This window comes from Streptomyces coeruleorubidus, assembly GCF_008705135.1.
GTDB lineage: Bacteria > Actinomycetota > Actinomycetes > Streptomycetales > Streptomycetaceae > Streptomyces > Streptomyces coeruleofuscus.
In genome coordinates this window covers 5,695,146-6,609,981 of the sequence record NZ_CP023694.1, presented here as the reverse complement: position 1 = coordinate 6,609,981, position 914,836 = coordinate 5,695,146, and the positions used below count along the sequence as shown (strand labels likewise).

Here is a 914,836-nt window from a genome sequence, read left to right as displayed (position 1 = left end):
CTTGTCGATGTCGAGGGTGGGGGTGTTGTGGTCCTCGGTCGCGATGGTGAGGTCGAGGCGCCGGACCTTGCGGCCGCTCTTGCGCAGGCCGTCGAAGGCCTGCGGGCTGGTCACCTCGTGCAGCAGGTGCAGATCGATGAAGAGAAGGTCGGGCTCGCCCTCCGCGCGCCGGACGACATGGTCGTCCCAGACTTTCTCCGCGAGTGTCCTACCCATCGCTGTTCCCTCCGGTCGACGACGATCCGCCGACCCAACTAGAGATCTTGAAGAGGCGGGCCCGCGCCCCTGCGTTTCCGGGCAACCGCCGCCAGGCCTGTACGTCACGGGCCGCTGTGACTTCGTGTCTTCCAGAGTGGCGGGTTCCACGAGAATTTGAACTTGCGTTTCACAGAGTGAGACGCGAGTATCGTTTCATGGACAACAGTAGCGGCGTCGGCGTTCTGGACAAGGCGGCCCTCGTCCTGAGCGCTCTGGAGTCCGGTCCGGCCACCCTCGCGGGCCTGGTCGGCGCCACCGGACTGGCACGACCCACGGCCCACCGCCTGGCCGTGGCGCTGGAACACCACCGCATGGTGGCGCGCGACATGCAGGGCCGTTTCATTCTCGGCCCTCGCCTGGCAGAACTGGCCGCGGCCGCGGGTGAGGACCGTCTCCTCGCCACCGCGGGCCCGGTGCTCACCCACCTCCGTGACGTCACGGGCGAGAGCGCGCAGCTCTACCGTCGCCAGGGCGACATGCGCATCTGCGTCGCCGCGGCGGAGCGTCTGTCCGGCCTGCGGGACACGGTCCCGGTCGGCTCGACGCTCACGATGAAGGCCGGCTCGTCGGCGCAGATCCTGATGGCCTGGGAGGAGCCGGAGCGGCTGCACCGCGGCCTCCAGGGCGCGCGCTTCACAGCGACGGCCCTGTCGGGCGTACGTCGCCGGGGCTGGGCCCAGTCGATCGGCGAGCGCGAGCCGGGGGTCGCGTCGGTCTCCGCGCCGGTGCGGGGCCCTTCCAACCGTGTGGTCGCCGCGGTGTCGGTGTCCGGGCCCATCGAGCGGCTGACGCGGCACCCGGGCCGGATGCACGCGCAGGCTGTGATCGATGCGGCAGGGCGCCTCTCCGAGGCGTTGCGGCGCACCGGCTGAACATGTTCGGGGAGGGTCGGCCTCAACGCCGCGGCAGGCTTTCCCCGGCCGAGCGCCATGACAGGGACGGTTTCGTCGTCCCGTGCGGGCCGTCGGTGGTTGTTCGCAGTTCCCCGCGCCCGTGAGGGACGTACGAAAAAGGCCCCCCACCGAAGTGGAGGGCCTTCCCTGTGTGTACCCCCGACCGGATTCGAACCGGCGCTACCGCCTTGAGAGGGCGGCGTGCTAGGCCGCTACACAACGGGGGCCTGGACTCTGCGTTTCCGCAGGTCCGAGCTGGTCTACCTGGACTCGAACCAAGACTAACTGAACCAGAATCAGTCGTGCTGCCAATTACACCATAGACCAATGTGGTTTAGACCAGTCAGTACCCCCGACCGGATTCGAACCGGCGCTACCGCCTTGAGAGGGCGGCGTGCTAGGCCGCTACACAACGGGGGCCCTAGCAGTCCCGAAATGATCGTCGATCTTTCGGAACCAGTACCCCCGACCGGATTCGAACCGGCGCTACTGCCTTGAGAGGGCAGCGTGCTAGGCCGCTACACAACGGGGGCTTGCGGATCGGAATCCGCTGGTGCAGATGAGCTCTGCGAGCTGGCCTACCTGGACTCGAACCAAGACTAACTGAACCAGAATCAGTCGTGCTGCCAATTACACCATAGGCCACTGGAACGCAAGCCCTGGAGGGGATCTTGTTCTAGTAGTGCGCCTGGGGATCCTGCCTTCCGGCCCGCTCCCCGCGGCGCAGGAAGAACATTACCTGAAGGTGGACGGGGCTCCAAAACGACTATCCGAGCCGAGCAAAGACGGCAGTTCGGCGAGGGAGGCGATGCGGTGCGGCCCGACGGGCGGGTCGATCGTGGCATACGCGCCCCCGCGGTCGATCCACACCGACAGCAGCCCGGCGTCGGCGGCACCCCGTCCGTCGATCTCCGGGTGGTCGCCGACGTAGGCGACCTGGTGCGGCGACAGGTCGAGGGCGGCGCAGGCCGCCAGGAACGCCCCGGCCTCGGGTTTCGAGACGCCGAGCTCGGCCGCGCACAGGATGCTCTCGAAGCGGTCGTGGACGCCGAGGACGCGCAGCTTGCGGTCCTGGACGTGGATGCTGGAGTTGGACAGCACGGCGTGCCGGTGGCTGGCGGCGAGGGCGTCGAGGACGGGCAGGACGTCCGGGAAGAGGGCCCAGACCGCCTCGTAGTGGGCGCGGTACCGCCTGAACCACGCGTCGGCCTCGGCGTCGGTGAGGTCCTGGCCGAGGAACACCCGTACGCGGTCGCGCCGCTGGTCCTCGAAGGTGGCCTCACCGGCCGCGAAGCGCGCCCATTGCGCGTCGGTGATCTCCCGCCAGCGGGTGATGGCCTGCTCGACGGTGTCGTAGTCGTCGAGCAGGCCTTCGGCCGTCAGGTGGGTGCGCATGCCGAGGCGGTCGGCGGTGGTGTAGTCGAAGAGGGTGTCGTCGACGTCCCAGACCACGGCGCGAATACTCATGACCCGACGGTAACCGTGGCGCGCCGACGTGTCGCCTGACACAGAGCGTGACGAGGGTTACACGGCCGGTTCCGCAAGGTGAGCGCCGGTGCGGAGCTCCTGGAGGTCACTTCAGTTGTTCGATGAACGGTTGATCGCGGACTGGCCAACTTGTAGCCTGCACACGGAAGTTGACGTTCCGAAGGAGGTTCTGTGGAAGAGCAGAAGGCCGAAACGCAGGCCGAAATGTACGTTCCTCCGATGCTGGTCGAGGTCGGCGAGTTCAGCGAAGACACGCTCGGGTTCGGCGGCTGGCGGCTCGACTCGATCTTCGGCATCTACACCTGATCGACGATGCCGGCGTTTGTGATCCTGCCGGACACGACCGCCGCTGCGGTGATGCGGACGCGGATGTCGTTCGCATCACCGCAGGTGGTTTCACACGTATCGGGTCGACCATGGCTGGTGGGTTCCTGGTCGGACGACCGGATCACGGTGGCCACGGCGGGCCCGGTACGCGTAGCGGTGATCGGCGACTGCCCGATCAGCCAGGAGCGGCTCACCGAACTGACGGCGGCGGTCACGACCGTCGCGGACGTGGACAAACTGGCCTCAGCGCTCCCGGGCTCCGCCCATCTGATGGCGTCGGTGGATGGGCAGGTACGTGCGCAGGGCAGCATCAGCGGGCTGAGCCGGATCTTCTACACGCGTATCGACGGCGTACACGTGGCGTCCGACCGGGCCCATGTGCTTGCCGAGATGGTCGGCGCCGTGGTCGACGAGCAATCCCTGGCCGTGCGGCTGGCCAGCGGCCTTGCTCTGGCGCCTCCTCTGAGCGAGCGGTGTCTCTGGGCGGGAATCTCGTCACTGGCGCCCGAGCGGTGCCTGGTGTGGACCCGGGATCAGGCCGACGAGAAAGTGTGGTGGAACCCTCCTGCGCCGCATCTGTCGTTGCGCGACGGCGCAGCCGGGGTGCGAGAGGCGCTCACTGGAGCGGTACAGGATCGTGCCCCGGCCCAGGGGCGTGTCAGTGCTGATCTGTCCGGCGGTATGGATTCGACGTCGCTGTGTTTTCTGGCTGCCCGCCACACACCGGCCTTGTTGACGTTGCGCTGGGCCGAGGCCGATGCGGCCAACGATGACGCAGATTTCGCGGGCCAGGCCATACAGGCACTGGACCGTGCCGAACACCTCGTGGTCGCACAGCGCGAGCTTCCGTCGATCTTCGACACCGAGAGCATCCCGGTCGACGCCGAACAGCCCATGCTCACCATGCGCGCGGCGGCCCGCTTGCGCCACAACGCGCAACTGCTGGCCCAACGGGGCTCTCGTCGGCATCTGGCAGGCCACGGCGGCGATGAACTGTTCCAGCCCTCCCCGGGCTACCTGGCCCCGCTGTTGCGGCACCACCCCGTGCTCGCGCTCCGACGGCTGCGTCAGAACCGGGCGCTCAAGCGCTGGTCACTGCGTCCGGCGCTGACGGGGTTGCTGCGCCCGGGAACCGTGGCCGGGTGGTGGCATGACCAAGCGGACAACCTTCACACGGTCCGGCCGCAGCGGGCACCGGCCATGGGCTGGGGCCTGCACGCCGTACAGGCACAATCCTGGATGACCCCTGCGGGCGTCGACCTGATCCGCCAGGCGTTGAGGCTCACCGCCCATCAGGCCCAACCGCTCAGTGATGACCTCGGACAGCATCAGACCCTGCTTGCGGTGCGTACCACTGCAGCCCACTACCGGTTGATGGCGCGGATCTACGCCGACGTCGGCGTCAACCTGGACCTGCCCTACTACGACCAGCGCGTACTCGAAGCAGTTCTGCGGGTTCGGCCCCATGAGCACGCTGATCCACGGCGCTACAAACCACTGCTGGCCGAGGCGATGCGCGGCATCGTACCGCCGGCGATCCTGGGCCGGGCCACCAAGGGCGAGTTCGGTCTGGACCTGCGCCAGGGACTCGCCGACAACCTCCCCTCGATCCTGAACCTCTTCGCCGACTCCGCACTGGCCCAGCGCGGGCTCATCGACGCCGACACACTGCGCAACCGCCTCTTGGCTCCCCAACGCGACCTGAGCATGGTCTTCGCGTTGGAAGCCCTGCTCGGCTGCGAACTCTGGCTGCGCACTGCCGCGCGCCCCGCCCGACAGCCTAGGGAACACGATGCCCCTGCACCTGCACCCTGACGTAGTCACCACCGAAACCGACGACGGCACCGTCCTGTTGCAGCTGCACACCGGCCGCTACTGGCAACTCAACACCACCGGCACGAGCGTGCTGCGGCGGCTGCTCGACGGCTGCGCGCCCGACGACATCGCCGCCGAACTCGCCCGTCGTCACGAGATTCCGCCCGAGCAGGCAGAACAGGATGTGCAAGCCATCCTCGCCCGGTTGAGTTCGGCGGGCCTGGTGGTGGCCTCGTGAGCGTGCCTGTCACCCTGACCGAACAGCGACGGCTTCCCCCGCACCGACGTGCGCTACCGCTGCTGGCCGTCGCTCTTGCCCGCCCTCTGGCCGACATCCGGCCGGCACGGCTGCGCCGGGTCCTCGAGCTTGCCCGCCGCGGCGCCAAGCCTGCCACCGTCGGCCAGGCACTCGCCGCACGCGAAGCGGTGGTGTCGGTCAGCCTGCGCTGCGCCGGGCAGCACTGCCTGCAACGCTCCATCGCCACCGCCCTGCTCTGCCGGTTCCGCGGTGTGTGGCCGACCTGGTGCACAGGGGTGCGCACTCAGCCCTTCGCCGCCCATGCCTGGGTCGAAGCCGAAGATCAACTCATCGGTGAGAGTTACCCGAAAGGCCACTACAAACCGCTTCTGACCATCGGCCCAGCACCCCGCAAGCACCCCGACCACTGAGCACGGTGTTCAACGTCGCCGGTACCGTAGCCGCGCGATAAGGGGCGGCAGCCGCTACACGGCTGCCGCCCCTTGCCCATGTACGAGTCAGGCCGTCAGCCGCGCCAGCGCCGCGTCGATCCGGGCCAGGGTCTTCTCCTTGCCCAGGACCTCCAGCGACTCGAACAGCGGCAGGCCGACCGTACGGCCGGTGACGGCGACACGGACCGGGGCCTGGGCCTTGCCGAGCTTGAGGCCGTGGGCCTCGCCGGCGGCCAGGACGGCCTCCTTGAGCGACTCGGCGGAGGTCCAGTCGGCCGCCTCCAGCTTCTCCCGGGCGGTGCGCAGCAGGGCGTCAGAGCCTTCCTTCATGGCCTTCGTCCAGCTGGCCTCGTCCTCCACCGGCTCCGGCAGGAACAGGAAGTCGACGTTGTCGGTGATCTCGGAGAGCACCTTGAGGCGGGTCTGGGCGTGCGGGGCGACGGCCTGCCACTTGGCCTCGTCGAAGGCCTCCGGGGCCCAGGGGGCGAACGGCGCCTGGAGCCATGGGCGGCAGCGCTCCGTGAAGTCCTTCACGTCGAGCATGCGGATGTGGTCGCCGTTGATGGCCTCGCACTTCTTCAGGTCGAAGCGGGCCGGGTTGGGGTTGACGTCCGCGATGTCGAAGGCCGCGATCATCTCGTCGATCGTGAACACGTCCTGGTCGGCCGAGAGGGACCAGCCGAGCAGCGAGAGGTAGTTGAGCAGGCCCTCGGGGAGGAAGCCCCGCTCGCGGTAGAGGTTCAGGGACGACTGCGGGTCGCGCTTGGAGAGCTTCTTGTTGCCCTCGCCCATCACGTACGGCAGGTGCCCGAAGGACGGGATCTGCTGGGCGACGCCCAGCTCGATCAGCGCCTTGTACAGGGCGATCTGGCGCGGGGTGGAGGAGAGCAGGTCCTCGCCGCGCAGGACGTGGGTGATCTCCATCAGGGCGTCGTCGACCGGGTTGACCAGCGTGTAGAGCGGGGCGCCGTTGGCGCGGACGATGCCGTAGTCCGGGACGTTCTCCGGGGTGAAGGTCAGCTCGCCGCGGACCAGGTCCGTGAAGGTGATCGTCTCGTCGGGCATGCGGAAGCGGACGATCGGCTCCCGGCCCTGGGCCTTGAACTCGGCGACCTGGGCGTCGGTCAGCTCACGGCAGTGGCCGTCGTAGCCGGAGGGCTTGCCGGCGGCGCGGGCCGCCTCGCGGCGGGTGTCCAGCTCCTCCTGGGAGCAGTAGCAGCGGTAGGCGTGGCCGGCGTCCAGGAGCTTGGCCGCGACGTCCTTGTACAGGTCCATGCGCTGCGACTGGCGGTACGGCGCGTGCGGGCCGCCGACCTCGGGGCCCTCGTCCCAGTCGAAGCCCAGCCAGCGCATCGAGTCGAGGAGCTGGGTGTACGACTCCTCGGAGTCGCGGGCCGCGTCGGTGTCCTCGATGCGGAAGACCAGCGTGCCCTGGTGGTGCTTGGCGAACGCCCAGTTGAACAGGGCGGTGCGCACCAGGCCCACGTGGGGGTTACCGGTGGGCGACGGGCAGAAACGGACGCGTACGGGAGTGCCGGGTGCGCTAGCCACGCTTGACAACCTTGTTGGTGAGAGTGCCGATGCCTTCGATGGTGACGGCGACCTCGTCGCCGACGTTCAGGGGGCCGACCCCAGCCGGGGTGCCCGTGAGGATCACGTCGCCGGGGAGCAGCGTCATGGCCTCGGAGATGTTGACGATCAGGTCCTCGATGGAGTGGACCATCTCGCTGGTGCGGCCGAGCTGGCGCTGCTGGCCGTTGACCGTGAGCTGGATGGTCAGGTCGCCCGGGTCCAGGTCCGTCTCCACCCAGGGGCCGAGCGGGCAGGAGGTGTCGAAGCCCTTGGCCCGTGCCCACTGCTTCTCGCGCTTCTGGACGTCGCGGGCGGTGATGTCGTTGGCGCAGGTGTAGCCGAAGATCACGTCCTTGACGCGCTCGCGCGGGACCTCGCGGCACATCCGGCCGATGACCACGGCCAGCTCGGCCTCGTGGTGCACCTCCTCGGAGAAGGAGGGGTACTGGATCTCGTCGCCGGGACCGATCACCGAGGTGGACGGCTTGAAGAAGGCGAAGGGTGCCTGCGGGACCTCGTTGCCCAGTTCCTTCGCGTGCTCGGCGTAGTTGCGGCCGAAGGCCACGACCTTGTTGGGCAGCACCGGCGGCAGCAGCCTCACCTTGCCGACCGGCACCTTCGTGCCGGAGAGCTCGAAGTCCGCGAACGGGATGCCCTTGATGATGTCCAGGACGAGTTCGTCCTGCTTCTCGCCCTCGATGGCGCCGAAGGCGACGTTCCCGTCGATGGAGAATCTGGCGATGCGCACGGGATGCTTGGCCCCTTGACTGAAGCGGCTGGAGTCTGACGCTCCAGGCTAACGCGGGGAAGGGTCCGCGCCGCGCGCATCACGAAGGGGCGCTCCGTCGCCGGGACGCCCCTTCGATGCTTGTGTCCCGCCGCCGTGAGCATCCGGCGGCCGGTGTGCGTACTCCCTGGTGTCACTCCGCGGCAGCGGCGGCCGCGACGGGGACCTCGGTGAGGATGGTGCGCTTGGGGTTGGCAGTCTGGGTGGGGAGTTCGACGCGGTGCTCCGGCAGTTCCGGCGTCTGCAGTTCGTCGGCGTCGTCCAGGTGCGCCAGCGTCGTGCGTCGCGGGTTGGCGATCTTGTGGAACATCGTCGTCGTCTTCACTGTTTACTTGATCCTGTTCTGTGACAGGCGCCGGGAGAGCGCGAGGACCCTCGCACGGGCGCGGGTTGTCGGTTTTGCCATCTCTGTAAAGCGTCAGGCTAAACATGGGATTCCCGGCGTAATCGCGAGGACTTCATGATCAGCATGTGAGTTTTCTCACGAATCAGGGGGCAAATCGGTCAATCCGGGCTCGCGTCCGACCTCAACGAAACGGACATTGACCCCCTGAAGCCCTCATTCCGCTGCTGATCATGGCGACTGGGACACCCATGAGGCCTCGGCGACTCGCGGGCATACGCCCGAAATGGGCGAACTCACTCTCTACGTCCGGTGATTCGGCACTCACGTGGTGTCACCTATGTCACGGCCTGGCATACGAGCCTTGTTGGAGATCCTGTGCTGTGCTGGAATGCCACGGACCGCCGCAGGATCGAGCCGGCGCACAGGGGGCGCACAGACGCGCCGAGTGGCGGTGAGAAGGGGGAGCCAGCGCCGGTCACTCACGACCACCACGGGGGCGTACTCAGGGCGTCCCCAGAACGCCGACACCGTGCCCCACCGTTCACGCGATGGGGCGCCTGGTCCAGAGGTTGCGACGCTAGTGCAGGGACGTTTCAAGAGGGATGGCAGCGCTTCGGCGGAGCCGGAGCCGCACGGCGGGACCAACCGAGGTCCCTCGGCCCAGCACGCCCAGAACCAGGGCCCGGCGGGTGACGGCGGGGAACGCCCCGGGCGCCCCGGCGCGTCGGCCCCCACGGGGCCCGCGAGCCCGGCCCCGGCCCTGAAGCCGCCGACGGGCCCGGCCGGCCCCGGCCCGCGAATAGCTCTGCGCAACTGGCGCATCTCCACCCGTCTGGTCTCGCTGCTCGCCCTCCCGGTGGTCGCGGCCACCTCGCTCGGCGCGCTGCGCATCAACGACTCCATGGACAGCATTCAGCAGCTCGACAACATGAAGCTGCTGACGGACATGACCAAGCAGGCCACCGAGCTGTCCGCCGCCCTCCAGGAGGAGCGCGACCAGTCGGCCGGCCCGCTGGCGCACGGTGGCAAGTCGACTGACTTCACGGTCAAGGGCCTGCGCGAGAAGACCGACCGGGCGAGGAAGAACTTCCTCGACAGTTCGGAGCAGATCGACAGCGCCAGCAAGGACGGCAACCTCAAGGGCGTCCGCGAGTACCTCATCCAGCTCGCCGGCGAGCTGGGCGACCTGGAGCAGATCCGCAAGGGTGCCTACGCCTCCGAGGACAACTCCACGCAGACGATCGAGGCGTACCACCGTCTGATCGAGAACCTGATCGACCTCTCCCAAGACATGGCCGAGGCGACCAGCAACCCGGACATGATCCAGCGCACGCGTGCGCTCGCGGCGTTCTCCTCCGCCAAGGAGTACTCCTCGATCCAGCGTGCGGCCCTGGCGGCGGCACTGCCCGCGAGCAACACCACCACCGGCAAGCTCTCGCCGAACGACCGGCTCTACGCCGAGTCGGCCCTGGAGAGCCAGAATTCCGAGATCCGCAGCTTCAAGAGCATTTACGGCGAGGACGCCGCCGCCGAGCTGCTCAAGCCCATCGAGGACGGCGGCAACTCCACGATCAAGGCGACCGACACCTACGCGGGCCGGGCCCTGGTCTCCGCGAGCGGTCTCGCCCAGCAGGACAAGCGGTCCTACCGCGACTGGCTGGACGACAGCTCCACCAAGATCCAGCAGATGAAGAACATCGAGCACACCCTGCTCGAGGAGATGGAACAGAAGGCCCGCGAGCTGCGCAGCGCCACCGAGCGCGACGCGATCATCTCCGGTGCCCTGATCCTCATCGTGCTCGGTGTCTCGCTGGTCGGCGCCTTCGTCGTGGCCCGCTCCATGATCCGCTCGCTGCGCCGCCTGGAGGAGACCGCGACCAAGGTCGCCTCCGACCGGCTGCCCGAGCTGGTCAAGCAGCTCTCCGAGTCCGACCCGCAGGACGTCGACACGTCCGTGGAGTCGGTCGGTGTGCACTCCCGGGACGAGATCGGCCGGGTGGCCGCGGCCTTCGACGACGTGCACCGCGAGGCGGTCCGCCTCGCCGCCGAGCAGGCCCTGCTGCGGGGCAACGTCAACGCGATGTTCACCAACCTCTCGCGCCGCTCCCAGGGTCTGATCCAGCGCCAGCTTTCGCTGATCTCCGAACTGGAGTCCCGCGAGGCCGACCCGGACCAGCTGTCCTCGCTGTTCAAGCTCGACCACCTCGCCACGCGTATGCGCCGTAACGGTGAGAACCTGCTGGTTCTCGCGGGTGAGGAGCCCGGCCGCCGGTGGACCCGCCCGGTCCCGCTGGTCGACGTGCTGCGTGCCGCCGCCTCCGAGGTGGAGCAGTACGAGCGCATCGAGCTGGCCTCGGTGCCGACCACCGAGGTCGCCGGCCGCGTGGTCAACGACCTCGTGCACCTGCTCGCCGAGCTGCTGGAGAACGCGACTTCGTTCTCCTCGCCGCAGACCAAGGTCAAGGTCACCGGTCACGCCCTGCCCGACGGCCGCGTCCTGATCGAGATCCACGACACCGGTATCGGTCTGTCGCCGGAGGACCTGGCGGCGATCAACGAGCGGCTCGCCTCTCCCCCGACGGTGGACGTCTCCGTCTCCCGCCGCATGGGTCTGTTCGTGGTCGGCCGGCTGTCGCAGCGGCACGGCATCCGCATCCAGCTGCGCCCGTCCGACTCCGGTGGTACGACCGCGCTGGTCATGCTCCCCGTCGACGTCGCCCAGGGCGGCAGGAAGCCCCAGCCCAAGCAGGGCGGTCAGCCGCCGGTCGGCGGTAGCGGTCCGGCCGCCGCGCAGGCCGCGGCCGGTGCGGCCGCGGCCCGGCGTGCCGCCGGTGCCGGCGGCCAGGGCGGTGGCGCCCTCGGAGCCGGTGCTTCCGGTGGCGGCTTCGGTGGCGGTGCGTCGTCGGGCGGTGGCCGGCTCGCCGCCGGCCAGGGTCCGCGGGCCGCGCTGCCCGGGCGGGACGCGGACGGTGGCCGTCCGGGCGGTGGGCGCGGACCGCAGGGTCCCGACAAGTCCCCGTCGTTGTTCGAGCAGAGCGCTCCGCCCGCGCCGCCGCAGGGCCGTCCGGCACCTGCCGGTGCCGGGTACGGTCAGGCGCCGGGTGCTCCGCAGGGTCTGCAGGCCGCGGGTACGAACGGACCGCAGGACCAGGGCCAGGGCAGGGGCCGGCAGCGCCCGGGCAACGCCGAGCAGGGTCAGGGCCGTCGGCCGCAGCTGCCGCCGCGCGGCGGTCCGCGGGCCGAGCTGCCCGGCGGTGACCCGCAGCCCCGCGTGCCGAGCTGGAGCGACGAGAACGCCCAGCCGCCGGTGCCGCGTGCCTCGCTGGACACCCCGCGCGGGCACGAGGAGCCGGATGTCTCCCGTACCTCTCAGATGCCGCGGATCGACGACCGCCAGGGCCCGGGTTCGACGGCGGAGATCCCCGCCGTGCCGCGCGACGACGACCGGCAGGGCCCCGGCTCTCCGGCCGACTACGGCACGGGCGGCCCCCAGCACGCGGACCGTTTCGGCCTTCCCGGCACGGACGGTTCACAGGGTTCGGGCCAGTTCGTCCGCCCGGACGTCTACGGCGCCCCGGCCGGCCACCGCGACCCGTCGTCCACGACGGGCCAGTACCCGGCTCCGCAGTCCTACGACAACGGCTCCACGGGCCAGTACCCGGCGCCCCGGCAGGACAACGGCTCGACCGGTCAGTACCCCGCGCCGCGCCAGGACAACGGCTCCACGGGCCAGTACCCGTCTCCGCAGTCCTACGACAACGGCTCGACCGGTCAGTACCCCGCACCGCGCCAGGACAACGGCTCCGGCCGGCCCACCCTCCCCGGTCCGGCCACCCCGGCCGACCCGGCGGGCACGGGCCAGTTCGAGCGGCCGCAGGTCAACGGCGCCCGGGGCGGAGCCGACTTCGGTGCCCCGCGTCCGCCCGCCCCGCAGGCACGGCCCGCACGGCAGGAGCCCGAGGCCCTGCCGCCGGCGTCCGGTCCGGGCGACGGGCGTACGCCGCTGTACGACACGCTCGAGACCAACTGGTTCCACGGCCAGCAGGAGCAGCAGCAGAGCAACGGCTCGGCTCCCGCCCCGCAGCAGCCGCAGGGAGCCGGCGGTCCGCAGCGGTCCGCCCCCGCCGGCTGGCGCAGCTCGCCGAACGACGACCTCGTCCGCCAGGCCGAGCGCGTCCGCCAGCCCGCCGCCGGCGGTGTCACCACCTCCGGCCTGCCGCGCCGGGTGCCCCGGGCGAACCTCGTTCCGGGCACGGCTCAGCAGCAACCACAGCAGAGCGGTCCGCAGATCTCTCGTGCCCCCGATGACGTCCGCGGTCGGCTGACCAATCTCCGCCGCGGTATTGCACAGGGTCGTCAAGCCGGGTCCACCCAGACCGGCAGCTTCCCTCGGCCCTCTCACCAGCAGGAGCGTTAGTTGAGTCCGATGAGCCAGGCGGCACAGAACCTGAACTGGTTGATCACCAACTTCGTGGACAACACCCCCGGGGTGTCCCACACCGTCGTCGTGTCCGCCGACGGTCTCCTCCTGGCGCTGTCGGAGGGCTTCCCGCGCGACCGCGCGGACCAGCTCGCGGCTGTCGCCTCCGGCCTGACGTCCCTGACGGCGGGTGCCTCCCGGATCTTCGAGGGGGGCGATGTCGCGCAGACGGTCGTGGAGATGGAGCGGGGATTCATGTTCCTCATGTCCATCTCGGACGGCTCGTCGCTGGCGGTCCTCGCCCACCCCGACTGCGACATCGGCCTCGTCGGCTACGAGATGGCGCTCCTGGTCGACCGCGCGGGCGCGGTCCTCACCCCCGACCTGCGAGCTGAGCTCCAAGGCAGTCTGCTCCATTGATCGGCCCCGGCACCACCCGTCTCACCACATCACCGTCCGGCCGCCACACACCCCACACAGGCCTCGTCAGACGGCTCGACTGACCGACTTGCTGTCCCGCCCGGAGGACCCATGACCCCGCCCCCCGCCTCTCATGATCCGTACGCGGAGCCGTACGAGGACGAGGGCGACCAGCCGCTGGTCCGGCCATACGCCATGACGGGCGGCCGGACGCGGCCGCGTTACCAACTGGCCATCGAGGCACTGATCAGCACGACCGCCGATCCCGCGGCGCTCATGGGGTTGCTCCCGGAGCACCAGCGCATCTGCCACCTGTGCCGTGAGGTGAAGTCGGTCGCCGAGGTCTCGGCCCTGCTCAACATGCCGCTGGGTGTGGCGCGGATCCTGGTCGCGGACCTCGCGGAGGCCGGTCTCGTCGCGATCCACCAGCCGGGCGGCGACGATGCCACCGGCGCACCGGACGTGACACTGCTCGAAAGGGTGCTCAGTGGACTTCGCAAGCTCTGACGCGGGTCGTTCGACCACCTCCGCGAAGATCGTGGTGGCGGGCGGCTTCGGCGTGGGCAAGACCACGTTCGTCGGCGCCGTCTCGGAGATCAACCCGCTGCGCACGGAGGCCGTGATGACCTCCGCCAGCGCGGGCATCGACGACCTCACGCACACCGGGGACAAGACCACCACCACGGTGGCCATGGACTTCGGCCGTATCACCCTGGACCAGGACCTGATCCTGTACCTCTTCGGTACGCCGGGCCAGGACCGCTTCTGGTTCATGTGGGACGATCTGGTGCGCGGCGCGATCGGCGCCGTGGTGCTGGTGGACACCCGCCGTCTCGCCGACTGCTTCCCCGCGGTCGACTACTTCGAGAACAGCGGCCTGCCCTTCGTCATCGCCCTCAACGGCTTCGACGGCCAGCAGCCCTACACCCCCGATGAGGTGCGGGAAGCTCTCCAGATCGGTCCGGACGCCCCCATCATCACGACGGACGCCCGGCACCGGGCCGACGCGAAGAGTGCCCTGATCACGCTGGTCGAGCACGCTCTGATGGCACGACTGAGGTAGCACCCAATTCAGAAGCGCAATACGGCAGTTGTCGTAGATGCACCGGAGCCGACTGTGTCCTTTGACACGGTCGGCCAAGGTGTTCATAACGTTTCGGCAGAGGAATCTGGTGGTACGGCCACGCGTCGCGCACATCCGGTCTCGCTGCGCGCACAATCGCCCCGCCTTTTGGCGGGGCTCGTTCTTTATGACCGTTTTATCTGGGGCTTACATCCCTCGGAATCCCCACCTCGGACTGTTTGGAAGAGCGCAGGTCGTCGTGCTGGAATGCCTGAACTGCCCAATAGTCAATGACGTACACGTCAGTCGATGGCATCACCGGGCTCTGAGAAACTGCGGCACAACGTTGGTGCCGACCGCCGAGAGGTTGTTGGTCGAGTGAGGCGAAGCAAGAACAGTCCCGAGCCGTCGGCCCGGGGCAACTTCACCCCGCCGCCGCGCACAGCGGCGCCCGCCCCCGTGCCGGGTTCGGAACCATCGGCCGCGCCCGCCGAGAGCGGCGGCCGTCTCTCCCCGCGCAACTGGCGAGTGGCGACCAGGCTCAACGCCATCCTGCTCATACCCGTGCTGGTCGGCCTCGTCATGGGCGGCTTCCAGGTGAAGAGCTCGATCGACACCTGGCAGGAGGCCGAGGACGCGGAGAACACCGCGCGTCTGGTGCGGGCCTCCCTGCTGTACGCCAACGCCCTCTACAACGAGCGCGACACCTCCGCGGCACCCCTGCTGAAGGGCAGCGCCCAGACCTCCCAGGACAAGGCGACCGTCACCCAGGTCCGCAAGACCACCGACGAGGCGGCCGACGCCTTCGACGCCGCGGCCCAGAACATGCCGGCCAAGCCCGGCCTGGAGCGCCGTCTGGACCTGTTCCGCAAGGCGGAGCCCAAGCTGCAGACCCTGCGCCAGGTCGCGTACACCTCCAAGCTCAAGGGCGTACAGACCGAAGAGGGCTACGTCGAGATCGCCCACCCGCTGACGGAGTTCGCCAACGAGCTGGGCCTCGGCACCGGCAACATCACCAGCTACGGCCGGACCGTGTACGCCATCGAGCTCACCAAGGCGGCATCGTCGCTCCAGCGCTCCATCGGCATGCACATCCTGACCAAGCCGGGCCCGGACGACGGCAACCTGGCCAGCCAGCGCATCGCCCTGTCCTCGTACGCCTACCTCGAGCGCATCGCCGTGCAGGAGTACATCGGCGGCGGTACCGAGCAGGACGCGGCCAAGCTCAGGGCGGCAGAGGCCAAGCTCAAGACCGACGGGGCCGCGATGGCCCGGGAAGCCAAGGCCAAGGACCCGGACTACGTCCCCCCGCCCTCCAAGCCGGAGACGATGGTCGCGGCCATCGCGACGCTCCAGACCACGGACCCGAGCGCCCGCGCCGCTCTCGCCGAGCAGGGCATCACCGCCGACAACTGGTGGGCGGTCAACACGCTCAAGTTCAACGCGTACGAGAAGATCGAGACGGACCTGGCCGACAAGGCCGTGAGCGAAGCGTCCGACATCGCCGACGACGCCCAGCGCGACGCCTACATCACCGGTGCCGCCGTCGTGGTCGCCCTGCTCCTGGCCTTCATCCTGGCCGGCGCGGTGGCCCGCCAGATGAGCCGCTCGATGCGCCAGCTGCGCAACGCCGCCTTCGGCATCGCCGAGCAGCGCCTGCCGATGCTGGTCGACCAGCTCTCGCGCACCGACCCGGGCCGCGTCGACACCCGTGTCCAGGCCATCCCGATCACCACCACGGACGAGATCGGCGAGGTCGCCCGCGCCTTCGACCAGGTCCACCGCGAGGCCGTCCGGCTCGCCGCCGAGCAGGCCCTGCTGCGGGGCAACATCAACGCGATCTTCACCAACCTGTCGCGCCGCAACCAGTCGCTGATCGAGGGCCAGCTGACCCTGATCACCGACCTGGAGAACAACGAGGCCGACCCGGACCAGCTGGAGAACCTCTTCCGCCTGGACCACCTCGCGACCCGTATGCGCCGCAACGGCGAGAACCTCCTCGTCCTCGCCGGCGAGGAGCCCGGCCGCCGCTGGGACCAGCCGGTCCCGCTGGTCGACGTGCTGCGCGCCGCCTCCTCCGAGGTGGAGCAGTACGAGCGCATCGAGCTGTCCGGCGTCCCCGAGGCCGAGATCCACGGCCGGGCCGTGACCGACCTCGTGCACCTGCTCGCCGAGCTGCTGGAGAACGCCACGACGTTCTCCTCCCCGCAGACCAAGGTCCGCGTGACCGCGACCCGTCTCCCCGACGGCCGGGTCATGATCGAGATCCACGACAAGGGCATCGGCCTGACCGCCGAGGACTTCGCGGACATCAACCACAAGCTGGCCAACCCGCCGACCGTGGACGCCGCGATCTCGCAGCGCATGGGCCTGTTCGTGGTCGGCCGGCTGTCCGACCGGCACGGCATCCGCGTCCAGCTGCGCCCCTCGGGCGAGCAGGCCGGCACGACCTCGCTCGTCATGCTGCCCGACGCGATCACCCATGGTGGTGGCGGCGAGCAGCACGTGGACCGCGACGAGTTCACCGTCTCGCAGATCATCCCGGAGCAGAACTTCGGCGGCGAGAACTTCAACCAGCAGCCCATGCGCACGGCGGCGGAGCTCGGCTTCGACGACAGCCGTTACTCCGACGTCCCCGACGACATACGCGAGCTGGACCCCGTCGGCCGCTCCCTGATGCGCGAGGAGCGCCGGGCGGCCCTGGAGGCCCAGTCGACCCAGCACCCCGAGCTGCCCGGCCGCCAGAGCAACCAGGAGCCCACCGAGGCCCCTGGATACCCCGACGAGTACAACGGCCAGCAGGGCTACGACGCCGGCCAGGCCTACGACACGGGTCAGACCGGCTACCCGGAGCAGCAGCCGTCCGCGTACGACCGTCAGGCGCCGTACGAGGAGCAGCAGGCGTCGTACCAGGAGCAGCAGGCGTCGTACGAGCAGCAGCGGCAGACGGCCTACGAGGAGCCGCAGCGGGGCGCGTACGACGAGCAGTACTACGCGCCGAACGGCGGTCTGCCGCAGAACGACACCTTCTCGCCGAACGGCGGCTACCCGGACCCCTCCTATGCGGAGCCGGCCCAGGAGGAGCCCCCGGCGCAGGGTGCGGGCGCGCCCGGCAGCTTCGCCGCCTTCGAGCAGCGGCGCTACCAGGACGACTGGCCCCAGCAGGACGGTTACCAGAACGGCTACCCGAGCCAGTACCCTTCTGAGGCCCAGGAAACGGAATCTGCGCAGGCCGCTGACGCGAGTGAGCAGGACCGCGTAGGCTTCGACCGTCCGGGACAGGCCCAAGCCGCCGCACCCTCGCTGACCGACGCCGGGCTTCCCCGCCGCGGGTCCGCCGCGAGCGGTGCGAACGGCACGGGCGGCGCCCGGCACGCGAGCCAGGAGCCTCCGGCCTCCACCCCGGAGAGCAACGGCGACCGCGACTGGCGTTCGGCGAACGACGAGCGGTGGCAGCAGGCCTCGCAGCTCCGGAAGCCCAAGGCGGGCGGGGTCACCTCCTCCGGCCTGCCGAGGCGGGTGCCCAAGGCCAACCTGATCGAGGGTTCCGCCGAGAGCACTCCCCAGGGGGGCCCACAGGTCTCCCGCGCCCCGGAGGACGTCCGGGGCAGGCTGAGCAACCTGCGCCGCGGCGTACAGCGTGGACGCAGCGCAGGCAGTGAAACGAACGGCCAGGGCTTCGGTCCTGACAGCACCTACAACCAGGAGCGTTAGTGTGAGCCCGATGAGCCAGGCGGCACAGAACCTGAACTGGTTGATCACCAACTTCGTGGACAACACCCCGGGGGTGTCCCACACGGTGGTGGTCTCCGCCGACGGACTCCTTCTGGCGATGTCCGAAGGCTTCCCCCGCGACCGCGCCGACCAGCTCGCGGCCGTCGCCTCCGGTCTGACGTCTCTGACGGCAGGCGCATCCCGGATCTTCGAGGGTGGAAGCGTCAATCAGACGGTTGTGGAGATGGAGCGGGGATTCCTGTTCATCATGTCCATCTCCGACGGCTCGTCGCTCGCGGTTCTCGCACATCCGGAGGCGGACATCGGCCTCATCGGATACGAGATGGCGCTGCTCGTGGACCGAGCCGGTACGGTCCTGACACCGGACCTTCGTGCGGAGCTCCAGGGGAGCCTGCTCAACTAACAGACGGACGGTGCGTTTTGGCGTCCCGTGGCCGTAAGGTTTCGGGACGCGGCTCCACAGCGATGGGTGCCAGGCACAGTCGGAGGAGGAGAAAGTGGCAACACCCCCAGGCGGTTCGTCTTCGGGCAACTGGTCGTACGGCCCTGCCCAGGGTCAGGGCGACGGTGGGCAGAACCCGAACCGTTACAACTTCCCCTCCGCACCGAGCCACCGGCAGCCCTACGCGCCACAGGGCCCCGGCCCGTCGCCGTACGACCAGCCGCCGGCCCCGCGCATCCAGCCCGTGCAGCCGCAGCGCCGCACCCCGGAGCCGTCGCCCGGTGGGGCGTCGAACAATCACAACCCGTTGGTGCGTCCGTACGCCATGACCGGTGGCCGGACCCGCCCGCGGTACCAGCTCGCCATCGAGGCGCTGGTGCACACCACTGCGCAGCCGCACCAGATGCAGGGCCAGTTGCCCGAGCATCAGCGGATCTGCAACCTCTGCCGGGAAATCAAGTCGGTCGCCGAGATCTCGGCGCTCCTCACGATCCCTCTCGGCGTGGCCAGGATCCTCGTCGCCGACTTGGCGGAGGCGGGACTGGTCGCCATCCATCAGCCCGGCGGCGACGAGAACGCCGGCGGCCAGCCAGACGTGACACTGCTCGAAAGGGTGCTCAGTGGACTTCGCAAGCTCTAGCGGCGGTCCTTCCCGCTCCACCACCTCGGCGAAGATCGTGGTGGCGGGTGGCTTCGGCGTGGGCAAGACCACGTTCGTCGGGGCCGTCTCGGAGATCAACCCGCTGCGTACCGAGGCCGTCATGACGTCAGCTTCGGCCGGCATCGACGACCTCACCCACACCGGGGACAAGACGACCACGACGGTCGCCATGGACTTCGGCCGTATCACCCTGGACCAGGACCTGATCCTGTACCTCTTCGGTACGCCCGGTCAGGACCGGTTCTGGTTCATGTGGGACGACCTGGTGCGCGGCGCCATCGGCGCGATCGTGCTGGTGGACACCCGCCGTCTCGCCGACTGCTTCCCCGCGGTCGACTACTTCGAGAACAGCGGCCTGCCGTTCGTCATCGCACTGAACGGCTTCGACGGCCAGCAGCCGTACACGCCCGACGAGGTCCGGGAAGCCCTCCAGATCGGCCCCGACACCCCGATCATCACGACCGACGCCCGCCACCGCGCGGACGCGAAGTCGGCGCTGATCACGCTGGTCGAGCACGCGCTGATGGCACGCCTGCGGTAATCGGCACGTTCGCCTTGCGGCCCCCGTTCCTCCTGTGGGAGGAGTGGGGGCCGCAGGTGTTTCTCGGCAGGGGGCGCGATGAGCGCGGAGGCGGCGGCAGCAGGAGCGGCATCTGCCGCTGGCGGAGCTGGTGCGGGTACGGGTGCCCGGGCTGCGGTTGCAACGGAGTGTGGAGCGGCAGCTCGGGCAGACAGCCGACGCCGTGTTCGACCGGCTGGAGACCTACCTCTCAGGTATGCCCGGATCAGCTGGCTGAGCCTGTTCGGCGATGACCTCTGCATACCGCAAGGTATGCATGTCCTGTCTGCCCTGCCCCGGCTCACACATCTGAACCTCGGACCCTGACAGGGCTGACTACACGCCATGGCCCCGCCCTCCCAAGGAGAACGGGGCCACGAGGACGTGAAAAGGGTCAGCGCCAGCTGTGCGGGGCGCGGAAGCCCGGCTCGCGTTCCAGGCGGCGCCAGCCGGCCTTCACGCGGCCGCGGTGCGTCGGGGTCGGGTCCGTGGGGCGGGCGGCGGCGCGGGCCAGGAGGATCGCCGTGATGGCGGCGACTTCCTCGGGCTCGGCGTGGCCCTTCTCGACGCGGATGTCAGGGGTGTCCATGGGTGTCAGTCTCCGTGAGAGAGATGTCCGCCGTGTTACTGCGGAGGGTTGCCGTGTTTGCGGGAGGGCAGATCGGCGTGCTTGGTGTGGAGCATCGCGAGGGACTTGATCAGCACCTCGCGGGTTTCCGCGGGGTCGATGACGTCGTCGACCAGGCCGCGCTCGGCCGCGTAGTAGGGGTGCATCAGCTCGGACTTGTACTCCTTGACCATGCGGGTCCGCATGGCCTCCGGGTCCTCGGCCTCGGCGATCTGGCGGCGGAAGATGACGTTGGCCGCACCCTCCGCACCCATGACGGCGATCTCGTTGGTCGGCCAGGCGTAGGTGAGGTCGGCACCGATGGACTGGCTGTCCATGACGATGTACGCACCTCCGTAGGCCTTGCGCAGGATCAGCGAGATCCTCGGCACGGTCGCGTTGCAGTAGGCGTACAGGAGCTTCGCGCCGTGGCGGATGATGCCACCGTGCTCCTGGTCGACGCCCGGGAGGAAGCCGGGGACGTCCAGAAGAGTGACGATCGGGATGTTGAAGGCGTCGCACATCTGGACGAAGCGGGCCGCCTTCTCGGAGGCCTCGATGTCCAGGACACCGGCGAGCACCTGGGGCTGGTTGGCGACGATGCCGACGACCTGGCCGTCCATCCGGCCCAGCGCGCAGATGATGTTCCGCGCCCAGCGCTCGTGTACCTCGAGGTAGTCGCCGTCGTCGACGATCTCCTCGATGACCTTGGTCATGTCGTACGGCCGGTTGCCGTCCGCCGGGACCAGGTCCAGGAGGACGTCCGAGCGGCGGTCCACCGCGTCCTCGGACTCCGCGCGCGGCGGGTTCTCGCGGTTGTTCTGCGGCAGGAGGGACAGGAGGTAGCGGACCTCGGCGATGCAGGTCTCTTCGTCGTCGTAGGCGAAGTGGCAGACGCCGGACGTCTCGGCGTGCACGTCCGCGCCGCCCAGGCCGTTCTGTGTGATCTCCTCGCCGGTGACCGCCTTGACGACGTCCGGGCCGGTGATGAACATCTGCGAGGTGTCGCGGACCATGAAGACGAAGTCGGTGAGGGCCGGGCTGTAGGCCGCGCCGCCCGCGCACGGGCCGAGCATCACCGAGATCTGCGGGATGACCCCGCTCGCCCTGGTGTTGCGCTGGAAGATGCCGCCGTAGCCGGCGAGCGCCGAGACGCCCTCCTGGATGCGGGCGCCCGCGCCGTCGTTCAGCGACACCAGCGGGGCACCGGCCGCGATGGCCATGTCCATGATCTTGTGGATCTTCGTGGCGTGGGCCTCGCCCAGCGCGCCGCCGAAGATGCGGAAGTCATGGGCGTAGACGAAGACCGTCCGGCCCTCCACCGTGCCCCACCCGGTGATCACGCCGTCGGTGTACGGCTTCTTGGCCTCCAGGCCGAAGCCCGTGGCCCGGTGCCGGCGCAGTTGCTCGACCTCGCGGAAGGAATCGGGGTCGAGGAGAAGTTCGATGCGCTCCCGCGCGGTCAGCTTGCCCTTGGCGTGCTGCGCCTCGGTCGCCTTCTCGCTCGGTCCGGCCACCGCCTGCGCACGGATCTCGTGCAGTTCGGCCACGCGTCCGCGCGCGTCGGTCGGCTCACCCGGCGCCTCATCCAAAACGGTCATGTAGTGACCTTACGAAGCCGACCAAGGATTACGGGCCGTCGACTCCTCACAGTCTCCGGCGTGTTTTCCTGGTACCCCTGAACAGAACCATGGCGGGGTGCAGCCCTTCTGACTGCTCAGGGGGCGTGTGGCTTGTAGGGGTCGGACAAAGCCGTCAGCCGAGAGTCATCTCACAGACGTGGGTGGCGCATGCCTTCCCGGGGGTGACGCGCAGGCGCAGCCGGGGCCCCGTGGAGAGTACTTCGACCGTGTCGTCGGCGTGGCGGACCCGGCGGACGGGGCGGTTCCAGGTGATCTCCAGTGGTTCACCCGTGCGGGGTGGTTCGCTCAGGCAGAGGGTGGCGGTACGGCCCCGGCGGACGGTCAGCACGCTGGCGCCGGCGGAGGCGGTGAGGGGGCCCGCCGTGCCGGCCTGCCAGAAGTTCGCGGCCGTGAGGCCGAGGGAGGGCACGTCGACCGCCTGCCGGCCGGCGTCGTTGGCGAGGACCGACATCCAGTGGCGGTCGACGGCGCGGCGCGCGACCGCGCGGCGGGACGCGCCGGGCATGAGGACGTAGGCGTAGGTGGCGTCCTCGGGGTCGGTGCCGTGGTCGAGCCAGAGGGTCTGCCAGCGGCGGGTGCGCCGCTCGGGTGTGCTGCCGGTGTTGATGTCGGACCAGGCTCCGGTGCGGTCCTCGCGCAGCGCCTTGGGCTCCCGGCCGAGCAGTACCCAGCCGCCGTGGTCCTCCAGGTGGGCCCAGTTCGGGCCCTTGACGAAGCGTTGGGTGCCGGACGCGCCGAGGTTGCGGTTGTCGACGATCGTCTCGACCGGGACGCCGTCGGAGCAGCTGATCCCGGCGCCCAGGCAGATCACCGCGTCCGCGACGCAGAACCAGGACTTGCGGGCCTGGAGGGTGGAGCCGAGGCCCTTGAGGTGCTGGCCGATTGCCGCGTACTCGCCGTCGGTGGTGCCGCCGACCCAGCGCGCGTCCGGGCGGGCCGTGCCCCACTCGCCGCCTTCCCGGTCGGCGAGGCGCTTGGTGGAGACGGTGGTGCCGGGCAGGCGGTACCAGTCGACGGTCGGCCAGAACCAGTCCGTGTACTGGTCGCTCGCGCCTGCCCACCAGCTCACCATGCCGGCGCCGGTGTGCCAGCCGCGTGGGTTCTCGCCGTTGCCGCACTCGTAGTGGGCGATGCGGTCGCTGGCCATGGCGATGTTCACGGTGAAGCCGGGGCGGCGGTGGACGGCGCGGTCCATGGCGGCGAAGAGGCGGTGGCCGGTCGGCTCGGGTGCGGCCGGGAGGGGCGAGGCGGCGATGGCGTGCAGCCGGGCCAGGTCGGCGACGCCGAACTGGCGTGCCGTCAGGATCGGGCTGACCGTGTCCCGTTCGATCCAGCCCTTGATGCGGGCGTGCCAGCGGTCGCGTTCCGCCTGGCTCGCGCCGGCCGCGAGGAGCGCGATGGCCGCGATGAGCTGCCGGCCGTGGAAGTGGTCGCCGCGCATGACCTGGCGGTCGTCGGCGGTGAGCAGACCGCGGCTGATGGCCCGGCCGTTGACGCTGTCCATGACCAGACCGTCGTGGATGAGCGGTGCGTAGGCGTGCTCGACGCTGTCGAGGACGATCTGCCGGTTCGGGTCGGTGACCTCCCAGTCGGATCCGGCGAGCAGCGCGAAGAGGCGGCCGAGGCCGTCGAGCACGACCTGGCCGTACGTGCCCGAGTAGGCGACCCAGGTGTGCTGGACGAAGGAGCCGTCGGCGTAGAGGCCGTCGCCCCGGGTGACGTACGGGAAGACCGGGGAGAGCGCGTCGCGGGCGAGGGCGATCTTGTCCGGGGCGCGGCCGAGGATGCCGCGCAGGGCGACGGAGCGGCACAGGTCGACGCGGTTGGCGCCGGTGGACGTGCCGGAGTAGTCGCCGAGGGCCGAGGCGGGGACGAAGTGGTCGACGGCGGCGCAGGCGGCCCGGATCCGGTCGTCGCCCAGGTGTTCGTAGAGGGCGGTCGCGATGTCCATGAGCAGGCGCGGGCTGCCGATCTGCCATTCCCACCAGTTGCCGTAGCGGGTGGTGGCGGGGTTGTAGACGGTGGCGGAGAGGTGGTCGAGGCCGCGCAGGATGCCGGCGAGGAGGTCCGGGTCGGCGGTCGAGCCGGTGCCCTGCTGGACGTAGGCCTGGGTCATGGTCCACAGGCGTCTGTAGCTCATGGTGATGCCGGCCGGCGGGTCGAAGGGGTGGCCGGGCCAGAGGGAGTCCGCCGCCGGGGCCATGGTGGAGTGCAGGCCGCGGGCGAGTTCGCCGGTCTCCGCGAGGCGGGAGGCGTACGGCTGCGCCGCCGGGTCGTAGCCGGTGCCCAGGGCGATGCCGAGCCAGCGGCGGCGGAGGGTGTCGTACGGGTCGGTATCGGCGTCCCGAGCGTCGGCGTCGCGGGGCGTGGGCGTCGCGCCGCCGGTCGCCGCCAGGGCCGCGGCCGCGAGCAGCAGGGCGCGGCGGCCGGGGTGGGGCAGGGCGGCGGCCTTGGCCGTACGGCGGAAGAAGACGCGACGCTGGGGAGTCATGCCCATGCCCTACCACGGGGAGGCGGTCACCTGAACGGAGGATCCGGCCGGAGTGACCGGAACGGCGGAACGGACCCCGGGTGTGAGGCCGGGTCAGCCGAAGCGGTCGAGCAGGCGTCTGAACATCCTCGGGGCCAGGGCGCGGAGGCGGTCCGGGAGGGCCATCCAGGCGGGGATGTAGACCAGGTCGCGCTCCTCGCGTACGGCCTCCCAGATGGCCCCGGCGACGCAGCCGGGCGAGATCATCCGGGGGTGGGAGCGGTCGTAGGGCCTGCCGCGGCGGGCGTAGAAGGCCGTGTCGACGGGGCCGGCCACCACGAGGGTCACGCCCACGCCCGTGCCGCGCAGTTCCTGCCGCAGCGCCTCGGAGAAGGCGGCCAGGGCGGCCTTGGCCGCCGAGTACACGGCTTCCTCCCGTACGCCCACGCAGCCCGCGATCGAGCCGAGCAGCACCACCCGGCCCCGCCCGGCCGTGATCATGGAGGGCAGCACCTCGCGCACGAGGTGGAGCGTGGCGTTGAGGTCCAGGGCCAGCACCCGGTCGATGTCGGTGTGCGGCATGGCGGAGAACGGGCCCGCCCAGCCGATGCCCGCCGCGGCGACCAGGACGTCGACCCGGCCGGTCGTGTGCAGCGCGGACCGGGCCAGCAGGCGCGGACCGTCCGGGGCGGCGAGGTCGGCGGGCAGCACGACGGCCGAGGTGCCCGACGCCGTCTGCTCCAGGCGGTTCCGGTCGCGCCCGGTGAGGAGAAGCTGCCAGCCGTCCATGGCGAACCGCCGTGCCGTGGCCGCCCCGATGCCCGAGGAGGCCCCGGTGACGAGGGCCACGCGCCGGTCCAGGCGCCGCGGCGGCCCGTGCTCGCGCGCCGGGGAGGGGGCCGCAGGACGGCGTGGGGCGGGGCCCGCCGGTGGGTCGTAGGCCGAGCCGGAGCCGGTGAATGTCATCGGTCGGTCTCCCTGCGCTGTACGTCCGCCGTGGTCTCGGCTGTCTCGGTGCGGGTTCCCGGGAACGGAACCCCTTCTGTCTCCCTGCCGGTCCCTCCAAACGGAACCTCGTCTTCCAGGACACCGCCACCGCGGGGTCCCGCGCCAGCGCTGGGGCCGTTCCGGCGGGCCGGGCTCACCCGGTCCGGCGTGCGCCGTGCCGTGGGCGGTCTGCGGGCCGGCGCCCCGCGCCTGGGATGCGACAGGACCACCCCTGCGTGCCGCCGGGTGCCGCCAGGCGGCGGTATGGACGCCACACGGAACAGCCGCGCCGGGTTACGTAGGAGACACCCGTGTCCGGTACGGCTCTTCTGGGCGAGGTGACCATGCGTGTGCCGCTCGTCCGTCCCAGCGCCCTGATGTACTCGGAGATCGCCCGCGTGCTGTGGAAGTTCGACGCGCTGTACATCCACACGCAGGGCCCGCCGTCCCGGCGGACGACCGGCTGACTCCCGCGCCCGGCATGCCCATCGCGGTCCTGGCCTCCCTCGCCGCCGGTGTCTGCTTCGCCGTGGCCGGAGTGCTCCAGCAGTGGGCCGCGGGCGGGCGGCCGGACGCGGAGGCGCTGTCGCCGCGCCTGCTGGCCCATCTGGCGCGTGACCGGGTGTGGCTGGGCGGCATCGGACTGGCCGTGCTCGCCTACGGCTTCCAGTCGCTGGCCCTGGCGTACGGGCCGCTCAGTCTGGTGCAGCCGCTGATCGTCGCCGAACTGGTCTTCGCCGTACCGCTGTCGGCGCGGCTGCACCGGATGCGGCTGGGGTACCGCGAGTGGTCGGGCACGCTCGCGGTGGCGGCCGGACTGGTGCTGGCCCTGGCCTCGGCCCGGCCGCACGGCGGCCGCCCGGACGCGGCGGACCTGCTGTCCTGGCTGCTGGTGCTCGGCGCGACGGCCGCGCTGGTGTGCTGCGCGCTGGCGACGGCACGGCTGCTGTCCGGCCCCTGGCGGGCCTCGGCGACGGCCCTGGCGGCCGGGGCGGTGATGGGCACCCAGTCCGTCCTCCTCGCGGCGACGGTGGACCGCCTCCGCCACGGCCTGCTCCCGGCGCTCACGGCCTGGCAGACCTACGCCCTGATCCTCGCCAGCATCGGCGGCCTGCTCCTCATCCAGAGCGCCTTCCAGCAGGGCCCGCTCGCCGCGAGCATGACGGTCCTGGACGCGACGGAGCCGGTGGTCGCCGTGACGGTGGGCACGGCGGTCTTCGGCGAGACGATCCACGCGGGGTGGCCGGTGTCGCTCGTGACGGTGGCGGGGCTGGTGCTGGTGGGGGCGGGGATCGCGAGCCTGGACTCGTCACCGGTGATCGCGGCGTTGCGAGGGCGGGGGGCCGGGGAGGGGCGGTGAGGTGTGGCGGGGCGGGGCGGGCACAGCGGAACCCCGTTCTGCCGGGCTGCCGGACCCTCACGCCGCCACCGTGTTCTCCCTCTGCCGGGACCCTGCGCCTGGCAGCCAGGCGGGAAGGAGGTCCTCCCTCAGGACGCGGTCCCAGGTGGGGTGGGTGTCGCGGGCCGTGGTGACCGCGTGGTGGCGCAGCGCCGAGAGCAGGCGGGGGCGGTCGAGGAGCGTCCCGAGGGCGTCCGCCCACTCCCCCGGGTCGTCGTGCCGTACGACGATGCCGTCACGGCCCGGTGCGGTCAGCCACTGGGTGGTGCGCGCGCCCTCGGGCAGCACGACCGCCAGGCCGCTCGCCATCGCCTCGGCGACGACGTTGCCGCAGGTCTCCGTGCGAGAGGGGAACGCGAAGACGTCACAGCCGGCGTACACCCGGGCCAGCCGGTCCTGCGGGAGCGGGCCGAGGAGGCTGACGCCGGCGCCGAGGGCGCGCCGGACGGGCCCGGCCTCCGCGCCGGAGCCTGCCATGACGAGGTGCACGGCCCGGCCGCGCTCGCGCAGCAGCCGCACGCTCTCGGTCAGCAGCGGCACGCCCTTGGTCGCGTCCAGTCGTCCCGCGAACAGCACCAGCGGACGGTCGGCCGGAACGCCGTACTCGCGGCCGAGCCGGGCGCGAGCGCCGGGGTCGGGGCGGAAGCGCCGGTGGTCGATGCCGCGGCGCACCAGGGCGACCCGGTGCGGCCCCAGGACGCGGGCGAGTTCGGCCCGCTCGGCGGGGGTCGCCACCAGCACGCGTTCGCAGCCGTCGAGGAGCCGGTCCCGCCGCCGGCGTAGGCGGGTCTCGGCGAGGTCCGCGAGGAACTCCCCCGGCGCCGGGTGGTCGCCGGGCAGCCACCGGCCGGCCAGGTAGCGGGCGTAGACCGAGGCCAGCAGCGGGACGTCGGTGTGCACGGAGGCGAGCAGCCGGGGTGCCGGGCCGGCTCCGCGGGCGAGGCGGACGGCGGTGGTGGCGTAGGCGAAGCAGTGGGTGAGGTGCCAGACGTCGTGGCGCGGGAGCAGGGCCGCGAGCCGGGGGTGGTACGGGGCGAGATCGGTGACGTCCTCCGCGCCGTCGGCCGAGACCAGGGCGGCCGTGCCGAGCACCGGGCGGAGCGTGACGATGCGCACGCGCGGCGAGAGGACGTCGACCTGTTCACGCTCGCCGAGGAAGTAGACGGTCAGGTCGAGACCGGACCGGACGCCGCCGGGCAGTCGTTCCGGGAGGCGGGCGGCGCTCTCCGCGAAACGCTCCCAGCACTTCACATGGCCGCCCGACGTGCTGCTCCGCAGCAGCTCGACCAGGACCGCGACCGAGGTCATGATCGCCGGGTACCACTCGCGCCGCGGGCCCAATCGCGACCCGCCCGCCCATAATGTTGAACGTTGAACCGGAATAGGTCTACGGTGGGTCGCGTTACATAGTTCAACGTTCAACATTCACTGCAGGAGGCGTACCCCCATGAGCATCTTCAGCCGCAAGGACACCGAGACCGCCACCACCGACGCCGCGCAGCCGGACCTGGCCGCCCTGACCGGCGACTACACCATCGACCCCGCGCACTCGGCGCTCGGCTTCGTCGCCCGGCACGCCATGGTCACCAACGTCAAGGGCAGCTTCCAGGACTTCACGGGCACGCTGCACCTCGACGGCACCGACCCCTCCCTGTCCACGGCCTCCCTGGACGTCGTGATGGACAGCATCGAGACGGGCAACGCCGACCGCGACGGCCACCTCAAGAGCTCGGACTTCTTCAAGGCGGACGAGTTCCCGACCATGACCTTCCGCTCCACCGAGGCGGAGTCCCTCGGCGGCGACGACTACCGCATCACCGGCGACCTGACGATCCTCGGCACGACCCGCCCCCTGACCATCGACCTCGAGTTCAACGGCGCCGCGAAGGACCCCTTCGGCAACGAACGCGTCGGCTTCGAGGGCAAGGCGGAGATCCTGCGCTCCGAGTGGGGCCTGACCTGGAACGCCGCTCTCGAGACCGGCGGCGTCCTGGTCTCCGACAAGATCAAGCTCAACTTCGACATCTCGGCGATCAGGAACGCGTGAGTCCGCGCGGCCGGCCCGGCGGCGTACCGCCGGGCCGGACTGGCCGAATCGCACCCCTTGTGGAAGGACCGGCGGCGTTCTCATAATCCAGCAGCAGAATTTTGACCAGTCCATGCCAGCACATGGACGTTCTTTTTTGCCCAGCTGCTGTCATGCGCCCGTCAATTTGATGCTTCGGTTGCACCTCCCCAGTCAACCCCCCACGGAAGGCATCACGTTGAAGAGACTCCTCACGGCCCTCAAGAGATGCGCGGCCCTCGGCGCCGCCGCGCTCGCCATCGCCAGCCTTCAGCCCGTCTCCGCCGCGCAGGCCGCCCCGTCGCCCGTCGTCGGCGGGACGCGGGCCGCGCAGGGCGAGTTCCCGTTCATGGTCCGGCTCTCCATGGGCTGCGGCGGCGCGCTCTACACCCAGCAGATCGTGCTCACGGCCGCGCACTGCGTGGGCCGTTCCGGCAACAACACGAGCATCACCGCCACGGCGGGGGTCGTCGACCTCCAGTCGACCAGCGGCCGCGTCCAGGTCCGCTCCACCAAGGTGCTGCGCGCCCCCGGCTACAACGGCACCGGCAAGGACTGGGCGCTCATCAAGCTCGCCCAGCCCATCAACCTGCCGACCCTGAAGATCGCCACCACCGCGCAGTACAACACCGGTGACTTCACCGTCGCGGGCTGGGGCGCGAACCGTGAGGGCGGTTCCCAGCAGCGCTACCTGCTGAAGGCGACCGTGCCGTTCGTCGGCGACGCCGCCTGCAAGGCCTACGGCGGCCTGTACAGCGGCCTCGTCGCGAACGAGGAGATCTGCGCCGGCTTCGACGCGGGCGGGGTCGACACCTGCCAGGGCGACTCGGGCGGCCCGATGTTCCGCAAGGACGACTCCGGCAACTGGATCCAGGTCGGCATCGTCAGCTGGGGTGAGGGCTGCGCCCGGCCCGAGGCCCCCGGCGTCTACACGGAGGTCTCGACGTTCGCCTCCGCCATCGCCTCGGCGGCGTCGACACTCTGACCCAGCCCCCACAGCTTGCGGGCCCGGCACCGTGCGGTGCCGGGCCCTTCCCCTGCCCTATCGGGCCTCGCGGCCGGACTCCAGCTTCGCGACCGCCGCCGCCACCTGCGCCGCCCGGCTCCGCGGGGTCCGGGCGCGGAGCACGCCGAGCATCGCCAGGTACCTGTCGGTCCGCCCGAGCGCCTCGAAGGCCGCGGCGGCCCGAGGGCTCCGCCCCAGTGCCGCAGCGAGGTCCTCCGGGACCTGGGCCTCCTGCTGGGACGCGTACGCCGCCTCCCACCGCCCGTCCGCACGCGCGGCCGCCACCTCCGCGAGCCCGCCGGGCCGCATCCGCCCGGCGGCGGTCAGTTCAGCGATCCGCCGTACGTTGACCATGGACCAGAGGCTGCCCGGGCGCCGCGGGGTGATCTTCTGGAGGTAGTACGACTCGTCGAGTCCCTTGCGCTGCCCGGTGATCCACCCATGGCACAGCGCCACGTCGTTGACGTCGGCGGCGCTGACGGAAGCAATGCCCGAACCCTTCTTGGCGACCTTGACCCAGAGGCCGGGATGCGGGGCCGGGTGTGCGGTCAGCCAGGAGTCCAGGTCGGCGACGGTCGCGAAGGGGAGAGGGTCTCCGGAGGCGGTCATGTCACCACCGTAGAGACCGAGTAGGACAGATCGTGTCCGCTACGGGAGGAGCGCGCGTGCCTGTTCGCGGGCCTGGGCGACGGCGTCCGGGAAGATGCCCAGGCCGTGCGCGACGAGCGCCCCCTCGTGCAGCAGCATCAGCGCCCGGGCCAGGGCCTCGGCTCCCTCCGGGTCGATGTCCGAGGCGAGGCGGGTGAAGAGCGCGAGCATCCACTGCTTCTGCCCGGTGATGACCGGGTGGGCCGGGTGGGCGGGGTCGCTGATCTCCGCGTGGGCGTTGACCATGCTGCACCCCTTGGGGCTGAGCTCCGCCGCCCAGGCGCGCGAGGCGTCGAAGACCGCCAGGACGCGTTCCCCCGGCTCCGGCCCGGCCGCGTCGAGGCGTTCGGCGAGGAAGGCCCGCCAGCGCTCGTCGCGGTCCGCGAGGTACTCCACGACGATCTGCTCCTTGGAGCCGAAGCGGTCGTAGAGGGTCTTCTTCGTCACCCCGGCCTCGGCGGCGATGAGGTCGACTCCGACGGCGTGGATGCCGCGCTCGTAGAACAGCCGGGCGGCCGCCGCCACGACGCGACGGGCGGCGGGCGTCATCGTGATCCGGCGCGGATTCCCGGCGGTGGCGGCGGTGGTACCCATGGCACCCGAGTATACCGATCTGTATAGTGGGCGGGGAACGGGTATACCGATCTGTCTACTGGTTGTGGTGTCCGTGAACATCCTGCTCTCCGTCGCCTTCGTCCTCTGCTGGAGCTCCGGGTTCATCGGGGCCAAGCTCGGTGCGGGCAACGCGTCCGCGATCACGGTCCTGATGTGGCGGTTCCTGCCGCTGGCCGTCGTCCTCGTCGCCCTCGCCGTCGTCCTGCGCCCGGCCTGGCGAGGGCTCACCGCCCTGGACCTGACCCGGCAGGCCGTCATCGGCGTGCTGTCGCAGAGCGGCTATCTGCTCAGCGTCTACTACGCCATCCAGCTCGGCGTCTCCAGCGGCACGACGGCGCTGATCGACGGGGTCCAGCCCCTCGTCGCCGGGGCCCTCGCGGGGCCGCTGCTGGGGCAGTACGTCTCGGGCCGGCAGTGGATCGGCCTCGGTCTGGGGCTGAGCGGCGTCGCCGTGGTCACCCTGGCCGACGCCGCGGCCGGGACCGGCGTGGCCTGGTGGGCGTACGCCGTCCCGCTGCTCGGCATGCTGTCCCTGGTCGCGGCCACGTTCCTGGAGAGCCGGTCCCGCTCGCGGGTCGCTCCCTCGGTGTCGCTGACCGTCCACTGCGCCACCAGCGCCGTCCTCTTCTCCGCGCTGGCCCTGAGCACCGGGGTGGCCGCGCCGCCCGCCGAGGGCGGGTTCTGGGTGGCCGTCGCCTGGCTCGTGGGACTGTCCACGTTCGGCGGGTACGGGCTGTACTGGCTCATCCTGAAGCGCTCCGGGGTGACGAAGGTGAACACGCTGATGTTCCTCATGGCCCCGGTCACGGCCGTCTGGGGCGCGCTCGCGTTCGGTGAGCCGTTCGGCGTGCAGACCGCTCTCGGCCTGGCCGTCTGCCTGGTGGCCGTGGTCGTCGTCCACCGCGGTGGCGGCCGGAAGGACACGGCTGTGACCGCCGCGCGAGGCGAGCCGGGGGAAAACCGGTGGACCCGGGCCGCCGGGCCCGCCTAACGTCTCGCGCATGTCCAGCCCCGAGGCGTCCAGAGTGCGGCCACCGGCTCTCCGGTGGCTGCTCGTGATGCCGGGCCGCTGAAGCCCGTTCTCCCCGCTGCCGGAAGCCGTCCGACCTGTCGTGTCCGACGTCTGCTTCAGGGTGCGGAGTTTCTTCATGCCGTTCGCTCTTCTTCTGCTCGGCCTTGCCGTGTTCGCGCAGGGAACGTCCGAGTTCATGCTGTCCGGTCTCGTGCCGGACATCGCGCGGGATCTGGGGGTGTCCGTTCCCGCGGCGGGGGCGCTGACCTCCGCCTTCGCGGTGGGGATGGTCGCAGGAGCGCCGCTGGTGGCGGGGCTCGCCCGGCGCTGGCCGCGGCGGGGCGCGCTGCTGGCGTTCCTCGTCGTGTTTCTCGCCGTCCATGTCGCCGGTGCTCTCACCGGCAGTTTCGAGGTACTGCTCGCCACCCGGGTCGTGGGGGCGCTGGCCAACGCCGGGTTCCTCGCCGTCGCCCTGGTGACCGCCGTGGACATGGTCCCGGCGGACGCGAAAGGGCGGGCGACGTCCATGCTGCTGGGCGGCGTGACGCTGGCGTGCGTGGCCGGGGTTCCCGCCGGGGCCGTGCTGGGCGGGCTGTGGGGCTGGCGTGCGGCGTTCTGGGCCGTCGCGCTGCTGTCGCTGCCCGCGCTGGTGGCGGTGGCGAGGTCGGTGCCGGGCGGTACGGCCGGGGGTGCGCCGCCCGCGCTGCGCGGTGAACTCCGGTCGCTGCGCAGCCCTCGGCTGGTCGTCACGCTGCTGCTGGGCGCCCTCGTGAACGGCGCGACGTTCTGCACCTTCACCTATCTCGCTCCGCTGGTCACCGAGGTGACGGGGCTGGGCAGCGCCTGGATTCCCGGTGTGCTCGCGCTGTTCGGGGCCGGGTCGTTCGCGGGGGTGACCGCCGCGGGGCGGTTCGCCGACCGGCGGCCCGTGCCGGTCCTGGCCGGCGGGGGCATCGCCGTGTGCCTGGGCTGGTGCCTCCTGGCGCTCGGGGCCGGGCACCCGGTCCTGGCGCTCGGGCTGGTCTTCGCCCAGGGGGCGCTGTCCTTCGGCGTCGGCTCCACGCTGATCTCCCAGGTGCTGTACGCGGCGCCGGGCGCGCCCACGCTGGCCGGTGGCTTCGCCACGGCCGCGTTCAACGTGGGTGCCGCGCTGGGCCCGTGGGCCGGTGGCCTGGTGATCGGCGCGGGGTTCGGGTACCGGTCGCCGGTGTGGGTCAGCGCGGGGCTGGTCGCGCTGGCGGGCCTGGTGGCCGGGGTCGTGTGCCGGCAGCGGGAGCGGGCGCCGGGCCGGGAGGCGGCCGGGCACTGACCTGTGGCCGGGGTGCCGGGCCGGGAGGCGGCCGGGCACCGACCTGTGGCCGAGGTGCCGGGCCGGGAGGCGGCCAGGCACCGACCTGTCACCGGGGCACCGGGCCAGGAAGCCACCAGGCACCGACCTGTCACCGAGGCACCGGGCCGGGAGGCCGCCGGGCACCGACCTGTCACCGGGGCACCGGGCCGGGAGGCCGCCGGGCACCGACCTGTCACCGGGACACCGGGCCAGGAAGCCACCAGGCACCGACCTGTCACCGAGGCACCGGGCCAGGAAGCCACCAGGCACCGACCTGTCATCGAGGTGCCAGGTCGGTGCGCCGCCGGGCACTGACCTCCGGCACGGATGCCGGGGACTGTGCCGCTCCCGTCAGAACCCGCCCCCGAAGTCCCCTCCCCCGCCGAAGTCGCCGCCGCCGAAACCACCGTCGCCGAAGCCGCCCCCGAAGTCGCCGCTGTCGAAGTCCGCGCCGGAGACGTCGCCGCCCTCGTAGCCGCCGAAGTCGCCGTAGCCGGAGCCGTAGTCGGCCCCGTAGGCGGGGGCGGCCATCATGCTGCCGAGCATGGTGCCGATGAGGAGGCCGGGCAGGATGCCGCCGCCGAAGTAGCCGCCGGCCCAGGGGCCGTACGCCGGGCCGGCCTCCCAGTACGGGCGGCGGCCGTACTCGGTGTCGACCTCGCGGATCACCGGGTCGCGGCCCTCGGCGAGCCGGGTCCGGTCGGCCGCGCAGACGGGGACGTCGCGCGTGGCGCCGCCCGGCGGCGTCCAGCTCGCGTCGACGACCGAGGGGCCGTGGCGGGGGTCGAAGAAGCAGGGCGGGCGGCGCTCGGGCAGCTGGCCGCCCTCGCGGCGGGCCGCGAGTCGTGCCAGGGAGAACCGGCCGTCCTCCACGGCCTGCGTGACGGCCCGGACGTCCTCCGGTTTCGTCGCGGCGGCCATGAAGGACTTCGCCTGTTCGTAGGAGTCCAGGGCGCGTTCGTAGTCGGCGCGCATCGCGTCGTCGGCGCCTGGTTCGCCGGGGTGGAAGTCGAGGCGGTCGAGCTCCTCGCCGAAGGCGGTGATGTCCTCGTCGACCACCACGCGCAGCTTCTCCAGCGCGGCCCGCTGCTCCTCCTCGTGGCGGCGGCGGTTGCGGCGGGCGACCGCGTAGGCGCCCGCGCCGCCGGCCGCGACCAGTGCGCCGACCGTGATCAGGCCGCCGACCGGCACGTCGGTGCCCGAGCCGTCGCTCCAGCTGCTGGGCGCCGAGCCGCCCACGTTGCGCAGGGCGTCGTCGACGAAGTCGTTCAGCTGGGCCTTGACGTCGCCCGCGCCCTCTACGGCCGTGACCAGGTTCGACACCGCCTGGGGGCTCATCACCGAGCTGTCCGCACGGGCGTCGAACTCGTCGCCGACGCGGATGCCGTACAGGCCGGTGACACCGGTCTCGGTGCGGAGGTTGCGGAAGAGGTCCTGCGTGGGGAAGTCGGCCGGGAGGACGGCCACGAAGACGGGTTTGTCCGCGTCCTTGATCTTGTCGGCGAGCGCCTCGGCGTCCGACTCGGCCAGCTGGCCTGAGGCGGCCGGATCGACGTAGACCGGGCTCTCACGCAGTTCCTCGGCGACCTTCGAGAGGTCGGTGGCCGCGTGCGCACCGGGCGCACCGACCATGAGCGCCGCCAGTACGGCGACGACCGGCACGATCAGCAGACGTACGAGAGTACGCACCAGTGCGGCCTTCATATGTTCGAAGCTACCCGAATCGGCACAGAATCGACACAGGCGGACGCAATGGATCGGCTGAGGCGACGGCGCGGAAGGCGCCGTCGCCGCCCGCCTACTCGACCGGGGTCACTCCCGCCCGCAGGAGCCCGTACGTGTACGCGTCCTCCAGGGCCTGCCAGCTCGCCGCGATGACGTTGTCCGCCACGCCCACCGTCGACCACTCGCCCGTGCCGTCGGACGTGGAGATCAGCACGCGGGTCGTCGAGCTGGTGCCGTGCTTGCCCTCCAGGATGCGGACCTTGTAGTCGACCAGCTCCAGCTTGGCGAGCTGCGGGTAGATCTTCTCCAGGCCCACGCGCAGGGCCCGGTCCAGCGCGTTGACCGGGCCGTTGCCCTCGGCCGTGGCGACGATGCGCTCACCCTTGGCCCAGAGCTTGACCGTGGCCTCGTTGGCGTGGGAGCCGTCGGGCCGGTCCTCGACGATGGCACGCCAGGACTCGACCTCGAAGTAGCGCAGCGGCTTGCCCTGGACCTCGGTGCGCAGGAGGATCTCGAAGCTGGCGTCCGCCGCCTCGTACGTGTAGCCCTTGAGTTCGCGTTCCTTCACCCGCTCGACCACCCGGCCGACCAGCTCGCGGTCGTCGCCGAGGTCGATGCCGAGTTCCTTGCCCTTGAGCTCGATGGAGGCGCGGCCGGCCATGTCGGAGACCAGCATCCGCATGGTGTTGCCGACCTGCTCGGGGTCGATGTGCTGGTACAGGTCGGGGTCGACCTTGATGGCCGAGGCGTGCAGGCCGGCCTTGTGCGCGAAGGCCGAGAGGCCGACGTAGGGCTGGTGGGTGGAGGGCGTGAGGTTGACGACCTCGGCGATCGCGTGCGAGATGCGCGTCATCTCGCGCAGCCGGCCCTCGGGCAGGACCTGCTTGCCGTACTTGAGCTCGAGGGCCGCCACGACCGGGAAGAGGTTGGCGTTGCCGACGCGCTCGCCGTAGCCGTTGGCCGTGCACTGGACGTGCGTCGCGCCCGCGTCGACGGCGGCCAGCGTGTTCGCCACCGCGCAGCCCGTGTCGTCCTGGGCGTGGATGCCGAGCCGGGCGCCCGTGTCGGCCAGGACCGTGCCGACGACCGCCTGGATCTGCGCCGGGAGCATGCCGCCGTTGGTGTCGCAGAGGACCACCACGTCCGCGCCGGCCCCCGAGGCCGTACGGACGACCGACTTGGCGTACTCGGGGTTCGCGCGGTAGCCGTCGAAGAAGTGCTCGCAGTCGACGAAGACCCGGCGGCCCTGCTCCTTCAGGAACGACACCGTGTCGCGGACCATCGCCAGGTTCTCGTCCAGGGTCGTACGCAGGGCGAGCTCGACATGGCGGTCGTGCGACTTGGCGACCAGCGTGATCACCTGCGCGCCGGATTCCAGGAGCGCCCTGACCTGCGGGTCCTCGGCGGCGGTGGTGCCGGCGCGGCGGGTGGAGCCGAATGCGACGAGCTGGGCGTGCCGGAAGCCGATCTCCTGCTGGGCGCGGGCGAAGAACTCGGTGTCCCGGGGATTGGCGCCCGGCCAGCCGCCCTCGATGAAGCCCACGCCGAAGTCGTCCAGGTGCCGTGCGATGGCCAGCTTGTCGGCGACGGTGAGGTTGATGCCCTCCCGCTGGGCGCCGTCGCGCAGGGTGGTGTCGAAGACGTGGAAGGAATCGTCGAGCTCGCTGGGTGCGGTCATGGTGTCAAGGCTCCTGAGGATGGGATCTCGGTCGTACCGGAATGACCGGCTCCACCGCCCTCACATACTCCCTCGCGCTCTCGCCTCCGGCTGCGGGTGGGCCAGAAATGCGAAAAACCTCTCGCGGGTGCGAGAGGTCTGCGCGCGGGTCGAGGACGACGGTGTCCGCCCGTACCTGGTCGTACGTGGCGGTCACTGCGGACCGGCGCGCCTGCTGCCAATAATCATGGCGAACGAGAGCACGGGGGCAGTCTGGCACAACCCCCGCGCCTCGCTCACGGGTGTCTCAGTATGCGGTCGGTCACCTCATGTGACGGACGTAGACGTGCGAGGTGTCGTACGTGTCGCCGGGGACGAGGTCGGGCGAGGAGCTGCTGAAGGCGACCGTGCGGCCGTGCCGGTCGAGGACCGGGGCGGACACGCTCTGGTCGTTCGGGCCGCCCTCGGCGTCCGGGCTGGCCAGGACCGTGCGCCCGGTGCGCAGATCACGTACGTACGCGCGGGTCGTGCGGTCCGTGTCGCCCGGGTCGGACGAGACGAAGGCGAGGTGCCGGCTGTCGGCGCCGAGCCGCGGGTGGGCGGTGAAGGCGGCCGGGTCGGCGGCGTCGATCCGGCGCAGCCCGCCCGTCTTCAGGTCGCGGACGAAGACGTTGTGGCCCTTGTTCGTGTCGCCCGGGGTGAGCTGCGAGTCGAGGGAGTTGAAGACCGCGTACCGGCCGTCGGCGCTGACCTGCGGGACCTCGCTCTGCCCGTCGGACTTCAGACCGTCCGGTGCCCGGTCGGCGTGGAACAGCTCGCCGCTCGGCACGTCACGGACGTAGGCGTCGCTCCAGTCGCCCGAGGCGGGGTGCGGGACGAAGAACTGGTAGCCGACGCGCTTGCCGTCGGCGCTGATGGACGGGCGGGTGGCGGCGGTCTTCCGGTCCCCGGCGGCGGGCACCTGGCTGATGCGCACGGCCTCGCCGCTGGTGCGGTCGACGCGGTAGACGCGTCCCCAGCGGTCCTCGCCCTCCGTGGGTGCGGACTGCTGGGCGACGAAGGCGACGTAGCGGCCGTCGGCGCTGATGGCGGGCTGCCTGCCGGTGTCGTAGCCCGTGTCGACGGTGTCCTGGACGCGCTGGAGGGCGCCGGACTTCAGGTCCTTGACCCAGATGTGGCTGCGGCCGTCGCCGTCCGTGGCGCCGAAGGCCAGGTACCGGCCGTTGCCGCTGAGGGCGACGTCGTCGACCGAGCCGACGTCCGCCCCGGTACTGGCCGGCCGGGTCGTGCCGGTCTTCAGGTCGCGCACGAAGGCGTCGGCGGCGTTGTCGGTGTCGCCGGCGACGAGGTTGTCGGCGCTGGAGACGAAGGCCAGTCGGCGGCCGTCGGCGCTCAGGCTCGGCCCGCCGGAAGGGGCGTTGCCGTCGGTGCCGTCCGGGGCGATGCTCGCCTTCTCGGTCCGTGGCACCGCATCGGCGGCGGTCGCGGGCAGCGCGGCGACACCGCCGAGCGTGACGGCCAGGGCCACGCCGAGCGCGACGGACGTGGCCCTCCTGGTGCTGGTCATGTGCTGTTCCCCCTGTGTTCCCCGTTGACGCTTCTCCCCCGGCCCCGCGCCGAGGGCTCCCCCAGAGCCAACAGCACCACGGACCACAGGGTCAATCCGTCGTATCGAGTACAACCCGGGCAGGCGTTCAGGCGTCCGCGAGGAGGCTGTCGGCGAGGAACTCGTGCACGTGCCGGAGGACTTGGGCCCGGTCCGTGCCGCGCAGGCCGATCGCCACATGGATGGCGAAGCCGTCCAGCAGCGCCCGCAGGCGGGCGGCGAACCGGTCCGGGTCGACGCTTCGGAACTCGCCCCGCGAGATGCCCTCGGCGAGCAGGGCGACCAGGTCGCGGTGCCAGACGCCCTCGATGGCGGCCTGCCGGTCGCGGGCCTCCTCGTCGGCGTTCTGCGAGCGGTTGGCTGCTCGCGGCCGTGGCCGCCGGGCTGTCCGGCCCGATCGCCTTCATCACCCTCCTCGGCGACTACACCCGCTACATCTCCCCGGCCCGCCACTCCTCGCGCCGGGTGCTGCACGCGACCTGGCTGGGGCTGGTGCTGGGCCTGCTGGTGCCGCAGCTCTTCGGCACCTTCACGGCGTACGCGGCCGGAGCCGCCCTCGACTACGCAGGCCCGCTCGTCTCCGCCGCCCCCGCCTGGTACCTCGTCCCGCTGCTGCTCGCGGCCTCCGCGGGCTCGGTCGGCAACGCGGGTCTGATGCTGTACTCGATGGGCCTCGACCGGGACGCGATCCTGCCGCGCGCCTCACGGGCCAGGGCCACGTACACGGTCGCCGTGGTCGCCACGGCTTGTGTCTTCGCCGGGCACTACTACTCGACCGCGCAGAACGCGATGACGTCCTTCGTCCTGCTGCTGACGGCCATCGGCACGCCCTGGGCGGTCATCACCCTCATCGGCTTCGCCCGCTGCGGCGGGATGTACGACGCGGACGCCCTCCAGGTCTTCAACCGCCGCGCGCGGGGCGGCGTCTACTGGTACCGCGCCGGCTGGAACATCCCGGCGACCGTCTCCTGGGCGGCCGGGGCACTCGTCGGCGTCCTGGCGGTGTCCCTGCCGTCGTACGAGGGCCCGCTGCTGGCACTGACCGGCGGGGTGGACTGCAGCTTCCTGCTGTCGGGACTGGTCGGCGGGGTGGCGTATGCGGTGTCGGCCCCGGGGTCCGTGGAAACGGGACCCGGGGGCGATGAGGCGACCAGCGCTTCCAGTCCGACCGCTTCGGGCGGCGGATGGGCATAGGCCGGGGGTCCGGGGGCGGAGCCCCCGGCGAGTCCGGCACCGACGCCGAGTGCTGCTTATCCCAGCTGGTGCATCCAGCCGTGCTTGTCCTCCGCCGTACCGCGCTGGATGTCGAGCAGCGCCTGGCGGAGCCGGAGCGTGACCTCGCCCGGCTCTCCCCCGCTCTGCTGCCACTCGGCCCCGGCGCGCTTCACCGTACCGACCGGCGTGATCACCGCGGCCGTACCGCAGGCGAACACCTCCGTGAGCGATCCGTTCTCCGAGTCCCGCTGCCACTGGTCGACCGAGACCCGGCCCTCCTCGGCCTCGTACCCGAGGTCACGGGCGACAGCCAGCAACGAGTCGCGGGTGACACCCTCCAGGATCGAACCCGTGAGGGACGGCGTGACGATCTTGTTGTCGTACACGAAGTACAGGTTCATGCCGCCCAGCTCCTCGACCCACTTGTGCTCGACCGCGTCGAGGTAGCAGACCTGGTCGCAGCCCTTGGTCGCGGCCTCGGCCTGCGCCAGCAGGGACGCCGCGTAGTTGCCGCCGGTCTTGGCGTCGCCCATGCCGCCGGGCACGGCGCGGACGCGGTCCTCGGAGACCCAGATGGACACCGGCTTGACGCCGCCCGGGAAGTACGCGCCGGCCGGGGAGGCGATGACCAGGAACAGGTACTCGTTGGCCGGCTTCACACCCAGCCCGACCTCGGTCGCGATCATGAACGGGCGCAGGTAGAGGGACTCCTCCCCGCCGTGCGCCGGCACCCACGCCTTGTCCTGCTTCACCAGGGCGTCGCACGCCTCGATGAACGTCTCGACCGGCAGCTCGGGCATCGCCAGCCGGCGCGCGGAGCTCTGGAAGCGCTCGGCGTTCTTCTCCGGCCGGAACGTGGCGACCGAGCCGTCGGGGCGGCGGTAGGCCTTCAGCCCCTCGAAGATCTCCTGCGCGTAGTGCAGGACCGTGGTGGCGGGGTCCAGGGAGATCGGCGCGTACGGCACGAGCTGGCCGTCGTGCCAGCCGCGGCCCTCCGTCCACTTGATCGTCACCATGTGGTCGGTGAAGTGGCGGCCGAACCCGGGGTTGGCCAGGATCGCCTCCCGATCTGCGGCGGAGAGCGGGTTGGCGGACGGCTTGAGCTCGATCGTGGGCGTCGTCATGGGATGAAGTCCTTCACCGGTTGTAGTGACGGGCCGCGCTCGGTACAGCTCTGATGGTGACCAGTGCTAGGACGTCCGAGCATTCCCTCGTTCCGCGGCCTCGCGTTCGATTATCGCCCGGGGGCGACGGAGGACGGAACGGGGTGAATGCGGCCCGGTGGTCGATGGTGACACCCGGCGGGAACATGCGGAAGCCGCCGGGTGCGGATGCGACCCGGCGGCTTGGGTGAAGCAGGGCGGGTCAGCCGGCTACTCGTACGGCGAGCGCGTCGCCGATCTCCGAGGTGGAGCGGGCGGGCTTGCCGGTGCGCTCCGACAGGTCGGCGGAGACCGCCTCGTCGATCCGGGCGGCCTCGGCCTCGTAGCCGAGGTGGCGCAGGAGCAGGGCGACGGACAGCACGGTGGCGGTCGGGTCGGCCTTGCCCTGGCCGGCGATGTCCGGGGCCGAGCCGTGCACGGGCTCGAACATCGAGGGGAACTCTCCGGACGGGTTGATGTTGCCGGAGGCCGCCACGCCGATGCCGCCGGAGACGGCCGCGGCGAGGTCGGTGATGATGTCGCCGAAGAGGTTGTCGGTGACGATCACGTCGAAGCGCTCGGGCTGGGTGACCAGGTAGATCGTGGCCGCGTCGACGTGCATGTACTCGGTGGTGACCTCGGGGAACTCCTCGGCCACCTTGTTGAAGATGTTGGTCCACAGGTGGCCCGCGAAGGTCAGCACGTTGTTCTTGTGGATCAGCGCCAGCTTCTTGCGCGGGCGGGCCTGGGCACGCGCGAAGGCGTCGCGGACCACGCGCTCGACACCGAAGGCCGTGTTCACTGACACCTCGGTGGCGACCTCGTGCTCGGTGCCCTTGCGGATCGTGCCGCCGTTGCCGGTGTACGGGCCCTCGGTGCCCTCGCGGACCACGACGAAGTCGATCTGCGGCTCGCCGGCCAGCGGGGTGGCGACACCCGGCAGCAGCTTCGAGGGACGCAGGTTGACGTGGTGGTCGAAGGCGAAGCGGAGCTTCAGCAGGAAGCCGCGCTCCAGGACGCCGGACGGCACGCCCGGGTCGCCGATCGCGCCGAGCAGGATGGCGTCGTGCTTCTTCAGGGCGTCGAGGTCGGCGTCGGTGAGGGTCTCACCGGTGGCGTGGTAACGCTTGGCGCCGAAGTCGTACTCCTTGGTCTCCAGCTTCACATCCTGCGGAAGGACGGCGGAGAGGACCTTCAGGCCTTCGGCCACGACTTCCTGGCCGATGCCGTCACCGGGAATCACTGCGAGATTGATGCTGCGAGACATGCGGGCACCCTACTCCTCGTCCCAGGGGATGACACAGGCTGTCCGTCATGCGGACAGGGATGGCAGGGCAGGCGGCACGGCACCCCGCCCGGCGGAACGCACTCGGCCGACGGTTTCCGTTCACCCGTATGTGGGGCGGATGTTGGCGTTCGCTGGGAAGTTGATCCGACATGGAGATCCCCCACTTCGGCATCCCGCCCGAGCTCGCCCGCCGGATGAGCATGGCGGAACAGCACGAGTACCTGCGCACGCGGCTGTCGCGGCGCCGCACGCTGGTGACGGCGGGCGCGGTCGCGGGCGGTCTGCTGACCGGCTGTTCCGGCTCCGGGCCGACGAGCGGTACGGCGACCGGGAGCCCGTCGCCGAGCACGTCGAAGGCGCCGGGCTCCCACATCACTCCCTTCGGCCGCCACCTCGCCTTCGGCGCCGACCCGAAGACGCAGATGCGGATCTCCTGGCAGGTGCCGCTGGCGGTGCGCAGGCCGTACGTCCGGGTGGGCCTGCGCCCCGACGACCTCGGCCGCAAGGTCGAGGCGGAGCTGCGCGACCTGCACACCCCGGAGCTGAAGGGCGTACGGGCGGCGGTCGACCAGTACTACCTGCACGCGGCCCTGGACGGCCTGCGCCCGGACACGACCTACTACTACGGCGTCGGCCACGACGGCTTCGATCCGGCGTCCCCGCGGCACCGGCCGACCATCACCTCGTTCCGCACGGCGCCCGCGAGTCCGCCCGAGCGGTTCGTGTTCACCGCGTTCGGCGACCAGGGCGTCGGCGAGGAGGCGGCCCTCAACGACCGTCTGCTGCTGCGCCGCGGCCCGGCGTTCCACCTCCACGCCGGCGACATCTGCTACGCCGACCCGACCGGCAAGGGCAAGGAGTCGGACGTCTTCGACGCGAGCCAGTGGGACCGGTTCCTGAAGCAGACCGAGCCGGTGGCCAGGTCGGTGCCGTGGATGGTGACGACCGGCAACCACGACATGGAGGCCTGGTACTCGCCGGACGGCTACGGCGGCCAACTCGCCCGTTTCTCCCTGCCGGACAGCGGCTTCGACGCGCGGACGGCACCGGGGGTGTACGCCTTCACGTACGGCAACGTCGGCGTGGTCGCGCTGGACGCGAACGACGTGTCGTACGAGATCCCCGCCAACTTCGGCTACACGGAGGGGCGGCAGACGAAGTGGCTGGACAGCAAGCTCGGCGAGTTGAGGTCCTCGAAGGACGTGGACTTCATCGTCGTCTTCTTCCACCACTGCGCGTACTCGACGTCCACGCACGCCTCCGACGGCGGGGTGCGCGCCGAGTGGCTGCCGCTGTTCGCCAAGCACCAGGTGGACCTGGTGATCAACGGGCACAACCACGTCTACGAGCGCACCGACGCCATCCGCAACGGCGAGGTGGGCCGGCCGGTTCCGGTCGGCGGGACGACGGACCCGCGGCGGGACGGGATCGTGTACGTCACGGCCGGCGGTGGCGGCAAGGAGCTGTACGGCTTCCCCGACGGTGTGAAGGAGAACTACGAGGGGAACACCGCCGACCACGAGCCGGTCGGCACGTTCCGGTGGACGAAGTCCCGGGACACCAAGGCGGAGTCGGCGCAGTGGTCGCGGGTGCGCTACCGAGGGTTCTCGTTCCTCTCGGTGGAGGCCGTGAGCGGCGCCGCGCCGAGGCTGAAGGTGTCGGCGCTGGCGTCGAGCGGTGAGCGGATCGACCATTTCGAGGTGCGGCGCGGGGCGTGAGGCCCCGCACCGCGCCTCGTCGGGCGGCTCCCGGTCCTGGTGCGGCTCAGTGGCCGGTGGATCCGCCGTTGTCCCTGCGGTCGAGGGCGCGCTGGAGCGCGGCGGCGGCGTTCTTCCGTTCGGACTCGGTGGTACGGGAAACGTGACGGACTCGGCGGCGGACGGTCGTCTCGGCCATGGGAAATCGACTCCTTCGACAGCACGGAGTGCACAGGGAGGGTTACGAGACGCCGGATGGGGCGGGGAGCGGTGCCGCAGGGGTTGCCTGCACGGGGCCCGGCTCACGACCGCCATTCGCTTGGTCGAGCGAGACGTTCGGCTCCTACAAAACTAAGGGAGGCCGGAGCGTCTGTCTCCACAATTACTCGGACTTCCTACTATCTGAGACGGTGGACTACATCACACCGCGCTGACCTGCGGTGATCCCTAGAGCACGTCTCCGTCGCGCCAGTCGAAGAGCAGCTCGTGCGCGGGGTCGAGCGGGTCGGCGAGGGCGGGCCGGACGTAGGTGCTGTCCTCTTCCTCCGGCAGGCGGACGACGCCGTCCCGCGGGCTGAGGGCGTGCACCTGGCCGCGCCACAGCCGCCAGCCGCGGGAGGTGTAGAGCCGGGCGCCGTCGTCGCTGGCGGAGAGGGCGCCGAAGTCGTAGGCGCGGTCGATGACGCGCTCCAGCTCCGCCATGACCTGCCCGCCGAGGCCGGTGCGGCGGGCGTCGGCGCGTACGGCGACGTTCTCGACGTACCCGGCGCGCAGCCACCGGCCGCGGTGCCGCACCCGGCGCATCACGACCGCCCCGTGCGCGGCGAGCCCGGAGCCGTCGTGCACGAGGGCGTGCATGCCTCCGAGGCCGTGGTCCCAGTCCTCGTCGCCGAAGTCGCCGTCGAAGGCGGCGTCCAGCAGGGCCCGCACGGCGTCGAGGTCGGCGGGCGTGAGGTCGGCGGTGTGGGCGGTGCGCGCGCGGGTGGTCATCGGCCCAGTCTTCCCCGCGGACATGCCGACGGGCCAGGTCATTTCCGTGACCCGGCCCGTCGGTGCCGCGGGGCTCAGCCCATGTGCGGGTAGGTGTAGTCGGTCGGCGGGACCAGCGTCTCCTTGATGGCGCGGGTCAGGGTCCAGCGCATCAGGTTCTGCGGGGCGCCGGCCTTGTCGTTGGTGCCGGAGGCACGGCCGCCGCCGAAGGGCTGCTGGCCGACGACGGCGCCGGTCGACTTGTCGTTGATGTAGAAGTTGCCGGCCGCGTAGCGGAGCTTGTCGGCCGTGTAGGCCGCCGCCGCGCGGTCGTTCGCGATCACCGAGCCGGTCAGGGCGTAGTCGGAGACGGACTCCATCTGCGTCAGCATCTCGTCGTACTTGTCGTCCTCGTAGACGTGCACGGCGATGACCGGGCCGAAGTACTCGGTGCGGAACACCTCGTTCTCCGGGTCGCTGCACTCGATGACCGTCGGGCGGACGAACCAGCCCTCGGAGTCGTCGTAGGTGCCGCCCGCGACGATCGTGCAGGAGGGGTCCTCCTTGGCCCGGTCGATGGCGGCCTTGTTCTTGGCGAAGGCACGCTCGTCGATGACGGCGCCGATGAAGTTCGACAGGTCGGTGACGTCGCCCATCTGGATGCCGTCGACCTCGGCGGCCCACTCCTCCTTGAAGCCGGAGTTCCAGATCGAGGCGGGGACGTACGCCCGGGAGGTGGCGCTGCACTTCTGGCCCTGGTACTCGAAGGCACCGCGGGTGAGCGCCGTCTTCAGGATGGCCGGGTCCGCCGACGGGTGGGCGACGAGGAAGTCCTTGCCGCCGGTCTCGCCGACCAGACGCGGGTAGGTGCGGTACTTCTCGATGTTGTTGCCGACCGTCTTCCACAGGTACTGGAAGGTCCTGGTCGAGCCGGTGAAGTGGATGCCGGCGAGGTCGCGGTGCTCCAGGGCGACCTTGGAGACCTCGATGCCGTCACCGGTGACGAGGTTGATGACGCCCTTGGGCAGGCCCGCCTCCTCCAGGAGCTGCATGAGCAGCACGGCGGCGTGGGTCTGCGTCGGGGACGGCTTCCAGACGACGACGTTGCCCATCAGGGCCGGGGCCGTCGGCAGGTTGCCCGCGATCGCGGTGAAGTTGAAGGGCGTGATCGCGTAGACGAAGCCCTCCAGCGGGCGGTGGTCCAGACGGTTCCACACACCCGGGGAGTTGGCCGGCGGCTGCTCGGCCAGGAGCTTGCGGGCGTAGGAGACGTTGAACCGCCAGAAGTCGATCAGCTCGCAGGGGGTGTCGATCTCGGCCTGCTGGGCGGTCTTGGACTGGCCGAGCATGGTGGAGGCGGCGAGCGTCTCGCGCCAGGGGCCGGACAGCAACTCGGCGGCGCGCAGGATGATCGCCGCGCGGTCGTCGAAGGACATCGCACGCCAGGCGGGCGCGGCGGCCAGGGCCGCGTCGATGGCGTCCTGGGCGTCGTGCTGCGTGGCGTTGCGGTACGTGCCGAGCACGGCCCGGTGGTTGTGCGGCTGGACGACCTCGAAGGCCTCACCGCCGCCCATCCGCTTCTCGCCGCCGATGGTGCAGGGCAGGTCGACGGGATTGTCGGCCAGCTCCTTCAGCCTGGCCTCCAGCCGGGCCCGCTCGGGCGAGCCGGGGGCATAGCCGTGCACCGGCTCGTTGACGGGGGTGGGGACCTGGGTCACAGCGTCCATGTTTTCCGTAACTCCTTACTGAGCGGTGATGCGGTCTCAGCCCTTGACGAGCCTCAGTCCTCGGTGAGCCTCAGCCCTGGTCGGGCTTCAGCCCTTTGTCAGCATCGAGCGGGCGAAGAAGCGCAGGTTGGCCGGCTTCTCCGCGAGTCGGCGCATGAAATAGCCGTACCAGTCGGTGCCGTACGCCGTGTACACGCGCATCCGATGGCCCTCGGCGGCCAGCCGCAGGTGCTCCTCGGTGCGGATGCCGTAGAGCATCTGGAACTCGTACTCGTCGAGCTTTCGCCCGGCGCGGTGGGCGAGCTCCTGGCCGATCGCGATCAGGCGCGGGTCGTGGGACCCGATCATCGGGTACCCCTCCCCCTCCATCAACGTCCCGAGGATCCGAACGTATGCCCGATCGATCTCGTGTTTGTCCAGATACGCGACCGAGCCCGGCTCCTTGTACGCGCCCTTGACCAGGCGCACCCGGCTGCCGTTCGCGGCGAGGCGGCGGGCGTCGGACTCGGTGCGGAAGAGGTACGCCTGGATGACGCAGCCGGTCTGCGGGAAGTCCTTCCTCAGCTCCTCGTGGATGGCGAACATCGAGTCGAGGGTGGTGTGGTCCTCGGCGTCCAGGGTGACCGTCGTGCCGATCTCGGCGGCGGCCTCGACGACCGGGCGGACGTTGGCGAGGGCCAGTTCGTGGCCGCCGTCCAGCGCTTGCCCGAACATCGACAGCTTCACCGACATCTCGGCGCGGGTGCCGAGCTCCAGCGGCTTCAGGCGGTCGATCAGCTCCAGGTAGGCGTCCCGTGCGGCGGCGGCCTGAGCGGGGTTGGTGATGTCCTCGCCGACGACGTCCATCGTCAGCTCCAGGCCCTGCCCGGTGAGCTCCCGGATGACCGGCACGACGTCGTCGACGCCCTCGCCCGCGATGAATCGGTCGACGACCTGTTTGGTCACCGGGGCGGCCGAAACCAGGCGTCGCATCCGGTCGCTGCGCGACGCGGCGAGAATCACGGGACCCAGCACGGGGCACCTCCAGAGCACAACCAACGGATGGCCGGACGCCGGGCGGATGACGCTTCGGGTACGGCACGGAGAACCACCGTGAAACCTAAGGATCCCTCCGACTGTCGGCCATCGACAGCTGTCACGCATCCGTGCCGCAGATCTCAGACAGATGTATGAAGGGTCCCCTGGAGTGCGGGACAATGCCCGGATGACGTCGGAACACAGGGGTGACTACGAGGAGCTGGTCGACGAGATCTCCGAGCTGCTCGGGGCGCCCGCGACGCTGGAGAACCGGGACTTCGAGCTGATCGCCTTCGGCGCGTACGACAGTGAGGGCGATCTCGATCCGTCGGCCCTGGACCCGGTGCGCACCCGCTCGATCCTCACCCGCCGCTCGACGGCGGCCGTCCGGGCGTGGTTCGAGGGCTTCGGCATCACGCGTGCGACCGGCCCGGTCCGTATCCCGCCGACGCCGGAGGCCGGGGTGTACCGGGGCCGGATCTGCCTGCCCGTCCGCCACCGGGGCGTGGTCCACGGCTACGTCTGGCTGCTCGACGACGATCCCGGCCCGAGCGGACGCCAGCTGTCCGCCGCCATGCAGGTCACGACCCGGATCGGCGCGCTGCTCGCGGACGAGGCCCAGCACGGTGCCGACCTCAGCCGCGAACTGCGGGCCGTCCTCACCGCCGACCGCGACTGGCAGCGCGACATGGCCATCGCGGAACTCCGCACCGCCCTCGGCCCCCGCGCCGACGGCCTCCACACGGTGCTCTGCGTCGCCCCCTGGCCCACGGCCGACCCCGACGACGCCCCGTCGGTCCGCACGATGCCGGGCGCGACAGCCCTGTGCACCCTGCCGTGGGGGGCTTCGTCCCAGTGCGTGGCCGTCCTGATCCGCCTGCGCTCGGCGGACGTACTGACTCCGGCGACGACGGCGGCAGCCCGTCTGCTGGAGCGGGCGGCCGGGGGAAGCGGTCCGGCCGAGGGCACGGGGCGGGCGCCGACCGGCCCGGGCTCGCACGGAGCGACCACCTCACGCGGAACGACCGGCACATCAGGTAGACCGACAGACCTCACCTCCCCCGGCCCCACCGACACCACCTCTCGCGGAGCGACCGGTGGCGCCTCGCGCGGGGCGGGCGCCGGGGCCGGGTCCGCCGCCGCGGGTCTCTCAACGCCCCGCTCCGGCCTCGCCGAGCTGGGAACCGCCTGGTGGGAGGCGTCGGCGTCGGCGCGGGCCGCGTCGGCCGAGCCCCGGCTGGGTCCCGTCGCCCAGTGGGCGTCGATCGGGCCCTTCCGGATGCTCACCGCGCTGCCGCCGGAGGTGGCCCGCGACCCGGCGGTGCACGCCCTGCTCTTCCCCGTCCACCAGGAGCTCGCCCGTACCGCCGAGGTCTACCTCGACTGCGCCGGCCAGGCCGCCCGGGCCGCCGCCGAGCTGGGCATCCACCGCCAGACCCTGTACTACCGCCTGTCCCGGATCGAGAAGCTCACCGGCCTGGACCTGGACGACGGCGAGGACCGGCTGCTCCTGCACATGGCGTTGAAGGGAGCCCGGCTCGCCCGGAGTCAGGACATCGGGCCGTCCGGGTGAGTCCGTCGCCCGATCGGGCGGTTTCAGGACGGACCCGCGCTTCGGCGGTCGCGGAGCCCGGTCACGGTTCTCCTGGTGTGCCATCGGCTGGGAGGAGTTCACGTGCGGAACCGACGCGCCTGGTCTGCGACGCGAACGGTGGTGGCGGGGCTGGCCTGCGGTGTGCTCGCACTCGCGCTGCCGGGCGCCCCCGCGAGTGCCGGGGAGGACCATCCCGCGGGAGCGACGTCCGACGCGTCGGCCGTCATCGAGTGGATGCGCACGGCGGAGACCACCATCGCGGCCGAGGCCCGCCCGGGCCCGGCCGAGATCTTCATCTGGGAGGCGTACGTCTCCACCGCCGTCTACAACGCCGTCGTCGGCATCGAGGGCCGCTTCACCCCGTACAAGTGGGACGAGCGGGCACCTCGTACGGCCTCGTCCGTGGCGGCTGCCGCCTCGGCGGCCCACCAGGTGCTGCGCCACCACTTCCCCGGGGCCGCGCCCCGGCTGGACACCGCCCTGACCGGCACGCTCGCGCACATCCCCGACGGCGAGGCCGAGGACCAGGGCGTCGCGTTCGGGAAATTCGCCGCCGACCGCATCATCGACCTCCGCCGCGATGACGGCCGCGGCGCGTCCGTGCCGTTTCCCGCGCGCCCGGGCCCCGGCGTCTGGCGCCCCACCCCGCCCGGACACGAGCCCTTCGCCAGCGCCTGGATCGGCAGGGTCCGGCCGCTGCTGCTGGACTCCCCGCACCAGTTCCGCCCCGGCCCGCCGCCGGCGCTCCGCTCCGCCCGGTACGCGAGGGACCTCCACGAACTGGCGGCCTACGGAGGCCGGACCGGCTCGCACCGGACCCCCGAACAGACGGACACGGCACGGTATTTCACCAACCTGGACCTGCAAGGGGCCCTGGGCGACCACGCCACCCGGCACGGATTCGACATCGCCGAGACGGCACGCCTGTACGCGGCGGCCAACACGGCCCAGGCCGACGCCGTCATCGCCGCCTCGGACGCCAAACTCCACTACGGCACCTGGCGGCCCGTCAGCGCCATCCGGGAAGCGGACACCGACGGCAACCCGGCGACCCGGGCGGACCGGAACTGGGAGCCGCTGCTCGTCACCCCGGCGCATCCCGACTACCTCAGCGGCCACGCCACCATGGGCGGTGCGCTGATGCGCATGCTGACCGGGATCCTCGGCACCTCCCGCGTCGACCTGCACATCCGGTCGACCACCACCGGCGCCTCCCGCCACTACCGCTACGCCCACGAGTACGAGCAGGGCGTCGTCGACGCCCGGGTCTGGGGCGGCATCCACACCCGGACGGCCGACGAGGTGGGCAACGCCACCGGTCGCCGGCTCGCCGCCTGGGCGCTGCGGAAGTACTTCCGCCCCGTCCCCTGAAATCGGCCACTTCAAAATCGGCCACTTATGAAAACGATTGTCATCATGCTACGGTCATGGCGCGTTCAACCATTTACCAGGCCTTGACCGAGGTGTCCCCGTGCGCGTCCCCGCTCGACTCATCCCCCTGGCCGCCGTCACCGCGGCCTCCGCCCTGCTCACCGGCTGTTTCTCCGGTGGGCAGTCGGCCACGGACGACTCCGGGGCAGGGGGCAAGCGCGTACGCGTCGCGATGATGCAGCCACCCCGCTCGGGGCTGTCCCCGCTGTCGGACGACGCCTTCAAGCTGTCGCGCTGGTCCACGGCGGAGACCTTGGTGAAACTGGACGCGGACGGTGACGCCGAGCCGGCGCTGGCCACCGAGTGGGCCCAGTCCGGCCGGAACTGGACCTTCACCCTGCGCGAGGGCGTCACCTTCCACGACGGGACGAAGCTCACCGCCGAAGCCGTCGTCAACTCCCTCACCAAGGCCGCCGCAGCCTCCCCCAAGCCCCGCATCCTCGACGGCGTGGACCTGACCGTGAAGGCCGACGGCGACAAGGTCACCGTCACCACCGCCACCGAGGACCCCCTGGTCCCGCAGCGGCTCAGCTCCCCGCAGCTGTCGATCCTGGCCGCCAAGGCCTACCAGGGGAAGACCGTCAGCCCCGTCGGCGCGGGCACCGGTCCCTTCGAGCTGACGAAGGTCAACGGCACCTCTTCCGCCGCCCTCGACCGTTACGACGACTACTGGGGGAAGAAGGCCAAGGCCCCCGGCATCGACGTCCGGTTCGTGCCGGACGGCACAGCCCGTGCCGCGGCCCTGCGCAGCGGCGAGGCCGACATCGTCGAGGCGGTGCCGGTGTCGCAAGCCGCCGTCCTCGACCAGGACCTGATCACCGAGGTCCCGATGCCGCGCACCAACACCCTGTACCTCAACACCGGGAAGGGCCCCTTCAAGGACGCCGCGGTGCGGGCGGCGGCCCGTGAGGCGATCGACGCCGAGTCGATCGTGAAGGGCGTGTACGAGGGGCGCGCCGACGTCGCCGAGGGGCTGCTCGGGCCCGCCCTGCCGTGGGCGGCCGAGTTGCGCAAGCCGGTGCGGCGGGCCAAGGCCGGCGACCCGGCCGACAAGACGATCACCATCGGCACCTTCACCGACCGCGCCGAGCTGCCCGAGGTCGCCGCCGCGCTGCAACAGCAGCTCCAGAAGGCCGGGTTCAAGGTGAAGCTGGACGTCCGCGAGTACGCCAACATCGAGTCCGACGCGCTGGCGGGCCGGTTCGACGCGTTCATCCTCTCCCGCGCCACCGTCCTCGACTCCGGCGACCCGGCCGCATATCTCTACAGCGACTTCGCCTCCGACGGCTCCTTCAACATCGCCCAGCTCGCGGACCCGGCCGTGGACAAGGCCCTGAAGAAGGCCGGCGAGACGCCGACCGGCGATGCCCGGCGCAAGGCGGTCGTCGCCGCCGAGGCCGCCGTCCTCGGCACGGACGCGGCCGTGCCCATGCTGCACGAGCGTGTGATCCAGGGCGACGCCGTCGGCGTGACCGACGCCGCCCACGACCCGCGCGAGCGGGAGCTGGTCACGGCGGACACCTACGTCAAGTGAAGGTCCGCACAAGGCGGTTGGCGGACGCCGCCACGCTCACCCGTCTCCTCTGCCTCATCGCCGTCCTGGCCGCCGTCGGCCTGCTGCCCTGGCTCTCCGGCAGGGACCCGGCACTGGCCGTGCTGCGGGCCCGCTCCGCCGAGCAGGACCCGACCGAGGAAGCCCTGGACTCCGTACGACGGGACCTCGGTCTCGACGCCGGCCCCCTGTCCCTGCTGGGCGGCTGGGCCTCGGACCTGCTGCACGGCGACCTCGGCACGTCCTGGGTCTCGGGCACCGAGGTCCTGCCCTCCGTGGTCTCCGGGATCCAGGTGTCGCTGGCACTGATGGGCGCCTCGCTCGGCGTGGCCCTGCTGCTGGCGTGCGCGCTGGTGGCGCCGGTGCTGGTGCGGGGCCGGGCCTCGGCCGGGGCGTGGGCCGCGATGCTGGCCGCCGTGCCCGAGTTCCTGCTGGCCACGGTCGCGCTGCTGGCGTTCGGGGTGTGGCTGGGGTGGCTGCCGACGTCGGGCTGGGCGGGGCCGGAGAACATGGTCCTGCCCGCCGTGGCCCTCGCTGTCCCCGGCGGCGGGCTGCTCGGCCGGCTGGTCGCGGACGCGCTGCCCGCCGTGCTCGACGAGCGGTGGGTGGAGCTGTGGCGGGGCGCCGGGGTGAGCCGGGCGCGGATCGCCGGGGCGGCCCTGCGACGCGTCCTTCCGCCGCTGGTCCCGCAGTTCGGGATGGTCGCCGTGGGGCTCACCGGCGGCGCGGTCGCCGTGGAGACGGTTTTCGCCGTGCCCGGCATCGGCCGTACCGCGCTCGGCGCGGCCAAGTCGCAGGACCTGCCGCTGCTCCAGGGCTCGGTGCTCGCGCTGCTCGCGCTGGGCCTGGTCACGGGCGCGCTGGCGGCACTCGCCCGGCGGCGGCTGCTGGGCCCGGCCCTGCGTGACGCCTCGCTGTCGCTGCCTCCGGCACGGCCGGTGCGCGCACATCCCGCGATCCCGTTGTCGCTGTTCACCGTCCTCGCCGTGACCATCGGCTGGGGTCTGCTGCGCGACCCGTACGCCGTGAACACCATGGACCGGCTGGCCGCGCCCTCCTGGGCGCATCCGCTGGGCACCGACGGTCTCGGCCGTGACGTGCTCGCCCGGCTGGGCCATGGTGCCGCCTCCACGGTCGGCACGGCGGCGGCCGTCTGCCTGCTGAGCCTGCTGATCGCGCTCGCCCTGGGCTTCCTGCCCCGGATCGCGGAGGGCGCGGCGGACATCGCCAACGCCCTGCCCCCGGTGATCGTCGGCATCCTGGTCGCGGCGGCCGCCGGTCCCGGTACCGGCGGCGCGGCCCTCGCGGTCGCGCTGATCTCCTGGCCGGCCCTGTCGGCGCACGCGGCGGCGCTGGTGCAGGAGGTGCGCGCGTCGGCGTTCCTGACCGCCCAACGGGCCATCGGGGCGAGCCCGTTCTGGATCCTCACGCGGCACGTCCTGCCGTCCGTGGCCGCCCCGGTCGCCCGCCACGCCCTGCTGCGCCTGCCGGGCATCGCCCTGGCCCTGGCCTCGCTGGGCTTCCTGGGCCTGGGCGCCCAGCCGCCCGCCCCCGAGTGGGGTCTGCTGCTCGACGAGTCCCGCGCCTATGTGGAACGCGCCCCGTGGGCGGCCCTCGCCCCGGCGGTGGCGCTGGCCCTGCTGGCGGGACTGGCGGTGTCGGGCGCGGCACTCACGCAGGGCCGGAGGGTACGGCGGCGCGTCACCCCGGCTCCGGTCAAGAAGGAGGCCCCCGTTGGAGTCTGAGCCACTGCTGTCGGTGCGCGAGCTGCGGATCGCCTTCGACGGGATCGAAACCGTGCGCGGCCTGTCCTTCGACGTCCGTCCGCGCGAAGTGCTGGCGATCGTCGGCGAGTCGGGGGCGGGCAAGTCCCTCACGGCCCGCGCTCTCCTCGGCATGCTGCCGCGCGGCGCGACCACGAGCGGGACGATCCGCCCGGACCTCTCGGCCCACCGCGGCCGCCGCATCTCCCTGGTCCCGCAGGACGCCCTGTCGGCGCTGTCCCCCGTGCACCCGGTGGGCGACCAACTGGCCGCCGCCGTACGGTCGGTGGCCGGCGTCTCCCGCAAGGAGGCCCGGGCCCGGGCGGTCGCGGCCCTGGACCGGGTCGGCATCCCTGACGCGGCCCGCAGGGCGCGGGCGTATCCGCACGAGTACTCCGGCGGCATGCGGCAGCGCGCGGTGATCGCCATGGCCACGATCAACGAACCGGACATCGTGGTCGCCGACGAGCCCACCACCGCCCTCGACGAGGAGCGCCGCGACCAGGTGCTGCGGCTGCTGGCCGAGCAGCGGGAGGCGGTCGGCGCCGCGCTCGTCCTGGTCACGCACGACATGGACGTCGTGCGGGGCCACGCGGACCGGGTGCTGGTCATGTACGCCGGACGCCTCACCGAACTCGGCGCCGCCGACGAGGTGCTGGCCCGCCCCCGCGCCCCCTACACGGCCGGACTGCTGGCATCCCTCCCGCAGAACGCGCCCCCGGGCCGTCGCCTCCCCGCCCTGCGCGGCACCCCGCCCGCCCCGGGCGCCCTTCCGCCGGGCTGTGCCTTCGCCCCGCGCTGCCCGCTCGCGGCGGACTCCTGCCGCACGGCGGAACCGGAGCCCCAGCAGGTGCCCGGCCGCCTGGTCGCCTGCCACCGCTGGGAGGAACTCCCCCACCCGGCCGCCGAGTTGTTCCTGAAGGAGCGGCAGCCCGCATGAGCGCACCCCTGCTCGACGTCCGCGACCTGGTCGTCCGGTACGGCACGGTCACCGCCGTGGACGGCGTCTCCTTCTCCCTGGCGGCCGGCGAGACCCTCGCGCTGAACGGCCCGTCCGGCTGCGGCAAGTCCTCCACGGCCCTGGCGGTGCTCCAGCTTCGCCGCCCGACGAGCGGTGAAGTCCTCTTTGAGGGAGTGGAGTTGACGTCCCTCACCGAACGCGAGCTGCGCCCGCTGCGCCCCCGTATGCAGCCCGTGTTCCAGGACCCGTACGGCTCGCTGAGTCCCCGCCACCGCATCCGCGACGCCGTCGCCGAGCCCTTGAAGGTCCAGGGCCGCTGGGATCCCGCCGACGGCCCGGCCCGGGTCGCCGAACTCCTCGACCGGGTCGGCCTGGACCCCGCGTACGGCGACCGGCACCCGCACGAGCTCTCCGGCGGCCAGTGCCAGCGCGCAGGTATCGCCCGCGCCCTGGCGTCCGAACCACGGCTGCTGGTGCTCGACGAGCCGGTGTCGTCACTCGACCCGTCGGTACGCGCGGGCGTGCTGAACCTGCTCGCCGACCTCCAGGACGACCTGGGCCTCGGCTACCTGTTCATCTGCCACGACCGGGCGGTCGTACGGCACTTCGCGGACCGGGTCGTCGAGATGCGCGAAGGACGCGTCGGCGTCACTTCGGGCTAGCGGCCTCGATCACCTGGCGGAGCCCCTCGGCGAGCTGCCCGGCCTCGGGCGCGCTCTTCGGATCGAAGGTCCACTGCGCCATGACCCCCGTCATCAGGGTCAGATAGAAGTAGCCGAGGGTGTCGACCTTCTCCTCGGGGACGTCGTCCTCGTTACCGCCGTGGAAGAGCGTGACGATGCCGCGCGCCCCGCCCCGCTGGGCCTGCGCGAGATGCTCCCGCACCTCCGGCAGCTGGTCGCCCATCGCCACGATCTCCATGCTGAGCCGCCACATCGACCCGGGGTCCCGCATGGTCGCGATGATGTTCGACCACACTGCGGCGAACCGCTCCAGCGACCCGGGCTCGCCGCTCAGCTCGCCGCCGCCCTCGAAGGCGTCGGACATCCCCTCCACCATCTCGACGTACGCCCGCGCCAGCAGCGCGTCCTTCGAGCCGTAGTGGTAGCCGATCGAGGCCAGGTTGGTCCCCGACTCCTTGACGATGTCGCGCGCGGTCGTACGCACGAACCCCTTCGCCAGCAGGCAGCGCTTGGCGCCCTCGAGCAGATCCTCACGGTGTCCCATGGCATCTCACCCTACCCCCGCATCCATACATACGTCCCAGACGCACGTCTTAAACAGTCGTACTAGACAAGCGTATAAGGCGCTCGTACAGTCCTGCCCATGACGACGAACCCCAACTCCCCGGTCCGCGCCGGCCGCCGCGAATGGACCGCTCTCGGCGTGCTGATGCTGCCGCTGCTGCTGGTCTCGATGGACGTCTCGGTCCTCTACTTCGCGATCCCGCAGATCAGCGCCGACCTGGAGCCCACCGGCACCCAGCAGCTGTGGATCTTCGACATCTACGCCTTCGTCCTGGCCGGCCTGCTGATGACGATGGGCGCGCTGGGCGACCGGATCGGCCGCCGCAAGCTGCTGCTGATCGGCGCCGCCGCCTTCGGAGCCGCCTCGCTGGCCGCGGCGTACGCCGACAGCGCCGAGGCCCTGATCGCGGCCCGCGCCGTGCTGGGCATCGGCGGCGCCACCCTGATGCCGTCGACGCTGGCGCTGGTCCGCACGATGTTCACCGACCCCGCGCAGCGCGCGAAGGCGATCGCCCTGTGGTCCGGTGTGATGACGGGCGGCGTCGCGCTCGGCTCGGTGATGAGCGGCGTGCTCGTCGAGTACTTCTGGTGGGGCTCGGTCTTCCTGGTCAACCTGCCCGCGATGGCGCTGCTGCTGGTCCTCGGCCCGATCCTGCTCCCCGAGTCGAGGAACCCCGCCCCGGGCCGCTTCGACCGGCTGAGCGTGCCGCTGTCGATGGCGGCGGTGCTCCCGGTGATCTACGGCCTGAAGGAGATCACGTCGGACGGCTGGAACGTCCGGTACGTCGTCTCGATCACCGTCGGCCTGCTCTTCGCCGCCCTGTTCGTCCACCGCCAGCGCACGTCGGCCTCGCCCATGATCCCGCCCGCGCTGTTCCGCGGCCGGGGCTTCGGGCCCGCCGTCGTCCTGAACCTGCTCGCCCTGTTCGGGATGATGGGCTCGGCGTTCTTCACCACGCAGTACATCCAGTCGGTGCTCGGCAAGAGCGCGATGGAGGCAGCTCTGTGGGCCCTGCTGCCGTCGCTGCCGATCGGCATGGCGGCCCCGCTGGCGACTTGGCTGGTGCAGAAGGGCGTCGCCCGCGCCACCGTCGTCGCGGCGGGCTTCACGATCTCCGCGAGCGGTTACGGCCTGCTGGCCGTCGCCGGTACGGAGTCGATGTGGCTGGTACTGGCCGCGTGCGGGGTCCTGGCCTGCGGGGTCGTCATGGCGACGACCCAGATCATGGACCTCGCGATGGGCGCCGCCCCGGTGGACCGGGCCGCGACCGCCTCCTCCCTGATGGAGACCGGCGCGGAGTTCGGCGGGGCCCTCGGGATGGCGGTCCTGGGGTCGATCGGTACGGCGGTCTACCGCCACGAGATCCCCGCCTCGGCACCGGCTCCCGCCCACGAGACGCTGGGCGCCGCTCTGGCCGTGGCAGACCAGTTGCCGGGACGCGCGGGGGACGTCCTGGCAGCGGCGGCACGGGAGGCGTTCACCACCGGAATGCGAGGCGCCGCCCTGGCGGGGGCGGTGACGCTGCTGGCCGCGGCCGTGCTGGCGGTGGTCATGCTGCGGCGGGTGCCCGCGCACGACAACGCCGGACGAGCTGATCGACTCAGCCCGTCCGGCGTTTGAACGGCAACCTCAGACCAGGTTCACCGAACGAGCCGAGGTCGCACCGATCTCAGCCGCAACCTCGGCCAGCACACCGGAGGTCACCGTGTCGTCCACGGTCAGCACCGCCAGCGCCTCGCCGCCGGCCACGGCGCGCGACACCTGCATACCGGCGATGTTGATGCCCGCCTCACCGAGGATGCGGCCCACCGTGCCGACGACACCCGGCCGGTCCTCGTACTTCAGGACGACCATGTGCTCGGCGAGCGCGAGGTCGACGTCGTACTCGCCGACGGCGACGATCTTCTGGAGGTGCTTGGGGCCGGCGAGCGTGCCGGAGACCGACACCTCCTCGCCGTCGGCCAGGGTGCCGCGCACGGTGACGACGTTGCGGTGCTCGGTCGCCTCCGAGCTGGTGGTCAGCCGCACCTCGACGCCGCGCTCCTGGGCGAACAGCGGGGCGTTGACGTAGGACACCGTCTCGTCGACGACGTCCTCGAAGACGCCCTTGAGGGCGGACAGCTCCAGCACCTTCACGTCGTGCTGGGTGATCTCGCCGTACACCTCGACGTCGAGGCGGACCGCGACCTCGCCGGCGAGCGCGGTGAAGATCCGGCCCAGGCGCTCGGCGAGCGGCAGACCCGGCTTGACGTCCTCGGCGATGACGCCGCCCTGGACGTTCACCGCGTCCGGCACGAGCTCACCGGCGAGCGCGAGACGCACGGAGCGGGCGACGGCGATACCGGCCTTCTCCTGCGCCTCGTCGGTGGAGGCACCGAGGTGCGGGGTGCACACGACCTGGTCGAACTCGAAGAGCGGCGAGTCGGTGCACGGCTCCTTGGCGTACACGTCGAGACCGGCACCGGCGACCCGGCCCTCCTTGAGGGCGGAGTACAGCGCCTCCTCGTCGACGATCCCGCCGCGCGCGGCGTTGACGATGCGCACGCTCGGCTTGACCTTGCGCAGCGCCTCGTCGCCGATCAGGCCGAGGGTCTCGGGCGTCTTCGGCAGGTGGACGGTGATGAAGTCGGAGACCTCGAGCAGCTCGTCCAGCGACAGCACCTTGACGCCCATCTGCGCGGCGCGCGCGGGCTGCACGTAGGGGTCGTAGGCGACGACCTTCATGCCGAAGGCCGACATGCGCTGCGCGACGAGCGCACCGATGCGGCCGAGGCCGACGACGCCGAGGGTCTTCTCGGCCAGCTCCACGCCCGTGTACTTGCTGCGCTTCCACTCGCCGTTCTTCAGCGCGGCGTTGGCCTGCGGGATGTTGCGGGCCGTGGCGACCAGCAGACCGCAGGCCAGCTCGGCGGCGGTCACGATGTTCGAGGTGGGGGCGTTGACGACCATCACGCCGGCCTTGGTGGCGGCGGAGACGTCCACGTTGTCCAGGCCGACGCCGGCTCGCGCGACGACCTTGAGCTTCTTCGCGGCGGCGATCGCCTCGGCGTCGACCTTGGTGGCCGAGCGGACGAGGATCGCGTCCACATCGGCGATGGCCGGGAGCAGCTCGGCCCGGTCCGCGCCGTTGCAGTGCCGGATCTCGAAGTCCGGGCCCAGCGCGTCGACGGTGGCGGGCGACAGCTCTTCAGCGATGAGTACGACGGGTTTCGAGCTCACGTGAGTCCTCACAAGTCCAATGCTGCGGACGGCCGTCCCGACGGCCGCAGGCGGTGGAGGGGTGCATGCCGCGTGGAAGACGCACGACGCTGTGGGCCTGACGCGTATATATGCAGCAGTGTAGTGGTGCAACGGTGGGCGTCTCACGCCTGCGCGGAAGGATCACCCGGACGAGAAAGGGCCCGGCCGCGGCGTCGGTGCCGCGGCCGGGCCCGAGGGCTCACGCCTCTTCGTCGACCCAGCTCATGAGCTTGCGCAGCTCCTTGCCGGTGGTCTCCAGCAGGTGCTCGGAGTCCTGCGTCTTGTACTCGTTGTACTTCTTCAGACCGCCGTGGTACTCGTCCATCCAGGTCTGGGCGAAGGTGCCGTCCTGGATCTCGGCGAGCACCTTCTTCATCTCGGCCTTGGTGGCGTCCGTGATGATGCGCGGGCCGGTGACGTAGTCGCCCCACTCGGCGGTCTCGGAGATCGACCAGCGCATCTTCTCCAGGCCGCCCTCGTACATGAGGTCCACGATCAGCTTCAGCTCGTGCAGGCACTCGAAGTAGGCGATCTCCGGCTGGTAGCCGGCCTCCGTCAGCGTCTCGAAGCCCGCCTTGACCAGCGCGGCCGTACCACCGCAGAGGACGACCTGCTCACCGAAGAGGTCGGTCTCGGTCTCCTCGGTGAAGGTCGTCTTGATGACGCCGGCGCGGGTGCCGCCGATGCCCTTGGCGTACGACAGGGCCAGCGCGAAGGCGTTGCCCGTGGCGTCCTGCTCGACGGCGGCGATGCAGGGAACGCCGCGGCCCTCCTCGTACTGGCGGCGGACCAGGTGGCCCGGGCCCTTCGGGGCGACCATGCAGACGTCCACGCCGGCCGGGGGCTTGATGAAGCCGTAGCGGATGTTCAGGCCGTGGCCGAAGAACAGGGCGTCGCCGTCGTTCAGGTTCGGGGCGATGTGCTCCTCGTAGACCTGGGCCTGGATCGGGTCCGGGACGAGGATCATGATGACGTCGGCCTCGGCGGCGGCCTCCGACGGCGTCACCACGCGCAGGCCCTGCTCCTCGGCCTTGGCCTTGGACTTGGAGCCCTCGTGCAGACCGACGCGCACGTCGACACCCGAGTCACGGAGCGACAGCGCGTGGGCGTGGCCCTGGCTGCCGTAACCGATGACCGCGACCTTGCGGCCCTGGATGATGGACAGGTCGGCGTCGGCGTCGTAGAACAGCTCGGCCACTTTGGGTTCTCTCCTCGGGAGTGCAGGTGTTGCGTCCCACCGTATGACGGGGGGCGGAAGGGAAGCTTGAGGGTCTCGGAATACGGGCGGCCGACGGCGCGCCGACCGCCCGTTCTCCGTCTTACGCCGACCGGTCCAGGGCGCGCAGCGACCGGTCCGTGATGGAACGGGCACCGCGGCCGATGGCGATCGTGCCGGACTGCACGAGCTCCTTGATGCCGTACGGTTCCAGCATCTTGAGCATCGCGGACAGCTTCTCGCCGGAGCCGGTGGCCTCGATGGTCACGGCCTCCGGGGAGACGTCGACGGTCTTGGCGCGGAACAGCTGGACGATCTCGACGATCTGGGAGCGCGTCTCGTTGTCGGCGCGCACCTTCACCAGAACGAGTTCGCGCTGCACCGCCTGCGACGGCTCCAGTTCGACGATCTTGAGCACGTTGACGAGCTTGTTGAGCTGCTTGGTCACCTGCTCCAGCGGCAGGTCCTCCACCCCCACGACGATGGTGATCCGGGAGATGTCGGGGTGCTCGGTGACACCGACGGCGAGCGAGTCGATGTTGAAGCCGCGGCGGGAGAACAGCGCGGCGATCCGGGCGAGGATGCCGGGAGTGTTCTCCACCAGGACGGAGAGCGTGTGCTTGGACATGATCTCTTCGGTCTCTCTCGCTCAGTCGTCTTCGTTGTCGCCGAAGTCGGGGCGGACGTCCCGGGCGGCCATGATCTCGTCGTTGGAGGTGCCGGCGGCGACCATCGGCCAGACCATCGCGTCCTCGTGGACGATGAAGTCGACGACGACCGGACGGTCGTTGATCGAGTTCGCCTCCTCGATCACCTTGTCGAGGTCGTCCGGGGACTCGCAGCGGATGGCGTAGCAGCCCATGGCCTCCGACAGCTTCACGAAGTCGGGGACGCGGGTGCCGCGGGCCTGCGGGTTGACGTCGTCCGGGCCCGAGTGCAGCACGGTGTTGGAGTACCGCTGGTTGTAGAAGAGGGTCTGCCACTGGCGGACCATCCCGAGGGCGCCGTTGTTGATGACGGCGACCTTGATCGGGATGTTGTTCAGGGCGCAGGTGGTGAGCTCCTGGTTGGTCATCTGGAAGCAGCCGTCGCCGTCGATCGCCCAGACCGCCTTGTCCGGTGCGCCGGCCTTGGCGCCCATGGCGGCCGGGACGGCGTAGCCCATGGTTCCGGCGCCGCCGGAGTTCAGCCAGGTGCCCGGCTTGTCGTACTCGATGAAGTGGGCGGCCCACATCTGGTGCTGGCCGACGCCCGCCGTGAAGATCGTGCCCTCGGGGGCGAGCTGCCCGATGCGCTCGATGACCTGCTGCGGGGAGAGCGAGCCGTCGCCGGGCTGGTCGTAGCCGAGCGGGTAGGTCTCGCGCCAGCGGTTCAGGTCGTTCCACCACATGCTGTAGTCGCCCTGGTGGCCCTCGCTGTGCTCCTTCTGCACGGCCTGGATCAGGTCGGCGATGACCTCGCGGGCGTCACCGACGATCGGCACGTCGGCGGCGCGGTTCTTGCCGATCTCGGCCGGGTCGATGTCCGCGTGGACGATCTTGGCCAAGGGCGCGAAGCTGTCCAGCTTGCCGGTGACGCGGTCGTCGAACCGGGCGCCGAGGGCGACGATCAGGTCGGCCTTCTGCAGGGCGGTGACGGCGGCCACCGAGCCGTGCATGCCGGGCATGCCCAGGTGCTGCGGGTGCTTGTCGGGGAACGCGCCGAGCGCCATCAGGGTGGTGGTGACGGGCGCGCCGGTGAGCTCGGCGAGGACCTTCAGCTCGGCGGTGGCGCTCGCCTTGAGCACGCCGCCGCCGACGTACAGCACGGGCCGGCGGGCCTGGGTGATCAGCTTGGCGGCCTCGCGGATCTGCTTGGCGTGCGGCTTGGTCACCGGGCGGTAGCCGGGCAGGTCCATGGCGGGAGGCCAGGAGAAGGTGGTCTTCGCCTGGAGGATGTCCTTGGGGATGTCGACCAGGACCGGTCCCGGGCGGCCGGTGGAGGCGATGTGGAACGCCTGCGCGATCGCCCGGGGGATGTCCTCCGCCTTGGTGACCAGGAAGCTGTGCTTGGTGATCGGCATGGTGATGCCGACGATGTCCGCCTCCTGGAAGGCGTCCGTGCCGATCGCCTTGGACACGACCTGCCCGGTGATCGCGACCAGCGGCACGGAGTCCATGTGCGCGTCCGCGATCGGGGTGACCAGGTTGGTGGCACCCGGCCCGGACGTCGCCATGCACACCCCGACCTTGCCGGTGGCCTGGGCGTAACCGGTGGCCGCGTGGCCGGCGCCCTGCTCGTGGCGGACCAGCACGTGGCGCACCCGCGTGGAGTCCATCAGGGGGTCGTACGCCGGCAGGATCGTGCCCCCGGGAATGCCGAATACCGTGTCGGCGCCGACCTCCTCGAGGGAGCGGATGAGGGACTGCGCGCCCGTCACCTGCTCGGGGGCGGAGTGCTGTCCTCCGGATCGGGGCCGGGGCTGCGGGTGATGGGCCCCGGTGGCCTGCTCGGTCATCGGCATTCTCTTCTCAGATGCTGAGGGTTTTTGCGAAGTTTGTGCGATTTTCGGCTGTTGCAGGGAAGGTGCCCGTGCAACAAAAAACCCCTCGTGCCATAAGGCAAGCGAGGGGAGCGCGCCGGGTGGGGTCGCTGAGCGGTCGAGGCTCAGCGTCAGCCGACGCGCTTTCCAAGTACGAGAATTCGGGTGCGCATGGCACAGACCCTCTCCCCGGCACGCACTCACTGTCAAGTGGGTGGGACGGGAGTCTCATTATGTGAGCGGAGGGCCGTACCGCCTCCGATGACGGCGGACACACCCGAGCTGTACACCCGCGGGGCACCGCCCGCGAACGCCGGTTCGGCCGGTCCGTTCGGCACCGGATAGCGGCCGGAAGCGAGCGCCCGGCGCAGCCGGTACTCGTCGAGCGGCCCGGAGAACGCCATGCCCTGACCGTGCGTACAGCCCATCGCCCGCAGGGTGACGACCTGCTCGGGCAGATCCACCCCGTCGGCCACGGACTTCAGCCCGAGGTCGCCGGCGATGCGCAGCAGCCCACTGGTGATCTTGTGCAGACGGGCGGACTCGACGACGCCCTCGACCAGACTGCGGTCGAGCTTGAGGATGTCGACGGGCAGCCGCCTGAGGGCGGTGATCGCCCCGTAGCCGCTGCCGAACCCGTCGAGCGCGATCCGTACACCGGCCCGCCTGAGGGCACCGAGCCGCCGCTCCAGCTCGTCCAGGCCGGCCCTGGGGTCGGCGTCGGACAGCTCGACGACCAGCGACCCGGACGGCAGCCCGTGGCGCGTGACCAGCGCCTCGACCGTGCCGGGCGGCATCGACTTGTCCAGCAGCCGGCGGGCGCTCATCCGGACGACGACCGGCGCGGGCAGCCCGGTCGCGTGCCGCTCGGCGGCCTGCTCGACGGCCTTCTCGATCATCCACCGGCCCAGTTCCGCGGTCTTGTCGCTGTCCTCGGCCACCCGCAGGAACTCCGCGGGGGTGAACAGCACCCCCTGGGAGGAGCGCCAGCGCGCCTGCGCGGACACCGATGCGATCCGGCCGTCCTCCAGGGACACCACCGGCTGGTGCAGCAGGGTGAACTCGCCGTCGTGCAGCGCGGCCCGCAGGCGCGTGGCCAGCTCCGCCTTCCGTACGACGTCCTGCTGCATCTGCGGCTTGTACAGCTCGACGCGGCCCTTGCCGCCGGCCTTGGCCCGGTACATGGCCAGGTCGGCGTTGCGCAGCAGCTCGCCCGCGCCGAGGCCCGGCTCGGCGAAGGCCACGCCGATGGAGGCGTTGACACGGACATCGTTGCCGTCGATGACGTACGGCTGGGACAACGTCGTCCTGAGACGGTCGGCGAGCTCCAGTATGTGCCGCTGCCGGGCCTCGCGGTCGCGGGTGTTGTCCCCGACGATCAGGGCCGCGAACTCGTCCCCGCCCAGCCGGGAGGCGGTGTCGCCGTGCCGGACGGAGTCCTGGAGCCGGCGGGCGGCCTGGATGAGCAGCTCGTCCCCGGCCTGGTGCCCGATGGTGTCGTTGACGGCCTTGAAGCCGTCGAGATCGATGAACAGCACGGCCGTGTTCCGCAGGGCCACGCCTCGGTCGGAGGCACGGCGGCCCGAGAGGGCGTGCTGGACGCGCTTGGTGAACAGGGCGCGGTTGGGCAGGTCCGTGAGCGGGTCGTGCTCGGCGTTGTGCTGCAACTGGGCCTGGAGCCGGACCCTTTCGGTCACGTCCCTGCTGTTGAAGATGAGGCCGCCGTGATGGCGGTTGACGGTCGACTCGACGTTCAGCCAGCCTCCGTCACCGGACCGGAAGCGGCACTCGATGCGCGTAGTGGGTTCCTCGACCGGGTTGGCGGCGAGGAAACGCCGCACCTCGTGCACGACGCAGCCCAGATCCTCCGGGTGGATGAGACCGGCCAGTTCCGTACCCACCAGCTCCTCCGCCGGGCGGCCGTACACACCGGCGGCGGCCGGGGAGACGTACCTCAGGACACCGCTGGGTGCGGCGATCATGATGACGTCGCTGGAGCCCTGCACCAGGGAGCGGAAGTGGTTCTCCTTCTGCGCCAGTTCCTGGGTGAGGGTGATGTTGTCGAGCAGCATGATGCCCTGGCGCACCACGAGGGCGAGGACGACCGTGCCACCGGTGAGCAGGACCACGCGGTCGACACTGCGGCCGTTGAGGACGTTGTAGAGGATGCCCAGGGTGCACACGGCCGCCGCGAGATACGGCGTGAGGGCGGCGAGGGAGCCGGCGATGGGCCGGGCGGCCGGATACCGGCCGAGCTCGCCTCCGGGCAGCGGCGCATGATGGTGCGGGCCACTGCGCTGACCGGGCACGTGCTCGTGCACCACGCGCGTGTGCCCCGCCGTGCTCTGCCGGTCCGGGCCGTGCCGGTCCGGGCCGTGCCGGTCCGGGTCCGTCGTGCGGGGCGCGGCCCACGGGGCGTACGCCAAAAGCAGCGAGCCGGCGAACCAGCCCGCGTCGAGCAGATGGCCGGAGCGGTAGTCGTGGTGCATCAGCGGTGAGGTGAACAGGGCGTCGCACATCACGGTCAGCGCGAGGGCGCCGATGGCGGTGTTGACGGCGGAGCGGTTCACCGCGGATCGCCTGAAGTGCAGCGCGAGCACCATGCTGACCAGTGCGATGTCGAGCAGCGGGTAGGCCAGCGACAGCGCGATGTGCGCCACGCCCGGCCCCTCCGACTTCGCGGCCTGGGCGAGGGCGAGGCTCCAGGCCAGGGTGAGCAGCGAGCCGCCGATCAGCCAGGCGTCGAGGCCGAGGCAGACCCAGCCGGCCTTGGTCACCGGCCGCTTGGCGAGCACGAGCAGCCCGACGATCGCGGGCGGCGCGAAGCAGAGGAAGAAGAGGTCGGCGTAGCTGGGACTGGGCACGGGCTGTCCGAGGACGACCTCGTACCACCCCCAGACCAGGTTGCCCATGGACGCCATGGCCGAGGAGAGACCGAACAGCAGCCAGGCGGGCCGAAAGCGGGTGTGGCGGTTGCGGGCGCAGAGGAAGCACGACACGGCGGCGGTGGCCGCCGCGGCGCTCAGCCCGAAGTCGCCCATGATCAGGGCCAGTTCGTACGAACCCCAGCCGAACGCGGAACCGACGGCGTATCCCGCGCAGACCAGGGCGAGGACGAGTTGGAGGGCCAGGCCCGGCCGGGGGCCGGGGGCCGGCGTGCGGGGCAGCAGCGCCTCGGGGGACGGAGGCTGTGCCCTCAGCACTCCGTCGAGCGTGGGTGTGGGGGTCGGCGGCGCGCTCACCGGACCCTCCCGGTCCGTGCCGTTCCCGGGTCCCGCGGGCCCCGGTGCGCCGGCTGGGCAAGCCTTCCGCGGCTGCCGGCCCTGCGGTGGTGATGGCTGTGGTCGGTGTGGTGGTCGCTGTGGTGGGTGTGCTGCCCGCCGTGATCGGCGTGGTGACCGCGTCGTCTGCTCGCGGCCGTCCGCCAGGGTCGCCGCCGGCAGCCCCGCCCCGTCGGATCGCTCGTCCAAAGGCCGTGCATCGCCTGTCGCCCCCCTCACAGTCCTGAAGTGTCCGTCCCCGGCGCCGAACTGTCCCCGGCGCAGCCCCTGTCGGGACGATACACCAGTCTCGTCACTCAGGGACATAGGTTCTCTACGCTCCGTGACGATCACCAAATACATGAGTACCCACCGCGCCCGAAGGATTGCGGACAGTACCCGAAGTTCGGATCAGCCGGTTGGTGCACCCGTCGTAAGGATCACGTTGCGCAGCGGCTCCCGGTTCACATAACGGTTCAACTGGTCCGCCAGGAGCCGCTTGGCGCGCGGCAGGAACGCGGAGGTGGGTCCGCCGACGTGCGGGCTGATGAGTACCCCCGGCGCACGCCACAGGGGGTGTTCACGCGGCAGGGGCTCGGGGTCGGTGACGTCGAGGGCGGCGGTGATGCGGCCGCTCTCCAGTTCGGCGAGCAGCGCCTTGGTGTCGACGACGGGGCCGCGGGCGACGTTGACCAGGAGCGCGCCGTCCTTCATCCGGGACAGGAAGTCGGCCCCGGCCAGGCCACGGGTGGTTTCGGTGAGCGGCGTGGACAGGATGACGACGTCCGCTTCCGGGAGCAGCGCGGGGAGTTCGGTGAGCGGATGCACCGGCCCGCGCGCCGTGGTGCGCTCGGAGCGCGCGACGCGCGCCACCCGCGCCACCTCGAACGGAACGAGCCGGTCCTCGATGGCGGCGCCGATCGATCCGTACCCGACGATGAGGACGTTCTTGTCGGCGAGCGCGGGCCGGAATCCGGCGAGCCACTCTCCCCGGTCCTGCGCGCGGACGAAGCCGGGGACGCCGCGCAGCGAGGCCAGGATCAGCGTGAGCGTGAGCTCTCCGGTACTGGCCTCGTGCACCCCGCGCGCGTTGCAGAGCCGCACGCCCGCGGGCAGCTGCCGCAGCCCCGGCTCCACGTGGTCGATGCCGGCGGAGAGCGTCTGCACGACCTGGACCCGGCTCATCCCCGCCATGGGACGCACGCACAGCGGGCTGGGCTTCATGTAGGGGACGACGTAGAAGGCGCAGTCCGCCGGGTCCGCGGGGAAGTCCTCCTCTCCGTTCCAGAAGCGGTAGGCGGGGCCCTCGGGCAGTCCCTCGATCTCGTCCGGCGGGATGGGCAGCCACACGTCAGCAGTCATGCTCTGGAGGCTATGTCAGGAGGGTGCGACGGCAGAGGTTAGGTTGGGGTGGCCGGAACAGGGAGGGTCACGACCAGGTGGAGCGCAGGACGATCGGCGCGGCGGCGCTCGCGGTGGGGGCCGTCGGACTCGGGTGCATGCCGATGAGCTGGGCGTACAGCGCGTCGCGGCAGCGTGGCGACGAGTCGCTCAGGGCGGTGCACCGGGCTCTCGACCTGGGTTCGTCCCTCCTGGACACGGCCGACATGTACGGCCCCTTCACCAACGAGCTGCTGGTGGGGCGGGCGTTGAAGGAGCGGCGGTCGGACGCGTTCGTGTCGACGAAGGTCGGTCTGCTCGTGGGCGACCAGCACATCGTCGCCAACGGCCGCCCGGGCTATGTGAAACGGGCCTGCGACGCGTCGCTGCGGCGCCTCCAGACGGACGTCATAGACCTCTACCAGCTGCACCGGGCCGACCCGGAGGTCCCCGTCGAGGAGACCTGGGGCGCGATGGCGGAGCTCGTCCAGGCCGGGAAGGTGAGGGCGTTGGGCCTGTGCGCGGTGGGCGCGCGGGCCGGCCGCCGCTCCGGGGCCCGGCTCCACGACGCGACGATCCGGCAGCTGGAACGGGTGCAGCAGGTGTTCCCCGTGAGCGCGGTGGAGGCGGAGCTGTCGGTGTGGTCGCCGGAGGCTCTGGAGACGCTGCTGCCGTGGTGCCGGACGCGGGGCATCGGCTTCCTGGCGGCGATGCCGCTCGGCAACGGCTTCCTGACCGGCAGGCTGCGGCCCGGCGCGGGCTTCGAGGCGGACGACATCCGGGCCCGGCACCCCCGCTTCACGGCCGAGATGATGGCCGGGAACCAGCCGATCGTCGCGGGCCTGCGCCGGGTGGCCCGCCGCCACGGCGCGCACGTCACCCCCGCCCAGGTCGCCCTCGCCTGGGTCCTCGCCCAGGGCCCGCACGTGGTCCCGGTCCCCGGCACGAAGCAGGAGCGCTGGGTCACGGAGAACGCGGCGGCGGCGACCCTGCGCCTGACGACCGAGGACCTGCGAGAGGTGGCGGAACTGCCGCCCGCACAGGGGTCGTGGGACTGACCCGGACCGGGGCCACGGCCACCGGCGCCCTCCGCGCCGAGGGCAGCCCGGCTGCCGACGGACTCGCACCGCCGGTCCACGGCGATCCCGCGGGCGGGGCGGTGCCCGTCGCGCGGAGGGATCCGGGCAAAAGCCCTGAGGGTGCCCGTGTTCGCGGACAGGGTTGGGTGATCGGGAACTTCGGAGGCTCGGGAGGTGTATGACAGGTAGAACCCGCCGCCGCTCGAAGGGACCATGATCGTGCAACGTCGAGCCGTGCCGGCCGTGCTGGCCGCCGCCGCGCTCCTGCTGACGGCCGGCTGTTCCTCCGACGGCGGAGGATCGTCCGGCACGGACGGGAGCGCCTCCCCGAGCCGTGCGGCACCGGGGTCGTCCGCACCGGCGGGGCAGGCCGCCGAGGAGACACCACCCGCCAAGGGCTCGGTGAAGGTGGTACGCACCGTCGCAGAGGGCCTGGACTCCCCCTGGGGCCTCGCCCCGCTGCCCGGCGGTGGCCTGCTCGTCTCCTCCCGGGACGACGGGACGATCGTCCGGGTCGACGAGAAGACCGGAAAGAAGACCGAGCTGGGCGAGGTGCCGGGAGTATCGGCCGCCGGCGAGGGCGGCCTGCTCGGCATCGCCCTGTCCCCCGACTACGCCTCGGACCACATGGTCTACGCGTACTTCACCTCGGCCTCCGACAACCGCATCGTCCGCATGCTGTACGACGAGAAGAAGCCCTCCGGCGAACAGCTCGGCGCTCCCGACACGGTCTTCCGGGGCATCCCCAAGGGCTTCGTCCACAACGGCGGCCGGATCGAGTTCGGCCCGGACAAGATGCTGTACGTCGGCACGGGCGAGAGCGGTGACACGGGCCTGTCCCAGGACAAGGAGTCCCTGGGCGGCAAGATCCTGCGCCTGACACCGGAGGGCGAACCGGCCCCGGGCAACCCCTTCCCTGATTCCCCCGTGTACTCGTACGGCCACCGCAATGTGCAGGGCCTCGCCTGGGACGGCAAGCAGCGCCTGTTCGCCTCGGAATTCGGCCAGGACACCTGGGACGAGCTCAACGCGATCAAGCCGGGCGACAACTACGGCTGGCCGGAGGCGGAGGGCCGGTCAGGCGACTCCGGGTTCCACAACCCGATCGACCAGTGGACCACGGCCGAGGCCTCGCCCAGCGGCATCGCCTACGCCGAGGGTTCGGTCTGGATGGCAGGCCTGCGCGGCAAGCGGCTGTGGCGCATCCCGCTGAACGGCACGGAGGCATCGGCCGAGCCGCAGGCGTTCCTGGAGGAGGAGTACGGCCGACTGCGCACGGTGGTCCCGGCGGGCGGCGACCGGCTGTGGCTCGTGACCAGCAACACGGACGGCCGGGGCAATCCGGAGGACGGGGACGACCGGATCCTGGAACTGCGGGTGACGTAGCCCGGGCTCACTCCTCGGGGTCTTCGGCCTCCGGCTCCCGCGGCGGGTGTACGACGACCTTCCCGGACGACAGGTCTATCGGCCCGCGTCCGGGATCTCCGTCCCCGACGTCCTCGCGGGTCAGTTCCAGCCGGTTCTGCTCGTCGCGGGTGTGTTTGCGGCCGGGTGAGAACAGTTCCTCGAACATGTTGAACAACGGAGCCTCCCAGGGCCGCGTCTCCCCCGACGTCCTTTACAGCGTATACCTCAGCTGGCCGAGCCGGGCATGACGGATTCGGCCGTGAACAGCTCCAGCCGGTGCGCCACCGCCGCCGCCTCACCGCGCCCGGAGACGCCGAGCTTCGCCAGGATGTTGGAGACGTGGACGCTCGCGGTCTTCGGGGAGATGAACAGCTCCTCGGCTATCCGGCGGTTGGTGTGGCCGGCGGCGACCAGGCGCAGCACGTCCCGCTCCCGGCTGGTGAGGCCGAGGGCCTCGGCGGGGTCCGCAGGGGCGGGGACCGGTTCCGTGGCGGGCGTGAGCGGCAGGCGGGCCCGCTGGGCGAGCGCGGTGGCGGCGTCGGCGAGCGGCCGGGCACCGAGGTGACGGGCGACGGCACGGACGAGGCGGAGCAGTTCCGTGGCCCGGTCGCGCTCGTCGGCCTCGCCGCCGCCCGTCAGCAGTGACTCGGCCAGGCGGTACCGGACACGGGCGAGGTCGTAGGGCCGCTCCAGGGGTTCGAAGGCGGTGACCACCTCCGACCAGACGTCCGGGGTGCTCCGGCTCTCGGCGCGGTGGAGTTCGGCGCGGACCCACTTCTCGTGGGCGAGCCAGACGGGAGCGTTCGTGGTGAGGCATTTGACGGCCTCGAAGATGCTCCCCAGGACCTCCGCACGGCCGTCCCGTGCGGTCGGCACCGCCCGGGCATCGGCCTCGGCCGTGGCGGCTTCGAGCAGCAGCGGCCAGGCATAGCGCTGGGTGCCGGGCGGGAAGCCGGACTCCAGGGCGTGGGCCAGTTCGGCGCGCGCGTCGGGGAGGCGGCCCTCGGCGACGGCGACGGCGACGGTGAGGCAGGAGAGCGGGAGGTCGTGCTGCGGCATGGGGTCGTGCGGGCCGTAGGAGGTGCGGCCCTCGGCGAGATGACGGGCCGCCTCGGGCACCCGGCCGCGGGAGAGCGCGAGGAACGCCAGGCTGTTGGCGCCGGACCCGTACGGCGCGGCCGTCCGCCCACGCCGCTGGGCGTTGACGGCCGCCTCGGCCGCCTCGTCCCAGCGGCCCAGGGAGATGAGCGACTCGGCGAGGTTGCCCCAGATCCAGCCCTCGGAGTCCCGCAGGCCCATCCTGCCGGTGAGGCGCAGGCCCTCCTGAAGGACGTCCACGGCTTCCTCGGAGCGCCCGATGCCCTCCAGGGCGGAGGGCAGGTTCACATGGCTGCGGCCCACGACGCCCACGAGCCCTCGGGCCACGACCTCGTCCCTGACCTCGTGCATATGGGCCAGCCCGGCCTCGATCTGTCCGGCGTCGATCATGAGGGCGCCGAGGGTGAGCCGGGCGTTGGCCTCGATGTCCTCGGCGCCGACCATGCGCGCGTACTCCACCGCCCGCTCGGCGGCCGTCAGGGCCTGCGGGCCCGGCTGGCGGAGCATCGACCAATGGGCGACCGTGGCGAGCACCTCGGCGTGCACCTCGGACGGCGGCAGACCGCGGACCAGATCCTGCGCGGTGGCGATCTCCTTCCAGCCGTCACCGCGGGCGAGTCGCTGCACCAGCCGGGAGCGCTGGATCCAGAACCAGGCGGCGCACAGGGGATCGTCCTCCTCTTCCAGGAGGCGCAGCGCCCGCTTGGTGATCTTCAGGGCGCGTTCGCGCTCCCCGCAGAGCCGTCCGGCGACCGCCGCCTCGGCCAGCAGGTCGAGGTGGCGCAGGGCGCCGGCCTCCGGGTCGCCGCCGGTGGGGGTCCCCCCACGCCGTTCAGGCAGTGGGGAAAGGCAGGCCTCGGTGTAGTCGACGGGGCGCAGCGTCCGGCGTACGGCTTCGGGGGCGGTGTCCCATAGTTCCATCGCCCGTTCCAGCAGCCGGAGTTGCTCAGAGTAGGCATGGCGGTCGCGGGCCTCGACGGAGGCGTCGAGGACGGCGGGCAGGGCCTTGGCCGCGTCGTGGGCGTGGTACCAGTAGCTGGCCAGGCGCGTCGCGCGCTGGTCGGCGGGGACGAGGGCCGGGTCGGTCTCCAGGGCTTCGGCGTAGCGGCGGTTGAGGCGGGAGCGTTCGCCCGGGAGCAGGTCGTCGCTGACGGCCTCGCGGACCAGGGAGTGCCGGAAGCGGTAGCCGTCGCCGCCGGGCGCGGGGGTGAGGATGCCGGCGTTGACGGCGGCCCGCAGTGCCTCGATGAGGTCGTCCTCGGTGAGCCGGGCGACGGCGGCCAGCAGCCGGTACTCGACGGTGGAGCCGCCCTCGGCGACGATCCGGGCGACCTGCTGGGCGGTCTCCGGCAGCCCTTCCACCCGGACGAGCAGCAGGTCGCGCAGGGAGTCGGTCAGGCCCGTGCGGCAGCCCTCCTGGGCGGCGACGGCGAGTTCCTCGACGAAGAAGGCGTTGCCGTCGGAGCGTTCGAAGATCGCGTCGATCTGGTCCGGGTCGGGTTCCTGGGCGAGGATGCCGGCGACCTGGCGGCACACCTCCTCGCGGTTGAAGCGGGCGAGTTCGAGGCGGCGGATGGTGCGGAGCCGGTCGAGTTCGGCGAGCAGGGGCCTGAGCGGGTGGCGGCGGTGGATGTCGTCGGAGCGGTAGGTGGCGAGGACGACGAGGCGGCCGGTGCGTAGGGTGCGCAAGAGGTAGGTGAGCAGGTGCCGGGTGGAGGCGTCGGACCAGTGCAGGTCCTCCAGGGCGAGGACGACGGTGTGTTCGGCGGTGACGCGCTCCAGCAGGCGTGCAGTGAGTTCGAAGAGGCGGGCCATGCCGTCCTCGTCGTGCCGGGCCGCCTCGCGCGCGGCGGCCGTGCCGATCTCGGGGAGCAGCCGGGCCAGTTCCTCCTCCTGCCCGGCGGCCGCGGCGGCGAGCTGTCCGGGCAGCTCGCGGCGCAGGGCGCGCAGGGCGGTGGAGAACGGCGCGAACGGCAGCCCGTCGGCGCCGATCTCGACGCAGCCGCCGAGGGCGACGACCGCGCCCCGCCTGCGGGCCGCGCCGGCGAACTCCTCGACGAGGCGGGTCTTGCCGACTCCGGCCTCGCCGCCGATGAGCAACGCCTGCGGGTCGCCGGCGGCGGCACCGGCGAGCACCTCGTCGAGCATGCTCAACTCGGCGGCCCGGCCGACGAACACGGGGCTGACGGACCTGGTCTCCACGGACCCGAGCATCGCACGCGGGTCCGGCGGCACGGCACCGGTTTTGCCGCTGCGGGCCACGGGACCGGCGGCCGCTTCCGTACGGACGGCCGCCACGTCGACGGCCGCTTCCGTCCGGACGGCCGCCACATCGACGGCCCGGCCCGCCCCCGTGTTCACGCCGTCCGGGCGGACCGCGGCCTGCGCAAGCGGCGGCTATGGCTCTCGTGCTCGGCGGAGCTTTCGGCGGCTTCGCCACGGGCGGCGCGGCGGGCCCGGGCGGCCTCGCGGATCTGGCGCTCGTGGTCGGCGCGGCGGATGAGGTCGGTGGCGCGCAGCTGCTGGAACTCGTACTCGTACATGGCGTGTCCTTGGTGAGAGTCGGGTGGGAGGGCTTCGCTTTCTGCGATGCCTCCACCTTCGTCTGCCAGGCGGGGCTGCCACATCGGGAGAGTTCCGCATCTTCGGGGGCGGTCGGGGCCTTAGACACGGCTGAGGGGCCTCAGGGCCTCCGTAAGGTGCTCACGGATTCCCTAAGACCCCTCAGGACCTGCGGTGACTCAGCTCGCCGACGGCAGTCCGAGCAGGATGCCGGTGTACTTGAGGACGGCCAGGAACAGGCCGATCACACCGAGCGCGACACCTGCCCAGGCGACCGACTTGATCCAGGGGGCCTGGATCCTGCCGGGCGTGCCGAACGCCGGCCGGGCGAGCGTCACGACGCCGACGACCAGCGCGACCAGCGCGAAGAAGCCGCCCCACAGGGCCGTGGTCTGCCAGGCGTCGCCGTAGACCGCCTGGATCTGCTTGGCCACGTCCGCGTTCTGCGCCGTCTCCAGCTGACCGATGAGGTTCTGGCGTGCGGCGGCCACCGTGCCGAGCCAGCTGCCGGTGAGCGAGACGACGCCCAGTGCCGCGGAGACCACGGCGGCAGCGCCCTGGCCGACGCCGGAGGGTCCCTCCTCCTTGGTCTCGGCGGCCTCGGCCGGGACCTCGGTCTCGGTCACCTCGTCGGACTTGGTGGTGTCCACCGCCTTCTCGTCGGTCGTGGCCTCGGTGGCCTCGGTCTCGTCCACTGCGTTCGTTGCCATGTCTCGCACCGTAGGGTCGCTGTCTGAGAAGTCTCTTAATGATCGTCGTGAGCGGCCCGCGCGCGTGCCGCGCGCCACTCGGGTGCCAGCACCGACCAGACTTCGAGGTCGTGCCGTACGCCACCATAGGGGTGGGCCTCGCGCCGCACACCGTCGCGGGTCATGCCCAGGCGCCGGGCCACGTTCAGGCTCGGCTGGTTGCCCGAGGCGGCGACCCACTCGATCCGGTGGATGCCGCGCTCCTCGACCGCCCAGTCGATGAGGACGCGCATGGCCCGGGTGACCAGACCACGCCCGGTCCCGGCGGGCTCCAGCCAGCAGCCGACCTCGCAGTTTCCGCTAGCGGCGTCGAAGTTCAGGAACAGCACGCCGCCCACGAGCTTGCCGTTCAGCCACAGTCCGTGCAGCGAGCGGGTGTCGGCGGCGCGCATCTCGGCGTACCGCTGGAGCATGGCCCGCGCGGACTCCACGTCGGTCTCCTGCGACCCGAAGTTGATGAACCGCCCGATGAAGTCCCGGCCCCGCTCCAGGTGCGCGAAGAACTCCTCCGCGTGCCAGGGCTCCAGGGGCCGCAGTTCCGCGCCGTCGTCACCCAGGGATATCGCGTACATCCCGCTGCCGCTCCTCCTCCGCCAGCACGTCCGCCACCTCGGCGTCCGTCGCGGCGGCCAGCCTCTCATGGGCGGCCCGGGCCTCGGGCGGTTCGATGCTGATCCGCGGCAGGCGTTTGTCGAGCCAGCGGGGCAGCCACCAGTTGGCGCCGCCGAGCATGTGCATGAGCGCGGGGACGAGGAGCGTCCGCAGGACGAAGGCGTCCAGGGCGACGGCGGCGGCCAGGGCGATGCCGAACATGGCGATCACACGGTCGCCGCTGAGGACGAAGGCGAGGAAGACGGAGATCATGATCACTGCCGCCGAGTTGATCACCCGGCTGGTCTCGGCGAGGCCGACCCGGACGGCACGCCGGTTGTCGCCGGTCTCCAGCCACTCCTCGTACATCCGGCTCACCAGGAACACCTGGTAGTCCATGGACAGGCCGAAGAGCACCGACACCATGATCACGGGCAGGAAGGGTTCGATGGGCCCCGCGCTGCCGAGGCCGAGCAGTTCGCTGCCCCAGCCCCACTGGAACATCGCGACGACCACCCCGAAGGCGGAGGCCACGGCGGCGACGTTCATCGCGGCGGCCTTCAGCGGGATGCCGATCGACCGGAAGGCGAGCAGGAGAAGCAGACAGCCCAGGCCGATCACCACCCCGATGAAGACGGGCAGCTTGGAGACGATGACGTCGGCGAAGTCGTCGTAGCCGGCCGTCATGCCGCCGACCTGCGTGTCGAGCGAGGTGCCCGCCTCGGCGCGGGGCAGCACCTCGTCGCGCAGCCGGTCGACGAGGTCGCTGGTCTGCTTCGACTGCGGCGAGGACTCCGGTACGACGGTGAGGTACGCGGTGTGGCCGCCGGAGCCGAACGTCACCGGTGTCACCGAGGCGACGCCCTCGGTGGCCCGGAGCGTGCCGTCGAGGTTGTCCAGGGCGAGCTTGTCGTCGGCTCCGTCGACCTTCGTGACGAGGGTGAGCGGGCCGTTGACGCCGGGGCCGAAGCCGTCGGCGAGGAAGTCGTAGGCCTGGCGGGTGGTGGACGTCTTCGGGTCGTTGCCCTGGTCGGAGGTGCCCAGGTGCAGGGAGGACGTGGGCAGCGCGAGGACGGCCATGACCACCAGCGCCACCGCCCCGAGCACCTTGGGGTGGCGCTCCACGAACGCCGACCAGCGGGCGGCGAAGCCCGTGGGCAGCTCGGGTTCGGGCCCGTGCTCCGCCAGGCGGCGGCGCTCGCGGCGGCTGAGCGCCCGCATGCCGATGAGGGACAGCAGGGCGGGCAGCAGCGTCACGGAGGCCGCGACGGTGAGGATCACGGTCAGGCTGGCGGCGATGGCGACGCCGTTGAGGAAGCTCAGCCGCAGGATCAGCATGCCCAGCAGGGCGATGCAAACGGTGGCACCCGCGAAGACGACCGCCCGTCCCGTGGTCGCGACGGCGCTGGTGGCCGCCTCGGTGACGGACAGCCCGCGTTTCAGCCCGCGCCGGTGTCTCGTCACGATGAACAGCGCGTAGTCGATGCCGACGCCGAGCCCGATGAGCATGCCGAGCATGGGCGCGAAGTCGGCGACGGTCATCACATGCCCGAGCAGCACGATCCCGGCGTAGGCGGTGCCGACGCCGACCAGGGCGGTGGCGATGGGCAGCAGTGAGGCGGCGAGCGAGCCGAAGGCGAGGAACAGCACGACCGCGGCGACGACCACCCCGACGATCTCGGCGACGTGCCCGCCGGAGGACTCGGTGAGCGCGACGGCGCTGCCGCCCAGCTCCACCTGGAGCCCGTCGGTCTCCGCGCTCTTCGCGGTGTCGACGACGGCCTGCGCCTCGGACCGGCTGACGTCCTGCGCCTGGTCGTCGAAGGTGACCGTGGCGTACGCCGTACGGCCGTCCGGGCTGACGCGTCCCGCGCCCGGGCCGTCGTAGGGGCTGGTCACGGAGGCCACGCCGGGCAGGTTCTCGACGCGTTCCAGGGCGCGGGTCATCGTCTGCTCGACGTCGGCGGCGCGGACGCTGGCGGACGTGGTGTGCCAGACGACGGTGTCGCTGTCGCCGCCGAGCTGCGGGAAGCCCTCGTGCAGCAGCTGGATGGCGCGGCCCGACTCGGTGCCGGGGACCCGGTAGTCGTTCGAGTACGCGGATCCGGCGGCCGCGGCGCCCGCGGCCACCCCCGCGAAGGCGAGGAGCCAGAGCAGAACAGTGACCAGACGGCGTCGGACACACCAGCGTGCTAGGGCTGCCACGAAACGTGCTCCCAGGATGACTTTTTGTGGATCTTTGACCGGGAGCAGTCGTCCAAGAACTGAACAGCCCGCAAAGAACGCATGAGCAATGCGGAATCACTCTTACAGCCCTACGAGATCATTTGTCGGTTTCGTGGGCTTATTCACAGCGGGAGGGATCAGTCGAACTGGTCCCCCAGCGCCATCACCATCACGCCGACGATCAGCAGCCACAGCGCCCGCCGGGTGCGTCCCCGGGAGCCCAGCACGGCGGCACCCGCGCAGACGGCCGCTCCGCCGGCGTACGCCGCCGGGACGAGTGCGGGTGCGGAGCGGGTGAGGCGGAGCAGCGCCGCGGCCAGACCCGCCATGGCCAGAACGGTGCCGGTGCCGGCGGCCGTCCAGCGGGCCCGCCGCGCGCCTTCCGCCGCATCGTCGGCACCGTCGTCCGGCTCGTCGACGTCGTCCGGCTCATCGGTGTCGTCCGGCTCATCGGTGTCGTCCGGCTCGTCGGCGTCGATCGGCACGGCCTCCGGCTCGGTGTCCTGCGCGGCGGCTGCCCCCGGGTCCGTTATCTCAGGATCGGTGTCGGAATCAGCGCGTCCACTCATGGCCGAGACGGTAGCGCGTCGGGTGGGAAAACCGAGTGCGGGGCCGACGCACCGGCTGTTAGCGTCCGCTGGTCCGAGGTACGCCCGCGGCACCCCGCCGCCCGGCCGAAGCAGGTGCATTGTTTGACGGTCCGACCGAGCTCCGACGCATCCCCTTTCTTCCTCAAGGACTCAAGGAGCCCGTTCACCGATGTCGGACATCACTTCCCGGACCTCGAACGACCCCCTCACTGACCGCGTCAGCCACCCCCGTTACCCGCGCAGCAACCGGTACGACGCCCGCTGGACCATCGAGAACCAGATGGGCCCGCACGCGCTGTGGCTGCTGGAGTGGCTGGCCCCGGCCCTGGGGCTCGACACCCTGAGCCCCGGCTCCCGCGTGCTCGACCTGGGCTGCGGCCGCGCCATGACGTCGATCTTCCTCGCCAAGGAGTACGACGTTCAGGTCACCGCCGCCGACCTGTGGGTCAAGCCCGGTGAGAACGCGGCTCGTATCACCGAGGCCGGCGTCGCGGACCGCGTCCTGCCCGTGTACGCCGAGGCGCACGACCTGCCGTTCGGAGAGGGCGGCTTCGACGCGATCGTCTCCGTCGACGCGTACCAGTACTTCGGCACCGACGACCTGTATCTGCCCAGGCTGACCCGGCTGCTGAAGCTGGGCGGGCGGATCGGGGTCGTCGTACCGGCGCTGCGCGAGGAGATCGACGGCACCGAGCCGCCGGAGCACCTCAAGCCGTACTGGGAGCCGGATTTCTGGTGCTTCCACTCGGCCGCCTGGTGGCGTCGCCAGTGGACCCGCAGCGGGACCGTGGAGGTCGAGACGGCCGACTGGCTGGACGACGGCTGGCGCGACTGGCTGCGGTGGTGCGAGGTCGTGGCCGAGGAGCACACGGACGAGTGGCACGTCCGGATGGCCGGACAGTGCGCCGAGATGCTGCGCCTCGACCAGGGCCGCACGCTGGGCTTCGTCCGGGTCGTGGGGCGTCGCCCGTAGGTGACTGAGAGGGGGGATGCACCGGGTCCGGCGCATCCCCCCTCTGTCGGGTCCGCGGAAGGGCTCAGCCCTCGCTGACGCCCAGCTTCTGAAGGATCAGCTCCTTGACGCGGGCCGCGTCGGCCTGCCCCCGGGTCGCCTTCATGACCGCGCCGACCAGCGCGCCGGCCGCCGCCACCTTGCCGCCGCGGATCTTGTCCGCGATGGCCGGGTTGCCGGCGATGGCCTCGTCGACGGCGGCGGTGAGCGCGCCCTCGTCGGAGACCACCTTCAGACCCCGCTTGTCGACGACCTCGTCCGGGGTGCCTTCGCCCGCGAGAACGCCTTCGATGACCTGACGGGCCAGCTTGTCGTTCAGGTCACCCTTCGCCACCAGCTCGGTGACGCGGGCGACCTGCTGCGGCGTGATCGCCAGCTCGTCGAGCGTCTTGCCCGACTCGTTGGCGCTGCGGGCCAGCTCGCCCATCCACCACTTGCGGGCGGAGGCGGCGTCGGCCCCGGCCTCGATGGTGGCGACGATGGGCTCCAGCGCACCGGCGTTGAGGATCGCCTGCATGTCGGTGGCCGAGACGCCCCACTCCTCGCGGAGCCGGCTGCGGCGGACCAGCGGCAGCTCGGGCAGCGCGGCCCGCAGCTTCTCGACCCACTCGCGGGAGGGGGCCACCGGGACGAGGTCGGGCTCCGGGAAGTACCGGTAGTCCTCGGCCTCCTCCTTCACGCGGCCCGAGGTCGTCGACCCCGTGTCCTCGTGGAAGTGCCGGGTTTCCTGGACGATCGTCCCGCCGCCGCTGAGCACGGCCGCGTGCCGCTGGATCTCGAAGCGGGCCGCGCGCTCCACGGACCGCAGCGAGTTGACGTTCTTCGTCTCGGAACGCGTGCCGAACTTCTCGGTGCCGTTCGGGCGCAGCGACAGGTTCACGTCGCAGCGCATCTGGCCCATCTCCATGCGGGCCTCGGAGACGCCGAGCGCCCTGATGACCTCGCGCAGCTCACGGACGTACGCCTTCGCCACCTCGGGAGCACGCTCCCCCGCGCCCTCGATCGGCTTGGTGACGATCTCGATGAGCGGGATGCCGGCGCGGTTGTAGTCCAGGAGCGAGTGCGAGGCGCCGTGGATACGGCCCGTCGCACCGCCCACGTGCGTGGACTTGCCGGTGTCCTCCTCCATGTGGGCGCGCTCGATCTCCACGCGGAAGGTCTCGCCGTCCTCCAGCTGTACGTCGAGGTAGCCGTTGAAGGCGATCGGCTCGTCGTACTGGGAGGTCTGGAAGTTCTTCGGCATGTCCGGATAGAAGTAGTTCTTCCGGGCGAAGCGGCACCACTCGGCGATCTCGCAGTTCAGCGCGAGGCCGATCTTGATCGCGGACTCGACGCCGGTCGCGTTGACGACCGGGAGCGCGCCGGGCAGGCCGAGGCAGACGGGACAGGTCTGCGCGTTGGCGTCCTGCCCGAGGGCGGTCGAACAGCCGCAGAACATCTTGGTCTTGGTGCCGAGTTCGACATGGACCTCGAGGCCCATGACGGGGTCGTACGACGCGAGTGCTTCCTCGTACGACACCAGGTCTGTCGTGGTGGTCACGGTGAAACTTCCCTCTCAGCCCAGCAGGACGTCATCGTCGCCCAGCCGCTTCAGCTCGCGGTAGAGAATGGCCAGGTTGGTGACGACCGCGGCACCGGTCACGACGGCGTCGAGCAGCCGCAGCGTGTCGTTGTCTCCGCGGGCCTTCTTGATCTGCTTGTAGACGCCGACGGCGCCGAAGGCCGACGTGGCCATCGAGATGTACAGACCGGACTTGGAGCTCTTGAAGCCCTTGGCCTTGGACAGTGCGCTCACAGCGACGGAGCCTCCTCGATCAGCGGGTGGCCCCACTTTTCCACGAAGGCGGCCTCGACGGCGGCGCCGACCTTGTAGAGGCGGTCGTCCTTCATGACCGGGGCGATGATCTGCAGTCCGACCGGGAGGTTGTCCTCCGGGGCGAGGCCGCACGGCAGCGACATGGCCGCGTTGCCCGCCAGGTTGGTCGGGATGGTGCACAGGTCGGCGAGGTACATCGCCATCGGGTCGTCGGCGCGCTCGCCGATCGGGAAGGCAGTGGTCGGGGTCGTCGGGGAGACGATCACGTCGACCTGCTCGAACGCCTTGTCGAAGTCCTGCTTGATGAGCGTGCGGACCTTCTGGGCGCTGCCGTAGTACGCGTCGTAGTAGCCGGAGCTCAGCGCGTACGTGCCGAGCATGATGCGGCGCTTGACCTCGGGTCCGAAGCCGGCCTCGCGGGTCAGGGAGGTGACCTCCTCGGCGGAGTGCGAGCCGTCGTCGCCGGCGCGCAGGCCGTAGCGCAGGCCGTCGAAGCGGGCGAGGTTGGACGAGCACTCGGACGGCGCGATCAGGTAGTACGCCGACAGCGCCAGGTCGAAGGACGGGCAGTCCAGCTCGACGATCTCGGCGCCCAGTTCCTTCAGCATTGCGACGGACTCGTCGAACCGCTGGATGACACCGGCCTGGTAGCCCTCGCCGCGGAACTGCTTGACGACGCCGACGCGCATGCCCTCGACGCTGCCGTTGCGGGCGGCCTCGACGACCGGCGGGACCGGGGCGTCGATCGAGGTGGAGTCCAGCGGGTCGTGGCCGGCGATCACCTCGTGCAGCAGGGCCGCGTCCAGGACCGTGCGGGCGCAGGGGCCGCCCTGGTCGAGGGAGGAGGAGAAGGCGACCATGCCGTACCGCGACACCCCGCCGTACGTCGGCTTCACGCCGACCGTGCCGGTGACGGCGGCGGGCTGGCGGATGGAGCCGCCGGTGTCGGTGCCGATGGCGAGCGGGGCCTGGAAGGAGGCCAGCGCGGCGGACGAACCGCCGCCGGAGCCGCCGGGGATCTTGGTCAGGTCCCAGGGGTTGCCGGTCGGCCCGTAGGCGCTGTTCTCGGTGGAGGACCCCATGGCGAACTCGTCCATGTTGGTCTTGCCGAGGATCACCACGTCGGCGGCCTTGAGCCGCTTGGTGACGGTCGCGTCGTACGGCGGGATCCAGCCTTCGAGGATCTTCGAACCGACGGTGGTCGGGACACCCTCGGTGGTGAAGATGTCCTTGAGCGCCAGGGGAACGCCGGCCAGCGGACCGAGCTTCTCCCCCTTGGCCCGCTTCTCGTCGACGGCACGGGCCTGGGCGAGAGCGCCCTCGCGGTCCACGTGCAGGAAGGCGTGCACCTTCTCGTCGACGGCCTCGATCCGGGCCAGGTGGGCCTCGGTGACCTCGACGGCCGTGAGCTCGCCGGAGGCGATCTTCGCGGCGGTCTCGGCGGCCGTGAGCTTGATGATGGGGCTGTCCGTCATGGCGGGTTACTCCTCCCCCAGGATCTGCGGCACCTTGAAACGCTGCTGCTCCTGTGCCGGGGCTCCGGAGAGCGCCTGCTCGGGGGTGAGCGAGGGACGGACCTCGTCCGGGCGCATGACGTTCGTCAGCGGGAGCGGGTGCGAGGTCGGCGGTACGTCTTGGTCGGCGACCTCGCTGACGCGGGCTACCGCGCCGATGATGTCGTCCAGCTGTCCCGCGAAGTGGTCGAGCTCTTCGGGCTTCAGCTCCAGACGCGCCAGCCGGGCGAGGTGGGCGACCTCCTCGCGCGTGATGCCAGGCATGCAGCGATCCTCTGGGGTGAGTGAATGTGGTGTGGCCTAATCCTATGGGGCAGGGGGCCGTGCCCGTGAAACGGTTTGCCACGCCGGTCAGTGACGGCGGTTCCCCCAGACCTCGGGGGCACCTCACCGAGGGCGAACGACGTCTGCGAACCTCCGGCTGAGGCTGGGGCGCACTCAGACCGCGAAGAGCAGTCCGGCGCTGATCAGGACGACGACCGCGGTGGCGAAGTGGATCCCGAAGGCCACCGCCTTCGTACCGCCGTGGCGCAGCACGATCAGCGTGTCCCCGAGCGGGACGAGTGCCACGGCGAGCATGAACCAGGCCTCGGCCCGGGCCCCCGCGAAGGCGAGCAGCGCCAGACCGACGAGCCCGAAGGTGCCGTCCCGCAGGCCCTTGATCGTCAGATAGGGGCCGGCATCGCCCCCGGGGTCGGCCGGAACGCCGTACCCGGCGGCGGAAGAGGCGGGCTGGAACAGGAACCGGTAGCCGAGGAACAGGCAGAACAGGTTGAGCACGACGGCCAGGGTGTACGCGGTGACGGTCACGTCTCTCCTCGTTTTCTAGCGGCGCTAGGGATAGGAGCGAAGCTAGCAGAGCACCGACAGGAACGCTAGCGGTGCTAGAATTTCGCTATGACGATCCAGACGCGCCGGGAGCGCGAACGAGCGGAACGCGAGCGGCTGATCGTGACGGCCGCACGGGAACTGGCGGAGGCGGAAGGCTGGGACGCGGTGACCACGCGCCGGCTGGCCGAGGAGATCGAGTACAGCCAGCCGGTCCTCTACAGCCACTTCAAGGGCAAGGGCGCGATCATGGCCGCGGTGGCGGTACAGGGCTGCGCGGACTTGGCAGACGAGCTTCGGGCGGCGCGCACGGCGGCCGGGAGCGCCCGCGAGGCGCTGGCGGCGGTGGGCGGCGCGTACACCGCCTTCGCCCGGCGGCGGCCCGCGCTCTACGACGCGATCTTCACGCTCCCCGTGGACCTGCCGTTCGCCACACCCGAGGCGCCGGCGGCCTTGCAGGACGCCTTCGGCGAACTACTGCAGGCCGTCGAGCCGATCGCGGCCGAGGGCGAGGACACGGGGCTGCTGACGGAGACGTACTGGGCGGGGCTGCACGGGCTGGTGACCCTGATGCGCAGCGGCCGGCTGCCCGAGGAGGCGCACGAGCGCCGACTGGCGCTGCTGATCGGCCACTTCGTGCCTCAGGGCATGGACTGAGTGCTCCTGTGGGAGGAGTGGAGCGGCGGAGTACCGCGCGCCACGAACCGCTGCCGCCGTGCCGCGCCGCACGGACGGGAGGCCCGACCGCCGGGCGGCCACCGGCAAAAGAGGTTCACCCCTCGCCCGAACGGCGGGGCCGGGCGAGCGGGACGGAGAGGGGAAGGGTCACTCGTCGGCCGTCGCCGCGGGCAGCGCGGCGCGCGGCCGCTGCCACCCCCGGGGCCCTCGCGCCCGCAGCCACGCCGTGGTCTCCTCCGGGGGCATCGCCGCGGCGACAAGCCAGCCCTGGACGGCGTCGCAGCCGAGGTCGCGCAGGCGCTCCCAGGTCTCGTCGTCCTCGACGCCCTCGGCGACGACGAGCAGACCGAGGGAGTGCGCGAGGTCGACCGTGCAGCGCACGATCTCCGCGTCCTCGTTGTCGACGGCGAGCCGGGCGACGAAGGAGCGGTCGATCTTCAGTTCGCTGACCGGGAGCTTGCGCAGGTGCACCAGCGACGAGTAGCCCGTACCGAAGTCGTCCAGGGACATCTTCACGCCGTGCCCGGTCAGCGCGTTGAGCGTGTCGGCGGCGCGCCCCGGATCCTCCAGCAGGACGTGTTCCGTTATCTCCAGTTGGAGCGCTCCCGCGGGGACGCCGTGCCGGGCCAGCCGCGCGGCGACGGAGCCGGCGAAGCCGGGGGTGTGGACGTCACGCGGGGAGACGTTGACGGCGACCGGGACGAACAGTCCCTGGGCCCGCCACCGCGCGACCTGGGCGAGCGCGGTCTCCAGGACGTACTCGGTCAGATGGGGCATCAGGCCGGAGGACTCGGCGATCGCTATGAACTCGTCCGGCGGCACCTTGCCCCGCTCGGGGTGCACCCAGCGGACCAGGGCCTCCAGGCCCGCGACCTGTCCGTCGAAGCGGACCTTGGGCTGGTAGTGCAGCTCGACCTGGTGGGCGTCCAGCGCCCGGCGGAGGTCTCCGAGCAGACCGAGCCGGTCCGGGGTGTTCGAGTCGCGCTTGGACTCGTAGACCTCCACGCCCGTACGGTCCCGCTTCGCCTGGTACATCGCCACGTCCGCCCGCCGCAGCAGCCCTTCGGCGTCCAGGGCGTGGTCGGGAAAGACGGCGACCCCGGCGCTGGCCTCCAGGACGAGGGTGAGGCCGTCGAGGTCGAGAGGTGAGCTGAGCGCGGCGACCAGGTTGCGGGCGACCCTGGTCGCGGACGTCGTGGAGTCGGCGACCGGCAGTAAGACGGCGAACTCGTCCCCGCCGAGCCGCGCGGCCTCCGCCCCGCGCGGCAGCGCCACCCTCAGCCGGTCGGCGATCTGCAGGAGCAGCCGGTCACCGGCCAGATGACCGAGCGTGTCGTTGACCGACCGGAAACGGTCGAGGTCGATCAGCATCAGGGCGGCGCGCGCGTCGATCCGCTCGGCGTCGTCCAGCGCGGTCCAGATGCGCTCCAGCAGCCACTGGCGGTTGGGCAGTCCGGTCAGCGGGTCGCGCAGCTGCTCCTCGGCCCGGGCCCGGGCTATCCAGAGGGTGGAGTCCAGGGCGATGAGGGGGATGGAGAACAGCGGCAGCAGGATCGGCTTGGCCACGGCCACCACGCAGACCAGCGGCGCGATCCCCAGCAGTGCGATGGCGACCAAGCCCTGTCTGACCAGGGCGGTGCGGGCGACGGTGGGCAGGCCGGGGCGCGGGGCGTGCAGATACCAGAGCAGGACGCGGGTGACCGCCAGGTAGGAGACGGCGACCAGGACCACCTCGGGCGCGGTGTAGAGCGTCCAGCTGTCCGGATCCGAGGGGGACTCCACGGACGGTACGGATCCGAAGACGCCCAGCACCAGGGCGCCGGCACCGATGCCGAGGAGGTCGACCGCCCCGTGCAGGATGCCCTGGCGCCAGCGGTTGCGGCGGGCTACGCCGACCAGCACGACGACCGTGAGGCTGACCATGCCGGCCGGTACCCAGCCGTACAGCAGCAGCACGGCGAGCGTGAGGGCGGCGCCCGAGCCGGTGCCGCCCCACCAGCGGGAGCGGCCCAGCATGACGAGGTGGCCGACGATGATTCCGGTCAGCACGGCCAGCGCCCAGCCGGCCGTGCCGGAGGGGAAGAGCGCGTGGCCGCCGGTGAAGGCGCGGTAGAAGCCGGCGCCCAGGACGAACCCGGCCGCCGCGACGACCGCCGCGGGCAGCGCGGGCCAGGACAGGTGCCGTTCCGTGTCGGCGTCCTCGCCGGTGAGGCGGGCTGTGTGCTCGGTGACCGGCTGTGCGGCGCCGCGGCCGGCCGCGGCGCGCCCCCCGGAGGCGCGCCCGTCCGCGGTGTACTGTCCGACGGCGCGCACTTCCGCGCCCGGACGCCCCGCCGGCCGGCCCGTCCCACGGACTGCACGCCATACGACCGCCATGCGGCTCAGGCGCAGCCGTGAGCCCGGCACGGCGCTCTCGGTCGGTTCCATTCCCGTCCCTCTCACAGCCGGCGGTGCCCACGCCCCGCGGCCCGGTGCCCGACAACCGTCAACGGCCCGCGTTGGAAAACCCTTCCCCGTACTCCGCGAGCACGAAGATGCCCCGACCGCAGCTGGGCACGGCAGGCGCACATCTCAACAGTAGGCCGCAGAAGGCTTCCACGGGCGGCGGTCGCCGACGGTTGCCCGAATGCGCCCCGGCCACCCGTATGCATCTGGTATGCGCCGAACGGGTGGCCTTCAACCGCTACTCCTCGGCCGAAAGGGCGACTTCCGCCGCCGCGTCCGGTCCCTGCTCCAGCAGGACCCCGAAACCCTCCTCGTTCAGGACCGGGACCTTCAGCTGCATCGCCTTGTCGTATTTCGATCCAGGACTGTCACCCACAACGACGAATGACGTCTTTTTCGAAACCGAGCCGGTCACCTTCGCTCCGCGGCTCTGCAAGGCCTCCTTGGCGCCGTCGCGCGTGAAGTGTTCGAGGGTGCCCGTGACGACGACGGTGAGCCCTTCGAGCGGGCGGGGTCCCTCGTCCTCGCCGGTGCTCTCCTCCTCCATGCGGACGCCGGCGGCCTTCCACTTTCGGATGATCTCGCGGTGCCAGTCCTCGGCGAACCACTGCTTGAGAGAGGCGGCGATGGTCGGGCCGACGCCCTCGGTGACCGCCAGCTCCTCCTCCGTGGCCTGGTCGATGCGCTCGATCGAGCGGAACTCGCGGGCCAGTGCCTCGGCGGCGACCGGTCCGACGTGACGGATCGACAGGCTGGTGATGATCCGGGCGAGGGGACGCTGCTTGGCCGCAGCGATGTTCTCCAGCATGGCGAGCGCGTTCTTGCGGGGCTGGCCCTCCTGGTTGGCGAAGATCGTGGCGACCTTCTCCTCGCCGGTCTTCGGGTCGCGCTTGGGCAGACCGCTGTCGGCGTCGAGGACGTACGCCTTGATGGGCAGGAGCTGTTCGACGGTGAGGTCGAACAGGTCGCCCTCGTCCACCAGCGGCGGGTCCTCGGGCTCCAGCGGCTTGGTGAGCGCGGCGGCGGCGACGTAGCCGAAGTGCTCGATGTCCAGCGCCTTGCGGCCCGCGAGGTAGAACAGGCGCTCGCGCAACTGGGCCGGGCAGGTGCGGGCGTTCGGGCAGCGCAGGTCGACGTCGCCCTCCTTCATCGGCCTGAGAGCCGTACCGCACTCGGGGCACTCGGCCGGCATCACGAACTCGCGCTCGCTGCCGTCACGCAGGTCGGCGACCGGTCCGAGGATCTCCGGGATGACGTCACCGGCCTTGCGCAGCACCACCGTGTCACCGATGAGGACGCCCTTGGCCTTGACCACGTCCTGGTTGTGCAGCGTGGCGAACTCGACCTCGGAGCCCGCGACCGTGACCGGCTCGACCTGGGCGTACGGCGTGACCCTGCCCGTGCGGCCCACGCCCACGCGGATGTTGACGAGCTTGGTGTTGACCTCCTCCGGCGCGTACTTGTACGCGATCGCCCAGCGCGGGGCGCGCGAGGTGGAGCCGAGGCGGCCCTGGAGCGGGATCTCGTCGAGCTTGACGACCACGCCGTCGATCTCGTGCTCCACGGAGTGGCGGTTCTCGCCGAAGTACGCGATGAACTCCCGTACGCCGTCGAGGCCGTCGACCACCTTGTTGTGCCGGGAGGTGGGCAGACCCCAGGTTTTCAGCAGGTCGTAGGCCTGGGACAGGCGGGTCAGGCCGCTGAAGCCCTCCAGGGCGCCGATGCCGTGGACCACCATGTGCAGCGGGCGGGTGGCCGTGACCCGCGGGTCCTTCTGGCGCAGTGAACCGGCCGCCGCGTTGCGCGGGTTGGCGAACGGCTTGTCACCGGCCTCGACCAGACGGGCGTTCAGCTCCTGGAACTTCTCCATCGGGAAGTAGACCTCGCCGCGGATCTCCACGAGGTCGGGGACGGAGTCGCCCTTGAGGCGCTCGGGGATCTCCGCGATCGTCCGGACGTTCGGTGTGATGTCCTCGCCCGTGCGGCCGTCGCCGCGGGTCGCCGCGCGCGTGAGACGGCCGCGCTCGTAGGTGAGGTTCACGGCGAGGCCGTCGACCTTCAGCTCGCACAGGAAGTGGTAGTCCTGCTCGCCCAGTTCCCTGGCGATGCGCTCCGTCCAGGCGGCCATCTCCTCGTCGTTGAAGGTGTTGTCGAGGGAGAGCATGCGCTGGCGGTGCTCGACCGCCGTGAACTCCGTCTCGTACGAACCGGCGACCTTCTGGGTCGGCGAGTCCGGGGTACGCAGCTCCGGGAACTCCTCCTCCAGTGCCTCCAGGGAACGCAGCAGCTCGTCGAACTCCGCGTCGCTGACAACGGGAGCGTCCTTCACGTAGTAGCGGAAGCGGTGCTCTTCGATCTGCTCCGCGAGGCGCGCGTGCTTCTCCCGTGCCTCGGCGGGCACCGTCGTCGTCTCCGCTTGCTTGTCGCCGGCCACCGTGTCGTCCTCCCGTTACTCTGGGTTGTCCGCGAGGGATCTCGCCGCCCGGGCGCAGTGGGCGAGCGCCGCGCGCGCGTATCCCGGGGAAGCCCCCGCGAGTCCGCACGCCGGCGTGAGCGTGACCGCCTCCGCGAGAAGCCCCGGTGACAGCCCCAGCCTGCGCCACAACGTCCTGACACCCATGACGCTACCGGCAGGGTCTGACAATGGGCCCTCCGCGGACGGCACGACACCGGTGAAGAGCCGGGTGCCGCCCTCCACCGCCTCGCCGATCACCTCGTCGTCACGCTCGGTGAGCAGGGAGAAGTCGAAGGAGACGGCCGCCGCACCCGCCCGGCGCAGCAGGGCGAACGGGACGTCCGGTGCGCAGGAGTGGACGACGACGGGGCCACCCGCGTGCACTGCGACGAGGTCGCGGAGGGCGGCCTCGACGATCTGCCGGTCGGGGGCGCGGTGGGTGCGGTAGCCGCTGGCGGTCTTCACCTGGCCGCGCAGGACGGCGGTGAGGGACGGCTCGTCGAGCTGGAGGACGAGCTGCGCGCCGGGGACCCGCCGCTGGACCTCGGCGAGGTGCAGACGGAGTCCCTCGGCGAGGGAGGCGGCGAGGTCGCGGCAGGCTCCGGGGTCGGAGAGGGCGGCCTCGCCGTTGCGCAGCTCCAGGTTGGCGGCGAGGGTCCAGGGCCCCACGACCTGGACCTTCAGCTGCCCGGCGTACTCCTGCGTGAATTCCTCCAGCGCGTCGAGGTCCTGGCGGAGCCAGGAGCGGGCCCGTTTGGTGTCCCGTCCCGGGCGGTCGCCGAGCCGCCAGCCGCTGGGCTCCACGCGCGCGTACAGCTCGACGAGCATGCCGGCGGTCCGCCCGATCATGTCCGCGCCGGGCCCGCGGGCGGGCAGTTCGGGCAGGAAGGGGAAGTCCTCGAAGGTTCCGGTGGCCGTTTTGACGGCTTCCCGGGCGTCACCCCCGGGCATGGAGCCGACACCGGTGGCGGCACCGAACCTGAACTGGCTGTTTTCGCTCACCGCAGCAGCCTACGCAGCGGCCCGGCCGGTCAGTTCCCCGGCCGGACCGTCAGGTCGTTGACCTCGGCGTCCCTCGGCAGGTCCAGGGCCATCAGGATCGTCGTCGCGACCGACTCGGGGTCGATCCACTTCGACGCGTCGTACTCCTTGCCCTCCTGCTGGTGGACCTTGGCCTGCATGGGGCTGGCCGTGCGGCCGGGGTAGACGGAGGTGACGCGGACGCCGCCCGCGTGCTCCTCGTGGCGGAGGGAGTCGGCGAGGGCCTTCAGGCCGTGCTTGGAGGCGGCGTACGCGGACCAGCCGGCGTGGGCGTTCAGGCCGGCTCCGGAGTTGACGAAGACCACGTGGCCCCGGGCGGCGCGAAGCTGGGGCAGGAAGTGGCGGGTCAGCTCGGCCGGGGCGACGAGGTTGACGTTGAGCTGGTGGCGCCAGGTCTTCGGGGTGAGCTCGCCGACCGGGCCGAGGTCGACGACCCCGGCGATGTGCAGCAGCGAGTCCACGCGGTCGGGCAGCGACTGGTGGGAGAAGGCCCAGGAGAGCTTGTCGGGGTCGGCCAGGTCGCCGACCAGGGTCTTCGCCCCGGGGAACTCGGCCGCCAGCTCCTTCGCTCGGCCCGCGTCGCGCGCGTGCAGCACGAGGTCGTCCCCGCGCGCGTGCAGACGGCGGGCCACGGCGGCGCCGATGCCGGAGCCGGCTCCGGTGATCACATGAGTAGCCATGCCCGCCATGCTCGCATCAGGCCGGGGTCACGCAGGGCAGCAGCCCTCGTTCACGCCACGCCCCGGCTCTCCTCCAGGTACGCCAGCGCCCCCACCGGCTCCTCCGCGAAGAACACCAGGTCGGTGAGCGGGCGGGGCAGGAAGCCCTCGTCCTCCATGCGGCGGAACTGCTCCTTCAGGCCGTCGTAGAAGCCCGCGGTGTTGAGCAGGACCACGGGCTTGTCCGTGTGGCCGTGCTTCTTCAGTTCCAGGATCTCCGTCGCCTCGTCGAGCGTGCCGGTGCCGCCGACCATGATGACCACGGCGTCGGCCTTCTCCAGGAGCAGCTTCTTGCGCTCGGCGAGGTCGCGGGCGACGACCATCTCGTCGACGCCGGGCCGGACCTTGGCGGAGAGGAACCGCACGGAGACGCCGACCAGCCGGCCGCCCGCCTCCTGCACCCCGTCGGCGACCACCTTCATGAGGCCGACGTCGGAGCCGCCCCACACGAGGGTGTGGCCGCCCTTGGCCAGCAGCTCGGCGAACTCCCGCGCGGGACGGGTGTAGCGCTCGTCGAGGTCGGCGGCGGACAGGAAGACACAGATGTTCATGGGCCCACCGTACGGGCCCGGTCCGACGTCATGGTGACCCGCATTTTGGACTGCCGGTGCGGGAGTTGTTCCCAGTCGTCCATGAACCGGGCGTCCAGGCCGTACTCGGCGGCGAGTCCGGTCAGCGTCGCCGTCCGGTAGTAGAAGTCCTCGTGCAGCACCTGGTGCTCCTCGCCGTCGGTGCGGTCGAACGTGAAGTCGAAGAACCCGCCGGGCGCGAGGATCCGGCCGACGTGGGCGAAGCACTCCTCGATGACGTGCAGCGGCGAGTGCGAGAAGACGCTGTGCGCGTGGACGACGTCGAAGTGCGCGTCGGGCAGGAAGGCGAAGGTGAGATCGTCGGCGAGCGCCAGGTAGGGCAGCTTGGGCTGGAGTTTCCCGGCCACCAGGGTGTCCTGGGCGGCGAGCAGGATGTGCGGCGAGATGTCGATGCCGTAGTAGTGCCCGGCGTCGAGGTAGTCGATGAACAGGCGCCCGGCGCGCAGGTTGCCGCAGCCGATCTCCAGCATGCGGTGGTGCGGCTGGAGGCCGTGTCCCACGAGGTAGTCGAACTGCATGCGCCCGATCCGCTCCCACGCCTCGCGTGAGGGATTGTGCCCCACCGCCGCCTCCGCGCTGCGCGCCGCGTCGGAGGCCATCACGGCACGGTAGTACGCGATGTGGTCGCGGTACCGCAGCCGCAGCCAGGCGTCCCGCACCGCGCGCCGGGCGTGCGCGGGCACGCGATCCGGGTGGCGCAGGGCGTACCGGACCTGGTGGGCCAGGGCGCTGCGGCTTCTGGCCGGCTGTGTGGCTCGCATGGGTGGCCTCCTGCGGCGAGGGAAGACATCCGCTTCAGCGTGCGCTGTATCCGGGGAGTCGGCTACCCAAGGAGGGCGATCGTGACCACCGGGCATCGCATCACCATCGAGAAGAGTGACCGGCCCGTGCGCGTGGTGCACGCCGGGCAGGTCCTGGCGCAGAGCGACCGGCCGCTGGTCCTGCGCGAGACGGGCTGCCCCGAGCGCTACTACATCCCGCCCGAGGACGTACGCCTCGACCTGCTGACACCGTCCGGCACGCGCACGTACTGCCCGTTCAAGGGCACCGCGTCCTACTGGTCGCTGCCGGACGCCGCGGACCTCGTCTGGGCGTATCCGGAGCCCAAGCCGGGCGTGGCGGAGATCAAGGATCACCTGTGCTTCTACGACGTGGAAGTGATGTGATCGGCTGACGCGCGGCCCGCCTCATCGATGAACACCGTGCCGTGCGGCAGTCTGCACTGGCATGGACAAGAAGATCCTTTCGCGTGACGGCACCCGCATCGCCTACGAGAGCACCGGCCGGGGCCCCGCGGTCGTCCTGGTGAGCGGCGCGATGTCGACGGGCGGCACCCTGGCGCCGCTCGCCGTGTCGCTCTCGGAGCGTTTCCAGGCCGTCGTGTACGACCGCCGGGGCCGCGGTGCCAGCGGGGACACGGCGCCGTACGCCGTGGAGCGCGAGGTCGAGGACCTGGCGGCGGTGATCGAGGCGGTGGGCGGCGAGGCACTCCTGTACGGCATCTCCTCGGGCGGAGCACTGGCGCTGGAGGCGGCGGCGAGCGGCCTGCCGGTGCGGCGCGTCGCGGTGTACGAGACGCCTTTCGCGATGTCGGAGGAGGGTGCCGAGGAGCGCGCGGAGTACACCCGGCGGCTGACGGAGGCGCTCGGTGAGGGGCGGCGCGGGGACGCGGTCGAGCTGTTCCTGCGGCTGACCGGCCTGGCTGAAGGGGTGATCCAGGGCGCCCGCCAGTCCCCCATGTGGGCCGCCATGGAGGCGATCGCCCCGAGCCTCGCCTACGACGACGCCGTCATGCGCGACGGCCGCGTCCCGCGCGCCCGGCTGGCCTCGATCGGCGTCCCCGTCCTGGCGGTCGCGGGCGACGCGAGCCCGGCCTGGCTCCGCGAGGCGGCCCGGGCGATCGCGGACTCCGTGCCCGACGGGTCGTACCGCACGCTCCAGGGCCAGACGCACATGGTGGAGCCGAACGTACTGGCGCCGGTGCTGGTGGAGTTCTTCACGCGGGGCTGAGTACGCGGAGCTGGTCGCGCGGGGCCGGGAGTGACGGGGGCACGCGCGCGTGGAACGGGCCTGCCCCCGGACGCCCGCGGGGTCAGGCCACGCCCGCCGTCGCCCGCCTGGTCGACGCGATCGTCGCGGAGCCCACCACGCGTGTGCCGTCGTACAGGACGATCGCCTGGCCGGGGGCGACGCCGCGGACCGGCTCCGCGAACGACACCTCCAGCCGGCCGTCGACCAGCTCGGCGGTGACCTCGGTCTCGCCGCCGTGGGCGCGGAGCTGGGCCGTGTAGGTGCCCGGGCCGGTGGGGGCGACGCCGCACCAGCGCGGCTTGATCGCGGTCAGGGCGCTGACGTCCAGCGCGTCGGCCGGGCCGACCGTGACCGTGTTGGTGACCGGGGAGATGTCCAGGACGTAGCGCGGCTTGCCGTCGGGCGCCGGGGTGCCGATGCGCAGGCCCTTGCGCTGGCCGATGGTGAAGCCGTAGGCGCCCTCGTGCGTGCCGAGCCGGTTGCCGGACTCGTCGACGATGTCGCCCTCGGACCTGCCGAGCCGGTTCGCGAGGAAGCCCTGGGTGTCGCCGTCGGCGATGAAGCAGATGTCGTGCGAGTCGGGCTTCTTGGCCACCGCCAGGCCCCTGCGCTCGGCCTCCGCGCGGATCTCGTCCTTGGTGGTGACCGTGTCGCCGAGCGGGAACATCGCGTGGGCGAGCTGCTTGTCGTCCAGGACGCCGAGGACGTACGACTGGTCCTTGGCCATGTCGGAGGCGCGGTGCAGCTCGCGGGTGCCGTCGGGCAGGGTGACGACCTGCGCGTAGTGGCCCGTGCAGACCGCGTCGAAGCCCAGCGCCAGCGCCTTGTCCAGCAGCGCCGCGAACTTGATCTTCTCGTTGCAGCGCAGGCAGGGGTTGGGGGTGCGGCCGGCCTCGTACTCGGCGACGAAGTCCTCGACGACGTCCTCACGGAAGCGGTCGGCGAGGTCCCACACGTAGAACGGGATGCCGATGACGTCCGCGGCGCGGCGGGCGTCGCGCGAGTCCTCGATGGTGCAGCAGCCCCGCGCGCCCGTGCGGAAGGATTGGGGGTTGGCGGAGAGCGCGAGGTGGACGCCGGTCACGTCGTGGCCCGCCTCGGCCGCGCGGGCGGCGGCGACGGCGGAGTCGACTCCGCCGGACATGGCGGCCAGGACGCGGAGGGGACGGGAGCGCTGCGGGGTGTGAGTCATAACCCTTCCAGGGTAAGGGGGCGCGGGAACCAAGGCCGCCGGGTATCCGTTGGCGATCACATGGGACAGCGGAAGGCTTCGAAGGACGGCGACCGGAAGGTCGGCCGTCGCGCGCTGCTGATCGGTGGCACGGTGGCCGCGGCGGGCTCCGCCGTGCTGGCCAGGGACGAGCTGGCGCGTCTGTGGTGGCGCGTGCCCGGCGTCGAGAAGCCGCGCAAGGAGGGCGAGGTCGACTACGCGGGAGCGCGCTGGGTGGCCGCGTCGGACGCGAACTGGCGCCGCGCGGACCGGCCCGACGACTACGGCATAGACATGGTGATCGTCCATGTCACGCAGGGCAGCTTCGACAGCGCGGTGAAGGCCTTCCAGGACCCGGGGCACAAGGCGGCCGCGCACTACATCGTCCGCCAGGACGGGCACATCGCCCAGATGATCCGCGAACTGGACGTGGCGTACCACGCGGGCAACCGCGACTACAACGAGCGCAGTGTCGGCATCGAACACGAGGGCTTCGTGGACCGCCCGCAGGACCTCACGGACAAGATGTACGAGGCCTCGGCCCGCCTCACGGCCCGGATATGCGCGCGCTACGGCATACCCGTCGACCGCGAGCACATCATCGGCCACGTGGAGGTCCCGGGCACGGACCACACGGACCCGGGGCCGCACTGGGACTGGGACAAGTACATGCGGCTGGTGCGCGAGGCGCGTACGGCGCCGGCCTGACCGGTCGAGCAGGGCGGAGACGGCGGGGACTACGTCAGCCCCGCCGCCCTGGCCCGTTCCACCGCCGGGCCGATCGCCTTCGCCAGGGCCTCGACGTCCGCCTCCGTGGAGGTGTGGCCGAGGGAGAAGCGGAGGGTGCCGCGGGCCAGGTCGGGGTCGGTGCCGGTGGCGAGGAGGACGTGGCTGGGCTGGGCGACGCCGGCCGTGCAGGCGGAGCCCGTGGAGCACTCGATGCCCTGGGCGTCGAGCAGGAGCAGCAGGGAGTCGCCCTCGCAGCCGGGGAACGTGAAGTGCGCGTTGGCCGGGAGGCGTCCCTCCGGGTCCGGGTCGCCGCCGAGGATCGCGTCCGGTACCGCCGTACGGACCGCGGTGACGAGGGCGTCGCGCAGGGCGCCGATCTCGCGGACGAACCACTCGCGCTGCTCGGCGGCCAGCCGTCCGGCGACCGCGAAGGAGGCGATGGCGGGTACGTCGAGGGTGCCGGAGCGGACGTGACGTTCCTGGCCGCCGCCGTGCAGGACGGGTACGGGGGTGTGCTCGCGGCCGAGGATGAGCGCGCCGATGCCGTACGGCCCGCCGATCTTGTGGCCCGACACCGTCATCGCGGCGAGGCCGGAGGCGGCGAAGTCCACGGGGATCTGGCCGAAGGCCTGGACGGCGTCCGAGTGCAGGGGGACGCCGAACTCGGCGGCCGCGTCGGCGAGTTCGCGGATCGGCAGAATCGTCCCGATCTCGTTGTTCGCCCACATGACGGTGGCGAGGGCCACGTCGTCGGGGTTGCGGGCGATCGCCTCGCGCAGGGCGTCCGGGTGGACGCGGCCGTGGGCGTCGACCGGCAGGTACTCGATGGTGGCGCCCTCGTGTTCGCCGAGCCAGTGCACGGCGTCGAGGACGGCGTGGTGCTCGACGGGGCTGGCGAGGACGCGGGTGCGGGCCGGGTCGGCGTCACGGCGTGACCAGTAAAGGCCCTTGACGGCGAGGTTGTCGGCCTCCGTGCCGCCCGAGGTGAAGACGACCTCGCTGGGGCGGGCGCCGAGGGCTTCGGCGAGGGTCTCGCGGGCCTCCTCGACGGTGCGGCGGGCCTGCCGGCCGGATGCGTGGAGGGAGGACGCGTTGCCGGTGGCACCCAGGTGGGCGGTGAGCGCCTCTGCCGCCTCCGGGAGCATCGGGGTGGTCGCGGCGTGGTCGAGGTAAGCCATGGTGAGCCCGATTCTACGGCTCTCCCTCGACCGTCCTCAGATCACGGTCGGCCGAAGCAGGAAAGGGAGTGAACCGCTTTCCCCGCGCGGCTGCGACCCGTCGCCACCGGGCCGGCCGCGGCTTGCCGGCGGGCGACTGCCCGAGGACGGCTCAGAAGCTCCACGAGATCGTGCTGTCCGCCTGCATGAACGCCACCAGGACCACCAGGTCGGCGACGCCGAGGCCGAGGCCCAGGTACGCGCGGCCGCGGCGCTGGGTGCCGCGCCACAGGGCGAGGCTCGCCAGCACGATGGCGATCGGGCCGAGGAAGACGTTCAGGACGAGGAGGCCGAGCAGGCCCAGGACGAAGGACGCGACGGCCATGCCGTCGGTGTCGCGGATACCGGTGCGGCGCCTGGCCGGAGCGGTGAGCTGCATGGTGATCGACTCCCGGTGTCGGTTCGGTGGTGGTCGTCGGTTGAGCGCGTAACCGCGTCAGTGGGCCTGGGTGTGGCGCCGGCGGCCGTGGCGCTCGCGGAGCGCGAAGATGCCGAGCCAGACGGCGATGACGGCACCCGCCGCGACGGAGAAGCCGAGCGGCGCGTGGGCCACGGTGCCCAGCACGGCGCCCAGCAGCAGGAGTGCGGCGACGATGAACAGCACGGGAAACAACCCCCAGAGTTTCGGTGAACGCTTGTGGTTACACTTGTTCACTGACTTCCCAGTCTAGCGCGACCCATGACTTTCCAATTACAGAGAACAGTTGTTAACTGCATGGTATGAGTCACACCCTCGGCATCCGGCAGGCCCAGAAGCAGAAGACCCGGCAGGCGCTCCTGGACGCGGCCCTCGGGCTGCTGGAGGAGCAGAGTCTGAGCAGCCTGGGGCTGCGCGAGGTCACCCGCGCCGTCGGTGTCGCCCCGACGGCCTTCTACCGCCACTTCCGCTCCACGGCGGATCTGGGCGTGGCCCTGGTCGAGGAGGCGCTGGGCAGCCTGCACCCGATGATCCGGACGACGGTGTCCACGACGGGTGACAGCGAGGAACGCATCACGCGCACCATCGAGCTGATCGCCCGTCATGTGGACGGGTACCCCGCACATGTCCGGTTCATCGCCCGTGAGCGACATGGCGGAGTTCAGCCGGTACGGGAGGCCATACGGGAGCAACTGGCCCGGTTCGCCCAGGAGGTCAAGGACGAACTGGCCAAGGACCCGGTCTCCGCGGGCTGGACCGAGGACGACCTGCTGATGCTCGCGCATCTCTACGTCGACCAGATGCTGATCACCGCGTCGCTCTTCCTGGAGGCGCTGGAGGGGCCGGAGCGGGAGCGCGAGGAGCGGACCCGGCACGTCGCCCAGGTGGCGACCCGGCAGATGCGGCTGATCGGCCTGGGCCGCCATCACTGGCTGGACTGACCGACCGCACGGCACCCCGGGTCCGCACCGGAGCCCCGGTACAGCCCCGTGACGGAAGCGGCCGCCCGGGCCAGTTCCTCGCGCACCTGAGGGGGCGAGAGGACCTCCACCTGGTCGCCGAACATCAGCAGTTGGCGGGTCTCAGGGAGGAAGCCGTACGTCAGCCGCACGGTCGCCCAGTCCCTCTCACCGTCGTCGTCGAGGAGCTCCGCCGGCAGGAAGGCCGTCAGCCGCAGGAACATGTCGAGCCGTTCTCGCCGCACCCGGACGGTGACGTCCAAGCCGCCGGGCCGTTCCTCGACCTGGCGTCGCAGGGCCTGCCAGGCGTCGGCGAGTTCGACACCCGGGCGCCGCCGTACGGGATCGTCGAGGAGCCGGGCGGAGCGCACCCGGTCCGCCCGGAAGAGCCGGGGTTCGGCCCGCCGGTCGGCGACCAGGTACCAGACGCCCGCCTTGGCGACGAGACCGTACGGGTCGACGGTGTACGTGCGGACCTGGCGCTCTCCGCTGTGCCGGTAGCGCAGCCTCAGCCTGCGGTCGGCGAAGACCGCGTCCCTCAGCACCTCCAGGTCGACGGCCGGTCGCGGCCCGCCGCGCCAGCGGGTGGCGTCGACGAGGATGCGGCGGGAGGCCGTCTCGGCGGCCGGGCGGTGCGGAGCCGGCAGCGCGGCCATCACCTTGCGCAGCGCGGAGCCGAACGCCGCGTCCAGGCCGAGGGCGGCGTGCGCGCCCTGCGCGGCCAGGACGAACAGCGCGCGGGACTCGTCGGCGGTCAGACCCGTGACGTCCGTGCGGAAACCGGCGAGCAGTTCGATGCCGCCGTGCCGGCCGCGTTCGGCGTAGACCGGGACACCGGCGGCCGACAGGGACTCGACGTCGCGGTAGACGGTGCGGACCGACACCTCCAGGCGTTCGGCGAGTTCGCGTGCGGGGACCCGGCCGCGGGTCTGGAGGAGCAGCAGGATCGACAGCAGGCGGTCGGACTTCACGGCATCAGCATCGCGGCGGGCGAGGGCCCGGGCAAATGTTGACGGCGGCTGTCAGGTTTTCCGGCCATGCTCCTCCTGTCCACGCACTCAGGAGGAGTCTCATGACCAACGACCCCCGTCCGCTGTTCGGCCGTGCCGCGGAGCAGGCCGCCGAGTTCGTCCGGTCCGTCCGCGCGGAGCAGCTCGGCGGACCCACGCCGTGTACCGAGTTCGACGTGCGCACCCTGCTGAGCCATCTCACCGGTGCGACCCACCGGGTGGCCGTCGTCGCCGAGGGTGGTGACGCGAGCGCCGTACGGCCGTTCGTCGAGGGCGTGCCGGACGACGGCTGGACGGCCGCGTACGACGAGGCCAGGACCCGGGCCGTCAAGGCCTGGGCAGGCGACGACCTGCTGGACACGATGGTGCGCCTGCCGTTCGGCGAGATGCCCGGCCGGGCCGCCCTGTCGGCCTACGTCCTGGAGACGGTGACCCACACCTGGGACCTGTCCGAGGCCCTGGGGCGTCCGCGCGAACTGGACCCGGAGCTCGCCGAGTTCGCGCTGACCGTCGCCCAGCGCATGCTGCCGGACGAACAGCGGGACGAGAACACGCCGTTCGCCACGGCCCGGCCGGCCCCCGAGGGCGCCGACGCCTACGGCAGGCTGGCGGCCTGGCTGGGGCGCGAGCCGCTCAGCCGAGCCTGACCCGGGCGAGCTGACGGGACTGCGCCACCAGCCGGTCGGCGCTGTCCCACACCTCGGCGTCCTCCTCCAGGAAGCCGCCGGCGAGGTTGCGCGTGGTGATCGACACGCGCAGCGGGCCCGGCGCCGGGCGGCAGCGGACGTGCACGGTCAGCTCGACGGTGGGCACCCAGCCCTTCAGCCCGAGTTCGAAGGCGGTGGGCGGCAGGGCGTCCACCGCGAGCAGCAGGGAGAGCGGGTCGTGGTCGCGGCCGTCCGCGAGCCCGAACCAGGCCCGCATCTCGCCCTTTCCGGAGGGCTTGCCGAGGGCCCAGCCCAGGGTCGACGGGTCGAGCTTGAGCATCAGACGGTCGGCGATCGCCGAGCTGCCGTCGACGGGGGCGGGTCCGTCCTCCGGGCCGAAGCAGTGCTCCAGCGGCGGGATCGCGGGCGGCCGGGCCGTCGTACGGACGTCGTCGGGCAGGGCGTCCAGGTCGCCGTAGGAGGCGAGGACGCGGATGCGCTCCACCTCGCGGCCCTCGTCGTCGTACTGGAAGAGCGAGGCCTGGCCGGTCGACAGGGTCCGGCCGGTGCGGACGGTGTCCGTGCGGACGACCGCCGGGCCGGGCTGCGACGCGGTCAGGTAGTGCGCCGAGATGGTGAAGGGGTCGGCGTGCGGCAGGGCGTCCGCGAGCGCGCGGCCCAGGACGGCCAGCAGATAGCCGCCGTTGACGGCGCTGATGATCGTCCAGCCGGCGGAGAGGTCGATGTCGTAGACGCCGGGCGCGCGCCGGGTGAGCGCGGTGTCGCGGTCGAACTCGCTGTCGCCGATCGTGGCCCGGACGGCCGGTGCGGTGGCTGCTTCTGACATGGCTGAACAGTACAAGAACTAACTACTAAGCGGTAGCTTTGGTCGGTTCCGTCTTCGGTGAAGCGTAGGAAATTTCTCGGTAAGTGTCCGCACTCGTCCGTAAACCCGAAGGACCGTCCGCCCCTCTGACGAGACATGAGCCTCACCGGGACCCCGTTCCTCTACACGCTGATCGCGCTGTCGGTCATCGCGCCGGCGCTGCCGCTCGTCCTGTGGTCGCGCGTCCGCGGCCCCCGCGCCCTGCGTACCGCGACGCGCGCGCTGATGCTGCTGTTCGCCCAGGGAACCGCCGTGGCACTGGTCTTCACGCTGGTCAACAACGCCGACAACCTGTACGACAACTGGGCCGACCTGCTCGGCACCGGCGACCACGTGCAGCAGGCGGCCGACCTGGGCGCCGACGGCACCGGAGGCATCGCCCTGAAGCGGCTGCCGAAGGTGCGCCAGACCTTCCGGCCGGCCACCGGGCCCGGAATGCGCGCGGCAGGCGGGGTACGGGTCACCCAGCTCAAGGGCCGGGTGTCGGGTGTGAACGCCGAGGTCTACGTCTGGCTCCCGCCGCAGTACGACGAACCGGCCTACCGGCACCACGAGTTCCCGGTCGTGGAACTCCTGCCCGGCTACCCCGGCTCGGCGAAGGCCTGGTTCGGCTCGCTGCACGCGAACGAGCAGCTGAAGCCGCTGATGCGGGACGGGCAGATCGCCCCGTTCATCCTGGTGGCGCCGCGCACCAATCTGCTGGCCGGGGTGGACACCGGCTGCGCCAACATCCCGGGCACCGTCAACGCCGACACCTGGCTGAGCGTCGACGTGCCGATGATGGTCATGGACAACTTCCGCGCCGAGTCCGCCCCGCGGGGCTGGGCGGTGGCCGGCTACTCGGCCGGGGCGCACTGCGCGGCCAAGCTCGCCGTCGCCCACCCCGACCGCTACCGGGCCGCCGTGAGCCTGTCCGGCTACAACGACCCGATCGGCGAACGCGCCTCGCTCGCCGCGCAGAACCCCGCCCTCCGGGCCGAGAACAACCCCTGCCTGCTGCTGCGCGGGGCGCCCGTCCCGCCGCGCATCTCGCTCTACCTGTCCGGCCAGCCGCACGACGGCTACGAGGCGGCCGTCGCCCTGGAACAGACCGCGAAGGCGCCGACGACCGTGCACGTGGTGTACATCCCGAGGAGCGCGGGCGGTCACACCATGGCGCTGTGGCGGCCGCAGGTGGTCCCGGCTTTCCGCTGGCTGACGGAGGTGACCGGCCGCGGCCACGTCACGGCAGCACGGGCTGCTCCTCCTCGCTCACCGTCGACCGCCGGTGCCAGGCCCGCGGAGCTCGCCAGTGGAACCGCATCGCGAGCAGGCGCAGTACGAAGGCGGTGACCACCGCGAGGCTGCTGGTGAGCGGATTCAGGGCGTCGTAGCGGATGCACAGGGCGACCAGGGCGGCGCCGACGATCGCCGGGACCGCGTACAGGTCGCGGTCCCAGCGCAGCAGCGAGGGCACCTCGTTGGCGAGGACGTCCCGCAGCACACCGCCGCCCACCGCGGTGGTCAGCCCCAGGCCGGCGGAGGCGGTCAGGCCGAGCCCGTACTCGTACGCCTTGATGGTGCCGGCGACGCAGAACAGGCCGAGGCCGGCCGCGTCGAAGACGTTCACGGCGACCTGGATGCGCTCCACCTGCGGGTGCAGGAAGAAGACGAGGAGCGTGGCGAGTAGCGGGGTGAGGAAGTACCCCAGGTCCGTGAAGGCGGCGGGTGGCACGGCCCCGATGACCAGGTCACGGAAGAGCCCGCCGCCCAGCGCGGTGACCTCGGCGAGCACGGCGATGCCGAACACGTCGAAGTTCTTGCGCACGGCCAGCAGGGCGCCGGAGATCGCGAAGACGAAGATGCCGATCAGGTCGAGCGTGTGCTGGACGGACGGACTGAACAGTTGCTGGAGCACCCGAACATTCTTACCTGCCGGAGCGCCTCTGCCTTAAGTGTCAAGGCAGAGGCGCTCCGGCAGGGCTGGGTCACTTGTCCCCGGGCTCCTTGGACGTGTCCCCGGGCTCCTTGGAGGCGGAGTCTTCCGCTTCCTTCGCGGAGGCCTCCGCCGCCACCGCCGCCGACGTCTGTGCCGACTCGGCCAGCACCTCGTCGGCGACCAGTGCCGCCGCCTCCTTCGCGGCGGACAGCAGAACGGTGTCCTGCGGGGCCTGGTCCTCGAAGTTCTCCGGGTGGTGGCAGGCGACGCGCTGGCCGGGCCGCAGCTCGATCAGCGGCGGCTCGGTGCTCTTGCAGATCTGCGTGGCCTTCCAGCACCGGGTGTGGAAGCGGCACCCGCTCGGCGGGGCGATCGGCGAGGGTACGTCGCCCCTGAGCAGGATGCGCTCGCTCTTGGCCGCCCTGCGCCGCGGATCCGGGATCGGCACCGCCGACAGCAGGGCCTTGGTGTACGGGTGCATCGGACTGGCGTACAGCGAGTCGCGGTCGGCCAGTTCGACGATCTTGCCGAGGTACATCACCGCGATCCGGTCCGAGACGTGCCGGACGACCGACAGGTCGTGCGCGATGATCACGTACGTCAGGCCGAGCTCGTCCTGGAGGTCGTCCATCAGGTTCACGACCTGCGCCTGGATCGACACGTCGAGCGCGGAGACCGGCTCGTCGGCCACGACCATCCGCGGCTTCAGGGCCAGGGCCCGGGCGATACCGATGCGCTGCCGCTGGCCGCCGGAGAACTCGTGCGGGTAGCGGTTGTAGTGCTCGGGGCTCAGGCCCACCAGCTCCAGGAGGCGCTGGACCTCCTGCTTGACGCCGCCCTCGGGCTCCACGCCCTGGAGCCTGAACGGCGCCGAGACGATGGTGCCGATGGTGTGCCGGGGGTTCAGCGAACCGTACGGGTCCTGGAAGATCATCTGCACGTCACGGCGGAGCGGGCGCATGCCGCCCGTGCCGAGGTGCGTGATGTCCGTACCGTCGAACTCGATCTTCCCGCCGCTGGGTTCGAGCAGCCGGGTGATGAGACGGCCCATGGTCGACTTGCCGCAACCGGACTCGCCGACGACGCCGAGGGTCTCGCCGCGGCGCACCTCGAAGTCGATGCCGTCCACGGCCTTGACCGCCCCGACCTGCCGCTGCAGCAGACCCTTCTTGATGGGGAAGTGCTTGACCAGTCCCTCGACCTTGAGCAGCGGTTTGTCATCGTCGTCGGTCACGGCCGTCGTCCCTGCCCGGGTATCGGTCTCGCTCACAGCTTCGGCGCAATCTCTTCGTTCCAGATCCGGGTGCGGTCCTCCTGCGGCAGGTGGCAGGCGGTGAAGTGCCTGCCGCCCACCTCGCGCAGCTCGGGCCGCTCGGTGCGGGTGATCCCGCCCTTGGGGACGTCCGCATACGGACAGCGCGGGTTGAACGCGCACCCCGAGGGGACGTTGATGAGGCTGGGCGGCTGACCCTTGACCGGGATGAGCCGGTCGGTCTGCTCACGGTCGATCCGCGGCATCGAGCCGAGCAGGCCCCAGGTGTAGGGGTGCTGCGGCTCGTAGAAGATCGTGTCGACCGGACCGCGTTCCACGCAGCGCCCGCCGTACATCACGAGGATGTCGTCGGCGATCTCGGCGACCACGCCGAGGTCGTGCGTGATGATGATGACCGCGGAGCCGAACTCCTTCTGCAGGTCCCGGATCAGGTCGAGGATCTGCGCCTGCACGGTCACGTCGAGCGCGGTGGTCGGCTCGTCCGCGATCAGCAGCTCGGGGTTGTTGACCAGCGCCATGGCGATCATGGCGCGCTGGCGCATACCGCCGGAGAATTCGTGCGGGTAGCTGTTGACGCGCTTGTCGGGCTCGGGGATGCCGACCCGGTCGAGGAGTTCGACGGCGCGCCTGCGGGCGGTCTTCTTGTCGACGTCGTGGTGGACCCGGTACGCCTCGACGATCTGGTTGCCGACCGTGTAGTACGGGTGCATCGCGGACAGCGGGTCCTGGAAGATCATCGCCATGTCATGGCCGCGCAGCCGGCGCACCTCGTCGGGGCTCGCCGAGACGAGTTCCTTGCCGTCGAGCCAGATCTCGCCGGACATCCGCACGTTCTTGCCGCGGTTGCCGAGGCGGTGCAGGCCCATGATGGCCAGCGAGGTCACCGACTTGCCGGAGCCGGACTCGCCCACTATGCCGAGGGTCTGGCCCTTCTCCAGCTGGAAGGAGAGCCCGTCGACGGACTTGACCAGGCCGTCGTCGGTCGGGAAGTGCACCTTGAGGTCGCGCACGTCGAGGAACGCCCGGGGGACCTCCCCGCCGCTCGACGGCTCGCCCACGGCGGCCCCGGTCTTGGTCAGTTCGGTCACGAGAGCCTCACGCGCGGGTCGACGGTGGCGTACAGCACGTCCACCACCAGGTTGCAGAGCACGACGAAGAAGGCCGCCAGCAGGGTGACGCCCAGGATCGGCGGCAGGTCGTTGTCGGTGATGGCCTGAACGGCGTACTGGCCGATGCCGGGCAGGGAGAACACCGACTCGGTGATCACCGCGCCGCCGAGCAGCAGGCCGATGTCCATGCCGAAGACCGTCACGATCGGCGTGAGCGCCGCCCGCAGGCCGTGCTTGACGACGACCTTGCGCTCCTTCAGGCCCTTGGCCCGAGCGGTGCGGATGAAGTCCTCGTTCATGGTTTCGAGCATGCCGGACCGGGTGAGCCGTGCGTAGATGGCCGAGTACAGAAGGGCCAGCGAACACCACGGCAGGAACAGGGTGTTGGCCCACTGGGACGGGTTTTCGGTGAACGGCACATAGGTCCGCCCGAAGATGTCCAGCTGATAGCTGAAGACGAGCAGGGCGAGCTGGCCGGTGAAGAACATGGGGAGCGACACACCGGCGAGGGCCACGCCCATCGCGGCACGGTCGAAGAACGAGCCCGGCTTGAGCGCGGAGATCACACCGGCGGCGACACCCGACAGCAGCCACAGCACGGCGGCGCCCGCGGCCAGGGAGATGGTCACCGGAAGCCGGTCCACGAGCTGCGGCCAGACCTCGATGTGGTTCTTGAAGGAGTAGCCGAAACAGGGCATTTCACACTTGGCCGTGGTCGGGCCGAGGTTGTAGGTGGCGCCGGAGACGATCCCCTTGATGAACTCCCAGTACTGCTCGTAGACCGGCTTGTCGAGCCCGAGGTTCTGCTTGACCGCCAGGATGTCCTCGGGCGAAGGGTTCTTTCCGATGTACTGGGCGGCCAGCTGGTCGGGACTCTGCCCGGCCAGTCTCGGCAGCAGGAAGAAGATGCCGAAGGTGACCGCGGTGACGACCAGCAGCAGGATCACTGCCGCGATCGCCCGGCGGATGATGTACGAGATCACGGGGACCGGCGCCGGCGCCCGCGGGGGGTGAAACCCACGGGCGCCAATGCCTTCACCTGCCTTCCAGGGCTGCTCTTCGCGCTACTTCTTCGTCGTACCGAGGTTGAGGGCGTCGTACTGACCGCTCCAGGCGGCCGAGGAGACCACGTTGGTGGCGTTCGGCGAGCGGTACAGCAAGACCTTGAAGTAGGTCAGCGGCACGATGACGGCCTCGTCCATCGTCTTCTTGTCGACCTCGGCGTAGGCGGCGTTGCGCGCCGACTCCTCGGGGTTCTGGATGGCCTCGTCGAGCAGCTTGTTGACCTCGGCGTTGTCGAACGACGAGAGGTTCGTGTTGCCGGAGGTGCTGATGGCCTTGCCGTTGAGGATCTGGTTCAGGAAGCCGTAGCCGGTCGGCCAGTCGGCGCCCCACTGCATCATCATGATGCCGATCTTCTGCTTCTTGGCGAAGGCGGGGACACCGGCGTAGTCCGTGAAGTACTTGCCGGACGGGTACTGCTTCATCTCGGCGTTGATGCCGACCTTCTTCAGCGAGTCGATGATCGCCGTGGCGGCGTCGACCTCCTGCTGACGGTCGCTGCGCGCGGAGATGTAGGTCTTGAAGCCCTTCTCCTGGCCACAGGCCTTCAGGTGCCCCTTGGCCTTGGTGGCGTCACCCTTGTTGCCCTGGGTGGCGTAGGAGTCGAACTTCTGGTAGCCGATCACGTCCGGCGGCAGGACCGTGGAGGCGATGTCACCGCGGACCGGGCCGCCCTGTGCGGTCTGCACGGCCACCTTGTCGATGGCGTACTGCACGGCCTTGCGGCACTCGACGTTGTCGAACGGCTTGACCGTGGTGTTCAGCGCCGCGTAGACGAGACGGCCACCGTAGGTGTTGTCGGTGTTGGCCTTCTTGTCCTTGTTGTTGAGCAGCTGGGCCTGGGTCTGCGTGTCCACGCCGCGGCCCGCGAGGTCGACGGTGGTGGTGCCGGCCATCAGGTCCTTGTCGATCGTGGCCTGGTTGACCTTCAGGTTGACCACGATCTTGTCCGGGTACTGCTTGCGCAGCGGGTCGGTCTTGGCGTCCCACTCGGGGTTGCGCACCAGGGTGACCGACTTGCCCTCCTCGTAGCTCTGGAACTTGTACGAGCCGGAGGAGACGATCTTCTTGGTGTAGTCGACGCCGGTGTCCTTGGCCTTCGGCACCGGAGCCGTCTGCGGGGCCGTGACCAGGTAGTCGAAGTCCGTGAACGGCTGCTTGAGCTTGAAGGTGATCGTGTGCTTGTCCGGCGTCTCGATCGACGCCAGGCCCTTGTCGCTCTTGTCCTTGTACGGGCCCTTGTACTTGTCGCCGCCGTCCAGGAACTGGGCGAAGTAGTTCGGGCCGAGGGAGAGCACGTCACGGGCGAAGTTCGAGCGCTCCACCGCGTACTTGACGTCCGCCGAGGTGACCTCGGTGCCGTCCTCGTACTTCACGCCCTGACGGAGCTTGTACGTCCAGGTCTTGCCGCCGTCGGACGACTTGCCCTTGGACTCCGCGAGGTCCGGGACGATCTCGTTGCCCTTCTCACCGGGAGCCGGCTTGAAGGTGAGCAGCGGACGCGCGTAGAGACGGCTGAAGTTGTACATGTACGCGTAGTACGTGTTGCCCGGGTCGAACGAGTCCGGGACGTCGGACATCGCGTAGGTGACCGTGCCGCCCTTCTCCGTCGAGGTGTTCACGACCGACTTCGTGGCGGCGTCGGCGGTGGCCTTGCTGCCGCCGTCGTCGCCGTTGTCGTCGGCCTTGCTGCAGCCCGCCAGCACGAGGCTGGCACTGCTGATGGCCGCGGCGACGGCAATTGCTGACCTTCGCATGATGGTCGGATTCCCCTTCTGAAGTTGAACACTTGGGCTGGACGCGGCACCGGCCGCGACCGCAGACGTCAGCGGCTGCGGGGGTCGAGAGCGTCCCGGAGGCCGTCACCGAGGAGGTTGAAGGCCAGTACGGTGATGAAGATGGCGAGACCGGGGACGAGCATGTACTGCGGATCGACCTCGAAGAAGTCGACGGCCTGGTTGAGCATGCCGCCCCACGACGCCTGCGGCGGCTGGATGCCCACGCCGAGGAAGCTGAGGGACGCTTCGAAGAGGATGTTGGTCGGGATCAGCAGCGTCGAGTAGACGATGATCGGCGCGACCAGGTTCGGCAGCAGCTCCTTGAAGAGGATGTACGGCCCGGAAGCGCCCATCCCCCGGGAGGCGTCGACGAACTCCCGCTCGCGCAGCGCCAGCGTCTGGCCGCGGACGATGCGGCCCATGTAGGGCCAGTTGAAGAAGCCGATGACGAAGATCAGCACGAGGATGTGCAGCGGGAGGCCCTCGAGCCCGAAGGCGCCGCCCTGGAGCGTCGCCGAGATGGCGATGGCGAAGAGCAGCAGCGGGAAGGCCAGGAAGGTGTCCATGAGCCGGCTGATGACCGCGTCGACGCGCCCGCCGTAGTAGCCCGCGATCAGGCCGAGCACGGTGCCGATCACATTGGACAGCACCGTCGCTCCGAAGGCGACGACGAGGGAGACCCAGGAGCCCTCCAGGATGCGGGCGAGGATGTCGCGCCCGAACTTCGGCTCCACACCGAGCGGATGGTCCCAGCTCATGCCGCCGAAGCCGCCCTTGGGGAGCGTGGTGTTGGGGTCGATGAGGTCCTGGTGGAAGGCGTTGGGGTCGAGGCCCAGCAGCGACTGCAGCGGGCGGGACAGGGCGGCCGTCAGGATGAGCAGCACGACCACGACGCCGCCGGCCACCGCCACCTTGTCGCGCTTGAAGCGGGTCCAGGCGATCTGCCCGAGGGACCGGCCCTCGATGTTCTGGGACTTCACACCCGCCAGCACGGCCTCCGGCTGGGCCTCGGCCTGCGATCCGGTGGTCTCGATCGGTGCCGTCACAAGTGCCCTGCCCCTTCTCGCCGGTGGTCACCGGCCCCCTTGCCCACCGTTGTCGGCGGCTTGATCCACTTTGGCTATGGCGTGGCGTCCGCAGATGGTACGGCCACCGTCAGGCCGATCCTTCGCTTGGTATCGCTCACAGGATCGACGGCCTCGCGCCTGAGAGGCGAGTCTTCAACGCGCTCACGATCACACGCCAGGCCTGGTGGAGAAAGTATGCGCAACCGTGATGCCGACTGGGGGATTCCGTTATCCGGACACGCGGGCACGTGGTCCGGACGATATGGCGTTGAAACCTGCGCATTGCGGGCAAAGCACCTGACACCCGCGAGCCGGCCGACCGGCGCGGCAACGGCCGGTGCGGCGACGGCCGGCGCGGTCCGGGTCAGTACCTGCCCTGGGCCGGGGGGAAGCCGTAGCCGGAGGCCGGGGCCTGGACGGGGGCCGTGGCGTGGGCCTCACGGTCGTAGAAGGGGCGGGCGCTCGTGCGCAGCCACATGGCGACCGGGTCGTGTTCGTCGGACATGGCGACGGTGGAGACGGGCAGCCCGTCCGGTACGGCCCCGAGGGACTGCTGCATCATCGCGCGCACGGAATCCACGGCCGGCGGGGAGGTGTCGTACACATCCAGTCCGATGGCGAGATACGGCGCGCCCAGCGCGGGCTGCACCCAGGCCCGGCGCAGCGAACGGACGGCCGGCGTGCGGTGGGCGTTCTGCGCGAGCAGGGCGTAGAACTGCGGGATCTCGATGGCCGGTTCGGACAGCCGCAGCGGGCCGGCGGGCTGGCGGTCCAGGCCCGTGGCGATCCGGCGCAGGTCCAGCCAGGGGATGCCGACGCCGCCGCCGGGGGCGTGCGGGTTGAGCCAGAGGCCGTAGTGGTCGGGGTAGAGGGCGCGGGCGACGTCGACTCCGTCGACCACCTCGTACGAGCGGTTCCAGCCGCTGGCCGAGAGTTCCTGGGCGGAGGTCACACAGGGGGCGTAGCCGTAGCCGTCGACCTCCATGTTCCCGTACTGGGCGTCGGGGGAGCCCGCCTGGCCGTGCCAGAGGAGCATCCAGATCTGGCCGGAGTGCGGGGTCGCGAGCGCGCGCAGGAGTGCCTCGTAGGCGTCGTAACGCCCGGGCGTGACCTGGCGCAGCATGTGCTCGACCTGTCCGGCCGCGGCCGTGCCGCTCGCGCTCACCTTTACCGCCCCTTCGTACAACGCCTCGACCGTGACCTAGCTTAAGCCCGCCCGCCGACTCGGGACTTGCCTCGTCCTGCGGGTGCGGGTCCGGCCGGGGCCGGTGGCGTGGCTCACTCCTGTGAGCGTGTGCCGGTGAACCCTGTGAAAGATCTGCTAGTGAACCCTTTGGTAGAACGGTCGCACTCGCTCCCGCATCCACGCGCCCACCGGGTCCTCCGCCACGTCCAGGAGGACCAGGTTGACCGGCCACGGGGCCGGGGACCTGGTCACGGCCCGGGACAGGGCGTCCAAGGGGAGGGCCCGCAGGTCGCCTTCCCACTGGGAGAGTTCGACGCCCACGAACATCACCGGGTCTGCGGTCTCGATCGCGGCGAGGCAGCGGCGGGCGGTGACGACGACGCCGATCGCCTCGAACTCTGCGGAGGCGGCGGCGAGGAAGTCCACCGGGTCGTCCTGCCAGTCGGGCTCGAAGAGGCGGACCCGGCCGCCGCTCGCGGGGCCGTCCAGGGGCGTCCGGCCGGCCCGGCAGAGCTCGGCCACGGCGGGCGGCGGAAGCGGTATGCCGACCACGCCGCCCGGGTTGACGGCTATCCCGGCGTGCGGCGGCAGGCCGCGGGCGAACTCCACGGCGGGCGCGATGGTGTACGACATGTGGGAGCCGACGACCTGGCGGAACTGCTCCTCGGAGCTGAACACCGGTACGTACGCCTGGCCCTCGATCTCGATGCCGGGCAGGTCGAGGGGACCGCTCTGCGGTCCGCCGCCGCTCGGCAGGGGAACCCAGACGAAACTCCGGCCGAGCACCTCGACGATCCGCCCGCCGGCCGACGGTCCGGCGCCGAGGGAGGCCGAGAGCACCTCCTCCAGTTCGTTGCCTGGCCATCCGCCGTGCGGGTGGGTCTGCGTGTGCGCCGGGAAGTCCGCCGGGAAGTCCATCTGCCTACCGCCTGCCTGGAACCACTGCTGTGGCTCAAAAGGCTAGCGTCTCGCCGGCCGCCTGCGGTCAGCCCGTGAAGGCGATCCGGCGCAGGGTGTCCGCCGCGTCCCGGTCCAGGAGGATCGCCGAGCCGCAGCCCGCGGGCAGTTCGCCCCGCTCCACGGCGTGCAGCAGGCGGGTGGTCGCCGCGCGGTGGCGCAGGAACGCGTACCGCGAGACACCGCGGCCGCGGTCGCGCTGGCCGGCCAGGGCCTCCTCGGGGGTGACGTCGAGCGTGAGCAGATGCAGGGCGCCGCCCCGGTGGCGGGCCTCGCGGGCCAGCCAGCGGCGGACCCAGGCCTGGGTGCCGCAGTCGTGCACGACGACGCCCTCGCCGGTGCGCAGGGCGCGGCGCAGCCCGGCGTAGTGGGCGAGGCGGACGAGCGGGCGGTAGACCGCGTACGGCAGGAAGCGCGGCATGCGGCCGTCCCAGCGGTCGCGGGTGTCCTGCGAGTCGATGCGCCGGCCGGGCACGGTGCGCCGCATCAGCGTGGACTTGCCGCTGCCGGGCAGACCCGTGACCACGACGAGGTCGCGGGGGCCGAAGAGCAGCGCGTGCGGGCTGCGGCCGGCGCGCTCGCGCAGATCGCGGACGACCGGCACCGGCAGCGGGCCGCAGGCCGCCCGTGCCGGAGCGGCCGGCTGCTCGGGCAGCGCGACGCCCGATGTCGTGGCGTACGCGGTGGTCCTGTTCACCGTGATCGTCCTCCCCTGGGGCCAGGTATGGAGTCCCATCCCCGCTGAGTGTAAAGAGAAGGTAATGCCCGATGTCTCTGTTTTTAGTCCTCTTCCTGCAACAGGCCTGCTACAGGGTGGTGCCCCTGCCACCCCGCGACGATGCGTGCAATGATGTGCGCGCCAACTGCATACCGGCCGTTTGAATCCGCGCGGGAGAGTTCCCAGCACCGCTGACGCTGGGGCGCCGAAGGAGCAAGTCCCTCCCTTGAATCTCTCAGGCCCCGTTACCGCGCGGGCGAGGCACATCTGAAAAGCGGGCCGCCGTCCTCGGTGGTCCCACCCAAGGTGCAAGCCATGTCCTTCATGGCGAACCTCTCAGGTTCCGATGACAGATGGGGAGGAACGACCTCGCCCTCCCCCACGCTCGAACGAGCTCGCGCGGGAGGTACCCCCATTGCCCTGGGAGACGACCGACCGATGAGCAGTACAGGAGAACTCCGCCACACCGCGCTCGATGCCCTGCATCGTTCGCTCGGCGCGACGATGACCGACTTCGCCGGCTGGGACATGCCCCTGCGCTACGGCTCCGAGCGCGACGAGCACAACGCCGTGCGCACGAAGGCCGGGCTGTTCGACCTCTCCCACATGGGGGAGATCACCGTCACCGGTCCGCAGGCCGCCGCCCTCCTCGACTACGCCCTGGTGGGCAACATCGGGGGCGTGAAGCCGGGCCGCGCCCGCTACACCATGATCTGCCGGGCCGACGGCGGCATCCTCGACGACCTGATCGTCTACCGGCTGGGCGAGACCGAGTACATGGTCGTCGCCAACGCCTCCAACGCCCAGGTCGTGCTGGACGCCCTGGCGGAACGTTCCGCGGGCTTCGACGCCGAGGTGCGCGACGACCGGGACGCCTACGCGCTGATCGCCGTGCAGGGGCCTCAGTCCCCGGGGATCCTGAGGTCCCTCACCGACGCCGACCTGGACGGCCTGAAGTACTACGCCGGTCTGCCGGGCACGGTCGCGGGCGTCCCGGCCCTGATCGCCCGCACCGGCTACACCGGCGAGGACGGCTTCGAGCTGTTCGTGAAGCCGGAGCACGCGGTCGAGCTGTGGCAGGCCCTGACCAAGGCGGGCGAGGGCGCCGGACTGGTCCCCTGCGGGCTGTCCTGCCGCGACACGCTGCGCCTGGAGGCGGGCATGCCGCTGTACGGGCACGAGCTGAGCACCTCCCTGACGCCCTTCGACGCCGGTCTCGGCCGGGTCGTGAAGTTCGAGAAGGACGGCGAATTCGTGGGGCGCGAGGCCCTGCGGGAGGCCGCCGCCCGCGCCGAGCAGAACCCGCCGCGCGTGCTGGTCGGGCTCGTCGCCGAGGGCCGCCGGGTCCCGCGCGCCGGGTACGCGGTCGTGGCCGGCGGCGAGGTGATCGGCGAGGTCACCTCCGGCGCCCCCTCCCCCACCCTCGGCAAGCCGATCGCGATGGCGTACGTCGACGCCGCGCACGCCGCGCCCGGTACGCCCGGCGTGGGCGTGGACATCCGGGGCAGCCACGAGCCGTACGAGGTCGTGGCGCTGCCGTTCTACAAGCGGCAGAAGTAGACACTGGCCCGGGGCCGCGGCGAGCGTCCCCCGTGGTCCGTCGTTCCAGCTCACCAGCAGTCCCCCCGTCAACAGCACTCCCGCGCGTACAGGAGAATCCAGGCCATGAGCAACCCCCAGCAGCTTCGTTACAGCAAGGAGCACGAGTGGCTGTCGGCCGCCGAGGACGGCGTCGCGACGGTCGGCATCACGGAGCACGCGGCCAACGCGCTCGGCGACGTGGTCTTCGTCCAGCTCCCCGAGGTCGGTGACTCCGTGTCCGCGGGCGAGACCTGCGGCGAGCTGGAGTCGACCAAGTCGGTGTCCGACCTCTACTCCCCCGTCTCCGGTGAGGTCACCGAGGTCAACGAGGACGTCGTGAACGACCCGTCGCTGGTGAACTCGGCCCCCTTCGAGGGCGGCTGGCTGTTCAAGGTGCGGGTCACGGACGAGCCGGGCGACCTGCTCTCCGCCGACGAGTACACCGCGTTCTCCGCCGGCTGAGGAGTCGTAGCCGTATGTCCGTCCTGAACACACCCCTGCACGAGCTCGACCCGGCCGTGGCCGCCGCGGTCGACGCCGAGCTGCACCGCCAGCAGTCCACGCTCGAGATGATCGCCTCGGAGAACTTCGCGCCGGTCGCGGTCATGGAGGCGCAGGGCTCGGTCCTCACCAACAAGTACGCCGAGGGCTACCCGGGCCGCCGCTACTACGGCGGCTGCGAGCACGTCGACGTGGTCGAGCAGATCGCGATCGACCGGGTCAAGGAGCTGTTCGGCGCCGAGCACGCCAACGTGCAGCCGCACTCGGGCGCCCAGGCCAACGCCGCCGCGATGTTCGCGCTGCTCAAGCCGGGCGACACCATCATGGGTCTGAACCTCGCGCACGGCGGGCACCTGACCCACGGCATGAAGATCAACTTCTCCGGCAAGCTCTACGACGTCGTCGCCTACCACGTCGGCGACGACGGCCGGGTCGACATGGCCGAGGTAGAGCGGCTGGCCAAGGAGTCCAAGCCGAAGCTGATCGTCGCGGGCTGGTCGGCCTACCCGCGGCAGCTTGACTTCGCCGCCTTCCGCCGGATCGCGGACGAGGTCGGCGCGTACCTGATGGTCGACATGGCCCACTTCGCCGGGCTCGTCGCGGCCGGGCTGCACCCGAACCCGGTGCCGCACGCGCACGTGGTGACCACGACCACCCACAAGACGCTGGGCGGCCCGCGCGGCGGTGTGATCCTCTCCACGGCCGAACTGGCCAAGAAGATCAACTCCGCCGTCTTCCCCGGTCAGCAGGGCGGTCCGCTGGAGCATGTGATCGCGGCCAAGGCGGTCGCCTTCAAGGTCGCGGCCTCGGAGGACTTCAAGGAGCGCCAGCGCCGTACGCTGGAGGGTGCCCGCATCCTGGCCGAGCGTCTGGTGAAGGACGACGTCCGGGCCGTGGGCGTGGACGTCCTGTCCGGCGGCACGGACGTGCACCTGGTCCTGGTCGACCTGCGCCACTCGGAGCTGGACGGACAGCAGGCCGAGGACCGCCTCCACGAGGTGGGCATCACGGTCAACCGGAACGCGATCCCGAACGACCCGCGTCCGCCGATGGTGACGTCCGGTCTGCGGATCGGCACACCGGCCCTGGCCACGCGCGGGTTCCGGGCGGAGGACTTCGCGGAGGTCGCGGACGTCATCGCCGAGGCGCTGAAGCCGTCGTACGACGCGGAGGCCCTCAAGGCCCGGGTGAAGGCCCTGGCCGACAAGCACCCGCTGTACGCGGGTCTGAACACATAACGAAGAAACCTTTCGGGCGCCGTGCGGCCACAAGCGGCGCGGCGCCCACCCCCTCTGCACCACCCCCGTAGTCAGGAGTTCCCGTGGCCATCTCGGTCTTCGACCTGTTCTCGATCGGCATCGGCCCGTCCAGCTCCCACACCGTCGGCCCGATGCGGGCGGCCCGGATGTTCGCCCGGCGGCTGCGCAACGAGGAGCTGCTGGCCCCGGCCGCGAAGGTCCGCGCGGAGCTCTACGGCTCGCTCGGCGCCACCGGCCACGGCCACGGCACGCCCAAGGCGGTGCTGCTCGGCCTGGAGGGCGACTCGCCCCGCACGGTGGACGTGGAGACGGCCGACGCACGGGTGGAGGCGATCAGGACCGGTGGCCGGCTCAACCTGCTGGGCGAGCAGGAGATCGCGTTCTCCTACGACGACGACATGGTCCTGCACCGCCGCAAGGCCCTGCCGTACCACGCCAACGGCATGACCCTGTGGGCGTACGACGCCTCGGGCGCGGAGCTGCTGTCGAAGACGTACTACTCGGTGGGCGGCGGCTTCGTCGTCGACGAGGACGCGGTGGGCGCGGACCGCATTAAGCTCGACGACACCGTGCTGAAGTACCCCTTCCGCACGGGCGACGAGCTGCTGCGCATGGCCGGGGAGACGGGCCTGTCGATCTCCGCTCTGATGCTGGAGAACGAGCGGGCCTGGCGCACCGAGGAGGAGATCCGCGCCGGCCTGCTGGAGATCTGGCGGGTGATGGAGGCGTGCGTGGCGCGCGGCATGTCCCGCGAGGGCATCCTGCCGGGCGGTCTGAAGGTGCGCCGCCGGGCCGCGAACACCGCCCGCAAGCTGCGCTCCGAGGGCGACCCGAAGGCCCTCGCCATGGAGTGGATCACGCTCTACGCGATGGCGGTCAACGAGGAGAACGCCGCCGGGGGCCGGGTCGTCACCGCCCCCACCAACGGCGCGGCCGGCATCATCCCGGCGGTCCTGCACTACTACATGAACTTCGTGCCCGGCGCCGACGAGGACGGAGTCGTCCGCTTCCTCCTCGCCGCCGGGGCCATCGGCATGCTCTTCAAGGAGAACGCCTCCATCTCCGGCGCCGAGGTCGGCTGCCAGGGCGAGGTCGGCTCGGCCTGCTCGATGGCGGCGGGCGCGCTGGCCGAGGTGCTCGGCGGCTCCCCGGAGCAGGTCGAGAACGCCGCCGAGATCGGCATGGAACACAACCTCGGACTGACCTGCGACCCCGTGGGCGGCCTGGTGCAGATCCCGTGCATCGAACGCAACGGCATGGCCGCGGTGAAGGCCGTCACGGCCGCCCGCATGGCCATGCGCGGCGACGGTTCCCACAAGGTGTCCCTGGACAAGGTCATCAAGACGATGAAGGACACCGGCGCGGACATGTCGGTGAAGTACAAGGAGACGGCACGGGGCGGGCTGGCGGTCAACATCATCGAGTGCTGACGGCCCGCGTGGCGCCGGGCGGCGGCCGCCGTGGTCGCGGCGGTCCTGGCGGTCTGGGCGTCCCGGCGGAAGGCGCTGACGCGCCGCCCCTGCCGGTGAGGCGCGTCAGCTCGTCGAAGGCGGGGCGCAGGCGCGGGGCCTGCGGTCACCTGGCCGCCTCGCGGACCTCCGCGACGGCCGCGGGCAGGTCGGCCGGGTCCTCGGTGACGACGACCGCCACGACCGTGTCCGTGCCGGGCCAGTCCTCGGCGAGGACGACCCGCGGGCGGGCGAGCGCGGCCACCGCCACATCGCCCGCCGGGCGCCCGTCCTTGGGCAGCAGCACCATGGCCGCGCCACGGCTGGGCTCGGGGGTCTCGCCGGGCAGCTCCCCGTCGGTGAGCAGGGCGAGCAGCGCCTCGTACGGCCGGACGGCCCCCTGGTGCGCGTACGGGATGAGGTGGGAGTTGATCAGGTCGCCGCCGAGCCGTCCGCCGACCTCCAGGACGACGGGGCCCGCGGAGCCGAACCGCAGGTCGACGTGGAACCCTCCGGTCCCGAGGCCGACGGCGAGCACGGCCTGCTCGGCGGCCCGCATCAGGTCCTTGACCTGCGTGTCCGTCAGGGCGGAGGGGACCGCCGTGGCCCACGACGGGGACAAGGGCCCGTCGACGCTCTTGTCGGTGACACCGAGGATCCGCACCGTGCCGTCGGAGACGACACCCGAGACGGAGTGCTCGGAGCCGTCGACGTACTCCTCGACGAGGAAGTCGCCGGTCCTTGAGTAGTTGGCGGCCGTGAGCGCGAACACCTCGTCCAGGCCGGTGTCCTGGGTGATCAGCGCCATGCCGCGGCCGCCGGAGCAGTGGGCGGGCTTGAACACCAGGGGACGGCCCGTGGTGCCGAGCTCCGACGCGACGGCCCGCAGGTCGTCGAGCGTCCGGCCCGCCCGCCAGGGCGGGTTGAGCCCGTACGGCTCCATGGCCCGGCGCTGGGCGGCCTTGTCGGTGGTGACGGCCGCGGCGTCGGTACCGATGCCGCGCACCCCGAACCGCTCGGCGAGCAGCGCGGTGAGGCCGACGTACTTGTCGCCCCAGCAGACGACAGCGACGGGGGCCTGGTCCGGGGCTGCCTCGGCGGCCTGCTCCGCGAGCGAGGAGCCGCGGTCGAAGGAGCCGAGCCGGTGGCCGGGCAGCCCGGTGTGGGAGACGTCGGCGTCGGACGCGACGTGGACGCTCAGTCCCCGTGCTGCGGCGGCGCCGAGTTCGGCGCGCCATTCCAGGGGGGAGCGCCGCAGGCCGAGGTAGAGCACGGTGCCCCTCCCGGCCTCGCCGCCGTCGTCCGCTGCCGTCGGGGTCACCGCGGGGGTGTGTGCTGTCGTCATCTGGTCGGACACCGTTCTCGTTCGCCGTCGTGGCCCTTGCGCCTCCCTTGGAGGCCTCCGTGCCGCTGTCCGCCTAGTCTGGGCCATTCGAGCACCAGGGGGTGGGGCGAAATGGCGAGGCGGCCGGAAAGCACCGATGTCGTGGCGGCGGTGCGGCGGGTCTTCCGTGAGGGACTGCTGAGCGGGACGTCCGCGTTCGCGCGGGAGTTGCCGGCCTGGAGCGGGGCGACGGCCTCCGATCTGCGGGTCCGGTTCGTGGACCAGCCGGACGAGTCCTCGGACACCTTCCTGGTCAAGCTGCGGCGCCAGCTCGACGGCGCCCCGGACGCGACGGTGGTCCTCGCCGCCGAGTTGCTGTTCGTGAACATGGCACCGCTGGTGCCCGAGCAGATCGGGCTGGCCAAGAAGCGCCAGATCCTGGGCGAGGTGCTGTCCTGGGCCGATCGCCCGGTGGCCGTCCCGGCGGATCTGGAGCCGGGTCTGAAGGGCTTCCTGCACGGCGGCCAGGGCTTCCTGAACTACCGGTGGGCGCAGTTCCAGATCCTGGTCCTGCTGGTGGAGCGGCTCGCCGCGCTCCCCGAAGCCGAGCGGGAGGCGCTGCTGGACGACCCCTGGCGGTTCCGCGAGGAGTGCCTGGACGTCCAGCGGTCCGTCGGGCACAAGAAGGGCCGGGCGCAGATCCACGTCCTGCTGCACCTGCTCTTCCCGGAGACGTACCAGCCGATCGCCAGCGCCTACCACAAGCAGGAGATCGTCAAGGCCTTCGCGGACGAACTCCCCGAGCCCACCGGCGACGACGACCGCGATCTGCTGGAACTGTGCCGGACGCTGGAGGAACAGACCGGGCAAGCGGTCGACTTCTACGACGAGCCGTGGGTGGGCCGGTGGCGCAGGGGCGCCGTCGAACACGAGCAGCGCGGCTGGCTGGTGCGCGGGTACAACGTGGACGGGCGCAACTTCATCCCGGACTGGCTGCGGCGCGGCTACTGCTCGATGGCCTGGCGGGAGATCCCGGAGATCCCCGCCGGCTCCGCCAAGCAGGACGTGCAGCGGGCCGTCGCCGAGGCGATGCCGGAGTCGAGCGCCCAGTTGCGCGGGCAGGCCGCGTACCAGCTGCACGCCTTTCTCACCGTCATGCAGCCGGGCGACCTGGTCGTCACCGTCACTCCGGACGAGGTGCACGTCGGAACCGTCCAGGGCCCGGCCGCGTACGACGCCTCGGAGGGCCCGGACAACGCCCGGCGCCGACCGGTGCGCTGGGCCACCGCCGAGCGGCCGCTCGTCCGCGCGGAGCTGCCCGAGCGTGTGCAGGCCCGGCTGCCCCTGCCGCCGACGCTCTACGACATCAGCAGCGTCGCGGCCGAACTCGCCGAGCGGGCGGGGCTGGAGGACGTGGTCGCCGAGGAGCTCGTCGACGTCGACGTCACCAAGGCGCTGGAACTGCCGCCGGTCACCGAGGAGCTGGCCGCGCGGCTGCTGATGCCGCTGGAGTGGCTGCGCGAGACGGCCGAACAGCTCCAGGAGCAGGGGCAGCTCGTCTTCCACGGCCCGCCCGGCACCGGGAAGACCTACCTCGCCCGCGCCCTCGCCCGGCATCTCGCCGGCCCCGACCGGGTGGAGCTGGTGCAGTTCCACCCCTCGTACACCTACGAGGACTTCTTCGAGGGGTTCCGTCCCGTCCGGGGCGAGGGCGGCTCGGTGGTGTTCGACGTCGTGCCCGGGCCGTTCCGGCTGCTCGCCGAGCGTGCCGCGAAGGACCCGGCCAATCCGTACGTCCTGATCGTCGACGAGATCAACCGGGCCAACCTGGCGAAGGTCTTCGGCGAGCTGTACTTCCTGCTGGAGTACCGCGAGGAGCCCGTCACCACCCAGTACAGCCCGCACGCCCCGTTCACCCTGCCGGACAACCTGTTCCTCATCGGCACGATGAACACCGCCGACCGCTCGATCGCCCTCGTCGACGCGGCGATGCGCCGGCGCTTCGCCTTCCGCCGCCTCTCCCCCGAGAAGCCGCCGGTCCAGGGCCTGCTGGACCGCTGGCTGCGTGAGCGCGGACTGCCGGACACCGCGGCCCGGCTGCTGGACGAGCTCAACGCCCGGCTCGGCGACGCCGACCGGGCGATCGGGCCGTCGTACCTGATGAAGCCCGCCGCGGCCCGGGCGGAGGGACTCGACCTCGTCTGGCGCACCCAGATCCTGCCCCTGCTGGAGGACCAGCTCTACGGCACCGGTGTCGACGTGGAGGAGGAGTACGGCCTGCCCGCCCTGCGGGCGGCGCTCGGGCAGGACCCGGAGGAGGGGTGACCGTCCCCCGCCCCGCCGGCCCCGGCCCGACCGGCCTCGACGTCACCGTGCGGGAGACCGGCCCCGGCACCGTGCGGGAGCTGACCGGCGACCAGATCGCCGGTCTGCTCTCCGTGCCGGAGCTGGTCCGGCTCACCCCGGCGGCGGGCGGACGCTGGCGTCTGAGGGGGAACCAGAAGGTCGGCCTGGTGCGGCTGCGCACGCCGTCCGGCGGAGCCGTCGAGCTGCGCCTGCGTCCCAAACTCCCGGTCCGCGACCTGATGTTCCTGCTCTCCTACTCCCCCGGCGACCCCTGGCGGCCCGAGCCGGTCACCGCCGCCGAGTCGGACGAACTGCTGCCCGCCGTCGCCGACCTGCTCGCCCGCACCGCCCGCCGCACGCTCGACGCGGGAGTGCTGCACGGCTACCGCACGGTCGAGGAGGACCTGCCCCTGATCCGCGGCCGGATCCGCACGGCGGACCAGTTGCGCCGCGTCGGCCTGCCGCTGCCGGTCGCCGTGCGCTACGACGACCACACCCCGGACATCGCCGAGAACCGCGTCCTGCTCACGGCCCTGAACCTGGCCGCCCGGCTCCCCGGAGTCCCCCGGCGCACGGCCCTGACCCTGCGCCACCTCGCCGGCCACCTCACGGGCGTCCGCCCCCTCCACCCCGGCGCGCCCCTGCCCCGCTGGACGCCGAACCGCCTCAACTCCCGCTACACGCGGGTCCTGCGGCTGGCCGAACTGGTGCTGTCCGCCCGCTCCGTCCAGCCGGCCGGCGGGACACCCACCGCGGCGGACGGCTTCCTGCTCGACATGCCGGACGTCTTCGAACGGTTCCTCACCGTGGCGCTCGGCGACGTCCTCGCCCGCCAGGGGATCCGGTGCGCCGGCCAGGAGGGACACCACCGCCTGGACGAGGCCCGCAGGGTGCGTCTGCGTCCGGACATCGTGCTGTACCGGGCGGGCCGCCCCGTCTCCGTCGTCGACGCGAAGTACGTCTTCCTCGACAGGCCCGCCCCCTCCACCGACCACCTCGGCCAGCTGCTGGGCTACTGCACCGCGCTCGGCCTGCCGCACGGCCACCTCGTCTACGCCGCCACCTCCCAGGACGGCCCGGCCGACCACGTCATCCGCCGCTCCGGCATCACGGTCACGGCCCACGCCCTGGACCTCGCCCGCCCACCGGCCGAACTCCTCGCGTCCGTCGCCCAGCTGGCCGCCCGGATCACCGCCACGGCGGCCGGCATTCACCCCGCGCCCGACTTAAGTTGACATTTCCACGTCGGCCCGCAGCAGGCCGTGCCATGGTGGGTAGGCATCAACTCCCCTCCCCCACCAGCGCTTCAGGGAGCCCCCATGCTGCGCGGCATCGACGTGAGCGCCTACCAGTCCTCCTCCTACGACACCGACGGCCTCTCCTTCGTCTTCGTCAAGGCGACCGAGGGGCGTTCCTACGTCAACCCCAGACTCGCCGCCCAGACGAAGCGGGGCCGCGACGCCGGTCTGGTCGTCGGCTTCTACCACTTCCTGTGGCCCGGCAACCTCACCGCCCAGGCCGAGTACTTCGTCTCCAAGGCCCCGGACCGGCCGGGCGACATCCTCGCCGTCGACTGGGAGACGACCAGCGACGGGACGCACGCGAGCAACGCGCAGAAGGACCTGTTCATCCGGAAGCTGAAGGACCTCCGGCCGAACAACCAAGTCATTCTGTACGCGAACAGGCATTTTTGGCTGACCATCGACAAAACGTCCTACGCGGGCGACGGCCTGTGGATCGCCGACTACGTCAGTGCCGGGAAGCCGCGCATCAAGGCCAAATGGCGATTCCACCAGTACACCGACGATCCGCTGGACAAGAACGTGGCCGACTTCGAGAGCAGGGCGGCGCTGCGGAGGTGGGCCGAGGACGCCTGAGGGCCCGGTGTCCTAGGGCGTGTCCGTAAAGTCCCGTCGTCCGCCCGGAGGGCGGGCCCCGCGGCGTCCGGTGCGTGCTCTGGGGGTACCCCCGGCCGAAGGCTGGGGGAGTGCCGGGCGGACGCCCGCGCACTGGTTGTACGCGGGTGTTCGACCGGTGCGGCGAGAGTGCGTGCCGGGCGTCGCGGGGCAGGCGGGACTTTGCGGACACGCCCTAGCCGCTGAACTCCGGCTTGCGTTCGGGGGACGCCTCCGCCAGGGCCTTCGTGACCGCCTCCACGCCGCCGCGCAGGCCGTAGACCGGGGTGTCGGGCTGCTGGCGCCAGGAGTCGTCGATGCCGCCCGCGTCGACCGTGTCGAAGCCGAGTTCGTCGATCAGGTCCCGCACCTTGCGCTTGGCCGCCTCGTCGTCGCCGGCCACCGGGAGGGCGATGCGGCCGGGGTCGCCGGCCGGGAGCGGGCGGTCCAGGATGTCCTGGGCGTACGTGCCGTTGAAAGCCTTGATGACGGGGTGGCCGATGTGGCGTTCCGTCCAGCGGCTCTCGGTGAGGCCCTCGTCCTCGATCGCGGCGATCCTGCCGTCCCGCTGCCGGGGGTAGTAGTTGCCGGTGTCGATCACCGCGACGCCGTCCGCCGCCTCGTCGAACAGGCCGGACGGCAGGTCCGGGACCGCCTTCAGCGGGATGGTGACGACGACGATCTCGGCGCCCCGCGGTGCCTCCTCGACCGTCACGGGCGTAGCGCCGGTCTCCTCCGCCAGGGCCTTGAGCGTGTGCGGGCCCCGGGAGTTGGCGACGTACACCTGGTGACCGAGGGCGGTGAGCCGCCGGGTCAGATTGCCGCCGATGTTGCCCGCTCCGATGATGCCGATCTTCATGTCCTCGCTCGCCCTTCCGGGGGTCGGTGACGCCTGGGCCTCCTCGCGGGGCCTTCGTGATCGGGGTCAACCGCCGGGGCGGGTGGGCTATTCCGGTGGGTATGACGAGGGGCCCGGTCGTCCGCGGACGGACCGGACCCCACTCCTCGCAGCGCCGGAGCGCCGGCGTCACTTGTTCAGGTAGCCCCAGAACTCGTCGAAGCTCAGCTTCTTGTCGCCGTCGAGGTCGCGGGTCTTGATGACGACCTCGGCGACCGACTCGGTGACGTTCCAGTCGCCGGACCGGGCCAGGGCGGACTTGAACTCGGCAGCGGTGATGAAGCCGTCACCATCCGTGTCGATCTGTTCGAACTGCTTGCGTGCTTCCTCGATGTCCGCCACCGATCCGCCCCTACTCTCGTGTTCCGCGTCTTGCTGACGCAGGTCAGATTAACTGCCCGTATGCGCCTCCAGTGCGGCGACCACCCACGCGAACTCCTCGCGGTACGCCGCGTAGGGACCGGTTCCCTTCACGACGGCCAGCAACTCGCGGTAGCGGGCGACCCGGTTGGTGGCGTGCGAGCGCAGCCGCTCCAGCACGGTGGCGGGGTCGGCCTCACCCAGCAGCTCGCGCAGCACCTGAGCGGCCTCCGGGGAGTCGGGGGCGATGCCGCGCTCGCGGGCCCGGGCTCCCAGTTGTACGAGCCGCCGGGAGAACCACAGGGACGCCCCGGCGGGCGTGTCATGACCGTGGTCGGCCGCGTTGAACTCGGCGGCCTTGCGCATCTCGGCCCTGAAGTCCGGGTCCTGGAGCATCTCGGCCAGCTCCAGCCAGGCGTCCACCTGCTCGGGTGTCGGTTCCTCGGGCAGGTCGGCGGCGGTGTTCCGCATGCGTTCACGGATCACCGGGTCCGCCGTGTCCAGCCCGTGGAACACCTCGTCCACGAATTCCTCCACGATGCGCCGCCGTTCGGCTGCCGACAGCCGGGCCAGTCTGTTCATGAGTGTCGTCTCCTCCGCGCCGGAACCACGTTTCGCCACTGTCGACAGCACCGCGCGGGTCACCTTGAGCGACCGGATCCGCGCGTCCAGCGCGACCACGTGCGCGGCCGCGACCTGCGCGACCGTCGTCTCACCGGCCAGCACCCGGCGGACGTCCGCCAGCCCGAGGCCGAGTTCGCGCAGGGTCCGGATCAGCTCCAGGCGCGCCACGGACGCGGCGTCGTACAGCCGGTAACCGCCCGCGGACCGGGCCACCGGGGGCAGTGCGCCCTCGTCGGACCAGTACCGGATGGTGCGCACGGTCAGTCCGGTGGCCCGGGCCAGTTCGCCGATGGTGAGCAGTCCGGTGCCGTCGTCGATCATGTCTGGGAGTCTGGGCCTTCCAGTGGGTGGAGACTCAAGGAGGTTCGGTGGCGGAAACCCTGCGGGACGTTCTCGACGCGGCGGAGCGGGGCGTCTTCCCGCCCGCGGACGGCGGGACGACGATCGTGAACCAGCCCTCAGCCCGGGACGCCGGGGTCATCGCCTTCACGGCTCACTCGGTCGTCTTCACGGACGAGGATCCGGACTGGGTGCGCCGGACGCTGGCCGGGACCGACTGCGACCGGCTCGCGGCCACGATGAACGTCCGCTTCCTGGCGGCGCTGATGGACCGGACGGGCCGTGCGTCCGACACGGTCGACGTGCTGCTGACCGGTGCGGCGCTGCCCGGGGAGCCTCCGCTCGCGTTGACGGAGATCGACGATCCCGGCCATCCGCGGGTGGCGTCGGCACGCCGGCGGCGTGACGACGTGCGGGTGTGGGCGGCGGACGGCGGGGTGCTCGTGCTGGGCCGTGGCGTGGCCGGGCGGTGGGAGGCCGCGGTCGAGGTGGACGTGGGGGCACGGCACCGGGGACTCGGGCGGCGGCTGGCGGCGGCGGGGCGGCACCTGGCCGGAGGCGCGCCGGTGTGGGCTCAGGTTGCGGCGGGGAACGCCCGCAGTCTGCGGGCGTTCCAGGCGGCCGGCTACCGGCCCGTGGGCTCGGAGGTGCTGCTCAGTGCCACGGCCTGTAGTGCGGGTTGCTCTCGCACTCGCTCATGATCTCGGTCCTGGTCTGCTTGTCGACCGGGCAGACGCCGACGATGTACCGGCGGGCGATGCCGCCCGGGAAGGCGACCTCCTGCTGGTCGGCCCACTTGTGGGTGTCGCCGATGGTCTTGTTGACGTCGACCCCGCCGGGGGCGTCGACGTAGTAGTTGAAGGCGGACTTCCACTTCTTGAACAGGTCGTGGTCGTACGTGGTGGACACATACGGGGACGGCTGGTTGACCAGGACGTACTTCTCGAGGTCGTACTGGCCGTCGACCACGTCCCGGGGCCGGAAGCCCTCCTTGAAGATCACGGACGGACCGCGGCCGTCGGCCCGGTAGAGGGTGCCGCAGCTGGTGCGCCAGGACGGGTCGGGGGTGATGCGGTCGACCTGGACCCGGCGGTCGGCGGCGGCCTTGATCTTGTCGTCGAACTGGACGGGACAGGCGGCCGGTCCGGGGGTGGCGGGCTTGGCGGCCGCCGTCACGGAAGCCGCGGGGGCCTGGCCGGGCGTGGCGGCCGTGGTCGTGAGGACGGCCGCGAGGGAGAGGGCGGCGGCAGCGGTGCGCCGCCGCAGGCTGGTGGTGATCACGAGGAGCACGATCGCGGGTCCGCGGCGCCGGGCCGGGGACCCTCACCCGATCAGGGCGTGTCAACTGCCCCTCGGTGGACGGCCGATGGCTCTCACCGGAAGATGCCCGTGTGGCCGAGCGAGTAGCGGCCGGGCTGCGGGTAGACGGCGAGGCCGTGCGGGCCGCTGCCGACGGGGATGCGGGCGAGCTGGGTGCCGGTGCGGGTGTCGATGGCGTACACCTCGGCGTCGTAGCGGCCGGACAGCCACAGCACCTTGCCGTCGGCGGAGACACCGCCCATGTCGGGGCTGCCGCCGTCGGGCAGCTGCCACTTCTTGGTCAGCTTGCCCCGCGTGAAGTCGAAGACGGAGATCGTGCCCTCGCCGCGGTTGGACACGTACATCTCGCGGGAGTCCCGGCTGACGTAGAGGCCGTGGCAGCCCTTGCCGGTGGGCATCAGGGTGGGCTCGGTGAACTTGTCGCCGTCCAGGACCCACATGCCGTGGGCCATCATGTCGGCGATGTAGAACTTTTTGCCGTCGGGCGAGACCTTCACGTCCTGCGGCATGGCGCCCTCGAACGGCAGCCGCTGCTGTCCGACGACCTTCATCTTCTCGGTGTCGACCTTGAGCAGTTCGCCGCTGAACTCGCAGGAGACGATGAAGTAGCGGCCGTCGAGGGAGAAGTCGGCGTGGTTGACGCCGTAGCAGGAGACCGGGACCGTCTTCTTGATCTCCATGGTGTGCGGGTCGCGGAAGACCAGTTCGCGGTCGAGGGAGGCCATGACGACGGCGTACTTGCCGTGCGGCGTGAAGTAGAGGTTGTACGGGTCGTGGACCTCGACCTCCTTGCCCGCCTTGCCGGTCTTCGGGTCGATCGGGGTGAGCGTGTGGCCGCGGTTGTTGTTGACCCAGAGCGTCTTCAGGTCCCAGGAGGGGACGACGTGCTGGGGTTGCCGGCCCACGGGGATCGTCTCGATGATCTTGTACGTCTTCGGGTCGATGACGGAGACGGTGTCGGACTCGGTGTTGGGGACGTACACCCGGGACGGGAAGTCCTTGACCACGGGCGACAGTTTGTTCGGACGGTCGGCCGCGTACACGTCCTCGGGATCCAGGACGGGCGGCATCCCGGGCAGCCCCTTAACGGGCTTCTTCTCGCGCGGCGCGGGCACGGCGGCCTTGGTGCCGTGTGCCTCGGAGGTCCGTTCCCCGTCCTGCGTGCCGCAGGCGGCGAGGCAGGCGAGGGCGGCGCCCACGACGAGGGCGCTCTTGACAAGGTGGCGGTGCATTGCACCATTTAAGGTCCGCCTCGCGGGGAAACCGGTGATTCGCCCGATCGGCGGCCGGGCGAGCCGTCGCAGGTCACACCGCTCGTCGAGCCCGGTCGGCGGCGGTCCTCAGCGGTCGTTGACCCGCATCTCGAACCACGTGGTCTTCCCGCGGGGCAGCAGATCGACCCCCCAGCGGTCGGCCAGCTTGTCGACGAGGAACAGGCCCCGGCCGCTGATGTCCAGCTCCTGGACCGGCATCAGGCAGGGCAGCCCCCGGGACGGGTCACGGACCTCGACGCGGATCCAGCCGCGGCGCCGGTGCAGGCGCAGTCCGAAGACACGGGCGCCGGTGTGGCGTACGGCGTTGCCCACCAGTTCGGAGACGAGTAAGACCGCGTCCTCGGTGGTCTTGGGGGTGAGCCCCCAGTGGCGCAGGACGACGACCTGGGTCAGCCGTCTGGCGGTGGCCGCGGACTCGGGGCGGGACGGCAGCGGCACCTCCGCCTCCGTCGGGTTGCCGTACAACTCCAGCGCCTTCAGCGCGCGTTCGTCCTCGACGGTCGGCGACCAGCGCGCCGCGGCCGCATGTGCGTGTCCCCGCGGCTGTTCCATACCCTCCAGCCCCGCCATGCCCCCATCATGGCCGCCCGGAGCGCCCTCGGGGGCCGTTCCCGGGGAATACGCCCCCGGGAACGAGGTGCGGACCGGCGGGCCGACGGCATGTGCCAGCGACACTTCGAAATCGCCCGCAGCCTCTCCGGCCTGCGACGACGGCCCGTTCCGGGGCAACCGGCGGACTCCCCCGACCGGACACGCTCAAAGGTGCCTCGAGCTGCCGTGAACCGCCCCATCGAGGGACCCGGATCAGACACCGCGTCAAGGGCAAGCCCTCGGAGGAGTCCTTCAGAGGAACTTGGCCTTGCCCGGCCCTTCCTCCACGAAGCTGCGCATGCCGCGCTCGCGGTCCTCGGTGGCGAACAGGCCCGCGAACCAGTTCCGTTCGATCGCCAGGCCCGTGTCGAGGTCCGTCTCCAGGCCCGTGTCGATCGACTCCTTGGCGGCGCGCAGCGCGAGGGCCGGGCCCTGTGCCAGCTTCGCCGCCCAGGTGTGCGCCTGCGCGTACACCTCGTCGGCGGGCACGACCCGGTCCACCAGCCCGATCTCCTTCGCCTCGTCGGCCTTCACCATCCGGCCGGTGAAGATCAGGTCCTTGGCCTTGGAGGGGCCGACCAGGCGGGCCAGGCGCTGGGTGCCGCCCGCGCCGGGGATCAGGCCGAGCAGGATCTCCGGCTGGCCGAGCTTGGCGTTCTCGCCGGCGATGCGGAAGTCCGCGCACAGCGCGAGTTCGCAGCCGCCGCCGAGTGCGTAGCCGGTCACGGCCGCGACGACCGGCTTGGGGATCCGGGCCACCGCCGTGAACGAGTCCTGGAGGGCGCGGGCGCGCAGGACCATCGCGGTGTGGTCCATCGCCTGCATCTCCTTGATGTCCGCGCCGGCCGCGAACACCTTCTCGCCGCCGTAGATCACCACGGCCCGCACGTCCTCGCGGCGCCCGGCCTCCTCGGCGAGTTCCTTCAGCCGGTCCTGCGTGGCGATGTCCAGCGCGTTCATGGGCGGGCGGTCGAGACGGAGCGTGCCGACGCCTTCAGCGACTTCGAGAGAGACGGTCATGGGCAGCAGGTTAACGCCCACTAACGGCGAAGGCCCCGGTGCGGTCCGTCACACCGGGGCCCTCTTGTCAGCAGCGAAGAGTTACTTCTTCCACTTCTCCCACGACATGTTCCAGCCGTTGAGCCCGTTGTCCGGGTCGACGATGCGGTCCTCGGAGTTCTTGACGATCACGACGTCACCGACCATCGAGTGGTTGAAGAACCACGCGGCCGGCACCTTCTTGTCCCAGCCGCCGCGCACGTCGCGCAGGCCGATGCAGCCGTGGCTGGCGTTGTAGTTGCCGAAGGCGCCGCCCGCCCAGTAGTTGCCGTGCAGGAAGGTGCCGGAGGTGGTGAGGCGCACGGCGTGCGGGACGTCCTTGATGTCGTACTCGCCGCCGTAGCCGACCGTCTCGCCGTTCATCCGGGTCACCGTGAGCATCTCGCTGATGACCATCTGGCCGTTCCAGGTCTCCATGCCGGGCTTGCCGGTGGTGACCGGGATGGTCTTGAAGACCTTGCCGTCGCGCATGACCTTCATGGTGAGCTTCTTGGCGTCGACGACGGAGACCTGGTTGCGGCCGATGGTGAACTCGACCTTCTTGTCCTGCTCGCCGTAGACACCGGGGCGGCCCTCGACGCCGTCGAGGCCGAGGTCGACGGTCACCTTGGTGCCGGGCTTCCAGTACTTCTCGGGGCGGAAGTCGAGACGGTCGTTGCCGAACCAGTGGCCCTCGACGTCCACGGCCGGTTCCGTCTTGATGCGGATGGCCTTCTCGACGTCGTCCGGGTTGGTGATGCCCCGGCTGAAGCGGATGGAGAACGGCATGCCCACGCCGACCTTGGAGCCGTCCTCGGGGGTGAAGGTGCCGATGAAGGTGTTCTTCGGGGTCAGGGTCGTGAAGCCCGCGTCCTCCGCGGCCGTGCGGCCCTCGGAGTCCTTTGCGACCGCGTGGACCGTGTACTTGGTGGCGGCGGCCAGGTGGGTGGACGGCGTCCAGGTGGCGCCGTCCCCGGATATCTCGCCGTCGACCTTCTTGCCCTTGGCGTCCTTGACCTCGACCTCGGTCAGCTTGCCCTTGGCGGCGGTGACCTTCAGCGCCCCGCTGGTGTCGACGGACTTGGCGCCGTCCTCGGGGGTGATGCCGACGACGGCCTCGGACTGCTTGCTCTGCGCGGCGTCCGCGCCCTTGCCCTTGCCGGCGCCCGCACCGGAACCGGAGCCGGTCCCCCCGCCGCCGCACGCCGTGACGGCGAGCAGCAGCACGCCCATGATCAGCGCGAGCAGCCCGTGCCTGCCGCCAACCGACGCCCCCGATATCGGTCGCCCGTTCAAGTTGTTCTCCCCTCCCCGGGCCTGGTCAGGCCCGCACCCCTGCGCGTGTCCCCCGCGCACCGGCGAATAGTAACCACAGGTCGGACGGCCCGGCGGCCCCCGATTGTCACTGTTCGGTCCCAACGGAACGCCGGCCAACCCGCCCCCCTGTCCTGCTACTTCACCGCACTGCCCGCCTTCCATGCATTCCAGCCCATATTCCAGCCTCCGAGCCCGTTGTCGGGAGCGACCTTTTTGTCATTGCTGTGGACGACCTCGACGACGTCGCCGATGAGGCTGCGGTCGAAGAACCAGCCGGCCGGGGTGTCCGAGCCGCCGCCCTTCACATCGCGCAGTCCGACGCAGCCGTGGCTGACGTTGGTACGCCCGAAGACGGAGTGGTCCGCCCAGTAGTTGCCGTGCAGGAAGGTGCCGGAGTCGGTCAGGCGCATGGCGTGCGGGACGTCCGGGATGTCGTACTCGCCCTTGCCGTTGCGCTTCTTGAAGCCGACCGTGGCACCGTTCATCCGGGTGACCTCGAGCATCTCGGTCACCACCATCTTGCCGTTGTACGTGGTGGTCTTCGGGGCTCCGGCCGTGACGGGCACAGTGGCGAGCGACTCGCCGTCGCGCCACACCTCCATGGTGTGCCGGGCGGCGTCGACCACGGAGACCTGGCTGCGGCCGACGGTGAAGGAGAACGTCTTGTGCTGGAGGCCGTAGACGCCGGGCGCCCCCTCGACGTCCCGCAGGCGCAGGGCGACGGTGACCTGGGTGCCGGGTTTCCAGTAGTGCTCGGGGCGGAAGTCGAGGCGGGTCCGGCCGAACCAGTGGGGGCGGATCTCGACGGCCGGGCGGGCGGTGACCTCCACCGCGCGTTCGACGGCGGCGCGGTCGGCGATCTTCCGGTTGAACTCCAGCGAGACGATCATGCCGGTGCCGACCGTGGCCCGGTTCTCCGGGCTGACGTAGCCGATGAAGCGTTCCTCCGGGACGTACGTGGTGAAGGTGGTGTGCCGGGCGGAGCGGCGTCCGTCACCGTCCACGGCCACCGCGTCGATCGTGTACCTGGCGGCCAGCGCGAGCCGCTCGTCGTCGGGTTCCCAGGTCAGTCCGCCGTCGGAGAGGTGCCCGGGCACCGGGGACTCCTGCGCGTCCTGCGACCGGACCACCTTCACCGACTCCAGCCTGCCGTGGGGCACGTGCACCCGCAGCTTCTTCCCGGGGCGCACACCCCTGCTGCCGTCGTCGGGCGAGACCCGGATGAGGTCGTCGGGCGCCGGGGGCGCGCCGAACGCCCCGGCGATCCCGCCCACGTCGTCCGAGGTACAGCCGGTGGCCCCGGTCAGGAGCCCTGCCCATGTCACTACGGCGGCCAGCGCGGCCCTCGCGCGCCGCGCGCGCCCTTGTACGTGCCTCACGAGGTGCCCAACGACCGGCCGCGGCCCCGGGAAACGACCATGCCCGCCCCCGGGGAAACGTGAGTGCGACCCACGCTCTGGGCAGAACAGTGGGGAGGACGACGCGCAGGGGAGCCGCGACCCGGGCCGGAGCACAGGACCGCACCCCTCTGTCCCCCGTCGTTCCACGAGCCGCGGGAGGCTGACAGGTGTCCAGCGCAGCCGAGCAGGAGGCGGTGGCCGGCCATCAGGCCACCGAGAACGGGCGCCAGGCCGCCGCCGTGAACGGCGCACGGCGGGCCGCGCCGCCGCCCACGGTGGCCGCCCGGCCGGGCGCGCCGACGCCGCTCGGCGCCCGGTTCCGGGTCGGCCCGGACGGGGTGGCCGGGACCAACTTCGCCCTGTGGGCGGGCGGGGCCGAAGGGGTCGAGCTGTGCCTCTTCGACGAGGCGGGCAACCAGTCGCGGGTCCGGCTCGCCGAGCTGACCCACGAGATCTGGCACGGCTTCGTCCCGGGCGTGCTGCCCGGGCAGCGCTACGGCTACCGGGTGCACGGCCGCTGGGACCCGTGGACCGGCGCCCGCTGGAACCCGGCGAAGCTGCTCCTCGACCCGTACGCGCGGGCGGTCGACGCGGGTCCGGGAAACGACTACGGCATCCTGCCCCCGGAGGTGTACGGGCACGTCCGCGACTGGCCGCAGCAGCACGTCGCCGACACCGTGCGCGACGACCGCGACTCGGCGCCGTACGTCCCGAAGGGCGTGGTCGTCCACGATGACGACGACTGGGCGGACGACCGCCGCCCGAAGACGCCCTGGGCGGACTCGGTGATCTACGAGCTGCACGTCAAGGGCTTCACCCGGCTGCACCCGGACATCCCCGAGGAGCTGCGCGGCACCTACGCCGGCCTCGCGCACCCGGCGGCGATCGAGCACCTGGTGAAGCTGGGCGTGACGGCGGTGGAGCTGCTGCCGGTGCACCAGTTCGCGCACGAGGACCATCTGCTGCGCAGAGGCCTGCGGAACTACTGGGGCTACAACTCCATCGGCTACTTCGCCCCGCACGCGGCCTACGCGGCCTCCGGGACGACGGGCCAGCAGGTCGGCGAGTTCAAGCGCATGGTGCGCGCCCTGCACGCGGCCGGGATCGAGGTCATCCTCGACGTGGTCTACAACCACACGGCGGAGGCGGGCGAGCTGGGGCCGACGCTGTCGCTGAAGGGCATCGACAACCGCGGCTACTACCGTCTCCAGGACGACCCCCGCCGCTACGCCGACTACACCGGCTGCGGCAACACCTTGCACGTGGTCCAGCCGCACGTGCTGCGGCTCATCACCGACTCCCTGCGGTACTGGGTGACGGAGATGGGCGTGGACGGCTTCCGCTTCGACCTGGCGGCGGCGCTGGCCCGCTCCATGCACGACGTCGACATGCTCTCCCCGTTCCTGGCGGTCATCGCCCAGGACCCGGTGCTGCGCCGGGTGAAGCTGATAGCCGAGCCGTGGGACGTGGGGTCGGGCGGCTACCAGGTGGGGGCGTTCCCGCCGCTGTGGACGGAGTGGAACGACCGGTACCGCAACGCCGTACGGGACTTCTGGCGGCACGCGCTGCCGGACGTACGGGAGATGGGCTACCGCCTGTCCGGCTCCAGCGACCTGTACGCCTGGGGCGGGCGCAGGCCGTACGCGTCCGTCAACTTCATCACCGCGCACGACGGTTTCACCCTGCGCGACCTGGTGAGTTACGAGCGCAAGCACAACGAGGCCAACGGTGAGGGCAACCGGGACGGCACGGACGACAACCGGTCCTGGAACTGCGGCGCCGAGGGCGAGACGGACGACGAGGGCGTCACCGCGCTCAGGCGGCGTCAGCTCAGGAACCTGCTGACCACGCTGCTGCTGTCCACGGGTGTGCCGATGCTGCTCGCGGGCGACGAACTGGGCCGCACCCAGGGCGGCAACAACAACGCGTACTGCCAGGACAACGAGATCGGCTGGGTGGACTGGAGCCTGCTTCAGGACCCGGGCTGGAAGGCGCTGTCCGAGCTGACCTCGCGGCTGATCGAGCTGCGCCACCGGCACCCGGTGCTCCGGCGCCGGGCGTTCTTCTCGGGCCGGGCCCAGACCGCGGACGGCCTGCGCGACCTGGCCTGGTTCACGTCCCGGGGCACCGAGATGACGGAGCAGGACTGGTACGCGCCCGCCGCCGCCCTGGGCATGTACCTCTCCGGCCGGGACATCCCGGGCCGGGACGAGCGCGGCGACCAGATCCTCGACGACAGCTTCCTCGCGGTTCTGCACGCGGGCGAGGGGCCGGTGAGCTTCGTGCTGCCGGGGCCGCCCTGGGCGGAGCGGTACGAGGTCGTCGTCGACACGAGCCTGGAGGAGCAGGGGGAGGCGCCGGGGGTGGAGCACCGGGCGGGGACGGAGATCACGATGCCGGCGCGGGCGGTGCTGCTGCTGCGGGTCGCGGGCTGAGGCATCGTTTCGCCGGACCCCGGCGACAGCGGCCCGCCGACCTGACGGTCGGCGGGCCGGTCCGAGCCCTGGCCGGGTTCTACGCCTGCGACGCCGGTGCGAGCGGGGTCGCGGCGGGAGCCGGCGACGCCGGAGTGCCGCGCCCGTGCTGGGAGTACGACAGGACGCCCGTGAGGACGATCCTGAGGACCTCGCGCAGTTCGATGTGGAGCGGTACGCGCCCGCCCGGGTTCTGCGACCAGCGGTAGAGCAGGCCCAGGTACGAATCACGGAGGATGTTGCCGACCCGCATCGGATCGATGTCGAAGGCGACCTCCCCGCGCTGGCGCCCGGCTTCGATGATGTTCGCGAAGACCTGGCCCGCGTAGGGCTCTTCGAGGAGTGGCTGGCCGGCCTTCACCCAGGCCTGGAGCATGGCGGCGGTGATCTCCCGCTCGGACTCGTTGAACTCCGCCAGTGCCGCCATGCACCTCTCCAGGTGCACCGTCACATCGTCGTTCCGGGACTTCATCGACTCTTCCATGCACTGCTCCAGCCGCCGCTTCCGGGCCTCGGCCCAGGCGGTGACCAGGTCTTCCTTGCGCTGGAAGTAGTTGAAGAAGGTGCCCCGGGCCACGTCGGCGTGCTCGGCGATCTGGTCGATCGTGGTGCGGTCGTAACCCTGCTCCGCGAAGAGGGTCAGGGCAGAGGTGTAGATGCGGTCCCGAACCCGCTGCTTGCTGCGCTCTCTGCGCCCGAGGGGGCGGGCAGGTTCAGAGGCCATGTGCTTCCTCGCCTTCTCACGTCGTTGTGCGGGCTCCCCCGGCCATGAAAAAATTATACCACGGTACATCTATGAGTCATGGTCTTCGTTTTCCTGAGGTGATGTCAGGGCCGGGACGCCACGGAAGCGGCGATCACGCCTATGGGTTCGCGGCCCAGCAGCCGTGTGGCGGATATGTCGACACCCGCCGTGCGATGCAGGCGCACCCTGAGCTCGGTCGCCAGCAGGGAATCCAGCCCCAGGGTCCGCAGCGGCCTGCGCGGGTCGAGCCGGGTCGCCGAGAGGCCGAGCACGGTGGCGGCCTGCTTGAGCACGTCGTCGGGCGTGGGGGCGCGTCCGGCGGTCGTGGTCGCGGGAGCCGGCACCGGGCCTGCCGCGTCGAGCGTCGCGGGGACCGGCACCGGGCCTTCCGCGTCGAGCGGCTCGTGGGCGGGGCCCGCCGCTCGGCGACGCAGCCGTATGTCACGGAACTCCGCGATCACTTGGCCGTCCTCGGCCGTCAGCCACACGTCACAGCGCGCGTCGTCCGTACCGTCCGAGGGCGTGAAGCGGGTTACGCACCAGTGGTCCCGGCCGACTCCCGCCGCGTCCCGGACCAGGACGCGGCCGAAGGACACCGGCACATAGCCGTCCGGTCTTCCCCCTGCACCCGTGGAGCGCGGCCACGCGGCGAGCATCGTCAGAAGCCCGGCTTCGAGCCCGGCCGCCGTCCCCGCGCCGGGCGAGCGGCGCATGCGGGCCACCGATTCGCCTTCGGAGCACCACAGTTGCGCCACGGTGCGCAGCGCCGCGTCGATGGTGTAGCCGCGGCCCTGGGCACGGCGGTAGAACTCCGCCGCCGGCACGTACGCGGTGCACCGGGTCAGGCCGGCGTCCAGCAGCTCCCGGCCGTACGGCTCGGCCGTCACGCTGCGTCCGGCGGTGTCCTCGCCCGCGTCGGCGGCCGGGCCGGCCGTGCGGAACCTGCCGGTCATGCACAGCTCACCGTCCCGAATGCCGTCCGCGGTGCGCAGCGCGGTGACCGAGAAGACGAAACAGCCCTGCTCCGCGGCGGGCGTCAGGCACACGCGTACCGCGGCATCGCGCGCGTGTGCCAGCTCCCAGGGCCGGTTCCCGAACTCGACGTCCTCCAGCACCCCCTCACCGCGTTGCCCGATGCCGTCCGCCGCCCGCAGGACGGCCTCGACGTAGAGCACCGGCGGTACGACCGCCGCGCCGTCCCGGGTGCGGACGCTCTGTCCCAGGTCGTCCAGGCCCAACTCGCGCAGTTCGAGCTCCCGTACGTGCTCGGCCGGCGCGGCGGGCGCCGGAGCGGGGGCCGGCTCCTTCCTGAACTGTTCCTGGTCCCAGGCGTACGTCGGCAGCGGGACGCGGGGCGCGGTCCCCTGGAAGTAGCGGTTCCAGTCGATGCGTGCGCCGTGGGAGAAGAGCTGCCCGAGCGCCCGGGTGAGGTTCTCGCCGTCGTCCTGGTGGCGCTTGAGGGTGGCGACGGCGGCCGGTGCGGCGCCCTGCTCGTCGAGGACCGCCGTGACGGACTGGACGAGCAGCGGGTGCGGGCTGACCTCCAGGAACACCGTCTCCTCCTTGGCGGCTGTCCGCACGGCCTCCACGAAACGCACCCGCTCGCGCAGGTTGTCCACCCAGTAGGCGGCGTCCAGTTCGGGCCCGTCGACCGGCTCGCAGCGGGTGGTGGAGAGCATCGCCGTGCGGGCGGGCAGCGGCGTGAGGTGGGCGAGGGCGCCGGCCAGGTCGTCCCGCAGTTCCGCCATGTACGGGGAGTGGGACGCCACGTTGACCTTGACGTACCGGCAGGACACCCCTTCGGTCTGGAGGCGTTCGGCGATGAGGTGCAGAGCGCGCGCGTCCCCGGCGAGGACGGTGCTCCCCGGGGCGTTCTCCGCCGCGACGCACACCGCGTCGCCGTAGGGCGCCGCCGCGTCCGCCGCGTCCTGCGCGTCGAGTTCGACGGCGAGCATCGCGCCGCGCCCCGCCTGGCTCTGCATCAGCGAGCTGCGCCGGCAGATGACCGAGGCGGCGTCCTTCGGCGACAGCGCACCGCAGACCTGGGCGGCGGCCACCTCGCCCATGCTGTGCCCGACGCACAGGTCGGGTTCGACTCCCTTGGCGCGCAGGAGCGCGGCCAGTGACACCTGCATGGCCCACAGCAGGGGTTGCACCACCGCGACGTCGTCGGGGAGTTCCCGCGGCGGGGAGTCCTCGCCGTCGCCGGTCAGCAGGCCGATGACCGACCACCCCAGCTCTTCCCGGACGGCCGCGTCGCATTCCGTCAGGGTCCGGCGGAACACCGCTTCCGAGGCCAGCAGGCGGCGGCCCATGCCGAGCCATTGCGAGCCCTGCCCGGGAAAGACGAAAGCGGTCCGGCGGTCGCCGGTGAATCCGGCGTCGGCCGTCCCTCCGTCCGGGGTCTCCTCGCCCTCGGCCAGGGCGCGCAGGGCGGCGGCGAGTTCGTCGTGGGTGCGGCCGACGGCCCACAGGCGGTGGGGGTGGGCGTCACGTCGCGTGGCGGCGGTGTGGCAGATGTCGCGCAGGGTGAACGCGCGCCCCTCGTCGCCGTCCAGGAAGTCGGCGTAGCGCGCGGCGAGCCGGCTCAGGGCGGCCGGGGTGCGGGCACTGAGCAGCAGCAGCCGCGGCTCTTCGGGAGCGTCCGAAGTGCCCTGCGAGAGCTGCCCGGTGCGCGGCTCGGGCACGTACTCTCCGACGATCACGTGGGCGTTGGTGCCGGAGAGGCCGAAGGAACTGACACCCATGAGGGCGGCCCGGCCGCCGGGCACGAGCGGGGTGTTGCGCGTGACGCAGGCGAGGGTGGCGGTCTCCCCGGCCAGGGCGGGGTGCGGGGTGCGCAGGTGCAGGGACGCGGGGATGGTGCGGTGCCGGGCGATGAGCGCCGTCTTGATCAGGCCCGCGATCCCGGCGGCGGCTTCGGCGTGGCCGATGTTCGTCTTGACGGAACCGATGGGCAGCGGACGGGTCCGGGACCGTCCTTCGCCGCCCATGACCTCTGCCAGTGCGCGCAGTTCGACGTCGTCCCCGACGGGGGTTCCGGTGCCGTGTGCCTCCACGTAGTCGAGCTGGTCGGGGGTGATGCCGGCGCTGCGGCAGGCGGAGCGGATCATCTCGGTCTGTCCGGACACGGCGGGCTGGAGCAGGGTTCCGCTGCCCTGGCCGTCGTTGGTGACGGCGCTTCCCCGCAGTACGGCGAGGACCTCGTCGCCGTCGCGCAGGGCGTCGGGCAGCCGCTTGAGTAATACGGCCCCCACTCCCTCGCTGCGCACGAAGCCGTCGCCGGAGGCGTCGGCGAACTTGCAGCGTCCGTCGGGGGCGAGCATGCCGCCCTGGGAGTAGGTGATGGCGTCGGACGGCGAGAGCACGGCGTTGACTCCCGCGGCGACGGCCAGGTCGCTCTCCCCGGTCAGCAGACTCTGCCGGGCCAGGTGCACGGCCACCAGGGACGAGGAGCACGCGGTGTCGACCATCAGGCTGGGCCCTCGCAGGTCGAGGGCGAAGGAGAGGCGCCCGGCGGTCATCGTCCGCAGCCGGCCGCCCGCCATCCCGTGCACGTCCTGATGCCTGTCGGACTCGGCCAGGTCTCCGTACTCGGCGGTCGCCTGCCCCACGAAGACACCGGTGCGGCTGCCCGCCAGCGAGGACGGGAGGATGTGCGCGTCCTCCAGCGCTTCCCAGACGACCTGGAGGAGGACCCGCTGCTGAGGATCCATGGCCAGCGCCTCGCGCGGGGCGATTCCGAAGAAGGCGGCGTCGAAGCCGTACAGGTCGTCGATGAACCCGCCGTGCCGCGAGACGGTCGTGCCCGGTTCGCCCGGCCGCGCCGAGTGGTACCGCCGCACGTCGAACCGGTCCTCCGGCACGGGTGTGACGGCGTCGGTGTTGTGCTCGAGCAGGTGCCAGAACGCCCGCACTCCGCGCGCCCCCGGAAATCTGCATCCCATCCCGACGATCGCGATGTCAGGCATGCCGCCTTGCTGCACGAAGCCCCCTGGGTTGTGGTGTGAGGTCCAAAAGTAAACCAGAGACCAAGTTTGACTTCCAGTTGACTCGATGAACGGCAGAAGAAGAGTGCGTCACGGGCGAATTTCCCCCAGCTTCGCAAGGCCGACAACCTGCTGTTTCCTTGCATAGGGCGGTGCACCCGCGAACGACACCGGTCAAAACATGGGCTACAGTCCATTGATAAACCGCTACACAGGTTGCCTGAGCGAGGAGGACGGATGATCGCCAGAGTGCTGGGCCCCCTGCGCGTGACCATGAACGGCGTGTCGGTGGTCCCCACGGCGCTGAAGGCCAGAAAGCTCCTCGCCGTGCTCATCCTGAACCGGGGCCGCGTGGTGCAGCGGGCCGCCATCGAGCGCGAACTGTGGGGCCTCGACGTGCCCATGAGCGCCTCGACGGGCATCCAGAACTGCGTCATGCAGATCCGCAAGAGCATCGGCCGCGCCCTCGACGGCGGCCCCTCGGACCGTCTCCCCAAGGAGACGCTGATCACCGAGGCCACCGGTTACCGGCTCGAAGTCCCCGGCGAGCAGTTCGACATCGTCGGCTACCACCGGCTCGTGTCCGCGGCGGGAGAGGCGGAGGCCAGAGGGGACCTGTCACAGGCCTCGGCGGAGCTCGGCAACGCGCTGAAGCTGTGGCGTGACGCGCCCCTGGCCGATGTGCCGGCCGGCCCCGTGCTGCACCCGCACGTGCTGCGGCTGGAGGAGGACCGCAAGGCGGTGCTGAGCCAGCGCGTCGGCCTGGACCTGCGGCTGCGCCGGTACGCCGAGGTCATCGGCGAACTGCACGCCCTCGTGGCGCTCAATCCCTACGACGAGGTGCTGCACGAGTACCTGATGCTGGCGCTGTACCTCTCCGGGCGCCGCAACGACGCGCTGGCGGCCTACCAGGGCGTGCGCACCGCGTTGACCGACGGGATCGGCCTGGAACCCTCGCACCGCCTGCGTCGCCTCCAGCAGCAGATCCTGAACTGCGACGACGCGCTGGAGCACACGTTCCTGGACGACCGCGCCCCCCATCTCGTCGGGGCGTAGCGGGCGTCAAAGGGCGAGTGCCCCCACGTGAGCGGCGGGTGCCCCCGCTTGAGCGGCCGTCAGGGACGCGAGGAGCTCTTCGAGCAGGACACCCTGCCCCTGCGGGGTGAAGGGGAAGAAGTGCCCTCCCTGGGCGAGCCGGCAGCGGAACGGGCCGGACGTGAAGCGGGCCCACAGGGGCAGGGCGCCCGGCGGGACGAGCGGATCGTCCGTACCGGCCAGCGCGGTCACCGGCACGGTGAGCCGCAGCGGCTCCACGGCGTGCAGCGCTTCCCGCGCGAGCGCGAGGTCATGGGCCAGAATCCGCCGCGCGGGGCTCAGCGACAGGTCGCGCAGGGCGTCGGCGGGCAGGCGGTGGGAGGCGAGGATCTCGGCCAGTTCGGCGGCGGGGCCCGGGTGTCGCGGGCGTGGGCGGCTTCGCGCGCCCGGTTGCGAACAGCTCACGACCAGGCCGTCGCAGTGTCCGCCGGCGTCGGCGACGGCGAGCGCCAGCAGTCCTCCCAGGCTGTGGCCGTAGAAGACGGTGGGGGCGGGGTCGAGGGCGCTCAGCTCCCGGCGGATGCCCGGCACGGCGGCCGCCAGCGTCGTGCGTGGTGCGAGGCTCGCGCGCCGCTCCCGCCCGGGCAGTGTGACGCCCACGACCTCCACCGTCCCCGGCAGACCGGCCAGGACGCTCGCGTAGCGCTGCGCGCCGGCGCCCGCGTGGGGGAAGACGACGACGCGGCTGCCGCGCTGTGCGGAGGGCCGCAGCACGTGCGTCCAGTCCTCGGAGGGGGAAGCCATGCTCATTCCTTGGTGGGTCGGGGCCGTGGGAGCGCCGTACGAGACAAAGGGCGCGGGCAGGAAGCCGCGCCCGCGCCGGGCGGGGAGCGCGTGCTCCCCGCCCGGCGCGGACCTCGCGGCGTCGGACTCAGGCCGACGTGACGACGAGCGCGGCGTTGTGGCCGCCGAATCCCAGCGACGTGCTGACGGCGACGTCCACGGGGGTGGTGCGGGGTTCGCCGCTGACCACGTCCAGCTCGATGGCCGGGTCCGGGTTCTTCAGGTTCGCCGTCGGCGGCACCGTGCCGTGCTGCACGGCCAGCACCGTGTACGCCGCCTCGATGGCGCCCGCGGCGGCCAGCGCATGGCCGGTGACCCCCTTGGTCGACGTGACCAGAGGCGTGTCGCCCAGGACGCGGCGCAGCATCCGGCCCTCGACGAGGTCGTTCATCGCGGTGGCGGTGCCGTGCGCGTTGACGTGCCGGACGTCGGAGGGGCCGGCACCCGCGTCCGCCAGGGCGCCGCGCAGGGCCCGCTCGATGCCCTCACCCTCGGGGTGCGGGGCGGTGGCGTGGTGGGCGTCGGAGGAGGATCCGTAGCCGCTGACGACGGCGCGGATCCTCGCACCCCTGGCGCGGGCGTCCGCCTCCCGCTCCAGGACCAGCACGCCGGCCGCCTCGGCGGCCACGAAACCGTCCCGTTCCGCGTCGAACGGTTTGCCGGCGTGCTCGGGCGCCTCCCCCGACTTGGACAGGGCGCCCATCTTGCACAGCCCGGCCATCACCGTCGGGGTGAGCGCGGACTCGCTGGCGCCCGCCAGCACGATGTCGCAGGCGCCGGAGCGCAGCAGGTCCCGGGCGGTGCCGATGGCGGTCGCCCCGGAGGCGCACGCGGTGGCGGTGACCAGACTCGGCCCCCGGGCACCGACGTCGATCGCCACATAGCCGGCGAGCATGTTCGGCATGTACTTCGTCACCAACAAGGGCGAGACCTTGCCGGCGCCGCGCTCGCGCAGCGTGTCGTGCTGCTCCGCGAAGGTGGCGGCGCCGCCGAGCGAGTTGCCGAGCACCACCCCGACCCGGGTGCCGTCCCACGTCGTGGAGTCCCATCCGGCGTCGGCGACGGCCATCCGGGAGGCCACGACGGCGAGTTGGACGAAGCGCTCAAGCTGCCAGCCGGCGAAGCCGCCCAGCAGTTCACCGGCGTCGAAACCCGGTACCCGGCAGGAGAAGTCGACCGACAGCTCGGTGAGTGCGGGGTCGCGCGTGGCGCAGGAGCGTCCGGACAGCACCCGCTCCCAGTTGTCCGCCACGCCGATTCCGGCCGGGGTCACCAGGCCCAGGCCGGTGACGGCTGTGCCGTGTGCGGGACCGTCCGCCATCAGACCGCCGCTCCCTTGGCCGACAGGAGCTGGACCAGGTCGTCCAGGGTGTGCTCCTCGGTGAGCTCACCGTCCGCTATCTCGACCCCGAACTCCTTGTCCAGGACGAGGCCGAGCTCGATCAGGACCAGGGAGTCGAAGGACAGTTTGCCGAGCGTCACCTCGGACGCGATGATCTCCGGCTTGACCTTGAACTGGTCGGAGAGAAGGACCGAGACCCGCTCCGCGATCGCCTGCATGGTGTTTCTCCTTGTGATGCGGTGAGTGATGAGAGGTGAGGGTGGCTGTGGTGCGGTGGGGGCCGGCGTCAGACTGCCGGGATGTCGGGCCATACGAGCGCCACCGACCCCCAGGTGAGCCCCCCGCCGAACCCGCCGAGCACGACGCGCTGGCCGGGGAGCAGTTCGCCGTCGGCCGACGCGTCGGCCAGGGCCAGCGGGATCGAGGCCGCGACGGTGTTGCCGACGCGCTCGATGTTGGAGGGGAACCGTTCCGGCGGCAGGTCGATGCGCTCGGCGACCGCTGCCAGGATGCGCGCGTTGGCCTGGTGGAGGACGACCTTGTCGATGTCCTCGACCGCCCAGCCCGCGGCGTCGGCCGTCGCCGTCACGGAGGCCGCCATATGGCGCACGGCCTCCGCGAAGACCGGGCGGCCCTCCATGGTGAAGTAGCCGGCCTCCGTCGCGGCCGGCCGGCCGGTGGAGCGCTGCCGTGAACCGCCGGCCGCCACCTGGATGAGGTCGCTCTGGCCGCCGTCGCTGCCGAGGTGGAGCCCCTTCAGGGCGCCCGGCTCCGCCGCCGCCCCGGCGCGCAGGTACACCGCTCCGGCGCCGTCCCCGAAAATGGCGCGGGTCGTGCGGTCGGCCGGGTTGAGGATGGTGGAGAAGGTGTCCGCCCCGATGACCAGGACGGAGCGGGCGAAGCCCGCCTGGACAAAACCGGCCGCCGCCCCCAGCGCGTAGACGAAGCCCGTGCACACGGCGGCGATGTCGAACGCGCCGACCCCGCCGAGCCCCAGCCGGTCGGCGACCTCGGGCGCGGTGGCCGGGCAGGGGCGGTCCGGGGTGCTGGTGGCGACCACGACGACGTCGGCCCGCTCCTCGCCCGCGGACTTCAGGGCCCTGCGCCCGGCCTCGACGGCGAGGTCACCGGTCGATCCGCCCGGGTCGACGACGTGCCGCCGGCGGATCCCGGTCCGGCTGCTGATCCACTCGTCCGAGGTGTCCAGTTGCCGGGCGAGGTCGTCATTGGTGACCACCGTGGGCGGGACCCAGCTGCCCAGGCCGGCGACGACCGCCGCGCGGTCCGGCCCGGTCATCCGGCGTCTCCGTCACCGTGGGACGTCTTCGAGGTACTGCTGTCAGCCACAGCCCTTGTCGCTGTCGTAGCCGTCACTGCGTCGTTCCTCCTGGCTGCTGTCGTGGCGCACCGGTGTGCTGTGGCGCTCGTCGGAGTTCTCACCCTGGCAACGCGGGCTCCGCTTTCCCTCACGAGCGGCCCACGCAGGGGACATGTGCCGCTCACGTCGGACGTGAGAGGCACGTGAGTGGTGCGTAAGTACGCGCTGCCAGCCTGGAATGCGTCCGGCGGCGGCCCTTGCGCCGCGGTGCAGGCGAACGTGCTCCGGACACCCCTTCACACGACCCCGCTCACGACCGCGCACGAGGAGAACTGAGTGCAGCAACGCAGGATTGGCACGAACGGCCCGGTGGTCTCCGCCATCGGTCTCGGCTGCATGGGGATGTCGGAGTTCTACGGTCCGACCGACGAGGCCCAGAGCCTGGCGACCCTCCAGGCGGCCCTGGACAGCGGGGTCACGCTGCTCGACACCGCCGACATGTACGGCAAGGGCCACAACGAGCGCCTGGTGGGCCGGGCCATCGCGGGCCGCCGCGACCAGGTGGTCCTCGCGACCAAGTTCGGCATCCGGCGCGACGACAGCGACCCGCGGCAGGGCCGGAACATCGACTCCAGCCCGGAGCACTGCCGGCGGGCCGTCGACGCGTCGCTGAAGCGCCTGGGCGTCGACCACATCGACCTCTACTACCTGCACCGCAAGAGCCCCGACATCCCCGTCGAGGAGACGGTCGGAGTCATGGCGGAGCTCGTGCGGGCCGGCAAGGTCGGGCACCTGGGGCTCTCCGAGGTGACCGCGCAGACCCTGCGCAGGGCGCACGCCGTCCACCCCATCGCGGCCCTGCAGACCGAGTACTCGCTGTGGACCCGCGAGGTGGAGGCGGAAGTCCTGCCGGTGGCCCGGGAGCTGGGCACGTCGCTCGTGGCGTACTCGCCGATCGGGCGGGGTTTCCTGACCGGCGCGATCAGCCGGCCCGAGGACCTGGACCCCAGCGACTTCCGGCACTCGCACCCCCGCTTCCAGCAGGAGCACCTGGCGCGCAACATCCGGATGGTCGAGCGGCTGCGCGAACTCGCGGAGCTCTACGGGTGCAGCCCCGTACAGCTCGCCCTGGCCTGGCTGCTGGCCCAGGGCGACGACATCGTCCCCATCCCGGGCACGCGCCGCATCGGTTACCTGCGCGAGAACGTCGCCGCCGCGGAACTGCGGCTCACCGACGAGCAACTGGCCGCCGTGTCGGCCGCGGTGCCCCACGACGTCGTCTCCGGCGAGCGCTACGACCCGGCGGGCATGGCGACCGTCGGCCACTGACTCCCTGCGCTCGCCACTCCTTTCGCTCTTCACTCCCTTCGCTCTTCAGTCTCTTCACCAGCTACCGAGGAATCCCATGGCAGACAAGCTCAAGCAGCTCAAGCTGGCCGCCGTCAACATCGACGGCGTCCTGCTGAACGACACCTTCAGCCCGGTCATCCACAACTTCATCGTCAGTCGTGGCGGCGAGTACACCGCCGACGTCGAGCGCAGCATCTTCTCCCAGCCGCAGCTCGTCGGCGGCCAGGGCATGGCGAACGCGGCACGCGTTCCGTGGACCGCCCAGGAGGCGATCGACGTCTACTTCAAGGAGCGGGAGGAGTACACCCGCGACCACCCGGTCGAGCTGCTCGACGGCGCGATCGACCTGCTGCGCCGGCTGCGCGGGCTGGGACTGAAGACGGTCAGCTACGGCGGCCTCGACAAGTCGCACTTCGACCACTTCCTGGGCGAGCACGCCGACCTCTTCGACGAGCCCGGCTACGTCTGCACCAACGACTTCCGCCCCGGCCTGCGCGAGATCACCACCGAGGTCTTCGGCCTGAAGTACGACGAGGTGCTGTTCATCGACGACGTGGCCCGGGTGGCGGAGGTCGCCAAGGCCCTCGACATCCCCTTCATCGGTCACCCCAGCTCCTTCGAGCACAGCTTCCAGCCCCAGCTGATGCGGGAGAGCGGCGCCCGGCACATCGTCGACTCGCTGCACTCCATCGACGAGGAGCTGCTGCGCACCCTCGACACCGAGGCCGCCGCGCACTCCGTCTGGCGCGGCTGAGCACCCGCGCCACCCCGCGCGCCGGACCGGCCGCCCCCGGCCCGTCCGGCGCCACCGGCGCCCCTGCCCTTCCCCGCGCGGTCCCGGCCCTTCCTGCCGCGCCCCCCTCACCCACCCCAGGAGTTACGCCTTGGACCGCGCCGCTTCCCCGCAGACCCTGCTGCTGGACTTCGACGGAGTGCTGAGCCTGAACGCGTCGAGCCTGCTGCTGCTCGCCCTGCACGAAGGCATCAACCGCCACACGGAGTTGCCCATCGAGGCGACCGTCACGCAGTTCAAGGCCATCAGCACCTTTCCCCAACGGGAGAGCCTGCGCGTGCTGTTCGCGGGCCTCGGTATCGAGCAGCACCTGAACGCCGAGATCGACGCGCTCAGGTCGCTGACCGCCGTCCGGGGCACGCCGCTGGCCCTCGGCGAGGGCGTGGAGGCGTTCTGCGCCCAGCAGCGTGCGCGGGGCGTGCGGTTGCGGGTCTTCTCCACGATGGACCGCGCCACCGCGCGCCGCTCGCTGCTCGACGGGCTGTTCGGGCCCGAGGACTACGTGGCGCTCGACCACGCCTCCAAGGCCGATCCGGACACCTACGCGGCGCTGCTCGCGGCCGAGGGCGAGATGGACCCGGGGCAGTGGCTGCTGGTGGACGACTCCCCGCTCGCCCTGCGCGCGGCCAAGATCGCGGGGCTGCGTACGGTGCTGATGCGCGGCGCGGTCTTCTCGGACGACGACGTGTCGGCGTTCGGGTCCTTCATCGACGCGCAGGTGACCTCGTTCGCGGAGCTAGGCGCTCACCTCGCCGCCCAGGACGCCCCGCCCGCCGCGCGCCCGCCGGCCGGCCGGGCCCCGCTGCCGGCCTCCCGGCTCTGACCACGCACCCGACCCAGTTTGCCCCAGGATTGATAGGTTTCGATGTCCCAGTCACTTGCTGATTCCGAGCTGTCACCACCCAGGGCCGTCCCTGCGGAGACCGCCCCCAATCCCACGCGCGTGCTGGTGGCCATCGCTCTGGCCGCCGTGATGCTGCCCATCTCCGTCACGGGGCCGGGAGTCGCCCTCGCCGACATGTCGGGCGCGCTGAACGCCTCGGCCGCCTCCACCCAGTGGGTGCTGAACGCCTACAACGTGGCGTTCACCGCCTTCATGCTCGCGGCCGGTTCCGCGGCCGACCTCTTCGGGCGCCGCCGTCTGTTCAGGAGCGGCACGGCCGTCTTCGCGCTGGCCTCGCTCGTCGCGGGCACCGCGCCCACCATCCTGCTCGTGGACCTGGCGCGCTTCGTCCAGGGCATGGGCGCGGCGGCGGTGCTGACCAGTGGTTCCGCGCTGCTCGCCCACACGTTCAGCGGGGCCGCCCGGGCCAGGGCCTTCGGCATCTTCGGCGCCTCGATCGGGTTCGGCCTGGCGATGGGCCCGTTCGTGTCCGGCCTGCTGGTGGGCGTCGCGTCCTGGCACGCGGTGTTCCTGGTCAACGTCCTGCTCGGTGCGGTCGTGCTCGTCCTGGCCCGCACGCTGCCCGAGTCGAAGAATCCGGGTGCGCGGCGCATCGACCTGCCCGGCGTGGTCACCTTCACCCTGGCCCTCATGCTGCTCGCCCTCGGCTTCGTCGAGGGGCCCTCACAGGGATGGGGCGGCATCGTCACGCTCGGCTCCTTCGCCGGTGCGGCGCTGTTCCTCGCCCTGTTCGTCGTGGTCGAACTGCGCGTCGCCGAGCCGATGTTCGACCTGAGCCTGCTGCGGCGCCCCACGTTCGTCGCCATCATCTGGCAGCCGGTGAGCATCGTCTTCGCGTTCGCGGCCCTGCTCGTCTACCTGCCGCCCTACTTCCAGGGTGCGGGCGGCGCGGGCTCGACGATGTCCGGAGCGATGCTGCTGCCGCTGACGCTGCCGGTCTTCGTCCTGCCGCTGTTCACCGGCACGCTGGTGCGGTTGCTGTCCGTGCGGATGCTGCTGGCCGTCGGACCGGCGGTGCTGGCCGTCGCACTGTTGCTGATGACGTTCACCGACCCGGTGTCGTCCCGTACCGGGCTGTACGCGGCGCTGCTGCTGGCCGGTGTCGGTATCGGTCTGGCCTTCGGCGTCATGGACAACGCGGCGGTCAGCGTGGTGCCGGCCGAGCGCAGCGGTATGGCGTCGGGCATGTTCAACACCCTCCGGGTCGCGGGCGAGACGATCGGCGTGGCGTGTGTGGGCGGGCTGCTGCTCACCTCGACCCGTCAGCAACTGTCCGCGGACGACGGCGCGATGGCCGACGACGTGGTGCAGGGCCGGCTGGGTTCCGTGCGCGCGAGCGGCGGGGAGGACCTGGTGGACCGGGCGGTCCAGGGTCTCCAGCACGGCTGGGGCGTCGTCTACGTGGTGCTGGCCTGCGTGGCCCTCGCCGGGGCGGTCGCCATCTTCACCATGGTCCGTGACCGTGACCTGGACCAGTCCTCCACCGCCCAGGAGGGGTGACCCCTCCCCGCTGCCCTCCGGGCTGCCCCCCGCGGAACGAGAAGACCGTCCGGACCCCATCCCCTGGGGTCCGGACGGTCTTTCGTGGTCAGCGTCCCGCGCTGCCGCGTTCCAGCCTGAAGGCGGCCCTTGCGACACCGCGCCCGCCCTGTTCGAACGTCACGGGGACCGACACGGTCCCGGCGGCGTCGGCCGCCCCCTCGTGGCCGTCGCCGATCACCGTCAGGGGCTCGTCGAGTTCCGCGTAGGCGCCGAACGAGGCCTCCAGCCCGGTGAGTGACCAGGAGGCCGCCGGGGCCCCGAAGAGCTCCTCGGCGGTCAGCAGGGCCGTCTGCCGTCCCGCCTCCATCAGCACCATGCCGGGCACGTGGTCCTGGGCGTGGTCGAACAGGCTGGGGTGCCCGCCGGCCACCAGCAGCCGCGCCCGGACCTGCCGGCCCTCGGTGACCGGGTCGAGCAGCACCACGTTCTCCGGCCGCTCCCGGCCCACGCGCCCGGGGGACACCAGGCCCTCGGTGGCCGGCCGGCGGTACGACTCGGACGTCGGCGTGCTCCCGCCGTCGCGCCGGCCGCGGAGCATCCCGTACACGCTGTCGGCGACGTACTTCACCCGCATCGTCACCTCGCCCACCGGGCGCCCGGACACGGTGATCGCCATGCGGTACCGCAGACCGCGCAGCGACCCGCCGACCCACTGCGCGTCGTGCGTCGTGGCCGCGATCGTCACCTCGGCCGGCCCGTGGGTGCGCTCCAGGGCGGCCAGGCCCGGCAGTTCCATCGACCACTGCTGGAGAACGAACTTGGTGCCGTCCGGCGCCCCGAAGTGCGCGTGCACGGCGTGCGTCTCGGCCTGACGGCAGCACTCCAGCAGGAACAGCGGGTCGACCGCGGAGCGGGTCGTGTGGTCGGTGTAGTAGGCGTGGGACGGCGGCAGTTGCGCTCCGGCCACGAAGTGGTCGTCGTCGACCGCCGTGCTGTCGGTCAGGAACACCTCCGACAGCGCCCGCCGGTGTACGAGCCCTTTCGCCACGGTGTGCTCGAACGTGAGCGCACGCAGCGCGGCCTCCACACGGTCCGTCTCGGCCATCACGGTCACGCGAATCCCCTTTTCCCAGACTGTCCTTGACGACGGCCACGCTCCCAGCGACGGCTCACGCACACCTCACGCGCCCATCACGCCGAAGGGGACTAGGGACTAGCCGAGGATCCCGCGGTCGTACGCCACCGCCACCGCCGCCGCGCGGTCCTTGACGCCGAGCTTGGCGTAGAGGTGGGTGAGGTGGGTCTTCACGGTCGCCTCGCTGATGAACAGTTCACGGGCGATCTCGCGGTTGGACGTGCCCCTGGCGACCAGGGCCAGCACCTCGCGTTCGCGCGCGGAGAGCGGCTCGTTGCCGGGGGACCTGGGAGTCCGGACCGCGGAGACCAGGCGGGAGGCCACGGCCGGGGAGAGGACCGTACGGCCCTCGGCCGCCGCCCGTACGGCGGTGAACAGCTCCTCGCGGGGCGCGTCCTTCAGCAGGTAGCCGGTGGCGCCCGCCTCGATCGCGGGGAGGGTGTCGGAGTCGGTGTCGTAGGTGGTGAGGACGAGGACCTTGGCGCGGGCGCCGGTGCGGGTCAGTTCCCGGATGGCGTCCACTCCCCCGCCGCCGGGCATGCGCAGGTCCATCAGGATCACGTCCGGGTCCAGGCCGGTGGCGAGGGAGATCGCCTCGACGCCGTTCGACGCCTCCGCCAGGACCGTGAATCCCGGGGCGGACTCGAACATGCCGCGCAGGCCGTCCCGTACGACGGGGTGGTCGTCGACGACGAGCAGGGTGATCGCGGGGTCACCCGCCGGGGCGTCTTCAGTCATGGCGGACCAACGGTACGCGAGCGGAGACCGCCGTACCCTGGCCCGGCTCGGACTCGACGGTGAGGGAACCGGCGATGCGTTCGGCGCGGGCCCGCATGCCGTCGAGGCCGAAGCCGCCGGTGCTGGTGCGGGCGGGGACGGCGAGCGGGTCGAAGCCGCGGCCGTCGTCGCGGATGTCGAGGATGACCTCGTCGCCGAGGAAGGACAGCGTGACGCCGACGCGGCCGGCCGCCGCGTGCCGGGCGGTGTTGGACAGGGCCTCCTGGACGATCCGCAGGAGAGTGGCCGCGACCTCCTCGTGGAGCTGCTCGGCGGTGCCGGTGACCGTGAACTCGGCGCGCACCCCCGTCCGTTCGCCCCACTCCGCGACCGTCTTCTTCAGGGCCTCCGGCAGTCCGGCGTCGGCCAGGGCCACGGGGGCGAGGTTGTGCACCGAGCGTCGGGCCTCGCCGAGACTGTGCCGGGCCAGGTCCGAGGCGCGTTCGAGGTGCGTGCGGGCCACGGCCAGGTCGGGGGCGTTCGCGACGACCTGGAGCTGGGCGATGATGCCGGTCAGCCCCTGGGCGATGGTGTCGTGGATCTCGGCGGCCAGTCGCCGGCGCTCGTCGGCGACGCCCGCTTCCCGTGCCTGGACGAGGAGTTGGGCGTGCAAGGCGGCGTTCTCGTCGAGGGCCCGTTGCAGGGCGGCGTTGGTGCGTTCGAGTTCGGTGATGGTGACGGCCCGCTCGCGGGAACGCTGTTCCTCCTGCTGGGTGATGTGGCCGACCACCGTCAGCAGACCGTAGTTCGTGACCAGCAGCACGGCGAACAGCAGCCACTGGACGGGGCTGCGCAGCGGCATCCCGCCGGACTGCGAGCCCGCCACGACGACGACGGTGGCGAGGAGACCGAGCCACTGCCGGCGCTTTCCGGGGATCAGTTCGTCGCTGTCGAAGTAGCCGGTGGACGCGTAGAAGCCGAAGAACGGGTTCAGCCAGGTGAGGGCGAAGGCGATCGCCCAGCGCAGGACGTAGTAGACGGTCCCGCGCCTGGACGGGGTCCGGCGGCCGCGGCGGGGCCCGTGCCAGAGCTGGAGGAGCACCGCGGCGACGACCAGCGCCCCGCCCGCGTACCACTCGGCGGGGCTCGTCATCAGTTCGTGCGCGGCGACCGAGAGGAGGGCGGAGACGGCGAGCAGCCCGTAGACGCCCCAGGTGTGGAACTGGTTCTGACGGTGCTCGATTCTCTGGTCCGCCGCGGTCATCTCCCCAGTCTGCACGGCTGTTCGCCTACTCCCAGCGGAACCAGCGCGAGGCAGCGGCCGTCAGCAGCACCGTCCAGGCCACGAGCACTCCCAGGTGGCCCCAGCCCGGCCAGTCCCCCGCCGCGGCCTGGTTCAAGGCCTCGGCCGCCGCCCCGAACGGTGTGAAGCCGACGCACCGGGCGAGGACGTCCGGCATGGTCTGCACCGGCATCCACACGCCCGCGCAGAACATCGCCGGGAAGAACACCGCCGACCCGATGGCACCGGCGATCTTCGTCGACCGGGACAGCGCGGAGATCACCGCGCCCAGCGCGAGGGCGGCCAGGACGGCCAGGAGCAGGGCGAGGACGTATCCGAAGCCCTGCCGGGGCAGCCGTACGCCGAAGGCGAGCCGGCCGACCGCGAGGGCGAGCACCGCCGACACCAGGGCGGCCCCGCCGTACAGCAGCATCTGCGCGGAGAGCAGGGCGGCGGGCCGGACCGGCGTCGTGGACATCCGGCGCAGGATGCCCCGCTCGCGGTAGCCGGTCAGGGTCTGCGGCATCGCCTGGATCCCGCCCATGATCAGGCCGAGCAGCACGCTGACCGGCACGTAACCGTCGACCGGGCGCAGCCCGCCGAAGGACGGGTCGGCCTCGCGGAAGGACGGGATCGAGCCGAGGATCGCCAGCAGCAGGGTCGGGAACACCAGGATCCAGAAGAGGCTCCCGGGCTCCCGGCGGAACAGGCGGACCTCGCTCCTCAGTACGGCGGGGTGGACCAGGTGCGTGCTCATGCCGCTGCCTCCTTGGTGAGGTCGAGGAACGCGTCGTCCAGCGTGGCGTCGGTGACCCGGAGCTGGTGGGCCGTGACGCGGGTGCGGGCGAGGAGGGTGAGGACGGCGTTGACCGTCTCGTCGGTGCCGGACAGGGTGACGCGGCCCTCCTTGTACTCGACCGACGCGAGCGCGGGCAGCGCGTTCAGGTCACGGTCGTCCAGTGGGGCGGACGGCGTGAAGCTGATGACGGTGGCGCCCGCCGAGCGCCGGATCAGCCCGGCCGGGGTGTCCAGGGCGGCCACCCGGCCCTTGTCGATCACGGCGATGCGGTCGCACAGCCGCTGCGCCTCCTCCATGAAGTGGGTGACGAGGAGGACGGTCACGCCGTTCGCGCGGATGTCCTCGATCAGCTCCCAGGTGTCCCGGCGGGCGCGCGGGTCGAGGCCTGTCGTCAGCTCGTCCAGGACGACGGCCCGGGGGTTGCCCACCAGCGCGAGCGCGATGAACAGCCGCTGCTTCTGGCCGCCGGAGAGCTTGGCGAACCGGGTCGTCAACTTGGCCGCGAGGCCGAGGCGTTCGGCGAGGGGCCGCCAGTCGAGCGGGCTCGGATAGAAGGCGCTGTACAGCTCCAGTGCCTCTCGGACGGTGAGCTTGGCCTGCAACTCGCTCTCCTGGAGCTGCGCGCCGAGCACGCGGCGGGTGGCCTCGTGCTCGGTGACGGGGTCGAGGCCCGTGACGCGGACCCGGCCGGAGTCGGGCACGCGCAGGCCCTCCACGCACTCCACGGTGGTGGTCTTCCCGGCGCCGTTCGGCCCGAGGATCCCGAAGATCTCCCCCTCCTCCACGGCGAAGGAGACACCGTCGACGGCGGGACGTCCGGCGTAGCTCTTGCGCAAGTCGGTGACTTCGATGACAGGTGCGGTCGGCATGGGACGAGGGTCGCGGCACGGCGCGTACCGGCGCATCGGCCGTCGCGCTCGAACGGGCATCATCCGATCGGTTGATGCCACCGTACGACCCCTCGAACGTGCAGGTCGCAGGACCGGCGGCCGGCCCGGGTACGCGGAAACCCGGTGGGCAGTGTCAGTGGCGATCCGTAGGCTCGCTGCTGATGGCCACGACACCCGCCCCCGCCCAGGACCGTTCCGCCGTGCGTACGCTGCTGCGCCTGTGGCCGTACGTGCGGCCCGTGCGGGTGCGGCTGTTCACCGCCGCGTTCGTGGCGGTGCTCGCCTCCTGCGTGGCCCTGGTGATCCCGCTCGTCCTGAAGTGGATGGTGGACGGGCCCATCGCGGACCGGGACCCGGGCGGGGTCTGGCTCGGCGCGCTGTACCTGCTGCTGCTCGGCCTCGCCGAGGCCCTGCTGTTCGGGCTGCGGCGGTGGCTGGTGGCGCGTCCGCTCTCCCACGTCGAGGCGTCCATGCGGGCGGATCTGTACCGCCACCTCCAGCGGCTGCCGGTGGCCTTCCACGACCGGTGGGCCTCGGGGCAGTTGCTGTCCCGGGGGACGACGGACCTGATGCTGCTGCGCATGTTCCTCGCCTTCCCGCTGACCTTCCTGCTGGTCAACGGCGTGACGATCCTCGTCGGCGTGGTCATCATGCTGCTCCAGGACTGGACCCTGGGGCTGGTGATCCTCGGGCCCGCCGTGCCCGTGATGGTCACTTGCGTGATCTTCGAGAAGCGGTACGCCAAGGTGGCCCGGCTCGCCCAGGACCAGGTCGGCGACCTGACGACGGTCGTCGAGGAGAGCGTGCTCGGCATCCGCATCATCAAGGGCTTCGGCCGGCACCGGAGCCAGGCCCGTGCGTTCCGGGAGCTGTCGGGGACGCTGCGCGGCACGGAGCTGCGCAAGGCGCGGCTGCTGGCGACGATCTGGGGCGTCATCGTGACGCTGCCGGAGGTCGCGATCGGGGCGGCGCTGGTGGTGGGCGTGGTGCAGGTGGCCGACGGGGAGCTGTCGGCGGGGACGCTGGTGGCGTTCCTGTCCACGGCGCTGGCGCTGCGGTGGCCGGTGGAGTCGATCGGGTTCCTGCTGGCGATGAGCCAGGAGGCGGCGACGGCGACGGAGCGGTATTTCGAGGTGATGGACGAGGACGTCGAGGAGCGGGGGGTGCCCGGTGGCCAGGCGTCGCCGGCCGCGACGGGGTCCGGTCTCCGGTTCCACGACGTGACCTTCCGCTACCCGGACGCACCGCCCGGCTCCCCGCCCGTCCTGGACGAGGTCGACCTCCACATCCGCCCCGGCGAATCCATGGCCCTGGTCGGAGCGACAGGCAGCGGCAAGACCACCCTCACGGCGCTCATCCCCCGCTTCTACGAGGTGACCTCGGGCCGCATCACCCTCGACGGCGTCGACATCACGACCCTGTCCAGGCAGGCGCTGCGCGCCAAGGTCGCGGTCGCCTTCGAGGAGCCCACGCTGTTCTCGGCCGCGGTCGGCGACAACGTTCTCATGGGGGCCGACGACAGGGCCGGCCCGGCGGAGCTGGAGCGCGCCCTGGCGGTCGCCCAGGCCGACTTCGTGCACGCCCTGCCGCAGGGGACGGACACCCAGGTGGGCGAGCAGGGCCTCAGCCTCTCCGGCGGACAGCGGCAGCGCCTGGCCCTGGCCAGAGCCGTCGTCGGACAGCCGGAGTTCCTCGTCCTGGACGACCCGCTGTCGGCCCTGGACGTGCACACCGAGGCCGCCGTCGAGGCCGCCCTGCGACAGGTCCTCGCGGACACCACCGCCCTGATCGTGGCGCACCGCCCGTCCACCGTGCTGCTCGCCGACCGCGTCGCGCTGCTGTCCGGCGGCCGGATCGCCGCGGTCGGCACGCATCACGAACTGCTGCGCACGAACGCCGAGTACGCGCACTTGATGTCCGGCGAACAGTCAGGGGAACGGCCGGGCGAACAGTCCGGCGAGCAGTCCGGCGCACAGTCCGGCGAGAAGGAGGGCGCACGATGACGGCGGCCACCACCGCACCGGCCGACGGCCCACCCGACGACGAGAAGCCCGACGCCGGGAAGCCCGACGCTCGGACCCCCACCACCGGCGACCCCTTCGACCGGGACGTCCTGCCCACACCCCCGGGCGCCACCGCCGCCCTGCTGCGCTCCCTGCTCGCGCCCATGAAGGCCCGCGTCACGGTCACGTCGCTCCTGCTGCTGCTCCAGCAGGCGGTCGTGCAGGCGGGCCCGCTGCTCGTGGCGTACGCCATCGACCGTGCCGTGCCGGCGTTCCGGGCGCAGGACCACGGGCCGCTGATCGCGGTGGCCGTCGGCTATCTGGCGTGCGCGCTGGCCGCGGGCGGGCTCCAGTTCGCGTTCGTCGCCGCCGCGGCCCGCGTCAACCAGGACGTCCTGCTCGACCTGCGCGGCCGGATCTTCCGTCACGCGCAGACACTGAGCGTCGACTTCCACGAGCGCTACACCTCGGGCCGGCTCATCTCCCGCTCCACCACGGACGTGGAGTCGCTGCGCGAGCTGCTGGACGAGGGCCTTCAGGAACTCGTGACGGTCATCCTGTCCTTCGTCTACATCTCGGCGATGCTGCTCTGGCTCGACCTGGGCCTCGGGGGCGTGGCGGTGGCGTCCCTGGTGCCGCTCTACGCCCTGGTGCGGCTGTACCAGCGGCGCGCCGGGCGGGTGTACCGGGCGCGGTCGACCGCCATCGCCGCCGTCATCGTCAAGTTCGTCGAGACCATGAACGGCATCCGCCCGGTGCGTGCCTTCCGTCGCGAGGCGGCCAACGACGCGGACTTCGGCGCGCTCAACCAGCGGCACGAGCGGACCAACGGCGACGCGCTGCTGGAGATGGCCCGGTACGTCACCGGTTCACGGCTGGTCGCCAACACGGCGGTCGCCGCGATCGTGCTGTGGGGCGGCTACCGGGTCGCGGACGGCACCGTGGCCCTCGGTGTGCTGGCGGCGGCCGTGCTGTACCTGCGGCGGCTCTACGACCCGATCGACCGGCTCGGGATGTTCCTCAACTCCTACCATTCGGCGGCGGCCTCGTTGGAGAAGATCGCCGGGCTGCTCGCACAGACCCCGTCCGTGCCCGAGCCGTCGAGTCCCCGGCAGCTCCCCGCGCTGGAGAGCGAACAGCCGGGCCGCGAGGTCGTCTTCGACGGTGTCCGCTTCGGCTACCGCACCGGCGGGGAGGTGCTGCCCCGTTTCGACCTGACGATCCCGGCCGGGCAGACGGTCGCGGTCGTCGGCTCCACGGGCGCCGGCAAGTCGACCCTGGCCAAGCTGCTGGCCCGGTTCTACGACCCCTCCGACGGCCGGGTGCTGCTGGACGGCGTCGACCTGCGCGACCTCGCCGTGCCCGAACTGCGGCGCGGGGTGGTCATGGTGACGCAGGAGGCCTTCCTGTTCTCCGGCACGGTCGCCGACAACATCGCGATCGGCCGGCCCGACGCCTCGCGCGAGGAGATCGAGCGGGCGGCGAAGGAGATCGGCGCGCACGACTTCATCAGCGCCCTGCCCGACGGCTACGACACCGACGTACGCAAGCGGGGCGGCCGTATCTCGGCCGGTCAGCGGCAACTGGTCGCCTTCGCACGGGCGTTGCTGGCCGATCCGGCGGTGCTGATCCTCGACGAGGCGACCAGCTCGCTGGACATCCCGGGCGAGCGTGCGGTGCAGCGGGCGATGTTGACGGTGCTGAAGGGCCGTACGGCCGTGGTCATCGCGCACCGGCTGTCGACGGTCGAGATCGCGGACCGTGTCCTGGTGATGGAGCACGGAAAGATCGTCGAGGACGGCGAACCCGCCGAACTCGTCGCGGGCACGGGCAGGTTCGCGGATCTGCACCGGGCCTGGCGGGACAGTTTGGCGTAGGACGGCGGCGGAAGGGCGGCGGAGGCGGGCGGATGATCGACGCGTACGAGGACCCCGGCACACCCGACTCCCGCAGCGGCGGCCGCTACCTGTGGTGGCTGGTCGCCCGGCAGCCCCGGCGGTGTGCGGCCGGGGCGATGTTCGGCAGCGTCTGGATGGTGCTGCTGGCGGCGACGCCGTATCTGATGGCCCGGGCGATCGACGACGGTCTGGAGCCCGGCGACATGGGCGCGCTGGCGCTCTGGAGCGGCGCGCTGTTCACGGTCGGGGCGTTCAACTCCTGGCTGAGCATCATGCGCCACCGCACCATGACCCGCGTCCGCATGGACGCCAACTTCCGCACGGTCAAGGTCGTCGTCGGCCAGGCGGTGCGGCTCGGCGCCTGGCTGCCCCGGCAGATGGGAGCCGGGGAGGTCGTCACGATCGGCGTGGGCGACGTGCAGACGATCAGCCAGTCACTGACGGTGGTCGGCCCCGGCGTCGGCGCGGTGGTGGCCTACCTGGCGGTCGCCGTCCTGCTGGTGTCGGTCTCGCCGCTCATCGCCGCGGTCGTCCTGCTCGGCATCCCGGTGATCGTCCTGCTCGTCGGCCCGCTGCTCGGGCGGCTACAGGGTTCCGAGACGGAGTACCGCGAGCGGCAGGGCGTACTCACCGCGCGGATCGGCGACCTGGCGGGCGGCCTTCGGGTCCTCGCCGGGCTGGGCGGCAAGACACTGGTCGCGGACGCCTTCCGCCGCGACTCGCAGCGGCTGCGCGAGCAGGGGTACCGGGTCGGCGCGGTGACCAGCTGGGTACAGGCCCTCGGCATCGGCCTGCCCACCCTGTTCCTCGCGGTGGTGACCTGGCTGGCGGCCCGCCTGGCCGCCCAGGGGGACATCACCGTGGGCCAGTTGGTGTCGGTCTACGGCTACGTCGCGGTGCTGGTGGGCCCGGTGTCCTTCTGGGTGGAGTGCGGCTACCAGATCAGCCGCGGCCTGGTGTGCGCGCGTCGCGTCGTACGGTTCCTGCGCCTGGAGCCGATGCCGGACACCGGCACGCGCGACGCCCCGTCCGAACCGTCGGCCCTGTACGACCCCGAGTCCGGCGTACGCGTCCTCCCCGGCCGCCTGACGGCCCTGGTCGCGGAACACCCCGCAGACGCCACGACCATCCTGGACCGCCTCGCCCGCTACACCCCCTCGAACGCGACCTGGGGCGACACGCGACTGGACGAGATCGCCCTGAACCAGATCCGCCGACGCATCCTGCTGGCCGACCACGAGGCGGACCTGTTCGCAGGAACCCTCCAGGACATGATCAGGCCTGTTGGGGGCGCGGGGAACTGCGCGACCAGCCACGACAGGCCCGCAGCCGCCACACAACACAACACGGCACTTCAGACGGCGCTCCACACCGCCGCAGCCGAAGACATCGTCCAAGCCCTCCCCGACGGCCTGAACACCCACATGGCCGCCCAGGCCCGCAACCTCTCCGGCGGCCAACGCCAACGCATCCGCCTGGTCAGAGCCCTCCTCGCCGACCCGGAGATCCTCCTCACCGTCGAGCCCACCTCCGCCCTCGACGCCCACACCGAAGCCACCGTCGCCGACCGCCTCGGAGAGGCCCGGCACGGCCGCACCACGGTCGTGACCACCACCTCCCCCCTCGTCCTGGACTGCACGGACACCGTCCACTACCTGGTCGACGGCAAGGTCGCGGCCTCGGGCAGCCACCACGAACTGCTCGGCACCACCCCCGGCTACCGCGCCCTCGTGGCCAGGGACACCGAGGAGACCGTCCGATGAGCGGCGGACACCTGCCGGTTGCCGAACGGGCGGACGTCCGCAGGGCGTTGCTGGACCTCGTACGGGCCGACACCCGGGCCTTCACCACCGTCCTCGGCCTCAACGCCCTCGCCGCCCTGGCCGGTCTGGCAGGGCCCTGGCTGCTGGGCCGGATGATCGACGACGTCCGCGCCGGACACGGCGTGGCGGCCGTGGACCGGCTGGCCCTCGTGCTCCTGGCCTGCGCCCTCGCCCAGTTGTTCCTCGCCCGCTGGGCCCGCTACGTAGGCCACCGCTTCGGCGAACGCACCCTCGCACGCGTACGGGAACGGTTCGTGGACCGCGCCCTCGACCTGCCCGCCTCGGTCGTGGAACGCGCCGGCACCGGCGACCTGACGGCCCGCGGCACCTCGGACGTCACGACTGTGGGCAACACGCTGCGGGACGCCGGTCCGGAACTGCTCATCAACCTCGTGCAGTGCCTGTTCCTGGTCGGCGCGGTGTTCCTGCTGGACCCGCTGCTCGGTGCCGTCGGCGTGCTCGGCCTGACGCCGATCTGGCTGGCGTTGCGCTGGTACCTGCGGCGAGCCCGGGACGGGTATCTCGCCGAGGGCGCGGCCACCTCGGACGTCGCGGAGATCCTCGCGGCGACCGCGGCCGGAGCGCGCACGGTGGAGGCGTTCCGGCTCCGCGAGCAGCGCACCGCCGCGAGCCGGGACGCGCTGGAGACGTCCCGCCGTACGCGCTTCCACACGCTGTTCCTGCGCACGGTGTTCTTCCCGGCGGTGGAGGTGTCGTACGTCCTCCCGGTCGCCGGCGTGCTGGTGATCGGCGGGGCGCTGCACACCTCGGGCTCGATGAGCCTCGGGGCGGTCGTGGCGGCGGCCCTGTATCTGCACCAGTTGAGCGGGCCGCTGGACGAGATCCTGGTGCGGGTCGAGCAACTCCAGAGCAGCGGAGCCTCCTTCGCCCGCGTGGAGGGGCTGGCCCGGGCCCCGCGGGCCGCCGGGGAGGGCGACGGTCCCGACCCGGACGGCGACCGCGTCGACGTCACCGGCGTGCGTTACGCCTACGACGGGGGTGTGGAGGTGCTGCGGGGCGTCGACCTGACGGTGACGCCCGGGGAGCGGCTGGCCATGGTCGGGCCGTCGGGCGCCGGCAAGACCACGCTGAGCCGGCTGATGGCGGGCATCGACGCGCCGACCGCCGGCTCGGTGACGGTCGGCGGCGTGCCCGTCGTCGGGCTCGGACCGGAGCGGCTGCGCCGCCAGGTCGTCCTGGTCACCCAGGAGCACCACGTGTTCCTCGGCACGGTCCGCGACAATCTGCGGATCGCCGAACCGTCCGCCGAGGACGCGGAGTTGTGGGAGGCACTGTCGGTGGTCGGCGCCGACGCGTGGGTGCGCGAGCTGCCGGAGGGCCTGGACACCCGCCTGGGCCAGGGCGGTCACCGCACCGACGGCTCACAGGCCCAGCAACTCGCCCTGGCCCGCGTGGTGCTGGCGGACCCGCACACCCTGATCCTCGACGAGGCGACCGCGCTGCTCGACCCGGCGACCGCCCGGCACACCGAGCGCGCCCTGGCCGCAGTGCTGGAGGGGCGCACCGTCATCGCCGTCGCGCACCGGCTGCACACCGCGCACGACGCCGACCGGGTGGCGGTGATGGAGGACGGCCGGCTCACCGAACTCGGCACGCACGACGAGCTGGTGGCGGCCGGCGGGGCCTACGCGGCGCTGTGGCACTCCTGGCACGGGAACCTGCCCGACGCCCGTGAACCGTCCGCATAGCGAACATGAACTTCCGGTCAACGAACCGTTTCCGGCCATAGTGTTGACGCGCCCCTGACAGAAAGCGCGCTCCCCTGCCACGCTTCCCACGACTGCTCCACGGCAACCCCACGGCAACACCTCCACCTCCCCAGGCCGGGCGACCCCCGGTCCCGCAGAAGGAGCCAGTGTTGAGAAGCAGTTCCTCGCGAAGAAGCACCTCTCACAGACGCACTCCCCACACGCCCCGCCGCACCGCGGCCGTGGCCCTCGCCGGCGTCGCCGCGCTGATCGCCGCCGCCGTGCAGAGCGGCACCGCCACCGCAGCCCCGGAGAAGGCACCGTCGGCCGCGAGCAAGGCGAACCCCGGCTCGGAGTCGGTCCGGCTCTCCCCCGCCCAGCGCGCCGCCCTGATCCGCGAGGCCGACGCGGACAAGGCCGGGACGGCGAAGGACCTGGGCCTCGGCGCCAAGGAGAAGCTGGTCGTCCGCGACGTCCTCAAGGACCGCGACGGCACCCTGCACACGCGCTACGAGCGCACCTACGACGGCCTGCCGGTCCTCGGCGGCGACCTCGTCGTGGAGAGCACGAAGGCGGACGACACGGCCGCCGTCGTGAAGGCCGCCCGCGCCGCGATCAAGCCGGCCACGACGAAGACCGCGGTGTCCGCCGCGAAGGCCCGGCAGCAGGCCCTGGCCGCGGGCAAGGCCGAGGACGCCAGGAACCCGGCCGTCAACCGGGAGCCCCGCAAGGTGATCTGGGCCGCGAACGGCAAGCCGGTCGTGGCGTACGAGACGGTCGTCGGCGGCTTCCAGCACGACGGCACCCCGCAGGAACTGCACGTCGTCACCGACGCCACCACCGGCGAGAAGCTGTACGCGTGGGAGGCCATCGAGAACGGCACCGGCAACACGGTGTACTCCGGCACGGTCGACCTCACGACCACGCAGTCGGGTTCGGCGTACAACCTCACCGACGGCGCCCGCGGCAACCACAAGACGTACAACCTCAACCGCGGCACCTCCGGTACCGGCACCCTCTTCTCCGGCGCCGACGACGTCTGGGGCAACGGCAGCCCCTCCGACCTGGAGTCGGCCGCCGCCGACGCGCACTACGGCGCCGCGCTGACGTGGGACTACTACAAGAACGTGCACGGCCGCAGCGGCATCCGCGGCGACGGGGTGGGCGCGTACTCGCGGGTCCACTACGGCAACAACTACGTCAACGCGTTCTGGTCGGACAGCTGCTTCTGCATGACGTACGGCGACGGCTCGGGCAACGCGAACCCGCTGACGTCGATCGACGTGGCCGCGCACGAGATGACCCACGGGCTCACCTCGAACACCGCGGGCCTCAACTACAGCGGCGAGTCCGGCGGGCTGAACGAGGCGACCTCCGACATCTTCGGCGCGACCGTCGAGTTCTTCGCCAAGAACTCCTCCGACGTCGGTGACTACCTCATCGGCGAGGAGATCGACATCAACGGCGACGGCACGCCGCTGCGCTACATGGACAAGCCCAGCAAGGACGGCTCGTCCAAGGACGCCTGGTACTCGGGCATCGGCTCGATCGACGTGCACTACTCCTCGGGCCCGGCGAACCACTTCTTCTACCTGCTGAGCGAGGGCAGCGGCACCAAGACCATCAACGGTGTCACCTACGACTCGCCCACCTCGGACGGCCTTCCGGTCACCGGCATCGGCCGGGACAAGGCGGAGAAGATCTGGTTCCGCGCGCTGACCACCAAGTTCACCTCGACCACCAACTACGCGGGCGCCCGCACCGGCACCCTCGCGGCGACCGGTGAGCTCTACGGCACCGACAGCGCCGAGTACAAGGCGGTCCAGGACGCGTGGGCGGGCGTGAACGTCGGCGCCCGCTCCGGTGGCGGAGGCGGTGGCGGTACGTCCTTCGAGAACACCGCCGACGTGGCGATCCCGGACCGGGGCGCGGCGGTCACGTCGCCGGTCACCGTCTCCGGCCGGACGGGCAACGCGCCGTCCAACCTCCAGGTCGCCGTGGACATCGTCCACACCTACATCGGTGACCTCCAGGTGCAGCTCGTCGCCCCCGACGGCACGGCGTACACGCTGAAGGGCTACGGAACCGGCGGCAGCGCGGACAACATCGCCACCACCTACACGGTGAACGCCTCCTCCGAGGCCGCCAACGGCGTCTGGCAGCTGCGGGTCCAGGACAACGCGGCCCGCGACACCGGATACATCAACAGCTGGAAGCTCACCTTCCCGTAGGCCCCTTCGCGGTCTGCCCAGGGCAGGGCGCCGCCCCGGTGGGTTCGACTCCCCCGGGGCGGCGCCCGTTTCACGTCTCCGGTGCGACACGTCGCCGTCGTTTTCCGGCCAACATCACGTGGCGCTCCTGACATGTACGCGTCCCAGGTGCCACTCTTCCCCCACCCGCCGCACAGCACCGCAGCACTTCCCCCACATCTAGGAGCTCGTGTGACCTCCCCTCTCTACGCGCGTCACAAGCGCACCACGCTGGCCATCGCCACCGCCGTCGCGGCCGGCGCCCTGCTCACCACCGGTCTGACCTCCGGCAGCAGCGTCGCCGCCGACTCCGCGAGCAAGCCGACGCTCGCCGCCGCCCCCGTCCTCCTCACCGCGCCCGCCCGCGCCGCACTCATCAAGGAGCAGCAGGCCGACGCCACCGGGACCGCCGACGAGATAGGCCTCGGCGACCAGGAGAAGCTGGTCGTCAAGGACGTCGTGAAGGACGCCGACGGCACCGTCCACACCCGCTACGAGCGCACCTACGCGGGCCTGCCGGTCCTCGGCGGCGACCTCGTCGTGCACGAGTCGAAGTCGGGCGGGGCCTTGGGCGTCACCAGAGCGACGAAGGCCGCGCTCAAGGTCGCCTCGCTCAAGCCGGCGGTCCCCGCCGCCAAGGCCGAGAAGCAGGCCGTGACGCTCGCCAAGGCGGCCGGCTCGGAGAAGACCGAGGCGAACTCCACGCCCCGCAAGGTGATCTGGGCGGCCGACGGCAAGCCCGCCCTCGCCTACGAGACGGTCGTCGGCGGCCTCCAGGAGGACGGCACCCCGAACGAACTGCACGTCATCACGGACGCCGCCACCGGCAAGAAGCTCTACGAGTACCAGGGCATCGAGACCGGCACCGGCAACACCACCTACAGCGGCAAGGTCACCATCGGCACCACGAAGTCCGGGTCGTCCTACACCCTGACGGACGGCACGCGCGGCGGCCACAAGACGTACAACCTCAATCGCGGCACCTCCGGCACCGGCACCCTCTTCTCCGGCTCCGACGACGTCTGGGGCACCGGCAACCCCTCCAACCTGGAGACCGCCGCCGCCGACGCCCACTACGGCGCCCAGGTGACCTGGGACTTCTACAAGAACACCTTCGGCCGCAGCGGCATCCGCAACGACGGCAAGGCGGCCTACTCACGCGTCCACTACGGCAACAACTACGTGAACGCCTTCTGGTCGGACGGCTGCTTCTGCATGACCTACGGCGACGGCTCGGGCAACACCCACCCGCTGACCTCGCTCGACGTGGCCGCGCACGAGATGAGCCACGGCCTGACGTCGGCCACGGCCGGCCTCAACTACAGCGGCGAGTCCGGCGGTCTGAACGAGGCGACCTCCGACATCTTCGGCGCGGGCGCGGAGTTCTTCGCGGGCAACTCCTCCGACGCCGGTGACTACCTCATCGGCGAGGAGATCGACATCAACGGCGACGGCTCCCCGCTGCGCTACATGGACAAGCCCAGCAAGGACGGCGACTCCGCCGACGCCTGGTCGTCCAGCCTGGGCGGCCTGGACGTCCACTACTCCTCCGGTCCCGCCAACCACTTCTTCTACCTGCTGTCCGAGGGCAGCGGCACGAAGACCATCAACGGCGTGACCTACAACTCGCCGACGTCCAACGGCTCCACGGTCACCGGCATCGGCCGCACCAAGGCGCTCCAGATCTGGTACAAGGCGCTGACGACGTACATGACGTCGACGACCAAGTACGCGGGCGCCCGCACGGCGACCCTGAACGCGGCCTCGGCGCTGTACGGCGCCAGCAGCGCCGAGTACAAGGCGGTCGCGTCCGCCTGGTCCGCCGTCAACGTGGGCTGACCGAAGCGCGGCTGAGGGCGGTACCCGGAGCGAAGGCACATCCGGGTACCGCCCTAGTCTTGGTGACCATGTCTTCGGAAGACTTCACCTATGCCGACGTCGGCGCCACCCGTGACGAGGGCTTCTGCCCGCCGGGCTTCCACCCCATGAACGTGCGCACCCGCCTCGGGGAAGGCGAGGAGGTCTTCCGCCGGGCCTCGGAGGCGGTGCTCACCTGGGAGATGCACCGGGCCCTGGGCGTCGGCATCGACGCCGGCGCGGACCGGGCCGCCCCCGGCGTCGACGTCACCGTCACCCTCGCCGGCATGATCAAGGCCCCCTGCCGTGTGGTGTGGACGGTCGAGGAGCCCCGCCGCGCCGGCTGGGCCTACGGCACGTTGCCCGGCCACCCGGAAAGCGGCGAGGAGTCGTTCGTCGTCGACCGCACGGGAGACGGCACGGTCTGGCTGACGGTGAACGCCTTCAGCCGCGCCGCAAAGTGGTACGCAAGGGCCGGCGGCCCGGCAACCAGGGGCTTCCAGCACGCGTATGCGCGGCGGTGCGGCAATGTCCTACGGAACCTGGCAACGCAGGGTGGTGCGGAAGCCTGAAGGGGCGCGGGGAACTGCGCAACAAGCCCCCACGCACCCGCAGGCAACCCTCAACGCATCAACAACCCTGCAGCCTCCACCAACTCCTCAGACGGCCCGGCCACAAGCCCCAACTCGGCACTGGAAGCCAACAGCCGGTGAGCCGGCAGGATCCGCACCGTATACCCAAAAGGCCCGGTGCGATCCAGTGACAAGGGCCCCTCATAAACCCAGCGCCCGTCCTGGTCGGGAGACCCCACCGGCTTCAACGGAACGACCGCCGCGTCAGCGATGTGGTCCTCCTCGTCCACCCGCCCCGAAACGGCCTGCACCTCCACGTCTTCCGGCCCGAGCTCGCCGAGACCGACCCGCACGCGAAGCCCCAGCGTCGTACCCAGCTCCGCAAGCACCTCCGACGCCGACGTCTCCACATGGTCGACGGTGACCCCCGGCCAGGCCGCCCGCACCCTGGTCTTCCACTCGGCGAGATCGCGCGCCGCGTCCGGGCCCATGGACCGGTGGGAGAGCGCAGCGGGCGCGTAGAGCCGCTCCACGTACTCGCGGACCATCCGCCCGGCCAGCACCTTCGGCCCGAGCAGGCTCAGCGTCTGGCGGACCATCTCGATCCACCGGTCGGGCAGCCCGCTCCGTCCCCGCTCGTAGAAGCGGGGCGTCACCCGCTGCTCCAGCAGGTCGTACAGCGCCGCGGCCTCTATGTCGTCGCGGTGGTCCGGGTCGGTCCCCACACCGTCGGCCGTGGGAATGGCCCAGCCGAAGTCGGGCTGGAACCACTCGTCCCACCACCCGTCCAGGACGGACAGATTGAGACAGCCGTTGAGCGCCGCCTTCATCCCGGACGTGCCGCAGGCCTCCAGCGGCCTAAGAGGGTTGTTCAGCCAGATGTCGCACCCCGGGTACAGCTTCTGCGCCATCCCCATGCCGTAGTCCGGCAGGAACACGATCCGGTGCCGTACCCGCGGATCGTCCGCGAACCGCACCAGCTCCTGCACCAGCCGCTTCCCGCCGTCGTCCGCGGGGTGCGCCTTGCCCGCAACGACGATCTGGATCGGCCGCTCGGGATGCAGCAGCAGGTCCATCAGCCGGTCGCGATCGCGCAGCATCAGCGTCAGGCGCTTGTACGACGGGACGCGCCGCGCGAAGCCGATGGTGAGGACGTCCGGGTCGAGCACGCCGTCGATCCAGCCCAGCTCGGCCGTGTGGGCGCCGCGCTGCCGCCAGGAGGCCCGCAGCCGCTCCCGCACCTCCGTCACGAGCTGCTCGCGCAGCCCCCGCCGCAGCTCCCAGATCTCCTGGTCGGGGATGTCCGCCACCGCGTCCCAGCGGTCCGAGCCGCCGACGGTCAGCGCGTCCTCGGCGCGGTGGACGCCGATCTGCCGGGCGCCGAGCCGGAACACCTCCGGGGCGACCCAGGTGGGCGCGTGCACACCGTTCGTCACGGAGGTGATCGGCACCTCGTCGGTGTCGAACCCGGGCCACAGGCCGGAGAACATCTCGCGGCTGACGTTGCCGTGCAGCAGGGAGACGCCGTTGGCGCGCTGGGCGAGGCGCAGGCCCATCACGGCCATGTTGAACAGGTTGGGCTCCCCGCCGGGGTAGGTCTCCATGCCGAGCCTGAGGACGCGCTCGACGTCGATGCGGGGCAGTTCGGCGTCGGGGCCGAAGTGGCGGGCGACCAGCTCGCGGTCGAAGCGGTCGATGCCGGCCGGGACGGGCGTGTGGGTGGTGAAGACGGTCCCGGAGCGGACCGCCTCCAGCGCCGAGTCGAAGTCCAGGCCCTCGGCGCAGAGCTCGGCGATCCGCTCCAGACCGAGGAACCCGGCATGTCCCTCGTTCGTGTGGAACACCTCCGGCTCGGGGTGCCCGGTCAGCCGGCAGTACGTGCGCACCGCCCGGACCCCTCCTATGCCGAGCAGCATCTCCTGGAGCAGCCGGTGCTCGCTGCCGCCGCCGTAGAGCCGGTCGGTCACGCCGCGCTCGCCGAGGTCGTTCTCCTCGACGTCCGAGTCCAGCATCAGCAGCGGGACCCGGCCGACCTGCGCCAGCCAGATCCGGGCGTGGAGCTGCTTGCCGCCGGGCAGGGCGAGGGCGACCTGGGCGGGGGTGCCGTCGGCCTCCTCCAGGAGGACCACGGGCAGCTCGTTGGGGTCGAGGACGGGGTAGTGCTCCTGCTGCCAGCCGTCCCGGGACAGGGTCTGGCGGAAGTAGCCATGCCGGTAGAGCAGGCCGACACCGATCAGCGGGACGCCGAGGTCGCTGGCCGCCTTCAGGTGGTCGCCGGCCAGGATGCCGAGGCCGCCGGAGTACTGCGGCAGGGCGGCCGTGATGCCGAACTCGGGTGAGAAGTAGGCGATCGCGGCGGGGAGTTCGTCGGGCTGGGCCTGGTACCAGCGGTCGCCGGTCATGTAGTCGTTCAGATCGCCCGCGACCGCGGTGAGGCGGCGCAGGAAGCGGCCGTCTCCGGCCAGGTCCGCGAGCCGCGCGGGCGGCACGCTGCCCAGCAGCCGGACCGGGTCGCCGCCCGAGGCGGCCCAGCGCTCGGGGTCGACGGACTGGAACAGGTCACGGGTCTCCGCGTGCCACGACCAGCGCAGGTTGCGGGCCAGATCACTGAGCGGCCGGAGGGGTTCGGGGAGAACGGGTCGGACGGTGAATCGACGGATCGCCTTCACGGGTTCCACCTCGGCGCGTTCGCAGGATGACGCAGGGTTCTGACACAGGGCTTCATCGACGTCACCTACGACAGTACCGGCGTCGGTGCCGCCTCCGGTGAAGCTCCGCCACCCAATCCCCGATCGTCCGGAACCGCCCCATCCGCGGATATGGCCGATTCCGCCCCCATAGGCGTCCTTGTGGCGCTTCACACGCCACGAGAGGCTGCCCCTGGCGTACCGGCCCGCGCCTGCCGCACGCGGTGCTGCGCGGCAGCCGTACGCCGAATCGAGGAGGGGAACTCGGACCATGGCACGGACGCGCGCACGGCGTCTGCGCTGGACGGGGGGCCTGGCGGCGGCGATCTGTGCCGCGGCGTTTTCGGCCATCACCCTGCCCGCGCACGCCGTACCGGAGGGGCGGATACTCGGCGCCGGACAACCCGGCTCCGTGCACGGAAGTTACCTGGTGACACTGAAGGAGGGCACACGGGCTCCGTCGGCGGCCGGACGGGCCCTCGCCGAGAAGTACGGAGTGGACATCAGCCACATCTACGGCACCGTCCTGAACGGCTACGCGATCAGGACCGACGAGAGACGGGCCGGGCGGCTCGCCGCCGACCCCCGGGTCGCCTCGGTCGTCCAGGACACCCGCGTCCGGCTGGACCGCACCCGGCACGAGCCGCCCTCCTGGGGGCTGGACCGCGTCGACCAGCCGGGTCTGCCGCTGGACCGAAGCTACACCTGGCCGGAGTCGGCGGGCGCCGGGGTGACCGTGTACGTGATCGACACCGGCGTCCGGACCACGCACCGGGACTTCGGCGGCCGGGCGGGCCACGGCTGGGACTTCGTCGGGAACGACGAGATCGCCTCGGACGCCAACGGCCACGGCACGCACGTCGCCGGCACGGTCGCCGGGACGAACCACGGTGTCGCCAAGAAGGCCCGCGTCGTCTCCGTACGCGTCCTCGACGCCGCGGGGGCGGGCACCACGGCCCGGGTGATCGCCGGGATCGACTGGGTGACCCGGCACGCGAAGAAACCCGCCGTCGCCAACCTCAGCCTGGGCGGCCCGGGCAACGACCGGCTGGACGCCGCCGTCCGCGCCTCCATCGCCTCCGGCGTCACCTACACGGTCGCCGCGGGCAACGACGGCAGGCCGGCGGGTCTGTACTCGCCGGGGCGCGTCAAGCAGGCGATCACGGTCGGCGCGACCGACCGGAGGGATGCAAAACCGGCCTTCTCCAATCACGGTCCGGCCCTCGATCTCTTCGCTCCGGGTGTGCACATCACCTCCGCGTCCGCGGCGAGCGACACGGCGCGGGCCACGTTCTCGGGTACCTCGATGGCGGCGCCGCATGCCGCGGGAGCCGCCGCACTGTATCTGGCCGACCACCCGAGGGCGGCTCCGGCCCAGGTCGGGAAGGCCCTGGCCGACGGAGCGGCGACCGGGAAGATCTCCGGCCGGGGTCCCGGCTCGCCGGACAAGTTACTGCGGGTGCCGCACACCTAGGGCGAAGGAGCAGCCACGCGCAGGGGCCGGCCTCGTCCGCCGCGGACGAGGCCGGTCTTGTGTGTCGACATACGCGTGAGTAGTTAACAAAGTGCCGGATTGCCCACCCGAATAGGGTGGGAAGGCTCCTCCGGGTACCCCTCTCAGGAGCACCATGCAGGACCCACCTCCCCACAGACATCCGCCCACCCACGTTGACGCGGACAGGAGCGGTCATGCCCGCCAAGCACCATTCGTCACCATCCCCCACCCGCCGCACCGGGGCGCGCGCGCCCGGCGGCGAGTCACGTCCCGCGCGCCCGGCCGACGCCGGTCCGCACGTCCCGGAACCACCCCCCGTGGGCGAGGCGACCGCCGTCGGGCGCATACCCGTTCTCGATGTCCGCCCGGTCGTCCAGCGCGGGCGCCGCCCGGCCAAGGCCGTGACCGGTGAGACCTTCGAGATCTCGGCGACCGTGTTCCGGGAGGGGCACGACGCGGTCGCCGCCAATGTCGTCCTGAAGGATCCCGGGGGCCGCCCAGACCCGTGGACGCCGATGCGGGAGCTGGCCCCCGGGACGGACCGGTGGGGCGCCGAGGTCACGGCCGGCGAGCCCGGCCTGTGGACGTTCGCCGTGGAGGCGTGGGGCGATCCGGTCAGCACGTGGCGCCATCACGCGCAGATCAAGATCCCGGCGGGCATGGACACGGACACCGTCCTGGAGGAGGGCGCGCGCCTGTACGAGAGGGCGGCCGCCGGTGTGCCCGAGGAGGGGGGCCGACGTGCCGTGATCCTCGCGGCCGTCGAATCCCTGCGGGACGAGACCCGCCCGGCGGCGGCGCGGCTGGCGGCGGCGCTGACGCCTCAGGTGGACGAGGTGCTGGCCCGGCATCCGCTGCGGGACCTGGTCACCACCTCCGAGCCGCTGCCCCTGCTCGTCGAGCGGGAGCGGGCCCTGTACGGCTCCTGGTACGAGTTCTTCCCCCGCTCGGAGGGCACCCGGCAGCAACCGCACGGCACCTTCCGCACCGCCGCCCGACGGCTGCCGGCGATCGCGGCGATGGGCTTCGACGTGGTCTACCTGCCCCCCATCCACCCGATCGGCACCACCTTCCGCAAGGGCAGGAACAACACCCTCTCCCCCGGCCCCGACGACGTCGGCGTGCCCTGGGCGATCGGCTCGCCGGAGGGCGGCCACGACGCCGTCCACCCCGATCTGGGCACCCTGGACGACTTCACCTGGTTCGTGGCCCAGGCCCGGGAGCTGGGCATGGAGGTCGCGCTGGACTTCGCGCTGCAGTGCTCCCCGGACCACCCTGGGTGCAAAAACACCCCGAGTGGTTCCACCACCGCCCCGACGGCACCATCGCCTACGCGGAGAACCCGCCGAAGAAGTACCAGGACATCTACCCCATCGCCTTCGACGCCGACATGGACGGCCTGATCGCCGAGACCTGCCGGGTACTGCGGCACTGGATGGACTGCGGGGTGCGGATCTTCCGGGTGGACAACCCGCACACCAAGCCGGTCGTCTTCTGGGAGCGGGTCATCGCGGACATCAACCGCACCGACCCCGATGTGATCTTCCTGGCGGAGGCGTTCACCCGCCCGGCGATGATGCACACCCTGGCCCAGATCGGCTTCCAGCAGTCCTACACGTACTTCACCTGGCGCAACACCAAGGAAGAGCTGACCGAGTACCTCACGGAGCTGTCGGGCGAGGCCGCCTCGTACATGCGGCCGAACTTCTTCGCCAACACCCCCGACATCCTGCACGCCTACCTCCAGCACGGCGGCCGCCCCGCCTTCGAGGTCCGCGCCGTCCTCGCCGCCACGCTGTCGCCGGCCTGGGGCATCTACTCCGGCTACGAACTGTGCGAGAACACCCCGCTCAGGGAAGGCAGCGAGGAGTACCTCGACTCGGAGAAGTACCAGCTCAGGCACCGCGACTGGGAGACCGCCGAACGCGAGGGACGCACCATCACCCCGCTGCTCACCAGGCTCAACACCATCCGCCGGGAGAACCCGGCGCTCCAGCAGCTGCGCGACCTCCACTTCCACCACGCGGACCAGGAGGCGGTGATCGTCTACTCGAAGCGGCAGGGTTCGAACACGGTTCTGGTGGTCGCCAACCTCGACCCCCACCACACCCAGGAGGCCACGGTCTCGTTGGACATGCCGCAACTCGGCCTGGACTGGCACGAGTCGGTGCCGGTGCGCGACGAGCTCACCGGCGAGACCTATCACTGGGGCAGGGCCAACTACGTGCGCCTCGAACCGGGCCGTAGGCCCGCGCATGTCTTCTCGGTTCTGCGACCGTCCACCCCGCAGATCGGAGGGTCACCCACAACATGATCGTCAACGAACCCGTGCCGGACACCTTCGAGGACACTCCCGCCAGGGACCGGGACCCGGAGTGGTTCAAGCGCGCCGTCTTCTACGAGGTGCTCGTCCGCTCGTTCCAGGACAGCAACGGTGACGGCGTCGGTGACCTGAAGGGCCTGACCGCAAAGCTCGACTACCTCCAGTGGCTCGGCGTCGACTGCCTGTGGCTGCCGCCGTTCTTCAAATCGCCGCTCCGGGACGGCGGCTACGACGTCTCGGACTACACCGCCGTGCTGCCGGAATTCGGTGACCTGGCCGACTTCGTGGAGTTCGTCGACGCCGCCCACCAGCGCGGCATGCGTGTGATCATCGACTTCGTCATGAACCACACCAGCGACCAGCACCCGTGGTTCCAGGAGTCGAGGAAGGACCCCGACGGCCCCTACGGCGACTACTACGTGTGGGCGGACGACGACAAGCAGTTCCAGGACGCGCGGATCATCTTCGTCGACACCGAGGCCTCCAACTGGACCTACGACCCGGTCCGCAAGCAGTACTACTGGCATCGTTTCTTCTCGCACCAGCCGGACCTCAACTACGAGAACCCGGCCGTGCAGGAGGAGATGATCTCCGCGCTGAAGTTCTGGCTGGACCTGGGCATCGACGGCTTCCGGCTGGACGCGGTGCCGTACCTGTACCAGGAGGAGGGCACCAACTGCGAGAACCTCCCGGCCACCCACGACTTCCTGAAGCGGGTGCGCAAGGAGATCGACGCGCAGTACCCGGACACGGTGCTGCTGGCGGAGGCCAACCAGTGGCCCGAGGACGTCGTCGACTACTTCGGCGACTACGCGGCCGGCGGCGACGAGTGCCACATGGCCTTCCACTTCCCGGTCATGCCACGCATCTTCATGGCCGTGCGGCGCGAGTCCCGCTACCCCGTCTCCGAGATCCTCGCCAAGACCCCGGCCATCCCCTCGGGCTGCCAGTGGGGCATCTTCCTGCGCAACCACGACGAGCTGACGCTCGAGATGGTCACCGACGAAGAGCGCGACTACATGTGGGCCGAGTACGCCAAGGACCCGCGGATGCGCGCCAACATCGGCATCCGGCGCCGTCTCGCCCCGCTGCTGGACAACGACCGCAACCAGATCGAGCTGTTCACGGCCCTGCTGCTGTCGCTGCCGGGCTCGCCGATCCTGTACTACGGCGACGAGATCGGCATGGGCGACAACATCTGGCTCGGTGACCGGGACGCGGTGCGCACGCCGATGCAGTGGACGCCGGACCGCAACGCGGGGTTCTCCTCCTGCGATCCGGGACGGTTGTTCCTGCCCACGATCATGGACCCGGTCCACGGCTACCAGGTGACGAACGTCGAGGCGTCCATGGCCTCGCCGTCGTCGCTGCTGCACTGGACCCGCCGCATGATCGAGATCCGCAAGCAGAACCCGGCCTTCGGCCTCGGTTCGTACACCGAGCTGCCGTCGACGAACCCGGCGGTCCTGGCGTTCCTGCGGGAGTACGAGGACGATCTGGTGCTGTGCGTGAACAACTTCTCGCGTTTCGCGCAGCCCACGGAGCTCGATCTGAGCGCCTTCGAGGGGCGGCACCCGGTGGAGCTGTTCGGCGGGGTCCGTTTCCCGGCGATCGGCGAGCTGCCGTATCTGCTGACCCTGGCGGGTCACGGTTTCTACTGGTTCCGGCTGCGCAGGGACACCCTGTGAGGCCTGAGACGGCCTGACGAGGCCTGAATTGCGGGGCGGGACGCAAACCCCCGTGGCGGGGCGTTTCTCCCGCCCCGCCCGGGGCACGCATCAGTAACACCCCGCCCACCCGCGTGAGCCGGAGGGGCGCCGCCGGCACCTGCTGAAGGCCCCGGAGGCGCACCAATCATGGGTGAAAGGACGCGACGCCATGTCGGAAGCCGTCACACGCACCGTCACCACCCCGCCCGGCCTCCTTGCCTCCCTCGATCCGCTGCTGCGGGAGTGGCTGCCGCGGCAGCGCTGGTTCGCGGGCAAGGGGCGTCCGGTCACCGGGTTCACGCTGGTCGAGGCCACCGAGCTGCTCCCGGCCGCGGGCAAGCTCGGCCTGTACCACCTGCTCGTCCGCGCCCATCAGCCGCTCGTGCCGTCCCATGGCGCGCCCGGCCATCCCGGCGACTGTTACCAGCTGCTGATAGGCGTGCGCGAGGCGCTGCCGCCTCGGCTGGCGCCCGCGCTGATCGGACACCTGTCGACCGGGCCGCTGGCCGGCCGGACGGCCTACGACGCCCTGCACGACGCCAGGCCCGCCGAGCTGCTCCTGGAGGCGCTGCGCACCCAGGCCCGGATCGGCGGGCTCCGCTTCGAGCGGGACCTCGACCAGGACATCCGGTCCGGTCTGGTGCCGCGCGTGGTGACCGCGGAACAGTCCAACTCGTCGATCGTCTACGGAGATACGTTCATCCTCAAGCTGTTGCGCCGGATCGTCCCCGGGGTCAACCCGGACCTGGAACTGCCGCTGGCGCTGGCGCGCGAGGGCTGCCCCCGGGTGCCCGCGCCGACGGCCTGGATGGTCGCGGACGTCGACCCCACGGCGGACCCGGTGATCTCGCAAGGCCCGGCCGACCTGGCCGGCCAGCCGTATGTGCTGGGCGTGCTCCAGCCGTTCGTGCAGGGCGCCTCCGACGGCTGGGAGCTGGCGCTGCGCGAGCTGGCCAAGGGCGAGGACTTCGGCGCCGAGGCGCGGGCGCTGGGGCGGGCCACCGCCGAGGTGCACACCGCGCTGGCCCGGGCGCTGCCGACGGTCACGCTCGGTCACATGCAGCTCCAGCTCATGGTGGACGGCATGATCGAGCGGCTGGAGGCGGCCGTGCAGGCGGTGCCCTCGCTGCGGCCGTACGCCGGCGGGCTGCGGTCGGCGTTCACGGCGCTGGGCGATCTGGCCGCCGAGGGCCGCACCTGGACCGCGCAGCGCGTGCACGGCGATCTGCACCTCGGGCAGTGCCTGCGCTCGCCCGCCGGCGAGTGGAAGCTGATCGACTTCGAGGGCGAGCCGGCCCGGCCGCTGGCCGAGCGGCGCATGCCGCAGCCGGCGGTGCGGGACGTGGCCGGCATGCTGCGCTCCTTCGACTACGCGGCCCGCTCGGCCGATCCGCCGCAGCCGGACTGGGCCGAGACCTGCCGGTCCGCCTACTGCTCCGGGTACGCCGAGGCCTCCGGCCTCGATCCGCGCACCGACCCGGTACTGCTGCGTGCCTACGAGACGGACAAGGCGATCTACGAGGTGGTGTACGAGGCCCGGCACCGACCAGACTGGCTGCCGGTGCCCCTGGCCGCCATAGACCGGCTCGCCTCGTCCGGCCACCTGACCTGACCTGACATGACTGACCCACCTGCGTCCTGGAGGCTCCGCCCGTGACCCCCCGCCCTGAGTCCAGCGGTTCCCGCCCCAAGGGGACGGCCGGGGAGAAGATCCCCGAGCAGCCCACGGCCGCCCAGAAGAAGAGTGCCGCGAAGAAGACGGCGGTGCCGAAACAGGCGGCGGCCAGGAAGGCGACGGCCCCCGCGAAGAAGGCCGCCGTCAAGAAGACGGCCGTCACGCAGTCACCCGCGACGAAGGCGACGGCCAAGAAGACGGCCCCGGCGAAGACGACCGCGAAGAAGGCCGTCGCGAAGAAGGCGGCTCCTGAGAAGGCCACCGCGGCGAAGGCGACAGCCGAGAAGGTGGCCGCGACGAAGGCCACGGCCGAGAAGACGGCCGCGAAGAAGACGGCCGCGAAGAAGACGGCCGCCAAGAAGACGACCGCGAAGAAGGCCACAGCCAAGAAGGCCGCAGCCACCAAGGCGACGGCCACGAAGGCGGTTGCCAAGAAGACGACGACCAAGAAGGCGGTCGCCAAGAAGGCCACGACGGCGAAGGCGGCAGCCACCAAGGCCACCGCCACCAAAGCAACCGCCGCCAACCCTCCCGCCAAGAAGGCCCCCGCGAAGAAGGCCACGGCCAAGAAGGCCACCGCAGGGACGGCCACCGCGGGGAAGGCCACCGCCGCCTCCGCCCAGACCGTCCCGCCGGAGATGGAGCTCGCCGTTTCGCCCGCCCTCGGCGCGGCGGACCGGGACCGGCTGCTCAACGGCACGCATCACGACCCGCACTCCGTGCTCGGCGCACACCCCGTGCCCGGCGGGATCGCGTTCCGGGCGTTCCGGCCGTACGCCCTGTCGGTGACCGTCGTCGCGGGCGAGGTGCGGGCGGAGTTGCAGGACGACGGGGAGGGGTTCTTCTCCGGACTGCTGCCGCTGCGGGAGGTCCCGGAGTACCGGCTGCTCGTGGAGTACGAGGGGACGGTCCTCGACACCGAGGACGCCTACCGTTTCCTGCCCACGCTGGGCGACCTCGACCTGCACCTGATCGGCGAGGGCCGGCACGAGGAGCTGTGGACGGCGCTGGGCGCGCACCCGATGACCCACCAGGGCGTGACCGGCACCCGGTTCTCGGTGTGGGCGCCGAACGCGCTGGGCCTGCGCGTGGCCGGCACCTTCAACTTCTGGGACGGCACCGGGCACGTCATGCGGTCGCTGGGCTCGTCGGGCGTGTGGGAGCTGTTCCTGCCGGACATCGGCGAGGGCGAGCTGTACAAGTTCGAGATCACCCGCCCCGACGGTTCGAAGACGATGCGCGCCGACCCGATGGCCCGCCGCACGGAGGTGCCGCCCGCGACCTCGTCGGTCATCACGTCCTCGGGGTACGAGTGGGGCGACGCCGAGTGGCTGGACCGGCGCGCCGAGGCACCGGCGCACGAGGCGCCGTTCTCGGTGTACGAGGTGCACCTGCCGTCCTGGCGGCCGGGACTGACATACCGCCAACTCGCCGAGCAGCTCCCGGCGTACGTCAAGAACCTGGGCTTCACGCACGTGGAGCTGATGCCGGTCGCCGAGCATCCGTTCGGCGGCTCCTGGGGCTATCAGGTCACCGGCTTCTACGCGCCGACGGCCCGGCTGGGCACGCCCGACGACTTCCGGTACCTGGTCGACGCGCTCCACCGGGCCGGCATCGGCGTGCTGATGGACTGGGTGCCCGCGCACTTCCCGCGCGACGACTGGGCGCTGGCCGAGTTCGACGGCCGGCCCCTGTACGAGCACGCGGATCCGCTGCGGGCCGCGCACCCCGACTGGGGCACGCTGGAGTTCGACTTCGGACGCAACGAGGTGCGCAACTTCCTCGTCGCGAACGCCCTGTACTGGTGCGAGGAGTTCCACATCGACGGGCTGCGCGTGGACGCGGTGGCGTCGATGCTGTACCTCGACTACTCGCGTGAGCCGGGCCAGTGGACGCCCAACGAGCACGGCGGCCGGGAGAACCTGGACGCGGTGGCGTTCCTCCAGGAGATGAACGCGACGCTCTACCGACGGGTGCCCGGCGTGGTCACGATCGCCGAGGAGTCGACCGCCTGGGACGGCGTCACCCGGGCCACCCACCACAAGGGCCCGAGCGGCTTCGGCGGGCTCGGGTTCGGGCTGAAGTGGAACATGGGCTGGATGCACGACTCGCTCCAGTACATGAGCCACGAGCCGGTGTACCGCAAGCACCACCACCACGAGATGACGTTCTCGATGGTGTACGCGTACAGCGAGAACTACGTCCTGCCCATCTCCCACGACGAGGTCGTGCACGGCAAGCGCTCCCTGGTCTCGAAGATGCCGGACGACTGGTGGCAGCAGCGCGCCAACCACCGGGCGTACCTGGGCTTCATGTGGGCCCACCCCGGCAAGCAGCTGCTGTTCATGGGGCAGGAGTTCGCCCAGGGCGCCGAGTGGTCCGAGGCGCACGGTCCGGACTGGTGGCTCCTCGATCCGGGCTACGGGGCCGAGGCCGAGCACCGGGGCGTGCGCGACCTGGTCCGCGACCTCAACACCGTCTACCGCGCGACTGAGGCGCTGTGGCGGCTCGACACGGACCCGGCCGGTTTTGAATGGGTGGCCGGGGACGCCGCCGACGACAACGTCGTGGCGTTCCTGAGGCTGGACCCGGAGGGCAACCCGCTGCTGTCGGTGTCCAACTTCGCGCCGGTCGTCCGCCCCGACTACCGCCTGGGCGTGCCCGAGGACGTCCCCGCCTGGCACGAGGCCGTCAACACCGACGCCGCCGCCTACGGGGGCAGCGACGTCACCAATCCCGACCCGGTCAAGCCGGAGGCCCAGCCGTGGCACGGCCGCCCGGCGAGCATCCGGCTGACCCTGCCGCCGCTGTCGACGGTGTGGCTGCGCCCGGCGTAGGCGGCGGCCGGTGACACCGCTGTGACGGGAGGGACGGCCTTCCGTCACAGCCCGTCGCCCGGGCCCTGGTGGGGTGACGGCATGAGGCGTGCCACCCCACTCCCCGTGCCGCTCCCCGGGGTGGCACGACGAACAGCCGTCCCTACCCGAAGTGCTCGCCCAGAGCCTTCGGCAGCTCCCCGGTGTGCAGCACCCCCAGTCGCTGGGTGGCCCGCGTCAGGGCGACGTACAGGTCGCTGGTGCCGTAGCGGCCGGGCTCGACCACGAGGACGGAGTCGAACTCCAGGCCCTTGGCCTGGCGCGGGTCGAGGAGGACGACCGACCGGGTGAGGTCGGGTTCGGCGCCCGCCGTCACGCCGTCCAACCGGGCCGCGAGGCCGCGGTGGAGGTCGCGCGGGGCGATCACGGCGAGCCGTCCCTCGTCAGGGGTGAGCTCCCCGACCGCCTTGGCGACGGCGCCCGGGAGGTCGTCGGTGGCCCGCGCCCAGGGGCGTACGCCCGTGGAGCGGACCGAGCTCGGCGGCTCGAAGTCCGGCTGCTCGGCGCGTACCACGGCCGCGGCGACGTCCATGATCTCGGCCGGGGTGCGGTAGTTGACGCCCAGCCGGGTGTGCTCCCAGCGGTCCTCGACGTACGGGGCGAGGATGCCCGACCAGGAGCCGACACCGGCGGCCTCCGCGGTCTGCGCGGGGTCGCCGACGAGCGTCATCGAGCGGGTCGGGCTGCGCCGCATCAGCAGCCGCCACGCCATCGGCGACAGCTCCTGCGCCTCGTCCACGATGATGTGCCCGAACGCCCAGGTGCGGTCGGCGGCGGCGCGCTCGGCGGCGCTGCGGTGGTCGTCCTCCTCGTGCCGTTCGGCGAACCGCTCGGCGTCGATGATGTCGTGCGCGGACAGCACCTCGGAGGACTCGGGGTCGTCCTCCTCCTTGTCCTCGAACTCGTACGTCCGGGACGCGTACGACACGTCCAGCACGCCCTGCGCGTAGGCGATCTGCCGCTCCCGCTCACGCTGCGCGCGCTCCCGGGCCAGCCGGTCGTCCTCGCCGAGGAGTTCGGCGGCCTCGTCGAGCAGCGGCACGTCCGCGACGGTCCAGCGCCGGGTCACCGGGCGGCGTACGGCGGCGGCGTCCTCGGCGGGCAGGAACTCCTCGGGCGCGGCGAGGAAGTCGGCGACGAGCCGCTGCGGGGTCAGCAGCGGCCACAGCCGGTCGATGGCCGCCCAGACCTCGGGGTTCTCGGCGAGGTCGTCGCGGATCTGGGTGATGTCGCTGGGGTCGAGCAGGCTGGACCCGTCGAAGGGGTCGGTGCCGATCCGCTCGGCGTACAGCTCGGTGAGGGTGTTGAGGATGTGCCCCTCGAAGTGCTCGCGGGACGCGTTGTGCGGCAGCTTCGCGGCACGCGTGCGCTCGCGGGCGACGCCGACGAGGCCGTCGTCGAGCATGAGCACCTCGCGCTCGTGCTCGATCGTGATCACCGGGTCGGGCAGTGCCTGCCGGCTGCGCACGACCTCGGCGAGGACGTCGGCCATCTCCGCGCGGCCCTTCACGGCGGCGGCCTCCGGCGTGTCGGTGGCGGTCGCCTTCACCCCGGGGAACAGCTCGCCGACGGTCGCGAGGAGCACGCCGGTCTCGCCGAGGGAGGGCAGCACCTCGCCGATGTAGCCGAGGAACGCCGGGTTGGGGCCGACGATCAGCACCGCCCGCTTGGCGAGCAGTTCCCGGTGCTCATACAGCAGATACGCGGCGCGGTGCAGGGCGACGGCCGTCTTGCCGGTGCCCGGCCCGCCCTCCACCACGAGCACGCCGCGGTGCGGGGCGCGGATGATGCGGTCCTGGTCGGCCTGGATGGTCTGCACGATGTCGCTCATCCGGCCGGTGCGCGCGGAATTGAGCGCGGCGAGCAGCACGGCGTCGCCCGACGGGTCCTCGTGGCCGGTGCGGGTCTCGTCGCCGAGGTCGAGGATCTCGTCGTGCAGGTGGGTGACCCGGCGGCCGTCGGTGGCGATGTGCCGCCGGCGCCTCAGCCCCATCGGGGTGTGGCCGGTGGCCAGGTAGAAGGGGCGGGCGACGTCGGCACGCCAGTCGATCAGGACCGGTGTGCGGTCGGCGTCGTCCCTGCGCAGGCCGATGCGTCCGATGTGGTGGGTGACACCAGAGGTGAGGTCGATCCGGCCGAAGCACAGGGAGCCGTCCACCGCGTTCAGCGCGGCGAGCAGCCCGGAGCGCTCGGCCACGAGGATGTCCCGCTCGAGTCTGGCCTGCATGGGGGTGTTGCCCTGCGCGAGCGCGTCCGTGACGGAGGTCTCGGCGTCGCCGCGCAGCGCGTCCACGCGCGCGTACAACCCGTCGATGAATTCCTGCTCGTGCCGCAATTCATCGTCCGGAAATTCGGTGTTTGACAATTCCGCTCCCGCCCGGATATACTGTGCTCACTGAACTTAACTGTGGCTTCAATCGACTTGAAGTCACGAACAGACAAATATACGCAAGGAAATCCCCCGAGCGCAATTGCTCGGGGGATTTACTCGTTTCCGGGCGCGTCGCCTACAGCACGTCGGCCAGTTCCTCCAGCAGCCGCCGCTTGGCCCGCGCGCCCACCATCGACTTCACGGGCTCACCGCCGCGGAACACCATGAACGTCGGCATCGACAGCACCTTGTAGGCGTTCGTGGTCCCCGGGTTGGCGTCCACGTCGAGCTGCACCACCTTCAGCCGGTCGCCCTCCTCGGAGGCGAGGGCCTTCAGCACCGGCCCCATCTGCCGGCAGGGCGGACACCAGTCGGCGGTGAACTCCACCAGCACCGGCAGGTCCGCGCCGATCACCTCCGCCTCGAAGTCCGCGTCCGTCACTTCGATCACCACGTGTGCCTCCCCAGTTCGCACCGCGGCTCCGGGCCTCCCGGAGCCGCCGCCTCGGCGGCCAGCTCGGCCCGCGCCAGCTCCCGGGCGACCGTCTCCCGCACGGCCGTCAGCTGGCCGATCAGGGAGTCGAGTTCGTCCAGCTTGCGCCGGTAGACCGCGAGCGAGGCCGGACATGTGTCGCCCTCGGGGTGCCCGGCCCGCAGACACTCCACGAAGGGACGCGTCTCCTCCAGGTCGAACCCGAAGTCCTGCAACGTCCTGATCTGCTCCAGCAGCTTCAGGTCGCACTCGTCGTACGTGCGGTACCCGTTGCCCTCGCGCCGCGCGGGCAGCAGCCCCCGCGACTCGTAGTACCGCAGCGTCCGCGTCGTGGTCCCGGCCCGTGCGGCCAGCTCGCCGATTCGCATGCCGTCGAACGTAGTCCTTGACGCCGACGTCAAGGCAACAGCGGTTTCCGCTCCACCGGGGAGGTCAGCACGATCGACGTCGTGGTGCGGCCCAGCGCGGAGACCGCCTCCAGCACCTCCTCCAGGTGGACGGTGTCCCGGACGGCGGCCTTGAGGATCCAGCAGTCCTCCCCGACCACGTGGTGCACCTCGGTGATCTCGGGCCGCTCGATCAGCTCCAGGGTCCGCGGATGCTTGAGGTTGTAGCCGCCGTGCGGGTCGACCCGGATGAACGCCTGGATGCCGTAGCCGAGCCGGGCCGGCACGACATGGGCGCCGTAGCCGCTGATCACACCCGCCCCTTCCAGTCGTCGCACGCGTTCGGTGACCGCCGCCGGGCTGAGCCGGACCCGGCGGCCCAGCTCGCTGAGCTTGATCCGGCCGTCGGTCTGGAGGAGCTGGAGGATCTGCCGGTCCAGCGCGTCGAAGGCCACCGACGTTTCGTCGGCGGCGAGGCGTGGATGCCGTGGTTCTTTCGGCGTCGCGGCCTGAACTCCCATGGTTCCCCCTTCAAGGCGTGAGCGTGCGCCAGGAGAATTATGGTCATGGAAAAGGCCCTGGAAGTCCTGGTCATCGGCGGGAACCGTTACGTCGGAAAGCGTCTGCTCGCACGGCTGCTCGCCGAAGGGCACCGCGTCACGGTGCTGAACCGGGGGTCCTCTCCGCCGCCCGCCGGTGTGGAGCACGTGGTCGCCGACCGGGACGACGAGCGGTCCCTGACGGGTGCGCTCGGCTCGCGCGTCTTCGACGTCGTCGTCGACCAGGTCTGCTACACACCCCGCCAGGCGGCACTCACCCGCCGCGTCTTCTCCGGCCGCACCCGGCGCTATGTGATGACCTCCACGGTCGAGGTGTACGAGTACGAGGACTCCCCCGCCCTCGTGCGCGAGGAGGCCGTCGACCCGGCCACGGTCACCGTCGACCTCTCGCTGCCCTGGGACGACCCGGCGTTCCTGGAGGCGAACTACGGCGAGGGCAAGCGGCAGGCCGAGGCGGTCCTCGCGGCCGGCGGCCCGGCGTTCCCGTACGCGGCGGTGCGGGTGGCCCATGTGCTGGGCGGGGCCGACGACTTCACCGGGCGGCTGGCCCACTACGCCGAGCGGATGCGCACCGGCGAGCCGATCGCCGTGCCGGCGGTGAACCGGCCCGCCACCTACGTCCACGTCGAGGAGATCGGCCGGTTCCTCGCCTGGGCGGCGGGCGAGGGCTTCACCGGGCCGGTGAACGCCGCCTCCCACGGCACGCTGACCACCGAGGAGTTGTGCGAGGCGGTGGCCGCGCACGTCCCGGACGGCCGGACGGTGTTCCGGCCCGTCGAGGTCGGCGAGGTCTCCCCGTTCTCCTTCCGCCGGTCCTACGGCATGGACAACGCCCGGGCCGCCCGGCTCGGCTTCAGCTTCGGCGACGCCCGGCAGTGGCTGCCGCGTGCCGTCGCCGAGACGCTCGGGAAGGGCGACTGACATGCGGTACAGGACACTCGGCGGGCTGCGGGTGAGCGCGATCGGGCTCGGCGCGATGCCGCTGTCCATCGAGGGCCGCCCGGACGAGGAGCGCGCGCTGGCCACCGTGCACGCCGCGCTCGACGCGGGCGTGACCCTCCTCGACACGGCCGACTCGTACCATCTGCCGGGCGCGGAGCCCGGCCACAACGAGCGGCTGCTGGCCCGCGCGCTGGCCACGTACGGCGGTGACACCTCCGGCGTGCTGGTGGCGACGAAGGGCGGGCGTGGCCGCCCGGCCGGCGGCGACTGGACGGTGAACGGCTCCCCGCGCCACCTCAAGGCCGCCGCCGAGGCCTCCCGCAAGCGCCTCGGTGTGGAGGCGATCGGCCTCTACCAACTCCACAAGCCGGACCCCGACGTGCCCTTCGAGGAATCCGTCGGTGCCCTGCGCGAACTGCTCGACGCGGGCACGATCCGACTGGCCGGGCTGTCCAACACGGACGCGGATCAGATCCGCCGGGCGCGCGAGATCCTCGGCGAGAAGCTGGTGTCGGTGCAGAACCGGTACTCCCCCGCCGTCCGGGACAGCGAGCCGGAGCTGCGGCTGTGCGCGGAACTGGGGCTGGCGTTCCTGCCGTGGAGCCCGCTGGGCGGGCTGGCCCGCAGCTCTCTGGACGGGCCGTCGCGCACCGAGGGCAGGGCCCGCCTGGCCGCCTTCCACGAGGTCGCGGCGGACCGCGGGGTCAGCCCCCAGCAGGTCGGTCTGGCCTGGCTGCTGGCGCGCTCCCCCGCCGTCGTCCCCATCCCGGGGGCGAGCCGGCCGGAGACGGCCAGGGACTCGGCGGCCGCGGCGGACCTGCGGCTCGGCCCGGAGGAACGGGCACGCCTGGACTAGGGCGTGTCCGCAAAGTCCCGCCTGCCCCGCGACGCCCGGCACGCTCCCCCACTGCCTTAAGGGCGTGGGAGGTGCCCCCACTCGCCGCACCGTGCGAACACCCACGTACACAGTACGCGGGCGTCCGCCCGGCACTCCCCCAGCCTTCGGCCGGGGGGACCCCCAGAGCACGCACCGAACGCCGCGGGGCCCGCCCTCCAGGCGGACGACGGGACTTTACGGACACGCCCTAGGCCGCCGGGCCCTGAGGCCGGTCACTCGAAGGAGTCGTCCAGGCCTTGCTCCTCGTCCTCGGCGCCCCGCACCCCGAGCAGTCGCCGGGTCAGCCGGTCGTGGTCGGAGAGGAGTTCGCCGAGGGCGGCGCGGACGTCCCGTGCCTCGGTGCGGGGCGACTCGCGCTCGGCGGCGATGAGCACGGACCGGCGGACGAGCTCCTTGGTGAAGGACGCCGTCGTGCCCTCCGTGCGGGCCACCACCTCGTCGGTGATGTCCTGGTCCAGGCCGAGGCCGGAGCCGTACAGGCCGAGCAGACGGGCACGGCCGTCCGCGTCCGGCAGGGGGATCTCCACGGCGAGGTCGACGCGGCCGGGGCGCTGGGCGAGGGCCGGTTCCAGCAGGTCGGCGCGGTTGGTGGTGAGCAGGAAGGCGACGTCGGTGTCGTCGCCGAGGCCGTCCATCTCGTTCAGGATCTGGAAGAGCAGCGGCTGCTCGCCGCCGCCGTAGTCGCGGGCCTCGGCGATCAGGTCGCAGTCCTCCAGGACGACCAGCGCGGGCTGGAGCATCCGGGCCAGGGCGCAGGCCGGGCCGATGGCCTCGATGCCCGTCCCGGACAGGACGACGACCGTGAACTCGGGCAGGTGGGAGAGGAGGTAGCGGATGGTGTGGGTCTTGCCGGTGCCGGGCGGTCCGTACAGCAGCAGGCCGCGGCGCAGGTGCTGGCCGGCCGCGCGCAGTTGCTCCCGGCGCCGGGCCACGCCCACGACCTGCCGCTCCACCCGCTCCAGCAGCCCGTCGGGCAGCACGATGTCGTCCCGGGTGAGTCCGGGCCTGCGGTGGAAGCGGAACGGTCCGAGGCCGGTGCCGAACTCCGAGCCCTCGAAGGACAGGATCTGCCCCCGGAAGATGTTGAGCTCGCGCACGAGCACGTCGATCTCGGCGAGCAGCCGGTCGGCGAACTCCTTCTGACCGGCCAGCACCTCGATCTCCACCTTGTTGCGGCCGTACTCGTCCTGCGGCCCGCGCAGCAGCACGGCGAACCGCTCCTCGCCCTCGGCCCCGAGGTAGAAGCCGCAGGAGACGCAGGCGAGTTCGGCGTCGGGTGAGACCGGCAGCTGGGCGTAGTCGACGGCCCCGACGGTGAACCGGCCGTACCGGTCGGCCGCTTCGAGGATGTCGCCGAGCGTGAGGTCACCGTGGTGCTGCGCCCCGCGCATGCCGATGAGCTCGGACGACCGCCCCTCCCCCGCGAACCAGCGCTCCAGCGCGAGATGCACGTTGGGCAGGTCGTAGGGGGGATAGGCCACCTTGACCACGGGCCGCTCCCCGGCGCCGGCCCCCAGATGCTCCCGGAGCCGTCCGGACAGATCACGGGCACCGTCGCGGTCCTGCCGCCCGGGTCGGGCCACCGCCGTCAGGAACTCCTGGAACAGCTCACCGACCTGCTCCATGGACAACGGAGACGCCTCCCGCTCCGCTCCGTACCGGGCCCGGTACTCGTCCGAGCTCATGATCTCGACCTCGCCCGCTTCCCCCATGCGTCCCTCCGTACGTCAGGCCTCTTCTCGGGGGCGCGGAACTAACCGACGGACTCCAACTCCCTGTCCTCGGCGCCTTCGTCCACGGCCTTCCCCTTACGCGGCAGCAACACGGCCACGACCACCGTACCGACACCGAGGATCACGGCCCCGGCCAGACTGGTGTGCGCGACCGCGTCCGCGAAGGAGGATCCCACCGCGTCGGCCATCTGCCGTGCCCCGTCGGCCAGTTGCCCGGCCTGCGCCCGCAGTTTTTCCGCCTGCTGCGGGTCACTCGTGTGCGCGGCCTGCTCGGCCAGCTGCCGGGCCCGGTCCCCGATGCCCTGTGCCACGGCGTACCCGGCACCGACGGAGTCCTGGGCCGTCTCCAGGGAGGAGCCGGGGAGCCGGCTGCCGGCCGTCGCGTCCGAGAGGTGCCCCGAGTACGACGTCGCCAGCAGCGAGCCGAGGACGGCGATGCCGAGCGAGCCGCCGAGCTCCAGCGACGTGTCGTTCACCGCTCCGCCGACGCCCAGCTCGGACTCCGGGAACGCCCCCATGATCGCGTCCGTGCAGGGCGACAGCGCCAGCCCGATCGCGAGGCCGAGCACGATCAGCGGCGCGACGAAGTCGCCGTACGACGACCCGGAGTCGACCTGGGTGAGCAGCGCGAGGGCCGCCGTACCGCCGACCATGCCGGCCGTGACGGTCCACTTCATGCCGACCCGCGGGGTGAGGTAGCCGGTGAGGGCGGAGCCCACGAACACGGCACCGGCCAGCGGCAGCATGCGCAGGCCCGTATCCAGGGCGTCGTAGCCGAGGACGAACTGGAGGTGCTGGGTCAGGTAGTAGAAGGCACCGAAGACGGCCAGGAAGAACAGGGCGACGGCGAGGTTGGAACCCGCGAAGCCGCGGTCGGTGAAGCGGCGCACGTCGAGGACGGGACGCGGGTGGCGCAGCTCCCAGAGCACGAAGGCCACGAGCGCGACGCCCGCGACGACGGCCGCCGTGACCGCCTTGGCGCCCCAGCCGAAGTGCGGACCCTCGATGATCGTGTAGACGAGCGCGCCGATCCACACCACCGACAGCAGTCCGCCGCCGTAGTCGATGCGCCCGTGGTGACCGGCCTTGGACGGCGGTACGAGGACGAGCGCGCCGACGATGGCCAGGGCGGCGACGGGGACGTTGATGAGGAACGTCGACGACCAGCCGTGGTGCTCCAGCAGCGCCCCGGCGACCAGCGGACCGGCCGCGATGGCGAGTCCGGCCGTGGCGGTCCACAGGGTGATGGCCTTGGCGCGTTCGGCGCGCGGGAAGGTCGCCGCGAGCAGGGACAGCGTGGCAGGCATGATCATCGCGGCGCCGGCACCCATCACGGCACGCGCCGCGATCACCCCGGTGGCGCTGCCGGCGAGGTAGCCGGAGACTGCACCGCCGGCGAACACGACCAGCCCGAGGACGAGCGCACCCCGGCGGCTGTACTTGTCGCCTATCGCGCCGAGCAGCAGCATCAGCGCGGCGTACGGGACGGTGTAGCCGTCGATGACCCACTGGAGGTCGGCGCTGGACAGGCCGAGGTCCTCGGTCATGTCGGGCGCGGCGACGGTGAGGGCGGTGTTCGCCATCACGATGATCAGCAGGCTCAGGCAGAGCACGAGGAGCGCCCACCAGCGCCGGGCGTAGGGGCGGTCCGTCCTCTCGGCCGGTTCGGTCATGACGAGTCGCATGGCAGAGGTCGCCTTCCTCACTGACTTGCACAGAGCTGTGCAATTGCACAACACTGTGCAATGTACGTCGTTGCACAGTGCTGTGCAAATCAATGAGAGAAGGGGCACAATGGCGTCCATGACCACGGGCACCACCAGCCGCGCCGACGCCAACCGGCGCCGCATCCTCGACGTCGCCCTCGGCGAGCTGCTGCGCGACCCCGACGCCTCCATGGACCAGATCGCACGCGCCGCGGGCGTCGTACGGCGGACGGTGTACGGGCACTTCCCGAGCCGCGAGGCGCTGATCAGCACGCTCGTCGACGAAGCGGTTCAGGCCCTGTCGGCCGCGCACGCGGCGGGCCGCGAGGGCGTGCAGGACCCGGCGGAGTCCGTGGCCCGCTCGGTGCTGGCGGTGTGGGAGCTCGCCGACCGCTACCGGCTGCTGATCGCGCTCGCCCAGCGCACGGTCACCATGCAGGGCATCAGGGAGCGGCTCACCCCGGTCCGGGAGGCCGCCACCGGGGTGCTCCGGCGCGGCCTCGACGAGGGCGTCTTCAGCTCACCGCTGCCCGCGCCGGCCCTGGCCTACGTGCACGAGCAGATGCTGGTCGCGCTGATGGAGGCGGTGAACGACGGACTCGTGGCAGCGCGAGAGGCGGGCCGCTGCGCCGCGGTCACGGTGCTGACCGCGGCGGGCGTGCCCGCCTCTGAGGCCACCGAGCTGGTGGCGAAGCTGAACGATTGATCTTGTCTGCGTACGGCTGATCGTACGGATGGTCTTTCTCCGCACACGGACCGGGCGGCTGAGCGACGGGGGGACACTCAGCCGCCCGGAGTCTCGCGGGGCGCGGGGCCGTCAGGCCTTCGCCAGCTCCTTCTCGCCGCCCTGCTCGGGCACCTCGGCGTGGTCCTCGGCCGGACCGCCGTGGCCGTCGTCCAGCAGCGTCTTCTCGTCGAAGGGGATCTGACCGGCGAGGACCTGGTTCACGCGGTCCTTGTCGATCTCCTTCGTCCAGGTGCCGATCAGCACGGTGGCCACGGCGTTGCCGGCGAAGTTGGTCAGGGCACGGGCCTCGCTCATGAAGCGGTCGATGCCGACGATGAGGCCGATGCCGTCCACCAGGGCCGGCTTGTGCGACTGGAGACCACCGGCCAGCGTCGCGAGGCCGGCGCCGGTGACACCGGCGGCGCCCTTGGAGGCGACCAGCAGGAAGAGCAGCAGCGGGATCTGCTCGCCGATCGACATCGGCGTGCCCATCGCGTCGGCGATGAACAGGGACGCCATGGTCATGTAGATCATGGTGCCGTCGAGGTTGAAGGAGTAGCCGGTCGGGACCGTGATGCCGACCACCGGCTTGCTGACGCCCAGGTGCTCCATCTTCGCGATGAGCCGCGGCAGCGCGGACTCGGACGAGGACGTCGACAGGATCAGCAGGAACTCACGGCCCAGGTACTTGAACAGCGTGAGGATGTTCAGGCCGGAGATCACGCGCAGCAGGATGCCGAGCACGATGAAGACGAAGAGGAAGCAGGTGACGTAGAAGCCGAGCATCAGCACGGCGAGGCTCTTGAGCGCGTCCAGGCCGGCGGAGCCGGTGACGGCGGCGATGGCACCGAAGGCACCGATCGGGGCGGCCCACATCACCATGGCGAGGATGCGGAAGACGAGCCGCTGGATGTGCTCGATACCGCGCAGGATCGGCTCGCCGGCCGAGCCCATGCCCTGGAGCGCGAAGCCGGCGAGCAGGGCGATCAGCAGGGTCTGCAGGACCGACTCGTTGGTGAACGCGGAGACGATCGTGGTCGGGATGATGCCCAGCAGGAAGTCGGCGGTGTTCGTGGTGGCCTCGGGGTCGACCTGTGCGTGACCGGCCTCCTTGACCGCGTCGGTCATCGCGAGGCTCGAGCCCGGGTCCAGGATGTTGCCGACGACCAGGCCGATGCTCAGCGCGACCAGCGACATCACCATGAAGTAGCCGAGGGCGATACCGCCGACGGCACCGACCTTGGTGGCCTTACGTACCGAGCCGATGCCCAGCACGATGGTGCAGAAGATGATCGGCGAGATCATCATCTTGATCAGGTTCACGAAGCCGGTCCCGATCGGCTTCAGCTCGACAGCGAAGTCGGGTGCGGCCAGACCCACCGCGATACCGGCGGCGACCGCGATGATCACCGCGATGTAGAGATAGTGCGTGCGGTCCCGCTTGGCTTTTGGTGCGGCAGGTGCCGTATCGGCTGCGCTGGTCACGGCGGCCCTCCTTGACGACGTCGTCGGCATCACCGGCGTGCGGCTCACGTCCGGGGAAAAGGGAGCGGGGCTCCCGGAGATGCGTTATGGGGAATGCCGTGACTATGTCCTGCTGTGTGAGCGCGGTCACCCTTCCGTTCATATAGTTCACAATCAGCCACGAGGCAGACTGACGACATGCGCTTCTCCGTCCCCGGTCCCCGCAGCCTGGCGGGCCAGCTCTTCGCCATGCAGGCCGTCCTGATAGCGGTCGTCGTGGCCGGATACGCGCTGTTCACTTACGCCAGTGACCGCAGTCAGGCCGAAGAGGCGGCGACGCGCCAGGCCAGGGCGGTGGCGCGATCCGTCGCCGACTCCCCTTCGGTGCTTCAGGCGGCCCGCACCTCCGACCCGACCGCCGAGCTCCAGCCGTACGCGCTGAAGGTCATGCGGGACACCGAGGTCGACTTCATAACGATCATGGATCCGCGGGGGATCCGCTGGACGCATCCCGACCCGGACCAGATCGGCCAGCCCTTCCGGGGCCATACCGCGAAGGCCCTGAAGGGCGAGACCTTCGACGAGACCTACACCGGCACGCTCGGCCCCTCGGTCCGCGCTGTCACCCCGATCCAGGACGGCACGGAGATCGTGGGCCTGGTCAGCGCGGGCATCCGGGTCGAGGAGATCACCCAGCGGGTGCAGGACCAGCTCACGGCCCTGCTCGGCGTCGCGGCCGGCGCGCTTGTCCTGGGCGCCGTCGGCACCTACGTCATCAACGCCCGGCTGCGCCGCCACACCCACGGCATGAACGCGGCCCAGCTCAGCCGGATGCACGACTACCACCAGGCCGCCCTGCACGCCGTACGCGAGGGGCTGCTGATGCTGGACGGGCAGTACCGTGTGGCGCTGATCAACGACGGAGGGCGCGAGTTGCTCGGCGTGGCCGGGGACGTGGTGGGCAGGTCGGTGGCGGAGCTGGGGCTGCCGGCCCCGCTGACGGGCGCGCTGCTGGCCTCGGAGCCGCGGGTGGACGAGGTGCATCTGACGGCGTCGCGGGTACTGGTGATCAACACCTCGCCGGTGTCGGGCGGTGAGCGGCGCGGTACGGTCGTCACCCTGCGCGACGTCACCGAACTCCAGTCCCTGATGGGCGAGTTGGACTCCGAGCGGGGCTTCACGCAGGCGCTGCGCTCACAGGCGCACGAGGCGGCGAACCGACTGCACACGGTCGTCTCGCTGATCGAGCTGGGCCGGGCGGAGGAGGCGGTGGAGTTCGCGACGGCCGAGCTGGAGCTGGCGCAGGCGTTGACCGACCAGGTCGTGGCGGCGGTGAGCGAGCCGGTGCTGGCGGCGCTGCTGCTGGGCAAGACGGCCCAGGCGAACGAGCGGGGCGTGGAGCTGATGGTGTCGGAGGACAGCAGCCTGGACGACGGACTGCTGCCGGAGTCCCTCCCGTCGCGGGACCTGGTGACCATCCTGGGCAACCTGATCGACAACGCCGTGGACGCGGCACAGGGCAGCGTGCGGGCGCGGGTGACGGTGGCGGCGTACACCCAGGAGACCGAGGATCCCGAGGCCCTCGATGACGCCCCGGAGCTGGTGCTGAGGGTCTCGGACACCGGCCCGGGCGTGGACCCGGAGCACGCCGAGGCCGTCTTCCAGCGGGGCTTCTCGACCAAGCCGGCGGGTCCGGGCGGCCGGGGGCTGGGGCTGGCCCTGGTACGTCAGGCGGTGCAGCGGCACGAGGGCACGCTGTCGGTGTCGGAGGCCGACGGGGGCGGGGCACAGTTCGAGGTACGCCTGCCGCTGCGGGAGTCGGGGGCGGTGGCCGAGGGCGTGACATCCAGGACCTCGGTGTCCAGAGGCGCTGGAGGCTACGCATGACGAGCGACACCACCCCCGAGAGGGCCATCCGCGTCCTGGTCGTCGAGGACGACCCGGTCGCCGCGGACGCGCACGTGATGTACGTCGGCCGGGTCCCGGGATTCGTCGCCGTGGGCAAGGCGCACACGGGCGCGGAGGCGCGCCGGGCCCTGGAGCGCACGCCCGTCGACCTGCTCCTGCTCGACCTCCACCTGCCGGACGTCCACGGACTGCAACTGGCACGGTCGCTCCGGACGGCCGGACACCACGCGGACGTGATCGCGGTGACGTCGGCGCGCGATCTGGCGGTCGTGCGCGAGGGCGTCTCGCTCGGAGTCGTGCAGTACGTCCTGAAGCCGTTCACCTTCGCGACCCTGCGGGACCGCCTCGTGCGGTACGCCGAGTTCCACGCGGCGGTCGGCGAGGCGAGCGGGCAGGACGAGGTGGACCGGGCGCTGGCGGCCCTGCGCGCCCCGGGCCCGGCAGCCCTGCCGAAGGGGCTGAGCGCACCGACGCTGGAGCGGGTGACGGTGGCCCTGCGCGACAGCGCGGAGGGCCTCACGGCCGCCGGTGTGGCGGAGACCGTGGGCATCTCCCGCATCACGGCCCGCCGTTACCTGGAACACCTGGTGGACGCGGGCCGCGCGGCCCGCCGCCCGCAGTACGGCACGGTGGGACGACCGGAGTTGCATTACCGCTGGGTCACGGGCCAGTGACGGCTCGTCAACTACGGTCGGCCACGATCGAACCGGCGCACACGCATTGACCTGACTAGACCACTCAACTTAGGTTCACCACGCAGCCGTCCCGGCCACAAAGAAGTGCGTCCGTAGGAGGTTCGTGCCGTGCGCCCCACCGCCGCTTTCACACCTCTCCTCGCCCTGGCCCTCGCCGCGACCGCCCTCACCGCCTGCGGTGGCGGTTCCGGCAGCGACCCCGACACCGTGAAGGTCTCCTTCAAACAGTCCACGGACAACTCCATCAAGGTGATGGACACCTATCTCGCGGACATCAAGCAGCAGTTCGAGAAGGCCCACCCCGGCAAGAAGGTCGAGCTCGTCCCGATCAAGGCCCCGGACTCGGAGTACTACACCAAGCTCCAGCAGATGCTCCGCTCCCCCAAGACCGCCCCCGACCTGGTCTACGAGGACACCTTCCTCATCAACTCGGACATCACCAGCGGCTATCTCAAGCCCCTCGACCCCTACCTCGCCAAGTGGCCGGACTGGAACCGGTTCATCGACACGGCGAAGGCGGCGGCCAAGGGCGAGGACGGCAAGACGTACGGCGTCCCCGACGGCACCGACACCCGCGGACTCTGGTTCGACAAGGGCGTCTTCGCCAAGGCCGGCCTCCCCGCCGACTGGCAGCCGAAGACCTGGAAGGACGTCCTGACCGCGGCCCGCACCATCAAGCAGAAGGTCCCCGGCGTCATCCCGCTCAACGTCTACACGGGCAAGCCGGTCGGCGAGGCCGCCACCATGCAGACCTTCGAGATGCTGCTCTACGGCACGAACGACGGCCGCACGGACCCCCTCTACGACAAGGCGAGCAAGAAGTGGATCGCCGGCGGCCAGGGCTTCGAGGACGCCCTCGCCTTCGTCGAGACGGTCTACAAGGAGAAGCTGGGCCCGGACGTCTCCGACGCGCTCGACCCGAACGTCATGACCCGGGTGCGCGGCGAGTGGCTCCCGAAGGGCAGGCTCGGCATCGCCCTCGACGGCTCCTGGCTGCCGCAGGACTGGCTGCCCGGCAGCGGCCACGAGTGGCCCGAGTGGTCGGAGAAGCTCGGCCTCGCCGCCATGCCCACGCAGCACGGCCAGGCGCCCGGCAAGGTGAGCATGTCCGGCGGCTGGACCTGGTCGATCCCGGCCAAGGCCGGCAACCCGGACCTGGCCTTCGAGTTCATCAAGACGATGCAGACCAAGGCCAACGCGCGGAAGTGGTACGTCGCCAACTCCGGCATCGCGGTCCGCGAGGACGTGGCGAAGGACCCCGGGTACGCCACCGCCCAGCCCGGCACCAAGTTCTTCACCGACCTGGTGCGGCACACCCACTACCGCCCCGCCTACCCGGCCTACCCCAAGGTCTCCACGGCCATCCAGGAGGCCATGGAGGGCGTGACGACGGGTGACATGTCGGTGGACGAGGCGACGGGCGGCTACGTGGACGCCCTGAAGGACGCCACGGACAACCAGGTCGTCGAGCGGTAGGCGGCGGTACGCCCGGATGACCACCACGGCACCGCACACCGACCTCGGAAAGACGCCCGGCCCCACGGCTCCCCTCCGCCCCCGGCGGGGCCCGGGCGCGCTGGTCCGGGCCCTCCCCCTCACCCCCGCCGTCGTCCTCCTGCTCCTCTTCCTCGCCGGCCCGATCGCCTACTGCGTCTACATCGCCTTCACGGACCTCCAGCTCACCGGCCAGGCCCAGGACTCGTTCGTCGGCTTCGAGAACTTCACCCGGGCCTTCGGGGACGAGGCGTTCCTGAACGCCGTATGGCTGACCCTGGTGTTCACGGTCCTGTCGTCCCTCATCGGGCAGAACACGCTCGGCCTCGCCCTGGCGGCGCTGATGCGGCGCGCGTCGGAACCGGTCCGCACGCTCACCGGCGGCATCGTGGTGACCGCCTGGGTGCTGCCGGAGGTGGTGGCCGGCTTCCTCCTCTACGCCTTCTTCCGCCGCGAGGGCACCCTGAACGCCCTCCTGGACTGGCTCCACCTGCCCTCCCAGAACTGGCTGTTCACGCTCCCGATCCTGGCGGTGTCCTTCGCCAACGTCTGGAGGGGCACGGCCTTCTCGATGCTGGTCTACTCGGCCGCGCTGAACGAGATCCCCAAGGAGATCACCGAGGCCGCCGAGGTCGACGGGGCCGGCGGCTGGCGCCGCATGTGGCACATCACCCTGCCCATGATCCGCCGCTCCATCGGCACGAACCTGATGCTCAACACCCTCCAGACCCTCTCGGTCTTCGGGCTGATCTGGGTGATGACCAGGGGCGGCCCGGGCGGAAGGAGCCAGACGCTGCCGCTCTTCATGTACGAACAGGCCTTCCAGAACAGCCTGATCGGCTACGGCACGGCGGTGGCCCTGCTCCTCCTTCTGGTCGGCTCCCTCTTCTCCCTCGTCTATCTGCGCCTGCTGCGGACGGAGGTCTGACCCGCATGGCAGTCACACTCGCCTCCCGCCGCACGACCCGCCGCCTGGCGGCGGACGCGGGCCTCCTGGTGGTCGCCGCAGCTTTCGTACTCCCCCTGGCCTGGGTGGTCCTGTCCTCCCTGGACCCCCGCGCCGACCTCCGGGTCAAGGCGCCCGACGGCCTCACCCCGGACAACTTCGACGCGATCCTGACCCCCGAGATCACCTTCACGCCCCTGCTCAACAGCCTCATCCTGTGCGGCAGCGCGACGCTGCTGACGGTGGTCTGCGCGGCCCTGGCGGCCTACCCGCTCTCCCGCTTCCGCTCCCGCTTCAACCGCCCGTTCCTGCTGACGATCCTCTTCGCGACGAGTCTGCCGATCACGGCGATCATGGTCCCGGTCTACGCGCTCTTCGTCCGGGTGGATCTGATCGACACCATGCAGGGCACGATCTTCTTCTTCGCCGCGTCCCAACTGCCGTTCGCCATCTGGCTGACGAAGAACTTCATGGACGGCGTACCGAAGGAACTGGAAGAGGCGGCCTGGACCGACGGGGCGTCGTCCCTCCAGTCCCTGATCCGGATCGTGCTGCCCCTGATGGGCCCGGGCATGGGCGTCGTGACGGTCTTCTCCTTCGTCATGATGTGGGGCAACTTCTTCGTCCCCTTCATGCTCCTGCTGACACCCGACCAGATGCCGGCGTCCGTCAGCATCAACGACTTCTTCGGGAACCGGGGGATGGTGGCGTACGGGCAGCTGGCGGCGTTCTCGATCGTCTACTCGACCCCGGTGATCCTTCTGTACGTCCTGATCGCCCGACGCCTGGGAGGGGGCTTCGCACTGGGCGGGGCGGTGAAGGGCTGACCGGCGTCGGGGCCGGGGCCGGGTGGGTCCGCAGCCCGGCGGAACGGGGTGCCGCTGCGCCCACCCGTGCCGCCCTTAGCGGCACGACTGCCCGCAGCTAGGGCGGCCACGACGCGCCCGCACCCGCGTACGCACGGAAGGGGCCGTGTCGGGGGGTGTCCGCCCGCAGCGGTTGGCGCGTCAACGGACAGTCAGTCGGCGTCCGACCCCATCGCGCCGTTCCGAGGACGGACACCCCCCGACACGGCCCCGACCCACCGCACCCCGGTAGGCGCTACGCGCTGCACCCCCACCGAAGCCGCACAGGCCGCCGCAGGCACCCGGCACCACCGCCGGAGGCTCACCGCACCAGACTCGGCCGCTTGCCGTCGAACTCCCAGCCAGGTACCAGGTACCGCATCGCCACCGCGTCGTCCCGCGCCCCCAGCGCCTTCTCCCGGTACAGCTCGTGCGCCGCCAGCAGCCGGTCCATGTCGAGCTCGACACCCAGCCCCGGCGCGTCCGGGACGGCGATCTCCCCGCCCGCGATGCAGGGCGGCTCCACGGTCAGCCGCTCCAGCCCCTCCTGCCAGATCCAGTGCGTGTCCAGCGCGTTGTACTCCCCCGGCGCCGCGGCCCCGCAGTGCGTCACCATGGCCAAGGAGATGTCGAAGTGGTTGTTGGAGTGACACCCCCAGGTCAGCCCCATCGCGTTGCACAACTGCGCCACCCGCACCGACCCCTGCATCGTCCAGAAGTGCGGGTCGGCCAGCGGAATGGAGACCGACTGGAGAGCCAGCGCATGGGCCATCTGACGCCAGTCGGTCGCGATCATGTTCGTCGCCGTGGGCAGCCCCGTGGCCCGGCGGAACTCCGCGAGGATCTCCCGCCCGGAGTAACCGCCCTCCGCCCCGCAGGGATCCTCGGCGTACGCGAGCGTGCCGACCAACGGCCGGCACAGCTCGACCGCCTCGCGCAGGGACCAGGCGCCGTTCGGGTCCAGGGTGATCCGGGCCTCCGGAAAGCGCCGCTTGAGCGCACGCACGGCCGCGACCTCCTCGGCCCCCTCCAGCACGCCCCCCTTGAGCTTGAAGTCCCGGAACCCGTAGAGGTCGTAGGCCGCCTCCGCCTGCCGCACGATCGCCTCCGGCGACAGCGCCTCCTCGTGCCGCACTCGGTACCACTCCACGGACGAGCCGGGCTCCCGGACGTACTCCAGATCCGTCCGGTCCGGGTCACCGACGTAGAAGAGGTACCCCAGCACCCGCACGGAGTCCCGCTGCTGCCCGTCGCCCAGCAGCGCCGCCACGGGTACGTCCAGATGCTGCCCGAGGAGGTCGAGCAGCGCCGACTCGACCGCGGTCACGGTGTGGACGGTGGTCCGCAGGTCGAAGGTCTGGGCACCCCGCCCCCCGGCGTCCCGGTCGGCGAACCGGTCGCCGATCTCGCGCAGCACCCGCTTGTAGTCCCCCACCTTCGCCCCGACGACCAGCGGCTCGGCGTCCCGCAGCGTCTGCGTGATCTTCTCCCCGCCGGGCACCTCGCCCAGGCCGGTCCGCCCCTCGGAGTCGGTGAGAACGACGACGTTGCGGGTGAAGTACGGGCCGTGCGCGCCGGAGAGGTTCAGCTCCATGCTGTCCCGCCCGGCGACGGGGTAGACGGCGAACGCCGTGACGGTCGGCTGCGGTCGGATGCTCATCGGGTGCCCCTTCTGAAGGCTTCTGAAGGCTGGATCGACATGGTTCAGAGACTGAGGGCGTCGAGGACCCACTCGACCGCCAGGACGCCGCCCAGGCCGAGCACGGCGAGCACCGTCGTATAGGACGTACGGACCTTGATCGCCTCGATGACGGAGAGGTTGAAGTACTCCTTGAACAGCCAGAACCCGGGGTCGTTGACGTGCGAGAAGGCGATGGAGCCGCAGGCGACGGCCAGCACCATGACCTCCGGGTGCACCCCGCTGCCCGCCAGCAGCGGCAGCGCCACGCCGGAGGCCGTGACGACGGCGACCGTGGCCGAGCCGAGCGCGATGCGGAGGATGACGGCGACGAGCCAGGCGAGGACGATCGGCGAGATGGACCAGCCGTCGGTGACGTCCTTGATGTAGTCGGAGATCCCCCCTTCGACGAGGACGTTCTTGAAGGCCCCGCCCGCGCCGATCACCAGCAGGATCATCGCCATCGCCTGGGCCGCCGAGCCGCAGGAGGCGCCGACCTCGCTGAGGCTGCGCCCGATCCGCGGTCCGAACACCCACACCGCCAGGCACAGGGTCAGCAGCAGGGCGATCGGCGCCGAGCCGGCGAAGGCGACGACGTGCAGGAACGGGCCCTCGCCGGAGGCGGCCATGTCGGTCACGGCGGCGGCCACGATCAGCACCACCGGGAACATCGCCACGAACAGCGACCAGCCGAGGCCCGGCATCTCCTCGTCGGTGAACTCGCGTTCGCTGACCAGGCCCTTGGGGATGGCGGGGGTCATCCGCGCGACGAACGGGAGACGCGGCCAGGCCAGGGCGATGAGCGCCCCGGCGGGCACGGCGACGAACAGGCCGTAGAACAGCGTCAGTCCGACGGAGGCGTGGAAGGTCGCGGCGACGGCGGTGGGGCCGGGGTGCGGCGGGAGGAAGCTGTGCATGGTGGACAGGGCGATGGACATCGGCAGGCCGACCCAGAGCAGCTTCGCCCCGGTGACCCTGACCAGAGTGAACGCGATGGGCACGATGATGACGAACGCGACCTCGTAGAACATGGTCACGCCGATCAGCATGGACGTGACCACCATGGCGACCTGGACCCACCGCGGTCCGAAGGCGTCGAGGAGCTTGCCGGCTATCCGCTGCGCGGCGCCCGCGTCCCCCATCACACGGCCGACCATGGCGCCGAGCCCGATGGTCAGCATGGTGTCGCCGATCTGGTCCCCGATGCCCTCGGAGAGGACGTCCGGGATGGTCGCCACGGGAATCCCCTGGACCAGTGCGACCCCGACCGCCACGAGCAGCAGGGCCGCGAAGCCGTTCAGTCTCAGCCTGGTCATGAGGAGGAGCAGGACCAGAACGCTGATCCCGACTACGAGCAGAGGCAAGGCAGTTCCCCTTTGAACCGGTGTCCATCCCTATATGCAGACGGTGTCTACGTATGCAGATGGAGGCTAAGTGGGTGAACGTGCCGGGTCAATGGCCGGGCGATCACGGATTCATGCGGACCTACGATGAGCCCATGCAGGAGAGCAGGGGTGTCCGCGGCGTGAAGTCGGCGGCCCGGACCGTCGCACTGCTGGAACTGCTCGCCGAGCGGGGGGAGCAGCCCTCACGCCTCGACCAGTTGGCGGAGGACCTGGGCGTGCCGCGCAGCAGCATGTACCAGTTGCTCCAGACCCTCGTCGACGCCGGCTGGGTCCGCACGGACGCCACCGGCTCCCTCTACGGCATCGGGATCCGCGCGCTGCTCACCGGCACGAGCTACCTGGACGGGGACCGGCATGTCCGGGTGGTCCGCCCGTACCTCGACGAGGCGTCGGACACGCTCGGCGAGACCCTCCACCTGGCGCGGCTCGACGGCCGGGACGTCGTCTACCTCGCCACCCGCGAGTCCCACGAGTACCTGCGCACCATCAGCCGGGTCGGCCGCCGCGTCCCGGCCCACGCCGGCGCGCTCGGCAAGGCACTCCTCGCGGAACGCTCCGACGACGAACTGCCGTTCACCGACTGGCCGTTGCCCGCGCTCACGGAGAACACCCACACCGGCCGGGCGGCACTCCTCGCCGACCTGGCCCGGGTGCGCGAGCGCGGCTACTCCATCGACCGCGAGGAGACGGTACCCGGCATCACCGGCTTCGGCTTCGCCCTGCGCTACGGCACCCCGGCCGTCGACGCCATCAGCTGCTCGGTCCCGGTGGCCCGCCTGACCCCGGAGCACGAGGCCCGCATCGTCTCCGTGATGCGGGACATCCGAGCGAGAATCGAATCCCGCCTGCCACCGATCCCGGGCGCACCCGACTGGTCACCGCCCCGTCAAGCGGCCAGTAGCCTCAGGCAGCATGGGCATTGAGATCGATGCAGTGGTGGGTTACCCGGTCGACGACGAGGTGGAGCGGGTGCTCGGGTTGGCCGAGGCGGTCGGTGAGCCCGTCACTGTCACGTTCATGTGGGAGGGGCGCGAGGAGGCGGAACGCGCGGTGCTGGTGCCCGCGGCCACCCTGGCGCTCTGGGAGCACTGGGCCCCCACCGCCTACCCGAAGAATGACGCCGGGGACGGCAACGGGGCTGCGGCAGGGGAGCCGGAACTGGCCCACCCGGCGGAATTCGGCGCGTTCACGCTCTTTCGCCGTCGCGCGACAGGGCGCACGGCGGTCGCTCGCAACGGCGTGGTGGTCGCCGAACTCCTGGACCCCGACGAGGCGCACTGGCTCCAGGAGAGGGCCCGCAATGTCCGCCAAAGCTTCATGGACCCAAAGCAGAAGGCGGCGTTCGAGGAGTTCCTCGCCCGGCAGGCATCCCTCGACGAGCAGTGACACGCCGCCTCACGCTTCATGGCTTTACGGCAGGACCCCGGCCCGGAACGGCTCCACGCCCTCCAGCCTCCGCACCCGCGTCGGCTCGATCAGCAGCATCACCCGGCGCTCCCCGGGCAGCAGCCACGGATAGCGGTCCTCCCCGAGGTACTTCCGCGCGAGCCGGTCCATCGCCCGCTCCGCCTCCTCGCCCTCCACGAACCGGACGACCTTCCCCCGGATCTCCGCCCGGTCGTACGGGTTGGAGGGGTCGTGGTGGGACAGCGAAACGTACGGATTGCGCCGCAGATTCTCCTCCTTCACCCGCCCGATGGAGGTGTTGACCATGACGTACTCCCCTTCGATGTCCGCCCACATGGGCGACACCTGGGGCGCTCCGTCCGCACCCACCGTCGCGAGGTGCCAGAAGTTCGCCGCGAGAAGACGCTCGCGAATATGCCCGTTGAGCTTGCCGTTCATCTGTGTGGCCGCCTTTCCGGGCCCGAGATCACCAGGCCCGGCGCCATCCTCGCCGCACCTCCGCCCCGGCCGACAGACGATCTTCGGCCCCGGTCGAACCCGCCGGTAGCCGTAGCTTCCTACAATCCGTGATCCTGGCCGAACAGACCGTAGTCACCGCAGCCCCGCACCCCTAGCTTGTGGCCCGTGCGCCGACCTTCAGCCCGCCCGAGCCAGCCCACCCCCACCCCCTGCCCGCCACCCCGACGCCCCCGCCCTTCAACGCCCCCGCCGCCCGCCGCCTGCGCGCGGCCCTCGGCATGACACCCGAGCACGTCGCCCACGACATGCGCGTCTCGTACGGGCACCCGCACGTCACCCCGGATCACGTCATGGCCTGGGAACGCGGGGTCGCGGCTCCCTCCGGCTCCGAACTCACCGCGCTCGCGGGAGTGCTGTGGTGCTCGCCCGGCGAACTCATCGGCAGACCCCGCACCCTGCGCGAGCACCGCATCGCCCGCGGTTTCGCCCCCGAGGACGTGGCCCGCGCCGTGGGGCACGAACTCCACGCCTATCTGCGGATGGAGGAGACCGACACCTGGCGCGGCACCGACCGGCAGTCCGCCGCCCTCGCCGATCTGCTCGGCCTCCGCCTGTCCGACTTCGTCACCGTCACTGGCCGCGACGCCAAGCTCGGCGAACTGCTGCGCAACGCCGTCACCACCCGCTGGCAGGCCTACGTACGCCCGGTGGCCAAGGTCGTGCCCCTGGACCGGCAGTTCCTGGAGAACGCCCTCCAGTGTCTGCACCAGGACTACCAGGGGCACATGGCCGCCACCCTGAGCTGGGGCGGCGGCACCGGCGAAGCCGGCGACGCCGCCCGCGACTTCCTCGACCGGATCGTCGAGCACTTCTGGACGAAGATCCAGGAGAGTCCGGCCTAGGCCGTCCCGGGCCCGGCCGCTCTAGAAGACCGACTCGGCCTCGTCCATCCGGTCCTTCGGCACGGTCTTCAGCTCGGTCACGGCCTCCGCGAGCGGCACCATCACGATGTCCGTCCCGCGCAGCGCGGTCATCCTGCCGAACTCGCCCTGGTGCGCGGCCTCCACCGCGTGCCAGCCGAACCGCGTGGCGAGCACCCGGTCGTACGCGGTCGGTGAGCCGCCGCGCTGGACGTGGCCGAGAATGACCGGCTTGGCCTCCTTGCCGAGCCGTCGCTCCAGCTCGTGGGCGAGTGCCGTGCCGATGCCCTGGAACCGCTCGTGGCCGAACTTGTCTATGGCGCCCTTGCCGTAGTCCATGGTGCCGTCGGCGGGGTGGGCGCCCTCGGCGACGCAGACGACCGCGAACTTCTTGCCGCGGGCGAAGCGCTCCTCGACCATCTTCACGAGATCGGCGGGGTCGAACGGCCGCTCCGGCAGACAGATCCCGTGCGCGCCGGCCGCCATGCCGGACTCCAGCGCGATCCAGCCCGCGTGGCGCCCCATGACCTCCACCACCATCACACGCTGGTGGGACTCGGCGGTGGTCTTCAGACGGTCCATCGCCTCGGTGGCGACCCCGACCGCCGTGTCGAAACCGAAGGTGCGGTCGGTCGACGAGATGTCGTTGTCGATCGTCTTCGGGACGCCCACGACCGGCAGACCCGCGTCGGAGAGCATGCGCGCCGCCGTCAGCGTGCCCTCGCCGCCGATCGGGATCAGCGCGTCGATGCCGAACTCGTGGATCATGTCGGAGGCGTTCTCGCAGGCCTCACGGAGACGGTCGCGCTCCAGCCGGGACGACCCCAGGATCGTGCCGCCGCGGGCCAGGATGCCGCTGACCGCGTTCAGGTCGAGGGTGCGGTAGCGGCCGTCCAGCAGCCCCGAGTAACCGTCCTCGAAGCCGATGACCTCGTCGCCGTAGTTGTCGACCGCCCGGTGCACGACCGACCGGATCACGGCGTTCAGGCCGGGGCAGTCGCCGCCTGCGGTGAGAACTCCGATACGCATCGTGCTGTGTCTCCTGCTCGCTGTTGATACCGGTGAGCCTCTGCCGATTGTTTCACGCTCCCCAGCCCGGCGTCGCACCCCGGGACTGACGGGCGCCTTATCTATCGGCGGAGGTATTGTCAAGAGGGTTCTGCTCACCTCGGTGGGCGATTTTTGTGCCCGTGGCTGGATAGCCATTGGCTTGATGTGTACCGCTTGATGTGTACCCCCACTCGAGACGAAACGGAGAGCGCGCGTGACCCGCAGCGTGTACGTGACCGGCATAGACCGCGGCGACGGCCGCCAGGTCGTCGAACTGGGGGTCATGGAGCTCCTCACCCGGCAGGTGGACCGGGTGGGCGTCTTCCGCCCCCTCGTCCATGACGGGCCCGACCGCCTCTTCGAGCTGCTGCGCGCCCGCTACCGGCTCACCCAGGACCCGGCGACCGTCTACGGCATGGACTACCACGAGGCGTCCGCCCTCCAGGCCGAGGCCGGCACGGACGAGCTGGTGTCCACGCTCGTCGACCGCTTCCACCTGGTCGCCCGCGACTACGACGTGGTCCTGGTCCTCGGCACCGACTACGCGGGCACCCAGCTCCCGGACGAGCTGTCGCTCAACGCCCGGCTGGCGAACGAGTTCGGCGCGTCCGTGATCCCGGTCGTGGGCGGCCGCAAGCAGACCGTCGAGTCGGTGCTCGCCGAGACGCGCAACGCCTACCGCGCCTACGACACGCTGGGCTGCGACGTCCTGGCCATGGTCACCAACCGGGTGGCCCGCGAGGACCGCGACGAGATCGCCGGCCAGCTCGACTCGCGGCTCCCCGTGCCGTGTTACGTCCTGCCCGACGAGCCCGCGCTGTCCGCCCCGACCGTCTCGCAGATCGGCCACACCCTCGGCGCGAAGGTGGTGCTGGGCGACGACTCGGGGCTGGCCCGGGACGTGCTCGGCTTCGTCTTCGGCGGCGCGATGCTGCCGAACTTCCTGGGCGCCCTGACCCCGGGCTGCCTCGTCGTCACCCCGGGCGACCGGGCCGACCTGGTCGTCGGCGCGCTCGCCGCGCACAGCGCCGGCACCCCGCCGATAGCGGGCGTGCTGCTCACCCTGGACGAGGTGCCCGGCACCGACATCCTCACGCTCGCCGACCGCCTCGCGCCCGGCACGCCGGTGCTGTCGGTGGCCGGCACCAGCTTCCCCACCGCCGAGCAGCTGTTCTCCCTGGAGGGCAAGCTGAACGCGGCCACCCCGCGCAAGGCGGAGCGTGCGCTCGGCCTGTTCGAGCGGTACGCCGACACCGCCGACCTCGCGCGCCGCGTCTCCGCCCCGAGCAGCGACCGCGTCACGCCGATGATGTTCGAGCACAAGCTGCTGGAGCAGGCCCGCTCCGACCTGCGCCGCGTGGTGCTGCCCGAGGGCACCGAGGAGCGCGTGCTGCACGCCGCCGAGGTGCTGCTGCGCCGGGGCGTGTGCGAGCTGACCCTGCTCGGCCCCGTCGACCAGATCCGCAAGAAGGCCGCCGACCTCGGCGTCGACCTCGGCGAGTCCCAGCTGATCGACCCGGCCACCTCCGACCTGCGCGACGCCTTCGCCGAGAAGTACGCGGCCCTGCGCGCCCACCGGGGCGTCACCGTGGAGCTGGCGTACGACGTGGTCTCGGACGTGAACTACTTCGGCACGCTGATGGTCCAGGAGGGCCTCGCCGACGGCATGGTGTCCGGCTCGGTGCACTCCACGGCCGCGACCATCCGCCCGGCCTTCGAGATCATCAAGACCAAGCCGGACGCCGACATCGTCTCGTCGGTGTTCTTCATGTGCCTGGCCGACAAGGTCCTCGTCTACGGCGACTGCGCCGTCAACCCGGACCCGAACGCCCAGCAGCTCTCCGACATCGCCATCCAGTCGGCGAGCACGGCCGCGCAGTTCGGCGTGGAGCCGCGGATCGCCATGCTGTCGTACTCCACGGGGACGTCCGGCTCCGGCGCCGACGTCGACAAGGTGCGCGAGGCCACCGAGATCGTCCGCACGCGCCGGCCCGACCTGAAGATCGAGGGCCCGATCCAGTACGACGCCGCCGTGGAGCCGTCGGTCGCGGCGACCAAGCTGCCCGGCTCCGAGGTGGCCGGGCAGGCGAGCGTGCTGATCTTCCCCGACCTGAACACCGGCAACAACACCTACAAGGCCGTGCAGCGCTCGGCCGGCGCGATCGCCGTCGGCCCGGTGCTCCAGGGCCTGCGCAAGCCGGTCAACGACCTGTCCCGGGGCGCCCTCGTCCAGGACATCGTCAACACGGTCGCCATCACGGCGATCCAGGCCCAGTCCCCCGCCCCGTCCCCGAGCGAGAAGGCAACCGCCCAGTGAGCTCCTCCCGCGTCCTCGTCCTCAACTCCGGCTCCTCGTCGGTGAAGTACCAGCTGCTCGACATGCGCGACAACAGCCGGCTGGCGGTGGGTCTGGTCGAGCGCATCGGCGAGCAGACCTCGCGCCTGAGGCACACCCCGGCCGGCGGCGAGAGCCGGGAGCGCGGCGGGGCGATCGCCGACCACGACGCCGCCCTGAAGGCCGTCGCGGAGGAGCTCGCCAAGGACGGCCTCGGCCTGGACTCGCCCGAACTGGCCGCGATCGGGCACCGGGTGGTGCACGGGGGCAAGTCCTTCACCGAGCCGACCGTGATCGACGACGCCGTGCTCGCCGAGATCGAGCGGCTCATCCCGGTGGCCCCGCTGCACAACCCGGCCAACCTCACCGGGATCCGCACGGCCCGGGCGCTGCGGCCCGACCTGCCGCAGGTCGCGGTCTTCGACACCGCGTTCCACACGACCATGCCGGAGTCGGCCGCCCGCTACGCGATCGACGTGAAGACAGCCGACGAGCACCGCATCCGGCGCTACGGCTTCCACGGCACCTCGCACGCCTACGTCTCCCGGGCCACCGCCGAGCTGCTCGGCAAGGACCCCGCCGAGACGAACGTGATCGTGCTGCACCTGGGCAACGGGGCATCGGCCTCGGCCGTCAGGGGTGGTCGCTGCGTGGACACCTCCATGGGTCTGACGCCTTTGGAGGGGCTCGTGATGGGTACGCGCTCGGGAGACATGGACCCGGCCGTCATCTTCCATTTGATGCGTGTTGGTGGAATGTCCGCCGACGAGATCGACACTCTTCTCAACAAGAGGAGCGGTCTGATCGGACTGTGCGGCGACAACGACATGCGGGAGATCCGCCGCCGCGTCGACGAGGGCGACGAGCAGGCGGAGCTGGCGTTCGACATCTACATTCACCGCCTGAAGAAGTACATCGGCGCCTATTACGCCGTACTCGGACGGGTGGACGCGGTGGCGTTCACCGCCGGTGTCGGCGAGAACGCGGCGCCCGTGCGGGAGGCCGCCCTGGCGGGCCTGGAGGAGCTGGGCCTGGCGGTGGACGGCGAGCGCAACGCCGTACGCGGTGACGAGGCGCGGCTGATCTCGCCCGAGGGAGCCCGGGTGGCGGTGGCGGTGGTCCCTACTGACGAGGAATTGGAGATCGCGACACAGACCTACGCGCTGGTAAATGGTTCGGGGAATCACACCTGAGCGGCATCCCGCCCTTTTGTATTTTCCGCCAGACGGAATATTCCGTTGCGAAACAAACCGATAGGATCGCCCCCATGCGCCGTTCGAAAATCGTCTGTACTCTCGGCCCCGCGGTCGACTCCCACGAGCAGCTTGTCGCGCTGATCGAGGCCGGCATGAACGTGGCCCGCTTCAACTTCAGCCACGGCTCGCACGCCGAGCACCAGGGCCGGTACGACCGGGTCCGTGCCGCCGCCAAGGAGACCGGCCGGGCCATCGGGGTCCTCGCCGACCTCCAGGGCCCCAAGATCCGTCTGGAGACCTTCGCCGAGGGTCCCGTGGAGCTGGTCCGCGGTGACGAGTTCACCATCACCACCGAGGACGTCCCGGGCGACAAGACGATCTGCGGGACGACCTACAAGGGCCTGCCCGGCGACGTCACCAAGGGCGACCAGGTCCTCATCAACGACGGCAACGTCGAGCTGAAGGTCACCGAGGTCGAGGGCCACCGGGTGAAGACGATCGTCATCGAGGGCGGCGTCATCTCCGACCACAAGGGCATCAACCTGCCCGGCGCGGCCGTCAACGTGCCCGCGCTGTCCGAGAAGGACATCGAGGACCTCCGCTTCGCGCTGCGCATGGGCTGTGACCTGGTCGCGCTGTCCTTCGTCCGGGACGCCAAGGACGTCCAGGACGTGCACCGCGTGATGGACGAGGAGGGCCGCCGCGTCCCGGTCATCGCCAAGGTGGAGAAGCCGCAGGCGGTGCAGAACATGGAGGACGTCGTGATGGCGTTCGACGGCGTGATGGTCGCCCGCGGTGACCTCGCCGTCGAGTACCCGCTCGAGAAGGTCCCCATGGTGCAGAAGCGCCTGATCGAGCTGTGCCGGCGCAACGCCAAGCCGGTGATCGTGGCGACCCAGATGATGGAGTCGATGATCACCAACTCCCGTCCGACCCGCGCCGAGGCCTCCGATGTGGCCAACGCGATCCTGGACGGCGCCGACGCGGTCATGCTGTCGGCGGAGTCCTCGGTGGGCGCGTACCCGATCGAGACCGTCAAGACGATGTCGAAGATCGTGACCGCGGCCGAGCAGGAGCTGATGTCCAAGGGCCTCCAGCCGCTGGTCCCGGGCAAGAAGCCGCGTACGCAGGGCGGTTCGGTGGCCCGGGCCGCGTGCGAGATCGCCGACTTCCTCGGCGGCCGCGGCCTGGTGGCCTTCACCCAGTCCGGCGACACGGCCCGCCGGCTGTGCCGCTACCGCGCCGTCCAGCCGATCATCGCCTTCACCACGGACGAGTCCACCCGCAACCAGCTCGCCCTCAGCTGGGGCGTGGAGCCGCACGTCGTGCCGTTCGTGAACAGCACGGACGAGATGGTCGACCTGGTGGACCAGGAGGTGATGAAGCTGAACCGCTTCAACGAGGGCGACACCGTGATCATCACGGCCGGCTCGCCCCCCGGCGTCCCCGGCACCACCAACATGGTGCGCGTCCACCACCTCGGCGGCGCCAAGAGCTGATCCGAGAGGCCCGGGAAGGCCTCTGTACGCCACTGAGGGCGCCCCCTGCGACAGGGGGCGCCCTCAGCTTGTGTGCGGCTCCCGAACGGGCTTTGAGGGGCGCTCGGTCGGCCGGGCGCCTCAGTCCGTGACGTACTGGCTCAGCCCGGGCACGGTCAGCGTGCCTCCGAACTGGCCGGCCTGAGTGACCTTCACGTTGGTGAAGTAGATGAGCGGGATGTTCAGGGGCGGCGGGTGCTCCGGGTCGAACGTGACCGGGATCAGCCCGAGCAGGTTGCCCGAGATCTTCTCCGTGTACATCACCGTCTTGCCGTCGGTGATCGTGGACGTCGAGCCCTTGTCGGCCTGGACGTGGTGGGTCTTGCCGGACTGCTTGTCCTTGACGAGCTGGTGCAGGTCCCCGATGTCGGTGCCGTCGTTGATGACGTACTTCAGCACCTTCTTCGTGGCGCCGCTCGCCGTCTTCACCTCCACGATGCCCTGGTAGTCGGCACCCTTCAGGGTCAGCGAGCTGGCCTCCAGGTACCAGGGGTCGTCGGGTACGAGGATCTCGTTGTCCACGCCGCCCTCGGCGTCCGTGGCGGCCGGGCAGTCCTCGGGGTCCACGGAGGGGCTCGCGGACGGGCTGGGGGAGGCGGTGGCCTTCCCGGCCGCGTCCTCGGCCGCCTTCTCGGCGGCCTCGGTGGTGTCCTCGGCCGCCTTCGACGCCGTACCGGCCGTGTCCTTCACGGTGTCCTTCGCCGTGTCGGTGACCTTGTCGGTGGTCTCCTTGACGGTGTCGGACGGGGCGTCCTCGCCGGCGTCCGCGGACTTGCTCGTGTCCACGGACTCGTCCGTGTCCCCGGACGGCGAGGCGGACGCGGACGGCGTGGGGCTCGGGCTCTCGGTGGACTTGCCGCCGTCGAAGATGCCGCCGATCGCGTCGCCGATGTCCTCCAGCACGTTGCGGTCGCTCTGGGACGGCGACGGGCTCGGCGATGCCGCGTCGTCCTCGCCCGAGGTACCCGAGGAGGGCGAAGGGGTCGGCGTGGGCTCGGTCTTGCCGCCCGTGTCGTCGGAACCTGAATCCGACGAACCGGACGAGTCCGCAGGGTCCTTGTCCGCGTCCGAGCCGCCCGCGGGCGCCGAGGGAGTCGGCTCGGACGTGTTCTCGTCCTTCTTGCCGTCGTCCTCGCCGGCGCTCGCCGAGGGCGAGGGTGAGGCGCCGTCCTTGTCCTTGTCCTTGTCGCCCTCCAGCGCCGCGACGCAGTCCTTGTACTCGTCGGCCTTCAGGCTGTTCGAGGTCGACGGCTGGTCGTCGGCGAGGGCGAGCGTCGGGGTGAATCCCATGCCCATGAGGACCGCGGTCGGCATCGCCGCCATGGCTATCGCCTTGCCGGCCGGCATCTGGAACCGGGTGAACAGCGGCTTCTTGGGAGCCGCGTGACGAGGCCCCGTTCTCGCCCGAGCCGAGGTCTCGGGCAACTGGTCGCGGGCGTCAGCCGACACGGTACCCCCCGTTGCGGGCCTCGGACCGGACGCCGTCCGCCGGACCGCCGTCGCCGGTCTCGTACGGGGTCTGCGGCGGGACCGGCTCATCGCCGGCGCCCTGGGACGGGGGTTCCACAGCGCCCTCCCCGGCCGGTCCGCGACCGGGCTTGTGCCGTCCCCCCTCGACGCCTTCCGCGTTGCCGGGCGCCCAGGAGACCGCGAGCGCACCACCGAACAGCGCGAACAGGAAGCCGATGAGGAAGCCGCCGATGTTGGACACCACCAGCGACACCAGGGCGAGGATGATCGCCGCGACACCGGCGAAGACCCGCGTCGCCTGCTGGAACCACATGGTCAGACCCAGCGTGATCAGCAGGACGCCGATGATGAGGGAGCCGGCCCCCGCGGTGGTCGCCATGGTGAGCGACATGGTGCCCAGCTTCAGGGTGGCGTAGGGGAAGTAGGCGATCGGCACCCCGCCGAGGATGGTGAACAGGCCTGCCCAGAACGGCCGGCTGCCCCGCCAGTCACGGAATCGCCGACGCAGCCGGGTGAAGGTCCCGGCGCTCTGGACCGGAGTCTCGGCACTCATGGAAAACAGCTCCCTCGGTCCGGTGGAGGTACGTACCGGCTCGGAAGTAGGCATTCAGTAGCCGGAAGTTGTGGGTCTGTGAAGGTGCCCGGCGGACGGCCGGGCCGGGCCCGCGGGGCGGGAAACCATGGCTCCCCGCCCCTTCGGGGCGGCTCAGCCACCCCGCGGTGCCCGTGACACGGAGGCCGTCAGAAGCACTCCATCTTGTCGCTGGTGCCGAGCTTCATCGACAGGCCGTTGAGCGTGAACGTGCCGGCCGTGGTGGCCCATGCCGTCTGCTTGACGTTGGTGAGGTCGGCCGACTCGGCCTGCTGGGCGAAGCCGCCCGGCAGTACGTTCTCGCCCTGCTTCACGTCGGGGCCGCGGGTCTTGCCCTTGACCGCGACACCGATGTCGATGTTGCGGAACTTCGCATCGGCGTCGAGCTGGGCGACGTCGATGTAGAGGTTCTTGGCCGTGACCGGCTTGTCGGGGTCGTTCCCCGCCTCAAGACGGAGGTAGACCGTCTTGCCTATGAGGGGGATGGGTGTTGCCACCGACTGGCACATCTTGGTGATCGTCGCGTCGTCGAACGACGAGATCGCGACGGGAACCTGCGTCTGTTCCTTGCCGTCGGTCTTCGTGTAGACGGTGTCGATTCCGCCGTACTGAGCGAAACCCTCACCGTGCAGGTGAGAGGCCTTCACCTTGAACTGCTGACCGGAGACGCTGAACGACGCGGCCAGCGCACCCTGCGCCAGCCCGACACCCACACATGCCGCAGCGGCGACGCTGGGCACCATGACCACAGCGAACCGCTTCCATCTTGTCCCGCCACGCACCTGGGACTCCATATTTCCTCCTTCTCGGACGTACATCTCCTGACCTGGCTCGCCCCGAATCGCGGCTCAGCCGTGCAGGGATGGGAGAAGTGCTACGTCCTCGGGAAGGAGAGCGCCTGCACTCGGCGGCGCAACTCGCGCCCGAATCACCGGCGATCACCCCCGAGCGACAACCACTGGTCGCGCCTGACACGCATCACGCACAACCCTGCTGGACAGGCTTCGCCGAGTGGGCGAAGACCCCCCTGTCCAAGAGCCGGCGCCACTGCCGCCGGCTCTGCTCGGTGGGGACCCAGGATGTCCCGCGACCCAACCGGCTGCCGGGGTACGGGAATGGACCGAGCGTGGCCGATCGTGGTGCATTCTCGCCGCCCGCACAAGGGGGATCGTTACTGGCTAGTAACGGCGGGATAACCGAACAACGACCGCCTGGTCTCGGGTGACGACACAGGGTGTCGCCGAACGGCGGTACAAAGCTGTTGATCGCTGGACAGAAACCGACAGATCAACGCCTGCGACTTACTCGCAGTAACAGCGGCCGCGTTTACCAAGTTTTGGTAAAGCGCGGCCGCGGTGACCTTCTTTCGGCAAATCTTTCACGCGGGCACCACAGGCCCGGGTGTTTAACGACTGGTCAGAACAGGGCCCGGGCCAGGGCCCTGCGGGCCGCGATCACACGCGGATCCTCGGGTCCGACCACCTCGAACAGCTCCAGCAACCGCATCCGTACGGTGTCCCGGTCGTCACCCACCGTACGCGCCACGGTCTCGATGAGCCGGCCGAAGGCGTCCTCCACATGGCCGCCCACCAGATCCAGGTCGGCGGCGGCGATCTGCGCCTGCACGTCGGCCGGCTTCTCGGCCGCTTCCCTGCGCACCTGCTGCGGGTCGACACCCTGCACGCGCTGGAGCAACTCGGCCTGGGCGAGGCCCAGTTTGGCCTCCTCGTTGCCCGGGTCCTCGCTCAGCACGTTCTTGTAGGCCTGGACGGCACCGCTCAGGTCGCCCGAGTCCAGCGCCTGCACGGCGGCTTCGAGAAGCGCGTCGTACGGGCCGGCCGGCCGCTCGGGAGCCGGCTGGGCGCCGCCGCCCGGCTCGGCTTCGGGGTCGACGGCGATGCCGGTCAGGCCGAAGCGCTGCTCGGCGACCTGCACCAACTGGTCCAGGGTCTGCCGGATCTGCGCCTCGCCCGCGGCCCCCTGGAAGAGCGGCAGCGCCTGCCCCGCGACGACCGCGAACACCGCGGGGATCCCCTGGATGCCGAACTGCTGCATCAGCATCTGGTTGGCGTCGACGTCGATCTTGGCGAGCAGGAAGCGGCCGTTGTACTCGACGGCCAGCCGCTCCAGGACCGGGCTCAGCTGCTTGCAGGGCTGACACCACTCGGCCCAGAAGTCGATGACGACGGGCACCTCGGCGGACCGCTGGAGGACGTCCCTCTCGAACCCCGCCTCGTCGACGTCGATGACGAGATCGGCCGGGGAGATCGCCCCCGCGCCACCCTCCCGGGCGGCTTGCGCACGCGCCTGCTCCGCCTTCGCCTTGGCCTCCTGGGCCGCCTTCACCGCGGCGAGGTCGACGACTCCGCTCATGGACATGTTCCGTGGCTGCATGCGTCTATCCTCCCCCGTACTGCGCGCGCGTGTGAAAACGGTCTGAAAGCCGGGCCGGTCGGGTGCCCTTGGCGCCGGGTCCCCACCCCACGCCGTGTCGCCGCAGCCCGTGTACGTCCCTCACAGGCTTTCGCTACGAGACGTAGCGTAACGCCACACCGAACCGCCGGGACACCACCCCCCGGTGATCTCCCTCACGGCCGCACGGGAAACGCCGGTTTATGGTCAGGACATGCAGAGCCGCAGCCCCGCCAGCCGCACCGGGCGCCCGCGCAGCGCCACGGCGGACGCCGCGATCCTGGCCGCCACCCGCGAGGCTCTCGTGGAACTGGGCTGGTCCAAGCTCACCCTGGGAGACGTCGCAACACGCGCCGGGGTTGCGAAAACGACCCTCTACCGCCGCTGGGCCGGCAAGAACGAACTGGTGGTCGACGCGGTCGCGGAGCTCTTCGACGAGCTGGAGCTCCCGGACAGCGGCTCACTGGCCGCGGACATCGAGGGCGTCGTCCTCCAGTTCGCCGCGATCCTGGCCCGCCCGGAGGCCAAGAGCGGCCTGATGGCGGTGGTGGCGGAGGCCACCCGCGACGACGCCCTGCGCGAACGCATCCGCGCCTCGGTGGTCGACCGCCAGAAACGCCTCGTCCTGGAGGGCAGATCCCGAGCCCAGGCACGAGGCGAGCTCCCGCCCGAACCGGACCCCGCGACAGCGTCCCGCACGGCGGATCTGATCTTCGACATGGTCGCGGGGGCGGTGGTCCACCGCACGCTGGTGAGCGGGAAGCCGGTCGACGAGGCGTGGGTACGCGGCTTCACCCTGGTACTGCTCCGGGGGCTGGCGGCGGAAGCCGCGCACACGGCCGCCGGCTGAGCCAGGTCCGTCCGCCGCGCCGCACGTCCCCGGACGGTGACGCGCCCTCCGTGTCCGCCCGCCGCCGCCGGATCTCCGGCACGGCGGCGAAGTCGGGGTCCTGCCGGGCGCGTTCGCCGAGCAGCGCGGTGAGCCGCCCCGCCCGCTCCTCGGTGCGCGGGGGCCCGGCCGGCACCGCCGGCCCTTCCTCGCCGGAACGGGCATGTGCACCGGCCGCACCTGCCTGCCGCTCGTCGGCCCTCGGGTGCGGGCGCTGCCCCGTGGGCAGACGGAGACGTCCTCAGAAGCCGGCGGGCTCCGTGTACACCCCCCACTCGTCCCGCAGCACTCCGCAGATCTCGCCGAGCGTCGCCTCGGCGCGTACCGCCTCCAGCATCGGCTCGATCATGTTCGCGTCCGACCGCGCCGCGGCGACCATAGCGTCGAGTGCCGCACGGACCCGCGTGTCGTCCCGCCCGGCCTTCCGCTCCGCGAGCACCCGGACCTGCTCCCGCTCCACCTCGTGGCTGACCCGCAGGATCTCCAGGTCCCCGGTCACCGACCCGGTGTGGACGTTCACCCCGACGACCTTCTTGTCGCCCTTCTCCAGCGCCTGCTGGTACCGGAACGCCGACTCCGCGATCTCCCCGGTGAACCAGCCGTCCTCGATGCCCCGCAGGATCCCGGAGGTGATCGGCCCGATCGGGTGCTGCCCGTCGGGGTGTGCCCGCAGCCCCCGCTCCCTTATCTGCTCGAAGATCTTCTCGGCGTCGGCCTCGATCCGGTCCGTCAGCTGCTCGACGTACCAGGAACCGCCCAGCGGGTCGGCCACGTTGGCGACGCCGGTCTCCTCCATCAGCACCTGCTGGGTGCGCAGGGCGATCTCCGCCGCCTGCTCGCTCGGCAGCGCGAGGGTCTCGTCGAGGGCGTTGGTGTGCAGTGAGTTCGTCCCGCCGAGCACGGCCGCCAGCGCCTCCACGGCCGTCCGTACGACGTTGTTGTACGGCTGCTGCGCGGTGAGGGAGACGCCCGCCGTCTGCGTGTGGAAGCGCAGCCACTGAGCCTTCTCCGACTTCGCCCCGTACACGTCCCGCATCCAGCGGGCCCAGATCCGCCGGGCCGCCCGGAACTTCGCGATCTCCTCGAAGAAGTCGACGTGCGCGTCGAAGAAGAAGGACAGACCGGGGGCGAAGACGTCGACGTCCAGCCCGCGCGACAGGCCCAGCTCCACGTACCCGAAGCCGTCCGCCAGCGTGTACGCCAGCTCCTGCGCGGCCGTCGAACCGGCCTCGCGGATGTGGTAGCCGGAGACGGACAGCGGCTTGTACGCGGGGATGCCGGCCGCGCAGTGCTCCATCAGGTCGCCGATCAGCCGCAGATGCGGCTCCGGCTGGAAGAGCCACTCCTTCTGGGCGATGTACTCCTTGAAGATGTCCGTCTGGAGCGTGCCGTTCAGGACGGACGGGTCGACGCCCTGCCGTTCGGCGGCGACCAGGTACATGCAGAAGACGGGCACGGCCGGTCCGCTGATGGTCATGGACGTCGTCACGTCGCCCAGCGGGATGTCCTTGAACAGGACCTCCATGTCGGCCGCCGAGTCGATCGCGACACCGCAGTGCCCGACCTCGCCCAGCGAGCGCGGGTCGTCGGAGTCGCGGCCCATGAGCGTCGGCATGTCGAAGGCGACCGAGAGCCCGCCCCCGCCGTTGCGGAGGATCATCTTGTAGCGCTCGTTGGTCTGCTCGGCGTTGCCGAACCCGGCGAACTGCCGGATGGTCCACGAACGCCCCCGGTAGCCGGTGGCGTACAGGCCGCGGGTGAAGGGGTACTCCCCGGGCCAGCCGATCCGCTCGAACCCCTCGTACCTGTCGCCGGGCCGGGGTCCGTACACCGGCTCCACGGGATCGCCGGAGAGCGTGCTGAAGTCGGCCTCGCGCTTGCGCGCGGAGTCGTACCGGGCCTGCCAGCGGCGGCGGCCTTCCTCCATGGCGTCAGCGTCCATACCATCCAATTTACTAGGACGTCCAAGTAAATGTCGATGGCAGACCGCCGTACGTTCGTCCGTACGGCGGTGGGGTTACGCCTTGGCGGTCGCGGGCGAGTCCTCCGCGACCCTGGCCTCGAGCTCGTGGCTGATCTTGCGCTCCACGAAGAACGCGGCCGTCGGGATGGTCCCGGCGAGCAGCACCCAGATCTGCTTGCCCACCGGCCACTTCGCCTTGGAGCCCAGGTCGAAGGCGAAGATCAGGTACACGACGTAGAGCCAGCCGTGCGCGATGCTGACGACGCGCGTGAAGTCGGCCGCGCCGTTCAGGTCGAGCACGTACTTGCCGATCATGCCGAAGGTCAGCAGGACCAGCAGTACGCCGGTGACGTAGGCCATCACGCGATAGCGGGTCAGCACGCTCTTTTTCATGCCGTCGAGCGTAACGACCCGTTCCGGGGGATCTTGGCCCGGGTCACCCCTCCTCGAAGTCCCCCGCGGCGATCCGCAGCGGCCGCAGCATCGCGAAGATCTCGGCGCACTCCTCCGCGTCGTAGACCCCGAGCCCGAAGTCCATCGCCATCAGGTCGCGGGTGGCCGCCTCGACCACCTCGCGGCCCTTGTCGGTGATGCTGGCGAGTGTGCCGCGCCCGTCGTTGGGGTTGGGCCGCTTGTCGACGAGGCCCGACTTCACGAGCCGGTCCACGGTGTTCGTCACGGACGTGGGATGCACCATGAGCCGCTCGCCGATCTTGGACATCGGCAGCTCGCCCGACTTGGAGAAGGTGAGCAGCACCAGCGCCTCGTAGCGCGCGAACGTCAGCCCGTACGGCTTGACCACCGCGTCGACCTCGGCGAGGAGGATCTGCTGGGCGCGCATGATCGAGGTGATCGCGGCCATCGACGGCACGTTTCCCCAGCGCTGTTTCCAGCGTTCGTCGGCGCGCGCGATCGGATCGAAGGAGAGACTGAGCGGCTTCGGCACGAACCCGACCTTACCGGCCGGTCACATGCTGGTCAGCCCTGTCTCGGCCTTCGGTCACCAGCGCCCTCGGGCACGATCTCGAAGACCCCGGTCCACCGGTCGTCGTGCAGACAGGCGTTCATCGGCCCGACCAGAGCGGTGTGATCAGGGTCGGTGCGCCACCGCTTGATGGCGTCGAGGCTTTCCCACTCACTGGTGAGCAGCCATCGACCGGGATCGTCGACGGAGCGGCAGAGCTGTTCGCGCAGATGTCCGGGAAACCGCTCGGCGCCGTCGCGTACGCCTTCGTAGGCATCCACAAAATCCGCTTCCCTTCCCTCCCGGACGCGCAGCAGGCGAACTACTCGCACCCGCGCCGGTGCCGTGGCCTCCCCCGTCACGACGGGTCGAGCACGACGGGGAGTTCCGCGACCCCGCGGAAGGCGGGGAACGGCACGGTCAGCCAGCGCACGTCCTCCGGCTCCCCGACCAGGGCCATGCCGGGGTGGCGCCCGAAGAGCGTGCCGAGGGCGATCTGCATCTCCAGACGTGCCAGAGGCGCGCCGATGCAGTAGTGCGGACCGAGGCCGAATGCGAGGTGCGTCGCCTGGACGTTCGGGCGCTCGACGTCCATGCGGTCCGGGTCGGGGAACATCTCGGGGTCCCGGTTGGCCGCCGTGAGCGAGATCTGCACGAGCGCACCCTTGGGGATGAGTGTGTCGCGCATCTTGATGTCTTCCGTCGCGTAGCGGAACGTCGAGTTCTCCACGGAGGTCTCGAACCGGAAGATCTCCTCCACGGCTGCGGCCGTCGCCTTCGGGTCCCGGAACGCCAGCCGCTTCTGCTCCGGCCGGCTGAGCAGGTGGTAGACGGCGTTGCCGATCTGGTAGGCGGTCGACTTGTGGCCCGCGAAGAGCAGTACCCACGCGGTGGAGACGAGTTCGTGGTCGGTGAGCGCGCCGTCCTCGTCCTGCGCCGTGACGAGTGCGCTGAGCAGAGCCCCGTCCGGCTGCTTCCGCTTCCGCGCGATCAGGTCCACCAGATAGTCGCGCAGATTGCCCTCGGCCCGTTCCAGCGCCTTTCTCGCCTCCGGCCCGAAGCCGGTCTGAGCGACGGTGGCGGACCACTCCTGGGCCTGCTTGCGTTCGTTCTCCGGGACGCCGAGCAGCTCACAGATCACGTGCAGCGGCAGCGGGAAGCAGAACTCCGGGAGGAGGTTCACGGGCTCCGATGCCGGGCAGCGGTCCAGCAGTTCGTCGGTGATCTTCTGGACCTTCGGGCGCAGCGATTCCACCCTCTTGGGGGTGAAGGTGTTGCCGACGATCCTGCGGAGCCTGGTGTGCTTCGGAGGGTCCGAGAAGAGCATGTTGTCGTCCAGGGCGATCGACGAGTCACCGAAGATCCGGTGATAGGCGTCGATGGCGCCGTACATGTCCTTGCTCAGCCGGGGATCGGCCAAGGCGGCACGGGCGTCGTCGTACCGGGTGATGAGATACGTGTCGACCCCGTGAGGGGGCTTCAGCGGGCACACGGGTGCTGTCGCCCTGAGCGTGGCGTAGGCGGGATGCGGGTCGGCGCGAAACTCCCGGCTGCAGGCCGAGGCCGCGGCGGCGGCCTCTTCTGACGACATTTCCTCGGATGCGAACGCTTGCGTCATGGCTGGTCCCGGGGGTCGAGAGTTCGTCGGTCGGTGACACGATTTCCCGGCCGGCACTGTGCCGCAAACGCTGCTGGGCCATATGAGCTCGAGCGCCGCAATGCGGTGTGCGGAATTGCTCCGGTTACCCGGCCGGCGTACCCCGGGGCGCCCCGGATCGCGCGCGCGGATCCTGCTTGGTAAACATCATGGACGGGCCAGTCCACCCTTCCCGGGCTGTGCAGTCGCCGGATGACGAGGAAAAACAGTGAGCGGACACGGAGTGGAATCTGTACCAGTGCTCATCGCAGGCGGATCCCTGGTGGGTCTTTCCACCTCCGTGTTCCTGGGGCGTCTCGGAATCGAGCACATGCTGGTGGAGCGGCATGCCGAGACATCGACGCACCCACGTGGCCGCGGGAACAACGTGCGCACCATGGAGATCTTCCGGACCGCCGAACTCGAGCAGAGCGTGCGGGAGGCCGCCGTGGCTCTCGCCGGGAACGACGGCGTTCTCCAGGTGGACACCCTCGTCGGGAACCGGCGCCGCTGGATCGTTCAGGACATCGCCGCAGGCATGGACATCTCCCGGATCAGCTCCTCGAACTGGTGCCTGTGCAGCCAGAACGATCTGGAGCCGGTCCTGCTGGACCGCGCCCGCCGGGGCGGCGACATCCGCTTCGGTACGGAGCTGCTTTCCTTCACGCAGGACGCAGAGGGAGTCCTGGCGCAGGTGATGTGCCGGGACACCGGTGAGACCCGTACCGTGAAAGCCGATTTCCTGGTCGCCGCCGATGGCCCGAAAAGCCCCGTGCGCAAACGTCTGGGAATCGGCCAGTCCGGACCCGGTGCCCTGTTCCACAACGTCAGTGTCACGTTCCGGAGCAAGGCCCTCAAGGATTACGTCGGGCCGAAGCGCTTCATCGTCTGCTACACCACCGATCCACAGGGGGAAGGCGCCCTGCTGCCCGTGGACAACGAGGAACAGTGGGTCATTCATATCCCGTGGTCCTTCGATCGGGGCGAAACCCTGGAGGACTTCGGAGACGAACGCTGCGCGGCACATATTCGCGCGGCCGTCGGTGTTCCGGACATTGATGTCGAGATCACGGGAAAGGCGCCCTGGCACGCCTCCAAACGGGTCGCGGACAGCTACGGGCAGGGCCGGGTCTTTCTGGCCGGTGACGCGGCGCATGAAATGCCGCCCAACGGGGCGTTCGGCTCCAACACCGGAATCCAGGACGCCCACAACCTCGCCTGGAAACTCGCCGCGGTACTCCGCGGCTGGGCCGGCCCGCCGCTGCTCGACACCTACGAGCGCGAACGACGGCCTGTCGCCGTCACGACGAGCACCCGGGCCTCCCGGCAGGCCGCCGATGAGCAGCACCCCGCATTCGGCCCGGCAGCGCGACGCAACAACGACGCGGCGGACCTCATGACGGTCGCGCTCTGCTACCGGTACGCCTCGGACGCCGTGGTGGGCGCCTCTCCTGAGCGGCAGGTCGTCCCGGAGACCTTCCTGATCGACGGAGAGCCGGGGAGCCGCGCACCCCACATGTGGGTCCGCAGAGCAGGCGCCAGGATCTCCACTCTCGATCTGTACGAACGCTCCTTCGTCGTGCTCGCCGGGGCCGAAGGCCGACGGTGGCGCCGCGCGGCGCAGCAGGCCGCCGAGAGCCTGGGCGTTCCGGTCGAGGTGTATCTCGTGGGAGACGGCCCGGATCACGACCTTGTTCCCGAGCCGGATGCCGACTGGGCGGCACTGCACGGCACCGCCGACGACGGTGCCGTCCTCGTACGCCCGGACGGCTTCGTCGCCTGGCGCGCGCCCACCCACCTGCCGTCCGCCGGCCGTGTGCTGACGGACGTGCTGCAGACCGTGCTCTGCCGCGGCTGAACACCCACCGAAACGACCACGCCGAGGACATGCCGATGACATTCGAAGACGGCCCCGTCGCGGGCCGAGTGGACGTCCACCACCATTTCACCGCGCCGGCCTGGCTGGACTGGGCGGAAGAACGCGGGGTCGTCAACCGCGAGCGGCTGCCCTGGTGGACTCGCTGGGACCTGGACGCGGCTCTGGAGGTCATGGACAAGACGGGCATCGGCACCGCCGTCATGACCGTCGCGATGCTCGGACGGTTCCGCGAGCGGGCGCAGCGCCAGGAGAGCGCACGGATCGCCCTGCGGGCGGCGGCCGATGTCGTCGAGGACCATCCCGCGCGCTTCGCCTTCTTCACTCCGGTGTTCCTGGACGACCTGGAGCTCTCACAGTGGAGCCTGCGCTACGGACTCGACGAACTCGGGGCCGTCGGAGTGAGCACGAGAACGAGCATGGACGGTGTCTACCTCGGTGACGCCACCCACGACCGCCTCCTGCGGGAACTGAACGACCGGTCCGCCGTCATCAGCACGCACCCCATGGAAGTGCCGGCCGGAAAGGACGGCGGTGCCGGACTGCCGGGCATGCCGCCCTTCGTGTGCGACTTCCTCATGGACACCACGCGCGCGGCGATCAACCTGATCCGGAACGGCACCCTGGACCGCTATCCGAATCTCAGCTTCGTCCTTCCCCACGGAGGAGGCTTCCTGCCGTACATGGCGACTCGGCTCGAACTCTTCGGCGGGCACCTCACCCCCGGGATCGAGCCGGGCAGGGTCCGTGACTACCTGCACCGGTTCTACTTCGACACCGCCGGCCCCATGTCTCCCTCCGCCACGCCCACGCTGCTGGCCACGGTGGATCCCAGCCGGATCCTTTTCGGCACGGACTGGCCGCCCACCCCCGCACAGGTCGTCGCCGACATCGCGGTACCCGCCCTGGACGCCGATCCCTTCGTCTCACCGGAGCAGCTCAGGGGCATCAACCGGGAGAACGCCCTGCGTCTGCTGCCGGTACTGGCCCGCTCCTCCTAGCTTTTGGCCTTGGCCGCACGCACGAGAAGAAGGCCGCCGCCCTCGCGGGCGGCGGCCTTCTTCTCGTCGGCTTCACCGGGTGACCGGGGCCGTGTCTCTCTCCCAGTGGTAGAAGCACTGAGCCATCGCGTCCTTCGGACCGCGCCAGGTCTGCGGGTCGTACGGACTGACATACGCCTCGAGCTTGCTGCTGATGTCGCGGAACTCGGGGTGCCCGGCCACGCGCGCGATGGCGGGGCCCGGGTCCTGCTCGGCCTCGATGAAGTGCATGTACACATCGCCGAACTGGAAGAGGGAACGCTGGGTCACCCCGACGAGGCGGGGCAGGTCGCCGCGGTCGGAGGCCGCGAAGACCTCGGCGATGTCCGGAGCCGAGTGCGGGGCCATCCGGGCGACGATCAGGGCGTGGTGCATGGAGTCTCCTTACGCGGCGGCGCCGTTCAGGCGGGCGTGACGGGGGAGGTCCGCCGCTCGTCGGCGGCCTGCTCGATGCGGTCGCGGATGAGGGCCATCTGGACGGGCGAGTTGCGGTTGATGATGTCCGTCATCCCGGCGTCGTCGACCGGCGCGTCCGGCCTCATGGCGAAGTCCTGGGTCCAGTGCATCCGGGTGCCGTCGGGGGTCTCTTCGTACTCCCACCGGATGTTCATGTATTCGAACGGACCGGGTTCGACCCGGCGTGCCGTGACGGTGAGCTTGTCGCGGTCGGTGGTCCGTTCCGACACCCAGCTCCACACCTTGCCGTTCTCGTCGGGGTGCATGGTCAGGCGGAAGGTCACCGTGTCGCCCTGCCGGGTCAGCACCTCGGCGTCCGCGTACTCGCTGAACAGCTGCGGCCATCTCTCGACGTCGTTGGTCATGTCCCAGACGAGGTCGAGGGGTGCGGCGATGGTGATCTCGTTCTCGGTGTGCCCTGCCATGTCAGGCTCCTGCCGTGAGCGTGCTGTTGACGAGGTCGAGGAAGTCGCGGGGGGTCTTGCACTTCTCCGCGTCGGTGGGCAGCGCCCGGGCGTGCCGGTTCTCCAGCTCGCCCACGATGCCCAGGAGGCCGAGCGAGTCCAGCCCGAACTCGGCGAAGGGGGTGTCCACCCGGGCTTCGAGGTCGTGCGGGTCGACGGTGACACCGGCGGCCTTCTTCATCAGTGCGGCCAGCTCTTCGAGGGTCACTTCACTGCTCATGCGCGATCTCCTTTGTCGTACGGATGCGGTGGGCTTCACCGGGCGGCCGGTCCCGGGTCGCGGCGCAGTACCAGCGCCGCGTTGGAGCCCATGAGTCCACGGCTGAGGACCAGGGCCGTGCTCAGCTCGGCCGGGCGCGCCGTCGACGTCACCAGGTCGATGTCGTGGCAGATGTCGAAGACGTTGGGCGTGGGCGGGATCCGCCCTTCTTCCATGGCCATCACCGCGGCCGCGACGTCCAGCAGGGGTGCCCCGCAGTAGGACCGTCCGATGCCGGTCTTGGGAGCCGTGACGGGCACGCGGGTGCCGTGCGGGCCGAGGGCGTCGGCGAGGGCGAGGGCCTCGGCGCGGTCCGCCTCCGGTACACCCATCGCGTCGGCGAAGACCACGTCGATCTCCTCCGGTGCGCAGCCGGCCTCGTCGAGGGCACCGCGGATGGCGTGGGCGAGTCCCTCCCGTGAGCGGTCCCAGCGCGAGGCTCCGGTGAAGGTGGCCGCATGGCCCGCCACGGTGGCGCGGACGTCCGCGTCACGTCGGCGTGCGCGGTCCAGGTCCTCGACGACCAGCACGGCGCCGCCCTCCGCGGGAACGAAGCCGCAGGCCGCGGAGGTGAAGGGCCGGTAGGCCCGTGCCGGGTCCTCGACCGTGCTGAGTTCCGGGTACCCGAGCTGGCAGACCATCGAGTACGGAGCGAGCGGCGCTTCGGCCGCCCCGGCCACGACCACGTCGGTCCCCCGCCCCACGGTCCGGGCGGCGTGCGCGACGGCGTCCAGGCCGCCGGCCTCGTCGCTCGCCACCACACCACAAGGGCCCTTGAATCCGCTGCGAATCGATATCTGGCCCGTGCTGGCCGCGTAGAACCAGGCGATGGACTGGTAGGGCCCGACGAACCGGGACCCCTGCCCCCACAGCTTCTGCAGCTCCCGCTGGCCGAATTCACCGCCACCGGATCCGGCGGCGGTGACCACGCCGACGGAGTACGGGGAGTCCGCGGCCGCATCGCTCAGTCCCGCGTCCTTCAGGGCCGCACTCGCGGCGGCCATCGCGAAGTGGCTGAACCGGTCGGTCTGGACGAGGAAGGTCTCCTCGATGAGTGCCGAGGCGTCGAAGCCCCGGACCTCGCCGGCGACGCGGAGCGGAAGGTGCCCGCACCCCTCCCGGGTGATCCGGTCGAGTACGGACAGGCCCTCCTTGACGGACTTCCAGTAGGTCTCCGCGTGCAGACCGTTGGGCGCGACCACACCGATCCCCGTGATGGCGGTGCGGCGGTTCGGCTGAGCACTCATCGTTTCCTCCCGGCCGGCCCCGTCAGAAGCACCGCGGACTGGAACCCGCCGAAGCCGCTGCCCACGGACAGCACGTTGGCGAGCTTGCGCGGGCGTGCGGTGCGCGGTACGTAGTCCAGGTCGCACTCGGGGTCCGGGGTCTCGTAGTTCGCCGTCGGCGGGACCACCTGGTGGGCCAGGGCCAGCACGCAGGCGACGACCTCGATCGCGCCGATCGCACCGAGCGAGTGGCCCACCATGGACTTGATCGAACTCATGGGGGTGTCGTAGGCGTGGGCGCCCAGGGACCGCTTGACCGCGGCGGTCTCGTGACGGTCGTTCTGGCGGGTGCCCGAGCCGTGGGCGTTGACGTAGTCGATGAGTGAGGGATCCAGACGGGCCTGTCCGAGCGCGGTGTCGATGGCCCTGGCCATCTCCAGGCCCTCGCTGGTCAGCCCGGTCATGTGGTACGCGTTGCCGAAGGTGGCGTAGCCGCCGATCTCGCAGTAGACGTGCGCGCCGCGGGCACGGGCGTGTTCGAGCTCCTCCAGGACGAGCACGGCGGAGCCCTCTCCCATGACGAATCCGTCGCGGTGGGCGTCGAAGGGCCGGGAGGCGTGCGCGGGGTCGTCGTTGTTCGGCGATGTCGCCCTGATGGCGTCGAAGCAGGCCATGGTGATCGGGGAGATCGGGGAGTCGGACGCTCCGGCGATGCAGATGTCGGCGCGGCCGTCCTCGATCGTGTGGAAGCCGTAGCCCACCGCGTCGAGTCCGGAGGTGCAGCCGGTCGACACGGTCTGCACCGGCCCCTGGGCGCCGAAGTACTCGGCGACGTCGGACGCCAGGGTGCTGGGCGAGAACGCCCGGTGCAGGTGCGGACCGGCGGCGCGGTGGTCGACGTCCCAGCGTTGCCCTCGCTCGCTGACCAGGACGTAGTCGTGCTCCAGCCGGGTCGTGCCGCCCACGGCGCTGCCGAGCGAGACGGCCACGCGCCACGGGTCCTCGGCGCCGAAGTCGATGCCGCAGTCGGCCACCGCCTCCGCGGCGGCGACGAGGGCGAACTGTATGTACCGGTCGGCGCGTTCGACCAGGTCGGGATCGAGCCCGTGCGCGAGCGGGTCGAAGTCGCACTCGGCCGCGATACGTGAACGCAGTCCCTCGGGATCGAACAGGGTGATGCCGCGCGTCGCGGTACGGCCGCCCGCGAGGAGGTCCCAGAAGGCCGGCACCCCGATGCCGCCCGGGGCGACGACGCCGATGCCGGTGACCGCCACCCGCCGGGTCACGAGGGCACCCCGCGGCGTTCGGGCTGCGCGCCGTCCCCCTGCACGGCCGGGTACGTCTCGCCGCTCGCGTTCCCCTCCACGGGCTCCGTGTCGACGTGGCCCATGCTCGGCTTGGGAGCAAGCGGCCCCAGATGGAAGACCATCCGGGCTTCCACGTCACCGATGTTGCGGAAGCGGTGCCGCATGCCGATGGGGACCATGAGGCCCTGGTCGGCGCGGATCGGGTGGGTCACGTCGTCCAGGTCGACTTCCAGCTCGCCCTGGACGACGTAGACGAACTCCTCCGAGTACGGGTGGTAGTGCTCGCTGATGCGTTCCCCCGGCTGCATGATGGCCAGGCCCATGAACCCACTCGTGGACCCCACCGTGAGGGGCGTGAGCAGGGTGCGCAGGTCGCCGCCACGCTTGCGGTTGGGCTCGGTCTCGCTGAGGTCCACGATGCGCGGGCGCGTCTTGTACATGGTCCGTCTCCAGGTCGGTCTGTGGGGTGTTGTCCGTGGGCGGGTGTCGTCCACGGACTGTCAGGACTGGGCAGCCCTGCGATCGGTGATCAGCGTCATGTCGGTGTGCGCCAGGAGGCGGGTGGCGTCCCGGTCGCCCGAGAGCGGCCCTTCGACGCCGAGTGCGGCGCCGTCGAGCAGGCGGGCCAGCACGGCGGCCTTCCTCTTGCCGTGCAGGCCGAGCACCCTGACCGGATCGGTCTCGGGATCCCGCGTGTCGACGAGACGGACGACCAGGTCGTCCCGGTGGAAGACGGTGCTGCGGTGCACGGGCCCGTCGGGGTCGGCCGCGGCGGTCTCGTCCTGCTGGGCGAGCAGCCGGGCCAGCGCCATCCCGCAGCCCTCACGGGCCGGGTAGTACAGGGCGAGACGCCGCAGACCCTCCGGCTCCGGTCCGCCACGCGCCACATGGTGCACGGCCGGCATGGCCGCGCGGATGAAGAAGGCCCGTGCCGAGGCCGGGTCGGTCAGATCCCTGCTCTGTTCCAGGTGCGGATTGAGGGCTTCCTCGACGGCCCGCACCTCCGGCTGACGCGAGACGTGGCGCAGCGCCGTCTGCAGATCGCCCTCCACCTCGACGGTGCGTACGACTCGGTTGCCGTGCATGAACAGCGTCGTGCGGCGCAGTCGCGTGGAGTCGTCGGCGCGGGCCTGGGGCGGCGCGTATCCGGCGAGGATGTCCGCGACCTTCGACTCGGAGCCGGGCTTGACGGTGAACGTCAGCGCATGGCGCGTCACTCCGTCACCCATCCGCACCGGCGCCTGGACCCCGTCGGCGGTCCCGGCGGTGGGCGGGAGCGCACGCCCGGTCTCACGGACGATGCTGTAGCGCATCGACCGGATGTCCCGGACGCAGTCCTGCATGGGCCTGACGGTCTCCAGGTGCTCTTCGCTGTTCACCCAGGCGAGATACGGCGGCGCGGTCGCCCATTCGCTGGTGATGAGCCACTGGGACGGGTTCTCCACGGACTGGCACAGTTGGTCACCGAGGTGACCGGGAACCGACGCGACCCGGCTGCGCATGTGCTCGTACGCGTCGAGGAACCGCTGCTGGGCGCCTTCGTGGAGATCGACGAGCAGGATGACGCGCAGCCTGGAGCCGTCGAACGCCGACTGGGACGTATACGTCGAAGTGTTCACCGGCAGGCCCTTCCTTCGCTGGGCAGACGGCGGCCGCCGTGTCCGGCAGCGGGACGGCGGTCGGCCCTGAGCCCTCATCGTGGGTCGGTACGTGGGACTCCGCGAGCCGCACGGGTCATCAGAGGGAACTGCCCGGTGCGCAGGGCACGTTTGTGCCTCGCCAGAACACGAAGAAGCCCCGGCCCATGAAGGGCCGGGGCTGTGGTCCTTACGGTCTACTCGGCGAGGTGCCGCTCCACCGTCTCCACCTTGGAGGTGAGCCCGTCGGTCACTCCGGGGCGGATGTCCGCCTTGAGGACCAGGGACACACGCGGAGCCCGCTGCTCGACCGCGGCGACGGCGCGCTTGACGACGTCCATGACCTCGTCCCACTCGCCCTCGATCGAGGTGAACATCGCGTCGGTCCGGTGGGGCAGGCCCGACTCGCGCACCACGCGGACGGCGTCGGCGACGTACTCCCCCACGTCCTCGCCGACGCCCAGCGGCGTCACGGAAAAGGCGACGATCACGCCTTCACCGCCCCTTCCTGGCGCGCCCGGGATGCGATGACCGCGTCCTCGGCCTCACGCCGCAGCTTGCGCTCGGCGAAGAACCCGCCCGCCGGGAGCACGGACAGCACGAAGTACAGCGCGGCGGTCTTCACCGGCCACTTCGTCCGGTTCCACGCGTCGGCCCAGAAGATCACGTACAGGATGAACAGGACACCGTGCACCATGCCCATCACCGGCACGGCGTTGAAGTCCGTGGTCCGCTTCAGCACCGAGCAGACCAGCAGGAGGAGGAAGGAGATCGCCTCGGGGGCCGAGACCAGGCGGAGGCGGCGGAGGGCGGTGGCGGTCTTGAGGTCCACGGGTCACCTTCGGTGGGAGAGACGGTCTGACGGGTTTGTGAACGCACGCACAAGCGTCCGGCCCATTGTGGCAAACCGCTGCGGGGCCCGGCCCCTAGGGGTGCGGTCAGGGTCCTTCTCCACCCACAGGCCCTGTCCGTGGTGCCCGGCCTGCGGCTACCTTCACCTACGTGGCGATGTTCCGACTTCAGAGCAGCAAGGTGCTCGCCGTCGACATGACCGGAGACGCCGTGAAGGCGAAGAACGGCTCGATGGTGGCGTACGACGGCGAGATGGCCTTCAAGAAGCTCAGCGGCGGCGGCGAGGGCATACGAGGCATGGTGACCCGGCGGCTGACCGGTGAGCAGATGACCTTGATGGAGGTGAAGGGGCGGGGGACCTGCTGGTTCGCGGACCGTGCCTCCGAGATCAACCTGGTCGCCATCCAGGGCGACAAGCTCTACGTGGAGTCGAGCAACCTGCTCGCGACCGACGGCGGGCTGCGCACGGGGACGGAGTTCACCGGCCTGCGCGGCGCCTCGCAGGGCAACGGGCTGTTCACGACGACCGTCGAGGGCCACGGCCAGGCGGCGATCATGTCGGACGGCCCGGCGGTGGTGCTGCGGGTGAGCGCGCAGTACCCGCTGACCGTCGACCCGGGGGCGTACGTGGCGCACCAGGGGAACCTGCGGCAGTCCTTCCAGTCCGGTGTGACGTTCCGCACGCTGCTCGGGGAGGGCGGCGGCGAGGCCTTCCAGATGCGGTTCGAGGGGGACGGTCTGGTGTACGTGCAGCCGAGCGAGCGGAACACGATCGCGGGAGACGTGTGACATGGCCTTCCGGGAGATCAACGCGAAGATGGTCGAGGCGACGGTGACGCCCGGTCAGCGGTTGTTCAGCCAGCGCGGCGCGATGCTCGCGTACCGGGGCGAGGTGTCCTTCACACCCAACACGGCCGGCGGCCAGGGCGGGCTCATGTCGATGATCGGCCGCCGGGTCGCCGACGAGGACACGCCCCTGATGACGGTCGAGGGCAGCGGCACCGTCCTCTTCGGGCACGGCGGGCACCACGTCCAGGTGATCCAGCTCGCCGGCGACACGCTGTACGTCGAGGCGGACCGGCTCCTGGCCTTCGAGGGCACGCTCCAGCAGGGCACGATGTTCCTGGGCTCGCAGGGCGGCGTCATGGGCATGGTGCGCGGGCAGGTCAGCGGCCAGGGGCTGTTCACGACCACGCTCAAGGGGCACGGGGCCGTCGCGGTCATGGCCCATGGCGGAGTGATCGAGATCCCGGTCACCCCCCAGCGGCCGGTGCACGTGGACCCGCAGGCCTACGTCGCCCACCACGGCGACGTCCGCAACAAGCTGTCCACCGCCCTGGGCTGGCGGGACATGGTGGGCCGCGGCTCGGGCGAGGCGTTCCAGCTGGAGCTCAGCGGCAGCGGTGCGGTGTACGTCCAGGCGTCGGAGGAGAAGCTGTGAGCACGTACGGAACCCCGGGCGCCGGCCCCGCGGTCTTCGACCCGGCGACGCTGCCGCCCGACGACAACGTCAATCCCTACACCTTCTGCGTGGAGCTCAAGGGGAGCCAGTGGTTCCTCCAGAAGGGGAAGATGATCGCCTACTACGGCTCGATCGACTTCAACGGCGTCGGGCACGGCCGGCTGGACCGTCTCGTCCGCACGTCCTTCCATTCGCCACTGCACGCGAGCGACTGGGTCGTGGCGGAGGGCTCGGGCAAGATGCTCCTCGCCGACCGGGCCTTCGACGTGAACTCGTACGACCTCGAGAACGGCAACCTGACCATTCGCTCGGGCAACCTCCTCGCTTTTCAGCCAACTCTGTCGCTGAAGCAATCAATCGTGCCGGGTTTCCTGACCCTCATCGGAACCGGAAAGTTCGTGGCCGCGTCGAACGGCCCTGTGGTGTTCATGGAACCCCCCATCCGGGTCGACCCCCAGGCCCTGGTCGGATGGGCCGACTGCCCCTCGCCGTGCCACCACTACGACCACGGGTACATGACCGGCGTCATGGGCGGTCTACGTGCGCTGACGGGCCTCGGCGGGGTTTCCGGGGAGGAGCACCAGTTCGAGTTCGTCGGCGCCGGCACGGTCCTGCTCCAGTCCTCCGAGACCCTCATGGCCGAGCACGCCACGGGGGCCGTTCCGCACCAGGCCGGAGTGCCCGGCGGCGGGGCGCACAGCCCCCAGGCAGGCCAGTCCGGCGTACCGCGTCTTCCCGGACAGCTGGGGGACCTCCAGCGTCGCTTCGGGCTGTGAGCGGTAGTCTGCGGAGTGTGACATCGAACGTCTGCGCACCGATGTTCGGCTGGTGCGCTCCGTCACACGAAAACCCTCACTAGTTCGCCTTTCAACCTTTTAGGTAGACTTCATTCATGGAGACCGAGACGGCCACCCGCTGGCTGACCGATGCGGAGCAGTGCGCTTGGCGCACCCACCTGGAGGTCAACAGGCTGTTGACGTACCAGCTCGAAAAGGACCTGCAGCCGTTCGGCCTGACAATGAACGACTACGAGATCCTGGTGAATCTCTCCGAGTCGGAGGACCAGCGGATGCGGATGAGCGACCTCGCCTCCGCCACCCTCCAGTCCAAGAGCCGCCTCTCGCACCAGATCACTCGCATGGAGAACGCGAACCTGGTCCGGCGGGAGAACTGCGAGTCCGACCGCCGGGGGCTCTACGCGGTCCTCACCGAGCACGGCATGGCGACGATGCAGAAGGTCGCGCCCCACCATGTGGCATCCGTGCGGAGGCACTTCATCGACCTGCTGTCGCCCGAGGCCCTGACGGAGCTCGACAAGGCCCTCAAGCCCATCGCGGAGCACCTGCGCGGCCAGCGCGGACGCCCGTGACCCGGACGGCGTACCGGGGCCGTGCGGCCCCGGCGCGACGACAGGCCCCGCGTCCGCGGCATGACCCGAACGACAGGCCCTAGGACAGCGGCAGGCGGAGTTCGAACAGGGCTCCGCCCGCGGGCCCCTGGGCGGCCGTGAGCGTGCCGCCGTGGCGTACGGCGACGTCCCGGGCGATGGCGAGTCCCAGCCCGGCACCGCCGTCGTCACGGCTGCGGGCGGCGTCCAGCCGTACGAACCGCTCGAAGATCCGCTCCCGGTCGGACGCGGGCACGCCGTCCCCGTCGTCCGCCACCCCGACCAAAGCCAGGTCACCCTCCCGTCGCACGCTCACGGTGACGGCCGACCTGGCGTGCCGCTGGGCGTTGTCGAGCAGATTGGCCAGCACACGGCCCAACTGCCCGCGCGATCCGGCCACGTTCACCGGCTCCGCGTCCACCGTCACGCCCGTCCGCCCCTCGGCCGCCTCCCGGGCCAGCCCGGCGAGGTCGACCTTCGCGTCGCTGGGCCGCTCCCCCGCGTCCAGCCGGGCGAGCAGCAGCAGGTCGGCGGCGAGCCGCTGGAGCCGTACGGTGTCCTCCACGGCCCCGTCGAGGTCCAGCAGCTCGGGATGCGCGGCGGCCACCTCCAACTGCGTGCGCAGCGAGGCGATCGGGCTCCGCAGCTCGTGGGAGGCGTCGGCGACGAAGCGCCGCTGCCGCTCCACGGAGGTCTCCAGGGCCGCGAGCGTCTCGTTCGTCGTCCGGGCGAGCCGGGCGACCTCGTCGTGCGTCTGCGGCTCCGGGACACGGCGCGCGAGGTCCTGGGAGGCGGTGATCGCGGCCATCTCGCTGCGGATGTCCTCCACCGGCCGCAGCGCCCGCCGGGTGACCAGCCAGGTCACCCCCGCGACGACGCCGAGCAGCAGCGGGAACCCGATCAGCATCACCGTCAGGGCGGTCTGCACGGCACCGTGCTCGGCGGCCAGCGGGGCACCGGCGTAGACCTTCAGACGCCCCCGGTCGTGGGTCTCGACCTCGACGGCGGCGAACCGGTAGTCCTGCGTGTGGCCGTCGATCGTCGCGGACCCGTTGCTGAAGGTGCTCTCGCCGGCGATCTCGCCGTGTTCGAGGGCCTCTTCGTGGTCGTCGGAGTCGTCGTCATCGTTCCCGCGAGGCGCCACCGACGGCTGCGGCTTCACCCGGTCGGAGTCGGTACCGCTGATCTTCTCCAGATCCTCGCTGGCCGCCACCAGCCGCTTCTCCTCGGCGAGGACCTGGACCGGCCCGTCGTCGCCGTCCAGCCCGGACAACTTGCCGTACGGCGTTCCGGCGGCGAGCTCGGAGGCGACCGCCCGGGCGGAGCGTTCCGCCCGGGTGCCGGCCTCGCCCATCAGGTTGGACTTCAGAGACAGCAGGACGGCGGCCCCGGCGGCGACGAGCGCCACCGCGACCACGAGTGTGGCTCCCAGTGTGGCCCGCGCCCGGACGGACCCGAACAGCCGCCTCATGGCGACGTCTCCAGCCGGTACCCGGCGCCGCGCACGGTCCGGATCAGCCCGGCCCGCAGCTTCCGCCGCAGGGTGCTGACGTACACCTCGACGATGTTGGGATCCCCGTCGTACGCGAAGTCCCACACGTGTTCGAGGATGTCGGACTTGGACACGACCTCCCCGGCCCGCAGCACGAGGTGCTCCAGCACGGAGAACTCCTTGGTGGTCAGGGCGACTTCGTCCTCCCCGAGGAACACCCGCCGGGCCGCGGTGTCCACCTTCAGGTCCCCGTGCACATGCACGGGCGAGGCCCCGGCACCCACTCCGCGCCGCCGCAGCAGCGCCTTGACCCGGGCGACGAGCACGACGTACGAGAAGGGCTTGGTCAGGTAGTCGTCCGCACCGGTGTCGAGCCCCTCGGCCTCGTCGTACTCGCCGTCCTTGGCGGTGAGCATCAGGATCGGCACCTCGTGACCTGCGGCGCGCAGGGCGGCGCAGACCCGGTAGCCGTTGAGCCCGGGCAGCATGATGTCGAGGATCACCAGGTCGTACGTGCCCTCCGATGCCTGGTGCAGGCCCTCCCGTCCGTCGTGGACGACGTCCACGGCGTACCCCTCGGCCGTCAGGCCCCTGGCGAGCGACAGGGCCAGCCGCTTCTCGTCCTCCACGATCAACAGGCGCATGGGTAAAGAGTGGCAAAGCCGAGCTGAAGATCCCTTCAGGGGTCTTCAGGTTCCTCTCAGCGTCGGTCAGCCAGATTGGAACACGTCGAAAACGAAACGACTCGGGAGGAATCCGCATGAAGCGCAACATCGTGATCGCCGCTGTGACCGCTGCCGCTCTGATCGGAGGCGGTACGGCCACGGCTCTCGCGACCACGGGAGACGACCAGGGCTCGGCGCGGCAGGCGGCGAACACCCGGCTGTCGGACGACGACGGCCGCGACGACCAGGACGGCGCGGACGCGCAGGACGACCGCGACGACGACGCCGCGCGGGCCGCTTCCGCCGACGTGACGGCGTCCGAGGCCATCGCCTCCGCGCTGAAGCACACGTCCGGCACGGCCGTGTCCGCCGAGCTGGACGACGAGGACGACAGCGGCAAGGTGATCTGGAAGGTCGACGTCCTGTCCGGCGACAACAGCTGGCACAGCGTGAGCGTCGACCCGTCGAACGGCAAGGTGCTCGGCTCGCACGCCGACGACGAGGACGACACGGCGCAGGTGCGGGCGGCGCTGAAGGGCTCTTCCGTGACGGCCGAGGAGGCCGCGAAGGCCGCCGCCGGCAAGGGCACGGTGACGTCCGTGGACCTGGACGAGGACGGCAAGAACAAGTCCTGGGAGGCCGAGACGCACAAGTCCGGCGGCGCCGAGCAGGACTGGAAGATCGACCTCGGCACGGGCAAGGTCACGGCGGACCACTCGGACGACCAGGTCGACGACTCCGACGACCAGGACTGATCAGGTCAAGCCGCTTCCTGCCGCCCCGGTGTCGCAACAGACGCCGGGGCGTCGAGGTGCTCGGCGCTGGTGCTGAGGCCGGGTGGGTCCGCAACCCGGCGGAACGGGGTGCCGCTGCGCCCACCCGTGCCGCCTGGGGGCACCTCCCAGGCCCTTAAGGCACTGGGGGAGGCACGATTGCCCGCAACTGGGGCGGCCACGACGCGCCCGCACCCGCGAACGCACGGAAGGGGACGTGTCGGGGGTGTCCGCCCCAGGCGCTACGCGCACCCCACCGAAGCAGCCCCAGGCCGCCGCAGGCACCCCGCCCACCGACGATTAGCTCTCCGTCAACCCGGCAACCAGCTCATCAGCCGCCCGATACGGATCCAGCCCCCCGGACACGATCCGCTCCGCGAGCGCGCCCAGGCGCCGGTCGCCGTGCAGGTCCCCGATCCGCTCCCGCAGCGCCGTCACCGCGATCGTCTCGACCTCCCGCGCCGCACGGGCCATGCGCCGCTCCGCGAGCACGCCCCGCTCCTCCATCCAGGCCCGGTGCTTCTCCAGGGCCTCGACGACCTCGTCCATGCCTTCCCCGCGCGCGGCGACCGTCTTCACGATGGGCGGGCGCCAGTCCCCGGGGCCCCGGGCCTCCCCCAGCCCCAGCATGTGGTTCAGCTCGCGAGCCGTCGCGTCCGCCCCGTCCCGGTCGGCCTTGTTCACGACGTACACGTCACCGATCTCCAGGATCCCGGCCTTGGCCGCCTGGATCCCGTCGCCCATCCCCGGCGCGAGCAGCACGACGGACGTGTCCGCCTGGGAGGCGATCTCCACCTCGGACTGCCCCACACCCACCGTCTCGACGATGATCACGTCACACCCCGCCGCGTCCAGCACCCGGATGGCCTGCGGCGCGGCCCACGCGAGGCCGCCCAGATGCCCGCGCGTCGCCATGGAACGGATGTACACGCCCGGGTCCGACGCGTGCTCCGACATCCGCACCCGGTCCCCGAGCAGCGCACCGCCGGAGAACGGGGACGACGGGTCGACGGCCAGCACGCCGACCCGCTTGTCCTGCTTGCGGTACGCGGTCACCAGCGCCGACGTCGACGTGGACTTGCCGACCCCGGGCGACCCCGTCAGCCCGACCACGTACGCGTTGCCCGCCAACGGCGCCAGCGCCGCCATGACCTCCCTGAGCTGCGGGGACGCCCCCTCCACCAGGGAGATCAGCCGGGCCACGGCCCGCGGCCGGCCCTCCCTGGCCTGGGCGACCAGCGTGGAGACGTCCTGCATCACAGCTCCGTTCAGATGAGGGAGATCCGAAAACCGGTGCTCAGGCCTTCGGCACCCGCACGATCAGCGCGTCGCCCTGACCACCGCCACCGCACAGCGCGGCCGCGCCCACGCCACCGCCGCGCCGCTTCAGCTCCAGCGCGAGGTGCAGCACGAGCCGCGCACCGGACATCCCGATCGGGTGACCCAGGGCAATGGCACCGCCGTTGACATTCACCTTTTCGGTGGACACCCCGAGGTCCTTCATCGACTGCACGGCGACCGCCGCGAACGCCTCGTTGATCTCGACGAGGTCGAGGTCCGAAACCTCAAGACCCTCCTTCTTGAGCGCGTGCAGGATCGCGTTGGACGGCTGGGACTGGAGCGAGTTGTCCGGCCCGGCCACGTTCCCGTGCGCCCCGATCTCGGCGATCCACTCCAGGCCCAGCTCCTGCGCCTTGGCCTTGCTCATCACCACTACGGCGGCGGCGCCGTCGGAGATCTGCGACGCCGAACCGGCCGTGATCGTGCCGTCCTTGGCGAAGGCGGGGCGCAGCTTCCCGAGGGACTCCGCGGTGGTGTCGCCCCGGATCCCCTCGTCCTTGCTGAACAGCACCGGGTCGCCCTTGCGCTGCGGGATCTCCACCGGCGTGATCTCGGCCTCGAACAGGCCGTTCTTCTGCGCGGCGGCGGCCCGCTGGTGCGACAGCGCGGCGATCTCGTCCTGCTCGGCACGGCCGATGCCGAGGCGCGTGTTGTGCTTCTCCGTCGACTCGCCCATGGCGACGCCGTCGAAGGAGTCGGTCAGCCCGTCGTGGGCCATGGCGTCGAGCATCTCGACGGCGCCGTACTTGAAGCCCTCGCGGGACTTCGGCAGCAGGTGCGGGGCGTTGGTCATGGACTCCTGGCCGCCGGCGACGATCACGTCGAACTCACCCGCTCGGATGAGCTGGTCGGCGAGCGCGATGGCGTCGAGGCCCGACAGACACACCTTGTTGATGGTCAGCGCCGGCACGTTCATGGGGATACCCGCCTTGACGGCGGCCTGGCGCGCCGGGATCTGCCCCGCCCCGGCCTGGAGCACCTGACCCATGATCACGTACTGCACCTGGTCGCCACCGATCCCCGCACGGTCGAGGGCGGCCTTGATCGCGAAGCCGCCGAGGTCGGCTCCGGAGAAGGACTTCAGCGAACCGAGCAACCGCCCCATGGGCGTACGCGCCCCCGAGACGATCACCGAGCTGGTCGTAGCAGAAGACATGAGCTGCGATCCCCTTACCGGCTGCACAGCCGAGGAGTGAACGAGGGTTTACTTCGAATGTACTGACCGGTACGCCACCCCGTCATCGGGCTGTCGGTGTGATCGCGCGCACGTTGCGTAACCACCTCCGGAGCGCTGCACTGAATCCATGCTGACGCGAATCGACCACATCGGAATCGCCTGTTTCGACCTCGACAAGACCGTCGAGTTCTACCGTGCCACCTACGGCTTCGAGGTGTTCCACTCCGAGGTCAACGAGGAGCAGGGCGTACGCGAGGCCATGCTCAAGATCAACGATACGTCCGACGGCGGCGCCTCGTACCTCCAGCTCCTGGAGCCGACCCGGGAGGACTCCACCGTCGCGAAGTGGCTGGCGAAGAACGGGGAGGGCGTCCACCACATCGCTTTCGGCACGGCGGACGTGGACGCCGAGGCCGCGGACATCAAGGACAAGGGCGTACGCGTGCTCTACGAAGAGCCGCGACGCGGCTCCATGGGGTCACGGATCACCTTCCTGCACCCCAAGGACTGCCATGGCGTACTGACAGAACTGGTCACTTCGGCGGCCGTTGAGTCACCTGAGCACTGACCCTCGTACATAGGGGCCGGTAGGGTTGGGGGCGGTCGCCGCTCAGCCAGGGTGACCGCGGTCCCGCCGTGCGACGGCAGGACCACCGGGGTCCGGGTTTCGGGGGACGAGCGTCGGGGCAGCAGCCTCTGCTCCGCCGATGATCTGACACCATTCCCCGGGGGCCCCGTTCGGCGGATGGACGGAGCTCGTTTGGAGAGAGTTGCGACCAGGGGACGGATGGGACCGCGCAGTGCGGGGCTACGAGAGCCAGGAGCGAGAGCCGGCGGCTGACGTCGACCACCTCTCTCGGTTCGAAGCCGAGATGAAGCGGCTGAAGACCGAGCGGGAAAAGGCGATCCAGCACGCCGAGGACCTCGGCTACCAGGTCGAGGTGCTGCGCGCCAAGCTGCACGAGGCGCGGCGCACCATCATGTCCCGGCCCTCCTTCGACGGCGGCGACATCGGCTGGCAGGCCGAGCAGTTGCTGCGCAACGCGCAGATGCAGGCCGACCAGATCCGTGCGGACGCCGACCGGGAGCTGAGCGAGGCCCGGGCGCAGACCCAGCGGATCCTCCAGGAGCACGCCGAGCAGGCGGCCCGGCTCCAGGCGGAGCTGCACCAGGAGGCGGTGACCCGGCGCCAGCAGCTGGACCAGGAGCTGGCCGAGCGCCGCCAGACGGTCGAGTCGCACGTCAACGACAACGTGGCGTGGGCGGAGCAGCTGCGGGCCCGCACCGAGCAGCAGGCCCGCCGGCTGCTGGACGAGTCCCGCGCCGAGGCAGAGCAGGCCCTGGCCACCGCCCGCGCGGAGGCCGAGCGGCTGACGACCGAGGCCCGGCAGCGGCTCACCAGCGCCGCCGAGGAGGCCCGTTCCGAGGCCGAGCAGATCCTGCGGCGGGCCCGCACGGACGCCGAGCGGCTGCTCAACGCCGCCTCGACGCAGGCCCAGGAGGCCACCGACCACGCCGAGCAGCTGCGGACGTCCACGGCCACGGAGTCGGAGTCGGCGCGCCGCGAGGCCCTGGAGCTGAGCAAGGCCGCCGAGCAGCGGATGGCCGAGGCCGAGGAGGCGCTGCGCAAGGCGCAGTCCGAGTCGGAGAAGCTGGTCGCCGAGGCCAAGGAGGCCGCCGCCAAGGCCCTGGCGAGCGCGGAGTCCGCGAACGAGACGCGTACGCGCACCGCCAAGGAGCAGGTCGCCCGGCTGGTCGAGGAGGCCACCAAGGAGGCCGAGAACACCAAGTCCGAGGCCGAGCAGCTCGTCGCGGACGCCCGCGCCGAGGCGGAGAAGATCGTCGCGGAGGCCTCCGAGAAGGCCCGCACGCTCACGGCCGAGGAGACGGCGACCCAGCTCTCCAAGGCGGCCAAGACCGCCGAGGACGTGCTCAACAAGGCGTCGGAGGACGCCAAGAAGACCACCAAGGCCGCGGCCGAGGAGGCCGAGCGGATCCGCAGGGAGGCCGAGGCCGAGGCGGACCGGCTGCGCGCCGAGGCGCATGACATCGCCGAGGAGCTCAAGGGCGCGGCGAAGGACGACACCAAGGAGTACCGCGCCAAGACGGTCGAGCTCCAGGAGGAGGCCCGCCGGCTGCGCGGCGAGGCCGAGCAGCTCCGGGCCGACGCGGTCGAGGAGGGCGAGAAGATCCGCGCCGAGGCCCGCAGGGAGGCCGTGGCGCAGATCGAGGAGGCGGCGAGGTCCGCCGAGGAGCTGCTCGCCAAGGCGAAGGCGGACGCGGACGAGCTGCGTACGACGGCCCAGACGGACAGCGAGAAGGTCCGTACGGAGGCCATCGAGCGGGCGACGACCCTGCGCCGGCAGGCCGAGGAGACCCTTCAGCGCACCCGGCAGGAGGCCGAGCGGCACCGCGAGGAGGTCGTCGAGCAGGCCGAGGCCCTCAAGGCGGACGCCGAGCGTGCGGTGCGGGAGCTGCACGAGGAGACCGAGCGGGCCATAGAGGCCCGCCGCGCCGAGGCCGCCCAGGAGCTGACGCGGCTCCAGACGGAGGCGGAGGAGCGGCTCACCGCCGCCGAGCAGGCGCTGTCCGACGCCCGGGAGGAGGCCGCGCGGATCCGCCGCGAGGCCGCCGAGGAGAACGAGCGGCTGCGCGCCGAGGCCGCCGAGCGGATCCGTACGCTCCAGCAGCAGGCCGAGGCCGAGGCCGAACGGCTGCGCGACGAGGCCGCGTCCGACGCGTCGGCCGCGCGTGCCGAGGGCGAGGCCGTCGCCGTACGTCTGCGCTCGGAGGCCGCGAGCGAGGCCGAGCGGCTGAAGTCGGAGGCGCAGGAGAGCGCCGACCGGGTGCGCGCGGAGGCGCAGGCCGCCGCCGAGCGGCTGGCCGTGGAGGCGTCCGAGACGCTGGCCGCCGCCCAGGAGGAGGCCAACCGTCGCCGCCGCGAGGCCGAGGAAGTCCTCGGCTCCGCCCGGCAGGAGGCCGACCAGGAGCGCGAGCGGGCCCGCGAGCAGAGCGAGGAACTGCTGGCTTCCGCGCGCAAGCGCGTGGAGGAGGCGCAGACCGAGGCCGTACGGCTGGTCGAGGAGGCCGACCGGCGCGCCACGGAGATGGTGTCGGCGGCCGAGCAGCACGCGCAGCAGGTCCGGGAATCCGTCGCGGGGCTGCACGAGCAGGCGCAGGACGAGATCGCCGGGCTGCGCAGCGCCGCCGAGCACGTGGCGGACCGTACGCGGCGGGAGGCGCAGGAGGAGGCGGACCGGGTCCGTTCCGACGCCTACGCCGAGCGGGAGCGGGCGAGCGAGGACGCCGGCCGGCTGCGGCGCGAGGCGCACGAGGAGTCCGAGGCCGCCAAGGCGCTCGCCGAACGGACGATGTCCGAGGCGATCGCGGAGGCGGAGCGGATCCGCGCGGACGTCGCCGAGCACGCCCAGCGGGTGCGCACGGAAGCGTCGGACGCCATCGCGGAGGCCGAGCAGAGCGCCTCGCGTACCCGGGCGGACGCCCGCGAGGACGCCAACCGCATCCGCTCGGACGCGGCGACGCAGGCGGACACCCTCATCACCGAGGCGCGCAACGAGGCGGAGCGGCTCACGACCGAGACGGTCCAGGAGACCGACCGGCTGCGCATGGAGACGGTCGCCGAGGCCGAGCGGGTCCGTACGGAAGCCGTCTCCGAGGCCGAGCGCCTCCGTTCCGAGGCGGCCACGGAGGCCGAGCGGGTGCGGGCCGAGTCGGTCGCCAAGGCCGACCAGCTCGTCGGGGAGGCCACCGCCGAGGCGGAGCGGCTGCGGGCCGAGGCCGCCGAGACGGTCGGCTCGGCGCAGCAGCACGCCGAGCGGGTCCGCAGCGAGGCCCAGCGCGTCAAGGCGGACGCCGAGGCGGAGGCGGAGCGGCTCGTCAACTCCGCGCGCGAGGAGGCGGACCGCACGCTGGACGAGGCCCGCAAGGACGCCAACAAGCGGCGTTCCGAGGCGGCCGAGCAGGTCGACAAGCTCATCACGGAGACCACGGCGGAGGCCGACAAGCTGCTCACCGAGGCGCAGCAGCAGGCGCACAAGACCACCGCGGAGGCCGAGTCGCAGGCCGACACGATGGTCGGCGCGGCCCGCACGGAGGCCGACCGGCTCGTGTCCGAGGCGACGGTCGAGGGCAACTCGCTGGTGGAGAAGGCCCGTACGGACGCGGACGAGCTGCTGGTCGGCGCGCGCCGGGACGCCACGCAGATCAGGGAGCGGGCCGAGGAGCTGCGCGACCGCATCACGGCGGAGATCGAGGAGCTGCACGAGCGGGCCCGCCGGGAGTCGGCGGAGGCGATGAAGTCGGCGGGCGACCGTTGCGACGCGCTCGTCAAGGCCGCGGAGGAGCAGCTCGCGAAGGCGCAGTCGCAGGCCAAGGAGATCGTCTCGGAGGCCAACTCCGAGGCGGGCAAGGTGCGTATCGCCGCGGTGAAGAAGGCGGAGGGGCTGCTCAAGGAGGCCGAGCAGAAGAAGTCCACGCTGGTCCGGGAGGCCGAGGAGCTCAAGGCCGAGGCGATCCGCGAGGCCAAGCGCACGGTCGAGGAGGGCAAGCGCGAGCTGGAGGTCCTGGTCCGCCGCCGCGAGGACATCAACGCCGAGATCTCCCGTGTCCAGGACGTCCTGGAGGCGTTGGAATCCTTCGAGGCCCCGTCCCCGGCCAAGGACAACGGAGTCAAGGCAGGCGCAACAGTCGGTGCACCCCGTTCGGGTGGCAAGTCTTCGGATAGCTAGCGAACCGGGGCGAAACCGGTGTGTGCTGGAGCCTTTGGCCAAGTCTTTGGCAAGCAGTCCTGCGGTTAGCCACTCAAAAGGGGTCTCATTTTGCAGACCAAACGCGCATCCGCTCGATGACACACCGTTTCGGCCCCTAGGATTCCACCTATCACCTCACCGGTCTCATTCGACAGGAACCCCATGAGCGACACTTCCCCCTACGGCTTCGAGCTTGTGCGGCGTGGATACGACCGCGCTCAGGTGGACGAACGTATCTCCAAGCTCGTCTCCGACCGTGACAGCGCTCTCGCCCGCATCACCGCTCTGGAAAAGCGCATCGAGGAGCTCCACCTCGAGACGCAGAACGCCCAGGCCCAGATCAGCGACGCCGAGCCGTCGTACGCGGGTCTCGGCGCGCGTGTCGAGAAGATCCTCCGCCTCGCCGAGGAAGAGGCGAAGGACCTGCGCGAGGAGGCCCGGCGCGCGGCCGAGCAGCACCGCGAACTCGCCGAGTCGGCCGCCCAGCAGGTGCGCAACGACGCCGAGTCGTACTCGGCGGAGCGCAAGGCGAAGGCCGAGGACGAGGGCCTGCGGATCGTCGAGAAGGCCAAGAGTGACGCCGCCCAGCTGCGCTCCGAGGCGCAGAAGGACGCGCAGTCCAAGCGCGAGGAGGCGGACGCCCTCTTCGAGGAGACCCGCGCCAAGGCCGCGCAGGCCGCCGCCGACTTCGAGACGAACCTCGCCAAGCGCCGCGAGCAGTCCGAGCGCGACCTGGCGTCCCGTCAGGCCAAGGCCGAGAAGCGTCTGGCCGAGATCGAGCACCGCGCCGAGCAGCTCCGCCTGGAGGCGGAGAAGCTGCGCACGGACGCCGAGCGCCGCGCCCGCCAGACGGTGGAGACGGCCCAGCGTCAGGCCGAGGACATCGTGGCGGACGCCAACGCCAAGGCCGACCGCATCCGTTCGGAATCCGAGCGCGAGCTCGCGGCCCTCACCAACCGCCGCGACAGCATCAACGCCCAGCTGACGAACGTCCGCGAGATGCTCGCCACGCTCACGGGCGCCGCGGTGGCCGCCGCCGGCACGCCGGCCGAGGACGAGCCGATCTCCCGCGGGGTCCCGGCCCAGCAGTCCCGGTAACGACCCGGCATACGGAGTCTGAATCTCCGCAAAGCCCTCTGCCGCTCGGGTGGCAGAGGGCTTTGTCCCGTTCTAGCGTGGCGGGCATGATTGAGCTGGAGGGGCTGACCAAGCGGTACGGCGAGAAGGTGGCGGTCAACAACCTGTCCTTCACCGTCAGACCGGGCATCGTCACCGGCTTCCTCGGGCCGAACGGCGCGGGCAAGTCCACGACCATGCGGATGATCCTGGGTCTCGACCACCCGACCGCGGGCGACGTCCGCATCGACGGCAAGCACTACCAGCAGCTCAAGGATCCGCTGACGTACATCGGCGCCCTGCTGGAGGCCAAGGCCTGGCACGGCGGGCGCACCGCCTACAACCATCTGCTGTGCCTCGCGCAGAGCAACGGCATTCCGCGCGGCCGGGTGCGTGAGGTGCTGGACACGGTCGGGCTGACGGCGGTCGCGAAGAAGAAGACCAAGGGCTTCTCGATGGGCATGGGGCAGCGGCTCGGCATCGCGGCCGCGCTGCTCGGCGATCCCCGGATCCTGATGTTCGACGAGCCGGTCAACGGCCTCGACCCCGAGGGCATCCACTGGATCCGCACCCTGATGAAGTCCCTGGCGGCACAGGGCCGCACCGTGTTCGTCTCCTCCCACCTGATGAGCGAGATGGCGCTGACGGCCGACCACCTCGTCGTCATCGGGCAGGGGCGGCTGCTCGCGGACACCTCCATGGCCGACTTCATCGCGCGCAACTCACGCTCGTACGTCCGGGTCCGCAGCCCGCAGCGGGAGCGGCTCCTCGACGTGCTGCACCAGGCGGGGATCGTGGCCGTCGAGAGCGGTGAAGGGGTGCTGGAGGTGGACGGCGGCAAGGCCGAGCACGTCGGCGAGCTGGCGGCGCAGCACGGGATCACGCTGCACGAGCTGAGCCCGCAACAGGCGTCGCTGGAGGAGGCGTTCATGCAGCTGACCGCGGGATCGGTGGAGTACCACGCACACAGCGAGCCGAGCCCCGAGCCACCGGGGCAGCAATGGGGCGACGGCTGGAAGAGGGGCTGAGCATGGCGACGACGCAGGTCGTACGGTCGGAGTGGACGAAGATCCGGTCGGTGGCGTCCACGGTGTGGACCCTGTCGCTGGTGGTGGTCGTGACGGTCGCCCTCGGCATGCTGATCTCGGCCCTGTCCAAGAACGAGTTCGACTCCATGGGCGCGCAGCAGCGGGCGGAGTTCGATCCGACGTTCATCAGCTTCGCGGGGATGAGCCTCGGGCAGCTCGCGATGATCGTGTTCGGTGTGCTGGTGGTGTCGAACGAGTACAGCACCGGCATGATCCGCACCTCGCTGGCCGCCGTGCCGCAGCGCGGCTCCTTCCTGTTCAGCAAGATCGCGGTCGCCAGTGTGCTCGCCCTCCTGGTCGGCCTCGTCACCACCTTCGCCGCGTTCTTCCTGGGGCAGGCGATGCTGGGTGAGCACCGGGCGGAGATCGGCGACCCGGGGGTGCTGCGGGCGGTGTTCGGCGGCGGCCTCTACATGGCGCTGATCGCGATGTTCTCCATGGGCGTCGCCGCGATGCTGCGTTCGCCGATGCTGTCGCTGGGCATCCTGATGCCGTTCTTCTTCCTGATCTCCAACATCCTGGGCAATGTCGACGCGACGAAGAAGGTCGGCCGGTTTCTGCCCGACCAGGCCGGCAGCAAGATCATGCAGGTGGTCACGCCCATCGGCGACGACACACCGTACGGTCCGTGGGGCGGCCTCGGGATCATGGGGTTGTGGGTGCTCGCGGCGCTGGTCGGCGGGTACGTGCTGCTGAAGAAGCGCGACGCCTAGGGGAGGCCGCCGGGGCGCGTCGCGCTCCACCCTTTACTTTCATTTGGGCGGAACCGTCAGCGCCTCGATATCCTCCTAACCCTTACGGGGGCGTGTGCCCCGCTGTCCTGAACCTTGCGATGGGTGCGGAGCATGATCGAAGCAGTCGGCCTGACCAAGCGCTACGGCGACAAGACCGCTGTGTACAACCTTTCCTTCCAGGTGCGGCCGGGGACCGTCACCGGCTTCCTCGGACCGAACGGCTCGGGCAAGTCGACGACGATGCGGATGATCCTCGGCCTGGACAACCCGACGGCCGGGCATGTGACGATCGGCGGTCACCCGTACCGCAAGCTGCCCAACGCCCCCCGTCAGGTCGGTGCCCTCCTGGACGCCAAGGCCGTGCACGGCGGCCGGGCCGCCCGCAACCACCTGCTGAGCCTGGCCCAGCTGTCCGGCATCCCGGCCAAACGGGTGGACGAGGTGCTCGGGGTCGTCGGCCTCCAGGACGTGGCCAAGAAGCGGTCCAAGGGCTTCTCCCTCGGCATGGGTCAGCGGCTCGGCATCGCCGCCGCGCTGCTCGGCGACCCGCAGGTCCTGCTGTTCGACGAGCCGGTCAACGGCCTCGACCCCGAGGGCATCCTCTGGGTGCGCAACCTGATGAAGGCACTCGCGGCGGAGGGCCGTACCGTCTTCGTCTCCTCCCACCTGATGAGCGAGATGGCGCTCACCGCCGACCACCTCATCGTCATCGGGCGCGGGCAGCTGCTCGCCGACATGAGCGTCACGGACTTCATCTCCGCGAACTCCGCGGACTTCGCGCGCGTGCGCACGCCCGACACCGAGCCGCAGCAGCGCGAGAAGCTGTCGGCCGCGCTCACCGAGTCGGGCGGGCACGTGCTGCCCGAGCAGGACGGCGCGCTGCGCGTGACCGGGCTGCCGCTCCCCCGCATCAGCGACATCGCGCACGACCACGACGTCCGGCTGTGGGAGCTGTCGCCGCACCAGGCCTCGCTGGAGGAGGCGTACATGCGGATGACGCAGGGCGCCGTCGACTACCGCTCGACCATCGACCAGAAGGAAGGGCTCCAGCAGCAGCTGCCGCCCGGGGCACAGCCCCCGATGCCGGTGCCCGGACAGGGCCAGCCCGGCTGGTACGCCCCGCCGCCGCCCCAGCCGGGCGGGCAGCCGTTCACGATGCCGCCGCAGGGCGCGCCGGGCCAGGCGCCGGCGGGCCCGTACGGCGCACCGGGAGCCCCGGGAGCCCCGGGAGCGCCCGTAGCCGCTCCGATCACCCCCGGCGCCTCCGGCGCGGGAACGCCCAACCCGTACGCCCAGCCGGCGGGCGGGCCGCCGCAGACGTCCGCGCAGGGCGCACCGCAGGTGCCGCAGCCGCCCGCGCCGCCTGCGGGCCAGGCATCCCAGCCCCCGGCGGCGCCCGCCGCGCCGGCCCCTCAGGCGCCCGCCGCGGCCGCGCCCGCCCCGACCTCCGACCTGACCAAGCCCGAGGACCCCCGATGAGCAGCCCCCAGCCCCAGATGCCGCCGGCCGCACCCACCTGGGAGGCGGCGCACGGTTCTTCGTACCCCGGCTACACCTCGCCGATCCCGGTCGTGCGGACGCACCTCGGGCATGCCCTCGCCTCCGAGTGGACGAAGATCAGGTCGGTGCGCTCCACGATGTGGACGCTCGGCGTGTTCGTCCTGCTCGTCATCGGCATCGGCACGCTGACCGGCGTCGTGGTGGCGAACTCCGACCCGGCCCTGTCCGGCGAGAGCCCGCTCGGCCTGGGCTTCTTCGGGCTGCTGCTCGGCAGCATGTGCATCATCACGCTGGGCGTGCTGACCACGGCCTCGGAGTACGGCACGGGCATGGTCCGCACCACGATGGTCGCGTGTCCGAGCCGGGGCCGGGTGCTGGCGGCCAAGGGCATCGTGTTCTTCCTGGTCGCGTTCGCGGTGACGCTGGTGTCCGCGTCCCTCGTCGCCTTCCTGCACGTGGCGATGCTGGAGGGGCAGGGCACCAAGGACCCGTCCGGCGGGGAGTGGCTGAGGGGCACGGTCGGCATCTCGGCGTACGTCGCGCTGCTGGGCCTGCTCTCGCTCGCCATCGGCTCGATCATCCGGCACTCGGCGGGCGCCATCACCATCATGATCGGCGCCGTGCTCGCCCCGCTGGTGATCGCGCTGTTCATGTTCTCGGAGTCGCTGCGGGGCGTCCGCGACGCGCTGTTCGAGTACTCGATCCCGAGCCAGCTGAGCGTCTTCTACTCCACCCCCGGCTCCAACTCCCTCAGCTCGTCCGGCCCGTCCGGCTGGGACCCGCTGTGGATCCTCCTCGGCGCGACGGCCGTCGCGTTCGCCGCCGCCTTCGCTCTGCTGGAGAAGCGGGACGTGTAGCCGCACGCCGTGAGGGGCCTAGAACCTCGGCGCGTTACGGGACCGCCGCACCCCCGGGGTGCGGCGGTCCCGCGCGTTCCAGCAGGCCTTGTGCCAGTGCCGGCGGTCGTCGACGCCCGTGTGCTCGGACCAGGCCACCACGTGCGGCACCCCGTCGGGGATCAACTGGTCGCAGCCGGGGCAGCGGTACGACTTGCCCTGCGCGCTCGCGCCGGCCACGTGCCGCACGCTCCAGTTCTCGCCCTGCCAGTTCTCCGAGGACTGCCAGCCGCCGTAACGGCCGGGGCGCTCGTCCTCGGCGCTCCGGCCGGACGAAGCGGCGCCCTTGGGTCGGTTGCGACGCGGGGACACGGGACACCTCTCGGGGCTATACAGGACACGTGGCGTGCCCAGCCTACGCGGCGCGGACGGGGGTACACGTACGCCATCCAATCGCCACAAGTCCCTCGCCGGGCAAGGCGCGCACCCGCCGGGTCTCTCCCCGGGCTCCGCGTGGAACGCCCCATTCTGCAGACAATCCGCAAAGTACCCCGACCGGCCGTGTCCTCGGCACGTGTCAGACGGTTATGCCCTGTGGGGGAGCTCCCGTGTCGGAGCCAAGGAAGCAGGAAAGCAATGCGCGTTGGAAGTTTCGTGTTGGCGGCCCAGTTCCCCGGTCAGGGAGAGGGAGAGGCGCTGCACCGCGCGGTCCGCTCGGCCGAGGTCGCCGAGGAGGCCGGGCTCGACACGGTCTGGCTGGCCGAGCACCACTTCGTGCCGTACGGCACGTGCCCGTCGGCCGTCACCCTGGCCGCTTTACTGCTCGGCCGCACCCGCCGTATCCGGGTCGGTACGGCGGTGAGCGTCCTGCCCACCACCCACCCCGTGGCCCTCGGTGAACAGGCGGCGCTGCTGCACCACACGAGCGGCGGCCGTTTCACACTCGGTGTCGGTCGCGGCGGCCCGTGGGTCGACCTGGAGGTGTTCGGTGCGGGCCTGGAGGCGTACGAGAAGGGGTTCCCGGAGTCCCTGGACGTCCTGGTGCGCTGGCTGCGCGACGCGTCCGTGGCGGCCGACGGGGAGCGCTTCCGCTTCCGTGAAGTCCCGGTGGTTCCCCGGCCGTCGGAGGCCCTGACCGAGGTCGAGGGGCCCGAGCTCGTCGTGGCCTGCACCTCGCCGGCGAGTGTGCGGCTGGCGGCCGAGCGCGGCCTTTCGATGCTGCTCGGGATGCATGTCGGGGACGAGGAGAAGGCCGAGATGGTCGCCCTGTGGCGGCAGCACGCGCGGGCGTGTGGCCGGCCGCCCGAGGAGATCCTGGGTGCGTCCCATGTGTCGGCGGGCGTCTGCCAGATCGCGGACCGGCGGGCCGACGCGGCGGAGACGCTGATGAAGGCGATGCCGGGCTGGCTGAAGCAGGGCCTGGAGGCGCATGTCACGGTCGACGGGCGCACGCGCCGGATGCGCGACCCGCTGGCGTACACCGAACTGCTCTGCGGACTGCACCCGGTGGGCACCCCGCGGCTGTGCGCCGACCGGCTGGCGGCGACGAGCGAGCGGACCGGCATCTCCCGCTTCGCCCTGCTCGTCGAGGGCTCCGGGGACTTGGCGGCGACGGAGGAGAACGTACGGCGGCTGGGGGCCGAGGTGCTCCCCCAACTCGTCTGACAGCACGGTGGGCTCCTGGGGCTTGCCGCTCCGGTACAAAACTGCACCTCCCGCGTACGGAGCGGCAAGCAAGCGGCGCCGCGTCAGCAGTCCCGGAACTCGGGCGACTGGTTGAGCACCTGGCTGCGGACCGACGTGAAGCGGCCCAGCTTCTCGTCAACCGAGGAGTCAAGCGGGAACACCGCCACCCGGTGGCAGTTCTGGAAGGCCAGCCGCACACCGAAGTGCCGTTGCAGCGCGCCGCGTATCGCGTCACTCGCAAGCGCACGCAGCAACTGACCGCGTGCCTGCTCGTCCGGCGGAGGCGTCTGGTTGTCGGCGAACGCACCGCCGTCCACCTTCAGCTGGGCCACCAGGGAGCTGATCATCTCCCACGCGTAGGGCAGGGAGGTCCGGACGCAGTCGACGAATTCCGCTTCGTCGACCTCGCCTCGCTCGGCCTGTTCGAGTAGGGCCGGTGAGACGTCGAGCGACATGAGTTCTCCTCTCGCACCCCCGCCCGGCGGGCAGGGGTTGCCGGACAGATAAGGGAGTTCGCGATACCGGACACGCTGCGTACACACATCGCGACCTCCCGTTCATACCGTAAGCAACCGACGGTGACGGCACCAGGAGAATGCGCAGATGAGGCACTCTCAATGACCACACCCTGCACACAATCGGCCAATACCGAACACGTGTTTTCCAGGGCGAATCGCGTCGACAGGTGCCTGTCGAGTAGCGTTGCCGACCATGCGTCTCGTCATTGCCCGCTGCTCCGTGGACTACGCCGGGCGGCTCACCGCCCACCTTCCCTCGGCCCCGCGCCTGATCCTGGTGAAGGCGGACGGCAGCGTCTCGATCCACGCCGACGACCGGGCCTACAAGCCCCTGAACTGGATGTCGCCGCCCTGCACTCTGAAGGAGGGCACCGGCGAGGATGAGGGCGTCTGGACCGTCATCAACAAGGCGGGCGAGAAGCTCATCATCACGATGGAGGAAGTCCTCCACGACTCCTCGCACGAACTGGGCGTCGATCCCGGCCTGATCAAGGACGGCGTGGAAGCGCACCTCCAGGAGCTGCTCGCCGACCGCATCGAGACGCTCGGCGACGGCTACACCCTGATCCGCCGCGAGTACCCGACGGCCATCGGCCCGGTCGACATCCTGTGCCGGGACGCCGACGGCAAGACCGTCGCGGTGGAGATCAAGCGGCGCGGCGAGATCGACGGCGTGGAGCAGCTGACGCGCTATCTGGAGCTGCTGAACCGCGATCCCCACCTGGCCCCGGTCCGTGGCATCTTCGCCGCGCAGGAGATCAAGCCCCAGGCCCGTGTCCTCGCGACCGACCGCGGCATCGGCTGCCAGGTCCTCGACTACGACGCGCTGCGGGGCATCGAGGACGACAAGCTGCGGCTGTTCTGACACACCGCACGTGCACGACGAGCAGGGGCCGGGTCCGAGGAACGGACCCGGCCCTGCTGTGTGTGGGCCTGTCAGATCACCGGGTCCGGGCTGCTCTCCGGCGCGCTCGCGGTAGTGCTCGCGGGGGCGCTCGACGCCGGGCCGCTGGCCGAGTCCGAGGTGGACGGCTGGGAGGTCGGCGGCTGGGACGTCGGCGGCTGTGAGGTCGGCGGCTGGGACGTGGGCGGTTGTGAGGTCGGCGGCTTGGACGTCGTCGGCGGCTTCGACGTCGTGGGGGGCTTGGACGTCGTCGGCGGCTTGGACGTGGCCGGCGGCTTCGAGGTCGTGGGCGGCTTCGACGTCGCCCCGGACTCGCTGGGGTCCGGGGAACCGCTGGGATCGCCCGTCGGCGTCGGATCGTCCGAGGTGCCCGGCGTGCCGTCCGGGCCCGGGTCGGTCGGGCGGCTCGTCGCCGCACCCGTGTCACCTTTACCGTCGCTGTCGTTCGCCGGCCGGTCCGCGCCCAGGCTGCCGTCGTTGACGCCCTGGCTGGCCGAGGGGTTGACGCCGACCTGGTCGGACGGCGGGTTCGGCTGGTTGTCGGACGTGGCGCCGAGCGTCACGACCGTGCCGAGCACGGCGACGAGCAGGGCACCGGCGCCGGAGGCCACGAGGTTGCGCCGGGCCAGTCCCTTGAGGCCGCCCCGGGCCTTGCGGGAGGGCGCGGGCGAGCTGTGGTGGGTGACCAGGGCCGGCGAGGGGGGCTGCTGGAGGGTCGGGAAGGCCGCCGGAACACCGCCGGCCGGGGACGCCGACTCCTCGTACCGGGCGTCGGGGACCTCCTCCCCCGCGGTCGGCCCGAGTCCGATCGGAGTGCCCGAGCGGTCGGCGACCAGGGCGAGGGCACGGCGGCCGGCGACGGTGCCGCGCTTGTCGGAGAGGGCGCCGCGCAGGCCGATGGAGGCCTCCAGTTCGGCGCGGGCCCGGTCGAGCTGTCCGCCGCACAGGGCGAGGATGCCGAGCTCGTGGTGGAAGTACGCCTCTTCGGCGACGTCCCCGGCGAGCCGGGCCGCCTCGGCGCCGGTGCGCAGGACGCGTTCCCAGGCGCTCCAGTGCAGTCCGGCGGCGAACGCGGGTGCGGCGGTACGCGCCAGGTGTACGGCCGGGCTCTCCTCGCCCTCGGCGGGCGGGCTGGTGAGCGGCCCGAGCACGGCCAGGGCGGCCAGGAGCGCGTCGGCCTCGGCGCACACGCGCTCCGGGGTGACCGAGGGGTGCCCGGCCCACCAGGAGTAGTGCTGGGCGGCGCTGCGGGCGCCGGCCTCGGCCTCGTCGGCGTATCCGGCGGCCTCCAGCTGGGTCAGGACACCGGCGGCGAGCCGGTAGCGGGAACCGACCGGGGAGACCAGTCCGCAGGCGGCCAGTTCGCCGAGCGCGGCGTCCGCGTGGGTGTCGCCGACCAGGGCGGGCAGATGCGCCTGGTGCGGCACCTCGCCGCCGAGGGCGACGGCGAACCGCAGGGCGGCGCGCGCGGAGGCGCTCAGCCGGGAGGCGAGCAGCGGCGCGGGGGCGGCGGCCTCGCCGAGCGAGGGCAGCGGTACGTCGTCGCCGTCGGCGGCCTCGTACGCGTCGGCCGGGGGCTCGTCCTCGAAGACGCCGAACTCGTCGACGGCGCTCGTCCCGGCGCGCAGCCGGTCGCGCTGCCGCAGCAGGGCACCGGCCTGGACGAAGCGCAGCGGCAGGCCCTCGGACTCGAACCAGAGGTCGCCCGCCCAGTTGGACTCCTCCTCGGTGAGGGACCGGCCGACGGCGTGTTCCAGCAGGTCGAGCCCGGCAGCGCGCTCCAGGCCGCCGAGGAAGACCTCCTCGACGGCGGCGTCGGCGGAGGGCGCCGGTACGTCCGGGGTGGTACCGAGCAGGAAGGCGCACTCGGGGGTCGCCTCCAGCAGCTCGTCGAGCCCGGCGCCGCCGAACTCGAGGTCGTCGATGACGACGACCGCGCCGATCTCACGGACGTAGGTGAGAAGTTCGTCCCGGTCCGGGCGGTGCAGGGGGGCGTTGTAGACCGCGTGGAAGAGGTCGTACAGCAGGTCGCCGGAGGTGCGGCTGAAGCCGCTCAGGCGGACGACGCCGTCGGGGGCGAGGTCGGAGCAGTCCTCGGAGACCAGGTCGAGGAGGCGGGTGCGGCCGCAGCCGGCGGGGCCGGTGAGGCGGACCGAGCGGCCTCGGGCGAGCAGGCGCACCAGTCGCTCGCGTTCGTCCTGGCGGGCCAGCAGCGGCAGGCTGGGCTGCGCGGGGCCGGGCGGGACGGGGGGCCGGGCCGCGCGCTCGGCCTCGGCACGCTCCGCCGTCGTGAGCTTCACGGGCCGGGCGGGCCGTTCGGCGGGCGGGCAGGCTTCTATCTCGCTGCCGTCGACGGGGTTGACGGTCAGCAGGAAGTCGCCGGAGACCAGCTGCACGGTGCGGGCGAGCGCGGGCGCGTGCTGGCTGAAGTCGGGTGTGAGGGATTCCCTGGGCGGGCGCTGGCGCGGCGACTGCTTGTCGCCGTCGTGGCCGTACTCCTCGGGTCCCCGGGTGTTCGGGTCCATAGGTCAAAGCCCCCCAAAAGCGTGTGTGTGCTCTGAAAAGCCCCTCCCGGCCTTGCTGCACACCGCGCTGTCGCTTCTGGTCCGGGCCCGCAGATAGGGTTTCAAGGCAGCGGGCAGCCGAACCCTAAACCTTCGCACAGTATCTACGACAGTCCGGGGTACCGTGCCGTCCGAGAACGTCACGGTCTCGTGAGGATTGTGCGCGTCGCACGATTCGACAACGTCCGTCCGGGTCTCCCCGGTCTCCCGGTTCACACCCGCACAGGCCGTCACACGCGAGGCAATGTCTCCACCCCGATGCCCCCCTCGATCGCCAGGATCCGGTGCAGGCGGGTGGCCACCAGCAGGCGCTGCATCTGCGGCGGCACGCCGCGCAGGACCAGGCGCCGGCCACAGCGGCCGGCTCGCCGGTGAGCCCCCATGATCACACCGAGTCCGGTGGCGTCCCAGGAGTCCAGTTCGGACAGGTCCAGCACCAGGTCGCCGACTCCGTCGTCGACGGCCGAGTGCAGGACCGTACGGGCGTCCGCCGCGCTGCGGACGTCGAGGCGGCCCCCGACGACCAGCTCGGCGTGGTCGCCCCTGATGTGCATATGCGCTCCCCGTGCGTGCGTCTCGTGCTCCGCGTTCTGATGCCGGTGATGCAACCTCTGACTGCGTGAGGGGGGCAGAGGTTGCTTCTTGTAAGCGAACCGATACCGAATTCACCCCGGAGTGTGATGGCCCCGGGGCATGTGCGGTTTCAGTGCTTGTAGAAGCCCTGCCCGCTCTTGCGTCCGATGTCACCGGCATCAACCATCCGGCGCATCGACTCGGGCGGCGCGAACTTCTCGTCCTGGGACTCCGTGTAGATGTTGCTCGTGGCGTGCAGCAGGATGTCGACGCCCGTCAGGTCCGCCGTCGCCAGCGGGCCCATGGCGTGACCGAAGCCCAGCTTGCAGGCCAGGTCGATGTCCTCGGCGCTCGCCACGCCCGACTCCTGAAGCTTCGCGGCCTCGACGACCAGGGCGCAGATGAGACGGGTCGTCACGAAGCCGGCGACGTCGCGGTTGACGACGATGCAGGTCTTGCCGACCGACTCGGCGAAATCCCGGGCCTTGGCGAGGGTTTCGTCACTGGTCTTGTAGCCGCGGACCAGTTCGCACAGCTGCATCATCGGCACCGGCGAGAAGAAGTGCGTGCCGACGACCCGCTCGGGGCGCTCCGTCGCGGCCGCGATCTTGGTGATCGGGATGGCGGAGGTGTTGGAGGCGAGGATGGCCTCGTCCTTCACGAGCTTGTCGAGGGCGCGGAAGATCTCGTGCTTGACTTCGAGCTTCTCGAACACGGCCTCGACGACGACGTCCGCGTCGGCCGCGGCGTCCAGGTCGGTGGTCGCGGTGATGCGGGCGAGGGCGGCGTCGGCGTCGTGCGCCTCCAGCTTGCCCTTGGCGACGAACTTGTCGTACGAGGCCTTGATGCCGTCGGTGCCCCGCCTCAGCGCCTCGTCGGTGACGTCGCGCAGGACCACGTCCCAGCCCGCCTGTGCGGAGACCTGGGCGATGCCGGATCCCATGAGGCCGGCTCCGATGACGGCGAGCTTCCGTGCCACTGTGCGACTCCCCTGACGCGCTGTTTATATCTGCCTCTCCGGCGGACACTAGCGTTCGTGAGGCGGCGTGCGCCTGACTTAGTAATGCGTTTCACGTCTCATGGAGTGAGACTCGTGTCACGTCCCACATGACGGACTTGGCGATCCTCCCATCGGCCGAAGCCGAGAGGATTCCGACCTCAGCGGTCGGAGCGCTAATTCCTTGCGGTTTTGCGCTGGTTGGCGCTTCACAGACCGGCTGGCGCCGAGGTCTCCACGCCCTGTGACCCGTATGCCCGCGGGCCAGTACGTTCTTCGCGCCGACCGTGTCGGCGTGCTCTCGGTGACCGCAGGAGGTGCAGACGAACTTCGCTTGGCTCTCGCGGTTGTCCGGATGCACATATCCACAGGCAGGGCAGGTTGTTGAACTGAAAGCCGGGTTGACAGTGCGTACCGCGGTGCCTGTATGACGGGCACGGCTGCGGACTGCCAGTTCGAAGGAGTGCCAGCCCTTGTCGAGGATCGCGCGGTTCAGTCCTGCCTTCTGCCCGACATGCGTTCCCGGCTCGGCTGAGGTCGCTCTGGCGGTAGCGGTCATGCCGGCTGTGTTGAGATCCTCGAGAACGACGAGGCCGTTGCCGTCTACGACGTGGCGGGCCGTCTGCGCGTGGAAGTCCCGGCGGCGGTCGCGGACCCTTCGCATCATGACCCGCATCCTCGCTCGACACGCTTTTCGGCGGTTCGATCCCTTCTGGGTGCGGGCGTGCTGTTGCTGGAGTCTCCGGTATCGCTGGGCCTCGCCAGGGGTGATGAAGCTCCTGTCCAGGAACCGGCCATCGCTGGTCGCGGCCAGCACCGCCACTCCGCGGTCAATACCGACTCGACCGCGCTCCAATGAGACTGCGGGTCCGGCGGTGCCGGTCTCCACCAGAAAGCTGACGTACCAGTGTTTGCCGTCACGTGAAACGGTGGCTGACTTCAGCCTGCCGCCGAGCGGACGAGACCAGCGAAAGATCACCCAGCCGAGCTTCGGCAGCCGCGCCCGGCCACGCTTGCGCCCGAGCCACTCGACGGACAGGTGACGCGGGTCAGGAAACCGGAAGGATGGCTGCCACCGCTGCTTCGCCCGCCACCGCACACCAAACGTGCCATGGGTGCGGCATGCTCTGTCCAGGTCCCGAAGAGTCTGCTGGAGAATGTGGGACGGCGCGGCCCTCAGCCACGGATGCTCCACCTTGGCCTCAGCCATCTCGCGGGCCTGCTGCACATAGTCGATCCACGCGCCCCGACGCCAGTACTCGCGCCGTTGCTCGAGGCCGATGTTCCACACCGCTCGACAGATGCTGCCGTACTCCTCGGCCGCTTCTCTCTGCTCAGGCGTGAACTGGAGCCGGTATCTCCTGCCGACCAGCATGCTTCCCCCCTCCTGAGCGACGCGATGACCTCACCTCCGCCAACGATGCTCCGACCTCCAGGACACGGGTGCGAATCAGGTGCGCTTGTACGAGACCAAAAGGTGAAGGGTGCTCCCATGACACGAACGTCTAGATTGGCCACATGGTCAATCTGACGCGCATCTACACCAGGACCGGCGACCAGGGCACGACCGCCCTCGGCGACATGAGCCGGGTCGCCAAGACCGACCTGCGGATCGCCGCGTACGCCGACGCCAACGAGGCGAACGCGGTGATCGGCACGGCGATCGCGCTGGGCGGCCTGGACGAGGAGGTCGTCAAGGTCCTCACCCGCGTGCAGAACGACCTGTTCGACGTGGGTGCGGACCTGTCGACGCCGGTGGTGGAGAACCCGGAGTTCCCGCCCCTGCGGGTCGAGCAGTCCTACGTCGACAAGCTGGAGGCGGACTGCGACCACTTCCTGGAGGGCCTGGAAAAGCTCCGCTCCTTCATCCTCCCCGGCGGCACCCCCGGCGCGGCCCTGCTCCACCAGGCCTGCACGGTGGTCCGCCGAGCGGAACGCTCGACGTGGGCGGCCCTGGAGGCGCACGGAGAGGTCATGAACCCCCTGACGGCCACCTACCTCAACCGCCTCTCCGACCTCCTGTTCATCCTCGCGAGGACGGCGAACAAGGAGGTCGGGGACGTGCTGTGGGTGCCGGGCGGGGAGCGCTGACCCTGGGGGCCGCGCTCAGGTCCGGCGCCGCGCCCCCTGCCACAGCCCGGCGGCGACCAGCACGCCGCCGACGCACATCATCACGACACCGACCTTCGTGAGAGTGACGACGGGGACCTCCACGTCGCCGGTGAACAGCCACAACCCCAGGCCGATCAGGAAGGTGACGGTCCCTTCCACAAGGTTCCCGCGGGCCTTGCTCATCACCGCACCCTCTCCTTCTCCTGCGCGACCTCCGTCTCCCCCGCGGGAGCCTTCCGCGGCCAGATCCAGTAGCTCAGTGCGACCAGGCCGTGGATGCCTGCCGCGCGCCAGGCCGCGTAGCGCCAGCTCTCCAGGGAGGTGACGCGGCTCGGGTCGTCGACGTACCAGATGGCGAGCTGGAGCAGCACGGTCGCGACGGCCGCTCCCACCAGCGTGCCCGTCCAGACCTTGCCCTCGTGACGGGCCCGGGCCATGCCGTAGCGCGGGGGCCGCTGTGGCGGCGGGGCGCCGCCGAAGCGGTGGGCCGCGTGGCCGTCGAGCCACTTCACGGTGCGGTGACCGTGCCCCACGGTGTAGCCGATGTACAGCGCGGCCAGCCCATGCGTCCAGTTCGGCTCGGCACCGTTCTTCAGGTCCAGCGCGGTGGCGACCAGCAGGACGACCTCCAGCAGCGGCTCGCACAGCAGCAGTGCCAGCCCCGTACGCGGCATGCGCAGCAGGTAGCGGAAGGCCAGTCCGGCCGCCAGCAGCACCCAGAAGCCGATCTCACAGGCGGCGATCAAGGCGACGATCACGGTTCGCTCCTCTCGGTCACCCTTCAAGGCTCCCGGTCGGCGCGGCCGGAATCGTCGTCGCGACTGACGAACCCGCGGTACATCGAAAGATGCAGTGAGGGACCCTCCGCGGGGTCCACGCACACGGCGGGACAGGCGTGTTGGATGGTGGCATGGCCGTACGACTCCCCCGCCCACGTCGTTTCGACGTCTACGTCGCGCTCGGCGGTCTGCTCGGCGGGCTGCTGCTCTGGGGCGTCGGTCTGGCCACCCGTCCGCACACCGAGGCGTACGTGTTCCTGCCGGGCCGCTGGCCGGTCCTGCTGCCGCTGCTCGTCATGGCCGGCTGCGAGCTGCTGCGCCGGACCGCCCCGCGCGCGGCCCTGCTGACCGGCACGGCCGCGCTCGTCCTGGACACCGTCACCCAGGGCAACCTGGTCACCGTCCTGATGTACACCGACCTCATGTACGCGGCCGTCCTGTACGGCCCACCCGCCTCGGCCCACCGCATCCCGCGGATCACCGGGCTGCTCTCGCTGGCCGGGGCCGTGGTGCCGTTCGCCCTGTGGCGCGAGCCCGAGGCACTGCTGGTCGGTGTGGTCACGGGGCTCGTGGCCTTCGCCCCCGCCTCCACCGGCCTGATCGTCCGCAATCACCGCGACGCCGCCGAGGCGGCCCGGCTGCGCGCCGAGCAGACCGCGCTGCTCGCCGAGATGGACCGCACGCAGGCGGTCACCGCCGAGCGCGCCCGGATGGCCCGCGAACTGCACGACATGGTCGCCAACCACCTGTCCGCGATCGCCATCCACTCCACCGCCGCGCTCTCCCTCCAGGACCCGAAGACCTCCCAGGAGGCACTGAGGGTCATCCGCGAGAACAGCGTGGAGGGGCTCGCGGAGATGCGGCGGCTCATCGGGATCCTCCGCGACTCCAGCGGCGACACCGAGCCGGTCGCCGCCCCCACGCTCGACGGTCTCGGTTCCCTGGTCGAGAACGCGCGCGCCAACGGCCTCGACATCACCCTCGACGCCGCCCACGGGACGGTTCCCGCGCCCGTCGCACTCGCCGCCTACCGCATCGTGCAGGAGTCCCTCACCAACGCCCTCAAGCACGCCGGCCCCGGCCTGGTCGCCGTCGCCCTCGCCCGGCAGGACGGTGCGCTGACCGTCTCGGTGACCAGCCCGTACGGCGACCGGGACCAGCCGGGCGCCCCCGGCTCGGGCGCCGGGCTCATCGGCATGCGCGAGCGCACCGCCCTGCTCGACGGCACGTTCGAAGCCGGCCCCGAGGACTCGCCCGACGGCAAGGTCTGGGCCGTACGCGCCACCCTCCCCGTACCCGACACCGCCGAAGGAGACACCGCATGATCCGCGTCCTGGTCGCCGAGGACCAGTCCGCCGTCCGCGCGGGCCTGGTCCTCATCCTGCGCAGCGCGCCCGACATCGAGGTGGTCGGCGAGGCGGCGGACGGCGAACAGGCGGTGGCACTGGCCCGCGAGCTGCGGCCCGACCTGGTGCTGATGGACATTCAGATGCCGCGCCTGGACGGAGTGTCGGCGACCCGGCAGGTCGTCGGGGAACGGCTCGCCGACGTGCTGGTGCTGACCACCTTCGACCTCGACGAGTACGTCTTCGGGGCGCTGCGGGCGGGCGCTTCCGGCTTCCTGCTGAAGAACACCGAGGCGAAGGACCTGCTGGAGGCCGTCCGGACGGTGGCGGGCGGGGAGGGACTGATCGCCCCGGCGGTCACCCGGCGGCTGATCGCGGAGTTCGCCGCGAAACCGGCACGGGAGCCGGCGGCCGACCCGGCCGTCCTCGACCGGCTGACCCGGCGCGAGCGCGAGGTGCTGTCCTGCCTCGGCGAGGGCCTGTCCAACGCGGGCATCGCCGAGCGGCTCGACATGGCCGAGGCGACCGTGAAGACGCACGTCAGCCGCCTGCTGGGGAAGCTGGAGCTGCGCAGCCGGGTGCAAGCAGCCGTTCTGGCGCAGGAGTTGGGGATCTGATCCGGCCGCAGATCACTACGGCCGTGGTGGTCCAGACCTATTGACCGGTGGTCCAGACCTTTCTATTCTCACCGCACCATGAGTGGGCGTGAGGCTCAGTCACGCCCCCACAACTCCATCGAGGAGGCGCAGCATGCGCTTCAGACACAGAGCCGCGGCAGGGTTCGCGACCCTGTTGCTCCCGCTGGCCGGTCTTGTCGGCCTCGCGAGCCCGGCCCAGGCCGCGACATCCGCCACCGCCAGCTACACCAAGACGCAGGACTGGGGCTCCGGCTTCGAAGGCAAGTGGACGGTGAAGAACACCGGCACCACGACCCTCAGCTCCTGGACCGTCGAATGGGACTTCCCCTCCGGCACGTCCGTCACCTCCGCCTGGGACGCCGACGTCACCTCCTCCGGCACCCACTGGACCGCGAAGAACAAGTCCTGGAACGGCACTCTCGCCCCCGGCGCCTCCGTCTCCTTCGGCTTCAACGGCACCGGCTCCGGCTCCCCCGCGAACTGCGAGCTCAACGGCGGCAGCTGCGACGGTGGCACCACCGAGCCCGGCGACAGCGCTCCGAGCGCCCCCGGCACCCCCACCGCCTCCGGCATCACCGACAACTCGGTGAAGCTGACCTGGTCCGCCGCCACCGACGACAAGGGCGTCAAGAACTACGACGTCCTGCGCGACGGCACCAAGGTCGCCACGGTGACGGCCACGTCGTACACCGACACCGGCCTGACGAAGGGCACCGACTACTCCTACTCGGTCCAGGCCCGCGACACCGCCGACCAGACCGGCCCGGTCAGCGGCGCGGTGAAGGTCCGCACCACCGGCGGCACCACCGAGCCGCCCACCGGCGACAAGATCAAGCTCGGCTACTTCACCGAGTGGGGCGTCTACGGCCGCAACTACCACGTCAAGAACCTGGTGACCTCGGGCTCGGCGTCGAAGATCACGCACATCAACTACGCCTTCGGCAACGTCAAGAACGGCCAGTGCACGGTCGACGACACCTACGCCGCCTACGACAAGGCCTACACCGCCGACCAGTCCGTCAGCGGCACCGCCGACACCTGGGACCAGCCGCTGCGCGGCAACTTCAACCAGCTCCGCCAGCTCAAGGCCAAGTACCCGCACATCAAGGTGCTGTACTCGTTCGGCGGCTGGACCTACTCCGGCGGCTTCGGCCAGGCCGCGGCCAACGCCGCCGCCTTCGCCAAGTCCTGCAAGGCCGTGGTGGAGGACCCGCGCTGGGCCGACGTCTTCGACGGCATCGACATCGACTGGGAGTACCCGAACGCCTGCGGCCTGACCTGCGACACCTCGGGCCCGGCGGCGTTCAGGAACCTCTCCCAGGCACTGCGTGCCGAGTTCGGCCCGGACTACCTGGTCACCGCGGCCATCACCGCCGACGGCTCCTCCGGCGGCAAGATCGACGCGGCCGACTACGGCGGTGCCGCGCAGTACCTCGACTGGTACAACGTGATGACGTACGACTACTTCGGCGCCTTCGACAAGGACGGCCCGACCGCCCCGCACTCCCCGCTCACCGCGTACCCCGGCATCCCGCAGGCGGGCTTCAACTCGGCCGACGCCATCGCCAAGCTGAAGGCCAAGGGCGTCCCGTCCGCCAAGCTCCTGCTCGGCATCGGCTTCTACGGCCGCGGCTGGACCGGCGTCACCCAGTCCGCCCCCGGCGGCACGGCGACCGGCGCGGCTCCCGGTACGTACGAGGCGGGCATCGAGGACTACAAGGTCCTCAAGAACTCCTGCCCGGCCACCGGCACCATAGCGGGCACCGCGTACGCGCACTGCGGCAGCAACTGGTGGTCGTACGACACTCCCGCCACCATCGGATCGAAGATGGCGTGGGCCGAGAACCAGGGCTTGGGCGGGGCCTTCTTCTGGGAGTTCAGCGGCGACACCGGCAACGGTGAGCTGGTGACGGCCATCGACAACGGGCTCGACTGACAGACGAACCTAAGCCGACCTAAGCAACATTGACGCGCTGACCGGGCGGGGCTGCCTCAAGCCACGCGAGGAAACCGGTCAGCGCGTCCTCGCTCATGGCCAGCTCCAGCCGGGTCCCCCGGTGCAGACACGCGAGGATCACGTGGTCGGAGAGGAGCGCCAGCTCCTCCTCGCCCTCCGGGACCCGGCGGCCGGCCACCTCGATCGCGGACCGCTCCAGGATCCGGCGGGGGCGCGGGGAGTACGAGAAGACACGGAACCACTCGACGCGGTCGCCGTTGTACCGGGCCACCCCGTAGGCCCAGCCCTTGCCGTTGGCGTCGCTCTGCTCAGGGGTGTCCCAGCGCAGGCTGGCGTCGAAGGTGCCGCCCGAGCGCTGGATGAGCCGGCGGCGCAGACCGAAGACGAACAGGCCCACCACCACGAGGGCCACCACGATTCCGCACACAGTCAGAGCGAGGACCATCGACACCGACCTCCTCGTCTCCTAGGTAACGGAACGTAAAAATCACCCACATCCGCCTCAGCCGCGGCTGGGTCCGGATCTCTCCGGTACCCAGCCGCGGCTGAGTGACGTCATCACACGGCGGACGGGGTCAGCGCGCCGCCGTGGCAGCCCGCAGACGGACGTCCGCGCGGCGCTGGGCCTCCGCGTCGTCCTCCGCCTTCGCGCGCTCGAGCTCCTGCTCGGCACGCTGGACATCGATCTCGTCCGACAGCTCGGCGACTTCCGCCAGCAGCGAGAGCTTGTCGTCCGCGAACGAGATGAAACCGCCGTGGACCGCGGCGACGACCGTCCCGCCATCACTCGTACGGATGGTCACCGGGCCCGACTCCAGCACACCGAGCAGCGGCTGGTGACCGGGCATGACGCCGATGTCGCCGGACGTGGTGCGCGCGACGACCAGGGTGGCCTGGCCGGACCAGACCTCACGGTCGGCCGCGACCAGCGCGACGTGCAGCTCAGCAGCCAAGGGTGGCTCCTCGGGTCACCACCCGGCGGGAGTGCCGGGTGTTGGTTACAAGTCTAGTAGGCGTGAATGAGGGGGCGGGACGAACCCCGCCCCCTCATGACTCGAGCACTGCCCGGGTCAGGAGACGCCCAGCTCCTTCGCGTTGTTCTTCAGGTCCTCGAGACCACCGCACATGAAGAACGCCTGCTCCGGGAAGTGGTCGTACTCGCCGTCGCAGATCGCGTTGAACGCGGCGATCGACTCGTCCAGCGGCACGTCCGAACCGTCCACGCCGGTGAACTGCTTGGCGGCGTGAGTGTTCTGGGACAGGAAGCGCTCCACGCGACGGGCACGGTGGACGACGAGCTTGTCCTCCTCGCCGAGCTCGTCGATACCGAGGATCGCGATGATGTCCTGCAGGTCCTTGTACTTCTGCAGGATGTTCTTCACGCGCATCGCGGCGTTGTAGTGGTCCGCCGAGATGTACCGCGGGTCGAGGATCCGGGACGTGGAGTCCAGCGGGTCCACGGCCGGGTAGATGCCCTTCTCGGAGATCGGACGGGACAGAACCGTCGTCGCGTCGAGGTGGGCGAAGGTGGTGGCCGGGGCCGGGTCGGTCAGGTCGTCCGCGGGGACGTAGATCGCCTGCATCGAGGTGATCGAGTGACCACGGGTCGAGGTGATGCGCTCCTGGAGGACACCCATCTCGTCGGCCAGGTTCGGCTGGTAGCCCACCGCGGAGGGCATACGGCCGAGCAGGGTCGACACCTCGGAACCGGCCTGGGTGAAGCGGAAGATGTTGTCGATGAAGAACAGCACGTCCTGCTTCTGGACGTCACGGAAGTACTCCGCCATCGTCAGGCCGGCCAGGGCCACGCGCAGACGGGTGCCCGGGGGCTCGTCCATCTGACCGAAGACCAGGGCGGTCTTGTCCAGAACGCCGGACTCTTCCATCTCCGCGATGAGGTCGTTGCCCTCACGGGTGCGCTCGCCGACGCCCGCGAAGACGGAGACGCCCTCGTGGAGGTTGGCGACACGCATGATCATTTCCTGGATCAGCACGGTCTTGCCGACACCGGCACCACCGAACAGACCGATCTTGCCGCCCTTGACGTAGGGGGTGAGAAGGTCGACGACCTTCAGGCCCGTCTCGAACATCTCGGTCTTCGACTCGAGCTGGTCGAACGCGGGGGCCTTGCGGTGGATGGACCAGCGCTCGCCCTCGTAGGCCTCGTCGCTGTTCAGCACCTCACCGAGGGTGTTGAACACCTTGCCCTTGGTGAAGTCGCCGACCGGGACGGAGATGCCCGCACCGGTGTCGATCACCGGGGCCTGGCGGACCAGGCCGTCGGTGGGCTGCATGGAGATCGCGCGGACCAGGCCGTCACCCAGGTGCTGGGCGACCTCCAGGGTCAGCGTCTTCTTCTCGCCCGCGAGCGCCGGGTCGGAGACCTCGACGTGCAGGGCGTTGTAGATCTCGGGCATCGCGTCGACGGGGAACTCCACGTCGACGACCGGGCCGATGACCCGGGCGACGCGGCCCGTAGCCGTCGCGGTCTCAACAGTGGTGGTCATTTATCGGTCACTCCCCGCGGTCGCGTCGGCCAGGGCACTGGCGCCACCGACGATCTCGCTGATTTCCTGGGTGATTTCGGCCTGGCGGGCCTGGTTGGCAAGCCGGGTGAGCGTCTCGATGAGCTCACCGGCGTTGTCGGTGGCCGACTTCATCGCGCGCCGCGTGGCGGCGTGCTTGGAGGCGGCCGACTGGAGCAGCGCGTTGTAGATCCGGCTCTCCACGTAGCGCGGCAGCAGGGCGTCCAGGACGTCCTCCGCCGAGGGCTCGAAGTCGAACAGCGGGAGGATCTCGCCCTTGGGCTTGGCCTCCTGCGCGACCTCGTCGAGGCTGAGCGGCAGCAGCCGGGCCTCGATGGCCGTCTGCGTCATCATCGACACGAACTCGGTGTAGACGATGTGGAGCTCGTCCACGCCGCCCTCGGCCGTCTCCGTCTCGATCGCCTCGATCAGCGGGGCCGCGACCTTCTTGGCGTCCGCGTACGACGGCTCGTCGGTGAAGCCCGTGAACGACTCCGCGACCTTGCGCTCGCGGAAGTTGTAGTGGGCGAGACCACGGCGGCCGACGATGTAGCTGACGACCTCCTTGCCCTCACCTTCGAGCTTCGCCGTGAGCCTCTCCGCGGCCTTGATGGCGTTGGAGTTGAAGGCGCCGGCCAGGCCGCGGTCGCTCGTGAGGAGCAGGACCGCGGCGCGGGTCGGGTTCTCCGGCTCCGTCGTCAGCGGGTGCTTGGTGTTCGATCCGGTGGCGACCGCCGCGACCGCCCGGGTGAGCTCGGTCGCGTACGGCGTGGACGCCGCCACCTTGCGCTGCGCCTTGACGACGCGCGAGGCGGCGATCATCTCCATCGCCTTCGTGATCTTCTTGGTCGCGGTGACGGAACGGATGCGACGCTTGTAGACCCGGAGCTGGGCTCCCATGAGTCAGGTCCCTTCCTTACGTCACTTGCCGGCAGCCGGGGCGTCCTCGCCGAGCAGCTTGCCGTCGGAGGTCTCGAACTGCTTCTTGAACTCCGCGATGGCGTCGGCCATGGCCTGGAGAGTGTCGTCCGACATCTTCCCGCCCTCGCGGATGGAGGTCAGCAGACCCTGCTCCTTGCGGTGCAGGTACTCCAGCAGCTCCTTCTCGAAGCGGCGGATGTCGGCGACCGGAACCTCGTCCATCTTGCCGGTGGTGCCGGCCCAGATGGAGACGACCTGGTCCTCGGTGGCCATCGGCTGGTACTGCGGCTGCTTGAGCAGCTCGACCATGCGCTGACCACGCTCGAGCTGCGCCTTCGACGCGGCGTCCAGGTCGGAACCGAAGGCGGCGAACGCCTCCAGCTCACGGAACTGGGCGAGGTCCACACGCAGACGGCCGGAGACCTGGCGGATCGCCTTGTGCTGGGCGGAGCCACCGACTCGGGAGACCGAGATACCGACGTTCAGCGCGGGGCGCTGACCGGCGTTGAACAGGTCCGACTCCAGGAAGCACTGGCCGTCGGTGATGGAGATGACGTTGGTCGGGATGAACGCCGAGACGTCGTTGGCCTTGGTCTCGACGATCGGCAGACCGGTCATCGAGCCGGCACCCATCTCGTCGGAGAGCTTGGCGCAGCGCTCCAGCAGACGGGAGTGCAGGTAGAAGACGTCACCCGGGTAGGCCTCACGGCCCGGCGGGCGGCGCAGCAGCAGCGACACGGCGCGGTAGGCGTCGGCCTGCTTCGACAGGTCGTCGAAGATGATCAGGACGTGCTTGCCCTGGTACATCCAGTGCTGGCCGATGGCAGAACCGGTGTACGGCGCCAGGTACTTGAAGCCGGCCGGGTCGGACGCCGGGGCGGCGACGATGGTCGTGTACTCCAGCGCGCCGGCCTCCTCCAGAGCGCCGCGGACGCCGGCGATGGTGGAGCCCTTCTGGCCGATGGCGACGTAGATGCAGCGGACCTGCTTGTTCGGGTCGCCCGAGCGCCAGTTGTCGCGCTGGTTGATGATCGTGTCGACGGCCAGGGCGGTCTTGCCGGTCTGGCGGTCGCCGATGATCAGCTGACGCTGGCCACGGCCGATCGGGGTCATGGTGTCGACGGCCTTGTAGCCGGTCTCCATGGGCTCGTGCACCGACTTACGGACCATGACGCCCGGAGCCTGAAGCTCCAGGGCGCGACGGCTGTCGGTCTCGATCTCGCCGAGGCCGTCGATCGGGTTGCCGAGGGGGTCCACCACGCGGCCGAGGTAGCCCTCGCCCACCGCAACGGAGAGAACCTCACCGGTACGGGAGACCGGCTGACCCTCCTCGATACCGCTGAACTCGCCGAGGACGACACAGCCGATCTCGCGCTCCTCGAGGTTGAGGGCGAGACCGAGGCTGCCGTCCTCGAACTTCAGCAGCTCGTTGGCCATGACCGAGGGCAGACCCTCGACCTTCGCGATACCGTCGCCGGCGAAGGTGACCGTACCGACCTCCTCGCGCGAGGCCGCGTCCGGCTTGTACGCCTGGACGAAGTTCTCCAGCGCGTCCCGGATCTCCTCCGGCCGGATCGTGAGCTCCGCCATCTGGGTTCCCTGCTCTCCTTGTTGGGCCCGAAGTTTCACTTTGGGGGTCTGGGGGCGACCCCCAGGATTCTTCTGCACGGCCCAACCAGGGCCGTCGTAAGTACGTAATGCCTATTGAGTTGCTGCTCAGCCGGCGAGCCGGCGGCTGGCGTCCTCGATGCGGTCCACCAGAGCGCCGTTGATGACCTCGTCGCCGACCTGCACCCGGATTCCGCCGAGGACCTCGGGGTCCACGTCCAGGTTGAGGTGCATCTTGCGGCCGTAGAGCTTCGCGAGGGCGGCGCCCAGGCGCTGCTTCTGCGGGTCGCTCAGCGGTACCGCCGAGGTGACGATGGCCACCATGCGGTCCCGGCGCTCGGCGGCGAGCTTGGACAGGGACTCCAGTCCCGACTCCAGGCTACGTCCCCGCGGCGCGGTCACAAGGCGCGTCACCAGACGCTCGGTGGCCGCCTGCGCCCGGCCGCCGAGCAGGCCGCGCAGCAGCTCGCTCTTGGCAGAGGTGGTGGCCTTGCGGTCGGTCAGCGCGGCACGCAGCTCGGTGCTGCCGGAGACGATCCGCCCGAAGCGGAACAGCTCGTCCTCGACGTCGTCGAGCTTGCCCGCCTTCTGCGCGGCGGTGAGGTCGGCGGTGTCGGCCAGCTCCTCCAGTGCGTCCACCAGGTCGCGCGACTGCGACCAGCGGGAGCGCACCATTCCGGCGACCAGGTCGGCGGCCGGGCCGCTGACCTGGGTGCCGAGCAGGCGCTGGGCCAGTTCGGCCTTGGCCTCTCCGGCCTGCGCCGGGTCGGTGAGGACCCGACGCAGCGACACCTCGCGGTCGAGCAGCGCGGTGACGGCGGCCAGCTCGTCGGCGAGCGAGCCGGCGTCCACGGACGTGGAGTCCGTGAGCGCGTCGAGACGCTCTCGTGCGGCTGCCAGGGCCTCGCGGCTCGCTCCGTTCATCGGCCGGCCTCGGCCTTCTCCTCGAGGTCGTCGAGGAACCGGTCGATCACGCGGCTCTGACGGGCGTGGTCCTCGAGGGACTCGCCGACGAGCTTGCCGGCCAGGTCGGTGGCGAGCTTGCCGACGTCCTGACGCAGCGCGGACGACGCGGCCTTGCGGTCGGCCTCGATCTGGGCGTGACCGGCGGCGACGATCTCCTCGCGCTGCCGCTGGCCCTCGGCCCGCATCTCGGCGATGAGGGCGGCACCCTGCTCCTGCGCCTCCTGGCGCAGGCGCGCGGCCTCGTGCCGGGCCTCGGCGAGCTGTGCCTTGTACTGCTCAAGGACGCTCTGGGCCTCGACCTTCATGGTCTCGGCCTCTTCGATACCGCCTTCGATCGCCGCGCGGCGCTCCTCCAGAACCTTGTTGATGTTCGGAAGCAGCTTCTTCCAGAAGAAGAAGAACACGATGGCGAAGGCGATGGTGCCGACGAGCAGCTCGGGGCCCGGAGGAACGAGCGGGTTCTGCTCTTCCTCGGCCGCCAGCTGCACCAGGTTGGCGATCACATCAGTGCCTTTCGTCGATGCCTGTCGGTAGGGAGTTCTTAATCAATACCGAAGACGAACGGCATGACGATGCCGATGAGGGCGAGCGCCTCACAGAAGGCGAAGCCCAGGATCTGGTTGGCACGGATCAGGCCGGCGGCCTCGGGCTGACGGGCGAGGGCCTGGGTGCCGTTACCGAAGATGATGCCGACGCCGATGCCGGGGCCGATAGCCGAGAGGCCGTAACCGACGGAACCGATGGAACCGGAGACAGCGGCGAGGGTCTCAGTGGCAGCCATGCTGAATCTTCCTTCTCTTAACGGACCGGTGGGGGTTGGCCACCGGACGACGGGGGGTGGTGGGGCTCAGTGGTGCTTGGCGAGAGCGCCCTGGATGTACGTGCAGGCGAGGAGTACGAAGACGTACGCCTGGACGGCCTGCACGAAAAGCTCGAAGCCGATCATGGCGACGGTCATCACGAAGGAGACACCGGCCGCCGGGATCATCCAGCTGTTCAGCAGGTACCAGGAGGCGACGGTGAACATCACCAGCATCAGGTGACCGGCGAACATGTTGGCGAAGAGTCGCACCGCGTGCGTGAACGGCCGGACGAGCAGGTTCGAGAAGAACTCGATGACCATCACGAGCGGCAGCACGCCGCCGAGCGACTTGTCGTATCCGGTGACGTTCTTGAAGAACCCGACGAAGCCGTGCCGCTTGAAGGTCAGCGACACCCAGGTCACGTAGACGATCACGGCAAGGACCGCCGGGAAGGCGATGATCGACGAGACCGGGAACTGGGCCAGCGGAATCACGGACCAGATGTTCATGATCCAGATGAAGAAGAACAGCGAGACCATCAGGGGGACGTACTTCTCGCCCTCCTTCTTGCCGAGGGTCTCGTAGACGATGCCGCGGCGGACGAAGTCGTAGCCGGCCTCACCGACCATCTGCAGCTTGCCCGGCACCACCTTGGCCTTGCCGAAGGCCGCGTAGAAGAAGCCGATGACGAGGATGGTGGTGATGATGGCGAGCAGCATCACCTTGTTGAACTCGAACCCTCCAACCGTGGCGATCGGCTTGAAGAGGAACGAGTGCAGGCCCGGTGCCGGAAAACCACACCCGTCGGACATGATCCGACAGCTCCAGTCAAAGGCGAGCTGGGTCTGGTCAGCACTCACCACGGGCTCCTTCGGCGTGACGCATGGGTACGGCAACCTCGTTGTGTCGGCGCGGCGCGCAGCCGCGGGTCGGCACCGGACTGGTGTTACGGATGTGGGGGCGGCTGAGGGGCATCGAGCCTCGCGTTCGAGCAGGCGTCAGCTCAGATGCCCGCGCCCGCGATGCCGCAGTTGGCACCGGACGATAGCAGGAGTTCCGAGTGCTCTTTATCGCGCCCCTACTCGTCACGACGACGACCCGGTCTTCTCGGGCTTCTCGTTCTTCTCGGAGTCCGGGTCGATGTAGAAGATCTTGGCCTTCATATGCGCACGAGCCTGCGCGGCCATCCACACGACGGTCGCGACGACGAGCCCGGCGGCGAAAGTCTTCGCGTTGAAGAACGAGGTGTCCTTGAAGAGGGCGACGAAAATCAGGAGCAGCAGCAACTGGGCCGTGTAGAGCATCAGCCCCATGGCCTGGAACAACTGCGGGAGCGTTTTTGCCGTCCGCTGCAGTACGTACAGACCGATCCCCATGAAGAGGATGGCCAGGGCCGTACCGACGGCGGCTCCGATAGCCCCCTTGCCTCCGGCCACCACGCCGCTGACGGCGACGGCGACCACACCGGCAGCCGCTGTGGGCACAGCGCACTGCAGAAGGTTCCGGGCGTCATTGGACGGCATGGCGGCAACTCCGCTTTCGCAGGGGGCAGGGGTGTCGTCATGGACGAGCGTAGTCCCGGGCTGAGTGGAGACCTCACACCAATGGACCGTCGCACTGCGGTCCTTCGGCTCTATCCGGGGGGTTCTCGTGAACCGTATCACAAACTATTTGATGCAGTCTTTACCTGAAGGTGTGCGCACTGTCACACATGAGAGTGAACCTGCGCGTCTGAGCGTGAACGCCGCCGACTTGTCTGGTATTGGGGCACTTCGCTCCCCCATCACAACCCCACGACTTGGCAATGCTCTAGTCAGATTCTTACCTTGTCCCGGCCTTGCTCCGGTCCGCCGGACGCGAGCGGGCGCCGATGGCGGTCGCGCCGTTGACTCCTGAGACGCCGGACACGGCCGGGGCGCGGTTCCCGGGCGCGAGCGAGGCCGGCTGGTCCGTGGCGGACGCAGGCGTCGAGGCCTCGGGCGCCAGGGCCGGGATGCCGCGGCGGCGGTAGCGCGGCGGCACGAAGCGCTCCATCCAGCGCGGGGTGCGCGGTGTGAAGCGCGGCAGCAGGAGCAGGGCCAGGCCGATCGCGCTGAGGAACACGATGCCGAGCACGATCCACATGGACGCCGAGTTGACCGAGTAGGCCAGCGCCCCGAAGGCGATGAGCGCCGACCAGAAGTACATGATCAGCACGGCCCGGCTGTGCGAGTGGCCGATCTCCAGCAGGCGGTGGTGCAGGTGGCCGCGGTCGGCCGCGAACGGCGACTGGCCGCGCCAGGTGCGGCGCACGATCGCCAGGATCAGGTCGGCGGCCGGGATCGCGATGATCGTCAATGGCATCAGCAGGGGGATGAAGACGGGAAGCATCGCGTGGGTCGTTTCCCGGTCACCGCCGAGGTTGACGTTGAGTGCCTCAACGTCCAACTGGCCGGTGACAGACACGGCGCTCGCCGCGAGGACCAGACCGATCAGCATGGACCCGGAGTCGCCCATGAAGATCCGGGCAGGGTGCATGTTGTGCGGCAGGAAGCCGAGGCACATACCCATGAGCACCGCGGAGAACAGGGTCGCGGGGGCCGCCGCTTCAGCACCGTAGCCATACCAGATCCGGTAGGAGTACAGGAAGAACGCCGCTGCGGCGATGCACACCATCCCAGCCGCCAAGCCGTCCAAACCGTCGACGAAGTTGACCGCGTTGATGGTGATGACCACGAGCGCCACGGTGAGCAGGTTGCCCTGCCATGGCGTAACGGACACCGTTCCGACGCCGGGGATGGGCAACCACAGAATGGTCAGGCCTTGCAGGATCATGACCCCGGCCGCGATCATCTGGCCGCCCAGCTTGATCAAAGCGCTCAGTTCGAATTTGTCGTCCAGCACACCGATCAGCCAGATCAAGGCCGCCCCGGACAGCAGCGCCCGGGGTTCGTTCGACGTCTCGAAGACCTGGTTGAGGTTGGTCAGGTGGTCGGCGACCAGCAGGCCCGCGCACAGGCCGAAGAACATCGCGATCCCGCCGAGCCGCGGAGTGGGTTCCCGGTGCACGTCACGTGCCCGGATCTCCGGCATCGCTCCGGCCACGATCGCGAACTTCCGTACCGGCCCTGTCAGCAGATACGTCACCGCGGCCGTGATGCAGAGCGTCAGCAGGTATTCACGCACGGGCTTCCCCACAGGTCTCGCTGGCCATCACAGCCCCACACCCTAGCGATGCGCGCATATGAGTGGGGACTTCCGGGTAGCGACGATGGTTGCACGAGTAGCTGTGCACCCTGGTGCGCCTACCCCGTCTCAGCGGGGATACGGCGGAAATCCACCGGCCAGCTCCCGCACTTCTTCACGGGCCCTCGCGGTCTCCGTCACGCCCCTGAGGACCCCCGCGAGCAGCTTGGCGATCCGTGCCATCTCCGCCTCGCCCATGCCCTGCGTGGTGACGGCGGCCGTGCCCAGCCTGAGCCCCCGGGCGTCGCCGTGCGGCAGCGCGCAGCAGTCCATGACCAGGCCGGCCGCGGCGAGACGGCCCCGGGCGGTGCGGCCGTCGACGCCGAGCGGCGCCGGGTCGGCGGTGATCAGGTGGGTGTCCGTGCCGCCCGTGGTGACGACCAGGCCCTCGGCGGCCAGCCGGGCCGCGAGAACCCGCGCATTGGCGACCACCTGATGGGCGTACACGGCGAACGCCGGTGTTGCCGCCTCCCCGAACGCGACCGCCTTCGCGGCGATGGTGTGCATCTGCGCACCACCCTGTGTGAAAGGGAACACGGCCCGGTCCACCCGCTCGGCCAGCTCCGCGCGGCACAGGATCATGCCGCCGCGCGGGCCCCGCAGCACCTTGTGCGTCGTCGCACAGACGATGTCCGCGTACGGCACCGGGTTCGGCGCCGCTCCCCCGGCGACGAGGCCGATGGGGTGCGCGGCGTCCGCGACGAGGTACGCGCCCACCTCGTCGGCGACCTCCCGGAAGAACGCGTAGTCGATGTGCCGGGGATAGGCGATCGAGCCGCACACGATCGCCTTGGGCCGGCGCGTGCGGGCCAGGGTGCGCACCTGGTCGTGGTCGATCAGCCCGGACTCGGCCTCCACGCCGTATCCGACGAAGTCGAACCAGCGGCCGGAGAAGTTGGCGGGCGAGCCGTGCGTGAGGTGGCCGCCGTACGGCAGGCCGAGGGCGAGGACGGTGTCGCCGGGGCGCAGCAGGGCGGCGTAGGCGGCCAGGACGGCCGAAGAGCCTGAGTGGGACTGCACGTTGGCGTGCTCGGCGCCGAACAGCGCCCTGGCCCGGTCCACGGCTACGCGTTCGGCGACGTCGACGATCTCGCAGCCGCCGTGGTGGCGCGCTCCCGGGTAGCCCTCGGCGTACTTGTTCGCGAGCGGCGAGCCCAGGGCGGCCAGGACGGCCGGCGAGCTGAAGTTCTCGGCGGCGATGAGCTGGAGCGTGGTCGCCTGCCGCTCCCGCTCGCCGAGCAGGATGTCGGCGAGTTCGGGGTCCTGGCGGCGCAGGAGGTCGGCCTCGATGGCAGGGGTGACCGTCATGATGGGCTCCGGGCGGCGTCGACGGTGACGTACGTCCAATGTAGGCCCGGGGCCCCCGGTGCGCTCGGCCGTTACGTCTTTGCGGGGACGCCCGTGAGGGCCGTGACGACCGGATCGAGTGCCTGGTGTATCTCGTCCCCGATGGACCGGAAGAACGTCAGGGGCGCCCCGTACGGGTCATAGACCTCGTCCGCCTCGGCGTTCGGTGCCAGCAGCCACCCGCGTAGAGCCGCCGCGGCACGCACCAGCGCTCGCGCGCGGGTGACCACGCCCTCCTCCAGGGGCGGCAGGGTCGCCGGGTCGATGGCCTTCACCAGGCGGGTGAATTCCTTGAGCGTGAAGGTCCGCAGGCCCGCCGAGTGCCCCATGGAGATGACCTGCGCCCGGTGGTCGCGGGTGGCGGTCAGCACCAGGTCGGCGCGGATCACGTGCTCGTCGAGGAGTTCGCGCCCGGTGAAGCCGGAGGCGTCCGCGCCGAAGTCGGCCAGCACGGTCTCCGCGTTGGCCTCCATGGGGGCGCCCTCGTGGCCCCAGGTGCCCGCGCTCTCCACGATCAGCCCGCCGCCCAGGATCCCGAGCCGCTCCCGCACGAAATGGCGGGTCAGCCGCTCGGTGATGGGCGAGCGGCACACGTTGCCGGTACTGACGTGGAGGATGCGGAAGCTGTCACGCGGAAGTCCCACGAACGTCGTCGTGATCTCCGCCGCGCTTTCCCCGTTGCCTATGCCACGCCCCGCTCCAGGGGCCGTCAATTCGCCACCTCGAGGTCGGGTACGACCTTTCGCAGCTCTTCCGCGGAGATCGCGCCGGCGCGCAGCAGCAGCGGCACCTCACGGGTCACGTCGACGATCGACGACGGGACGTTGCCGGGGGTCGGGCCGCCGTCCAGGTAGACGGAGACGGAGTCGCCGAGCATCTCCTGCGCGGCGTCGCAGTCCTCCGGCGCCGGGTGGCCGGTCAGGTTGGCGGAGGAGACGGCCATCGGGCCCACCTCCGTCAGCAGCTCGATGGCGACGGGGTGCAGCGGCATGCGCACGGCGACCGTGCCACGGGTGTCGCCCAGGTCCCACTGGAGGGACGGCTGGTGCTTGGCGACGAGCGTCAGGGCGCCGGGCCAGAAGGCGTCGACCAGCTCCCAGGCCAGCTCCGAGAAGTCCGTGACGAGCCCGTGCAGCGTGTTCGGGGAGCCGATGAGGACGGGAGTGGGCATGTTGCGGCCCCGGCCCTTGGCCTCCAGCAGGTCGGCGACCGCCTCCGAGGAGAACGCGTCGGCGCCGATGCCGTACACCGTGTCCGTCGGCAGCACCACGAGCTCGCCACGGCGGACGGCGGACGCTGCCTCACGCAGACCGGTCACACGGTCGGTCGCGTCGTTGGTGTCGTATCGCCGTGCCATCTTTAGCTGGCCTCCTCGTACACGTGCTGCTGGGATGAAGACTGCGAAGACTGCGGGGTGCTCACGGCAGCGCCTTGCGGGCCGTGGCGAAACGCGGGCGGTTGTTCAGGTCCGGGTGGTCAGCGGCGTCCGTCCAGCCCCGGTCCTCGGCGAAGATCCACGGCACCTGGCCGCCCTGGGTGTCGGCGTGCTCCACGACCACGACACCGCCGGGGCGCAGCAGCCGGTGCGCGGTGCGCTCCAGGCCGCGGATGAGGTCGAGGCCGTCCTCGCCGGAGAACAGGGCCAGTTCCGGGTCGTGGTCCCGCGCCTCGGGGGCGACGTACTCCCACTCGGTGAGCGGGATGTACGGCGGGTTGGAGATGACCAGGTCGACCTGTCCGTCGAGGTCCGGGAAGGCCGTCAGGGCGTCTCCCTGGCGCAGTTCGACCCTGGACCCCTCCACGTTCTTGCGGGTCCACCTGAGGGCGTCCTCGGACAGCTCCACGGCGTGCACACGCGAGCGCGGCACCTCCTGGGCGAGGGCGAGCGCGATGGCGCCGGAGCCGGTGCACAGGTCGACGATGCACGGCTCGACGACGTCCATGGCCCGTACCGCGTCTATGGCCCAGCCGACCACGGACTCCGTCTCGGGCCGCGGCACGAACACCCCGGGACCGACCTGGAGTTCCAGGTACCGGAAGTAGGCCCGCCCGGTGATGTGCTGGAGCGGCTCGCGGGCCTCGCGGCGGGCGATGACCTCCCAGTAGCGGGCGTCGAAGTCGGAGTCCTTGACGGAGTGCAGCTCACCGCGCTTGACGCCGTGCACGAACGCGGCGAGTTCCTCCGCGTCGGTGCGCGGCGAGGGCACGCCGGCGTCGGCGAGCCGCTGGGTGGCCTGGGCCACCTCCGCGAGCAGCACGCTGCGGGGGCTTGGGGGTCGCCCCCCAAATGACTGCTGCACGCAAGTCCTCCGGTGCTCGGTACTCCTGTGGTTACTCCTGTGGGTCCTACGCGGCCGCGAGCTTCGCCGCCGAGTCCGCGTCGACGCAGGCCTGGATCACCGCGTCGAGGTCGCCGTCCAGGACCTGGTCCAGGTTGTACGCCTTGTAGCCGACGCGGTGGTCCGAGATGCGGTTCTCCGGGTAGTTGTACGTGCGGATCTTCTCGGAGCGGTCGACGGTGCGGACCTGGCTGCGGCGGGCGTCCGCGGCGTTCCTCTCCGCTTCCTCCTGCGCGATGGCGAGCAGCCTGGAGCGCAGGATACGCAGTGCCTGCTCCTTGTTCTGCAACTGGCTCTTCTCGTTCTGGCAGGAGGCGACGACTCCGGTCGGGACGTGCGTGATGCGCACGGCGGAGTCGGTGGTGTTGACGGACTGTCCGCCCGGCCCGGAGGAGCGGTAGACGTCGATGCGGAGGTCGTTCGGGTTGATCTCGACGTCGACCTCCTCGGCCTCGGGGGTGACGAGGACACCGGCGGCGGAGGTGTGGATACGGCCCTGGGACTCGGTGGCGGGGACGCGCTGCACGCGGTGCACGCCGCCCTCGTACTTCAGGCGGGCCCACACGCCCTGTCCGGGCTCCGTCGCACCCTGGCCGCCCTTGGTCTTCACGGCCACCTGGACGTCCTTGTAGCCGCCCAGCTCGGACTCGGTGGCGTCGATGATCTCGGTCTTCCAGCCGACCCGCTCGGCGTACCGCAGGTACATGCGCAGCAGGTCGCCGGCGAACAGGGCCGACTCGTCGCCGCCCGCGCCCGCCTTGATCTCGAGGATGACGTCCTTGTCGTCGCTGGGATCGCGCGGGACGAGGAGAAGGCGCAGCTTCTCCGTCAGCTCCTCGCGGCGCTGTTCCAGCTCCTTGACCTCGGCCACGAAGTCGGGGTCGTCGGCGGCGAACTCGCGCGCGGTCTCGATGTCGTCGCCCGTCTGCGTCCAGGAGCGGTACGTGGCGACGATCGGGGTGAGCTCGGCGTAACGCTTGTTCAGCTTGCGCGCGTTGGCCTGGTCGTTGTGGACCGACGGGTCGGCGAGCTTCTTCTCCAGGTCGGCGTGCTCGGCGACGAGATCCTCGACGGCCTCGAACATCTTGGGCTCCTGTGTACTGGCGGGGGTGAAGGGCGGGCGACCAAAAACGCCGGTCCCGGAGCGCCCGGTGAGGGGGCGCGTCCGCGGACCGGCGAAATGGGGCTCGCTACTTCTTGGAGCCGGCGGCCTTGCCGAAGCGGGCCTCGAAGCGGGCCACGCGGCCACCGGTGTCGAGGATCTTCTGCTTGCCCGTGTAGAACGGGTGGCACTCGGAGCACACATCGGCACGGATCGCGCCGGACTCGATGGTGCTGCGGGTGGTGAACGACGCGCCGCAGGTGCAGCTGACCTGCGTCTCGACGTACGCGGGGTGGATGTCGCGCTTCAAGGTGTCTCCTAGGTTTCGGGAGGGCGCCGGGTCGCTGCCGCGGGATGCGGGAGCGTGAACCGGAGCCGACGTACCAGTCTGCCAGGACTGGTGCCATCCCCCAAAACCGGGGGTTGCCGATATTTGTTCCCTGCGGGTCGGTGGGGGCCGTTCGCGCAGTTCCCCGCGCCCCTTGGGCGCCGCTCTCAGGAGCCGCTCACGACACCCTTGGCTTCGCCGGTCGCCGTGCCCTCGGTCGCGCTCTTCGGGATCGGCTTGTCGTGCTCCAGGGCCTGCCAGATCTGGTCGGCCTTCTTCTTCTGGAGGAGGACGCGGTTCGGGTCGGCCGGGTCGTAGGCGACGGGCATCGTGACCATGTGCATGTTCGACGGGGTGATGCCCTGGAGGCCCCCGGCGAACGACGCGAGCTTGTTGACCGAGCCGAGGTCGGAGTCGGCCGTCACCGTCTTGGTCGCGGTCTCGGCGAGGTCGTACAGCTTCTTCGGGTTGCTGAAGACGCCGACCTCCTTGACCTGGTTGAGCAGGGCCTTGATGAAGGCCTGCTGGAGCTGGATGCGGCCCAGGTCGGAGCCGTCGCCGACGCCGTGGCGGGTGCGGACCAGGCCGAGGGCCTGCTCGCCGTCGAGTCTGTGGGTGCCGGCCTTCAGCTTCAGGTGGCTGTCGGGGTCGTCGATGCGCTTGGTCGTGGTGACCTCGACACCGCCGAGGTCGTCGATGAGCTTCTGGAAGCCGGCGAAGTCGACCTCCAGGTAGTGGTCCATGCGCAGGTCGGTGATCGACTCGACGGTCTTCACGGCGCAGGCGGCCCCACCGGTGGAGTACGCCGAATTGAACATCACGCCGTTCGCGGCGGGGTGCTCGTCGCCCTTGGTGTCCGTGCACTCGGGCCGGTCGATGAGGGTGTCGCGCGGGATGGAGACCACGCTGGCCTTCTTGTGGCCCTTGTAGACGTGCACGATCATCGCCGTGTCGGAGCGGGCGCTGCCGTCGTCGGTTCCGCCGCCGAGCTTCTTGTTGCCGCCGGCGCGGGTGTCGGAGCCGAGGACGAGGATGTTCTCCGAGCCGTTGTCGGCCTTCTTGGGCCGGTCGGTGCCGAGGGCCTGGTCGATGTCGACGCTCTTCAGGTTGCCGTTGAGCTTGAAGTACATGTACCCCGCCCCGGCGCCGCCCAGGACGACGATGCCCGCGGCGGTCCAGGCCGTCACCATCAGGCCCGTGTGACGCTTACGGGGCTTGCGGCGTCGGCCCTTGGTGCGGTGGCGCGGCCCGGTGGTGCCGGTATCGCCCGGTATGCCCGGACCCGGCGTGCTCTCGGCAGACATGTGCTCCTCAGCTCGTCTACGGTCGGTTACCCCCTGCGGTCAGTGCCAGGCGTGTTCGGTCGGGGAGTCCTCCCGGCACCATCGTCGCTCCGCCTGGTCAGACGGAGAAACTCGGGAAAGGGTTGCACAACGGACTGTGCCCACCGCGTGGGGCGGTGGGCACAGTGTGTGTTCGGTGCGGCGAGGGGGTACCTCGCTCACCTGCGGGTTCAGCCGAAGATGTCGTACTGCTTGAAATCGGTACCGACGGAGATCCTTGTGGCGAAGATCTCGCTGGTGGCCTTGCCGGTGCCCTTGTAGAGGTAGAGCGTGCCGCCGGGCGTACGGGCCAGGAAGTCGGCCTTGCCGTCGCCGGTGATGTCGCCGGTCGCGTCGAAGGCGTTGTACGTCGTGCTGCTCCAGGTGCGCACCTTGACGCGGCTGGAGAACGCGCCGGAGCCGGCCTTGCCGGTGCCCTTGTACAGGTAGATCGTGCCGCCCGTCTTGCTGCGGGCGATCAGGTCGGTCTTGCCGTCGCCGGTGAAGTCACCCTTGCCGCGCACGGAGTTGTACTGGTTCCAGCCGGAGCCGACCTTCACGCGGGGCGCGAAAGTGCCGTTGCCCTTGCCGGGGTAGATCCACATCACGCCCGCGGAGTCGACCGAGAGCAGGTCGGGCAGGTAGTCGCCGGTGACGTCACCGGGGGTGATGATGCGGGTCCGGGTGCTCCAGTTGTCGGCGATCTGCTTGGTGGACCAGGTGCCGCTGGAGATCACGTAGTGGGTCCAGAAGAGGTCGCCGTCGCTGCTGCGCCGGTAGACCAGGTCCTGGTAGCCGTCCCGGTCGAAGTCGGTCTGCAGGACGACGTTGACGCCGTTCCAGTTGCCCCAGGACTCGCGGGCGGCGAACGACGTGCCCTTGGAGTCCTTGGAGTAGCCGGTCTTGGTGGAGGCGTTGCGCACCCACAGGTCGGCCTTGTGGTCGCCGCTGACGTTGGTGTCGTCGACGCGCGGGTAGGTCGCGCCGACGTAGGAGCTGACCTTGCTGAAGACGCTGTAGGCGCCCTTCGCGACGCAGTCCGTCACGCCCCAGGACACGACACCGACGATCCGGTTGTTCACGACCAGGGGGCCGCCGGAGTCGCCGTTGCAGGCGCTGGTGGTGCCGGCGTCGCTTCCGGTGGCCGGATTGCCCGCGCAGACCATGTGGCCCTTGACGAAGTCGCTGCCGTACGCCCCGGCGCAGGTGGTGTCGGACTGGACGGGCAGCGTGGCCGTCTTCAGCGTCTCGGAGATGGCGTCGCTGGTGGAGCTGGTGCGGCCCCAGCCGTAGACCTTGGCGCTGGTGCCGGCCTTGTACGACGTGGTGTCGCCGGACGTCGTCATGCGGATCGGCGTGGCCTTGACCGGGACGGGCAGGGTGAGCACCGCGATGTCGTTGTCGATCGTCGTCGCGTTGTACGACGGGTGGTTCCACTGCCGCCAGACGCCGGTGACGGTGCCGCCGTGCAGGTCGGTGCCGTCGGCCGAGGGCAGCTGGGAGGTGCCGGTGACGACGGCGCCGTTGGCGTGCCAGTCGTAGCCCTTGACGCAGTGCGCGGCGGTGAGGATCTTCGTCGGCGCGACCACGGCGCCGCCGCAGAAGAAGCCGATGTCGTCGCCGGTGCTGGAGGTGCCCCGGTCGTCGTAGTAGTGGAGCTGCGTCATCCACGGGGCCGAGGTGATGGTGGTCTCGTTGCCGCCGATGACCTTCGGGTCGACGGTGGACGGGCTGGTGTTCGTGCTCGCGCTCAGCGACGCCTTGCTCGTCCTGCCCGCCGTGTCGTCACCGGCCATGGCGCCCGCGACGCGCTTCTCCAGCTCGGCGAGCGACGGTGAGCTGATGGCGGGCTCGATCGTCGGCTGCGGCAGTGCGGTGGCCGCGCCGGCGGACGTCGTCAGCAGCGCGGCGGCCACGGCGGCGGCGACGCCTGCCGCGGCGACGGGAAGGGCGATCCGTATCCGGCGTCTGTGCCGACCGCCCCCAGGCATGGATGTACCCACGTATGTCCCCCCTTGGGATCACAAGTTCGAAGAGAGCGTGATCCTACCTGCATACGAGCACCACAAAGGGCCGCCCCCGGTCACGGGAGCGGCCCTTTGCGCAGTGCTTACCTCAGTCGCCGTTGCCCGGCGTCGGAGTGGTCTTCTGGATCTGCATGAGGAACTCGGCGTTCGACTTCGTCTGCTTCATCTTGTCGAGGAGCAGTTCGACCGCCTGCTGCTGGTCGAGGGCGTGCAGCACCCGGCGCAGCTTCCAGACGATGGCGAGTTCGTCGTTGGCGAGCAGGATCTCTTCCTTACGGGTGCCGGACGCGTCCACGTCCACCGCCGGGAAGATGCGCTTGTCGGCGAGCTTCCGGTCGAGCTTGAGCTCGGCGTTGCCCGTGCCCTTGAACTCCTCGAAGATCACCTCGTCCATGCGGGACCCGGTGTCCACCAGCGCGGTGGCGAGGATGGTCAGCGAACCGCCGTCCTCGATGTTCCGCGCGGCACCGAAGAAGCGCTTCGGCGGGTACAGCGCCGTCGAGTCGACACCACCGGACAGGATGCGGCCGGAGGCCGGGGCGGCGAGGTTGTACGCACGGCCCAGACGCGTGATGGAGTCCAGCAGGACGACCACGTCGTGACCGAGCTCGACCAGGCGCTTCGCACGCTCGATGGCGAGCTCCGCGACCGTGGTGTGGTCCTCGGCCGGGCGGTCGAAGGTCGAGGAGATGACCTCGCCCTTGACCGACCGCTGCATGTCGGTGACCTCTTCCGGACGCTCGTCGACCAGGACGACCATCAGGTGGCACTCGGGGTTGTTGTGCGTGATCGCGTTGGCGATCGCCTGCATGATCATGGTCTTGCCGGTCTTCGGCGGGGCCACGATCAGACCGCGCTGGCCCTTACCGATCGGCGACACGAGGTCGATGATGCGGGTGGTCAGCACGCCCGGGTCGGTCTCCAGGCGGAGCCGGTCCTGCGGGTACAGCGGCGTGAGCTTGTTGAACTCCGGGCGGCCGCGGCCGTGTTCGGGCGCCATGCCGTTGACGGAGTCCAGGCGCACCAGCGCGTTGAACTTCTCGCGGCGCTCGCCTTCCTTCGGCTGGCGGACCGCACCGGTGATGTGGTCGCCCTTGCGCAGGCCGTTCTTGCGGACCTGGGCGAGGGAGACGTACACGTCGTTCGGCCCGGGCAGGTAACCGGACGTGCGGATGAAGGCGTAGTTGTCGAGGATGTCCAGGATGCCCGCGACGGGGATCAGGACGTCGTCCTCGGCGATCTGCGGCTCGGAGGCGATCTCGTCGCGGCCGCGACGGCCACGGCGGTCGCGGTAGCGCCCGCGACGGCCACGCCGGCCGCCCTCGAAGTCGTCGTCGTCCTGCTGACGGTCACGGTCCTGACGGCCGCCGCCCTGCTGGTTCTGCTGGCCGCGCTGGCCGCCCTGCTGGTCGTCGCCCTTGTTGCCACGGCGGTCGCGATCACGGCCACCGTCACGGTCACGGCCACCGTCACGGCCGCCGTCCCGGTCCCGCCCGCGGTCACGGCGGTCGCGACGACGGCCCTCGCCGCCCTCGCCCCCGTCGGACTTGGCGTCGTTCTGGGACTGCTGCTGCGCCTGCGACTCGCCCCTGGACTCGTTCTTCGCCTCGGCGGCGACCGTCTCGGGAGCGGCGGCGGCCGGCGAACCGGCGTCGGCGGTGGCCCGGCGACGGCGGCGCTCGGAGGGCGCGTCGTCTCCCCCACGCTCGGCTTCTCCCCCACGCTCGGCTGCGCTCGCGCGGGAGGTGCCCCCATCGCGGGAGGGGCCCCCAGCGGGCTGGCCGGGGATCTCGATCTGCTGCTGGGCCACGGCCTTCTCGGCCTTGTCGGCCTTCTGGGCGGGGGCCTCGGAGGCCTGCTTCGCGTCCGCCTTCTTCTCCGCCTTGTCGGCGTTGTCCCCCGTACGGGTCCGGGAGGTGGCGCGGCGCTTCGGCTTGGTCTCGGCGGGGGCCTCGGCCTTCGCGGCCGGAGCGGCGCCGCCGGACGCCTGCGCCTCCTTGATGACCTCGATCAACTGGCTCTTGCGCATACGCGCGGTGCCCCTGATACCGAGGCCGGATGCGACCTGTTGCAGCTCGGCCAGCACCATGCCCTCGAGGCCGGTACCGCGGCGCCGCCGGGAGCCGGCACCGGTGGCAGGCGCGGAGGCGTCCGTGGCGGGCGCGGCAGCGGTCTCCTCGACACGTGCGCCCATCAGATCGGTGGTGTCGCTCACGAAGGGTCCTTCCCTGGAGCGGACGTCGGCCTGTCTGGCTCGGCGACCGGTTGTGCTGTCCGGCTTCGGTCCGTGTGGTGTGAACCGTGCCGGGGCGGTGGTCCGCCTCAGCGGCGGAGGAATCTGGTGATGGCGCTTCCATATGCCGTGGCACCCAGTGTCAGTGTCACGCGGCGTGGTCGCACCGGTTCCGGAGCGTGCCCTGCGCCCCGCTCAGTGTCCGTGTACGGCGTACGGTCCGACGTACGGAACACAGTGCGGCTTGGGGGGCTCCCGGAAGAATGTCTGTCCCGGACGGGGACACGAGGCACCTCGCCGTGGTGGGGTCGGGTGCAGACTTGAGGTTAACACTACCGGATCCAACAAACATTCCCCCTCTCGAAATCCGGCAACCGTGCGCTTTCAAATGTCGGTGGAGGTCGCGAGCGGCAGCACGACCGCGCCCTGCGGATCGAGGCTCAGCCGGTTCGCGGCCCAGTCCGCGCCCGCCAGGGCCTCGACCTTGTCGGCGGTGCCCGGGTCGGCCAGGGCCATGACCGTCGGGCCGGCGCCGGAGATCACCGCGGGGACGCCCTCGCCCCGCAGCCGCTCCACCAGCGCCGCGCTCTCGGGCATGGCCGGGGCGCGGTACTCCTGGTGCAGGCGGTCCTCGGTGGCGGGCAGCAGCAGTTCGGGGCGCCGCGTCATGGCCTCGACGAGCAGGGCGGCCCGGCCCGCGTTGGTGGCGGCGTCGACGTGCGGCACGGAGCGCGGGAGCAGGCCGCGCGCGGTTTCGGTGAGTACCGGCTTTCCGGGCACGAAAACCACCGGAACGATGGAATCGGCGGGCTCCATCCTGATCGCCCGGGCCGCGCCGCCCTCCATCCAGGACAGCGTGAAGCCGCCCAGCAGACACGCGGCGACGTTGTCGGGGTGGCCCTCGATCTCGGTGGCGAGCTCGAGCAGAGCGGTGTCGTCGAGCTTGGCCTCGGCGCCTATGGTCACGGCCCGGGCGGCGACGATGCCGGCGCAGATGGCGGCCGAGGAGGAGCCCAGGCCCCGGCCGTGCGGAATGCGGTTGGCGCAGACGATCTCCAGGCCGCGCGGCTGTCCGCCCAGCAGATCGAAGGCGGTGCGCAGGGAACGTACGAGAAGGTGCCGCTCGTCGCGCGGGAGCGTCTCGCTGCCCTCCCCCGCGATGTCGATGTGCAGCCCGGAGTCGGCCACCCGGACGACCACGTCGTCGTACAACCCCAGCGCGAGGCCGAGGGCGTCGAAGCCCGGGCCGAGGTTGGCGCTGGTGGCGGGGACGCGCACCCGGACGGCGGCGGCGCGGAACGCTGGACCGGCCATCGCTCGATGACTCTCCTTGAGCTGCGTGATTGTCGAATGACGTGGGACGGACATTCGAAGGTGTACGAGAACCCTGGGGGCCGCGGAGACGGCGCGGCTCCGCGGCATATGCGGCGGGCGGGTTCAGTACAGCCTATCGAAGGAAGGTTCTGTGGCGACATAGGGCGCACAGGAGGCGCACGATGCGTGTCGTAAGCCCCCTGTGCACCCCCCGTAGGGAACCTCCCCGGTCAAGCGCCGTCTTACGCCGGACCGTGTCGAGCGTTACACCGGCGCTCGAAGCGTCGGCGCACGTCAGACCAGTCCGAGACGCTCCGCGGCGGCCGCCGAGTCGACGGGTACGGTGACCGGCTGCGGGGCACCCGCGACGGCCCAGTCGGGGTCCTTCAGCCCGTTACCCGTGACGGTGCACACGATCCGCTGCCCCGGGTCGACCTTGCCCTGCTCGGCGGCCTTCAGCAGACCGGCGACGGACGCGGCGGACGCGGGCTCGACGAAGACACCCTCCTGCGAGGCCAACAGCCGGTAGGCGCGCAGGATCTCACGGTCCGTCACCTCGTCGATGAAGCCGCCCGACTCCTCCCGCGCGGCGAGCGCGTACTGCCACGAGGCCGGGTTGCCGATGCGGATGGCGGTGGCGATGGTCGACGGGTCCTTGACGATCTCGCCGCGCACGATCGGGGCGCTGCCCGAGGCCTGGAAACCCCACATCCGGGGCGCCCGGGAGGCGACGCCGTCGGCGGCGTACTCCTTGTAGCCCTTCCAATAGGCCGTGATGTTGCCCGCGTTGCCCACCGGCAGGACGTGGATGTCGGGCGCGTCGCCAAGCATGTCCACGATCTCGAACGCGGCGGTCTTCTGCCCCTCGATGCGCACCGGATTGACCGAATTGACCAGCGCCACGGGGTAGTTGTCGCTCAGGCCGCGCGCGAGCGTGAGGCAGTCGTCGAAGTTGCCGTCGACCTGGAGGATCTTGGCGCCGTGCACGAGGGCCTGGCCCATCTTGCCGAGCGCGATCTTGCCCTGCGGCACGAGCACGGCACAGACCATCCCGGCCCGCACGGCGTACGCGGCGGCGGAGGCCGACGTGTTGCCGGTGGAGGCGCAGATGACGGCCTTCGCGCCCTCCTCCTTGGCCCGGGTGATGGCCATGGTCATACCGCGGTCCTTGAAGGACCCGGTCGGGTTCGCGCCCTCCACCTTGAGGTGGACCTCGCAGCCCGTGCGCTCGGAGAGCACCTGCGCGGGCACGAGCGGCGTGCCGCCCTCGCGGAGCGTCACGACCTGCATGGTGTCGGATACCGGCAGACGGTCCCGGTACTCCTCGATGATTCCGCGCCACTGGTGGGTCATTGCTGGTTACTCTCCTTCAACCCGCATGATGCTGGCGACACCACGCACGGTGTCGAGCTTGCGCAACGCCTCGACGGTCCCGGTGAGGGCGGCGTCGGACGCGCGGTGCGTGACGACGACGAGGGAGGCCTCGCCGTCCTTCCCCGATTGGCGAACCGTATCGATCGAGACTCCGTGCTCGGCGAAGACGGTCGCGACCTGGGCGAGAACACCCGGTTTGTCGGCCACGTCGAGGCTGATGTGGTAGCGCGTGACGACGTCGCCCATCGGGGACACGGTGAGGGCGGCGTAGGCGGACTCCCCCGGTCCGGTCGCGCCGCTGAGGCGGTTGCGGCAGACGGCGACAAGGTCGCCGAGCACGGCCGAGGCCGTCGGGGAACCGCCCGCTCCGGGGCCGTAGAACATGAGCTGCCCGGCGGCGTCGGACTCGACGAACACGGCGTTGTAGGCGCCGCGCACGGAGGCCAGCGGGTGGCTGAGCGGGATCATGGCCGGGTGCACGCGCGCGGTGACGGACGCCCCGTCCGCGGCCCGCTCGCAGATGGCGAGCAGCTTGATCGTGCAGCCCATCTCCTTCGCGGAGGCGAAGTCGGCCGCCGTCACCTCGGTCATGCCCTCGCGGTAGACGTCGTCGAGGCGCACACGCGTGTGGAAGGCGATACCGGCGAGGATGGCGGCCTTGGCGGCGGCGTCGAAGCCCTCGACGTCGGCGGTCGGGTCGGCCTCGGCGTAGCCCAGGGCGGTGGCCTCGTCGAGGGCCTCCTGGTAGCCGGCGCCGGTCGAGTCCATCTTGTCGAGGATGAAGTTGGTCGTGCCGTTGACGATGCCCATCACCCGGTTGATCTTGTCGCCGGCGAGGGACTCGCGCAGCGGCCGGATCAGCGGGATGGCACCGGCGACGGCGGCCTCGTAGTAGAGGTCCTTGTCGTGCTCCTCGGCGGCGGCGTGCAGGGCCGCCCCGTCCTGGGCGAGGAGCGCCTTGTTGGCGGAGACGACGGAGGCGCCGTGCTCGAAGGCGGTGGTGATGAGGGTCCGCGCGGGCTCGATCCCGCCGATCACCTCCACGACGACGTCGATGTCGCCCCGTTTGACGAGGGCGGTGGCGTCGGTGGTGACGAGGGCCTGGTCGATGCCTTCCCTGACCCTGTCGGGCCGCCGCACCGCCACGCCCGCCAGCTCCACGGGAGCCCCGATCCGGGCCGTGAGGTCGTCGGCGTGCGTCGTCATGATGCGCGCCACCTCTGAGCCGACCACTCCACAGCCCAGCAGCGCCACCTTCAGCGGACGCGTACGCATCATCCGACCTCGTTTCCTCATTACCGTCTACGGTGGAACCAGTCTCACTCACCGGACGGGAGTTTCTGCCCCCGGTCCGGATCGTGAGATGTCTATTTCATTTTCCCCGGGGCGGCAGACAGGAGATCTTCCGCCCCGTGGCATTCGGCTTGTCGGTCTTCGGCTTGTCGGTCTTCTGCTTCTCGGCCGTCGACTTCCCGGGCCTTCGCCTTGTCGGTCTTCGGCTTCCCAAGCCTTCGCCTTCTCGGTCTTCGGCTTCTCGGCCTTCGCCTTCTCGCTCAGCCGACGTCGAGACGCAGCAGGTCCTCCTCCGTCTCACGGCGGACGATCACCCGGGCCTCACCATCGCGCACGCTCACGACCGGCGGCCGCAGCACGTGGTTGTAGTTGCTGGCCATGGACCGGCAGTAGGCGCCCGTGGCCGGTACGGCGATGAGGTCACCCGGTGCCACGTCGGCCGGCAGGAACGCGTCCTTGACCACGATGTCCCCGCTCTCGCAGTGCTTGCCGACGACCCGGGCGAGCATCGGCTCGGCGTCGGAGGTGCGGGAGACCAGCGCGACGCTGTACTCGGCGTCGTACAGCGCGGTACGGATGTTGTCCGACATGCCGCCGTCGACGGAGACGTACGTCCGCAGGCCGTCGAGGGGCTTGATGGTGCCGACCTCGTAGAGCGTGAAGGCGGTCGGGCCGACGATGGCGCGCCCCGGCTCGACGGAGATGCGCGGCGTGCGCAGCTTGGCGGCCTCGCACTCACGGCTGACGATCTCGCTGAGCGCCTTGGCGATCTCGTGCGGCTCGCGCGGGTCGTCGTCGCTCGTGTACGCGATCCCGAGCCCGCCGCCGAGGTCGATCTCGGGCAGCTCGACGCCGTGCTCGTCGCGGATGTCCTTCAGCAGCCCGACCACACGGTGGGCGGCGACCTCGAACCCGGACATGTCGAAGATCTGCGAACCGATGTGGCTGTGGAGGCCGACGAGCTCGAGCCCGTCGAGCTGGAGGGCACGGCGTACGGCCTCGGCGGCCTGCCCGCCGGCCAGCGGAATGCCGAACTTCTGGTCCTCATGGGCCGTGGCGATGAACTCGTGGGTGTGGGCCTCGACGCCGACGGTGATCCGGATCAGGACCTTCTGCCGCTTCCCGAGGCTCTGCGCGATGTGGGCGACCCGGACGATCTCCTGGAAGGAGTCGAGCACGATGTGACCCACACCGACCTCGACGGCCCTGGTGATCTCGTCGACGGACTTGTTGTTGCCGTGGAAGGCGATCCGGTCGGCGGGCATGCCGGCGGACAGGGCGGTGGCCAGCTCCCCGCCGGAGCAGACGTCGACGTTCAGCCCTTCCTCGTGCAGCCAGCGCACGACGGCACGGGAGAGGAACGCCTTGCCGGCGTAGTAGACGTCGGCGTCGGTCCCGAACGCGGTGCGCCACGCACGCGCGCGTGACCGGAAGTCCGCCTCGTCGAGGATGTAGGCCGGGGTGCCGAACTCCTCGGCGAGCCGCGTGACGGAGATCCCTCCGACGGTGGCGACACCGTGCTCGTCACGGGTCACGGTCTGCGCCCAGACCTTCGGGTCCAGGGCGTTGAGGTCGGCGGGCGGGGCCGAGTAGTGGCCCTCGGGGAGGACGTCGGCGTGACGGGGCCCGGCAGGGTGTGCGGAACGGCTCATGATCGGTATGCGTCTCTCAGAGATGGTCGGGTGCGTCGATGCCGAGCAGGGACAGGCCACCGGCCAGCACCGCCCCGGCGGCTTCGGCGAGAGCGAGCCGGGCACGGTGGGCGGCCGAGGGTTTCTCGTCGCCCAGGGGCAGCACGGCCGGGAGCAGCGGCAGCGTGGCGTCGGCGACGGCGACGAGGTGCCGGGCCAGGCGGTCGGGGCTGCGGTGGGTGGCGGTGGTGGTGAGGATACGGGGGTGGTCGCCGAGTGCGGCGAGCAGCGTTTCCGCGTCGCTCACGGGACCGGGCTCGGGGTGGAAGCCCAGGTCGGCGGCGTTGCGCAGGAGTGCCCGGGTGCGGGCGTGGGCGTACCGGACGCGGAAGAGAGGGTTGGTCTCCCGCTGGGTCAGGTGATCGCCGGGAATCCGGGGCCGGTCGTGGGCGGCCGGGTACAGCAGGGCCCAGCGGGCGGCGTCGCGGCCGAGGGGCAGGGGGTCGGCGGGGACGGGGGCGGGGACGGGGTGGACGGTGACGTCGAGGTCGGGGAGGGGGCTGGGCCCGGAGGGGCGGGGCTGGGGGTGGCTGTCGGAGTGGCTTCCGGCGTGACTCCCGGGATGGCTGTCGAAACGGCTTCCGGGATGGCTGCCGGAGTGAGTGGCGGTGTGGCTGCCGGAATGACTGCCGGTGTGGCTGCTGGAGTGACTGCGGTCCACACCGAGGACGGTCTCCCACTCCGGCGCGGGCCGGCCCTCGCACTCGACGCGCACGACGTCACCTTGGCTGCGCAGCACGCGGGCCAGGGCGTCCGTGACGACGACGGCACGGACCTCCGCCGGGCACCGGAGCCGCACGATGGTCCCGCTGAACCCCTCGGCGTGGCCGTACCGCCGCCCACGCCGCAGGATCTCCTCGACGAGGAGCGCGGATACGTTGCGTTCCAGGCTGAAGTTGAGAAAACCGGGCCCAGTGACGACGACGTCACCGATCAGGGCCTCACCGGCGAGCCGCGCCCTCAGGATCTCGGCCACGCGCCGCGGCGGCTGCCCTGCCGCGCCGGCCAGCTGGAGGGCGATGTTGGTGGCGTAGTCGCCACAGCCCCCGGGCCCCGGCGGAGTGACCACGGCCCGCTCCGGCACGGTCACGCTGAGCTCACCCTCGTCGACAGCGCGACGCACGGCGTTCAGCACGGTGCGCGAGAGCTCGACGGGGGTCACGGGGACAAGCGTATGGGAGGAAGGGGGTGGGTATGCGAACCGGTTTTGAAGGGGTCCGGGATGTGGACGGAACCCTCGACCGCGGATCGATCAGTAAGCCATCCACAGAGGGCGGATCAACCGCCGGTACTCCCGGCACTCCCGGCCCGCTCGGCCTCCCCCGCGCCGAGGACGGACCCGTAAGGGGGCGCACTCCCGCCACCGCCCCCTTGCATCCCCCCGCTCCGCTCCCGCTCGATCAACTGCCGGACCATCCCGACGAGTTCAGCGGGCTCGAACGGCTTGGCGAGGAAGGCGTCGACACCCACTTCCAGCCCGGCCTCGACTTCGTACTGGGTGCAGGCACTGATGATGGCGAGGGGCACGTCACGGGTACGCGGATCGGCCCGCAGGCGAGTGGCGGTACGGATCCCGTCCAGCCGGGGCATGGCGACGTCGAGGGTCACGAGATCGGGCCGCACCTGATGAACGACATCAAGACACTCGGCACCATCGGCCGCGGTCACGACCTCCAGCCCCTCCAGCTCGAGGTTGACCCTGATCAACTGCCGGATGACCTTGTTGTCGTCCACAACAAGCACCCGGCCCGACGCGCCTGGCACAACTCGAGAGTAGGTCGACCCCGGCCACCGCGTCCGGGTTTTCCCCACTTCCACCCCGACCGGGCGCCCCGCAACCCCGCCCCCGACAGCGGAAACCCGTTCATGACCACCCGGGGGGAGCTGGTAGTGTTCTACCCGTCGCCGCGAGCAACGCGACCGACACGCCCCCGTAGCTCAGGGGATAGAGCAACGGCCTCCGGAGCCGTGTGCGCAGGTTCGAATCCTGCCGGGGGCACCTTGGATCAGGTGCCCAAAGACCCCGCCATCAGCGCTTTCGCTGAGACGGGGTCTTCGCGTATGTGCAGGCGTGTGCCGGTCGGAGCGGCTGCATGTCGGGGGCTGTGGACTATCCGTGGACTGGCTGCAGGGCAGGAATCCGCAGGTCAGGCCCGAAAACGCCGAGGCCCCTGGACCGTAGTCCGGGGGCCATCATGCCGCAGGTGCGCGTGTCGAAGGAGTGTTGGGATCAGGTCCCGTCGCCGGGCTCGTCCTCCTGGCCGTCGTCCTCACCGAGGAGCTCGGCGATCCGGCGGTTGGCTATGTCCTGGCGACCGTCGAGGCACTTCGCGTACCGGCTCAGCAGCACTTCGACGCTGTTGCCCGCGCGCTCCGCAACCTCGGTGGGGTCGACGCCAGCGTTGAGCCAGGAGGAGAGTGCGGCGTGCCTCAGGTCGTACGGCCGAGCGGCCAGCGGCGAGGCCACCTGTTCCGGCGTGAGCGCCAGGTGCCGAGCCTCGTCCCAGACGCGCCAGTACGTAGTGGAGGCGACCACTCCCCCGCGTTCGTTGGCGAACAGCCGCCCGTCCTTGGCGGTGCCGAACTCCTCGATGTGGGCGAGGAGCATGCGGACGAGGCGCGGCGGGATCGGGACGATGCGCGTCTCGTTCGCGGAGCGATTCTTGAGGCCTCGGTTATCGTGAACCTCCCCGGTTCCGGTCCAGCGCTTCCCAACGGTCGGGCGGGTCTTCTCCAGGATCAGCGAACCCCACCCTGTCTCCGGCAGCGTGCAGTCCGGACGACGCAGCGCCACAGCTTCCGCCGGCCGAAGTCCACCGAAGTACATGCAGGCGAAGAGCGCGACCAGGCGCCGCCCACGGGCTCTGCGATAGCCGCCGACGTAAGAGACTGCGGCCAGGAGTTCGCGTGCCTGTCGAGGGTTCACCACGACCCGGCGGTCAACCTCCTTGGTCACCTTCGGCGGCTTCCACTTCACGAGCGTGACCGGATTCTCCGGGAGCTCCCCCAGTTCGACCGCGTAGGCGAGGGCATTGAAGAGGACCGCCCGCTTGCGCCGTACTGTCTCGGCGGCCGCCGGAGCGCCGGAAAGCGTGAGCTTGAGCGAGTCGAGGACGCGGCGGATGTCTGCCGGATTCTTGAGCGTCGCCAACGGAAGAGAGGCTTTGGCTACCCAGCGAAGAGCGTTCGCGATGTCGACCGGCGGAGCTTCCTCGTCCGAGGCTTGGACAACGAAAGCCCAGCCCCGCAGCGCACGGCGCAAGACGTCGTCAGCTGGCCGCCCCGGGCGATCACCCAACAGCTGTGTTGTGACGAGCGTCATCGTCTCGTTCAGGCTGTCGCGGGAGTTCGGAGCCGCGTGCGGCCACTTCATGGCGACGTAGGCCCGTGCGAAGTCGTACCAGGTACGGGACTCTTTGACCGGTGCCATGGAGTCCGGCAGACCGGTTTCCGAGTAGAATGCCTCGCCCTTCTGCGCAGCCCGAAGAAGCTTGGCGCGGAAGTTGTCGGCGAGTGCCTTCGTCCGGAAGGTCTCGGAGAACGGCGGGGCATCGCCGACCTTCCATCGCACGTCATACGACGGCGTCTTGTACGGCCGCTTACGGATGCCCCACACCCGTACGTCATGCGACTTCACGCCGCCTCCGCGAGCCCGTGGAGCCACGCGTCGAAGTCGCTGCGCCAGACGCGGAGCTCACCATTCGGAAGCTTGATCGCTTCCGGAGCCTGCCCCAGCTCGCGCCAGCGGTAGAAGGTTCGCCGGGACACTCCGCCGAGCTCGGCGAGGATCTGCGGGACAGTCATCAGCTCGTCTCGCCGACGGTCCATGTCGGCTCTCCTTCCGTTCCGGGTGCGGGTTCGAGAGATGCGGCCAGCCAGGCTTCGGCGTCGGACAGACCGGTACCGGCGAAGACCCAGTGCGCGAGGACGTACGTCGTGTCGGGCTCGAGGCCGTTGGCTGCTGCGGTTTGTGCCCGGCGCCATTCGGCGCGGGCGTCGCGGAGGGCACCGAGGGTGGTGGAGTAGCGGCGGGACTTGGTGGAGAAGTGGCCGCGGAAGCCGAGCATGTGAGCCCAGGCGCGCAGGCGGAGGTGTTCGAGGTCCTTGCGTGCGCCGAGGAACCATGCGGTGCGGATCATGCGACGGGCGTGGTCGCTGATGTCGAGCTGGGCGAGTTCGGCGGCGAACTTGAGCGGCCGGTCGAGAGCTCCCGTCGCGGTCTCTGCACCCTTGGTGGCGTACTTGGCGATGTAGGCGGCGACCGCCCGTTCGGTGAGCTCCTGGCCGTCGTCGAAGTCGGCCGAGCGGATGGTGCGAACGTCGAGTTGGCGGCCGAAGGCGAAGGTGTGGGTACGGCCGTCGATGCTCGGGCCGTCCACGCGGACCTTGGCTGTGGCTGTGCGGATGGCGTCGGTGAGCAGGTCGGCGGTTGCCCAGGTGGGGGGTGAGGTGTCGCCGCCGCTGGGTCCGTCGATGCGGATGACGGCGTGGAAGTGGACCGCGCCGCGCTTCTGGTACTCGGCGACCTTGGCGAAGGACACGCGGGCGTGCTCGCGGAACCTGCGCTGGGAGAGGCCGGCGCGCTTGGCGACCTCTCGGCGCAGGTAGGTCGAGAAGCGCCGCCAGAGTGGACCGGTGTGGGCGTTCCAGAGGACGGCGGCTTCGTAGTCGTAGGTGTCCGGGTCGAGCGGGGTGCCGAGTGCGTCGTCGTCCTGGTCGTGGTGGGTGCCGCAGCGGCAGGGGCGCCCGCTGGAGGGGCGGTTGTGGACCGGGCCGAAGCTCGGTGCGGTGAAGGTGGCGAACACGCGCGGGTGGCCGGCGACGTGTTCGGGGATGCCCTTGCCGCCGCGCAGGCCGGAGGTGATCAGGTGGAAGGTGTCGCGGCGGTAGACCTCGGCGCAGGCCGCGCAGCGGGTCGTGCGGCGGTTGTTGCAGCGGACGAGGAGCTGTCCGGCCGGGAGGCTGGTCGAGTCGAGGTGGTGGAGGACGTTGCCGATTTCGCCGGTGCGGGTGTCGACGTCGTACTCGGTGCGGTGGCCGTCGAGGCGGATCGGGTTGGTGCAGCCGCCGAGTCCGGAGAGTTGGCGGAGAATACCCGGCAATGTCCCCTGCGCGGCCAGGTTCGCGAGTTCCGGGAGTGGGGCCGGAGTGGTGCGGGTGAAGATGGCGTTTCTCCTTCTGACTGGCTCGGTCGGGAGGAACAGGCCCCGGGGCGGCGAAATACTTGGTCGTGTGCCGCCGCCCCGGAGGCCAGCGCGGTTCAGCGGCGGTGGTGATCGCGGAGCATGGAGCGCAGGACGACGGCGGCCACGGCAACGGAGATGGCCGTGACGGCGACGGCCGCCAGGAGCGCGGTGAGGACGACTCCACCGACGACCAAGGCCACGACGGTCTTCTGATCGACGGACACCGACGGGAGCGAGCGCTTTACGGGTGCCGTCTCGGTCGGGGTGTGGGTGTGAGCGGAAAGCGGCGTCGGGCTGTCGGGGTACTTCGGGAGGAACACGGTCAGGGCTCCTTATCTACTCGTCTAGGCGTGTGAGCCGTTTATGACGGTCACGCCGGAGCGCGTGCCGGACTCGATGGCGGGTGCGAGGAAGGTGCGGGAGAGCCAGAAACCGAAGAGGGCGATCAGGACGACGATCCAGACGCGGACGCCGAGGAACCTGACTGCTCCCCAGGCGAAAAGGCCGAGGACGACGACAAGCGGCAGGCTGACGGTCACGGGGCGAGGGTTCCTTTCAGCGAACAGGGCAGCGGTGGGTGCGGGCGGCCAGCTCGGCGGCGGCGCGGCCGTCGTAGTCGGTGGAGAAGCCGCAGCGCGGGGCGGTGCAGGCGGCGGTGTGCTTCTCCTGGCCCCGGCCGTCGTAGTACGTGCCGACCTGGACGGGGCCGATGCGGACGACGTTGCGGAAGCGGTGGTTGGCGGTCACGCAGGTCTCCTTTCAGAGGTGGGTGGCGATGGCTTCGGCCATGGGTGCGGGGACGCCGAGGCGGGCGCGGAGGGTGGGGGTGTCGATGGGGGTTCCGGTGCGGGTGTGGTGTTCGGCGGCGACCTTGCGGGCGTGTGCGACGAGGGCAGCCGGAACGGGCAGGGCGGGATGCTCAGGCGGTTCCGGTTCGTTGACCGGACGCTGGGGCGGGGCTTGCTCGGCGGTTGGCTCTGCAGGCAGCTCGGGCGGGAGTTCGGGTTCCTCCGCCTGGTCGTGGACCTCGTCGTCGTCCGTGTCGGGTTCGGCGGCGTGGTCGACGGTCTTCGGTGTCGAGTGTGCGAGCAGGGTGCCGCCGAGGAAGGCGACCGCAGGCCAGCCCGCAACGAGGATGCGCAGCCAGGCCGGGACGTGGTTCATGTCGAGCATGCCGGCGGTGGCGACGTTGGCTCCGAGTGAGGCGGTGAGCGCGATGAGGAACCAGCACCACCCGGCCGCTTTCGCTTCCCCGGACCGCAGTCGACGCCAGGCGGCGACGAGCAACAGGTCGACGCTGATCGGGTAGGCCCAGGCTTTCCATCCGTCCTGTCCGGCCGCCGAGGCGATGTCGTGTAGGTGAGCGAAAGACAGTGCGGCAGCGATGACAGCTTGGATGAGCACCGCGTCCACGCGGGCCAGTTGGGCGCGCATGATGCGGCTCCTTCCGGATTCAGGCATGCGAGGGGTAGGGACCTGGCGTGAGACGGTCACGCCGACCGGGTTGGTGGAGGAGGTCAGCCGGTTGCCGGGCGTGGTTCGGCGATCAGGGCCGGGGACTCGACCGGCCGTACCGTCACGGCGGGCTGGAATGGCTTGAGCACGGGCAGGTCCGGCATCTGGTGCGCGTATTCGCGGCAGGTCTCGGCGGCGTCACCGAGGGACAGGTACGGCGTCCGGATGCGTGACCAGCCGCCCGAGGTGTCACCTGCCACTGCGAGGCCGGGTCGTTCGGGGGCGATGGCGCATGCGGCCGTGACCGCTTCGGGTGCGATGTCGCCGAGCGCCATCTTCGCGGAGGCTTCGTCGTTGACGCGGTGGCAGACGCGGCCGGTCAGCTGGGCTCGCAGCATGGTGGCGCCCTTGCCCAGCTCGGCGCCGAAGCGCTGCCCGCAGACCTCCAGGTAGATGCCGGCCGCGCGGCCGAGTTGGGCGAGCCGGATGAGCTGGGTGACCATCTCGTCGCGCCGTTCCTCGTCCTTCCTGGTGGCGACGAGGAACAGTTCAGCGACCTCGTCCGCGAACAGCACGAGGGGGACGGGGCGTTCGGACTCGGGCAGTCCCCAGATGTCGGAGGTGATCTCTTCGGCCGGGGTGTCCGGGGCGATGCCTTGCCGGGCCTTGATCAGGTCGTATCGGTCCTCCATTTCCTTCACGAGCACGGGCAGCAGCTCGGCTGCCTGTTCCGGTTCGGTCGCCAGCGCGGAGAGGCGGGCCGCGAACGGCGCCAGCTCCACACCGCGCTTGCAGTCGATCCCGACCAGGGCGACCGGCTGAGGGGCGAGTCCGGCGATCAGGTGCCGCAGGTACATGGACTTGCCCGACAGCGTGGCGCCGAGGGTGAGTTGGTGGGGCACGGTCCGGTAGTCGCGTATGAACGGCATGGCGTCCTCCCGCAGGGCCACCGGCACCTGAAGGAACTTGGCGTCCACCTTGCGCGGCATCCGCACCTGCCGCAGCACATCGAAGCCGACCAGCCGCAGCTCAACGACCCCCGGCTTGACCGTGGTCACGTACACGGCGTGAACGCCCCAGGCATGCCGCAGCCGTTCCGCCGAGGCGGCGACGTCGGCTGGTTCCTGCCCCGGAGCGAGCCGCAGACGGAGCCGCAGCCCGGTCGAGGTGGGCCGGATGATGCCCCGACGCGGCGGTACGGGCCGGACCTCCCGGCGAGTGGTGGCCTTGACCGCCAGCATCCGCAGCCGGGACGGAGCTACAGTCAGGCCGCAGGCCTCCATGACCGATCCGTAGGAGCTGAGGAGCCGGGCCGTGGATATCGGCAGGCCGACCGTGGACCAATACACCCCGGGATGCTTGGCCCGGGCGTAGGCGGCCCCGCCGCCGAGTGCGGCGACAGGACCACCCACCTCGAGGAGTGTCGTCAGATCGGTCATCAGGCAGCGGCCCCGGTAGCGGCCGGGAAGGCGGCCGGAGTCACGGCGGCGGCGCGGTAGGCGATGCCGTGCCGCTGCTGCCCGTTGAACACGCTCTCCCACGGCCGGGCCACCAGACCCGGAAGCGAGACCGGAGCCCCGAGCGTCAGTCCCTCGGACACTCCGCTCTCGGGAACGGTGACCTTGATCAGCGACGATTCGCCGTCCTCCAGGTAGACGACGCCGATCGTCATCAGTGCCTCTCCGCTGGTGGCGTCCTTGGCGATCTCGCCAGTCTGCCGGTCGCGGACCTTGGGCTCGGGGGCCTCGGTCAGCAGGATCGTTGCGGCCGAGGTCTCTACACGGATGGTGCGCAAGGCTTCTCCCCATCTACTCGTCTATACAAGATGCAGCGTTCGAACCCGACCTCCCGGGAACGGCAACCACCTTGCCACACAACTTGCCCACTCGTCTATACGAGTATGCCTGTTGGGGTGTACGAGTTCGGAGAGGCGTCCCCGCGCACCACCGCCGATCAGGCGATCAGGTCGCCGGGAGCTGGTACGACAGCACGTACGCGTCGGCCGCCATGACCGTGTCGCAGACCTCCACGGCCCGCCCTTCCTGGTCGAACGCGGTGCGGATCAGGTGAATGACCGGCACGCCGGAGGCCAGCCGCAGCGTGCGCACCTCGTCGGGCGAGGGCATCCGGGCACGGATCTCTTCCTCGAAGTGGTCGAGGCGGTGCCCCAGCTCCTCAAGCCGGGCATAGATGCCGCCAGGCCCGGGGTTCGGCTCGGCGATCGGCGTCCCCCGTGCGATGTCGAGCGGCAGGTACGAGGTAGCGAACTCCACGGGCCGCCCGTCCAGCAGATACCGGCGACGCCGGGCCAGCACCCGTCGCACGGAACCGAGCCGGGTGGAGACATCCTGACTGGCCTTCTCCTCCTTGACCTCCAGGCTGTCCACCTGCGGGTGACTGCCGGCGGCGTCGGCCTCCACGATGAACGCGGACTTCCCCTGCTCGCGATGGCGCCGGGCGAACCGGTCGGAGGCTAGCCGCCTGACAGGCGGCCGTGGTCGCACGAAGACCCCCTTGCCGTGCTCGGCGTGCACCAGGCCCTCGCCCTGGAGGACGGAGAAGGAGTTTCGAACCGTCATACGGGAAACCCCGTAGTGCTCGACAAGTTCGGCCTCGGAGGGCAGCTTTTCGCCCTCCTTGAATCGCCCACGGTCGATGGCCTCGCGCAGCTGGTCGGCGATCTGCCGGAAGACCGCACGATCGCTCGTGGGGTCGAGATCGCCGAGGAGGCCGGAGGAAAGAGAGGGCACGTGTACTCCTTTAGGTATCTAGACGAGTGGGCGAGCTTTGTTGCTACGGTGGAGAGCCTAGCCATCCGAGAGGGCAGAGGAACGTGAGCACCGACCGTCCGCACTCCGTGAGCGTCGCCGGAGTCATCGTCGACGACCAGGACCGCGCCCTCTTGATCAAGCGCCGCGACAACGGCCACTGGGAACCCCCGGGCGGAATCCTCGAACGCGAGGAAACCATCCCCGAGGCCCTCCAGCGCGAAGTTCTCGAAGAGACCGGCATCAAGATCGCGCTTCCCGCGACCCTGACCGGGATCTACAAGAACATGAAGGGCTTGATCGTCTCCATGGTCTTCCGCTGTGAGGCCGCCGACGGCACGCCCACCACCGGGGACGAGACCCGCGCACTGCGCTGGGCCACCCGTGAAGAAGTCATCGAACTCGCCGACGAGGCGTACGCGATCCGCGTCCTGGACGCATTGGACGCGGTTTCCCCGCCGGCCATCCGCGCCCACGACGGCGTGAAACTCGTCTAGCCCGAACCCGCTGCACATGGCGGCCTACCAGCACGAAGGAACTTGTATGCACGAGTATACGAGCACCGCCCGGGTCTGGGGACTCACTTGCCCAGGTTTTCCGGAAGAGGTCAGCCGGGCTCGCCGCTGGACGCGGGACATCCTGCGCGGATCTCCCCTGGCCGACGACGCCGAGCTGATCGTGAGCGAGCTGAGCGCGAACGCGATCCTTCACACGGCGAGCGGTGGGGCAGGCAGCTTCCACCTGGCCCTGGCGGTCTCCCCCAAGGTGGTCGCCCTGTCGGTCACCGACGAGGGAGGGACGGGCACCGCCCCGAAGGTCAAGCAGCCAAGCGAGGACGCGGTACACGGCCGCGGCTTGGGCATGGTCGGCGTCATCGCACACCGGGTCGTCGTCCACGGCAGCCACAGCGGCTACACCGTCACCGCCGAACTCTTCACAGACACTCAGCCGGGAGGACACCCGTGCTGATGGACAAGCCCCAGCGGGGCTTCTGGTGCGAGTGCTGGACGCAAGACGTCAACGACAAGACAGGATGGCCGGCACTCCGGGCATCCTTCGACGCCTACTCGGCACCACAGGCAGACAGATGGGTAGCGGTCGCCCTGCGCACCATCTCACCAGCCCTCGACCCGGACGCCTCCGACGAGGCCTGGGCCTGGCTCTACGACGGCCGCATCGACACGCGACGAGCCCTCTTACGCATGGAACCCTGCACGGTCTCTCTGACCCACGCCAGCACCCGCATCACCTGGACGATCCGGCCAGTGGTCTTCCTACCGATGGCCCACCGCCAAGGGGCAGAACTCCCAGACTGCGCATACGACTTCAAGCCCCGCACCGCAGACTGAGTTACAACTTTCTCTACTGGTTCAAGGCCCGCGCACGGCGCGGGCGCGCGCCGCCGGGCGCGGCCTGCCTCCTGTCTTCGCCCCGGCTGGCCGCGCCCGGCGGCGCGCTGCGTGCATGCGGGCTGAGGCAGGAAACCCTCTGTGGCTGGGGCCGGTCGGCTCCACGGCTTTAGGCAGCCACTTTGGCGCGAGCCTCGAAGATCATGGCCCCAACGTCGTGCTTCAGCGGGCAGGTCCACAGACTGCCCGACGCGCCGGAAGCTTACGGGGCCATGATCACTCGCGCCAAAGCAGCTCCAGCCCAAAGCCGCTCCCCCGACCTCAACTCGTCCGCAAACGGGGCACCATCCTTCCTCGCAGGGCACGATGTGCTGACGATGATCGCCCACCCAAGGGGGAGTAAGTGAGAGGAAAGACTAGCGAGTGGCTGACGCATGAGTACTTCCGCACCTACCGAATTGCCAACGCGGTCGACATCATCACGCGCGACCCATTTCCTTATCTGCGCGACCTGGAGGCATTGACTGTCGATAACGGAATTTACAGTTTCCTCCCGAACTGGCAAAAAGACTCGGCTCTCCACAAGTTCATCCGCTTTATCGCCGACGATATCCTCATGAGTGACATCGACGGCCCCACGCGAGTGCCTTTCGGGACCGACCGAATCCACTCCAAGTGGATCCTCCCCGTGGACGCCGCAATGATGAGCTACGGGATCACTCGCGCACCTCTTTTCTTCATACCGGACACTCCAACACTTCACGCACCGCCGGAAGGCGTAGGCAACTCGGCACATTCGGAGGATCCGCACTATGTCACCAATGCCTGCTACGACTACCTTGCCGACCTGCGATGGACCCAAGTCTATGAGGACCTCATAATCACGCATCGCCGATGAAGTGTTCTTCGTCATGTTCTCGAACAGGATAGCCTTGGCCAATTTGAACAAATTTCTCGCCATATATTTCCGTGAGGTTGACCCCGATCACTTCGGCGAGGATAACAAAGAATTAGTTCGGCTATTCGAGCGCGACGGCGAGCTCAAACGTGTTCGCCCTCCAGTGTGGGCGCGAAAAGCAGTCTTCTATCGTGATCGCGGGCGCTGTACAGGTTGTGGAGTCAATCTCTCGGGACTAATCGATACGTTTGATGTTGCCCATTATGACCACATGATGCCCTTGTCACGTGGCGGACTGAACGATGTGACGAACCTGCAACTACTCTGCGAAAGGTGCAACAAAAGAAAAGGTGACCGGGTTACGGTTCCCAGCAATCGCTATCGCCGCTGGTACTAACAGCACCCAGACTCTACGAGAGATTCAGCGCACTAGCTAGCGACGCACGGTGCGGTTGCTGTGGCTGCCCTCCGCGGAGTCGAGGCCGTTACTGGACCGTACGAGGTCAGGCCGACGCCGGCCAACGACAGAAGCCCACAGCATCCGACCTGGGCCATGGGCTTCCTATGTTCCTCTGGGCAGCGGACGGGCTGTTTAAGCCGTCGCCGAAGAGTTAAATATGCTTCAGTGCCTCCGCAGTTAGGCGGTCAGAACACGACCTGCAAGTGCAGGTGCCGCTGCCATACGATGGCGTGTAATGCACCATCCCGCACATCTGGTCCAGCTTCTTATCGAAGCCGTCCCACAAGAACTCCATGTAATCATTCTTTGGGGGATCAGGCGAATAGTGACGCCAGATCGCATACGAGACCAAGTCGGCAACTTGGATCAGACGAGTCGCTTTGCTATCTGCAAACAGGGGCACATCGGCAAGGTTCCTGATCTGTCCTACCGTACCAGCAGCTCTACGCCATTCACGGGTCCACGACTGAATGTCGCGCTCAGCAACAACGCGTCGATCGTGGATAACCAGACCTAGGTCATCGCCTCCATTGTCAGCCCTATTGCGCTTAAGCATGACATCGAACTTGTTCAAAAGTACTTCGTAGGCAAAAGCCTCCCGTGCCGCCGGAAGCAGTCCGCTTCGGAAATTCCTATCGACCGCAACCCCGAACAGGGCCATCGGAAGGGAGGGGTTGCTGGGCTGAAAATCCCTGATTATCTCGTAAGCCTCTTCAAGGAGGGCGAGCCGATCTGTACGCGAAATGAAAGCCCAGTTGCTAACTTTCTGCGGCTTTGAAGACTTCTGCTTAGGTTTCTTTGCATTCTTCATTTCCGAGACATGCAGTTCGAACTCTTCCGCATTGAGCGCAGGGTTCGTAATGTACCTCTGGACAGCGCTATCGAGCAGTCTGTGCAGCCTTCTAGCGTCACGCTCATGAATGGCCACGCCGCCCAACACAAATGCGTGGCTCCCGCCGTGAGTACCAGACTCATCCACAAAAAGAAGGTACACAGCCCCATCCCCCGCTCAATCTTAGGCTCTACACCCACGATACCGAAGATAACGAAAAAGCGGGCCCCTAGGGACCCGCTTTCTCTAGCATTCATAGCCGGTGCAGCTATTTAGGCACCGCGTTGGCAGTCCTAACTCTGCTGCTCGGAACCGCGTTGGCAGTCCTACCAGCTCGTCTACTAGGGTAGCTCAGCCTTGCGTTGTGTCAACCAGACAAGCTGCGTCCGAGAGCGCGTTGCGGACGTTTCCGCAGTTGAGGCTGAATCTCGAAGGCAGTAGGCATCCTGAGCTGGACGGCAGCCAGCTGGCTCCAGCATGGACCCAATGGCACCAAGACAACACTTCAGCGTCGCACAGAGCTGCCTGCCAACTCCAGAGCGACCGCGCAGGCAAGGTAGCCGCAGGTCAGCAGCTCTCAATCTGATGCATGTGTGACGCTCAGATCGCCCACTCTGTCCCCAGCGTCGATACGCGCCCGACTGTATCGATGGGACCGCAGGACCCTGAACCCCAGGGAAGCCGTTGAGTGTCTAAGTGAGTGACAACGCCCACGCACAGCGGCGGACGGCCGCGCACGCCTGTGGACCATCGCAGCAGGTGAGACGCACACAAACCCAAGGTGGAGCGCCCAGGCAAGTTACTTCGGGACGAAGAGGTCCTACTCAACACATGGCAGACGCACGTCGCGTGGCCCGAGTGCCAGAGCGGTCGGACAAGCCGCCAGCGGCCTTACGCACAATGTCGCGTGCAAGCCTCACTGACCTGAGCTGCGGCGACGTAGGAGCCGGCGCTTAGACCGAAGAGGAAGAGTGCCATCGTCCTCCAGTGCTCCTTGGGCGCCCGTAATGAAGACGCTTCGGGCCTTGGCCAACCTGTCGCGAGCTGTGTCGTGGGCTTCCCACATCGACTGTGCCGGTAGTACTCCCTCGCTGAAAACGAAGAGGAGAGCATCGAGGCTCCGGACAAGGTCCTCGTTGGCAGCCCCCAACTCCTCAGCTGCCGCGCTCACTGGGGCTGGACCGAGGAGGGCAGCGTCTTGCCACGCTTCCTTGACGGGCTGGCAACGATCCAGTGCCTCCCTCACGTACCTCGCGCCCCTAGGGGCCCACTCCTCCTCCGGAGCATCCGTGAAGTTTTCCCTCGTTTCGTGCTCACGTACCGCACCGACTGCTTCTATCACCTTGCGGTAAGCAGCCTCTCGTGGCTCTCGGCGTTGGCGCAGGAACTCTGCACGCGCTGCAATCCTCGCTTGCTCCCGGCTCGCCCGACCAGTGGCAACCGCTGCTGCAATCGTCCCCAGTGATCCCGCCAGCGCACCGGCGATCGCTGCTATCCCCTCGTTCATGGAGGCAAGTCTGCCTGGCAGCAGTATCTGCGAAGAGCGCCAGTCTCCACGCCCGGGCCGTCTCTGGGCCGTCCAAGGCCGCTCGACAGCAGCCACGACGACCAATGACGACCTCTCGGCGGCCTTCACACACCACCCTGACCAGCAAAAACCCAGCTCACCAAGATCCCCGACAAGACCCAGGGCAAGAAGACAGGTTCTGACTCACCCACTGAGACACCTCCCACGCAGGCGGGTCACTCGCTTGAGCCAGCTTGAGTGGCAGGCCAATGCAAGCACTTCTACGATCGGATTGGAGTTGGAGGTGAAAGTGAGCAATGACCACATCCACGGACGCTCAGTAACGCTTGCCCTCAACCTTGATCAAGATGAGAAGGAGCCACTAGCCCTGCTCGTTACTTCCTTTGATCAAGGCCTTACTCCTCGCCAAATGGAGCGAGTGGCTGAGAACCTGAAGAGTGGAAGATACATCGCCGACACCGGCAGTGCCCCCACTCTCACCTACGATCCTGGCAATGAAACACGCCCCATCTACTATCCAGATGGGTTGCAAGCGTTGCACGACTTCGCGCAGTTTCATAGCGAAGTCGATGCACCACTCTACGAAGTGCTTGCCGCCGAAGCAAAACTTCCAGTGTGGGGAACCCCCCCTGAAGCCTGGCAATTTATGACGGCCGCATTGGAGAACCCTGAACATGTATTTCTGGTGGCGGCTCCAGTAGCTTTCCTAACGGCTGGCGTCGGTCTCGGCTTCATCATGCTCGGTGTGTGGATGGGAACCATGGCCGTGCTTCGCGTAGTGCGCTACGTGGATAACCGCATGGCACTCGTCCAGAGGGCTGACATCATCAAAGCTATTGATGCAGGTGAAGACGAGGAGCAATGAACAGACTGCCCTAATTCGGATGTCAGCCCACCTGCCACGGTACGAACGGGGGCGCCGTCCGCAGGAACTCGGCCGCTTGCTCTGGCCGACGGCGCTTTGAAGGTCGGTGGGGGGTACAGCGAGGCACACGCGCGCCTGTCCGTCGACGCGCCCCCCATCGTGACTGACTGTCGTCGGCTGAGCTTCGTGCCACAACCGTGCCAAATGAAGGGGTTTCAGCAGCGGTCAACACGGGTGCCCCACAGTCGAGCACCCGCGCCCTTCCTCAGCCGACGAAGCCGCAGCTCAGGCACCGAATCACCCAGCCTCTCTCCTAAGGCGGTGGTGCTACCGGCCTGCTGCCTCGGGGCTCAACGTCCGTCAAGCGCTCGACCCAAGTGCAGGGCCGATGTCACTAGCGGATGGCATGCTGCCGGTAGCAGCCAGAGGGGGGCCTATGTCCGTACCGAGCAAGTGGAAGATTGCACAACATTGGGAGAAGAACCCGAGACGGCGGGATTTCGCACCGCACCTGCGTCTTGACGAGCCGTGTTGTTTCGCCTGCGGATGGCTCTCTGAGCGATGGAACCTGGCGACTCTTCAAGCCTCATGGCAACGGGCCAACCTCGAACGAGCCCACATCATCCCCAAGAGTCTCGGTGGACCGGACGACGCGAGCAACCTGCTCCTACTCTGTCGGCCTTGCCATCAAGAATCCCCAGACTGGGTAGACCCAGAGCAGATGACTCGCTGGATCGCGACCAGAGAAGAGCGCCCCAGTAGGGAAGTTGAGACCTTCATGGCGTGGCTTGCTGCCGCTGAGAGGGCTCCGGATTTCAAAGACGCTTTGGCATCTGTTGTCGCGGAGGAGGGTGCAGCTGAGCGAGTATCCGAGCTCCTTCGGAGCCTCCTAGGCCAAGCAGGAACGCACTTCGGCATTGGGTTCAGCCAAGGCACCCGCGTGGCCGTGCTTCAGGCGGCTGCAAACCAGCTCACCAGGCATGTACAGCAAGCGAGCTACGAGTCCGAGAAGTCCTGATCAGTTGACATCCAAGAGTGACATCAATGACTGCGTACAGCAGGTGCCTCGCGCGATCTCGCTCCGCCGAGGCGTCCACGCAGTCCTACAGCCGAGCTGAGGTTTGATCGAACTCTTATGCGGTGGTAGCAAGCACATCGAGCGCACAGACAAGATAGCCGCACCGTGCCAGACGCGTGCCAGATCGTGCGGGGAGCCACGGAAAACTGCGGGGAACCAGGCCACCCGCGTCAGATAGGCCACGCCGCCAGTCCGCCGCAGGTCAAGCCAGCAATGGCCTGCGGATAACCCAAGCTTCCCGAGCTCAGGGCTCAGGCGACGTCGTCACGAACCGGCAGTCGTGGCTTGCTCTCGTCGGCTGCATAGATAGCTTGCTGAGGCCGGTGGGTACAGCGAGGCACACGTGCGCCTGAGTGGTCGGCGGACCCACCGTCGTGGCTGGCTGTCGTTGGGTGATGTTCAGACAGGGTCATCCAAGGTGCCGGCCGTCAGCCGAGCGCGCCGAAGCTGGGCTGTCTCTCGGCGTCCGAGGCCGCTCGATAGCAACCAAGGACGGCCAGCGACGACGAGCAAGCGCATGGCGCCGCCGCCTGACCGGCGAAAACCCAGCTCACCGAGATTCCCGGCAAGGCCTAGGGGAAGAAGAAGTACGCCGACCACGGACGTGTGGCCTGTCGAGGTCGCCGCTGAAGTCTAAGAGTTTGAGTGGAGGGGCCTGATGTCTGGGGGTGTCGACCCGATCGTCAGTGCGCGCATGTCCCGAATCCGAGGGCGCGACACCACACCCGAGATGGCTGTGCGCCGGGAGTTGCATCGGCGCGGCCTCCGGTACCGGGTGAACTTCAAGCCCGTTTCCAATTTGAAGCGGACAGTCGACATTGCCTTCACAAGGCAGCGAGTCGCCGTCCTGATCGACGGGTGCTTCTGGCATGGCTGTCCGGAGCACTTTCGGCCGGCGAAGGGGGATCGGAAGGATTTTTGGGCGGCCAAGATCGCTGAAAATCAAGGCCGTGATCAGGACTCCACCAGGGCTTTCGCCTTGGCGGGATGGACCGTACTCCGTTTCTGGGAGCACGACGACCCTGTCAAGGTAGCCGACAAGATCGAGGACGAAGTGATCAAACGGTCCGCAAACCAGTGGTCGCCTTCCGAGAAACCGCGTAGGTGACCTGCTCGCATCGTGCTCTCAAGATGCTGGCCAGCGAGACCGCGAGCTGCCAGTCGTCGTCGGGCAGCGGTGCGGTGTTGGGCTTGGTGACGGCAATGGTGATCAATTGCGACTCGGACTCCGCTCGGCGTAGGCAGGCGTGCCAGACCATGCCCTGAAGGCTGTTCATCGGGCCCCAGGTGACGAAGGCCGCCTCACCGTCGGGACCGTCAGCGAAGCACCGCATCGGCTTCACGTCCAACGTCTCAGCACGAGGGGTCCAACCCGCGCCGAGGGCGAGCCGGACTACCGACCGCGGACCGGGGTACTCCCGTGACGTCATCTGGGCCATGGGCCCGAGGCCTTCGAGCGCCCTGCGATACTGCTTCGCCGGTCCGTCCTTGATCCACGGGCGTATCTTCTCCGTGGGCATGAACTGAGCGAGTCGCCCCCCGATCTTGGGATCCTTGGCGAAGCGGTCGTACATCTCCGTTGCAGCAGGTGGAGAGACTTCCTCCCACCGTGCAGCGTCGAAGTGGCGGGCCAACTCCGCGAAAATCTCCAGGCGGATCGGTTCCGGAAGGACCGCCATCACACCCCCTCGATGGGCGGGAACTCCAAACGGACGCTGTCGTCGGCTCCCCCGAGGTCACCCACGTCAGCCATCCACTGATCCAGGAGCCCCTTCACCCTCAGGTCCTCGAACTCGAACTGGTTCCGCCCAACCGACACCTGCTCGATTTCGCCTTCAGACACCTGTCCGCGCATGTCGTACACCTCAGCCAGCCGCCGGATGTCGCTAACGAAGTCCAGCACCTCCACGTGGGTCTTCCCCTTACGAAGACGTAGTCCGCGGCCAAGCTGCTGTACGAAGATGCGCCGGCTGTGGGTCACCCTGGCGAAACAGAGGATATTGACGTCGGGCACGTCGACGCCCTCATTGAGGATGTCTACGGCGACGAGGATAGGCACCTCTCCCGAGCGGAACCTGAGTAGTCGTGTCCGGCGCTCCCGCATCTTCAGTTTGGCGTGCAGCGTCTCGGACCTTTCCCAGCCGGGCCGTCGGGCGAGCAGGTCGCGCATCCGCTCCGCGTGCTCAATCGTCTGACAGAAGATGATGGCGCGGGGGTTTGTGGTCCGATCCCAGACCTTCTCTAGATGCTCCCGGACCGACTCGTCCCGCTCGGGGATGAAGAGACGCTTGTTCAGGTCCTTGATGGAGTAGCCGTGCTCGGAGGCGTGACGGACGAAGTCCCAGTCGATGTTGTCGGCGAACACACGGTACTTCACCTCGGCGAGGTACCCGAGTCTCATGCCCTCCGAGATGGACACCCGCTCGACTGCTTGACCGAAGGTCCGCTCGATGTCGTACTTGTCACCCCTCCATGGCGTGGCAGTCACACCCATCCGTTTGGCCTTGGGCAGCAGACCCATCAGGGTGGCGTAGTTCCCGGCCTCTCCCACGTGGTGCGCCTCGTCCACTATCACCAGCTGAGGGTCGTATCCCGATTGGACGTAGTCACGTGCCGTGTTCGATACGCCAAAGGTGACGCCTGGCAGAGAGTCCGGTTTCGAGTCGCCGTGCAGCAGACGGGTCGGTACGTCCTTGGGAACGTCCCGCCACATCGCCCGTTCGAGTTGCTCCACGAGGTCGATCATGTGCGCGGTGACCAGCACCTTGGAGCCCGGGTTGGCGAGGAGGAATCGTCGCAGCACCCTGCCGGCGACAACCGTCTTACCAAGGCCCGTGGCGAGGTAAATGAGTGCTTCGCCAGTGTCCTGTAGGGCGGCCCAGGCCGCTTCCACGGCGCGGTCCTGATAGGGGTGGAGGTCGAACGGTGTGACTCGCTGCGGAGCGCGATCGTAGATCGTCGCTAGTCGTCGGCCGTCCCAGAGGGTCACATTGACTCCGACCTCCCTCAGCGCGTCCGCTCGCTCCTTGGCCTTCTGGGTGAACAGTCGGTTGGTGACTACGACCGCGCGGTGGATGGCGTAATGCCGCATCGCCGCGTGGGCCTCGTCCACCGCCTCGCGATCCACATTGCCCGACTTCTTCCATTTTGACTGGAAAATCCAGTCCTCATTGTTGAGTCGGCCGAGGAGGTCAGCGCCTTTGTCCCCGGGACCATCGATGTTGACCACGTCCGTGAACGAGATCAGACCGAGCAACCGCTCCAGCTGGCGCGTGAAGCCCTTCGGGCCCTCCTCGACGAGGAAGGCCGGCTCTAGGAATGATCGGTTCATGCCTGGACGATCTCCGAGTCCAGCAGGTCCGCAGTAAGGAGCAAGCGGGACAGTTCCAGGGTGTTCTGCAGGGGTGGACCCACAACCATCCGCTTGAGGTCAGTGAGGAAGGCGCTGACGCGGGCCACTTGGTCCGCCTGCGTCTCCTCGCCCAGCGCCGCATAGGTGCTACGAAACAAGCCGCCGTCCAGAACCAGTTCGGGAGCGTTCGTAACGAGGTCGAGGATGCCCTCAGCGCCCAGGTAGCGTGCGAACTCGCCGTTTTCTACCGCAGCCTTCCAATTGACGTCCGGTGCCACCGCGATGGCGTACGACTCGGCAGCCCGCTTCGACTCGCCGGACAGGGCCGACCAGAACGTGGACGCGTCCTTCGAAGTGAGGTCGGCGAGCCGCTCGCGCAGGCCCTCCAGCAGCATCTCCGCGCGGGCACGCACCGCACTCGAGTGCACTCGCCGGTCAGGGAACTGCTCCAGGATCGAGGTCACCAGTCCATCAATGGAGCCCGACACGGAGTACACGTTCTTCAACTGTGGTGCCGCGCAGAAGAGCGCGACGTTCAGCGGAGACCACCCGTACCGCGCGATCAGCGCGGTATCGGAATCCACGTAGATCTCCACCTCGCCAGCTGCGATCCGAACGACAGTCGGCTGCCGTTGGCCGTCCTTGATCAGTTCGACTCCGGTGGTGACATAGACGCGAAGGAACGCCTGCGCGGTACCGAGGCGAACTTCGCGGTCGGTGTCGGGCAGCAGCAGCGCGTGCTCCTTGTACCTCGCGAAGCGTTGCTCTTCGGTCTCCGGCAGCGTCTCCGCGGCTACATCCGGCTGCTTCTGATCCTTGGACGGTGTGGGGCCGTCGGCCGCCCCCGATCCCAGATGTCCGAGCCCCTCCTCCTTTAGCCAGTCATCCTCGTCAGAGGGCGAGGCCGGCTCCGGGGGTGGTCCGTTCTTGACCCGGTCATGATCGACTGCGGCGTCGTACCACTTTTCGTCGGTCTGATACTCCGGATCCCCGCTGCGGAACTTCTGTGCCCATCTCTTCGCCTCAGTGTGGATGGCGGTGCTGCCGTTACCGGGCATGAGGTACCGGAGACCCGGCTTGTTCTCCCGGAACGCGTTGAAGAACCGGCTCATCGGGGAGTCGTTCTCCCGATTGAACAGGCGCTTCGAGAGCTGGGGACGCAAAGGCAGGTCGCCTCGCACTTTCGCGACCATGTACCGCCACTCCGGCGACGACGTGTCGAAGTTGGTCTTGCGGACGTTGACCGGCGCGTGATCGAGATGGATCTCGCCGACGATGCGGCCCATACCGAGTTCGATCGGATACTCCAGCTCGATGTCCCCGTCCGGCCCCTCCCAGTCGAACAGTGACCGGTCCCTAGTCGTGATCGCGCGTCCGTACCGGAGGAATGTCAAACCAAAATCGGACTTGTCGGCGAACCTTTGCACGCCCAGCCATCCCACGATCCGGCGCTCTCGCTCCTGGATGTCAGCGCTCTCGCAATCAACGCACTGATCGTGCCTTGTGGTGTACCAGCGACCGCAGTTCATGCATGCGAACGCGTTGGTGAGTGGCACGTCGATCGGTTCCGCGGCAGGCACCTCCCCGGCCTTGTACGTGACCGACCGGGTGGGGTCCCAGATGCATGGTACGAGAGGGGGTACATGGCGGCCGTTGACGTACAGGCGCTGGTTCAAGCCGCCCATCAGCTCCGCGCCTGAATGAGGCCCGTCGGGATCACGCAGCATGTAGGTGTAAATTCGCCCCAGGTTCTTGCTGACTTCCCGGATCGAACTCGCCGACCTCAACTTGTCGACGATGTCTTCGCGGAGGTTCGTGACCGAGACGAGAGTGCCGTGCTCGTCGAGATCCTTCGGATCGTAGCGAAGGGGCACCTCGTACGACGACCGCTGTTGCATCGCTCGAAGGTCGATAGTGGCGGTGATCCAATGGTCGTCGCCACGTCGTCCCGTACGGACCTGCGTCACCGTGCCGAGGCGAGCAGTGGCGATGTTGAAGCCCATGCCGAACAGGCCGAGGCTGCCGAACCGTTGCTTACCCGACGTGCCGGCGCTCAGAGCGTGACCCAATTCCTCCTGAGACATCCCCCGGCCGTTGTCACTCACGACGACCTTGGCGCCCCTGTTCGCCTTGGCCGCCGTCGGCAGGGTGATGTCTATTCGAGGTTCCAACGTCTCATCGACACGGGTGGCCTCAATGAGCTCGTCGAGGCAGTTGTCAATCAACTCGCACAGACACTGATGTAGTTGAAGGTCGACCTCCGCGATCATCTCCAAGATCCGCGGGGACGGCATCAGGTTGAGGGTGTTAGGTCTCGTCTCCGTCTCCGTCATGACTCGGGTCCCTCCGCGCGCAGGGCGGCATGGACGCTGGCAGCCACGACCCGCGCTAGCTCGACGGGCACCGCATTGCCGAGCTGGCGCATCGCCTTGCCCCAAGGGCCATGCAACTCGTAGTCGTCCGGGAAGGTCTGCAGGCGTGCGCTTTCCCTGACCGTGAAATAGCGTATGGAGCCGTCCGTCTCACGCAGCATGTTCTCGCCGCCAGGGACCCCGTGACGCCCGGCTTTCAACGTCTTGGCTGGCCAATCTATCGGGCTACCAGTGTGACCCGGGTAGGAACGAGCTCCGGGCTGAAGGACGTGATTGAGGACGCCCGTAGCACCCGTGAGCGTCGGCTCGGGGAGACCGACCAACGCATCACGTATGGTGCGCCAGCGTGCTTTGACCTCGTCCGGCCGCAGTTCCGCGGGTATGGGAACGTTAGGCCGTTCTGGACGTCTTGCCTTGGGCACTTCGTGTTCCTGCCAGTACTCACCAGTGATCCACTGGGAATGCAGTAGCGCTCTCTTCGAGTGCGTGGCATGCGGAAATTCCCAGGTCACGTCTAGATCGTTTCGGAAACCGACCAGGAAGACGCGCTGTCGCTGTTGCGGTACTCCGTAGTCCGCCGCATTGGCGAAGGCCGGCGTGACCCGGTAGGCCAACTCTTGGTTGCCGATGTCCTTGCGCGCGTCCTGCAGTCGCCGCAGGTGCTCCGTCCACAGTTCGCCGGGCTTCGCGGTGAGGAGGGGCATCGAAAGCCTGGCCTGGATGTACTGGAAATAATCAGCGAACCTCGGGCGTGCCAGGCCCCTGACGTTCTCGATGATGAACGCGCGGGGCCTCAGATGGGCGACCGCCTCCGCCGTGGCCGGGAACATGTCACGCTCGTCGTCGTCTGCCTTGCCATGGCCGCCAATGGAGAACGGCTGGCACGGCGGCCCACCGGCGAGGAGGTCCACCTCGTCGGTGATGCGGGACCAGTTGAAGTCCCGCACATCGCATTCCTCGACATGCCAGTTCGCGACGAGCTCGTGACCCCGCGCCTGGTTTTGTCGCACCGTGTCACAGGCCCACTTGTCCAACTCCAGAGTTGCCAGCGCGTCGAAGCCAGCCTTCTGACAGCCCAGCGCGAGCCCGCCCGCGCCGGCGAACAACTCCACGCTCGCGAGCCGGGCGGGCGTGTTCCTCATCAATAAGAGGGAGGGGTGGCGAGGGACAACTCTCCCGGGAACGACTGCAGTTTCAGACATGCACTTCTTTCCAACCATCGCCTTTGTCTGAATATCATGATGCCGCACGGTCCAACGACCTCGCCAGGACCTGTTGGTCTCCTGATCGCCTTCCAGGCTGCAAGCGCTTGGCGCCACGGTTCACGCGACGTCGCCGAGGCGGCCGGCAACGCGCAGTCGCCCCCCGCCACCCTTGGACCTTCACCAACCGGCCGCGCCTGGTGCGAGCAAGTCAGCAACTGCGCCAGCCTGTTGGTAACAGTCCCCTGCGCCTTGTCCATGCGGTCGAGCCGCTGGCCGTACACAGTGCGGAGCATCTCCGCACCAGCCCGCCCCCCCGGCTCTCGCGACTGCAGCATCGCCGGAGCTCGTGTATGAGTCGGTCACGGTGTTCAGCTCCAATGATCTTCCCCGTGGTCCTACGAAATGAAGCGTAACCACGAAGCCGTGCGGGCAACGTCACGTTGCGGCAGTTGATGACTGCGCGGCAGCGCAGCATGCGGACAGATAGACAGATCTGCCCGCAGGACACACAGGTCCCCACCCGTCAGTACTTCATCTCCCCTGCCGATGTAAGCCCCATCAAGTTAACCGATCAACTTAGGATGTGTTCATTCCGTGACGATGCGTGATCATACTGTGATCTTCGATCGCCCTATAGGCTCGTTGGCGGCGAGACATGGAACTGGGCGAGCGGGTTTAGAGCCGCCAAAGCAGCCAGATCCGCGCGTCCCTGACAGGTCGACATCCCGGCGGCACTGGCTGACCGACGTCGGTTGGGGCGCGCGCCTCCTAGTCAACGCCGTTACCTGAGGGCAGGCCTGAGCCGAGCCGCAATGAGCCAAACATCCAAGATGGTCTTGGTCGAGGGCACAAAGGCGGTGCCGGTCCGCCGTGGACTACCCGTGGACTGGTCCCGCCTAGACTGCCATGTGGAGGGCCGTGACCTGCCGCGTTGCCCGGGCCCCAAGCGGCCTCCGGAGCCGTGTGCGCAGGTTCGAATCCTGCCGGGGGCACCCTGTATGAGGTGCCTAAAGACCCCGTCATCAGCGGAAACGCTGAGTGCGGGGTCTTCGCGTATGTGCAGGCGTGTGCCGCTCGGAGCGGCTGTATGTCGGGGGCTGTGGACGAGGCGTGGACGGGATCTTGGGACGTAAGCGCAGGTCATGCCCAGGACAGGCGAAGGCCCCGGACAGGTCCAGGGCCTTGGGGGGACCGCCTTGAGCGTGTCACTCGTACCAACAGGACCTCGACGTGGAAGTCCCTCAGCCGGTGGCTTTGGCGATGATGCGGTCCATCTCCTCCCGGCCGAAGGCTCGCAGGGTCGTGCTACGGACGTTGCCCAACGCGCCGACCTGTAGGAGCACTGCGGTGGCAGTCTCGTCGTCGGGCGCCTCCACGACAGCCACGAGGTCGTACGGGCCGACGGTCCAGAAGAGGTTCAGGACCTTCACCCCGAGCTTCTGAGCCGCTGCCGTGAAGGCTTCGGCGCGTTGCGGGGTGTCCTTGTAGCCGCGGACTCCCTGATCGGTCCAGTTCAGCAGCGCAACAAACGTCGGCATGATCCTTTACCCCTGTGAGTAGACGCAACTAGTCGTGGTCAACTCTGGGCATCATGCGCGTAATGCGCATGAGAGGCGCCTCTGAACGAGTGATGGCAGCCGGCCTGACTTCATGGCCCGGCCCGACATACACCCCGGAGCCGCCGGCGCGGAATTCTTGAGGACAGGAACGCCCCTCTCGGCCAAGGCATGCCGATGCCCCCGGAACCAGTCCGGGGGCATCGGAGCTACCGTCGTCTGCGATCACTCGTACTCGCGCAACAGATCCTCAATACGCCGGTTGGCGACGTCTTGCCGTCCGTTGAGACACTTGGCGTAGCGGGTCAGCAGGACCTCCACGCTGTTGCCGGCGCGCTCGGCCACCTCGGTGGGGTCGACACCGGCGTTGAGCCACGTCGACAGCGCCGAGTGCCGGAGGTCGTACGGCCGACTCGCGAGCGGCGAGGCCGCGACGGCCGGCGGCAGCGCGAGGAGCCGAGCCTCCTGCCACACGCGGTAGTAGGTCGAGGACGGGACGACCGAGCCCTTCTCACTGAAGAAGAGCCGTCCGTCGTCCGCCGTGCCAAAGGTGGCCAGGTGCTCGCGGAGCACGGCCACGAGGTGGGGCGGGATAGGCACCCGCCTCACGTCCTCGGTTGGCCGGTTCTTCAGCCCGCGGTCGTCATGGGTCTCTCCCGAGTCGGTCCACTGCTTGCCGACGGACGGCCGGGTCCGGTGGAGCAGCGCCGAGCCCCAGCCCTGCTCGGGAAGCTTCAGGTCCATCTCGACGAGGCCCACCGCTTCCGCCGGCCGCAGGCCACCGAAGTACATGGCGGCGAACAGACCCACGAGGCGACGACCACGAGCACGCCGGTACCCGCCCACGTAGGAAACCGCCGCCAGGAGGTTCCGTGCCTGCTCCGGGTTGGCGACAACCCGCGGGTCGACCTGGTTGGACACCTTCGGCTTCTGCCAGCGGACAGCCGTGATGGGGTTCTCCCGCAGCTCCCCCAGGTCGACGGCGTAATTCGCGGCGTTGACGAGCGACCGACGCTTGCGCCGCACTGTCTCCGCCGCTGCTGCCGTGCCGTCGAGCTTGAGCTTCAGCGAGTCGAGGACCGTGCGAGCCGTGGCCGCTTCAGCGAGATCGGCGAGCGGCCGGGATGCCTTGGACACCCAGTGGAGAACGTTCCGCACGTCGTCCGGGACTTCCCGGTCATCGGGCCCTGGCAGCACGAAGGCCCAGTTGCGCAGTGCTCTGCGGATTTCCTCGTCGGAGGGTCTTCCGGCGCGCTCGTCGAGGAGTTCCAGCGTCACACTGGTGAGGGCTTCGTTGATGTCTCTTTAAGCGACCGAAGCAGTATTTCGGCTGCCCTGAGCATCTGGACACGTGTCGCGCAGCCATCGCCTTCGGGCACAGTGGCGACCCCGCGTAGCAGGTCAACTGAGGGTGAGTGTCTAACTGCGTGACAACGCTGACGAACAGCGGCGGACAAGCGCGGACACCTGCGGACCATCGCAACCGGTGAGAGGCACAGCGACGAAAGGTCAGGCGCCCGCCCAAGTTGCTTCGGGACGAAGAGGTCGTGGGTTCAATCCCGCCACCGCCGACCGGTCAGAGGCCAGGTAGTAAATTCGCTTCCTGGCCTCTGTCATGCTCGGGCCAAAGCATTCTGATCAAGCGCCAACCACTCTGCCTTGGGCATGCGCTGATGGAGGGGAGCTTGCGGTACCTAGCGTTCTGCTTTGCCCTCGGCGGCAGTTGCCGCACGTCGCTTCTTCCAGGCCCGGATGGCAGCGGCTGTGACTGCTGCCACCCCGGCTGTGACGAGTTGGGCGGGCAGCTCCGTGAGCAGGCCGCGGGCGGCGAGATCGAAGGCGTGCTGAAGGGCGTCCATTGAGTTGGGCTCCTGCAAGGCTGAGGCCGAAAGGCCAGATGTGTGGTGACGCCTTTACGCTCCTGGGGTGTATGGGGCCTGGTCTACTTGTTCGGGCCTTGTTCTGGATAAGCCCGGACAAGGGCAGGTTGTTCGCTGGACAAGGGGGTTGCGTGACCAGTGCGGGCAGACGGACTCGTCCGTGGGGGCCTTTGAAAGGGCCATCTGCTGAGGCCAACGCTGTCGCTCAGGTACTGAGGCAGTGGCTGGATCGGGCAGGGATGCGGGTGGATGACGTGCTGAGGCAACTGACGCCTGAGCACTTCGCTGAAGGACGCATCCCTAGCCGATCCACGGTGTCTGAGCGTCTGGCCGGTGTCGGGTTGCGGGAGGACTTTGTCCAGGCCATAGCCGATGTCTGCACACGGAGCGCTGCTGACAGAGATCGGCTTCTTGAGCAGGCAGAAGCTGCCCGACAGGGCGCGGCCAGGGCTGCGAGCGGTACAGGGGCTGACAGCTCCGCTGTAGAAGCGGAACTTGTGCTCCTGCAGCAGAGGTCGCTTGCGGTCTCCGACAAGCTGGTTCGGGCGATGGAGCGCGCGGCGCAGCTGGAGCGCGAGCGCAATGATGCCAACCAGATGGTGCTAGTTCTGTTGGCCATGGTGGACAAGTTGCACCGCGACGTCGACGCGCTGGGCCGAGAACGGGACCGTCTGCGTGCCTTCCGTTCCGTGGACACTGAGTTGGAGCAGGTGCATGGGCGTCTGGCACGGAGTGAGCAGCAGCGGATAACCGCGGAGACAGAACTGGAACGCGCTCGTGCCGAGCGTCAGAAAGCTGACCAACTCGCCGAGGAAGCTGCCGAACAAGTCCGTCTGCTGGCCGAGGAACTCGAACGCCTCCGCGGGCAGGTGCCCGGCACAGACGCGGATGACTCTGTGCCCCGGCCCACCACGACACCCGATTTACGGGACGCGCTGAGCGGCACGACCGACGACATGGATATGGCGCTCATCAAGGCCGCGCGTCACTTGGATGACCGTGCCGACCGTCTCGATCAGCTCGCCAGCGAGCTCCACATGGACAACCCGCCGGACAACTCCTCTAGCTCGGACGTTGAGGCGGACAACTCCTCGGACGACGGCTTGGGCTCCGAAACCGAGAACGCCGCGCCATCCCAGGTAGAGCGAAGTCCGAGCGCCTTCGAGGCATTCTGCCGAATGCACTACCCGGCATATCTGGCCTGGGCAAGCACGTACCTGAACAACGAGGTCGATGCCGAAAACGCAGTCGACTCGGCGCTCAAGGCGCTGCTCAGAATCTGGCCGAAAGTGCTGAAAACGGAGAGCCCAGCGGCATACGCCTGGAAGTTGATGAAGTTCCATACCGTCAGTCTTGCTAAGACCCGAGGCCGACACGATGCACTCATCGACTCGGCCTTCGAGACTATCGCGCTGCGCGAGGCGGTTGATCCCGTCGGGCAACTGGAGGAGACAATCAACCTCTTCCAGGCCATCAAGGAACTTCCCGAACGGCAGCGGGACGTGGTCGTGCTGATCTACCTCCACGGGCACTCAATCCACGATGCCGCCTACCACCTCGGCATCGCCCCTGCAACAGCTCGCCACATCGACCTCCAAGCCCGGCGCGCCATGCAGCGCTACCTGAGACTAGCCGGGGAGTGACAAATAGATAACGTCACGCATTGACAGCCTCCGCACGCGTGAGCGACGGCGCGAGACGAGCTGTCACACCGCTGGTCCTTTCCTCCGTGCCGCGAGGCGCTGGTCGGGCGAAATAATAGGACTCGCACAATCAGCAACCACCCGGCAAGGCTTCGACCTCACGCCTAGAACGGTACTCGTCCGGCCGTGGCCTATCCGTGCATCAGCGGAAACGCTGAGTGCGGGGTCTTCGCGTATGTGCAGGCGTGTGCCGTTCGGAGCGGGCGTATGTCGTGTCCGTGGACCATTCGTGGACAGGATCTTGGAGCATATTCCCTGGTCAGCCCCGAGGTTTCCGCAGTGTCCATCAGCCGGCGTCCGGCCACTCCTCAGGAGGTCGAGGCGGCTCTGGGTCGTCTTGCCGCTTCGCTCGCCGCGCGTTCTCCCCTCGCAGGCTCGTCAACCACGGCCACAGATCCGGCAGAGGCTGTGCCGGGCAGGCAAGGCGATGCTCGATACGGCACCGCTGGGACTGATCCGGCGGACACACCCCGTAGACCGTCACCCGCCCGTCGGACACCTCGATCCACCGATGCTCCGTCGGCACCGTATGGGCCAGCGGATTCATGTCCGGCTCCAGCAGCACCCAGTCTTGATCAAGTGTTGCCACCCGATCCTGCAGCAGCCCGCAGTACGGGCAGCGGGACTGCCCACCACCCAGCCGCCGCGGCTTCCCCTCTAAAACCCCCATACCGTGAGGGTCGCCAGCCCGTCGGCCCGGGCGTAGAGCGCGAACCGGACGGAACTCCTGGGACAACCGTCCGGGAGCGAGACGAAACACGATGCGGCAGGTGCAGCCAGCAACCAACGGCCGACGGCCCACGGCCGAGATACGGCGAAGCCCCCGGCCTATGAAGGCTGGGGGGGGCTAACGACATACGTGCGTGATCACTCGTACTCGCGCACGACAGTCAGCCACGATGGCGGGTGCGCCGACCGACCAGGCAGGCTCATGACCTTGTTCGTCGAGCAGCGGTCTTCTTCGCTGCCCTCCGCCCAGTTACAGCCGCGGTCCCGGGGTCCGTCGGCTCGGCGTTCAGGACCTGGGAGGCGAGCGTGAGCCAGGCTCGGGCGTCCGCGCCGTCGAGGTCGTCGGTCCACATCAAGGTGCCGTTCGGACCGCCGCCCTTGTCCCATGGCTCGATGCCGTTCTTCGCGTACCACTCCTTCTTACGCTCCCACTTCCGCGCGTAGTCAGGAAGGTCGAGCATGCCGGCGTGTTCCCAGAAGACTGTGCGGCCGTCCTTCGTGGCCACAGTGAAGTCGGGGCGGACGACGCGGCCGTCCGCGCCGGTGAGCGGCTCCTCGTAGAGCCACCGTCCCGGTGCCAGGCGGTCGAGGAGACCCGCGATGATGACCTCGTTCTTCGAAACCATCGGCGTGCCGTCGGCGGACACGTGCATCAGTTTGCGGTCGAACCTGCGGGCTTGGCCCCGCACGTCGAGTGCGAACGGGTGCGGGGTTTCGAAGAGGTCGGTCAGTCTGCGGGCGGTTTCGCTGTTGCTCGGCTGGGCGAAGGCACGGAGGTCTGCCAGAGTGCCCTCGTGCAGGATGACGACTTTGTCCTTCTGCCGGGTCAGCGCCGTGTACATGAGTTCCCGGGGCAGGTTGGCCCGGGCGGGCAGGACCAGGAAGGTCGTACCGAATTCCGAGCCCTGCGACTTGTGCACCGTGACTGCCCAAGCCAGTTCGAGCAGGACGTCGTCCTTGTTCGACGGCCAGTAGCTGTACTCGTGGCCGGGCTGCGAGGAGAACTCCACGCTGAGCCGCAGTGCGTTCTTCCGCGTTTTCGCGGCTGAAGTGGGCCACGCGATGGCGACACCGATCTCACCGTTGGCGACGTAGTTCATCGCATTCTCCCGCGGCCACGCCTTCATGCGCTTGTTGGTCGTCTGCATGACCTTGTCGCCGCGCACGATCTGCTCGGGTCCGATCGGCGAGGGGATGTTCAAACGCCGGCTCTGCTGGGCCCAGGAGGTGTCGTCGGCCCGGTACATGCGTTTGATGTGCCGGTTGAGCTCGACCGTCCCGAAGGCGCGCGAACGGGTCGGCGAGAGGATCTGCCATTCCTCGGCCCGGGCTCCCGCGCCTCGCTGCCAGTTGAGGTACTCGCCGTTGACGCTGCCCCCGTAGGTGAGAGCGAACGCCCGCACCGGGTCGTCCGCCGCGCCCAGACCGAGGACTTCGTCGAGGGCGTCCGTGAGGGCCTGCACCGCGGTGCGATCACCCCAGGGGACGTACTGAAGGGTGGGCAGGTTCGGGTTCGTCGCCAGTTCGTCCCAGATCGCCTCGTCGCCGGCGCCGCGGGTGCCGTCGCCGAACCAGGCCGCGAGTTCGAGGTCGTGGCGGGTGCCGTGGCTGCCGTCAGGCAGCTGACGCCTGGGCACCTGCAGTTCCACGTATCCGGGGGCAACCCTCACCCCAGTCGGGAAGTCTTCCGGGCGCAGCTTGTTGACCAGGTCGACGAACGGCCGTCCGGCTCCGATCGGGGGCAGTTGGCGGGGATCGCCCACCAGCATCAGCCGTTTGACGCCGGTGAACGAGTCCAGCGTCGCGGCGAGCATCTCCTCCGTCAGCATGGACGCCTCGTCGATCACGACGAGGCCGTAGCCGCGTCGGGGGCCTTGGTCACCCAGTACCAGGTACCGGCCGGTCTCGGCGTCGTAGCGGCCGGTGGTACTCAGGTAGGAGGCCAGTGTCTTCGCCGGCCGTTCGACCTTCGTCTCCAACTGCACCTTCGCCTTGCCCGTGGGAGCGAGGAGAAGGACGTCCCCAGCGGCCGCGCCGGGGTAGTCGACGAGGGCGCGCAGCAGGGTCGTCTTGCCCGTCCCGGCCGGTCCTACGAGGACGGACAGGCGTGCGTCGTGCAGAGCGGCGAGTCCGGCGGCCTTCTCCGTCCGGGCTCGTTCTTCCAGCTCGTCGGCGTGCGCGTCGTCCGCGGTGCCGGACTGGTTGCGGTCGAGCACGGCGTCGAGTACGGCGCGGGCGTCGGTGATCTCGCCCAGCCGGGGAAGCGCCTGCTGCTCCGCCACCCAGTCGCGGATGACGTTCGCGGTCTCCTCGAGCCGGTCGAGCTTGTAGGCGGGGGTTCCATCGGCGAGGCGCACGCTGGTCAACGGTGACCAGTCCGGCCATTCGACGACCGCGTCGTGCTCCAGGTCGAGGCCGGTGAGGATGTCGTGCGTCAGGGCCGGGAGTTGTGCGGGCGCCACGAGCCGGGAGTGCTCCAGCGCCTCGTCGAGGGGGACCAGGGTGTCCCCCTGGAGGCACTGGCGCTCCAGCACCTCGGTCAGGAGGGCTTCGATCCGTCGGCGGTCCAAGGGATCCTCGAGGCCCACCTCGTCCGGAACGGGCGGTTGCCACGTGACGTGCGACGGTGGGAACAACGCACGGTCGACGGCGGTGAACGGGACGTGGAGAGGTAAACCGTAGGTGCAGGTCGCGGCATAGTACGGGTTGTCGAGGAGCTCCTCGGCGGCCATCTCGACCTCGGTGGTGCCGCCGAGCAGCATGCGCACCTGCTCCGGGTCGATATCGAATCCGGACAGGAGGCGCAGGACCGCTTGGCGCGCGGCCGGGAGCTTGTTCCAGACCCGTGCCTGGATGGGGCCGAAATGGGGTTTCAGCGCGTGCGGGGCGCGCGCGGGGTCGGCGACGACGCCTTGCAGCAGCTTCCAGGGGTCGGTGGTCTCGCCGGCTTCTGTGAGCACCGCTCGGGCGGCGACGTACGGCTGCTGCACTCCGATGAGGGCGAGGACACCGGGCAGGCCGGGGACCGGGCCACGGAGTTGCCAGAGCCGCTCGGTCTGCTCCGTCAGCCATGTCATCGCGGACTCGGGGATGGGCACGCCGAGTTCACGCATGCCCTCGGCCGCCGACTTCAGGGACGCCAGGGACTCGATGGCGGCGTCGTCGGAGAGGTGTTCCGTGACGTAGGAGAACTCGACGTCACGGCCTTCGGGCGCCCAGGCCAGTGCCCTGTCGATGTCGACGCCCTCGTCCATGAGCGGCAGGAGCTCCTGGTAGGGCAGCAGGACGCCCTCCGCCATGTCGGGGCGCAGGGAGTGCTCCACGATCGTCTCCCACATGGAGGAGTCGAACGGCGGTTTCCCATTCTGGTTCCACATCGGTGGCGTGGTCACGCCCGTGACGTGTGCTGCCCCGACCAGCAGACGGTCGGTGCGTTGCTCCTGCAGCGGGGAGTGCTTGAGGTAGACGAACACCAGGCTGTCCCTCCGCACGACCGGCTCGAAGAACGCTTGGATGACCGCCTGTTGGTTGCCGCCGTCCATCACCCACGGCGGCTGGGACTTCAGGACGCGGTCGGTGTGGTCCTCGGCGAGTTGATCGAACGCGGGCACCCTGGCGTGACCGATCTCCTCGTTCAGGGAACCGCGGTTCATCCAGCGGAAGGGGATGGCCTCGAACGCGTATCCGGGCACGCTGACCGGGCTGTCGCGCAGGTGGTCACGGAGCGCGGGATTGCGGCTGTAGGGATGTCGCTTGACGACGGTGTACCCGACCGGGGACATGAAGGTGGCACGCTCGCTCAGGCAGGGCAGTCGGTTCGGGTCCAGACTTCCGATGGGAGCGCCCGCGTGCTCTGCCTCGAACTCGTCCTGGCGGCCCTTGCCGATCGCCGCGAGCAGCGTGCACGAGGAGTTGCCTGACGGGTCGTCACAGAGGAACTGGTCCCACGAGCGATCCCGCCACGGAACCCGCATGGACAGATGCTTCACGCCGCTCATCCTGATGTCCTGTCAGTTGAGTTCGTCGAAGGAAGGACGGGCCGAGGCCCCGTCCGAGTAGGTCTGCGCCGGGCGGGCGCCTCCGGGCGCCGCGCTGTGGCGGACCGGTGTCCCACCGAGGAGGCCCCGCGGGGACGTGTCCGACCGCCGGTAGAGCTGCCCGGGAAGCCGCACTTGGCGGCGCGGGTCGAGCTGGTCCGTCACTCCTCGCCGCCCCAGCCGGTGTGCCGGAGCGTCGGCATGAGCCGGGTGAGTACGTAGGCGATGACGGGTGTCTCCCGGTCCTCGTCCCCGAAGACGACCGCGTGCTGGAAGCGCTCGGTGTCCTGCGGGTCCGCCGGATCGAAGGCCGGGGTGAGTGACACGCCGGGGCGAGCCACCAGTTCGCACAGCAAGGCCCTTCCGCAGCCTTCCGCCAGCTGCGCCGTGGTCAGGGCCCGCTTCTGCCGCGGTCTCCCGTCCGGCTGGGGCAGGGACAGGAAGGCCGTGATCCGTCGGCGCTCCGCGGACACCTCGGCGATTCCGGCCCGGTGCCGGCCGTGCAGGTTGGCCAGTGCGGCGGGCATCTCCGGTAACAGCGGGACCTGCTGGAGGACCACGTCCCTCTCACCGCTGTCCCACCGCGTGTCGTGGATGGTCAGCCGTGGGCGGCCGGCGGCTTCCAGGTGCCATTCGGTGGCGAACCCCGCGTCCTGTACGCCCGAGGTCGTGGAGCCCTGCTTGGGCACGTAGCTGCGGGCGTGCTTCAGGGTGAGGGTGGATCCGAGTGCTATCAAGTGCGTTCTCCCGTGCGATACCGAGCACCTCTCGGAGACTTCGAGACGGTGTGGTCCCGACCACACCCGTGTGCCCTACATCGGATATAGCACCTCATTCACGGAGTTGGGTCGGGAAGTGAAGATTCCGTTGGCCGAGCGTGACACGGTTAGGGTGGTGTGCCGTCGCCATCACCGCGCACGCCGCGCCGAGCGCCGGGGCCGGCCCCGGCAACCCACCGGCAGCAACACGTCGACATGATGGCCTCGCTGTCCATGCCCTCACCGCCCGGCGGTCTCCGCGCGGCTGTGCAGCGTCGCCCGCCACCCGCCACCCGCCACCCGCCACCCGCCACCCGCCACCCGCCGGGAGCGGCTCACCCCTGCCCGTTTTATTCCACTTGCATCAATAAACTATCTCTTGCCACCTCTTCATGATTCGGCAGTGCAAGTCCTGCCCATTTCCTCACCGACCACCGGAGACCCGGCTTTGATAGCGTCAACGCGTCACAAAGGTGAGATGCAGAAATAGGGGATCTCGTGGGTAACCTTTTCTCGGCAGTCGGAATCCAGGTGGCAGTCCAGGTGGCAGCGTTTGGCGACCTATCAAATCATTCGAGCGACTCCGCCTGGGGGCGGAGGACCGCCGACACAATAGGTTGACCCGGCACGGGGCGACGAGGCAGTGGTGCCGACGGACTCGGCAGGCGAGAAACGCATCTGAAGGAGAGCACCAAGCGAGAGTTCCCGCAGCTCCCTGCCGAGGCGAACAAGGAGGAGAGATGCCGACGATAGAGTTCTTCGGCATGCACCGCGAGGAACGCGACACGCTGGAGAAGCGGGTTCGCGCACTTCTGACGGAAGAAGAGTTCCGTGAGGATTGCGTTTTTGTCACCGCGCCGGATTCCCACGTTCTCGACTGGAAGGGCCAAAGGCGCCCGTTCATCCGGGTCAGCACACGATCCGAGCAGCGCGCCGACCGCTTCCGGAAACTACTGCAGCACACCTGCGATCTCGAAATCGTACGTATCGACTTCCAAGCCATGACCGGCAGTTCACCGGACGAGGGACAGCACAATGGATGAGGGATTCGAGCTGCGGCTCATCGAGGCGCTCCAGCCAGTCCGTGGTTTCGCGCTGGCGCAGGGCATCTACCACCTGTTCAACAGCGGCCTGTACGAACGTCTGGCGGACGGTCCGCAGGAGGTCCCCGGCATGTCCGCGTCCCTGGGGCTCGACGCGTCACGGACCAGCGGGTTCCTGCGTTACCTCGCCAACGAGAACTACCTGGCGCTGAGCGGCGACACGGTGACCCTCACCGAGAAGGGGCGCGCTCTCGGCCCGTACCGGCCCTGGTACGAGCTGCTCGTCGGCGGCTACGCGGAAACGTTCCAGCAGATCACGGACGTCCTGCACGGCAAGGGTTACGCCACCCGCGACGGCAGGCTCGTGGGTATCGGCAGCTGCGGAATGAGCGCGTACGACGCACTGCCGCTCGTCCGCGAGCTGATGTCCGACCTGCCGGCCGCGCCGGCCTCCGTCGTGGATCTCGGCTGCGGTGACGGCACCTTCCTCGCAGGCCTGGTCGACGGCTCGGGCACGGTCACCGGCATCGGAATCGACCCGTACGCCCCGGAGGAGTCGCCGGCCGAAGGACTGCGCTTCGTCCGCTCCGGCGCCACCGACTATCTCCGGGAGGCGGACGCGCCGGAGTCGGGGCCGGACTCCTCTCAGATCTGTCTCGCCGCGTTCCTCCTCCAGGAGGTACTGGAGCAGGAGGGACGGGGCGCGGTGGTGGAACTGGTCCGTGCGGCCCTGCGCCGCTCCGGCCACCTCGCCGTCGTCGAGGTGGACCACCGCCCGGCCGACCCGCAGGTCATGCGGCACGGCCTCGGCCTGGCCTACTACAACCCGTACTACCTCCTGCACGTCCTCACCGAGCAGCGGCTGGAGAGCGACGCGTTCTGGCGGGAGCTGTTCCAGGAGGCCGGCGCCCGGGTGGTGACCCGGCGGGTGGCCGACCCGCGCGTCGACTCCACCGGCCTGGAGGTCGGATACCTGCTGACCCGGCGGGAAGGTGCGGCACAGTGAGCCTGACGCCACTGGGACAGCGCCTCGCGGAGGTCGCGGCCTCACCGGAGGAGCCGTGGGAGATCCTGGCCGAGAACGTGCCCGTCTGGCCCGAACCACCCAGGCTGCAGGCGGTCGGCAGCTGGGATCTGGACGCCCAGTACGCCCCCAGCCAAGGCACGGAGGAGCTGTTGGAGGCGCTGCGGCTGAGGCAACGGGAGCAAGGCATCGACGTGGGCGCGGAGTCGCTGCTCGTGACCAACGGCGCCTTCGACGGCCTCGGGCTGATCGCCCGCCATCTCACCGGGGTGGGAGTGCGGCGCGCCGTGTGCGCCGGGCCCGTGCTGCTGAGCGTCGCCGATCTGCTGCGGGACGTCGGGCTAGATGTGCGGGTGCCGGACTGGCCGGAGCTCGTCGGCGGGCGTTCCTGGAGCGCGCTCGGCCCGGGTGACCTGCTCTATCTCAACTCCCCGCACAATCCGACCGGTGCCTGCCTGGACGAGGCGACGGCGCGCGACCTGTTCGCCGCCCAGCGCCGCCTCGGCTTCGCGCTGGTCCTCGACCTGGTCTACGACGCCTTCGTCCACGACCCCGCGGCCCTGGCCGCGCCGCCGGCGCTGGTCGAGGACTGGCGCGGCGTCTACGGGCTGAACAGTTTCTCCAAGAACTACGGCGCCCCCGGGCTGCGGGTCGGCTGGATCACCGCCGATCCGCAGGAGGTCGACCGGCTCACCGCACGCATGGAGTGGGAACGCATCGCCGTGTCGACGCGGGCCCAGAGCCAGGCCGCCCAGCTGTGCAAACTGGGCAACCAGCCGCTGACGGAGCGGGTGCGGGCCGGTCATCGGCTGGTCCTCGACTGGGCGCGGGCGAACGGCATGGGGGTCTCCCCTCCGCAGGGCGGTACGCATGTGTGGGTGGAGGCCGGGGTGCCGGACACGGAGGCGCTGGCGGACGCGTTGATGGCGGAGCACCGGCTCGTCGTCACCACGAGCGCCCACTACCATCCCGCGGGCTCCCGCCACATCCGTGTCCCGACGGGTGTGGAACCCGCTTTTCTCACCCGGTCCCTGGAGGCCGTTTCCGCAGTCAGCGAGCGGCTGCGCCGTTCCGCGGCGGTCGGCTGACCCTGACGGTCACCGGGCGGGGCGTCCCGAGCGGTTAAGGCGCCTTTGCCCTCCTATGGCCATGCTGCATGTTTCCGCACTGCAGGTGCCCGACCCTGCCGTTGCCACCGCTCGTCCCGGCATCTGTCTACCGTGAACGAAACGACGTCCACGGGGCGCCCGGACTCACAACGCGGCCTCATGCATGGCTCATTCACGTGAACGCACGCCGGATTTCTGCGCCATTCGGCCAGTGATACCCGACAGATAAGGAAAGATCGTGAAGCATCCTGCTCAGCCCACCGCGCCGGATATCGCGGTCAGGAAGTCCGAGTCCGGAGAGAAGACCCTGTACATCGACGGGTCACAGGCCATGCAGCAGTGGGAAGCGCCTCTGATGCGCCGCTCGGCCGAGATCCTGTGCCGCAACGGGGGCGAATTCCTGGAGTGCGGGCTCGGCTTCGGGCTCTCCGCCCTGGCCATCGCCCAGCAGCCGAACGTGAAGAAGCACACCGTCGTCGAGGTCTACGACGAGGTGGTCCAGGACTTCAAGAAGTCGAACCCCGACCTCCCGGACAATCTCGAAATCGTCCGGGCCGACTTCTTCGAGTACATCGAGTCCGTTCCCACCGGGAGCATCGACGGCATCATGCTGGACCCGTGGCTCCCGAAGGACATGCGAGACGACGCGGACTGGTGGGACACGCTGATGCGCGAGCAGATCACGCGCGTCCTCGCCCCCGGAGGCCGCTTCATGTCCTTCTTCGTGACCGAACCGAAGATCGAGCCCCGCTGGGAGCCGTACTTCGACGAGGTTCTGATCGAGCGGCACTCCTACGACAGCTACTCGACCACCAGCTATCTGGAAGGCAGGCCGTCCGGCGTGGCCTACCTCCAGAGCTTCACCAACCGTCACTGATCCCGAGGAGGAAGTCATGCCGCTCCACTTCACCGGCGTAGCCGGCGACGTCGAGGTCAAGATCGGTGGCAACGCGAAGTACCGCGTGCTCGCTGTTTCCTGGGACGACGAAAAGAATCTCCAGCGGTACCTGGTCATGGCCAAAGAGCGGCCGATCTGGGTGCCGGAAGGCGACATCACGGCGTTCTTCCCGGCCCCGGTCACCGACTGACGGCCGGCCCGGACGCCGCCCGTTCTCCCACGGACCGACGTCATGGACATCGCGGCGGGGGCGGTGAGCAGGCGCCCTCGCCGCATCCATGTGCGTGACCACCCCGCCGCGCTCACCGCACTCGCCCGCTACGGGAGGCGCCCGACTCCACGAGGAACCGACCAACCATGGCAATTTCTCCGACCGAGGTTTCCACGACCCTGTTCACCCCGATCGACGGCGACGCCGAATACGCCGAAGCCGTCGCGCGTTTCCTCGCGTCCCCCCGCCCGGAATCCGTCCCCGTCTGGGTGAACGGCCGGGCCGATCTGCTGTCCGCCATGCAACTGGCCGCCGGGCTCTACGGTGGCATCGCGCGGCCGGCGCCGTACGAGCGGGGCGTGCTCCTGGGGGCCGACGAAGTCCCGGCGGGGCTGCGGTCGTTGATCGGGCCGCTTGCTCATCACTGGCTGGACGAGGAGGAACTGAGCGGCCGGCTCCTCGACGAGGGCACGCCCGGCTCGCGGTCCCTGCTGGTCGTCGCCGTGTACTCGCGCCTGACCTCGGATCCGGTCCTGGAACTCGTGCGGCGGGCCCATCGCAGCGGTGGCCGGCAGGTGGGGTTCCTGACCGGCCGGGACGCCGCGTCGATGGCGTGGTTCACCGCCAAGCAGTTCTGCCTGCCGGATCCCGCGGTCGACGCATCGGGCCTGTTCACCTCGACCGACCGCCCGGATGCCCTGGGGAAGGTACAGGTCTACGACGACCGCGCTCTGGAGCGTCAGGACATCGGCGCCCGGCTCCTCGAAGGGCGTTGGCGACGGGTGCTCCTGCAAGGGCACGGCCGTGACGACTCGATCAACCTCGCGGACTTCACCGTCTGCGGGCTCAACCCCGCGGCGCCCCGCCGTCCGGAGCTGCTGGGACCGCGCTGCGCCTACGGACCCGACTGCTACAAGCCCCGGGAGAAGCTGATCCCGCTGAACCGGGTGCAGGCCGTCGAGGTCGTGCTCAGCTCGTGCAACAACGGTCCGTTCGCCGATGCCGTCGCCTACGACCCCAGGTACCAGCTGCTGCTCAACGCCATCGACGGTGCGGCCAGGGACGTCGTGGCCGCACCGACCGTGCACGACTCGGCCCGCCCCGAGAACGCGATTTGGATGCGAGCGGCGGAGGCGGAAGCCCCCTCCGCGCCGAGCCTCAACGCCACGATCACCGACGCGCAGCCGGACCCCGCCTACTGGCACTTCGGCATGGCCGACGACCGGGGAACTCGCCCCGATCCCGCACCGCAGGAGCCGGACCCGCTGGTGCTGTCCACCTCCTCCCGCCTGACCGCGTACCTCGCCGGCGGCCTGCTTCCGGCGAGGCATCCGTTGCGTCCACGGCTCACCAAGCTCGCGGGCAAGGCCGAGCGCTGGGTGACCCGCCAGGCCACGGCCGCGGAGGGCTCGTCGGCGATCCTGCGTGGGCTGTCCGACGATCTCCAGTCGCTCGATCACGCGATCACCGCGGAGATCGTGGGGAACCCGGAAACCGAATTCACCGACTGCCACGCCTATTTCGGGCAGCGCAGCTCCATCGACCCGGAGTCCGTCTGCAACGTGCGGTGTCACTGCGGGCGGATTGCCCGGCAGTTCGTGAAACGGGCTCTGGTGCCCACGGCGCTGGACACCGTCGTCACGGTCTGCGTCCGGTGCGGTGACATGGCGTACCGGCTCGCCGACTCCCCCGAACTGCGCGTCGAGGCCTCGGAGGAGGTGTCCGCGGGCGGGACGCTGCGCGCCCGCGTACAGGTGCGCGCCGCACGGCGCGGGCCGGTACGGCTCGGGGTGTTCGTGCCCCGTCACCTGCGCTCGGACTGCACAGTGACTCCGGAGCAGCGCAAGGTCCGTGCGGCCGGCGGGCAGTGGCACGAGGTGGAGTTCTCCCTCGTCGTCGATGCCGGGGCGCACCCGCAAGCGTACTACTTCACGGCCTTCGCCGTTCAGGACCTCGGGCTCTCGGTGGCACGCTGGGACTTCGGTGTCCTCCCCGCCGCCGGGCCCTCGGCGTGACGATCTGACGACGTGAGGACGGGCGTCACGGAGGCCGGCCGGCTTCCGTGACGCCCTCTTCGGCAGGGTGCCGGGTCCGGTCAGGGTTCCACGGGCTCCGTCTTCAGCACGAAGTGCTCCAGCACGCCCCGCATCCGCTGCTCGGCCTCGGCGGCCGTGCGCCCGGTGACGTGCACGTATCCCGACGAGGCGTGGGAGGCACGCGGCGGCTCGGAGACGTCCCCGACGGCCAGCTTCAGGTGTACGGCGAGGACACCGGGCAACCGGAGCAGTTCCTCCTCGGTGCTGATGTGCACGACCTTGCCCGGCTTCACCGGCAGCAGCAGATCGCCGACGGCCCGGTCCTCCGAGTACTCGAGAACGGGTGTGCGCCCGAGATAGGTGTCGAGCGTGGCCCGGTGGATGTCGAAGCCACGGGAGAGGCCGTGGTTCGCCGGCACCTCGCAGCCGGTGATCCGGGCGGCGGCCTCACCCACGCACAGCGTCCCGTCTCGCATCAGGAAGCACTCGGCGTGGAAGTAGCCGTGGTCGAGGCCGAAGCCGTCGACCAGGTCCTGGGTGACCGACCGTACGTCCAGGGGCAGTTCCTCCCCGGGGGCGAAGGTGATGTTGGCGTTGATCGCCCCGTCCAGGACCTCGAGGATCGGCACCGGGTTCAGTGACAGGTAGGAGTCCACGACCTTGCCGCCCGAGACGAGCGCGCAGAGCTGGTACTCCGTACCCTGGATGTACTCCTCCACCATCCAGCGGCGCCCCGGATCCGGCTCCGGGACCTTCGCCAGCTCGTCCGGCCCTTCGATCCGGTACGTCCCGATGCAGGCGAAGGAGTCGATGGGCTTGAGGACGACCGGCCAGCCCTGCTCATCGGCGAACCGGGCCACGTCGTCGAGCGATCCGACTTCCCGGTAGGCAGCGCACCGCAGGCCGATCTCCGCGAACCTGTCCTTCATCGCCGTCTTGTGCCGGACCCACGCGACCTGCTCCCGGGTGAGGTGCGGCAGCCCCACCAGCCCGGCGAAGGGCTGGGCCACCTCCTGGAGCGGCTCCTGCGGATTGCAGAAGTAGGTGGGCACGTGTTCCAGCGTCCCGGTCCACTCCAGGTAGCGCTCCGCCTCCTCGGCGAGGTTCTCGTCCTGGGCGAGGAACACGGGCAGGTGGGCCGTGAGTTCCAGGTACTCCTCCGGCAGGTCCTTGACGGCCGAGGCGAACCGCAGCAGCACGATGTGCACGTCGTCCCGGCTCAGCGCGTTGCGCACGAAGCTGGAGGGCCTGCCGTCCACCAGCAGGACCACCGGGAGGGTGGATGTCCCGGAGGCCGGGGTCGTCATGTGGGTCGTCATGAGGGAGCTCCAGTGATCGTGGACGGGTGGGATGGCTGACGCGTGGATGCCCCGCGGAGGAGCGCGTCGTCGTTTCCGTTGCGTCTCCTACGTGTCGAGTCCCAGGGCGGACGGATCCGTGGGCGCGGCGCGGGACATGCGCGCCTCGGTCACGGCCACCACTCGACGGCTCACGGCGAAGGCCAGGACTGTCGCGCAGCAGCCGCTGAGCACTCCCAGCACGAATCCGGCGGACCAGCCGAAGCGGCCGATCAGCGCCCCGGCGAGCTGCGATCCCACCGCTCCGCCTGTGGTGGTGGCGGTCAGCACCCAGGTGAAGGCCTCGGAGACGGTGCCCGGCAGAGCGGCCGAGCCGACCAGGTCGTAGAGGATGGCGGTCAACGGGGCGATCGAGGAGCCCTGGATCGCCATGGCCACCGCCATCGACCAGAAGTCCCAGGCCAGCAAGGGTGCCGCGGCGGCGACAGTGAAGGCGGTGCAGGCAATGGGCAGTTGGCGGCCCTTCGGGGTGGCGCCGGACCGACTGCCGTACCACAGGCCGCCGACGGCCCCGCCGATGCCCGAAGCACCGAACAGGAACCCCACGTCGCCCGCTGAGCCGTTCTCCTCGACGAAGGCCGCGAGCGCCAGGTTGAGCACCCCGAGGCACAGGGCGGACAGGGCGAGCAGCACCAGCAGGATCAGCAGGAGGCGGGAGCGCAGGGCACCCAGCAGATCGCGTCGCGCCGTGGACTCGGGCACCCACTGTCGGGAGGCTCGCGTGGTGGCCAGACCGAGGCTCCCGAGGCCGGACAGGACTCCGCCCACCACGACGGCGGTGCCGGAGTCTCCCAGCGCCATCAGCGCGCTGAGCAGCAACGGGCCGCCGATGACGAAGAGTTCGGCGAAGACGGACTCCAGTGAGTACGCGGTGGAGCGTTCGTCCCTGCTCAGTGGAAGGGTGCTCCACAGCGCCCGGATCACCTGGCTGACCGGGGGGATCGTGCCGCCGGCCACGAAGGTCAGCGCCAGCAGAACGAGCCTCGGGCCGGACGCCGCGTACACCGCTCCCGCGAGTGCCACGGGATGTACGACGGCTGTCAGGACGAGCATCGGCACCTGGCCGTGCCGGTCGATGCGGCGGGCGATCACGGGACCGAGCGCGGCCGTGCCCACGGTGTACGCGGCGAGCACGAGTCCGGCCGCCGCATAGCTCAGTCCCTCGTCCAGCAGGTGGAGGGTCAGCGCCAGACTCACGAGGTACAGCGGCAGCCTGCCGATCAGGCCCCAGAGCACAGGCCCCTGCACGAAGCGGTGGCGCAGCAGATCGGTGAACCGGGAAACGCCTGAGGACACGTCTCTTCCTTCGAGTGGGCGGGATGCGGCAGGGGTGCGGTCGGCTACAGCGCGGCCAGCGTGGCTGCCACTTCCTTGGCCGCCTGAGCCTGGCCGGCCGCGTCCAGCTCCGGGGCCAGGGGCAGGCAGAGCGTGCGTGCGAGCAGCTGCCGGGTGGCCCGGAAGCCGTCACGGCTGCGGGGCCGGTAGCGCTCCGAGCCGTCGTCCAGGTTCCACGGGAACCCGTCGGCGTAGACGGACGCGCGGTCCCGCACCACGGGATGCCCGGGCAGGAAGTACTTGTCCAGCGTCCAGCACGGCAGACCCTTGTCGGTCAGCTCGTTCAGCGCGCGGTCCCGCAGCTCGGGGGAGTCCAGCTCGATCCGGACGCTCACCTTCACGTCGCCGTCGGTACGGGGCACCTGGCGGATGTCCGGACGGTCGTGCAGCTCCGTGGAGAGCATCCGGTGATGCTGCTCCAGGCTCGCCAGGATTTCGTCGAGGTGCCGGAACTGCTGGAGCTGGACCGCGGCCACTGCCTCGTTGGCACAGAAGTTCTCACCGTAGAAAGAGCCCTCGCGCCAGACCGGGTACTTGCCGTGCTCCCGGTCGGATCCGTGGTCGTGGTACGAGCGCAGCAGTTCCCAGTCGTCCGGGTCCCGGACGACGACGAGTCCGCCCTCGCCCGAGGTGAGCACCTTGGCGTGGTGGAAGCTGAAGGTTCCCGCGTATCCGGCCGTTCCGGCGTGCCGGCCGTCGGCGTGCCGGCCGCCCATGGCCTGGGCGGTGTCCTCGATCAGGTACGGAATGCCTTGCGGGAGGGGCCCGACCATGCCTTCCATGTGGGCGACGATCACGCGCTGCGCGTCCGTGGGCAGCAGCGTCGGGTCCAGGGCGCACCGCTCGTCGACGTCCACCGGCACCGGCACGAGACCGCAGGAGAGCACGGCGCCGGCGACGGCGACGAAGGTGACCGCCGGTATGTACACGGGATCGCCCGCGGAGGGGCGGGTGCCCATGAGGGCGAGACGCAGTGCCTCGGTTCCGTTGTGCACGGCCAGTGCCCTGGTGGCGCCCAGCCGCTCCTCGACCAGTCGCTCCAGTCGGCTGGACACACTGGTGCCGGAAGAGATGTACCTGAAGAGCGCCTTGTCCTCGATGGCGCCGCGAAGCTCCGCCATCTCGTCCCACTGCAGGTAGTTCGCTCCGTAGGGCAGTCTGCGCAGCATGGTGGCTCCAACAATCGGTGCGGGGCGCCGCGTTGCCGCGGCACGTCGGCTGATCCGGGTCACATGGGGGCGAGCAGCAGCTGGCGGACTTTGCGGGCGATGCGCTGCGCCCCGCGCCGGTCGTCGCCGGCGGCTTGCTGGGCGGCGTCGGCCCAGTGCGCCAGTTCGTCCGGGGCGTCGAGGGCGCGGCGCAGTGCTTCGGCTTCGTCCGTCCGGCGGGCGTGGTCGCCGCTGAGGACGGCGAGGGGAGCGCCTGCGGAGTCGAGCACGGCCACGGCCCGCTGCTGGTGGGCGCCGAGCGGGGGCAGCAGGGCGAGCGGAATCCGCGCCGTCTGGGCCAGTGTCACACTCGTCAGGGCCGGCGAGGAGACCAGCAGGGACGCCTCGGACAGTGCTCGTTCGGCCGCCGGATCGCGGTCCTGGTACACGGTGGCCCCCGGCAGCAGCGCGGTGACCGTTTCGGTGGCCGACGCGCTCCCCGGGCCGTACAGGTGCACGGCGAAGACCGGGCAGTCGGCGGCTTCCGCCAGTGCGTCCTGTGCCGTGCGGAGCAGACGGGTGCTGTCCGCCGTGTCCGCGGCCTCCGGCACGGCAAGGCGGATCAGGGCCCCACGACCGTTCCGGGCCCGCACCGCCCGGGGCGGCGCGACCGTCCCGGCCTGGTGGACGCCCTGGTGCCGTTCGCCCGGCAGCCAGCCGGGCCGGTGCATGCTCCGGATGCGGGCGGCGGGCCAGCCGTTCGTGGGCGCAACCCCGGTACTGGACACGAAGACCACCGCAGTTCCGGCGCGTTCGGTGTGCTCCGCGAGGGCGGTGTCGTCGCAGATGACCGCGACACGGGCCGGTGCCTCCGGCGACTGGGCTGCGGCGCTCCCCGGCTCCTGGCCGGGGAGCAGCTCGACTTCGGTCAGATGAGCGCAGATCCAGCCCAGTACGGTCTGCGACTCGGGATCGTCCGGCAGGGCGGCCGCCAGGACCGTCAGGCCCGCCTGTACGGAGCTGAGCCGTGTCTCCATGGGTCAGTAGCTCCATTCCGGGACGGCGCCGAGCCGGGCGAGGTCGTCGCTGTACCCGGCGGCAGTGGCGGAGCAGCCGTTGCACATCGTGGGGCCGTTCGCCTTGAAGGCGTCGGCGTGCTCCCGGAAGACGGGCCCGGCCAGTTCCACCTTGCCGGAGGCGTTGTGCAGCGGGGCGCCCCCGGGGCCGGAGTCGTCCTCCGCGTGCGGGAGGCAGCTACAGGAGAAGGCGCGGCCGTTCTTGCCGTCGAGGTAGATGACGTCGTCGGTCACCAGGCACAGCGGCCCCGAGGGCCGGGGCGTGATCGATTCCTCGAAATAGAGCTTCTGCTCCTCGGGGGTGTCACCGTAGAACCGCTTTCCCAGCGGGACCAGCGTCGTCTCTGGGTCGGCTCGGTAAATCGGCTCGCACGCCGCGAGAACGTCGGCGGGATCCGGGTACCGGATGTCCCGGCCGAGTTTGATGGCCGACAGCTCCCACTGCTGGACGCCCGCCTCGGTGAGCACGCCCTGCAGATCGTGCATCTGCCCGTAATTGTGCGGGCCGACGACGGTGTTGACCCGGGGGATTATGCGCAGTTCGCCGGCCCGCCGCAGGCCCTCCAAACCGGCTGAGAACATCCCCGGGGAACGGCGGTACACATCGTGGGTTTCCGCCGAGGAACCGTCGATGCTCACGATCACCTGGGCGAGACCGGCCTCGGCGAGCCGGTCCACGAAGCGCGGCAGGAACATGCCGTTGGTGATGAGGGACATCTTCATCCCGTACTCGGCGCCCGTGCGTACGAGTTCGATGATCTCGCGGTGCATCAGAGGCTCGCCGCCGGTGAACCGCACGTATCCGACTCCGGCCGATACCGCTTCCGGAAGCAATTCGGCGAAGTCCTCGGGCGAGAACCGGTACGTGTCACGGGACAGGGCGTATTCGCACATGAAGCAGTCGGCATTGCACGCTTCGAGGATGCGGATGAACAGATACTTGTTCCGGGTGTTCGTCATGGTTCCCCACATTTCAGGCAGCAGCGGTCGCGGGCACGCGGGAGAGGATCTCTGCCGCAACACGCTCGGCCCCGCCGAAGTCCTGGGCGATGCGAGCGAAGGACGGGGCACCGTTCGCCAGCAGGTCCAGCCCCTGGTCGATGCCGGTGCTCAGCTCGCGGGTCACGACGTCGCGCAGGGGCTCGGCGCAGGCGGCGGCGATGCGCGCGCGAATGCGCTCGACGGCGTACTCCTCGCCCTGGCGGTGCCAGGCGTCGATGCTCGCGCGCGTGAGCACCTGCTCCGGCCAGGAGGTACGCAGCCGCGCGGAGCAGCCGTGCTCGACGAGGTCTCCGTTGAGCACCTGGCTGAGGTTCTGGGGCGGCAGCAGTACCGCGCTCCTGTCGACCGCCGCGATCTCCAGCAGGGTGGTCAGCCCCGGTGACGTCACGATCCGACCGGCCCTCAGCAGGAGGTCGACGAAGTCGTCGTGGGCGCACCTGCGGGCTTCCACGGTCATCGCGCCGGACGGGGGCAGTTCGGTGTCCGGCGGCAGGTTCCCGGTGATCACCACCCGCTCGGCTCCCGCCCTCGACAGGGCGTCGAGCGCGGGCTCGAGGACCAGTCGCTGATACGAGTCGTCGGCGCTGCCGGTGAACGGGGAGTGCAGCCCGCCGAGATTGAGGACGGCGAGACCGGCTTCCCGTTCGACCGCGCCGCTCTCCGCCTGTAACGCCGCTCCTGCCAGGCCGGCGGAGTGGGGGACGATGGGCGGGACCCAGGTCAGGTTCCTCACCCGGCTCATGGCGGTCTCGGCGGCGGGCGGCAGGGGCAGCGTGCGCTGGGCGCAGTACAGCTCGACGTCAACGGGCAAGGGGTCGTGCTCGGTCCACAGGAACGGGAGGCTGTCGACGTAGACCACAGGGCACCCGGCGCGCTGCAGTGCGGTGGCCAGTTCCGGGTCCAGGATCACGAGCGCCAGGTCCGGAGCCAGTTCGGCGACCAGCGCGTTCAGCTGAGCCGCGTCCGAGACGTCGACGGTCCGCCAGCGCGCGATGCCGAGGCCGGTCAGGACGGGCCGCCCCAGCTCGGTGCCGATTCCGGTGACCTCCAGGTCCGCCCGGGACCGGAGCGCCCGGAGCACGCTGGAGAGTTTGCCGGCGCTCCCCCACCCGAAGTTCACCCCCGAAGCCAGGATCCGCAGCGGGCGCGAGCCTGCGCGCATCTGCTGGTCAGACATGGTCGATGGGCTGCTGGGCCGCCTCGTAGCCGTACGGGAGCAACGTCTTCGGATATCCGGCGACCGGCTCGGTCACCCGCGGGGTCCGCGGGGACGCAGCCGCCTTCTCCACGGTCGTCAGAATGTCGGCGAGACTCTGCTCGGTCAGTTCCTCCGGGAGACGGCACCGCGTCGTACTGGTGACTTCGCCGATGCCGGCCACCAGGGCCGGAACGGAATCGCCTTCCTGGAGCACAACGATCGGAACTCCCAGTGCGGACGCCCAGCCGATCTCGACCATCACGCCGGGGGACGGCGGCTCCCCGACAATGACGCACAGCACATCCGCGTTCGACACGGCGAGGAAGTCCGCGGGTGTGCAGACCTCGGGCGCGAGCCAGCCCCTCCCCCACTGTTCGTTCTGATGCGCGTTGAATACCGCGTGCCCTCGGTCGATGAATGCCTGTCGAAGTGTCTGAAGGTAGTTCTTGCGGCAGGGATTTAGCTCTCCGGTCGACCAATCCATCCACTGTGTGTATGGGGCAGCGAGAAAGACATGCGACATGTGCGTGAACACCTCGGTCCGTTTCTGCCGGCGCTCGCGGAGTGATCAGGACATCCCGTGTCACGTGTCACGAACAAGGGGATCATGCGAGCATGACCTTGCAGGACAGAACATGAAGGAGGAGCAAATGTGCAAGAACATGTGCGCAACGGGCAAAACAGGCATGATCGAACTCTGCGAGCGGGGACAAGCCGCCTACGAATACGCGATCTGCGAGGGCAGTATCTCCGGGGACATTCCCCAGTGCTTACTGGAGCTCGGCCTGCTCCGCCCCGACCCGGAATCCTCCGAGGGTTTCCTTGCCGTTCCTCCGGACGTCGCCTACGCCAAGAAGGCGCGCCCCATCGAATACACGATAAAGAATCAGCAAAAAGCCTTGTCGGATACCCTGCTCGCCATTGACGGGATACGTTCCATCTACGACAAGGCCCATCGCCAGCGCCTGGCGCCGGTGGAGACCCTGGACGACCCGGCCGTGATCGCCTCCGTGCTGGAGCAGGAGGTCCGGTCCTGCCGGGAGGAGCTGCTCACCGCGCAGCCCGGCGGCGGGCGGTCACCCCAGATGCTCATGGAGGCGCTGCAGCGGGACCGGGAGCTGAACGAACGGGGCGTCGCGCAGCGGACGCTGTACGGGCACACCGCACGCAATCACGGTCCCACGATGGCGTACATAGAGCGCGTGACCGAGGTAGGAGGACAGGTCAGGACGCTGGACGAGGTGTTCGACCGTGTCATCATCTGCGACCGGAGGATCGCCTTCGTTCCGGGCGAAGGCGACCGCAGTGCCTCGGCGCTCGCGGTGCAGCATCCGGGCCTGGTGAACTATCTGGCCGCCATGTTCGAGTACATGTGGGCGCGGGCCCGGCCCGTCGACCCGAAGGCCGTGTCCCAGCGATCGCCGCGCATCAGCAACGAGACGCGCAGGGCGGTCCTCCGGCTCATGGTGGACGGTTTCACGGATGAGGCCATCGCCAAACGCCTCGGCATCAGCGTCCGTACGGTGGCCACGCACATCAAGAAGACCTCGGACGCACTGGGCAGCCGCAGCCGGCCCCAACTCGCCTATCTGATCGGCACGACCGGTTTGCTGGCCTTCCCGGGCCATTCCGCGCCCCCCAGCGGCGGGACGGGGACCGCCGTGACGGCGTAGCTCCTCGCCAGGGGGCACCCGGGCCGCCGTCCACACGGCGCACCGCACGCGTGGCCGCGGCCCCGGTGACGCACCGGGACCCGCCGAGCGAGCCCCACACTCCCGCACTCACCGGCGGCGGTCCACCCGGCCCTCGTCCCATGCCGGTTCGGGCGTCTCGCGGACCTGACCGTCCGCGCTGAAGAGCAGACACAGGATCTGGCGTGCGGCCACTGTCGATCACTGTGAGCGGTGTGAACTGCCAGCCGTCCGTGCCCCGTTGGCAGCACGCCGTAGCATAGGGCACCCCGGTTCTGCGACCGGAGGCGTCCGGAGCGCGACCGCGATCACGGCGGTACCGGTCCCGCATGCGAGTTCACCGCCTGCCACGGGTATGCGTACGGCGGTCGCCTCCCGGGAGGAACTGCCGCGCCTCCCGCCCCGCGCCGGCACTCGCACGCCGCCCGCACCGGGCCATCACGGAACAGGACATATGCAAGCCAAGCCGAACGGCCTGACCCGTCGTCTCGCCGCCCTGCTCACGCGCCGCCATGTCGCGGGCCCCGCCTGGTGGAGCGTGGTCTCCAGGCTGCCGGTCTATCTGATGTCCCTCGCCATGGTGCTCGTCGTACGCGAGCAGGGCGGCAGTTACGCGCAGGCCGGTCTGGTCTCGGGGCTCTACACCGTCGGCATGGCGCTGGGCAGCCCGCTCATCGCGCGCTGGGCCGACCGGCGGGGGCGGAGGACCGTGCTGCCGTTGACCGGTGTCCTCTACCCGACGGCGCTGGCCGCGCTGGTGTGGACGACCGGGCCCGGCGACTGGGCACAGCCGCTGCTCGCCATGCTCGCCGGTGTCGTGCTGCCCCCGGCGAACGCCTGCATGCGGTCGTTGTGGGCCCGCCTGCCACTCCGGGACGACGAGCGGGACACCGCCTACCTGTGGGAAGCGCTGCTCACCGAAGTGCTGGTGATCGGGGCGCCGTTGATGCTGGCGGCGCTGATGCTGACGGGCTCCGCCGGGAGGGCGCTGACCGTCGTCGCGGTGATCGGCGGTGCCGGTGCGATCGGGCTGGCCCTCGTCCGCGTACCGGAGGAGACGGACGGCGCGGCAGGAGCCGAGGCAGCCGGCGACGCGGACGGCGAGACCGGCCGGAGCAGCCTGCTGGGGCCGCTGCGGTCGCAGCCGATGCTCGCGCTGGCCGGCGTCATGGTGCTCGGCGCCGTACCCATCGGGCTGATGACGCTGGCCATCCCCGCCTTCGTCGACGCACACGGCTCGCGGGACAGCACCGGCCTGGTGTACGCCTGCTGGGGCGTGGGCAGCGCCGTGGGCGCCCTGTGGCTGGGCCGCTCCCAGTCCGAGGTCGCGGTGCATCTGCGCTTCCCGCGGCTGATACTCGCCTTCGCCCTCGGCACAGCGCTGCCGCTGCTCGCGACCAGCCCTCTGACACTCGCGCTCGCGCTGGCTGTGGGCAGCGTGCCCATCGCGCTCACGGCCGCGTGCGAGATGACCCTGGTCAGTACGGTGGCGGACAGCCGGTCCCTGACCGAGGCGTTCACCTGGGCCTCCGTGGCCACCGTCGTGGGCGACGCGCTCGGGCAGCAGGCGGGCGGCCTGCTCATGGAACCGGCCGGTCCGCGCGGCGTCTTCGCCGCGGCCTTCGGCACGGCGCTGGTCGCCGCCCTCGTCGCCTTCGCCTGCCGTGATCTGCTGGGCCGTGATGCCGCGGTGCCCGCGCCCGCCGCCGCGCAAGATCGTTGACGGGGGTCGTGAGCGTTCAGGCATCCGGGCACTTTCGCCCCATATGCACCAGTGCTCTACGGTGGATACGGGTGGATAGGAACGACACTGCTCATACCCCGCACCGATCATCGAGGTGACGGTCATGACGGAGACCACACAGCGCAGGAACAGCGCCCCTGGGACGGGAAAGCAGGACGCGGGCACGGCACCGCAGGGGCGCAGAGGAGACGGCACCGCTCCCCCGGAGGTCCGCGGAAGCACCGCGATCGCGGACACGGTCGTGGCCAAGATCGCGGGCATGGCGGCCCGGGAGATCCCCGAGGTGCACAACCTCGGTGGAGGGGTGACCAGGGCCTTCGGTGCCGTGCGCCAGCGGGTGCCCGGTGGGGGCACCGGGGTCACTCAAGGAGTGAAGGTGGAGGTCGGTGAGCGCCAGGCCGCCGTCGACCTCGACGTCGTCGTCGAGTACGGCGCCGCCATCGCCGACACCGCCGCGGACATCCGGACGAATGTCATCAACGCGGTGGAGCGGATGACCGGGCTGGAGGTCGTCGAGGTCAACATCGCCGTCGGCGATGTCCATCTGCCGGACGAGGAGGACGAAGGCGAGGGCGAGTCCGAGCAGGAGAGCCGGCGCGTCGCCTGAGGATCCAGGTCCGCCGGAGAGAGTGTCACCGAACTCCCGCCAGCCGCAGCAGTGCCGTCGTGCCCGCCGCCGCCAGCACGACGACGAGGAACGGGGCCCTGCGCCAGGCGAAAACTCCGCCGGTCAGGACCCCGAGCGGTCGGGCGGGGCCGGTGAAGACGTGGTCCTCGGTGAGGGCGGAGGTGGCGGCCAGGGCGGCGAGCAGGAGGACCGCCGAGACCTCCAGCAGTTTCCCGGCGCGCTCCGGGAGCGTGATTCTCGCGCGCAGGGCCGGCCCGGAGAGGCGGAGCAGGAACGTGCCGGCCGCGAGGGCGAGCATCGCCGCCAGCGTCGGCGGCAGCGGTACGGCGGCGCTCATTGCCTCGCCTCTTTCTTCGTCTCGGCGGCGAACAGGGGCAGCGCGGCCAGTGCCAGCAGCACCGGCAGGCCCGCCGGCAGGAACGGGGTGACGGTCAGGGCCAGAGCCGCGCCCGACAGTGCCGTGCGCCGCAGGGGCCTGTCCTTCAGCGCGGGCAGGGTCAGCGCCAGGATCACCGCGGGGAACATGGCGTCCAGGCCGAGTGCGCCGGTGTCCCGCACGACGCTGCCGAGCAGTGCGCCCAGCGCGGCGCCGACGGGCCAGCAGACCAGGATGCCCAGGCCGCAGAGCCAGTACGCGGCCCTCTTGCGCTCCGGCTCGTCCTGGGCCAGGGCGAAGACGACCGTCTCGTCGTTCATGAGATGTGCGCCGAGGGCTCCGCGCCGGCCCCGCCCGAGGACGTCGGGTACCGCAAGACCGAACGGCAGATGGCGGGCGTTGACGAGCAGTCCGGCCAGCAGCGCGGCGATCGGGCTGCCCCCGGCGGCGATGATCCCGACGAACAGGAACTCGGACGAGGCGGCGAGGACGAGCACCCCCATCAGGACCGGGAACCACCAGGCGAACCCGGACGTGACCGCGACGGCGCCGTACGAGAGGCCGACCACACCTACCGCCAGGCAGACCAGCGCGATGTCGCGGAGCAGCGGGCCCTCCAGTGTGCGACCCTTCGGTGTTCTCCAGAGCGAACGCATGTTTTTTATAGTGAACACGGCTTACGATGTTCGTCAAGACGAACGAATGCCCCCTGGAGCGAACACCCCATGTCCGACACCGGCCCCGCCCCCAAACCCCCGATCGAAGTGATAGCCGCGTCCCTGCGGGCGGAACGCGTCCGGGCGGGGCTGTCCCTCACCGAGGTCGCCCGCCGGGCCGGGCTCGCCAAGTCCACGCTCTCCCAGCTGGAGTCGGGCACCGGGAATCCCAGCCTGGAGACGCTGTGGGCGCTCTGCGTGGCCCTGGGGATCCCCTTCTCGCGGCTGGTGGCCGTGTCGCGGCCGCAGGTCCAGGTGATCCGGGCCGGGGAAGGGCCGGCCGTCGGGTCCGAGCAGAGCGACTACCGGGCCACGCTCCTGGCCGCCTCCCCGCCCGGGGCCCGGCGGGACGTCTACAGCGTCGCCGCCGAGCCGGGGCCGCGGCGCTCCTCGGCGCCGCACCCGCCCGGAGTCGTCGAGCACGTCGTGATCAGCGCGGGCCGGGCCGTGGTGGGCGTCGCCGACGAGCCGGTGGAACTCCACCCGGGCGACTACATCTGCTATCCGGCCGACGTGCCGCACGTCTTCCAGGCGCTGGAGCCCGGCACTCGCGCCGTGCTCGTCTCCGAGCACCGCTGATCGCCCATGCCCTGTAAGCGTTTCCGGTCGGGGATCGTGCCGTTCCGCCAGTATTGACGGGTACTCAGCTCGGTGCTTCCATCACAGCTGTGAAAACGCTTCAATCGCTGGCGTGAGGGAGACAGGGTTGTCATGCGCATGAGGATCACGGCGACGGCCCTGGCCGTCTGCGCCACACTCACCGTCGCCGCCGCGAGCCCCGCCCCGGTGGTGAAGGCCGCACGCGTGATGGAGAACCTCGGCCGCGGCGTCGTGGCCGTACGCGCCGGCAGCACCCAGGTCCTGGTCTCCTGGCGGCTGCTGGGGCTCGACCCGGAGGGCATCGGGTTCAACGTGTACCGGTCCACGGCCGGCGGCGCGTACGTGAAGCTCAACTCGGGTGTGCTGACCGGCGGGACGAACTACACCGACTCCACGGCCGATCTCACCCGCTCCAACAGCTACCGCGTGACCCCGGTCGTCGGCGGTCAGGAGCAGGCCCCCAGCGGTGCCTTCACGCTGTCGGCCGGTCATGCCGTGGAGCCCGTGGTGCGGGTGCCGTTACGGCCCGGCGGTGCGGTGAAGTTCGTCTGGGCCGGCGACCTCGACGGTGACGGCGAGTACGACTATGTCGTCGACCGGCAGACCTCCCCGCAGAAGCTGGAGGCGTACAGCGGTGACGGCGACTTCCTCTGGGAGGTCGACCTGGGACCGAACAGCCTGAACCAGGACAACATCGAGCCGGGGTCGTCCGCGATCGACCTGGGCCACTGGGACGGCGTCACGGTCTACGACTTCGACAGCGACGGCCGTGCGGAGGTCGCCCTGCGGATCGCCGACGGGGTCAGGTTCGGCGACGGGACGACCTGGACGCACGAGAACGACGCGCGGCAGTTCATGGCCGTACTCGACGGCCGGACCGGAGCACTCCGCAACTGGTCCGCCGTCCCCACGACGTACCTGGCGGACGGCCCGATGGCCGCGCGCCTCGGGGTGGCGTACCTCAACGGCAGCACGCCGAGCCTGGTCGCCTTCATGAAGAACCGGCGGAACGACGGGGCCTTCAACCTGATGATGGGCGCCTGGAGGTTCGACGGCGACTCACTGGACCGCCAGTGGACGTGGGAGCGCGGCGGCCAGGACGCGCCCGACGGGCACAACACACGCGCCGTGGACGTCGACGGCGACGGGACGGACGAGGTCGCCGAGATCGGGTTCGTGCTGGGCGGCAACGGCTCGCTGCGCTACTCGATGGGGCCGAAGGGCATCGTCCACGGCGACCGCTTCCACATCGCCGACATCGACCCGGGCCGTCCGGGCCTGGAGGGCTACGGCGTGCAGCAGGACAACCCGAGCGGTCTGCTCGAGTACCACTACGACGCCGCGACCGGCAACGTGATCTGGCGGCACGGCGGTGGTCCTGCCGACGTCGGACGCGGCATGGCGGGTGACGTCGACCCGCGCTTCCCCGGCATGGAGGTCTGGTCCTTCTCCGGTCTCTACAACGCGGCCGCCAACCGGCTCACCGAGCCGGACACCTCGCTGCGCCCCTGGCCGCAGCTGGGTCTGTGGTGGGACGGGGACCTCACCATGGAGCTGCTCAACGACGGCAAGATCGAGAAGTGGGACCCGGCCCGCCCCACACCGAGCGGCAGCCTGCCCCGGCTGGTCAGCACCTGGAACCACGGCGCGGTCAGGGCCGCCCAGGGCGGACCCACCCTCGTCGGCGACCTCTTCGGCGACTGGCGCGAGGAGGCCGTGTACACCAACGCGTCCTACGACGAACTGATCGTCTTCACGACGAACCAGCCGACGCCCCACCGGCTGTACACCCTGGCCCACAACCCCGCCTACCGGAACGCCATGACGTTCAAGGGCTACATGCAGTCCCACCACGTCGACTACTTCCTCGGGGCGGGCATGGCCGCGCCGCCCCGGCCGGACATCACGTACGCGCCGTGAGGGGTGCGGCCGGGTGCGGATCAGGCTGAGCGCTTGCGCGGGGTCGCCTTCTTCGCGGGCGTCTTCTTCGCGGTGCTCTTGGACGCGGCGCTCTTCGACGCGGTCTTCTTCGTGCCCTGGCCGGACTTCGCGGTCGACTTCTTCGCGGATGCCGTGGTCTTCTTGGCCGCCGTCTTCTTCGCCGTGGACGCCGACTTCTTGCCGCCGGTCTGCTTGGGCGCCGCGCGGGCCGTCTCGCGCTGCGGGAGCGACTTGACCTCGGCGTGCTCGGCCTCCTCGCCCCGGGACTCGCGTGCCGCGCGGACGCTGTTCTCCAGGGCCGCCATGAGGTCGAGGACCTTGCCGCCCGCGGCCGGCTCGGGGGCCTGGGGCAGGGCCTCGCCGGAGGCCTTCGCGGCGATGACCTCCTCGACGGCCTCGCGGTACTCGTCGTGCAGGTCCTCCAGGTCGACCTCGCCCAGGGTGTCCATCAGGGCGTCGGCCAGGTCCAGCTCCTTGTCCCGGACCGTGACGTCCGCGTCGGGGGCCACGCCCTCGGGGGCGCGGACCTCGTCCGGCCACAGCAGACCGTGCATGGCGATGGCGTCACCGACCACCCGGAGCATGCCGAGGCGTTCCCGGCCGCGCAGGGCGAACTTGGCGATCGCCACCTTGTTGCTGCGCTTGAGCGCCTCCCGCAGCAGGGTGTACGGCTTCGCCGCCGGGGCTCCGCTCGCCTGGAGGTAGTACGCGGCGTCCATCTGGAGCGGATCGATCCGGTCGGCCGGGACGAAGGCGACGATCTCGATCGTCTTGGCCGTCGGGATCGGCAGGCTGGACAGGTCCTCGTCGGTGATCGGGATGATCGAGCCGTCCGCGTCCTCGTAGCCCTTGCCGATCTCCCCCTGGGTGACCTCGCGGTCCTCCAGCTCACAGAACTTGCGATAGCGGATGCGGCCGCCGTCCTCGGTGTGGATCTGGCGGAAGGAGATCGAGTGGCTCTCGGTGGCGTTCACCAGCTTGATCGGAATGCTGACCAGTCCGAAGGAGATGGCGCCGTTCCAGATGGATCTCACGTGCAGCACCCTTCCGGTCACTCTCGGGAGTGTTTGTCACGATTAGCGTGGGATTCTTATCGTATGGCGCCTATCACAGTGGTGGAGGGGCGACGGCTCCCGCTCAGCAATCTGGAGAAGGTGCTGTACCCCGCCACCGGCTTCACCAAGGGCGAGGTGCTGCACTACTACGCGACCGTCGCCGAGGTCCTGCTACCCCATCTGCGCGATCGGGCGGTGTCCTTCCTGCGGTATCCGGACGGGCCGGACGGACAGGTGTTCTTCACGAAGAACGTCCCGCCGGGTACGCCCGACTGGGTCACCACCGCCGAGGTGCCGCGGGTCGAGGGACCCTCGCGGATGGTCCTGGTGCAGGACCTGCCGAGCCTGATGTGGGCGGCCAACCTCGTCGCGGAGTTCCACACGCACCAGTGGCTCGTCGACTCGCCGGACGAGGCCGACCGCATCGTCTTCGACCTGGATCCGGGAGCGCCCGCGAGCATCGTGCAGTGCTGCGAGGTCGCGCTGTGGCTGCGGGAACGGCTCGCGGCGGACGGCATCGAGGCCTACGCCAAGACCTCCGGGTCCAAGGGGCTGCATCTGCTGGCCGCCGTGCGCGGGGCGTCCTCGGAGCGGGTGTCCGAGTACGCCAAGGCGCTGGCCGTCGAGGCGGAGAAGGCCATGCCCCGGCTCGCGCTGCACCGGATGACCAGGAATCTGCGGCCCGGGAAGGTCTTCGTCGACTGGAGCCAGAACGCCGCGCGCAAGACCACGGCGACCCCCTACACCCTCCGGGCCCGCCCCGAGCCGACCGTCTCGGCGCCCGTGACCTGGGAGGAGGTCGAGGAGTGCGGATCGCCCGGCCGCCTGGACTTCCACGCGACCGACATCGCACCCCGGGTACAGGACTACGGCGATCTGCTCGCACCGCTCCTCGAGCCGGGCAGCGCGGGCCGGCTGCCTTAGGGGGCGCCAGGAGGCCGGACGGGACGCCCTGTGTCAGGGGCTCGACGGCACGCCCTCACACTCGCGTCCAGGTGTTCCGGTCCCGTGCCATCGCGTGCAGGGCCTCCACGTCCGCCGGCTTCAGGACGCCGCCCTGGCGGGCCAGGGTCTGCACGTCCAGGTCCGTGAGGACGCGGACCTCGCGGGGCGCGGCCGGGACCGACACGGCCGTCGGGCCGACCAGGGCGAGCACGGGACGGACCTCCGCCGTCAGGGCGTAGGAGGCGCGGTCGGCGTCGGCGCGGACGCGGCGGAGCAGGGCGGTCGGTTCGCGGCGGCCCAGGGTGACCAGGGGGTCGGCGACCGTCACCCGCTGCTTGCGCGCGTACAGGGTGTGCAGGGCGAACAGCCCGCCGGGGCCGATGAGCAGGTGGTGGATGCGGAGGCCGCCGGGGAGCGGGACGGAGTGCACGGCGTGCCAGCCCGCGCCGTCCAGGCGGTCCAAGGCGTCACCGACCGTCTGCTCCGCCTCCAGGGCCCGGCGGCGGGGGTCGGGGCGCAGCCGGTGGGTCGGGCCGGGGTCGCGGTCGAGGGCGACGAGGAGGGCCTCGCCGGGGCGGTTGGGGGCCAGGTCGTCGTCGGGGTGCAGGGTCAGACGGGCGAGCTCAGCCGGGGTCGGAACCGGGGGCGGCCCCACTGTGACCGGGCCGGTGACGAAGGGCCCGAGGGCCCGGAGCACGTCGTCCTCACGGTCCTCGGCCAGCAGGTTGACCCGGCCCGCCTCACGGTCGTACCAGGCGATGTTCCTGCCGTCCGGGAGGCAGACGTACAGCCGTTCCTGACCGTGCCGCCAGGTCGGTATGACGCGCAGTCCGTCCATGCACCATCACCCCAGTCCATGGGAACAGGCGGGGTGCTGCGGGTGCAAGAACCCGGTTACCTTTGAGAGGAGTTGGGCAGGCTTTCGGGCGGTGATGCTGGGGAGGCGCCGTTGCGTACCCGCAGGAAACCCGATGTGCCCGCTCCGGAGAGTGCCTGGAACGAGGTCGTCCCCGGGTTGTGGATGGGCGGCCACGAGTACACCGGGGCCTTGGGCCATCCGGAGTTCGCCGTCGTACGGGACGAGTTCGACCTCGTGCAGACGCTGCTGCGGCTGCCGGGGCACGGGCCGGATCCCGACGTCCGGCACCACGTCTGGCCCATACCCGACGGGCCGCTCGACGGGACGCAGCTCGCCGGTGTGATCCGGCTGGCCGAGGCCGCGTGCGAGGCGCTGGACGAGGGCCGCAAGGTGCTCGTCCGCTGTTACCACGGGTACAACCGCTCCGGCCTCGTCGTCGCGCACGCGCTGATACGGCGGGGAAGCTCCGCCGATGCGGCGATCCGGCTGATCCGGGACCGCCGTTCGCCCTGGGCGCTGCACAACGAGCTGTTCGTCGAGTATCTGCGGGCCGGGCTGGTGACGGCCCGGCTGCTGGAGGAGCTCACCGAGTAGGGCGGCGAACGGGCTCCCTCGCGCGCAAATAGGACGTCCCTGCGAATAAGGTGTACGGGGCCGACGGTCGGTCCGAGCCGTGTGATCGTCCTCGAACCCAGGAGTGCAGTGCCCGTCAGCCGCCCCGGAAGCCGCGTCGACAGCCTTGCCGGTCATCCCGAGGGCCTTCCCGGCCGCTCGGACGCCCCTTCCGGCCGCGCGGACGGCGTCTCCGGCTGCCCCGAGGACTCTCCCGGCCGCTCGGACGGCCCTTCCGGCCGCCCGGATCGCCCCTCCGGCCGCGCAGATCGCCCCTCCGGCCGCCCTGACGGCGCCTCCTGCTGCCCCGGGGACTCTCCCGGCCGCTCGGGCGGCTCTTCCGGCCGCCCGGATCGCCCCTCCGGCCGCCCGGACGGCACCTCCCGCTGCCCCGACGGCTTTTTCGGCCGTCCTGACAGCGTTGCCGACCGCCTGGGAGCGTGCCTGGGGCGTTTGGGGCGCCCACTGGGCCGGCCGGGAAGTCAGCCGGGCCGACCGGGACGCCTCCCCGACCACCCGGAGAGCCGGCCGGACCGGCCGAGAACCCAACCCGCCCACGCCGGACATCCGCCCACCCCCCTCGGAATCCCACCCACCTCCGCCGGAAAGCCCGCCGGAAACCCCGTCGGAAGCCACCCCCGGCGGCCCGGAAAAGTCGCCCTTCGTGCCGCCGCCGTCGCTCTCCTGCTGGCGGCCGCCGTCGGCTGCGGGGACGCCGGTGGGCTGGAAGGTGCCGGTGCGACGGCGACGGCCGTCGGGCCCGCCCGGCTCTGGCCGGAGCTGACGCCGGCGTCCAGTCCGGCGTTCGAGATCGGTGAGGTGAACACCGAGGTGGTCAAGGGCGTCAAGGTCCCCCGCGACGACATCCGCCGGGTGGACCCGGTCGGGGTCGTCCGGGCCGAGATCGCCGCGAGTCCGGGCGACTACGACGGCGACAAGGCGCCGTACCGCGACACGAACCGCAGGATGGCCGACTGCGGCAAGGGCCCGGAGCACGGCCGGTGCCCGGTTCTCAGGCCGTACTACCGGGACCTCACCGGCGACGGGCGCGACGACCTGACCCTGGGCTTCCGGCTGCTGCCCGGCAAGACCACCGCGGTGCGCGTCTACACCGTCGAGAAGCACCGGCTGGTGCGGGTGATGGCCTGGGAGGACGCGCTGAGCGGCGTCGAGCTGGCCGGGCGTTCCCTCGTCATCCGCTCGCCCTCCGAGGTCGCGGGCTACGAGTACCGACTCCAGTGGACCTGGGACCGGGACCAGCGGGCCATGCTGCTCACCCAGGACGAGATGCTGCGCACCGGCCCGCGCAAGCACTCCCGGTACCCCTCCGCCGCTCCCTCCCTCTCCCCCTCGGCGAGCACCGGATGAGACCCAGGCTCCCGCAGTGGTCCGGGACGCTCGCCGCGAAGGCCGCCGCCTTCATCACCGTGATGTGCTGCGCGCTGGCCGCCCTGCTCGGTGTCCTGGTCCACGTGCAGGTGACGAACCAGACCGTCGGCCAGGCCCGCGACCAGGCGTTGCAGCGGCTGACGCAGGCGACGGAGCGGTACGAGGCCGGGGACTCGCTCAAGCGTGGCGCCGGCGTGGATCCCCCGGGCCTGCCCCGGCCGCTGCGGAACCTGGCGGTCGGCGGGGACCGCGGCACGATGGTCTCCGACTTCCGGGGGCGCCCCACGATGTGGGCGGCCGGGCCCGCCGACGGCGGCCGGGCCCTGGCCGTGGCGGTCGACTACTCCCAGCAGGCCCGCACCATCCAGGGCCTGGACCGGGCGATCCTGTGGTCGTCGGGGCTGGCGATCGGGGCGACGCTGCTGGTCGGCGCGTTCGCGGTGACGCGGGTGACGCGGCGGCTGCACACCACGGCGCTGGTGGCCCGGCGGATCAGCGCGGGCGACCTGGACGCGCGCGTCAACGACCCGCGCACGGACCCGAGTACGAAGGACCCGGCGCGCCCGCAGGACGAAGTGGCCGCGGTCGCCGCCGCGCTGGACTCCATGGCGTCGTCGTTGCAGGGCAAACTGCTCGCCGAGCAGCGGTTCACCGCGGATGTCGCGCACGAACTGCGCACCCCGCTGACCGGACTGCACGCGGCGGCCGAACTGCTGCCGCCGGGCCGCCCGACCGAGCTGGTGCGGGACCGGGTGGCTGCGCTGCGCACCCTCACCGAGGACCTGCTGGAGATCTCCCGGCTGGACACCGGACGGGAGCGGCTGGAGCTGGACACCGAGCAGTTGGGGCCGCTGGCCGAGCGGGCGGTGCGGGGCGCGGGGAGCGGCACGGAGGTCAGGGTCGTACGGGACGTGGCCGTGGAGACGGACCGGCGGCGGCTGGAGCGGGTGCTGGGCAATCTCGTGGCGAACGCGCACAAGCACGGGCGGGGGCCGGTCGTGCTGACCGTGGACGGGCCGGTGGTCACCGTTCGGGATCACGGGGACGGCTTTCCGGAGTATCTGGTGGCGCACGGGCCGCAGCGGTTCCGGACGGAGGGCGGGGCGAGAGGGCATGGGCTCGGACTGACCATCGCGCTGGGGCAGGCCGAGGTGCTCGGTGCGCGGCTGGAATTCGCGAACGCGCCGGACGGCGGGGCGGTGGCGACGCTGACCCTGGCCGCGGAGGAGCGCTGAGAACTCGGGCCGCTGCTGGTCGTCCGTCTGCGAGCTGTTCGTGAAACGTCGCGCGGTTCCCCGCGCCCCTTCAGTGCGTCCCCCTATGGCCCAGTGTGACGGGCGGGGGTCATCGGGCGCTCCTAATGTGGCGGTTAGTCAGCTTTGACACCCTCTGCTCCACATGGAGGTAACCCCCATGTCCCTGCGCTCCTCACTCACCAGCCGCCTCTCCATAGCAGCCGCCGCCGGCATCCTCGCGGCCACGGCAGCCGTCACCCCCGCCGTCGCGGACGACGACTGGGGCACGGGGGGCGACCCATCCTCCGGTACCTCCACCGCCGGGAACGACGACTGGAACGGTGGCGGCAACGGCAACGACGACTGGAACGGCGGCGGCAACGGCAACGGCGACTGGAACGGCGGCCGCAACGACAACACGGGCGGCAACGGCGATCACCACGACGATCCACGCACCACCAGAGGCGTCGTCACGGCGAACACCCTGGCGCTGCGCAGCGCGCCCAACCGCGGCTCACAGATCATCCGGTTCGCCCACCGGGGCGACGTCGTCTCCATCTTCTGCAAGTGGGAAGGCGAGAGCGTGCAGGGCAATCGCACCTGGTACCTCCTCACGGACGGCACCTGGGCGTGGGGCTCGGCCCGCTTCATCGACCCCATCGACCGCAAGCCACGCCGGTGCTGACAATCGGGCAATCCGAAGCCCACCACACGGCTCATTTGGTTAGATTCCGGACATGAGCAAGGCCGGAATCACCGTGGCGACGGCGGACCCGCCCGCGCCCGCCGTCCGCCGCCTCCCCCGGCGCCGTGGCATCGAACTCGCCCTCATCGTCCTGGCCGTACTGCTGTCCGTGTACGGCTACTGCGCCGTCGGCCTCGCCCGGCACGGCACTCTCCCGCCCGGTGCCGCCGGTTACGGCGCCGGGCTCGGCGTGCTCGCGCTGCTGGCGCATCTGGCCGTACGCCTGCGGGCGTCGCACGCCGACCCGCTCCTCCTGCCCATCGGCGTGCTGCTCAACGGGCTCGGCCTGGTGCTCATCTACCGGCTGGACCTGGAGACCCCGGGCGACCGGGCGGCACCGGCCCAGCTGATCTGGTCGACTCTCGGCGTGACGCTGTTCATCCTGGTCGTCCTGCTGCTGCGCGACCACCGGGTGCTCCAGCGCTACACGTACGTCTGTGTCGTCACCGCGCTCGTGCTGCTCACCCTGCCGATCCTGTTCCCGGCGGTGAACGGCGCCCGCATCTGGATCCGTCTCGCCGGGTTCTCCATCCAGCCGGGCGAGTTTGCGAAGGTGCTGCTGGCGGTGTTCTTCGCCGCGTACCTGGCCGCGAACCGCAACGCCCTCGCCTACACCGGCCGCCGCATCTGGAAACTCCAGCTCCCCACCGGCCGGGTTCTCGGCCCGATCGTCGCCGTCTGGCTGGTCAGCGTCGGCGTCCTGGTCCTGGAGCGCGACCTGGGCACGTCCCTGCTCTTCTTCGGCCTCTTCGTCGTCCTCCTCTACGTCGCCACCGGCCGCACCGGCTGGATCGCCGTCGGTCTGCTGCTGGCCGCGCTGGGGGCGGTCGCCGTCGGCCGGCTGGAGCCGCACGTGCACAGCAGGATCGATACGTGGCTGCACCCGTTCGCTTCGATCGAGGCGGGCGAGGGCCCGAACCAGATCGCCCAGTCCCTGTTCGCCTTCGGGGAGGGCGGCATGCTCGGCACGGGCCTCGGGCTCGGCCACTCGGTCCTCATCGGCTTCGCCGTGAAGTCGGACTTCATCCTGGCCACGGCGGGCGAGGAACTCGGCCTGGCGGGACTGTCCGCGATCTTCCTCCTCTACGGCCTGCTGGTGGAGCGCGGCTACCGGGCGGGTCTCGCGCTGCGCGAGCCCTTCGGACGACTGCTCGCCGTCGGCCTCTCCTCGCTCGTGGCGCTCCAGGTGTTCGTGATCGCGGGCGGGGTGACCGGACTGATCCCGCTGACCGGCATGGCGATGCCGTTCCTGGCGCAGGGCGGCTCGTCGGTGGTGACCAACTGGGCGATCGTGGCGCTGCTGGTCCGGGTGAGCGACTTGGCCAGGCGGCAGGGCGACGGGCAGGGCCCCCGGTGACGCGGCACATCCGGCACGCAAGCCTCTTCTGCGCCCTGCTGCTGGTGGCGCTGCTGCTGAACGCCGCCCGCGTCCAGGTCGTCCAGGCCCCCGAGTACAACCGCAACCCCGCCAACCGCCGCCCCGACATCGCCCGTTACGAGGAACCGCGCGGCGACATCCTGGTCGGCGGCCGGCCCGTCACCGGCTCGAAGGACACGCGCGAGCATCTGCGCTACGAACGGACCTACACGGACGGGCCGTTGTACGCCCCGGTCACCGGCTTCGCCTCCCAGTTGTACGGGACGACGCTCCTGGAGAAGGCCGAGGACGGCGTCCTGTCCGGCACGGACCCGAGGCTCGCGCCGTTCCCGCTGTGGAGCGACTTCACGCGGGCACGGAACTCCGGCGGGGACGTCGTCACGACCCTCGACCCGGCCGCGCAACGGGCGGCGTACAAGGGACTCGCCGGGCTCAAGGGCGCGGTCGCGGCGCTGGACCCGTCGACCGGCCGGATCCTGGCCCTGGTGTCCCGCCCGTCCTACGACCCCCAGCCGCTGTCCGGGAACGGGTCGGCGGCGGCCCGGGCTTGGGCCCGGCTCGCCTCGGACAGGGACCGGCCGATGCTCAACCGGGCGGCACGGCAGACGTATCCGCCGGGCTCGGCCTTCAAGGTCGTCACCGCGGCCGCGGCGCTGGACGCCGGCGTGGTCAGGGACCTCGACGCGCCGACGGACTCCCCCGACCCGTACACCCTGCCCGGGACGCGGACCCGCCTGACGAACGCGTCCCGGGGCTGCCGGGACGCCTCCCTGCGTGAGGCCTTCACCCTCTCCTGCAACACGGTGTTCGCCAAGCTCGGCGTGGAAGTGGGTGGGACGGACATGACGGCCACGGCCCATGCCTTCGGCTTCAACAACCCGGCGCTGCGGATTCCCTTCCCGGTGGCCCGGTCCACCTTCGACACCTCGCTCGACCGGGCCCAGCTCGGCCTGTCGTCGATCGGCCAGTACAACACCCGCGCCACGCCGCTCCAGATGGCGATGGTCGCGGCGGCCGTCGCCAACGGCGGTCAGGTACGGGAGCCGTACCTGGTGGAGCGCACGACCCGGCCGAGCGGCAGCACCCTCGCGGCCCCCGGCTCGCGCGCGGTCCGCCAGGCGATGTACCCCTCGACCGCGGTCCGGCTGCGCGCGCTGATGCGGGAGGTGGTCGAGAACGGCACCGGACGCCGGGCCGCGATCCGGGGCGCCAAGGTGGGCGGCAAGACCGGCACCGCCCAGCACGGCCTCGGCAACTCCGGCATGCCGTACGCCTGGTTCGTCTCCTGGGCGCAGGGCGACCGCGACCTGGCACCGCGGGTGGCGGTCGCGGTGGTCGTGGAGGAGGCGGAGGCGCGGCGCCGGGACATCAGCGGGGGCGGCGACGCGGCACCGATCGCACGGGCGGTGATGGAGGCGGTACTGGCTCACCCGAGGTAGACGCCGGGTCAACAAGTCGCGCACAGGGGATTGACGAGCTTGCTGACAGGCAGTCTCATAAGGGGGACAGTGACGTGTGCACAACGAGGTGGGCAGCCATGACGACCCTGACGGAAGCCGACGCGCTCGACGGCCTGCGCGATGCCCTGGGCCTGCTCAAGGACCGGGAGCAGGTGGCCCAGCGGCTGCTCGACTCCTCCGCCAAGCACTCCTTCGACCCGGACAAGGAACTGGACTGGGACGCGCCCTTCGAGGAGGGCAAGTGGTTCTGGCCGCCGGAGCTGGTGTCGCTCTACGACACGCCGCTCTGGAAGCGGATGAGCGAGGAGCAGCGGATCCTGCTCTCCCAGCACGAGGCGGCGGCACTCGCCTCGCTCGGCATCTGGTTCGAGATCATCCTGATGCAGCTGCTGGTCCGCCACATCTACGACAAGGCGGCGACGAGCGCGCACGTGCGCTACGCGCTCACCGAGATCGAGGACGAGTGCCGGCACTCCAAGATGTTCGCCCGCCTGATATCCCACGGCGGCACACCCTGGTACCCGGTCAGCCGCGTGCACCAGCACCTGGGCCGCCTCTTCAAGACCATCTCGACCACTCCGGGTTCCTTCACGGCGACCCTGCTCGGCGAGGAGGTCCTCGACTGGATGCAGCGCCTGACCTTCCCCGACGAGCGGGTCCAGCCCCTCATCCGCGGTGTCACCCGCATCCACGTCGTGGAGGAGGCCCGCCACGTGCGCTACGCCCGCGAGGAACTGCGCCGCCAGATGGTGACGGCCCCCAAGTGGTCCCAGGAGTTCACCCGCATCACCTCCGGGGAGTTCGCCCGGGTGTTCTCGGTGGCGTTCGTGAACCCCGACGTCTACACGAACGTGGGCCTGGACAAGCGGGAGGCCCTCGCGCAGGTGAGGGCGAGCGGCCATCGCCGCGAGGTCATGCAGAGCGGATCCAAGCGGTTGACGGACTTCCTGGACGACATCGGGGTGTTGCGGGGGGCCGGGCGGCGGTTGTGGAAGTCGTCGGGGTTGCTGGCCTAGGAGCGAACCCCGGTCACGTCATGTCCATGCAGGGTGACTACTGTCCTCCTTGAGCCCGTCACCCTCCGTGGCCATGAAGGAGATCACCACCGCATGTCCCCCCACACCACCCGCCTCGTACGGCTGCCGCGTCTCAAGGTCGCCGCCGTCGGGGTCACCACCGCTCTCGCCCTGACCGCGTGCGGCGGCCAGGCCGGCTCGGACTCCGGCAAGGCCTCCGGCGACGACGCCCCGCAGGGCGTGGTCAGCAAGGCGGCCGCCAAGAAGATCGCCGATCACTACGAGGAGGTCAACAACAAGGCCAACGCGGCGCAGGACGAGAAGCTCCTGGGGACGGTCGAGGCGGGTCAGGTCTACGCGATGGACAAGGCCACCTACACCCTCTTCGAGACCTGGCCGAAGAAGGAGCAGAAGGCCTATGCCGAGCCCTTCTCCTACCGGGACCGCGAGTACGTGATCCCCAGGAAGGGCACGGCCACCTGGTTCGCCGTCCGGGCGAAGTCCAGCGAGAACAGCGAGAACAGCGTGCTGCTGGTCTTCGACAAGGTGGGCGGCACCTACAAGATGGTGCTGGCCCTGTGGGCCGACGGCGAAGAGCCTCCGAAGCCGGCCCTGGACCGTCACGGTCTCGCCGAGGCCGTCGACCCCGCCACCAAGGTCGGCAAGCTCGCCCCCTCCGACATCGGTGCCGCCTACGCGGACTTCCTGGAGACCGGCGGCAAGAAGAAGGGCAAGGCCCTGACCTCCACCGAGCCGGTCGAGAACGCCGGGAAGACCCACCAGCGGAGCAGCACCGAGGGCGCGGCCGGCGGCAAGGCCACCGAGAGGTTCTTCGCCAAGACCCCCGCCGACCCGAGCGTGTACGCCCTGCGGACCGCCGACGGTGGCGTCCTCGCCCTGTTCCCGGCCGCCCACAAGCAGGAATCCCTGCTGAAGGAGTCCTACCGCTCCATCGCGGATCTCGTCCCCAACGACGAACAGTCCGCTCTCGGCGCCACCAGGGGCGCCCTCATCACCGACGTGTTCGAGGGCCAGGGCCTGGCCGAACTGACCCCGAAGTCCGCCAGGATCACCGCCGTCGACTTCCAGCACGTCGACGCCCGCTAGATGTATTGACCTGGAGCGTTGTTCACACGGCTGATCGGTGGGTGGCCGCCCCCAGCGGTTGGCACGATCGACGACATCGCGCCGATCGCGGAGCGCAGCCCGGCCGCGCCCCGGCAGCTGGCGAGCCGCGCCCGGCGCCGGGAACGCGCCGGGCGCGCGGCGCCACCCCGGCGGCCGAGCCGGACCTCGACCGGCAGAAGGAGGTCCTCGACGCCTTCCTGGCCGCCTCGCGCGTCAACGGACAGTCAGTCGGTATCGGACCCCATCGCGCCGTTCCGAGGACGGACACCCCCGGCGCGGCCCCGGCCCACCACCCGCGCGCAGGCGCGACGCAGGCCCCACCGACGCCGCACAGCCCGCCGCAGGCTCCCCGCTCCACCGCCGGAGGCATACGCAGCCCGCCGACCCCCCGATTACTCTGCGAGTCATGACACCAGCCGCCCCCACCCCCGCCTACCGGCGACTCAGCGTCGAGGAACGCCGCAGTCAGCTCCTCACCTCCGCGCTGAACCTCTTCGCGCACCGCGCCCCGGAGGACGTCTCCCTGGACGACGTGGCGGAGGCGGCCGGGGTCTCGCGCCCCCTGGTCTACCGGTACTTCCCGGGCGGGAAGCAGCAGCTCTACGAGGCCGCCCTCCGCTCCGCCGCCGACGAGCTCCAGCGCTGCTTCGACGAACCCCGCGAGGGCCCCCTGCTCCCCCGCCTGTCCCGCGCCCTCGACCGCTACCTCGCCTTCGTCGACGAGCACGACGCCGGCTTCAGCGCCCTCCTCCAGGGCGGCAGCGTCGTCGAGACCTCGCGTACGACCGCCATCGTCGACGGCGTACGCCGCGTCGCCGCCGAGCACATCTTCCGCCACCTGGAGGTCACCGGGCCCGGCCCGCGCCTGCGGATGACCGTCCGGATGTGGATCACCGCCGTCGAGGCGTCGTCGCTCATCTGGCTCGACGAGGAGAAACAACCACCCGCCGAGGAGCTGCGCGACTGGCTCGTCGAGCAGTTCGTGGCCATGCTCTCGGTGACCGCCCGCCGCGACCCGCAGGCCGACGCCCTGGTCCAGGCCCTCGCCGAGGATGTCTGACACTGGTCCCGTGAAGAGCGAAGACACCCCCTTCGAGGGCGGCCCCATGGACGGCAGGGTCCTGCCCGTCCTGCTCGGCATCACCGGTCACCCGCCCAAGACGTACCGCATCCCCGTCCCGGACCCCGCCGGCGGCCCGCCCACCGTCCTGGTCTACCGCCGCGTGCCCCGGGCAGCGGGCAGGGCCGGGCTGTCCCGCCGCTGGAAGTACGAGTACGCCCCCGAGGGCGTGCCGGCCCGCCGGCTCAACTGGCCCTGGTCGAAGCCAGACGCCACGCCGCCCGGCAAGCGGGACGACGCCGACGGGTGACCCCGTTGCGCCGAACCGCGCACACCCACCGCGCGCACCTCGCGCGCACGCCTGATCCTCACGAGTGTCCGGTGGCCAAAGGGCCGCCCTCACACCGGAGGTGATGGCATGTCAGGAAGGCTCGTGCGGCTGGTCTGCGTCGCGGCGACGGCGGCAACCACCGTCCTCGCCCCCGCCCCCGCCACGGCGGTCCCGGAGCCCGGCCCGGCCCAGGATCCCGCCTCCGCCCAGGACGCCGCCTCCGTCGCCGGTCTTCTGACGGACCTTCAGCAGCATTACCGGAAGGCCGAAGAGGCCACCGAGGCCTACAACGCCACCGAGGAGAAGCTGAAGAAACAGCGCGCCGAGACCGACCGCCTCGACCGCGCTCTGGCCCGCACCCGGCTCTCCCTGCACGACAGCCGGGGCGCGGCGGGCCGCCTGGCCCGGCAGCAGTACCAGAGCAGCACCGACATCTCCCCGTACGTACGCCTGCTCCTGGCCCGCGACCCGCAGCACGCGATCGACCAGGGCCATGTGATCGGCCGGCTGGCGCGGGAGCGGGCCGAGACCGTCGGACGGCTGACCGGCAGCGAGCGGAAGGCCCGGGAGCTGGCCCGCCAGGCCCGCAAGGCACTCGACCAGCAGCTCGCCCTCATCGAGCGGCGGAAGAAGGAACGGGACGAGGTCCGTGATCGGCTCCACGACGTCGAGGAACTGCTCGCCTCCCTCAGCCGCGACCAGCTCACCGCCCTCGCCACGTTCGAGAAGAACGGGATCGAGGAGGCGCAGAAGAAGTTCATGGCGTCCGGCGCACTCAGCAGCAGCGGCGGCAACGGCGCCGGCGGCAGCGTCCGCAGACCGTCCGCCGAGGGCGACCGGGCCGTGCGCTACGCCGTGCGGCAACTCGGCAAGCCGTACGAGTGGGGCGCGGAGGGCCCCGAGACGTACGACTGCTCGGGCCTGACCTCGCAGGCCTGGGCGGAGGCCGGGACGCCCGTTCCGCGGACCAGCCAGGAGCAGTGGAAGCGGCTGAAGCGGGTCCCGCTCACCGAGCTGCGGCCGGGGGACCTGGTCGTGTACTTCCCCAAGGCCACGCACGTCGCGCTGTACCTCGGCGACGGCATGGTCGTACAGGCGCCCCGGCCGGGCGCGAAGGTGAAGGTGTCACCGATCGCGGCCAACCCGGTCCTGGGCGCCGTACGCCCGGACCCGGACGGGAAGCCCCTGTGGCGCTACGAGCCACCGGAGCTCCCCGAGGGGGCCACGGACGGATCGGACGAGGGATACGACGGATACGGGGGATTCGCGGACGAGGCGGACTACGCGGCGCCCGTGCCGGACACCTCGACCAGGTAGGCCTGCGTCTTCTCCGGGTCGTAGAAGAAGTTCTCGAAGTCGGCCGGGTCGTTGAAGCCGTTGGCGAACCGGTCGGCGACCGGCTGGAGCTCACCGGCGGCGCCGATCAGGTTCAGGATGTGCTCCGGCGGCGGCGCGAGCATCGCGTTGGTCCACTTGGTGACGTGCTGCGCGGTGGCCCAGTAGCGGTCGAAGGTGGCCCGCATCCACTCCTCGTCGAACGGCTTGTCGCCGCGCTCCACGATCGAGGAGAGGTAGGCGGCCGCGCACTTCGACGCGGAGTTGGAGCCCTGGCCGGTGATCGGGTCGTTCGCCACGACGACGTCCGCCACACCCAGCACGAGCCCGCCGCCGGGAAGGCGGCCGATCGGGTTGCGGACGGTGGGGGCGTAGCGGCCGGCCAGCGTGCCGCCCGCGTCGGTCAGCTCGACCTTGGTGGCCCGCGCGTACTCCCAGGGGACGTACCGCTCCATGAGTTCCAGGGTCAGGGAGAGGTGCTCCGCCGGGTCCTTGACGCCGTTGAAGACGTCGAGCGGGCCGCCGGGTATGCCCTCCCAGAACAGGATGTCGGCGCGGCCGGAGGTGGTCAGGCAGGGCATGACGAACAGTTCACCGACGCCCGGCACGAGGTTGCAGCGGACCCCTTCGGTGTCGGGGTGCTCGGGGCGCGGGCCGAGGCCGTGGACGTACGACACGGCCAGCGCGCGCTGCGGCTCGCTGTAGGGGGACCGCTCCGGGTCGCGGGCGAACATCTGCACCAGCTCGCCCTTGCCCGCCGCGACGAGCACCAGGTCGTACGTGCGGGAGAAGTAGTCGAGGTCGCCGACGGCCGCGCCGTGGATGACGAGCTGCCCGCCGCGCTGGGCGAACGTCTCCATCCAGCCGGCCATCTTCACGCGCTGGTCGATCGACTGCGCGTACCCGTCGAGCCTGCCCAGCCAGTCGATCGCACGGGCCGCGGGACCCTCGGCCCAGGAGCCGGGGGCGGCGACCGAGACGCCGAGTCCTTCGATCTTCGGGGCCTGGGACTCCCAGAAGTTCAGCTGGAGATCGCGCTCGTGCTGAAGTGCCGTGTGGAACATGCACTGCGTCGACATGACCCGGCCGGTGCGGATCTCGTCCGCCGTCCGGTTGGACATCAGGGTGACCTCGTACCCCTGCGACTGGAGGCCGAGAGCTATCTGGAGCCCGGACTGACCGGCTCCGACGACGAGTATCTTCCGCATGCGGGGCTGTCCTCTACTCGGGGGTTTCGTCGAGCGCGTGGCCCACCAGGGCCAGGAGGGTCTCGATCACGGAGATCCGGCGACGCGCGTCCATGATCATGACAGGTATGTGTTTCGGGATGGTCAGGGCCTCCCGCACGTCCTCCGGCTCGAACAGCTCGCTGTCGTCGAAGTGGTTGACCGCGACCACGTACGGCAGCCCGGAGCTCTCGAAGTAGTCCAGTACCGGGAAGCAGTCCTTCAGCCGGCGCGTGTCGGCCATGACGACGGCGCCGATCGCGCCGCGCACGATGTCGTCCCACATGAACCAGAACCGCTGCTGGCCCGGCGTGCCGAACAGGTAGAGCACCAGGTCGTCGTCGAGCGTGATGCGCCCGAAGTCCATGGCCACGGTGGTGGTGGTCTTGCCCGGCGTGGCGGTGAGGTCGTCGTGGGCCTCGCTCGCCTCGGTCATCAGCGCCTCGGTCTGCAGGGGCGTGATCTCCGAGACGGCGGTGACCAGCGTGGTCTTGCCCACGCCGAAGCCGCCGGCCACCACGATCTTCGTGGCGATGGGGGCACGGGTGCGGTCCGTCTCCCAGGCGTGCATGCTCTCGCCGGGCTGGACGAACGGGGATGAACCAGCGACGCCGTGAGCGGCGTCAGAGACGACGGAGTCCACTCAGCACCCTTTCCAGCAGAGCTCGGTCCGGGCGGCCCGTGCCATGGCCGGTGCCCGTCCCGTACACACGGATCTTTCCCTGGTCCGCGAGGTCGCTGAGGAGCACGCGGACCACGCCGAGCGGCATCTTCAGCAGCGCGGCGATCTCGGCCACCGTACGCATCCGGCGGCACAGTTCGACGATGGCCCGCAGCTCCGGCATCACGCGGGTGGACAGGGAACCGTTCGTCAGTTCCCTGCGCTCCTCCGGGGCGTCGAGCGCGGCCGTGCTCGCCACGAACGTCTCCACCAGGAGCACGTGGCCGAAGCGGGTACGGCCGCCGGTGAGCGAGTAGGGGCGGACCCGGGCGGGTTTGCGGTCACCGCCGCGGACCGGGAGGTGCTGCTTCGGCGTACTGCTCATCGGGCACTCCCCGTGGTCTGGGAATCCTCCAGGGATTTTCGGAGCTCGCTGCGGAGTTCCGGCGTCAGGACGTGGCCGGCCCGGCCCACGAACAGGGCCATGTGGTACGCCACCACGCTCATGTCGCAGTCCGCGGAGCCGTGGACGCCGAGCAGCGAGCCGTCGCTGATGGACATCACGAACAGGCTGCCCTCGTCCATCGCGACCATCGTGTGCCGGACCCCGCCGAACTCCATCAGTTTGGCGGCGCCGACGGTGAGGCTGCCGATGCCGGAGACGATGGTGGCCAGATCGGCGGCGGAGCCGCGCGGACCGGTCCGCCTGGTCCCGCGGTTCTGAAGGGCTTCTCGGGCCTGCTGGTTCCGGTGGTCGTCGGAGGACAGCAGGAGCAGTCCGTCGGACGAGACGACCGCGACCGAGAGGATGCCGGGTACCTCCTCGACGAGGTTGGTCAGCAGCCAGTGCAGATTGCGGGCCTCACTGCTCAGTCCGATCAGTCCGAAGGTACTGGGAGCGGTCAACTGCTTGCCTCCTCGACTGTGCCCCCCGTGGCTTCTTCGGATTCAGCTGGTCCTGCTGTGCCGGTGTCCGGCCGCTTGTGCGAGGCCGTCTTCTCGGCGATCTCCGCCTCCACCTCGCGGTAGCCGGCCTGGGCGCCCTGGCGGAAGCCGCCGAGGCGGCGGCGGAGGGCCTCGGCGTCCACGGAGCCGCTGCGCTGGCGCGGGGCGGTGGCCGGAGCGGTGATCTTGGGAGTGCGCTTGGGGAGGCCCTTGTCGGTGACGCGTTCGTGCTCGACGTCGGCCTCCGCCGCGGCTTCGCCTTCGGCGTCGTGGTCCCCACCCGCACCCCCCGTGCGGGTTTCGTCCTCGGGCGCGGGTGGCGGCCCCTGTGGGACGGATTCACCGTCGGCCGCGGGTGGCGGCCCCTGCGGGACGGATTCGCCGTCGGCCGCCGCGGGCTCGTGCTCCGCAGGGGCCGGCTCGTCCTGCGGTATCGGGGCCAGCAGCTCCATCGTGGTCTCGGCAGGGGTTTCCGCCGGTGCCGGGTGCTCCCCGGCCTCCGTGTGCTCTGCGAGCTCCTCGTGCCGTACCGCCTTCTCCGCCAGGGCCACCAGCGGGTCCCCGTTGCCGGCGCGGCCGTGCAGGACGTTGGAGTTGGCCTCGGCGTCGGCACCGGGGAACGCGACGGTGTGGGTGGTGCCGGAGAGCGGACCGGAGGCCGGGACGGCGGCGGCCGGGGACGCCGCCAGCAGGGTGCGGGGCAGGACGACGACCGCCGCGACACCGCCCTGCTTCTGCTCGCGCAACTGCACGCGCACACCGTGCCGGTGGGCGAGGCGGGCCACGACGTACAGGCCGAGGCCGAGACCGTCCTCGCCCTCCTGGTCGTACGGCGCCTCCGGGTCGAAGTCGGTGAGGCGGGAGTTCAGTCGCTCCAGCCGGTCCTCGGTCATGCCGATGCCCTCGTCCTGGACCGAGAGCATGACCTCGCCGCTCTCCAGCAGCCAGCCGGAGATCTCGACGGGCAGGTCGGGCGGCGAGAACGAGGTGGCGTTCTCCAGGAGTTCGGCCAGCAGGTGGGACAGGTCGTCCGCGGCGAACCCGGCGATGTGCGCGTGCGGCGGCAGCGCGGCGATCCGGACCCGCTCGTACCGCTCGATCTCGCTCACCGCGGCGCGGACGACGTCCACGAGCGGCACGGGACCGGCGGTGTGCTGGACGTGCTCGGTGCCCGCGAGGACGAGGAGGTTCTCGCTGTGCCGGCGCATGACCGTGGCGAAGTGGTCGAGCTTGAACAGCGTGGCGAGGCGGTCCGGGTCCTGTTCGCGCTCCTCCAGGTTCTCGATGACGGCCAGTTGCCGCTCGACCAGCCCGAGGGTGCGCAGCGCGAGGTTGACGAACGTGCCGCCGATGGCCGTGCGCAGCCGCTCCAGCTGGGCGGCGGACTCGGCGAGCTCACCGCGCAGTTCCTCGCGCGCGTCGGCCATCTTCTGGCGCTGGCCGACGAGGTGCTTGCGGTCGGACTCCAGCGTGGCGATCCGCTCGGTGAGGGCGACGGCGTGCGCGTGCAGGGCGTTGACGGAGCGTACGACCTGGGCGAACTCGTCGTTGCGGCCGGTGAACCTGACGGGTTCCTCGGCCGTCGGAACCTCCGCCTCGGCCAGGCGTTTCGAGCCCAGGCGCAGGACCGCGAGGGGGCGCGTGAGGCTGCGGGCCATGCCCGTGGCGACGCCGACGGCGAGCAGCATCAGGGCGCCGAGGACGGCGATGCGGATCTCCAGCGCGGTGACGTCGTCGTCGCGCAGCGCCTCCAGGTCCTTGGTGCGCCGGTCGTAGAGGGCGGATTCCACGCCGCGCATCAGGTCGATCCGGGCGGAGAGGGCCACGTCCAGCTTCCTGGCGTCGGTGGAGAGTTCGCCGTTGGAGAGGCCCGGCTGGTCGGTGAGCCTGGCGAGGTACTTCTCGGCGGAGTTGACCTCGGTGCCGGTCACCGTGTTGTCGAAGGAGGTACGGGCGGGCTTGGGCGCGGTGTCGCGGAAGTCGGCCAGAGCCGCGTCGGAGCGCAGCCGGGCCTGCTGGGCGGCGGCACTCAGGGCGTCGCGCTGCCGGGTGTCGGCGTCCGAGGAGGTCTCGGTCGGCAGGCCGGTGACCGGGTCGATGACCGTCTCGGTGCCGCGCGGCACGCTGAGGGCGGCGAGCAGCAGCCCCCGGGCCGCGGCGGCCTGCTGCACGGCGGAGTCCAGTTCGGCCATGGCCTGACCGCCGGAGCCCGCGCGGGGCGGCGTCTGCTGGGCCAGCTCCTCGGCGAGCCGGTGGAGTTCGGTGATGGCGACGGAGTACGCCTGGTGCGCTTCCAGAGCGCTGCTCTTGCCGGTGAGCGCCGCCCGGCGTACGGCCGCGATGGCGTCGAGGTCGGAGCGGAGCGAGGCAGGCGTGTCGGTGTCGGCCCGCAGCTCCTCGACCTGCCGGTCCACCCGGGCGCTGCGCTGCTCGGAGGGCGCCTTGGACTTGGGGCGGCCGGCCGCGATGTAGGAGGTGACGTCGTCACGCTCGTCGGCGAGGGAGTGCGCGAGGGCGAGGGCGTCCTGGGTCTGCCCGGCGAGCGTCACCAGCTCCTGCGAGTCGTGGAGTTGCCCGGAGGCGGCGAGGACGGACGGGGTGCCCGCGCCGGCGATGGCCGCGGCGACCACGGCCACGGCAACGATGAGCCGGTTGCGTACATGGGTGGGGCGGCCCTTGCCGGTGGGGGGCGTCGACTCAGCGCCCTGAACGGGGGCCGTCTGCTTGCCTGTGCGACGAGGCCGCGACATCTGCACCGGTGCTCGCATTCCTGACTCGTGAACTCATGGGCCCGGATGACGCTCCGTCAACTGGTGCGTACTCCAGGTACACTTCCCGACCCTCCCAGCGCCGGTGGGCAGCGCACGCGCATCACCTGACCCGCCACCCGAAGGAGTGAACCCCGGAGGTGAGTTGGGGAGCAAGTTCCGCTGGCCCTTGCAGCGGCCTTGCCCGGCGGGCCGGTTGGACGCCGCGGGCGGGTGGTGGCAATATTCGCCACCACGCCTTCCCGGAACAAAGCATTCCATCCCAAACGGGGCGCCTGACCTGCAAGAGCGCACCCGTCCGGCAACCATTGCCAGCCTTTTGCGAACCTTGTGAAGGGGTCGTGCAGACTGGCTGGATGCGTACTGAACTCGCCTCGGAGCCGGGGGACGCGGACCGCCCCAACGAGGACTTCGCCAGTGTCGGACTACCGGCCTCCGGACAGGGTGGTTCGGTCGTCGTCCTGGACGGTGTCACGCCTCCGAAGGCCGGGACGGGATGTCTGCATTCCGTCCCCTGGTTCACCGCGCGCCTCGGGGGAGCGCTGACCGAACTGACCGTTTCACTCCCGGATGTTCCTCTGGTCGACGCCTTGTCCCGTGCCATCGCGCGTACCGCCGAGGCGCACGCCTCAACCTGTGACCTTTCTCACCCCCGCACACCTCAGGCCACGGTGGTCGTGGCCCGCTGGTCCCCGGAGACGGTGGAGTACCTGGTCCTGTCGGACTCGGCTCTTCTCGTGGAGTCCCCGGACGGCGTGGTGACGCCCGTCCTGGACGACCGTCTGGCCCTTCTCCCCCGCTCCGCCCTGGCCACGGACGCGCTGGTGGACTCCACACTCCGCAACAAGGAAGGCGGCTTCTTCACGGCGGCCGCCGACCCCTCGGTGTCCCGCCGGGCGGTGACCGGAACCCTGCCCCGCCGTGAGGTGCGCGCCCTGGCCGCACTGACGGACGGGGCGACCCGCTGGGTGGAGCGGTTCGATGAAGGCGACTGGACGGACTGCTTCCACCTCCTGCGCAAGGAGGGGCCACAGGCGCTGGTGGACCGGGTACGGACGCTGGAACGGGCGGATTCGGCCGGCTCGTTCCTGGGCCGGAGCAAGACGCACGACGACGCGACGGTCGTGTACGTCGAGTTCTGAACACCCGGGACTGCGGGCTACTTCTCCATGCCGCGGTTGAGCTGGTGCAGCAGCCGGGCCAGTTCCGTGACCTCGTGGGTGTCCCAGTCGGCCAGGCGGCCGGCGTAGCGGGCGCGGCGGGCCTCGCGCACCCGGCGGACCCGGTCGTGGCCCTCCTGGGTGAGGGCGACGAGCCAGGCGCGTCCGTCGGCGGGGTCGGGTTCGCGCGCGACCAGGCCCAGTTCCTCCAGGGCCCGCAGCTGGCGGGACATGGTGGCCTTGCCGACGCCGATGTAGGCGGCGAGCTCGGTGGCCCGCTGCTTGCCGCACTCGTCCAGCCGTACGAGCAGGCCGTACGCCGACGACTCCAGGTCGGGGTGGACCTCCCGGGCCATCTCGCCCTGGCTGGCCCGGGCCCGCCGCAGCAGCACGGTCAGCTCCCGCTCCAGCGCCAGAAAGGCCGGCTGATCCACACCGGTTCCGGCCAGAGAGGCGTCCCGGTGTCCGTCGTCGTTGCCGTCCTGGTGCACGTGAGTCCTGCCTCGGTCGTCGCCCGCTACCTGCATTTTCCGCCCTCCGCGGCCGTCGCCGCAGCTCGGCAAGTATTCCGCAGGTCACGGGGCGCGCGTCCACAGGGCCGCCACAGGGTGAAGGCCCGGGCCTCCCTCACGGGACCCGGGCCTTCCCTCATCCGGTGACCTCCGTCACGCGGCCACCGGAACCTCAGGCGTCGCATCCGCCGTGGCGGGCGCGAGCGCCAGCTCCAGGACCTGGCGGACGTCGGTGACGGCGTGGACGTCGAGCTTGTCCAGCACCTCCGCCGGGACGTCGTCCAGGTCGGGTTCGTTGCGCTTGGGGATGATCACGGTGGTGACCCCGGCGCGGTGGGCGGCCAGCAGCTTCTGCTTCACGCCGCCGATCGGCAGGACCCGGCCGGTCAGCGAGACCTCGCCGGTCATCGCCACGTCCGTGCGGACCAGACGGCCGGACAGCAGCGAGGCGAGGGCCGTGGTCATCGTGACGCCGGCGCTGGGGCCGTCCTTGGGGACCGCGCCCGCCGGGAAGTGGATGTGCACACCCCGGTCCTTCAGGTCACCCACCGGCAGTTCCAGCTCGGCGCCGCGGGAGCGCAGGAAGCTCAGCGCGATCTGCGCGGACTCCTTCATCACGTCCCCCAGCTGACCGGTCAGGGTCAGCCCGGCCGCACCGGTCTCCGGGTCGGCCAGCGACGCCTCGACGTACAGCACGTCACCGCCGGCGCCCGTCACCGCGAGGCCCGTCGCCACGCCCGGCACGGACGTCCGGCGCTCGGCCGGGTCCTGGGCGGACTCGGGCACGTGGTGCGGCCGTCCGATCAGAGAGCGCAGGTCCTCGTCCCGGACGGTGAACGGCAGCTCCCGCTCACCCAGTTCGTGCTGGGCCGCGACCTTGCGCAGCAGCCGTGCGATCGACCTCTCCAGGGTTCGCACGCCCGCCTCGCGCGTGTACTCACCGGCGAGCTTGCGCAGGGCGCCCTCGTCGATGGCCACCTCGTCCTTGTCGAGCCCGGCCCGCTCCAGCTGGCGCGGCAGCAGGTGGTCGCGGGCGATGACGACCTTCTCGTCCTCGGTGTAGCCGTCCAGGCGGACGATCTCCATCCGGTCGGCCAGGGCCTCCGGGATGGCCTCCAGGACGTTGGCGGTCGCGAGGAAGACCACGTCCGACAGGTCCAGCTCGACCTCCAGGTAGTGGTCCCGGAAGGTGTGGTTCTGCGCCGGGTCGAGCACTTCGAGCAGCGCCGCGGCCGGGTCGCCCCGGAAGTCCGAGCCCACCTTGTCGATCTCGTCGAGCAGCACGACGGGGTTCATCGACCCGGCCTCCTTGACGGCGCGGACGATCCGGCCGGGCAGGGCACCGACGTACGTACGCCGGTGACCGCGGATCTCGGCCTCGTCGCGGACGCCGCCGAGGGCGACGCGCACGAACTTGCGCCCCATCGCGTGGGCGACGGACTCGCCCAGGCTGGTCTTGCCGACGCCGGGCGGACCCACGAGCGCGAGCACGGCACCGCCGCGCCGCCCGCCGACCACGCCCAGCCCGCGGTCGGTACGCCGCTTGCGCACCGCCAGGTACTCGGTGATCCGCTCCTTGACGTCCTGAAGGCCGGAGTGCTCGGCGTCGAGGACGGCCTGGGCGCCCTGGATGTCGTACGCGTCCTCGGTGCGCTCGTTCCACGGCATCTCCAGGACCGTGTCGAGCCAGGTGCGGATCCAGGAGCCCTCGGGCGACTGGTCGGAGGACCGCTCCAGCTTGTCGACCTCCTTGAGCGCGGCCTCGCGGACCTTCTCGGGCAGGTCGGCGGCCTCCACGCGGGCGCGGTAGTCGTCGGACTCCTCGCCCTCCTGCTCGCCGTTCAGCTCGCGCAGCTCCTTGCGGACCGCTTCGAGCTGACGCCGCAGCAGGAACTCGCGCTGCTGCTTGTCGACGCCTTCCTGGACGTCCTTGGCGATGGACTCGGCCACGTCCTGCTCGGCGAGGTGGTCGCGCAGCTGCTGGGTCGCGAGCTTCAGCCGGGCCACCGGGTCGGCGGTCTCCAGCAGCTCGACCTTCTGATCGGTGGTCAGGAACGGCGAGTAGCCGGAGTTGTCGGCGAGCGCCGAGACGTCGTCGATGGCCTGGACCCGGTCGACGACCTGCCAGGCGCCGCGCTTGCGCAGCCACGCGGTGGCGAGGGCCTTGTACTCCTTGACCAGTTCGGCGACCTGCCCGGGCAGCGGCTCCGGGACGGATTCGTCGACGCGGGTGCCCTCGACCCAGAGGGCCGCGCCGGGACCCGTGGTCCCCGCACCGATCCTCACCCGCCCCCGGCCGCGGATCAGCGCGCCCGGGTCGCCGTCGGCCAGCCGGCCCACCTGCTCGACGGTGCCGAGGACACCGGTGCCGGCGTACGTGCCGTCGATGCGCGGCACCAGGAGTACCCGGGGCTTTCCGGGCGTTGTCCGAGCAGCGGCCTGGGCGGCCTCCACCGCGGCACGGACCTCGGAGTCGCTCAGGTCCAGCGGGACCACCATCCCGGGCAGGACGACCTCGTCGTCGAGCGGCAGCACGGGCAGGGTGAGCGGTGTGGACGTCGAAGCCATGATCTCCCCTTCAGCAGTCAAGTTGAGCTATGCCGACTCAATGCGCGGGAGCCGCCGGATGTTCCCCACCCGCCGTTCGCTGTGAGCGATCGACCGTGACACCAGGGGCGATCGGGGCCGTAGAGTCAGCGACGTAACAGATCAATCCGGTGAGTGCCTATTACCAGGGGGCGGCATGGACGAGACCGTGCAGGCGTGGGTGGACGGGTGGGTCGTGTCGCGCGGGGCGGCTCCGCCCGTGCCCGAGCCGTGGGGCTGCACGATCGACGTGGGGATGTACGGACACGTCACCCGGCATGTGTTCGGCGCGACCGGCGACGACCTCGACGAGGCGACCGTCCGCAAGGTGGCCGGCGCGGTGACCGGGGCCGGGGTGTGGCTGAAGGCGTTCCGGGACCCGTCCGTGGTCGCCGGCTGGCTGGACGACACCTGGTGGATCGACCCCGAGCCCGGCTACCTGATGACGGTCCCGCTGACCCAGGGGGACCTTCCGGACGTGCCCGACGGCTACCGGCTGCGGAGCTGGTCGCGTGGCGGAGTGACGCGCGTGATGGTGGCCGCCCCGGACGGTTCGCTGGCGGCGCGCGGCCAGATCACCCCGACCGGCAGCACCGCCGTGGCCGACCAGATCGAGACGGCACCGGAGCATCGCCGCAAGGGACTCGGCAGCCTCGTCATGCGGACGTTGCAGACGACCGCCGTCCGGCAGGGCGCACGGACCGGTGTCCTCGCCGGTACGCCCGCGGGACGAGGGCTCTACGAGGCGCTCGGCTGGGAGGTGGTGGCCCTGCTCACCAGCGCGAAGCACTGCCCGCGGACCTGAACGGCCCCGCCGTCAGCCCCGGACCGGTCCGGGGGAGCCGGGGTCCCTCGCCTGCCACCGCCGGACCACCGGCCAGGTCGCGACACCGATGGCCAGGGCGATCAGGTGCCCCCAGTTGGTCATCGGGTCGGTGAAGGCGAGCAGGTCCTGGAGCAGCATCCCGCCGAAGCCGGCCAGCAGCGGCACGCGCAGCCAGGGCGGCAGCAGTCCGGCCAGGGCGCCGGTGCCGGCGGCGACGCCGAAGCTGACGCCGTAGTCGAGTCGGTGCAGCGAACTTCCGGGGAGCTGACCCGCCAGCACCGCGAGCCCGACCGGGACCTCCGTCGCCAGGGTGGCGAGGACGTGCCCGAGCAGGAAGACACCGGCCGTGCGCAGACCGCCGATCCGCCGTTCCAGCGCGGTCAGCACGAGCACGAACCCGATCGCGAACGGCGAGGCCACCCCGCCCGCGAGCCACAGCGCGCTGCCGACCAGCACCAGCTCCGGCGTCCGCGCCAGGTGCGCCACATCCGTACTGGAACCCTGGAGCAGGGCGTGCACCAGAGCGGGGTCCGCGTACGCGGAGATCAGCGAGGTCAGACCGAGGACGATCGCGTATCCGAAGGTGAACGGCGTACCCGTGGGAGTCGGGAGCAGCCGCCACGGTCTCGGCGTCCGGAGCCGAGGCCGGGGCGTCTCCACCGCGGTGGGCTCTCGTCCGCCCGGGTCCACGGTCCCGCACGACCCTCGGCCGCCGGTCCGCTGCCGCGGCACCCCGTCCAGCAGCCCCGGCCCATCGGGGACGGGCGTGCCCGTCGGCGTCGGCGTGGCCGTCCTGTCGGCCGGCGCGGTGCGATCCACGGCGGGCGCTCCTTCCGTCACGCCCCACACTTCGCGCACCTTCGCTCCCTGTCTGTGACGGGCGCCACGCGAGAGCCGATTCACAGCAACCTGACAGCAGCCCACCGCGTCCCCCGCCGGCCGCTCCGAAATTCTTGGCGCCGGACACCCCCCACCTGCCAGGATGCTCGGATGCCCACCTCGAACGACATCCCCCACGTGCTGGACCGACGCGAGGGGCCGCACGGCGAGGTCGTGCTGCGACGGCACGACGACCGGCTGGAGATCATCGCGAACGGCTGTTTCCTGATGGACACCTCCGACGGCCGCTCGGAGCGGCGGCTGGTCGACGCGGCCCTGGACGCCCTGGCCGGCCGGGACCGCCCCGACGTGCTGATCGGCGGACTCGGCGTCGGTTTCTCCCTCGCCCACGCGGCCGCGGACCCGCGCTGGGTAGGGATCACGGTCGTGGAACGCGAGCACGCCATCGTCGAATGGCATCTCGACGGCCCGCTCTCCGCGTTCTCCGCCGAGGCCCTCGCCGATCCCCGCACGAAAATCGTCGAAGCCGATCTCGTGGCCTACGTCAATGAGACATCCGACACGTACGACGCCCTGTGCCTCGACATCGACAACGGACCCGGCTGGACCGTCACGGAGGGCAACGGAAATCTCTACGGAGAAGCCGGACTGGCAAGCTGCGCACGGGTGTTGAGGCCCGGTGGAGTGCTCGCCGTCTGGTCCGCCGAGCCCTCTCCGGAATTCGAAGAAACCCTGCGGAATGTCGGGTTCCAGCAGGTGCGTACCGAAGAGATCCCGGTTGCCCGGGGCGTTCCGGACGTCGTGCACCTCGGCATCAGCCCTGGATAGCAAAGGTGTACTGACTCCCCGTACGCTGCTCCTCTGACGCCGATCATTCAAGCGTCAATCGCAACCATGCGCAGACCGAGGGATCACCCCACTGATCCCGGAAAGCACACCCCAGGGGCGGGCGATGGAGCAGACACACACCTCCCACAACGGTTCGGCGACGGCTACCCCGGGCGCACAGCGCCGGGTTCTCGTCGTCGAGGACGACGCCACGATCGTGGACGCCATCGCGACCCGCCTGCGAGCCGAGGGATTCCTCGTGCAAACAGCGGGTGACGGTCCGGCCGCCGTCGACACGGCCGAGGCCTGGCAGCCCGACCTGCTGATCCTCGACATCATGCTGCCCGGCTTCGACGGTCTGGAGGTCTGCCGACGCGTGCAGGCCGCCCGGCCGGTGCCGGTGATGATGCTCACCGCGCGCGACGACGAGACCGACATGCTGGTCGGGCTGGGCGTCGGCGCCGACGACTACATGACGAAGCCGTTCTCGATGCGGGAGCTGGCGGCGCGTGTGCACGTGCTGCTGCGCCGTGTTGAGCGGGCCGCGCTGGCCGCCGCGACGCCGCGCAGCGGCATCCTGCGCCTCGGCGAACTGGAGATCGACCACGCGCAGCGCCGGGTCCGGGTGCGCAGTGAGGATGTTCACCTCACGCCCACCGAGTTCGATCTCCTCGTGTGCCTGGCGAACACCCCGCGCGCGGTGCTCTCGCGCGAGCAGTTGCTCGCCGAGGTCTGGGACTGGGCGGACGCCTCCGGTACCCGGACGGTCGACAGCCACATCAAGGCGCTGCGCCGGAAGATCGGCGCCGAGCGGATCCGTACCGTGCACGGCGTGGGCTACGCCCTGGAGACCCCGACGCCATGAGCGGCGGGCCGGGAGCACGGAGAGGCCCCGGGGATCCGGAACCCTGGGGCGGGGTGAGCCCGTTCTCGATCAAGACCAAACTGGGCGCGCTGGTCGTCATCTCGGTGCTGATCACGACGGGCCTGTCGGTGATCGCGGTGCACACGAAGACGGAGCTGCGCTTCATCACGGTCTTCTCGATGATCGCCACACTGCTCATTACGCAGTTCGTGGCCCATTCGCTCACCGCCCCGCTGGACGAGATGACGGCCGTGGCCCGTTCCATCTCGCAGGGTGACTACACCCGCCGGGTGCGGGACAACCGCCGTGACGAGCTGGGCGATCTGGCCGTCACGATCAACGCCATGGCCGACGAGCTGGAGGCCCAGGACCGCCAGCGCAAGGAGCTGGTGGCGAACGTCTCGCACGAACTGCGCACCCCCATCGCGGGACTGCGCGCGGTGCTGGAGAACATCGTCGACGGCGTCACACAGGCCGACCCGGAGACGATGCGCACGGCCCTGAAGCAGACCGAGCGGCTCGGCCGGCTGGTGGAGACGCTGCTGGACCTGTCCCGCCTGGACAACGGCGTCGTACCGCTGAAACAGCGGCGGTTCGAGGTGTGGCCGTATCTGTCCGGCGTGCTCAAGGAGGCCAACATGGTCGCCTCCGTGCGCGCGGGCATCGCCACCGGCTCGGGCAGTCACACCCGTACGGACGTCCATCTGCACCTCGACGTCCACCCGCCGGAGTTGACCACGCACGCCGACCCGGAGCGCATCCACCAGGTCGTGGCCAACCTCATCGACAACGCCGTCAAGCACAGCCCGCCGCACGGCCGTGTGACGGTCAAGGCGCGGCGCGGCTCGCTGCCGGAGTCGCTGGAGCTGGAGGTCCTGGACGAGGGCCCCGGTATTCCGAAGTCCGAGTGGCACCGCGTCTTCGAGCGGTTCAACCGCGGCAGCGCCAAGCGGTCGCAGGGTCCTGGCAGCGACGGCGGCACGGGTCTCGGCCTGGCCATCGCCCGCTGGGCGGTGGATCTGCACGGCGGGCGCATCGGAGTGGCTGAATCCGAGCGGGGTTGCCGGATTCTTGTCACCCTTCCGGGACTTCCATCTCTGCCAAGTTGACGTAAAGTTCGAAGCGGAGCCACAAGATCCACGAGCGTCCGCGCTGACGGACACGTGTGATCAGGCACAGGCCCGCGCCGTCGGCGCATGAGGCCCGGCCGCGCCCTTCCCTCTTTAAGCGGAACCACGCTTGTTTCCCGCCATTTCAAGCCCCGAAACACGCTCCGAGATGTGACTTGCGCGACGTTGAACGGGCCCGACCTGACCTACCCGGTCCCAGGGGCGTAGCCTTGATTCCCGCTGTCCATCATCTTGTGAAGCGGAAGAGGGCGGTTGCCGCCGTGTCGCCACAGTCCCCCAGTAACTCGAGCATCTCGACCGACACCGACCAAGCGGGGAAGAACCCTGCCGCGTCGTTCGGTGCCAACGAGTGGCTCGTCGACGAGATCTATCAGCAGTACCTCCAGGACCCGAATTCGGTAGACCGAGCCTGGTGGGACTTCTTCGCCGACTACAAGCCGGGGGCGGCTGCCGCCTCGGCTCCGGCGGGTACCGCGGCCGCGGGGGCCGCGGGGACCACCACCGCTCAGCCGGCGGCCCAGGCCGCCCCCGCCCAGGCCGCGGCCCCCGCCCCGGCGGCCCAGCAGCCCGCGGCCGCCGCGCCGGCTCCCGCTCCGGCGAAGCCCGCCGCGCAGGCCCCGGCTCAGGCTCCCGCTCCGGCGAAGGCGGCTCCGGCCGCCGCCAAGCCGGCCGCCGCCGCGAAGCCGAAGGCCGAGCCCGCCGGCGAAGCCCCCTCGGGTCCCGAGCAGGTCGTGCTGCGCGGCCCCGCCGCCGCGGTCGCGAAGAACATGGACGCCTCCCTGGAGCTGCCCACGGCCACGTCCGTGCGCGCGGTCCCGGTGAAGCTGCTGTTCGACAACCGCATCGTCATCAACAACCACCTCAAGCGGGCGCGCGGCGGGAAGATCTCCTTCACGCACCTCATCGGCTACGCGATGGTCCAGGCCATCAAGGCGATGCCGGCGATGAACTACGCGTTCGCGAAGGTGGACGGCAAGCCGACCCTGGTCAAGCCGGAGCACGTCAACCTCGGCCTCGCCATCGACCTGGTCAAGCCGAACGGCGACCGCCAGCTGGTCGTCGCGGCGATCAAGAAGGCCGAGACGCTGAACTTCTTCGAGTTCTGGCAGGCCTACGAGGACATCGTCCGCCGCGCCCGCGACGGCAAGCTGACGATGGACGACTTCTCCGGGGTCACGGTCTCCCTGACCAACCCCGGCGGCCTCGGCACGGTCCACTCGGTGCCGCGTCTGATGCCCGGCCAGTCCGTGATCATGGGCGTCGGCTCCATGGACTACCCGGCGGAGTTCCAGGGCACCTCCCAGGACACCCTGAACAAGCTCGGCATCTCGAAGGTCATGACGCTCACGTCGACCTACGACCACCGGGTGATCCAGGGCGCCGCCTCCGGCGAGTTCCTGCGCCAGGTCGCGAACCTCCTGCTCGGCGAGAACAACTTCTACGACGAGATCTTCGAGGCGCTGCGCATCCCCTACGAGCCGGTCCGCTGGCTCAAGGACATCGACGCGAGCCACGACGACGACGTCACGAAGGCCGCCCGCGTCTTCGAGCTGATCCACTCCTACCGGGTCCGCGGCCACGTCATGGCCGACACCGACCCGCTGGAGTACCAGCAGCGCAAGCACCCCGACCTGGACATCACCGAGCACGGCCTCACGCTCTGGGACCTGGAGCGCGAGTTCGCCGTCGGCGGCTTCGCCGGCAAGTCGATGATGAAGCTGCGCGACATCCTCGGCGTCCTGCGCGACTCGTACTGCCGCACCACCGGCATCGAGTTCATGCACATCCAGGACCCGAAGCAGCGCAAGTGGATCCAGGACCGTGTGGAGCGCCCGCACTCCAAGCCGGAGCGCGAGGAGCAGCTGCGCATCCTGCGCCGTCTGAACGCGGCCGAGGCCTTCGAGACGTTCCTCCAGACCAAGTACGTCGGCCAGAAGCGCTTCTCCCTGGAGGGCGGCGAGTCCGTCATCCCGCTGCTGGACGCGGTCCTCGACAGCGCTGCGGAGTCCCGCCTGGACGAGGTCGTCGTCGGCATGGCCCACCGCGGCCGTCTGAACGTCCTGGCCAACATCGTCGGCAAGTCGTACGCCCAGATCTTCCGCGAGTTCGAGGGCAACCTCGACCCGAAGTCGATGCACGGCTCCGGCGACGTGAAGTACCACCTGGGCGCCGAGGGCACCTTCACGGGCCTCGACGGCGAGCAGATCAAGGTCAGCCTGGTCGCGAACCCGTCGCACCTCGAAGCCGTCGACCCGGTCCTGGAAGGCGTCTCCCGCGCCAAGCAGGACATCATCGGCAAGGGCGGCACGGACTTCACGGTCCTGCCGGTGGCGATCCACGGCGACGCGGCCTTCGCGGGCCAGGGCGTGGTGGCCGAGACCCTGAACATGTCGCAGCTGCGCGGCTACCGCACCGGCGGCACGGTCCACATCGTCATCAACAACCAGGTCGGCTTCACCGCGGCCCCCGAGTCCTCGCGTTCCTCCATGTACGCGACGGACGTGGCCCGCATGATCGAGGCCCCGATCTTCCACGTGAACGGTGACGACCCGGAGGCCGTGGTCCGCGTGGCCCGGCTGGCCTTCGAGTTCCGCCAGGCGTTCAACAAGGACGTGGTGATCGACCTCATCTGCTACCGCCGCCGCGGTCACAACGAGTCGGACAACCCGGCCTTCACCCAGCCCCTGATGTACGACCTGATCGACAAGAAGCGCTCGGTGCGCAAGCTCTACACCGAGTCCCTCATCGGTCGCGGCGACATCACCCTGGAAGAGGCCGAGCAGGCGCTCCAGGACTACCAGGGCCAGCTCGAGAAGGTCTTCACGGAGGTCCGCGAGGCCACCTCGCAGCCGGCCGCCGCGGAGCCCACCGACCCGCAGGCCGAGTTCCCGGTCGCCGTGAACACCGCGGTGACCACGGAGGTCGTCAAGCGGATCGCCGAGTCCCAGGTCAACATCCCCGACCACATCACCGTCCACCCGCGTCTGCTGCCGCAGCTCCAGCGCCGGGCGTCGATGGTCGAGGACGGCACGATCGACTGGGGCATGGGCGAGACCCTCGCGGTCGGCTCCCTCCTCCTGGAGGGCGTCCCGGTCCGCCTGGCCGGCCAGGACTCGCAGCGCGGTACGTTCGGCCAGCGCCACGCGGTCATCATCGACCGCAGCACGGGCGACGAGTACACGCCGCTGCAGTACCTCTCCGAGGACCAGGCGCGTCTGAACGTCTACAACTCCCTCCTCTCCGAGTACGCGGCGATGGGCTTCGAGTACGGCTACTCGCTGGCCCGCCCCGAGGCGCTCGTGATGTGGGAGGCGCAGTTCGGCGACTTCGTCAACGGCGCGCAGACGGTCGTGGACGAGTTCATCTCGTCGGCCGAGCAGAAGTGGGCCCAGACCTCCGGTGTGGTCCTGCTCCTCCCGCACGGCTACGAGGGCCAGGGCCCGGACCACTCGTCCGCCCGCCCGGAGCGCTTCCTCCAGATGTGCGCCCAGAACAACATGACGGTCGCCATGCCGACGTCGCCGTCGAACTACTTCCACCTCCTGCGGTGGCAGGTGCACAACCCGCACCACAAGCCGCTGGTGGTCTTCACTCCGAAGTCGATGCTGCGTCTGAAGGCGGCGGCCTCGAAGGCGGAGGAGTTCACGACCGGCCAGTTCCAGCCGGTCATCGGCGACGCGTCGGTGGACGCGGCCGCGGTCAAGAAGGTCGTCTTCTGCGCCGGCAAGGTCTACTACGACCTGGAGGCCGAGCGTCAGAAGCGCGGCGTCACGGACACGGCGATCATCCGCATCGAGCGCCTGTACCCGCTGCCGGGTGCCGAGCTCCAGGCGGAGATCAAGAAGTACCCGAACGCCGAGAAGTACCTGTGGGCCCAGGAGGAGCCGGCGAACCAGGGTTCCTGGCCGTTCATCGCGCTCAACCTGATCGACCACCTGGACCTGGCGGTCGGCGCGGACGTCCCGCACGGCGAGCGACTGCGCCGCATCTCGCGCCCGCACAGCTCGTCCCCGGCAGTGGGTTCCGCGAAGCGGCACCAGGCCGAGCAGGAGCAGCTGGTGCGTGAGGTGTTCGACGCGTAAGCGCCCTCGCGCGTTCCACGTGACCGGGCCGCATCCCCGCTTCGGGGGTGCGGCCCGGCCGTTTGCGCGCACATAAACTTGACGGCATGTACTTCACGGACCGTGGCATCGAGGAACTGGAGAAGCGGCGCGGCGAGGAGGAGGTCTCCTTCGAGTGGCTGGCCGAGCAGTTCCGGACGTTCGTCGACCTCAACCCCGACTTCGAGGTGCCGGTGGAGCGGCTGGCCACGTGGCTGGCGCGGCTGGACGACGAGGACGAGGAGTAGGACGCTCCCGGGCGGTCAGTCGCGCGGGTGCGTGACGTCGTACGCCAGGCCCAGTGCGCCATGAGCCAGGAGCAGCGCTCCGGCCGTGGCCCAGCCCCAGCCGCCGCTGGGGCGCCGTAGCCCCCAGGCGATGAGCGGGAGGCCCGCCGCCACCTGGGCGAGGGCCAGGGCGCGGGCCCTGGGGCCGCCGGTCCAGGGCATCCAGGGGCCCAGGCGGCTGTGGTCGACGGTGTCGCGTTCCGCGACCGCCTCGCGCCGGCCCGGCCATGCGACCGGGAGGCTGCCCGGCTGGAGTGCGGCGGCTTCCCGGAGGCGGTCGGCGGGCTCGCCGGGGGCGAGTTCCGGCGGCAGTGAGACGCCCACGCGCGCGAGGACCGCCAGGAGGCCGCGCAGACGGGCGCGGGCGTCGGCCGCGGAGTCGGCCTTCGTCAGCTGGTCGAGGGCCTGGAGGTCCAGGACGGGGTCGAGGCCCACGCGCGCGGCGAAGGTGCGCATCGCCTCCTCCTCCCCCACCGGGACACCGCTCGCGAGCCAGACGAAGCCGACCGGGCGGCGGAAACCGGAAGCGAGCGCGAAGCCCGCGTGGTCGGCGTCCCACCACAAGGCGAGAACGGGCCAGGGCGCGCCGACCGCGAGGGCCGTGGCCCAGCCGGTGACCACACGGTCGACAGGCTCGCCGGCGTCCCGCCAGGGCCCGCCCTCGGGGACGAGAACGCTCCATTCGTCGCCCGCCCGGGTGAGCTGCATCCGTTCCCGCAACAGGTGGGCGACGGGGGCGACGGCCCCGGGCACCGCCCGGCACAACAGCAGCGCCCCGGGGGCTGGACCGGTGCGGTCGGCTTCCGTCGGCATGGTCACACGCTAGGGCGAATCACCCCTCTTTGAGCACTTTTGTGCGTCCCGAGGTCCCCGAAACGGGTGTCTTGACTTTCCCCGACCACGATATATCGTGATTCACAGAAGACGCGATATGGCGCGTCATGTCGGGAGGTCTGCCCCATGTCCGAGTGGTCTGTCACGGAGCCGAGGAAACTCACCTTCGACGAGCCCGTGACCGAGCTCCACGTGCGTCTCGTCAACGGAACGGTGAACGTGGTGGGCACGGACGAAGGTTCCGCCCGCCTGGAGGTCTCCGAGATCGAGGGTCCGCCCCTGATGGTGACCCAGCAGGACGGGACTCTCACGGTGGCCTACGAGGACCTGCCCTGGAAGGGCTTCCTCAAGTGGCTGGACCGCAAGGGCTGGCGCCGCAGCGCGGTGGTCTCCCTGGCCGTCCCGGCCTCCACCCGGGTGGAGGTGGGCGTGGTCGGCGCGGCAGCCGTGATCTCCGGGATCGAGGGACCGGCGGTGGTGAAGGGCGTCACGGGCGACACGACCCTCGTGGCGCTCTCCGGCCCGGTCCGCGCCGACACGGTCTCCGGGAGCGTGGAGGCCCAGGACGTGACCGGCGACCTCCGGTTCAACTCCGTCTCGGGCGACCTCACGGTGGTCGAGGGTTCCGGCTCCTCCGTGCGGGCCGACTCCGTCAGCGGCTCCATGATCGTAGACCTCGACCCCGGCGGCCCGACGGACGTACGGCTGACCAGCGTCTCGGGCGAGATCGCGATCCGGCTGCCGGACCCGGCGGACGCGGAGGTCGAGGCCAACACGGCGAGCGGCTCGATCTCCAACGCCTTCGACGATCTGCGGGTGCAGGGCCAGTGGGGCGCCCACAAGATCACGGGCCGTCTGGGCGCGGGCAACGGCACGCTGCGAGCGACCACGGTCTCCGGCTCGATCGCCCTGCTGCGCCGCCCCTCCAGGCAGGACGAGCCCGACGAACCGTGGGACACCCGTCCGGGCACCGGCAGCTCGCCGGCCGACCCGCAGGACGACCCGCCGGCCCGGCCGGGAGACAATTCCGTCTCCGACCGGGGCGCCGCCGACGCCGGTGTCCCGGCCGACGGCACGACCGACAAGAAGGTGCTCTGACATGCCCCCCGTCTTCGCCCACGGCCGCCTCCGCCTCTACCTGCTGAAGCTGCTGGACGAGGCCCCCCGCCACGGCTACGAGGTGATCCGCCTCCTTGAAGAGCGCTTCCAGGGGCTGTACGCACCCTCGGCGGGCACGGTCTACCCGCGCCTGGCCAAGCTGGAGGCCGAGGGCCTGGTCACCCACACCACGGAGGGCGGCCGCAAGGTGTACTCGATCACCGACGCGGGCCGCGCCGAACTGGCCGAGCGCAGCGGCGAACTGGCCGACCTGGAGCTGGAGATCCGGGAGTCGGTCGCGGAACTGGCTGCGGAGATCCGCGCCGACGTGCGCGGGGCCGCCGGCGACCTGCGCCGCGAGATGCGCGCCGCCGCGAGCGAGGCCCGCCGGGAGAACGGCACCAAGCCCCGTGGCGCGGAGGACGCCCCCTTCGGGGACTTCGGGCAGTACGGCGACAAGGAAGCCTGGCGCGTCGCCAAGGAGGAGATGCGGCGCGCCAGGCAGGAATGGAAGGAGCAGGCCCGCCGCGCCAAGGACGAGAGCCGCCGCGCCCGTGAGGACGCCCAGCGCGCCCGTCGCCAGGCCAAGGAGGCCCAGGAACAGGCCCGCGCCCAGGCCCAGGAGCAGGTGCAGCGCATCGCCCGCCGGGTCCAGGAGCAGGTCCAGGACCACTTCGCCCGCGGCGACTGGCCCACGGGACTGCGCGAGGGCCTGAGTGAACTGGCCAAGGAGGTCGGCGAGTTCGGCAAGGACTACGGAAAGGACTTCGGCTTCGACTGGACCGGCACCGGCACCAGCACCGGCACCGGCACCGGCAAACCGGCCTCGCAGCCGACACCCTCACAGACCCCCGAGGACTTCCCGGCCGCCTACGAACCGACCTGGGCCCATGAGGACGCCGCGGACTCCACCGGCGACCCCGCCCGCGACCTGGACCGCCTGCTCGACCGCTTCCGGGACGACATCCGCGACGCGGCCCGGGACCACGGCGTCACGCCCGACCAACTGCGCGACGCCCGCCGCCACCTGTCGACGGCGGCGGCCCACATAGGAGCACTGCTGCGCACCCCGGAGAAGTAGACGTCCGGCGCCCCGCCCGTCACCCGGCCTTGGCCTCGCCGCCCCCGTACAGCACCCGTACCAGGGACTCGTACGTCACCCCGTGGTCGGCGAGGACCTCGGCCGGCACGCCGGGGCGCATGGTCAGGGCCAGCAGGATGTGCTCGTCACCGATGTGCCGGTCCCGCTGGGCGAGGGCGGCCCGCAAGGAGCGCTCCAGGACGTCCTTGGCGCCGCGCCCGAAGGAGGCCCGCCCCGACCACCACCCCTTGTCCTTCCGGTCACCGGCCATGGCACCGACGCCGTGCACCTCCTCCACCCGGGCGACGATCTCCTCCACATCGATCCCGAGCCCGGCGAGCGCGTCGGCCTCGGCCTGCGACAGCCCGGCCCGCCGCCGCGCCGCCCCCAGCGCCTCCCGCACGGACTCCCTCCGCTCGGCGAGCCCGAGAGCGGCGAGCGCGAACGAGCCACGGCTGCCCTCCCGGTCGAGCAACGCGAGCAACAGATGCTCCGGCTCCACGACCTGCCCGCCACCGCCCCCCTCCACATACTCGAACGCGCCCTTGACCACGCTCCGGGCGTCCTTCGTGAACCGCTCGAACATCAATGCCTCCCGTACTTCTTGTGCACGGCCTGCCTGCTCACACCGAGTTCGGTGGCGATCTCCTGCCACGACCAGCCCTGGTTGCGCGCGTTGCGCACCTGTACGGCTTCCAGCTGCTCCAGCAGCCTGCGCAGGGCGGCGACGGCCCGCAGGCCGACCCGTGGATCACGGTCGCCCGCACGCTCGGCCAGATCGGTTGCTTCGGTCATGACGTCAACCTACGTTGACACCCCGCCTTCGTCAACCCCAGTTGACAAACCAAACGGCCGGCCCGAACCCGGACCGGCCGTCAGCACATTCAGCGGGGATCAGGGATGGGTGAGCACGACCTTCCCGAACTGCTCACCGGACGCCAGCCGTTCGAAGCCCTCCCGCGCGCGGTCCATGGGCAGCACCTCGTCGATGACCGGCCGCACACCGGTGGCGGCACAGAACGCGAGCAGGTCCTCCAGCTCGTCCTTGGTGCCCATCGTGGACCCGACGACCTTGAGCTCCAGGAAGAAGATCCGGGTCAGTTCGGCATGAGAGGGCCGGTCACCACTGGTGGCACCGGAGATCACCAGCGTGCCGCCGGGCTTCAGCGACTTCACGGAATGCGACCAGGTGGCGGCCCCGACGGTCTCGATCACGGCGTCGACCCGCTGCGGCAGCCGCGCCCCCGACTCCAGGGCCTCCACGGCCCCCAGCTCCACGGCCCGCTTCCGCCTGGCCTCGTCCCGGCTCGTGGCGAAGACCCGGAGCCCGGCGGCCTTCCCCAGCACGATGGCGGCCGTGGCGACACCGCCCCCCGCGCCCTGCACGAGCACGGAGTCGCCGGGCCGGACGCCCGCGTTGGTGAACAGCATCCGGTACGCGGTCAGCCACGCCGTGGGCAGACAGGCGGCCTCCTCGAAGGAGAGCTCCTTGGGCTTGGGCAGGATGTTCCAGGTCGGCACGGCGACCTGCTCGGCGAAGGTGCCCTGGTAGCGCTCGGTGAGGATGGAACGGGGTTCCTTCGGGCCGACCCCGTGCCCGCTCTGTCCGATCACGGAGTGCAGGACGACCTCGTTGCCGTCCTCGTCGACGCCGGCGGCGTCACAGCCGAGGATCATCGGCAGTTTGTCCTCTGCGAGACCGACGCCGCGCAGGGACCACAGGTCGTGATGGTTGAGGGAGGCGGCCTTGACCGTGACGGTGCTCCAGCCGGGGCGGGTCTCGGGAGCCGGACGCTCTCCCAACTCCAGGCCGGCCAGTGGCTGGTCGCGGTCGATTCGGGCGGCGTAGACAGCGAACATGACCTTGACGATAGGTTCCCGAACGGACCCGGGGAACCACCGGCCCGTGTGAGACACACCCTCTTGCCACGCGCTCGGCGTCGGTGCCACTGCCGGGTGGGTCCGCAGCCCGGCGTAGCGGGGTGCCGCTTCTTTGGGACGGGTGCCGCCCCAAGCGGCACGACTGCCCGCAGCTAGGGCGTGTCCGCACCCGCGCACGCACGGATGTCGTTCAGGCCGCCACAGGCACGCGCCGGCCACCCGAACAGCCGCACCCGAAGGCAAAAAAGTGACCCCACCCACCAGGGCAGGGCCACCTCACCACACAGGCGAACGTCAGCGCCGAGCCACACCCTCGGCCCGCGCAGCCGCCGCCACCGCTGCCGTCACCGCCGGCGCGACCCGCTCGTCGAACGGCGACGGGATGACGTAGTCGGCCGCGAGGTCGTCTCCGACCACGCCCGCCAGCGCCTCCGCGGCGGCCAGCTTCATCCCCTCCGTGATCCGCGACGCGCGCACCTGCAGCGCACCCGCGAAGATCCCCGGAAAGGCCAGCACGTTGTTGATCTGGTTCGGGAAGTCCGACCGCCCGGTAGCCACCACGGCCGCGTACTTGTGCGCGACCTCGGGATGCACCTCAGGATTCGGATTCGCCATGGCGAAAACGAAAGCCCCCTCGGCCATCGACGCGACCGCGTCCTCCGGCACCGTCCCACCGGACACCCCGATGAACACATCGGCCCCGGCCAGCGCCGCCTCCAGCGACCCGCTGATGCCCGCCTTGTTCGTGAACCCGGCCAGCTCCCGCTTCACCGCCGTCAGATCGTCCCGGTCCACCGACACGACACCCTTGCGGTCGGCCACCGCGACATCCCCGATCCCGGCCTCGACCAGCATCTTCGCGATGGCGACACCCGCCGCGCCGGCGCCGGAGATGACGGCCCGCAGCTCCCCCAGCGCCCGCTTGCTCAGCCGAGCGGCGTTCCGCAGGGCCGCCAGCGTCACGACCGCCGTACCGTGCTGGTCGTCGTGGAAGACGGGGATGTCGAGCCGCTCCTGGAGCTTCCGCTCGATCTCGAAGCACCGCGGCGCCGAGATGTCCTCCAGGTTGACCCCGCCGAACGACGGCGCGAGGCGCACCACCGTCTCGACGATCTCGTCGACGTCCGTGCAGTTCAGCGCGATCGGAACCGCGTCCACGCCACCGAACTGCTTGAACAGAATCGCCTTGCCCTCCATCACCGGGAGGGAGGCCTCGGGCCCGATGTCACCGAGCCCCAGCACGGCCGTACCGTCCGTCACGACGGCCACGACCGACGACTTCCACGTGTAATCGTGGACGAGCTCCGGCTGCTCCGCGATCGCGCTGCACACCTTCGCGACCCCGGGCGTGTACGCCAGGGACAGGTCGTCCTTGTCACGGACCGGCACCGTGGCCTGCACGGCCATCTTGCCGCCGCGGTGGAGCGCGAACGCCGGATCGAAGGAGTCGAGGGGCTCCGCACCGCCCTCGTGACCCGTATGGTCCGCCGTGCTCTCGCTGCGAGGATTGACGATCTCCGCTGCCACTTCGTTTTACCCCTTAAATCTTCATTGGCTTGAGGGTGGCCACTCCTGGTGAGGCGTGGGCGGGACCGCGTACGGCCGTGGTCGTGCTGTGTACGTGATACGTACGGGCGCATACGCGACGGGCGCGCCGCACACGCGCCCTGAGCCCCGGATGAGGGGTGTAAAGACCCTTCATACCGGACGGACGGCGCCGACGACGAGTCCATAACGCGAAGGTCACACACGGGCGCCCGACTCTTCGTCCAATATCAGGACAAGGTCTGGACAATCCCCCGACAACCGGTCAACTATCAGCGAATCCTTCGGGCCCCGAATCGGATTCCCGGGACATACCGAAGATCTTCCGGCCGGAAGGAGTGATTCCCGCAGAAGGTCCGGTCGTGATGTACCGGAGTGGTGCGGTTCGGGGGTCGCCCGTTATCCGATTTTGACATGGCTGGCCCCCAGAATGGCGCCGTCCGAATGGCAAGATGCCGTAATCACACGAGGTCGCGACACTCGAAGACGTGTGTTCTCGTCGACCCACGGAACTGCCGGCACCGTCGGCAGTCCCCGGCACTGCCGAACCCATCGGCAGCGCCCGCCCCATCGGCAACTCCACCCATCCGCCGGAGGAACCCACCATGACCGCAAGCTCCACCCGTCGTACGACCGCCGCGCAGTCCCGGCTAGCAGCGGTCGGTGCGATCGCGGTCGCAGGCGCGCTGATGCTCACCGGATGCGGTGACCAGACGAAGGACAACGGCTCGGACAGCCAGACCGCGACGGCGTCGGCCCCGCTCGCCGACAAGCTTCCGCAGGCGATCCGGGACAAGGGCGTCATCAAGGTCGGTTCCGACATCGCCTACGCCCCGGTCGAGTTCAAGGACAGCGCGGGCAAGACGGTCGGTATCGACCCGGACCTCGCCGCCGCCATGGGCAAGCAGCTCGGGGTCGACTTCCAGTTCGAGAACGGCACCTTCGACACGCTGATCACCGGTCTGCGCTCCAAGCGGTACGACATCGCCATGTCCGCGATGACCGACACCAAGGACCGCCAGGAGGGCATCGACTCCGACACCGGCAAGAAGGTCGGTGAGGGCGTCGACTTCGTCGACTACTTCACCGCCGGTGTCTCGATCTACACCAAGAAGGGCGACGACCAGGGCATCAAGGGCTGGTCCGACCTGTGCGGCAAGAAGATCGTGCTGCAGCGCGGCACGGTCTCCGAGGACCTCGCCAAGGCCGAGTCGAAGAAGTGCCCGGCCGGCAAGAAGATCGCCATCGAGCCCTTCGACAACGACCAGCAGGCCCAGACCCGTCTGCGCGCGGGTGGCGCCGACGCCGGTTCGTCCGACTTCCCGGTCGCCGCGTACGCCGTGAAGACCTCTGGTGGCGGCAAGGACTTCCAGCTCGTCGGCGAGCAGATCGAGGCCGCTCCGTACGGCATCGCGGTCGCCAAGAACCAGACGGAGCTGCGGGACGCCCTCAAGGCCGCGCTGGACGCCGTCATCGCGAACGGCGAGTACGAGAAGATCATGAAGAAGTGGGGCGTCACGGACGGCGCCATCAAGGAAGCCACCATCAACGGCGGCAAGTGACCGCGACGCAGCGGCACTGAAAGGCAACACCCGTGACTGTTGACATCGACAAGACGACGGGCGACACGCCCCCGGCCGGGCCGGAGGCCATCAAGGCCATCCCGGTCCGGCACTACGGGCGGTACATCTCCGCCGTCGTCGCCATCGCCCTGCTGGTCGGGGTCGTCTACGCGTTCTCCCAGGGCAAGATCAACTGGGGCGCGATCCCGGACTACTTCTTCGACGACCGCATCCTGGACGGCGTGGGCAAAACGCTCCTGCTGACCGTGCTGTCCATGGTGATCGGCATCGTCGGCGGCGTCATGCTCGCCGTGATGCGCCTGTCGAAGAACCCGGTGACCTCGTCGATCGCGTGGTTCTACATCTGGTTCTTCCGCGGCACCCCGGTCCTGGTGCAGCTCATCGTCTGGTTCAACCTGGGCCTGGTCTTCGAGTACATCAACCTCGGGCCGTTCTACAAGGACGAGTGGTCGGACTTCATGACCCCGTTCCTGACGGCGCTGCTGGGCCTCGGCCTCAACGAGGCCGCGTACATGGCGGAGATCTGCCGTGCCGGTCTGCTCTCCGTCGACGAGGGCCAGACCGAGGCGTCGCACGCGCTCGGCATGAGCCACGCCAAGACGCTGCGCCGGATCGTCATCCCGCAGGCGATGCGCGTGATCGTGCCGCCGACGGGCAACGAGGTCATCAACATGCTGAAGACGACCTCGCTGGTCTCGGTCGTCCAGTATCCCGAGCTGCTCCGTGCCGCCCAGGACATCGGCCAGACCTCCGGCGCCCCCGCCGAGATGCTGTTCCTGGCGGCGGCCTGGTACCTGCTGCTCACCTCGGTCTTCAGCATCGGCCAGTACTACCTGGAGCGGTACTACGCGCGTGGTTCTAGCCGGTCGCTCCCGGCCACGCCGTTCCAGAAGATCAAGGCGAACGTGCTGTCCCTGTCCAGCCGCTCGAAGCCGACGGGAGGCACCGCATGACCCCCATGGTGAAGGCCGAAGGCGTCCACAAGAGCTTCGGCCCCCTCGAAGTCCTCAAGGGCATCGACCTGGAGGTGAAGTCCGGCGAGGTGTTCTGCCTCATCGGCCCCTCCGGCTCCGGCAAGTCGACCTTCCTGAGGTGCATCAACCACCTGGAGAAGATCAACGCCGGCCGCCTGTCCGTGGACGGGGAGCTGGTCGGGTACCGCCAGAAGGGCGACAAGCTCTACGAGCTGAAGGACAGCGAGGTCGCCCGCAAGCGCCGGGACATCGGCATGGTCTTCCAGCGCTTCAACCTCTTCCCGCACATGACGGCCGTCGAGAACGTCATGGAGGCGCCGGTCCAGGTCAAGGGCGTGAGCAGGGGCCAGGCCCGGCAGCGTGCCCTGGAGCTCCTGGACCGGGTGGGCCTGGCCGACAAGGCGGGCAGCTACCCCATGCAGCTCTCCGGCGGCCAGCAGCAGCGCGTCGCCATCGCCCGGGCCCTCGCCATGGACCCGAAGCTGATGCTGTTCGACGAGCCGACGTCGGCGCTCGACCCGGAGCTGGTCGGTGACGTCCTGGACGTCATGCGCGACCTCGCCGAGTCCGGAATGACGATGATCGTCGTCACCCACGAGATGGGCTTCGCCCGCGAGGTGGGCGACAGCCTGGTCTTCATGGACGGCGGTGTGGTGGTCGAATCCGGTCACCCGCGTGAGGTGCTGACGAATCCGCAGCACGAGCGGACGAAGTCGTTCCTGTCCAAGGTGCTCTGACCGCACACACGGTGAGGGGGCGGTACGGGAACTCCGTACCGCCCCCTTCCGCGTGCTACTTCAAGGCGAGCAGCAGGGTGTCCGAGGGCGAGCACCACACCGGCCTGGCCTCCGCGAAGCCCTTCTCGCGCAGCACGCGCGCGTGCCACGCCGCCGACGGCATGTCGCCGTCCGCGTGCTCGCCGTAGATCTCGTAGCGCCGGGCGGTGGGCTCGGCGAGGACCGGGTCCTTGGCGGCGAGCTGCCACCACTGCGACCAGTCGAGGACGCCGTCCCGCTCGGCCTGCTCCATGCGGGCGTGCCGCTGCGCCCGCTCGGCGGCGTTGATCCGGGGCGTCGTCTCGTCGATCATGTGGTCCGCGTTCATGAAGACACCGCCGTCGCGGACCACTCCCGCGACCCGGCCGTAGAGGTCCGCGAGGGGTTCCCGGTGCAGCCAGTGCAGGGCCGTCGCGGTCAGGACGGCGTCGTACGAGTCGTACGGCAGCTTCGCCGGCCAGTCGGGGTCCTTGAGGTCGGCGGTGACGAGGCCGACCCGCTCGTCGCCCGCGAAGGTGCCCTCGGCGATGGCGAGGAGCGCCGGGTCGAGGTCGACGCCGGTGCTGGTGGCCTCCGGGAAGCGGGCGAGCAGCCGGGCGGTGATGCTCCCGGTGCCGCAGGCGAGGTCCAGCACGCGCGGGGCGGTGCCCACGAGGGCCTCGACCATGTCCAGCATGATCCGGAACCGCTCCTCGCGGTCGGGCAGGTACCACTCCTGCTGCCGGTCCCAGCTCTTCTGCCAGGCCTGCCAGTCGGCGGTGGTCGTGGTGGTGTCCGCGTCCGTCATCGAGCCCCTCCCTCGTAATACCCTGGAAGCACCATCAGCTGTTACGAGTGCGCGCTCATGACCATAAAGCCCCTCCGTAAGGACTACAAGTGGAACTGGCCTATTACTCGGACTATGCGGTGCGCCTCGTCAACACCGAGGAGCCGGCCCGGGGCAAGGACTCCCTGACGTCGGTCGAGGCGGTCCGCGAGCTGTTCGGCGTCAACCAGTCGGCGGCCCGCCGCGCCACCGACGCGGACGTCACCCGCTTCCGCTCGGTCCGGGCCCGGCTGCGCGCGGTCTTCGAGGCGGCCGACAAGGGCGACGAGACGCTCGCCGTGGACCTGCTGAACTCACTGCTGCTGGAGTTCCCGGTGAGCCCGCAGATCTCCGGGCACGACTTCCGCGACGACGACGGCCGTCCCCTGTGGCACATGCATCTGGCGGACCACCCGTCCAACGCGACCGCGGGCTACGCGGCGATCGCGGCGATGGGGCTGGCGTTCCACCTGACCGAGTACGGCGTGGACCGGCTCGGCCTGTGCGAGGCCGCGCCCTGCCGCAACGCCTACCTGGACACCTCCACCAACCGCTCCCGGCGCTACTGCTCCGACCGCTGCGCGACCCGCGCCAACGTGGCGGCCTACCGCGCCCGCAAACGCCTCGAAGCCGCCCGGCCCGGCCTGCCCGAGAGGACGGGCCTGGCGGCCGACAGCGCCCAGCCCAGCAGCGCCCAGGGCGAACGCCGGCCGGGCCTGAGCGGCCGGTAGCGGAACCGGACCCGGCCCAGCACCAGCTCGTCCGGTACGACGCCGTAGTCGGTGCTGTCGCCGCCGGCGTACGTGTTGTCCCCGAGCACCCACCAGCCGTTCTCGCGCCGCTCGGCGACCCGCTTGACGACCAGCAGGTCCTGCTGGAAGGGGTGCCGCAGCACGACGACGTCACCGGGCCTGACCCGGGCCCCGTAGTGCACCAGGAGCCGGTCCCCGTGGTACAGCGTGGGCACCATGGACGGACCGGTCACCTCGGCCACCCCGAAGGGCGCGGCCGACCTCCCCCGCTCGGACTCCTGCGACAGCTCCGGCATCACCCGGCACCTCCCCGGTTCTTCGTCCACCAGTCTCAGTCTCGCCCCGGACTTTTGTCCTAAGCCCAAGGGGGCACCCGCCAAAAGCCGTCCCTCACGGAGTAATGTCCCCTGTGAGAAGACGATCACGAGGAAGGAATGCTCCATGCTTTCCCGCCTGTTTGCCCCCAAGGTCAAGGTCAGCGCACACTGTGACCTTCCCTGCGGTGTGTACGACCCTGCCCAGGCCCGCATCGAGGCGGAGTCGGTGAAGGCCATCCAGGAGAAGATGGCCGCCAACGACGACCCGCACTTCCAGGCGCGTGCCACCACCATCAAGGAGCAGCGCGCGGAGCTCGCGAAGCACCACGTTTCCGTGCTGTGGAGCGACTACTTCAAGCCGCCGCACTTCGAGAAGTACCCCGAGCTGCACCAGCTGGTCAACGACACCCTCAAGGCCCTCTCGGCCGCCAAGGGTTCGACCGACCCGGCGACCGGCCAGAAGGCGCTGGACTACATCGCCCAGATCGACAAGATCTTCTGGGAGACCAAGAAGGCCTGAAGTCACGGGCGCACGAAGGGGCCCGGCCGGGAGAACCGGCCGGGCCCCTTCGTCATGGGCGCGGTCGTCGCCGTCAGTGGAACTGCGGGACGATCAGGAAGATCCCGTACGCCACCACGGCCGCGCAGGCCAGGAAGCACAGCGCCGCCTGGGTGAGGCCGAGGTTTGATGTGCGGCCCTGCTGGTCGCGGGCGCCCTCCAGTTGGGCTAGGCCGAGGACGCCGAGGGCGAAGACGACGACCACGGCGACGGTGACGCCTGTGCTCACCGCGGCGACCTGGCCGAGTGCGGTCCAGTCCAGATGCATGTCGACTCCCCGTCGTTCAGGCGGCCGTGCCGACCTTGGCGGGCGGCTCGGTGCGGATGGTGACCTCGTGTGCGTCGTTGACGTTGTGCGCGTGGACCGGATTGCGGCGGGAGACGACCACGATGCCCGCGGCGAGGGCGGCGCCGACCAGGGCGACGACCGCCGTACCGAGGTCGCCGCCGCTGCGGACCACGCTCGCGGCCAGGCCGCCGACCAGTGCGGCGGCGGGCAGTGTGACCAGCCACGCGACCGCCATGCGGCCCGCGACGCCCCAGCGGACCTCCGCGAGCCTGCGGCCGAGCCCCGCGCCGAGGATGCTGCCCGAGGCGACCTGGGTGGTGGACAGGGCGAAGCCGAGGTGTGCGGAGGTCAGGATGACGGTGGTGGAGGCGGTCTCGGCGGCGAAGCCCTGCGGCGACTGGATCTCGGTGAGGCCCTTGCCCATGGTGCGGATGATGCGCCAGCCGCCGAGATACGTGCCGAGGCCGATGGCCAGGCCCGCGGACGCGATCACCCACAGGGGCGGTCCGGCGGCGTGGCCGAGCGCGCCGGCCGAGATCAGGGTGAGGGTGATGACGCCCATGGTCTTCTGCGCGTCGTTCGTGCCGTGGGCGAGGGAGACCAGCGAGGCCGAGGCGATCTGGCCGATCCGGAAGCCCTTGGTCACGGACTCTTTGCGAGCGCGGTCGGTGAGCCGGTAGGCGAGGTAGGTGGCCAGCAGCGCGGCGACACCCGCCACGACCGGTGAGGCCACCGCCGGCACCAGGACCTTCTCGACGACCTTGCCGAAGTTGACGCCTTGGCTGCCCGCCCCGACCCACACGGCACCGATCAGCCCGCCGAAGAGGGCGTGCGAGGAACTCGACGGCAGGCCGACCAGCCAGGTCAGCAGGTTCCACAGGATCGCCCCGACCAGGCCGGCGAAGATCATCCCCGGGGTGACGAGGGTGTCGTCCACGATGCCGCCCGAGACTGTCTTGGCGACCTCGGTGGACAGAAAGGCACCGACCACGTTGAGGACACCGCTGATCAGGACCGCCGTACGGGGAGCGAGTGCGCCGGTGGCGATGGACGTGGCCATCGCGTTCGCCGTGTCGTGGAATCCGTTGGTGAAGTCGAAGGCGAGCGCCGTCACGATGACGACCGCCACGAGGAACGTGATGTGGTCCATTCCTGAATGCAAACAAGTGTGGGCCAATAGGCGGGGAACGGCGAGGCAAAGGCTGGTCAAGGTTCACGCGGGTGGCGGTGGCGTCGCCCTTATACGATCGCGCCCATGAGGATCCGCTGGACGTACGCCTTCATCGACCGCCCGCGCGAGGCGTTCGACGCCGCCTGCGCGTTCTGGACGGCGGTCACGGACACCCGGCTCTCCGAACTGCGTGGAGAACAGGACGAGTTCGTCACGCTGGTGCCGCACGACGCCGACGCCTGCCTGAAGGCACAGGCGGTGCGATCGGGGGACGGCGGTGCGCATCTCGACTTCTGTGTGGACGACGTAAGGGAGTTCGCCGACTCGGCGACGCGGCTCGGTGCGAGCGTGGTGGCCGACCTCGGGTCGCTCGTCGTGCTGCGGTCGCCCGGCGGGCAGTTGTTCTGCGCGGACCCTTGGCGCGGGCAATCGTCGCGTCCGGGGGTGGTGCGGGGCAGCCGTCTCGACCAGGTGTGCGTGGACGTGCCGCCGTCCGCCTACGACGCCGAAGTCGCCTTCTGGAGCGGGCTGCTGACCGACTGGACGTCACGGCCCGGTTCCCTTCCGGAGTTCCACGTGGTCGAGCCGCCGCCCGGCCTGCCGGTACGCCTGCTCCTGCAACGCCTCGGCGAGGAACGCCCCGCCTCCGCCCACCTCGACCTAGCCTGCGCGGACGTCGAGACGACCCGGGCGCGGCACGAGGAGCTCGGGGCCGTGTTCGTGGCCGGCTTCCCGGGCTGGACGGTGATGCGCGACCCGGCGGGCGGCACGTACTGCCTGACGACCCGGGATCCGGAGACGGGCGGGCTGCGGGTCTAATCCGACTCGGCGTACGCGCAGAGGACGGCCCCGCCGTGCTCGGGCGTCGGGCAGGGCGGCAGGTCCGGTGTCTCGTCGGGGTTCGTCTGCTGCCAGACGTACGGCCCCCGGGGTTGAGTCGAGTCCTGCATCCACAGCGTCAGCCCGCCCGCGACGGCCACGACCAGCGCCCATACGATCACCACCCGGCGCCACACCCTGCGCCGTCGCTCCCCCGCCATGTCCATGCCTCACACGCTAGTCGAGCAACCGCGCCGCCCGGGCCTGGAGATAACGCTGCTCGGGCAGGCTGAGGGTCTGCGCGGCGGCCGACTCGTAGGCGGCACGAGCGGCTTCGAGCTCGCCCGCGCGCTCCAGGAGGTGACCTCGTACGGCGTCCAGCCGGTGGCCCTTCAACTCATCTGCCAGGACGTCCAGTTCGGACAGGCCCGCGTGCGGTCCGTGGACCATGGCGACGGCGACCGCGCGGTTGAGGCGTTCGACCGGGCCGGGGACCAGGGTCAGGAGGACGTCGTAGAGACCCAGGATCTCGGGCCAGTCCGTCGCCTCGGGTGAGGGCGCCTCGTCGTGGACGGCGGCGATCGCGGCACGCAGTTGGTAGGGCCCGGGCCGGCCCCGGGCCAGCGCCTCGGTGACCAGGGCGACGCCCTCCTCGATCGCGGCCTTGTCCCAGCGGTCCCGGTCCTGCTCGTCGAGGGGGATCAGCTCGCCGTGCGGGCCGCTGCGCGCGTCACGGCGGGCGTCCGTGAGCAGCATGAGCGCGAGCAGGCCTGCCACCTCGCAGTCCCCGGGGAGCAGCCGGTGGACCGTACGGGTCAGGCGTACGGCCTCGCCCGCGAGGTCACGGCGCTGGAGGACGGCGCCGGAGGTGGCCGTGTAGCCCTCGTTGAAGATCAGGTAGAGGGTCTGGAGGACGGACGGCAGCCGCTGTTCCCATCGCTCCGGGCGGCCGAAGCGCACACCCCGCACCTTCTGCTTGGCCCGGCTGATCCGCTGCGCCATCGTCGCCTCCGGCTCCAGATACGCGCGGGCGATCTCCGCCGTGGTGAGACCGCCGACGGCGCGCAGCGTGAGCGCGATCTGGGCGGGCGGCGTCAGGTCCGGGTGGCAGCACAGGAAGAGCAGCGAGAGGGTGTCGTCCTCGCGGGGAGCCCGTTCCCCGGGCGGCGGGGCGGTGAAGGCGTCGCGGGGCGTGAGCACCGCCGCCCTCTCCTCGCGCTGCCGCCGGGCCTCCTCGCTGCGCAGGGCGTCGGTCAGCCGCCGCGAGGCCACCCTGATCAGCCAGCCGCGCGGATTGCCGGGCACCCCCGCAGAGGGCCACTGCCCGGCCGCCGCGAGCAGCGCCTCCTGTACGGCGTCCTCGGCGGCGTCGAAGTGCCCGTAGCGCCTCACCAGCGCGCCGAGGACCTGCGGCGCGTTCCGGCGCAGCAGGTCCTCGATCTCGGGTGTGTTCCTCACCGGCCCGTCCGTCGGCGTGGTCCGGCCCTCAGATGTCCCCGGAGCCGTCCATGATCGGACGGATCACGACCGGGTAGTCGGCGGCGCCGGCCGGCTGGGGGCACCGGGCGACGCGCTCGGCGATCTCCGTGACCCGCTCCAGGCTCTCGCACTCCAGGACCCAGTAGCCGGCGAGCAACTCCTTGGTCTCGCTGTACGGCCCGTCGGTGATCACCGCCTTGCCGTCGTCACCGAGGGTGACGTGCCGGGTCTGCGCCGGCTCGGCCAGGCCCTGCCCGTCGACGAATTCGCCCGTCTCCGAGAGGTCGTCGTTGATGGCGCCCATGTAGGCGAACATGGCCTGGATCTCGTCCTCGCTCCAGGCGGGGGAGTTCGCCGACGCCTTGCCGCGCATGGCTTCGTAGTCCGCCTGCGTGCCCTGCACCATGACCAGGTACTTCATCAGTCCGCTCCTTCGGTGCTCACCGCCCTGGTGGGCGGCTCTCACAGGGGACGTCGGAGCCGGGCCGGGATTCTCGACACGAGCTCAGGGATTTTCCGCGACGGTTTCTCCTGGGGCGTCTTCGGTCGGGGTCGTCGCAGGTGGGGCGGTGTCCACGGAGGACCGGGGCTGGTCGGCGGACCGCGACGGCTCGGAGGCCCGGGTGCCCTCGCCGGCCTGACCGCCCTCGGCACCCTCCGCGTCGTAGGCCGTGCACTCGGGGTTGCGGCAGGGTCCCGGCACCCAGCGCGGGACCCACGCGCCCAGCGTCTTGTGGCGCCGGACGACTGTTTCCACTGGCTGTCCGCATGTCAGACAGACGTGTTGTTCGCTGCCCATGTCCTCAGGGTAGGCCGGTCGGGGCCTCAGCGCTTCCTGCTGTACGTGCGCACCAGCACGTCGTTGCCGAAGGTGCGCGTCGACTCCAGAGCGAACTCCGAGATCTCGAATCCGGAGCCGAACATCGGCATGCCCGCGCCGTACACGACCGGGTAGGTCTTGATCACGAGTTCGTCGATCTCGTCGCGCAGTTCTCCCGCGATCTGCGCGCCGCCGCACAGGTAGATGCCGAACCCGCCCTCCTCGGCCTTCAGTTCGCGGACCTTTCCGACCAGGTCGTCCGCGATGATCTCGACGTTCGGGTCGGGCGACTCCTTCAGCGTCCGGGAGGCGACGTATTCGCGCAGGTGGGCGTAGGGGCTGGTGATGCCGTCCTTCAGGGCGAGGTCGTAGCTGGCTCGGCCCTGGACGATGGTGCCGAACCGCTTGTTCGGCAGGTCGTCGAAGCCGAGGGCCCGACGGCCCTGGGTGGGCACGGTCTCCGGGTATTCCGCCTTGAGGAAGGCGAGGAACTCCTCGTCGACGAAACGGACCATCGAGGTCGCGTCGCCGCCCGGGTCGCCGATGAAGCCGTCGATGGAACAGGCGATGAAGTACGTGAGCTTTCGCAAGCCGGTCTCTTTTCGTAGGCTGCCGGTGCAACGACTTCAGTTGTAGTACTCCCGATGTAGTGGTTGCAAGCCGATATCCGTGAACCGACGAAAGTGGGAGAAGGGACTCCGCATGGTCAGCAATCCCGAGCGCCGGGCCGCGCTCGTCGACGCCGGCGTCGAGGTGCTCGCGCGCGAGGGAGCGCGCGGGCTGACGTTCCGCGCGGTGGACGCGGAGGCCGGCGTGCCCGTGGGCACGGCCTCCAACTACTTCACCGGCCGTGCCGACCTGCTGCGCCAGATCGACACCCGGCTGCACACACGGCTCGCGCCCGACCCCGACGTGGTCGCCGAGCTGATGACCCGCCCCAGGGACCGTTCACTGGTCACGGCCTTCATGTACGACCTGATGGCCCGCGCGACCCGCGACCGCACGGGCTATCTGGCCCTCATGGAGCTGCGCCTGGAGGCCACCCGCCGTCCCGAGCTGCTCGCCTCCTACACCAAGTCGGTGCGCGGCGACCTGGAGGAGGCCATGGAGTTCCACCGGACGGCCGGCCTCCCCGGCGGCGACGAGTCCGTCGCCGTGCTGTACCTGGCCATGCTCGGACTGCTCCTGGAGCACCTGACCCTGCCGGGCGTCCTGGAGGGCGTACTGCCCGGAGTGAGCGTGCCGGACGGGCTGGTGGAGAGGATCGTGGCGACGGTGCTGCCGGAGGGGGAAGCCGGACGGGCCGGCGAGAGCTAGGGGGTGTCCGCGAAGTCCCGCCTGCCTCGCGACGCCCGGCACGCACTCTCGCCGCACCGGACGAACACCCGCGTACAACCAGTACGCGGGCGCCTTCCTAGGCCTTGCGCGTGCGGGGCTCGCGCCACATCGGCCACATGGCCGGGCCGTCCTCCGGGAGGTCGAGCACCGGGCCGGCGAGTTCGAAGCCGAGGCGCTCGTACAGCTTGCGGCTGCGGGCGCTGCTCGCCTCCAGGTAAGCGGGCAGTCCCTCGCGGTCGCAGCGGTCGAGGACCGACTCGATGAGCGCCGTGCCGAGACCCTCGCCCTGGCGGCCGGGGGCCACGGCGATCATCCACAGATACTCGTGGGCCCGCTCGGAGGGGTGAATGGCGGCGGTCAGCCGGCCGATCGTCTCGACGCGTTCGTTGTCCGGGTCGACGGCCTGACGCACCTGGGCCGGGCCGTCGTCCTCGGCGTCGCCGCCATGGTCGTCGGCCGGCATGGACAGCCACAGCGCACAGGCCGAACCGTCCTCGGTGAGGTCGATGCGCCCGTCCGCGAGCACGATGTCGGTGAAGGCGGCCATGAGCCCGGGATGCTTGGCGCGACGGTCCTCCGCCCCGGGGAAGACCCAGCCGCTCACCGGGTCGTCCTGGAACGCCTCGTCCAGCAGCCGGACAACCAGCTCCCGGTCGCCCTCGCCCGCCGCCCGGATCGCCACACCCATGTCCCGCCCCTTCGATCGTCCCGACGGGCGTTGATCGTAGGGCGGTTGGGAGCCGGCCCGGCGCTTGGGGCGTGAGCTTGGCGGGAATTCATCGAACAGTTGTCCAAAGCGCCTGTCGTGACCGGCCATAGGAGGCGGGCCCCGCACACCGTGGGGCAGTGCGGGACCCGCCTGGCCGGAGGCCCGGGGCCGTACGGAGTCAGGAGCCGCACGGCCCCGGGACGCTCCGGGGTCCTGCCCTCCGGTCACCCGAAGGTCCGTCAGGTGCCGTCGGCGGCCCGTTGCCGCACCGGCGGCCGTCCCCGACCGCCGATTGCCGCACCGTCCACCGTCAACTGCTGCTCGGTCAACTGCTGCGCCGTGTCACGAACTCGGCAAGGGCCAGCAGACCGCCCGCCGCCTCCGGGTCCGGCACCGCGCGTGCCAGTTGCTGCATCGCCACCGCCATCCGGTCGGCCGCCTGGTTCTGCGCCCAGTCACGGCCGCCCGCCCGCTCCACGGTCAGGGCGATGTGGTCCAGGTCCTCCTTCTCGCTGGGTCGTGCGTACAGTTCGGCGAGTTCCGCGGCCGCCGGCGTGCCGGAGGCGAAGGCCGCCACGACCGGCAGGGACTTCTTGCGGGCGGCCAGGTCCGCGCCGACGGGCTTGCCGGTGCGGCGCGGGTCGCCCCATATGCCGATCACGTCGTCGATGAGCTGGAAGGCGAGCCCGGCCTCCCGGCCGAACGCGTCCAGCGCCGCCACGTCCGCGTCCCCGGCACCCGCGTACAGCCCGCCGATCGCACAGGCGCTGCCCAGCAGCGCGCCCGTCTTGGCCTCCGCCATGGCGAGCACCTCGTCGAGCGTGACCTCGCGGGGAGCGCGCCGCTCCATGGCCGTGTCCGCGTGCTGTCCCGCGCACAGTTCGATCACACAGTCGGCAAGCCGGGCGGTGGCGGCCGGGGCCGCCGGATGCGGGTCCTCGGCGAGCAATCGCATGGCCAGCGCCTGGAGGGCGTCCCCGGCGAGGATCGCGTCGGGGTCACCGAACACGGTCCACGCGGTGGGCCGGTGCCGACGGGTGGCGTCCCGGTCCATCACGTCGTCATGCAGAAGCGTGAAGTTGTGGACCAGCTCCACCGCCGCGGCCGCCCGGACCGCCGCCGCCCGTGCCCCGGCCCCGCCGAGGGCGGCCGCCGCGGCGAGGACGAGCGCGGGCCGGATCGCCTTGCCGGAGCCGCCCTCGGCCGGTGTGCCGTCCGCCAGCTCCCAGCCGAAGTGGTAGCGCGCGATCCGGCGCATCGGTGGGGGCAGCGAGCCGAGCGCGTCCCGCAGTACCGGGTCGACCTCCGCCCGGGCCCGCTCCAGGAGCATGACCGCCTCGTGCCCCTCGGCCGGTCCCGGCCGGCCGTCCCGCTGTGTTCCGATGGGCTCCCGCCCTTGCGGTGCCCCGGCCGCACGCCCGGGCTCGGTACCGCGCTGCCCGCCGGGGGCGGGCAGCGTCGTCTCCGTCCTGAACTCCGTGAGGGACTCACCCATGGGACCGCCTCGGAGACTGAGCGGACGGTGGCGCTTCCGCTGCCGCTGGGCGTGTACCCCGAGGGTGTACCCGCGCCGCCGGGCGCCGACACGGCCGCCGCACCGGAAACGTCACTGCCAGCGGCCGATCTCGACGTTCTCCAGGACGCCGAGCGCGTCCGGTACCAGGACCGCGGCCGAGTAGTAGGCCGTGACCAGGTACTTGATGATGGCCTGTTCGTTGATGCCCATGAAGCGCACCGACAGGCTGGGCTCGATCTCGTCCGGGATGCCGGAGGCCCGCAGGCCGATGACGCCCTGGTCGCTCTCGCCGGTACGCATGGCGATGATCGACGTCGTCCGCTCCGGGCTCACCGGGATCTTGTTGCACGGGAAGATCGGCACTCCGCGCCAGGTGGGGATGCGGTTGCCGGCCATGTCGATGGTCTCGGGGACGAGTCCGCGCTTGTTGAGCTCACGGCCGATCGCGGCGATGGCGCGCGGGTGGGCGAGGAGCAGTTTGGTGCCGCGGCGCCTGCTGAGCAGCTCGTCCAGGTCGTCCGGGCCGGGCACGCCGTCGTGCGGCTGGATCCGCTGGTCGTACTCGCAGTTGTGCAGAAGGCCGAAGTCGCGGTTGTTGATGAGCTCGTGCTCCTGGCGCTCCTTCAGCGCCTCGACCGTCAGCCGGATCTGCTGCTCGGTCTGGTTCATGGGCTGGTTGTAGAGGTCGGCCACGCGCGTGTGGATGCGCAGGACGGTCTGGGCGACGCTCAGTTCGTACTCACGGGGCCTGGCCTCGTAGTCGACGAAGGTGTGCGGGATGTCCGGCTCGCCGGAGTGGCCGGCGGCGAGGTCGATCTCCTTCTCGCCGTACTTGTTGGAGCGCTGCTGGGGGATCGAGCGGCGCTGCTGGAGGTGCTCACGCAGCGAGTCCGAACGCTCCGCGATCTGCTCGACGTCCTGGCGGGTCAGGACGAGCACGGTGCACGCGGTGAGCGCCCGGGCCGTGTACTCCCAGATGGCGTCCTCGTTCAGCAGCGCCTCGTCGCCGAGGTAGGCGCCGTCGGCGAGGACCCCGAGGGACTCGTCGTCGCCATACGGGCCCGTGCCGACCTTCTCCACCCTGCCGTGCGCCAGCAGGTACACCTCGTCGGTCGGGCTGCCGAACGAGGCGATCACCTCGCCGGCGGCGATCTCCCGCTGCTCGCAGCGCCGGGCGATCTCGAAGAGCACCTCCTCGTCCTCGTACGACCGCAGCGCCGGAAGCTCGCCCAGCTCCGCGGGGATGATCTCCACGCGGTCGCCGGTCTTCACGAACGTCAGCCGGCCGTCGCCCACGGCGAACGTCAGCCGCCGGTTCACCCGGTACGTACCACCCTGGATGTCGACCCAGGGCAGCATCCGCAGCAGCCAGCGGGAGCTGATCTCCTGCATCTGTGGCACGGACTTGGTCGTGGTGGCCAGGTTCCGCGCGGCCGCCGTGCCGAGACTCTGCTGCGGCTTGGTCTGCTCCGTGCGGACCTCTTCGCCTACCGACATAGAGAACTGCCCTCCCGGTTGTGACCGACGCCCATATGCCTCGGGCATCGATGTGCACGACCAAGCCTTCCTCACCCAACGTCCCGGTGCTATTACACGAACGAGCGGGAATGGATCTTCGTACGACTGGGCAGGGGCCCGCTTTCCCGGCATTGGAGGGCGGCGTGGCAGGGCTCCGGGCTGCTGGCGACAACCCGTCGGAACCTGTCGGTCATGCCACTGGGGAGCGTGCGGGACCGGACCTAGCGTGGTGATCCGTTCCTTCCACCGACTCCGGAGACGGCCCGCCCATGCAGTACATCGCGCCGATCGCCATCGGCATCCTCTACGCCCTGTTGATGTCCCTGGTCCGCGAACCGCACCGGCGGCGCCTGAACGCGGTGATGGTCGCCGGTGCCGGCGCGGCGTACCTCAGCGGCGGCGGCATGGGCGGCTGGGAGTTCCCGTTCACCGCGCTGCTCGCCTACGTCGCCTTCCGCGGCCTGGAGTCGTGGACGTGGATCGGCGTCGGCTGGCTGCTGCACACGGCGTGGGACATCGTGCACCACGTCAAGGGAGCCCCGATCATCCCCTTCGCCCACACCTCCTCCCTTGGCTGCGCGATCTGCGACCCGGTGATCGCACTCTGGTGCCTGCGCGGCGGCCCGTCCCTCATCGACCTCGTGCGCGGGCGCCGCCGGTCCGGGCGGCCGCGGCTCGGCCCGGGCGCGCGGGAAGGCGTCAGCCCCGAGTCCCCCTCCCCCACCCCCGGGTGACAATGGCCCGGTGACCAGCCCCGACACCTCCGGATTCGCCGCACTGCGCCCCCGGCTGCCCTCGCCTGTGGAAGAGGTCGTGGACGGCCGCTTCGAGCGCCACGGCGTCCGGCTGGTGCTGAAGCGGGACGACTTGATCCACCCGGAGCTGATCGGCAACAAGTGGCGCAAGCTGGCGCCGAACCTCGCGGCGGCGGCCGGCCGTACCGTCGTCACCTTCGGCGGCGCCTACTCCAACCACCTGCGGGCCACGGCCGCGGCCGGCCGGCTGCTCGGCATCCGCACGGTCGGCGTCGTACGCGGCGAGGAGCTGGCCGGCCGGCCTCTCAACCCCTCACTGACCCGCTGCAGGGCCGACGGTATGCGGCTGCACTTCGTCGACAGGGCGACGTACCGCCGCAAGTCCGAGCCGCGGACCCTGGCCGCGATCCTGCGCGCGGCGGACGCCGAGGAGGCGTACGTCGTCCCCGAGGGCGGCAGCAACGCGGAGGCCGTGCGCGGCTGCCGGGCGCTCGGCGCCGAACTGCACGGCCGAGCCGATGCCGTCGCCGTGGCCTGCGGCACCGGCGGCACACTGGCGGGACTGGCCGCCGGTCTCGCCCCCGGACAACGTGCCATGGGTGTCCCGGTGCTCAAGGGCGGCTTCCTGGCCGCCGACGTGGGGGCCTTGCAGCAGCAGGCCTTCGGCGGTCCGCGCGGCACCTGGAGCCTCGACGACCGCTTCCACTTCGGCGGCTACGCGCGCGTGCCCGGCGAGCTCGACTCCTTCGCCGCGGACTTCGAGCAGCGCCACGGACTGCCCGTCGAACGCCTGTATGTCGCCAAGCTGCTGTACGGGCTCGTCACCCTGGCCGGCGAAGGGGCCTTCCCGCGCGGGACGACGGTGGCGGCGGTGGTCACCGGCCGTCCCTTCCCGTGACGCCCGGCAGCGCCCTACCGTCCGATCCTCCTGCCTCTACGCCGTCTCCTGCCGTCCGCCCCTCCCCGCCTCTACGCCGTCTCCCGGAAGGCCGCCGCCTCCTCCAGATCCAGTCTGCGCAGCAGCGTCCGCAGCATCTCGTCGTCGATGTACCGGGCGTCCCGGAGCTTGACGAACACCTCGCGCTCGGCGCTGATCATCTCCCGCGACAGCCGCCGGTAGGTGTCGTCGACGGACTCCCCGGTGACCGGGTTGGCCTGCCCGAGCCGTTCCCAGACGGCGTTGCGGCGGCGCTCCAGGACGGTGCGGAGCCGGTCGGCGAGCGGCGCGGGCAGGGCGTTGCGCTCGTCGGTGAGGAGTTCGTCCAGGCGCCGCTCGGCGGCCCGGGAGGCCTGCGCCTGGGCGTTGGCCTCGGCCAGTGTCTCGGCGTGTGTGTCCCGCCCGGGGAACTTCAGCAGACGGATCAGCGGGGGCAGGGTCAGCCCCTGCACGACCAGCGTCCCGATGACGGTCGTGAAGGTCAGGAAGAGGATGAGGTTGCGGTGCGGGAAGGGCTCCTCGCCGTCGTGCAGGGTGAGCGGGATCGAGAAGGCGATGGCGAGCGAGACCACGCCCCGCATACCGGCCCACGCGACGACGAACGGCCCCTTCCAGGTCGGACTCGCCTCCCGCTCCCGGATCCGGGCCGAAAGCCGCGGGAGGAAGGTCGCCGGGTACACCCACGCGAACCGGGCCGCGACGACCACCAGGAAGACGGCGACCGCGTACCAGGCGGCCAAGGCCCCCTCGTACTCCCCGAGGCCCCTCAGCACCACCGGGAGCTGGAGTCCGATCAGCGCGAACACCGCCGACTCCAGGACGAAGGCGACCATCTTCCACACCGCCTCCTCCTGCAGACGCGTGGCGAAGTCGACCTCCCACGCGCGGTGTCCCAGGTAGAGGGCGACGACCACGACCGCGATGACACCGGAGGCGTGCACCTGCTCGGCGACGGCGTACGCGACGAAGGGGGTCAGCAGGGAGAGCGTGTTCTGGAACAGCGCCTCCTTCACGTGCGTGCGCAGCCAGTGGATCGGCGCCATCAGCACGAGCCCGACCACGACGCCGCCGACCGCCGCGAGCAGGAACTCGCCGATGCCCCCGGCCCAGGTCGCGCCCTCGCCGACGGCGGCGGCCAGGGCCACCCGGTAGGCGGTGATCGCGGTGGCGTCGTTCAGCAGGGACTCGCCCTGGAGGATCGTGGTGATCCGCGACGGCAGCCCGACCCGGCGGGCCACGGCCGTCGCCGCGACCGCGTCCGGCGGCGCCACCACCGCGCCGAAGACGAGGGCGGCGGTCAGCGGCAGGTCCGGCACGATCAGGTACAGGGCCCAGCCGACGACGAAGGTCGCGAACAGCACGTACCCGACGGACAGCAGCGCCACCGGGCGCAGCTGCGCCCGCAGGTCGAGGTACGAGCTGTCGGTGGCGGCCGTGTGCAGCAGCGGGGGCAGCAGGAGCGGCAGGACGATGTGCGGGTCGAGGGTGTAGTCCGGCACCCCGGGGACGGAGCTGACCGCCAGCCCGACCGCCACCAGCAGCAGTGGCGCCGGCACCGGTGTGCGCCTGGCCGCCGCGGCGATCGCTGCGCTGCCCGCCACCAGCAGCAGCAGTGGCATCACGTCCATCGTTCTCGCCCGCCCTCTTTTTTCCACGCGGTCTTCGGCGCGACCGTCGTAACCTGGCAATCATGAAACAGTGCACCCACGCCGAGGCGCTGCCTCATCCCGAACCCGTCCCGCTCAGCGAGACGTGTCCGGAGTGCCTGGCGGAGGGCATGGATCCGGTGCAACTGCGGCTGTGTCTGAGCTGCGGCCACGTCGGCTGCTGCGACTCCTCGCCGGGGCGGCACGCGGCGGTGCACCACGAGAAGTCCGGGCATCCCGTGATGCGGACCCATGAGCCCGGGGAGACTTGGCGGTGGTGCTTCGTCGATCATGTACTGGTGTGACTCGACAGGACCCCGGCGCGGGACGGTTCGACCGTCTGACGTCTGGGTACGTCAACCCGGCGCACGCTCTTCCCATTTGGGCCCGCAGAACCTCTAGACACGGAGCGTATCCGGAGGTTTACTGTGAGTGACGGCAAGGGGTTGGGGTCCCGGGGACAGGACCGTTGAGAGCGCGGTAGCGTCACCGCTGAACCATGTATCGCGTTACCCCGGGGGGCGACCCTCGGCCCTGAAACACTTGTACCACCATGGAGGTGAGGGTGTCCCAGATCGCAGGCGAGCCCGCGACGCAGGACTTCGTGGAAGTCCGGCTGCCGGCCGCGGGTGCCTACCTGTCGGTGCTGCGTACGGCCACGGCCGGTCTCGCGGCCCGTTTGGACTTCACCCTCGACGAGATCGAGGACCTGCGCATCGCTGTGGACGAGGCCTGCGCGATCCTGCTTCAGCAGGCCGTGCCCGGCTCCGTGCTCAGCTGTGTCTTCCGCCTCGTCGACGACTCACTCGAGGTCACCGTCTCGGCGCCGACCACCGATGGTCATGCCCCCTCGCGGGACACCTTCGCCTGGACGGTCCTGTCCGCTCTCGCGGGCAAGGTCTCCTCCGCCGTGGACAAGGACAAAACCGTTTCGATCAGCCTCTACAAACAGCGCGGCGCGGGACCCGGGCCGGCGTGAGGAAAGAGGACGGGCCGGTGCGGGACGAAGAGCGCGGCACACGAGAGCTGCCGGCCGAGGGCACGGCCACGGACCCGTGCGGTCCGACCGTGGCCCGGCGCGTGGCGGACGGCATCGACGGCATCCCCGAGCAGGCCCGCCCGCATCCGGAGGACGACTCCGCGGGGGCCGTCCTCCCGGGCGGTGGGCAGCGGACCCAGGACGGTGCCGTGCGGAGCGCGCCTCCGGGCGGAGGGATCGCAGCACCTCCTGCCCAGGGGGGTCCCCCCACTCGCGCGCAGTCGGGAGTGGCGGAGGAGGCGAGGGCTCGGGGAAGGGCGACGGGCGGGACGATGAGCGAGCACGAGCGACACTCCGAGGACGAAGCGCCGCGCGCACGCCACACACAAGGTGCGCACGGCTCCCCGGACCGCAGCGGGGCGCGCGAGATGTTCCTCAAACTGCGCACGCTGGACAATGGCAGCCCCGAGTACGCGGAGCTGCGCAATCAGCTGGTCCGCATGCACCTGCCGCTCGTGGAGCATCTCGCACGCCGCTTCCGCAACCGCGGCGAGCCGCTCGACGACCTCACCCAGGTCGCCACGATCGGGCTGATCAAGTCGGTCGACCGCTTCGACCCGGACCGCGGTGTGGAGTTCTCCACGTACGCGACCCCGACGGTCGTCGGCGAGATCAAGCGGCACTTCCGCGACAAGGGCTGGGCGGTGCGCGTCCCGCGCCGGCTCCAGGAGCTGCGCCTCTCCCTGACCACGGCCACGGCCGAGCTCTCGCAGCTGCACGGGCGCTCCCCCACGGTCCACGAGCTCGCCGAGAAGCTGGCGATCTCGGAGGAGGAGGTCCTGGAGGGCCTGGAGTCCGCCAACGCGTACTCCACGCTGTCCCTGGACGTCCCCGACACCGACGACGAGTCCCCGGCGGTCGCCGACACCCTCGGCGCGGAGGACGAGGCGCTGGAGGGCGTGGAGTACCGGGAATCCCTCAAGCCGCTGCTGGAGGACCTCCCGCCGCGCGAGAAGCGGATCCTGCTGCTGCGCTTCTTCGGCAACATGACCCAGTCGCAGATCGCGCAGGAGGTCGGTATCTCGCAGATGCACGTCTCGCGGCTGCTGGCGCGCACACTGGCCCAGCTCCGGGAGAAGCTCCTCGTCGAGGAGTGACGGCTACTTCTGTACGTTGCCGGGCCCGCGGATCCCGAGGGCCCGGGTCGTCTCGGGGTTCACGAGCAGGACGAGCGCCGCGACGGCCACGACCGCGAGGGCGATCCCGGCCGGAATGGCCATGCTGTCGGCCTGGAGCAGGTTATAGGCCACGGGCAGCGCCATGAGCTGGGTGATGACGGCCGGGCCGCGGCTCCAGCTGCGGCGGCCGAGCAGCCCGCGCGCGGCGAGCAGCGGCAGCAGCGCGAGCACGACGAGCGTGACGCCCCCGGTCACGGCCTGCTGGCGGTTGTCCGGCTCGCCGGTGAGTGCGAGGACGAGCATCCACACGCCGCCGACGACCAGCGCCAGCCCCTCCAGTGCGGCCAGCAGCGCGGCGTACGTCAGCCGCCGCGGGCGGGGGCCGGTGTTCTCCGGGGTGGTGGGGGTCTGCTCACTGCTCACCCCTGAAGAGTAGCCCTGGTCGTACGCGCCCCTCGTGGCGAGGTTCACCCCCGGTCTCTTACCTGATCCCTACCTCGGTCTGGGCCAGGTACCACCCAGTAGGTACGCTGCCAGTCATGCGTGCACTTCTCGTGGTCAACCCGGCGGCAACCACCACAAGTGCGCGCACACGCGACGTACTGATCCACGCGCTCGCCAGTGAGATGAAGCTGGAAGCGGTCACCACCGAGTACCGCGGCCACGCGCGCGACCTGGGCCGGCACGCGGCGGAGAGCGACGACATCGACCTCGTGGTGGCCCTCGGTGGCGACGGCACGGTCAACGAGGTCGTCAACGGCCTCCTGCACGCGGGCCCCGCCCCGGGACACCTCCCCGGCCTCGCCGTGGTCCCGGGCGGCTCCACCAATGTCTTCGCCCGCGCTCTGGGCCTGCCCAACGACGCGGTGGAAGCCACCGGCGCTCTGCTGGACGCCCTGCGCGACGGCAGTGAACGCACCGTCGGCCTGGGCCTGACCTCCGGCACGCCGGGCACGGAGGACGAGGCGGTGCCCCCGCGCTGGTTCACCTTCAACGCGGGGCTCGGCTTCGACGCAGGTGTGGTCGGCCGGGTCGAGCAGCACCGCGAGCGCGGCCGGAAATCCACACACGCTCTTTACGTACGCCAGGTCGTGCGCCAGCTCCTCGGCGAGCCGAACCGCCGGCACGGCACGATCACGCTCGAGCGGGACGGCGAGGATCCGGTCACCGATCTGGTGCTGTCCATAGTCTCGAACACCTCCCCGTGGACGTTTCTGGGGAATCGCCCGATCTACGCGGCGCCTAAGGCCTCGTTCGATACCGGCCTCGATCTCTTCGGTCTCAGCCGGCTGTCCACCGCGGCCGTTGCCCGGTATGGCACCCAGTTGCTCACTTCGTCCCCCGAGCGCGGACCCCGTGGCAAGCACGCCACCTCTCTGCACGATTTGACCGAGTTCACCTTGCATTCGAAGGCTCCGCTCCCCCTCCAGATGGACGGTGACCACCTGGGCCTGCGAACAAGCGTGACGTTCACAGGCGTACGCCGTGCACTGCGTGTGATTGTGTGAGCAGAACTGGCTAAAGTCCTTTCACTCGAACGTTTAGGCCAGGGTCCACCCCATGGAAGTACGGCTGTGACCTAGTCGACACCGAAGAATCAAAAAAAACTTTCCAGAAGGGGTTGTATCCGCCGCTGAGGTTTGCGAGTCTCTACGTGGCGATCGGGACGGCCCGCAACATCGGCCTCCACTGATCACCAGAACCCCTCTTCAACTCACAGGACCCACGCCAGGGAACCTGGCGGTCGGCCCTTCACTTGTTGAGGGATTCGTGAAAGCGTTCACATTCACAAGCACCCTGCACGTAATACCAAGGAGAGGTAGCAGCCATGGACTGGCGTCACAACGCCGTTTGCCGCGAGGAAGACCCCGAGCTCTTCTTCCCCATCGGCAACACCGGTCCTGCGCTGCTGCAGATCGAGGAAGCCAAGGCCGTCTGCCGTCGCTGCCCTGTGATGGAGCAGTGTCTGCAGTGGGCGCTCGAGTCCGGCCAGGACTCCGGCGTCTGGGGTGGTCTCAGCGAGGACGAGCGCCGCGCCATGAAGCGCCGTGCCGCCCGCAACCGGGCCCGTCAGGCCTCCGCCTGACAACCCACCCCTGCTGACAGCCTGAGCTTGGCGGCGCGTACAGCGAGTACGCATCTCCCGCCCCCGAGCCGCAGCGCGCAGTTCCCCCGATGCGCTTGAGTTAAGCAGCAACGAGCTTTAGCCCCGGGCCACTTGATGGCCCGGGGCTCAATGCTTTCCAGAGCCGGATCGAGCTGGACGCTTCCTACTTCCGCGTCGGCACCGGGATGTCCAGGATCACGCGGGTGCCGCGCTCCGGGGCCGGGACCATGTCGAACGTTCCCCCCAACTCGCCCTCCACCAGGGTCCGTACGATCTGGAGTCCGAGGTTCCCCGCGGTCTGCGGATCGAAGCCTTCCGGCAGGCCGACCCCGTCGTCCTGGACGGTGACCAGCAGGCGGGCCTCCTTGGTCGTTCCGCCGCGGACCGCCGACACCTCTACCGTGCCGGTGTCGCCCTCGCGGAAGCCGTGCTCCAGCGCGTTCTGCAGAACCTCGGTCAGCACCATCGACAGCGGGGTGGCGACCTCGGCGTCGAGGATGCCGAAGCGGCCGGTGCGCCGGCCCGTGACCTTGCCCGGGGAGATCTCCGCGACCATCGCCAGGACGCGGTCGGCGATGTCGTCGAACTCCACGCGCTCGTCCAGGTTCTGGGAGAGCGTCTCGTGCACGATCGCAATCGATCCGACGCGTCGCACCGCCTCTTCCAGGGCCTCGCGGCCGCGGTCGGACTCGATGCGCCGGGCCTGGAGGCGGAGCAGGGCCGCCACCGTCTGGAGGTTGTTCTTGACGCGATGGTGGATCTCCCGGATCGTCGCGTCCTTGGTGATCAACTCGCGTTCGCGGCGGCGGAGTTCGGTGACGTCACGGAGGAGGACCAGCGAGCCGATGCGGGTGCCCTTCGGTTTGAGGGGAATCGCGCGGAACTGGATGACCCCGTCACTGGCCTCGATCTCGAACTCGCGGGGCGCCCAGCCGCTGGCCACCTTGGCGAGCGCCTCGTCCACCGGGCCCAGGGTCGGGGCGAGTTCGGCGGTGGTCTTGCCCAGATGCTGGCCGACGAGGTCGGAGGCGAGGCCGAGACGGTGGTAGGCGGACAGCGCGTTCGGGGAGGCGTACTGGACGATGCCGTCGGCGTCGAGCCGGACCAGGCCGTCACCCACCCGGGGCGAGGCGTCCATGTCGAGCTGCTGGTTCGCGAACGGGAAGGCGCCGGCCGCGATCATCTGCGCGAGGTCGGAGGCGCTCTGGAGATAGGTGAGCTCCAGGCGGCTCGGGGTGCGCACGGTGAGGAGATTGGTGTTGCGTGCGATGACACCGAGGACGCGCCCCTCCCGCCGTACGGGGATCGACTCGACCCGGACGGGGACCTCTTCGCGCCACTCGGGGTCGCCCTCGCGCACGATGCGGCCCTCGTCGAGGGCGGCGTCGAGCATCGGGCGGCGGCCGCGCGGGACCAGGTGGCCCACCATGTCGTCCTGGTAGGACGTGGGACCGGTGTTGGGCCGCATCTGCGCGACGGACACGTACCGCGTGCCGTCGCTGGTGGGGACCCACAGCACCAGATCGGCGAAGGAGAGGTCGGAGAGCAGCTGCCACTCCGAGACCAGCAGGTGGAGCCACTCGAGATCGGTGTCGTCGAGGGCGGTGTGCTGGCGGACGAGTTCGTTCATGGAGGGCACGTGAGCGAGCGTACCCGGGGGTTTGTACGGCTCTGAAATGTACGGCCCCTCACAGATGGGGGTCCCCTGGAACACCCGCGGGCCGCGGCGCCTGAGAGGGACCCTCAACCCTCCCGGCACCGCAGCCCGGAGCAGTATCGGCCGCGGGGTGTGCGGTCCCGGTCGGCCGAAGGGCGAGGAGCCGGGGCAGTCAGGGCAGAGAGCCTCGGTTCCTCTTTCCGCCTTCCTGTGCGGGGAAGGCGGAGGCTGGTGCGCGCTTCACACGCGCTCTCGTTACGCATTGTGGACTAGACCACTCGTGGGTGTCCATGCGTTGGAGGCTGTTCGTTGTTGTTAATTCTCCGACTGATCGGACGCGCTGGCGTCCTCCACGCAGCCTAACCCGTGTGGGTTCCTGTGCGGGGCCAGATGGACATGGCAATTTCCGCGACCGCCTCCAGTTCCTCCCGGCTCGCCCCGTCCCGCGCCTGTTGCGACATGCCCTGGATCATCGCTCCGGTATGGCGGGCCAGGGCGGCGGCGTCGGTGACCGGGGGCAGCGCGCCGGCGGCGACATCGGCTCTGATGCGGCTCTCGAACGCGGCGATGTCGGCGTTACGGCGGTCCCGCAGCGACTGTTCGACCTCGGGCGTCGAGCAGTTCGCGGCGGCGTGGACGACCAGACAGCCGTGCGGGTGGCCGGGTTCCGTGTACGCGGCGGCGGCCTCGCGCAACACGCGCTCGACGGCGGCCCGGGCGGTGGGCTCCTCGGCGAGGGCCCGGTCGATGAACGAGCCGTACGTCGCGCCGTAGACCTGCACGACCTCCTCGAAGAGGGATCGCTTGTCCCCGAAGGCCGCGTAGAGGCTGGGGGCGCCGATGTCCATGACGCGGGTGAGGTCGGAGACGGACGTGGCCTCGTAGCCGTGCAGCCAGAAGGCCAGGAGCGCCTTCTCCAGGGCGGTCTCGCGATCGAAGGAGCGGGGGCGGCCGCGGGGCCGCCCTTTGACCTTGCCCGTCGCGGCCCCGGGCCTCTCGGCCTGCGCGGTTCCGTGCGACTCGGCCTTCATGGTCCCGTCGTCGTTCACCATGGAGTGCATTTTATAGCGGGCACTAGAGAAATGTCGGCGGACTGCGGTACGGTCATTTCTGTAGCGACCACTAGCGAACGGGGCTGTTCGCCTGCCGGAGACCCGGCCGACACCGGCAGGCCGCCCCTGCGGGACCGGCGGCATTCACCCTGGGAGCGACGCCACCGCTCTGTTAGATTGGTCTAAACCACACGACCTCTCTCCCGGGTCCAGTCCCAGTTGAGCATCCACCCAGATCGGCAGGCCCAGCGTGGAAGTTGTCATCGTTCCGGACGCCAAAGCGGGCGGCGAGCTCATCGCCGAGGCCATGGCTCAGCTGCTCCGGCGCAAGCCCGACGCCCTGCTCGGCGTGGCGACCGGCTCGACACCGCTGCCCGTGTACGAGGCGCTGGCGGCCAAGGTGCGGTCCGGTGCCGTGGAGGTCGCGCGAGCACGGATAGCCCAGCTCGACGAGTACGTGGGGCTGCCTGCCGCCCATCCGGAGTCGTACCGCTCGGTGCTGCGGCGTGAGGTGCTGGAGCCGCTGGGGATCGGGATGGACCAGTTCATGGGGCCGGACGGCGCGGCCGAGGATGTGCAGGGGGCCTGCGAGGCGTACGACCAGGCTCTCGTGGACGCCGGGAGTGTGGACCTTCAGCTGCTCGGGATCGGAACCGACGGGCACATAGGGTTCAACGAACCGTGTTCGTCGCTGGCGTCACGCACGCGGATCAAGACGCTGACCGAGCAGACCCGGATCGACAACGCGCGCTTCTTCGACGGCGACATCGACCAGGTGCCGCACCACGTGATCACGCAGGGTATCGGCACGATCCTGGAGGCCCGGCACCTGGTGCTGCTCGCCACCGGGGAGGGCAAGGCGGACGCGGTCGCGGCGACGGTGGAGGGGCCGGTCGCCGCGGTGTGCCCCGCGTCCGCGCTCCAGCTCCACCCGCATGCGACCGTCGTGGTCGACGAGGCCGCCGCGTCGAAGCTGAAGCTGGCGGACTACTTCCGGTACACCTACGCCAACAAGCCGGAGTGGCAGGGGATATAGGGCCTGTCGTTTGGATCAGGCCCGACGGGATGCCCCTGCTTCAAGCATCTCGTCGTCGGCCGGCTCGTCCTCGGCCCGCAGGCCGGCCACCCACAGCGGCATGACCCAGTGGACGACGAGGACGGCGATGAGGAGGGGGGCCGCGTAGGCCTTCGGGGCGTTGCCGTCGACACCGCCTGTGATCAGCAGGGCGACCGCCGTCGCGGCCAGGAGCAGCGTGGTCATGCGGTGGGCCCGGGCCAGGACGCGGCTGCGTTCGGCCGACTGCCGCTCGTCCAGTACGTGTTCGCGCAGCTCCAGCAGGCCCCGGGTGGCGCCGTTGATGATCCCGGTCGCGACCATCCAGGGAAGCAGCAGCACCGCCATCGCGGCGACGGGCCACAGCGGCTCGCCCTCGGCGAGGAAGAAGTGGGTCATCAGTGCGCCGATGGCCACGGTGAGGGTGATGTGCGCGGCGACGGCCAGACGCCGGCGTGCCGCCGTGGCGTACCAGGCCTGACAGCGGCGGTCGTTCATCAGCCGCAGCATGCTCCGGTCGTAGCGGGTCAGGCGTGTCGTCGTCATGGCTGGTTCCTCCCGTAGACCTTGTCCGTGAGCGGCCGGAACGGTTCGAGTGAGAACAGGGCCTCGACCGGCAGATCGAAGAACTTCGAGATCTTCAACGCCAGGTCGAGGCTCGGGTTGTACTGCCCTCGCTCGATGTAGCCGATGGTCTGGTAGTGGGCTCCCACTGCCTCGGCCAGGCTCTGGCGCGACACCTTCCGTTCGGCGCGCACCATGGCCAACCTGTTGTGCACCTGCTCGCTCATGTATAAGAAGTACTACATTCTGAGGTAGCCTTACAACCCGGTGATCACCTCGGCCGCCGCCCGGCCGCAGACGCGGGCCGCACCGTGGGTGGCGATGTGCAGGGCGCCGCGGGGTGCGGCCTGCGGGACGCCCATTTCGACCACGATGGTGTCGGGGCGGGCGGCCAGGAGGGTGTCGAGGGCCGAGGCCATCCAGGGGTGGCGGTGTTCGTCGCGGACGACTGCGACGATGCGGCGCGCACCGGCTGCCTGAAGGGCCGCCCGTCCGGCACTCTCACCGGCACCGGCTTCGCTCTCCTTGCCTTCCGCCGCCGAGAAGCTGCCCGTCACCGTGCCCGGCAGGAGGTGGACGAGTTCGGCCGCAACGCCCCAGGGGGTCTCATCGCCCACCGCGATGTTGGCGACGGGGGTGAGGGCGGCGACGTAGGGCGGTTCGGTGAGGGGCTTGAAGGTTTCCGGGGTCCCGAGGCCCGGGGCGGTGGTGACCGTGAGGGCGCGGCGGGCGGCGTGCAGGCCGATCTCGCTGCCGTGAGTGTCCTCGGGTGCGCGGCCCTCCGTGCTCGCCCAGCGGGCCAGTGCCCGGACCCGGTCCGCGGCCTCGGCCAGGCGTTCCTCCGGCAGTTCACCCGCGCGGACCGCCGCGACCAGAGCGTCCCGCAGGCGCCGTACGGTCGCGTCGTCGGCCAGGCCGCCGCCCACGCAGATCGCGTCGGCACCGGCGGCGACGGCGAGGACGCTGCCGCGTTCGATGCCGTAGGTGCCCGCGATGGCCCGCATCTCCATGCCGTCGGTGACGATGAGGCCGTCGTAGCCGAGTTCGCCGCGCAGCAGGCCGGTCAGGATGCGGCGGGAGAGGGTGGCCGGACGGTCGGGGTCCAGGGCCGGGACCAGGATGTGGGCGCTCATCACGGCCCGGCTGCCGGCGGCGATGGCCGCGCGGAACGGGGTCAGCTCGCGGTCGGTCAGCACGTCCGCGGGGACGTCGATGCGCGGCAGGGCGTGGTGGGAGTCGACGGCCGTGTCGCCGTGGCCGGGGAAGTGCTTGGTGCAGGCGGCGACTCCGGCGGACTGGAGGCCCGTCACATAGGCAGCGGTGTGCCGGGCGGCCAGTTCGGTGTCGGCGCCGAAGGAGCGGACACCGATCACCGGGTTGCGCGGGTTGGAGTTCACGTCGGCGGACGGGGCCCAGTTGAGGTTCACGCCGCATGCCGCGAGACGGCGGCCCAGTTCGTGGGCGACCTCTCGCGTCAGCTCCACGTCGTCCACCGCGCCGAGCGCGTGGTTGCCCGGGAAGGAGGAGCCGGTCCGCACCTCCAGGCGCGTCACGTCACCACCCTCCTCGTCGATCGCGACCAGGACGTCGTCGCGCTCGGCCCGCAGCTGCGCGGTCAGCGCGGCCAGTTGGCCGGGCGAGGCGATGTTGCGGCCGAACAGGCCGACGGAGGCGAGGCCCTCGCCGAGCCGGCGCAGCAGCCAGTCGGGGGCGGTGGTTCCGGTGAAGCCGGGCTGGAGAACCGTCAGGGCGTCACGGGTGAGCGTGTCGGTACCGCTGGCGAGTGTCGTCATGGGGCGGGGTCATCCCTTCACGGCGCCCGCGGTCAGGCCCGCGGCCATCTTGCGCTGGACGAGGAGGAAGAGGGCGACGATCGGCACGGCCATCATCGTGGCGCCGGCCATCATCGGGGCGTATTCGGTGCCGTGCTTCGTGGTGAAGTTGCCGAGCCAGACGGTCGCCGTCTGGTTCTTCTGGCTGAGCAGCATCAGGGCGTACAGGTACTCGTTCCAGGCCTGGATGAAGCCGTAGACCGAGGTGGCGACCATGCCGGGGGCCAGGAGCGGGAAGACGACCCGGAGGAAGGCGCCCGTGCGGGAGCAGCCGTCGACCATGGCCGCCTCCTCCAGCTCCTTGGGGATGTTGACGATGAAGCCCCGCAGCGTCCACACGGTGAACGGGAGGATGAAGGTCAGGTACGTGATGATGAGGCCGGTCAGCCGGTCGTACTGGCCCAGGTCGTTGAGCAGCAGGAACACCGGGATGATCATGGCGACCAGCGGGACCATCTGGACGGCGAGGATGCCCACGATCACGATCTTGCGCCCCCGGAAGGCGAAGCGCGAGATGGCGAGCGCGGCCAGCAGCCCCACGGCCATGCCGATGACGACCACGGCCAGCGACACCACCATGCTGCGGCCCACCGGGCGCCAGAAGTCGGCGATGTCCAGCGCCCGGCCGAAGTTGGCGAAGGTGATACCGGTCGGCAGCAGGCTCGGGTCCGGGTCGATGGCGTCCCTGGCGGGCTTGAACGCCGTGTTGAGCATCCAGTAGAGCGGGAAGCCCGCGGTGACGAAGACCAGGAGGCCGAGGACGTTCCACCAGAGCTTCGGCGCCCGGCGGCCGGTCAGCGTACTGCTCATTCGACCTCTCCGATCTTCAGCATCTGCCGCATGTAGACGGCGACCACGCCGAGCAGCAGCAGGACGGTGACCAGTGCGATGGCCGAGCCCTGGGCGTAGTCGTTGACGACGAACGCCCGGTCGTAGGAGTAGGTGTTGAGGACCTGGAACTCCGGCTCGGGGTGGCCGTTGCGCATGACGAACACCTGGGGGAAGACGCCCATGTCCCAGATGACCGACAGGGTCGTGAGCATCACGATGATCGGCTTGAGGACGGGCAGGGTGACGTAGCGGAAGACGCCCCAGGCGCCGGCGCCGTCCAGGCGGGCCGCCTCCTCCAGCTCCTTCGGCACCTGGGTGAGACCCGCGCTGAGCGTGATGACGACGAACGGCACGGCTCCCCACACCACCAGTAGCATGATCACGGCGAGGCCCTCGGGCCCGCTGGCGAACCAGTTGTGGCCGATCATCTCGACGCCGGGCAGCTTGCTGAGCAGCGCGTTGAAGACGCCGTAGTCCGAGTCGAAGAGCCACTTGAAGACCGTGGTGGCCACGATGACGGGCATGCCCCAGCTGGCCACCAGCACGATGGTGATGAGCACCTTCAGCCAGCCGGAGACCCGCTGGAGCAGCAGGGCGATCGCCATGCCGATCACCATCGTGAAGACGACGGCCCCGGCGGCGAAGACGATCGTGCGCACGACGACGGTCCAGAACTCGCCGTCGCCCAGCACCTTCGCGAAGTTGCCGAATCCGACCGACTCGGCCGGCTGGAAGCCCCACAGCTGGGACTGCCCGAACTTCTGGAAGGACAGGGTGACCAGACGGGCCAGCGGATAGCCCATGACCAGGGCGAGGATCAGCAGGCAGGGCGCGAGCAGCAGCCAGGGGACCGCGGTCCCGCCCGACGGCCGGTTCGCCCGTGGCCGCTCAGCGGCGGGAGGTGGCGGTGCCTGCCGCGGTGGCGGCACCTTGACGGGGGTGGTGGTGTCTGCGGCACTCATCGCGCGCTCCTCGGCGGTCCCTCAGGTCTGGACGACGGCGGGGCTCCCCGGCCGGGAGCCCCGCGCGAAGATCACTTCGTGTTGATGACCTTGTCGATCGCGGCGTCCGCCTCCTTGGCGGCGGCCTCGACCGACTTCTTGCCGGTGCCGATGCTCTGGAGCATGGTCTGGAGGATCTGCGCCTTCTCGACCTGGCCCCAGCCGGGGGCCATCGGGACGAACCAGTTGGACTCGGCCGCGGTGGCGGGGACCGCCGTCTTCGGGTCGTTCTTCAGCGTCGCGAGGTCGGTCTTGTTGTTGGGCAGGTTGCCCTTGGCCATCAGGCCCTTCTGGCCGGAGGAGCCGGTGAACGCGTTGATCCACTCGGCGGCCAGGGCCTGCGCGTCGGACTTCACCGGCACGGCGAGGTCGGAGCCGCCCAGGAAGACGGGCATGTTCTTGCCGGACGGGCCGGGCATCACGAAGTTCTCAAGATTGCCCTTGAGCTTGCCGGACTTGTCGTTCTTCGGGTCCTCGGCGGTCGCGCCCTCCCACGCGGCGGCGAAGATCATGGCGGACTTGCCCTGGCCGTAGACGATGTAGCGGTCGGACTCGTCCTTGGTCTTGTCGCCGTGCATGTAGTCGTCGACGACGTTCTTGAACTCCTTCAGGCCCTTGAGGGACTCGGGCGAGGAGAGGGAGGCCTTCCACTGGCCGCCCGACTCGGTGGCGATGGCGCCGCCGGCGTCGTAGACGAAGGACATGGCCGCGTACCAGTCGCGGGTCGGCTGGTACCAGGCGCTGAACTTGCCGCCCTGCTTCTTCTGGATCTTGTCCAGAGCGGCGGTGAGCTCCTTGTACGTCTTCGGCGGCGTCTTCACCCCGACCGAGGCCGCCACGTCCCCCCGCCAGTTGGCGACGCGGCCGCCGGCGTAGTACGGGACGCCGTAGGTCTTGCCGTCGTAGGTCACCGAGGCCTTGAGGCCGTCCAGCCAGGCGTCCGAGGTGTCGAACTCGGCGGGGTCGAGGGGGGCGAAGGCGCCCTTGACCATGTAGCCGAGCATCTCGGTGTTGCCCATCTCGACCACGTCGGGGACCTTGTCGGTGGCGAGGACGGCGTCGAGCTTGGCGTTCTTGTCGGGCCAGCCGTAGTACTCGTGGTTGATCTTGAGACCAGGGTGCTTCTTCTTCACCGCCGCGTCGGCGGCCTTCACCAGCTCCGGCCAGTTGTTCTGGGCGTCGACGGTGAGCCAGACGGTCAGCTCCTTGGCGTCCGCGCCCTTGTCCGAACCCCCGCTGCCACCCTCTCCCCCGCACGCCGCGATGGAGACCACCATGCCCGCGATACCGATCGCGGATATCAGCTTGCGCTTCACGCCACCCTCCTCAGGGATGCCACCGACCCCCCTGCTCCCCGCGGTGAACGTGGGGCCAGGACCCTGGACCAATGGTGTAGACCAGTAGGGGGAGCTTGGACCAGACCTGTAGACCTGTCAAGGGTCCGGAATGAGCTCTGACCAGCCGTTATGCGACCTACATATGCAGGAACCTTTAAGTAAGAACCCGGCGAAAACCCAGCCGGGCACGGCATACTCCAGGTAGACCACTTGGAGTTGTGGACTAGACCAAAAGCAGCGCCGACGGTATACAAGTGGGATCGTGTCGGCAGAGGAGCCGGGAAGGCGGAGCATGAGCACCGACATCAGCAGTGCGGAGCACGAGAGCGGGGCACCCGTCCGTACCGCACGCGTGCCCAAGTACTACCGCCTGAAGAAGCACCTGCTCGACATGACCGAGACCCAGGCGCCCGGCACCCCGGTCCCGCCCGAGCGCACACTGGCGGCGGAGTTCGACACCTCGCGCACGACCGTGCGCCAGGCGCTCCAGGAGCTGGTCGTCGAGGGCCGGCTGGAGCGCATCCAGGGCAAGGGCACGTTCGTCGCCAAACCGAAGGTCTCGCAGGCGCTGCAACTGACCTCGTACACCGAGGACATGCGCGCCCAGGGTCTCGAACCCACCTCGCAGCTCCTGGACATCGGCTACATCACCGCCGACGACCGCCTCGCCGGGCTGCTCGACATCACGACCGGCGGGCGGGTGCTGCGCATCGAGCGGCTGCGCATGGCCAACGGCGAGCCGATGGCCATCGAGACCACCCACCTCAGCGCGAAGCGCTTCCCGGCCCTGCGCCGGTCCCTGGTGAAGTACACGTCCCTGTACACCGCGCTCGCCGAGGTCTACGACGTCCATCTCGCGGAGGCCGAGGAGACCATCGAGACCTCGCTGGCCACCCCGCGCGAGGCCGGCCTGCTCGGCACGGACGTCGGCCTGCCGATGCTGATGCTCTCCCGTCACTCACTGGACCGGGAGGGACAACCGGTGGAGTGGGTGCGGTCGGTGTACCGCGGGGACCGGTACAAGTTCGTGGCGCGTCTGAAGCGGCCTCAGGATTAGTACGCACGGGCGGAGCGACCGCTGCTGAGCTCGGTTTCTTTTGGGTACCGCATTGCGGACGAGGGGTTCCGTTCCCGCCGCACCCTGACCTAGATTGCCTGCGCATTGCACAGGTGATCACTGAGGGGACGGAGCCGCCTGATGTCGCAAGCCCCAGAAGCCGGCAGAGGGGCGACGGTGACGCCGATGCGCGTCGTCATCGCTCTCTGCCTCATAGCGCCCTTCGTGGCCATGTTGTGGGTCGGCTCGTACGCCAAGACCGACCCGGCCTTCATCGGGATCCCGTTCTTCTACTGGTACCAGATGGCGTGGGTCCTGATCTCCACCGTGCTGACGATGATCGCCTACAAGCTGTGGCAGCGTGACCAGCGCTCCCGCTCTGCCGCGAAGGGCGGTGCGTCGGAGTGAAGGACGGCGTGAACGGCGTCGCACTCGCCGTCTTCATCTTCTTCTTCCTGCTCGTCACGGTCATGGGCTTCCTCGCCGCGCGCTGGCGCAAGGCCGAGAACGAGCACAGCCTCGACGAATGGGGCCTGGGTGGCCGCTCGTTCGGCACCTGGGTCACCTGGTTCCTGCTCGGCGGCGACCTGTACACGGCGTACACCTTCGTCGCCGTCCCCGCGGCGATCTACGCGGCGGGCGCGGCCGGCTTCTTCGCCGTGCCGTACACCATCCTGGTGTACCCGCTGATCTTCACCTTCCTCCCCCGCCTGTGGTCGGTCTCCCACAAGCACGGGTACGTGACGACGTCCGACTTCGTGCGCGGCCGCTTCGGCTCCAAGGGCCTCTCCCTGGCCGTGGCCCTCACCGGCATCCTCGCGACGATGCCGTACATCGCGCTCCAACTGGTCGGCATCCAGGCCGTGCTGGACGTGATGGGCGTCGGCGGCGGCGAGGACACCAACTGGTTCATCAAGGACCTGCCGCTGCTGATCGCCTTCGGTGTGCTGGCGGCCTACACGTACTCGTCGGGTCTGCGGGCGCCGGCGCTGATCGCGTTCGTGAAGGACACCCTGATCTACATCGTCATCGCGGTGGCGATCATCTACATCCCGATCAAGCTGGGCGGCTTCGACGAGATCTTCGCCAGGGCCGGCGAGGCGTACGGTCAGACGAACCCGGCGACGGGCGCGCCGCGCGGTGCGCTGGTGCCGCCGGAGGCGGGGCAGTGGACGTACGCCACCCTGGCGCTGGGCTCCGCGCTCGCGCTCTTCATGTACCCGCACTCGATCACGGCGACGCTGTCCTCGCGGAGCCGTGAGGTGATCCGCCGCAACACCACGATCCTGCCGCTGTACTCGCTGATGCTGGGCCTGCTCGCGCTGCTCGGTTTCATGGCGATCGCGGCCGGGATCAAGGTGCAGAACGGTCAGCTGGCGATCCCGCAGCTGTTCGAGACCATGTTCCCGGACTGGTTCGCGGGCGTGGCCTTCGCGGCGATCGGCATCGGGGCCCTGGTCCCGGCGGCCATCATGTCCATCGCGGCCGCGAACCTCTTCACCCGCAACATCTACAAGGACTTCATCAAGCCCGACGCCACGCCCGCCCAGGAGACCAAGGTCTCCAAGCTGGTCTCCCTGCTGGTGAAGGTGGGCGCGCTGGCCTTCGTCCTCACCATGGACAAGACGGTCGCCATCAACTTCCAGCTCCTCGGCGGCATCTGGATCCTCCAGACCTTCCCGGCCCTGGTCGGCGGCCTGTTCACCCGCTGGTTCCACCGCTGGGCGCTGCTCGCGGGCTGGGCGGTCGGCATGGTCTACGGCACGGTCGCGGCGTACGGCGTCGCCTCCCCGACCCAGAAGCACTTCGGCGGCTCGTCGAAGGAGATCCCGGGCATCGGCGAGATCGGCTACATCGGCCTCACGGCGTTCGTCCTGAACGTCGTCGTCACCGTCGTCCTGACCTTCGTCCTCAGGGCGCTGAAGGCCCCCGACGGCATCGACGAGACCAAGCCGGAGGACTACACGGCGGACGCGGGCGACCCCGGCGTCCAGGTGGAGCTTCCGCCGGCGACGGCGGGCACCTCGCACTGAGTCGCAGGTGACGACGGGCCGCCGGCGGACAACCGGCGGCCCGTCGTCATACCCGTCCCGCACACTCGGACCATGGACATCCTCATCCGGCGGGTGAAGCCCGCCGAACACGACGCCCTCGGCGAGATCACCGCTCAGGCCTACCTGGAGGACGGCCTCCTCGACTTCGGCGAGAGCGACTGGTACCTCGGCGAACTCAAGGACGTGGCCAGGCGGGCCGCCGCCGCGGACGTCCTGGTGGCCACCCGGGGCGAACACCTCCTCGGGGGCGTCACCTTCGTCCCCTCCGGCGGCCCCATGGCCGACATCGCCCTTCCCGGGGAGGCCGAGATACGGATGCTCGCCGTCGCCCACGAGGCCCGCGGCCAGGGCGCCGGAGAGGCTCTCGTCCGTGCCTGCGTCGACCGCGCCCGCGCGACGGACGGCTGCGTTCGCGTCGTCCTGTCGACGCAGCGCACCATGCACGCCGCCCACCGCATCTACGAACGTCTCGGCTTCGTCCGTGCCCCGGAGCGCGACTGGAACCCGATTCCGGAGCTCGACGACATCACTCTCCTCACCTACGAGTTGACGCTGTCACCTTCTCGGCCCTGAACGGCCGAGCTTGTTGGCTCGGTCGTTCACACCTCGTCGCGCTCCCGACTGCCCCCTACGACAGGACGGTCACGGGTCGCATCTCCCCTCTCCGGTCAGACCGGGTGTGGGACGGGCATGGTGACGAATGCCCACGCCGAGCGTGCGCGGTCGCGCACGTTGACCCCGGCGACGACGTCGGCGGGGCCAGCGAGCCCGCACCGACGACAGCGGAAATGGTCCCGGGTGGGCCGGTTGGCCCGCTCGGTGTGACCGCAGCGCGGGCAGCGCTGCGAGGTATGGCGTGCGTCCACTTCCAGGAATGGCACCCCGGCCTTACGAGCTTTGTAGGCGAGGTGGTGTCCGAGCTGGTGGAAGGGCCATGAGGAGACATGGGTGGCATGGCGGCGTTCCTTCTGTGCGCGGCGGGCGAGGCGGCGGGTGGCCGAGCGGGGCCGCCTGGCCTGGAATTCGGCACGTTTGCGGGCCTGCCAGCGCCGGTAGCGGGACAAGCGGCGGCCCTGGTGGTTGGTGCCGTCGCTGGTGGTGGCGAGGTTCACGATGCCCCGGTCGACCCCGATCCAATCGGCAGGCTCGTACACCCCGGGCCGGGGATGTCGCAGGTGGCGATCAGGAACCACTTCCTGCCGCGCTGGACGAGGTCGCTCTCGCCCTTGCGGTACTGCACGAGGGTCTTGAGCTGCTCGGGGGAGCAGACAAAGCGGATGCCCTTCATCCGCCCGGCGACGGTCCAGACGGACACCGTGCGTGCGTCGTACTGCCACGACAGGCAACGGTCGTCGAACGGCTGGGCCGCCTCCGGGCGGAAGGCGATCGGTGAGCCGACCGCCCTGCGGTGCCGCTTGGAGGTGGGCGAGCCCAGGTTTCCGGCCTGAAGGTTGGCCTTCAGGGTGGCGTAGGCGTCGACGACCTTCTTCACTGCCCGCACCGCCGGCTGCGCCGACAGCCCGAACGTGGCCTTCAGGTCCGCGTATACCTCCTTCTGCAGACCGTTGCGGTCCTTGAGGTTCTCGGCGAAGGCAACCTGCGAAGCGTAGGTGGCGGCCCGGTTGCAGGCGCGCAGGGTCGCCTCAAGTGCCGACGCCTGCTCGGGCGTCGGCAGCAACTTCACCTGCACGACCAGCCTCATGACATCGGACCGTAGTACGACATCCGCACACACAACCGCTATTCGCCCCGCACTCACCACAGCAGGTGACCCGCGGGACGACTGTTCGCATTCCCCGGCTCCGCCGGGCAGCCGTGGGCGGGCGCCCCTCGCCGGGCAAAGAGCCGACGCGGCGACGCTCCGCGTCGCGGCCGACAGGAGGCGATTCCTCCCGGCGTAAACGCCGAGGCATCCTCGCCAGAAGCAGGTGAAACCGTCGCGGCACTACATCTAGGGGTGCTTTCGCCACCCGGCACAAGATGTATGCTCGTGCTCGCTGTCGCCGCAGGGGAATCCGGTGCGAATCCGGAACTGTCCCGCAACGGTGTACCCATGCCTCTTTATGCGTGTATGGGAGTCAGTCCGAGGACCTGCCGACAGCGCGCCCGGCCGTCCGGCCGGTGTGCCTGACGTCCGGGCCTCGTGGAATGGGCCGGTGGACGCGACGCCGCGTGCGCTCGCGTGCTGCCCCCTGCCCTGCGAGGCCCCCGTGCCGAGCGAGGGAGAGCCCCACGTGACCATCGCGCCAGCCGATCCGGTCTCAGCAGCCGAAGAAGAGCACGACGGTCCTGGTGCCGCGCTGCTGCGGACCCTGACCGAGCTGACCGCCGACCTCCCCGACGCCGATCCCGGCCGGATCGCCGCCGCCGCGCTGCGCGGCCGGTCCGCGCGGGCCGACGAGCCGGAGTTGCGCGAGCTGGCGACGGAGGCGGCCGCCGGCCTCATCTCCGAGGATCCCGCCTACTCCCGGCTGGCCGCACGCCTGCTGACGATCGGGATCCGCGCCGAGGCAGCCTCACAGGGCGTCACGTGCTTCACCGAGTCCGTCGCGGTGGGGCACCGGGAGGGCCTCATCGCCGACCGGACCGCCGAGTTCGTGCGCGTCCACGCCGCCCGCCTCGACGCCCTGATCGACACGGCCGCCGACGACCGCTTCGGCTACTTCGGCCTGCGTACGCTGCACAGCCGCTATCTGCTCCGGCACCCGATCACCCGCAAGGTGATCGAGACGCCCCAGCACTTCATGCTGCGCGTCGCCGCCGGTCTCGCCGAGGACGACACTCGCCGCTCCGTCGACGAAGTCGCCGCTCTCTACGGGCTGATGAGCCGGCTCGACTACCTCCCCTCCTCCCCCACCCTCTTCAACTCCGGCACGCGACACCCCCAGATGTCGTCCTGCTACCTGCTCGACTCCCCCAAGGACGAGCTGGACTCGATCTACGACCGGTACCACCAGGTGGCGCGGCTGTCGAAGCACGCCGGCGGCATCGGCATCGCCTACTCCCGCATCCGTGCGCGGGGTTCGCTGATCCGTGGCACCAACGGCCACTCCAACGGCATCGTCCCGTTCCTGAAGACCCTCGACGCCTCGGTCGCCGCCGTGAACCAGGGCGGCCGCCGCAAGGGCGCCGCCGCGGTCTACCTGGAGACCTGGCACTCCGACATCGAGGAGTTCCTGGAGCTGCGCGACAACACCGGCGAGGACGCCCGCCGTACGCACAACCTGAACCTCGCGCACTGGGTGCCCGACGAGTTCATGCGGCGCGTGAACGCCGACGCGCAGTGGTCGCTGTTCTCCCCCGCGGACGTGCCCGAGCTGGTTGACCTGTGGGGCGAGGAGTTCGACGCCGCGTACCGGGCCGCCGAGGCGAAGGGCCTGGCGAAGAAGACGCTGCCCGCACGCGAGCTGTACGGCCGGATGATGCGTACCCTCGCGCAGACCGGCAACGGCTGGATGACCTTCAAGGACGCCGCCAATCGCACCGCCAACCAGACCGCCGAACCGGGCCACGTCGTCCACTCGTCCAACCTCTGCACGGAGATCCTGGAGGTCACCAGCGACGGGGAGACGGCGGTCTGCAACCTGGGGTCGGTCAACCTCGGCGCGCTCGTCGACCAGGCCGGCGGGGACATCGACTGGGAGCGGCTGGACGAGACCGTCCGCACCGCCGTGACGTTCCTCGACCGGGTCGTGGACATCAACTTCTACCCGACGGAGCAGGCGGGCCGTTCCAACGCCAGGTGGCGCCCCGTCGGCCTCGGAGTCATGGGCCTCCAGGACGTCTTCTTCAAGCTGCGCCTGCCCTTCGACTCGCCCGAGGCCAAGGCACTGTCCACCCGCATCGCCGAGCGGATCATGCTCGCCGCCTACGAGGCCTCCGCCGATCTCGCCGAGCGCAACGGCCCGTTGCCGGCCTGGGAGAAGACCCGTACGGCCAAGGGCGTGCTCCACCCCGACCACTACGACGTGGAGCTGACCTGGCCGGAGCGCTGGGCGGCCCTGCGCGAGCGCGTCGCCGCGACCGGCATGCGCAACTCCCTGCTCCTCGCCATCGCGCCGACGGCCACGATCGCCTCGATCGCGGGCGTGTACGAGTGCATCGAGCCGCAGGTGTCCAACCTGTTCAAGCGCGAGACGCTGTCCGGTGAGTTCCTCCAGGTCAACTCCTACCTGGTTCAGGAGCTCAAGCGGCTCGGCGTGTGGGACGCCCGCAGCCGGGAGGCCCTGCGCGAGGCCAACGGCTCGGTGCAGGACTTCGCCTGGATCCCCGAGGACGTGCGCGCCCTCTACCGCACGGCGTGGGAGATCCCGCAGCGCGGCCTGATCGACATGGCGGCGGCCAGGACCCCGTTCCTGGACCAGTCCCAGTCCCTGAACCTCTTCCTGGAGACGCCGACCATCGGCAAGCTCTCCTCGATGTACGCCTACGCCTGGAAGTCCGGGCTGAAGACCACGTACTACCTGCGCTCGCGCCCGGCGACCCGCATCGCCCGCGCCGCCCAGGCCGCTGTCCCCGCGCAGGCCACCCCGGACCCCGAAGCGGTCGCCTGCTCCCTGGAAAACCCCGAGTCCTGCGAGGCCTGCCAGTAATTCCCACCCGCCACCCGACCGCCACCCCTGGAGGACGGCGCTTCGCGCCGACTGTTATGACCCAGAACCTTCTCGACCCGGGCTTCGAGCTGACCCTCCGCCCCATGCGCTACCCGGACTTCTACGAGCGCTACCGGGACGCCATCAAGAACACCTGGACCGTGGAGGAGGTCGACCTCCACTCGGACGTCGCCGACCTCGCCAAGCTCTCCCCCGACGAGCAGCACCTGATCGGCCGGCTGGTCGCCTTCTTCGCCACGGGCGACTCGATCGTCGCGAACAATCTGGTGCTGACGCTGTACAAGCACATCAACTCCCCCGAGGCGCGTCTGTATCTGAGCCGTCAGCTCTTCGAGGAGGCCGTCCACGTCCAGTTCTATCTGACGCTCCTGGACACCTACCTCCCCGACCACGACGACCGGGCGGCGGCCTTCGCGGCCGTCGAGAACATTCCCTCCATCCGCGAGAAGGCCGAGTTCTGCTTCAAGTGGATGGCTGCATTTGATGGAACAGAAGAGGTCGACCAGCTCGACCGACTGGAGACGCAGGCCGACCGCCGCCGTTTCCTGCTGAACCTGATCTGCTTCGCCGCGTGCATCGAGGGCCTGTTCTTCTACGGTGCCTTCGCGTACGTGTACTGGTTCCGCAGCCGGGGCCTGCTGCACGGTCTGGCCACCGGCACCAACTGGGTGTTCCGCGACGAGACGATGCACATGTCGTTCGCCTTCGACGTGGTCGACACCGTCCGCAAGGAGGAGCCGGAGCTGTTCGACGACCAGCTCCAGCAGCAGGTGACGGACATGCTCCGCGAGGCCGTCGAGGCCGAGCTCCAGTTCGCGCGCGACCTGTGCGGGGACGGCCTCCCGGGCATGAACACCGAGTCGATGCGGCAGTACCTGGAGTGCGTCGCCGACCAGCGGCTCACCCGCCTGGGCTTCGCTCCGGTGTACGGCTCCGAGAACCCCTTCTCCTTCATGGAGCTCCAGGGGGTTCAGGAGTTGACCAACTTCTTCGAGCGGCGGCCCTCCGCGTACCAGGTGGCGGTGGAGGGCACCGTCGACCTGGACGAGGACTTCTGAGCCGCCACGCCTTCGCGGATCTCCTGGGCCTCCCTGATCTGACGGTCGACGCGCCGGTCGCGCACGATGCCGATCACTGACGGGAGGACCAGGAGGACCAGCGTCCCGAGTACGAAGATCATTGCGATGAGTGTCTGCGTCTGGTTCGTGTCCATGGACACCACTGTCGCGCCGATGACTCCTTACCGTCAGTGGCAGTACTGCCGTAGACCCTCGAATTACTGCCACCGGCGAGGCACACTGGAGGCATGCTGCAGAACGTGGCCGTCGCCCTGCTCGACGGCGTGAACCCCTTCGAACTGGGTGTGGTGTGCGAGGTCTTCGGCACCGACCGGAGCGATGAAGGCCTGCCGGTCTACGACTTCGCCGTGGCCTCGGCCGAGGGCCCGGTGCTGCGCATGAACTCGGGCTTCTCGCTCCAGGCCGAGCACGGCCTGGAGCGGCTGGAGACGGCCGACCTGATCGCCGTGCCCGCCGGGCACAGCTACGCGTACCGGGACTTCCCCCCGGAGCTGCTGGCCGCCCTGCGGCGCGGGGTCGACCGCGGTGCCCGGGTGCTGAGCGTCTGCTCCGGGGTCTTCGTGCTGGCCGCGGCCGGCCTGCTGGACGGCCGCCGCTGCGCCACGCACTGGAAGCACGCGAAGGACCTCGCCCGGCAGTACCCGCGCGTGATCGTCGAGCCGGACGTCCTCTACGTCGACGAGGACCCGGTGATCACCTCCGCCGGCACGGCCGCCGGCATCGACGCCTGCCTGCACCTGGTGCGCAAGGAGCAGGGCTCCGAGGTCGCCAACAAGATCGCCCGGCGGATGGTGGTGCCGCCGCACCGCGACGGCGGCCAGGCCCAGTACATCGAGCGCCCGCTCCCCCACCCCGAGGGCGACACGATCGTCGACGTGCTGGCGTGGATGGAGCGCCATCTCGACGAGGAGGTCACCGTCGAGCAGCTCGCCGCCCACGCCCACATGTCCCCGCGCACCTTCGCCCGCCGCTTCCAGCAGGAGACCGGGACGACTCCCTACCGCTGGATCCTGCGCCAGCGCGTGCTGCTGGCCCAGCGGCTGCTGGAGGCGACGGACGAGACGATGGACGCGATCGCCGGTCGAACAGGGTTCGGCAACGCGGCCACACTGCGCCACCACTTCGTCCGGGCGATCGGGACGACGCCGAACGCCTACCGGCGCACGTTCAGGGGCCCGGAGGCGGCCTGAGGCCAAGGGCTCTCACCTCACCACCGGCCGCACCCGCAGGTCGTGCGGCCGCAGCGTAATGCCGACGCGTGTGCTGTCGTTCGAGCCGGCCACCTGCTCGAAGCGGTACCTGGTGGCCAGCGCCGCCGTGATCAGCGTCAGCTGAGCCATCGAGAAGTGGTCGCTCGGGCACTTGCGGTTGCCCACGCTGAACGGGCTCATGGCGTGTTTCGGGACGTCCTTGACCCGGTCCGGAAGCCAGCGGTCGGGGTCGAAGTCCAGGTTCCGTGCGTACGACTTCGGATCGCGCTGGATCGCGTACGGGCTGTAGACGATGTCCGCCCCGGCCGGAATCCGGTATCCGCCGAGTTCCGTGTCCCGCACCGCCCGCCGCGTCAGAATCCACACGGCCGGGCTCAAACGCATGGACTCGACCACGACATTGTTGGTGTGCCTGAGCCCCCGGACGTCTGCGAATGCCACCGGCTTCCCACCGGTGACGGCTTCTACTTCGTCGCGCACCCGGTCCGCGTGTTCAGGGTGTTCCGCGAGCATATGCAGCAGCCACATGATCGTGGAGGCGACGGTTTCGCTGCCGGGGGTGAGGATCGCGACGACCTGGTCGTGGATCTCCTGTTCCCCGATGGGGTCGCCATTCTCGTCCGTCGCCTCCAGCAATGCCGTCAGCAAATCGTCCGGCTTTTGACCGGATGCGCGGCGCTCGGCGACGATCTCGTCCACCAGGAGATGCAAATCGGCCAATGCCCGGTTGAATTCCCGGTTGGCCGGGAGCGGCAGCTTGTAGAGCGGTCCGAGCGGCACCACCATCCGCCGGTACATCCCGCGGAAGACCGTGGCGAGCGCGACGCACAGCCGCTCCGCCCGCTCGTCCATGTAGTCGCCGCGCAGCAGGCAGCGGGCCGCGATGCGCACGGCCACCCGGAAGGACTCGGACGTGCAGTCGATGGTCTGCCCCGGCTTCCAGCGCTCGGTCAGCGCGTGCGCCTCCTCCTCCATGATCGGCCCGTAGGCGGGGATGGCGTCGAGCCGGAAGGCGGGCTGGATGGTGCGCCGCTGGCGCCGGTGCCGCGGGCCGTTCGCCGTGGCCACGCCCTCCTTGCCGAGCAGGCCCTCCAGGGACTCCCACAGCGGCCCGGCGATGATGAAGTCGTTGCTCAGCGCCAGCGCGCCGGTGAGCGCCGGGGTGGTGACGGCGTACACCGTCTTCGGTCCGAGCTTCAGCCGGACCACGTCGCCGTGGTCGCGCAGCCGGGACATGAACGCCAGCGGGTCGCGCACCAGCTTCCAGCCGTGCCCCAGGACGGGGACACCGCCGCTGGCCCGGGGCGGTTCCCGCAGCTCCGGAACCAGGGGGGCTTCAGGCTTCACAGACTCGACGGTCATTTCTCACCTGCCGCTTCGTTGTTGACGTACGGGGGCGTGGACCGGTCGTCCCAGCTGTCGACCATGTACCGGCCGGACTCGTGATGGAACCAGTAGACAGAGCTGAACCAGTTCCGCATATTGCTCAGGCAGGCCCGCACGGCGGCGCTGAGTTCTTTTCCCCGCACGGTGCCGTCGGCGAGGCCGTCGGCGAACCGTAATGCTGTCTGTTCGACATCCAGGAATTCCATGATGCAGTTCTCGACACGGCTCCTGACTTCCGCGACCGCCTGTTCCAGCGTCAGCCGCTCATGGGTGATGAGACTTATTCCGAGATTGTGCACCTCGTCGCCCGCTATTTCTTTCGGAAGTGAGCAGAGGTCGTTATACCAGGCGGCGAACTCCTGGCTCAGCAGCGCGGCCCGCCGATAGGCCGGGTGTTTCCTTACGGCGTCGGGCAATTCGCATCCCGCGGTCGGCTCCAGCAGATCCGTCCAGATCCAGTGGGCGAAGGTGAGTCGGCGCAACCGGAGATACTCCTCGACCGTGGGCACGATTCCGTGGGTGCGATTGTGGAACTCCCGGTCGTAGGCGTCGATCACCTCGTGGAAGTGCCGGGCGAACCGGAGGTTCCACGTCGCCGGCAGGAAGGCGTACAGCCGCAGCACGCTGTCCGCGAACCCGGCGACCAGTGGGTCCTCGTGGTGCAGGTGCTCCCTGGGAGTGTCGAGGGCCGAGTGCAGCCGGTCCCGCAGCCGCCGCCAGGCGAGGGGGCGGCCGTGCACGATGTCGCGGTCGTGACGGTCGTCCCAGACGAAGAACCAGGCGCTGTAATCCGCGATCGCCTGCATGACCTCGTCGGAGGCGCCGATGTAGTACCCGGCCATGAGGTCGGTGTAGCACAGGCCGTCGGCATATTCCTCCACCTTGTCCGCAGGCATGAGCCGCTTTTCGAGCAGCCAGACCCGGGTCTTCTCCTGGCACTTCGGCCAATACGGGTGGAGTTGCCGGGGAAACGCCGCCTCGATCACCGGAAGGGAGAGCGACGGTGGAACCGCGATGGTGGTCGGTGTCGATGTGGTGCCGTGTGACAAAGCATGCACGAACTAACCCCTCTCAGCCGCCAGTTGGCGCGGGCGCCCCTCCTTCCGTGCCGGGCGTGCGCCGTTGCCCCGCTCCCTCCATTCAGCACTACAACTGACCGTTCTGGGAACGCATTTGCTTCATTCACTACCCCAAGGGCCGGGAACCTCCCGTTGCGTGACTGGTACCGGATCACCAGGAGAGCAGAAGCGATCGAACGTGCGACGGACAGGCGAACGGCACAGACGAACGGCGTCTGTTCAGGACGGGAATCCCGAACAGACGCCGTGCGCCTGGTGATCGTGAGGTCTCAGTCGTTCGCGACGACGGGGTACCGGGGCTCGTTCTCGGCCATCTGCCGCAGCGCGTCCTTGCGTTCCCGCTTGGAGAGGCGGTCGATGTACAGGTAGCCGTACAGGTGGTCGGTCTCGTGCTGCAAACACCGAGCGAAGTACCCGGTGCCGCGCACCCGGATCGGGTTGCCCTGCTCGTCCTGCCCGGTCACCTCGGCGTAGTCGGGCCGGGCGAGCGGCGCGTACGCGGTGGGCACCGACAGGCAGCCCTCGTTGCTGTCGTCCAGCCGGCGCTTCTCGGCGGGCAGTTCGACGAGCTTGGGGTTGCAGACGACGCCGGTGTGCCGGGCGCCCTCGTCGTCCGGGCAGTCGTAGACGAAGACCTTCAGGTCGACGCCGATCTGGTTGGCGGCCAGGCCCACGCCCTCGGCGGTGCGCTGCGAGGCGAACATGTCCGCCACCAGTTGCTGGAGCTCGTCGCCGAAGTCGGTGACGTCCTTGCACTCCTTGTGCAGCACCGGGTTCCCGACCACCGTGATCGGCCGCGAGGTCCCCCGCTCCCGCCAGGCCGCCTCGCGCTCCTCGCAGTCCTCCGTGTCGATCACGTACCCCTCGTCATCGACGGGGAGCACGCCCGCGCGCTGCTGATCGGTGTCCTGCTGAGCCATGACGTTACGTACGCCTTCCTGAACAAATCCAAGCCGGGATGCTGATACAGGGTACGGGGCAGGCGCCCCTTCACGGGCGCGGGGAACTGCGCGAACGGCCACGACGGCGCCGCACCCGACAACGGATCTAGCAGACCTCTTCCAAATCCCGCCAATCCCGAGAATCCGGACTGTCGGCGACCCACCCGTCCAGCAACCCCCGAACCAGCGAAGCCGGCGCGGCCAACCCGCACTCCCGCTCGGGAACCCACAGCTGCCCGTCCGTCCGATGCCCCAGCGGCCCGGGATGCCCCGGCTCGCTGTGATCGTGCGGATCGAGATGCTCCCCGTCGCCCTCGTCGGACGGCATCCGTGACTCCGAGCACATCCGGCACAGCAAACGCACCGAAGAAGACCAGTCCTCCGCGGCGAACCCGGCGTCCGCGGCGAGCTGCTCCAGCGCGTCCCGGTCCGACTCGGTCGCGGCCTCCAGCAGCACCACCCAGGTCGGCACCGGCGACGGCGCCCACAGCTCGATCTCGTCGAACACCGGGTAGGTGTGCCCGGCGGCCGTGGTCCGCTCCCCGTGCGGCACGCCGTCGTGCAGGACGACCTCACCCCAGCGCCGCCCCGACGACGGCAGCGGGATGGACAACACCTCGATCCGCGCGGGATCCAGCCGCCGCCCCCACACGACCTCGGCCTCCCCCTCCGGGGACAGCCGCACGGCCGCGCTGCCGAGGTCCATGCCGACGGGCTCACCGGAGTCGTTGGGCGGCCCCGGCACCCGCAGCCCGTAGGCCTGCCAGGCGCGCCGGGCCAGCGGCCAGTCCTGGAGGGCGGTCGCGGCGATGCCGACGTTCCACCAGTCGGGCGCTCCGGTGTCCCGGTCGAGCAGTGCCACGGCCCTGAGCCCCGCCGCCCGCGCCTGCTCCCAGTCGTGCCGGAACTTGTGCAGCAGGGCGAGGTTGAACCAGGACTCGGACAGCCAGGGCTCCAGGTCGGCGGCACGTGTCAACAACGCGCCGGCGTCCTCGTACCGGCCATCGCCGATGAGAGTGAACGCCCGGTCTGTGGCCTGCCGCCAGGAGGCGGAGGGCCGGTGCCGTCCCTTGCCGAAGATCCTCACGATTCCCGCCTGCCAGTTCCGTGCGGTGGGCTGGCCGTAGCTGTGTTTCGAGCCCCCGGACACCTTCTTCTTCGCATCCAACCACGTACGGCCTCCGGGGCGCTCATTACCCATGGGTTACCCAGTCACGGGCAAGGTCAGACTGCTTCTTGCCAGTACCCGGGCCAGCGATTCCACCACCTCCGGGGCGTACTCCCCGGCGGTGGCGAGCCGGAGTTCCTCCAGCGCCGTCAGCGGTCCGCCCAGGCCACCTTCCCGGGACTTCTCCTCGTACGCGTTCACGGCCCGGACGATCCGCGCGGCGAGCGGCTGCTCCGCGTAGGGGTCGGCCTGCCGCTCCACGACCACGGCGACCGCCTCGTCGACACCCGTCTGCCGTACGACGGCCCCGCCGAGCAGCGCGATCCGCCGCTGTTCCGCGGCGGGCAGGTCGGCGGTGGCGCCCGACGGCACCGGGTCGACGAGGCTCAGCTGGCCGATGTCGTGCATGAGCGCGGCGTACTCCAGGACGGCCAGCTCGGGCTCGGTGAGGCCCAGGTCACGCCCCACCGCCTGGCTGAGCGCGGCGACGCGGCGGGCGTGTCCGCAGGGGGTGTACCCGGCGACCTCGGTGGCCCGTGCCAGGGAGGCGATGGTCTGCCGGTAGGTCGCCCGGACGGCGGCGTAGCGGCGGAACGACATCTGGGCGAGCAGCAGCGGCACGGAGAACACGGGCAGCGCCCACAGCCCCACGACGGCGACCGCCAGGGCCATCACCGCACCGGTCGCGATGACGGCGGAGCCGATGCCGAACACGGCCCGCAGCTCGTCCCGCAGCACCGGCCCGAAGGGCCAGCCGGTGCGGGAGTGTGCCAGCGCTGCGGCGAGCACCGCGTCGCACAGCGCGGTCAGGGACAGCAGCGCGAGCAGCAGCAGCGCGTAGGCGGGGCCGCCCCAGTCGTCGAACATGCCCCGGTTGTAGGGGGGCTGGAAGCACACGGCGACGAACCCGGCGGTGAGCACCCGGCGTGCCAGATGGTCGAGCGTGGGTCCCTGCCCGCGCGCCACGTGCGGCACGCTGCCGAGCAGCGAGGCGGCCAGCACGACGGCGACGACCTGGGCGAGGCCGTGGTGCGTGGCCCGCCCGCCGGCCTCGCCGAGCAGCGCGTACGACAGGGCCGCGGCGGCCCCGAGCGGCGCCGGCTCCCTGACCTGCGCCCCGTTGCGCCGGGCGAGTTCCCCGACGGTCACGAGGACGCCGAAGGCGAGGGCAACCCGGCGTTCCTCCAGCCCGTTGTAGAGGGTGACGGCGAGGGAGCCGGCCGCGAGGAGGGCGGCACAGCCGTGGACGAGGGTGAAGAGCGGCGGCGGGCGGTGCGCGCTCACCGGTGTGCTCCCGGCGGGCTGGAGACGGGTGCGCCGGGCGGGGGGATCCGGGGCGGGTCGACGACGTCGGCGGTCACGGCGGGGCGCCACCCGGCCCGGCCGACGGCCTCCACGAGAGCCGCGACCATCACCGGGTCGAACTGGCTGCCGGAGCACCGCTTCAGCTCCGCCAGGGCGACCGCGACGGGCCGGGCCCTGCTGTAGCTCCGCGTGGAGGTCATGGCGTCGAAGGCGTCCGCGACCGCCACGACCCGGGCCGATTCCGGTATCTGACTGCCCATCAGGCCGTACGGGTACCCGGTGCCGTCCAGCCGTTCGTGGTGGTGCAGCACGGCGGCGCGGGCCTCCCCGAGGAAGCCGATGCCGCGCACCATCTCGTGCCCGTACTCGGGGTGCAGCTCGATCACCCGCCGCTCCTCGGGCGTCAGCGGCCCGTCCTTCCTGAGCAGCCGGGTGGGGACGCCGAGCTTGCCGACGTCGTGCAGGATCCCGGCGAACCGGAGCACCTCGACGCGCTCGTCGTCCATGCCCAGCTCGCGCGCGATCATCATGGAGGCCTGCCCGACCCGCTCGCTGTGGCCCCGCGTGTAGCCGTCCTTGATGTCGACGGCCTGGACGAGCGCCCGGATGGTCGCCTGGTGGGCGGCCCGTTCCCGGTGGTACTGCGCGAAGGCCCACCAGGAGACGCACATCGGCAGCAGCACGAGCAACGCGGCCACGGGGCCGTAGGGGCTGCGCCACAGCACGGCCATCATCAGCCCGGCCAGCCCGTGCACGGCGATGGGCGCGAGGGAGCGCGACACGAGCCCCCGCCAGGCCCGCCGCACCGGCACGCGCTCGGCGACGGCCAGGATCCCGCCGTCCAGCACCGCGAGCACCAGGCAGAACGCCAGCACGGCCGCCCCGGCCGGGCCGAGCGCGTAGGGCACGTCACCGGCGGCGACCGCGTCCCGTCCGCCGAGCGCCCGGTGCACCCGGGCGGCGGCCCACACCCCGAGGACGAGCTGGGCGGCCCGCCAGACCCGGCGCAGCGCCACGGGCCGCTGCTCGACATGCGAGAGCAGTGCACCGGGCACGGCCACCAGGGCGGCGGCGGGCGCGGGCAGCAGGAAGGCACCGGCGAGCAGCACGGGGTAGAAGGTCCCGGCCGGATGGGAGATCCCGACGAACCGGGACCGGGCGACGCGCTCGCAGCCCGCGTACAGCGCGGCGAGCAAGGCCACGGCCCACCAGGGCGTACGGACGCCCGGCAGCGGCAGCAGACAGAGGAGGGCGGCGGCCAGGACACAGGCGACGTACACACGCGCCCGCACCGGTACCGCTTCCATACGCCCCTCCCCCGGCCGTCTCCGTCAGGCCCGGAGCCTAGGACGCGGACGGGGGACTCCGCGGGCCGATAACCCGCGGATTAGCACGTTCGAGTGATGCGTTCGAGGATGACTACCCCTTCAGAGGCGGGGTAGTTGAAAAGCGCAGGAGTGTCAGGATTCCTGCGGCGTGGCAGGCGAAGCCGTGACGTCCTGCTCGGGGACGGCCTGGCCGGAGCGGATCAGCTCGATCCGCCCCATGACCTTGTCACGCAGGTCGCCCGGCACGTCGTCATGCCCGCAGCAGCGCTTGACCAGCTTCTTCACGGCCTGCTCGAGCCCGTACTTCTCCAGACAGGGCGAGCATTCCTCGAAGTGGTGCTCGAACTTCACGCAGTCCGAGTCCGGCATCTCACGGTCGAGGAACTCGTAGAGATGATCGAGGATCTCGCTGCAATCCGTCTCGTGCGGCTCTCCGCAGCTCATGACCCCGAGCCTTTCGCTTCGTTCGACTCTCCGGCGCCGGCCGGGACCATCCCGCGGTCACGGGCGTAGTCCTCCAGCATGCCGCGCAGCTGACGGCGTCCCCGGTGCAGCCGGGACATCACCGTACCGATGGGTGTCCCCATGATGTCGGCGATCTCCTTGTACGCAAAGCCCTCGACGTCCGCGAGATACACGGCGATGCGGAACTCCTCGGGGATCGCCTGGAGCGCTTGCTTCACGTCCGAGTCGGGCAGGTGGTCGAGCGCCTGCGACTCCGCGGAGCGCAAGCCCGTCGACATGTGCGACTCGGCGCGGGCGAGCTGCCAGTCCTCGATCTCCTCGGCCGCCGAGCGCTGCGGTTCGCGCTGCTTCTTGCGGTACGAGTTGATGAAGGTGTTGGTGAGGATCCGGTACAGCCACGCCTTGAGGTTGGTGCCCTCACGGAACTGGTGGAAGGACGCGTACGCCTTGGCATACGTCTCCTGCACCAGGTCCTCCGCGTCGGCCGGGTTGCGCGTCATGCGCAGCGCGGCCGAGTACATCTGGTCGAGGAACTCGAGCGCGTCCCGCTCGAAGCGCGCGTTGCGCTCCGCGGCCGTCTCCGCGCCCGTGCCACCCTGGCCCTCGGGCTGCTCCGCCTGGCCGTGTTCGGTCCCTGCGTCGGTCCCAGTGACCGGACCCACCTCCTCCAGTGTTCTCGTGAGACCGAGACCGGTCTCACCCGAATCGGAGGATAGACGACGATCCGGTCCGCCCGCCGCCCGAATAGGGGCGGTCCTGGCCGCGTGCAGCACCGTCCAGTCCAGGTCGGCACGGCTGCTGCGGCTCGGGCAGATGGTCGAACCCATGCGGCGGACTTCCTCTCCTACGGCGTCGGTGCTGGTCTCCAGCACGTACGTCCCGCACAACAGTGCTCGCCGCCCCGGCATTCCCGGAGCTTTACCCGAGTGACCCGGTCCACTCCACGACCGCGTCCGTGATGACCGCCACTGCCTCCTCCTGCGTGATCTCCGCGCGCTTGGGGACGGCGAAACCGTGATCGCCGTGCGGCACCTCGACGAGCTCGTAGGGCCCCTCGGGAAACTCCCCGGGATTCCCGAACGGGTCGTTCCCGCCCTGGACGACCAGGGTGGGAACCCCGGAACCCAGCAGTTCGGCGGCGCGGGACTTCTCGGGCCTGCCGGGCGGGTGGAGGGGGAAGCTGAGGGCGAGGACCGCGCGGGCGCCGAGCTCGGTGGCGGTACGGCAGGCCACGCGTGCCCCGGCACTGCGTCCGCCGGACACGACCGGCAGGCCGGGCTCGGCGAGGGCGGGCCAGATGCCCCGCCACCCGAGGTCCAGGGTCTTCGGCGCGGGCGCGAGCTTCTTCCCGGCCACTCGCCAGGGCTGCTCCACACGGGCCACGGTGACGCCGTGGGCGGGCAGGGCGGCGGCCAGGGCCTTCAGGTCGCGGGCCTCGATGCCGCCGCCGGCGCCGTGGCTGACGGCGAGGACCAGCCGGGGCTTTCCCGCCGTGTGCCAGGTGATTCTGGCGGGGCCGGCGTCGGTCTCGACGGTCTCCGTCGTCACGTTTGCCGCATTGGTCACATCGTTCACATCCGTCACGTCAGAAGAGTGTGCCCTCTTCCGGCCCTTCCAGCTCCTTCAGCAGCTCCGGGCCGTTGTTGCGGACGTTGCTGACGGCCGTCGTGACGGGATAGGCGCGCATCAGCCCGGCGGGCGGCGGGGCGAGCAGCTCGCGCAGCTCGTCGGCGTCCGTGCGGGACGGGTCCAGCCAGGCGTCCCAGCGGTCCGGCGTCAGCATCAGCGGCATCCGGGGGTGGATCTCGGCCAGGGCCCGCGGACCGTCCGCCGGGGAGACCGCCAGCGGGCTCGCCTCGGCCTCGGTGGTGATGACGGAGCACGTCACCCACCAGGCCTGCGGGTGGTCGTCCGGCAGCGTCTTGTCCCGCCAGAACTCGTACAGCCCGGCCATCGCGAAGACCGACCCGTCCGCCGGGGTCACGAAGTAGGGCTGCTTGCGGGGCCGCTTCTTCTTCCCCTCGACCTCCAGCTCGCGCTCCTGCGTGCCGGTGACCCACTCGTAGTAGCCGTCGGCGGGCAGGATGCAGCGCCGGGAGGTGAAGGCGCGGCGGTAGGACGGCTTCTCGTGGACGGTCTCCGCGCGGGCGTTGATCATCCGGGCGCCGCCCTCGGGGGTCTTCGACCAGGACGGGACGAGCCCCCACTTCAGCGTGCGCAGCTGCCGAACCGGTCGCGGGTCGTCCGCGTCTTTCAGAGGGCGGTCGAGGACGGCGTAGACCTCTTTGGTGGGCGCCACGTTGTAGTCGGGCTCCAGAGTCTCCTCGGGCTCCCACTTCTCGATCTCAAAGGTTCCTGCGAGATCCTCTGGCCTACGACTCGCTGCATACCGTCCGCACATACGTGCCACACTGCCAGGCCCACCCGTCTCCCGACCACCACCCCTCAACGAGGCGCTTCGCGCCGCCCCCTCTGAATCCGCCCACAGGGAGCCATCGCCGCACATGGACAGCACCGCAACCGCCTCCCTCGCCTCCCTCTGGGACGAGGTCTCCGGCACCCAGCCCGACCCCGACCTGTGGGTCGTGATCGCGACTCTGGTGGCCGCGCTCGCCGTGGTGATCCCGCACGGCCTGTGGCGCGTCTCCCGCAACGCCATCACCATCGCCCACGAGGGCGGCCACGGGCTCGTGGCCCTGCTCACCGGCCGCACCCTCACCGGCATACGGCTGCACTCGGACACCAGCGGCCTGACCGTCAGCCGCGGCAAGCCGTACGGCATCGGCATGATCCTCACCGCGGCCTCCGGCTACACCGCCCCGCCCCTGCTGGGCCTCGGCGGTGCGGCCCTGCTGGGCTCCGGCCGCATCACGCTCCTGCTGTGGCTGGCCACGGCCCTGCTGCTGGCCATGCTCGTGATGATCCGCAACGCCTACGGCGCCCTCACCATGATCGTCACCGGCGGCCTGTTCGTCCTGGTGTCCTGGCTGGCCGGCCCGCAGGTCCAGGCGGCGTTCGCGTACGTGGTGGTGTGGTTCCTGCTGATCGGCGGGGTGCGTCCGGCGTTCGAGCTCCAGGCCAAGCGGTCGCGGGGCGGGGCGGGCGACTCGGACGCGGACCAGCTGTCGCGGCTGACGCACGTGCCGGCGGGGTTGTGGCTGTTCCTGTTCCACGCGGTGTCGCTGTGCTCGCTGATCGGTGGGGGCAGGTGGCTCCTGGAGATGTGACGCGCCCCGCGGGGGCGCGAGTCTGCGCCGATGTGCGGCTCCGCCGCGTGGGCGCGACCGGCCCCCACGGCGCCGCACCCGAGCCACCGCCTCCTTATAAAGTGAAGCCATGGCCCCGAACACCGCAGACACCGCCCTTTGGCCCGCCCCGCACGCGAGCGGAGCCGTCGACGCGACGGTCCACGTGCCCGGGTCCAAGTCGGTCACGAACCGCGCCCTTGTCCTCGCCTCCCTCGCCTCCGAACCGGGCTGGCTGCGCCGCCCCCTGCGCTCCCGCGACACCCTGCTGATGGCCGGCGCGCTGCGCGCCATGGGCATCGAGATCGAGGAGGGCGTGGGCCCGGACGGCACCGGCGAGGCCTGGCGTGTGCTCCCCACGGGCCTGCGCGGCCCGGCCACGGTCGACGTCGGCAACGCCGGCACGGTGATGCGGTTCCTGCCGCCGGTCGCCGCGCTCGCGGACGGTCCCGTCCGCTTCGACGGTGACCCCCGCTCCTACGAGCGTCCCCTGAACGGAGTCATCGACGCGCTGCGCCAGCTCGGTGCCCGGATCGACGACGACGGCCGGGGCGCGCTGCCGTTGACCGTGCACGGCAGCGGCGCCCTGGACGGCGGCACGGTCGCCATCGACGCGTCCTCCTCGTCGCAGTTCGTGAGCGCCCTGCTGCTGTCCGGCCCGCGCTTCAACCAGGGCGTCGAGGTCCGCCACACCGGCGCCACGCTGCCCTCCATGCCGCACATCCGGATGACCGTCGACATGCTGCGCGCGGTCGGCGCCCAGGTGGACACGCCCGAGTCGGGCGGCGAGCCCAACGTCTGGCGGGTCACGCCCGGCGCTCTGCTCGGCCGCGATCTGACGATCGAGCCCGATCTGTCCAACGCCCAGCCGTTCCTGGCGGCCGCGCTGGTGACCGGCGGCCGGGTCGTCGTCCCGGACTGGCCGTCCCGCACCACCCAGCCCGGTGACCGGCTGCGCGAGATCTTCACCGAGATGGGCGGCTCCTGCGAACTGACCGAGTTCGGGCTCGTGTTCACCGGCTCCGGCTCGATCCACGGCATCGACGTCGACCTGAGCGAGGTCGGTGAGCTGACGCCGGGCATCGCGGCGGTCGCGGCCCTCGCCGACTCCCCGTCGACCCTGCGCGGCGTGGCCCATCTGCGGCTGCACGAGACGGACCGCCTGGCCGCGCTGACCAAGGAGATCAACGAACTCGGCGGTGACGTCACGGAGACCGCCGACGGTCTGCACGTCCGCCCGCGCCGCCTGCACGGCGGGATCTTCCACACGTACGACGACCACCGCATGGCCACGGCCGGGGCGATCATCGGCCTCGCGGTGGAGGGCGTGCAGATCGAGAACGTGGCGACGACGGCAAAGACCCTGCCCGACTTCCCCGACCTGTGGACCGGGATGCTCGGGGCGTAGGACACGGGGACCAGGTCATGCGCCGCTACGGCAAGCACACCGACGAGGACGACATCCGCACCCGTCCCGGCCGCCGGAACACACGGCCCCGGACGAACATCCGGCCCAAGCACGAGGACGCCGCCGAGGGCCTCGTCCTCACCGTCGACCGGGGCCGCCTGACCTGCCTGGTCGAGGACCGCGTGGTCATGGCGATGAAGGCCCGCGAGCTGGGCCGCAAAGCCGCGGTCGTCGGCGACCGGGTGGCCATCGTGGGCGACCTGACGGGCAAGAAGGACTCACTCGCGAGGATCGTGCGCATCGAGGAGCGCACCTCCGTTCTGCGCCGCACGGCGGACGACGACGATCCGTACGAGCGCGTGGTCGTGGCCAACGCCGACCAGCTGGCGGTCGTCACCGCCCTGGCCGACCCGGAGCCCCGCCCCCGCCTGATCGACCGCTGCCTGGTCGCGGCCTACGCCGGCGGTCTGGACCCGTTGCTGGTCCTGACCAAGTCGGACCTCGCCCCGCCCGACAAGCTGCTGGAGCTGTACGGCCACCTCGACATCCCCCACGTCGTCACCAGCCGCGAGGAACTGCAGAACGGAACCGCCCTCGCCCGCGTGCGCGAGCAGCTCGACGGCAAGATCACCGCGTTCGTCGGCCACTCCGGGGTCGGCAAGACCACCCTGGTCAACTCGCTGGTGCCGGAAGATCAGCGGCGTACGACCGGGCATGTGAACGCGGTGACGGGCCGAGGACGCCACACCACCACCTCGGCGCTGGCGCTGCCGCTGTCGGGCAGTGACGGCTGGGTGATCGACACGCCGGGCCTGCGGTCCTTCGGCCTGCACCACGTGGACCCGTCCCAGGTCATCCACGCCTTCCCGGACCTGGAGCCGGGCACCGAAAGCTGCCCGCGCGCGTGCAGCCATGACGAGCCGGACTGCGCGCTGGACGCGTGGGTCGCCGAGGGGCACGCGGATCCGGCGCGGCTGTACTCGCTGCGGCGGCTGCTGGCCACGCGGGAGCGGAAGGAAGGCGACTGAGCTCCGCGTTGTTTGTCATGGCGTGCGGACGGTAAGTGCATAATCGCACCAAGCCGGATGCAAGAACGCCCAGAAGCTGAACAATCTGGCGGACTTGCTCAAACTGACTAAGCGGTCGCTGAACGTGGGATACGGGAGGAACGACTCATGGCGTGGCTGCTGGTCATAGTGGCGGGGTTGCTGGAGACCGGCTTCGCCGTGTGTCTGAAGCTGTCGCACGGTTTCACGCGGCTCTGGCCGACGATCGCGTTCTGCGTCTTCGCCCTCGGCAGCTTCGGCCTGCTGACCCTGGCGCTGAAGAAGCTCGACGTGGGTCCCGCGTACGCGGTGTGGACCGGTATCGGCGCGGCGGGCACGGCGATCTACGGCATGGTGTTCCTCGGCGACCTGGTGTCGACGCTGAAGATCGTGTCGATCAGCCTCGTCATCATCGGTGTGATCGGGCTTCAGTTGTCTGGATCGGCGCACTGACGTCGTGTCAGCCGGCCTCGCCCTGAAGGACGCTGTGGACCAGGTCGGCGACGCCACCCTCGTCGGGTGGCGCGGCCACGCAGGACAGGGCGAGGCGGACGGCGAGTTCGCAGGAGCGGGCCAGGTCGGCGGTGTCGGACTTGGGGGTTCCGGGTCCCGCCAGGACGGTGACGGCCCGGTCGCGGACGAGAGCGACGAAGTCACCGGGTGAGGGCAGTGGGCCGTCGGCGCGGCGCTGGGCCGGTACGGCGGAGGTGGAGGGCACGGCCGACAGGGCCGGAGACGGCAGCCGTTCGCTCCAGCAGCCCGTGAGCATGGCGCGGACGAGGGTGTTCTCGCGGGCCGCCGAGGTGATCCACTCGGCGGTGGCGGTGAGCCGGTCGCGCAGGTCGCTGTGCCCGGTGAGCGCACGGTCGACCCCGGCGAGGTACCCGTCGGCCTCTCTCCTCACGAGCGCCCGGGCGAGCCCGTCCTTGCTGCCGAACTCGTTGTACAGCGTCTGCCGGGACACTCCCGCCGCCGCGGCCACGTCCACCATCCGCACGGCGGACCACGGCCGGCGCGCCAGCGCCGCGTAAGCGGCGTCCAGTAGAGATTCCCGCGCTGCAGGCATCAACGCCTCCCCTTGGGGCGAGCGGCTCTGCGCCCAGATTTGACGCGCACGCAACCACTGTCAAGGGTCCGCGGGCGCACACGGGGGGGCGCCTTTGAGCCGACCTGCGCGGGTGCCTCCGGCGGTTGAGCCGGGTCGCCCGCCCCCCGCCCCCGGCACCGCCGCCGCGGCACCCCGCACCCGCCGAGCCCCCACAACACCCCACCCCCGCCCGCAAACCCCCGGTAGCCCCACCCCCACCTCGGCAGATAGGTTCGTTGTATGCCCGACTACCTCGACGACCTGCGTCTCGCCCACGTCCTCGCCGACGCCGCCGACGCCGCGACGACGGACCGGTTCAAGGCACTCGATCTCAAGGTCGAGACCAAACCGGACATGACCCCGGTGAGCGAAGCGGACAAGGCCGCCGAAGAACTCATCCGCGGCCAACTCGCCCGCGCCCGCCCCAGGGACGCGATCCTCGGCGAGGAGTACGGCGTCGAGGGCACCGGTCCCCGCCGCTGGGTCATCGACCCCATCGACGGCACCAAGAACTACGTACGCGGCGTCCCCGTCTGGGCCACCCTCATCTCCCTGATGGAAGCCGGCGAGGGCGGCTTCCAGCCCGTCGTCGGCGTCGTCTCCGCCCCCGCCCTCGGCCGCCGCTGGTGGGCCGCGAAGGGCTACGGCGCGTTCTCCGGCCGCAGCCTCACGAAGGCGACCCGCCTCCAGGTCTCCCGCGTCGGAAAACTCGCCGACGCCTCCTTCGCGTACTCCTCGCTCAGCGGCTGGGAGGAGCAGGGCCGCCTGGACGGCTTCCTGGACCTCACCCGCGAGGTGTGGCGCACGCGCGCGTACGGCGACTTCTGGCCGTACATGCTGGTCGCCGAGGGCGCCGTCGACATGTGCGCCGAGCCGGAGCTGTCGCTCTGGGACATGGCCGCCAACGCGATCATCGTCACCGAGGCCGGAGGCACCTTCACCGGACTCGACTCCCGCCCGGGCCCGCACAGCGGCAACGCGGCGGCGTCGAACGGCCTGCTGCACGACGAGTTGCTGGGGTATCTCAATCAGCGCTACTGAACGCGCACCCGCTGTTACCGAGCGCCCCCTTGTTGCCCCCGCCTTTGCCTGCCACTCTGAGAGTCCGCCCGCTTGTGAACTTGTGAAAAGATGAACAAACGGCGGGGACACTCCCAGGAGGTGGCTCCATCCATGCTCGTCCGTGACGCCATGAGCACTGTCGTCCTGACCATCGGCCCGACCCACACCCTCCGCCAGGCCGCCGCGCTGATGGCCGCCCGCAAGGTCGGCGCGGCCATCGTCCACGACCCCGACGCCGGCGGCATCGGCATCCTCACCGAACGCGACATCCTCATCTCCGTGGGCCAGGGCCAGGACCCCGACACGGAACGCGCCCACGCCCACACCACCACCGACGTCGTGTTCGCCACCCCGGTCTGGACCCTGGAGGAGGCGGCCGCGGCCATGGCCCACGGCGGCTTCCGTCACCTCATCGTCCTCGAGGACGACGAGCCCGCCGGCGTCGTCTCGGTCCGCGACATCATCCGCTGCTGGGCACCGGCGCGTCAGCAGGTGCCCGCCTGACAGCGCGAACGGCCCGGTCCCCCGAAGGGGCCCGGGCCGTCCCTACCGCAAGCGGTCCAGTGCTGGAGTTCAGCCGCGCAGGGCCTGGACCGCGGCCTCCAGCCGCTTGCCGTAGTCTCCGTCGGCCCGACGGAAGTTGTCGATCGCCCGCTCGACGATGTCGTCCCGCGAGACCTTGGCGATGAAGCCCGCCAGGTTGGCGATCAGCCGCTCCTTCTCGTCCTCGCCCATCAGCCGGTAGAGGTTGCCCGCCTGCACGAAGTCGTCGTCCTCGGCGTGGACCGGGGCCGGGTGGTTGCCCGTCACGCCGCTCACGGCCGTGGCGGACCACAGCGGACGGTCCGTCTGGAACGGGCCGCCGAAGCTGTTCGGCTCGTAGTTCTTCGCGCCCTTGTGGCGGCCGTCGTAGAGGTGACCGTCACGGGAGTTGGTGCGCGCCACGGTGGCGTGCGGTCGGTTCACCGGCAGGTGGTCGGCGTTGATGCCGACGCGGTAGCGGTGGGCGTCGCCGTACGCGAAGAGGCGGCCCTGGAGCATCTTGTCCGGGGACGGGCCGATGCCCGGCACGAAGTGCGCGGGGCTGAAGACCGACTGCTCGACCTCGGCGAAGATGTTCTCCGGGTTGCGGTTGAGCTCCAGCTTGCCGATCTCGATCGGCGGGTAGTCGGCGTGCGGCCAGACCTTGGTCAGGTCGAACGGGTTGAAGCGGTACGTCGCCGCGTCCGCCTCCGGCATGATCTGCACCTGCACGGTCCAGGACGGGAACTCACCGCGCTCGATGGCCTCGCGCAGATCACGCTGGTGGCTGTCCGGGTCCTCACCGGCCAGCCTGTTGGCCTCGGCCTGGGTGAGGTTCCTGATCCCCTGGTCGGTCTTGAAGTGGTACTTGACCCAGAAGACCTCGCCGGCCTCGTTCTGCCACTGGAAGGTGTGCGAGCCGAAGCCGTCCATGTGGCGGTACGAGGCGGGGATGCCGCGGTCGCCGAACAGCCAGGTCACCTGGTGCGTGGACTCGGGCGACAGGCTCCAGAAGTCCCAGACGTTGTCCGCCTCCGTGGAGCCGGTGTACGGGTCGCGCTTCTGGGTGTGGATGAAGTCCGGGAACTTGATGGCGTCCTTGATGAAGAACACCGGGGTGTTGTTGCCGACGAGGTCGTAGTTGCCCTCCCCGGTGTAGAACTTCAGCGCGAAGCCGCGCGGATCGCGGACGGCGTCCGCCGCCCCCAGGTTGCCGGCCACGGTCGAGAAGCGCAGGAAGACCTCGGTCTCCTTGCCGACCTCGGAGAGGAACGCGGCACGGGTGTACGGGGTGACGTCCGCGGTCACCGTGAAGGTGCCGTAGGCGCCGGCGCCGCGGGCGTGCACGACCCGCTCCGGGATGCGCTCGCGGTTGAAGTGGGCGAGCTTCTCCAGCAGGAGCTGGTCCTGGACGAGCACCGGGCCGCCCGCACCCGCGGTCTCGCTGTTCTGGTTGTCGGCGACCGGAGCCCCGGCCTCCGTCGTAAGCGGTCCCTGCGTCACGTGTGCCTCCTTTGCCATTCCTGACCGTTCCTGTCCCTCGGCCAAAGCCGGTCTCGATCCTACAATAGACATTGTCTAAAGCAAGCAGGACTCTAACTTCACACCTGTTCGCGACCTGGTCCCTTTTGCTGTTAGGCTGGCGACCATGAGCGACCTTCTGGAACGGCTGCGCGGACGCGGATGGCGTATGACCGCGCAGCGGCGCGTCGTGGCCGAGGTCCTCGACGGCGAACACGTCCACCTGACGGCCGACGAGGTCCACGCCCGGGCCGTCGCCAAGCTGCCCGAGATCTCCCGGGCGACCGTGTACAACACGCTCGGCGAACTCGTGTCGCTCGGCGAGGTACTCGAGGTCTCCACCGACCAGCGCGCCAAGCGGTACGACCCGAACGCCCACCAGCCGCACCACCACCTGGTCTGCGCCCAATGCGGCGCGATCCGCGACGTGCACCCGGTGGGCAACCCGCTGGCGGACCTCCCCGACTCGGAGCGCTTCGGCTTCAGGGTCTCGGACGTCGAGGTGACGTACCGCGGCGTCTGCCCGAACTGCGCGGCCGCCTAGCCTCCCCCGCCTTCTCACGCGAAGCCCCGGCACCAATGAGCGCCGGGGCTTCGCGCTGCCCGCACACTTACCGCACCCCGGCCCGCTGCCGCCCGGGCTCCCCGCCCGCCCGGCGGCTCGCCGAGCCCCGCGAGCTGACCATCGCGACGGGCACCCTCGGCGCCGAGTACGTGGCGCCCCTGCGCGTCGCCCTCGACAAGGGCGAGTTCGCCAAGGAGGGCCTGGACGTCACGCTGAAGGTGCTGCCGACGCCCGAGGCACTCCCGCTGCTGGCCAAGGGCGAGGTCGACGCGCTGTGGGCGGCCCCGGAGGCAGCCGTCATGAACGGCATTCGCGGCGGTTTCGCCATCCGCTGGGTCGCGGGGAACTTCTCGCCCGACCCGAAGTCCAAGAGCGGCCTGTGGGTCCGGCTGAAGGACGGCGAGACGGCGGCCGCCGTCCGGATGGCCGGCCGGAAACTCGGCACGATGATCGGCAAGGGCTCCGTGATCGCCTATCCCATGGAACAGGCCCTGGAGCAGCACGGCGGCGGCCTCGACCGGATCCGCTACCAGCAACTGGGCTCCGCCGACGTCCTCACGGCCCTGGAGAACGGCGGCGTCGACTCGGCGTGGCTGCTCGACCCCGTGTGGCGCCGGGTCGACGGCGAACCCGGCTACGCCTTCCTGGGCGGCCAGCCGCCCGGCGAGCCCCTGGGCGGCATGCTCTACGGCCCGAGCCTGCTGGACGACGACGTGGACGCGGGAGTGGCACTGCTGCGGGCGTACATCCGCACGGTGAACACCTACTTCGCGGCCGACTACAAGAAGAACGAGAGCTTCGTCACATATCTGGCGAAGCTCCTGAAGACGGACGAGACGATCCTGCGCTCGACACCGTCGCTCCGCATGGACTGGGAAATCCGCACCGGCACGACGGGCCGCCTCCAGTCCGCCTACCGCGCTCAGGGCGTGGCGGAGGGCGATTCGCTCCCCGAGTCCCAGACGGTGACCCGCTCCCTCTACGAGGAGGCGGTGGGGCACCGCCGGTAGACACACCGAGGGCCGGAACCCTTCCGGATTCCGGCCCTCGGCCTTCAGTAGCGGGGACAGGATTTGAACCTGCGACCTCTGGGTTATGAGCCCAGCGAGCTACCGAGCTGCTCCACCCCGCGTCGGTGAATGCAACGTTACGTCAACGCGGAGGACGGATGCAAATCGCTTACCCAGCTGCGGGCGCTCGTGCCGCTCAGCTGCAGGCTGTCGTGCCGCTGGGGGGCGGCGCCCGTCCCACCGAAGCGGCACCCCGCTCCGCCGGGCTGCGGACCCACCCGCGCCCCAGCACCAACGCCGAGCACCATGCAGCCCACAGCCACGAACCCCGGCATCAGGCAGACAGCTCCTGCCTGAGCGCATCCCGCAGCCGGGCCGCCCGCTCCGCCACGGACGCCGGCCCCAACGCCGCCGCCCGGTCGGCCCACCGCTGCCCCTCCGCCAGCTCACCCCGACGCGCGTAGACCAGGGCCAGCCGCAACGCCGCCCGACCGTGCCCGGCGTCAGCCGCCCGCGTCCACCACACCGCCGCCTCGGGCTCACTCCCCTCCCGGGCCAGCAGCAGCCCGAGATTGAACGCGCCGTTGCGGGACCCGGCCTCGGCCGCCTCCCGGTACCACCGAGCCGCCTCGGTGACGTCCCCCCGGGCCGCCGCGAGCATGCCCACCCGCACCTGTGCCCGCCGGTGCCCCTGCGAGGCCGCTCTCTCGTACCACTCCTCGCACTCGCTCCGCCGGTGCACCGGCTCCCCCAGCTCGTGCGCGGGCTCCGGCGGCCGGCGCGCGTCGAGCACGGTCGCCAGCCGGTACGCGGCCTCGGCGCTCCCGCCTCCTGCCGCACAGCGCAGATGCCGCTCGGCCTCCTGCTCGTCGCCGTCCCGCAGCCGGGCCATGCCGACCTGGAGCGCCGCTTCCGTGTGCCCGGCGGCCGCGGCCCGCTCGTACCAGCGCAGCGCGGCCTGCTCCTCGCCCCGGCCGGCGTGCAGGATGCCCAGGTTGAAGGCGGCGTCCACGCTCCCCGCCTCAGCGGCCTTGGAGAACCACGGCTCAGCGCCCTTCTCGTCCCCGGCCCGCAGCAGCAGGATCGCCAGCGCGTTCGCGGCCTCCCGGTGCCCGGCGTAGGCCGCGCGCCGGTACCACTGCTCGGCCGGCGCGGTGCGCCCCTGTTCGGCGCAGAGCAGGCCGAGGTTGTAGGCGCCGTTCACGTCGCCCGCGTCCATCGCGGCCCGGTACCAGCGCTCGGCGGTCTGGGTCTCGCCCCGCTCGGCGTGCAGTGCGCCCAGCGCGTTCGCCGCGTTCCCGTCGCCGTCCTGGGCGGCCCGCAGCCACCACACGGCGGCGTTCTCGGTGTCGCCCGCGTCGCGCAGCAGGAACCCGAGCGCGCAGGCGGCCCGCACCTCGCCGTCCTTGGCGGACGTCAGGTACCAGCGTCCGGCCTCCTTGAGCTCGCCGCGCTTCTCCAGGATCGTCCCGAGGTGCAGCGCGGCCCGCCGGTGGCCGCGAGCGGCGGCCTGCCGGTACCACTGCTCCACCTCGTCCAGCACCTGGACACCGTTGTCACCGTCGGCCTCCCGCGCCGCCTTCCGGTCCAGCGCCCGGGCCAGGCGGTACGCCGCCTCCCGGTGCCCACGCTCGGCCGCGACCCGCATCCACTTCTCGGCCCCGGCGTCGCCGCGGTGCTCCAGCAGGTCGGCGAGGGCGTACGCACCCAGGGTGTGCCCCTGTTCCGCGGCCTGGCGCAGCCAGTATTCGGCCGCGGGCTCGTCGCCGCGCTCGCGGTGGTGCCGCCCGAGGGCGTGCGCGGCCGCCGCGGATCCGGCGACGGCGGCGATCCGCCACCAGCCGGCGGCCTCGTCGGCGTATCCGCGCTGGTGGAGCAGGACTCCGAGGTTGTTGGCGGCGGCCCGGTCGCCCGCGGCGGTGGCGGCACGCAGATGGGGTTCGGCACCGTCGAGATCACCACGGCGCAGCAGCATGGCCCCGAGGACACTCATCGCCTCGACGTCGCCGGCCTCCGCGGCGAGCCGCTGACGCAGCTCCTCGGCCGCCTCGTCGGCGATCTCCCCGGCCTCGTCCGGGGTGTCGGTGTCCTCCCGGCTGGAAGGCTGCACAAAACGCCCTGTCTCGAACAGAGTTGCCTTGTCCCCCATAACGTCCATCGTCGCACCACCTGCAACCTGGGTACACCTGGTATACCGCAGCCAGTGAGGTCACTACAGCGTTTTGTCGACATGCCCACAGAGAGACAAGTCAAACACAGATCGCCCAACTCCCCACAGCGGCACGGCCGCAGCCCAGGCCAGCACATGCGTTCACACATCACGAAGGCCCGGATTCCTTTGTGGAATCCGGGCCTTCGTGGTCGCTCCGTCACTCGGACTTCGCGATTTCAGTAGCGGGGACAGGATTTGAACCTGCGACCTCTGGGTTATGAGCCCAGCGAGCTACCGAGCTGCTCCACCCCGCGCCGTTGTGTTCACAACCGTATCACGGCGCGGGATGGGCATTTGACCAGGCCAGGCCCCTAGCTGCTCGGCTTGGGGCTCGGACTGCCGCTCGGCTTCGGGCTCGGGCTGGCGCTGGGCTTGCTCTCGCCGCCCCCGGCACCCCCGCGGCCGGCCTGGGCCTGCGCGTCCTCGGCCCGCTGCAGAGCGTCCTCGAGGTCCTTCTGCGCCCGGCCGTACGCCTCCCAGTCGTTGTCCTTCAGGGCCTCCTGGCCCGCGTCGAACGCCTTCTGGGCGTCCTCCAGGGCCTGTTGGACCGTCGGGTTGTCGGACGTCGGCGGTGGTGTCGTGGTGTCACCCTCGTCCGGTGGCTCGGGAGCCTGGCCCTCCGTTCCGAAGATCTTGTTGAGGGCCTCGTCGAGCGTGTTCTCGAAGGCGGTCTGGCCTCCGTAGGTGACCAGCACCTTCCGCAGCAGCGGGTACTTCAGTCCACCACCGCGTACGTAGACCGGCTCCACGTAGAGCAGTCCGCCGTCGAGCGGCACCGTCAGCAGGTTGCCGTACTCGACTTCGGAGTCGCCGCCTCTCAGGAGCCTGATGGACTCGGCGATCTCTTCTTGCGAGTTGAACTGGCTCTGGACCTGCTTGGGTCCGTTGACCGTCGTGTTCGTCGGCAGTTTCAGGATTCTGATCTTGCCGTAGTCACTGGCGCCCGCCTCGGCGTCGACCGCCATGAACGCGCTGAGGTTGTCCCGGCCGTTGGGCGTGAAGGTCGTCGTCAGCGAGAACGACTGGGCCTTCTGGTCGGGCATCTTCATGCTCAGGTAGTACGGCGGCACCGCATTGCCCGACCGGTTCGTCGGGTCGTCCGGCACCTGCCAGACCTCGCTGCCGCTGAGGAACGTCGTCGCGTCCCTCACGTGGTAGCGCGTGAGCAGCTCCCGCTGGACCTTGAACAGGTCCTGCGGGTAGCGCAGGTGGTCCATCAGGTCCTTGGAGATGTCGCCCTTGGGCTGCACCGTGTCCGGGAAGGCCTTCATCCAGGTCTTCAGGACCGGGTCCTTGGTGTCCCACTGGTAGAGCTTGACCTCGCCGGTGTACGCGTCGACGGTCGCCTTCACCGAGTTGCGGATGTAGTTGACCTGGTTCTGCTGGGCCACCACCGCGCGGTTGGTGTTGGCGGCGGTCAGCGAGTCCGCCGTCGTGTCACCGAGGGTCGTACGCGAGGAGTACGGGTATCCGTTGGTCGTCGTGTACGCGTCGACGATCCACTGGATACGGCCGTTCACCACCGCCGGGTAGGCGTCGCCGTCGATGGTCAGCCAGGGGGCGACCGCCTCGACGCGCTCCTTGGGCGTGCGGTTGTACAGGATCCGCGATCCCTCGCCGATGGCGCCGGAGTACAGGATCTGCGGCTCGCCGAACGCCACCGCGTACGCGGCCCGGTTGACCGGGTTGGAGAGGTTGACCCCGCTGTCACCCTTGTAGCTGGTGGTCTTCTCACCGTTGTCGTCGGAGTAGTCGATCTCCTTCTGGGGACCGCCGACGATCGAGTACGTGTCGGTCTTCTCGCCGTAGTAGATCCGCTGCTCGTACGTGCCGAGGTCGCCCTCGGAGGGCAGATCGGACTCCGTGAAGTTCGGCCGGCCCTGGGCGTCGGCGCTGGTGCCCTGGGCTGCGACCACTCCGAACCCGTGGGTGTAACGGAAGTGGTTGTTGATCCAGTTCTTCTTCGGGATGCCCGCCAGGTTCAGCTCGCGCAGGCCGATGACGGTGTCCTGCTCCTTGCCGTCCTTGGCGTAGCGGTCGACGTCCAGGTTGTTCGGGAACGCGTAGTAGTTCCTGATCTGCTGGAGCTGCTGGAACGTCGGCGAGACGATGTTCGGGTCCATGATCCGGATGCTCGCCGTGGAGCCGACGTCGTCGCGCAGCGTGGTCTTGTCCTCGGTCTTGCTCGTGCCCGAGTAGTCCGTGACCTTGGTGCCGTCGATGCCGTAGGCCTTGCGCGTCGCCTCGAGGTTCTTCTCGACGTACGGCGCTTCCTTGGCCTGCTCGTTGGGCTGGACCTGGAACTTCTGCACGATCGCCGGGTAGAGGCCGCCGATGAGGATCGCGGAGAGCACCATCAGACCGAAGCCGATCACGGGCAGCTGCCAGGTGCGCCGCCAGATGGTGGCGAAGAACAGCAGCGCGCAGATGACGGCGATGCAGAACAGGATCGTCTTGGCCGGCAGGTAGGCGTTGGCGTCGACGTACCTCAGGCCCGTCCAGTTGTCGGTCGCCCTGAAGTCGCTGGACTTGACCGCCAGGCCGTACCGGTCGAGCCAGTACGCGACCGCCTTGAGGGCCACGAAGATGCCGATGAGCACCGACAGGTGCCCGGTGGCCGCCGCCGTGGCGCGGGCGCCGGGGCTGGTGACGCGCAGCCCGCCGTACAGGTAGTGCGTGAGCGCGGCGGCGATCACGGACAGGATCGCGGCGGCGAAGCCGAATCCGAGCAGGAACCGGTACCAGGGCAGGTCGAAGGCGTAGAAGGAGACGTCCAGCTTGAACTGGGGGTCCTTCTGGCCGAAGGCCACGCCGTTGACCCACATCAGCCAGGTCCGCCACTGGCCCGACGCGGAGGCGCCGGCGATCAGGCCCACCAGGGCCGTGATCCCGAGCAGCAGCCACTTCTTGTAGGGCGCGATGCTCATCCGGTAACGGTCGAGGTTCTGCTGCTCCATGGACATGGCACTCAGCGGCGGCCGCAGCCGGTGCGCCAGCCAGATGTTGAAGCCGACCGCGAGGGCCATGAGCAGACCGAAGACGAAGAAGAGCCCGATCTTGGTCCACAGGGTGGTGGTGAAGACCGACGAGTAGTTCACCGACCGGTACCAGAGCCAGTCCGTCCAAAAGCCCGCGAACATGGTGAAGACCATGCCGAGGGCGGCCAGGACGCCCAGTGTCATGAGCAGGGTCCGGACACGCCGGGACGGGCGGCCCACTCTGATCCGCGGCCCCGAAGGGCCTCCGCCGCGGTCCGGCATCTGGAAAGCCAAGGTGCGCACCTCGAAGTTCGCTGTTGATTCGTCAGACCCGCGTCTTCACGGGCCGTCAGCGGCCCCCGTGATCGCGGGCCCCCACCTATGCAACTTACTCACCGTTTACTCGGTTCCCGATTCCGGTCGGGAACGAGGCAGGATTGTGACCATGTCCAACACTCCCATGGCGGCGAACCCGCTCACCCGGGCCGTGCTCGAGATCGACGAGTACGTCTCCGGCCTCGGCTGGGACCAGCCGGCCCGCCTCTTCGCACTCGTCGACACCGCCCGGCTCCGGGCCGAACAGCCCTCGCTCGCGGACCGGCTCGGTCTGGGCGACGAGTCGGAGAGCTCCGGCCTCACCCCGATCGAGCAGGACGAAGTTCCAACGGGCAAGCCGCTCGACGAGTTCCTCGCCACCATCGCCTGGCCCGACTCGGTGGCCGGCTGCGCCCTCGCTGTGGAACGCCTGATGCTGCCGCCGTCCGCGGAGGCCCAGGTTCCGCAGGGCCTGGACGAGGCCGCGCTGTCGAAGTGGGTGGCGGACCACCCGGACCGCCAGGAGGTCCGTATGACGGTCGCGGTCCTGCGGGACGGCACCCGCGAGTCGGCCCTGCGCCTGCGCGAGAAGGACTCCCCGACTGAGGTCCTCACCGGCTCCGACCTGGTACCGGGCCTGGCGGAGGCACTGGCGGCGACCTTCGAGGACTAGAGGACTGGCCGGGCGCCTGCGCGCCCGGGCCGGTCGCCCGTGCCGGCTCGGCGGCCTACGTGCCGCACTTCGGCAGGTCGGCGGTGTCGCCGCTGCGGAGGTCCTTGAGAGCGCCGAGGGCGTCCTCGATGGTGTCCACCTTGATGAGGGTGAGGCCCTCGGGGGTGTCCCTGGCGGCGGCCTCGCAGTTGTCCGCGGGCGTCAGGAAGTACTGCGCGCCCTTGGCCCGCGCACCCACGGTCTTCATCTCGATGCCGCCGATGGGACCGACCTTGCCCTCGTCGTCGATCGTCCCCGTACCGGCCACGAACTTGCCCCCGGTCAGGCTGCCGGGCGTGAGCTTGTCGTAGATGCCGAGCGCGAACATCAGACCGGCGCTCGGCCCGCCGACATCGGCCAGCTTGATGTCGATGGTGAACGGGAACGTGTGGTCGGTCCCCGCGGAGATCCCCACGATGGCCCGCTTCTCGCCGGCGTCGTCCGAGGTCGTCGTGGTGATGGTGATGTCCTCGGTCTTCGTCGGCGTCCGCTTCTCCTTCTCCGCTGCGGTCTGCTCCTTGGCGGGCACGATCGTGAAGCGGACGTTCTGGCCCGGCTTGTGCTTCGTGACGAGCTTCGCCACGTCGGCCGGCTCCTTCACCGCCGTACCGTCGACGGCCTTGATCACGTCCCCGGCGTGCAGCTCGCCCTCGGCCGGTGATCCCTTGACGACCGTCGAGACGATGACCCACGACTTCACCGGAACGTCGAGTTCCTTCAGCGCGGCGACCTTGGCGCTCTCCTGGGACTGACTGAACTCCTCGGCGTTCTCCTGCGTGGACTGCTCCTCGGTCTTGCCGTCCGGGTAGAGCGTCTCGTGCTGCACCACCTTGTTGTCATGCGCGAGCCAGCCGTAGACGGCCTCGACCAGGTTCATCCGGTAGTCGGCGCTGGTGACCCGGACCGTCGTCATGTTCAGATGGCCATCGGTCGCATACGTCTTCCGCCCCGAGATCTGGAGTACCGGCTCGCCGCCGTGATCGCCCAGTGTGTTCACCGTCGGCCCCGGGGACATCTCCGAATACGGCACGGGGATGAACACTCCCGCGCACAGGAGCGCGATCAGCATCAGGGTGGAGGCGAGCATCGTCGCGGTGCGGCGTGGCATGGCTCGACAGTACGGGACGGTCCTGTCAGCGCACCGTCAGGGCCGCCCGTCCGGGGCGGCCCTGTGGGCTCAAACGCCTGTGACCTGCTGCTTTCCTGGCCGTCAGCTACCCGGCCGAGGCTTCTCCATGGCCTCGCGGAAGCGGGCGTAACCGATGAGCTCCGGGCCGTCGCCACGGACCTTGCGAGTCCGGTTGGCCCAACTGCCCCAGAGGCCCGCGCCGATCGCAGCCACAAGCGGAATCAGCAACCAGGCGAGCGCCGCCATGCCGACCTCCAACCCCTTGAGCGTCCGCAACTGACTGATCAGCAGATTAACCATCCGCAGTGACAACGCTCACGCCAGGGGTCCGGTTACGCAACCGGAAGACTGCGTACCGGATTCAGCAGGCGCCGACCCATTCTTCGGTGCCGTCGGAGAACTTCTGGTGCTTCCAGATGGGCACTTCGTGCTTGAGGTCGTCGATCAGCTTCCGGCAGGCCTCGAAGGCCTCCCCCCGGTGCGGACACGAGACGGCGACGACCACGGCGAGGTCACCGACCCGGAGGTCCCCCACCCGGTGCACGGCCGCCAGCGCCCGCACCGGGAACTCGGCGACGACCTTCTCGGCGATCCGCCTCATCTCGGCCTCGGCACTGGGGTGGCAGGAATACCCCAGCTCCGCCACGTCGGCACCCCCGTCGTGGTTCCGTACGGTGCCCACGAAGAGCGCCGTGCCGCCGGCCGCGTCGTCCCCCACCGCACGGAACACCTCGTCCACGGAAAGGTCCGTGTCGCGGATCCCGATCAGCCTGATCGGATCCTGCGCGGCCTGCTCGCCCGGGTGCTCGCTCGTGGTTGCCATGCCACCATCGTGCCGCACGCGACCGACAGCGCGGAATAGAGCTATCGACCGGCACGCGCGCGTGGGCGTTGGACTCTCCTACGACGGGAGCGGAGAGGCCGTTCCGGCCGGGCGCGTCAGATGCGCCGCCGGGCCTTCCGGGCCCGTCGCACCACCGCGGCCGCACCCAGCAGCGCCACCGTCGCTCCCGCGGCGCCCGCCGCGTCGCGTCCTTGCGGCCCAGCCGCCGACCGGCCACCGTGTGCCGGCCGGAGACCTCCTCCAGGAGCTCCGCCAGCACCTCCTCGTTGGTGTACCGCGGCCGCCACCCGGCGTCGTGCAGCCGGCTGCCGCTGACCACCCAGGGGTACATCGTGTACGCCAGGTCCCCGGCCGGGGACGGCGTGAGCCCGATGCGGTGCAGCCGCGCCGCCGCGCCCAGTGCGACCGCCGACGGCAGCTCCATCCGCCGGATGCCGCTGAGCTCCTCGACCTCTTCCTGCTCCAGCCACCCGTCGCACCCGACGGTCAGTTCCCCGTCGACCTTCTCCAGGACGGCGTACTCCAGCGCGCTGCACAGGTCCTCGACGTGGCAGAACTGCCAGGCGGGCCGCGACCCGGCGACGACGAGCAGCCGAGGAGACTCGAAGTACCTGGTCAGCGCGGTGTCCGTGCCTCCCACCAGGATCGCCGGCCGCACCACGGTGACGTTGAGCCCCGGGTGGGCCCGCGGCGCCCGCCGTGCCAGCCGCTCGATCTCCAGCAGGTCGCCGACGCCCGTCGCCTCCGCCGTGGCCCGCAGCTCCGCGTCCTCGGAGAGCGGCAGCTCGTTGTCCGGCAGTGCCCCGTAGACCATCGCCGAGGTGCACAGCACGACCCGGTGCACCCCGGCCGCCGCGGCCGCCGTCAGGACGGTCTGTGTCCCCCGTACGTTGTAGGCCGTTCGGGCGGCGGCGTCGGTCTCCAGGTCGAGGTCCAGCGCCAGGTGCACCACCACGTCGGCGCCCCGCAGCTTGTCCGCGATGACCGGATCCCGTACGTCCAGGATGTGCCACTGCGCCGCGGCGCACTCGCCGCGGCGTTCGTCGATGGCCACGACCTGCTTGACCTCGTCGGACGCGGCGAGCCGCTCGGTGAGCAGGGCGCCGACGCCGTACGCGGCACCGGTGACCGCGACGACGGGTCCGCGTGCCGCGGGGCTCGCGGAACTGGTTGACTGGTTTCGCGCTGCGCGAACCTGCGGATCTGGGGAACTCACCGGGCGTCTCCAGCGGTTGTCTTCAGTACGAGCGCGAGCGACGCGTGCGTACCAGGTGGCATCCATCCTGCCGCAGGCTGTCAGTCGGCGAAGCACCGAGGCCCGATCCGCCCCAGGTGTCTACGCTGGGTGGTGTTGTCGGGCAGCCGTGCCGCCGGAAAGAACCGGCGGCCCTACCAGCCGAGGAATCCCGTGAGTGACACCCCATTCGGATTCGGCCTTCCGCCGGAGGAGCCGGACGACGGCGACGAGGGCAAGAAGAAGGACCAGGAGAGCGGTGGTGGTCAGGGACCGGCCAATCCGTTCGGTTTCGGCGGCCTGCCAGGAGCCGGAGGATTTGGCGGCGGCCCCGGCGGCCCCGGTGCGGACAATCCGTTCGCAGCCATGTTCGGCTCCCTGAACCCCAACGACCTGGGCGCCGCGTTCCAGCAGCTGGGCCAGATGCTCTCCTACGAGGGCGGCCCGGTGAACTGGGACATGGCCAAGCAGATCGCCCGCCAGACGGTGTCCCAGGGCAGCCCTGACGGCACCAAGGACACCAGCGTCGGCCCCGCCGAGCGCAAGGCCGTCGAGGAGGCCGTGCGCCTCGCCGACCTGTGGCTCGACGACGCCACGTCCTTGCCGTCCGGCGCCGGCTCGGCCGTGGCCTGGAGCCGCGCCGAGTGGGTCGAGGCGACCCTGCCCGCCTGGAAGGAGCTCGTCGACCCGGTCGCCGAGCGCGTCGGCACCGCCATGGGCGACGTCCTGCCGGAGGAGATGCAGGCCATGGCCGGCCCGCTGATCGGCATGATGCGCTCGATGGGCGGCGCCATGTTCGGTACGCAGATCGGGCAGGCCGTCGGCGTGCTCGCCGGCGAGGTCGTCGGCTCGTCCGACATCGGCCTACCGCTCGGCCCGGCCGGCAAGGCCGCGCTGCTGCCGGTGAACATCGAGACGTTCGGCAAGGACCTGAGCGTCCCGCAGGAGGAGGTGCGGCTGTATCTCGCCCTGCGCGAGGCCGCCCACCAGCGGCTCTTCGCGCACGTGCCGTGGCTGCGCTCGCATCTGTTCGGCGCGGTCGACGGCTACGCCCGCGGGATCAAGGTCGACACCGCCAAGCTGGAGGACGTGGTCGGCCAGTTCGACCCGCAGAACCCGGAGCAGCTCCAGGAGGCCCTCCAGCAGGGCATGTTCCAGCCCGAGGACACGCCCGAGCAGAAGGCCGCCCTGGCGCGTCTGGAGACGGCGCTGGCGCTCGTCGAGGGCTGGGTCGACGCGGTGGTCCACGCCGCCGCGAAGCCCCGCCTGTCGTCCGCCGACGCCCTGCGCGAGACGCTGCGCCGCCGCCGCGCCTCGGGCGGCCCGGCCGAGCAGACGTTCGCCACGCTGATCGGTCTGGAGCTGCGCCCGCGCCGCCTGCGTGACGCCTCCCGTCTGTGGGCCTCGCTCACCGACGCGCGCGGTGTCGACGGCCGGGACGCCCTGTGGCACCACCCGGACATGCTGCCGACGGCCACCGACCTGGACGACCCGGACGGCTTTGTGCACCGCGAGCAGATCGACTTCTCCGAGCTGGACAAGATGCTCGGCGAGGCGGCGGACAAGCCGGACCTGCGGAAGCCCGACCCGAAGAAGAAGGACGAGGGCGAGGGCGAGAACAAGGGCGACGACGCCGAGTGAGCCTGTACGACGACGCGGTCCTCGTACTCAAGGAGTACGAGGACCAGGCGGAGCTGCGCCAGGCCTACCTCGACCATCTGGCCGAACACCCGGACGGCCTGTGGAAGGCCTGCACTGCGGGCCACATCACGGCGAGCGCCCTGGTGATCGACCCCGAGGCAGGCCGGGTCCTGCTGACCCTGCACAGAAAGCTGCGGATGTGGCTCCAGATGGGCGGCCACTGCGAGCCGGGCGACAGCTCCCTGGCGGCCGCGGCGCTGCGGGAGGCGACGGAGGAGTCCGGCGTCTCGGGGCTCTCGCTGCTGCCGGGCGGCCCGGTGCGCCTGGACCGGCACCCGATCCCGCCGCCGTGCCACTGCCACTTCGACGTCCAGTACGCCGTCCTGGCGCCGCCGGGCGCCGCGCACACGGTCAGCGACGAGTCGCTCGACGTGCGCTGGTTCGGGTACGACGAGGTCGCGGAGGTGGCCGACGAGTCGGTCGTGCGGTTGCTGGAGGCCACGCGCGCGAGGCTCTCGGCCTGAGGCGGGTGCCTCTCGGCCTGAAGCAGGTGTCTCTCCGCCTGAAGCAATGTAAGGGGCGACCGCCCGGGCGGTCGCCCCTTACGTCTTGCCGGGTCCGTGGCCGGTCAGTTCCAGACGTTGCCCTGGTTCTGCCCGCGCGCTCCCTGCTGGCCCATGCCGTACTGCGCGGCGAGGCCCGAACCGGTCTGGGCGTTTTGCGGCGGCAGCAGTTCGCTGGGCTGGACGAGCGCGAAGCCGGTGCCCATGAAGCTCAGCTCCCAGCCCTCGCCGGTGCTGCCGCGGCGCCGCCACACCCCGGAGGAGTGCGTCTGGGCCTGCATCTGCACGCGCAGGCTCGTCGACCAGGCGACGATCGCGTCGGCGTCGCAGTTGACGTACTTGTCGGGCGTCACCTGCATCAGCAGCGGCATGCCCGAGGTCATCAGGGCGACCTTGCCCCGGCCGGTGATGTTGAGCTGGTACTTCCCGGAGCCGGAGATGCCGTAGAGGCTGTCGACGGCGATGACCTCGTGGTGCAGGGAGGAGTCCATCGCCAGCACATAGCTGCTGTCGACGGTGAGACCGTCCTGCTCCACCTCCATGACGTGGACGTGCTGCTTGAGGTTGGCGAGGTAGACCGTGCCCTGCCCGTGGCAGCGCATCAGGTCGAGTCCCTCACCGGTGTGCGCACGCGAGCGTGCCTGGTCGTTGCTCTGGTACTCGGCGTCGAACTCGACGAGGCCCTGGTAGGCGACCATGGTGCCCTTGCGGGCCAGGATGTCGTCGTGGCCCTCCAGGGCGACGCGCAGCATCTGCTTGTTCTGCAGACTCCAGCGGTCCTGGGTCTGCTGCTCGTTGTAGGCGAAAATCGGGCTCTGCATGGCTCTCTGGCTCCCCCTCAGCCCCGGGCCCGGAGGCGGTCGGTGCTGTCCTCGCTGGGCTGGACGACGACGATGCCCTGACCGGAGAAGGCCATCTGGTAGGCCTCGCCGCTACCGCGGCCGATCAGCGACTGCGCCCGGAAGCTGCGCTTGCCCTTCACCTTGAGGTTCGGGGACCAGGCGACCAGGGCGTCGGGGTCGACGTAGGTCTCGTCCTCGCCGCCTCCGCAGTCGACGACGATGGGCTTGCCCCGGGAGGTCAGCGCGACCCAGCCCTGCCCGGAGATCTTGGTGTTCCACAGGCCCTGTCCGGCGAACTTCGCCAAGCCCTTGACCCGCTCGACGCCCCACGAGAGGTGGGCGTCGAAGGCGAGCAGGTTGGTGGCGTTGACGGAGATGCCGTCGCCGTTGAGGTTGATGACGACGACGTTCGCCCCGTAGTCGGCGAGGTAGAGCAGGCCGTCGCCGGAGCACTTCATCAGGGGCGCGCCCTCGCCGGTCATCCAGTCCTTCGCGATCTGGCGCACGGCCGGCGGGTTGGGCTCGTACTGGACGAACCCTTCGTACGCGACCATCGACCCCACGCGCGCGAGGAGGTCGTTTCCGGTCTGCATGGCGACCTTCAGCATGTGGTTGCCGTGGTTCTCCATGCGGGCGGTGACGGGTGCGGGGGCGTGGCCCGCGAGCTGCTGTGTCATGACGGGCTCCCTCAGACCTCGTACGGCTGGACGACGATGAAGTTCCCGGGCGCTGCCCGGAACTGGAGGTTGACGCTCTCCCCGGTGTCACCCGGGTAGGCGTTGCGGCGCATCCGCACCTGGCTGGAGACGACGACCTGGGCGGCGGCCGACCAGGCGACCACGGCGTTGCAGTCGGCGAACGTCGTGGGCGTGACCGGCAGGACCACCGGCGTGCCGTGGGTCTTCACGACGATCGTGCCGCTGCCCGTGAACTGCATCGTGAACAGCGCGCCACCGGGGATGCCGTGCCCCTCGATGCGGCGCACCTCGTACTGGAGGCTCTCGTCGAAGGCGAGGACGTTCTCCGCGGAGACGCAGATGCCGTCGCCATGGAGTTCGATGGGGTGCAGCATCGTGGAGTCCTCGGCGAGGAACACCTGCCCCTGGCCGGTACAGCGCATCAGCTGCATCTCCTGGCCGGTCGCGTTGCCCACGATCCGGCCGGCGAAGCCCGCGCCCTTGTAGCTGAAGTCGACCTTGCCCTGGTAGAGCACCATGCTGCCCTGCCTGGCCAGCACGGGCTGCCCGCCGATGCCGAGGTCGACGCGGACGAGCTTCTTGTTCTGCTGCGTCCAGCGCTGCCCGGTGGGGGTCTCCTTGAACTGCTGGAGCGCGGCGGCGACGCCGGGGCCCTGCGGTGCTCCCTGGGAAGCACCTTGGGGCGCTCCGTGAGGCACTCCTTGCGCTCCGTAAGGAGCTTGCCCGGTCTGCTGACCGAAGGGCGGCTGCTGGCCGTAGCCCGGGGGCGGTGTGGGCTGGCCGTAGCCCGGGGGCGGTGTGGGCTGGCCGTAGCCCGGGGGCGGGGGCGGGGCCTGGTGGTGTTGAGGCGCCTGGGGGCCGGGGGTGCCTGGGGCTGGCCGTAACCGGGGGGCGGCGGGGCCGTCTGGCCGGGGGCCTGGCCGTACGGCGGCGGCTGCTGGCCCGGCTGGCCGTACGGCGCGGGCGCCGGGGCCGGAGGCGGTACCGGGGAGCCGCCGGGCGGGGTGTTCATGGGCGCGACGATGGTCGGGGCGGCGTGCACCGGGGGCGCCGGGGCCGGGGCTGGAGGCGGAGTGGCGCCGGACGGGGGTGCGAAGCCCTGTGCGGCGGGCTGGGGAACGGGCGCCGGGGCCGGGGGCGCTGCCGGGGCGGGTTCCGGAGTGCCGGGGACGCCGAACGCGGGCGGTGCGAAGCCCGGGGCGGCGGCCTGCGGCTGCTGCGCGGCGGGCGCGGGCGGCGCGGGCGTCTCCTCCTCGGCCACTTCGCCGCCGAAGTTCTGCAGCAGCGCGTCGAGACCACCGTCGAAGCCCTGTCCGACCGCGGCGAACCGCCAGACGTCCTTCAGGTAGAAGTCTCCGAGCATCACGGCCCGTTCGGTGGAGAACTCCACGCCACTGAACGGATAGCGGGCCACTTCCTCGCCGCCGGCGACGATACGGATGTAGCCGGGGGCGATCTGCGACATCTGCCCGGCGCCGTCGATCGTCGCCGTGAAGGACAGCTTCTGGATCTGCGGCGGGATCCGGTCGAGCGTCACCCGGAAGGACTCCGAGTCGCCGGCCTGGGCGCCCAGGAGCTGAATGGCCTCCTCGGGGGACTTCGGCTGGTTGTAGAAGACGAAGTACCGGTCGTCCGAGAGCCGTTCGTCGGCGTCGAGGCCGAAGCAGCTGATGTCGAAGCTCAGCCCGGGGCCGGAGATCTGCACGCCTACGTACAGATCCGTGCCCGCGGTGAGGTCACTGATCCTGGCCTTGTGGCCGCGTTGGAATTCCCTGGCCATGCGTAACGACCGTCCCCCATCCAGAACGTGATTGCGTCGCGCCAGGCTAACGGCAAACTCGGACAGCGGACGCAGTCGGTACAGACCCGGTACAGAACCCATGCCCGGACGTATCTGCTGCTCTCTCGCGGAAAGCGGTCACTTACCCCGGCGCTCACCGTGGCCGCTCGCCTCGGACGCTCAGCCAGGCCGCGGGGCGCTCAACCCGCTGCACGCTCAGTCCGCGGGATGTTCACTCCGCGCTCCGGGCACATGGGGCAGCCGTTCGGCCGCGGCCACGCCTTCGAGGTAGCCCCGGGCCCGCTCCGTCCGCGGATAGGCCTCCAGCAGCGCCCAGAAGCGGGGGCCGTGTCCGGGTACGAGCAGATGGGCGAGTTCGTGGACGAGGACGTAGTCGACGACGTATTCGGGCATGCCCTGGAGGCGGTGCGACAGGCGGATGCTGCCCTCGGACGGGGTGCAGGATCCCCAGCGCGTGTTCTGGTTGGTCACCCAGCGCACCGAAACGGGCCGGGCCCGCCCGTCGAAGTACTGGTCCGAAAGGCGCCGGGCCCGCTCGGCCAGCTCGACGTCGCCAAGGGCCCGCTTGCTCTCCTGGGCGGCCAGCTTGTCGAGCATGACGTTCACCCAGCGCTGTTCCTCCGCCTCGGACATCCGGGCGGGGATGAGCACAATGGTGCGATCGCCTTCGCGGTACGCGGAGACCGTTCTACGGCGGCGGGCGCTCCTGCGAACCTCGATCGCGCTCGCCCCCGAGCCGCTGGGCGGCTGGCTCGTCGCGCTGCGCTGTGGCTTTCCGGCGCGGTGCAGTGGGTCGGCGGGCACGCCCCGACGTTACCCGCTGTGCCCGGGGAAGTCCCGGCTCCGAGACGGTTGGATGCCCATACACCCCACCTGCCGCCGGATTTGTACGACGAATGCCCGCGCCTGTGGACAACTTTCGGCAGCCGGCGACGCGTTTGGGCATGCTGGCTCTTGCGGCGAAGCGACGAACAGGCCCGGCCCGTGACCAGGCCGGCCTGTGACCGGGTTCGGCGTGCGGCCGGTTTTCGGCGTGCGGCTGGCATAGGCGTGCGGCTGGCGTACGGCCAGCTTCGGCGTACGGCCGGCTTAGGCGTACGGCCGGCTTTGGCGTGCGGCCCCTTTTCAGGGTCTGCCGTCACACTCAACCGGCATACAGGGACGATCTATGACATACGGGGGGGCTGTCATGCATCCGATGGTGAAACCCGCGCTCCGGCGCGGCTGGCGCGACCTCAACACCGTGCAGTTCGGGATGACACCGGCGCATGCGATGACGCTCGGCCCGATGGACCTGGCGACGGGCAGTTTCCTCGATCTGCTGAACGGCACGCGAGGGCTGGAGCTGCTGCGTGAGGAGGGACGCCGGATGAATCTGCCCGACGGCCATGTCGACGGGATCGTGGAGCGGCTCGCTCGAGCCGGGCTCCTCGACGACGCACGGGGCGGCGGGCCGGGCGCCGACGCCCTCCGACAGAAGAAGGAGGTGCTCGACCGGCTGCGCCCCGACCTTGCTTCCCTGTCCCTGACCACCTCGGAACCGGGCGACGCGATGCGGCAGCTGGCCGTCCGGCGCTCGCAGCGCGTGCAGGTGCGGGGCGCCGGCCGGGTGGGTGCCGTGGTGGCGTCGCTGCTGTCGGGGGCAGGTGTGGGCGAGGTCGACGTGCGCGACGGCGGCCGCGTGGAGCCGTGGGACGTCGCTCCGGGCGGACTGCCCGCGGAGGCCGTCGGCGACCGCAGGGACGAGTCGGCCCGCCGGGCCGTGCGCCGGGCGGCCCCGGACCGGCCGCCGCGCCGCGCGGCGGCCCAGGCGTCCCAGGCGTCCCAGGAAGAAGGCGACCCGGGCTTCGCGCTGGTGATCATCGCTCCGCGCGACGATGTCGCCGTGCACGCGCCCGACCCGTCGGCCGCCGAGCCCCTGATGTCCTCCGGGACGCCCCATCTGTACGCCGGGGTCGTGGAGGGGACCGGGGTGGTCGGCCCGCTCGTCCTGCCCGGGGACACGGGCTGCGCGGGGTGTCTGCACGAGAGCCGCACCGACCGGGATCCGACCTGGCCGCGTCTGGTCGCCCAGTGGCGCTCCGGCCGGCAGCGGCAGGTGCGGCCCTGTGACCTGACGCTGTCCACTACCGTGGCCGGACTGGCCGCCGCCCACGCGCTCGCCTTCCTGGACGGCCGGGTTCCGACGAGCGCCGGGGCACGCTGGGAGGTCTCCGTGCCCGGTCTCCACTGGCATGCGCGGCCGGTCTGGGCGCATCCTGCATGCCCGTGCGGGGCGGCGGAGAGAGGAAAAGGGGAGCACCCCTCGGAGGATGGGGAGTCACACGAGACAATGGCGGTGCAACGGCCGTCGGCGCAGTGCCGTAAGGCATCGGCGAAGCGGCCGGCTGGGACTTGGAGGGCGCATGTCTGATCTTCCCCGGAAGGCGGTCACCCGGACCGCCAAGCTCGCCGCGCTCCCGCTCGGCATCGCCGGGCGGGCAACCTGGGGATTCGGCAAGCGGATCGTCGGCGAGTCCGCGGAGCTCGTCGGCCGCGAACTCCAACAGCGCACCGCGGACCAGCTGTTCAAGGTGCTCGGCGAGCTCAAGGGCGGCGCGATGAAGTTCGGCCAGGCCCTGTCCGTCTTCGAGTCGGCGCTGCCCGAGGAGGTGGCCGGCCCCTACCGGGCCGCGCTGACCAAGCTCCAGGAGGCGGCGCCGCCGATGCCGACGCGCACCGTGCACGCGGTGCTCGAGGAGCGTCTCGGCGAGGGCTGGCACGAGTTGTTCCTGGAGTTCGAGGACAAACCCGCCGCGGCTGCCTCGATCGGCCAGGTGCACCGAGGGGTGTGGCATGACGGCCGCGAGGTGGCGGTCAAGGTCCAGTACCCGGGCGCCGGCGAGGCCCTGCTGTCCGATCTGAACCAGCTGAGCCGCTTCTCCCGCCTGCTCGGCCCGCTGATCCCCGGCATGGACATCAAGCCGCTGATCACGGAGCTGAAGGACCGCGTCTCCGAGGAGCTGGACTACGGCCTGGAGGCTCAGGCCCAGCAGGCCCACGCCGAGGAGTTCGCGGACGACCCGGACGTGATCGTGCCGCAGGTGGTGCACCAGTCCGACCAGGTCCTGATCACCGAGTGGATCGACGGCATCCCGATGTCGGAGATCATCGCGGACGGCTCCCAGGAGCAGCGCGACCGGGCCGGCCAGCTCCTGGCCCGCTTCCTGTTCTCCGGCCCCGCCCGCACCGGCCTGCTGCACGCCGATCCGCACCCGGGCAACTTCCGGCTGCTGCCCGGCGGCCCGGAGGGTGAGCACGACTGGCGCCTGGGTGTCCTGGACTTCGGCACGGTCGATCGTCTCCCGGGCGGTCTGCCTGCCACCATCGGCGAGTCCCTGCGCATGACCCTCGACGGGGAGGCCGAGACGGTCTACGAGCTCCTGTGCGAGGAGGGGTTCGTGAAGGAGACCATAGAGCTGGATCCCGACGCGGTCCTGGACTATCTGCTGCCGATCATCGAACCGGCCGAGGTCGAGGAGTTCACGTTCACCCGCGGCTGGATGCGCAGCCAGGCGGCCCGCATCGCGGACCCGCGCTCCCCCGCCTACCAGCTGGCCAAGCAGCTCAACCTGCCCCCGTCGTATCTGCTGATCCACCGGGTGACCCTGAGCACCATCGGCGTGCTGTGCCAGCTGGGAGCGACGGTGCGTCTGCGCGAGGAGCTGGAGGAGTGGCTGCCGGGATTCGTCCCGGAGGACCCGGCGGACGGCGAGGAAGCAGTGGCGGAGGCATGAGCCTCAGCGGGCACCACGGGTGACCGGGTGCCCGTGCCTCACCACCAGTCCGAGTCCAGGCGTCCCTCGATCGACCTGAGGTTCTCCCGGGAACAGCGCTCGCAGAAGCAGCGGCGGACGCCGTTCTCCACGGACCAGGTCCAGGTGAGTGGTGGGCCGTCGGCCACGGTGCCGGCCGCCGTGCCGCAGCGGTCGCACACGAGCGGCCGGGACTCCGCGACGGAGCCGTCGTCGCCGTCTCCAGGAGGACTCGTCACCCGACGACGGTATCGCCGTGTCCGGCGGTCCGCCGGGCACAACGCCCGGCGGGGCCGGTCCGTTCGGCACGGACCGGCCCCGCGGGGGAGAGCTCGGCCTCCCGGGCTCGGGAGGCCACCGCTTCAGGTGAGGTCGGTTACTGCATGACCGCCATGGCGAGCGCCCGGCGGGCACGCCGCGAGGCGCGCTCCGCCCTGCGCTGCATCCGGCGGGCGGACGCCAGGCGCACGGCCGGGCGTTCCCGCTCCGCCTCTTGCAGTCGCTCGTGCATATGCGCACGGGCCATGGCTTCTGGGATGAGTTGCATCTCTCGGGTCCTGTTCTGACGCGAGTCCTTCGCGCCGGTGGTGGTGAAGTCTTGGGTTGCGGAGCCTGCGGGCTCGTAAGTGGACGGCTTCATCGGGGCCTGCTTCTGGGGGTCGTGCGTGAGGGGGCGGTCGATCGTTCCTGCGGTGTTCATGCTGTGACCGGGTTCTTGCGCGGGCGGCCACGCGGCCGCTTCCGGGCGACGACGACACCCTGCACGAACAGCTCGCCACCCCAGACGCCCCAGGGCTCACGCCGCTCCTTGGCGCCGGCGAGGCAGGCCTCGACCAGCGGGCAGGTGCGGCACAGGGACTTGGCGTACTCGACGTCCGCGGGCGACTCGGCGAAGAAGACCTCCGGGTCGTACGAACGGCACGGGACGGGTACGCCGAGGTTCTCGATGGCGTCGTCGAGCGCGGTGAGCGCGGTGAGCGGGGTCAAGGCGGAGTCCTCCGTGGGGCCGGGCTTGGGGATCGTTTCCGAAGGCGGTACGGACGGTGCGTGCGCTTCGAGTTGCACGGTTCGTCTTCCTCGTCTGGTCGTTCCGGCCTGTTGGCCGGGGGCGGCTGGTACCGGGTTCTTTTCTTGTCCCGGGGCTCCTTCGGTCCGTCGTCCCTGGTCGGGGACAAACAGAAGGGCCGCGGATCCCGGATGGGGTTCCGCGGCCCTGAAGGCGCCGGCCTGATCGAATCAGGCTGGATCACTCCAGGGTTCTGGCCCACGGAAGGCCCACATCAGGTGGTGCTGCGTCGTCTGCTTCCGGAATCCGGCACCGGTCGCCGTAAAGGCATAGGCCTGCGCCTGTGCCACTACTGCCGCTTCCAGTGCCTTGGTCGGTCGCTCATTGCGCTCACGGACGGGAAGGCCCGCGGGAGCAACGGAGGAGGACGCCGGACGGGCGGCACGAATGCCGGACAGACCGGTGCCCAGGTTCGAAACGCCGAGCATGCACGCGGAGACGGCCGAGCGATCGGTCATTTTCACGGTGCTGATGGAGCTGGTGTTGATGCTGATCACTGGACTCGCCTCCTCTCGGCGTCTCGGAGGACTGGGTGAACCAGTCCGACGGATATGCAAGTACAACACGGGATCAGGGCCTTCGAGAAGGCCGCTGCTCTCGTGCCTAAGAACCTATGGGGATTGCTGGGGCATGCGCAAACTATTTTTTCGACGAGTTGGTGTCAGTCCTGATCTGTGTCCCCTCCGGCCAACTGGCCTGCGCAGATGGCCAGTACGTCGGTTCCGTAGCGATTGAGCTTGCGCATCCCCACGCCCGGGATGCGCGCCAGCTCGTGTTCGTCGTCGGGCGCGGTCTCGGCGATGGCCATCAGGGTCCTGTCGGTGAAGACGCAGAAGGCGGGCTGACCACTGCGTCGCGCCTGGTCGGCGCGCCACTCGCGCAGCCGCTCGTAGAGGCCCTCGTTCATGTCGGAGGGGCAGCCGTCGCAGCGCATCAGCTTCATCTCACCCGCGTCGGTCAGCGTGCGGCCGCAGACTCGGCAGCGGGCGGGCGTTCGCTGGACTCGTCTCGGGGTGGAACCCCTGGTTCCGGGGATTCCACGCTCGATGCCGCCCGCACCGCCGGCGGCGGTACGGCCCGTGGCGGCCGTCGAACCCGGGCGCAGCCCGTCGAGGAAGCGGCTGGGGCGGCGGCTGGGGCGGCCGCCGGGGGAACGGGAGAGAGCCCAGGAGACATGGAGGCGTTCCCGCGCGCGGGTGACGCCGACGTACAGGAGGCGGCGCTCCTCCTCGATCTGTTCGTCGGTCTTGGCGTAGGTGATCGGCATCATGCCCTCGGCGACGCCGACCAGGAAGACGACGTCCCACTCCAGGCCCTTGGCCGAGTGCAGGGAGGCGAGGGTGACGCCCTGCACGGTGGGGGCGTGCTGGGCGTTCGCCCGTTCGTCGAGTTCGGCGACGAGGTCCGCCAGGGTGGCGCCGGGTTGGGCGGCGGAGAAGTCCTGGGCGAGGTTCACCAGGGCGGCCAGGGACTCCCAGCGTTCTCTCACGGCGCCGGACCCGGCCGGTGGCTGCGTCGTCCAGCCTTCCCCCGACAGCACGGCGCGCACCTGGGAGGGCAGGTCGACGGCGTCGTCCAGAAGGGAGTCGTTGCCGCCGAAGCGGGCCGCGCCGCGCAGGGCGATACCCGCCTTGCGCACCTCCGGACGGTCGAAGAACCGCTCGGCGCCGCGCAGCTGGTAGGGCACCGCGGCGTCGGCGAGGGCCTGCTCGTAGGTCTCGGACTGCGCGTTCGTCCGGAACAGGATGGCGATCTCGGCGGCCGGGACTCCGGAGTCGATGAGCTCGCGGATGCGCCGGGCCGCACCCTCCGCCTCGGCGGGCTCGTCCGTGTACTCGGAGTAGACCGGCTCGGGCCCCGCGGCGCGCTGGGAGACCAGCTCCAGGCGGTGGTCGGCGGCGCGGCCCTTCGCCTGGGCGAGCAGGCCGTTGGCGAGGTGGACGACCTGGGGAGTGGAGCGGTAGTCGCGGACCAGCTTGACGACGGTGGCGCCGGGGTGGCGGGTGCGGAAGTCGAGCAGGTGGTCCGGTGTCGCCCCCGTGAACGAGTAGATCGTCTGGCTGGCGTCGCCGACCACGCACAGGCTGTCCCGGTCGCCCAGCCACAGGTCCAGCAGGCGCTGCTGGAGCGGGCTGACGTCCTGGTACTCGTCGACCACGAAGTGCTGGTACTGGGCGCGGACCTGGTCGGCGATGTCGTGCCGGTCCTGGAGGACGGCGACGGTCAGCAGCAGCACGTCCTCGAAGTCGATGACGGCGCGCTCGCGCTTGACGTCCTCGTAGGCGGCGTAGAGCTGGGCGATCTCGGCGGGGGCGCGGGGGGTCTCGCGGCCGGCCTTGGCGGCGGCGGGCGCGTAGTCGGCGGGGACGGTCTGGGTGACCTTGGACCACTCGATCTCGGCGGTGACGTCCCGCAGCTCGCCGCGGTCGAGCCGGATGCGGCAGGCGGCGGCCGCGTCGGCGACGAGCTGGACCTTGCGGTCGACGAGCCGGGGCATCGAGCCGCCGATCGCTTTCGGCCAGAAGTACTGGAGCTGGCGCAGCGCCGCCGAGTGGAACGTGCGCGCCTGGACACCGGCGGCGCCGAGCTGGCGCAGCCTGCCCCGCATCTCCCCGGCGGCGCGGTTGGTGAACGTGACGGCGAGCACGCTGGAGGGGTGCAGGATACCGGCGCGCACTCCGTAGGCGATGCGGTGGGTGATCGCCCGGGTCTTGCCCGTGCCGGCGCCCGCCAGGACGCACACCGGACCGTGCAGGGCCGTGGCCACCTCGCGCTGCTCGGGGTCGAGCCCTTCGAGCACCGCGTCGGCGGAGTCCGGTACCTGCGGGAACAGGGTGGAGCGCGTTGCTGCTGTCACACAGCCATGCTGCCAGGTCCCGCGAGACGGCTGTGCCGGTTGTCCACAGGCACGCATCGATAGTCGTACTAATGCGGCAGGCGTCACGTCCGGCAGGGCGCGGGCCCCGGGAATGGTTGCCCTTTCACGTACGTTCCACCACTGCGAGCACCCGTCCCCGAGCCACCGAAGGAGCACGAGAGACATGCCGGGCACTGTGACGATGTACAGCACCACGTGGTGCGGCTACTGCCGTCGGCTGAAGAGCCAGATGGACCGCGAGGGCATCGCGTACACCGAGATCAACATCGAGCAGGACCCGGAGTCCGCCGCGTTCGTGGAGAAGGCGAATGGCGGAAACCAGACGGTGCCCACCGTTCTGTTCCCGGACGGCTCCACCCTCACCAACCCGTCGCTGGCTCAGGTGAAGCAGAAGATCGGCGCCTAGTCGCCGTTCGGTTGTGACGGGAAGGCGGTTCCTGAGACGTCTCAGGGGCCGCCTTCTCGTGATTCGCCCCCTGGTTTCTCCCCTGGTTTGTCCCACACCACGACGTAACGCCACAGCAGCGTGCGGCACAAGTCGCAGCCGGGCAGCAGCCGGCGGGCCGTCTGCCGGATCTGTCCCCAGGACATGTGCACGTCTTCCATGGGCATCCCGGCCGGGCCCCGCTTGCCGCCGCGCCGGCGGGCGTGCCACTGGCTCGCCGGCACACCGCACGCGCTGATGACCCAGTCCAGGAGCGTCCGGTTGGCGGCCATACCGACGATCACCAGACGGCCGCCGGGCGCGGTGAGCCGGGCGAGGCGGGTGACCGCCTCCTCGAACGGCGCGTGATGGACCACGGCGACCGCGCTGACGAAGTCGTACGCGCCCTCGGGGAGGGATCCGTCGGCGAGGAAGTCCGCCTCCAGGTACGTGACGTTGCCGGGCACGCGCGCGTCCTCGCGGGCGAGCTTGATCATCTCCGGGGAGCGGTCCACGCCCGTGACCGATGCGGCCCGCGCCGCGAGCTTGCGGGTGAGCAGGCCGTCCCCGCAGCCCGCGTCCAGGGCCTTGCCGCAGCCGTCCGGGACAGCGTCGAGCACCTCGGGGTGGTGGTGGACGTTGTGGTTCCAGTACGGGTCGGACACGCGGGCGGCTCCGTCAGGCGGCGCTTCTCATCGGGAGCGGCTTGCCGTACCAGAGCTCGATCAGGCGGGCCGCGATCGAGATGCCGTACGGCGGGAGCACCTCGCCCGACTCGAAGGCGGCGCGCAGTTCGTCGCGGGAGAACCAGCGGGCCTCGTGGATCTCGTCGCCGTCGACGTCTATCTCGGTCGAGGTGGCGCGGGCCAGGAACCCCAGCATGAGGCTGGACGGGAAGGGCCAGGGCTGGCTGGCGACATACTCGACCTGGCCGACGGTGATGCCGACCTCCTCGTGGACCTCGCGGCGCACCGACTGCTCGATGGACTCGCCGGGCTCGACGAAACCGGCGAGGGTCGAGAAGCGGCCCTCGGGCCAGTGCACCTGGCGGCCGAGCAGGATGCGGTCGTCCTCGTCGGTCACGGCCATGATCACGGCGGGGTCCGTACGCGGGTAGTGCTCCGCGCCGCAGGCCTGGCAGCGGCGGATGTGGCCGGCCGCGGCGATGACGGTGCGCTCGCCGCAGCGCGAGCAGAAACGGTGGGTGCGCTGCCAGTTCTCCAGGCCGACCGCGTGCACCATCAGGCCCACGTCCCGGGCCGACAGGAGCAGGCCCGCCTCACGCAGCCCCGCCGGCCTCGCGGACTGGTCCATGCGCCCGGGCAGGGAGTCCTTCTGGAGGGCGAAGTAGCTGACGCCCTCCTCGTCGATGCCGAGGAAGTAGCGGTGGGCCTCGGTGAGGGGGGCCTCGAAGGAAGGCGTCATGACGAGTTCGGTGCGCCCGTCCGGCGTCTCGTCGATGAGGACCTGGCCGCCGGAGACCACGAAGCAGCGCGTGGAGGGGTGGCTCCACGCCGCCGCGAGCCAGGCCTCGTCGAGCCGGTGGTGTGCGGCCCGGTCGATGCCGCTCGGTGCGGTGAGCGAGATGGGTCGGTCGGCGTTCTGGTCGGTCCAGGTGGTCACGGGTGCTTCCAACTCCCCGGGGGAACGGTCGGGTTCGGCGGGCTGATCAGCGGGACGTACGGCGGGAGGCGACCGGGTCCGGTGGGGTTGCGCCGTGCGGGGCGGCCCTTCCAGTGTGCCCCGCGCGCGCTGCCGGTCCGGACGGCACGGGACGCTCAGGGCACATGGCGCCAGTGCTCGGCGAGGTCGCCCCACAGGTACGCGGTGGTCTCGACGCCCTTGAGGAGCAGGTCGAGTTCGACTTTCTCGTTCGGGGCGTGCCAGCCGTCGGACGGGACGGAGATGCCGAGGAAGAGCACCGGAGCACCGAGCACGTCCTGAAGGTCCGCCGCCGGTCCGGAGCCGCCCTCGCGCGTGAAGCGGACCGGTTTCCCGAAGGACCGGCCCATCGCGCGGGCGACCGACTGGAGGGCCGGGTGGTCCAGCGGTGTCAGGCACGGGCGCGTGGCCCCGCTGAACGTGATCTCACAGCGGAGCCCGGCGGGCACCTGCTGCTCGGCCCAGGCGCGGACCGCCTTCTCCACAAGGGCGGGGTCCTGGCCCGCCACCAGCCGGAAGGACAGCTTCACCATGGCGGAGGACGGCACGATGGTCTTGCTGCCGGGGCCCTGGTAGCCGCCGCCGATGCCGTTGACCTCCGCGGTGGGACGGGCCCAGACGCGCTCCAGGGTGGTGTAACCGGCCTCGCCCTGGGTGGCGTACGACTTGGCAGCGCGCAGCCACTGCCCCTCGTCGAAGGGCAGTTCGGCGAAGAGTTCCCGCTCGCGGTCGGTGAGCTCGACCACGCCGTCGTAGAAGCCCGGGATCGCCACGCGCGCGTGCTCGTCGTGCAGGGCGGCGACCAGGCGGGCGGCGGCGGTCGCCGGGTTGGGCACCGCGCCGCCGAAGGAGCCGGAGTGGATGTCCTGGTCAGGGCCGTGCAGCCGTATCTCGCACTCGGCGAGGCCGCGCATGCCGGTGCACACCGTGGGGGTGTCCTCGGACCACATGCCGGTGTCGGAGACGATCACGGCGTCGGCGGCGAGCCGCTCGGCGTGCTGCTCGACGAGGGCCCGGAAGTGCGGCGAGCCGGACTCCTCCTCGCCCTCGATCAGCAGCTTCAGGTGCACCGCCGGGGTGGTGCGGCCGGTGGCGGCGAGGTGGGCGCGGACGCCGAGGGTGTGGAAGAAGACCTGGCCCTTGTCGTCGGCCGCCCCGCGCGCGTAGAGGCGGTTCTCGCGGACGACCGGCTCGAAGGGCTCGCTGTCCCAGCCGTCCTCCCGGGCTGCGGGCTGCACGTCGTGGTGGCCGTACACCAGCACCGTGGGCGCCTGCGGGTCGTCACAGGGCCACTCGGCGAAGACGGCGGGCGCGCCCGGGGTCTGCCAGACCTCGGCCGTCGGGAACCCGGTCTCCCTCAGCTTGGCGGCGAGCCAGTCGGCGCTGCGTCGTACGTCGGGCGCGTGGTCCGGCTGGGCCGACACCGACGGGATGCGCAGCCACTCGGCGAGATCCTCGAGGAAGGCGGCGCGGTGCTGCTCGATGTACGTACGGACGACACTGTCCGGGGTCTGGCTCATGGTCACGAGCCTATCGGCCCGCACCGACGTCCTCGGAGTGCGGTTCCTCACCGGACGGCTCCCCGAGCAGCAGCCGCTCCAGCGCGGCCCGGTCCGGCAGGTCGTCCGGCCGTACGACCTCGCCGCTGCGCACGTACAGGAACGCGGCCGTGACCGACTCCAGCGGCACGCCCTGCTGCTCTGCCCAGGCGACGCGGTAGACGGCCAGCTGGAGCGGGTCGGCGGTGCGGGTGCGGTTCGTCTTCCAGTCGACGATCTCGTACGTCGTCTCCTGACCGTCGACCTCCTTGTAGACGGCGTCGATGCGGCCCCGTACGACGCGGCCGGCGATCTCGAGCTGGAAGGGTGCCTCCACCCGGTAGGGCGTGCGGTGCGCGTACCCGGTGCGTTCGAAGGCGTCCTTGAGGGTTTCCAGGTCCTGTTCGTCGGCGATCTCGGCGTCGCTGCCGGGCAGGTCCCCGGGCTCCAGGAACGGCAGCGTCAGCGCTTCGAAGCGGGCCTCGACCCAGGCGTGGAAGCGGGTGCCGCGGCGTGCGGCGGGCTGCGGCGGGAGGGGCATGGGGCGGGCCAGCTCCTGCGCGAGACCGTCCGGGTCGGCGGCCAGGCGCAGCAGCTGGGACGCGGTGAGCGAAGCGGGCAGGGGGACCTCGGTGACGCTGTCGCGGGCGCGCAGGAGCTCTCCGGCGAGGGCGTCGAGGTCGCGGTCCCAGGAGGCGACGGTGCGGGCTTCCTCGGGGGTGAGTCGCGGGTGGTCCGGAGTCGTGGGGTGGGGGCGCGCGGCTGGGGGCTCCGGTGGGGCCGCCTGATGGGGAACCGTGGGGCGGTCCGCGGGCCGCGCGTCCGGGGCGGCCGGGTCCTTCGAGAGGGCGTCGCTCTCAACGGGGTCTTCCGCGAAGGGGGCGTCGTCGAAGGGATCGTCGTCGAACGGGTCCGGTTCGTCGTACGGAGGCTCGTCGTCCTCGGGGGGCGGCGGCCACTCCGGGTCGTCGGCCCCGTCCGGGTCGTGCACGGCCGCGGGGTGCCCGTCCTCGTGGGACGCGAGGTCCTCCAGGTGCGCCAGGACGGTCGCGGCGGCCGCGCGGCGCCGGGCCAGGGCCGCCTCGTCCAGGGGTAGGGGCCAGACCTGGTCGGCGGTGGCCTGGTGCAGGGCCGGGTTCTCCGCGTCCTCGGCGGGTTCGTCCGCCCAGGCCTCGATCTCGCCGTACCCGGCCGCGCAGCGGTCGTGGAGGGCCTGGAGGAACGCGGACGGTCCGCGGCGCTTCTTCTGGGTGGGCCCCCACCAGTGGCCGGAGCCCAGGAGCAGGGAACGGGGGCGGGTGAAGGTGACGTAGCCGAGGCGGAGTTCCTCGGTGTGCTGGTGGTCCTTCATGGCCTCGTGGAAGGCCTTCAGGCCCCTGGCGTCCCAGGACTCCACATCGGGCAGGGTGTCGGCGTCGCCGCGCAGCCGGTGCGGCAGGACCTTGCCCTGGGAGGTCCACTTCTCGCGGCCCTGGCTGCTGGGGAAGGTGCCGGTGACCAGCCCGGGGACGACCACGACGTCCCACTCCAGGCCCTTTGACTTGTGGGCGGTGAGCACCTTGACGGTGTTCTCGCCGCCGGGGAGGGCGTTGTCGAGGCCCTTCTCGTACTGGGCGGCGGTGCGCAGGAAGCCGAGGAAGGCGAGCAGGGTGGCCTCGTTGTCGCCGGCGGCGAAGGAGGCGGCGACGTCGAGGAAGTTGGAGAGGGTCTCGCGGCGGCGCGCGGCCAGGGCGTGCGGGGACGCCGACAGCTCGACCTCCAGGCCGGTGACGGCGAGGACGCGGTGCAGGACGTCCATCAGCGGGTCGGCCAGGGAGCGGCGCAGCTCGCGCAGTTCGGTGGCCAGGCGGGCGAAGCGCACGCGCGCGTCGGGCGAGAAGGGCAGTCCGTCGTCGTCCCCGTGGCCGTCCAGCGGCGTCTCCAGGAACGTGTCGAGGGCGTCCGCGAGCGAGATCACCTCGGAGGGGTCGACTCCCTCGACGGCCTCGGCGAGCCGGCGGTCCGGGTCGTCGTCGCCCTCCACGCGCGCGTGGGACACCAGGAGCCGGGCGCGCCGCCCCAGCAGGGCGAGGTCGCGGGAGCCGATGCGCCAGCGCGGGCCGGTCAGCAGCCGGACCAGGGAGGCGTTGGCGCCGGGGTCCTGGAGGACCTCGCAGACGGCGACGAGGTCGGCGATCTCGGGCAGGTGCAGCAGCCCGGACAGGCCGACCACCTCGACCGGGATGTCCCGGGCCACCAGGGCGCCCTGGATCTCGGCGAAGTCGGTCGCCGTGCGGCACAGCACGGCGATCTCGCCGGGTGCCGTCCCGGTCCGTACGAGGTGGGCGACGGAGTCGGCGGCCCAGTCGATCTCCTCGGCGTGGGTGGGCAGCAGGGCGCAGCGCACCATGCCGTCGCGTTCGGCGCCGGGGGCCGGGCGGAGTGCCTCCACGCCCGCGTGCAGGGCGCGCAGCGGCTCCGCGAGGTCGTTGGCGAGGTCGAGGAGGCGGCCGCCGCTGCGGCGGTTCTCACTGAGCGCCTGGCGGGTCGCGGGACGGCCGTCGGCGTGGGGGAAATGCTCGGGGAAGTCGTCGAGGTTGGCGACGGAGGCGCCGCGCCAGCCGTAGATCGCCTGGCAGGGGTCGCCGACGGCGGTGACCGGATGGCCGGTGCCCTCGCCGAACAGGCCGGCCAGGAGGACACGTTGGGCGACCGACGTGTCCTGGTACTCGTCGAGGAGGACCACCCGGAACTCGTCGCGCAGGTCGCGGCCCACTTCGGGGATCTTCGCGAGCCGGGCCGAGAGGGCGATCTGGTCGCCGAAGTCGAGCAGGTCCCGCTCTCGCTTGGCGGCCCGGTAGCGGGTGACCAGCTCGGCCAGTTCACGGCGGGCGGCCGCCGCGTCGGGGACCTTGCGCAGGTCGGCGTTGGTGAGCTTGGCACCGCGCAGGGTCAGCAACAGCTCGGCGTCGTACGCGCGCAGCGCTTCCGGGCGTACGAGGTGCTCGGCGAGCTCGGCGTCGAGGGTGAGGAGGTCGCCGACCAGGTCCGGGAAGGAACGGGTCAGGGCGGGGTAGGTCCCCGGGGCCTCGCGCAGCACACGCGCGGCGAGCTGGAATCGGGTCGCGTCGGCGAGCAGCCGGGACGTGGGCTCGAGGCCGATGCGCAGGCCGTGGTCGGTGAGCAGGCGGCCCGCGAAGGCGTGGTACGTGGAGATCACCGGCTCGCCCGGCGGGTTGTCGGGGTCGATGGCGTCCGGGTCGGTGACTCCGGCCTTGACGAGCGCCTTGCGGACGCGCTCGGCGAGTTCGGCGGCGGCCTTGTTGGTGAAGGTGAGGCCGAGCACCTGCTCGGGTGCGACCTGGCCGGTGCCGACCAGCCACACCACGCGTGCCGCCATCACCGTCGTCTTGCCCGAGCCGGCTCCGGCCACGATCACCTGCGGGGCGGGCGGCGCGGTGATGCAGGCCATCTGCTCAGGGGTGAAGGGGATGCCGAGGAGGTCTTTGAGCTGTTCGGGATCGGCGATACGGGCGGGCACGTCAGAGAGGCTAGCGGCGGCCACTGACAGCGGCGGCCGGATCGCTTTCCGGGACAGAAGAAGCACAGGTCAGCACAGGTGGTGCGATAAATCACTCGACGACATGGCGGCCCTCCTGCCGCGCGCTGCAGGAGGCCCGGAACGCGCAGTGCGTGCAGTGCTGACCGGCGGTCGGGGTGAACCGTTCGTCGAGGACCTTGCCGGCCGCGGTGGCCAGCAGGTCGCCGACCCACTCCCCCTCCAGCGGCTCCTGGGCCTGCACCTTGGGCAGATTCTCGCCGCCGTCTCGCTGGGCGGCACCCTGGCGCAGATGGACGAGTTCGGCGCCGCCCGGCTCGGGTCGCACACCGTCGAAGACGTCGTCGACGGCGCCCTCGCGGACCGCCAGTTGGTAGACCGCGAGCTGCGGGTGGCGCTCCACCTCCTTGCCGGTGGGCGCCTGTTTGCCGGTCTTGAAGTCGACGACGTAGGCACGGCCCTCGCCGTCCGCCTCCACGCGGTCCATCTGGCCGCGGATGCGCACCTGGTAGTCACCGGCTTCGAGGGTGACGTCGAAGTCGTGCTCGCTGGCCACCGGGGTACGCCCGGTGCGGTCCATGACGTGCCACTTCAGGAACCGTTCGAGCGCCACGCGCGCGTTGTCCTTCTCCTGGTCCGACTTCCACGGCGCGTCGAAGGCGAGGGCGTTCCACACGGAGTCGAGCCGTTCCATGAGGACGGAGAGGTCGGCCGGGGTGTGCCCGGAGGCGACCTCGTCGGCGAGGACGTGCACCACGTTGCCGAAGCCCTGGGCGGCGGTCGCGGGCGCGTCGGCCTTCACCTCGCGGCCCAGGAACCATTGCAGGGCGCAAGTGTTGGCGAGCTGGTCGAGGGCGCTGCCGGAGAGCACGACGGGCTGGTCGCGGTCGCGCAGCGGCACCTTGGACTCGGTCGGCTCGAACATGCCCCACCAGCGGTAGGGGTGCGCGGACGGCACCAAGGGGCGGCCGTCCTCGTCGGCGAGGGCGGCGAGCCGGGCGAGGCGGCGGGCGGCGGCCTCCCGGAGGGCGTCGGAGACGCGCGGGTCGACCGTGGTGGCGCGCAGTTCGGCGACGAGTGCCGCCACGGAGAGCGGGCGGCGCGGGCGTCCCGTGACGTCCTTGGGTTCGACGCCGAGTTCGGTCAGAAAGCGGGAGGGCTGGTCACCGTCGTCCGCCGGGGCCTTGACGGCGGTCACGACGAGGCGTTCACGCGCGCGGGTGGCGGCCACGTAGAACAGGCGGCGCTCCTCGGCGAGCAGCGCGCCGGGGGTGAGGGGTTCGGCGAGTCCGTCGCGGCCGATGCGGTCGGCCTCCAGCAGGGAGCCGCGGCGGCGCAGATCCGGCCACAGGCCCTCCTGGACGCCCGCGACCACCACGAGGCGCCATTCCAGGCCCTTGGAGCGGTGCGCGGTCATCAGGCGGACGGCGTCGGGGCGTACGGCACGGCGCGTGAGGGTGTCGGCGGCGATGTCCTCGGCCTCGATCTCCTCCAGGAAGTTGAGGGCGCCCCGGCCTCCGGTGCGCTCCTCGGCACGGGCCGCGGTCGCGAACAGCGCGCAGACGGCGTCCAGATCGCGGTCCGCGTTGCGCCCGGCCGCGCCGCCCCGGCGGGCCGCCCGCTCCAGCCGCGTGGGCCACGGCGTGCCCTCCCACAGGTCCCACAGCGCCTCCTCGGCCGTACCGCCGCTCGCGAGCCGCTCACGGGCCTTGCGCAGCAGGGCGCCGAGGCGCTGGGCGCCACGCGCATACGTGGGGTCGTGCACGGCGAGGCGCTCCGGCTCGGCGAGCGCCTGCGCGAGCAGCACGTCGGAGGGCGGCGGCAGCGGGTTGCCCGCGGCCCGCTCCTCGTCGCGCAGGGCCCGTCCGAGGCGGCGCAGGTCGGCGGCGTCCATGCTCGCGAGCGGGGAGGTGAGGAGGGTGAGGGCGGTCTCGGTGTCGAGCCAGGAGGTATCCGGCTGCGCGGAAGGGGCGTCCTCGGAGGATGTGTCCGGCTGAGTGGAAGGGGCGTCCTCGGAGGATGTGTCCGGCTGAGTGGAAGGGGTGTCCTCGGAGGAGGTGTCCGGCTGCGCCGAAGGGGCGTCCTCAAAGGAGGTGTCCCAGGTGCCCCTGTCGGGATCCTGAGGCTCGGCAAGCGCGGTCCCAGAAGTCCCCGCCTCCGCCGTGGCCACCGCCCGCAGCGCCGTCAGCAGCGGTGCCACCGCCGGTTCGTGGCGCAAGGGCACGTCGTCGCCGTCGACGTCCACGGGCACGCCGGCCGCCGTGAGGGCGCGGCGGACCGTCGGGACGGTGCGGGAGCCGGCGCGCACCAGGACGGCCATCTCGCTCCAGGGGACGCCGTCTTCGAGATGGGCCCTGCGGAGGATGTCGGCGATGTTGTCCAGCTCCGTCCCGGGCGTCGGGTACGTGTACGCCTCGACGCGGCCGCCGTCCCGTAGGGGAGCGAGTTCGCGGTGGGCGCGCACCTTCTCGGCGGGCAGGCGGGTCAGTGGCATGCGCTGCGTCAGCAGCCGGGTGGCGGCCACCAGCGCGGCGCCGGAGCGGCGGGACGTGCGCAGCACCGCGACGGGGGCAGGGTGGCCGTCCGCGCGTGGGAAGGCGTGCGGGAAGTCGAGGATGCCGTTCACATCCGCCCCGCGGAACGCGTAGATCGACTGGTCGGGGTCCCCGAAGGCGACGAGGGTGCGCCCGCCGCCGGCCAGCGCGTCCAGGAGTCGTACCTGAGCGGGATCGGTGTCCTGGTACTCGTCGACGTAGACGGCGTCGTACCGGGCGGCGAGCCACGCGGCGACCTCGGGCCGGCGGGCGAGGAGCACCGCGCGGTGGACGAGTTCTGCGTAGTCGATCACGCCCTGGAGGTCGAGCACGTCGAGGTACTCGGCGAGGAAGGCGGCGGCGGCGCGCCAGTCGGGGCGTCCCGTACGGCGGGCGAAGGCGTCCAGCGCGTCAGGGCTGAGACCCAGTTCACGGGTACGGGCGAGGACCGCGCGGACCTCGTCGGCGAAACCACGCGTGGTCAGGCAGGCGCGCAGCTCGTCCGGCCACCGCACGTGCGCGAGGCCCAGCCGCTCCAGGTCCACCTGGCCGGCGAGCAGTTCCCGGACCGAGACGTCCTGCTCGGGGCCGGAGAGCAGCCGCACCGGCTCCACGAACAGGTCGCTGTCCTGGTGGGCGCGGACCAGGGCGTAGCAGAACGAGTGGAAGGTGGTCGCCTGGGGAGCGCGGGCCGCGCCGCACCGCAGGGCCATGCGATCGCGCAGTTCCACCGCCGCCTTGCGGCTGAAGGTGAGCACCAGGACGCGCTCGGGATCGTGGCCCCGGGCGATGCGCTCGGCCACGGACTCGACCAGCGTGGTGGTCTTGCCGGTGCCCGGGCCTGCGAGAACGAGCAGCGGGCCGGTGGTGTGGTCAACCACGGAGCGCTGCGAGGCGTCCAAAAGAGGGGGGTCCACCCGGGCAGGAGGGGTACGTACCAATCGGTAAGCGCCACGGCTCCCCCGGCGCACGCGGGGGTGCGACAGGCCGCTGATGGAGGAAGAGGAGCTCACGTGGTTCGCCGGTCCTGGTGGAAGTGCTGGTTGGCGGGCCACCGCGCATGGCGGGCGGTGACCGCGGGGTGACGGGGACGCGTGCAGCCGACGCTACGCCGACGGATGAGGCGGAAGCAGGGCTTCCCCTTACTCCCGCCGGTCACTCGTGGCGCTCATGGCACCCACGTCCCTCATCTCACGAACGTACGTCATACCGACCGCGTGCCCAGGTTCCCCCGTACGGATCACGGGTCACACGGGAGGGCGTCCGATGGCGGAAGCTGTCAGGTGTGACCCTCCGCGCGTTCGCCGCCGTCCCAGCGCGCCCGTCTCATGTCGAGGCGCGGCAGGTGGCCCTCGGTGGCCCGGCTCGCCTCCTTCAGGGGCGTGCCCTCCGCGCGGTAGTGGCCGAGCGCCCGCTGCTCGTGCCCCGGGAGCAGGACGCCGTCCGCGCGGACGACGCGCCACCACGGAACGGCCCCGCCGTAGAGGGCCATCACGCGGCCGACCTGCCGCGGACCGCCCTCCTCCAGCCACTCGGCGACGTCCCCGTATGTCATGACACGGCCCGCAGGGATCAGTTCGGCGACGTCCAGGACCCGCTCGGCGTACGCGGGCAGCGCTTCCCCGGGCTCCTCACGGGTGCTGTCGTACCCCGCGCGGGCGCCCTGCGCGCCGGCGTCCTCCGGAAGGCTCTCCTCGCTCATCCGCCCCATCCTGCCGCACCCCACCGACAACGGGACGGGTGTGCTCCGGAGCGTTTCCCTCACCCGGAGGGAGCGCGTCGGGCAGACTGTCCGCCCCCGCATGTGCACCCTGATGCCCCCGTGTGTCGGTGCGGCATGCCACCATCGTGCGGGCGGTGACCGGTGATACGAGACCAAGAAGAGACGATGAAGCAGCAGGGTGCGCACCCCGAGAACACGGAGGGCACCTCCGACGCTTCGTCGCGCCCGGGCACTCCGGACGACGGCCACGAGCCGGCCGGTGACCAGGCCGGGACGGCCGCCGAGAAGTCCGCCGAGAAGGCTCCGACGGCAGCCGGGAAGTCCGGCAAGAAGGCCCCGACGGCAGCCGAGGACGAGGACACCGTGCACATCGACGAGGTGGAGGGCGACGAACCGCTGCTCCCCGCGCGCGTGCACCGCCCGTCCGACCTGATGCGGCTCCTGGTGGGCGTGCTCGCCGTCGCGCTGCTGATCGGGATCGCCGCGTTCGCGCACGGCACCACCTCGGGCCTCGAACAGGACATCAACAAGGGCACGGGCCAGGCGCCCGACCTGCTCATCAAGATCGCGGGGCTGGCCTCCAGCATCGCGATCCTGCTGGTGCCGGTCGCCTTCGCCATCGAGCGGCTGATCAAACGGGACGGGCTCAGAATCGCCGACGGCGTGCTCGCGGCCGTCCTCGCCCACGGTGTGACCCTCGCCACCGACCTGTGGGTCGCGCGCGCCGCCCCCGGCTCGATCCAGGAGGCGCTCACCCAGCCCTCCCCCGGCGACATCCACGCGCTGACCGACCCCGTGCACGGTTATCTGGCGCCGGTCATCGCGTACATGACGGCCGTCGGCATGTCACGCAGGCCCAGATGGCGCACGGTGCTGTGGGTCGTGCTGCTCCTCGACGCCTTCTCGATGCTCGTCACCGGGTACACGACACCGTTCTCGATCATCCTGACGGTGCTGATCGGCTGGACCGTGGCCTACGGCACGCTCTACGCGGTCGGCTCACCCAACGTCCGGCCCACCGGGCAGACCCTGATGGCGGGACTGCGGACCGTCGGCTTCCGACCCGTCAGCGCGTCGCGCGAGGACATCCCTGACCACAACCCGGACACCGGGGACCGCGGGCGGCGCTACTTCGTCACGCTCGAGGACGGCCCGCCGCTGGACGTGACGGTGGTCGACCGGGAGCAGCAGGCCCAGGGCTTCTTCTACCGCGCCTGGCGCAACCTGACCCTGCGCGGCTTCGCCACCCGCAGCAGCCTCCAGTCGCTGCGCCAGGCCCTGGAGCAGGAGGCGCTGCTGGCGTACGCGGCCATCGCGGCCGGCGCCAACGCGCCCAAGCTGATCGCCACCTCCGAGCTTGGCCCCGACGCGGTGATGCTCGTCTACGAGCACAGCGGGGGCCGCACCCTGGACTCGCTGCCGGACGAGGAGATCACCGACGACCTGCTGAGCGACACCTGGCACCAGGTGAAGGCTCTTCAGTCCCGGCGCATCGCGCACCGCAGGCTGGTCGGTGACGCGATTCTGGTGGATCGTTCCGGCACGGTGATCCTCACCGACCTGCGCGTCGGCGAGATCGCGGCCGGCGACCTGCTGCTGCGCATGGACACGTCCCAGCTGCTGGTGACCCTTGGGCTCCGGGTGGGCGCGGAGCGAGCGGTCGCCTCGGCGGTGGAGGTGCTCGGCCCCGACGCGGTGGCGGACTGTCTGCCGATGCTCCAGCCCATCGCGCTCAGCCGCTCCACGCGCGCGACGCTGCGCAGGCTGGCCCGGGAGCGGGCACAGCGCGAGCGCGAGGCGGTCCTGGAGGCATCCCGCCAGGCCAAGCCGGCGCGCCCGGAGGACACCTCGGACGACGCCGTTCCAGCCCTGGAGAAACCCGACAAGAAGGCCGTTCGGGCGGAGCAGCGGGCCGAGAAGCGGGCCATCGACGAGGCCCTGGAGGAGGCGCGCGAGGAGGACCTGCTCACCCAGATCCGGCACGAGGTGCTGCGGATCAGGCCGCAGGCGCCGGTCGAGCCGGCCCGGCTGGAGCGGGTGCGGCCGCGCACGCTGATCAGTTTCATGGCCGGCGCGATCGGCGCGTACTTCCTGCTGACGCAGCTCACGCACATCGAGTTCGGGCCGCTCATCGCGAACGCCGAGTGGGGCTGGGTCGCCGCGGCCGTGCTGTTCTCGATGGGCAGCTACGTCGCGGCGGCGATGGCTCTGCTGGGGTTCGTGCCCGAGCGGGTGCCGTTCGTGCGGACCGTGGCCGCGCAGGTCGCCGGGTCGTTCGTGAAGATCGTCGCTCCGGCGGCCGTGGGCGGTGTCGCCCTCAACACGCGCTTCCTCCAGCGCGCCGGAGTGCGGCCGGGGCTCGCGGTGGCGAGCGTCGGAGCGTCGCAGCTGTTCGGGCTCGGCTGTCACATCCTGATGCTGCTGTCCTTCGGCTATCTGACCGGCACCGAGAAGACGCCGTCACTGTCGCCGTCCCGGACGGTCATCGCCGGCCTGCTGACGGTGGCGGTGCTCGTCCTCGTGGTGACCTCGGTGCCGTTCCTGCGGAAGTTCGTCGTCACGCGCGTGAGGTCGCTGTTCGCCGGTGTCGTGCCGCGCATGCTGGACGTGCTCCAGCGGCCGCAGAAGCTGGTCACCGGCATCGGCGGCATGCTGCTGCTGACCGCCTGCTTCGTGATGTGCCTGGACGCGTCGATCCGCGCGTTCGGTGACGAGTCCACGTCGATCAGCCTCGCCAGCGTCGCCGTCGTCTTCCTCGCGGGCAACGCCCTGGGGTCCGCGGCGCCGACCCCGGGCGGTGTGGGCGCGGTCGAGGCGACCCTGACGGTCGGTCTGATCGCCGTCGGTCTGCCGAAGGAGGTCGCGGCGCCGGCGGTCCTGCTGTTCCGCCTACTGACGCTGTGGCTGCCCGTGCTGCCGGGCTGGCTGGCCTTCAACCATCTGACTCGCAAGCAGGCCCTTTAGCCTCACTGAGCCCTTTTACCTCGTACGGCACGCGCCCCGAGCGCCCCGCTCCGGACCGCCGCAGGATGGAACCATGCCAACCCTCCTCCGGCTGCGCACCGCCGCCCTGACCGTCACCGCCGTACTGCTGTCCACCGTGCTGGCCGGCTGCGGTGACGACGAGGCGAAGGACGAGGACCTGACGCGGCAGGAGCTGAGCTGGGAGGACTGCCCGACGCCGTCCGATGCCCAGGGAGGAGGCGCCTCGCCCTCACCGCTGCCGGACGGCGGCGAGTGGCAGTGCGCCACCATGAAGGCCCCGCTCGACTGGGACGACCCCAAGGGCGACACGATCGGCCTCGAGCTGATCCGGGCCAGGAGCAGCGGCGACGAGGGCGCACGCATCGGCTCGCTGATCTTCAACTTCGGCGGCCCCGGCGGCTCGGGCGTCACCTCGCTGCCCGGCTCCGCGGAGGACTACGAGACCCTGCGCACCAGCTACGACCTGGTCAGCTTCGACCCGCGCGGGGTCGGCCGCAGCGCCCCGGTGATCTGCCAGAACGACCAGCAGCTCGACGCGTACTTCCAGCAGGACGGCACACCCGACGACGCAGCCGAGCGCACCGAACTTCTGGAGAACACCAAGGAGTTCAACGACGACTGCGAGCAGAACTCCGAGACGATCCTGCCGCACGTGCGTACCACCGACGCGGCCCGCGACCTGGACCTGATGCGCCAGGTCCTCGGCGACGACAAGCTCCACTACTTCGGCATCTCCTACGGCACCGAACTCGGCGGCGTCTACGCCCACCTGTTCCCCCAGAAGGTCGGCCGTGCCGTGTTCGACGCCGTCGTCGACCCCACGAAGAACGGCGAACAGGGCTCGCTGGCCCAGGCCAAGGGATTCCAGCTCGCGCTCGACAACTTCGCCGAGGACTGCGTGTCGAAGACCGAGGAGTGCCCCATCGGCGACAGCGCGCAGGACGTGAAGGACCGTATCGGCGCGCTGCTGAAGGACCTCGACCGCAGGCCGATCCGGGGCGTCTTCCCGCGCGAACTGACCCAGACCGCGGCGACCGACGGCATCCTGCAGGCGCTGTACTCGCAGGAGCTCTGGGAGTACCTCACCCAGGGCCTGCAGCAGGCGTACGACGGTGACGGCACGATTCTGATGCTGCTGTCCGACTCCATGAACGGGCGCAGTGAGAACGGCGAGTACGACAACTCGACCGCCGCCCACAGGGCCATCGGCTGCGCCGACTCCAAACCCCGCTACGACGCCGCCTTCGTGGAGCGGAAGCTGCCCGAGTTCCGGGCCGCGTCCGCCCTGTTCGGCGACGCCATGGCGTGGGGCATGATCGGCTGCACCGACTGGGCCGTGGCGGGCGCCGCCGACCATCCGGACGTGAGAGCGCCGGGCGCTGCGCCGATCCTGGTCGTCGGCAACACCGGCGACCCGGCCACCCCGTACGAGGGCACACGGAAGATGGTGGACGCGCTGGGCGAGGGCGTCGGTGTCGAGCTGACGTACCGGGGGCAGGGACACGGCGCCTACAGCAGCAAGAACAAGTGCGTGCAGGACGCGGTGAACGGCTATCTGCTGGACGGAAAGGTGCCGCGGGCGGAGACCGTCTGCACCTGAGATCAGCCCCGGCTCGGCAAACGCACAGGTCAGAAGGTTATCCACAGGCTGCAACGGCCGACGCGGGATCTGCCTACCATGGCCTGACCGCCATCCGCGGCACGTGCGGACGGCCTGCGAGGGGGGATGGGTACATGACGCGTTTCGCACGGTGGACCGCTCTGGCGGCCGCCTCGGCACTGCTCGTCGCGGGGTGCAGCGGCGGCTCGTCGGACGACGGCAAGGGCGGGCTCTCCTGGGGCCGCTGCAAGGCCACCGCCGACGGCCCCGCGCCGAGCAGCGACTGGCAGTGCGCGACGCTGAAGGTGCCGCTGGACTGGTCCGAGCCGGACGGCGAGACCATCGGGCTGGCGCTGATCCGCGCCAAGGCCCGCGGTGGCGACCGCGTCGGCTCGCTCCTGTTCAACTTCGGCGGCCCCGGCGCCTCGGGCGTGTCCATGATGCCGTCCTACGCCCCGACCGTCTCCCGACTGCGTGAGCAGTACGACCTGGTGAGCTGGGACCCGCGCGGCGTCGGTGCCAGCGAGGGCGTGCGCTGCCGCGGCGACAAGGCGATCCAGGCGGCCGAGTCGGTGGACGTCACGCCGGACACACCGGCCGAGGAGAGGGCGTACTTCCAGGACGCCGCCGACTTCGGCAAGGGCTGTCAGAAGGACGCCGGGAAGCTGATGGCGCACGTGTCGACCGCCGACTCGGCCCGCGACATGGACCGCATCCGGGAGGTCCTCGGCGACAAGAAGATGCACTACTTCGGCATCTCCTACGGGACCGAGCTGGGCGGCACGTATGCGCATCTGTTCCCGAAGAAGGTGGGGCGGATGACCCTGGACGCGGTCGTCGACCCCGGCGCCGACGCGGTGGGGCACGCCAAGAACCAGGCCAGGGGCTTCCAGCGCGCCCTGAACGCCTACCTCGAGTCCACGGGCCAGGACCCTGCGGAGGGCTCGCGGAAGATCGCGGACCTGCTGCGGCGGATCGACGCCCGGCCCCTGCCGGCGGGTACGCCCGGGCGGAAGCTGACACAGACGCTCGCGGCCACCGGCATCATCCTGCCCCTGTACAGCAAGGACAGCTGGCCGACACTGACCAGCGCCCTCGATGCGGCCGAGCGGGGAGACGGCTCGGAGCTGCTGGCCCTCGCCGACGGCTACAACGAGCGCGACGCGTCGGGGCGTTACGGCACGACAACCCACGCGCAACGGGTCATATCGTGCCTGGACGACCGGCAGCGGCCGACCGCGGCGACCACGAAGAAACTGCTGCCGGAGTTCGAGAAGATCTCCCCCGTCTTCGGGACGTTCCTCGGCTGGGACACGGCCGGCTGGTGCCACGACTGGCCGGTGCCCGGGCAGCACGACACCCCGGAGGTGAGCGCCCCCGGCGCGGCACCGGTCCTGGTCGTCGGCAACACCGGCGACCCGGCCACCCCGTACGAGGGTGCCCGGAGGATGGCCGACGAGCTGGGCAAGGGCGTCGGAGTGATGCTCACCTGGCGGGGCGAGGGACATGGCGCGTACGGCAGCGGCAGCGACTGTGTCGACTCCACAGTGGACGCGTATCTGCTGGACGGGACGGTGCCGAAGGACGGCAAGGTCTGCTCATGACGACGGCGGGGGCTCCGGGCACCCGTGGTGCGCGAAGCCCCGCCACTCGGGAAGGGATGCCGGATACGGCTCGGTATGCCGGCCCGTCCGGTCAGTACACCGGCAAGTCAGGCGGAACCTGGCCCCACCTGCGGGTTTCCTCCAGCCTCACTCCCCCTGGGCCGTCGTGGGGCCGTCATCGGTGTCCGGGCCGTCGGCGAAGGCACGGTTCACTGCCTCTCGGGTCCGCTTCTCGCTGCTGGGCATCAGGTGCGTGTACGTGCGCAGCGTGAAGCCTGGATCGTGGTGACCGAGGTACTCGCTCAGGGCCTTGATGCTCTCCCCCGCGTCCAGGAGAACGGACGCGTAGAAGTGCCTCAGCGCGTGCATTCCGCTCGCCCGGCCGCGAGGGATACCCGACGTGTCCAGGGCCGGATACCAGGTCCAGCGGTTGAAGTCGTTCCGGTTGACCGGACGGCCCTGATCCCTGTGAAAGAGCAGGGACGCGGTGACCGGCGAGCCGTCGACCTCCCGCCACGGCAGCGTCACATCAGCGGGCGGGTGCTGGCCGATGTGCTCCTCGATCGACCGAGCAACGCTCTCGGGCAGCGGGACTGTGCGTGTCTTGCCTCCCTTGGGCGGCGCGAACACGGGGCGGTTACGGATGAGCTTGACCTGTCGGACCACGTGCACGACTCCATCGATGAAGTCCACGTCTTCGACCGCCAGGCCCAGGACCTCGCCCTGGCGCAAGCCGCACCCGCCGGCCAAATCCACCATGGCCCGGTACGGCTCAGGCAGCGCCGAGCGAATGGCGAGCACACGCTCGCGCGGCCACGGAGCGATCCGGCGAGGGTCGAGCTTCGGCGCCCGCACTGACGAGGAACGGCAAGGGTTCTCAGGAATCAGGCGATCATCCACGGCCGCCGTCAGCATCGTGGAGAGGTTCGCGAAGATGACCCGCTGATACGCGGGAGCGACTCCCCTGTCCTGCAACTTCCGAAGCCACTCACGAATGTGCGTCGGGCGGAGCGAGCCCAGAGTGCGACTGCCCAGATACGGCAGGACGTGCAGGCGGATGCGCTGCTCGGTGCCCACGAACGTGCCCGGGTCCATGGTGAGCGACGCAAGCCACCGTTCCGCATGCTGGCGAACGGTGAGGCGCCCTGCTTGCGGGTCGATGTACTGCCCGCGCGACATGTCCGCCTCGATCTGCGCCAGCCACTGCTCAGCAAGCCGCTTCTGGCGGTCAGGAAAGCTCTTGGACTTCTCCGTGCCGTCCGGTCCGACGTAGCGAGCCCGGTAACGCATGCCCGTTCCGTGGCGGTCGGTCTTGACCTTGCGTGTCTTGCCGTCCGGGCCGACCTCGGTCCGGTACCAACGGTCCTGGATATGCCCGGCCATCAGGCAGCTTCCCCGAGCTGGGAGTCCACCCAGGCCCGTATGTCGTTCGGGTCGAAGCGCAGGTGCCGTCCGACTCGGAAGCCGCGGGGACCAGTGCGCTTGCGCCGCCACTGGTAGACGGTTTCGACGCTGGGCAGTTCGAACATCTCGACCAGGTCCTCAGGCGTCAGGAACCGATTCGGCAACTCTGAGGCCATGGTCAGCACTCCCTTTCGTCGGCGAGCTGGTCACGTAGGGCTTCGCGGGCGGTTTCGCGGTTGAGCTGGAGGTCGCGGGCGATGGTGGCGGCGAGGGCGGACTCGCCGGGAGTGTGGCCGTGCCCGGCGTACTGCCAGTCGGCCAGGACCAGGACGGTGTCCGGCTCGCGGTCGTCCAGCCCGAGGGCGGCGTGTTCCTGGGCGGCGCGGTAGTCGGCGCGTGCCTGGCGCAGGGCGCCGAGGGTGGTGGAGTACCGGCGGGACTTGGAGGAGAAGTGGCCGCGAAAGCCGAGCATGTGTGCCCAGGCCCACAGGCGCCGTTCCGGGTAGAGCGGGTCGAGCTGCTTGCAGGCCTCGATGAGGCGGCGGGTGTGGTCCGGGACACCGTGGCGGTCGAGTTCGGCGAGTTCGCCGATGCGTCGGTCCAGGGTGCCGGTGTTCTCGGCGGCCTTGGTTGCGTACTTGGCCACGTACGAGGCGACGGCCTGCTCGGTGATGTCGGAGCCGTCGCCGAAGGCCTTCACGGGGCGGACGTCGAGCTGGGTGCCCCAGCGGAAGGTACGGGCGGGCTGGTCCTCGGCGGCCGGGACGGAGACCGAGGTGTAGGAGTGCGCGGCAGCTGCACGGATCGAGTCGGCGAGGAGGTTGACCGTGGCCCAGGCGGGCGGGGCGGTCTCGGGTCCGTCGGGGCCGTCGATGCGGATGACGGCGTGGAAGTGCACGGCGCCGCGCTTTTGGAACTCGGCGACCTTGCCGTAGGAGAGGCGGGCGCACTCTTTCAGCTCGCGCTGGGTGATGCCGGCGCGGGCGGCGATCTCGCGGCGGAGCCGGTTGGTGAAGCGCTGCCAGAGCTGCCCGGCGTGGTTGTTGAACAGCACGGCGCCCGCGTAGTCGTAGGTGGCCGGATCGAGGGCCGTACCGAGGGCGGGATCGTCGGCGGCGTGGTGGGTGCCGCATCGGCAGGCGCCGTGATCGGGCCGGTTGTGGACCGGGCCGAAGGAGGGGGCGGTGAGGGTGGCGAAGACGCGGGGGTGGTCGCGGACGGCGGTGGGGATGTCCCGTCGGTCGTCTCCGGCGAGCCCTGCGCGGATGAGGTGGTAGGTGTCCCCTGCGTAGGTCCAGGCGCAGGAGGGGCAGCGGGAGGCGCGGCGGTTGCCGCAGGCGACGCGGAGGCGTCCGCCCGGCTCGTTGGCGGTGGTGTAGTGGTGCAGGGTCTCGCCGGTGGTCTTGTCCTTGGTGATCGTCCAGCCGGTGAGGTGGATGGGGTCGGCGCAGCCGCCGGTGCGGCGGATCTGCTCGTGCCAGCGGTCAAAGTCGGATGCCGAGGCCACCCTCAGCAGATCGCCGAGGGTGGTCGGGTTGAGCAGGTCAGGCACGCGCACCCTCCTGGACGCGGCGGGCGGGTACGGTGCCCTGGCCGTTGCAGGCCCGACAGTCGATGGTGAGCGTGGGCAGGTGGCCGTGCCGGTCGCGGCCGCCGGTGGTGATGGCGGCGGTAGCGAAGCCGTCGCAGTTGGGGCAGATGCGGGGCGTCGGCGTGGCGGTGCGGTGAGTCATGCTGGGGGTTCCTTCCGGTTCAGTGGATCGGACAGGGACGGCGCCCGGGCGGCGGATGCTTGGCGGTATCGGAGCCGCCCGGGGGCCGGTCAGCGTCGCTTCGTCTCCGAGGCGAGCAGGGAGCGCAGGACGACGGCGCAGACGGCGACCGAGGCGCCGGTGATGGCGACCGCGAGGAGCATGGAGACCAGGACGGCGCCGACGACCAGGACTACGGCGGTGCCGCCGCCGACGAGGGCGAGAGCGGTGCCGGGGGTGAGCTGCACCGTGGGCCGGGCAGGAGCCGGGGCCACCGGGGCAGGCGGCGAGGTCTGGGCGGCCGGGACGATGGCGCTCGGCTCGACCACGACGGGCGACGTGACCTGGCCGGTCGGCGTGGGCATGGTCGGGATCTTCGGACGGAACATCAGCGGTTCTCCCTTCGGCTACTTGATGAAGGTGTCGATGGCGGGGGCCAGGACGCTGTCCGCGAGGAGGAAGCCGCCGAGCAGCAGGACGGCGATGAGCCAGGCGGGCGGGCGGATGAGCTTGACGCCGAGGTAGCCGACGACGAGCAGGGCGAGCCAGAGCGGTACTTCCATGGCGGTGGCCTCCTAGCGGACGCGGCAGCGGTGGGTGCGGGCGGCGAGCTGGGCGGCGGACTGGCTGGAGTAGTCGGAGGACCAGCCGCAGCGGTCGGCGGTGCACACGGCGGCGTACTTGGTCTGGCCGTGGCGGTCGCGGTGGGTGCCGATCTGCACCGGGCCGATCCGCATCACGGAGTGGAAGTGGTCACGAGCGGGCATGACGGGTGTTCTCCCTTCGGGTCAGGCGAGTTGGGCGGCGATTGCGTCGGCCAGCTGAGGCGGGACGCCGAGACGGGCGCGCAGGGTGTCGGTGTCGATCGGCGAACCGGTACGGGCACGGTGGTCGTCAGCGACCTTGCGGGCGTGGTCGACCAGCGCGGCCGGGACCGGCACAGCCGGAGCAGGGTCAGCCGGGGCAGGCTCGGCGGCGGGAAGGGCCGGGGTGTCCTCGACCGCCGGGACCGGCTCAGGCACAGGTTCTGGTTCGGTCTCGGTAACCGGCTCAGGGTCCGTCTCGGTGACCGGGGCTGCGGGTGCCGGCGGTTCCGGCGCCTGCTCTGTGACGGAGTGGGCGAGGAGGGTGCCGCCCATGAAGGCCAGGGCGGGCCAGGCGGCGACCAGGATGCGCAGCCAGGCCGGAACGTGGTCGAGGTCGAGGAGTCCGGCGGTGGCGACGTTGGCACCCAGCGAAGCGACCAGGGCGATCACGAACCAGCACCAGGCCAGCCGGGACGGCCCGTTGGAGCGCAGACGCCGCCAGGCAGCGACCAGGAGCAGGTCCACGCTGATCGGGTAGGCCCAGGCTTTCCAGCCGTCCTGTCCAGCAGCGGCGGCCAGGTCGTGGAGGTGGGCGAAGGACAGCGCCCCGGCGATGACGGCCTGGACCAGGACGGCATCGACGCGGAGAGCGGGGCGGGCCATCACGGCTCCTTCCGGAGATATGGCATGGGAGGGGTAGGGACCTGGCGCGAAGCGGTCACGCCAACCGGTGGAGCGGGGAAGGTTCAGGCGGTGGCGGGGGCTGTCTTGGACAGCGGCATCCGGGCCGACGGCGCGGCGACCGCGGGCCGGAACGGCGCGAGGGCGGGCACGTCGGGGGTGCGGTCGGCGTACTTGTTGCAGAGGTTCACGGCCTGGCGCAGCGAGGTATGTGGGGCACGGATGCGGTGCCAACCACCGGTCGAGTCACCGGCGATCGCCAGCCCGCGTGTCTCGGCGGGAATCTGGATAGCGGCCAGGACGGCGTCCGGAGAGATGTCACCGAAGGCCATGTTCGCGCTTGTTTCGTCGTTGACGCGGTGGGCGGTGCGGCCGGTGAGCTGGGCACGGAGCATGGTGATCCCTTTGCCGAGTTCGGAGCCGAAACGCTGCCCGCAGATCTCCAGATAGATGCCAGCCGCGCGGCCGAGCTGAGCGAGACGCACGAGGGCGGTGATGATCCGGTCCCGGCGCTTCTCCTCCTCCCTGCTGGCGAACAGGGCGAGTTCGGCGACCTCGTCGACCAAGACCACGACCGGGACCGGGCGGATGTCGTCAGGCAGATCCCAGATGTCAGCGGCGATCTCCGCATCCGGCACCGCGACACTGATGCGCTGCTCAGCCCGGATCAGCTGATAGACCTCCTCCATGTGCGACACCAGCGCCTCCAGCAACTCCAGGGCGGTGTCGGGGCTGTCGGCCAGGGCGGAGAAGCGGCGGGCAAGCGGGAACAGCTCAACGCCTTGCTTGCAGTCGATGCCGACCAGAGCGACGTCCATCGGGGCGAGCCCGGCGACCAAGTTGCGCTGATAGACGGACTTGCCGGACTCCGTGGCCCCGAGGGTCAGCCCGTGCGGGATGGCGCGGTAGTCGCGGTAGTGCACCGAGCCGTCCTCCCGCAGCGCGACCGGAACCCGCATCGGACGCGTGTCGGCCTTGGCGGGCATCTGGACCCGCTTGAGCACGTCATAGCCGGTCATCCGCACCTCAACGACACCGGAACGGACCTCGCGGGAGGTCACGCCGTACATCCCGAAGGAGTGGCGCAGCCGGTCCGTCGCGGCCGACACGTCGAAGGCATCCTGGCCGGGTCGGAGCTTGAGCCGGAGGACCAGGCCGGTCCTGGTGGGCCGTAACCGCAGGATGCGCGGCACCCGGGACTCCGGCACCGGCCGGTTGGCCACCCGGGCCAGGGCCAGCCGCCAGCGCGAGGGCGGAACCGTCAGGCCACAGGCGTCCATGACCGAGGCGTAGCGCACCAGGACCCGCACGGTCGCGACGATGACGCCGAAGGTCAGCCAGTACCAGGCGGGGCGCCGCCACCGCAGGAGACCCGCAGCGGCGACGACCACAACCACAGCGACCATGAACCATGTCATGATCAGGCCGCCTCAGATGCCGAACCGGTGGCGGCCAGCGAGGTGACGGCGACCGCGCGGAAGGCGATGCCGTGGCGCTTCTGGCCGTTGAACTCGTTCTCCCACGGCCGGGCGATCAGCCCCGTCAGCGCGACCGGGGTGCCCATGGCCAGGTCGCTGGAGATACCGGGCTCCGGGACGGTGATGGACAGGATCTCGACTTCGTCGTTGGCCGCGAACATCACGTCCACGGTCATCAGCTTGACGCCGTCGGCGTCGGTAGCGATCTCGCCGGTACGGCGGTCACGGACCTTGGGCTGCGGGGCCTTGGCGACCATCACGGTCGCGCCGGAGGTCTCAACGGGGATCTGACGCATGAGTGCGCTCCTAGCTGTCATCGAACCTGACGTACTTAGTACGTCGACCTGCCACGAGAGTGCACCTGAAGTACTTAGTACGTCAAGTGGTTCTCGACTGTTGTCGGTTGGATGTGCTGCACTTAGTGCGACAAGCACTGAGAGGGGCTATGGCCGAGTTCACCGGACGCGCGAAGTACCTGGAGATCGCTGATGACTTCAAGCGCCGCATCCGCCAGGGAGAGCTGGCTCCAGGCAAGAAGCTGCCGTCCGAGACCGAGCTGATGGCTACGCACGACGTCTCGCGCACGGTCGCCCGACAGGCGATCTCACGCCTCCGGGAGGATGGCTACGTGATCTCCCACCAGGGCAAGGGCAGCTTCGTCACCCTTCCCGAGGAACCTCGTCCGGCGAAGCACAGCCCGGAGTTCGAGGAGATCGCCGGGTACCTGTCCGATGTCCGCCAAGAGGTACGTCGGCTCGCCGAGCGGATGGATCAGCTTGAGCAACTGGTACGGAACCAGGCGCAAGACGACTGACCAACGCCTCAGCTCGGTTCCCGAGCGCGGCCACCTCCTCACCAAGCTCTCTGACCTCCCTGATGAGTTCGACCACTTCGGCCGGGGTCAGCGGCATCGCGTGGCTCCTTCGTTGTGGTTCGACCTGACAGCCCCTGGGGTTGTCAGTAACGCTAGGAGCGGGTCGCCGGAGTACCCCGGAAAATCTCTCCGGGGTCCCATGTAGAGACGGGGGGACGCTCTTGCCATGCGAGGAATGACGACGAATCTGACGATCGGCGAACGCGTTGCCTGGTACCGCCGCAGGCGCGGCATGTCCCAAGAAGTCCTGGCCGGACTGGTCGGCCGAACCGTCGACTGGGTCAGCAAGGCCGAGAACAACCGGATCGAGCTGGACCGGCTCTCGGTCATCAAGTCGGTTGCCGATGCACTCGACGTGACCCTGGGCGACCTGCTTGCCGAACCCACTCTGTTGGAGTGGACCGCTGACAGCGGCACGCGCACGGTGCCGGCGCTTCGCTCGGCCCTGATGAACTACCGCCAGCTAACTCCTCTATTGGGGGTCACGACCGAGGGCGAGCCGACCTCACTCGACGAACTCCACAGCAGCGTCGCTGAGGTGTGGGACGCCTACCAGGACTCGCGCTACGCGTTCGCCACTCGCCGCCTACCGCTGTTGCTGGCCGATGCGCTCATCGCGGCCCAGGCCTACGAGGGCCGGGAGCGTGAGCGAGCGCATGAGCTTATGGCGATGACCTACCAGGGTGCGGCGATGGTGCTCACCAAGCTCGGAGAAACCGACCTCGCATGGATCGCAGCCGACCGCGGTCTGGCAGCAGCCCAGCAATCCGGCAACGCGATGGTGACCGGCTCCCTTTTTCGCTCCGTGGCGCACTGCCTGTTGTCCAATGGTCGGTTCGATGCCGCCACGCAGCTCGTTGGGGACGCGGGCGAGTTCCTTCGCCCCGGCCTGGCCGACGCGAGCCCGGCGTTCCTGTCGATCTACGGAACCCTGTACCTCGCGGGCTCCATGGCTGCGGCCCGAGCGGAAGACCGCGCAACGACTCAGACCTTCCTCGCGGAGGCCGACCAGGCGGCGCAGCGTCTGGGCACGGACGCCAACCACGTCTGGACCGCTTTCGGTCCCACGAACGTGGCGATCCACCGGGTGGCGACCGCCGCCGAGCTGGGTGACATGCAGATCGCGGTGGACCTGGGCCCGGAGATCGACACCAGCGGCCTGCCGACCGAGCGCCGGACCCGGCACAACCTCGAAGTGGCGCGAGCGCTCAGCGCCCACAACCGCATGGACGACGCTCTGGCGAAGATCCTTGAAGCGGAAAGCTGGGCACCTGAGCAGGTACGAAGCCACTACCTCGCCCGCGAGCTGGTGCTCACCTGGGTCCGGAACCAGCGAGGCCGGCCGAGCCGTAGTCTGGCGGACCTGGCCAACAGGCTGCATGTCGTCTGAGCTGGGTACCCTCGGCTGCATGGCACCGAATGCACAGGAAGCGAAGATGGCGCATCCGCGCATGGCAGCGGGTGCGCTCTTCTTTGATACCGCTGGGCGAGTCCTCATGGTGGAGCCCACATACAAGGACTACTGGGAGATCCCCGGCGGATACGTCGAGACAGGCGAATCCCCTCTGCACGCGGCCGTCCGCGAGGTCCAGGAGGAACTGGGCATCACCCCACCCCTTGGGCGCCTGCTCGCGGTCGACTGGGCCCCTAACGAGGCCGAGGGCGACAAGGTGCTGTACCTGTTCGACGGCGGCCAGCTCGGCCAGGACGACCTGGCCCGCATCAGCTTGCAGCCCGAGGAGCTGAAGAGCTTCGCCTTCTTCACCCCCGAGCAGATCTCGGAGCACACCATCCCGCGATTGGCCCGGCGCATCAATGCAGCGGCAGAGGCCCGAGACGCAGCTGCGCCGGTCTACCTGGAGCACGGGCAGACACCCGGCACCGAGGCGGCGTGACCACGCCCCGCAACATGAGCCGAGCGGAAGGCATCCACCTCGTCCAGCGGCTCATGAACGCCGACTACGCCGACGAGACCGAAGCCGACGAGATCATCGCAGCACTCGTGCGCGGACTTGGCTGCCCACACATCAGCGACTACATCTTCTGGGACCACGATCCTCAGCAGACGGCGTCGAAGGTCGTCGACCAAGCCCTGTCCTACGAGCCGTTCGCCCTGTAACCGCACACTCGACCGCATCGCGGTAAGACTTTCCCTACTTCATCAAGGCCCGCGCACGGCGCGGGCGCGCGCCGCCTCTGCGGCGCGGCCTGCCTCCTGTCTTCGCCCCGGCTGGCCGCGCCCGGCGGCGCGCTCGGCGGCTGCGGGCATGAAGAGGGAGACACCCTCTGTGGCTGGGGCGGTCGGCTCCACGGCTTTAGGCAGCCACTTTGGGGCGAGCCTCGAAGATCATGGCCCCAACGTCGTGCTTTAACGGGCAGGTCCACAGACTGCCCGACTCGCCGGAAGCTTACGGGGCCATGATCACTCGCCCCAAAGCAGCTCCAGCCCAAAGCCGTTACGCCGACCTCAAATATCTGGGACTGCACCACATTGGGAACACCCTCAAAAGCCAGCCTCGGGTAGATCACCTTAACCCTCGATGGCGCATATTACGCGCAAATAGACTAAGCGCTAGTGCTCACGCTCCAGGCTTTATTCGTGCCTCCAGCCGTGCCCTTAACTAGGCTGACGAAGACACCGATCCGTATGTTCTCAGGTAGATCTCCAGAAGCCCAGCCAGAGCAGTATCCAGCAGAGTGACCTCGAGTACTTACCGTACGGTCGTCATATCTGCCGTCCCCGTCGGTATCCAGACTCGCTTCGACTGCCCAGTCGTCGGCCCTCGTGTCACAGACCCGTACCGAGTCGCCAGGCAGCCCGTTGTAGGGGTCGGGGTTCCACTCAGCGTAGCCACCTGAGTCACTGCAGCAGCTAGGCAGCGGGAGCTTGCTCGGCGCAGCCATAGCCTGGCCGGACATGCCTACCGTCAAGGCCGCTGCGCAAGTAGTTGCACCTACCGCGCGCAGGATATTCCCCGAAAGTTTCACTACACCCTCCCCGAAGGACCATTATCGGCAAGGAACATTACCCGACTGTGAATAGCTGTCACAACATCCACAAGACGATGGCCGAGATTGATCGACGCCAAGGCAATGGTGGCTAAACCACCGATTGAGGGAGATTACGTACAGCCTATACCACATCTCCGTAACTGTGACCTGGACGATCTACTCAGGCCACAAGGCCACAGCGATAGCACCGCATGCCTATTCCCGGTGACAGGTCTGTTCGTGTACCAAGCGGCCTAGTAGCCCAGCAGGTGGACAGCTCGTCCGCCGTCCTTCGGGCGTAAGTGCTGTCCCGGGTCTTGAGCCCGGGAACACGAGCTCATGGGCCGCCAAGTAGGGCAAGAGCTTCGCTGCACAGCCGTCGATCTACCCGGCGCGTCGCCGATCTCTACCGGTGTGTCCGGGCCGACTGCACTTTCCACCGCGGGGGCTACTTGGTCGACGAGTTCCGGAACGGATCCGCCGGCCTCGCTGACTACACGGCCGAGAATCCCCTCGCCACGGACAACGAGCCTTTAGGAGCGCACAGTTCCGCAGCTACATCCACTGTGCCATTCTCTCCTGGGTCAGAACCGCCCGGACCGCTACATTGCCGCAGTCTGCGATCGGGCGGTGAGTGTCTAACTGCGTGACAACGCCGACGAACAACCACGGACGAGCGCGGACGCCGACGGACCATCAGCCCAGGTGAGGGGCGTACGAGCCCAAGGCAGCCGCTCCACCCAAGTTGCTTCGGGACAAAGGGGTCAGAGCAGCGGTGCGTTTGCCAGTAGGTTGTCCGTGGTCGTTCAGGGACGCTGTGTGACTGGGGGCAAGCACGTGGACGAAGACGAGATAAGGCGCGCGGTGGCGCGGGGCATGCGCGACTACGAGAGGTCTCGGCCGCAGCCCAAGGGGATCATCGCTGAGACGGAGAGTGCCGTAGGCGGCTGCGTGGCGATGTTCCTGATCGCCCTGGTGATTCTGAGTGTAGTTGCCGCCTGCAACAGGTGATGTCCGGGCCGTCTCCGGGCCGTACGAGGTCAGCCAACGCCGACCGACAACGACAGAAGCCCACGGCATCCGACCTGGTCAGAGCCGTGGGCTTCTTCAGTCCTGCTGGTCAGCCAGAGGGCTGATTAGTACACCGGCTTGTCCGGCTCGATCTGGTTGACCCAGCCGATCACGCCGCCGCCGACGTGGACCGCGTCCGAGAAGCCCGCCGACTTCAGGACCGCGAGGACTTCCGCACTGCGGACACCCGTCTTGCAATGCAGGACGATCTTCTTGTCCTGCGGGAGGCTCTCCAGCGCGGTGCCCATGAGGAACTCGTTCTTCGGGATCAGCCGGGCGCCCGGGATGGAGACGATCTCGTACTCGTTCGGCTCGCGGACGTCGATGATGTCGATGCCCTCGCCGTCGTCGATCCACTCCTTGAGCTGCTTGGGAGTGATCGTGGAGTCGGCGGCCGCCGCCTGGGCCTCCTCGGAGACGACGCCGCAGAAGGCCTCGTAGTCGATGAGCTCGGTGACGGTCGGGTTCTCGCCGCAGACCGCGCAGTCCGGGTCCTTGCGGACCTTGACCTGGCGGTACTGCATCTCCAGGGCGTCGTAGATCATGAGCCGGCCGACCAGCGGCTCACCGATGCCGGCGAGCAGCTTGATGGCCTCGTTGACCTGGATGGAACCGATGGACGCGCACAGCACGCCCAGGACGCCGCCCTCGGCGCAGGAGGGGACCATGCCGGGGGGCGGGGGCTCCGGGTACAGGCAGCGGTAGCAGGGACCGTGCTCGGACCAGAAGACGGAGGCCTGGCCGTCGAAGCGGTAGATCGAGCCCCATACGTAGGGCTTGTTCAGCAGCACGCAGGCGTCGTTGACCAGGTAGCGGGTCGCGAAGTTGTCCGTGCCGTCGACGATCAGGTCGTACTGGCTGAAGATCTCCATCACGTTGTCGGCCTCGAGCCGCTCCTCGTGAAGGATCACGTTCACGTACGGGTTGATGCCCTTGACGCTGTCGCGGGCGGACTCCGCCTTGGGGCGGCCGATGTCGGCCTGGCTGTGGATGATCTGGCGCTGCAGGTTCGACTCGTCGACCTCGTCGAACTCCACGATGCCGAGCGTGCCGACGCCTGCGGCGGCCAAGTACATCAGCGCCGGCGAGCCCAGGCCGCCGGCGCCCACACACAGCACCTTGGCGTTCTTCAGCCGCTTCTGCCCGTCCATCCCGACGTCGGGGATGATCAGGTGGCGGGAGTACCTGCGGACCTCGTCTACGGTGAGCTCGGAAGCCGGCTCGACCAGGGGTGGCAGCGACACGGGGACTCCGTTGGTCGGTCAATCACTACGGTTGTTCTCCCCGTAACAGTGCCATGCGCTTTTTCATTCCGAGACACCTGTTCCGACCAGCGAGACGATTTCGTCCCAGTAGCCGGGCATGGCCTCCCAGGGGTCGGTGCGGCCGCCCTCGTCCGTGCGGTCGGTGAACCAGATCGTCGCGGCGCCCTGCCAGCGGGCGATGCCCAGTGCCTCCGCCAGGTGCGGGCGGGGCACTCCGTGGACGAAGTGGCAGAAGCGCTCGGGCGGATGGTCGACGGTCCACTCCGCCACCTGCGACCAGCGGTAGTCGCTCCACGGGCCGGAGAAGGTGACCAGCTGGTCGGCGAGCTGGGCATAGCCCGGGTGAGGGTGGATGCCGTGGCCGAGGACGATGTGGGCATCGTCACGGATCACGCGGAGTGTGGCGACCGTGCGGCGCACCTCGGGCAACCCGCCGTGATCCGACGGGCAGCGGTCCAGGAGGAAGCCGTCGACCTGGTACCAGTCGACGAACCGGTGGGCTTCGGAGACCAGCTCCTGGAAGTTCCGGGTGCCGTACCGGATGTCGAGATGGCCGAGGACGCGGATGCCCGCGTTGCGCAGGCGGCCGGCCGCCTCCAGGCAGTGCGGGTCGGGGCGGGCGCCGGGGCCGTCGGCCACGTTGAGGACCACCCAGTGCAGCGGGGTGCCGGGGCGGGCCAGTTCGCCCCACTCGGTGGGGGCGAGGAGGGGGTGCGCGTAGCCGGGGACGCCGACGCCGGGGCGGAGTTCCGTGCCGGGGGTGCGTGGTCGTGTCCTGGTCAGATGCGGCATGCCGCCTCCATCCAGATGTCGGCGAGGGACTCCTCCAGGCCGATCCGGGGACGCCAGCCGAGCCGGTCGCGGGCGGTGCGCACATCGGCCTGCTGCCAGCTGCCGCAGCCGTCCGGGTACGGGTACGCGACCGGGGGCGCGTGGTCCGGGTCGGGTCGGGGGTGGCCGATGGCCGGGCGCAGGGCGCCGGGAGGGCCGTCGAGTTCGTGGAGGGCACCGCCGTATCCGGCCACGCGGGCGAGGACGGCGGCGGCGTCGCGCAGGCGTACGGCGCGGCCGGAGCCGATGTTGATGACGCCCTGCGCGGCGGAGAGCGAGGCGGCGTGGACGGCACGGGCCACGTCCCGGACATCGACGAAGTCGCGCTGCGCGCCGAGGCCGCCGAGTTTCAGCTCGCCGTCGCCGGACTGCATGGCGCGGCGCATGGCCTCGGCGAGCCGGCCCAGCGGGGAGCCGGCGGGGGTTCCGGGTCCGGCCGGTGAGAAGACGCGCAGGACAACGGCGTCCAGGCCGGAGCCGAGGACCAGTTCGGTGGCGGCGAGTTTGCTGACGCCGTACGGGCCGCCGGGCCGGGGGACGGCGTCCTCCGCCGTGGAGGAGCCGGGCTGGCTGGGGCCGTACTCGGCGCTGCACCCGATCTGCACCAGCCGGGCACCGCAGCCGCTGCGACGCAGGGCCTCGCAGACGGTGGCCACGGCGACGGTGTTGTGGCGGGTGAGCTCGCGGGCACCGCCCCTGGTGGCTCCGGCACAGTTGACGACGACGCCCGGGTGGACCGCGTCGAGGAAGCGGGTGAGGGCGCCGGGGCTGCCGGACGCGAGGTCGAAGCGGACGTCGGCGTCGTCACCGCGGCCGAGGGCGGTGAGCTGTACGGCCGGGTCGGCGAGCAGGCGGTCGGCGACGAAGCGCCCGATGTAGCCGTTGGCTCCGATCAGCAGGACTCTCATCGCGCGGCTCCCGGGACGGCCGGGGCTGCTGGGCGGGTGGTCATGCGGGTTCTCCTTGAGGCGGAAGGAAGGGATGTGACGGGTGCTGCCGGCGGCGACGGGGCCGGTGGCAGCGGCGGTCACCGGGAGGGTTCCGGTGGAGCGTGCGCCGAGGCCCTGGTCAGCTTGCGGGCCGCGTGGACCAGGAGCGCCAGGGCCGCCGCGCCGCAGGCGAGCGTGGGGACGCTGCCGGCGCCCCAGGTGGTGACGAGGGTTTCGACGGGGGTGGCCAGGAAGCCGCAGCCGGGAAGGCGGGAGGTGAAGACCGCGGCGAGGGCGGCCGCCTGGATCGTGGCCGTGGCGGTGAGGACCACGGCCGGGGCGTAGGCGAAACCGTGGGTGGTGAGGAGGCGGGCCAGGAAGAGGAGGGCGCCCAGGGTGAGGGCCTCCGCGTAGGCCGCGGGCTCGTCGAGGACCGCGGCACAGAGGGTGAGCAGGGCCGCCAGGGCAGCCAGGAAGAGGGCGAACGCGCCGAGCAGGAGCGGTCGTACGGCGGCGGCGAAGTCCTCCAGGCCGCGGCTGGCCGCGAGTTTGCGGCGGGCGCGCGCGGTGAAGAGGTGGGCGGTCCAGGCGGCGGGCGCGCAGGCCAGGGTGAGGGCCAGGACGGGGACGGCCGTGAGGGGCCAGGGTCCGTCGGCCGTTCCGGTGGGCAGGCCGTCGGGGCCCCCGGCGACGGTGCTGTCGAGCAGGCCGTTGCCCAGGACGGCATAGGCGAGGAGCCATGCGGTCCAGGTCGTGGCCCTGCCCGGGGCTGAGCGGTCGGGTCTGCTCAGGGGGCCTCGGCGCAGGGCCGCCCGGAGGGCGAGGGCCACGGCGAGGGTGCCGGCCGCCGCCACGAACAGGCGCGACCGGCCGTGGGTGAGGTGCACGGCGGCCACGGCGGCGGCGCACAGCGTGCCCGGCAGGAGCGTCAGCAGGGCCCAGTCGGCGCGTGCCCGTGGAGCGACGGGCGCGGAGGACGGGGATGCTCCACCGTCGCGGGAGACCCGCGCGTACATCTCCTCGGCGAGGGAGAAGACGTCCCGGTGGCGGAATCGGGCGGCGGTCCGGTCGGTGATGCCGTGCGCCTCCAGGCCCGCCGCGATCTCGAGAGGATCCACCGCGCGTTCGCAGAGCTCGCGGTGACGGTGCATCAGCGCTTTCACGGGATCGGCGGCACCGCGACGCGGGGCGGAGGGCTTACGGTCGGCGGCCGCCTCCGGTGCGGACGCAGGCGTGGTCGCGGGCGTGGTCTCAGGATCGGCGGCGGGACTCGGCGCCTGCTCCGATCCGGCGTCCCACGCCCCCGGGCTCGTCGGGATCTCCGGGCTCGTCGGGGTCTCCGGGCGGTCCAGTTCGCCCAAGCCGGTCATCGTGCTCCCTCCGGGGCCGGGACGGGAGTGGTCGCGCGTACGGGTCTGCCCGTCACCCAGCCGGGGCCGTCGCGGGTGACGAGGCTGGGCGACGGGGCGGCCCAGCGGATCGGGACGTGGTCCTCGGCGGGAACCGCGAAGGGCAGCGGCGCCCCTGCTTCGTCGAGGACGACGCGGCGGATCGGCGCCCGCGAGACGATCTCCAGGTAGATGCCGTGAAATGCCTCGATGTTCTGCTCGACCGTGAACAGTTCGAGGGCGCGGGCGCGGGCGGCGGCACCCAGACGCGCACGGCGCTCGGGGTCGCGCAGCAGCGCCACGCACGCCTCGGCGAGCGCCCGCGGATTGCGCGGCGGTACGACGAGCCCGGTGCCGCCGATGACCTCCACGACCGCGCCGACATCCGTCGACACCGTCACTCGTCCGCAGAGCATGGCTTCGACGAGGTTGATCGGGAAGCCCTCGACGACGCTGGAGAGGACGGTCACGGCGCCGGAGGCGTAGGCGTCGGCGGGGGCCGGGAGTTCCGGCCCGCCGATCTCCTCGAAGGACACCGGGTTGTCGCCGTCGGCATGCGGCCCCTCGGCCTCGTCGGGGAAGAGCTGGGCGGCCAGGCTGCGGCAGTGGCCGAGGTAGGCCGTGCCCTCGGACCCGGCGGGGGTTCCGACGACGCGCAGACGCGTCTTGGGCTGCCGCTTGCGGATCTCCGCGAAGGCGTGCAGCAGCGAGACCAGGTCCTTGGCGGGTTCGACGCGTCCGACCCAGACGAGCGTGTCCGGGTCGGCGCACTCGGGGGATTCGCCGACCTCGGCGAAGGGCCGGGCGTCCATGCCGGGGTAGACCGTGCGGAGCTTCTCGCGGTCGGCCCCGCAGCGCTCCTGCCAGCGGCGGGCGTGCGTGTTGCCGGACGTGACGATCTCGGCCCGTGCGTAGGCCTCGGCCGCGAGCCTGCCGTGGAAGGCCGCCAGCAGGGACCGTACGGCGGGCGGCGCGTCCGGGGCGGTCAGGTAATGGGTGCGCAGGCGCACGCCGTACTCGGTGACCAGCAGGGGCACGCCGGTGAAGTGGCGGGCCAGCAGGCCCGGCAGGGCGGCCGGGCCACCGGACGTGGCATGGCAGAGGTCGACCGCGCCAAGTCCGGCGTCCTCGTACCAGTCGAGGGAGAGGGGGCGCAAGGCGCGTTCCAGGTGTGCCGCCACGGCGAGCAGATCCGGCACGCGCGCCTCGCGCGCAGCGCGATGGGCGCCGGGCGCACGACAGGCGCGCTCCAGGGTGCGTACGGCGGCCTCGGAGCGGAGAGCTCCCACCAGGCCGCCCTCCTCGCGGGCGAGTTCGGCGAGCCCGTACAGAGCATTGGCGAAACGGTCCGCCTCAGGGGTAGACGTACCCGCCGACGACCCCTTGGCGGCGGCCGGCGCACCCCCGGAAGTCCCACTCAGCACGGCCGCCAGTTCGCCGAAGCACTCGGTGAACCGCCGGCGCGCGCGGCGGCCCAGGACCGCTTCGTCGTCCTCGGCCATCCACAGCGGCGCTGTGCGCACCCTGCGGACGTTCGGCGGCAGCGGGATCCAGCCCTCGTCCTCCTGGTGCTGGCTGCGGCTGAGCGCGTGGACGTCGAACTCGTGCTGTCCGAGCCCGCGCACGAGCCGGTCGCACCAGAGCCTGGCGTCACCGCTCACGTACGGATAACCACCCTCCGTAAGCAGTCCGATGCGCACGAGTGCACCCCCGATCTCCCGTATGGGGAGCCGCCGTTGCCCGGCGGCTCGCAGCGGGACGAACGTATGCGGACAAGGCGGTGGCGCGACGGACGGTTGTCCGTCGCGCCACCAAAAGGGGTGAACGGTCGTAACTTTCCCGTGCGGATCGCGTTCCGTCGCGCTAGGAGATCAACCGGGCACGGATCGTCATGCCGCGGTCAGCTCGGCGCGTTACGCGGATCGCCCTTGTGGCGCCGTCAGCTTCCGGGATACGCCCAGGGATTGGCCCGGCAGCGGATGCCGTCGTGGTCGAGGAACTTGGTCTGCTGCTGCATGACCGGGGCGAGGCCGCCGTCCTTGTCGCAGGTGACGTGGCCGTAGCCGAGGCGGTGGCCGACCTCGTGGTTGATCAGCATCTGCCGGTAGGCGTGGATCTTGTCGCCGTACGTCTCCGAGCCCTGCGCCCACCGGTAGGCGTTGATCATCACGCGCTCGGTGGCGGCGGAGTCGCAGGAGACGTTGTCCACGGTGGTGTCCAGACCGGACTTGGCGCACCAGTCGGCGGTCGTGCCGGGGCTGGCGAGCGTGATCACGAAGTCGGGCTTGCCGGAGTAGATCCGCTCGAAGGTGCGTGCGCCGTTGTGGGCCCAGCTGCGCTGGTCGTTGAGCGTCTTCTGCACGGCCTCGGCGAACAGCTCGGCGTCGAGCCCGAGCCCCTGCTCCACGTCCACGCGATAGGTGAATTTCTGCCCCGTACCCGGCCCTGTGGCGATTCCGGGCACGGCGTCGAACTTGCCCGAGCCCTTGAACGTGGCGCCGAGCGGATAGGTCTTGCCCATCTTCTCGTCGTACGTCAGCGGCTTCGCGCCGGCGTGCGGTGCGGGCGCCGGCCCGTCCGCGCGGGACGAGGGGTCCCGGAGGTCGCGGGCCTGATCGGTGGCGGACTGCGACTGCACATCGGCGCCACCGGGGTCGTCGGTGACCTGACCGGCGACGATCACGGCCAGCACGGTGGTCACGGCGGCAGCCGCGATGCCCGTGAACGTACGGCCCTTGGCGCCCTTGACCGGCGCGGGTGCGCCGGTGGGCGCCGCGTCGTCATCGTCGTCGTCGGAGCGGATGCCGGCCGGGGCGCCCGCGTTCCAGTCCGTGACGGAGGCGTAGGCGTCCGCCGCGTGTGCGGAGGCGGGCGTACGGGGTGCGAAGACGTCGTCCTCCTCGTCGAAGGCCTTGAGGTACTCCTGCCGCGGCCCGGGCACGGAAGCCCGCCGCTGCCGCGGTATGGGAGCACCGCCACCGGCCCTCAACTCACCCCAGCCACCTCCGGCTTCCCGCTGCTCGGGATGGCCTCCACGCGCTTGCGGAAAGCCGTGCGCGGGAGTGCCGTGCGCGGGAGTCCCGTCGGGAACCCGGGGCACGCCGCGCGCGGGGGTACCGTCCGGAAGCCGCGGACCACCGCGCGCCGGAGTCCCGTCAGGAAGCCGCGGAACACCCTGCGCGGGAGTCCCGTCGGGCAGGTGTGGAACACCGCGCGCCGGCGTGCCGTCGGGAAAGCGGGGCAGACCCCGCGCCGGGGTGCCGTCGGGCAGGCGCGGAGCGCCGTGCACGGGCGTGCCGTCCGGCAGCCAGCCGTCCGGAAGACGCGGCATCCCGTGCGCGGGCGTCCCGTCCACCGGCGCGGGCCGAGGCCCCGGCGTGCGATGAGGGCCCGCACCCGGCGGCGGCCAGCCGCCCGGCGAGGCGCCGCGGAGCGGGGCCGTCCGGCCGTCCCGGCTCGTGCCCGGCGCCTGGCCCTGCTCCGGTTGCTGTCCTGACCCGGCCCGGCCGTCCCGTACTGCGGTTGTGTCCGCGGTGTCGCTCTTGGCGACCGGCCCACGGCGGCTGTGGCGTCCCACGTCGCGCCTCAGCCCCCCATGCTCTCGTCGGTTCCTGCTTCGTCGACGGCCTCGTCCGCGCGAGCCTTCCTCGCTCGCCGTTCGCCCGACTCCCCCGCGTCTTCGAGGAGTTCACGAAATGCCATGGCCACCGTCTCCGGGTACTCCATCATGGCCACGTGCCCCGCGTCCGGCAACGTCACCAGCCGCGAGTCGCGGTACGCCCGGGCCGCCCTCTGGGCCATCCGGAAGCCGACCAGTTGGTCACGGCCACCGTAGACGAGGAGGGTCGGCGCGAGAACCCGTTCGGCCTGGCGCCACAGTCCCTGCTGGCCACCCAGCGTGTACGCGTTGACGATCCCGCGCGCGGAACGCGCCATCGCGTCCCAGAAGTACGGTAGCCGCAGCCGCCGCTCCATCTCGTGCACGGCGTTGCTGAATCCTTCCGGCGTCACCCGCCCCGGATCCCCGTAACACAGTGCCATCACACCACGGACGCGCTGCTCCGCCGTCCAGTCCCGGGTCAGCCGGGTGAAGAGCGGGGCGACACCGGGCACCGCCAGCAGCGCTGTGGGCACGGCGGTGCGCTGCACTCGGATTTCCGGCAGGGCGGGCGACACGAGCGTGAGCGTACGGACCAGATCGGGCCGTACCGCGGCGACACGGGTGGTGATGGCGCCACCGAGCGAGTTCCCGAACAGGTGCACGGGCCCGCGACCGGTGGCGTCGAGGTACCGGATGACCGCACGCGCGTGCCCCGTGACCGAGTAGTCGCCGTCGTCCGGCGGCGGGGAGTCGCCGAAGCCCGGCAGGTCGAGGGCCTCGCTGTCGACGACGTCGTCCAACAGGGGCATCAGCGCCGACCAGTTCTGCGAGGAACCCCCGAGTCCGTGCACGTACAGCGCGGGGGCCAGCCCCTTGCGCGCGGGAGGCCTCGACCGCACCGTCAGTGTGACCCCGGGCAACTCGACCGACCTGAGCCGCTCGCCCTCGGCGACCCGGACGGTCCCCACCTTCGGCAGCACATTGGCGGGCGGCACGAACGGCAGCTCGGTCGAAGACATGCGGCAATGTTACGAGACGATCACGTAGTGGCTCATGTGTTCGCCATCACAGGAATCGGCCATGCGGGGCGGGCACATGAGGCGGACACGGGGAAGGCGCGGAAGAGCGGAAAGACCTCCGAGCGCGGGGAGGCACCTGCGAAAAGCCGGGCATATGAGAAGCATTCGACGGGGTGCGCACTGCGTCACGTCCCGGACGCGGATCGCATAGCGTCCGGATCGGGTGTCTCCTAGGCTCGTAGAGAGGGCACCCGCGTGTGGCCCCTGCATTCCCAGGGACGTTCGTAGGAAGGGAGCCCAGCATGGCTGTAGACCCGACAGACCCGGAGACGTTCGAGGCCGAGGAGGCGTCGGAGACGCCGGAGTACGACGTCGAGGCCCCCGAGGTCGACGCCGCCGAGCAGCACACGGACGTCGCACCGAACCGCGACGACCCGCTGACCCGCGTCGACCCCGACCGTGCCAACGAGGCCGATCTGGTGGAGCAGGCCCGGGTCGTCTCTCTCGACGAGGACGACTACCGGTGACGCACGCCGCCGGGTGGCGACAGGGAGCATCACCGAGCAGGAAAGGAGCCGCATTTTGCCCGCTCTGACCCTGTTTGAAACCTTCTCAACCGCTTTCGTAACCGTCCGGTCCGTGAAATTCTGCGCTCTCACCGCGCACACCACGGTTACCGAAAAGTACGATGGCGACGCGGCCAGATCCGCACATGGACGAACATGGGAGGCGGCGTGACAGCCATCGAGCAGACAGAGGCGGTTCGCCCGCGGGGCACACGCCTGCCGCGCCGTGCCCGACGGAACCAGCTCCTGGGCGCCGCCCAGGAGGTCTTCGTGGCCCAGGGCTACCACGCGGCCGCGATGGACGACATCGCCGAGCGCGCCGGCGTCAGCAAGCCGGTGCTCTACCAGCACTTCCCGGGCAAGCTCGACCTCTACCTCGCGCTGCTGGACCAGCACTGCGAGTCGCTCATCCAGGCCGTACGGAACGCGCTGGCGTCGACCACCGACAACAAGCAGCGCGTCCGGGCGACGATGGACGCCTACTTCGCGTACGTCGAGGACGACGGCGGCGCCTTCCGTCTGGTCTTCGAGTCGGACCTGACCAACGAGCCCGCCGTGCGCGAGCGCGTCGACAAGGTCACGAACGAGTGCGCGGAGGCGATCTGCGACGTCATCGCGGAGGACACGGGCCTGTCTCGCGCGGAGTCGATGCTGCTCGCCTCGGGGCTGGGCGGCCTCGCCCAGGTGGTGGCCCGGTCCTGGCTGCACAGCGACCGCAGCGTGCCGCGCGACCAGGCCGTACAGCTGCTCGCCTCGCTCGCGTGGCGCGGCATCGCGGGCTTCCCGCTGCACGGAACCGACCAGCAGCACCACTGACGGCCGCTTTGTTCCCGCCCGCTGTTCGCTCGTGGCGTTCTCGGGCGGAGCATGCCGGTCCCCTCACCGGGCTAATGTGTGCTGCGTACGGCGCGGAAGGTCGCGCACATCACTGACCGTCGGAGGGACATAGCCGTGGAGGTCAAGATCGGCGTGCAGCACGCGCCCCGCGAGATCGTTCTGGAGAGCGGTCAGAGTGCCGAGGAGGTCGAGCGGGCGGTGTCCGAGGCGCTGGCCGGGAAGTCGCCGCTGCTGAGCCTCGTGGACGAGCACGGCCGCAAGGTCCTGGTCCCGGCCGACCGTCTCGCGTACGTCGAGATCGGTGAGCCGGCCCCGCGCAAGGTGGGCTTCGGCGCTCTGTAGGCGCATGTGTGAAACGGGGCGGGGCGGCTCTCGGCCGACCCGCCCCGTTCGCGTTCTGCTCTGCCCCGCGGCACCCCGTGCGGTACACGGGTTCCACCACGGACGGAGCACGGTTCGTCCCCAGAAGTGGATTGGATTCCGCAGGTCAGGGGTATGACGGGCTACGACCGATTCGGGCAGGCCATGTGGGAGGGACCCCGACATGCTCCTGGAAGCGCTGAGCTCCGCGATCCTGGGCCTCGCCCTGGCATGGGCGGCCACGCATCGCCTGGCACACCGCCTCCCGTCCCGGCCCCTGGTGCTGTCGACCGGCGTGGCCGGCGCCGTCTTCGGGGCTTTCGTCATGCACAGCGCGCTGGACGCCGGGCACTGGCTGCTGGTGCTGCTCGGCGCGGTGATCGTCTCGGTGGCGTCGCTGTCGCTGCTGCTGCGCCCCGCGGGGCGCCTGCGCCGACGATCAGCGACGGCGTAGCCGCAGCCGACCGGGGCGCGGTGAGCTGCGCGCCCCGCCGGCAACGGACCGCGGCCGCGGGACACACCCGGAACCCCTGGGCGGAGCGCTGCACAGCCGGAACCCTCGGCGCCCGCCGCCGCTGCCCAAGAGCGCTAGAGGGTGTCCGCAAAGTCCCGTCGTCCGCCCGGAGGGCGGGCCTCGCGGCGTCCGGTGCGTGCTCTGGGGGTCCCCCCGGCCGAAGGCTGGGGGAGTGCCGGGCGGACGCCCGCGTACTGGCTGTACGCGGGTGTTCGGCCGGTGCGGCGAGTGGGGGCACCTCCCACGCCCTTAAGGCAGTGGGGGAGCGTGCCGGGCGTCGCGAGGCAGGCGGGACTTTGCGGACACCCCCTAGGCGGCCAATCCCAGCGCTGCCATCCGCTTGGTGTGCGCCTCGGTGATCCGGGAGAACATCTTGCCGACCTCGGCGAGGTCGAAGCCGTCCGCGACACCGCCCACCAGCATGGTCGACAGCGCGTCCCGCTCGGCGACCACCCGCTGGGACTGCGACAGGGCCTCGCCCATCAGCCGCCGCGCCCACAGCGCGAGCCGCCCGCCCACACGCGGGTCCGCGTCGATCGCGGCACGCACCTTCTCCACGGCGAAGCCGCCGTGCCCGGTGTCGTCGAGCACGGCCAGCACCAGACCGCGGGAGTCGGAGTCGAGCCGGGCCGCGACCTCCCGGTAGAAGTCGCTGGCGATGGAGTCGCCGACGTAGGCCTTGACGAGGCCCTCCAGCCAGTCCGAGGGGGCCGTCTGCTTGTGGAACCCGTCGTAGGCCGCGACGAACGGCTCCATCGCCCGCGTCGGCTCCTCCCCGATCTCGGCGAGCCGGTCGCGCAGCCTCTCGAAGTGGTGGAACTCGGCCGACGCCATCTTCGCCAGCTCCGCCTTGTCCGCCAGCGTCGGCGCCAGCTTGGCGTCCTCCGCGAGCCGCTCGAACGCCGCCAGCTCCCCGTACGCGAGCGCGCCGAGCAAGTCCACGACCGCGGCGCGGTACTGCGGGTCGGCTGAGGCCGTCGCCCAGTCCCGGGCGGCGACTCCGGTGTGTTCGGCCGGGGTGGCGGTGGTGTCCGAGGCGTTCTCAGGCTTGTCAGAGCTCGTCATGAAGCGCACAATAGCCCGCCCGTCGGGAGGCGTAAGGCCCTGGTCAATCAGTGTGACGACGACTACGTGACCAAATCGGCCATCGCATGTGCGGGATTCCGGGGTATGGTGGTAATGCGCCTGCTGGTACGTCGACGTACCTCGACAGGCCGCACGTATGAGGATGCCCGGTCGGTGGCCCGATCGGCTCCGACCCGACAGCCCTCTCCGGTCGTACGGCACTGTGCGTACGAGACCCGGAGGGGACACCCTCAGCGGCATGAGCGCTAGAGCGTCGGCGCGGTCCCGTGCTCTACGGCCGCCCGTAGGCAGCCGACGTCCCCGGCACGGTCCGACACGACCCCGCGCTCGCCTCACGCCGCCCACACAGAAGAGGCAGCACCCTGACTACGACGTTCCGAGAGCTCGGAATCCTTCCCGAGACGGCCGAGGCCCTGGAGGCCGTCGGCATCACCACCGCCTTCCCCATCCAGGAGATGACGCTTCCCGTGGCCCTTTCGGGCTCGGACGTCATCGGCCAGGCCAAGACCGGCACCGGCAAGACGCTGGGCTTCGGCCTCCCGCTCCTCGAGCGCGTCACCGTCCCCGCCGACGTCGAGGCCGGACGCGCCGAGCCCGAGGACCTCACCGACGCCCCGCAGGCGCTCGTCGTCGTCCCCACGCGCGAGCTGTGCACGCAGGTCACCAACGACCTGCTGACCGCGGGCAAGGTGCGCAACGTGCGCGTCCTCGCGATCTACGGCGGCCGGGCCTACGAGCCCCAGGTCGAGGCCCTGAAGAAGGGCGTCGACGTGGTCGTCGGCACCCCGGGCCGGCTGCTCGACCTCGCCGGGCAGAAGAAGCTGAACCTGAAGCACGTCAGGTGCCTGGTCCTCGACGAGGCCGACGAGATGCTCGACCTGGGCTTCCTGCCCGACGTCGAGAAGATCATCAACATGCTGCCGGTCCGGCGCCAGACGATGCTGTTCTCGGCGACCATGCCGGGCGCGGTCATCGGACTGGCCCGCCGCTACATGTCGCAGCCCACGCACATCAGCGCCACGTCGCCCGACGACGCGGGCAAGACGGTCGCGAACACCAAGCAGTACATCTACCGCGCGCACAACATGGACAAGCCGGAGATGGTCGCGCGCATACTGCAGGCCGACGGCCGGGGACTGGTCATGGTGTTCTGCCGTACGAAGCGCACCGCGGCAGACCTCGCCGACCAGCTCCAGCAGCGCGGCTTCGCGTCCGGCGCGGTCCACGGCGACCTCGGCCAGGGCGCCCGCGAGCAGGCCCTGCGGGCCTTCCGCAACGGCAAGGTGGACGTCCTCGTCTGCACCGACGTCGCCGCCCGCGGCATCGACGTCGAGGGCGTGACGCACGTCATCAACTACCAGTCGCCGGAAGACGAGAAGACGTACCTGCACCGCATCGGCCGTACGGGCCGCGCGGGCGCCAAGGGCATCGCGATCACGCTCGTCGACTGGGACGACATCCCGCGCTGGCAGCTCATCAACAAGGCGCTGGACCTGGGCTTCAACGACCCGCCGGAGACGTACTCCACCTCCCCGCACCTCTACGCCGACCTCGGCATCCCCGAGGGCACGAAGGGCGTCCTGCCGCGCTCGGAGCGCAAGCGCGCCGGGCTGGCCGCGGAGGAGCTGGAGGACCTGGGCGAGACGGGCGGCCGGGGGCAGCGCGGGCGCGGGGGCCGCGGTCGTGGTGGCAGGGACGAGTCCCCGTCGGCCGACCGCGAGCGTTCGGCCCGTACGCCGCGACGCCGCCGCCGTACGCGCGGCGGGACGCCGCTGGAGGGAGCGCCGGAGTCCACCGGCACCGCCACCGCTGACACCACGGCCACGGGCGGCTCCGCCGAGGCGGAGGTCGTCACGGCGCCGCGCACGCCGCGTCGCCGTCGCCGCACCCGCGGCGGCGCCTCTGCCGAGTCGGCGCCGGTCACGGCGGTCGAGTCCCCCGCGTCCGAGCCCGCGGACAACGCCGTGGCGACGGCGGAGGGCACGAGCACGGAGGCGGCGCCGTCGCGGCGGCGCCGTACACGCAGGTCGGAGACGCCGGCGGTGGAGGCCGAGGCCGCGGTGACGCCGTCGGCTGCCGCGGAGGCGCCGGCTGAGGCGGATGCCGCGTCGGTCGTGGCCGCCCCGGTGACCGACCAGCCCGAGGCTCCCGCGTCCAGGCCGCGCCGCCGCACCCGCAGGACCACGGCTGCCTCCGCGGCCGAGTCGGCGCTCGACACGGCCGAGGGGACCACCGAGTCCGCACCGGAGCCGACGGAGACGAAGCCGCGGCGCACCCGTAAGACGGCTGCCGCGTCCGAGGCCCCCGCCGCTCCGGCCGAGGCCGCGGAGACCGAGCCGCGCCGCACGCGCAAGGCGACCGCCGCGGCGGAGGACGCCGTCGACACGGCCGAGACCGCCGTGGCGAAGCCCCGGCGCACGCGCAAGGCAGCGGCAGCGCCGGAGGACGCCGCCGGTGAGGCGCAGGCCACCGAGCCCAAGCCCCGCCGCACGCGGAAGACCACCGCAGCCGCCGAAGCCTCCGCCGACACGGCCGAAGGCACGGAGGCCAAGCCGCGCCGCACGCGCAAGGCGGCCGCAGCCGTGGCGGAGGACGCCGTGGACACGGCCGAGACCGCCGAGGCCAAGCCCAGGCGCACGCGGAAGACCGCCGCATCGGTCGCGGATGCCGAAACCGCCGACGTCAAGCCCCGCCGCACGCGGAAGACCGCCGCGTCCGCCGAGGCCGCAGCCGACACGGCCGAAGGCACGGAGGCCAAGCCGCGCCGCCGCACCCGCAAGGCCGTCGACACCGTCGAGCCCGCCGAGTCCGTCGCCGCCGGGATCCCGGCCCAGACGGGTCAGGAGCCGGAGGCCGCCGAGGCCAAGCCGCGGCGTGCCCGCAAGGCGACGGCCAAGGCCGAGGCGAGCATCGACACGGCCGAGGCGGCCGAGGCGAAGCCGCGCCGTACGCGGAAGACGGCAGCCGCGGCTGCGGATGCCGAGACCGCCGAGGCCAAGCCCCGTCGCACGCGCAAGACCGCCGCGTCCGCCGAGGCCGCAGCCGACACGGCCGAAGGCACGGAGGCCAAGCCGCGCCGCCGCACCCGCAAGGTCACCGAGCCCGCCGGTATCCCGGCTCAGGCCGGGCAGGAGCCGGAGGCCGCCGAGCCGCGTCGCACGCGGAAGTCGGCAGCGGCCGCCACGGCCTCCGCCGAGGCCGCGGACGACGTGACCGAGGCCAAGCCGAGGGCCCGCCGCACCCGCAAGGCCACGGCCGGCGCGGAGCCCACGGAGGGCTGACACTCTCCCCGATGGCCCGGCCCCACCCGCGTGGTGGGGCCGGGCCATCGGCATTCCCGAGTGCGTCCCGCCCCCTCGTCCTTGTTGCCCGTCGCCCCGCCGCCACCCGCTACCCTCACCCCGTGACCAGGCAAGCCACCTTCACCCCGCCCCCGGGCGCCCGCGCCTGCTCCCTGCGCACAGCCCGCGGGGCGTTCGCCGTCGTCGACTCGTCGCCGAAGGCGGGGGCGGAGGTCAGGGGGGTCGTCCTGATGCTGCCCGGATTCACCGGGAGCAAGGAGGACTTCCGGTTGCTCCACGAGCCGCTCGCGGAGCGCGGGTACCGGGTCGTCGCGGTGGACGGGCGGGGGCAGCACGAGTCGGACGGGCCCCTGGACGACGAATCCGCCTACGCCCAGCGGGAACTGGCCCGGGACGTGCTCGCGCAGGCCGAGGCGCTCGGCGTGCCCGTGCACCTCGTCGGGCACTCGCTCGGCGGATTGATCGCCCGGGCGGCCGTGCTGCTCGACCACTCCCCCTTCCTCTCCCTCACCCTGATGTCGTCCGGCCCGGCGCAGATCTCCGTCTCCCAGCAGCAGCGCGTGAAGCTGCTGCGGGACGCGCTCGCCGTGCTGTCGATGGAGGAGGTGTGGGAGGCCATCCAGGCCATGGGACCGCCGGAGGAGGTCGGCGGGCCCGCCCGCGGCCCCGGCGACCCGGAGCAGTTGCGCCGCCGCTGGCTGGGTCACAGTCCCGCCCAGCTCCTCGCGACCGGCCGCCAGTTGTGCACCGAGCCGGATCGCGTCGCCGAACTCGCCGCCGTGCCGCTGCCGTTCCACGTCCTGTCGGGGGCGCACGACGACACCTGGCCGGTGGCGATCCTCGACGACATGGCCGTACGGCTGAACGCGCACCGCACGGTCGTCGCGGGAGCCGAGCACTCCCCGGGCGCCGATCAGCCCCTGCCGACCGCCCAGGCCCTCGCCGACTTCTGGGACGGAACCCGCACAACCCACATGGCCTAGGGCGCGTCCGCAAAGTCCCGCCTGCCCCGCGACGCCCGGCACGCTCCCCCACTGCCTTAAGGGCGTGGGAGGTGCCCCCACTCGCCGCACCGGTCGAACACCCGCGTACAACCAGTACGCGGGCGTCCGCCCGGCACTCCCCCAGCCTTCGGCCGGGGGGACCCCCAGAGCACGCACCGGACGCCGCGGGGCCCGCCCTCCGGGCGGACGACGGGACTTTACGGACACGCCCTAGTACTGCGTCTGGAGGTGGTCCCAGAAGCCGTCCCGCAGTGCGCGCCGCAGGTCCGCCTGTCCGCGCAGCGAGTACTGCAACAGGCCCTCCGCCTCCACGAGCAGGTCCTGGTCCACCGAGCCGGGCAGGTAGGGGTGGCCGGGCAGCAGCTCGACCAGCGTGTCCCGGCCGCGGGCCGCCAGCCACTTCGCCGCGATCTGTGCGCCGACGAACCGTACGTCCTCACGGGTCGGCCGGCCCGTGGCCGTCTCGTAGGCGGGGGCGGCGCGGCGGGAGACGTAGGGCTTGAAGAAGTCGAGGTCGAAGGTGCGCTGGCTGTCGACCTCCCACAGGAGGGGCTCCGCCTGATTGCGCCCCTCCGGCGCCTCGATGCCCCAGAGGTGGACGCGGGCGCCGTACCCCTGGGCCGCCTCCACCGCCGACACCAGGTCCTCGTCGCCGCCGAGCAGGGCCGCGTCGCTGATGGCGCGGTGCCGGGCGAGGGACTCCAGGTCGCTGCGGATGAGTGAGTCGACGCCCTTCTGCTGGTTGTTGGAGTTCAGGTTGCCCAGCCGCACCTTCACGTCCGGCAGCTCCGCGATGCTCTGCTGCTCGGCCGTGTGGATGCGGCGGCGGGCGCCGTCGTACCAGTAGACCCGCAGCAGCCTGCTGTCCGCGAAGATCGTGCGGGCCGTGTCGATGAGCGCGTCGATCAGGCCCTCGGCGTCCAGGTCGAAGGCCCGGCGGTCCTCCGTGCCGGCGACGAGGCGTCCCGCGGCCGCGTAGAGGTACCCGGCATCGACGAAGATCGCATGGGTCGAGGGCGTCTTCGCCACCTCGGCGAGCATGCGCTGGAGCAGCTCGTTGGTGCGGTCGATGCGGGCGCTCAGGGCCGCGAGGTCGTCGTTCATCGCCTTCATTGTCCTGGCCGTCACGCTGCGAACACAACTGGTCCCGATCGGTCCGTAACGACAGTCTTACGACTCGGTAATTAGCAGTTCGAAAAATTTCCTTAGCGTAGGGAATGTTTCAAGGGTGCAGTCCTGTTGACTCATATGGAACACCGGGCACCGCTGCCTCGTGGGCCGACCACCAAGTAGTTCTCCTCAGGAGGATGACCAGACGAAGGGAGAAGCCCTTGCGCTTCGAAATCATGCACCTCGACGACGTCGACGGCACGCCCGTGGACACGACCGTCGTGGACGCCGCCTCCGTCAACCGCATCGTTCAGCAGGCCGCCGCCACAGGGCAGCGCCTCTGGATCCGCCCGGCCGGGACCACGGCCTCATAACGCGCGCCGCTCTCCCACACTTCGAGCCCCCGCCCGGCATAGGCCGTGCGGGGGCTTCGCTGTTGCGGACCTCCCTGGTGGGGGGCGTACTGGCTGAGGGGGACGGCGACAGAGCGAGAGCGAGGCGGTGGACCACATGTCCGTGACGGGCCGGTCGAACGAGGAACTGCACGAGCAGGCCGTGGCCGAGGCCGCGCAGCGGTACGAGGACTCCGCCGCGGAGCGCGAGCGCGTCGAGGGCCGGATGGCGGCCGGGGTGCGGTTCCCGGACAACCCGGACGCGCTCGCCGTGCGCGCCGACCGGATCCTGGACCGGGGCGGTCTGTCGCCCTCGGCGGTGGTGGCGGACATCCACGGCGAGGCCCTGGACCTGCCCCACACCAACGAACGCATCATCGACCTGTCGAACGAGCTCCAGGCCTGGAGTTTCCTGCCGCGCGGGGTCAGGGCCGGAGCCACGGTGGCCCGGATCACCCTGCGCCGCGACGGCCGCGAGCTTCCGCACGGCACGGGCTTCCTGGTCTCGCCACGGCTGATGATGACCAACCACCACGTGCTGCCCGACGAGGGCTTCGCCCGCCAGTGCTTCGCGGAGTTCAACGCCCAGGTCACGGTCGACAACGTCCCCGACACCGCCGTCCGCATGGAGCTCGACCCGGGGAGCTTCTTCGCCGCGGACAGGCGGCTGGACTTCGCCCTCGTGGCGGTCACACCCGCCCTGGACGGCCGTCCGCCGGGCGAGATCTTCGGCTGGAACCGGCTCAGCGTGCAGCTCGGCAAGCTGGTGCTCGGCGAGCGGGTGAACATCATCGGTCACCCGGACGGGCGCCTCAAGGAGATCGCTCTGCGCGACAACGCGCTGCTGGTACGGCTCGACGACTTCGTCCACTACCGGACCGACACCCGCCCCGGAAACTCGGGCTCCCCCGTCTTCAACGACCAGTGGGAGGTCGTGGCACTGCACCACAGCGGCGTACCGAAGAAGGACGACCAGGGCCGCGTCCTGCGGACGGACGGCCGGCCCTGGCGCCAGGGCGACGGCGACGACGCGATCGACTGGGTCGCCAACGAGGGCGTCCGCATCAGCTCGATCCTGAAGCATCTGGCCCGGCTGGACCTCGACCCCGGGCGCCGCGCGCTGCTGGCCGAGATGGGCCCGGACTCCGGCCTGGACCAGAGCACCGCCCCCGCGCCTCAGCCGGAGAGGATCACACCGGCCGTACCCGGCGTCACGACCCCGTCGATCCCCGGCGTCCCGGTGACGGTGACCATGACCGAGAGCGATGCCCGGACGCGGGGCCCCAAGAAGGGACGCCCGGCCCGCGGCACCGCCTTCGGCGGCCGTCAGCACCTGGTCTTCCTGCACGGCAGGGACCAGCAGGGCAAGGAGCCCGAGGACCTCCGGCGGAGCTGGACGTCCGGCCTGAACCAGGGCCTCACGCTCGCGGCACTGCCCACGGTCGACCCGGCGGACGTGTGGTTCCCGTTCTACGGCACGAGACTGGCCGACCTCGTGAGCGGCCGGGAGAGCACGGCCCAGCCCGTCGGACTCGACGAGGTGAGCGCCGCCGCTGCCGCCGAGGTCTTCGCCGCCGAATCGCCCACCGGCTCCTACGAGCAGCTGCTGTACGAGGCGGCCGCCCGGGCCGGCATGCCCCAGAACGGGCCGGCGGCCACGGAGGGCTTCGGAGCGGGGCTGGTCGGCGCACTGCACCGGCCGCTGAGCTGGCTCGCCGCCAGATCCGACCTGGACGAGTGGACCATCGCCACGTTCCTGCGGGACGTCGACCTGTACCTCGGCGACAGCTCGGTGCGGCAGGCCGTGCTGGACAGCGTCCTGGAGACGATGCCCGCCACGGGCGAACTGGTACTGGTCACGCACAGCCTTGGCACGGTCGTCGGCATGGACCTGCTGACCCGGCTCCCGGACGGCCTCGACCCCGTACTGCTGGTCACCGCGGGCAGCCCGCTCGGGCTGGACGGCGTCAACGAGCGGCTCCTCGCCCGCGGCCCGCACCGGCCGCCCAAGGTGCGCGACTGGGTCAACGTCTGGTGCCCCACCGACGCGGTCGCCGTCGGCTGTCCCCTGGAGGACGAGCGATGGGGCAAGCTCACGCAGCTGGCCGTCCAGAACGGTCGGGACCGCGCGCACAAGATCGAGGAGTACCTCGCCCACGCGGGACCGGCCAGGGAGATCGGCACCGTGCTCACCCGTCCGGCCTGACGGGGCGGTCCCTCAGCTCCCCTGGATCACCTGCGTGACCCCGTTGATGATCTGCTGCACGGCGATGGCGGACAGCATCATGCCCGCGAGCCGCGTCACCAGGACCACACCGCCGTCCTTGATGATCCGGATGATCACCAGCGAGTAGCGCATCACCAGCCACAGCACGACGTGGATGGCGAGGATGGCCGTCCACACGGACACCTGCGTGGCGACCGTGTGGGCCTTCTGCACGGCGAGGATGACCGACACGATCGCCCCGGGCCCGGCCAGCAGCGGCATGCCCAGCGGCACGAGAGCGACGTTGACGTCCTTGGTCTGCTTGGGCTCGTCCGTCTTGCCGGTCAGCAGATCGAGCGCGATCAGCAGAAGCAGCAGCCCGCCCGCGATCATCAGCGCGGGCACGGACACGTGCAGGTAGTTCAGGATCTGATGCCCGAGCAGCCCGAACACGGTGATCACACCACCGGCGACACAGACGGCCTGGAAGGCCATCCGCTTCTGCACCTTGCCGGGCCGTCCGGCGGTGAGCGCGAGGAAGATCGGGGTGATCCCGGGGGGATCCATGATGACGAAGAGGGTCAGGAACAGGGAGCCGAAAACGGCGAGGTCGAACATGACAGCGATGGCCTTGCGCGGTGAGTGAAGGAACGCGGCGGACAGGGCAACGACGTATCGCTACCGCAACCGCTGTGGGCAGGCGTTCCGCACGGCGGAACGGGTGGGCACAGCCAGCAGCGCCGGGTGCCTGACAACGGACCTACAGGACAGAAACCTCAGACCCCGCCAGCCCCCGGCACGGGAAACGCCCCGAAGGCCCGCCGCGTGATCTCCCCGTACACCTCGGGATCCGTCGTGTACTCCCCGAGCACACACGTCTTCCGGCTGCCGTGATAGTCGCTGGACCCGGTCATCAGGAGCCCCAGCTCCTTCGCCAGCCCCCGCAGCCGCGCACGCGTGTCCGCGTCGTGGTCCATGTGGTCGACCTCGACTCCGTCGAGCCCGGCCGCGGCCATCTCGGCGATCGCGGCCTCCGGCACCGTACGTCCCCGCTTGCTCGCCCCGGGATGCGCGAACACCGCGACCCCGCCCGCGCCCTTGATCAGCCGGATCGCCTCGAACGGGTCGGTCTCGTGCTTCTCCACGAAGGCCCGGCCGCCGTCGGCCAGCCAGTCCTGGGTGAAGGCGTCGCTGACGGTCGGCACGACACCCAGCTCGACGAGCGCGGTCGCCACGTGCGGACGCCCGACGGACCCGTCACCGGCGATCCGCGCCACCTGCTCCCAGGTCACGGGCACGCCCAGCTCCTGAAGCTTGGCGACCATGCCCCGCGCCCGGGGCACCCGGTCGTCCCGGACCAGCTCGCGCTCGGCGAGCAGCGCCGGCTCCTCGGCGTCGAAGAGGTACGCCAGCATGTGCATGCTGATGCCGTCGAGCCGGCAGGAGAGCTCGGCTCCGGTGACCAGCGTGAGCCCCTCGGGCAGCGCGGCGATCGCCTCGGCATGGCCACGGGTGGTGTCGTGATCGGTCAGTGCGACGACGTCCAGACCGACCGCGGCGGCCTTCCGCACCAGCTCGGCGGGAGCGTCCGTACCGTCGGAAGCGGTGGAGTGGGTGTGCAGATCGATACGCACGACGCGGACTCCAGACACGGACAGGACGAACAGGGCTGCTCAAGGATAACCGGACTTTCAACGTCCCCTGTCACACCCGAACCCCGGAAGCGCCCCCTACACGGCCCTACGGCTGAAGCAACCGCGGCGACAGCGCCCCACAGGGCACCAACTCCACCTCGGCACCCGCCTCCCGCAGATCCGCCAGCACCAGCTCGTCGTACATCAACAACCCGGACTGCTCCGGCCACACGACGGCCCACAACCACATCCCGAGCGCCTCACCGGCGAAAACCGCACGATCGTCCGGCGCCCCGGACACATGCCACAACGGCGTAGGACGCCCCGCGGCCAGCACCTTCGCCTGAGCCGGCTTCCCGACGTCGATGTACGGCCCCGGATCCGGACCGTCCATGCCCGCGTACCGCGCACCGAGTCCGACGCCGAGCTCCTCCGCGACCAGGATCAGCTCGCCCATCCCGCCGAGCGGGCCGGGCCCCGTGCAGGCCACGGCCGTGGCGCGGCCGCCCGTGCGGTCGTCCCCCGCGCAGGCCACGCCCGTGAACAGCCAGCCGACCGGCAGCGGCCAGGGCATCCACACCGGCACGTGGGTGCGGTGCACCACGACGTTGAGGGCGTCGACGCTGGGCGGTATCACGGGCTGCACCGGATGGACGGTGCCGTGCACATCGCACTGCCACGAGTCGGAGAAGAGGCCGGGAGCCCTGACCCGGCCACCGCACTTCGGGCAACTGGGTTCGCCCCTCATAGGGCCCCACGGTCCTACCCCCGCCCCGTCGCGTCAAGGACGATCACCCAACCGGACGGAACCCTTCACCCCCGCACTAGATGTAACTTGCATTAATTAGCCTGACTAACTTAGTGTGTGTATATACCAACTACTTCCGTTCGGGAAAGGGAGCAAGCAATGGACCCCTTCGACGCCGGAGCGGGCGGCCTCCTGAAGCAGCCCAAGTCCGTGTGGGCGACCGCCGGGGCGTCGGTCGTCGCCTTCATGGGCATCGGACTCGTCGACCCGATCCTGCCGTCCATCGCCCAGGGCCTGCACGCCACGGCGAGCCAGGTCTCCCTGCTCTTCACCTCGTACTTCCTCATCACCGCCGTCGCGATGCTGGTGACCGGCTTCGTCTCCAGCCGGATCGGCGGCCGGAAGACCCTGCTGCTCGGCCTCGCGTTCGTCGTGGTGTTCGCCGGGCTCTCGGGCACCTCCGGATCCGTCGGCGAACTGGTCGGGTTCCGGGCCGGCTGGGGTCTCGGCAACGCGCTGTTCGTCTCGACGGCCCTCGCGGTCATCGTCGGCGCGGCCGCCGGCGGCAGCGCGGCGGCGATCCTGCTGTACGAGTCGGCCCTCGGCCTCGGAATGGCGTGCGGTCCGCTGCTGGGCGCCCTGCTCGGGGACGCGAGCTGGCGCTACCCGTTCTTCGGGACGGCGTTCCTGATGGCGGTCGGCTTCCTGTGCATCGCCGTGTTCCTGAAGGAGCAGCCCAAGCCGGCCCGCAAGACCTCGCTCCTGGACCCGGTCAAGGCACTGGGCCACGGCGGCCTCGCCTCGGCGGCGGTCTCGGCGTTCTTCTACAACTACACGTTCTTCACCGTGCTGGCCTTCACGCCGTTCGTGCTGAACATGAGCCCGTACCGGTCGGGGGCGGTGTTCTTCGCCTGGGGTGTGCTGCTCGCCGTGTTCTCGGTGATCGTGGCGCCCCGGCTCCAGAAGCGGTTCGGCTCGCTGAAGGTGCTCGGCGGTTCACTGGTGCTGCTCGCGGCCGACGTGCTCGTGCTCGGCTACGGCGACCACACGACCGCCGTGGTCTGCACGATCCTGTCCGGCGCCTTCATCGGCGTGAACAACACCGTCTACACCGAGCTGGCCCTCGGCGTCTCGGACGCGCCCCGGCCGGTGGCGAGCGCGGGCTACAACTTCGTGCGCTGGTTCGCGGCGGCGGCCGCTCCCTACTTCGCGCCGAAGATCGAGGAGTGGACCGACATCCACATCCCGTTCGTCGTGGCGGCGGTCACCGCGGTCGTGGGTGCGCTCGTGGTCGCCGTACGGCGGAAGGCCCTCACTCACGAAGCCCAGGAGCTGGAGCCGAAGCACGCGACCGAGGACGGTGTCGCCGTCTTCGCCAACTGACGCTTTACGGCCAAGGGTTGGTGAGCTTCCTCACTCCAGCGGGACGGACTTCCGGGACGGATCCCGGAGGTCCGTCCCCTGGTTCAGCCACCGCTCCTGGAGCGCCTGAGCGCCGTGCACGCGCTTCCAGGCGGCCTCGTTAGGGGTCATCGGCAGCAGCGGCAGGAACCGCACCGGGTCGAGGGGCTCGTCGAGCTCGAGGTCCTCGACCAGGCCGCCCGGCTCGGCGACCAGGACCGAGGTGAAGGGAGCGCCGGGCCACAGCGGTCCGCCGACGTCGAGGGAGGCTCCCGGAGCCACGACCAGCCCCTCCACCTGCGGAGACGCGGCGAGTACGGCGAGCGGGCGGAGCACCTTGTCGGTGTCGGCCAGCCCGGCACGCACCGACAGGACCAGCTCGGCGCGGGGGCCCTTGACCGGGTCGGCGACCACCGACGTGGGGTCCGTCATGGGGTGCTCGGACATACCGAGCGTGGTGTAGCGGACGAGGTCCCCCTCCTGGAAGCGGAGCACCTCGATACGGTCCGTGCCCAGGAAGGTGACCGCGGCGCGCGCGTCCGGTTCGCCCAGCGCGGTACGCAACCGGGCTTCGACCAGAGGAAGAACAATTGCCATGCGGCGAGCATAGAACTCGTCAGTAGCGGGCAAACAAGCGCCTTGACACGCCGGGCGACTGATACTCTTGCCCGGTGGTTCGGGGCAGCACGCAGAAGCGTCGCGATCAAGCCCCGACGCCGAAGGAACTCCCTTACGAGGGACCGGCCGGAGGAGGTGGGACTGCAATGGACCGAAGTCGACCGTGCAGTAGCACCACGCTCTTCCCGCCGCTGACGTAGCTGTTCTGGCTCTGGCTGGTCGCCACCTCTCGCACTCGCCTCACCGCGGAAGAGCGCTTCGTTTCGCTTTACCTGATCTGCCTCAGAAGCTGAATCAGTAACGAGACTCGCCACCGCGACGGTGCGGTGCTCCCCGCTTTGTGGACGTGCCAAACATCATCGGTCCCAACGTCCTCATTCCGGGTAGTTCCACCTGTCGGGTGCTGCGCCTTTCGTTGCCTGTCGCGAAGGAGCCCGCCATGTCGATGATCCGCGACCTGCGCGCCGTCGTCCGTCCGTCCCGCGTGTCGCTGCGCAAGGACGGTGCGACGTACGACGCCACCCGCAGCCCCGCGACGTCCTCCGCCGTCGTCGACTGCGCCGTCTACCGGGACGGCCGCCGCGTCGAGACCGAGACCCCGCTGACCCCGCACGAGGCGGTGCGCCTGGCGCGCCGCGACGGCGGCTTCGTGTGGATCGGCCTGCACGAGCCGACCGAGGCCGAATTCTCCGGCATCGCCGGCGAGTTCGGGCTGCACCCGCTGGCCGTGGAGGACGCCGTCCAGGCCCACCAGCGGCCCAAGCTGGAGCGCTACGACGACTCCCTCTTCACGGTGTTCAAGACCATCCACTACGTGGAGCACGACCAGTTCGACGCCAACAGCGAGGTCGTCGAGACGGGTGAGGTCATGTGCTTCACCGGACGGGACTTCTTCATCACCGTCCGGCACGGCGGTCAGGGCTCCCTGCGGGCGCTGCGGCACCGTCTCCAGGACGACCCCGAGCTGCTGTCCAAGGGCCCCTCGGCCGTGCTGCACGCCATCGCCGACCACGTCGTCGACGGTTACATCGCGGTCGCCGACGCCGTGCAGGACGACATCGACGAGGTCGAGACCGAGGTGTTCTCCCCGGGGCGCAAGGGCTCGCCGCGCGGCTCGGACGCCGGACGGATCTACCAACTCAAGCGCGAGGTGCTGGAGTTCAAGCGGGCCGTGTCGCCGCTGCTGCGGCCCATGCAGCTGCTGAGCGAGCGGCCGATGCGGCTGATCGACCCGGACATCCAGAAGTACTTCCGGGATGTCGCCGACCACCTGGCCCGCGTGCAGGAGCAGGTGCTCGGCTTCGACGAGCTGCTCAACTCCATCCTCCAGGCCAACCTCGCGCAGGCGTCCGTGGCGCAGAACGAGGACATGCGGAAGATCACCTCATGGGCCGCCATCATCGCCGTGCCGACGATGGTGTGCGGGGTGTACGGCATGAACTTCGACCACATGCCGGAGCTGCACTGGCGGTACGGCTACCCGGTGATCATGGGCATCACCGTGGTCATCTGCCTGGGCATCCACCGCACGCTGAAGCGGAACGGCTGGCTGTGAACGGCGTGGATAGGCTGGGGGCCATGACAAGCGAGCTGCTCGGCCAGGCCCTCGTCGAGGAGGCCACGAAGAAGTCCGGCCTCGTCTGGGTCCAGGGCCCCGACGGCCCGGCGCGCGCCCTGTGGCACGTGTGGCACGAGGGTGCCGCGTGCCTGGTCGGCGACGGCCCCGGCGAACAGCCGCTGCCGGGCCTGCCCGACGGGTCCGAGGCCCGGGTGACGGTCCGCAGCAAGGACAAGGGGGGCCGCCTGGTCTCCTGGACGGCCCGGGTCACCCAGCTCGCACCGGGCTCCGAGGCGTGGGACGCGGCGGTCGCCGAGCTCAAGGGCAAGCGGCTGAACGCGCCCGACGGCGAGGCCATGACCGACCGCTGGGCCCGCGAGTGCCGGGTGCTGCGCCTGGAGCCGACCGGGACGACGGCGCCGCTGCCCGACGACTCCCTGTCCGAGCCGCCGCTGCCGACCCCGGCGATCACCCGCCGGCCGATCCCGGCAGGTCTGCCCCGCCTGCTGCTGAAGAAGCGCAAACGTAAGTGACGGCCTACGAAGCCGGCAGCTGCCTGCCGTAGTCCACCGTCTCGTTCTTCTCCGGCTCCCTCAGGGAGAAGTCCTGCCCCCAGGCGGAGAACGTGAGGGTACCCGCCCCACCGGCCCGCTCCAGGCGCAGCGGATACGGCTTGCCCTCCAGGGATACCTCCAGAGTGCCGCCGGAGCCCTTGTCGCCCGAGATGCGGATGGTGCGGATGCCCGCCTGCTCGTCGTGGCCGTCCGTCGCGAGCTTGCCGTGCAGGGTCAGCAGACCGTCGAGGAGGACTCCCTTGTCCGTGAAACCGCTGAACTTCTTGTACGAAGGGTCGCCCTGCGGCACCTTCACGAACTTGCCGCCGAGCTTGGACGCCGCGGCGGCATCGCCCTCGCCGTCCCCGCCCTGGCCCGCGCCATGACTCCAGAACTCCGCGTCGGCCTTGAGGAAGAGATGCTCGCCGACGCGCAGCAGCCGGAAGGTCGCCCCCTCGGAGGTGACCGAGCCTTCGCCGCCGTCGTCCTTCAGCCGCATGTCGAGCGCGTAGGTGCGCTCGCCGCTGACGACGTTCCCGTGCACCCGGACCGCCCCGGCGGACTCGGCGACCGAACGGGTCTTGGCCTGGATCTTCTCGGCGGACAGTCTGCCGACCCCGTTGGTGCCCTCGTTCGGATCCTCCGCGCAGCCCGTGAGCACCGTTCCGGTCACGGCCAGTGCGCACATCGCGCTCGCGAGTGCGGCACTGTGGTTGCGGCCCTGGCGAATCGGAGTCACAGGTGGGGCTGCCTCTCTGACGGGAGACCTGATCGGCGTACCGCAGGGTACCGGGCACGTGCGGGCAGGTCGGAGCCAGTCCGTCCGGACCGCCCGCCGACGCGCCCCCGATCGGGACGGGCTAGCCTGAAGCCCACCCGAGCGGGCAATTCGGAAGACACAGCGACAAAGACAGGCACACGAACAGGGACCACGAACCACCCCGCACGAAAAGGAGCCGCGGCCATGGCAGCGGGCGCCCCCCGGATCTTCGTATCGCACCTCTCCGGTGTCGCCGTCTTCGACCCCGCCGGCGACCAGGTGGGGCGTGTCCGCGATCTGGTCGTCATGCTGCGGATGGCGCAGCGGCCCCCGAGGCTGCTCGGCCTCGTCGTCGAACTCGCCACCCGCCGCCGCATCTTCCTGCCGATGACCCGGGTCACCGCCATCCAGTCCGGGCAGATCATCACCACCGGTGTGCTCAACGTCCGGCGCTTCGAGCAGCGGCCCACCGAGCGGCTGGTCTTCGGGGAGCTGCTGGACCGGCGCGTCACGCTCACCGAGACCGGCGAGGAGGTCACCGTCCTCGACCTGTCGGTGCATCAGCTGCCCGCCCGCCGGGAGTGGGAAATCGACCGGGTCTTCGTCCGCAAGGGCCGGAAGGGCACTGCCTTCCGGCGCGCCAAGGGCGAGGCGCTCACCGTCGAGTGGACCGCCGTCACCGGCTTCTCGCTGGAGGAGCAGGGGCAGGGCGCCGAGAACCTGCTCGCCACGTTCGAGCAGCTGCGCCCCGCCGACCTGGCCAACGTCCTGCACCACCTCTCCCCCAAGCGCCGGGCCGAGGTGGCCGCCGCCCTCGACGACGACCGGCTGGCCGACGTCCTGGAGGAGCTCCCGGAGGACGACCAGATCGAGATCCTCGGCAAGCTGAAGGAGGAGCGCGCCGCCGACGTCCTGGAGGCCATGGACCCCGACGACGCGGCCGACCTGCTGGGCGAGCTGCCGAAGGACGAGCAGGAACGGCTGCTGAGCCTGATGCAGCCCGGCGACGCGGCCGACATGCGGCGCCTGATGTCGTACGAGGACCGCACGGCGGGCGGTCTGATGACCACCGAGCCGATCGTGCTGCGCCCCGACGCCACCGTCGCCGACGCCCTCGCCCGCGTGCGCAACCCGGACCTCTCCCCCGCCCTGGCCGCCCAGATCTACGTCTGCCGGCCACCGGACGAGACGCCGACCGGCAAGTACCTCGGCACGGTCCACTTCCAGCGCCTGCTGCGCGAGCCACCGCCCTCCCTGGTCAGCTCGATCGTGGACAGCGACCTGCAACCGCTCGACCCCGACGCGGACCTGCCCGCGATCGCCGGGTTCTTCGCCACGTACGACATGGTCGCGGCGCCCGTGGTCGACGAGTCCGGCTCCCTGCTGGGTGCGGTGACCGTGGACGACGTCCTCGACCACATGCTCCCGGAGGACTGGCGGGAGACGGAGTTCCACCTGGACGAGGAGGAGGTGGCGACCGATGGTTCCTGAGCGTGAGACCCTGCGCGAGCGCACGCCGGCCGGCTCCACGGCCGCAGGCCGGCCGCGCACCGCCCGCCTCGACCAGCCGGGCGTGCCCAGGCGCCGGATCCTGCCCGAGTACGACCCGGAGGCCTTCGGACGGTTCTCGGAACGCATCGCGCGCTTCCTCGGCACCGGACGGTTCCTGGTCTGGATGACGGCCGCCATCATCCTGTGGGTGGCCTGGAACACGCTCGCCCCGCGCGACCTGCGCTTCGACGAGTACCCGTTCATCTTCCTGACCCTGATGCTGTCGCTCCAGGCCTCCTACGCGGCCCCGCTGATCCTGCTCGCGCAGAACCGGCAGGACGACCGCGACCGGGTCAATCTGGAGCAGGACCGCAAGCAGAACGAGCGGTCGATCGCCGACACCGAGTACCTGACCCGCGAGGTCGCGGCCCTGCGCATCGGCCTGGGCGAGGTCGCCACCCGCGACTGGATCCGCTCGGAACTCCAGGACGTGGTCAAGGAACTGGAGGAGCGGCACGACGGCCACCGTCACGGCTCGGTCGTATTCCCGGCGGAACGGTCACCGGGACGTGACGCAGACGACCGCTGACAGCCTTTCCTACGCAACGGTACGGCGCCGTACCATCGACCCTATGGCTACGGAAGACGCGGTGCGCGAGGCACTGGCGACGGTGAACGACCCCGAGATCCACAAGCCCATCACCGAACTCGGGATGGTCAAATCCGTGGAGATCGGCGCGGACGGGGCGGTCGCGGTCACCGTGTACCTGACGGTCTCGGGCTGCCCGATGCGGGACACGATCACGCAGCGCGTGACCGAGGCGGTCTCCGGCGTGGAGGGCGTCACCCGAGTCGACGTCACGCTCGACGTGATGAGCGACGAGCAGCGCCGCGAGCTGGCGTCCGCCCTGCGCGGCGGCCAGACCGAGCGCGAGGTCCCCTTCGCCAAGCCGGGGAGCCTGACCCGCGTCTACGCGGTCGCCTCCGGCAAGGGCGGCGTGGGCAAGTCCTCGGTGACGGTGAACCTGGCGGCGGCGATGGCGGCCGACGGCCTGAAGGTCGGTGTCGTCGACGCCGACATCTACGGTCACAGCGTGCCGCGCATGCTGGGCGCCGACGGCCGGCCCACCCAGGTCGAGAACATGATCATGCCGCCGTCGGCGAACGGCGTGAAGGTCATCTCCATCGGCATGTTCACGCCGGGCAACGCCCCGGTCGTGTGGCGCGGCCCGATGCTCCACCGCGCCCTCCAGCAGTTCCTGGCGGACGTGTACTGGGGCGACCTGGACGTCCTCCTGCTGGACCTGCCGCCCGGCACCGGTGACATCGCGATCTCCGTGGCCCAGCTGGTCCCGAACGCCGAGATCCTCGTCGTGACGACCCCGCAGCAGGCCGCCGCCGAGGTCGCCGAGCGCGCCGGCTCCATCGCCGTGCAGACCCACCAGAAGATCGTCGGTGTGGTCGAGAACATGTCCGGCCTGCCCTGCCCGCACTGCGGCGAGATGGTCGACGTCTTCGGCACGGGCGGCGGCCAGGCGGTCGCCGACGGCCTGACCCGCACGACCGGCACGAACGTCCCGGTCCTCGGCAACATCCCCATCGACGTCCGCCTCCGCGAGGGCGGCGACGAGGGCAAGCCGGTGGTCCTGACGGACCCGGACTCCCCGGCGGGCTCGGCCCTGCGGGCGATCGCGGGCAAGCTGGGAGGCCGGCAGCGGGGCCTGTCGGGCCTGTCCCTGGGGATCACTCCGAGGAACAAGTTCTGAACTGACCCAGGGGCGCGGGGAACTGCGCGAGCAACCACATGCGACCCGTAGCCGCCCCGGAATGTTCTGCCCCTACGGCGAGGGGGCGCCGAAAAACACACGGCGCCCCACACTCACGTCACGCGTACGCGGCGATGTCCTTGACCACGGCGAAGCCGAGACCGTACGCACTCATGCCACGCCCGTACGCGCCCACGTGGACACCCGCCGAAGTCGACCCGGCCAGCACCCACCCGAACTCCGACTCCCGGTAGTGGAACGCCGTCGGCACACCGTCCACCGGCAGCGACAGCGTCGACCAGTCGGAGCCGTCCAGGTCATCCGCCAGCACCCACGCCGTCTCCGTCTGCTGATCCAGCCAGTCGTCCCGCAGGGAGTGGTCCATCTGCCCGGGCCAGGTGAAGGACAGCAGCCCCACACCCGCGAGCCACGCCGCCGAGGACACCGACGTCGCCTCCAGCAACCCCGTGCCGTCCGCACTGCGCCGTGAGGGACTCGCCGCCACGGTCACCACGACCACGAACTTCTCCTTGGCCTCCTGGTCACCACCGGCGGCATGCTCGTTGCGCACCGAGGGCTCGTCACCGTGCCCGATCGACCCGTGTTCCACGGCTCCGTCGGCCGCCGTACCGACCTGCATCAGCCAGCGCGGCCCCGTGAACGCCTCGTCGAGGCCGTACCACGGGAAGGGCGCGCGCAGGTAGCCGTCGACCGTACGCCGGGCGGAGGGGACCTGTTGTCCGCCCTCCGCGGCCGGCGCCTGTGCGACTGCCCGACTCGTCGTCTCCATATGCCCGGACGCCTCCTCGCTCTCGTCGGGCCGGAACGGCCCGCCCCCCTTCGGGCGGCGTTGCTGGTCCAGTACGGCCCGCCCATCAACTCGGCAGCATAGCCACACCGCTGCGAGCAGCAGGGAAATCGCCCGGCGCGTGGGCCGCACGGGCGCCTCGTTCAGGCCCTACACAGCCCGACCGGAGTATGAAACGCGTCACGCGCCGGGGCGTACGCCCCGGTGTGTCGCTCAGGTGGCGTCCGCGTCGAAGGGCGGCCGGTCGTCCCGGTCAGGGAGCTCGGGCTTCTTCGTCATGTCGATGCCGCCGGACGAGCCGGAGGACGACGAGGAGGACGTGTCGGAGTCACGGCTGTGGACGGCGTCGGTGACCTCGGCCATCTCCTTCTTCAGGTCGAAGCCGTTGCGGATCTCCTTGAGCCCCAGGTCCTCGTTGTCCAGCTGCTTGCGGATGAACGTCTTGGGGTTGAGGTCCTCGAACTCGAAGTCCTTGAACTCCGGGCCCAGTTCCTCCCGGATGTCGTGCTTGGCACTCTCCGAGAACTCACGGATCTTCCGGATCGTACGCGTCACGTCCTGGATGACCTTGGGGAGCTTGTCCGGACCGAAAACGAGCACGGCAAGGACGATGATCGTCACCAGCTCGAGTGGTCCTATGTCATTGAACACCTGAAGCTCCTTGCGATGTCCTCGGTCCTCGGCCCTCAGTGGTCATGGGGGTCTTGCCGCGGTCCGGGCCGGATCCACGGTACCCGGCGATCCTGTCCGACCGGTACTGTCCCGAGCGCTCCGAGTGCGTGCAGTGGGAGCGCTTTCCCGAATGTTTGCCTCTTTCATCCCTGTACGTCCCGGACATCACGACTCAGCTGCCGCCGGACGACCCGAGGACGAGCGACACCCGGCGCTCCTTGCCGGCGCGCTCCACGGTCAGCTCCAGGCGGTCGCCGGGGCGGTGGGCACGGGTCTTGACGATCAGCTCCTCGCCGGAGTGGACGCGCTGCCCGTCGACCTCCGTGATGACGTCGCCCGCCTTGATGCCGGCCTTGGCGCCCGGGCCGCCCACGGTCACCGGGGGTCCGCCCTCGCTGCCCTCGGCGGCGACGCGGGCGCCGTCGCCCGTGTAGTCCATGTCGAGAGTGATGCCGATCACCGGGTGGGTCGCCTTCCCGGTGTTGATCAGTTCCTCGGCGACACGCTTGCCCTGGTTGATGGGTATGGCGAAGCCGAGGCCTATCGAGCCGGACCGCCCGCTGTCCAGCTCGGAGCCGCTGTCCGCCGACCGGATGGCGGAGTTGATGCCGATGACCCGGGCCTCGGCGTCGAGCAGGGGACCGCCGGAGTTGCCCGGGTTGATGGGCGCGTCGGTCTGGAGCGCGTCGACGTACGACACGTCGCTGCCGTCGCCCTTCTCGCCGCCCGCCGTGATGGGCCGCTGCTTGGCGCTGATGATGCCGGAGGTGACGGTGCCGGCCAGGTCGAAGGGCGCGCCGATGGCCACGACCGGGTCACCGACCTGCACGTTGTCCGAGTTGCCGAGGGGCAGCGGGGTGAGCCCGCGCACGCCCTTCACCTTCACGACGGCGAGGTCGTAGCCGCTGTCCCGGCCGACGAGCTCGGCCTCGGCGGTCTCCCCGCCGTTGAAGGTCACCGTGATCTCACCGGTGGATCCGGCGGACTGCACGACGTGGTTGTTGGTGAGGATGTGCCCTCGGGTGTCGAGCATGAAGCCGGTGCCCGTGCCCTGCTCGCCGGAGCCGCTCACATGCAGCGTGACCACGCTGGGCAGGGCCCGTCCGGCGATCCCCGCCACACTGTCCGCGTCCCGCGCGGCGGGCTCCTTCCCGGACTGCGGCAGCTCGACGGTCCCGACGCCGCCGTTCCTCTCCAGATACGTCCCTGCGACGCCGCCGGCACCCCCGGACACGAGCGCGAGCAGCATGGCGGCACCGATCAGCGCCTTCCTGCCCCGCCGGCGCCGCTGTTCCGTGCTGGGCACCCCGGCGCCGTTCTGCTGGAGAGGGCCGTGGCCGCCCGGGGCCACGGGGGCCGCCCAGGGGTCGTAGCGCTGCCAGGGGTCGGGGGCGGGGGCCGCGGGCCGCGCGTCGGCGTGGACGGCCGCGGCGGGCACCGGCGTGGGGGCGCTGGGGGGCGGCAGGGGCGCGGCCGGCCCGGGGATGCCGGGAGGCGCCGCGGGTGTCCCCTGCGGCGGCGGAACGGGCGTGCCGGGCATGGCCGGCCGGTCCGCCGTCGTCACGCCGTGCGCCGGTGTCGCCGCCGGGTGCTGCACCGGCGGCGCGGGCGCCCAGGGTCCGGGTTCGCCGTAGGGCGGCGTGCTGTACGGGTCGGGATCGTGCAGGGGCTTGGGGGCACCGTCGGCCGGCACGGCGGAGGCGGCCTCCCCTGCCTCCACCGCGCTCCCGGCAGGTCCGCCCTGGGCCGGCACGGCGGACGTGGCGGGAACGCCGTCCACGGCGCCCTTGAGCATCCCCGCCGGCACCCCGGCGGGCTCGCCGTCGGCCGGTACCGGCTCGGGGCGCCTCAGCTCGTAGTCGCCACCGTCGTCGGCCGGCCGCGCAGCGGGCCGCGCCAGCTCGAAGTCGCCGTCGGTGTCGGCCAAGTCCCCCGGGGCCGGCCCCGCACTCTCCGGCTCCCCCGACAGGCCCTGCGGCCGAGGACGGCTCCACCACTTGGCCTTCGTGGGCTTCCCCTCGTTCATGCTCTCCCCACAGCCGCGGCACGGCTCGACGGCGGTAGCCGCAGTTCGTCGAATCGGCGCCACGGCCACGCCTCGGCCGCGGGCGCCACCCCGGATTCAATCAGGTCCGCTCGCCGCCGCGCAGCGGCCGGTCAGCGGGCCGTTCGGGAGGAGCCGGGAGGAGAGGGGGACGAGGTCGTGTCCGGGAGGGGCACGGCGAACAGGGGGGCCGCGATCTCGGGCACCGTGGACCACGAGCTCAGGGCGGCCGGCGGGGCCGCCTGGAGCGGGCCTATCAGCGGGGACATGGCGGCGGCACCGGCCATCACCGGCGCGGCCAGCGCGTGGACGGCCTGCTGCCCCACGGCGGAATGCGGCACACCCGGCAGCAGGGGGGCGGACACCTCGGTCGGGGCGACCGGGGTGCTGCCGAGCGCGCTCTGGCCGTGCACCTGCCCGAGCAGCGGCCCCGTACCGCGGCGCCGCTGGGACTCGGGCTGAGCCGCGGCGCCCGTGCCCTGTGTGCGCATCGGTGTCACGTTGCTCCCCGTGCCGGAGCCGCCGCGGGCATCCGTGTCGGTCGGGGCGCCGGTGGTGACGCCGCCGAGCGCGAGCGCGGCCAGGGACACGGCTCCGGCAGCCGCGAAGGCGAACCGCAGCCGCGAGGAGGATCTCTCGGGCTCGTGCCGGCCGACGTCGTGGATACGGAAGCCCCGGCTGCCCGCCGGAAGGCCGCGGCCTTCGGACGGCAGGCCGCGGTCGCCCGGGGGGAGGCCCTGGTTCCCCGCGGAGGACGGCAGCACGGGGGCGTGCGGCCGGGCCGGGACGTACCCGAACTCGAACCGGCCGCCGCGCTTCGCTCCGAAGGCCCCGGACGATCCGAACCGTCCGGACAGTCCGCCGGGCAGCCCTGCCCCGCCCGGCGGTGTGGCATCACCGTCCGGGCCGCCGCCCGCGGGTAGTCCCTGCAGGCGGGCCAGGAAACTCTCGGAGGGGGGCGGCGGGGCCGCCTCCGCGAAGACGTTCTTCAGCCGGCGCTGGGCGTCCACCTCCGCCTTGCACTTCGGGCAGGTGGCCACATGCGCCAGTACGCGCTCGCGCGCGTCATGACCGAGCTCTCCGTCGACCAGGGCGGAGAGTCGGTCTCCCAGATGCTGCTCTGCGAGGTGTCCCTCGGAAGCTTTCGGCCGTGATCCGCTCACGCGCTCGCGCCCCCTCCTCCCAGTGCGGGAACACGGGGCACGAAGGAGCGGCGCTCGGCACGCGCCTCCGGGGAGCGGTGCGCGAGGGCCTTGCGCAGCTGGGAGCGGCCACGGTGGATGCGCGACCGGACCGTGCCGAGCTTGACGCCGAGGGTCGCGGCGATCTCCTCGTACGACAGTCCCTCGATGTCGCACAGGACGACCGCGGCGCGGAACTCGGGGGCGAGGGTGTCGAGGGCCTGCTGGACGTCCGCGTCGAAGTGCGCGTCGTTGAAGACCTGCTGCGGCGAGGGCTCCTTGCTGGGCAGCCGCTCGGCCGCGTCCTCGCCGAGCGCGTCGAAGCGGATGCGCTGCTTGCGGCGGACCATGTCCAGGAACAGGTTCGTGGTGATGCGGTGCAGCCAGCCCTCGAAGGTGCCCGGCGTGTACGTCGACAGGGAACGGAAGACACGGACGAAGACCTCCTGCGTGAGGTCCTCGGCGTCGTGCTGGTTGCCGGTCAGGCGGTAGGCGAGCCGGTAGACCCGGCCGCTGTGCGTGCTGACGATCTCCTCCCACGTGGGCGGAGTCCACGCCTGCCCGTCCGCGTCGGTGGTGAAGGTCGCGGTCTGGGCGAAGTCAGCGGCGTGGCTGTGGTCAGCAGTGTCGTTCACGGATGTCGGCCTGCCCGCCGATGTGAAGAAGCGCCGGAGCACTCCTCCCCTATCCACAGGCGCGGCCGCACCTCCCCTGTCAGCTCTGGTGGTGTCCAGTGGAGCCCCTACCATAGCCACCTCGCCCGTTAGGACCGGATAAGCGGTTTTACGAGAATTTGATCTGGGCTGATACGCCTCGTACTGCTGCGTCGGCACTTGCTCGGCGCCTCGATCCACTGCCTGCCCCCCGTCACGAACCGCGCCACTCGCTCATCCCCTTAAACGACCGGTCCCATCTGCGGGTTCCCGGGCCCAACGGATACAGTCACGCCCAGGCATTCACGGGGACAGGAGAGGGTCATTACCGGCAACCGGCAGACGAGCTGGGCGTTCGCCGACGCCTATGTCGCCGAGGACGACGCGCTGCGCTGGGCCCGCGACCGGGCCCGTGAGGCGGGTCTGCGCTCGGTGTCGCCCGGCACGGGCGCCGCGCTGCGGTTGCTGGCCGCCTCCGTCGACGCCAAGGCCGTCGCGGAGATCGGGACCGGCTGCGGTGTCTCCGGCATCCACCTCCTGCACGGTATGCGCCCGGACGGTGTTCTGACCACCGTGGATCCCGAGCCGGAGCACCAGCAGTTCGCCCGCCAGGCCTTCCGCGCCTCCGGCTTCGCCAGCAACCGGGCCCGTTTCATCCCGGGCCGCGCCCTGGACGTGCTGCCCCGCCTCGCGGACGCCGGCTACGACCTCGTCTTCTGCGACGGCGATCGCCTGGAGGTCATGGACTACCTCGCTGAATCGTTGCGGCTGCTGCGCACCGGCGGGCTCGTCGTCTTCGAGGGCGCCTTCGCGAACGGCCGGACGGTGGACTCCGGACCGCAGCCCACCGAGGTGCTGCGACTGCGGGAACTGCTGCGCGCGGTGCGCGAGAGCCAGGAGCTGGTGCCGTCCCTGCTGCCGGTGGGCGACGGGCTGCTGTGCGCGGTGAAACGGTAGCCGGGCAGCACGTTAGCCGGGCCGAACCCGGGGCAGGCGAGAGACATCGGTGAGAAAACAGCCGCCCCGGCACCTCATGTGATGCCGGGGCAGCTGAAAGGGTATGGTCGCTCGCGCGTCAGCCGACGACCTTCTTGAGGGCATCGCCCAGGGCGTCGGCCTCGTCCGGGGTCAGCTCGACGACGAGCCGACCGCCGCCTTCGAGCGGAACGCGCATGACGATGCCCCGCCCCTCCTTGGTCACCTCGAGCGGGCCGTCACCCGTCCGCGGCTTCATGGCCGCCATGCTCGTTCCCCTTCCTGAAACCCAGCTCATCGTCAAGGCCGACGGACCCCTGAAGAAGGGCACAGTGCGGTCCTTGAGGCAGGACACGCGACACCGGCATCGAACACATTGCTTCCAAGCCATTATCCCGCATCTCAGGACCCGATGACCAACATCAGTCGGCATCGCTTGGGCAACGCACGCGAGCAAAACCACTCAATTCGGCGATGTGACTGCGATACTCCGCCACCGCACACACTTCCGCCGAACGGATCCGGACGAGAATTCTTTGACGCAGGTCACATGTCCGGTCCGATCACCCGTCCGCGATCTCCGTCATGCTGTCCTCAGACCCGGGACGTACCGGCCGGTACGTCCCCGAGCGGCGACACGGAGGGGATACCCCATGGCCGACACCGTGCTCTACGAGGTGAGCGACGGACTCGCGACGATCACGCTGAACCGCCCGGAGGCGATGAACGCGCTGAACGTGGCGGCCAAGGTCGCCCTGCGGGAGGCGGTCCGGTCCGCGGCGGACGACACCGCCGTACGGGCGGTGCTGCTGACCGCCGCCGGTGACCGGGCGTTCTGCGTCGGGCAGGACCTCAAGGAGCACATCGGGCTGCTGGCCGAGGACCGGGAGACCGGTTCCGGGCAGACCATGAGCACGGTGCGGGAGCACTACAACCCGATCGTGCGGACGCTGACCGAGGCCGCGAAGCCGGTCGTCGCCGCCGTGAACGGGGTGGCGGCCGGGGCGGGCTTCGGCTTCGCGCTCGCGGCGGACTACCGGATCGTGGCGGACACGGCCGCGTTCAACACCTCGTTCGCCGGGGTGGCGCTGACCGCCGACTCGGGGATCTCCTGGACGCTGCCGCGTGTGATCGGCCCCGGGCGGGCGGCCGACCTGCTGCTCTTCCCGAGGAGCATCAGCGCGCAGGAGGCGTACGAGCTCGGCATCGCCAACCGGCTGGTGCCGGCCGGCGAGCTGCGCGCGGAGGCCGAGAAGGTGGCGCGGGCGCTGGCCGGGGGGCCGACGGTGGCGTACGCGGCGCTGAAGGAGTCGATGGCCTACGGGCTGACGCACTCCCTGGAGGAGACCCTGGAGAAGGAGGACGAGCTCCAGACCCGGGCGGGCTCCTCCGAGGACCACGCGATCGCGGTGCAGGCCTTCGTCAACAAGGAGAAGCCCCGGTACTTGGGGCGCTGACCTGCTGCGACGGCATCAGGTGCGACGCGCGACGCAGGCCTGGAGGTGGTCGTCGACCAGTCCGCAGGCCTGCATCAGCGCGTACGCCGTCGTCGGGCCGACGAAGCGCAGGCCCCGCTTCTTCAGCGCCTTGGACAGGGCCGTCGACTCGGGTGTGACGGCCGGGACGTCGGAGAGCGCCTTCGGGACCGGGCGGGTGCCCGGCTCGGGGGCGTGCGACCAGATCAGCTCGTCCAGTTCGCCCGGGGCCCACTCGGCCAGGGCGCGCGCGTTGGCGAGCGTCGCGTCGATCTTGGCGCGGTTGCGGATGATTCCCGCGTCGGCCAGGAGGCGCTCGCGGTCCTCGTCGGCGAAGGCGGCCACCGAGGCGATCTTGAAGTCGGCGAAGGCGGCGCGGAAGCCGGGGCGGCGGCGCAGGATCGTGATCCAGGACAGGCCCGACTGGAAGGCCTCCAGGCTGAGGCGCTCGAAGAGCGCGTCGTCGCCGTGGACCGGGCGGCCCCACTCCTCGTCGTGGTACGCCACGTACTCCGGGGCGGACAGGGCCCAGGGGCAGCGCAGCGCGCCGTCCGGCCCGGCGAGGGCGGCGCCGTCACTCACGGCCGGTCCTCCTGGCGCGGGGCGGGCTTGTCCATGGACACGTGGTTCTCCGCGGGGGCGTGGCTCTCCCTGGACACCGGGCCGTGGGCGCCGGCCGCCCGGGCGCCCGCCAGGGCCGACTCCAGGTCGGCGATGCGGGCGTCACGCTCGGCGAGCTCGGCGCCGAGGCGGCTGAGGGCGTCGTCCACGTCCGCCATGCGGTAGCCGCGGGCGGCGAGCGGGAAGCGGAGGCTCTCCACGTCGGCACGGTCGACCGGTCGGTCCGGGGGCAGCGGGTCCCGCAGCCGCTCGGGGGCGGCCTCGGGCAACGGGCCGTTCTCGCCGCCGCCCACCACGGCGAGGGTCACCGCGGCGACCACGACGGCGAGCGCGACGACCAGGAACAGGAACATAACCATCGCGGAGCCCCCACGGTCGGATGTGTCGGTGTCTTCGGACACGGATGGTGTCAGGCTCCGATCGTGCCATGCGACGGTGACAGTTAGGGTCGCAGGCGGCGGAAGACGGGGACGTATCAGGAAGGGTCACAGCGGATGCTCAGGCTGGGCAGGCGGGAATTCGGGCCGCACGAGCCGGTGATCATGGCGATCGTGAACCGGACCCCGGACTCCTTCTACGACCGGGGCGCGACCTTCCGCGACGAGCCCGCCCTCGCGCGCGTGGAGCAGGCGGTGGCCGAGGGAGCCGCGATCATCGACATCGGCGGCGTCAAGGCCGGGCCGGGCGAGGAGGTCACGGCCGAGGAGGAGGCCCGGCGGACGGTCGGTTTCGTCGCGGAGGTGCGGCGGCGGTTCCCGGACGTGATCATCAGCGTCGACACGTGGCGGGGCGAGGTCGGGGCGGCCGTGTGCGAGGCCGGGGCGGACCTGCTGAACGACGCGTGGGGCGGCGTGGATCCGGGGCTCGCCGAGGTCGCCGCGCGGTACGGCGTGGGGCTGGTGTGCACGCACGCGGGGGGCGCGGAGCCGCGGACCCGGCCGCATCGGGTGGAGTACGACGACGTCATGGCCGACATCCTGGAGGTGACGGTCGGGCTGGCCGAGCGGGCGCTGGCGCTGGGCGTGCCGAGGGAGTCGATCTTGATCGATCCCGGGCACGACTTCGGGAAGAACACACGGCACAGTCTGGAGGCGACCCGGCGGCTGGGCGAGATGGTCGCCACGGGGTGGCCGGTGCTGGTGTCGTTGTCGAACAAGGACTTCGTGGGGGAGACGTTGGATCGGCCGGTGAAGGAGCGGGTGATCGGTACGTTGGCGACCACGGCGGTGTCCGCGTGGCTGGGGGCGCAGGTGTACCGGGTGCATGAGGTCGCCGAGACGCGGCAGGTGCTTGAGATGGTCGGGGCGATCGCGGGGCATCGGGGTCCTGCCGTTGCGCGGCGCGGGTTGGCCTAGCCGAGGTACCAGGCGGCTCCGCCCCCTGGACCCCCGGACCTATGCCCAACCGCCACCCGAATCGCTCGGACAAGAAGCCCGGCTCGCCTCTATCTGCCCGCTTCCTTCGACACCAGTGCCACCGCCTCGTCCACGTCGTCCGTGACGTGGAACAGGAGGAGGTCCTTCTCCGCGGCCTTGCCCTGGGCGATGACCGTGTGGCGGAGCCAGTCGACGAGGCCGCCCCAGTACTCGCTGCCGAAGAGGACGATCGGGAAGCGGGTGACCTTCTGCGTCTGGACGAGGGTGAGGGCCTCGAAGAGTTCGTCGAGGGTGCCGAGGCCGCCGGGCAGGACGACGAAGCCCTGGGCGTACTTGACGAACATCATCTTCCGGACGAAGAAGTAGCGGAAGTTGAGGCCGATGTCGACGTACGGGTTCAGGCCCTGCTCGAACGGCAGCTCGATGCCGAGGCCGACCGAGATGCCCTTGGCCTCCAGGGCACCCTTGTTGGCCGCCTCCATCGCGCCCGGGCCGCCGCCCGTGATGACCGCGAAGCCCGCGTCCACCAGGCCCCGGCCCAGCCGGACACCCGCCTCGTACTCGGGTGAGTCCGCCGGAGTACGGGCCGAGCCGAACACGCTGATCGCGGGCGGGAGTTCGGCGAGCGCACCGAAGCCCTCGATGAACTCCGACTGGATGCGCAGCACGCGCCAGGGGTCGGTGTGCACCCAGTCGGACGGGGCGCGCTCGTCCAGCAGCCGCTGGTCGGTGGTGCTGGCCTGCACCTGCCCCCGCCTCCGGAGGACCGGGCCCAGGCGCTGTTCCTCCGGCGGCTGCTTCTTCCCCTCGGGGTTGCCGGTCGCCATGTGCGCTCCCTCCGTCGTGCCGGTCGTTCCGCCTCAGCGTAGATCTACGCGGGTTACGAACGAGGGACGTGAGCATGTCCGCGATCGAGCGCCGTAAACACGATGGTGTTCCGGCCGGTCAGGCCGTCAGCCAGGTCCGCAGGCGCTCCTCACCCGCGAGGACCTTCGCGATCTCCACGCGCTCGTCCCGCTTGTGCGCCAAGTGGGGGTTGCCCGGGCCGTAGTTGACCGCGGGGACGCCCAGGGCCGAGAAGCGGGACACGTCCGTCCAGCCGTACTTCGGCATCGGGGTGCCGCCCACCGCCTCGATGAACGCCTTCGCCGCCGGGTGGGACAGGCCCGGCATCGCGGCCGAGCTGTGGTCGACCACCTCGAACTCGTCCACGCCGCAGTCCGCGAAGACCTCCCGGACGTGGGCCACGGCCTCCTCGGACGTGCGGTCGGGCGCGTAGCGGAAGTTGACGGTGACGACGCACTCGTCGGGGATGACGTTGCCGGCCACTCCCCCGGCGATGCCCACCGCGTTCAGGCCCTCGCGGTACTCCAGGCCGTCGATGACCGGCCACCGCGGCTCGTAGGAGGCCAGGCGGGCGAGGATCGGAGCCGCCGCGTGGATCGCGTTGGAGCCCATCCAGCCGCGCGCCGAGTGGGCCCGCTCGCCCTTGGTCTTCAGCAGCACCCGCAGCGTGCCCTGGCAGCCGCCCTCGACCTGGCCGTCCGACGGTTCCAGGAGGACCGCGAAGTCGCCCTGGAGCCACTCGGGGTGCGCCTCGGAGACGTGCTTGAGGCCGTTCAGCTCCGCGGCGACCTCCTCGTTGTCGTAGAAGACGAAGGTCAGGTCGCGGTTGGGGGCCGGGACCGTGGCCGCGATGCGCAACTGGACCGCGACGCCCGACTTCATGTCGCACGTGCCGCAGCCCCACAGGACGCCGTCCTCGTCCAGGCGGGAAGGGACGTTTTCCGCGATCGGGACGGTGTCGATGTGACCGGCCAGGATCACCCGCTCCGGGCGGCCCAGGTCCGTCCGCGCCACGACGTTGTTGCCGAACCGCTCGACCGTCAGGTGGGGCAGCGCGCGCAGCGCGGTCTCGATCGCGTCCGCGAGCGGCTTCTCGGTGCCGCTCTCGGAACGGAAGTCGACGAGCCGGGCGGTGAGCTCTGCGGCGTCCAGCGTGAGGTCAAGAGAGGTGTCGGCCATGCCGTCGACCCTAACGCGCCAGGACTGTGCACACTGTCCACACCCGGCACAGGGCACTCCGTACTCTCCAGTACCTTGTACGGCGTGCCAGAGCCGTCCTCTCCCCCCAAGCGTCGCGGCCGCCTCTTCCGATGCGGGTCCGCGTTCGTGATCCTGCTCGCGATCGCCGGTTACCTCGTGGTGCAGTACGTCACCGGAGGCACAGGCGAACCGGGCTGCAAAGTCGTCTCCGGCAAGGGCGACGGGGCGTCGTACGAGTTCACGCCCGAGCAGGCGGTGAACGCGGCGACGATCGCCGCCGTGGGTGACGGACGCGGCCTGCCCGAGCGGGCCGTGACCATCGCGCTGGCGACCGCGCTCCAGGAGTCGGCCCTGCGCAACATCAACCACGGCGACCGGGACTCGCTCGGCCTGTTCCAGCAGCGGCCCTCGCAGGGCTGGGGCACGCCGAAGGAGATCATGGACCCGACGTACTCGGCCGGCGAGTTCTACGACCACCTGGTCAAGGTGCCCGGCTACACCCGGCTGCCGCTCACGGTCGCCGCGCAGCGCGTGCAGCGCAGCGGCTTCCCGCAGGCCTACGCCAAGCACGAGCCGGACGCGGCGCTGCTCGCCGCGGCGCTCACCGGGCAGTCCGCGGCCACGCTGACCTGCGAGGGCCGCCCGGCCGCGACCCGGGCGACGGGCCCGGACGGGGTGCGCGCGGCGCTCGTGCGGGACTTCGGGCGCGATGTGCTGGAGACGGCCGGTGCGGAGGTGGGCCGCTCGCCGGCGGCCACGCCGACGCCGACCCCGAGCGCTGCGGGCGGGTCCGGCGGGCGGACCGTGACGCTGCCGGTGACCGACGCGACGAGTTCCGCCGACGGACGGAGCGTGGAGCAGCGCGGCTGGCAGCTGGCGCACTGGGCCGTGGCCAACGCCTCCGAGCTGCACATCGCACGCGTCACGTACGCGGGGCGGGAGTGGGTCGCCGGGAACACCGCCAGCGAGTGGCGGGACGCCGCGGCGAAGGGCACGGCGGGTGCGGAACGGGACGCGGACGCCGTCCGCATTGTCACGATGCGCTAGATCGGGCAGGGGTACGGGCACTCACCCGTGAGGGTTGCCCGCGTGGCTCTGCCGCGACGGTGTGTTCAGGTTTTCACGCCCTCACCCAGGGTCCGTGAATACGTTGGGGGCAAAGGGCTGGAAGGATTCGGCGGTCTTTCTGGCGGGTGCCTCTTTGCCCGTTTGTCCGCAGCCGATTATGCGACGCATTGCCAACTCTTTACGTTGCGGCGCCGCAACCTTCGAGGGCTTCGAGCGGTAGTCACTGCGTCCGAGCCGGGGCGATCAACAGCCAGTCGATCAACTCCCGGACCCGGTCGGACACTTCACGAACCACACTGTTCTCTCCGTCGAAGGAGCACCATGTCCCTCCCCCTGACCCGCCGGATCGCCCGAGCCGCGCTGATCGTCGCTGCGGGAGCGGCTGCCGGGGTCGGTGCGGCCGGCTCCGCCAGTGCGGCCCCCGAGCTGCCGGCCAACCCGAACCTCGGCGGGCTGACCGCCCTGGACGGGGCGAACGTCGGCAACACCGTCGACGGCGCGGCGCAGGACGTCACCAGGTCCGCGGGTGACACCGGCGGCAAGACCGTGAAGAAGGCGGTGCCGGCCGCGGGCAAGATCGGCGGCAAGACGGTCAAGAAGACCACGCCCCTCGCGCAGAAGGCGGCCGGTGACGCGGCGGGCTCCGCCGGGCAGCTCGTCGGTGACGCGGCTGGTTCGGCGCCGGGGGGTCTGCCGACGGACTCCCTGACGAAGGGTGGGGTGCCGTCTGCGGGCTCGCTGCCGGCGAAGGGCCTGCCGGTCGGCTGACACCGGGCTTTATCGCCGAAGGGGTCCAGGGAGCTTCCCTGGACCCCTTCGGTTCGTTCCGGCACCGGCCGAACGACTGCCCTCAGCGGCAGCCGCTACTTGCTCAGCCGGTCCACCGCCGCCCGTACCCGCTCGTCCGTCGCCGTCAGAGCCACTCGGACGAACTGCGCGCCCGCCGGGCCGTAGAAGTCGCCCGGGGCCACGAGGATGCCTCGTTCGGCCAGGTGGGCCACCGTGTCCCAGCAGGACTCGCCCCTCGTGGCCCACAGGTAGAGGCTGGCCTCGCTGTGCTCGATGCGGAAGCCGTGGGCGAGCAGGGCCGCGCACAGGAGCGCGCGGCGGGCGGTGTAGCGCTCGCGTTGGACACGGACGTGGTCGTCGTCGCCGAGGGCCGCGATCACCGCTGCCTGGGTCGGTGCCGACGTCATCATGCCGCCGTGCTTGCGGATCTCCAGGAGGGGAGCCAGGACCGCGGGGTCGCCGGCCAGGAACGCCGCCCGGTAGCCGGCCAGGTTCGAGCGCTTGGAGAGGCTGTGGACCGCGACGATGCCCTCGTACGAGCCGCCGTTGACGTCCGGGTGCAGCACCGAGACCGGCTCGGCCTCCCAGCCCAGCTCCAGGTAGCACTCGTCGGAGAAGAGCAGGACGCCGTGCTCGCGGGCCCAGGCGACGATCCGGGTGAGCTCCGCCTTCGACAGGACCTTGCCCGTCGGGTTGGACGGGGAGTTCAGCCAGAGGAGCTTCAGGCCTTCGGGGTCCAGCCGCGTCGGGTCGTCGTAGGCCTCGTACTCGGCGCGGGCCAGGCGGGCGCCCACCTCGTAGGTCGGGTAGGCCAGGCGCGGGAAGGCCACCCGGTCGCCGGGACCGAGGCCCAGCTGTGTCGGGAGCCAGGCGACGAGCTCCTTGGAGCCGACGATCGGCAGGACGTGGCGGTGGGTGACGTCCCGGGCGCCGAGGCGGCGCTCGACCCAGCCGGTGATCGCGTCGCGCAGCTCGGGCGTGCCCCAGACGGTCGGGTAGCCCGGGGAGTCCGCCGCGGCGACCAGCGCCTTCTGGATCAGCTCGGGGACCGGGTCGACCGGGGTGCCGACCGACAGATCCACGATGCCGTCCGGATGGGCGGCGGCCGTGGCCTTGAACGGCGTCAGCTTGTCCCAGGGGAAAGTGGGGAGACGGTCGGAGACTGCGGACACGGTTTCTGGCTCACTTTCTGGTACGGACGAGCCGTCGCGGCGAACGCCTCGGCCCCGTACGGCGACCAGGGCGTGATCGGGCCGTACGGGACCGAGGCGGCACGGATGTGCGGGCCGCTCGCGGTGACTAGGCCTGCGGCGGCAGCGCGGCGATGAAGGGGTGGTCGCGCTCGATCAGCCCCAGCTTGCTGGCACCGCCGGGCGAGCCGAGCTCGTCGAAGAACTCGACGTTCGCCTTGTAGTAGTCCTTCCACTCCTCCGGAGTGTCGTCCTCGTAGAAGATCGCCTCGACCGGGCAGACCGGCTCACAGGCACCACAGTCGACGCATTCGTCCGGGTGGATGTACAAGGACCTGGAGCCCTCGTAGATGCAGTCGACCGGGCACTCCTCGATGCACGCCTTGTCCTTGACGTCGACACAAGGCTGCGCGATGACGTAGGTCACGCTGTCGTTCCTCCTCGATAGGGCGCTGGCGGGCCTCCTCAGGCTCCGCCGCCTGGCGCGCGGGAGCGCGGCGTCGTCGATGCCCGCCCCTAGTATCTCCGTTCCTGGGCATGATCCGAACAGGAGGGGTGAACCGACCAGTGGAAATATCTGCCGCCGGGCGACTCGAGGTCCGTATCACCACTGCTGACGTGGGCAAACGGGTCTCGGTGCGGAGCATGATCGAACATGCGGCTCCGGGTGAGAAGTTCACCGACACGGTCGGAGTTCTCACATCATGGGACAAAGGTGTGTTGCTGATCACACGCAAGGGTGGCGAGAGCGTCCGCATCGCGGAATCCACGCTGGTCGCGGGCAAGGTCGTGCCCGCCGCTCCGGCGCGTCGCCGCGGTCCGGCCGCCTCCTACGAAGAGCTGGCGCGGGTCGCCGCGCGGGCCTGGCGGCCCGTGGAGAGCGAGCGGCTCGGGGACTGGGAGCTGCGGGCCGCGTCCGGGTTCACGCGGCGGGCCAATTCGGTGCTGCCGCTCGGTGACCCGGGCGTGCCCCTGGACGAGGCCCTCGACGCCGTCCGGCGCTGGTACGGCGAGCGTGGCCTGCCTGCCTACGTCCAGACCGCGACCGGTGCCGAGGGCACGCAGGAGCTGCTGTGCGCGGAGCTGGAGGCGCGGGGTTGGGTGCGGGAGGTGACGGCCGAGATGTGGGTCGGGCCGCTGGCGCCGGTGGCCGACGTCGCCGAGCCGTCGGGGGTGGTGCTGTCCCGGGAGGCCGACGAGGCGTGGCTGGCCCGGTACCAGCGCAAGGGCATGAGCGAGGTCGCGCTGCGGGTGCTGGAGGGAGGGCCTTCGGTGTGGTTCGCGACCGTGCCCGGTTCGGAGGGGGCGGCGGCTCCGGCCGCCATCGGGCGGTGTGTCGTCGACGGGCGGTGGGCCGGGTTCGCCGCCGTCGAGGTCGACCCGGATCTGCGGCGGCAGGGGCTGGGCACGGCCGTGATGGCGGCGCTGGCCCGGCGGGCCCTCGACGAGGGCGCGTCGGCCGCGTGGCTCCAGGTCGAGGCCGAGAATGAGGGAGCGCGGGCGTTGTACGCCGGGATGGGTTTCGCCGCGCACCACGCCTACCACCACTACCGGGAGCCGGATGACCGCGACTCCGGCCGGTAACCGATCGTCGTGAGAGGGCACGAGCCAGCTATGCGTCCCCCGTATCCCCCGTCCCCCGAGCGTTCCGCCGAGCTGCGGCGGCGGTTCGCCGAAGAGGCCCGGTCCGAGCGGCCCGATCTGTCGACGTTGTGCCTGCTGGTGGGCGCGGAGGCGGACGGAGCGCTGGACGAGGCGGGCCTGGACGCCGCGCAGGTCGAGCTGGACCGGCTGGCCGGGCTGGTGCCGTACCGGCCCGGGGGGCCGCGGGCGTGGGCGGTCGCCTTGCGGGAGCTGCTCGGGGACCGGATGGGCTTTCACGGCGCCCCGGCCGACTACCAGCGCCTGGAGTCCTCCCTGCTCCACGAGGTGCTGGTGCGGCGTCGTGGGCTGCCGATCCTGCTGTCGGTGGTGTGGATGGAGGTGGCCCGGCGGGCCGGGGCGCCGGTGTACGGGGTGGCTCTGCCCGGGCATTTCGTGGTCGGCTTCGGGCCCGACGAGGGGCAGGTGCTCGCCGATCCGTTCGACGGTGGGCGGGTGCTCACGGGGGCGGACGCCGAGTTGCTGGTCGCCGGGGCGACCGGGACGCACCTTGAGCCGTCGATGCTGCGGCCGGCCGATCCGCTGGATGTGGTGTTGCGGATCCTGAACAACGTACGGGCGTGGGCGGCGGCCCGGCCGGAGCGGTCGGACGTGGCGTTGTGGGCGGTCGAGTTGTCGTTGCTGCTGCCCTCGCATCCGGCCCGGCTGCGGTACGAGCGGGCGCAGTTGCTGGTGGGGCGGGGGGATTTCCTGGGCGGGGCCGTGGAGCTGGAGGCCTACGCCGACGTGGTGGGAGCGGTGGATGAGGGGGCCGCTGAGCGGGTACGGGGGGAGGCTCACGCGGCCAGGGCGATGTTGAACTGACGCCTTCTCGCGTGAGGGCCTGTGTTCGTGGGCGAGTGCGAGTTTCGTTGTGGTTGATCGCGCAGTTCCCCGCGCCCGCAGGAAAGTCGGTCTACAACCAGCCCTTTTCACGGGCTGCCCGGACCGCCTCCGCGCGGTTCCTCACCGCCAGCTTCTGGATGGCCGTACTGAGGTAGTTGCGGACCGTGCCCTGGGAGAGGTGCAGGGTCGTGGCCAGTTCCGCGTTGGTGGAGCCGTCCGCCGCTGCCCGGAGGACTTCCCGTTCGCGGTCCGTGAGGGGGTTGGCGCCTTCCGCCAGGGCCGCTGCCGCGAGGGTGGGGTCGATGACGCGTTCGCCGGTGAGGACCTTGCGGATCGCTTCGGCGAGTCGCGCGGCGGGGGCGTCCTTGACCAGGAAGGCGTCGGCGCCGGACTCCATGGCGCTGCGGAGGTAGCCGGGACGGCCGAAGGTGGTGAGGACGACCAGCTTCACCGCCGGGAGTTCCTCGTGCAGGCGGGCCGCGGCCTCGATGCCCGTCGCGCCGGGCATCTCGATGTCCAGGAGGGCCACGTCGACGGCGTGTGCCCGGGCCGCGTCGAGGACCTCGTCGCCGCGGGCCACCTGGGCGACGACCTCGATGTCCGCTTCGAGACCGAGCAGGGCGGCCAGGGCCTCGCGGACCATCGACTGGTCCTCGGCGAGCAGGACCTTGATCGGGCGGCTCATGCCGGGGATCCTACGTCCGCCGGGCCGGCCGAGGGCACGCGGGCGACCAGGCGGAAGCCCTGCCTGACCGGACCCGCCTCCAGGGTGCCGCCCGCCTGGGTGAGGCGCTCGTCGAGACCCGTGAGGCCGTTGCCGTAGCCGTCGCCCGCGCCCGAGCCGTCGTCCTCGACGGCGAGTTCGAGCACCGGGCCGTCGAGGGTCTGGCGGTGCAGGAGCTCCACGGTGCAGCGGGCGGCGCCGCTGTGCCGTACGACGTTGGTAACCGCCTCACGCAGCGCCCAGGCGAGGGCGGTCTCGCTCTCCTCGGGGACTCCGGTGAGGTCGGGTTCGGCGGGCAGGCCGGCGGTGACACCGGCCGCGGTCAGGGCGACCCCGGCGCCGGCGAGTTCGGCGCTCAGGCGGGGGCGGCGGTAGCCCGTGACGGCCTCGCGGACGTCGGCGAGGGCCTGGCGGCTGACCCGCTCGATGTCGGCGACCTGCCGGGCCGCCTTGTCGGGGTGGTCGGGCAGCATGCGGCCGGCCAGCTCGCTCTTGAGGGTGATCAGGGAGAGCGAGTGGCCGAGCAGGTCGTGCAGGTCCCGGGCCAGGCGCAGGCGTTCCTCGTTGGCGGCGAGCTGGGCGACGGTGGCGCGGGCCTCGCGCAGGGCGATGGTGGTGCGTACGAGTTCGCGTACGCCGGTCATGGCGAAGCCGCCGAGCAGGGCCGGGATGAGCAGGCCGGCGAGGAAGGAGTTGCCGCCGTGCGTCGCGAGCGCGACGGCGGTCAGCAGCGCGCACGCGGCCGGGATCGTCCAGCGGGCCATGCGCAGGGGCAGGGCCGCCCCGGACGCGATCGACACGTACACGAAGAGCACCAGCCACTCGCGTCCCAGCGTGAGGGCGAGGAGCGTGGACTGGGCGGCGAGCACCCCGAGCGAGCCGAGCACCACGGCGTTGCGCTCGCCGCGGCCGGTGCGGAAGACCAGCAGCATGTACCAGGTGACGAAGGCGGCCAGGCCGATCCAGCCGAGGACGCGGACGCCCGTGCTGTGGCCGCCGTGCAGCAGGTCGCTGACGGGTGCGCTCAGGTACACCAGCCAGATGCCCGTCCACAGCGCCTTCACCGCCCGCTGCCTGCGGTTCACCGGGCGCTGCCCCATGCCGAACCCGACGCCGCTCACGCCTTCAGGGTGTCCTTCCGGTACAGCCAGGCCGCGCCGCCCGCGAACAGGGCGAAGGAGACCACGAGGACGACGAGGTCCTGGACGTGCGGGGCGCGGCTCTGCTCGATGGCCTGCCCCAGGGCAGCGTACGCGTGCGTGGGGAGCCACTTGGCGATGTCCTGGAGCCAGTCCGGGAACGTCGTCGTCGGCATCCACAGGCCGCCCAGCATCGACAGGCCGAAGTAGGTGATCATCGTGATCGGGCGGACCGCGTCGCCGCTGGCCAGATAGCCGAGGGCGACGCCGAGCGCGGCGAAGACGAGGCTGCCGGCCCAGATCGCGCCGGTGAGGGCGAGCCACTGCCAGGCGTCCAGGCGTACGTCCTTCACGGCCGCCGCGACGACGAAGACGATGACGATGGACGGCAGGCTGACGACGGCGGCGCTCGCGGTCTTGGCAAGGACGTAGCCGCGGCCCGGCAGCGTGGTCAGGCGCAGCTGCCGTACCCAGCCGCCCTCGCGCTCCTTGGCGATGCGCTCGCTGTTGCCCATGAGGGCGGCCGTCAAAGCGCCGAAGGAGGCCATGGAGACCATCATGTAGGTCGGCAGGGTCAAGCCGGTGCCGGGGACCTTCGTGGTGCTGTCGGCGTTGCCCGCGATGATCAGGAACAGGACCGACGGGTAGATCACGGAGAAGAACAGGAACTTGCGGTTGCGCAGGGCTCGGGTGAGTTCGAGCCTGATCAGGCTGTTCACTTCGCCTTCGCCTCCTCGGCGGTCGTGATCGCGACGAAGGCCTGCTCCAGACCGAGCCCGGCGACTTCGAGATTGCGGGGGTAGAGGCCGAGGCCGTAGAGGGCGTGGACGGTGGCGTCGGCGTCGGTGGACTGGATGCGGACGGTCCGGCCGGACACCGCCAGGGAGGTCAGGAAGGGCAGGCCGCGCAGGGCTGCCTCGTCGACGGTGCCCGCCAGGTCGAAGGAGACCCGGCGGGCGCCGGCCTTGGCCTTGATCTCGGCGGCCGTGCCGTCGGCGAGGAGCCGGCCGCGGTGCAGGACCAGGACCCGGTCGGCGACGGCGTCGGCCTCTTCGAGGTAGTGGGTGGCGAAGAGGACGGTCCGGCCCCGGTCGGCCTGCTCGCGCATGGTGGCCCAGAAGGCCTGGCGGGTGGTGACGTCCATGCCGGTGGTGGGCTCGTCCAGGACGATCAGGTCGCTGTCCCCGGCGGTGGCGAGGGCGAAACGGACGCGCTGGGCCTGGCCGCCGGAGAGCTTGTCGACCTTGCGCCCGGCGAGCTGCGCGATGCCCGCGCGGGACAGGACCTCTGAGGGCCGGTACGGCTTCGGGTGCAGGTCGCAGGCGAGCCGCACCAGTTCGGCGACCGTGACCTCGTCCATCAGCCCGCCGCTCTGCAGCATGGCGCCCACCCGCCCGGCGACGATGGCGTCCCGGGGACCGGTGCCGAAGAGGCGGACCGTGCCGCTGTCGGGCTTCTTGAGGCCGAGGAGCAGGTCGAGGGTGGTGGATTTGCCGGCGCCGTTGGGACCGAGCAGCGCCACGGTCTCCCCCGGGCGCAGGGCCAGGGTCAGTCCGTCCACCGCCCGGACGGCGGCGTATGCCTTGCTCACCTGGTCGAACGCGACCACCGGGGCTGTCGTTGTCATGCGGTCATGGTGGCCTCGGGGGTGCCGGTGCGGGCAGTGTCGGGCGTCCGGAGTGCCGCATGACAGATGTCATGCCTCTCGGGTGACAGCGACGAAAGCCCCCGCCCGGAGTGGGCAGGGGCTTCGTGCGGCCGGGCGGCCGGAGGTCAGTTCGGCTTGGTGTCGATGACTCCGATGCGCTCCGCGGGCGTCTTGCCCCGCAGGGCCTCGCGCAGGGCCGTGACGACGTCCTGCGGCAGCACGTCGCGCTTGCCGCTCGCGCCGTCGATCTTCACGCCCTCGAAGGTCGTGCCGTACGCCTCCTGGAGGGCCTTGAGGTTGTACGTGTCCACCAGCTTGCCGTCGACGGCCTTGAAGCTGAGGATCTTCGGCAGGGACACACGGCCGAAGTCGATGCTGTGCGCCGCGTCCGTGCGAACGGTGGCGAGGTCGGACATCGCGGGCTGCGCGAACTCCTTCAGCATCCGGTCGACCTCGGCGTTCGAGACCGTCGGCTGCCGGGTGGTGGTCGGGAGGTTCACCGTGCCGGCCGTGCCGGTCTCCACCTGGGAGCGGTACGCCTCCTCCACCGCCGTCGTCGACTTGGCGACGTCGATGCCCTTGCCCACCTTGCCGTACACGGGGACGGCCTTGCCGCCCTCGAACTTGATGGTGCCGTCGCTCGCCGAGCCGGAGCCGCCGGCCGCGTCCTCCAGGGAGGCGTGCAGCTTCTCCTCGTCGACGGGCATGACGGGCTTGACGACGCGGTGGTTGCCGAAGAGCGAGCCGATCACGGAGACCGGGTTGTAGTCGCTCTTCGCCGCCGAGTCGGCCGTGGCGTCCATGTCGAACTGGAGGCCCGCGTTGTCCGGGTCGAGGGAGACGGTCTTGCCGTCCACCGACAGCTTCAGCGGCTTGCCCACGCGGTCGTCGAAGGCGTCGTCGAGTTTCTTGACCGCGCCGTCACGGGTCGTGCCGCCGATGTCGACGCCGAGCACGGTGGTGCCCTTCGGCACGTCGGTGCGGTTCATCAGCAGGCCGGCGCCGTAGACGCCACCGGCGGCGACCACCACGGCTGCGGCGAGCAGCACGAGCTTGTTGCGCCCCTTCTTCTTCGGCGCCTTCGAGGAGCTCGCCGGGGGCGGGGAGACCGGCTCGGGCAGCTTCGGGGCCGTGTGGGGCGCCGGGCCGTCGCCGGGCGAGCCCGGGCCGAACGGCGAGGCCGCGCCGGGCGGTACGACCGGGATGCCGCTGGTGACGGTGTGCCCGGAGACGTTGTCGTGCCGGGGGCCGTAGCCCTGGCCGTCCGGCGGCTCGGGGGCCGGCTTCTGCGGCGTGAGGATGGCTGTGTCGTCGCTCATCCCGCCGCCGGGGCCGTGGCCTGCGGCGCCGTGGCCGGTGGGGGCGGCAGCGCCGGGGGCGCCGCCGAGGGGGCCGGGGCCACCGGGACCCGAAGAGGCACCGGGGCCGCCAGGAGCTCCGTGCTTGCCCGTACCGCCGGGGCCGCCAGGGCGTCCGGGGTTGGCCGTACCGGCAGGTCCACCGGGGCCGCTCATGGCTCCGGGACCGGCCGGTGCGCCGGGGCCGCCCGGCCGGCCGGGCTCGTCGAAGGTACCGGGCCCACTGGGCCCACCCTGCTCGTTGAAGCTGCCGGGGCCACCGGAGCGGCCGGGCTCGCTGAAGCCGCCGGGTCCGCCAGGGCCACCCGGCTCGTTGAAGGCGCCCGGGCCACCGGAGCGACCAGGCTCGCTGAAGCCGCCAGGCCCGCCGGGACCGCCCGGCTCGCTGAAGGCGCCGGGGCCACCAGGACCACCCGGCTCATCGAAAGCGCCAGGTCCGCCAGGTCCGCCGGGGCCGCCCTGCTCGTTGAAGCCGCCCGGTCCGCCGGGGCCGCCCGCCGGCGGGATCATCGGGCCGTCTCCGGTGACCGGACCGCCCGTCGGGCCGGCCGGGCCCTGCGTGCCGGGGGCACCCGCGTCACCGAGGCCGCTGGGCGCGCCCTGGCCGCCCTGCCCGCCGTAGCCACCTTGGCCGTTCTGGCCGCCGAGGCGGTCGTTCTCCGAGAAGTACGGCAGGTCGTCGCGGCGCGTCTCGCCGCCGTCAGTGCCCGGGCCGGGACGCGAGCCGTTGCCGAGCGGGCCCGCCGCCAGGGCCTCGGTCACGTCGAAGGAGCCCGTGCCGCCGCCGTGCCCGGGCGCGACGGGACCGCCGGTCGCGCCGCCGGGGAGCCCCGCACCGTTCGTGCCGCCGGACCGGGAGCCGCCCGGCCTGCTCATGGAACCGACCACGCCGCCGGGCCGCCCGGCACCGGAGCCGCCCGCGGCGGGGCTGCCCGAGCCGGTGCCACCGGCACTCGGACCACCCGCGCCGGAACCACCCGCCGCCGGACCCGAACCGCCCGGCAGACCGGCCCCGTTGGTGGAGCCGCTCCCCTGACCGGGCTTGCCCGAGCCGGACTTGCGGGGCGCGAACCAGTCGCTGGCCGGCTTGTCATCGCCGGACTGGGCGGACTGGCCGGGCTCGGCGGGAGGCTCGACCGTGCCGGTGCCCCTGGGCGTGGCGGCGCCCGGAGCCGTCGCGTCGTTGCCCGCGCCGGCGCCCGAACCGGTACCGGTGTCGCCGGAGCCCGCCGCGTCCGCGACGGGCTTGCGCACCACCACGGGCGGAATGGGCCGTGACCCGGGGATGTTGATCCGGATCCGGGTCGTCAGCGTGGTCTCGGTCTTGCGTTCCTCCGGCCGCGTGGCCGAACGGCCCGCTTCCGTACCGCTGTCGGAGACCGTCGGGGTCCCGTACGGCGGCGTGCCCGACGGGTAGGCGGCTCCGCCGCGCCCGTTGGGCCCGGAGGACGGAGTGTCAGTTTCACGACTCAAGGCAGGTTCTCCCGGTTGGCTCCGCCGCCCGACACAACCTCACGCGGGCAGCTCGGCGGCGCGCACCACCATACTGGCCACTTCTCACCCGTATCTCAGGACCGCTGGGGAAAGTCACGCCGGACCCCCACGGGCGCGTCCTGGCGAAGTGGTACGTCACTTCCCAAGTCGGACGGGGTCGCCGTCCGGTTGCCGCCTCGGGGCGAGGGTGGCGCAGATCACAGCCACTCCGATGCCTCCGAGCAGGAAGAGATAGGAGCCGGCGCCCGCCGCGAAGAGGAAGTCGCCCTCCGGGCGGCTGGCGGTGAGCAGGACGACGGCGAGCATCCAGCCGGCGGCCGCCGCGACGCCCCCGGAACGCCCGCGGGTGACGCGCGCGGCGCCGAGGACGAGCCCGGCCTCTCCGGCGAGGGCGAGCAGCAGTCCGCCCGGGAACCACCCGGGCTGCACGAGCGCGCCGGCCGCGCCGACCACGGCCCCGAGCAGGAAGAACCCGGCACAGGCGGTGATCCGTCCGGCGGAGGGCGGCCGCATCGGCTGGGCGAGCATGGGACTCCGGTCGCTCATGAGACCTCCTCGACGCCGGCGAACAGGTCCGTCTCCCACTCGCCGGAGCCCCGCTCGCCCCGCACCAGCTCGTAGTACTCGGTCGTGAGGATCGGCTGGGCGAGTTCGTTGGAGAGGACGAAGTACGGCCCGGACACGGTGATCTGGGTGGCGTGGGCGCGCATCGCGGCGGCCTTGGCGGCGGCGTGCGCGGTGCCGTCGACGGCGGTGGTGATCCGCTCGTCGGCCACGACGCCCGGTACGTCGCCGACGTCGGCCGCCTTGGCGAAGGGGAGGCCGGGCAGGTCCTCCCGGAGCCGGGCGAAGGACTGCTCCACAACGGACCGGGGGGCCCGGTTCCAGTAGACCTTCGGGATCGGCCGGCCGGCCTCGGCGGACAGCTCGGCGGCCCGCATGGCGACGCGGTGGGCCTGGATGTGGTCGGGGTGGCCGTAGCCGCCGTTGTCGTCGTAGGTGACGAGGACCTGGGGGCGTACCTCGCGGATCACCTCGACGAGGTGTGCGGCGGCCTCGTCGACGTCGGCCTGCCAGAAGCAGGCGGGGTCGTCGTTGTCGGGCAGGCCCATCATCCCGGAGTCGCTGTAGCGTCCGGCGCCGCCGAGCAGGCGGAAGTCCTGGACGCCGAGCTCGGCCATGGCGGCGGTGAGCTCCCGGCGGCGGTGCTGGCCCAGGGCGGGGCCGGTCAGGTGCGCGAGCTCCGGCGGGATCACCTCGCCGCGTTCGCCGAGGGTGCAGGTGACCAGGGTGACGTGGGCACCCTCGGCCGCGTACCTGGCCATGGTCGCGCCGTTGTTGATCGACTCGTCGTCCGGGTGCGCGTGCACCAGCAGCAGACGCCGGTCGGGCAGTTCCGTCATGGACCCAGACTACGAGGTCCGGCGGTCAGAACTTGATGCTGCCGATCATGCCCGCGATGTTGGTCGTCAGCTCGTTGATCGTGGGAGCCACGGTCGAGGAGGCGAGGTAGAAGCCGAGCAGCATGCAGACGATCGCATGCCCCGCCTTCAGTCCCGACTTCTTGATCAGCAAGAAGACGATGATCGCCAGCAGCACCACCGCCGAAATCGAGAGTGCCACGGCGGTTCACCTCCAAAGATCCACGAGGGCGCGGGGGGTCGGACTATGGGGGCATCAAATCCGTACAGCAGCCAGCAGGTTCATACCCACTATGCGACATTGATCATAACTATCCGTCCGTGCGCATCGATCGGCGCACGGCCGCACAAGGGGGCGCATGGCCAATATGGTCAGGGCATGACGACCGAGCCTGACTCCTTCCCCCGACGGCACGCCCGTACCCAGCGCTTCACGCTCGGCGCGCCGCGTTCGTTCACCGTGGCGCCCGACGGTTCGCGTGTCGTGTTCCTGCGCTCCAGTTCCGGTACCGACCGGGCGAACTCGCTGAGGGTCCTCGACACGGAGGAGGGCGGGGAGCGCGTGGCCGCCGACCCGCGCGCCCTGCTGGGCGGCGCCTCGGAGAACCTCTCGCCCGAGGAACGCGCCCGGCGTGAACGCAGCCGGGAGGGCGGCGCCGGCATCGTCGGGTACGCCACCGACACGGCCGTCGAGTTGGCCTCTTTCGCCTTGTCAGGGCGGCTTTTCACGGCCGAGCTGCGGGCCGGGACGGCGCGTGGACTGACCACGCCCGGGCCGGTGATCGACCCGCGTCCGTCTCCCGACGGGCGGTATGTCGCCTACGTCGCGCAGGGTGCGCTGCGGGTCGTGGGCGCGGAGGGGGAGGACGACCGGGCGCTCGCCGAGCCGGAGTCGGAGAATGTCTCATATGGACTGGCCGAGTTCATCGCGGCCGAGGAGATGGGGCGGTCGCGCGGCTTCTGGTGGGCCCCGGAGTCGGACCGGCTGCTCGTGGCGCGCGCGGACGACACGCCGGTGGACCGGTGGTGGATCTCCGACCCGGCCCATCCGGAACGCGAGCCGCAGCGGGTGGCGTATCCGGCGGCGGGCACCGGCAACGCGGACGTACGGCTGTTCGTGATCGGCCTGGACGGGGCGCGCACGGAGGTCTCCTGGGACCGGGCGCGGTACCCGTATCTGTCGCGTGTGCACTGGTCAGCGGCGGGCGCGCCGCTGCTGCTCGTACAGGCGCGCGACCAGCGCAGCCAGCTGATTCTCGCGGTGGACCCGGAGTCGGGCGCGACCCGGATGGTGCACGCCGATGAAGATCGAACATGGCTTGATCTTTTCCCCGGGGTGCCGTGCTGGAGTCCGGCCGGGCAGCTCGTGCGGATCGCGGACGAGGGCGGTGTGCGGGTGCTGGCGGTCGGGGACCGGCCGCTCACGGGGGCGCAGTTGCACGTGCGGGCCGTGCTGGACGTCTCCGACGACGACGTGCTGGTCTCCGCGTCGGCGGGCGAGGAGGCCGCCGACGCGGAGACGGGCCAGGTGCATGTGTACCGGGTGAACGAGCTGGGCGTGGAGCGGCTGTCGCAGGAGCCGGGCGTGCACGCGGCGGCGCGGGCCGGGCACGTGACGGTTCTGGTCTCGGCGACGCTGGACCGGCCGGGGACGCGGGTGCAGGTGCTTCGCGACGGGAAACCGACGGCTGTTGTCGCTTCTTACGCTGAAGATCCCGGTATGTCCCCCCGCGTGACGCTCACCGAGGGGGGCGCACGTCGCATCCCGTGCGCCGTGCTTATGCCTCGGGACTACGCCGGTGACACCCCCCTTCCGGTGCTCATGGACCCGTACGGCGGGCCGCACGGGCAGCGGGTCTTCGCGGCCCACAACCCGCATCTCACGTCGCAGTGGTTCGCGGACCAGGGATTCGCGGTGGTCGTCGCGGACGGCCGGGGCACCCCGGGCCGCTCCCCGGCCTGGGAGAAGGGGATCCACCACGACTTCACACTGTCGCTGGACGACCAGGTGGAGGCCCTGGAGGACCTCGCCAAGAGGTTTCCGCTGGATCTGTCGCGGGTGGCGATCCGCGGCTGGTCCTTCGGCGGCTGGCTGGCCGGCCTCGCGGTGCTGCGCCGGCCGGACGTCTTCCGCGCGGGGATCGCGGGCGCGCCGGTGACGGACTGGCGCCTGTACGACACGCACTACACGGAGCGCTACCTGGGGAACCCGGCCGAGCACCCGGACACGTACGCGAAGAGCTCCCTCGTCACCGCGGACGGCCTGTCCTCCCCCGCCGAACCGCACCGCCCGCTGATGATCGTGCACGGCCTCGCCGACGACAACGTGGTCGTCGCCCACGCCCTGCGCCTGTCCTCGGCCCTCCTGGCCGCCGGCCGCCCGCACGAGGTGCTGCCGCTGTCCGGGGTCACCCACATCACCCCGCAGGAACAGGTCGCGGAGAACCTGCTGCTGCTCCAGGTCGACTTCCTGAAGCGGTCCCTGGGGATCACCGGCGCCTGAACATGCAACGGGCCGGGGCGACATGGCGCGCCCCGGCCCGTTTACGGCACCCGCACGGCCGTACGCTGTTCAGCCTGACGCGTCCGTATATCGAGATCGGGTCGGCGAAGTTGCCTGCGTGTTAACGCGGTTCGCGGGGGTTTGTACGCACTTCGGCGGCCACCAGGGTCGTAGCCGAGACGGCCCAGGAGCCGGCAGATCCTCGAACACCGGTTCCCGGCGCCTTCGACAAGAAGGGCCGGGAACCGGAAGGGATGCGTGCGGGACCGTCAGGCCGCGTTGACGACGTCCTTCTCCTCGGCGAAGTGGCAGGCCGACTCGTGGGCCGCCGGGGTGTCCTCGCCCTTGAAGCGCTCGGGGACCGCCAGGAGCGGGACCTCCTGGGCGCACTTGTCCTCGGCCTTCCAGCAGCGGGTGCGGAAGCGGCAGCCCGAGGGCGGGTTGGCCGGGGACGGGACGTCACCGGTGAGGATGATCCGCTCGCGGCCCTCACGGGACTCCGGGTCGGGGACCGGGACGGCCGACAGCAGCGCCTGGGTGTAGGGGTGCGTCGGGTGGTCGTAGATCTCCGTGTCCGTGCCGATCTCGGCCATCTTGCCGAGGTACATCACACCCACGCGGTCCGAGATGTGCCGGACGATCGACAGGTCGTGCGCGATGAAGAGGTACGAGAGGTTGAACTCGTTCTGCAGCTTCTCCATCAGGTTGATGACCTGGGCCTGGACGGACACGTCCAGCGCGGAGACCGGCTCGTCGCAGATGATGATCTCGGGGTTCAGGGCCAGGCCGCGGGCGATGCCGATGCGCTGGCGCTGACCGCCCGAGAACTGGTGCGGGTAGCGGTTGATGTACTCGGGGTTGAGGCCGACCACGTCCAGGAGGTCCTGGACCTTGCGGCGGCGGTCGCCCTTCGGCGCCACCTCGGGGTGGATCTCAAAGGTCTCCCCGATGATGTCGCCCACCGTCATACGGGGGTTGAGCGAGGTGTACGGGTCCTGGAACACCATCTGGATGTTCCGGCGGACCGCCTTCAGCGCCCGCCCGGACAGCTTGGTGATGTCCTGGCCCTTGTAGAAGATCTCGCCCGCGGTCGCCTTCTCCAGCATCATCAGCAGCTTGGCGACCGTGGACTTGCCACAGCCGGACTCGCCCACGATGCCGAGCGTCTCGCCCTGGTAGAGGTCGAAGGAGATCCCGTCCACGGCCTTGACCGCGCCGACCTGACGCTTGAACAGGACGCCCTGGGTCAGCGGGAAGTGCTTGACCAGGTTGCGCACCTGGAGGATCGGCTCACCGCGCTCCACGGGCGCGTCGAGCGCGGCCACCGCCGCCTCCTCGGTCACGGCGTCGACCGTCTCGACCTCGGTGACGTTGGGGGTGGCGTCCATGGACTCGTCCTTCTTGCCCAGCTCAGCCATGGATCGTCTCCTTCCAGAAGTGGCACGCGCTGCCGCGGCCGGTCAGCTCGCCGCCGTCCCGCTCGGTGACGGGGTGCAGCGGCGGGATGTCCGTACGGCAGATGTCCTGCGCCTGCGGGCACCGCGGGTTGAAGGCGCAGCCGGACGGGATACGCGTCAGGTTGGGCGGCAGGCCCTTGATCGCGTACAGGTCCTGGCCCTTCTGGTCCAGACGCGGGATCGACTCCAGCAGACCCTTGGTGTAGGGGTGCGCGGGCCGCTTGTACAGCTCGTGCACCGGCGCGGTCTCCACGATCCGGCCGGCGTACATCACCGCGATCTTGTCCGCGACGTCGGCGACCACGCCGAGGTCGTGGGTGATCAGGATCAGGCCCATGTTGTACTCGCGCTGCAGCTCCGCGAGGAGGTCCATCACCTGGGCCTGGACCGTCACGTCGAGGGCCGTGGTCGGCTCGTCGGCGATGATCAGGTCCGGCTCCAGCGCGAGCGCCATGGCGATCATGATGCGCTGACGCATACCGCCGGAGAACTGGTGCGGGTAGTCCCCGACGCGCTCCCTCGCGGCCGGGATCTTCACCCGGTCCATCAGCTCGATCGCCTTGGCCTTGGCGTCCTTCTTGGACATGCCCTGGTGCACGCGGAACATCTCGCCGAGCTGGTAGCCCACCGAGAGCACCGGGTTCAGCGAGGAAAGCGCGTCCTGGAAGATCATCGCGATCTTGTTGCCGCGGATCTTCCGGCGCTCTTCACCGGACATCTTCAGCATGTCCTGGCCGCGGAAGAGGATCTCTCCCTTGGGGATGCGGCCGGGCGGCATGTCGAGGATGCCCATGATGGCCTGGGCGGTGACGGACTTGCCGGAGCCGGACTCGCCGAGCACGGCGAGCGTCTCGCCCGCGGCGACGGAGTAGTTGACGCCGTTGACGGCCTTGGCGACACCGTCGCGGGTGCGGAACTCCACGTGCAGGTCGCGGACTTCGAGCAGTGGGCGGCCCTCGTCCTGCGAGCCGTCCGCCGAGGGGCTCTCGGCCGTTTCATCGATGATGGTCACGTACGCCTCCCTCAGCGCAGCTTGGGGTCGAGGGCGTTGCGTACCGCATCGCCGAACATCAGGAACGAGAGCACCGTGATCGAGACCATCACCGAGGGGATGATCAGGGTGTGTGGGGCGATACGGAGCTGCTCACGTCCTCGTGCCACGTCGCCGCCCCAGGACACGGCCGTGTCACCGAGACCCACGCCCAGGAAGGACAGGGTGGCTTCGGCCGCGATGTAGCCGCCGAGTGCGATGGTCGCCACGACGATGATCGGCGCGAGTGCGTTGGGCAGGATGTGCCGGAACAGGATCCGGGACGTCGAGGCGCCGAGTGCCTTGGCGGCCACCACGTAGTCCGCCTGCTTGATGGTGATCACGGCGCCGCGGGCGACACGCGCGATCTGGGTCCAGCCGAGGAAGGCGAGGGCCATGATGACGACCCAGACGGTGCGGTTGTCGAAGGAGTTCAGCACCACCAGGGCGCCGAGCAGGAACGGGATGCCGAGGAAGATGTCGGTCATCCGCGAGAGCAGGGTGTCGGTCCAACCGCCGAAGTAGCCGGCGATCATGCCGATGACCGTGCCGATGACGGTGACGGCGAGGGTGACACCCACACCGACGGTGATCGAGGCGCGGGCACCGTAGACGACACGGGCGTAGATCGACCGGCCCTGGACGTCGTAGCCCAGCCAGTCCGGGGCGAAGAAGTGGCCCCAGTTCGGCTTCCCCAGGTAGTGCTTGGCCAGGTCGGCGTCGCGCGGCGAGGCGCTGGTGAACAGTCCCGGCCAGAGCGACATCACCAGCAGGAACACGATCAGCACGGCCGATACCAGGAACAGCGGGTTGCGCCGCAGGTCGTGCCAGGCGTCGGACCACAGGCTGCGCGCCTTCTCGGGAGCCGGGCCGGCGTCGGTCACGATGACGCCCGCGGTGCTCGCGGTGTCACCGGGAAGGGCTTCGACCTTCTCGACGGTCTTGTCAGGCATACCGGATCCTCGGGTCCAGGACCGCGTAAAGCAGGTCGACGATCAGGCTGGCGGCGAGGTAGATGAGCACCATCAGCGAGGCGATACCCACGACCGTGGCGCCTTCACGACGGCTGAGCGCATCGTAGATCTCGATGCCGATACCCCGCACGTTGAAGATGCCCTCGGTCACGATGGCGCCGGTCATCAGGTTGCCGAGCTCGATACCGAGGAAGGTGACCACGGGGATCAGCGAGTTGCGCATCAGGTGGACACCGATGACACGGCGGCGCGGCAGCCCCTTGGCCACGGCGGTGCGCATGTAGTCGGACCGCAGGTTCTCCGCGATCGACGTGCGGGTCAGCCGGGCGACGTAGGCGAGCGAGAGGGACGCCAGCACGATGGCGGGAAGCATGAGTTGGGAGAAGTCCGTCGAGTCCGTCACCGTGGGTGTGGTGACCGACCACTGGAAGGCGAGCAGGTACTGCAGCAGGAAGCCCAGCACGAAGGACGGCATCGAGACGAGGACCAGCGTCAGCGTCAGCAGCCCGCGGTCCCGCAGCGTGTCGGGGCGCAGACCGGCGACCACACCGAGGCCGATGCCCACGAGCGTGACGAAGGTGAAGGCGAAGAGCGTCAGCCTGATCGTCACCGGGAACGCGTCGGCGATGACGTCCGCGATGGGCCGCTGACTGGCGATCTGGGTACCGAAGTCGCCCTGGAACAGCCCGGTCATGTAGTTCACGTACTGCTGAAGGAGCGGCTGATCGAGGCCGAGTTCCTTCTTGATGCTCGCGACCACCGTCGGGTCGTACGCCTGATCCCCCATCATCGCCCGGACGGGATCGCCGGGCAGGGCGTACATCATGCAGAAGATGAGCAAGGTTGACCCGATGAACACCGGGATCATCTGGAGCAGTCGTCGTGCGACATAGCGCCCCATAGGTGCCTCCGTGATGGGTTAACGCAGGTGCGGGGGCCGTCTCCTGGTGACGAGACGGCCCCACGCACCTCCCACCGCCGCCTGAATCGACGGTGGGCTTACGGCCGAGTGGGAAGAGCCCGCGAGACTCCTCTTACTTGGTGGTGACGGCCCACACTTCGAGGTCACCGTGGAAGTCGACGTTGACGTTGTCGACGTTCTTACCGTGGCCGCCGTTGATGCGGTAGTACCAGAGCGGGATGGCCGGCATGTGCTCGACCAGCTTCTTCTCGACCTCCTGGAAGGCCTTCACCGACTCGTCGAGGGACTTGGCGTTGTCGGCCTTGTTCATCAGCCCGTCGATCTCCTTGTTGGAGAAGCGACCGTTGTTGGCCTCGGCGGTGGTGTGGTAGAGCTCCTTCATGAAGTTGGCGTTGACCGGGTAGTCGGCGACCCAGCCACCGCGGTACATGCCCTTCACCTGGTCGTTGTCACGGGCCTCGAGGTCCGTGGCGAAGTCCGGCTTCGGGTCGCCGGCGCAGTCGACGCCGGTGGCCTTGCGGATGGACTCGCAGACCGCGGTCACCCACTCCTTGTGCCCACCGTCGGTGTTGTACTGGACCGTGAACTTGTTGCCCGGTACGCCGCCGCCCTCCTTGATGAGCTGCTTGGCCTTCGCCGGGTTGTACGTGAACACGTCGGTGTCCAGGTTCTGGTAGCCCTTGACGCCCGGCGGGGTGAAGCCCTTGGCCGGCGTACGGGTGTTGTTCAGAACCGTCTTGGTGATCGTGTCACGGTCGATCGCCATCGACAGACCCTGGAGGACCTTCGGGTCGATGTCCTTGAAGGTCTTGGAGTAGAACGCCGGGGTCAGCGTCTGGATGGCCGCGTACGGCTGCTCGATGGCGCCGTCGCCCAGGTCCTGCTTGTACTTCGGCAGGTCCGTCGGGCCGACCTGGCGGATCATGTCCAGGTTGCCGGAGACGACGTCCTTGTAGGCGGCCTCGAGCGTCGTGTAGGCCTTGAACTGGACGCCCTTGTTCTTCGCCTTGTTCGGGCCCTGGTAGCCGTCCCAGGCCTTGACCTGGATGAGCTTCTTGTGGTCCCACTTCTCGAAGGTGTAGGGACCGTTGCCGACCGGCTTCTGGCCGAAGGCCTTCGGGTCGTCGTAGAAGACCTTGGGCAGCGGGGCCCACGTGGTGTAGCCGAGCTTGTAGTTGAAGTACGGCATCTTGTACTTCAGCTCGATGGTGAAGGTGTGGTCGTCCACGACCTTCAGGCCGGACATGCCCTCGGCCTTCGGGGCGCCCTTCTCCGGGTGGACATCGTCGTAGCCCTTGATGTCCTGGAACCAGAAGGAGTTCTGCTGGTTGTTCTTGATGTTGGCGTACCAGTTCCAAGCATCGACGTACGACTTGGAGGTGACCTCTTCGCCGTTGTGGAACTTCCAGCCCTTCTTGAGCTTGACCGTCCACGTCTTCGAGTCGTCGGACGTGACCGACTCGGCGTTCGTGTAGACGATCTCGCCCTTGGAGTCGAAGTCCAGCAGCTGGGTGAAGATGGACTGGATGACGTACGAGCCGTTGCTCTCGTTGGTGTCGGCCGGGATCAGCGGCTTCTGCGGCTCGCCGACGTCGATCGAGACGTATCCCGCAGGGCCGGAGCCCTTGCTCTTGCCCTCACCATCACCGTTGCCGCCGCAGGCGGTGGCGGCCAGAGCGACAACTATCGCCCCCGCGACCCACTTGGCGCTCTTGGCACCGCGCATGGGTTCCTCCTATGAAGTCATTGGTTCACCGCAAAGGGAGCACAGACAGACCACCGCCACCGCCCGTCGCCGGTGCCGGAAATCGTCAGGTGCCCCCGCGCTCGTGAGTCGGCGCCGCCTCCAGCGAGTGACCCGTTCATCCGAGCTCTACGCGCCTAACTATCTGCCAAACGTCAGGGCCGAACCACACTCTCGAGGTCTCGGTTCGATCACAGCTCGCGTATACATCTTCCAAAATCCGGACAAAGGGTTTGGTGAAAGATCCCTGCGAAACGGACTTGTTACACATCTATCGGTGGCGGGTGTCCGTATTCCGGACGCGAGAGTGAGATAAACCGCTTGCGCCTGCCGTGGCCGCCGTGCAAGGTGCCACCGAGGGCTGTCACGCGCTCAAGAAGCCTCTGCCGCAGGGTTGTTGTACGGACCCGTGCGCGGGCAGGGCGCGGCACTTCCGCAGCAGGGTAGTGCGCACGGGGCGCTCCGGACGGCTCTCCCCGGCAAATCGAGGGTTTTCCCTAACCCTTCTCTTCTCGTTCCCACCGCTTTACGACGACGCCGGGCACCCCGCGAGGCGGGGTGCCCGGCGTCGTCCTACGGCAGGCGTCAGCCGTGCTTGGCGCGGCTCGCGGCGCGGGCGCGCTCGCGGGCGTCCAGGTTCACCTTGCGGATGCGCACGGCCTCCGGGGTGACCTCGACGCACTCGTCGTCGCGGCAGAACTCCAGGGACTGCTCCAGCGACAGCTTGCGCGGCGGGACGATCGACTCGGTCACATCGGCCGTGGACGACCGCATGTTGGTGAGCTTCTTCTCCTTGGTGATGTTGACGTCCATGTCGTCGGCGCGGGAGTTCTCGCCGACGATCATGCCCTCGTACACCTCGGTGCCCGGCTCCACGAAGAGCACGCCGCGCTCCTGGAGGTTGGTCATCGCGAAGGCGGTGACCGCACCGGCGCGGTCGGCGACCAGGGAGCCGTTGTTACGGGTCTGGAGGGTGCCGAACCAGGGCTCGAAGCCCTCGTGGATGGAGTGGCCGATGCCCGTGCCGCGGGTCTGCGTCAGGAACTCGGTCCGGAACCCGATGAGGCCGCGCGAGGGCACGACGAACTCCATGCGGACCCAGCCGGAGCCGTGGTTCGACATGTTGTCCATACGGCCCTTGCGGACGCCCATGAGCTGCGTGACGGCGCCCATGTGCTCCTCGGGCACGTCGATCGTCATGCGCTCGACGGGCTCGTAGACCTTGCCGTCGACCTCCTTGGTGACGACCTGCGGCTTGCCGATGGTCAGCTCGAAGCCCTCGCGGCGCATGGTCTCGACGAGGATGGCCAGCGCCAGCTCGCCGCGGCCCTGCACCTCCCAGGCGTCCGGACGCTCGGTCTCCAGCACGCGGAGGCTGACGTTACCGATCAGCTCACGGTCGAGGCGGTCCTTGACCTGGCGGGCGGTGACCTTGCGGTCCTTGACGGCCGCCTTGTTGTCGGCGCCCTTGCCGGTGGCACCACGGCCGACCAGCGGGGAGGTGTTGGTGCCGATGACCATGGAGATCGCCGGCTCGTCGACCGTGATCAGCGGCAGCGCGACCGGGTTCTCCGGGTCGGCCAGGGTCTCGCCGATCATGATGTCCGGGATACCGGCGACGGCGCAGATGTCACCGGGGCCGGCCAGCTCCGCCGGCTTGCGGGTCAGCGCCTCGGTCATCATCAGCTCACTGATGCGGACGTTGCTGACGGAGCCGTCGCGCTTGATCCACGCGACCGTCTGGCCCTTGCGCAGCTCGCCCTGCTCGACGCGGAGCAGCGCGATACGGCCGAGGAAGTTGTCGGCGTCCAGGTTGGTGACGTGCGCCTGGAGCGGGGCGGCCTCGTCGTAGGTCGGGGCCGGGATGTGCTCCAGGATCGTGGAGAAGAACGGCTCCAGGCTGGTGGAGTCGGCCGGGACCGTGCCGTTGTCCGGCTTGGTCAGCGAGGCGATGCCGTCGCGGCCGCAGGCGTAGACGATCGGGAACTCGATCTGCTCCTCGTCGGCGTCCAGGTCGAGGAAGAGGTCGTAGGTCTCGTTGACGACCTCGTCGATCCGGGAGTCCGGGCGGTCCGTCTTGTTGATGCACAGGATGACGGGCAGCCGCTGCTGGAGCGCCTTGCGCAGCACGAAGCGGGTCTGCGGGAGCGGGCCCTCGGAAGCGTCCACGAGCAGGACGACACCGTCCACCATCGACAGACCGCGCTCCACCTCGCCACCGAAGTCGGCGTGGCCGGGGGTGTCGATGATGTTGATGGTGATGACGTCCCCCCCGTCCTTCGGGTGGTACTTCACCGCCGTGTTCTTGGCCAGGATCGTGATGCCCTTCTCACGCTCCAGGTCGTTCGAGTCCATCATGCGGTCGTCGACGCCTTCGAGCTGGTGCGCGGCGAAGGCGCCGGCCTGCTTCAGCATGCCGTCGACGATGGTGGTCTTGCCGTGGTCGACGTGAGCGACGATGGCGACGTTGCGGATGTCGTGGCGCGTGGCCATAAGAAGGCGTACTCCCGGAGTGTGAGGAATGCCCTGCGCGTGCATCGGTGGTGCGCGGGCCCTGCCGGGCTCAACATGCCACGGCCTCACCCCATGGTACGGGTCTGCTGCCGGTGGGGTTAGCCAGCCTACGTCAGCGCAGGTCAGGGCCTGTTTTGAGGTCCTTGGCGTCAGTGCCCGGGCCTTCCGGGGGCCGACGGTTCGCAGGAGTGCCGGGCGGCCGCGCGGGCCAGGGGCGAGTCGGCCTTCTCCTCGCAGTCCATCAGGCCGCCGATGTCGACCGTCCAGTTCCGGGCGTGCCCGGAGACGGTCCTGCCGTCCGGGCACGTGTAGCGGAAGTCCGCCGACACTTCCCTCACCCCGGCGTACTGGACGAACTCGCCCGCCGCTCGGGGCGTGACGCGGTCGTCGTCGAGCTCCGGGGCCGGGAGCCGGACGTCGGTGAACGCCCAGGTGTCTCCGCCGGACTCCGCCAGGGTGCGCGCGTCGGAGTCGATCTCGCCGGTCTTCTTGCCGAACGAGAAGAGGATCTCGGCCGCGGGCGGGGCCGGTCCGTCGGCGCGCACCGAGGGCCTGGGGGTGTACACCCGCCGCATCGGGTTCCGCAGTGCGCCGCCGCCCGCGCCGAGTCGCTCGAGTTCGGAGACCCCGGTCAGCCGGTCTCGCGTGGTGACGTGGGACCAGGTGAAGGTGCCCTGCGCGCAGGCCTTCGCTCGGGCCCCGCCGGTCTCACGGACCGTGCCGTCACCTTCCGTCTCCCCGGTGCATGCCGTCAGTCCCGTCACCAGCGCCCCGACGACCAACCCGGCCACGCAGACCCGCCGTACCGTGCCGCGCATCCGCCGGCCCCCGTCCCCCCCGTGCACGGACGCCCGGCGTCCGCACCATGATCACTGCTGATGCCATGGTGCGGACGCCGGGCGGGGACGGCAAGACGTTTGAGCGTTCCCAGAGCTACCGGGCGGCTGATCCCTTCGCCGACGGCCCCGCCGCCGGCTTCGCGCCCTTCCTCAGGAAGCCCATGTCCTCGTAGACCGGGGTCCCGAAACCGAAGGCGCCGGTGTTCACGAGGTTCTTGCGGGCCGCGATGAGCTGGGGGCGCTGGAAGAGGGGGATGGAGCCGGCCGCGGCCCAGATGCGGGAGTCGGCCTTGCGGATGAGGGAGCGGGACTCGCCCTCGTCGAGGGTGGACACGGCCTCGTCGAAGAGCTGGTCGACCTGGTCGGTGCCGACCCGGGTGTAGTTCTGCTCGACGTTCAGGGAGCCGTCGGCGGCCGGGACGGGCTTGGCGTAGACGGGACGGGCGTCGGTGGCGGGGAAGGCGGTGGCGGGCCAGGAGTAGAGGGCGAGGTCGTACTGGCCGGACGCGATGTGGTCCTTGAAATAGGACTCGTCGGAGACCTTGGAGATGTCCGTGCCGATGCCGACGCGCTCCAGCATGCGGGAGATGCGGTCGGCGACCGTGCGCAGTGTCTGGGAGCCGGGCCCGGAGGGGAGCACGAAGCGGAGTGTGAGGGCCTTGCCGTTCTTGGCGAGCGGGACGGCCTCGCGGTTCGCCGGGGCGGCGGTGCCCTTGGGGGCGTACGCGCCGGGGGCGCCGCCCTGGGCGGGCTGCTGGTACTGCTTGCCGTCGTGGGCGAGGTGGTCGGCGGGGTCCTGCCGGCCGTGTGCCTTGTTGTCCTCGCCGACGACGTACGTGCCGTCGTCGTCCGGCTCCTCCTTGGCGGAGCCGGCCTTCTCGCCCTCGGCTCCGGCCGCCTTCTCCCCCTCCTTCTTCTTCTCCTGCTCCTTGACGGGGCCGCCGCGCACCCATCCGGCGTCCGCGAGCAGGGCCTGGGCCTCCTTGGTGTCCTGGCCGCCGAGGGCGCCGCTGTTGTCGGCGTAGGCGGCCTGGCCGGAGAGGGCCAGGTGGCTGCCGACCGGGACGGCCGGCAGACCCAGGGGCTTCAGGACGGCCTCGGCCAGTTCCTTGCGATCGAGGGCGCGGGCGACGGCCCTGCGGACGCGCTCGTCGGCGAGCGGGCCCTCGGCGCCGTTCAGGGCGAGCTGGGTGTAGGCGGGTTCCAGGGACTTGCGCACCTCGAAGCCGCGCAGGGCCTGCTGCTGCCGGGTGTACTTGGTGACCGCCTTGCGCAGCTTCTTGCGGGCGACGGTCTCCTCGTCGGCGGCGTCCTCGTCGGTGCCGTTGGCGACGGCCCACGAGCGCAGGGCGTCCGCGGCCGACCGGTCGGCGCCGGGGCCCATCAGCGGGCTGCTGGAGCTGCGGGGCCGGGCGGCGACGGTGATGCGGCGGGCCGCGGAGGGGTCGATCTCGGCCACGTCGAGGGTGCCGGCGGCCAGCTCGGCGGCCCGCTTGTCGCGCGGCACGGTGCGCAGCACGATCTCGGAGAGCTTGGCCGGCTTGCCCCACCAGCGCGGGTTGCGGGCGAGGGTGATCTCGTCGTCCTCGCGGTCGACCTCCTTCACCGAGAAGGGACCGGCGGTGACTTTGAGCTTCTTGCGTGCCCCGTCGTTGAAGGAGTCCGGGCTGCCCATGACGTCCTTCGGGTACAGCGGCGAGAACAGCGAGCGCCAGTCGGCGTAGGGGCGGCTGAAGGTGACCTTGACCTCCAGGGCGCTGTCCCCGCGCTCGATCTTCTGGATGCGGTCGTAGCCGGCGTTGCGGGCGGTCCAGTAGGCGGTGTCCTTTCCGGACAGGGCTCGCCACTGGGCGGCGAAGTCGGCGGCGCCGATCTCCCGGCCGTCGCTCCAGACGGCCTGCTGGTTCAGCTTGTACAGGACGACCTGCTTGGGCTCGGTCTCGACGACCTCGGCGGACTCCAGGTAGGCGGGGTTGCGCTCGGGACGGCCACTGGCGTTCATCCGGAACATCGACGGCAGGACGGCCTGGGCGACGCGGGTGGTGGTGGCGTCGGCGTCCGACTGGAAGGTGTTGAGGGTGTCGGGCACGGAGTCCACGGCCCAGCGCAGGGTGCCGCCGTCGGCGATCCGGTCGCGGCCCGCGGGCTGGATGTCCGGCGCGGCGAGCGGCTTGCCCGCGGGGTCCTCGGAGCCGCATCCGGCGAGCGCGGGAACCGCGAGCACACCCGCGGTGAGGAAGGCGACCGAGCGCGTGACCGCACGCGGGCCGACACCGTGCTGGGACATCTGTGCTACCTCCGGGAAGCCGCGGGCGTTACGATCACTTTTGGCGGTATTTGGTGTTTGTCTGATGTATGCGGCCACTGAAGAGGAAAGGGTTCAGCAACACAGGGCGACACGGCGGTCACGGGCGGGAAGTCACCCGTGTGGCGCAGCGCACCGCAGGGTGCACCCGCGCGCCTCGGCCAATCGATGCACATCCCTTCACAGCACAAGGTGTGACGCGCAACACTCGCAGGCGCATGAACGTTGCCGCCTTGGGCCTCGAAGGACCCGTGGAAGTGAGGGCAAGTCATGTCCGTTCACGACGAACTGACGTCAGTCCAGCGCAGTCTCGACGAGCTGTTCCGCTCGCTGGGGCGCCTGGAGAAGCAGCTCGGCACCGGCGGCCTGGAGATGCGCCGCGTCCGTGCCGACGCCAACCACCTGCGCGAGAGCGTCGCCCTGCTGCGCGACGCCGCCGCCACGCCGGCCGCTCCGAAGCGCCCCGACCTCGTCACCATCTCGGACGCGCCGTACGACCCCGCGCTGTGGGTCGACTCGGACGACGAGGGACTCGGCGCCCGGGACCGGCGCGCTCCCTGACCGGGAGGGCGTCGAGCGACCGGCACCTCCCCCGAACCCGACCGGAGTCGTCACAGTGGCCACTGGTACGGAACCTCCCGCCACACAACCCCAACCCCGAAGCGGCGGCGTACGGGCGGGTACGCGCGCCGCGATCGACGCCCCGCACCTGCGCACCGACCGCTGGTGGCTGGCCCCGGCCGGCACGGTCGCCGGTCTGCTGGCCTTCATCGTCTACTCGACCTGGCGGGCCTTCGCGAACGCGGACTACTACGCGGCGCCGTACGTCTCGCCCTTCTACTCCCCCTGCCTGGCCGAGAACTGCGAGCCGATGAAGGCCGGCCCGAACTGGGAGATCTTCGGCGGCTGGTGGGGGATCTCCCCCGCGATCATCATCCTGATCTTCCCGCTCGGCTTCCGTCTGACCTGCTACTACTACCGCAAGGCCTACTACCGGGGCTTCTGGGCGTCCCCGCCGGCCTGCGCGGTGGCCGAGCCGCACCGGAAGTACACGGGTGAGACCCGCTTCCCGCTGGTGCTCCAGAACATCCACCGGTACTTCTTCTACGCCGCGCTCCTCGTCGCCGGGATCCTCAGCTACGACACCGTGCTCGCCTTCCGCGACGAGAACTACGAGTGGGGCCACATGGGCCTCGGCACGCTCGTGTTCCTGGTCAACATCGTGCTGATCTGGGCGTACACGCTGTCCTGCCACTCGTGCCGGCACATCGTCGGCGGCAAGCTCAAGCACTTCTCCAAGCATCCCGTGCGGTACCGGATGTGGCAGTGGGTCGGGAAGCTCAACGCCCGGCACATGCTGCTCGCCTGGGCGTCGCTGGTGAGCGTGGCGCTCGCCGACTTCTACGTCTACCTGGTCGCGTCCGGTGCCTTCGACGATCCGCGGTTCTTCTGATGAGGGGTGCGTTCTGATGTCCGTGGTCGACCGGCAGGAGTGGGACGTCGTCGTGGTGGGGGCGGGCGGCGCCGGGCTGCGCGCCGCCATCGAGGCACGCGAGCGGGGCGCCCGTACGGCCGTGATCTGCAAGTCTCTGTTCGGCAAGGCGCACACGGTGATGGCCGAGGGCGGTATCGCGGCGGCGATGGCCAACGCCAACGAGAACGACAACTGGCGGGTCCACTTCCGCGACACCATGCGCGGCGGCAAGTTCCTCAACCAGTGGCGGATGGCCGAGCTGCACGCGCAGGAGGCCCCGCAGCGGGTGTGGGAGCTGGAGACCTGGGGCGCGCTGTTCGACCGCACCAAGGACGGCCGGATCTCCCAGCGCAACTTCGGCGGCCACGAGTACCCGCGCCTCGCGCACGTCGGCGACCGCACGGGCCTGGAGCTGATCCGCACCCTCCAGCAGAAGATCGTCGCGCTCCAGCAGGAGGACTTCAAGGAGACCGGCGACTACGAGTCCCGGCTGAAGGTCTTCCAGGAGTGCACGGTCACCCGTGTCCTGAAAGAGGACGGGCGCGTGTCCGGGGTCTTCGGCTACGAGCGCGAGTCCGGCCGCTTCTTCGTCCTGGAGGCACCGGCCGTCGTCATCGCCACGGGCGGCATCGGCAAGTCCTTCAAGGTGACGTCGAACTCGTGGGAGTACACCGGCGACGGTCACGCGCTGGCGCTCCTCGCGGGCGCTCCGCTGCTGAACATGGAGTTCGTGCAGTTCCACCCGACCGGGATGGTCTGGCCGCCGTCGGTGAAGGGCATCCTCGTCACCGAGTCGGTGCGCGGCGACGGCGGGGTGCTGCGCAACTCCGACGGCAAGCGGTTCATGTTCGACTACATCCCCGACGTCTTCAAGGACAAGTACGCCGAGACCGAGGACGAGGCCGACCGCTGGTACGACGACCCGGACCACAACCGGCGCCCGCCCGAGCTGCTCCCCCGCGACGAGGTCGCGCGGGCGATCAACTCCGAGGTGAAGGAGGGGCGCGGCTCCCCGCACGGGGGCGTGTTCCTCGACGTGTCGACCCGGATGCCCGCCGAGGTGATCAAGCGCCGGCTGCCGTCGATGTACCACCAGTTCAAGGAGCTGGCCGACGTCGACATCACGGCCGAGGCGATGGAGGTCGGGCCCACCTGTCACTACGTGATGGGCGGCATCGCGGTCGAGTCCGACACGGCGGCGGCGCGCGGGGTGACCGGTCTGTACGCGGCCGGTGAGGTGGCCGGCGGCATGCACGGCTCCAACCGGCTGGGCGGCAACTCCCTGTCGGACCTGCTGGTGTTCGGGCGCCGGGCGGGCTGGCACGCGGCCGAGTACGCGGCGGGGCTGGCCGGGGCGCGGCCCGTCGTGGACGACGGCCAGATCGACGCCGCCGCCGCCGAGGCCCTGCGGCCCTTCTCCGCCGAGGCCGAGACCGAGGAGCCGAAGGGCGGCCCGCCGGAGAACCCCTACACCCTGCACCAGGAACTCCAGCAGACGATGAACGACCTGGTCGGCATCATCCGCCGCGAGCCGGAGATGAAGCAGGCCCTGGAGAAGCTGGGCGAGCTGCGGGCACGGGCCCGCCGGGCCGGCGTCGAGGGGCACCGGCAGTTCAATCCGGGCTGGCACCTCGCCCTGGACCTCAGGAACATGCTGCTGGTCAGCGAATGTGTGGCGCGGGCCGCGCTGGAGCGCACCGAGTCGCGCGGCGGGCACACCCGCGAGGACCACCCGGGGATGGACCGCAAGTGGCGCCGGATCAACCTGCTGTGCGCGCTGACCGACCCGACGGGCGGGCTGGCGGCCACGGACCCGGTCCGCGGCCAGATCGCCCTCACCCGCGAGACCACCGAACCCGTCCGTGCCGACCTGCTCGCCCTCTTCGACAAGGAGGAGCTGGTCAAGTACCTCGCCGAAGAGGAGCTGTACGAATGAGCAGCTACACGGCCCACTTCAAGGTGTGGCGCGGTGACCTGGGAGGCGGCGGCCTCGAGGACTTCAAGGTCGAGGTCAACGACGGCGAGGTGGTGCTCGACATCATCCACCGCCTCCAGGCCACCCAGGCCCCCGATCTCGCGGTGCGCTGGAACTGCAAGGCGGGCAAGTGCGGTTCGTGCTCCGCCGAGATCAACGGCCGGCCGCGGCTGTTGTGCATGACGCGCATGTCGGTGTTCGACCGGGAGGAGACCATCACGGTGACGCCGCTGCGGGCGTTCCCGGTGATCCGCGATCTCGTCACGGACGTCGGCTTCAACTACCAGAAGGCCAGGGAAGTGCCGTCCTTCGTCCCGCCCGCGGATCTCGGTCCCGGCGAGTACCGGATGATGCAGGAGGACGTGGACCGTCCGCAGGAGTTCCGCAAGTGCATCGAGTGCTTCCTGTGCCAGGACACCTGCCATGTGGTCCGCGACCACGAGGAGAACAAGCAGGCCTTCGCGGGGCCCCGTTTCCTGATGCGGGTGGCGGAGCTGGACATGCACCCGCTGGACGCGGCGGCGGAATCCGGCCTGGACCGCAAGACCACCGCCCAGGACGAACACGGCCTGGGCTACTGCAACATCACCAAGTGCTGTACGGAGGTCTGCCCGGAGGGCATCAAGATCACGGACAACGCGCTGATCCCGCTGAAGGAACGGGCGATCGACCGCAAGTACGGCCCGCTGGTGTGGCTGGGCTCGAAGATCAAACGGCGTTCTTCAGCAGGCTGAGCGCCTGCTGGAGGTTGTGCTCCGCGATCTCCCGCATCCGCTCAGGGTGCGGGAAGTCGCCCTCGATGAGCGTCAGCGGCCCCGAGACCAGGCCGAGGTGCATCGACAGGCGGTACAGGCGCATGCGTGCCTCGTCCAGGCCGGGGGCGCGCAGGGCGTCGTAGTGAGGGCCGAAGCGGAGCTTGAGGAAGACGTGCTCGTGCTCCACGTCGAAGTACATCAGGCCCTCGATGTCGATGAGTGCCGGCTGCCCGTCGGGCGTGAGCAGGACGTGGTCCGGGCCCAGTTCGGCGTGGATGAGGGTGTGCCGGTCGCGGGGGCGGACCGCGGCGGCCAGGGCGTGGATCGTGTCCTCCAGTTCCCGGCGTACGGCGGCGGCACGGGATTCACGGCGGGCCGCCTCCGCGACGCAGCGCAGGGCACCGTCGGTGATGCGCTGTTCGCAGGTGACGCCGTGGGAGGAACCGCCGTTGTCGACGACGGCGACCTTCCCGAAGCGGGGGCCGGTGTGGGCGTGCAGGGTGGCGAGCAGGTCCGCCATCCGGTCCATGAGCCGGGGTGCCTCCCGCGGGTCCCGGGCGAGGGCGTCCTCCAGGCTGCCGCCGGTCATGTCCTCCACGACGGCCGCGTCGGCCGGGAGGTGGGTGTGTGTGGCGTCCGCGTAGATCAGGCGTGGGGTGCGGACGCCGGCGGCGGCCAGGCGGTCGTGGGCCGCCGTGAACAGGCCGAGTCCGGTGCCGTGGGAGAAGACGTCCCGGGGGTCGGGGTCAGGCTGGTCCCAGTAGTCCTCGTCGGCCGACCACACATAGGCGACGGCCGTGGAGTCGTCGTCGAGGGTCAGGCGGTAGACGCCCTTCTTGGTGCCGCCGCGCAGGCGTTCCACACCGGTGAGGGTGCGGCCGGGTCCCAGAGCGGCGCGGATGAGGGGGGCGAGTTCGGTGCGGGTGAGGGGTTTTCGGGTCCTGGTCACCGCACCCAGTCTTCCTTGTACGCACTCCAGTCCGCCTCGGTCGCGGCGAAGTCGATGTACAGCGCGACACCGAAGCGGGACCGGTCGGCGTCCGTGCGGGACAGGCCCAGGCGGACGCCCCGGACGGCGGCGGGGACGGTCTCGGCGTGGCCCCAGTGGTCGAAGTTGCTCTCCCAGTAGAAGGGCAGGCCCATCAGCAGGTCGGTGGAGGGCGGGGTGACCTCCAGGGCGAGGGACGTCTGCTGGGCGACGTACCCCCCGTAGGTGCCCTCCAGGGGCTGCGCGGTGTCGTACGACATCACCGCGATCTGGTCGACGCGGCGGGCCACCTGGCCGAAGAACTCCTGGGACCACCACTTGGGGTGGTCGGTGAAGAGACCGAACACGGTGTGGAGGGCCGGGAGCGGGTCGATCTGGTGGGCGGCGACGGAGAGTTGTGCGTCCCGGGAACGGGTCTCGCGACGCAGGGCGTCGAGGAGGGTGAGGTAGTCGCGGTCGCCGGACGGCATGGGCTCCAGGTCGAGGTGGATGCCCTCGTAGCCGGTGTCCAGGATCTGGCGGGCGGAGCGGACGACCGCGGCGCGGGTGTCCGGCTTCTCCAGGACCATGCCGTCGGCGCCCTCGCCGGCCAGGACGTCGCCCAGGAAGGCCTGCACGCGGATCCCGGGGAGTTTCTCGTGGACGGCGTCGATGAACCAGCGGGCCCTCGGATACACCGACTCGGGGAGCGTGCCGTCGTGTTCCAGCGGGCCGGAGTGGACGTACAGGTCGCGGATGCCGGTGCCTTGCAGGCGGCGGGCCAGGGCGGTGACGTCGGCGTCCTTCTTGCGGCCGTCGACCCAGGCGTGGCCGAGCCAGAGGGCGTCGCGGTTTCTGGTGTGAGTGCCCTGTGCGGGGTCGCCCTGGTAGTTGACGTAGAGGGCTGTTTCGGCGGTCAGGAGGGGAAGGAGGGCGATGAGCAGGGCTAAGGCCGCGCGTCTGAACCAGCGGCGGCGGGGACGTCCGGCCCCGGCTTCGTCTTCAGCCGGGTTGTTCCCGTCCGCACCACCCGTGCGGCCATCGTCGTCGCCGAGGCCACCAGGTGCGGGTGGCCCCTGCGGAGGTTCCTCCCCGTCGGCGACTGCCGCTGCGGCTTCGTTCGGGGTCGTGCCCTCCACGCGTTCCATGCCGTCTCCCCCCGGTGATGCAGTCGGTGTTGCCGGGGAGGACGATCCGTACCGGTGTTCGGTTGCGATCAGAACAGGCTCAGCAGCGCCTCCGCCGGATCCGTCAGGCTCGTCTCGCCGCCGGGAAGGGGCAGTTCGAACCAGACCGTCTTGCCCCGAGGTGTGCGGCGGGAGCCCCACGCCGCGCTGAGGAGGCCGACCAGCTGGAGGCCCCGGCCGCCCTCGTCGGTGTCGCGGGCACGGCGGCGGCGGGGCTGGACCAGGCCGGAGTCCCAGACCTCGCAGACCAGGGTGCGGTCGAGGAGGAGCCGCAGGCGGATCTCGCCCTCGCCGTAGCGCAGGGCGTTGGTGACGAGTTCGCTGACCAGGAGCTCCGTGGTGTCGACCAGGGGTTCCATGTCCCAGCTGAGCAGCTGGGCACGCGCGTACTCGCGGGCCCGGCCCACGCTGCGCGGCTCGCGCGGCAGGGTCCAGTCACCGACGGACTCGGTGGGCAGGCCCTGTACACGTGCCATCAGCAGCGCGATGTCGTCCTCGCCGTGATGGGTGTCGAGGGTGTTGAGGACGTGGTCGCAGACGTCCTCCAGCGGCTGGGTGGGGTCGGACAGGGTGCTGACGAAGGCCTGGAGCCCCTCGTCGAGGGGGTGGTCGCGGCTTTCGACCAGTCCATCCGTGTAGAGCGCGAGCAGGGCACCCTCGGGAAGTTCGACCTCGACCTCCTCGAAGGGCTCGCCGCCGACGCCGAGCGGGAGGCCCGGCGGCACGTCGAGCATCAGGGCCGGCTCGCCCGGTTCGACCAGGACGGGCGGCAGATGGCCCGCGTTGGCGAAGGTGCAGCGCCGGGTGACGGAGTCGTAGACGGCGTAGACGCAGGTGGCGAGGTACACCTCCGACAGATCCGCCTCCCGGGGCCGGCGGGCCGCCCTGGTCGCCTGCTGGACTCCGCCGGGGGCGCCGAGGCCGCGGGCGATCTCGTCCAACTGGGAGAGCACCTCGGCAGGTTCTATGTCGAGCTGCGCCAGGGTGCGTACCGCCGTGCGGAGTTCGCCCATGGCGACGGCGGCGCGCAGGCCGCGGCCCATGACATCGCCGACGACCAGCGCGGTGCGGTGCCCGGGGAGTTCGATGACGTCGAACCAGTCGCCGCCGACCTCGCTGGGCCGGCCGGTGTTGGCGTTGCCGGGCAGATAGCGGCAGGCGATGTCGAGACCGGAGGCCTCCGGGTCGCCGGGCGGGAGAAGGGACCGTTGCAGTATCAACGCGCGTTGGTGCTCGCGCCGGTAGAGCCGGGCGTTGTCGATGCAGACGGCCGCGCGCGCCGCCAGCTCCACGGCGAGGTCGCGGTCCCGGTCGCCGAACGGCTCGCTGCCCTTCGTACGGGCGAACTGCACGAGCCCGACGACGGTGTCATGGGCGACCATCGGCACGGCGAGCGTGGACTGCACGAGTCCGCCGTCCTCGCCGGGGACGGTCTGCGGGCGGGCCGTGCGCAGGGCGTCCGCGCAGGGCGAGTTGAACGGGTAGTGGTGGACGGCGCCGACCGCGACGGGCACGCCGGTGCCGGTGAAGGGCGCGTCGGAGACGGCGCTGGCGAAGGCCACCCGGCGCAGTTCGGCGCTGCCGTCGGCGAGCCCGGGCGGGGTCTCGTCGCCGACCAGCAGGCCCTGGTAGAGGTCGACGGTGGCCAGGTCGCAGAAGCCGGGTACGACCACGTCGAGGAGCTGCCGGGCCGTGGTCTCCAGGTCGAGGGAGTTGCCGATGCGGGCGCCGGCCTCGTTCAGCAGGGCGAGGTTGCGCCGGGCGGCGGCGGCCTCGCGGGCGGCGGCGCGGCGCGAGGTGATGTCCGTGCCGAGCCAGGCGATGCCGATCGGCCGGCCCGAACCGCTGTGCACGCGATAGAGGTTGACGGACCAGTGGCGGCGCTCGTCGGAGCCCGGCACGAAGCCCGTGACGTGCATGTCCGTGATGGAGTTGCCGGTCTCCAGCACGCGGCGCAGCGTGGCGGCGACCCGCTCGGCCTCGCCGCGCTGGAGGTAGTCGTGGACGCCCTTGCCGCGGTGGTCGTCGGGCTCGCCGCCGAACACGGACGCGAACCGGTGGTTGGCGCGGCGGACCCGCAGGTCGGCGTCGATCAGCAGGAAACCGAACGGGGATTGACCGAAAATGGCCTGCGAGGCGGCGAGGTCGGTCTCGATGCTGCGCAGCGTGCGCACGTCGACGACGATGCAGACGGCGGCCTTCTCGCCGTCCTCGGTGCGCGTCGGCATGACGTACACCTCGGCGAGCCCCTCGCGTCCGCACTCTCCCTCGGCGTCCTTCGGCATCCGGAAGGGCACCACACCGGTCCACTCACGGCCGTCGAGGATCTCCGCCATCTTGCGCAAGCCCCGCTCGTGCAGGCGCGGGTCGATGAACGTCTCGATGGGGTCCATGCCCACGGCGCGTTCGGCGGGAATGCCGAACAGGTGCTCGGCGCGCAGGCTCCACTGGTCGACGAGCCCGTCGGGGCCGATGGAGAAGGACGCGACCTTGATGTAGTCGTAGATGGATCCCGGGGGACTGCTCTGCCACATGGCGTCCCCGGGCTGCACCCCGTCAGCCGCGAGCGCACCTCCCACCGCGGAGGCCAGGCCGTCCGCGGCCATCGCCCTAGCGCCCGCCGACGGGTCCTCGGACTCCGTGGCCTTCGCTGGTATCTCGCTCACGCGAACCGTCCCCTCCAGCTCACCGCGTCCGGCACCGGTCACCGGGGGCGGCTGCCCGCAGTATCCAGCACTACGGTGCCGCACAACACGGTGTTCACGATCACAGCACGGTCCCGATGGTTTTCGGTCCGGACCGTGACAACACTTCCAGTCTTCTAACCAGGGGACACGGCGTCGAATCCCGTCCGTCGCCAACCGCCACTGGCCTGAACCATTCGCTCGACAGCGGCAGGGCGGACGTACACCGATTTTTCACTCCGGAACCGCGAGTTCGAACCACACGGTCTTGCCCACGCCGCCGGGCCGGGTGCCCCAGCGACGGCAGGAGGAGGCGACCAGTTGGAGCCCGCGGCCGCTCTCGTCCTCGGGCCGGGCGGCGCGCTCGCGGGGCGGGTCCGGGAGCGGGTCGGAGACCTCCACCAGGAGGACGCCGTTCAGTTCGGAGGGGCGGACCAGGCGGACGCCGATGGGGCCCGTGGCGTGCCGCAGGGCGTTGGTGACCAACTCGCTGACCAACAACGCCGTGAGGTCGGCGAGGCTGTCGAGGCCCCAGCCGCGGAGCCGGCCGCGGACGGCCTGCCGGGCGGTGCGCACGGCGCCCGGCTCGGCGGGAAAGGTCCACTCGGCGCGGTCACCTTCGGTGTCGATCACGCCGATCACTTCCCCGGCAGCGAACCCGCCCATGTCCTGTTTCATGGGGTTAATGGGCACATACCCGATATCAGGGGCGGAGTACCGCACGGGGCAGCGCACTGTGGCACGAAAGGCGTAAGGGGCGCTCGCACGGCCATCTTCGGGCCTCGCCCGCCCCCGGTTGGCCTCAGGCGCCGGGCACTTCTCCGGTGCCGGGGCCGCCGAGAGGCCCCAGGTGCGCGAGAGTCCGCCGCACCGCGGGCACGTCCTGGTCGAGCCAGTCCACGTCCCAGATCTCGCCGGGGCCGAGCCAGCGCAGTTCGTCGTGGTCCTGAAGGGGCTTGGGGGCGGCGGAGCCGGGCCGCAGGCGCGCGGTCCACACGTGCAGCACGTACGGCGACTTCAGCGGCCACTCCCCCGGGACGCGCCCGCCGGCCTCGGCGTCGACGCCGAGTTCCTCGCGCAGCTCCCGCACCAGCGCCGCGTCGGCCGTCTCCCCCGGCTCGACCTTGCCGCCGGGCAGCTCCCAGCGCCCGGCCAATTCGACGGGCGCGCTGCGCCGGGCGGCCAGCAGCCGCCCGTCGTCGACCAGCGCGGCACCCACGACGACGATCCGCTCACTCATGCGGGGAGCCTAGGCCCTGTCGTCACATTCCCGTCGTCCGCCCGGAGGGCGGGCACTGCGGCGTCAGGTGCGTGCTCTCGGCGTGCCGGGCGCGGACCCGCGTACTGGTTGTACGTGGGTCTGCGCCCGGTGCGGCGAGAGCGCGTGCATGGCGTCGCGGGGCAGGCGGGAATGTGACGACAGGGCCTACGGGAGCGCGGCCGGGCACCGACTTTCAGCGCAGGCACGCCCGAGTCAGTCGTGCACCCCGCCCTGCCCGTTCTGACCGAGCCGCTCGACCCAGTAGAGCTGCTTGTGGCCGCGGCCGTCGAGGCTGTCCGCGATCTTCTGGGCCTCGGCCCGGGTCGCGTACCGGCCGACCCGGTAGCGGTTGCCGTTGTCGTCCTCGCGTATCACGAGCCAGGGAAGAGTGATCGTGCTGTCGTTCATCGCGCCCCTCCACTTCCCACCCGCGGCCTGTGCCGTGCCCCACCCGATAAGGAAACCGCAATGCGCATATGCCCGAGCCTACGCCTAACCTTCACGCAGCGAATACGGCTTTTCACAAAGAGGTACGCAACCAGCCAGAACGCAGGGGGCGCACGACCACGAACGCGCCGTCCGCGCACCTCGGCGCACCCGGTCGGAGGCATGCCGCATGCGCCGCCGCCCACCTGCGAGAACGACGGCCGGCCGAGGGAGGCGATCCACCCCGGCCGAGGACGGCTCCCGCGGTGGTCGTGTGAGCGGGGCGCGCGGGGAGCGCGCCACGGGGCGGATGTGAGCGTTCGCTACTTGACCGGAAGGTGGTAGGCGACCCGGTACCGATCAGCCGGGATGACCACGTCGGCCGTCTCGACCGCGCGGCCGGAGGCGTAGAACGTGCGCTGGATGACCAGGACCACATGGCCGGGGACGCCACCGAGGACGAGCAGTTCCTCCGCGAGCCCGGGGCGGGCGCCGACCTCCTCGGTGACGTTGTCCACGATCACGTCGATCGCGCGCATGCGCTCGACGACGCCCATGCCGCCGAGCGGCCCCTCCTCCGGCAGCATCACCGGCGTCCGGCCCGTGACGGCGAGCGGCTCCCAGGACGTGGAGAGCATCATCGCCTCGCCGCCCTCGCGGTAGAGGTACCGCGTGCACATCACGCGCTCCCCCGGCTCGATGCCCAGCCGCTCGGCGACCGCGACGCCGGCCTCGGACTGCTCGCTGCTCGACTCCCAGGTGCCGCGCCCCTCGCCGTCGGCCTGCTCCTGGCGGAACGGCGTGGCCCCGCCGGTCGGGCGGTATCCGGAGCGGGCGATGCGCCGGGGCACGGGCCGCTCGCGCACGTACGTCCCCGAGCCGGAGCGGCCCTCGACCAGGCCCTCCGCCATGAGCACCTTGCGGGCCTCCAGGGCGACGGTGTCCGAGACGCCGTACTCCTGGCGGATTCTGGCTTGGGAGGGGAGGCGGGTGCGCGGAGGGAGCTGACCGTCGACGATCTTCTTGCGGAGATCACCCGCGACGCGCAGGTACGCCGGCTGCTCACCGAATGTCACTGGCCGCTCCCATCAGGTTGTACAGACAGCAACAGCGTGGCAACCGTAGGTTGTGTGGTGCAAGCAAAGGCCAGAGAATCACTCGATGTGATGACATGGCGGCCCCGAGGGCTTTACGCAGGCACTTTCTCCCCGCTATAGCCGCCGTCACACCTCGGCTTCGGAGTCCCCGCCCTCGGTCTCGCCCGGGGTCGGCGGGGCCGTCGCGAGACCGAGGGCCTTGCGCGCGGTGACGGTCGCCGGGCCGTCGACGTACTCGTATGCCTTGTCGTAGTGCGTGTAGTACGTGTCCGGGTCACCGGCCGTGCTCGCCTTCGACCACTGCTCGCGGGCGTCCTCCATGTCCTTCACCAGGTCGGCGACGGGCTGCTGGGCGGTGGACTGCCAGGAGTGCCCGCGCAGTGCCTCGATCTGTTCGCCGAGCACGTCGTCCATCTGCCGGGCCCAGGCCCGGTGGCCGGCGAGGTCGTCCTCAGGGGTCTTCTCGGGCTCCTCGTACAGCGCCGCGTCGACGGCGTTCGCCGTGGACAGGAAGACGACCTGGTCGCCGTCGAGGGTGGTGGGGTCGCCGCGCAGGGAGCCGGTCAGCTCGGCCTTCGCGTCGGTGTTGCCGAAGACGCAGTTGATCGCGCGGTCGCCGTAACGCCAGCTTTCCCGCGACGGCATGAGGTAGTACACGTCGACGTCGGTGGGCATCGCCCAGGAGTCCATGGCGTACTGGTCCTGGAGCTCGTAGCACCGCTCGTCGGCGATGTCGGTGACCTCCGCGTCACCGGGGAACGCGCCGCCCGGCAGCGTGACGACGGCGAACACCTCGCCGTCGTGCCCGCCTTCGCAGGACACCGGGTCGACGTCGTAGGTGTCACCCTCCAGACCGCCGGGCGCGTCGAAGCAGTCGCCCTTCCTCAGCGACAGACTCTCGTTGCCCCGCGCCCCGTCCTTGAACTTCTCCCAGGCGTCGGACACGGCACCCGTCGACAGCGTCACCGTCCACAGCACGATCCCGACGGACGACAGCACGGCCCCGGCGATCGCCAGTCCCCGGCCGCTCTGGCCGTTCCGCCTGATCTGCCGCAACGCGACGAGCCCCAGCACGAGCCCCACGGCGGGCACGAAGCAGAGCACGCCGAGCGCGAGCGCGGTGACGGCGAGCGCGTTGACGGAGACCGGTGCGCCGTACGGGCGGCCGGCGGGGCCGTGGTGGCCCCAGGGGCCGTAACCCTGGGCTCCCTGGTGCCAGTTCGCAGGCGGCGGGCCGTACGGATCCTGGGGCTGCTGGTTCCCAGGGGGCGGGGGTATCGACACGGGTACGGTGCTCCTGGCTGAGGCGGTGGGAGAGAGCGGCCGTGCGAAACCGACGTACGGCTGCGCGCATCGTAAGCGGCGGGCTCATGGGGGCGGAATGCACACGATCGGTACGTCGGTACGGGCGGTGAACCGCCTGACGGCACGCTGGGCGGCGGGAATCCACGAGGGCACGGTGTTCTCGGCGGCCGGGGTCTGGCCCTTGCTGGCTTCCCTCGCGGACGGGGCGACGGGCCGGGCCCGCGAGGAGCTGGCGGAGGCACTCGGGCTGCCGGCGGACCGTGCGGGCGCGGCCGGGCGGGGGTTGCTCACGATGCTGGCGGAGGTGGACGGTCTGGAAGCGGCGCTGGGGCTGTGGACCGAGCGGACCGTGGAGCTGCGCGAGGAGTGGGCGGCGGGGCTGCCCCCGGAGGCGCAAGGTGTGCTGACGGGGGATCCGGCGGCCGACCGGCGAGCCCTGGACGTGTGGGCCGCGCGGCGGACGGGCGGGGCGATCGAGCACATGCCGGCGGCGCTGCGGCCGGACACCGTCCTGGTGCTGGCCACCGCGCTGGTGCTGCGGACGGACTGGGAGGTGCCGTTCAAGGGGGACCTGATGCCGTGGCGCGGCCATGACCGGGCCGGGCTCACCCGCACCCTCGCCGGGCTGGACGCCGTGGCGGTCGCGCGGCCGCCGGGCGGCGCGGTGACGGTGGCCACGGTGCGCGGCACGAACGGTATCGACGTCCTTCTTCTGCTGGGGGACGAGGCGTTGACGCCCCCGCAGGTCATCGAGGCGGGTGTCGGCGTCGTCTCGGGCGCGCTGCCGGCCGTACCGGGGAGCCGCCTGCCCTGCGGTCAGGCCGGTCCCGGGCTCCGGCTGGAGAAGGTCCGCACCCTGCGTCCCGAGCCACCGGCCCTGACGCTCAGTACCGTCGAATTCACCCTGACCGCGGGTCACGACCTGCTGGCCGACGCGGAGTCCTTCGGTCTGGCCACGGCAGCCGACGGCGCCCCGGGCCACTTCCCGGGCATCAGCGCCGCACCGCTCGTCCTGGCGTCCGGTCGGCAGTCGGCCAGGGCGACCTTCAGCGCGGAGGGATTCCGGGCCGCTGCCGTGACCCTGATGGAGGCGATGTGGCTGGGGTGGGAGGAGCGGCCCGAGCCACAGTACGAGACGACACGGGCCGACGCCGTCTTCGACCGCCCCTTCGGCTTCCTGGCCGTGCACCGCGAGACGAGCCTCGTCCTCACGGCGGGCTGGGTCACCGACCCGAAGCCCTTCCCGGAGGACGAGGACGCCTACGTACTGGACACGTCAGGAGACTGACGGCCGGTCACGGACGAGGTCAGAACTGGAGCGCCCAGGCGTCGATCCGCCCGGTGTCGAAGCGGGCGTTGTCGCTCACGCGCAGCTTCCACGTGCCGTTCGCGGCCTCCGAGGAGGCGTTCACGGTGTACGTGGTGTCGATGTTGTCCGCGCTGCCGCCGGTGCCGTACGCCTTGAGCGTGTACGCCGTGCCGTCGGGGGCGATCAGCTGGACCTGGAGGTCACCGATGTAGGTGTGGACGATGTGGACCTCGACGGCCAGGGCCGAGGGCGCGTTGCCGGAGACGCCGGTGACGTTCACCGGGGACTCGGCGGTGGCGTTGTCGGCGATGGCCTGGTCGGCGGTGTTCTCGAAGCGCGGACCGGGCGGGGTGGTCGTACCGCCGCCGACGTTGAGGAGCCGGTTGGGCGAGCCGGTGCCGGGGCTGGTGACGACGCCGGTCGTGGCGGCGGCCGTCAGCGCTGTGGAGACCTGCGCCGGAGTGGCCGTGGGGTTGTCGGCCAGGTGGAGGGCGGCGGCTCCGGCGACGTGCGGGCTCGCCATCGACGTACCGGAGATGGTGTTGGTCGCCGAGTCGCTCGTGCTCCAGGCCGAGGTGATGGAGGAGCCGGGCGCGAACAGGTCCAGGACCGAACCGTAGTTGGAGTAGCTCGCCTTGGCGTCGCTGGACGTCGTGGCGCCGACCGTGACGGCCTCGGTGACGCGGGCCGGGGACCGGGTGGAGGCGTTGGTGGACTCGTTGCCTGCCGCGACGACGAAGGTGACGCCGGAGGTGATGGCGTTGCGTACGGCCGTGTCGATGGCGGTGTCGCCGGGACCGCCGAGGGACATGTTGGCGACGGCCGGCTTCACGGCGTTCCGGGCGACCCAGTCGATGCCCGCGACGACCTGGGCGGTGGTGCCCTGGCCGGAGTTGTTGAGCACCCGGACGCCGACGACCTTGGCCTTCTTGGCGACGCCGTAGGCACCGCCGGCGACCGTGCCGGCGACGTGCGTGCCGTGGCCGTGGCCGTCCTGGGCGGTGTTGTCGTTGTCGACGGCGTCGTAGCCGTAGGAGGCCCGGCCACCGAAGTCGCTGTGCGTGATGCGGACGCCGGTGTCGATGACGTACGCGGTGACGCCCTCGCCCGCCTTGTCCGGGTAGGTGTACGAGCTGTTCAGCGGCAGGTTCTTCTGGTCGATGCGGTCCAGGCCCCAGGACGGCGGGCTGGGCTGCGTCCCGGTGACGCGGAACGTCCTGTTCTGGACGACGGAGGCGACGGCCGGGTCGGCGGCGAGACGTTCCGCCTCGGTCTCGGACGCCTCGACCTCGTAGCCGTTCAGGGCCTTGGTGTACGTCCGCTCGATGTCGGCGCCGTACTTGTGCGCCAGGGCCCGGCCCTCGGCGGAACCGGCCTTCCGCGTCTTCAGGGTCACGATGTAGCTGTCGGCGACGGCGTTCGCCGCGCCCTCGTACTGGATGCGCCCTTCGGCCGCGGCCGGGACCGCGCCGGCGGGCAGGGCGGAGACGAGGCTCGCGACGAGCGCCGCGGTGGCCGTCGCGCCGAGCGCGGCCAGTCTTCGCCGGGTGGATCCGTGGGGAGTACGCATCACTGCCATCTGAGGGGTCCTCCTCAATCGGTGGTGCGCTGTGGGGTGTGGTGCAGCCCGCCGGCCGCCCGAAAGTCATGGTCATGTCAATCAACGGACGGCATCGGCGCGTCAGCGAAAGATTGAGCCCTCCACAGGAATTGCACAAGGGCCCTGCGGGAGGGAGTCGTGCCAGGGGGTAGGTCATGTCGGCGGGGACCAGCGGTGGGCGGCCGAAGGGCGTCTGGGGCCGGCCAGTTGGTGATACCTCGGTCGGGCCCGCCTACCACGCTTCCCGTGTGACGCGCACGGACGATGCCATGCAAACGGGTAAGCGCACGGCCGAGCCGGGCACCAAGGCACCGTGACCGTCCCACCGTTGTGCGTGCCGGGGCCGGTTTACTCCCCCGACGACCCGTCGGCCGCGGCTTTCCCGCGGGGCACGCTGTCCGTGCACCGGCCGGTCGGCACACACGTCCGGCGGCGCCTGGCCCTCGGGAGAGGACAGGCCCTGGCCGAGGCCGCCGTCGACCGGGAGTCAGTACGTTACCGCCCACTTCGATCTGGACGCCGCAGGAGTCACGGGCGTCACCGCGCGGGACCGGACCGAGAGCTACGCCTGCGACGGTTCTTGTAGCTGCCCTGGCTGCTCCCGCTCGCGGTCCGGATCCTGCGGGACACCGCGCCCGCGCAGGCCGCCGGCGGCTGGTACGACGACGACCTGCTGTACGCCGTCGTGACCCGGAGGCCGCAGGTGTGGGAACAGTTCCCGGACCTGGCCCGCGAGCTGAGGACGGCCGTCGAGACGCCGGCAGGTCTCTGGCGCTATGCACAGGACGAGGTGGACGCCTTCCGACTCCGCAGAATCGGGCCATCCTGACCTGTGCGTTCGCCTGACGCGGCGGGGCGCATTGCGCCTACACGATGAACCGGAACGTCCACCACAACGCTCTCACCTGTGAAGACACACCTTTCAACATCGCATCCAGCACAGATCAACACGGTTGCGGTTCACCCAGCACCCCGGAGCGCGACAATGAGCCGTTGTGTACACATGCGACACTCGGTACCCTTGTGCGCATGACACAGCCGCTGCCCATAGAGTCCATCCGCGATGTCCGGGCACACCTGGCCGAGGTCGTGGAGCGGGCTGACCGCGACGACGTGCCCACGGTGATCACGCGCCGAGGCAAGCAGGTGGCTGCCGTGGTGTCCATCGAAGTGCTCCGGAAGTACCAGGAGTGGGAAGAGCGCGAGATCAACCGAATCATCGACGAGCGCATGGCCAACCCGGCACCCGGCATCCCGATCGAGGAAATCATGAGGGAGACGCTGGCGCGCAGTGAGTGAGTACCGCACCGTCTTCCGACCCGAGGCTCAGGCTGAACTCCGCAAGGTCCCGCGAGACATGGCCCTCCGTATTCTGGCCAAGCTGACTGAGCTGGAGAGCGACCCGCTGGGGTTCAACACCACGGCCCTGGCCTCCCAGCCCGACCGGCGCCGCCTACGCGTAGGCGACTACCGCGTGATCTACACGATCGACAACGGTGAGCTGGTGGTGTGGGTCGTGCACGTCGGGCATCGCTCCACCGTCTACGACACCTGAGCACTCCTGACATCGGGTCAGAATATCCAGCACCGATCCAGCACGGGGTTGATGAAGGGGCCGGGCTTCCACCCTTCTGGCCTGCATGTTTGCCGCGTCAGCGACGTGGTGTTATTTCATCCGCTCACACATTGAACCGGAATTCCACGACATCCCCGTCCTGCATCACATAGTCCTTGCCCTCCATGCGCGCCTTGCCCTTCGCGCGGGCCTCCGTCACCGATCCCGTCTCCACCAGGTCGTCGAAGGAGATGACCTCCGCCTTGATGAAGCCCTTCTGGAAGTCGGTGTGAATGACGCCGGCGGCCTCGGGGGCCGTGGCGCCCTTCTTGATCGTCCAGGCGCGGGATTCCTTGGGGCCGGCCGTCAGGTAGGTCTGGAGGCCGAGCGTGCGGAAACCGACGTGGGCGAGGGTGGCGAGGCCGGGCTCCTCCTGGCCGACGGACTGGAGGAGTTCGAGGGCCTCGTCCTCGTCGAGCTCGGCGAGGTCCGCCTCCAGCTTGGCGTTGAGGAAGATCGCCTCGGCGGGGGCGACCAGGGCGCGCTGCTCGTTCTTGAAGTCCTCGTCGACCAGCTCGTCCTCGTCGACGTTGAAGACGTAGAGGAAGGGCTTGGTCGTGAGCAGGTGCAGGTCGTGGAGGAGCTCGTTGCGCTCGCCGCCCTGGACGATGCCGTGCGCGAAGAGCGTGTCGCCCTTCTCCAGGATCTCCTTGGCCTCTTCGACGGCCTTGACCTTGGCCTGGATGTCCTTCTTGATCCGCGACTCCTTCTGGAGACGCGGCAGGACCTTCTCGATGGTCTGGAGGTCCGCGAGGATCAGCTCGGTGTTGATCGTCTCGATGTCGTCCTTGGGCGAGACCTTGCCGTCGACGTGCACGACGTTCTCGTCCTTGAAGGCGCGGATGACCTGGCAGATCGCGTCGGACTCGCGGATGTTCGCGAGGAACTTGTTGCCCAGGCCCTCGCCCTCGGACGCGCCGCGCACGATGCCCGCGATGTCGACGAAGTCGACCGTGGCCGGGAGGACCCGCTCCGACTTGAAGATCTCGGCCAGCTTGCCGAGCCGCGGGTCGGGGACGCCGACGACGCCCACGTTCGGCTCGATGGTGGCGAACGGGTAGTTGGCCGCCAGCACGTCGTTCTTGGTCAGGGCGTTGAACAGGGTCGACTTGCCGACATTCGGCAGACCGACGATTCCGATCGTGAGCGACACGTTGCGACTTCCCGTGAGTGGAGAGGGCCAGAGGGCCAGGGGACCGGCCGATCCACCAGTCTACGGCGTACCCGGAACCCTGCCGGCGGCGTATCGAACGCTTGGCCAAGCCTCGGTCCCCGGCGTGTCTGAGGGGCTATTCAGCATATTGAACGACCTAAGTTGGTGCAGTGGAGCGATACAGGACGCGACCTGCCCAGTACGGACCGCGACGTGACCGGCCGAGGTCGTCCCTGCCGCCGCAGGCGGGACGAGGAGCGGACGGCGGAGCGGTGCGAGCGGTCCGGCAGCCGGGGCCCCAGCGCCGTCCGGCGGCCGTACGGCGGCCGGCCCCCGCGCCGGCACCCGCCCTGGCCAGGATGCCGAACCCCCGGCTGACCGGACTGGGCAGCGGGTTGTTCTGCGCGCTGGTGATGTTCCTGATCGGCGGGCTCTGCGCGGTGCTGTTCGGGGCGTCGCTGACGGCGTACGGCGTGCTGTTCCTGCCGGTGTGCGTGCTGACCGCCGTCTGGGTGCGCCGCGGGGATCTGATGACCGCGCCCGTCGTCGTGCCCATCGCGTTCGCCGTGGGGCTGCTGCCGGTGGCGGACGGCGACGGGACCGGCGGCATGCTGATGGGGCTGGTGACGGCGCTCGCCACGCACGCCGGGTGGCTGTACGGCGGCACGCTCGTCGCCGGGCTGATCGTGATCGTCCGGCGGATCCGGCTGGTGCACCGGCGACGGGCGGCGGCCGGGACCCGTCCGCAGGTGTGACAGCCGGGGCTTTCCCGTCGGTGTGACGGCCGGGCCCGTCCGCCGGCGTTGCGCCCGGCTCTAGTGCCCGGCCGCCCGCATCGCCGCGCCCACGATCCCCGCGTTGTTCTGCAGCTGCGCCGGGACGATCTCGGCCTTGATGCCCTCGATGTGGGGCAGGAACTTGTGTGACTTGCGGCTGACGCCGCCGCCGATGATGAACAGCTCCGGCGAGAACAGCATCTCGACGTGGGCGAGGTACCTGCGCACGCGGTGCACCGCCCAGTGCTCCCACGTCATGTCGTGGTCCTCGCGGGCCTTGCTGGAGGCCCGCTTCTCCGCGTCGTGCCCGTCGAGCTCCAGGTGGCCCAGCTCGGTGTTGGGGACCAGGACGCCGTCGACGAAGACCGCGCTGCCGATGCCCGTGCCGAACGTGAGCACGATCACCGTGCCGCGGCGGCCGCGGCCGGCGCCGAAGTTCATCTCGGCGACGCCCGCCGCGTCCGCGTCGTTCACCACCGTCACCGGCAGTCCGCCCAGCCGCTCGCCGAGCAGCACGCGCGCGTCGGTGTCGATCCAGCTGTCGTCGACGTTGGCCGCCGTCCGGATCGTGGCTCCGCCGGTGACCACGCCCGGGAACGTGACCCCGACCGGGCCCGTCCAGCCGAAGTGGTCGACGACCTGCTTGACGCCGTCGGCCACCCCGTCGGGCGTGGCCGGGTGCGGCGTGAGGACCTTGTGGCGCTCCTGAGCCAGGTCGCCCTTGTCCAGGTCCACCGGGGCACCCTTGATCCCGGAACCGCCGATGTCCACACCGAAGATCTGCATGGCCCTACGTTACGACGAGGGACCGACCGTCACCGGCCGTACGGCGATCCCCGCCCGGCGGCTCCCCGATCACTGCCCGGAATCCTCACCGGTTCCGGCGCCGCGGCGCTCGGCGACCAGCGCCGTCGCCTCCTCACGCAGGTCGCGGCGCAGCTCCTTGGGCAGCGAGAAGGTGATGGACTCCTCGGCCGCCTTGACGATCTCGACGTCCTCGAAGCCGCGCTGGGAGAGCCACTCCAGGACCTGCTCGACCAGGACCTCCGGGACGGACGCGCCCGAGGTGACGCCGACCGTGGAGACACCCTCCAGCCAGGCCTCGTCGATCTCGTCGGCGAAGTCCACCAGGTACGCCTCGCGCGCTCCCGCGATCTTGGCGACCTCCACGAGCCGCTTGGAGTTGGAGGAGTTGCGGGAGCCGACCACGATGACCAGGTCCGACTCGGCGCCCATCTGCTTCACGGCGAGCTGGCGGTTCTGCGTGGCGTAGCAGATGTCGTCGCTGGGCGGGGAGATGAGCTGCGGGAACTTCTCCTTCAGGGCGTCGACGGTCTCCATGGTCTCGTCGACGGACAGCGTGGTCTGGGAGAGCCAGACGACCTTGGACGGGTCGCGGACCTCGACCTTCTGCACATCGCCCGGCCCGTCGACGAGCTGGATGTGGTCGGGGGCCTCGCCGGAGGTGCCGATGACCTCCTCGTGGCCCTCGTGGCCGATCAGGAGGATGTCGTAGTCCTCACCGGCGAAGCGGACGGCTTCCTTGTGGACCTTGGTGACCAGCGGGCAGGTGGCGTCGATGGTGGCGAGGCGGCCGCGCTCGGCCTCCTCGTGGACGACGGGGGCCACGCCGTGCGCCGAGAACATGACGATGTTCCCCGGGGGCACCTCCTCCGTCTGCTCGACGAAGATCGCGCCCTTCTTCTCCAGGGTCTGCACGACGTACTTGTTGTGGACGATCTCGTGCCGGACGTAGACCGGAGCGCCGTACTGCTCCAGCGCTTTCTCGACGGCGATCACGGCGCGGTCCACACCCGCGCAGTAGCCACGGGGGGCGGCGAGCAGGACACGGCGGCCAGGCGAAGCAGACATGCGTCCCATCGTAAGGCCGCGTCGGGCGCGTCGAAGATCGCACCGTGTGGAGTCCCCGGGAAGACTGACAGGGCGCGGTGTGAGTGACGGATGCGAAGGCGCCGGGACCCGCGTCGCCGGGCGGGTGGGCCGTGTTGTCAGCGGTGGCCACTACGCTCGCGGGCATGGCTGTGAACACGTCTCCGGAATCCCCGCTCCCCGTCGGTGAGGTGTCGCGGCTCATCGGGGGGTGGATCGACCGGCTCGGGGCGGTGTGGGTCGAGGGGCAGATCACGCAGTTGTCGCGGCGGCCGGGCGCCGGTGTGGTGTTCCTGACGCTGCGGGATCCCTCGTACGACATCTCCGTCAGCGTCACCTGCTACCGGCAGGTGTTCGACGCCGTCGCGGACGTGGTGAGCGAGGGCGCCCGGGTCGTCGTCCTGGCGAAGCCCGAGTGGTACGCCCCGCGGGGGCAGCTGTCGCTGCGGGCCGCCGAGATAAGGCCCGTCGGTGTCGGTGAGCTGCTCGCCCGCCTGGAGCAGCTGAAGAAGGCCCTCACGCGCGAGGGCCTGTTCGCGCCGGAGCGGAAGAAGCCGCTGCCCTTCCTTCCGCAGCTCGTCGGGCTGGTGTGCGGGCGGGCCTCTGCCGCCGAGCGGGACGTGCTGGAGAACGCCCGGCACCGCTGGCCGGCCGTGCGCTTCGAGGTGCGCAACGTCGCCGTGCAGGGCGTGCACGCCGTGCCGCAGGTCGTGCAGGCCGTGAAGGAGCTGGACGCGATCGAGGACGTGGACGTGATCATCGTGGCGCGCGGCGGCGGCAGCGTGGAGGACCTGTTGCCGTTCTCCGACGAGCAGCTGATCCGGACGGTGGCCGAGTGCCGCACGCCCGTGGTGTCCGCGATCGGGCACGAGCCCGACAACCCGCTCCTCGACCACGTCGCCGACCTGCGCGCCTCCACCCCGACCGACGCCGCGAAGAAGGTCGTGCCGGACGTCGGCGAGGAGTACGAGCGCGTGCGGCTGCTGCGGGACCGGGCGCGGCGGTGCGTGGCGGCGCTGGTGGAGCGGGAGGAGCGCGGGCTGGCCCACGCCCTGGCGCGCCCGTCGATAGAGGATCCGCACCGGATGATCGACGAGCGCGCCGACCATGTGGCGGACCTGCTCGACCGGAGCCGGCGCTGTCTGCGGCACCAGCTCGACCGGGCGGACTCGGAGCTGGCGCACACGCACGCGCGCGTGGTGGCCCTCTCCCCCGCCGCGACCCTGAAGCGCGGGTACGCCGTGCTCCAGAAGGCGGACGGGCACGCCGTCCGCGACCCCGGCGAGGTGGAGGCCGGTGAGGCCCTGCGCGCGCGGGTCTCCGAGGGTGAGTTCTCCGTACGAGTGGACACATAGGGTGGGTGGATGACCAGCGAGGTTGATGAGACAGCGGGCATGACCGAGGCGCTCGGGTACGAGCAGGCGCGGGACGAGCTGATCGAGGTCGTGCGCCGCCTGGAGGCGGGCGGTACGACGCTGGAGGAGTCCCTCGCGCTGTGGGAGCGCGGCGAGGAGCTGGCCAAGGTGTGCCGGCGCTGGCTGGACGGGGCGCGGGCGCGGCTGGACGCGGCGCTGGCGGAGGAGACCTCGGGCGAAGCGGACGGGGAGTAGCGAAGCGGGCGCTGAGCGGCACGGGCGGTTCACTGTGAGGTGACACACGACACCCCAGATTTGGTTGAACGTTGAACTTCACTCGCCTACGGTCGGAGACATCCGACGTACCCGCTCGAGAAGGTTCAAAGGTTCATCCATGTCTCTCGCCCTTGACCCCGCCGCGCAGGACCTGCTGTTCCGCGAGGCCCGCACCGCCAACACCTTCACCGACGAGCCGGTGACCGACGAGCAGGTGCAGGCGATCTACGACCTGGTCAAGTACGGCCCGACCGCCTTCAACCAGACCCCGCTGCGCATCACCCTGGTCCGCTCCCCCGAGGCCCGCGAGCGCCTGGTGCGGCACATGGCCGAGGGCAACCAGCCCAAGACGGCCGCCGCCCCGCTGGTCGCGATCCTCTCCGCGGACAACGAGTTCCACGAGGAGCTGCCGCACCTCTTCCCGGCCATGCCGCAGGTGAAGGACCTCTTCTTCGCCGAGCGCCCGGTCCGCGAGAACGCCGCCACGCTGAACGCCGCCCTCCAGGCCGCGTACTTCATCGTCGGCGTCCGCGCCGCCGGTCTCGCCGCCGGCCCGATGACCGGCTTCGACTTCGAGGGCGTGCGCAAGGAGTTCCTGGACGACGACCACACCCCGCTGATGGTCGTCAACATCGGCCGTCCGGGCCCGGACGCCTGGTACCCGCGCTCCCCGCGCCTGGAGTTCGACCAGGTCGTCACGACCGTCTGACCGACGCACACGAGAAAGGCCCCCGGTGCTCGCCGGGGGCCTTTCTCGCGTGCGCACTTCCGTCTCACTCCGTCTTCAGCGCGTCCGCCATCTTCGTCAGCTGCGCGAACGGCGCGGTACCCGTCACGACCGTCGTCGAGCCCTTGGTGCCTTCGAGGACCAGCGCGTCGTACCGGCCGCCCTCGTAGCGGGTCCAGGTCCGGCCGTCGATCTTCTCGGCCTTCCCGGTCTCCCGCGCGCCCTGGGTCGCCTCGTCGAGGAAGACGGGGCGCCGCTGAGTGGACTGCTCGACGGCCACGTACTCCCCCTCGGGGTCGTGGAAGCCGAGGTGCCAGGCGTCGAACTCGTCGCCCTGGAAGCGGACGGAGGTGGCCTTCCATGTGTCGGGCAGGCCCTGGGGCGCGGCCACGGGGTACGAGGCGGCGCGGCGTGCCGTGAGCAGCTCGACCCGGTAGTCGACGCGCTTGGTGTCGGGCGCGCTGTCGTCGTGCGGGATGAAGAGGTATATGACGCCCGCCACGAGGACGATGACTCCCATGGAGAGGATCATGTCCCGCGCCGTCTTCTGCTTGCCGTTCGTGCCTGCCACGTCCCTATCGTCGCAGGTCTCCGGTGCGCTCATCCGTGGGGGCCCCTGCTCATTTTGCGGGCTCGGCGATAGAGTCGGTCAACAACACCCTCATCCGGCCGTCGTCGTACAGAAAGGTGCGCTCCGATGACCGAGCATCATCACTTGCCGTCCGAACTCGATGTGCCCTCCGAAGCCCCCGACCGCAACCTCGCCCTGGAGCTGGTCCGGGTGACCGAGGCAGCGGCGATGGCCGCGGGCCGCTGGGTCGGGCGGGGTGACAAGAACGGCGCCGACGGTGCCGCGGTGCGTGCCATGCGCACCCTCGTCTCCACCGTCTCGATGAACGGCGTCGTCGTCATCGGGGAGGGCGAGAAGGACGAGGCCCCGATGCTGTTCAACGGGGAGCGCGTGGGCGACGGGACGGGGCCCGAGTGCGACATCGCCGTCGACCCGATCGACGGCACCACGCTGACCGCGAAGGGCATGACCAACGCGATCGCGGTGCTGGCCGCCGCCGAGCGCGGGTCCATGTTCGACCCGTCCGCCGTCTTCTACATGGACAAGCTCGTCACCGGGCCCGAGGCCGCCGACTTCGTCGACATCAACGCGCCGGTGTCGGTGAACATCCGCCGGGTCGCCAAGGCCAAGCGGTCCGCGCCCGAGGACGTGACCGTGGTGATCCTGGACCGGCCGCGGCACGAGGGCATCATCAAGGAGATCCGGGACACCGGTGCGCGGATCAGGCTGATCTCCGACGGCGACGTGGCCGGCTCGATCCTGGCGCTGCGGGAGGGCACCGGGGTCGATCTGCTGCTCGGCATCGGCGGTACGCCGGAGGGCATCATCTCGGCGTGTGCCGTGAAGTGCCTGGGCGGCACGATCCAGGGCAAGCTGTGGCCCAAGGACGACGAGGAGCGGCAGCGGGCGATCGACGCGGGCCATGATCTCGACCGGGTCCTGACGACCGAGGACCTGGTCACCGGGGAGAACGTGTTCTTCGTGGCGACCGGGATCACCGACGGGGAGCTGCTGCGGGGGGTCCGGTACCGGGCCGAGACCGCCACGACCGACTCGATCGTGATGCGGTCGCGGTCGGGGACGGTGCGCAGAATCGATTCGGAGCACCGGCTGAGCAAGCTGCGGGCCTACAGCGCGATCGACTTCGACAAGGGCAAGTAGCGCGAAGAGGGGTGGGGCTCGGGCAGCCCACCCCGCGACGAAAGGGCGCCCCCGGTGCGGTGGGGGCGCCCTTTTCGTCGTGCGTGCCGGTCAGCCTGCCGCGGCTATCGTGCTCGCCGAGCGGGCCGCCTTCTTCAGTTCCAGGTCCCGGCGGCGGCGCCGGGCCAGGACCACGCGGCGTTCTGCGGCGGTGAGGCCGCCCCACACGCCATAGGGCTCGGGCTGGAGGAGGGCGTGCTCGCGGCACTCGACCATCACCGGGCAGCGGGCGCAGACCCGCTTCGCCGCCTCCTCCCGGGAGAGCCGGGCGGCCGTGGGCTCCTTGGAGGGGGCGAAGAACAGGCCCGCCTCGTCACGCCGGCACACCGCCTCGGTGTGCCACGGGGCGTCTTGGTCCCTGTCTCGCGCTGGCACCCGCGGGGCCGGAACGGCAGCTACCAGGGACGAATGCGGCGGTTGCAGCACGGTCTACTCCTGACGACGGCTTCGCGAGCGAGAGACGATGCAGCAAGGCCTACCCGCTGTGCGCGCGCCTATGCACTGAGTTCCGAAGCGCTGGTTTCGCCCCCGTTTTCGGGTTCCGTGGAGCGGCGTCACCGGTGGACCGATTTGCTCCGGATCCCGGTGGATTCGCAAGCGTCAATGGTTCAGGTGCTTGCGCAAACCCTTGTCGACCTTGCGCTGCACCCGGTCGAGGATGTCCGCGACGACCTTGCCGCGCCGGGGCCGCGCCTCGACGCTGCCCAGGACGGCCCAGCCGTCGACGTAGACGATCGGGGCCTCCGGTTCGCCCGAGTCGAGCGTGTCCACCTCGAAGCTGCCGAGCACGCCGCCGCCCATGCCGCGCAGCGACACGTTCTCCGGGACGCGGATCTCGACGCTGCCGAAGACCGAGAACGACTTGATCATGACCTGCTGGTGGTCGAAGAGCGCCTCGCTGAGGTCTATCTCGACACTGCCGAAGATCGCGTATGCATGGATACGGCGGCCCGCGCGCCAGCGGCCCTTGCGGACGGCGCTACTGAAGATCGCGACCACGTTGTCGTCCGGGTCGATCGGGATGGCGCCGACGGTGGGGCGGTGCGGGGCCGGGGCGGGCGAGGGGCCGGGGCCCTGACGGTGGGCGGCGGGCAAGTCCCGTATGAAGACGTCCAGTTCGCCGACCGTCTTGGCGCGCAGTACCCCCTCGACGCGCTCCGCGTGCTCGTCCACGGTGAGACGGCCCTCGGCGAGGGCGTCGTGCAGGATGTCGGCGATGCGGTCGCGCTCGGCGTCGGAGGCGCGGAGCTCGGAGGCGGCGGGCGCGGTCTGCTTCTGAAGGTCCACGGCAGCAGCGTACCGAAACACGATAGATCGCGACAGCCCCGGTGAGGCGGCTGCGTCGCGGCCGAGTGCGACGAAGTGTCCCGGCCGGGTGTGACGAACTGAGCCTTACCTCACAGGCTCGCTGTCGGAGGCAGGTTCTACGCTGGTGGGCGCTCGCCAATGGAGGCGGGCCGCCGTCCGTCGAGTGAGGAATGGGCTGAGATGCCTGAGTTCGCGTACACCGATCTGCTCCCCCAGGGAGAGGACACCACGCCGTACCGGCTGGTGACCTCCGAGGGTGTCTCCACGGTCGAGGGGCCGGACGGGCGGACCTTCCTCAAGGTGGAGCCGGAGGCGCTGCGCAAGCTCGCCGAGGAGGCCATCCACGACATCCAGCACTACCTGCGCCCGGCCCACCTCGCGCAGCTGCGCCGCATCATCGACGATCCGGAGGCGTCCGGCAACGACAAGTTCGTGGCGCTGGACCTGCTGAAGAACGCGAACATCGCGGCGGCGGGTGTGCTGCCGATGTGCCAGGACACGGGCACGGCGATCGTGATGGGCAAGCGCGGTCAGAACGTGCTGACGGAAGGGCGCGACGAGGAAGCCCTGTCCCGCGGCATCTACGACGCCTACCAGAACCTCAACCTGCGCTACTCGCAGATGGCTCCGCTCACCATGTGGGAGGAGAAGAACACCGGCTCCAACCTTCCCGCGCAGATCGAGCTGTACGCGACCGACGGCGGCGCCTACAAGTTCCTGTTCATGGCGAAGGGCGGGGGCTCGGCCAACAAGTCGTTCCTGTACCAGGAGACGAAGGCCGTCCTGAACGAGTCCTCCATGATGAAGTTCCTGGAGGAGAAGATCCGTTCGCTGGGCACGGCGGCCTGCCCGCCGTACCACCTGGCCATCGTGGTCGGCGGTACGAGCGCCGAGTACGCGCTGAAGACCGCGAAGTACGCGTCCGCGCACTACCTGGACGAGATCCCGGCGGAGGGGTCGGCGCTCGGGCACGGCTTCCGGGACCAGGAGCTGGAGCAGAAGGTCTTCGAGCTGACGCAGAAGATCGGGATCGGGGCGCAGTTCGGCGGGAAGTACTTCTGCCACGACGTGCGCGTGGTGCGGCTGCCGCGGCACGGGGCGTCCTGCCCGGTCGCCATCGCGGTGTCCTGCTCCGCCGACCGTCAGGCCGTCGCGAAGATCACGGCCGAGGGTGTCTTCCTCGAGCAGCTCGAGACGGACCCGGCGCGGTTCCTGCCGGAGACGACGGACGAGCACCTGGACGAGGCCGGTGACGTCGTCGAGATCGACCTGAACCAGCCGATGGAGACGATCCTGGCGGAGCTCTCCAAGTACCCGGTGAAGACCCGGCTCTCCCTCACCGGCCCGCTCGTCGTCGCCCGTGACATCGCGCACGCCAAGATCAAGGAGCGGCTGGACGCGGGCGAGGAGATGCCGCAGTACCTGAAGGACCACCCGGTGTACTACGCCGGTCCGGCCAAGACGCCCGAGGGGTACGCGTCCGGGTCCTTCGGTCCGACGACGGCCGGTCGTATGGACTCCTACGTCGAGCAGTTCCAGGCGGCTGGCGGGTCCAAGGTGATGCTGGCGAAGGGCAACCGCAGCAAGCAGGTCACGGACGCGTGTGCCTCGCACGGCGGCTTCTACCTGGGCTCCATCGGCGGGCCGGCGGCCCGTCTCGCCCAGGACTGCATCAAGAAGGTCGAGGTCGTCGAGTACGAGGAGCTCGGCATGGAGGCCGTCTGGAAGATCGAGGTCGAGGACTTCCCGGCGTTCATCGTCGTCGACGACAAGGGCAACGACTTCTTCCAGGACCCGGCGCCGGCGCCCACGTTCACGAGCATTCCGGTGCGGGGGCCGGGGCTGGCGTAGTGCCCCGGGGTGCGGCGGGGGTGGTTTTCGCCCCCGCCGCCCCTACCCGTCCCCTCCCCAGGGGCTCCGCCCCTTCGACCCCGCCAGGGGCTCCGCCCCCTGAACCCCCGGCCATCGCCGACCGGCCGGACCTGAGGCCCGGCCACCGGCGGGGACCGCGTCCCTTCCACCCCTCAGAGGTCTCGGCCCCTGGTCCCTCTCGGGCTCCGGATACTCGACCCCCTTATGGCTCCGGGGCCCCGGCCACTTGTGACTTCGGGCCCCAGTCATCGCCCACCCACCGCCCGACACGGTCGGGCGTGAGGCCCCGCCACCGGCGGGGACCGCATCTCCTGCACCCCTCAGGGCCCCGGGCCCCGGCCCCTCATGAGCTTCGGATACTCGGCCCTCTCGTGGCTCGGGCCCCGCCCCCTCAGGCCTCTTCAGCCCTCGCCGCCTCACGTGCCTTCAGCCCCCGCCGTCCACGTTCCGTCAGGCCACTCCCCCTCGGGGACTCGGATACTCGCCCCCTCATGGCCCCGGCGGCCCCGGCCCTCTCACAAGTCTTCAGGCCCCGCTACCTCACCGGCTACGAAGTGCCACCCTTCATGGGCTCAGCCCCCGGCGCTCCACAGTCCACAGCCCCCATTCGCCCCACCCAGGAACATCACCGCCCCCTCGATCGCTATAGCCGGTATGAGCGACGAATACCGCATCGAGCACGACTCCATGGGCGAAGTACGTGTCCCGGCCGACGCCAAGTGGCGGGCTCAGACGCAGCGTGCTGTCGAGAACTTTCCGATTTCCGGGCAGCGGATCGAGCGGGCGCACATCGAGGCCCTGGCCCGCATCAAGGGCGCCGCGGCGAAAGTGAACGCGCGGCTCGGGGTGCTCGACGAGGATGTCGCCGGGGCGATCCAGGAGGCCGCCGGCGAGGTCGCCGAGGGCAAGTGGGACGCGCACTTCCCCGTCGACGTGTTCCAGACCGGGTCCGGGACGTCGTCCAACATGAACACCAACGAGGTCATCGCCACCCTCGCGACCGAGCGGCTGGGCAAGAGCGTTCACCCGAACGACCACGTCAACGCCTCCCAGTCGTCCAATGACGTGTTCCCGTCCTCCATTCACATCGCCGCCACCGCCGCCGTCACCCGTGATCTGATCCCCGCCCTGGACCACCTCGCCGCCTCCCTGGAGCGCAAGGCCGAGGAGTTCTCCGATGTCGTGAAGTCGGGGCGGACCCACCTCATGGACGCCACGCCCGTGACGCTGGGGCAGGAGTTCGGCGGGTACGCCGCACAGGTGCGGTACGGGATCGAGCGGCTGGAGGCGTCCCTTCCCCGGCTCGCCGAACTGCCCCTGGGGGGTACGGCCGTCGGCACGGGGATCAACACCCCGCCCGGTTTCTCCGCCGCCGTGATCGAGGAGGTCGCCCGTACGACCGGGCTGCCCCTCACCGAGGCCCGCAACCACTTCGAGGCACAGGGCGCACGGGACGGCGTCGTCGAGACCAGCGGGCAGCTGCGGACCATCGCGGTCGGGCTGACGAAGATCGCCAACGATCTGCGGTGGATGTCCTCCGGGCCGCGCACCGGCCTCGCCGAGATCGCCCTGCCCGACCTCCAGCCCGGCTCCTCGATCATGCCGGGCAAGGTGAATCCGGTCATCCCGGAGGCCGTGCTGATGGTCGCCGCCCAGGTCGTGGGCAACGACGCCACCGTCGCCACCGCCGGCGCCGCCGGGAACTTCGAGCTCAACGTCATGCTGCCCGTCATCGCGAAGAACGTGCTGGAGTCCGTGCGGCTGCTCGCGGGCGCCACGCGGCTGCTCGCCGACCGGACCGTCGACGGCATCACCGCCGACCGCGAGCGGGCGCGGGAGTACGCCGAGTCCTCCCCGTCCGTCGTCACGCCGCTCAACAAGTACATCGGCTACGAGGAGGCCGCCAAGGTCGCCAAGAAGGCGCTGGCCGAGCGGAAGACCATCCGTCAGGTCGTCCTGGACAGCGGGTACGTGGAGCGCGGGGACCTGACCCTGGAGCAGCTCGACGAGGCGCTGGATGTCCTGCGGATGACGCACCCGTGACAGTTCGCCGAGCGAGGCGCCCGGCGCGTGAACCGTGACACGCGCCGCAGCGTCGTATGCCCATGGCACCTAATATCTGTGCATGGCAGACGGTGGAGCGGTGAGACGCGTGGAAACGGGTGGTGCGGCAGGCTTCTGGGAGCCCGGGAGCGAGATCCTGTGGCGGTACCGGGAGAACGGCGGCGCGCGTTTCCACATCGCGCGTCCCGTCACCGTCGTACGGGACGACGCGGAGCTGCTCGCCGTGTGGCTGGCGCCCGGCACGGAGTGCATGCGGCCCGTGCTCGCCGACGGCACCCCCGTGCACCTCGAACCGCTGGAGTCCCGCTACACCAAGCCGCGGACCGTGCAGCGCGACCGCTGGTTCGGCACGGGCGTGCTGAAGCTGGCGCGGCCCGGCGAGCCCTGGTCGGTGTGGCTGTTCTGGGAGCCGGGCTGGCGGTTCAAGAACTGGTACGTGAACCTGGAGGAGCCGCTGGCCCGTTGGGAGGGCGGTGTGGACTCCGTCGACCACTTCCTGGACATCTCCGTGCACCCGGACCGCACGTGGCACTGGCGCGACGAGGACGAGTTCGCCCAGGCCATGCGGGACGGGCTGATGGACGACCAGCAGGCCGAAAAGGTGCGGGCGGCCGGGCGCGCCGCCGTGGAGGTGATCCGCGCCTGGGGGCCGCCGTTCTCGGAAGGCTGGCAGCACTGGCGCCCGGATCCGTCCTGGGCGGTACCGTCACTGCCGGAGGACTGGGATCGTACTCCCGCGCATGTGTCCTCATGAGACCCTTGATGCGCCCCCGGGCAAGAAACGTAGGATCGTCCTCCGCAAGGGTGCGCGGCGGCAACTGACGGAGCACGCGCTGGGCTTGACCGATCGTCACCGAGGGGCGGCAGGACGTGAGCGAGGGGTACGAGGGCAACACCGGCAGGGCCTGCGCCACGGGCCCCAGGGGCCGGCAGAAGGCCCCTGAGGGCCGCAGACGGTCCGCCGGTGGCACAGCGACAACCTCTGACCACGCGGGGATTCCGTTCCTGGGGCACGTATTCCGGGTATCGGAGTCTCGGCGGGACCACCTGCACCTCTGGCGTGCAGCCCCGGACGGATGGATTCGACACGCGTGACGGAGCAGCCGACCTCCTTCGAACGCCCGCAGCCGGGCGTCGACCCCACGGACCCCCGCGGGGCGCTCGTGCACACCTCGACACCGGCGCGTGCGCCCGGCACGGGCGCCTTACCGGTACAGGGCCGCTGCGGCGGCGACGTCAGCGCTCCGCTCACGACGGCGCACACCACGCCGGGCACGTCGGAGCCGGGCACCTCCACGCCGTTCGGCAAGGGCAAGGACACCGTGAGCGACCCCGCCTCCGAGCATTCCCAGCCGGGTACCGAGCAGACCGCCGAGCGCGACACTCCTCGGCCGCGGCCCGCCCCCGAGGGCATTCCGGTCCAGCCGGCCGACGAACAGGACCGGCCGACGCCCGGCCCGGACGGGCAGGAGCGCCGCAGCGGCCAGAGCCTGCCGCCCGGCCGGCCCACGCCGATGCGGCGGGACGGCGACCGGCTGCGCTTCGTGGGTGCCGCCACCCGGCGGATCGCACGCGGCATCGATCTCGACGAGATCGTGATGGGGCTGTGCCGGGCCACCGTGCCCACGTTCTCCGACGCGATCCTGGTCTATCTGCGCGACCCGCTGCCCGTCGGTGACGAGCGGCCCACCGGCCCGCTGGTGCTGCGGCTGCGCCGCACCGACCGGATACCGGCGGAGCGGGACACGGAGAACGGCTTCCTGCCGGCCACGCAGCCCGAGCCGAACGAACTGGACACGGTCGGCGCCGAACTGTGCGAGGTGCGGCCCGGCAGCGCCCTCGCCGAGGTGCTGCGGGGTGTGCGCCCGGTGTTCACCGACGCCCCCGCGGCCCGTGCCGCCCTGCCGGAGCTGCTCGGTGACGGCGGCGAGTTCGGCGTACCGGACGGACAGCGCGCGATCCTCGCGCCGCTGCGCGGCCGGCGCCGGGTGATCGGTGCCGCCCTGTTCCTGCGCCGCCCCGAGCGTATGGCCTTCGAGCCGGACGACCTGCTGGTGGCCGCACAGCTCGCCACGCACAGCGCCCTGGGCATCGACAAGGCCGTGCTGTACGGCCGCGAGGCCTACATCGCTGACGAGCTCCAGCGCACCATGCTGCCCGAGACGCTGCCCCGCCCGACGGGTGTGCGGCTGGCCTCCCGGTACCTGCCGGCGGCGGAGACCGCCCGGGTCGGGGGCGACTGGTACGACGCCATCCCGCTGCCCGGCAGCCGGGTCGCCCTGGTCGTCGGTGACGTCATGGGCCAGCTGCGCACCACCGCCCAGACCCTCGCCGGTCTCGACCTGCCGCCGCAGGAGGTCCTGCACCACCTCGACGAACAGGCCCAGCGCCTCGGCGTGGACCGCATGGCGACCTGCCTCTACGCGGTGTACGACCCGGTATCGCACCGCATCACCATCGCCAACGCCGGTCACCCGCCGCCCGTCCTGCTCCACCTGGGCGGCCGTGCCGAGGTGCTGCGCGTGCCGGCCGGTGCCCCCATCGGGGTCGGCGGTGTCGACTTCGAGGCCGTGGAGCTGGACGCGCCCGCCGGCGCGACCCTGCTGCTGTACACCGACGGCCTGGTCGAGTCCCGGCTGCGGGACGTGTGGACCGGCATCGAGCAGCTTCGGGAGAAGCTCGCCGCGACCGCGCAGCTCACCGGGCCGGACCATCCGCCGCCCCTGGAAGCGCTGTGCGACGAGGTGCTCGACATGCTCGGCCCGGGCGACCGGGACGACGACATCGCGCTGCTCGCCGCCCGCTTCGACGGCATCGCGCCCAGCGATGTGGCGTACTGGTTCCTGGAGCCGGAGGACGCCGCCCCCGGCCGGGCCCGCCGCCTGGCCCGGCGCGCGCTTCAGCGCTGGGGTCTGGAGGAACTCAGCGACTCCGTGGAGCTGCTGGTCAGCGAGGTCGTGACGAACGCCGTGCGGTACGCCTCCCGGCCGGTCACGCTCCGGCTGCTGCGGACGGACGTCCTGCGCTGCGAGGTGGGCGACGACGTCCCGCAGTTGCCGCGCCTGCGGCAGGCGCGTGCCACGGACGAGGGCGGACGCGGGCTGTACCTGGTGAACCGCCTGGCCCGGCGCTGGGGCGCGACCCGGCTCAGCACGGGCAAGGTCGTCTGGTTCGAGCTCAACAGGAGCTGAGCACAGCACACGGAGAAGGGGCGCCCGGTGTTCGCCGGGCGCCCCTCGCCGTGCCTCCTACTGTTCGCGCCGTCCGTCGCCCGGCTTGATCGGGTCGAACGGGTCGCCGCCGTCGTCCGGCGGTGTCGTCTCCGGGGCCGTCGGCGGGGTGAAGGTGGGCGGTGTCGTCGACGGGCTCGCCGGCGGCGAGCTGCTCGGCTCCTCGGTCGTGGGCGGCGGTGACGACGACGACGGTTCCTCGGTCGTCGGCTCCCGCGTGGGCTCCTTGGTCGGCTCCCGCGTCGGTGTCGGCGTCCAGGTCGGCTGGACGGCCGCGCCCTGCTGGGTGTCCAGGTCGAACTTGCTGGTGTCGCCCATCACGCCGAAGGTGTACGCCGCCCAGATCAGCGCGGGGAAATCGCCGCCGTTGATCCGGGGCTCGCCGGCCGCCTTGTACATCGGGACGTGCTTGTACGGGGGCTTGTCGTCCTCTCCGAACAGGCCGACGGATGTGACCAGGCCGGGTGTGTAGCCGGTGAACCAGGCCGACAGGTTGTCGTCGGACGTACCCGTCTTGCCCGCGACCTGCTGGCCGTCGCGCTGGGGGTTGTTGCGCACGGACCGCTGGGCGGTGCCGTCGTCGACCACGCCGGTCAGTACCGAGGTCACCGAGTCGGCGGCCTCGCGGCTGATGACCTGGTCTCCGATCGCATCCGGGACGGTGACCGCGCGGGTGTTGTGCTCGACGGACTTGAGGAGGGTCGGCGTGACCTTCCTGCCGTGGTTGTCGAGGGTCGCGTAGACGCCGGCCATCTCAAGCGGGCTCGCACCCATGGTGCCCAGAGTCTGGGCGGGCACCGCCTCCAAGCCCTCGGTGTTCATGCCGAGTTCGCCCGCGACCTTCATCACCTCGGGCATACCGACGTCGACGCCCATCTGCGCGAAGACGGAGTTGATGGACTTGTTCATCGCCGTCTGGACGGTGACCTTGCCGTAGTTGGCGTCGTCCTCGTTCTCCGGGGCGAACCCGACCTTGGTGCCGTCGTCCACGACCGGGCGCTTGCTCGTGCCGTCGTAGATCGTGTTCGCCCTGATCGGCGTGCCGTCCTGGGTCTCGGCGGCGCCCTCCAGGGCGGCCGCCAGGATCACCGGCTTGAAGGTGGAGGCGGGCTGGTAGTCGGTGCGGGTCGCGTTGTTGACGTAGTGCTTGAGGTAGTCCCGACCGCCGTACATGGCGACGACCGCGCCGGTCTTCGGGTTGACGGACGCGGCACCGGCCTGGACGTCCGCGTCGACCTTGCGCTTGCGGGGGTCGAGCTTGCTGTCCAGCTGCTGCTTGACGGACTTCTCGAGCGCCGCCTGCTTCTTCTTGTCGATGTTGAGCGTGAGGGTCCAGCCGCCCTGGTCTACCAGCGCCCCCGCCTGCTTCGCGTCCTCGGCGGCGCCCTGGGCGACGAGTTGCTTCTCCAGCGCTGCGTTGGCGGCCTTCACCAGGTAGCCGGTCTGCCCGCCCATGCTCGGGTCGGCCTTCGGCTCCTTGGGCTCCTCGAACGTCATGGCCTGGCGCTCGGACGTGTTCAGCCAGCCTTCCTCGACCATGTTGTCCAGGACGTAGTTCCAGCGCGCTTTCACCAGCTTCTTACCGGTGTCGGAAGCTATCGCCCAGTCGTACTGGTTCGGCGCCTGGAGGAGCGCGGCGAGGTAGGCCCCCTGCTCGACCGTGAGGTCCTTGGCGTCCACGTGGTAGTAGGCCTGCGCCGCGGCTTGGATGCCGTAGGCGCCACGGCCGTAGTAACTGGTGTTGATGTAGCCGGCGAGGATGTAGTCCTTGGACTTCTCCCGGTCCAGCTTCAGCGAGATGACCAGTTCCTTCAGCTTGCGCGAGACGGTCTGTTCCTGCGTCAGGTAGTAGTTCTTCACGTACTGCTGCGTGATCGTGGAACCGCCCTGCGCGCCCTTGCCGGTGACGGTGTTGAGCAGACCGCGGGCCGTGCCCTTCAGGTCTACGCCGGCGTCCTTGTAGAAGGTCTTGTTCTCGGCGGCGACGAAGGTCTTCTGGACGGGCTTGGGCACCTCGGCCAGGTCCACGATCTCGCGGTTGCGGTCACCCGCGCGGGCCAGCAGCGAGCCGTCGCTGTACTTGTAGACGTTGCTCTGCAACTCGGCGTCGGCGTTCCCCTTCGGGATTCCGATCATCATGTACAGCACGACGAAGGCACCCATGCCGAGCAGGCACAGGCCGAAGAAGGTGCCGAGGATCTTCTTCCAGGTGAAGAGCCTGCGTATGCCGCTCTTCCCGGGCGCGCCCGACGAACGGCGGCGCTTGGGTGCCGCCCGGCGCCCACCGCGCTGTCTGGCGCGTCTTTCTTCCGCTCGTCCCATGGGTCCGATCCGCTCCGCTTCGTTCATGTGTGCTCACATGTCACACAGGTTCGCCGCTCAGGTCAGCTCAGAAAGCTAACACCGGGAGATAAGAGATAGGGCTGCCGATCCGGCCCTTTGCGGGCGTGACAATCAGCACCCATCTCAACGGAACCGACGTTCGAGACACGCGTAGGGTTGCCAGGACGCGGAAAAGTGATATCACTTAGATAGACGGAAGCTATGCAGGAGTGGCTTCCCGGGAGGAACGGGGGATCACCCATGTCCACACACCAACCGCAGGTCACCGCAGATGTGCCTGAGATGCCGGCGCCCCGCGTGCGGGAGTTCGCCGCGCACAGCATCGGCGGCGGGCTCGCCCTGCTGCTCGGCCTGCTCGGTCTGCTGGCCGGCGCCGGGCTGATCGCGGCCGCCACGTCGGTCGACGGGGGCGGAGCCAAGGCCGCGCTGATCATCGGCGGCATCCTGGTCGGGCTCGCGGCGTTCCTGGCCATGTGCGGCCTGAACATGGTGGCGCCCGGCGAGGCCCGGGTCGTCCAGCTCTTCGGCCGCTACCGCGGGACGATCCGCCAGGACGGCCTGCGCTGGGTGAACCCCCTCACCTCGCGCACCAAGATCTCGACGCGCGTCCGCAACCACGAGACCGCCGTCCTGAAGGTCAACGACGCCTACGGCAACCCGATCGAGCTCGCCGCGGTCGTGGTGTGGCGGGTCGAGGACACCGCCCAGGCCACCTTCGAGGTGGACGACTACGTCGAGTTCGTCTCCACGCAGACCGAGGCGGCCGTGCGGCACATCGCCATCGAGTACCCCTACGACGCCCACGAGGAGGACGGCCTCTCCCTGCGCGGCAACGCCGAGGAGATCACCGAGAAGCTCGCCGTCGAACTCCACGCGCGCGTGGAGGCGGCCGGGGTCCAGATCATCGAGTCGCGCTTCACGCACCTCGCATACGCCCCCGAGATCGCCTCGGCGATGCTCCAGCGGCAGCAGGCCGGAGCGGTCGTCGCGGCCCGGCGGCAGATCGTGGACGGGGCGGTGGGCATGGTCGAGGCCGCGATCGCCCGGATCACCGAGCGGGACATCGTGGAACTGGACTCCGAGCGGAAGGCGGCGATGGTCTCCAACCTGATGGTGGTGCTGTGCGGCGACCGCGCCGCGCAGCCGGTCCTCAACACCGGGTCGCTGTACCAGTGACGGAGCCGTCCGAGGGTCCGGGTTCCCGGCGCCGGCCGCAGCAGCAGCGCAAGCAGGTGCTGCTGCGGCTGGACCCGGCGGTGTACGAGGCGCTGGCGCGGTGGGCCGGGGACGAACTGCGGTCGGCCAACGCGCAGATCGAGTTCCTGTTGCGGAAGGCGCTGGCCGAAGCGGGGCGGTTGCCGCGGGAGACCGGGCCCCTGCCCCGGCGTGGACGACCCCCCGGCGGCTCCGGGCAATAGCCTGTTGCGGAACCGTGACAACAGCCCCCGACCTGCGCGCCCGTACGGCACGCCATGGACTGCACACTCGGCGTATACATGCCGCGTATACACCCCGTGTACAGTCCTGGTCATGTCCATCGGTCACACTCTCCTGGGACTCCTGGAGTCCGGCCCGCGCCACGGTTACGACCTGAAGCGGGCCTTCGACGAGAAGTTCGGTCACGACCGGCCCCTGCACTACGGCCAGGTCTACTCGACGATGTCCCGGCTGCTGAAGAACGGGCTCGTCCAGGTCGACGGCATCGAGGCCGGCGGCGGGCCCGAGCGCAAGCGGTACGCGATCACCGAGGCCGGCATCACCGATGTCGCGCGCTGGCTGGCGACGCCGGAGAAGCCGGAGCCGTACCTCCAGTCGACCCTCTACACCAAGGTCGTCCTCGCGCTGCTCACCCACCGCGACGCCGCCGACATCCTCGACACGCAGCGCTCGGAACACCTGCGCAGCATGCGGATCCTCACCGACCGCAAGCGCAAGGGCGACCTGGCCGACCAGCTGATCTGCGACCACGCCCTGTTCCACCTGGAGGCGGACCTGCGCTGGCTGGAACTGACCGCCGCGCGTCTGGACAAGCTCCGTGAGGCGGTGACCCGGTGACGATTCCCGCTGGTTCGCTGCTCACCGCCCAGGACCTGCGCAAGGCGTACGGGCCGACCACCGCGCTCGACGGTGCCGAGTTCTCCATCCACCCGGGCGAGGTCGTCGCCGTGATGGGTCCGTCCGGGTCGGGCAAGTCGACGCTGCTGCACTGCCTCGCCGGGATCGTGCCGCCCGACTCGGGCTCGATCACGTACAACGGGCGTGAGGTGACGTCGTTGAGCGACGCCGAGCGCAGTGCGCTCAGGCGCTCCGAGTTCGGCTTCGTGTTCCAGTTCGGCCAGCTCGTGCCCGAACTCACCTGCGTGGAGAACGTGGCGCTCCCGCTGCGCCTGAACGGGTCGTCCCGCAAGGAGGCCGAGCGGACCGCGCTGGCGTGGATGGAGCGGCTGGAGGTCGACGAGCTGCGCAAGAAGCGGCCCGGCGAGGTGTCCGGCGGCCAGGGCCAGCGGGTCGCCGTCGCCCGCGCGCTGGTGACGAACCCGCGTGTGGTGTTCGCCGACGAGCCGACCGGCGCGCTCGACTCCTTCAACGGCGAGCGCGTGATGGACCTGCTCACGGACGCCGCCCGGTCCGCCAACGCGGCGGTGGTGCTCGTCACGCACGAGGCCCGGGTGGCCGCCTACTCCGACCGCGAGATCGTCGTACGCGACGGCAAGTCCCGGGACATGGAGCGCGCCGTATGAGCGCCTCGCAGTGGGCGCGGGATCTCGGTATGGGGATCCGGTTCGCTTTCGGGGGCGGACGCGAGGGGTGGATCCGGGCGCTGCTGACGGCCGTCGGCGTCGGGCTCGGAGTGGCGCTGCTGCTGCTCACCACCGCCATCCCGAACGCGCTGGCGGAACGGGACCGGCGTGAGGAGGCGCGCAGCGACCACACCTTCAGCCAGAAGGTGGTACCGAAGGCCGACAACACCCTGATCGTGCTGGACACGGACACCACGTTCCGCGACCGGGACGTGCGGGGGCGCATGCTGGAGCCGGAGGGCCCGCGGGCTCCGCTGCCGCCGGGGCTCTCGGAGTTCCCGGCCAAGGGCGAGATGGTCGTCTCCCCGGCGCTGAAGGAGCTGCTCGCCTCCGGCAGCGGGAAACTGCTGCGGGAGCGGCTGCCCTACCGGATCACGGGCACGATCGGCGAGCAGGGTCTCGTCGGCTCCCAGGAACTCGCCTACTTCGCGGGCGGCAAGGGACTGGCGGACCGCCTCGAGCACGTCAGCGGAGCCCGGATCGACAGCTTCGGCAATCCGGAACTGGTGCCGTCCGACCCGTGGGACCCGGTCCTGCTCCTGCTGGTCCTGGTCGTCTTCGTGGTGCTGCTGATGCCGGTCGCCGTGTTCATCGCAGCGGCCGTGCGGTTCGGCGGCGAGCGGCGCGACCGCAGGCTGGCGGCACTGCGGCTGGTCGGCTCCGACAGCCGGATGACCCGGCGGATCGCCGCCGGCGAGGCCCTCGCCGGATCCCTGCTGGGGCTCGTCCTCGGCACCGGGTTCTTCCTGCTCGGGCGCCAACTGGCGGCCACCTTCGAGGTGTACCACGTCAGTGTGTTCCCGAGCTATCTGGACCCCTCTCCGCTGCTGGCCGCCCTGGTCGCGCTGGCGGTCCCGACGGCCGCGGTGCTGGTGACCCTCCTCGCCCTGCGCGGGGTGGTCATCGAGCCGCTCGGCGTGGTGCGTACGGCCAGGCCCGCGCGGCGCCGGCTGTGGTGGCGGCTGCTGCTGCCGCTGGGCGGGCTCGCGATGCTCTTTCCGATGATCGGGCAGGGCGACGACGGCGGAGAGTTCAATCAGTACCTCGTCGTCGGCGGCGTCATGCTCCTGCTCGTCGGCGTCACCGCCCTGCTGCCCTGGATCGTGGAGAGGGTCGTCGCCCGGCTCGGCTCCGGCGGGATCGCCTGGCAACTGGCCGTGCGCCGACTCCAGTTGAGCAGTGGCGCGGCGGCTCGCATGGTCAACGGCATCGCGGTGGCGGTGGCCGGGGCGATCGCGCTCCAGATGCTGTTCGCCGGGGTGGAGGGCACCTACACCGCCGCGTCGCGGTACGACGTCTCGCGGGCCCAGATGCAGGTGCACGTGCCGGACGGCGTCGAACTCGCCTCCACCGCCGAGAAGTTCCGCGACACCCAGGGCGTCCGCAAGGTCACCGCCCTGGCCGAGACCTACCTCGCCGACAAGCGCACCGACGCCGACTCCCTCGTCCAGGTCACCATCGGCGACTGCGCCGCGCTCCGCGAGGTGGCCACGCTGCCTTCCTGCCGCGACGGCGACGTCTTCGCCGTGCACGGGGCGCAGTACGACACCGACACGGCCAGGCTGGCCAAGCCGGGTAAGAAGCTGTGGTTCGACAGCGCGAACGAGGGCCGGCCCGGAGAGCAGTTCTCCTGGAGCGTGCCGCGGGACATCCGGCAGGCCCAGCCCCGCGAGGACCCGACCGGGACCGAGCGCGGCGGCATCCTGCTCACGCCGGGCGGGCCGCTCCCGAAGCTCGCGTCGTTCGCCGAGGGAGAGCTCTACCTGAGCCTCGCCCCCGCGGAGCCGGACGCGTACGAGTACGTGCGCAACGCGGCGGCGCGCATCGACCCCATGGTCGACCCCATGGTGTGGAACTCCGTCGAGAGCAACAGCCGCTACGCCACCATCCGCACCGGCCTGTTCGTCGGCGCCGCGTGCGTGCTGGCCCTGATCGGCGCGAGCCTGCTGGTCTCGCAGCTGGAGCAGTTGCGCGAGCGCCGCAAGCTGCTGTCGTCCCTGGTCGCCTTCGGCACCCGGCGCCGCACCCTCAGCCTGTCGGTGCTGTGGCAGACGGCGATCCCGATCGGACTGGGCCTGCTGCTCGCCGCGACGGTGGGCATGGCCCTGGGCGCGGTCCTGCTGCGGATGGTGAACCTGTCCGTCCGGGTGGACTGGCCGGGCGTGCTGTCGATGACCGGTATCGGCGCGGGCATCGTCCTGGTGGTGACGCTGCTGAGCCTGCCGCCGCTGCTGAGGATGATGCGGCCGGACGGTCTGCGGACCGAGTAGGAGCCTCAAGCTCTTCTGCGTCGGCCCGTCAGGCGTCCCGGTCCAGGACCCTTACGGGCAGCGGCCGCAGCGCCTCTCGCAGGGCGGCGGCCAGTTCCTCGTACTCGGCGCCGCGCGCGGCCCCTGCCCGCATCGCGAGAGCGACCCTGCGGGTGGGGGCCGGGTCGGTGAAGTACCCGGTGAGGAGCTGGCTGCTGCGGGAGATCTCGACCTTGAGGGCGGTGCGCGGCAGCAGCGTGACGCCGAGCCCGCCCGCGACGAGCTGCACCAGGGTGGACAGCCCGGCGGCGGTCGTGGTGACCGGCGCGTCCTCGCGGCCGGCCTCCCGGCAGATGTCGAGGGCCTGGTCGCGCAGGCAGTGCCCCTCGTCGAGCAGCAGCAGGTTCAGTTCGCGCAGCGCCTCGCGCGGTATGCCCTCGCGTCCGCCGAGCCAGTGGTCGAGCGGCGTGACGAGCACGAAGTCCTCGTCGAACAGCGGCAGTTCGGCCACACCCGGCACACCCAGCGGCACGGCGAGCAGCAGCAAATCCAGCCGGCCGTTGGCGAGGCCCTCGACGAGAGAGGCGGTCTGCTCCTCGTGCACCTGGAGGTCGAGGTGCGGATACCGTTCGTGGACCAGCCGCAGGACGGTGGGCAGCAGGTACGGCGCCACGGTCGGGATGACCCCCAGCCGCAGCACCCCCGTGAACGGCGCCCGGACCGCCTCGGCCTCCTCCATGAGCGCGCCCACCTCGGCCAGCACCGCCTTGGCCCGTACGGCGATCCGCTCACCCTCGGGCGAGAGCAGCACCTTGCGCGTCGTACGCTCGAGGAGCGTCACTCCGAGTGTCTCCTCCAGCGCCGAGACGGCACCCGAGAGGGCGGGCTGGCTCATGCCGATCGCCCCGGCGGCGTCCCGGAAGTGCAGGTGCTCGGCGACGGCCGCGAAGGCCCGAAGCTGGGCGAGGCTGGGCTGCCTGCGCTTATTACCCACAGTCACTGATAACTACCTCCGATCAACACGACCGAGTGTAGCTATTTCCGTAATCAATCGACCCTGTGCCAACATCATTAACGTCCAACCCATGGGAAACACCCGCAATCCGGGTGTTTCTTCGCTGCAAGGAGAGCGTGTGCTCACTGTCGGTGACAAGTTCCCCGAGTTCGATCTGACCGCCTGCGTCTCGCTGGAGAAGGGCAAGGAGTTCCAGCAGATCAACCACAAGACCTACGAGGGTCAGTGGAAGGTCATCTTCGCGTGGCCCAAGGACTTCACCTTCGTGTGCCCGACCGAGATCGCCGCCTTCGGCAAGCTGAACGACGAGTTCGCCGACCGTGACGCCCAGGTCCTCGGCTTCTCCGGCGACTCCGAGTTCGTCCACCACGCCTGGCGCAAGGACCACGAGGACCTGCGTGACCTGCCGTTCCCGATGATGGCCGACCCCAAGCACGAGCTCATGCGCGACCTCGGCATCGAGGACGAGGACGGCTTCGCCAAGCGCGCGGTGTTCATCGTGGACCAGAACAACGAGATCCAGTTCTCGATGGTGACCGCGGGTTCGGTCGGCCGGAACCCGAAGGAGGTCCTGCGGGTCCTGGACGCGCTCCAGACGGACGAGCTGTGCCCCTGCAACTGGTCCAAGGGCGACGAGACCCTCGACCCCGTCAAGCTGCTGGCTGGTGAGTGAGGCATGTCCCTCGACTCCCTGAAGTCCCGCGTACCGGACTACGCCAAGGACCTGAAGCTCAACCTGGGCTCGGTCATCGGCAACTCCGACCTCCCGGCCCAGCAGCTGTGGGGCACGGTCCTCGCGACCGCGATCGCCTCGCGCTCCCCGATCGTGCTGCGCGAGCTGGAGCCGGAGGCGAAGGCGAACCTGTCGCCCGAGGCGTACACGGCCGCCAAGTCCGCCGCCGCGGTGATGGCGATGAACAACGTCTTCTACCGCACGCGGCACCTCCTGTCGGACCACGAGTACGGCAACCTGCGCGCGGGCCTGCGGATGAACGTCATCGGCAACCCCGGCGTCGACAAGGTCGACTTCGAGCTGTGGTCCTTCGCGGTCTCCGCCATCAACGGCTGCGGCATGTGCCTCGACTCCCACGAGCAGGTGCTGCGCAAGGCCGGGATCGACCGGGAGGTCGTCCAGGAGGCGTTCAAGATCGCGTCCGTGATCCAGGCGGTCGGCGTGACGCTGGACGCCGAAGCGGTGCTGTCCGAGTAACCCTCGGTCGCCTGCCGCACGTCGCAGGGCCCCGCCCACCTGACCGGTGGGCGGGGCCCTGTCGGCGTTTCGGGTTCTCCCCGGGCCGGGCTACTCCGACGGCGCCTCGGAAGGGCCGGGCTGCTCCGCCGGCCCCATCGCTGTCGCCCCGCGGGGCCGTACCGAGTGCCGCAGCGCCGACTGCCGCGAATACGCCCGCAGATACCCCACCACCGTGTTCGTCACGGCCACCAACGGCACGGCCACCACCGCACCCCCGATCCCGGCCACCACGCCCCCGCACGCCACGGACAGCACCACCGCCAGCGGATGCACCCGCACCGCCCGTCCGAGAATGAACGGTTGCAGGATGTGGCCCTCGATCTGCTGCACCGCCAGCACCACGACCAGTGTCATGACAGCGGTGAACACCCCTTGGGTGACCAGCGCGACGACGACCGCCAGCGCCCCGGACATCACCGCGCCCACCAGCGGGATGAACGCGAACAGGAAGATGAACACCGCCAGCGGCACGGCCATCGGCACATCGAGGAAGTAGATGCCCAGCCCGATGAAGATCGCGTCGATCAGCGCGACGATCACCGTGCCCCGCACATACGCCGTCAGCGTCCGCCACGCCGCCGGCCCGGCCCCGGCCACCCCCGGCCGCGCCGCCGCCGGCACCAGCTTCAGCGTCCACTCCCAGATCCGCTTGCCGTCGTAGAGCAGGAACAGCGTCGAGAAGACGGCCAGCAGAATCCCCGTCAGCGCCTCCACGACGACCGTCACGCCCTCCAGCCCCGCCGAGGTGATCTGGTCGGTGTTCGCGCCGACCGCCTCCCGCAGGTTCTTGGCGATTTCGTTGATCTGCTTGTCCGTGACGTGGAACGGGCTGTTCAGCAGCCAGTTCCGCAACTCGTCGATGCCGTCCTGGATCTGGCCCGAGAGGTCGTCGATGTTCTCCATGACCTGCCAGGTCACGAACCAGCCGATGAGCCCCATGACGACGAAGCCGAGGATCGCCGTCAGCGCCGTGGCCGGCCCGCGCGGCACCCCCAGCCGCCGCAGCCGCGCCACGGTCGGCTGGAGGATCGCGGTGATGAGCAGTGCGCTCACGAACGCCAGCACCACGAGCTGGACGGCGCTGATGATCCGCGTCAGCACCCACAGCGTGCCGGCGAGGACGAGCAGCCGCCAGCCGGCCTCCGCCGCGACCCGCACCCCCCACGGCACGGCCAGCGCGGGATCGGGCCGGGCGGGTACGTCGGGAGCGTACTCCGGGGGCGGCGGCACGTGTTCGTCGGACGGTGTCCGGGAATCGGGTTCGTCCCGCTCCCGTTCGGCCTCGGCGCGGCGTTCGTTCCACCGCTCGCTCATCTCGGTCAGTCCGGCACCGAGCCGGCCGAGCCACCCTGGTACTCGCGACATGATCCGTCCTTTTCCCCCGTCTCTCCGCACCACTCCCCCCTGGAGTCGTCGTCAAGACCGTACATGGCGCGAGCCCCTCACCGTACGACGGTGAGGGGCTTGCGCTGAGGATGGCTGCGGCTCAGGGCCGCGGGCTCAGTACCAGTTGTTGGCCTGCCAGAACGACCAGGCATCACACGGGCTGCCGTAGCGTTCGTTCATGTAGTTCAGGCCCCACTTGATCTGGGTGGCCGGGTTGGTCCGCCAGTCGGCACCGGCGGAGGACATCTTGGTACCGGGCAGCGCCTGGAACATGCCGTAGGCCCCGGAGGAAGGGTTGACCGCCTTGTAGTTCCAGTCGGACTCGTGGTCCACGATGTTGCTGAAGCACTGGAACTGACCCGCCGGCACCATCTGCCGCGCCATCGCCTGGATCTGCGCGATGGAGTAGGAGGTCGCGACGGGGAAGTCGGAGATGTCCTTGGAGCGGCTGGCGGCCTCCTTGGCCTCCGCACGCTCCTTGGCGGCCTTCTCGGCCGCGGCGGCCTTCTCGGCGGCTTCCTTCTTCTTGGCGATGGCCGTCTCGGCGGCAGCCTTGCGGGCGGCCTCCTCGGCGTCCTTCTTCGCGCTCGCGTCGGCGGCGATGGCCTGTGCGTCGGCCTGCTGTGTCAGCGACGCCGTCTGCACCTGGGCCTGCTGGCCCGCGGGAATGTCCGCGAGCAGCGTGGTGCCGCTTGCCGTCGCTTCTGCGTCGTTGTTCTGCGCGGTGCTGCCCGAGGCAACGCCGACGACGCTTCCGACAGCGGTGACCGCGGTGGCCGAAGCCACTGCGAATCCCCGGACCGAGATCCGGCTCACACGGTTTTCCTTCCAGCATCGCCCGCTTCGGTGACCCTCGCGGACGCAATCGTGCCCCTGGCACTGGCCTCCCCAACTGCGGGTCACGGGAGGCGCGGGCCCGGTGGGCAACTCCCTCACGGGAGCGCCGCGTAATGCTCGGGCGGCATACGACATCGCTATGAAGTTGAAGGTGCTCTTAGTGGTGCCGTACCGCTGGGGGTACAGGTGTGTCGTATGCGGGGCCTGACAGGAGTGAGACTCTGCCGCAACTCGACGGGGCAAGGCAATTCCCAGTTGCGTGTGAAAGCTCACATCCCGTTTGACGCGGGAGATTCACAGAAGGCCCACACACGAAGGCGCCGCCCGGCTAGGCTCTTCGCCTTTCCGGACGGCGCCAACTACTGCGTAACCGCCCCCGTTTGGGGCAGGACGGTCAGATGTGTCCGTCTTCGAGCATTTCGGTCACAAGAGCAGCGATCTGCGACCTCTCGGACCGGGTCAGGGTCACGTGCGCGAAAAGCGGATGACCCTTCAGCTTCTCGACGACGGCGACGACTCCGTCGTACCGGCCGACCCTCAGATTGTCCCGCTGCGCCACGTCATGGGTGAGAACCACCCGTGAATTGGCCCCGATACGGGACAGAACGGTAAGAAGTACGTTCCGTTCCAGCGACTGCGCCTCGTCGACGATCACGAACGCGTCGTGCAGCGAACGGCCGCGGATGTGGGTGAGCGGCAGCACCTCCAGCATCCCGCGGGCGGTGACCTCCTCGATGACCTCCCGGCTGGTGACCGCTGACAGCGTGTCGAACACCGCCTGCGCCCAGGGGCTCATCTTCTCCGCCTCGGAGCCGGGCAGATAGCCGAGCTCCTGCCCGCCCACCGCGTAGAGCGGACGGAAGACCATCACCTTCTGGTGCTGACGGCGCTCGAGCACCGCCTCCAGACCCGCGCACAGCGCCAGCGCCGACTTGCCGGTGCCGGCCCGGCCGCCCATCGACACGATCCCGACGTCCGGGTCGAGCAGCAGGTCCAGCGCGATCCGCTGCTCGGCGCTGCGGCCCTTGATGCCGAACGCCTCACGATCCCCGGGTACGACACGGATGTTGCCGTCGGGTGTGACCCGCCCGAGCGCCTTGCCGCGCTCCGACTGGATCATCAGGCCCGTGTGCACCGGCAGGTCGGCGGCCTCGGGGACGTAGACGCGCCCCTCCTCGAAGAGGATGTCCACCTGTTCGCCGGGCAGGGTCAGTTCGGACATTCCGGTCCAGCCGGAGGAGTCCGTGATGGCGAGTTCCGCGCGGTACTCCTCGGCGAGGAGCCCGACCGAGGACGCCTTGATCCTGAGCGGGAGGTCCTTCGACACGACGGTGACGTCGAACCCCTCGGCCTGAAGGTTTCGGGCGACCGCGAGGATGCGGGAGTCGTTGTCCCCCAGGCGATAGCCGCTGGGCAGCACGCTGGGGTCCGAGTGATTGAGCTCGACACGGACGGTTCCGCCGAGGTCCCCGGTCGGGATGGGGGCATCGAGGCGGCCGTACCGCACCCGGTAGTCGTCGAGCAGGCGCAGGGCCTGCCGGGCGAAGTAGCCGAGTTCGGGATGGTTCCGCTTGGCCTCCAGTTCCGTCACCACGACGATGGGAAGCACGACCTCGTGCTCGTCGAAGCGGCTCAGGGCGTTCGGGTCGGCCAGCAGGACGCTGGTGTCGAGAACGTAGGTGCGCCGGTCTGGCTTGTGGCGCTTTGTGCTGGTCACCACGGAAGGACGTACCCCCTCGGATGAGGTCGGGGAGCGACGGAGTGGAGCTGGACCGGTCGTCGGCCGCCCTGCACGGGCCGAGAACCGGCCCTCCGCCTCTTCGTCCGTGCTGTGACCGCACGATCGGGCTGGTGCAAAGGGCCTCCCGGGCGGACGGCCCCGTGCCGTCCGCTGAGATCCGACACCCGGGGATCGGGCATCGACCTGACTGGCTTATGCCCTCGAACGAGCGTCGCCATGCCACGGCATATGACGGCGGTCCGGTGAACTCCGTGTTACGCACGTCTTCGGAGGGGTACCGGGAAGGTTTGTGACCTGCGGTGACCGCGGTGCCGGGGCGGTCTGCGGGGTCCCGCGAAGTCCCACGCCCGGCGCAGTGCGCCGGAGTGCGTTTCAGCCGCCGAAGCGCTGGCGGGCGGGGGCGGGCGGTGTATCAGCCGCCGAAGCGCCGGTGGCGGGCGGCGTAGTCGCGCATGGCGCGCAGGAAGTCGACCTTGCGGAAGGCCGGCCAGAACACGTCACAGAAGTAGTACTCGGAGTGCGCGGTCTGCCAGAGCATGAATCCGGACAGCCGCTGCTCGCCGCTGGTGCGGATCACCAGGTCGGGGTCGGGCTGGTCGCTCGTGTAGAGGTGACGCCCGATCATGTCGGTGTCGACCGCCTCGGCGAGCTCCTCCATCGAGGTGCCCTTCTCCTGGGCGTCGAGCAGCATGGAGCGCACGGCGTCGGCGATCTCCTGGCGGCCGCCGTAGCCGATGGCGACGTTGACCACTATGCCGTCGACGTGCGCGGTGGTCTCCTCGGCCTCCTTCAGCACCGTCTGCATCCCGGAGGGCAGCAGATCGGGCGTGCCGACGTGGTGCACGCGCCAGCGGCCGTCGGCGGCCAGGGTGCGCACGACGTCCTCGATGATGCCGAGCAGCGGGACGAGCTCCTCCTGCGGCCGGTCGAAGTTGTCCGTGGACAGCAGCCAGAGGGTGACGACCTCGACGTCGGTCTCACTGCACCAGCCGAGGAACTCCTCGATCTTCTCGGCACCGGCCCGGTGACCGTGGACGGTGCTGGAACCGGCGGCCTTCGCCCAGCGCCGGTTGCCGTCCATGATGACGCCGATGTGCTTGGGCACCTGAGCGTGGTCCAGGTGGCCTTCCACCCGGCGTGCGTACAGCCTGACCAGCAGGCCACGCAGCTTGTCGCGCAGGTTCACGTGATCGTCAGCCCCTCCGTACGGGTCGGACAGGCCGCGGCGTGCGGCCCGGTCGTGGCCGCGGGCGGTCCCTGTCCGTGTGGCAGTCCCCGGAGGCGAAGCCTACCCTCGCTGCCGCCGTGGGCCGCCCACGGGTGCGGAACGGAGAATTCCGGCCGGTGCTTCGGACCGACTTCGGCGCACAAAAAAACGGGCCGGTCCGTGGGGGGGGAGACGGACCGGCCCGAGGGGGGGTTTCCACCATAACCCTTCGTAAGTGATGCTGCGTGCATCGGCGTGCCACAACTACTCTCCGGAGCCGCCCCACGACGCGGCGATGTCCGCGGAACCTCTCGTTCACGGCTTGCTCCTGGCCGAAACGCAGCCCCTGTGCGGTCCCTACGCAGGGGAATCGTGCGCCCTGAGGCGGGATCCGGCGGATTTGCCGCAGCTTGGGGCCCGCTCGCCGACTTGTCCCCGTATCCCCCCTACGGGTGACGCGGCCGCGAACACCCGCTTGACCCGGCACCGCTTCCGCCTCGAGGCCCTGGCACCGCGCAGCCCCCTCCACTGCGCGGTACCGCCCGCGCAGTCCTGCTTTGCTGGCGCGAATCACCTTGGTCTGAACCTACGCGAGGCACGGCATGCAGGCGAGTCACTGGCGATAACGATGTGGAAAACGGCGACGGGAGATGCGCAAGCGGGCTGTGTGAAAGGTGAGCAGGGAGGATGAGCCATGACGGTGAGCCTGGAGGGACAAGCCGGGAGGCTACTTAGGTCAGATTCTGTCCTCTTTCGGGTCTAGCGTCGGGCCATGGCGACGACCTCGATGATCACGTGGGACGCGGCGAGCGCACGGCGGGCCGAGCGGCAGTTCCTGACCGGGCCGACCGGGAGCGGGACGCCGGTCGCCGAGGTGGTCGGCGCGATGATGGGGGCGCACGCGCAGGTGCTGTCCGGGGCCGAGGTGTCGGTGGGCGTACGGACGTCCACGCTGACCCGGGCGGACGTACGGGCCGCACTCTGGGACGAACGGTCGCTGATCAAGACGTACGGCCCGCGCGGGACGGTACATCTCCTCCCGGCGCGGGAACTCCCGCTCTGGTCGGCCGCGCTGACCGCGGTCCCGAGCGGGCCGAGCCCTTTCCCGCCCGACGTACGGCTCAGCGAGGAACAGATGGCCCAGGTCGTGGCGGCGATCGGGGAAGCACTCGAGGACAGGTGCCTGACGCTCGACGAACTGACCGAGGAGATCGTCGCGCGGACGGGCCCATGGGCCGGCGACCGCGTGATGCCGGCCTTCCAGGACATGTGGCCGCGCTGGCGTCAGGTGCTGCACCGGGCGGGCTGGGCGGGCACGCTGTGCTTCGGCCCGAACCGCGGCCGGACGGCGACGTACACGCGGCCGCCGGTTGCGGGGGCGGCGGGCGGGGGGACGGACGGAGCGTTGGGGACGGACGGAGCGTTGGGGACGTTCGTACGGCGTTATCTGGGTGCGTACGGTCCGGCGACCCCGCAGCACTTCGCGAAGTGGCTGGCGGCGCCGACCGGCTGGGCCGGCACCGTGTTCCGGGAACTGGCCGCCGCGGGCGACATCGAGGAGGTCGACTTCGAGGGCACGCGGGCGTGGGTGGCCGCGGGCGACACCGAGTTCCCGGACGGCCCACCGCGAGGCGTGCGGCTGCTGCCGTACTTCGACGCTTACGTCATCGCCGGGCAACCCCGCGAACGGTTGTTCCCCGGTGCGGCCTACGAGCGTGCCCTGGCGGGCGGCCAGGCGGGCAACTACCCCGTGCTGCTGGTCGACGGTGTGGTCGCGGGCGTCTGGCACCAGCGGCGCCAGGGCCGTCGTACGACGGTCACGGTCGAGCCACTCGTCCGGCTGACGGCGCGGCAGGAACGGGAGCTGGGTGAGCAGGTGGAGCGGGTGGGTGAGGTGCTGGAGGCGAGGGCGGAGTTGGTGGTGGGCGAGGTGAAGGTGGGACCGCATGCGTGATCAGGCGTGCTGCGCGCCCCTGGTCATGTCCGGGGGGGGTTCCGGGTTTGCGCGCCTCGAAGAGGTGCCGGGTGCTGTGGGCCACGAAGGGCCCCTCGTCCCGGATCCGCCGATGCAACGCGCGGAGCTGCGGCTCGTACGCCTCGACGGTGAAGCCGGGCACCATCCACACCACCTTCCGCAGGAAGTGCACGACCGCGCCGATGTCGTGGAACTCCATGCGGAGCCGCTCCGCCCGCAGCTCGACGACGTCGAGCCCCGCGCCCTCGGCGTCGGCCCGCTCGCGCTCGGGACGGCGACCGCCGCGTACCTCGTCCGGCTGGGGACCGAGGAAGTGCTCGACGAGCTCGAAGGCGCTGCCCGGCCCCACATGCTGGGCGAAGTACGTCCCTCCGGGCTGGAGGACGCGGGCGATCTCGGCCCAGTACGGGCGGACGGGATGCCGGCTCACGACCAGGTCGAAGGCACCGTCGGCGAAGGGCAGCGGGGCGTCCTCGGGCGCGGCGACGACCGCGACCCCGCGCGGACGCAGCAGGGCGGTCGCCTTGGCCGCGTTCGGCGGCCAGCCCTCGGTGGCGACGGCGAGCGGGGGCCTCTTCGGGGCCTTGGCGAGAGCGAAGTCCAGTACTTCCCCGCCACCGGTCTGGATGTCGAGCACGGCGCTCGCCCGCCCCAGCCGCTCGGCCATCGACGTCGCATACCCCCAGGAGGGCCGCGCCTCGGTGGCCCGCCCCTCGAACCAGGAGAAGTCCCAGCCTTCGGTGGGGACGGAGGCGCCTTCGGCGACGAGGTCTTCGAAGGTGCGGTGCACGGTCACGTCAGAACGAGCAGGACGTGCTCGTCGTCTTCGTACTGGACGGTGCCGGCGGGGCGGAAGCCGTGCTTCTCGAGGAGACGTACGGAAGCGGTGTTGCCGCTGAAGGGATCGGCGTGCAGGGGCCGGTTCTGCTCCCGCTCCAGGAAGAGTTCCAGGGCGCGGGTGCCGATGCCGCGTCCCCAGTACGCGCGCCCGAGCCAGTACCCCAGGAAGCGGCGGTCCTCGTCCCACCAGGCGACGAAGCTGCCGGCGACCTCACCGTCCACGGTCACGGTCTGCACGCAGTTGGCGTCGTCGCCGAGGACCCGCAGCTTCCAGTGCGCCATGAAGGCCTCCCGCGGCCGGGGCGTGAACCTCGACCGCCGGGCTGCCTCGGGATCCTGCTCGTAGGCGCAGAACGCTTCGAGATCGTCTTCCACGACATCGCGCAGCCGCACGTCTTCGGTAGTCATGCCGATGAGTGTGGCACCGGCCACTGACAACGACACCGCGGAAGCCGTCGCACCGCCGGGGCCCACCTTGCCTCAGGGCCTGCGCCAGGGCCTTGGGCGTTGGGCGTTGGGCTCCCGGTAAGAGATTCGAGGCTTCGCTTGAGCGAGCCAAAGCTATACAGCGGTGTGGAGCCGCACGGTCATCGGTCGGACACGAGTTGGAGGACGGCCGTTCCGTCCTCCCCGGTCGCCGCCTGGATCACCACCGCGTCCGGCTGGGGACTCGGCCGCCCTGCGGTTCCGACGCCACCGCACGAGTTTCCGCTGCCGTTGCTGCGGAGGACGGTGATGCAGCCCTGCCCCGGGCCGCTCGCGCTGCCCTTGGACTGGCCGTTGCCCGACTTCACCGTGTACGCGATGGCGTTCGGGCCGACCTCGGTGACGGACAGGGTGGCCGGGCCACGCGGACCCTTGAAGGGGATCTTCACCGGCTCGGAGACCACGATCTCGCAGTTGCCGTCCGCGCAGGCCTTGATGTCTCGGCCGTCCGCGGCGGACACCGAGGGCTTGGGCGTGGGCTCGGGCCGTTTCGGGGGATCGGCCTTTGACGGCCGCTCACCAGGTGGAGACGACGACGCCTTCGCGGGCTCGTCCGAGTCGCTTCCGCAGCCGGCCGCCGCCGTCAGGGCGATCAGTGCGGCGAGTACGACACCGCTTCTGCGCAGTCCGCGTGGTTTCGTCCCGGCCATGTGTTCCCCCGTGTGCTGTGCTCCGGCGTGCGTGCCTCGGTTCCGGTGTTCGGCAGGCAGTATTCCCTCGAGTCGCTGTCGTCACGCGCCGACGGCCGCGATACCTCATCGGCGAGCTGGGCCGAAGGCATTGGGTGGGGCCTGAAAACCCTTAACGGTTGACTGACTGGATCTCCTGGACAACGACATCCTGGTCAGCGCCGAACGTCCCGTCGGGCAGGAGTCGTTGACCTTGGACACCAGTCCCTGTCCAGTGGATTTTCCAGGTGATGGTTGCCCTGAGTTTGTACGAGCCGTCACCGGATGAACGCGAATATCTCACTCCACACGGTGGAGTCTGGTCAGCCTTGCCCTTTGCGTACGGTTCGCCGATCGAGCCATCCGCATTGATCCGGCACTCGCCCGAGGCGGGATAGGTGACGGCGTCAGCCGTGCCCGGCTCGATCTTCAGAGAGACCGGTTCGGCGGTGGTCGTCGCCTGGATGTCCAGCAACGGGACGCTGGCCGTCACGGACACCGGCTTGAACTTCGCCGCATCCAGCCACGCCCAGGTCGGCAGGTTCACCTTCGTGGTTTGCTGAGGCGCGAGTTCGACCGTGGTCGAAGGGACCCGGATCTCGGCGTACGCGAGCTGGGCGAGTATCTCGGGCGTGATGGCCTCGGGGACGTCCGCGGGCGGCGGGTCGCCGTTGTCCACCCAGAAAATCGGCTTGGTGCAGTCGAGCGAGCCCGGGGCACCGACCTGACTCTCGGGGACATAGGCGTCCCACCAGTAACCTTCACCGGACTTGTCCTTGTTGAAGTCCTTGTACGGATGTCCGTTGACGTACCGGTCACGCTGCTGCGCGTCCCACTGGTACCCCGTCGACTCCGACTCCCAGACGGGCTCCATGGTTTTCTGGAGTTGCTCAGGCGTGTACTTGGGAGCGTAGTAGCACGGGGGTGGGGTCCATGAACTGGTGGACGTGACACCCCCCGCGGACTCACCCGAGCCGTTTTTCGAACGGTCAAAGACGATCACGCCGCCGGCCGACGACGCGAGCGTGTCGCCCTTCACGGACCCCGAGGGCTTCGACGTGCTCGTATCGCTTTCGGTGGTGCCGTCGGGAGTGACTTTGGCCCAGGCACTCGGTGTGCCCAGAACTACAAAGGCCGTGGCCAGGACGAGGCCTCCGAACGCTCTCCGTCTCACTTCAGGCATTGCTTCGCTCCTGCAGTCGAAACGATGCGGGCGGTCTGCCAAACGCCGTCGCTGTTCTTCTCCAGCCGCGTGTTGTAAAGGATGAAGTCCTCATCGGAGGGCGTGGTGACCTTGGGCTTGTTCGTCTTGAGGTCCTTGGCGTAGCCCTTGCTCTCGTCGGCGCAGAACACGACGGAGGCCGCCTTGCTGCCATCGAGTGTCACGGTCCGGTCGTAGTACCGGATGGTGCCCGTGATGCCGAGATCGGCCTTCTTGAACTTGTCCACCCAGATCGCGGCCGCCTCCAACGCCCTGCCGGTGTTGTAGAAGTTCAGCGCCTTCGCCTCGGGGTCCGTTCCCGCGATCGCCGCGTTGACCGAGCGCATACGGTCGGCGTTGTCCGCGAGTACGGCGTCCTTGACGGCGTCACCTGTCTTGCCGCCTTCGAAGGTCATGGTCAGGTCGGACGGCAGCTTGATCTCCGGGCGGCCGGCGGCCTGCTGGGCCGATGCGCTGGGCGAGGCGGTGCCGGCACCGGTATCGGCTCCCGCGATCTTGTCGTTGTCCTTGCCCTCGGAGCTGTCATCGCTCCCGCACGCGGACAGCGTCAGGGCCGCAGCGGCGGTCAGCGTGAGCGCTGCGAGGAGGGTGGGGCGGCGGTTCACGGTCGGCTCCCGTTAAGAGGCGAGGCTTCTCTTGAGCGAACCAAAGCTATACAGCGGTGTGGAGCCGCACCAGAGTGAAGGTTGTCAACTCACGGGGCTGTATGGGGAGGAATCGGCGTTTCGCCGACCAGTTCAAGCCGTAACGGTTGCATAACGCGCCAATCCGTCCGTCAGGTGTGACGGCACACAGGGCATTTCACTCAGGAACCAGCAAAGGGCATGGGCCCGTGGACCCATGTGAGGCCTACGCCCCTATGGATACCTTCGGGTTCGTACAGCCGTTGGCAAGTGGCAAGTAGCAGGTGGCGCGGTCGGAGGGGGCCCGTATGGGGCGGCGTTGGCGGGACGGGCGCGGGGAAATGGTCGTGCATGGGGGTGGTGAAGGGCCGCCTGTCACTGTTCCTTTGGAGATCGCCACCTCCTATCGCGCCCGGACGAAGGGGCTGTTGGGACGGGACTCCGTCGACGGGGTGATCCTCCTCTCCCCCGCCAACAGCGTTCACACCTTTCGTATGCGCATACCGATCGATGTCGCCTATCTCGATCGGCACCTTCGCGTCATCGCCGTGCGGACCATGCGGCCGGGGCGGTTGGGGATGCCGCGGCTGCGTGCCCGGCATGTGGTGGAGGCGGAGGCAGGGGTGATGGCGGGTTGGGGGGTACGGGAGGGTGCGCTGGTCGAGGTCGTCACGTAGTAGACGGCCGGCCGGTCCGGATCTGAGGTCATGACGAGCGGCGACGGCGCCACTACCTGTCACCCTTTTTGCGGGCGATCTCCGGCAGGTCACTGACACGGAGGTGCGGGAGTTGGGCGACCGCGGACTCGACCGCGTCGATCGTGTACACGGGAGGTTCGTCGTCCGACGCATACAGCCGGGCGCGGACTGACTCTCCTGACGAGGTCGCCAGCCAGTAAGCCGACGGAAGGTCCTCCTCGGCCGGATACAGAACGGGAACGCCCAACGCCATGGCCAGGCGCCGAGCGAGTTCCGGCTCAGCCGGTGCCTCATTGACCAGGGCGTCCTCCACGTAGATGTCGAGTTCCAACGACAGGTCGCCGCGCAGCCCGAGGTAGCCGCACAGAACGGGTGCGGTCCAGTCGCGTCGGCTCTGGTCACCGTCCCGGTCGGCCACGTCGATGTCGGCGCCTTCGGTCCTCACCGCCTCCGCCAGGGCCTCGGCGAGCGACCTGGGCGAAACCGGCGGCCCGACCAAGAGGACGTCATAGATCATCAGCGGGTCCCGTCGCTCCACCGGTCGAAGAGCACGCCCAGTGCCGCTTCCGCGTTCTCCCAACTCGCCGGACCGTCCGGCTTCACCGACAGGCGCCGCAGTGCCGCCCCGGCCGCTGGACCGCCCATCGAGCCCAGCAGTTCAATGGCCGAGTCGGCACCGATGTCCTCGGTCACGCAACGCTCGGCCAGGCCCACTGCCCAGTCGGCGAAGCGGCCCGGGTCAGGATCGAGAGTCAGCCAGCGGAAGACGGAGTCGGCGATGTCGTCCCGCAGTGACGGGATCATGGCCAGCATCGCCGCTTCGACGTGCCGTACGACGTGCCGTTGCAGCGGATAGAGCTGCGGTCGGCTCCGCCATGCGCGGGCCAGCTCGTCCACACCGGACCATGTCACGTCGCTCGTGCGGGGCATGCTCTTGGCTACGGCCCAGTGGAACTCCTCCCACACGTGCCACAACAGGCCGGGCGACGGCGGCTGAGGTACATGCGGAGTCAGTTCCGGGTCGTCCAGGAGCACGGTCACCACCCGCCGGGCTTCCGCCAGCCGCTCGTCGGTGCGAGGCAGTTCCGCGATCCGCCTCCAGTCGGCCTCGTCCCAGGGCTCGGGCAGGGACCGCAGCGCGCGGGGCAGGACGTAGTCGCCCTCCGGTTCGCGCCACCGTGCCACCTGTGGGTCCCACGTCTCCTCCGCATTCGGCTCCGTATCGGACTCGCTCACCCCTGCCCTCCCGCCACATCTGGTCTCCGCCGTCCGGTCCGTCGACGCCCCGGTACGCCTTGGTGCTCTCTTGGTGGGAGCAACGCCGCGATGGAAGTGCCCCGTGGGCGTCCTAGTCGGGGAACCCCTCATCGGAACCGGTCACCCCGGCGAACAGCACGACCGGCTCCTCTTTGTCCTCATGGCCGACGCTCGCAGCGACCAGACGGTCGCCGACCCGCCAGTACAGGAGGTCGCCGAAGTATCCGCTCTCGCACAGCTCCCGGAAGAAGGGCGGGAGGTCGTCGTCGTCCGGGTCCAGGAATGCGTTGGCGTAGTCCTCCATGGACATGGACCCGTGCGGGCCCCACCGGGCGTCCAACGCCGCTGCCAGGTCTTTCAGCTCCGCCTCGAACTCCTCGCTGGTCCGCATGAGTTCGTCCCAGTCGTCGTTCGGCGGGGCGAAGTCCCGGCTCTCGTGCAGGGTCACGAGGTGGTAGGCGTCGCCGCCGGTCAGGGGGCGGGCCAGGAGTTCGTCGATGCGGGCGATGTACTGCTGCACGCTCATCGAGGGGCACTCACTGTTTCGTCGTTCACCGAGATCTTGAACCGCTCACCGACCCGCACCGTCACAGCTTCGCCTCCGTGGCCGGAACCGGCAGGGGGTCCAGAGCACCGGTCCCGGCAAGCGTCTTGTGAGCGGCGAGCACCGCCTGGGTGGACGGCGTTCCGCCGGAGCTGTCCGCGATCTCCAGAACGACTCCGCCGTGCCTGGCTGGCATGCGCCGGAGAGCAGAGAAGTCGTCCGGGACGCGCGCGGCGCGGCTCTCCGACAGGTACACCGCCCACCCCGCGCGCGGGTGGGAGGCCCGCAGGCCATAGGCCGACCTGAGCTCGTTGTACAGCGGCCGGTCGTAAGTCAGCCCATGGTCCGCATCCCACACGTCCGCCAGAAGCGCCAGCACGTCGGTGAACCGGCCCGTCAGGGGTACGGCCGCCGAACCGGACGCGGGGAACAGGTGCACCACCGCCGTGAACGGGGAGTATTCGTTCGAGCCTCCCGCGATCACCCTGGCCCGCAGGTATGCGCCGTCCGGCTGAGTGGCCACGACGTTGGCTGTGTAGCCGAGGATGTCCCGGTCGTCCTGTGTGTTGGCCGCCTCCAGTGCCGCCGCGAAATCCTTGGATTCCACGGGTACGAGCTGCCCTGGGCCGGAATCCTCCTCCCAGCGCCACTCGGCCAGCGCCCCCTCCGACAGCTCCGACAGCCCGGTCAGGAGCTCCAGCCACCGCTGAGCCAATTGCAGAGGTGTCTCCGACCTGGGACCCCAGGAGACCTTCACGACCACTTCGCCCGACATACGCGCTCCTCTTTCCTACTTCTCCGCCGGGATGTGCTTGACCACTACGTCCAGGTCGGCGTCGTCGAACGCCTTCTGTGCCGCCTCGGCCACCCGTTTGTTGGAGAAGTTCCATTCGACGGGCTTGCCGTTCGCAGCCCGCAGCTGGCGCTGCGCCTGCTCGATGAATTTGTCCGCCTGGGCCTTCTGAAGAGTCCCGTCCTTGCCGACCTTCTTGCCGTATCCGAACTTCGCCTCTATGTAAGTCTGCCGTGACGAGTCCCAGCCATCGAAGTCGACGTCCCTGCCTGTCCTCGGATCCTTGACAGCGTATTCCTTGCCCCGCTTCACATTGGTGACCTGCTCCTGGTAGCGCATCCAGCGCTCCATGCTCGGCCAGTACGCCACGGCCTTCTTGGCCTTCCACTGGCCGTCACCGCCGTCCTTGGAGCCCTTTCGCGGGTTCTTCAGGTCGTTGTACCAGGACGGCTTCTTCCACTTGGCGACCTTCTTGCGGCTTTCTTCCTTCTTCGCCTCCTTCTCGGCCTCCTCGGCCTCCTCGGCCTGCTTGCGGGCTTCCTCCGCCTGTTTCTTGGCCTCCTCGTCGCAGCCGCCTTCGGCCAGTACGACATAGGGGGCGCGGGACCCGCCGGCGGCGAGGACCGTGGTGCCGCTGCCGGCGGACCCGGTCAGGCCCGGGATGTCGCCGTACGGGACACGGCGGCCGGGAGCAGAGGCAATGGTGCAGCCGGATTTCCTCGCCCTCTCCTCGGCCGCGTCCGCCGCCTCGTCGGCCTCCTTCGCCGCCTTCGCCGCGGCGTCGGCGTCACCGGCCTTGGCCGCTTTCTTGGCGTCCTCCGCCGCCTTCGCGGCTTTCTCAGTGAGCTTGCCGACTTTGCCGAGCTTGCCCAGCTTGCCGAGTTTCTGGACGATCTTGGCTTCGCCGTAGCCGGGGATGAAGAGCGAGCCGACGTTCCAGACGACGTTGGTGACCGCGCGGGTTTTCTCGCCGTTGTTCCACTGGTCGCGGACCTCGTCGCCCACGAACGTGTCGTCCAGGACCTTGACACCCGTGTTCCACGACGCGCCGCCCCAGTCGGTGAGGGCGTCGAAGTAGTCGCCGTTCTCCCACTTCTCGCCTGCGTCCTTGGAGTCCTCGGACCACTGGTCGCCCAGCGAGCTGCCGTAGTCCTTCAGGCCCTCCCACGCCTCACCCGGGTTGGTGACCGTGTCCCAGATGCCCGTGACGTCACCCCAGATGCCGTCGACGAACAGGCCCTGCCCCACCTGCTTGAACTGGTCCCCAACACAGCCGAAGAAGGCCCCGACGCCGGAGGTGCAGCCGTCGTCGCCGCCGTCGTCGCCACTGTCGTCAGCGGCCTGCTCGTCCTCCTCCCATCCAGGCTCGCCCTCAGCTGCGTCGTTCTTCTCCTCGTCGGTCTCCTCGGGGTACGAGACGGTGGTGTCCTCGCGGCCCTGCGAGGCGGAGCGGTTGTCGACGCCCTCCTCACCGATCTGGCCGCCCGAGCCGGATCCGGGGGTGTCCTGGCCTCCGGAATCGGCTCCGCCGGGCCCGTTCCCGCCGGCGCCGCCGTTCCCGGTATCGCCGTTGCCTGTGTCGTCGCCGTTGCCTGTGTCGTCGCTCCCGGTGCCGCCGTCAGCGGATCCGCCGTTCTCGGCGCCTTGGCCGGCCTCGTCCTGGCCGCCCTGGCCCTGACCCTGGCCGGCTGCGTCTTCACCGTCGGTCCCGTCCGCGCCGTCGCCGGCCTGAACCTCCTCCCCGCCGTTTCCCCCCTCCGACGGGCACGACGTTCCGGTGACCTTGCACACGGCCGACTGGATGCCGGTGAAGATTTGCGTCCCGAGACCGCCGACCAGCAGCGCGACAATGATCGCCGCGACCACGGCCACCAGCCCCGCGTACTCCACCGCCGTCTGGCCCTCGTCCCGGCGCCAGCGGATCATCCGGGCCAGGGAGAAGGGGCGGCGTTCGGCCCTGGCCGACTCGGGGAGGCGGTACCAGTCGCGGCTGTCCCCGCGGGTGAGGAAGTAGAGGATCAGCGAGGGGAGGAAGAGCTGGGTGTAGCCGCGCGGTGATCCGTCGGTGATGTTGGATATCGAGCCGAGGATCAGCCAGACCTGTACGGCGATCAGCCCGACCCTGATCCTGGCTCCGCCCTCCCAGGTACGCCGGGCCAACCACCAGCCGACTGCTCCTGGGGCGGCGGCGTAGGCGGTCAAGGCGAGTACTCCGCCGTCCAGGGCGTCGTACGAGGCCGCGGTGAGCAGGAGGCCGAGGCCACCGACGACCGTGACCGCGAAGAGGGTGTGGACGAGGACCAGCGCGGCCGCGAGCGAGCCCGGCATGTCCCTCCGCCGGCCAGGCCCCGACGGCCACCCGGCCCCGAACTCCGGCGCTCCCCCGATCGAGGCCATGTCCCCCCACCTTCGCTCTACGACACGGCCCGAGGGTAGGAAGGGGCCGACGGGACGGGATGGGCCCGTGGCCCCAAAACGGGGCCCAAATGGCGGGGCCTATCGCTCGAGTACGCCGGCGCCGCGTACGTACGCCCGGGCGCCGTGGTGCGGAAGCACGGCCCACATGCGCGTACCGCCGCCCGGCTCGCGCGCCTCGCCGAAACCCCAGTTGCCGCCGCACGCCCGGACCACACAGGCGAGCAGCCGCAGGGCCGCTCGGCGGCGGGTGTCGCACGCCGCCGCCAGGTGGGGATTCCTGTGACGCGGGTGGCCGTCGTAGAGGATCACGCGCAGGGCGGACTCCCGGTAGCGCAGCGACATGTAGACCTCTGCGGAGGGTGTGAAGCGGCAGGCACAGGCCGCGAGTTCGCCGACCGCTTGCACGGCTGCGTCGGTGACGTCCTCCAGGCCGTGGGCTCGCAGGATCGTCCGCGTCGCCGTGCGGGCGATAGCCGGGCTTTGGAGTGCGGCAGGGAGCGTGAGGCTGTAGGCGAAGGTTTCGGGGGTCGGGGGGTGTGGGGGCGGTGGCCGGGGACGAGCAGCTGGTCACGGACGCGGGCATGGCAACTCCCTTGGCCGTCGGGGGGAATGTGCTCCGCCGGGTGGCTCGTCTCCCTGACGCGGACCCACCCCTCCCAGGGCAGGAGTGTGTGGGTGGGCACGCGTGATGCGCTTCCGTTTTCGGCGGAGAGTTGTGTAGTCGATATGTCACCGACCGTATAGGGAGTGGAGTCACAGTATCCATCGGATTGGAGATAATTACCCCTACCACGATGGGCCTTGGCGTCGCGCACCGGCAGACTGAGGGGCACCACAGCTGAAGAAGGGGCGGCATGGCCACGAGAAGTACGCCGACGGAGCGACAGAAGCGTCTGGGTGCCGAGTTGCGGAAGATGAGACTCGCGGCGGGGGCGACCACGGAGTACGCCGCCGGATTGCTGGGCATCGACCGGACCCGGCTGTCCAACATGGAGTCGGGGATCCGCCCGTTCTCAGCCGACCGTGTCCGCACACTCGCCTGCAACTACGCATGTGCGGACGCACGTTACGTCGAGGCGCTGGTCGCCATGGCCGACAGCAAAGAGCGGGGCTGGTGGGAGCGCCACCGGGGCACGCTGCCCGCCGGGCTGCTGGACATCGCCGAGTTGGAGTGGCATGCGACGCGCGTACGGACCGCACAGGTCATGCACGTGCCGGGACTTCTCCAGACCGAGGAGTACGCCCGTGCCGTCTTCGCCGCCGTCCTCCCCGCGTTGAGCCGGCTGGAGGTGGAGCTGCGCGTGGCGCACCGCATGGAGCGGCAGCAGGTCTTCGACCGGCCCGAGTCACTGCCGTACGTCGCGTACGTCCACGAAGCCGCGCTCCGTATGCCGTACGGCGGCGTCGAGGTGACCCGGCAGCAACTGGAGCACCTGGCCGAGCGGTCCGAGCACGACGCGATCGACGTACGGGTGATCCCGACGAGCGTGGGCGGGTTCCCCGGGGCAGGGCACGCGCTCCTGTACGCGGACGGGGACGTGCCCCAACTCGACACTGTGCAGCTGGACTCCGCACACGGGCCGGAATTCACCGGCACGGAGGCGCAGCTCACCAAGTACCGTGCTCATCTGGATTGGATGGACGACGCGGCGCTGCCGACGGCGGCCTCGCGTGACCTCATTCGCAGCGTCGTCCGCGAACTCTGACCCTAAGGAAGCCACCGTGACCGGCATCAACTGGGAAGACCCGTACTGCGGCGAGGGCAACAACTGCTTCCGCATAGGCACCGACGCGGACGGCAACGCCTACATCGCCGTCGCCGGGCAGGAGGAGCACCACCTGACCGATAGCCGCGATGCCCTCCGGGCGCTCATCCGGGACATCAAGGCGGGCAAGGCCGACCATCTGCTGTAGGCCCCCACTGCGAGCCGGCCTCCGCTGCCTCGGTGAGCAGGCGCGTCGCATCGGTGACTGCGATATTCCGGTCGATGTAGCGTATGGCGAGGTCCTGGGCCCAGGGGGCGAAGCAGCCCTCGCGCCATAGCCATTCGAGCATGCCCTGTGCCAGATTTGCGGCGATGCGCGCAGCCCACCGCTCGGCGAAAGCCTCGGGGGTCGCGTCCTCCAGGTCGATGCCCAATCGCTCGCACTCATGCCAGGCCCAGATCAGACGCTCCCGTGTGACCAACCGCGCGTCGGGCATCAGGGGGATGAGGACCATCTGGACTTCCAGCCACGCCGGCCGGTCCTCCGCATCCTCGATCCACTTTCCCTCCCAATGCGGGGGCTCCTCCGACGCAAGCCGTTGGTCAGGCAGCAGCGCTTCGAGAATGGCCCGGGCCTGGGCGAAGCGTTCCGGTGTCGGTTCGTCCTCGATCTCCCAGCCGCCGGCCCAGCCGGATGTCAGATCGCGTACCACTTTGGGGAGGAGCAGCTCCTCGCCGTCGGTAGGACGAGACGCCCGTGCCTCGTATTCCGGTCTCCGCAGCTTGGCGAGCCATTCGCGGGCCTCCTGCCGGTCGCTTTCGCCCACCGACTCGTCCTGCACGAGGCGCGCCAGCGCCTGCTCACCGTGCGGACGGCCGAGATCGCGGAGCAACCAGATGTTGTCGTAGCCGCCCAGACCGGCGTGTGCGCCCAGCTCAGCAAGCGCGACGGCCCGGGAGACGTCCCGGAGCTCACCTCGCCGCACGGCCTCCCGCAGCGACCACAGCAACCGTTGGGCCTCGGACGAAGCCTCCCAGCGTTCCCGCCGGGCCGCGAAATGCTGACGCTGCTCGTCGGTGAGCGCGAGACCGGGCTCCTCCTGGGCCCGATCCCAGAGGTCCTCCAGTTCCTCCGGCCAACCACTCGTTCCCGGCGGCGCAGCGGCGATCGCCGCCTCCAACTCTCCGAGGAGCGCAGCCGAGCGGTCGTCGGGAGCCTCCGCGTGGCCCTCGTCGCATGCCACGGATTCAGGCGCCGCTCTGCGCCGCTGCCGCCTCGGAGAGCAGGCGCGTCGCCTCGGTCACGGCGACATTGCGGTCGATGTAGCGCATGGCGAGGTCCTGGGCCCACGGGGAGAACTGGTCCTCTCGCCAAAGCCAGGACAGAATGCCTTCCGCGGTCCAGGCACCAATGCGCGTGGCCCACCGGTCACCGAATTGCTCAGGCCCTTCACCTTGCAAATCCAGCCCCAGCTGCTTGCACTCGTACCAGCCCTCAGTCATGCGCTCTCGGGTGACCAGCCCGACATCCGGCATCAGATCTCGCAGCACCATGCGGATCTCCAGCCAATCGGGGCGCTCATCCTCGTCTTCGTCCCAGTCCCCCTCCCATTCCGGAATGGGCTCCGGAAACGGCAGCCTCGTGCTGGGCAAGAGCGCTTCGAGAGTGGCGCGGGCCTGAGCGAAGCGCTCCTGCGTCGGCTCTTCCTCGATCTCCCAGCCGCCCTGCCAACCGACTGCCAGGTTCCGTACCAGCTCTGGCAGCAACGGCTCCTCACCTTCGACAGGACGGCTAGCCATCCCCCGGTACATCGGCTCCCGCAGGCGCCTCAGCCACCAGCGGCCCCAGCGTCGATCGCTGGCGCCCACATGCATGTCGGGCACCAGTCGTGCCAGCGCCTGCTCGCCATACGGCACACCCAGGCGGTAGAGGACGCTGATCGCATCGAACGCCGCAAGTCTGGCGCGCACACACGCCTCAGCAAGAACGGCGGCCTCTGGGACGGCGGTCACCTGGCCGTGCTCCACAACCTTCTCCAGCGAGCGCAACAGACCATGGACACGTGACGACGCCGCATTGCGGGCGCGTTGGGCCATGAAGAGCCGCCGCTGGCCGTCGGTGAGCGGCAGGCCAGGCTCCTTCTCAAACCGCTCGTAGAGGTCGTGCAATTCTTCGGACGTCCAGTAGCCGTCTGTGGTCGGCGGAGCGTCGGCCATCGCCGCCGCCAGTTCCCCGAGGATCTTGGGCACCTGCTGATCGTCGCTCATGAGACTCCCAGATACTCCATCGCGGTCAACTCTGGAGGAGCCACCATGACCGATGGCATCACTTGGGAGGAGCCGCTGTAGAGCATTACCAACCCCTCGCCCCGTCGTACACCTTCTGCGGTCAGCAACGGGTGTAGGGGCCTCATGGCGCCCACTCCTGCGCGGCGTTCCTCGTCGTGGCCGGCAGGCTCGGATCGAAGGCCAGTCGCGCCAGGGCTTCCCGGCTGTCCGGCACGTCATCCGTGCGATGGAGGAACCAGATGGCCTCCTCTACCGCGCTGCCGCGCCGGGCGCACCGCTCGGCTAATTCCGCGGCCCAGAGGGCCGTCGCCGACAGAACAGCCGGTTCCTTCTCGCCTGCCGCTCCTCCGCCTTGCGGGAGGTCAGCGAGCCAGCGGAAGACGGCTGCGGTGACTCGGTCAGCGATCTTCTTGCACCAGACCTTGGCGAAGCACGCGGCGTTGATGCCTTCAAATTCGAACCCCAACGACTGGCACTCGCGCCACGCCTCGTTCATTCGCTCGCGAGTGACCAGCCGTGGGTACGGCATCAGGGCGCGCACCACCTCAGCGATGGCACTGCAGTCCGCCCGAGCGTCACTGCACATCTGCGCGTCATCCGGCACCCGTTCGACAGTCAGACACGCCTCCAGTGCTGAACGCGCTTGGGCGAGGCTGTTTGAATCGGGCGCGGTCGCGTCCCAGCCGAAGTCGTTCTGCCAGGAATGCGGAAGGCTCTGCAGCCCTTCGGGCAGCAGCGGCTCCTCGTCGCGGGTGACTTGCCGGGCCCGAACCTCGTACACCGAACGGCGCAGCCCGAGAAGCCGGAAACGCACATACGGGCGGATGTCTTGGACCTCGTCGTCGCGTACGAGTTCCATCAGGGCCTGTTCGCCGCGCGGACGACCGAGCGAGACAAGCAGGCGCACCGCCGCCTCGACCGCCACGCCGACCCGCACGAACGCGGCTGCGAGCAGCGCGGCGTCTTCTGCCTCCCCATCGTTCAGCAATCCGGCGGTATTTGCACGCTCGATGAAAGCGAAGGCGTCGTGCGCCAGCGCCTGCCGCACCGAGGCGGCCCACTCCGCCGCCACCCTGTCGACCCACTGTTCAGTCGGTGACTCAGGCACCGTGGGAATCCCTATGTCGGCCCAGGCTCCGACCACCTGCGCCACCCGCTCCCGAGTGACCTGGGAAGTGGTCGGCATGATCCGGGTCAACCAGGCGTCTGCCTCGTCCAAGGTGTGGTCATCACGGTCGTCGTAGAAGTCCCGTAGTTCCTCGTCCCAGTCGTGCACACTCTGCCGTCGGTCGGGCAGGCACGCGCGCAGCACCTGCCGGGCCTGCTCACGTCTCTCCTCCGTGAGGGCAAGTGCCTCCAAAGCCTGAGACCTGCGGTATGTCAGATCCTGCCAAGGCGGTGGCAGCTCGCGCATGGCAGCAGGCAGCAGGTAGGTGTCCACAGTCGCTCTCCGTCCGTGCCCCGGCAGCTTCCCGAGGCGCTGGCGTCATGAGACGCCCAGGTAATCCATCGTTTCCTTTGAGGGCCGGCCAATAGCGCACTCAGCGGCAGCATTGGATACCGTCGCTTTTATGAGTACCGACTTGTATGGATGGCTGGAATGCAGGCCCCAGCCTGGGCGCCATGGCACTGAACACGTGCTGTGGGAGGCCTTCTCCGAACTCCGGTACCTTCATTGGGCCCGCGATTACATGTCGTGGTCAGCACTCTTCGACGTCCGGAGTGTGGAGCCTGTCAGAGCTCTCTTCCCTGAGCGCGGAGCCCCTGTAGATATGTCGGACACGGTACAAAGGGATGCGGACGATTTCGCTGGCCACAGTCATTCGTGGTTCTCGTGGCGTGAGCTGTCGGCTGTCGACTGGAATGCCCCCTGCACCGACGGCCGATCTCGGTACTGGGTCCGGCGCTGGTCCCGTACCCATGAAGGATCCTTCGTGCCCGACGGATTGGCCGCGCTCCCGGATGAGCTGTACGACTCGGCCGCCGCCAAGTTCGGAGAAGGCAACATCGCTCCCTCCCGGTGGCCCGCCGACGGAGAGCTCCTGCTCGGCGACAAGGTGTACCGACCTGTCGTCCCTGCTTATCGCGACCTGGTACCGACCGACGGACCATGGCAACCTGTGTGGAATGTGATGGGCACGCTGTCCGAACTCCACGGTGAGGACAACGTCCGCCTCGTCGTCTGGTTCGGCGGCTGAACGGAATCCTGGCGGCATCAGTCGTGCGTCACGGTGTGACGGCTATCCATTTATCAGGCTTGTCGATCTCAACTCGAGCCGTGCTCGGATTCGCCTTCTTCCACTCGGAGAGTGTGTTGATCTCCCCGATGATTGTCCGGCTGACACGTCAAGTTCACCGTGTTCTTCACTTCGCCGTGATGCCCTCCGGGCGCTCATCCGGGACATCAAGACGGGCCAGGCCGACCATCTGCCGTAGGCCCCCACTGCGAGCCGGCCTCCGCCGCCTCGGAGAGCAGGCGCGTCGCATCGGCCACCGCGACGTTCCGGTCGATGTAGCGCATGGCGAGGTCCTGGGCCCAGGGGGCGAAGCAGTCCTCGCGCCATAGCCATTCGAGCATGCCCTGTGCCAGAAACGCGGCGATGCGGGCGGCCCACCGTTCGGCGAAGGCCTCGGGGGTCGCGTCCTCCAAGTCGATGCCCAGTCGCTCACACTCGTACCAGGCCCAGATCAGACGCTCCCGCGTGACCAACCGTGCGTCGGGCATCAGGGGGATGAGGACCATGTGGACTTCCAGCCACGCCGGCCGGTCCTCCGCATCCTCCAGCCACTCTCCCTCCCATTCGGGAGGTTCCTCCAGCGCAAGCCGTTTGCCGGGCAGCAGCGCTTCGAGAACGGCCCGGGCCTGGGCAAAGCGTTCCGGTGTCGGTTCGTCCTCGAACTCCCAGCCGCCGGCCCAGCCGGATGTCAGATCGCGTACCACCTTGGGCAGGAGCAGCTCCTCGCCGTCGGTGGGACGAGCCGCCCGTGCCCTGTACTCCGGTCTCCTCAGCTTCGCGAGCCACTCGCGGGCGTCCTGTCGATCGCCTTCGCCTACGGACTCGTCCTGCACCAGGCGCGCCAGCGCCTGCTCGCCGTGCGGGCGGCCGAGGTCGCGGAGCAGGGCGATGTCCTGACGGACACCGAGACCGCGGCGCGCGGATGTTTCGGCCAGCGCAGCAGCTCGGGCGACGTCCAGTACCTCGCCACGTTCCACGGCTTCTTGCAAGGAACGCAGCAGCCGTTGGACCTTGAACGACGCCTCCCAATCTTCCCGACGGGCCGCGAAGTGCTGACGCTGCTCGTCAGTGAGCGGGAGACCGGGCTCCTCCTGGGCCCGATCCCAGAGGTCCTCCAGCTCGTCCGGCCAGCCGCTCGTTCCCGGCGGGGCTGCGGCGATCGCCGCCTCCAACTCTTCGAGGAGCGCAGTTGCACGGTCCTCCTGAGCCTCCGCGTGCTCCTCGTCGTACGTCATGAGACCCCCAGGTACTCCATCGCGGTCTTAGGGTCCTTCATCCTGCCGGAGCGCAGAGCGTCGTACCTGTCGGCCTCGCTCTTGGCGTTCCAAGCGTCGTTCATCGCCCTGAGCTGCGCGGGAGTCATCTCCTGGCCGGCGATGCGGGCACCGACCTCGTTCTCGGCCATGCGGGAGGCCGGGGTTCCTTCGGGAGCACGCTCGCCCCGCCTGATGGGCTTGAACCCGTCGAAGATCTTCTGCCACCCCTTGGTGGAGGCGATCTCATAGCGAGCAACGCGGCCAGGCTCCCTCTTCTGCCACTTGCCCAACCTGCCGATTTGTTCGCTGATGGAGCCCTTGGTCGTCGCATTCCCCGTGTTCTTGACCTCCACGACATGGACCTTGCCGTCCTTGCCACGGTAAGCCACGTCGGCGTCCGGGATGCCCCTGACGTCGATCTCGCCTCCCAGGCCGTCCGGCCATACCGGCGGATCGCCCTTCTTCCGATCGGGGCCGTCACCAATGTCGGAGTACACCGTGCTGCCGTCCGCCGCCTCGTTCTGCGCCACCCGCTTGGTGGCGTGCACCTCGGCAAGGTTCTGGGCGAGCCCGTCCTTGTCCCGGGAGCCCAGCACCTTGGACGCGAGCTTCTGCCGGCTGCCATTGTGGATGTTCTTCTGCTCCAGCAGCTCCGAGACGTCGGCAATCGCGTCTGCCGCCTCCTTCTTGCTGATGTCCTTGGAGTTCGGGTCGACGTCGTCCTTGGCCCGCTTGAGCAGGTTCTCGAGCTGGGCCTCCTGCAGGTTGACCTTCTCGTCCCCCGGGAGCTTCTTGTGCGCCTTGATCTGCTCCCGCAGCAGGTCGGACCGCGCATCCAAAGCCTCCTGCTGGGCCTGGCGTGCGTCGTCGGCGTCGTCGCCTGTGCACTCCTTGCCGCCTCCTGCGGCGACGACGATCCGGCCGCCCTGCGGGGCCGCCAGGACGCCGGTGCCGTTGCCCGGGACTCCGCGCAGGCTGCTCCCACCCCCGTACGGGACGCGCCCGAACGCGATGGTGCAGCTGCCGTTCTTCTCGGCCTTCTTCTTGGTCTCGTCGGCGTGCTTCTGGGCCTCGTCCGCAGCCTTCTTCGCGCCGTCGAAGTCACCCGCCTTCGCCGCCTTGCGGGCCTTCTCGGCCGCGTCGGCCGCCTTGTCGAGGGATTCACCGACCTCGGCCAGCTTCTTGAACTTGGTGAACTTCGTGATGGTCTTCGGGCTGAAGATGCCGATGACGCCGACGACGGTGTTGCCGATGGAGGCGCCGTAGTTGCCCTTCTCCCAGTTCTCCTTGTCCACGAACGTGTCGGTCGCAAGGTCGGACACGAAGTCCTCGGGCGAGTTGACCCAGCCCCATACGGAGGAGACGTAGTTCCCCTTGTCCCACTCCTTGCCCAGCTCGTCGGACTTGTCGCCCCACCAGTTCGTGGTGTAGCCCTTCAGGCCGTTCCAGCTGTCCTTGATCGAGCCGACGGGGTCGCTGACGACGTCCATGGTGCTGGCCAGGAAGCTCTTGGTCGGGGCCACGAAGAAGCCCCGGACGTGGTCCATGAACGTCCTGTCGTGGCGTTCCTGGTCGTGTACGTCGTCCCAGAGCGACCTCTCGTCGAACGGCCCCGGAGCGAGGGGGACTGTGTCGTTCGTCCCCGCACCCTCGTAGGTGATGATCCGAGTCGACCAGGCCGGACCGCCGTCGGTGTTGTTGCCGCCTGTGGCACCGCCGGTGCTCGTGCCTTCCTGGCCGCCGGGACCGGCCTGGGTGCCCGAGTCGCCTTCCGTGCCTGTCGCGCCGTTCGCGCCACCAGGGCCATCTGCCCCCGCGCCATCGTCCGCCCCCGCGCCATCGTCCGCGTTCGCGCCGCCGTCCGCGTTCGCGCCGCCGTCCGGGTCCGCGCCGTTGCCGCCGTCGGTGCCAGTGCCGGTGCCGGTGTCCGAACCGTCTTGCTGTGCATCGTCGTTGTTGTCCCCGGCCGCACCCGTCTCCGTGCCATCGCCCTGCGGAGCGGGGCAGGCCGTGCCCGTCACCGAGCAGACCGCCGACTGGATGCCGTCGGCGATACGCCCGCCGAGGCCGCCCACCGACAGCGCGACGATGATCGCGGCGACGACCGCGATGAGCCCCGCGTACTCCACCGAGGTCTGGCCCTCGTCCCGCCGCCAGCGGATCATCCTCGCCAGGTTGAACGCCCGGCGCTCCTCCCTGTCCTGGGGAGGGATCTCGAACCACTCTCGCGACCGGGCCCGACGCAACAGCACGATGACCGCAATCGGCATCGCCGCCTGCGTGAAGCCCCGCAGATCACCGTGTAAAAGCGTGCCTAGCGACAGCCACACGATCCAGGCCTGTACGGCGATCAGTGCGCGGCTCGTCCACACCCCGCCACGCCACAGGCGCCGGGCCAGGTAGACCCCGGCCACGCTGGGCAGCGAGTCGTAGACCAGGATCCCGAAGATCTCTCCGGAGTAGTACGTCACCACCGACAGCACGGTGACCACGTACAGCACCGTCAGCGCGAACTGCACCCACAGGAGTACCTGCGCCCAGCCCAGCTCCCGTGGCAACGGTGAACCCCGGTCCCAGGAGGGGGTGTTCTGCGCACCCCAAATCCCGCTAGGGGGTATCGGGTTGCCGGCACCGGACATGCGTGACCTCAACTCGTTAAGCGGCAGTTCAAGACGGACACCCGGCTGAGGCTAAGGAAACTAGATCACTTGCACATGGGCCCGTGGCCCCAACCCTGGGCCCATTCGAGCCCCAGCGGTGCGCTGGGCGTCTCAATGCCCGCCCTGCACTTGAGAGGCCGGCGGGAATGGGCGGCGCCCGTCCTCGCCGGCGGTGACGCGAGGACGGCGCCGATTGGGTCGGTGGTGGCTCAGCTCTCCGTGCGCGGGAAGGAGACCTCGACACGGCGGTTCTTCTTGCGGCCGGCCTCCGTGGAGTTGTCCGCGATCGGGTACTGCTCGCCGTAGCCACGCACCTCGTACGTGATGCCCGAGTCCGCGAGTTCGTCGTCCAGGACACCGTGTACGGCCGACGCGCGCTGGCGGGACAGCACGTCACCGTGGGCCGACGAACCCAGGTTGTCCGTGAAGCCGAAGACGCGGACTTTCTTCGCGTTCTGCGCCTTGATCTCTTCGGCGATGTCGGCGATGCGCGCCTTGGCCTGACCGCTGAGTTTCGCGCTGTCCTTGCCGAACAGCACCTCCGCCTGCAGGGCGAACTTCACGTCCGAGTTGGTGTCCTCGCGGCGTTCTTCGCCGCCCTGGTCCTCTATGACGGACTTGATGTCGAGGATCTTGGGCTCCGCGAGAGTCGCGCCGTCGACCAGCTTCAAGTCGGGGTCGTTCGCGTCGATTTTGACCGGGGCGCCGGCGGTCGGTTCGGTGCCCGGGGGGTAGCTGGGGCCGTCGGCGTGGCTGGGGGTGGCGCCGAAAACGTTCGTGGCGACCACGACCGACGCCGCGGCGATGACGACCGCAAGGCGTGGTGTTTGGGTCCGGGTTCGGGTATGGGTCATGGTGGCCTACCTCACCCGGAGATCTTGATAGTGCCGGAGGCGAACGTCGGGAGCTGGAAGCTCACCTCGGTCGTGCTGTCCGGAGGGGCAGGGAACTGCATGAAGACAGCCATCGAGTCACCCGACTTGACCCTCGTGAAGCCCGTGGTCGTGAGGGGCCGGCCATCGGTGTCGCGCAGCACGTAGTAACGCTTCTTCCCCTCGGAATCCACAAGAGTGGCGCCACCGAAGGACATGCCGTTCTGGAGGACTTCGGTTTCATTCCCCCTCACCGCAGCTGGCACGGTGACATTCTGGGAACCGTCATTCTTCAGCTCACCGTTCACAGTGACGAAGCCCCCCGAATCACGCTCCGCCGAAGTGATAGAAAGCAGCAGCCCGTCTTGTCCCTTGAGTTCAGCCAGTGGCTCCTCCGACTGACCTTCCTGAGCACTCGGCTTCGATCCGCTGTCCTTTGAGGCGGACGCCGACGCGTCTCCGCCTTTGTCGTCCCCGCTGCTGCAGCCGGCCCCACCGAGGGCCAGGCTGACCGCAACTGCCGCTGCGGCCATCCCCCTGCGGGCCGTCGTGGTGAACCGAATGCTCATGAGTTCCGCTTCCTTTGTTCGTCGTTCTTTGTCAGTCGGCCAGATGGACGTCGAAGAGGTCATCGGGACCGGGCAGATCCGAGAGATCGTCCGGGTCGAGGTCCCAGTTCTCATCTCCGCAGTTGAGCTGCGGCAGGTCCTCGTTCTTGCCGTTGTCCTCGTCGGGCGGTTGGAAGGAACAGCGCGGCTCGATCACGGCCCTGGCTCTTGCCGTCGCGTACGTGTCTTCCGTACCGGGGACGATGCTGTCGCCGACGGGATCGTTCGTCTTGACCTCGACCTCGTAGCCCAGTGGGTCCCACTCGGGCTCGCAGCCGCCTCCCACGACATGTGCGTCGTTCTCGTCGGCGAGCTGCTGCGCCCGCCAACAGGAGGGTTCGAGCCCGTCCACCTCGCCCTCGAGGATGTCCTCCCAGACGTCCGGGTTCAGGAGGTTGTCCAGCCACCTGCCCGTAAGTTGGTCCCGCTTGTCCTGCGCGGCCGCAAGGGCAGCGGCGTCCGCCGCCGTCTGCGCGCCGTTCCGTGTTGCCGCGGCCTGGCCGACCGCAAGGTACGCGAACGCAAGGAAGAGCAGACCCGCCACCACCGTGATGTAGATGGGGAAGGCCTGCCCTGCGTCGCCGAACTTACGGGTCCTCATCAGCCGCCGGTGACCTGGGAGATCTGGTCCGTGATCGCGGTGTAGATGGAATTGCCGATGTCCGTACCCGTGATCGCCAGCACGATCGCCACAACCACCGCGATGATTCCCAGGTACTCGACCGCGGTCTGTCCCTTGTCGTTGCGAGCGGCGCGGGCCTGCAGGTACGAGACGGTGGTGTTGATCCAGTTGCTCATGGTGGTGTTCCCCTCCGGTACCGGCCGGCCGCCTACCGGCCGACGTACAAGTCTCTTGGGCGCGAATGGCGTTACCGGCTTCCTCCTTGCCGGTGCCGCTTTCGACACCAGAAACGTACGGCGGAACGCCCGGTCCGCCAGAGGGTCCCAGGGCCCAATCCAGGGCCCAATCGCGCGGGCCCAACGAACTCTCCCCCCATACCGTCACCGAAGGTCACCCCAGTCCCAGGTGTGAGCCCGGTGCCGTGCCGAGCCACTTCGCCGCGGCCTCGGAGCGGCTGGTGCTGTGGAGCTTGGCGAAGATGCGGTTGATGTGGTTCTTGACCGTCTTCTCGCTGATGAAGCAGGTGGCGGCGATCTGTTGGTTGTTCATGCCGGACGCGATGAGGTCCATGATCTCCGCCTCCCTCGAACTCAGTTGGAACCGCGACCTGTCGGGAGCGGCCGGACGGCCACTCGTCCACCCAGACGAAGACTGTCCCACATCCGGTTGCACTTGCGAAAGGTTTTCTGGGGAAGTGGGTGGGGACGGGACGTGCGGGAGGCTCATATCCGCTGGTTGAGCGGGTTGTTGGGGTTGATTATGCGGCCATGCGGAAGCGGAATTTCCGTATGCATTCGCACTCGCCTGTCCCAGTCCATCCGGTAGCGGCGAGTCCCCCGGAGCCTGGCCCTGCCCCTGGCCCTGGCCCTGCCGGAGTTGGGCCAGCAGCGCTCCCGCCGCCGTGGGCGTGAAGTGGGCCCGGCCCTGCTTGATGTCCCGGACCGCGTCGACCAGCTGACCGGCCGTGAACTCGCCGTGGACCAGGTAGCCGCCCGCTCCCCGGCGGAGGGCCTCCTGGACGATCTCCGACTCCCTGCTGTAGGTCAGCATGACGACCGGGGCGATCCGCACCAGGTACGGGAGCGCCGAGATGCCGTCCACGCCGGGCATGCGGACGTCGAGGAGGACGACGTCCGGGCGGTGCTGTTGGGCGGCCTCGTAGGCCTCGCGGCCGTCGGCCGCCTCCGCCACGACCGTGATGTCCTCGCGGCCGGAGAGCAGGGCGGTGAGGCCGGCGCGGACCACCGGGTTGTCGTCGGCCACGACCACCCTGAGGCGGCTCGGCTGTGCGGGCTGCGGGAAGTCGAAGGGGTTCTGTGGCGGTGGCGGCTGTGAGGCGCCGGGGTGAGGGGTCGTCTGGTCCGGCATCGGCTGCCTCCTCTCGTGTCGTGGGGGACGTGTGCTGCGTGGTCATGGATGGTCGTGGGTGGTTGTGGGTGGTCAGCCGTGGGGTGCGGTCAGGGCCGCCAGCGGTAGCTCCAGGCGGACTTCCGTTCCCTTGGGGTGGCCGCCCCGGCCGATGCGGATGCGGGCGCCCACCGAGGCGGCCCGCTCGACCATGCCGACCAGGCCGAAGTGGCCCGCTCGGCGCAGTTGTTCGAGGGCGGTTCCGGGCGGGAGGCCGCGGCCGTCGTCATAGACGCTGATGCGGAGCAGGTCGCCGTGGACGCCTGCGCGGACGTCGACCCGGGTCGGGCCCGCGTGGCGGTGGGCGTTCTCCATCGCCTCCGAGGCGATGGTGAGGAGCTGGCGGGCCACGGCGGGCGGCACGGGGGGTACGGAGTGGTCACCGGTGGGGCGGTAGACCGCCGGGAGGCCCGTGCGGGCGCTGAAGTCCCGGGTGCGTGCGGCCAGTTCGACCAGTACGTCCGTGCCCTGGCCGGGGTCCGATTCGCGGCGCAGGTCCGCCAGGAGTTCGCGGGATTCGGCGGCGGCTCGGCGGGCTGATCGCGCGACCAGGTCGGCCTGCTGCTTCACCAGGGCCGCGTCCATCTGGGCGGCGCCCGCCGAGCCCGCCAGGCCGTCCGCGGCCAGGGCCACGCCGTGCAGGGTCTTGGCGACCGAGTCGTGCATCTCGCGGGCCAGTCGGGCCCGTTCCGCGCCGACCGCCTCCGTGACGGCCAGGCGGGCCTGAACGGTCGTCAGGGCCTGGGTGGCCGCGCCGAAGCGGAGCATGAGGTTGCGGAGGCTGGAGCCGACGGCTCCGGCGATGACACAGAGGCCGGGGAGGAGGGACGACTCGGCGATGCCGGGCTGGGGGTCCTCCATCGCCGCCTGGATCAGGAGGAGCAGCAGGGCCTGCAGGGAGGCGAACACGGCTGCTCCGCGCCAGCCGTAGACCAAGCCTGCCAGGAGAGGGGTGCAGACACTGACGTAGGCGAGGGTGCTGCCCGGGCCCGCCGAGATGAGCAGGAGGGCGCCGAAGAGGGTGTCCGCGGCCAGGAGCGTGGGATGGCGCAGGAGGAGGGGGCCGAAGCGTTCCCAGTCCCTGAACAGGACGTAGGAGGTCATGAAGGTGACGACCACGGCCGCGCCCACCAGGCGGGTGGGGAGGCCCTCGTTGGCGTTGATGAGGGCGGTGGGGGTGGCCAGGGCGATCATGGCCAGCCGGAAGCCGAAGACCTGTCGGCACATGGCCTGCAGGGCGTTGATCTGGATGGGTATCGCCGGGTGTTCGGGTTCGGGTTTGGCCCGGCCTTCGGCCGGGATCGACTTCCCGGCCGTACCACCCGCAGAACCCGTGCGGCTTTCGTTGCCGGGTGCGGGTGGACCTGGTGGGAGCTGAGCACCGTCGGCGGCCGGACCGCCGTTCGCGGGGACCGGCACGGCCGTGTGCGCCCCACCCACCGCCCCACCGAACGCCCCGCCCACCGGCGCATCCGCCAGCGCATCCGCCCGCTCCCACCCCGGCGGCAGCGCCGGTGTCGCCGACGTCACCGGGATGTCGGGGGCGCCTGTGCGGACGTGGGCCGGCAGGACGGTGCCTGCCGGTGGGGTGGTGATCTCCGGTGTTCTCGGGCGGCGGCGCAGCCGCCCGGTGCGTTCTCCCGTCATCGACATGGTGTCGCCCCCCTACTCGCCCGTGACAACGCCGAAGTCGGTGCCCGAGCCCAGGATCAGGCCGGCGCCGAGGAGGATCATCGTGGCCGGGACCATGAAGGTCGTGATCATCATCGTGGCCTTGGGAACGGCACGCGCGGCCTTGCGGCGGGCGTTCTGCGCATCCGTTCGGCGCATGTCCTTGGCGAGGGCCACCAGCGTGTCGACGATCGGGGCGCCCAGTTCCTCGCCCTGCTGCAACGCCGTGACGAACATGGCGACCTGCTCGGAGTCGTTGCGGCGGCGCAGTTCCGCGAAGGCCTGGCGGCGGCTCATGCCCAGGTCCATCTGGCGGAGCGTGATGCGCAGTTCGTCGGCCCACGGGCCCTCGTACTTCGAGGCGACGCGGTCCAGGGCCTGGCGGAAGCCCAGGCCCGCGCTCACCACGACCGCAAGCACGTCCAGGAAGTCCGGCAGGGTCCGCTCGATCACGTCCCTGCGGATGCGGATCGCCGCCCAGATGCCGACCTCCGTCCAGAACGCCCCGAAGGCGAGCAGGAGCAGCGCCACGACGAGCTGGCCGCGCATCAGGAAGACCAGGCAGCCGACGCCGCCGAGGAAGCCGTAGACCGCTCGGCGGGCGGCGTAGCGGTCGATGGTCAGGCCGCCGGGGTTGCCCGCGAGGTCGATCTTGCGTCGGTACTTGGCGACCTGCTTGGGGCCCATCAGGCGCAGGACCGCGGGGGCGTAGCGCATGCCGAGGCGGTCGATGAGCGAGTCCACCGCGCCGGTACGGGTGGAGCCGACCTCCAGGGCGAGCGCGAGGTCGCCGGGGAGTTTGGCCTCGGCCCGGTACATGCGGATGCCGGCGAAGGCGCCCCAGACGCTGAGGCCCATGACCAGTGCGAGAAGAAGTCCCATGATTCTGCTCCGGCCTTCTCAGACGTCGATGCGGGACAGGCGGCGGATGAGGATGAAGCCGACGGCGTAGAGGGAGAAGGCGATGATGACCGCCCCCTGGCCGAACGGTGAGCCCGTCATCCGTTCCAGCGCCCCGTCCTTCACGCCGTTCATCAGGAACAGGGAGCCCACGCCCAGCACCGGCACGGCGTACGAGGTCATGTTCACCTGCGACAGCTGGGTGCGGACCTCCCGTCGCGTCTCCTTGCGTTCCTCCAGCGTCTCCGTCAGGTTCCGCAGCGCGCTGACCACCTGGCCGCCCGCGCGGTTGGACAGCACCAGCGTGGTGACCAGGACGACCAGCTCACGGGAGGGGAGGCGGTCCGCGAGTTCGCCCAGGGCGTCGTCCATCGACGCGCCGATCGCCAGCTGGTCGGCCACCTTGCCGAGTTCCTCGCCCGCCGGGGCCTCCAGTTCCTCCGCGGCCATGCCGATCGCCGTGCGCAGCGCGAGTCCGGCCTGGGTCGCGTTGGCGAGGATGCGGGCCAGTTCCGGGAGCTGGTTGATGAACTTCTCGATCCGTTTCTGCCGCTGCCAGTTGAGGAACTGCAGGGCCGCCCAGATGCCCAGCAGACCGGCCAGCGGGCCGAAGAACGGGGCCAGGGCCGCCTGGCCGATCAGCCACAGGCCGGCGACCGTGGCGAGCATGTAGACGAAGAACTCGCCGGGGGTGATGTCCAGGCCGGTGGCGGCCAGGCGCAGCTCCAGTTTCTTGCCGAGCTTGGTGCGCCGCAGGCGGCGGTCGATCCCACGGAAGTTCCGGCGCCGGCCGCCGACCTGGATCTGGCCGGTGGCCGACAGGCGGTCGACGAGCGCCTGCCGCTGCGCCTTGCCCATGGCGTAGGAGTGCAGGCCCATGACCGTCAGGACGCAGGTCAGCAAGGTGATGCCGGTCGTGAGCGTGATGAGCGTGTGCAGTTCCATGGGGACGGTTCCTACCTGGCTTCTCGGGTGGCTAGCTGGTCCGCGGACTGGGCGATGCCGAAGGCCTGGGGGATGGGCTGGCTCGCCATGTAGAGGCGGTCGGCGGCGCGGCGCGGGAGGGGGTGGTACTCGAAGGCGCCGTGGATACGGCCGTCCGCCGCCATCGGCCGGGCGTTGAAGCGGGCGACCGTGACCAGTCGGTACGGCTCGCTGCCGTGGCTCTCCAGCAGCGCGATCTCGGTGATACGGCGGGCGCCGTCCGCGAAGCGGGTGAGCTGGACGATGACGTCGACCGCGCTGTTGATCTGGTCGTGCAGCGCCACGAAGGGGATCTCCACCTCCGACATGGAGGCCAGGGTCTGCAGGCGCATCAGCGCGTCCTCCGCGCTGTTGGCGTGGACGGTGGCCAGCGAGCCGTCGTGGCCCGTCGACATCGCCTGGAGCATGTCCAGCGACTCGCCGCCGCGGACCTCACCGACGACGATGCGGTCGGGGCGCATACGCAGGGAGTTGCGGACCAGGTCGCGGATCGTGATCTGGCCCTTGCCCTCCACGTTCGCCGGGCGGGACTCCAGGCGGATCACGTGTGCCTGCTGGAGCTGGAGTTCGGCCGAGTCCTCGATGGTGATGATGCGCTCGCCCTCCGGGATCAGGCCCGACAGAGCGTTCAGCAGCGTCGTCTTTCCGGTGCCCGTCGCGCCCGAGACGATGACGTTGAACTTCGCCTGCACCAGGCCCGCCAGGAGATACAGCATGTGCTCGTCCAGCGAGCCCAGGCCGATCAGCTCCTGGAGTGTGAAGGAGCGCGGGAAGCGGCGGATCGTGAGCGTGGCGCCCGTCAGGGACAGGGGCGGGATGATGACGTTGACGCGCTCGCCGGAAGGGAGGCGGGCGTCGACCATCGGGTTCGACTCGTCCACGCGGCGGTTGACCGTCGAGACGATCCGCTCGATCGTCTGCATCAGCTGGTCGTTCGAGGCGAAGCGCATCGGCAGCTGCTCCACGCGGCCGCCGCGCTCCACGAAGATCGCGTCCGGGCCGTTGACCATGATCTCGGTGATGGAGGCGTCCTCCAGCAGCGGTTCCAGGATGCCGAGGCCCAGCGCCTCGTCCACCACCCTGCGGATCAGCTGCGAACGCTCCACCGTCGACAGCACCGGGCCCTCACGGCTGATGATGTGCCCGAGCACCCGCTCCAGCCGCGCCCTGCGCTCGGCGGCGGCCAGCGAACTCATCTCCGCGAGGTCGATCTCCTCCAGGAGCTTGGCCCGGTAGGAGGCGACCATGTGGCCGTCCTCGCCCCGGTTGCCGTTGTCCTCCGGGGAGTTGATGCGTGCTCGCAGGCTCATGGTCTCCCGTGCTCCTCGTTCGTTGCCGACAGCCTCAGTGGTCGTTGCCGACGGCCTCAGTGGTCGAGCGGCATGGTGGCGGTCTTCCGTGCCGGGTCGAAGTCCCAGCCGGGGACGATGGACGGGATGTCGACGGTGGCGGTGACCGTGACCTCATCGCCTCCCGGCGCCTCGGGACAGTCGGTTCCGTCGGCCAGCCAGCTGCTGACCGCGGTCGTGCAGGCCTGTTGGGCGCTGCCCTGCTGGAGCGACGCGCTACGCGCCCCCGCCCGTGCCGCCGTCCCCGCCTGCTGCGCCGTGTAGGCGATCAGCCCGAGCTGTACGGCCGCCATGGCGACGAGCAGCAGGATCGGGAGGAACCCGAGGTACTCAATGGCGACCTGGCCGCGGTCGCGCTCTCTACGGACGTACGCCATCTCACTTCGCCTCCTCGACCGCGCCCGCGTGGCCCTCGACCGTGAACGGGAAGGCGATCGTGCCCGGGAAGAGGACGGGGACCTCGAGCTCGACGTCGGAGGTGACAAAGCCGCCCCCGGTGGTGCAGCCCACCTGGGCGCCGGCCCGCCACGCGTCCGACAGCTTGTCCAGTCCCGCCTGCTCGCACTTGCCCGGACGGTCGTACTCCGCCGCCGTCCCCGCCCGCACCGCCTCATCCGCGGCATTCCCCGCGAGCGTGTAGGTGTAGCCCACCAGCACGAGCTGCCACAGCACCACCAGCGTCACGATGATCGTCGGCATCATGCCGAGGAACTCGATGGTGACCTGGCCGTCGTCCCGCCGTCTCGCGGACCTGGGCATTCTCATCCCCCTCCCTCCTTCCGCCGCCGGAAGTTCACCGACCCCCGGTCCCCCCGCATCCGGCTCGCCTTCTGGGCGCCCTCGGGGACCTTGACCAGCTCCAGTTCGCCGGCCAGGCTCCACAGGGCCTGCTTCACCGAGCTCTTGCTCTCCAGTTCGTGGATGCGGCCCGCGTCCACGACGCTCTGGAGTTCCTTGAAGTTGGCGGGGACCGCGGTGGCCGCGACGGCCGTGCCGGTGATCTTCTGGATCAGCGGCGGCTGGATCTCCGTAGCGCGCGAGTACCGGTTGACGACGACGGTCGTCTCCTCGGCCTTGCGGATCTGGAGCCGGTCCCACATCCGCACCGCCCGCTTGGCGCCCCGTACCGCGACCACGTCCGGCGTCGTGATCAGCAGGGCCCTGTCGGCCATCTCCACGGCGGCCGCGCCCGCCCCGTTCAGCTGGGCGCCGCAGTCGATGACGACGACGTCGTAGCGGGAGCGCAGGGCGCTGACGATCTGGCGGGCGGCGCGGTCGGTGACGTCCTCGCCGCGTTCCCCTTCGGCCGGGGCGAGGAGGAGGGCGAGTCCGGTGTCGTGGCGGAAGACCGCGTCGGCCAGGACACGCGGGGAGATGTCCGCGATGGCGGCCAGGTCGACCACGGACCGGCGGAACTGGACGTCCAGGTACGAAGCCACATCACCGGTCTGCAGGTCCATGTCGACCAGCGCCGTGCTGCGGCCGGAGGCCTGGGCGGCGAGGGCCAGCTGGATCGCCGTCAAGGTCGTGCCCACGCCGCCCTTGGCTCCGCTCACCGTGACCACGGTGCCTCCGACACCGGTGAACACGTCGGCGCCGGCGCCCAGGTGCCGGCGTACGCCGACGGACCACTGGGCGACCGCCTGGACGCGGCTGGCGAGTTCCTCGTAGCTCAGGGGCAGGGCGACCATGCCGCGGGCGCCGTAGTCCATGGCGGCCTGCATGAGGCCGGGGCTCGCGTCCGAGGTGACGAGGATGACGCCGACGGCCGGGAAGCGCAGGGCGACTTCGCGGATCAGTTCCAGCGCGGGGACCGGGCCGATGCGCTCGTGCACGACCACGACCTCGGGCAGTTCGTCGACGGACTCGGCGGCCAGCCGCGCGAGGGTGTCGATGAGCTGGGTGGAGTCGACCACCGGGGCGACCGGCTCGGCGTCCGGGAGCTGGCTGAGAAGCGTCGTGATCGACCGGACCGCGTCCGCGTCACCGACTGCCGGGAGGATCCTCGTGGGCATGCGGGCCTCTCACTTGTCCTTCGCGAGTTCGTACGTCCGGTCCTGCTCGGGGACGGTGGTGTCGCTGCCGGGCGCGACCAGGGCGAGCCGGACCCGCTGGGCGAACGACTCGGCGTAGGTGAGGCGCTGGGCGTCCAGGGCGGACAGCGCGAAGGTGATGGGGACGGCGTCGGTGGGCTGCTGGGTGCGGTTGTTCTCGTCCGGTTTCAGCGCGGTGAGTTCGCCGACGTCGAGGACCTTGGCGTTGGTGACGATGATCTTCGACTGGTCGGGGTCGCCCTCGCGCTTGCCCTCGAAGGTGGCGTAGACGTTGACCGAGGCGCCCGGCGTGATCTTGCCCGCCACGCCGGTCGCCGCGTCGATCATGATGGCGACCTCCTGCTGCCCGGGCTGGAGGGCAGGCTGGCGGACGATCATGTCGGACTGGAGCAGCGAGCCCGCTTGCAGCGTGGTCACGGCGATCTTGCCCTGGATCTCGCGCAGGTCGGTGACGGCGTTGTCCGACAGCCACCGTTCGGGCATCTTGATCTTCTCGAACTGGCCCGTGCTGAGGGTGGTGTAGGGCGGTACGTCCGACTTGAGCCGGTAGGCGGTGACCTCGGGGCCGACCTTGGACTTCACGTCGCTGATGACGGACAGCACGCCGGCGAAGGCGCCGAGGGCGCAGACGACCGACAGGAGCAGGAGAATCACGCCGCGGCGCTGACGGGAGTTCATGAACCGTACAACCTCATTGGGGATATCGGTCGAGCGGAAACGAATAGGTGTGAGCGGTGGTCCGTGCGGGCCGGGACCAGGACCCTGGGACGCGAGTCCCGTGGCGCGCCCTGTGGTTCAGGACTCACCCGACGGGCGTTTGGTTCTCGTGCGGGTTCTGGCGGGGTTGGTCGTGGACGGGCGGCGTGGCCGAGCAGAACACGCAGCGGTCGCCGATGACGTCGATGCCGCACCAGTGGCAGCTGGTCCGCCGTACGGAGGTGACCAGTTGGTAGAGGACCGACAGGTCGGGCAGGTAGCTGCAGAACTCGATCATCTTGCCGGTGCCCCACCAGCCGGGTGATTCGGCCGGGAGGGGGATCTCGCGCAGCCCCTGCACCTTCCAGGAGGGGGCGAGGGTGCCGGTGACCCAGTCGGACTGGAGCTGCCCCTTGGCGACCAGCATCCAGGTGCCGAACTCGGGGCCGGGGAGGGCGGCTTCGGGGGTGATCCTGACGAGCTGCGGCTCGGGGTGGGCGAGGACGCCGAACTGGCTGCCGGGCACCCAGGACTTGGCGTGCGACTTCAGGCCGACGGGGACGCGGTCGAGCCGGGCCACGGAGCTGAGCAGCGCCCCGGCGTGGATGTAGTGGACGAGCAGCCGCCCCGCCGAGGCGAGCACGCCGGGGCTGATGTCGCAGGACGCGAGCTGTCGTAACTGGCGGGCCAGGACGGCGAGTCCGAGCGGGGGCAGATCGGGCTGGAAGAGGGCGATCCGGTCGGTCTCCATGAGGGAGCGCAGGGTGTACAGCCGTCGCTGCACGGCGAGCGGCGCGGCCTGGGAGCAGACCACGATCACATGCCCGTGGTGCTCGACGAGCGCCTGCATCTCGGCGAGCGCCTGCTCCAGGGGGCGCTGGTCGACGTCCCGCAGCACGACGGCGGGCAGGGTGCGTTCGTCCTGTGGCGGCAGCGCCATGTCGGCACTGGTCACGGCAATGGCAGTTGGCACGCGCAGCTCCCCGTTTCCCCATGCCCGTCGGCGCGCCGCCTTGTCACTGCGGCACACCTTGGTGACTTCACTGCGTGACTACCTCAGCACTGTATCCACGGCTCTGTGACCGGAGAACAGCGTTTGTGTAGCTGGAGAGCAACTGTCGTTGCACAAGATGCGCCAAAACGGGGCAGGTTGAGCATCTTGCCGGTCGTCGGCGGGGCCCCCGGGGTCCCGGCCGGTGGTCCCGGAGGGCCCAGTGTTGACGGTGGGCCTCCGTTTGGGCCCTGAGGCCCACGCCTTCCGCCGGGACGCGTCCCTACTCTCACCGTCCACGGGCAGGTGGTTCGGGCAAGGAGGGGTGCCGTATGGCTCGCGGGGGTGGCATACGGACGTACGGACACAGACCGGTCTTCGACGATCGCGGCGCGACCGGCACCGAGTACCTCGGAATGATCGTCGTCAGCGCCGCGATCGTCCTGGCCGTCTCGGCCACCGGCGTCGGGCAGCTCGTCTACGACAAGATCGCCGCGCAGATCTGCAAGGTGGCCGGTGACGGCGACTGCGCCTCGGGCGGGCCCGGGCCGGGCAAGCCCCTCACCGACGCCGACTTCGAGCCGGCGCTGTGCCAGGTCTCCTCCGTCACCGACAAGGCGGGCTCCAAGGCGAAGGTCTTCTTCTGGGAGATCGGCAAGGAGTACGGCTTCCAGGAGCAGCACATCAAGGCGAACACGGACGTCAACGGTGACGGCACGGTGGACGGCAAGGACCAACTGGTCTATCTGACCTTCACGGACGCCGCGTCCGTCGCCGCGAAGAAGGACTTCAAACCGGGCATGAAGGTCGGCAAGTTCGGCACCGACAAGGTGGAGCTCGGGCTCGGCATCAAGGTCACCAACGGCGACACCTGGGTCTTCGAGAGCCCCGAGGAGGCCCAGCGGTTCCGGGACGACGTGGAGAAGCTGCAGATGTACGAGATGCGGCGGACGATGCCGGGCGGCGCGGAGGCCAGTCTCGGCGACAGCATCGCCTATCTCTTCGGGACCGGTCCACTCAAGGACGAGGAGGACACCCAGAACCGGATCAAGGACCAGCTGGGCGACAACCGGCAGATCACCTACGGCAAGGTGGGTCTGGAGGCCTCGGCGTCGGCCGGCCTGAAGATCTCGGCGGGCGACGAGAAGAAGCTGAGCGCCGCGCTCGGCGGCACCTTCATGTACTCCCCCGACGTCACCTGGACGGACAACGCCTACAAGAACACCAAGTCGTACACGTACTCCTCGTCCATCGAGTACGGCTCCAAGGTGGGCTACGAGGCAGGCCCGCTCAGCGGCGAGTACGCGGCGAACACGACGCAGACCGGCACCATCACGGTCACCTACGACAAGCAGACCAACAAGCTGGTCCGCGTCGACATGACCAGGACCGTCGAGGAGGGCGGCCAGAAGGACGGCGCCAAGGCCGGCGGTGACAACGGCAAGAAGGACGACGAGAAGCGGGGCGGGAACGCCGGCGTCAAGGGCACCGACTCCCGGACCGGCATCGAGATCGTCACCAACACCCTCACCTTCGACCCCGGCCCGGCCGGCGACCAGGACCGGGCGGTCGCCGAGCGGTGGCTGGACAGCAACAACGAGCAGGTCGCCACGCCCTTCCAGTACATGTTCGACGACCACGCGCCGACGGCCCGCCCGGGCGCCGACGATCCCTTCGGGCAGCTGATGTTCGACAAGGGCAGGTCGAGCCGGATGACGTACACCGGCGAGGTGAACGCGGCCGAGTACGGCTTCGAGTTGAATCTCGGGCTCAGTCTGGGCATGACGATCAGCACGGAGAAGAAGTCGGAGACGCTGACCGACGCCCGGTTCCTGGGGGCGCCCCGCGGGGACGGTCGCTCCTATCTTCCCTACAGCTACTGTGCGAACTGACGAGACGGAGCCCAAGCCGATGAAGACCCGCCGTGCCCCTCTGGCCGCCGCCCTGCTGACGACCGCCGTGGCCCTGACCGGCTGCGGGAGCTCCGAGGCGGGCTCGGTGCCCGACGGCTGGGGCACGCTGAAGACGAAGGGCGTCGACGTCTGGTATCCGAAGGGGTACGAGGAGCAGAGCCCCGGCCGGCGCGGCAAGCACAACGCGGCGGCGGCGGTGCGCACGGAGGACGGCAGGAAGGTCTCGGTCATCACCGTGCAGCTCGGCTTCACCGAGGCGAACTCCGCCGAGCAGGCCGCGATCGCCGCCGAGGCGGGCATCCAGCTCGGCGCGGACGTCCAGGGCCAGAAGGACGTGGAACTGGCCGGCGCGGACGAGGCCAAGCGGATCGACTTCACCTTCGAGGCGACCGGCGAGGACGGCGGCCCGCCGAAGGGCACCCCGGTCCAGGGCGTGATCCTGGCCGGGCTGGACTCGACCGACTCCGCCTTCGCGGTCCGGGTCGACGCGCAGCGGGGGTCCCTGTCGGACGGCGACCTGGACCGGATCATCGACTCGGTCGAGGTGCACTAGCCATGGAGGTGCCGGGCGCCGGTTACGTCGTACTCGCGCTGCTCGTGGCGCTGTTCGGCGGGCTGTCGTGGAAGTACGCGCGGCGGCTGGTGACGGTGACGCGGGTACTGCGGCGCGGGGTGCGGGCGGAGGGCGAGTGCGTCCGGGTGGAGACGGAGCCGTACCACCGCTCGGACGCCAGGCGGCACTTCTTCGCCTTCCGGACGGCCGACGGCACGCCGGTCGAGTTCGAGGACCTGGCGGGCTGGTCGACGACGAGGGGCACCCGGGTCACCGTCACCTACGACCCGCGCGATCCGCAGGGCACGGCGACGGTGGCGGGCCGGGGCAGCTGGTCGCCGGTGCTCCAGTCGCTCGCCCTGGTCGCGGGCTGCGGGATGGCCGCGCTGGGCTTCGCGGTCCTCCTCTACTTCGAGATCTTCGGGAGCGGTTGATGGCGCTCGTCCGCTGCTGGGCCGTCGGCATCGTGGTTCTGGTCGTCAGCGAGTACGTCCAGATGACTCTGGTGTACGGCCCCCTGGTCGGCCCGCGGGGCGTCGGCTCGTTCGGTGCCGCGCTGGCGCTGGTGCACCTGCCGAACCTGGTGTGTGTCGTGCTCGCCACCTGGGCGGCGGCGCGGGTGCATCCGGAGCCGTGGCGCCAGGTGCCGGGGCGGCATCTGGCGGCGGCGTGCGCGGCTCCGGCGGCGGCGCAGGTGCTGCTGCTGTCGCTGCGGCCGGGTGTGCTGGACCCGGCCGGGCCGGCGTTGTGGATGTCGACGGGCGTGCTGCTGGCGGGATGTGCGGTGGGGCTGCTGCTGGACAGGTTGGTCTGGACCTCTTGACAGTGGTGCTGGTCTGGACCATTTTCTTGTCATGTCCAGACACAGACGATCCCCACGGCTGTGGTCGGGCGCCCTCACGGCGGCCCTGGCCCTCACTGTCACGACCGTCGGCCAGGCGTCCGCCGCCGACGTCAACAACGCCAGGAACGCCGGCTTCGAGTCGGGCCTGAGCGACTGGACCTGCTCGGCGGGCAGCGGTACGACCGTCTCCTCCCCGGTGCACGCCGGCACGGCGGCGCTGAAGGCGACCCCGGCGGGGCAGGACAACGCCCGGTGCAGCCAGACCGTCGGGGTGAAGCCCGGCTCGACGTACACGCTGGGCGCCTGGGTCCGGGGCGGATACGCCTACCTCGGCGTCTCGGGCACGGGCACGACGGACGTGTCCACCTGGACGCCGGACTCCACCTCCTGGAAGCAGCTGTCGACGACCTTCACCACGGGTTCGTCGACGACGTCCGTGACGGTGTACACACACGGCTGGTACGGGCAGGCGGCGTACTACGCGGACGACGTGTCGGTGTTCGGCCCCGACGGGGGCGGCGGCACGGACCCGGGCCCGACGGTCCCGTCCGCGCCGGGCGGCCTGAGCGTCTCCGGCACGACCTCCTCCTCGGTCTCCCTCGCCTGGAACGCGGTCTCGGGAGCGACGGGTTACACCGTCTACCGCGACGGCACGAAGGTCACGGCGGTGACCGGCACCTCGGCGACGGTGACCGGCCTCGCGGCCTCCACGTCGTACTCCTTCCAGGTCACGGCGACGAACGCGGCGGGCGAGTCGCCGAAGTCTGCGGCGGTGACGGGGACCACGAACAAGCCGAACGGCCCGGGCCCCGCGCTCCCGAAGCACGCGGTGACGGGCTACTGGCAGAACTTCAACAACGGCGCGACGGTCCAGAAGCTCTCCGACGTGCCCTCCCACTACGACATCATCGCCGTCTCGTTCGCGGACGCGACCTCCACGCCGGGGGCGGTGACCTTCAACCTGGACTCGGCCGGGCTGAACGGCTACACGGTCGACCAGTTCAAGGCGGACGTCAGGGCGAAGCAGGCGGCCGGCAAGAAGGTCGTCATCTCGGTCGGCGGTGAACGCGGCACGGTTACCGTCAACGACGCGGCGTCGGCGGCGAACTTCGCCAACAGCGTCTACGCCGTCATGCAGGAGTACGGCTTCGACGGCGTCGACATCGACCTGGAGAACGGACTGAACGCGACGTACATGACGCAGGCGCTGAGGTCGCTCTCGGCGAAGGCCGGACCGTCCCTCGTCCTCACGATGGCGCCGCAGACGATCGACATGCAGTCCACGTCCAACGCGTACTTCCGGACGGCGCTGAACGTGAAGGACATCCTCACGGTCGTCAACATGCAGTACTACAACAGCGGTTCCATGCTCGGCTGCGACGGCAAGGTCTACAGCCAGGGCACGGTCGACTTCCTCACCGCCCTGGCCTGCATCCAGCTGGAGAACGGCCTCGCCCCGTCCCAGGTCGGCCTGGGCGTGCCGGCCTCCACCCGCGCGGCAGGCGGCGGCTACGTCTCACCGTCCGTGGTGAACAACGCCCTGGACTGCCTGACCAAGGGCTCGGGCTGCGGCTCCTTCAAGCCGCCCCGGACGTATCCGGACCTCCGGGGCGCGATGACCTGGTCGACCAACTGGGACGCGACGGCCGGCAACGCGTGGTCCGACGCGGTGGGGCCGCATGTGCACGGGCTGCCGTAGCCGCCCGCCGTCCGCCTCCCCGGCCCCCTAGAAGAACTCCCCCCACGGCTGGTCCCAGATCTGCTTCACGCACAGGACCAGGAAGAGCAGGCCCGCGACGGCGAGCATCACGTTGCTGAGCGGGCCGTTTCGCCACTGCCTCGGTGTCCGGGAGGAGTTCAGGAGCCAGATCAGCGTGCCGGCGAGGAAGGGCAGGAAGGCCGCGCCGAGGACGCCGTAGATGATGATCAGCCGGAAGGGCTGGCCCTCGAAGAGGAGGATCATGGGCGGGAAGGTCAGCCAGAGCAGGTAGGCACGGAAGGGCCAGGAGCGTTCGCGTTCGCCCGAGGCGACCTCCTCGCCCTTGGCCCGGCCCTTGCCCGACAGCCGGGCCACGAAGTCGGCGAACATCAGGCTCACGCCGTGCCAGACGCCGATCAGGGAGGTGAAGGACGTGGCGAAGAAGCCGATCAGGAAGAACTTCGCCGTCGCCGCGCCGTACTCGTCCTCCAGGATGTCGCCCAGCTGGATCAGGCCCTTGTCACCGCTCGCGATCGCGACGTTCGCCGAGTGCAGGAACTCCGCGCCGACGAAGAGCATGGCGATCACGAAGATGCCGGTCGTGGCGTAGGCGACGCGGTTGTCCAGGCGCATGACCTTCATCCAGCCGGTGTCGGTCCAGCCCTTGGCGTTGACCCAGTAGCCGTAGGCGGCGAGGGTGATCGTGCCGCCGACGCCGCCGATCAGGCCCAGGGTGTTGAGGATCGAGTCCTTCTCGTCCGGGAGGACCGGAAGGAGACCCGCGAAGGCGTCGGGGATGTTGGGCGTGACGCGGATCGCCAGGTACACCGTCACCACGAACATGACGCCCACCAGGACCGTCATGACCTTCTCGAACACCGCGTACTTGTTGAACCAGACGAAGACCAGCCCGACCAGGCCGCAGGCGATGCCCCACCACTTCAGGTCCATCACGTCGGGGAACAGCGCCTGGAGCGGCAGCGCGCTCGACGACATCGCCGCCGCGCCGTAGACGAAACCCCAGACCACGACGTAGACGGCGAAGAACCAGGTCGTCCAGCGGCCCAGGCTCGCCCAGCCGTCGAACAGCGTGCGGCCCGTGGACAGATGCCAGCGGCCCGCCGCCTCCGCCAGGGAGATCTTCACCAGACAGCCGATGATCGCGGCCCACAGGAGGGTGTAGCCGAAGTTACTGCCCGCGATCAACGTGGCGACCAGGTCGCCGGCACCGACGCCGGTCGCCGCGACGACGATGCCCGGGCCGATGTACTTCCAACTCGCCTTGCGGGGCGGGGGTTGGTGTGTGGCCTCGTGGTCTGTGGTGTTTCCCGTGGTGTCCGCCATGCAGGTCAACAAACCGCAAAGAGCCCGGCCCGACAAGAGGGCAGGAGTAGTCCTACCTCAGGGGCGCGGGACTGTATCAATATGCGGCTCCGCCGCGTGGGCGCGATCAACCACGACGAACCCGCAGCCCGAAGACGGGCCCAGGCGGGCAGGACGCACCGCCAGGGCCCACCCAGCGGAGCGTCACGGCTGTCGCCGACCACAGCCGTCCGATCCGCACGTGCCGAGCTCGAACCACACGGTCTTGCCCGGCCCGTCCCGGTGGCAGCCCCAGCGCTGGGCCAGCGCGTCCACCAGGAACATCCCACGGCCGTTCTCCCCGGTGCCCGCCTCCAGCACCCGGGGCACGCGGCGTTCCCCGTCGGCCACCTCGCAGCGCAGGACGCCGTGCGCGGCGAAGAGTGTGAGCCGGAAGCAGCTCTCGGCGTGCACCAGGGCGTTGGTGGCCAACTCGCCGACGAGCAGTTCCGCGACGTCCGCCACCTCACCGCGCTCCGCGAGCCCCCATCCCTCCAACTGCCTGCGCACCTGAGCGCGTGCCTGGCGGACGGCGGAGGGCTCGGGGGCGAACTCGACGCTCAGGTGGCCTGCTCCCAGGGGTGGTTGCGGGAACGGGCCGTATCTGGCGTCGGGGTCCGGGAGGTGGGGCCCGGAGAGTTGCAGCATGCCTCCAGGGTGGCCCGGGGGCCGGTCCGGCACAGGGGGAGGACTACCCGATCCCCTACCTGCTTGTGCAGGTGGGCGGGCTATGCGTACTGGAGGCGGACCGTCGCTCCCCCGGCGTCGTCGCGGATGTCCACGTACGCGCAGACCTGGCGCGCGTACCACAGGCCCGGGCCGGGTTCCGCGCCGGTGGACGCGGGCGGGACGAAGCCGGCGAGCGGGTCGCCGACGGGGCGGGCCGAGCGCAGTTCGCAGACGCAGGCGGGCGCCTCGCCCCACAGCAGGGCGGTGCCGTCGAGGGGCGCCAGGGCCGCCGCCGTCTCCGCGACGGCCGTGGCGAACAACTCGGCGTCTGCGACGGGAAGCCCCCGGGCTTCCGCCCAGGCCTGCACGGCCGCGGCGTGCGGCTCCGCCAGGGGCCGCGCGCCCGCCGGGGGCAGCGGCAGCGGTACGGCGTCGAGTTCGGCCGTGAGCCGCAGCGGGTCCTGGTAGACGTCCGTGCCGGGATGGGTGCGGCGGGCCGCGGCGACGACGGCGGGGCCGGCGGTGCGGGTGTCGTAGGCGCACAGGGCGGTCGTGGCCATGGGCGCGAAGAGGAGGTTGGCGAGGGCCTCGTAGCGGATCCACTCGGTGGTCTCGCGGGTCGAGCGGCCGGCGCGGCCGCTCCAGACCGGTTCCATGAGGAGGTGGATCCGGCCTCCGGGGCCGGCGTGGGCGGTGAGGTAGGAGGACGCCTGGGCGACGGCGTTGGCGGCGGAGCCGGTGTACCAGTCGGTGTGCGGGATGCAGGTGACGTCCTTGGCGTCCCCGCCGAGCGCGTCCCGCAGGAGGCCCAGGTTGCGGGGGTCGGCGATGGCCACGGGGGGTGGTTCGCCGGGCGCGGCGAGGCCTTCGCCGAGGAAGGGCAGGGCGGCGGCCACGAAGGCGTCGTCGGTGTCGAAGACGGCCATGCGGTGGTCGAACGCGGCGGGCGTGGGGGGCTGTCGGGTGGTCATGGGTTCCCCTCGGGGGTATGTGGTGCGGTGGGGGTCTGTGGTGCGGGTCGGGGTCTGCGGTACGGGTGGGGGTCTGCGGTGCGGCGGTCAGCGCTGGGCCGTCACCCAGGCGGCGATCTGGCTGCGGTTGCTGAAGCCGAGCTTGCTGAGGATGCGTTCGACATGGCCTTCGGCGGTGCGGCGGGCGATCACCAGGCGGTCGGCGATCTGCTGGTTGGCGAGCCCTTCGGCGACGAGCCGGGCGACCTCGGTCTCACGGGGGGTGAGCCGGACCGGGGTGTCGTCGTGCGGGGCCGGGGACTCGCGGGGGTGCGGGCGTGCCGGTTCCTGGAGGGCGTGGCCGACGAGTTCGGCGAGGCCGAGGCTCCCGCCGCGCCGGTGGGCCTGTTCGAACGCGTCCCGTCCCAGGGCCCCGCAGGCCCGCTCCTCGCTGTCCCGGCGTGCGGAGTTGAGCGTGCGCGCGCCCCAGCGGGCGGCGTCGATGTCGGCCCAGACGCGGTCGGCGCCGCCCAGCAGCACGGCCGCGTGCCGGTGGTCGCCGCGTTCGGTGGCGATCGACGCGAGCAGGTCGAGGGTGAGGGCGATGCCGATGACGTCGTGGACGGCGAGCTTGAGGCGCAGGGCCTCGCGGGCGTGCCGCTCCGCCGGGGCCCAGTCGCGGCGGACGGTGTGCGCGAGGGCGAGCATGCGCAGCACGTACGACCGTACCCACTGCTCGCCGTGCCGCTCGCACAGCCCGAGGGCCCGCTCGCACACCTCGACGGCCCGGTCAGCCTCGCCCAGGAAGCCCAGCGCGCAGGCGAGTTCGACCTGGTCGAGGCCTACGACGCTGAGGTGCTGGCCGGGCACGGGGCCGCGGGCGACGGTGGTCTCGAAGTGCCGCAGCGCGCCGGGCAGGTCGTCGCCGAACAGCCGCAGGACGCCGATGACGTACTCGGCGTGGGCGGCCTCGGCGGAGTCGCCCAGGACCCGGGCGAGGGCGAGGGCGTCCCCGGCGTCGCGGCGGCCGCGGGGGAAGTCCTGGGTGGCGGCGGCGAGCAGCCCGGCGACCCAGAGGCCGCGGGCCCGTTCCCGGGTCGGCTCGGGGTTGGCGGCCAGGGCCCGGTCGAGCCAGTACAGGCCCTCGCGCGGGGCGCCGCAGGCGTGCCAGTAGAACCAGAGGGTGCCGGCGAGCCGCAGCCCGGCGAGTGCCTCCCCCGGGGTGGAGAGGCTGAAGTCGAGGGCGGCGCGGAGGTTGTCCCGGTCGGCGCGCAGCCGGGCGACGGTCTCCGGCTGCCCGGGCCCGAACCAGCCGCGCTCGCACTCCCCGACCCACCGCAGCGTCCAGTCCCGCTGCCGCCGCCGGACAGCGACCTCCTCCCCGGCCGTCCGGCGCAACTGCTCCAGCCCGTACTGCCGCAGCGTGTCGAGCATCCGGTACCGCACCCCACCGGGCCCCGGCTCCCGGCACAGCACGGACTTGTCCACCAGCCCGGCGACGGCGTCGAGCACGTCGTCGGCACGCAGGGCCGGGCCGGGCCGGGCGGGCCAGGTGCCTGCGGCGCCCGCGGCCGGCGACGGCGTGGCAGGGCCTGCCGGGCCGGGCAAGAGCGGGGGCAGCGTCACGCCTTCCGGGCTCTTCAGGCACGGGGGCCGCGTCAGGGCGCCGCCGGGGCCGTTCCCGGGGCTCGGGGTGATCAGGGACTCGGGGCGCGTCACGGGCAACGGCACGGGCCCGCCTGCCGGAGCGGGCACCGGCAGCGCCACGTTCCGGGAACCGCCGCCGAGCGGGGGCAGCGTCACGGTTCCCGCGAGCGCCTGCATGGGCAGCGCACGTTCACCGGAGCCGTCGTCGAACCGGGCGCCGCCCCACGCGACATCGGGACGTGCCCCGCCCGGGACACCACCCGGGCACGCCCCGCCCGGCGGGAGCGCGTCCGCCGGCGCCGGGCTCCTTCCCCGCCCGGCGCCGGGCTCCCCCGTGTCGTCCGCGCACACCGCCTCCGCCGTCTCCAGGTCGAAGCTGCCCGCGAGGACCGACAGCCGGGCCCACACCAGTTGCTCTGGCGCGGTGCACAGGTCGTGGCTCCAGGCGACCGCCGCTCGCAGGGTCTGGTGGCGGGGCAGGGCGGCGGGGCTGCCGGTGGTGAGGAAGCGGTAGCGGTCGTCGAGGCGGTCCAGGAGCTGGTCGACGTCGAGGACGCGCATGCGCACGGCGGCGAGTTCGATGGCGAGGGGAAGGCCGTCCAGGCGGCGGCACAGGCGGGCCACGGCGGCGCGGTTGTCCGGGGTGAGGCGGAAGCCGGGGACGACCGCGGCGGCCCGGTCGGCGAAGAGCGTGAGGGCCGGGTAGCCCTCGGCTGCGGAGAGGTCGCCGTCCGGGTCCGGCACGGGCAGGGGCCGCACCTCCAGCAGGTGCTCCTCGGTGAGCCCGAGCCGGTGCCTGCTGGTGGCGAGGACGCGGACGCCCTCGGTGCCGTGCAGCAGGGCCGCCGCGAGTCGCGCGCACGCACCCGCCAGGTGCTCGCAGTTGTCGACGACGAGCAGCAGCCGCCGGTCCCGCACCTGCTCGACGAGGGCGTCCAGCGGCGGCTGCGCGGAGTGGCCGTGCAGCCCCAGCGCGTCGGCGGCGGCGAGCGGCACCAGCGCCGGGTCGTGCAGCCCGGAGAGGTGCACGAAGCGCACGCCGTCCGGGAAGGCCCGCTGCACCCGGGCCGCGACGCGCGCGGCGAGCCGGGTCTTGCCGACGCCGCCCGGCCCGGTCAGCGTCACCAGCCGTGCGCGGGCCAACAGCTCGCGGCCCTGGGTCAGTTCGCCACGCCGGTCGACGAAGCTGGTCGTCTCGACCGGCAGTTGGTGGTCCCGTCGTGGCGCTGATCCGCCCATGATCAGCCAGTCCTCTGGGGGTGTGGTCCGAGGGCCGACAGGCCCTAGCGCGGGTCCTCACTCTCCCCCTTCGCGTACATATATGCACGCTCGGGTCACACCCGTGGGTGTACTTCGGCCGGGACAGCTCGACCGCAGGGCCGCACGCGTACACTGCGCGTCCACTTTCAGTCTTGACCTGCTCATGCCATTGGCAGAACGATGTGCGCCACCCGCACCACGTACGTCGCACGGAACAACCCCACCTCCCACAAGGAGATTTCATGCGACTCCGCATACGAGGCTCCGGTGCCCGCACCGGCAGACGCACCGCCGCCCTCGCCGCCCTCCTCGCACTCGCCCTCGCGGCGCCCCTCTCCGCGACGACGACCGACGCCACCGCCGACAGCGTCCGCAAGGCGGCCCCCTCCGCCGACGACGTCCGGCAGTACGAGATCCACATGCACTCGACGGCCGAGGACCGCACGGCACTTCAGCGCACCGGAGTGACCGTGGACGAGGCCCACGGCCACGGCGTCGTCGTCTCCGGACGCGCGGACCAGATCAAGAAGCTGCGCACGCTGGGCTACGAGGTCACCCCGCTCGGCGCGGTCCCCGACCGGTCCGCCGGCGAGGACGACGTCCGGATCTCCGACTTCCCGTCGGGCGACTCGAAGTACCACAACTACGCGGAGATGACGAGCGAGATCAACTCGATCGTCTCGGCCAACCCGTCCATCGCGAGCCAGCGCGTGATCGGCAAGTCGTACCAGGGCCGGAACATCGTCGCCGTCAAGATCAGCGACAACGTCGGCAGCGACGAGTCCGAGCCGGAGGTGCTGTTCACGCACCACCAGCACGCCCGCGAGCACCTCACCGTCGAGATGGCGCTCTACCTGCTGCGCGAGCTGACCTCCGACCACGGCTCCGACTCGCGCGTCACCAGCCTGGTGAACAACCGTGAGATCTGGATCGTCCCGGACATCAACCCGGACGGCGGCGAGTACGACATCGCCACCGGGTCGTACCGCTCGTGGCGCAAGAACCGCCAGCCCAACAGCGGCAGTTCGTACGTCGGTACGGACCTCAACCGCAACTGGAACTACCGCTGGGGCTGCTGCGGCGGCTCCTCCGGCTCGACGTCCTCCGACACCTACCGGGGCTCCGCGCCCGAGTCCGCGCCCGAGGTCAAGGTCGTCGCCGACTTCGTGCGCAGCCGGGTCGTCGGCGGGGTGCAGCAGATCAAGGCCGGCATCGACTTCCACACGTACAGCGAGCTGGTGCTGTGGCCGTTCGGCTACACGTACTCCGACACGACCACCGGGATGACCGCGGATGACCACGCGGCGTTCAAGGCGGTCGGGCAGAAGATGGCCGCGAGCAACGGGTACACGGCGGAGCAGTCCAGCGACCTGTACATCACGGACGGGTCGATCGACGACTACCTCTGGGGCGCACACAAGATCTTCGGGTACACGTTCGAGATGTATCCGAGGTCCGGCGGTGGCGGGTTCTACCCGCCCGACGAGGTGATCGAGCGGGAGACCTCCCGTAACCGGGACGCGGTGTTGCAGTTGCTGGAGAACGCGGACTGCATGTACCGGTCGATCGGCAAGGAAACCCAGTACTGCCGGTAGTCGCCCGGCCGGTTACTCGGCGTCTTCCTCGAAGTAGGCGTCCAGTACCGCGTCCAACTGCTCGTCCCACTCCGTGAAACGGCTCCTGGCCGGCGCTTCGATCTCGATCGGGTACCAGCGCCGGTCAGGGGTGTGGACGGTGACGGTGTAGCGCTTGCCGAACCGGGCGGTCTCCGTTTCGACCGCCCCGATCTCGTCCCAGCGGAACTCGCATTCCTGATCGTCCAGGGACAGGCGTACGCCTCTGTGGTCGGCGACCATTCTCGCGCGGCGGTCGGACGCCTCGAAGACGGGGCCGTCGGCGTCGGCCTCCTCCGGCTCGGAGGGGGACGTCTCCGGCGTCTCCTCCTGCTCGGGGGCGGCCTCCTCGGCTTCCTCCGCCTCGGCGACCTCTGGATCCCTCTCCGGCCCGTCGTCCTCCGTCCGTCCGGACGCGGGTGACGTGAGCCCGGGGATGAAGGCCGGGTCGAATCCGGCGCCCTTCACGGGCTCGGCCTTAAGGGGCTGGCTGCTCGAACCTATGCGCTGCTCCACAGCGGAGCAGTATGGTCGACGAACCTGTGCCGCACACAGTCGGCCCCCGCATCGTTACACGAAGATGCTCAACACCGCGGCCACCACGAAGCCGGCCACCGACAGCACACTCTCCAGCACGGTCCACGACTTCAGAGTGTCCCGCTCGCTGATGCCGAAGTACTTGGCGACCATCCAGAAGCCTCCGTCGTTGACGTGCGAGGCGAAGATGGAGCCGGCGGAGATGGCCATGATGACCAGGGCGACGAAGGCCTGGGAGTGGTCGCCCTCGGAGAGCAGGGGAGCCACGATGCCCGCCGTCGTCACGATGGCCACCGTCGCGGAGCCCTGGGCGACGCGCAGCACCACGGAGATCAGGTAGGCGAGGACGAGCACCGGCAGGCCCACGTCGTTGAACGTGTCCGAGAGGGCCTGGGCGACGCCGCTGGCCTTGAGGACGGCACCGAAGATGCCGCCCGCGCCGACCACGAGCAGGATGTTGCCGACCGGCTTCAGGGACGCGGTCGACACCGTCTCCAGGGACTTGCGCGACCAGCCGCGCCGGATGCCGAGCAGGTAGTAGGCGAGGAACAGGGCGAGGGTGAGCGCCACGAAGGGGTTGCCGAAGAACTCGATCACCGAGCGGAGGGTGGAGGGGTCCAGGGCGATCGAGGAGAAGGTCGCGGCGAGGATGAGGACCAGCGGGGTGCCGATGATGCCGAGGACCGTGCCGAGGGAGACCGGCTGCTCGCGCGGCTCCGTGCCTGCCGCCCGCTGCTCGTCGATCACCGCCTGCTTCGCTTCCTCCGCCGCCTCGACCATGTCCTGCGGCACGGCGACGAAGATGCGGCGGCCGATCCACGCCGAGTACGCCCACGCGGCCACGACGGCCGGCAGACCGCAGACGACGCCCATGAGGATGACCCAGCCGAGGTCCACGTGCAGGAGGCCGGCCGCGGCGACCGGGCCCGGGTGCGGCGGCAGGAAGGCGTGCGTGACCGACAGGCCCGCGAGCAGGGGCAGGCAGTAGAGCAGGATCGACTTGCCCGAGCGCTTGGCGGCGGCGTAGACGATGGGCGCCAGGACGAAGATGCCGACGTCGAAGAAGACGGGGATGCCGAAGATCAGGCCCGTCAGGCCCATCGCGAGCGGGGCACGCTTCTCGCCGAACATGCCGAGGAGCCGGCCGGCCAGCACCTCCGCGCCGCCGCTGACTTCGAGGATCGCGCCGAGCATGGTGCCCAGGCCGATGATGATCGCGACATGGCCGAGGATGCCGCCCATGCCGGACTCGATGGTGGAGACGGCGTCCGACTTCTGGACGGTGCCGAAGAGTTCGGTGACCGACAGGCCGGCCGCGAGGCCGACGGCTATGGAGACCGCGAGCAGGGCGACGAACGGCTGGAGTCTCATCCTGATGATGAGGAACAGCAGCAGCCCGATGCCGAGCGCGGCGGTGAGCAGGAGTCCGGCCGTACCGTCGACCAGGAGGAGCAGGCCTCCGGTGTGGGGTGGGGTCTCGGCAGGGGCGGACGCGGCGAGCGGATGGGACATTTGGGGGTCCTCTGGGTAAATGCATGCAGCTTCGGGGTAGGGGGGAGCGCGGCGCGGCGCATCGGTGGCGCCGCGCCTCACGGGCGTGCGGGAGTGGGAGTGTCAGCCGAGAACGGCCAGCGCGTCGATCTCGACGAGGAGACCCGCGGGCAGGCCGACGTAGACCGTCGTGCGCGCGGCGGGCGGCTGGGTGAGGCCCTGCTCCTCGAAGTACGCGTTGTAGATCTCGTTGAACTCGGCGAAGTGGGCCACGTCGGTGAGGTAGACGCGGATCATCATCGCGTCGTCCCAGCCGGCGCCGCCCTCTTCGAGGACGGCCTTGACGTTGGCCAGGGTCTGGAGGGTCTGCTCGCGCAGGGCCGGCCCGGCGGGCGTGGGCGGCTTGCCCTCCTCGGCGGGCAGGAAGCCGACCTGGCCGGCGACCTGGAGGATGTTGCCCTTCTTCACACCGTGCGAGAACTTCGCCGGCGGGGTGGTGTGGGTCTTGGGGGTGGGTGCGGTCTTGTCCGTCATTCGGTGCCCTTCACTGGTGTTCTGCCGGAGTACTCGCCGCTGATGGCGTCCGCCGTACGGCGCACCAGCGGCAGCAGGGTGAGGAGTTCGTCGGCGGTGACGACGACGTTCGGCGCGGAGACCGACATCGCGGCGACGACCCGGCCGTCGGCGCCGCGGATGGGCGCCGCGACGCAGTTGATGGACTCCTCGTGGCCGCCGAGGTCGGTGGCCCAGCCCTGTTCGCGCACCTTCTCCAGCTCGCGCAGGAACGCGGTGGCGCTGGGTGTCGAACGGGCCGTGTACGCGGGGTAGTCGAGCTTCTCCGCCACCGCCCGCCGCTCGTGCTCGGGCAGGTCGGCCAGCAGCAGCTTCGCGACCGCGGCGACCGTGATGGCGACGGGCTTGCCGATCCGGGAGTACATCCGCACCGGGTAGCGGCTCTCGACCTTGTCGATGTAGAGGACCTCGTTCTCCTCGTACACGGCGAGGTGCACGGTGTGTCCGCAGCTCTCGTTGAGGCGGACCAGGTGGGGATGGGCGATCTCGCGGACGTCGAGGTTCTCCATCGCCTCCTGGGCGAGGGCGAAGAGGCGGGCGCCGAGGCGGTAGCGCTGGTCGGACTGGCGGTAGACGAGGCCGTGCTCGTGGAGGGTGCGCAGCAGGCGCAGGGCCGTGGACTTGTGCACGCCGAGGCGGTCGGCGACCTGCCCCAGGTCGGCGGGGCCCTCGGCGAGCAGCGGCAGGATGCTGAGCGCGCGGTCGACGGTCTGGCTCATGGCGTACGTACCTCCTCGGGGGCCCGCTGAGTGTCCTCGGTCCAGCCCGGGCCGAGTCGCAGTCTCCCCCATGCGGCGTCGTCCAGGGCGGCGAGGCGGTCGGCGTGCTCCCGCGCGGGCGGCGCCGCGAGGTCGCCGGGGGCGGTGAGGGCGGCGGCGGCCAGCAGGTGCCCGTGCCGCAGCCGGTCCCGGACGGGCAGTCCGCGCAGGGTGGCGGAGAGGAACCCGGCGGCGAAGGCGTCCCCGGCGCCGACGGCGGCGACGACGTCGACCCGCGGGGCGGGCACGAAGGTGACGTCCCGCCGGTGGAAGACGGTGGCTCCCGCGGCGCCCTGCTTCACGACCAGCACCTCGGGTTCGGGGAGGGCGGCGCGGACGGCCTCGGCGCCGCGCAGCCCCCAGGCCTCGTCCTGCCCGACGAACACGAGGTCCGCGCCGCGCGCGAGGTCCCGCAGCACCTCCGGGGCGTCCGTGTCGCGCCACAGGCCGGGCCGGTGGTTGACGTCGAAGGAGATCAGGGGGCGGCCGGGCCGGCGGGCGGTCAGCTCGCGCATCAGGTCCAGGCAGGTCCCGGACAGCGCGGCCGTGATCCCGGACAGGTGCAGCACGCGGCCGGCGCGGACCGCGTCCAGGTCCACGTTGCCGGCCGACATGGCCGAGGCCGCGGAGCCGGCCCGGTAGTAGGCCACCTCGTGCGCGTCGGTGGCCCGGTCCCCGGCGGTGCGGAAGTAGATGCCGGTGGGGCGGGCGGGGTCGCGCCGGACGTGGGCCACGTCGACCCCGTACCCGCCGATTGCCTCGACCAGGTGGTCGCCGAACGGGTCGTCCCCCACCCGGCTGACCCACCGCACGGAGTGCCCGGCGGCGGCCAGCACGCACGCCGTGTTGGACTCGGCGCCGCCGATGCCCCGGTCGAAGGAGGGGACGTCGGCGAGCCGTCCCGGCCGGGACGGCAGGAACGTGACCATGGCCTCGCCGAGCGCGACGACGTCCACGACGTCGGGGGCGTTGCAGGGTCCGGTGGGGGTCACGATGCTCGTAGCTCCTGGTTGCTCGGCGGGGGCGGCGTGTGCGGCCGCTTTCGTTGACCCCGGGTGGCCGAGATGTTAGACAGCGTTGAGCGATATACGCAATGAATGTTGCAGACAGTGCAACACCCCTGATCAGGGAGGCTCCATGACAGCCGATACCGCCGCCGAGTCCCTCGCCCGGCTCGCCGCCGAGCGCGTCGACCACCGCTTCAAGGGCCTCCCGCCGGACGCCGACGGCCTGACCGTGGGCGAGCTGGCCGCCCAGCGCCGGAACCTGTTCACCGGCGGCTTCGCCACGCCCGTGCTCGCGCTCTCCGCCGAGCGCCTGGAGCACAACCTGAGAGTCATGGAGACCTACGCGGACCGGCACGGCCTGGCCTTCGCTCCGCACGGCAAGACCTCCATGGCGCCGCAGCTCTTCCAGCGGCAGATCGAGCACGGGGCGTGGGGCATCACGCTGGCGGTGCCGCATCAGGTGCGGGTGGCGCGCGCGTTCGGGACCCGGCGCGTGTTCCTGGCGAACGAGCTGGTCGACGCGGCGGCCCTGCGCTGGGTCTCCGCCGAGCTGGACGCCGACCCGGAGTTCCGCTTCGTCTGTTACGTCGACTCGGTGCGCGGGGTGGAGCTGATGGACGCCGCGCTGAGCGGTGCCCGGCGCCCCCTGGACGTCGTCGTCGAACTCGCGGCCGGGGAGGGTGCCCGTACCGGTGTGCGTACGGAGGCGGAGTGCGCGGCGGTCGCGGACGCGGTGGCGGGCACGCGGACCCTGCGGCTGGCCGGCGTCGCGGGCTACGAGGGCGAGGTGCCGAAGGCCGACCCGGAGCGGGTGACGGCGTGGCTGCGGCGACTGGTCGCACTCGCGGTCGACTTCGACAAGGCCGGACGGTTCTCCGGTGTGGACGAGATCGTCGTCAGCGCGGGCGGCAGCGCCTGGTTCGACGCGGTCGCCGAGGTCTTCGCGGAGATCCCCGAACTCTCCCAGCCGGTGCTGAAGCTGCTGCGCTCGGGCGCCTACGTCTCGCACGACGACGGCCACTACCGCAAGCTGACCCCGTTCAACCGGGTGCCCGAGGAGGGCGCCCTGGAGCCGGCGTTCCGGCTGTGGACGCAGGTGGTGTCGCGGCCCTGTGCCGAGCAGGCCTTCGTCAACGCGGGCAAGCGGGACGCGGCCTACGACCTCGACCTGCCCTTCGCCCAGGTGATCCGCCGGGACGGCGTTGAGCGCCCGGCCACCGGCGTGTCAGTGACGGCCCTGTCCGACCAGCACGCCTGGCTGAGCACCACGCCGGAGGCGGATCTGGAGGTGGGCGACTGGGTCGGTCTGGGGCTGTCCCATCCGTGCACGTCGTTCGACAAGTGGCCGCTGATCCCGGTCGCCGAGGCGGACGGCACGGTCGTCGACTACGTCCGTACGTTCTTCTAGGAGGCAGGAGCGATGGAAGAGCTCGTCATCCGGGACGCGGACGTCGTCGACGGCTCCGGCGCGGACTCCTACCGGGCCGATGTCGTGGTCGACGGCGGCCGGATCGTGTCCATCGTCAAGGAGGCCGCCGCGGCCGGCTGCCAGCGGCCGAAGGCACGCCGGGAGCTGGACGCCGAGGGCCTCGTGCTGTCCCCCGGCTTCGTCGACATGCACGCCCACAGCGACCTGGCCCTGCTGCGCGACCCCGACCACAGCGCCAAGGCCGCGCAGGGCGTCACGCTGGAGGTCATCGGCCAGGACGGGCTGTCGTACGCGCCGGTCGACGACCGCACGCTCGGCGAGGTGCGCCGGGCGATCGCCGGGTGGAACGGCTCCGGCGACGACATCGACTTCGACTGGCGGACGGTGGGCGAGTACCTGGACCGCCTCGACCGCGGGATCGCCGTGAACGCGGCCTACCTGATCCCGCAGGGCACGGTCCGCGCGCTCGCCGTCGGCTGGGAGGACCGGGAGGCCACCCCGCGGGAGCTGGACCGGATGCGGCAGTCGGTCGCCGAGGGCATGGAGCAGGGCGCCGTCGGCATGTCGTCGGGGCTGACGTACACGCCCGGCATGTACGCCAAGGACGCCGAACTGACCGAGCTGTGCCGGGTGGTGGCGTCGTACGGCGGCTACTACTGCCCGCACCACCGCTCCTACGGCGCGGGCGCCCTGGAGGCGTACCGGGAGATGGTCGCGCTGACCCGGGAGGCGGGCTGCTCCCTGCATCTCGCCCACGCCACCATGAACTTCGGCGTGAACAAGGGCCGGGCGCCCGAACTGCTGGCCCTGCTGGACGAGGCGCTGGCGGACGGGGCGGACATCAGCCTCGACACCTACCCCTACACACCGGGCTGTACGACGCTGGCGGCCATGCTGCCGAGCTGGGCGAGCGAGGGCGGCCCCGAGCGGGTCGTCGAGCGGCTGGCGGACGACGGGACGGCCGAGCGGATCCGCCACGACCTGGAGGTCACCGGCTCGGACGGCTGCCACGGCGTGCCCATCGAGTGGGACACGATCGAGATCTCGGGCGTGGGCGATCCAGCGCTGGCCGAGTTCGTCGGCCGTACGGTCCAGGAGTCGGCGGACGTGCGGGGCGAGGCCCCCTGGGTGACCGCGCGCGGGCTGCTGCTGGCCGACCGGCTGGCGCCGACGATCCTCCAGCACGTCGGCCACGAGGAGAACGTCCGGGCGATCATGCGCCACCGCGTGCACACCGGGGGCTCGGACGGCATCCTCCAGGGTGCCAAGCCGCACCCGCGCGCGTACGGCACGTTCCCGCACTACCTCGGGCACTACGTGCGGGAGTTGGGGGTGCTGTCGCTGGAGGAGTGCGTCGCGCACCTCACCTCCCGCCCGGCGGCCCGGCTCCGGCTGCCGGACCGGGGCCTGGTGCGCGAGGGGTACGTCGCCGACCTGGTGCTCTTCGACCCGGCGACGGTCGCGGCGGGGTCGAGCTTCGCCGAGCCGCGCGTGCTCCCGACGGGCATCCCGTACGTGCTGGTCGGCGGGCGGTTCGTGATCGAGGACGGGCGTCGCACGGACGCCCTGGCGGGCCGGGCGGTCCGCAGGACTCCCGCGTGACCGCCCGGCCCGTCAGGGACCTGCCCCGGCCTTACGGCTTGGGCAGGGTGCAGCCGCTCGCGCTCAGGTCGAGCTTGTTGTCGATGCCGAAGCAGGCCGGGATCTGGTAGGTCTCCTGGCCGTAGTTGATGCCCTTGCGGACCGTCACGTTGCCGCTCGCGTCGACCTCACAGGGGTTGTTCACCGTGCAGCGCTCGCCGTCCTCGTTGCCGGTGTTGTTGACGGCGACGACCTTGCCGGTGGCCTCGTCGACGACGGGCGAACCGGACGTGCCGCCGATGGTGTTGCAGGCGGAGGTGTAACGGACCGAGTCCTTCCAGGTCCAGTCGCCTTCCTTCAGGGTGTGCGCGAACCCGTCGATGTCGCAGCTGTAGACGCGCTTCCAGTAGCCGGAGGGGATGCTGATGGCGGTGCCGGCCACCGGGTGCTTGTCGTTCAGCGTCAGCGGGTTGATGCCGTACGAGCTCTTGATCTGCCCGTAGGTGGTGGTGAGCTGGTAGAACGCGACGTCCGTGTCGGTCATCGTGCCGTACGCGAGCTTGGCGGCGCGCAGGGTGGCGACGCGCGAGCCGGAGGCGTTGAGCAGGCTGAAGGTGCGGCTGGACGCCTTGTCGACGAGGACCTCGCCGGGGCCGGGGAAGCCGGACTCCAGACAGTGGCCGTTGGTCATCACCAGCGCCGGGTCGTCGGCCTCGGAGTCCGGCATGCGCACGACGGAACCGGAGCAGTTGCTGAGCGCGACGGTGCCGGCGAGGTTCACCGCCTTGGCCGACGGGTTGAGCCCGGACAGCGCCTGCTCCACGGACGTGACCACGTCCGGGACGGCGGACGTGGCCGAGCCCGTGTCCGCGACCTTGCCGACGCCCGTGGGGGCGGCCTCGGCAGCGGTCGCGGGAGCCGCGCCCGCCCCGGCTATCGCCAGGGCGCAGAACGCGGCTGCGAGAGGTTTTCTCATGGGGGGTCCCCTCTTGCGACGGAGGCGGCCGGAAATCTTCCGGCCGCCTGCAGTGTTGTCATGCGCATTGTGATCGTCGCAAGGCTGGTGGGGCAAGGAGTTGTTCCGCACGCGGAACCCGCCCGTCCGGTTTGACCCTACCCAACGGCCTTTCCGGGCGGATCACTTGGGGCCCTTGGTACCGCCGGGACCGTGTCGGCGGACGGACTCACGGGCGCCGGGCCGAACGGCTCGCCACGATCCGCCGGCCGGCCGAAGGGCGGAGCCTCGGCGGCGATGCCGTCGGCCGCGATCGGTCCCGATCGGCCCCGCCCCGGCTCAACGCCCCCTTGGGATCCAGCTACTTGGGGCCCTTGGTGCCGCCGGGACCATGCCCGGGCTTTCCCTCGGTCCGGCCCGGGGGCGAGGCGGTGGCGGTGGTGGTGGGAGCGGAAGTCGACGGGGCGGCGGCCGTGGGGTTGCCGGCCGAGGGGCTCGGGGTGTCCGGCCCGGACTCGGACGGGGTGGGGCTCGCCGCGGTGGACGGGTTCGCGGACGCGGCCCCGGACGGCTCGTCACCGTTCGCCGGCGGGGCGACGAGGGGCGTCCCGGGGGTCGGTGTCCGACCGGTACCGGCGGACGGCGCCGTCGGTGACTCCCCCGCCGCCGGTCCCGTACGGCCACCCCCGCCCTCACGCGACCCGCCGGAGGGCGCGTCCGAGAACCCGAGGCCGGCGATCAGCGCGGCGGCCGACACGGCACCCACGGCTCCGGCGGCGACCGCCATACGGCGGGCACGCCACGCCCCCCGACGCCGCCGGGAGTGGCGGCCCGCACCGGACCGGCCATGCGCCGGTGCCGGCACCGGCGTCGACACCGGTATCGGCGGCAGCTCGCGCGTGGCGTCCATGCCGCGCGTGGCATCGTCCATGCCGCGCGTGTCGTCCCGGGCGTTCCGGGTGTCCTGGGTGTTCCGGGCATCCGCGGGGTCGTACACGTCCCGCCACCCGTGCGCCGCCGCCGGATCGGCGTACGCGTCGTACGCCGGGGGCGGGTCGGTCTGCGGCAGGTACACGTTCGGCGGGCCCTGGGGCTCGCCGCCCGTCGCTCCGTCGGCGTATTCGGATGGCCTGAACATGGCGGCGAATTCTAGGCATCGATGGTGCTGGTGGGACAGCGCCGCGGCGATATCCGCACAAACCGACGCGTCTCACGTGGCGGAAAACACGGCCCATGACGCAATACCGGGCCGTAAGCTCCCAGACATGCAGGTGATCCAGTCGACCAAGCTCGCCAACGTCTGTTACGAGATCCGGGGCCCGGTGCTCGAGGAGGCGATGCGGCTGGAAGCCGCCGGTCACCGCATCCTCAAGCTGAACACCGGCAACCCGGCCGCGTTCGGCTTCGAGTGTCCGCCCGAGATCCTGGAGGACGTCCTCCGGAACGTGTCCTCGGCACATGGATACGGAGACGCCAAGGGCCTGCTGGCCGCGCGCCGCGCGGTCGTGATGCACAACCAGACCCTCGGCATCGAGACGGACGTCGAGCACGTCTTCATCGGCAACGGCGTCTCCGAGCTGATCGTGATGGCCATGCAGGGCCTGCTGGACGACGGGGACGAGGTCCTCGTGCCGGCCCCGGACTATCCGCTGTGGACCGCCGCCGTCTCCCTGTCCGGCGGCACCGCCGTGCACTACCGGTGCGACGAGCAGGCCGACTGGATGCCGGACCTGGCCGACGTGGAGCGCAAGGTCACCGACCGCACCAAGGCGATCGTGATCATCAACCCCAACAACCCGACCGGGGCCGTCTACGACGAGGCGATGGTCAAGGGGCTCACCGACATCGCGCGCCGCCACAACCTGCTGGTCTGCTCGGACGAGATCTACGACAAGATCCTCTATGACGGCGCCACGCACACCCCGACCGCCGCCGTCGCCCCCGACCTGCTGACCCTCACCTTCAACGGCATGTCGAAGGCCTACCGGGTGGCCGGCTATCGGGTCGGCTGGATGTCGATCTCCGGGCCCCGCGCGCACGCCGACTCCTACATCGAGGGCCTGACGATCCTGGCCAACATGCGACTGTGCGCGAACATGCCGGGCCAGCACGGCGTCGTCGCGGCGCTCAGCGGACGCCAGACGATCAACGACCTGGTGCTGCCGGGCGGCCGGCTGCACGAGCAGCGGGACGTCGCCTACGAGCTGCTGACCCAGATCCCGGGCGTGACCTGCGTGAAACCGAAGGGGGCGCTGTATCTCTTCCCGCGCCTCGACCCCAAGGTCTTCAAGATCAAGGACGACCGGCGGATGGTCCTGGACCTGCTCCGGCGCGAGAAGATCATGGTCGTCCAGGGCACCGGCTTCAACTGGCCGGAACCGGACCACTTCCGGGTGGTGACCCTGCCGACGGTCGGGGACCTGCGGGACGCGGTGGGCCGGATCGGGCACTTCCTGGACGGCTACAGCCAGGCCTGACGGAGCGTCTCGCTCACGGTACGTGTGCAGCCAGTCCGGCTTTGTGAACAACTCAACTTTAGACGAAATCTAAGCTAGGATGGCTTCCTGAAAGCACTCAGGAGGCCCTCCCATGTACGAACCGATCCGCGCCAAGTCGGTCCACAGCACGGTGGACGGCCCCAACCCCGACTTTCCCCACCGTTCCCGTGAGGAAGAGCTGGACATCCAGCTCGCGGGCCATCTCGCCGCGCTGCTCGCCGTCACGGACGAGCTGCGCGCGGCCCAGGCCCGGGCCTCGACCGACCTGGACACCGCGGCTGAGCGGCTCGCGGAGCAGGTGGGCCGGCTGCGCGGAGGGCGCACACCCGTCCGCGCGCCGGTGAGCGGCTCCCGCCGCGAGCGCAGCGGGACCGCCCTCCACCGGCGGGCACACGCCCTGGCCGGCCGCGCGCTGGTCGTCGCCGCCTCCCGCGCCGACACGGCGGCCGCCATCCTGGCCGCCGAGCGGATGGACGCGCACGCCGCGGCTCTCGAGCCGCGCGAACTCGCCTCCCGCTGAGCCCCCCCGGGGGGCTCCCCCGACGGCCCCGGTCCGCGCGCACCCGCAGCGACGCGCGGACCGGGCGCCACAACAGCACTGCGTTGGCTTGAGCCGGTTATCGCCGTTGTGGTTTTTGGCTGTGGGTTGGTGCGCGTTGAGTGTGGCTGGTCGCGCCCACGCGGCGGAGCCGCACATCGATACAGCCCCGCGCCCCTGAGGACGTGCCCGCCCTGGGCGTTTGAGTGCCTCAGCGCCTCACGTAGACCTCCACCGACGCGGTCGACCCGTTGTGCAGGTCGTCGCCCGGCCAGCTCACCGTGTAGGTCACCTCGCGGCGGGTGCGCGGCACGTCGTTGATCGTGAACGTGCCGTCGGCGGCTACGGTCACCGACGACAGCGTGCCCGTGCCGAGCCGGTCCTCGCGCACGACCTTGAGCACGGCCCGCTCGGGCAGTGCCTTGCCCTGGGCGGTGAACGTGCCGGTGATCTCGATGCCGCCGGACATGCTCGCCTCCTCGGGCGCGGTGAGCGCGATCGAGGTGGGCGCCTTGCCGACCGTCACGGTGTGGGTGACGTCGGTGGCCGGCCGGTGGGTCAGATCACCGAGGTACGACACCGTGTACGTGGCCTCGCCGACCAGGTCGGGCTCGTCGAGGACGGTGAAGGTGCCGTCCGCCTTGACGGTGGCGGTGCCCAGATCGTGGGTGCCGGCCGCGTCGGTGCGGGTCGCCCTGACCTTCAGCGGCTCGGCGGGCGCGGGCCCGTCGTGCTCCAGCCTGCCGCGCACGGCCAGCGGTTCGCCCGCCACGGCCTGGCCGGGGCTGTGGGCGAGGCCGCCGGTGAAGCGGGCGTCGTACTGGACGGCGGGCGGCTTGATGATGTGCAGCCAGTACTGGCCGCCGGCCGCGTTGGTGGTGACCGCGAACAGCCGGGAGCCGTCCGCCGACCACTCCATGCCGCGCGGCACGACCCGGTCGCCGTCGAGGCTGCCCTCGAAGGCGAACTCCAGCGGGGTGGTCGAGTCGTCCGGGTCGGCCGGCTGCACCAGCAGGTCGGGGACGGAACCGGTGGCGGCGGATCCGCGCGCGATGTACTTGCCGTCGCCGCTGAAGGCGACCGCGCTGGCGGTGGCACCGTCGGGCAGGGCCTGGTAGCCGGTCGCCGCGTCCGACAGGTCGCCGGTGTTCAGCAGCCGGGTGCCCGCGGTGGCGTCGGCGACGGCGACCTTGGTGCCGTCGGCGGACAGCGCCAGGTCCTTGAGGTTCAGGGCGCCGTTGCCCGCGTCGTCGGCGAAGCGGCGCGCGGCGTTACGGACCAGGGCGCCGTTGCCGGTGTCGTACACGGCGAGGAAAGGGTCGCTCGCCTTGGCGTTGAGCGGCTGGCCCATGAGCATGCGGTCCCCGGCGCCGGACTCCAGCAGCAGATCGCCGTAGTCGTTCCAGCCGGTGTTCGTGTACGCGCCGTTCACGATCCCCGCGAGGTGGGTCTCGGAGGTGGCGCACTGGGAGACCGAGGACGCGTTGGGCGCCGTGAAGTAGAGCTGGCCGCTGGACTGTGCGACCTCGCGGCCGCAGTAGTCGGTGCCGACGGAGCCGACGGTGGTGCGCTGGAAGGTGGTGGTGTCGTATGCCTCGATGCGGTCGCGCAGACCCGCGTACAGCTTGCTGCCGTCGGCGCTGACCGCGAGGCCGGAGACGTGGGCCTGGTTGGTGACGAGGGTCGTGAGGCGCTCGCCCTCGAAGTTGTAGACGGCGATGGTGCCGGAGTTGAGGTAGTAGCCGACGTTGCTGTCCGCCACGAAGACACGCTGGTGGACGTTGTCGACGGCCAGTGCCGAGTACGACGAGATCGGCAGCTTGGCCACGGCGTCGGAGGCCGCCGCATGGGCCGCGGGCGCGGCGGCGACGGTGAGCCCGGTCCCCGCGAGCAGGGCGGCGGCCAGCGTGGCCGCGAGCCGTCTGGAACGATGTGCAGTATTCAACTGTGCCCCCCACAGGCTTTGTTGCGGGCCTCACCGGGACCGGTGAGACACCTGTAGAGAGCATGAAACAGGCGTGAAGATTCTGTGAGCAAGGGGGCGCGACGGAAAGGCGAAAGGCAGGGGCCCGCACGCCGTTGTGCGGACCCCTGCCTCCCGTGGTGCTGTCACCGCGGCCGGCCGTGACGATGTTGCTGGTCAGGGCACGATCGGAGCCGGCCGCGGCGTCGGTGGAGGGCTGTCTCAGCCCAGGCGCTGCACCAGCGCGCGGTACTCGTCCCACAGTTCCTTGGGCGTGTGCTCGCCGAAGGTGTTGAGGTGCTCGGGGACCAGGGCGGCCTCCTCGCGCCAGACCTCCTTGTCGACGGTGAGCAGGAAGTCCAGGTCGGAGCCGGCCAGTTCGAGGCCGTCGGTGTCCAGGGCCTCCTTGGTCGGCAGGATGCCGATCGGGGTCTCGACGCCCTCCGCCTTGCCTTCCAGACGCTCCACGATCCACTTCAGGACGCGGCTGTTCTCACCGAACCCGGGCCAGACGAACTTGCCCTCGTCGTTTTTGCGGAACCAGTTGACGTAGTAGATCTTCGGCAGCTTCGACTGGTCCTTGCCCTTGGCGACGTCGACCCAGTGGCCCATGTAGTCGCCCATGTTGTAGCCGCAGAACGGCAGCATGGCGAACGGGTCGCGGCGCAGCTCGCCGACCTTGCCCTCGGCGGCGGCGGTCTTCTCGGAGGCCACGTTGGCGCCGAGGAAGACGCCGTGGTTCCAGTCGAAGGACTCCGTCACCAGCGGTACGGCGGTGGCGCGGCGGCCGCCGAAGAGGATCGCCGAGATCGGCACGCCCTTCGGGTCCTCCCACTCCGGCGCGATGATCGGGCACTGGGAGGCGGGGACGGTGAAGCGGGCGTTCGGGTGCGCGGCCGGCGTCTGCGACTCGGGCGTCCAGTCGTTGCCCTTCCAGTCGGTGAGGTGGGCGGGCGGCTCCTCGGTCATGCCCTCCCACCAGACGTCGCCGTCGTCCGTCAGCGCCACGTTGGTGAAGACCGCGTTGCCCCACAGCGTCTTCATCGCGTTGGCGTTGGTGTGCTCGCCGGTGCCGGGCGCGACACCGAAGAAGCCCGCCTCGGGGTTGATGGCGTACAGCCGGCCGTCCTCGCCGAAGCGCATCCAGGCGATGTCGTCGCCGATGGTCTCGACCGTCCAGCCGGGGATGGTCGGCTCCAGCATGGCGAGGTTGGTCTTGCCGCAGGCGCTCGGGAAGGCCGCCGCCACGTACTTGGACTCGCCGCGCGGCGGGGTGAGCTTGAGGACCAGCATGTGCTCGGCGAGCCAGCCCTCGTCACGCGCCATCACGGAGGCGATGCGCAGGGCGTAGCACTTCTTGCCGAGCAGGGCGTTGCCGCCGTAGCCGGAGCCGTAGGACCAGATCTCGCGGTCCTCGGGGAAGTGGGAGATGTACTTGGTCGTGTTGCAGGGCCAGGGGACGTCCTCCTGGCCGGGCTCCAGCGGAGCGCCCAGGGTGTGCACGGCCTTGACGAAGAAGCCGTCGGAGCCGAGCTCGTCCAGGACCGCCTGGCCCATGCGGGTCATGGTGCGCATGGAGACGGCGACGTACGCCGAGTCGGTGATCTCTACACCGAGCGCGGACAGCGGCGAGCCGAGCGGGCCCATGCAGAAGGGCACGACGTACATGGTCCGGCCGCGCATCGAGCCGCGGAACAGGCCGCCCTGCCCCCCGGAGCCCTGGAAGATCTCCCGCATCTCGGCGGGGGCCTTCCAGTGGTTGGTCGGGCCCGCGTCCTCCTCCTTCTCGGAGCAGATGAACGTCCGGTCCTCCACGCGGGCGACGTCGGTGGGGTCGGAGGCCGCGTAGTAGGAGTGGGGGCGCTTGATCGGGTCGAGTTTCCGGAAGGTGCCCTTCTGGACGAGCTCCCCGCACAGTCGCTCGTACTCGGCCTCCGATCCGTCACACCAGACCACATTGTCCGGCTGCGTCAGCTCGGCGATCTCGTTCACCCACGAGATCAGGCCCTGATGGGTGGTGGGGACGGTGGGAGCCGCGATGTCGCGCGCCACGATTGCTCCTAAATGAGGGATTTTTTTGATGTGGAGGCCCCGTGGGGGCTGCGACCCGGATGCTTCACGGTGAAACTTGGCGCTCATCCGGTGCCGACCGCACTCATTTGATCATCCGACGCTTGCGCCCATCTGTCCAGAGGAGCGCACAGGTGAGCAACGTGAGGCTCGCCACGGTTTCTCGCGCCTCTTTACATGCACGTTGCGTTCACCTGACCGTCCGTTTGCGTAACCATCGTTCGGCCACGGTGAGAGGATGGCCACTCTTCATCGGCCGATCGACCGGACCGATAGGTCACTTACGGTTCCGTAGCTAACATTTGGCCATGACTGCGTTCGCCCCCGACGCGCCTTCGGACACGCCGGCCGACGGCCGTGGTCCCACGGCGCTCTCCCTGCCGCACCCGGTGAAGCCCAAGCTGCGCGGTTGGATTCACCTCGGTATGTTCCCGGCCGTCCTCGTCGCGGGCCTGGTTCTGACGGCCCTCGCGGACTCGACCAGAGGGCGCATCGCCTGCGGGATCTTCGCGCTGACGGCGTGCCTGCTGTTCGGCGTGAGCGCGCTGTACCACCGGGGCGACTGGAGTCCGCGCATGGACGGCGTGCTGCGCCGCCTGGATCACGCCAACATCTTCCTGATCATCGCGGGCACCTACACGCCGCTGGCCATGCTGCTCCTGCCGGGCGCCAAAGGCGAGTGGCTGCTGTGGGGCATCTGGGCCGCCGCGGCGGCCGGCATCCTCTTCCGCGTCTTCTGGGTCGGCGCCCCGCGCTGGCTGTACACGCCGTGCTACATCGCGATGGGCTGGGCGGCCGTCTTCTTCCTGCCGGACTTCATGCGGACCGGGGGCGTCGCCGTCCTCGTCCTGGTCGTCGTCGGCGGCCTGCTCTACAGCGCGGGCGGCGTGATCTACGGGATCCAGCGGCCCAACCCGTCACCGCGCTGGTTCGGCTTCCACGAGGTGTTCCACTCCCTCACGCTGGCGGCCTTCGTCGCGCACTACGTGGGGATCTCGCTGGTGGCGTACCAGCACGGTTAGAAGCCCGCTCCACCTTCCCGGCCACGGCTTTCGAGCCGTGGCCGTTCGCGTTGCACTCGGGTTTCGTTGCACCCGGGGGAAAATTGGCAGTGGATGGTGATTGAGAGTTACTGTCGAATCATGGCCAGTGTCACCCCCGCCGAGCAGCCTCCACTGGGGCTCCGGGAGCGGAAGAAGATCAAGACCCGCAAGGCTATCCGCGCCGCGACCTACGCGCTGATCGAGCAGCAGGGTTACGACGCCACGACGATCGAGCAGATCGCCGACCGGGCCGAGGTGTCGCCGTCGACCGTCTTCCGGTACTTCCCGACCAAGGAGGACATCGTCATCACCGACGAGTGGGACCCGGTGATCCTGGCGGAGCTGCGGGCCCGGCCGGACGACGAGTCGTGGGCCGACGTCCTGCGGCACGTGATGCGCACGGCCCTCGACCTGAGCCTCGCCGAGGAACCCGAGGTGACCCGGCTGCGCAGCCGGCTCGGGGTCGAGGTCCCCGCCGTCCGCGCCCGCATGATGGAGAGCATGGCGGCGACCGGCCGGCTGCTCCGCGAGGCCCTCGCCGAGCGCTCCGGGCTCGCCCCCGACAGCCTGGAGCTACGGGTCTTCGCCATGTCCGTGATGGGCGGGCTGATGGAGGTCTCCCACTACTGGGCCGAGACCGGCCACCGGGACGACGTCCGGGAACTCGTCGACCGTGCCCTGGACGTCCTGGAACACGGCCTGGCGACCGGAAAACCCTGAGGCCGGCGCCCGCCGCCGTGACATCCTGACCGGGTGAACGGTCCCGAGATCCAGGTCGAGTTCGCCCCCGAGCTGCACGTGTTCGTCCCCCAGGCCCGGCGGGCGGGCGCCCTGCGGGCCGCCACGGACGGCGTCTCCAGCCTGGGCCATGTCGTCGAGTCGCTGGGTGTGCCGCTGACCGAGGTGGGTGCCCTGCTCGTGGACGGCCGCGAGGTGCCCGTCTCGCACGTCCCGGCGGCCGGCGAGTCGGTGACCGTACGGACCGTCGCCCGCCCCCAGCGGGTGCCCGGCGCTCCCCTGCGCTTCCTCCTCGACGTACACCTCGGCACGCTGGCCCGCCGCCTGCGGCTGCTCGGTGTCGACACGGCCTACGAGTCGACCGACATCGGCGACCCCGCGCTCGCGGCGCGTTCTGCGGCGGAGCAACGCGTCATGCTCAGCCGCGACCGGGGGTTGCTGCGGCGCCGCGAGCTGTGGGCGGGGGCGTTCGTCTACAGCACCCGGCCGCAGGAGCAGCTCCGGGACGTCCTGGACCGCTTCCAGCCCGACCTGCGCCCCTGGACGCGGTGCACGGCCTGCAACGGGCTGCTCCGCAAGGCGACCAAGGACGAAGTCGCCGACCAGCTCAAGCACGGCACGCACGCGACGTACGACGTGTTCGCGCAGTGCACGGAGTGCGGCCGGGCCTACTGGAAGGGCGCGCACCACGAGCAGCTGGAGGCCATCGTGGAGCGCGCCGTCGCCGAGTTCGGGAGCTAGCTCTTCCTCATGTCCCCCTTGCCGCAGGCGATCCCGTCCCCGTTGCGGTCCAGGCGCAGCGGGTCGTCCTTGCCGTTGACCTTCAGACGGCCGTAGTCGTTCGCCTTGAGCCACTCGCAGCGGGCGGCCGTCGTCTTCTTCACCTCCGCCGGGAAGTCGGTCGGCACGCAGACGTTGATCGAGCCGTAGTGGCGGTCGCAGCCGGAGATCGTCGGGCTGACCTTCTGCGACGTGCGCTTCTTGCCGGGCCCCGCGACCTTGCCCTCGGGCGAGTCCACGAAGTCGTGGACATGCGCCGAGGCGTCCGTCGCCTTGAGGGCCTGCGGGCCCTTCAGGTGCACCCACTTCGCCACCGACGGCACCCCGTTCGCGTCCACCGCGAAGAGCATGTACCAGCCGGGCGGGGCCAGGTTGGGGTTGCTCGTCACGTTCAGGTCGACGTTGTCGCCGTCGACGGACAGCGGCAGGTCCACGAACCGCTGGTTCGGGTCGGAGGAGTGCGTGACGGCGGCCGGGCGGATCAGCTCGGCCTTGGCGATGGGCCGGTCGACGGTGATCCGCTGGGTGTCGCCGTAGTTCCACTCGGTGTCGATCACCGAGGTGATCGCCGGACGCGGACCCTTGAACAGGTAGGGCGGGCTGTAGACCGACACGTCGTGGTTCCAGGAGCCGTTGCCCGGGTTGTCGCCGGTGGTCATCACGCGGCCGTCGGGGAGCAGGAACGCCGAGGAGTGGTAGCCGCGCGCCTCGGGGTCGACGGCCACCGGGTCGAAGGTCTCCGACTCGGGGTCGAAGATCGACGTCTCGTACACCGGGTTGGCGCGGTTGTGCAGCGCGCCGCCCGTCTCCAGCACCTTGCCGTCCGGGAGGAGCACCGCGGAGACGTACATCTTGCCCTGGTCGCCGGTCTGCGGGACGGGCCCGTTGCCGAGGTCGACCGTGCCCTGCGGGATCGGCGGCCCGGCCACGTAGGACGGGTTCGGCCGCTTGAGGTCGATGATGTCGGTCAGGCGGTTCGCCTCCGGGTTGGAGTCGATGTTGCCGCCGCCGAGGGTGAGGACCTTCTGATCCTGCGCCGGGGGCAGCAGCACGCTGGCCGACTGGTCGCGCTCGTCCTTCTTCTGCAGGCCCGGGACCTGGGTGGTGGTGTTGGCGCCGTAGTCGTAGATCGCCGAACCCGTGCCGGGGATGTTGTTGCCGAAGACGTGGCTGCCCGAGTAGAAGAGACGGCCGTCCTGCATGAGGATCATCGACGGGTACAGGCCCCAGTACGACCAGGTCTGGTTGACCTTCCACAGCGGCTGCCACCGCTGCTCGGCCTCGGAGAACAGCTCGGCGGTGACCGAGCCGGTGGAGTCCTCCTTCAGGCCGCCGAAGGAAATGACGTCGCCGTTGCCGAGGATCGTGGCCGACGGGTACCAGTGGCCGTCGTTCATGTCGTTGGTCTTCGTGTAGGTCTCGGTCTCCGGGTCGAAGATGTACGAGTCCTTGTAGCCCTGGTAGCCGACGCGGCCGTCCGCCGACGGGTAGCCCTTGTTGCCGCTCATCACCAGCACGCGCCCGTCCTGGAGCTGCACGTGGCCGGCGCAGAACATGTCCTTCGGCGTGGGGACGACCTTGTAGGAGCCGTTCGCCGGGTCGTAGACCGCCGAGGTGAAGGTGCCGGCCTTGAACATCGACTCGTCGTTGCCCGAGCCCGCGATCAGCAGCACCTTGCCGTTGTGCAGGACGACGGAGTGCATGGAGCGGACCGGGTTCTTCGTGGGCAGTACGTCCCACTTGCCGTTGGCGCACTGCTCGGCCGTGCCGGTGCACTTCGGCGGCAGGACCGGGTCGGGGACCTGGTCCATCCTGTAGTCGTCGGTGGTGGCGGACCCGGTGCCGTAGACGGAGACGCCCCAGGAGATGCGGTCGGTGCCGGCCGGGACCTCGGGGGTGCGGACCGTGGCCTCGGTCCAGTCGCCCGCGAGGTCCAGCGTCTTGAGGTCGGTCCAGTACTGCCAGCCGGCCGTCGCGTCGTGCCGGAACAGCGTGATCGACGCGTCGGGCGTGGTCGTCTTGTACCAGAGGCCGAGGTCGTACTGCTTGCCCGGCGTCACCACCGGCGCGCACTCGGCGGACTCGGTGATCAGCGCCTTGCGGTCACCGTCGGCGCGGCGGGTCAGCTCGACCTTCATGGCCTTGCCGCCGGTGTGCGCGTCATTCGTGGTGGTGAAGGTGAAGTCGTTGTCGCCCCAGCCGGACTTCTCCCAGCAGTAGGGCATGTCGCCGGTGCCGGCGGTCTCGAAGCCCGGGTTCCTGATGAGGTTGGCGGCGGAGGCGGGCTGGGGCGCGGTCAGCAGGAGACCCGCCGTGAGCGCGCCCACGCCCACGAGTGCGGTCCTTCTCCGGTACTTGTTCACACGGCTCTCCTCGCGGTGCGGCTCTCGCGCACGGGCTTCTCAGGGCCCCGGCGCGGCAGATAGACCAGCGCTTCGGTGGCCGCGAAGCGCAGGACGAACGTCGTCACCAGCGCGAGCGCGGTGGCGGACAGCACGCCGAGGTGGAACTGGTGCACGAACAGCGCGATCAGCGGGATGCGCAGCACCAGATCGGCGTTGGCGAGCAGCGCGAACCGCCCGGCCCGGTCCCACCAGCGGCGGTGCCGGCGCCGCTCGCGGAACAGCAGGTGCTCGATGAGCACGAAGTTCCAGGCGACGCCCAGCTGGTTGGCGAGGATCTCCGCCGGTACGTAGTGCATGCCGGCGGCGGTCAGAGCCCACAGGCCCAGCAGGTTCGGTACGAAGCCGGTGAGCCCGATCAGGCCGAAGCCGACCATGCGCGCGACCGGCGAGGCGGCGCGCAGCCCGGCCAGGTGGCGCAGGAAGCGCAGGCCCTCCTGCGCGGTGCACTTGGACTCCCCGGCGAACCGGTCCTGGAAGACGAAGGGCACCTCGGTGACCGTGCGGGGGCGGCTGCGGACGGCGAGTTCGAGGAGGATCTTGTAGCCGAGCGGCTGGAGGACCTCGGCCGTGACCGCGCTGCGGCGGATCGCGAAGAAGCCGCTCATCGGGTCGCTGATGCCGTGCAGCCGGCGCGGGAACAGCGCCTTGGTCAGCCAGGTCGCCCCGCGCGAGACGGCCACGCGGTAGCTGCCCGCGAGTCCGGCCCGGCTGCCGCCCTTGATGTACCGGGAGGCGACGACCAGCCCGGCGTTGGCGCGTTCGCCGGTGGCGACCAGGTCGGGCACGAGGGACGGCGGGTGCTGGCAGTCGCCGTCCATGACGACGATCCAGTCGGACGTGGCCGCCTTCAGGCCCTCGACGACCGCGCCCCCGAGCCCGCCCACCGGGTCCTCGCGGTGCAGCACGGTCACCGGGAACGGGCAGTCCTGCGCCGCCTTCTCGATCACCTGGGGCGTGTCGTCGGTGGAGTCGTCCACGAAGACGACCTCGCAGGGCAGCCGGGCCGGGACGGCCTCGGTGATCTGGTGCAGCAACTGCCGCACGTTCGCCGACTCGTTGAACGTCGGTACGACGATGGTGACGGCGCCCGGTTCGGGGATCTCGGCGGTCTCGACGACCTCGCCGGGGACGGTGGATTCCTGGCTCATCGCGCGCCTCCGGCGGACGTCTGGATCTGGCGGATCTCGATGCGGTCCTCGCCGGTGCCGAAGGTGGCGACCGGGGCCGAGTGCTCCATGGCGGCCTTGACGTTGGGCAGGTCGGCCGCGTCACGCCGCACGGTCGGCGAGGCGACGACGTAGTCGAGGTCCTTCCAGCCGCGCGGCATCGTCTTCGTCACCGCCGGGTCGAGGTCGGCCTTGTAGAACCAGATGACGCCGAGCCCCGGCCGGTAGCCCTGGTGCACGAGGTCGAGCCAGAGGGCGTCGTCGACCAGGACGCGGGTGCGCTCCGGGTTCTCGACCTCGGTGGCCAGCCACTGGGACGCGGCCTTGTAGGGGGCGTTGGCGTCGGTGGTGACGGCGGTGCGGGCGCCGTCGTACCAGTGCGGTACGACGTAGGCGCCGGCGGCGAGGGCGAGGGCCGCGGCGAGCGCGTACCTGCCCGCGCTGACGTACCGTTTCTCCGCCTCGGAGCGCCAGCGGCTCAGCACCGCGTGGGCGACGGAGGCGGTTCCTCCGGCGAGGACGAGGGCGAGGAACGGCAGGGCCTGGATGACGTACATCGCGGGCAGGTAGCCGTTGGGGCGCAGGGCCAGCGCGTCGAAGATGGCGACGGCCAGGGCCGGTCCGGCCAGGGCGCGGGCGGTGACCGACCAGCGCCAGGTGACGAGCAGCAGGAGCGCGCCCGCGAGGCCGCCGAGGGGCAGGATCTTGTCGTAGTACAGCCACGACTGGAGCACGCCCCAGGAGCCGGAGCCCTGGTCCAGGATGAAGCCCGAACCGGGTCTGGTCATCTGGTACTTGACGCCGTCCCAGAGGGAGACGTGCCCGGCACCCGGCAGCAGCTCGCCCTTGAGCAGGGCGAACAGCGGATACGCGAAGCCGATCAGGGCGCAGGCCGTGACGGCTCCGGTGAGGGCGAACTTGCGGGTGTCCTTGTGGCTGTGCCGCCACATGGTGAGGAACAGGGCGGGCAGGACGATGAGCATCGTCTCTTTGGTGAGGACGGCCGTGGCGGCCGCCATCCCCGCGCCGAAGTGGTGCCAGAGGTGGCGGCTCGGGGACGCTGCCAGGGTGAAGGCCAGCAGCGTCCACATCACCGCGAGGTTGTCGAGGAAGATCTCCCGCTGGAGGACGACCGACAACGGCGAGAGGCCGAAGAACACCATGCCGAGCGCGGCCGCCCAGCGGGGCAGGGCGAGGCGGCGGCCCAGTACGTAGACGAGGACCGCGCTGATGCCGCTGATCACGAGCATCGCGGCCCGCATGGTGCCCACCGTCATCGACTCGGGGCTGATCAGAGCCGGGATCCAGGTCAGCACGGCGATCTGGATCCAGCCGAGCGGCGGGTGGTCGTACCAGTAGGTGTAGTGGGCGAGGCCGTTGCCCTGCTGGACCGACCAGGCCTGGGCGAGGTAGGTGCCCTCGTCGTCGCTGAGGGCGGGGTAGTCGGCGATGTTCCAGCCCTGCACGACGAGGATCGCCACGAGGAGGACACCGCACAGGAGCAGGTCGGGCCGAGAGGAGCGCAGCCGCTTCGGCGGCTCCGCTCGCCGGTGCGCACCGGTTCCGGGCACAGGCCGGCGCTGCGCGGGGACCTTCGCTGTGGTCACCGCGGGAAGGGTGGAGGTCACGCGGGAACGTCCTCTCGGGTCACGGGAACGTCCTGCCGTGTCACGGTCGTCTCGCCGAGATGCGCGCCGACGTGGGTCGTCAGCTCCCAGTCGTTGCGGCCGCGCTGCTCACGCCACACGGCACGGACGGCCGCCCCGGCGAGCAGGACCTGGTAGAAGGGGCCGCCCACGACCAGCTTCAGATAGTGCGCGAACCGCACGCGCAGCCCGTACTGCTTGCCGAAGTCGTGCAGCCCGACGATCTCGAAGACGAAGGTGACCAGGGCGGTGACGGCCGGCAGGAAGGTGATGAAGGCGACGCCGACGGGCACGTCCAGGAACAGCGCGATCGCCACGTTCAGCGGGATGATCAGGCCGGTGAAAGCCTGCATGAACGGCGTCATCAGGGTGTAGCGGGCGAGCAGCCGCTGCCCGAGGGTGGGCAGTTGCTTCCAGTCCTTCTTCCGGTACACCTGGAGGAACCCCTGGTTCCAGCGGGTGCGCTGCTTCAGCAGGGACATCAGCGAGCCGGGGGTCTCCTCCCGGGTCACCATGTCGGAGTCGTAGGCGACGACGACCTTCTTGCCGACGCTGGAGAGCCGCACGCCCAGGTCGCAGTCCTCGGCGAGGCAGTTCGGGTCCCAGCCCTCGGCTTCCCTGAGGACGTCCGTGCGGACGAAGACGGTGTTGCCGCCGAGCGGAATGAAACCTTTCTGCGCGTGCAGGTGGAGCCGCGAGCGGAACCAGAAGAAGTACTCCAGGCAGTTGCGCAGGCTGTACCAGCTGGAGTGGAAGTTGATCAGCTGCACCCCGCCCTGGACGACGTCCGCGCCGGTGGTGCGGAAGGCGTGGTCGACGTGCGCGAGGAGCTCGGGGTGGACCTGGTCCTCCGCGTCGAAGACACCGACGACGTCGCCGCGGCAGTGCGGCAGCGCCGTGTTCATGGCCTTCGGCTTGTTCTTCTTCTCGTGCGTGTCGACGACGACACGGACCCGTGGATCACGTGCCGCGGCCTGCTCGGCCACGGCGGTGGTCTCCGGGTCGTCGTGTCCGACGATCACGATGATCTCGAAGTCGGTGTGGCTCGACTCCAGCAGCCGCTGGATCGTGTGGTCCAGCACCGCCTGTTCGTGCCGGGCGGGCAGCAGCAGCGAGAACGAGACGTGCTCGTCCCCGTCCGGACTGCTGAACCGCGTGGAGGCGAGCACTTCCGGCGTACGCCAGGCGTGCATCTGCCACCACAGAGTGAAGGCCGCCATCCAGAACAGAGCCAGTGAAACGGCAGCGATGAAGACAGACGTCAGCAAACAGATCCCCCCAGATCCCAGAACCCCCCGCCGTAACGGACTACCTCATCCGTCACGGCACTGTGCAGAGATTAAGGGGGAACTGTGAAGCCTGGGGGCTCTTCAGATAAAGAGCGTGTTTCCGTTGATTCCCGACTTCAGCCGCTCAGTACCGCACGCAACCTCTCAACTTCGGTCGTCGGGGCGTCACATGTGAAGTTACGGCAGACGTACGCGGCCGGTTCACCGCCGACCAGCGGACGGTCCGCGAGCAGCGGAAACTCGTCGCTCTCCGGGGCCCCCACCGCGACGACCGCGCCGGGCGCGGTGCCCAGAAGCGCCGTGCGGTGCAAGGTCCTTGTCCCCTCGTGGTCGAGGGACGGTCCCACGATCGCGACCTCGCGCGGCCCGTCCAGCGCCGCCTCGGCGGCGGCGAGCCCCCAGCCGATGAAGCGGGGCACGCGCGGCCCGAGCGCCTTGACGACGCCGAGGGCCCGCTCCGCGGCGGTGCGGTGGGGCCCGGACCCGGTGTGCGCGGCGTAGCTCAGCAGGGCGTTCGCCGCCGCGGTCCAGCCGGACGGGGCGGCGTTGTCGGTCGGGTCCTGCGGGCGCCGGATCAGCCGCTCGGCGTCTGCGGCGGTGTCGAACAGGGCGCCCGACTCCTCGTCGGTGAAGCGGGCCAGGACGTGGTCGAGGAGGAACCCGGCGAACTCCAGCCAGACGCCCTCCCCGGTGACGGACGCCAGCGCGAGGAAGCCCTCCGCCACGTCGGCGTAGTCCTCCAGAACACCGGCGTTGGCGCCGGCGTGGCCGTCCTTGCTGGTGCGGGTGAGGCGGGCCTGCTCGTCGAGGTGCAGCCGGACGAGGAGGTCGGCGGCGGCGAGGGCGGCCTCGACGAGGTCGGGCCGGTCGAAGTAGGCGCCGGTCTCGGCGAGCGCGGCGACAGCGAGCCCGTTCCAGGCGGCGACGACCTTGTCGTCCCGGCCGGGGGCGGGACGCTCGACCCGCGCCGCCAGCAGCCGCTCGCGGATCGAGGCGATCTTCCCGGCGTCGAACAGACCGTCCTGCTGCGGCAGTTGAAGCACGGACTGGCCGTGTTCGAAGGTGCCCTCCTCGGTCACGCCGAAGTACTGGGCGGCGAGTTCGGCGTCCTGCTCGCCGAGGACCTCGCGCAGTTGCTCCGGCGTCCACACGTAGTAGGCGCCCTCGACGTGCTTCCCCGTTCCGTCGTCGCTGTCGGCGTCCAGCGCGGAGGCGAACCCGCCCTCGGCGGTGCGCAGTTCGCGCACCATGAAGTCGGCGGTCTCCAGGGCGACCCGGCGGGCGAGCTCGGAGCCGGTGGCACGCCAGAGGTGGGCGTAGACCCGGCACAGCAGGGCGTTGTCGTACAGCATCTTCTCGAAGTGCGGCACGATCCAGTCACGGTCGACCGAGTAGCGGGCGAAGCCGCCGCCGAGTTGGTCGTAGATGCCGCCCCGGGCCATGCGCTCGCAGGTGTCCTGCGCCATCTGGAGGGCGCCCTCGGCACCGGTGCGGGCGTGGTGGCGCAGCAGGAACTCCAGCACCATGGACGGCGGGAACTTCGGCGCCCCGCCGAATCCGCCGCGTTGCGGGTCGTACTCGCGGGTCAGCGCGAGCAGCGCCTGCGCGAGCTCCTGCTCGCCGGGCGTCCGGTCGTCCCCGTAGGAGATCTCCCGCCCGGCCAGGTCCCGGACGATCTTCCCGGCGACCTCGGTGACCTCGTCCCGCCGGTCCTCCCACGCCTGGTGGACGCCCTGGAGCACCTGCCGGAAGGAGGGCATGCCCTGGCGCGGGGCGGGCGGGAAGTACGTGCCGAAGTAGAACGGCTCGGCGTCCGGCGTGAGGAAGACGGTCATGGGCCAGCCGCCGTGGCCGGTCGCGGCCTGCACGGCCTCCATGTAGACCGCGTCGACGTCCGGGCGCTCCTCGCGGTCCACCTTCACGCTCACGTAGTGCGCGTTGAGGTACTCGGCGGTCTGCTGATCCTCGAAGGACTCGTGAGCCATCACGTGACACCAGTGACAGCTGCTGTAGCCGATGCTGAGCAGCACGGGCACGTTCCGCTTGCGGGCCTCCTCGAAGGCCTCCGCCGACCAGGGCCACCAGTCGACGGGGTTGTCGGCGTGCTGAAGGAGGTAGGGGGACGTCTCGTGCGCCAGTCGGTTCGGCATGGTGTCCATCCTGCCGCAGTACCCCGCCCGGCACGCGTCAGGCGCCGCGCGGGCGACGCCCGGAGCGCACGCCCGACGGACGCGCGACGCCTCAATCCGCCCGTGTCTTCACACAATCGGGCCGGTCACGCCCCCTCGCCCCGATGCGCCGTCGGCAGCACACTTGACCAAGGAAACGACCGAGGAAACGACCGAGGTGACAAGCGAGCACGCCGTTGCCGCCGGAGGGGGACGTGACATGCGGGACAGTCATCGGGCGGATGCCGAGCGGCTGTTGGCACGGGCCGTGGAGGAGGAGGTACGCCGGACGGGCGGGCGCACCGACGGGAAGGTGCTGCTCGCGCGGGCGCGCGGGGCGCTCGACGCGATGGCGCAGAGCGCGGCCGAGGAGTACGAGGCCTACACGCGCGCCCTGGACGAGGCGGCGGCCGGGCAGCTCACCTTCGGACAGCGCTACGCCCGGGAGGGCGCCGGGACACCACTGCTGGTGGCCGCGGTCGCGGCGGTCGCGGCCGTCGTCGCCGACATGGCCCTGGGCACGAGTACCGGGACGGCGCTGGGCGCGGGCGTGACCGTGGGTGTGGTGGGCGCCGCGGCGACCGTCGTGAAGGTCGTCGGCTCGCATCTGCCGGCCGCACACCACCGGGCCGGGGCCGTGAGCCAGCCGGGCGGGCCCGAACAGCTGCGGCTCCAGTGGCTGACGGCGCTGGAGGTGCGGGGCATCCGGCCGTTCCTGGACCAGCAGCGGGTGCTCGCCGCCTCCACGGGGCCGAAGAAGACGGGGCCGCGGCTGCGGGGCACCGACAAGAGCGCGGCGGCGCGCGGGCGCAACGTGCTGGAGCAGTCCTTCGCGCAGCTCCCGGAACCGGCGGAGCCGTTCGCGGGGCGGCGGCACGAGCTGGCACAGATCCGGCAGTGGGTGCAGGCGGCCCGGGCGAGCACGGCGACCCAGCCGACGGTGGTCGTCCTGCACGGCACGCCCGGCAGCGGCCGTACGACCCTCGCGGTGCACGCCACGCACGATCTCAAGGACTACTTCCGCGGTGCCTGCGTCGTCGACCTGCGCTCCGACGGCCCGGGCGAGTCGCCGCTGTCCACCCGCGACGCCCTGCTGCATCTGCTCAACCGGCTCGGCGCGCCCCGCGAGCAACTGCTGTTCCGCGAGCGCTCCTCCCCCGACCAGCAGGTCAAGCGGCTGAGCGAGCTGTACCACCAGCATCTGACCGGCCTGCCGGTCACGGTCGTCCTGGACGACGCCTCGGACGCCGAGCAGGTCCGCGCCCTGGTCCCGGAGCGGTCCGACAGTCTGGTGCTGGTGACCGCGCGCAAACCCCTGGAGCCGGTGGAGCTGCCCGCACGGGTGCACCAGCTCGCAGTCGAGCCGCTGGACGCCGCCGGTGCGGAGGAACTGCTGGGCGCGGCGGCGCAGGACCGTTCCGGTCCGTACGACGCCGAGTCCGCCGACCGGGTCCGGGAGCTGTGCGGCGGGCTGCCGCTGGCGCTGCGCATCGCCGGCTCGTGTCTCGGCCCGCGCTCGCCGCGCGCGCTGGCCACGGACCTCGGCGCCTACGGCCCGGTCGAGCCGGTCGAGCGCGCCCTGTGGCTGCGCTACACCGACCAGCCGGAGGCCGTACGGCGGCTGCTGCGCCGCCTGGCCCTGGCCGGCCGGGCCTCGCTGGGCGCCGCCGCGGCCGCCGCGCTGCTGGCCACCGACGAGGCGGAGGCGAAACGCCACCTCCAGGCCCTGACCCGGGCGGGCCTGATCGACCACGTCCGGGGCGACCGCTACCGGCTGCACGACCTGGTCCGCGCCTTCGCCCAGGCCCGGCTCCTCGACGAGGAGGAACCGGCCGAGCGCACGGCGGCGCAGGAACGGCTGATCGTGAACTACGCCGAGCTGGCCGACTCGGTGCTGCGCATGGTCGACGGCAACATGTCGACCCGCACGAACCGCTTCAGCCCGTACGGCTTCACCTCCCTCGACGAGGCGCTGCGCTGGCTGGACGACGAGTCGAGCTTCATCACCGCGGCGCTGCGGCACGCCGAGGGCGTGAACCAGGCGGCGGTACTGAACCTCCTGGGCGCCCTGTGCGACTACTGCCTGCTGCGCGGCGACCTCTACCGCCTGGGCGAGATCAGCGAGCTGGCCCAGGCGGTGGACGAGGGCTTGCTGGTCCGCTCGGTGCAGTGGCGCACCGGCATCGCGGCACGGCAGCTCGGCGAACTGGACAAGGCGCGTACGACCCTCGCCTCGGTCGTCGACCTGTACCGGGAGGCCCACCACGACGCGGGCGCCGCCCGGGCCCTGTGCTCCCTCGGCATCACCCTGCACCACCAGGGCAATCTGACGGAGGCGTCGGCGAAGCTCCGCGAGGCCCTGGCCCTCCAGTCCTCCCCCGAGCTGGCGACGGACCGGGCGTGGACGATGCACGCCCTGGCGGCCGTGGAGCGCGATCGCGCCCGGGTGGCCGAGGCGCTGGACCTGCTCACCGAGTCGCTGGTGCTGCACCGCGCCGGCGAGTCCGTGCACGGCCAGGCGTGGGCGCACTTCCAGCTCGGCCAGTTGGGCCTGCGCATGGGCGACGTCCCGCGCGCCGAGTCCGAGCTGCGCGCGGCCCTGGAGCTGTACGGCCGCACGCGCGACGCCCGCGGTGAGGCCTGGGCCCTGACCCAGCTGGCCCGCGCACTGCTGGTCGCCGGTGACGCGTCCCCGGCCGTGGAGGAACTGCGCGGGGCGGCCGCCCAGCACCGCGACAACGAGGACGCGCGCGGCGAGGCGTGGACGCTGTACTACCTCGGCCAGGCCCTGGAGGAGACGGGCAACCTGGACCAGGCGGTCCGCGAACTGGAACGCTCCCGCACGATGTTCTCCCGCATGCGGGACGTCTACGGCCTGGCCTGCGCCCGCCACCACTCGGCGCGCGTCACCCGCGACCAGCGCGCGGCCCAGACGGGCTCGCTGCGCAACTCGGGCTTCGCCCGCCAGCTCCTGGTGGACGCCCGCGCCGACTTCCAGCGCATCGGTGTCGCCCACGGCGAGGCGTGGACCTGCCTGGAGCTGGCGGTCGTGGACGCGGGCAACGCCCGCACCCAGCAGGCCCTGGCGCTGTGCGACGAGGCGGCGGCCCTCTTCACGTCGTACGGCGACCGCCGGGGCGAGGACTGGGCCCGCTTCCTGCGCTGCACGCTCCTGCCGTACGCGGCCCCCGGCGGCATCGAGGTCGGCACGGCCGTGGCCCAGGAGGAGCTGGCCCAGCTGTCCCGCGCGAGCCATCCGCTGCGCGACCAGAAGCTGGACGACTATCTCGACGCGTACGCCTTGCTGCTGGAGCGCGGCGTGACCCTGGAGGCCGGCTGGCAGGCCTGGCGCCTGGGCATGGTGCCGAACCGGCATGCGCGGGAGGTGATGGGGGTGCCCGTGGAGTCGAAGACCTAGGGGGTGTCCGCAAAGTCACGCCCGCCCGCGACGCCCGGCACGCGGCACCCGTCGGCGGCGAACGGCCACCGACGGGTGTCCCCCGGGGAGAGACGGCCGCCCCGGGAGAGACGGCCGCCCCGGGAGGGGCGTCAGCCCTGCTTCTGCTTGCTCTGGCCGGAGGTCTCCGTGTCCGCGGTCTCCGGCTCCGCCGGCTCCGTCTGCTCGGCCTCGGGGTCCGGGGCCTGGGTGAAGTCGACCTTGTTCATGTGGCGGCTCATCGACTTCATCAGGGCCCACACCGCCAGGGCCATCGCCGCGAAGACGATGAAGCCGAGGACGCCGGGGGTGACCTTGTCCTCGTCGACCTCCTTGGCGAAGGAGACGAGGTGCGTCATTGCCAGGCTTGCGCTTGCGCTCATGTCAGGCATTGTCGCGGACGCCCGCGAAGAGGTCGTCCTCGGGGAGGGAGGTATCGACGAGGGACTTCGCCAGCTCGTACTCCTCCGTCGGCCAGACCTCCTTCTGGATGTCCATCGGGACCTTGAACCAGCCGCCGTCGGGGTCGATCTGCGTGGCGTGCGCGATCAGCGCCTTGTCGCGGATCTCGAAGAAGTCGCCGCAGGGGACGTGCGTGGTGAGCGTGCGCTCCTTCATGCCGAACTCCTCCCAGCGCTTGAGCCAGTCCCCGTAGGGCGACTCCATGCCCCGGTCGAGCATCGCCTGGTGCAGCGCCTCGGTGCGGGGGCGGTTGAAGCCCTGGTTGTAGTAGAGCTTCTGCGGCTGGTACGCGGGGCCGTACTCGGCCTCCGGGTACTTCTCGGTGTCCGCCGCACCCTCGAACGCCACCATCGAGATCTTGTGGGTCATGATGTGGTCGGGGTGCGGATAGCCGCCGTTCTCGTCGTAGGTGGTGATCACCTGGGGACGGAAGGCACGGATCTTGCGCACCAGCTCACCGGCCGCGTGGTCGACGTCCTCCAGGGCGAAGCAGCCCTCCGGCAGCGGCGGCAGCGGGTCGCCCTCGGGCAGACCCGAGTCGACGAAACCGAGCCACTCCTGCTTGACGCCCAGGATCTCCCGGGCCTCGTCCATCTCCTTCTTGCGTACCTCGTGGATGTGCTCCTCGACGTACTTGTCCCCCTGGAGCTTCGGATTGAGGATGGAACCGCGTTCCCCGCCCGTGCAGGTCACGACCAGCACGTCCACCCCCTCGGACACGTACTTGGCCATGGTCGCCGCGCCCTTGCTCGACTCGTCGTCGGGGTGGGCATGAACGGCCATCAGTCGCAACTGGTCAGTCAAGACTCAATCCTCAGTAAGTCGGCGCCCTGTGTGCCTCGGCGCAATCAGCGGCTTCTATAGTGACCGAAACGGGGGGCGAATAATTCCGGGACCGGGTCCCGGGCCCCCTCACGGGACGTTCGTCCCGGCCCTGCCTGGAGGACGATCATGAGTACGGCGAGCACGCGACTGCCCGAGGGCCGTTACGGCCGTTCCTCGGACCAGCGCGCCGACCGCACGCTCAAGGGCGTCGGCGCCGTCCTCGCGGCGGCGCTGCTGGGGCTCGTCGGCTGGTTCGGCTACCACTACGTCGCCCAGAGCGAGATCAGCGCCGAGGTGATCAGCTTCGAGCCGGGCAAGGAGTCCGTGCAGGTGCACCTGGAGGTCCGCAAGGACGCCGGCACCGACGGCTACTGCACCGTGCGCTCGCAGGCCGAGAACGGTGCCGAGGTCGGCCGGGCCGATTTCCGCTTCGACGGGGACGCCACCCGCATCGACAAGGTCGTCACGCTCCGTACGACCTCCCCGGGGACGACGGCCGAGCTGCTGGGCTGCCACACCGGCTGAGACCCTGCCGGAGTCACCCGCAATCCGTAGCGCCTGACCTGCGCTGACGTGAAACTGGTGGCTTATGTCCTCCCCCTTCCGGCCCTGAATTGTTAGGCTCGTGGTTTCGCCCATCCGTGAAGGAACATGCTTCTGGGTAGGGCGATGCTTTGTATTCCCAGTACCTACGAGGAGCACCTGTGACCCAGACCAGCGAGAACGTCACCTGGCTGACCCAGGAGGCGTACAACAAGCTCAAGGCTGAGCTTGAGTACCTTACTGGTCCCGCGCGGGCGGAGATCTCCGCGAAGATCGCCGCGGCGCGCGAGGAGGGCGACCTGCGTGAGAACGGCGGGTACCACGCAGCCAAGGAGGAGCAGGGCAAGCAGGAACTCCGTGTGCGCCAGCTCACCCAGCTCCTCGAGAGCGCCAAGGTCGGCGAGGCACCCGCGGCGGACGGTGCCGTGGCGCCCGGCATGGTCGTCACGATCGCGTTCGACGGTGACGAGGACGACACGCTGACGTTCCTGCTCGCCTCGCGCGAGTACGCGAGCGCCGACATCGAGACGTACTCCCCGCAGTCCCCGCTGGGCACCGGCGTGATCGGCCACAAGGTCGGCGAGGACGCGCAGTACGAGCTCCCGAACGGCAAGAAGGCCTCGGTGAAGATCCTCAAGGCCGAGCCGTACGAGGGCTGAACCACCCCGGCCGATGTCTTGATCCGCCCCCGGTGCCCTCGCGGTACCGGGGGCGCTGTCATGCCGTCGCGGACCGGTACTTGCGCACCGCCAGCGTCCGGAAGACGACCAGGATCAGGATCGAGTAGATCAGCGAGGCCCAGACGGGGTGCTGCATGGGCCAGGCGTCCGACTGCGACTGGCCCGGGTTGGCGAACAGCACGCGGCAGGCCTGGACCGTGGCGCTGAAGGGGTTCCACTCGGCGATGTGGCGCAGCCACGGGGTCATGTGGCTGGTGTCCACGAACGCGTTGGAGATGAACGTGACCGGGAAGAGCCAGATCAGCCCGCTGGACGTGGCCGCCTCCGGGGTCCGGACGGACATGCCGATCAGGGCGCCGATCCAGGTGAACGCGTACCCGAGCAGGAGCAGCAGGCCGAAGGCCCCGAGCACCTTGCCGAGGTTGGTGTCGCCGTCCGACCCGACGCGCCAGCCGACCAGGAGGGCGACGACCGCGAGGACGACCAGGGTGAGGGCCGTCTGCACGGAGTCGGCGAGGGTGCGCCCGGTGAGGACCGCGCCACGTGCCATGGGCAGGGAGCGGAAGCGGTCGATGAGGCCCTTGTGCATGTCGTCGGCGATACCGGCGCCGGAGCTGGCGGTGGCGAACGTGACGGTCTGCGCGAAGATGCCCGCCATCAGGAAGTTCTTGTAGTCGACGGCGCTGGTGCTGCCGCCGATCTGCATGGAACCGCCGAAGACGTAGGTGAACAGCACCACGAACATGATCGGCTGGATCAGCCCGTAGATGATCATCTCCGGGATCCGGGACATGCGGATCAGGTTGCGTTTCGCGACGACCAGCGAGTCGCGGATGGACTGGCTGACCGGGTTCGCGGCCGGCGCGACCCGCACGGTGTCGGTGACGGCGCTCACTTCGCGGCCTCCTTGTCGTTCTCCTCGTTCTTCGCTTCGGCCACGTGTCCCGTCAGCGACAGGAAGACGTCGTCCAGGGTCGGCCGGCGCAGGCCGATGTCGTCGATCTCGATGCCCCGGGTGTCCAGTTCGCGGATGACCTCGGCGAGGAGCTTGGCGCCGCCGGTCACGGGCGCGGTGAGCTTGCGCATGTGTTCCTCGACCGTGGTGTCGCCCTTGCCGAATCCGGCGAGCACCTCGGCGGCGGCCTGGATGTGCTCGCGCTCGTGCACCACGACCTCGACGCGCTCGCCGCCGGTGCGGGCCTTGAGCTGGTCGGCGGTGCCCTTGGCGATGACCCGGCCGTGGTCGACCACCGCGATGTCGTGCGCCAGGTGGTCGGCCTCTTCCAGGTACTGCGTGGTCAGCAGCAGCGTCGTGCCGCCGGAGACCAGTTGCTTGATGACCTCCCAGAGCTGCTGGCGGTTGCGGGGGTCGAGGCCGGTCGTCGGCTCGTCCATGAACATCACGGGCGGCGAGACGACGAGGGCCGCCGCGAGGTCGAGCCGGCGGCGCATGCCTCCGGAGTAGGTCTTGGTGGGGCGGTCGGCCGCGTCCGCGAGGTGGAACTGCTCCAGCAGCTCGGCCGCGCGCTCCTTCGCCGCCTTGGCCCTCATCTGATAGAGCTGGCCGACCATCTGGAGGTTCTCGCGGCCGGTCAGATACTCGTCGACGGCCGCGAACTGGCCGGACAGGCCGATGGAGCGGCGGACGGCGTCGGGCTGTTCGAGCACGTCGATGCCCGCGACGACCGCCCGTCCGCTGTCGGGGCGCAGCAGGGTGGTCAGGCAGCGGACGGTGGTCGTCTTGCCCGCGCCGTTCGGCCCGAGCAGGCCGAGGACCGTGCCCTCGGGCACGTCGAGGTCGACGCCGTCCAAGGCCTTTACGTCACCGAAGGTCTTGACCAGACCTTCGGCATAGATGGCGCCTGGCATAAAAGTCTCCACGTCTTCGGGGATCGCCGGACAGGATGGATCATGTTTCGCACGGACACACCATAACGCGATGTATCGCGTCTCTCAATGAGGTTTTCCGCGTTGCGCTCGGCGTGACGAAAGGATCTTGAACCCGGCTCCGGAGGCGGTCAGCCCATGACCGTGTAGCCCGCCTCGCGCAGCGCCTGGCCCACCTCGGCGCAGTGCGCCGGGCCCTTCGTCTCCAGGTGCAGCTCGACCTCCGCCTCCGTGAGCCCGAGCCGTGGGTCGGTTCGTACATGGCTCACATCGAGGACGTTAGCGTCGACCACTGACAACACGCCCAGAAGTGTGGCAAGAGCGCCGGGCCGGTCCGTCAGCCGCAGCCGGACGGCCAGGTAGCGGCCCTGCGCGGCCATGCCGTGCCGCAGCACCCGCTGCATCAGCACCGGGTCGACGTTGCCGCCGGACAACACCGCGACGACCGGCCCCTCGAAGGAGCCGGGCCGGCTCAGCAGCGCCGCGACCGGGCTCGCCCCGGCCGGCTCCACGACCAGCTTGGCCCGCTCCAGGCACAGCAGCAGCGCGGCGGACAGCTCGTCCTCGCTGACCGTCCGCACCTCGTCGACCAGCTCGCCGACGATCCCGAACGGCACGTCGCCGGGCCGCCCGACCTTGATGCCGTCGGCCATCGTCGCCGGATTCCCGACCGAGACGGGCCGGCCCGCCGCCAGCGAGGGCGGATAGGCCGCCGCGCCCGCCGCCTGGACGCCGATGATCTTCATGTCGGGCCGCAGCGCCTTCACCGACACCGCGATCCCGGCGGCCAGCCCGCCGCCGCCGATGCCGACCACGATCGTGCGCGCCTCCGGGCACTGCTCCAGGATCTCCAGGCCGACCGTGCCCTGGCCCGCGATGATGTCGGGGTGGTCGAAGGGGTGGATGAACACCGCGCCCGTCTCGGCCGCGTACTCCTGCGCGGCGGCCAGCGTCTCGTCGACCACCTGGCCGTGCAGCCGCACCTCGGCCCCGTAGTCCCGGGTGGCGCTGACCTTGGGCAGCGGGGCGCCCTTCGGCATGAACACCGTGGAGCGCACGCCGAGCAGCGCGGACGCCAGGGCGACGCCCTGCGCGTGGTTGCCGGCGCTCGCGGCGACGACCCCGGCGGCGCGCTCCTCGGGCAGCAGGCCCGCGATCCGGACGTAGGCGCCGCGCAGCTTGAACGAACCCGTCCGCTGGAGGTTCTCGCACTTGAGGTGCACCGGCGCGCCGACCATCTGGGACAGGTGCCTGCTGCCCTCCAGCGCGGTCACCCGTGCCACGCCCGAGAGCATCTTCTGGGCGCCGCGCACGTCGTCGAGGGTGACGGGCAGCAAGGAGTCAGCCGTGCTGTAGCTCATGACTCCAGCATCGCAGTTCACGAGCGGGAACGACCGTTGTGACCAACCTCCGAGACCCGCTTTGCGCAGCGCCGGTACGGCCCGCGCCCCGGCCGCGTACCCTGTCCCCCAATCAGCCAGCCCTCCACGAAGTGAGCCCCCGGCCATGCCCACAACACCTGAAATGTCGATGGACATGACGACCGTCGGTGACACCGGTCTTCTCGACACCCTCCAGCACGAGGTGGCGGTGTTCGCCCGCCGTGCCGAACAGACGCGGCTCGGCGGGGTCGGGCAGGTGCGCAACTCCATGGACCGCGCCGCGTACCTGCTGCTCAACCGTCTCGACAAGGAAGGCCCGATGGGCGTCAAGGCGCTCGCCGCGAGCATGGGGATCGACTCCTCGACGGTCACCCGGCAGGTGGCTCCGCTCGTCGACACCGGCCTCGTCAAGCGCACGTCGCACCCCGAGGACGGGCGTGCGGTGGTGCTCCAGCTGTCCCCGCGCGGGCAGGCGCGGCTGGAGGAAGTGCGCTCGTCCCGGCGGCAGTTGATGGCCGAGCTGACCGAGGACTGGGAGCCGGAGGAGCGCGAGGCGTTCTGCTCGCTGCTCACGCGCTTCAACAGCGCGCTGTCCGCCCGGATGGCGGTGTCGGGGCTGCCGGGGCCGGAGGCGCAGTCGCCGTCATAAGAGACGTGCGGCATAAGAGGCCCGCGACATGAGAGACGCATGACGCGCCGTTCGCTCTCCGGGGGCGCCCCTAGGACGCGTGCCCGCCACGCGCGCGTGACGGAGGAGGGGCGAGCGCGAGCTCGTGCGGTGGCGGCCGGCCGGGCCCGGGCGGGCGCCTCCTGACCGTGGCGCCGCCGCGCCGTCCGGGGCATCCGCCGTCCCGAGCCGGTGCGCGGCTCTTGACCGCGGGGCCGCCCCTGGCCTGATATGAGACCGGGTCCCCGTCGTACGCGGCCGTCGCGTCCGTACCCGGCCGGGCCCGCTTCTTCAGGGTCGCCGTCGGGCGGGAGGCGCGGTGCGACAACGGCATGCGTCCCAGGCGACCCGGCGAGACCGGGAGTTCGAGGCGTTCGTCGCGGGCGCGGCCGGGCGGCTGTTGCACGCCGCGACCCTGCTCACCGCCGAGGCCCCGGACGACAACCCCCGCGCGCGACGCCTGCTGACCCTGTCGCTGGCGCACACGTACGCGTGCTGGGACCGGCTGCGCGGCGAGGATCCGTACGACCGCGCGCGGCAGTACCTGGCCAGCCGCTTCGCACGCGGCGCGTGGCACCACCACGGCGGTCTCGGCCGCTCCCGGCCGCACCCGGCGAGTCCCCTGGCCCCGCTCACCCCGCAGGAGCGGCTGATCCTGGTGCTCAGGCTCTACGAAGGCGTCGCCGAGGAGCAGACGGCGGCCCTGCTCGGCCTGTCCGCGGAGCGCGTACGGGCCATCTGCCACCGGGCGACGACGACCCTGCTGCACCGCTCGCGAGAGCCGGCACCGGCGGCGACGGCTCCGAAGGCGGTGCCGTCATGAGCCCGGCGGACCGGAAACCTCTCGGCGAGCGCCCTCCCGGCGAACGGAGGCGGGTATGAGCGGGAAGAACCGCGAGGCGGCCGCTCGGCGGCTGCTGGAGCAGGCGCCGTCGCGGTCCGTGCCGCCCGAGATCCACGCGGAGGCGGTGCGCCGGGGCGCCCGGATGCTGCGGCGCAGGACGGTCGCGCGACGCCTGGTGTGGCTGCTGATGTTCGCGGCGGCCGTGGCGTTCGCGGTGTGGGCGCTGACGGCCCGCCCGTGGGTGGAGCCGCCGTCGCACACGACTCCACCCCTCACCAGCTGGTGACCCCGCCGGGGTTCCTAGCCGAGCGCCTGCTGAAGGTCTTCCAGCAGATCGTCGGCGTTCTCGATGCCGACGGACAGCCGCACCAGGTCGCCGGGCACCTCCAGGAGCGAGCCGGCCACGGAGGCGTGCGTCATCCGGCCGGGGTGCTCGATCAGCGACTCGACGCCGCCCAGGGACTCTCCCAGCGTGAACACCTTGGCGCGGTTGCAGACCTCGACGGCAGCCTCCTCACCGCCCGTCACGCGGAAGGACACCATGCCGCCGAACGACTTCATCTGCTTGGCGGCGACCTCGTGACCGGGGTGCTCCGGCAGGCCCGGGTACAGGACGCTCGTCACGCGCGCGTGCCGGGTGAGCATGTCGGCGACCTTGGCGGCGTTCTCACTGTGCCGGTCCATGCGCACCGCGAGCGTCTTGGTGCCGCGCAGCACCAGCCAGGAGTCGAAGGGCCCGGCGACCGCGCCCATCGCGTTCTGGTGGAAGGCCAGTTCCTCGCCCAGGTCCGGGTCGTCCGTGATCAGCGCGCCGCCGACGACGTCCGAGTGGCCGCCCATGTACTTGGTCAGCGAGTGCACGACGACGTCCGCGCCGAGCGAGAGCGGCTGCTGGAGGTAGGGCGTGGCGAAGGTGTTGTCGACGACGAGGCGGGCGCCCGCGTCCCGGGTGACCTGAGCGACGGCGGCGATGTCCGTGATGCCGAGGAGCGGGTTGGAGGGGGTCTCCACCCAGACGACCTTGGTCTTCGGGGTGATGGCGGCCCGGACGGCCGCCGGGTCGCTGGTGTCGGCGACCGACCACTCCACGCCCCAGCGGGCGACGACCTTGGCGAACAGGCGGAACGTGCCGCCGTAGGCGTCGTTGGGGATGACCACGTGGTCGCCGGGGCTGAGCAGCGTGCGCAGCAGGCAGTCCTCGGCCGCCAGCCCGGACGCGAACGCGAGACCGCGGCGGCCGCCCTCCAGGGCGGCGAGGTTCTCCTCCAGCGCCGTCCTGGTCGGGTTGGCGCTGCGGCTGTACTCGTAACCGCCGCGCAGGCCGCCGACGCCGTCCTGCTTGTAGGTCGACACCTGGTAGATCGGCGGGACGACCGCGCCGGTCAGGGGGTCGGCGGTGTTGCCCGCGTGGATCGCGAGCGTCTCGAAGTGCTGACTGATTTGCCTGTCGCTCATGGGCACCGAGGGTAATGCGCCGACGCCTTGAGTGCCGGGCGATGAGGCGGCGGGCCCCTGAGCCGGGTACTCCACAGGGTGGCGGGTGCGGCTGGGCCGGGTTTTCCACAGGTTCGGGGACCAGGTTGGCCAATTGTCGGCGCGGTCTGGTTCGCTTGTTGCATGGAGATTCTCTGGGTCCTGATCGCGCTGGTCATGCTGGGCTTCGTGCTGCTTCCCTTCCTGCGGCGCAGGCGCGGGGCCGCGATCGGGCTGGTCTCGCCCGACCACCCGGACGCCGCGGACCCGGCGAACTACGGCTTCGTCCGCGAGGAGGAGCTGGACATCCGTATGCCCGGCCCCGACCAGGACCTGCTGGACGTCCTGGACGTGGTGCAGCGCACGCAGGACTACCGCGCGGCGCAGCAGCTCCTCGCGGGCACGGAGGCGGAGGGCGAGCAGCGCTGGCAGCGCGTGCAGGCCTTCGCGGGTGCGGCCTCGCTGGAGCTCTCTCAGCGGCCCGGCGGGGTGGGCGAGGCGCCGGGCGGGCAGTGGCTGCGGGTGTGGCGGGCCGAGGCGCCCAAGGACGCGGGCGGGGCCGCGGTGCACGCCGAGTTCCTGGTGCAGCAGGCGTGGCGGACGGCGACGCCCGGGACGGACGAGTTCCGGATCATCATGGAGGAGGCGAAGGCGGCGTGCGGCGAGGCGGCGCTGCTGGCCCCCGGGGATCCGATCCCGTACATCGTCGAGCTGTCGGTGGCCCGCGGCCTGGGGTACTCCCAGAAGGAGTTCGAGCAGGTCTGGCTGAGGATCCTGGACCGGGCCCCGGCCCACATGGGAGCGCACCTGGCCGCGCTGCACTACTGGTGCGAGAAGTGGCACGGCTCCCGTGAGCTGGCATACGAGTTCGCGGAGGCCGCGGCGGCCCGCGCCCCCCAGGGCTCCCTCCTGGCGGCGATGCCCCTCTTCGCGGTGTTCGAGCACCTCCCCGAGGTGACCCTGGTCAGCAGCTTCTGGCAGACCGAGGTCGTCTCCAAGGCGGTCCACGGCGCGCTGCACGCGGTGCACTCGGCCCGCCCCGACGACCCGATGCTGGCGCACGTGCGGCACATGCTGGTCTTCTTCCTGGTCCGCAGCGAGCGCTGGTCGGAGGCCATGAACCAGTTGGTGCACATCGACGGCCACGTCGGCGCCCTGCCCTGGACCCTGTCCGCCGACCCGGCGGCGGAGTTCGCGGTGTACCGGGCCCTGGCGGTGGCAGGCTACGAGGCCAACGGCGGCAGCCCGGCGAGCCTGCCGCACTGAGACGCGGCCCTGGGCGCGCTGAGACGCGGTTTGGCGCGCCCCAGGATGCACGGCACCCGCCGGCCACCCCGAGGCACGGCGCCCCGGCCACCCCGAAGCGTGGCCCCGGCCGGAATTCCCTCCGGCTCCGACACGTTGAACCTGGCGTCGCCCCGCGTGGGTGTCGCGCCGATTGGAGACCGCATGTTCCTGCACAGCCGTACGCCCCAGCTGCCGACCCCTGAGCAGGCGCTGCCCGGCCGCTCGGAGCCGGCGTTCACGGTCCCCGACCGCCACACCGTCCTCGGCAACCCGCTGCTCGGCCCCTACCCGGAGGGGCTGGAGACCGCCGACTTCGGCCTGGGCTGCTTCTGGGGCGCCGAGCGCAAGTTCTGGCAGCTCCCGGCAGGGGTGTGGACGACCCTGGTCGGCTACCAGGGCGGTTACACGGAGAACCCCACGTACGAGGAGGTCTGCTCGGGCCTGACGGGTCACACGGAGGTCGTCCGCGTGGTCTACGACCCGAAGCTGGTCTCGTACGAGAGCCTCCTGAAGACGTTCTGGGAGTCCCACGACCCCACGCAGGGCTTCCGCCAGGGCAACGACGCGGGCACGCAGTACCGCTCGGCGATCTACACCCACACCCCCGAACAGGCGGCCACCGCCAAGTCCTCCCGCGAGTCCTACCAGAAGGTCCTCGCCTCTTCCGGCTACGGCGACATCACCACGGAGATCGTCCCGGCGGAGGGCCGCCCGTTCTACCCGGCGGAGGGCTACCACCAGCAGTACCTGGACAAGAACCCGGCGGGATACTGCGGCATCGGCGGCACGGGCGTGTCCTGCCCGATCGGCGTTGCCAAGACCGACGGGTGAGCGCCGGCCACGGACACGCGCGACAGGAGTGAACAGCGGCACCACTGGAACCGGTGGGACCCGGTGGCAATAGGGTGCCTCCGTGACTGCGCCCTTGAGTTCCACGAAGACCCGTGACGCGCTCCGGATATCGGCCCGTGTCTCCGCAGAGCTGCTGCTGGTGCTGGTGATGCTGGCAGTGGCTCTGTGGCTGCTGGGCCGGATGTGGTCGGTTGTCTGGCCGCTCGTCGTCGGATTGCTGCTGACCACGCTGACCTGGCCCGCCGCCCGTGTCCTGCGTCGCCGCGGGTGGCCGCCCGCGCTCGCCGCGTCGGTCGTGACCGTGCTGTTCCTGCTGGTCTCCGCGGGTGTCGTGGCGCTGATCGCCGTGCCCGTGGCGTCCCAGTCCGGTCAGCTGACCGACGGCGTGGTCGAGGGCATCCAGAAGATGCGCGAGTGGGCCGCCGGGCCGCCGCTGAACATCGGTGACGCCCAGATCAACAAGGCCTTCGACACCGCGGTCGCCCGCGCCCAGGAGGGCCTCGGCAGCATGGTCGGCGCTGTCGTCACAGGCGTGAGCACCGTGGTGAACGGCTTGGTCACCGCCGTTCTCGCCCTCTTCCTGATGTTCTTCTTCCTCAAGGACGGCCCGCGGTTCCTGCCGTGGCTCTCCCGTCAGCTGCCCGGCCGGCTCGCCGCCGACGTCCCGACCGTGTTCGAGCGCGGCTGGAACACGCTGGGTGCCTTCGTGCGCTCCCAGGCGGCCGTCGGCCTGCTCGACGCCGTTCTGATCGGCCTGGGCCTGTGGATCCTGGGCGTACCGCTGGTGCTCCCGCTGGCGGTGCTGACCTTCGTGTCCGCGTTCGTGCCGATCATCGGCGCCCTGTTCGCAGGTTTCGTCGCCGTCCTCATCGCGCTCGTCTCCAACGGCCTGACGGACGCGCTGATCGTGCTGGCCATCATCGTCGTGGTGCAGCAGCTCGAGGGCAATGTGTTCCAGCCCATGATCCAGAGCCGGGGGCTCGGCCTGCACGCGGCCGTGGTGCTGCTGGCGGTGACGCTGGGCGGCAGCCTGGCCGGCATCGTGGGCAGTCTGCTGGCCGTCCCGATCGCCGCGCTGATCGCGGTGGTCTGGAACTACGTGCGGGAGCAGCTCAGCGATCCGCCACAGGAACCGGACGGCGCCGACGAACCCGACAGCACCGCCCCTGTCCCCTCGTAACGGTCCCGGACACGCGAACGCCCCCGGGCGCGCGAACGGCCCCGCCCAGGTCGCGGGGCTCCTTCTCGCTTGCGAGCCTGCAAGCGAAGGGAGTTCCGCCCCATGATTCCTGTCACCGCGTCGCCCGTACGTCTGGAGGCGTCCCTCGACGCCCGGTTGTCCCGATGGCTGTGGCTGGTGAAGTGGCTGCTCGCCATCCCGCACTACATCGTGCTGTTCTTCCTGTGGATCGCGTTCGTGCTCGTGAGCGTCGTCGCGTTCTTCGCCATCCTGTTCACCGCCCGCTACCCCCGCTCCCTGTTCGACTTCAACGTCGGCGTGCTGCGGTGGAACTGGCGGGTCACCTACTACGCCCACACCGCGCTCGGCACCGACCGGTACCCGCCGTTCACCCTGTCCGACGTGCCCGACTATCCGGCCCGCTTCGACGTCGCCTACCCCGAGCGGCTCTCGCGCGGACTGGTGCTGGTGAAGTGGTGGCTGCTGGCGATCCCGCAGTACATCGTCGTCGCGATGTTCGTGGGCGGTGGCTGGGGGTCGGGCTGGGACGACGGGGGCGGCTGGCGGGGCAGTGGGCTGATGCCGTTCCTCTCGCTGGTCGCGGTGGTCGTCCTGCTGTTCACCGCCCGCTATCCGCGGCACCTCTTCGACTTCCTGATCGGCCTCGCCCGCTGGTGCGCCCGGGTGACCGCGTACGCCGCCCTGATGACCGACCGGTACCCCCCGTTCCGTCTCGACATGGGCGGACAGGAGCCCCCCGACCAAGGGCCACTGACCAAGACCCCCTGACCAGGACTCCCGGCCAAGGACTCCCGGCCAGGGCTCCCGAACAGGGCTCCCGAACAGGGCTCCCGAACAGGGCTCCTGACAAAGGCCTCGATCCCCGGCGGAAGCGCTTCCTCCCGCCCTACGCTCCTGCGCATGACGGTCAGACGAGCATTACAGATGATCATGGTCATCGCCCTGGCCCTCGCGGGGGCGGTCCAGGGCGGGGTGAGCTCCGCGCGGGCCGAGGACGGCGGGCGGCAGCTCCTTTTCTACAACCACGCCTACGGCGTGCTCGACCGGGAGACCGCGGACGCCATCGAGCACTCCGCCTTTCTGAGGGATTTCGCCAACTTCCAGGTCCGCACCACGACCGGTGCCGGCGGGCAGACCTGGACCGGCCGCTATCTGATGGGGCGCGAGACGTACATCGAGCTGTTCGGGACCGGCGACCTCCCCGGCAAGGACGGCACCCTCGGCTCCACCGGCATGGGCGTCTCGACCGAGCGGGAGGGCGACCTGGCGAAGGTGACAGCGCGGCTGCGCGAGCTGGGGATCAGCGACCCCGTCGAGTTCCGGCAGACCCGGGACTTCGGCGACGGCGTCCCGGTGCCCTGGTTCGACGCCGTCTTCACCACCGACGAGTACGACCTCTTCGGCGCCTGGGGCATGGAGTACCGGCCGGAGTACTTCGCCGACCCGCGCGGCAACACCGAGCCCGCCGCACACCCCGGTGACGTGGGCCGGGAGCGCTACCTGTCCGACGGTTACCGCGACCACCTGATGCGGGACGTGACCGGCATCCGGCTCGCGGTGACCGCCCGGGACCTCGCCAACACGGTGCCGCTGCTGAAGGCCGGCGGGTTCGCCGTACGGTCCCTGCCCGGCGGGGGCGCCGTCGCGCAGGGCGGCGGCACCACGCTGCGGTTCGACGCCGTGCCGCTCGACCAGGTGGGTCTGCGGCAGGTCGAGATGTCGCTGAACAGGCCGGTGTCGTACCGGCACGAGGAGCGGATCGGCCACTCGGCCCTCGTCGTCGGCCCGGGGTCCCGTGCCGTGTGGACCTTCGGAGAGCAGGACCGGCCGAGCCGCTCCGGGTGACGACCGGTGCCCCGACACCCCTGGCGGACATCCCCTAGCCGAGCCTCTCCCGCAGAAACTCCTCCCAGGTCCGCTTCCCCGCCTCCGCCCCCTCCAGCGTCAGGTTCGCCCCCGCCCGGTACGCCCGCCCCGCCTTCCCGGGGATCCGCACCGGCAGCATCGGGCGGCGCCGACCGCGCAGGCGGAGGTAGGGGCGGGCCAGGGCCGCGAGGTCGTGGACGTCCGGTCCCGTCATGTCCGCGACAAGGCCGGACGGGTCGCCGAGGGTCAGCTCCGCGAGGCGGGCGGCGACCTCCCGCGAGTCCACCGGCTGGAGCCGGAGGCCACCGGGCACCGGGAAGACCGGCAGCTTCGCCATCTTCTCGACCATGGTCAGCGCCAGGTCGTGGAACTGGGCCGCGCGCAGGGTCGTCCAGGGGATGCCGGATTCGGAGACGGCCCGCTCCGACTCCAGCTTCGTGCGCATCCAGGCCAGGGGGACCCGGTCCGCGCCGATGACCGAGATGTAGAGAAAGTGCCGTACGCCGGCCCGGGACGCGGCGCGCACCAGGGTGCGGGTGGCCTCGTCGTCGCGCTTGGGGCCGCCCGCCAGGTGCAGCACGGTCGCCACGCCGTCGACGGCGGCCTCGACGCCCTCGCCCTTCAGCAGGTCGCCGGTGACGTACTCGACGCCGTCCGTGGCGGGACGGGCCTGCCGGGTGAGCACCCGCACGTCGTGGCCGGACGCGCGCAGCAGCGGCAGGACGTGACCGCCCAGAGTGCCCGTGCCGCCGGTGACCAGGATCGGTGATGTCATGGCTGCTCCCCAGTTCTTCGCCTTCTGATGTCGCCTTCGCCGGTATGACGAAGGGCGGCGCGAAGATGTGACGAGCTGGGGCGCGAAGACGCGACGAGCTGGGGTGCGAGGGCTCAGCCGCCGCTGCCGTACGGCCGCGTGATGATCTCCAAGCGGTGGCCGTCGGGGTCGTCGAAGTACGCGCCGCGGCCGCCGTCGTTGTGGTTGATCTCGCCGGGACGGCTGTGGAACGGATCCGCCCAGTACCTCAGACCGGCCTCCTGGATCCGGGCGAAGATCTCGTCGAACTCGTCCTCCGAGACGAGGAAGGCGTAGTGCTGCGACGTGATGGCGCCGGGGCTGTCCATGTAGTCGAGCGTCACGCCGTTGGGGATCTCGACGGGGAGGAACGGGCCGTAGGGCGGGCTCACGTCCAGCCCCAGGATGTCGGCGAGGAACCGGGCCGAGACGCGCTTGTCGCGCGCGGCGACGATGGTGTGGTTCAGCTGCACGGTCATGGCGGGCCTCCCCTGACGTACCTGGCCCCTGGTGCACTCCCCCACGGGTACCCCGCGGGCACCTCCTCGTGCATGACGAACGCCCTGAGTACCCCGGCGCGCTGCCGTGGCCCTCAGGGCGGGTGTGAAGCCGTCGGTCTCGGCGAAAGCCGTCGGTGTCAGATGGTGGCGGTGTCGATCACGAACCGGTAGCGCACGTCGCTGGCGACCACCCGGTCGTACGCCTCGTTGATCTGGTCACCGCGGATCAGCTCGATCTCGGAACCGAGCCCGTGCTCGGCGCAGAAGTCCAGCATCTCCTGGGTCTCCGCGATGCCGCCGATCATGGAGCCGGCGAGGCTCTTGCCACCGCCGATCACCGAGAAGAGGTTCAGGGAGATGGGCTCCTCGGGGGCGCCGACGTTGGCCAGCGTGCCCTCGGTCTTCAGCAGCGACAGGTAGGCGCCGAAGTCCAGCGGGGCCGAGACCGTGGAGACGATCAGGTCGAAGGTGCCGGCCAGCTCCTCGAAGGTCTTCGGGTCGCTGGTGGCGTAGTAGTGGTCAGCGCCCAGCTTCAGGCCGTCCTCGCGCTTGCGCAGGGACTGCGACAGCACGGTCACCTCGGCGCCCAGCGCGTGCGCGATCTTGACGCCCATGTGGCCGAGGCCGCCCAGGCCGACGATCGCGACCTTCTTGCCGGGACCGGCGCCGAAGCGCTTGAGCGGGGAGTAGAGGGTGATGCCGGCGCACAGCAGCGGCGCGGCGACGTCGAGGGAGAGGCCGTCGGGGATGCGGACGACGAAGTTCTCGTCGACGACGACCTTCTGCGAGTAGCCACCGTAGGTGGGCTCGCCGTCCTTGCCTATGCCGTTGTAGGTCGGGACGTTGCCCTTGACGCAGTACTGCTCACGTCCGGCCTTGCAGTTCTCGCACTCGCGGCAGGAGTCGACCATGCAGCCGACGCCCACGCGGTCGCCGACGGCGAACTTCGTGACGCCCGGGCCGACCTCGGAGACGACACCGGCGATCTCGTGGCCGGGGACCATCGGGAAGATGCCCTCACCCCAGCCCTCCTGGGCCTGGTGGATGTCGGAGTGGCAGATTCCGGCGAACTTGATGTCGATCAGGACGTCGTACTCGCCGACCTCGCGGCGCTCGATGGTGGTGCGCTCCAGCGGAGCCTTGGGCGCGGGGGCGGCGTACGCAGCAACAGTGGTCATGCCGGGGGTTCTCCTAGCAGGTTCCGTGCCCGGCTGCCTTCTGATGTTCCGACCGGGCACGATCACCACCGTGCCAGACCCGCGAGCGTCTACCCAGACCACGGTTTTGCGTACGCACAGCGTGCGTACCACTGGCGGGGTCAGGTTCGTGTGCGTACGACCATGAATACTGGAGGGCATGGACGAACAGCCCGAACCCGCACAGGAGCCCGCACCTCAGACCGGCGGGGGCCTGGACCGGCGTGCCGAGCTCAGCGAGTTCCTGCGCACCCGCCGCGCCCGGCTGAAGCCGGAGGACGTGGGGCTGCCCGACTTCGGGCGGCGCCGGGTTCCGGGGCTGCGCCGTGAGGAGCTGGCCCAGCTTGCCGGGGTGTCCGTGGCGTACTACACACGGCTGGAGCAGGGCAACGGGCGCAACGTCTCGGCGGAGGTGCTCGACGCGATCGCGCGCGCCCTGCGGCTGACCGGCGCCGAGCACGCCCACCTGACGCACCTGGCGAAGCCGAAACAGCACAAGAAGAAGCAGACGGCGCGGGCCCAGCAGGTCCGGCCGGCGCTGCGGCATCTGCTGGACTCGATCGACACCGTCCCGGCGTACGTCGTCGGGCGGCGCTCGGACATCCTGGCCTGGAACCGGATGGCCGCGGCCCTCTTCGGCGACTGGGCGGAGCTGCCGGCGCCGGAGCGGAACTGGGCGCGGCTGGTGTTCCTCAGGCCCGACTACCGCGAGCTGTTCGTCGAGTGGGACCAGAAGGCGTCCGACATCGTCGGCTTTCTGCGCATGGACGCGGGCTGCCATCCGGACGACCCGAAGCTCTCCGCCCTGGTGGGCGAGCTCTCCGTGAAGAGCGAGGAGTTCCGCCGGCTGTGGGCCGCGCACGACGTCAAGGAGAAGAGCTACGGCGTCAAGCGGATGCGGCACCCGCTCGTCGGCGACCTGACCCTGTCCTTCGAGACGTTCCGCCTGGTCGACGAGTCCGAGCAGTCCCTGATCACGTACCACGCGGAACCGGGCTCCCCGTCGGCGGAGGCGCTGCGGCTGCTGGCGAGCTGGGGCGCGGACGCGACCCGGGCGGGGACCGGTACGACGGCTCAGTGAACGCGAGGGGCCCGCCGGAAGCCGAGGCTTCCGACGGGCCGCTCACTGACGAGTCCTACAGCCGATTCCTACGGCTCACCCTGCGGGCGAGCCCTGCGGCTCACTTGCCGTAGTACGCGTTGTAGATCGAGACCGTCGACTTGTTGCCCTTCTTGTCGGCGATCTTGGCGTGGAAGGAGATGGCCTTCCCCTTCGCCGGGTTCTTGAAGCTGACCTTGCCCTTCTTGACGGTGAGCTTCTTCCAGGTCTTGCCGTAGTCGTACGACACGTACGCCGACAGCGACTTCAGGTTGCTGCCCTTGGCCGCGCCCTCGACGGTGACCGGGATGCTGACCGTCTTGCCGGCCGGGACCTTGCTGTCCAGGCCCGTGGCCGCGCCGAAGCGGGCCGTGGAGGCGGGCAGCTGCTTGAGTTCGGTGGTCTTCTTGGAGCGGAACGTCCAGCTCGCGTCGATGCGGGTGGAGGCCGCCGCGACCTTGACGCTGCGCTTGACCGACGTCGTCAGCTTGTACTCGGCGTCGCCCGCCGGGACCTTGAACTGCTTCTCGCCGAACAGCGGGTCGTCGTTGCTGCCGACCTTCTTGCCGTTGCGGTACAGCGTCGTGTCGACCGCGGAGAAGGTCGAGTAGCCCACGTTGCGCTTGCCGTCCGCGAACAGCGGCAGGGAGCCGAAGAGCTGGTTGCCCTCACGGAAGATGCCGAAGTCGCCGTCGATGCGCGGTCCGAAGACGGCCGTGTTGACGGTCTTCGAGTAGGTCTTGCCGGCGGCGAACTTCTGCGTGCCCAGCGAGTAGGCGGCCTCGTCGACCGGGAAGCCGTCCGCGTCGACACCGCCGTACTGGGTGAAGTCGAGCCCCCACTGCACGCCGCCCGTGGTGGACAGGTGCAGCGTCCGGGTGCCGGGCAGGGACTGCTCGATGCCGATCGAGGAGGCGCCGCTGCTCCACGGCAGCCAGCCCACGGCGCTGATCGCGCCCTTCTTGCCCTTCGCCGCGGCGCCGAGGCCCGCCTTCACCGTGGCGAGCTCGCTCGCCTTGTAGTGCTTGGTGTAGCCGGTGGCGAGCTGCTTGACCTTGCCTCCGCCGGTGACGTCGTACTGCTCCTTGTCACCCTTGGACCAGTGGCCGTCCCACTGCTGGGTCACCGAATTGTCGGTGATCTGCGGGCCCACGTGCGCGGTGCGGATGTCGGCGTAGGAGTCGAGCATCCAGCCGAAGCCGTAGCTGGAGTCCTTCGTCTCCACCGTGTAGTCGGCGTAGGCGAACTCCGACTTGGCGGCCTTGTCCGGCACGGTGATGTTCACCGGCTTGGCCTTGCGGGCGTCCAGCGTGACCGTCGTCTTCTTGGTGACGTTCAGCTTGGGCTGGGCCAGCCAGTCGGCGCCCTGGAACTTCTCCGGGTCGTCGCCCACGAAGACGTTCGTGTTGAGGACGTAACCGCCCTTGGGCACACGGGTGGTGACGGTGCCGTCCTCTTCGTACGGCATGAAGAACTTGCCCTTGCCCAGGCCCGAGACGGCGGCCAGGTCAGCGCTGTAGTTCTTGGTGGGCTTGCCGTCACGGCCGACGAACTTCAGCGTGACGTCGTACGACTCGACCTCGCGCTGCACGGCGGCGGCCGTGCGGACGGTCTGGCCGCCGCCCGTCGCCGTCACGTACGACGAGTAGGCGCCGTCGACCGTGCCGCCCAGCTTGGTGTTCACGGTGAACGGGACGGAGGCCTTGCCGCCTGCCGGGACGGTCACCGACGTGGCGCCGAGCTTGAAGAAGCCGGCCGGGGCGGCCTGGCCCTTCGGGTTGGTGGCGGTCGACGCCAGCTTCAGCGTGACGGGCTTCGTACCGAGGTTGCGGTACGTCAGTTCCTTGGTGACCGGCTTGTCGTCGGTGTGCGGCCACTGCTGGACGCCGAAGCTCACCGTGGACGGGTTGGCGATCACGGACTGCTTGATGGCCTTGTCGACCTGGATGCGGCCCGAACCCTGCTCGAACGGCGTGTACTTGCCGCCCTTCGTGGAGCCGGTGAGGGCGCCCTTCAGCTCGGGGTACTTCCACTCCGGGTGCTGCTGCTTCAGCAGCGCCGCCGCGCCCGCGACGTGCGGGGTCGCCATCGACGTACCGGAGATCGACATGTAGCCGGCCGGGTTCTCGCCGACCTCCTGGGCTATCTGGTTACCCGGGGCGGAGGCCGCGGTGATGTCCACGCCGGGCGCGGTCACGTCGGGCTTGAGGGCGCCGTCCAGGCCGGGGCCGCGGCTGGAGAAGTCGGCGAGCACGTCCTTGTCGTCGACCGCGCCGACGGTCAGGGCCGCGGCGGCGCTGCCCGGGGAGCCGATGGTCTGCTCGCCGAAGTCGCCCTCGTTGCCGGCCGCGATGGCGAACAGGACGCCCTTCTCCTCGGAGAGCTTGTTCACCGCCGCTTCCAGCGGGTCGATCGCGGGCGTGTCGCCGCCGCCCAGGCTCATGTTGATGACGTCGGCGCCCTCGGCGGCGGCCCACTCGATGCCGGCGAGGACCTCGGAGTCGCTGCCGAAGCCGCTGTCGTCGAGCACCTTGCCGTTGATGATCTTCGCGCCGGGCGCGACGCCCTTGTACTTGCCGCCGGACTTCGCGCCCGTACCGGCCGCGATGGAGGCGACGTGCGTGCCGTGGCCGACCTTGTCGGTCGTGTCGGGCGAGGTGGTGAAGTTCTTGGCGCCGATCACCTGACCCTTGAGGTCGGGGTGGGTGGCGTCCACACCGGTGTCCAGGACGGCGATCTTCACGCCCTTGCCGTCGTAGCCGGCGGCCCATGCCTTGGGGGCGCCGATCTGCGGGACGGACTTGTCGAGGCTGGCCTTGCGGACGCCGTCGAGCCAGACGTGCGCGATGCCGGAGGCGGTCTTGTCGCCGTTGGTGACCGCGTCCCACAGCTCGGGCGCGTCCTCCTTCGGCGTCTGCACCGCGTCCGCGTTCACGGTCTTCAGAGAGTGGCTCAGCCGGCCCGCGTCGCGTACGTCGGCCTTGGTGGCCGCGGCGCTGCCCTGGTAGCCGACGATGACCTTCAGGCCCTTCTTCTGGGCCTTGCGGGTCGCGGACTTGTTGAGCTCGGTGACGTCGAAGAGCCGCTGGTCGAGCTTGCCGGTGGCGACCAGGCGGGCCGCGTCGGCCGGGATCACGAGCGTGTGGCCGTCGAGCTTGCGGATCTGGACGGGGATGTCCTCGCGTCCCTTGGCCCGCTCCAGGCCGACGACACGGCCCTTGGCGTCCAGGACGACCCGGTCACCCGTGATCAGTGTGATGCGGTGCTTGGCGGTGACCGACGCGTGCTTGGCGGCTGCGGTCGTCTGCTCGCCGTTCGCCGACGCCGGGCTGGTCATACCCGCCGCCAGGGCCACGGCTGCTGCTGTGGCGACCGTGGCCGCGCACGCCCTTTTCACTTGTCTGCGCAAGTTTCCCCCTTGCAGAAGTACCGGGCGAATTCCCCGTTCACCCGGCCGGGGGTGGTCTCGTACGCATGGACGTACACCCCCCGGAATACGCAGTATGCCGACGGGTGATCAGGCACTCAATAGTTGAGAGAGAGGTAAGAGATCCGTGGGCCGGCTGTTACACGGCTGCCGGAACTCCGTTACAGGGCATGACGATTGCGCACGCGTGTTCCCCTTGACACCGGAGCCGGGGAGAAAACGGAAGCCGCCGCTCACCCCCGAAACCGGGGCAGAGCGGCGGCTCTCGCGTGAGGCTACGGAGTCGTCAGACCGCCGAACCGGCCTTCCAGTCGGCCCAGTTCATGTTCCAGCCGTTGAGCCCGTTGTCCGGCGCGATGGTCTTGTCGCCGGTGTTCTCGACGACGACCACGTCACCGAGGATCGAGTTGTTGAAGAACCAGGCGCCCGGCGTGTTCGGGTCGTCCGCGCCCTTGGCGTCCTGGAGACCGACGCAGCCGTGGCTCGTGTTCGCGTTGCCGAAGATGGACTTCGCGCCCCAGTAGTTGCCGTGGATGAAGGTGCCGGAGCTGGACAGGCGGATGGCGTGCGGCACGTCCTTGATGTCGTACTCGCCCTTGCCGTCGTCGTCCGTGAAGCCCACGGTCGCGCCGTTCATGCGCGTCTCCTTGAACTTCTCGGACATCACCATGATGCCCTCGTAGGTCTTGTTCTCCGGCGAGCCGGCGGAGATCGGGATCGTCCGGACGACCTTGCCGTCCTGCGTGATCTTCATCTGCTTGGTCTTCGCGTCGACGTACGAGACCTGGTTGCGGCCGACCTTGAACGTGACCGTCTTCTGCTGGACGCCGTAGACGCCCTCGGCACCCTGGACACCGTCGAGCGCGAGCTTCAGCGTGACGGTGGAGCCTTCCTTCCAGTAGTCCTCGGGGCGGCAGTCCATGCGGTTGGCGTTGAACCAGTGGCAGGCGACCTCCTGGCCGCTGGTCGTGCTGACCTTGACGCCCTTCTGGACGGCGGCCTTGTCGGTGATCGCCTTGTCGAAGTTGATCGAGACCGGCATGCCGACGCCCACGGTCTGGCCGTCGTCCGGGGTGAAGTTGCCGATGAAGCTGTTGGCCGGGGAGACCGTGGTGAACGAGGCGTTCTCGTGGGCGACGCGGCCGTCGGAGTCCTTCGCCTCCGCCGCCAGCTTGTAGGTGGTGGAGCGCTCCAGCTGCGTGCTGGGCTTCCAGCTGGTCTTGTCGGCGGATATCTGGCCGCTGACCTCCGCGCCGTCGGACGTCGTCATCTTGACGCTCGTGAGCGTGCCCTTGCTCACGGTGACGGCGGCGGAGTTGTTGATGGAGGCGTTGTCGGAGCCGTCCTCGGGCGTGATCTTGATCTGGGCCTCGGACGCCTTCTCGGCCGCGGCCTCGTCGACCTTCGACTGGGAGCTGTCGCCGCCGTCGCTCCCGGAGGCGCTGTCGCCGCCGCCGGAACAGGCCGAGAGCATCAGCACTCCGCCGAGCAGTGCGGACGCGACCGTCAGGCCCTTGCGCCGCTTACTGACCGTCATCACACGCTTCTCCATCGTTGCCGATTTCCCCAAAACCCCGAGTGTCCCCGTCACAGTCCCAAGTGCCCCCGTCAGGACTCGCGAGTCCTCGTCGAGAACTTTCAACGCTACGACCGGTTCGTCCGGTTCCCCATGTCGCGCACGTGTGGGGATCACCACGTCCACGCCCGTCCGCGGCGAACGGGCGCGGACGGTGCGGTGAGGCCGGTGCTCCGCTTGAGACGCGAAGACCCCGGACGACGGTTGCCGCCCGGGGTCACTCTTTTCCCAAGTGCCTCAGGAGTCACTGTCGTCGTCGACATCATCCTCGTCGAGGTCCCACTCCGGCGAATCGGGGTCGTAGTCGATCCGCTCGCTGCTCCAGGAGGCCTGCTGGAGCTCCACCCCCGGCACCTGACTGACCAGGTCGAACGGATCCACGAGGTAGGCGAGGGCCTCGGCAGTGTCTTCCGTCACAGCGCCCTCGGCGTGGGCCCGCTCCGCCGCCGGCATCCCACCGTCGTCGGCGATCCGGCGCAGCGCGGCCTTGGTGATCCCGTCCGCGTCCTCGACCTCGAGAACGAGTTCCACCCGAAGCCGGACAAAACGTGATGTCTCTGGAGTGCTCATGGCGCGAGCGTACGTCGAAGTCCTCCCGTGACTTTCCCGTGACCCGCGACTTTCACTAACATCGCCCCACACGGCCAATTCGCCAGCGCCACAAGGGGATCGATATTCCGTGTCATCCGCTCGCCGTCCGTTGCTGACCGCCACTGCCGCGGCGTCCCTGCTGGGCGCCCTGTGGTTCGTCCCGTCCGCCAACGCGACGTCGGACTCCCCGGTGAGAGACGCGGTCGCGGCGAGCCCGTCGCCGCAGGTCGCGGAGCAGGCGCGGGTCGCGGCCACGACCGCGGGCGACTCCGTCACCGGCACCGGCGCCCGTCTCGCCGACACGGGCAGCTTCGACAGCACGCCGTACGTCCTCGGCGGCACGCTCTTCCTCACGCTGGGCGCGGGCTTCGTCGCGTACTCGGTCCGCCGGGAGCGGCTCGGCTTCTGACGTCACGCGGCCGGGGCCCTGCCGCGCGGCGGGGCCCCGGCCGGCCTTCCCTCTGCCCGAGCGCCGTCTACAGCAGCGGGCCGGTGACCGTCTCCACCGCGGCCAGCAGCCGCCCGTCGCGCACGAACGCGTCCGCCGCGGCCAGGTCGGGCGCCAGGAACCGGTCCGGTCCAGGACCCTGGACTCCCGCTTCCCGCAGGGCCTCGATGACCGCCCGCGTCGCGGGCGCCGGGGAAAGCCCCTCGCGCAGCTCGACCGCGCGCGTGGCGGCGTACAGCTCGACGGCCAGGACCCGGGTGAGGTTGTCGACGGCCGTACGCAGCTTGCGCGCCGCCGACCAGCCCATCGATACGTGGTCCTCCTGCATCGCCGAGGACGGGATCGAGTCGGCGGACGCCGGTACGGCGAGCCGCTTCAGCTCGCTCACCAGCGCGGCCTGGGTGTACTGAGCGATCATCAGGCCCGAGTCCACACCGGCGTCGTCGGCGAGGAACGGCGGCAGGCCGTGGCTGCGGTTCTTGTCGAGCAGCCTGTCGGTGCGCCGCTCGGCGATGGAGCCGAGGTCGGCGACGGCGACGGCGAGGAAGTCCAGGACGTAGGCGACCGGCGCGCCATGGAAGTTGCCGTTGGACTCCACGCGTCCGTCGGGCAGCACCACGGGGTTGTCCACCGCGGCGGCCAGCTCGCGGTCGGCGACCAGCCGGGCGTGGGCCATGGTGTCCCGCCCGGCACCGGCGACCTGCGGGGCGCAGCGCACCGAGTAGGCGTCCTGGACGCGCGGCGCGTCGTCCTGGTGATGGCCGGTCAGCCCCGAACCCTTCAGCACCGCCGCCATGTTGGCGGCACTGGCGGCCTGCCCCGGGTGCGGCCGGATGGCGTGCAACTCGGGGGCGAGGACCTTGTCGGTGCCGAGCAGGGCCTCCAGCGACAGGGCGGCCGTGACGTCGGCGGACCGGTAGAGCCTGTCCAGGTCGGCCAGGGCCATGATCAGCATGCCGAGCATGCCGTCGGTGCCGTTGAGGAGGGCGAGGCCTTCCTTCTCGCGCAGCTCGACCGGCTGGATGCCGTGCGCGGCGAGGAGTTCGGCGGCGGGCCGTACGACACCGTCGGAGCCCTCGGCGTCCCCCTCCCCCATGAGCGCGAGGGCGCAGTGGGACAGCGGCGCCAGGTCGCCGGAGCAGCCGAGGGAGCCGTACTCGTGCACGACCGGGGTGATGCCGGCGTTGAGGAGGTCGGCCATGGTCTGCGCGACCTCGGGCCGTACGCCGGTGTGCCCGGAGCAGACGGTCTTCAGCCGCAGGAACATCAGGGCGCGTACGACGTCCCGCTCCACCCTCGGCCCCATGCCGGCGGCGTGCGAGCGGACGATGTTGCGCTGGAGCTGTGCGCGCAGCTCCGGGCTGATGTGCCGGGTCGCCAGGGCGCCGAAGCCGGTGCTCACGCCGTACACGGGGTCGGGCTTGGCCGCCAGCGCGTCCACGATCTCGCGGGCCGCGGCGAGGGCGGCCACCGCCTCCTCGGAGAGCTGGACGCGGGCACCGCCGCGCGCCACGGCGAGCACGTCGGACGCGGTCACCCCGGAAGTCCCCACCACCACAGTGTGCATATCCATATTCAGGAGCGTACGCAGTGAATTCGATGATGTCACCACTGGGGACCCGGTTCACCCCTTACCGATGCGTCACACGCCCGGCCCGCTGTCTCTACGGCGCGTGCCGCCCCCGGAACCGCCGGCGCTCACCGTCGGCCTCCTTGGACGGCTCGTCCGCGAGCCGCATGACGGGATCGTCGGGCCCGGCCCGCCCGGCGACGACCGGCCGCGTGGCCCGCTCGGCCTTCGCCCGGTACTGGGCGGCGTCGGCGAGCCGGAACAGCCGCCGGGCCGAGGGCACGGGCCCGATCGGATCCTCGGTGGAGGCGACCCCGCAGGCCACACCGTCCCCGAGCTCCAACTCCGCCGCCCGGCGACACAGTTCACCGGCCGCCTTCACGACCTGGTCGGCGGGCGGCCCGACCGCGAGCAGACAGAACTCGTCCCCGCCGAGCCGTGCCGCCAGGGCTCCGGGCAGCATGGCCCCGCACAGCGACAGCACGGAGCCGAAACGCTCCAGGAGCCGGTCGCCGGCGGCGTGCCCGTGGGTGTCGTTGACCCGCTTCAGCCCGTTCAGATCGCAGACGACGAGGCTGACGACGGCTCCGTCCCTGCGGTGCCGCTCGATCGCCCGCTCCAGGCGTACGTCCACGGCACGGCGGTTGGCCAGTCCCGTCAGCGCGTCGGTGAACGCCAGGCGCCGGGCCTCCTCCAGCCGCTCGGCCTGGGCGATACCGGCGGCGACGACGGCGGCCAGCACGGTGGCGAAGTCGGCGTCGGCCCGCTCGAAGACGGGCTCCCCGACCGGCCGGGCGACGTACAGCTCCCCCCAGGCCCGGCCGTGCAGCACGATGGGCGCGACCACACAGCAGCCGCGGCCACGGCGGCGCAGGGCGGCGACGCGCTGATGGCAGTACCCGGGGCGCCGCCCGGCGGCGGGCCCCTCGGCGGTCTCCACCCAGGCGTCCGGCTCCCCGCCACCGGCCCACTGCTCGTGCAGGAACTCCGTGATCTCCGCGAACTGGTGCACCGGGTAGGACTCGTCCTCCGGGAACTCCTCCTCCCCCTCGGCCAGCTCACCGACGTTCACGAGGACCTTCAGCCGTCCGAGCTCCCGCTCCCACACCGACAGCGCGGCAAAGCTCCCGCCCAGCGCCCGGCACGCCCCGACGGCCGCCGCACGCCACGCCTCACGCGACCCGTGCGCGGCCGCCATCCCCTGAGCCAACGCGACGACAGCCACGAGCCGTCTGTCCTCACCCATCACCCCAGGCTAGGCAGTTTTCAGCCAATTGGTTCTGTTGACGGCGCGAACGGGGAGGAGTGGATGTCCACAGCCGGTCCCGCCCGGCTGCGGGCAAGCGACCCTCGGATCACTCCCCCGGCCACTCCGGCTTCCGCTTCTCGTTGAACGCGGCCACCCCCTCCGCCCGATCCCCCGAGAACGCCACAGCCCGCCAGGCCGCATCCTCCACCTCGAGCCCGGCCCGCAGATCCAAGCCCTGCCCCAACCGCAACGCCCGCTTCGCCGCCCGCAGCCCCACCGGCGAGTTCCCGGCGATCCGAGCAGCCAGCCCCAGCGCCGACTCCCGGTCCCGCCCCTCCTCCACCACCTGATCGACGAGCCCCAACTCCCCCGCCTCGACAGCCTCCACCCGCCGCGCCGAGAAGATCAGCTCAGCCGCCCGCGCAGCCCCCACCCGCCGCGGCAGCAACTGCGTACCCCCACCCCCGGGGATCACCCCCACCGACACCTCCGGCAACCCCACCACCGCCGTCCGGTCCGCCACGATCACGTCACACGCCAGCGCCAGCTCGAACCCGCCGCCCAGCGCGAACCCGTGCACCGCCGCCACCGTCGGCACCGGCAGCTCCAGCACTCCGGTGTACGCCCCCCGCGCCACCGGCCGCTGCCGCACCAGCTCCACATCGCTGAACGAGTTCCGCTCCTTCAGGTCGGCCCCGACACAGAACGCCCGCTCATGCGTCGAGGTCAGGACGACGACCCGCACGTCCCGGTCCTCCCCCAGCGCCGCACACGCCCCGGCGATGGACCGCGCCATCTCCGTCGACACCGCGTTCATGGCCTTGGGCCGGTCGAGGACGAGCTCCGCGACATGCCCCTGCCCGTGCCGCCGCACGAGCACGAACTCCCCGAACCGTTCCTCACTCATGACACCCTCCGGTTAACGCGGGTTAACAACATCGCCGCTCCGATCATCGCAGCCCCACCCCACCCGCGAAAGGGCGGACGCGTCCGGTTCCCGCACCACCGCCCCGCCCACCCGTTCGAGTGACATCACCCCAACTCCGGCCCGATCGCCCATGGGAGCGCATAGCGTGCATCCGCCGCGGCGCACTGGGGGCGCGTGCGTACCGGAGAGGAACCATGACGACGAGGAACACGCCGGCGAATCCGCAGCGGGGCACCGGAGCACCGGCACCCCGCCGGCCGGAGCCGGCCATGCCCTTTCAGCCAGGCGCCCCCTACGAACCGACCCCGGCGGAAACCGACCCCTTCTCACCCCGCGCCCGAGGCCGGCACCGCAAACCCCGCCCCCGCAAGGCCCTGCTCGCCGCCGGCGGCCTCGCCCTGGCAGCCGGCGCCCTGAGCCTCGTACGCCTGGCCTCCGGCCCCGGCACCGACAGCGTCGGCAGCGTCGAGGCCGAGCCCCGCCCGGACCCGGTCACGACCGGCACGGACGAGGCCACCCACACCGCCGCCACCGGCCCCGCCGCCCCGGAGGGGAGCCCCTCGTCGCCCACCGCCCTGGCCGGCCTGCCCGCCTCGCCGGGCACCCGCGGCCCGGCCGCCGCCTCGCGCACCCCGTCCACCTACACGGCCACGTCCGCCGACACCCGAGCGGCACACACGGCCGCGACTCCCCGGCCCACGGCCGTCCCCGACACGACGAACCCCCCGGCCCCGCCGGCCACGGGCAACGGCAAGGTCCCGCGTCCGGCCCAGACCCCGCCCTCACCGCCGAACCGGACCGCGCCCGCCCCGGCTCCCGAGCCCGAGAAGCCGAAGGAACCGGAGGACCCGCGCCTGTGCGTGCCGGTCATCGGCCTGTGCGTGGACTCGCCGGGCTGAGAGCCCGGCCGGGAAGCCCCAGCCCCGGTCGTCCCGTCAGCCGTTGTCGCGCCGCGTGAGCAGCCACGGCTCCACGACGCCCAGCCCACGCACCGGCCGCTGCCACATCGGCTGCAACGCGAACCGGTACGTCGGCGGCTCCTCGCCCTCCTTCTCCGCCGCCGCGGCCTCCTCGGCCGCCTCCGCCTCCGAGGAGGGGGCGTCCTGCGTGCGGATCAGCTCCTCGGCGAAGGCGGTGTCGACGAGCACGGCGTCCTTCGGAGCTATCGAGGTGAGCCGGGAGGCCAGGTTCACGGTCGTACCGAAGACATCACCCATACGGGTGGTCACGGTGCCGAACGCCATGCCGACGCGCAGCTCCGGCATCGTCTCGTCGTGCGCCATGGTCTCGATCAGGCGCAGGGCGATCTCGGCGGCCGTGCCCGCGTCGTCGGCCGCGTACAGCACCTCGTCGCCGAGGGTCTTGATCAGCCGGCCGCCGTTCGCGGCGACCAGGTCGGCGGCGGTGGTCTCGAAGGCCTCAACCAGCTCGCCGAGCTCCTCCTCCTCCATCCGGCGCGTCAGCCGCGTGAACCCGACCAGATCGGCGAAGCCGACCGCGAGCCGCCGGTCCACCATCTCCTCGTCGTCCGCCGCCTGCACGACCCGTCCGGCCGAGGCGGCGAGCTGCCGCCGCCAGACGTAGACCAGGAACTCCTCCAGCTCGGGCAGAAGCAGCTCGACGATCGGGTACGTCACCTCGGTGCGCGTCATGCCCGGCTCGGGCGGCTCGGTCAGCCCCTCCAGGAAGGAGTCGATCTGCCACTCGGCGAGCCGCGCGGTGGTCTGCCCGGTGGACCGGGCCACCTGCACGGCCATCGCCTCGCTCAGCAGCCCCGCCTCGACGAGACCGGCGAGGCGCCGCAGCGCCAGTACGTCCGCCTCGGTGAGCGCCTTGGCCTGCCCGATGTCGGCGAAGCCCATCGCCCGCCAGAAGCGGGAGGCCAGTTCCATGGAGACGCCGGCGCTGCGGGCCGCCTGGAACGGGGTGTAGCGGCGCTCGGCGCCCAGGATGAGCCCTTCGAGGCGCAGGGCGAGCGGATCCTCGCCGGAGTCGGCGCCCTGCGCGTCCTCGCCGGAACCCGAGTCGTCGACGGTCACGCGTGCTGCCCTTCCGATCTGTCACGGCCATGTATCGACCGGCCTCAACTCTACGGCAGGTGTGCGCCAGCTCACTCCGTTAGGTTCAGCCGGGGGGTGAGGTGAGGTACCCGGCATGTCCGAGGCACCCGGCGTCGTCCCACCGTCCCCAGGGGGCTCCGCCCTGAGCTGCGGGCAGTCGTGCCTCCCCCAGTGCCTTAAGGGCCTGGGAGGTACCCCCAGGGCGGCACGGGTGGGCGCAGCGGCACCCCGCTCCGCCGGGCTGCGCAACGCCCCGACCTCAGCCTCCGGCGGGCCGCAAGTGCACGATGTCCCCCGCCCCCACCGGCTCCTGCACCCCCTTCTCCGTAGCCAGCACCAGCCGCCCGTCCCCGTCCACCGCAACCGCTTCCCCGACCACGGCGCGATCCCCCGGCAACTCCGCCCGCACTTCCCTCCCGAGCGTCGCGCACCCCGCCGCATAGGCCTCCTGCAACCCGGAAACCCCCGCGTCGCCCCCCGCCGCACGCCACTTCCCGTACCACTCCTCCAGCGACCGCAGCACTCCCCGCAGCAAGGGATCCCGATCCGTACTCACGGCCCCGGCCAGCCCCAGCGACCCCGCCGTGGGCACCGGCAGCTCGTCCTCCTTCAGCGTGACGTTGATGCCGACGCCGATGACGACCCCGCCCTCACCCGCCCGCTCGGCCAGAATCCCCCCGGCCTTGCGCTCCTCGCCCCGCACGGTGACCAGCAGGTCGTTCGGCCACTTCAGCGCCGTGTCGACACCCGCCGCCCGCGACAACCCCGTCGCCACCGCGACACCCGTGAGCAGCGGCAGCCACCCCCACCGCTCCACCGGTACCTCGCTCGGCGTGAGCAGCACGGAGAAGAACAGACCGGAGCGGGGAGGCGCCGTCCACTGCCGGTCGAGACGCCCGCGCCCGGCCGTCTGCTCCTCGGCGACGAGCACGGCGCCCTCGGCGGCCCTGCCCTCGGCAGCCCGGGCCACCAGGTCGGAGTTCGTGGAGCCGGTGCGCTGCACCACGTCCACCTCGGACCACAGCCCGCCCTCGTGCACCAGACCCCGGCGCAGGGCGGTGATGTTGAGGGGCGGACGGTCCAGGTCGGACCAACGGCTACCGTTCGGCTCTGATGCATCTCGCGGCGTCATGCAAGCCACCCTAGGTGTGGTAAACGCCGCACTGCCGATGCGGAGGCACCCCACTAGTCTACGGATGAGTAACCGTCCCCCCTTTTGAGCAGGCAGGGAGCCACATCCCGATGTCCGAGCCGGAAGAGTTGCAGCAGCCCGACATTCACACGACCGCGGGCAAGCTCGCGGATCTCCAGCGCCGCATCGAAGAAGCGACGCACGCCGGCTCCGCACGCGCCGTCGAGAAGCAGCACGCCAAGGGCAAGCTGACGGCCCGTGAGCGGATCGATCTCCTGCTCGACGAGGGTTCCTTCGTCGAACTCGACGAGTTCGCCCGGCACCGTTCCACCAATTTCGGCCTCGACAAGAACCGGCCCTACGGGGACGGGGTGGTCACCGGTTACGGCACCGTCGACGGCCGCCCCGTCGCCGTGTTCTCCCAGGACTTCACCGTCTTCGGCGGGGCCCTCGGCGAGGTCTACGGGCAGAAGATCGTCAAGGTCATGGACTTCGCCCTGAAGACCGGCTGCCCGGTCATCGGCATCAACGACTCCGGCGGCGCCCGGATCCAGGAGGGGGTCGCCTCCCTCGGTGCCTACGGCGAGATCTTCCGCCGCAACACCCACGCGTCGGGTGTCATCCCGCAGATCAGCCTGGTCGTCGGCCCGTGTGCGGGCGGGGCCGTCTACTCCCCCGCCATCACCGACTTCACGGTCATGGTCGACCAGACCTCGCACATGTTCATCACCGGGCCCGACGTCATCAAGACCGTCACCGGCGAGGACGTCGGCATGGAGGAGCTCGGCGGCGCCCGCACCCACAACGCGACCTCCGGGGTCGCCCACCACATGGCGGGCGACGAGAAGGACGCCATCGAGTACATCAAGCAGCTGCTGTCCTACCTGCCGTCCAACAACCTCTCCGAGGCACCGGCCTTCCCCGAGGAGGCCGACCTGGAGGTCAGCGACGAGGACCGCGAGCTGGACGTGATCGTCCCGGACAGCGCGAACCAGCCGTACGACATGCACGCGGTGATCGAGCACGTCCTGGACGACGCCGAGTTCTTCGAGACGCAGCCGCTGTACGCGCCGAACATCGTCACCGGCTTCGGACGGGTCGAGGGCCGGCCGGTCGGCATCGTCGCCAACCAGCCGATGCAGTTCGCCGGGTGCCTGGACATCAAGGCCAGCGAGAAGGCGGCCCGCTTCGTGCGGACCTGCGACGCCTTCAACGTCCCGGTCATCACCTTCGTCGATGTCCCCGGCTTCCTGCCCGGCGTCGACCAGGAGCACGACGGCATCATCCGGCGCGGCGCCAAGCTGATCTACGCCTACGCCGAGGCGACCGTCCCGCTCATCACCGTCATCACCCGCAAGGCCTTCGGCGGCGCCTACGACGTCATGGGCTCCAAGCACCTGGGTGCCGACCTCAACCTCGCCTGGCCCACCGCCCAGATCGCCGTCATGGGCGCCCAGGGCGCGGTCAACATCCTGCACCGCCGCACGATCGCCGAGGCCGAGGCGAACGGCGAGGGCCTGGAGGCGGTCCGCGCCCGGCTGATCCAGGAGTACGAGGACGCCCTCCTCAACCCCTACGTCGCGGCCGAGCGCGGCTACATCGACGCGGTGATCATGCCGTCCGAGACCCGCCGGCACGTCGTACGGGGTCTGCGTCAACTGCGGACGAAGCGGGAATCCCTGCCTCCGAAGAAGCACGGCAACATCCCCCTCTAGTACCGGCGAGCCCAGGAGGCCCACATGACGATCAAGGTCGTACGGGGCAACCCGACCCCCGAGGAGCTGGCCGCCGCCCTGGCGGTGGTCAGGGCCCGCGCCGCGGCGGCAGCAGCAACGCCGCCCGGCGCGCCGGCCCCCCGCGACACCTGGTCCGACCCGTCCCGCATCGCGGCCCACCGCCTGCCCCAGCCGGGGCCGGCGGCATGGGGGCGCACGTACTGGCCGGGCTGACCCCTAGGGGTGGGGGCCGGACAAGTTGAGTACTCGTACTCAGGCGCGCCCCCGCCCCCCGTCCGACCATGGAAGGCATGCTGTGGTCCGACCCCGAGAACGAACCGCCGAAAGAGCTGCGGGACACGCAGGACATGCTTCGGCGGCTGGGCGTTTTCATGGCGTTGGCCATGGTGCTGGCGATGATCGTGATCGGCGTGAGGTGAGACGCGACAGGTGACGCCGATACGCTGAACGCATGACAGATCAGCCGCGCCGCCGACTCGTCCTCGCCTCCCAGTCCCCCGCCCGGCTCGGGCTGCTCCGCCAGGCCGGCCTCGCCCCCGAGGTGATCGTGAGCGGCGTCGACGAGGAGGCCGTCACCGCTCCCACCCCCGCCGAGCTGGCGCTCGCCCTGGCCGAGGCGAAGGCCTCCGTCGTGGCGGCCCGGCCGGAGGCCAAGGGCGCGATCGTGATCGGCTGCGACTCGGTGCTCGACCTGGACGGCCAGGCCCTCGGCAAGCCCGAGGACGCCGAGGAGGCCACCGCCCGCTGGAAGGCGATGCGCGGACGCGCCGGAACACTCCAGACCGGCCACTGCGTCTACGACACGCTCTCCGGCCGCTACGCCTCCGCCACCGCGTCCACCGTCGTCCACTTCGGCGAGCCCACGGACGAGGAGATCGCCGCCTACGTCGCCTCCGGCGAACCCCTCTACGTGGCCGGGGCGTTCACCCTGGACGGCCGCTCGGCCCCGTTCATCGACGGCATCGACGGCGACCACGGCAACGTGATCGGCATCAGCCTGCCCCTCGTACGGCGACTGCTCGCCGAGCTGGGCGTCGGCATCACGGAGTTGTGGGCGCCGGCGGAGAAGTGACCGGCGTTCCGCCGCCGCCCGTCCCGTCCTGGGGCGCGGCGTCGGCGGGCTCGGCCGCACGGTCGTAGGTCATCAGCAGCAGCACGATCAGGCCGAGCACCAGCATCATGAACAGGAACGCGGGCGGGCCGACGAGTCCCCAGGTGAACGCGCCGAGCAGCCCGTGCACGACCGCCGCGCTGATCAGCAGCACCCGCCCGAACCCCGCCGCGGGCCGGTCCCGCAGCGCCACCAGCAGGGCGACCAGGCCGCACAGCGCGAAGTAGAGGCCGAAGACGATCCCGCCGGCCTTCGACGACACGGACATCACGTGCGGGTCGAGTCCGGCCAGGGACATGTCCTGCCGGTCGACGGCGAGGCCGAGGATCCAGTTCAGCGCGGCGATGCCGAGCGCCTCCCCGAACAGCACCACCGAAACGACACACGCCACCGGCCTGCGCACCACCGGGCCCCACCCACTTACCCCTAGTACGTTCGAGACATCGCGAGGCTACTAACCGGTAAACCCTGGGACAAGGGTTGTGCGGGGGGCAAAGAATCATTGGGCCATTCGTAGGGACTCCACAAAGAAACCGAGTGGCCCGCAGCACGTGATGACAGAGACCTTGGCCACAGGGGAGGGCTAGGGTTTGCCGGAGGAGTACTGCGTACCGCGGTGCGACAAGGGATTTCGCGGGTCGAGCGAGCCTCGCATCACGCTCCGTGTGGGCAAGCTCACCACTGGGGACGGGTCGAAGTGTCGTGTCGGCAGTCCCTAAACTCGGCTTGTTTCAAGGAGGGAGCCTCATCGTGCGCAAGGTGCTCATCGCCAACCGTGGCGAAATCGCTGTCCGCGTGGCCCGGGCCTGCCGGGATGCCGGCATCAAGAGCGTGGCCGTCTACGCCGACCCGGACCGGGACGCTCTGCATGTCCGCGCCGCGGATGAGGCGTTCGCCCTGGGCGGTGACACGCCGGGCACCAGCTACCTCGACATCGAGAAGGTGCTGAACGCCGCCCGCGAGTCGGGCGCGGACGCGATCCACCCCGGCTACGGCTTCCTCTCCGAGAACGCGGACTTCGCGCAGGCGGTCCTGGACGCGGGCCTGATCTGGATCGGCCCGCCCCCGCAGGCGATCCGCGACCTGGGCGACAAGGTCGCCGCCCGGCACATCGCGCAGCGCGCGGGCGCCCCGCTGGTGGCGGGCACGCCCGACCCGGTGTCCGGTGCCGAGGAGGTCGTGGCCTTCGCCGAGGAGCACGGTCTGCCGATCGCCATCAAGGCGGCGTTCGGTGGCGGCGGCCGCGGCCTGAAGGTCGCACGCACGCTGGAAGAGGTCCCGGAGCTGTACGACTCGGCGGTCCGCGAGGCCGTCGCGGCCTTCGGCCGGGGCGAGTGCTTCGTCGAGCGCTACCTCGACAAGCCCCGCCACGTGGAGACCCAGTGCCTCGCCGACCAGCACGGCAACGTGGTCGTGGTCTCCACGCGTGACTGCTCCCTCCAGCGCCGGCACCAGAAGCTGGTCGAGGAGGCGCCCGCGCCCTTCCTGTCCGACGAGCAGATCGCCGAGCTGTACTCGTCTTCCAAGGCGATCCTGAAGGAGGCCGGCTACGTCGGCGCCGGCACGGTCGAGTTCCTCGTCGGCAACGACGGCACGATCTCCTTCCTCGAGGTCAACACCCGTCTGCAGGTGGAGCACCCGGTCACCGAGGAGGTCGCCGGCATCGACCTCGTCCGCGAGATGTTCCGCATCGCCGACGGCGAGGAGCTCGGCTACGACGACCCGGCGCTGCGGGGGCACTCCTTCGAGTTCCGCATCAACGGCGAGGACCCGGGCCGCAACTTCCTCCCGGCTCCCGGCACGGTCACGACGTTCGCCCCGCCGTCCGGCCCGGGTGTCCGCCTGGACGCGGGTGTGGAATCCGGCTCGGTCATCGGCCCGGCGTGGGACTCCCTGCTGGCCAAGCTGATCGTCACCGGCCGCACGCGCAAGGAGGCACTGGAGCGGGCCGCCCGTGCCCTGGAGGAGTTCCAGGTCGAGGGCATGGCGACGGCGATCCCGTTCCACCGTGCGGTGGTGCGGGACCCGGCGTTCGCTCCCGAGGTGCACGGTCAGGACGGGCCGTTCACGGTCCACACCCGCTGGATCGAGACGGAGTTCGTCAACGAGATCAAGCCCTTCGCGGCCGCTGCGGACGCCTTGGACGCGGACGAGGAGACGGGTCGCGAGACGGTGGTCGTCGAGGTCGGCGGCAAGCGCCTGGAGGTCTCCCTCCCGGCGTCCCTGGGCATGTCCCTGGCCCGCACGGGCCTCGCGGCCGGGGCCAAGCCCAAGCGCCGTGCGGCGAAGAAGTCGGGCCCCGTCGCCTCCGGCGACACCCTCGCCTCCCCGATGCAGGGCACCATCGTCAAGGTCGCGGTGGAGGAGGGCCAGGAGGTCAAGGAGGGCGACCTGGTCGTCGTCCTCGAGGCCATGAAGATGGAACAGCCCCTCAACGCCCACAGGTCCGGCACGATCAAGGGCCTCAGCGCGGAGATCGGCGCGTCGGTCACGTCCGGCGCGGCGATCTGCGAGATCAAGGACTGACGTCGTCGAACGGACAGACGCCTACGGCGCGGCCCCGGCTCGGGGCCGCGCCGGGGTGTCTCCGCTCAGCCGCGCCTAGCTGCGGGCAATCCCCCCAGTGCCTTAAGGGCCTGGGAGGTAGCCCCAGGGCGGCGCCCGTCCCAAAGAAGCGGCACCCCGCAGCGCCGGGGTGCGCGACGCCCCGGCCTCAGCAGCCGCTGGCGGCACCCTTCCCCACGCCAGGCTGGACCCGACCGCCCCGGCGACAACGCCGAGCACCTGGCAACCAGCAGCGACTCAACCCGCCCGCCGGGTCAACGCCGCCGCAGGTCCGCGACCCTGCCCCGCTCCGCCCCAGGACTCTGCTCCCCGAGCATCGAGGCCGACCGCAACCCGCTCCCCGCCCCCGGCACCTGCCTCCGAGGCCCGGGCAACGGCACATCCCGGCGCTGCTGACGCGCCGGGACGGCGTCACCCCCGGGGCCTCCCGCCCCGGCCGAACCCCCCGGCGCCCCCGCGACAGCGATCTGCACTCCCTGATCGGCGAGCGCCTGGAGCTCCGTCGCCGCACGGTCGTCGTGACCTGGCGGTTCGTCCGTCACGAGGCGGGTGATGAGATCCGTCGGCACGGTCTGGAACATCGTGTCCGTCCCGAGCTTGGTGTGGTCGGCGAGGACCACGACCTCCGCGGCCGCCTGCACCAGCGCCCGGTCGACGGACGCCGACAGCATGTTGGACGTGGACAGCCCGCGCTCCGCGGTCAGACCGCTCCCGGACAGGAACGCCCGCGACACCCGCAGCCCGTGCAGGGACTGCTCGGCGCCGCTGCCGACCAGGGCGTAGTTCGAGCCCCGGAGCGTCCCCCCGGTCATCACGACCTCGACCCGGTTGGCATGGGCAAGCGCCTGTGCGACCAGCAATGAGTTGGTGACGACGGTCAGCCCGGGCACCCGGGCGAGCCGGCGGGCCAGCTCCTGGGTCGTCGTACCCGCCCCGACCACGATCGCCTCGCCCTCCTCCACGAAACTCGCGGCGAGGTCGGCGATGGCGGTCTTCTCGGCGGTCGCGAGATGAGACTTCTGCGGAAAGCCGGACTCCCGCGTGAAACCGCCCGGCAGTACCGCACCGCCGTGCCGGCGGTCGAGGAGTCCTTCTGCCTCCAGCGCGCGCACGTCCCGCCGTACGGTCACTTCGGAGGTCTGGACGACGCGGGCGAGCTCACGGAGCGACACGGCCCCGTTCGCTCGCACCATTTCGAGGATCAATTGGCGACGTTCTGCAGCGAACACGAAACTGACAGTAACGCCAGCGACCGTCTGCTTTCAGCAGTTTGCGCTGAATAGCAGAAGATGTTCGCACGGAACAGCGCGAGGTGGTATAGGGCCTAGTCCCGCCGCCTATGCCGCACGAATGGTCGAACACTCCCCGTGACCAGCGATGAAGCGGATCCGGCCTCAGCTCTCGCCGGTCTCCTTGCGGGTGTGCAACTGCCGTGCCACCTCGGCGATCGAGCCCGACAGCGAGGGATAGACGGTGAAGGCGTTCGCAATCTGTTCGACTGTCAGATTGTTGTCGACCGCGATCGAGATGGGGTGGATCAGTTCCGAGGCACGCGGCGCCACGACCACACCGCCGACCACGATCCCGGTCCCCGGCCGGCAGAAGATCTTGACGAAGCCGTCGCGGATGCCCTGCATCTTCGCGCGCGGGTTGCGCAGCAGCGGCAGCTTCACGACCCGGGCGTCGATCTTCCCGCCGTCGACATCGGCCTGGCTGTAGCCGACGGTGGCGATCTCCGGGTCGGTGAAGACGTTCGACGAGACGGTCTTCAGGTTCAGCGGGGCCACGGCATCGCCCAGGAAGTGGTACATGGCGATACGTCCCTGCATGGCGGCGACGGAGGCGAGGGCGAACACGCCCGTCACGTCACCGGCCGCGTACACGCCCGGAGCGGTCGTACGCGACACCTTGTCGGTCCAGATGTGACCGGACTCGCGCAGCCTGACCCCGGCCTCCTCCAGCCCCATGCCCGAGCTGTTCGGGACGGCACCGACGGCCATGAGGCAGTGCGACCCGGTGATGACCCGCCCGTCGGAGAGGGTCACCTCGACCCGGTCCCCGACCCGCTTGGCGGACTGCGCCCGGGTACGCCCCATGACGTTCATGCCGCGCCGCCGGAAGACCTCCTCCAGCACGGCGGCCGCGTCCGGGTCCTCACCGGGCAGCACCCGGTCCCGCGACGACACGAGCGTCACCCTCGACCCCAGTGCCTGATAGGCACCGGCGAACTCGGCACCGGTCACACCCGACCCGACCACGATCAGCTCCTCGGGGAGCTCGTCGAGGTCGTAGACCTGGGTCCAGTTCAGGATCCGCTCGCCGTCGGGCCGGGCGTCGGGCAGCTCGCGGGGATGCCCACCGGTGGCGATGAGCACGGCATCCGCCGTCAGGGTCTCTTCGCTCCCGTCGGCGGCGCGCACCACGACCTTCCGCGACCCGTCGAGCGCCTGCATGCCCTCCAGCCGTCCGCGCCCGCGCAGGACACGCGCCCCGGCACGCGTCACGGAGGCCGTGATGTCGTGCGACTGGGCGAGCGCGAGCCGCTTCACACGCCGGTTGACCTTCCCCAGGTCGACCCCGACCACCCGGGCACTCTGCTCCAGATGCGGGGTGTCGTCCGCGACGATGATCCCCAGCTCCTCGTACGAGGAGTCGAAGGTGGTCATCACCTCGGCCGTGGCGATGAGGGTCTTGGACGGGACGCAGTCGGTGAGCACCGACGCCCCGCCCAGACCGTCGCAATCCACGACGGTCACCTCCGCACCGAGTTGGGCGGCCACCAGCGCCGCTTCGTATCCGCCGGGTCCGCCACCGATGATCACGATCCGAGTCACGTACTCCATTGTCCCGCACGCCTCGACGGGGCACCGCCCCGGGGGACCCGCCCGATGCGGCTCCGTTACGCGAGTGACCCCGGTGCACCTGCCGTACCCTCTCCCCATGTCGCTCTACGCCGCGTACGCCGGCAACCTCGACGCGCGGCTGATGTCCCGCCGCGCCCCGCACTCGCCGCTGCGCGCCACCGGCTGGCTGAACGGGTGGCGGCTGACCTTCGGCGGCGAGCACATGGGCTGGGAGGGCGCCCTGCCGACGATCGTCGAGGACCCCCTGTCCCAGGTCTTCGTCGCGCTCTACGACATCGCCCCCATGGACGAGGAGTCGCTCGACCGCTGGGAGGGCGTGGGGCTCGACATCTACCGCCGCACACGCGTACGGGTGCACACCCTGGAGGGTGACGAACAGGCGTGGGCCTTCACCCTCAACGCCTACGAGGGCGGCCTGCCCTCCGCCCGTAACCTGGGCGAGATCGCCGACGCGGCCGAGTCGGCCGGCGCCCCGCACGACTACGTGATGGAACTCCGCAAGCGCCCCTGCTGAGCCCCGCTTCGTCGGAAACGACAAGACAACGATCGCCACCCCGTGAGCTCTGCCATCTACGCGCGTAGGCAATCACCGGCTACCCTCATCGGCGTGAACGCATCTCTTCTTCCGGACGACATCCAGGGCGACCCCCACGCCGCCGCCGACGCCGCCGCGGCCCGCCTGCGCGAACTCACGGGCGCCGAGACCCACGACGTCGCCCTCGTGATGGGCTCCGGCTGGGCCCCGGCCGTGGACGCCCTCGGGGCCCCCGAGGCAGAGCTCCAGGTCACCGAGCTGCCCGGCTTCCCGCCGCCGGCGGTCGAGGGCCATGGCGGCAAGATCCGCTCCTACCGGATCGGCAACAAGCGCGCCCTCGTCTTCCTCGGCCGCACGCACTATTACGAGGGCCGCGGCGTGGCCGCCGTCGCCCACGGCGTCCGCACCGCCGTGTCGGCGGGCTGCAAGACGATCGTCCTCACCAACGGCTGCGGCGGCCTGCGCGAGGGCATGCGCCCCGGCCAGCCCGTCCTGATCAGCGACCACATCAACCTCACGGCGACGTCCCCGATCATCGGCGCCAACTTCGTCGACCTCACCGACCTCTACTCCCCGCGCCTGCGGGCCCTGTGCAAGGAGGTCGACCCCACCCTGGAGGAAGGCGTCTACGCCCAGTTCCCCGGCCCGCACTACGAGACTCCGGCCGAGATCCGCATGGCCCGGGTCATCGGGGCGGACCTGGTGGGCATGTCGACGGTCCTGGAGGCGATCGCCGCGCGTGAGGCGGGTGCGGAGGTTCTGGGCATCTCCCTCGTCACGAACCTGGCCGCGGGTATGACCGGAGAGCCCCTCAACCACGAAGAGGTCCTCCAGGCGGGCCGGGATTCGGCGACGCGCATGGGTTCCCTGCTCACACAGGTCCTGGGACGCCTGTAAGCAACCCGGCGTCGCTGCTGGGGCCGGGGTGGGACCGCAGCCCGGCGGAGCGGGGTGCCGCTGCGCCCACCCGTGCCGCCTGGGGGCCTCCCAGGCCCTTAAGGGCACTGGGGGAGGCACGACTGCCCGCAGCTCAGGCGAGACGCGCCCGCTCCCGCGTACGCACGGAAGGGGCCATGTCGGGGGGTGTCCGCCCGCAGCGGTTGGCGCGTCAACGGACGGTTAGTCGGTATCCGACCCCATCGCGCCGTTCCGAGGACGGACACCCCCCCGGCGCGGCCCCGACCCACCGCACCCCGGTACTACGCGCTGCACCCCCACCGAAGCCGCACAGGCCGCCGCAGGCACCCGGCACCACCGCCGGAGGCAACCCGCACGACAACCGGAGAGGCTGACACAGACCGTGCACGACGAACTCATCGCACAGGCCCAGGCGTGGCTCACCGAGGACCCCGACCCGGAAACCCGCACCGAGCTCGCCCGCCTCATCGACGCGAAGGACCACACCGAACTCGCCGCCCGCTTCAGCGGCACCCTCCAGTTCGGCACGGCCGGCCTCCGGGGCGAACTCGGCGCCGGCCCCATGCGCATGAACAGCTCGGTCGTCATCCGCGCGGCCGCCGGCCTCGCCGCGTACCTCAAGAAGCAGGGCCACCACGACGGCCTCGTCGTCATCGGCTACGACGCCCGCCACAAGTCGTACGACTTCGCCCGGGACACCGCCGCCGTCATGACCGGCGCCGGCCTCCGCGCCGCCGTCCTCCCCCGCCCCCTCCCCACCCCCGTCCTCGCCTTCGCGATAAGGCACCTCGGCGCGGTCGCCGGCGTGGAGGTCACCGCCAGCCACAACCCGCCCCGCGACAACGGCTACAAGGTGTACCTCGGCGACGGCTCCCAGATCGTCCCCCCGGCGGACATCGACATCGCCGCGGAGATCGCCGCCGTCCCGTCCCTCACCACCGTCCGCCGCCCCACCGAAGGCTGGGACACCCTCGACGACAGCGTCCTCGACGCCTACCTCGCCCGCACGGACGCCGTCCTGGCCAAGGACTCCCCCCGCACCGCCCGCACGGTGTACACGGCGATGCACGGCGTCGGCAGGGACGTCCTCCTCGCCGCCTTCGCCCGCGCCGGCTTCCCGGAACCGGCCCTCGTCACGGAGCAGGCCGACCCCGACCCGGACTTCCCGACCGTCGCGTTCCCCAACCCGGAGGAGCCCGGCGCGATGGACCTGGCGTTCGCGACGGCCCGCGCGACGACCCCCGCACCCGACCTGATCATCGCCAACGACCCGGACGCGGACCGCTGCGCCGTCGCCGTGCGGGACGGCCAGGACGCCCAGGACGGCGCCGACTGGCGCATGCTCCGCGGCGACGAGGTCGGCGCCCTGCTCGCCGCCCACCTGGTCCGCCGCGGAGCGACCGGCACCTTCGCGGAGTCGATCGTCTCGTCCTCCCTCCTCGGCCGTATCGCCGAGAAGGCCGGGCTCCCCCACGTCGAGACCCTCACCGGCTTCAAGTGGATCGCCCGCGCCGAGGGCCTGCGCTACGGCTACGAGGAGGCCCTCGGTTACTGCGTCGACCCGGACGGCGTACGCGACAAGGACGGCATCACGGCAGCGCTCCTGATCACGGAACTGGCGTCGCAGCTCAAGGAGGAGGGCCGCACGCTCCTGGACCTCCTCGACGACCTGGCCGTGGAACACGGACTGCACGCCACGGACCAGCTCTCGGTCCGCGTGGAGGACCTCTCCCTCATCACGGCCGCGATGCGCCGCCTGCGCGAACAGCCCCCGACCGAACTCGCCGGCCTGCCGATCACCCGCACCGACGACCTCACCCGGGGCACGGACACCCTCCCGCCCACCGACGGTCTGCGCTACACCCTCGACGGCGCCCGGGTGATCGTCCGCCCGAGCGGCACGGAGCCGAAGCTGAAGTGCTACCTGGAGGTCGTGGTCCCGGTCGCGACCCACGCCGGCCTCCCCGAGGCCCGCGCACAGGCGACGGACCTACTGGAGTCGATCAAGCGCGACCTGTCGACGGCGGCAGGCATCTAGAACAGTCCGGCGAGCCGGCCCCGGCGCAGCCGAGCACTCTGACCCGGGGCCGCCCTCCGCGAACCGAGAGCCGCCCCGGCCCGAGGGCCCCGCTGGAAGCCGCCGATCGGGCGGCCGAACCGACGGCGTTCCCCCGCGTTCCCCGTCAGCCCACCACCAGCAGAATCAACACCAGCAGCGCCCCCGCAACCGCCGGCCCCACCACTTCGTAGGCCCACCGCACGGTCACCTCACCCTGCGCCGTCTCCGCCCGGTGCCGTGCCTCGTGCAGCCCCCGCAGCTCATCCATGATCCGGTCGGTCTCCGCCCGCACGGGCCCGTCGGACACGGGCCCCGCGCCGAGGCCGTCGCCCCACCCCGCTCGCATCCCGAGCGCACTGCCGCGGCCCTCGTCACGACCCGTCCCCCGCCGCGCCTGGGCCGTCGCCCGCATCTCACGCCGGGCGGCCTTCTTGCGGGCACGCAAGGAAACGGGCACGGCCCACAGCTGGTACTTCGCGCCGGACTCCGTGAGGACCTCGTTCGAGTAGGCGGACTTCAGCGAGGCGATCCGCCCCCAGGGCAGCACGATGAGGCGGAACGGGTTGCGGATGCGCAGCCGGTCCTCGCTCGCGTACACCGCGGGCCGCAGCGTGAAGGCGACGACCAGCGGCACGACCAGGATCAGCACGGCGAGCGCCATCCACGGCGTACGCCCGCCGCCCGAGGTCACCGCGTCGATGCCGAGCCACCCGGCGATGGCGAGCAGCAGCACGCCACCGGCGATGGCGGGAACCGACCGGTACACCCGGTCCTTGGACTCGGGCTCCGGAGGCTGCGGCGCTGGTGACTGGGGTTCGGGGCTCGTCATGCCTCGATTCTGCCGGACCGTATGCCGGCCACCTCAACCGCACCTGAGCGAGCCCCGGGGGCTGTACAGCCGCTACGCGCGTAGATATGCTCGTCTGGTGACCATGCCCAGTTCTGCACTCACCGCAGCTCACCCCCTCAAGGACGTCACCGCGTCCGACAGCGCGCTGCGCCGCTTCCTCCACGGGCTCCCCGGCGTCGACGCGGTCGGCCTGGAGGGGCGTGCGGCCTCCCTCGGCACCCGTTCGATCAAGACGACCGCGAAGGCGTACGCCATCGACCTCGCCATCTCGATGGTCGACCTGACGACGCTGGAAGGCGCGGACACCCCGGGCAAGGTCCGGGCGCTCGGCGCGAAGGCGGTCCGGCCCGACCCGACCGACCGTACGACGCCCAGCACGGCCGCGGTCTGCGTCTACCCCGACATGGTGGCCGTGGCCAAGGAGGCCGTCGCCGGCTCCGGCGTGAAGGTCGCCTCCGTCGCCACGGCGTTCCCGGCCGGCCGCGCCCCGCTCACCGTCAAGCTGGCCGACGTGCGCGAGGCCGTCGCCGCGGGCGCCGACGAGATCGACATGGTCATCGACCGCGGGGCGTTCCTCTCGGGCCGATACTTGAAGGTGTACGACGAGATCATCGCCGTGAAGGAGGCCTGCGGCACGTCCGCGCGCCTGAAGGTCATCTTCGAGACCGGCGAGCTGTCGACGTACGACAACATCCGCCGCGCGAGCTGGCTCGGGATGCTGGCGGGCGCGGACTTCATCAAGACGTCCACCGGAAAGGTCGCCGTCAACGCGACCCCGGCGAACACGCTCCTCATGCTGGAGGCGGTACGTGACTTCCGTGCACAGACCGGCATCCAGGTCGGCGTGAAGCCGGCCGGCGGCATCCGCACCTCCAAGGACGCCATCAAGTTCCTCGTGCTGGTCAACGAGACCGCCGGCGAGGACTGGCTGGACAACCACTGGTTCCGCTTCGGCGCCTCCTCGCTGCTGAACGACCTGCTGATGCAGCGCCAGAAGCTGGCCACCGGCCGCTACTCCGGCCCCGACTACGTGACGGTGGACTGATCACCATGGCATCGGTATTCGAATACGCCCCGGCGCCCGAGTCGCGCTCGATCGTCGACATCGCGCCCTCGTACGGCCTGTTCATCGACGGCGAGTTCGTGGAAGCGGCCGACGGCAAGGTCTTCAAGACGGTCTCGCCGAGCACCGAGGAGGTCCTCTCCGAGGTCGCCCAGGCCGGCGAGGCGGACGTCGACCGCGCGGTGCAGGCCGCCCGCAAGGCCTTCGAGAAGTGGTCGGCGCTGCCCGGCTCGGAGCGCGCCAAGTACCTGTTCCGCATCGCGCGGATCATCCAGGAGCGCAGCCGCGAGCTGGCCGTCCTGGAGACGCTGGACAACGGCAAGCCCATCAAGGAGACGAGGGACGCCGACCTCCCGCTCGTCGCCGCGCACTTCTTCTACTACGCGGGCTGGGCCGACAAGCTCGACCACGCCGGCTTCGGCGCGAACCCGCGGCCGCTGGGCGTGGCGGGCCAGGTCATCCCCTGGAACTTCCCGCTGCTGATGCTGGCGTGGAAGATCGCCCCGGCGCTCGCGACCGGCAACACGGTCGTCCTGAAGCCTGCCGAGACCACCCCGCTCTCGGCGCTGTTCTTCGCGGACATCTGCCGCCAGGCGGGCCTGCCGAAGGGTGTCGTCAACATCCTCCCCGGCTTCGGCGGCGCGGGCGCTGCGCTGGTGGCCCACCCGGATGTGAACAAGGTCGCCTTCACCGGTTCCACGGCCGTCGGCAAGGAGATCGCCCGCACGGTCGCCGGCACCCGCAAGAAGGTCACGCTCGAACTGGGCGGCAAGGGCGCCAACATCGTCTTCGACGACGCACCCGTGGACCAGGCCGTCGAGGGCATCGTGAACGGCATCTTCTTCAACCAGGGCCAGGTCTGCTGCGCGGGCAGCCGCCTGCTGGTCCAGGAGTCGATCCAGGACGAGCTGCTGGCGTCCCTGAAGCGCCGGCTGTCGACGCTCCGCCTCGGCGACCCGCTGGACAAGAACACGGACATCGGCGCGATCAACTCCGAGGAGCAGCTCACGCGCATCACCTCGCTCGTCGAGCAGGGCGAGGCGGAGGGCGCCGAGCGCTGGTCGGCGGCCTGTGAACTGCCGGAGAGCGGCTACTGGTTCGCCCCGACACTCTTCACGAACGTCACCCAGGCGCACACCGTCGCCCGCGACGAGATCTTCGGCCCGGTGCTGTCGGTGCTGACCTTCCGCACCCCGGACGAGGCGGTCGCCAAGGCCAACAACACGCCGTACGGCCTCTCGGCCGGCATCTGGACGGAGAAGGGCTCCCGCATCCTGGCGGTCGCGAACAAGCTCCGCGCGGGCGTCGTCTGGTCCAACACGTTCAACAAGTTCGACCCGACCTCGCCGTTCGGCGGTTACAAGGAGTCGGGCTTCGGCCGCGAGGGCGGCCGCCACGGCCTGGAGGCGTACCTCGATGTCTGACGCACGACTGAGTGTCCTCAAGACCTACAAGCTGTACGTGGGGGGCAAGTTCCCGCGTTCCGAGAGCGGCCGGGTGTACGAGGTGACGGACTCGAAGGGCAAGTGGCTGGCGAACGCACCCCTGTCCTCCCGCAAGGACGCCCGCGACGCGGTCGTCGCGGCCCGCAAGGCGTTCGGCGGCTGGTCCGGCGCGACGGCGTACAACCGGGGCCAGGTCCTCTACCGCGTCGCCGAGATGCTGGAGGGCCGCCGCGACCAGTTCACGCGTGAGGTGGCCGACGCCGAGGGGCTGTCGAAGTCCAAGGCGGCGGCGGTCGTGGACGCGACGATCGACCGCTGGGTCTGGTACGCGGGCTGGACCGACAAGATCGCCCAGGTGGTCGGCGGCGGCAACCCGGTCGCGGGCCCGTTCTTCAACCTGTCCTCCCCCGAGCCGACGGGCGTGGTCGCGGTCCTGGCGCCCCAGGAGTCGTCCTTCCTGGGCCTGGTGTCGGTGCTCGCCCCGGTGATCGCCACCGGCAACACGGCGGTCGTGGTGGCCAGCGAGAAGGCCCCACTGCCCGCCCTGTCGCTCGCCGAGGTGCTTGCCACCTCAGACGTCCCCGGCGGTGTGGTCAACGTACTGTCGGGCCGCACGGAGGAGATCGCCACCCCGCTCGCCGCCCACCAGGACGTCAACGCGATCGACCTCGCGGGCGCCGACGAGGTTCTCGCTAAGGAACTGGAGATCGCCGCGGCCGACAACCTCAAGCGCGTCCTCCGTCCACAGCCTGTGGATTACGCGGAGACTCCCGGCATCGACCGCATGACGGCGTTCCTGGAGACCAAAACGGTCTGGCACCCCACGGGGTCACTGGGCGCGTCGGGTTCCTCGTACTAGGCACCCCTCACAGCGGAAGCCCCGGCCCTCCTCCGTCCAGGAGGGCCGGGGCTTCTTTCGCGTACGCCCCCGTCAGATCCCGAGGCGCTGCGCGATGCCGTCGAGCACGCAGTCGAGGCCGAAGGCGAACTCCCAGGCCCGGTCGTCCTTGCGGGTAGCGCTGAGGGCGTACTGGTCGTAGGTCGGATAGCGGCCCGTGCTCATCAGGTAGACCATCTGCGGGGCGAGGGCCCGGCGGGTCTCGTCGCCGCTGGTCCAGCCATGGCGTTCCTGGTACTCCCGCATGCCGATCTCGGTCTGGGCGGAACCGTGCACGAAGGAGGTGACGGTCCGGAACGCGGCCATCACCGAGTCGGCGTCCAAGCCGCAGACGGCGAGCGCGGCCAACTGCCGTTCCGCCACGGCCATCCGCGACGGCGTCAGCATGATCACCGGGGTGGGCATGACCGCCATCCACGGGTGGGCGAGCATCAGGTCCCGGGTCTGGAGGGCGTAGGAGCGCAGCACCTCCCGCCAGTCCGTCGCCCCGTCCGGCGCGGCCAGCTCCCGGGACACCCGGTCGATCATCAGCGCCCAGAGGTCGTCCTTGCCGTTGACGTGCCGGTAGGCGGCCATGGGCGCGACGCCGAGCTTTTCGGCCAGGCGGCGCATGGTGACGGCCGCGCCGCCCTCCTCGTCGGCGATCTCGACCGCGGCGGCGGCGATCCGCTCCAGGGTCAGTGAGGTGCGAGGGGCCGGGGCGGGCCGCTCCATGCGCTCCCAGAGAGACGGTGTGTCGGTCCCGCTCTCCTGGCCCTCCTTCTTGCCGGCCGCCATGGTCCGCTCCTCCCGGTCGGTGTCGTGTACAGCGTATCGCCAGTAGACGACGTACACATCGCTGTGTACGTTGTACGCACCGGAGATACGCCGTACACATCCAGGGGGAGACCCATGCCCGCCACCGCCGCACCGCTCCGTGTCGCCGTCCTCGTCGGCTCGACCCGGGAGGGACGCTTCGCGCCCGTCGTGACGAAGTGGCTGACCGGCCACCTCGACCAGCGCGACGACCTGCGCGCCGACGTCGTCGATCTCGCCGAGACGCCGCTGCCGACGGTGTTCCCGGCCTTCGGTCAGCAGCCGCCGCCCGGCACCGAGGAGCAGTTGGCCCTCGTGTCGCCCCGGCTCGCGGCCGCCGACGCCTTCGTCCTCGTCACGCCCGAGTACAACCACAGCTTCCCGGCGTCCCTGAAGAACGCGATCGACTGGCACGGCGAGGAGTGGCACGGCAAGCCCGTCGGCTTCGTCTCGTACGGCGGCCTGTCGGGCGGTCTGCGCGCGGTGGAACAGCTGCGGGTCGTCATGGCCGAGCTGAACGCCACGACCATCCGCAACACCGTCAGCTTCCACAACGCCTGGAGCCGCTTCGACCCGGACGGCACCTGCACCGACCCCGCCGCCGACACGGCCGCGAAGGCCCTGCTCGACCAGCTCGCCTGGTGGGGCCACGCCCTGCGGGACGCCAAGTCCGTCCGCGGCTACGTCGCATGACCGCCGGGGCCCGCCCCGAGGAGGCCATGGACTCACCTGCGGGCACCACAGCGGACTCGGCCCGGCCGGATCCCCCGCCCTCCCGGCTCGTCATCCTCGGCCTGCTGCTCGGTATCGTGCTCGCCACGCTCGACGGAACCGTCGTCGGCACCGCACTGCCCACCATCGTCGGCGACCTGGGCGGCCTGGACCACCTGTCCTGGGTGATCACGGCCTACCTGCTCACCACCGCCGTCACCACGCCCCTCTGGGGCAAACTCGGCGACCTGTACGGCCACAAGTACGGCTACCTCACCTCCATCACCGTGTTCCTCATCGGCTCCGTGCTGTGCGGAGTCGCCCAGGACATGGGCCAGTTGATCGCCTTCCGGGCCCTTCAGGGGATCGGCGCGGGCGGACTGTTCGTGGGCGCGCTCGCGCTCATCGGCACGCTGCTCACCCCGGCGGAGGCCGGGCGCGCCCAGTCGCTGATCGGGGTACTGCTGCCCGCGGCGATGATCGGCGGCCCGCTGGTCGGCGGCCTGCTCACCGACCAGCTCGACTGGCGCTGGGTGTTCTACGTCAACGTTCCGGTCGGCGCCGTGGCGCTCGCACTCGTCGGCTTCGGGGTGCGGCTGCGCGCCACCCGTGCCGAGCCGCGCATCGACCTCGCCGGCGCCGGCCTGCTGACCGGCGCGATCCTCGCCCTGACGCTGCTGGGGAGTTGGGCGGGGACGACGTACGCCTGGTCGTCACCGCAGATCATCGGGCTCGCCGTGGTCTCCACGGTCGCGCTGGTCGCCTTCGTACGGGTCGAGCGGCGCGCCCCGGATCCGGTGATCCCGCCCCGGCTGTTCCGCGACCGCAACTTCACCGTGGCGCAGATCCTCAGCTGTGTCACCGGCGCGGCCATGCTGGCGGCGGCGAGCTACCTGCCGCAGTACATGCAGTTCGTGCGGGACATGTCGTCCACCGAGAGCGGGCTGCTGCTGCTCCCGTTGATGCTGGGCATGATGGGCGCCCAGCTCGTCATCGGCCGCCGGGTCGGCGACGGCGGCCACTACCGCCCCTACCCCATCGCGGGCGGCGCGCTGGCCGCGGCCGGGGCGCTGGCTCTGCTGACCCTCGGCACGACGACGTCGGCGCCGGTGGCCTCAGGCCTGACGTTGCTGCTCGGCGTGGGCATCGGCTGTCTGATGCAGCCGGCGATGCTCATCACGATGAACAGCGCGGAATCGCGCGACATGGGTGCGGCCAGTGGCACCCAGACGCTGCTGCGCACCATCGGCGGCTCGCTCGGCGTCGCGGTCCTCGGCTCCGTCTACACGGGCCGCCTCACGGCCACCGTCACGGACGAGCTCGGCGCCGACGGCGCGCGGCTGACCGGCGGCGAGCTCACCCCCGAGCTGCTGCGGGACCTTCCGGAACCGGTCCGGCACGCCGTCCGGACGGGCGTGGTGGACGGACTGCACGGAGTCGCGCTCGGCACGGCCGCGCTGTGCGCCGTGGCGTTCGCGGTGTCCTGGCTGGTCCGGGAGGTCCCGCTGCGGGGCCGGTGAGCTACTGCGACAGCGACCCCGCCGCCTGCCCCACCACCGGAATGCTCTCGACCGACTGCGCCTGCGCCACCGGCCCCGTCAGCTCCTTGGACGTCACCGGCTTGAAGTCGGCGACCTCGGTGCCGACGCTGTTGTCGAGCGGGTCGGCTCCCGTGCCGACGAGGGGGTTGGGCTTGAGGCCCGCGACCGGTCCGGTGGTGTGGCCGACGGTGTCGGTCGCAGCCTGGAGGCCGGACCGGGCGTCGGTCCTGCCGAGAGAGGTGCGGGCATCGTCCAAGACCGAGCCGGTGCCCGCGGCGGCCGTAGCCGCACCCGCTCCCAGCGCCATTCCCGCGGTCGCGAGGAGGGTCAGGGCACGCTGGGCGGTCGGCTTCTTGGGTGAGTCGTGTCGGGCCATCGCTGCCACCTTCTGATGCACTGGGTAATCGATTCGATACAAAGGGTAGTTGAGGTGTGACGCGCGCATCAAAGGCGACCCGCGGGGTCGTACGGCACCCGATGGATGCCTCACACTGGTGTCCCGTGAGTTCTCCTCTCCCCATACCGACGCGAGTCGTGCTGCTCTGCGGCCCATCCGGCTCCGGCAAGTCCCTCCTCGCGGCCCGCTCCGGCCTCCCGGTGCTGCGGCTCGACGACTTCTACAAGGAGGGCGACGACCCGACGCTGCCGCTGGTGGCGGGGAGTTCGGACATCGACTGGGACCATCCGGAGTCGTGGGACGCCGACACGGCCGTCGCCGCGATCACCCGGCTGTGCCGCACGGGCCGGACGGACGTCCCCGTCTACGACATCGCGCGGAGCGCCCGCACCGGCACGGAGACGGTGGACATCGGGCGTACCCCGCTGTTCATCGCGGAAGGCATCTTCGCCGCGGAGATCGTCACGCGCTGCCGGGAGCTCGGCGTCCTCGCCGACGCGCTGTGCCTGAGCCGCGGCCCGGTGAAGACGTTCCGCCGCCGCTTCCTGCGGGACCTGAGGGAGGGCCGCAAGTCGGTGCCGTTCCTGCTGCGCCGCGGCTGGCGTCTGATGCGGGAGGAACGTTCGATCGTCGCCCGCCAGACCGCGCTGGGCGCGTACGCCTGCGACCGCGACGAGGCGATGGGGCGGCTGGCGGCCGCGGCGGCGGGCCGGTGCGCGTCCCTCCGTACAGCGGCCTGAGGGACGACAGGCGAGCAGAGGAAACAAAAGAAAGCGGGACCGGACGGACCCCCCGGTCCTCCAGTCCCGCTCCTGTGCTCCCCCGTTGTCCTCCCCCGTGTTCCCCCCACTCTCCTGAGGAGACGCCCCCCAGCGTCTCCGCAGTTCCCCCGTGGGCCCCCTTTTTGGTGCTTCCCCCCAGCCTCAGGCGACGAGCTCGCCGAAGGCGTCCTCCTCGTCACGGCCGAAGCTGAGGACCTCGTCCTCGCGCAGCCGGCGGAGCGACCGCCAGATGCTGGACTTCACCGTGCCGACACTGATGTCGAGGATCTCCGCGATCTCCGGGTCCGTGCGGCCCTCGTAGTAGCGCAGGACCAGCATGGTGCGCTGGAGCTCGGGCAGCCGGGCCAGCGCCTGCCACAGGACCGCGCGCAGCTCGGTGCCGCGCATCGCGTCCGTGTCGCCGGGCGTCTCCGGGAGTTCCTCGGTCGGGTACTCGTTGAGCTTGCGGCGCCGCCAGGCGCTGATGTGCAGGTTGGTCATGGTGCGGCGGAGGTATCCGCCGACCGCGGCCTTGTCGCTGATCCGGTCCCACGCCCGGTACGTCGAGAACAGCGCGCTCTGGAGCAGGTCCTCGGCCTCGAAGCGGTCGCCGGTGAGGTGGTAGGCGGTGGCGTACAGGGAGGCGCGGCGCTCCTGGACGTAGGCGGTGAACTCCGCCTCCGACAGCGAGCGGCGCTCCCCCGAGTCCTCCCTGTACGCGGCTCCCCCGTGAGCCTCCCCCGACCCCTTGTTCTCCCCCGTGTGTGCGTCAACCACCGTCATGAAGGCGGTGTGCTGACGCCCGGTGCCGCGAGCGCACCCCCGCCCGCTCACGGCACCGGACTTCTCGGAACCCCGGTTCACGTCGTGCAGACGCGTGATCACTGCGCTGGTGCTGATGCCGTGCAGCGTGTTCATCTCGCGCCCCCCGTCGTGGACTTCCGGTGTGCGGCCCGCCGGTCGGGCGGGCTTTCCTGCCTTGTGCCGAAAAGCTTGCCGCGGCACTTTCATGGCCGTGTCCGCCGACTGTCACAGACCTGTCACAGGGCTCGGCCATATGGCGGACACACGCCGTACACCGGCGCCGGAGCTACGCGCGGATCTCATCTCGGCCCACAGGTCGAACCGTGACCCCTCCATAGGCCAGAATGTGCCCGTGCCTTCCCTGTTGCTGATCGAGGACGACGACGCCATCCGGACGGCCCTGGAGCTCTCTCTGACGCGCCAGGGTCACCGGGTGGCGACCGCTGCCAGTGGTGAGGACGGTCTGAAGCTGCTGCGCGAGCAGCGGCCGGATCTGATCGTGCTGGATGTGATGCTGCCCGGCATCGACGGGTTCGAGGTGTGCCGGCGCATCCGGCGCACGGACCAGTTGCCGATCATCCTGCTGACCGCGCGCAACGACGACATCGACGTGGTCGTCGGGCTGGAGTCCGGCGCCGACGACTACGTCGTCAAACCGGTGCAGGGGCGGGTGCTGGACGCCCGGATCCGGGCCGTGCTGCGGCGCGGCGAGCGGGAGTCGAACGACGCGGCGAGCTTCGGCAGCCTCGTCATCGACCGCTCGGCGATGACCGTGACGAAGAACGGCGAGGACCTCCAGCTCACGCCGACCGAGCTGCGGCTGCTGCTGGAGCTGAGCCGGCGGCCGGGGCAGGCGCTGTCCCGGCAGCAGCTCCTGCGGCTGGTGTGGGAGCACGACTACCTGGGCGACTCGCGACTGGTGGACGCCTGTGTCCAGCGGCTGCGCGCCAAGGTCGAGGACGTGCCCTCGTCCCCGACGCTGATCCGGACCGTGCGTGGTGTCGGCTACCGGCTGGATCCGCCTCAGTGACACAGCGGCACCACCAAGGGGGGGACCGCGGCTGGACCGCGGCGCGCAAGGGAGTTCTGTCGCGGCTGCGCTTCACCAGCCTGCGGCTGAGGCTGGTCGTCGTCTTCGGCCTGGTGGCGCTGACGGCCGCCGTGTCCGCGTCCGGCATCGCGTACTGGCTCAACCGCGAGGCCGTGCTCACCCGCACTCAGGACGCCGTGCTGCGCGACTTCGAGCAGGAGATGCAGAACCGGGCGGGCGCGCTGCCCGAGCGTCCGACGCAGGACGAGCTCCAGCACACCGCGGGCCAGATGGCGGGCAGCGACCAGCGCTTCAGCGTGCTGCTGGTCGCGAGCAACGCCGACGGCAGGACCGTCTACGGCAGCTCCGGCGGGCTGAGCGGCTTCTCGCTGCGGGACGTGCCCGTCTCGCTGCGCACGGCGGTGAACAAGACGCAGAAGGTCGACGGGGAGGTCAAGCACCCGCACCACCTGTACTGGCAGCGGGTCGTCGACCACGACACGCCGTACCTCGTGGCCGGGACGCGGGTGATCGGCGGCGGTCCGACCGGTTACATGCTGAAGTCGCTGGAGCCGGAGGCGAAGGACCTCAACTCGCTGGCCTGGTCGCTGGGGATCGCCACGGGGCTCGCGCTGATCGGCTCGGCGCTCCTCGCGCAGGCCGCCGCGACGACCGTGCTGAAGCCGGTGCAGCGGCTCGGGACGGCCGCGCGGCGGCTCGGCGAGGGCAAGCTGGACACCCGGCTCCGGGTGTCCGGGACCGACGAACTCGCCGACCTGTCACGGACGTTCAACAAGGCGGCCGAGGCGCTGGAGAAGCGGGTCGCCGACATGGCCGCGCGGGACGAGGCGTCCCGGCGGTTCGTGGCCGACATGAGCCATGAGCTGCGCACGCCGCTCACCGCCATCACCGCCGTGACGGAGGTGCTGGAGGAGGAGCTGGAAGCGGAGACCGGGAGCATGGACCCGATGATCGAGCCCGCCGTGCGGCTGGTGGTCAGCGAGACGCGGCGGCTGAACGACCTGGTCGAGAACCTGATGGAGGTCACCCGCTTCGACGCGGGCACGGCCCGGCTCGTCCTGGACGACGTCGACATCGCCGACCAGATCACCGCCTGCATCGACGCCCGCGCCTGGCTGGACGCGGTCGAGCTGGACGCCGAGCGCGGCATCCACGCCCGGCTGGACCCGCGCCGCCTGGACGTCATCCTGGCCAACCTCATCGGCAACGCGCTCAAGCACGGCGGCTCCCCGGTGCGGGTGTCCGTCCGGGTGGAGGACGACTCGCTCGTCATCGAGGTGCAGGACCACGGGCCCGGCATCCCCGAGGACGTCCTGCCGCACGTCTTCGACCGTTTCTTCAAGGCCAGCGCGTCCCGGCCGCGCTCCGAGGGCAGTGGCCTGGGCCTATCCATCGCCCTGGAGAACGCCCACATCCACGGCGGCGAGATCACCGCGGCCAACTCGCCCGACTCGGGCGCGGTGTTCACCCTGCGGCTCCCGCGCCACACGTACGCGCCGGGGGAACAGCCCGCCGAGGGCGAGCCGGAGCACGGGGACGACACCGGCCAGGACCGGGGCGAGGACTCGAAGGAGGACGCCTGATGACCACACGTCTCGTGTCCAGGGCTCGGATCGGTGCCGTGTCGGTGCTCGCCCTGCTGCTCGCCGGCTGCGGGATCCGGGCCACGGAGGTGCCGACGAACTTCGGGCCCGCGCCGTCGCGGGTGCGGTGTTCGCTCGCCGAGCCGGACGTGTCGACGCAGGCCGCCCGGGGGCTGCCGGTCCAGGTGTTCCTGCTGTGCGGGTCGTCGCTGGTGACCGTCGACCGGACCGTACGGGTCCCGGACGGCGCGGCCGACTCCGAGCGGCGCATGCTGGTGGCGCAGGGCCTGCTCGACCAGCTCGCGGCGCCGCCGTCGCCCGCCGAGAAGGAGGCCGGCTACAGCACGGACGTACGCGGCGGCATCAAGGTGAGCGGGCCGCGGCCCGGCGACCCGGAGGACACGCTGCGGCTGAGCACGACGCCGGACAGCCTCACCTCGTACGCCCTCGCCCAGATCGTCTGCACCTTCTCCGACTCGGCGGCCGCCGAGGGCGACGGCTCCGTGGTCCTGGGCGGCCCCGGCGCCGAGCCCCCGCGCCGCTGGGAGTGCACCGACGAGGTCCGGGCCCGCCCGGGCAGCAAGGAACCACCGTCCAAGGACGTGCCCCGGGAGTGAGCGGGCCGGGTTCCGCCGGGCTGTGGCGCATGCCTCACAGGCGTATCGGGGGGCATCCCGGAACCGATCCTGCCGGAGGCCGCGTCTAGGGGGGCGTGCAGCGTCAAGGCTCCATCGGCGGCAGCGCCGAGTTCCGCATCCGTGTGACAGGAGGTGTCCTCCTCGTCGCACACCTCGCGTTCGTCGCCTGGTTCACGCTGCGGCCGCTGAACGTGCCCTGGGTGATGCCCGCCAATCTGCGGCCGTTCGACGGAATCCGCGCCGATCTCGCCCTGGGCTGGCCCGAGGCGACCCGGCGGATCTGCGAGGGGCTGGCCCTGCTCGCCCCGCTGGGCGTGCTGCTGCCGATGGTGAGCGGGAGACTGGTCGTCTCGCCGCTGGCGTCCCTGCTGCGCACCGTCACGGCCGGCGCCCTGCTGTCGCTCGGTATCGAACTGCTCCAGACCGGCGTTCCGGGCCAGGTCGTCGACGTCGACTCGCTCTTCCTGAACACCGCGGGCGTGGCCCTGGCGCATCTCGCGCTCGTCCCGGCCGGCCGCTCCTGGCTGCGCCGCCGCACCCTCGTGCGCCTGACCGGTGCGCCCCTTCCCCCGGAGGAGCCGGCTCAGGGTCGGACCCCGACGATTCCCAGGGTCGGGATCGCCCCGTGGAGCGACGCTTTGCCCCCTTCATCTCCGTAGCGTGGAGTGCAGATGGGGTACTCGGACGAGAGGCCTCACGCCCCGACGCTGAAGGAGACGCACATGTCCCGCCTCGCCCGCCCCACCCACGGCCGCATGATCGGCGGAGTGTGCGCCGCACTGGCCCGGCGCTTCGGCACCTCCACGACGACGATGCGGGTGATCTTCCTGGTCTCGTGCCTGCTGCCCGGCCCGCAGTTCCTGCTGTACATCGCGCTGTGGATCCTGCTGCCCTCGGAGAACAAGGTGCAGAGCAAGGCACAGGCAGCCTGGTAACGACCGTCCGCGAGAACGCCGATGGGGCGCACCCTGGTTCCAGGGGTGCGCCCCATCGGCGTGTGTTCCGCCCGGGCGGGAGGGTCAGGCGACCGGAACGCCGTTCACCGGGAGCCCGCCGAGCAGCCCGGCGGCCGGGCCGGCAGGGCCCTGGGCGAGCAGCTGCCCGGCTGCCGGCTGGGCGGCGGCGAGACCGGTACCGGCCAAGGTCTGCCCCTGGCCCACCGCCTCCGCCGAGCCCGCCGGCAGCGTCTGGGAGAGCTGCTCCGCCGGGAGCGCCCGGGTGACGGTCTCCAGCGCCTGGGCGGTGTCCGGGACGGCCGGGGCGGCGCTGGCGGCGCCCGCACCGGTGGCGGCGAAGGCGGCACCGAGAGCGGCGACACCGAGGGACTTGGCAGCAGACTGCTTCATGAAAATGCGTCCTCGCAATGGTGACGGGGTGTTTGAGCGGTGCGGCGACCGTAATCACGCGGCACCACCCCCCGCAAACATCGAAATGCGGACGGCCTGTGAACACCGTCCGCATTCCCTGTGTGCCGATTACTCCCGGGTCAGCCCTCCGGAGTCACAAAACCGCTGGTGGAAGCGGTCTGCCGGAACAGCCATTCGGACTTCAGCTCGGCATATCCGGGCTTGATCACGTCATTGATCATGGCCAGCCGTTCATCGAAAGGAATGAACGCTGATTTCATCGCATTGACTGAGAACCACTGCATGTCGTCGAGCGTGTAACCGAACGCCTCGACAAGGTGCTCGAATTCCCGGCTCATGCTGGTGTGGGACATGAGGCGGTTGTCGGTGTTCACCGTGGCCCGGAAGTGCAGCCGGCGCAGCAGCCCGATGGGGTGCTCGGCGTACGAGGCCGCCGCCCCGGTCTGGAGGTTGGAGCTCGGGCACAGCTCCAGGGGGATGCGCTTGTCCCGGACGTACGAGGCGAGCCGCCCGAGTTCGACGCTGCCGTCCTCGTGGACCTGGATGTCGTCGATGATCCGCACACCGTGCCCGAGCCGGTCGGCGCCGCACCACTGGAGGGCCTGCCAGATGGAGGGCAGCCCGAAGGCCTCGCCGGCGTGGATGGTGAAGTGGTTGTTCTCGCGCTTGAGGTACTCGAAGGCGTCCAGGTGCCGGGTGGGCGGGTAGCCGGCCTCGGCACCGGCGATGTCGAAGCCGACGACACCCAGGTCGCGGTAGCGGTTGGCGAGTTCCGCGATCTCCAGGGCGCGGGCGGCGTGCCGCATGGCGGTGAGCAGGGCGCCGACGCGGATGCGCAGGCCCCTCTCCCGGGCCCGGCGCTCGCCTTCCCGGAAGCCCTCGTTGACGGCCTCGACGACCTCTTCGAGGCTCAGACCTCCCTCCAGGTGCTGCTCGGGGGCGTAGCGCACCTCGGCGTACACGACGCCGTCCTCGGCGAGGTCCTCGGCGCACTCGGCGGCGACCCGGACCAGGGCGTCGCGGGTCTGCATGACGCCGACGGTGTGGGAGAAGGTCTCCAGGTACCGTTCCAGGGAACCGGAGTCGGCGGCCTCGCGGAACCAGACGCCGAGCTTCTCCGGGTCGGTCTCGGGGAGCTGGGAGTAGCCCGTCGCGTGGGCGAGTTCGACGATCGTGGCGGGACGCAGGCCGCCGTCTAGGTGGTCGTGCAGCAGAACCTTGGGCGCCCGGTGGATCTGGTCCGGTGTCGGGGTGTTCGCGGTGGTCTGGCTCGTCATTTCCGCACTCTAACTCCTACGCGCGTAGATCGCGCGTCCTCGTGTCCTTTACGTTTCCGTCGATACGTAACGGTGACCCCAAGGACGGGTCGAGTACACCCGCGCTTCTGACACTGTTCTGCCATGGCACACCAACCGACGCCGGTTCGCAGGGCCCGGCTGGGCAGGACATTCGGTCCGGAGCCGTCGGCGGTGAGCGGCGTGGTGCTGCTGCTCCCCGGCGGCGACGAGGTCTCCGGCCGCAGGCCGTCCCCCATGGTGGCGACCGCCTCCGTACGCGCCCTCGGGCGCCGCCTGGCCCGCGCGGGCCGGGACGAGGGTCTCGTCACCCACGTCGTGCACTACCGCTACCGCGGCTGGAACGGCAGCGAGGCCAACCTCGCGACCGACGCGGCCTGGGCCGCCGACGAGGTCGTACGGCGTTACGGAGACGTTCCCGTCTGCCTCGCCGGCATCGGGATGGGCGGCCGGGCCGGGTTGCGGGCGGGTGGGCACGAGGCCGTCAACTCCGTGCTGGCACTCGCCCCCTGGCTGCCGGAGGAGGATGTGGCCGCGCCACCCGAACCGGTGAAACAGCTGGTGGGACGGCAGGTGCTGATCGTGCACGGCACGAACGACGGGCGGACCGATCCCGAGTTGTCGTTCCGGCTGGCGGCGCGGGCGAAGAAGGCGAATCGGGATGTGTGCCGGTTCGAAGTGCACGCGGACGGGCACGGGTTGAGTCAGTACCGGGATGAAGTTCTCGCGCTGGCCGAGGACTTCGTGATGGGGGCCTTGTTCGGGCGGGCCGTGTCCCGGCCCGTGCGGGACGCTTTCGCCGCGCCGCCGCCGTTGGGGTTGCGGATGCCGTTGGCTGCGGGGTTCAGTCCTTCGAGGCGGTAGCGCCGCGGGGGTGGTTGTCCATTGGCCTGTGCGGGTCCGCCGTGGCTTGTCGCGCAGTTCCCCGCGCCCCTAGGTTGGCAACAAGCTGCCCCTTCTGGAGAGCAGGAACTTCTTGAAGGCTGCTACCGGGGGCGTGTCCGGGTGGCCTTCCAGCCAAGCCACGCCGATTTCGCGGGCCGCCCGGGGGGCCGTAACCGTCAGTTCCACCACCCCCGGACGCGGGACGGCCGGCGGGGGCAGGAGGGCCACTCCGAGGCCCGCTGCCACCAGGCCCCGCAGGGTTTCCGCCTCCTCGCCCTCGAAGGCGACGCGGGGCTTGAAGCCGGCCTCCTGGCAGAGGTCGTCGGTGATGCGGCGGAGGCCGTAGCCGGGTTCCAGGGTGACGAACATTTCGTCCGCGGCCTCGGCGAGGCGGATGCGGCGGCGGCCCGCGAGGGAGTGGTCCGCGGGGACGACGAGGCGGAGCTTCTGTTCGTCGAGGCGGCGCGCGACCAGGTCGGGGGCGTCGGGCACGGGGGACGTCAGGCACAGGTCCAGATCGCCGGCGCGCAGGCGTTCGAGCATGGCCTCGCCGTAGTTCTGGACGAGGCTGAAGCGGACGCGCGGATGGTCGGCGCGGAAGGCCTGGAGCAGGCCCGGGACCGTCTCGGCGCCCATGGTGTGCAGGAAGCCGAAGGCGACCTTGCCGGTGGCGGGGTCGGCGTCGGCCCGGACCTCCTCGGCGGCGCGCTCGACCTCGGCCAGGGCCCGCTCGACGGAGGTGAGGAAGGTGCGTCCGGCCGGGGTGAGGGAGACCGTGCGGCCGTGGCGGGCGAAGAGGTCCACGCCGAGGTCCTGCTCCAGTCGGACCATGGCCCGGGAGAGGGTCGACTGGGGGACGTTCATCTCCTGGGCGGCGCGGGTGACGTGCTCGGTGCGGGCGACGCCGGCGAAGTACGCGAGGCGGGGCGCCAGCACCTTCGACATCTCCGCCATGTCTTCTGTGTCACTGGACGGTGACAGCCGAGCCGTTGAACTGTGTTGATGCGCCATGGGAACGATTATGACGGTTTCATGCATTGGACGGATCAGTGGGCGCGTCCGTAGGTTCGAGGCATGTCTCCCGCCAGTACCGGGGCGTCCATCACCGTGGGCGCCGATGCCTCTGTCCCTGCCGCCGACTCACGCATGTCCCCGGGCGGGCCCGGCTACCGCCGGATGAGCCTCGCCCTCTTCCTCGCAGGTGTGGCGACCTTCGCGCTGCTGTACTCCACGCAGGCGCTGCTCCCGCTGATCTCCGGCGAGTTCGGGGTGGCGGCGAGCGACGCGAGCTGGACGGTGGCCGCCGCGACGGGCGGGCTGGCGCTGTTCGTGCTGCCGATGAGCGCCCTGTCGGAGCGCTTCGGACGGCGTACGGTCATGACGGCCTCGCTGGCCGTGGCGGTGACCGTCGGACTGCTGGTGCCCTTCGCCCCCTCGCTGGGCGTCCTGGTCGTGCTGCGGGCGCTCCAGGGCGCGGCCCTGGCCGGGCTGCCCGCGTCGGCGACGGCCTATCTCGCGGAGGAGGTCAGCCCCAGGGCGCTGGTCACCGCGATCGGACTGTTCGTCGCGGGCAACAGCGTCGGCGGGATGAGCGGCCGGGTCATCACCGGCTGGGTCGCCCAGGAGTGGGGCTGGCGGGTCGCCGTCGGTGTGATCGGCGCGCTCGCGGTGGCGTGTGCGGTGGCCTTCCGGCTGCTGCTCCCCGCCCCGAGGAACTTCAAGGCCGGCTCGCTGCGCCCGCGCGTGCTGGCCCGGACGGTCCGTGACCACCTGTCCAACCCGCTGCTGTGCCGGCTGTACGCGATCGGCGCGCTGTTCATGACGGTGTTCGGCGGCGTGTACACGGTCATCGGCTACCGGCTGACCGAGGCGCCGTTCTCGCTGCCGCAGGGCATCATCGGCTCGGTCTTCCTGGTGTACCTCGTCGGTACGGTGTCGGCGTCGACGGCCGGCCGCCTGGTGGGCCGGCTGGGCCGCCGGGGCGCGCTGTACGCGGGCGGCGGCACGACGGCGGCGGGTCTGCTGCTGTCCCTGGCCGGCTCTCTCCCGCTGGTCCTGCTGGGCCTGGTCCTCATCACGGGGGGTTTCTTCGCGGGCCACGCGGTGGCGTCCTCGGCGGTGAGCAAGACGGCCACGACCGGCCGCGCACAGGCCTCGGCGCTCTACCAGTCGGCGTACTACATCGGCTCCAGCGCGGGCAGCACGGTCGGTGCGATCGCCTTCCACGCGGGCGGCTGGGCCGGGACCGTCGGGGTCGGCCTGCTGGCGGTCCTGGGCGTCGTCACGATCACGGTCTTCGGGACGCGGGCGGCCCGGATGCAGCGGCGACTGGCCACGGCCGCCTGAGCCCGGGACCCGGGCCGTTCCCCCTGGTCGAGGCCGGTTGTCAGTGGGCGCGGATAACGTCCGCCTCCGCTGACCACCGGATTCGAGCAGGGGGATTTTCCATGGAGTTCCGCATCGACCGTACGGCGTTCGCCGAGGCCGTGGGCCGGGCCGTACGGGCGCTGCCCGCACGGACGCCGGTGCCGGTGCTGGGCGGGCTGCTGCTGGAGGCGGACGCGGGACGGACGGCCGTGACGGGGTTCGACTTCGAGGCCGCGGTACGGGTCGAGGCCGACGCGGAGGTCGCGGTGCCCGGGCGGGTGCTCGTCCCGGGGCGGCGGCTGCTGGACGTCTGCCGGGTACTGCCGGACGGGCCGGTGAGCTGTGTGCTGGAGGCGTCACGGTTCACGGTGGAGGCGGACGGGACGCGGTTCGGGCTGTCGACGCTGCCCCTCGCCGAGTACCCGGCCCTGCCGGCGCCGCCCGCGCCGTACGGCACGGTGGACGCCGCCGCGTTCGCGACGGCCGTCGCCCAGGTCGCCGTCGCGGCCGGGCGCGACGACACTCTGCCGCTGCTGACGGGCGTCCAACTGCGCTTGGAGGAGGGGCAGATGACACTGGCCGCTTCGGACCGCTACCGGTACGCCGTGCGGCGGCTGGAGTGGCAGCCGGGGGTGGCGGCCGAGGGAGTGGTCGAAGCGGTGCTGCCCGCGCGGCGCCTGCTGGATGTCGCGCGGTCCCTGGGGCGCTGCGGTGACGTGCTGATCGGGTGGGACCCGGCCGCCGGCGGCGGCCTGATCGGTTTCGAGGGCGGGCGGACGCGGACGGCGCTGCGGCTCCTGGACGGGCGGCTGCCGACGTACAAGTCGCTGTTCGACATGGCGGGGGCCGCGGTCGCCGAGGTGGCGTGCGAGGAGCTCGCGGAAGCCGTGCGGCGGGTCGCCGTGGTGGCGGAGGCGAACAGTCCGGTGCGGCTGGACTTCTCCTCCGACGGGTCCGTCATGCTCCGCGCCGGCTACGGCGACGACGTGGCGGCCCAGCGGCTGCCGGCCACGCTGACCGGCGCCGACGAGGTGCCCGTGGCCTTCAACCCGGCCTATCTGCTGGACGCGCTGACGTCCTTCGAGAGCCCGCGCGTACGGCTGGAACTGCTGGGGGCGGGGCAGCGGGCGCTGCTGCACGCGGTGCCGGGCGAGGGGGCCGCCGAGGGAGCTGGGGATAAGGCCGGGGAGCACCGGCATCTGCTCATGTCGGTGAAACAGCTCGTCTGAAGCACTGCTCCTGCCTGCGCGTTCGTGCGCTCGGGGGGCCGTTGTCAGTGGGCTGCGGTAGCTTCCGAAGTGCTGGGCGCGATGGCGCGTGACAGAAATTCCACAGGGGTGGGTGGACGATGACGAACGGCACGGCGACACCAACAGATCTGGACACCAGACTGGAAGCACACCGGACGGAGCTGACGGGGTACTGCTACCGGATGCTCGGCTCCTCCTTCGAGGCCGAGGACGCGGTGCAGGACACGATGATCCGCGCCTGGCGCAGCTACGACAAGTTCGAGGGCCGCTCCAGCCTCCGCTCCTGGCTCTACCGCATCGCGACCAACGTGTGCCTGGACATGCTGACCGCGGGCAACAAGCGCGCCAGGCCCATGGACCTGACCGAGTCCACCCCGCTCGCCCAGGCGGCCCTGACCCCTCGCCCGGACAACACCTGGCTGGAGCCCATGCCGGACGCCCGTGTGCTGCCCACGACCGACGACCCGGCGGAGGCGGCGATAGCCAAGGAGTCCGTGCGGCTCGCCTTCATGGCCGCTCTTCAGCAGCTTCCGGCCAAGCAGCGGGCCGTGCTGATCCTGCGCGAGGTGCTGGCCTGGAAGGCCAGCGAGGTCGCCGAGCTGCTGGGCACGTCCGTGGCGTCGGTCAACAGCGCCCTCCAGCGGGCCCGCGCGACCCTGGCCGAGCGGAAGGAGCCGGGCGCCGACGCGACCGTCTCCGACCCGCTGGACGAGGACCAGCAGAAGCTGCTCGACCGCTATGTCGCGGCCTTCGAGGGCTACGACATGTCGGCGCTGACGGCCCTGCTGCACGAGGACGCGGTGATGACGATGCCGCCGTTCGACCTGTGGCTGACCGGCGTCGGCGACATCACCGGCTTCATGACCACCCTGGGCGCGCCCTGCGCGGGTTCCCGGCTGGTGCCGGTCCAGGTCAACGGCCTGCCGGGGTTCGCCCAGTACAAGCCCGACCCGGAGAAGGGCGGCTTCTCGCCGTGGGCGGTCCAGGTGCTGGAGATCTCAGACGGCCGGATCACGGGGTTCCACTGCTTCCTCGACACCCAGCGCTGGTTCCCGCTCTTCGACCTGCCCCTCCACCTCGAAGCGGAGACCGACCAGGTCGAGCAGGGCGCGTAGGGCGGGGTCGGGGTCCCGCAGCCGTATCCGGCCCCCGGCCCTGCGGGCGGCGAGCTGGAGGCGTGCGAGCAGGTCGACGGCGGCGAGCCCCGGCGGCCCGAGGCCTCCGACGTCGCACACCACGACCCGGGCACGGCCGGCTTGCAGCAGTGCCCTCACGTCGTCGCTCAGTCCGCTCACCTCGTCCCGGGCGACGGGGCCGGGGAGCACGAGCACGGGGGGTGTCATGGCGTCCACGATCGGTAGACCGGGCGGGCGGCGGTAACTCATCGCGGCTGTCCGTCCTCTCGGCGCCGTAAGGATCACATTGACCTCGGTACGGCCTTCCCCGGAGGGTTGGCTGCATGCCCCATGCATCTGCCCCTCCCGCACTGTCCGATGCCCGTGTCGCCGGTGAGGGGACCTCGTGCAGGGGGTGCTGAGCGGCTTCGCGGTCATCGCGGTCGTCATCGGGGTCGGCTATCTGATCGGCCGCCGGGGATATCTGGGCGACGGCGGGCGCGAGGTGCTGACGAAGCTGGCCTTCCACGTGGCGTCTCCGGCCCTGCTCTTCACCACGCTCGCCCGGGCGGACCTGTCGGTGATCTTCTCCGACCGGCTGCTGGTCACGGCGATGAGCACGGCGGCGGTGGCGGGTGTCTTCGTGGCGGTGGGTGCCGCGCGCGGCTGGGGCGCGGGCCGGACGACGATCGGCGCGCTGTGCTCCAGCTACGTCAACTCGGGGAACCTCGGCATCCCGATCGCGGTGTACGTGCTGGGCGACGCGTCACTGGTCGCGCCGGTGCTGCTGTTCCAGCTGGTGGGCGTCACGCCGGTGGCGCTGACGATCCTGGACCTGGCGAGCGGCGGCGAGAAGCGGCCCCTGTGGCAACGGCTGCTCACGCCCCTGCGCAATCCGATAGCCCTCGGCTCCCTGGCCGGTGTGGCGGCGTCAGCGTCAGGCCTGCACGTCCCCGGGCCCTTGATGGACCCGCTCACCCTGATCGGCAACATGTCGGTCCCGGCGGTGCTGCTGGCCTTCGGTATCTCCCTGCGCGGCAGCACGCTCCCGCTGCGCGGCGCGGAACGGGCCCCTGTCCTCCTCGCCGTGGCCCTCAAGGCGGTCATCCAGCCCCTGGTCGCCTGGGCCCTCGCGGCGGGCGTCTTCGGTCTGCACGGGGCCTCGCTGCTCGACGTGGTGGTGACGTCGGCGCTTCCGGCGGCGCAGAACCTTTTCACGTACGCGAGCAGTTATCGCGTGGGCGAGGTGCTGGCGAGGGAGGCGATCTTGTTGTCGACGGTGGTGTCGGTGCCGGTTCTGGTGGTGGTGGCGGCGCTGCTGGGGTGACTCAGCTCTCGGGGAACTCGCCGGTGTCGAGTTCCAGGCCGAAGGGCTCCGGCAGCGTGATCCGTTCTCCGAACTTTCCTGCCTGCAGCACCCGGTAGACGTCCCTTTGCGGTTCGCCGTAAAGCGTGATGGTGGGACCGCCAGGAGCCCAGCCGTCGATGAGCAGATACAGCGGAACACCGGCCTGGGCGTAACCTGCGGCCTTCTTGATCCGGTCGTGGGCCGCATTTGACTTGGACGTGATCTCGACGATGAGTTCAGCGGCAGCCGCTGGGATGAAGTTACCGCCCTCGTCCCGCAGCACCTGCCTGGGGGCGACTGCGAGGTCAGGGATGTAGAGCCCGTCACGAGACGGGACCGCCGTACCCAGGGTCTGGTAGATGCCCCAATGCCTGGAGATGACCTCGTACAGGGCTCGCTGAACCAAATCAGCGATGTCGTTGTGGGCATTGGACGGCGGTGGTGCCACGGTGACGATCCCCTCGATGATCTCCACCTTGCAGCCCTCGGGCGCTTCCGTCTCGTGCCAGATCCGAACGAGGTCGTCCCACTCGTGGCCGTTGGCCGTCGAGTGGTCGACGGTGAGTGCGCTCATGGCGGTTCTCCAATCAGTGCGTCACCGATCCCAGCATGCCGAACGGGACTGGTGGGGTCCACCAGTCCCGTTCACCCAAACGAGAAAACCCCAGCTCAGGCGATACGCTCCAGCACCACCGGCGACGCCGTGAAGTCCGTCCCCGGCGCCGCGATGTCGTACGAGCCCTCGACCGCGTCCAGCGCGTACTCGAAGCGTTCCGGCGTGTCCGTGTGGAGGGTGAGGAGGGGCTGGCCCTCCCGCACCGTGTCGCCCGGCTTCGCGTGCATCTCCACGCCCGCGCCCGCCTGGACCGGGTCCTCCTTGCGGGCGCGGCCCGCGCCCAGGCGCCAGGCCGCGACGCCGATGTCGTAGGCGTCGAGGCGGGTGAGGACGCCCGAGGCCGGGGCCTTGATCACGTGCTGCTCGCGGGCCACCGGCAGCTCCGCGTCCGGGTCGCCGCCCTGGGCCGTGATCATGCGGCGCCACACGTCCATCGCGGAGCCGTCGGCCAGGGCCTTCGCCGGGTCGGCGTCCCGGATGCCCGCCGCGTCGAGCATCTCGCGGGCCAGGGCGATCGTCAGCTCGACCACGTCCGCCGGGCCGCCGCCCGCCAGGACCTCCACCGACTCGCGGACCTCCAGCGCGTTTCCGGCCGTCAGGCCGAGCGGGGTCGACATGTCCGTGAGGAGCGCGACCGTCTTCACGCCGTGGTCCGTGCCCAGGCCGACCATCGTGGAGGCCAGTTCGCGGGCGTCCTCCAGGGTCTTCATGAAGGCGCCCGTGCCCACCTTCACGTCCAGGACCAGCGAGCCCGTGCCCTCCGCGATCTTCTTGGACATGATCGAGGAGGCGATCAGCGGGATCGCCTCGACCGTGCCCGTGACGTCCCGCAGGGCGTACAGCTTCTTGTCCGCGGGAGCGAGGCCGTCACCGGCCGCGCAGATCACCGCGCCGGTGCCGTCCAGGACGGACAGCATCTCCTCGTTCGAGAGCAGGGCGCGCCAGCCCGGGATCGACTCCAGCTTGTCCAGGGTGCCGCCGGTGTGGCCGAGGCCGCGGCCCGAGAGCTGGGGGACGGCGGCGCCGCACGCGGCGACCAGGGGGGCGAGCGGCAGCGTTATCTTGTCGCCGACGCCGCCCGTGGAGTGCTTGTCGGCCGTCGGGCGGGACAGGGACGAGAAGTCCATGCGCTCGCCGGAGGCGATCATCGCGGCCGTCCAGCGGGCGATCTCGCGGCGGTTCATGCCGTTGAGCAGGATGGCCATCGCGAGGGCCGACATCTGCTCGTCGGCCACCTCCCCGCGGGTGTACGCGTCGATGACCCAGTCGATCTGCTCGTCGCTGAGTTCGCCGCGGTCCCGCTTGGTGCGGATGACGGAGATGGCGTCCATGGCCATGACTTGGGCTTCCTTCCGAGGGTTCCAGAAACCGTACGGCCCCCCTGAGCCGGTCGCGTGAGCAACTCAGGGGGGCCGCACGGGCATTACTTGGTGAGGTGCTCCGGGCCGAAGGCCTGGGGCAGCATCTCCGACAGCGGCAGGATCCCCGCCGGGGTCTCCAGCAGCAGCTCCGGGCCGCCGAACTCGTGCAGCAGCTGGCGGCAGCGCCCGCACGGCACGAGCGTGGCGCCGTCGCGGTCGACGCACGTGAAGTGCGTCAGCCGGCCGCCGCCGGTGTTGTGCAGCTCGGAGACCAGGCCGCACTCGGCGCACAGGCCGAGCCCGTACGAGGCGTTCTCGACGTTGCAGCCGGAGATGATCCGGCCGTCGTCGACCAGGGCCGCCACGCCGACGGGGTAGCCGGAGTAGGGGGCGTACGCCCGGGACATGGCGTCCCGGGCCACCGCGCGCAGCTTCTCCCAGTCGACGTCCGGGCCGGCGCCGGTCACTTGCCCTGCCCCTTCCGGTACGGCATGCCGTTCGCCCTCGGCATCCGCAGGCGCTGGGCGGACAGGGCGAGCACCACCAGGGTGATGACGTACGGCGTGGCGGAGACGACCTGGTTGGGGACCTCGTCGGTGGTCGCGTACCAGGTGAACACCAGGGCGCCGGCGATCAGGGTCACCACGGCCGGAACGTACTTCTTGCGGACCACGAGCCAGATGGCGCCGATGACCAGCAGCAGCGCGCCGAGCAGCAGCAGGGCGTGGACGTTGGCGGAGCCGCCGCGCAGGTTGAGGCTGTCGGTGTAGCCGAACAGGCCCGCGCCGAGGGCGAGGCCGCCCGGCATCCAGTTGCCGAAGATCATCGCCGCGAGGCCGATGAAGCCGCGGCCGCTGACCTGGCCCTCCAGGTAGAAGGGGTTCGCGACGATCGACAGGAAGACGCCACCGAGGCCGGCCAGACCGCCGGAGACGACCACGGCGATGTACTTGTACTTGTAGACGTTGACGCCGAGGGACTCGGCGGCGACCGGGTTCTCGCCGCAGGAGCGCAGCCGCAGGCCGAACGCCGTGCGCCACAGTACCCACCAGGTGCCGGGGATCAGGGCGACGGCGATCAGGGTCAGCCAGGAGACGTTGGTGACGAGGCCGCCGAGCAGGCCGGCGATGTCGGAGACGAAGAACCAGCCCTGGTTGTTGAGGTCCCTGAGCGCGTCGGACAGGCCCGGCACCGTGAAGCTGCCGAGGGAGTCGACCGCCGGGGACTGCTTGGCGGAGCCGCCCGTGTGGCCCTCGAAGGCGAGGGGCGCGAGGTAGCGGGTGGCGCCGAGGGCCAGGATGTTGATGGCCACACCGGAGACGATGTGGTTGACGTTGAAGGTGACGGTGACGAAGGCGTGCAGCAGGCCGCCGATCGCGCCGCCGGCGATGCCGACGAGGACACCGGTCCACGGGCCCCACTGGAAGCCGGCCCAGGCGCCGAACCAGGTGCCGAGGATCATCATGCCCTCGAGGCCGATGTTGACCACGCCCGCGCGCTCGGCCCACAGACCGCCGAGACCGGCGAGGCCGATCGGCACGGCGAGCTGGAGCGCGGTGGACATCTGGCTGACGTTGGTGATGCCGTCGGCACCCGTGATGAGGCGGACGATCGAGGTGAGTGCCAGTCCGCCGGCGATGATCAGCAGCAGGACGGGCAGCGACAGGCGGCGGCCGGTCGGCGCCGCGGGCTGCAGCGTGGGCTGGTTGAGGTCGGTCGCGGTGGTCATCGGCCAGCCACCTCCTTCGTGGTGTTGGTGTTGCCGAGGACGTGACCGGCGGCCAGTTCGGCGCCGACCCGGCGCTGCTGGCGGCGCAGGCCCCACTCGCGGACGGCCTCGTAGGAGACGACGACCGAGAGCACGATCAGGCCCTGCATGATGACCGCGATCTCCTTGTCGTAGCCGTGGAAGTCCAGCTCGGGCGAGGCCTTGTCGAGCCAGGCCCACAGCAGGGCGGCGAAGGCGATGCCCACGGGGCTGTTGCGGCCGAGCAGGGCGATGCCGATGCCGAGGAAGCCGATGCCCGTGGGGAAGTTCAGGCTGTAGGTGTGGGTGTCGCCGAGCAGGATCGGCAGGCCGGCCAGGCCCGCGATGCCGCCGGAGATCAGCATGGCGCTGAGCACCATGCGCTTGGGGTCCACACCGCTGGCCGCGGCGGCGGTCTGCGAAGCGCCGGAGGCGCGCAGGTCGAAGCCGAAGCGGGTGCGGTTGAGGACGACCCAGTAGCCGATGCCGAGCAGGACGGCGAGCAGCACCAGGCCGTAGATCTCGCCGGCCGCGCCCATGGGGATGCCGGGGATCCAGCCGGACTCGTGCATCTCGCCGGTGGTGTTGTTGTTACCGACCTTCACACCGAAGACGTTCGGCAGCCACATGTAGGCGATCACGGAGGTGGCGATCGCGTTGAGCATGATCGTGGCGACGACCTCGCTGACGCCGCGGGTGACCTTGAGGACGCCGGCGATGCCGGCCCAGAAGGCGCCGGTGAGGACGGCGGTCAGGAGCAGCAGCGGAACCTGGAGGGCGGCCGGCAGAGCGACGTGGGCGCCGACGATCGCGGCCAGCATCGCGCCGAGCTGGTACTGGCCGTCGACGCCGATGTTGAACAGGTTCATCCGGAAGCCGATGGCCACCGAGAGCGCCGCGATGTAGTACATCGAGGCCTGGTTGATGATCAGGACCTGGATGTCCGAGAAGCTGAGCTGCTCGAACATCAAGGCGTACGGCTCGACCGGGTTCTGGCCCGACGCGACCAGCACGATCGAGGTCAGGGCGAAGGCCACGGCGAGCGCGATGACCGGTCCGGCCACCGCGAGGAGCACGCGCTCCCTGTCGAACTTCTTCATCAGCGGGCCTCGTCTTCCGGAGACTCGGGGGCGTCGGCCTTCGAGGTCTCGGGGGTCTCTTCGTGCTCGAGGTGCCCGGTGGCGGCACCGGTCATGGCCGAGCCGAGCTCCTCGGGGGTGATGGCGGCCGGGTCGGCGTCCGCGACCAGCTTGCCGTTGTAGATCACGCGCAGCGTGTCGGACAGGCCGATGAGCTCGTCCAGGTCGGCGGAGATCAGCAGGACGGCCAGGCCCTCGCGGCGGGCCTCGCGGATGTGGTCCCAGATGGCGGCCTGGGCACCGACGTCCACGCCCCGGGTGGGGTGGGCGGCGATCAGGAAGCGCGGCTTGTGGCTCATCTCGCGGCCGACGATCAGCTTCTGCTGGTTGCCGCCGGAGAGCGAGGCGGCGGTGACGTCGATGCCGGGGGTGCGGACGTCGTACTCCGTGACGATCCGGCGGGTGTCCTCCTGGGCGGCCTTCGGGTCCAGCCAGACGCCCTTGGCGAGGGGCTTCTCGGTGACGTGGCCGAGGATACGGTTCTCCCAGAGGGGTGCCTCCAGGAGCAGGCCGTGGCGGTGGCGGTCCTCGGGGATGTAGCCGATGCCCTGCTCGCGGCGCCTGCGGGTGGGCCAGGCGGTGATCTCCTCGTCGGCGAGCCGGATGGTGCCGGAGTCGGCGGACCGCAGGCCGATGAGCGCGTCGACCAGCTCGGTCTGGCCGTTGCCCTCGACACCGGCGATGCCGAGGACCTCGCCCGCGTGGATGGTGAAGCTGATGTCGTCGAGGAGGGCCTTGCCGCCCGGTGCGGCCAGGCGGAGCCCGTCGACGGCGATGACCGGGCGGTCGGTGACCGTGGACTCGGCCGTCTCGGGCGTGGGCAGCTCGCTGCCGACCATCATCTCCGCGAGCTGGCGCGGGGTGGTCTCGGCGGGGACGGCCGTACCGACGGTGGTGCCGCGGCGGATGACGGTGATCTCGTCGGCGACGGAGAGCACCTCGCCGAGCTTGTGCGAGATGAAGATGACCGACAGGCCCTCGGACCTCAGTTCGCGCAGGTTGGCGAAGAGGGCGTCGACCTCCTGCGGCACGAGCACGGCGGTCGGCTCGTCCAGGATGAGGATGCGGGCGCCGCGGTAGAGGACCTTGAGGATCTCCACGCGCTGGCGGGCGGCGACGCCGAGCTCCTCGACCAGCAGGTCGGGCTTGACGTCGAGGCCGTAGCGCTCGGAGAGCTCCTTGATCTTGCGGCGGGCCTTGGCGCCGATGCCGTACAGCTTCTCGCTGCCGAGGACGACGTTCTCGAGGACCGTGAGGTTGTCGGCGAGCATGAAGTGCTGGTGGACCATGCCGATGCCGCGGACGATGGCGTCGGCCGGCGACGAGAAGCCGACCTGCTCGCCCTCGACGGCGATGGTGCCCTCGTCCGGCTTCTGCATGCCGTAGAGGATCTTCATCAGCGTCGACTTGCCGGCGCCGTTCTCGCCGACGAGGGCGTGCACGGTGCCCTTGCGGACGCTGAGGTGGATGTCGTGGTTGGCCACGACGCCCGGGAAACGCTTCGTGATCCCGGCGAGCTCGACGGCGGTCACCGATTCCTTGACCGCCGCTCCGGCCGGAGGGCTGCTGGACGCGTTGATGGCGCACTCTCCTGGGGACGGGGGTCGTCTACGCGCGTAGCGCCCCTACGGCATACAAAGGGGCCGACGCACCGCGACAACGGGGTACGAGGAGCAGCCTCCCCGTACCCCGTCGAGCGGACGTAACCCCGGGGGTTACCGCCTGCTTCGAGGCAGTCGGTCGTCAGCTGCTCTTGACCTTGATCTCGCCGCTGATGATCTTCTCCTTGGCCGTCTTGATGGCTTCCTGAAGCTCGGCGTCGTCCGCGAACTTCGGGTTGGAGTCCGACAGGCCCACCTCGCCGGTCTTCAGATCGCCACGAACGATACCGGTCTCGGGCTTGCCGTCCTCGACCGACTTCGCCAGGTTGTACACCGCCTTGGCGACGTCCTTCATCGCCGAGGTGAGGATGAAGTCCTTGTGCTTGGCAAGGGCTTCCTGCTTGTACTGGTCGGAGTCCACACCGATGGCCCACACCTTCTTGGCGGCGGCGGCCTCGATCACACCCTGACCGGACAGGCCGGCGGCCGCGTAGACGACGTCGGCCTTCTTCTCGATCTGGCCCTCGGCGGCCGTCTTGCCCTTGTCGGGGCTGGAGAAACCGCCCTCCTCGGCCGTCTGGGTGAGGTACTGCGAGAGGACCTTCACCTTCGGGTTCGTGTCCTTGACGCCCTGCGCGAAGCCCGCCTGGAACTTGTGGATCAGCGGGATGTCCACACCGCCGACGAAGCCGACGACGTTCGACTTGGTGCTCTTGGCGGCGGCGACGCCGGCCAGGTACGAGGCCTGCTCCTCGCTGAAGACGAGGTCGGCGACGTTCTTGGTGTTGATCGTGGCGTCGTCGACGATGCCGAAGGTGGTCTTCGGGAACTTCTCCGCGGCACCCTTCACGGCAGCGGCGTACGCGTAGCCGACACCGATGACGGGGTTGTAGCCCTGCTTCGCCAGCGAGACCAGGCGCTGCTCCTTGTCGGCGTCCGTCTCGCCCTCGGTGGGCTCGACGTCGGCCGTCTCGTAGCCGAACTCCTTCTGCGCCTGCTCCAGACCCGCGTACGCGGCGTCGTTGAAGGACTGGTCGCCCTTGCCGCCGACGTCGTACGCGATGGCGAGACCCTTGTCCCCCTTCGAGTCCGACGACCCGGAGGTCGAGGTGCTGCCGCAGGCGGAGAGGGCGAGGGCCAGGGAGGCGGTCGCTGCGCCTGCGACCGTGATCCGGGAAATCCGGCGCATGTGTGGGTGCTCCTGTCGTACTACCGGGGCCGCATAGCGCCGGGACGGTTCAGCTTCGGCGCTGGCTTCGCCGCAGATTAACGCGCGTAGACCTGCCTGAAAACCCCTTCTGTCCACCTTGTTATGCGCCCGTGGCCAAGCCATCACCCGGCCTTGGCCGGGGCGTTGCCGACTGCGAACGGAGGGTGGCGCTGGGTGATCCGGTTCCCGTTCCCGGCCCCCTGATTCCTGGTTTCCACGGGAACGGCAGAGCGGGCGGGCACCCTGGGTGCCCGCCCGCTCCGGCTGTCGCAGACCGTTGACGCCGTTGACGTACTACTCGGTCTTGACCTTGATGGAACCGTCGTTGATGCCTTCCTTGGCCTTGTCCACGGCCGCCTTGAGACCCGGGACCTTGGCGTACTCGGGGTTCGCCTCGGACAGGCCCACGCCGTTGACCTTCAGGTCGAAGGTCTGGGTGCCGTTCAGGGGCTTGTCGTCCTGGACGGACTTGGACAGCGCGTAGACCGCTCCGCCGACGTCCTTGAGGGCGGAGGTGAGGATGTAGTTCTTGTACGGGGCGAGGGCGGCCTGCTTGTACTGGTCGGAGTCGACGCCGATCGCCCAGACCTTGGCCTTGGCGGCGGCCTCGATGACGCCCTGACCGGACAGACCGGCCGCCTGGTACACGACGTCGGCCTTCTTCTCGATCTGGCCCTCGGCGGCGGCCTTGCCCTTGTCGGGGCTGGAGAAACCGCCCTCCTCGGCCGTCTGGGTCAGGTACTGGGACAGCACCCGCACGCCGGGCTTGGTGTCCTCCACGCCCTGCTTGTAGCCGGCCTCGAACTTGTGGATCAGCGGGATGTCCACACCGCCCACGAAGCCGACGACGTCCGACTTGGTGGCCTTGGCGGCGGCGACACCGGCGAGGTACGAGGCCTGCTCCTCGGCGAAGACGAGGGAGGCGACGTTCTTGCCCTCGACCACGGAGTCCACGATTCCGAAGGTGGTGTCCGGGTACTTGGCGGCGGCGGCCTTCAACGCCGGGCCGTAGGCGAATCCGACACCGATGACCGGGTTGTAGCCCTGCTTCGCCAGCGAGACCAGGCGCTGCTCCTTGTCCGCGTCGGTCTCGCCCTCGGTGGGCTCGATGTCGGCGGTCGTGTAGCCGAACTCGTCCTTCGCCTTGGTCAGGCCGGCGTAGGCGGCGTCGTTGAAAGACTGGTCGCCCTTGCCGCCGACGTCGTACGCGATGGCGACGCCACGGTCCTTGCTGTCGCTGTCACCACTGTCACCGCTGGTGCCGCCACAAGCCGTGGCGACGAGCCCGAGCGACGCGACCCCCACCGCGACGCGGGTCAGTTTGGAAATCCGACGCATCGTGAAGTTCCCCATTCTCCAAAGCCCCGCAGCGGGTGCTCGGTTCGGCGCACATTAACGCGCGTAGACACTCCTGGGAACGGTTCGCTGCGGGGCCGTTATCCATTCGTGCCGATGGCCGGTTACGCCCTTGTGAACCACGGGAGCGAACGGGGTCGAAAGGTGTACTCGGGCACACGGCGCATGCCTGTTCGTCACGCGCACCAGGCTGCCCCTGGGGCGCTCCGGCCGCAACCGGAGGCTCCGGGAAGACCAACTACTGAGCGGACTCGGTGCGCCGGAGCTCACTGAACACCGCGGGGGTCGTCCAGCCGCGCAGCGCCGCGTGGAGCGTCGATCCGAAGGTGGCCTCGGCCGTGGCGGCGTCGAAGGCTCCAGCCAGTTCGAGCGTCACGAGCCCGTGCAGCGTCACCCAGATCGAGAGGGCGATGGACGTCGCCTCGCCGGCGAGGACGGACTCCGTCAAGCCGCGATCGATCGCCGCGAGGAGTGGCCGGACGGGGTCACTGGCGCCGACCGCGCCGGACGGGTCGAAGGATTGCACACCGCCGAACAGCACCGTGTAGAGGTGGCTGTGCTCGCGTCCCCATCGACGGTACGCGGCGGCCAGTGCGCAGAGGTCGGCAAGCGGGTCCGCGGAGGTCGGCACCGCGGCCACTTCCTGGAACAGGCCGGCCACGGCTCTGTTGCGCACCTCACCGATCAGCCCGTCCTTGCCGCCGAACAGGGAGTACACCGCCGTCGTCGACGTCCCGGCGGCAGTGGCCAGGGCGCGGACCGTGACCGACTCCCGCGGACGGGTGGCGAGCATCTCGATCGCGCACGCCACGAGCCGCTCTTTGACGGTCTCGTCGTTCGTTCTCGGCCTACCCACGACGAACAGCTTACCTCTCTGATAACGTCGTTCTGAAACGTCGTTCTGAAATAACGTTCCGAAACGGTGGGAGACCCTCATGCCGATGTCCGTGACACGTCCCGTCCGATTAGCCGGTCGCCTGGTGTTGGCCTTGGCTGCCATCGCCGGGCTGGTCGTCCTCTTCCTGGCGCTCATCGTCCTCACGGACGGGGCGGGCTCGGGGCTCCCCGCGTGGCTGACGACCCTGGGAATCGCAACTGCCGCCGCACTGTGGCGGGGCCGGCGCCGTACCAGGTCGGCGCGGCTCATGCCGTTCCTGCCGGTGGTCATCGCGGCGGCATTGACGGCGTCGGTGTGCGTCCCGACCGTCCCCACGGAACGGCAATATCCGCCCGACCTGCCTTTCGTCGCCACGCAGCACTGGAGCCTGGCCACCGGCAGCCGGGTGGCGGTGTATCACTACCCGCCCGCGAACACCGGCGCCCGGCACCCCGTTCCGTTCGTGTACCTCCACGGCGGACCGGTCCGCGGCATCTCGGTGCTCGACCACCGGTTCCTGCAACTCCTGGCGCGACAGGGCTACGACGTCTACGCCTACGAACAGGCCGGCGGGGGACGAAGCGACCTGCTCCCCATGGGCCAGTACACGATCTCCAGGTCGGTCCGCGATCTCGCCGCCTTCGTCGATCGCCTGGACAAGGGCAAGGTCGACATCCTCGGATTCTCCGCAGGCGGGGTGGTGCTCACGCGAGCCCTGGCCGACCCGCGCGTCGCGGCGCGTCTGAACCGGGCGATCATCGCCGAGCCCGGTCCGATGGACGGCCCCACCGCGCGCATCGCCGGGCACAAGGGCCGGGAATCCGCGCGCGGACTCGCGCCGGCCGTGACCGGACCGCGGTCGACGCATGTTCCCCGGTACGCCGTCGCGTTGGGCCTCATGCGACTCGGGCTCCTGAGCCCCGGCACCGGGCTGATAGGACAGGCGGAGGGCGCCAACGCGTTCACCGCGGCCGATCTGGGCAGTGACACAGCGTCCAGCTACTGCGCGCGCGACGCGCACCGCATCCCTGTCGAGGACACGGCGGAGAACTTCTCCTTCAGCGCTGCCGCCAGCCTCCGCGTCCAGGAGACGATCAAGGACTCCCCCTCCATCGCCTCACAACTGCGGCGATCCCGGACCCCCGCGATGCTGATGATCGCCGAGTGCTCCTCCCAGGTCCGTCAATGGGCGACAGCCGTCCTCGCCGAAGACCCCGCCGTCCAGCGCACGCAGTACATGCCCGGCGTCGGACACCGCATGTGGAACGGACTCGACGACAACAACGACCGAGCGGCCGCCGTCATCACCGCATTCCTCGAGGACGAGCCCGCGCCGCTGCCGAACTACCCGACCCGCGGCGAGATCCCCGCCTTCCTCCGTGACCACAGGTGACCGCCCGCCGGGCGGTCACGGCACCTGGCCTAGCGGAGCCCGTTGACCAGGGCCGCGGCGGTGAAGAGTTCCACGCCTACCGTGATCGCGGACTCGTCCACGTCGAAGTCGCCCTGGTGGAGGTCGCGGACCTGGCGTTCGCCGGGGGTGCGCACGCCCAGGCGGGCCATCGCGCCGGGGACGTGCTCCAGGTACCAGGAGAAGTCCTCGCCGCCGAGGCTCTGCTCCGTGCCGACGACAGAGTCGACGCCGCGGCGGGCGATCATGGCGTCGCGCAGCAGCTCGGTCACGCCGGGCTCGTTGACGACGGGCGGGACGCCGCGGACGTAGTTGATCTCCGACTTGGCGCGGTAGAGGTTGGCGATCTCGTCGATCGCGGCGACCACGACGTCGGGAGCCTGCCGCCACGCCTCGATGTCGAGGCACCGCACCGTGCCGGAGAGCTCGGCGTGCTGCGGGATGACGTTGGGCGCGTGCCCGGACTCGACGCGGCCCCAGGTGATGGCGAGCCCGCTCCGGCTGTCGAAGCGCCGGCCGACCAGGGCCGGCACGTCCGTGACGACGCGGGCTGCCGCGGTGACCAGGTCGGTCGTGAGGTGGGGGCGTGCCGTGTGCCCGCCCGGGCCGTTCAGGGCGATCTCCAGCCGGTCGCAGGCGGAGGTGATGGGACCCTCCCGGAGCCCGACCTGCCCCGCGTCCACCCGGGGGTCGCAGTGCACGGCGATGATCGCGCCGACCCCCTCCAGCGCCCCGCACTTGATGACGTCGGCGGCACCGCCGGGCAGTACCTCCTCGGCGGGCTGGAAGATCAGCCGGACGGGACGGGGCAGCAGACCCCGCTTGTGCAGTTCGGCGAGGACGAGACCGGCACCGAGGACGACGGTGGTGTGCACGTCGTGGCCGCAGGCGTGCGCGCGGTCGGGCACGGTCGAGCGGTACGGGCAGTCGCTCTTCATGTCGGGGATGGGCAGGCCGTCGATGTCGGCCCGCATGGCGAGCATGCTGGGGCCCCCGTCCCACTGTTCGCCCTCTACGCCGATGTCACAGACGAGTCCTGTCCCGACGGCGAGTACGCGCGGCTTGAGGCCGGCCCTCTCGAGCCGCTCCTTGATCGCGGCTGTCGTGCGGAACTCCTGGTTGCCCAGCTCCGGGTGCATGTGCAGGTCGCGTCGGAACGCGATGAGCTCGGCGCGCAGAGCGTCGGGCAGCGCACCGGGAAGCACGGCTCCCGCGGGAAGATCGACCTCGGACTCCAATGACATCAATTGCTTCACCCTCTGAAGGGTAGGGCGCCAGGGCGGTCGTCCGACCCTCGATCAATAAAATTTCAACCCGTTCGGGGAAGAAAATATGACCACCGAACGCATGGCTATCAACTGAGATGGGTAAACTCGCCCGTCTTCAGGGCCGAGCCCGTCACCACAACGCACGGAGTGTGACATCGGCCACATCTGACTCATGGCGCCGGTTGTCCATCCATCCTCCTCCACGGATACCACGCCCTGCGCGGGGAACACGGCCTTGTTCGTCTGGCGGACGCACGGTCCCGATAGTGTGCGCCCCGTGCGCGCCGACAGCCCCGATTTCGTCCAGTCCACCCAGGCCTCGTACGACGCCATCGCCGAGGACTACGCCGCCGGGTTCCCGGACAGTCTGGCCGGAAGGCCGCTGGAGCGAGCCCTTCTGACGGCCTTCGTCGACCTGGTACGTGCCCCCGGAGCGCCGGTGCAGCCCCCGGTCGCCGATATCGGCAGCGGGCCCGGGTATGTGGCGGCCCGGCTGCACGAGTCGGGGCTGCCGGTGTTCGGGGTGGACGTCTCACCGCGCATGGTGGCCCTGGCCCGCCGGGCGCATCCGGGGCTGCGGTTCCACGTCGGTTCCATGACGGCCCTGGACCTGCCGGACGAGACGCTCGGCGGCATCGTGGCGCTGTATTCGATCATCCATGTGCCCGACGACCATCTGCCCTCGGTCTTCGCCGGGTTCCACCGCGTGCTGGTGCCGGGTGCGCCCGTGCTGCTCGGGTTCCAGTCCGGTACGGAGGACGGCCGTGCGCACCTCACCGAGCGCTTCGGGCAGGAGATCTCCCTCGACTACTACTGGCGCACCCCGGAGACCGTCGCGGCGCACCTCACGAAGGCCGGCCTGGAGCTCCACTCACGTGTGCTGCGGGAGGCCGAGGGCGAGGAGCAACGCCCTCGGGCGTTCCTGCTCGCCCGGAAGCCGGCGTCGGCCGGAGCGTGAGCACTGGCCGGGGGTTTGCGAGCCGCCCTTGGGTGCGTGGTGCGCCCGTGTCGGTGCATGAGCCGCCCTGGTGTGTGCGGGAGCCCGCCGCCGGCGGTGCATGGATCGCCCCTGCCGGTGCTCGAGCCCTCCTCGGAGCGCTCCTGAGGTCGCCGGGCATGCCCGAACCCGTCGCGGTCGGAACATGGATCGCGCTGCCGACGCCTGCGCCGCCGCAGGCCTTGAGCCCGCCGCCCGGCTTGTCCGGCCGCCAGGCCCACGAGGTCTGAACCGCCCCGCCGCCTGCTCGTCCGCGTGACGAGGCTGACCCAGCCGGCGCCCGAGGCCCTCAGCCGGCAGCCACCGCACCCGCCGGGCCGGCCATACCGGCCGAGCCTGCCGCCCCGGACGGGCCGACCATGTCCGCCGAACCCGGCGTCCCGGCTCGGCCGGCCGTACCCGCCGAGTCCGCCGTCCCGGCCGGGCCCGTCATGCCCGTGCCCGTGAAACTCCCCGGGCCAGTCGCGTCCGCCGGACCAGTCGGACCCTCGGAAGCCGCCGAGCCTCTCCGTCCCCCGGGCCCGACGGGACCCGCCGGGCCGGTCGCACCCGCCGGACCAGTCGAACCAGTCGAACCAGTCGAACCACTCGAACCAGTCACACCTTCCGGATCCCCCGCCCCCGCCCCCGTCGTGGACAACCGCTGCACATCCCGCGCCGCCCCCGTCACCCCCGACAGGAAGCCCTGGGCGCGCGGGGAGGCGTGGTCGGTGAGCCAGGTCGGGTCGATGTCGCAGACCGCGACGCGGACCTCGGTGCCGGAGAGGGCGAGCGGGAGGGTGTGGACGACCGTGGAGGGGAAGCTGAGGATCGTCCGGCCGATGGGGCCGCGGCGGGCGATCAGTTCGAGGGGGAGTTCGGGGCGGACGATCTCCAGGCCCGTCTCCGCCGAGAGCCGGCGGAGCTTGTCCGGGCTCTCGCGGCGATGGGCGAAGTAGCGGGTGGCGCCGTGGGTCCTGGCCAGGGCGCGGACGGCCTCCAGGTAGCGGTCGTCGTCGACCACGCCCGTCTCCACCAGGGACGTGCCGACCATGTCGGCGCCCTTGGTGATGCGGGGCGGGCCGAAACGGGTCCGGGTCCAGGCGAAGTCGTTGGCGCTGACGGTGACGCCCGCCGGGGTCTCCTCCATCGGCATGGAGGAGAAGATCTCGACGTTGCGGTTGCCGCCGGGGGTCAGTCGGCGGCGGGCCGAGGCCGACACCGGCGCGAAGATCAGGTCCCGCGGGCCGGGGCGGCCGCCCTTGCGGTGCCAGCGCACCAGCCGTTCGCCCCGGGCAAGCTGGCCGACGAACTCCATGGTCGCCGTGCCGTCGTCGACGACGACCAGGTCGCGGACCCGGGTGATCGTCAGCAGCAGCTGGACGTAGCGGGAGAAGGGGTCCCCCAGCACCACCCGGCGCGCCCTGCGGAGCAGGCCGGCCAGGCCGCCGATGGTCTGGAAGGGCGCCAAGGGGCCGCCGCGCGCCTCCTCCCAGCGGACCTCGTGCCCCTCGTCGCGGGCCAGGTCGGACATCCGCCGCAGCTGGCCGCGCGTCATCGGGTCGACGGGTGACAGCACCACGAGGGTGAGCCCCACGCCGGGCGCATGCGCGTGCGCCCACTCCAGCACGTTCAGCAGCTGTACCGGACTCTCGACGAACGCGAGAGTGTGGGGGCCGGCGTTCCCGGCGCGGGGGCTCATCGACGTACGACCGTCCCGTCGTAAGGGGGGTTGTGGGAGGTGTGGGCTCAGACGCCGACCGGCTCGCCCGCCGCGTCGGCGATCTCCGCCTCGGCGACCACACCGGCGACGCGGCGCAGCTTCTTCATCGGGGCCAGCTCGGACTCGTAGACCTTCTTGACGCCGTCGCCGAGGGAGGCCTCGATGGTGCGGATGTCGCGGACGAGGCGGGTGAGGCCCTGCGGCTCGACGGAGGCGGCCTGGTCGGAGCCCCACATGGCGCGGTCGAGGGTGATGTGGCGCTCGACGAAGGTGGCGCCGAGGGCGACCGCGGCGAGCGTGGTCTGCAGGCCGGTCTCGTGGCCGGAGTAGCCGATCGGGACGTTCGGGAACTCCTTCTCCAGCGTGTTGATCACACGCAGGTTGAGCTCCTCGGCCTTCGCCGGGTAGGTCGACGTGGCGTGGCACATCAGGATGTTGTCGGAGCCGAGGACCTCGACCGCGTGGCGGATCTGCTTCGGCGTCGACATGCCGGTGGAGAGGATCACCGCGCGGCCGGTGGAGCGCAGGGCGCGCAGCAGCTCGTCGTCCGTGAGGGAGGCGGAGGCGACCTTGTGGGCGGGGACGTCGAACTTCTCCAGGAAGGCGACCGCCTCGGTGTCCCACGGGGAGGCGAACCAGTCGATGTTCTTCGACTTGCAGTAGTCGTCGATCGCGCGGTACTCGTCCTCGCCGAACTCCACGCGGTGGCGGTAGTCGATGTAGGTCATCCGGCCCCAGGGGGTGTCGCGCTCGATGTCCCACTGGTCGCGCGGGGTGCAGATCTCGGGCGTGCGCTTCTGGAACTTGACGGCGTCGCAGCCGGCCTCGGCGGCGGCGTCGATCAGCTTGAAGGCGTTCTCGAGCTCGCCGTTGTGGTTGATGCCGATCTCACCGCAGACGTAGACCGGACGGCCCGGGCCGACCTCGCGCGAACCGAAACGGCGGATACGGGAGTTGGTGCTCATGGCAGAGATGTCCTTACTTGGTGAGGGAATCGAGAGAGGGGCCGAGGATCCAGCTGGCGATCTCTCGGATCGCGCCGTCGCCACCGGGGACGGTGGTGACCGCGCGTGCGGCGCCGCGCACGACGTCGTGGGCGCTCGCGACCGCCACGGGCCAGCCCACGAGGGCGAAGCACGGGAGGTCATTGACGTCGTTGCCGACGTAGAGCACGCGCTCCGGCGCGATGCCCTGCTCCTCGCACCACTGCTTCAGCGCGAGGTCCTTGCGGTCGATGCCGTGCAGCACCGGGAGCTTGAGCTTCCGGGCCCGGGCGGCGACCACAGGGTTCTGTTCCGTGGACAGGATCAGCATCTTCAGGCCGCTCCTGCGGAGGGCCGCGATGCCGAGTCCGTCCCCGCGGTGCACGGAGACGAACTCCCGTCCTTCGGAGTCGACCAGCACCCGGTCGTCGGTCTGGGTGCCGTCGAAGTCGAGGACGACCGCGTCGATGTCGTCGGCGGTCGGGAGCGCGCCGGGCCGGTCCGCGTCGAAGAGCGGCGCGAGGGCCCGGGCGCGGGCGAGGTCGTGCGGGTCGTCGACCTCCAGCACGCGCGCGGCGTCGGTGCGGACCAGTTCGGTCCGCCCGAAGAAGCGGTGCTGGTGCTTGCGGAAGCCCGCCGCCTCCATGGCGTAGGCGGCGCCGGTCTCCAGCAGGTCCTGGGGGCGGTCCTGGCGGCGCGGGCGGAAGGACTTGTCGTGGTTGACGCCGTAGCCGCCGCCTGTGGCCGCGTCAGCCTCCGCGACGGTGCCGGCGGCGACCTCGTCCTCGGCGTCGCGCCAGACGAAGCCGTGGAAGGGGGCCACGGTGAGGGCCGTGTCGGCGCCGTCCTCGACGATGGCGGCGGCGACACCGTCCACGTCCTCGCGGGTGATGAACGGGCTGGTGCACTGCACCAGCAGCACGACGTCCACGACCGCGCCGTGCAGGGCCTCGTGCGCGTCCATGGCGTGCAGGACGGCGGCCTCGGAGGTGGCCGTGTCGCCGGCGATGGCGGCGGGCCGCAGCACGACCTCGGCGCCGGCCTGACGGGCGGCGGCCGCGATGGCCTGGTCGTCGGTGGAGACCACGACGTCCGTGACGAGCCGGGCGGCGCGGCACTCGCGCACCGCCCGCGCCACCAGCGGGACACCGCCGACGGGGAGGAGGTTCTTCGCGGGGACGCCCTTGGAGCCGCCGCGCGCGGGGATCACCGCGAGCACGCGGCGCACCGAGGCGCCTCGGCCCGCTTCCGGATGGGACATGGGGTGTACTCCTTGGGCTCCTTGGGCGGAGGGCTCGGGGCGGCTCACAGCTCCCCCATCCGCCGGATGACGGGCGCCACGCGCTGCACGCCGTGCCGGTAGGCGCCGCGCGCCGCCCGGCGCACGATCTGCCGGACCGGACCGGGCTCCCTGTCGGCGGCCGGCGCGCCGGGCAGCGGGGTGCCGTCCGGGCCGAGGTGATGGCGGGCGAGGATCCCGGGCAGGTAGCCGGGCGCGGTGACGGGTGTGTAGTACGGGGTCAGCGGCGGCAGGCCGCCGGGCCGGTCGAGCAGCTTGGCGATGCGTTCGCGGGCCGCGTCGAAGGCGGACTCGTAGGAGCCGTCGGCCACGACGCCCTGCCGGGCGACCCACTCCTCGTCGGGCGCCGGCCGGTGCCCGGCGTCGAGCTGGTCCCAGGAGGCGAGGCAGCCGGAGCCCACGAAGTGGTGGTTGCCGAGGGCCTCGCGGACGCCGAGGTCGGTCAGCACGACGGTCGGGATGCGGCGGTGCAGCGACTCCAGGGCGGCCGTGGAACTGACCGTCACGAGCAGGTCGGTACGGTCGAGGACCTCGCCCATGTTCCCGTAGACCAGGCGGAAGTTGGCCGGCGGATCGAGGCGCTGCACCAGCTTCTGGTACGGCAACTCCTCGATGTGGGTGGTGTGTTCGCCCGGCCGGGACCGCAGCTTCAGCAGCACCTCGCGCTCGGGGTGCCTGCGGGCGTGCTGCACCAGCCGGTTCAGCAGGTACGTACGGTCCTTGCGGCTCTCCGGGACGGAGGGCTGGGCGGCGAAGACGACCGTGTAGGGGTCGTGCTCGCCGGTGTAGGGCGCACCGCCGAGGAACGGCAGGGCCACCTCGGTCACCGACGAGGCGTCGGCACCCACCCCTTCGTAGACGGCCCGGAAACGGTCCGCGTCCTGGCGGGAGTTGGCGAGGACCAGGTCCGCGCCGTGCCGCAGCAGCAGGCCGTCGGCGAGCTTCTCGTAGACGACACCGACGTAGCCGGTGACGACGACGGGCCGCGAGGTCCGGTTCTCCCAGACGCGCCCCAGGCCGTGCAGCATCGCCTGCACACCGCCGCCGACGAGGGCGAGGACGAGGACGTCGTAGGACTCCTCGGCCATGGTGCGCAGGAACTCGACGGCGGTGACCTCCCGCAGCGAGTCGGCGCGCACGCCCACTTCCTCGAGCTGGCGCGGCGTGGGCGTGGCCCGGCCGCGCAGCAGGAATCCGTCGAGGGCGGGGCCGACTTGCGCGGCCTCGCGCGGTGCGGTTTCCATGGACTGTCCCGGGGCGATGCGGTGCGCGGTGAGCGCACCCCATTTCCATCGGGTGTCGGAGTCCGCGAGGACGGCGATTCGCGGGCGCTTCGGTGTACTTGCTGGCACGCTGAAGACGCTAGGAAGCAATTCCTAGGTATGGCGGAACCGCGACTCAACGAAAAGTTAACAACACCCCACCGGGAGCCGAACTGGCCCGTGGCGAACCGGGAAGTACACGGGGTGCACCGTTCTGACACATTGAGTTCACCCAGTGTATGTGCACCGGAAAGTTGCCGAGCCGGACGGCCTCCTAACGTTTTGCGGGTGCCTAAGCTTTCCGTGATCGTGCCGTTCTACAACGTGCAGCAATACGCCCCGGACACCCTCAGAAGCCTTCGGTTGAACGCCGACCGCGATTTCGAGTTCATCCTGGTCGACGACCATTCGAAGGACGAAACACCGGCCATTCTCGAACGGGCGGCCGAGGACCTTTCGGATGTCGCGCAAGTGCGTTACATCCGACACGAGAAGAACGGGGGGCTCGCCACCGCCCGCAACACCGGCCTGGACGCGGCGCAGGGCGAGTACCTGACGTTCCTGGACGGCGACGACTGGCTGGCCCCCGGCTATCTCGCCGAACTGGTGTCCGCCCTGGACGAGTTGGGCTGCGACTTCATCCGCACCGACCATGTGCAGGCCACCGCGCGCGCCCGTTCCGTGTCCCGGGTGCCGGTCGGCCGGCGCTGGGAGGCCTTCGACCCGCGGGAGGCGATCCTCCCCTCCCACCGCTCGACCTCGGTCGACTACGCCTACGCCTGGGCCGGCGCCTACCACCGCCGCCTCCTCGACCGGGGCGTGCTCCACTTCACCGACGGTCTGCGCACAGCCGAGGACCGGCCGTGGATCTGGAAGCTGCACCGCGAGGCGGAGTCGTTCGCCGTGGTGAGCCTGCTGGGCGTGTTCTACCGGCGCGGGGTGGCCTCGTCCCTGACCCAGATCGGCGATGTCCGCCAGCTCGACTTCATCCGTGCCTTCGACCAGGTGATCGAGGAGACGGCCGCCGACCGTGAGGCCGACCGGCTGCTGCCGAAGGCGGTACGGACGTACTGCGCGATCATCGCGCACCACCTTTCCAACGAAGACAGGTTCGAACCGGCCGTGGCGAGGCAGCTGCGGTCGATGAGCGCGGCGGCCATCAAGCGCATGCCGCAGGACGCGCTCGGTGACGCACTGGAGGCCATGGACATGGACCGCTCGTCCAAGCTGCGGCGGCTGCGGCGCAGGGTCACACCGGCGGGAGCGGCCGCCTGATGCCCGGGACCACACAGATCTTCTGCGCCTCGACGCTGTACGGCGTCGCCACCCTGGCCGCCGCGATCGACTCCGACCTCTTCGAGGAGCCGGACCGCCGGGTGCTGCTGGTGTTCAACAACTCCGCGAACCCGGAGACCACCCCGGCCCTCGACGAGATGCCGGGCTTCGCGCCGCTGCGCGAGCACTTCGACGACGTGCTGTCCTGGAACGACGCCATCCGCCCGTTCCACCCCGGGGCCTGGTCGCCGCGCTCCGACGACATCCCGCTCTTCGAGCGCTATCTGCGGATGCTGTGGGGCCTCGGCGACGACCGCGTGAGCCTGGTCCTGGAGTCCATCCAGGTCGCGCCCGCGCTCACGGTGGCGCAGTTGTTCACCGACGCCCCCATCGACGTCTACGCCGACGGGCTGATGAGCTACGGCCCCACCCGCAACAAGCTCGACCCGCTGGTCGGCACGCGCGTGCGGCGGCTGCTGCACCTCGACCTGGTGCCGGGGCTCACGCCGATGCTGCTGACCGAGTTCGAGGTCCCGGCGCGTCTGGTGCCGTCGCCCGCGTTCCTCAAGGTGCTGGGCGAGGTCACCGAGACCGTCCCCGAGCTGCCCGACCTGCCCGGCGACGCGGCGCTGCTGCTCGGCCAGTACCTGTCGGCGCTGAACATCCTCTCCCCCGAGGAGGAAGAGGACCTGCACGTGCGGATGATGCGGGGCGCGGTCGCCCGCGGCCACCGCACAGTCGTCTTCAAACCGCACCCGACCGCACCGGCCCGCTACAGCCGCGCCCTGGAGACCGAGGCCGGGAAGCTCGGTGTGGACCTCACCGTGCTGGACACGCCCGTGCTCGCCGAGGTGCTGTTCGACCGGACCCGGCCCGCGCTCGTCATCGGCTGCTTCTCCACGGCGCTGTTCACGGCCTCGGTGCTCTACGAGCTGCCGGTCGCGCGCATCGGCACCGAGCTGCTGCTGGAGCGGCTGACGCCCTATCAGAACAGCAACCGGATCCCCACCACCCTGGCGGACGCGCTGCTGCCCGACCTGGACGGCGGCAAGGACGGCGACCTGCTGCCGGCCGAGCTGCTGTCCGACCTGGTGACCGCGGTCGGGTTCACCATGCAGCCGCAGATCTATCCGGACCTGCGCCCGCGGGCGGAGGCGTTCCTCGCCCGCCATCTCGGTCCGCGCACCCGGCGGTACTTCAAGAAGCGCCGTCTCACCTCGCTCGGACTGCCCGGCGGTATTCCGCAGCGGCTGGCGTTCCTGCCCCGCAATTCCACGGCACGCCGCGTGGTCCGGCGGGCGCGGGCGCTGCGCAAGGCGGTGCGCCGCTGAGGCGGTCCCGTCCTGCGGCCGGGCTCGGCGACATCCAGATGAACCCATGGGGACCGGCAGGCGAAGGCTGACTCCGTCGAACGTTTTAGCGTCAACCTCCGCCCTAGGGTGACACCGGCGCCCTGCCCGCCCCTGGCGGCTCAGGTGAAGGACATACGAGCTACTACAGAGGTTTTCAGCGTGACCGAGACGGTCGTCAGCACCCCAAAACCCCGGCCCGAAGTCACCGTGCTGGTCGAACCACCGGGCGCCACGACCGTCCCACCGCGCCGGAAGGACTCCGGCGGCCGGCTGCGCGCCCTGGACGGGCTGCGGCTGGTGGCCGCGCTGATGGTGGCGGCGTACCACTACGGCGGGCGCGACGGTGAGGTCTCCGAGGCCTGGGGCAGCTCGCCCAAGGAGCAGTTCCCGACGCTGCACGAGTACTTCGCCTACGGCTGCCTCGGCGTCCAGGTCTTCTTCGTGATCAGCGGGTTCGTGATCTGCATGAGCGGCTGGGGCCGGCCGCTGAAGTCGTTCTTCGCCTCCCGCGCCTCCCGGCTGCTGCCCGCCTACTGGGTGGCGGTCGTGCTCGTGACGGCGGTGTTCGCGCTGCCCATGGTGGCCTACAAGGCGGTCTCGCCGAGCGACGCGCTGGTGAACCTGACCATGCTTCAGATGCCGCTGGGCGTGGACCGGGTGCTCGGGGTCTGCTGGACGCTGTGGGCCGAGGTCCGCTTCTACGCCCTGTTCGCTCTGTGCGTCGTGCTCCCCGGGGCGAACCGCCGCCGGGTGATCATGTTCTGCGCCGGCTGGATGCTGGCGACGGTGATCGCGCAGAACGCGAACATGCCGCTGCTCGACATCGTCGTGATGCCGGAGTACGCCCCGTTCTTCATCGGTGGTGTCGGCCTCTACCTCCTCCACCTGGACCGGCGGGACGCCTACGGGTGGGGCATCGTCGCCGTGAGCTGGCTGATCGGTCAGCACTTCGCGGTGCAGAGCCTGTGGCACGCCCCCGACGCGGGCGGTTTCTCGTACCGCTCCTCGCTCGGCATCATGCTCGTCGTCACCTTCGGCTTCGTCGCGGTCGCGGCGATCGCGCTGGGCTGGCTGCGCTGGGCCAACTGGCGCTGGCTGACCGTGGCGGGGGCGCTGACGTATCCGTTCTACCTCGTCCACGAGCACCTCGGCTGGGTGGTGATCCACGCCCTGCACCGCGGCCTGGGTCTGCCGTCCGCGGCGACATTCGCCCTGACAGTGGCCTCAATGCTGGGGCTGGCGTGGTTGCTGAACCAGTATGTGGAGAAGCCGCTGACACCACGACTGAGGGCCCTGCTGGCCAAGGCCCGCTGAGCTGTTCACGGGACGTTCAACCATCCGTCGGTTTCAGCACCGCTCAGGGAGAAGGCTCGTCTCATGACCAACGCACAAGCGACCGACACGTACCCCGGCGAACTCACCGACGTCCCGGGCTGGTTCCCGCCGCTGGACCAGATGCTGTTCACCTGGTTCCTGGAGCGGCAGCAGAAGCAGGGGATGCGCGGAGACCTGCTGGAGCTCGGCGTCTACATGGGCAAGAGCGCGATCCTCCTCGGCCACCACCTCCAGGACGGCGAGCAGTTCACCGTCTGCGACCTGTTCGAGGGCGACGCCCCGGACGAGGCCAACAAGGCGGAGTCCACGAAGTCGTACGCCTCGCTCACCCAGCAGGCCTTCGAGCGGAACTACCTCTCCTTCCACGACACCCTGCCGACGGTGATCGCGGCCCCCAGCTCGGTGGTGTCCGAGAAGGTGGCCCCGGACACCTGCCGCTTCGTCCACGTCGACGCCTCGCACCTGTACGAGCACGTGTACGGCGACATCGGCGCCGCCCACGACATCCTGCTGCCCGAGGGCATCGTGGTCCTCGACGACTTCCGTTCCGAGCACACGCCGGGCGTCTCGGTCGCCGCCTGGGAGGCCGTCCTCAACCGGGGGCTGCGCCCGGTCTGCCTCAGCACGCAGAAGCTGTACGGCACCTGGGGCGACCCCGAGCCGCTCCAGGAGGAGCTGCTCGACATGCTGCGGCAGCGCACGGACGTCGGGCTGAGCGTGCAGGAGGCGGCCGGGCACCGGCTGGTCCGCGCCCGGTCCAGGGGCATGAAGCCGCCGGCTTTCCCGCCCTCCCGGCACTACGTGGCCCCGGTGCCTGCCGGTCCCCCGGCCGCCCCTGTCACCGAGTCCCGCGCGGCACGCCCGGCCCGGCCCGCCCCCTCCCGGGCCCGCCGGCTCGCCAAGGACCTGCTGCCCCCCGTGGTCACCCGGGCCGTACGGCGGGCACGCGCGAAGCGGGCCTGACCCGGGGTGTCATGAGACCCCGTACCGCGCCCCGATCCCCACGATCACGAGGGCGAGTCCCTCCTCGAAGTGCCCGTCGTAGTCCTCGAAGATCTCCGCGCCCGCCTGGGCCGACAAGGGAAAGTCGGCCATCAGGCGGGCGCGTTCGTTCACGTCGTAGCCCTCACGCCGCTCACCCGGCAGCGGCTGGACACCCTGCTCCTCGGTGACGAAGCCCAGCGTGTACAGATACGCCGTGGTGAGCGCCCGGACCGCCTGGGCGAGGGTGAAGCCGGCGGCCGTCAGCAGGCGCAGGTTGTCCTCCATCTGCCCGGCGTGCTCGATGCCGGTGAAGCGTGAGCCGCTGAACACCTTGGCGCCGTCCCGGTAGTCCAGCAGGGCGGCACGCAGCCCCCGGTTGACCTTCAGCAGCCGTTCCCGCCAGGTGTCACCCGGGTCGAGCGAGGCCCCGGCGACCATCCGGCGGTACATCTCCGTCGCCATCTCGTCGAGCAGCGCCTGTTTGTCTTTGAAGTGCCAGTAGAGGGCGGGCGCCTTCACGTCCAGTTCCCGGGCGATGGCGCGCAGGGTCAGGCCGTCGAGGCCCACCTCGTTCAGCAGCCGCAGCGCGGTGTCCGCGACCCGTCGGCGGTCCAGGGGCGCGCGTCGTTCCGTACTCACGCTTGACAATTTAACACCGTTAAGGCGACCCTCGGGACAGCACTTAACAGCGTTAAGGAGACGGAGGCCCAGATCTCATGGACACGGACGTACTGGTGGTGGGCGCGGGCCCGACCGGTCTGGCGCTCGGCATCGATCTCGCCCGGCGTGGGGTGGCCGCGCTGGTGGTCGAGCGGGCCGGGGCACTGTTCCCCGGTTCGCGCGGCAAGGGCATCCAGCCGCGCACCATGGAGGTCTTCGACGACCTGGGCGTGCTCGACGCGATCCGCGCGGCGGGCGGCGCCTACCCGATGGGGATGATTTGGCAGGACGGCAGGCGGGCGGGCGAGCACCGGATGTTCGACCCTGCGGAGGAGAGCGAGGACTCGCCGTACACCGGGCCCTGGATGGTGCCGCAGTGGCGCACGCAGCAGATCCTGCGGGCACGGCTGGAGGAGCTGGGCGGGGAGGTGGCCTTCGGCCGGGAGGTCGTCGGCCTGACGCAGGACGCGGACGGGGTCCGCGCGGAGTTCACCTCCGGCGAGCCCGTCACCGCCCGGTACGCCGTCGCGGCGGACGGCGGCCGCTCGACGGTGCGCCGACTGCTCGGCATCGGCATGACGGGCGAGACCGTCGACCCGAACCCGACGTTGGTGGCGGACGTGCGGATCAGCGGCCTGGACCGGGACAACTGGCACGTTTTCCCGCCGGGCGGCGACGGCGACGGCTTCCTCGCGATCTGCCCGCTGGTCGGCACGGAGGACTTCCAGCTGGTGGCGCGGTTCCCGGAGGGGACGACCCCGGACCTCTCCCTGGAGGGCATACGGAAGGTCGTCGCCGCCCGCTCGCGCCTCGCGCCGGAAGCCGTGACCCAGGTGCGCTGGGCCTCGGACTTCCGCCCCCGGGCGGCCCTGGCGGACCGCTTCCGCTCCGGGCGGGTCTTCCTCGCCGGCGACGCGGCGCACGTGCACTCCCCGGCCGGCGGCCAGGGCCTCAACACCAGCGTCCAGGACGCCTACAACCTGGGCTGGAAGCTGGGCGCGGTGCTCACGGGCGGTGCGCCGGTGTCGCTCCTCGACACCTACGAGGAGGAACGGCGGCCGATCGCCGCGGACATGCTCGGCCTGTCGACGAGCGTCCACCGCGGCGAGACGCGGCGCGGCGCGGCGACCCGCCAACTGGGGCTCGGATACCGGGACTCGTCACTCACGCGGGAGACGCGTACCGCCCCGGGCGCCCTCCGGGCCGGCGACCGCGCACCGGACGGCGAGCTGGACGGCGTCCGGCTCTTCGACGCCTTCCGGGGACCGCACTGGACGCTGGTGGCGGTGGGGACGGAGGCACCGGCGCTGCCAGGGCCGGTGCACGGGGTCAGCGGGGCGGAGCAGGCGACGTACGGAAGGGGCCTGTTCCTGGTGCGGCCGGACGGTTATGTGGGCTGGGCGGGGGAAACGGGCGACGGACTGCGGCAGTACCTGGAGCGCGCCGGGGTCTGATCACGCACTCGCGAGGGACAACTTCACCGCGAACCCGAGGAACAGCGCGCCCGCCGCCGAGGTCACTCCCGCCGACAGGCGCCTCCGGCGGCGGAAGGCGGCGGCCAGCCTGGTGCCGCCGAATATCAGCGCGCTGAGGTAGAGCACGCTGGCGAGCTGGGCGAAAACGCCGAGGACGACGAAGGACAGGGCGGGATAGGCGTACCCGGGGTCGACGAACTGCACGAAGAAGGCGACGAAGAAGAGGATCGCCTTGGGGTTGAGCAGGCTGACCACGAAGGCGCGGCGGAAGGGGCGCTCCCCGGCGGGCGCGGAAGCCTCCGCACCGGCGGACCGCTCCGCACGCGTCCGCCACATTCCCCACGCGGCCCGCAGCATGCCTACGGCCAGCCACGCCAGATAGCCGGCCCCCACGTACTTCACGATTCCGAACAGCACGGCGTTGGCCTGCAACAGGGACGCGACCCCGGCCGCCGACAGCGTCATCAGCACGGTGTCCCCGCACCACACCCCGGCCGCGGCGGTGTACCCGGCACGCACACCGCGCCGGGCGGCGACGGACAGGACGTACAGGGAGTTGGGACCGGGCAGCAGAACGATCAGGACGAGGCCCGCCAGGTAGGTGGGCAGATCGATGACACCGAACATGGAAGGGAGTGTCGCACGGGGGCGGCAGGAGGATCAGAACGCGTCGCTCGGGACGTACGTCCCCCACACCTCCCGTAGGGCGTTGCACACCTCGCCCACCGTCGCCCGGGCCTTCAGGGCGTCCTTCATCGGGTACAGGACGTTGTCCTCGCCCTCGGCGGCCTTCTTCAGGGCGGCCAGGGCCGTGTCCACCGCCGGCTGGTCGCGCTCCGCGCGGAGCCTGGCCAGGCGCTCCGCCTGCTGGGCCTCCAGGGTGGGGTCGACACGCAGGGGCTCGTACGGCTCCTCCTCGTCGAGCTGGAAGCGGTTGACGCCGACGACGACCCGTTCGCCGGAGTCGGTCTGCTGGGCGATGCGGTAGGCGCTGCGCTCGATCTCGTTCTTCTGGAAGCCGCGCTCGATGGCTTCCACCGCGCCGCCCAGCTCCTCGACCTTGGCCATCAGCTCGACGGCCGCGGCCTCCACGTCGTCCGTCATCCTCTCGACGGCGTAGGAGCCCGCGAAGGGGTCGACGGTCGCCGTCACGTCCGTCTCGTGGGCGAGGACCTGCTGCGTACGCAGGGCCAGGCGCGCGGACTTGTCCGTGGGCAGCGCGATCGCCTCGTCGAAGGAGTTGGTGTGCAGGGACTGGGTGCCGCCCAGGACCGCCGCCAGGGCCTGGACCGAGACGCGGACCAGGTTCACCTCCGGCTGCTGGGCCGTCAGCTGGACGCCCGCCGTCTGCGTGTGGAAGCGCAGCATCAGCGACTTGGGGTTCTCCGCGCCGAACTCCTCCTTCATCACCCGCGCCCAGATCCGGCGCGCCGCACGGAACTTGGCGACCTCCTCCAGGAGCGTCGTACGGGCGACGAAGAAGAAGGACAGGCGGGGCGCGAAGTCGTCGACGTCCATGCCGGCCGCCACCGCCGTGCGGACGTACTCGATGCCGTCGGCGAGGGTGAAGGCGATCTCCTGCACGGGGCTCGCGCCCGCCTCGGCCATGTGGTAGCCGGAGATCGAGATCGTGTTCCACTTCGGGATCTCGGCCTGGCAGTACTTGAAGATGTCGGCGGTCAGGCGCAGCGAGGGCTTCGGCGGGAAGATGTACGTCCCGCGGGCGATGTACTCCTTCAGGACGTCGTTCTGGATCGTGCCGGTGAGCCGGCCGGCACCGACGCCCTGCTCCTCCGCGACGAGCTGGTAGAGGAGCAGCAGCAGGGCCGCGGGTGCGTTGATCGTCATCGATGTGGAGACCTGGTCCAGCGGGATGCCGCCGAACAGCACCCGCATGTCGTCGATCGAGTCGACGGCGACGCCCACCCTGCCGACCTCGCCGTGCGCGAGCGGGGCGTCGGAGTCGTGGCCCATCTGGGTGGGCAGGTCGAAGGCGACCGACAGGCCCGTCGTGCCGTGGGCGATCAGCTGCCGGTAGCGGGCGTTGGACTCGGCGGCCGTGCCGAAGCCCGCGTACTGGCGCATGGTCCAGGGCCGGCCTGTGTACATGGTCGGGTACACGCCACGGGTGAAGGGATACGCCCCCGGCTCGCCCAGCTTCTCCGCCGGGTCCCAGTCCCGCAGGTCGTCCGGCCCGTAGACCGGTTCGATGGGCAGTCCGGACTCCGACTCGCGCGCCATGGTCTGATGCCTCCCGCAGGACGGACCGAAGGGACCTCGCTCACCACCATGCCCCCTGGTTCGCGAAGGGTCACCCCAGGGGAACATCTCAGGTGACATCCGGGCACACCGGTGAGACGACGGAGGGCCGTGTGCGTACCACGGGCATGGGGAGAGCAGCGATCGCAGTGGCAGTAGCCGGGGCGGCCGTGCTGGCCGGCTGTACCGTGCAGGCCCCCGACGGCGGCGGGAAGAGCCGCTCACCGGTGCACATCGAGTTACCCGGCGACACCCCGTCCCCGGCCCGGTCCCCCGACGACGGCGGCGGGCCGAGCACCACTCCCGACCCGCCCGGCGACGACAAGCCCAGCGCCGCCCCCGTCCCGGCCCGCGTGCTGTGGTCCCGCGGCGACACCGGCCGGGACGTCCGCGAGCTCCAGGCCCGGCTGCGGCAGGTCGCCTGGCTCTTCGACGGCCCGACCGGGACGTACGACGAGTCGACGGAGCGTGCGGTCAGCGGCTTCCAGGGCAAGCGAGGGCTGCCGCGCACCGGGAAGGCCGACAGCGTCACCTGGCAGCGGCTGCTGCGGATGACCCGCGAGCCGGGCACCTGGGACCTGTACCTCATGGGCGGCCAGCCGGCCGATCCGCCGGACCCGCGCTGCACGACCGGGCGGGTGCTCTGCATCGACAAGACGAGCAGGACGCTGCGCTGGATGATCGACGGCCGGACCGTGTCGACGATGGCGGTCCGCTTCGGCTCGAAAGGCACACCGACCCGGGAGGGTGTGTTCTCCGTCTACTGGAAGTCCCGCGACCACGTGTCGACGCTCTACGACTCGCCCATGCCCTACGCGATGTTCTTCAGCGGCGGCCAAGCCGTGCACTATTCCCCCGACTTCGCGGCCCGAGGCTACGCGGGCGCCTCGCACGGCTGCGTCAACGTACGGGACGAGGGGGCGATCGCCGAGCTGTACGCGCAGGTCCGCGACGGCGACAAGGTCGTCGTGTCCTGGTGAGGACGCGGAAGGGAGATTGGGGCGCGGGCGGGACCGGGGGAACGTGTCCCGCCCGCGCTCAGGTGCACGAGCCGTAGGTACGGGGGGAACCCCGGCTCTGTGCGACGGCCGATGACCAGTCGGCTCACTCATTACTGCGCCGGGGCGGCCGAAAACGTCACACCTTCGGCGAGGAGATTTTCACGGGGTACGAAACCGCAGGTCGCAGGGGTGCGAGAGACCGCGTGGACCGGCCGCGGTCCGCGGCGTCAGCGTCGCCGTCCCGCCTGTCGGCGCGATGGTCGGCGCGCTTGCCGGCCTTCCGCTCGGCCTTCTTCCCGTCCTCGTCCCGCTTCCGGTCCTGCTTCCCGGACCGGTCCTCGCGGTGGCGCCGGTCCGTGTCCTCGTCCCGCCGCTCTCCCGAGCGGCCGCCGGACCCGGACAGGACGCCCTTGCAGTACTTCCAGACCCGGGAGCCGCCCGCCGCGTCCCGCAGGGCGCGCCCGCGGTCGGCGTCCAGCCGCTTTCCGTCGCGGAGGTCGCGGCAGGCGGCAGCGATCTTCCCGCGGCTGTCGCCGGAGCGGTCTCCCCGGTCGCCGGAGTCGGGCTTCGGGGCCGGGTCGTCGCCCGCCGCGTCCCGTCCGGTGTCACCGGCGCCGCCCGTCGAGCCGCCGCTCGGGGTGTCGTCGGGCGTGGACCCGCCCTGCGCGGCGTCGCTCGGCGAGGGCGACACCAGCGGGCGCTCGGGCGGAGTGGCAGCGGCCGAGACGGAGGAGCCGGGGCGGGGGTCGTCGTTGTCGAACGGTGCCTTCAGGGCTCCGGTTCCGGCTGCGACGGCGGCACCGCCGGCCATGCCGACGGCCAGCACGGCGGCCAGGGCGAGGCGCGCGGGGCGGGCCCGGCGCGGCCGCCGGACGTCGCCGGAGCCGCTGCCGCGCTGGGTCGCGATCCGGACCAGACCGGCGTCGGCGACCCCGGTACGAGCCTGTCCGCCGTCGGCCGCGGGGGCAGCTCCGGTGTCGGCGCGTTCCGCGCGCGCCTTGCGGAAGGCGGCCATCGCCGCGGCCTCACCGGGGAGTTCGTCGCTGGTCGGAGGGGGTGAGGCGGAGAGCGCGCGGAGGGCTGCGGCGAGCCGTTCGGCCTCGCCCGGCGTGGCGCCGTCGACAGCTTCGGGTGGCTCTCCGCTCAGCAAACGCTCCGCCGTTTCACGGTCCAGCCACCAGTACTGCTCGTCGGCCATCACACATCCTTCTGCGTCCGCGCGACGCTTTGCGTCACACGTGCGGACGCCATGGCACCGCCGCGCGGTTCTCGCTGCGGCGGCAGAGCGTCGAGCACCCCGGCCGATTCCGGATCGGCCTCCGGATCCTCGCCGAGCAGTTCGGCGAGCCGCTTCAGGCCCCGGTGGGCCGCCGTACGGACGGCGCCCGGACGCTTGCCGAGGGTCTCCGCGGCGGTCTTCGCGTCGAGCCCCACGACTACGCGCAGCACGACCGCCTCGGCCTGGTCCTGCGGCAGCCGGGATATCAGGGAGAACGTGCCGTCGGTGGCGAGCGCCTCGATGGCCTCGTCGGCGGTGTCGGACTCGGCGGCCCGGCCGGTCAGTTCCGTCTCGTCGCCGCCGATCGCGGGGCGGCGCCCGCGCATGCGTATGTGGTCCAGCGCGCGGTTGCGGGCGATACGGGCGGCCCAGCCGCGGAAGCGGTCCGCGTCACCGGTGAACCGCTCCAGGTCCCGGGCGATCTGCAACCAGGCCTCGGACGTCACGTCCTCGGCGTCGGGGTCGCCGACCAGCGTCCGTACGTACCCGAGCAGCCGCGGGTGCACGGTCCGGTACACAGTCCGGAAAGCGGTCTCGTCTCCGTCCTGTGCCGCGCGCACCGCGGCGGTCAGCTCCGCGTCGTCCCCCAGCACCGCGCGCCTTTCTGCGCCTGAGCCGGCGCCGCTTTCGCGGACCGGGTTCTCGCCGTCGTGGTTCCTCAATTGATGGTTGCGGTAACAGGACCGCAGTTCGTTGCGGTAGCAAGACCGCAGGTGGTTGCGGTGGTCTTCGTGCCTCCGCGTTGGCGCGAAAGGCACGTTACGACCTGAAACCACTCCCCGTCCATGTCCGCCCAGGATGCAACTAAGCCGTGACACGCTGGGGTGTGACAGAAAACGCACCCCGGGCGCTGTAGGTAGTACGGGCCGCCGCGCGGCCCGTACCGCGCGACGGCCGGGGCCTCTCCTGTGGGGGGTGGCGGCCTCGGCCGTCTCCGCGCACATCGCTCAGGCCGCCCACCGTCAGCGTGGGAGCGACTTCGAAGCGGCACTTCCCGCACTGGCCCATGGTGTAGTCCGATGAGTGCCGTCTCACACCGGCATCAGCGGCCCGGCGCTTCGACGCGTGGGATACGGCGGTGTTCGGCGACGGCGATCAGGGCGAGCGTCACCGCGATCATCGTACAGCCCGTCATCACGGGCGTGAGGAAGCCGGGGACGGCTGCCGGGTACGAACCACCTGACGACATGCGGCAGTCGAGGGCGGGCGGCAGATAGGACACGCTGTACCCGCTCACCTGCCCGTACAGCGAAGCGTTCGCGTCCTGGCAGGCCTGGGCGGTGCCGCTCTCGTCGAGGAAGAGCGACATCAGGCCCCACACGTACGCGAGTGCGGCGAGGGCTCCGGCGAGCGCGGCGCCACCGCGTGCCACGGCCCCCCGGCCGCCCCTGCCGATCGCCGGGAAGCCGTATCCGGTGAGACCGAAGGCGGTGACGGCGGCGGCGACGATGCCGATGAGCAGGGGCAGGGCGGCCGGATACGAGGAGGTCATGGCGCCCACCTCACCCGCCGGCGAGCTGCCTGACAAGGCTGGGCAAGGACGCCTGGGCGGTGTGGCCGGGCCCCTGGGCGGTGCGGGCCGGGCGCCGACGCGTGACGCTCCCGCTCCTGTTGGCGAATTCCGCTACGGACGGCGGCCGGGCTGGGCGGGCCCGCCCTGGTCCCCGGACGAGGCGCCGTCGGCGGCACCGTCCCCGCCGCTCCGCGCGGCACCCGATCCGTTGTCCGCGTTACCTGCGCCGTCGTCCGCGTTGCCCGCGCCGGTGTCCGCGTTGCCCGAGCGGTTGTCGGCGCCGGTGGAACCGGGAGCTTCCGCGCTCTTCTCCGGTTTCGCGGTGCTGCCGGGCTTCGCCTCCGCCCGGGCCAGTTGCTCGGCGCAATACGCGGTGACGTTCCTCTCACCGCCCGCGGCCTCGACGAGGCGCTTCCAGGCCGTCGCCTCCATGGCCTTGCCCCGGCCGTCGACCTGCTCGTAGGCGCGGCAGCGGGCCTCGGTGTCCCGGGCGGGGGCGGGGCGGTCCGGGCGCGCGGAGGCGGAACCGGGCGCCGTGCCGTTGGGCTCGCCCGCCGAGGTGCCGGGGGCACGCGTGGGCGCGGGCGGGCGACCGCGGTCGTCGGCGCCGTCCGTGGACCCCACCGAGCCGATCGCCGCGACCGCGACCCCGCCCAGCGTGAGACTGGCGAGCAGCACGGAGAGCGTGGTCTTCAGCGAACGTCCCGGATGCCGGCGCTCCCTGGGCCGCCAGTCGTCCCGGCGGCGGCTGCGGGCCCGGTGGGCGCCGGCGTCCCGGGCGGCCAGGAACGCGGCCACGGCCCGCTGCTCGGCCTCGCCGTCGATCCGGTCCCGGATGAGGGCGGCCACGAGCAGCGCCTCCAGCTCGGCTTCGTCCAGGACGCGACGGGAGCCGAGGCTGTCGAGGCCGGCCGTCCCGCGGTGACCGGGCAGCCGGCCGTCGGCGTCCCGCGCCGCCGCCCGGTGGCCGTACGCGGAATCCCCAGGGTGCACACGCCGGCGGCCCGGGAACCCGCCGTCGCTCTGATGTTCACCCATGTTCCGTTCCGTCCCTGCTCGATTCACACGTCCCGCGATGCCCGCCGGGTCCGTACGACCCGTATGACCTGTATCGCCCGTTCGACCCGTACAGCCCGTACGACCCGACCGGTCCGGCCGACCGGCCCGACGTTCCGGTTCCGATCCATACGTCCCGCTCGTCCGCCCTGTTCAGGGCACCGGACCCGGAGGTTCCGCCCGGCCCGCCGTCATCCTTCATTTCGACTCCCCCAGCGTCCGGGGAGCCTCATCCGTCACACCTTCGGCGCCCAGCCGGGTGGCGAGGCGTTTCAGGCCCCGGTACGCGGCCGTCCGCACGGCACCCGGCCGCTTGCCGAGGACGCGGGCGGCGGCCGGCCCGTCCAGCCCCACCACGACGCGGAGCAGCACGGCCTCGGCCTGGTCCTGCGGCAGGCCCCTGACCAGCCGCAGGGCCTGCTCGGTGGACATGGCCTCCAGCGCCTGGTCGTGCGTGCTGTGCGGCCCGGGCAGGTCCAGGACGTCCTGCTCCAGCGCGGACGACCTCGGCCGTACGCGTTGGCGGCGCAGATGATCCAGCGCCCGGTGCCGGGCGATGGTCGCCGTCCAGCCGCGGAAACCGGCACCGTCGCCCTTGAACCGCCCCAGGTCCCGGGCGATCTCCAGCCAGGCGTCGGATGCCACGTCCTCCGCGTCCTCCCCGACCAGTCCGCGCAGATAGCCGAGCAGTCCGGGCTGCACGATCCGGTAGGCGACCGCGAAAGCCGCCTCGTCACCGTCCTGGGCCCGCGCGACGGCCGCGCCCAGTTCCCCGTCGCGCGGCTGCTCGCGCCGGGGTTCCCCTCGCTGGCCCAAAAACCGTCCTCGTCCGTACCGGTTCGCGGCGGGTGCGCTCCGGCCGGGACATCCCGGATGCCCGGCATGCCCTGCCCTGTGCGCCCGTACCGCGGGGAACGCGTCCGTGCCACGTCCTCCACGATCATCAGCGCCGGGCTCCGGAGAAATGTCACAGCAGGCGGGATTTCCCCGCGCCCTGCGGACCGCCGCAGCGGCACAACCGGGTGATGTTTGGCCACAGATGTGCGCTGGGTGAGTGGCGCCTGTGTGACAGCGGGTGCCGATGTGTCCAGTTCTAGGGGTGGGGTAGTTGAGTCCTCGCAGCACGCGTGCGTACAAACCGCTCGGTCTGAAGAGACGGGTGTGGCTGACCGTCAGCGCCGTCGTCCTGAGCGGCGCAGGGATCGTCACTTATGCGATGGCCGATCCGCCCGGCGGTGCCGACGGCGCGTCCCAGAGCCGCAAGCCGGCCGTCCACACCGTGAAGCTCAAGGACAAGGGCTCCGGGCGCAAGGGCCTGGCCAAGCGGGACACCGACCGGTTCAGCGCGGTGCTCGTGACCTGGGACGACCCCGACGCCCCGGTGCGGGGCACGGCGGAGGTGCGGACCAGGGATCTGGAGAGCAGGCGCTGGTCCGGCTGGCAGAAACTGTCGGCCGAACCGGGCCAGGCCGACGGCGCGGAGGGCGAGCGGGCCGCGCTGCGCGGCGGCACCGAGTCCCTCTGGACCGGCGACGCCGACGGTGTCGAGGTGCGCGTCGTGAACGCGGACGGCACCGAGGCGGGCGGCCAGCCCGCCGGCATGGACGTGAAGCTCCTCGACCCGGGCACCGACCCGGAGGGCGGCATCCGGCCCGCGGCCTACGCCGAGGAGACCGCCTCCCCGACCACGGAACCGACGGTCCCCACCGATTCTCCGACGGATACGGCCACCCCGACGGATACGGCCACTCCGACCGAGACGGCCGACCCCACCGAGACGGCCTCGCCGACCGGCACCCCCGGCGACACGGCGTCCCCGTCGGCGCCCGCCTCCCCGGCCCCGACGGCCTCCCCGTCCCCGACCCCCACGGTCCCCGCGCCCCGCCCCTCCACGGTCGTCAAGCCGCCGATCATCACGCAGGCCGAGTGGGGAGCCTCCACGGACTACGACGGCACACCGGCCTACGGCACCGAGATCAAGGCCGCCGTCGTCCACCACACCGGCATGGACAGCGACAACACCCTGTCCTGCGCCCAGTCCCGCGCCCGGCTGCGTTCGATCCAGCAGGAGCACTTCGCGCGCGGCTACTACGACCTCGGCTACAACTTCCTCGTCGACAAGTGCGGCCAGATCTTCGAGGGCCGCAGCGGCGGCATGGACCTGCCGGTCACCGGCGCCCACGACGTCGGCTTCAACACCGACACCGTCGGCATCTCGTACATCGGCAACTTCGAGAAGGCCCGGCCGAGCCGTGCCGCGCTCGACGCCATGTCCCGGCTCGTGGCCTGGAAGTTCGGGATGTACGGCATCGACCCGACGGGCAAGGTGACGCTCAGCTCCGGCAGCCCGGCAGGCCAGGACGGCAACAAGGTCGCCAAGGGCACCTCGATCACCCTGCCCCGGGTCTTCGGCCACCGGGACACCAACGCCACCGCCTGCCCGGGCGCGAACCTCTACTCCCAGCTCACCCGGATCGCCCAGGTCGCCAAGACCCCGGGCATCTCGCACGCCCTCGCCACCTCCGACCACAACCGGGACGGCGTCACCGACCTGGTCGCGGGCACGCCCCGGGCCCTGAGCGGCGGCGGCACCGTCACCGTCGTCCCGGGCGGGATCGACGGCCCGGTCAGTGCCGCCAAGGTGACGCTCAGCCAGAGCAGCCCCGGCGTTCCCGGCTCCCACGAGTCCGGTGACGGCTTCGGCACGTCCACCGCGTGGGGCGACGTCAACGGCGACGGCCACGCCGACCTCGCGATCGGCGCACCCGGCGAGGACGACACCAGCGGCCACGCCGACCGCGGCGCGGTCACGGTGCTGTACGGCCCGGCCCTCGACTCCGGCTTCTCCTACACCACGTCAGGGGTCACCTCCACGGGGGCCAAGCTCGGCTCCACGGTCGCCGTCGGCGACTTCGACGGCGACGGCAAGGCCGACGTCTTCTCCGCCGGCACCGGCAAGGGCGGCAACTGGAACGCCCGGCTGACCGGCGGCGCCACCGAGTACGGCACCCTCACCACGGCCACGGGCGCCGTCTCCTACCTCGACGCCGCGACCGGCGACTTCAACCGGGACGGCTACGCGGACATCGCCCTCAACTACCGCGACACCGGGGGCATCGGCCGGGTCGTCCGCTTCGCCGGCTCGGCGACCGGTCTGACCAAGGTGGGCGTCATCTCCGTCAAGGGCGGTCGCTCCCTCGCGGCCGGTGACGTCGACGGCAACGGCTACGACGACCTCGTCATCGGCCAGCCGGTCACGTCCGAGTCGGGCGGATCCAGCGCCGGTCAGGTCACCATGCTCCTGGGCACCTCCACCGGATTCACGACGACCGGCATGAAGGTCGTCCACCAGGACACGGCGTACGTGCCCGGCGGCAACGAGTCCGGTGACGCCTTCGGCAGCTCCGTCTCGGTCGGCGACCACAACGCCGACGGCTACGCGGACGCACTCGTGGGCGTCCCGAACGAAGACTGGCCGCGCGACGGTGTGAACCGCGTCAACGCGGGCAACGCGGTGCTGCTGAAGGGCACCTCCTCGGGGCTCACCGGGTCCGGCTCGATCGGCATCTCGCAGGACACCTCCGGCGTCCCCGGGGTCTCCGAGAGCGGGGACACCTTCGGCTCGGCGGTGTCGCTGACGGACCTGTCCGGCTACGGCCGAGCGGACCTGACGTTCGGCGCGGAAGGCGAGGACAGCACGGACGGCATCCTGCTGCACCTGCCGAGCAACAGCACCGGCCTCGGCTACGCCGACTCCGTCATCTTCAGCAAGTCCACGCTGGGCACCCCGACGGACGCCCGTCTGGGCCAGACGCTGACCCCGTGACAAGTCGTCAGTCCAGTTGAGACAGGGGCCCCGCGCACCGCGCGGGGCCCCTGTCGTTGCCGGCGGGCCCGTCCTCCGTTCGCCGGATTTCTCCGGGCGGGCGAACGGACGGCTCGGCGGACGGGAATGACTCACGACATCCCGCCGCCCCCAAGTGGACCGGAATCGAGCCCCGAATGACACGCCTCCTGCTGCACACCGCCGTCGCCACCGCCCTGGCCGCCGGCGCGCTCGGCCTCACCCCACCCGCCCGGGCCTCCTCCTCCGACGGCGTGCACACCGTCCGGGTGCCGGACGGCGACCCGCACGAGCGGTCCCTCGCCCCGCGCGGCACCGAGCCGTTCAGCTTGATCGGTGTCACCTGGGACGACCCGGACGCGGCCCTGGACGGCACCGCGCTGGTGCGCACCCGCTCCCGCGAGAGCGGCGCATGGAGCCTGTGGCGCGCGCTCGACACCGACGTCCGTACGCCGGAGACCGGACCCGACCGCCTCCGCGCCGGGGTCCGCGGCGGCACCCAGCCGCTGTGGACCGGGCCCTCGGACGGAGTCCAGGTGCGGGTGTCGGGCGCACGGCTGCCCGAGGGGCTGCGCGTCGAGCTGGTCGACCCGGACGGCGGGCCGGACGCCGTGCACACCACGGTCGTCGAACCGGACCTCGACGAACCGGACATCGACGAACCGGCCGCGGTCGAACCGGCTGCCGGTGGGCCCAACGCCGAACGCCCCGCCGTCACGTCGCGCTCCGGCTGGGGTGCCGACGAGTCCCTGGTGAAGGACCCGCCCACCTACACCACCGGCACCCAGGCGATGTTCGTCCACCACACCGCGGGCACCAACGACTACTCCTGCGCCGAGTCGGCGTCCGTCGTGCGCGGCGTGTTCCTCTACCACGTGCGGAGCAACGGCTGGAACGACATCGGCTACCACTTCCTCGTCGACAAGTGCGGCACGGTCTTCGAGGGGCGTGCGGGCGGCATCGACAAACCCGTCCTCGGCGCGCACACCTACGGCTTCAACACCGGCACCAGCAGCGTCTCGGTGCTCGGCGACTACAACAAGACGACCGCGAACACCGCCGTGCGCGAGTCGGTCGCCAAGGTCGCGGCCTGGAAGCTCGGCCTGTACGGCATCGACCCGACCGGGACGGTGGTGCTGACCGCCGGTGCCGACAACGGCAAGTACAAGGCGGGCCAGAAGGCCACGCTGCCCCGCATCCCCGGCCACCGCGACGGCTACCCGACCGAGTGCCCCGGTCAGCACCTCTACGACGACCTGCCCGAGATCCGCACCCTCGCCGGGAAGGCCGCGAAGCTCGAAGAGCCGGCCCCGGAGCCGACCGCTCCCGTACCTGAGGACGACACCACGGTGGCGCTCCCGCGCTGACGCCAGAGCCGGGGCGGGGTGATCGGTGACGCCAGCGCCAGGACGCGGCGATCGAAGACGCTAGTTGCGAGGCCCGGCGGTCGTCGCGTCCCGGCACATCAGCCGCAGCGAGCCGTGCCCGGCGTAACAGCGGCGGGCCTCGTCGATCGGGTCCCAGAGGCGTCCGTCGGGGGTGCGGATCCAGTGGTCGCCGCCCGTCGCCCACCACTCGGCCCCGGCCTGACGCGCCATCACCTCACCGGCGTAGGCCCCGAACCCGCGCAGCACCTCCTGCACGGCGGCCAACGGCGCTCCCTCCCGCCGTATCCCCTCGATCATCCGGTCGATGCTCCACAGGCTCTGAGCCGAGTAGTCGAGGTGCAGCCGTGCTCCCTCGCGCATGGTCGCCACCGTGTCCGCCGCCCACCGCAGCGGCTTCGACGCGGCCGAGGGCCTGGTTTCCGCTTGAGTCGTCACACCCCGGAAAGCGCTGCGGCGAAGCGATTCGTCACCCGGATCCGGCGACTTCCCGGAAGCGGCGCAGGACCGCCCCACCTCACCCGAGGGACGGTCACAGGACTCCCCCAGGAACAGGGGTTTAGGCCGGTCAGGTGCGTCGGCGGCCCAGCCCTCAGCTCCGCTGCCGGCTCCGGCGCGAGACGACCGCGCGCAGCACCCGCCGCCCCTCGATCGACACCTCCAGCGCCCGCCGCAGCCCGGCCGGGCCGTGTCCGGCCAGGACTTCCAGGACGGTGATCTGGCGGCGCAGTTCCGCGGCGACGAGCGGCGACATGCCCTCCGTACGGCCCTCGCGGCGCACGTCGACCGACGAGGCGTCGTCCTGGGCGGTGTCGAGGAGGCGGTGGATCTGGAGGGCGGCGACGGAGCAGGCGTCGGCCCACACCCGTACCCCGGCGTGGGACCGCTCGGCGGGGGCGGCCTCGAGCATCCGCTGGGCGAGCACGACCGCCTCGTCCCCGGTGCCGGCGACGTCCAGCTTCCCGCGCGCCTGCTCCAGCCCCTCCCCCCAGTCACCGGTACCGGCATCGTCGGTGAGGCTCGCCCACAGCGGCCGCAGGATCTCGTCGTCACCGCCCAGCAGGGGCACGCACCGATCCAAACAAGCCAGCCCGCTCGCGGCCAGCCCGCGTTCGTCGGCCTGTGCGATCAACTCCACCAGGCTCATCCACGCCTCCCTCCGCGGGCCTTGTCCAGGGCCCTACCAGGCCGCTTCCAGCCCTCACCCCTCACGGAACCCGCACTTCCCCTTACTGCGCGCAACGGCCCCGGAACGTCACAGGGGCACGACGCCCAGTCGGTCGAGGAAGCTGAAGAAGAGGTTTTCGGCCAGGGGATCGGGGTCTGAAGTGAGTACGTCCACCAGTGCGTCGGCGTTCACTTCGCGCCCGGCCTCTGCGGCCCAGCGGACGGCGCGCTCGGCGGCGTCGCCCGGTTCGAGGAAGTAGTCCTCCAGCGTGAGGCCCTCCCGGTCGGCCCCCAGGTACCCGGCCATGGCGGCCCGGGCGAGGCAGGTCGTCCACGTCCCGCTCTCCGGAGCCGCGGCCTCCAGCACCACGCACTCGCTGTTCATGACGTACCCGAACAGCGCGGGCGCCCCGGTCTCCCGGGCGAGGGCGTTCATGTTCCCGACGTCGCCGTCGCTGCTCGGGTACTCCCAGACCTGCCACCCGTCCGGCGCCGAGGTGCGCCGCACCATTCCGTCCGTCGCCCCCGCGAGCGCGTCCAGCTCCGCCAGCGACCGCTCCCCACGGCCCACGACGAAGTACCCCCAGTACCCCATACTCCGGTTCCCCCCGGCATATTCGATTCGGCTCCCGCCAGAAGATGACCACACCCGTACGGCGGTTCGCAGCCGTACGGGCCATTTCGTGTGCGGTCAGCCGAGCCTGTCCGCAAGCGCCCGGAACTCCGCCCAGGACAGCTCCGGCTCGCCCGGGTCCCACAGCTTCTGGACGGTCGCCCGCAGCGGCATCCGGATCCCGGCCGCGACCTGGTCCTGCGTCTGCGAGTCCGCGAGGTCGCACCAGACGGCGAAGGACCCGCCGAGGATCTGCCCGTCGTAGCGCTCCGGCACGGCCGTGGTGCCGCGCAGCACCCGCGGCGTCCACTGCTCGTAGATCCGCTGCCCCGTCGGATAGACGAAGGTCTGCGGCTGGCCGAGCACGTAGTACAGGAACTCGTCGTTGTAGTTGATCACCTTCCGGCCCTCGGCCAGGTACTCCGCCGGCTGCCGGGCGCCGATCTCCTTGCCGGTCCAGTAGGCGACCTGGATGTCCTTGGCGGCCTTGACGGAGGTGCCGCGGAAGAAACCGTCGTTCCACGCGCGCGGGGTGCGCTGGTGCTTGCGGACGGTGTCGGCCCGGTCGTTGAGCCAGCCGGTGGTGAGGTCGGCGACCGTCGCGCCGGAGCCGTACCTCTCCCGCGCGGCGGAGGCCAGCTGCGGGAACGACGCCTCGGGATCCGAGCGCACCAGCGCCTGGTACTCGTCGCCGCCGAGGTGCCACGGCCCGCCCGGGAACAGATCCGCGTACTCGTTCAGCAGGTCGTCGACGATGTCGGCGCTCCCGGGCTCGGAGATGTCGATGGCCCCCTGCACCGCCGACCCCTGCGCGGTGCTCAGTTGGAGGTCGGGGTGGGCGTCGAGGACCGCGCCGAGGTGCCCCGGGGAGTCGATCTCGGGCACGACGGTGATGTGCCGGCTCTCCGCGAGGTCGACGATCTTCCGCACCTGCGCCTTGGTCAGATGCTGCTGGGACACGATCTCCGGGTGCGAGTCGGACTCGATCCGGAACCCCTGGTCGTCGGAGAAGTGCAGACCGAGCTGGTTGAACTTCAGATCGCCCAGCTCCCGGACCCGGTCCTCGATCCAGTCGGCCGTGAAGTTCTTGCGCGCGATGTCCAGCATGAACCCGCGCTGCGCCTTGGCCGGCTCGTCCCGCACCACGCCCTCGGGCGCCGTGCCGCCGTCGTGCACCTCCTGCTTGAGGGTGCGGGTGCCGTAGAAGACGCCCGCGTCGGCGGGCCCGCTGATCTCCACCCGCCCGCCGCGCACGGTCATGACGTACGACTCCGGGTTCGCGCCCTTGTCCTCGTTCAGCGCCAGCCGCAGGTCCCCGGCGCGCCGGTCGTCCTTCTCGCCCTCGTACGTCATCCCGAGCTCACCGGCGATCAGCCGGCCCTCGTCGGCCAGCGCCGGGTCGTCCACGACGACGCGGTTCCCGCTCGTGGGACGCCAGCCCGGGCCGCGCGCCGCGGTGTGCTCGCGCACGGCGGGGATCGTCCGCGGCGCCTTGGACAGTGCGTACGAGCGGCTCGGACTCGGGCTGCCCTCCGGCGAGGTGCCGTGCGGGGCGGCCGCGGTCCGGCCCTGGGAGGGTCTGGCCTCCGGCCCGGTGACCCCGCCGTCGCCGCCCGAGGCCGCCCAGAGCCCCAGGCTCACCCCGGCCGCGACCACGACCAGGGCGACGGCCATGGCCACGACCAGCACCTGCCGCTGTTTCCCTTGCTTCGTCTGCTTCGCCGGAGTCCGGCGCCTGTGCTGACTCACACCCGCCAACCTAAGACGCGACGCCGTCCCCCGCGCGTCCACCACGCGTTCCGAATCTCTCTCTCCCGGGTGAAATTCGGGCATCCGTCGGACACGTCATGGTCGCACTCGATAGCGTGACGTCACATCTCTCACAACATGCCCTGCCGACACACGTGACGCCCACGAGGACCCACGCTGCCTGCGCACCGTCTCCCAGACCTCCCCGGCCGACTCGCCATACCGGTGGAGCACTTCAACGCAGCCTCCGCCCAGGCCCTGGAGCAGGCGCTCCTGTCCTGCCTGCGCAGCCCCCGCTGGTCCCGGCGCGTCGCGGAACACCGCCCCTATCCGGACCTGGACTCCCTGCTGGCCGCGGCGGACGAGGCGGCCTACGACCTGACCTGGCCCGACCTGACCGAGGCCCTGACAGCCGAGTCCCTGCCGCCCCTCCCGCCCGACACGTACTCCGCGGCCCATACGGCCCTCAGCGCGGCGCACGCCGCCTACGAGGCCCGCTTCGGACACGTGTTCGTCATTTGCCTGGCTGACGTTGCGCCGACGGAGACCCTGGACCGCCTTCTGGAAGCCATCCGGTCACGATTGACGAACGATCCGGAGGAAGAGCGGATGGTGGTGGCAGACGAACTCCGCCGCCTTGCAAGGGAACGGTTGGTACACGCTCTAAGGGGCGCGGGGAACTGCGCGCTCAACCACACGCAACCCGCACCCGGCAGATAACAGGACACCCCACCCCAGAAGCCGCCGAAGGCTAGCCCGTACGCATGCCAGTTTGATCACACAGCCAGACCCCGGCTCAGCCCAGCGGCAGCGCCTCGCTACGATGCTGGGGGCCGGTGGACCGTACCCGGCCGGGCCCGACCGACACACCAAGCCGGCGCGGCCCCAATCCCCGCTCCCGGAGGAAACTTCCGTGCCGGCTGGAACGCTGTACCGCGGCCGGGAAGGAATGTGGTCCTGGGTGGCTCATCGAGTCACCGGCGTCCTCATCTTCTTCTTCCTGTTCGTTCACGTGCTGGACACCGCACTCGTCCGTGTGTCGCCCGAGGCCTACGACACCGTCGTGGCCACGTACAAGACGCCGATCGTCGCGCTGCTGGAGTACGGCCTCGTCGCCGCCATCCTCTTCCACGCGCTCAACGGCCTGCGCGTCATCGCCGTCGACTTCTGGATCAAGGGCGCCCGCTACCAGAAGCAGATGCTCTGGACCGTCGTCGCCCTGTGGGCCGTGCTGATGATCGGGGCGATCTACCCCGTCCTCGGCCACGCCGCTCGTGAACTGTTCGGGAGCTGACGCCAATGTCCACGACTGATAAGACCGCAGCCGGCGTCGGCCCCGTCGAGGGCGGCGCCGTCTACACCGTCGACAACCCTGCGCCCCTCATCGAGGCCCCGCGCCAGCGCACCAGGAAGACCCCGAAGACCACCCGGGGCAACTTCGAGCTGGCCGCCTGGCTGTTCATGCGCCTGTCGGGCGTGGTGCTGGTCGTGCTGGTCCTCGGCCACCTGCTGATCCAGCTCGTGCTGGACGGCGGTGTCTCCAAGATCGGCTTCGCCTTCGTGGCGGGCCGCTGGGCGAGCCCCTTCTGGCAGGTCTGGGACCTGCTGATGCTGTGGCTCGCGATGCTGCACGGCGCCAACGGCCTGCGCACGGTCATCAACGACTACGCGGAGCGCGCGAACACCCGGCTGTGGCTCAAGGGCCTGCTCTACACCGCCACGGTGTTCACCATCCTGCTGGGCACGCTGGTGATCTTCACCTTCGACCCGAACATCCGCTAGGCACGGGGCTGCGAGAATCATGAAGATCCACAAGTACGACACCGTCATCGTCGGCGCCGGTGGCGCCGGTATGCGCGCCGCCATCGAGTCGACGAAGCGCAGCCGCACCGCCGTGCTCACCAAGCTCTACCCCACCCGCTCCCACACGGGCGCCGCGCAGGGCGGCATGGCCGCCGCGCTGGCCAACGTGGAGGAGGACAACTGGGAGTGGCACACCTTCGACACGGTCAAGGGCGGTGACTACCTGGTCGACCAGGACGCCGCCGAGATCCTGGCGAAGGAGGCCATCGACTCCGTCCTCGACCTGGAGAAGATGGGCCTGCCGTTCAACCGCACCCCGAACGGCACGATCGACCAGCGCCGCTTCGGCGGTCACAGCCGGAACCACGGCGAGGCCCCGGTCCGCCGCTCCTGCTACGCGGCCGACCGCACCGGCCACATGATCCTCCAGACGCTGTACCAGAACTGCGTCAAGGAGGGCGTGGAGTTCTTCAACGAGTTCTACGTCCTGGACCAGCTGATCACCGAGGTCGACGGCGTCAAGCGCTCGGCCGGTGTGGTGGCGTACGAGCTCGCCACCGGCGAGATCCACGTCTTCCAGGCGAAGGCCGTGATCTACGCCTCCGGCGGCTGCGGCAAGTTCTTCAAGGTGACGTCGAACGCGCACACGCTGACGGGTGACGGCCAGGCGGCGGTCTACCGCCGGGGCATCCCGCTGGAGGACATGGAGTTCTTCCAGTTCCACCCGACCGGCATCTGGCGCATGGGCATCCTGCTGACGGAGGGCGCCCGTGGTGAGGGCGGCATCCTCCGCAACAAGGACGGCGAGCGCTTCATGGAGAAGTACGCGCCGGTCATGAAGGACCTCGCGTCCCGTGACGTCGTGTCCCGCTCCATCTACACGGAGATCCGGGAAGGCCGCGGCTGCGGCCCCGAGGGCGACCACGTCTACCTCGACCTCACCCACCTCCCGCCGGAGCAGCTGGACGCCAAGCTGCCCGACATCACGGAGTTCGCCCGTACGTACCTCGGCATCGAGCCGTACACGGACCCGATCCCGATCCAGCCCACGGCCCACTACGCCATGGGCGGCATCCCGACGAACGTCGAGGGTGAGGTCCTGGCGGACAACACCACGGTCGTCCCGGGCCTGTACGCGGCCGGCGAGGTCGCCTGCGTGTCGGTGCACGGCGCGAACCGCCTGGGCACGAACTCGCTGCTGGACATCAACGTCTTCGGCAAGCGGGCCGGCATCGCCGCGGCCGAGTACTCCCGGACGGCGGACTTCGTCGAGCTGCCGGAGAACCCGGCCGAGTTCGTGATCAAGCAGGTGGAGATGCTGCGCGACTCCACCGGCACCGAGCGCGTGACGACGCTGCGCAAGGAGCTGCAGGAGACCATGGACGCCAACGTCATGGTGTTCCGCACCGAGCAGACGATCAAGACGGCGGTCGAGAAGATCGCGGAGCTGCGCGAGCGCTACAAGAACGTGTCGATCCAGGACAAGGGCAAGCGGTTCAACACGGACCTGCTGGAGGCCATCGAGCTGGGCAACCTGCTCGACCTCGCCGAGGTCATGGCGGTCTCCGCGCTCGCCCGCAAGGAGTCCCGCGGCGGTCACTACCGCGAGGACTACCCGAACCGCGACGACGTCAACTTCATGCGGCACACCATGGCGTACCGCGAGGTCGGCGCCGACGGCTCCGAAACCGTCCGTCTCGACTACAAGCCGGTCGTCCAGACCCGCTACCAGCCGATGGAGCGTAAGTACTGATGGCTACCCCCGTTCTGGACAAGTCGGACGCGGCCGGAAAGCCCGAGCCCGGCTTCGCCGACTCCCCCTACATCACGGTCACCTTCCGCATCCGCCGGTTCAACCCGGAGGTCGCGGCGGAGGCGAGCTGGGAAGACTTCCAGCTGGAGATCGACCCGAAGGAGCGCGTCCTCGACGCCCTCCACAAGATCAAGTGGGAGCTCGACGGCACCCTCACGTTCCGCCGTTCCTGCGCCCACGGCATCTGCGGCTCGGACGCGATGCGCATCAACGGCAAGAACCGCCTTGCCTGCAAGACGCTGATCAAGGACATCAACCCCGAGAAGCCGATCACGGTCGAGGCCATAAAGGGCCTGACGGTCCTGAAGGACCTGGTCGTGGACATGGAGCCGTTCTTCCAGGCGTACCGGGACGTCATGCCCTTCCTCATCACGAAGGACACGAACGAGCCCACGCGCGAGCGTCTCCAGACGGCCGAGGACCGCGAGCGCTTCGACGACACGACGAAGTGCATCCTCTGCGCGGCCTGCACGACGTCGTGCCCGGTCTTCTGGAACGACGGCCAGTACTTCGGCCCGGCGGCCATCGTCAACGCCCACCGCTTCATCTTCGACTCGCGTGACGAGGCGGGTGAGCAGCGCCTGGAGATCCTCAACGACCGCGACGGCGTCTGGCGCTGCCGCACGACCTTCAACTGCACGGACGCCTGCCCGCGCGGCATCGAGGTCACGAAGGCGATCGCCGAGGTGAAGCGGGCGCTGATCACGCGCCGCTACTGAGCCGTTCGCTTGCTGATGAGGGCCCCGTTTCCGCTGGAGACGGGGCCTTCTGGCATATGCCACACCATCGGGTGAAAGAGGTCGTGAAGGCCGCGCGGGCGTCGTCCGACCTACCATGATGCTCTCGACACCAGTTCCCAGGAGGCACCTGATGTCCGCAGCTTCCGTCGAGCAGCCCTTCCACGACGAAGAGCCGGTCACCCTCACGACCATCGCCGACGAGATCATGGAGCGCCATCCGGGCTACCGCGTCGAGATCATCGGAGGCCATCTCCTCGTGACCCCGTCCCCGGATGCACCTCATGCCCGCGCTCTGACCAAACTCATGCGCCCGTTCATCGCGGCAGGTCTGGATGACGGGCCGACCGAAGTCCTGCAGAACGTCGGCCTCTGGCTCCCCACCGGCGCCGAGGACTACGCCATCCCCGACCTCGTGGTGGTGGACGCCGACATCGACGACCACCTCGTCGAGAACAACGCCTACGATCCGGCCTGCTTCCGTCTCGTCCTGGAAGTCACGTCCGGGAACTGGAAGGACGACCTCAAGACCAAGGTCGCCGCCTACGCCGAGGCCAAGGTTCCGGTCTACGTCGTCGTCGACCGTAAGCACCAGCGCCTCCACGTCCTGACCGGCCCGGTGGGAAGCGGATACGAGAACCACCGTCCTCATGCCGCCGGCGAGCTCGTCACTCTCCCCGACTCCATCGGCGCGAAAGTGACCCTCGACGCGGCCGAGATCCTCAGGGCCGGCCAGGCGAAAACGAGCGAATGAGCCGAGGCCGCGGCACCATCGCGGGCTCCCTCACAACTGGCTGAGAATCGAAGGGTCCGTGATCCGTGTGTCCTCCGCCAGCATCATCGCCTTGCTCAGGATCACCGCCAGCATGCGGTCCCCCTCGTAGGGGAGGTAGCCCGTCCCCGGAGCCGTCGGGTCCGACTTCGGGACGATGCAGAGGTACTGGTCGTTCGGGGTCCTGAGGATGTTGCCCGAGCCCAGGTGGATCTTGTACGTGTGGCGGTCGCCCTTGACGTGCAGGAAGCGGCCCTCCAGCGTGCAGCGGTCGGCTATCGCCAGGCGCGGGACCAGGCGTTCGAGCAGGAGCCTGCGGGTCTCGGCGCTCTGGTTGAGTTCGCCGAAGCCGTACGACGTCCAGTACTCCTGGAAGCGGCCGCCGGGGCCGCCGTCCTGCCAGGTCGGGTCGTTCCCGATGCTGGAGACGCCGACGAACAGGTCGACGTCGCGCAGGACTTCGGAGAGGACCAGGGGCGGGATGTCCTCCAGGGGGATCGGGGCGACGGGGTCCTGGCCGTCGCGGAGCCACATGGCGTACTCGCCGCCGTAGCAGTGAGCCGAGTTCTCCGGGGCGTCGACCGGGTAGAAGCGGACCTGGTCGGTGCGCAGGCGCAGATACGTGCCGGAGTCGGTGGTGTCGAGGCCGTACTCCTCGCCGTCGCCCTCGATCCAGTACTCGGCGCGCAGGCCCCACTGCGGCAGCTCGCGGGTGGCGGGAGGGGCCGAGTCGTCGACGCACAGGCGGAGCTTGTTGCGCCAGCCGCGGAGCGCGGCCAGGGAGTTGAACTGGTGCTGGCGCAGGACGTGGGCCGCGAAGCGGTTGGAGTAGGTGCGCGTGGCACGCTCGGCGTCGGTGAGCAGGTAGACCTCGCGGTGGGCCTGTTTGAAGGGCTGGGTGATGCCGTGCCGCTCCAGCCAGTCGCGCCAGGCGACGATCTCGGCGGGTTCGCGGCCGACCGGGTGCCAGAGTTCGACCCGCGTGCCGTCGGTCAGCGGTTCGTCCGCCAGGGTCCGCAGCTCACCGTCCGCGTAGCCGGCCGTCCTGCCGTCGATCGTCCACAGCAGGCGGCGGGCGAGCGTGCCGACCAGGGGGTGGTCGAGGTAGCGCTCGCGCCAGACGGCGTACGGCCAGGCGCGGCGGGCCAGGAACTGGCGGTCCAGGCGCTCGCTCTGCGCCGACAGCATCTTGTCGATGTCCTTGACCGCGGTCTTCAGTTCCTTCAACTCGTCGGCGTGGTCCCGCTTCACCGCGGCCGGCACACTCTTGACCGGTTTGCCGGCCGCGTTGCGCCAGCCGAGCACGGCCCGGGTGCCCTGGACCTCCAGCAGGGCGGTCGCCTCGCCGAGGCGGTGCGTCGCCCGGCCGACCTCCGTGAGTCCGTAGGCCGGGACCGCCAGTTCCTCGATCTCCTCGCGGCTGAGGCCGAGCGCGGTGGCCCGGGCCTCCAGGGCCGTGTCGAGGAGCTTGGCGGTGTTCTTGTACGTCACCCGCGTGGCCAGCCGGGCGAGTTCGGCGAGGGCGGCCTCGGAGTCGATACGGGCGAGCGCGACGACGCCCGCGTTGGCGACCTTGGGGTTGCGGGGGCCGATGCCCGCGACCTTCCGCAGTGAGGTCTCCACCAGCGCGCCGAGGGCCCGGGCCGTGCCGGGGTGGGGCGGCAGGAGGGAGACGAGCCAGGCCAGGCCGCGCAGGGCTGTCGCGTTGTACGGGTCGTAGGCGCTGTTGATGTCCGGATCCCACGCGCGGGGCTCCAGCGGGAGGGTGCGGGGGCGGCCGACGAGAGCGAGCCAGGACAGGAGCGTCTCGCGGACCGCGTCCGTGCCCAGCGTTTCCAGCAGGGCACGCGCCCCCTTGTCCCACTTGGCCGTGGGCTTGGACGCCGTGGCCGTCAGCAGGTGTCTGACGAGGGCCTGCCAGTCGGGAGTCGTGGCATCGCGCATGGCCTGTTCGGCCCATGCCTCGCCGACGTTGAGGACGGGGTCGGTGAGTTGCCGGGCCAGCACCGTCAGGTCGTCCCCTCGGTAGGCGTCGAGGGCCGCACGGCGGACGACGGCCACTACAGGCGGGGGGAGCGGGCGGCCCGCCGCCAGTTCGGCCCGGGCCAGGACGTCGAAGCGGGCCGCATACCAGAAGGTCTGCCGCCGGGCCAGGTCGTCCAGGGCCCGGTGCCGCTCGGCGGCCAGTGGGTCGTCGTCCAGGTCTTCGGACACCAGGCCGCACAGGGCGAGATGGCGGCAACGGTCCTCCGTGTCGTCACCGGCCTGCCCGAAGCGGTCGGCCAGGGCGTGCAGCAGCTCACGGCGGCGCTCGGCCGGCAGGTCGCGGAGCTGGTTCAGCACCTGCTCCCAGGTGCCGCGGCTGAAGTCCACGACGCGCAGCGCCTCTTCAGCGACCCGGACCATGTCGCCCTCGGCGATCCTGTCGCGCAGCCGGTCCGTGTGCGACCGGGGCGTGCGGAAGGCGCTCATCAGCCACCGACCAAGGGCACGAGCTTCAGGAACGTGACCTCGGTGCCGAGCGTCAGCTCGATCTCCTCGTCCGGGTCGGTGACCTGACGGTCCCCCACCAGCACCAGGAAGCCGTTCCCCGCGAACGCCCGCAGGGCCAGGGCCGTCTGTGCCTCGGGGTCGATCCGGCGGGGCGTGCGCAGCGCGTACCCGTTCAGCACGCGCTCGGTGTCCTCGGGCTGCACGAGCCCCTGGAACACCTCCGGCGTACGGGCGTTGAACTCGGCCACCTCCTGGAACACCCGGCGCCGGATCAACTCCCGCGCGGTCAGCCGCTCCTCGGCGATCTCCAGCCCCCAGGCCGCCCGCCGCTCCCCCGCTGTCGTCTCGTCGACGAACGTCACGATTGCCATGCCGACGACAGTACGAGGCACCACTGACAATCACCCCGAAGCACGTATTGAACATGTTCAAAAAGAGGTCTAGGGTCATCCCTGACAGCGTTTTGAACGTGTTCAAGAAGGGTGGGGCAATGGACCGCACGGTCGTCGCCTACGTCATCTACCTGCTGGTCAGCGTCGGTCTGACCATCTGGGTGGCCCGCACGCTCAGCCGGAACGGGAGGATCTTCCTCGCCGACGTGCTGCACGGCAACGAGAAGCTCGCCGACGCCGTCAACCACCTCCTGGTGGTCGGCTTCTACCTCGTCAACCTCGGGTTCGTCGCGCTGTACCTGAGCGGCGACGAGACCATCACCGACACGCGCGGCGTCTTCGAGGCCCTGTCGACCAAGCTCGGCGTGGTGCTGCTGGTGCTCGGCGTGATGCACCTGGCCAACGTCTACGTGCTCAACCGGATCCGGCGCCGGGGCGCCATGGAGCGGGAGCAGGTGCCGCCGGTGCCGCCGCAGGGCTGGGTCGCCCCGTCGGCGCAGGCCTGAGCGGAGACCGGCATGAACGCCACCGGCACGAACGCGACCGGCACGAACACACCCGCCCCGGTCCACCGGCTCACCGTCCTGTACGACGCCGAGTGCTCCCTGTGCGCGTTCCTGCGCGACTGGCTCCTGCGGCAGCCTCAGCTGGTGCCGCTGGAGCTGGTCCCGGCCGGCTCCGAGGAGGCCCGGCGGCGCTTTCCCGGCCTCGACCACGGCGCCACCCTCGACGAGATCACCGTCGTCGGCGACGCCGGGCAGGTCTACCGGGGCCCCGCCGCCTGGGTCGTCACCCTGTGGGCGCTGCGCGAGCACCGGCCGCTCGCCCACCGGCTGAGCACTCCCTCCGGCGCCCGGCTCGCCAAGGGCGCGGTGCTGGCCGCCGCCAAGTGGCGCGGGGCGCAGTGGAATTGGGGGCAGCAGGGCGGGGCGCGGTGGGGCGGCCGGGTGTACCGGCGGGCGGACGGGTGGTCGTACGATCCGAACCTCGGCTGGACCTACACCGCGCCGGGCTGCGCCGACGGCACCTGCGCCCCTCACCGGGCGCCGGGGCGCTGACGTTAGGCTCTCTTCCCGTGCCCGCGAAGAACGACGGCCCCGACGACGGCGCCACCCCCAGCAAGTCCGAGCAGACCCGCGCCCTGATCCTGGAGACGGCCATGCGGCTGTTCCAGGAGCGCGGCTACGACAAGACGACGATGCGGGCCATCGCCACGGAGGCCGGGGTCTCCGTCGGCAACGCGTACTACTACTTCGCGGGCAAGGAGCACCTGATCCAGGGCTTCTACGACCGGATCGCCGCCGACCACCAGGTGGCGGTCCGCGAGATCCTGGACCGGGAGACCGACCTCGAGGCCCGGCTCGCCGGCGTGCTGCGGGCGTGGCTGGACATCGCGGCCCCCTACCACGAGTTCGCGGTGCAGTTCTTCAAGAACGCCGCCGACCCGGACAGCCCGCTCAGCCCCTTCTCCCCGGAGTCGGAGCACGCGCGCGAGGAGGCCATCAGCGTCCACCGGGAGGTGCTGTCCGGGGCGACCAAGACCAAGGTGCCCGAGGAACTGCGGGACATCCTGCCCGAGTTGATGTGGCTGTCCCAGATGGGACTCGTCCTGTACTGGATCTTCGACCGTACCGAGGGACGGGAGCGCAGCTACCGGCTCGCCGAGCGCGGCGCCCGGCTCACCGCGCGGGGCGTCGCCCTGGCCCGCTTCCGGGTGCTGCGGCCGCTGGTGCGCGAGGTGCACGAGCTGTTCACGGACTTCCTGCCGGGGATGACGCGGGCCATCCCGGATCCGGCGGCCCCGCGGCGCACCGGCTCCTGAGGCAGGGCGTCAGATCCCGGTGAGGCTCCAGAGGCGGAACACGCCCGTGCCGTCCGACAGATACTGGCCGCCGCCGACGTCCTCGGTGGTCACGACGTACTCCTTGGCCTGCCACAGCGGCAGCACCGGCACGTCCTGGGCGACGGTCTGCTGGACCGAGCGGAAGTCCCGGTCCGCCTCGCCGCGGTCGGCGTAACGCCGGCTGTCCTGGATGAGCCGGTCGACGGCCTTGTTGCTGTAACCGGTGTTCATGGCACTGCCGGTGCCCACGAGCGCGGCTTGGAAGGTGTCGGGGTCGGGGAAGTCGGCGACCCAGCCGACGGCGTACGCGTCGAGCTCGCCGCTCGCCCACCGCTTCTGGAAGTCGGTCCACCCGTAGCCCCGGAGGGTGACCTTGAACAGGCCGCTCGCCTCCAGCTGCCGCTTGATCTCGGCGGCCTCCTGCGCACCGGCGCCGCGGCCCTCGGCGTAGCCGTAGGTGAAGCGGACCGGCAGGGTCACGCCCGCCCGGGTGAGCAGCCGCCGCGCCTTCTTCGGGTCCGGCCCGGGATAGTCGTCGAAGAACGAGGCCGTGTGCCCGGTGATGCCCGCCGGGATCAGGGAGTACAGCGGGTCGACGGTGCCGTCGTAGACCGTGGCGGCCAGCCGCTCGCGGTCGACCAGCCAGGCCATGGCCTGCCGGACCTTCGCATCGTGCAGGGGCTTGCCGGTGCGGGTGTTGAAGTACAGGTTGCGGGTCTCGGAGCCGTCCGCCTCGAAGACGCGCTGCGTGGGGTCGCTCGGGTTCAGGCCGGCGAGGACGCCGGGCGGCAGCTGGCGGGTCGCGACCTCGACCTGCTTGTCCTTCCAGGCGGTGTCCAGGGCGCCGGGGGTGGCGTAGTAGCGCAGTGTGACGGGCCGGTCCGCGCCGCCCTTGACGGCGCCCCGGTAGCGGCTGTTGGGCGCGAGGACCGCCTTGTCGTCCTTCGTGTAGGAGGTGAGGGTGTACGGGCCCGTGCCGTCGGCTCCGTCGCCCGTGCGCAGCTTGGCGGCCGGGTACGCGGTGCGGTCGACGATCGAGCCCGCGCCGGTGGCCACCTTGAACGGGAACGTGGCGTCGGGCGAGGACAGGTGGAAGGTGACGGTCGGCCCGTCGGCGTCCACGGAACGGAGGGTGTCGAGCAGGGACGCCGGGCCGACCGGGGACTTGATCTTCATGATCCGGTCGAAGGAGTACTTCACGTCCTCGCCGGTCATCTTCCGGCCGCTCGGGAAGGTGAGCCCCGAGCGCAGTTCGCACCGGTACGTGGTGAGGTCGCCGTCGGCGAACGCGCAGCTCCTGGCCGCGTCCGGCACGGGTGTGGTGCCGCCCGGGGCGAAGGTGAGCAGCGACTGGAAGACGTTGCTGAACAGCGCCCAGGAACCGGCGTCGTAGGCGCCGGCCGGGTCGAGGGACGTGACGGCGTCCGTCGTGCCGACCGTGATGGTCGTGCCGTCCCGCTTCGACGGCGCGAGCTGCCAGGCGCCCACCGCCACGGCCGCCAGGACGAGCAGTCCCGCGAGTATCCGCAAGCGAACCGATCGCATCGGCCTTGCCCTCCCGAGGCCCTTGGGCCCTTGTGCCAGTGCCACACCCCTTTGTGGCGGCCTCACCCAATCACAGGTGTTTGACCTGGCGGAAGGAAGATCTGCCGAGTTGGGAAAGAACTTACCGATGGGCGTTTCGGTCCGTTTTCACAGCGTTCTCACAGGGTCAGGCCTGCTTCGACGCCAGCTCGATCACCGTGATGTCCGACGGTGCCCCCACCCGGGTGGGCGGGCCCCACGCGCCCGCGCCGCGTGAGACGTAGAGCTGGGTGTCGCCGTAGCGCTCCAGGCCCGCGACGGTCGGGTTGGCGGCGGCGGCGATGAAGTTGCCGGGCCAGAGCTGGCCGCCGTGGCTGTGGCCGGAGAGCTGGAGGTCCACGCCGTGCTCGACGGCGTCGTGGATCTGCACGGGCTGGTGGGCGAGCAGCACGCACGCGCGTGCGGTGTCGCGGTCGCCGAGGGCCCGGGCGTAGTCGGGGCCCTGGCCCTCGTCCTCGCCGGTCACGTCGTTGACTCCGGCCAGGTCGAAGTGCGGCAGCTCCCTGCGGGCGTTCTCCAGAGGGGTGAGGCCGAGGCGCCGGACCTCCTCGACCCACTGCTCGGCGCCGGAGAAGTACTCGTGGTTGCCGGTGACGAAGTAGGACCCGTGACGGGCCCTCAGCTGCGCCAGCGGGGCCGCCGCGGGGCCCAGGTCCTTCACGCTGCCGTCGACCAGGTCGCCGACGACCGCGATCAGGTCGGGCTGGGTCGCGTTGATCGTGTCGACGACCTTCTGCGCGAAGCCGCGCCCCAGGACGGGGCCGAGGTGCACATCACTGACCACGGCGATCCGGAACCCGTGCGCCGCGCGCGGCAGTTTGGCCAGCGGCACGGTGACCCGCTTCACCTGGGGCCCACGCAGCACGCCGTACGTCCCGTACCCGACGGTCCCGACAGCGGCGGCCGCGGCGGCCCCGGCGACGACGCGGGAGACGAAGAGACGGCGGGAAGGGCCGGTGACCGCGGAGGCGGTGGTGTCGGTGGTGTCAGTGGTGCTCGGGGTGCTGAGCGGCTGTGGTGAGCTGTCGGGGCTGGCGGGTGTGGCGGACGCGGGATCCGCTTGCGGGTGGGGAGCGGTGGCGGATGCGGACGCTCCGGCCTCCTCCTGCCCGTCAACCACTGCCGCCGCCGCAGGCGCCCCGCCGGGCACGCCGGCGTCGCCCTTCTGCGGTGCGGCCGCCCCGCCGGGCACGGCCGGCGTGCCGGGGAGGCGCTCCGCGTCGGAGGGCGGGCCGGTTGTCGCCGGGGTGCCGGGCATCGTCCCCGAGTCCGTCCCGGACAGAGGGGCCTGCGTCGCCGGGCCGGGCTCCGCCGCTCTCGCCCGCCGTTCCAGGAACCGTCTCAGCAGAGGTCGTACGACCTCCCCCGCCACCACCGCCAGCAGCAGGTACATCGACAGGGCCAGCCACATGAAGCCCGGCCAGGCGAGGGTCTGCTGGAGCCAGAAGGGGGCGCCCGAGCGTTCGGCGACCAGGGCGGTGATCGCCAGGACCCAGCCGCCCGCGATCAGGACCGCGCCCGCGCGGCGGGCCAGGCCCGGGCCGCGGGTCGTGTCACGGAACAGGCGGCGCCACACGTACCAGTTGGCCGTCACGATGACGGCCAGTACGAGCAGTGCCACGAGGACGAAGAAGGCGATGGCCACGGTCGTGTCTCCCGATTGCCGTTATGACGTCCGGCGCAGTGCGCGCAGACCACGCAACCCGATGGCCCCGACGGCCGTCCCCAATACGAAGGAGACGACTGCGAGCAGCAGGTGCACCCAGAAGTACGCCGTGGGATGACCGTCGTCGAAGGCGAGCCCGCTGCTGTCCTTGACAAGGTTCTTGACGAAAGTGATCCAGATGACCCAGCTCCACACCCCGAAGGCGAGCAGGAACCAGGACACGGGGCGGCTGAGCTTCACAAATTCAGACCTTTCATCACAACGCCGGGCTCCCGGGGTCGGCCGGGGGTCCGGGGGTTGTCCCCCGGATGAGCACGGCATGATTCCAGTATCGCCAGAGCCTGTCCGGTTCCGTTCCCGGGGTGGGGGCACGGGCGGGACTTCACCCCGTAGGGCATGTACGTTTCCGATCGTGCCCGCTCCGAAGAAGACCGCCAGGCGATCCCTGCTGGTCACCTCCGCCCTCCTGTCGTCCCTCGCCCTGGCCGCACCCGCGGCCGTCGCGGCCCCGAGCCCTTCGGGCAGCCCGTCGGCGAGCCCCTCGGGCAGTCCGTCGGCGAGCCCGTCGGCCACTCCCCCGGCAACGATGTCGACCGTGGGCGGCGCCCGGCTCGGGCAGCCGGGGACGCAGGTGAACCTCGCGAGCGGCGTGCCGGTGCTGCCGAAGGACGTGAGCGCCCGCTCCTGGATCGTCGCCGACGCCGAGTCCGGTGACGTGCTGGCCGCGCACAACGCGCACTGGCGGCTGGCCCCGGCGAGCACGCTGAAGATGCTGTTCGCGGACACGCTGCTGCCGAAGTTCCCGAGGACGGCCAAGCACAAGGTCGCCCCCTCCGACCTGGCGGGCATCGGCCCGGGCTCCAGCATGGTCGGGATAAAGGAGGACGAGACGTACACCGTCCGCGACCTGTGGCTCGGGGTCTTCCTCCAGTCCGGCAACGACGCCGTGCGCGTGCTGTCCGCGATGAACAAGGGCGTCGAGAGCACCGTCAAGGAGATGAACGAGCACGCCGAGGAGCTCCAGGCCCTCGACACGCACGTCGTCAGCCCGGACGGCTATGACGCAGAGGGGCAGGTCTCCTCCGCGTACGACCTGACGCTGATCGCCCGATCGGGGCTCCAGAAGAAGGACTTCCGCGAGTACGCCTCGACGGTCACCGCGAAGTTCCCCGGCGAGACGAAGAAGGGCAAGAAGGGCAAGCCGGTCCGCAAGCCCTTCGAGATCCGGAACACCAACCGGCTGCTGTCCGGCGACTCGGACGTGCCCGTCTACCAGGGCATCGCCGGTGTCAAGAACGGCAACACCACCAACGCGGGCGCCACCTTCACCGGTGTCGCCGAGCGGAACGGCAAGGTGCTGCTGGTGACGGTGATGAACCCGGAGAAGGACGAGCACAACGCGGTCTACAAGGAGACCGCCCGGCTGTTCGACTGGGGCTTCAAGGCGGCCGGGAAGGTCCAGCCCGTGGGTGAGCTGGTGCCGCCGAGGAGCGCCGCGCAGGCCGGTGCCCAGCCCGGTGCCAACCCCTCCGGTGAGGCCGGCGGCTCCGGGAACGGCGCGGGCGGCACGGCCGGGACCGGTGCGAAGCCGGTGGCCAGCGCCCCGGCCGCGAACGGCTCCAGCGGCATCGGCATCGCGCTCGGCATCACGGGCGGTGTGCTGGTGCTGCTCGCGGGCGGCGCCTTCCTGGTCAACCGCCGCTGGCCGCTGCCGGATCTGGTGCGCCGCCGGACTCGCCCGTGACGTCCGGCAGTTCGTCCTCCTTGCTCTGCGTCGCCGTCCAGGAGGCGCAGAACAGCACCAGTTTCGAGGTGAAGTTGATCCACAGCAGCAGCGCGACGGGCACGCCGAACGCGCCGTACATGCTCTTCGCGGCCACGCCCTGCAAGTAGCCGCTGAGCAGCAGCTTGAGCAGTTCGAAGCCGACCGCGCCGGTCAGTGCCGCCACGACCAGGCGGTGGCGCGTGGGCTCGACGCCGGGCAGCAGCGTCAGGACGTAGAGCAGCAGCAGGAAGTCGGCGAGCACGGCTATCAGGAACGCGGCGATGTGCAGCAGGACCCCGCTCCAGCCGCCCTCGTCGATGCCGAGCTGCCGGGTGATCCAGCCGACCATCGCGGAGGCGACGGCGGAGGCGGCGATGGTGAGGAGGAGCGCGCCGCCGAGGCCGACCAGGACGCCCGCGTCCTTGGCGTAGCGCAGGACCGGGTTCTCCTCCTCGTCGTCCAGCTCCCACACCGCACGCAGGCACTCCCGCATGGAACCGGCCCAGCTGATGCCGGTGAACAGCAGCAGGGCGCCCGCGATGAGGCCGATCGTGCCGGCGTTGTCCACCAGGCCCGCGATGTCCAGCTGGTCGGAGATGCCGGGCACCTGCTCGGCGATCTTGTCCTGGAGCTTGTCCTGCTGCTCCGTGCTGAGCGTGGCGGCGGCGATCGTGGCCGACACCGTCAGCAGCGGGAACAGCGCGACGAAGCTGGTGAAGGTCATCGCGGCGGCCAGTCGCGTCCACTTCACGCGGTCCAGCCGCTCGTACGACCGCCACGCGTGCGTGATCATCAGCCGTGTCATCCACGGCCCGATGACCGGGAGCTTTTTCAGCCAGTCCATGATCCGACTCTGCCCTCCGCCCGGAAGACCCATGTACGGGTACCCCAGAACCGCAGAATCGTTGCCAGTGCCATGCCGACGACCGCGCCGGAGACGGTGTCCGCGCGCTGCGAGGTGAGCCCGAGGCCGTAGTGGCTGACGACGAGACAGAGCAGTTGGACGGCGGCACCGGCGAGGTTCACCACGAAGAAGACGGCGAAGAGGCGCAGGCCCCGCGCCCGGGTGCCCCGGTAGGTGCCGAGGGCGTTGCCCGCGTAGGCGACCGAGCAGGCGGCCACGAAGGACAGGGCCTTGGCGGTGAGCGGGCCGAGTCCGGCGGGGCCGCGCAGGTACGTGAACAGAGCCAGGTCGACGGCGTAGGCGAGGAGACCGACGGTTGCGAACCCCAGGAGCTCCCGGCGGCAGGGGGCCGTGGGGCCCGACCACGCGCGCGTGGTCACCAATTGGCCACCGCCAGGCCGTACATCGCCACCCACACCAGGCCGATGAGGGCGAGCGCCCGGTCCCGCAGGACGACGTCCTCGGGTTCGCCGGCCGTGCCGCGGTCGGCGAAGACGGCGTACCGCAGGACGGCGAGGATGAAGGCGACCATGGACAGTTGCCGCCAGGGCAGCACGCTGGTGTGCGGGACGCCGCCCTCCTCCATGGCCCACAGGCAGTAGCCGAGGACGGCGACACCGGCCGCGAGCTGCCAGACGAAGCGGAGGTAGCCGGTGGTGTACTCGGTGAGCAACGCGCGTGTGGCGCCCGCATTTCCGGCCATCTGCACGGCTTCGGAGTAGCGCTTGGCCGACACCATGAACAGCGCGCCGAAGCCGGTGGTGATCAGGAACCAGCGCGACAGCGGGATGCCGAGGGCGAGCCCGCCGATCATCGCCCGCATCAGGAAGCCGGTCGTGACGACGGCGAGGTCGACGACGAGGACGTGCTTGAGGCTGACGCAGTAGGCCAGTTGCATACCGAGGTAGGCGGTCAGCAGGGCGGCGACGGCCGGGGAGCAGAGCCAGGCCGCGGCGGCGGGCGCGAGCAGGCCGAGGCAGCCGCCGACGGCGTAGGCGACGGGCACGGCGACCTGTCCGGCGGCGACCGGGCGGTGCCGCTTGGTGGGGTGGGCGCGGTCGGCCTCGGCGTCGCGGGCGTCGTTGACGAGGTAGACGGCGGCGGCGCAGGCGGTGAACAGGACGAAGACGAGGGCCAGTTGGGTCAGTGCGTGCCGGGAGAAGAGCTGGCCGGCGGCCGCCGGGGCGGCGACCACCAGGATGTTCTTCACCCACTGCCTGGGCCGCGCGGTCCGCAGGAGACCGGCCAGGAGACCGCCCTTGCGGCGTGGCGCGGACGGTTCCTGGGGGGTGCGCTGCGGCAGGACGGCCGTCTCAGTCATGGTGGCCCCCTCCCCTCATCCAGCGGGCGCCGAGCCGGGCCGTGAGCGCGCCGAGGGCCGCGCCCGCCGCGACGTCCGAGGGGTAGTGGACGCCGACCACGAGCCGCGAGACGCACACGGCGGCGGCGAGCGGCGGGACGGCACGCGCCCCCAGGGCGCCGAAGGCGACGGCGGCGGCAGCGGCGGACGTGGCGTGCGAGCTGGGGAAGGAGTGCCGGCCGGCGGTGCGCACCAGGGGCTCGACGTGCGCGGGGCGCGGGCGGCGCACGACCCGTTTCACCCCCATGCTGACGAGGTGCGCCCCCGCGGTGAGCGCCGTGCCCCGCAGCCAGGCGCCGCGTCTCCTGCCGTCGACGGCGGCTCCGGCGAGCCCCGCAGCCAGCCACAGCGCGGCGTGTTCCCCCGCCCAGGACAGGGCACGCGCGGCGCCGGCCACACGCGGGTCGGTGCCGCACGCCCTGAGGGCCGAAACGATCCGGTGATCCATGTCGTGCAGGTCGTCGAGGTCGTCCATGTGGACTCACTGTTCACGCCCACCTGGCCTGAACTCCGGCAATATTGAGCGACATCCCATTAATCACCCGTTTCGGGGAGGTATGCCATGTTCTCGAACTAATAGCTCACAGTGGGGCGATACGGTCACGGGCATGTCTGCCGACACCGATTCCGCCCCGGACGTCATGGGCTTGGAGCACACCACCGTCACCGGTTGGGGCCGCACCGCTCCCACCGCCGCCTGGCTGATCCGCCCGCAGACCTACGAAGAGGCCGCGGCGGCCGTCCGCGACTGCGGGGCCCGCGGCGGGATCCCCCGGGGCCTGGGCCGGGCGTACGGGGACGCGGCGCAGAACGCGGGCGGGTCCGTGCTCGACATGACGGGTCTGGACCGCGTGCACGCGATCGACGCCGACGGCGGCACCGTGCTGTGCGACGCGGGCGTCTCCCTGCACCGGCTGATGGAGGTGCTGCTGCCGCTCGGCTGGTTCGTGCCGGTCACCCCCGGCACGCGCTACGTCACCGTCGGCGGGGCGATCGGCGCCGACATCCACGGCAAGAACCACCATGTCTCGGGCTCCTTCTCGCGGCACGTGGTGGCCTTCGAACTGCTCACCGCCGACGGCGAGATCCGCACGGTGATCCCCCGCACGCCCCTGTTCGACGCCACCGCGGGCGGCATGGGACTGACCGGCGTGATCCTCACCGCGACGATCCGGCTCCAGCCGGTCGAGACCTCGCTGATGTCGGTCGACACCGAACGCGCGGCGGACCTCGACGACCTGATGGCCCGGCTGGCCGCCACCGACCACCGCTATCGCTACTCGGTCGCCTGGATCGACCTGCTGGCCCGGGGCGCGTCCACCGGCCGCGCAGTCCTCACCCGCGGCGACCACGCGCCCCTGGACGCCCTCCCCGCCCGCCTGCGCCGGGCCCCGCTGTCCTTCCGCACCTCCCGCTTCCCCTCCGCCCCCTCGGTCCTCCCCGAGGGCCTGCTCACCCGCACGACCGTGGGCCTCTTCAACGAGCTCTGGTACCGCAAGGCCCCCCGCACGCGGTCCGGCCGGCTCCAGCGCCTCTCCGCCTTCTTCCACCCCCTGGACGGCCTGCCCCACTGGAACCGCGTCTACGGCCGGGGCGGCTTCGTGCAGTACCAGTTCGTCGTCGGCTACGGCCAGGAGGACGCCCTGCGCCGCATCGTGCGCCGCATCTCCGAACGCCGCTGCCCGTCCTTCCTGGCCGTCCTCAAGCGCTTCGGGGAGTCCGACCCGGGCTGGCTGTCCTTCCCGGTGCCCGGCTGGACACTGGCGCTGGACATCCCGGCGGGCCTGCCCGGCCTCGGCGCGTTCCTCGACGAACTCGACGAGGAGGTCGCCACCGCCGGCGGACGCGTCTACCTCGCCAAGGACGCCCGGCTGCGCCCGGAACTGCTCGCGGCCATGTACCCGCGGCTGGACGAATTCCGGACCCTGCGCGCGGAACTGGATCCGCACGGGGTCTTCACGTCCGACCTGTCCCGCCGCCTCGGCCTCTAGGCACAGGCACACCAGGCAACCTCTAGGAGCTGTCATGAAGGACGCCTTCGGTCTCCCCCAGTCCCTGCTCGTCCTCGGCGGGACGTCGGAGATCGCGCTGGCCACCGCCCGCCGGCTGATCGCCCGCCGCACCCGCACGGTCTGGCTGGCCGGCCGCCCCTCGCCCGCCCTGGAAGCGGCTGCCGGGCAGTTGCGCGGACTCGGGGCCGACGTGCACACCGTCGCCTTCGACGCGCTCGACCCCACCTCCCACGAGGCCGTGCTCGGCAAGGTCTTCGCCGAGGGCGACATCGACATGGTGCTGCTCGCCTTCGGCCTCCTCGGCGACCAGGCCCGCGACGAGCGGGAGCCGGAGGCGGCGGTGCGGGTCGCGCAGACCAACTACACCGGCGCGGTCTCGGCGGGACTGGTGTGCGCCCGCGCGCTCCAGTCCCAGGGGCACGGCTCGCTGGTCGTCATGTCCTCCGTCGCGGGCGAGCGGGCCCGCCGCGCGAACTTCATCTACGGCTCCAGCAAGGCCGGCCTCGACGCCTTCGCGCAGGGCCTGGGCGACGCGCTGCACGGCACGGGCGTGCACGTCATGGTCGTACGCCCCGGCTTCGTCCGGACGCGGATGACCGCCGGCCTGCCCGAGGCGCCCCTCGCGACCACGCCCGAGGCGGTCGCGACGGCGGTCGAGCTGGGGCTGCGCCGCCGCTCGGAGACGGTGTGGGTGCCGGGCGCGCTGCGCGTGGTGATGGCGGCGCTGCGGCACCTGCCGCGGGGGGTGTTCCGGCGCCTGCCGGTCTGACCTACGGGCGGATCACCAGGTGGGGACCGAGCCGCGCTCCACATGCCCGGCCTGGGGCGGGACCACCGAGCCGCCGAAGGGGAACTCGCGGAGCTTGCGCCAGACACCGTCGGCGCCCTGCTCGTAGAGGGCGAAGCCGGTGCACGGCCACTCGGCCTCGTAGCCGGCGAGCTCCTCGAAGGCGCGGTCCATCGCGGCCTCGTCGATGCCGTGCGCCACCGTGACATGCGGGTGGTACGGGAACTGAAGTTCGCGTACCACCGGCCCGGCGGGGTCGCGGACCTGCTCCTGGAGCCGGGTGCAGGCCTCCGCACCCGAGACGACCCGGACGAACACCACCGGCGACAGGGGCCGGAACGTGCCGGTGCCGGACAGCCGCATCGGGAACGGCCGGCCGGTCGCGGCGACCTCGGCCAGATGCGCCTCGACGGCCGGCAGGGCGGACTCGTCGATCTCCGTCGGCGGCAACAGAGTGACGTGCGTGGGAATGCCGTGAGCCGCGGCGTCGCCGAAGCCCGCGCGCAGCTGCTGAAGCCGGCTGCCGTGAGGCTCCGGGACCGCGATCGAGACACCGATCGTTACGGTCCCCACGTCGTCTCCTGTCGTCAAGTTCGCGGGTCGCTGATACGACCACCCGGATATCGACTGTACGGCCACGACCCGGTTACAGGCAGGCGCAACCGAAGTGATGTACAGCGCTGTTCGGTGGTACGGCTGTGCGCGGGAGCGGGTTCAGTGCTTGGCGGGCAGGAAGCCGACCTTCTCGTACGCCTGCGCGAGGGTCTCCGCGGCCACGGCGCGGGCCTTCTCGGCGCCCTTGGCCAGGATCGAGTCGAGCGTCTCCGGGTCGTCCAGGTACTGCTGCGTGCGCTCGCGGAACGGCGTCACGAACTCGATCATGACCTCGGCGAGGTCCGTCTTGAGCGCGCCGTACATCTTGCCCGTGTACTTCTCCTCCAGTTCACCGATGGTCTCGCCGGTGAGGGTCGAGTAGATCGTGAGGAGGTTGCTGATGCCCGGCTTGTCCTCGGCGTCGTAGCGGATCACCGTGTCCGTGTCGGTGACCGCGCTCTTGACCTTCTTCGCGGTGGCCTTCGGCTCGTCGAGGAGGTTGATGAGGCCCTTCGGCGTGGACGCCGACTTGCTCATCTTGATCGACGGATCCTGGAGGTCGTAGATCTTCGCCGTCTCCCTGAGGATGTACGGCTTCGGGACGGTGAAGGTCTGGCCGAAACGGCCGTTGAACCGCTCGGCGAGGTCGCGGGTGAGCTCGACGTGCTGGCGCTGGTCCTCGCCGACCGGGACCTCGTGCGCCTGGTAGAGCAGGATGTCCGCGACCTGGAGGATCGGGTAGGTGAACAGGCCGACGGAGGCGCGCTCGGCGCCCTGCTTGGCGGCCTTGTCCTTGAACTGGGTCATCCGGCCGGCCTCGCCGAAGCCGGTGAGGCAGTTCATGATCCAGGCGAGCTGCGCGTGCTCGGGGACGTGGCTCTGGACGAAGAGCGTGCAGCGGTCCGGGTCCAGACCCGCGGCCAGCAGCTGGGCGGCGGCCAGGCGGGTGTTGGCGCGCAGGTCCTTCGGGTCCTGCGGGATGGTGATCGCGTGCAGGTCGACGACCATGTAGAACGCGTCGTGGGTCTCCTGGAGGGCCACCCACTGGCGCACGGCGCCGAGGTAGTTGCCGAGGTGGAACGAGCCGGCGGTGGGCTGGATCCCGGAGAGCACGCGAGGTCGGTCAGAGGCCATGTCCACCATTCTCTCAGGTCCCGTGGGGCGATCCGGAACTGGTCCGAAACAGGTGGGGACCGATCCCTGTTCGGCGGTGTAACAAGAGTGTGAGAACGCGGGAGGGGGGGGCCGCATCGTCGATGAGGCCGTGGTGATCGCACGCGTACGCGCCGGCGAGCCGGAGGCGTAGTCCTCCCCGTGCCCGGCGGGCCTACCGGTGACCTGTCCGCCGCGGAGGGGTCCGGCCCGGTGCAGGGCGGCGTCCGGTGGGCTGCCGGGGGCCTGGTTCCGGGGCTCGGCGGCAGTCATGCGATACGCCGCGCGGCGGCCCGGCGCGAAGCCGGGCCGCCGCCACGTGAGGAGCCACTGGCTGAGCTGATCGATCCGGGAGTTCTGACATCGGTGAGCGCGTCGAGGACCCGCTCGCGGTCAGCCCCGCGGATCTCAGCCGAGGTCGATCTCGGGGTAGAGCGGGAAGCCCGCCACCAGGTCCGTCGCCCTGTGGCTGATCTCGTCGGCGATCTTCGCGTCGAGGACGTGGGCCGCCTTGGAGGGGGCGCCCGACTTGGTGGTGCCCGGCTCCGTGGTGGTGAGGACGCGGTCGATCAGGGCCGCGACCTCGTCCATCTCCGCCGTACCGAGGCCGCGGGTGGTCAGGGCCGGGGTGCCGATGCGGATGCCGGAGGTGTACCAGGCGCCGTTCGGGTCGGCGGGGATCGCGTTGCGGTTGGTGACGATGCCCGAATCGAGCAGGGCGGCCTCGGCCTGGCGGCCGGTGAGGCCGTAGGAGGAGGCGACGTCGATCAGGTTCAGGTGGTTGTCCGTGCCGCCGGTCACGAGGGTCGCGCCGCGGCGCATCAGGCCTTCGGCGAGGGCGCGGGAGTTGTCGACGATGCGCTGGGCGTAGTCGCGGAAGGACTCCTGGCGGGCCTCCGCGAGGGCGACGGCCTTGGCGGCCATGACGTGCGGGAGCGGGCCTCCGAGGACCATGGGGCAGCCGCGGTCGACCTGGTCCTTGAGCGAGTCGTCGCACAGGACCATGCCGCCGCGGGGGCCGCGCAGCGACTTGTGGGTGGTCGTCGTCACGATCTGGGCGTGCGGGACCGGGTCGAAGTCGCCGGTCAGGACCTTGCCCGCGACCAGGCCGGCGAAGTGCGCCATGTCCACCATGAGCGTGGCGCCGACCTCGTCGGCGATCTCGCGCATGATCCGGAAGTTCACCAGGCGGGGGTAGGCCGAGTAGCCCGCGACGATGATCAGCGGCTTGAACTCGCGGGCGGAGGTGCGCAGGGCCTCGTAGTCGATGAGGCCGGTGGCCGGGTCCGTGCCGTAGGAGCGCTGGTCGAACATCTTGCCGGAGATGTTCGGGCGGAAGCCGTGGGTGAGGTGGCCGCCCGCGTCCAGGGACATGCCGAGCATGCGCTGGTTGCCGAAGGCGCGGCGCAGCTCCGCCCAGTCGGCCTCGGAGAGGTCGTTGACCTGACGGGCACCGGCCTTCTCCAGGGCCGGGACCTCGACGCGCTGGGCGAGGACCGACCAGAAGGCGACGAGGTTGGCGTCGATGCCGGAGTGCGGCTGGACGTAGGCGTGGCGGGCGCCGAAGAGTTCCTTGGCGTGCTCGGCGGCGAGGGACTCGACGGTGTCGACGTTGCGGCAGCCGGCGTAGAAGCGGCGGCCGATGGTGCCCTCGGCGTACTTGTCGCTGAACCAGTTGCCCATCGCCAGCAGCGTGGCCGGGGAGGCGTAGTTCTCCGAGGCGATCAGCTTGAGCATCTCGCGCTGGTCGGCGACTTCCTGGCCGATGGCGTCGGCTACGCGTGGCTCCACGGCGCGGATGACGTCGAGGGCGGCGCGGTAGGCGGTGGAAGCGGTGGAGAGGGGCTCGGCTGGCATGTGGGACCTCCGGACGTTGCGTTCAGCGTTCACGGTACGGCCCAGGCGCACGGCACTCTCTGCTCGGGCCGCTCCCCGATGGTTTGTCCATCCCAGCGCGCCAGTCACGGCCCGGCGATCAGCCTACCGGCTGGGTCGGGGAAGCGTCTGCCGGGTTGGTGAGCGTTGCCGGGTGCGGGTGCGTTGTGGCTGGTCGCGCCCACGCGGCGGAGCCGCATATGTCACAGCCCCGCGCCCCTGAGAGACGTGCCCCCGGCCCTGGCCTAAAGGATCACGTGGGGCAGGAAGCGGGCGTACTCGTCCGTGATCAGGCCCGAGGACTCTCGGATGCCCAGGCCCGCCGACTCGTTTTCGACCACCCAGGCGCCCAGGACCACGCGGTTGCCGTCGAAGTCGGGCAGGGGGGCCAGTTGCTGGTAGCAGCAGGGTTCGTCGCGGAGGACGGGGTCGGATCCGGGCTCGTGGATCGTGACGCCCGCGCCCTCTCGGCCCAGGAGGGGCTTGGCCACCCATCCCTCGGAAGACAGGTCGCGGGGGCCGTCCAGGTAGGCCGGGAGGAGATTGGGGTGGCCGGGATACAGCTCCCAGAGGATGGCCAGGAGCGCCTTGTTGCTGAGGAGCATTTTCCAGGCCGGCTCGATCCAGAGGGTGGAGCCGGTGCCGCCGCCGTTGTCGAGGGTGTCCAGGACGTGGTCGGCGAAGCGGTCGGTGGTGAGCCACTCCCAGGGGTAGAGCTTGAAGATGCTCCGGATGAAGCGGAGCCGGTTGTCGACGAAGCGGCCGGAGAGACGGTCCCAGCCGATCTCCTCCATGGCGATCCAGTCGGTCTCCATGCCCGCCTGCTCGGCTGTCTCCTTGAGGTAGGCGACCGTCATCATGTCCTCGCCGAGTTCGTCGGCCGAGGAGTACGCGAAGTAGAGCGGGCTGCCCGGCGGGAGCAGGGCGGCCTGTTTCCGCCAGGCGTCGATCAGGCGTTCGTGGAGGGAGTTCCACTGGTCGGCGCCGGGGAAGCGGTCCTCCATCCAGAACCACTGGGGGGACGCGGCCTCCACCAGTGAGGTGGGGGTGTCGGCGTTGTACTCCAGGAGTCTGGCCGGGCCGGTGCCGTCGTAGCGGAGGTCGAAACGGCCGTAGACGGAGGGGAGTTCGGCGCGGCGGTGCCAGGACTCGGCGACCGTGCGGGCCACGCGGGGGTCGGTGATGCCCAGGTCCGCGAAGCGGTCCTCGGCGACGATGTGGCCGGCCGCCGCCAGGCACATGCGGTGGAGTTCCTCGACGACCTCTTCCAGGGCCTCGATCTCCGGAAGGGTGAAGACGTAGTAGGCGCTTTCGTCCCAGTAGGGGCGCAGGGAGTCGTCGGGGTAGCGGGTCAGGGGGTAGATCAGGCCCTGTTCCTCGACGGTCTGCTGCCAGCCGGGGCGCGGGGTGATGGTGTGGCGTTCCATGTGCGTACGACCCCGGTCAGCCGCCGCCGCTGCCGGAGCCCGAGCAGCCGAAGCCGCCCCGGTCGACGGCCTCGCTGCGGCTGAAGGTGCCGTTGTCGGCGTAGCGGCCGCTGACGTCGGCGTCGTAGTACCAGTCGGCGTTCGTGGTGGCCGTCTTGCCGGTCTTCTTGCGGCCCTTGCCGTAGGAGGAGGACGAGGAGCCGGACTTGCAGTTCTTGTCGGCGACGATCTTGTAGCCGTTGAGGTAGTCGTAGCTGTCCCGGTCCACGCAGCGGCGGTCCGGGTCGGAGCCGCACGCGGACAGGGCCGCCGCGAGGACACCCATGCCGCCCAGCACCACCGTGCTCGAACGCAGTCGTCGCCGTGTTTCAGCCATGCGCGTGTCTCCCCGTGTCCCCGTCGTGTACTACGTATGCCTGTCATGTACTGCTGAGCGGTCAGCCTAGAGACCGGTGCGAGCGGGCGCGCATCACCCCCCGGCTCACGCCCCTGCCCCTCCTGTCCTTTTGTGATCCTTGGAATGGTCTGCGCCCTTGGTGCGGCGGTCTGCTTCGGTACGGCGACGGTGTTGCAGGCGACGGCCGCGCGGGCGGTGGCCACCGGCCCGGGCGGGGACGTGGCGCTGTTGTGGCGCTCGGGGTGCGGCTGAGCCGCATGGAATGGGCGGCGGTGGGGGCGGTGTGCGCCGGGCTCGCGGTGCCGGGGCCGGCGTCCGGGGTGGAGGGCGACCAGGCCGGGCCGGTCCGGCTGAGGTGGGCGATGCTCGCCGCGGCGGGCGGGGTGCTGCTGCTCGGCGGGGTGGCAGGGCGGCTCCCGGAGCGGGGGCGGGCGCTCGCGCTAGGGGGTGTCCGTAAAGTCCCGTCGTCCGCCCGGAGGGCGGGCCCCGCGGCGTCCGGTGCGTGCTCTGGGGGCACCCCCGGCCGAAGGCTGGGGGAGTGCCGGGCGCACCCGCGTACTGGTTGTACGCGGGCGTCCGCCCGGTGCGGCGAGGCGCTGGAGAGCGCGCTTGCTCCCAGGTGATCCGAAAGGGGGCGCCCGGACGATCGGAGGGGTCACGCCGGCCTGCCGGAGAGGTCACGCCAGGTGATCGGGGGGTGTTTCCCACCTGCTGAAAAGCTTCACGTTCCGGACGGCCGGAAAATTGTTTGTTGAATCTTGAACGCGGGTGAACCGCTTTCCGTATGGGACGGCGTGACCAGTAATCCCGTCACGGTCACCGTGGCCTATCGCGTGATGCCGGGCCGGGCGGCCGACTTCCACTCCTGGGGGTGGGCCATGCTGGGCGCGACCGCGCGGCAACCGGGGTTTCTGGGGGGTGGGGTACTTGTCGACGGAGGGGCGGAGTGGCATGTCGTCTATCGCTTCGCCAGCGAGGGTGCGGCCCTGGCCTGGGAGAAATCGCCCTCCCGGGCACAGTGGGACGCCCGGCTGGAGGGTCTCGCCCAGGAGGCGGAGCGCAGGCGGGTGCCGGGCGCCCGGGCCTGGTTCGAGGCGCAGACTCTGACACCCGCGCCGCCGGCTCCGCCGTCGAAATGGAAACTGTGGTTCGTGAATATGAGCGCGGTTTTTCCGCCGGTGCTCCTGTTCAATCTGACGGTGCTTCCCTATCTCGGTGACCTCAATGCACTGTTCCGCACGCTGTTGTTATGTCTGTGCGTGACGGCCCTGGTCACCTGGATTCTCATGCCGCGACTCCAGCGTTTCTTCAGGAAATGGCTGTACCCGTCGCTCCAGGCGCTCCGCGGACGGCACAAACGCCGGGCCACGTAGGCCCGCGAACGAACAGAGGGAGGTGGGCGGGTGAAGACCCTGCTCATCGACAATTACGACTCGTACACGTACAACCTGTTCCAGCTGATCGCCGAGGTCAACGGCGAGGAGCCGGTGGTCGTCCGCAACGACGCCGCCGTCGAGGGGGTTCCGGATCTCCGGGAGTTCGACAACCTGGTGGTGTCCCCGGGTCCCGGGCACCCGGCGGACGCGCGTGACTTCGGCATCGCGGCCAGGCTGGTCGCGACCTCCCCGGTTCCCGTGCTCGGCGTGTGTCTCGGCCATCAGGGCATCGCGCTCGGGGAGCACGGGGTGGTGGGACCCGCTCCGGAGCCGCGGCACGGGCATCTGTCGACGATCCGGCATGACGAACGCGACCTGTTCCAGGGCCTGCCGCAGAACTTCACCGCCGTCCGCTACCACTCGCTGTCCGTCCGCGAGCCGCTGCCGGAGATGCTGGAGGCCACGGCCTGGGCGGAGGACGGCGTCCTGATGGGCCTGCGGCACCGCACCCGGCCGCTGTGGGGCGTGCAGTTCCACCCGGAGTCCGTCCTCACGGAGTTCGGCCATCGCATGCTCGTGAACTTCCGCAACCTGACCGCGAAGCGGGCCGGCAAGCTGCGCACGAAGAACACGGCGGTGCCGTCGCACGAGTCGTCGGCGCGGCGCCGCGTGGTGGTACCGGAGTGCGAGGCGGGGGTGTCGCGGCCGCCCGCGGCGGATTCGGCAGGCTCGGTACCGGCACGGGCCCTCGTCACGGCCGGACCCCGGTCCCGGGCCGTGCCCGACGACGCCCTGGTTCCCTCCGTGCCGGCCGCCCCGCCCGCCGCCACCATCCCCCGCCCCCGTCGCCCCCAGCGCGTCGGGTACCGGCTGCACAGTCGGCGGATCGCTGGTGCGGTGGATGCCGAGGCGGCGTTCGCGCGGATGTACGCGGGGTCTTCGCGGGCGTTCTGGCTGGACAGTTCGCTGGTGGAGCCGGGGCGGTCGCGGTTCTCGTTCTTCGGGGACGACAGCGGGCCGCTGGCCGAGTTCGTGCGGTACGACGTCGGCAGCGGGCGCTGTGAGATCGAGCGGGCGGGGCGGCCGGCGCGGAAGGTCGCGGCCAGTGTGTTCGACTACCTCAAGCGCCAGTTGACCAGCCGCCGGGTGGACGCGACCGGGCTGCCGTTCGACTTCACCGGGGGCTATGTCGGCTACTTCGGCTACGAGGTGAAGGCGGACTGCGGGTCGCCCAACCGCCACCGCTCCCCGGCCCCGGACGCCGCCTGGCTGTTCGCCGACCGGGTGATCGCGGTGGACCACCAGGAGGGCTTCACGTACGCCGTCTGCCTCGCGGAGGACACCCCGCAGGCCGCTCGGGAGGCCGCCGACTGGCTGGAGAGCGCGCTGGCCGACCTCACGTGCGTGGTGACGGAGCGGCCGCCCCTGCCCGTGCCCGGGGGTCCGGCGGACCCCGGCGCCGCCGAGCCGTGGCTGGTGCGGGACCGGGCGACGTATCTCGCGGACATCGAGGCGTGCAAGCGGGAGTTGCGGGCGGGCACCAGTTACGAGGTCTGCCTGACCAACGCGGCCCGGCTGCCCGCACCGCCCGACGCGTTCGCGTTCTACCGGACGCTGCGCCGCGACAACCCGGCCCCGTACGCGGCGTTCCTGAGGTTCGGCGAGCTGGAGGTGGCCGGGTCCTCGCCCGAGCGGTTCCTGCGGATCGGGCGGGACGGCACCGCCGAGGCCAGGCCCATCAAGGGGACCGCGCCGAGGGGCGACGGGCCGGAGGAGGACGCCCGGCTGCGGGACGCGCTGGCCTCGGACGCCAAGACCAGGGCCGAGAACCTGATGATCGTCGACCTGCTCCGCAACGATCTGGGGCAGGTCTGCCGGACCGGATCGGTGCGGGTCTCCAAGCTCATGGCCACGGAGACGTACGCCACCGTGCACCAGCTCGTCTCGACCGTTCAGGGCAGGCTGCGGGCGGACACGGACGCGGTGGACTGTGTCCGGGCCTGTTTTCCCGGCGGCTCGATGACCGGCGCGCCCAAACTGCGCACGCTGGAGATCATCGACTCGCTGGAGTCCGAGGCCCGGGGCGTGTACTCCGGCGCCCTCGGTTACTTCGGGTGCGGCGGCGGCGCGGATCTCAGCATCGTCATCCGTACCGCCGTCTTCGCCGACGGCGAGATGCATCTGGGCGCGGGCGGAGCGATCGTCCTCGGCTCCGATCCGGACGCGGAGTACGAGGAGATGCTGCTGAAGACCGCGGCCCCGATGCGGGCCCTGCACCAGCACACGGCCGACCGGATCCGGGGACAGGCCCCGCCGGGAGACCGGGCCGGGGCCGCCGAGGAGGCGCGGCGATGACCAGTCCGCAGGCCGTGCTGCACCCCGCCGAGGCGGAGGCGCCCGGGAACCTCGCCGCCCAGCTCGCGGAGCTCGCCGAGCGGCGTGGGTGGGGCGGGCGGACCGCCTTCCACCAGGGGCACCGGGCCTGGACCCACGGCGAGGTGCACGACCTCGCGGCCCGGGCCGCGACCGTGCTCGCCGGACACGGGGTGGGCCCCGGGGACCGTGTGCTGCTGGCGCTGCCCGACTCCCTCGCCTGGGTGACGGCCTTCCTCGCCACCGCCCGCCTCGGCGCCGTCGCCGTCCTGGTCAACCCCGAACTCCCCGCGGCCGACCACGCGTTCCTGACCGAGGACACCGGGGCCGTGCTCTGTGTGACGGGGCCGGGCCTGGAGGAGCGGTTCACCGGACTGGCCCGCCTGGGCGCCGACCAGCTCATGGCGCTCGCCCCCGCCGCCGAGCCCGCGCCCGCCCACCAGGTCGACGCGCACACCCCGCTCTACGTCCAGTACACCTCCGGCACCACGGGCCGTCCCAAGGGCGTCGTGCACACGCACGGCGATCCACGGACGTACCACGACCTCGTCGGCCGGCGGGTGCTGCGGATCACCGCGGAGGACGTCACCCTGTCGGTGTCGAAGCTGTTCTTCGCCTACGGCTTCGGTAACGCCTTCGTCTTCCCGCTCTTCTCGGGCTCCTCCGCGGTGCTGGTCGACCGGCGGCCCACCCCGGCGACCATCGACGAGCTCGTCGCCCGGCACCGGGTGACGCTGCTGTACTCCGTGCCGTCCGCGTACGCCGCGCTGGTGGCCGAGCGGGGCCACGGGCACGAGGGCTGCTTCGCCTCGGTGCGGGCCGCGGTGTCGGCCGGCGAGGGGCTGCCGGAGGGGCTCGCCCGGCAGGTGACCGCGTTGTCCGGCGCGCCCGTGCTGGAGCAGATCGGCTCCACGGAGGCCGGTCACGCGTTCTGCGCCAACGGTTTCGCCCACAACCACCCGGGCACCGTCGGCCGTCCCGTCCCGGGCTTCGAGGTGGAGCTGCGGGACCGCGACGGCCACCCGGTGCCGGACGGCGAGGAGGGCGAGATGTGGGTGCGCGGGCCGACGGTGACGCCCGGCTATCTGAACCGGCCGGAGGAGACCGCCCAGGCCCTGGTCGGCGGCTGGCTGGCCACCCGCGACCGGGCGTGCCGCGAAGCGGACGGCTCCTACCGGCATCTGGGCCGGGCCGACGACATGGAGATGGTCGGCGGCATCACCGTCTCCCCGCTGGAGGTGGAGGCCGTGCTGCGCGGCCATCCGGCGGTGCGGGAGGTGGTGGTCGCGGCCGTGCCCGACGGGCGGGGCGCGAGCCGGCTGCGGGCCTTCGTGGTTCCCGCGTCACCGGTGCGGGACGGCCTGGCGGACGAGCTCGTCGGCCTGGCGCGGGAGAGCCTCGCCGCGTTCAAGGTCCCCCGCAGCGTCAGCTTCGTCCCGTCGCTGCCGCGCACGGCGACCGGGAAGCTCCGCCGCCATCTGGTGCGACGGGGCGCCTGGTGAACCCCGCAGAGAGGAACGACCCCATGCGAGCACCCCTGTTCACCGAACGCGGCTTCTATCTCGGACCGGTCTTCCGGCGTGCGGCCGACCGGCACGGTGCCGTCCTCGTCACCCTGGACCGGCCGCTGGACGTGGCCCCCGCCCTCGGGGTCGACCTGAGCTACACCGTGCTGGCCGACCTGGTCGAGGACCTGTCCGGTCGGCTGTGGGAGGCCGGGGTGCGGCCCTCGGAGCAGGTCGTCGTGCACAAGGCGGACAACGTCGACATCATGCTGCTGACCTGTGCCGTCGCGCGGATCGGCGCCGTGCCCGTGCTGCTGTCGCCCGCGCTGGCCCCCGCCGTGGCAGGGCAGTTGCTCGAACGGCTGCGCAGGCCCTGGCTGATCACCGACAGCCCCACCCTGGACGGCCTGCGGGCGCTCGCCCTGTCCGGGCTCGTGCGGCGGACGCTCTGCGTGGACGACGCGGCCGGGGCGGAGTCCCTGGCGAAGTTCGCCGGCGTGGAGCCGCCCCCGCCGGTCCGGCTGCATCCCCGCGAACCCGCCCTGATCACCCACAGTTCGGGCACCACCGGCGTGCCCAAACTGGCCGTGCACTGCGCGCACACCATGTGGAACCGGCTCGTGCCGCAGCAGGCGATGGGCTGGCCCACGCGTGGCGAGCCGGCGGCGCTGCACATGTCGTTCGTGCACTCGCGCTTCTACCATCTGCTCGGCGTCCTGCTGCACTTCGGCAGCCCGCTCGTGCTGATCACCGACCCGGACCCGGCGGCGGTGGGCCCGCTGCTGGTCCGGCACCGGCCCGGCATCGTGGAGACGCACCCCAACACGTTCGTGCTGTGGGAGGAACTGGCCGACGCGCCCGGTGCCCCGCTGTCCCGGGTCCGGGCGTACGGCTCCACGTTCGACGCGATCCATCCGCGCACCGTACGGCGGCTGCTGGGCGCGTCCCGGCGCCGTACGCCCTGGCTGGTCCAGCTGTACGGGCAGAGCGAGACGGGCCCGGTGGCGTTCCAGGTGGTGACCCGGCGCAGCGCGGCCCGCGCGGACGGCCGCCGGGTCGGGTTCGGGATACCCGGCTTCACCCGGGTCCGGGTCACCGACGCCGGGGGCGGGCGGGTCCCGCCCGGCACCCCGGGCCGGATCGAGGCCCGTACCCGGGGACGGATCCTCACCTACCTCGGCATGCCGGAGCGCTACGACCGTCAGCTCACCGACGGCTGGTGGGAGATGGGCGACATGGGCTACCGGAGCCGTCTGGGCGCGCTGTACCTGATCGACCGGGAGGTCGACCAGATCGACGCCGTGCACAGCAATCTGGAGGTCGAGGACACGCTGATGTCCCGGCTGGAGGAGCTGCGCGAGGTCGTCATCGTGCCGGGCGCGGACCGGGAGCCGGTGCCGGTGGTGTGCGTGCGCGGCGAGCGGCCCCTGGACCCGGAGCGCTGGCGGCGGGCCACGGCGGGGCTGCCGGCGATGGCCGAGCCGCGGCAGTGGCGGTTCGAGGACCTGCCGATGACCGCGACCTGGAAGGTGAAGCGGGTGGAGATCGCCCGGATGCTCGCCGAAGGCGTCCGGGCATGACCCCGGTCTTCGTCGTGGGCGCCGGTCCCGTGGGCCTGTCGGCGGCTCTGGCGCTGCGGGCGCACGGCCTGCCGGCCGTCCTGCTGGAGGCGGACCCGGAGGACCGGGGGCGGCCGGGCAGCCGGGCCCTGTTCGTGCACCGGGAGACCCTCGGCCTGCTGGAGGCGATGCGGCCCGGCCTCGCCGCCGAGATCACCTCGTACGGGCGGACCTGGCACACCAGGCGCACCCTCTACCGGGGACGTGAGGTGTACTCCCGCACGTTCCCGCCCCCGTCCGGCCCGCCGCCCTTCACCAGCCTGCGCCAGACGGACACCGAGCGGTTCCTGCGCGCTGCCTGTACGGAGGCCGGGGTGGAGTTCGTGTGGGGCGCGCGCGTGACGGGCGTGAGCACCGGCGAGACGGAGGTCCGGCTGACCGGTGAGGACGGGCGGGTGTGGTCCGGCGCGTTCGCGATCGCCGCCGACGGAGCCCGCTCCACGGTCCGGCGCGAGCTGGGCATCGCCCTGGAGGGCACGCACGGCGAGGGCTTCCACGTCGTCGTGGACGTCGCCGACGTGCCGGGCGCGGAGCTGCCGCTGGAGCGGGTCTTCCACTACGAGCATCCCGGGGTGGGCGGGCGCAGTGTGATGCGGGTGCCGTTCACCGGGGGTTTCCAGGTCGACCTCCAGTGCCGGGACGACGACCGGCAGGAGGAGTTCGGCACCGAGGAGGCCGTACGGCGCTGGCTGCCCTCGGTCGTCGGGGACGGCTACGGCGAGCGGATCCTGTGGGTGTCGACGTACCGCTTCCTGCGCAAGGTGGCGGCGTCGTTCACCGATCCGCACCGGCGGGTGCTGCTGGCCGGCGAGGCGGCGCATCTCTTTCCGCCGTTCGGGGCACGCGGCATGAACAGCGGGATCGCGGACGCGGCGGCCGCCGCGGAGGCGATCGCCGCGGGGACCGGCGAGGCGGTCGCCGGGTTCGCCGGCGTGCGGCGGGCGGCGGCCCTGTTCAACAGTGCCGCCGCCGGTGCCGCCCTGGACCATCTGCGGCCGCGCCGCCGGACCGTCCGGGTCAGGCAGCGGGCCGCGGCGGCACTGGCGCCGGTGCTGCCGTGGTGCGGGTCGTGGCTGGAGCACGCGCCGTACGGGCCCCGGCACGGGGCACCGGCCGTCGCGGGCCGCAAGTACTGAGGAGGCTTCGGGTGACGACACCGGCGGTGGCGGAAGGCCTGTGGACGTGGACGCCCGGGCGTGGCCTGGCCCCGGCCCCGGACCAGGTGGCCGGGGGGCGGTTGCTCGTCGCGGACTCGTGGCTGGTGCGCGAGGGCCGGGTGCGGGCGTACGACCGGCACCGGGAGCGGTTCGCGCGGGCCTGCGGCGACTGCGGAGGGCCGGAACCGCGCCGTATCGACGCGTTCTGGCGGGACGTGACCGCCGTACTGCCGCGCACCGGTGCCTGGTTCCCGCGGGTGGAACTCGTGGCGGGATCGCTGGAGTTGCGGCTGCTGCTGCGGCCCGCGCCGCCGCTCGGCGCGGAGGTGCGGCTGTGGGCGGCGGGCCAGTCCGATCCGCGGACCGCGCCCCGCCGCAAGGGCCCGGACCTGGACACGCTGGCACGGGTGCGCCGCCGGGCCTGCGGCGAGGGCGCGGAGGAGGCGGTGCTGATCGCGCCCTCGGGCACGGTGCTGGAGTCGGCCACCGCCAGCGTGCTGTGGTGGGAGGACGACACCCTGTGCCTGCCCCCGCCCCGGCTGCCCGTCCTGCCGGGTGTGACGGCGGGGCTGGTCCAGGAGCGGGCCCTGCGGTCCGGGATCCGGATCGCGCACCGGGAGCGGACCGTGGCCGAGCTGGACGGCCGTGAGGTGTGGCTGGTGAACGCGCTGCACGGGATCCGGCCCGTGACGGGCTGGACCGGGCGGCCCATGCGGGTGCCTCCGGTGGAACGGGCCGGGGAATGGCGGGATTGGCTGGACGGCTTGATGGAGCCGCTGCCGGGCGGCTGAATTCATGAATGCCGAGGGCGCCGGGCCGAATTCGACCCGGCGCACATTCCGCTGCCTTATTCAGCCTTTCGGCACCATACGTTCATTCAGCCCTTCGGGGCCATACGCGTCGCTATCGCAATCCGGTTGTACGCGTTGATGACCGTGGCCGACCAGATGAGCGCCGCGATCTGGTTCTCGTCGAACACCCCGGCCGCCTCGGCGTACACCGCGTCCGGGACGCGACCGTCGTGGACGAGGGTCACCGCCTCCGTCAAGGCCAGTGCCGCGCGCTCGCGTTCGGTGAAGAACGGCGTCTCCCGCCAGGCGTTCAGGGCGTAGATGCGCTGCTCGGTCTCGCCCTGGCCGCGGGCGTCCCTGGTGTGCATGTCGATGCAGAACGCGCAGCCGTTGATCTGCGAGGCGCGGATCCTGACCAGTTCCAGCAGTTCCGGTTCGAGTTTGGCGTCCTGGGCCGCGGAAACGGCGGCGGCGTGCAGGGAGCCCATTGCGGCCGAGACGTCGGGGGTTATTTTCTTGAGGGCCACGCGGGATATGGAAGTGCTTTCGCTCATGGGGTGACCATATCCGTTGGACGGCATTCCGGAGGAGAATTCGCGCGATTATCCGGGCAGTACCGCGCACAGTGCGTCCAGCGCCCCCGACCACGCGTGGTCCGGCGGTGTCCCGTAGCCGACGACCAGGGCGTCGGTCGGCTCGACGACCGAGGCGGCGTGCCGGTAGCGGGTGAGCCCGTGGACCGCCAGGCCCTGCCAGTGGGCAGCCTGGAGCACCGACTGCTCGGTGCCAGGCGGCAGCCGCAGCAGGACGTGCAGGCCGGCCGCGATGCCGGTGACCCGGGCTTCGGAGGTCCGGGCCGCGACGGCGGCGACCAGGGCGTCCCGGCGGCGCCGGTAGTGCAGGCGGGTCGCGCGGACGTGGCGGTCGTAGGCCCCGGAGGTGAGGAACTCGGCCAGGGTGAGCTGGTCCAGCACCCCGCAGATGTCGACCCCGCCCTTGGCCGCCACGATCTCCTCCGCGAGGCCCGGCGGCAGCACCATCCAGGCCAGCCGCAGCCCGGGCGCCAGCGACTTGCTCGCGGTGCCCAGGTAGACCACCCGGTCGGGGTCCAGACCCTGGAGAGCGCCCACGGGCTGACGGTCGTAGCGGAACTCGCCGTCGTAGTCGTCCTCCAGCACCAGCCCGCCGGTGCGGCGCGCCCAGTCCACGACGGCCGCGCGACGGTCGCGGTGCAGGGGGACGCCCATGGGGAACTGATGGGCGGGCGTGAGGAGGACCGCGTCGGCGGCGGACAACGCGCCCGGGTCGGTGCCCAGTCGGTCGAAGGGCAGCGGGACCGTGCGCAGACCGGACGCGGCCAGGAGCCTCCAGTGCACGTCGAGCCCGTACGACTCGACGGCGACCGTCCGTGCCCCGCGCGCCCGCAGGGCCGTGCCGAGCAGCTTCAGGCCGTGCGCGAAGCCGGCGCACACCACGATCCGTCCGGGCTCGGCGCGTACGCCCCGGGCCCGGGAGAGGTAGCCGGCGAGCGCGGCGCGCAGCTCGGGGCGGCCGCGGGGGTCGCCGTAGTCGAGGGCGTGGTGGGGGGCGGCGGTCAGGGCGCGGCGGGCGGCCTTGAGCCACTCCGCGCGCGGGAAGGAGGCCAGGTCGGGGCTGCCGGGGCGCAGGTCGTAGGCGGGTCGGCCGCGTTCGCGGGCGCGGGGTGCCGTGCCCGCCGGCGGGACCACCGTCCGGTCGGCGACCCGGGTCCCCGAGCCCTGGCGGGCGGTGAGCCAGCCCTCGGCGACCAGGTCGGCGTAGGCGTCGGCGACCGTGTTGCGGGCGATGCCCAGGTCGGCGGCGAGCGCGCGGGAGGAGGGCAGCCGGGTGCCGGGGGCCAGCCGGCCGGAGCGCACCGCTTCGCGCAGCGCGTCGGTCAGCCCCCGGCGCAGACCCGGGCCGGTCGGCTCCAGGTGCAGATCGATGCCTAAAGTGGCCCACTGTTCCGCCATGGAAATGGACCATACCCCTGGGCTGCTTCCTTCCTAGGGTCGAGGACATGACGACACACACCGATGACGCGACGACCGTGGAGTACGCCCCCGAGCAGCCCGCCCGCCTGGACTGGGCCAAGCACGCGCCCGAGGTCTACAAGGCGATGGTCCGGCTGGAGATCGCCGCCCGGCAGGGACTCGACCACAAGCTGTACGAGCTGGTGAAGATCCGCGCCTCCCAGATCAACCACTGCGCCTTCTGCATCGACATGCACACCAAGGACGCCCTGGCGACGGGCGAGAGTGTCGAGCGGATCCTCCAGCTCAGCGCCTGGGACGAGTCGCGGCACTTCTACACCGCGAAGGAGATCGCGGCCCTGGAGCTGACGGAGGCCGTGACGGTCCTGACGGACGGTTTCGTGCCGGACGAGGTGTACGAGAAGGCCGCCGAGCACTTCGAGGAGGCCGAGCTGGCACAGCTCATCGCCGCGATCACGGCGATCAACGCCTGGAACCGCTTTGGGGTGACGTGCCGTATGGCGCCGGGGCACTACCAGCCGGGCCAGTACAAGTGACGGCCCGGACACGGCTGCTGGACCCGGCGGTCGGCCGGGCCCTGTCCGCGCTCAGCAAGGTCGCCAAGCAGGGCCTCGGCGACCCGGCCCTCGCCGAACTCGTCGTGATCCGCGCCTCGCAGGTCAACCACTGCGCGTTCTGCCTCGACATGCATCTCGCGATCGCCCGCGAGTACGGGGTGAGCGAGAAGCAGCTCGACCTGCTGGCGGCCTGGGAGGAGGCCGGGGACGTCTTCGACGAGCGGGAGCGTGCCGCGCTGGCGCTGACCGAGGCCGTGACGGTGCTGACCGCCGGTTTTGTGCCGGACGAGGTGTACGAGCAGGCCGCGAAACACTTCGACGAGGCCGAACTCGCCCATCTGATCGGCCTCGTCGTCGCCATCAACAACTGGAACCGGGTGATGGTCAGCCGCCGGATCCCGCCTGGGGGGTACACGCCATGAGCAAGGTTGAAGTGTTCCGCGCCCTGCACCGCCACCGGGCGCCCGGCGATCCCCTGGTCCTGCCCGGCCCCTGGGACGCGGCCAGCGCCCGGGTGTTCGCCGAGGCCGGGTTCCCGGCGCTCGCCACGCCCAGTGCCGGGGTCGCCGCCTCCCTCGGCTACGAGGACGGGCACACCCCGGCCGACGAGATGTTCGCGGCGGTCGCCCGGATCGTCCGGGCCGTCGACGTGCCCGTCTCGGCGGACGTGGAGGGCGGGTACGGGCTCGCGCCCAAGGAGCTGGTGGAGCGGCTGCTGGAGACGGGGGCGGTGGGCTGCAACCTGGAGGACTCCGAGGGCGGGGTGCTCAAGGACCCGCGTGCGCACGCCGACTGGCTGGCCGAGGTGCGGTCGGCCGCGGCGGACCGGCTCTTCGTCAACGCGCGCGTGGACACCTTCGCCCGCGGGGTCGCCGACCCCGGACAGGCCGTGGAGCGGGCCGCGTTGTACGTCGCCGCGGGCGCCGACTGCGTCTACCCCATCGGGGCCCCGCCGGAGGTGCTGCCACTGCTGCGGGCCGGCATCCAGGGGCCGATCAACGTGGGCGCCCCGGTCGGCGAGGGCCCCTCGCCCGCCGAACTCGGCGCGCGAGGGGCCACCCGGATCACCTTCGGGCCCGGGCTCCAGCGGCGGGCCACCCGGGCCCTGCGGGAGATCGCCGAAGGCCTGCGACCGTAGGGACGCTCAGGACAGCCACTTCTTCCACGTGGACTTGTGGCTGTCCGCCCACTTCTTCGCCGCGTCCTCCGGCGTCATCTTCTTGTCGGCGATCATCAGGGAGACCTCGTTCTGGTCCTCGGTCGTCCACTCGAACTTCTTCAGGAAGGCCGCCGCCTTGCCGCCGTTCTTCGCGAAGCCCGAGTTCAGGTACTTCTTCAGCGGCGTGTGCGGATAGGCGCAGGCGACCTTCTCCGGGTCGGCGTCGCAACCCTCCTTGTACGGCGGCAGCTTCACCTCGGTCATGGGGACCTTCTTGAAGAGCCACTGGGGCGTGTACCAGTAGGTGAGGAAGGGCTTCTTCTCCTTGGCGAACTGCCGCATCTGCGTGATCTGCGCCGCCTCGGAGCCCGCGAACACCACCTGGTAGTCCAGCTTCAGGTTCTTCACCAGCGCCTTGTCGTTGGTGACGTAGGACGGCGAGCCGTCCATCAGCTGGCCCTTGTCGCCGCTCTCCGGGGTGCGGAACAGGTGGGAGTACTTGTTGAGGTTCTTCCAGTTCGTGATGTCCGGGTGCTGCTTGGCGAGGTACGTCGGGACGAACCAGCCGATGTGGCCGGTGACGCCGAGTTCACCGCCGTCGGTGATCGTCTTCTTGTCCTTGACGTACCGCTGCTCCTGCTCGGGGTGGCCCCAGTCCTCCAGGAGCGCGTCGACGCGGCCCTGGCTGAGGGCGTCCCAGGCGGGCACCTCGTCGACCTGGACGGTGTCGACGCGATAGCCCAGCTCGTGCTCCAGGATGTACTGGGCGACGGCCACGTTGGCTTGGGCGCCCACCCAGGACTGCACGGACAGGGTCACGGTCTTGGCGCCCTGCGCGTTGGCGAAGGGCGAGGCCTGCTTGGTCATGTCGGCGGCGCCGCAGCCGGTGAGCAGCGCCAGGGAGCTCAGAGCGGCGACGAGGGCCGTCTTGCGGACTCGCATGTCACGCTCCCTTCTTCGCGCGGCGTTCGGTGGGCTGGGTCACCCGGTCGAGCATCAGTCCGAGGCAGACGATCGCCCCACCGGCCACCAGACCGGTCGCGAGGTCGCCCTGGGCGAGGCCGAAGACGACGTCGTAGCCGAGCGCGCCACCGCCGACCAGGCCGCCGATGACGACGACGGCGAGGACCAGGACGAGGCCCTGGTTGACGGCGAGCAGCAGGGCCGGGCGGGCCAGCGGGAGCTGGACCTGCTTCAGCTGCTGCCAGCTGGTCGCGCCGAGCGAGCCGGAGGCCTCCAGCGCGGCCGGGTCGACCTGGCGCAGGCCCTGGGTGGTGATACGGACGACGGCCGGGAGCGCGTACACGATCGCGGCCGCGACGGCCGGGGCGCGGCCGACGCCGAACAGGGCGACGACCGGGATCAGGTACACGAACTGCGGCATCGTCTGGAAGACGTCGAGGACGGGGCGCAGCGCCCGCTCCAGGCGGTCGCTGCGGGCCGCGGCGATACCGACGGCGAACCCGACGACGAGGGTGACGGCGACGGCCGCGAGGACCTGGGAGAGGGTGTCCAGGGAGGGCTTCCAGACGCCGAGGACGCCGATCGCGGCCATGGCGAGGACAGCGGTGAGCGCGGTGCGCCAGGTGCCGATCACCCAGGCGAGGGCGGCGACGATCAGCAGGACCCCCCACCAGGGCAGCGCCTGCAGGCTGTCCCGCATCGGGTCGAGGACCCAGGTGGTGAAGTGGCCGGCCCAGTCGGCGGTGCCGCCGATGACGGGGACGCCGGAGTACAGGTGCGCGGTCATCCAGTCGACGGCGCGGTTGACGGGCTCGGCGATGCCGACGATCCAGGCTTCGGGCCAGTCGAGCCGGCCGGCGAGACGCCCGGCGACCGCCACGGCGACCACGCCGATGAGGGCGACGAGCCAGCGGACTCCGCTGCGGGGTTCCGGTTCGGCGCCGAGCTTCTCCCCCGCCGCGCCGGTGACGCGGTCCAGGACGACGGCCAGCAGCACGATCGGGATACCGGCGGCGAGCGCGGCACCGACGTCGACCGAGGCCAGTGCCTGGTAGACGCGGTCACCGAGACCGCCCGCGCCGATGACGGCCGCGATGACGGCCATGGACAGCGCCATCATGATCGTCTGGTTGACGCCGAGCAGGAGTTCCTTGCGGGCCAGCGGGAGCCGGGCGGTCAGCAGCCGCTGCCGTGCGGTGGAGCCGAGCGACGCGACGGCCTCCAGCACCTCCTTGTCGGCGCCGCGCAGACCGAGCGAGGTCAGGCGGGCCATGGGCGGGGCGGCGTAGATGACGGTGGCCAGGACGGCCGCCGGGACGCCGATGCCGAAGACCAGCACGACCGGCAGCAGGTAGGCGAAGGCGGGCAGCACCTGCATGGTGTCCAGGACCGGGCGCAGGACGCGGTCCATCCGGTCGGAGAGACCGGCGGCGAGCCCGAGCAGCATGCCGACGACGACCGACGCGACGACCGCGACGACCATCAGGGCGAGTGTCTGCATGGTCGGCACCCACATGCCGAGCAGGCCGCAGGCGAGGAACGCGACGGCCGTGCCGAGCGCGAGCCGCACGCCCGCGACGCGCCAGGCGACCAGCGCGCCCAGGGCCGTGACGCCCGCCCAGCCGATGGCGAGGAGGGTGAGGTAGACGGCCCGTACGGCGATCACGACGACGTTGCTGACGTGGCCGAAGAAGTACAGGAACAGCGGGTGGCTGTCGCGGTTGTCGATGATCCAGTCGCTGGCCTTGGCGAGCGGCTCGGAGAAGTCGACGGTCAGTGCGCTCGGCCAGGTGCCGCTCGCCCAGCGGGCGTTCGCCAGCGGCACGAGGATCGCCGCGGCGACGGCCAGGAGCAGCAGCTTCTGGAAGGCCCGGCTCTTGAGCAGCCCGGGCAGGCCGATACGGGGCGGGGAGGCGGTGATGGTCGCCATCACACCGCCCCCTTGGGCTGCTCGGTCCCCGGCGGGGCGGGCTGCTCCGTGCCGGCGACGACGCCGAGCAGCGTGTCGGAGTCGATCACGCCCACGCAGCGGCCCTTGTCCATGACGCGGGCCGGTGCGCCGGCGCGGGCGACCGCCTCGATCGCCTCGGAGACCGTCGCCTCGGGCCGGACCGCCGGTCCGCTGCCGTCCTGGTCGGCGGAGGGGCGGCGCATGGCCGTACGGACGGTCATGACCTGCTCGCGCGGGACGTCCCGGACGAACTCGCGGACGTAGTCGTCGGCGGGCGAGCCGACGATCTCCTCGGGCGTGCCGAGCTGCACGACCCGGCCGTCGCGCATCAGGGCGATGCGGTCGCCCAGCTTGAGGGCCTCGTTGAGGTCGTGGGTGATGAAGACCATCGTGCGGCCTTCCTCCTGGTGCAGCCGGACGACCTCGTCCTGCATGTCGCGCCGGATCATCGGGTCCAGGGCGCTGAACGGCTCGTCGAACAGCAGGACTTCGGGGTCGGCGGCGAGCGCGCGGGCGAGCCCGACGCGCTGCTGCTGACCGCCGGAGAGCTGGCCGGGGCGGCGGTGCTCCATGCCTTCCAGGCCGACCTTGGCGACGACCTCGGCGGCCCGCTCGCGCCGCTCGGCCTTGCCCATGCCCTGGATCTCCAGGCCGTAGGCGACGTTGTCGAGGACCGTGCGGTGCGGCAGCAGGCCGAAGTGCTGGAAGACCATGGCGGCGCGGTGGCGGCGCAGTTCACGCAGCCGGGAGCGGTCCATGGCGCGGACGTCCTCGCCGTCGATGGCGATGGTGCCGGCGGTCGGCTCGATCAGCCGGGTCAGACAGCGCACCAGCGTGGACTTGCCGGAGCCGGACAGGCCCATGACGACGAAGACCTCGCCCTTGCGCACGTCGAAGCTGACGTCGCGGACGGCGGCCGTGCAGCCGGTGCGGGAGCGCAGCTCGGCGGGGTCGAGGGCGGTGAGCTCGGGATCGGCGGGAACGCGGTCGGCCTTGGGGCCGAACACCTTCCACAGGCCCTCCACCGAGAAGACGGGAGTTGTGGTGTCCATGGTCTGCTCCGTGGGGGGTTCGAGGGTCGCGGTCACCGGGAACCACCACCGATCAGCTCGGCGGCCTTCTCCCCGACCATGAGCACGCCGATCATCGGGTTGACGGTGGTCATCGTGGGGAACACGGAGGCATCGGCGATGCGGATGCCCTCCAGGCCGCGGATACGCAGCTCGGGGTCGACGACCGCGAGCCGGTCGTCGGCGTCGCCCATCTTGCAGGTGCCCGCGGGGTGGTAGACGGTGTGCGCGACCTTGCGGGCGTACTCGCCGAGTTCCTCGTCACCGGTGACGTCCGGGCCCGGGGCCACCTCGCGCTTGAGCCAGCCGGCCAGCGGTTCGGTCTTGGCGATCTCGCGGGCGATCTTGATGCCGTCGACGAGGGTCTTGCCGTCGTAGTCGTCCTCGTCGGTGAAGTAGCGGAAGTCCAGGGCGGGCTTGGCCTCGGGGTCGGCGCTGGTCAGGTACAGCCGCCCGCGGCTCTTCGGCTTGGGGATGTTCGGGGTCATCGAGACGCCGAACTCCGGCCGCTGGTACCCCAGTCGCTCCGGGTTGTCCGTGAACGGGATCTGGTAGAAGTGGAACATCAGGTCCGGGTGCGGCAGTTCGGGGTCGCGGCGCACGAACAGGCCCGCGTCCGAGTCCATCGCGGAGTTCTCCGGGATGGGGCCGTTGGTCTCCCACACGATGACCGACTCGGGGTGGTCGAGCAGGTTCTCGCCGACGCCCGGCAGGTCGTGCGCGACGGGGATGCCGAGCTTCTCCAGGTCCGCCTTCGGGCCGATGCCGGAGTGCATCAGCAGCCGGGGCGAGTCGACGGCGCCGGCGCACAGCAGGACCTCGCCCCGCGCCCTGACGAGGATCTCCTCGCCGTCCTTGGTGCGCACGTGCACGCCCTCGGCGCGGTTGCCGTTCAGCTCCAGCTTGTACGCCCAGGTCTCCAGCAGGATCGTCAGGTTGGGGCGCTCGTCCATCACCGGGTGCAGATACGCCACCGACGCCGAGGACCGCTTGTTGTTCTCGGGGTGGTAGGCGAGGTCGAAGAAGCCGACGCCCTCGGTGAACGGCTTCTTGTTGAAGCCGTCGACGCGCGGCACGCCCAGCGCCTCCTGGGCGGCGTCGACGAAGTCACGGGCGATGGCGTTCCGGTCCTTCTCGTCGACCGGGACGACATTGTTGAGCAGGCGGGCGAAGTACGCCTCCATCTGCACCGCGCCCCAGCCCTTGGCGCCGGCGGCCTCCCACTCGTCCCAGTCGGCGGGCAGCGGCTTGAACGCGATCAGCGTGTTGTGCGAGGAGCAGCCGCCCAGGACCCGGGCCCGGCTGTGCCGGATGTGCGAGTTCCCGCGCGGCTGCTCGGTGGTGGGGTAGTCGTAGTCGAGCTCGCCGCCCAGCAGGCCCATCCAGCGGCGCAGGGTCAGCACGTCGTCGCGGCCGACGTCGCTCGGGCCGCCCTCGATGACGGCGACGGTGACGTCGGGGTTCTCGGTCAGTCGGGAGGCGATGACGGAACCTGCGGTTCCGCCGCCTATGACGACGTAGTCGAATTCGTGGGTGTTATCGGGCATGGGCGTGGTACTCCAGGGGGGCTGAGGTCTGCGGGGAGTCGGGGATCCGGGGAACGAGGTGCGAAGGATGCCGTCGGGAGTGCGGGTCAGCCCGCGAACCAGCGCACCGGCTTCGGCGCGAGGTTCTGGTAGACGTGCTTGGTCTCGCGGTACTCGGCGAGCCCGGCCGGGCCGAGCTCGCGGCCCACTCCGCTCTTGCCGAAACCGCCCCATTCCGCCTGCGGCAGGTAGGGGTGGAAGTCGTTGATCCAGATCGTGCCGTGCCGCAGCCGGCCGGCCACGCGCCGGGCGCGGCCCGCGTCGGTGGTCCAGACGCCGCCCGCGAGCCCGTACTCGGTGTCGTTGGCGAGGGCGACGGCCTCGTCCTCGGTGCGGAAGGTCTCGACGGTGAGGACCGGCCCGAAGACCTCCTCCCGCACGACGCGCATCTCGCGGTGGCAGTGGTCGAGGACGGTCGGCTCGTAGAAGTAGCCGTTCTCCGGGCGCTGCGGGGAGGGTTCGGGGCGCTTGCCGCCGGAGCGCAGCACGGCGCCCTCCTTGAGGGCGGACTCGACGTACATCTCGACCTTGGCGCGCTGCTGCTCGGAGACCAGCGGGCCGCACTCGACGCCGTCCTCGGTGCCGCGGCCGAGCCGGATCCTCTCGGCCCTGCGGGCGAGTTCGGTGACGAAGCGGTCCCGCACGGACTCCTCGATGATGAGGCGGGCGCCGGCCGAGCAGACCTGGCCGCTGTGGATGAAGGCGGCGTTGAGGGCCTGGTCGACGGCGGTGTCGAAGGCCTCGTCGGTGGCGCAGGCGTCGGCGAAGACGACGTTGGGGTTCTTGCCGCCGAGTTCGAGGGCGACCTTCTTGACGGTGGGCGCGGCGGCCTGGGCCACCTTGGTGCCGCTGATCAGGCCGCCGGTGAAGGAGACGAGGTCGACGTCGGGGTGCTCGGAGAGGCGCGCGCCGACCGAATGACCCGGCCCGGTGACGATGTTGGCGACTCCGGCGGGCAGTCCGGCCTCGACGAGCAGCTCGATCAGCGCGATGGTCGTCATCGGGGTGATCTCGCTCGGCTTGACGACGAAGGTGTTTCCGGCGGCCAGGGCCGGGGCGATCTTCCAACTGGCCTGGAGCAGCGGGTAGTTCCAGGGCGTGATCATCGAGCAGACGCCGATGGGCTCGTGGACGACGACGCTGTGGATGTCGGACGAGCCGGCGTCCACGACCCGGCCCGGGCTCTCGGCCGCGACGAGGTCGGCGAAGTACCGGAAGGCGTCGGCGACGCAGTCGATGTCGACGCGCCCTTCCTCGACGGTCTTGCCGGCGTCACGGCTCTCCAGCAGCCCGAGCTGCTCGCGGTCGCGCACGAGCAGGTCGGCGACGCGGCGCAGCAGCGCGGCCCGCTCGGCGGCGGGCGTCCGCGGCCACTCCCCCTCGTCGAAGGCGCGCCGGGCGGCGGCGATCGCCAGATCGGTGTCCTTCTCGTCACCCTCCGCGACCACGGCGAACGGCAGGGCGTCCGCGGGGTCGAGGATCTCGCGCGTGGCGCCGGAGACGGCCGCACGCCATTCCCCTCCCGCGTGGATGGTGCTGCGCGCCTGGAGTTCGTTGCTTTCCGCCATGATCGCTTTCGCCTTCCGTTCCTGATCAGCGCCCCTGTGTCACAGATGTGTCACTAAGAGACCGAGTGCGCATGCCCTGGTCCTCCGGATGCATGCGCGATCGGTGGCCGAAAGTGCGCTGTGTCACTGGAGATGCGGGCAATCAGGGCGAAAGCGGGCGCCGATCGAGCGTGGTGACGTCGGCAGCGCCACGAGGACCGGGGCCGGAAAGCCCGCAGGCCCCGTACCGGACGGAACCGGTACGGGGCCTGCGCGGCGACGCGGAGAGACTCCGGTCGGAAGAGCCGGGCGACTCAGATGAGGCCGAGGCCGCGGACCGCCTCGCGCTCCTCCTCGAGCTCCTTGACGGAGGCGTCGATCCGGGCGCGGGAGAACTCGTTGATCTCCAGGCCCTGGACGATCTCGTACTTGCCGTCCTTGCAGGTGACCGGGAAGGAGGAGATCAGGCCCTCCGGGACGCCGTAGGAGCCGTCCGACGGGATGCCCATGGAGACCCAGTCGCCCTCGGCGGTGCCGTTGACCCAGGTGTGGACGTGGTCGATGGCGGCGTTGGCGGCGGAGGCGGCCGACGAGGCGCCACGGGCCTCGATGATGGCGGCACCGCGCTTGGCGACGGTCGGGATGAAGTCCTCGGCCAGCCACTTCTCGTCGTTCACGACCTCGGCGGCGTTCTTGCCGGCGACCGTGGCGTGGAAGATGTCCGGGTACTGGGTGGCGGAGTGGTTGCCCCAGATGGTGAGCCGCTTGATGTCGGCGACCGTGGAGCCGGTCTTCTTCGCGAGCTGGGTCAGGGCGCGGTTGTGGTCCAGACGGGTCATCGCGGTGAACCGCTCGGCCGGTACGTCGGGCGCGGCGGCCTGCGCGATGAGCGCGTTCGTGTTGGCCGGGTTGCCGACGACGAGGACCCTCACGTCGTCCGCGGCGTGGTCGTTGATCGCCTTGCCCTGCGGCTTGAAGATGCCGCCGTTGGCCTCCAGCAGGTCGCCGCGCTCCATGCCCTTGGTGCGGGGGCGGGCGCCGACGAGCAGGCCCACGTTCGTGCCGTCGAAGGCGACGTTCGGGTCGTCCGTGATGTCGATGCCCGCCAGGAGCGGGAACGCGCAGTCGTCCAGCTCCATGGCCGTGCCCTCGGCCGCCTTCAGGGCGGGCGTGATCTCCAGCAGGCGCAGCTTCACCGGCACGTCCGCGCCGAGCAGCTGACCGGAGGCGATGCGGAAGAGCAGGGCGTAACCGATCTGGCCGGCCGCGCCGGTGACGGTGACGTTCACGGGAGTGCGGGTCATGGCGTTCTCCGTATGACAGCTGGCGGTGGGGCGTCCCTGCCCCGGACGTTTGATCGATCTCTTGGCGTCAAGAGATCCATCCAGCGGTCAGGCTATCGCGCATCCGGGATCCCGGACGGCCGGGTCGGTGTGGCCCACCCCACAACTCACCCGCACCCGCACAAAAGGCGGCCGCCCGTCCGGGAGAGGTGGACGAAGGCGGCCGCCTGGGGGGAACCGACCAAGCCGGACTCCCGTGGGGGTACGGTTCGCGTGCCCGCGATTCCGCCGGGCAATCCTCCCTCTCCGAAATTCGTTTCCCGACGGGGCCAGGCCGCCCGCCAAAGGCAGACAACCCGATCGCACGCCCGGCACACCGCCGGTCCAAACGCCCGCCGCGCGCCCAGCACCCGCCGGATCCCAGCCCCCAACCCGCAGCCCGGGCGCCCGCCGGACGTCACGCGTCCCCGCGGGACCAGGCCGCCCCCTACTCCGTGCAGCCCTGCCGGCCGGACGCGAGCGTGGCGCAGGCCTTGGCGTCGGCGGCGTTCTTGACGGACACCATGGGGGTGTACGCGATGGTGTCGCCGGCGACGGTGATGTTCCCGGACTGCTTCGCCTTGCCCGCGCTGACCTGGACCTCGTCGCCCTGTGCCGCCTGGGTGATACGGCCCCAGGCCGCCTTGCAGGTGTCGCTGTAGCGGACCTCGACGACGGTCGTGCCGACGGTCGCGGTCTGGGCCGTGGTCACCAGGTCACCACTGCATCCCATGCTCTCCGCGTCCTTGCCGGTGCAGCTGTCGCCGCTGCACTTCACGCCGGGCGGCAGATCCGGGTTCGTGCTGGCGGTCGGCGTGGGCGACTTGGTGGAGCCCTTGGCCTCGTCGTCGCCACCGCCACCGGTGAGGTAGAACGCGCCGGCGATCACCACGAGCACGCCCACGACACCCGCGAGGAACGTCGCGGTCCGCCGCTTGCCGCCGGGACCAGCAGAACCACCAGACCGACCAGAGCCGCCAGTGCCACCGGCACCACCAGCCCCACCGGCATCCACCGGTACGGCGTCCTGCGGCGCGGTGCCGTACGAGCCCGCCCCGGCGCCCGGGGTCCGGACGGTCCCGGGACCCGAAGCGGGCGTAGAGCCGGTTCCCGGGCCGGCGGTGCGCCCGCGGCCCTGGGCCGGGCGCTGGTAGCCGGCCACTCCCCACGAGTTGACCCCGGTCGAACCGCTGCCGGTGGAATCCTGCGCCTCGGGGGCCGTCGGCTGCGCCGGCACGGTCGGAACCACGCCTGCCGGGCCCGCGATCCCCGGCGTGACCGTGGCGCTGCCGCTTCTGCGGGCCGGCCGGCCGCCGCCCGCGGGGGCCGGCTTGCCGTCGCCCTTGGAACCGGCGGAACCGGCCGAGGGGCTCCCGAAGTCCTGCCCGCCGAACTCCCCGAGCGCGGCGCGCGCCTGGGAGATCCGTATGGCCTCCATCGTCATGTCGTGCCGCATCTCCGAGCGGCTCCAGGCGCGCTCGGCGAGCTCCCACATGGTGGTCAGGTGCACCGGATTGGTCCCCGTGACCTCGGCCAGCGCCACGATCGCGCCCTTGGGCGCGAGCAGCCGGCCGTTCAGATAACGCTCCCACGACGTCTTGCTGTAGCCCGTGCGGTCCGCCACCGACGCGATGCTCAGCCCACTGCGGTCCACGAGTCTGCGCAGCTGGCTGGTGAACTCCCTGATCTGTGGATCGAGCTCATCCGGCAAGGCCCTCCAACGAGGCATTGCGTCCCCCCTCTTCCCCCCGGTACGTGCTGTTATTACCCGCGCTGTTCGCCCCGCGCGTCGGCGGCCTTGGCCGAGTCCCCGTTCTGGCTACCCACAGGGATGCGTCCACTCAGGATCTCAGTTCCCTGAGCGGGGGCGCACAGAAGCGTAGGAGTCGCGCGCGATACACCCTGGACCGTCCCGATTGTCCATGCCAACCCCGTGGTTGCACCAGTTCGTGCCGAATCTGCCTGAGGAAGTACCGGAACCAGTACCGGAACCGTCACTTCCGTGCCACAGCGCGCTGACAGCCGTTGAACAGGCTCTTCGCCGTGCAGGAGGGTTGGCCGTGGCGGCGGTCCGTCCTTCCTCGGGGGAGAGGACGGGCCGCCGTCCGGTCACTCGCTGGTGACCGTGAAGTGCAGCGTGTCCTTCAGGAACGGGATCTGGAGCCAGGGATTCGGCTGCGCCATCATCACCAGCAGGACGATCGCCAGGCCCATGACGCCGTAGGTGACGATGTCCGTGAACCGGGAGCGGACGGCGAGCATACCGACGTCCGGCAGCAGCCACCGCATCGCGCCACCGCTCAGCAGGGCGATGCCGATCAGCAGCGTCCCGAGCCGGAACTGACCGAAAGCGGTCACCAGCAGCCCGAGTCCGACCAGCCCGAGCACGGCGAGGACGGGCCACTGCCGCGCCGGCGCGAACGCGTCCCCGGGCGCGGCCCGGCCACCGCCCTCGGGCCGCGCGGTGTCCTTGGTGAACAACGGAAAGCGCCGGGTGACCCGCCGCGGCCGCCCCTGGGCATCGGGCGCGCTGACGGGATCCCGCACGGTGAGATCGCCGCCCTCCACCCGCACCCCCCGGTCGGCGTCACCGTCGCGCACCCCCGGGTCGGCGTCACCGTCGCGCACCCCCGGGTCGGCGTCACCGTCGCCCGCACCCGGCGCGTCCGCCTCGCTCTGCCCGGCCCGCGCGCTCCGGTCGGCCGGAGCGCCCTCCGCGCCGGCACCGTTCTGCGCGCTCCGGCCGCTGGACACTCCGGCAGCGCTCGGAACGGCGTCCGCGACACCCCGGGCGTCCCGCACGCCCCGGCCGGCCGTGGCACCCTCCGCGCCGGCACCGTCCCGCGCGCTCCGGCCGCTCGGCGCTCCGGCAGCGCCCGGGGCGACGCCCGGGGCCCCCTGATCGTCCTGCACACTCCGCCCGGCCGTGGCGCCCTCCGCGCCCGCGCCGTTCTGCGCGCTCCGGACGGCCGCCGCACTCTCCGTGCTCCCGGCGCCCGAGGCGCTGCCCGCGCTCCCCGCGTCCCGTTCAGCCGACACTGCGCTCCGCCGCCTCGACCACGTTGACGAGCAGCTGGGCGCGGGTCATCGGGCCGACTCCGCCGGGGTTCGGGGAGATCCAGCCGGCGACCTCGGCCACGTCGGGGTGGACGTCGCCCACGATCTTGCCCTCGGCACTGCGGGAGACGCCGACGTCCAGGACGGCCGCGCCCGGCTTGACGTCCTCGGCGCGGATCAGGTGGGCGGAACCGGCCGCGGCGACGATGATGTCCGCGCGCTTGAGGTGCGCCGACAGGTCACGCGTGCCGGTGTGGCACTGGGTCACGGTCGCGTTCTCGCTGCGCCGGGTCAGCAGCAGCGGCATCGGCCGGCCGATGGTCACACCCCGGCCGACCACCACGACCTCCGCGCCCTTGATCTCCACGCCGTAGCGGCGCAGGAGGGTCAGCACGCCGTTGGGGGTGCAGGGCAGCGGGGCCGGCTCGTTCAGGACCAGACGGCCGAGGTTCATCGGGTGCAGGCCGTCCGCGTCCTTGTCCGGATCCATCAGTTCCAGGATGCGGTTCTCGTCGATGCCCTTGGGCAGCGGCAGTTGCACGATGTAACCCGTGCAGGCCGGGTCCTCGTTCAGCTCGCGGACGGCCGCCTCGATCTCCTCCTGCGTCGCCGTGGCCGGCAGCTCGCGCTGGATGGAGGCGATGCCCACCTGCGCGCAGTCACGGTGCTTGCCGGCGACGTACTTCTGGCTGCCGGGATCGTCCCCGACCAGGATCGTGCCGAGGCCGGGCGTGACGCCCTTCTCCTTCAGCGCCGCCACGCGGGCGGTCAGATCGGACTTGATCGCGGCTGCGGTGGCCTTGCCATCGAGAATCTGGGCGGTCATGCCCCCATCCTCGCGGATGACCCGCCCACGGTTCCAATCCGGCCGCAATACGGGCACCGCGGGGCCCGTCCCCCCGTATCCGCCCATGATCAGCGATGTTGCACTTGCACAACACATCGGGAATGCGGCTGGACAAGCCCGTCAGTGGTGCAGAACGATGACCTGACAAGTGCCGCGGGCAGCTCAACGGGGGGACGGTCGCAATCTGAAGAACTTTCCTCCGCGCGGATGCCACGCGTCGTCCCCGCACTCGGACCAACGGAGGAAAGCCCCCATGAGCTACGGCGACCCGAACAACCCCTACGGCGCTCCCCAGGGACAGCCGCAGCAGCCGCAGCAGCCGGGCTACGGCTACCCGCAGCAGCAGGGGCAGGCTCCCGGTTACGGCTACCCGCAGGCCCCTCCGGTGTCCCCCTACGGCGGGCCCGCCGCGCCGACGACGATGCCGGGCTCGGTGAACGCGGCCAAGGTGATGCTGTGGGTCATCGTCGGTCTCCAGGTCCTCGGCGTGGCGTTCTTCGCCTTCGCCGCCGTGGCCCTCAACGCCGCGAAGGACGACGAATCCCTCAAGGACAACACCGCCTTCCAGGACCTGGTCGGCCAGTCGACCGGCGTGATCTGGGGCTACGTGGTGTTCGGCCTCGCCTGGCTGGTGTTCGCGGCCGTCCTGGCGACGAAGTTCAAGAACGGCGGCAACGGCGCCCGCGTCACCATCCTGGTCTTCGCCATCATCACCGCCGTCCTCGGCATCTACCCGTTCATCCTCGTGGGCCTGGTGCACACCGTCCTCGCCATTCTGGTCGCGGTGTTCGTCGGCAACGCCAACGGCAAGGCCTGGTTCAACCGCCCCCGTTACTGAACGGACCCCGGCGAGCGGACCAGTTCGCGCCAATCACATCCAAGGGCCGTGTCTCACCCGTACGAGGGGGGCACGGCCCTGGTGCGTCGCCCTAGTCTGACGTGCATAGCCGTCAGGCACGGGGAGAGCACCTTGTACAGCATCATCGTGGTACCTCCGCCGACCACGGAGGACGAGCGAGACCGCAGCCAGATCCCACTCGCGCCCGGCGAACGCCTCACGTTCGGCCGGTCCGCGTCCGACGACCTTGCCCATGGCTTCGCCCCGGCACGCGAGGACGGCCAGGCCGCCCCGCCGGGTGAGGTGACCCGGTGACCGAGCCCTACGCCGTGCCCGTGCCGAAGGGGTACCGGGTCGGCGTCTGGGAGGTGCGCGAGGCCATCGCGACGGGCGCCTTCGGCAGCGTGTACGCGGCCCGGCGCATCGGCGACAGCACCGAGCTGCCGCCCACGGCCGCCCTGAAGTTCCTGCCCACCGGCACGGCCACGCCCCGCCGGCTGACCCATCTGCGCGAGCTGATCGAGCGGGAGGTCGAGCTGTACCGGCGGCTGAGATATCCGCGGCTGGTGCGGATGTACGAGACGCTGACCGTCGACGACCCGGACCGCCCGGAGCTGGACGGCGCCACCGTCCTCGTCCTGGAGCGGGCCGAGGGCTCCCTGTCCGCCCTGCTCGCCGCCACACCCCGGCCCGCGGCCGGCCCCACCCTGCTCGCGCAGATCTGCGAGGGCCTGGCCCAGTTGCACGACGCCGGCTGGGTGCACGGCGACCTGAAGCCGGCCAACGTGCTGCTGATGGAGGACGGTTCGGTCCGGCTCGCCGACTTCAACATGGCCGCCGAACTGGAGGGCACGCACGCCTACACGCCCGCCTTCTCCACCCCGGACTACACCCCGCCGGAACTGCTGTGGACCGAGATCGGCGAACGCGGCCGCCGCATCCGCCCGTCCGCCGACGTATGGGCCTTCGGCGTCCTCGCGCACCTGGTCCTCACCGACTCCTTCCCGTTGCCCGGCGCCACCCCGGCGGCCCGCCGCGACGCTGCGGCGGCCTACGCCCGCCGCACCGACGCACTGCGCCTGTCGCCCGAACTTCCCGACGACTGGCGGCAGATCATCACCGCCTGCCTGACCCGCACCCACAAGGACCGCATCACCGCCGGCACACTGCTGGGCCGCGTCCGCGCGGCCGCCGGCACCGCGCACCGCCCTTTCCGCCTGCCCCTCCTGCACCCGGCCCGCCGCCGCATCCGCCGTACGTCCCTCGCGGCGGCGGTGGCCGCCGCCGCGTGCGCTCTCGCCGCCCTGGCCTACGGCATCAGCGTCTGGTCCGGCGGCGCCCCAGGCGGCAGCGGCTCCGGTGCGACAGCGAACGTCTCCGCCGCGTACGGCGCCTCGGAGCTCCGCACCGACCGGGGCATCCCTCCCGCCTACCGCCTGCTGATCGTGGAGACGGCACACGACTGCGACCAGAAGGACGTCACGCCGGTCCTGATCGCCGCCATGCTGAAGGTGGAGAGCGACTTCGACCCGGACCTCTCCGACCCCGCCAATGACGAGTACGGGATCGCCCGCTGGACCCCGCGCGTCCTGCGCTGGTGGATGAACGAGGACGGCACGCCCGGCGAGACCGTCCCGCAACCCCCCTTCCCACCCGCCGAGTCCATCCCGGCGATGGGCCGCTACCTGTGCTGGATCGCCCCGCGCCTGCACGGCGACCTCCCGGGCGACCGCCGGGTCCTGGTCGCCACCGCCTACCGCAGGTCGTACCGGACGGTGAACAAGGCGGGTGGGGTGCCGCCGGACGTACGCGGCTACGCCGACCGCGTCGCCCACTACCTGGAGGAGTACGCGCCGCCCGGGAAGAGGTGACCGGGCGGTCACTACCGCACGACACCGCACCGATCGTTCACGACACGCCGATTTTGCCTTCCCTTGGGCTTTCCCGCCCCCTCCCTCCTACTCTGGGCGGAGTTTCTCTCGGGGGAGGAAGCCGCCATGCACAGCATCGTTGTCGTGCCCATGCACAGCACATGCCCGGACGATCACATCCACCTCGATCCCTGCGAGTCCCTGGCCTTCGGCCGTGCCGTACGGCCCCGGGGCCCGCACCTGTTCATCCCGCACGAGGGCGTCTCCAGGGAGGCCGGCGAGATCACGGCCGCCGGCGCCTACTGGAGGCTCAGCAATCTGAGCGGCGCACAGACGTACGTGGTCGAGAACCCGGAAGGCGCGGGCGAGCACATCAAGGTCCCGCCGGGCCGGCTCGACGCCCCGGTGCCCTTCGAGTTCTCGCGCGTGGTCCTGCCGGCCGGGAGCGAGCTGCTGAGCTTCGACGTGTGGGCGCCGCGCCACGACTATCTCGACCGCACCGGCCCGCGGGGCGGGGCGCCCACCGCCTCGGCCTTCCCGCTCGACCGCGGCAAGCGGTACTTCCAGGTCCTGGTCGCCCTGTGCGCCGCCCGCCTGAGAGGTGAGCCGCACGCCCCTCTGCCCACCGCCGAGGAACTCGTCGAGCGGCTCCGCCCGCTGTGGCCGTCGGTCTCGCGTGCGTCGGTGGCGTGGAACATCGACTATCTGGCGGTCAAGCTGCGCCTGAAACCGGCTCCGGACTCGGCACCGGGCGGCGGCCCGCGCCTCAACGGCAAGAAGGAACGCCTGGTGTCCCTGGCCCTGCGCTTCGACCTGGTGCGGGAGGCCGACCTGGCCCTGCTGGGCGGGAAAGCGCAGCCCGTCCGGTGAGCGGGGAGTCATGGCCGCACGCCGTGCAGGTCCCGCGGGGTTACCGCGTCGGCGCCTGGGACGTACGCGAGCCCATCGCTTCCGGGGCTTTCGGCAGCGTGTACGCCGCCCGCCTCGCCGAGCCCGTCGAGGGCCTGCCGGCCGAGGCCGCGCTGAAGTTCCTGCCGACGGGCACCCAGACTCCGCGCCGGCTCCGTCACCTGCGCGAACTCGCCGAGCGGGAGACGGAGTTACTGCGCAGACTGCAACGCCCACGCCTGATCCGGATGTACGAGACCCTGACCGTGGACGACCCCGCCCGCCCCGGGCTGGACGGCGCCACCGTCCTCGTCCTCGAACGTGCCGAGGGATCCCTCGACCAGCTGCTCGACCAGCTGGCGGCCCGGTCCCGGGGCCGGGGGGACACCCCGGCGGAGCGTGCCGTAGCCGTCCCCGGAGGGCCGTCCCTGGTCGCCCAGATCTGCGAGGGGGTGGCCCATCTCCACCACGCGGGCTGGGTGCACGGCGACCTCAAACCCGCCAACGTGCTGCTCATGGCGGACGGTTCGGTCCGGCTCGCCGACTTCAACCTGGCCGCCGAACTCGACGGCACCCACGCCTACTCCCCCGCGTTCACCACTTCCGACTACACCCCGCCCGAGCTCCTGTGGGCCGAGGTCGGCGAACGCGGCCACCAGACCCGTCCCACCGCCGACATCTGGGCCTTCGGCGTCCTCGCCCACCTGGTCCTGACCGGCGGCCTGCCGTTCCCCGGGGCGAACCCGGCCGCCCGCCGGGAAGCGGTCCAGCGTTACGCCAAGGGCCGCGAAGAGCTTCGCCTGTCGCCCGAACTGCCGGACGCCTGGCGGCAGATCGTCATCGACTGCCTCGCCCCCACGCACGCCGACCGGGCCCCGCACTCCGCCCAGTCCCTGCTCCGCCGGGTCGAGACCGCGGCCGGGGCGGCCCGTTCCCCGCGGCTGCCCCGGCTGAAGCCGAGGCGCGGCCCGCATCCAGCCGTCCTCGGGTCGCTCGCCGCGGTCACGGTCGTGTCGCTGGCCACCGCCGGCCTCCTCGCCCTGCGCGAACCCGCACCGCAGGGGTACGCGCGCTGCGACCAGGGTGACGTCTGCTTCTTCACCGAGCCGGACGGACAGGGCGAGATGTGCGCCTGGTACGAGTACGACGACGACTGGACCGGCGGCATCATCACCTGCGACTGGGCGAAGACCACGAAACCGAGGTCGGCCTTCAACAACGGCTTCACGGGGGATCCGCACGACGACGTCCGGCTCTTCCGCGAGCCCGGCAGAAAGGCGCCGTTCGGCTGCGTCAACTCTCTCCAGAAGGTCAACTTTCCCGACCCCGGTGGCCTGGTGATCCGCTCCCACGAGTGGGTCCCGTCCTGCTGAACGAACGGCCGCCGTGCCGACCGCCCTACAACTTTCGAGGTACCGCTTTCCCGGCTGCCACCGAATGCTTGACGCGTCCGCAGCCAAGAGCGGCAGAAGAACGACGACGGGGAGATACGGATGCACACAACACACGCGGCCCGGCACCGCAAGGCGGCCGTGGTGCTCGCGGCCGGCGCGCTCGCGCTCCCGCTCGGCCTCGAGTCCGGCGGGAGGGCCACGGCGGCACCGGCCTCGGCCCAGGGTGACGTGGTCGCGGCGGCCAAGCCCAGGTTCCAGATGCCGTTCGCCTGCGACACCCACTGGCGGCTCGACACCTACGACAGCGGCCACAACCCCGCCCTCGACATCGTGGTGAAGGGCAACACCGGGTCGTCCGGCAAGAACGTGCTCACCGGCTACAAGGGCAAGGTGGCCCGTACCTTCTGGGACCGGGGCGCCGGCAACGTCATCGTCATCGACCACGGCAGCGGCTGGTACACGGCGTACTACCACCTCAGGGACAAGCACGACAAGTACGTCCAGAAGGGCGACAGCGTCACCGCGGGAACCAGGATCGGCCACATCGGCGCCACCGGCGCCAACAGCGGCGGCTGGGCCCACCTGCACTACGAGCAGCGCTACAAGACGAACGGCATCCCGACGGAGGCCGACCGCAAGCCCGTGCACTTCAACGGCAAGCAGTACACCGGGACGGGGAGTACGTGGACGGACGTCGTCAGCAAGAACTGCTGACGCAGCCGTCCGGAGGGCTCCCGGCACGACCCTGAAACATTGCAGGTACTGCTCGCCGGCCGCCCCCTGCACAGTGGAGACCACGCACCGCCACAGGGGAGGTGCGGGGGGACACGGGGGAGCACGACCATGAGGCGAGCCTTCGCCACGCGGTTCGCGGCGGCGGTGATCATTACCGCCACGGCTGCGGGCTGCACGGCCTCCGCCACCACGGGGCCGTCCGGGAACTCAGGGAGCAGCAGCACGGGGCAGGGCCGCGACCTGACCGACGCCGAGCAGGTGGTCGTCGAGCGGGCCGAGGGGCTGCTGACGAAGAAGTGCATGGCGTCGCGCGGGTTCTCGTACTGGGTGGGGCCGATCGCGAGCGTCGACGAGCGCAAGACCGCCGTCTACGTCCTCGACGACCTCGCCTGGGTGAGGAAGCACGGCTACGGCGGTCGGCTCGTCAGGGCCGCCGAAAGGGCCGGGAATCCCAACTTCGCGTACTCCAACGCGTTCCCGCGCGAGGACCGCGTCCGCTACACGAGGGCCCTGGAGGGCATGCCCTCCGACACCGTCAGCGTCGAACTGCCCCGCGGCGGCACGGTGGAGGGCCCCGCCGGCGGGTGCCGGGCGGAGGCTCAGGGCGAGCTCTACGGTGACCACGAGACCTGGTTCCGCGTCTCGACGATCACCGAGAACCTCGCCCCGCTGTTCCTTCCGGACCTCATGAAGGACAAGCGCTTCGTTCACGCCCTGGCTTCATGGTCGTCCTGCATGCGAAAGAAGGGGCACGACTACCGCTCTCCCGAGCACCTGCGCCTGGAGCTCGCACGGTCGACGGACGCAATGAGCGACGGGAAGGCGCATGCCGTCGAGGTGGAGCTCGCCACAGCCGAGGCCGTCTGCGCCGGTGAGGACGCCTCCGGGCTGGCCGCCACCGCCCGTGACCTGGAACACGAGTACCGCGCGAAGAAGCTCGGGCCCTACGCCGACACCATCGCCACCCATCAGCGGCTGAGCCTCGCCGCCCTGGCCCGCGCCGAGGACATCACGGGCGCCGCTTCCTGAGGCCCGTGCCGTCGGCGTACCTCCGCAAGCCACCACGCAAGCACACCAACCGCAATCCACAAGGAGTGATCCGTCATGCGCAAACTGACCGCCACGCTGGCCACCCTCACCCTCGCCGGTCTGGGAGCCCTCGTCCCCGCCGCCTCCGTCCAGGCGGCGCCCACCGCCAACTGTGACGACAACTACGAGGAGGCGAAGTCGGGCTACATGTACGCGTACCGCCTGTCCTACTGCGAGAGCTACCTCGGCTCGTCCAAGGAGTGGGACGAGAACTGGGGGAACAGCTCCCGCTCCTTCCAGGGTGACGACGACAACAGGGCGACCTCGATCGTGAACAAGACCGGCAAGTACGTCGCGTTCTACCGGCTGAAGGACTACAAGGGCGGGCACATCTGCATCGCCTCCGGCAAGAAGTACGTCTCCTCGCTCAAGTCGGACGACGTGTTCAGCAACGGCGAGACGGCGGACAACCGCATCTCCTCCCACAAGAAGCTGGCCTCGGACACCTGCTCGAAGTTCATGGACTGACGTTCCACCCACCGGGCATCCGCTCGGGCGACATCCTGCGGTCCGCCGGTCAACACCCGGCGGGCCACAGGCAGTTCGAGGTACCACGCGCCGCCGTGAATCAACCGTCCCCATGCCCCGATTATGCGAACATGCTCTCGATTCCCTTGACCTGGAGGATGGTTCGCGCATGAGACTCACCCGTGGTGCTCTGGTCGTCGCCGCCGGCGCCCTGGCCCCCGCCCTGCTGCTCACCGCCCCGGCCTTCGCCACCGGAACGGCTCCCGCGTCGGCCGCCGTGGCGACGGCGTCCCCGGCGGACGGCACGCCGGTGGACGAGATGTCGGAGGAGGACCTCCGGATCGCGATCCTGCGCATCCTGGCGGACGAGGACAGCGGCCGCGGAGTCGTACGCGAGGCCAACGAGGCGCTCGACGGCACCGTGGAGGACATGCGGGAGTTCCTGAAGACGGGCTACCGCCTCGCCCAGGCCGAGGACGACCGCGTCGCCATCGTCCGCATCCTGAGCGACCCGGACTCCGGCCGGGGCGTCAAGAGGGAGGCCACCAAGGCCCTCGACGTCAACACCCCGGAAGCCCTGCGCGCGTTCCTGGAGACCGGCTACCGCCTCGCCCAGGCCGAGGACGACCGCGTCGCCGTCGCCCGCATCCTGGCCGACCCGGCCATCAGCGACGCGCTCCGGGCCGCCGCCGAGGACGTCATCGACGGCACGCCGGAGGAGCTGCGGTACTTCCTGGAGGTCGGGCAGTACGAGGTGGACGGCTGAGCCGTCCGGACAGCGGGCCGGCGCTGCCGCCGGCCCGCTCCGCCGCCGTCAGTGGAAGAAGTGCCGCGTCCCGGTGAAGTACATCGTGATGCCGGCCTTCTGCGCGGCCTCGACGACCAGTTCGTCACGGACGGAACCGCCGGGCTGCACGATGGCCTTGACGCCGGCGGCGCCCAGGACGTCGATGTTGTCGGGGAACGGGAAGAACGCGTCCGACGCGACGTACGAACCCCGGGCCCGCTCGGCCCCGGCCCGCTCCACCGCCAGCTTGCAGGAGTCGACCCTGTTGACCTGCCCCATGCCGACGCCGACCGAGGCACCGTCCTTGGCGAGCAGGATCGCGTTGGACTTCACCGCACGGCAGGCCCTCCAGGCGAAGGCGAGCTGCTGGAGCTCGTCGGCGTCCAGTGCCTCGCCGGTCGCCAGCGTCCAGTTGGCCGGGTCGTCGCCGTCGGCCTGGAGCCGGTCGGTCACCTGGAGCAGCGCTCCGCCGTCGATGGGCTTGACCTCGACCGGGGCGGAGGGCCCGTCGGGGCAGCGCAGCACGCGGATGTTCTTCTTCTTGGTGAGGGCCTCCAGGGCGCCGTCCTCGTAGCCGGGCGCGACGATGACCTCGGTGAAGATCTCCGCGACCTGCTCGGCCATCTCCTTGCTGACCGGGCGGTTGACCGCGATCACGCCGCCGAACGCCGACAGCGGGTCACAGGCGTGCGCCTTGCGGTGCGCCTCGGCGACGTCCGCGCCCACCGCGATACCGCAGGGGTTGGCGTGCTTGATGATCGCGACACAGGGCTCGGCGTGGTCGTACGCGGCACGGCGGGCGGCGTCCGTGTCCGTGTAGTTGTTGTACGACATCTCCTTGCCGTGCAGCTGCTCGGCCTCGGCGAGGCCGCCCGTGCCCGAGACGTAGAGCGCGGCGGGCTGGTGCGGGTTCTCGCCGTAGCGCAGGGTGTGCTCGCGCTCCCAGGTGGCGCCGAGGAAGTCGGGGAACTGCGACTCGTCGACGGGCGCGTAGGAGGAGGCGAACCAGGAGGCGACGGCGACGTCGTACGCGGCCGTGTGCTGGAAGGCCTCGGCGGCCAGCCGCTTGCGGGTGGCGAGGTCGAAGCCGCCGTTCTGCACGGCGGACAGGACGTCGGCGTAGCGCGCGGGGCTGGTGACGACGGCGACCGAGGGGTGGTTCTTGGCGGCCGCCCGGACCATCGACGGGCCGCCGATGTCGATCTGCTCGACGCATTCGTCGGGGGTGGCCCCGGAGGCGACGGTCTCGCGGAACGGGTAGAGGTTGACGACGACGAGGTCGAACGGCTCGACACCCAGCTCGGCGAGCTGCCGCTGGTGGTCCTCCAGGCGCAGGTCGGCGAGGATGCCGGCGTGGACCCTGGGGTGCAGCGTCTTGACGCGGCCGTCCAGGCACTCGGGGAAGCCGGTGAGCTCCTCGACCTTGGTGACCGGGACGCCGGCAGCGGAGATGCGGGCGGCCGTGGACCCGGTGGAGACGAGCTCCACACCGGCCTCGTGCAGGCCGCGGGCGAGCTCCTCCAGCCCGGTCTTGTCGTAGACGCTGACGAGCGCCCGGCGAAGGGGCCGCTTGTTGCTCTCGGCGGTCACTGGATAACTACCTTTCGTCCCTCAATGCGATAGCCGTTGCGGGCGAGCCGCCCCACGACCTCGACGAGCAGCCTTCGCTCGACTTCCTTGATGCGCTCGTGCAGAGCGCTCTCGTCGTCCTCGTCCCGGACCTCCACCACGCCCTGGGCGATGATCGGTCCGGTGTCGACGCCGTCGTCGACGAAGTGGACGGTGCAGCCGGTGACCTTGGCGCCGTACGCGAGCGCGTCCCGTACGCCGTGGGCCCCCGGGAAACTGGGCAGCAGGGCGGGGTGCGTGTTGACGAACCGCCCGCCGAACCGCGCCAGGAACTCCTTGCCGACGATCTTCATGAACCCGGCGGAGACGACGAGGTCGGGCTCGAAGGCGGCGACGGCCTCGGCGAGCGCGGCGTCCCACTCCTCGCGGCTGCCGTAGTCCCTGACCTTGCGCACGAAGGTCGGCAGCCCGGCGCGCTCGGCGCGGGCCAGCCCCTCGATGCCCTCGCGGTCGGCGCCGACGGCCACGATCTCGGCCCCGTACGCCTGCGCACCGGCGGCGTCGATCTCGTCGAGGAGCGCCTGAAGGTTGGTGCCGGATCCGGAGACCAGCACGACCAGGCGCTTGGCGCGCTGGGCCACGGGCTTGGCGGCCACGGTGGGGGCCTTTCTCGGGGGAGCGTCTGTCCAGGCGGCCGGCCTCGGCATTTTGTGCATTCATACGAATGCTTCACGCCCCCGGATACGGGGAAGCCTACGAACCGTCCGACCGTCAGCAACGATACCGGCACACCCGGCGGCCCCCACGGGACGGGGGGACGGCCGGAAGGTAGCGTCTGGGCGGAGCCGGTTCGGGAACGCCGTCCGGACGTGATGCGTTCAAGAGGTGGCGGGCCCGGGTCCGACACCGTTCAGTTCTGTCCACTCGTCCCTACTCTTCGATTCATTCCTACTCATCAACGGGAAGACGCTCACTTGATGCCGGACCGCAGCATGCGACTCCTCACGTTCCCCCAGCTCTCGGCGCAGGGAGGGGAGCGCGGCAGCGTGCTGCTGCGGGAGCGCCCCAGCTCACCACCCGACGCGCCTTCGGACGGCGACCGCGGCGACGAGCGGGGGCGCGGGTCCCAGGAGGACAACCCGTTCGCCCCGCCGCCCGAGGGCACCCCGGACCGGCCCTGGCAGCCGCGGCGCCCGTCGGGCGACGACTCAAAGGACGGCGGGGAGGGGGACCGCGGGCCGTGGGCCAGGAAGTGGAGCGACCGGCAGCCCGGCCGCTCGTCCGGCGGCTTCGGTGACCGCCCCCGCGGTGGCCCCGAGGGACCGGGCGACCCCAAGGGCGGCCAGAACCCGCGCTGGGACCCGACGGACCCCGTCCAGCGCCATGCGCGCTACGCCCTGCTCTCGGGCATGTGGGCCTTCTTCTTCGCCCTCTTCAGCTGGCCCTACGTGGCACTGCTGCTGGGCGCGCTCTCCCTCTACTGGGGCATCAGCGCCCTGCGCGCCAAGCCCCGCAGGGCCGACCCGGACAGCCCGGCCCCCGAGCAGACGGGCCGCCCCCAGACGACGGCAGCGGTGAGCGGCCTGGTCACGGCGTCCCTGGCCATCGCCCTGGTCGCCGCGTCCTTCACGGCCCAGCTGGTCTACCGCGACTACTACACCTGCACGAACGACGCCCTCACGAACGAGGCCCGGCAGTCCTGCACGGAGCTCCTGCCGAAGGAGCTGCGGGGGTTGCTGGGGGCGAACGACTGACGGGCGGCCCGCCGCCTCACGGGGTGTCCGGCTCGGGCGCGGAGTCAGGCGGAGGCAGGGCGTCGTAGGGCTCGGGGGCCGGGTCGGCCGGCAGGAAGTCGTACGGATCGAATGCGGTGTCGTCCCGCTGGTCCCGGAGGCCGTACAGGGCGTCGTGGTCGAACGGGGTGTGGGGGGCGTCCGCTGTGGCGGGTGAGGTGTTCGGCTTCGCGTGCCCGTCGTGCGGGGAGGCGTCGCCCCCGGCGGCTCCGGCGATCCCGGCGGCTCCGGTGCGTGTGAACCAACCCCGGCCGGGGCGCCGGCCCTTCCGCAGTCGCCCGCCCTTCCGAGCGCGCTCGGCCGGTTCCTCCCGCTGCCTGCCGATCCTCGGGCCGTCCGCCTCGGGCGCACGGCATCGCCAGGCCCGTACGGTCACCGCCGTCGGGACGGCCACCAGCACCAGCCACGCCAGTGCCGCCGCACCCACCTGCCACCACACCGGACCGAACCGGGCCAGGACGGTGACCCCGAGCGGCCCGCCCGCCAGCGCGGCGAGTCCCGCGAGTGCGGCCGCGCACAGCACGGCCGCGAAGGCTGCGGCACGGGCGGTGCGCCCCGGCGGCCAGACGGCACCGCACCCGCCGCCGCCCGGCCGGGTCCCGCCATGCTCTCCGGAGGCCGCCCCCTGCGCCACGACCCAGCCGACGACCACCCCGGCGGCCACCGGCACGGCACCGGCCGCCGCCCAGTGCACCAGCCGCCCCTCCCCCGCCTCGGGCACCGCCGCCAGCAGCGGAAACGGCGGCAGGAACGGAGCCGGTGCCGAGGACATCGGGCTGACGACATGGCCGGCGCCGAGGACGAAACCGGGGCCGAGGGCGTAGGCGGCACCCCACACCGCCGCGTTCGGCAGCAGGGCCGCACACAGCAGCAGCACCGCGAAGCGTCCCGACCACCCCTCCGTCAGCCGCAGCAACCCCGCCTGGGCCGCCGAGCCGTGTCCCAGCAGCGACCCCACCACCAGCAGCGCACCGCCCCCGAGGAGCACCGCCGCACCGGCCGCCGCGGCCCGGGCGGCGACACCCGGGCGCCCCTCCGACCCGAGGGCCGACGGCCGTACGCCCACCGGCAGCCCGCCCAGCAGCCGCCGAAGCGCCCCGCCCGGACGGCCGTAGGCCGACCACACGCCCGCCCCCGCCGCCATGACGGCGACCAGCGGCACGCACACCCCGGCCCACACCCACGACGGCCGCAGCGCACCGCTCGCGGCGTACAGGGCGGCGGGCGCGGCGACGGCGAGGTAGCCGAGGACGACACCCGTCCACGCGGTGCGGGCGGAGATCAGCGGCGGCCCGGCGACCACCGCGATGTCCACGACCTCCTCGACTCCGTCGTCGAGGCCGTCGCCCCCGTCCACCGTCCCACCGTCCGTGGCGTCCCGCGCCGCCCGGTACAGCAGCCACACCGGCAGCACGAGCAGCAGCAGCGGCGGAACGCCCACGGGAGCCGGGACGCCGGAGAGCGTGTCGGCGCGGACCAGTTCGGCTCCGTGGGCCAGCAGCCACAGCGCCGCCGCCACGTGCAGCGCGCCGCCGGGCCCGCTGTCGGGATACGGCGAGGTGATCCACAGCATCATCACCAGCACGGCGAACGACGCGAGTCCAAGTCCTGCCGCGACCGCGCCGCCCACGAGGGCGCCGGCCAGTCCGGGCGAGCGGTCGCGCATCCGGATGAGCAGGGGCGACGGCTGACGTCGGCGAGCGGTCATCTCGATCACGCCCGCCATGCTCCCAACGACACGCGCTTTACCGTCGTAACAGGCGAAGCATCGTTGTGTCGCTCAATATACGTTTATGTACTTTTCCGTACGGAGGGGCGCCCTGTGACACAGAGCCCTGCCATCCCGCTCCCCCCGCCCAAGGAACGCCGACGCCTGCGCGAGGCCGCCTCGCTGACGCGGGCTCAGCTGGCCTCCCGGGTGGGCGTCACCAGCGAGACGGTGCGCGGGTGGGAGACCGGCCGCTCGACGCCGCGCGGCCGGAAAGCGGAGAAGTACGCGAAGCTGCTGAACTCACTGGGTGCGGAGGCGGAGGTGACACCGCCTCATACGGAGCGCGAGACCGCCGCCGCGAGCGATCGGAGCCGCACCTCGGCCGGGGACCGAAGCCGCGCCTCCGGCAGGAGGCGGGGCGGCCGCACCGCTGTCACGGACCAGGACCACACCGCCGTCGGCCACCGCAGCCGCGCCTCGGCCTCCGAACACGGCCGCGTCGCCGACCGCAGCGGCGCCTCGGCCTCCGAACACAGCCGCGTCGCCGACCGGAACCACGCCGCCGGCACTCACCACGGCCACACCGCCGTGGCCGACCATCGCCACACCACCGCCGCCGACCGCGGCCGCACCGCCGACACCGGCCGGCGTCCCGTCCCGGCCCGTGCGGCGGCCCCGCGGCGGCCGGATGACGCGGCCGCCGCCCTGACCCCCGATCAGGCCTTCGACGCGCTCTACACGTTCTGCGCGCCCGCGCTCGTCCGGCAGACCTATCTGCTGACCGGCCGCCGCGAACTGGCGCGGGAGGCGGTCGAGCGGGCCTTTCACATCGCCTGGCAGCGCTGGCCGGAGGTGGCCCGCGACCGCGACCCGGCGGGCTGGGTGCGGGCGGTGGCGTACGACTGTGCCCTCTCCCCGTGGCACCGGTTCCGCCTCCGCCACCGGCACCCCGAGCCGCCGCCCTCCGACGCGTTCGACCGCGCGCTGCTGGACACCCTGCTGAAGCTGCCGCCCTCGTACCGCCGCACGCTGCTGCTGTACGACGGTGTCGGGCTCGGCCTGCCGGAGACGGCCGCGGAGACGGAGGCGAGCAGCCGGGCGGCCGCGAACCGGCTCGCGCACGCGCGGGAGGCGGTCGCCGAGCGGCTGCCCGAGCTGGCGGACCCGGAGGTGCTCCACTGGCGGCTGGTCGAACTGGCCTCCATCGAGCGGCTGCGGGCCGCCAAACCGCTCGTCGTGCGCCGCGCCGGGGAACGCCGGGCCCGCTTCTGGACCCGGGCCGCCATCGCCTTCACGATCGCCCTGATCGGAGCCACGGCCCTCACCGCCCGCACGGCCCCCACGCACTACGAGCCACCGGTGCCGCCGGGCGAGACCGTCCAGGGCGTGCCGCCCGCGATCGCGCCCGGGCCGCTGTCGGAGTCGGAGCGGGAGCTGCGGTCGAAGCTGCGCGAGGAGGAGCTGCGGGGGCCGGTCCGGCTGGTGCCGCAGCCACGCTGACGACGCCTGCTCGGGCGCTTGCTTCCGCTTCCGCTGCGGCGAAACGGCAGTGGGCCCGCCCCCCGTGCGGGGAGCGGGCCCACCTGTGAGCTGTACGACTGAGCCGTAGGGCGCTGAAGCCCTGCTCAGCTCGCGCGGCTGCTCAGCCGGCGAGGATCGCGCGCGCCAGCTTCGCCGTCTCGGTCGGCGTCTTGCCGACCTTGACGCCGGCGGCCTCGAGGGCCTCCTTCTTCGCGGCGGCCGTGCCGGAGGAGCCGGAGACGATGGCGCCGGCGTGGCCCATGGTCTTGCCCTCGGGCGCGGTGAAGCCCGCGACGTAGCCGACGACCGGCTTCTTCACGTTCTCCTTGATGAAGGCCGCGGCCCGCTCCTCGGCGTCGCCGCCGATCTCACCGATCATGACGATCAGGTCGGTGTCGGGGTCGGCCTCGAAGGCGGCGAGGGCGTCGATGTGGGTCGTCCCGATGACCGGGTCGCCACCGATGCCGACGGCGGAGGAGAAGCCGATGTCCCGCAGCTCGTACATCATCTGGTACGTCAGCGTGCCGGACTTCGAGACCAGGCCGATGCGGCCCGGCTTGGTGATGTCGCCCGGGATGATGCCGGCGTTCGACTGGCCCGGCGTGATGAGGCCGGGGCAGTTCGGGCCGATGATGCGGGTCTTGTTGCCCTTGGACACGGCGTAGGCGTAGAACGCGGCCGAGTCGTGGACCGCGATGCCCTCGGTGATGACGACCGCGAGCGGGATCTCGGCGTCGATGGCCTCGACGACGGCGGCCTTGGCGAAGGCCGGCGGGACGAAGAGGACGGATACGTTCGCGCCCGTCTTCTCGATCGCCTCGGCGACCGTGCCGAAGACCGGGATGTCGTTTCCGTCGATGTCGACCGAGGTGCCCGCCTTGCGCGGGTTCACGCCACCGACGATGTTCGTGCCGTCGGCCAGCATGAGCTTGGTGTGCTTCATGCCCGTGGCACCGGTCATGCCCTGGACGATGACCTTGGAGTCCTTGTTGAGGAAGATAGCCATGGCTGTTTAGTCCCTCGTCCCTTACTTCGCAGCCGCGAGCTCGGCGGCCTTGTCGGCCGCGCCGTCCATGGTGTCCACGCGCTGGACCAGCGGGTGGTTGGCGTCGGAGAGGATCTTGCGCCCCAGCTCGGCGTTGTTGCCGTCGAGACGGACGACGAGGGGCTTGGTGACTTCCTCGCCCTTGTCCTTGAGCAGCTGAAGCGCCTGCACGATGCCGTTGGCGACCTCGTCGCAGGCGGTGATGCCGCCGAAGACGTTGACGAACACGGACTTGACGTCCGGGTCGCCGAGGATGATCTCCAGGCCGTTCGCCATGACGGCGGCGGAGGCGCCACCGCCGATGTCGAGGAAGTTGGCGGGCTTGACACCACCGTGCGCCTCACCGGCGTACGCGACGACGTCCAGGGTGCTCATGACGAGACCCGCGCCGTTGCCGATGATGCCGACCTCGCCGTCGAGCTTGACGTAGTTGAGGTTCTTCTCCTTGGCGGCGGCCTCGAGCGGGTTGGCCGCCTCCTTGTCCTGGAGGGCCTCGTGCTCCGGCTGACGGAACTCGGCGTTCTCGTCCAGGGAGACCTTGCCGTCCAGGGCGATGACCTCACCGGAGGCGACCTTCGCCAGCGGGTTGACCTCGACCAGGAGGGCGTCCTCCTTGATGAAGGTGTCCCACAGCTTGACGAGGACGTTCACGACCTTGTCGGCGACCTCGGCCGGGAACTTCGCGGCCGCGACGATCTCGCGGGCCTTGGCCTCGGTGACACCCTCGTTGGCGTCGATCGGCGTCTTGGCGACGGCGTCGGGGCGGGTGGCCGCCACCTCCTCGATCTCCATGCCGCCCTCGACGGACGCGATGGAGAGGAAGGTGCGGTTGGCACGGTCCAGGAGGAAGGAGACGTAGTACTCCTCCACGATCTCCGGGGCCGTCTCGGCGATCATCACCTTGTGGACCGTGTGGCCCTTGATGTCCATGCCGAGGATGTTGGTGGCGTGCTCCACGGCCTCGTCGGGGGTGGCGGCGAGCTTCACGCCGCCGGCCTTGCCACGGCCGCCGACCTTCACCTGGGCCTTGACGACGGACTTGCCACCGAGGCGCTCGGTGGCTGCGCGGGCCGCCTCAGGCGTGTCGATGACTTCACCGGCCAGCACCGGTACATCGTGCTTGGCGAAGAGGTCCCTCGCCTGGTACTCGAACAGGTCCACGCGCTTCCGTCCCTATCAGTGATCTCGCGGTTCGTTGTCTGCGTGGGCGTGCCGCGAGGGCAACGTGACGTCCGCCGTCTGTCACAAGGGAGGCGCACACGGTGTCCGAGCGCGCGGCATGTCCGTCTCGCAGGTTATCGCTGCTTGCGGGGGGCCTCTAAATCGAGGGTCACACCTGAGCGGTGATACCTGTCACATGATGCCGCGCTCTCTGGCACGGCGTGCCTGGGGTGAGGGGCCTCACCGGGCTGGGGTTGACCCGGTGAGGCCCGACTGACGCCCCCGGAGGACCACAAAGCCCCTGTTCAGGGCCCGGCTCTCCGGGGCGCGGGGTGGTTGGTCCCCACCCCGATGGGGACCAACCGACCCCATTCACGAGGTCTCGGCCTCGGACGACCGATGGTTTTCGACCGTCTTGAGGCGATGCCTCGTGAAGTCGGTGGGGGGAGGTGAGGGCGCGGGGTGTGCTCGTCGGTGAGTCAGGCGTTGGGTGCGCGGGCGCTGGCGCTCGCGCCCCGGGGCGACGCCGAGGACTGTCCAAGGAGCGGCACCGGAGAGCGGCGGTCTCCCCGTGCTAGCCGGGGAAGACGGGGATGTCCCGGCGACTGTCCCGGGTGTCGGCCGCGCGGGAGCGGGCCGTGACACCGGGCAGGAGCCTCAGCGGGGCGCGGCAGCTCAGCGTGACGGCGTGCGGGTCGCCGTGGCGCGACGGGCCGTTGTCGGCCGCGGTCCGGTTGCCGAGCGTGTCGCCAGGCCGACCTGCGGGTGCGTGCCCGCCCTGGGCGTGTCCGGCGTGGACGGACGGTCCGGCGTGAGGTGCGGGTCTGGTGCGGTCTGCGGGTCTGGTGCGGTCTGCGGGTCTGGTGTGGCTCGCGTGCCCTGTCCAGTCGGCGGCGCGGTGCTCGGCGCCGCGCGCCCCGGTGTCCGGCCCCACGGCGGCGGACTCCGCACCACCGGTCCGTCCGACGGAGGCGGGCCTGTCGGCCGGGGACGGCGCCGTTCTGCCCGGCTGTGGGTCGGCGGTGACTGGTGCGGGGAGGGGGTGGCCCGGGAGTGCGGGGTAGCTGGGGTGGCCGGGAAGTGCGGGCGCTTCCGGGAGCCTGACTTCGCCGGTGGGGGGTGCGGGCGGGGCTGGGAGGAGATCCGACGGCCCCGGGAGGTTGGGGAGGTCTGGCAGGTCCGGGAGGTCGGGGAGCACTGGCAGGTCGGGCAGTGCGGGCAGGTCCGGCAGCTTCGGAGGCTTCGGAGGCTTCGGGGCCGCTGATGGATCGGACGGTGCGGGCAGTTGGGACAGCACCGGCAGCTTGGGCAACGGCAACGACAAGGACGGCTCCTTCGCCCGCGTCTCCCCCAGCCCCTCGGGCACCGCCTCGCCGGTGTCACCGGCCACCCGTACGACCCGCTCCCCCACGGCTCCCGCACCGACCCCCGCCGGCGGAACACCGCCGGCTCCGGACACGGAGCGAGGGCCCCGCGAGTCGATCCGCCCGGCCGTGGAGTGCGCGGTGGGCCGCTGCCGGGGCTGGGGGGCGTGCGCGTCCGGCCGCCCCCTGCCTGCCAGGACATGAGCGTCAAGTCGGGCCGAGGGCCTCTGGTCGCCGGCGACCCACCCGGCCGTGCCATCCGTCAGCGCCCGCACGCCGTCCGCCGCATACGCCCGTTCCCCGCACAGCAGCCCGATGACGAGCACGCCGCCCACCAGCAGCACCACTCGGAGCGCACACCACCCGGCCGCTGTGCGCAGCATGCGCGCAGCGGCACCGGGCAGGACTGGTGACCAGGTCAAGTGAGGGGCTTCCTCCCGTGCGACGGAAGCGGTACCGCCCGGTCGGCACCACGCACGGCCGGGCAGGCGCCGATCCTCGCACGGAGGTGCGGAGGTTGGGCAAGCCCTTACCTACCGACGGACCGTCATGTCCGCTTTGCTGCCGCACGCCGGACGGCGACGCATCGACAAGTCGCCGTCCCCGCCCTCACGCGCAGTCCTTCAGGCCGCATCCGGTATCGGCAACGGCCGCTTCTCGATCGCCGCCGCCATCACCTCGGGAAACAGATCGGGAGTGCACGCGAACGCCGGCGCCCCCAGCGCGGCGAGCGCGGCCGCGTGCTCCCGGTCGTATGCCGGCGCCCCCTCGTCCGAGAGCGCCAGCAGCGTCACGAACTGCACCCCCGAGGCCTTCATCGCCGCGACCCGCTTGAGCATCTCGTCCCGTATGCCTCCCTCGTAGAGGTCGCTGATCAGCACGACCACCGTCTCCGCGGGCCGGGTGATCTGAGACTGGCAGTAGGCGAGTGCCCGGTTGATGTCCGTGCCACCGCCCAACTGCGTCCCGAACAGGACGTCGACGGGGTCGTCGAGCTGGTCCGTGAGGTCGACGACCGCCGTGTCGAAGACGACGAGTCGCGTGGAGATCGTCCGCATCGAGGCGAGCACCGCTCCGAAGACCGATGCGTACACGACCGATGCCGCCATGGATCCCGACTGGTCGATACAGAGGATGACCTCCTTCTTCGTGGACTGGGACGCCCGCCCGTACCCGATGAGCCGCTCCGGCACGATCGTTCGGTACTCGGGCAGGTAGTGCTTGAGGTTGGCCGCGATCGTGCGGTTCCAGTCGATGTCGTGATGGCGGGGCCGGCTGATCCGGGCGCTGCGGTCGAGGGCGCCGGTCAGGGTGGCCCGGGTGCGGGTGGCGAGCCGCTTCTCCAGGTCCTCGACGACCTTGCGCACGACGGCCCGTGCCGTCTCCTTCGTCGTCTCGGGCATGGCCTTGTTGAGCGACAGCAGCGTGCCGACGAGGTGCACGTCGGCCTCCACCGCCTCCAGCATCTCCGGCTCCAGCAGAAGCGTGGCGAGACCGAGCCGGTCGATGGCGTCGCGCTGCATGACCTGTACGACGGAGGAGGGGAAGTACGTCCGGATGTCGCCGAGCCAGCGCGCCACGGACGGCGCCGACGCCCCGAGCCCCGCCGAACGGTCCCGGCCTCCCTGCGGCTTCTCGCCCTTGCCGTAGAGCGCGGTGAGCGCTCCGTCCATCGCGGCGTCCCGCCCGGACAGTTCGCACCCGGTGCCGTCCGCCGCGTCGCCCCCGAGCACGAGCCGCCACCGCCGCAACCGCTCCCGCGCCGGGTCCGTCACCTCGGCCGTCATCCCCGTCATCCCCGTCCTCCCTCGCGAGGCCGTTCCCACAGCGGGATCACCGGCACGGCCGTCGTCGGCCGGCCTTCCGCCCGCGACCCGTCCCCCACGGTGTCTCCCGCCTCCGCGCTCGGAGCCGGCTGCCTCAGTCCTTCGGTCGTCATCCCGTCACCCCCACCAGGTCGTTGCCGATGTGCTCTTCTTCTTCATCCAGCCCGAGCAGCAGCCGCACGACCGGCAGCACGGCGTCCGCGCGCACGGTGTCGAGCTCCGCCGCGAAGCCGGGTATGCCGGAGCCTGTTCCTGCCGCACCGCTCCCGGCCCCCGGTCCGCGCCGGACCAGTTCGCCGAGGGTCCGCCGCACGCCGGGCTCGTACGCCGAGAACGTCCGCCGCAGCAGGGGCAGCACGTCCGTGAACGCCTCCGCCGGCACCCCGGTCAGCCACGCGTCGACCAGCCCGAGCAGCCGCTCGTCGTGCACCAGGAGCATTCCGCCCCCAAAGCCGCCTCCGACGAAGCCCTCGATCCACGCGGCCGCGTCCGCCGGTGGCGTGCCCGGGGACAGGACGAGCCCGATGAGGCGCGCCGCCTCGTCCTGCGCCAGCTCCCCGTCGTCGAGCAGGAGCCGCACGGCGCGCCCCCTGATCACCCCGGGTACGGTGTCCCGCCCGCACAGCACACGCAGCACCGACTGCCATCGGGCTCGCAGGTGGCCTTGCCCCGCTGCGGGGGCGTCCCCCAGGAGCCCCACCGCCCCGTGCACCGCGTCGACATGTCGCCGCATCTCCTCGGCACCGTCCGCGTCGAGCGCGGCGCAGGCCGGGGGCAGTCCGACGAAGACCCGCTCGGCCAGACCCGCCGCGACCTCTCCCAGGGCCCCGGTGTCCGTGCCGCGCACATCGCCGTAGCGCAGGGAGCGCACCAGCGCCGGCAGCGCCTGGGCCAGCTGGCCGACATCGCTGTCGAGGGCGGCCCGGTCGGCGAGGATCCGCATCACCGTCGGCAGCGCGTCGGGCAGTTCGGCCAGCAGGCAGCGCTCGGCGAGTGCGGTGACGTCGGCGAGCCCCTGCGCGGCGACGGCGTCGGCCTCGGCCTTGGCGGTCGCGGCGGACAGGACGGTCGTCCCCCACACCCCGGCCTCGGCGACCCGTACGGACAGCTCGGGCTCCCAGCGCAGCCGCCACGTCTCCCGGAACGTCCCCGTGCTGCCCCGCGAGGCGGCCGGTTCGCCCCACGCGACACCGAGCAACCGCAGCCGGTGCAGCAGTCTGCTGCGGGCGGCGTCGGTGTCCTTGCGCAGGTCGAGCTCCAGCTCCCGCTCCAGCGCCTCCGGCTTCAGCCGCAGCCGGCGCTGGAGCCGGGCGAGGTCCCTCTGCAACGGAACCGCCGGCGCCGACGCAGGCACCTCCCCCAGCACGTCCCCCACGATCAGCCGGTCCTGCACCAGCGCCAGCGGCACGTCCGAGCCCTCGCACATCACCGCCCGCACCGCGTCGGTCGTCTCGCTCAGGCCGGGCAGCGGACGGCCGCGCATCGCGGCGAGCGTCTCGGCCAGCCGCACGGCCTCGATGACGTGAGCGGACGAGACGAGCCGGTCCTCGCCGCGCAGCAGCCCCGCCACCTTCGTCATCCACCGCTCGACCGGCCGGTCCGGGGCGCTGAACAAGTGCCCGTACCAGCCCGGCGAGTCGATACCGGCGCCGTACCCGCTGATCCGGGACAGCCGGCGGTGGGTCCACGGCACCCACGTCATGTCCGTCTTGACCTTGGGCAGCCCCTTCAGCAGCGCCTTGTCGGCGGCGACGGTGGTCTTGCGCCGCAGGGCGGGCACATGCCACGCCCCGCACACCACGGCCACGCCGTCCTCGAACTCCCGCTGGGCGGCCCGCACCTGGAGCCGCATGTACGCCTCGCGCACCAGGTCCCGGGCGTGTCCCCCGCTGCCGTAGGTCTCCCGCAGCGCCCCCATCGCCTCCTCGAGCACGGTGAACGGCGCGAGCGCGTCCCCCTTCCCCACGCCCCGGTGCTCCACGACGTCCTCCCACCACCGCTCCGGGTCGTCGTAGCCGGCGGTCTCGGCGAGCACCCCGAGCGGATCGATCCGCAGGCCGGCGGGGCCGGGGCCGGGAGCGGAGTCGCCCTCGCTGTCCGCCGTCTCGGCGTCCAGAGGGGATTCCCCCTCCACTCCGGCCTCGTCCTCCTGCGTCCCCCAGGCCAGCGTGTGCGTGGCCGGCAGGTCGATGAAGCGGGCCGGAACGTCGTGTTCCAGGGCCCAGCGGATGGCGACCCACTCCGGGGAGAACTCGGCCAGCGGCCAGAACGCCGAACGGCCGGGCTCGTCCACGGCATGGGCGAGCAGGGCGACCGGCGGCCGCATATCCTCGTCGGCGGCGAGCGGAATCAGGGCATCGGCCTCGGGCGGCCCCTCGATCAGCACGACCCGCGGCCGGGCCTCCTCCAGCGCCGCCCGCACCGCCCGCGCCGACCCGGGCCCGTGATGCCGCACCCCGAGCAGCAACGGCCCCGCCCCGGCCGCCCGGCCCACGGCTTCTTCCACGCCCGTCACTTGTTCCCCTCCCATCCCTGGCCCGGCCCCGCAACCAACCCCCGCCCCGCGTCGCTCACACGCTCACCTCCCGGCAGGCGCGGTAGAAGTCCTTCCAGCCGTCCCGCTCGCGGACCACCGTCTCCAGGTACTCCTGCCAGATGACGCGGTCGGCCGCCGGGTCGCGGACCACTGCGCCGAGGATGCCCGCGGCCACGTCGCCCGGCCGCAGCACGCCGTCACCGAAGTGGGCGGCCAGGGCGAGTCCGTTGGTGACGACGGAGATCGCCTCGGCCGTGGACAGCGTGCCGCTCGGCGACTTCAGCTTCGTCCGGCCGTCGGTCGTGACTCCGTCGCGCAGCTCGCGGAAGACCGTGACGACCCGGCGGATCTCGTCGAGGCCGTCGGGCGCGGCCGGCAGGTCGAGGGAACGGCCGATCTGATCCACGCGGCGCGAGACGATGTCGACCTCGGCCTCGGGGGTCTCCGGCAACGGCAGCACCACCGTGTTGAACCGGCGGCGCAGGGCGCTGGACAGGTCGTTGACCCCGCGGTCTCGGTCGTTGGCCGTGGCGATCAAGTTGAAGCCGCGGACCGCCTGCACCTCCTGGCCCAGCTCCGGTATCGGCAGTGTCTTCTCCGACAGGATCGTGATGAGCGTGTCCTGCACGTCGGCCGGGATACGCGTCAGCTCCTCGACGCGGGCGGTCATGCCGTCGGCCATGGCCCGCATGACCGGGCTGGGCACGAGGGCGTCGCGGCTCGGGCCGTGGGCGAGCAACTGCGCGTAGTTCCAGCCGTACCGGATGGCCTCCTCCGGTGTGCCGGCGGTGCCCTGCACCAGCAGCGTGGAGTCGCCGCTGACCGCGGCGGCCAGATGCTCGGAGACCCAGGTCTTCGCCGTGCCGGGCACGCCGAGCAGGAGCAGGGCGCGGTCGGTGGCGAGGGTGGTGACGGCGACCTCGACGATGCGGCGCGGGCCGACGTACTTCGGTGTGATCACCGTGCCGTCCGGCAGCGTGCCGCCGAGCAGGTACATCGCGACGGCCCACGGCGACAGCTTCCAGCGGGCCGGACGCGGACGCTCGTCCTGCGCGGCCAGCGCGGCGAGTTCGCCGGCGAAGGCGTCCTCGGCGTGCGGCCGCAGCGCTTCCGCCTCGGTTACGTCCGCGGATGCGCCCGCCCCCGCGTTCGCGGGCGCGGACCCGTTCTGGCTCGGGTCGACGGACGTCGGTTCTACGGACACAGGCATGGCTGAGTCCCCCTCCAGCTCGGCCGGTTCGGATCTGGCATCCACGTTGCACCACACCACTGACAATGCGTTCCGACCTGCGCAAACACCCAGCCCGAGGCGCTCACCGACCCGATTGTCAGTGGTGGGATCTACCTTCGATGGCATGACTCAGCAGGGGGTGCGCTGGACCGCGGACCAGGTGCTGGCACTGGCGCCTGACGCGGCATCACGCAAAGCGGGGAGCAAACTCGGCGCGGCGGGGCCGTGGTCCGAGGCGGGCAGTTCCGACGAGGGGACGGTGTGGGGGCTGTGCAAGGGCAGCGGAAGCAAGCCGTATCAGACGGTCGTCGACATCGCGGACGCCTCCGGGCCCGCGTACAAGTGCAGTTGTCCGAGCCGCAAGTTCCCGTGCAAGCACGCACTCGGGCTGCTGCTGCTCTGGGCGGGCGGCGACGCCGCTGTGCCGACGGGAGAGGCGCCGGAGTGGGCCGGGCAGTGGATAGCGGGGCGGCGCAAGCGCACGGAGGAGAAAAGGGCCGCGGACAGCTCCGGTTCGCCGTCCGGGTCCGCTGATCCGGAGGCGGCGCGCCGCCGGGCGGAGCGGCGGGCGGAGCGGGTCACGGCGGGTGCGGTGGAGCTGGAGCAGCGCCTGACGGATCTGTTGCGCGCCGGCCTGGCGACGGCGGAGCAGTCGGGTTACGGCCTGTGGGAGGAGACGGCGGCCCGCATGGTCGACGCCCAGGCGCAGGGCCTGGCCGGCCGGGTCCGGGAGTTGGGGGCGATCCCGTCCACCGGGCCGGGCTGGCCGGTGCGTCTGCTGGAGGAGTGCGCGCTGCTGCATCTTCTCGGTCAGGGCTGGCTGCGCCGCGAGCGGCTGCCCGAGGCCCTCGCCGCCACGGTCCGCTCCCGCATCGGCCTGCCGGCCTCCGCGGACGGCCCGCCGGTGCGGGACCGCTGGCTGGTGCTCGCCCAGTACGACACGGCGGACACGCGCCTGACGACCCGCCGGATCTGGCTGTACGGCGCCGACTCGGACCGGACCGTGCTGCTCCTCTCCTACGGCGCCGCCGGTCGCGCCCCGGAGCTGGCGCTGCCGGTGGGGCTGGCCCTGGAGGCCGAGGTGTCCGCCTACCCGGGCGCCGGCCGGCTGCGGGTGGCCTTGGGCGAACAGTTCGCGCCGCCCGCGCCGACGGCGATACGCCCTCAGGGGATGACGACGTCCCAGGCGGCCGCCCGTTACGGCGACGCCCTGCGCGACGATCCCTGGCTGGAGTCCGTCCCGGTGACGCTGGGCCGGGTCGTCCCCAGCCCGGACGGCGACTCCTGGCAGTTGGCCGACGCGGACGAGGACGCGGCGTTGCCGCTCACTCCCTCGGCGCGCTCCCGGCCGGGTCTTTGGCGGCTCGTCGCGCTGTCGGGCGGCGCGCCGGTCAGGGTCTTCGGCGAATGCGGCCACCAGGGCTTCACGCCTCTGACGGCCTGGCCCGAGGGCCCGGGCGACGCGATAGCCCTGTGCTGAGCCGACGCCAATCCCGACGCCGACACCGACGCAGATCCCGACACCGACGCAATCCCGACGCCAATGCCGGCGCCGACCCGGCTTTCCGACCCGACCCACCCTTCTCTCAAATCCACGAATTTTTCAGGCATCCCGGGACAACCGGTAAGGGTGAGCCTTCAACCATCCCCGGGCGCCCCACGGAAAGGAAGCTCATGAACAGGACCTCCGCTCCTGTGGACGCGCCCGCGACGGGCGCCTGGGAGGGGCTCGTCACCACGGCTCTGCTGGGCACGGACCGGCGCACCCCGCCGGGCACCGGGCCGGGCCCGGAGGCGCCGGTGGCCCTGCTCGACGCGGCGGCGCCGGGCACCGGGCCGGGCCCGGAGGCGCCGGTGGCCCTGCTCGACGCGGCGGCCGTGGAGACCGTACGCCGACGGGCCGGTCTGCGTCCGGCGCGGGCGGCGGAGCGTCCGCGGCCCGCCCCGGAGGACCCGCGTCCGCCGTTGCCGCCGGCGGCCGCCCGCAGACTCGCGCTGCTGCTGGCCGACCGCCCCGGCGCGTCCGGCGGCGGCCGCCGGGGCACCGCGCCCGACCTGACGGAGCTGCTGCCCCAGTGGCTCGCGGCGGCCAACGCCCGTGGCTTCGCACCGCCTCCGCAGGTGCTTCCCGCGTTGCTGGACGCGGCCCGGGGACGTACCGACCTGCGTCCGACGGTGCTGGAGTTCGCGGGGTCGCGGGCCCTGTGGCTGGCGCGGCTGAACCCGGACTGGCGGTTCGCCCTGCGCTCGACGCCGGGCGGCGGTGCGGCCCTGCCGCATCTCGAGGACGACGACGGCGTCCGGCAGTTGTGGCAGGAGGGTCTGTTCGCCGAACGAGTCGCCCTGCTGTCCGCCCTGCGCTCCCGCGACCCTGCCGCCGCACGCGATCTGCTCGCGACGACCTGGGCGACGGAACGGGCCGAGGACCGGCTGATGTTCCTCGACTCCCTGCGCACGGGACTGGGCCCGGACGACGAGCCGTTCCTGGAGCAGGCCCTGGCCGACCGCAGCCGCAACGTCCGGGCGACGGCGGCGGAACTGCTGTCGGCGCTGCCCGGTTCGGCGCTCGCCGCGCGGATGGCGGTCAGGGCGGAGGCGTGCGTGGCCATCGACCACACCCAGGCCACCCAGGCAGCCGGGGGCACCGAGCCTTCGGGAGCCACTGTGGCCACGCCGACGATCGCCGTCGAAGCGCCGCACGAGTGCGATCCGGCAATGGAGCGCGACGGCGTCGTGGCGAAGGCGCCTGCCGGGCGGGGTGAACGGTCCTGGTGGTTCGGCCAGTTGGTGGAGGCGGCCCCGCTCGGGACCTGGTCCCGGCGGCTGGGAGGGCGGACGCCCCGGGAGATCGTGGCGCTGCCGGTCACGGACGACTGGCAGGGCGAACTGCACGCGGCGTGGTGCCGGGCCGCCGTGCGTCAGCGGGACGCCGAGTGGTCGCGCGCGCTGCTCGGGGAGCCCTCGGCACCGGAGGCGGGCGGCCCGGGCGCGGTGTCCCTGGCCGAACGCGCCAAGCTGCTCGGCACGCTGGACGCCGCCGAGCGGGCCGAGTGGGTGGCCGGCTTCATCGCGACGCACGGCCTGTCCGAAGCGTTTCAGCTGCTCGGGGTGTGCGCGGTGCCGTGGGCGCCGCCGCTCGGCCGGGCGGTGGTGGACGCGCTCAACATCGCGCGGGACGCGGGGAGTTATCCATGGAGTTTCAGCGGAGTCATGGGCCTGGCCGAGCGTTGCCTCGATCCGTCCGAGGCCGGCCGCCTCGACGCCCTGCTGGCCGTACCGGACGAGCCGGAGAACGCCTCACCCGGCGCCGGGGGCTACTGGGCGGAGGCCTTCCAGCGCCTGGTCACGACATTGCGCCTGCGGGCGGCGATGGCCGAGGAGCTGAACACTTCCTGACCACGGCCCGCTTCACGGAGCCGACAGGATCCGCGTCGGCCGAGCGTGTTGCCGTCACGGCAAAGGGCCATTACCCACCGACGACACCCCGGGCCACCGGCCCGAACTCCGGTGCCGCCGGCCCGGACCCCGACGCCACCGGCCCGGACCCCGGCGCCACCGCCGGTGGCCTACGCCCCGGCCGGCTGGCGTGCGTTCGCCCGGACCCAGTCCACGATCGACGCCGTCGTCGCGCCGGGCGTGAAGATCTCCGCGACGCCCTTCTCCTTCAGCAGGGGAATGTCCGCCTCGGGGATGATCCCGCCGCCGAAGACCAGGATGTCCTCCGCGTCCCGCTCCTTGAGCAGGTCGATCACCGCGCCGAAGAGCGTGTTGTGCGCGCCGGACAGGATGGACAGCCCGATCGCGTCGGCGTCCTCCTGGAGCGCCGTGTCGACGATCTGCTCGGGAGTCTGGTGGAGCCCGGTGTAGATGACCTCCATACCGGCGTCGCGCAGGGCCCGTGCGATCACCTTGGCCCCGCGGTCGTGGCCGTCGAGCCCCGGCTTCGCCACCACCACGCGGATCGGACCGGCTGCCACACCCATCACTGCCTCCATGAAGCGACTACATCCATCCGTACCGACAAGTACCGCACACATCGCGCACGTCGTACAGCACGGACACCCCGCCCCGAAATGTCCGGGCAAGTGAACGAACGTTATCTCCACGATCCCGCGACCGGCAGTTTCGCGGTGCGGACCGAGGGGGAAATCACACGATGGGACAAGCGCAAGGGGAGCCGCGACGAAGTCGCCGTACCGCCGCCCCACCCACCACGCACAGCGGCGGTACGGCACTTCGGCGAAGGCACGCGGGACACGCAGGGCACGCACAGCACGCAGGGCAGACACGGCGCAACAGCGGGGAGCCTCGTCGCCACACCGGCAGGGGACCTCGTCGCACCACTGGCGTCACATGCGCCACAAGCCGCGCTCCTTCCCCGCGGCTCACGCCGCTCACGCAGTCATCGGCCGTCTTCGCCGCTGCTTTCCACGAGGGCGCACGGGGGGCGGCTGCCCTCCCGCGCGCCGACAGGAGGTCGGCCATGAAGGTCACCAGGGCTGCTCTGCCCTTTCTTCCGTTCTGCCAGCGTCTGCTGCCGAGTCGGCTGGCGGGACTCTCCCTGGCGCTCCTGAAGGCCACGGCCCTGGAGATCGCGATTCTGGCCGGGCATGTCCTCCTCTATCCCTCCGGCATCACGCAGGAGCGACGTGCCCCCGCCCCGGCCCTGCCGACGGCCGGCGCCGCCCAACTGCCCACGGAGGCCAAGCCCCCGGTCGTCCTGCTGCACGGCTTCATCGACAACCGCTCGGTCTTCGTCCTGCTGCGCCGAAGCCTCGCCCAGCACGGCAGGCAGCAGATCGAGTCCCTCAACTACTCGCCGCTGACCTGCGACATACGCGCCGCCGCCGAGCTGCTCGGCCGGCACATAGAGGAGGTCTGCGAACGCACCGGCGCGCCCCAGGTCGATGTCGTCGGCCACAGCCTCGGCGGCCTGATAGCGCGTTACTACGTGCAGCGGCTCGGCGGCGACGCGCGCGTGCGGACCCTGGTGACACTCGGCACGCCGCACTCGGGCACCCGAGTGGTGCCCCTGGCCGACGCGCACCCCATCGTGCGCCAGATGCGCCCCGGCTCACCGGTGCTCGAGGAGCTCACTCGGCCGGCCCCGGGCTGCCGTACGCACTTCGTCAGCTTCTGGAGCGACCTTGACCACGTGATGGATCCGCTGGAGACGGCCTGTATCGACCATCCCGACCTGACGGCCGAGAACGTGCGGGTGACCGGCATCGGCCATCTCGCCCTGCCCGTGCACCCCGCTGTCGCCAACGGAATACGGCAGGTCCTCGACACGGCCCGCCCGGGTGAACCGTCCGCCGGCCGGACCGGCGGTCTGACGGTGGCCTGAGACTCGTCATACAGCCGACACACAGCGTCGAAGCACCGATCAGCCTCGAACAAACTTCGAACACAGGGCCAAGCTCGTGCCCGCAGTCCGCCAAAACACGGCCGAATGCCCGTTTCCTGCGCGCGCGAAACCTGCCGAAGATTGTCGTGCCCGCGTACCGCCGGGTACAGTCGCCGCACTGCTCTGGCAGCCCCTGTTGTCGAGGCGAAAGAGAAGTTGGTGAACGACCGTCACCCGTCGGGGACCATGACCCCGGCTCCGGCTTCCGACGCCGACTCGGCGCACTACGCGTCGTACGGCACCCAGGAAGCCCAGTACGGCGACTTCACCACGTACGGCGACCACGCCGCCACTGGATTTGACACCACGGGCACCGACGGCGCCGGTTTCGCCGCCACCGGCCACACCACCGCGACGTTCGCCACCGATCCCCTCTTCGGTGATATGCCGGGCAGCGGCCCCGGCACGGGCACGTACGACACCGGTCACTGGCCCACCGGCCTGCACGAGAACCCGCATTACGACGCGTACGCGGCCCAGCACCACTCCTCCTACGACACCGGCGTCTACGACACGACGACCTGGACGGCCGAGCAGCAGCCGCTCCCGGTCATCCCTCCGCAGGCCACCTCCCCGGACGCCACCGGGCAGTGGGACGCCGGCGCCTGGCTCCAGCCCGACCAGTCCGGCAATCCGGCCGACCGGACCCAGCAGTGGGAATGGGGCACGCAAGCCTTCGACACCGGTGCCTACGACGCCACGCAGTGGAACACCGACGGCGCCGCCGCACCGGCCCCCGACGGGTACGAGCAGCACGGCGAAACCTTCGAGCAGCACGAGACGGCGACGTTCGAGCAGGTCGCCTACGACGAAGCCGCCGGGGCCGCCGGCCACGACCCCGCTACGGACGGCGGCGAGCCGGCCGCCACCGGCGAACTGCCCACCGTCACCCCGCTCCTGGACGACCAGGAAGAGGCCGGCCCGCGCGCCGCCTCGCGGGCGGCCTCGCGCGCCGGATCCCGTTCCCGCCGCCGTACGCCCCCCAAGCGCTCGGCGCTGATGACCATCGCAGTGCCTTCGGCGTGTGTGATGGGCGTCGCGGGGATCGCCGCCGCCTCCGTCGGCAGCCTCACCGACGACGGCGCCGTGGAGGCGCAGACGACCGCGGCGGACGCGCAGCCGGTACAACCGGCCGCCGCCAACAACAAGCTGGACACGCAGCTTCAGAGCCTCGCCGCCGGCGCCGACGACTTCGCCGACCGGGCCAGCCGTACGCAGGAGCGCATCGACCTCAAGGCCCAGCAGGCGGCCGAGCGGAAGCGGGCGGCGGAGGAGGCGGCCCGCAAGGAGCGGCTGCGCCCGAAGTTCGCCCTGCCGGTCGCCCGGCACGGACTCAGCGCCTACTACGGCCAGTCCGGCATCAACTGGATGTCCCTGCACTCCGGCATCGACTTCCCCGTCTCGTACGGCACGACCGTGATGGCCGCGACCGACGGCACCGTGCGCACGCAGTGGAACAGCGCGTACGGCAACATGATGATCGTGACCGCGAAGGACGGCACGGAGACGTGGTACTGCCACCTCTCCACCTACACGGTCCCCTCCGGTACGACCGTGAAGGCCGGCGATCCGATCGCGCGCTCCGGCAACTCCGGCAACTCGACCGGCCCCCATCTGCACTTCGAGGTGCGCCCGGCCGGCGGCTCGGCGATCGACCCGCTTCCGTGGCTGCGCAGCCACGGCATCGACCCGACGTAACGTCCCGGCAGCCCCCGCCGGTCACCCGGCAGGGGCTGATCTCTGCCTACAACTTCTCCACCGGCGCGTACCGCAGCAGCAGCCGCTTGGGCTTGGTGTCCCCGAAGTCGATGGTCGCCTCGGCGTTCGCGCCCGTGCCCTTGACCCCGACGACGGTCCCGAGCCCGAACTGGTCGTGCGTGACCCGGTCCCCGACCGCCAGGCCCACGACCGGCTTCTCGGAGGTGCGGCGCGTGGCGAAACCGGACGCGCCCGACGCCGACGAACGCGAACGGGACGACGACAGCGAGGCCGCCACCCCCGAGACCGGCCCGGAGGACGCGGGCGCGGTCGCTCCCGTCCGCTTCCACTGCACATGGGCCGGCGGGATCTCCTCCAGGAACCGGGAGGGCGGGTTGTACGACGGCTGACCCCAGGCGCTGCGCAGGGTGGACCGCGTCAGATACAGCCGTTCCCGCGCGCGCGTGATGCCGACGTAGGCCAGGCGCCGCTCCTCCTCCAGCTCCTTGGTCTGGCCGAGGGCGCGCATGTGCGGGAAGACGCCGTCCTCCATGCCGGTGAGGAAGACGACCGGGAACTCCAGGCCCTTGGCGGTGTGCAGGGTCATCAGCGTGATGACGCCGTCGCCGTCCTCCTCGTCGGGGATCTGGTCGGAGTCGGCGACCAGCGCGACCTGTTCGAGGAAGTCGGACAGCGTGCCCCCCGGGGCGGCAGCCCCCGAGGTCTCCGCGCCCTCGCCGCGCTCCTGCTCGAACTCCATGGCGACGGCGGCGAGTTCCTGGAGGTTCTCGATCCGGGTCTCGTCCTGCGGGTCGGTGGAGGCCTGCAACTCGGCGAGGTACCCGGTGCGTTCCAGGACGGCCTCCAGCACCGTGGCCGGTCCGGCGCCGGACTCGACGATCGTACGGAGGTCCTCCATCAGCGTGTTGAACCGCTTGACGGCGTTGGTGGAGCGCGCGGCCATGCCGTACGCCTCGTCGACGCGCTTCAGCGCCTGCGGGAAACTGATCTTCTCGCGCTGGGACAGGGCGTCGATCATCGCCTCGGCGCGGTCGCCGATGCCCCGCTTGGGGACGTTGAGGATCCGGCGCAGCGGCACCGAGTCCTCCGGGTTGGCGAGCACGCGCAGGTAGGCGAGGACGTCCCGGACTTCCTTGCGCTCGTAGAAGCGGACGCCGCCGACGACCTTGTAGGGCAGGCCGACGCGGATGAAGATCTCTTCGAAGACACGCGACTGGGCGTTGGTGCGGTAGAAGACGGCGACGTCGCCTGCCTTGGCCTCGCCGGCGTCCGTGAGGCGGTCTATCTCGTCGGCGACGAACTGCGCCTCGTCGTGCTCGGTGTCGGCGACGTAGCCGGTGATCTGCGCGCCCGTGCCCGCGTTGGTCCACAGGTTCTTGGGGCGGCGGGACTCGTTGCGCTCGATGACCGCGTTGGCCGCGCTGAGGATCGTCTGGGTGGAGCGGTAGTTCTGCTCCAGCAGGATCGTCGTCGCGTCCGGGTAGTCCTCCTCGAACTGGAGGATGTTGCGGATCGTCGCGCCGCGGAAGGCGTAGATCGACTGGTCGGCGTCACCCACCACGCACAGCTCGGCGGGCGGGACGTCGTCCGGTCCCGGCGGTACGTCGACGGGGTGCTCGGAGGTGCCGACGAGCTCCCGGACGAGGGCGTACTGGGCGTGGTTGGTGTCCTGGTACTCGTCCACCAGCACATGGCGGAAGCGGCGGCGGTAGTGCTCGGCGACGTCCGGGAAGGCGCGGAGCAGGTTGACCGTCGTCATGATCAGGTCGTCGAAGTCGAGGGCGTTCGCCTCGCGCAGCCGCGACTGATACATCGCGTAGGCCTGGGCGAGGGTCTTCTCGAAGCCGTCGGAGGCCTGGGCGGCGAAGTCCTCCTCGTCGATCAGCTCGTTCTTCAGGTTGCTGATCTTGGCGCTGAAGGACTTCGGCGGGAAGCGCTTGGGGTCGAGGTCCAGATCGCGGCAGACCAGGGCCATCAGGCGCTTGGAGTCGGCGGCGTCGTAGATCGAGAAGGAGGACGTGAAGCCGAGCTTCTTGCTCTCGCGCCGCAGGATGCGCACGCACGCGCTGTGGAACGTCATCACCCACATCGCGTTCGCCCGCGGGCCGACGAGCTGCTCGACGCGTTCCTTCATCTCGCCCGCGGCCTTGTTGGTGAAGGTGATCGCGAGGATCTGGCCCGGGTGCACACCCCGCTCGGCGAGCAGGTGGGCGATGCGGTGCGTGAGTACGCGGGTCTTGCCGGAGCCGGCGCCGGCCACGATGAGCAGGGGGGAGCCGGAGTGGACGACGGCGGCGCGCTGGTTGTCGTTCAGCCCCTCCAGGAGGGTGGCGGTGTCCACCACCGGGCGCGGGGCGCCGTCGCGGTAGTAGGCGTCCCGGTCCGGGGGCACGTCGAACTTCCCGCCGAACAGATCGTCCGGAACCGGCTCCGGTACGTGATCGTCCTCGGGTGGCGGCGGGGGCTCGTCCGCGGGGCCCCGCTGGGCCTGGAGGTCCGCCAGGAAGCTGTCGTCAAAGAGGCTGCTCATCGCTCTCCGAGTCTAGGGCGCCCCACTGACAGCCCGCCGCCGCCCTGAGAACATCGCCGAAAGGATCACCTCGTCACCCTGCATCCCCGCACGATCACAGGCCGCTACGCCGTCACAATCATGACGAACTCATGACCAACCCCCCTCCGCCGATGACTCTCGGCGACACTCTCGGCTAAGGTCACGAAAATGTATCGGGCATATCGCCCATCAACCTTCACAAGGGCCACACGAGTTGGCTACCGTGCGGGCAGGCCGCACGACCCCCACCGGCGAACGTCGCCGGGCCGCGCGGCCTCCGCCGAGTCCGGTGCGCCGCAGCGGCAGCCGGAGCCGGGGACCCAACCGAGAACTCTGGGGTGAATCGGCCCCGCTCCCTTCGCGGAGACGGCCGTAGGGCAACCCTTCCGATGTACCCGCCCGAACCCGACAGCTAACCCGGTAGGCGGAGCATGGAAGGAGTCGCCTCCCTTGGCGTCGCACCGCAAGTCGCGTCCCGCGGGTACGCGCGTCGCAGGCATACGGACCCCCGCCCTCGCAACGGCGGCCCTCACGTCCGTGGCCCTGCTGTCCCAGTCGGCCAACGCCGCCCCCGAGGCCGACGACAAGCCGAGCCTGGAGGAAGTCGAGAAGAAGGTCGACGACCTCTACCGCCAGGCCGAGTCGGCCACCGACAAGTACAACGCGGCCAAGGAGAAGACCGCGAAGCAGCGCAAGCGCGTCGACACCCTCCTCGACGGCGTCGCGCAGCGCACCCAGAAGCTCAACGAGGCGCGGGAGAAGCTGGGTTCCTTCGCCGCCGCCCAGTACCGCACCGGCGCCTCCGCCCCGGACACGGCGACGTTCCTGCTCGCGGACACCCCGCAGGACTACTTCGACCAGACTCAGCTGATGGACCGGATGACCGGCCGTCAGAAGATCGCGGTCGACGACTACGTCACCCAGCAGTCCGAGACGATGAAGAAGCGTCAGGAGGCCGCCGAGAGCCTCGAGACGCTCAACGAGACGCAGGGCGACCTGAAGACGGCCAAGGCGACCGTCCAGCGGAAGCTCGCCGACGCGCGCGAACTGCTGTCGAAGCTGACCGCCGAGGAGAAGGCGCGGCTCGCGGCGATCGAGAGGGAGAAGCAGCAGGAGGCCGCCCGCAAGGCCGCCGAGCTGGCCCGGCAGCAGGCCGCACAGCAGCAGGCTCAGGAGGAGGCCGCCCAGCAGCAGGAGAGCGGTTCGTCCTCGTCGTCGGGCTCGTCCTCCTCAGCGGGCACGTCCGCCTCGACGGCCCCGGCCGACTCCTCGTACGCCACCAAGGCCGAGAAGGCCCTCGCCTTCGCCCGCGCCCAGATCGGCAAGCCGTACGTCTGGGGCGCCGTCGGCCCCGGCTCCTACGACTGCTCCGGCCTCACCCAGGCCGCGTGGAAGGCCGCGGGCGTCACCCTGCCGCGCACGACCTGGGACCAGGTCAACGCCGGCACGACCGTTTCCCTGACCAACGCGCAGCCCGGTGACCTGGTCTTCTTCTACGACGACCTCTCACACGTCGGCATCTACATCGGCAACGGCATGATGATCCACGCCCCGAAGCCCGGCACCTACGTGCGCGAGGAGTCGATCTACTACGACGGCGAGTCCTCGATCCACAGCGTGGTGCGGCCGGCCTGAGGGCCCGTACGTCACCGAGGGCACGCGCGCGTGATGGCGCTCACGCTTTTTGAAGCGCACGCGCGCGTGCCCCGCCTGGAACGGACGCGGCGCCTCCTAGCATCGGCTCCATGCCCGGCCCCTCCCCCTCCACCGACTGGTGGGCGCAGCGAGCGCCGTCCGCGAGTGCCGCCGTGCTGGCGACCGGCACCCTGGCGGTCGGACTGGATCTGGCGGGGTACGGCGTCCTCTCCCGCATCGCCCTCGGCCTGGCCTGCGCGGCCTGGCTGATGCTCGCCGCGGACTTCACCCTGCGGCTGCTGCTCGCCGGCACGAGATGGCGGGCGTACGCGGCGGTGCCGGGCCTCCTGGACACCGTGGTGACGGCCGCCCTCACCACCGTGGCGGCGACGGCTGTTCTGGGCACCGGCTTCTCGGCGGCCGGCTCGCAGTCCCTGGCGGCGGCGCTGCTGGTGCCGGCCGTGCTGCTCTGGCCCGTGCCGCTGGCCCTCCCCTCCCAGGACGGGGAGCGGCGCCGGCCCGGCACGGTGTTCGCGCGCTGCATGGCCACGCAGGGACTCGCCGTGCTCTGCGCCACGCTCGCCGCGGCCGAGTCGGCGGCCTGGCTCGCGCACACGGCGCTGGTGCTGTTCTGGCTGGGGCTCGTGCTGTACGTCCTCGCCCTGGCCCGTTTCGATGTGCGGCAGGTGACCGAGGGACGCGGCGACCACTGGCTCGCGGGCGGGGCGCTCGCCATCTCGGCGCTGGCCGGGGCACGGCTGATCAGCTCCGACAGCGCACGCCTGTACTTGTGGAACGACGACGACCGCGGCGTCCTGCGCCATGTGACGGTCGTGCTGCTCGTGCTCGCACTGGCCGGCTGCGCCGTCCTGCTCGCCGCCGAGTTCCTACGGCCCCGGCCCCGTCGCGACATCCGCCGCTGGGCGACCGTGTTCGCCTGGGCCAAGACGGCGGCGGCGGCACTGGCCGTCGCCGCCGCCCTCGACGTCTCCTGGCTCGACGGCCTCGGGGAGGTCTTGTTGTGGGTCGCGGTGGCCGCGTGGCTCGCAGTCACCGCCTGGGCGGTCGCCTCGGCCCGGAGCTACGTCCCGCCCGGCCGGATCAGGTCCAGAGCACGGCGATGAAGACGTTCGCCGTGGTCAGCGCTCCGACCAGGCCGAACAGGCCCTTGTCCACCTTCTCGTCGTCCCGTTTCACGTAGACCAGGCCGAGGATCACGATCAGCAGGGCCAGCTTGATGCCGATCTTTATGTTGTTCACGGTCTGGTCGTCGGCCTGGTTGAGGCCGACCAGGATCACACCGGTGACCAGCATCGTCAGCGCGCCGTGAAGCATCGCGGGGGTGTAGCGGGCCGTGCCCTGGCCCATCGCCTTCATCTGGGTGAGGAAACCGCCCAGGAGGGCCGCGATGCCGATGATGTGGAGGCCGACGAAGAGGTGGATGAGTACGTCCATGGGGCCGGAGCCTAATCAGGGGCTCCACAGCCGCCCGACACCGGCCCGTCGGATGCATATATGCGCCCCATAGCACCCGGCCGCCGTCCCGCGCCCATGATTCGGCGCATCGGTCATCACGCTGAGTTAAGGCGACGGCGGCGAGACCAGCTCACGGTCGCATACGGTCACCGCCGGTCCTCTCGGGACACTTCCGCGCACCCGCCACCGGGCCGCCGCGACGAGGTTTAGCGTCCTCCCCCAGGTGCCCGGCTCCCCACCGCCGCCCGGGCCAGGGGCGGCAGTCGGACACCACCGCCGAGAAGGTCCGACGGCGGTCCGCTTCCCCTGGGCGGGCCGTCGCCGGACGCGCAGGCCGCCCGTCCGCTCCCCCGGCGGCCCTACGCACCCGTCGGCGGTCGCAGGAAAGGACGTGGCCCCCAGGTGGCAGCGCATCGCAAGCCCAGCCGGCGCTCCGCGAGCGGCAACAAGGCCCGTACGGCCGCCACGATCGCCCTGGCGGGCGCGGCGACCGCGACGGGCTTCGACGGCACCGGACACGCCGAACCCGAGCTCACCCCCGGCCAGGTCAAGGCCAAGGTGGACGAGCTGTACCAGGAGGCGGAGGTCGCCACCGAGAAGTACAACGGCGCGAAGGAGAAGGCAGAGGCGGCCGGACAGCGGCTGAAGGACCTCCAGGACCAGGCGGCACGCAAGGAGGAGCGGCTCAACTCGGCCCGCGAGGCACTGGGTTCGGTGGCCGCCGCCCAGTACCGCGGGGTCGGCCTCGACCCTGCGCTCCAGCTCGCCCTGTCCGACGACCCCGACCGGTACCTCCAGAACGCCGAGTTCGTCGAGCGGGCCGGCAACCGGCAGCAGGCCGACGTCGCGCGCGTGCGCCGGCAGCTCCGGGAGATCGAGCAGCTGCGCGGAGCCGCCCACGTCGAGCTGACCTCCCTGAAATCACGGCAGACGGAGCTGAGGCGGCACAAGAAGACGATCACCGGCAAGCTGGGTTCCGCGCGCCGGCTGCTGTCCCGGCTCAGCGCGCAGGAACGTGCCCGCATCAGCGACACGAGGGGCACGGACCGCGCCTCGCGCTCCTCGACAGGTGCCCGTGACAGCCTGGCCGCCCCCGGGTCCGTCAACGCCCAGGCACCCAACGCCCGCGCGGCCGCCGCCGTGTCCTACGCCTACCAGAAGCTCGGCAGCCCCTACGTCTGGGGTGCGACCGGCCCGAACGCCTTCGACTGCTCGGGTCTCGTCCAGGCCGCGTACCGCTCCGCGGGCGTCTCCCTGCCCCGCACGACGTACTCCCAGATCGACGCGGGCCGCCGCGTCTCCCGCTCCGAACTCCTCCCCGGGGACCTGGTGTTCTTCTACGCCGGCATCAGTCACGTCGGCATCTATGTGGGCAACGGCCGGATGATCCACGCCCCGAACTCCTCCGCGCCGGTCCGGGTCGCCCCGCTCGACGAGATGCCGTTCACGGGCGCCACCCGGGTGGTGTGACCGGGCGTGGGAGCGGCAGCACCGTCGCCGACCCTGCCGCTCCCACCGTCGTCAGACGGCCCGGGCTTCCCGCGTCACACCAGCCGCCGTGCCGTCGCCCACCGCGTCAGCTCGTGCCGGTTGGAGAGCTGGAGCTTGCGCAGGACCGCCGAGACGTGCGACTCGACCGTCTTCACGGAGATGAACAGCTGCTTGGCGATCTCCTTGTACGCGTATCCCCGGGCGATGAGCCGCAGCACCTCACGCTCGCGCTGGGTGAGGCGGTCCAGGTCCTCGTCGACCGGCGGCGCGTCCGTGGAGGCGAAGGCGTCGAGGACGAACCCGGCCAGCCGCGGGGAGAAGACCGCGTCGCCCTCCTGGACACGGAAGACGGAGTCGACGAGGTCCGTGCCGGTGATCGTCTTGGTGACGTACCCGCGGGCCCCGCCCCGGATCACGCCGATCACGTCCTCCGCGGCGTCCGACACGGACAGCGCCAGGAAACGGACGGGCTGCTCGGCGTCGGCCATCAACGGGGCGCAGCGGCGCAGCACTTCGACACCGCCGCCACCGGGCAGGTGCACGTCGAGGAGGACCACCTCGGGCCGGGTCGCGGTGATGACCGTGACCGCCTGGTCGACGTCCGCGGCCTCGCCGACGACCTCGACACCGGTCTGCTCGGTCTGGCCGATCTCGGCCTGGACCCCGGTGCGGAACATGCGGTGGTCGTCTACGAGGACCACGCGCACACGACGCCCGCCGGTGCCCCCGCCCGGCTCCCCGGGCCCGGCCGCCTCCGCCGATCCCGCCGTACTGTTCGCCTCGGTCGGGTCGCTCATGACGTCTTCTCCGCCCTCTCCATCTCCAGCTCGACCTCCGTGCCGCCGTCCGGTACCGCGCGCAGCCGCGCCGTACCGCCGTTGCGCTCCATGCGGCCGATGATCGATTCTCTGACACCCATCCGGTCGGCGGGTATCGAGTCGAGGTCGAAGCCGGGGCCGCGGTCCCGGACGGACACGAAGACCGTCTTCCCCTCGACCTCGGCGAAGACCTGGACGGCTCCGCCCTCGCCACCGTACTTGGCGGCGTTCACCATTGCTTCGCGCGCGGCCTGCATCTGTGCGGCGATTCTCTCGTCGAGCGGGCAGTCGCCCACGACGACGACCTCGATGGGCACGCCGTGCTTGTCCTCCACCTCGGCCGCGTTGCGCCGCACGGCGTCGGCGAGCGTGGTGGGTTCGTCGGCCTCGTCCTTGCCGGTGCCCTCGGGCTTGTAGAGCCAGGTGCGCAGGTCGCGCTCCTGGGCGCGGGCGAGGCGGCGCACCTCGTTCGCGTTCTCCGCGTTGCGCTGGATCAGGGTGAGGGTGTGCAGCACCGAGTCGTGCACATGCGCGGCGACCTCGGCGCGCTCCTGGGCGCGGATGCGCATCAGGCGCTCCTCGGAGAGGTCCTGGGTCATGCGCACCAGATACGGCCCGGCGAGCAGCGTTATCCCGACGAGGACCGCGAGCGCCGCCTGAAGGACGGAGCCGAGGTGGGCGGCGGAGCCCTGCAGCACGAAGATGCCGGAGACGCCTGCGGTCACCAGCAGCACACCGCCCACCGAGCGCAGCAGCGTGACCGTGCGCCGGCGGCGGCCGACCTCGACCCAGCGGGCCCGGCGGGCGTTGTCCGCCTGCCGCCAGACCAGGGCGACGCCCGCGCCGACGAGCACGGTCGGCCACAGATACGCCCTGGCCCCACCGCTGAGGTTCACATTGCCCACGAACACCATGGCCACGACGACCATGAGGAGCAGGGCCACGATCTGGCCCTTGTCGGGTCTGCGGGCGACGAGTCTGCGGCGGCCGTCGGGAGAGGTCTCCGAGGCGACCAGCGACGGCGGCTTCTGCTTCTGCGCCTCGACGCCTCCGACGCCGAGCGGGACGAAGAACCAGAACGCGGCGTACAGCAGAGCGCCGAGGCCGTCGGCCATGAACAGGCCGACGAAGACGAGCCGTACCCAGATCACGGGCAGCCCGAGGTGCCCGGCGAGCCCTCGCGCCACACCACCGAGCCAGCGTCCGTCACTGCTGCGGTAGAGCTTGCGCGGCGGCCGCGGTTCGGCGAGTGGCGCTGCTGCGGCTTCCGACATGCCACTGATGGTCACACGGCCGCGAGGCCGGGGCATCAGGGTCGGCCCCGGAGACTCCCCTGATCTCCGCACCCGGCCCCTCGAACGCTTCCCGGGCCGTCCCTCAGGGCCGATATCAGGGTCCGGCCAGGGTCGTTCCGACTGCCGCCGCGCCGCCGCGCCCGTCACCATGGACCCATGACCGATCACGACCACGCCGCGACGGGTCCGGGACCCGCCTCCGGCCCGCGCCCCGCACCGGGCGCCGGGCCGCAGGATGCCGCGCCCGCCGCGGGCGCCGCCCCCGCCGGCTCCCCCGCGCCCCCGGGCGCGCACGGGCCCGGGCACGCGGGCGCGGAAGAACAGAGAGGGGATTCGCCCGGCGCGGCCGCCCAGGCCGGGGAGGCCGTCCCGCCCGGACCGCCGCACAGATTCCGGCGTGACCGCCGCCACAAGGCCCTGGCCGGCGTCTGCGCCGGGCTCGGGCGCCAATGCGACATGGACCCGGTGATCTTCCGGATCACCCTCGCGGTGCTCTCCGCCACCGGCGGCATCGGCCTCATCTTCTACGGCTTCGCCTGGCTCCTCGTCCCCTACGACGACGAGGACGAGAACGAGGTGCGCAAGCTGCTGACCGGCCGCATCGACGGCCAGGCCCTGACGGCCGTGCTGTTCGCGCTGGTCGGCTGCGGAGTGTTCCTGACCCTGCTGAACAACGGCGGGGTGCTGACCTTCGCCGTCGTCCTCTCCCTCCTCCTCGCGGGCGCCGGTTACTGGTCACGGCAGCGCGGCACCCCCAGCCCCGATCCGCTGGCCGCCCAGGCCGTCGCCGACGCCCCGCCGGAGCCGCAGGCGCCGCCGGTGTTCATCACGTACCCCTCCTGGTGGCGCGACCCCATCGTCAAGGACGGCACCCACATCGGCGGCACGGGCTACCTCTGGGGCCCCCGCGACTCCCGCGACCTGGACGTCGCGGCAGCCGTCAACATCGGCCTCGGCGTCCAGCCCCGCGACCGCGAGGACCTGCCCGACCCGCACACCCGGCCGTCCGAGCCGCGCGGCCCCCGCTGGATCGGCGGCTGGGTCTTCCTGCTGGTCCTGCTGGCGGGTGCCCTGGGCACGAGCCTGACCTGGGAGCAGCACCCGCTCGGCACGAGTCTCCAGACCGGCCTGTCCTGCGCACTCGCCGTCCTGGGCCTCGGTATAGCGGTCAGCGCCTTCCTGGGCCGGACCGGCGCGGGCTCGATCCTCCTGGCGATCATCACGGCCGGTCTGCTCGCCGGCTCGGCGGCACTGCCCAAGAACATCGGCACCCAGTGGGACCGCACGACCTGGCAGCCCGCTTCGGTGACGGACGTACGACAGCGGTACGACCTGGGCACGGGCGTCGGCACCCTGGACCTGACCCGGGTGGACATAGGCCGGAACCAGACCGTGACGACACGCGCCGACGTCGGAGTGGGTCAGGTGCAGGTGCTCGTGCCCGAGGACGTGACCGTGCGGCTGAGCGTCGACGTGGGGATCGGGGACCTTCAGCTGCCGGGCGACGACAAGAAGGACGTGGACGTGAAACCGGGCCGGCACAAGGAGATAACCCTCTTCCCCGCCGAGGGCGTCGAGAAGTCGGGCACCATCGACCTGGATCTCCAGGTGGGCATGGGACAGGCGGAGGTGGCCCGTGCCGCGTCATGAACTCCAGCCCGGAAAGCTGGTCGCCGGCACCCTCCTCATCCTGGTGGGCGTCCTCTACGCCGGTGACGCGCGCGGTGCCTGGGAGACACCCTGGTTCGTGGCGATACCCCTCGTCACGGGCGGGCTGTTCCTGTCCGGCGCGGTGGGATTCCTGACGGGCCGTGTCCGCCGGCGCCGCACGTCGGGCCGCACCACCACCGACGAGCCGGGCCCGGACAGGGCGGCCTGACGAGAGGTCCGCCCGCCGCCCGGCCCGCTGCCGCTCGCTAGCGGTAACCGCCTGTCCTCTGCCGTCGCCGCGACCGCAGGGCGGCATCCATGGAGAGGAGGGGAGCACCCGCGAGGACGAGAGGAATCCAGGCCATGAGGTAGGCGAGGTCGTTGCCGTAGTAGTACGGGTCGGAGGCCCAGCTCACGGTCAGCCACAGGCTGAGGGAGATCAGCGCGCCGCCGAGTGCGGCAAGGCGGGCGAACAGGCCGAGCAAGGTGCCGATGCCGACGGCCAGTTCACCGAAGGCGATGGTGTAGCCGAAGGCGACAGGGTTCTTCAGGGAGAGGTCGACCAGGGCGGGGATGGCGGAGGAGTCGCGGATGGCACGCATCATGTCGCCGATCGAGCCCGAACCGGCGTCCTGCATGAAGGCGCTGTCGGTGAGCTTGTCCAGACCGGCGTAGATGAAGGTGACGCCGAGGAAGATCCGCAGCGGGAGGAGGGCGTAACGGACGGCGGTGTCCCGCCAGTCTCCTCCGTTGCCGAAGTGGGGGGTGTGCGTGTCCGATCTCATGCCGTGAGTCATCGCTGCTAGCCGCCTCTCGCCCGCCGGTGCCGAGACCCCCTCAACAGACCATACGTACGACAAACCGACCCGGCTCAATCCTGTGCGGCCGCTTTTGTTACCGGGGAGCGAGGCCCGCCCTCACTCCGTCACATCGACCGCGTACCGGTTCGTCTCCACCCCCGCCGCCGTGACCACCTGCACCTCCACCCGCCCCGGCTCCACATCCGCCGGCACCGGCACAGTCAGCAGCGTGTCCGTCGGGTTGCTGAATCCCCCGGGCACCGGCACCAAGGGGACGTGCACATGCACGGCACCGACCCGGACGACCATCCGGGCCAGCCGGTCCGCCCCCTGCGCGCCCGGCGGCACGAACCCGGCGCCCCGGATCTCGATGTCGTCGCCCGTGCGGATCGGCCCGTCCAGGTCCCCCGCCTCCCGCGACCGCACGACGGAGAGGATGACCGGGCGGCCACCCTCCGCGTACTTGCCGGCCAGGTACGTCGCCGCCGACACCAGGACCACCACCGCCAGCCCCCACGGCAGATCCGGAAGCTGGTCCGGCCGCCTGGCCAGCCGTACCGCCGCGAAGACCAGGGCGACGCCGCTGATCACGACGTACTGGATGTCGGCGAAGGTGCCCCGGCCCGCGTCGTCGGTCAGCAGGTCGGCGGCTCGCGGCCGGTCGGCGGGCACCTTCTGGAGCCGCTGCCCCAGCACCCGCAGCCCGACCACCCGCCGCACGAGCACGGCGATCCCGCACACCACGGCGAGCACGGTCACGACCCCCGCCCCGCGGGCGAGTTCCAGCCCGGACAGCAGCGCGTCCCCGTCGGTGTGCCGGGAGGCGCCCGCCAGCCGTCCGGCCAGCACGAGCACCGAGTAGGCCACGAAGAGCACCCACGCCCCGGCGACCGTACGGGAGGTGGACAGCCGGTTGTCCTCGCCGATGAGGGGCGCCAGCGCACCGCCCTTCGCCCGGTGGAACCACGATGCCGCCGTCAGCGCCCCGGCGACCACCAGCGCGGCGGCCAGCCCGGCCGTACGGGCCGCCGTCCAGCCCGCACCGACCGCGGTGAGGGACTGACCGAGCAGCAACAGCACGACGGCCGCCCACACCACACCCGCCGTGCGGCGCCACAGGCCGGCCAGCCAGGCCTTGCCCTCGGCCCGGCCACGCTCGGCGACGAGTTCCGCGGACTGCGCCAGTTCCTCCGAGACCCACTGGCGGGAAGCCGAGGCGGAGTGGGCCACCGCGGCCGGCAGCCCCTGCCCGGCCGCGAACTCGTCGCGCCTGCGCAGGAACGCGGCGACGGCCCGCCGGTGCCCCTCACGCGCACCGTGCGGACAGTCGCCGCAGGCACACCCGCCTCCGTGCACACCGCTGGGCATACCTCCGGGCGCACCTCCCCGCACACCGCCGTGGCCGCCCGCATACCCACCGCCGTACGCGCTCCCGGCCCCACCCGTGTACCGCCCCGCATACGCACCCGCGTCCGCGTACCCACCCGCGTCCGCGCCGCCCTGCCCCGTCTCGCGCACCGTCACGCCCGACGCCCGCCTTCCCGCGACCCAACCACCGTCGGTCTTCCGGACCCCGGAAACACCGCTGTACAACTCCCGTGCGACGACAGCGGATTATCCCTTCACCACCCGGTCCGCGTCCGCCCCGTCCGGTCAGCACGGGTGAACTTCCGCGTGTCGTGTTGACCTGGCTGCGAGAATTCCCCTATGGCCGAGATCATCCAGCGTGACGGGACCTGGGCCTTCGACGGCAGCACGGTCCGGATCACGCCCGGTCTGCACCGCTCCGTGCCGCTGTTCCGGCAGACGTACGGAGAGATCGCCGTGCCCCTGGAGGCGGTGTCGGGGATCTCCATCGAACCCGAACGCAAGCGCGCACGGCTCCGCTTGCGGCTGCGGGAGGGCGCCGACCCGCTGCTCCAGGCGACCGGCGGGCGGCTGCCCGACGCGGCCGACCCGTACCGGCTGGCGGTGGACGTCGACCGGACGGGGGTCGCCGAGTACGTCGCCGAGGAGATCCGCCGCGCGCTGCTGCTCGACCGGATCCCGAAGGAGCCGGCGAAGGCCTATCTGCTGCCCGGCCCGCCGGTTCCGGTGTCGGTGCGCTCGTCCGACGGGACGGTCTCCTACGACGGGGCCCGGGTACGGATCGACTGGGCCGACACCTCCGAGCGGGTCAAACGCGCCACCGGCCCGCGCATCATCGGCCTCGGTGACCTGGTCCGGGTCGAGTGGCTGCCGAACTCCGGCCACGAGGACGGCTTTCTGCGTTTCGTCACCCGCGAGACGGTGTTCTCGAAACTGCCGCCCGAGAAGGACCCGTACGCCCTGGACCTGTGGGGCAGCACCCGCCGGGACCTGCTGACCGCGCTCGTCGCGACGGCGGTCACCGCCAGGCTGCCGCACCCGTCCACGCGCGCCGCGGCCGGGAACCACGAGGCCGACGCGCACGGCTCCCGCCCGGCGCCCGCCGTACCGCCCGCGGCCGACCACCACGACGTGCTGCTGCGCCGCCTGCGCGAGTTGGGCGCGTTGTACCGGGACGGTGTGCTCACCGACGAAGAGTTCGCCCTGACCAAGGCGGCAGTGCTCCGCGGCTTCTGACGGGCCGGCCGCCAGGGGCGTCGCGGGGCAGGCGGAACCCTGAGGACACCCCTAGGGCGTGTCCGCAAAGTCCCGCCTGCCCCGGCGGACAACGGGACTTTACGGACACGCCCTAGCTCATCAGGTCCGGCTCACTCCGGCTGACCTCCTGCCACATCGGCTGGTAGTTGATCCACGCCACCAGGTCACCCCCCGACTGCTCCCGTGTCGCCACCGCCATCCGGTGGTCGATGCGGACCGGCCGCCCGGCCGCCTGCGCCGTCAGCTGCACCTGGCAGGACCGTTCCATCGACACGAACCACCAGGCGGCGGCGTCCACCGAGTCGCCGACGGTCAGCAGCCCGTGGTTGCGCAGCACGAGCGCCTTGCGGGAGCCGAGCGCGGCCGCGATGCGCCGCCCCTCCTCGGCGTCGACGACGACGCCGGTGTAGGCGTCGTAGAGGGCGTGGTCCTCGTAGAAGGCGCAGCTCTCCTGGGTGATCGGCTCCAGCAGCTCGCCGAGGGCGGCGAGCGCCCGGCCGTGCACGGAGTGGCAGTGGGCGACGGCGACCACGTCGGGGCGGGCGGCGTGGACCTGGGCGTGCACGGTGAAGGCGGCCTGGTTGACGTGGTAGCGGCCGTCGACGACCTGGCCGTCCTGGTTGGCGAGCACCAGGTCGCTCACGGTGACGTGCCGGAAGGGAATCCCGAACGGGTTGACCCAGAAGCAGTCGCTGTACTCGGGGTCGCGGGCGGTGATGTGCCCGGACACGCCGTCCTCGTAGCCGAGCCGTCCGAAGATCCGCAGGGCGCCGGCGAGCCGTTCCTTGCGGTGCCGGCGCTCGTCCTCGAGCGACTCGTGCATCGGCGGCATCGCGAACCGCAGCCGGTCGGTGGGCAGCGGCAGGGGCGGGGTGGGCCCGTGCATAGGTCCTCCAGCGCTGTTTCTACGTACGGGGCGGAAGCTACCGCCGGTCGGGCCGGGAAGAACAGAACCGTTTCGTGAAGATGAGGCAAGCGCCCCGGCGAACGCCTCGTGAGCACCCGCGCGCACCCGTGCGCACCCCTTTTGCCTCCAGTCTCCCCCACCCCACGAATAGCGGACAGAAGATGTCGGGTTTCGGCGCCAGACTCTCCGTATGACAGAGAACTGGGCGGCTTTCGCCACCGCCGAACCGGATCTGGCCGACACCGTCGAGAAGCGCTTCGGCGCCTACACCCACCACATCCTCGCCACCCTCCGGAAGGACGGCTCGCCCCGCACCAGCGGCCTGGAGGTGCGGTTCCTGAACGGTGAACTGTGGCTCGGCATGATGCCGAACTCGCTCAAGGCGCTCGACCTGCGCCGCGACCCGCGCTTCGCGCTCCAGGCGAACCCCGGGGAGGGCACCGGCATGGGCGGCGGCGACGTCCGGATCAGCGGCCGGGCGATCGAGGTCGACGACGTGGGGACGAAGGCCGGATACGTCGAAGAGGTGGAGCCGCCTGAGCCGTTCCACCTCTTCCGTACCGAGCTCACGGAGGTCGTGCGGACCTACGTCGAGGACGACAAGTACCTCGTCGTCCAGATCTGGACGCCCGGCGAGCCCCTGCGCACGATCAAGCGCACGTAGGGGTCACTCCCACTCGATCGTCCCCGGCGGCTTCGAGGTCACGTCGAGGACGACGCGGTTGACGTCACGCACCTCGTTGGTGATCCGGGTCGAGATCTTCGCGAGGACGTCGTACGGCAGGCGCGACCAGTCGGCCGTCATCGCGTCCTCGGAGGAGACGGGCCGCAGGACGATCGGGTGGCCGTACGTGCGGCCGTCGCCCTGGACGCCGACGCTGCGGACGTCCGCGAGCAGGACCACCGGGCACTGCCAGATGTCACGGTCGAGGCCGGCTGCCGTCAGCTCCTCGCGGGCGATGGCGTCGGCCTCGCGCAGCAGGTCCAGACGCTCCTTGGTGACCTCGCCGACGATCCGGATGCCGAGGCCGGGGCCGGGGAAGGGCTGACGCTGGACGATCTCGTCCGGCAGCCCGAGCTCCTGGCCGACCATGCGGACCTCGTCCTTGAAGAGCTTGCGCAGCGGCTCGATGAGCTGGAACTCGAGGTCCTCGGGGAGGCCGCCCACGTTGTGGTGGGACTTGATGTTGGCGGTGCCGGTGCCGCCGCCGGACTCGACCACGTCCGGGTAGAGGGTGCCCTGGACGAGGAACTCCACCGCCGGGCCCTCGTCCGCGATGATCTCGGCCTGGGCCTGCTCGAAGACCCGGATGAACTCCCGGCCGATGATCTTCCGCTTCTCCTCGGGGTCGGAGACCCCGGCGAGCGCCTTGAGGAACCGCTCCTCGGCGTCCACGACCTTCAGCTGCACGCCGGTCGCGGCCACGAAGTCCTTCTCGACCTGCTCGGTCTCGCCCTTGCGCATCAGGCCGTGGTCGACGTACACGCAGGTCAGCTGGGAACCGATGGCCTTCTGGACGAGGGCGGCGGCGACGGCGGAGTCCACGCCGCCGGACAGGCCGCAGATGGCGCGCCTGTCGCCGACCTGCTCACGGATCGCGGCGACCTGCTCCTCGATCACGCTGCCCGTGGTCCAGGAGGGGGTCAGGCCCGCGCCCCGGTACAGGAAGTGCTCCAGAACCTGCTGCCCGTGCGTGGAGTGCATCACCTCGGGGTGGTACTGGACGCCGTACAGCTTCTTCTCGTCGTTCTCGAACGCGGCGACCGGCACGACGTCCGTGGAGGCCGTCACGGAGAAGCCCTCGGGGGCGGCGGAGCAGGCGTCGCCGTGGGACATCCAGACGGCCTGCTCGGCGGGGGTGCCCTCGAAAAGGGTGGAGGACGACTTGGAGACGTGCAGGTCGGTGCGGCCGTACTCGCGGGCTCCGGTGTTGTCGACGGTGCCGCCGAGGGTCCGCGCCATCAGCTGGAAGCCGTAGCACATGCCGAAGACGGGGACGCCGGCCTCGAAGATCTCGCGGTCCAGGCTCGGGGCGCCCTCCTCGTACACCGACGAGGGGCCGCCGGAAAGGATGATCGCCGCGGGGTTCTTGGCGAGCATCTCGGCGACCGGCATGGTGCTCGGCACGATCTCGCTGTAGACCCGCGCCTCGCGGACACGACGGGCGATGAGCTGGGCGTACTGCGCGCCGAAGTCGACGACCAGGACGGTGTCGGTGGCGCTGGCAGCGGGAGTCGCTGATGACACAGGGTGCCTTCCGGCGGTGGGGCGGGGGTCTTGTGCCACCCGATTCTACCGGGGTGCGGCGGGGCACCGTCCGGGCGCCGGGAACCGGGGCCGTCTCAGGATGCGAACCGTGTTGGACACCCTCGGGGAGCGGGGCATACTGGCCCCATGCTCCAGCACCAGACGTTCGTCTTTACCTATGGCACCCGGCCCGCCGGCTGCCATGGTCGTGCTGCTTGAGCAACTGACAAGCGACTTCCCAGGCGCCCCGGGCCGACAAGGCCCGGGGCGTCTGCCGTCGTCCGGGTCTTGCCGCTCCGGGGCACCCCTCGACGACAAGGAACCCCATGAACGCCACCGAAGTGACCGGCGCCCGTACCCCCGAGGCCGCCGGCGTGATCACCGGCGCGCGTGAGCGCATCGACGCGCTGGACGACCGCATCATCGGCCTGATCCAGGAACGGGCGGCCGTCTCCGCCGTCATCCAGGAGGCCCGGATCTCCTCCGGCGGCCGGCGCGTGAACCTCTCCCGCGAGATGGAGGTCCTCGGCCGCTACCGGGAGGCGCTGGGCAAGCCGGGCACGGCCCTCGCGATGACCCTGCTGGAGCTGTGCCGCGGCAGGATCTGAAACCCCCGTTCCCGGGACAGACGTGCGCCCCCTTCTCACCCGTACGGCGCGTGACCGTCCCGCGGGCCGCTTCGTTGGTCCCGGTGCCCGTGCCAGCCAGGCGCGGGCCCGAGAGAGACCACGCGTGGCTCGCTGGAGCGATGAGACGTACGGATCGTGCCGTGCGTCGTGGGACCTCGCTCCAGGGAAGTGACCGGACGGCAGGGGACAGCAGCCCGGTCACCCATGAGAAAGGCCGGCTCCGGGGACGCCCGGGGCCGGCCGGCGGACCTTGCAAAAATCCATCAAGGCCGGGTCGAACGGTTGCGGGCGCCGCATTCATCCAGCACGATGCGTAGACAGCCCAAGTCCCTCCGCGGACACCCGCGTTGCCCGACCGCCAGAGGTCGAGACCAATGGTCCGGTCGGGTCCGGCCGAGACCAGCGGCGCACCCCCCGGCGCCGCTTCCAGGCACCGGCGCTGCCCTGACGTCGGTGCTGACGAGAAGAAGGGCCCCGCGGCTGCACCCCGCGGGGCCCTTCGCTCTGCTCAGGTGCGCGACACCGTCCCGCACTCGTCCGGGTCGCGGTCGAGGTCCTTGCTCCGGTCGTACGGATCCGTCGTCGGGCCGCTCGGCGGCGCGCCCGTGGGCTCGCTCGACGAGAACTCGGGGTGCAGATAGCCGTCGTGGACGTCGCAGGAGGAGTTGCCGATCTCCTGGTCGTACTCCAGGAGCAGCAGCCGGCCCCGGGTGACCTCGTACTGGGCGGGGTCGGCGAGTTCGACGTCGAGCACCCGGCGCACGATGGTGCGGGTGACCTCGACGGGGCCGTCGGCGCGCACGACGGGGTAGACGAAGGTGTAGTCGGCGCGTACCGCCACGCCCCCGTGGGATCCCTTCTTGAACGTCATGTGCCCGCGCGTCTTGATGACGTCGCCGACCGGGCGCACCTCGTCGGGGTCGAAACGGCTGAACAGCGTCACCGGGTCGTGCTTCGCACTGGGGGAACGCAGGGCGGTGTCGAGCTCGTCGAGGAGTTCCGGTTGTTCGGGGTCGAGCACGGAGAGCGCGGCCTCGGGGCGGGCGCCGCGCACCGTCTTCGGGTCGAGGTTGGCGCCCACCAGCAGCTTCTTCGTCAGTTTCAGCGCCTGCCGCACCCGCTCCTCCGGGACCGGACCGACGGCCTTGGCCTCGGGCAGCACGATGCCGGCCTCACCATCGGCCCAGCGCAGCGCCGGGGAACCGGCGAACGGCTTGTCCAGGGTGGGCTTTTCGGGGTCGGACGCCCCGGGCGCGGCGGTGGGGGCCGCCGTCTCGACGGGCAGCGGTGAGGCCGCGGTCCCCTCGTCCGTGCCGAAGGGGTCGCCGGGCAGCAGCGACGGCTTCAGCGCCACCACGGCCACGGCGACGGCGACCGGCACGCCGAGAACGGCCCACAGCTTGCGACGTCGTGCCACCCGGCCGTTCGACATGGCCGGGCTCGTTCGCCAGCCCGGCGGCGACTCCCCCCGGGCCTCCTGCTGCCGCAGCCGCTCGGTCACCATGCGCGCCCGCGCGGACGGTTCCTTCGGGGCGGAGGTGTTCCGCGCGGTGTCGCGGGCGAACTGTTCCCAGACGTCGTCGGGGATCTCCGGGACCGACGGCTGATCGTCGGACGGCTTTTCAGACACGAAGTCAAGATCTAAGCGGATGTGAAGCGTCTTCACAAGAAGGTCTTATGTGTGACCCAGCCCACATAAAAATTCTGTGAGTGCCAGCACAACCATTCACAGGTTTCACCGATCAAACCTGCGAACCACGGGCCACTCCCGCGCCCCACACGCGGAGGCCTCCCCCAACGTTCGTACCGCATCCCGCGGTACGCCGGACTCTCCGAGGTCTTCATGAAGCTTCGCCGCGCAATGGCAGCAGCGGCCGCTACGGCGGTCATAGCCCCGGTGGCACTGCTCGCGGCACCGGCCGCGTACGCGACCGACGAAACGACGCCCACCCCGAGCCCGTCCGTGAGCGAGTCCACTGCCGAGACGTCGCCCTCGCCGAGCACCTCGGTGAGCGAGTCCGCTCCCGAGACGTCGCCCTCGCCGAGCACCTCCGTGAGCGAGTCCGCCCCGGAGACGTCGCCCTCGCCGAGCACCTCCGTGAGCGAGTCCGCCCCGGAGCCGAGCACGTCGGCGCCCGAGGAGTCCGAGACCCCGGACCCCGAGCCCTCCGTGTGTGAGGACACCAAGGTCGACGTGAGCATCACCGGCCTGCCCGGCAAGATCGCCGCGGGCAGCGGCTGGCACAAGTTCTCGCTGAACGTCGCCAACAACTCCGACTCCACGCTGAACGACCTCGACTTCTTCGCCGGGGCCTCCCCCGACAAGAACGGCGAGGAGCTGTTCTCCAGCAAGCAGGTCCAGCTCCAGGCCTGGGACCCCCAGGACAAGATCTGGGTCGACCTCAACGAGGGCGGCTACGCCGTCGGTTACGTCGGCTACACCGACGAGCTGAAGCCCGAGTACCAGGTCAACATCCCGCTGCGCCTCAACGTCAGCAAGTCCGCCCCGGTCGGCGCCGGCTTCTCGCTCGGCGCGACGATCTACGGCGACAACGACGACGAGTGCATCGGCTTCGGTGACGTCTCGTACAAGTTCCAGATCGTCGCGGCCGGTACGGACACCGGTGGCACCAAGCCGCAGGAAGGCGGCAAGGCGCCCGTCACCGACGAGAAGCCCAGCGGCAACACGCCGGAGGTCACCGGCAGCCTCGCCGAGACCGGCTCCAGCTCCGCCCTGCCGATGATCAGCCTGGTCGGCGGTGCCGCGGTCGTCGCCGGTGCCGGTGCGATCTTCGTGGTGCGTCGCCGTAAGGCCGGCGTCCAGGCGTAAACCACAGCGGCCGGCAGGCCGTTGCACAAGCAGAAGAGGGACCTGCGCTCGGAGGGGGGCGCAGGTCCCTCTTCTGCTGTCCGCCGCCGGTCAGTTCTTCGGCGGTATGGCCGGCATGCCCAGGAACGGCAGCCGCAGCGCGCCGAACGCCTCCGCCGGGACCGCCGGGGATTTCGGCTCGACCGGCTGGAGACGCTGGTAGGCCGCGCCCTGCCGCGGACGCGGGTCGGGCTCGCCCTTGTTGGGCCAGAACGACATCGCCCGCTCGGCCTGGGCGGTGATGGTGAGGGACGGGTTGACGCCCAGGTTGGCGGAGACCGCGGCGCCGTCGACCACCGAGATGCCCGGGTGGCCGTAGAGGCGGTGGTAGGGGTCGATCACGCCGGTCTCGCGGGAGTCGCCGATCGGGCAGCCGCCCAGGAAGTGGGCCGTGAGCGGAGTGCCCATCAGTTCGCCGACGTTCGAGCCCGCGAAGCCGTTGATCTCGGCGGCGAGTACCGACGCGCTCTCCGTGGCCGCCTTGATCTGCTTCGGGTTGGGCGCGCCGTGGCCCTGGCGGGCGGTGAGCAGGCCCCGGCCGACACCCGACGGCTTCAAATACGTCGTCAGCGAGTTGTCCAGCGACTGCATCACCAGGCCGATGATGGTCCGCTCCGACCAGCGGCGGTTGGACAGGGAACGCAGCACCAGCAAGGGGTGCTTCGCCGCGTGGGCGAGGAAGCCCAGGACCCGGGAGGTGCCCGAGTCGTTCCCGGCGTACGGGACCTGGAGGATCGACAGGCTGCCCATCGAGTTGGAGCCCTTGCCGTAGCGGACCGGCTCGATGTGGGTGTTCTCGTCCGGGTGGATCGAGGACGTGATGGCCACGCCCCGCGTGAAGTCGGCCTTCGGCGCGCCGTGCGCCTTGCGGTAGCGCCGGTCGTCGGTCTGGGCGCCGACCAGGGCCTCGGAGTTGGTGCGGGTCAGCCCACCCAGCTTGTCCGACACGTGCGGCAGCTGGCCGCCGGCCTTCATGCGGTGCAGCAGCGTCTGGGTGCCGTACGTGCCGGCGGCGAGGACGACCTGGCGGGCCCTGTAGGTCCGGCCCTCGGCCTTGCGGCGGTCGTCGGTGGGGAGGGTGGCGACCGCGTACCCGCCGCGCGAGTCGTCGGTGACCGAGACGACCGTCGTCAGGGGGTGCACGACCGCGCCGGCCTTCTCGGCGAGGTAGAGGTAGTTCTCGTTGAGGGTGTTCTTCGCGCCGTGCCGGCAGCCGGTCATGCACTCGCCGCACTCCGCGCAGGCCCTGCGGGCCGGGCCCGCCCCGCCGAAGTACGGGTCGGGCACCTCCTGGCCCGGCTTCGCCTTCACCGTGCCGTCCGCGTCCTCGCCGTCGCCGAAGAAGACGCCGACGGGGGCAAGGTGGAAGGAGTCGCCGCAGCCCATGCGCTCCGCCGCGGCCTTCAGGTGCACGTCGGACGGGGTCATGGTCGGGTTGAGCCGTACGCCGAGCATCCGCCGGGCCTGGTCGTAGTACGGCTTGAGCTCCTCCTGCCAGTCCGTGATGTCCCGCCACTGCGGGTCCTCGAAGAACGGCTCGGGCGGGACGTAGAGGGTGTTGGCGTAGTTGAGGGAGCCGCCGCCCACGCCCGCTCCCGCCAGGACCATGACGTTGCCCAGCAGGTGGATGCGCTGGATGCCGTACATGCCGAGCTTCGGCGCCCAGAGGTAGTTCCTGAGGTCCCAGGAGTTCTTCGGGAGGGACTCGCGGGTGAAGCGGCGGCCGGCCTCCAGGACACCGACCTTGTAGCCCTTCTCCGTGAGGCGCAGGGCGGTCACCGAGCCGCCGAAGCCGGAGCCGACCACGATGACGTCGTAGTCGTAAGCGTCCTGAGGCACGTGCTCTCCTCGCTGCATCACCGGAACCGGAACGCCTTCATCAGGCGGAGGCTCCTGCTCATGAACCGGGCGTACTGCTCGTCGTCCATGCCCAGCGCGGGGGCCATCGGGAGCACACGCTGGTGGGCGACCGTCTGGGCCTCGGTGTACTTGAGGATGCCCTCGGCGCCGTGCCGGCGGCCGAGGCCGGAGTCCTTCATGCCGCCCATGGGCGACTGGACGCTGCCGTACGCGGGCGCGTAGCCCTCGTTGATGTTGACGGTGCCGGTGCGCAGCCGGGCGGCGACCTCCTGGCCGCGCCGGCCGTTCTTCGTCCACACCGAGGAGTTCAGGCCGTACGCCGTGGCGTTGGCGCGCTCGATCGCCTCGTCCTCGCTCGTGAAGCGGTAGACCGAGACGACCGGGCCGAACGTCTCCTCCGCGCAGACGGACATGTCCGTGGCGACCCCGTCGAGGATGGTGGGCTCGAAGAAGTACGGGCCGATGTCCGGCCGCGCCACACCGCCCGCGACGACCTTCGCGCCCTTGGCGACCGCCTCCTCCACGTGCCGCGTGACGGTCTCCAGCTGGCGTTCGCCGACCAGGGAACCCATGTCGGCGCCGTACGCCAGGGACGTGCCGAGGCGCATGGCCTTCGTGCGGGCGGCGAAGCGCTCCAGGAAGGCGTCCGCGATCGACTCGTGGACGTAGAGCCGCTCGATGGAGATGCACAGCTGGCCGGCCGAGGAGAAGCAGGCGCGGACGGCACCGGCCGCGGCCTTCTCGATGTCGGCGTCCTCCAGCACCAGCATGGCGTTCTTGCCGCCGAGTTCGAGGGAGACGCCGACCAGCCGGGCGGCGGCGCCCTGGGCGACCTCGCGGCCGGTGCGGGTGGAGCCGGTGAAGGAGACGTAGTCGGCGTGCCGTACGACCTCGGGGCCTATGACCGGGCCGTCGCCGAGCACGACCTGGAAGACGTCGGCGGGCAGGCCGGCCTCGATGAGCAGGTCACGGGCCCACAGGGCGGTCAGGCAGGTCTCCGTGTCGGGCTTCATGACGACCGCGTTGCCCGCGACGAAGGCGGGGAGCGCGTCGCCGACCGACAGCTCCAGCGGGTAGTTCCAGGGCGCGATCTGACCGACGACACCGCGCGGGTGGCGCCGTTCGGTGACCTTGGTGAGGGTCGGCATGGCACCGGCGTGCCGCTTCGGACGGAGATAGGCGGGGGCCTTGCGGCCGTAGTGCCGGGCGGCGACCGCTACGGCCTGGACCTCCTCGTGGGCGTGCAGCCGGGCCTTGCCGGTCTCCAGCTGGATCAGGTCGAGCACCTCGGCCTGGCGCTCCAGCACCAGGTCGTGGAAGCGCAGCAGGACGGCGGCGCGCTGCCGTATCGGGGTCTGCGCCCACACGGCCTGGGCGGCGCGGGCCAGTTCGAAGGCCTTCGCCACGTCCTCGGGCGTCGACTCGGGCAGGTCGGCCAGCTTCTCACCGGTGAACGGCGTGTGGTTGGCGGTCCGGCCGGAGCCGGTCACACCCTTGGTGAGCTGGGCGACCAGCTCGGGGGTCACCACGTCGGCGGCGGTGCGGGCGCCCTCCGGGGCGGGGGCGAGGGGGTTCGTGCCGGCCTGTGCCGTGCCGGGCTTCTCCGGGGCGTGCGCGTCCGTCATGAGCCGCAGGGTATGCCCCGGCGGAGCCTTTGGGTACCCGTCGGTAATACGGCTTCACCGAGTACACACAAGGCGCCAGTGGCTGCTGGCAACGAACGCCCTGATCAGGGCGTTGTGCGGTGACGAGTTGGTGTGATTCAGCCTTTTACGATCCCGGTGATTCAGCCTTCCGCGATGCCGAGCCGGTCCCGGGCGCCCTGGAACACCGAGGTGCCCTCCTTCTCCCCGGGCGTGCCCTTGGGCATGTCGACGCGCAGTTCGTACATGCGGTCGTCGTCGGTGCGGATCATCACCCGCATGACCCGCCTGGTGTCCTCGCCCAGGTGGTAGGTGGTGTCGGCGAGGGCGGCCTCGTGACCCTGGACGCTGGTGCGGGTGTACTGCGTGTCCCCGCGGACGACGGGTGCGTTCCGGAGCTGGTCCATCGGGGAGCCCGGAGCCCGGTCCCAGAGCAGGAGGCGGACCTGGACGGTGCCGCCCTGTTCGTCGCCGTAGAGCACCGTGCGGGGCTGGTCGGTCGCGCTGCCGGTCCGGTCGAGTTCCCGGTAGTGGCGCGGGAGATGGAGTACGGCCGCCAGGTCCGGATCGCGGTGCGGGGTCCAGGTCTCCACCGTTTCGGCGGTCTCCGCGCTGCTGGCGTCGCCGAGGTGGGTGACGGCCCCTATGCCGCCGGTGAGCAGCGCGCCCAGGAGGGCGATGGGGGCGGGGCGGAGGAGGCTTGGACGCTTGGGCGGTGCGGGGTCCTGCCGCTCTGCGGGGCCGGCCTCCGGTGGTTCGGCGGCCTCCGGTGGTTCGGCGGCCTCCGGCGGTTCGGCCGCCTCCTCGGGCCGTGGCGTGCCGGGGTCCTCCGCCAACTCCAGTACGTGTTCGGCCTCCTGAGCTTCTTCCGGCACCTCGGCCGCCGCCGGCCCGGCCGTCTCCGCCAGCGCCGCCGCGACCTCCTCGGCATCCGGGCGCAGGTCGGGGTCCCGCACCAGCAGTCGTGCGATCAGCGGGCCGAGGGGTCCGGCCTGCTTCGGTTCGGGCGGCTCGGCGGCGAAGATCGCGGCGAGCGTGGCCTGCGGTGTGGTCCGGCGGAACGGGGACGCCCCCTCGACGGCGGCGTACAGCAGCACGCCCAGGGACCACAGGTCTGAGGCGGGCCCGGCGATCCGGCCGGACACCCGCTCGGGGGCGACGAACTCCAGCGAGCCGACGGACTCCCCGCCGGCCGTGAGCGACTCCTCGCCCTGCACGTGGGCGATGCCGAAGTCGGTGAGGACGACGCGCTGCTGCGGACCGAGCAGCACATTGGCCGGTTTCACGTCCCGGTGCACGATGCCGACGGCGTGCGCGGCGCGCAGGGCACCGAGGACGGCGAGGCCGATCCGGGCGGCTTCGCGCGGGTCGACCGGGCCGCGCCGGAGCACCTCGTGCAGGGACTCGCCCCGCACCAACTCCATGACGATCCACGGGAGTCCGTCGAGCGCCGCGTCGATCGCGTTCAACCCGTCGCGTCCGACCGGCCGGTGGCGGTCGATCCGCCCGTCGCGTGCGTCCGGCTGCCGCTCCGGCTCGACGACCACGTCGTGGATGGTGACGGCGGCGGGGTGGTCGACGCGGGCGGCGGCGCGGGCCTCCCGGTAGAGCCGGTGGGCCGCGCGCCGGTGGCTCTCGTCCTCCGGGTCGCCGGGCACCCGGGGCTGCTTGACGGCGACGTCACGCTGCACGAGGTCGTCGTAGGCCCGCCAGACGGTGCCCATCCCGCCGGAGCCGATGCGCTCGATCAGCCGGTACCGCCCGCCGACCGACCGGCTCTGGGCGCCCGTCCCGCCCCCGTCGTTGCTCATGCCCCATCAGTACCCCGCGGGGCGGCGGCTTGTCGAAGCGGGTCAGTGGCCGGACACCGGTTCAGGTCCCGTCGATGTCCAGGTTCGCGATCGCCGTGTCGGCGACCTCCCGCCCGCGACCGGTGAAGTCGCCCTTGCCCGGGTAGCTGACGGTGAGCTTGTACATGTCGCCGCCGGAGGTCTTGTAGTAGAAGATCCTGAGCTCGCGGGGGCGGGGGTTCTCGCTGTCGTCGGTGTCGTAGGTGACGGTGTTCTCGGCGGCCTTCCCTCCCCTGTACGTGGTGTCCCTGGGGGCCGTCTTCGGGTTCTCCGGCATGTCCAGCGGGTAGCTGCCGCTGTCCTTGAACGCACTGTCGTCGTCGTACATCTCGGCGGCAGCGGAGCCGGCGATGGCACTGCCGGTGTCCTCCGCCTTCTTGTCGAGCGTCAGGCTGATCCAGATGCTGCCGCTCCAGTCGGTGTACGTGACCCAGTGCCCCTGGTCGGACTCCCGGTCGGGCACGGTCCGCTGGTAGTCACCGGGCACGGCCAGCGACGCGGCGAGTTCCTTCTCCTGGCGTGTCTTCCAGCCCTCGGGCAGCGGCCCGGCGAACGGGTTCGCCAGCACCAGGTACGCCGTCACCGCCGCCGCGACGACCGCCGCACCGAGCCCGGTCCACCCCTTGCGTCCGATCCGGAGTCTTCGGCCCCCGCCGCCCTGACCGCCCATGACCTGGACGACCTGCGTGGGCCGGTCCGCCGGCGGGTTCGCGGCGGCCTCCAGCAGGGCTCGCACCCGGGAGGCGTCCGGGCGGCGGGCCGGGTCCTTGTGCAGCAGGCCCGTGATGGCCTCGGCGAGCGGGGCCTGGGCGGAGGCGGGCGGCGCGGGCGTGGCGTTGAGGACGGACTGGAGTGTGGCGGGGGTGTTGCTCCGGCGGAACGGCGAGACGCCCTCCGTCGCCGCGTACAGCACCACGCCCAGGGACCACAGGTCGCTGGCCGGGCCCGGGCGCTGGCCCAGCACCCGCTCCGGCGCGATGTACTCGGGCGAGCCGACGAAGCCGCCGGTGTCGGTCAGGTTGGTCTCGCCCTCGATCTGCGCGATGCCGAAGTCGGTGAGGACGACCCGGTCGTACCGGCCGAGCAGCACGTTGTCCGGTTTCACGTCGCGGTGCAGGATGCCCGCCGCGTGCGCGGCCTCCAGCGCGCCGAGCACCTCCAGGCCGACCCGGGCCGCCTCGCGCGCGGACAGGGTGCCCTCCTGGAGCGCGTCACCCAGCGAACGGCCCTGCACGAGCTCCATCACGATCCACGGCTGTCCCTCCACGACCGCGACGTCATGGACGTCGACCACCGCCGGGTGGTCGAGCCGGGCCGCGGCACGCGCCTCGCGGCGCATCCGCTCGAAGGCGTTGGCGCGTTCGCGTTCGGGAAGATGCTCCGGGACGCGGGGTTCCTTGACGGCGACCTCCCGGTCCACCGTCTCGTCCTTGGCGCGCCACACCGTGCCCATGCCGCCGTGCCCGAGCTTGGCGATCAGCCGGTAACGCCCGGCGATGAGCCGCCCGACACCGGGGTCCTGGACCGCTGCCACCGACTGGGTCGGCACGACCTGGGTGGGCGTCGCGTACGGGTTGCCCGGTACCGGCGCCGGTGTACTCGACGGATTCGGTGGTTGCAGAGCGAAACTCGTTGGCTCGTCGGCCCCGGATCGGGCTCCCCCGTTGTTGCTCATGAGGTCATCCATATCGCGCCAAGCGCTTGCGCATCCAGCACGGAAGCGTCCCGGTCACAGACCCGTGACGCGAGCCGATGCTTATCTCCCTTTCGCACCGGTACAGTGCTTTATTTTCCCTCTATACCGGTACGGGGCTCATCGGCTGTCCGCCGTGTCAGGGCGAGGGTGAGGTGGCGGCGGTGGCGGCGGTCGTGGTGGCGTTGGTGGCCGCCGGAGTGCTCGGAGTGCGCGTGCCGTGGGTGGACGGTCCGGCCGAAGGCGTCGCCGGCGTGGAACTCGTCGGCGTGCGGCCGCCGTCCCCACCGCCCTCCATGAGCAGCGCCGCCGCCGACACACCCGCCCCGGCCACCGCGGCGACCAGCAGCGCTGCCACGAGCACCCGGCGCGTGGGCTGCCGGAGCATCTGCTCGTACCGCTGGTCCGGGCCGGGCATGTCCGTCGGCGGCGCCGGCGATCGCCGACCGGCGTCGTCCTGCGGCCGTCCGTGCGGGGCACCGCGCACCGTCGGCGCGTACCCGGGCGGCGGAGCCTGCGGCGTACTGCCCGTCTCGCGGAACACCCGCAACATCCGCTCCGCCCGGTCCGCGTCCAGCCGCCGGTCCGGATCGCGTTCCAGCAGGCCCTGTACGACGGGCAGGAGCGGCCCGGCCTGGGCGGGCGGGCGTATGTCTCCGACGACGACCGCGTGCAGGACGCCGCCCAGCGAGTCGCGGTGGAACGGCGACTCGCCGCTGAGGGCCGCGCACAGCAGCGCGCCCAGCGACCACAGGTCGGACTCGGGCCCCGTCCGGATCCCGGACATCCGCTCGGGCGCGGTGTATTCGGGCGAGCCGACGAAGGAACCGTTCTCGGTGAGCGTGGGGGCGCCCGCGACCTGGGCGATGCCGAAGTCGGTGAGGACGACCCGGTCGGTACCGTCCTCCAGCAGGACGTTGTCGGGCTTGAGATCGCGGTGCAGCACCCCGGCCGCGTGCGCGGCGCGCAGCGCGCCGAGCAGGGCGATACCGATCCGTGCGGCCTCGGCGGCGTCGACCGGGCCCTGCGTGGCGAGACGGTCGGCGAGCGAGCCGCCCTCGATCAACTCCATGACGATGTACGGGCGTTCGTCGTCCTCGACGACGTCGTGGACGACGATGATGTGCGGGTGGCTCAGCTGCGCGACCGCCCGTGCCTCGCGCAGCGTACGGTCCCGCTGCCGGCGCGCTTCCGCCGCGGAGAGCGACTCGTCGAAGGGGAGCTCCTTGACGGCCACACCCCGGCCGAGCAGCTCGTCGGTCGCCCGCCAGACCACGCCCATGCCACCGCGCCCGAGCCTCGCCTCGAGCCGGTAACGGCCCGCGATGACACGCGTGTTGTGCCCCTCGGTCCCCATGCGGCAATCATGCCCCAACGGAGGGATGGGCTCCGGGGCAGCGGCCCGCGGGTGGCCGAAACGCACGGCCCTGCGCGGGGGCCTCCCGCGTCAGGGGGTCTTCTCGTGCCAGCCCTGCAACAGCGACGTGAACTGCTTGCGCGCCTTCGCCCAGTCCTGCGCGGGCGCCGACATGTAGAGCGCGTACTCGGTGCCGTCGCGGGCGACGTACGTCTCCTCGATGGCCCGGCGCGGCCCGGGGAACTTGGTGTCCTTGGCCTGCGCGGTCCAGGTGTACTCCCACAGCGCGCCGTCCCGGTCACGGTAGACGTTGCGCTCCAGCTTCACCCGCTTGTAGTCGACCAGCCGCTGCAACTGCTGCTCCAGGTCGAGCTGGTGGGCGTACGGATCGGCGAAGTCCGGGGAGGTGTCGACGGCGATGCGGACGAAATGCCGGCCGCCGTCGGGCGTGTAGTCGATCTGTTTGAGCTCGCCCTGGGGCCCGAAGGTCTTGCGCTTCCAGCCCTTGGGCAGGTAGAGGCTGAAACCCGCGGGGTCGTCGCGGCGGGTCCAGCCTGCGGGAACCGAGCCCCCGGGCTGCTCCGCGGTCGTGGAACCGGCCGATCCGGACGCGCCGCCCGCCGTCTGCCGGCTCTCGTTCCACTGCTGGAGCACCACCGCGGTGCCTCCGCCGATGATGGCCGCGAGCGCGACGACGAGGGCGAGGGTCCGAAGCCGGCGGCGCCGGCCCGAACCGGCCGGCTGCGGGCCCATCGCCGTCGGGCCGACGGTGGTGGGCCCGGTCGTTCCGTGCCCGGTGGCGAAGGCCCCGGCCGCGGGAGGGCCGGCCGTGGCGGCGCCGGTCGTCGGCGTCCCGGTGGCCGATGCCCCGGCCGGCGGCGGGAGCGGAGTCCCGCTGTGCGATCCCGAGCCGGTACCGGCCGGGCCCGTGCCGGACGGGTACGTGCCCGACGGGTTCGCACCGGACTGGTACGTGCCCGAGGGGTTCGTGCCGGAGGCGCCCGTGCCGCTGTGCACGTCCCGGTACGGCGACGATCCCCCGTACTGCGTCGGCACGTACGCCTGCGCTCCGCTCGGCCGCCGTCCCTCCGCCGCCTCGGCGAGCATCTGCTCGGCCTCGGCGAGTTCGGGCCGGGCGGCCGGATCCTTGCGGAGCAGGGCGGCGATGACGGGCGTGAGCGGACCCGCGTACTGAAGCTCGGCGGCCTCTTCCTCGACCACGGCCTGCATGGTGGTCAGAGGGGTGGTGCGGCGGAACGGCGACCGGCCCTCCACCGCCGTGTAGAGCGTCGCGCCGAGCGCCCACAGGTCGGAGGACGGGCCCGGGTCGTGGCCGCGCACCCGCTCGGGCGCCAGGTAGTCGACCGAGCCCACGACCTCTCCGGTCCGGGTGATGGTCGTGTCGCCCTCGATCTGGGCGATGCCGAAGTCGGTGAGCAGGACACGCCCGTCCCGGGCGAGGAGGACGTTGCCCGGCTTGACGTCACGGTGCAGGACGCCGGCGGTGTGCGCGGCGCGCAGGGCCCGCAGCACCCACATGCCGATACGCGCCGCCTCGCGCGGCTCGACGCGCCCCTCCTCCTTGACCGCGTCGGCCAGGGAGCGGCCCTCGACCAGCTCCATCACGATCCACGGGCGGCCGTCGTGCTCCAGCACGTCGTGCACCGTGACGACGGCGGAGTGGTTGATCCGCGCGGCGGCCCTGGCCTCGGCCCGGGTGCGCGCCAGCAGGATGGCCTGCTCGCTCTCGGAGACGTAGAGGGCAGCCGTCAGCTCCTTGATGGCGACGGACCGGTGCAGCACCTCATCGTGTGCCCGCCATACCCGACCCATACCGCCACTGCCGATGGAGTCGGCAAGCCGGTAGCGGCCCGCGACGAGCAGGCCCTGCATCTGATTCACGTTGCCCCGCAATGGTCTTGACAGGGTCAGCGTAAGGACCCGCCCTTCCCCAGGGAACAAGCGGGGTACCACGGTGACCGCACTGTGACGGTTGTAGCCGCCTGGGACTGGAGGGAACCGTGAGGTGAACTCCAGTGCACGGCAGCCGGCTCAGAGGATCACTTCGTCGCCTTGTACGTCGCCGCCGCCTGCTCGTACAGCCGCGTCACCTCGTCCCGTTCGGACTCCGGGCCGCGCACCTGGACCACGTGGTACCGCCCGTCGACCAGCATCGCGAGGTTGCGCACGTACAGCTCGCCCCCGTCGTCGCCGGTCCAGGTGAACTGCCCCTCGGCCATGGTCCGCCCGCCCACCTCGATCGTCTTCAGCCCGGTGGAGGTGGCCCAGCTGGAGTCGCGGTACGGCTGCAACTCGCGCTCCTCCTCCCGCTGGTAGGCCATCGGATCGCTGCCGTACTCCGACGCGCTGTCCCGGCCCGGTACGACGATGAGCTCGAAGTCGCCCTTGGCGTAGACGACCTGGCCGCTGCCGCCCCGCGAGGTGCGGTCCCAGCCCTTGGCGACGGCGACCTGGAAGCCCGCCGAGTCCTTGCGCAGGGTGAAGCCGTCGGCGACCTCGGGGCCGGTGGTCTGCGTCTGAGTGGAACCGGCCGCCGTCGACGGGCTCTTCTCCGGCTCGGGCGACGCCTGGTCGGGCCGGGGCTCGCCGCTGGCGTCCGGCTCGGGCGCCTGGCTGACCTCACCGGCGGCACCGGTGCGGTCGGTGCCCTGCGCGCCGTCGGTCTCCGACTTGGGCATGAAGAGCATGGCGTAGGCGACCGCCGCGGCCATCGCGAGCAGGACGAGCAGGAGCAGGGTGCGGCCGAGCCGGTGCGGCGACCGCGACTCCTCCTTGGCCCGCTTGTGCCGCCCGTGGTGCGCTGGCAGTCCGGCCCGCCGCCTGCGCACGAGCTCGCCCCGGCGCCGTACGACGGGCAGCCGGCTCGCGTCGGCGGGCGGGGCCGCGACGACGTGCACACCGGCCTCCGGCTCGGGCGCCGAGCGCACGAGGGAGCGCAGCCAGCCGCGCAGTTCCTCGAAGTCGAGGCGCTCGGTCGGGTCCTGACGCAGCAGCGACTCGACGACCGGCCTGAGCGGCCCGCACTCCTCGGCGTACGCCGGCGGTTCCGCGCACACCATCTGCACCAGCTCGGCCGTCGACTCCTCCGGGTAGGGCGCATGCCCCTGCACGGCCCTGAAGAGCAGCGCGCCGAGCGCCCACAGGTCGGTGGCGGGGCCGATCGGCGCGGCCAACTGCCAGTTCTCGTGCACGGGTCCGGCCTGCTCCGGCGCCCAGCGCTCCGTCACGGGGCCCACCACGGCCATGCGCGCCTGCCGCGCCCGCTCGGCGGCCAGCGCCGTGGCCGGACCGCGCCGGGGTGCGGGGGTGTGGGCGACCAGGTCGTCCCACCGGGTGGGTTCGCTGTGGGCGGCGGGGTCCGGGGCCGGGGGAAGAGCCGCCTGCTCGTGTCCCTGCGGCGAGGGCGCGCCGCCCGCTGCGCCGCGGGGTGCGGCGCCGTGCCAGGCGGTCGTGCGGGGAGCGCCGCCGACGCCGTAGGGGTCGGCTATCTGCCCCGGCGGGGTCGCACCAGGCCCCGTGCTCTGCCCGGGGACGTAGGGCGACCGCGCCGAGCCGTTGCTGTGGGGCCCTGGCCCGCCGTCCGGGGCGGGCCGGGCACCGGGCAGCGCCGCGCGGCCGTTCTGCTGCGTCTCCTGGACCCGGGCGGCGGCCCGGGTACCCGCCCGGTAGGCCGCGATCGCCCCGGCTCGCGCGGCCCTCGGATCCTCGCCGTCCTCCGCGCTCCCGCGGGCCGGCACGGCCGGGCCCCCGCTCCCCGTGCCGGCTCCGGCCGCCGGCAGCCCCCGGGCCTCCCGAGCCTCTATGGCGGCACGCCGCGCGGCCTCGGGATCGGTCGCGCCGCCGGGACTTCCCGGGCCGCCGGCCCCACCGGGGCCTTCGGTCATCCCGGCGCCGCCGGTCTCCTGGCCGGGTTCGCCGAAGGCCGGAGCGGGGACGGGGTCGTACCCGCACAGGGCCTCTTCCGCCGCGCCCACCGCCAGCCCGGTCAGCATCACCCGGCCGTCGTCACAGACCAGGACCGTCCGCGCGGTGACGTTCCGGTGCACCCAGCCGTGCGCGTGCAGCACCCGCAGTGCCATGAGGACGTCGGAGGCCACCTCGGCCGCCCGGTACGGCGTCAGCGGCTTCTCGGCGAGCAGCGCCGCCAGGGGACGCGCGGCCACCAGCTCGCTGACGATCCACAGCGAACCGCCCTCGGCGAACACGTCGAAGACCTGGTCGAGCCGGGGGTGGTCGGGAATGGCCGCCGCGGCCTGCGCGGCCTCGACCGCGCGCCGCACCACCGGGTCCGTGGGCCGCCGGGTGCCCGGGCGGGCCCCGGGCCGCCGCGCGCCACCGTCACGTGCCGTGAAGCCGTCGGGCAGCCCCTCCGCGTCGAGGACCTCCGCCTCGACCACCTCCGGCAACGGCACTGCCCTGACCAGGACTTCCTGGCCGCTGTAGGTGTCGAAGGCCCGGGACTCGGTGAGTTCGTACTCGTCGGACGGCGGCAGCGGCAGGCGGTAGCGGTCGGCGAGCACCCGTCCCGCATAGTCGTCCACGTTGCCTCCCCCGGCAGCCTGGTCGGTCACATCCGTTCGCCCCACGGTCCGTTCCGGCTGCGTACGGTCCGCAAACATTTACGATACGTGCCGCAGACCACCCGCAATGTGGGGATGCCAGATCTCACTCCCCAAACCCGGGGCCGCTCATGCTCAGGACTTGGGTTCGAAGGTCTTCGTCAGCGTCCGCCAGGTCTCCTTGCGCAGCTCACCGCTCCAGTCGGTCGCTTTCGCCGTGTACATCAGCGCGTAGCCCTGCCGGTCGTCGACGACGAAACCCCGGTCGATGGTCCGGTACTTGGTGCCGCTCTCCACGTACGTGAACTCCCAGTCGGCCGTGTTCCAGCCGCGGTAGTCCACCTGCTCTATCCGGATCTTCTTGTACTGCGCGCGCTGCATGAAGCGCTCCTGGCTCTTCCAGTCCGCCACCGGGTCGCCCTTGGGCGTGGACGTCCAGGCGATGAGCAGCTTCTGCCCGTCGGGCCCGGTGAACCGGTCGCCCGCGGCGCCCGTGGACTGGTACTTCCACCCCTTCGGCAGCCCGATCGAGTACCCCTGGCTGCCCTGGTGCGTCGACTCCGCGGCAGTGCCCTTGCCGCCACCGGACGACCCGCCCGCCTGGTCCCCGGACGGGCTGTTCGAGGCGGACTTCGACGGCGCGGGCTGTGTCGCCCCGCTGTCGGTGCGCGTGCCGTCGCTCTCGTCGCCCTTGGTGTCGGCGCTGCCCGACGCGGTGGCGACGGTCTTGCCGCCGCTCTCGCCGGCGGCCCCCTTGGGGTCCTTGTCGTCCCCGCTGAGCGCGATGGCGAGCACGGTGCCGATCACGGCGAGCGCCACGACCACCGCGATGATCACCAGGGTCCGCCGCGGCACGACGTCGGTGAGCGGCGCCCTGGGCGGCGCGGGCCGCGGCGGCAGGTCCGGCGGCGTCATGACGGGCCACCCCGAACTCCGGCCTCCGGAGGCCGCCTTCTCCCCCTGCGCACCCCGCTCACCGGCCCCGGCAACCGCCCCCGGGGCGGCCGATGCCGAACCCGGCTTCGAGGCGGACGCTCCCGCGCCCCCGGCCCCGGCCTTCCCGCTCTCCGGTCCGGAAGAGGCCGTTGCGTCCGCGGACTCGGTCCGGGACGCGGCCGACGCCCCGGCCGTTCCGGCGGCGGCCTTGCGCACGGAACGCAGCGCCCCGCGCAGCCGCTCCGCGGGCTCCTCGCCCCGCTTGCCCCCGGCCCCGGCGGAACTCCCCTTGCGGGAGGACTTGTCCGGCTGCGCCGGCAGCGGCACGACCTTCGTCGCGTCCAAGGGCTCCGGCTCGGTCTTCTCGGGCGCGTGGATGACCGAGTTGAGCATGGCCCGGGCGCCCGCGTCGTCGAGCCGCTTGGCAGGGTCCTTGGTGAGCAGGCCGTGGATGACGTCCCGCAGCGGGCCGGCGTTCTTCGGCTCCTCCAACTGCTCGGTCATCACCGCCGTGAGAGTCGCTATGGCCGACCCCTTGTCGTACGGCGGCGCGCCCTCCACCGCCGCGTACAGCAGCCCGCCGAGCGACCACAGGTCGGCGGCCGGGCCCGGCTTGTGCCCGCGCGCCCGCTCCGGGGAGATGTAGGAGGGCGCGCCGACGAGCATGCCGGTCGAGGTGATGGACGGGTCGCCCTCGACCTGGGCGATCCCGAAGTCCGTGAGCACGACGCGGCCGTCCTCGGCGATCAGCACGTTCGACGGCTTCACGTCGCGGTGCAGGATGCCCTCGCGGTGCGCGGACCGCAGCACGTCCAGGACGGCGAGCCCGACCTCCGCGGCCCGCTTCGGCTCGAGGAGGCCGTCCTCCCGGATGACCTCGGCGAGCGACTTGCCCTCGACGAGCTCCATCACGATCCAGGGCCGGTCGTCCTCCTGGACGACGTCGAAGACCGTCACGGCGCTGTTGTTGCGGATCCGCGCGATCGCCTTGGCCTCGCGCAGCGTCCGTGTGATCAGCCGCCGCTTCTCCTCCTCGTCGATGTTCGACGGGAACCGCAGCTCCTTGACGGCGACCGTCCGGCCCAGGGTCTCGTCCTCGGCCCGCCACACCGTGCCCATGCCCCCGCGGCCGAGCACTTCGCCCAGCCGGTAACGCCCCGCGAGGAGACGCTCCCTGTTGTCCTGACGAGTGTCCTGACGAGATGTGCCCGCCCGCTCCGCCTCCGACATGCGTCCCCTCATACAACCCGCCCTGACAGAGCCTCCATTGTCTCTCACCCGACAAGTGCCCAGCGCCCAGGGGCCCCCTGGCGAAGCGCCCCCGCCGGTCCGCCCACCGGAACCCGGCCGCGGCGCACCGCGCGCCGCCTTGCATGATGGGCCCCCGACGCCCCGACGAGGGAGGAGCCCGCGTGCCGCCCTTTCGGACATTGCTGGCCCTGCCCGTGTCCGTCGCCCTCCTCGGCCTGCCTCCGGCCGACTCGTCGGCTCTCTCCGCTCCGCCCACGGACGCGGTGCTCCCGCTGCTGGTCACCCAGGGCAGAGCACCCGCCGCGGCCCTGCTGGCCCGGGAGGGGACCACCACCCGCTATGCCCACGCCGGGCAGGGAATCGCCCGGTCGGACCACTTCCGCGCCGGCAGCGTCACGAAGACGTTCATCGCGACGGTCGTGCTGCAACTGGCCGCCGAGCACCGGCTGTCACTGTCCGACACCGTGGAGCGGCATCTGCCCGGCCTGGTGCGGGGAGCGGGCAACGACGGCCGCGCGCTGACCCTGCGTTCCCTGCTCACCCACACCAGCGGCCTGTACGACTACACCAGGGACACCGGCGGAACCACACCCGTCACACCCCGTCAGGCCGTTCGCATCGCAGTCACCCACCCCCCGGCCGAACGCGGCCGCTTCTCCTACTCGAACACCAACTACGTGCTGCTCGGCCTGGTCGTCGAGCAGGTCACCGGCCACTCGTACGCCACCGAGGCCGAGCGCCGCATCATCACTCCCCTGGACCTGAAGGGCACCTCCTTCCCCGGATCCCGCTCCTCGCTGCCCTCTCCGCACGGCCGCGCCTACGCCGCCGACGGAACCGACGTCACCGATCTCGACCCGCGGGTGGCCGGCGCCGCGGGCGAGTTGGTGACCACGCTCGCCGATCTGGACCGCTTCTACTCGGCCCTGCTCGGCGGGCGGCTGCTGCCCCCGCGCCGGCTGCGCGAGATGCTCGACACCCGTGCCGCACACGGCGCGTACGGCATGGGCCTGTTTCCCGAGAAACTGCCGTGCGGCACCACGGTGTGGGGGCACAACGGGCACATATCCGGCAGCTACGTGCGCACCGCGGCCACCGTCGACGGCCGGCGTGTCCTCACCTTCCGCGTGAACACGGACGCGATGGCGGATCCCGGTCTCGAATCCGCGGTGCTCGCGGCCGAGTTCTGCCCCCGCACCTCGTAGAACGACCGGGTCCCGAACGTAGATCCCGGGTCCCGACACTCGTTCGAGTGACGTCGAAAGCGCTGCCCGCCGCGCGGGAACAGCCGCCTACAGCGGCACGATGTCCGGCGCCCCCAGCCGGGCCGCGTCCGCCGTCAGGTCGTCCGGCTGCCGCTGCGACTCCCGCTCCGCCTCCACCCGCTTCTCGTAGTGCTGCACCTCGCGCTCGATCTGGTCCTTGTCCCAGCCGAGGACCGGCGCCATCAGCTGGGCGGCGTCACGAGCGCTGCGCGTGCCCCGGTCGAAGGTCTCGATGGAGATGCGCGTACGCCGGGTCAGCACGTCGTCCAGATGCCGCGCCCCCTCGTGCGAGGCCGCGTACACGATCTCGGCGCGCAGATAGTCGTCGGCCGCCACCAGGGGCTCGCCGAGCGACGGGTTCTCGGCGATGAGGGCGAGGACCTCCTCGGCCAGCGTGCCGTACCGGTTCAGCAGGTGTTCGACCCGCACCACATGGAGTCCGGTCCGGGCCGCGATCCGCGCCCGCGCGTTCCACAGCGCCCGGTAGCCCTCGGCGCCCAGCAGCGGCACGTCCTCGGTGACGCATTCGGCGACGCGCATGTCGAGCCCGTGCACCGCCTCGTCCACCGCGTCCTTGGCCATGACCCGGTACGTGGTGTACTTGCCGCCCGCCACGACGACGAGCCCGGGCACGGGATGCGCCACGGTGTGCTCGCGCGACAGCTTGCTGGTGGCGTCCGACTCGCCCGCCAGCAGCGGCCGCAGGCCCGCGTACACGCCCTGGACGTCGTCCCTCGTGAGCGGCACCGCGAGCACCGAGTTCACGTGTTCCAGCAGGTAGTCGATGTCCGCGCTGGACGCGGCCGGGTGGGCCTTGTCGAGGTCCCATTCGGTGTCCGTGGTCCCGACGATCCAGTGCCGGCCCCAGGGGATGACGAACAGCACGGACTTCTCCGTGCGCAGGATGAGCCCGGTCGTGGAGTGGATCCGGTCGCGCGGCACGACCAGGTGGATGCCCTTGGACGCCCGGACGTGGAACTGGCCGCGCTCCCCGACCATCCCCTGGGTGTCGTCCGTCCACACGCCGGTGGCGTTGACGACCTGCTTGGCGCGGATCTCGTACTCGCCGCCGCCCTCGACGTCCTGCACCTTCGCGCCGACGACCCGCTCGCCCTCGCGCAGGAAGCCCGTCACCCGCGCGCGGTTGGCAGCCTTCGCGCCGTACGCCACCGCCGTGCGCACCAGGGTCGCCACGTAGCGGGCGTCGTCCATCTGGGCGTCGTAGTACTGAAGCGCCCCGACCAGCGCGCCCTTCTTCAAGCAGGGCGCCACGCGAAGGGCGTGAGAGCGGGTCAGATGGCGGTGCATGGGCAGGCCCCGGCCATGACCCCGGGCCATGGACATGGCGTCGTACATCGCGACGCCCGACCCGGCGTACAGCCGCTCCCAGCCCTTGTGCTGCAAGGGGTACAGGAACGGCACGGGCTTCACCAGATGCGGGGCGAGCCGCTCCAGGAGCAGGCCGCGCTCCTTCAGGGCCTCCCGTACGAGCGCGAAGTCGAGCATCTCCAGGTAGCGCAGGCCGCCGTGGATCAGCTTGCTGGACCGGCTGGAGGTGCCGGACGCCCAGTCGCGCGCCTCGACCAGTCCCGTGGACAGGCCCCGGGTCGCGGCGTCGAGGGCGGTGCCCGCACCGACCACGCCTGCGCCCACCACCAGCACGTCCAGCTCGCGCTCGGCCATAGATGCGAGTGACTCGACGCGCTGCGCCGGCCCGAGTATCGCTGTCCTCACCGCTGCCTCCCGCTCATCGCGGCGGCTGGTGCCGCCTCGGTCGCGCCGGCCGCACCCGTCGGGTGAGACCCCGTCCGTATCCCCCATGCCCAAATTCTGACCGTGTTGCCCGACTTCAGCCACCACGGGCCGTCAGCCTGTGGACAACGTCCACGGGACACTCACCGAAACTCGGGCGAGCAATCCCGCATATCGGTCATATTTACTCCTAGTCTGACATTGCGCTCGCCCGTCCTGTCCACAGGGCTTGCGCACCTGTCCCACTTCGGCTATCGGGAAGGACGGCCGCCATGCCCGCAGATCTCGCCGTCATCGGACTCGGCCCGTACGGCCTGCCCCTGGCCCAGGCCGCCGTCGCCGCAGGCGTCGCCACCATCGGCTACCGGACCGGCCCCGAGGCCGGCTCCCTCAGCGCCGCCGAACAGCGCCGGATGCTCTCGGGGGGCTTCCGGCCGACCACGAACGCCGCCGAGCTCGGCCGGGTGCGCACCGCGGTCATCTGCGCACCGACCCCGCGGGGCGCGGACGGCGGACTCGACCTGAGCCAGCTGGAGGCGGCCGCCCGCACCCTGGCCGCACACCTGCGCCCGCACACCACTGTGATTCTGGAGTCCCCTGTGTACCCAGGGACCACAGAGGAATGCCTGCGCCCCCTCCTCGAAGAGGGATCGGGTCTGCGCGCGGGCCGCGACTTCCACCTCGCCTACTCCCCCAGCCGCGCCGACCCCGGCAACCGCGACTTCACCCCCGCCAACACCCCCAAGGTCATCGGCGGCCTCACCCCGGCCTGCACGGAGTCGGCCGCCGCCTTCTACGGACGGCTCACCGACAAGGTGGTACGCGCGCGTGGACCCCGCGAGGCGGAGACCGTGCAGCTCCTGGAGACCAACTACCGGCACGTGAACATCGCCCTCGTCAACGAGATGGCCGTCCTCTGCCACGACCTGGGCGTCGACCTGTGGGACGTCGTCCGCTGCGCGGAGACCAAGCCGTTCGGCTTCCAGGCCTTCCGCCCCGGCCCCGGCGTCGGCGGCCACGCCGTCCCGCAGGACCTGACCGCCCACGGCGGCCGCACCCTGCGCATGGTGGAACTGGCCCAGCAGGTCAACAGCCGCATGCCCGGCTACGTCGTCCAGCGCGGCGCCGCGCTCCTCAACGAGCACGGC

Annotated in this window: 811 protein-coding genes, 9 tRNA genes, 15 pseudogenes and 5 riboswitches (2 of these 840 only partly in view); of the genes and pseudogenes, 345 read left to right on the top strand and 490 right to left on the bottom strand. The window is 70.9% G+C overall.

Annotation, left to right across the window (positions count from 1 at the left end; genetic code table 11):
- Positions 1-216: the 5' portion of a 3-isopropylmalate dehydratase large subunit gene (leuC, locus tag CP976_RS30690; protein ID WP_150483228.1), read on the bottom strand. The gene continues 1,215 nt to the left of window position 1, outside the view; the window shows 216 of its 1,431 coding nt (coding positions 1-216); the start codon lies at positions 214-216; its stop codon lies beyond the left edge, outside the window.
- A gap of 197 nt (positions 217-413) precedes the next feature.
- Between leuC and ndgR the strand changes: the two genes are divergently transcribed.
- Positions 414-1,130 (top strand): IclR family transcriptional regulator NdgR, encoded by a 717-nt coding sequence (ndgR, locus tag CP976_RS30685; RefSeq protein WP_020270051.1) that lies wholly within the window; start codon positions 414-416, stop codon positions 1,128-1,130.
- A 175-nt stretch (positions 1,131-1,305) separates the two neighbouring features.
- Here the strand turns inward: ndgR and CP976_RS30680 are convergent.
- The 6 genes from CP976_RS30680 to CP976_RS30655 form a co-directional block, all read right to left on the bottom strand.
- A tRNA-Glu gene (locus CP976_RS30680) sits at positions 1,306-1,378 on the bottom strand.
- A gap of 28 nt (positions 1,379-1,406) precedes the next feature.
- Positions 1,407-1,478: transfer RNA gene (locus CP976_RS30675), tRNA-Gln, on the bottom strand.
- A gap of 20 nt (positions 1,479-1,498) precedes the next feature.
- Positions 1,499-1,571 (bottom strand) — tRNA-Glu (locus CP976_RS30670).
- A gap of 40 nt (positions 1,572-1,611) precedes the next feature.
- Positions 1,612-1,684, bottom strand: a tRNA-Glu gene (locus tag CP976_RS30665).
- 40 nt (positions 1,685-1,724) lie between these two features.
- Positions 1,725-1,796: transfer RNA gene (locus tag CP976_RS30660), tRNA-Gln, on the bottom strand.
- 90 nt (positions 1,797-1,886) lie between these two features.
- The gene (locus tag CP976_RS30655) at positions 1,887-2,618 is read right to left on the bottom strand and encodes an HAD family hydrolase (protein ID WP_150483227.1); all 732 of its coding nucleotides are present in this window, start codon (positions 2,616-2,618) and stop codon (positions 1,887-1,889) included.
- A gap of 192 nt (positions 2,619-2,810) precedes the next feature.
- On the opposite strand from CP976_RS30655, the gene CP976_RS30650 reads away from it, so the two are divergent.
- Genes CP976_RS30650 through CP976_RS30635 form a run of 4 tightly spaced genes read left to right on the top strand, consistent with a single transcriptional unit; the run spans position 2,811 to position 5,450 of the window.
- Complete coding sequence (locus tag CP976_RS30650) at positions 2,811-2,945, top strand: lasso RiPP family leader peptide-containing protein (protein WP_373304908.1); 135 nt, start codon at positions 2,811-2,813, stop codon at positions 2,943-2,945.
- Positions 2,946-2,951: 6 nt separating this feature from the next.
- Complete coding sequence (locus CP976_RS30645; RefSeq protein ID WP_150483226.1) at positions 2,952-4,781, top strand: asparagine synthase-related protein; 1,830 nt, start codon at positions 2,952-2,954, stop codon at positions 4,779-4,781.
- A complete protein-coding gene (locus tag CP976_RS30640) occupies positions 4,759-5,019 on the top strand; it encodes a lasso peptide biosynthesis PqqD family chaperone (protein WP_167537453.1) in 261 nt (86 codons plus the stop codon). The genes CP976_RS30645 and CP976_RS30640 overlap by 23 nt, the downstream gene beginning before the upstream one ends.
- Positions 5,016-5,450, top strand: a complete 435-nt coding sequence (locus tag CP976_RS30635; protein ID WP_150483225.1) for a lasso peptide biosynthesis B2 protein — start codon at positions 5,016-5,018, stop codon at positions 5,448-5,450. Before CP976_RS30640 ends, CP976_RS30635 begins: the two co-directional genes overlap by 4 nt.
- A gap of 87 nt (positions 5,451-5,537) precedes the next feature.
- Here CP976_RS30635 and gltX read toward each other — a convergent pair whose 3' ends face one another.
- The 3 genes from gltX to CP976_RS30620 all read right to left on the bottom strand — a co-directional run bounded on the left by gltX (position 5,538) and on the right by CP976_RS30620 (position 8,155).
- Positions 5,538-7,022 (bottom strand): glutamate--tRNA ligase, encoded by a 1,485-nt coding sequence (gene gltX, locus CP976_RS30630; protein ID WP_150483224.1) that lies wholly within the window; start codon positions 7,020-7,022, stop codon positions 5,538-5,540.
- On the bottom strand, positions 7,015-7,791 hold the full coding sequence (locus tag CP976_RS30625; RefSeq protein ID WP_150483223.1) for a fumarylacetoacetate hydrolase family protein: 777 nt from the start codon (positions 7,789-7,791) through the stop codon (positions 7,015-7,017). Before CP976_RS30625 ends, gltX begins: the two co-directional genes overlap by 8 nt.
- Before the next feature lie 172 nt (positions 7,792-7,963).
- A complete protein-coding gene (locus tag CP976_RS30620) occupies positions 7,964-8,155 on the bottom strand; it encodes a hypothetical protein (protein WP_167537232.1) in 192 nt (63 codons plus the stop codon).
- Between the two features lie 601 nt (positions 8,156-8,756).
- Here CP976_RS30620 and CP976_RS30615 point away from each other — a divergent pair.
- The 9 genes and pseudogenes from CP976_RS30615 to CP976_RS44710 all read left to right on the top strand — a co-directional run.
- Complete coding sequence (locus tag CP976_RS30615) at positions 8,757-12,593, top strand: sensor histidine kinase (protein WP_150483222.1); 3,837 nt, start codon at positions 8,757-8,759, stop codon at positions 12,591-12,593.
- Between the two features lie 9 nt (positions 12,594-12,602).
- Positions 12,603-13,016 (top strand): roadblock/LC7 domain-containing protein, encoded by a 414-nt coding sequence (locus CP976_RS30610; RefSeq protein ID WP_029181510.1) that lies wholly within the window; start codon positions 12,603-12,605, stop codon positions 13,014-13,016.
- 111 nt (positions 13,017-13,127) lie between these two features.
- Entirely contained in the window at positions 13,128-13,523 is a 396-nt protein-coding gene (locus tag CP976_RS30605) for a DUF742 domain-containing protein (RefSeq protein WP_053668780.1), read from the top strand.
- Positions 13,504-14,079: a GTP-binding protein gene (locus tag CP976_RS30600; RefSeq protein ID WP_003993187.1), complete on the top strand. Its 576-nt coding sequence runs from the start codon at positions 13,504-13,506 to the stop codon at positions 14,077-14,079. Before CP976_RS30605 ends, CP976_RS30600 begins: the two co-directional genes overlap by 20 nt.
- A gap of 378 nt (positions 14,080-14,457) precedes the next feature.
- Positions 14,458-17,793, top strand: coding sequence for a sensor histidine kinase (locus tag CP976_RS30595; protein ID WP_167537452.1), 3,336 nt, complete (start codon positions 14,458-14,460; stop codon positions 17,791-17,793).
- A gap of 10 nt (positions 17,794-17,803) precedes the next feature.
- On the top strand, positions 17,804-18,217 hold the full coding sequence (locus CP976_RS30590) for a roadblock/LC7 domain-containing protein (protein WP_004983065.1): 414 nt from the start codon (positions 17,804-17,806) through the stop codon (positions 18,215-18,217).
- Between the two features lie 94 nt (positions 18,218-18,311).
- Complete coding sequence (locus CP976_RS30585) at positions 18,312-18,896, top strand: DUF742 domain-containing protein (RefSeq protein ID WP_086840352.1); 585 nt, start codon at positions 18,312-18,314, stop codon at positions 18,894-18,896.
- The gene (locus tag CP976_RS30580; RefSeq protein WP_014675207.1) at positions 18,877-19,458 is read left to right on the top strand and encodes a GTP-binding protein; all 582 of its coding nucleotides are present in this window, start codon (positions 18,877-18,879) and stop codon (positions 19,456-19,458) included. Before CP976_RS30585 ends, CP976_RS30580 begins: the two co-directional genes overlap by 20 nt.
- Positions 19,459-19,558: 100 nt before the next feature.
- Positions 19,559-19,714, top strand: a pseudogene (locus tag CP976_RS44710) (NACHT N-terminal Helical domain 1-containing protein); the annotation flags it as partial.
- 156 nt (positions 19,715-19,870) lie between these two features.
- Here the strand turns inward: CP976_RS44710 and CP976_RS30575 are convergent.
- The 4 genes from CP976_RS30575 to CP976_RS30560 all read right to left on the bottom strand — a co-directional run bounded on the left by CP976_RS30575 (position 19,871) and on the right by CP976_RS30560 (position 25,162).
- Positions 19,871-20,065: an acyl-CoA carboxylase subunit epsilon gene (locus CP976_RS30575; RefSeq protein WP_020271460.1), complete on the bottom strand. Its 195-nt coding sequence runs from the start codon at positions 20,063-20,065 to the stop codon at positions 19,871-19,873.
- Positions 20,066-20,100: 35 nt separating this feature from the next.
- Positions 20,101-21,684 carry an acyl-CoA carboxylase subunit beta gene (locus CP976_RS30570; protein ID WP_150483220.1) on the bottom strand — a complete coding sequence of 528 codons (1,584 nt, stop codon included), beginning with the start codon at positions 21,682-21,684 and terminating at the stop codon, positions 20,101-20,103.
- Positions 21,685-21,838: 154 nt separating this feature from the next.
- Positions 21,839-24,217, bottom strand: coding sequence for a polysaccharide lyase 8 family protein (locus tag CP976_RS30565; protein WP_150483219.1), 2,379 nt, complete (start codon positions 24,215-24,217; stop codon positions 21,839-21,841).
- A 93-nt stretch (positions 24,218-24,310) separates the two neighbouring features.
- Positions 24,311-25,162: an SDR family NAD(P)-dependent oxidoreductase gene (locus tag CP976_RS30560; protein WP_150483218.1), complete on the bottom strand. Its 852-nt coding sequence runs from the start codon at positions 25,160-25,162 to the stop codon at positions 24,311-24,313.
- A gap of 332 nt (positions 25,163-25,494) precedes the next feature.
- On the opposite strand from CP976_RS30560, the gene CP976_RS43045 reads away from it, so the two are divergent.
- Together CP976_RS43045 and CP976_RS30555 are read left to right on the top strand one after the other, a co-directional pair.
- The gene (locus CP976_RS43045) at positions 25,495-25,650 is read left to right on the top strand and encodes a hypothetical protein (RefSeq protein ID WP_167537451.1); all 156 of its coding nucleotides are present in this window, start codon (positions 25,495-25,497) and stop codon (positions 25,648-25,650) included.
- A gap of 14 nt (positions 25,651-25,664) precedes the next feature.
- Positions 25,665-26,543, top strand: coding sequence for a DMT family transporter (locus tag CP976_RS30555; RefSeq protein WP_150483217.1), 879 nt, complete (start codon positions 25,665-25,667; stop codon positions 26,541-26,543).
- 57 nt (positions 26,544-26,600) lie between these two features.
- Here CP976_RS30555 and CP976_RS30550 read toward each other — a convergent pair whose 3' ends face one another.
- Positions 26,601-27,890, bottom strand: a complete 1,290-nt coding sequence (locus tag CP976_RS30550) for a glycosyltransferase (RefSeq protein WP_150483216.1) — start codon at positions 27,888-27,890, stop codon at positions 26,601-26,603.
- A 139-nt stretch (positions 27,891-28,029) separates the two neighbouring features.
- Here CP976_RS30550 and CP976_RS30545 point away from each other — a divergent pair, with 139 nt between their 5' ends.
- Both CP976_RS30545 and CP976_RS30540 read left to right on the top strand, forming a co-directional pair.
- A complete protein-coding gene (locus CP976_RS30545) occupies positions 28,030-28,629 on the top strand; it encodes a YceI family protein (RefSeq protein ID WP_150483215.1) in 600 nt (199 codons plus the stop codon).
- 217 nt (positions 28,630-28,846) lie between these two features.
- The gene (locus tag CP976_RS30540) at positions 28,847-29,632 is read left to right on the top strand and encodes a S1 family peptidase (RefSeq protein WP_150483214.1); all 786 of its coding nucleotides are present in this window, start codon (positions 28,847-28,849) and stop codon (positions 29,630-29,632) included.
- 57 nt (positions 29,633-29,689) lie between these two features.
- On the opposite strand, the gene CP976_RS30535 is transcribed toward CP976_RS30540, so the two are convergent.
- Together CP976_RS30535 and CP976_RS30530 are read right to left on the bottom strand one after the other, a co-directional pair.
- Positions 29,690-30,262 (bottom strand): YdeI/OmpD-associated family protein, encoded by a 573-nt coding sequence (locus CP976_RS30535; protein WP_150483213.1) that lies wholly within the window; start codon positions 30,260-30,262, stop codon positions 29,690-29,692.
- Positions 30,263-30,301: 39 nt separating this feature from the next.
- A complete protein-coding gene (locus CP976_RS30530) occupies positions 30,302-30,895 on the bottom strand; it encodes a TetR/AcrR family transcriptional regulator (protein WP_150483212.1) in 594 nt (197 codons plus the stop codon).
- A 73-nt stretch (positions 30,896-30,968) separates the two neighbouring features.
- Here CP976_RS30530 and CP976_RS30525 point away from each other — a divergent pair, with 73 nt between their 5' ends.
- Positions 30,969-31,907 carry a DMT family transporter gene (locus CP976_RS30525; protein ID WP_229876161.1) on the top strand — a complete coding sequence of 313 codons (939 nt, stop codon included), beginning with the start codon at positions 30,969-30,971 and terminating at the stop codon, positions 31,905-31,907.
- A gap of 157 nt (positions 31,908-32,064) precedes the next feature.
- On the top strand, positions 32,065-33,237 hold the full coding sequence (locus CP976_RS30520; protein ID WP_150483210.1) for a Cmx/CmrA family chloramphenicol efflux MFS transporter: 1,173 nt from the start codon (positions 32,065-32,067) through the stop codon (positions 33,235-33,237).
- 372 nt (positions 33,238-33,609) lie between these two features.
- Here the strand turns inward: CP976_RS30520 and CP976_RS30515 are convergent, their stop codons facing one another.
- From CP976_RS30515 to CP976_RS30495, 4 genes and pseudogenes are all read right to left on the bottom strand, one after another.
- On the bottom strand, positions 33,610-34,962 hold the full coding sequence (locus tag CP976_RS30515; RefSeq protein ID WP_150483209.1) for a hypothetical protein: 1,353 nt from the start codon (positions 34,960-34,962) through the stop codon (positions 33,610-33,612).
- A 94-nt stretch (positions 34,963-35,056) separates the two neighbouring features.
- The gene (gene cimA, locus CP976_RS30510; protein ID WP_150483208.1) at positions 35,057-36,661 is read right to left on the bottom strand and encodes a citramalate synthase; all 1,605 of its coding nucleotides are present in this window, start codon (positions 36,659-36,661) and stop codon (positions 35,057-35,059) included.
- 301 nt (positions 36,662-36,962) lie between these two features.
- A complete protein-coding gene (locus CP976_RS30500) occupies positions 36,963-38,207 on the bottom strand; it encodes a PD40 domain-containing protein (RefSeq protein WP_150483207.1) in 1,245 nt (414 codons plus the stop codon).
- A gap of 127 nt (positions 38,208-38,334) precedes the next feature.
- Positions 38,335-38,604, bottom strand: a pseudogene (locus CP976_RS30495) (TetR family transcriptional regulator C-terminal domain-containing protein); the annotation flags it as partial.
- Between CP976_RS30495 and CP976_RS30490 the strand changes: the two are divergent.
- A pseudogene (locus tag CP976_RS30490) lies at positions 38,604-39,440 on the top strand (cytosine permease); the annotation flags it as partial. The pseudogenes CP976_RS30495 and CP976_RS30490 overlap by 1 nt on opposite strands.
- A 56-nt stretch (positions 39,441-39,496) precedes the next feature.
- On the opposite strand, the gene CP976_RS30485 reads toward CP976_RS30490, so the two are convergent.
- Both CP976_RS30485 and CP976_RS30480 read right to left on the bottom strand, forming a co-directional pair.
- On the bottom strand, positions 39,497-40,585 hold the full coding sequence (locus CP976_RS30485; RefSeq protein ID WP_150483206.1) for a branched-chain amino acid aminotransferase: 1,089 nt from the start codon (positions 40,583-40,585) through the stop codon (positions 39,497-39,499).
- A gap of 241 nt (positions 40,586-40,826) precedes the next feature.
- Positions 40,827-41,870 carry a 3-isopropylmalate dehydrogenase gene (locus tag CP976_RS30480; protein ID WP_059421987.1) on the bottom strand — a complete coding sequence of 348 codons (1,044 nt, stop codon included), beginning with the start codon at positions 41,868-41,870 and terminating at the stop codon, positions 40,827-40,829.
- 170 nt (positions 41,871-42,040) lie between these two features.
- Here CP976_RS30480 and CP976_RS30475 point away from each other — a divergent pair, with 170 nt between their 5' ends.
- Entirely contained in the window at positions 42,041-43,609 is a 1,569-nt protein-coding gene (locus tag CP976_RS30475) for a purple acid phosphatase family protein (protein WP_150483205.1), read from the top strand.
- Between the two features lie 46 nt (positions 43,610-43,655).
- Here CP976_RS30475 and CP976_RS44375 read toward each other — a convergent pair whose 3' ends face one another.
- From CP976_RS44375 to CP976_RS30455, 4 genes are all read right to left on the bottom strand, one after another.
- Positions 43,656-43,787, bottom strand: coding sequence for a hypothetical protein (locus tag CP976_RS44375; RefSeq protein ID WP_150483204.1), 132 nt, complete (start codon positions 43,785-43,787; stop codon positions 43,656-43,658).
- Positions 43,788-44,035: 248 nt separating this feature from the next.
- Positions 44,036-44,578 carry a GNAT family N-acetyltransferase gene (locus CP976_RS30465; protein ID WP_150483203.1) on the bottom strand — a complete coding sequence of 181 codons (543 nt, stop codon included), beginning with the start codon at positions 44,576-44,578 and terminating at the stop codon, positions 44,036-44,038.
- Between the two features lie 74 nt (positions 44,579-44,652).
- Complete coding sequence (pruA, locus tag CP976_RS30460) at positions 44,653-46,284, bottom strand: L-glutamate gamma-semialdehyde dehydrogenase (RefSeq protein ID WP_150483202.1); 1,632 nt, start codon at positions 46,282-46,284, stop codon at positions 44,653-44,655.
- Between the two features lie 87 nt (positions 46,285-46,371).
- On the bottom strand, positions 46,372-47,298 hold the full coding sequence (locus tag CP976_RS30455; protein WP_150483201.1) for a proline dehydrogenase family protein: 927 nt from the start codon (positions 47,296-47,298) through the stop codon (positions 46,372-46,374).
- A 190-nt stretch (positions 47,299-47,488) separates the two neighbouring features.
- Between CP976_RS30455 and CP976_RS30450 the strand changes: the two genes are divergently transcribed.
- The 6 genes from CP976_RS30450 to CP976_RS30425 all read left to right on the top strand — a co-directional run bounded on the left by CP976_RS30450 (position 47,489) and on the right by CP976_RS30425 (position 55,264).
- A complete protein-coding gene (locus tag CP976_RS30450; protein WP_150483200.1) occupies positions 47,489-48,874 on the top strand; it encodes a PucR family transcriptional regulator in 1,386 nt (461 codons plus the stop codon).
- Positions 48,875-48,976: 102 nt separating this feature from the next.
- A complete protein-coding gene (locus tag CP976_RS30445) occupies positions 48,977-50,266 on the top strand; it encodes a vanadium-dependent haloperoxidase (protein WP_229876155.1) in 1,290 nt (429 codons plus the stop codon).
- 100 nt (positions 50,267-50,366) lie between these two features.
- On the top strand, positions 50,367-51,860 hold the full coding sequence (locus tag CP976_RS30440) for an ABC transporter substrate-binding protein (protein WP_150483199.1): 1,494 nt from the start codon (positions 50,367-50,369) through the stop codon (positions 51,858-51,860).
- On the top strand, positions 51,857-53,623 hold the full coding sequence (locus CP976_RS30435; RefSeq protein WP_229876157.1) for an ABC transporter permease subunit: 1,767 nt from the start codon (positions 51,857-51,859) through the stop codon (positions 53,621-53,623). The genes CP976_RS30440 and CP976_RS30435 overlap by 4 nt, the downstream gene beginning before the upstream one ends.
- A complete protein-coding gene (locus CP976_RS30430; RefSeq protein ID WP_150483198.1) occupies positions 53,613-54,581 on the top strand; it encodes an ABC transporter ATP-binding protein in 969 nt (322 codons plus the stop codon). The genes CP976_RS30435 and CP976_RS30430 overlap by 11 nt, the downstream gene beginning before the upstream one ends.
- Positions 54,578-55,264 (top strand): ATP-binding cassette domain-containing protein, encoded by a 687-nt coding sequence (locus tag CP976_RS30425; RefSeq protein ID WP_150483197.1) that lies wholly within the window; start codon positions 54,578-54,580, stop codon positions 55,262-55,264. The genes CP976_RS30430 and CP976_RS30425 overlap by 4 nt, the downstream gene beginning before the upstream one ends.
- On the opposite strand, the gene CP976_RS30420 is transcribed toward CP976_RS30425, so the two are convergent.
- Complete coding sequence (locus tag CP976_RS30420; protein WP_150483196.1) at positions 55,251-55,829, bottom strand: TetR/AcrR family transcriptional regulator; 579 nt, start codon at positions 55,827-55,829, stop codon at positions 55,251-55,253. The genes CP976_RS30425 and CP976_RS30420 overlap by 14 nt on opposite strands.
- Before the next feature lie 99 nt (positions 55,830-55,928).
- Here CP976_RS30420 and CP976_RS30415 point away from each other — a divergent pair, with 99 nt between their 5' ends.
- Entirely contained in the window at positions 55,929-57,470 is a 1,542-nt protein-coding gene (locus CP976_RS30415) for an MFS transporter (protein WP_150483195.1), read from the top strand.
- 9 nt (positions 57,471-57,479) lie between these two features.
- Here CP976_RS30415 and serA read toward each other — a convergent pair whose 3' ends face one another.
- The 6 genes from serA to CP976_RS30380 all read right to left on the bottom strand — a co-directional run bounded on the left by serA (position 57,480) and on the right by CP976_RS30380 (position 67,449).
- Positions 57,480-59,069: a phosphoglycerate dehydrogenase gene (serA, locus tag CP976_RS30410; protein WP_150483194.1), complete on the bottom strand. Its 1,590-nt coding sequence runs from the start codon at positions 59,067-59,069 to the stop codon at positions 57,480-57,482.
- A gap of 220 nt (positions 59,070-59,289) precedes the next feature.
- Positions 59,290-60,288: a ketol-acid reductoisomerase gene (gene ilvC / locus CP976_RS30405; protein ID WP_150483193.1), complete on the bottom strand. Its 999-nt coding sequence runs from the start codon at positions 60,286-60,288 to the stop codon at positions 59,290-59,292.
- Positions 60,289-60,409: 121 nt separating this feature from the next.
- Positions 60,410-60,934, bottom strand: coding sequence for an acetolactate synthase small subunit (gene ilvN / locus CP976_RS30400; RefSeq protein WP_010048631.1), 525 nt, complete (start codon positions 60,932-60,934; stop codon positions 60,410-60,412).
- Between the two features lie 21 nt (positions 60,935-60,955).
- The gene (locus tag CP976_RS30395; protein ID WP_190146984.1) at positions 60,956-62,803 is read right to left on the bottom strand and encodes an acetolactate synthase large subunit; all 1,848 of its coding nucleotides are present in this window, start codon (positions 62,801-62,803) and stop codon (positions 60,956-60,958) included.
- Positions 62,804-63,033: 230 nt separating this feature from the next.
- Complete coding sequence (locus tag CP976_RS30385) at positions 63,034-66,069, bottom strand: putative bifunctional diguanylate cyclase/phosphodiesterase (RefSeq protein WP_167537450.1); 3,036 nt, start codon at positions 66,067-66,069, stop codon at positions 63,034-63,036.
- Positions 66,070-66,498: 429 nt separating this feature from the next.
- Positions 66,499-67,449 (bottom strand): 2-hydroxyacid dehydrogenase, encoded by a 951-nt coding sequence (locus CP976_RS30380; RefSeq protein ID WP_150483189.1) that lies wholly within the window; start codon positions 67,447-67,449, stop codon positions 66,499-66,501.
- Positions 67,450-67,526: 77 nt separating this feature from the next.
- Here CP976_RS30380 and CP976_RS30375 point away from each other — a divergent pair, with 77 nt between their 5' ends.
- Together CP976_RS30375 and CP976_RS30370 are read left to right on the top strand one after the other, a co-directional pair.
- Positions 67,527-68,525, top strand: a complete 999-nt coding sequence (locus CP976_RS30375) for an aldo/keto reductase (RefSeq protein WP_150483188.1) — start codon at positions 67,527-67,529, stop codon at positions 68,523-68,525.
- 234 nt (positions 68,526-68,759) lie between these two features.
- Positions 68,760-69,932 carry a PQQ-dependent sugar dehydrogenase gene (locus CP976_RS30370; protein WP_150483187.1) on the top strand — a complete coding sequence of 391 codons (1,173 nt, stop codon included), beginning with the start codon at positions 68,760-68,762 and terminating at the stop codon, positions 69,930-69,932.
- Between the two features lie 7 nt (positions 69,933-69,939).
- Here the strand turns inward: CP976_RS30370 and CP976_RS30365 are convergent, their stop codons facing one another.
- The 7 genes from CP976_RS30365 to CP976_RS30335 all read right to left on the bottom strand — a co-directional run bounded on the left by CP976_RS30365 (position 69,940) and on the right by CP976_RS30335 (position 77,748).
- Entirely contained in the window at positions 69,940-70,128 is a 189-nt protein-coding gene (locus tag CP976_RS30365) for a DUF6191 domain-containing protein (RefSeq protein ID WP_150483186.1), read from the bottom strand.
- 50 nt (positions 70,129-70,178) lie between these two features.
- Positions 70,179-73,265: a helix-turn-helix transcriptional regulator gene (locus CP976_RS30360; protein WP_167537585.1), complete on the bottom strand. Its 3,087-nt coding sequence runs from the start codon at positions 73,263-73,265 to the stop codon at positions 70,179-70,181.
- A gap of 143 nt (positions 73,266-73,408) precedes the next feature.
- A complete protein-coding gene (locus tag CP976_RS30355; protein WP_150483184.1) occupies positions 73,409-73,594 on the bottom strand; it encodes a hypothetical protein in 186 nt (61 codons plus the stop codon).
- A gap of 198 nt (positions 73,595-73,792) precedes the next feature.
- The gene (locus tag CP976_RS30350; protein ID WP_150483183.1) at positions 73,793-74,323 is read right to left on the bottom strand and encodes a hypothetical protein; all 531 of its coding nucleotides are present in this window, start codon (positions 74,321-74,323) and stop codon (positions 73,793-73,795) included.
- 35 nt (positions 74,324-74,358) lie between these two features.
- Positions 74,359-74,934 carry a GNAT family N-acetyltransferase gene (locus CP976_RS30345; RefSeq protein WP_150483182.1) on the bottom strand — a complete coding sequence of 192 codons (576 nt, stop codon included), beginning with the start codon at positions 74,932-74,934 and terminating at the stop codon, positions 74,359-74,361.
- Positions 74,912-77,158, bottom strand: a complete 2,247-nt coding sequence (locus CP976_RS30340; RefSeq protein ID WP_150483181.1) for an MMPL family transporter — start codon at positions 77,156-77,158, stop codon at positions 74,912-74,914. Before CP976_RS30340 ends, CP976_RS30345 begins: the two co-directional genes overlap by 23 nt.
- A 158-nt stretch (positions 77,159-77,316) precedes the next feature.
- Positions 77,317-77,748 (bottom strand): hypothetical protein, encoded by a 432-nt coding sequence (locus CP976_RS30335; protein ID WP_190146985.1) that lies wholly within the window; start codon positions 77,746-77,748, stop codon positions 77,317-77,319.
- A gap of 190 nt (positions 77,749-77,938) precedes the next feature.
- Between CP976_RS30335 and CP976_RS30330 the strand changes: the two genes are divergently transcribed.
- Positions 77,939-78,742, top strand: a complete 804-nt coding sequence (locus CP976_RS30330; RefSeq protein ID WP_150483180.1) for an SAM-dependent methyltransferase — start codon at positions 77,939-77,941, stop codon at positions 78,740-78,742.
- Between the two features lie 64 nt (positions 78,743-78,806).
- Here the strand turns inward: CP976_RS30330 and gatB are convergent, their stop codons facing one another.
- From gatB to CP976_RS30305, 5 genes are all read right to left on the bottom strand, one after another.
- On the bottom strand, positions 78,807-80,321 hold the full coding sequence (gatB, locus tag CP976_RS30325) for an Asp-tRNA(Asn)/Glu-tRNA(Gln) amidotransferase subunit GatB (RefSeq protein ID WP_150483179.1): 1,515 nt from the start codon (positions 80,319-80,321) through the stop codon (positions 78,807-78,809).
- 15 nt (positions 80,322-80,336) lie between these two features.
- Positions 80,337-80,576 (bottom strand): hypothetical protein, encoded by a 240-nt coding sequence (locus tag CP976_RS30320; RefSeq protein ID WP_086601598.1) that lies wholly within the window; start codon positions 80,574-80,576, stop codon positions 80,337-80,339.
- Positions 80,573-82,072 (bottom strand): Asp-tRNA(Asn)/Glu-tRNA(Gln) amidotransferase subunit GatA, encoded by a 1,500-nt coding sequence (gene gatA, locus CP976_RS30315; RefSeq protein ID WP_150483178.1) that lies wholly within the window; start codon positions 82,070-82,072, stop codon positions 80,573-80,575. The genes CP976_RS30320 and gatA overlap by 4 nt, the downstream gene beginning before the upstream one ends.
- 6 nt (positions 82,073-82,078) lie before the next feature.
- Complete coding sequence (gene gatC / locus CP976_RS30310) at positions 82,079-82,375, bottom strand: Asp-tRNA(Asn)/Glu-tRNA(Gln) amidotransferase subunit GatC (RefSeq protein WP_004925108.1); 297 nt, start codon at positions 82,373-82,375, stop codon at positions 82,079-82,081.
- Between the two features lie 174 nt (positions 82,376-82,549).
- Positions 82,550-82,921, bottom strand: coding sequence for a DUF4267 domain-containing protein (locus CP976_RS30305; RefSeq protein WP_150483177.1), 372 nt, complete (start codon positions 82,919-82,921; stop codon positions 82,550-82,552).
- Positions 82,922-83,008: 87 nt separating this feature from the next.
- Here CP976_RS30305 and CP976_RS30300 point away from each other — a divergent pair, with 87 nt between their 5' ends.
- Entirely contained in the window at positions 83,009-83,596 is a 588-nt protein-coding gene (locus CP976_RS30300; protein WP_150483176.1) for a TetR/AcrR family transcriptional regulator, read from the top strand.
- Positions 83,597-83,764: 168 nt separating this feature from the next.
- Here the strand turns inward: CP976_RS30300 and CP976_RS30295 are convergent, their stop codons facing one another.
- The 6 genes from CP976_RS30295 to CP976_RS30270 form a co-directional block, all read right to left on the bottom strand.
- Entirely contained in the window at positions 83,765-86,044 is a 2,280-nt protein-coding gene (locus tag CP976_RS30295; protein WP_150483175.1) for a putative bifunctional diguanylate cyclase/phosphodiesterase, read from the bottom strand.
- 256 nt (positions 86,045-86,300) lie between these two features.
- On the bottom strand, positions 86,301-88,496 hold the full coding sequence (ligA, locus tag CP976_RS30290; protein ID WP_150483174.1) for an NAD-dependent DNA ligase LigA: 2,196 nt from the start codon (positions 88,494-88,496) through the stop codon (positions 86,301-86,303).
- A gap of 15 nt (positions 88,497-88,511) precedes the next feature.
- Entirely contained in the window at positions 88,512-89,519 is a 1,008-nt protein-coding gene (locus CP976_RS30285) for a methionine synthase (protein WP_190146986.1), read from the bottom strand.
- Between the two features lie 29 nt (positions 89,520-89,548).
- Positions 89,549-90,247 (bottom strand): SDR family oxidoreductase, encoded by a 699-nt coding sequence (locus CP976_RS30280; protein WP_150483173.1) that lies wholly within the window; start codon positions 90,245-90,247, stop codon positions 89,549-89,551.
- Positions 90,248-90,288: 41 nt separating this feature from the next.
- Positions 90,289-90,828: an LOG family protein gene (locus tag CP976_RS30275; RefSeq protein WP_150483172.1), complete on the bottom strand. Its 540-nt coding sequence runs from the start codon at positions 90,826-90,828 to the stop codon at positions 90,289-90,291.
- On the bottom strand, positions 90,825-91,628 hold the full coding sequence (locus tag CP976_RS30270) for a class I SAM-dependent methyltransferase (RefSeq protein WP_150483171.1): 804 nt from the start codon (positions 91,626-91,628) through the stop codon (positions 90,825-90,827). Before CP976_RS30270 ends, CP976_RS30275 begins: the two co-directional genes overlap by 4 nt.
- 81 nt (positions 91,629-91,709) lie before the next feature.
- Between CP976_RS30270 and CP976_RS30265 the strand changes: the two genes are divergently transcribed.
- Positions 91,710-92,033, top strand: a complete 324-nt coding sequence (locus tag CP976_RS30265; protein WP_150483170.1) for a DUF427 domain-containing protein — start codon at positions 91,710-91,712, stop codon at positions 92,031-92,033.
- 61 nt (positions 92,034-92,094) lie between these two features.
- Complete coding sequence (locus CP976_RS30260) at positions 92,095-92,877, top strand: alpha/beta fold hydrolase (protein ID WP_150483169.1); 783 nt, start codon at positions 92,095-92,097, stop codon at positions 92,875-92,877.
- Between the two features lie 82 nt (positions 92,878-92,959).
- Here CP976_RS30260 and mnmA read toward each other — a convergent pair whose 3' ends face one another.
- Positions 92,960-94,090, bottom strand: a complete 1,131-nt coding sequence (gene mnmA, locus CP976_RS30255) for a tRNA 2-thiouridine(34) synthase MnmA (protein ID WP_150483168.1) — start codon at positions 94,088-94,090, stop codon at positions 92,960-92,962.
- A 60-nt stretch (positions 94,091-94,150) separates the two neighbouring features.
- On the opposite strand from mnmA, the gene CP976_RS30250 reads away from it, so the two are divergent.
- Positions 94,151-94,816: an N-acetylmuramoyl-L-alanine amidase gene (locus tag CP976_RS30250; RefSeq protein ID WP_150483167.1), complete on the top strand. Its 666-nt coding sequence runs from the start codon at positions 94,151-94,153 to the stop codon at positions 94,814-94,816.
- A gap of 29 nt (positions 94,817-94,845) precedes the next feature.
- Here the strand turns inward: CP976_RS30250 and CP976_RS30245 are convergent, their stop codons facing one another.
- From CP976_RS30245 to CP976_RS30235, 3 genes are all read right to left on the bottom strand, one after another.
- Positions 94,846-96,015, bottom strand: a complete 1,170-nt coding sequence (locus CP976_RS30245) for a cysteine desulfurase family protein (RefSeq protein WP_150483166.1) — start codon at positions 96,013-96,015, stop codon at positions 94,846-94,848.
- A 151-nt stretch (positions 96,016-96,166) separates the two neighbouring features.
- Positions 96,167-96,433: a DUF4190 domain-containing protein gene (locus CP976_RS30240; RefSeq protein ID WP_150483165.1), complete on the bottom strand. Its 267-nt coding sequence runs from the start codon at positions 96,431-96,433 to the stop codon at positions 96,167-96,169.
- A gap of 57 nt (positions 96,434-96,490) precedes the next feature.
- Positions 96,491-96,658, bottom strand: a complete 168-nt coding sequence (locus CP976_RS30235) for a hypothetical protein (RefSeq protein ID WP_150483164.1) — start codon at positions 96,656-96,658, stop codon at positions 96,491-96,493.
- 116 nt (positions 96,659-96,774) lie between these two features.
- Between CP976_RS30235 and CP976_RS30230 the strand changes: the two genes are divergently transcribed.
- A complete protein-coding gene (locus CP976_RS30230) occupies positions 96,775-97,413 on the top strand; it encodes a TetR family transcriptional regulator (protein WP_150483163.1) in 639 nt (212 codons plus the stop codon).
- Here CP976_RS30230 and CP976_RS30225 read toward each other — a convergent pair.
- Positions 97,398-98,402, bottom strand: a complete 1,005-nt coding sequence (locus CP976_RS30225; protein ID WP_150483162.1) for a helix-turn-helix transcriptional regulator — start codon at positions 98,400-98,402, stop codon at positions 97,398-97,400. The two genes, CP976_RS30230 and CP976_RS30225, sit on opposite strands and share 16 nt — an antisense overlap.
- A gap of 101 nt (positions 98,403-98,503) precedes the next feature.
- Between CP976_RS30225 and CP976_RS30220 the strand changes: the two genes are divergently transcribed.
- The gene (locus CP976_RS30220) at positions 98,504-99,088 is read left to right on the top strand and encodes a TIGR03086 family metal-binding protein (RefSeq protein WP_150483161.1); all 585 of its coding nucleotides are present in this window, start codon (positions 98,504-98,506) and stop codon (positions 99,086-99,088) included.
- Here the strand turns inward: CP976_RS30220 and CP976_RS30215 are convergent.
- Positions 99,075-99,935 carry a thioesterase family protein gene (locus tag CP976_RS30215; RefSeq protein WP_150483160.1) on the bottom strand — a complete coding sequence of 287 codons (861 nt, stop codon included), beginning with the start codon at positions 99,933-99,935 and terminating at the stop codon, positions 99,075-99,077. The two genes, CP976_RS30220 and CP976_RS30215, sit on opposite strands and share 14 nt — an antisense overlap.
- A gap of 135 nt (positions 99,936-100,070) precedes the next feature.
- On the opposite strand from CP976_RS30215, the gene CP976_RS30210 reads away from it, so the two are divergent.
- Entirely contained in the window at positions 100,071-101,306 is a 1,236-nt protein-coding gene (locus tag CP976_RS30210; RefSeq protein ID WP_150483159.1) for an alpha/beta hydrolase, read from the top strand.
- Here CP976_RS30210 and CP976_RS30205 read toward each other — a convergent pair.
- The 9 genes from CP976_RS30205 to CP976_RS30165 all read right to left on the bottom strand — a co-directional run bounded on the left by CP976_RS30205 (position 101,197) and on the right by CP976_RS30165 (position 111,021).
- The gene (locus tag CP976_RS30205; protein ID WP_086603546.1) at positions 101,197-101,871 is read right to left on the bottom strand and encodes a trimeric intracellular cation channel family protein; all 675 of its coding nucleotides are present in this window, start codon (positions 101,869-101,871) and stop codon (positions 101,197-101,199) included. The two genes, CP976_RS30210 and CP976_RS30205, sit on opposite strands and share 110 nt — an antisense overlap.
- Positions 101,872-101,941: 70 nt before the next feature.
- Positions 101,942-103,162: an ABC transporter ATP-binding protein gene (locus tag CP976_RS30200; protein ID WP_150483158.1), complete on the bottom strand. Its 1,221-nt coding sequence runs from the start codon at positions 103,160-103,162 to the stop codon at positions 101,942-101,944.
- Positions 103,159-104,253: an ABC transporter ATP-binding protein gene (locus CP976_RS30195; RefSeq protein ID WP_150483157.1), complete on the bottom strand. Its 1,095-nt coding sequence runs from the start codon at positions 104,251-104,253 to the stop codon at positions 103,159-103,161. Before CP976_RS30195 ends, CP976_RS30200 begins: the two co-directional genes overlap by 4 nt.
- Entirely contained in the window at positions 104,250-105,257 is a 1,008-nt protein-coding gene (locus CP976_RS30190) for an ABC transporter permease (protein WP_059422738.1), read from the bottom strand. The genes CP976_RS30195 and CP976_RS30190 overlap by 4 nt, the downstream gene beginning before the upstream one ends.
- 81 nt (positions 105,258-105,338) lie before the next feature.
- Entirely contained in the window at positions 105,339-107,093 is a 1,755-nt protein-coding gene (locus CP976_RS30185; protein ID WP_190146987.1) for an ABC transporter substrate-binding protein, read from the bottom strand.
- A gap of 68 nt (positions 107,094-107,161) precedes the next feature.
- Complete coding sequence (locus CP976_RS30180) at positions 107,162-108,160, bottom strand: ABC transporter permease (RefSeq protein ID WP_150483156.1); 999 nt, start codon at positions 108,158-108,160, stop codon at positions 107,162-107,164.
- Positions 108,161-108,545: 385 nt separating this feature from the next.
- The gene (locus tag CP976_RS30175) at positions 108,546-109,346 is read right to left on the bottom strand and encodes an enhanced serine sensitivity protein SseB C-terminal domain-containing protein (RefSeq protein WP_150483155.1); all 801 of its coding nucleotides are present in this window, start codon (positions 109,344-109,346) and stop codon (positions 108,546-108,548) included.
- A 156-nt stretch (positions 109,347-109,502) separates the two neighbouring features.
- Positions 109,503-110,285, bottom strand: a complete 783-nt coding sequence (locus tag CP976_RS30170) for an enhanced serine sensitivity protein SseB (protein WP_150483154.1) — start codon at positions 110,283-110,285, stop codon at positions 109,503-109,505.
- A 67-nt stretch (positions 110,286-110,352) separates the two neighbouring features.
- Entirely contained in the window at positions 110,353-111,021 is a 669-nt protein-coding gene (locus CP976_RS30165; protein ID WP_150483153.1) for an AAA family ATPase, read from the bottom strand.
- Between the two features lie 182 nt (positions 111,022-111,203).
- Positions 111,204-111,303, top strand: a riboswitch (glycine riboswitch).
- A riboswitch (glycine riboswitch) is annotated at positions 111,304-111,405 on the top strand.
- A gap of 75 nt (positions 111,406-111,480) precedes the next feature.
- Between CP976_RS30165 and gcvT the strand changes: the two genes are divergently transcribed.
- From gcvT to CP976_RS30145, 4 genes are all read left to right on the top strand, one after another.
- Positions 111,481-112,602, top strand: a complete 1,122-nt coding sequence (gene gcvT, locus CP976_RS30160) for a glycine cleavage system aminomethyltransferase GcvT (protein ID WP_150483152.1) — start codon at positions 111,481-111,483, stop codon at positions 112,600-112,602.
- Between the two features lie 105 nt (positions 112,603-112,707).
- Entirely contained in the window at positions 112,708-113,085 is a 378-nt protein-coding gene (gene gcvH / locus CP976_RS30155) for a glycine cleavage system protein GcvH (RefSeq protein ID WP_059422730.1), read from the top strand.
- Between the two features lie 14 nt (positions 113,086-113,099).
- Positions 113,100-114,362, top strand: a complete 1,263-nt coding sequence (glyA, locus tag CP976_RS30150; RefSeq protein ID WP_150483151.1) for a serine hydroxymethyltransferase — start codon at positions 113,100-113,102, stop codon at positions 114,360-114,362.
- A gap of 83 nt (positions 114,363-114,445) precedes the next feature.
- The gene (locus tag CP976_RS30145) at positions 114,446-115,813 is read left to right on the top strand and encodes an L-serine ammonia-lyase (RefSeq protein WP_150483150.1); all 1,368 of its coding nucleotides are present in this window, start codon (positions 114,446-114,448) and stop codon (positions 115,811-115,813) included.
- Between the two features lie 145 nt (positions 115,814-115,958).
- On the opposite strand, the gene CP976_RS30140 is transcribed toward CP976_RS30145, so the two are convergent.
- Entirely contained in the window at positions 115,959-117,176 is a 1,218-nt protein-coding gene (locus CP976_RS30140; protein ID WP_150483149.1) for an ATP-grasp domain-containing protein, read from the bottom strand.
- 111 nt (positions 117,177-117,287) lie between these two features.
- On the opposite strand from CP976_RS30140, the gene CP976_RS30135 reads away from it, so the two are divergent.
- The 3 genes from CP976_RS30135 (at position 117,288) to CP976_RS30125 (ending at position 121,378) form a co-directional block, all read left to right on the top strand.
- Entirely contained in the window at positions 117,288-119,480 is a 2,193-nt protein-coding gene (locus tag CP976_RS30135) for an McrB family protein (protein ID WP_150483148.1), read from the top strand.
- On the top strand, positions 119,477-120,736 hold the full coding sequence (locus tag CP976_RS30130) for an McrC family protein (protein WP_150483147.1): 1,260 nt from the start codon (positions 119,477-119,479) through the stop codon (positions 120,734-120,736). The genes CP976_RS30135 and CP976_RS30130 overlap by 4 nt, the downstream gene beginning before the upstream one ends.
- 84 nt (positions 120,737-120,820) lie before the next feature.
- A complete protein-coding gene (locus CP976_RS30125) occupies positions 120,821-121,378 on the top strand; it encodes a GH25 family lysozyme (protein ID WP_150483146.1) in 558 nt (185 codons plus the stop codon).
- Positions 121,379-121,592: 214 nt separating this feature from the next.
- Here CP976_RS30125 and CP976_RS30120 read toward each other — a convergent pair.
- The 3 genes and pseudogenes from CP976_RS30120 to CP976_RS30110 form a co-directional block, all read right to left on the bottom strand.
- Positions 121,593-122,276 (bottom strand): annotated as a pseudogene (locus CP976_RS30120) (NADPH-dependent F420 reductase); the annotation flags it as partial.
- A 147-nt stretch (positions 122,277-122,423) separates the two neighbouring features.
- Positions 122,424-122,636, bottom strand: a complete 213-nt coding sequence (locus CP976_RS30115; protein WP_059422708.1) for an EF-hand domain-containing protein — start codon at positions 122,634-122,636, stop codon at positions 122,424-122,426.
- Between the two features lie 48 nt (positions 122,637-122,684).
- Positions 122,685-123,599, bottom strand: coding sequence for a helix-turn-helix domain-containing protein (locus CP976_RS30110; protein WP_150483144.1), 915 nt, complete (start codon positions 123,597-123,599; stop codon positions 122,685-122,687).
- Between the two features lie 47 nt (positions 123,600-123,646).
- Between CP976_RS30110 and CP976_RS30105 the strand changes: the two genes are divergently transcribed.
- Positions 123,647-124,318 carry a GNAT family N-acetyltransferase gene (locus CP976_RS30105; protein ID WP_150483143.1) on the top strand — a complete coding sequence of 224 codons (672 nt, stop codon included), beginning with the start codon at positions 123,647-123,649 and terminating at the stop codon, positions 124,316-124,318.
- Here the strand turns inward: CP976_RS30105 and CP976_RS30100 are convergent.
- The 6 genes from CP976_RS30100 to CP976_RS30075 form a co-directional block, all read right to left on the bottom strand.
- Positions 124,272-124,898, bottom strand: a complete 627-nt coding sequence (locus CP976_RS30100; protein WP_150483142.1) for an ADP-ribosyltransferase — start codon at positions 124,896-124,898, stop codon at positions 124,272-124,274. The genes CP976_RS30105 and CP976_RS30100 overlap by 47 nt on opposite strands.
- Positions 124,899-124,990: 92 nt before the next feature.
- Positions 124,991-126,169, bottom strand: coding sequence for a YncE family protein (locus tag CP976_RS30095; RefSeq protein WP_150483141.1), 1,179 nt, complete (start codon positions 126,167-126,169; stop codon positions 124,991-124,993).
- Positions 126,170-126,277: 108 nt separating this feature from the next.
- On the bottom strand, positions 126,278-126,886 hold the full coding sequence (locus tag CP976_RS30090) for an ATP-binding protein (RefSeq protein ID WP_150483140.1): 609 nt from the start codon (positions 126,884-126,886) through the stop codon (positions 126,278-126,280).
- Between the two features lie 168 nt (positions 126,887-127,054).
- Positions 127,055-127,822 carry an enoyl-CoA hydratase/isomerase family protein gene (locus tag CP976_RS30085; RefSeq protein ID WP_150483139.1) on the bottom strand — a complete coding sequence of 256 codons (768 nt, stop codon included), beginning with the start codon at positions 127,820-127,822 and terminating at the stop codon, positions 127,055-127,057.
- A gap of 81 nt (positions 127,823-127,903) precedes the next feature.
- Entirely contained in the window at positions 127,904-129,136 is a 1,233-nt protein-coding gene (locus CP976_RS30080; RefSeq protein ID WP_190147068.1) for a L,D-transpeptidase, read from the bottom strand.
- A gap of 155 nt (positions 129,137-129,291) precedes the next feature.
- The gene (locus tag CP976_RS30075; RefSeq protein ID WP_150483138.1) at positions 129,292-130,536 is read right to left on the bottom strand and encodes a L,D-transpeptidase; all 1,245 of its coding nucleotides are present in this window, start codon (positions 130,534-130,536) and stop codon (positions 129,292-129,294) included.
- A gap of 188 nt (positions 130,537-130,724) precedes the next feature.
- Between CP976_RS30075 and glgX the strand changes: the two genes are divergently transcribed.
- Positions 130,725-132,992, top strand: coding sequence for a glycogen debranching protein GlgX (gene glgX / locus CP976_RS30070; protein WP_150483137.1), 2,268 nt, complete (start codon positions 130,725-130,727; stop codon positions 132,990-132,992).
- 79 nt (positions 132,993-133,071) lie between these two features.
- Here the strand turns inward: glgX and CP976_RS30065 are convergent, their stop codons facing one another.
- Both CP976_RS30065 and CP976_RS30060 read right to left on the bottom strand, forming a co-directional pair.
- Positions 133,072-133,755, bottom strand: coding sequence for a TetR/AcrR family transcriptional regulator (locus CP976_RS30065; RefSeq protein WP_150483136.1), 684 nt, complete (start codon positions 133,753-133,755; stop codon positions 133,072-133,074).
- A gap of 104 nt (positions 133,756-133,859) precedes the next feature.
- Positions 133,860-137,747, bottom strand: a complete 3,888-nt coding sequence (locus CP976_RS30060; protein WP_150483135.1) for a type I polyketide synthase — start codon at positions 137,745-137,747, stop codon at positions 133,860-133,862.
- A gap of 255 nt (positions 137,748-138,002) precedes the next feature.
- Between CP976_RS30060 and CP976_RS30055 the strand changes: the two genes are divergently transcribed.
- Complete coding sequence (locus CP976_RS30055) at positions 138,003-138,821, top strand: AfsR/SARP family transcriptional regulator (protein ID WP_150483134.1); 819 nt, start codon at positions 138,003-138,005, stop codon at positions 138,819-138,821.
- A 6-nt stretch (positions 138,822-138,827) separates the two neighbouring features.
- Here the strand turns inward: CP976_RS30055 and CP976_RS30050 are convergent, their stop codons facing one another.
- The 4 genes from CP976_RS30050 to CP976_RS30035 all read right to left on the bottom strand — a co-directional run bounded on the left by CP976_RS30050 (position 138,828) and on the right by CP976_RS30035 (position 142,282).
- On the bottom strand, positions 138,828-139,604 hold the full coding sequence (locus CP976_RS30050; protein WP_150483133.1) for a thioesterase II family protein: 777 nt from the start codon (positions 139,602-139,604) through the stop codon (positions 138,828-138,830).
- 127 nt (positions 139,605-139,731) lie between these two features.
- A complete protein-coding gene (locus CP976_RS30045) occupies positions 139,732-140,964 on the bottom strand; it encodes a beta-ketoacyl-[acyl-carrier-protein] synthase family protein (RefSeq protein WP_150483132.1) in 1,233 nt (410 codons plus the stop codon).
- On the bottom strand, positions 140,964-141,203 hold the full coding sequence (locus CP976_RS30040) for an acyl carrier protein (protein ID WP_020272690.1): 240 nt from the start codon (positions 141,201-141,203) through the stop codon (positions 140,964-140,966). Before CP976_RS30040 ends, CP976_RS30045 begins: the two co-directional genes overlap by 1 nt.
- Positions 141,204-141,271: 68 nt before the next feature.
- Positions 141,272-142,282 (bottom strand): beta-ketoacyl-ACP synthase III, encoded by a 1,011-nt coding sequence (locus CP976_RS30035; RefSeq protein WP_150483131.1) that lies wholly within the window; start codon positions 142,280-142,282, stop codon positions 141,272-141,274.
- A gap of 357 nt (positions 142,283-142,639) precedes the next feature.
- On the opposite strand from CP976_RS30035, the gene CP976_RS30030 reads away from it, so the two are divergent.
- The 4 genes from CP976_RS30030 (at position 142,640) to CP976_RS30010 (ending at position 146,850) form a co-directional block, all read left to right on the top strand.
- On the top strand, positions 142,640-143,632 hold the full coding sequence (locus CP976_RS30030; protein WP_167537449.1) for an aldo/keto reductase: 993 nt from the start codon (positions 142,640-142,642) through the stop codon (positions 143,630-143,632).
- A 76-nt stretch (positions 143,633-143,708) separates the two neighbouring features.
- Entirely contained in the window at positions 143,709-144,407 is a 699-nt protein-coding gene (locus CP976_RS30025; protein ID WP_150483130.1) for an HAD family phosphatase, read from the top strand.
- 130 nt (positions 144,408-144,537) lie between these two features.
- Entirely contained in the window at positions 144,538-145,269 is a 732-nt protein-coding gene (locus CP976_RS30015; RefSeq protein ID WP_150483129.1) for an HAD family hydrolase, read from the top strand.
- Between the two features lie 42 nt (positions 145,270-145,311).
- Positions 145,312-146,850, top strand: a complete 1,539-nt coding sequence (locus CP976_RS30010) for an MFS transporter (protein WP_229876643.1) — start codon at positions 145,312-145,314, stop codon at positions 146,848-146,850.
- Positions 146,851-146,938: 88 nt separating this feature from the next.
- Here CP976_RS30010 and CP976_RS30005 read toward each other — a convergent pair whose 3' ends face one another.
- The 5 genes from CP976_RS30005 to CP976_RS29985 form a co-directional block, all read right to left on the bottom strand.
- The gene (locus tag CP976_RS30005; protein ID WP_229876645.1) at positions 146,939-147,937 is read right to left on the bottom strand and encodes a ScbA/BarX family gamma-butyrolactone biosynthesis protein; all 999 of its coding nucleotides are present in this window, start codon (positions 147,935-147,937) and stop codon (positions 146,939-146,941) included.
- 108 nt (positions 147,938-148,045) lie between these two features.
- The gene (locus CP976_RS30000; RefSeq protein ID WP_150483127.1) at positions 148,046-148,705 is read right to left on the bottom strand and encodes a response regulator; all 660 of its coding nucleotides are present in this window, start codon (positions 148,703-148,705) and stop codon (positions 148,046-148,048) included.
- Positions 148,698-149,948, bottom strand: coding sequence for a sensor histidine kinase (locus CP976_RS29995; RefSeq protein ID WP_150483126.1), 1,251 nt, complete (start codon positions 149,946-149,948; stop codon positions 148,698-148,700). Before CP976_RS29995 ends, CP976_RS30000 begins: the two co-directional genes overlap by 8 nt.
- Positions 149,949-149,973: 25 nt before the next feature.
- Positions 149,974-150,723, bottom strand: coding sequence for an ABC transporter permease (locus tag CP976_RS29990; RefSeq protein WP_150483125.1), 750 nt, complete (start codon positions 150,721-150,723; stop codon positions 149,974-149,976).
- A complete protein-coding gene (locus CP976_RS29985) occupies positions 150,720-151,634 on the bottom strand; it encodes an ABC transporter ATP-binding protein (RefSeq protein WP_150483124.1) in 915 nt (304 codons plus the stop codon). The genes CP976_RS29990 and CP976_RS29985 overlap by 4 nt, the downstream gene beginning before the upstream one ends.
- A gap of 182 nt (positions 151,635-151,816) precedes the next feature.
- On the opposite strand from CP976_RS29985, the gene CP976_RS29980 reads away from it, so the two are divergent.
- The 7 genes from CP976_RS29980 to CP976_RS29950 all read left to right on the top strand — a co-directional run bounded on the left by CP976_RS29980 (position 151,817) and on the right by CP976_RS29950 (position 163,766).
- Entirely contained in the window at positions 151,817-153,658 is a 1,842-nt protein-coding gene (locus CP976_RS29980) for an ABC transporter ATP-binding protein (RefSeq protein WP_150483123.1), read from the top strand.
- Positions 153,655-155,535, top strand: a complete 1,881-nt coding sequence (locus CP976_RS29975) for an ABC transporter ATP-binding protein (protein ID WP_150483122.1) — start codon at positions 153,655-153,657, stop codon at positions 155,533-155,535. The genes CP976_RS29980 and CP976_RS29975 overlap by 4 nt, the downstream gene beginning before the upstream one ends.
- 32 nt (positions 155,536-155,567) lie before the next feature.
- Positions 155,568-157,319, top strand: a complete 1,752-nt coding sequence (locus tag CP976_RS29970) for an ABC transporter transmembrane domain-containing protein (protein WP_150483121.1) — start codon at positions 155,568-155,570, stop codon at positions 157,317-157,319.
- Positions 157,316-159,088, top strand: coding sequence for an ABC transporter ATP-binding protein (locus CP976_RS29965; protein WP_150483120.1), 1,773 nt, complete (start codon positions 157,316-157,318; stop codon positions 159,086-159,088). The genes CP976_RS29970 and CP976_RS29965 overlap by 4 nt, the downstream gene beginning before the upstream one ends.
- A gap of 170 nt (positions 159,089-159,258) precedes the next feature.
- Positions 159,259-161,319 carry a M4 family metallopeptidase gene (locus CP976_RS29960; protein ID WP_150483119.1) on the top strand — a complete coding sequence of 687 codons (2,061 nt, stop codon included), beginning with the start codon at positions 159,259-159,261 and terminating at the stop codon, positions 161,317-161,319.
- A 210-nt stretch (positions 161,320-161,529) separates the two neighbouring features.
- Positions 161,530-163,176 carry a M4 family metallopeptidase gene (locus CP976_RS29955; protein WP_150483118.1) on the top strand — a complete coding sequence of 549 codons (1,647 nt, stop codon included), beginning with the start codon at positions 161,530-161,532 and terminating at the stop codon, positions 163,174-163,176.
- A 68-nt stretch (positions 163,177-163,244) separates the two neighbouring features.
- A complete protein-coding gene (locus CP976_RS29950) occupies positions 163,245-163,766 on the top strand; it encodes a DUF1990 domain-containing protein (protein WP_150483117.1) in 522 nt (173 codons plus the stop codon).
- A 50-nt stretch (positions 163,767-163,816) separates the two neighbouring features.
- Here CP976_RS29950 and CP976_RS29945 read toward each other — a convergent pair whose 3' ends face one another.
- The gene (locus CP976_RS29945) at positions 163,817-166,435 is read right to left on the bottom strand and encodes a glycosyltransferase family 1 protein (RefSeq protein ID WP_150483116.1); all 2,619 of its coding nucleotides are present in this window, start codon (positions 166,433-166,435) and stop codon (positions 163,817-163,819) included.
- A gap of 289 nt (positions 166,436-166,724) precedes the next feature.
- On the opposite strand from CP976_RS29945, the gene CP976_RS29940 reads away from it, so the two are divergent.
- The 5 genes and pseudogenes from CP976_RS29940 (at position 166,725) to glgB (ending at position 176,492) form a co-directional block, all read left to right on the top strand.
- Positions 166,725-167,927, top strand: a complete 1,203-nt coding sequence (locus CP976_RS29940) for a S8 family peptidase (protein ID WP_150483115.1) — start codon at positions 166,725-166,727, stop codon at positions 167,925-167,927.
- Positions 167,928-168,142: 215 nt separating this feature from the next.
- A pseudogene (locus CP976_RS29935) lies at positions 168,143-170,262 on the top strand (alpha-1,4-glucan--maltose-1-phosphate maltosyltransferase).
- A complete protein-coding gene (gene treS, locus CP976_RS29930) occupies positions 170,259-171,959 on the top strand; it encodes a maltose alpha-D-glucosyltransferase (protein ID WP_150483114.1) in 1,701 nt (566 codons plus the stop codon). The pseudogene CP976_RS29935 and the gene treS overlap by 4 nt, the downstream one beginning before the upstream one ends.
- Positions 171,960-172,149: 190 nt before the next feature.
- The gene (locus CP976_RS29925) at positions 172,150-173,592 is read left to right on the top strand and encodes a maltokinase N-terminal cap-like domain-containing protein (RefSeq protein WP_150483113.1); all 1,443 of its coding nucleotides are present in this window, start codon (positions 172,150-172,152) and stop codon (positions 173,590-173,592) included.
- A 41-nt stretch (positions 173,593-173,633) separates the two neighbouring features.
- Positions 173,634-176,492: a 1,4-alpha-glucan branching enzyme gene (gene glgB, locus CP976_RS29920; protein ID WP_229876552.1), complete on the top strand. Its 2,859-nt coding sequence runs from the start codon at positions 173,634-173,636 to the stop codon at positions 176,490-176,492.
- Between the two features lie 142 nt (positions 176,493-176,634).
- Here glgB and CP976_RS29915 read toward each other — a convergent pair whose 3' ends face one another.
- The 4 genes from CP976_RS29915 to CP976_RS29900 all read right to left on the bottom strand — a co-directional run bounded on the left by CP976_RS29915 (position 176,635) and on the right by CP976_RS29900 (position 180,302).
- A complete protein-coding gene (locus CP976_RS29915; protein ID WP_150483112.1) occupies positions 176,635-178,914 on the bottom strand; it encodes a HelD family protein in 2,280 nt (759 codons plus the stop codon).
- A 124-nt stretch (positions 178,915-179,038) separates the two neighbouring features.
- The gene (locus CP976_RS29910; RefSeq protein ID WP_150485562.1) at positions 179,039-179,353 is read right to left on the bottom strand and encodes a thioredoxin family protein; all 315 of its coding nucleotides are present in this window, start codon (positions 179,351-179,353) and stop codon (positions 179,039-179,041) included.
- Positions 179,350-179,763 (bottom strand): MerR family transcriptional regulator, encoded by a 414-nt coding sequence (locus CP976_RS29905; RefSeq protein WP_150483111.1) that lies wholly within the window; start codon positions 179,761-179,763, stop codon positions 179,350-179,352. The genes CP976_RS29910 and CP976_RS29905 overlap by 4 nt, the downstream gene beginning before the upstream one ends.
- Positions 179,764-179,792: 29 nt before the next feature.
- Positions 179,793-180,302 (bottom strand): Lrp/AsnC family transcriptional regulator, encoded by a 510-nt coding sequence (locus tag CP976_RS29900; protein WP_229876554.1) that lies wholly within the window; start codon positions 180,300-180,302, stop codon positions 179,793-179,795.
- Between the two features lie 45 nt (positions 180,303-180,347).
- Between CP976_RS29900 and CP976_RS29895 the strand changes: the two genes are divergently transcribed.
- The gene (locus CP976_RS29895) at positions 180,348-181,262 is read left to right on the top strand and encodes an NAD-dependent epimerase/dehydratase family protein (protein WP_150483110.1); all 915 of its coding nucleotides are present in this window, start codon (positions 180,348-180,350) and stop codon (positions 181,260-181,262) included.
- A gap of 1 nt (position 181,263) precedes the next feature.
- Entirely contained in the window at positions 181,264-182,139 is an 876-nt protein-coding gene (locus CP976_RS29890; protein ID WP_150483109.1) for an aldo/keto reductase, read from the top strand.
- A gap of 254 nt (positions 182,140-182,393) precedes the next feature.
- On the opposite strand, the gene CP976_RS29885 is transcribed toward CP976_RS29890, so the two are convergent.
- Both CP976_RS29885 and CP976_RS29880 read right to left on the bottom strand, forming a co-directional pair.
- On the bottom strand, positions 182,394-183,893 hold the full coding sequence (locus CP976_RS29885; RefSeq protein ID WP_150483108.1) for an AAA family ATPase: 1,500 nt from the start codon (positions 183,891-183,893) through the stop codon (positions 182,394-182,396).
- A gap of 41 nt (positions 183,894-183,934) precedes the next feature.
- Positions 183,935-185,599: an MFS transporter gene (locus tag CP976_RS29880; RefSeq protein WP_150483107.1), complete on the bottom strand. Its 1,665-nt coding sequence runs from the start codon at positions 185,597-185,599 to the stop codon at positions 183,935-183,937.
- Positions 185,600-185,708: 109 nt separating this feature from the next.
- On the opposite strand from CP976_RS29880, the gene CP976_RS29875 reads away from it, so the two are divergent.
- Positions 185,709-186,326: a TetR/AcrR family transcriptional regulator gene (locus tag CP976_RS29875; RefSeq protein ID WP_150483106.1), complete on the top strand. Its 618-nt coding sequence runs from the start codon at positions 185,709-185,711 to the stop codon at positions 186,324-186,326.
- Positions 186,327-186,437: 111 nt separating this feature from the next.
- On the opposite strand, the gene CP976_RS29870 is transcribed toward CP976_RS29875, so the two are convergent.
- The gene (locus CP976_RS29870; RefSeq protein WP_150483105.1) at positions 186,438-187,832 is read right to left on the bottom strand and encodes a cation:dicarboxylate symporter family transporter; all 1,395 of its coding nucleotides are present in this window, start codon (positions 187,830-187,832) and stop codon (positions 186,438-186,440) included.
- A gap of 177 nt (positions 187,833-188,009) precedes the next feature.
- On the opposite strand from CP976_RS29870, the gene CP976_RS29865 reads away from it, so the two are divergent.
- From CP976_RS29865 to CP976_RS29845, 5 genes are all read left to right on the top strand, one after another.
- The gene (locus CP976_RS29865) at positions 188,010-189,698 is read left to right on the top strand and encodes an ATP-binding protein (RefSeq protein WP_150483104.1); all 1,689 of its coding nucleotides are present in this window, start codon (positions 188,010-188,012) and stop codon (positions 189,696-189,698) included.
- A complete protein-coding gene (locus CP976_RS29860) occupies positions 189,695-190,393 on the top strand; it encodes a response regulator (RefSeq protein WP_150483103.1) in 699 nt (232 codons plus the stop codon). Before CP976_RS29865 ends, CP976_RS29860 begins: the two co-directional genes overlap by 4 nt.
- A 129-nt stretch (positions 190,394-190,522) precedes the next feature.
- Positions 190,523-191,890 (top strand): extracellular solute-binding protein, encoded by a 1,368-nt coding sequence (locus CP976_RS29855; protein ID WP_150483102.1) that lies wholly within the window; start codon positions 190,523-190,525, stop codon positions 191,888-191,890.
- Positions 191,891-191,906: 16 nt separating this feature from the next.
- Positions 191,907-192,836 (top strand): carbohydrate ABC transporter permease, encoded by a 930-nt coding sequence (locus CP976_RS29850; RefSeq protein ID WP_150483101.1) that lies wholly within the window; start codon positions 191,907-191,909, stop codon positions 192,834-192,836.
- A 5-nt stretch (positions 192,837-192,841) separates the two neighbouring features.
- Entirely contained in the window at positions 192,842-193,681 is an 840-nt protein-coding gene (locus CP976_RS29845; protein WP_150483100.1) for a carbohydrate ABC transporter permease, read from the top strand.
- Positions 193,682-194,021: 340 nt separating this feature from the next.
- Here the strand turns inward: CP976_RS29845 and CP976_RS29830 are convergent, their stop codons facing one another.
- Together CP976_RS29830 and CP976_RS29825 are read right to left on the bottom strand one after the other, a co-directional pair.
- Entirely contained in the window at positions 194,022-195,359 is a 1,338-nt protein-coding gene (locus CP976_RS29830) for an enolase C-terminal domain-like protein (protein ID WP_150483098.1), read from the bottom strand.
- Between the two features lie 44 nt (positions 195,360-195,403).
- Positions 195,404-196,741 (bottom strand): gluconate:H+ symporter, encoded by a 1,338-nt coding sequence (locus CP976_RS29825; RefSeq protein ID WP_150483097.1) that lies wholly within the window; start codon positions 196,739-196,741, stop codon positions 195,404-195,406.
- Between the two features lie 134 nt (positions 196,742-196,875).
- Here CP976_RS29825 and CP976_RS29820 point away from each other — a divergent pair, with 134 nt between their 5' ends.
- Positions 196,876-197,706 (top strand): IclR family transcriptional regulator, encoded by an 831-nt coding sequence (locus tag CP976_RS29820; protein ID WP_150483096.1) that lies wholly within the window; start codon positions 196,876-196,878, stop codon positions 197,704-197,706.
- A complete protein-coding gene (locus CP976_RS29815) occupies positions 197,696-198,169 on the top strand; it encodes a hypothetical protein (protein ID WP_150483095.1) in 474 nt (157 codons plus the stop codon). The genes CP976_RS29820 and CP976_RS29815 overlap by 11 nt, the downstream gene beginning before the upstream one ends.
- Before the next feature lie 24 nt (positions 198,170-198,193).
- On the opposite strand, the gene CP976_RS29810 is transcribed toward CP976_RS29815, so the two are convergent.
- Positions 198,194-198,628, bottom strand: a complete 435-nt coding sequence (locus CP976_RS29810; protein WP_150483094.1) for a PPOX class F420-dependent oxidoreductase — start codon at positions 198,626-198,628, stop codon at positions 198,194-198,196.
- Between the two features lie 179 nt (positions 198,629-198,807).
- Here CP976_RS29810 and CP976_RS29800 point away from each other — a divergent pair, with 179 nt between their 5' ends.
- A complete protein-coding gene (locus tag CP976_RS29800) occupies positions 198,808-199,551 on the top strand; it encodes a helix-turn-helix domain-containing protein (RefSeq protein ID WP_425282098.1) in 744 nt (247 codons plus the stop codon).
- A gap of 21 nt (positions 199,552-199,572) precedes the next feature.
- On the opposite strand, the gene CP976_RS29795 is transcribed toward CP976_RS29800, so the two are convergent.
- Positions 199,573-200,598, bottom strand: a complete 1,026-nt coding sequence (locus CP976_RS29795) for an ATP-dependent 6-phosphofructokinase (protein WP_086844696.1) — start codon at positions 200,596-200,598, stop codon at positions 199,573-199,575.
- Positions 200,599-200,833: 235 nt separating this feature from the next.
- Between CP976_RS29795 and pta the strand changes: the two genes are divergently transcribed.
- The 3 genes from pta to pyk all read left to right on the top strand — a co-directional run bounded on the left by pta (position 200,834) and on the right by pyk (position 205,649).
- Entirely contained in the window at positions 200,834-202,936 is a 2,103-nt protein-coding gene (gene pta, locus CP976_RS29790; protein WP_150483093.1) for a phosphate acetyltransferase, read from the top strand.
- A complete protein-coding gene (locus CP976_RS29785; protein WP_150483092.1) occupies positions 202,933-204,147 on the top strand; it encodes an acetate kinase in 1,215 nt (404 codons plus the stop codon). Before pta ends, CP976_RS29785 begins: the two co-directional genes overlap by 4 nt.
- A 74-nt stretch (positions 204,148-204,221) precedes the next feature.
- Complete coding sequence (gene pyk, locus CP976_RS29780) at positions 204,222-205,649, top strand: pyruvate kinase (RefSeq protein WP_150483091.1); 1,428 nt, start codon at positions 204,222-204,224, stop codon at positions 205,647-205,649.
- Between the two features lie 120 nt (positions 205,650-205,769).
- Here pyk and CP976_RS29775 read toward each other — a convergent pair whose 3' ends face one another.
- From CP976_RS29775 to CP976_RS29755, 4 genes are all read right to left on the bottom strand, one after another.
- The gene (locus tag CP976_RS29775) at positions 205,770-207,035 is read right to left on the bottom strand and encodes a hypothetical protein (RefSeq protein WP_229876565.1); all 1,266 of its coding nucleotides are present in this window, start codon (positions 207,033-207,035) and stop codon (positions 205,770-205,772) included.
- Positions 207,036-207,126: 91 nt separating this feature from the next.
- A complete protein-coding gene (locus CP976_RS29770; protein ID WP_150483090.1) occupies positions 207,127-207,711 on the bottom strand; it encodes a DUF6114 domain-containing protein in 585 nt (194 codons plus the stop codon).
- A 188-nt stretch (positions 207,712-207,899) separates the two neighbouring features.
- Positions 207,900-208,544: a DUF6230 family protein gene (locus CP976_RS29765; RefSeq protein WP_150483089.1), complete on the bottom strand. Its 645-nt coding sequence runs from the start codon at positions 208,542-208,544 to the stop codon at positions 207,900-207,902.
- 622 nt (positions 208,545-209,166) lie between these two features.
- Positions 209,167-210,144, bottom strand: coding sequence for a tetratricopeptide repeat protein (locus CP976_RS29755; protein WP_150483088.1), 978 nt, complete (start codon positions 210,142-210,144; stop codon positions 209,167-209,169).
- A 232-nt stretch (positions 210,145-210,376) separates the two neighbouring features.
- On the opposite strand from CP976_RS29755, the gene CP976_RS29750 reads away from it, so the two are divergent.
- A complete protein-coding gene (locus CP976_RS29750) occupies positions 210,377-211,012 on the top strand; it encodes a TetR/AcrR family transcriptional regulator (RefSeq protein ID WP_150483087.1) in 636 nt (211 codons plus the stop codon).
- A 280-nt stretch (positions 211,013-211,292) separates the two neighbouring features.
- Here CP976_RS29750 and icmA read toward each other — a convergent pair whose 3' ends face one another.
- The 5 genes from icmA to CP976_RS29725 all read right to left on the bottom strand — a co-directional run bounded on the left by icmA (position 211,293) and on the right by CP976_RS29725 (position 215,596).
- Positions 211,293-212,993 carry a coenzyme B12-dependent isobutyryl-CoA mutase large subunit gene (gene icmA, locus CP976_RS29745; protein WP_150483086.1) on the bottom strand — a complete coding sequence of 567 codons (1,701 nt, stop codon included), beginning with the start codon at positions 212,991-212,993 and terminating at the stop codon, positions 211,293-211,295.
- A gap of 75 nt (positions 212,994-213,068) precedes the next feature.
- A complete protein-coding gene (locus CP976_RS29740) occupies positions 213,069-213,407 on the bottom strand; it encodes a DUF3817 domain-containing protein (protein ID WP_020276088.1) in 339 nt (112 codons plus the stop codon).
- 43 nt (positions 213,408-213,450) lie between these two features.
- Entirely contained in the window at positions 213,451-213,960 is a 510-nt protein-coding gene (locus CP976_RS29735; protein ID WP_086844677.1) for a MarR family winged helix-turn-helix transcriptional regulator, read from the bottom strand.
- A 32-nt stretch (positions 213,961-213,992) separates the two neighbouring features.
- Positions 213,993-214,310, bottom strand: a complete 318-nt coding sequence (locus CP976_RS29730) for an antibiotic biosynthesis monooxygenase family protein (protein WP_280117581.1) — start codon at positions 214,308-214,310, stop codon at positions 213,993-213,995.
- 26 nt (positions 214,311-214,336) lie between these two features.
- A complete protein-coding gene (locus tag CP976_RS29725) occupies positions 214,337-215,596 on the bottom strand; it encodes a cytochrome P450 family protein (protein ID WP_150483084.1) in 1,260 nt (419 codons plus the stop codon).
- A gap of 247 nt (positions 215,597-215,843) precedes the next feature.
- Here CP976_RS29725 and CP976_RS29720 point away from each other — a divergent pair, with 247 nt between their 5' ends.
- Positions 215,844-217,472 (top strand): FAD-dependent monooxygenase, encoded by a 1,629-nt coding sequence (locus CP976_RS29720; protein ID WP_150483083.1) that lies wholly within the window; start codon positions 215,844-215,846, stop codon positions 217,470-217,472.
- Between the two features lie 35 nt (positions 217,473-217,507).
- Positions 217,508-218,491, top strand: a complete 984-nt coding sequence (locus CP976_RS29715; protein WP_150483082.1) for an amidohydrolase family protein — start codon at positions 217,508-217,510, stop codon at positions 218,489-218,491.
- Between the two features lie 72 nt (positions 218,492-218,563).
- Here the strand turns inward: CP976_RS29715 and CP976_RS29710 are convergent, their stop codons facing one another.
- The 9 genes from CP976_RS29710 to CP976_RS29670 form a co-directional block, all read right to left on the bottom strand.
- Positions 218,564-218,905 carry a TcmI family type II polyketide cyclase gene (locus CP976_RS29710; protein WP_086844669.1) on the bottom strand — a complete coding sequence of 114 codons (342 nt, stop codon included), beginning with the start codon at positions 218,903-218,905 and terminating at the stop codon, positions 218,564-218,566.
- 26 nt (positions 218,906-218,931) lie between these two features.
- Positions 218,932-219,411: an SRPBCC family protein gene (locus CP976_RS29705; RefSeq protein ID WP_150483081.1), complete on the bottom strand. Its 480-nt coding sequence runs from the start codon at positions 219,409-219,411 to the stop codon at positions 218,932-218,934.
- Between the two features lies 1 nt (position 219,412).
- Positions 219,413-219,670 (bottom strand): acyl carrier protein, encoded by a 258-nt coding sequence (locus CP976_RS29700; RefSeq protein WP_020276097.1) that lies wholly within the window; start codon positions 219,668-219,670, stop codon positions 219,413-219,415.
- Positions 219,671-219,705: 35 nt separating this feature from the next.
- Positions 219,706-220,956 carry a ketosynthase chain-length factor gene (locus CP976_RS29695; RefSeq protein WP_150483080.1) on the bottom strand — a complete coding sequence of 417 codons (1,251 nt, stop codon included), beginning with the start codon at positions 220,954-220,956 and terminating at the stop codon, positions 219,706-219,708.
- Positions 220,953-222,221, bottom strand: a complete 1,269-nt coding sequence (locus tag CP976_RS29690) for a beta-ketoacyl-[acyl-carrier-protein] synthase family protein (protein ID WP_150483079.1) — start codon at positions 222,219-222,221, stop codon at positions 220,953-220,955. Before CP976_RS29690 ends, CP976_RS29695 begins: the two co-directional genes overlap by 4 nt.
- On the bottom strand, positions 222,218-222,682 hold the full coding sequence (locus CP976_RS29685; RefSeq protein WP_150483078.1) for a cupin domain-containing protein: 465 nt from the start codon (positions 222,680-222,682) through the stop codon (positions 222,218-222,220). The genes CP976_RS29690 and CP976_RS29685 overlap by 4 nt, the downstream gene beginning before the upstream one ends.
- 60 nt (positions 222,683-222,742) lie before the next feature.
- Positions 222,743-223,861, bottom strand: coding sequence for a SchA/CurD-like domain-containing protein (locus tag CP976_RS29680; RefSeq protein WP_150483077.1), 1,119 nt, complete (start codon positions 223,859-223,861; stop codon positions 222,743-222,745).
- 215 nt (positions 223,862-224,076) lie between these two features.
- The gene (locus tag CP976_RS29675; RefSeq protein WP_086844657.1) at positions 224,077-224,370 is read right to left on the bottom strand and encodes an MTH1187 family thiamine-binding protein; all 294 of its coding nucleotides are present in this window, start codon (positions 224,368-224,370) and stop codon (positions 224,077-224,079) included.
- Positions 224,367-224,711: a DUF3817 domain-containing protein gene (locus CP976_RS29670; RefSeq protein WP_150483076.1), complete on the bottom strand. Its 345-nt coding sequence runs from the start codon at positions 224,709-224,711 to the stop codon at positions 224,367-224,369. Before CP976_RS29670 ends, CP976_RS29675 begins: the two co-directional genes overlap by 4 nt.
- Before the next feature lie 176 nt (positions 224,712-224,887).
- On the opposite strand from CP976_RS29670, the gene CP976_RS29665 reads away from it, so the two are divergent.
- The 4 genes from CP976_RS29665 (at position 224,888) to CP976_RS29650 (ending at position 227,562) form a co-directional block, all read left to right on the top strand.
- Positions 224,888-225,520, top strand: coding sequence for an AIM24 family protein (locus CP976_RS29665; RefSeq protein WP_150485558.1), 633 nt, complete (start codon positions 224,888-224,890; stop codon positions 225,518-225,520).
- A gap of 1 nt (position 225,521) precedes the next feature.
- Positions 225,522-226,172, top strand: a complete 651-nt coding sequence (locus tag CP976_RS29660; RefSeq protein ID WP_150483075.1) for an AIM24 family protein — start codon at positions 225,522-225,524, stop codon at positions 226,170-226,172.
- On the top strand, positions 226,169-226,969 hold the full coding sequence (locus tag CP976_RS29655; protein WP_150483074.1) for an AIM24 family protein: 801 nt from the start codon (positions 226,169-226,171) through the stop codon (positions 226,967-226,969). The genes CP976_RS29660 and CP976_RS29655 overlap by 4 nt, the downstream gene beginning before the upstream one ends.
- Positions 226,970-227,085: 116 nt before the next feature.
- A complete protein-coding gene (locus tag CP976_RS29650) occupies positions 227,086-227,562 on the top strand; it encodes a MarR family winged helix-turn-helix transcriptional regulator (protein ID WP_031116423.1) in 477 nt (158 codons plus the stop codon).
- A gap of 79 nt (positions 227,563-227,641) precedes the next feature.
- On the opposite strand, the gene CP976_RS29645 is transcribed toward CP976_RS29650, so the two are convergent.
- A complete protein-coding gene (locus tag CP976_RS29645; RefSeq protein WP_150483073.1) occupies positions 227,642-229,051 on the bottom strand; it encodes a sensor histidine kinase in 1,410 nt (469 codons plus the stop codon).
- Positions 229,048-229,716: a response regulator transcription factor gene (locus CP976_RS29640; RefSeq protein ID WP_150483072.1), complete on the bottom strand. Its 669-nt coding sequence runs from the start codon at positions 229,714-229,716 to the stop codon at positions 229,048-229,050. Before CP976_RS29640 ends, CP976_RS29645 begins: the two co-directional genes overlap by 4 nt.
- A 116-nt stretch (positions 229,717-229,832) precedes the next feature.
- On the opposite strand from CP976_RS29640, the gene CP976_RS29635 reads away from it, so the two are divergent.
- Positions 229,833-230,492 (top strand): PepSY domain-containing protein, encoded by a 660-nt coding sequence (locus CP976_RS29635; RefSeq protein ID WP_150483071.1) that lies wholly within the window; start codon positions 229,833-229,835, stop codon positions 230,490-230,492.
- Between the two features lie 318 nt (positions 230,493-230,810).
- On the opposite strand, the gene meaB is transcribed toward CP976_RS29635, so the two are convergent.
- Both meaB and CP976_RS29625 read right to left on the bottom strand, forming a co-directional pair.
- Positions 230,811-231,767: a methylmalonyl Co-A mutase-associated GTPase MeaB gene (gene meaB / locus CP976_RS29630; protein WP_150483070.1), complete on the bottom strand. Its 957-nt coding sequence runs from the start codon at positions 231,765-231,767 to the stop codon at positions 230,811-230,813.
- Positions 231,768-231,807: 40 nt separating this feature from the next.
- On the bottom strand, positions 231,808-233,007 hold the full coding sequence (locus CP976_RS29625; protein WP_190147054.1) for an acetyl-CoA C-acetyltransferase: 1,200 nt from the start codon (positions 233,005-233,007) through the stop codon (positions 231,808-231,810).
- Positions 233,008-233,155: 148 nt separating this feature from the next.
- On the opposite strand from CP976_RS29625, the gene mce reads away from it, so the two are divergent.
- The 7 genes from mce to CP976_RS29590 all read left to right on the top strand — a co-directional run bounded on the left by mce (position 233,156) and on the right by CP976_RS29590 (position 243,092).
- Positions 233,156-233,596, top strand: a complete 441-nt coding sequence (gene mce, locus CP976_RS29620; RefSeq protein ID WP_059417187.1) for a methylmalonyl-CoA epimerase — start codon at positions 233,156-233,158, stop codon at positions 233,594-233,596.
- 232 nt (positions 233,597-233,828) lie between these two features.
- Complete coding sequence (scy, locus tag CP976_RS29615; protein WP_150483068.1) at positions 233,829-237,776, top strand: polarized growth protein Scy; 3,948 nt, start codon at positions 233,829-233,831, stop codon at positions 237,774-237,776.
- 183 nt (positions 237,777-237,959) lie between these two features.
- Entirely contained in the window at positions 237,960-238,895 is a 936-nt protein-coding gene (locus tag CP976_RS29610; RefSeq protein ID WP_059417189.1) for a coiled-coil domain-containing protein, read from the top strand.
- Positions 238,896-238,981: 86 nt separating this feature from the next.
- On the top strand, positions 238,982-239,941 hold the full coding sequence (locus CP976_RS29605) for an ABC transporter ATP-binding protein (protein WP_167537446.1): 960 nt from the start codon (positions 238,982-238,984) through the stop codon (positions 239,939-239,941).
- A 2-nt stretch (positions 239,942-239,943) separates the two neighbouring features.
- The gene (locus tag CP976_RS29600; protein ID WP_150483066.1) at positions 239,944-240,714 is read left to right on the top strand and encodes an ABC transporter permease; all 771 of its coding nucleotides are present in this window, start codon (positions 239,944-239,946) and stop codon (positions 240,712-240,714) included.
- Between the two features lie 132 nt (positions 240,715-240,846).
- Positions 240,847-242,214, top strand: a complete 1,368-nt coding sequence (locus tag CP976_RS29595) for an ABC transporter ATP-binding protein (protein WP_150483065.1) — start codon at positions 240,847-240,849, stop codon at positions 242,212-242,214.
- Complete coding sequence (locus CP976_RS29590) at positions 242,211-243,092, top strand: ABC transporter permease subunit (protein WP_150483064.1); 882 nt, start codon at positions 242,211-242,213, stop codon at positions 243,090-243,092. Before CP976_RS29595 ends, CP976_RS29590 begins: the two co-directional genes overlap by 4 nt.
- 18 nt (positions 243,093-243,110) lie before the next feature.
- Here CP976_RS29590 and CP976_RS29585 read toward each other — a convergent pair whose 3' ends face one another.
- Positions 243,111-243,443, bottom strand: coding sequence for an ATP/GTP-binding protein (locus CP976_RS29585; protein WP_150483063.1), 333 nt, complete (start codon positions 243,441-243,443; stop codon positions 243,111-243,113).
- A gap of 264 nt (positions 243,444-243,707) precedes the next feature.
- Here CP976_RS29585 and CP976_RS29580 point away from each other — a divergent pair, with 264 nt between their 5' ends.
- The gene (locus CP976_RS29580; RefSeq protein WP_150483062.1) at positions 243,708-244,736 is read left to right on the top strand and encodes an LLM class flavin-dependent oxidoreductase; all 1,029 of its coding nucleotides are present in this window, start codon (positions 243,708-243,710) and stop codon (positions 244,734-244,736) included.
- An 83-nt stretch (positions 244,737-244,819) separates the two neighbouring features.
- Here CP976_RS29580 and CP976_RS29575 read toward each other — a convergent pair whose 3' ends face one another.
- Positions 244,820-245,212 (bottom strand): SCO5389 family protein, encoded by a 393-nt coding sequence (locus tag CP976_RS29575; protein WP_030246492.1) that lies wholly within the window; start codon positions 245,210-245,212, stop codon positions 244,820-244,822.
- Between the two features lie 256 nt (positions 245,213-245,468).
- On the opposite strand from CP976_RS29575, the gene nucS reads away from it, so the two are divergent.
- Positions 245,469-246,140 carry an endonuclease NucS gene (nucS, locus tag CP976_RS29570; protein WP_059417197.1) on the top strand — a complete coding sequence of 224 codons (672 nt, stop codon included), beginning with the start codon at positions 245,469-245,471 and terminating at the stop codon, positions 246,138-246,140.
- Positions 246,141-246,211: 71 nt separating this feature from the next.
- On the opposite strand, the gene CP976_RS29565 is transcribed toward nucS, so the two are convergent.
- From CP976_RS29565 to CP976_RS29550, 4 genes are all read right to left on the bottom strand, one after another.
- Positions 246,212-248,704 (bottom strand): ATP-binding protein, encoded by a 2,493-nt coding sequence (locus CP976_RS29565; protein WP_150483060.1) that lies wholly within the window; start codon positions 248,702-248,704, stop codon positions 246,212-246,214.
- A gap of 269 nt (positions 248,705-248,973) precedes the next feature.
- Positions 248,974-249,297 carry an STAS domain-containing protein gene (locus CP976_RS29560; protein ID WP_003993003.1) on the bottom strand — a complete coding sequence of 108 codons (324 nt, stop codon included), beginning with the start codon at positions 249,295-249,297 and terminating at the stop codon, positions 248,974-248,976.
- A gap of 149 nt (positions 249,298-249,446) precedes the next feature.
- A complete protein-coding gene (locus CP976_RS29555) occupies positions 249,447-250,295 on the bottom strand; it encodes a 3-hydroxyacyl-CoA dehydrogenase family protein (RefSeq protein ID WP_150483059.1) in 849 nt (282 codons plus the stop codon).
- Between the two features lie 91 nt (positions 250,296-250,386).
- The gene (locus CP976_RS29550) at positions 250,387-251,688 is read right to left on the bottom strand and encodes an RNA-guided endonuclease InsQ/TnpB family protein (protein WP_229876562.1); all 1,302 of its coding nucleotides are present in this window, start codon (positions 251,686-251,688) and stop codon (positions 250,387-250,389) included.
- A 143-nt stretch (positions 251,689-251,831) separates the two neighbouring features.
- Here CP976_RS29550 and CP976_RS29545 point away from each other — a divergent pair, with 143 nt between their 5' ends.
- Positions 251,832-252,404, top strand: coding sequence for a cob(I)yrinic acid a,c-diamide adenosyltransferase (locus tag CP976_RS29545; protein ID WP_059417203.1), 573 nt, complete (start codon positions 251,832-251,834; stop codon positions 252,402-252,404).
- A 15-nt stretch (positions 252,405-252,419) separates the two neighbouring features.
- Here CP976_RS29545 and CP976_RS29540 read toward each other — a convergent pair whose 3' ends face one another.
- Together CP976_RS29540 and CP976_RS29535 are read right to left on the bottom strand one after the other, a co-directional pair.
- Positions 252,420-252,608 (bottom strand): DUF5708 family protein, encoded by a 189-nt coding sequence (locus tag CP976_RS29540; RefSeq protein ID WP_150483058.1) that lies wholly within the window; start codon positions 252,606-252,608, stop codon positions 252,420-252,422.
- A complete protein-coding gene (locus CP976_RS29535; protein WP_150483057.1) occupies positions 252,608-253,183 on the bottom strand; it encodes a hypothetical protein in 576 nt (191 codons plus the stop codon). The genes CP976_RS29540 and CP976_RS29535 overlap by 1 nt, the downstream gene beginning before the upstream one ends.
- 152 nt (positions 253,184-253,335) lie before the next feature.
- On the opposite strand from CP976_RS29535, the gene CP976_RS29530 reads away from it, so the two are divergent.
- The 3 genes from CP976_RS29530 to CP976_RS29520 all read left to right on the top strand — a co-directional run bounded on the left by CP976_RS29530 (position 253,336) and on the right by CP976_RS29520 (position 257,124).
- Positions 253,336-254,529, top strand: a complete 1,194-nt coding sequence (locus tag CP976_RS29530) for a sensor histidine kinase (RefSeq protein ID WP_150483056.1) — start codon at positions 253,336-253,338, stop codon at positions 254,527-254,529.
- Positions 254,526-255,167: a response regulator gene (locus tag CP976_RS29525; protein ID WP_150483055.1), complete on the top strand. Its 642-nt coding sequence runs from the start codon at positions 254,526-254,528 to the stop codon at positions 255,165-255,167. The genes CP976_RS29530 and CP976_RS29525 overlap by 4 nt, the downstream gene beginning before the upstream one ends.
- Before the next feature lie 133 nt (positions 255,168-255,300).
- Complete coding sequence (locus tag CP976_RS29520) at positions 255,301-257,124, top strand: glycoside hydrolase family 18 chitinase (protein ID WP_150483054.1); 1,824 nt, start codon at positions 255,301-255,303, stop codon at positions 257,122-257,124.
- Positions 257,125-257,143: 19 nt separating this feature from the next.
- Here CP976_RS29520 and CP976_RS29515 read toward each other — a convergent pair whose 3' ends face one another.
- The 26 genes from CP976_RS29515 to CP976_RS29390 form a co-directional block, all read right to left on the bottom strand.
- Positions 257,144-257,590, bottom strand: coding sequence for a DUF2550 domain-containing protein (locus tag CP976_RS29515; protein ID WP_150483053.1), 447 nt, complete (start codon positions 257,588-257,590; stop codon positions 257,144-257,146).
- A 130-nt stretch (positions 257,591-257,720) separates the two neighbouring features.
- On the bottom strand, positions 257,721-258,098 hold the full coding sequence (locus CP976_RS29510) for a F0F1 ATP synthase subunit epsilon (RefSeq protein ID WP_053670581.1): 378 nt from the start codon (positions 258,096-258,098) through the stop codon (positions 257,721-257,723).
- Positions 258,099-258,215: 117 nt separating this feature from the next.
- Complete coding sequence (gene atpD / locus CP976_RS29505) at positions 258,216-259,652, bottom strand: F0F1 ATP synthase subunit beta (protein WP_150483052.1); 1,437 nt, start codon at positions 259,650-259,652, stop codon at positions 258,216-258,218.
- Positions 259,653-260,570, bottom strand: coding sequence for a F0F1 ATP synthase subunit gamma (locus CP976_RS29500; RefSeq protein ID WP_059417211.1), 918 nt, complete (start codon positions 260,568-260,570; stop codon positions 259,653-259,655).
- Between the two features lie 21 nt (positions 260,571-260,591).
- Positions 260,592-262,181, bottom strand: a complete 1,590-nt coding sequence (gene atpA / locus CP976_RS29495) for a F0F1 ATP synthase subunit alpha (RefSeq protein ID WP_150483051.1) — start codon at positions 262,179-262,181, stop codon at positions 260,592-260,594.
- 126 nt (positions 262,182-262,307) lie between these two features.
- Positions 262,308-263,123, bottom strand: a complete 816-nt coding sequence (locus CP976_RS29490; protein ID WP_150483050.1) for a F0F1 ATP synthase subunit delta — start codon at positions 263,121-263,123, stop codon at positions 262,308-262,310.
- The gene (locus CP976_RS29485) at positions 263,120-263,668 is read right to left on the bottom strand and encodes a F0F1 ATP synthase subunit B (protein ID WP_086852629.1); all 549 of its coding nucleotides are present in this window, start codon (positions 263,666-263,668) and stop codon (positions 263,120-263,122) included. The genes CP976_RS29490 and CP976_RS29485 overlap by 4 nt, the downstream gene beginning before the upstream one ends.
- A gap of 38 nt (positions 263,669-263,706) precedes the next feature.
- Positions 263,707-263,946 (bottom strand): ATP synthase subunit c family protein, encoded by a 240-nt coding sequence (locus CP976_RS29480; protein WP_030246434.1) that lies wholly within the window; start codon positions 263,944-263,946, stop codon positions 263,707-263,709.
- Between the two features lie 66 nt (positions 263,947-264,012).
- On the bottom strand, positions 264,013-264,828 hold the full coding sequence (gene atpB / locus CP976_RS29475; RefSeq protein ID WP_483025174.1) for a F0F1 ATP synthase subunit A: 816 nt from the start codon (positions 264,826-264,828) through the stop codon (positions 264,013-264,015).
- Positions 264,829-265,053: 225 nt separating this feature from the next.
- Complete coding sequence (locus tag CP976_RS29470; RefSeq protein ID WP_150483049.1) at positions 265,054-265,491, bottom strand: Cg1360 family ATP-synthase-associated protein; 438 nt, start codon at positions 265,489-265,491, stop codon at positions 265,054-265,056.
- Between the two features lie 298 nt (positions 265,492-265,789).
- Positions 265,790-267,133: an MraY family glycosyltransferase gene (locus CP976_RS29465; protein ID WP_150483048.1), complete on the bottom strand. Its 1,344-nt coding sequence runs from the start codon at positions 267,131-267,133 to the stop codon at positions 265,790-265,792.
- 129 nt (positions 267,134-267,262) lie between these two features.
- Complete coding sequence (locus CP976_RS29460; RefSeq protein ID WP_150483047.1) at positions 267,263-268,501, bottom strand: serine hydroxymethyltransferase; 1,239 nt, start codon at positions 268,499-268,501, stop codon at positions 267,263-267,265.
- Positions 268,502-268,572: 71 nt separating this feature from the next.
- Positions 268,573-269,253, bottom strand: coding sequence for an arsenate reductase/protein-tyrosine-phosphatase family protein (locus tag CP976_RS29455; RefSeq protein ID WP_059417218.1), 681 nt, complete (start codon positions 269,251-269,253; stop codon positions 268,573-268,575).
- The gene (locus CP976_RS29450; protein WP_150483046.1) at positions 269,250-269,897 is read right to left on the bottom strand and encodes an L-threonylcarbamoyladenylate synthase; all 648 of its coding nucleotides are present in this window, start codon (positions 269,895-269,897) and stop codon (positions 269,250-269,252) included. Before CP976_RS29450 ends, CP976_RS29455 begins: the two co-directional genes overlap by 4 nt.
- A 61-nt stretch (positions 269,898-269,958) precedes the next feature.
- Positions 269,959-270,798 (bottom strand): peptide chain release factor N(5)-glutamine methyltransferase, encoded by an 840-nt coding sequence (prmC, locus tag CP976_RS29445; protein WP_086852636.1) that lies wholly within the window; start codon positions 270,796-270,798, stop codon positions 269,959-269,961.
- A gap of 88 nt (positions 270,799-270,886) precedes the next feature.
- A complete protein-coding gene (prfA, locus tag CP976_RS29440; RefSeq protein ID WP_059417220.1) occupies positions 270,887-271,963 on the bottom strand; it encodes a peptide chain release factor 1 in 1,077 nt (358 codons plus the stop codon).
- Positions 271,964-272,069: 106 nt separating this feature from the next.
- Positions 272,070-272,291 (bottom strand): 50S ribosomal protein L31, encoded by a 222-nt coding sequence (gene rpmE / locus CP976_RS29435; protein ID WP_010040182.1) that lies wholly within the window; start codon positions 272,289-272,291, stop codon positions 272,070-272,072.
- 185 nt (positions 272,292-272,476) lie between these two features.
- Entirely contained in the window at positions 272,477-273,613 is a 1,137-nt protein-coding gene (locus CP976_RS29430) for an LCP family protein (protein WP_150483045.1), read from the bottom strand.
- 209 nt (positions 273,614-273,822) lie between these two features.
- On the bottom strand, positions 273,823-275,622 hold the full coding sequence (locus CP976_RS29425) for a trypsin-like serine protease (protein ID WP_167537583.1): 1,800 nt from the start codon (positions 275,620-275,622) through the stop codon (positions 273,823-273,825).
- Between the two features lie 124 nt (positions 275,623-275,746).
- Entirely contained in the window at positions 275,747-277,873 is a 2,127-nt protein-coding gene (gene rho, locus CP976_RS29420; protein ID WP_150483044.1) for a transcription termination factor Rho, read from the bottom strand.
- A gap of 402 nt (positions 277,874-278,275) precedes the next feature.
- On the bottom strand, positions 278,276-279,205 hold the full coding sequence (gene thrB / locus CP976_RS29415; protein ID WP_086852644.1) for a homoserine kinase: 930 nt from the start codon (positions 279,203-279,205) through the stop codon (positions 278,276-278,278).
- Positions 279,206-279,499: 294 nt separating this feature from the next.
- The gene (thrC, locus tag CP976_RS29410) at positions 279,500-280,558 is read right to left on the bottom strand and encodes a threonine synthase (RefSeq protein WP_150483043.1); all 1,059 of its coding nucleotides are present in this window, start codon (positions 280,556-280,558) and stop codon (positions 279,500-279,502) included.
- Positions 280,559-280,564: 6 nt separating this feature from the next.
- Positions 280,565-281,857, bottom strand: a complete 1,293-nt coding sequence (locus CP976_RS29405) for a homoserine dehydrogenase (RefSeq protein WP_150483042.1) — start codon at positions 281,855-281,857, stop codon at positions 280,565-280,567.
- A 275-nt stretch (positions 281,858-282,132) separates the two neighbouring features.
- Positions 282,133-283,524: a diaminopimelate decarboxylase gene (gene lysA / locus CP976_RS29400; RefSeq protein WP_150483041.1), complete on the bottom strand. Its 1,392-nt coding sequence runs from the start codon at positions 283,522-283,524 to the stop codon at positions 282,133-282,135.
- Positions 283,525-283,540: 16 nt separating this feature from the next.
- Entirely contained in the window at positions 283,541-284,725 is a 1,185-nt protein-coding gene (nrtL, locus tag CP976_RS29395) for an ArgS-related anticodon-binding protein NrtL (protein ID WP_150483040.1), read from the bottom strand.
- A gap of 116 nt (positions 284,726-284,841) precedes the next feature.
- Entirely contained in the window at positions 284,842-285,381 is a 540-nt protein-coding gene (locus CP976_RS29390) for a response regulator (RefSeq protein ID WP_150483039.1), read from the bottom strand.
- 109 nt (positions 285,382-285,490) lie between these two features.
- Between CP976_RS29390 and CP976_RS29385 the strand changes: the two genes are divergently transcribed.
- A tRNA-Arg gene (locus CP976_RS29385) sits at positions 285,491-285,562 on the top strand.
- A 231-nt stretch (positions 285,563-285,793) separates the two neighbouring features.
- Here CP976_RS29385 and CP976_RS29380 read toward each other — a convergent pair.
- The 10 genes from CP976_RS29380 to CP976_RS29335 form a co-directional block, all read right to left on the bottom strand.
- On the bottom strand, positions 285,794-287,200 hold the full coding sequence (locus CP976_RS29380) for a tyrosine-type recombinase/integrase (RefSeq protein ID WP_150483038.1): 1,407 nt from the start codon (positions 287,198-287,200) through the stop codon (positions 285,794-285,796).
- Entirely contained in the window at positions 287,197-287,391 is a 195-nt protein-coding gene (locus tag CP976_RS29375; protein ID WP_033314625.1) for a helix-turn-helix transcriptional regulator, read from the bottom strand. Before CP976_RS29375 ends, CP976_RS29380 begins: the two co-directional genes overlap by 4 nt.
- On the bottom strand, positions 287,367-288,665 hold the full coding sequence (locus tag CP976_RS29370; protein WP_244403668.1) for a replication initiator: 1,299 nt from the start codon (positions 288,663-288,665) through the stop codon (positions 287,367-287,369). Before CP976_RS29370 ends, CP976_RS29375 begins: the two co-directional genes overlap by 25 nt.
- 158 nt (positions 288,666-288,823) lie before the next feature.
- A complete protein-coding gene (locus CP976_RS29365; protein WP_150483036.1) occupies positions 288,824-289,069 on the bottom strand; it encodes a SpdD protein in 246 nt (81 codons plus the stop codon).
- 24 nt (positions 289,070-289,093) lie between these two features.
- The gene (locus tag CP976_RS29360; protein WP_150483035.1) at positions 289,094-289,288 is read right to left on the bottom strand and encodes a hypothetical protein; all 195 of its coding nucleotides are present in this window, start codon (positions 289,286-289,288) and stop codon (positions 289,094-289,096) included.
- 16 nt (positions 289,289-289,304) lie between these two features.
- A complete protein-coding gene (locus CP976_RS29355) occupies positions 289,305-289,496 on the bottom strand; it encodes a mobile element transfer protein (protein WP_150483034.1) in 192 nt (63 codons plus the stop codon).
- A 12-nt stretch (positions 289,497-289,508) separates the two neighbouring features.
- Positions 289,509-290,183: a DUF2637 domain-containing protein gene (locus tag CP976_RS29350; RefSeq protein WP_150483033.1), complete on the bottom strand. Its 675-nt coding sequence runs from the start codon at positions 290,181-290,183 to the stop codon at positions 289,509-289,511.
- A gap of 83 nt (positions 290,184-290,266) precedes the next feature.
- Positions 290,267-291,643, bottom strand: coding sequence for an FtsK/SpoIIIE domain-containing protein (locus tag CP976_RS29345; protein WP_150483032.1), 1,377 nt, complete (start codon positions 291,641-291,643; stop codon positions 290,267-290,269).
- The gene (locus CP976_RS29340; RefSeq protein ID WP_030851889.1) at positions 291,643-291,999 is read right to left on the bottom strand and encodes an SCO3933 family regulatory protein; all 357 of its coding nucleotides are present in this window, start codon (positions 291,997-291,999) and stop codon (positions 291,643-291,645) included. The genes CP976_RS29345 and CP976_RS29340 overlap by 1 nt, the downstream gene beginning before the upstream one ends.
- 166 nt (positions 292,000-292,165) lie before the next feature.
- Positions 292,166-292,954: a GntR family transcriptional regulator gene (locus tag CP976_RS29335; protein WP_020274970.1), complete on the bottom strand. Its 789-nt coding sequence runs from the start codon at positions 292,952-292,954 to the stop codon at positions 292,166-292,168.
- Between the two features lie 107 nt (positions 292,955-293,061).
- Between CP976_RS29335 and CP976_RS29330 the strand changes: the two genes are divergently transcribed.
- The 5 genes from CP976_RS29330 to CP976_RS29310 all read left to right on the top strand — a co-directional run bounded on the left by CP976_RS29330 (position 293,062) and on the right by CP976_RS29310 (position 295,616).
- Positions 293,062-293,469: an NUDIX hydrolase gene (locus tag CP976_RS29330; protein WP_062931480.1), complete on the top strand. Its 408-nt coding sequence runs from the start codon at positions 293,062-293,064 to the stop codon at positions 293,467-293,469.
- A gap of 46 nt (positions 293,470-293,515) precedes the next feature.
- Complete coding sequence (locus CP976_RS29325) at positions 293,516-293,941, top strand: ATP-binding protein (RefSeq protein WP_150483031.1); 426 nt, start codon at positions 293,516-293,518, stop codon at positions 293,939-293,941.
- Positions 293,941-294,321, top strand: a complete 381-nt coding sequence (locus CP976_RS29320) for a hypothetical protein (RefSeq protein ID WP_167537582.1) — start codon at positions 293,941-293,943, stop codon at positions 294,319-294,321. Before CP976_RS29325 ends, CP976_RS29320 begins: the two co-directional genes overlap by 1 nt.
- Positions 294,322-294,724: 403 nt before the next feature.
- Positions 294,725-295,219: a hypothetical protein gene (locus CP976_RS29315; protein WP_150483029.1), complete on the top strand. Its 495-nt coding sequence runs from the start codon at positions 294,725-294,727 to the stop codon at positions 295,217-295,219.
- 1 nt (position 295,220) lies between these two features.
- The gene (locus CP976_RS29310; RefSeq protein ID WP_150483028.1) at positions 295,221-295,616 is read left to right on the top strand and encodes an HNH endonuclease; all 396 of its coding nucleotides are present in this window, start codon (positions 295,221-295,223) and stop codon (positions 295,614-295,616) included.
- A gap of 214 nt (positions 295,617-295,830) precedes the next feature.
- Here the strand turns inward: CP976_RS29310 and CP976_RS29305 are convergent, their stop codons facing one another.
- A complete protein-coding gene (locus tag CP976_RS29305) occupies positions 295,831-296,673 on the bottom strand; it encodes a DUF3800 domain-containing protein (protein ID WP_150483027.1) in 843 nt (280 codons plus the stop codon).
- Between the two features lie 1,589 nt (positions 296,674-298,262).
- Between CP976_RS29305 and CP976_RS29300 the strand changes: the two genes are divergently transcribed.
- From CP976_RS29300 to CP976_RS29290, 3 genes are all read left to right on the top strand, one after another.
- Entirely contained in the window at positions 298,263-298,904 is a 642-nt protein-coding gene (locus tag CP976_RS29300; protein ID WP_150483026.1) for a hypothetical protein, read from the top strand.
- A gap of 388 nt (positions 298,905-299,292) precedes the next feature.
- Positions 299,293-299,922 carry an HNH endonuclease gene (locus CP976_RS44705; RefSeq protein ID WP_373304870.1) on the top strand — a complete coding sequence of 210 codons (630 nt, stop codon included), beginning with the start codon at positions 299,293-299,295 and terminating at the stop codon, positions 299,920-299,922.
- A 718-nt stretch (positions 299,923-300,640) separates the two neighbouring features.
- Positions 300,641-301,090 (top strand): very short patch repair endonuclease, encoded by a 450-nt coding sequence (locus CP976_RS29290; RefSeq protein ID WP_308430015.1) that lies wholly within the window; start codon positions 300,641-300,643, stop codon positions 301,088-301,090.
- Here the strand turns inward: CP976_RS29290 and CP976_RS29285 are convergent.
- Genes CP976_RS29285 through CP976_RS29270 form a run of 4 tightly spaced genes read right to left on the bottom strand, consistent with a single transcriptional unit; the run spans position 301,041 to position 306,848 of the window.
- On the bottom strand, positions 301,041-301,661 hold the full coding sequence (locus CP976_RS29285; RefSeq protein ID WP_150483024.1) for a hypothetical protein: 621 nt from the start codon (positions 301,659-301,661) through the stop codon (positions 301,041-301,043). The two genes, CP976_RS29290 and CP976_RS29285, sit on opposite strands and share 50 nt — an antisense overlap.
- On the bottom strand, positions 301,661-303,313 hold the full coding sequence (locus CP976_RS29280) for a helicase-related protein (protein ID WP_150483023.1): 1,653 nt from the start codon (positions 303,311-303,313) through the stop codon (positions 301,661-301,663). The genes CP976_RS29285 and CP976_RS29280 overlap by 1 nt, the downstream gene beginning before the upstream one ends.
- Positions 303,310-305,667, bottom strand: a complete 2,358-nt coding sequence (locus CP976_RS29275; protein ID WP_150483022.1) for an ATP-binding protein — start codon at positions 305,665-305,667, stop codon at positions 303,310-303,312. Before CP976_RS29275 ends, CP976_RS29280 begins: the two co-directional genes overlap by 4 nt.
- On the bottom strand, positions 305,664-306,848 hold the full coding sequence (locus CP976_RS29270; RefSeq protein WP_229875612.1) for a DNA cytosine methyltransferase: 1,185 nt from the start codon (positions 306,846-306,848) through the stop codon (positions 305,664-305,666). Before CP976_RS29270 ends, CP976_RS29275 begins: the two co-directional genes overlap by 4 nt.
- 996 nt (positions 306,849-307,844) lie before the next feature.
- On the opposite strand from CP976_RS29270, the gene CP976_RS29265 reads away from it, so the two are divergent.
- Positions 307,845-307,903 (top strand) — tRNA-Ser (locus tag CP976_RS29265).
- Positions 307,904-308,152: 249 nt separating this feature from the next.
- On the opposite strand, the gene CP976_RS29260 is transcribed toward CP976_RS29265, so the two are convergent.
- The 3 genes and pseudogenes from CP976_RS29260 to CP976_RS43035 form a co-directional block, all read right to left on the bottom strand.
- Positions 308,153-308,449, bottom strand: coding sequence for a GYD domain-containing protein (locus CP976_RS29260; protein ID WP_150483021.1), 297 nt, complete (start codon positions 308,447-308,449; stop codon positions 308,153-308,155).
- 243 nt (positions 308,450-308,692) lie between these two features.
- Positions 308,693-309,766, bottom strand: a pseudogene (locus tag CP976_RS29255) (tyrosine-type recombinase/integrase); the annotation flags it as partial.
- Between the two features lie 395 nt (positions 309,767-310,161).
- Complete coding sequence (locus CP976_RS43035; protein WP_167537445.1) at positions 310,162-310,326, bottom strand: hypothetical protein; 165 nt, start codon at positions 310,324-310,326, stop codon at positions 310,162-310,164.
- Positions 310,327-310,592: 266 nt separating this feature from the next.
- Between CP976_RS43035 and CP976_RS43890 the strand changes: the two genes are divergently transcribed.
- Positions 310,593-311,990, top strand: a complete 1,398-nt coding sequence (locus CP976_RS43890; RefSeq protein ID WP_229875609.1) for an RNA polymerase sigma factor — start codon at positions 310,593-310,595, stop codon at positions 311,988-311,990.
- A 346-nt stretch (positions 311,991-312,336) separates the two neighbouring features.
- Here CP976_RS43890 and CP976_RS43885 read toward each other — a convergent pair whose 3' ends face one another.
- The 4 genes from CP976_RS43885 to CP976_RS29230 form a co-directional block, all read right to left on the bottom strand.
- Positions 312,337-312,720 carry a DUF6083 domain-containing protein gene (locus CP976_RS43885; RefSeq protein WP_229875606.1) on the bottom strand — a complete coding sequence of 128 codons (384 nt, stop codon included), beginning with the start codon at positions 312,718-312,720 and terminating at the stop codon, positions 312,337-312,339.
- Positions 312,721-312,979: 259 nt separating this feature from the next.
- Entirely contained in the window at positions 312,980-316,777 is a 3,798-nt protein-coding gene (locus CP976_RS29240; RefSeq protein WP_150483020.1) for an AAA family ATPase, read from the bottom strand.
- A 12-nt stretch (positions 316,778-316,789) separates the two neighbouring features.
- Positions 316,790-316,981: a hypothetical protein gene (locus CP976_RS29235; RefSeq protein WP_150483019.1), complete on the bottom strand. Its 192-nt coding sequence runs from the start codon at positions 316,979-316,981 to the stop codon at positions 316,790-316,792.
- Entirely contained in the window at positions 316,978-317,553 is a 576-nt protein-coding gene (locus CP976_RS29230) for a hypothetical protein (protein ID WP_150483018.1), read from the bottom strand. Before CP976_RS29230 ends, CP976_RS29235 begins: the two co-directional genes overlap by 4 nt.
- Before the next feature lie 761 nt (positions 317,554-318,314).
- Between CP976_RS29230 and CP976_RS29225 the strand changes: the two genes are divergently transcribed.
- From CP976_RS29225 to CP976_RS29200, 6 genes are all read left to right on the top strand, one after another.
- Positions 318,315-318,617 (top strand): hypothetical protein, encoded by a 303-nt coding sequence (locus tag CP976_RS29225; protein ID WP_150483017.1) that lies wholly within the window; start codon positions 318,315-318,317, stop codon positions 318,615-318,617.
- A complete protein-coding gene (locus CP976_RS29220) occupies positions 318,610-319,623 on the top strand; it encodes a 2-ketoarginine methyltransferase (RefSeq protein WP_150483016.1) in 1,014 nt (337 codons plus the stop codon). The genes CP976_RS29225 and CP976_RS29220 overlap by 8 nt, the downstream gene beginning before the upstream one ends.
- On the top strand, positions 319,620-320,729 hold the full coding sequence (locus tag CP976_RS29215; protein ID WP_167537444.1) for a beta-methylarginine biosynthesis bifunctional aminotransferase: 1,110 nt from the start codon (positions 319,620-319,622) through the stop codon (positions 320,727-320,729). The genes CP976_RS29220 and CP976_RS29215 overlap by 4 nt, the downstream gene beginning before the upstream one ends.
- Positions 320,730-320,988: 259 nt before the next feature.
- Positions 320,989-321,627 (top strand): class I SAM-dependent methyltransferase, encoded by a 639-nt coding sequence (locus CP976_RS29210; RefSeq protein ID WP_150483014.1) that lies wholly within the window; start codon positions 320,989-320,991, stop codon positions 321,625-321,627.
- Positions 321,628-321,643: 16 nt separating this feature from the next.
- Positions 321,644-321,838, top strand: coding sequence for a hypothetical protein (locus tag CP976_RS29205; protein ID WP_150483013.1), 195 nt, complete (start codon positions 321,644-321,646; stop codon positions 321,836-321,838).
- Positions 321,839-322,005: 167 nt separating this feature from the next.
- Complete coding sequence (locus tag CP976_RS29200) at positions 322,006-323,874, top strand: hypothetical protein (RefSeq protein ID WP_150483012.1); 1,869 nt, start codon at positions 322,006-322,008, stop codon at positions 323,872-323,874.
- Between the two features lie 80 nt (positions 323,875-323,954).
- Here CP976_RS29200 and CP976_RS29195 read toward each other — a convergent pair whose 3' ends face one another.
- The 7 genes from CP976_RS29195 to CP976_RS29165 form a co-directional block, all read right to left on the bottom strand.
- Positions 323,955-325,214, bottom strand: coding sequence for an ATP-grasp domain-containing protein (locus CP976_RS29195; protein ID WP_229875588.1), 1,260 nt, complete (start codon positions 325,212-325,214; stop codon positions 323,955-323,957).
- 87 nt (positions 325,215-325,301) lie between these two features.
- Positions 325,302-326,549 (bottom strand): MFS transporter, encoded by a 1,248-nt coding sequence (locus CP976_RS29190; protein ID WP_167537443.1) that lies wholly within the window; start codon positions 326,547-326,549, stop codon positions 325,302-325,304.
- A 44-nt stretch (positions 326,550-326,593) separates the two neighbouring features.
- Positions 326,594-327,757: a DegT/DnrJ/EryC1/StrS family aminotransferase gene (locus tag CP976_RS29185; protein ID WP_150483010.1), complete on the bottom strand. Its 1,164-nt coding sequence runs from the start codon at positions 327,755-327,757 to the stop codon at positions 326,594-326,596.
- A gap of 59 nt (positions 327,758-327,816) precedes the next feature.
- Positions 327,817-328,773 carry a CGA synthase-related protein gene (gene blsF, locus CP976_RS29180; RefSeq protein ID WP_150483009.1) on the bottom strand — a complete coding sequence of 319 codons (957 nt, stop codon included), beginning with the start codon at positions 328,771-328,773 and terminating at the stop codon, positions 327,817-327,819.
- 3 nt (positions 328,774-328,776) lie between these two features.
- On the bottom strand, positions 328,777-329,772 hold the full coding sequence (gene blsE / locus CP976_RS29175; RefSeq protein ID WP_150483008.1) for a cytosylglucuronate decarboxylase: 996 nt from the start codon (positions 329,770-329,772) through the stop codon (positions 328,777-328,779).
- A 13-nt stretch (positions 329,773-329,785) separates the two neighbouring features.
- Positions 329,786-330,991 (bottom strand): hydroxymethylcytosylglucuronate/cytosylglucuronate synthase, encoded by a 1,206-nt coding sequence (locus CP976_RS29170; protein WP_150483007.1) that lies wholly within the window; start codon positions 330,989-330,991, stop codon positions 329,786-329,788.
- Positions 330,984-331,547: a TIR domain-containing protein gene (locus CP976_RS29165; RefSeq protein ID WP_167537442.1), complete on the bottom strand. Its 564-nt coding sequence runs from the start codon at positions 331,545-331,547 to the stop codon at positions 330,984-330,986. The genes CP976_RS29170 and CP976_RS29165 overlap by 8 nt, the downstream gene beginning before the upstream one ends.
- A gap of 115 nt (positions 331,548-331,662) precedes the next feature.
- Here CP976_RS29165 and CP976_RS29160 point away from each other — a divergent pair, with 115 nt between their 5' ends.
- The 3 genes from CP976_RS29160 (at position 331,663) to CP976_RS29150 (ending at position 335,054) form a co-directional block, all read left to right on the top strand.
- Positions 331,663-332,685 (top strand): LuxR C-terminal-related transcriptional regulator, encoded by a 1,023-nt coding sequence (locus CP976_RS29160; protein ID WP_167537441.1) that lies wholly within the window; start codon positions 331,663-331,665, stop codon positions 332,683-332,685.
- Positions 332,686-333,157: 472 nt separating this feature from the next.
- Positions 333,158-334,426 carry an MFS transporter gene (locus CP976_RS29155; protein ID WP_150483004.1) on the top strand — a complete coding sequence of 423 codons (1,269 nt, stop codon included), beginning with the start codon at positions 333,158-333,160 and terminating at the stop codon, positions 334,424-334,426.
- Between the two features lie 124 nt (positions 334,427-334,550).
- Positions 334,551-335,054 (top strand): Asp23/Gls24 family envelope stress response protein, encoded by a 504-nt coding sequence (locus CP976_RS29150; protein WP_150483003.1) that lies wholly within the window; start codon positions 334,551-334,553, stop codon positions 335,052-335,054.
- A gap of 25 nt (positions 335,055-335,079) precedes the next feature.
- Here CP976_RS29150 and CP976_RS29145 read toward each other — a convergent pair whose 3' ends face one another.
- Both CP976_RS29145 and CP976_RS29140 read right to left on the bottom strand, forming a co-directional pair.
- Positions 335,080-335,412, bottom strand: a complete 333-nt coding sequence (locus CP976_RS29145; protein WP_150483002.1) for an AzlD domain-containing protein — start codon at positions 335,410-335,412, stop codon at positions 335,080-335,082.
- A complete protein-coding gene (locus tag CP976_RS29140; protein WP_150483001.1) occupies positions 335,409-336,107 on the bottom strand; it encodes an AzlC family ABC transporter permease in 699 nt (232 codons plus the stop codon). The genes CP976_RS29145 and CP976_RS29140 overlap by 4 nt, the downstream gene beginning before the upstream one ends.
- Positions 336,108-336,176: 69 nt before the next feature.
- Between CP976_RS29140 and CP976_RS29135 the strand changes: the two genes are divergently transcribed.
- Together CP976_RS29135 and CP976_RS29130 are read left to right on the top strand one after the other, a co-directional pair.
- Positions 336,177-336,746: a helix-turn-helix domain-containing protein gene (locus tag CP976_RS29135; protein WP_150483000.1), complete on the top strand. Its 570-nt coding sequence runs from the start codon at positions 336,177-336,179 to the stop codon at positions 336,744-336,746.
- A 132-nt stretch (positions 336,747-336,878) separates the two neighbouring features.
- The gene (locus CP976_RS29130) at positions 336,879-338,687 is read left to right on the top strand and encodes a rhamnogalacturonan lyase family protein (RefSeq protein ID WP_229875585.1); all 1,809 of its coding nucleotides are present in this window, start codon (positions 336,879-336,881) and stop codon (positions 338,685-338,687) included.
- Between the two features lie 20 nt (positions 338,688-338,707).
- On the opposite strand, the gene ku is transcribed toward CP976_RS29130, so the two are convergent.
- Positions 338,708-339,742, bottom strand: a complete 1,035-nt coding sequence (ku, locus tag CP976_RS29125) for a non-homologous end joining protein Ku (RefSeq protein ID WP_444545279.1) — start codon at positions 339,740-339,742, stop codon at positions 338,708-338,710.
- A 63-nt stretch (positions 339,743-339,805) separates the two neighbouring features.
- Between ku and ligD the strand changes: the two genes are divergently transcribed.
- Positions 339,806-340,687, top strand: a complete 882-nt coding sequence (gene ligD / locus CP976_RS29120; RefSeq protein ID WP_150482999.1) for a non-homologous end-joining DNA ligase — start codon at positions 339,806-339,808, stop codon at positions 340,685-340,687.
- 55 nt (positions 340,688-340,742) lie between these two features.
- Here the strand turns inward: ligD and CP976_RS29115 are convergent, their stop codons facing one another.
- On the bottom strand, positions 340,743-341,546 hold the full coding sequence (locus CP976_RS29115) for a nuclease-related domain-containing protein (RefSeq protein WP_150482998.1): 804 nt from the start codon (positions 341,544-341,546) through the stop codon (positions 340,743-340,745).
- 111 nt (positions 341,547-341,657) lie between these two features.
- Here CP976_RS29115 and CP976_RS29110 point away from each other — a divergent pair, with 111 nt between their 5' ends.
- The 11 genes from CP976_RS29110 to CP976_RS29060 all read left to right on the top strand — a co-directional run bounded on the left by CP976_RS29110 (position 341,658) and on the right by CP976_RS29060 (position 353,238).
- Positions 341,658-342,161 carry a protein-tyrosine phosphatase family protein gene (locus CP976_RS29110; RefSeq protein ID WP_167537440.1) on the top strand — a complete coding sequence of 168 codons (504 nt, stop codon included), beginning with the start codon at positions 341,658-341,660 and terminating at the stop codon, positions 342,159-342,161.
- A gap of 702 nt (positions 342,162-342,863) precedes the next feature.
- Positions 342,864-343,547 carry a hypothetical protein gene (locus CP976_RS29105; protein WP_167537579.1) on the top strand — a complete coding sequence of 228 codons (684 nt, stop codon included), beginning with the start codon at positions 342,864-342,866 and terminating at the stop codon, positions 343,545-343,547.
- Complete coding sequence (locus CP976_RS29100; protein WP_150482996.1) at positions 343,544-344,803, top strand: sensor histidine kinase; 1,260 nt, start codon at positions 343,544-343,546, stop codon at positions 344,801-344,803. Before CP976_RS29105 ends, CP976_RS29100 begins: the two co-directional genes overlap by 4 nt.
- 178 nt (positions 344,804-344,981) lie before the next feature.
- Positions 344,982-345,488, top strand: coding sequence for an SH3 domain-containing protein (locus CP976_RS29095; protein WP_150482995.1), 507 nt, complete (start codon positions 344,982-344,984; stop codon positions 345,486-345,488).
- Between the two features lie 52 nt (positions 345,489-345,540).
- Positions 345,541-346,905 (top strand): FtsW/RodA/SpoVE family cell cycle protein, encoded by a 1,365-nt coding sequence (locus tag CP976_RS29090; RefSeq protein WP_150482994.1) that lies wholly within the window; start codon positions 345,541-345,543, stop codon positions 346,903-346,905.
- Positions 346,902-348,365: a penicillin-binding transpeptidase domain-containing protein gene (locus CP976_RS29085; RefSeq protein ID WP_150482993.1), complete on the top strand. Its 1,464-nt coding sequence runs from the start codon at positions 346,902-346,904 to the stop codon at positions 348,363-348,365. The genes CP976_RS29090 and CP976_RS29085 overlap by 4 nt, the downstream gene beginning before the upstream one ends.
- 98 nt (positions 348,366-348,463) lie before the next feature.
- Positions 348,464-349,402 carry an AurF N-oxygenase family protein gene (locus CP976_RS29080; protein ID WP_086846447.1) on the top strand — a complete coding sequence of 313 codons (939 nt, stop codon included), beginning with the start codon at positions 348,464-348,466 and terminating at the stop codon, positions 349,400-349,402.
- A 93-nt stretch (positions 349,403-349,495) separates the two neighbouring features.
- Positions 349,496-350,509 (top strand): DUF8094 domain-containing protein, encoded by a 1,014-nt coding sequence (locus CP976_RS29075; RefSeq protein ID WP_150482992.1) that lies wholly within the window; start codon positions 349,496-349,498, stop codon positions 350,507-350,509.
- A 427-nt stretch (positions 350,510-350,936) separates the two neighbouring features.
- On the top strand, positions 350,937-351,590 hold the full coding sequence (locus tag CP976_RS29070; protein WP_150482991.1) for a TetR/AcrR family transcriptional regulator: 654 nt from the start codon (positions 350,937-350,939) through the stop codon (positions 351,588-351,590).
- Between the two features lie 10 nt (positions 351,591-351,600).
- Positions 351,601-351,900 (top strand): hypothetical protein, encoded by a 300-nt coding sequence (locus CP976_RS29065; protein WP_150482990.1) that lies wholly within the window; start codon positions 351,601-351,603, stop codon positions 351,898-351,900.
- A 108-nt stretch (positions 351,901-352,008) separates the two neighbouring features.
- Positions 352,009-353,238 carry a C40 family peptidase gene (locus CP976_RS29060; RefSeq protein ID WP_150482989.1) on the top strand — a complete coding sequence of 410 codons (1,230 nt, stop codon included), beginning with the start codon at positions 352,009-352,011 and terminating at the stop codon, positions 353,236-353,238.
- Here the strand turns inward: CP976_RS29060 and CP976_RS29055 are convergent.
- From CP976_RS29055 to CP976_RS29035, 5 genes are read right to left on the bottom strand one after another with little or no spacing between them, the layout of a single operon-like run.
- Positions 353,202-354,464 (bottom strand): styrene monooxygenase/indole monooxygenase family protein, encoded by a 1,263-nt coding sequence (locus CP976_RS29055; RefSeq protein WP_150482988.1) that lies wholly within the window; start codon positions 354,462-354,464, stop codon positions 353,202-353,204. The genes CP976_RS29060 and CP976_RS29055 overlap by 37 nt on opposite strands.
- A gap of 13 nt (positions 354,465-354,477) precedes the next feature.
- Positions 354,478-355,125 (bottom strand): GTP-binding protein, encoded by a 648-nt coding sequence (locus CP976_RS29050; RefSeq protein WP_150482987.1) that lies wholly within the window; start codon positions 355,123-355,125, stop codon positions 354,478-354,480.
- Positions 355,106-355,528, bottom strand: coding sequence for a DUF742 domain-containing protein (locus CP976_RS29045; RefSeq protein WP_059419369.1), 423 nt, complete (start codon positions 355,526-355,528; stop codon positions 355,106-355,108). The genes CP976_RS29050 and CP976_RS29045 overlap by 20 nt, the downstream gene beginning before the upstream one ends.
- On the bottom strand, positions 355,525-356,049 hold the full coding sequence (locus tag CP976_RS29040; protein WP_150482986.1) for a roadblock/LC7 domain-containing protein: 525 nt from the start codon (positions 356,047-356,049) through the stop codon (positions 355,525-355,527). Before CP976_RS29040 ends, CP976_RS29045 begins: the two co-directional genes overlap by 4 nt.
- Positions 356,046-358,844 (bottom strand): sensor histidine kinase, encoded by a 2,799-nt coding sequence (locus CP976_RS29035; RefSeq protein ID WP_190146901.1) that lies wholly within the window; start codon positions 358,842-358,844, stop codon positions 356,046-356,048. The genes CP976_RS29040 and CP976_RS29035 overlap by 4 nt, the downstream gene beginning before the upstream one ends.
- 368 nt (positions 358,845-359,212) lie before the next feature.
- On the opposite strand from CP976_RS29035, the gene CP976_RS29030 reads away from it, so the two are divergent.
- A complete protein-coding gene (locus CP976_RS29030) occupies positions 359,213-359,998 on the top strand; it encodes a protein phosphatase 2C domain-containing protein (RefSeq protein WP_150482985.1) in 786 nt (261 codons plus the stop codon).
- 17 nt (positions 359,999-360,015) lie between these two features.
- On the opposite strand, the gene CP976_RS29025 is transcribed toward CP976_RS29030, so the two are convergent.
- Complete coding sequence (locus tag CP976_RS29025; protein ID WP_059416600.1) at positions 360,016-360,507, bottom strand: MarR family winged helix-turn-helix transcriptional regulator; 492 nt, start codon at positions 360,505-360,507, stop codon at positions 360,016-360,018.
- A gap of 174 nt (positions 360,508-360,681) precedes the next feature.
- Entirely contained in the window at positions 360,682-363,096 is a 2,415-nt protein-coding gene (gene lon / locus CP976_RS29020) for an endopeptidase La (RefSeq protein WP_150482984.1), read from the bottom strand.
- Between the two features lie 175 nt (positions 363,097-363,271).
- Here lon and CP976_RS29015 point away from each other — a divergent pair, with 175 nt between their 5' ends.
- Positions 363,272-363,919: a GNAT family N-acetyltransferase gene (locus CP976_RS29015; protein ID WP_150482983.1), complete on the top strand. Its 648-nt coding sequence runs from the start codon at positions 363,272-363,274 to the stop codon at positions 363,917-363,919.
- 12 nt (positions 363,920-363,931) lie between these two features.
- On the opposite strand, the gene CP976_RS29010 is transcribed toward CP976_RS29015, so the two are convergent.
- Positions 363,932-364,759, bottom strand: a complete 828-nt coding sequence (locus CP976_RS29010) for a rhomboid-like protein (RefSeq protein ID WP_150482982.1) — start codon at positions 364,757-364,759, stop codon at positions 363,932-363,934.
- 171 nt (positions 364,760-364,930) lie between these two features.
- Between CP976_RS29010 and CP976_RS29005 the strand changes: the two genes are divergently transcribed.
- The 5 genes from CP976_RS29005 to CP976_RS28985 all read left to right on the top strand — a co-directional run bounded on the left by CP976_RS29005 (position 364,931) and on the right by CP976_RS28985 (position 371,951).
- Positions 364,931-365,608, top strand: coding sequence for a spermidine synthase family protein (locus CP976_RS29005; RefSeq protein ID WP_150482981.1), 678 nt, complete (start codon positions 364,931-364,933; stop codon positions 365,606-365,608).
- A gap of 124 nt (positions 365,609-365,732) precedes the next feature.
- Positions 365,733-366,473, top strand: coding sequence for a response regulator transcription factor (locus CP976_RS29000; protein WP_003992913.1), 741 nt, complete (start codon positions 365,733-365,735; stop codon positions 366,471-366,473).
- Positions 366,470-367,582 (top strand): sensor histidine kinase, encoded by a 1,113-nt coding sequence (locus CP976_RS28995; RefSeq protein ID WP_150482980.1) that lies wholly within the window; start codon positions 366,470-366,472, stop codon positions 367,580-367,582. Before CP976_RS29000 ends, CP976_RS28995 begins: the two co-directional genes overlap by 4 nt.
- 281 nt (positions 367,583-367,863) lie before the next feature.
- Entirely contained in the window at positions 367,864-371,685 is a 3,822-nt protein-coding gene (locus CP976_RS28990; RefSeq protein WP_150482979.1) for a multifunctional oxoglutarate decarboxylase/oxoglutarate dehydrogenase thiamine pyrophosphate-binding subunit/dihydrolipoyllysine-residue succinyltransferase subunit, read from the top strand.
- Between the two features lie 86 nt (positions 371,686-371,771).
- Positions 371,772-371,951 carry a DUF6104 family protein gene (locus CP976_RS28985; protein ID WP_150482978.1) on the top strand — a complete coding sequence of 60 codons (180 nt, stop codon included), beginning with the start codon at positions 371,772-371,774 and terminating at the stop codon, positions 371,949-371,951.
- A gap of 15 nt (positions 371,952-371,966) precedes the next feature.
- Here the strand turns inward: CP976_RS28985 and CP976_RS28980 are convergent, their stop codons facing one another.
- Complete coding sequence (locus tag CP976_RS28980; protein ID WP_150482977.1) at positions 371,967-372,803, bottom strand: hypothetical protein; 837 nt, start codon at positions 372,801-372,803, stop codon at positions 371,967-371,969.
- A gap of 147 nt (positions 372,804-372,950) precedes the next feature.
- On the opposite strand from CP976_RS28980, the gene CP976_RS28975 reads away from it, so the two are divergent.
- Together CP976_RS28975 and CP976_RS28970 are read left to right on the top strand one after the other, a co-directional pair.
- A complete protein-coding gene (locus tag CP976_RS28975) occupies positions 372,951-373,922 on the top strand; it encodes a DUF4097 family beta strand repeat-containing protein (RefSeq protein ID WP_150482976.1) in 972 nt (323 codons plus the stop codon).
- A 1-nt stretch (position 373,923) separates the two neighbouring features.
- Positions 373,924-375,003, top strand: a complete 1,080-nt coding sequence (locus CP976_RS28970) for a PadR family transcriptional regulator (RefSeq protein ID WP_150482975.1) — start codon at positions 373,924-373,926, stop codon at positions 375,001-375,003.
- A gap of 19 nt (positions 375,004-375,022) precedes the next feature.
- Here CP976_RS28970 and CP976_RS28965 read toward each other — a convergent pair whose 3' ends face one another.
- The 4 genes from CP976_RS28965 to CP976_RS28950 all read right to left on the bottom strand — a co-directional run bounded on the left by CP976_RS28965 (position 375,023) and on the right by CP976_RS28950 (position 378,411).
- Positions 375,023-375,589 (bottom strand): Clp protease N-terminal domain-containing protein, encoded by a 567-nt coding sequence (locus CP976_RS28965; RefSeq protein WP_086841046.1) that lies wholly within the window; start codon positions 375,587-375,589, stop codon positions 375,023-375,025.
- Complete coding sequence (locus CP976_RS28960; RefSeq protein WP_003992902.1) at positions 375,589-375,798, bottom strand: HTH domain-containing protein; 210 nt, start codon at positions 375,796-375,798, stop codon at positions 375,589-375,591. Before CP976_RS28960 ends, CP976_RS28965 begins: the two co-directional genes overlap by 1 nt.
- Positions 375,799-375,897: 99 nt before the next feature.
- Positions 375,898-376,863: a zinc-binding dehydrogenase gene (locus tag CP976_RS28955; protein WP_150482974.1), complete on the bottom strand. Its 966-nt coding sequence runs from the start codon at positions 376,861-376,863 to the stop codon at positions 375,898-375,900.
- 315 nt (positions 376,864-377,178) lie between these two features.
- Positions 377,179-378,411 carry an NAD(P)-dependent malic enzyme gene (locus tag CP976_RS28950; RefSeq protein WP_150482973.1) on the bottom strand — a complete coding sequence of 411 codons (1,233 nt, stop codon included), beginning with the start codon at positions 378,409-378,411 and terminating at the stop codon, positions 377,179-377,181.
- A gap of 623 nt (positions 378,412-379,034) precedes the next feature.
- Here CP976_RS28950 and CP976_RS28940 point away from each other — a divergent pair.
- From CP976_RS28940 to CP976_RS28930, 3 genes are read left to right on the top strand one after another with little or no spacing between them, the layout of a single operon-like run.
- Positions 379,035-379,991 carry an ABC transporter substrate-binding protein gene (locus CP976_RS28940; protein ID WP_150482972.1) on the top strand — a complete coding sequence of 319 codons (957 nt, stop codon included), beginning with the start codon at positions 379,035-379,037 and terminating at the stop codon, positions 379,989-379,991.
- A gap of 32 nt (positions 379,992-380,023) precedes the next feature.
- Positions 380,024-380,965 carry an amino acid ABC transporter permease gene (locus CP976_RS28935; protein ID WP_150482971.1) on the top strand — a complete coding sequence of 314 codons (942 nt, stop codon included), beginning with the start codon at positions 380,024-380,026 and terminating at the stop codon, positions 380,963-380,965.
- Positions 380,962-381,723 (top strand): amino acid ABC transporter ATP-binding protein, encoded by a 762-nt coding sequence (locus CP976_RS28930; RefSeq protein WP_150482970.1) that lies wholly within the window; start codon positions 380,962-380,964, stop codon positions 381,721-381,723. The genes CP976_RS28935 and CP976_RS28930 overlap by 4 nt, the downstream gene beginning before the upstream one ends.
- A 55-nt stretch (positions 381,724-381,778) precedes the next feature.
- Here CP976_RS28930 and CP976_RS28925 read toward each other — a convergent pair whose 3' ends face one another.
- The gene (locus tag CP976_RS28925) at positions 381,779-382,549 is read right to left on the bottom strand and encodes a class I SAM-dependent methyltransferase (RefSeq protein ID WP_150482969.1); all 771 of its coding nucleotides are present in this window, start codon (positions 382,547-382,549) and stop codon (positions 381,779-381,781) included.
- An 89-nt stretch (positions 382,550-382,638) separates the two neighbouring features.
- On the opposite strand from CP976_RS28925, the gene CP976_RS28920 reads away from it, so the two are divergent.
- Complete coding sequence (locus tag CP976_RS28920; RefSeq protein ID WP_150482968.1) at positions 382,639-383,298, top strand: CGNR zinc finger domain-containing protein; 660 nt, start codon at positions 382,639-382,641, stop codon at positions 383,296-383,298.
- Between the two features lie 65 nt (positions 383,299-383,363).
- Here CP976_RS28920 and sodX read toward each other — a convergent pair.
- Positions 383,364-383,537: pseudogene (gene sodX, locus CP976_RS44700) on the bottom strand (nickel-type superoxide dismutase maturation protease); the annotation flags it as partial.
- 223 nt (positions 383,538-383,760) lie between these two features.
- Between sodX and sodN the strand changes: the two are divergent.
- Complete coding sequence (gene sodN / locus CP976_RS28910) at positions 383,761-384,156, top strand: superoxide dismutase, Ni (protein WP_086846677.1); 396 nt, start codon at positions 383,761-383,763, stop codon at positions 384,154-384,156.
- Between the two features lie 73 nt (positions 384,157-384,229).
- Here the strand turns inward: sodN and CP976_RS28905 are convergent, their stop codons facing one another.
- A complete protein-coding gene (locus CP976_RS28905) occupies positions 384,230-384,463 on the bottom strand; it encodes a hypothetical protein (RefSeq protein ID WP_150482966.1) in 234 nt (77 codons plus the stop codon).
- Positions 384,464-384,479: 16 nt separating this feature from the next.
- Entirely contained in the window at positions 384,480-385,634 is a 1,155-nt protein-coding gene (locus tag CP976_RS28900) for an inorganic phosphate transporter (protein WP_150482965.1), read from the bottom strand.
- Between the two features lie 105 nt (positions 385,635-385,739).
- Between CP976_RS28900 and CP976_RS28895 the strand changes: the two genes are divergently transcribed.
- Positions 385,740-386,474 (top strand): VOC family protein, encoded by a 735-nt coding sequence (locus tag CP976_RS28895; protein WP_150482964.1) that lies wholly within the window; start codon positions 385,740-385,742, stop codon positions 386,472-386,474.
- Here the strand turns inward: CP976_RS28895 and CP976_RS28890 are convergent.
- The 5 genes from CP976_RS28890 to CP976_RS28870 all read right to left on the bottom strand — a co-directional run bounded on the left by CP976_RS28890 (position 386,471) and on the right by CP976_RS28870 (position 389,363).
- Complete coding sequence (locus CP976_RS28890; RefSeq protein ID WP_150482963.1) at positions 386,471-386,701, bottom strand: hypothetical protein; 231 nt, start codon at positions 386,699-386,701, stop codon at positions 386,471-386,473. The two genes, CP976_RS28895 and CP976_RS28890, sit on opposite strands and share 4 nt — an antisense overlap.
- Before the next feature lie 10 nt (positions 386,702-386,711).
- Positions 386,712-387,932 carry an RNA polymerase sigma factor gene (locus CP976_RS28885; protein ID WP_150482962.1) on the bottom strand — a complete coding sequence of 407 codons (1,221 nt, stop codon included), beginning with the start codon at positions 387,930-387,932 and terminating at the stop codon, positions 386,712-386,714.
- Between the two features lie 28 nt (positions 387,933-387,960).
- Positions 387,961-388,374 carry a YciI family protein gene (locus CP976_RS28880; protein WP_150482961.1) on the bottom strand — a complete coding sequence of 138 codons (414 nt, stop codon included), beginning with the start codon at positions 388,372-388,374 and terminating at the stop codon, positions 387,961-387,963.
- An 84-nt stretch (positions 388,375-388,458) separates the two neighbouring features.
- Positions 388,459-388,752, bottom strand: a complete 294-nt coding sequence (locus CP976_RS28875) for a hypothetical protein (protein ID WP_150482960.1) — start codon at positions 388,750-388,752, stop codon at positions 388,459-388,461.
- Between the two features lie 26 nt (positions 388,753-388,778).
- On the bottom strand, positions 388,779-389,363 hold the full coding sequence (locus CP976_RS28870; RefSeq protein ID WP_150482959.1) for a dihydrofolate reductase family protein: 585 nt from the start codon (positions 389,361-389,363) through the stop codon (positions 388,779-388,781).
- Between the two features lie 112 nt (positions 389,364-389,475).
- On the opposite strand from CP976_RS28870, the gene CP976_RS28865 reads away from it, so the two are divergent.
- A complete protein-coding gene (locus CP976_RS28865) occupies positions 389,476-390,090 on the top strand; it encodes a TetR/AcrR family transcriptional regulator (RefSeq protein WP_150485545.1) in 615 nt (204 codons plus the stop codon).
- Positions 390,091-390,187: 97 nt separating this feature from the next.
- On the opposite strand, the gene CP976_RS28860 is transcribed toward CP976_RS28865, so the two are convergent.
- The 3 genes from CP976_RS28860 to CP976_RS28850 form a co-directional block, all read right to left on the bottom strand.
- Positions 390,188-390,799, bottom strand: a complete 612-nt coding sequence (locus CP976_RS28860) for a GNAT family N-acetyltransferase (protein WP_150482958.1) — start codon at positions 390,797-390,799, stop codon at positions 390,188-390,190.
- A gap of 346 nt (positions 390,800-391,145) precedes the next feature.
- A complete protein-coding gene (locus tag CP976_RS28855) occupies positions 391,146-392,315 on the bottom strand; it encodes a family 2 encapsulin nanocompartment cargo protein polyprenyl transferase (protein WP_229875579.1) in 1,170 nt (389 codons plus the stop codon).
- Between the two features lie 111 nt (positions 392,316-392,426).
- Positions 392,427-393,833 carry a family 2B encapsulin nanocompartment shell protein gene (locus CP976_RS28850; protein WP_150482957.1) on the bottom strand — a complete coding sequence of 469 codons (1,407 nt, stop codon included), beginning with the start codon at positions 393,831-393,833 and terminating at the stop codon, positions 392,427-392,429.
- A 290-nt stretch (positions 393,834-394,123) separates the two neighbouring features.
- Here CP976_RS28850 and CP976_RS28845 point away from each other — a divergent pair, with 290 nt between their 5' ends.
- Entirely contained in the window at positions 394,124-394,588 is a 465-nt protein-coding gene (locus CP976_RS28845; protein ID WP_150482956.1) for a DUF6010 family protein, read from the top strand.
- A 10-nt stretch (positions 394,589-394,598) separates the two neighbouring features.
- The gene (locus CP976_RS28840) at positions 394,599-395,507 is read left to right on the top strand and encodes a 1-aminocyclopropane-1-carboxylate deaminase/D-cysteine desulfhydrase (protein ID WP_150482955.1); all 909 of its coding nucleotides are present in this window, start codon (positions 394,599-394,601) and stop codon (positions 395,505-395,507) included.
- Between the two features lie 71 nt (positions 395,508-395,578).
- Here CP976_RS28840 and CP976_RS28835 read toward each other — a convergent pair whose 3' ends face one another.
- Positions 395,579-397,174, bottom strand: coding sequence for a Na+/H+ antiporter (locus tag CP976_RS28835; protein ID WP_150482954.1), 1,596 nt, complete (start codon positions 397,172-397,174; stop codon positions 395,579-395,581).
- A gap of 62 nt (positions 397,175-397,236) precedes the next feature.
- On the opposite strand from CP976_RS28835, the gene CP976_RS28830 reads away from it, so the two are divergent.
- From CP976_RS28830 to CP976_RS28820, 3 genes are all read left to right on the top strand, one after another.
- On the top strand, positions 397,237-397,497 hold the full coding sequence (locus tag CP976_RS28830) for a UBP-type zinc finger domain-containing protein (protein ID WP_086848615.1): 261 nt from the start codon (positions 397,237-397,239) through the stop codon (positions 397,495-397,497).
- A gap of 260 nt (positions 397,498-397,757) precedes the next feature.
- Complete coding sequence (locus CP976_RS28825) at positions 397,758-398,171, top strand: ATP-binding protein (protein ID WP_003992877.1); 414 nt, start codon at positions 397,758-397,760, stop codon at positions 398,169-398,171.
- Between the two features lie 17 nt (positions 398,172-398,188).
- The gene (locus CP976_RS28820) at positions 398,189-399,328 is read left to right on the top strand and encodes an RNA polymerase sigma factor SigF (RefSeq protein ID WP_167537439.1); all 1,140 of its coding nucleotides are present in this window, start codon (positions 398,189-398,191) and stop codon (positions 399,326-399,328) included.
- A gap of 3 nt (positions 399,329-399,331) precedes the next feature.
- Here CP976_RS28820 and CP976_RS28815 read toward each other — a convergent pair whose 3' ends face one another.
- Positions 399,332-399,772 (bottom strand): hypothetical protein, encoded by a 441-nt coding sequence (locus CP976_RS28815; RefSeq protein ID WP_150482952.1) that lies wholly within the window; start codon positions 399,770-399,772, stop codon positions 399,332-399,334.
- A gap of 116 nt (positions 399,773-399,888) precedes the next feature.
- Here CP976_RS28815 and CP976_RS28810 point away from each other — a divergent pair, with 116 nt between their 5' ends.
- Together CP976_RS28810 and CP976_RS28805 are read left to right on the top strand one after the other, a co-directional pair.
- Positions 399,889-400,857 carry a diacylglycerol/lipid kinase family protein gene (locus CP976_RS28810; RefSeq protein ID WP_086848609.1) on the top strand — a complete coding sequence of 323 codons (969 nt, stop codon included), beginning with the start codon at positions 399,889-399,891 and terminating at the stop codon, positions 400,855-400,857.
- Between the two features lie 320 nt (positions 400,858-401,177).
- A complete protein-coding gene (locus CP976_RS28805) occupies positions 401,178-401,435 on the top strand; it encodes a WhiB family transcriptional regulator (protein ID WP_016639615.1) in 258 nt (85 codons plus the stop codon).
- A gap of 184 nt (positions 401,436-401,619) precedes the next feature.
- On the opposite strand, the gene CP976_RS28800 is transcribed toward CP976_RS28805, so the two are convergent.
- Positions 401,620-403,086: a sensor histidine kinase gene (locus tag CP976_RS28800; RefSeq protein ID WP_150485543.1), complete on the bottom strand. Its 1,467-nt coding sequence runs from the start codon at positions 403,084-403,086 to the stop codon at positions 401,620-401,622.
- A gap of 386 nt (positions 403,087-403,472) precedes the next feature.
- Positions 403,473-404,165 (bottom strand): TetR/AcrR family transcriptional regulator, encoded by a 693-nt coding sequence (locus tag CP976_RS28795; RefSeq protein ID WP_150482951.1) that lies wholly within the window; start codon positions 404,163-404,165, stop codon positions 403,473-403,475.
- A 250-nt stretch (positions 404,166-404,415) separates the two neighbouring features.
- Between CP976_RS28795 and nagB the strand changes: the two genes are divergently transcribed.
- On the top strand, positions 404,416-405,201 hold the full coding sequence (gene nagB, locus CP976_RS28790; RefSeq protein WP_150482950.1) for a glucosamine-6-phosphate deaminase: 786 nt from the start codon (positions 404,416-404,418) through the stop codon (positions 405,199-405,201).
- A 15-nt stretch (positions 405,202-405,216) separates the two neighbouring features.
- On the opposite strand, the gene CP976_RS28785 is transcribed toward nagB, so the two are convergent.
- The 6 genes from CP976_RS28785 to CP976_RS28760 all read right to left on the bottom strand — a co-directional run bounded on the left by CP976_RS28785 (position 405,217) and on the right by CP976_RS28760 (position 410,763).
- Positions 405,217-405,765 carry a hypothetical protein gene (locus tag CP976_RS28785; protein WP_150482949.1) on the bottom strand — a complete coding sequence of 183 codons (549 nt, stop codon included), beginning with the start codon at positions 405,763-405,765 and terminating at the stop codon, positions 405,217-405,219.
- Complete coding sequence (locus CP976_RS28780; RefSeq protein WP_150482948.1) at positions 405,762-406,010, bottom strand: helix-turn-helix transcriptional regulator; 249 nt, start codon at positions 406,008-406,010, stop codon at positions 405,762-405,764. Before CP976_RS28780 ends, CP976_RS28785 begins: the two co-directional genes overlap by 4 nt.
- 30 nt (positions 406,011-406,040) lie before the next feature.
- Positions 406,041-407,576 (bottom strand): glycoside hydrolase family 3 protein, encoded by a 1,536-nt coding sequence (locus CP976_RS28775; RefSeq protein ID WP_150482947.1) that lies wholly within the window; start codon positions 407,574-407,576, stop codon positions 406,041-406,043.
- A gap of 9 nt (positions 407,577-407,585) precedes the next feature.
- Complete coding sequence (locus CP976_RS28770) at positions 407,586-408,425, bottom strand: carbohydrate ABC transporter permease (RefSeq protein ID WP_150482946.1); 840 nt, start codon at positions 408,423-408,425, stop codon at positions 407,586-407,588.
- Positions 408,422-409,408, bottom strand: coding sequence for a carbohydrate ABC transporter permease (locus tag CP976_RS28765; RefSeq protein WP_150482945.1), 987 nt, complete (start codon positions 409,406-409,408; stop codon positions 408,422-408,424). The genes CP976_RS28770 and CP976_RS28765 overlap by 4 nt, the downstream gene beginning before the upstream one ends.
- 71 nt (positions 409,409-409,479) lie before the next feature.
- Complete coding sequence (locus CP976_RS28760) at positions 409,480-410,763, bottom strand: extracellular solute-binding protein (protein ID WP_150482944.1); 1,284 nt, start codon at positions 410,761-410,763, stop codon at positions 409,480-409,482.
- A 313-nt stretch (positions 410,764-411,076) separates the two neighbouring features.
- Between CP976_RS28760 and CP976_RS28755 the strand changes: the two genes are divergently transcribed.
- The 4 genes from CP976_RS28755 to CP976_RS28740 all read left to right on the top strand — a co-directional run bounded on the left by CP976_RS28755 (position 411,077) and on the right by CP976_RS28740 (position 414,468).
- Positions 411,077-411,841: a GntR family transcriptional regulator gene (locus CP976_RS28755; RefSeq protein WP_150482943.1), complete on the top strand. Its 765-nt coding sequence runs from the start codon at positions 411,077-411,079 to the stop codon at positions 411,839-411,841.
- A gap of 141 nt (positions 411,842-411,982) precedes the next feature.
- Positions 411,983-412,249, top strand: a complete 267-nt coding sequence (locus CP976_RS28750) for a DUF3311 domain-containing protein (protein WP_150482942.1) — start codon at positions 411,983-411,985, stop codon at positions 412,247-412,249.
- On the top strand, positions 412,246-413,874 hold the full coding sequence (gene mctP, locus CP976_RS28745) for a monocarboxylate uptake permease MctP (protein ID WP_150482941.1): 1,629 nt from the start codon (positions 412,246-412,248) through the stop codon (positions 413,872-413,874). The genes CP976_RS28750 and mctP overlap by 4 nt, the downstream gene beginning before the upstream one ends.
- A 72-nt stretch (positions 413,875-413,946) precedes the next feature.
- The gene (locus CP976_RS28740) at positions 413,947-414,468 is read left to right on the top strand and encodes a GNAT family N-acetyltransferase (protein ID WP_150482940.1); all 522 of its coding nucleotides are present in this window, start codon (positions 413,947-413,949) and stop codon (positions 414,466-414,468) included.
- 95 nt (positions 414,469-414,563) lie between these two features.
- On the opposite strand, the gene CP976_RS43875 is transcribed toward CP976_RS28740, so the two are convergent.
- Both CP976_RS43875 and CP976_RS43870 read right to left on the bottom strand, forming a co-directional pair.
- Complete coding sequence (locus tag CP976_RS43875) at positions 414,564-415,007, bottom strand: zinc ribbon domain-containing protein (RefSeq protein WP_229875577.1); 444 nt, start codon at positions 415,005-415,007, stop codon at positions 414,564-414,566.
- On the bottom strand, positions 415,004-415,597 hold the full coding sequence (locus tag CP976_RS43870) for a hypothetical protein (RefSeq protein WP_229875576.1): 594 nt from the start codon (positions 415,595-415,597) through the stop codon (positions 415,004-415,006). Before CP976_RS43870 ends, CP976_RS43875 begins: the two co-directional genes overlap by 4 nt.
- A gap of 282 nt (positions 415,598-415,879) precedes the next feature.
- A riboswitch (cobalamin riboswitch) is annotated at positions 415,880-416,008 on the top strand.
- Between the two features lie 121 nt (positions 416,009-416,129).
- Between CP976_RS43870 and CP976_RS28730 the strand changes: the two genes are divergently transcribed.
- Both CP976_RS28730 and CP976_RS28725 read left to right on the top strand, forming a co-directional pair.
- Positions 416,130-418,487, top strand: a complete 2,358-nt coding sequence (locus CP976_RS28730; protein WP_150482939.1) for a ribonucleoside-diphosphate reductase subunit alpha — start codon at positions 416,130-416,132, stop codon at positions 418,485-418,487.
- A 56-nt stretch (positions 418,488-418,543) separates the two neighbouring features.
- The gene (locus CP976_RS28725; RefSeq protein ID WP_150482938.1) at positions 418,544-419,566 is read left to right on the top strand and encodes a ribonucleotide-diphosphate reductase subunit beta; all 1,023 of its coding nucleotides are present in this window, start codon (positions 418,544-418,546) and stop codon (positions 419,564-419,566) included.
- On the opposite strand, the gene CP976_RS28720 is transcribed toward CP976_RS28725, so the two are convergent.
- Complete coding sequence (locus CP976_RS28720; RefSeq protein WP_086849729.1) at positions 419,479-419,721, bottom strand: hypothetical protein; 243 nt, start codon at positions 419,719-419,721, stop codon at positions 419,479-419,481. The two genes, CP976_RS28725 and CP976_RS28720, sit on opposite strands and share 88 nt — an antisense overlap.
- A gap of 93 nt (positions 419,722-419,814) precedes the next feature.
- On the opposite strand from CP976_RS28720, the gene CP976_RS28715 reads away from it, so the two are divergent.
- A complete protein-coding gene (locus CP976_RS28715) occupies positions 419,815-420,777 on the top strand; it encodes a GlxA family transcriptional regulator (RefSeq protein ID WP_150482937.1) in 963 nt (320 codons plus the stop codon).
- A 12-nt stretch (positions 420,778-420,789) separates the two neighbouring features.
- Here the strand turns inward: CP976_RS28715 and CP976_RS28710 are convergent, their stop codons facing one another.
- The 10 genes from CP976_RS28710 to CP976_RS28665 form a co-directional block, all read right to left on the bottom strand.
- Positions 420,790-422,160, bottom strand: coding sequence for a bifunctional albaflavenone monooxygenase/terpene synthase (locus tag CP976_RS28710; protein ID WP_150482936.1), 1,371 nt, complete (start codon positions 422,158-422,160; stop codon positions 420,790-420,792).
- Positions 422,157-423,242, bottom strand: a complete 1,086-nt coding sequence (gene cyc1, locus CP976_RS28705) for an epi-isozizaene synthase (RefSeq protein WP_150482935.1) — start codon at positions 423,240-423,242, stop codon at positions 422,157-422,159. The genes CP976_RS28710 and cyc1 overlap by 4 nt, the downstream gene beginning before the upstream one ends.
- Before the next feature lie 290 nt (positions 423,243-423,532).
- Complete coding sequence (gene def, locus CP976_RS28700) at positions 423,533-424,183, bottom strand: peptide deformylase (protein WP_086849715.1); 651 nt, start codon at positions 424,181-424,183, stop codon at positions 423,533-423,535.
- A gap of 127 nt (positions 424,184-424,310) precedes the next feature.
- On the bottom strand, positions 424,311-425,291 hold the full coding sequence (locus tag CP976_RS28695; RefSeq protein WP_150485542.1) for a tetratricopeptide repeat protein: 981 nt from the start codon (positions 425,289-425,291) through the stop codon (positions 424,311-424,313).
- A 117-nt stretch (positions 425,292-425,408) separates the two neighbouring features.
- Entirely contained in the window at positions 425,409-426,656 is a 1,248-nt protein-coding gene (locus CP976_RS28690) for an HD-GYP domain-containing protein (RefSeq protein WP_190146894.1), read from the bottom strand.
- The gene (locus CP976_RS28685) at positions 426,653-427,984 is read right to left on the bottom strand and encodes an HD-GYP domain-containing protein (RefSeq protein WP_150482933.1); all 1,332 of its coding nucleotides are present in this window, start codon (positions 427,982-427,984) and stop codon (positions 426,653-426,655) included. Before CP976_RS28685 ends, CP976_RS28690 begins: the two co-directional genes overlap by 4 nt.
- 153 nt (positions 427,985-428,137) lie before the next feature.
- A complete protein-coding gene (rsrA, locus tag CP976_RS28680) occupies positions 428,138-428,449 on the bottom strand; it encodes a mycothiol system anti-sigma-R factor (RefSeq protein ID WP_033314427.1) in 312 nt (103 codons plus the stop codon).
- The gene (sigR, locus tag CP976_RS28675; RefSeq protein WP_086846661.1) at positions 428,446-429,132 is read right to left on the bottom strand and encodes an RNA polymerase sigma factor SigR; all 687 of its coding nucleotides are present in this window, start codon (positions 429,130-429,132) and stop codon (positions 428,446-428,448) included. The genes rsrA and sigR overlap by 4 nt, the downstream gene beginning before the upstream one ends.
- 256 nt (positions 429,133-429,388) lie before the next feature.
- On the bottom strand, positions 429,389-430,036 hold the full coding sequence (locus CP976_RS28670) for an alpha/beta hydrolase family protein (RefSeq protein WP_229875575.1): 648 nt from the start codon (positions 430,034-430,036) through the stop codon (positions 429,389-429,391).
- A gap of 19 nt (positions 430,037-430,055) precedes the next feature.
- Complete coding sequence (locus CP976_RS28665) at positions 430,056-430,871, bottom strand: SOS response-associated peptidase (protein WP_150482931.1); 816 nt, start codon at positions 430,869-430,871, stop codon at positions 430,056-430,058.
- Positions 430,872-430,974: 103 nt separating this feature from the next.
- On the opposite strand from CP976_RS28665, the gene CP976_RS28660 reads away from it, so the two are divergent.
- From CP976_RS28660 to CP976_RS28645, 4 genes are all read left to right on the top strand, one after another.
- The gene (locus CP976_RS28660; protein ID WP_059416546.1) at positions 430,975-431,697 is read left to right on the top strand and encodes a M50 family metallopeptidase; all 723 of its coding nucleotides are present in this window, start codon (positions 430,975-430,977) and stop codon (positions 431,695-431,697) included.
- Between the two features lie 109 nt (positions 431,698-431,806).
- Positions 431,807-433,123 carry a 3-phosphoshikimate 1-carboxyvinyltransferase gene (gene aroA, locus CP976_RS28655; RefSeq protein ID WP_150482930.1) on the top strand — a complete coding sequence of 439 codons (1,317 nt, stop codon included), beginning with the start codon at positions 431,807-431,809 and terminating at the stop codon, positions 433,121-433,123.
- A 17-nt stretch (positions 433,124-433,140) separates the two neighbouring features.
- Positions 433,141-434,151 (top strand): ribosome small subunit-dependent GTPase A, encoded by a 1,011-nt coding sequence (rsgA, locus tag CP976_RS28650; RefSeq protein ID WP_150482929.1) that lies wholly within the window; start codon positions 433,141-433,143, stop codon positions 434,149-434,151.
- 147 nt (positions 434,152-434,298) lie between these two features.
- Positions 434,299-434,622 carry a DMT family transporter gene (locus tag CP976_RS28645; protein WP_086600180.1) on the top strand — a complete coding sequence of 108 codons (324 nt, stop codon included), beginning with the start codon at positions 434,299-434,301 and terminating at the stop codon, positions 434,620-434,622.
- Between the two features lie 7 nt (positions 434,623-434,629).
- On the opposite strand, the gene CP976_RS28640 is transcribed toward CP976_RS28645, so the two are convergent.
- Positions 434,630-435,235, bottom strand: a complete 606-nt coding sequence (locus CP976_RS28640; RefSeq protein ID WP_150482928.1) for a TetR/AcrR family transcriptional regulator — start codon at positions 435,233-435,235, stop codon at positions 434,630-434,632.
- A 261-nt stretch (positions 435,236-435,496) separates the two neighbouring features.
- On the opposite strand from CP976_RS28640, the gene hisN reads away from it, so the two are divergent.
- Both hisN and CP976_RS28630 read left to right on the top strand, forming a co-directional pair.
- Positions 435,497-436,297 carry a histidinol-phosphatase gene (hisN, locus tag CP976_RS28635; RefSeq protein ID WP_150482927.1) on the top strand — a complete coding sequence of 267 codons (801 nt, stop codon included), beginning with the start codon at positions 435,497-435,499 and terminating at the stop codon, positions 436,295-436,297.
- A gap of 132 nt (positions 436,298-436,429) precedes the next feature.
- Entirely contained in the window at positions 436,430-436,822 is a 393-nt protein-coding gene (locus CP976_RS28630; RefSeq protein ID WP_086853364.1) for a CBS domain-containing protein, read from the top strand.
- Positions 436,823-436,891: 69 nt separating this feature from the next.
- Here CP976_RS28630 and CP976_RS28625 read toward each other — a convergent pair whose 3' ends face one another.
- Entirely contained in the window at positions 436,892-438,343 is a 1,452-nt protein-coding gene (locus tag CP976_RS28625) for a catalase (protein ID WP_150482926.1), read from the bottom strand.
- A gap of 145 nt (positions 438,344-438,488) precedes the next feature.
- On the opposite strand from CP976_RS28625, the gene CP976_RS28620 reads away from it, so the two are divergent.
- Together CP976_RS28620 and CP976_RS28615 are read left to right on the top strand one after the other, a co-directional pair.
- Positions 438,489-438,905: a Fur family transcriptional regulator gene (locus tag CP976_RS28620; protein ID WP_150482925.1), complete on the top strand. Its 417-nt coding sequence runs from the start codon at positions 438,489-438,491 to the stop codon at positions 438,903-438,905.
- A 35-nt stretch (positions 438,906-438,940) separates the two neighbouring features.
- Complete coding sequence (locus CP976_RS28615; RefSeq protein ID WP_229875574.1) at positions 438,941-439,936, top strand: ABC transporter substrate-binding protein; 996 nt, start codon at positions 438,941-438,943, stop codon at positions 439,934-439,936.
- A gap of 48 nt (positions 439,937-439,984) precedes the next feature.
- Here CP976_RS28615 and CP976_RS28610 read toward each other — a convergent pair.
- From CP976_RS28610 to CP976_RS28595, 4 genes are all read right to left on the bottom strand, one after another.
- Positions 439,985-440,058: transfer RNA gene (locus tag CP976_RS28610), tRNA-Met, on the bottom strand.
- A gap of 212 nt (positions 440,059-440,270) precedes the next feature.
- Positions 440,271-442,094, bottom strand: coding sequence for a tetratricopeptide repeat protein (locus CP976_RS28605; protein WP_190146893.1), 1,824 nt, complete (start codon positions 442,092-442,094; stop codon positions 440,271-440,273).
- Positions 442,095-442,328: 234 nt separating this feature from the next.
- Positions 442,329-442,402: transfer RNA gene (locus tag CP976_RS28600), tRNA-Met, on the bottom strand.
- A 57-nt stretch (positions 442,403-442,459) separates the two neighbouring features.
- Positions 442,460-445,408, bottom strand: a complete 2,949-nt coding sequence (locus CP976_RS28595) for a UPF0182 family membrane protein (RefSeq protein ID WP_229875633.1) — start codon at positions 445,406-445,408, stop codon at positions 442,460-442,462.
- A gap of 163 nt (positions 445,409-445,571) precedes the next feature.
- On the opposite strand from CP976_RS28595, the gene CP976_RS28590 reads away from it, so the two are divergent.
- Positions 445,572-446,114 (top strand): PPA1309 family protein, encoded by a 543-nt coding sequence (locus CP976_RS28590; RefSeq protein ID WP_150482923.1) that lies wholly within the window; start codon positions 445,572-445,574, stop codon positions 446,112-446,114.
- 55 nt (positions 446,115-446,169) lie between these two features.
- Here CP976_RS28590 and CP976_RS28585 read toward each other — a convergent pair whose 3' ends face one another.
- The 4 genes and pseudogenes from CP976_RS28585 to CP976_RS28570 form a co-directional block, all read right to left on the bottom strand.
- Entirely contained in the window at positions 446,170-447,261 is a 1,092-nt protein-coding gene (locus CP976_RS28585) for a YlbL family protein (RefSeq protein WP_150482922.1), read from the bottom strand.
- A gap of 102 nt (positions 447,262-447,363) precedes the next feature.
- A complete protein-coding gene (locus CP976_RS28580; protein ID WP_010047638.1) occupies positions 447,364-447,582 on the bottom strand; it encodes a hypothetical protein in 219 nt (72 codons plus the stop codon).
- A 61-nt stretch (positions 447,583-447,643) separates the two neighbouring features.
- Complete coding sequence (locus tag CP976_RS28575; protein ID WP_150482921.1) at positions 447,644-448,105, bottom strand: molybdenum cofactor biosynthesis protein MoaE; 462 nt, start codon at positions 448,103-448,105, stop codon at positions 447,644-447,646.
- A 116-nt stretch (positions 448,106-448,221) separates the two neighbouring features.
- Positions 448,222-449,342: pseudogene (locus CP976_RS28570) on the bottom strand (SDR family oxidoreductase).
- 192 nt (positions 449,343-449,534) lie between these two features.
- Here CP976_RS28570 and CP976_RS28565 point away from each other — a divergent pair.
- Positions 449,535-451,001 (top strand): zinc-dependent metalloprotease, encoded by a 1,467-nt coding sequence (locus CP976_RS28565; protein ID WP_150482920.1) that lies wholly within the window; start codon positions 449,535-449,537, stop codon positions 450,999-451,001.
- Positions 450,998-451,525, top strand: coding sequence for an NUDIX hydrolase (locus tag CP976_RS28560; RefSeq protein ID WP_150482919.1), 528 nt, complete (start codon positions 450,998-451,000; stop codon positions 451,523-451,525). Before CP976_RS28565 ends, CP976_RS28560 begins: the two co-directional genes overlap by 4 nt.
- Positions 451,526-451,629: 104 nt before the next feature.
- Here the strand turns inward: CP976_RS28560 and CP976_RS28555 are convergent, their stop codons facing one another.
- The 4 genes and pseudogenes from CP976_RS28555 to CP976_RS28540 all read right to left on the bottom strand — a co-directional run bounded on the left by CP976_RS28555 (position 451,630) and on the right by CP976_RS28540 (position 455,709).
- Complete coding sequence (locus CP976_RS28555; protein ID WP_150482918.1) at positions 451,630-452,385, bottom strand: AIM24 family protein; 756 nt, start codon at positions 452,383-452,385, stop codon at positions 451,630-451,632.
- 17 nt (positions 452,386-452,402) lie between these two features.
- Positions 452,403-453,083 carry an AIM24 family protein gene (locus tag CP976_RS28550; protein ID WP_150482917.1) on the bottom strand — a complete coding sequence of 227 codons (681 nt, stop codon included), beginning with the start codon at positions 453,081-453,083 and terminating at the stop codon, positions 452,403-452,405.
- An 11-nt stretch (positions 453,084-453,094) separates the two neighbouring features.
- A pseudogene (locus CP976_RS28545) lies at positions 453,095-454,884 on the bottom strand (TerD family protein).
- Positions 454,885-455,100: 216 nt separating this feature from the next.
- Entirely contained in the window at positions 455,101-455,709 is a 609-nt protein-coding gene (locus CP976_RS28540; RefSeq protein WP_150482916.1) for a M48 metallopeptidase family protein, read from the bottom strand.
- 385 nt (positions 455,710-456,094) lie between these two features.
- Here CP976_RS28540 and CP976_RS28535 point away from each other — a divergent pair, with 385 nt between their 5' ends.
- Together CP976_RS28535 and CP976_RS28530 are read left to right on the top strand one after the other, a co-directional pair.
- Positions 456,095-457,318, top strand: coding sequence for a ThiF family adenylyltransferase (locus tag CP976_RS28535; RefSeq protein ID WP_150482915.1), 1,224 nt, complete (start codon positions 456,095-456,097; stop codon positions 457,316-457,318).
- Positions 457,311-458,681: an ABC1 kinase family protein gene (locus tag CP976_RS28530; protein ID WP_150482914.1), complete on the top strand. Its 1,371-nt coding sequence runs from the start codon at positions 457,311-457,313 to the stop codon at positions 458,679-458,681. The genes CP976_RS28535 and CP976_RS28530 overlap by 8 nt, the downstream gene beginning before the upstream one ends.
- Before the next feature lie 38 nt (positions 458,682-458,719).
- Here CP976_RS28530 and CP976_RS28525 read toward each other — a convergent pair whose 3' ends face one another.
- From CP976_RS28525 to CP976_RS28505, 5 genes are all read right to left on the bottom strand, one after another.
- Positions 458,720-458,938, bottom strand: coding sequence for a hypothetical protein (locus tag CP976_RS28525; RefSeq protein ID WP_150482913.1), 219 nt, complete (start codon positions 458,936-458,938; stop codon positions 458,720-458,722).
- 137 nt (positions 458,939-459,075) lie between these two features.
- Entirely contained in the window at positions 459,076-459,399 is a 324-nt protein-coding gene (locus CP976_RS28520) for a hypothetical protein (RefSeq protein ID WP_150482912.1), read from the bottom strand.
- Complete coding sequence (locus CP976_RS28515) at positions 459,396-459,764, bottom strand: WhiB family transcriptional regulator (RefSeq protein WP_059417291.1); 369 nt, start codon at positions 459,762-459,764, stop codon at positions 459,396-459,398. Before CP976_RS28515 ends, CP976_RS28520 begins: the two co-directional genes overlap by 4 nt.
- 171 nt (positions 459,765-459,935) lie before the next feature.
- Positions 459,936-460,262 (bottom strand): hypothetical protein, encoded by a 327-nt coding sequence (locus CP976_RS28510; protein WP_167537436.1) that lies wholly within the window; start codon positions 460,260-460,262, stop codon positions 459,936-459,938.
- Between the two features lie 164 nt (positions 460,263-460,426).
- Positions 460,427-462,679: an ATP-dependent DNA helicase UvrD2 gene (locus CP976_RS28505; RefSeq protein WP_229875556.1), complete on the bottom strand. Its 2,253-nt coding sequence runs from the start codon at positions 462,677-462,679 to the stop codon at positions 460,427-460,429.
- Between the two features lie 127 nt (positions 462,680-462,806).
- Between CP976_RS28505 and CP976_RS28500 the strand changes: the two genes are divergently transcribed.
- Positions 462,807-463,049 (top strand): mycoredoxin, encoded by a 243-nt coding sequence (locus CP976_RS28500; RefSeq protein ID WP_004983675.1) that lies wholly within the window; start codon positions 462,807-462,809, stop codon positions 463,047-463,049.
- Positions 463,050-463,090: 41 nt separating this feature from the next.
- Here the strand turns inward: CP976_RS28500 and CP976_RS28495 are convergent, their stop codons facing one another.
- The 6 genes from CP976_RS28495 to CP976_RS28470 form a co-directional block, all read right to left on the bottom strand.
- Positions 463,091-463,732, bottom strand: a complete 642-nt coding sequence (locus CP976_RS28495) for a class I SAM-dependent methyltransferase (RefSeq protein WP_150482909.1) — start codon at positions 463,730-463,732, stop codon at positions 463,091-463,093.
- Positions 463,733-463,745: 13 nt separating this feature from the next.
- A complete protein-coding gene (nudC, locus tag CP976_RS28490) occupies positions 463,746-464,690 on the bottom strand; it encodes an NAD(+) diphosphatase (RefSeq protein ID WP_167537435.1) in 945 nt (314 codons plus the stop codon).
- 155 nt (positions 464,691-464,845) lie between these two features.
- On the bottom strand, positions 464,846-466,249 hold the full coding sequence (locus CP976_RS28485) for a dipeptidase (protein WP_150482908.1): 1,404 nt from the start codon (positions 466,247-466,249) through the stop codon (positions 464,846-464,848).
- Between the two features lie 10 nt (positions 466,250-466,259).
- Complete coding sequence (locus tag CP976_RS28480; protein WP_167537434.1) at positions 466,260-469,787, bottom strand: ATP-dependent helicase; 3,528 nt, start codon at positions 469,785-469,787, stop codon at positions 466,260-466,262.
- A gap of 91 nt (positions 469,788-469,878) precedes the next feature.
- Complete coding sequence (locus CP976_RS28475; RefSeq protein ID WP_150482906.1) at positions 469,879-473,352, bottom strand: ATP-dependent DNA helicase; 3,474 nt, start codon at positions 473,350-473,352, stop codon at positions 469,879-469,881.
- Between the two features lie 266 nt (positions 473,353-473,618).
- Positions 473,619-474,041, bottom strand: coding sequence for an MGMT family protein (locus CP976_RS28470; RefSeq protein WP_229875553.1), 423 nt, complete (start codon positions 474,039-474,041; stop codon positions 473,619-473,621).
- 186 nt (positions 474,042-474,227) lie between these two features.
- Between CP976_RS28470 and CP976_RS28465 the strand changes: the two genes are divergently transcribed.
- The 3 genes from CP976_RS28465 (at position 474,228) to CP976_RS28455 (ending at position 480,251) form a co-directional block, all read left to right on the top strand.
- Positions 474,228-477,026 carry a lysylphosphatidylglycerol synthase domain-containing protein gene (locus CP976_RS28465; RefSeq protein WP_150482904.1) on the top strand — a complete coding sequence of 933 codons (2,799 nt, stop codon included), beginning with the start codon at positions 474,228-474,230 and terminating at the stop codon, positions 477,024-477,026.
- 73 nt (positions 477,027-477,099) lie between these two features.
- Positions 477,100-478,647, top strand: a complete 1,548-nt coding sequence (locus CP976_RS28460) for an alpha/beta hydrolase (protein WP_150482903.1) — start codon at positions 477,100-477,102, stop codon at positions 478,645-478,647.
- Positions 478,648-478,781: 134 nt separating this feature from the next.
- Positions 478,782-480,251, top strand: a complete 1,470-nt coding sequence (locus tag CP976_RS28455; RefSeq protein WP_150482902.1) for an alpha/beta hydrolase — start codon at positions 478,782-478,784, stop codon at positions 480,249-480,251.
- A gap of 147 nt (positions 480,252-480,398) precedes the next feature.
- Here CP976_RS28455 and CP976_RS28450 read toward each other — a convergent pair whose 3' ends face one another.
- From CP976_RS28450 to CP976_RS28405, 10 genes are all read right to left on the bottom strand, one after another.
- Positions 480,399-481,634 carry a tyrosine-type recombinase/integrase gene (locus CP976_RS28450; RefSeq protein WP_150482901.1) on the bottom strand — a complete coding sequence of 412 codons (1,236 nt, stop codon included), beginning with the start codon at positions 481,632-481,634 and terminating at the stop codon, positions 480,399-480,401.
- Positions 481,634-481,831 (bottom strand): helix-turn-helix transcriptional regulator, encoded by a 198-nt coding sequence (locus tag CP976_RS28445; protein ID WP_150482900.1) that lies wholly within the window; start codon positions 481,829-481,831, stop codon positions 481,634-481,636. The genes CP976_RS28450 and CP976_RS28445 overlap by 1 nt, the downstream gene beginning before the upstream one ends.
- 2 nt (positions 481,832-481,833) lie before the next feature.
- Entirely contained in the window at positions 481,834-483,207 is a 1,374-nt protein-coding gene (gene repSA, locus CP976_RS28440; RefSeq protein WP_150482899.1) for a replication initiator protein RepSA, read from the bottom strand.
- A complete protein-coding gene (locus CP976_RS28435; protein ID WP_150482898.1) occupies positions 483,200-483,388 on the bottom strand; it encodes a hypothetical protein in 189 nt (62 codons plus the stop codon). Before CP976_RS28435 ends, repSA begins: the two co-directional genes overlap by 8 nt.
- Before the next feature lie 89 nt (positions 483,389-483,477).
- Entirely contained in the window at positions 483,478-483,795 is a 318-nt protein-coding gene (locus tag CP976_RS28430; protein ID WP_150482897.1) for a SpdD-like protein, read from the bottom strand.
- An 18-nt stretch (positions 483,796-483,813) separates the two neighbouring features.
- Complete coding sequence (locus tag CP976_RS28425) at positions 483,814-483,969, bottom strand: hypothetical protein (RefSeq protein ID WP_104779910.1); 156 nt, start codon at positions 483,967-483,969, stop codon at positions 483,814-483,816.
- A 12-nt stretch (positions 483,970-483,981) separates the two neighbouring features.
- A complete protein-coding gene (locus CP976_RS28420) occupies positions 483,982-484,173 on the bottom strand; it encodes a mobile element transfer protein (RefSeq protein ID WP_031108984.1) in 192 nt (63 codons plus the stop codon).
- A gap of 21 nt (positions 484,174-484,194) precedes the next feature.
- On the bottom strand, positions 484,195-484,875 hold the full coding sequence (locus CP976_RS28415) for a DUF2637 domain-containing protein (RefSeq protein ID WP_150482896.1): 681 nt from the start codon (positions 484,873-484,875) through the stop codon (positions 484,195-484,197).
- A gap of 83 nt (positions 484,876-484,958) precedes the next feature.
- Positions 484,959-486,311, bottom strand: coding sequence for an FtsK/SpoIIIE domain-containing protein (locus CP976_RS28410; RefSeq protein ID WP_150482895.1), 1,353 nt, complete (start codon positions 486,309-486,311; stop codon positions 484,959-484,961).
- Positions 486,312-486,313: 2 nt separating this feature from the next.
- The gene (locus CP976_RS28405) at positions 486,314-486,667 is read right to left on the bottom strand and encodes an SCO3933 family regulatory protein (protein WP_059423151.1); all 354 of its coding nucleotides are present in this window, start codon (positions 486,665-486,667) and stop codon (positions 486,314-486,316) included.
- Between the two features lie 149 nt (positions 486,668-486,816).
- Here CP976_RS28405 and CP976_RS28400 point away from each other — a divergent pair, with 149 nt between their 5' ends.
- The 4 genes from CP976_RS28400 to CP976_RS28385 all read left to right on the top strand — a co-directional run bounded on the left by CP976_RS28400 (position 486,817) and on the right by CP976_RS28385 (position 489,364).
- Positions 486,817-487,185, top strand: a complete 369-nt coding sequence (locus tag CP976_RS28400; RefSeq protein ID WP_150482894.1) for a GntR family transcriptional regulator — start codon at positions 486,817-486,819, stop codon at positions 487,183-487,185.
- Between the two features lie 235 nt (positions 487,186-487,420).
- Entirely contained in the window at positions 487,421-488,635 is a 1,215-nt protein-coding gene (locus CP976_RS28395) for a helix-turn-helix domain-containing protein (protein WP_150482893.1), read from the top strand.
- A gap of 19 nt (positions 488,636-488,654) precedes the next feature.
- Entirely contained in the window at positions 488,655-489,140 is a 486-nt protein-coding gene (locus CP976_RS28390) for an NUDIX domain-containing protein (protein ID WP_150482892.1), read from the top strand.
- A gap of 14 nt (positions 489,141-489,154) precedes the next feature.
- Entirely contained in the window at positions 489,155-489,364 is a 210-nt protein-coding gene (locus tag CP976_RS28385) for an e9imm peptide (protein ID WP_150482891.1), read from the top strand.
- Positions 489,365-491,372: 2,008 nt separating this feature from the next.
- On the opposite strand, the gene moeZ is transcribed toward CP976_RS28385, so the two are convergent.
- The 7 genes from moeZ to CP976_RS28350 form a co-directional block, all read right to left on the bottom strand.
- The gene (moeZ, locus tag CP976_RS28380; protein WP_086844363.1) at positions 491,373-492,551 is read right to left on the bottom strand and encodes an adenylyltransferase/sulfurtransferase MoeZ; all 1,179 of its coding nucleotides are present in this window, start codon (positions 492,549-492,551) and stop codon (positions 491,373-491,375) included.
- Between the two features lie 63 nt (positions 492,552-492,614).
- Entirely contained in the window at positions 492,615-493,364 is a 750-nt protein-coding gene (locus CP976_RS28375) for a spherulation-specific family 4 protein (protein WP_150482890.1), read from the bottom strand.
- Positions 493,352-494,311, bottom strand: coding sequence for an NAD-dependent epimerase/dehydratase family protein (locus CP976_RS28370; protein WP_086560583.1), 960 nt, complete (start codon positions 494,309-494,311; stop codon positions 493,352-493,354). Before CP976_RS28370 ends, CP976_RS28375 begins: the two co-directional genes overlap by 13 nt.
- Before the next feature lie 119 nt (positions 494,312-494,430).
- Positions 494,431-495,702 (bottom strand): hypothetical protein, encoded by a 1,272-nt coding sequence (locus tag CP976_RS28365; RefSeq protein WP_150482889.1) that lies wholly within the window; start codon positions 495,700-495,702, stop codon positions 494,431-494,433.
- Positions 495,699-497,420, bottom strand: a complete 1,722-nt coding sequence (locus CP976_RS28360; protein ID WP_150482888.1) for a DUF3492 domain-containing protein — start codon at positions 497,418-497,420, stop codon at positions 495,699-495,701. Before CP976_RS28360 ends, CP976_RS28365 begins: the two co-directional genes overlap by 4 nt.
- 239 nt (positions 497,421-497,659) lie before the next feature.
- On the bottom strand, positions 497,660-499,297 hold the full coding sequence (locus CP976_RS28355) for a DUF3152 domain-containing protein (protein WP_150482887.1): 1,638 nt from the start codon (positions 499,295-499,297) through the stop codon (positions 497,660-497,662).
- A gap of 8 nt (positions 499,298-499,305) precedes the next feature.
- The gene (locus CP976_RS28350; protein ID WP_150482886.1) at positions 499,306-500,340 is read right to left on the bottom strand and encodes an alpha/beta fold hydrolase; all 1,035 of its coding nucleotides are present in this window, start codon (positions 500,338-500,340) and stop codon (positions 499,306-499,308) included.
- 302 nt (positions 500,341-500,642) lie between these two features.
- On the opposite strand from CP976_RS28350, the gene CP976_RS28345 reads away from it, so the two are divergent.
- From CP976_RS28345 to CP976_RS28330, 4 genes are all read left to right on the top strand, one after another.
- A complete protein-coding gene (locus CP976_RS28345) occupies positions 500,643-500,867 on the top strand; it encodes a hypothetical protein (RefSeq protein ID WP_150482885.1) in 225 nt (74 codons plus the stop codon).
- A gap of 207 nt (positions 500,868-501,074) precedes the next feature.
- Entirely contained in the window at positions 501,075-501,722 is a 648-nt protein-coding gene (locus tag CP976_RS28340; RefSeq protein ID WP_020269805.1) for a TetR/AcrR family transcriptional regulator, read from the top strand.
- Positions 501,723-501,857: 135 nt separating this feature from the next.
- Positions 501,858-502,085, top strand: coding sequence for a DUF3107 domain-containing protein (locus CP976_RS28335; RefSeq protein ID WP_086844348.1), 228 nt, complete (start codon positions 501,858-501,860; stop codon positions 502,083-502,085).
- Between the two features lie 202 nt (positions 502,086-502,287).
- Positions 502,288-502,557, top strand: a complete 270-nt coding sequence (locus CP976_RS28330; RefSeq protein WP_150482884.1) for a hypothetical protein — start codon at positions 502,288-502,290, stop codon at positions 502,555-502,557.
- 369 nt (positions 502,558-502,926) lie between these two features.
- Here CP976_RS28330 and CP976_RS28325 read toward each other — a convergent pair whose 3' ends face one another.
- Positions 502,927-503,682 carry a ferritin-like fold-containing protein gene (locus tag CP976_RS28325; RefSeq protein ID WP_190146890.1) on the bottom strand — a complete coding sequence of 252 codons (756 nt, stop codon included), beginning with the start codon at positions 503,680-503,682 and terminating at the stop codon, positions 502,927-502,929.
- 476 nt (positions 503,683-504,158) lie between these two features.
- Between CP976_RS28325 and CP976_RS28315 the strand changes: the two genes are divergently transcribed.
- Both CP976_RS28315 and CP976_RS28310 read left to right on the top strand, forming a co-directional pair.
- The gene (locus CP976_RS28315; protein WP_150482882.1) at positions 504,159-506,984 is read left to right on the top strand and encodes a DEAD/DEAH box helicase; all 2,826 of its coding nucleotides are present in this window, start codon (positions 504,159-504,161) and stop codon (positions 506,982-506,984) included.
- Between the two features lie 122 nt (positions 506,985-507,106).
- Positions 507,107-507,988 carry an alpha/beta fold hydrolase gene (locus CP976_RS28310; RefSeq protein ID WP_150482881.1) on the top strand — a complete coding sequence of 294 codons (882 nt, stop codon included), beginning with the start codon at positions 507,107-507,109 and terminating at the stop codon, positions 507,986-507,988.
- Between the two features lie 231 nt (positions 507,989-508,219).
- Here CP976_RS28310 and CP976_RS28305 read toward each other — a convergent pair whose 3' ends face one another.
- Positions 508,220-509,113, bottom strand: a complete 894-nt coding sequence (locus CP976_RS28305) for an NYN domain-containing protein (RefSeq protein ID WP_150482880.1) — start codon at positions 509,111-509,113, stop codon at positions 508,220-508,222.
- Between the two features lie 203 nt (positions 509,114-509,316).
- Between CP976_RS28305 and CP976_RS28300 the strand changes: the two genes are divergently transcribed.
- Together CP976_RS28300 and CP976_RS28295 are read left to right on the top strand one after the other, a co-directional pair.
- Positions 509,317-509,493 carry a hypothetical protein gene (locus tag CP976_RS28300; protein WP_167337993.1) on the top strand — a complete coding sequence of 59 codons (177 nt, stop codon included), beginning with the start codon at positions 509,317-509,319 and terminating at the stop codon, positions 509,491-509,493.
- Positions 509,494-509,629: 136 nt separating this feature from the next.
- Positions 509,630-511,717 (top strand): trypsin-like serine peptidase, encoded by a 2,088-nt coding sequence (locus tag CP976_RS28295; RefSeq protein WP_150482879.1) that lies wholly within the window; start codon positions 509,630-509,632, stop codon positions 511,715-511,717.
- A 12-nt stretch (positions 511,718-511,729) separates the two neighbouring features.
- Here CP976_RS28295 and CP976_RS28290 read toward each other — a convergent pair whose 3' ends face one another.
- The 3 genes from CP976_RS28290 to CP976_RS28280 form a co-directional block, all read right to left on the bottom strand.
- Entirely contained in the window at positions 511,730-512,335 is a 606-nt protein-coding gene (locus tag CP976_RS28290) for a MarC family protein (protein ID WP_150482878.1), read from the bottom strand.
- Positions 512,336-512,493: 158 nt separating this feature from the next.
- The gene (locus CP976_RS28285; RefSeq protein WP_150482877.1) at positions 512,494-513,351 is read right to left on the bottom strand and encodes a PHP domain-containing protein; all 858 of its coding nucleotides are present in this window, start codon (positions 513,349-513,351) and stop codon (positions 512,494-512,496) included.
- A 106-nt stretch (positions 513,352-513,457) separates the two neighbouring features.
- Positions 513,458-514,099 carry a DUF6758 family protein gene (locus tag CP976_RS28280; RefSeq protein ID WP_086847261.1) on the bottom strand — a complete coding sequence of 214 codons (642 nt, stop codon included), beginning with the start codon at positions 514,097-514,099 and terminating at the stop codon, positions 513,458-513,460.
- Between the two features lie 159 nt (positions 514,100-514,258).
- Here CP976_RS28280 and CP976_RS28275 point away from each other — a divergent pair, with 159 nt between their 5' ends.
- Positions 514,259-515,482 (top strand): MFS transporter, encoded by a 1,224-nt coding sequence (locus CP976_RS28275; protein ID WP_150482876.1) that lies wholly within the window; start codon positions 514,259-514,261, stop codon positions 515,480-515,482.
- A 30-nt stretch (positions 515,483-515,512) separates the two neighbouring features.
- On the opposite strand, the gene CP976_RS28270 is transcribed toward CP976_RS28275, so the two are convergent.
- Positions 515,513-516,097 (bottom strand): suppressor of fused domain protein, encoded by a 585-nt coding sequence (locus CP976_RS28270; protein WP_150482875.1) that lies wholly within the window; start codon positions 516,095-516,097, stop codon positions 515,513-515,515.
- 460 nt (positions 516,098-516,557) lie between these two features.
- Here CP976_RS28270 and CP976_RS28265 point away from each other — a divergent pair, with 460 nt between their 5' ends.
- Both CP976_RS28265 and CP976_RS28260 read left to right on the top strand, forming a co-directional pair.
- On the top strand, positions 516,558-517,673 hold the full coding sequence (locus tag CP976_RS28265) for a magnesium and cobalt transport protein CorA (RefSeq protein WP_150482874.1): 1,116 nt from the start codon (positions 516,558-516,560) through the stop codon (positions 517,671-517,673).
- A gap of 23 nt (positions 517,674-517,696) precedes the next feature.
- Positions 517,697-518,209: a hypothetical protein gene (locus CP976_RS28260; protein ID WP_150482873.1), complete on the top strand. Its 513-nt coding sequence runs from the start codon at positions 517,697-517,699 to the stop codon at positions 518,207-518,209.
- 4 nt (positions 518,210-518,213) lie between these two features.
- Here the strand turns inward: CP976_RS28260 and CP976_RS28255 are convergent, their stop codons facing one another.
- Positions 518,214-518,969, bottom strand: a complete 756-nt coding sequence (locus CP976_RS28255) for a hypothetical protein (protein WP_150482872.1) — start codon at positions 518,967-518,969, stop codon at positions 518,214-518,216.
- Positions 518,970-519,194: 225 nt separating this feature from the next.
- On the opposite strand from CP976_RS28255, the gene CP976_RS28250 reads away from it, so the two are divergent.
- Genes CP976_RS28250 through CP976_RS28240 form a run of 3 tightly spaced genes read left to right on the top strand, consistent with a single transcriptional unit; the run spans position 519,195 to position 522,247 of the window.
- Positions 519,195-520,481: a magnesium transporter MgtE N-terminal domain-containing protein gene (locus CP976_RS28250; protein ID WP_150482871.1), complete on the top strand. Its 1,287-nt coding sequence runs from the start codon at positions 519,195-519,197 to the stop codon at positions 520,479-520,481.
- Entirely contained in the window at positions 520,471-521,070 is a 600-nt protein-coding gene (locus CP976_RS28245; RefSeq protein ID WP_150482870.1) for a DUF1003 domain-containing protein, read from the top strand. Before CP976_RS28250 ends, CP976_RS28245 begins: the two co-directional genes overlap by 11 nt.
- A gap of 43 nt (positions 521,071-521,113) precedes the next feature.
- Positions 521,114-522,247 carry an Mrp/NBP35 family ATP-binding protein gene (locus CP976_RS28240; protein ID WP_020270839.1) on the top strand — a complete coding sequence of 378 codons (1,134 nt, stop codon included), beginning with the start codon at positions 521,114-521,116 and terminating at the stop codon, positions 522,245-522,247.
- A gap of 118 nt (positions 522,248-522,365) precedes the next feature.
- Here CP976_RS28240 and CP976_RS28235 read toward each other — a convergent pair whose 3' ends face one another.
- From CP976_RS28235 to sigE, 5 genes are all read right to left on the bottom strand, one after another.
- On the bottom strand, positions 522,366-523,037 hold the full coding sequence (locus CP976_RS28235; protein WP_190146889.1) for a hypothetical protein: 672 nt from the start codon (positions 523,035-523,037) through the stop codon (positions 522,366-522,368).
- A gap of 231 nt (positions 523,038-523,268) precedes the next feature.
- Positions 523,269-523,706: a sec-independent translocase gene (locus CP976_RS28230; RefSeq protein ID WP_150482869.1), complete on the bottom strand. Its 438-nt coding sequence runs from the start codon at positions 523,704-523,706 to the stop codon at positions 523,269-523,271.
- 193 nt (positions 523,707-523,899) lie between these two features.
- Positions 523,900-525,753 (bottom strand): trypsin-like peptidase domain-containing protein, encoded by a 1,854-nt coding sequence (locus tag CP976_RS28225; RefSeq protein WP_190146888.1) that lies wholly within the window; start codon positions 525,751-525,753, stop codon positions 523,900-523,902.
- 131 nt (positions 525,754-525,884) lie between these two features.
- The gene (locus CP976_RS28220) at positions 525,885-526,862 is read right to left on the bottom strand and encodes an anti-sigma factor family protein (protein ID WP_229875632.1); all 978 of its coding nucleotides are present in this window, start codon (positions 526,860-526,862) and stop codon (positions 525,885-525,887) included.
- A gap of 68 nt (positions 526,863-526,930) precedes the next feature.
- Positions 526,931-527,701 carry an RNA polymerase sigma factor SigE gene (sigE, locus tag CP976_RS28215; RefSeq protein WP_229875547.1) on the bottom strand — a complete coding sequence of 257 codons (771 nt, stop codon included), beginning with the start codon at positions 527,699-527,701 and terminating at the stop codon, positions 526,931-526,933.
- A gap of 162 nt (positions 527,702-527,863) precedes the next feature.
- Here sigE and CP976_RS28210 point away from each other — a divergent pair, with 162 nt between their 5' ends.
- Positions 527,864-528,562, top strand: coding sequence for an O-methyltransferase (locus tag CP976_RS28210; protein WP_280117579.1), 699 nt, complete (start codon positions 527,864-527,866; stop codon positions 528,560-528,562).
- 118 nt (positions 528,563-528,680) lie between these two features.
- On the opposite strand, the gene CP976_RS28205 is transcribed toward CP976_RS28210, so the two are convergent.
- Entirely contained in the window at positions 528,681-528,848 is a 168-nt protein-coding gene (locus CP976_RS28205; protein ID WP_003966491.1) for a DUF3117 domain-containing protein, read from the bottom strand.
- A gap of 385 nt (positions 528,849-529,233) precedes the next feature.
- Between CP976_RS28205 and chcB the strand changes: the two genes are divergently transcribed.
- Positions 529,234-530,037 (top strand): 2-cyclohexenylcarbonyl CoA isomerase, encoded by an 804-nt coding sequence (gene chcB, locus CP976_RS28200; protein WP_150482866.1) that lies wholly within the window; start codon positions 529,234-529,236, stop codon positions 530,035-530,037.
- A gap of 15 nt (positions 530,038-530,052) precedes the next feature.
- Here chcB and CP976_RS28195 read toward each other — a convergent pair whose 3' ends face one another.
- The gene (locus CP976_RS28195) at positions 530,053-530,637 is read right to left on the bottom strand and encodes a DNA-3-methyladenine glycosylase I (RefSeq protein WP_150482865.1); all 585 of its coding nucleotides are present in this window, start codon (positions 530,635-530,637) and stop codon (positions 530,053-530,055) included.
- The gene (locus CP976_RS28190; RefSeq protein ID WP_150482864.1) at positions 530,634-531,035 is read right to left on the bottom strand and encodes a DivIVA domain-containing protein; all 402 of its coding nucleotides are present in this window, start codon (positions 531,033-531,035) and stop codon (positions 530,634-530,636) included. Before CP976_RS28190 ends, CP976_RS28195 begins: the two co-directional genes overlap by 4 nt.
- 135 nt (positions 531,036-531,170) lie before the next feature.
- On the opposite strand from CP976_RS28190, the gene folP reads away from it, so the two are divergent.
- Positions 531,171-532,031: a dihydropteroate synthase gene (folP, locus tag CP976_RS28185; protein ID WP_150482863.1), complete on the top strand. Its 861-nt coding sequence runs from the start codon at positions 531,171-531,173 to the stop codon at positions 532,029-532,031.
- Between the two features lie 89 nt (positions 532,032-532,120).
- Here the strand turns inward: folP and CP976_RS28180 are convergent, their stop codons facing one another.
- Both CP976_RS28180 and dapE read right to left on the bottom strand, forming a co-directional pair.
- Positions 532,121-532,879: an LOG family protein gene (locus tag CP976_RS28180; protein ID WP_086840076.1), complete on the bottom strand. Its 759-nt coding sequence runs from the start codon at positions 532,877-532,879 to the stop codon at positions 532,121-532,123.
- Positions 532,880-532,997: 118 nt separating this feature from the next.
- A complete protein-coding gene (gene dapE, locus CP976_RS28175; protein WP_150482862.1) occupies positions 532,998-534,077 on the bottom strand; it encodes a succinyl-diaminopimelate desuccinylase in 1,080 nt (359 codons plus the stop codon).
- Positions 534,078-534,161: 84 nt separating this feature from the next.
- Between dapE and CP976_RS28170 the strand changes: the two genes are divergently transcribed.
- Positions 534,162-535,145 carry a VldE C-terminal domain-containing protein gene (locus CP976_RS28170; protein WP_150482861.1) on the top strand — a complete coding sequence of 328 codons (984 nt, stop codon included), beginning with the start codon at positions 534,162-534,164 and terminating at the stop codon, positions 535,143-535,145.
- Positions 535,146-535,487: 342 nt separating this feature from the next.
- A complete protein-coding gene (locus tag CP976_RS28165; protein WP_150482860.1) occupies positions 535,488-535,934 on the top strand; it encodes an ATP-binding protein in 447 nt (148 codons plus the stop codon).
- A 95-nt stretch (positions 535,935-536,029) separates the two neighbouring features.
- Here CP976_RS28165 and CP976_RS28160 read toward each other — a convergent pair whose 3' ends face one another.
- Together CP976_RS28160 and fdxA are read right to left on the bottom strand one after the other, a co-directional pair.
- Complete coding sequence (locus CP976_RS28160) at positions 536,030-537,127, bottom strand: bifunctional succinyldiaminopimelate transaminase/glutamate-prephenate aminotransferase (RefSeq protein ID WP_150482859.1); 1,098 nt, start codon at positions 537,125-537,127, stop codon at positions 536,030-536,032.
- 127 nt (positions 537,128-537,254) lie between these two features.
- Positions 537,255-537,572, bottom strand: coding sequence for a ferredoxin (gene fdxA / locus CP976_RS28155; protein WP_010047804.1), 318 nt, complete (start codon positions 537,570-537,572; stop codon positions 537,255-537,257).
- 140 nt (positions 537,573-537,712) lie between these two features.
- Between fdxA and CP976_RS28150 the strand changes: the two genes are divergently transcribed.
- Complete coding sequence (locus CP976_RS28150; protein ID WP_150482858.1) at positions 537,713-538,729, top strand: GNAT family N-acetyltransferase; 1,017 nt, start codon at positions 537,713-537,715, stop codon at positions 538,727-538,729.
- A 30-nt stretch (positions 538,730-538,759) separates the two neighbouring features.
- Positions 538,760-539,611, top strand: coding sequence for a transglutaminase family protein (locus CP976_RS28145; protein WP_150482857.1), 852 nt, complete (start codon positions 538,760-538,762; stop codon positions 539,609-539,611).
- Between the two features lie 91 nt (positions 539,612-539,702).
- Here CP976_RS28145 and CP976_RS28140 read toward each other — a convergent pair whose 3' ends face one another.
- The 8 genes and pseudogenes from CP976_RS28140 to CP976_RS28105 all read right to left on the bottom strand — a co-directional run bounded on the left by CP976_RS28140 (position 539,703) and on the right by CP976_RS28105 (position 547,618).
- Positions 539,703-540,317 carry a response regulator transcription factor gene (locus tag CP976_RS28140; protein ID WP_150482856.1) on the bottom strand — a complete coding sequence of 205 codons (615 nt, stop codon included), beginning with the start codon at positions 540,315-540,317 and terminating at the stop codon, positions 539,703-539,705.
- Positions 540,314-541,477: a sensor histidine kinase gene (locus CP976_RS28135; protein WP_150482855.1), complete on the bottom strand. Its 1,164-nt coding sequence runs from the start codon at positions 541,475-541,477 to the stop codon at positions 540,314-540,316. The genes CP976_RS28140 and CP976_RS28135 overlap by 4 nt, the downstream gene beginning before the upstream one ends.
- Positions 541,474-542,214, bottom strand: coding sequence for an ABC transporter permease (locus CP976_RS28130; protein ID WP_150482854.1), 741 nt, complete (start codon positions 542,212-542,214; stop codon positions 541,474-541,476). The genes CP976_RS28135 and CP976_RS28130 overlap by 4 nt, the downstream gene beginning before the upstream one ends.
- Positions 542,211-543,059: pseudogene (locus CP976_RS28125) on the bottom strand (ABC transporter ATP-binding protein); the annotation flags it as partial. The gene CP976_RS28130 and the pseudogene CP976_RS28125, both read right to left, overlap by 4 nt.
- Positions 543,060-543,268: 209 nt before the next feature.
- Positions 543,269-545,974, bottom strand: coding sequence for a peptidoglycan binding domain-containing protein (locus CP976_RS43305; RefSeq protein ID WP_190146887.1), 2,706 nt, complete (start codon positions 545,972-545,974; stop codon positions 543,269-543,271).
- Between the two features lie 156 nt (positions 545,975-546,130).
- On the bottom strand, positions 546,131-546,541 hold the full coding sequence (locus CP976_RS28115; RefSeq protein ID WP_150482852.1) for a DUF6113 family protein: 411 nt from the start codon (positions 546,539-546,541) through the stop codon (positions 546,131-546,133).
- Complete coding sequence (mshB, locus tag CP976_RS28110; RefSeq protein ID WP_150482851.1) at positions 546,538-547,398, bottom strand: N-acetyl-1-D-myo-inositol-2-amino-2-deoxy-alpha-D-glucopyranoside deacetylase; 861 nt, start codon at positions 547,396-547,398, stop codon at positions 546,538-546,540. Before mshB ends, CP976_RS28115 begins: the two co-directional genes overlap by 4 nt.
- 25 nt (positions 547,399-547,423) lie before the next feature.
- Positions 547,424-547,618, bottom strand: a complete 195-nt coding sequence (locus CP976_RS28105; protein WP_030842840.1) for a hypothetical protein — start codon at positions 547,616-547,618, stop codon at positions 547,424-547,426.
- Positions 547,619-547,795: 177 nt separating this feature from the next.
- On the opposite strand from CP976_RS28105, the gene CP976_RS28100 reads away from it, so the two are divergent.
- Entirely contained in the window at positions 547,796-549,919 is a 2,124-nt protein-coding gene (locus CP976_RS28100) for a S9 family peptidase (RefSeq protein ID WP_150482850.1), read from the top strand.
- Positions 549,920-550,188: 269 nt separating this feature from the next.
- On the opposite strand, the gene CP976_RS28095 is transcribed toward CP976_RS28100, so the two are convergent.
- From CP976_RS28095 to CP976_RS28060, 8 genes are all read right to left on the bottom strand, one after another.
- Positions 550,189-551,337 (bottom strand): ABC transporter ATP-binding protein, encoded by a 1,149-nt coding sequence (locus CP976_RS28095; RefSeq protein ID WP_150482849.1) that lies wholly within the window; start codon positions 551,335-551,337, stop codon positions 550,189-550,191.
- Positions 551,330-552,388: an ABC transporter ATP-binding protein gene (locus tag CP976_RS28090; protein WP_150482848.1), complete on the bottom strand. Its 1,059-nt coding sequence runs from the start codon at positions 552,386-552,388 to the stop codon at positions 551,330-551,332. Before CP976_RS28090 ends, CP976_RS28095 begins: the two co-directional genes overlap by 8 nt.
- A gap of 11 nt (positions 552,389-552,399) precedes the next feature.
- A complete protein-coding gene (locus CP976_RS28085; protein WP_150482847.1) occupies positions 552,400-553,359 on the bottom strand; it encodes an ABC transporter permease in 960 nt (319 codons plus the stop codon).
- Positions 553,352-554,281 (bottom strand): ABC transporter permease, encoded by a 930-nt coding sequence (locus CP976_RS28080; protein WP_150482846.1) that lies wholly within the window; start codon positions 554,279-554,281, stop codon positions 553,352-553,354. Before CP976_RS28080 ends, CP976_RS28085 begins: the two co-directional genes overlap by 8 nt.
- Positions 554,282-554,414: 133 nt before the next feature.
- Entirely contained in the window at positions 554,415-556,028 is a 1,614-nt protein-coding gene (locus CP976_RS28075; protein ID WP_150482845.1) for a peptide ABC transporter substrate-binding protein, read from the bottom strand.
- 603 nt (positions 556,029-556,631) lie between these two features.
- Positions 556,632-558,539, bottom strand: a complete 1,908-nt coding sequence (gene typA, locus CP976_RS28070) for a translational GTPase TypA (RefSeq protein WP_150482844.1) — start codon at positions 558,537-558,539, stop codon at positions 556,632-556,634.
- A 170-nt stretch (positions 558,540-558,709) separates the two neighbouring features.
- Entirely contained in the window at positions 558,710-559,378 is a 669-nt protein-coding gene (locus tag CP976_RS28065) for a hypothetical protein (RefSeq protein ID WP_150482843.1), read from the bottom strand.
- 115 nt (positions 559,379-559,493) lie between these two features.
- Positions 559,494-561,686: an ABC transporter family substrate-binding protein gene (locus tag CP976_RS28060; RefSeq protein ID WP_150482842.1), complete on the bottom strand. Its 2,193-nt coding sequence runs from the start codon at positions 561,684-561,686 to the stop codon at positions 559,494-559,496.
- A gap of 288 nt (positions 561,687-561,974) precedes the next feature.
- Here CP976_RS28060 and CP976_RS28055 point away from each other — a divergent pair, with 288 nt between their 5' ends.
- Genes CP976_RS28055 through CP976_RS28040 form a run of 4 tightly spaced genes read left to right on the top strand, consistent with a single transcriptional unit; the run spans position 561,975 to position 565,887 of the window.
- A complete protein-coding gene (locus CP976_RS28055) occupies positions 561,975-562,265 on the top strand; it encodes a hypothetical protein (protein ID WP_059424348.1) in 291 nt (96 codons plus the stop codon).
- Positions 562,266-562,320: 55 nt separating this feature from the next.
- Positions 562,321-563,157 carry a hypothetical protein gene (locus CP976_RS28050; RefSeq protein ID WP_150482841.1) on the top strand — a complete coding sequence of 279 codons (837 nt, stop codon included), beginning with the start codon at positions 562,321-562,323 and terminating at the stop codon, positions 563,155-563,157.
- Between the two features lie 16 nt (positions 563,158-563,173).
- Positions 563,174-565,114, top strand: a complete 1,941-nt coding sequence (locus CP976_RS28045) for a fumarate reductase/succinate dehydrogenase flavoprotein subunit (protein WP_150482840.1) — start codon at positions 563,174-563,176, stop codon at positions 565,112-565,114.
- Positions 565,111-565,887, top strand: a complete 777-nt coding sequence (locus CP976_RS28040) for a succinate dehydrogenase/fumarate reductase iron-sulfur subunit (protein ID WP_150482839.1) — start codon at positions 565,111-565,113, stop codon at positions 565,885-565,887. The genes CP976_RS28045 and CP976_RS28040 overlap by 4 nt, the downstream gene beginning before the upstream one ends.
- Here CP976_RS28040 and CP976_RS28035 read toward each other — a convergent pair.
- The 8 genes from CP976_RS28035 to CP976_RS27995 all read right to left on the bottom strand — a co-directional run bounded on the left by CP976_RS28035 (position 565,862) and on the right by CP976_RS27995 (position 574,814).
- Positions 565,862-566,857 carry a phosphotransferase family protein gene (locus tag CP976_RS28035; RefSeq protein WP_150482838.1) on the bottom strand — a complete coding sequence of 332 codons (996 nt, stop codon included), beginning with the start codon at positions 566,855-566,857 and terminating at the stop codon, positions 565,862-565,864. The genes CP976_RS28040 and CP976_RS28035 overlap by 26 nt on opposite strands.
- Positions 566,854-568,023: a glycoside hydrolase family 18 protein gene (locus CP976_RS28030; protein WP_150482837.1), complete on the bottom strand. Its 1,170-nt coding sequence runs from the start codon at positions 568,021-568,023 to the stop codon at positions 566,854-566,856. Before CP976_RS28030 ends, CP976_RS28035 begins: the two co-directional genes overlap by 4 nt.
- 68 nt (positions 568,024-568,091) lie before the next feature.
- Complete coding sequence (locus CP976_RS28025; RefSeq protein ID WP_150482836.1) at positions 568,092-570,728, bottom strand: SpoIIE family protein phosphatase; 2,637 nt, start codon at positions 570,726-570,728, stop codon at positions 568,092-568,094.
- Positions 570,729-570,980: 252 nt separating this feature from the next.
- Positions 570,981-571,424, bottom strand: coding sequence for an ATP-binding protein (locus tag CP976_RS28020; protein WP_190146886.1), 444 nt, complete (start codon positions 571,422-571,424; stop codon positions 570,981-570,983).
- A gap of 124 nt (positions 571,425-571,548) precedes the next feature.
- Positions 571,549-571,986: a (deoxy)nucleoside triphosphate pyrophosphohydrolase gene (locus tag CP976_RS28015; RefSeq protein WP_150482835.1), complete on the bottom strand. Its 438-nt coding sequence runs from the start codon at positions 571,984-571,986 to the stop codon at positions 571,549-571,551.
- Positions 571,987-572,220: 234 nt separating this feature from the next.
- Entirely contained in the window at positions 572,221-572,415 is a 195-nt protein-coding gene (locus CP976_RS28005; protein WP_150482833.1) for an SPOR domain-containing protein, read from the bottom strand.
- Between the two features lie 341 nt (positions 572,416-572,756).
- Positions 572,757-573,509 carry a GntR family transcriptional regulator gene (locus tag CP976_RS28000; RefSeq protein WP_150482832.1) on the bottom strand — a complete coding sequence of 251 codons (753 nt, stop codon included), beginning with the start codon at positions 573,507-573,509 and terminating at the stop codon, positions 572,757-572,759.
- 147 nt (positions 573,510-573,656) lie between these two features.
- The gene (locus tag CP976_RS27995) at positions 573,657-574,814 is read right to left on the bottom strand and encodes a DUF4190 domain-containing protein (protein ID WP_150482831.1); all 1,158 of its coding nucleotides are present in this window, start codon (positions 574,812-574,814) and stop codon (positions 573,657-573,659) included.
- A 97-nt stretch (positions 574,815-574,911) separates the two neighbouring features.
- Between CP976_RS27995 and CP976_RS27990 the strand changes: the two genes are divergently transcribed.
- Positions 574,912-576,123: a serpin family protein gene (locus CP976_RS27990; protein WP_150482830.1), complete on the top strand. Its 1,212-nt coding sequence runs from the start codon at positions 574,912-574,914 to the stop codon at positions 576,121-576,123.
- A gap of 19 nt (positions 576,124-576,142) precedes the next feature.
- Here CP976_RS27990 and CP976_RS27985 read toward each other — a convergent pair whose 3' ends face one another.
- Positions 576,143-577,723 (bottom strand): S8 family peptidase, encoded by a 1,581-nt coding sequence (locus CP976_RS27985; protein ID WP_150482829.1) that lies wholly within the window; start codon positions 577,721-577,723, stop codon positions 576,143-576,145.
- A 1,050-nt stretch (positions 577,724-578,773) separates the two neighbouring features.
- Here CP976_RS27985 and CP976_RS27980 point away from each other — a divergent pair.
- Together CP976_RS27980 and CP976_RS27975 are read left to right on the top strand one after the other, a co-directional pair.
- A complete protein-coding gene (locus CP976_RS27980) occupies positions 578,774-579,043 on the top strand; it encodes a type II toxin-antitoxin system Phd/YefM family antitoxin (RefSeq protein ID WP_150482828.1) in 270 nt (89 codons plus the stop codon).
- Positions 579,036-579,299, top strand: coding sequence for a type II toxin-antitoxin system RelE family toxin (locus CP976_RS27975; protein ID WP_150482827.1), 264 nt, complete (start codon positions 579,036-579,038; stop codon positions 579,297-579,299). Before CP976_RS27980 ends, CP976_RS27975 begins: the two co-directional genes overlap by 8 nt.
- Before the next feature lie 124 nt (positions 579,300-579,423).
- Here the strand turns inward: CP976_RS27975 and ychF are convergent, their stop codons facing one another.
- A complete protein-coding gene (gene ychF / locus CP976_RS27970) occupies positions 579,424-580,512 on the bottom strand; it encodes a redox-regulated ATPase YchF (protein ID WP_150482826.1) in 1,089 nt (362 codons plus the stop codon).
- Between the two features lie 170 nt (positions 580,513-580,682).
- On the opposite strand from ychF, the gene CP976_RS27965 reads away from it, so the two are divergent.
- Positions 580,683-581,267, top strand: coding sequence for a DUF6542 domain-containing protein (locus tag CP976_RS27965; RefSeq protein ID WP_150482825.1), 585 nt, complete (start codon positions 580,683-580,685; stop codon positions 581,265-581,267).
- Positions 581,268-581,327: 60 nt separating this feature from the next.
- Here the strand turns inward: CP976_RS27965 and ppgK are convergent, their stop codons facing one another.
- Together ppgK and CP976_RS27955 are read right to left on the bottom strand one after the other, a co-directional pair.
- Positions 581,328-582,074, bottom strand: a complete 747-nt coding sequence (gene ppgK, locus CP976_RS27960; RefSeq protein ID WP_150482824.1) for a polyphosphate--glucose phosphotransferase — start codon at positions 582,072-582,074, stop codon at positions 581,328-581,330.
- A gap of 69 nt (positions 582,075-582,143) precedes the next feature.
- Positions 582,144-583,169 (bottom strand): 4-hydroxy-3-methylbut-2-enyl diphosphate reductase, encoded by a 1,026-nt coding sequence (locus CP976_RS27955; protein ID WP_150482823.1) that lies wholly within the window; start codon positions 583,167-583,169, stop codon positions 582,144-582,146.
- Positions 583,170-583,324: 155 nt separating this feature from the next.
- Here CP976_RS27955 and xseA point away from each other — a divergent pair, with 155 nt between their 5' ends.
- The 3 genes from xseA to CP976_RS27940 all read left to right on the top strand — a co-directional run bounded on the left by xseA (position 583,325) and on the right by CP976_RS27940 (position 585,518).
- On the top strand, positions 583,325-584,533 hold the full coding sequence (gene xseA / locus CP976_RS27950) for an exodeoxyribonuclease VII large subunit (RefSeq protein ID WP_150482822.1): 1,209 nt from the start codon (positions 583,325-583,327) through the stop codon (positions 584,531-584,533).
- 9 nt (positions 584,534-584,542) lie between these two features.
- Positions 584,543-584,788 carry an exodeoxyribonuclease VII small subunit gene (locus tag CP976_RS27945; protein WP_150482821.1) on the top strand — a complete coding sequence of 82 codons (246 nt, stop codon included), beginning with the start codon at positions 584,543-584,545 and terminating at the stop codon, positions 584,786-584,788.
- Positions 584,789-584,927: 139 nt separating this feature from the next.
- A complete protein-coding gene (locus CP976_RS27940) occupies positions 584,928-585,518 on the top strand; it encodes a malonic semialdehyde reductase (RefSeq protein WP_020275875.1) in 591 nt (196 codons plus the stop codon).
- 64 nt (positions 585,519-585,582) lie between these two features.
- On the opposite strand, the gene CP976_RS27935 is transcribed toward CP976_RS27940, so the two are convergent.
- Positions 585,583-586,107, bottom strand: a complete 525-nt coding sequence (locus tag CP976_RS27935; RefSeq protein WP_150482820.1) for a DUF4245 domain-containing protein — start codon at positions 586,105-586,107, stop codon at positions 585,583-585,585.
- Positions 586,108-586,233: 126 nt separating this feature from the next.
- Here CP976_RS27935 and glpX point away from each other — a divergent pair, with 126 nt between their 5' ends.
- Positions 586,234-587,268, top strand: a complete 1,035-nt coding sequence (glpX, locus tag CP976_RS27930; RefSeq protein WP_150482819.1) for a class II fructose-bisphosphatase — start codon at positions 586,234-586,236, stop codon at positions 587,266-587,268.
- A gap of 90 nt (positions 587,269-587,358) precedes the next feature.
- On the opposite strand, the gene CP976_RS27925 is transcribed toward glpX, so the two are convergent.
- Together CP976_RS27925 and CP976_RS27920 are read right to left on the bottom strand one after the other, a co-directional pair.
- A complete protein-coding gene (locus tag CP976_RS27925) occupies positions 587,359-587,733 on the bottom strand; it encodes a WhiB family transcriptional regulator (protein ID WP_078945338.1) in 375 nt (124 codons plus the stop codon).
- Between the two features lie 174 nt (positions 587,734-587,907).
- Complete coding sequence (locus tag CP976_RS27920; RefSeq protein ID WP_150482818.1) at positions 587,908-588,594, bottom strand: DUF1707 SHOCT-like domain-containing protein; 687 nt, start codon at positions 588,592-588,594, stop codon at positions 587,908-587,910.
- 201 nt (positions 588,595-588,795) lie between these two features.
- Between CP976_RS27920 and CP976_RS27915 the strand changes: the two genes are divergently transcribed.
- The 4 genes from CP976_RS27915 to CP976_RS27895 all read left to right on the top strand — a co-directional run bounded on the left by CP976_RS27915 (position 588,796) and on the right by CP976_RS27895 (position 595,742).
- Positions 588,796-590,466, top strand: coding sequence for a fumarate hydratase (locus CP976_RS27915; protein WP_150482817.1), 1,671 nt, complete (start codon positions 588,796-588,798; stop codon positions 590,464-590,466).
- 675 nt (positions 590,467-591,141) lie between these two features.
- A complete protein-coding gene (locus tag CP976_RS27905) occupies positions 591,142-592,530 on the top strand; it encodes a class II fumarate hydratase (RefSeq protein WP_150482816.1) in 1,389 nt (462 codons plus the stop codon).
- 82 nt (positions 592,531-592,612) lie between these two features.
- A complete protein-coding gene (fomD, locus tag CP976_RS27900; protein WP_150482815.1) occupies positions 592,613-593,305 on the top strand; it encodes a cytidylyl-2-hydroxypropylphosphonate hydrolase in 693 nt (230 codons plus the stop codon).
- Positions 593,306-593,627: 322 nt separating this feature from the next.
- Positions 593,628-595,742: a SpoIIE family protein phosphatase gene (locus tag CP976_RS27895; protein WP_150482814.1), complete on the top strand. Its 2,115-nt coding sequence runs from the start codon at positions 593,628-593,630 to the stop codon at positions 595,740-595,742.
- Positions 595,743-595,799: 57 nt separating this feature from the next.
- On the opposite strand, the gene CP976_RS27890 is transcribed toward CP976_RS27895, so the two are convergent.
- On the bottom strand, positions 595,800-598,103 hold the full coding sequence (locus CP976_RS27890; RefSeq protein WP_150482813.1) for a transglycosylase domain-containing protein: 2,304 nt from the start codon (positions 598,101-598,103) through the stop codon (positions 595,800-595,802).
- Between the two features lie 261 nt (positions 598,104-598,364).
- Between CP976_RS27890 and CP976_RS27885 the strand changes: the two genes are divergently transcribed.
- The 5 genes from CP976_RS27885 (at position 598,365) to CP976_RS27865 (ending at position 603,195) form a co-directional block, all read left to right on the top strand.
- Positions 598,365-599,300, top strand: coding sequence for an SPFH domain-containing protein (locus CP976_RS27885; RefSeq protein ID WP_150482812.1), 936 nt, complete (start codon positions 598,365-598,367; stop codon positions 599,298-599,300).
- Entirely contained in the window at positions 599,297-599,542 is a 246-nt protein-coding gene (locus CP976_RS27880; protein WP_086852475.1) for a type II toxin-antitoxin system antitoxin, read from the top strand. The genes CP976_RS27885 and CP976_RS27880 overlap by 4 nt, the downstream gene beginning before the upstream one ends.
- A 112-nt stretch (positions 599,543-599,654) precedes the next feature.
- On the top strand, positions 599,655-600,179 hold the full coding sequence (locus CP976_RS27875) for a PadR family transcriptional regulator (protein WP_150482811.1): 525 nt from the start codon (positions 599,655-599,657) through the stop codon (positions 600,177-600,179).
- On the top strand, positions 600,176-600,865 hold the full coding sequence (locus CP976_RS27870) for an ABC transporter ATP-binding protein (protein WP_150482810.1): 690 nt from the start codon (positions 600,176-600,178) through the stop codon (positions 600,863-600,865). Before CP976_RS27875 ends, CP976_RS27870 begins: the two co-directional genes overlap by 4 nt.
- Positions 600,862-603,195 (top strand): ABC transporter permease, encoded by a 2,334-nt coding sequence (locus CP976_RS27865; RefSeq protein WP_150482809.1) that lies wholly within the window; start codon positions 600,862-600,864, stop codon positions 603,193-603,195. The genes CP976_RS27870 and CP976_RS27865 overlap by 4 nt, the downstream gene beginning before the upstream one ends.
- A 28-nt stretch (positions 603,196-603,223) precedes the next feature.
- On the opposite strand, the gene CP976_RS27860 is transcribed toward CP976_RS27865, so the two are convergent.
- The gene (locus CP976_RS27860; RefSeq protein ID WP_167537433.1) at positions 603,224-604,174 is read right to left on the bottom strand and encodes a LysR substrate-binding domain-containing protein; all 951 of its coding nucleotides are present in this window, start codon (positions 604,172-604,174) and stop codon (positions 603,224-603,226) included.
- 133 nt (positions 604,175-604,307) lie between these two features.
- Here CP976_RS27860 and CP976_RS27855 point away from each other — a divergent pair, with 133 nt between their 5' ends.
- Complete coding sequence (locus CP976_RS27855) at positions 604,308-604,862, top strand: peroxiredoxin (protein WP_086852467.1); 555 nt, start codon at positions 604,308-604,310, stop codon at positions 604,860-604,862.
- Positions 604,863-604,865: 3 nt separating this feature from the next.
- The gene (locus CP976_RS27850) at positions 604,866-605,399 is read left to right on the top strand and encodes an alkyl hydroperoxide reductase (RefSeq protein WP_150482808.1); all 534 of its coding nucleotides are present in this window, start codon (positions 604,866-604,868) and stop codon (positions 605,397-605,399) included.
- A 90-nt stretch (positions 605,400-605,489) separates the two neighbouring features.
- Here CP976_RS27850 and CP976_RS27845 read toward each other — a convergent pair whose 3' ends face one another.
- From CP976_RS27845 to CP976_RS27825, 4 genes are all read right to left on the bottom strand, one after another.
- Positions 605,490-606,806, bottom strand: coding sequence for an AI-2E family transporter (locus CP976_RS27845; RefSeq protein WP_150482807.1), 1,317 nt, complete (start codon positions 606,804-606,806; stop codon positions 605,490-605,492).
- A gap of 135 nt (positions 606,807-606,941) precedes the next feature.
- Positions 606,942-607,643: an aggregation-promoting factor C-terminal-like domain-containing protein gene (locus CP976_RS27840; protein ID WP_150482806.1), complete on the bottom strand. Its 702-nt coding sequence runs from the start codon at positions 607,641-607,643 to the stop codon at positions 606,942-606,944.
- Between the two features lie 415 nt (positions 607,644-608,058).
- Positions 608,059-609,384, bottom strand: coding sequence for an RNA 5'-3' helicase PhoH2 (phoH2, locus tag CP976_RS27835; RefSeq protein WP_086852459.1), 1,326 nt, complete (start codon positions 609,382-609,384; stop codon positions 608,059-608,061).
- Between the two features lie 433 nt (positions 609,385-609,817).
- Complete coding sequence (locus CP976_RS27825) at positions 609,818-610,591, bottom strand: isoprenyl transferase (protein WP_150482804.1); 774 nt, start codon at positions 610,589-610,591, stop codon at positions 609,818-609,820.
- Between the two features lie 793 nt (positions 610,592-611,384).
- Here CP976_RS27825 and CP976_RS27820 point away from each other — a divergent pair.
- Complete coding sequence (locus CP976_RS27820; RefSeq protein ID WP_150482802.1) at positions 611,385-612,566, top strand: winged helix DNA-binding domain-containing protein; 1,182 nt, start codon at positions 611,385-611,387, stop codon at positions 612,564-612,566.
- 40 nt (positions 612,567-612,606) lie between these two features.
- Here the strand turns inward: CP976_RS27820 and CP976_RS27815 are convergent.
- The 5 genes and pseudogenes from CP976_RS27815 to CP976_RS27795 all read right to left on the bottom strand — a co-directional run.
- Positions 612,607-613,377, bottom strand: a pseudogene (locus tag CP976_RS27815) (class I SAM-dependent methyltransferase); the annotation flags it as partial.
- Between the two features lie 2 nt (positions 613,378-613,379).
- Positions 613,380-613,835, bottom strand: a complete 456-nt coding sequence (locus CP976_RS27810; RefSeq protein WP_190146885.1) for a GNAT family N-acetyltransferase — start codon at positions 613,833-613,835, stop codon at positions 613,380-613,382.
- Between the two features lie 179 nt (positions 613,836-614,014).
- Positions 614,015-614,563, bottom strand: a complete 549-nt coding sequence (locus CP976_RS27805; protein WP_150482801.1) for a hypothetical protein — start codon at positions 614,561-614,563, stop codon at positions 614,015-614,017.
- 151 nt (positions 614,564-614,714) lie between these two features.
- The gene (locus tag CP976_RS27800) at positions 614,715-615,764 is read right to left on the bottom strand and encodes a hypothetical protein (RefSeq protein ID WP_150482800.1); all 1,050 of its coding nucleotides are present in this window, start codon (positions 615,762-615,764) and stop codon (positions 614,715-614,717) included.
- Positions 615,752-616,408: a hypothetical protein gene (locus CP976_RS27795; protein WP_150482799.1), complete on the bottom strand. Its 657-nt coding sequence runs from the start codon at positions 616,406-616,408 to the stop codon at positions 615,752-615,754. Before CP976_RS27795 ends, CP976_RS27800 begins: the two co-directional genes overlap by 13 nt.
- Before the next feature lie 326 nt (positions 616,409-616,734).
- On the opposite strand from CP976_RS27795, the gene CP976_RS27790 reads away from it, so the two are divergent.
- The gene (locus tag CP976_RS27790) at positions 616,735-617,103 is read left to right on the top strand and encodes a DUF192 domain-containing protein (protein ID WP_150482798.1); all 369 of its coding nucleotides are present in this window, start codon (positions 616,735-616,737) and stop codon (positions 617,101-617,103) included.
- 52 nt (positions 617,104-617,155) lie between these two features.
- On the opposite strand, the gene CP976_RS27785 is transcribed toward CP976_RS27790, so the two are convergent.
- The 6 genes from CP976_RS27785 to CP976_RS27760 all read right to left on the bottom strand — a co-directional run bounded on the left by CP976_RS27785 (position 617,156) and on the right by CP976_RS27760 (position 622,541).
- The gene (locus CP976_RS27785) at positions 617,156-617,641 is read right to left on the bottom strand and encodes a hypothetical protein (protein WP_150482797.1); all 486 of its coding nucleotides are present in this window, start codon (positions 617,639-617,641) and stop codon (positions 617,156-617,158) included.
- Positions 617,641-618,360, bottom strand: coding sequence for a hypothetical protein (locus CP976_RS27780; protein WP_150482796.1), 720 nt, complete (start codon positions 618,358-618,360; stop codon positions 617,641-617,643). The genes CP976_RS27785 and CP976_RS27780 overlap by 1 nt, the downstream gene beginning before the upstream one ends.
- A 112-nt stretch (positions 618,361-618,472) precedes the next feature.
- Positions 618,473-618,907, bottom strand: a complete 435-nt coding sequence (locus CP976_RS27775) for a hypothetical protein (RefSeq protein ID WP_150482795.1) — start codon at positions 618,905-618,907, stop codon at positions 618,473-618,475.
- A gap of 61 nt (positions 618,908-618,968) precedes the next feature.
- Entirely contained in the window at positions 618,969-619,700 is a 732-nt protein-coding gene (locus CP976_RS27770) for a hypothetical protein (protein ID WP_150482794.1), read from the bottom strand.
- A gap of 15 nt (positions 619,701-619,715) precedes the next feature.
- Entirely contained in the window at positions 619,716-622,115 is a 2,400-nt protein-coding gene (locus tag CP976_RS27765) for a Tox-REase-5 domain-containing protein (RefSeq protein ID WP_229875541.1), read from the bottom strand.
- A gap of 99 nt (positions 622,116-622,214) precedes the next feature.
- Complete coding sequence (locus CP976_RS27760; RefSeq protein ID WP_308430013.1) at positions 622,215-622,541, bottom strand: hypothetical protein; 327 nt, start codon at positions 622,539-622,541, stop codon at positions 622,215-622,217.
- Between the two features lie 449 nt (positions 622,542-622,990).
- Between CP976_RS27760 and CP976_RS27755 the strand changes: the two genes are divergently transcribed.
- A complete protein-coding gene (locus tag CP976_RS27755; RefSeq protein WP_150482793.1) occupies positions 622,991-623,842 on the top strand; it encodes a helix-turn-helix domain-containing protein in 852 nt (283 codons plus the stop codon).
- A gap of 16 nt (positions 623,843-623,858) precedes the next feature.
- Entirely contained in the window at positions 623,859-624,050 is a 192-nt protein-coding gene (locus CP976_RS27750) for a hypothetical protein (RefSeq protein WP_150482792.1), read from the top strand.
- Here the strand turns inward: CP976_RS27750 and CP976_RS27745 are convergent.
- The 3 genes from CP976_RS27745 to CP976_RS27735 form a co-directional block, all read right to left on the bottom strand.
- Complete coding sequence (locus CP976_RS27745; protein ID WP_150482791.1) at positions 624,019-625,086, bottom strand: hypothetical protein; 1,068 nt, start codon at positions 625,084-625,086, stop codon at positions 624,019-624,021. The two genes, CP976_RS27750 and CP976_RS27745, sit on opposite strands and share 32 nt — an antisense overlap.
- Positions 625,087-625,090: 4 nt before the next feature.
- Positions 625,091-626,110: a hypothetical protein gene (locus CP976_RS27740; protein WP_150482790.1), complete on the bottom strand. Its 1,020-nt coding sequence runs from the start codon at positions 626,108-626,110 to the stop codon at positions 625,091-625,093.
- 142 nt (positions 626,111-626,252) lie between these two features.
- Entirely contained in the window at positions 626,253-627,572 is a 1,320-nt protein-coding gene (locus tag CP976_RS27735) for a hypothetical protein (protein ID WP_150482789.1), read from the bottom strand.
- 493 nt (positions 627,573-628,065) lie between these two features.
- Here CP976_RS27735 and CP976_RS27730 point away from each other — a divergent pair, with 493 nt between their 5' ends.
- The gene (locus tag CP976_RS27730; protein WP_150482788.1) at positions 628,066-628,329 is read left to right on the top strand and encodes a hypothetical protein; all 264 of its coding nucleotides are present in this window, start codon (positions 628,066-628,068) and stop codon (positions 628,327-628,329) included.
- Positions 628,330-628,535: 206 nt separating this feature from the next.
- Here the strand turns inward: CP976_RS27730 and CP976_RS27725 are convergent, their stop codons facing one another.
- From CP976_RS27725 to CP976_RS27650, 16 genes are all read right to left on the bottom strand, one after another.
- Complete coding sequence (locus CP976_RS27725) at positions 628,536-629,603, bottom strand: hypothetical protein (protein WP_150482787.1); 1,068 nt, start codon at positions 629,601-629,603, stop codon at positions 628,536-628,538.
- Entirely contained in the window at positions 629,600-632,182 is a 2,583-nt protein-coding gene (locus CP976_RS43025; RefSeq protein ID WP_167537432.1) for a hypothetical protein, read from the bottom strand. Before CP976_RS43025 ends, CP976_RS27725 begins: the two co-directional genes overlap by 4 nt.
- A gap of 311 nt (positions 632,183-632,493) precedes the next feature.
- Positions 632,494-633,138 carry an OmpA family protein gene (locus CP976_RS27715; protein WP_150482786.1) on the bottom strand — a complete coding sequence of 215 codons (645 nt, stop codon included), beginning with the start codon at positions 633,136-633,138 and terminating at the stop codon, positions 632,494-632,496.
- 11 nt (positions 633,139-633,149) lie between these two features.
- Positions 633,150-633,725 carry a hypothetical protein gene (locus CP976_RS27710; protein WP_150482785.1) on the bottom strand — a complete coding sequence of 192 codons (576 nt, stop codon included), beginning with the start codon at positions 633,723-633,725 and terminating at the stop codon, positions 633,150-633,152.
- A 31-nt stretch (positions 633,726-633,756) separates the two neighbouring features.
- Entirely contained in the window at positions 633,757-634,365 is a 609-nt protein-coding gene (locus tag CP976_RS27705) for a pilus assembly protein TadG-related protein (RefSeq protein ID WP_150482784.1), read from the bottom strand.
- Entirely contained in the window at positions 634,365-634,562 is a 198-nt protein-coding gene (locus CP976_RS27700) for a Flp family type IVb pilin (protein WP_150482783.1), read from the bottom strand. The genes CP976_RS27705 and CP976_RS27700 overlap by 1 nt, the downstream gene beginning before the upstream one ends.
- A 214-nt stretch (positions 634,563-634,776) precedes the next feature.
- A complete protein-coding gene (locus CP976_RS27695; RefSeq protein WP_190146884.1) occupies positions 634,777-635,754 on the bottom strand; it encodes a response regulator transcription factor in 978 nt (325 codons plus the stop codon).
- A gap of 72 nt (positions 635,755-635,826) precedes the next feature.
- Positions 635,827-637,446 carry a sensor histidine kinase gene (locus CP976_RS27690; protein ID WP_150482782.1) on the bottom strand — a complete coding sequence of 540 codons (1,620 nt, stop codon included), beginning with the start codon at positions 637,444-637,446 and terminating at the stop codon, positions 635,827-635,829.
- A gap of 12 nt (positions 637,447-637,458) precedes the next feature.
- Positions 637,459-638,346, bottom strand: coding sequence for a DUF5936 domain-containing protein (locus tag CP976_RS27685; RefSeq protein WP_150482781.1), 888 nt, complete (start codon positions 638,344-638,346; stop codon positions 637,459-637,461).
- An 18-nt stretch (positions 638,347-638,364) separates the two neighbouring features.
- Positions 638,365-639,309 (bottom strand): type II secretion system F family protein, encoded by a 945-nt coding sequence (locus CP976_RS27680; protein ID WP_150482780.1) that lies wholly within the window; start codon positions 639,307-639,309, stop codon positions 638,365-638,367.
- Between the two features lie 11 nt (positions 639,310-639,320).
- Positions 639,321-640,658 (bottom strand): TadA family conjugal transfer-associated ATPase, encoded by a 1,338-nt coding sequence (locus CP976_RS27675; protein ID WP_150482779.1) that lies wholly within the window; start codon positions 640,656-640,658, stop codon positions 639,321-639,323.
- A gap of 56 nt (positions 640,659-640,714) precedes the next feature.
- Positions 640,715-641,074: a TadE/TadG family type IV pilus assembly protein gene (locus CP976_RS27670; protein WP_150482778.1), complete on the bottom strand. Its 360-nt coding sequence runs from the start codon at positions 641,072-641,074 to the stop codon at positions 640,715-640,717.
- 1 nt (position 641,075) lies between these two features.
- A complete protein-coding gene (locus CP976_RS27665; protein WP_150482777.1) occupies positions 641,076-641,462 on the bottom strand; it encodes a TadE/TadG family type IV pilus assembly protein in 387 nt (128 codons plus the stop codon).
- A complete protein-coding gene (locus CP976_RS27660; protein ID WP_150482776.1) occupies positions 641,459-642,712 on the bottom strand; it encodes a CpaE/TadZ family protein in 1,254 nt (417 codons plus the stop codon). The genes CP976_RS27665 and CP976_RS27660 overlap by 4 nt, the downstream gene beginning before the upstream one ends.
- 9 nt (positions 642,713-642,721) lie before the next feature.
- Positions 642,722-643,429 carry a Flp pilus assembly protein CpaB gene (gene cpaB / locus CP976_RS27655; RefSeq protein ID WP_150482775.1) on the bottom strand — a complete coding sequence of 236 codons (708 nt, stop codon included), beginning with the start codon at positions 643,427-643,429 and terminating at the stop codon, positions 642,722-642,724.
- 124 nt (positions 643,430-643,553) lie between these two features.
- Positions 643,554-644,387, bottom strand: coding sequence for a hypothetical protein (locus tag CP976_RS27650; protein ID WP_150485532.1), 834 nt, complete (start codon positions 644,385-644,387; stop codon positions 643,554-643,556).
- Between the two features lie 383 nt (positions 644,388-644,770).
- On the opposite strand from CP976_RS27650, the gene CP976_RS27645 reads away from it, so the two are divergent.
- Genes CP976_RS27645 through CP976_RS27625 form a run of 5 tightly spaced genes read left to right on the top strand, consistent with a single transcriptional unit; the run spans position 644,771 to position 649,447 of the window.
- Positions 644,771-646,330 (top strand): hypothetical protein, encoded by a 1,560-nt coding sequence (locus CP976_RS27645; RefSeq protein WP_150482774.1) that lies wholly within the window; start codon positions 644,771-644,773, stop codon positions 646,328-646,330.
- 19 nt (positions 646,331-646,349) lie between these two features.
- Complete coding sequence (locus CP976_RS27640; RefSeq protein WP_150482773.1) at positions 646,350-646,904, top strand: hypothetical protein; 555 nt, start codon at positions 646,350-646,352, stop codon at positions 646,902-646,904.
- 2 nt (positions 646,905-646,906) lie between these two features.
- On the top strand, positions 646,907-647,338 hold the full coding sequence (locus CP976_RS27635; protein ID WP_150482772.1) for a DUF3592 domain-containing protein: 432 nt from the start codon (positions 646,907-646,909) through the stop codon (positions 647,336-647,338).
- Positions 647,338-647,727, top strand: coding sequence for a hypothetical protein (locus CP976_RS27630; RefSeq protein ID WP_150482771.1), 390 nt, complete (start codon positions 647,338-647,340; stop codon positions 647,725-647,727). Before CP976_RS27635 ends, CP976_RS27630 begins: the two co-directional genes overlap by 1 nt.
- 31 nt (positions 647,728-647,758) lie before the next feature.
- Positions 647,759-649,447: a chitinase gene (locus CP976_RS27625; protein ID WP_150482770.1), complete on the top strand. Its 1,689-nt coding sequence runs from the start codon at positions 647,759-647,761 to the stop codon at positions 649,445-649,447.
- A 27-nt stretch (positions 649,448-649,474) separates the two neighbouring features.
- On the opposite strand, the gene CP976_RS27620 is transcribed toward CP976_RS27625, so the two are convergent.
- The 4 genes from CP976_RS27620 to CP976_RS43865 all read right to left on the bottom strand — a co-directional run bounded on the left by CP976_RS27620 (position 649,475) and on the right by CP976_RS43865 (position 655,314).
- The gene (locus CP976_RS27620; RefSeq protein ID WP_150482769.1) at positions 649,475-650,791 is read right to left on the bottom strand and encodes an Nramp family divalent metal transporter; all 1,317 of its coding nucleotides are present in this window, start codon (positions 650,789-650,791) and stop codon (positions 649,475-649,477) included.
- A gap of 183 nt (positions 650,792-650,974) precedes the next feature.
- On the bottom strand, positions 650,975-651,457 hold the full coding sequence (locus tag CP976_RS27615) for an ATP-binding protein (protein WP_229875540.1): 483 nt from the start codon (positions 651,455-651,457) through the stop codon (positions 650,975-650,977).
- A gap of 80 nt (positions 651,458-651,537) precedes the next feature.
- A complete protein-coding gene (locus CP976_RS27610; protein ID WP_150482768.1) occupies positions 651,538-652,449 on the bottom strand; it encodes an MEDS domain-containing protein in 912 nt (303 codons plus the stop codon).
- Between the two features lie 87 nt (positions 652,450-652,536).
- Complete coding sequence (locus CP976_RS43865; protein ID WP_229875538.1) at positions 652,537-655,314, bottom strand: ATP-binding protein; 2,778 nt, start codon at positions 655,312-655,314, stop codon at positions 652,537-652,539.
- 263 nt (positions 655,315-655,577) lie between these two features.
- On the opposite strand from CP976_RS43865, the gene CP976_RS27595 reads away from it, so the two are divergent.
- Positions 655,578-656,930, top strand: a complete 1,353-nt coding sequence (locus tag CP976_RS27595) for a M14 family metallopeptidase (protein ID WP_150482767.1) — start codon at positions 655,578-655,580, stop codon at positions 656,928-656,930.
- 12 nt (positions 656,931-656,942) lie between these two features.
- On the opposite strand, the gene CP976_RS27590 is transcribed toward CP976_RS27595, so the two are convergent.
- From CP976_RS27590 to CP976_RS27570, 5 genes are all read right to left on the bottom strand, one after another.
- Positions 656,943-657,464 (bottom strand): hypothetical protein, encoded by a 522-nt coding sequence (locus tag CP976_RS27590; RefSeq protein ID WP_150482766.1) that lies wholly within the window; start codon positions 657,462-657,464, stop codon positions 656,943-656,945.
- 54 nt (positions 657,465-657,518) lie between these two features.
- Positions 657,519-658,997 carry a GntP family permease gene (locus CP976_RS27585; RefSeq protein ID WP_150482765.1) on the bottom strand — a complete coding sequence of 493 codons (1,479 nt, stop codon included), beginning with the start codon at positions 658,995-658,997 and terminating at the stop codon, positions 657,519-657,521.
- A gap of 102 nt (positions 658,998-659,099) precedes the next feature.
- Positions 659,100-659,510: a RidA family protein gene (locus tag CP976_RS27580; protein WP_150482764.1), complete on the bottom strand. Its 411-nt coding sequence runs from the start codon at positions 659,508-659,510 to the stop codon at positions 659,100-659,102.
- On the bottom strand, positions 659,507-660,268 hold the full coding sequence (locus CP976_RS27575; protein ID WP_150482763.1) for an IclR family transcriptional regulator: 762 nt from the start codon (positions 660,266-660,268) through the stop codon (positions 659,507-659,509). Before CP976_RS27575 ends, CP976_RS27580 begins: the two co-directional genes overlap by 4 nt.
- Positions 660,265-661,299: a sugar kinase gene (locus tag CP976_RS27570; RefSeq protein ID WP_150482762.1), complete on the bottom strand. Its 1,035-nt coding sequence runs from the start codon at positions 661,297-661,299 to the stop codon at positions 660,265-660,267. The genes CP976_RS27575 and CP976_RS27570 overlap by 4 nt, the downstream gene beginning before the upstream one ends.
- Before the next feature lie 145 nt (positions 661,300-661,444).
- Here CP976_RS27570 and CP976_RS27565 point away from each other — a divergent pair, with 145 nt between their 5' ends.
- A complete protein-coding gene (locus CP976_RS27565) occupies positions 661,445-662,722 on the top strand; it encodes an amino acid deaminase (protein ID WP_150482761.1) in 1,278 nt (425 codons plus the stop codon).
- 12 nt (positions 662,723-662,734) lie between these two features.
- Complete coding sequence (locus CP976_RS27560) at positions 662,735-664,345, top strand: N-acyl-D-amino-acid deacylase family protein (RefSeq protein ID WP_150482760.1); 1,611 nt, start codon at positions 662,735-662,737, stop codon at positions 664,343-664,345.
- 31 nt (positions 664,346-664,376) lie between these two features.
- Here CP976_RS27560 and CP976_RS27555 read toward each other — a convergent pair whose 3' ends face one another.
- A complete protein-coding gene (locus CP976_RS27555; RefSeq protein WP_150482759.1) occupies positions 664,377-665,300 on the bottom strand; it encodes a trypsin-like serine peptidase in 924 nt (307 codons plus the stop codon).
- A gap of 340 nt (positions 665,301-665,640) precedes the next feature.
- The gene (locus tag CP976_RS27550; RefSeq protein WP_150482758.1) at positions 665,641-666,417 is read right to left on the bottom strand and encodes a hypothetical protein; all 777 of its coding nucleotides are present in this window, start codon (positions 666,415-666,417) and stop codon (positions 665,641-665,643) included.
- Between the two features lie 127 nt (positions 666,418-666,544).
- Here CP976_RS27550 and CP976_RS27545 point away from each other — a divergent pair, with 127 nt between their 5' ends.
- Positions 666,545-667,756 (top strand): pyridoxal phosphate-dependent aminotransferase, encoded by a 1,212-nt coding sequence (locus tag CP976_RS27545; protein WP_150482757.1) that lies wholly within the window; start codon positions 666,545-666,547, stop codon positions 667,754-667,756.
- Positions 667,757-667,868: 112 nt separating this feature from the next.
- Positions 667,869-668,297 carry an SCO4983 family protein gene (locus tag CP976_RS27540; protein ID WP_150482756.1) on the top strand — a complete coding sequence of 143 codons (429 nt, stop codon included), beginning with the start codon at positions 667,869-667,871 and terminating at the stop codon, positions 668,295-668,297.
- Positions 668,298-668,526: 229 nt separating this feature from the next.
- Here the strand turns inward: CP976_RS27540 and CP976_RS27535 are convergent, their stop codons facing one another.
- Positions 668,527-670,260: a WD40 repeat domain-containing protein gene (locus tag CP976_RS27535; RefSeq protein WP_229875534.1), complete on the bottom strand. Its 1,734-nt coding sequence runs from the start codon at positions 670,258-670,260 to the stop codon at positions 668,527-668,529.
- A gap of 240 nt (positions 670,261-670,500) precedes the next feature.
- Positions 670,501-672,330, bottom strand: coding sequence for a phosphoenolpyruvate carboxykinase (GTP) (locus CP976_RS27530; RefSeq protein ID WP_150482755.1), 1,830 nt, complete (start codon positions 672,328-672,330; stop codon positions 670,501-670,503).
- Between the two features lie 326 nt (positions 672,331-672,656).
- Here CP976_RS27530 and trhA point away from each other — a divergent pair, with 326 nt between their 5' ends.
- The 3 genes from trhA to CP976_RS27515 all read left to right on the top strand — a co-directional run bounded on the left by trhA (position 672,657) and on the right by CP976_RS27515 (position 674,870).
- A complete protein-coding gene (gene trhA, locus CP976_RS27525; protein WP_150482754.1) occupies positions 672,657-673,370 on the top strand; it encodes a PAQR family membrane homeostasis protein TrhA in 714 nt (237 codons plus the stop codon).
- Positions 673,371-673,490: 120 nt separating this feature from the next.
- Positions 673,491-674,111 (top strand): TetR/AcrR family transcriptional regulator, encoded by a 621-nt coding sequence (locus CP976_RS27520; protein WP_150482753.1) that lies wholly within the window; start codon positions 673,491-673,493, stop codon positions 674,109-674,111.
- Positions 674,112-674,144: 33 nt separating this feature from the next.
- Positions 674,145-674,870: a Mut7-C RNAse domain-containing protein gene (locus tag CP976_RS27515; RefSeq protein ID WP_150482752.1), complete on the top strand. Its 726-nt coding sequence runs from the start codon at positions 674,145-674,147 to the stop codon at positions 674,868-674,870.
- Here the strand turns inward: CP976_RS27515 and CP976_RS27510 are convergent.
- The 5 genes from CP976_RS27510 to CP976_RS27490 form a co-directional block, all read right to left on the bottom strand.
- Entirely contained in the window at positions 674,867-677,272 is a 2,406-nt protein-coding gene (locus CP976_RS27510) for a galactose oxidase family protein (RefSeq protein ID WP_150482751.1), read from the bottom strand. The genes CP976_RS27515 and CP976_RS27510 overlap by 4 nt on opposite strands.
- Complete coding sequence (locus tag CP976_RS27505) at positions 677,269-678,462, bottom strand: glycosyltransferase (RefSeq protein WP_150482750.1); 1,194 nt, start codon at positions 678,460-678,462, stop codon at positions 677,269-677,271. The genes CP976_RS27510 and CP976_RS27505 overlap by 4 nt, the downstream gene beginning before the upstream one ends.
- Positions 678,459-680,108, bottom strand: a complete 1,650-nt coding sequence (locus CP976_RS27500) for an ArnT family glycosyltransferase (protein ID WP_150482749.1) — start codon at positions 680,106-680,108, stop codon at positions 678,459-678,461. The genes CP976_RS27505 and CP976_RS27500 overlap by 4 nt, the downstream gene beginning before the upstream one ends.
- A complete protein-coding gene (locus CP976_RS27495; RefSeq protein WP_150482748.1) occupies positions 680,105-681,394 on the bottom strand; it encodes a glycosyltransferase in 1,290 nt (429 codons plus the stop codon). Before CP976_RS27495 ends, CP976_RS27500 begins: the two co-directional genes overlap by 4 nt.
- A 137-nt stretch (positions 681,395-681,531) precedes the next feature.
- Positions 681,532-683,565 carry a thioredoxin domain-containing protein gene (locus tag CP976_RS27490; protein WP_150482747.1) on the bottom strand — a complete coding sequence of 678 codons (2,034 nt, stop codon included), beginning with the start codon at positions 683,563-683,565 and terminating at the stop codon, positions 681,532-681,534.
- A 238-nt stretch (positions 683,566-683,803) separates the two neighbouring features.
- On the opposite strand from CP976_RS27490, the gene CP976_RS27485 reads away from it, so the two are divergent.
- On the top strand, positions 683,804-687,001 hold the full coding sequence (locus CP976_RS27485) for a tetratricopeptide repeat protein (RefSeq protein WP_150482746.1): 3,198 nt from the start codon (positions 683,804-683,806) through the stop codon (positions 686,999-687,001).
- A 131-nt stretch (positions 687,002-687,132) separates the two neighbouring features.
- Here CP976_RS27485 and CP976_RS27480 read toward each other — a convergent pair whose 3' ends face one another.
- Both CP976_RS27480 and mca read right to left on the bottom strand, forming a co-directional pair.
- On the bottom strand, positions 687,133-687,411 hold the full coding sequence (locus tag CP976_RS27480) for a hypothetical protein (protein WP_150482745.1): 279 nt from the start codon (positions 687,409-687,411) through the stop codon (positions 687,133-687,135).
- Positions 687,404-688,285 carry a mycothiol conjugate amidase Mca gene (gene mca / locus CP976_RS27475; protein ID WP_150482744.1) on the bottom strand — a complete coding sequence of 294 codons (882 nt, stop codon included), beginning with the start codon at positions 688,283-688,285 and terminating at the stop codon, positions 687,404-687,406. Before mca ends, CP976_RS27480 begins: the two co-directional genes overlap by 8 nt.
- 147 nt (positions 688,286-688,432) lie before the next feature.
- Between mca and CP976_RS27470 the strand changes: the two genes are divergently transcribed.
- Both CP976_RS27470 and greA read left to right on the top strand, forming a co-directional pair.
- Positions 688,433-688,831 (top strand): DUF4307 domain-containing protein, encoded by a 399-nt coding sequence (locus tag CP976_RS27470; protein WP_150482743.1) that lies wholly within the window; start codon positions 688,433-688,435, stop codon positions 688,829-688,831.
- Positions 688,832-689,010: 179 nt separating this feature from the next.
- Positions 689,011-689,508 carry a transcription elongation factor GreA gene (gene greA / locus CP976_RS27465; protein WP_086842376.1) on the top strand — a complete coding sequence of 166 codons (498 nt, stop codon included), beginning with the start codon at positions 689,011-689,013 and terminating at the stop codon, positions 689,506-689,508.
- Positions 689,509-689,566: 58 nt separating this feature from the next.
- Here the strand turns inward: greA and CP976_RS27460 are convergent, their stop codons facing one another.
- From CP976_RS27460 to ilvA, 3 genes are all read right to left on the bottom strand, one after another.
- Positions 689,567-690,424 (bottom strand): ABC transporter permease, encoded by an 858-nt coding sequence (locus CP976_RS27460; RefSeq protein ID WP_150482742.1) that lies wholly within the window; start codon positions 690,422-690,424, stop codon positions 689,567-689,569.
- The gene (locus CP976_RS27455) at positions 690,421-691,398 is read right to left on the bottom strand and encodes an ATP-binding cassette domain-containing protein (RefSeq protein WP_150482741.1); all 978 of its coding nucleotides are present in this window, start codon (positions 691,396-691,398) and stop codon (positions 690,421-690,423) included. The genes CP976_RS27460 and CP976_RS27455 overlap by 4 nt, the downstream gene beginning before the upstream one ends.
- A 149-nt stretch (positions 691,399-691,547) precedes the next feature.
- On the bottom strand, positions 691,548-692,777 hold the full coding sequence (gene ilvA, locus CP976_RS27450; RefSeq protein ID WP_150482740.1) for a threonine ammonia-lyase: 1,230 nt from the start codon (positions 692,775-692,777) through the stop codon (positions 691,548-691,550).
- A 163-nt stretch (positions 692,778-692,940) separates the two neighbouring features.
- Between ilvA and CP976_RS27445 the strand changes: the two genes are divergently transcribed.
- The 3 genes from CP976_RS27445 to CP976_RS27435 all read left to right on the top strand — a co-directional run bounded on the left by CP976_RS27445 (position 692,941) and on the right by CP976_RS27435 (position 694,595).
- Complete coding sequence (locus CP976_RS27445; protein WP_174523215.1) at positions 692,941-693,447, top strand: MarR family winged helix-turn-helix transcriptional regulator; 507 nt, start codon at positions 692,941-692,943, stop codon at positions 693,445-693,447.
- A gap of 337 nt (positions 693,448-693,784) precedes the next feature.
- Complete coding sequence (locus tag CP976_RS27440; protein WP_150482739.1) at positions 693,785-694,288, top strand: sigma factor-like helix-turn-helix DNA-binding protein; 504 nt, start codon at positions 693,785-693,787, stop codon at positions 694,286-694,288.
- 55 nt (positions 694,289-694,343) lie between these two features.
- Entirely contained in the window at positions 694,344-694,595 is a 252-nt protein-coding gene (locus CP976_RS27435; RefSeq protein ID WP_150482738.1) for a hypothetical protein, read from the top strand.
- Between the two features lie 14 nt (positions 694,596-694,609).
- Here CP976_RS27435 and CP976_RS27430 read toward each other — a convergent pair whose 3' ends face one another.
- Positions 694,610-695,764 (bottom strand): cystathionine gamma-synthase, encoded by a 1,155-nt coding sequence (locus tag CP976_RS27430; RefSeq protein ID WP_150482737.1) that lies wholly within the window; start codon positions 695,762-695,764, stop codon positions 694,610-694,612.
- 162 nt (positions 695,765-695,926) lie between these two features.
- Here CP976_RS27430 and CP976_RS27425 point away from each other — a divergent pair, with 162 nt between their 5' ends.
- The 5 genes from CP976_RS27425 to CP976_RS27405 all read left to right on the top strand — a co-directional run bounded on the left by CP976_RS27425 (position 695,927) and on the right by CP976_RS27405 (position 700,967).
- A complete protein-coding gene (locus CP976_RS27425) occupies positions 695,927-697,048 on the top strand; it encodes a hypothetical protein (RefSeq protein ID WP_150482736.1) in 1,122 nt (373 codons plus the stop codon).
- A 183-nt stretch (positions 697,049-697,231) separates the two neighbouring features.
- Positions 697,232-697,900, top strand: a complete 669-nt coding sequence (gene msrA, locus CP976_RS27420; RefSeq protein WP_150482735.1) for a peptide-methionine (S)-S-oxide reductase MsrA — start codon at positions 697,232-697,234, stop codon at positions 697,898-697,900.
- 94 nt (positions 697,901-697,994) lie between these two features.
- Complete coding sequence (locus CP976_RS27415) at positions 697,995-699,101, top strand: AI-2E family transporter (RefSeq protein ID WP_190146898.1); 1,107 nt, start codon at positions 697,995-697,997, stop codon at positions 699,099-699,101.
- 102 nt (positions 699,102-699,203) lie between these two features.
- The gene (locus tag CP976_RS27410; protein ID WP_150482733.1) at positions 699,204-699,890 is read left to right on the top strand and encodes a DUF4389 domain-containing protein; all 687 of its coding nucleotides are present in this window, start codon (positions 699,204-699,206) and stop codon (positions 699,888-699,890) included.
- Between the two features lie 156 nt (positions 699,891-700,046).
- Positions 700,047-700,967: a DUF5829 family protein gene (locus CP976_RS27405; RefSeq protein WP_150485528.1), complete on the top strand. Its 921-nt coding sequence runs from the start codon at positions 700,047-700,049 to the stop codon at positions 700,965-700,967.
- Positions 700,968-701,001: 34 nt separating this feature from the next.
- Here CP976_RS27405 and CP976_RS27400 read toward each other — a convergent pair whose 3' ends face one another.
- The 3 genes from CP976_RS27400 to CP976_RS27390 all read right to left on the bottom strand — a co-directional run bounded on the left by CP976_RS27400 (position 701,002) and on the right by CP976_RS27390 (position 703,459).
- Positions 701,002-701,763, bottom strand: a complete 762-nt coding sequence (locus tag CP976_RS27400; RefSeq protein WP_150482732.1) for an SDR family oxidoreductase — start codon at positions 701,761-701,763, stop codon at positions 701,002-701,004.
- Positions 701,764-701,876: 113 nt separating this feature from the next.
- Positions 701,877-702,260, bottom strand: a complete 384-nt coding sequence (locus CP976_RS27395; RefSeq protein ID WP_150482731.1) for a VOC family protein — start codon at positions 702,258-702,260, stop codon at positions 701,877-701,879.
- Between the two features lie 158 nt (positions 702,261-702,418).
- Positions 702,419-703,459 carry an NAD(P)-dependent alcohol dehydrogenase gene (locus CP976_RS27390; protein ID WP_150482730.1) on the bottom strand — a complete coding sequence of 347 codons (1,041 nt, stop codon included), beginning with the start codon at positions 703,457-703,459 and terminating at the stop codon, positions 702,419-702,421.
- A gap of 178 nt (positions 703,460-703,637) precedes the next feature.
- Between CP976_RS27390 and CP976_RS27385 the strand changes: the two genes are divergently transcribed.
- On the top strand, positions 703,638-704,558 hold the full coding sequence (locus CP976_RS27385) for a helix-turn-helix transcriptional regulator (RefSeq protein WP_150482729.1): 921 nt from the start codon (positions 703,638-703,640) through the stop codon (positions 704,556-704,558).
- A 100-nt stretch (positions 704,559-704,658) separates the two neighbouring features.
- On the opposite strand, the gene CP976_RS27380 is transcribed toward CP976_RS27385, so the two are convergent.
- The 3 genes from CP976_RS27380 to CP976_RS27365 form a co-directional block, all read right to left on the bottom strand.
- Positions 704,659-707,973: a S8 family peptidase gene (locus tag CP976_RS27380; protein ID WP_150482728.1), complete on the bottom strand. Its 3,315-nt coding sequence runs from the start codon at positions 707,971-707,973 to the stop codon at positions 704,659-704,661.
- A 316-nt stretch (positions 707,974-708,289) separates the two neighbouring features.
- A complete protein-coding gene (locus CP976_RS27370; RefSeq protein ID WP_190146883.1) occupies positions 708,290-709,555 on the bottom strand; it encodes a L,D-transpeptidase in 1,266 nt (421 codons plus the stop codon).
- A 261-nt stretch (positions 709,556-709,816) separates the two neighbouring features.
- Positions 709,817-710,149 carry a hypothetical protein gene (locus tag CP976_RS27365; RefSeq protein WP_167537431.1) on the bottom strand — a complete coding sequence of 111 codons (333 nt, stop codon included), beginning with the start codon at positions 710,147-710,149 and terminating at the stop codon, positions 709,817-709,819.
- Positions 710,150-710,279: 130 nt separating this feature from the next.
- Here CP976_RS27365 and CP976_RS27360 point away from each other — a divergent pair, with 130 nt between their 5' ends.
- On the top strand, positions 710,280-710,579 hold the full coding sequence (locus tag CP976_RS27360) for an LPXTG cell wall anchor domain-containing protein (protein ID WP_150482724.1): 300 nt from the start codon (positions 710,280-710,282) through the stop codon (positions 710,577-710,579).
- Between the two features lie 67 nt (positions 710,580-710,646).
- Here CP976_RS27360 and hutH read toward each other — a convergent pair whose 3' ends face one another.
- The 3 genes from hutH to CP976_RS27345 all read right to left on the bottom strand — a co-directional run bounded on the left by hutH (position 710,647) and on the right by CP976_RS27345 (position 714,344).
- Complete coding sequence (gene hutH / locus CP976_RS27355; RefSeq protein ID WP_150485527.1) at positions 710,647-712,185, bottom strand: histidine ammonia-lyase; 1,539 nt, start codon at positions 712,183-712,185, stop codon at positions 710,647-710,649.
- Positions 712,186-712,282: 97 nt separating this feature from the next.
- Positions 712,283-713,434, bottom strand: a complete 1,152-nt coding sequence (locus tag CP976_RS27350; protein ID WP_167537430.1) for a GGDEF domain-containing protein — start codon at positions 713,432-713,434, stop codon at positions 712,283-712,285.
- A 109-nt stretch (positions 713,435-713,543) separates the two neighbouring features.
- Complete coding sequence (locus CP976_RS27345) at positions 713,544-714,344, bottom strand: enoyl-CoA hydratase/isomerase family protein (RefSeq protein ID WP_150482723.1); 801 nt, start codon at positions 714,342-714,344, stop codon at positions 713,544-713,546.
- A gap of 290 nt (positions 714,345-714,634) precedes the next feature.
- On the opposite strand from CP976_RS27345, the gene CP976_RS27340 reads away from it, so the two are divergent.
- On the top strand, positions 714,635-715,264 hold the full coding sequence (locus tag CP976_RS27340) for a hypothetical protein (RefSeq protein WP_150482722.1): 630 nt from the start codon (positions 714,635-714,637) through the stop codon (positions 715,262-715,264).
- Positions 715,265-715,300: 36 nt separating this feature from the next.
- Here the strand turns inward: CP976_RS27340 and CP976_RS27335 are convergent, their stop codons facing one another.
- Both CP976_RS27335 and CP976_RS27330 read right to left on the bottom strand, forming a co-directional pair.
- A complete protein-coding gene (locus CP976_RS27335; RefSeq protein ID WP_150482721.1) occupies positions 715,301-716,404 on the bottom strand; it encodes an adenylate/guanylate cyclase domain-containing protein in 1,104 nt (367 codons plus the stop codon).
- Between the two features lie 280 nt (positions 716,405-716,684).
- Positions 716,685-717,557, bottom strand: coding sequence for a biotin--[acetyl-CoA-carboxylase] ligase (locus CP976_RS27330; RefSeq protein ID WP_150482720.1), 873 nt, complete (start codon positions 717,555-717,557; stop codon positions 716,685-716,687).
- A gap of 110 nt (positions 717,558-717,667) precedes the next feature.
- On the opposite strand from CP976_RS27330, the gene CP976_RS27325 reads away from it, so the two are divergent.
- From CP976_RS27325 to CP976_RS27310, 4 genes are all read left to right on the top strand, one after another.
- Positions 717,668-719,272: an acyl-CoA carboxylase subunit beta gene (locus tag CP976_RS27325; RefSeq protein ID WP_150482719.1), complete on the top strand. Its 1,605-nt coding sequence runs from the start codon at positions 717,668-717,670 to the stop codon at positions 719,270-719,272.
- 24 nt (positions 719,273-719,296) lie between these two features.
- Positions 719,297-719,506, top strand: a complete 210-nt coding sequence (locus CP976_RS27320) for an acyl-CoA carboxylase epsilon subunit (protein ID WP_150482718.1) — start codon at positions 719,297-719,299, stop codon at positions 719,504-719,506.
- A gap of 77 nt (positions 719,507-719,583) precedes the next feature.
- A complete protein-coding gene (gene mmpB / locus CP976_RS44365; protein WP_086605520.1) occupies positions 719,584-719,712 on the top strand; it encodes a morphogenic membrane protein MmpB in 129 nt (42 codons plus the stop codon).
- 32 nt (positions 719,713-719,744) lie between these two features.
- A complete protein-coding gene (locus tag CP976_RS27310; protein WP_150482717.1) occupies positions 719,745-720,365 on the top strand; it encodes a Maf family protein in 621 nt (206 codons plus the stop codon).
- Here the strand turns inward: CP976_RS27310 and CP976_RS27305 are convergent.
- A complete protein-coding gene (locus tag CP976_RS27305) occupies positions 720,334-720,795 on the bottom strand; it encodes a hypothetical protein (RefSeq protein ID WP_229875527.1) in 462 nt (153 codons plus the stop codon). The genes CP976_RS27310 and CP976_RS27305 overlap by 32 nt on opposite strands.
- A gap of 359 nt (positions 720,796-721,154) precedes the next feature.
- On the opposite strand from CP976_RS27305, the gene CP976_RS27300 reads away from it, so the two are divergent.
- On the top strand, positions 721,155-722,930 hold the full coding sequence (locus tag CP976_RS27300) for an acetyl/propionyl/methylcrotonyl-CoA carboxylase subunit alpha (protein ID WP_150482715.1): 1,776 nt from the start codon (positions 721,155-721,157) through the stop codon (positions 722,928-722,930).
- 293 nt (positions 722,931-723,223) lie between these two features.
- Here the strand turns inward: CP976_RS27300 and CP976_RS27295 are convergent, their stop codons facing one another.
- On the bottom strand, positions 723,224-724,198 hold the full coding sequence (locus CP976_RS27295; RefSeq protein ID WP_150482714.1) for a DeoR/GlpR family DNA-binding transcription regulator: 975 nt from the start codon (positions 724,196-724,198) through the stop codon (positions 723,224-723,226).
- 165 nt (positions 724,199-724,363) lie between these two features.
- Positions 724,364-725,812 carry an NAD(P)H-quinone dehydrogenase gene (locus CP976_RS27290; RefSeq protein WP_150482713.1) on the bottom strand — a complete coding sequence of 483 codons (1,449 nt, stop codon included), beginning with the start codon at positions 725,810-725,812 and terminating at the stop codon, positions 724,364-724,366.
- A 97-nt stretch (positions 725,813-725,909) separates the two neighbouring features.
- Between CP976_RS27290 and CP976_RS27285 the strand changes: the two genes are divergently transcribed.
- The 3 genes from CP976_RS27285 to CP976_RS27270 all read left to right on the top strand — a co-directional run bounded on the left by CP976_RS27285 (position 725,910) and on the right by CP976_RS27270 (position 729,324).
- Positions 725,910-726,347, top strand: coding sequence for a gamma-glutamylcyclotransferase family protein (locus CP976_RS27285; RefSeq protein WP_150482712.1), 438 nt, complete (start codon positions 725,910-725,912; stop codon positions 726,345-726,347).
- Positions 726,348-726,440: 93 nt separating this feature from the next.
- Positions 726,441-727,265, top strand: coding sequence for a purine-nucleoside phosphorylase (locus tag CP976_RS27280; RefSeq protein ID WP_150482711.1), 825 nt, complete (start codon positions 726,441-726,443; stop codon positions 727,263-727,265).
- A gap of 403 nt (positions 727,266-727,668) precedes the next feature.
- Complete coding sequence (locus tag CP976_RS27270) at positions 727,669-729,324, top strand: phospho-sugar mutase (RefSeq protein WP_150482710.1); 1,656 nt, start codon at positions 727,669-727,671, stop codon at positions 729,322-729,324.
- A 145-nt stretch (positions 729,325-729,469) separates the two neighbouring features.
- Here CP976_RS27270 and CP976_RS27265 read toward each other — a convergent pair whose 3' ends face one another.
- Positions 729,470-730,174 (bottom strand): PH domain-containing protein, encoded by a 705-nt coding sequence (locus CP976_RS27265; protein ID WP_150482709.1) that lies wholly within the window; start codon positions 730,172-730,174, stop codon positions 729,470-729,472.
- A gap of 103 nt (positions 730,175-730,277) precedes the next feature.
- Between CP976_RS27265 and deoC the strand changes: the two genes are divergently transcribed.
- The 3 genes from deoC to CP976_RS27250 are packed head-to-tail and all read left to right on the top strand — an operon-like array spanning position 730,278 to position 733,562.
- Positions 730,278-731,240 (top strand): deoxyribose-phosphate aldolase, encoded by a 963-nt coding sequence (deoC, locus tag CP976_RS27260; protein ID WP_150482708.1) that lies wholly within the window; start codon positions 730,278-730,280, stop codon positions 731,238-731,240.
- Positions 731,241-731,245: 5 nt separating this feature from the next.
- Complete coding sequence (locus tag CP976_RS27255; RefSeq protein ID WP_150482707.1) at positions 731,246-732,682, top strand: aldehyde dehydrogenase family protein; 1,437 nt, start codon at positions 731,246-731,248, stop codon at positions 732,680-732,682.
- Positions 732,675-733,562, top strand: coding sequence for an aldehyde dehydrogenase family protein (locus CP976_RS27250; RefSeq protein WP_150482706.1), 888 nt, complete (start codon positions 732,675-732,677; stop codon positions 733,560-733,562). The genes CP976_RS27255 and CP976_RS27250 overlap by 8 nt, the downstream gene beginning before the upstream one ends.
- Positions 733,563-733,634: 72 nt before the next feature.
- Here the strand turns inward: CP976_RS27250 and CP976_RS27245 are convergent, their stop codons facing one another.
- Positions 733,635-734,378 carry a TetR/AcrR family transcriptional regulator gene (locus CP976_RS27245; protein ID WP_150482705.1) on the bottom strand — a complete coding sequence of 248 codons (744 nt, stop codon included), beginning with the start codon at positions 734,376-734,378 and terminating at the stop codon, positions 733,635-733,637.
- Between the two features lie 114 nt (positions 734,379-734,492).
- On the opposite strand from CP976_RS27245, the gene CP976_RS27240 reads away from it, so the two are divergent.
- Together CP976_RS27240 and CP976_RS27235 are read left to right on the top strand one after the other, a co-directional pair.
- The gene (locus CP976_RS27240) at positions 734,493-735,089 is read left to right on the top strand and encodes an NADPH-dependent FMN reductase (protein ID WP_150482704.1); all 597 of its coding nucleotides are present in this window, start codon (positions 734,493-734,495) and stop codon (positions 735,087-735,089) included.
- Entirely contained in the window at positions 735,086-736,627 is a 1,542-nt protein-coding gene (locus CP976_RS27235) for an MDR family MFS transporter (RefSeq protein ID WP_167537429.1), read from the top strand. Before CP976_RS27240 ends, CP976_RS27235 begins: the two co-directional genes overlap by 4 nt.
- Before the next feature lies 1 nt (position 736,628).
- Here CP976_RS27235 and CP976_RS27230 read toward each other — a convergent pair whose 3' ends face one another.
- Complete coding sequence (locus CP976_RS27230; protein WP_150482702.1) at positions 736,629-737,024, bottom strand: hypothetical protein; 396 nt, start codon at positions 737,022-737,024, stop codon at positions 736,629-736,631.
- Positions 737,025-737,080: 56 nt separating this feature from the next.
- On the opposite strand from CP976_RS27230, the gene CP976_RS27225 reads away from it, so the two are divergent.
- A complete protein-coding gene (locus CP976_RS27225; RefSeq protein WP_373304869.1) occupies positions 737,081-737,785 on the top strand; it encodes a uridine kinase family protein in 705 nt (234 codons plus the stop codon).
- Between the two features lie 183 nt (positions 737,786-737,968).
- On the opposite strand, the gene CP976_RS27220 is transcribed toward CP976_RS27225, so the two are convergent.
- Entirely contained in the window at positions 737,969-738,724 is a 756-nt protein-coding gene (locus tag CP976_RS27220) for a SigE family RNA polymerase sigma factor (RefSeq protein WP_150482701.1), read from the bottom strand.
- A 238-nt stretch (positions 738,725-738,962) separates the two neighbouring features.
- On the opposite strand from CP976_RS27220, the gene afsQ1 reads away from it, so the two are divergent.
- The 5 genes from afsQ1 (at position 738,963) to CP976_RS27195 (ending at position 742,817) form a co-directional block, all read left to right on the top strand.
- Positions 738,963-739,640, top strand: coding sequence for a two-component system response regulator AfsQ1 (afsQ1, locus tag CP976_RS27215; RefSeq protein WP_150482700.1), 678 nt, complete (start codon positions 738,963-738,965; stop codon positions 739,638-739,640).
- Positions 739,637-741,244, top strand: coding sequence for a sensor histidine kinase (locus tag CP976_RS27210; protein ID WP_150482699.1), 1,608 nt, complete (start codon positions 739,637-739,639; stop codon positions 741,242-741,244). The genes afsQ1 and CP976_RS27210 overlap by 4 nt, the downstream gene beginning before the upstream one ends.
- Positions 741,244-741,861 carry a hypothetical protein gene (locus CP976_RS27205; RefSeq protein WP_150482698.1) on the top strand — a complete coding sequence of 206 codons (618 nt, stop codon included), beginning with the start codon at positions 741,244-741,246 and terminating at the stop codon, positions 741,859-741,861. The genes CP976_RS27210 and CP976_RS27205 overlap by 1 nt, the downstream gene beginning before the upstream one ends.
- A gap of 95 nt (positions 741,862-741,956) precedes the next feature.
- A complete protein-coding gene (locus tag CP976_RS27200) occupies positions 741,957-742,541 on the top strand; it encodes a VanZ family protein (RefSeq protein WP_150482697.1) in 585 nt (194 codons plus the stop codon).
- Between the two features lie 63 nt (positions 742,542-742,604).
- The gene (locus tag CP976_RS27195) at positions 742,605-742,817 is read left to right on the top strand and encodes a PspC domain-containing protein (protein ID WP_150482696.1); all 213 of its coding nucleotides are present in this window, start codon (positions 742,605-742,607) and stop codon (positions 742,815-742,817) included.
- Positions 742,818-742,901: 84 nt separating this feature from the next.
- On the opposite strand, the gene CP976_RS27190 is transcribed toward CP976_RS27195, so the two are convergent.
- On the bottom strand, positions 742,902-743,228 hold the full coding sequence (locus CP976_RS27190; RefSeq protein ID WP_150482695.1) for an ATP-binding protein: 327 nt from the start codon (positions 743,226-743,228) through the stop codon (positions 742,902-742,904).
- A 140-nt stretch (positions 743,229-743,368) separates the two neighbouring features.
- A complete protein-coding gene (locus CP976_RS27185) occupies positions 743,369-744,526 on the bottom strand; it encodes an adenosine deaminase (RefSeq protein ID WP_150482694.1) in 1,158 nt (385 codons plus the stop codon).
- A gap of 123 nt (positions 744,527-744,649) precedes the next feature.
- Between CP976_RS27185 and CP976_RS27180 the strand changes: the two genes are divergently transcribed.
- Positions 744,650-745,408 (top strand): alpha/beta hydrolase, encoded by a 759-nt coding sequence (locus tag CP976_RS27180; protein WP_150482693.1) that lies wholly within the window; start codon positions 744,650-744,652, stop codon positions 745,406-745,408.
- Positions 745,409-745,477: 69 nt separating this feature from the next.
- Here the strand turns inward: CP976_RS27180 and CP976_RS27175 are convergent, their stop codons facing one another.
- Positions 745,478-746,440: a LysR family transcriptional regulator gene (locus CP976_RS27175; RefSeq protein ID WP_150482692.1), complete on the bottom strand. Its 963-nt coding sequence runs from the start codon at positions 746,438-746,440 to the stop codon at positions 745,478-745,480.
- A 63-nt stretch (positions 746,441-746,503) separates the two neighbouring features.
- On the opposite strand from CP976_RS27175, the gene CP976_RS27170 reads away from it, so the two are divergent.
- The 3 genes from CP976_RS27170 (at position 746,504) to CP976_RS27160 (ending at position 750,161) form a co-directional block, all read left to right on the top strand.
- A complete protein-coding gene (locus CP976_RS27170; protein WP_150482691.1) occupies positions 746,504-747,775 on the top strand; it encodes an MFS transporter in 1,272 nt (423 codons plus the stop codon).
- A gap of 101 nt (positions 747,776-747,876) precedes the next feature.
- On the top strand, positions 747,877-749,025 hold the full coding sequence (gene dnaN, locus CP976_RS27165) for a DNA polymerase III subunit beta (protein WP_150482690.1): 1,149 nt from the start codon (positions 747,877-747,879) through the stop codon (positions 749,023-749,025).
- Positions 749,026-749,144: 119 nt separating this feature from the next.
- Complete coding sequence (locus CP976_RS27160; RefSeq protein WP_150482689.1) at positions 749,145-750,161, top strand: sigma-70 family RNA polymerase sigma factor; 1,017 nt, start codon at positions 749,145-749,147, stop codon at positions 750,159-750,161.
- Here CP976_RS27160 and CP976_RS27155 read toward each other — a convergent pair.
- A complete protein-coding gene (locus CP976_RS27155) occupies positions 750,045-750,431 on the bottom strand; it encodes an STAS domain-containing protein (protein ID WP_150482688.1) in 387 nt (128 codons plus the stop codon). The genes CP976_RS27160 and CP976_RS27155 overlap by 117 nt on opposite strands.
- A gap of 136 nt (positions 750,432-750,567) precedes the next feature.
- Between CP976_RS27155 and CP976_RS27150 the strand changes: the two genes are divergently transcribed.
- Complete coding sequence (locus tag CP976_RS27150) at positions 750,568-751,488, top strand: AEC family transporter (protein ID WP_150482687.1); 921 nt, start codon at positions 750,568-750,570, stop codon at positions 751,486-751,488.
- A gap of 1 nt (position 751,489) precedes the next feature.
- Here the strand turns inward: CP976_RS27150 and CP976_RS27145 are convergent, their stop codons facing one another.
- The 9 genes from CP976_RS27145 to CP976_RS27105 all read right to left on the bottom strand — a co-directional run bounded on the left by CP976_RS27145 (position 751,490) and on the right by CP976_RS27105 (position 761,395).
- Complete coding sequence (locus tag CP976_RS27145; RefSeq protein ID WP_150482686.1) at positions 751,490-752,083, bottom strand: Uma2 family endonuclease; 594 nt, start codon at positions 752,081-752,083, stop codon at positions 751,490-751,492.
- Between the two features lie 95 nt (positions 752,084-752,178).
- Positions 752,179-753,456 carry a thymidine phosphorylase gene (locus CP976_RS27140; RefSeq protein WP_190146897.1) on the bottom strand — a complete coding sequence of 426 codons (1,278 nt, stop codon included), beginning with the start codon at positions 753,454-753,456 and terminating at the stop codon, positions 752,179-752,181.
- Between the two features lie 92 nt (positions 753,457-753,548).
- Positions 753,549-753,953: a cytidine deaminase gene (locus CP976_RS27135; protein WP_150482684.1), complete on the bottom strand. Its 405-nt coding sequence runs from the start codon at positions 753,951-753,953 to the stop codon at positions 753,549-753,551.
- Positions 753,950-755,215, bottom strand: a complete 1,266-nt coding sequence (locus tag CP976_RS27130; protein WP_150482683.1) for an ABC transporter permease — start codon at positions 755,213-755,215, stop codon at positions 753,950-753,952. Before CP976_RS27130 ends, CP976_RS27135 begins: the two co-directional genes overlap by 4 nt.
- On the bottom strand, positions 755,212-756,333 hold the full coding sequence (locus tag CP976_RS27125; protein ID WP_150482682.1) for an ABC transporter permease: 1,122 nt from the start codon (positions 756,331-756,333) through the stop codon (positions 755,212-755,214). Before CP976_RS27125 ends, CP976_RS27130 begins: the two co-directional genes overlap by 4 nt.
- Entirely contained in the window at positions 756,333-757,904 is a 1,572-nt protein-coding gene (locus CP976_RS27120; protein WP_150482681.1) for an ABC transporter ATP-binding protein, read from the bottom strand. The genes CP976_RS27125 and CP976_RS27120 overlap by 1 nt, the downstream gene beginning before the upstream one ends.
- Before the next feature lie 211 nt (positions 757,905-758,115).
- Positions 758,116-759,162: a BMP family lipoprotein gene (locus tag CP976_RS27115; RefSeq protein ID WP_150482680.1), complete on the bottom strand. Its 1,047-nt coding sequence runs from the start codon at positions 759,160-759,162 to the stop codon at positions 758,116-758,118.
- A 315-nt stretch (positions 759,163-759,477) separates the two neighbouring features.
- Entirely contained in the window at positions 759,478-760,521 is a 1,044-nt protein-coding gene (locus CP976_RS27110) for a BMP family lipoprotein (RefSeq protein ID WP_150482679.1), read from the bottom strand.
- A gap of 256 nt (positions 760,522-760,777) precedes the next feature.
- A complete protein-coding gene (locus CP976_RS27105; RefSeq protein ID WP_150482678.1) occupies positions 760,778-761,395 on the bottom strand; it encodes a TetR/AcrR family transcriptional regulator in 618 nt (205 codons plus the stop codon).
- 124 nt (positions 761,396-761,519) lie between these two features.
- On the opposite strand from CP976_RS27105, the gene CP976_RS27100 reads away from it, so the two are divergent.
- The gene (locus tag CP976_RS27100) at positions 761,520-762,809 is read left to right on the top strand and encodes an alpha/beta fold hydrolase (RefSeq protein WP_229875518.1); all 1,290 of its coding nucleotides are present in this window, start codon (positions 761,520-761,522) and stop codon (positions 762,807-762,809) included.
- Positions 762,810-762,838: 29 nt separating this feature from the next.
- Here the strand turns inward: CP976_RS27100 and CP976_RS27095 are convergent, their stop codons facing one another.
- Complete coding sequence (locus CP976_RS27095; protein ID WP_150482676.1) at positions 762,839-764,071, bottom strand: M20 family metallopeptidase; 1,233 nt, start codon at positions 764,069-764,071, stop codon at positions 762,839-762,841.
- Positions 764,072-764,372: 301 nt separating this feature from the next.
- Here CP976_RS27095 and CP976_RS27090 point away from each other — a divergent pair, with 301 nt between their 5' ends.
- Positions 764,373-765,053 carry a class I SAM-dependent DNA methyltransferase gene (locus tag CP976_RS27090; RefSeq protein ID WP_150482675.1) on the top strand — a complete coding sequence of 227 codons (681 nt, stop codon included), beginning with the start codon at positions 764,373-764,375 and terminating at the stop codon, positions 765,051-765,053.
- 661 nt (positions 765,054-765,714) lie between these two features.
- Here the strand turns inward: CP976_RS27090 and CP976_RS27085 are convergent.
- The 4 genes and pseudogenes from CP976_RS27085 to CP976_RS27070 all read right to left on the bottom strand — a co-directional run.
- Positions 765,715-766,773 (bottom strand): annotated as a pseudogene (locus CP976_RS27085) (ferritin family protein); the annotation flags it as partial.
- A 47-nt stretch (positions 766,774-766,820) separates the two neighbouring features.
- On the bottom strand, positions 766,821-767,759 hold the full coding sequence (locus tag CP976_RS27080; RefSeq protein WP_150482673.1) for an N-acetylneuraminate synthase family protein: 939 nt from the start codon (positions 767,757-767,759) through the stop codon (positions 766,821-766,823).
- Positions 767,760-767,772: 13 nt separating this feature from the next.
- Positions 767,773-769,038, bottom strand: coding sequence for an N-acylneuraminate cytidylyltransferase (locus CP976_RS27075; RefSeq protein WP_150482672.1), 1,266 nt, complete (start codon positions 769,036-769,038; stop codon positions 767,773-767,775).
- A gap of 44 nt (positions 769,039-769,082) precedes the next feature.
- Positions 769,083-770,429 carry a DUF6716 putative glycosyltransferase gene (locus CP976_RS27070; protein ID WP_150482671.1) on the bottom strand — a complete coding sequence of 449 codons (1,347 nt, stop codon included), beginning with the start codon at positions 770,427-770,429 and terminating at the stop codon, positions 769,083-769,085.
- A 198-nt stretch (positions 770,430-770,627) separates the two neighbouring features.
- On the opposite strand from CP976_RS27070, the gene CP976_RS27065 reads away from it, so the two are divergent.
- The 4 genes from CP976_RS27065 (at position 770,628) to CP976_RS27050 (ending at position 775,264) form a co-directional block, all read left to right on the top strand.
- Positions 770,628-771,614 (top strand): glycosyltransferase family 2 protein, encoded by a 987-nt coding sequence (locus CP976_RS27065; RefSeq protein WP_059419255.1) that lies wholly within the window; start codon positions 770,628-770,630, stop codon positions 771,612-771,614.
- A complete protein-coding gene (locus CP976_RS27060) occupies positions 771,614-772,945 on the top strand; it encodes an alpha-2,8-polysialyltransferase family protein (protein ID WP_150482670.1) in 1,332 nt (443 codons plus the stop codon). The genes CP976_RS27065 and CP976_RS27060 overlap by 1 nt, the downstream gene beginning before the upstream one ends.
- Before the next feature lie 180 nt (positions 772,946-773,125).
- Positions 773,126-774,280, top strand: coding sequence for an acyltransferase family protein (locus CP976_RS27055; RefSeq protein WP_150482669.1), 1,155 nt, complete (start codon positions 773,126-773,128; stop codon positions 774,278-774,280).
- A 63-nt stretch (positions 774,281-774,343) separates the two neighbouring features.
- A complete protein-coding gene (locus CP976_RS27050) occupies positions 774,344-775,264 on the top strand; it encodes a class I SAM-dependent methyltransferase (RefSeq protein ID WP_150482668.1) in 921 nt (306 codons plus the stop codon).
- 9 nt (positions 775,265-775,273) lie between these two features.
- On the opposite strand, the gene CP976_RS27045 is transcribed toward CP976_RS27050, so the two are convergent.
- The gene (locus CP976_RS27045) at positions 775,274-775,924 is read right to left on the bottom strand and encodes a TetR/AcrR family transcriptional regulator C-terminal domain-containing protein (RefSeq protein ID WP_150482667.1); all 651 of its coding nucleotides are present in this window, start codon (positions 775,922-775,924) and stop codon (positions 775,274-775,276) included.
- Positions 775,925-776,001: 77 nt separating this feature from the next.
- On the opposite strand from CP976_RS27045, the gene CP976_RS27040 reads away from it, so the two are divergent.
- A complete protein-coding gene (locus tag CP976_RS27040; RefSeq protein ID WP_150482666.1) occupies positions 776,002-777,399 on the top strand; it encodes an FAD-dependent oxidoreductase in 1,398 nt (465 codons plus the stop codon).
- On the opposite strand, the gene leuE is transcribed toward CP976_RS27040, so the two are convergent.
- Entirely contained in the window at positions 777,400-778,047 is a 648-nt protein-coding gene (leuE, locus tag CP976_RS27035; RefSeq protein ID WP_150482665.1) for a leucine efflux protein LeuE, read from the bottom strand.
- Positions 778,048-778,080: 33 nt separating this feature from the next.
- Positions 778,081-779,661 carry an acyl-CoA mutase large subunit family protein gene (locus CP976_RS27030; protein WP_150482664.1) on the bottom strand — a complete coding sequence of 527 codons (1,581 nt, stop codon included), beginning with the start codon at positions 779,659-779,661 and terminating at the stop codon, positions 778,081-778,083.
- A 146-nt stretch (positions 779,662-779,807) separates the two neighbouring features.
- Here CP976_RS27030 and CP976_RS27025 point away from each other — a divergent pair, with 146 nt between their 5' ends.
- The gene (locus tag CP976_RS27025) at positions 779,808-780,659 is read left to right on the top strand and encodes a L,D-transpeptidase family protein (RefSeq protein WP_167537577.1); all 852 of its coding nucleotides are present in this window, start codon (positions 779,808-779,810) and stop codon (positions 780,657-780,659) included.
- 157 nt (positions 780,660-780,816) lie between these two features.
- Here CP976_RS27025 and CP976_RS27020 read toward each other — a convergent pair whose 3' ends face one another.
- From CP976_RS27020 to CP976_RS27000, 5 genes are all read right to left on the bottom strand, one after another.
- A complete protein-coding gene (locus CP976_RS27020) occupies positions 780,817-781,878 on the bottom strand; it encodes a hypothetical protein (RefSeq protein WP_150482662.1) in 1,062 nt (353 codons plus the stop codon).
- Entirely contained in the window at positions 781,878-782,552 is a 675-nt protein-coding gene (locus CP976_RS27015; protein ID WP_150482661.1) for an RNA polymerase sigma factor, read from the bottom strand. Before CP976_RS27015 ends, CP976_RS27020 begins: the two co-directional genes overlap by 1 nt.
- 449 nt (positions 782,553-783,001) lie before the next feature.
- The gene (locus CP976_RS27010; protein ID WP_150482660.1) at positions 783,002-783,451 is read right to left on the bottom strand and encodes a hypothetical protein; all 450 of its coding nucleotides are present in this window, start codon (positions 783,449-783,451) and stop codon (positions 783,002-783,004) included.
- A gap of 132 nt (positions 783,452-783,583) precedes the next feature.
- Complete coding sequence (locus CP976_RS27005) at positions 783,584-784,510, bottom strand: hypothetical protein (protein ID WP_150482659.1); 927 nt, start codon at positions 784,508-784,510, stop codon at positions 783,584-783,586.
- A 216-nt stretch (positions 784,511-784,726) separates the two neighbouring features.
- Entirely contained in the window at positions 784,727-785,344 is a 618-nt protein-coding gene (locus tag CP976_RS27000) for an RNA polymerase sigma factor (protein WP_150482658.1), read from the bottom strand.
- 400 nt (positions 785,345-785,744) lie between these two features.
- Here CP976_RS27000 and CP976_RS26995 point away from each other — a divergent pair, with 400 nt between their 5' ends.
- Both CP976_RS26995 and CP976_RS26990 read left to right on the top strand, forming a co-directional pair.
- Complete coding sequence (locus CP976_RS26995) at positions 785,745-788,354, top strand: N-acetylmuramoyl-L-alanine amidase (protein ID WP_190146882.1); 2,610 nt, start codon at positions 785,745-785,747, stop codon at positions 788,352-788,354.
- A gap of 176 nt (positions 788,355-788,530) precedes the next feature.
- Positions 788,531-789,739 (top strand): peptidoglycan recognition protein family protein, encoded by a 1,209-nt coding sequence (locus tag CP976_RS26990; protein WP_150482656.1) that lies wholly within the window; start codon positions 788,531-788,533, stop codon positions 789,737-789,739.
- Between the two features lie 60 nt (positions 789,740-789,799).
- On the opposite strand, the gene CP976_RS26985 is transcribed toward CP976_RS26990, so the two are convergent.
- The 4 genes from CP976_RS26985 to CP976_RS26970 all read right to left on the bottom strand — a co-directional run bounded on the left by CP976_RS26985 (position 789,800) and on the right by CP976_RS26970 (position 793,286).
- Positions 789,800-790,195, bottom strand: a complete 396-nt coding sequence (locus CP976_RS26985) for a hypothetical protein (protein WP_150482655.1) — start codon at positions 790,193-790,195, stop codon at positions 789,800-789,802.
- Between the two features lie 154 nt (positions 790,196-790,349).
- Complete coding sequence (locus CP976_RS26980) at positions 790,350-790,904, bottom strand: hypothetical protein (RefSeq protein WP_150482654.1); 555 nt, start codon at positions 790,902-790,904, stop codon at positions 790,350-790,352.
- Between the two features lie 108 nt (positions 790,905-791,012).
- Entirely contained in the window at positions 791,013-791,519 is a 507-nt protein-coding gene (locus CP976_RS26975; RefSeq protein WP_150482653.1) for a hypothetical protein, read from the bottom strand.
- Between the two features lie 96 nt (positions 791,520-791,615).
- A complete protein-coding gene (locus CP976_RS26970) occupies positions 791,616-793,286 on the bottom strand; it encodes a beta-N-acetylhexosaminidase (RefSeq protein ID WP_373304868.1) in 1,671 nt (556 codons plus the stop codon).
- A gap of 225 nt (positions 793,287-793,511) precedes the next feature.
- Between CP976_RS26970 and CP976_RS26965 the strand changes: the two genes are divergently transcribed.
- The 6 genes from CP976_RS26965 to CP976_RS26940 all read left to right on the top strand — a co-directional run bounded on the left by CP976_RS26965 (position 793,512) and on the right by CP976_RS26940 (position 798,393).
- Positions 793,512-794,006 carry a 2-oxo-4-hydroxy-4-carboxy-5-ureidoimidazoline decarboxylase gene (locus CP976_RS26965; protein WP_150482652.1) on the top strand — a complete coding sequence of 165 codons (495 nt, stop codon included), beginning with the start codon at positions 793,512-793,514 and terminating at the stop codon, positions 794,004-794,006.
- A 193-nt stretch (positions 794,007-794,199) separates the two neighbouring features.
- Positions 794,200-794,580 (top strand): succinate dehydrogenase, cytochrome b556 subunit, encoded by a 381-nt coding sequence (gene sdhC, locus CP976_RS26960; RefSeq protein WP_150482651.1) that lies wholly within the window; start codon positions 794,200-794,202, stop codon positions 794,578-794,580.
- Positions 794,581-794,585: 5 nt separating this feature from the next.
- On the top strand, positions 794,586-795,068 hold the full coding sequence (locus CP976_RS26955; protein ID WP_150482650.1) for a succinate dehydrogenase hydrophobic membrane anchor subunit: 483 nt from the start codon (positions 794,586-794,588) through the stop codon (positions 795,066-795,068).
- Between the two features lie 19 nt (positions 795,069-795,087).
- Positions 795,088-796,842 (top strand): succinate dehydrogenase flavoprotein subunit, encoded by a 1,755-nt coding sequence (gene sdhA / locus CP976_RS26950; RefSeq protein ID WP_150482649.1) that lies wholly within the window; start codon positions 795,088-795,090, stop codon positions 796,840-796,842.
- Complete coding sequence (locus tag CP976_RS26945; RefSeq protein WP_086604082.1) at positions 796,842-797,621, top strand: succinate dehydrogenase iron-sulfur subunit; 780 nt, start codon at positions 796,842-796,844, stop codon at positions 797,619-797,621. The genes sdhA and CP976_RS26945 overlap by 1 nt, the downstream gene beginning before the upstream one ends.
- 151 nt (positions 797,622-797,772) lie before the next feature.
- Complete coding sequence (locus tag CP976_RS26940; protein ID WP_150482648.1) at positions 797,773-798,393, top strand: Uma2 family endonuclease; 621 nt, start codon at positions 797,773-797,775, stop codon at positions 798,391-798,393.
- A 30-nt stretch (positions 798,394-798,423) separates the two neighbouring features.
- Here the strand turns inward: CP976_RS26940 and CP976_RS26935 are convergent, their stop codons facing one another.
- Together CP976_RS26935 and CP976_RS26930 are read right to left on the bottom strand one after the other, a co-directional pair.
- Positions 798,424-800,883 (bottom strand): DUF4132 domain-containing protein, encoded by a 2,460-nt coding sequence (locus CP976_RS26935; protein WP_150482647.1) that lies wholly within the window; start codon positions 800,881-800,883, stop codon positions 798,424-798,426.
- Positions 800,883-801,275, bottom strand: a complete 393-nt coding sequence (locus CP976_RS26930) for a hypothetical protein (RefSeq protein WP_150482646.1) — start codon at positions 801,273-801,275, stop codon at positions 800,883-800,885. Before CP976_RS26930 ends, CP976_RS26935 begins: the two co-directional genes overlap by 1 nt.
- A 119-nt stretch (positions 801,276-801,394) precedes the next feature.
- Here CP976_RS26930 and CP976_RS26925 point away from each other — a divergent pair, with 119 nt between their 5' ends.
- From CP976_RS26925 to CP976_RS26915, 3 genes are read left to right on the top strand one after another with little or no spacing between them, the layout of a single operon-like run.
- Complete coding sequence (locus tag CP976_RS26925) at positions 801,395-801,802, top strand: hypothetical protein (RefSeq protein ID WP_150482645.1); 408 nt, start codon at positions 801,395-801,397, stop codon at positions 801,800-801,802.
- 12 nt (positions 801,803-801,814) lie between these two features.
- Entirely contained in the window at positions 801,815-802,354 is a 540-nt protein-coding gene (locus CP976_RS26920) for a thiol-disulfide oxidoreductase DCC family protein (RefSeq protein WP_150482644.1), read from the top strand.
- Between the two features lie 17 nt (positions 802,355-802,371).
- A complete protein-coding gene (locus CP976_RS26915; RefSeq protein WP_150482643.1) occupies positions 802,372-803,118 on the top strand; it encodes a TetR/AcrR family transcriptional regulator in 747 nt (248 codons plus the stop codon).
- 9 nt (positions 803,119-803,127) lie between these two features.
- On the opposite strand, the gene CP976_RS26910 is transcribed toward CP976_RS26915, so the two are convergent.
- The 3 genes from CP976_RS26910 to CP976_RS26900 form a co-directional block, all read right to left on the bottom strand.
- Positions 803,128-804,684 (bottom strand): ABC transporter substrate-binding protein, encoded by a 1,557-nt coding sequence (locus CP976_RS26910; RefSeq protein WP_150482642.1) that lies wholly within the window; start codon positions 804,682-804,684, stop codon positions 803,128-803,130.
- A gap of 166 nt (positions 804,685-804,850) precedes the next feature.
- Positions 804,851-806,134 (bottom strand): metallophosphoesterase, encoded by a 1,284-nt coding sequence (locus CP976_RS26905; protein ID WP_373304873.1) that lies wholly within the window; start codon positions 806,132-806,134, stop codon positions 804,851-804,853.
- A 255-nt stretch (positions 806,135-806,389) separates the two neighbouring features.
- Positions 806,390-806,629 carry an SCO4848 family membrane protein gene (locus CP976_RS26900; protein ID WP_086838581.1) on the bottom strand — a complete coding sequence of 80 codons (240 nt, stop codon included), beginning with the start codon at positions 806,627-806,629 and terminating at the stop codon, positions 806,390-806,392.
- Positions 806,630-806,801: 172 nt separating this feature from the next.
- Between CP976_RS26900 and CP976_RS26895 the strand changes: the two genes are divergently transcribed.
- Positions 806,802-808,133 carry a D-alanyl-D-alanine carboxypeptidase family protein gene (locus CP976_RS26895; RefSeq protein ID WP_229875516.1) on the top strand — a complete coding sequence of 444 codons (1,332 nt, stop codon included), beginning with the start codon at positions 806,802-806,804 and terminating at the stop codon, positions 808,131-808,133.
- Here the strand turns inward: CP976_RS26895 and CP976_RS26890 are convergent.
- The 4 genes from CP976_RS26890 to CP976_RS26875 are packed head-to-tail and all read right to left on the bottom strand — an operon-like array spanning position 808,081 to position 810,893.
- Positions 808,081-808,998: a YihY/virulence factor BrkB family protein gene (locus tag CP976_RS26890; protein WP_190146881.1), complete on the bottom strand. Its 918-nt coding sequence runs from the start codon at positions 808,996-808,998 to the stop codon at positions 808,081-808,083. The genes CP976_RS26895 and CP976_RS26890 overlap by 53 nt on opposite strands.
- Positions 808,986-809,438, bottom strand: a complete 453-nt coding sequence (locus CP976_RS26885) for a GtrA family protein (RefSeq protein ID WP_150482638.1) — start codon at positions 809,436-809,438, stop codon at positions 808,986-808,988. Before CP976_RS26885 ends, CP976_RS26890 begins: the two co-directional genes overlap by 13 nt.
- Positions 809,435-810,379, bottom strand: coding sequence for a decaprenyl-phosphate phosphoribosyltransferase (locus CP976_RS26880; RefSeq protein ID WP_150482637.1), 945 nt, complete (start codon positions 810,377-810,379; stop codon positions 809,435-809,437). Before CP976_RS26880 ends, CP976_RS26885 begins: the two co-directional genes overlap by 4 nt.
- Positions 810,372-810,893 (bottom strand): phosphatase PAP2 family protein, encoded by a 522-nt coding sequence (locus CP976_RS26875; RefSeq protein WP_150482636.1) that lies wholly within the window; start codon positions 810,891-810,893, stop codon positions 810,372-810,374. The genes CP976_RS26880 and CP976_RS26875 overlap by 8 nt, the downstream gene beginning before the upstream one ends.
- A 133-nt stretch (positions 810,894-811,026) precedes the next feature.
- On the opposite strand from CP976_RS26875, the gene dprE1 reads away from it, so the two are divergent.
- Entirely contained in the window at positions 811,027-812,409 is a 1,383-nt protein-coding gene (dprE1, locus tag CP976_RS26870) for a decaprenylphosphoryl-beta-D-ribose oxidase (RefSeq protein ID WP_150482635.1), read from the top strand.
- Between the two features lie 34 nt (positions 812,410-812,443).
- Positions 812,444-813,199 carry a decaprenylphospho-beta-D-erythro-pentofuranosid-2-ulose 2-reductase gene (dprE2, locus tag CP976_RS26865; protein WP_150482634.1) on the top strand — a complete coding sequence of 252 codons (756 nt, stop codon included), beginning with the start codon at positions 812,444-812,446 and terminating at the stop codon, positions 813,197-813,199.
- Positions 813,200-813,211: 12 nt separating this feature from the next.
- Here dprE2 and CP976_RS26860 read toward each other — a convergent pair whose 3' ends face one another.
- The 5 genes from CP976_RS26860 to CP976_RS26840 form a co-directional block, all read right to left on the bottom strand.
- On the bottom strand, positions 813,212-813,790 hold the full coding sequence (locus CP976_RS26860; RefSeq protein WP_086850416.1) for a 2'-5' RNA ligase family protein: 579 nt from the start codon (positions 813,788-813,790) through the stop codon (positions 813,212-813,214).
- A gap of 141 nt (positions 813,791-813,931) precedes the next feature.
- Positions 813,932-814,945 (bottom strand): tryptophan--tRNA ligase, encoded by a 1,014-nt coding sequence (gene trpS / locus CP976_RS26855; RefSeq protein ID WP_086850419.1) that lies wholly within the window; start codon positions 814,943-814,945, stop codon positions 813,932-813,934.
- A gap of 426 nt (positions 814,946-815,371) precedes the next feature.
- Entirely contained in the window at positions 815,372-816,853 is a 1,482-nt protein-coding gene (locus CP976_RS26850) for a glycine hydroxymethyltransferase (protein ID WP_268250141.1), read from the bottom strand.
- Positions 816,853-816,938: riboswitch (ZMP/ZTP riboswitch) on the bottom strand. Its footprint overlaps the gene before it by 1 nt.
- Positions 816,939-817,083: 145 nt before the next feature.
- Positions 817,084-818,265 (bottom strand): glutathionylspermidine synthase family protein, encoded by a 1,182-nt coding sequence (locus tag CP976_RS26845; protein ID WP_150482632.1) that lies wholly within the window; start codon positions 818,263-818,265, stop codon positions 817,084-817,086.
- Between the two features lie 16 nt (positions 818,266-818,281).
- Complete coding sequence (locus CP976_RS26840) at positions 818,282-818,641, bottom strand: hypothetical protein (protein ID WP_150482631.1); 360 nt, start codon at positions 818,639-818,641, stop codon at positions 818,282-818,284.
- A gap of 144 nt (positions 818,642-818,785) precedes the next feature.
- On the opposite strand from CP976_RS26840, the pseudogene CP976_RS26835 reads away from it, so the two are divergent.
- From CP976_RS26835 to CP976_RS26805, 7 genes and pseudogenes are all read left to right on the top strand, one after another.
- Positions 818,786-819,108 (top strand): annotated as a pseudogene (locus CP976_RS26835) (hypothetical protein); the annotation flags it as partial.
- Positions 819,109-819,498: 390 nt separating this feature from the next.
- The gene (locus CP976_RS26830) at positions 819,499-820,035 is read left to right on the top strand and encodes a putative antibiotic biosynthesis monooxygenase (protein WP_373304872.1); all 537 of its coding nucleotides are present in this window, start codon (positions 819,499-819,501) and stop codon (positions 820,033-820,035) included.
- Positions 820,036-820,065: 30 nt separating this feature from the next.
- Positions 820,066-822,393, top strand: coding sequence for an aminodeoxychorismate synthase component I (gene pabB, locus CP976_RS26825; protein WP_150482630.1), 2,328 nt, complete (start codon positions 820,066-820,068; stop codon positions 822,391-822,393).
- A complete protein-coding gene (locus CP976_RS26820) occupies positions 822,390-823,913 on the top strand; it encodes an AMP-binding protein (RefSeq protein WP_150482629.1) in 1,524 nt (507 codons plus the stop codon). The genes pabB and CP976_RS26820 overlap by 4 nt, the downstream gene beginning before the upstream one ends.
- Before the next feature lie 23 nt (positions 823,914-823,936).
- Positions 823,937-825,496, top strand: a complete 1,560-nt coding sequence (locus tag CP976_RS26815) for a class I adenylate-forming enzyme family protein (RefSeq protein ID WP_150482628.1) — start codon at positions 823,937-823,939, stop codon at positions 825,494-825,496.
- A complete protein-coding gene (locus CP976_RS26810) occupies positions 825,493-826,671 on the top strand; it encodes an FAD-dependent monooxygenase (protein ID WP_150482627.1) in 1,179 nt (392 codons plus the stop codon). Before CP976_RS26815 ends, CP976_RS26810 begins: the two co-directional genes overlap by 4 nt.
- A gap of 11 nt (positions 826,672-826,682) precedes the next feature.
- Positions 826,683-827,483 (top strand): aminotransferase class IV, encoded by an 801-nt coding sequence (locus tag CP976_RS26805; protein ID WP_150482626.1) that lies wholly within the window; start codon positions 826,683-826,685, stop codon positions 827,481-827,483.
- Between the two features lie 86 nt (positions 827,484-827,569).
- On the opposite strand, the gene CP976_RS26800 is transcribed toward CP976_RS26805, so the two are convergent.
- Together CP976_RS26800 and pdxR are read right to left on the bottom strand one after the other, a co-directional pair.
- Positions 827,570-828,037 (bottom strand): carboxymuconolactone decarboxylase family protein, encoded by a 468-nt coding sequence (locus CP976_RS26800; RefSeq protein WP_150482625.1) that lies wholly within the window; start codon positions 828,035-828,037, stop codon positions 827,570-827,572.
- 48 nt (positions 828,038-828,085) lie between these two features.
- The gene (gene pdxR, locus CP976_RS26795) at positions 828,086-829,474 is read right to left on the bottom strand and encodes a MocR-like pyridoxine biosynthesis transcription factor PdxR (protein ID WP_150482624.1); all 1,389 of its coding nucleotides are present in this window, start codon (positions 829,472-829,474) and stop codon (positions 828,086-828,088) included.
- A gap of 47 nt (positions 829,475-829,521) precedes the next feature.
- Here pdxR and CP976_RS26790 point away from each other — a divergent pair, with 47 nt between their 5' ends.
- From CP976_RS26790 to CP976_RS26780, 3 genes are read left to right on the top strand one after another with little or no spacing between them, the layout of a single operon-like run.
- Positions 829,522-830,031, top strand: coding sequence for a carboxymuconolactone decarboxylase family protein (locus CP976_RS26790; protein WP_150482623.1), 510 nt, complete (start codon positions 829,522-829,524; stop codon positions 830,029-830,031).
- Complete coding sequence (locus CP976_RS26785) at positions 830,028-830,474, top strand: carboxymuconolactone decarboxylase family protein (protein ID WP_150482622.1); 447 nt, start codon at positions 830,028-830,030, stop codon at positions 830,472-830,474. Before CP976_RS26790 ends, CP976_RS26785 begins: the two co-directional genes overlap by 4 nt.
- On the top strand, positions 830,471-831,190 hold the full coding sequence (locus tag CP976_RS26780; protein WP_150482621.1) for an isocitrate lyase/PEP mutase family protein: 720 nt from the start codon (positions 830,471-830,473) through the stop codon (positions 831,188-831,190). The genes CP976_RS26785 and CP976_RS26780 overlap by 4 nt, the downstream gene beginning before the upstream one ends.
- A gap of 6 nt (positions 831,191-831,196) precedes the next feature.
- Here CP976_RS26780 and CP976_RS26775 read toward each other — a convergent pair whose 3' ends face one another.
- The 9 genes from CP976_RS26775 to CP976_RS26735 form a co-directional block, all read right to left on the bottom strand.
- Complete coding sequence (locus tag CP976_RS26775; protein ID WP_150482620.1) at positions 831,197-832,153, bottom strand: ABC transporter substrate-binding protein; 957 nt, start codon at positions 832,151-832,153, stop codon at positions 831,197-831,199.
- A 1-nt stretch (position 832,154) separates the two neighbouring features.
- Positions 832,155-834,104 (bottom strand): ABC transporter permease, encoded by a 1,950-nt coding sequence (locus CP976_RS26770; protein ID WP_150482619.1) that lies wholly within the window; start codon positions 834,102-834,104, stop codon positions 832,155-832,157.
- Positions 834,104-835,177: a quaternary amine ABC transporter ATP-binding protein gene (locus tag CP976_RS26765; RefSeq protein WP_150482618.1), complete on the bottom strand. Its 1,074-nt coding sequence runs from the start codon at positions 835,175-835,177 to the stop codon at positions 834,104-834,106. The genes CP976_RS26770 and CP976_RS26765 overlap by 1 nt, the downstream gene beginning before the upstream one ends.
- Before the next feature lie 32 nt (positions 835,178-835,209).
- Entirely contained in the window at positions 835,210-836,742 is a 1,533-nt protein-coding gene (locus CP976_RS26760) for a GMC family oxidoreductase (RefSeq protein WP_150482617.1), read from the bottom strand.
- A gap of 86 nt (positions 836,743-836,828) precedes the next feature.
- Entirely contained in the window at positions 836,829-838,349 is a 1,521-nt protein-coding gene (locus CP976_RS26755; RefSeq protein WP_150482616.1) for an aldehyde dehydrogenase family protein, read from the bottom strand.
- Between the two features lie 293 nt (positions 838,350-838,642).
- A complete protein-coding gene (locus tag CP976_RS26750; protein WP_086845363.1) occupies positions 838,643-839,632 on the bottom strand; it encodes a malate dehydrogenase in 990 nt (329 codons plus the stop codon).
- Between the two features lie 466 nt (positions 839,633-840,098).
- Positions 840,099-841,379, bottom strand: coding sequence for a helix-turn-helix domain-containing protein (locus CP976_RS26745; protein WP_167537428.1), 1,281 nt, complete (start codon positions 841,377-841,379; stop codon positions 840,099-840,101).
- Between the two features lie 380 nt (positions 841,380-841,759).
- Entirely contained in the window at positions 841,760-842,251 is a 492-nt protein-coding gene (locus tag CP976_RS26740) for a DUF3017 domain-containing protein (RefSeq protein ID WP_229875620.1), read from the bottom strand.
- A 427-nt stretch (positions 842,252-842,678) separates the two neighbouring features.
- The gene (locus tag CP976_RS26735; RefSeq protein WP_086602564.1) at positions 842,679-843,533 is read right to left on the bottom strand and encodes a bifunctional methylenetetrahydrofolate dehydrogenase/methenyltetrahydrofolate cyclohydrolase; all 855 of its coding nucleotides are present in this window, start codon (positions 843,531-843,533) and stop codon (positions 842,679-842,681) included.
- 274 nt (positions 843,534-843,807) lie between these two features.
- On the opposite strand from CP976_RS26735, the gene CP976_RS26730 reads away from it, so the two are divergent.
- The 9 genes and pseudogenes from CP976_RS26730 to CP976_RS26690 all read left to right on the top strand — a co-directional run bounded on the left by CP976_RS26730 (position 843,808) and on the right by CP976_RS26690 (position 851,603).
- Positions 843,808-844,392 carry a hypothetical protein gene (locus tag CP976_RS26730; protein WP_150482614.1) on the top strand — a complete coding sequence of 195 codons (585 nt, stop codon included), beginning with the start codon at positions 843,808-843,810 and terminating at the stop codon, positions 844,390-844,392.
- Positions 844,393-844,524: 132 nt separating this feature from the next.
- Positions 844,525-844,701: pseudogene (locus CP976_RS44695) on the top strand (FHA domain-containing protein); the annotation flags it as partial.
- A 2-nt stretch (positions 844,702-844,703) separates the two neighbouring features.
- Positions 844,704-846,263 (top strand): protein kinase domain-containing protein, encoded by a 1,560-nt coding sequence (locus CP976_RS26720; RefSeq protein ID WP_150482613.1) that lies wholly within the window; start codon positions 844,704-844,706, stop codon positions 846,261-846,263.
- A 126-nt stretch (positions 846,264-846,389) separates the two neighbouring features.
- The gene (locus CP976_RS26715; protein ID WP_150482612.1) at positions 846,390-847,133 is read left to right on the top strand and encodes an FHA domain-containing protein; all 744 of its coding nucleotides are present in this window, start codon (positions 846,390-846,392) and stop codon (positions 847,131-847,133) included.
- A complete protein-coding gene (locus CP976_RS26710) occupies positions 847,130-848,524 on the top strand; it encodes a protein kinase domain-containing protein (protein WP_167537427.1) in 1,395 nt (464 codons plus the stop codon). The genes CP976_RS26715 and CP976_RS26710 overlap by 4 nt, the downstream gene beginning before the upstream one ends.
- 120 nt (positions 848,525-848,644) lie before the next feature.
- The gene (locus CP976_RS26705; RefSeq protein WP_150482611.1) at positions 848,645-849,259 is read left to right on the top strand and encodes a M23 family metallopeptidase; all 615 of its coding nucleotides are present in this window, start codon (positions 848,645-848,647) and stop codon (positions 849,257-849,259) included.
- Positions 849,260-849,388: 129 nt separating this feature from the next.
- On the top strand, positions 849,389-850,309 hold the full coding sequence (locus CP976_RS43020; RefSeq protein WP_167537426.1) for a hypothetical protein: 921 nt from the start codon (positions 849,389-849,391) through the stop codon (positions 850,307-850,309).
- Positions 850,310-850,384: 75 nt separating this feature from the next.
- Entirely contained in the window at positions 850,385-850,837 is a 453-nt protein-coding gene (locus CP976_RS26695; RefSeq protein ID WP_150482610.1) for a peptidase inhibitor family I36 protein, read from the top strand.
- A 169-nt stretch (positions 850,838-851,006) separates the two neighbouring features.
- Positions 851,007-851,603 (top strand): ALF repeat-containing protein, encoded by a 597-nt coding sequence (locus tag CP976_RS26690; RefSeq protein ID WP_150482609.1) that lies wholly within the window; start codon positions 851,007-851,009, stop codon positions 851,601-851,603.
- 48 nt (positions 851,604-851,651) lie between these two features.
- Here CP976_RS26690 and purH read toward each other — a convergent pair whose 3' ends face one another.
- Together purH and purN are read right to left on the bottom strand one after the other, a co-directional pair.
- Positions 851,652-853,214, bottom strand: coding sequence for a bifunctional phosphoribosylaminoimidazolecarboxamide formyltransferase/IMP cyclohydrolase (purH, locus tag CP976_RS26685; RefSeq protein WP_150482608.1), 1,563 nt, complete (start codon positions 853,212-853,214; stop codon positions 851,652-851,654).
- Positions 853,211-853,849, bottom strand: coding sequence for a phosphoribosylglycinamide formyltransferase (gene purN, locus CP976_RS26680; RefSeq protein ID WP_150482607.1), 639 nt, complete (start codon positions 853,847-853,849; stop codon positions 853,211-853,213). Before purN ends, purH begins: the two co-directional genes overlap by 4 nt.
- Positions 853,850-854,170: 321 nt before the next feature.
- On the opposite strand from purN, the gene CP976_RS26675 reads away from it, so the two are divergent.
- Positions 854,171-854,947 carry a hypothetical protein gene (locus CP976_RS26675; protein WP_150482606.1) on the top strand — a complete coding sequence of 259 codons (777 nt, stop codon included), beginning with the start codon at positions 854,171-854,173 and terminating at the stop codon, positions 854,945-854,947.
- Positions 854,948-854,963: 16 nt separating this feature from the next.
- Here CP976_RS26675 and CP976_RS26670 read toward each other — a convergent pair whose 3' ends face one another.
- On the bottom strand, positions 854,964-856,712 hold the full coding sequence (locus CP976_RS26670; protein WP_150482605.1) for a cell division protein PerM: 1,749 nt from the start codon (positions 856,710-856,712) through the stop codon (positions 854,964-854,966).
- Positions 856,713-856,808: 96 nt separating this feature from the next.
- Between CP976_RS26670 and CP976_RS26665 the strand changes: the two genes are divergently transcribed.
- Positions 856,809-858,197 (top strand): helix-turn-helix domain-containing protein, encoded by a 1,389-nt coding sequence (locus tag CP976_RS26665; RefSeq protein ID WP_150482604.1) that lies wholly within the window; start codon positions 856,809-856,811, stop codon positions 858,195-858,197.
- A 142-nt stretch (positions 858,198-858,339) separates the two neighbouring features.
- Here CP976_RS26665 and sucD read toward each other — a convergent pair whose 3' ends face one another.
- The 6 genes from sucD to CP976_RS26635 all read right to left on the bottom strand — a co-directional run bounded on the left by sucD (position 858,340) and on the right by CP976_RS26635 (position 867,360).
- Entirely contained in the window at positions 858,340-859,224 is an 885-nt protein-coding gene (gene sucD, locus CP976_RS26660; RefSeq protein ID WP_062928672.1) for a succinate--CoA ligase subunit alpha, read from the bottom strand.
- 21 nt (positions 859,225-859,245) lie between these two features.
- Complete coding sequence (sucC, locus tag CP976_RS26655; protein WP_150482603.1) at positions 859,246-860,424, bottom strand: ADP-forming succinate--CoA ligase subunit beta; 1,179 nt, start codon at positions 860,422-860,424, stop codon at positions 859,246-859,248.
- A 574-nt stretch (positions 860,425-860,998) separates the two neighbouring features.
- Positions 860,999-862,210 carry a hypothetical protein gene (locus CP976_RS26650; protein ID WP_150482602.1) on the bottom strand — a complete coding sequence of 404 codons (1,212 nt, stop codon included), beginning with the start codon at positions 862,208-862,210 and terminating at the stop codon, positions 860,999-861,001.
- Positions 862,211-862,411: 201 nt separating this feature from the next.
- Positions 862,412-863,575, bottom strand: coding sequence for a VWA domain-containing protein (locus CP976_RS26645; RefSeq protein ID WP_150485520.1), 1,164 nt, complete (start codon positions 863,573-863,575; stop codon positions 862,412-862,414).
- 148 nt (positions 863,576-863,723) lie between these two features.
- Positions 863,724-866,144, bottom strand: coding sequence for a DUF5682 family protein (locus tag CP976_RS26640; protein ID WP_150482601.1), 2,421 nt, complete (start codon positions 866,142-866,144; stop codon positions 863,724-863,726).
- A 40-nt stretch (positions 866,145-866,184) separates the two neighbouring features.
- Positions 866,185-867,360, bottom strand: a complete 1,176-nt coding sequence (locus CP976_RS26635) for an ATP-binding protein (protein WP_150482600.1) — start codon at positions 867,358-867,360, stop codon at positions 866,185-866,187.
- A 145-nt stretch (positions 867,361-867,505) separates the two neighbouring features.
- Between CP976_RS26635 and CP976_RS26630 the strand changes: the two genes are divergently transcribed.
- Entirely contained in the window at positions 867,506-868,861 is a 1,356-nt protein-coding gene (locus CP976_RS26630; RefSeq protein WP_150482599.1) for an SWIM zinc finger family protein, read from the top strand.
- A gap of 194 nt (positions 868,862-869,055) precedes the next feature.
- Positions 869,056-870,777 carry a DUF5691 domain-containing protein gene (locus CP976_RS26625; protein ID WP_150482598.1) on the top strand — a complete coding sequence of 574 codons (1,722 nt, stop codon included), beginning with the start codon at positions 869,056-869,058 and terminating at the stop codon, positions 870,775-870,777.
- A gap of 170 nt (positions 870,778-870,947) precedes the next feature.
- Here CP976_RS26625 and icmB read toward each other — a convergent pair whose 3' ends face one another.
- On the bottom strand, positions 870,948-871,364 hold the full coding sequence (gene icmB, locus CP976_RS26615; protein WP_150482597.1) for a coenzyme B12-dependent isobutyryl CoA mutase small subunit: 417 nt from the start codon (positions 871,362-871,364) through the stop codon (positions 870,948-870,950).
- A 500-nt stretch (positions 871,365-871,864) separates the two neighbouring features.
- Here icmB and CP976_RS26610 point away from each other — a divergent pair, with 500 nt between their 5' ends.
- Both CP976_RS26610 and CP976_RS26605 read left to right on the top strand, forming a co-directional pair.
- The gene (locus CP976_RS26610; RefSeq protein WP_150482596.1) at positions 871,865-872,728 is read left to right on the top strand and encodes a lipase family alpha/beta hydrolase; all 864 of its coding nucleotides are present in this window, start codon (positions 871,865-871,867) and stop codon (positions 872,726-872,728) included.
- 105 nt (positions 872,729-872,833) lie between these two features.
- Complete coding sequence (locus CP976_RS26605; protein WP_150482595.1) at positions 872,834-874,486, top strand: M23 family metallopeptidase; 1,653 nt, start codon at positions 872,834-872,836, stop codon at positions 874,484-874,486.
- Between the two features lie 46 nt (positions 874,487-874,532).
- On the opposite strand, the gene pcrA is transcribed toward CP976_RS26605, so the two are convergent.
- A complete protein-coding gene (gene pcrA, locus CP976_RS26600) occupies positions 874,533-877,037 on the bottom strand; it encodes a DNA helicase PcrA (RefSeq protein ID WP_150482594.1) in 2,505 nt (834 codons plus the stop codon).
- 303 nt (positions 877,038-877,340) lie between these two features.
- Positions 877,341-877,500, top strand: a riboswitch (cyclic di-AMP (ydaO/yuaA leader).
- 8 nt (positions 877,501-877,508) lie between these two features.
- On the opposite strand from pcrA, the gene CP976_RS26595 reads away from it, so the two are divergent.
- On the top strand, positions 877,509-878,693 hold the full coding sequence (locus CP976_RS26595; RefSeq protein WP_150482593.1) for a C40 family peptidase: 1,185 nt from the start codon (positions 877,509-877,511) through the stop codon (positions 878,691-878,693).
- A gap of 110 nt (positions 878,694-878,803) precedes the next feature.
- Entirely contained in the window at positions 878,804-879,817 is a 1,014-nt protein-coding gene (locus tag CP976_RS26590) for a TDT family transporter (RefSeq protein ID WP_150482592.1), read from the top strand.
- Here CP976_RS26590 and CP976_RS26585 read toward each other — a convergent pair.
- On the bottom strand, positions 879,795-880,148 hold the full coding sequence (locus CP976_RS26585) for a hypothetical protein (protein ID WP_150482591.1): 354 nt from the start codon (positions 880,146-880,148) through the stop codon (positions 879,795-879,797). The two genes, CP976_RS26590 and CP976_RS26585, sit on opposite strands and share 23 nt — an antisense overlap.
- A gap of 423 nt (positions 880,149-880,571) precedes the next feature.
- Here CP976_RS26585 and CP976_RS26580 point away from each other — a divergent pair, with 423 nt between their 5' ends.
- Positions 880,572-881,639, top strand: coding sequence for a C40 family peptidase (locus CP976_RS26580; protein WP_150482590.1), 1,068 nt, complete (start codon positions 880,572-880,574; stop codon positions 881,637-881,639).
- Positions 881,640-881,713: 74 nt separating this feature from the next.
- On the opposite strand, the gene CP976_RS26575 is transcribed toward CP976_RS26580, so the two are convergent.
- A complete protein-coding gene (locus CP976_RS26575; protein WP_150482589.1) occupies positions 881,714-882,457 on the bottom strand; it encodes a LuxR C-terminal-related transcriptional regulator in 744 nt (247 codons plus the stop codon).
- A complete protein-coding gene (locus CP976_RS26570; protein ID WP_150482588.1) occupies positions 882,454-883,752 on the bottom strand; it encodes an ATP-binding protein in 1,299 nt (432 codons plus the stop codon). The genes CP976_RS26575 and CP976_RS26570 overlap by 4 nt, the downstream gene beginning before the upstream one ends.
- Positions 883,753-883,929: 177 nt before the next feature.
- Between CP976_RS26570 and CP976_RS26565 the strand changes: the two genes are divergently transcribed.
- On the top strand, positions 883,930-885,423 hold the full coding sequence (locus CP976_RS26565; RefSeq protein WP_150482587.1) for a PspC domain-containing protein: 1,494 nt from the start codon (positions 883,930-883,932) through the stop codon (positions 885,421-885,423).
- Entirely contained in the window at positions 885,410-885,652 is a 243-nt protein-coding gene (locus tag CP976_RS26560) for a hypothetical protein (RefSeq protein ID WP_150482586.1), read from the top strand. The genes CP976_RS26565 and CP976_RS26560 overlap by 14 nt, the downstream gene beginning before the upstream one ends.
- Positions 885,653-885,689: 37 nt before the next feature.
- On the opposite strand, the gene CP976_RS26555 is transcribed toward CP976_RS26560, so the two are convergent.
- Positions 885,690-886,220 (bottom strand): DoxX family protein, encoded by a 531-nt coding sequence (locus CP976_RS26555; RefSeq protein ID WP_167537425.1) that lies wholly within the window; start codon positions 886,218-886,220, stop codon positions 885,690-885,692.
- A 120-nt stretch (positions 886,221-886,340) separates the two neighbouring features.
- Entirely contained in the window at positions 886,341-887,591 is a 1,251-nt protein-coding gene (locus CP976_RS26550; protein ID WP_150482584.1) for a hypothetical protein, read from the bottom strand.
- A 339-nt stretch (positions 887,592-887,930) separates the two neighbouring features.
- Here CP976_RS26550 and CP976_RS26545 point away from each other — a divergent pair, with 339 nt between their 5' ends.
- Positions 887,931-888,827, top strand: coding sequence for a DUF4429 domain-containing protein (locus CP976_RS26545; RefSeq protein WP_150482583.1), 897 nt, complete (start codon positions 887,931-887,933; stop codon positions 888,825-888,827).
- Between the two features lie 112 nt (positions 888,828-888,939).
- On the opposite strand, the gene CP976_RS26540 is transcribed toward CP976_RS26545, so the two are convergent.
- A complete protein-coding gene (locus CP976_RS26540) occupies positions 888,940-889,734 on the bottom strand; it encodes a class II aldolase/adducin family protein (RefSeq protein ID WP_150482582.1) in 795 nt (264 codons plus the stop codon).
- A 211-nt stretch (positions 889,735-889,945) separates the two neighbouring features.
- Between CP976_RS26540 and CP976_RS26535 the strand changes: the two genes are divergently transcribed.
- Positions 889,946-890,419 (top strand): pyridoxamine 5'-phosphate oxidase family protein, encoded by a 474-nt coding sequence (locus CP976_RS26535; protein WP_150482581.1) that lies wholly within the window; start codon positions 889,946-889,948, stop codon positions 890,417-890,419.
- 3 nt (positions 890,420-890,422) lie between these two features.
- Here the strand turns inward: CP976_RS26535 and guaA are convergent, their stop codons facing one another.
- Positions 890,423-892,003: a glutamine-hydrolyzing GMP synthase gene (gene guaA / locus CP976_RS26530; RefSeq protein ID WP_150482580.1), complete on the bottom strand. Its 1,581-nt coding sequence runs from the start codon at positions 892,001-892,003 to the stop codon at positions 890,423-890,425.
- A 317-nt stretch (positions 892,004-892,320) separates the two neighbouring features.
- Between guaA and CP976_RS26525 the strand changes: the two are divergent.
- Positions 892,321-892,611, top strand: a pseudogene (locus CP976_RS26525) (chorismate mutase); the annotation flags it as partial.
- Between the two features lie 529 nt (positions 892,612-893,140).
- On the opposite strand, the gene CP976_RS26520 reads toward CP976_RS26525, so the two are convergent.
- Positions 893,141-894,262, bottom strand: coding sequence for a hypothetical protein (locus CP976_RS26520; protein WP_150482578.1), 1,122 nt, complete (start codon positions 894,260-894,262; stop codon positions 893,141-893,143).
- Between the two features lie 213 nt (positions 894,263-894,475).
- Between CP976_RS26520 and CP976_RS26510 the strand changes: the two genes are divergently transcribed.
- Positions 894,476-895,462, top strand: coding sequence for an LAETG motif-containing sortase-dependent surface protein (locus tag CP976_RS26510; RefSeq protein ID WP_167537424.1), 987 nt, complete (start codon positions 894,476-894,478; stop codon positions 895,460-895,462).
- 90 nt (positions 895,463-895,552) lie between these two features.
- Here CP976_RS26510 and CP976_RS26505 read toward each other — a convergent pair whose 3' ends face one another.
- From CP976_RS26505 to CP976_RS26470, 8 genes are all read right to left on the bottom strand, one after another.
- Entirely contained in the window at positions 895,553-897,358 is a 1,806-nt protein-coding gene (locus tag CP976_RS26505; RefSeq protein ID WP_190146880.1) for a GMC family oxidoreductase N-terminal domain-containing protein, read from the bottom strand.
- Positions 897,358-898,986: a succinic semialdehyde dehydrogenase gene (locus tag CP976_RS26500; RefSeq protein WP_150482575.1), complete on the bottom strand. Its 1,629-nt coding sequence runs from the start codon at positions 898,984-898,986 to the stop codon at positions 897,358-897,360. Before CP976_RS26500 ends, CP976_RS26505 begins: the two co-directional genes overlap by 1 nt.
- A 161-nt stretch (positions 898,987-899,147) precedes the next feature.
- On the bottom strand, positions 899,148-900,815 hold the full coding sequence (locus CP976_RS26495; protein WP_150482574.1) for a serine/threonine-protein kinase: 1,668 nt from the start codon (positions 900,813-900,815) through the stop codon (positions 899,148-899,150).
- Positions 900,816-900,876: 61 nt separating this feature from the next.
- Positions 900,877-902,529 carry a serine/threonine-protein kinase gene (locus tag CP976_RS26490; RefSeq protein WP_150482573.1) on the bottom strand — a complete coding sequence of 551 codons (1,653 nt, stop codon included), beginning with the start codon at positions 902,527-902,529 and terminating at the stop codon, positions 900,877-900,879.
- Between the two features lie 157 nt (positions 902,530-902,686).
- A complete protein-coding gene (locus CP976_RS26485) occupies positions 902,687-903,904 on the bottom strand; it encodes a serine/threonine-protein kinase (RefSeq protein ID WP_150482572.1) in 1,218 nt (405 codons plus the stop codon).
- Positions 903,905-903,994: 90 nt separating this feature from the next.
- Entirely contained in the window at positions 903,995-905,797 is a 1,803-nt protein-coding gene (locus CP976_RS26480) for a serine/threonine-protein kinase (RefSeq protein ID WP_150485518.1), read from the bottom strand.
- 167 nt (positions 905,798-905,964) lie between these two features.
- Complete coding sequence (locus CP976_RS26475) at positions 905,965-908,466, bottom strand: protein kinase (RefSeq protein ID WP_150482571.1); 2,502 nt, start codon at positions 908,464-908,466, stop codon at positions 905,965-905,967.
- 153 nt (positions 908,467-908,619) lie between these two features.
- On the bottom strand, positions 908,620-910,650 hold the full coding sequence (locus tag CP976_RS26470) for a serine/threonine-protein kinase (protein WP_150482570.1): 2,031 nt from the start codon (positions 910,648-910,650) through the stop codon (positions 908,620-908,622).
- A 182-nt stretch (positions 910,651-910,832) separates the two neighbouring features.
- Between CP976_RS26470 and CP976_RS26465 the strand changes: the two genes are divergently transcribed.
- Positions 910,833-911,876: a serine hydrolase domain-containing protein gene (locus CP976_RS26465; RefSeq protein WP_150482569.1), complete on the top strand. Its 1,044-nt coding sequence runs from the start codon at positions 910,833-910,835 to the stop codon at positions 911,874-911,876.
- An 87-nt stretch (positions 911,877-911,963) separates the two neighbouring features.
- Here the strand turns inward: CP976_RS26465 and CP976_RS26460 are convergent, their stop codons facing one another.
- Positions 911,964-913,670, bottom strand: coding sequence for a glycerol-3-phosphate dehydrogenase/oxidase (locus CP976_RS26460; RefSeq protein WP_150485517.1), 1,707 nt, complete (start codon positions 913,668-913,670; stop codon positions 911,964-911,966).
- A 290-nt stretch (positions 913,671-913,960) separates the two neighbouring features.
- On the opposite strand from CP976_RS26460, the gene CP976_RS26455 reads away from it, so the two are divergent.
- Positions 913,961-914,836: the 5' portion of a nucleotide sugar dehydrogenase gene (locus tag CP976_RS26455; RefSeq protein ID WP_150482568.1), read on the top strand. It continues 333 nt past the right edge of the window; 876 of the gene's 1,209 nt are visible here — the first part of the coding sequence; its start codon is at positions 913,961-913,963; its stop codon lies beyond the right edge, outside the window.

Coding starts and splice junctions, on each gene's coding strand:
- CP976_RS28450 (WP_150482901.1), bottom strand. CDS start 481,634: ATGGCCGGGCATATCCAGGACCGTTGGTACCGGACCGAGGTCGGCCCG.
- CP976_RS27800 (WP_150482800.1), bottom strand. CDS start 615,764: ATGCCTGAAGTGAGACGGAGAGCGTTCGGAGGCCTCGTCCTGGCCACG.
- CP976_RS27005 (WP_150482659.1), bottom strand. CDS start 784,510: ATGGGTGAACATCAGAGCGACGGCGGGTTCCCGGGCCGCCGGCGTGTG.
- CP976_RS29715 (WP_150483082.1), top strand. CDS start 217,508: ATGACATTCGAAGACGGCCCCGTCGCGGGCCGAGTGGACGTCCACCAC.
- CP976_RS28725 (WP_150482938.1), top strand. CDS start 418,544: ATGACCCAGAACCTTCTCGACCCGGGCTTCGAGCTGACCCTCCGCCCC.
- CP976_RS27185 (WP_150482694.1), bottom strand. CDS start 744,526: ATGACGAGCCAGACCACCGCGAACACCCCGACACCGGACCAGATCCAC.
- CP976_RS27700 (WP_150482783.1), bottom strand. CDS start 634,562: ATGAGCAACTGGATCAACACCACCGTCTCGTACCTGCAGGCCCGCGCC.
- CP976_RS27180 (WP_150482693.1), top strand. CDS start 744,650: ATGGCACACCAACCGACGCCGGTTCGCAGGGCCCGGCTGGGCAGGACA.
- CP976_RS28640 (WP_150482928.1), bottom strand. CDS start 435,235: ATGCCTGCAGCGCGGGAATCTCTACTGGACGCCGCTTACGCGGCGCTG.
- CP976_RS27330 (WP_150482720.1), bottom strand. CDS start 717,557: ATGACGCCGCGAGATGCATCAGAGCCGAACGGTAGCCGTTGGTCCGAC.
- CP976_RS29095 (WP_150482995.1), top strand. CDS start 344,982: ATGTCCCTGCGCTCCTCACTCACCAGCCGCCTCTCCATAGCAGCCGCC.
- CP976_RS27905 (WP_150482816.1), top strand. CDS start 591,142: ATGAGCGACGAATACCGCATCGAGCACGACTCCATGGGCGAAGTACGT.
- CP976_RS28180 (WP_086840076.1), bottom strand. CDS start 532,879: ATGGCGACCGGCAACCCCGAGGGGAAGAAGCAGCCGCCGGAGGAACAG.
- CP976_RS26485 (WP_150482572.1), bottom strand. CDS start 903,904: ATGGGGACCGAGGGGCACAACACGCGTGTCATCGCGGGCCGTTACCGG.
- CP976_RS27660 (WP_150482776.1), bottom strand. CDS start 642,712: ATGCCCACGAGGATCCTCCCGGCAGTCGGTGACGCGGACGCGGTCCGG.
- CP976_RS26715 (WP_150482612.1), top strand. CDS start 846,390: ATGCACAGCATCGTTGTCGTGCCCATGCACAGCACATGCCCGGACGAT.
- CP976_RS26675 (WP_150482606.1), top strand. CDS start 854,171: ATGCCGGACCGCAGCATGCGACTCCTCACGTTCCCCCAGCTCTCGGCG.
- CP976_RS27250 (WP_150482706.1), top strand. CDS start 732,675: ATGTCTGACGCACGACTGAGTGTCCTCAAGACCTACAAGCTGTACGTG.
- CP976_RS29115 (WP_150482998.1), bottom strand. CDS start 341,546: ATGGACGGACTGCGCGTCATACCGACCTGGCGGCACGGTCAGGAACGG.
- CP976_RS28645 (WP_086600180.1), top strand. CDS start 434,299: ATGGCGTGGCTGCTGGTCATAGTGGCGGGGTTGCTGGAGACCGGCTTC.
- CP976_RS26770 (WP_150482619.1), bottom strand. CDS start 834,104: ATGGCGACCATCACCGCCTCCCCGCCCCGTATCGGCCTGCCCGGGCTG.
- CP976_RS30035 (WP_150483131.1), bottom strand. CDS start 142,282: ATGACCGGGCCGGACCGCGCGGCGGTCGTCGCCGGCCTGGGCAGCTGG.
- CP976_RS28710 (WP_150482936.1), bottom strand. CDS start 422,160: ATGACCGTCGAGTCTGTGAAGCCTGAAGCCCCCCTGGTTCCGGAGCTG.
- CP976_RS30000 (WP_150483127.1), bottom strand. CDS start 148,705: ATGACTGAAGACGCCCCGGCGGGTGACCCCGCGATCACCCTGCTCGTC.
- CP976_RS29170 (WP_150483007.1), bottom strand. CDS start 330,991: ATGTCTGACCAGCAGATGCGCGCAGGCTCGCGCCCGCTGCGGATCCTG.
- CP976_RS28415 (WP_150482896.1), bottom strand. CDS start 484,875: ATGGCCCGCCCCGCTCTCCGCGTCGATGCCGTCCTGGTCCAGGCCGTC.
- CP976_RS29220 (WP_150483016.1), top strand. CDS start 318,610: ATGGATGAGGGATTCGAGCTGCGGCTCATCGAGGCGCTCCAGCCAGTC.
- CP976_RS30560 (WP_150483218.1), bottom strand. CDS start 25,162: ATGACATTCACCGGCTCCGGCTCGGCCTACGACCCACCGGCGGGCCCC.
- CP976_RS30655 (WP_150483227.1), bottom strand. CDS start 2,618: ATGAGTATTCGCGCCGTGGTCTGGGACGTCGACGACACCCTCTTCGAC.
- CP976_RS27235 (WP_167537429.1), top strand. CDS start 735,086: ATGACCGCCGGGGCCCGCCCCGAGGAGGCCATGGACTCACCTGCGGGC.
- gcvT (WP_150483152.1), top strand. CDS start 111,481: ATGAGCAGTACAGGAGAACTCCGCCACACCGCGCTCGATGCCCTGCAT.
- mce (WP_059417187.1), top strand. CDS start 233,156: ATGCTGACGCGAATCGACCACATCGGAATCGCCTGTTTCGACCTCGAC.
- CP976_RS29795 (WP_086844696.1), bottom strand. CDS start 200,598: ATGCGTATCGGAGTTCTCACCGCAGGCGGCGACTGCCCCGGCCTGAAC.
- CP976_RS29545 (WP_059417203.1), top strand. CDS start 251,832: ATGGTCAATCTGACGCGCATCTACACCAGGACCGGCGACCAGGGCACG.
- CP976_RS30185 (WP_190146987.1), bottom strand. CDS start 107,093: ATGCGAAGGTCAGCAATTGCCGTCGCCGCGGCCATCAGCAGTGCCAGC.
- CP976_RS27845 (WP_150482807.1), bottom strand. CDS start 606,806: ATGTCGCGAGTACCAGGGTGGCTCGGCCGGCTCGGTGCCGGACTGACC.
- CP976_RS27820 (WP_150482802.1), top strand. CDS start 611,385: ATGGCGACGACCTCGATGATCACGTGGGACGCGGCGAGCGCACGGCGG.
- CP976_RS27680 (WP_150482780.1), bottom strand. CDS start 639,309: ATGGAACTGCACACGCTCATCACGCTCACGACCGGCATCACCTTGCTG.
- CP976_RS26840 (WP_150482631.1), bottom strand. CDS start 818,641: ATGGCTGAAACACGGCGACGACTGCGTTCGAGCACGGTGGTGCTGGGC.
- meaB (WP_150483070.1), bottom strand. CDS start 231,767: ATGCAGGACGTCTCCACGCTGGTCGCCCAGGCCAGGGAGGGCCGGCCG.
- CP976_RS27685 (WP_150482781.1), bottom strand. CDS start 638,346: ATGGGACTTCTTCTCGCACTGGTCATGGGCCTCAGCGTCTGGGGCGCC.
- CP976_RS26880 (WP_150482637.1), bottom strand. CDS start 810,379: ATGACTGAGACGGCCGTCCTGCCGCAGCGCACCCCCCAGGAACCGTCC.
- CP976_RS29895 (WP_150483110.1), top strand. CDS start 180,348: ATGGAAAAGGCCCTGGAAGTCCTGGTCATCGGCGGGAACCGTTACGTC.
- CP976_RS28240 (WP_020270839.1), top strand. CDS start 521,114: ATGGCTACGGAAGACGCGGTGCGCGAGGCACTGGCGACGGTGAACGAC.
- treS (WP_150483114.1), top strand. CDS start 170,259: ATGATCGTCAACGAACCCGTGCCGGACACCTTCGAGGACACTCCCGCC.
- CP976_RS26875 (WP_150482636.1), bottom strand. CDS start 810,893: ATGGACGACCTCGACGACCTGCACGACATGGATCACCGGATCGTTTCG.
- CP976_RS29875 (WP_150483106.1), top strand. CDS start 185,709: ATGGCGTCCATGACCACGGGCACCACCAGCCGCGCCGACGCCAACCGG.
- CP976_RS28425 (WP_104779910.1), bottom strand. CDS start 483,969: ATGGAAGTACCGCTCTGGCTCGCCCTGCTCGTCGTCGGCTACCTCGGC.
- CP976_RS30055 (WP_150483134.1), top strand. CDS start 138,003: ATGATCGCCAGAGTGCTGGGCCCCCTGCGCGTGACCATGAACGGCGTG.
- CP976_RS28860 (WP_150482958.1), bottom strand. CDS start 390,799: ATGGGTGTGGCGATCCGGGCGGCGGGCGAGGGCGACCGGGAGCTGGTT.
- CP976_RS27980 (WP_150482828.1), top strand. CDS start 578,774: ATGACACAGCCGCTGCCCATAGAGTCCATCCGCGATGTCCGGGCACAC.
- deoC (WP_150482708.1), top strand. CDS start 730,278: ATGCCCAGTTCTGCACTCACCGCAGCTCACCCCCTCAAGGACGTCACC.
- thrB (WP_086852644.1), bottom strand. CDS start 279,205: ATGGCCGGTCCAGCGTTCCGCGCCGCCGCCGTCCGGGTGCGCGTCCCC.
- CP976_RS28785 (WP_150482949.1), bottom strand. CDS start 405,765: ATGACGACGACACGCCTGACCCGCTACGACCGGAGCATGCTGCGGCTG.
- CP976_RS26945 (WP_086604082.1), top strand. CDS start 796,842: ATGGCTACCCCCGTTCTGGACAAGTCGGACGCGGCCGGAAAGCCCGAG.
- CP976_RS27310 (WP_150482717.1), top strand. CDS start 719,745: ATGACAGATCAGCCGCGCCGCCGACTCGTCCTCGCCTCCCAGTCCCCC.
- CP976_RS27480 (WP_150482745.1), bottom strand. CDS start 687,411: ATGCCTGACATGAGCGCAAGCGCAAGCCTGGCAATGACGCACCTCGTC.
- sdhA (WP_150482649.1), top strand. CDS start 795,088: ATGAAGATCCACAAGTACGACACCGTCATCGTCGGCGCCGGTGGCGCC.
- CP976_RS28190 (WP_150482864.1), bottom strand. CDS start 531,035: ATGGTTATGTTCCTGTTCCTGGTCGTCGCGCTCGCCGTCGTGGTCGCC.
- CP976_RS26955 (WP_150482650.1), top strand. CDS start 794,586: ATGTCCACGACTGATAAGACCGCAGCCGGCGTCGGCCCCGTCGAGGGC.
- CP976_RS28905 (WP_150482966.1), bottom strand. CDS start 384,463: ATGCATCTGGACTGGACCGCACTCGGCCAGGTCGCCGCGGTGAGCACA.
- CP976_RS28800 (WP_150485543.1), bottom strand. CDS start 403,086: ATGAACGAACTCGTCCGCCAGCACACCGCCCTCGACGACACCGATCTC.
- CP976_RS28590 (WP_150482923.1), top strand. CDS start 445,572: ATGTCCAACACTCCCATGGCGGCGAACCCGCTCACCCGGGCCGTGCTC.
- CP976_RS30545 (WP_150483215.1), top strand. CDS start 28,030: ATGAGCATCTTCAGCCGCAAGGACACCGAGACCGCCACCACCGACGCC.
- CP976_RS29155 (WP_150483004.1), top strand. CDS start 333,158: ATGCAAGCCAAGCCGAACGGCCTGACCCGTCGTCTCGCCGCCCTGCTC.
- CP976_RS27485 (WP_150482746.1), top strand. CDS start 683,804: ATGCGGGACAGTCATCGGGCGGATGCCGAGCGGCTGTTGGCACGGGCC.
- CP976_RS27895 (WP_150482814.1), top strand. CDS start 593,628: ATGGATTCGACACGCGTGACGGAGCAGCCGACCTCCTTCGAACGCCCG.
- dnaN (WP_150482690.1), top strand. CDS start 747,877: ATGGAGTTCCGCATCGACCGTACGGCGTTCGCCGAGGCCGTGGGCCGG.
- nucS (WP_059417197.1), top strand. CDS start 245,469: ATGCGTCTCGTCATTGCCCGCTGCTCCGTGGACTACGCCGGGCGGCTC.
- CP976_RS27455 (WP_150482741.1), bottom strand. CDS start 691,398: ATGCCAGGCGCCATCTATGCCGAAGGTCTGGTCAAGACCTTCGGTGAC.
- CP976_RS29710 (WP_086844669.1), bottom strand. CDS start 218,905: ATGCACCACGCCCTGATCGTCGCCCGGATGGCCCCGCACTCGGCTCCG.
- CP976_RS27695 (WP_190146884.1), bottom strand. CDS start 635,754: ATGCCGGACCAGACGACCCCTCACCCCGGCGCCTCACAGCCGCCACCG.
- CP976_RS28445 (WP_150482900.1), bottom strand. CDS start 481,831: ATGGCCTCAGAGTTGCCGAATCGGTTCCTGACGCCTGAGGACCTGGTC.
- CP976_RS30025 (WP_150483130.1), top strand. CDS start 143,709: ATGGCAGACAAGCTCAAGCAGCTCAAGCTGGCCGCCGTCAACATCGAC.
- CP976_RS27505 (WP_150482750.1), bottom strand. CDS start 678,462: ATGAGCCAGGAATCCACCGTCCCCGGCGAGGTCGTCGAGACCGCCGAG.
- CP976_RS30475 (WP_150483205.1), top strand. CDS start 42,041: ATGGAGATCCCCCACTTCGGCATCCCGCCCGAGCTCGCCCGCCGGATG.
- CP976_RS29560 (WP_003993003.1), bottom strand. CDS start 249,297: ATGCACATCAGGGGCGACCACGCCGAGCTGGTCGTCGGGGGCCGCCTC.
- CP976_RS26760 (WP_150482617.1), bottom strand. CDS start 836,742: ATGCCCGATAACACCCACGAATTCGACTACGTCGTCATAGGCGGCGGA.
- CP976_RS28995 (WP_150482980.1), top strand. CDS start 366,470: ATGAGCGGCGGGCCGGGAGCACGGAGAGGCCCCGGGGATCCGGAACCC.
- CP976_RS29810 (WP_150483094.1), bottom strand. CDS start 198,628: ATGAACGGCAAGCTCAACGGGCATATTCGCGAGCGTCTTCTCGCGGCG.
- CP976_RS28040 (WP_150482839.1), top strand. CDS start 565,111: ATGAGCAGCTACACGGCCCACTTCAAGGTGTGGCGCGGTGACCTGGGA.
- CP976_RS27445 (WP_174523215.1), top strand. CDS start 692,941: ATGTCGATGGACATGACGACCGTCGGTGACACCGGTCTTCTCGACACC.
- CP976_RS30245 (WP_150483166.1), bottom strand. CDS start 96,015: ATGGCTTACCTCGACCACGCCGCGACCACCCCGATGCTCCCGGAGGCG.
- lysA (WP_150483041.1), bottom strand. CDS start 283,524: ATGAGCCGTTCCGCACACCCTGCCGGGCCCCGTCACGCCGACGTCCTC.
- CP976_RS27405 (WP_150485528.1), top strand. CDS start 700,047: ATGATCATGGTCATCGCCCTGGCCCTCGCGGGGGCGGTCCAGGGCGGG.
- CP976_RS26780 (WP_150482621.1), top strand. CDS start 830,471: ATGAGCAAGGTTGAAGTGTTCCGCGCCCTGCACCGCCACCGGGCGCCC.
- CP976_RS29590 (WP_150483064.1), top strand. CDS start 242,211: ATGAGCAGCCCCCAGCCCCAGATGCCGCCGGCCGCACCCACCTGGGAG.
- CP976_RS28930 (WP_150482970.1), top strand. CDS start 380,962: ATGACCCCCATGGTGAAGGCCGAAGGCGTCCACAAGAGCTTCGGCCCC.
- CP976_RS29320 (WP_167537582.1), top strand. CDS start 293,941: ATGGACAAGCCCCAGCGGGGCTTCTGGTGCGAGTGCTGGACGCAAGAC.
- CP976_RS28895 (WP_150482964.1), top strand. CDS start 385,740: ATGAGGATCCGCTGGACGTACGCCTTCATCGACCGCCCGCGCGAGGCG.
- CP976_RS27230 (WP_150482702.1), bottom strand. CDS start 737,024: ATGGCCCGACACGACTCACCCAAGAAGCCGACCGCCCAGCGTGCCCTG.
- CP976_RS29325 (WP_150483031.1), top strand. CDS start 293,516: ATGCACGAGTATACGAGCACCGCCCGGGTCTGGGGACTCACTTGCCCA.
- CP976_RS30335 (WP_190146985.1), bottom strand. CDS start 77,748: ATGAGTGGACGCGCTGATTCCGACACCGATCCTGAGATAACGGACCCG.
- CP976_RS29610 (WP_059417189.1), top strand. CDS start 237,960: ATGAGCGACACTTCCCCCTACGGCTTCGAGCTTGTGCGGCGTGGATAC.
- CP976_RS28775 (WP_150482947.1), bottom strand. CDS start 407,576: ATGACGACACTCGCCAGCGGTACCGACACGCTCACCCGTGACGCCCTG.
- CP976_RS28960 (WP_003992902.1), bottom strand. CDS start 375,798: ATGACCGAAGCAACCGATCTGGCCGAGCGTGCGGGCGACCGTGATCCA.
- CP976_RS28115 (WP_150482852.1), bottom strand. CDS start 546,541: ATGAGCGACCGGAGTCCCATGCTCGCCCAGCCGATGCGGCCGCCCTCC.
- CP976_RS30575 (WP_020271460.1), bottom strand. CDS start 20,065: ATGGACACCCCTGACATCCGCGTCGAGAAGGGCCACGCCGAGCCCGAG.
- CP976_RS29565 (WP_150483060.1), bottom strand. CDS start 248,704: ATGGACCCGAACACCCGGGGACCCGAGGAGTACGGCCACGACGGCGAC.
- CP976_RS28225 (WP_190146888.1), bottom strand. CDS start 525,753: ATGAACGAGGGGAAGCCCACGAAGGCCAAGTGGTGGAGCCGTCCTCGG.
- CP976_RS30515 (WP_150483209.1), bottom strand. CDS start 34,962: ATGAAGGCCGCACTGGTGCGTACTCTCGTACGTCTGCTGATCGTGCCG.
- CP976_RS28365 (WP_150482889.1), bottom strand. CDS start 495,702: ATGACCGGCTTGGGCGAACTGGACCGCCCGGAGACCCCGACGAGCCCG.
- CP976_RS27650 (WP_150485532.1), bottom strand. CDS start 644,387: ATGGCGCTGCCGCCACAGGACGAACGCACCCTGCCCGCCGTCGTGCTG.
- CP976_RS29900 (WP_229876554.1), bottom strand. CDS start 180,302: ATGGGAGTTCAGGCCGCGACGCCGAAAGAACCACGGCATCCACGCCTC.
- CP976_RS28100 (WP_150482850.1), top strand. CDS start 547,796: ATGACGACCGAGCCTGACTCCTTCCCCCGACGGCACGCCCGTACCCAG.
- CP976_RS30295 (WP_150483175.1), bottom strand. CDS start 86,044: ATGGAACCGACCGAGAGCGCCGTGCCGGGCTCACGGCTGCGCCTGAGC.
- CP976_RS26690 (WP_150482609.1), top strand. CDS start 851,007: ATGAGACTCACCCGTGGTGCTCTGGTCGTCGCCGCCGGCGCCCTGGCC.
- CP976_RS30280 (WP_150483173.1), bottom strand. CDS start 90,247: ATGGCGGGCATGGCTACTCATGTGATCACCGGAGCCGGCTCCGGCATC.
- CP976_RS29550 (WP_229876562.1), bottom strand. CDS start 251,688: ATGCTGGTCGGCAGGAGATACCGGCTCCAGTTCACGCCTGAGCAGAGA.
- CP976_RS30535 (WP_150483213.1), bottom strand. CDS start 30,262: ATGACCGCCTCCGGAGACCCTCTCCCCTTCGCGACCGTCGCCGACCTG.
- CP976_RS29075 (WP_150482992.1), top strand. CDS start 349,496: ATGTCCCCCCACACCACCCGCCTCGTACGGCTGCCGCGTCTCAAGGTC.
- CP976_RS26775 (WP_150482620.1), bottom strand. CDS start 832,153: ATGCGAGTCCGCAAGACGGCCCTCGTCGCCGCTCTGAGCTCCCTGGCG.
- CP976_RS29975 (WP_150483122.1), top strand. CDS start 153,655: ATGACGGCGGCCACCACCGCACCGGCCGACGGCCCACCCGACGACGAG.
- CP976_RS28795 (WP_150482951.1), bottom strand. CDS start 404,165: ATGGTGAACGACGACGGGACCATGAAGGCCGAGTCGCACGGAACCGCG.
- CP976_RS29285 (WP_150483024.1), bottom strand. CDS start 301,661: ATGGCGGTCCTTCCGGAACCGATCCGCCTGGAGATTTTCGCGGAGTTG.
- CP976_RS27030 (WP_150482664.1), bottom strand. CDS start 779,661: ATGGCGCGCGAGTCGGAGTCCGGACTGCCCATCGAACCGGTCTACGGG.
- CP976_RS30215 (WP_150483160.1), bottom strand. CDS start 99,935: ATGTCAGAAGCAGCCACCGCACCGGCCGTCCGGGCCACGATCGGCGAC.
- mshB (WP_150482851.1), bottom strand. CDS start 547,398: ATGACGGAACTGCCCGACCGGCGTCTGCTGCTGGTGCACGCGCACCCG.
- CP976_RS30395 (WP_190146984.1), bottom strand. CDS start 62,803: ATGACCGAGCAGGCCACCGGGGCCCATCACCCGCAGCCCCGGCCCCGA.
- CP976_RS27635 (WP_150482772.1), top strand. CDS start 646,907: ATGGAGGTGCCGGGCGCCGGTTACGTCGTACTCGCGCTGCTCGTGGCG.
- atpD (WP_150483052.1), bottom strand. CDS start 259,652: ATGACCACCACTGTTGAGACCGCGACGGCTACGGGCCGCGTCGCCCGG.
- CP976_RS30640 (WP_167537453.1), top strand. CDS start 4,759: ATGCCCCTGCACCTGCACCCTGACGTAGTCACCACCGAAACCGACGAC.
- CP976_RS30425 (WP_150483197.1), top strand. CDS start 54,578: ATGAGCGCACCCCTGCTCGACGTCCGCGACCTGGTCGTCCGGTACGGC.
- CP976_RS30110 (WP_150483144.1), bottom strand. CDS start 123,599: ATGATCGACGACGGCACCGGACTGCTCACCATCGGCGAACTGGCCCGG.
- CP976_RS27520 (WP_150482753.1), top strand. CDS start 673,491: ATGGCCAGTGTCACCCCCGCCGAGCAGCCTCCACTGGGGCTCCGGGAG.
- CP976_RS27395 (WP_150482731.1), bottom strand. CDS start 702,260: ATGACCGTGCAGCTGAACCACACCATCGTCGCCGCGCGCGACAAGCGC.
- CP976_RS26730 (WP_150482614.1), top strand. CDS start 843,808: ATGAGCTACGGCGACCCGAACAACCCCTACGGCGCTCCCCAGGGACAG.
- CP976_RS43035 (WP_167537445.1), bottom strand. CDS start 310,326: ATGGACGCCCTTCAGCACGCCTTCGATCTCGCCGCCCGCGGCCTGCTC.
- blsF (WP_150483009.1), bottom strand. CDS start 328,773: ATGGAGACACGGCTCAGCTCCGTACAGGCGGGCCTGACGGTCCTGGCG.
- CP976_RS30060 (WP_150483135.1), bottom strand. CDS start 137,747: ATGCCTGACATCGCGATCGTCGGGATGGGATGCAGATTTCCGGGGGCG.
- CP976_RS30345 (WP_150483182.1), bottom strand. CDS start 74,934: ATGTACGCGATATCCCTGGGTGACGACGGCGCGGAACTGCGGCCCCTG.
- CP976_RS27205 (WP_150482698.1), top strand. CDS start 741,244: ATGACCACACGTCTCGTGTCCAGGGCTCGGATCGGTGCCGTGTCGGTG.
- CP976_RS26490 (WP_150482573.1), bottom strand. CDS start 902,529: ATGAGCAACAACGGGGGAGCCCGATCCGGGGCCGACGAGCCAACGAGT.
- CP976_RS29660 (WP_150483075.1), top strand. CDS start 225,522: ATGGCCTTCCGGGAGATCAACGCGAAGATGGTCGAGGCGACGGTGACG.
- CP976_RS29740 (WP_020276088.1), bottom strand. CDS start 213,407: ATGAAAAAGAGCGTGCTGACCCGCTATCGCGTGATGGCCTACGTCACC.
- CP976_RS27130 (WP_150482683.1), bottom strand. CDS start 755,215: ATGACCACCGCGACCGACCTCAACCAGCCCACGCTGCAGCCCGCGGCG.
- CP976_RS26540 (WP_150482582.1), bottom strand. CDS start 889,734: ATGCACGGGCCCACCCCGCCCCTGCCGCTGCCCACCGACCGGCTGCGG.
- CP976_RS27155 (WP_150482688.1), bottom strand. CDS start 750,431: ATGAGTTACCGCCGCCCGCCCGGTCTACCGATCGTGGACGCCATGACA.
- CP976_RS30590 (WP_004983065.1), top strand. CDS start 17,804: ATGAGCCAGGCGGCACAGAACCTGAACTGGTTGATCACCAACTTCGTG.
- CP976_RS27325 (WP_150482719.1), top strand. CDS start 717,668: ATGTCCGAGCCGGAAGAGTTGCAGCAGCCCGACATTCACACGACCGCG.
- CP976_RS28085 (WP_150482847.1), bottom strand. CDS start 553,359: ATGCCTGACAAGACCGTCGAGAAGGTCGAAGCCCTTCCCGGTGACACC.
- CP976_RS26745 (WP_167537428.1), bottom strand. CDS start 841,379: ATGCCTCGTTGGAGGGCCTTGCCGGATGAGCTCGATCCACAGATCAGG.
- CP976_RS29665 (WP_150485558.1), top strand. CDS start 224,888: ATGTTCCGACTTCAGAGCAGCAAGGTGCTCGCCGTCGACATGACCGGA.
- CP976_RS27725 (WP_150482787.1), bottom strand. CDS start 629,603: ATGACGTACGACGAGGAGCACGCGGAGGCTCAGGAGGACCGTGCAACT.
- CP976_RS29240 (WP_150483020.1), bottom strand. CDS start 316,777: ATGAGCGGCGTGAAGCATCTGTCCATGCGGGTTCCGTGGCGGGATCGC.
- CP976_RS28575 (WP_150482921.1), bottom strand. CDS start 448,105: ATGGCAACCACGAGCGAGCACCCGGGCGAGCAGGCCGCGCAGGATCCG.
- CP976_RS28520 (WP_150482912.1), bottom strand. CDS start 459,399: ATGAACACCGCAGGAACGATCGACCGCCCCCTCACGCACGACCCCCAG.
- pyk (WP_150483091.1), top strand. CDS start 204,222: ATGCGCCGTTCGAAAATCGTCTGTACTCTCGGCCCCGCGGTCGACTCC.
- CP976_RS29045 (WP_059419369.1), bottom strand. CDS start 355,528: ATGAGCAGTACGCCGAAGCAGCACCTCCCGGTCCGCGGCGGTGACCGC.
- CP976_RS29815 (WP_150483095.1), top strand. CDS start 197,696: ATGGGCATTGAGATCGATGCAGTGGTGGGTTACCCGGTCGACGACGAG.
- CP976_RS30300 (WP_150483176.1), top strand. CDS start 83,009: ATGACGATCCAGACGCGCCGGGAGCGCGAACGAGCGGAACGCGAGCGG.
- CP976_RS28965 (WP_086841046.1), bottom strand. CDS start 375,589: ATGTTCGAGCGGTTCACGAAGGACGCCCGGAGCGTGGTCAAGGGCGCG.
- CP976_RS26790 (WP_150482623.1), top strand. CDS start 829,522: ATGACGACACACACCGATGACGCGACGACCGTGGAGTACGCCCCCGAG.
- lon (WP_150482984.1), bottom strand. CDS start 363,096: ATGGCTTCGACGTCCACACCGCTCACCCTGCCCGTGCTGCCGCTCGAC.
- CP976_RS28045 (WP_150482840.1), top strand. CDS start 563,174: ATGTCCGTGGTCGACCGGCAGGAGTGGGACGTCGTCGTGGTGGGGGCG.
- sodN (WP_086846677.1), top strand. CDS start 383,761: ATGCTTTCCCGCCTGTTTGCCCCCAAGGTCAAGGTCAGCGCACACTGT.
- CP976_RS26605 (WP_150482595.1), top strand. CDS start 872,834: ATGCCCGTTTCCTGCGCGCGCGAAACCTGCCGAAGATTGTCGTGCCCG.
- CP976_RS28140 (WP_150482856.1), bottom strand. CDS start 540,317: ATGAGCCGCCCGATCAAGGTCCTGCTCGCCGAGGACCAGTCGATGGTC.
- CP976_RS30040 (WP_020272690.1), bottom strand. CDS start 141,203: ATGCAGGCGATCGCGGAGCGGGTCTCGGTCCTTCTCTCCGACCAGTTC.
- CP976_RS27985 (WP_150482829.1), bottom strand. CDS start 577,723: ATGGCAGTGATGCGTACTCCCCACGGATCCACCCGGCGAAGACTGGCC.
- ndgR (WP_020270051.1), top strand. CDS start 414: ATGGACAACAGTAGCGGCGTCGGCGTTCTGGACAAGGCGGCCCTCGTC.
- CP976_RS27710 (WP_150482785.1), bottom strand. CDS start 633,725: ATGAGCATTCGGTTCACCACGACGGCCCGCAGGGGGATGGCCGCAGCG.
- CP976_RS30485 (WP_150483206.1), bottom strand. CDS start 40,585: ATGACGACGCCCACGATCGAGCTCAAGCCGTCCGCCAACCCGCTCTCC.
- leuE (WP_150482665.1), bottom strand. CDS start 778,047: ATGTTCGGTGTCATCGATCTGCCCACCTACCTGGCGGGCCTCGTCCTG.
- CP976_RS30210 (WP_150483159.1), top strand. CDS start 100,071: ATGAGCCTCACCGGGACCCCGTTCCTCTACACGCTGATCGCGCTGTCG.
- CP976_RS29700 (WP_020276097.1), bottom strand. CDS start 219,670: ATGAGCAGTGAAGTGACCCTCGAAGAGCTGGCCGCACTGATGAAGAAG.
- CP976_RS28400 (WP_150482894.1), top strand. CDS start 486,817: ATGGCCGAGTTCACCGGACGCGCGAAGTACCTGGAGATCGCTGATGAC.
- CP976_RS26890 (WP_190146881.1), bottom strand. CDS start 808,998: ATGGACTGGCTGAAAAAGCTCCCGGTCATCGGGCCGTGGATGACACGG.
- CP976_RS28235 (WP_190146889.1), bottom strand. CDS start 523,037: ATGGAGACGACGAGTCGGGCAGTCGCACAGGCGCCGGCCGCGGAGGGC.
- CP976_RS28370 (WP_086560583.1), bottom strand. CDS start 494,311: ATGAGAGTCCTGCTGATCGGAGCCAACGGCTACATCGGGCGCTTCGTC.
- CP976_RS30360 (WP_167537585.1), bottom strand. CDS start 73,265: ATGCTCGGGTCCGTGGAGACCAGGTCCGTCAGCCCCGTGTTCGTCGGC.
- CP976_RS28550 (WP_150482917.1), bottom strand. CDS start 453,083: ATGACACAGCAGCTCGCGGGCCACGCCCCCGCACCCGTCACCGCCCGC.
- prfA (WP_059417220.1), bottom strand. CDS start 271,963: ATGTTCGAGGCCGTCGAGGATCTCGTCGCCGAGCACGCCGACCTGGAG.
- CP976_RS28500 (WP_004983675.1), top strand. CDS start 462,807: ATGCCGGGCACTGTGACGATGTACAGCACCACGTGGTGCGGCTACTGC.
- CP976_RS26845 (WP_150482632.1), bottom strand. CDS start 818,265: ATGGAACGCCACACCATCACCCCGCGCCCCGGCTGGCAGCAGACCGTC.
- CP976_RS27140 (WP_190146897.1), bottom strand. CDS start 753,456: ATGGACGCCATCTCCGTCATCCGCACCAAGCGGGACCGCGGCGAACTC.
- CP976_RS29640 (WP_150483072.1), bottom strand. CDS start 229,716: ATGCGCCTGTTGATCGTGGAGGACGAGAAGCGGCTGGCCCTGTCGCTC.
- CP976_RS28835 (WP_150482954.1), bottom strand. CDS start 397,174: ATGGACGTGATGCCACTGCTGCTGCTGGTGGCGGGCAGCGCAGCGATC.
- CP976_RS29750 (WP_150483087.1), top strand. CDS start 210,377: ATGCAGAGCCGCAGCCCCGCCAGCCGCACCGGGCGCCCGCGCAGCGCC.
- trhA (WP_150482754.1), top strand. CDS start 672,657: ATGACTGCGTTCGCCCCCGACGCGCCTTCGGACACGCCGGCCGACGGC.
- CP976_RS28270 (WP_150482875.1), bottom strand. CDS start 516,097: ATGGCAATTGTTCTTCCTCTGGTCGAAGCCCGGTTGCGTACCGCGCTG.
- CP976_RS28665 (WP_150482931.1), bottom strand. CDS start 430,871: ATGTGCGGACGGTATGCAGCGAGTCGTAGGCCAGAGGATCTCGCAGGA.
- CP976_RS28855 (WP_229875579.1), bottom strand. CDS start 392,315: ATGGGTGAGTCCCTCACGGAGTTCAGGACGGAGACGACGCTGCCCGCC.
- cpaB (WP_150482775.1), bottom strand. CDS start 643,429: ATGAACTCCCGTCAGCGCCGCGGCGTGATTCTCCTGCTCCTGTCGGTC.
- CP976_RS27255 (WP_150482707.1), top strand. CDS start 731,246: ATGGCATCGGTATTCGAATACGCCCCGGCGCCCGAGTCGCGCTCGATC.
- CP976_RS28265 (WP_150482874.1), top strand. CDS start 516,558: ATGTCGATGATCCGCGACCTGCGCGCCGTCGTCCGTCCGTCCCGCGTG.
- pcrA (WP_150482594.1), bottom strand. CDS start 877,037: ATGAGCAGCCTCTTTGACGACAGCTTCCTGGCGGACCTCCAGGCCCAG.
- CP976_RS29525 (WP_150483055.1), top strand. CDS start 254,526: ATGATCCGCGTCCTGGTCGCCGAGGACCAGTCCGCCGTCCGCGCGGGC.
- CP976_RS26975 (WP_150482653.1), bottom strand. CDS start 791,519: ATGGGGTACTGGGGGTACTTCGTCGTGGGCCGTGGGGAGCGGTCGCTG.
- CP976_RS29765 (WP_150483089.1), bottom strand. CDS start 208,544: ATGGAGTCCCAGGTGCGTGGCGGGACAAGATGGAAGCGGTTCGCTGTG.
- pruA (WP_150483202.1), bottom strand. CDS start 46,284: ATGGACGCTGTGACCCAGGTCCCCACCCCCGTCAACGAGCCGGTGCAC.
- CP976_RS27675 (WP_150482779.1), bottom strand. CDS start 640,658: ATGAGCCTGCGAGCACGCATCAACTCCCCGGAGGACAACGGCAACCGG.
- CP976_RS28755 (WP_150482943.1), top strand. CDS start 411,077: ATGAGCACCGACATCAGCAGTGCGGAGCACGAGAGCGGGGCACCCGTC.
- CP976_RS27350 (WP_167537430.1), bottom strand. CDS start 713,434: ATGGGTGAGGACAGACGGCTCGTGGCTGTCGTCGCGTTGGCTCAGGGG.
- CP976_RS27705 (WP_150482784.1), bottom strand. CDS start 634,365: ATGAGGACCCGTAAGTTCGGCGACGCAGGGCAGGCCTTCCCCATCTAC.
- CP976_RS28300 (WP_167337993.1), top strand. CDS start 509,317: ATGACCAGACGAAGGGAGAAGCCCTTGCGCTTCGAAATCATGCACCTC.
- CP976_RS27115 (WP_150482680.1), bottom strand. CDS start 759,162: ATGCGCCGGATTTCCCGGATCACGGTCGCAGGCGCAGCGACCGCCTCC.
- CP976_RS27195 (WP_150482696.1), top strand. CDS start 742,605: ATGTCCCGCCTCGCCCGCCCCACCCACGGCCGCATGATCGGCGGAGTG.
- CP976_RS27620 (WP_150482769.1), bottom strand. CDS start 650,791: ATGGCGGACACCACGGGAAACACCACAGACCACGAGGCCACACACCAA.
- CP976_RS27785 (WP_150482797.1), bottom strand. CDS start 617,641: ATGATCTATGACGTCCTCTTGGTCGGGCCGCCGGTTTCGCCCAGGTCG.
- CP976_RS27625 (WP_150482770.1), top strand. CDS start 647,759: ATGTCCAGACACAGACGATCCCCACGGCTGTGGTCGGGCGCCCTCACG.
- CP976_RS28290 (WP_150482878.1), bottom strand. CDS start 512,335: ATGTTCGACCTCGCCGTTTTCGGCTCCCTGTTCCTGACCCTCTTCGTC.
- CP976_RS27560 (WP_150482760.1), top strand. CDS start 662,735: ATGGAAGAGCTCGTCATCCGGGACGCGGACGTCGTCGACGGCTCCGGC.
- CP976_RS27370 (WP_190146883.1), bottom strand. CDS start 709,555: ATGGAGAAGCGTGTGATGACGGTCAGTAAGCGGCGCAAGGGCCTGACG.
- CP976_RS27810 (WP_190146885.1), bottom strand. CDS start 613,835: ATGACTACCGAAGACGTGCGGCTGCGCGATGTCGTGGAAGACGATCTC.
- CP976_RS30005 (WP_229876645.1), bottom strand. CDS start 147,937: ATGGCCGAGACGGACCGTGTGGAGGCCGCGCTGCGTGCGCTCACGTTC.
- CP976_RS27885 (WP_150482812.1), top strand. CDS start 598,365: ATGTCCACACACCAACCGCAGGTCACCGCAGATGTGCCTGAGATGCCG.
- CP976_RS26510 (WP_167537424.1), top strand. CDS start 894,476: ATGAAGCTTCGCCGCGCAATGGCAGCAGCGGCCGCTACGGCGGTCATA.
- CP976_RS27770 (WP_150482794.1), bottom strand. CDS start 619,700: ATGTCGGGCGAAGTGGTCGTGAAGGTCTCCTGGGGTCCCAGGTCGGAG.
- CP976_RS28975 (WP_150482976.1), top strand. CDS start 372,951: ATGTCCGAGTGGTCTGTCACGGAGCCGAGGAAACTCACCTTCGACGAG.
- CP976_RS30415 (WP_150483195.1), top strand. CDS start 55,929: ATGACGACGAACCCCAACTCCCCGGTCCGCGCCGGCCGCCGCGAATGG.
- CP976_RS28890 (WP_150482963.1), bottom strand. CDS start 386,701: ATGGACATGGCGGGGGAGCGACGGCGCAGGGTGTGGCGCCGGGTGGTG.
- blsE (WP_150483008.1), bottom strand. CDS start 329,772: ATGACGAACACCCGGAACAAGTATCTGTTCATCCGCATCCTCGAAGCG.
- CP976_RS28880 (WP_150482961.1), bottom strand. CDS start 388,374: ATGAAGTACCTGGTCATGGTGCAGGGCACGCAGGCGGACTACGAAGCC.
- gcvH (WP_059422730.1), top strand. CDS start 112,708: ATGAGCAACCCCCAGCAGCTTCGTTACAGCAAGGAGCACGAGTGGCTG.
- CP976_RS26820 (WP_150482629.1), top strand. CDS start 822,390: ATGACCAGTCCGCAGGCCGTGCTGCACCCCGCCGAGGCGGAGGCGCCC.
- CP976_RS29645 (WP_150483073.1), bottom strand. CDS start 229,051: ATGAGGCGGCTGTTCGGGTCCGTCCGGGCGCGGGCCACACTGGGAGCC.
- CP976_RS26750 (WP_086845363.1), bottom strand. CDS start 839,632: ATGACCCGCACTCCCGTGAACGTCACCGTCACCGGCGCGGCCGGCCAG.
- CP976_RS27470 (WP_150482743.1), top strand. CDS start 688,433: ATGAGTACGGCGAGCACGCGACTGCCCGAGGGCCGTTACGGCCGTTCC.
- CP976_RS27365 (WP_167537431.1), bottom strand. CDS start 710,149: ATGAGCACTCCAGAGACATCACGTTTTGTCCGGCTTCGGGTGGAACTC.
- CP976_RS28295 (WP_150482879.1), top strand. CDS start 509,630: ATGTCCGTGACGGGCCGGTCGAACGAGGAACTGCACGAGCAGGCCGTG.
- dapE (WP_150482862.1), bottom strand. CDS start 534,077: ATGGCCGACACCTCTCTTGACCTCACGCTGGACGCCGCAGAGCTCACC.
- CP976_RS29270 (WP_229875612.1), bottom strand. CDS start 306,848: ATGAGGAACACGCCCGCCCGGCTCGCGAGCGTGGAGTTGTTCGCCGGC.
- CP976_RS29885 (WP_150483108.1), bottom strand. CDS start 183,893: ATGGGGGAAGCGGGCGAGGTCGAGATCATGAGCTCGGACGAGTACCGG.
- CP976_RS27565 (WP_150482761.1), top strand. CDS start 661,445: ATGACAGCCGATACCGCCGCCGAGTCCCTCGCCCGGCTCGCCGCCGAG.
- CP976_RS29470 (WP_150483049.1), bottom strand. CDS start 265,491: ATGCCGTCCAATGACGCCCGGAACCTTCTGCAGTGCGCTGTGCCCACA.
- CP976_RS28405 (WP_059423151.1), bottom strand. CDS start 486,667: ATGCGTCAGATCCCCGTTGAGACCTCCGGCGCGACCGTGATGGTCGCC.
- dprE2 (WP_150482634.1), top strand. CDS start 812,444: ATGAAGGACGCCTTCGGTCTCCCCCAGTCCCTGCTCGTCCTCGGCGGG.
- CP976_RS26505 (WP_190146880.1), bottom strand. CDS start 897,358: ATGCAGCGAGGAGAGCACGTGCCTCAGGACGCTTACGACTACGACGTC.
- CP976_RS29430 (WP_150483045.1), bottom strand. CDS start 273,613: ATGTCTGCCGAGAGCACGCCGGGTCCGGGCATACCGGGCGATACCGGC.
- CP976_RS28900 (WP_150482965.1), bottom strand. CDS start 385,634: ATGGACCACATCACGTTCCTCGTGGCGGTCGTCATCGTGACGGCGCTC.
- CP976_RS27990 (WP_150482830.1), top strand. CDS start 574,912: ATGCACACGATCGGTACGTCGGTACGGGCGGTGAACCGCCTGACGGCA.
- CP976_RS27640 (WP_150482773.1), top strand. CDS start 646,350: ATGAAGACCCGCCGTGCCCCTCTGGCCGCCGCCCTGCTGACGACCGCC.
- CP976_RS43020 (WP_167537426.1), top strand. CDS start 849,389: ATGAGGCGAGCCTTCGCCACGCGGTTCGCGGCGGCGGTGATCATTACC.
- CP976_RS43885 (WP_229875606.1), bottom strand. CDS start 312,720: ATGGGGGTTTTAGAGGGGAAGCCGCGGCGGCTGGGTGGTGGGCAGTCC.
- CP976_RS27435 (WP_150482738.1), top strand. CDS start 694,344: ATGAGCGGGAAGAACCGCGAGGCGGCCGCTCGGCGGCTGCTGGAGCAG.
- CP976_RS28505 (WP_229875556.1), bottom strand. CDS start 462,679: ATGCGTGCCTGTGGACAACCGGCACAGCCGTCTCGCGGGACCTGGCAG.
- CP976_RS26815 (WP_150482628.1), top strand. CDS start 823,937: ATGCGAGCACCCCTGTTCACCGAACGCGGCTTCTATCTCGGACCGGTC.
- CP976_RS29540 (WP_150483058.1), bottom strand. CDS start 252,608: ATGAGCAAGGCCCGCGGGAACCTTGTGGAAGGGACCGTCACCTTCCTG.
- CP976_RS27430 (WP_150482737.1), bottom strand. CDS start 695,764: ATGAGCGACAGGCAAATCAGTCAGCACTTCGAGACGCTCGCGATCCAC.
- CP976_RS26565 (WP_150482587.1), top strand. CDS start 883,930: ATGACCGATCACGACCACGCCGCGACGGGTCCGGGACCCGCCTCCGGC.
- CP976_RS30275 (WP_150483172.1), bottom strand. CDS start 90,828: ATGAACATCTGTGTCTTCCTGTCCGCCGCCGACCTCGACGAGCGCTAC.
- CP976_RS29705 (WP_150483081.1), bottom strand. CDS start 219,411: ATGGCAGGGCACACCGAGAACGAGATCACCATCGCCGCACCCCTCGAC.
- CP976_RS29200 (WP_150483012.1), top strand. CDS start 322,006: ATGGCAATTTCTCCGACCGAGGTTTCCACGACCCTGTTCACCCCGATC.
- pdxR (WP_150482624.1), bottom strand. CDS start 829,474: ATGGCGGAACAGTGGGCCACTTTAGGCATCGATCTGCACCTGGAGCCG.
- CP976_RS28765 (WP_150482945.1), bottom strand. CDS start 409,408: ATGAGTGCCGCAGACACCACCACCCCCGTCAAGGTGCCGCCACCGCGG.
- CP976_RS30500 (WP_150483207.1), bottom strand. CDS start 38,207: ATGACCAGCACCAGGAGGGCCACGTCCGTCGCGCTCGGCGTGGCCCTG.
- CP976_RS27610 (WP_150482768.1), bottom strand. CDS start 652,449: ATGACCACCCGACAGCCCCCCACGCCCGCCGCGTTCGACCACCGCATG.
- CP976_RS30480 (WP_059421987.1), bottom strand. CDS start 41,870: ATGTCTCGCAGCATCAATCTCGCAGTGATTCCCGGTGACGGCATCGGC.
- CP976_RS30555 (WP_150483217.1), top strand. CDS start 25,665: ATGCCCATCGCGGTCCTGGCCTCCCTCGCCGCCGGTGTCTGCTTCGCC.
- CP976_RS30530 (WP_150483212.1), bottom strand. CDS start 30,895: ATGGGTACCACCGCCGCCACCGCCGGGAATCCGCGCCGGATCACGATG.
- CP976_RS29275 (WP_150483022.1), bottom strand. CDS start 305,667: ATGACGGAGACGGAGACGAGACCTAACACCCTCAACCTGATGCCGTCC.
- CP976_RS28345 (WP_150482885.1), top strand. CDS start 500,643: ATGGCTGTAGACCCGACAGACCCGGAGACGTTCGAGGCCGAGGAGGCG.
- gatC (WP_004925108.1), bottom strand. CDS start 82,375: ATGCCTGGCATCACGCGCGAGGAGGTCGCCCACCTCGCCCGGCTGGCG.
- CP976_RS27545 (WP_150482757.1), top strand. CDS start 666,545: ATGCAGGTGATCCAGTCGACCAAGCTCGCCAACGTCTGTTACGAGATC.
- CP976_RS44375 (WP_150483204.1), bottom strand. CDS start 43,787: ATGGCCGAGACGACCGTCCGCCGCCGAGTCCGTCACGTTTCCCGTACC.
- CP976_RS29830 (WP_150483098.1), bottom strand. CDS start 195,359: ATGAGCATCCGACCGCAGCCGACCGTCACGGCGTTCGCCGTCTACCCC.
- CP976_RS28925 (WP_150482969.1), bottom strand. CDS start 382,549: ATGACGGACGCGGACACCACCACGACCACCGCCGACTGGCAGGCCTGG.
- CP976_RS30010 (WP_229876643.1), top strand. CDS start 145,312: ATGTCCCAGTCACTTGCTGATTCCGAGCTGTCACCACCCAGGGCCGTC.
- CP976_RS27740 (WP_150482790.1), bottom strand. CDS start 626,110: ATGAGCGACGATCAGCAGGTGCCCAAGATCCTCGGGGAACTGGCGGCG.
- CP976_RS28830 (WP_086848615.1), top strand. CDS start 397,237: ATGAAACAGTGCACCCACGCCGAGGCGCTGCCTCATCCCGAACCCGTC.
- CP976_RS29500 (WP_059417211.1), bottom strand. CDS start 260,570: ATGGGAGCCCAGCTCCGGGTCTACAAGCGTCGCATCCGTTCCGTCACC.
- CP976_RS29635 (WP_150483071.1), top strand. CDS start 229,833: ATGAAGCGCAACATCGTGATCGCCGCTGTGACCGCTGCCGCTCTGATC.
- CP976_RS28015 (WP_150482835.1), bottom strand. CDS start 571,986: ATGAGTGAGCGGATCGTCGTCGTGGGTGCCGCGCTGGTCGACGACGGG.
- cimA (WP_150483208.1), bottom strand. CDS start 36,661: ATGACCGCACCCAGCGAGCTCGACGATTCCTTCCACGTCTTCGACACC.
- thrC (WP_150483043.1), bottom strand. CDS start 280,558: ATGACCCACCAGTGGCGCGGAATCATCGAGGAGTACCGGGACCGTCTG.
- CP976_RS27025 (WP_167537577.1), top strand. CDS start 779,808: ATGGGGAGAGCAGCGATCGCAGTGGCAGTAGCCGGGGCGGCCGTGCTG.
- CP976_RS27060 (WP_150482670.1), top strand. CDS start 771,614: ATGCCCGGGACCACACAGATCTTCTGCGCCTCGACGCTGTACGGCGTC.
- CP976_RS27875 (WP_150482811.1), top strand. CDS start 599,655: ATGTCCATCGGTCACACTCTCCTGGGACTCCTGGAGTCCGGCCCGCGC.
- CP976_RS27550 (WP_150482758.1), bottom strand. CDS start 666,417: ATGTTCAGGCCATCCGAATACGCCGACGGAGCGACGGGCGGCGAGCCC.
- CP976_RS26550 (WP_150482584.1), bottom strand. CDS start 887,591: ATGCCCAGCGGTGTGCACGGAGGCGGGTGTGCCTGCGGCGACTGTCCG.
- CP976_RS29865 (WP_150483104.1), top strand. CDS start 188,010: ATGCGCTTCTCCGTCCCCGGTCCCCGCAGCCTGGCGGGCCAGCTCTTC.
- CP976_RS29460 (WP_150483047.1), bottom strand. CDS start 268,501: ATGACGGTCACCCCTGCCATCGAGGCCGACCTCCTGCGCCGCCAGGAC.
- typA (WP_150482844.1), bottom strand. CDS start 558,539: ATGGCCACGCGCCACGACATCCGCAACGTCGCCATCGTCGCTCACGTC.
- CP976_RS29205 (WP_150483013.1), top strand. CDS start 321,644: ATGCCGCTCCACTTCACCGGCGTAGCCGGCGACGTCGAGGTCAAGATC.
- CP976_RS28420 (WP_031108984.1), bottom strand. CDS start 484,173: ATGCCCGCTCGTGACCACTTCCACTCCGTGATGCGGATCGGCCCGGTG.
- CP976_RS26935 (WP_150482647.1), bottom strand. CDS start 800,883: ATGAGCGCCTTCCGCACGCCCCGGTCGCACACGGACCGGCTGCGCGAC.
- CP976_RS29860 (WP_150483103.1), top strand. CDS start 189,695: ATGACGAGCGACACCACCCCCGAGAGGGCCATCCGCGTCCTGGTCGTC.
- CP976_RS28395 (WP_150482893.1), top strand. CDS start 487,421: ATGACGACGAATCTGACGATCGGCGAACGCGTTGCCTGGTACCGCCGC.
- CP976_RS26610 (WP_150482596.1), top strand. CDS start 871,865: ATGAAGGTCACCAGGGCTGCTCTGCCCTTTCTTCCGTTCTGCCAGCGT.
- CP976_RS27340 (WP_150482722.1), top strand. CDS start 714,635: ATGCCCTTTCAGCCAGGCGCCCCCTACGAACCGACCCCGGCGGAAACC.
- mmpB (WP_086605520.1), top strand. CDS start 719,584: ATGCTGTGGTCCGACCCCGAGAACGAACCGCCGAAAGAGCTGCGGGAC.
- CP976_RS30550 (WP_150483216.1), bottom strand. CDS start 27,890: ATGACCTCGGTCGCGGTCCTGGTCGAGCTGCTGCGGAGCAGCACGTCG.
- CP976_RS29150 (WP_150483003.1), top strand. CDS start 334,551: ATGACGGAGACCACACAGCGCAGGAACAGCGCCCCTGGGACGGGAAAG.
- CP976_RS28605 (WP_190146893.1), bottom strand. CDS start 442,094: ATGGACGTTATGGGGGACAAGGCAACTCTGTTCGAGACAGGGCGTTTT.
- CP976_RS29905 (WP_150483111.1), bottom strand. CDS start 179,763: ATGCGAATCGGCGAGCTGGCCGCACGGGCCGGGACCACGACGCGGACG.
- CP976_RS28615 (WP_229875574.1), top strand. CDS start 438,941: ATGAGCGCCGGGGCTTCGCGCTGCCCGCACACTTACCGCACCCCGGCC.
- CP976_RS27125 (WP_150482682.1), bottom strand. CDS start 756,333: ATGAAGAAGTTCGACAGGGAGCGCGTGCTCCTCGCGGTGGCCGGACCG.
- CP976_RS26535 (WP_150482581.1), top strand. CDS start 889,946: ATGACAGAGAACTGGGCGGCTTTCGCCACCGCCGAACCGGATCTGGCC.
- CP976_RS29845 (WP_150483100.1), top strand. CDS start 192,842: ATGGCAGTCACACTCGCCTCCCGCCGCACGACCCGCCGCCTGGCGGCG.
- CP976_RS28460 (WP_150482903.1), top strand. CDS start 477,100: ATGCCAACCCTCCTCCGGCTGCGCACCGCCGCCCTGACCGTCACCGCC.
- CP976_RS29290 (WP_308430015.1), top strand. CDS start 300,641: ATGTCTGGGGGTGTCGACCCGATCGTCAGTGCGCGCATGTCCCGAATC.
- CP976_RS27220 (WP_150482701.1), bottom strand. CDS start 738,724: ATGAACACGCTGCACGGCATCAGCACCAGCGCAGTGATCACGCGTCTG.
- CP976_RS29595 (WP_150483065.1), top strand. CDS start 240,847: ATGATCGAAGCAGTCGGCCTGACCAAGCGCTACGGCGACAAGACCGCT.
- CP976_RS29820 (WP_150483096.1), top strand. CDS start 196,876: ATGCAGGAGAGCAGGGGTGTCCGCGGCGTGAAGTCGGCGGCCCGGACC.
- CP976_RS26545 (WP_150482583.1), top strand. CDS start 887,931: ATGGCCGAGATCATCCAGCGTGACGGGACCTGGGCCTTCGACGGCAGC.
- CP976_RS28430 (WP_150482897.1), bottom strand. CDS start 483,795: ATGTTCCGTCCGAAGATCCCGACCATGCCCACGCCGACCGGCCAGGTC.
- trpS (WP_086850419.1), bottom strand. CDS start 814,945: ATGGCCTCTGACCGACCTCGCGTGCTCTCCGGGATCCAGCCCACCGCC.
- CP976_RS30260 (WP_150483169.1), top strand. CDS start 92,095: ATGGACAAGAAGATCCTTTCGCGTGACGGCACCCGCATCGCCTACGAG.
- CP976_RS29490 (WP_150483050.1), bottom strand. CDS start 263,123: ATGAACGGAGCGAGCCGCGAGGCCCTGGCAGCCGCACGAGAGCGTCTC.
- CP976_RS28410 (WP_150482895.1), bottom strand. CDS start 486,311: ATGACATGGTTCATGGTCGCTGTGGTTGTGGTCGTCGCCGCTGCGGGT.
- CP976_RS28390 (WP_150482892.1), top strand. CDS start 488,655: ATGGCACCGAATGCACAGGAAGCGAAGATGGCGCATCCGCGCATGGCA.
- CP976_RS43870 (WP_229875576.1), bottom strand. CDS start 415,597: ATGAGGCTGGTCGTGCAGGTGAAGTTGCTGCCGACGCCCGAGCAGGCG.
- CP976_RS29650 (WP_031116423.1), top strand. CDS start 227,086: ATGGAGACCGAGACGGCCACCCGCTGGCTGACCGATGCGGAGCAGTGC.
- CP976_RS29450 (WP_150483046.1), bottom strand. CDS start 269,897: ATGGCACGGCGATACGACACCAACGACGCGACCGACCGTGTGACCGGT.
- CP976_RS29575 (WP_030246492.1), bottom strand. CDS start 245,212: ATGTCGCTCGACGTCTCACCGGCCCTACTCGAACAGGCCGAGCGAGGC.
- CP976_RS29135 (WP_150483000.1), top strand. CDS start 336,177: ATGTCCGACACCGGCCCCGCCCCCAAACCCCCGATCGAAGTGATAGCC.
- CP976_RS27915 (WP_150482817.1), top strand. CDS start 588,796: ATGCCTGAGTTCGCGTACACCGATCTGCTCCCCCAGGGAGAGGACACC.
- CP976_RS27790 (WP_150482798.1), top strand. CDS start 616,735: ATGGGGCGGCGTTGGCGGGACGGGCGCGGGGAAATGGTCGTGCATGGG.
- CP976_RS29965 (WP_150483120.1), top strand. CDS start 157,316: ATGAGCGGCGGACACCTGCCGGTTGCCGAACGGGCGGACGTCCGCAGG.
- CP976_RS26630 (WP_150482599.1), top strand. CDS start 867,506: ATGACTCAGCAGGGGGTGCGCTGGACCGCGGACCAGGTGCTGGCACTG.
- CP976_RS26575 (WP_150482589.1), bottom strand. CDS start 882,457: ATGAGCGACCCGACCGAGGCGAACAGTACGGCGGGATCGGCGGAGGCG.
- CP976_RS27715 (WP_150482786.1), bottom strand. CDS start 633,138: ATGACCCATACCCGAACCCGGACCCAAACACCACGCCTTGCGGTCGTC.
- CP976_RS27175 (WP_150482692.1), bottom strand. CDS start 746,440: ATGGCGCATCAACACAGTTCAACGGCTCGGCTGTCACCGTCCAGTGAC.
- def (WP_086849715.1), bottom strand. CDS start 424,183: ATGGCTCAGCAGGACACCGATCAGCAGCGCGCGGGCGTGCTCCCCGTC.
- CP976_RS27585 (WP_150482765.1), bottom strand. CDS start 658,997: ATGTCCCATCCGCTCGCCGCGTCCGCCCCTGCCGAGACCCCACCCCAC.
- CP976_RS28580 (WP_010047638.1), bottom strand. CDS start 447,582: ATGGTTAATCTGCTGATCAGTCAGTTGCGGACGCTCAAGGGGTTGGAG.
- CP976_RS29755 (WP_150483088.1), bottom strand. CDS start 210,144: ATGCAGCCACGGAACATGTCCATGAGCGGAGTCGTCGACCTCGCCGCG.
- folP (WP_150482863.1), top strand. CDS start 531,171: ATGCTCAGGCTGGGCAGGCGGGAATTCGGGCCGCACGAGCCGGTGATC.
- CP976_RS27775 (WP_150482795.1), bottom strand. CDS start 618,907: ATGAGCGTGCAGCAGTACATCGCCCGCATCGACGAACTCCTGGCCCGC.
- CP976_RS28065 (WP_150482843.1), bottom strand. CDS start 559,378: ATGCGCGGCACGGTACGGCGGGTCTGCGTGGCCGGGTTGGTCGTCGGG.
- CP976_RS27040 (WP_150482666.1), top strand. CDS start 776,002: ATGGACACGGACGTACTGGTGGTGGGCGCGGGCCCGACCGGTCTGGCG.
- CP976_RS28865 (WP_150485545.1), top strand. CDS start 389,476: ATGGTCAGCAATCCCGAGCGCCGGGCCGCGCTCGTCGACGCCGGCGTC.
- CP976_RS26670 (WP_150482605.1), bottom strand. CDS start 856,712: ATGGCGGGCGTGATCGAGATGACCGCTCGCCGACGTCAGCCGTCGCCC.
- CP976_RS28985 (WP_150482978.1), top strand. CDS start 371,772: ATGTACTTCACGGACCGTGGCATCGAGGAACTGGAGAAGCGGCGCGGC.
- CP976_RS28075 (WP_150482845.1), bottom strand. CDS start 556,028: ATGCGCGGTGCCAAGAGCGCCAAGTGGGTCGCGGGGGCGATAGTTGTC.
- CP976_RS29055 (WP_150482988.1), bottom strand. CDS start 354,464: ATGCGGAAGATACTCGTCGTCGGAGCCGGTCAGTCCGGGCTCCAGATA.
- CP976_RS28740 (WP_150482940.1), top strand. CDS start 413,947: ATGGACATCCTCATCCGGCGGGTGAAGCCCGCCGAACACGACGCCCTC.
- CP976_RS27665 (WP_150482777.1), bottom strand. CDS start 641,462: ATGAGAATGCCCAGGTCCGCGAGACGGCGGGACGACGGCCAGGTCACC.
- CP976_RS28780 (WP_150482948.1), bottom strand. CDS start 406,010: ATGAGCGAGCAGGTGCACAACAGGTTGGCCATGGTGCGCGCCGAACGG.
- CP976_RS27410 (WP_150482733.1), top strand. CDS start 699,204: ATGATTCCTGTCACCGCGTCGCCCGTACGTCTGGAGGCGTCCCTCGAC.
- CP976_RS27145 (WP_150482686.1), bottom strand. CDS start 752,083: ATGAGCGCACTCACCGTCGACCACTCGACGGCCAACGGCCACGAGTGG.
- CP976_RS28455 (WP_150482902.1), top strand. CDS start 478,782: ATGACGCGTTTCGCACGGTGGACCGCTCTGGCGGCCGCCTCGGCACTG.
- CP976_RS29695 (WP_150483080.1), bottom strand. CDS start 220,956: ATGAGTGCTCAGCCGAACCGCCGCACCGCCATCACGGGGATCGGTGTG.
- CP976_RS30135 (WP_150483148.1), top strand. CDS start 117,288: ATGGCGAGGCGGCCGGAAAGCACCGATGTCGTGGCGGCGGTGCGGCGG.
- CP976_RS27095 (WP_150482676.1), bottom strand. CDS start 764,071: ATGTCATTGGAGTCCGAGGTCGATCTTCCCGCGGGAGCCGTGCTTCCC.
- CP976_RS29160 (WP_167537441.1), top strand. CDS start 331,663: ATGTGCAAGAACATGTGCGCAACGGGCAAAACAGGCATGATCGAACTC.
- CP976_RS27010 (WP_150482660.1), bottom strand. CDS start 783,451: ATGACCTCCTCGTATCCGGCCGCCCTGCCCCTGCTCATCGGCATCGTC.
- CP976_RS30645 (WP_150483226.1), top strand. CDS start 2,952: ATGCCGGCGTTTGTGATCCTGCCGGACACGACCGCCGCTGCGGTGATG.
- CP976_RS26995 (WP_190146882.1), top strand. CDS start 785,745: ATGGCCGATCCGCCCGGCGGTGCCGACGGCGCGTCCCAGAGCCGCAAG.
- CP976_RS28030 (WP_150482837.1), bottom strand. CDS start 568,023: ATGGAACGCGTGGAGGGCACGACCCCGAACGAAGCCGCAGCGGCAGTC.
- CP976_RS27945 (WP_150482821.1), top strand. CDS start 584,543: ATGACCAGCGAGGTTGATGAGACAGCGGGCATGACCGAGGCGCTCGGG.
- CP976_RS29775 (WP_229876565.1), bottom strand. CDS start 207,035: ATGCCGGCCGGCAAGGCGATAGCCATGGCGGCGATGCCGACCGCGGTC.
- CP976_RS27890 (WP_150482813.1), bottom strand. CDS start 598,103: ATGGGACGAGCGGAAGAAAGACGCGCCAGACAGCGCGGTGGGCGCCGG.
- CP976_RS29480 (WP_030246434.1), bottom strand. CDS start 263,946: ATGGCTGCCACTGAGACCCTCGCCGCTGTCTCCGGTTCCATCGGTTCC.
- CP976_RS27850 (WP_150482808.1), top strand. CDS start 604,866: ATGTCCCTCGACTCCCTGAAGTCCCGCGTACCGGACTACGCCAAGGAC.
- CP976_RS27385 (WP_150482729.1), top strand. CDS start 703,638: ATGGACGAACAGCCCGAACCCGCACAGGAGCCCGCACCTCAGACCGGC.
- CP976_RS26980 (WP_150482654.1), bottom strand. CDS start 790,904: ATGAGCCTGGTGGAGTTGATCGCACAGGCCGACGAACGCGGGCTGGCC.
- CP976_RS28260 (WP_150482873.1), top strand. CDS start 517,697: ATGACAAGCGAGCTGCTCGGCCAGGCCCTCGTCGAGGAGGCCACGAAG.
- aroA (WP_150482930.1), top strand. CDS start 431,807: ATGGCCCCGAACACCGCAGACACCGCCCTTTGGCCCGCCCCGCACGCG.
- CP976_RS26590 (WP_150482592.1), top strand. CDS start 878,804: ATGCCCGGCCCCTCCCCCTCCACCGACTGGTGGGCGCAGCGAGCGCCG.
- CP976_RS26755 (WP_150482616.1), bottom strand. CDS start 838,349: ATGGCGGAAAGCAACGAACTCCAGGCGCGCAGCACCATCCACGCGGGA.
- CP976_RS28435 (WP_150482898.1), bottom strand. CDS start 483,388: ATGACTCACCGCACCGCCACGCCGACGCCCCGCATCTGCCCCAACTGC.
- glyA (WP_150483151.1), top strand. CDS start 113,100: ATGTCCGTCCTGAACACACCCCTGCACGAGCTCGACCCGGCCGTGGCC.
- CP976_RS29995 (WP_150483126.1), bottom strand. CDS start 149,948: ATGACCGCGGCGGACCAGAGAATCGAGCACCGTCAGAACCAGTTCCAC.
- CP976_RS27940 (WP_020275875.1), top strand. CDS start 584,928: ATGTCTCTCGCCCTTGACCCCGCCGCGCAGGACCTGCTGTTCCGCGAG.
- CP976_RS29185 (WP_150483010.1), bottom strand. CDS start 327,757: ATGCTGCGCAGACTGCCCTACGGAGCGAACTACCTGCAGTGGGACGAG.
- CP976_RS27285 (WP_150482712.1), top strand. CDS start 725,910: ATGTCGCTCTACGCCGCGTACGCCGGCAACCTCGACGCGCGGCTGATG.
- CP976_RS28585 (WP_150482922.1), bottom strand. CDS start 447,261: ATGCCACGCCGCACCGCGACGATGCTCGCCTCCACCCTGATGCTGATC.
- CP976_RS28980 (WP_150482977.1), bottom strand. CDS start 372,803: ATGCCGACGGAAGCCGACCGCACCGGTCCAGCCCCCGGGGCGCTGCTG.
- rsgA (WP_150482929.1), top strand. CDS start 433,141: ATGCGCCGCTACGGCAAGCACACCGACGAGGACGACATCCGCACCCGT.
- CP976_RS28970 (WP_150482975.1), top strand. CDS start 373,924: ATGCCCCCCGTCTTCGCCCACGGCCGCCTCCGCCTCTACCTGCTGAAG.
- chcB (WP_150482866.1), top strand. CDS start 529,234: ATGGCCGACACCGTGCTCTACGAGGTGAGCGACGGACTCGCGACGATC.
- CP976_RS29225 (WP_150483017.1), top strand. CDS start 318,315: ATGCCGACGATAGAGTTCTTCGGCATGCACCGCGAGGAACGCGACACG.
- CP976_RS30095 (WP_150483141.1), bottom strand. CDS start 126,169: ATGCACCGCCACCTTGTCAAGAGCGCCCTCGTCGTGGGCGCCGCCCTC.
- CP976_RS28205 (WP_003966491.1), bottom strand. CDS start 528,848: ATGGCGGCCATGAAGCCGCGGACGGGTGACGGCCCGCTCGAGGTGACC.
- CP976_RS27865 (WP_150482809.1), top strand. CDS start 600,862: ATGAGCGCCTCGCAGTGGGCGCGGGATCTCGGTATGGGGATCCGGTTC.
- CP976_RS27765 (WP_229875541.1), bottom strand. CDS start 622,115: ATGGCCTCGATCGGGGGAGCGCCGGAGTTCGGGGCCGGGTGGCCGTCG.
- CP976_RS28715 (WP_150482937.1), top strand. CDS start 419,815: ATGCTGCAGAACGTGGCCGTCGCCCTGCTCGACGGCGTGAACCCCTTC.
- CP976_RS26930 (WP_150482646.1), bottom strand. CDS start 801,275: ATGGCAATCGTGACGTTCGTCGACGAGACGACAGCGGGGGAGCGGCGG.
- CP976_RS28810 (WP_086848609.1), top strand. CDS start 399,889: ATGCGTGCACTTCTCGTGGTCAACCCGGCGGCAACCACCACAAGTGCG.
- CP976_RS28875 (WP_150482960.1), bottom strand. CDS start 388,752: ATGGGCAGCGAACAACACGTCTGTCTGACATGCGGACAGCCAGTGGAA.
- CP976_RS28595 (WP_229875633.1), bottom strand. CDS start 445,408: ATGCCGGACCGCGGCGGAGGCCCTTCGGGGCCGCGGATCAGAGTGGGC.
- CP976_RS27630 (WP_150482771.1), top strand. CDS start 647,338: ATGGCGCTCGTCCGCTGCTGGGCCGTCGGCATCGTGGTTCTGGTCGTC.
- CP976_RS27490 (WP_150482747.1), bottom strand. CDS start 683,565: ATGCCGAACCGACTGGCGCACGAGACGTCCCCCTACCTCCTTCAGCAC.
- CP976_RS27670 (WP_150482778.1), bottom strand. CDS start 641,074: ATGGCGTACGTCCGTAGAGAGCGCGACCGCGGCCAGGTCGCCATTGAG.
- CP976_RS28630 (WP_086853364.1), top strand. CDS start 436,430: ATGCTCGTCCGTGACGCCATGAGCACTGTCGTCCTGACCATCGGCCCG.
- CP976_RS29725 (WP_150483084.1), bottom strand. CDS start 215,596: ATGACGCAAGCGTTCGCATCCGAGGAAATGTCGTCAGAAGAGGCCGCC.
- CP976_RS28350 (WP_150482886.1), bottom strand. CDS start 500,340: ATGTCTTCGACCGAGCTGCCGTTCGTGCCGCCCGCCAATGTGCTGCCG.
- CP976_RS26810 (WP_150482627.1), top strand. CDS start 825,493: ATGACCCCGGTCTTCGTCGTGGGCGCCGGTCCCGTGGGCCTGTCGGCG.
- CP976_RS26585 (WP_150482591.1), bottom strand. CDS start 880,148: ATGGACGTACTCATCCACCTCTTCGTCGGCCTCCACATCATCGGCATC.
- CP976_RS29100 (WP_150482996.1), top strand. CDS start 343,544: ATGAGACCCAGGCTCCCGCAGTGGTCCGGGACGCTCGCCGCGAAGGCC.
- CP976_RS28375 (WP_150482890.1), bottom strand. CDS start 493,364: ATGCCGCATCTGACCAGGACACGACCACGCACCCCCGGCACGGAACTC.
- CP976_RS28250 (WP_150482871.1), top strand. CDS start 519,195: ATGGCAGCGGGCGCCCCCCGGATCTTCGTATCGCACCTCTCCGGTGTC.
- CP976_RS28315 (WP_150482882.1), top strand. CDS start 504,159: ATGACGCTTCCCGTGGCCCTTTCGGGCTCGGACGTCATCGGCCAGGCC.
- CP976_RS26830 (WP_373304872.1), top strand. CDS start 819,499: ATGCCGGGCCGGGCGGCCGACTTCCACTCCTGGGGGTGGGCCATGCTG.
- CP976_RS28020 (WP_190146886.1), bottom strand. CDS start 571,424: ATGAAACAGGACATGGGCGGGTTCGCTGCCGGGGAAGTGATCGGCGTG.
- sucD (WP_062928672.1), bottom strand. CDS start 859,224: ATGGCTATCTTCCTCAACAAGGACTCCAAGGTCATCGTCCAGGGCATG.
- CP976_RS27075 (WP_150482672.1), bottom strand. CDS start 769,038: ATGTCCCATCCGGAAGCGGGCCGAGGCGCCTCGGTGCGCCGCGTGCTC.
- CP976_RS30605 (WP_053668780.1), top strand. CDS start 13,128: ATGACCCCGCCCCCCGCCTCTCATGATCCGTACGCGGAGCCGTACGAG.
- CP976_RS27345 (WP_150482723.1), bottom strand. CDS start 714,344: ATGAGTGAGGAACGGTTCGGGGAGTTCGTGCTCGTGCGGCGGCACGGG.
- CP976_RS30450 (WP_150483200.1), top strand. CDS start 47,489: ATGACGTCGGAACACAGGGGTGACTACGAGGAGCTGGTCGACGAGATC.
- CP976_RS26765 (WP_150482618.1), bottom strand. CDS start 835,177: ATGGACACCACAACTCCCGTCTTCTCGGTGGAGGGCCTGTGGAAGGTG.
- icmA (WP_150483086.1), bottom strand. CDS start 212,993: ATGGACGCTGACGCCATGGAGGAAGGCCGCCGCCGCTGGCAGGCCCGG.
- CP976_RS30085 (WP_150483139.1), bottom strand. CDS start 127,822: ATGACCGTCTCTCTCGAAGTCGCTGAAGGCGTCGGCACGCTCCGTCTC.
- CP976_RS29580 (WP_150483062.1), top strand. CDS start 243,708: ATGCGCGTTGGAAGTTTCGTGTTGGCGGCCCAGTTCCCCGGTCAGGGA.
- CP976_RS27690 (WP_150482782.1), bottom strand. CDS start 637,446: ATGTCGATGACGGGAGAACGCACCGGGCGGCTGCGCCGCCGCCCGAGA.
- sigE (WP_229875547.1), bottom strand. CDS start 527,701: ATGGTAGGGGCTCCACTGGACACCACCAGAGCTGACAGGGGAGGTGCG.
- CP976_RS28080 (WP_150482846.1), bottom strand. CDS start 554,281: ATGGGGCGCTATGTCGCACGACGACTGCTCCAGATGATCCCGGTGTTC.
- CP976_RS26645 (WP_150485520.1), bottom strand. CDS start 863,575: ATGACGGCCGAGGTGACGGACCCGGCGCGGGAGCGGTTGCGGCGGTGG.
- CP976_RS27050 (WP_150482668.1), top strand. CDS start 774,344: ATGACCAACGCACAAGCGACCGACACGTACCCCGGCGAACTCACCGAC.
- CP976_RS29140 (WP_150483001.1), bottom strand. CDS start 336,107: ATGCGTTCGCTCTGGAGAACACCGAAGGGTCGCACACTGGAGGGCCCG.
- CP976_RS27595 (WP_150482767.1), top strand. CDS start 655,578: ATGCGACTCCGCATACGAGGCTCCGGTGCCCGCACCGGCAGACGCACC.
- CP976_RS29195 (WP_229875588.1), bottom strand. CDS start 325,214: ATGACGACCCACATGACGACCCCGGCCTCCGGGACATCCACCCTCCCG.
- CP976_RS27170 (WP_150482691.1), top strand. CDS start 746,504: ATGTCTCCCGCCAGTACCGGGGCGTCCATCACCGTGGGCGCCGATGCC.
- CP976_RS29605 (WP_167537446.1), top strand. CDS start 238,982: ATGATTGAGCTGGAGGGGCTGACCAAGCGGTACGGCGAGAAGGTGGCG.
- CP976_RS30230 (WP_150483163.1), top strand. CDS start 96,775: ATGAGTCACACCCTCGGCATCCGGCAGGCCCAGAAGCAGAAGACCCGG.
- CP976_RS29985 (WP_150483124.1), bottom strand. CDS start 151,634: ATGCCGACCGCACCTGTCATCGAAGTCACCGACTTGCGCAAGAGCTAC.
- CP976_RS29940 (WP_150483115.1), top strand. CDS start 166,725: ATGGCACGGACGCGCGCACGGCGTCTGCGCTGGACGGGGGGCCTGGCG.
- CP976_RS29280 (WP_150483023.1), bottom strand. CDS start 303,313: ATGAACCGATCATTCCTAGAGCCGGCCTTCCTCGTCGAGGAGGGCCCG.
- CP976_RS29015 (WP_150482983.1), top strand. CDS start 363,272: ATGGACGAGACCGTGCAGGCGTGGGTGGACGGGTGGGTCGTGTCGCGC.
- ppgK (WP_150482824.1), bottom strand. CDS start 582,074: ATGCAGATCTTCGGTGTGGACATCGGCGGTTCCGGGATCAAGGGTGCC.
- CP976_RS29375 (WP_033314625.1), bottom strand. CDS start 287,391: ATGGACCGTCGGCGAGACGAGCTGATGACTGTCCCGCAGATCCTCGCC.
- CP976_RS30610 (WP_029181510.1), top strand. CDS start 12,603: ATGAGCCAGGCGGCACAGAACCTGAACTGGTTGATCACCAACTTCGTG.
- CP976_RS28280 (WP_086847261.1), bottom strand. CDS start 514,099: ATGAGGGGCGAACCCAGTTGCCCGAAGTGCGGTGGCCGGGTCAGGGCT.
- gatA (WP_150483178.1), bottom strand. CDS start 82,072: ATGACGGACAGCCCCATCATCAAGCTCACGGCCGCCGAGACCGCCGCG.
- CP976_RS27160 (WP_150482689.1), top strand. CDS start 749,145: ATGACGAACGGCACGGCGACACCAACAGATCTGGACACCAGACTGGAA.
- CP976_RS30250 (WP_150483167.1), top strand. CDS start 94,151: ATGGGACAGCGGAAGGCTTCGAAGGACGGCGACCGGAAGGTCGGCCGT.
- CP976_RS27540 (WP_150482756.1), top strand. CDS start 667,869: ATGTACGAACCGATCCGCGCCAAGTCGGTCCACAGCACGGTGGACGGC.
- CP976_RS30170 (WP_150483154.1), bottom strand. CDS start 110,285: ATGGACTTCCCGGCGGACTTCCCGGCGCACACGCAGACCCACCCGCAC.
- CP976_RS26555 (WP_167537425.1), bottom strand. CDS start 886,220: ATGACTCACGGCATGAGATCGGACACGCACACCCCCCACTTCGGCAAC.
- CP976_RS28465 (WP_150482904.1), top strand. CDS start 474,228: ATGAAGCAGCAGGGTGCGCACCCCGAGAACACGGAGGGCACCTCCGAC.
- CP976_RS27580 (WP_150482764.1), bottom strand. CDS start 659,510: ATGACGGACAAGACCGCACCCACCCCCAAGACCCACACCACCCCGCCG.
- CP976_RS29350 (WP_150483033.1), bottom strand. CDS start 290,183: ATGCGCGCCCAACTGGCCCGCGTGGACGCGGTGCTCATCCAAGCTGTC.
- CP976_RS28245 (WP_150482870.1), top strand. CDS start 520,471: ATGGTTCCTGAGCGTGAGACCCTGCGCGAGCGCACGCCGGCCGGCTCC.
- CP976_RS30050 (WP_150483133.1), bottom strand. CDS start 139,604: ATGGCTTCCCCCTCCGAGGACTGGACGCACGTGCTGCGGCCCTCCGCA.
- CP976_RS28330 (WP_150482884.1), top strand. CDS start 502,288: ATGCTCCTGGAAGCGCTGAGCTCCGCGATCCTGGGCCTCGCCCTGGCA.
- CP976_RS26635 (WP_150482600.1), bottom strand. CDS start 867,360: ATGCCTGTGTCCGTAGAACCGACGTCCGTCGACCCGAGCCAGAACGGG.
- CP976_RS26495 (WP_150482574.1), bottom strand. CDS start 900,815: ATGAGCAACGACGGGGGCGGGACGGGCGCCCAGAGCCGGTCGGTCGGC.
- CP976_RS30045 (WP_150483132.1), bottom strand. CDS start 140,964: ATGGCGGACGGTCCCGCACACGGCACAGCCGTCACCGGCCTGGGCCTG.
- CP976_RS29685 (WP_150483078.1), bottom strand. CDS start 222,682: ATGTACAAGACGCGCCCGCGCATCGTGGACCTCAGCGAGACCGAGCCC.
- icmB (WP_150482597.1), bottom strand. CDS start 871,364: ATGGGTGTGGCAGCCGGTCCGATCCGCGTGGTGGTGGCGAAGCCGGGG.
- CP976_RS29405 (WP_150483042.1), bottom strand. CDS start 281,857: ATGATGCGTACGCGTCCGCTGAAGGTGGCGCTGCTGGGCTGTGGAGTG.
- CP976_RS30240 (WP_150483165.1), bottom strand. CDS start 96,433: ATGCAGCTCACCGCTCCGGCCAGGCGCCGCACCGGTATCCGCGACACC.
- mnmA (WP_150483168.1), bottom strand. CDS start 94,090: ATGACTCACACCCCGCAGCGCTCCCGTCCCCTCCGCGTCCTGGCCGCC.
- CP976_RS28145 (WP_150482857.1), top strand. CDS start 538,760: ATGCGTCCCCCGTATCCCCCGTCCCCCGAGCGTTCCGCCGAGCTGCGG.
- CP976_RS26695 (WP_150482610.1), top strand. CDS start 850,385: ATGCGCAAACTGACCGCCACGCTGGCCACCCTCACCCTCGCCGGTCTG.
- ligD (WP_150482999.1), top strand. CDS start 339,806: ATGGCGCCTATCACAGTGGTGGAGGGGCGACGGCTCCCGCTCAGCAAT.
- CP976_RS26570 (WP_150482588.1), bottom strand. CDS start 883,752: ATGTCGGAAGCCGCAGCAGCGCCACTCGCCGAACCGCGGCCGCCGCGC.
- CP976_RS28770 (WP_150482946.1), bottom strand. CDS start 408,425: ATGAGCAGTACGCTGACCGGCCGCCGGGCGCCGAAGCTCTGGTGGAAC.
- CP976_RS27390 (WP_150482730.1), bottom strand. CDS start 703,459: ATGACCACTGTTGCTGCGTACGCCGCCCCCGCGCCCAAGGCTCCGCTG.
- CP976_RS29625 (WP_190147054.1), bottom strand. CDS start 233,007: ATGTCTTCTGCTACGACCAGCTCGGTGATCGTCTCGGGGGCGCGTACG.
- CP976_RS29890 (WP_150483109.1), top strand. CDS start 181,264: ATGCGGTACAGGACACTCGGCGGGCTGCGGGTGAGCGCGATCGGGCTC.
- CP976_RS29520 (WP_150483054.1), top strand. CDS start 255,301: ATGCGCTTCAGACACAGAGCCGCGGCAGGGTTCGCGACCCTGTTGCTC.
- CP976_RS27805 (WP_150482801.1), bottom strand. CDS start 614,563: ATGGCCGGGACGAAACCACGCGGACTGCGCAGAAGCGGTGTCGTACTC.
- CP976_RS29130 (WP_229875585.1), top strand. CDS start 336,879: ATGCGCATGAGGATCACGGCGACGGCCCTGGCCGTCTGCGCCACACTC.
- CP976_RS29005 (WP_150482981.1), top strand. CDS start 364,931: ATGCCCACCTCGAACGACATCCCCCACGTGCTGGACCGACGCGAGGGG.
- CP976_RS30355 (WP_150483184.1), bottom strand. CDS start 73,594: ATGTACGAGTACGAGTTCCAGCAGCTGCGCGCCACCGACCTCATCCGC.
- CP976_RS27265 (WP_150482709.1), bottom strand. CDS start 730,174: ATGACGAGCCCCGAACCCCAGTCACCAGCGCCGCAGCCTCCGGAGCCC.
- CP976_RS43865 (WP_229875538.1), bottom strand. CDS start 655,314: ATGGGCGGATCAGCGCCACGACGGGACCACCAACTGCCGGTCGAGACG.
- CP976_RS26470 (WP_150482570.1), bottom strand. CDS start 910,650: ATGTCGGAGGCGGAGCGGGCGGGCACATCTCGTCAGGACACTCGTCAG.
- CP976_RS28305 (WP_150482880.1), bottom strand. CDS start 509,113: ATGAACGACGACCTCGCGGCCCTGAGCGCCCGCATCGACCGCACCAAC.
- rsrA (WP_033314427.1), bottom strand. CDS start 428,449: ATGAGCTGCGGAGAGCCGCACGAGACGGATTGCAGCGAGATCCTCGAT.
- CP976_RS28720 (WP_086849729.1), bottom strand. CDS start 419,721: ATGGACACGAACCAGACGCAGACACTCATCGCAATGATCTTCGTACTC.
- hutH (WP_150485527.1), bottom strand. CDS start 712,185: ATGCACACTGTGGTGGTGGGGACTTCCGGGGTGACCGCGTCCGACGTG.
- CP976_RS29990 (WP_150483125.1), bottom strand. CDS start 150,723: ATGAGCACGCACCTGGTCCACCCCGCCGTACTGAGGAGCGAGGTCCGC.
- CP976_RS28660 (WP_059416546.1), top strand. CDS start 430,975: ATGGACAGCACCGCAACCGCCTCCCTCGCCTCCCTCTGGGACGAGGTC.
- CP976_RS27190 (WP_150482695.1), bottom strand. CDS start 743,228: ATGAAGCAGTCTGCTGCCAAGTCCCTCGGTGTCGCCGCTCTCGGTGCC.
- CP976_RS29345 (WP_150483032.1), bottom strand. CDS start 291,643: ATGACCGATCTGACGACACTCCTCGAGGTGGGTGGTCCTGTCGCCGCA.
- CP976_RS28325 (WP_190146890.1), bottom strand. CDS start 503,682: ATGACGAGCTCTGACAAGCCTGAGAACGCCTCGGACACCACCGCCACC.
- CP976_RS26925 (WP_150482645.1), top strand. CDS start 801,395: ATGGACCGCACGGTCGTCGCCTACGTCATCTACCTGCTGGTCAGCGTC.
- CP976_RS26800 (WP_150482625.1), bottom strand. CDS start 828,037: ATGAGCGAAAGCACTTCCATATCCCGCGTGGCCCTCAAGAAAATAACC.
- CP976_RS28275 (WP_150482876.1), top strand. CDS start 514,259: ATGGACCCCTTCGACGCCGGAGCGGGCGGCCTCCTGAAGCAGCCCAAG.
- glpX (WP_150482819.1), top strand. CDS start 586,234: ATGACCGAGCATCATCACTTGCCGTCCGAACTCGATGTGCCCTCCGAA.
- CP976_RS27555 (WP_150482759.1), bottom strand. CDS start 665,300: ATGAGAAAACCTCTCGCAGCCGCGTTCTGCGCCCTGGCGATAGCCGGG.
- CP976_RS28955 (WP_150482974.1), bottom strand. CDS start 376,863: ATGTTCGCTGTCTACGCCGCCCGAATCGACCGCGACCAGCCACTGGCC.
- CP976_RS29080 (WP_086846447.1), top strand. CDS start 348,464: ATGACGACCCTGACGGAAGCCGACGCGCTCGACGGCCTGCGCGATGCC.
- CP976_RS26705 (WP_150482611.1), top strand. CDS start 848,645: ATGCACACAACACACGCGGCCCGGCACCGCAAGGCGGCCGTGGTGCTC.
- CP976_RS28555 (WP_150482918.1), bottom strand. CDS start 452,385: ATGCAGAGCCCGATTTTCGCCTACAACGAGCAGCAGACCCAGGACCGC.
- CP976_RS29260 (WP_150483021.1), bottom strand. CDS start 308,449: ATGCCGACGTTTGTTGCGCTGCTGAACTGGACCGATCAGGGAGTCCGC.
- CP976_RS28850 (WP_150482957.1), bottom strand. CDS start 393,833: ATGTCGGTAGGCGAAGAGGTCCGCACGGAGCAGACCAAGCCGCAGCAG.
- CP976_RS30140 (WP_150483149.1), bottom strand. CDS start 117,176: ATGACGACAGCACACACCCCCGCGGTGACCCCGACGGCAGCGGACGAC.
- CP976_RS27110 (WP_150482679.1), bottom strand. CDS start 760,521: ATGCGTCGGATTTCCAAACTGACCCGCGTCGCGGTGGGGGTCGCGTCG.
- CP976_RS29145 (WP_150483002.1), bottom strand. CDS start 335,412: ATGAGCGCCGCCGTACCGCTGCCGCCGACGCTGGCGGCGATGCTCGCC.
- CP976_RS28535 (WP_150482915.1), top strand. CDS start 456,095: ATGCATCCGATGGTGAAACCCGCGCTCCGGCGCGGCTGGCGCGACCTC.
- CP976_RS29980 (WP_150483123.1), top strand. CDS start 151,817: ATGGCCACGACACCCGCCCCCGCCCAGGACCGTTCCGCCGTGCGTACG.
- CP976_RS26940 (WP_150482648.1), top strand. CDS start 797,773: ATGTCCGCAGCTTCCGTCGAGCAGCCCTTCCACGACGAAGAGCCGGTC.
- ilvA (WP_150482740.1), bottom strand. CDS start 692,777: ATGAGCTACAGCACGGCTGACTCCTTGCTGCCCGTCACCCTCGACGAC.
- fomD (WP_150482815.1), top strand. CDS start 592,613: ATGGCAGACGGTGGAGCGGTGAGACGCGTGGAAACGGGTGGTGCGGCA.
- CP976_RS29600 (WP_150483066.1), top strand. CDS start 239,944: ATGGCGACGACGCAGGTCGTACGGTCGGAGTGGACGAAGATCCGGTCG.
- CP976_RS27080 (WP_150482673.1), bottom strand. CDS start 767,759: ATGAGCACCAACTCCCGTATCCGCCGTTTCGGTTCGCGCGAGGTCGGC.
- CP976_RS27020 (WP_150482662.1), bottom strand. CDS start 781,878: ATGGCCGACGAGCAGTACTGGTGGCTGGACCGTGAAACGGCGGAGCGT.
- CP976_RS28060 (WP_150482842.1), bottom strand. CDS start 561,686: ATGTCCCAGCACGGTGTCGGCCCGCGTGCGGTCACGCGCTCGGTCGCC.
- CP976_RS30330 (WP_150483180.1), top strand. CDS start 77,939: ATGTCGGACATCACTTCCCGGACCTCGAACGACCCCCTCACTGACCGC.
- CP976_RS28805 (WP_016639615.1), top strand. CDS start 401,178: ATGGACTGGCGTCACAACGCCGTTTGCCGCGAGGAAGACCCCGAGCTC.
- CP976_RS27755 (WP_150482793.1), top strand. CDS start 622,991: ATGGCCACGAGAAGTACGCCGACGGAGCGACAGAAGCGTCTGGGTGCC.
- CP976_RS26905 (WP_373304873.1), bottom strand. CDS start 806,134: ATGTGGCTGGCCCTGTCGATGTACCTGCTGCTGGCGGTGGTGGCGGGG.
- CP976_RS26920 (WP_150482644.1), top strand. CDS start 801,815: ATGAACGCCACCGGCACGAACGCGACCGGCACGAACACACCCGCCCCG.
- CP976_RS28470 (WP_229875553.1), bottom strand. CDS start 474,041: ATGAGCGAGGAGAGCCTTCCGGAGGACGCCGGCGCGCAGGGCGCCCGC.
- CP976_RS29770 (WP_150483090.1), bottom strand. CDS start 207,711: ATGAGTGCCGAGACTCCGGTCCAGAGCGCCGGGACCTTCACCCGGCTG.
- CP976_RS29880 (WP_150483107.1), bottom strand. CDS start 185,599: ATGCGACTCGTCATGACCGAACCGGCCGAGAGGACGGACCGCCCCTAC.
- CP976_RS28750 (WP_150482942.1), top strand. CDS start 411,983: ATGTCGCAAGCCCCAGAAGCCGGCAGAGGGGCGACGGTGACGCCGATG.
- dprE1 (WP_150482635.1), top strand. CDS start 811,027: ATGTCTGCCGACACCGATTCCGCCCCGGACGTCATGGGCTTGGAGCAC.
- CP976_RS44705 (WP_373304870.1), top strand. CDS start 299,293: ATGTCACTAGCGGATGGCATGCTGCCGGTAGCAGCCAGAGGGGGGCCT.
- CP976_RS27320 (WP_150482718.1), top strand. CDS start 719,297: ATGACGATCAAGGTCGTACGGGGCAACCCGACCCCCGAGGAGCTGGCC.
- CP976_RS26500 (WP_150482575.1), bottom strand. CDS start 898,986: ATGACGGACGCGCACGCCCCGGAGAAGCCCGGCACGGCACAGGCCGGC.
- CP976_RS26990 (WP_150482656.1), top strand. CDS start 788,531: ATGACACGCCTCCTGCTGCACACCGCCGTCGCCACCGCCCTGGCCGCC.
- ilvN (WP_010048631.1), bottom strand. CDS start 60,934: ATGTCCAAGCACACGCTCTCCGTCCTGGTGGAGAACACTCCCGGCATC.
- CP976_RS26640 (WP_150482601.1), bottom strand. CDS start 866,144: ATGGGAGGGGAACAAGTGACGGGCGTGGAAGAAGCCGTGGGCCGGGCG.
- CP976_RS28845 (WP_150482956.1), top strand. CDS start 394,124: ATGCAGTACATCGCGCCGATCGCCATCGGCATCCTCTACGCCCTGTTG.
- CP976_RS26735 (WP_086602564.1), bottom strand. CDS start 843,533: ATGACCGCCCAGATTCTCGATGGCAAGGCCACCGCAGCCGCGATCAAG.
- atpA (WP_150483051.1), bottom strand. CDS start 262,181: ATGGCGGAGCTCACGATCCGGCCGGAGGAGATCCGGGACGCGCTGGAG.
- CP976_RS28055 (WP_059424348.1), top strand. CDS start 561,975: ATGTCCGTTCACGACGAACTGACGTCAGTCCAGCGCAGTCTCGACGAG.
- CP976_RS30220 (WP_150483161.1), top strand. CDS start 98,504: ATGACCAACGACCCCCGTCCGCTGTTCGGCCGTGCCGCGGAGCAGGCC.
- CP976_RS28685 (WP_150482933.1), bottom strand. CDS start 427,984: ATGGAAGCGGTACCGGTGCGGGCGCGTGTGTACGTCGCCTGTGTCCTG.
- CP976_RS29530 (WP_150483056.1), top strand. CDS start 253,336: ATGGCCGTACGACTCCCCCGCCCACGTCGTTTCGACGTCTACGTCGCG.
- CP976_RS30380 (WP_150483189.1), bottom strand. CDS start 67,449: ATGACTGCTGACGTGTGGCTGCCCATCCCGCCGGACGAGATCGAGGGA.
- CP976_RS29970 (WP_150483121.1), top strand. CDS start 155,568: ATGATCGACGCGTACGAGGACCCCGGCACACCCGACTCCCGCAGCGGC.
- CP976_RS28385 (WP_150482891.1), top strand. CDS start 489,155: ATGAGCCGAGCGGAAGGCATCCACCTCGTCCAGCGGCTCATGAACGCC.
- CP976_RS30520 (WP_150483210.1), top strand. CDS start 32,065: ATGCCGTTCGCTCTTCTTCTGCTCGGCCTTGCCGTGTTCGCGCAGGGA.
- CP976_RS28485 (WP_150482908.1), bottom strand. CDS start 466,249: ATGAGCCAGACCCCGGACAGTGTCGTCCGTACGTACATCGAGCAGCAC.
- CP976_RS30370 (WP_150483187.1), top strand. CDS start 68,760: ATGATCGTGCAACGTCGAGCCGTGCCGGCCGTGCTGGCCGCCGCCGCG.
- CP976_RS29950 (WP_150483117.1), top strand. CDS start 163,245: ATGTCTTCGGAAGACTTCACCTATGCCGACGTCGGCGCCACCCGTGAC.
- CP976_RS29425 (WP_167537583.1), bottom strand. CDS start 275,622: ATGCCTGGGGGCGGTCGGCACAGACGCCGGATACGGATCGCCCTTCCC.
- hisN (WP_150482927.1), top strand. CDS start 435,497: ATGCCCGACTACCTCGACGACCTGCGTCTCGCCCACGTCCTCGCCGAC.
- CP976_RS27245 (WP_150482705.1), bottom strand. CDS start 734,378: ATGGCGGCCGGCAAGAAGGAGGGCCAGGAGAGCGGGACCGACACACCG.
- CP976_RS28165 (WP_150482860.1), top strand. CDS start 535,488: ATGTCCCTCCCCCTGACCCGCCGGATCGCCCGAGCCGCGCTGATCGTC.
- CP976_RS30420 (WP_150483196.1), bottom strand. CDS start 55,829: ATGGGACACCGTGAGGATCTGCTCGAGGGCGCCAAGCGCTGCCTGCTG.
- CP976_RS30125 (WP_150483146.1), top strand. CDS start 120,821: ATGCTGCGCGGCATCGACGTGAGCGCCTACCAGTCCTCCTCCTACGAC.
- CP976_RS29090 (WP_150482994.1), top strand. CDS start 345,541: ATGAGCAAGGCCGGAATCACCGTGGCGACGGCGGACCCGCCCGCGCCC.
- CP976_RS28530 (WP_150482914.1), top strand. CDS start 457,311: ATGTCTGATCTTCCCCGGAAGGCGGTCACCCGGACCGCCAAGCTCGCC.
- CP976_RS30565 (WP_150483219.1), bottom strand. CDS start 24,217: ATGACTCCCCAGCGTCGCGTCTTCTTCCGCCGTACGGCCAAGGCCGCC.
- CP976_RS26910 (WP_150482642.1), bottom strand. CDS start 804,684: ATGCGATCGGTTCGCTTGCGGATACTCGCGGGACTGCTCGTCCTGGCG.
- CP976_RS29000 (WP_003992913.1), top strand. CDS start 365,733: ATGGAGCAGACACACACCTCCCACAACGGTTCGGCGACGGCTACCCCG.
- CP976_RS27615 (WP_229875540.1), bottom strand. CDS start 651,457: ATGCTGCAACTCTCCGGGCCCCACCTCCCGGACCCCGACGCCAGATAC.
- CP976_RS30570 (WP_150483220.1), bottom strand. CDS start 21,684: ATGACCGTTTTGGATGAGGCGCCGGGTGAGCCGACCGACGCGCGCGGA.
- CP976_RS27955 (WP_150482823.1), bottom strand. CDS start 583,169: ATGGGACGCATGTCTGCTTCGCCTGGCCGCCGTGTCCTGCTCGCCGCC.
- xseA (WP_150482822.1), top strand. CDS start 583,325: ATGGCTGTGAACACGTCTCCGGAATCCCCGCTCCCCGTCGGTGAGGTG.
- CP976_RS27290 (WP_150482713.1), bottom strand. CDS start 725,812: ATGGAGTACGTGACTCGGATCGTGATCATCGGTGGCGGACCCGGCGGA.
- CP976_RS29060 (WP_150482989.1), top strand. CDS start 352,009: ATGTCAGGAAGGCTCGTGCGGCTGGTCTGCGTCGCGGCGACGGCGGCA.
- CP976_RS29850 (WP_150483101.1), top strand. CDS start 191,907: ATGACCACCACGGCACCGCACACCGACCTCGGAAAGACGCCCGGCCCC.
- CP976_RS26480 (WP_150485518.1), bottom strand. CDS start 905,797: ATGCAGGGCCTGCTCGTCGCGGGCCGCTACCGGCTTGCCGACTCCATC.
- CP976_RS27425 (WP_150482736.1), top strand. CDS start 695,927: ATGGAGATTCTCTGGGTCCTGATCGCGCTGGTCATGCTGGGCTTCGTG.
- CP976_RS28940 (WP_150482972.1), top strand. CDS start 379,035: ATGACCGCAAGCTCCACCCGTCGTACGACCGCCGCGCAGTCCCGGCTA.
- CP976_RS27240 (WP_150482704.1), top strand. CDS start 734,493: ATGCCCGCCACCGCCGCACCGCTCCGTGTCGCCGTCCTCGTCGGCTCG.
- CP976_RS27575 (WP_150482763.1), bottom strand. CDS start 660,268: ATGAGCCAGACCGTCGACCGCGCGCTCAGCATCCTGCCGCTGCTCGCC.
- CP976_RS27645 (WP_150482774.1), top strand. CDS start 644,771: ATGGCTCGCGGGGGTGGCATACGGACGTACGGACACAGACCGGTCTTC.
- CP976_RS29030 (WP_150482985.1), top strand. CDS start 359,213: ATGCGTACTGAACTCGCCTCGGAGCCGGGGGACGCGGACCGCCCCAAC.
- CP976_RS28095 (WP_150482849.1), bottom strand. CDS start 551,337: ATGGCTGAGCTGGGCAAGAAGGACGAGTCCATGGACGCCACCCCCAAC.
- CP976_RS30465 (WP_150483203.1), bottom strand. CDS start 44,578: ATGACCACCCGCGCGCGCACCGCCCACACCGCCGACCTCACGCCCGCC.
- CP976_RS30350 (WP_150483183.1), bottom strand. CDS start 74,323: ATGGCAACGAACGCAGTGGACGAGACCGAGGCCACCGAGGCCACGACC.
- CP976_RS27400 (WP_150482732.1), bottom strand. CDS start 701,763: ATGACATCACCGATCCTGGTCACCGGCGGCACGGGCACTCTGGGCGGT.
- CP976_RS30270 (WP_150483171.1), bottom strand. CDS start 91,628: ATGCGAGCCACACAGCCGGCCAGAAGCCGCAGCGCCCTGGCCCACCAG.
- msrA (WP_150482735.1), top strand. CDS start 697,232: ATGTTCCTGCACAGCCGTACGCCCCAGCTGCCGACCCCTGAGCAGGCG.
- CP976_RS28620 (WP_150482925.1), top strand. CDS start 438,489: ATGAGCGACCTTCTGGAACGGCTGCGCGGACGCGGATGGCGTATGACC.
- CP976_RS30065 (WP_150483136.1), bottom strand. CDS start 133,755: ATGGCCTCTGAACCTGCCCGCCCCCTCGGGCGCAGAGAGCGCAGCAAG.
- CP976_RS29925 (WP_150483113.1), top strand. CDS start 172,150: ATGTCGGAAGCCGTCACACGCACCGTCACCACCCCGCCCGGCCTCCTT.
- CP976_RS26625 (WP_150482598.1), top strand. CDS start 869,056: ATGAACAGGACCTCCGCTCCTGTGGACGCGCCCGCGACGGGCGCCTGG.
- CP976_RS29070 (WP_150482991.1), top strand. CDS start 350,937: ATGACACCAGCCGCCCCCACCCCCGCCTACCGGCGACTCAGCGTCGAG.
- CP976_RS28005 (WP_150482833.1), bottom strand. CDS start 572,415: ATGAACGACAGCACGATCACTCTTCCCTGGCTCGTGATACGCGAGGAC.
- CP976_RS29515 (WP_150483053.1), bottom strand. CDS start 257,590: ATGGTCCTCGCTCTGACTGTGTGCGGAATCGTGGTGGCCCTCGTGGTG.